854 protein-coding genes, 9 tRNA genes, 5 pseudogenes and 2 riboswitches (2 of these 870 running past the window's edge) are annotated in these 904674 nt (G+C 72.3%); of the genes and pseudogenes, 490 read left to right on the forward strand and 378 right to left on the reverse strand.

The genetic code is table 11. The features are described from left to right. The 5 genes from ACSQ2D_RS01515 to ACSQ2D_RS01535 form a co-directional block, all read left to right on the forward strand. A protein-coding gene (locus ACSQ2D_RS01515) for an ABC transporter substrate-binding protein (protein WP_435984255.1) crosses the window boundary here: on the forward strand, window positions 1–887 show its 3' portion. The gene continues 478 nt to the left of window position 1, outside the view; only the last 887 of its 1365 coding nucleotides appear in the window; its start codon lies beyond the left edge, outside the window; its stop codon occupies window positions 885–887. A 4-nt stretch (window positions 888–891) separates the two neighbouring features. Continuing rightward, complete coding sequence (locus ACSQ2D_RS01520; protein ID WP_435984256.1) at window positions 892–1860, forward strand: carbohydrate ABC transporter permease; 969 nt, start codon at window positions 892–894, stop codon at window positions 1858–1860. After that, complete coding sequence (locus ACSQ2D_RS01525; RefSeq protein ID WP_435984257.1) at window positions 1857–2684, forward strand: carbohydrate ABC transporter permease; 828 nt, start codon at window positions 1857–1859, stop codon at window positions 2682–2684. Before ACSQ2D_RS01520 ends, ACSQ2D_RS01525 begins: the two co-directional genes overlap by 4 nt. Window positions 2685–2693: 9 nt before the next feature. Then, complete coding sequence (locus tag ACSQ2D_RS01530; protein ID WP_435984258.1) at window positions 2694–5021, forward strand: family 43 glycosylhydrolase; 2328 nt, start codon at window positions 2694–2696, stop codon at window positions 5019–5021. 101 nt (window positions 5022–5122) lie between these two features. After that, complete coding sequence (locus ACSQ2D_RS01535) at window positions 5123–6049, forward strand: glycoside hydrolase family 43 protein (protein WP_435984259.1); 927 nt, start codon at window positions 5123–5125, stop codon at window positions 6047–6049. 189 nt (window positions 6050–6238) lie between these two features. Here the strand turns inward: ACSQ2D_RS01535 and ACSQ2D_RS01540 are convergent, their stop codons facing one another. Continuing rightward, window positions 6239–6931 (reverse strand): zf-HC2 domain-containing protein, encoded by a 693-nt coding sequence (locus ACSQ2D_RS01540; RefSeq protein ID WP_435984260.1) that lies wholly within the window; start codon window positions 6929–6931, stop codon window positions 6239–6241. After that, window positions 6928–7416 carry a sigma-70 family RNA polymerase sigma factor gene (locus ACSQ2D_RS01545; RefSeq protein ID WP_435984261.1) on the reverse strand — a complete coding sequence of 163 codons (489 nt, stop codon included), beginning with the start codon at window positions 7414–7416 and terminating at the stop codon, window positions 6928–6930. Before ACSQ2D_RS01545 ends, ACSQ2D_RS01540 begins: the two co-directional genes overlap by 4 nt. A 152-nt stretch (window positions 7417–7568) precedes the next feature. On the opposite strand from ACSQ2D_RS01545, the gene ACSQ2D_RS01550 reads away from it, so the two are divergent. Beyond that, on the forward strand, window positions 7569–8411 hold the full coding sequence (locus tag ACSQ2D_RS01550) for a uracil-DNA glycosylase (protein ID WP_435984262.1): 843 nt from the start codon (window positions 7569–7571) through the stop codon (window positions 8409–8411). Here ACSQ2D_RS01550 and ACSQ2D_RS01555 read toward each other — a convergent pair. Beyond that, window positions 8395–9378, reverse strand: a complete 984-nt coding sequence (locus ACSQ2D_RS01555; RefSeq protein WP_435984263.1) for an ArsR family transcriptional regulator — start codon at window positions 9376–9378, stop codon at window positions 8395–8397. The two genes, ACSQ2D_RS01550 and ACSQ2D_RS01555, sit on opposite strands and share 17 nt — an antisense overlap. Window positions 9379–9593: 215 nt before the next feature. Between ACSQ2D_RS01555 and ACSQ2D_RS01560 the strand changes: the two genes are divergently transcribed. Continuing rightward, window positions 9594–10175: a M23 family metallopeptidase gene (locus ACSQ2D_RS01560; RefSeq protein WP_435984264.1), complete on the forward strand. Its 582-nt coding sequence runs from the start codon at window positions 9594–9596 to the stop codon at window positions 10173–10175. A gap of 66 nt (window positions 10176–10241) precedes the next feature. Then, window positions 10242–10676, forward strand: coding sequence for a GNAT family N-acetyltransferase (locus ACSQ2D_RS01565; RefSeq protein ID WP_435984265.1), 435 nt, complete (start codon window positions 10242–10244; stop codon window positions 10674–10676). A 3-nt stretch (window positions 10677–10679) separates the two neighbouring features. Here the strand turns inward: ACSQ2D_RS01565 and ACSQ2D_RS01570 are convergent, their stop codons facing one another. After that, window positions 10680–11063 carry a VOC family protein gene (locus ACSQ2D_RS01570; protein WP_435984266.1) on the reverse strand — a complete coding sequence of 128 codons (384 nt, stop codon included), beginning with the start codon at window positions 11061–11063 and terminating at the stop codon, window positions 10680–10682. 115 nt (window positions 11064–11178) lie between these two features. Here ACSQ2D_RS01570 and ACSQ2D_RS01575 point away from each other — a divergent pair, with 115 nt between their 5' ends. Continuing rightward, window positions 11179–11502: a hypothetical protein gene (locus ACSQ2D_RS01575; RefSeq protein ID WP_435984267.1), complete on the forward strand. Its 324-nt coding sequence runs from the start codon at window positions 11179–11181 to the stop codon at window positions 11500–11502. 18 nt (window positions 11503–11520) lie between these two features. On the opposite strand, the gene ACSQ2D_RS01580 is transcribed toward ACSQ2D_RS01575, so the two are convergent. The 6 genes from ACSQ2D_RS01580 to ACSQ2D_RS01605 all read right to left on the reverse strand — a co-directional run bounded on the left by ACSQ2D_RS01580 (window position 11521) and on the right by ACSQ2D_RS01605 (window position 18080). After that, window positions 11521–11913 (reverse strand): hypothetical protein, encoded by a 393-nt coding sequence (locus ACSQ2D_RS01580; protein WP_435984268.1) that lies wholly within the window; start codon window positions 11911–11913, stop codon window positions 11521–11523. Window positions 11914–11985: 72 nt separating this feature from the next. Then, window positions 11986–12438: an N-acetyltransferase family protein gene (locus ACSQ2D_RS01585; protein WP_435984269.1), complete on the reverse strand. Its 453-nt coding sequence runs from the start codon at window positions 12436–12438 to the stop codon at window positions 11986–11988. A 41-nt stretch (window positions 12439–12479) separates the two neighbouring features. Beyond that, a complete protein-coding gene (locus ACSQ2D_RS01590; protein WP_435984270.1) occupies window positions 12480–12908 on the reverse strand; it encodes an N-acetyltransferase family protein in 429 nt (142 codons plus the stop codon). Between the two features lie 46 nt (window positions 12909–12954). Continuing rightward, complete coding sequence (locus ACSQ2D_RS01595; protein ID WP_435984271.1) at window positions 12955–14373, reverse strand: DUF222 domain-containing protein; 1419 nt, start codon at window positions 14371–14373, stop codon at window positions 12955–12957. Between the two features lie 90 nt (window positions 14374–14463). Beyond that, the gene (locus tag ACSQ2D_RS01600) at window positions 14464–16239 is read right to left on the reverse strand and encodes an ABC transporter ATP-binding protein (RefSeq protein ID WP_435984272.1); all 1776 of its coding nucleotides are present in this window, start codon (window positions 16237–16239) and stop codon (window positions 14464–14466) included. Then, window positions 16236–18080 carry an ATP-binding cassette domain-containing protein gene (locus ACSQ2D_RS01605; protein ID WP_435984273.1) on the reverse strand — a complete coding sequence of 615 codons (1845 nt, stop codon included), beginning with the start codon at window positions 18078–18080 and terminating at the stop codon, window positions 16236–16238. Before ACSQ2D_RS01605 ends, ACSQ2D_RS01600 begins: the two co-directional genes overlap by 4 nt. An 82-nt stretch (window positions 18081–18162) precedes the next feature. Between ACSQ2D_RS01605 and ACSQ2D_RS01610 the strand changes: the two genes are divergently transcribed. Then, window positions 18163–18510, forward strand: coding sequence for an META domain-containing protein (locus ACSQ2D_RS01610; protein WP_435984274.1), 348 nt, complete (start codon window positions 18163–18165; stop codon window positions 18508–18510). A gap of 12 nt (window positions 18511–18522) precedes the next feature. Here the strand turns inward: ACSQ2D_RS01610 and ACSQ2D_RS01615 are convergent, their stop codons facing one another. Next, on the reverse strand, window positions 18523–19716 hold the full coding sequence (locus ACSQ2D_RS01615) for a pilus assembly protein TadG-related protein (protein ID WP_435984275.1): 1194 nt from the start codon (window positions 19714–19716) through the stop codon (window positions 18523–18525). Window positions 19717–19943: 227 nt separating this feature from the next. Here ACSQ2D_RS01615 and ACSQ2D_RS01620 point away from each other — a divergent pair, with 227 nt between their 5' ends. The 5 genes from ACSQ2D_RS01620 (at window position 19944) to ACSQ2D_RS01640 (ending at window position 27405) form a co-directional block, all read left to right on the forward strand. Then, entirely contained in the window at window positions 19944–20450 is a 507-nt protein-coding gene (locus ACSQ2D_RS01620) for a DUF1992 domain-containing protein (protein WP_435984276.1), read from the forward strand. A gap of 129 nt (window positions 20451–20579) precedes the next feature. After that, window positions 20580–21758 (forward strand): helix-turn-helix domain-containing protein, encoded by a 1179-nt coding sequence (locus tag ACSQ2D_RS01625; protein WP_435984277.1) that lies wholly within the window; start codon window positions 20580–20582, stop codon window positions 21756–21758. 115 nt (window positions 21759–21873) lie between these two features. After that, window positions 21874–23655, forward strand: coding sequence for a flavin-containing monooxygenase (locus ACSQ2D_RS01630; RefSeq protein ID WP_435984278.1), 1782 nt, complete (start codon window positions 21874–21876; stop codon window positions 23653–23655). A gap of 67 nt (window positions 23656–23722) precedes the next feature. Continuing rightward, complete coding sequence (locus ACSQ2D_RS01635) at window positions 23723–25621, forward strand: glycerophosphodiester phosphodiesterase (RefSeq protein WP_435984279.1); 1899 nt, start codon at window positions 23723–23725, stop codon at window positions 25619–25621. A 146-nt stretch (window positions 25622–25767) separates the two neighbouring features. After that, complete coding sequence (locus ACSQ2D_RS01640; protein WP_435984280.1) at window positions 25768–27405, forward strand: HAD family acid phosphatase; 1638 nt, start codon at window positions 25768–25770, stop codon at window positions 27403–27405. A 21-nt stretch (window positions 27406–27426) separates the two neighbouring features. On the opposite strand, the gene ACSQ2D_RS01645 is transcribed toward ACSQ2D_RS01640, so the two are convergent. Both ACSQ2D_RS01645 and ACSQ2D_RS01650 read right to left on the reverse strand, forming a co-directional pair. Further along, window positions 27427–28230 (reverse strand): HAD-IIA family hydrolase, encoded by an 804-nt coding sequence (locus ACSQ2D_RS01645; RefSeq protein ID WP_435984281.1) that lies wholly within the window; start codon window positions 28228–28230, stop codon window positions 27427–27429. Window positions 28231–28264: 34 nt separating this feature from the next. Continuing rightward, window positions 28265–29470, reverse strand: a complete 1206-nt coding sequence (locus ACSQ2D_RS01650) for an ROK family protein (protein WP_435984282.1) — start codon at window positions 29468–29470, stop codon at window positions 28265–28267. 154 nt (window positions 29471–29624) lie between these two features. On the opposite strand from ACSQ2D_RS01650, the gene ACSQ2D_RS01655 reads away from it, so the two are divergent. The 19 genes from ACSQ2D_RS01655 to ACSQ2D_RS01745 all read left to right on the forward strand — a co-directional run bounded on the left by ACSQ2D_RS01655 (window position 29625) and on the right by ACSQ2D_RS01745 (window position 51811). Then, complete coding sequence (locus ACSQ2D_RS01655) at window positions 29625–31109, forward strand: sugar ABC transporter ATP-binding protein (protein WP_435984283.1); 1485 nt, start codon at window positions 29625–29627, stop codon at window positions 31107–31109. Then, window positions 31106–32194, forward strand: a complete 1089-nt coding sequence (locus ACSQ2D_RS01660; protein ID WP_435984284.1) for an ABC transporter permease — start codon at window positions 31106–31108, stop codon at window positions 32192–32194. Before ACSQ2D_RS01655 ends, ACSQ2D_RS01660 begins: the two co-directional genes overlap by 4 nt. Before the next feature lie 84 nt (window positions 32195–32278). Next, window positions 32279–33340: a substrate-binding domain-containing protein gene (locus ACSQ2D_RS01665; RefSeq protein WP_435984285.1), complete on the forward strand. Its 1062-nt coding sequence runs from the start codon at window positions 32279–32281 to the stop codon at window positions 33338–33340. Window positions 33341–33442: 102 nt separating this feature from the next. Continuing rightward, a complete protein-coding gene (locus ACSQ2D_RS01670; protein ID WP_435984286.1) occupies window positions 33443–34675 on the forward strand; it encodes a Gfo/Idh/MocA family protein in 1233 nt (410 codons plus the stop codon). A 97-nt stretch (window positions 34676–34772) separates the two neighbouring features. Continuing rightward, a complete protein-coding gene (locus ACSQ2D_RS01675) occupies window positions 34773–35882 on the forward strand; it encodes a sugar phosphate isomerase/epimerase family protein (RefSeq protein WP_435984287.1) in 1110 nt (369 codons plus the stop codon). A gap of 207 nt (window positions 35883–36089) precedes the next feature. Continuing rightward, window positions 36090–39350 carry a PQQ-dependent sugar dehydrogenase gene (locus tag ACSQ2D_RS01680; RefSeq protein ID WP_435984288.1) on the forward strand — a complete coding sequence of 1087 codons (3261 nt, stop codon included), beginning with the start codon at window positions 36090–36092 and terminating at the stop codon, window positions 39348–39350. A 91-nt stretch (window positions 39351–39441) separates the two neighbouring features. Further along, window positions 39442–40599, forward strand: a complete 1158-nt coding sequence (locus ACSQ2D_RS01685; RefSeq protein ID WP_435984289.1) for an inositol-3-phosphate synthase — start codon at window positions 39442–39444, stop codon at window positions 40597–40599. Further along, window positions 40569–41492: an SCO3242 family prenyltransferase gene (locus tag ACSQ2D_RS01690; protein ID WP_435984290.1), complete on the forward strand. Its 924-nt coding sequence runs from the start codon at window positions 40569–40571 to the stop codon at window positions 41490–41492. Before ACSQ2D_RS01685 ends, ACSQ2D_RS01690 begins: the two co-directional genes overlap by 31 nt. Then, window positions 41489–42343 (forward strand): sugar phosphate isomerase/epimerase family protein, encoded by an 855-nt coding sequence (locus ACSQ2D_RS01695; RefSeq protein WP_435984291.1) that lies wholly within the window; start codon window positions 41489–41491, stop codon window positions 42341–42343. The genes ACSQ2D_RS01690 and ACSQ2D_RS01695 overlap by 4 nt, the downstream gene beginning before the upstream one ends. Further along, window positions 42340–42939, forward strand: a complete 600-nt coding sequence (locus ACSQ2D_RS01700; RefSeq protein ID WP_435984292.1) for an EboA domain-containing protein — start codon at window positions 42340–42342, stop codon at window positions 42937–42939. The genes ACSQ2D_RS01695 and ACSQ2D_RS01700 overlap by 4 nt, the downstream gene beginning before the upstream one ends. A 9-nt stretch (window positions 42940–42948) precedes the next feature. Further along, a complete protein-coding gene (locus tag ACSQ2D_RS01705) occupies window positions 42949–43845 on the forward strand; it encodes a TatD family hydrolase (RefSeq protein WP_435984293.1) in 897 nt (298 codons plus the stop codon). Window positions 43846–43848: 3 nt separating this feature from the next. Then, the gene (gene eboE / locus ACSQ2D_RS01710; protein ID WP_435984294.1) at window positions 43849–45045 is read left to right on the forward strand and encodes a metabolite traffic protein EboE; all 1197 of its coding nucleotides are present in this window, start codon (window positions 43849–43851) and stop codon (window positions 45043–45045) included. Beyond that, window positions 45042–46457 carry an alkaline phosphatase family protein gene (locus tag ACSQ2D_RS01715; RefSeq protein WP_435984295.1) on the forward strand — a complete coding sequence of 472 codons (1416 nt, stop codon included), beginning with the start codon at window positions 45042–45044 and terminating at the stop codon, window positions 46455–46457. The genes eboE and ACSQ2D_RS01715 overlap by 4 nt, the downstream gene beginning before the upstream one ends. 59 nt (window positions 46458–46516) lie before the next feature. Next, the gene (locus ACSQ2D_RS01720; RefSeq protein WP_435984296.1) at window positions 46517–47527 is read left to right on the forward strand and encodes a sugar phosphate isomerase/epimerase family protein; all 1011 of its coding nucleotides are present in this window, start codon (window positions 46517–46519) and stop codon (window positions 47525–47527) included. 33 nt (window positions 47528–47560) lie between these two features. Beyond that, window positions 47561–47932 (forward strand): VOC family protein, encoded by a 372-nt coding sequence (locus tag ACSQ2D_RS01725; protein ID WP_435984297.1) that lies wholly within the window; start codon window positions 47561–47563, stop codon window positions 47930–47932. A gap of 169 nt (window positions 47933–48101) precedes the next feature. After that, window positions 48102–49079 (forward strand): alpha/beta hydrolase fold domain-containing protein, encoded by a 978-nt coding sequence (locus tag ACSQ2D_RS01730; protein ID WP_435984298.1) that lies wholly within the window; start codon window positions 48102–48104, stop codon window positions 49077–49079. Between the two features lie 139 nt (window positions 49080–49218). Next, window positions 49219–49602: a YciI family protein gene (locus ACSQ2D_RS01735; protein WP_435984299.1), complete on the forward strand. Its 384-nt coding sequence runs from the start codon at window positions 49219–49221 to the stop codon at window positions 49600–49602. A 13-nt stretch (window positions 49603–49615) separates the two neighbouring features. Beyond that, complete coding sequence (locus ACSQ2D_RS01740; protein ID WP_435984300.1) at window positions 49616–50860, forward strand: RNA polymerase sigma factor; 1245 nt, start codon at window positions 49616–49618, stop codon at window positions 50858–50860. Window positions 50861–50869: 9 nt separating this feature from the next. Further along, a complete protein-coding gene (locus ACSQ2D_RS01745; RefSeq protein WP_435984301.1) occupies window positions 50870–51811 on the forward strand; it encodes an alpha/beta fold hydrolase in 942 nt (313 codons plus the stop codon). Window positions 51812–51826: 15 nt separating this feature from the next. Here the strand turns inward: ACSQ2D_RS01745 and ACSQ2D_RS01750 are convergent, their stop codons facing one another. Then, window positions 51827–52351 (reverse strand): flavodoxin family protein, encoded by a 525-nt coding sequence (locus ACSQ2D_RS01750; protein ID WP_435984302.1) that lies wholly within the window; start codon window positions 52349–52351, stop codon window positions 51827–51829. Window positions 52352–52485: 134 nt separating this feature from the next. Between ACSQ2D_RS01750 and ACSQ2D_RS01755 the strand changes: the two genes are divergently transcribed. Then, a complete protein-coding gene (locus ACSQ2D_RS01755; protein WP_435984303.1) occupies window positions 52486–53106 on the forward strand; it encodes a class I SAM-dependent methyltransferase in 621 nt (206 codons plus the stop codon). A gap of 10 nt (window positions 53107–53116) precedes the next feature. Here the strand turns inward: ACSQ2D_RS01755 and ACSQ2D_RS01760 are convergent, their stop codons facing one another. After that, the gene (locus ACSQ2D_RS01760; RefSeq protein WP_435984304.1) at window positions 53117–53338 is read right to left on the reverse strand and encodes a hypothetical protein; all 222 of its coding nucleotides are present in this window, start codon (window positions 53336–53338) and stop codon (window positions 53117–53119) included. A gap of 139 nt (window positions 53339–53477) precedes the next feature. Between ACSQ2D_RS01760 and ACSQ2D_RS01765 the strand changes: the two genes are divergently transcribed. From ACSQ2D_RS01765 to ACSQ2D_RS01780, 4 genes are all read left to right on the forward strand, one after another. Continuing rightward, a complete protein-coding gene (locus ACSQ2D_RS01765) occupies window positions 53478–53876 on the forward strand; it encodes a VOC family protein (RefSeq protein ID WP_435984305.1) in 399 nt (132 codons plus the stop codon). A gap of 2 nt (window positions 53877–53878) precedes the next feature. After that, window positions 53879–54214 (forward strand): YnfA family protein, encoded by a 336-nt coding sequence (locus ACSQ2D_RS01770; protein WP_435984306.1) that lies wholly within the window; start codon window positions 53879–53881, stop codon window positions 54212–54214. Window positions 54215–54286: 72 nt separating this feature from the next. After that, window positions 54287–54547 (forward strand): metal-sensitive transcriptional regulator, encoded by a 261-nt coding sequence (locus ACSQ2D_RS01775; RefSeq protein WP_435984307.1) that lies wholly within the window; start codon window positions 54287–54289, stop codon window positions 54545–54547. 98 nt (window positions 54548–54645) lie between these two features. Further along, window positions 54646–55185, forward strand: a complete 540-nt coding sequence (locus tag ACSQ2D_RS01780) for a hemerythrin domain-containing protein (RefSeq protein ID WP_435984308.1) — start codon at window positions 54646–54648, stop codon at window positions 55183–55185. A 9-nt stretch (window positions 55186–55194) separates the two neighbouring features. Here the strand turns inward: ACSQ2D_RS01780 and ACSQ2D_RS01785 are convergent, their stop codons facing one another. From ACSQ2D_RS01785 to ACSQ2D_RS01795, 3 genes are read right to left on the reverse strand one after another with little or no spacing between them, the layout of a single operon-like run. Further along, the gene (locus ACSQ2D_RS01785) at window positions 55195–56487 is read right to left on the reverse strand and encodes a class I SAM-dependent methyltransferase (RefSeq protein WP_435984309.1); all 1293 of its coding nucleotides are present in this window, start codon (window positions 56485–56487) and stop codon (window positions 55195–55197) included. Further along, window positions 56484–57935, reverse strand: a complete 1452-nt coding sequence (locus ACSQ2D_RS01790; RefSeq protein ID WP_435984310.1) for an FAD-binding oxidoreductase — start codon at window positions 57933–57935, stop codon at window positions 56484–56486. The genes ACSQ2D_RS01785 and ACSQ2D_RS01790 overlap by 4 nt, the downstream gene beginning before the upstream one ends. Before the next feature lie 46 nt (window positions 57936–57981). Next, window positions 57982–58608, reverse strand: coding sequence for a LysE family translocator (locus ACSQ2D_RS01795; protein ID WP_435984311.1), 627 nt, complete (start codon window positions 58606–58608; stop codon window positions 57982–57984). A 72-nt stretch (window positions 58609–58680) separates the two neighbouring features. Between ACSQ2D_RS01795 and ACSQ2D_RS01800 the strand changes: the two genes are divergently transcribed. Then, the gene (locus tag ACSQ2D_RS01800; RefSeq protein WP_435984312.1) at window positions 58681–59223 is read left to right on the forward strand and encodes a DinB family protein; all 543 of its coding nucleotides are present in this window, start codon (window positions 58681–58683) and stop codon (window positions 59221–59223) included. Here the strand turns inward: ACSQ2D_RS01800 and ACSQ2D_RS01805 are convergent. The 3 genes from ACSQ2D_RS01805 to ACSQ2D_RS01815 form a co-directional block, all read right to left on the reverse strand. After that, entirely contained in the window at window positions 59210–60463 is a 1254-nt protein-coding gene (locus ACSQ2D_RS01805; RefSeq protein WP_435984313.1) for a DUF6596 domain-containing protein, read from the reverse strand. The genes ACSQ2D_RS01800 and ACSQ2D_RS01805 overlap by 14 nt on opposite strands. Then, complete coding sequence (locus tag ACSQ2D_RS01810) at window positions 60464–60892, reverse strand: YciI family protein (protein ID WP_435984314.1); 429 nt, start codon at window positions 60890–60892, stop codon at window positions 60464–60466. A gap of 128 nt (window positions 60893–61020) precedes the next feature. Next, the gene (locus ACSQ2D_RS01815; RefSeq protein ID WP_435984315.1) at window positions 61021–62067 is read right to left on the reverse strand and encodes a GTP pyrophosphokinase; all 1047 of its coding nucleotides are present in this window, start codon (window positions 62065–62067) and stop codon (window positions 61021–61023) included. Window positions 62068–62129: 62 nt separating this feature from the next. Between ACSQ2D_RS01815 and ACSQ2D_RS01820 the strand changes: the two genes are divergently transcribed. After that, a complete protein-coding gene (locus tag ACSQ2D_RS01820) occupies window positions 62130–62663 on the forward strand; it encodes a GNAT family N-acetyltransferase (RefSeq protein WP_435984316.1) in 534 nt (177 codons plus the stop codon). Between the two features lie 27 nt (window positions 62664–62690). Here the strand turns inward: ACSQ2D_RS01820 and ACSQ2D_RS01825 are convergent, their stop codons facing one another. Both ACSQ2D_RS01825 and ACSQ2D_RS01830 read right to left on the reverse strand, forming a co-directional pair. Continuing rightward, window positions 62691–64610, reverse strand: a complete 1920-nt coding sequence (locus tag ACSQ2D_RS01825; protein ID WP_435987803.1) for an APC family permease — start codon at window positions 64608–64610, stop codon at window positions 62691–62693. Window positions 64611–64677: 67 nt separating this feature from the next. Continuing rightward, entirely contained in the window at window positions 64678–65964 is a 1287-nt protein-coding gene (locus ACSQ2D_RS01830; protein ID WP_435984317.1) for an APC family permease, read from the reverse strand. 80 nt (window positions 65965–66044) lie between these two features. Here ACSQ2D_RS01830 and ACSQ2D_RS01835 point away from each other — a divergent pair, with 80 nt between their 5' ends. Then, entirely contained in the window at window positions 66045–67517 is a 1473-nt protein-coding gene (locus tag ACSQ2D_RS01835; RefSeq protein ID WP_435984318.1) for a PLP-dependent aminotransferase family protein, read from the forward strand. On the opposite strand, the gene ACSQ2D_RS01840 is transcribed toward ACSQ2D_RS01835, so the two are convergent. From ACSQ2D_RS01840 to ACSQ2D_RS01855, 4 genes are read right to left on the reverse strand one after another with little or no spacing between them, the layout of a single operon-like run. Continuing rightward, complete coding sequence (locus tag ACSQ2D_RS01840; RefSeq protein WP_435984319.1) at window positions 67480–68670, reverse strand: MFS transporter; 1191 nt, start codon at window positions 68668–68670, stop codon at window positions 67480–67482. The two genes, ACSQ2D_RS01835 and ACSQ2D_RS01840, sit on opposite strands and share 38 nt — an antisense overlap. Before the next feature lie 59 nt (window positions 68671–68729). After that, window positions 68730–69362 (reverse strand): cation transporter, encoded by a 633-nt coding sequence (locus ACSQ2D_RS01845; protein WP_435984320.1) that lies wholly within the window; start codon window positions 69360–69362, stop codon window positions 68730–68732. Continuing rightward, on the reverse strand, window positions 69359–70300 hold the full coding sequence (locus ACSQ2D_RS01850) for a cation diffusion facilitator family transporter (RefSeq protein WP_435984321.1): 942 nt from the start codon (window positions 70298–70300) through the stop codon (window positions 69359–69361). The genes ACSQ2D_RS01845 and ACSQ2D_RS01850 overlap by 4 nt, the downstream gene beginning before the upstream one ends. Further along, window positions 70297–70680 (reverse strand): ArsR/SmtB family transcription factor, encoded by a 384-nt coding sequence (locus ACSQ2D_RS01855; RefSeq protein ID WP_435984322.1) that lies wholly within the window; start codon window positions 70678–70680, stop codon window positions 70297–70299. The genes ACSQ2D_RS01850 and ACSQ2D_RS01855 overlap by 4 nt, the downstream gene beginning before the upstream one ends. 87 nt (window positions 70681–70767) lie before the next feature. Here ACSQ2D_RS01855 and ACSQ2D_RS01860 point away from each other — a divergent pair, with 87 nt between their 5' ends. The 3 genes from ACSQ2D_RS01860 to ACSQ2D_RS01870 are packed head-to-tail and all read left to right on the forward strand — an operon-like array spanning window position 70768 to window position 72770. Next, a complete protein-coding gene (locus tag ACSQ2D_RS01860; RefSeq protein WP_435984323.1) occupies window positions 70768–71748 on the forward strand; it encodes a DUF389 domain-containing protein in 981 nt (326 codons plus the stop codon). 24 nt (window positions 71749–71772) lie between these two features. Beyond that, complete coding sequence (locus tag ACSQ2D_RS01865) at window positions 71773–72102, forward strand: hypothetical protein (protein WP_435984324.1); 330 nt, start codon at window positions 71773–71775, stop codon at window positions 72100–72102. Continuing rightward, a complete protein-coding gene (locus tag ACSQ2D_RS01870; RefSeq protein ID WP_435984325.1) occupies window positions 72090–72770 on the forward strand; it encodes a phosphotransferase family protein in 681 nt (226 codons plus the stop codon). Before ACSQ2D_RS01865 ends, ACSQ2D_RS01870 begins: the two co-directional genes overlap by 13 nt. Here ACSQ2D_RS01870 and ACSQ2D_RS01875 read toward each other — a convergent pair. The 4 genes from ACSQ2D_RS01875 to ACSQ2D_RS01890 form a co-directional block, all read right to left on the reverse strand. After that, on the reverse strand, window positions 72724–73362 hold the full coding sequence (locus ACSQ2D_RS01875) for a hypothetical protein (RefSeq protein WP_435984326.1): 639 nt from the start codon (window positions 73360–73362) through the stop codon (window positions 72724–72726). The genes ACSQ2D_RS01870 and ACSQ2D_RS01875 overlap by 47 nt on opposite strands. Window positions 73363–73447: 85 nt before the next feature. Beyond that, the gene (locus ACSQ2D_RS01880) at window positions 73448–74248 is read right to left on the reverse strand and encodes a pentapeptide repeat-containing protein (protein ID WP_435984327.1); all 801 of its coding nucleotides are present in this window, start codon (window positions 74246–74248) and stop codon (window positions 73448–73450) included. Beyond that, window positions 74245–74724 (reverse strand): hypothetical protein, encoded by a 480-nt coding sequence (locus tag ACSQ2D_RS01885; RefSeq protein WP_435984328.1) that lies wholly within the window; start codon window positions 74722–74724, stop codon window positions 74245–74247. The genes ACSQ2D_RS01880 and ACSQ2D_RS01885 overlap by 4 nt, the downstream gene beginning before the upstream one ends. 94 nt (window positions 74725–74818) lie before the next feature. After that, complete coding sequence (locus tag ACSQ2D_RS01890) at window positions 74819–75214, reverse strand: DUF2237 family protein (RefSeq protein ID WP_435984329.1); 396 nt, start codon at window positions 75212–75214, stop codon at window positions 74819–74821. 41 nt (window positions 75215–75255) lie between these two features. Between ACSQ2D_RS01890 and ACSQ2D_RS01895 the strand changes: the two genes are divergently transcribed. From ACSQ2D_RS01895 to ACSQ2D_RS01920, 6 genes are all read left to right on the forward strand, one after another. Then, the gene (locus ACSQ2D_RS01895; RefSeq protein ID WP_435984330.1) at window positions 75256–75702 is read left to right on the forward strand and encodes a hypothetical protein; all 447 of its coding nucleotides are present in this window, start codon (window positions 75256–75258) and stop codon (window positions 75700–75702) included. A gap of 56 nt (window positions 75703–75758) precedes the next feature. Continuing rightward, entirely contained in the window at window positions 75759–77927 is a 2169-nt protein-coding gene (locus ACSQ2D_RS01900) for a penicillin acylase family protein (protein WP_435984331.1), read from the forward strand. Window positions 77928–78041: 114 nt separating this feature from the next. Beyond that, entirely contained in the window at window positions 78042–79328 is a 1287-nt protein-coding gene (locus tag ACSQ2D_RS01905) for a hypothetical protein (protein ID WP_435984332.1), read from the forward strand. 102 nt (window positions 79329–79430) lie between these two features. Then, window positions 79431–79868, forward strand: coding sequence for a hypothetical protein (locus ACSQ2D_RS01910; protein ID WP_435984333.1), 438 nt, complete (start codon window positions 79431–79433; stop codon window positions 79866–79868). 48 nt (window positions 79869–79916) lie between these two features. Continuing rightward, a complete protein-coding gene (locus tag ACSQ2D_RS01915) occupies window positions 79917–80999 on the forward strand; it encodes a DNA polymerase IV (protein WP_435984334.1) in 1083 nt (360 codons plus the stop codon). 40 nt (window positions 81000–81039) lie between these two features. After that, window positions 81040–81837, forward strand: a complete 798-nt coding sequence (locus ACSQ2D_RS01920; RefSeq protein ID WP_435984335.1) for a phosphatase PAP2 family protein — start codon at window positions 81040–81042, stop codon at window positions 81835–81837. Here the strand turns inward: ACSQ2D_RS01920 and ACSQ2D_RS01925 are convergent. Next, window positions 81799–82242 carry a MarR family winged helix-turn-helix transcriptional regulator gene (locus ACSQ2D_RS01925; RefSeq protein ID WP_435984336.1) on the reverse strand — a complete coding sequence of 148 codons (444 nt, stop codon included), beginning with the start codon at window positions 82240–82242 and terminating at the stop codon, window positions 81799–81801. The genes ACSQ2D_RS01920 and ACSQ2D_RS01925 overlap by 39 nt on opposite strands. Before the next feature lie 145 nt (window positions 82243–82387). On the opposite strand from ACSQ2D_RS01925, the gene ACSQ2D_RS01930 reads away from it, so the two are divergent. After that, on the forward strand, window positions 82388–83611 hold the full coding sequence (locus ACSQ2D_RS01930; protein ID WP_435984337.1) for an MFS transporter: 1224 nt from the start codon (window positions 82388–82390) through the stop codon (window positions 83609–83611). Here the strand turns inward: ACSQ2D_RS01930 and ACSQ2D_RS01935 are convergent. Next, entirely contained in the window at window positions 83527–85173 is a 1647-nt protein-coding gene (locus tag ACSQ2D_RS01935) for an FAD-binding dehydrogenase (RefSeq protein WP_435984338.1), read from the reverse strand. The genes ACSQ2D_RS01930 and ACSQ2D_RS01935 overlap by 85 nt on opposite strands. 105 nt (window positions 85174–85278) lie before the next feature. On the opposite strand from ACSQ2D_RS01935, the gene ACSQ2D_RS01940 reads away from it, so the two are divergent. After that, window positions 85279–86115 (forward strand): alpha/beta fold hydrolase, encoded by an 837-nt coding sequence (locus ACSQ2D_RS01940; protein WP_435984339.1) that lies wholly within the window; start codon window positions 85279–85281, stop codon window positions 86113–86115. 24 nt (window positions 86116–86139) lie between these two features. Here ACSQ2D_RS01940 and ACSQ2D_RS01945 read toward each other — a convergent pair whose 3' ends face one another. Beyond that, window positions 86140–86688, reverse strand: a complete 549-nt coding sequence (locus ACSQ2D_RS01945; protein ID WP_435984340.1) for a DinB family protein — start codon at window positions 86686–86688, stop codon at window positions 86140–86142. Window positions 86689–86817: 129 nt separating this feature from the next. Between ACSQ2D_RS01945 and ACSQ2D_RS01950 the strand changes: the two genes are divergently transcribed. The 3 genes from ACSQ2D_RS01950 (at window position 86818) to ACSQ2D_RS01960 (ending at window position 90326) form a co-directional block, all read left to right on the forward strand. After that, on the forward strand, window positions 86818–87426 hold the full coding sequence (locus ACSQ2D_RS01950) for an ATP-dependent Clp protease proteolytic subunit (RefSeq protein ID WP_435984341.1): 609 nt from the start codon (window positions 86818–86820) through the stop codon (window positions 87424–87426). Continuing rightward, window positions 87423–88034, forward strand: coding sequence for a ClpP family protease (locus ACSQ2D_RS01955; protein WP_435984342.1), 612 nt, complete (start codon window positions 87423–87425; stop codon window positions 88032–88034). Before ACSQ2D_RS01950 ends, ACSQ2D_RS01955 begins: the two co-directional genes overlap by 4 nt. Window positions 88035–88247: 213 nt before the next feature. After that, window positions 88248–90326, forward strand: a complete 2079-nt coding sequence (locus ACSQ2D_RS01960) for a hypothetical protein (RefSeq protein WP_435984343.1) — start codon at window positions 88248–88250, stop codon at window positions 90324–90326. 48 nt (window positions 90327–90374) lie between these two features. On the opposite strand, the gene ACSQ2D_RS01965 is transcribed toward ACSQ2D_RS01960, so the two are convergent. Together ACSQ2D_RS01965 and ACSQ2D_RS01970 are read right to left on the reverse strand one after the other, a co-directional pair. Continuing rightward, window positions 90375–91763: a tetratricopeptide repeat protein gene (locus ACSQ2D_RS01965; RefSeq protein ID WP_435984344.1), complete on the reverse strand. Its 1389-nt coding sequence runs from the start codon at window positions 91761–91763 to the stop codon at window positions 90375–90377. Window positions 91764–91810: 47 nt separating this feature from the next. Next, window positions 91811–92749, reverse strand: a complete 939-nt coding sequence (locus ACSQ2D_RS01970; protein WP_435984345.1) for an NB-ARC domain-containing protein — start codon at window positions 92747–92749, stop codon at window positions 91811–91813. 232 nt (window positions 92750–92981) lie between these two features. Between ACSQ2D_RS01970 and ACSQ2D_RS01975 the strand changes: the two genes are divergently transcribed. From ACSQ2D_RS01975 to ACSQ2D_RS01990, 4 genes are all read left to right on the forward strand, one after another. Next, complete coding sequence (locus tag ACSQ2D_RS01975; RefSeq protein WP_435984346.1) at window positions 92982–93413, forward strand: hypothetical protein; 432 nt, start codon at window positions 92982–92984, stop codon at window positions 93411–93413. A gap of 118 nt (window positions 93414–93531) precedes the next feature. Next, on the forward strand, window positions 93532–94281 hold the full coding sequence (locus tag ACSQ2D_RS01980) for a D-Ala-D-Ala carboxypeptidase family metallohydrolase (protein ID WP_435984347.1): 750 nt from the start codon (window positions 93532–93534) through the stop codon (window positions 94279–94281). A gap of 2 nt (window positions 94282–94283) precedes the next feature. After that, window positions 94284–95378, forward strand: coding sequence for a peptidoglycan recognition protein family protein (locus ACSQ2D_RS01985; RefSeq protein WP_435984348.1), 1095 nt, complete (start codon window positions 94284–94286; stop codon window positions 95376–95378). A 12-nt stretch (window positions 95379–95390) separates the two neighbouring features. Next, window positions 95391–96344: a phage tail tip lysozyme gene (locus ACSQ2D_RS01990; RefSeq protein WP_435984349.1), complete on the forward strand. Its 954-nt coding sequence runs from the start codon at window positions 95391–95393 to the stop codon at window positions 96342–96344. 30 nt (window positions 96345–96374) lie between these two features. On the opposite strand, the gene ACSQ2D_RS01995 is transcribed toward ACSQ2D_RS01990, so the two are convergent. Continuing rightward, window positions 96375–96755 carry a helix-turn-helix domain-containing protein gene (locus tag ACSQ2D_RS01995; RefSeq protein WP_435984350.1) on the reverse strand — a complete coding sequence of 127 codons (381 nt, stop codon included), beginning with the start codon at window positions 96753–96755 and terminating at the stop codon, window positions 96375–96377. 200 nt (window positions 96756–96955) lie between these two features. Between ACSQ2D_RS01995 and ACSQ2D_RS02000 the strand changes: the two genes are divergently transcribed. Then, window positions 96956–97996, forward strand: coding sequence for an ATP-binding cassette domain-containing protein (locus tag ACSQ2D_RS02000; protein ID WP_435984351.1), 1041 nt, complete (start codon window positions 96956–96958; stop codon window positions 97994–97996). Continuing rightward, window positions 97993–98847, forward strand: coding sequence for an ABC transporter permease (locus ACSQ2D_RS02005; RefSeq protein WP_435984352.1), 855 nt, complete (start codon window positions 97993–97995; stop codon window positions 98845–98847). Before ACSQ2D_RS02000 ends, ACSQ2D_RS02005 begins: the two co-directional genes overlap by 4 nt. Window positions 98848–98868: 21 nt before the next feature. On the opposite strand, the gene ACSQ2D_RS02010 is transcribed toward ACSQ2D_RS02005, so the two are convergent. Both ACSQ2D_RS02010 and ACSQ2D_RS02015 read right to left on the reverse strand, forming a co-directional pair. Then, window positions 98869–99906, reverse strand: coding sequence for a class I mannose-6-phosphate isomerase (locus ACSQ2D_RS02010; protein ID WP_435984353.1), 1038 nt, complete (start codon window positions 99904–99906; stop codon window positions 98869–98871). A 23-nt stretch (window positions 99907–99929) separates the two neighbouring features. Further along, entirely contained in the window at window positions 99930–100961 is a 1032-nt protein-coding gene (locus tag ACSQ2D_RS02015; protein WP_435984354.1) for a LacI family DNA-binding transcriptional regulator, read from the reverse strand. A 231-nt stretch (window positions 100962–101192) separates the two neighbouring features. Here ACSQ2D_RS02015 and ACSQ2D_RS02020 point away from each other — a divergent pair, with 231 nt between their 5' ends. Continuing rightward, window positions 101193–106316, forward strand: a complete 5124-nt coding sequence (locus tag ACSQ2D_RS02020) for a GH92 family glycosyl hydrolase (RefSeq protein WP_435984355.1) — start codon at window positions 101193–101195, stop codon at window positions 106314–106316. A gap of 81 nt (window positions 106317–106397) precedes the next feature. Here the strand turns inward: ACSQ2D_RS02020 and ACSQ2D_RS02025 are convergent. The 3 genes and pseudogenes from ACSQ2D_RS02025 to ACSQ2D_RS02035 form a co-directional block, all read right to left on the reverse strand. Further along, window positions 106398–106634: pseudogene (locus ACSQ2D_RS02025) on the reverse strand (DUF3224 domain-containing protein); the annotation flags it as partial. A gap of 15 nt (window positions 106635–106649) precedes the next feature. Continuing rightward, the gene (locus ACSQ2D_RS02030) at window positions 106650–106799 is read right to left on the reverse strand and encodes a hypothetical protein (RefSeq protein ID WP_435984356.1); all 150 of its coding nucleotides are present in this window, start codon (window positions 106797–106799) and stop codon (window positions 106650–106652) included. A gap of 52 nt (window positions 106800–106851) precedes the next feature. After that, window positions 106852–107256, reverse strand: a complete 405-nt coding sequence (locus ACSQ2D_RS02035) for a DUF6855 family protein (RefSeq protein ID WP_435984357.1) — start codon at window positions 107254–107256, stop codon at window positions 106852–106854. 130 nt (window positions 107257–107386) lie between these two features. Here ACSQ2D_RS02035 and ACSQ2D_RS02040 point away from each other — a divergent pair, with 130 nt between their 5' ends. Next, a complete protein-coding gene (locus ACSQ2D_RS02040; protein ID WP_435984358.1) occupies window positions 107387–108217 on the forward strand; it encodes a DUF4118 domain-containing protein in 831 nt (276 codons plus the stop codon). 79 nt (window positions 108218–108296) lie between these two features. Here the strand turns inward: ACSQ2D_RS02040 and ACSQ2D_RS02045 are convergent, their stop codons facing one another. Beyond that, window positions 108297–109193 (reverse strand): trypsin-like serine peptidase, encoded by an 897-nt coding sequence (locus ACSQ2D_RS02045; protein WP_435984359.1) that lies wholly within the window; start codon window positions 109191–109193, stop codon window positions 108297–108299. A 117-nt stretch (window positions 109194–109310) separates the two neighbouring features. Beyond that, a complete protein-coding gene (locus ACSQ2D_RS02050; protein WP_435984360.1) occupies window positions 109311–110105 on the reverse strand; it encodes a deoxyribonuclease IV in 795 nt (264 codons plus the stop codon). Between the two features lie 149 nt (window positions 110106–110254). Here ACSQ2D_RS02050 and ACSQ2D_RS02055 point away from each other — a divergent pair, with 149 nt between their 5' ends. Both ACSQ2D_RS02055 and ACSQ2D_RS02060 read left to right on the forward strand, forming a co-directional pair. After that, entirely contained in the window at window positions 110255–111757 is a 1503-nt protein-coding gene (locus tag ACSQ2D_RS02055; RefSeq protein WP_435984361.1) for an MFS transporter, read from the forward strand. A gap of 74 nt (window positions 111758–111831) precedes the next feature. Then, complete coding sequence (locus tag ACSQ2D_RS02060; RefSeq protein ID WP_435984362.1) at window positions 111832–112368, forward strand: DUF4395 domain-containing protein; 537 nt, start codon at window positions 111832–111834, stop codon at window positions 112366–112368. A gap of 4 nt (window positions 112369–112372) precedes the next feature. On the opposite strand, the gene ACSQ2D_RS02065 is transcribed toward ACSQ2D_RS02060, so the two are convergent. Together ACSQ2D_RS02065 and ACSQ2D_RS02070 are read right to left on the reverse strand one after the other, a co-directional pair. Next, window positions 112373–113359 carry an LLM class F420-dependent oxidoreductase gene (locus tag ACSQ2D_RS02065; RefSeq protein ID WP_435984363.1) on the reverse strand — a complete coding sequence of 329 codons (987 nt, stop codon included), beginning with the start codon at window positions 113357–113359 and terminating at the stop codon, window positions 112373–112375. A gap of 86 nt (window positions 113360–113445) precedes the next feature. Beyond that, a complete protein-coding gene (locus tag ACSQ2D_RS02070) occupies window positions 113446–114165 on the reverse strand; it encodes an MBL fold metallo-hydrolase (protein WP_435984364.1) in 720 nt (239 codons plus the stop codon). 125 nt (window positions 114166–114290) lie between these two features. Here ACSQ2D_RS02070 and ACSQ2D_RS02075 point away from each other — a divergent pair, with 125 nt between their 5' ends. Then, the gene (locus tag ACSQ2D_RS02075) at window positions 114291–114851 is read left to right on the forward strand and encodes a type 1 glutamine amidotransferase domain-containing protein (RefSeq protein ID WP_435984365.1); all 561 of its coding nucleotides are present in this window, start codon (window positions 114291–114293) and stop codon (window positions 114849–114851) included. A gap of 4 nt (window positions 114852–114855) precedes the next feature. Here ACSQ2D_RS02075 and ACSQ2D_RS02080 read toward each other — a convergent pair whose 3' ends face one another. Next, the gene (locus ACSQ2D_RS02080) at window positions 114856–116409 is read right to left on the reverse strand and encodes an LLM class flavin-dependent oxidoreductase (RefSeq protein ID WP_435984366.1); all 1554 of its coding nucleotides are present in this window, start codon (window positions 116407–116409) and stop codon (window positions 114856–114858) included. Window positions 116410–116437: 28 nt separating this feature from the next. On the opposite strand from ACSQ2D_RS02080, the gene ACSQ2D_RS02085 reads away from it, so the two are divergent. The 3 genes from ACSQ2D_RS02085 (at window position 116438) to ACSQ2D_RS02095 (ending at window position 119675) form a co-directional block, all read left to right on the forward strand. Further along, window positions 116438–117763, forward strand: coding sequence for a M20/M25/M40 family metallo-hydrolase (locus ACSQ2D_RS02085; protein ID WP_435984367.1), 1326 nt, complete (start codon window positions 116438–116440; stop codon window positions 117761–117763). A gap of 31 nt (window positions 117764–117794) precedes the next feature. After that, entirely contained in the window at window positions 117795–119249 is a 1455-nt protein-coding gene (locus ACSQ2D_RS02090; protein ID WP_435984368.1) for an MFS transporter, read from the forward strand. A 96-nt stretch (window positions 119250–119345) separates the two neighbouring features. Continuing rightward, entirely contained in the window at window positions 119346–119675 is a 330-nt protein-coding gene (locus tag ACSQ2D_RS02095) for a TfoX/Sxy family protein (RefSeq protein WP_435984369.1), read from the forward strand. Window positions 119676–119691: 16 nt separating this feature from the next. On the opposite strand, the gene ACSQ2D_RS02100 is transcribed toward ACSQ2D_RS02095, so the two are convergent. Next, window positions 119692–121209: an HNH endonuclease signature motif containing protein gene (locus ACSQ2D_RS02100; RefSeq protein WP_435984370.1), complete on the reverse strand. Its 1518-nt coding sequence runs from the start codon at window positions 121207–121209 to the stop codon at window positions 119692–119694. A 182-nt stretch (window positions 121210–121391) separates the two neighbouring features. Here ACSQ2D_RS02100 and ACSQ2D_RS02105 point away from each other — a divergent pair, with 182 nt between their 5' ends. Next, entirely contained in the window at window positions 121392–122102 is a 711-nt protein-coding gene (locus ACSQ2D_RS02105; protein ID WP_435984371.1) for an alpha/beta hydrolase, read from the forward strand. Between the two features lie 72 nt (window positions 122103–122174). Next, a complete protein-coding gene (locus tag ACSQ2D_RS02110) occupies window positions 122175–123470 on the forward strand; it encodes an ATP-grasp domain-containing protein (RefSeq protein ID WP_435984372.1) in 1296 nt (431 codons plus the stop codon). On the opposite strand, the gene ACSQ2D_RS02115 is transcribed toward ACSQ2D_RS02110, so the two are convergent. Beyond that, window positions 123467–124105 carry a DUF1345 domain-containing protein gene (locus ACSQ2D_RS02115; RefSeq protein WP_435984373.1) on the reverse strand — a complete coding sequence of 213 codons (639 nt, stop codon included), beginning with the start codon at window positions 124103–124105 and terminating at the stop codon, window positions 123467–123469. The genes ACSQ2D_RS02110 and ACSQ2D_RS02115 overlap by 4 nt on opposite strands. A 151-nt stretch (window positions 124106–124256) precedes the next feature. On the opposite strand from ACSQ2D_RS02115, the gene ACSQ2D_RS02120 reads away from it, so the two are divergent. The 3 genes from ACSQ2D_RS02120 to ACSQ2D_RS02130 are packed head-to-tail and all read left to right on the forward strand — an operon-like array spanning window position 124257 to window position 126719. Continuing rightward, complete coding sequence (locus ACSQ2D_RS02120) at window positions 124257–125255, forward strand: diacylglycerol/lipid kinase family protein (protein WP_435984374.1); 999 nt, start codon at window positions 124257–124259, stop codon at window positions 125253–125255. Window positions 125256–125280: 25 nt separating this feature from the next. Next, window positions 125281–125991: a phosphatase PAP2 family protein gene (locus ACSQ2D_RS02125; RefSeq protein WP_435984375.1), complete on the forward strand. Its 711-nt coding sequence runs from the start codon at window positions 125281–125283 to the stop codon at window positions 125989–125991. Next, window positions 125988–126719: a phosphatase PAP2 family protein gene (locus tag ACSQ2D_RS02130; RefSeq protein ID WP_435984376.1), complete on the forward strand. Its 732-nt coding sequence runs from the start codon at window positions 125988–125990 to the stop codon at window positions 126717–126719. The genes ACSQ2D_RS02125 and ACSQ2D_RS02130 overlap by 4 nt, the downstream gene beginning before the upstream one ends. 80 nt (window positions 126720–126799) lie before the next feature. Here the strand turns inward: ACSQ2D_RS02130 and ACSQ2D_RS02135 are convergent, their stop codons facing one another. The 5 genes from ACSQ2D_RS02135 to ACSQ2D_RS02155 all read right to left on the reverse strand — a co-directional run bounded on the left by ACSQ2D_RS02135 (window position 126800) and on the right by ACSQ2D_RS02155 (window position 131706). After that, window positions 126800–126970, reverse strand: coding sequence for a hypothetical protein (locus ACSQ2D_RS02135; RefSeq protein ID WP_435984377.1), 171 nt, complete (start codon window positions 126968–126970; stop codon window positions 126800–126802). Between the two features lie 148 nt (window positions 126971–127118). Continuing rightward, the gene (locus tag ACSQ2D_RS02140; protein WP_435984378.1) at window positions 127119–127904 is read right to left on the reverse strand and encodes a DUF1206 domain-containing protein; all 786 of its coding nucleotides are present in this window, start codon (window positions 127902–127904) and stop codon (window positions 127119–127121) included. Window positions 127905–128009: 105 nt separating this feature from the next. After that, complete coding sequence (locus ACSQ2D_RS02145; RefSeq protein WP_435984379.1) at window positions 128010–128186, reverse strand: hypothetical protein; 177 nt, start codon at window positions 128184–128186, stop codon at window positions 128010–128012. A 125-nt stretch (window positions 128187–128311) separates the two neighbouring features. Continuing rightward, window positions 128312–129154: an acyl-CoA thioester hydrolase/BAAT C-terminal domain-containing protein gene (locus ACSQ2D_RS02150; protein ID WP_435984380.1), complete on the reverse strand. Its 843-nt coding sequence runs from the start codon at window positions 129152–129154 to the stop codon at window positions 128312–128314. A 2-nt stretch (window positions 129155–129156) separates the two neighbouring features. Next, window positions 129157–131706: a DEAD/DEAH box helicase gene (locus ACSQ2D_RS02155; protein WP_435984381.1), complete on the reverse strand. Its 2550-nt coding sequence runs from the start codon at window positions 131704–131706 to the stop codon at window positions 129157–129159. A gap of 154 nt (window positions 131707–131860) precedes the next feature. Here ACSQ2D_RS02155 and ACSQ2D_RS02160 point away from each other — a divergent pair, with 154 nt between their 5' ends. From ACSQ2D_RS02160 to ACSQ2D_RS02170, 3 genes are all read left to right on the forward strand, one after another. After that, window positions 131861–132874, forward strand: coding sequence for a family 43 glycosylhydrolase (locus ACSQ2D_RS02160; protein ID WP_435984382.1), 1014 nt, complete (start codon window positions 131861–131863; stop codon window positions 132872–132874). Window positions 132875–132987: 113 nt separating this feature from the next. Beyond that, on the forward strand, window positions 132988–137907 hold the full coding sequence (locus ACSQ2D_RS02165) for an ATP-dependent helicase (RefSeq protein ID WP_435984383.1): 4920 nt from the start codon (window positions 132988–132990) through the stop codon (window positions 137905–137907). A 172-nt stretch (window positions 137908–138079) separates the two neighbouring features. Next, the gene (locus ACSQ2D_RS02170; RefSeq protein WP_435984384.1) at window positions 138080–140146 is read left to right on the forward strand and encodes a multicopper oxidase family protein; all 2067 of its coding nucleotides are present in this window, start codon (window positions 138080–138082) and stop codon (window positions 140144–140146) included. 6 nt (window positions 140147–140152) lie between these two features. Here the strand turns inward: ACSQ2D_RS02170 and ACSQ2D_RS02175 are convergent, their stop codons facing one another. Next, window positions 140153–141040 carry a hypothetical protein gene (locus ACSQ2D_RS02175; RefSeq protein WP_435984385.1) on the reverse strand — a complete coding sequence of 296 codons (888 nt, stop codon included), beginning with the start codon at window positions 141038–141040 and terminating at the stop codon, window positions 140153–140155. 93 nt (window positions 141041–141133) lie between these two features. On the opposite strand from ACSQ2D_RS02175, the gene ACSQ2D_RS02180 reads away from it, so the two are divergent. After that, window positions 141134–141907: an isocitrate lyase/PEP mutase family protein gene (locus ACSQ2D_RS02180; protein WP_435984386.1), complete on the forward strand. Its 774-nt coding sequence runs from the start codon at window positions 141134–141136 to the stop codon at window positions 141905–141907. Window positions 141908–141913: 6 nt separating this feature from the next. Here ACSQ2D_RS02180 and ACSQ2D_RS02185 read toward each other — a convergent pair whose 3' ends face one another. Next, window positions 141914–143005: an extracellular catalytic domain type 1 short-chain-length polyhydroxyalkanoate depolymerase gene (locus tag ACSQ2D_RS02185; RefSeq protein WP_435984387.1), complete on the reverse strand. Its 1092-nt coding sequence runs from the start codon at window positions 143003–143005 to the stop codon at window positions 141914–141916. Between the two features lie 365 nt (window positions 143006–143370). Between ACSQ2D_RS02185 and ACSQ2D_RS02190 the strand changes: the two genes are divergently transcribed. Beyond that, on the forward strand, window positions 143371–144024 hold the full coding sequence (locus tag ACSQ2D_RS02190) for a hypothetical protein (RefSeq protein WP_435984388.1): 654 nt from the start codon (window positions 143371–143373) through the stop codon (window positions 144022–144024). 12 nt (window positions 144025–144036) lie between these two features. Here ACSQ2D_RS02190 and ACSQ2D_RS02195 read toward each other — a convergent pair whose 3' ends face one another. Genes ACSQ2D_RS02195 through ACSQ2D_RS02225 form a run of 7 tightly spaced genes read right to left on the reverse strand, consistent with a single transcriptional unit; the run spans window position 144037 to window position 152414 of the window. Beyond that, entirely contained in the window at window positions 144037–145323 is a 1287-nt protein-coding gene (locus ACSQ2D_RS02195; RefSeq protein WP_435984389.1) for a nucleotide sugar dehydrogenase, read from the reverse strand. Then, entirely contained in the window at window positions 145316–146533 is a 1218-nt protein-coding gene (gene wecB, locus ACSQ2D_RS02200) for a non-hydrolyzing UDP-N-acetylglucosamine 2-epimerase (RefSeq protein WP_435984390.1), read from the reverse strand. Before wecB ends, ACSQ2D_RS02195 begins: the two co-directional genes overlap by 8 nt. A gap of 14 nt (window positions 146534–146547) precedes the next feature. Then, window positions 146548–147807, reverse strand: coding sequence for a UDP-N-acetyl-D-mannosamine dehydrogenase (wecC, locus tag ACSQ2D_RS02205; RefSeq protein ID WP_435984391.1), 1260 nt, complete (start codon window positions 147805–147807; stop codon window positions 146548–146550). An 18-nt stretch (window positions 147808–147825) separates the two neighbouring features. Next, entirely contained in the window at window positions 147826–149028 is a 1203-nt protein-coding gene (locus tag ACSQ2D_RS02210; protein ID WP_435984392.1) for a glycosyltransferase, read from the reverse strand. Next, window positions 149025–149822 (reverse strand): ABC transporter ATP-binding protein, encoded by a 798-nt coding sequence (locus tag ACSQ2D_RS02215; protein ID WP_435984393.1) that lies wholly within the window; start codon window positions 149820–149822, stop codon window positions 149025–149027. The genes ACSQ2D_RS02210 and ACSQ2D_RS02215 overlap by 4 nt, the downstream gene beginning before the upstream one ends. Beyond that, window positions 149809–150723 (reverse strand): ABC transporter permease, encoded by a 915-nt coding sequence (locus ACSQ2D_RS02220; protein WP_435984394.1) that lies wholly within the window; start codon window positions 150721–150723, stop codon window positions 149809–149811. Before ACSQ2D_RS02220 ends, ACSQ2D_RS02215 begins: the two co-directional genes overlap by 14 nt. Then, complete coding sequence (locus tag ACSQ2D_RS02225; protein WP_435984395.1) at window positions 150720–152414, reverse strand: glycosyltransferase family 4 protein; 1695 nt, start codon at window positions 152412–152414, stop codon at window positions 150720–150722. The genes ACSQ2D_RS02220 and ACSQ2D_RS02225 overlap by 4 nt, the downstream gene beginning before the upstream one ends. 217 nt (window positions 152415–152631) lie before the next feature. Between ACSQ2D_RS02225 and ACSQ2D_RS02230 the strand changes: the two genes are divergently transcribed. Both ACSQ2D_RS02230 and ACSQ2D_RS02235 read left to right on the forward strand, forming a co-directional pair. Continuing rightward, a complete protein-coding gene (locus ACSQ2D_RS02230; protein ID WP_435984396.1) occupies window positions 152632–154512 on the forward strand; it encodes a glycosyltransferase family protein in 1881 nt (626 codons plus the stop codon). A gap of 9 nt (window positions 154513–154521) precedes the next feature. Further along, the gene (locus ACSQ2D_RS02235) at window positions 154522–155736 is read left to right on the forward strand and encodes a hypothetical protein (RefSeq protein ID WP_435984397.1); all 1215 of its coding nucleotides are present in this window, start codon (window positions 154522–154524) and stop codon (window positions 155734–155736) included. Here ACSQ2D_RS02235 and ACSQ2D_RS02240 read toward each other — a convergent pair. After that, window positions 155681–158638 (reverse strand): glycosyltransferase, encoded by a 2958-nt coding sequence (locus ACSQ2D_RS02240; RefSeq protein ID WP_435984398.1) that lies wholly within the window; start codon window positions 158636–158638, stop codon window positions 155681–155683. The genes ACSQ2D_RS02235 and ACSQ2D_RS02240 overlap by 56 nt on opposite strands. 82 nt (window positions 158639–158720) lie before the next feature. On the opposite strand from ACSQ2D_RS02240, the gene ACSQ2D_RS02245 reads away from it, so the two are divergent. Further along, on the forward strand, window positions 158721–159593 hold the full coding sequence (locus tag ACSQ2D_RS02245; RefSeq protein WP_435984399.1) for a DNA-formamidopyrimidine glycosylase family protein: 873 nt from the start codon (window positions 158721–158723) through the stop codon (window positions 159591–159593). Between the two features lie 68 nt (window positions 159594–159661). Next, window positions 159662–160090, forward strand: a complete 429-nt coding sequence (locus ACSQ2D_RS02250) for a VOC family protein (RefSeq protein ID WP_435984400.1) — start codon at window positions 159662–159664, stop codon at window positions 160088–160090. A gap of 25 nt (window positions 160091–160115) precedes the next feature. Here the strand turns inward: ACSQ2D_RS02250 and ACSQ2D_RS02255 are convergent, their stop codons facing one another. The 3 genes from ACSQ2D_RS02255 to ACSQ2D_RS02265 are packed head-to-tail and all read right to left on the reverse strand — an operon-like array spanning window position 160116 to window position 164103. Further along, window positions 160116–161036 (reverse strand): carbohydrate kinase family protein, encoded by a 921-nt coding sequence (locus ACSQ2D_RS02255; protein WP_435984401.1) that lies wholly within the window; start codon window positions 161034–161036, stop codon window positions 160116–160118. Between the two features lie 26 nt (window positions 161037–161062). Next, entirely contained in the window at window positions 161063–162322 is a 1260-nt protein-coding gene (locus tag ACSQ2D_RS02260; protein ID WP_435984402.1) for a hypothetical protein, read from the reverse strand. A 56-nt stretch (window positions 162323–162378) separates the two neighbouring features. Then, a complete protein-coding gene (locus ACSQ2D_RS02265) occupies window positions 162379–164103 on the reverse strand; it encodes a glycerol-3-phosphate dehydrogenase/oxidase (protein ID WP_435984403.1) in 1725 nt (574 codons plus the stop codon). A 102-nt stretch (window positions 164104–164205) separates the two neighbouring features. Here ACSQ2D_RS02265 and ACSQ2D_RS02270 point away from each other — a divergent pair, with 102 nt between their 5' ends. Continuing rightward, a complete protein-coding gene (locus ACSQ2D_RS02270; protein WP_435984404.1) occupies window positions 164206–164718 on the forward strand; it encodes a YfbM family protein in 513 nt (170 codons plus the stop codon). Window positions 164719–164745: 27 nt separating this feature from the next. Beyond that, window positions 164746–164904, forward strand: coding sequence for a DUF1660 family phage protein (locus ACSQ2D_RS02275; protein ID WP_435984405.1), 159 nt, complete (start codon window positions 164746–164748; stop codon window positions 164902–164904). A gap of 180 nt (window positions 164905–165084) precedes the next feature. Here ACSQ2D_RS02275 and ACSQ2D_RS02280 read toward each other — a convergent pair whose 3' ends face one another. Then, complete coding sequence (locus tag ACSQ2D_RS02280; RefSeq protein WP_435984406.1) at window positions 165085–165276, reverse strand: hypothetical protein; 192 nt, start codon at window positions 165274–165276, stop codon at window positions 165085–165087. A gap of 131 nt (window positions 165277–165407) precedes the next feature. Between ACSQ2D_RS02280 and glpK the strand changes: the two genes are divergently transcribed. Continuing rightward, window positions 165408–166934: a glycerol kinase GlpK gene (gene glpK, locus ACSQ2D_RS02285; RefSeq protein ID WP_435984407.1), complete on the forward strand. Its 1527-nt coding sequence runs from the start codon at window positions 165408–165410 to the stop codon at window positions 166932–166934. A 16-nt stretch (window positions 166935–166950) separates the two neighbouring features. On the opposite strand, the gene ACSQ2D_RS02290 is transcribed toward glpK, so the two are convergent. Next, complete coding sequence (locus ACSQ2D_RS02290) at window positions 166951–167457, reverse strand: MarR family winged helix-turn-helix transcriptional regulator (protein ID WP_435984408.1); 507 nt, start codon at window positions 167455–167457, stop codon at window positions 166951–166953. Window positions 167458–167553: 96 nt separating this feature from the next. Here ACSQ2D_RS02290 and ACSQ2D_RS02295 point away from each other — a divergent pair. After that, a pseudogene (locus tag ACSQ2D_RS02295) lies at window positions 167554–168693 on the forward strand (MFS transporter); the annotation flags it as partial. Between the two features lie 63 nt (window positions 168694–168756). Here the strand turns inward: ACSQ2D_RS02295 and tpx are convergent. After that, window positions 168757–169251 (reverse strand): thiol peroxidase, encoded by a 495-nt coding sequence (gene tpx, locus ACSQ2D_RS02300; RefSeq protein ID WP_435984409.1) that lies wholly within the window; start codon window positions 169249–169251, stop codon window positions 168757–168759. A 41-nt stretch (window positions 169252–169292) separates the two neighbouring features. Here tpx and ACSQ2D_RS02305 point away from each other — a divergent pair, with 41 nt between their 5' ends. The 6 genes from ACSQ2D_RS02305 to ACSQ2D_RS02330 all read left to right on the forward strand — a co-directional run bounded on the left by ACSQ2D_RS02305 (window position 169293) and on the right by ACSQ2D_RS02330 (window position 174758). Then, on the forward strand, window positions 169293–169958 hold the full coding sequence (locus ACSQ2D_RS02305; protein ID WP_435984410.1) for a ceramidase domain-containing protein: 666 nt from the start codon (window positions 169293–169295) through the stop codon (window positions 169956–169958). After that, window positions 169955–170353, forward strand: a complete 399-nt coding sequence (locus ACSQ2D_RS02310) for an ankyrin repeat domain-containing protein (protein ID WP_435984411.1) — start codon at window positions 169955–169957, stop codon at window positions 170351–170353. Before ACSQ2D_RS02305 ends, ACSQ2D_RS02310 begins: the two co-directional genes overlap by 4 nt. Beyond that, complete coding sequence (locus tag ACSQ2D_RS02315; protein WP_435984412.1) at window positions 170350–170598, forward strand: hypothetical protein; 249 nt, start codon at window positions 170350–170352, stop codon at window positions 170596–170598. Before ACSQ2D_RS02310 ends, ACSQ2D_RS02315 begins: the two co-directional genes overlap by 4 nt. Before the next feature lie 62 nt (window positions 170599–170660). After that, complete coding sequence (locus ACSQ2D_RS02320) at window positions 170661–173465, forward strand: alpha/beta fold hydrolase (RefSeq protein WP_435984413.1); 2805 nt, start codon at window positions 170661–170663, stop codon at window positions 173463–173465. Then, window positions 173462–174385 carry an ABC transporter permease subunit gene (locus tag ACSQ2D_RS02325; protein WP_435984414.1) on the forward strand — a complete coding sequence of 308 codons (924 nt, stop codon included), beginning with the start codon at window positions 173462–173464 and terminating at the stop codon, window positions 174383–174385. The genes ACSQ2D_RS02320 and ACSQ2D_RS02325 overlap by 4 nt, the downstream gene beginning before the upstream one ends. 76 nt (window positions 174386–174461) lie before the next feature. After that, window positions 174462–174758, forward strand: a complete 297-nt coding sequence (locus ACSQ2D_RS02330) for a hypothetical protein (RefSeq protein ID WP_435984415.1) — start codon at window positions 174462–174464, stop codon at window positions 174756–174758. Between the two features lie 43 nt (window positions 174759–174801). Here ACSQ2D_RS02330 and ACSQ2D_RS02335 read toward each other — a convergent pair whose 3' ends face one another. The 3 genes from ACSQ2D_RS02335 to ACSQ2D_RS02345 are packed head-to-tail and all read right to left on the reverse strand — an operon-like array spanning window position 174802 to window position 176728. After that, on the reverse strand, window positions 174802–175674 hold the full coding sequence (locus tag ACSQ2D_RS02335; protein WP_435984416.1) for an LLM class F420-dependent oxidoreductase: 873 nt from the start codon (window positions 175672–175674) through the stop codon (window positions 174802–174804). Window positions 175675–175710: 36 nt separating this feature from the next. Continuing rightward, window positions 175711–176244 (reverse strand): phosphoribosyltransferase, encoded by a 534-nt coding sequence (locus ACSQ2D_RS02340; protein WP_435984417.1) that lies wholly within the window; start codon window positions 176242–176244, stop codon window positions 175711–175713. Between the two features lie 37 nt (window positions 176245–176281). Continuing rightward, complete coding sequence (locus ACSQ2D_RS02345) at window positions 176282–176728, reverse strand: hypothetical protein (protein ID WP_435984418.1); 447 nt, start codon at window positions 176726–176728, stop codon at window positions 176282–176284. Window positions 176729–176792: 64 nt separating this feature from the next. On the opposite strand from ACSQ2D_RS02345, the gene ACSQ2D_RS02350 reads away from it, so the two are divergent. Continuing rightward, complete coding sequence (locus tag ACSQ2D_RS02350; RefSeq protein ID WP_435984419.1) at window positions 176793–178031, forward strand: aminotransferase class I/II-fold pyridoxal phosphate-dependent enzyme; 1239 nt, start codon at window positions 176793–176795, stop codon at window positions 178029–178031. 83 nt (window positions 178032–178114) lie between these two features. Here the strand turns inward: ACSQ2D_RS02350 and ACSQ2D_RS02355 are convergent, their stop codons facing one another. Then, window positions 178115–178462: a hypothetical protein gene (locus tag ACSQ2D_RS02355; protein ID WP_435984420.1), complete on the reverse strand. Its 348-nt coding sequence runs from the start codon at window positions 178460–178462 to the stop codon at window positions 178115–178117. 116 nt (window positions 178463–178578) lie between these two features. Between ACSQ2D_RS02355 and ACSQ2D_RS02360 the strand changes: the two genes are divergently transcribed. Then, window positions 178579–179340, forward strand: coding sequence for a DUF5995 family protein (locus ACSQ2D_RS02360; RefSeq protein ID WP_435984421.1), 762 nt, complete (start codon window positions 178579–178581; stop codon window positions 179338–179340). Between the two features lie 19 nt (window positions 179341–179359). Here ACSQ2D_RS02360 and ACSQ2D_RS02365 read toward each other — a convergent pair whose 3' ends face one another. After that, entirely contained in the window at window positions 179360–180646 is a 1287-nt protein-coding gene (locus tag ACSQ2D_RS02365) for an MFS transporter (RefSeq protein WP_435984422.1), read from the reverse strand. A gap of 134 nt (window positions 180647–180780) precedes the next feature. On the opposite strand from ACSQ2D_RS02365, the gene ACSQ2D_RS02370 reads away from it, so the two are divergent. The 5 genes from ACSQ2D_RS02370 to ACSQ2D_RS02390 all read left to right on the forward strand — a co-directional run bounded on the left by ACSQ2D_RS02370 (window position 180781) and on the right by ACSQ2D_RS02390 (window position 186003). Next, on the forward strand, window positions 180781–181293 hold the full coding sequence (locus ACSQ2D_RS02370) for a MarR family winged helix-turn-helix transcriptional regulator (RefSeq protein ID WP_435984423.1): 513 nt from the start codon (window positions 180781–180783) through the stop codon (window positions 181291–181293). A 25-nt stretch (window positions 181294–181318) separates the two neighbouring features. Beyond that, window positions 181319–182158: an SDR family oxidoreductase gene (locus ACSQ2D_RS02375; RefSeq protein ID WP_435984424.1), complete on the forward strand. Its 840-nt coding sequence runs from the start codon at window positions 181319–181321 to the stop codon at window positions 182156–182158. A gap of 22 nt (window positions 182159–182180) precedes the next feature. Next, window positions 182181–183851: a 5,6-dimethylbenzimidazole synthase gene (gene bluB, locus ACSQ2D_RS02380; protein ID WP_435984425.1), complete on the forward strand. Its 1671-nt coding sequence runs from the start codon at window positions 182181–182183 to the stop codon at window positions 183849–183851. A gap of 78 nt (window positions 183852–183929) precedes the next feature. Further along, window positions 183930–185486 (forward strand): peptide MFS transporter, encoded by a 1557-nt coding sequence (locus tag ACSQ2D_RS02385; RefSeq protein WP_435984426.1) that lies wholly within the window; start codon window positions 183930–183932, stop codon window positions 185484–185486. Window position 185487: 1 nt separating this feature from the next. Continuing rightward, window positions 185488–186003: a gamma carbonic anhydrase family protein gene (locus ACSQ2D_RS02390; RefSeq protein WP_435984427.1), complete on the forward strand. Its 516-nt coding sequence runs from the start codon at window positions 185488–185490 to the stop codon at window positions 186001–186003. 52 nt (window positions 186004–186055) lie between these two features. Here ACSQ2D_RS02390 and ACSQ2D_RS02395 read toward each other — a convergent pair whose 3' ends face one another. Both ACSQ2D_RS02395 and ACSQ2D_RS02400 read right to left on the reverse strand, forming a co-directional pair. Next, on the reverse strand, window positions 186056–186817 hold the full coding sequence (locus tag ACSQ2D_RS02395; protein WP_435984428.1) for a sulfite exporter TauE/SafE family protein: 762 nt from the start codon (window positions 186815–186817) through the stop codon (window positions 186056–186058). Then, window positions 186814–187512 carry a FadR/GntR family transcriptional regulator gene (locus ACSQ2D_RS02400; RefSeq protein WP_435984429.1) on the reverse strand — a complete coding sequence of 233 codons (699 nt, stop codon included), beginning with the start codon at window positions 187510–187512 and terminating at the stop codon, window positions 186814–186816. The genes ACSQ2D_RS02395 and ACSQ2D_RS02400 overlap by 4 nt, the downstream gene beginning before the upstream one ends. Window positions 187513–187631: 119 nt before the next feature. Here ACSQ2D_RS02400 and ACSQ2D_RS02405 point away from each other — a divergent pair, with 119 nt between their 5' ends. The 4 genes from ACSQ2D_RS02405 (at window position 187632) to ACSQ2D_RS02420 (ending at window position 192476) form a co-directional block, all read left to right on the forward strand. Continuing rightward, window positions 187632–188972: an SLC13 family permease gene (locus ACSQ2D_RS02405; RefSeq protein WP_435984430.1), complete on the forward strand. Its 1341-nt coding sequence runs from the start codon at window positions 187632–187634 to the stop codon at window positions 188970–188972. Window positions 188973–188976: 4 nt separating this feature from the next. Further along, window positions 188977–190152 (forward strand): CaiB/BaiF CoA transferase family protein, encoded by a 1176-nt coding sequence (locus tag ACSQ2D_RS02410; RefSeq protein ID WP_435984431.1) that lies wholly within the window; start codon window positions 188977–188979, stop codon window positions 190150–190152. Continuing rightward, window positions 190152–191603 (forward strand): carboxyl transferase domain-containing protein, encoded by a 1452-nt coding sequence (locus ACSQ2D_RS02415; protein WP_435984432.1) that lies wholly within the window; start codon window positions 190152–190154, stop codon window positions 191601–191603. The genes ACSQ2D_RS02410 and ACSQ2D_RS02415 overlap by 1 nt, the downstream gene beginning before the upstream one ends. 99 nt (window positions 191604–191702) lie before the next feature. Beyond that, window positions 191703–192476 (forward strand): LuxR C-terminal-related transcriptional regulator, encoded by a 774-nt coding sequence (locus ACSQ2D_RS02420; RefSeq protein WP_435984433.1) that lies wholly within the window; start codon window positions 191703–191705, stop codon window positions 192474–192476. 19 nt (window positions 192477–192495) lie between these two features. Here ACSQ2D_RS02420 and ACSQ2D_RS02425 read toward each other — a convergent pair whose 3' ends face one another. Then, window positions 192496–193338: a helix-turn-helix domain-containing protein gene (locus tag ACSQ2D_RS02425; RefSeq protein WP_435984434.1), complete on the reverse strand. Its 843-nt coding sequence runs from the start codon at window positions 193336–193338 to the stop codon at window positions 192496–192498. Between the two features lie 51 nt (window positions 193339–193389). Here ACSQ2D_RS02425 and ACSQ2D_RS02430 point away from each other — a divergent pair, with 51 nt between their 5' ends. Then, window positions 193390–193959, forward strand: coding sequence for a TIGR03086 family metal-binding protein (locus ACSQ2D_RS02430; protein ID WP_435984435.1), 570 nt, complete (start codon window positions 193390–193392; stop codon window positions 193957–193959). Window positions 193960–193963: 4 nt separating this feature from the next. Here ACSQ2D_RS02430 and ACSQ2D_RS02435 read toward each other — a convergent pair whose 3' ends face one another. Beyond that, window positions 193964–194662, reverse strand: coding sequence for a response regulator (locus ACSQ2D_RS02435; RefSeq protein ID WP_435984436.1), 699 nt, complete (start codon window positions 194660–194662; stop codon window positions 193964–193966). Then, window positions 194655–196310 carry a sensor histidine kinase gene (locus tag ACSQ2D_RS02440; protein WP_435984437.1) on the reverse strand — a complete coding sequence of 552 codons (1656 nt, stop codon included), beginning with the start codon at window positions 196308–196310 and terminating at the stop codon, window positions 194655–194657. Before ACSQ2D_RS02440 ends, ACSQ2D_RS02435 begins: the two co-directional genes overlap by 8 nt. A gap of 87 nt (window positions 196311–196397) precedes the next feature. On the opposite strand from ACSQ2D_RS02440, the gene ACSQ2D_RS02445 reads away from it, so the two are divergent. Continuing rightward, window positions 196398–197798 (forward strand): cation:dicarboxylate symporter family transporter, encoded by a 1401-nt coding sequence (locus tag ACSQ2D_RS02445; RefSeq protein WP_435984438.1) that lies wholly within the window; start codon window positions 196398–196400, stop codon window positions 197796–197798. Window positions 197799–198063: 265 nt separating this feature from the next. Continuing rightward, entirely contained in the window at window positions 198064–200010 is a 1947-nt protein-coding gene (locus tag ACSQ2D_RS02450) for a BCCT family transporter (protein ID WP_435984439.1), read from the forward strand. Here the strand turns inward: ACSQ2D_RS02450 and ACSQ2D_RS02455 are convergent. Together ACSQ2D_RS02455 and ACSQ2D_RS02460 are read right to left on the reverse strand one after the other, a co-directional pair. Further along, complete coding sequence (locus ACSQ2D_RS02455) at window positions 199929–200576, reverse strand: response regulator (protein WP_435984440.1); 648 nt, start codon at window positions 200574–200576, stop codon at window positions 199929–199931. The two genes, ACSQ2D_RS02450 and ACSQ2D_RS02455, sit on opposite strands and share 82 nt — an antisense overlap. Beyond that, entirely contained in the window at window positions 200569–201765 is a 1197-nt protein-coding gene (locus tag ACSQ2D_RS02460; RefSeq protein ID WP_435984441.1) for a sensor histidine kinase, read from the reverse strand. Before ACSQ2D_RS02460 ends, ACSQ2D_RS02455 begins: the two co-directional genes overlap by 8 nt. Window positions 201766–201914: 149 nt before the next feature. Here ACSQ2D_RS02460 and ACSQ2D_RS02465 point away from each other — a divergent pair, with 149 nt between their 5' ends. Both ACSQ2D_RS02465 and ACSQ2D_RS02470 read left to right on the forward strand, forming a co-directional pair. Beyond that, the gene (locus ACSQ2D_RS02465; protein WP_435984442.1) at window positions 201915–202874 is read left to right on the forward strand and encodes an SMP-30/gluconolactonase/LRE family protein; all 960 of its coding nucleotides are present in this window, start codon (window positions 201915–201917) and stop codon (window positions 202872–202874) included. Between the two features lie 212 nt (window positions 202875–203086). Continuing rightward, window positions 203087–204235, forward strand: coding sequence for an ankyrin repeat domain-containing protein (locus tag ACSQ2D_RS02470; protein WP_435984443.1), 1149 nt, complete (start codon window positions 203087–203089; stop codon window positions 204233–204235). On the opposite strand, the gene ACSQ2D_RS02475 is transcribed toward ACSQ2D_RS02470, so the two are convergent. Continuing rightward, complete coding sequence (locus ACSQ2D_RS02475; RefSeq protein ID WP_435984444.1) at window positions 204219–204674, reverse strand: MarR family winged helix-turn-helix transcriptional regulator; 456 nt, start codon at window positions 204672–204674, stop codon at window positions 204219–204221. The genes ACSQ2D_RS02470 and ACSQ2D_RS02475 overlap by 17 nt on opposite strands. A gap of 62 nt (window positions 204675–204736) precedes the next feature. Between ACSQ2D_RS02475 and ACSQ2D_RS02480 the strand changes: the two genes are divergently transcribed. Continuing rightward, window positions 204737–205105 carry a VOC family protein gene (locus ACSQ2D_RS02480; RefSeq protein ID WP_435984445.1) on the forward strand — a complete coding sequence of 123 codons (369 nt, stop codon included), beginning with the start codon at window positions 204737–204739 and terminating at the stop codon, window positions 205103–205105. A 3-nt stretch (window positions 205106–205108) separates the two neighbouring features. Here ACSQ2D_RS02480 and ACSQ2D_RS02485 read toward each other — a convergent pair whose 3' ends face one another. The 4 genes from ACSQ2D_RS02485 to ACSQ2D_RS02500 form a co-directional block, all read right to left on the reverse strand. Next, the gene (locus tag ACSQ2D_RS02485) at window positions 205109–206356 is read right to left on the reverse strand and encodes a VOC family protein (RefSeq protein ID WP_435984446.1); all 1248 of its coding nucleotides are present in this window, start codon (window positions 206354–206356) and stop codon (window positions 205109–205111) included. Window positions 206357–206439: 83 nt separating this feature from the next. Beyond that, on the reverse strand, window positions 206440–207966 hold the full coding sequence (locus ACSQ2D_RS02490; RefSeq protein WP_435984447.1) for a PH domain-containing protein: 1527 nt from the start codon (window positions 207964–207966) through the stop codon (window positions 206440–206442). Beyond that, window positions 207963–208466, reverse strand: coding sequence for a PH domain-containing protein (locus ACSQ2D_RS02495; protein WP_435984448.1), 504 nt, complete (start codon window positions 208464–208466; stop codon window positions 207963–207965). The genes ACSQ2D_RS02490 and ACSQ2D_RS02495 overlap by 4 nt, the downstream gene beginning before the upstream one ends. 93 nt (window positions 208467–208559) lie before the next feature. Then, window positions 208560–210428 carry an ABC transporter ATP-binding protein gene (locus tag ACSQ2D_RS02500; RefSeq protein WP_435984449.1) on the reverse strand — a complete coding sequence of 623 codons (1869 nt, stop codon included), beginning with the start codon at window positions 210426–210428 and terminating at the stop codon, window positions 208560–208562. A gap of 90 nt (window positions 210429–210518) precedes the next feature. Here ACSQ2D_RS02500 and ACSQ2D_RS02505 point away from each other — a divergent pair, with 90 nt between their 5' ends. From ACSQ2D_RS02505 to ACSQ2D_RS02525, 5 genes are all read left to right on the forward strand, one after another. Beyond that, window positions 210519–210941 (forward strand): MarR family winged helix-turn-helix transcriptional regulator, encoded by a 423-nt coding sequence (locus ACSQ2D_RS02505; protein WP_435984450.1) that lies wholly within the window; start codon window positions 210519–210521, stop codon window positions 210939–210941. A gap of 85 nt (window positions 210942–211026) precedes the next feature. Beyond that, window positions 211027–211737 carry a hypothetical protein gene (locus ACSQ2D_RS02510; protein ID WP_435984451.1) on the forward strand — a complete coding sequence of 237 codons (711 nt, stop codon included), beginning with the start codon at window positions 211027–211029 and terminating at the stop codon, window positions 211735–211737. Window positions 211738–211739: 2 nt separating this feature from the next. Beyond that, window positions 211740–212282, forward strand: coding sequence for a 2'-5' RNA ligase family protein (locus ACSQ2D_RS02515; protein WP_435984452.1), 543 nt, complete (start codon window positions 211740–211742; stop codon window positions 212280–212282). Beyond that, complete coding sequence (locus tag ACSQ2D_RS02520) at window positions 212279–213313, forward strand: LLM class flavin-dependent oxidoreductase (RefSeq protein WP_435984453.1); 1035 nt, start codon at window positions 212279–212281, stop codon at window positions 213311–213313. Before ACSQ2D_RS02515 ends, ACSQ2D_RS02520 begins: the two co-directional genes overlap by 4 nt. Before the next feature lies 1 nt (window position 213314). Further along, complete coding sequence (locus ACSQ2D_RS02525; protein ID WP_435984454.1) at window positions 213315–214616, forward strand: glycosyltransferase; 1302 nt, start codon at window positions 213315–213317, stop codon at window positions 214614–214616. Between the two features lie 48 nt (window positions 214617–214664). Here ACSQ2D_RS02525 and ACSQ2D_RS02530 read toward each other — a convergent pair whose 3' ends face one another. Together ACSQ2D_RS02530 and ACSQ2D_RS02535 are read right to left on the reverse strand one after the other, a co-directional pair. Beyond that, window positions 214665–215954 (reverse strand): adenylate/guanylate cyclase domain-containing protein, encoded by a 1290-nt coding sequence (locus tag ACSQ2D_RS02530; protein WP_435984455.1) that lies wholly within the window; start codon window positions 215952–215954, stop codon window positions 214665–214667. Window positions 215955–216125: 171 nt separating this feature from the next. Then, entirely contained in the window at window positions 216126–218147 is a 2022-nt protein-coding gene (locus tag ACSQ2D_RS02535) for an FAD-dependent oxidoreductase (RefSeq protein ID WP_435984456.1), read from the reverse strand. Between the two features lie 88 nt (window positions 218148–218235). On the opposite strand from ACSQ2D_RS02535, the gene ACSQ2D_RS02540 reads away from it, so the two are divergent. Continuing rightward, a complete protein-coding gene (locus ACSQ2D_RS02540; protein WP_435984457.1) occupies window positions 218236–219681 on the forward strand; it encodes a flavin-containing monooxygenase in 1446 nt (481 codons plus the stop codon). Between the two features lie 6 nt (window positions 219682–219687). On the opposite strand, the gene ACSQ2D_RS02545 is transcribed toward ACSQ2D_RS02540, so the two are convergent. The 4 genes from ACSQ2D_RS02545 to ACSQ2D_RS02560 all read right to left on the reverse strand — a co-directional run bounded on the left by ACSQ2D_RS02545 (window position 219688) and on the right by ACSQ2D_RS02560 (window position 223382). Beyond that, the gene (locus ACSQ2D_RS02545; protein WP_435984458.1) at window positions 219688–219981 is read right to left on the reverse strand and encodes a DUF3072 domain-containing protein; all 294 of its coding nucleotides are present in this window, start codon (window positions 219979–219981) and stop codon (window positions 219688–219690) included. 38 nt (window positions 219982–220019) lie between these two features. Then, on the reverse strand, window positions 220020–220526 hold the full coding sequence (locus ACSQ2D_RS02550) for a sigma factor (RefSeq protein ID WP_435984459.1): 507 nt from the start codon (window positions 220524–220526) through the stop codon (window positions 220020–220022). A gap of 116 nt (window positions 220527–220642) precedes the next feature. Beyond that, window positions 220643–221980, reverse strand: coding sequence for an HNH endonuclease signature motif containing protein (locus ACSQ2D_RS02555; RefSeq protein WP_435984460.1), 1338 nt, complete (start codon window positions 221978–221980; stop codon window positions 220643–220645). A gap of 127 nt (window positions 221981–222107) precedes the next feature. Further along, on the reverse strand, window positions 222108–223382 hold the full coding sequence (locus ACSQ2D_RS02560) for a DUF4921 family protein (RefSeq protein ID WP_435984461.1): 1275 nt from the start codon (window positions 223380–223382) through the stop codon (window positions 222108–222110). Window positions 223383–223442: 60 nt separating this feature from the next. On the opposite strand from ACSQ2D_RS02560, the gene ACSQ2D_RS02565 reads away from it, so the two are divergent. Beyond that, the gene (locus tag ACSQ2D_RS02565; RefSeq protein WP_435984462.1) at window positions 223443–225770 is read left to right on the forward strand and encodes a glycoside hydrolase family 3 N-terminal domain-containing protein; all 2328 of its coding nucleotides are present in this window, start codon (window positions 223443–223445) and stop codon (window positions 225768–225770) included. Here ACSQ2D_RS02565 and ACSQ2D_RS02570 read toward each other — a convergent pair. Beyond that, complete coding sequence (locus ACSQ2D_RS02570; protein ID WP_435984463.1) at window positions 225718–226167, reverse strand: nitroreductase/quinone reductase family protein; 450 nt, start codon at window positions 226165–226167, stop codon at window positions 225718–225720. The genes ACSQ2D_RS02565 and ACSQ2D_RS02570 overlap by 53 nt on opposite strands. Before the next feature lie 97 nt (window positions 226168–226264). Here ACSQ2D_RS02570 and ACSQ2D_RS02575 point away from each other — a divergent pair, with 97 nt between their 5' ends. Next, window positions 226265–227236, forward strand: coding sequence for an NADPH:quinone oxidoreductase family protein (locus ACSQ2D_RS02575; protein WP_435984464.1), 972 nt, complete (start codon window positions 226265–226267; stop codon window positions 227234–227236). A 10-nt stretch (window positions 227237–227246) separates the two neighbouring features. After that, window positions 227247–228065: an SDR family NAD(P)-dependent oxidoreductase gene (locus tag ACSQ2D_RS02580; protein WP_435984465.1), complete on the forward strand. Its 819-nt coding sequence runs from the start codon at window positions 227247–227249 to the stop codon at window positions 228063–228065. A 15-nt stretch (window positions 228066–228080) separates the two neighbouring features. Here the strand turns inward: ACSQ2D_RS02580 and ACSQ2D_RS02585 are convergent, their stop codons facing one another. From ACSQ2D_RS02585 to ACSQ2D_RS02595, 3 genes are read right to left on the reverse strand one after another with little or no spacing between them, the layout of a single operon-like run. Further along, on the reverse strand, window positions 228081–228809 hold the full coding sequence (locus ACSQ2D_RS02585) for a helix-turn-helix transcriptional regulator (protein ID WP_435984466.1): 729 nt from the start codon (window positions 228807–228809) through the stop codon (window positions 228081–228083). 59 nt (window positions 228810–228868) lie between these two features. Beyond that, entirely contained in the window at window positions 228869–229336 is a 468-nt protein-coding gene (locus ACSQ2D_RS02590; RefSeq protein WP_435984467.1) for a TY-Chap domain-containing protein, read from the reverse strand. After that, the gene (locus ACSQ2D_RS02595) at window positions 229333–229815 is read right to left on the reverse strand and encodes an acyl-CoA thioesterase (RefSeq protein WP_435984468.1); all 483 of its coding nucleotides are present in this window, start codon (window positions 229813–229815) and stop codon (window positions 229333–229335) included. Before ACSQ2D_RS02595 ends, ACSQ2D_RS02590 begins: the two co-directional genes overlap by 4 nt. Window positions 229816–229882: 67 nt before the next feature. Between ACSQ2D_RS02595 and ACSQ2D_RS02600 the strand changes: the two genes are divergently transcribed. From ACSQ2D_RS02600 to ACSQ2D_RS02615, 4 genes are all read left to right on the forward strand, one after another. After that, entirely contained in the window at window positions 229883–233296 is a 3414-nt protein-coding gene (locus tag ACSQ2D_RS02600; RefSeq protein WP_435984469.1) for an SNF2-related protein, read from the forward strand. A 119-nt stretch (window positions 233297–233415) separates the two neighbouring features. Beyond that, window positions 233416–233862 carry an aromatic ring-opening dioxygenase LigA gene (locus ACSQ2D_RS02605; protein WP_435984470.1) on the forward strand — a complete coding sequence of 149 codons (447 nt, stop codon included), beginning with the start codon at window positions 233416–233418 and terminating at the stop codon, window positions 233860–233862. Continuing rightward, window positions 233859–234329: a heme-degrading domain-containing protein gene (locus ACSQ2D_RS02610; protein ID WP_435984471.1), complete on the forward strand. Its 471-nt coding sequence runs from the start codon at window positions 233859–233861 to the stop codon at window positions 234327–234329. The genes ACSQ2D_RS02605 and ACSQ2D_RS02610 overlap by 4 nt, the downstream gene beginning before the upstream one ends. A gap of 128 nt (window positions 234330–234457) precedes the next feature. Beyond that, entirely contained in the window at window positions 234458–235102 is a 645-nt protein-coding gene (locus ACSQ2D_RS02615) for a superoxide dismutase (protein ID WP_435984472.1), read from the forward strand. 66 nt (window positions 235103–235168) lie between these two features. On the opposite strand, the gene ACSQ2D_RS02620 is transcribed toward ACSQ2D_RS02615, so the two are convergent. The 6 genes from ACSQ2D_RS02620 to ACSQ2D_RS02645 are packed head-to-tail and all read right to left on the reverse strand — an operon-like array spanning window position 235169 to window position 243061. Then, window positions 235169–236599 carry a pyridoxal phosphate-dependent decarboxylase family protein gene (locus ACSQ2D_RS02620; RefSeq protein ID WP_435984473.1) on the reverse strand — a complete coding sequence of 477 codons (1431 nt, stop codon included), beginning with the start codon at window positions 236597–236599 and terminating at the stop codon, window positions 235169–235171. 7 nt (window positions 236600–236606) lie between these two features. Beyond that, window positions 236607–237950, reverse strand: coding sequence for an MFS transporter (locus tag ACSQ2D_RS02625; protein ID WP_435984474.1), 1344 nt, complete (start codon window positions 237948–237950; stop codon window positions 236607–236609). Between the two features lie 26 nt (window positions 237951–237976). Then, on the reverse strand, window positions 237977–239161 hold the full coding sequence (gene galK / locus ACSQ2D_RS02630; RefSeq protein ID WP_435984475.1) for a galactokinase: 1185 nt from the start codon (window positions 239159–239161) through the stop codon (window positions 237977–237979). Continuing rightward, window positions 239158–240285 carry a galactose-1-phosphate uridylyltransferase gene (gene galT, locus ACSQ2D_RS02635; protein ID WP_435984476.1) on the reverse strand — a complete coding sequence of 376 codons (1128 nt, stop codon included), beginning with the start codon at window positions 240283–240285 and terminating at the stop codon, window positions 239158–239160. Before galT ends, galK begins: the two co-directional genes overlap by 4 nt. Then, window positions 240285–241061: a DeoR/GlpR family DNA-binding transcription regulator gene (locus ACSQ2D_RS02640; RefSeq protein WP_435984477.1), complete on the reverse strand. Its 777-nt coding sequence runs from the start codon at window positions 241059–241061 to the stop codon at window positions 240285–240287. Before ACSQ2D_RS02640 ends, galT begins: the two co-directional genes overlap by 1 nt. Before the next feature lie 2 nt (window positions 241062–241063). After that, a complete protein-coding gene (locus ACSQ2D_RS02645; RefSeq protein ID WP_435984478.1) occupies window positions 241064–243061 on the reverse strand; it encodes a beta-galactosidase in 1998 nt (665 codons plus the stop codon). Between the two features lie 362 nt (window positions 243062–243423). On the opposite strand from ACSQ2D_RS02645, the gene ACSQ2D_RS02650 reads away from it, so the two are divergent. The 4 genes from ACSQ2D_RS02650 to ACSQ2D_RS02665 are packed head-to-tail and all read left to right on the forward strand — an operon-like array spanning window position 243424 to window position 248808. Then, window positions 243424–244776: an ABC transporter substrate-binding protein gene (locus ACSQ2D_RS02650; protein WP_435984479.1), complete on the forward strand. Its 1353-nt coding sequence runs from the start codon at window positions 243424–243426 to the stop codon at window positions 244774–244776. A 16-nt stretch (window positions 244777–244792) separates the two neighbouring features. Next, window positions 244793–245686, forward strand: coding sequence for a carbohydrate ABC transporter permease (locus ACSQ2D_RS02655; protein ID WP_435984480.1), 894 nt, complete (start codon window positions 244793–244795; stop codon window positions 245684–245686). 1 nt (window position 245687) lies between these two features. After that, window positions 245688–246605: a carbohydrate ABC transporter permease gene (locus ACSQ2D_RS02660; RefSeq protein ID WP_435984481.1), complete on the forward strand. Its 918-nt coding sequence runs from the start codon at window positions 245688–245690 to the stop codon at window positions 246603–246605. A 1-nt stretch (window position 246606) separates the two neighbouring features. Further along, window positions 246607–248808: an alpha-galactosidase gene (locus ACSQ2D_RS02665; RefSeq protein WP_435984482.1), complete on the forward strand. Its 2202-nt coding sequence runs from the start codon at window positions 246607–246609 to the stop codon at window positions 248806–248808. 62 nt (window positions 248809–248870) lie between these two features. Here ACSQ2D_RS02665 and ACSQ2D_RS02670 read toward each other — a convergent pair whose 3' ends face one another. Beyond that, window positions 248871–249380 (reverse strand): Fur family transcriptional regulator, encoded by a 510-nt coding sequence (locus tag ACSQ2D_RS02670; protein WP_435984483.1) that lies wholly within the window; start codon window positions 249378–249380, stop codon window positions 248871–248873. A 32-nt stretch (window positions 249381–249412) separates the two neighbouring features. Between ACSQ2D_RS02670 and tdh the strand changes: the two genes are divergently transcribed. Genes tdh through ACSQ2D_RS02685 form a run of 3 tightly spaced genes read left to right on the forward strand, consistent with a single transcriptional unit; the run spans window position 249413 to window position 251473 of the window. After that, window positions 249413–250450, forward strand: coding sequence for an L-threonine 3-dehydrogenase (gene tdh, locus ACSQ2D_RS02675; protein ID WP_435984484.1), 1038 nt, complete (start codon window positions 249413–249415; stop codon window positions 250448–250450). A 1-nt stretch (window position 250451) separates the two neighbouring features. Beyond that, entirely contained in the window at window positions 250452–251099 is a 648-nt protein-coding gene (locus ACSQ2D_RS02680; RefSeq protein ID WP_435984485.1) for an alpha/beta fold hydrolase, read from the forward strand. Continuing rightward, window positions 251096–251473, forward strand: coding sequence for a DUF2568 domain-containing protein (locus tag ACSQ2D_RS02685; RefSeq protein ID WP_435984486.1), 378 nt, complete (start codon window positions 251096–251098; stop codon window positions 251471–251473). The genes ACSQ2D_RS02680 and ACSQ2D_RS02685 overlap by 4 nt, the downstream gene beginning before the upstream one ends. 18 nt (window positions 251474–251491) lie before the next feature. On the opposite strand, the gene ACSQ2D_RS02690 is transcribed toward ACSQ2D_RS02685, so the two are convergent. Continuing rightward, window positions 251492–251872, reverse strand: a complete 381-nt coding sequence (locus ACSQ2D_RS02690) for a hypothetical protein (protein WP_435984487.1) — start codon at window positions 251870–251872, stop codon at window positions 251492–251494. A 159-nt stretch (window positions 251873–252031) separates the two neighbouring features. On the opposite strand from ACSQ2D_RS02690, the pseudogene ACSQ2D_RS02695 reads away from it, so the two are divergent. Beyond that, window positions 252032–252592 (forward strand): annotated as a pseudogene (locus ACSQ2D_RS02695) (dihydrofolate reductase family protein); the annotation flags it as partial. On the opposite strand, the gene ACSQ2D_RS02700 reads toward ACSQ2D_RS02695, so the two are convergent. The 4 genes from ACSQ2D_RS02700 to ACSQ2D_RS02715 all read right to left on the reverse strand — a co-directional run bounded on the left by ACSQ2D_RS02700 (window position 252582) and on the right by ACSQ2D_RS02715 (window position 257389). Continuing rightward, window positions 252582–255596: a CHAT domain-containing protein gene (locus tag ACSQ2D_RS02700; protein ID WP_435984488.1), complete on the reverse strand. Its 3015-nt coding sequence runs from the start codon at window positions 255594–255596 to the stop codon at window positions 252582–252584. The pseudogene ACSQ2D_RS02695 and the gene ACSQ2D_RS02700 sit on opposite strands and share 11 nt — an antisense overlap. Window positions 255597–255599: 3 nt before the next feature. After that, window positions 255600–256427 carry a caspase family protein gene (locus tag ACSQ2D_RS02705; RefSeq protein WP_435984489.1) on the reverse strand — a complete coding sequence of 276 codons (828 nt, stop codon included), beginning with the start codon at window positions 256425–256427 and terminating at the stop codon, window positions 255600–255602. 128 nt (window positions 256428–256555) lie between these two features. Then, window positions 256556–256804 (reverse strand): SCO4226 family nickel-binding protein, encoded by a 249-nt coding sequence (locus ACSQ2D_RS02710; RefSeq protein ID WP_056772372.1) that lies wholly within the window; start codon window positions 256802–256804, stop codon window positions 256556–256558. Between the two features lie 93 nt (window positions 256805–256897). Next, a complete protein-coding gene (locus ACSQ2D_RS02715) occupies window positions 256898–257389 on the reverse strand; it encodes a pyridoxamine 5'-phosphate oxidase family protein (protein WP_435984490.1) in 492 nt (163 codons plus the stop codon). A gap of 144 nt (window positions 257390–257533) precedes the next feature. Here ACSQ2D_RS02715 and ACSQ2D_RS02720 point away from each other — a divergent pair, with 144 nt between their 5' ends. Next, entirely contained in the window at window positions 257534–258727 is a 1194-nt protein-coding gene (locus ACSQ2D_RS02720) for a glycine C-acetyltransferase (RefSeq protein WP_435984491.1), read from the forward strand. 42 nt (window positions 258728–258769) lie between these two features. On the opposite strand, the gene ACSQ2D_RS02725 is transcribed toward ACSQ2D_RS02720, so the two are convergent. The 3 genes from ACSQ2D_RS02725 to ACSQ2D_RS02735 all read right to left on the reverse strand — a co-directional run bounded on the left by ACSQ2D_RS02725 (window position 258770) and on the right by ACSQ2D_RS02735 (window position 261447). Next, complete coding sequence (locus ACSQ2D_RS02725) at window positions 258770–260194, reverse strand: PepSY-associated TM helix domain-containing protein (protein ID WP_435984492.1); 1425 nt, start codon at window positions 260192–260194, stop codon at window positions 258770–258772. A gap of 64 nt (window positions 260195–260258) precedes the next feature. After that, the gene (locus ACSQ2D_RS02730) at window positions 260259–260963 is read right to left on the reverse strand and encodes a hypothetical protein (RefSeq protein WP_435984493.1); all 705 of its coding nucleotides are present in this window, start codon (window positions 260961–260963) and stop codon (window positions 260259–260261) included. Window positions 260964–261018: 55 nt separating this feature from the next. Further along, a complete protein-coding gene (locus tag ACSQ2D_RS02735) occupies window positions 261019–261447 on the reverse strand; it encodes a pyridoxamine 5'-phosphate oxidase family protein (protein ID WP_435984494.1) in 429 nt (142 codons plus the stop codon). Between the two features lie 138 nt (window positions 261448–261585). Between ACSQ2D_RS02735 and ACSQ2D_RS02740 the strand changes: the two genes are divergently transcribed. Beyond that, window positions 261586–263628: an NAD(+) synthase gene (locus tag ACSQ2D_RS02740; RefSeq protein WP_435984495.1), complete on the forward strand. Its 2043-nt coding sequence runs from the start codon at window positions 261586–261588 to the stop codon at window positions 263626–263628. Window positions 263629–263638: 10 nt separating this feature from the next. After that, window positions 263639–264139 (forward strand): N-acetyltransferase family protein, encoded by a 501-nt coding sequence (locus ACSQ2D_RS02745; protein WP_435984496.1) that lies wholly within the window; start codon window positions 263639–263641, stop codon window positions 264137–264139. A 13-nt stretch (window positions 264140–264152) separates the two neighbouring features. Here ACSQ2D_RS02745 and ACSQ2D_RS02750 read toward each other — a convergent pair whose 3' ends face one another. The 3 genes from ACSQ2D_RS02750 to ACSQ2D_RS02760 all read right to left on the reverse strand — a co-directional run bounded on the left by ACSQ2D_RS02750 (window position 264153) and on the right by ACSQ2D_RS02760 (window position 268524). Beyond that, entirely contained in the window at window positions 264153–265193 is a 1041-nt protein-coding gene (locus ACSQ2D_RS02750; RefSeq protein WP_435987804.1) for a zinc-dependent alcohol dehydrogenase family protein, read from the reverse strand. Window positions 265194–265332: 139 nt separating this feature from the next. Further along, the gene (locus tag ACSQ2D_RS02755) at window positions 265333–267519 is read right to left on the reverse strand and encodes a DEAD/DEAH box helicase (protein WP_435984497.1); all 2187 of its coding nucleotides are present in this window, start codon (window positions 267517–267519) and stop codon (window positions 265333–265335) included. A gap of 255 nt (window positions 267520–267774) precedes the next feature. Then, window positions 267775–268524 carry a VIT1/CCC1 transporter family protein gene (locus tag ACSQ2D_RS02760; RefSeq protein ID WP_435984498.1) on the reverse strand — a complete coding sequence of 250 codons (750 nt, stop codon included), beginning with the start codon at window positions 268522–268524 and terminating at the stop codon, window positions 267775–267777. A gap of 156 nt (window positions 268525–268680) precedes the next feature. On the opposite strand from ACSQ2D_RS02760, the gene ACSQ2D_RS02765 reads away from it, so the two are divergent. Next, window positions 268681–271923, forward strand: coding sequence for an ATP-binding protein (locus ACSQ2D_RS02765; protein ID WP_435984499.1), 3243 nt, complete (start codon window positions 268681–268683; stop codon window positions 271921–271923). Here the strand turns inward: ACSQ2D_RS02765 and ACSQ2D_RS02770 are convergent, their stop codons facing one another. Beyond that, window positions 271924–272679 (reverse strand): hypothetical protein, encoded by a 756-nt coding sequence (locus tag ACSQ2D_RS02770; RefSeq protein WP_435984500.1) that lies wholly within the window; start codon window positions 272677–272679, stop codon window positions 271924–271926. Window positions 272680–272819: 140 nt separating this feature from the next. On the opposite strand from ACSQ2D_RS02770, the gene ACSQ2D_RS02775 reads away from it, so the two are divergent. From ACSQ2D_RS02775 to ACSQ2D_RS02790, 4 genes are all read left to right on the forward strand, one after another. Then, window positions 272820–273557, forward strand: coding sequence for a response regulator transcription factor (locus ACSQ2D_RS02775; protein ID WP_435984501.1), 738 nt, complete (start codon window positions 272820–272822; stop codon window positions 273555–273557). After that, window positions 273535–275289, forward strand: a complete 1755-nt coding sequence (locus ACSQ2D_RS02780) for a sensor histidine kinase (RefSeq protein WP_435984502.1) — start codon at window positions 273535–273537, stop codon at window positions 275287–275289. The genes ACSQ2D_RS02775 and ACSQ2D_RS02780 overlap by 23 nt, the downstream gene beginning before the upstream one ends. A gap of 89 nt (window positions 275290–275378) precedes the next feature. Beyond that, complete coding sequence (locus tag ACSQ2D_RS02785) at window positions 275379–277373, forward strand: glycosyltransferase family 39 protein (RefSeq protein WP_435984503.1); 1995 nt, start codon at window positions 275379–275381, stop codon at window positions 277371–277373. A 1-nt stretch (window position 277374) separates the two neighbouring features. After that, complete coding sequence (locus ACSQ2D_RS02790; RefSeq protein WP_435984504.1) at window positions 277375–277899, forward strand: GtrA family protein; 525 nt, start codon at window positions 277375–277377, stop codon at window positions 277897–277899. Window positions 277900–277924: 25 nt separating this feature from the next. Here ACSQ2D_RS02790 and ACSQ2D_RS02795 read toward each other — a convergent pair whose 3' ends face one another. Together ACSQ2D_RS02795 and ACSQ2D_RS02800 are read right to left on the reverse strand one after the other, a co-directional pair. Beyond that, window positions 277925–279022: an MBL fold metallo-hydrolase gene (locus ACSQ2D_RS02795; RefSeq protein WP_435984505.1), complete on the reverse strand. Its 1098-nt coding sequence runs from the start codon at window positions 279020–279022 to the stop codon at window positions 277925–277927. A gap of 103 nt (window positions 279023–279125) precedes the next feature. After that, window positions 279126–280442, reverse strand: coding sequence for an MBL fold metallo-hydrolase (locus ACSQ2D_RS02800; protein ID WP_435984506.1), 1317 nt, complete (start codon window positions 280440–280442; stop codon window positions 279126–279128). Window positions 280443–280547: 105 nt separating this feature from the next. On the opposite strand from ACSQ2D_RS02800, the gene ACSQ2D_RS02805 reads away from it, so the two are divergent. From ACSQ2D_RS02805 to ACSQ2D_RS02825, 5 genes are all read left to right on the forward strand, one after another. Next, window positions 280548–281108 carry a toxin-antitoxin system HicB family antitoxin gene (locus ACSQ2D_RS02805; protein WP_435984507.1) on the forward strand — a complete coding sequence of 187 codons (561 nt, stop codon included), beginning with the start codon at window positions 280548–280550 and terminating at the stop codon, window positions 281106–281108. Window positions 281109–281164: 56 nt separating this feature from the next. Then, window positions 281165–282034 (forward strand): DUF4097 family beta strand repeat-containing protein, encoded by an 870-nt coding sequence (locus tag ACSQ2D_RS02810; RefSeq protein ID WP_435984508.1) that lies wholly within the window; start codon window positions 281165–281167, stop codon window positions 282032–282034. After that, the gene (locus ACSQ2D_RS02815) at window positions 282031–282303 is read left to right on the forward strand and encodes a hypothetical protein (protein WP_435984509.1); all 273 of its coding nucleotides are present in this window, start codon (window positions 282031–282033) and stop codon (window positions 282301–282303) included. Before ACSQ2D_RS02810 ends, ACSQ2D_RS02815 begins: the two co-directional genes overlap by 4 nt. Window positions 282304–282390: 87 nt before the next feature. Further along, entirely contained in the window at window positions 282391–283014 is a 624-nt protein-coding gene (locus ACSQ2D_RS02820; RefSeq protein ID WP_435984510.1) for an FMN-binding negative transcriptional regulator, read from the forward strand. Between the two features lie 90 nt (window positions 283015–283104). Beyond that, window positions 283105–283398 carry a hypothetical protein gene (locus ACSQ2D_RS02825; protein WP_435984511.1) on the forward strand — a complete coding sequence of 98 codons (294 nt, stop codon included), beginning with the start codon at window positions 283105–283107 and terminating at the stop codon, window positions 283396–283398. A 16-nt stretch (window positions 283399–283414) separates the two neighbouring features. Here ACSQ2D_RS02825 and ACSQ2D_RS02830 read toward each other — a convergent pair whose 3' ends face one another. Genes ACSQ2D_RS02830 through ACSQ2D_RS02840 form a run of 3 tightly spaced genes read right to left on the reverse strand, consistent with a single transcriptional unit; the run spans window position 283415 to window position 288066 of the window. Continuing rightward, window positions 283415–285100, reverse strand: a complete 1686-nt coding sequence (locus tag ACSQ2D_RS02830) for an FAD-dependent oxidoreductase (protein ID WP_435984512.1) — start codon at window positions 285098–285100, stop codon at window positions 283415–283417. Between the two features lie 46 nt (window positions 285101–285146). After that, on the reverse strand, window positions 285147–287243 hold the full coding sequence (locus ACSQ2D_RS02835; RefSeq protein WP_435984513.1) for a glycogen debranching N-terminal domain-containing protein: 2097 nt from the start codon (window positions 287241–287243) through the stop codon (window positions 285147–285149). Window positions 287244–287292: 49 nt separating this feature from the next. Further along, window positions 287293–288066, reverse strand: a complete 774-nt coding sequence (locus ACSQ2D_RS02840; RefSeq protein ID WP_435984514.1) for a hypothetical protein — start codon at window positions 288064–288066, stop codon at window positions 287293–287295. Window positions 288067–288291: 225 nt separating this feature from the next. Between ACSQ2D_RS02840 and ACSQ2D_RS02845 the strand changes: the two are divergent. Then, a pseudogene (locus ACSQ2D_RS02845) lies at window positions 288292–288390 on the forward strand (carbohydrate ABC transporter permease); the annotation flags it as partial. Here the strand turns inward: ACSQ2D_RS02845 and ACSQ2D_RS02850 are convergent. Next, window positions 288380–289246 carry a phosphatase PAP2 family protein gene (locus tag ACSQ2D_RS02850; protein ID WP_435984515.1) on the reverse strand — a complete coding sequence of 289 codons (867 nt, stop codon included), beginning with the start codon at window positions 289244–289246 and terminating at the stop codon, window positions 288380–288382. The pseudogene ACSQ2D_RS02845 and the gene ACSQ2D_RS02850 overlap by 11 nt on opposite strands. Before the next feature lie 144 nt (window positions 289247–289390). On the opposite strand from ACSQ2D_RS02850, the gene ACSQ2D_RS02855 reads away from it, so the two are divergent. Next, window positions 289391–290866: a DUF222 domain-containing protein gene (locus tag ACSQ2D_RS02855; protein ID WP_435984516.1), complete on the forward strand. Its 1476-nt coding sequence runs from the start codon at window positions 289391–289393 to the stop codon at window positions 290864–290866. Here ACSQ2D_RS02855 and ACSQ2D_RS02860 read toward each other — a convergent pair. The 3 genes from ACSQ2D_RS02860 to ACSQ2D_RS02870 are packed head-to-tail and all read right to left on the reverse strand — an operon-like array spanning window position 290848 to window position 292066. After that, complete coding sequence (locus tag ACSQ2D_RS02860; protein WP_435984517.1) at window positions 290848–291228, reverse strand: VOC family protein; 381 nt, start codon at window positions 291226–291228, stop codon at window positions 290848–290850. The two genes, ACSQ2D_RS02855 and ACSQ2D_RS02860, sit on opposite strands and share 19 nt — an antisense overlap. Then, window positions 291228–291752 (reverse strand): SRPBCC family protein, encoded by a 525-nt coding sequence (locus tag ACSQ2D_RS02865; RefSeq protein WP_435984518.1) that lies wholly within the window; start codon window positions 291750–291752, stop codon window positions 291228–291230. The genes ACSQ2D_RS02860 and ACSQ2D_RS02865 overlap by 1 nt, the downstream gene beginning before the upstream one ends. Then, window positions 291749–292066, reverse strand: a complete 318-nt coding sequence (locus ACSQ2D_RS02870; RefSeq protein ID WP_435984519.1) for an ArsR/SmtB family transcription factor — start codon at window positions 292064–292066, stop codon at window positions 291749–291751. The genes ACSQ2D_RS02865 and ACSQ2D_RS02870 overlap by 4 nt, the downstream gene beginning before the upstream one ends. Window positions 292067–292144: 78 nt before the next feature. On the opposite strand from ACSQ2D_RS02870, the gene ACSQ2D_RS02875 reads away from it, so the two are divergent. Beyond that, entirely contained in the window at window positions 292145–292663 is a 519-nt protein-coding gene (locus ACSQ2D_RS02875) for a putative immunity protein (protein WP_435984520.1), read from the forward strand. A 12-nt stretch (window positions 292664–292675) separates the two neighbouring features. Here the strand turns inward: ACSQ2D_RS02875 and ACSQ2D_RS02880 are convergent, their stop codons facing one another. Next, complete coding sequence (locus tag ACSQ2D_RS02880; protein ID WP_435984521.1) at window positions 292676–293170, reverse strand: CAP domain-containing protein; 495 nt, start codon at window positions 293168–293170, stop codon at window positions 292676–292678. Window positions 293171–293273: 103 nt separating this feature from the next. Beyond that, window positions 293274–293768: a DUF4385 domain-containing protein gene (locus tag ACSQ2D_RS02885; RefSeq protein ID WP_435984522.1), complete on the reverse strand. Its 495-nt coding sequence runs from the start codon at window positions 293766–293768 to the stop codon at window positions 293274–293276. A 73-nt stretch (window positions 293769–293841) separates the two neighbouring features. On the opposite strand from ACSQ2D_RS02885, the gene ACSQ2D_RS02890 reads away from it, so the two are divergent. Continuing rightward, on the forward strand, window positions 293842–294420 hold the full coding sequence (locus ACSQ2D_RS02890) for a GNAT family N-acetyltransferase (protein WP_435984523.1): 579 nt from the start codon (window positions 293842–293844) through the stop codon (window positions 294418–294420). Between the two features lie 9 nt (window positions 294421–294429). Then, a complete protein-coding gene (locus ACSQ2D_RS02895; RefSeq protein WP_435984524.1) occupies window positions 294430–295017 on the forward strand; it encodes a DNA-3-methyladenine glycosylase I in 588 nt (195 codons plus the stop codon). Window positions 295018–295020: 3 nt separating this feature from the next. Here the strand turns inward: ACSQ2D_RS02895 and ACSQ2D_RS02900 are convergent, their stop codons facing one another. The 3 genes from ACSQ2D_RS02900 to ACSQ2D_RS02910 all read right to left on the reverse strand — a co-directional run bounded on the left by ACSQ2D_RS02900 (window position 295021) and on the right by ACSQ2D_RS02910 (window position 299043). Further along, window positions 295021–296577 carry a phytoene desaturase family protein gene (locus ACSQ2D_RS02900; protein ID WP_435984525.1) on the reverse strand — a complete coding sequence of 519 codons (1557 nt, stop codon included), beginning with the start codon at window positions 296575–296577 and terminating at the stop codon, window positions 295021–295023. Window positions 296578–296641: 64 nt separating this feature from the next. Then, entirely contained in the window at window positions 296642–297730 is a 1089-nt protein-coding gene (locus tag ACSQ2D_RS02905) for an SGNH/GDSL hydrolase family protein (protein ID WP_435984526.1), read from the reverse strand. A 188-nt stretch (window positions 297731–297918) separates the two neighbouring features. Continuing rightward, complete coding sequence (locus ACSQ2D_RS02910; protein ID WP_435984527.1) at window positions 297919–299043, reverse strand: AI-2E family transporter; 1125 nt, start codon at window positions 299041–299043, stop codon at window positions 297919–297921. Window positions 299044–299173: 130 nt separating this feature from the next. Between ACSQ2D_RS02910 and ACSQ2D_RS02915 the strand changes: the two genes are divergently transcribed. The 5 genes from ACSQ2D_RS02915 to ACSQ2D_RS02935 are packed head-to-tail and all read left to right on the forward strand — an operon-like array spanning window position 299174 to window position 304283. After that, window positions 299174–299623: a DUF6325 family protein gene (locus ACSQ2D_RS02915; RefSeq protein WP_435984528.1), complete on the forward strand. Its 450-nt coding sequence runs from the start codon at window positions 299174–299176 to the stop codon at window positions 299621–299623. Then, window positions 299620–299982 carry an SHOCT domain-containing protein gene (locus ACSQ2D_RS02920; protein ID WP_435984529.1) on the forward strand — a complete coding sequence of 121 codons (363 nt, stop codon included), beginning with the start codon at window positions 299620–299622 and terminating at the stop codon, window positions 299980–299982. The genes ACSQ2D_RS02915 and ACSQ2D_RS02920 overlap by 4 nt, the downstream gene beginning before the upstream one ends. Before the next feature lie 7 nt (window positions 299983–299989). Further along, window positions 299990–301726 carry a SulP family inorganic anion transporter gene (locus ACSQ2D_RS02925; RefSeq protein WP_435984530.1) on the forward strand — a complete coding sequence of 579 codons (1737 nt, stop codon included), beginning with the start codon at window positions 299990–299992 and terminating at the stop codon, window positions 301724–301726. 52 nt (window positions 301727–301778) lie between these two features. Then, the gene (locus ACSQ2D_RS02930; RefSeq protein ID WP_435984531.1) at window positions 301779–302468 is read left to right on the forward strand and encodes a PH domain-containing protein; all 690 of its coding nucleotides are present in this window, start codon (window positions 301779–301781) and stop codon (window positions 302466–302468) included. A 51-nt stretch (window positions 302469–302519) separates the two neighbouring features. Then, a complete protein-coding gene (locus tag ACSQ2D_RS02935) occupies window positions 302520–304283 on the forward strand; it encodes an AMP-binding protein (protein WP_435984532.1) in 1764 nt (587 codons plus the stop codon). Here the strand turns inward: ACSQ2D_RS02935 and ACSQ2D_RS02940 are convergent. Beyond that, window positions 304273–305955, reverse strand: a complete 1683-nt coding sequence (locus ACSQ2D_RS02940; RefSeq protein WP_435984533.1) for a metallophosphoesterase family protein — start codon at window positions 305953–305955, stop codon at window positions 304273–304275. The two genes, ACSQ2D_RS02935 and ACSQ2D_RS02940, sit on opposite strands and share 11 nt — an antisense overlap. Window positions 305956–306058: 103 nt before the next feature. On the opposite strand from ACSQ2D_RS02940, the gene ACSQ2D_RS02945 reads away from it, so the two are divergent. Together ACSQ2D_RS02945 and ACSQ2D_RS02950 are read left to right on the forward strand one after the other, a co-directional pair. After that, window positions 306059–306283, forward strand: a complete 225-nt coding sequence (locus ACSQ2D_RS02945; RefSeq protein WP_435984534.1) for a hypothetical protein — start codon at window positions 306059–306061, stop codon at window positions 306281–306283. Next, the gene (locus ACSQ2D_RS02950) at window positions 306280–306963 is read left to right on the forward strand and encodes a histidine phosphatase family protein (protein WP_435984535.1); all 684 of its coding nucleotides are present in this window, start codon (window positions 306280–306282) and stop codon (window positions 306961–306963) included. Before ACSQ2D_RS02945 ends, ACSQ2D_RS02950 begins: the two co-directional genes overlap by 4 nt. 21 nt (window positions 306964–306984) lie before the next feature. Here ACSQ2D_RS02950 and ACSQ2D_RS02955 read toward each other — a convergent pair whose 3' ends face one another. From ACSQ2D_RS02955 to ACSQ2D_RS02975, 5 genes are all read right to left on the reverse strand, one after another. Continuing rightward, complete coding sequence (locus ACSQ2D_RS02955; protein ID WP_435984536.1) at window positions 306985–307635, reverse strand: proteasome activator; 651 nt, start codon at window positions 307633–307635, stop codon at window positions 306985–306987. Window positions 307636–307741: 106 nt separating this feature from the next. Continuing rightward, complete coding sequence (locus tag ACSQ2D_RS02960; RefSeq protein ID WP_435984537.1) at window positions 307742–308296, reverse strand: hypothetical protein; 555 nt, start codon at window positions 308294–308296, stop codon at window positions 307742–307744. 214 nt (window positions 308297–308510) lie between these two features. Then, entirely contained in the window at window positions 308511–309488 is a 978-nt protein-coding gene (locus ACSQ2D_RS02965; protein ID WP_435984538.1) for an NAD(P)H-quinone oxidoreductase, read from the reverse strand. A 10-nt stretch (window positions 309489–309498) separates the two neighbouring features. Beyond that, entirely contained in the window at window positions 309499–310215 is a 717-nt protein-coding gene (locus ACSQ2D_RS02970) for a Type 1 glutamine amidotransferase-like domain-containing protein (protein WP_435984539.1), read from the reverse strand. Window position 310216: 1 nt separating this feature from the next. Further along, window positions 310217–310990 (reverse strand): IclR family transcriptional regulator, encoded by a 774-nt coding sequence (locus tag ACSQ2D_RS02975; protein WP_435984540.1) that lies wholly within the window; start codon window positions 310988–310990, stop codon window positions 310217–310219. 101 nt (window positions 310991–311091) lie between these two features. Between ACSQ2D_RS02975 and hutH the strand changes: the two genes are divergently transcribed. Together hutH and hutU are read left to right on the forward strand one after the other, a co-directional pair. Next, window positions 311092–312657: a histidine ammonia-lyase gene (gene hutH / locus ACSQ2D_RS02980; RefSeq protein WP_435984541.1), complete on the forward strand. Its 1566-nt coding sequence runs from the start codon at window positions 311092–311094 to the stop codon at window positions 312655–312657. A 43-nt stretch (window positions 312658–312700) separates the two neighbouring features. Then, window positions 312701–314356, forward strand: a complete 1656-nt coding sequence (hutU, locus tag ACSQ2D_RS02985; RefSeq protein ID WP_435984542.1) for a urocanate hydratase — start codon at window positions 312701–312703, stop codon at window positions 314354–314356. Window positions 314357–314393: 37 nt separating this feature from the next. Here the strand turns inward: hutU and ACSQ2D_RS02990 are convergent, their stop codons facing one another. Then, complete coding sequence (locus ACSQ2D_RS02990; RefSeq protein WP_435984543.1) at window positions 314394–314771, reverse strand: DUF3253 domain-containing protein; 378 nt, start codon at window positions 314769–314771, stop codon at window positions 314394–314396. 34 nt (window positions 314772–314805) lie between these two features. Continuing rightward, entirely contained in the window at window positions 314806–315339 is a 534-nt protein-coding gene (locus ACSQ2D_RS02995) for an aminoacyl-tRNA deacylase (RefSeq protein WP_435984544.1), read from the reverse strand. A gap of 53 nt (window positions 315340–315392) precedes the next feature. On the opposite strand from ACSQ2D_RS02995, the gene ACSQ2D_RS03000 reads away from it, so the two are divergent. Genes ACSQ2D_RS03000 through hutI form a run of 3 tightly spaced genes read left to right on the forward strand, consistent with a single transcriptional unit; the run spans window position 315393 to window position 319191 of the window. Beyond that, window positions 315393–316655 (forward strand): allantoate amidohydrolase, encoded by a 1263-nt coding sequence (locus ACSQ2D_RS03000; RefSeq protein WP_435984545.1) that lies wholly within the window; start codon window positions 315393–315395, stop codon window positions 316653–316655. Beyond that, window positions 316652–317998, forward strand: coding sequence for a formimidoylglutamate deiminase (locus tag ACSQ2D_RS03005; protein WP_435984546.1), 1347 nt, complete (start codon window positions 316652–316654; stop codon window positions 317996–317998). The genes ACSQ2D_RS03000 and ACSQ2D_RS03005 overlap by 4 nt, the downstream gene beginning before the upstream one ends. Next, window positions 317995–319191: an imidazolonepropionase gene (hutI, locus tag ACSQ2D_RS03010; RefSeq protein WP_435984547.1), complete on the forward strand. Its 1197-nt coding sequence runs from the start codon at window positions 317995–317997 to the stop codon at window positions 319189–319191. Before ACSQ2D_RS03005 ends, hutI begins: the two co-directional genes overlap by 4 nt. Here the strand turns inward: hutI and ACSQ2D_RS03015 are convergent. Together ACSQ2D_RS03015 and ACSQ2D_RS03020 are read right to left on the reverse strand one after the other, a co-directional pair. After that, on the reverse strand, window positions 319188–319397 hold the full coding sequence (locus ACSQ2D_RS03015; protein WP_435984548.1) for a DUF1918 domain-containing protein: 210 nt from the start codon (window positions 319395–319397) through the stop codon (window positions 319188–319190). The genes hutI and ACSQ2D_RS03015 overlap by 4 nt on opposite strands. 92 nt (window positions 319398–319489) lie before the next feature. Next, on the reverse strand, window positions 319490–320902 hold the full coding sequence (locus ACSQ2D_RS03020) for an MBL fold metallo-hydrolase (protein WP_435984549.1): 1413 nt from the start codon (window positions 320900–320902) through the stop codon (window positions 319490–319492). A 161-nt stretch (window positions 320903–321063) separates the two neighbouring features. Between ACSQ2D_RS03020 and ACSQ2D_RS03025 the strand changes: the two genes are divergently transcribed. Both ACSQ2D_RS03025 and ACSQ2D_RS03030 read left to right on the forward strand, forming a co-directional pair. Further along, complete coding sequence (locus ACSQ2D_RS03025) at window positions 321064–322248, forward strand: sensor histidine kinase (protein WP_435984550.1); 1185 nt, start codon at window positions 321064–321066, stop codon at window positions 322246–322248. A 44-nt stretch (window positions 322249–322292) separates the two neighbouring features. Next, window positions 322293–322946: a response regulator transcription factor gene (locus tag ACSQ2D_RS03030; protein ID WP_435987805.1), complete on the forward strand. Its 654-nt coding sequence runs from the start codon at window positions 322293–322295 to the stop codon at window positions 322944–322946. 50 nt (window positions 322947–322996) lie between these two features. Here the strand turns inward: ACSQ2D_RS03030 and ACSQ2D_RS03035 are convergent, their stop codons facing one another. Beyond that, window positions 322997–323515, reverse strand: a complete 519-nt coding sequence (locus ACSQ2D_RS03035; RefSeq protein WP_435984551.1) for a DUF1918 domain-containing protein — start codon at window positions 323513–323515, stop codon at window positions 322997–322999. 133 nt (window positions 323516–323648) lie between these two features. On the opposite strand from ACSQ2D_RS03035, the gene ACSQ2D_RS03040 reads away from it, so the two are divergent. Continuing rightward, window positions 323649–324704 carry a zinc-dependent alcohol dehydrogenase family protein gene (locus ACSQ2D_RS03040; RefSeq protein ID WP_435984552.1) on the forward strand — a complete coding sequence of 352 codons (1056 nt, stop codon included), beginning with the start codon at window positions 323649–323651 and terminating at the stop codon, window positions 324702–324704. Between the two features lie 49 nt (window positions 324705–324753). Here the strand turns inward: ACSQ2D_RS03040 and ACSQ2D_RS03045 are convergent, their stop codons facing one another. Then, window positions 324754–325212: a DUF4235 domain-containing protein gene (locus ACSQ2D_RS03045; protein WP_435984553.1), complete on the reverse strand. Its 459-nt coding sequence runs from the start codon at window positions 325210–325212 to the stop codon at window positions 324754–324756. Between the two features lie 73 nt (window positions 325213–325285). Next, window positions 325286–325401, forward strand: a riboswitch (TPP riboswitch). Between the two features lie 89 nt (window positions 325402–325490). On the opposite strand from ACSQ2D_RS03045, the gene ACSQ2D_RS03050 reads away from it, so the two are divergent. The 7 genes from ACSQ2D_RS03050 to ACSQ2D_RS03080 all read left to right on the forward strand — a co-directional run bounded on the left by ACSQ2D_RS03050 (window position 325491) and on the right by ACSQ2D_RS03080 (window position 333193). Beyond that, window positions 325491–326105 (forward strand): ECF transporter S component, encoded by a 615-nt coding sequence (locus ACSQ2D_RS03050; RefSeq protein ID WP_435984554.1) that lies wholly within the window; start codon window positions 325491–325493, stop codon window positions 326103–326105. 22 nt (window positions 326106–326127) lie between these two features. Further along, a complete protein-coding gene (locus ACSQ2D_RS03055) occupies window positions 326128–328458 on the forward strand; it encodes an ATP-binding cassette domain-containing protein (RefSeq protein WP_435984555.1) in 2331 nt (776 codons plus the stop codon). A gap of 55 nt (window positions 328459–328513) precedes the next feature. Further along, window positions 328514–329050, forward strand: a complete 537-nt coding sequence (locus ACSQ2D_RS03060; RefSeq protein WP_435984556.1) for a hypothetical protein — start codon at window positions 328514–328516, stop codon at window positions 329048–329050. 2 nt (window positions 329051–329052) lie between these two features. Continuing rightward, window positions 329053–329649 (forward strand): histidine phosphatase family protein, encoded by a 597-nt coding sequence (locus tag ACSQ2D_RS03065; protein ID WP_435984557.1) that lies wholly within the window; start codon window positions 329053–329055, stop codon window positions 329647–329649. Next, window positions 329642–331198 carry a polyprenol phosphomannose-dependent alpha 1,6 mannosyltransferase MptB gene (gene mptB, locus ACSQ2D_RS03070; RefSeq protein WP_435984558.1) on the forward strand — a complete coding sequence of 519 codons (1557 nt, stop codon included), beginning with the start codon at window positions 329642–329644 and terminating at the stop codon, window positions 331196–331198. Before ACSQ2D_RS03065 ends, mptB begins: the two co-directional genes overlap by 8 nt. Window positions 331199–331274: 76 nt before the next feature. Further along, the gene (locus ACSQ2D_RS03075; protein WP_435984559.1) at window positions 331275–331811 is read left to right on the forward strand and encodes a hypothetical protein; all 537 of its coding nucleotides are present in this window, start codon (window positions 331275–331277) and stop codon (window positions 331809–331811) included. Between the two features lie 167 nt (window positions 331812–331978). Beyond that, window positions 331979–333193 carry a pyridoxal phosphate-dependent aminotransferase gene (locus ACSQ2D_RS03080; RefSeq protein WP_435987806.1) on the forward strand — a complete coding sequence of 405 codons (1215 nt, stop codon included), beginning with the start codon at window positions 331979–331981 and terminating at the stop codon, window positions 333191–333193. Window positions 333194–333203: 10 nt separating this feature from the next. Here ACSQ2D_RS03080 and ACSQ2D_RS03085 read toward each other — a convergent pair whose 3' ends face one another. After that, on the reverse strand, window positions 333204–333485 hold the full coding sequence (locus ACSQ2D_RS03085) for a hypothetical protein (RefSeq protein WP_435984560.1): 282 nt from the start codon (window positions 333483–333485) through the stop codon (window positions 333204–333206). Window positions 333486–333509: 24 nt separating this feature from the next. On the opposite strand from ACSQ2D_RS03085, the gene ACSQ2D_RS03090 reads away from it, so the two are divergent. The 3 genes from ACSQ2D_RS03090 to ACSQ2D_RS03100 all read left to right on the forward strand — a co-directional run bounded on the left by ACSQ2D_RS03090 (window position 333510) and on the right by ACSQ2D_RS03100 (window position 335504). After that, on the forward strand, window positions 333510–333950 hold the full coding sequence (locus ACSQ2D_RS03090) for a hypothetical protein (RefSeq protein WP_435984561.1): 441 nt from the start codon (window positions 333510–333512) through the stop codon (window positions 333948–333950). Window positions 333951–334011: 61 nt separating this feature from the next. Next, window positions 334012–335025, forward strand: coding sequence for an LLM class flavin-dependent oxidoreductase (locus ACSQ2D_RS03095; protein ID WP_435984562.1), 1014 nt, complete (start codon window positions 334012–334014; stop codon window positions 335023–335025). A gap of 50 nt (window positions 335026–335075) precedes the next feature. Further along, on the forward strand, window positions 335076–335504 hold the full coding sequence (locus tag ACSQ2D_RS03100) for an OsmC family protein (RefSeq protein ID WP_435984563.1): 429 nt from the start codon (window positions 335076–335078) through the stop codon (window positions 335502–335504). A 15-nt stretch (window positions 335505–335519) separates the two neighbouring features. Here ACSQ2D_RS03100 and ACSQ2D_RS03105 read toward each other — a convergent pair whose 3' ends face one another. From ACSQ2D_RS03105 to ACSQ2D_RS03120, 4 genes are all read right to left on the reverse strand, one after another. Further along, on the reverse strand, window positions 335520–336443 hold the full coding sequence (locus ACSQ2D_RS03105) for a helix-turn-helix transcriptional regulator (protein WP_435984564.1): 924 nt from the start codon (window positions 336441–336443) through the stop codon (window positions 335520–335522). Between the two features lie 100 nt (window positions 336444–336543). Beyond that, on the reverse strand, window positions 336544–337914 hold the full coding sequence (locus tag ACSQ2D_RS03110; protein ID WP_435984565.1) for a L,D-transpeptidase family protein: 1371 nt from the start codon (window positions 337912–337914) through the stop codon (window positions 336544–336546). Between the two features lie 175 nt (window positions 337915–338089). Further along, on the reverse strand, window positions 338090–338536 hold the full coding sequence (locus ACSQ2D_RS03115; protein WP_435984566.1) for a hypothetical protein: 447 nt from the start codon (window positions 338534–338536) through the stop codon (window positions 338090–338092). 314 nt (window positions 338537–338850) lie between these two features. Continuing rightward, a complete protein-coding gene (locus ACSQ2D_RS03120) occupies window positions 338851–339579 on the reverse strand; it encodes a TetR/AcrR family transcriptional regulator (protein ID WP_435984567.1) in 729 nt (242 codons plus the stop codon). An 89-nt stretch (window positions 339580–339668) separates the two neighbouring features. Here ACSQ2D_RS03120 and ACSQ2D_RS03125 point away from each other — a divergent pair, with 89 nt between their 5' ends. After that, window positions 339669–340052: a VOC family protein gene (locus ACSQ2D_RS03125; RefSeq protein ID WP_435984568.1), complete on the forward strand. Its 384-nt coding sequence runs from the start codon at window positions 339669–339671 to the stop codon at window positions 340050–340052. Between the two features lie 21 nt (window positions 340053–340073). On the opposite strand, the gene ACSQ2D_RS03130 is transcribed toward ACSQ2D_RS03125, so the two are convergent. From ACSQ2D_RS03130 to ACSQ2D_RS03140, 3 genes are read right to left on the reverse strand one after another with little or no spacing between them, the layout of a single operon-like run. Beyond that, a complete protein-coding gene (locus tag ACSQ2D_RS03130; RefSeq protein ID WP_435984569.1) occupies window positions 340074–340772 on the reverse strand; it encodes a TetR/AcrR family transcriptional regulator in 699 nt (232 codons plus the stop codon). A 34-nt stretch (window positions 340773–340806) separates the two neighbouring features. Next, a complete protein-coding gene (locus ACSQ2D_RS03135) occupies window positions 340807–341865 on the reverse strand; it encodes a glycerophosphodiester phosphodiesterase family protein (protein WP_435984570.1) in 1059 nt (352 codons plus the stop codon). 4 nt (window positions 341866–341869) lie between these two features. After that, window positions 341870–342850: an L-lactate dehydrogenase gene (locus ACSQ2D_RS03140; protein ID WP_435984571.1), complete on the reverse strand. Its 981-nt coding sequence runs from the start codon at window positions 342848–342850 to the stop codon at window positions 341870–341872. Window positions 342851–342905: 55 nt separating this feature from the next. On the opposite strand from ACSQ2D_RS03140, the gene ACSQ2D_RS03145 reads away from it, so the two are divergent. Then, window positions 342906–343388: an AAA family ATPase gene (locus ACSQ2D_RS03145; RefSeq protein ID WP_435984572.1), complete on the forward strand. Its 483-nt coding sequence runs from the start codon at window positions 342906–342908 to the stop codon at window positions 343386–343388. A 44-nt stretch (window positions 343389–343432) separates the two neighbouring features. Next, complete coding sequence (locus tag ACSQ2D_RS03150; RefSeq protein ID WP_435984573.1) at window positions 343433–344191, forward strand: YqjF family protein; 759 nt, start codon at window positions 343433–343435, stop codon at window positions 344189–344191. A 3-nt stretch (window positions 344192–344194) separates the two neighbouring features. Here ACSQ2D_RS03150 and ACSQ2D_RS03155 read toward each other — a convergent pair whose 3' ends face one another. After that, window positions 344195–345583, reverse strand: coding sequence for an aspartate aminotransferase family protein (locus tag ACSQ2D_RS03155; RefSeq protein ID WP_435984574.1), 1389 nt, complete (start codon window positions 345581–345583; stop codon window positions 344195–344197). 152 nt (window positions 345584–345735) lie between these two features. Between ACSQ2D_RS03155 and ACSQ2D_RS03160 the strand changes: the two genes are divergently transcribed. Next, window positions 345736–347118 (forward strand): NAD(P)/FAD-dependent oxidoreductase, encoded by a 1383-nt coding sequence (locus tag ACSQ2D_RS03160; protein WP_435984575.1) that lies wholly within the window; start codon window positions 345736–345738, stop codon window positions 347116–347118. Window positions 347119–347260: 142 nt separating this feature from the next. Here ACSQ2D_RS03160 and ACSQ2D_RS03165 read toward each other — a convergent pair whose 3' ends face one another. From ACSQ2D_RS03165 to ACSQ2D_RS03185, 5 genes are all read right to left on the reverse strand, one after another. Beyond that, window positions 347261–348082, reverse strand: a complete 822-nt coding sequence (locus ACSQ2D_RS03165; protein WP_435984576.1) for a 2-phosphosulfolactate phosphatase — start codon at window positions 348080–348082, stop codon at window positions 347261–347263. 21 nt (window positions 348083–348103) lie between these two features. Then, window positions 348104–348907, reverse strand: a complete 804-nt coding sequence (locus ACSQ2D_RS03170; RefSeq protein WP_435984577.1) for a CAP domain-containing protein — start codon at window positions 348905–348907, stop codon at window positions 348104–348106. Between the two features lie 69 nt (window positions 348908–348976). Then, window positions 348977–349390: an MmcQ/YjbR family DNA-binding protein gene (locus tag ACSQ2D_RS03175; protein ID WP_435984578.1), complete on the reverse strand. Its 414-nt coding sequence runs from the start codon at window positions 349388–349390 to the stop codon at window positions 348977–348979. Window positions 349391–349428: 38 nt separating this feature from the next. Beyond that, on the reverse strand, window positions 349429–350148 hold the full coding sequence (locus tag ACSQ2D_RS03180; RefSeq protein WP_435984579.1) for a DsbA family oxidoreductase: 720 nt from the start codon (window positions 350146–350148) through the stop codon (window positions 349429–349431). 85 nt (window positions 350149–350233) lie between these two features. Further along, complete coding sequence (locus tag ACSQ2D_RS03185; RefSeq protein ID WP_435984580.1) at window positions 350234–351073, reverse strand: alpha/beta fold hydrolase; 840 nt, start codon at window positions 351071–351073, stop codon at window positions 350234–350236. Between the two features lie 137 nt (window positions 351074–351210). Here ACSQ2D_RS03185 and ACSQ2D_RS03190 point away from each other — a divergent pair, with 137 nt between their 5' ends. Beyond that, window positions 351211–352911 carry an alpha/beta hydrolase gene (locus tag ACSQ2D_RS03190; RefSeq protein ID WP_435984581.1) on the forward strand — a complete coding sequence of 567 codons (1701 nt, stop codon included), beginning with the start codon at window positions 351211–351213 and terminating at the stop codon, window positions 352909–352911. Between the two features lie 32 nt (window positions 352912–352943). Then, the gene (locus tag ACSQ2D_RS03195) at window positions 352944–353594 is read left to right on the forward strand and encodes a hypothetical protein (protein WP_435984582.1); all 651 of its coding nucleotides are present in this window, start codon (window positions 352944–352946) and stop codon (window positions 353592–353594) included. Here the strand turns inward: ACSQ2D_RS03195 and ACSQ2D_RS03200 are convergent. From ACSQ2D_RS03200 to ACSQ2D_RS03210, 3 genes are read right to left on the reverse strand one after another with little or no spacing between them, the layout of a single operon-like run. Beyond that, window positions 353561–354415, reverse strand: coding sequence for a DUF3626 domain-containing protein (locus ACSQ2D_RS03200; protein WP_435984583.1), 855 nt, complete (start codon window positions 354413–354415; stop codon window positions 353561–353563). The two genes, ACSQ2D_RS03195 and ACSQ2D_RS03200, sit on opposite strands and share 34 nt — an antisense overlap. A gap of 3 nt (window positions 354416–354418) precedes the next feature. Beyond that, entirely contained in the window at window positions 354419–354727 is a 309-nt protein-coding gene (locus tag ACSQ2D_RS03205) for a zf-TFIIB domain-containing protein (RefSeq protein ID WP_435984584.1), read from the reverse strand. A 10-nt stretch (window positions 354728–354737) separates the two neighbouring features. Continuing rightward, window positions 354738–355601 carry a phosphotransferase family protein gene (locus tag ACSQ2D_RS03210; RefSeq protein ID WP_435984585.1) on the reverse strand — a complete coding sequence of 288 codons (864 nt, stop codon included), beginning with the start codon at window positions 355599–355601 and terminating at the stop codon, window positions 354738–354740. A gap of 35 nt (window positions 355602–355636) precedes the next feature. Here ACSQ2D_RS03210 and ACSQ2D_RS03215 point away from each other — a divergent pair, with 35 nt between their 5' ends. The 3 genes from ACSQ2D_RS03215 to ACSQ2D_RS03225 all read left to right on the forward strand — a co-directional run bounded on the left by ACSQ2D_RS03215 (window position 355637) and on the right by ACSQ2D_RS03225 (window position 359014). After that, window positions 355637–356377: a dienelactone hydrolase family protein gene (locus ACSQ2D_RS03215; RefSeq protein ID WP_435984586.1), complete on the forward strand. Its 741-nt coding sequence runs from the start codon at window positions 355637–355639 to the stop codon at window positions 356375–356377. Window positions 356378–356465: 88 nt separating this feature from the next. Continuing rightward, on the forward strand, window positions 356466–358166 hold the full coding sequence (locus ACSQ2D_RS03220; RefSeq protein WP_435984587.1) for an alkaline phosphatase D family protein: 1701 nt from the start codon (window positions 356466–356468) through the stop codon (window positions 358164–358166). Window positions 358167–358177: 11 nt separating this feature from the next. Further along, complete coding sequence (locus tag ACSQ2D_RS03225) at window positions 358178–359014, forward strand: hypothetical protein (RefSeq protein ID WP_435984588.1); 837 nt, start codon at window positions 358178–358180, stop codon at window positions 359012–359014. On the opposite strand, the gene ACSQ2D_RS03230 is transcribed toward ACSQ2D_RS03225, so the two are convergent. Next, window positions 359011–360174 (reverse strand): potassium channel family protein, encoded by a 1164-nt coding sequence (locus tag ACSQ2D_RS03230; protein WP_435984589.1) that lies wholly within the window; start codon window positions 360172–360174, stop codon window positions 359011–359013. The two genes, ACSQ2D_RS03225 and ACSQ2D_RS03230, sit on opposite strands and share 4 nt — an antisense overlap. A gap of 275 nt (window positions 360175–360449) precedes the next feature. Here ACSQ2D_RS03230 and dnaK point away from each other — a divergent pair, with 275 nt between their 5' ends. The 7 genes from dnaK to ACSQ2D_RS03265 all read left to right on the forward strand — a co-directional run bounded on the left by dnaK (window position 360450) and on the right by ACSQ2D_RS03265 (window position 369126). Continuing rightward, complete coding sequence (dnaK, locus tag ACSQ2D_RS03235; RefSeq protein WP_435984590.1) at window positions 360450–362363, forward strand: molecular chaperone DnaK; 1914 nt, start codon at window positions 360450–360452, stop codon at window positions 362361–362363. After that, window positions 362360–363073, forward strand: coding sequence for a nucleotide exchange factor GrpE (locus ACSQ2D_RS03240; protein ID WP_435984591.1), 714 nt, complete (start codon window positions 362360–362362; stop codon window positions 363071–363073). The genes dnaK and ACSQ2D_RS03240 overlap by 4 nt, the downstream gene beginning before the upstream one ends. 89 nt (window positions 363074–363162) lie before the next feature. Next, window positions 363163–364182, forward strand: coding sequence for a DnaJ C-terminal domain-containing protein (locus ACSQ2D_RS03245; RefSeq protein WP_435984592.1), 1020 nt, complete (start codon window positions 363163–363165; stop codon window positions 364180–364182). Between the two features lie 16 nt (window positions 364183–364198). Continuing rightward, on the forward strand, window positions 364199–364654 hold the full coding sequence (locus tag ACSQ2D_RS03250) for a heat shock protein transcriptional repressor HspR (protein WP_435987807.1): 456 nt from the start codon (window positions 364199–364201) through the stop codon (window positions 364652–364654). 117 nt (window positions 364655–364771) lie between these two features. Beyond that, on the forward strand, window positions 364772–367933 hold the full coding sequence (locus ACSQ2D_RS03255) for an ATP-binding protein (RefSeq protein WP_435984593.1): 3162 nt from the start codon (window positions 364772–364774) through the stop codon (window positions 367931–367933). 191 nt (window positions 367934–368124) lie between these two features. Next, a complete protein-coding gene (locus tag ACSQ2D_RS03260; protein ID WP_435984594.1) occupies window positions 368125–368859 on the forward strand; it encodes an ANTAR domain-containing protein in 735 nt (244 codons plus the stop codon). Window positions 368860–368868: 9 nt separating this feature from the next. Further along, on the forward strand, window positions 368869–369126 hold the full coding sequence (locus ACSQ2D_RS03265) for a hypothetical protein (protein WP_435984595.1): 258 nt from the start codon (window positions 368869–368871) through the stop codon (window positions 369124–369126). 55 nt (window positions 369127–369181) lie between these two features. Here ACSQ2D_RS03265 and ACSQ2D_RS03270 read toward each other — a convergent pair whose 3' ends face one another. Further along, window positions 369182–369589 (reverse strand): DivIVA domain-containing protein, encoded by a 408-nt coding sequence (locus ACSQ2D_RS03270; RefSeq protein WP_435984596.1) that lies wholly within the window; start codon window positions 369587–369589, stop codon window positions 369182–369184. 149 nt (window positions 369590–369738) lie between these two features. Between ACSQ2D_RS03270 and clpB the strand changes: the two genes are divergently transcribed. Next, window positions 369739–372300 (forward strand): ATP-dependent chaperone ClpB, encoded by a 2562-nt coding sequence (clpB, locus tag ACSQ2D_RS03275; RefSeq protein ID WP_435984597.1) that lies wholly within the window; start codon window positions 369739–369741, stop codon window positions 372298–372300. A gap of 24 nt (window positions 372301–372324) precedes the next feature. Here the strand turns inward: clpB and ACSQ2D_RS03280 are convergent, their stop codons facing one another. Then, the gene (locus tag ACSQ2D_RS03280) at window positions 372325–372921 is read right to left on the reverse strand and encodes an HAD family hydrolase (RefSeq protein ID WP_435984598.1); all 597 of its coding nucleotides are present in this window, start codon (window positions 372919–372921) and stop codon (window positions 372325–372327) included. After that, a complete protein-coding gene (locus tag ACSQ2D_RS03285) occupies window positions 372918–373559 on the reverse strand; it encodes a hypothetical protein (RefSeq protein ID WP_435984599.1) in 642 nt (213 codons plus the stop codon). The genes ACSQ2D_RS03280 and ACSQ2D_RS03285 overlap by 4 nt, the downstream gene beginning before the upstream one ends. 120 nt (window positions 373560–373679) lie before the next feature. Between ACSQ2D_RS03285 and ACSQ2D_RS03290 the strand changes: the two genes are divergently transcribed. After that, on the forward strand, window positions 373680–374390 hold the full coding sequence (locus ACSQ2D_RS03290) for an LppX_LprAFG lipoprotein (protein WP_435984600.1): 711 nt from the start codon (window positions 373680–373682) through the stop codon (window positions 374388–374390). Window positions 374391–374397: 7 nt separating this feature from the next. After that, on the forward strand, window positions 374398–376149 hold the full coding sequence (locus ACSQ2D_RS03295; RefSeq protein ID WP_435984601.1) for an MFS transporter: 1752 nt from the start codon (window positions 374398–374400) through the stop codon (window positions 376147–376149). 4 nt (window positions 376150–376153) lie between these two features. On the opposite strand, the gene ACSQ2D_RS03300 is transcribed toward ACSQ2D_RS03295, so the two are convergent. After that, window positions 376154–377044, reverse strand: coding sequence for an alpha/beta fold hydrolase (locus ACSQ2D_RS03300; protein ID WP_435984602.1), 891 nt, complete (start codon window positions 377042–377044; stop codon window positions 376154–376156). After that, window positions 377041–377850, reverse strand: coding sequence for an exodeoxyribonuclease III (locus ACSQ2D_RS03305; protein WP_435984603.1), 810 nt, complete (start codon window positions 377848–377850; stop codon window positions 377041–377043). The genes ACSQ2D_RS03300 and ACSQ2D_RS03305 overlap by 4 nt, the downstream gene beginning before the upstream one ends. Window positions 377851–377902: 52 nt before the next feature. Here ACSQ2D_RS03305 and ACSQ2D_RS03310 point away from each other — a divergent pair, with 52 nt between their 5' ends. Then, entirely contained in the window at window positions 377903–378676 is a 774-nt protein-coding gene (locus ACSQ2D_RS03310) for an SDR family NAD(P)-dependent oxidoreductase (RefSeq protein WP_435984604.1), read from the forward strand. 9 nt (window positions 378677–378685) lie between these two features. On the opposite strand, the gene ACSQ2D_RS03315 is transcribed toward ACSQ2D_RS03310, so the two are convergent. Next, the gene (locus ACSQ2D_RS03315) at window positions 378686–379486 is read right to left on the reverse strand and encodes a maleylpyruvate isomerase N-terminal domain-containing protein (RefSeq protein WP_435984605.1); all 801 of its coding nucleotides are present in this window, start codon (window positions 379484–379486) and stop codon (window positions 378686–378688) included. A gap of 94 nt (window positions 379487–379580) precedes the next feature. On the opposite strand from ACSQ2D_RS03315, the gene ACSQ2D_RS03320 reads away from it, so the two are divergent. After that, window positions 379581–380129, forward strand: a complete 549-nt coding sequence (locus ACSQ2D_RS03320) for a YciI family protein (RefSeq protein ID WP_435984606.1) — start codon at window positions 379581–379583, stop codon at window positions 380127–380129. A 24-nt stretch (window positions 380130–380153) separates the two neighbouring features. Further along, complete coding sequence (gene pyrE, locus ACSQ2D_RS03325; protein WP_056772055.1) at window positions 380154–380717, forward strand: orotate phosphoribosyltransferase; 564 nt, start codon at window positions 380154–380156, stop codon at window positions 380715–380717. Here pyrE and ACSQ2D_RS03330 read toward each other — a convergent pair. Next, window positions 380681–381361 (reverse strand): hypothetical protein, encoded by a 681-nt coding sequence (locus ACSQ2D_RS03330; RefSeq protein ID WP_435984607.1) that lies wholly within the window; start codon window positions 381359–381361, stop codon window positions 380681–380683. The two genes, pyrE and ACSQ2D_RS03330, sit on opposite strands and share 37 nt — an antisense overlap. Beyond that, window positions 381358–381651, reverse strand: a complete 294-nt coding sequence (locus tag ACSQ2D_RS03335) for a DUF1905 domain-containing protein (protein WP_435984608.1) — start codon at window positions 381649–381651, stop codon at window positions 381358–381360. Before ACSQ2D_RS03335 ends, ACSQ2D_RS03330 begins: the two co-directional genes overlap by 4 nt. Window positions 381652–381793: 142 nt before the next feature. Between ACSQ2D_RS03335 and ACSQ2D_RS03340 the strand changes: the two genes are divergently transcribed. Then, window positions 381794–382531, forward strand: a complete 738-nt coding sequence (locus tag ACSQ2D_RS03340; protein ID WP_435984609.1) for a LemA family protein — start codon at window positions 381794–381796, stop codon at window positions 382529–382531. A 15-nt stretch (window positions 382532–382546) separates the two neighbouring features. Here ACSQ2D_RS03340 and ACSQ2D_RS03345 read toward each other — a convergent pair whose 3' ends face one another. The 4 genes from ACSQ2D_RS03345 to ACSQ2D_RS03360 all read right to left on the reverse strand — a co-directional run bounded on the left by ACSQ2D_RS03345 (window position 382547) and on the right by ACSQ2D_RS03360 (window position 386107). Then, on the reverse strand, window positions 382547–383497 hold the full coding sequence (locus tag ACSQ2D_RS03345) for a TIGR03086 family metal-binding protein (protein WP_435984610.1): 951 nt from the start codon (window positions 383495–383497) through the stop codon (window positions 382547–382549). An 85-nt stretch (window positions 383498–383582) separates the two neighbouring features. Beyond that, window positions 383583–384308, reverse strand: coding sequence for a DedA family protein (locus tag ACSQ2D_RS03350; RefSeq protein ID WP_435984611.1), 726 nt, complete (start codon window positions 384306–384308; stop codon window positions 383583–383585). 258 nt (window positions 384309–384566) lie between these two features. Beyond that, a complete protein-coding gene (locus ACSQ2D_RS03355) occupies window positions 384567–385193 on the reverse strand; it encodes a hypothetical protein (protein WP_435984612.1) in 627 nt (208 codons plus the stop codon). Then, window positions 385190–386107 carry an SPFH domain-containing protein gene (locus ACSQ2D_RS03360; RefSeq protein WP_435984613.1) on the reverse strand — a complete coding sequence of 306 codons (918 nt, stop codon included), beginning with the start codon at window positions 386105–386107 and terminating at the stop codon, window positions 385190–385192. The genes ACSQ2D_RS03355 and ACSQ2D_RS03360 overlap by 4 nt, the downstream gene beginning before the upstream one ends. Window positions 386108–386258: 151 nt before the next feature. Between ACSQ2D_RS03360 and ACSQ2D_RS03365 the strand changes: the two genes are divergently transcribed. Further along, window positions 386259–386981, forward strand: a complete 723-nt coding sequence (locus ACSQ2D_RS03365) for a TrmH family RNA methyltransferase (protein WP_435984614.1) — start codon at window positions 386259–386261, stop codon at window positions 386979–386981. Between the two features lie 17 nt (window positions 386982–386998). On the opposite strand, the gene ACSQ2D_RS03370 is transcribed toward ACSQ2D_RS03365, so the two are convergent. After that, complete coding sequence (locus ACSQ2D_RS03370; RefSeq protein ID WP_435984615.1) at window positions 386999–388237, reverse strand: citrate/2-methylcitrate synthase; 1239 nt, start codon at window positions 388235–388237, stop codon at window positions 386999–387001. A 109-nt stretch (window positions 388238–388346) separates the two neighbouring features. Between ACSQ2D_RS03370 and ACSQ2D_RS03375 the strand changes: the two genes are divergently transcribed. Both ACSQ2D_RS03375 and ACSQ2D_RS03380 read left to right on the forward strand, forming a co-directional pair. Continuing rightward, window positions 388347–389519, forward strand: a complete 1173-nt coding sequence (locus ACSQ2D_RS03375) for a citrate/2-methylcitrate synthase (protein ID WP_435984616.1) — start codon at window positions 388347–388349, stop codon at window positions 389517–389519. 214 nt (window positions 389520–389733) lie between these two features. Then, window positions 389734–391002, forward strand: coding sequence for an MFS transporter (locus ACSQ2D_RS03380; RefSeq protein WP_435984617.1), 1269 nt, complete (start codon window positions 389734–389736; stop codon window positions 391000–391002). Window positions 391003–391004: 2 nt separating this feature from the next. On the opposite strand, the gene ACSQ2D_RS03385 is transcribed toward ACSQ2D_RS03380, so the two are convergent. From ACSQ2D_RS03385 to ACSQ2D_RS03400, 4 genes are read right to left on the reverse strand one after another with little or no spacing between them, the layout of a single operon-like run. Beyond that, window positions 391005–392279, reverse strand: a complete 1275-nt coding sequence (locus ACSQ2D_RS03385) for an ABC transporter permease (protein ID WP_435984618.1) — start codon at window positions 392277–392279, stop codon at window positions 391005–391007. Next, window positions 392276–393202: an ABC transporter ATP-binding protein gene (locus tag ACSQ2D_RS03390; RefSeq protein ID WP_435984619.1), complete on the reverse strand. Its 927-nt coding sequence runs from the start codon at window positions 393200–393202 to the stop codon at window positions 392276–392278. The genes ACSQ2D_RS03385 and ACSQ2D_RS03390 overlap by 4 nt, the downstream gene beginning before the upstream one ends. 36 nt (window positions 393203–393238) lie before the next feature. Beyond that, window positions 393239–393943: a response regulator gene (locus ACSQ2D_RS03395; RefSeq protein ID WP_435984620.1), complete on the reverse strand. Its 705-nt coding sequence runs from the start codon at window positions 393941–393943 to the stop codon at window positions 393239–393241. Then, window positions 393940–395328, reverse strand: a complete 1389-nt coding sequence (locus ACSQ2D_RS03400; protein ID WP_435984621.1) for a sensor histidine kinase — start codon at window positions 395326–395328, stop codon at window positions 393940–393942. Before ACSQ2D_RS03400 ends, ACSQ2D_RS03395 begins: the two co-directional genes overlap by 4 nt. 77 nt (window positions 395329–395405) lie before the next feature. Here ACSQ2D_RS03400 and ACSQ2D_RS03405 point away from each other — a divergent pair, with 77 nt between their 5' ends. Next, window positions 395406–396533, forward strand: a complete 1128-nt coding sequence (locus ACSQ2D_RS03405; protein WP_435984622.1) for a M24 family metallopeptidase — start codon at window positions 395406–395408, stop codon at window positions 396531–396533. A 119-nt stretch (window positions 396534–396652) separates the two neighbouring features. On the opposite strand, the gene ACSQ2D_RS03410 is transcribed toward ACSQ2D_RS03405, so the two are convergent. After that, window positions 396653–398065, reverse strand: coding sequence for an NAD(P)/FAD-dependent oxidoreductase (locus ACSQ2D_RS03410; RefSeq protein ID WP_435984623.1), 1413 nt, complete (start codon window positions 398063–398065; stop codon window positions 396653–396655). A gap of 29 nt (window positions 398066–398094) precedes the next feature. On the opposite strand from ACSQ2D_RS03410, the gene ACSQ2D_RS03415 reads away from it, so the two are divergent. The 8 genes from ACSQ2D_RS03415 (at window position 398095) to lysS (ending at window position 406677) form a co-directional block, all read left to right on the forward strand. Next, window positions 398095–398940, forward strand: a complete 846-nt coding sequence (locus tag ACSQ2D_RS03415; RefSeq protein WP_435984624.1) for a GNAT family N-acetyltransferase — start codon at window positions 398095–398097, stop codon at window positions 398938–398940. Window positions 398941–398961: 21 nt separating this feature from the next. After that, the gene (locus ACSQ2D_RS03420) at window positions 398962–399783 is read left to right on the forward strand and encodes a hypothetical protein (RefSeq protein ID WP_435984625.1); all 822 of its coding nucleotides are present in this window, start codon (window positions 398962–398964) and stop codon (window positions 399781–399783) included. Between the two features lie 168 nt (window positions 399784–399951). Then, a complete protein-coding gene (gene fbaA / locus ACSQ2D_RS03425; protein WP_435984626.1) occupies window positions 399952–400980 on the forward strand; it encodes a class II fructose-bisphosphate aldolase in 1029 nt (342 codons plus the stop codon). Next, window positions 400977–401384, forward strand: coding sequence for a DUF3151 domain-containing protein (locus ACSQ2D_RS03430; protein WP_435984627.1), 408 nt, complete (start codon window positions 400977–400979; stop codon window positions 401382–401384). Before fbaA ends, ACSQ2D_RS03430 begins: the two co-directional genes overlap by 4 nt. 25 nt (window positions 401385–401409) lie before the next feature. Then, window positions 401410–402213 (forward strand): Cof-type HAD-IIB family hydrolase, encoded by an 804-nt coding sequence (locus ACSQ2D_RS03435; RefSeq protein WP_435984628.1) that lies wholly within the window; start codon window positions 401410–401412, stop codon window positions 402211–402213. Between the two features lie 213 nt (window positions 402214–402426). After that, the gene (locus tag ACSQ2D_RS03440; protein WP_435984629.1) at window positions 402427–403338 is read left to right on the forward strand and encodes an endonuclease domain-containing protein; all 912 of its coding nucleotides are present in this window, start codon (window positions 402427–402429) and stop codon (window positions 403336–403338) included. 193 nt (window positions 403339–403531) lie between these two features. Next, a complete protein-coding gene (locus tag ACSQ2D_RS03445; RefSeq protein WP_435984630.1) occupies window positions 403532–404842 on the forward strand; it encodes an adenylosuccinate synthase in 1311 nt (436 codons plus the stop codon). Window positions 404843–404901: 59 nt separating this feature from the next. Beyond that, window positions 404902–406677 (forward strand): lysine--tRNA ligase, encoded by a 1776-nt coding sequence (gene lysS / locus ACSQ2D_RS03450; RefSeq protein ID WP_435984631.1) that lies wholly within the window; start codon window positions 404902–404904, stop codon window positions 406675–406677. Window positions 406678–406779: 102 nt separating this feature from the next. Here the strand turns inward: lysS and ACSQ2D_RS03455 are convergent, their stop codons facing one another. Further along, complete coding sequence (locus ACSQ2D_RS03455) at window positions 406780–408354, reverse strand: M4 family metallopeptidase (protein WP_435984632.1); 1575 nt, start codon at window positions 408352–408354, stop codon at window positions 406780–406782. A 628-nt stretch (window positions 408355–408982) separates the two neighbouring features. Beyond that, on the reverse strand, window positions 408983–411301 hold the full coding sequence (locus ACSQ2D_RS03460; RefSeq protein ID WP_435984633.1) for a HelD family protein: 2319 nt from the start codon (window positions 411299–411301) through the stop codon (window positions 408983–408985). Between the two features lie 59 nt (window positions 411302–411360). On the opposite strand from ACSQ2D_RS03460, the gene ACSQ2D_RS03465 reads away from it, so the two are divergent. The 5 genes from ACSQ2D_RS03465 to ACSQ2D_RS03485 are packed head-to-tail and all read left to right on the forward strand — an operon-like array spanning window position 411361 to window position 415420. Further along, window positions 411361–411999, forward strand: coding sequence for a GNAT family N-acetyltransferase (locus ACSQ2D_RS03465; protein WP_435984634.1), 639 nt, complete (start codon window positions 411361–411363; stop codon window positions 411997–411999). Window positions 412000–412008: 9 nt separating this feature from the next. Further along, window positions 412009–413286: a phosphoribosylamine--glycine ligase gene (gene purD / locus ACSQ2D_RS03470; RefSeq protein ID WP_435984635.1), complete on the forward strand. Its 1278-nt coding sequence runs from the start codon at window positions 412009–412011 to the stop codon at window positions 413284–413286. 36 nt (window positions 413287–413322) lie between these two features. Beyond that, on the forward strand, window positions 413323–413958 hold the full coding sequence (locus ACSQ2D_RS03475) for an RNA polymerase sigma factor (protein WP_435984636.1): 636 nt from the start codon (window positions 413323–413325) through the stop codon (window positions 413956–413958). 56 nt (window positions 413959–414014) lie between these two features. Next, on the forward strand, window positions 414015–414920 hold the full coding sequence (locus ACSQ2D_RS03480) for a phosphoribosylaminoimidazolesuccinocarboxamide synthase (protein WP_435987808.1): 906 nt from the start codon (window positions 414015–414017) through the stop codon (window positions 414918–414920). Window positions 414921–414943: 23 nt separating this feature from the next. Further along, entirely contained in the window at window positions 414944–415420 is a 477-nt protein-coding gene (locus ACSQ2D_RS03485) for a GNAT family N-acetyltransferase (RefSeq protein WP_435984637.1), read from the forward strand. Here ACSQ2D_RS03485 and ACSQ2D_RS03490 read toward each other — a convergent pair. After that, a complete protein-coding gene (locus ACSQ2D_RS03490) occupies window positions 415410–417032 on the reverse strand; it encodes an HNH endonuclease (protein ID WP_435984638.1) in 1623 nt (540 codons plus the stop codon). The two genes, ACSQ2D_RS03485 and ACSQ2D_RS03490, sit on opposite strands and share 11 nt — an antisense overlap. Before the next feature lie 78 nt (window positions 417033–417110). Then, window positions 417111–417968: an aminoglycoside adenylyltransferase domain-containing protein gene (locus ACSQ2D_RS03495; RefSeq protein WP_435984639.1), complete on the reverse strand. Its 858-nt coding sequence runs from the start codon at window positions 417966–417968 to the stop codon at window positions 417111–417113. Between the two features lie 127 nt (window positions 417969–418095). Between ACSQ2D_RS03495 and ACSQ2D_RS03500 the strand changes: the two genes are divergently transcribed. The 4 genes from ACSQ2D_RS03500 to purL all read left to right on the forward strand — a co-directional run bounded on the left by ACSQ2D_RS03500 (window position 418096) and on the right by purL (window position 422147). Further along, complete coding sequence (locus ACSQ2D_RS03500; protein ID WP_435984640.1) at window positions 418096–418725, forward strand: hypothetical protein; 630 nt, start codon at window positions 418096–418098, stop codon at window positions 418723–418725. A 94-nt stretch (window positions 418726–418819) separates the two neighbouring features. Continuing rightward, complete coding sequence (purS, locus tag ACSQ2D_RS03505; protein ID WP_435984641.1) at window positions 418820–419158, forward strand: phosphoribosylformylglycinamidine synthase subunit PurS; 339 nt, start codon at window positions 418820–418822, stop codon at window positions 419156–419158. Continuing rightward, window positions 419155–419850 (forward strand): phosphoribosylformylglycinamidine synthase subunit PurQ, encoded by a 696-nt coding sequence (gene purQ / locus ACSQ2D_RS03510; RefSeq protein ID WP_435984642.1) that lies wholly within the window; start codon window positions 419155–419157, stop codon window positions 419848–419850. Before purS ends, purQ begins: the two co-directional genes overlap by 4 nt. Continuing rightward, window positions 419847–422147, forward strand: coding sequence for a phosphoribosylformylglycinamidine synthase subunit PurL (gene purL, locus ACSQ2D_RS03515; protein ID WP_435984643.1), 2301 nt, complete (start codon window positions 419847–419849; stop codon window positions 422145–422147). The genes purQ and purL overlap by 4 nt, the downstream gene beginning before the upstream one ends. Before the next feature lie 17 nt (window positions 422148–422164). On the opposite strand, the gene ACSQ2D_RS03520 is transcribed toward purL, so the two are convergent. Beyond that, on the reverse strand, window positions 422165–422911 hold the full coding sequence (locus ACSQ2D_RS03520; protein ID WP_435987809.1) for a spermidine synthase: 747 nt from the start codon (window positions 422909–422911) through the stop codon (window positions 422165–422167). 68 nt (window positions 422912–422979) lie between these two features. Continuing rightward, window positions 422980–423771, reverse strand: coding sequence for a GNAT family N-acetyltransferase (locus ACSQ2D_RS03525; protein WP_435984644.1), 792 nt, complete (start codon window positions 423769–423771; stop codon window positions 422980–422982). 22 nt (window positions 423772–423793) lie between these two features. Between ACSQ2D_RS03525 and ACSQ2D_RS03530 the strand changes: the two genes are divergently transcribed. From ACSQ2D_RS03530 to purM, 7 genes are all read left to right on the forward strand, one after another. Further along, window positions 423794–424675: an LLM class flavin-dependent oxidoreductase gene (locus ACSQ2D_RS03530; RefSeq protein WP_435984645.1), complete on the forward strand. Its 882-nt coding sequence runs from the start codon at window positions 423794–423796 to the stop codon at window positions 424673–424675. Between the two features lie 43 nt (window positions 424676–424718). Then, window positions 424719–425099: a sterol carrier family protein gene (locus tag ACSQ2D_RS03535; protein ID WP_435984646.1), complete on the forward strand. Its 381-nt coding sequence runs from the start codon at window positions 424719–424721 to the stop codon at window positions 425097–425099. Further along, window positions 425096–425344 carry a hypothetical protein gene (locus ACSQ2D_RS03540; protein WP_435984647.1) on the forward strand — a complete coding sequence of 83 codons (249 nt, stop codon included), beginning with the start codon at window positions 425096–425098 and terminating at the stop codon, window positions 425342–425344. The genes ACSQ2D_RS03535 and ACSQ2D_RS03540 overlap by 4 nt, the downstream gene beginning before the upstream one ends. Further along, window positions 425341–426492: a CaiB/BaiF CoA transferase family protein gene (locus ACSQ2D_RS03545; protein WP_435984648.1), complete on the forward strand. Its 1152-nt coding sequence runs from the start codon at window positions 425341–425343 to the stop codon at window positions 426490–426492. The genes ACSQ2D_RS03540 and ACSQ2D_RS03545 overlap by 4 nt, the downstream gene beginning before the upstream one ends. After that, on the forward strand, window positions 426489–427049 hold the full coding sequence (gene thpR, locus ACSQ2D_RS03550; RefSeq protein ID WP_435984649.1) for an RNA 2',3'-cyclic phosphodiesterase: 561 nt from the start codon (window positions 426489–426491) through the stop codon (window positions 427047–427049). The genes ACSQ2D_RS03545 and thpR overlap by 4 nt, the downstream gene beginning before the upstream one ends. A 42-nt stretch (window positions 427050–427091) precedes the next feature. After that, window positions 427092–428654, forward strand: coding sequence for an amidophosphoribosyltransferase (gene purF / locus ACSQ2D_RS03555; protein ID WP_435984650.1), 1563 nt, complete (start codon window positions 427092–427094; stop codon window positions 428652–428654). Window positions 428655–428730: 76 nt separating this feature from the next. Continuing rightward, window positions 428731–429861: a phosphoribosylformylglycinamidine cyclo-ligase gene (purM, locus tag ACSQ2D_RS03560; RefSeq protein ID WP_435984651.1), complete on the forward strand. Its 1131-nt coding sequence runs from the start codon at window positions 428731–428733 to the stop codon at window positions 429859–429861. Window positions 429862–430115: 254 nt separating this feature from the next. Here purM and ACSQ2D_RS03565 read toward each other — a convergent pair whose 3' ends face one another. After that, window positions 430116–430310 carry a DUF3073 domain-containing protein gene (locus tag ACSQ2D_RS03565; protein ID WP_020142456.1) on the reverse strand — a complete coding sequence of 65 codons (195 nt, stop codon included), beginning with the start codon at window positions 430308–430310 and terminating at the stop codon, window positions 430116–430118. A 508-nt stretch (window positions 430311–430818) separates the two neighbouring features. On the opposite strand from ACSQ2D_RS03565, the gene ACSQ2D_RS03570 reads away from it, so the two are divergent. After that, complete coding sequence (locus ACSQ2D_RS03570) at window positions 430819–431010, forward strand: BldC family transcriptional regulator (protein WP_045191048.1); 192 nt, start codon at window positions 430819–430821, stop codon at window positions 431008–431010. 98 nt (window positions 431011–431108) lie between these two features. On the opposite strand, the gene ACSQ2D_RS03575 is transcribed toward ACSQ2D_RS03570, so the two are convergent. Further along, on the reverse strand, window positions 431109–431576 hold the full coding sequence (locus tag ACSQ2D_RS03575) for a hypothetical protein (RefSeq protein ID WP_435984652.1): 468 nt from the start codon (window positions 431574–431576) through the stop codon (window positions 431109–431111). Between the two features lie 137 nt (window positions 431577–431713). On the opposite strand from ACSQ2D_RS03575, the gene ACSQ2D_RS03580 reads away from it, so the two are divergent. Beyond that, window positions 431714–432151: a VOC family protein gene (locus ACSQ2D_RS03580; protein WP_435984653.1), complete on the forward strand. Its 438-nt coding sequence runs from the start codon at window positions 431714–431716 to the stop codon at window positions 432149–432151. Here the strand turns inward: ACSQ2D_RS03580 and ACSQ2D_RS03585 are convergent. Both ACSQ2D_RS03585 and ACSQ2D_RS03590 read right to left on the reverse strand, forming a co-directional pair. Further along, window positions 432148–432804: a nucleotidyltransferase domain-containing protein gene (locus tag ACSQ2D_RS03585; RefSeq protein ID WP_435984654.1), complete on the reverse strand. Its 657-nt coding sequence runs from the start codon at window positions 432802–432804 to the stop codon at window positions 432148–432150. The genes ACSQ2D_RS03580 and ACSQ2D_RS03585 overlap by 4 nt on opposite strands. A 27-nt stretch (window positions 432805–432831) precedes the next feature. Beyond that, the gene (locus tag ACSQ2D_RS03590) at window positions 432832–434466 is read right to left on the reverse strand and encodes a PucR family transcriptional regulator (RefSeq protein ID WP_435984655.1); all 1635 of its coding nucleotides are present in this window, start codon (window positions 434464–434466) and stop codon (window positions 432832–432834) included. Between the two features lie 141 nt (window positions 434467–434607). On the opposite strand from ACSQ2D_RS03590, the gene ACSQ2D_RS03595 reads away from it, so the two are divergent. Beyond that, window positions 434608–435876, forward strand: a complete 1269-nt coding sequence (locus tag ACSQ2D_RS03595; RefSeq protein ID WP_435984656.1) for an NAD(P)/FAD-dependent oxidoreductase — start codon at window positions 434608–434610, stop codon at window positions 435874–435876. Between the two features lie 180 nt (window positions 435877–436056). Here the strand turns inward: ACSQ2D_RS03595 and ACSQ2D_RS03600 are convergent, their stop codons facing one another. From ACSQ2D_RS03600 to ACSQ2D_RS03665, 14 genes are all read right to left on the reverse strand, one after another. Further along, a complete protein-coding gene (locus tag ACSQ2D_RS03600) occupies window positions 436057–436602 on the reverse strand; it encodes a DM13 domain-containing protein (RefSeq protein ID WP_435984657.1) in 546 nt (181 codons plus the stop codon). A 75-nt stretch (window positions 436603–436677) separates the two neighbouring features. After that, a complete protein-coding gene (locus tag ACSQ2D_RS03605) occupies window positions 436678–438447 on the reverse strand; it encodes an alpha-amylase family glycosyl hydrolase (RefSeq protein WP_435984658.1) in 1770 nt (589 codons plus the stop codon). 105 nt (window positions 438448–438552) lie between these two features. After that, window positions 438553–441813 carry a glycoside hydrolase domain-containing protein gene (locus ACSQ2D_RS03610; RefSeq protein WP_435984659.1) on the reverse strand — a complete coding sequence of 1087 codons (3261 nt, stop codon included), beginning with the start codon at window positions 441811–441813 and terminating at the stop codon, window positions 438553–438555. 167 nt (window positions 441814–441980) lie between these two features. Then, window positions 441981–442928, reverse strand: a complete 948-nt coding sequence (locus ACSQ2D_RS03615) for an N-acetylglucosamine kinase (protein WP_435984660.1) — start codon at window positions 442926–442928, stop codon at window positions 441981–441983. Between the two features lie 13 nt (window positions 442929–442941). After that, window positions 442942–443850, reverse strand: a complete 909-nt coding sequence (locus ACSQ2D_RS03620) for a carbohydrate ABC transporter permease (RefSeq protein WP_435984661.1) — start codon at window positions 443848–443850, stop codon at window positions 442942–442944. After that, entirely contained in the window at window positions 443847–444746 is a 900-nt protein-coding gene (locus tag ACSQ2D_RS03625) for a carbohydrate ABC transporter permease (protein ID WP_435984662.1), read from the reverse strand. Before ACSQ2D_RS03625 ends, ACSQ2D_RS03620 begins: the two co-directional genes overlap by 4 nt. A gap of 10 nt (window positions 444747–444756) precedes the next feature. After that, complete coding sequence (locus ACSQ2D_RS03630) at window positions 444757–446076, reverse strand: ABC transporter substrate-binding protein (RefSeq protein WP_435984663.1); 1320 nt, start codon at window positions 446074–446076, stop codon at window positions 444757–444759. 68 nt (window positions 446077–446144) lie between these two features. Then, complete coding sequence (locus ACSQ2D_RS03635; RefSeq protein WP_435984664.1) at window positions 446145–447077, reverse strand: N-acetylmuramic acid 6-phosphate etherase; 933 nt, start codon at window positions 447075–447077, stop codon at window positions 446145–446147. 96 nt (window positions 447078–447173) lie between these two features. Continuing rightward, a complete protein-coding gene (locus tag ACSQ2D_RS03640) occupies window positions 447174–448073 on the reverse strand; it encodes a MurR/RpiR family transcriptional regulator (protein WP_435984665.1) in 900 nt (299 codons plus the stop codon). A 4-nt stretch (window positions 448074–448077) separates the two neighbouring features. After that, window positions 448078–449820 carry a serine hydrolase gene (locus ACSQ2D_RS03645; RefSeq protein ID WP_435984666.1) on the reverse strand — a complete coding sequence of 581 codons (1743 nt, stop codon included), beginning with the start codon at window positions 449818–449820 and terminating at the stop codon, window positions 448078–448080. Window positions 449821–449866: 46 nt separating this feature from the next. Beyond that, a complete protein-coding gene (locus ACSQ2D_RS03650) occupies window positions 449867–451189 on the reverse strand; it encodes an exo-beta-N-acetylmuramidase NamZ family protein (RefSeq protein WP_435984667.1) in 1323 nt (440 codons plus the stop codon). Next, the gene (locus ACSQ2D_RS03655; protein ID WP_435984668.1) at window positions 451186–452106 is read right to left on the reverse strand and encodes an endonuclease/exonuclease/phosphatase family protein; all 921 of its coding nucleotides are present in this window, start codon (window positions 452104–452106) and stop codon (window positions 451186–451188) included. Before ACSQ2D_RS03655 ends, ACSQ2D_RS03650 begins: the two co-directional genes overlap by 4 nt. Window position 452107: 1 nt before the next feature. Continuing rightward, window positions 452108–453919, reverse strand: a complete 1812-nt coding sequence (locus ACSQ2D_RS03660) for a glycoside hydrolase family 3 protein (RefSeq protein WP_435984669.1) — start codon at window positions 453917–453919, stop codon at window positions 452108–452110. Between the two features lie 128 nt (window positions 453920–454047). Then, window positions 454048–455625 carry an ATP-dependent DNA ligase gene (locus ACSQ2D_RS03665; protein ID WP_435984670.1) on the reverse strand — a complete coding sequence of 526 codons (1578 nt, stop codon included), beginning with the start codon at window positions 455623–455625 and terminating at the stop codon, window positions 454048–454050. On the opposite strand from ACSQ2D_RS03665, the gene ACSQ2D_RS03670 reads away from it, so the two are divergent. From ACSQ2D_RS03670 to ACSQ2D_RS03710, 9 genes are all read left to right on the forward strand, one after another. Continuing rightward, complete coding sequence (locus ACSQ2D_RS03670) at window positions 455624–456754, forward strand: alpha/beta hydrolase (protein WP_435984671.1); 1131 nt, start codon at window positions 455624–455626, stop codon at window positions 456752–456754. The two genes, ACSQ2D_RS03665 and ACSQ2D_RS03670, sit on opposite strands and share 2 nt — an antisense overlap. Before the next feature lie 153 nt (window positions 456755–456907). Continuing rightward, window positions 456908–457696: an SDR family NAD(P)-dependent oxidoreductase gene (locus tag ACSQ2D_RS03675; protein ID WP_435984672.1), complete on the forward strand. Its 789-nt coding sequence runs from the start codon at window positions 456908–456910 to the stop codon at window positions 457694–457696. Next, on the forward strand, window positions 457693–458463 hold the full coding sequence (gene fabG, locus ACSQ2D_RS03680; protein WP_435984673.1) for a 3-oxoacyl-ACP reductase FabG: 771 nt from the start codon (window positions 457693–457695) through the stop codon (window positions 458461–458463). Before ACSQ2D_RS03675 ends, fabG begins: the two co-directional genes overlap by 4 nt. A gap of 1 nt (window position 458464) precedes the next feature. Continuing rightward, the gene (locus ACSQ2D_RS03685; protein ID WP_435984674.1) at window positions 458465–459514 is read left to right on the forward strand and encodes a phosphotransferase family protein; all 1050 of its coding nucleotides are present in this window, start codon (window positions 458465–458467) and stop codon (window positions 459512–459514) included. A gap of 3 nt (window positions 459515–459517) precedes the next feature. Then, a complete protein-coding gene (locus ACSQ2D_RS03690; protein ID WP_435984675.1) occupies window positions 459518–460738 on the forward strand; it encodes an acyl-CoA dehydrogenase family protein in 1221 nt (406 codons plus the stop codon). Continuing rightward, on the forward strand, window positions 460725–461984 hold the full coding sequence (locus tag ACSQ2D_RS03695) for an acyl-CoA dehydrogenase family protein (protein ID WP_435984676.1): 1260 nt from the start codon (window positions 460725–460727) through the stop codon (window positions 461982–461984). Before ACSQ2D_RS03690 ends, ACSQ2D_RS03695 begins: the two co-directional genes overlap by 14 nt. An 81-nt stretch (window positions 461985–462065) precedes the next feature. Beyond that, window positions 462066–462479: a nitroreductase family deazaflavin-dependent oxidoreductase gene (locus ACSQ2D_RS03700; protein WP_435984677.1), complete on the forward strand. Its 414-nt coding sequence runs from the start codon at window positions 462066–462068 to the stop codon at window positions 462477–462479. Window positions 462480–462645: 166 nt separating this feature from the next. Continuing rightward, the gene (locus tag ACSQ2D_RS03705) at window positions 462646–465120 is read left to right on the forward strand and encodes an ATP-binding protein (protein ID WP_435984678.1); all 2475 of its coding nucleotides are present in this window, start codon (window positions 462646–462648) and stop codon (window positions 465118–465120) included. A 46-nt stretch (window positions 465121–465166) separates the two neighbouring features. Next, a complete protein-coding gene (locus ACSQ2D_RS03710) occupies window positions 465167–466975 on the forward strand; it encodes a sensor histidine kinase (RefSeq protein WP_435984679.1) in 1809 nt (602 codons plus the stop codon). Here the strand turns inward: ACSQ2D_RS03710 and ACSQ2D_RS03715 are convergent. The 4 genes from ACSQ2D_RS03715 to ACSQ2D_RS03730 all read right to left on the reverse strand — a co-directional run bounded on the left by ACSQ2D_RS03715 (window position 466950) and on the right by ACSQ2D_RS03730 (window position 471241). Further along, window positions 466950–468182 carry a hypothetical protein gene (locus ACSQ2D_RS03715; RefSeq protein ID WP_435984680.1) on the reverse strand — a complete coding sequence of 411 codons (1233 nt, stop codon included), beginning with the start codon at window positions 468180–468182 and terminating at the stop codon, window positions 466950–466952. The two genes, ACSQ2D_RS03710 and ACSQ2D_RS03715, sit on opposite strands and share 26 nt — an antisense overlap. A 106-nt stretch (window positions 468183–468288) precedes the next feature. After that, window positions 468289–468678 carry a hypothetical protein gene (locus ACSQ2D_RS03720; protein WP_435984681.1) on the reverse strand — a complete coding sequence of 130 codons (390 nt, stop codon included), beginning with the start codon at window positions 468676–468678 and terminating at the stop codon, window positions 468289–468291. 95 nt (window positions 468679–468773) lie between these two features. Then, window positions 468774–470504: a CDP-alcohol phosphatidyltransferase gene (locus tag ACSQ2D_RS03725; protein ID WP_435984682.1), complete on the reverse strand. Its 1731-nt coding sequence runs from the start codon at window positions 470502–470504 to the stop codon at window positions 468774–468776. Then, window positions 470456–471241, reverse strand: coding sequence for a CDP-alcohol phosphatidyltransferase family protein (locus ACSQ2D_RS03730; RefSeq protein WP_435984683.1), 786 nt, complete (start codon window positions 471239–471241; stop codon window positions 470456–470458). The genes ACSQ2D_RS03725 and ACSQ2D_RS03730 overlap by 49 nt, the downstream gene beginning before the upstream one ends. Before the next feature lie 92 nt (window positions 471242–471333). On the opposite strand from ACSQ2D_RS03730, the gene ACSQ2D_RS03735 reads away from it, so the two are divergent. The 10 genes from ACSQ2D_RS03735 to ACSQ2D_RS03780 all read left to right on the forward strand — a co-directional run bounded on the left by ACSQ2D_RS03735 (window position 471334) and on the right by ACSQ2D_RS03780 (window position 482398). Next, entirely contained in the window at window positions 471334–472374 is a 1041-nt protein-coding gene (locus tag ACSQ2D_RS03735; protein ID WP_435984684.1) for a dehydrogenase, read from the forward strand. A gap of 12 nt (window positions 472375–472386) precedes the next feature. After that, window positions 472387–472785, forward strand: a complete 399-nt coding sequence (locus ACSQ2D_RS03740; RefSeq protein ID WP_435984685.1) for a 6-pyruvoyl trahydropterin synthase family protein — start codon at window positions 472387–472389, stop codon at window positions 472783–472785. Next, entirely contained in the window at window positions 472773–473834 is a 1062-nt protein-coding gene (locus ACSQ2D_RS03745; RefSeq protein WP_435984686.1) for a glycosyltransferase family 4 protein, read from the forward strand. The genes ACSQ2D_RS03740 and ACSQ2D_RS03745 overlap by 13 nt, the downstream gene beginning before the upstream one ends. 59 nt (window positions 473835–473893) lie before the next feature. After that, window positions 473894–474907, forward strand: a complete 1014-nt coding sequence (locus tag ACSQ2D_RS03750) for a lysylphosphatidylglycerol synthase domain-containing protein (protein WP_435984687.1) — start codon at window positions 473894–473896, stop codon at window positions 474905–474907. After that, complete coding sequence (locus ACSQ2D_RS03755; protein ID WP_435984688.1) at window positions 474900–475595, forward strand: RibD family protein; 696 nt, start codon at window positions 474900–474902, stop codon at window positions 475593–475595. Before ACSQ2D_RS03750 ends, ACSQ2D_RS03755 begins: the two co-directional genes overlap by 8 nt. A gap of 68 nt (window positions 475596–475663) precedes the next feature. Further along, window positions 475664–476278 (forward strand): GTP cyclohydrolase II, encoded by a 615-nt coding sequence (locus ACSQ2D_RS03760; RefSeq protein ID WP_435987810.1) that lies wholly within the window; start codon window positions 475664–475666, stop codon window positions 476276–476278. Between the two features lie 55 nt (window positions 476279–476333). Further along, window positions 476334–477800: a xanthine dehydrogenase small subunit gene (locus ACSQ2D_RS03765; protein ID WP_435987811.1), complete on the forward strand. Its 1467-nt coding sequence runs from the start codon at window positions 476334–476336 to the stop codon at window positions 477798–477800. After that, window positions 477797–480256 (forward strand): xanthine dehydrogenase molybdopterin binding subunit, encoded by a 2460-nt coding sequence (gene xdhB / locus ACSQ2D_RS03770; protein WP_435984689.1) that lies wholly within the window; start codon window positions 477797–477799, stop codon window positions 480254–480256. Before ACSQ2D_RS03765 ends, xdhB begins: the two co-directional genes overlap by 4 nt. 1 nt (window position 480257) lies before the next feature. Beyond that, complete coding sequence (xdhC, locus tag ACSQ2D_RS03775; RefSeq protein ID WP_435984690.1) at window positions 480258–481091, forward strand: xanthine dehydrogenase accessory protein XdhC; 834 nt, start codon at window positions 480258–480260, stop codon at window positions 481089–481091. Continuing rightward, window positions 481088–482398, forward strand: coding sequence for a guanine deaminase (locus ACSQ2D_RS03780; protein WP_435987812.1), 1311 nt, complete (start codon window positions 481088–481090; stop codon window positions 482396–482398). Before xdhC ends, ACSQ2D_RS03780 begins: the two co-directional genes overlap by 4 nt. A gap of 74 nt (window positions 482399–482472) precedes the next feature. On the opposite strand, the gene ACSQ2D_RS03785 is transcribed toward ACSQ2D_RS03780, so the two are convergent. The 3 genes from ACSQ2D_RS03785 to ACSQ2D_RS03795 form a co-directional block, all read right to left on the reverse strand. After that, window positions 482473–483813: a nucleotide disphospho-sugar-binding domain-containing protein gene (locus ACSQ2D_RS03785; protein WP_435984691.1), complete on the reverse strand. Its 1341-nt coding sequence runs from the start codon at window positions 483811–483813 to the stop codon at window positions 482473–482475. After that, window positions 483810–486002 carry a glycosyltransferase gene (locus ACSQ2D_RS03790; protein WP_435984692.1) on the reverse strand — a complete coding sequence of 731 codons (2193 nt, stop codon included), beginning with the start codon at window positions 486000–486002 and terminating at the stop codon, window positions 483810–483812. Before ACSQ2D_RS03790 ends, ACSQ2D_RS03785 begins: the two co-directional genes overlap by 4 nt. Before the next feature lie 136 nt (window positions 486003–486138). Further along, window positions 486139–487125, reverse strand: coding sequence for a helix-turn-helix domain-containing protein (locus tag ACSQ2D_RS03795; RefSeq protein ID WP_435984693.1), 987 nt, complete (start codon window positions 487123–487125; stop codon window positions 486139–486141). A 235-nt stretch (window positions 487126–487360) separates the two neighbouring features. Here ACSQ2D_RS03795 and ACSQ2D_RS03800 point away from each other — a divergent pair, with 235 nt between their 5' ends. The 3 genes from ACSQ2D_RS03800 (at window position 487361) to ACSQ2D_RS03810 (ending at window position 494057) form a co-directional block, all read left to right on the forward strand. Beyond that, window positions 487361–491107, forward strand: coding sequence for a S8 family peptidase (locus tag ACSQ2D_RS03800; RefSeq protein WP_435984694.1), 3747 nt, complete (start codon window positions 487361–487363; stop codon window positions 491105–491107). Between the two features lie 158 nt (window positions 491108–491265). Then, window positions 491266–491925 carry a DUF1269 domain-containing protein gene (locus ACSQ2D_RS03805; RefSeq protein WP_435984695.1) on the forward strand — a complete coding sequence of 220 codons (660 nt, stop codon included), beginning with the start codon at window positions 491266–491268 and terminating at the stop codon, window positions 491923–491925. Window positions 491926–492470: 545 nt separating this feature from the next. Further along, a complete protein-coding gene (locus tag ACSQ2D_RS03810) occupies window positions 492471–494057 on the forward strand; it encodes a ribonuclease J (RefSeq protein ID WP_435984696.1) in 1587 nt (528 codons plus the stop codon). Between the two features lie 199 nt (window positions 494058–494256). Here ACSQ2D_RS03810 and ACSQ2D_RS03815 read toward each other — a convergent pair. Continuing rightward, window positions 494257–494333 (reverse strand) — tRNA-Phe (locus tag ACSQ2D_RS03815). A gap of 238 nt (window positions 494334–494571) precedes the next feature. Here ACSQ2D_RS03815 and ACSQ2D_RS03820 point away from each other — a divergent pair. After that, on the forward strand, window positions 494572–495138 hold the full coding sequence (locus tag ACSQ2D_RS03820; RefSeq protein ID WP_435984697.1) for a YceI family protein: 567 nt from the start codon (window positions 494572–494574) through the stop codon (window positions 495136–495138). Here ACSQ2D_RS03820 and ACSQ2D_RS03825 read toward each other — a convergent pair whose 3' ends face one another. Then, a complete protein-coding gene (locus tag ACSQ2D_RS03825; protein ID WP_435984698.1) occupies window positions 495139–495660 on the reverse strand; it encodes a hypothetical protein in 522 nt (173 codons plus the stop codon). Between the two features lie 141 nt (window positions 495661–495801). Further along, window positions 495802–496824, reverse strand: a complete 1023-nt coding sequence (locus ACSQ2D_RS03830; RefSeq protein WP_435984699.1) for a M12 family metallopeptidase — start codon at window positions 496822–496824, stop codon at window positions 495802–495804. Between the two features lie 176 nt (window positions 496825–497000). Here ACSQ2D_RS03830 and ACSQ2D_RS03835 point away from each other — a divergent pair, with 176 nt between their 5' ends. Then, window positions 497001–498437, forward strand: coding sequence for a GuaB1 family IMP dehydrogenase-related protein (locus ACSQ2D_RS03835; protein WP_435984700.1), 1437 nt, complete (start codon window positions 497001–497003; stop codon window positions 498435–498437). A 19-nt stretch (window positions 498438–498456) separates the two neighbouring features. Here the strand turns inward: ACSQ2D_RS03835 and ACSQ2D_RS03840 are convergent, their stop codons facing one another. Continuing rightward, a complete protein-coding gene (locus ACSQ2D_RS03840) occupies window positions 498457–499008 on the reverse strand; it encodes a DUF4240 domain-containing protein (protein ID WP_435984701.1) in 552 nt (183 codons plus the stop codon). Between the two features lie 370 nt (window positions 499009–499378). Between ACSQ2D_RS03840 and ACSQ2D_RS03845 the strand changes: the two genes are divergently transcribed. Next, complete coding sequence (locus ACSQ2D_RS03845) at window positions 499379–501229, forward strand: hypothetical protein (RefSeq protein ID WP_435984702.1); 1851 nt, start codon at window positions 499379–499381, stop codon at window positions 501227–501229. A gap of 31 nt (window positions 501230–501260) precedes the next feature. Here ACSQ2D_RS03845 and ACSQ2D_RS03850 read toward each other — a convergent pair whose 3' ends face one another. The 3 genes from ACSQ2D_RS03850 to ACSQ2D_RS03860 are packed head-to-tail and all read right to left on the reverse strand — an operon-like array spanning window position 501261 to window position 504331. Next, window positions 501261–501971 (reverse strand): HAD family hydrolase, encoded by a 711-nt coding sequence (locus tag ACSQ2D_RS03850; RefSeq protein WP_435984703.1) that lies wholly within the window; start codon window positions 501969–501971, stop codon window positions 501261–501263. Then, window positions 501961–503247, reverse strand: coding sequence for a fatty acid desaturase family protein (locus ACSQ2D_RS03855; RefSeq protein WP_435984704.1), 1287 nt, complete (start codon window positions 503245–503247; stop codon window positions 501961–501963). The genes ACSQ2D_RS03850 and ACSQ2D_RS03855 overlap by 11 nt, the downstream gene beginning before the upstream one ends. Window positions 503248–503260: 13 nt before the next feature. After that, window positions 503261–504331 (reverse strand): ferredoxin reductase, encoded by a 1071-nt coding sequence (locus ACSQ2D_RS03860; RefSeq protein WP_435984705.1) that lies wholly within the window; start codon window positions 504329–504331, stop codon window positions 503261–503263. Between the two features lie 156 nt (window positions 504332–504487). On the opposite strand from ACSQ2D_RS03860, the gene ACSQ2D_RS03865 reads away from it, so the two are divergent. Next, window positions 504488–505621, forward strand: a complete 1134-nt coding sequence (locus ACSQ2D_RS03865; protein WP_435984706.1) for a PucR family transcriptional regulator — start codon at window positions 504488–504490, stop codon at window positions 505619–505621. A 119-nt stretch (window positions 505622–505740) separates the two neighbouring features. Here ACSQ2D_RS03865 and ACSQ2D_RS03870 read toward each other — a convergent pair whose 3' ends face one another. The 11 genes from ACSQ2D_RS03870 to ACSQ2D_RS03920 all read right to left on the reverse strand — a co-directional run bounded on the left by ACSQ2D_RS03870 (window position 505741) and on the right by ACSQ2D_RS03920 (window position 513145). Beyond that, the gene (locus tag ACSQ2D_RS03870) at window positions 505741–506697 is read right to left on the reverse strand and encodes a D-2-hydroxyacid dehydrogenase family protein (protein WP_435984707.1); all 957 of its coding nucleotides are present in this window, start codon (window positions 506695–506697) and stop codon (window positions 505741–505743) included. An 85-nt stretch (window positions 506698–506782) separates the two neighbouring features. Further along, window positions 506783–506856 (reverse strand) — tRNA-Asp (locus ACSQ2D_RS03875). Between the two features lie 32 nt (window positions 506857–506888). Then, window positions 506889–506961: transfer RNA gene (locus ACSQ2D_RS03880), tRNA-Glu, on the reverse strand. 116 nt (window positions 506962–507077) lie between these two features. Then, window positions 507078–508124 carry a PHP domain-containing protein gene (locus tag ACSQ2D_RS03885; RefSeq protein ID WP_435984708.1) on the reverse strand — a complete coding sequence of 349 codons (1047 nt, stop codon included), beginning with the start codon at window positions 508122–508124 and terminating at the stop codon, window positions 507078–507080. A gap of 39 nt (window positions 508125–508163) precedes the next feature. Then, a complete protein-coding gene (locus ACSQ2D_RS03890) occupies window positions 508164–509048 on the reverse strand; it encodes a hypothetical protein (RefSeq protein WP_435984709.1) in 885 nt (294 codons plus the stop codon). After that, window positions 509045–509548 (reverse strand): SigE family RNA polymerase sigma factor, encoded by a 504-nt coding sequence (locus tag ACSQ2D_RS03895; protein WP_028785343.1) that lies wholly within the window; start codon window positions 509546–509548, stop codon window positions 509045–509047. The genes ACSQ2D_RS03890 and ACSQ2D_RS03895 overlap by 4 nt, the downstream gene beginning before the upstream one ends. Before the next feature lie 171 nt (window positions 509549–509719). After that, window positions 509720–510268 (reverse strand): NUDIX domain-containing protein, encoded by a 549-nt coding sequence (locus ACSQ2D_RS03900; protein ID WP_435984710.1) that lies wholly within the window; start codon window positions 510266–510268, stop codon window positions 509720–509722. 97 nt (window positions 510269–510365) lie between these two features. Further along, window positions 510366–510974: a methylated-DNA--[protein]-cysteine S-methyltransferase gene (locus ACSQ2D_RS03905; RefSeq protein ID WP_435984711.1), complete on the reverse strand. Its 609-nt coding sequence runs from the start codon at window positions 510972–510974 to the stop codon at window positions 510366–510368. Continuing rightward, a complete protein-coding gene (locus ACSQ2D_RS03910; RefSeq protein ID WP_435984712.1) occupies window positions 510967–511467 on the reverse strand; it encodes an RNA polymerase sigma factor in 501 nt (166 codons plus the stop codon). The genes ACSQ2D_RS03905 and ACSQ2D_RS03910 overlap by 8 nt, the downstream gene beginning before the upstream one ends. Window positions 511468–511604: 137 nt before the next feature. Continuing rightward, window positions 511605–512117, reverse strand: coding sequence for a methylated-DNA--[protein]-cysteine S-methyltransferase (locus ACSQ2D_RS03915; protein ID WP_435984713.1), 513 nt, complete (start codon window positions 512115–512117; stop codon window positions 511605–511607). Next, window positions 512114–513145, reverse strand: a complete 1032-nt coding sequence (locus ACSQ2D_RS03920; protein ID WP_435984714.1) for a cation diffusion facilitator family transporter — start codon at window positions 513143–513145, stop codon at window positions 512114–512116. Before ACSQ2D_RS03920 ends, ACSQ2D_RS03915 begins: the two co-directional genes overlap by 4 nt. A gap of 134 nt (window positions 513146–513279) precedes the next feature. Here ACSQ2D_RS03920 and ACSQ2D_RS03925 point away from each other — a divergent pair, with 134 nt between their 5' ends. Both ACSQ2D_RS03925 and ACSQ2D_RS03930 read left to right on the forward strand, forming a co-directional pair. Next, entirely contained in the window at window positions 513280–513474 is a 195-nt protein-coding gene (locus ACSQ2D_RS03925) for a CsbD family protein (RefSeq protein ID WP_435984715.1), read from the forward strand. Window positions 513475–513668: 194 nt separating this feature from the next. Continuing rightward, window positions 513669–516074: a phosphoketolase family protein gene (locus tag ACSQ2D_RS03930; RefSeq protein ID WP_435984716.1), complete on the forward strand. Its 2406-nt coding sequence runs from the start codon at window positions 513669–513671 to the stop codon at window positions 516072–516074. A gap of 174 nt (window positions 516075–516248) precedes the next feature. On the opposite strand, the gene ACSQ2D_RS03935 is transcribed toward ACSQ2D_RS03930, so the two are convergent. Beyond that, window positions 516249–517442, reverse strand: a complete 1194-nt coding sequence (locus ACSQ2D_RS03935; RefSeq protein ID WP_435984717.1) for a thiolase family protein — start codon at window positions 517440–517442, stop codon at window positions 516249–516251. Between the two features lie 219 nt (window positions 517443–517661). Here ACSQ2D_RS03935 and ACSQ2D_RS03940 point away from each other — a divergent pair, with 219 nt between their 5' ends. Continuing rightward, complete coding sequence (locus tag ACSQ2D_RS03940; RefSeq protein WP_435984718.1) at window positions 517662–519188, forward strand: CHAD domain-containing protein; 1527 nt, start codon at window positions 517662–517664, stop codon at window positions 519186–519188. A 21-nt stretch (window positions 519189–519209) separates the two neighbouring features. Here the strand turns inward: ACSQ2D_RS03940 and ACSQ2D_RS03945 are convergent. The 4 genes from ACSQ2D_RS03945 to ACSQ2D_RS03960 form a co-directional block, all read right to left on the reverse strand. Further along, window positions 519210–519285: transfer RNA gene (locus ACSQ2D_RS03945), tRNA-Lys, on the reverse strand. A gap of 279 nt (window positions 519286–519564) precedes the next feature. Then, entirely contained in the window at window positions 519565–519864 is a 300-nt protein-coding gene (locus ACSQ2D_RS03950; RefSeq protein ID WP_435984719.1) for a putative quinol monooxygenase, read from the reverse strand. A 186-nt stretch (window positions 519865–520050) separates the two neighbouring features. Next, window positions 520051–520731 carry a hypothetical protein gene (locus tag ACSQ2D_RS03955; protein ID WP_435987880.1) on the reverse strand — a complete coding sequence of 227 codons (681 nt, stop codon included), beginning with the start codon at window positions 520729–520731 and terminating at the stop codon, window positions 520051–520053. 93 nt (window positions 520732–520824) lie between these two features. After that, entirely contained in the window at window positions 520825–521730 is a 906-nt protein-coding gene (locus tag ACSQ2D_RS03960; protein WP_435984720.1) for a hypothetical protein, read from the reverse strand. Between the two features lie 193 nt (window positions 521731–521923). Between ACSQ2D_RS03960 and ACSQ2D_RS03965 the strand changes: the two genes are divergently transcribed. After that, complete coding sequence (locus tag ACSQ2D_RS03965; RefSeq protein WP_435984721.1) at window positions 521924–522445, forward strand: YbhB/YbcL family Raf kinase inhibitor-like protein; 522 nt, start codon at window positions 521924–521926, stop codon at window positions 522443–522445. A gap of 60 nt (window positions 522446–522505) precedes the next feature. On the opposite strand, the gene ACSQ2D_RS03970 is transcribed toward ACSQ2D_RS03965, so the two are convergent. The 3 genes from ACSQ2D_RS03970 to ACSQ2D_RS03980 all read right to left on the reverse strand — a co-directional run bounded on the left by ACSQ2D_RS03970 (window position 522506) and on the right by ACSQ2D_RS03980 (window position 524464). Then, on the reverse strand, window positions 522506–523099 hold the full coding sequence (locus tag ACSQ2D_RS03970; RefSeq protein ID WP_435984722.1) for a mycothiol transferase: 594 nt from the start codon (window positions 523097–523099) through the stop codon (window positions 522506–522508). 135 nt (window positions 523100–523234) lie between these two features. Further along, the gene (locus ACSQ2D_RS03975) at window positions 523235–524023 is read right to left on the reverse strand and encodes a sigma-70 family RNA polymerase sigma factor (RefSeq protein ID WP_435984723.1); all 789 of its coding nucleotides are present in this window, start codon (window positions 524021–524023) and stop codon (window positions 523235–523237) included. Window positions 524024–524149: 126 nt separating this feature from the next. Next, entirely contained in the window at window positions 524150–524464 is a 315-nt protein-coding gene (locus tag ACSQ2D_RS03980; RefSeq protein WP_435984724.1) for a hypothetical protein, read from the reverse strand. Between the two features lie 84 nt (window positions 524465–524548). Here ACSQ2D_RS03980 and ACSQ2D_RS03985 point away from each other — a divergent pair, with 84 nt between their 5' ends. Genes ACSQ2D_RS03985 through ACSQ2D_RS03995 form a run of 3 tightly spaced genes read left to right on the forward strand, consistent with a single transcriptional unit; the run spans window position 524549 to window position 527396 of the window. Continuing rightward, the gene (locus ACSQ2D_RS03985; RefSeq protein ID WP_435984725.1) at window positions 524549–525304 is read left to right on the forward strand and encodes a (Fe-S)-binding protein; all 756 of its coding nucleotides are present in this window, start codon (window positions 524549–524551) and stop codon (window positions 525302–525304) included. Further along, window positions 525301–526791, forward strand: a complete 1491-nt coding sequence (locus tag ACSQ2D_RS03990) for a lactate utilization protein B (RefSeq protein WP_435984726.1) — start codon at window positions 525301–525303, stop codon at window positions 526789–526791. Before ACSQ2D_RS03985 ends, ACSQ2D_RS03990 begins: the two co-directional genes overlap by 4 nt. After that, window positions 526788–527396 carry a LutC/YkgG family protein gene (locus tag ACSQ2D_RS03995; protein ID WP_435984727.1) on the forward strand — a complete coding sequence of 203 codons (609 nt, stop codon included), beginning with the start codon at window positions 526788–526790 and terminating at the stop codon, window positions 527394–527396. The genes ACSQ2D_RS03990 and ACSQ2D_RS03995 overlap by 4 nt, the downstream gene beginning before the upstream one ends. A 5-nt stretch (window positions 527397–527401) precedes the next feature. Here the strand turns inward: ACSQ2D_RS03995 and ACSQ2D_RS04000 are convergent, their stop codons facing one another. Further along, on the reverse strand, window positions 527402–528271 hold the full coding sequence (locus ACSQ2D_RS04000) for a hypothetical protein (protein ID WP_435984728.1): 870 nt from the start codon (window positions 528269–528271) through the stop codon (window positions 527402–527404). Window positions 528272–528323: 52 nt separating this feature from the next. Between ACSQ2D_RS04000 and ACSQ2D_RS04005 the strand changes: the two genes are divergently transcribed. From ACSQ2D_RS04005 to ACSQ2D_RS04020, 4 genes are all read left to right on the forward strand, one after another. Beyond that, complete coding sequence (locus ACSQ2D_RS04005; protein ID WP_435984729.1) at window positions 528324–528935, forward strand: hypothetical protein; 612 nt, start codon at window positions 528324–528326, stop codon at window positions 528933–528935. A gap of 290 nt (window positions 528936–529225) precedes the next feature. After that, window positions 529226–529429: a hypothetical protein gene (locus tag ACSQ2D_RS04010; RefSeq protein WP_435984730.1), complete on the forward strand. Its 204-nt coding sequence runs from the start codon at window positions 529226–529228 to the stop codon at window positions 529427–529429. Window positions 529430–529608: 179 nt separating this feature from the next. Next, a complete protein-coding gene (locus tag ACSQ2D_RS04015; RefSeq protein WP_435984731.1) occupies window positions 529609–530229 on the forward strand; it encodes a DUF47 domain-containing protein in 621 nt (206 codons plus the stop codon). A 7-nt stretch (window positions 530230–530236) separates the two neighbouring features. Continuing rightward, complete coding sequence (locus ACSQ2D_RS04020; RefSeq protein ID WP_435984732.1) at window positions 530237–531241, forward strand: anion permease; 1005 nt, start codon at window positions 530237–530239, stop codon at window positions 531239–531241. A 99-nt stretch (window positions 531242–531340) separates the two neighbouring features. On the opposite strand, the gene pstB is transcribed toward ACSQ2D_RS04020, so the two are convergent. The 7 genes from pstB to mshD all read right to left on the reverse strand — a co-directional run bounded on the left by pstB (window position 531341) and on the right by mshD (window position 540004). Next, window positions 531341–532117: a phosphate ABC transporter ATP-binding protein PstB gene (gene pstB, locus ACSQ2D_RS04025; RefSeq protein ID WP_435984733.1), complete on the reverse strand. Its 777-nt coding sequence runs from the start codon at window positions 532115–532117 to the stop codon at window positions 531341–531343. Window positions 532118–532136: 19 nt separating this feature from the next. Continuing rightward, window positions 532137–533102 (reverse strand): phosphate ABC transporter permease PstA, encoded by a 966-nt coding sequence (gene pstA, locus ACSQ2D_RS04030; RefSeq protein ID WP_435984734.1) that lies wholly within the window; start codon window positions 533100–533102, stop codon window positions 532137–532139. After that, a complete protein-coding gene (pstC, locus tag ACSQ2D_RS04035; protein WP_435984735.1) occupies window positions 533099–534088 on the reverse strand; it encodes a phosphate ABC transporter permease subunit PstC in 990 nt (329 codons plus the stop codon). The genes pstA and pstC overlap by 4 nt, the downstream gene beginning before the upstream one ends. Before the next feature lie 130 nt (window positions 534089–534218). Then, the gene (gene pstS / locus ACSQ2D_RS04040) at window positions 534219–535340 is read right to left on the reverse strand and encodes a phosphate ABC transporter substrate-binding protein PstS (RefSeq protein WP_435984736.1); all 1122 of its coding nucleotides are present in this window, start codon (window positions 535338–535340) and stop codon (window positions 534219–534221) included. Between the two features lie 263 nt (window positions 535341–535603). Then, entirely contained in the window at window positions 535604–536551 is a 948-nt protein-coding gene (locus ACSQ2D_RS04045) for an NUDIX hydrolase (RefSeq protein ID WP_435984737.1), read from the reverse strand. 94 nt (window positions 536552–536645) lie between these two features. Continuing rightward, window positions 536646–538982, reverse strand: coding sequence for an RNA degradosome polyphosphate kinase (locus ACSQ2D_RS04050; protein WP_435984738.1), 2337 nt, complete (start codon window positions 538980–538982; stop codon window positions 536646–536648). A 44-nt stretch (window positions 538983–539026) separates the two neighbouring features. Then, on the reverse strand, window positions 539027–540004 hold the full coding sequence (mshD, locus tag ACSQ2D_RS04055; protein ID WP_435984739.1) for a mycothiol synthase: 978 nt from the start codon (window positions 540002–540004) through the stop codon (window positions 539027–539029). Window positions 540005–540270: 266 nt separating this feature from the next. On the opposite strand from mshD, the gene ACSQ2D_RS04060 reads away from it, so the two are divergent. After that, on the forward strand, window positions 540271–542058 hold the full coding sequence (locus tag ACSQ2D_RS04060) for a bifunctional metallophosphatase/5'-nucleotidase (protein WP_435984740.1): 1788 nt from the start codon (window positions 540271–540273) through the stop codon (window positions 542056–542058). 72 nt (window positions 542059–542130) lie between these two features. Here ACSQ2D_RS04060 and ACSQ2D_RS04065 read toward each other — a convergent pair whose 3' ends face one another. Continuing rightward, window positions 542131–542826: a response regulator transcription factor gene (locus ACSQ2D_RS04065; protein ID WP_056752208.1), complete on the reverse strand. Its 696-nt coding sequence runs from the start codon at window positions 542824–542826 to the stop codon at window positions 542131–542133. Between the two features lie 66 nt (window positions 542827–542892). Between ACSQ2D_RS04065 and ACSQ2D_RS04070 the strand changes: the two genes are divergently transcribed. Together ACSQ2D_RS04070 and ACSQ2D_RS04075 are read left to right on the forward strand one after the other, a co-directional pair. Beyond that, window positions 542893–543183, forward strand: coding sequence for a MoaD/ThiS family protein (locus tag ACSQ2D_RS04070; protein ID WP_435984741.1), 291 nt, complete (start codon window positions 542893–542895; stop codon window positions 543181–543183). 6 nt (window positions 543184–543189) lie between these two features. Continuing rightward, on the forward strand, window positions 543190–544020 hold the full coding sequence (locus ACSQ2D_RS04075) for a hypothetical protein (protein ID WP_435984742.1): 831 nt from the start codon (window positions 543190–543192) through the stop codon (window positions 544018–544020). Between the two features lie 107 nt (window positions 544021–544127). Here ACSQ2D_RS04075 and ACSQ2D_RS04080 read toward each other — a convergent pair whose 3' ends face one another. Then, entirely contained in the window at window positions 544128–544499 is a 372-nt protein-coding gene (locus tag ACSQ2D_RS04080; protein ID WP_435984743.1) for a DsrE family protein, read from the reverse strand. A gap of 23 nt (window positions 544500–544522) precedes the next feature. Between ACSQ2D_RS04080 and ACSQ2D_RS04085 the strand changes: the two genes are divergently transcribed. The 9 genes from ACSQ2D_RS04085 to ACSQ2D_RS04125 all read left to right on the forward strand — a co-directional run bounded on the left by ACSQ2D_RS04085 (window position 544523) and on the right by ACSQ2D_RS04125 (window position 551175). Further along, window positions 544523–545020, forward strand: a complete 498-nt coding sequence (locus ACSQ2D_RS04085) for an FABP family protein (RefSeq protein ID WP_030199640.1) — start codon at window positions 544523–544525, stop codon at window positions 545018–545020. Window positions 545021–545048: 28 nt separating this feature from the next. Continuing rightward, a complete protein-coding gene (gene ygfZ, locus ACSQ2D_RS04090; RefSeq protein ID WP_435984744.1) occupies window positions 545049–546092 on the forward strand; it encodes a CAF17-like 4Fe-4S cluster assembly/insertion protein YgfZ in 1044 nt (347 codons plus the stop codon). Between the two features lie 35 nt (window positions 546093–546127). Then, complete coding sequence (locus ACSQ2D_RS04095) at window positions 546128–546982, forward strand: 3-keto-5-aminohexanoate cleavage protein (RefSeq protein ID WP_435984745.1); 855 nt, start codon at window positions 546128–546130, stop codon at window positions 546980–546982. A gap of 136 nt (window positions 546983–547118) precedes the next feature. Beyond that, window positions 547119–547619 carry a helix-turn-helix domain-containing protein gene (locus tag ACSQ2D_RS04100; RefSeq protein WP_435984746.1) on the forward strand — a complete coding sequence of 167 codons (501 nt, stop codon included), beginning with the start codon at window positions 547119–547121 and terminating at the stop codon, window positions 547617–547619. 1 nt (window position 547620) lies between these two features. Next, window positions 547621–548658: a hypothetical protein gene (locus ACSQ2D_RS04105; RefSeq protein ID WP_435984747.1), complete on the forward strand. Its 1038-nt coding sequence runs from the start codon at window positions 547621–547623 to the stop codon at window positions 548656–548658. A 107-nt stretch (window positions 548659–548765) separates the two neighbouring features. Continuing rightward, window positions 548766–549758, forward strand: a complete 993-nt coding sequence (locus ACSQ2D_RS04110; protein ID WP_435984748.1) for an asparaginase — start codon at window positions 548766–548768, stop codon at window positions 549756–549758. A 30-nt stretch (window positions 549759–549788) separates the two neighbouring features. After that, on the forward strand, window positions 549789–550214 hold the full coding sequence (gene dtd, locus ACSQ2D_RS04115) for a D-aminoacyl-tRNA deacylase (protein ID WP_435984749.1): 426 nt from the start codon (window positions 549789–549791) through the stop codon (window positions 550212–550214). A gap of 106 nt (window positions 550215–550320) precedes the next feature. Next, entirely contained in the window at window positions 550321–550635 is a 315-nt protein-coding gene (locus ACSQ2D_RS04120) for a DUF2516 family protein (protein WP_435984750.1), read from the forward strand. Window positions 550636–550710: 75 nt separating this feature from the next. Then, the gene (locus tag ACSQ2D_RS04125) at window positions 550711–551175 is read left to right on the forward strand and encodes a phosphomannose isomerase type II C-terminal cupin domain (protein WP_020145718.1); all 465 of its coding nucleotides are present in this window, start codon (window positions 550711–550713) and stop codon (window positions 551173–551175) included. A 107-nt stretch (window positions 551176–551282) separates the two neighbouring features. Here the strand turns inward: ACSQ2D_RS04125 and ACSQ2D_RS04130 are convergent, their stop codons facing one another. Continuing rightward, window positions 551283–552215 carry an MEDS domain-containing protein gene (locus tag ACSQ2D_RS04130; RefSeq protein ID WP_435984751.1) on the reverse strand — a complete coding sequence of 311 codons (933 nt, stop codon included), beginning with the start codon at window positions 552213–552215 and terminating at the stop codon, window positions 551283–551285. A 150-nt stretch (window positions 552216–552365) separates the two neighbouring features. Further along, on the reverse strand, window positions 552366–553175 hold the full coding sequence (locus ACSQ2D_RS04135) for a class I SAM-dependent methyltransferase (RefSeq protein WP_435984752.1): 810 nt from the start codon (window positions 553173–553175) through the stop codon (window positions 552366–552368). A gap of 142 nt (window positions 553176–553317) precedes the next feature. On the opposite strand from ACSQ2D_RS04135, the gene mshA reads away from it, so the two are divergent. The 3 genes from mshA to ACSQ2D_RS04150 are packed head-to-tail and all read left to right on the forward strand — an operon-like array spanning window position 553318 to window position 555935. Beyond that, window positions 553318–554631 (forward strand): D-inositol-3-phosphate glycosyltransferase, encoded by a 1314-nt coding sequence (gene mshA / locus ACSQ2D_RS04140; RefSeq protein WP_435987813.1) that lies wholly within the window; start codon window positions 553318–553320, stop codon window positions 554629–554631. Continuing rightward, window positions 554628–555167: a YbjN domain-containing protein gene (locus tag ACSQ2D_RS04145; protein ID WP_435984753.1), complete on the forward strand. Its 540-nt coding sequence runs from the start codon at window positions 554628–554630 to the stop codon at window positions 555165–555167. Before mshA ends, ACSQ2D_RS04145 begins: the two co-directional genes overlap by 4 nt. Before the next feature lie 24 nt (window positions 555168–555191). Next, window positions 555192–555935 carry a phosphoglyceromutase gene (locus ACSQ2D_RS04150; RefSeq protein WP_435984754.1) on the forward strand — a complete coding sequence of 248 codons (744 nt, stop codon included), beginning with the start codon at window positions 555192–555194 and terminating at the stop codon, window positions 555933–555935. A gap of 46 nt (window positions 555936–555981) precedes the next feature. Here the strand turns inward: ACSQ2D_RS04150 and ACSQ2D_RS04155 are convergent, their stop codons facing one another. Then, window positions 555982–556932, reverse strand: a complete 951-nt coding sequence (locus ACSQ2D_RS04155; protein ID WP_435984755.1) for a type IV toxin-antitoxin system AbiEi family antitoxin domain-containing protein — start codon at window positions 556930–556932, stop codon at window positions 555982–555984. Between the two features lie 132 nt (window positions 556933–557064). After that, entirely contained in the window at window positions 557065–557775 is a 711-nt protein-coding gene (gene phoU / locus ACSQ2D_RS04160) for a phosphate signaling complex protein PhoU (RefSeq protein ID WP_435984756.1), read from the reverse strand. A 303-nt stretch (window positions 557776–558078) separates the two neighbouring features. Between phoU and ACSQ2D_RS04165 the strand changes: the two genes are divergently transcribed. Next, entirely contained in the window at window positions 558079–559386 is a 1308-nt protein-coding gene (locus ACSQ2D_RS04165) for a sensor histidine kinase (RefSeq protein WP_435984757.1), read from the forward strand. A 62-nt stretch (window positions 559387–559448) separates the two neighbouring features. Further along, window positions 559449–560132 (forward strand): response regulator transcription factor, encoded by a 684-nt coding sequence (locus ACSQ2D_RS04170; protein WP_020145710.1) that lies wholly within the window; start codon window positions 559449–559451, stop codon window positions 560130–560132. A 60-nt stretch (window positions 560133–560192) separates the two neighbouring features. On the opposite strand, the gene ACSQ2D_RS04175 is transcribed toward ACSQ2D_RS04170, so the two are convergent. After that, the gene (locus ACSQ2D_RS04175) at window positions 560193–560714 is read right to left on the reverse strand and encodes a hypothetical protein (protein WP_435984758.1); all 522 of its coding nucleotides are present in this window, start codon (window positions 560712–560714) and stop codon (window positions 560193–560195) included. 297 nt (window positions 560715–561011) lie between these two features. On the opposite strand from ACSQ2D_RS04175, the gene ACSQ2D_RS04180 reads away from it, so the two are divergent. From ACSQ2D_RS04180 to ACSQ2D_RS04210, 7 genes are all read left to right on the forward strand, one after another. Further along, the gene (locus ACSQ2D_RS04180; RefSeq protein ID WP_020145708.1) at window positions 561012–561494 is read left to right on the forward strand and encodes a CarD family transcriptional regulator; all 483 of its coding nucleotides are present in this window, start codon (window positions 561012–561014) and stop codon (window positions 561492–561494) included. A gap of 49 nt (window positions 561495–561543) precedes the next feature. Beyond that, window positions 561544–562212: a 2-C-methyl-D-erythritol 4-phosphate cytidylyltransferase gene (gene ispD / locus ACSQ2D_RS04185; RefSeq protein WP_435987814.1), complete on the forward strand. Its 669-nt coding sequence runs from the start codon at window positions 561544–561546 to the stop codon at window positions 562210–562212. Between the two features lie 128 nt (window positions 562213–562340). Then, window positions 562341–563138 carry an SDR family oxidoreductase gene (locus ACSQ2D_RS04190; protein ID WP_435984759.1) on the forward strand — a complete coding sequence of 266 codons (798 nt, stop codon included), beginning with the start codon at window positions 562341–562343 and terminating at the stop codon, window positions 563136–563138. After that, window positions 563138–563623 carry a 2-C-methyl-D-erythritol 2,4-cyclodiphosphate synthase gene (gene ispF, locus ACSQ2D_RS04195; RefSeq protein WP_435984760.1) on the forward strand — a complete coding sequence of 162 codons (486 nt, stop codon included), beginning with the start codon at window positions 563138–563140 and terminating at the stop codon, window positions 563621–563623. Before ACSQ2D_RS04190 ends, ispF begins: the two co-directional genes overlap by 1 nt. A 112-nt stretch (window positions 563624–563735) precedes the next feature. Beyond that, entirely contained in the window at window positions 563736–564170 is a 435-nt protein-coding gene (locus ACSQ2D_RS04200; protein ID WP_435984761.1) for a hypothetical protein, read from the forward strand. Window positions 564171–564260: 90 nt separating this feature from the next. Then, window positions 564261–565343 (forward strand): S-(hydroxymethyl)mycothiol dehydrogenase, encoded by a 1083-nt coding sequence (locus tag ACSQ2D_RS04205; RefSeq protein ID WP_435984762.1) that lies wholly within the window; start codon window positions 564261–564263, stop codon window positions 565341–565343. Continuing rightward, complete coding sequence (locus ACSQ2D_RS04210; protein WP_435984763.1) at window positions 565340–566014, forward strand: MBL fold metallo-hydrolase; 675 nt, start codon at window positions 565340–565342, stop codon at window positions 566012–566014. The genes ACSQ2D_RS04205 and ACSQ2D_RS04210 overlap by 4 nt, the downstream gene beginning before the upstream one ends. A gap of 85 nt (window positions 566015–566099) precedes the next feature. Here the strand turns inward: ACSQ2D_RS04210 and ACSQ2D_RS04215 are convergent, their stop codons facing one another. Further along, window positions 566100–566849, reverse strand: coding sequence for a hypothetical protein (locus ACSQ2D_RS04215; protein WP_435984764.1), 750 nt, complete (start codon window positions 566847–566849; stop codon window positions 566100–566102). 118 nt (window positions 566850–566967) lie between these two features. On the opposite strand from ACSQ2D_RS04215, the gene cysS reads away from it, so the two are divergent. The 4 genes from cysS (at window position 566968) to ACSQ2D_RS04235 (ending at window position 571060) form a co-directional block, all read left to right on the forward strand. Beyond that, window positions 566968–568473 (forward strand): cysteine--tRNA ligase, encoded by a 1506-nt coding sequence (gene cysS / locus ACSQ2D_RS04220; RefSeq protein ID WP_435984765.1) that lies wholly within the window; start codon window positions 566968–566970, stop codon window positions 568471–568473. Between the two features lies 1 nt (window position 568474). Further along, the gene (gene rlmB, locus ACSQ2D_RS04225; protein WP_435984766.1) at window positions 568475–569446 is read left to right on the forward strand and encodes a 23S rRNA (guanosine(2251)-2'-O)-methyltransferase RlmB; all 972 of its coding nucleotides are present in this window, start codon (window positions 568475–568477) and stop codon (window positions 569444–569446) included. Between the two features lie 215 nt (window positions 569447–569661). Then, window positions 569662–570513 carry a DUF929 family protein gene (locus ACSQ2D_RS04230; RefSeq protein WP_435984767.1) on the forward strand — a complete coding sequence of 284 codons (852 nt, stop codon included), beginning with the start codon at window positions 569662–569664 and terminating at the stop codon, window positions 570511–570513. Between the two features lie 7 nt (window positions 570514–570520). Further along, window positions 570521–571060 (forward strand): vitamin K epoxide reductase family protein, encoded by a 540-nt coding sequence (locus ACSQ2D_RS04235; RefSeq protein ID WP_435984768.1) that lies wholly within the window; start codon window positions 570521–570523, stop codon window positions 571058–571060. A 131-nt stretch (window positions 571061–571191) separates the two neighbouring features. Here the strand turns inward: ACSQ2D_RS04235 and ACSQ2D_RS04240 are convergent, their stop codons facing one another. The 3 genes from ACSQ2D_RS04240 to ACSQ2D_RS04250 all read right to left on the reverse strand — a co-directional run bounded on the left by ACSQ2D_RS04240 (window position 571192) and on the right by ACSQ2D_RS04250 (window position 574322). Then, the gene (locus ACSQ2D_RS04240; RefSeq protein WP_435984769.1) at window positions 571192–572436 is read right to left on the reverse strand and encodes a DUF4032 domain-containing protein; all 1245 of its coding nucleotides are present in this window, start codon (window positions 572434–572436) and stop codon (window positions 571192–571194) included. Further along, complete coding sequence (locus ACSQ2D_RS04245; RefSeq protein WP_435984770.1) at window positions 572433–573092, reverse strand: Pr6Pr family membrane protein; 660 nt, start codon at window positions 573090–573092, stop codon at window positions 572433–572435. The genes ACSQ2D_RS04240 and ACSQ2D_RS04245 overlap by 4 nt, the downstream gene beginning before the upstream one ends. A gap of 126 nt (window positions 573093–573218) precedes the next feature. Then, a complete protein-coding gene (locus ACSQ2D_RS04250) occupies window positions 573219–574322 on the reverse strand; it encodes an ABC transporter ATP-binding protein (protein ID WP_435984771.1) in 1104 nt (367 codons plus the stop codon). Between the two features lie 312 nt (window positions 574323–574634). On the opposite strand from ACSQ2D_RS04250, the gene ACSQ2D_RS04255 reads away from it, so the two are divergent. The 5 genes from ACSQ2D_RS04255 to ACSQ2D_RS04275 all read left to right on the forward strand — a co-directional run bounded on the left by ACSQ2D_RS04255 (window position 574635) and on the right by ACSQ2D_RS04275 (window position 581494). Continuing rightward, on the forward strand, window positions 574635–575957 hold the full coding sequence (locus ACSQ2D_RS04255; RefSeq protein ID WP_435984772.1) for a sugar ABC transporter substrate-binding protein: 1323 nt from the start codon (window positions 574635–574637) through the stop codon (window positions 575955–575957). Between the two features lie 150 nt (window positions 575958–576107). Then, complete coding sequence (locus tag ACSQ2D_RS04260) at window positions 576108–577652, forward strand: ABC transporter permease subunit (RefSeq protein ID WP_435984773.1); 1545 nt, start codon at window positions 576108–576110, stop codon at window positions 577650–577652. Continuing rightward, window positions 577652–578596: a sugar ABC transporter permease gene (locus ACSQ2D_RS04265; protein ID WP_435984774.1), complete on the forward strand. Its 945-nt coding sequence runs from the start codon at window positions 577652–577654 to the stop codon at window positions 578594–578596. Before ACSQ2D_RS04260 ends, ACSQ2D_RS04265 begins: the two co-directional genes overlap by 1 nt. Next, on the forward strand, window positions 578593–580479 hold the full coding sequence (locus ACSQ2D_RS04270) for a glycoside hydrolase family 13 protein (RefSeq protein WP_435984775.1): 1887 nt from the start codon (window positions 578593–578595) through the stop codon (window positions 580477–580479). The genes ACSQ2D_RS04265 and ACSQ2D_RS04270 overlap by 4 nt, the downstream gene beginning before the upstream one ends. A gap of 1 nt (window position 580480) precedes the next feature. After that, window positions 580481–581494: a LacI family DNA-binding transcriptional regulator gene (locus ACSQ2D_RS04275; protein WP_435984776.1), complete on the forward strand. Its 1014-nt coding sequence runs from the start codon at window positions 580481–580483 to the stop codon at window positions 581492–581494. Window positions 581495–581759: 265 nt separating this feature from the next. On the opposite strand, the gene otsB is transcribed toward ACSQ2D_RS04275, so the two are convergent. Both otsB and ACSQ2D_RS04285 read right to left on the reverse strand, forming a co-directional pair. Further along, entirely contained in the window at window positions 581760–582563 is an 804-nt protein-coding gene (otsB, locus tag ACSQ2D_RS04280) for a trehalose-phosphatase (RefSeq protein ID WP_435984777.1), read from the reverse strand. Continuing rightward, complete coding sequence (locus ACSQ2D_RS04285; protein WP_435984778.1) at window positions 582560–584158, reverse strand: alpha,alpha-trehalose-phosphate synthase (UDP-forming); 1599 nt, start codon at window positions 584156–584158, stop codon at window positions 582560–582562. The genes otsB and ACSQ2D_RS04285 overlap by 4 nt, the downstream gene beginning before the upstream one ends. Before the next feature lie 204 nt (window positions 584159–584362). On the opposite strand from ACSQ2D_RS04285, the gene ACSQ2D_RS04290 reads away from it, so the two are divergent. The 6 genes from ACSQ2D_RS04290 to ACSQ2D_RS04315 all read left to right on the forward strand — a co-directional run bounded on the left by ACSQ2D_RS04290 (window position 584363) and on the right by ACSQ2D_RS04315 (window position 589152). After that, on the forward strand, window positions 584363–584794 hold the full coding sequence (locus ACSQ2D_RS04290) for a CBS domain-containing protein (RefSeq protein WP_435984779.1): 432 nt from the start codon (window positions 584363–584365) through the stop codon (window positions 584792–584794). Window positions 584795–584902: 108 nt separating this feature from the next. Continuing rightward, window positions 584903–586765: a protein kinase domain-containing protein gene (locus ACSQ2D_RS04295; RefSeq protein ID WP_435984780.1), complete on the forward strand. Its 1863-nt coding sequence runs from the start codon at window positions 584903–584905 to the stop codon at window positions 586763–586765. A gap of 367 nt (window positions 586766–587132) precedes the next feature. Continuing rightward, window positions 587133–587306: riboswitch (cyclic di-AMP (ydaO/yuaA leader) on the forward strand. 3 nt (window positions 587307–587309) lie between these two features. Beyond that, window positions 587310–587960, forward strand: coding sequence for a transglycosylase family protein (locus ACSQ2D_RS04300; RefSeq protein ID WP_435984781.1), 651 nt, complete (start codon window positions 587310–587312; stop codon window positions 587958–587960). Between the two features lie 160 nt (window positions 587961–588120). Beyond that, window positions 588121–588196, forward strand: a tRNA-Thr gene (locus tag ACSQ2D_RS04305). Between the two features lie 349 nt (window positions 588197–588545). Then, window positions 588546–589019, forward strand: a complete 474-nt coding sequence (locus tag ACSQ2D_RS04310; protein ID WP_435984782.1) for a DUF6325 family protein — start codon at window positions 588546–588548, stop codon at window positions 589017–589019. Window position 589020: 1 nt separating this feature from the next. Beyond that, entirely contained in the window at window positions 589021–589152 is a 132-nt protein-coding gene (locus tag ACSQ2D_RS04315) for a hypothetical protein (RefSeq protein ID WP_435984783.1), read from the forward strand. Window positions 589153–589210: 58 nt separating this feature from the next. Here the strand turns inward: ACSQ2D_RS04315 and ACSQ2D_RS04320 are convergent, their stop codons facing one another. Next, window positions 589211–589918 carry a hypothetical protein gene (locus ACSQ2D_RS04320; RefSeq protein WP_435984784.1) on the reverse strand — a complete coding sequence of 236 codons (708 nt, stop codon included), beginning with the start codon at window positions 589916–589918 and terminating at the stop codon, window positions 589211–589213. A 305-nt stretch (window positions 589919–590223) separates the two neighbouring features. Here ACSQ2D_RS04320 and ACSQ2D_RS04325 point away from each other — a divergent pair, with 305 nt between their 5' ends. Continuing rightward, entirely contained in the window at window positions 590224–591249 is a 1026-nt protein-coding gene (locus ACSQ2D_RS04325; RefSeq protein WP_435984785.1) for a type I asparaginase, read from the forward strand. A gap of 15 nt (window positions 591250–591264) precedes the next feature. Here ACSQ2D_RS04325 and ACSQ2D_RS04330 read toward each other — a convergent pair whose 3' ends face one another. Then, a complete protein-coding gene (locus ACSQ2D_RS04330; RefSeq protein WP_435984786.1) occupies window positions 591265–592533 on the reverse strand; it encodes an HAD-IC family P-type ATPase in 1269 nt (422 codons plus the stop codon). Then, window positions 592461–594047: an HAD-IC family P-type ATPase gene (locus tag ACSQ2D_RS04335; protein ID WP_435984787.1), complete on the reverse strand. Its 1587-nt coding sequence runs from the start codon at window positions 594045–594047 to the stop codon at window positions 592461–592463. Before ACSQ2D_RS04335 ends, ACSQ2D_RS04330 begins: the two co-directional genes overlap by 73 nt. Window positions 594048–594188: 141 nt before the next feature. Here ACSQ2D_RS04335 and ACSQ2D_RS04340 point away from each other — a divergent pair, with 141 nt between their 5' ends. Next, on the forward strand, window positions 594189–594701 hold the full coding sequence (locus ACSQ2D_RS04340; RefSeq protein WP_435984788.1) for a hypothetical protein: 513 nt from the start codon (window positions 594189–594191) through the stop codon (window positions 594699–594701). Here ACSQ2D_RS04340 and ACSQ2D_RS04345 read toward each other — a convergent pair. Together ACSQ2D_RS04345 and ACSQ2D_RS04350 are read right to left on the reverse strand one after the other, a co-directional pair. Beyond that, window positions 594667–596928 (reverse strand): MMPL family transporter, encoded by a 2262-nt coding sequence (locus ACSQ2D_RS04345; protein WP_435984789.1) that lies wholly within the window; start codon window positions 596926–596928, stop codon window positions 594667–594669. The two genes, ACSQ2D_RS04340 and ACSQ2D_RS04345, sit on opposite strands and share 35 nt — an antisense overlap. Before the next feature lie 55 nt (window positions 596929–596983). Next, the gene (locus tag ACSQ2D_RS04350) at window positions 596984–597733 is read right to left on the reverse strand and encodes an MIP/aquaporin family protein (protein WP_435984790.1); all 750 of its coding nucleotides are present in this window, start codon (window positions 597731–597733) and stop codon (window positions 596984–596986) included. 141 nt (window positions 597734–597874) lie between these two features. On the opposite strand from ACSQ2D_RS04350, the gene ACSQ2D_RS04355 reads away from it, so the two are divergent. From ACSQ2D_RS04355 to ACSQ2D_RS04375, 5 genes are all read left to right on the forward strand, one after another. Beyond that, window positions 597875–599470, forward strand: coding sequence for an amidase family protein (locus tag ACSQ2D_RS04355; protein ID WP_435984791.1), 1596 nt, complete (start codon window positions 597875–597877; stop codon window positions 599468–599470). Window positions 599471–599583: 113 nt separating this feature from the next. Further along, window positions 599584–602253: a GAF domain-containing protein gene (locus ACSQ2D_RS04360; RefSeq protein WP_435984792.1), complete on the forward strand. Its 2670-nt coding sequence runs from the start codon at window positions 599584–599586 to the stop codon at window positions 602251–602253. Continuing rightward, window positions 602250–602642 carry a response regulator gene (locus ACSQ2D_RS04365; protein WP_435984793.1) on the forward strand — a complete coding sequence of 131 codons (393 nt, stop codon included), beginning with the start codon at window positions 602250–602252 and terminating at the stop codon, window positions 602640–602642. Before ACSQ2D_RS04360 ends, ACSQ2D_RS04365 begins: the two co-directional genes overlap by 4 nt. Beyond that, window positions 602639–603799, forward strand: a complete 1161-nt coding sequence (locus ACSQ2D_RS04370; RefSeq protein ID WP_435984794.1) for a response regulator — start codon at window positions 602639–602641, stop codon at window positions 603797–603799. Before ACSQ2D_RS04365 ends, ACSQ2D_RS04370 begins: the two co-directional genes overlap by 4 nt. Further along, window positions 603796–605442 carry a peptide ligase PGM1-related protein gene (locus ACSQ2D_RS04375; RefSeq protein WP_435984795.1) on the forward strand — a complete coding sequence of 549 codons (1647 nt, stop codon included), beginning with the start codon at window positions 603796–603798 and terminating at the stop codon, window positions 605440–605442. The genes ACSQ2D_RS04370 and ACSQ2D_RS04375 overlap by 4 nt, the downstream gene beginning before the upstream one ends. 4 nt (window positions 605443–605446) lie before the next feature. Here the strand turns inward: ACSQ2D_RS04375 and ACSQ2D_RS04380 are convergent, their stop codons facing one another. Further along, window positions 605447–605644, reverse strand: coding sequence for a hypothetical protein (locus ACSQ2D_RS04380; protein WP_435984796.1), 198 nt, complete (start codon window positions 605642–605644; stop codon window positions 605447–605449). Window positions 605645–605818: 174 nt separating this feature from the next. Here ACSQ2D_RS04380 and ACSQ2D_RS04385 point away from each other — a divergent pair, with 174 nt between their 5' ends. Beyond that, entirely contained in the window at window positions 605819–606505 is a 687-nt protein-coding gene (locus tag ACSQ2D_RS04385; protein WP_435984797.1) for a Crp/Fnr family transcriptional regulator, read from the forward strand. A gap of 231 nt (window positions 606506–606736) precedes the next feature. On the opposite strand, the gene ACSQ2D_RS04390 is transcribed toward ACSQ2D_RS04385, so the two are convergent. The 3 genes from ACSQ2D_RS04390 to ACSQ2D_RS04400 all read right to left on the reverse strand — a co-directional run bounded on the left by ACSQ2D_RS04390 (window position 606737) and on the right by ACSQ2D_RS04400 (window position 609583). Beyond that, window positions 606737–608065 carry a hypothetical protein gene (locus ACSQ2D_RS04390; protein WP_435984798.1) on the reverse strand — a complete coding sequence of 443 codons (1329 nt, stop codon included), beginning with the start codon at window positions 608063–608065 and terminating at the stop codon, window positions 606737–606739. Beyond that, window positions 608062–608562, reverse strand: a complete 501-nt coding sequence (locus ACSQ2D_RS04395; protein WP_435984799.1) for a SigE family RNA polymerase sigma factor — start codon at window positions 608560–608562, stop codon at window positions 608062–608064. The genes ACSQ2D_RS04390 and ACSQ2D_RS04395 overlap by 4 nt, the downstream gene beginning before the upstream one ends. A 145-nt stretch (window positions 608563–608707) precedes the next feature. Continuing rightward, window positions 608708–609583 carry an alpha/beta fold hydrolase gene (locus ACSQ2D_RS04400; protein ID WP_435984800.1) on the reverse strand — a complete coding sequence of 292 codons (876 nt, stop codon included), beginning with the start codon at window positions 609581–609583 and terminating at the stop codon, window positions 608708–608710. 147 nt (window positions 609584–609730) lie between these two features. On the opposite strand from ACSQ2D_RS04400, the gene ACSQ2D_RS04405 reads away from it, so the two are divergent. Beyond that, window positions 609731–610057: a DUF952 domain-containing protein gene (locus ACSQ2D_RS04405; RefSeq protein WP_435984801.1), complete on the forward strand. Its 327-nt coding sequence runs from the start codon at window positions 609731–609733 to the stop codon at window positions 610055–610057. 61 nt (window positions 610058–610118) lie between these two features. Here the strand turns inward: ACSQ2D_RS04405 and arfB are convergent, their stop codons facing one another. The 3 genes from arfB to ACSQ2D_RS04420 form a co-directional block, all read right to left on the reverse strand. Then, a complete protein-coding gene (gene arfB / locus ACSQ2D_RS04410; protein ID WP_435984802.1) occupies window positions 610119–610574 on the reverse strand; it encodes an alternative ribosome rescue aminoacyl-tRNA hydrolase ArfB in 456 nt (151 codons plus the stop codon). A 270-nt stretch (window positions 610575–610844) separates the two neighbouring features. Then, entirely contained in the window at window positions 610845–611621 is a 777-nt protein-coding gene (locus tag ACSQ2D_RS04415) for an SDR family NAD(P)-dependent oxidoreductase (protein WP_435984803.1), read from the reverse strand. Between the two features lie 52 nt (window positions 611622–611673). Continuing rightward, window positions 611674–612819: an acyl-CoA dehydrogenase family protein gene (locus tag ACSQ2D_RS04420; protein ID WP_435984804.1), complete on the reverse strand. Its 1146-nt coding sequence runs from the start codon at window positions 612817–612819 to the stop codon at window positions 611674–611676. 137 nt (window positions 612820–612956) lie between these two features. Here ACSQ2D_RS04420 and ACSQ2D_RS04425 point away from each other — a divergent pair, with 137 nt between their 5' ends. Together ACSQ2D_RS04425 and ACSQ2D_RS04430 are read left to right on the forward strand one after the other, a co-directional pair. Beyond that, the gene (locus ACSQ2D_RS04425; protein WP_435984805.1) at window positions 612957–613853 is read left to right on the forward strand and encodes a peptidoglycan DD-metalloendopeptidase family protein; all 897 of its coding nucleotides are present in this window, start codon (window positions 612957–612959) and stop codon (window positions 613851–613853) included. Window positions 613854–613953: 100 nt separating this feature from the next. Further along, the gene (locus tag ACSQ2D_RS04430) at window positions 613954–615219 is read left to right on the forward strand and encodes an MFS transporter (RefSeq protein ID WP_435984806.1); all 1266 of its coding nucleotides are present in this window, start codon (window positions 613954–613956) and stop codon (window positions 615217–615219) included. Window positions 615220–615310: 91 nt separating this feature from the next. Here the strand turns inward: ACSQ2D_RS04430 and ACSQ2D_RS04435 are convergent, their stop codons facing one another. From ACSQ2D_RS04435 to ACSQ2D_RS04450, 4 genes are read right to left on the reverse strand one after another with little or no spacing between them, the layout of a single operon-like run. Further along, window positions 615311–616384: an ABC transporter ATP-binding protein gene (locus tag ACSQ2D_RS04435; protein ID WP_435984807.1), complete on the reverse strand. Its 1074-nt coding sequence runs from the start codon at window positions 616382–616384 to the stop codon at window positions 615311–615313. Further along, on the reverse strand, window positions 616381–617166 hold the full coding sequence (locus tag ACSQ2D_RS04440; protein ID WP_435984808.1) for an ABC transporter permease: 786 nt from the start codon (window positions 617164–617166) through the stop codon (window positions 616381–616383). The genes ACSQ2D_RS04435 and ACSQ2D_RS04440 overlap by 4 nt, the downstream gene beginning before the upstream one ends. A gap of 37 nt (window positions 617167–617203) precedes the next feature. Next, window positions 617204–618046 carry a molybdate ABC transporter substrate-binding protein gene (modA, locus tag ACSQ2D_RS04445; protein WP_435984809.1) on the reverse strand — a complete coding sequence of 281 codons (843 nt, stop codon included), beginning with the start codon at window positions 618044–618046 and terminating at the stop codon, window positions 617204–617206. After that, a complete protein-coding gene (locus ACSQ2D_RS04450; protein WP_435984810.1) occupies window positions 618043–618438 on the reverse strand; it encodes a TOBE domain-containing protein in 396 nt (131 codons plus the stop codon). The genes modA and ACSQ2D_RS04450 overlap by 4 nt, the downstream gene beginning before the upstream one ends. 177 nt (window positions 618439–618615) lie before the next feature. Between ACSQ2D_RS04450 and ACSQ2D_RS04455 the strand changes: the two genes are divergently transcribed. From ACSQ2D_RS04455 to gabT, 5 genes are all read left to right on the forward strand, one after another. Continuing rightward, complete coding sequence (locus ACSQ2D_RS04455) at window positions 618616–619005, forward strand: ArsR/SmtB family transcription factor (RefSeq protein WP_435984811.1); 390 nt, start codon at window positions 618616–618618, stop codon at window positions 619003–619005. Further along, entirely contained in the window at window positions 619002–619517 is a 516-nt protein-coding gene (locus tag ACSQ2D_RS04460) for an SRPBCC family protein (RefSeq protein ID WP_435984812.1), read from the forward strand. The genes ACSQ2D_RS04455 and ACSQ2D_RS04460 overlap by 4 nt, the downstream gene beginning before the upstream one ends. A 5-nt stretch (window positions 619518–619522) precedes the next feature. Next, window positions 619523–619963 (forward strand): VOC family protein, encoded by a 441-nt coding sequence (locus ACSQ2D_RS04465; RefSeq protein ID WP_435984813.1) that lies wholly within the window; start codon window positions 619523–619525, stop codon window positions 619961–619963. Window positions 619964–620030: 67 nt separating this feature from the next. Continuing rightward, entirely contained in the window at window positions 620031–620612 is a 582-nt protein-coding gene (locus tag ACSQ2D_RS04470) for a dihydrofolate reductase family protein (RefSeq protein WP_435984814.1), read from the forward strand. 182 nt (window positions 620613–620794) lie between these two features. Then, complete coding sequence (gene gabT, locus ACSQ2D_RS04475; RefSeq protein ID WP_435984815.1) at window positions 620795–622132, forward strand: 4-aminobutyrate--2-oxoglutarate transaminase; 1338 nt, start codon at window positions 620795–620797, stop codon at window positions 622130–622132. Window positions 622133–622265: 133 nt separating this feature from the next. On the opposite strand, the gene ACSQ2D_RS04480 is transcribed toward gabT, so the two are convergent. The 3 genes from ACSQ2D_RS04480 to ACSQ2D_RS04490 form a co-directional block, all read right to left on the reverse strand. Then, window positions 622266–624641, reverse strand: a complete 2376-nt coding sequence (locus ACSQ2D_RS04480; protein WP_435984816.1) for an immune inhibitor A domain-containing protein — start codon at window positions 624639–624641, stop codon at window positions 622266–622268. A gap of 300 nt (window positions 624642–624941) precedes the next feature. Then, window positions 624942–625760 (reverse strand): SGNH/GDSL hydrolase family protein, encoded by an 819-nt coding sequence (locus ACSQ2D_RS04485; RefSeq protein WP_435984817.1) that lies wholly within the window; start codon window positions 625758–625760, stop codon window positions 624942–624944. Beyond that, window positions 625757–626434, reverse strand: coding sequence for a uracil-DNA glycosylase (locus ACSQ2D_RS04490; protein WP_435984818.1), 678 nt, complete (start codon window positions 626432–626434; stop codon window positions 625757–625759). The genes ACSQ2D_RS04485 and ACSQ2D_RS04490 overlap by 4 nt, the downstream gene beginning before the upstream one ends. Before the next feature lie 44 nt (window positions 626435–626478). On the opposite strand from ACSQ2D_RS04490, the gene ACSQ2D_RS04495 reads away from it, so the two are divergent. The 8 genes from ACSQ2D_RS04495 to ACSQ2D_RS04530 all read left to right on the forward strand — a co-directional run bounded on the left by ACSQ2D_RS04495 (window position 626479) and on the right by ACSQ2D_RS04530 (window position 633828). Then, on the forward strand, window positions 626479–627657 hold the full coding sequence (locus ACSQ2D_RS04495) for an N-acetylglucosamine-6-phosphate deacetylase (RefSeq protein ID WP_435984819.1): 1179 nt from the start codon (window positions 626479–626481) through the stop codon (window positions 627655–627657). 9 nt (window positions 627658–627666) lie between these two features. After that, window positions 627667–628314, forward strand: coding sequence for an HAD family hydrolase (locus ACSQ2D_RS04500; protein ID WP_435984820.1), 648 nt, complete (start codon window positions 627667–627669; stop codon window positions 628312–628314). A gap of 215 nt (window positions 628315–628529) precedes the next feature. Beyond that, window positions 628530–629891, forward strand: coding sequence for a pyridoxal phosphate-dependent decarboxylase family protein (locus ACSQ2D_RS04505; RefSeq protein ID WP_435984821.1), 1362 nt, complete (start codon window positions 628530–628532; stop codon window positions 629889–629891). A gap of 258 nt (window positions 629892–630149) precedes the next feature. Then, on the forward strand, window positions 630150–630449 hold the full coding sequence (locus ACSQ2D_RS04510) for a DUF3263 domain-containing protein (RefSeq protein WP_435984822.1): 300 nt from the start codon (window positions 630150–630152) through the stop codon (window positions 630447–630449). Window positions 630450–630574: 125 nt separating this feature from the next. Beyond that, window positions 630575–631039: a GNAT family N-acetyltransferase gene (locus tag ACSQ2D_RS04515; protein WP_020143393.1), complete on the forward strand. Its 465-nt coding sequence runs from the start codon at window positions 630575–630577 to the stop codon at window positions 631037–631039. Continuing rightward, window positions 631036–632106, forward strand: a complete 1071-nt coding sequence (locus ACSQ2D_RS04520; RefSeq protein ID WP_435984823.1) for a P1 family peptidase — start codon at window positions 631036–631038, stop codon at window positions 632104–632106. Before ACSQ2D_RS04515 ends, ACSQ2D_RS04520 begins: the two co-directional genes overlap by 4 nt. Before the next feature lie 7 nt (window positions 632107–632113). Then, window positions 632114–632605, forward strand: a complete 492-nt coding sequence (locus tag ACSQ2D_RS04525; RefSeq protein WP_435984824.1) for an SRPBCC family protein — start codon at window positions 632114–632116, stop codon at window positions 632603–632605. A gap of 203 nt (window positions 632606–632808) precedes the next feature. Further along, window positions 632809–633828 (forward strand): type IV toxin-antitoxin system AbiEi family antitoxin domain-containing protein, encoded by a 1020-nt coding sequence (locus ACSQ2D_RS04530; RefSeq protein ID WP_435984825.1) that lies wholly within the window; start codon window positions 632809–632811, stop codon window positions 633826–633828. A gap of 153 nt (window positions 633829–633981) precedes the next feature. Here ACSQ2D_RS04530 and ACSQ2D_RS04535 read toward each other — a convergent pair whose 3' ends face one another. Then, window positions 633982–634878, reverse strand: coding sequence for an MBL fold metallo-hydrolase (locus tag ACSQ2D_RS04535; protein ID WP_435984826.1), 897 nt, complete (start codon window positions 634876–634878; stop codon window positions 633982–633984). Window positions 634879–634982: 104 nt separating this feature from the next. Between ACSQ2D_RS04535 and ACSQ2D_RS04540 the strand changes: the two genes are divergently transcribed. From ACSQ2D_RS04540 to groL, 3 genes are all read left to right on the forward strand, one after another. Continuing rightward, window positions 634983–635525: a hypothetical protein gene (locus tag ACSQ2D_RS04540; RefSeq protein ID WP_435984827.1), complete on the forward strand. Its 543-nt coding sequence runs from the start codon at window positions 634983–634985 to the stop codon at window positions 635523–635525. Window positions 635526–635586: 61 nt separating this feature from the next. Continuing rightward, on the forward strand, window positions 635587–636012 hold the full coding sequence (locus tag ACSQ2D_RS04545) for an HIT family protein (RefSeq protein WP_435984828.1): 426 nt from the start codon (window positions 635587–635589) through the stop codon (window positions 636010–636012). A gap of 224 nt (window positions 636013–636236) precedes the next feature. After that, window positions 636237–637868 carry a chaperonin GroEL gene (groL, locus tag ACSQ2D_RS04550; RefSeq protein ID WP_435984829.1) on the forward strand — a complete coding sequence of 544 codons (1632 nt, stop codon included), beginning with the start codon at window positions 636237–636239 and terminating at the stop codon, window positions 637866–637868. Between the two features lie 652 nt (window positions 637869–638520). Here the strand turns inward: groL and ACSQ2D_RS04555 are convergent. Continuing rightward, the gene (locus tag ACSQ2D_RS04555; RefSeq protein ID WP_435984830.1) at window positions 638521–641646 is read right to left on the reverse strand and encodes a hypothetical protein; all 3126 of its coding nucleotides are present in this window, start codon (window positions 641644–641646) and stop codon (window positions 638521–638523) included. A 391-nt stretch (window positions 641647–642037) separates the two neighbouring features. After that, on the reverse strand, window positions 642038–642328 hold the full coding sequence (locus ACSQ2D_RS04560) for a WXG100 family type VII secretion target (RefSeq protein ID WP_435984831.1): 291 nt from the start codon (window positions 642326–642328) through the stop codon (window positions 642038–642040). Between the two features lie 138 nt (window positions 642329–642466). Here ACSQ2D_RS04560 and ACSQ2D_RS04565 point away from each other — a divergent pair, with 138 nt between their 5' ends. Beyond that, window positions 642467–643255, forward strand: coding sequence for a DUF4031 domain-containing protein (locus ACSQ2D_RS04565; RefSeq protein WP_435984832.1), 789 nt, complete (start codon window positions 642467–642469; stop codon window positions 643253–643255). Between the two features lie 85 nt (window positions 643256–643340). Here ACSQ2D_RS04565 and ACSQ2D_RS04570 read toward each other — a convergent pair whose 3' ends face one another. Next, window positions 643341–643835 (reverse strand): YajQ family cyclic di-GMP-binding protein, encoded by a 495-nt coding sequence (locus ACSQ2D_RS04570; RefSeq protein WP_435984833.1) that lies wholly within the window; start codon window positions 643833–643835, stop codon window positions 643341–643343. Between the two features lie 135 nt (window positions 643836–643970). On the opposite strand from ACSQ2D_RS04570, the gene ACSQ2D_RS04575 reads away from it, so the two are divergent. The 3 genes from ACSQ2D_RS04575 (at window position 643971) to ACSQ2D_RS04585 (ending at window position 646555) form a co-directional block, all read left to right on the forward strand. Then, a tRNA-Tyr gene (locus ACSQ2D_RS04575) sits at window positions 643971–644051 on the forward strand. Window positions 644052–644315: 264 nt separating this feature from the next. Then, window positions 644316–645371: an AraC family transcriptional regulator gene (locus ACSQ2D_RS04580; RefSeq protein ID WP_435984834.1), complete on the forward strand. Its 1056-nt coding sequence runs from the start codon at window positions 644316–644318 to the stop codon at window positions 645369–645371. A 467-nt stretch (window positions 645372–645838) separates the two neighbouring features. Beyond that, window positions 645839–646555, forward strand: coding sequence for a hypothetical protein (locus tag ACSQ2D_RS04585; protein ID WP_435984835.1), 717 nt, complete (start codon window positions 645839–645841; stop codon window positions 646553–646555). On the opposite strand, the gene ACSQ2D_RS04590 is transcribed toward ACSQ2D_RS04585, so the two are convergent. The 3 genes from ACSQ2D_RS04590 to ACSQ2D_RS04600 form a co-directional block, all read right to left on the reverse strand. Continuing rightward, complete coding sequence (locus ACSQ2D_RS04590; RefSeq protein WP_435984836.1) at window positions 646549–647994, reverse strand: wax ester/triacylglycerol synthase domain-containing protein; 1446 nt, start codon at window positions 647992–647994, stop codon at window positions 646549–646551. The two genes, ACSQ2D_RS04585 and ACSQ2D_RS04590, sit on opposite strands and share 7 nt — an antisense overlap. Window positions 647995–648004: 10 nt before the next feature. After that, complete coding sequence (locus ACSQ2D_RS04595) at window positions 648005–648979, reverse strand: slipin family protein (RefSeq protein WP_435984837.1); 975 nt, start codon at window positions 648977–648979, stop codon at window positions 648005–648007. A gap of 357 nt (window positions 648980–649336) precedes the next feature. Continuing rightward, complete coding sequence (locus ACSQ2D_RS04600; protein WP_435984838.1) at window positions 649337–649621, reverse strand: hypothetical protein; 285 nt, start codon at window positions 649619–649621, stop codon at window positions 649337–649339. A 268-nt stretch (window positions 649622–649889) separates the two neighbouring features. Between ACSQ2D_RS04600 and ACSQ2D_RS04605 the strand changes: the two genes are divergently transcribed. The 3 genes from ACSQ2D_RS04605 to ACSQ2D_RS04615 all read left to right on the forward strand — a co-directional run bounded on the left by ACSQ2D_RS04605 (window position 649890) and on the right by ACSQ2D_RS04615 (window position 651134). Continuing rightward, window positions 649890–650333, forward strand: a complete 444-nt coding sequence (locus ACSQ2D_RS04605) for an Hsp20/alpha crystallin family protein (protein WP_435984839.1) — start codon at window positions 649890–649892, stop codon at window positions 650331–650333. 14 nt (window positions 650334–650347) lie between these two features. After that, window positions 650348–650632 carry a hypothetical protein gene (locus tag ACSQ2D_RS04610; protein WP_435984840.1) on the forward strand — a complete coding sequence of 95 codons (285 nt, stop codon included), beginning with the start codon at window positions 650348–650350 and terminating at the stop codon, window positions 650630–650632. Window positions 650633–650918: 286 nt separating this feature from the next. Continuing rightward, window positions 650919–651134, forward strand: a complete 216-nt coding sequence (locus tag ACSQ2D_RS04615; protein WP_435984841.1) for a hypothetical protein — start codon at window positions 650919–650921, stop codon at window positions 651132–651134. Window positions 651135–651179: 45 nt separating this feature from the next. Here the strand turns inward: ACSQ2D_RS04615 and ACSQ2D_RS04620 are convergent, their stop codons facing one another. Further along, window positions 651180–651524, reverse strand: a complete 345-nt coding sequence (locus tag ACSQ2D_RS04620; protein WP_435984842.1) for a histone-like nucleoid-structuring protein Lsr2 — start codon at window positions 651522–651524, stop codon at window positions 651180–651182. Window positions 651525–651655: 131 nt separating this feature from the next. Here ACSQ2D_RS04620 and ACSQ2D_RS04625 point away from each other — a divergent pair, with 131 nt between their 5' ends. The 3 genes from ACSQ2D_RS04625 to ACSQ2D_RS04635 are packed head-to-tail and all read left to right on the forward strand — an operon-like array spanning window position 651656 to window position 655468. Beyond that, complete coding sequence (locus ACSQ2D_RS04625; RefSeq protein WP_435984843.1) at window positions 651656–652696, forward strand: iron ABC transporter substrate-binding protein; 1041 nt, start codon at window positions 651656–651658, stop codon at window positions 652694–652696. Window positions 652697–652703: 7 nt separating this feature from the next. Next, window positions 652704–654320, forward strand: coding sequence for an ABC transporter permease (locus ACSQ2D_RS04630; protein ID WP_435984844.1), 1617 nt, complete (start codon window positions 652704–652706; stop codon window positions 654318–654320). Continuing rightward, the gene (locus ACSQ2D_RS04635) at window positions 654317–655468 is read left to right on the forward strand and encodes an ABC transporter ATP-binding protein (protein WP_435984845.1); all 1152 of its coding nucleotides are present in this window, start codon (window positions 654317–654319) and stop codon (window positions 655466–655468) included. Before ACSQ2D_RS04630 ends, ACSQ2D_RS04635 begins: the two co-directional genes overlap by 4 nt. A gap of 30 nt (window positions 655469–655498) precedes the next feature. Here ACSQ2D_RS04635 and ACSQ2D_RS04640 read toward each other — a convergent pair whose 3' ends face one another. Then, on the reverse strand, window positions 655499–656941 hold the full coding sequence (locus ACSQ2D_RS04640; protein ID WP_435984846.1) for an ATP-binding protein: 1443 nt from the start codon (window positions 656939–656941) through the stop codon (window positions 655499–655501). Between the two features lie 179 nt (window positions 656942–657120). On the opposite strand from ACSQ2D_RS04640, the gene ACSQ2D_RS04645 reads away from it, so the two are divergent. Next, window positions 657121–659088: an alpha/beta-hydrolase family protein gene (locus tag ACSQ2D_RS04645; RefSeq protein WP_435984847.1), complete on the forward strand. Its 1968-nt coding sequence runs from the start codon at window positions 657121–657123 to the stop codon at window positions 659086–659088. Between the two features lie 67 nt (window positions 659089–659155). Further along, a complete protein-coding gene (locus tag ACSQ2D_RS04650) occupies window positions 659156–659575 on the forward strand; it encodes a DUF7144 family membrane protein (RefSeq protein ID WP_435984848.1) in 420 nt (139 codons plus the stop codon). A gap of 19 nt (window positions 659576–659594) precedes the next feature. Here the strand turns inward: ACSQ2D_RS04650 and ACSQ2D_RS04655 are convergent, their stop codons facing one another. After that, entirely contained in the window at window positions 659595–660155 is a 561-nt protein-coding gene (locus ACSQ2D_RS04655) for a TetR family transcriptional regulator (RefSeq protein ID WP_435984849.1), read from the reverse strand. Between the two features lie 215 nt (window positions 660156–660370). Here ACSQ2D_RS04655 and ACSQ2D_RS04660 point away from each other — a divergent pair, with 215 nt between their 5' ends. Further along, on the forward strand, window positions 660371–662578 hold the full coding sequence (locus tag ACSQ2D_RS04660; protein WP_435984850.1) for an MMPL family transporter: 2208 nt from the start codon (window positions 660371–660373) through the stop codon (window positions 662576–662578). A 58-nt stretch (window positions 662579–662636) separates the two neighbouring features. Here the strand turns inward: ACSQ2D_RS04660 and ACSQ2D_RS04665 are convergent, their stop codons facing one another. Beyond that, on the reverse strand, window positions 662637–662978 hold the full coding sequence (locus tag ACSQ2D_RS04665) for a DUF202 domain-containing protein (RefSeq protein ID WP_435984851.1): 342 nt from the start codon (window positions 662976–662978) through the stop codon (window positions 662637–662639). Beyond that, window positions 662975–663340 carry a YidH family protein gene (locus ACSQ2D_RS04670; RefSeq protein ID WP_435984852.1) on the reverse strand — a complete coding sequence of 122 codons (366 nt, stop codon included), beginning with the start codon at window positions 663338–663340 and terminating at the stop codon, window positions 662975–662977. Before ACSQ2D_RS04670 ends, ACSQ2D_RS04665 begins: the two co-directional genes overlap by 4 nt. A gap of 197 nt (window positions 663341–663537) precedes the next feature. Here ACSQ2D_RS04670 and ACSQ2D_RS04675 point away from each other — a divergent pair, with 197 nt between their 5' ends. Beyond that, window positions 663538–664377 (forward strand): aldo/keto reductase, encoded by an 840-nt coding sequence (locus tag ACSQ2D_RS04675; protein ID WP_435984853.1) that lies wholly within the window; start codon window positions 663538–663540, stop codon window positions 664375–664377. Window positions 664378–664393: 16 nt separating this feature from the next. Here the strand turns inward: ACSQ2D_RS04675 and ACSQ2D_RS04680 are convergent, their stop codons facing one another. After that, a complete protein-coding gene (locus ACSQ2D_RS04680; RefSeq protein ID WP_435984854.1) occupies window positions 664394–664738 on the reverse strand; it encodes an ArsR/SmtB family transcription factor in 345 nt (114 codons plus the stop codon). 185 nt (window positions 664739–664923) lie between these two features. Here ACSQ2D_RS04680 and arsB point away from each other — a divergent pair, with 185 nt between their 5' ends. The 4 genes from arsB to ACSQ2D_RS04700 all read left to right on the forward strand — a co-directional run bounded on the left by arsB (window position 664924) and on the right by ACSQ2D_RS04700 (window position 668975). Further along, a complete protein-coding gene (arsB, locus tag ACSQ2D_RS04685) occupies window positions 664924–666012 on the forward strand; it encodes an ACR3 family arsenite efflux transporter (RefSeq protein WP_435987815.1) in 1089 nt (362 codons plus the stop codon). A gap of 96 nt (window positions 666013–666108) precedes the next feature. Beyond that, the gene (arsA, locus tag ACSQ2D_RS04690; protein WP_435984855.1) at window positions 666109–667911 is read left to right on the forward strand and encodes an arsenical pump-driving ATPase; all 1803 of its coding nucleotides are present in this window, start codon (window positions 666109–666111) and stop codon (window positions 667909–667911) included. Further along, complete coding sequence (locus tag ACSQ2D_RS04695) at window positions 667901–668527, forward strand: arsenate reductase ArsC (protein WP_435984856.1); 627 nt, start codon at window positions 667901–667903, stop codon at window positions 668525–668527. Before arsA ends, ACSQ2D_RS04695 begins: the two co-directional genes overlap by 11 nt. A 31-nt stretch (window positions 668528–668558) precedes the next feature. After that, entirely contained in the window at window positions 668559–668975 is a 417-nt protein-coding gene (locus ACSQ2D_RS04700; RefSeq protein WP_435984857.1) for an arsenate reductase ArsC, read from the forward strand. Between the two features lie 251 nt (window positions 668976–669226). Here the strand turns inward: ACSQ2D_RS04700 and ACSQ2D_RS04705 are convergent, their stop codons facing one another. Next, the gene (locus ACSQ2D_RS04705) at window positions 669227–669589 is read right to left on the reverse strand and encodes an ArsR/SmtB family transcription factor (RefSeq protein WP_435984858.1); all 363 of its coding nucleotides are present in this window, start codon (window positions 669587–669589) and stop codon (window positions 669227–669229) included. Window positions 669590–669640: 51 nt separating this feature from the next. Here ACSQ2D_RS04705 and ACSQ2D_RS04710 point away from each other — a divergent pair, with 51 nt between their 5' ends. The 5 genes from ACSQ2D_RS04710 (at window position 669641) to ACSQ2D_RS04730 (ending at window position 677420) form a co-directional block, all read left to right on the forward strand. Further along, window positions 669641–671077, forward strand: a complete 1437-nt coding sequence (locus tag ACSQ2D_RS04710) for an FAD-dependent oxidoreductase (protein ID WP_435984859.1) — start codon at window positions 669641–669643, stop codon at window positions 671075–671077. Then, window positions 671071–672366 carry an MFS transporter gene (locus ACSQ2D_RS04715; RefSeq protein ID WP_435984860.1) on the forward strand — a complete coding sequence of 432 codons (1296 nt, stop codon included), beginning with the start codon at window positions 671071–671073 and terminating at the stop codon, window positions 672364–672366. Before ACSQ2D_RS04710 ends, ACSQ2D_RS04715 begins: the two co-directional genes overlap by 7 nt. A gap of 639 nt (window positions 672367–673005) precedes the next feature. Continuing rightward, window positions 673006–675897 carry a LuxR C-terminal-related transcriptional regulator gene (locus ACSQ2D_RS04720; RefSeq protein WP_435984861.1) on the forward strand — a complete coding sequence of 964 codons (2892 nt, stop codon included), beginning with the start codon at window positions 673006–673008 and terminating at the stop codon, window positions 675895–675897. 135 nt (window positions 675898–676032) lie between these two features. Then, window positions 676033–676239 carry a hypothetical protein gene (locus ACSQ2D_RS04725; RefSeq protein ID WP_435984862.1) on the forward strand — a complete coding sequence of 69 codons (207 nt, stop codon included), beginning with the start codon at window positions 676033–676035 and terminating at the stop codon, window positions 676237–676239. Window positions 676240–676244: 5 nt separating this feature from the next. Then, window positions 676245–677420, forward strand: a complete 1176-nt coding sequence (locus ACSQ2D_RS04730; protein ID WP_435984863.1) for a lysylphosphatidylglycerol synthase domain-containing protein — start codon at window positions 676245–676247, stop codon at window positions 677418–677420. Here the strand turns inward: ACSQ2D_RS04730 and ACSQ2D_RS04735 are convergent. Beyond that, complete coding sequence (locus tag ACSQ2D_RS04735) at window positions 677395–679200, reverse strand: SLC13 family permease (protein WP_435984864.1); 1806 nt, start codon at window positions 679198–679200, stop codon at window positions 677395–677397. The genes ACSQ2D_RS04730 and ACSQ2D_RS04735 overlap by 26 nt on opposite strands. A gap of 119 nt (window positions 679201–679319) precedes the next feature. Between ACSQ2D_RS04735 and ACSQ2D_RS04740 the strand changes: the two genes are divergently transcribed. Together ACSQ2D_RS04740 and ACSQ2D_RS04745 are read left to right on the forward strand one after the other, a co-directional pair. Further along, window positions 679320–680837: a leucyl aminopeptidase family protein gene (locus ACSQ2D_RS04740; RefSeq protein WP_435984865.1), complete on the forward strand. Its 1518-nt coding sequence runs from the start codon at window positions 679320–679322 to the stop codon at window positions 680835–680837. A 253-nt stretch (window positions 680838–681090) separates the two neighbouring features. Beyond that, window positions 681091–682533, forward strand: a complete 1443-nt coding sequence (locus ACSQ2D_RS04745; RefSeq protein ID WP_435984866.1) for a carboxylesterase/lipase family protein — start codon at window positions 681091–681093, stop codon at window positions 682531–682533. A gap of 10 nt (window positions 682534–682543) precedes the next feature. Here the strand turns inward: ACSQ2D_RS04745 and ACSQ2D_RS04750 are convergent, their stop codons facing one another. The 7 genes from ACSQ2D_RS04750 to ACSQ2D_RS04780 form a co-directional block, all read right to left on the reverse strand. Next, complete coding sequence (locus ACSQ2D_RS04750; protein ID WP_435984867.1) at window positions 682544–683092, reverse strand: copper chaperone PCu(A)C; 549 nt, start codon at window positions 683090–683092, stop codon at window positions 682544–682546. Between the two features lie 109 nt (window positions 683093–683201). Continuing rightward, a complete protein-coding gene (locus ACSQ2D_RS04755; RefSeq protein ID WP_435984868.1) occupies window positions 683202–684878 on the reverse strand; it encodes an LCP family protein in 1677 nt (558 codons plus the stop codon). A gap of 126 nt (window positions 684879–685004) precedes the next feature. Further along, the gene (locus tag ACSQ2D_RS04760; RefSeq protein ID WP_435984869.1) at window positions 685005–685343 is read right to left on the reverse strand and encodes an ANTAR domain-containing protein; all 339 of its coding nucleotides are present in this window, start codon (window positions 685341–685343) and stop codon (window positions 685005–685007) included. Between the two features lie 356 nt (window positions 685344–685699). Beyond that, the gene (locus ACSQ2D_RS04765) at window positions 685700–686422 is read right to left on the reverse strand and encodes a response regulator (RefSeq protein WP_435984870.1); all 723 of its coding nucleotides are present in this window, start codon (window positions 686420–686422) and stop codon (window positions 685700–685702) included. Continuing rightward, complete coding sequence (locus ACSQ2D_RS04770; RefSeq protein ID WP_435984871.1) at window positions 686419–688230, reverse strand: GAF domain-containing protein; 1812 nt, start codon at window positions 688228–688230, stop codon at window positions 686419–686421. Before ACSQ2D_RS04770 ends, ACSQ2D_RS04765 begins: the two co-directional genes overlap by 4 nt. A 55-nt stretch (window positions 688231–688285) precedes the next feature. Continuing rightward, window positions 688286–688786, reverse strand: coding sequence for a pyridoxamine 5'-phosphate oxidase family protein (locus ACSQ2D_RS04775; protein WP_435984872.1), 501 nt, complete (start codon window positions 688784–688786; stop codon window positions 688286–688288). 1 nt (window position 688787) lies between these two features. After that, a complete protein-coding gene (locus ACSQ2D_RS04780; RefSeq protein WP_435984873.1) occupies window positions 688788–689429 on the reverse strand; it encodes a hypothetical protein in 642 nt (213 codons plus the stop codon). Between the two features lie 180 nt (window positions 689430–689609). On the opposite strand from ACSQ2D_RS04780, the gene ACSQ2D_RS04785 reads away from it, so the two are divergent. Next, window positions 689610–690137 (forward strand): universal stress protein, encoded by a 528-nt coding sequence (locus tag ACSQ2D_RS04785; RefSeq protein ID WP_435984874.1) that lies wholly within the window; start codon window positions 689610–689612, stop codon window positions 690135–690137. 3 nt (window positions 690138–690140) lie between these two features. Here the strand turns inward: ACSQ2D_RS04785 and ACSQ2D_RS04790 are convergent, their stop codons facing one another. From ACSQ2D_RS04790 to ACSQ2D_RS04810, 5 genes are all read right to left on the reverse strand, one after another. Then, window positions 690141–691010: a glycosyltransferase family 2 protein gene (locus ACSQ2D_RS04790; RefSeq protein ID WP_435984875.1), complete on the reverse strand. Its 870-nt coding sequence runs from the start codon at window positions 691008–691010 to the stop codon at window positions 690141–690143. A gap of 62 nt (window positions 691011–691072) precedes the next feature. Continuing rightward, window positions 691073–692176: a glycosyltransferase gene (locus ACSQ2D_RS04795; protein ID WP_435984876.1), complete on the reverse strand. Its 1104-nt coding sequence runs from the start codon at window positions 692174–692176 to the stop codon at window positions 691073–691075. Further along, window positions 692173–693255 (reverse strand): glycosyltransferase, encoded by a 1083-nt coding sequence (locus ACSQ2D_RS04800; protein WP_435984877.1) that lies wholly within the window; start codon window positions 693253–693255, stop codon window positions 692173–692175. The genes ACSQ2D_RS04795 and ACSQ2D_RS04800 overlap by 4 nt, the downstream gene beginning before the upstream one ends. After that, window positions 693243–694337, reverse strand: a complete 1095-nt coding sequence (locus ACSQ2D_RS04805) for a glycosyltransferase family 1 protein (protein WP_435984878.1) — start codon at window positions 694335–694337, stop codon at window positions 693243–693245. Before ACSQ2D_RS04805 ends, ACSQ2D_RS04800 begins: the two co-directional genes overlap by 13 nt. 195 nt (window positions 694338–694532) lie before the next feature. Continuing rightward, window positions 694533–695924, reverse strand: coding sequence for a cation:proton antiporter domain-containing protein (locus ACSQ2D_RS04810; protein WP_435984879.1), 1392 nt, complete (start codon window positions 695922–695924; stop codon window positions 694533–694535). 330 nt (window positions 695925–696254) lie between these two features. Here ACSQ2D_RS04810 and ACSQ2D_RS04815 point away from each other — a divergent pair, with 330 nt between their 5' ends. Next, on the forward strand, window positions 696255–697016 hold the full coding sequence (locus ACSQ2D_RS04815; protein WP_435984880.1) for an ANTAR domain-containing protein: 762 nt from the start codon (window positions 696255–696257) through the stop codon (window positions 697014–697016). A gap of 27 nt (window positions 697017–697043) precedes the next feature. On the opposite strand, the gene ACSQ2D_RS04820 is transcribed toward ACSQ2D_RS04815, so the two are convergent. Further along, entirely contained in the window at window positions 697044–697886 is an 843-nt protein-coding gene (locus ACSQ2D_RS04820; RefSeq protein ID WP_435984881.1) for a sigma-70 family RNA polymerase sigma factor, read from the reverse strand. A 259-nt stretch (window positions 697887–698145) separates the two neighbouring features. Here ACSQ2D_RS04820 and ACSQ2D_RS04825 point away from each other — a divergent pair, with 259 nt between their 5' ends. Then, entirely contained in the window at window positions 698146–699018 is an 873-nt protein-coding gene (locus ACSQ2D_RS04825; protein ID WP_435987816.1) for an SDR family oxidoreductase, read from the forward strand. 16 nt (window positions 699019–699034) lie between these two features. On the opposite strand, the gene ACSQ2D_RS04830 is transcribed toward ACSQ2D_RS04825, so the two are convergent. Both ACSQ2D_RS04830 and ACSQ2D_RS04835 read right to left on the reverse strand, forming a co-directional pair. Next, on the reverse strand, window positions 699035–699406 hold the full coding sequence (locus ACSQ2D_RS04830) for a hypothetical protein (RefSeq protein WP_435984882.1): 372 nt from the start codon (window positions 699404–699406) through the stop codon (window positions 699035–699037). A 43-nt stretch (window positions 699407–699449) separates the two neighbouring features. Continuing rightward, window positions 699450–700631, reverse strand: coding sequence for a zinc-dependent alcohol dehydrogenase (locus tag ACSQ2D_RS04835; RefSeq protein WP_435984883.1), 1182 nt, complete (start codon window positions 700629–700631; stop codon window positions 699450–699452). Between the two features lie 78 nt (window positions 700632–700709). Between ACSQ2D_RS04835 and ACSQ2D_RS04840 the strand changes: the two genes are divergently transcribed. Further along, complete coding sequence (locus tag ACSQ2D_RS04840) at window positions 700710–701708, forward strand: SDR family NAD(P)-dependent oxidoreductase (protein WP_435984884.1); 999 nt, start codon at window positions 700710–700712, stop codon at window positions 701706–701708. Between the two features lie 115 nt (window positions 701709–701823). Here the strand turns inward: ACSQ2D_RS04840 and ACSQ2D_RS04845 are convergent, their stop codons facing one another. Both ACSQ2D_RS04845 and ACSQ2D_RS04850 read right to left on the reverse strand, forming a co-directional pair. Continuing rightward, window positions 701824–703506, reverse strand: a complete 1683-nt coding sequence (locus ACSQ2D_RS04845) for an alpha-amylase family protein (protein WP_435984885.1) — start codon at window positions 703504–703506, stop codon at window positions 701824–701826. Beyond that, complete coding sequence (locus ACSQ2D_RS04850) at window positions 703503–704516, reverse strand: TIGR03885 family FMN-dependent LLM class oxidoreductase (RefSeq protein ID WP_435984886.1); 1014 nt, start codon at window positions 704514–704516, stop codon at window positions 703503–703505. Before ACSQ2D_RS04850 ends, ACSQ2D_RS04845 begins: the two co-directional genes overlap by 4 nt. Window positions 704517–704662: 146 nt before the next feature. Between ACSQ2D_RS04850 and ACSQ2D_RS04855 the strand changes: the two genes are divergently transcribed. After that, the gene (locus ACSQ2D_RS04855; protein ID WP_435984887.1) at window positions 704663–705277 is read left to right on the forward strand and encodes a flavodoxin family protein; all 615 of its coding nucleotides are present in this window, start codon (window positions 704663–704665) and stop codon (window positions 705275–705277) included. A 37-nt stretch (window positions 705278–705314) separates the two neighbouring features. Here the strand turns inward: ACSQ2D_RS04855 and ACSQ2D_RS04860 are convergent, their stop codons facing one another. The 4 genes from ACSQ2D_RS04860 to ACSQ2D_RS04875 form a co-directional block, all read right to left on the reverse strand. Beyond that, window positions 705315–706316, reverse strand: coding sequence for an SGNH/GDSL hydrolase family protein (locus tag ACSQ2D_RS04860; protein ID WP_435984888.1), 1002 nt, complete (start codon window positions 706314–706316; stop codon window positions 705315–705317). Further along, on the reverse strand, window positions 706309–707424 hold the full coding sequence (locus ACSQ2D_RS04865; RefSeq protein ID WP_435984889.1) for an alpha/beta hydrolase: 1116 nt from the start codon (window positions 707422–707424) through the stop codon (window positions 706309–706311). Before ACSQ2D_RS04865 ends, ACSQ2D_RS04860 begins: the two co-directional genes overlap by 8 nt. Continuing rightward, the gene (gene lysX, locus ACSQ2D_RS04870; RefSeq protein ID WP_435984890.1) at window positions 707415–710768 is read right to left on the reverse strand and encodes a bifunctional lysylphosphatidylglycerol synthetase/lysine--tRNA ligase LysX; all 3354 of its coding nucleotides are present in this window, start codon (window positions 710766–710768) and stop codon (window positions 707415–707417) included. The genes ACSQ2D_RS04865 and lysX overlap by 10 nt, the downstream gene beginning before the upstream one ends. Before the next feature lie 153 nt (window positions 710769–710921). Further along, on the reverse strand, window positions 710922–711515 hold the full coding sequence (locus tag ACSQ2D_RS04875) for a TetR/AcrR family transcriptional regulator (RefSeq protein WP_435984891.1): 594 nt from the start codon (window positions 711513–711515) through the stop codon (window positions 710922–710924). 95 nt (window positions 711516–711610) lie between these two features. On the opposite strand from ACSQ2D_RS04875, the gene ACSQ2D_RS04880 reads away from it, so the two are divergent. Further along, window positions 711611–712165: an NADPH-dependent FMN reductase gene (locus tag ACSQ2D_RS04880; protein ID WP_435984892.1), complete on the forward strand. Its 555-nt coding sequence runs from the start codon at window positions 711611–711613 to the stop codon at window positions 712163–712165. Between the two features lie 106 nt (window positions 712166–712271). On the opposite strand, the gene ACSQ2D_RS04885 is transcribed toward ACSQ2D_RS04880, so the two are convergent. Further along, window positions 712272–712811 (reverse strand): MarR family winged helix-turn-helix transcriptional regulator, encoded by a 540-nt coding sequence (locus ACSQ2D_RS04885; protein ID WP_435984893.1) that lies wholly within the window; start codon window positions 712809–712811, stop codon window positions 712272–712274. Window positions 712812–712885: 74 nt separating this feature from the next. On the opposite strand from ACSQ2D_RS04885, the gene ACSQ2D_RS04890 reads away from it, so the two are divergent. From ACSQ2D_RS04890 to ACSQ2D_RS04900, 3 genes are all read left to right on the forward strand, one after another. After that, window positions 712886–713071 carry a hypothetical protein gene (locus ACSQ2D_RS04890; protein WP_435984894.1) on the forward strand — a complete coding sequence of 62 codons (186 nt, stop codon included), beginning with the start codon at window positions 712886–712888 and terminating at the stop codon, window positions 713069–713071. A 127-nt stretch (window positions 713072–713198) separates the two neighbouring features. Beyond that, window positions 713199–713525, forward strand: coding sequence for a hypothetical protein (locus ACSQ2D_RS04895; protein WP_435984895.1), 327 nt, complete (start codon window positions 713199–713201; stop codon window positions 713523–713525). Between the two features lie 42 nt (window positions 713526–713567). Continuing rightward, window positions 713568–714812: a D-arabinono-1,4-lactone oxidase gene (locus ACSQ2D_RS04900; protein ID WP_435984896.1), complete on the forward strand. Its 1245-nt coding sequence runs from the start codon at window positions 713568–713570 to the stop codon at window positions 714810–714812. 30 nt (window positions 714813–714842) lie between these two features. On the opposite strand, the gene ACSQ2D_RS04905 is transcribed toward ACSQ2D_RS04900, so the two are convergent. Next, entirely contained in the window at window positions 714843–715322 is a 480-nt protein-coding gene (locus tag ACSQ2D_RS04905) for a MarR family winged helix-turn-helix transcriptional regulator (RefSeq protein ID WP_435984897.1), read from the reverse strand. A 202-nt stretch (window positions 715323–715524) separates the two neighbouring features. Here ACSQ2D_RS04905 and ACSQ2D_RS04910 point away from each other — a divergent pair, with 202 nt between their 5' ends. Next, complete coding sequence (locus ACSQ2D_RS04910) at window positions 715525–715716, forward strand: BldC family transcriptional regulator (RefSeq protein ID WP_435984898.1); 192 nt, start codon at window positions 715525–715527, stop codon at window positions 715714–715716. Here ACSQ2D_RS04910 and ACSQ2D_RS04915 read toward each other — a convergent pair. Both ACSQ2D_RS04915 and ACSQ2D_RS04920 read right to left on the reverse strand, forming a co-directional pair. Further along, complete coding sequence (locus ACSQ2D_RS04915; RefSeq protein ID WP_435984899.1) at window positions 715713–716963, reverse strand: AGE family epimerase/isomerase; 1251 nt, start codon at window positions 716961–716963, stop codon at window positions 715713–715715. The two genes, ACSQ2D_RS04910 and ACSQ2D_RS04915, sit on opposite strands and share 4 nt — an antisense overlap. Before the next feature lie 59 nt (window positions 716964–717022). After that, window positions 717023–717595: a MarR family winged helix-turn-helix transcriptional regulator gene (locus tag ACSQ2D_RS04920; protein ID WP_435984900.1), complete on the reverse strand. Its 573-nt coding sequence runs from the start codon at window positions 717593–717595 to the stop codon at window positions 717023–717025. A gap of 61 nt (window positions 717596–717656) precedes the next feature. Here ACSQ2D_RS04920 and icmF point away from each other — a divergent pair, with 61 nt between their 5' ends. Both icmF and ACSQ2D_RS04930 read left to right on the forward strand, forming a co-directional pair. Further along, complete coding sequence (gene icmF / locus ACSQ2D_RS04925; protein ID WP_435984901.1) at window positions 717657–720926, forward strand: fused isobutyryl-CoA mutase/GTPase IcmF; 3270 nt, start codon at window positions 717657–717659, stop codon at window positions 720924–720926. A gap of 43 nt (window positions 720927–720969) precedes the next feature. After that, entirely contained in the window at window positions 720970–721725 is a 756-nt protein-coding gene (locus tag ACSQ2D_RS04930; RefSeq protein WP_435984902.1) for a helical backbone metal receptor, read from the forward strand. Between the two features lie 173 nt (window positions 721726–721898). Here ACSQ2D_RS04930 and ACSQ2D_RS04935 read toward each other — a convergent pair whose 3' ends face one another. Next, on the reverse strand, window positions 721899–723149 hold the full coding sequence (locus ACSQ2D_RS04935; RefSeq protein ID WP_435984903.1) for a cupin domain-containing protein: 1251 nt from the start codon (window positions 723147–723149) through the stop codon (window positions 721899–721901). Further along, window positions 723149–723421, reverse strand: coding sequence for a hypothetical protein (locus tag ACSQ2D_RS04940; RefSeq protein ID WP_020143298.1), 273 nt, complete (start codon window positions 723419–723421; stop codon window positions 723149–723151). Before ACSQ2D_RS04940 ends, ACSQ2D_RS04935 begins: the two co-directional genes overlap by 1 nt. 111 nt (window positions 723422–723532) lie before the next feature. Here ACSQ2D_RS04940 and ACSQ2D_RS04945 point away from each other — a divergent pair, with 111 nt between their 5' ends. Further along, the gene (locus ACSQ2D_RS04945; protein ID WP_435984904.1) at window positions 723533–723736 is read left to right on the forward strand and encodes a DUF2945 domain-containing protein; all 204 of its coding nucleotides are present in this window, start codon (window positions 723533–723535) and stop codon (window positions 723734–723736) included. Between the two features lie 12 nt (window positions 723737–723748). Here ACSQ2D_RS04945 and ACSQ2D_RS04950 read toward each other — a convergent pair whose 3' ends face one another. After that, window positions 723749–724570, reverse strand: coding sequence for a hydrolase (locus ACSQ2D_RS04950; RefSeq protein ID WP_435984905.1), 822 nt, complete (start codon window positions 724568–724570; stop codon window positions 723749–723751). 60 nt (window positions 724571–724630) lie between these two features. On the opposite strand from ACSQ2D_RS04950, the gene ACSQ2D_RS04955 reads away from it, so the two are divergent. Next, entirely contained in the window at window positions 724631–725530 is a 900-nt protein-coding gene (locus ACSQ2D_RS04955; protein ID WP_435984906.1) for a hypothetical protein, read from the forward strand. Between the two features lie 50 nt (window positions 725531–725580). Here ACSQ2D_RS04955 and ACSQ2D_RS04960 read toward each other — a convergent pair whose 3' ends face one another. Beyond that, window positions 725581–726957 carry an AI-2E family transporter gene (locus ACSQ2D_RS04960; protein WP_435984907.1) on the reverse strand — a complete coding sequence of 459 codons (1377 nt, stop codon included), beginning with the start codon at window positions 726955–726957 and terminating at the stop codon, window positions 725581–725583. A gap of 138 nt (window positions 726958–727095) precedes the next feature. Between ACSQ2D_RS04960 and ACSQ2D_RS04965 the strand changes: the two genes are divergently transcribed. From ACSQ2D_RS04965 to ACSQ2D_RS04990, 6 genes are all read left to right on the forward strand, one after another. Continuing rightward, window positions 727096–727168: transfer RNA gene (locus ACSQ2D_RS04965), tRNA-Thr, on the forward strand. A gap of 61 nt (window positions 727169–727229) precedes the next feature. After that, window positions 727230–727306, forward strand: a tRNA-Met gene (locus tag ACSQ2D_RS04970). 169 nt (window positions 727307–727475) lie between these two features. Beyond that, a complete protein-coding gene (gene rpmG / locus ACSQ2D_RS04975) occupies window positions 727476–727646 on the forward strand; it encodes a 50S ribosomal protein L33 (RefSeq protein ID WP_020143294.1) in 171 nt (56 codons plus the stop codon). A gap of 103 nt (window positions 727647–727749) precedes the next feature. Beyond that, a complete protein-coding gene (locus ACSQ2D_RS04980; protein ID WP_435984908.1) occupies window positions 727750–728196 on the forward strand; it encodes an FAS1-like dehydratase domain-containing protein in 447 nt (148 codons plus the stop codon). Continuing rightward, entirely contained in the window at window positions 728196–728651 is a 456-nt protein-coding gene (locus ACSQ2D_RS04985; protein ID WP_435984909.1) for a MaoC/PaaZ C-terminal domain-containing protein, read from the forward strand. Before ACSQ2D_RS04980 ends, ACSQ2D_RS04985 begins: the two co-directional genes overlap by 1 nt. 17 nt (window positions 728652–728668) lie before the next feature. Then, window positions 728669–729742, forward strand: a complete 1074-nt coding sequence (locus ACSQ2D_RS04990) for a UDP-N-acetylmuramate dehydrogenase (RefSeq protein ID WP_435984910.1) — start codon at window positions 728669–728671, stop codon at window positions 729740–729742. A gap of 97 nt (window positions 729743–729839) precedes the next feature. Here ACSQ2D_RS04990 and ACSQ2D_RS04995 read toward each other — a convergent pair whose 3' ends face one another. The 4 genes from ACSQ2D_RS04995 to ACSQ2D_RS05010 all read right to left on the reverse strand — a co-directional run bounded on the left by ACSQ2D_RS04995 (window position 729840) and on the right by ACSQ2D_RS05010 (window position 733687). Then, window positions 729840–730523 carry a hypothetical protein gene (locus ACSQ2D_RS04995; protein ID WP_435984911.1) on the reverse strand — a complete coding sequence of 228 codons (684 nt, stop codon included), beginning with the start codon at window positions 730521–730523 and terminating at the stop codon, window positions 729840–729842. Between the two features lie 125 nt (window positions 730524–730648). Further along, entirely contained in the window at window positions 730649–731677 is a 1029-nt protein-coding gene (locus ACSQ2D_RS05000) for an adenosine deaminase (RefSeq protein ID WP_435984912.1), read from the reverse strand. Window positions 731678–731768: 91 nt separating this feature from the next. Next, window positions 731769–732290 (reverse strand): DUF5709 domain-containing protein, encoded by a 522-nt coding sequence (locus tag ACSQ2D_RS05005; protein WP_435984913.1) that lies wholly within the window; start codon window positions 732288–732290, stop codon window positions 731769–731771. Next, a complete protein-coding gene (locus ACSQ2D_RS05010) occupies window positions 732287–733687 on the reverse strand; it encodes an aminotransferase class I/II-fold pyridoxal phosphate-dependent enzyme (RefSeq protein ID WP_435984914.1) in 1401 nt (466 codons plus the stop codon). Before ACSQ2D_RS05010 ends, ACSQ2D_RS05005 begins: the two co-directional genes overlap by 4 nt. Window positions 733688–733944: 257 nt before the next feature. Between ACSQ2D_RS05010 and ACSQ2D_RS05015 the strand changes: the two genes are divergently transcribed. The 7 genes from ACSQ2D_RS05015 to ACSQ2D_RS05045 all read left to right on the forward strand — a co-directional run bounded on the left by ACSQ2D_RS05015 (window position 733945) and on the right by ACSQ2D_RS05045 (window position 740457). Then, window positions 733945–734017 (forward strand) — tRNA-Trp (locus ACSQ2D_RS05015). 116 nt (window positions 734018–734133) lie between these two features. Then, entirely contained in the window at window positions 734134–734403 is a 270-nt protein-coding gene (secE, locus tag ACSQ2D_RS05020) for a preprotein translocase subunit SecE (protein ID WP_435984915.1), read from the forward strand. 83 nt (window positions 734404–734486) lie between these two features. Further along, complete coding sequence (gene nusG / locus ACSQ2D_RS05025) at window positions 734487–735371, forward strand: transcription termination/antitermination protein NusG (RefSeq protein WP_435984916.1); 885 nt, start codon at window positions 734487–734489, stop codon at window positions 735369–735371. A 97-nt stretch (window positions 735372–735468) separates the two neighbouring features. Further along, window positions 735469–735900 carry a 50S ribosomal protein L11 gene (gene rplK / locus ACSQ2D_RS05030; RefSeq protein WP_147066061.1) on the forward strand — a complete coding sequence of 144 codons (432 nt, stop codon included), beginning with the start codon at window positions 735469–735471 and terminating at the stop codon, window positions 735898–735900. Between the two features lie 118 nt (window positions 735901–736018). Further along, window positions 736019–736735 (forward strand): 50S ribosomal protein L1, encoded by a 717-nt coding sequence (gene rplA / locus ACSQ2D_RS05035; protein ID WP_435984917.1) that lies wholly within the window; start codon window positions 736019–736021, stop codon window positions 736733–736735. Between the two features lie 530 nt (window positions 736736–737265). Beyond that, window positions 737266–738966, forward strand: coding sequence for a gamma-glutamyltransferase (gene ggt, locus ACSQ2D_RS05040; protein ID WP_435984918.1), 1701 nt, complete (start codon window positions 737266–737268; stop codon window positions 738964–738966). Window positions 738967–739200: 234 nt separating this feature from the next. Further along, complete coding sequence (locus ACSQ2D_RS05045) at window positions 739201–740457, forward strand: choice-of-anchor P family protein (RefSeq protein ID WP_435984919.1); 1257 nt, start codon at window positions 739201–739203, stop codon at window positions 740455–740457. Window positions 740458–740556: 99 nt separating this feature from the next. Here the strand turns inward: ACSQ2D_RS05045 and ACSQ2D_RS05050 are convergent, their stop codons facing one another. Continuing rightward, window positions 740557–741507 carry a DUF3152 domain-containing protein gene (locus ACSQ2D_RS05050; protein ID WP_435984920.1) on the reverse strand — a complete coding sequence of 317 codons (951 nt, stop codon included), beginning with the start codon at window positions 741505–741507 and terminating at the stop codon, window positions 740557–740559. Window positions 741508–741827: 320 nt separating this feature from the next. Here ACSQ2D_RS05050 and rplJ point away from each other — a divergent pair, with 320 nt between their 5' ends. Continuing rightward, window positions 741828–742412, forward strand: coding sequence for a 50S ribosomal protein L10 (rplJ, locus tag ACSQ2D_RS05055; RefSeq protein WP_020143278.1), 585 nt, complete (start codon window positions 741828–741830; stop codon window positions 742410–742412). Between the two features lie 69 nt (window positions 742413–742481). Beyond that, on the forward strand, window positions 742482–742868 hold the full coding sequence (gene rplL / locus ACSQ2D_RS05060) for a 50S ribosomal protein L7/L12 (RefSeq protein ID WP_020143277.1): 387 nt from the start codon (window positions 742482–742484) through the stop codon (window positions 742866–742868). A 303-nt stretch (window positions 742869–743171) separates the two neighbouring features. On the opposite strand, the pseudogene ACSQ2D_RS05065 reads toward rplL, so the two are convergent. Beyond that, a pseudogene (locus ACSQ2D_RS05065) lies at window positions 743172–744298 on the reverse strand (pyridoxal-phosphate-dependent aminotransferase family protein). After that, on the reverse strand, window positions 744298–745689 hold the full coding sequence (locus tag ACSQ2D_RS05070; protein ID WP_435984921.1) for an FAD-binding oxidoreductase: 1392 nt from the start codon (window positions 745687–745689) through the stop codon (window positions 744298–744300). Before ACSQ2D_RS05070 ends, ACSQ2D_RS05065 begins: the two are co-directional and overlap by 1 nt. A gap of 430 nt (window positions 745690–746119) precedes the next feature. Here ACSQ2D_RS05070 and ACSQ2D_RS05075 point away from each other — a divergent pair, with 430 nt between their 5' ends. Beyond that, window positions 746120–746980, forward strand: coding sequence for a hypothetical protein (locus tag ACSQ2D_RS05075; RefSeq protein WP_435984922.1), 861 nt, complete (start codon window positions 746120–746122; stop codon window positions 746978–746980). Here ACSQ2D_RS05075 and ACSQ2D_RS05080 read toward each other — a convergent pair. Next, on the reverse strand, window positions 746956–747432 hold the full coding sequence (locus tag ACSQ2D_RS05080) for a DUF4178 domain-containing protein (RefSeq protein WP_435984923.1): 477 nt from the start codon (window positions 747430–747432) through the stop codon (window positions 746956–746958). The two genes, ACSQ2D_RS05075 and ACSQ2D_RS05080, sit on opposite strands and share 25 nt — an antisense overlap. Before the next feature lie 151 nt (window positions 747433–747583). Here ACSQ2D_RS05080 and ACSQ2D_RS05085 point away from each other — a divergent pair, with 151 nt between their 5' ends. From ACSQ2D_RS05085 to ACSQ2D_RS05145, 13 genes are all read left to right on the forward strand, one after another. Next, a complete protein-coding gene (locus ACSQ2D_RS05085; RefSeq protein WP_435984924.1) occupies window positions 747584–748552 on the forward strand; it encodes an ABC transporter ATP-binding protein in 969 nt (322 codons plus the stop codon). 1 nt (window position 748553) lies between these two features. Further along, entirely contained in the window at window positions 748554–749324 is a 771-nt protein-coding gene (locus ACSQ2D_RS05090; RefSeq protein ID WP_435984925.1) for an MlaE family ABC transporter permease, read from the forward strand. 10 nt (window positions 749325–749334) lie between these two features. Beyond that, window positions 749335–750198, forward strand: coding sequence for an MlaE family ABC transporter permease (locus ACSQ2D_RS05095; protein ID WP_435984926.1), 864 nt, complete (start codon window positions 749335–749337; stop codon window positions 750196–750198). Continuing rightward, complete coding sequence (locus ACSQ2D_RS05100; RefSeq protein ID WP_435984927.1) at window positions 750195–751526, forward strand: MCE family protein; 1332 nt, start codon at window positions 750195–750197, stop codon at window positions 751524–751526. Before ACSQ2D_RS05095 ends, ACSQ2D_RS05100 begins: the two co-directional genes overlap by 4 nt. Beyond that, complete coding sequence (locus tag ACSQ2D_RS05105; RefSeq protein ID WP_435984928.1) at window positions 751523–752554, forward strand: MCE family protein; 1032 nt, start codon at window positions 751523–751525, stop codon at window positions 752552–752554. Before ACSQ2D_RS05100 ends, ACSQ2D_RS05105 begins: the two co-directional genes overlap by 4 nt. Continuing rightward, window positions 752551–753582, forward strand: coding sequence for an MCE family protein (locus ACSQ2D_RS05110; protein ID WP_435984929.1), 1032 nt, complete (start codon window positions 752551–752553; stop codon window positions 753580–753582). Before ACSQ2D_RS05105 ends, ACSQ2D_RS05110 begins: the two co-directional genes overlap by 4 nt. Then, complete coding sequence (locus ACSQ2D_RS05115; RefSeq protein ID WP_435984930.1) at window positions 753582–754796, forward strand: MCE family protein; 1215 nt, start codon at window positions 753582–753584, stop codon at window positions 754794–754796. Before ACSQ2D_RS05110 ends, ACSQ2D_RS05115 begins: the two co-directional genes overlap by 1 nt. Further along, on the forward strand, window positions 754793–756031 hold the full coding sequence (locus ACSQ2D_RS05120) for an MCE family protein (RefSeq protein WP_435984931.1): 1239 nt from the start codon (window positions 754793–754795) through the stop codon (window positions 756029–756031). Before ACSQ2D_RS05115 ends, ACSQ2D_RS05120 begins: the two co-directional genes overlap by 4 nt. After that, complete coding sequence (locus ACSQ2D_RS05125; protein WP_435984932.1) at window positions 756028–757326, forward strand: MCE family protein; 1299 nt, start codon at window positions 756028–756030, stop codon at window positions 757324–757326. The genes ACSQ2D_RS05120 and ACSQ2D_RS05125 overlap by 4 nt, the downstream gene beginning before the upstream one ends. Window positions 757327–757351: 25 nt before the next feature. After that, on the forward strand, window positions 757352–758014 hold the full coding sequence (locus ACSQ2D_RS05130; protein WP_435984933.1) for a hypothetical protein: 663 nt from the start codon (window positions 757352–757354) through the stop codon (window positions 758012–758014). Continuing rightward, window positions 757998–758816: a hypothetical protein gene (locus ACSQ2D_RS05135; RefSeq protein ID WP_435984934.1), complete on the forward strand. Its 819-nt coding sequence runs from the start codon at window positions 757998–758000 to the stop codon at window positions 758814–758816. Before ACSQ2D_RS05130 ends, ACSQ2D_RS05135 begins: the two co-directional genes overlap by 17 nt. Before the next feature lie 148 nt (window positions 758817–758964). Next, window positions 758965–759927, forward strand: coding sequence for a nitrilase-related carbon-nitrogen hydrolase (locus ACSQ2D_RS05140; RefSeq protein WP_435984935.1), 963 nt, complete (start codon window positions 758965–758967; stop codon window positions 759925–759927). Window positions 759928–759980: 53 nt separating this feature from the next. Beyond that, a complete protein-coding gene (locus ACSQ2D_RS05145) occupies window positions 759981–760991 on the forward strand; it encodes an agmatine deiminase family protein (protein ID WP_435987817.1) in 1011 nt (336 codons plus the stop codon). Between the two features lie 97 nt (window positions 760992–761088). Here the strand turns inward: ACSQ2D_RS05145 and ACSQ2D_RS05150 are convergent, their stop codons facing one another. Further along, window positions 761089–761592, reverse strand: coding sequence for a DUF4282 domain-containing protein (locus ACSQ2D_RS05150; protein WP_435984936.1), 504 nt, complete (start codon window positions 761590–761592; stop codon window positions 761089–761091). 498 nt (window positions 761593–762090) lie between these two features. Between ACSQ2D_RS05150 and rpoB the strand changes: the two genes are divergently transcribed. The 8 genes from rpoB to tuf all read left to right on the forward strand — a co-directional run bounded on the left by rpoB (window position 762091) and on the right by tuf (window position 776869). Then, window positions 762091–765573, forward strand: coding sequence for a DNA-directed RNA polymerase subunit beta (rpoB, locus tag ACSQ2D_RS05155; RefSeq protein WP_435984937.1), 3483 nt, complete (start codon window positions 762091–762093; stop codon window positions 765571–765573). A gap of 121 nt (window positions 765574–765694) precedes the next feature. Then, entirely contained in the window at window positions 765695–769591 is a 3897-nt protein-coding gene (locus ACSQ2D_RS05160; RefSeq protein WP_435984938.1) for a DNA-directed RNA polymerase subunit beta', read from the forward strand. A 207-nt stretch (window positions 769592–769798) separates the two neighbouring features. Beyond that, entirely contained in the window at window positions 769799–771361 is a 1563-nt protein-coding gene (gene dacB, locus ACSQ2D_RS05165) for a D-alanyl-D-alanine carboxypeptidase/D-alanyl-D-alanine endopeptidase (protein ID WP_435984939.1), read from the forward strand. Window positions 771362–771395: 34 nt separating this feature from the next. Continuing rightward, window positions 771396–772037, forward strand: coding sequence for a hypothetical protein (locus ACSQ2D_RS05170; RefSeq protein ID WP_435984940.1), 642 nt, complete (start codon window positions 771396–771398; stop codon window positions 772035–772037). Window positions 772038–772473: 436 nt separating this feature from the next. Then, window positions 772474–772848, forward strand: a complete 375-nt coding sequence (rpsL, locus tag ACSQ2D_RS05175) for a 30S ribosomal protein S12 (protein ID WP_020143255.1) — start codon at window positions 772474–772476, stop codon at window positions 772846–772848. Continuing rightward, complete coding sequence (gene rpsG, locus ACSQ2D_RS05180) at window positions 772848–773318, forward strand: 30S ribosomal protein S7 (protein ID WP_056752779.1); 471 nt, start codon at window positions 772848–772850, stop codon at window positions 773316–773318. Before rpsL ends, rpsG begins: the two co-directional genes overlap by 1 nt. Before the next feature lie 132 nt (window positions 773319–773450). Next, entirely contained in the window at window positions 773451–775568 is a 2118-nt protein-coding gene (gene fusA / locus ACSQ2D_RS05185) for an elongation factor G (RefSeq protein WP_435984941.1), read from the forward strand. Between the two features lie 104 nt (window positions 775569–775672). After that, the gene (gene tuf, locus ACSQ2D_RS05190; protein WP_020143252.1) at window positions 775673–776869 is read left to right on the forward strand and encodes an elongation factor Tu; all 1197 of its coding nucleotides are present in this window, start codon (window positions 775673–775675) and stop codon (window positions 776867–776869) included. A 281-nt stretch (window positions 776870–777150) separates the two neighbouring features. On the opposite strand, the gene ACSQ2D_RS05195 is transcribed toward tuf, so the two are convergent. The 4 genes from ACSQ2D_RS05195 to ACSQ2D_RS05210 form a co-directional block, all read right to left on the reverse strand. Beyond that, the gene (locus ACSQ2D_RS05195) at window positions 777151–777978 is read right to left on the reverse strand and encodes a class I SAM-dependent methyltransferase (RefSeq protein ID WP_435984942.1); all 828 of its coding nucleotides are present in this window, start codon (window positions 777976–777978) and stop codon (window positions 777151–777153) included. A 62-nt stretch (window positions 777979–778040) separates the two neighbouring features. Then, window positions 778041–778532 (reverse strand): hypothetical protein, encoded by a 492-nt coding sequence (locus ACSQ2D_RS05200; RefSeq protein ID WP_435984943.1) that lies wholly within the window; start codon window positions 778530–778532, stop codon window positions 778041–778043. Beyond that, window positions 778529–779677, reverse strand: a complete 1149-nt coding sequence (locus ACSQ2D_RS05205; RefSeq protein ID WP_435984944.1) for a WXG100 family type VII secretion target — start codon at window positions 779675–779677, stop codon at window positions 778529–778531. Before ACSQ2D_RS05205 ends, ACSQ2D_RS05200 begins: the two co-directional genes overlap by 4 nt. A 111-nt stretch (window positions 779678–779788) precedes the next feature. Further along, complete coding sequence (locus ACSQ2D_RS05210; RefSeq protein ID WP_435984945.1) at window positions 779789–780538, reverse strand: DUF2785 domain-containing protein; 750 nt, start codon at window positions 780536–780538, stop codon at window positions 779789–779791. Between the two features lie 121 nt (window positions 780539–780659). On the opposite strand from ACSQ2D_RS05210, the gene ACSQ2D_RS05215 reads away from it, so the two are divergent. From ACSQ2D_RS05215 to ACSQ2D_RS05350, 28 genes are all read left to right on the forward strand, one after another. Further along, the gene (locus ACSQ2D_RS05215; RefSeq protein WP_435984946.1) at window positions 780660–781964 is read left to right on the forward strand and encodes a M18 family aminopeptidase; all 1305 of its coding nucleotides are present in this window, start codon (window positions 780660–780662) and stop codon (window positions 781962–781964) included. 127 nt (window positions 781965–782091) lie between these two features. Next, complete coding sequence (locus ACSQ2D_RS05220; RefSeq protein ID WP_435984947.1) at window positions 782092–782490, forward strand: thiol-disulfide oxidoreductase DCC family protein; 399 nt, start codon at window positions 782092–782094, stop codon at window positions 782488–782490. Window positions 782491–782819: 329 nt separating this feature from the next. Then, on the forward strand, window positions 782820–783128 hold the full coding sequence (gene rpsJ / locus ACSQ2D_RS05225; protein ID WP_009775966.1) for a 30S ribosomal protein S10: 309 nt from the start codon (window positions 782820–782822) through the stop codon (window positions 783126–783128). 13 nt (window positions 783129–783141) lie between these two features. Beyond that, window positions 783142–783795: a 50S ribosomal protein L3 gene (rplC, locus tag ACSQ2D_RS05230; protein WP_028785453.1), complete on the forward strand. Its 654-nt coding sequence runs from the start codon at window positions 783142–783144 to the stop codon at window positions 783793–783795. Further along, a complete protein-coding gene (gene rplD / locus ACSQ2D_RS05235; protein WP_435984948.1) occupies window positions 783792–784427 on the forward strand; it encodes a 50S ribosomal protein L4 in 636 nt (211 codons plus the stop codon). The genes rplC and rplD overlap by 4 nt, the downstream gene beginning before the upstream one ends. Then, window positions 784424–784723: a 50S ribosomal protein L23 gene (rplW, locus tag ACSQ2D_RS05240; RefSeq protein WP_435984949.1), complete on the forward strand. Its 300-nt coding sequence runs from the start codon at window positions 784424–784426 to the stop codon at window positions 784721–784723. Before rplD ends, rplW begins: the two co-directional genes overlap by 4 nt. 28 nt (window positions 784724–784751) lie before the next feature. Further along, a complete protein-coding gene (gene rplB, locus ACSQ2D_RS05245) occupies window positions 784752–785588 on the forward strand; it encodes a 50S ribosomal protein L2 (protein WP_026864142.1) in 837 nt (278 codons plus the stop codon). A gap of 15 nt (window positions 785589–785603) precedes the next feature. Continuing rightward, the gene (gene rpsS, locus ACSQ2D_RS05250) at window positions 785604–785885 is read left to right on the forward strand and encodes a 30S ribosomal protein S19 (protein ID WP_020143240.1); all 282 of its coding nucleotides are present in this window, start codon (window positions 785604–785606) and stop codon (window positions 785883–785885) included. Window positions 785886–785911: 26 nt separating this feature from the next. After that, entirely contained in the window at window positions 785912–786280 is a 369-nt protein-coding gene (rplV, locus tag ACSQ2D_RS05255) for a 50S ribosomal protein L22 (RefSeq protein ID WP_020143239.1), read from the forward strand. Then, a complete protein-coding gene (gene rpsC, locus ACSQ2D_RS05260; RefSeq protein WP_020143238.1) occupies window positions 786280–787104 on the forward strand; it encodes a 30S ribosomal protein S3 in 825 nt (274 codons plus the stop codon). Before rplV ends, rpsC begins: the two co-directional genes overlap by 1 nt. A gap of 2 nt (window positions 787105–787106) precedes the next feature. After that, entirely contained in the window at window positions 787107–787526 is a 420-nt protein-coding gene (gene rplP / locus ACSQ2D_RS05265) for a 50S ribosomal protein L16 (protein ID WP_020143237.1), read from the forward strand. After that, the gene (gene rpmC / locus ACSQ2D_RS05270; RefSeq protein WP_435984950.1) at window positions 787526–787912 is read left to right on the forward strand and encodes a 50S ribosomal protein L29; all 387 of its coding nucleotides are present in this window, start codon (window positions 787526–787528) and stop codon (window positions 787910–787912) included. Before rplP ends, rpmC begins: the two co-directional genes overlap by 1 nt. Beyond that, window positions 787909–788199: a 30S ribosomal protein S17 gene (rpsQ, locus tag ACSQ2D_RS05275; RefSeq protein ID WP_020143235.1), complete on the forward strand. Its 291-nt coding sequence runs from the start codon at window positions 787909–787911 to the stop codon at window positions 788197–788199. The genes rpmC and rpsQ overlap by 4 nt, the downstream gene beginning before the upstream one ends. A gap of 75 nt (window positions 788200–788274) precedes the next feature. Beyond that, window positions 788275–788643: a 50S ribosomal protein L14 gene (gene rplN, locus ACSQ2D_RS05280; protein WP_020143234.1), complete on the forward strand. Its 369-nt coding sequence runs from the start codon at window positions 788275–788277 to the stop codon at window positions 788641–788643. 2 nt (window positions 788644–788645) lie between these two features. Further along, window positions 788646–789026 (forward strand): 50S ribosomal protein L24, encoded by a 381-nt coding sequence (gene rplX, locus ACSQ2D_RS05285; protein ID WP_435984951.1) that lies wholly within the window; start codon window positions 788646–788648, stop codon window positions 789024–789026. Between the two features lie 2 nt (window positions 789027–789028). Then, window positions 789029–789589, forward strand: coding sequence for a 50S ribosomal protein L5 (gene rplE / locus ACSQ2D_RS05290; RefSeq protein ID WP_030194240.1), 561 nt, complete (start codon window positions 789029–789031; stop codon window positions 789587–789589). A 1-nt stretch (window position 789590) separates the two neighbouring features. Next, window positions 789591–789776, forward strand: coding sequence for a type Z 30S ribosomal protein S14 (locus ACSQ2D_RS05295; RefSeq protein WP_435984952.1), 186 nt, complete (start codon window positions 789591–789593; stop codon window positions 789774–789776). Window positions 789777–789909: 133 nt separating this feature from the next. Next, the gene (rpsH, locus tag ACSQ2D_RS05300) at window positions 789910–790308 is read left to right on the forward strand and encodes a 30S ribosomal protein S8 (protein ID WP_020143230.1); all 399 of its coding nucleotides are present in this window, start codon (window positions 789910–789912) and stop codon (window positions 790306–790308) included. Window positions 790309–790320: 12 nt separating this feature from the next. Further along, window positions 790321–790857 carry a 50S ribosomal protein L6 gene (rplF, locus tag ACSQ2D_RS05305; protein ID WP_028785452.1) on the forward strand — a complete coding sequence of 179 codons (537 nt, stop codon included), beginning with the start codon at window positions 790321–790323 and terminating at the stop codon, window positions 790855–790857. Between the two features lie 3 nt (window positions 790858–790860). After that, window positions 790861–791235, forward strand: a complete 375-nt coding sequence (gene rplR / locus ACSQ2D_RS05310) for a 50S ribosomal protein L18 (protein ID WP_435984953.1) — start codon at window positions 790861–790863, stop codon at window positions 791233–791235. Window positions 791236–791275: 40 nt separating this feature from the next. Continuing rightward, complete coding sequence (gene rpsE, locus ACSQ2D_RS05315; protein WP_020143227.1) at window positions 791276–791932, forward strand: 30S ribosomal protein S5; 657 nt, start codon at window positions 791276–791278, stop codon at window positions 791930–791932. Then, complete coding sequence (gene rpmD / locus ACSQ2D_RS05320) at window positions 791932–792114, forward strand: 50S ribosomal protein L30 (RefSeq protein WP_020143226.1); 183 nt, start codon at window positions 791932–791934, stop codon at window positions 792112–792114. The genes rpsE and rpmD overlap by 1 nt, the downstream gene beginning before the upstream one ends. 2 nt (window positions 792115–792116) lie before the next feature. Beyond that, complete coding sequence (rplO, locus tag ACSQ2D_RS05325; RefSeq protein ID WP_020143225.1) at window positions 792117–792593, forward strand: 50S ribosomal protein L15; 477 nt, start codon at window positions 792117–792119, stop codon at window positions 792591–792593. Between the two features lie 179 nt (window positions 792594–792772). Further along, window positions 792773–794095, forward strand: a complete 1323-nt coding sequence (gene secY, locus ACSQ2D_RS05330) for a preprotein translocase subunit SecY (protein ID WP_435984954.1) — start codon at window positions 792773–792775, stop codon at window positions 794093–794095. A gap of 52 nt (window positions 794096–794147) precedes the next feature. Next, entirely contained in the window at window positions 794148–794717 is a 570-nt protein-coding gene (locus ACSQ2D_RS05335; RefSeq protein ID WP_435984955.1) for an adenylate kinase, read from the forward strand. Window positions 794718–794808: 91 nt separating this feature from the next. Next, window positions 794809–795663 carry a type I methionyl aminopeptidase gene (gene map, locus ACSQ2D_RS05340; protein WP_435984956.1) on the forward strand — a complete coding sequence of 285 codons (855 nt, stop codon included), beginning with the start codon at window positions 794809–794811 and terminating at the stop codon, window positions 795661–795663. A 64-nt stretch (window positions 795664–795727) separates the two neighbouring features. After that, window positions 795728–797158 (forward strand): serine hydrolase domain-containing protein, encoded by a 1431-nt coding sequence (locus ACSQ2D_RS05345; protein WP_435984957.1) that lies wholly within the window; start codon window positions 795728–795730, stop codon window positions 797156–797158. A 294-nt stretch (window positions 797159–797452) separates the two neighbouring features. Continuing rightward, the gene (locus tag ACSQ2D_RS05350; protein WP_435987818.1) at window positions 797453–798868 is read left to right on the forward strand and encodes a DHA2 family efflux MFS transporter permease subunit; all 1416 of its coding nucleotides are present in this window, start codon (window positions 797453–797455) and stop codon (window positions 798866–798868) included. Between the two features lie 81 nt (window positions 798869–798949). Here ACSQ2D_RS05350 and ACSQ2D_RS05355 read toward each other — a convergent pair whose 3' ends face one another. Further along, window positions 798950–799690, reverse strand: a complete 741-nt coding sequence (locus ACSQ2D_RS05355; protein WP_435984958.1) for a hypothetical protein — start codon at window positions 799688–799690, stop codon at window positions 798950–798952. Window positions 799691–799726: 36 nt separating this feature from the next. Further along, window positions 799727–799948 (reverse strand): hypothetical protein, encoded by a 222-nt coding sequence (locus ACSQ2D_RS05360; protein WP_056822077.1) that lies wholly within the window; start codon window positions 799946–799948, stop codon window positions 799727–799729. 119 nt (window positions 799949–800067) lie between these two features. On the opposite strand from ACSQ2D_RS05360, the gene ACSQ2D_RS05365 reads away from it, so the two are divergent. After that, the gene (locus tag ACSQ2D_RS05365; RefSeq protein WP_435984959.1) at window positions 800068–800412 is read left to right on the forward strand and encodes an iron chaperone; all 345 of its coding nucleotides are present in this window, start codon (window positions 800068–800070) and stop codon (window positions 800410–800412) included. On the opposite strand, the gene ACSQ2D_RS05370 is transcribed toward ACSQ2D_RS05365, so the two are convergent. The 5 genes from ACSQ2D_RS05370 to ACSQ2D_RS05390 form a co-directional block, all read right to left on the reverse strand. Further along, window positions 800381–801178 (reverse strand): M15 family metallopeptidase, encoded by a 798-nt coding sequence (locus ACSQ2D_RS05370; protein ID WP_435984960.1) that lies wholly within the window; start codon window positions 801176–801178, stop codon window positions 800381–800383. The two genes, ACSQ2D_RS05365 and ACSQ2D_RS05370, sit on opposite strands and share 32 nt — an antisense overlap. After that, entirely contained in the window at window positions 801175–802281 is a 1107-nt protein-coding gene (locus ACSQ2D_RS05375) for a D-alanine--D-alanine ligase family protein (protein ID WP_435984961.1), read from the reverse strand. The genes ACSQ2D_RS05370 and ACSQ2D_RS05375 overlap by 4 nt, the downstream gene beginning before the upstream one ends. Continuing rightward, window positions 802278–803462: an alanine racemase gene (alr, locus tag ACSQ2D_RS05380; protein WP_435984962.1), complete on the reverse strand. Its 1185-nt coding sequence runs from the start codon at window positions 803460–803462 to the stop codon at window positions 802278–802280. The genes ACSQ2D_RS05375 and alr overlap by 4 nt, the downstream gene beginning before the upstream one ends. A gap of 128 nt (window positions 803463–803590) precedes the next feature. After that, window positions 803591–804232, reverse strand: a complete 642-nt coding sequence (locus ACSQ2D_RS05385) for a response regulator (protein WP_435987819.1) — start codon at window positions 804230–804232, stop codon at window positions 803591–803593. Between the two features lie 8 nt (window positions 804233–804240). Then, window positions 804241–805563: a histidine kinase gene (locus tag ACSQ2D_RS05390; RefSeq protein ID WP_435984963.1), complete on the reverse strand. Its 1323-nt coding sequence runs from the start codon at window positions 805561–805563 to the stop codon at window positions 804241–804243. A 256-nt stretch (window positions 805564–805819) separates the two neighbouring features. Here ACSQ2D_RS05390 and infA point away from each other — a divergent pair, with 256 nt between their 5' ends. The 7 genes from infA to rplQ all read left to right on the forward strand — a co-directional run bounded on the left by infA (window position 805820) and on the right by rplQ (window position 810002). Next, window positions 805820–806041 (forward strand): translation initiation factor IF-1, encoded by a 222-nt coding sequence (gene infA / locus ACSQ2D_RS05395; protein ID WP_013493543.1) that lies wholly within the window; start codon window positions 805820–805822, stop codon window positions 806039–806041. Window positions 806042–806196: 155 nt separating this feature from the next. Next, a complete protein-coding gene (gene rpmJ / locus ACSQ2D_RS05400; protein ID WP_006592630.1) occupies window positions 806197–806310 on the forward strand; it encodes a 50S ribosomal protein L36 in 114 nt (37 codons plus the stop codon). A gap of 225 nt (window positions 806311–806535) precedes the next feature. Continuing rightward, window positions 806536–806910 (forward strand): 30S ribosomal protein S13, encoded by a 375-nt coding sequence (gene rpsM, locus ACSQ2D_RS05405; RefSeq protein WP_020143209.1) that lies wholly within the window; start codon window positions 806536–806538, stop codon window positions 806908–806910. A 71-nt stretch (window positions 806911–806981) separates the two neighbouring features. Beyond that, entirely contained in the window at window positions 806982–807377 is a 396-nt protein-coding gene (gene rpsK / locus ACSQ2D_RS05410; RefSeq protein ID WP_034801606.1) for a 30S ribosomal protein S11, read from the forward strand. Between the two features lie 32 nt (window positions 807378–807409). Further along, entirely contained in the window at window positions 807410–808018 is a 609-nt protein-coding gene (gene rpsD, locus ACSQ2D_RS05415; protein ID WP_045191881.1) for a 30S ribosomal protein S4, read from the forward strand. Window positions 808019–808181: 163 nt separating this feature from the next. Further along, a complete protein-coding gene (locus ACSQ2D_RS05420; protein WP_020143206.1) occupies window positions 808182–809213 on the forward strand; it encodes a DNA-directed RNA polymerase subunit alpha in 1032 nt (343 codons plus the stop codon). A gap of 72 nt (window positions 809214–809285) precedes the next feature. Continuing rightward, complete coding sequence (rplQ, locus tag ACSQ2D_RS05425; RefSeq protein ID WP_435984964.1) at window positions 809286–810002, forward strand: 50S ribosomal protein L17, sunset domain variant; 717 nt, start codon at window positions 809286–809288, stop codon at window positions 810000–810002. Window positions 810003–810078: 76 nt separating this feature from the next. Here the strand turns inward: rplQ and ACSQ2D_RS05430 are convergent, their stop codons facing one another. Next, window positions 810079–810621 (reverse strand): AMIN-like domain-containing (lipo)protein, encoded by a 543-nt coding sequence (locus ACSQ2D_RS05430; RefSeq protein WP_435984965.1) that lies wholly within the window; start codon window positions 810619–810621, stop codon window positions 810079–810081. A gap of 126 nt (window positions 810622–810747) precedes the next feature. Between ACSQ2D_RS05430 and truA the strand changes: the two genes are divergently transcribed. From truA to ACSQ2D_RS05465, 7 genes are all read left to right on the forward strand, one after another. Beyond that, on the forward strand, window positions 810748–811614 hold the full coding sequence (gene truA, locus ACSQ2D_RS05435; protein ID WP_435984966.1) for a tRNA pseudouridine(38-40) synthase TruA: 867 nt from the start codon (window positions 810748–810750) through the stop codon (window positions 811612–811614). A gap of 62 nt (window positions 811615–811676) precedes the next feature. Continuing rightward, the gene (locus ACSQ2D_RS05440; RefSeq protein WP_435984967.1) at window positions 811677–812294 is read left to right on the forward strand and encodes a hypothetical protein; all 618 of its coding nucleotides are present in this window, start codon (window positions 811677–811679) and stop codon (window positions 812292–812294) included. Window positions 812295–812310: 16 nt separating this feature from the next. Continuing rightward, a complete protein-coding gene (locus ACSQ2D_RS05445; RefSeq protein ID WP_435984968.1) occupies window positions 812311–812937 on the forward strand; it encodes a hypothetical protein in 627 nt (208 codons plus the stop codon). A 65-nt stretch (window positions 812938–813002) separates the two neighbouring features. After that, window positions 813003–814685, forward strand: coding sequence for an ABC-F family ATP-binding cassette domain-containing protein (locus ACSQ2D_RS05450; RefSeq protein ID WP_435984969.1), 1683 nt, complete (start codon window positions 813003–813005; stop codon window positions 814683–814685). Between the two features lie 71 nt (window positions 814686–814756). Next, window positions 814757–815806, forward strand: coding sequence for an NAD(P)H-dependent flavin oxidoreductase (locus tag ACSQ2D_RS05455; protein WP_435984970.1), 1050 nt, complete (start codon window positions 814757–814759; stop codon window positions 815804–815806). A gap of 225 nt (window positions 815807–816031) precedes the next feature. Next, entirely contained in the window at window positions 816032–817831 is a 1800-nt protein-coding gene (locus ACSQ2D_RS05460) for a carbohydrate-binding module family 20 domain-containing protein (RefSeq protein ID WP_435984971.1), read from the forward strand. Window positions 817832–817946: 115 nt separating this feature from the next. Continuing rightward, window positions 817947–818477 carry a YbaK/EbsC family protein gene (locus ACSQ2D_RS05465; RefSeq protein ID WP_435984972.1) on the forward strand — a complete coding sequence of 177 codons (531 nt, stop codon included), beginning with the start codon at window positions 817947–817949 and terminating at the stop codon, window positions 818475–818477. Window positions 818478–818485: 8 nt separating this feature from the next. On the opposite strand, the gene ACSQ2D_RS05470 is transcribed toward ACSQ2D_RS05465, so the two are convergent. Next, window positions 818486–818767, reverse strand: coding sequence for a WhiB family transcriptional regulator (locus ACSQ2D_RS05470; protein ID WP_020143197.1), 282 nt, complete (start codon window positions 818765–818767; stop codon window positions 818486–818488). A 183-nt stretch (window positions 818768–818950) separates the two neighbouring features. Here ACSQ2D_RS05470 and ACSQ2D_RS05475 point away from each other — a divergent pair, with 183 nt between their 5' ends. The 3 genes from ACSQ2D_RS05475 (at window position 818951) to ACSQ2D_RS05485 (ending at window position 827053) form a co-directional block, all read left to right on the forward strand. Continuing rightward, window positions 818951–820036 (forward strand): MerR family transcriptional regulator, encoded by a 1086-nt coding sequence (locus tag ACSQ2D_RS05475; protein ID WP_435984973.1) that lies wholly within the window; start codon window positions 818951–818953, stop codon window positions 820034–820036. A gap of 159 nt (window positions 820037–820195) precedes the next feature. Then, window positions 820196–825991, forward strand: coding sequence for a pullulanase-type alpha-1,6-glucosidase (pulA, locus tag ACSQ2D_RS05480; protein WP_435984974.1), 5796 nt, complete (start codon window positions 820196–820198; stop codon window positions 825989–825991). A 120-nt stretch (window positions 825992–826111) separates the two neighbouring features. Next, window positions 826112–827053, forward strand: a complete 942-nt coding sequence (locus ACSQ2D_RS05485; protein ID WP_435987820.1) for an aldo/keto reductase — start codon at window positions 826112–826114, stop codon at window positions 827051–827053. Window positions 827054–827230: 177 nt separating this feature from the next. Here ACSQ2D_RS05485 and ACSQ2D_RS05490 read toward each other — a convergent pair whose 3' ends face one another. Together ACSQ2D_RS05490 and ACSQ2D_RS05495 are read right to left on the reverse strand one after the other, a co-directional pair. Continuing rightward, window positions 827231–828565, reverse strand: coding sequence for an MFS transporter (locus tag ACSQ2D_RS05490; RefSeq protein WP_435984975.1), 1335 nt, complete (start codon window positions 828563–828565; stop codon window positions 827231–827233). A 5-nt stretch (window positions 828566–828570) separates the two neighbouring features. After that, complete coding sequence (locus ACSQ2D_RS05495) at window positions 828571–829206, reverse strand: winged helix-turn-helix domain-containing protein (protein ID WP_435984976.1); 636 nt, start codon at window positions 829204–829206, stop codon at window positions 828571–828573. A gap of 286 nt (window positions 829207–829492) precedes the next feature. Here ACSQ2D_RS05495 and rplM point away from each other — a divergent pair, with 286 nt between their 5' ends. After that, the gene (gene rplM / locus ACSQ2D_RS05500) at window positions 829493–829936 is read left to right on the forward strand and encodes a 50S ribosomal protein L13 (RefSeq protein WP_020143191.1); all 444 of its coding nucleotides are present in this window, start codon (window positions 829493–829495) and stop codon (window positions 829934–829936) included. Window positions 829937–829971: 35 nt separating this feature from the next. Further along, window positions 829972–830475 (forward strand): 30S ribosomal protein S9, encoded by a 504-nt coding sequence (gene rpsI, locus ACSQ2D_RS05505; RefSeq protein ID WP_435984977.1) that lies wholly within the window; start codon window positions 829972–829974, stop codon window positions 830473–830475. Between the two features lie 149 nt (window positions 830476–830624). On the opposite strand, the gene ACSQ2D_RS05510 is transcribed toward rpsI, so the two are convergent. Next, complete coding sequence (locus ACSQ2D_RS05510) at window positions 830625–831776, reverse strand: hypothetical protein (protein ID WP_435984978.1); 1152 nt, start codon at window positions 831774–831776, stop codon at window positions 830625–830627. A 283-nt stretch (window positions 831777–832059) separates the two neighbouring features. On the opposite strand from ACSQ2D_RS05510, the gene glmM reads away from it, so the two are divergent. From glmM to ACSQ2D_RS05525, 3 genes are all read left to right on the forward strand, one after another. Next, window positions 832060–833406 (forward strand): phosphoglucosamine mutase, encoded by a 1347-nt coding sequence (glmM, locus tag ACSQ2D_RS05515; RefSeq protein WP_435984979.1) that lies wholly within the window; start codon window positions 832060–832062, stop codon window positions 833404–833406. An 81-nt stretch (window positions 833407–833487) separates the two neighbouring features. Next, the gene (locus ACSQ2D_RS05520) at window positions 833488–835539 is read left to right on the forward strand and encodes a M3 family metallopeptidase (protein WP_435984980.1); all 2052 of its coding nucleotides are present in this window, start codon (window positions 833488–833490) and stop codon (window positions 835537–835539) included. Between the two features lie 39 nt (window positions 835540–835578). After that, window positions 835579–836748, forward strand: a complete 1170-nt coding sequence (locus tag ACSQ2D_RS05525) for a low temperature requirement protein A (RefSeq protein WP_435984981.1) — start codon at window positions 835579–835581, stop codon at window positions 836746–836748. A gap of 88 nt (window positions 836749–836836) precedes the next feature. Here the strand turns inward: ACSQ2D_RS05525 and ACSQ2D_RS05530 are convergent, their stop codons facing one another. The 8 genes from ACSQ2D_RS05530 to glpX form a co-directional block, all read right to left on the reverse strand. Continuing rightward, a complete protein-coding gene (locus ACSQ2D_RS05530; protein ID WP_435984982.1) occupies window positions 836837–837352 on the reverse strand; it encodes a beta-class carbonic anhydrase in 516 nt (171 codons plus the stop codon). Between the two features lie 31 nt (window positions 837353–837383). Then, window positions 837384–839096: a fumarate hydratase gene (locus tag ACSQ2D_RS05535; protein ID WP_435984983.1), complete on the reverse strand. Its 1713-nt coding sequence runs from the start codon at window positions 839094–839096 to the stop codon at window positions 837384–837386. Window positions 839097–839243: 147 nt separating this feature from the next. Further along, on the reverse strand, window positions 839244–840107 hold the full coding sequence (locus tag ACSQ2D_RS05540; RefSeq protein ID WP_435984984.1) for a carbohydrate ABC transporter permease: 864 nt from the start codon (window positions 840105–840107) through the stop codon (window positions 839244–839246). Then, a complete protein-coding gene (locus ACSQ2D_RS05545) occupies window positions 840104–841264 on the reverse strand; it encodes a carbohydrate ABC transporter permease (protein WP_435984985.1) in 1161 nt (386 codons plus the stop codon). Before ACSQ2D_RS05545 ends, ACSQ2D_RS05540 begins: the two co-directional genes overlap by 4 nt. Beyond that, window positions 841261–842583 carry an ABC transporter substrate-binding protein gene (locus ACSQ2D_RS05550; protein ID WP_435984986.1) on the reverse strand — a complete coding sequence of 441 codons (1323 nt, stop codon included), beginning with the start codon at window positions 842581–842583 and terminating at the stop codon, window positions 841261–841263. Before ACSQ2D_RS05550 ends, ACSQ2D_RS05545 begins: the two co-directional genes overlap by 4 nt. Window positions 842584–842861: 278 nt before the next feature. Further along, window positions 842862–844589, reverse strand: coding sequence for a substrate-binding and VWA domain-containing protein (locus tag ACSQ2D_RS05555; RefSeq protein ID WP_435984987.1), 1728 nt, complete (start codon window positions 844587–844589; stop codon window positions 842862–842864). A 127-nt stretch (window positions 844590–844716) separates the two neighbouring features. Then, the gene (locus tag ACSQ2D_RS05560) at window positions 844717–845664 is read right to left on the reverse strand and encodes a carbohydrate kinase family protein (protein ID WP_435984988.1); all 948 of its coding nucleotides are present in this window, start codon (window positions 845662–845664) and stop codon (window positions 844717–844719) included. A gap of 11 nt (window positions 845665–845675) precedes the next feature. Beyond that, window positions 845676–846668 carry a class II fructose-bisphosphatase gene (gene glpX / locus ACSQ2D_RS05565; protein ID WP_435984989.1) on the reverse strand — a complete coding sequence of 331 codons (993 nt, stop codon included), beginning with the start codon at window positions 846666–846668 and terminating at the stop codon, window positions 845676–845678. A gap of 96 nt (window positions 846669–846764) precedes the next feature. Between glpX and ACSQ2D_RS05570 the strand changes: the two genes are divergently transcribed. After that, window positions 846765–847568 (forward strand): DUF4245 domain-containing protein, encoded by an 804-nt coding sequence (locus ACSQ2D_RS05570; RefSeq protein ID WP_435984990.1) that lies wholly within the window; start codon window positions 846765–846767, stop codon window positions 847566–847568. 27 nt (window positions 847569–847595) lie between these two features. On the opposite strand, the gene ACSQ2D_RS05575 is transcribed toward ACSQ2D_RS05570, so the two are convergent. Together ACSQ2D_RS05575 and xseA are read right to left on the reverse strand one after the other, a co-directional pair. Beyond that, window positions 847596–847889 (reverse strand): exodeoxyribonuclease VII small subunit, encoded by a 294-nt coding sequence (locus ACSQ2D_RS05575; protein ID WP_435984991.1) that lies wholly within the window; start codon window positions 847887–847889, stop codon window positions 847596–847598. 10 nt (window positions 847890–847899) lie between these two features. Next, a complete protein-coding gene (gene xseA, locus ACSQ2D_RS05580) occupies window positions 847900–849351 on the reverse strand; it encodes an exodeoxyribonuclease VII large subunit (protein ID WP_435987821.1) in 1452 nt (483 codons plus the stop codon). Between the two features lie 61 nt (window positions 849352–849412). Between xseA and ACSQ2D_RS05585 the strand changes: the two genes are divergently transcribed. Both ACSQ2D_RS05585 and ACSQ2D_RS05590 read left to right on the forward strand, forming a co-directional pair. Then, window positions 849413–850435, forward strand: a complete 1023-nt coding sequence (locus ACSQ2D_RS05585) for a phosphotransferase (protein WP_435984992.1) — start codon at window positions 849413–849415, stop codon at window positions 850433–850435. Next, window positions 850432–851466 carry a 4-hydroxy-3-methylbut-2-enyl diphosphate reductase gene (locus ACSQ2D_RS05590; protein WP_435984993.1) on the forward strand — a complete coding sequence of 345 codons (1035 nt, stop codon included), beginning with the start codon at window positions 850432–850434 and terminating at the stop codon, window positions 851464–851466. The genes ACSQ2D_RS05585 and ACSQ2D_RS05590 overlap by 4 nt, the downstream gene beginning before the upstream one ends. A 30-nt stretch (window positions 851467–851496) precedes the next feature. On the opposite strand, the gene ACSQ2D_RS05595 is transcribed toward ACSQ2D_RS05590, so the two are convergent. Both ACSQ2D_RS05595 and ACSQ2D_RS05600 read right to left on the reverse strand, forming a co-directional pair. Then, the gene (locus ACSQ2D_RS05595; protein ID WP_435984994.1) at window positions 851497–853203 is read right to left on the reverse strand and encodes a substrate-binding domain-containing protein; all 1707 of its coding nucleotides are present in this window, start codon (window positions 853201–853203) and stop codon (window positions 851497–851499) included. 119 nt (window positions 853204–853322) lie between these two features. Next, the gene (locus ACSQ2D_RS05600; protein ID WP_435984995.1) at window positions 853323–854591 is read right to left on the reverse strand and encodes a DNA recombination protein RmuC; all 1269 of its coding nucleotides are present in this window, start codon (window positions 854589–854591) and stop codon (window positions 853323–853325) included. A gap of 141 nt (window positions 854592–854732) precedes the next feature. Between ACSQ2D_RS05600 and ACSQ2D_RS05605 the strand changes: the two genes are divergently transcribed. The 3 genes from ACSQ2D_RS05605 (at window position 854733) to ychF (ending at window position 857270) form a co-directional block, all read left to right on the forward strand. Further along, a complete protein-coding gene (locus tag ACSQ2D_RS05605) occupies window positions 854733–855581 on the forward strand; it encodes a thioesterase family protein (protein ID WP_435984996.1) in 849 nt (282 codons plus the stop codon). After that, window positions 855578–856117 carry a histidine phosphatase family protein gene (locus ACSQ2D_RS05610; protein ID WP_435984997.1) on the forward strand — a complete coding sequence of 180 codons (540 nt, stop codon included), beginning with the start codon at window positions 855578–855580 and terminating at the stop codon, window positions 856115–856117. The genes ACSQ2D_RS05605 and ACSQ2D_RS05610 overlap by 4 nt, the downstream gene beginning before the upstream one ends. Before the next feature lie 67 nt (window positions 856118–856184). Then, the gene (gene ychF / locus ACSQ2D_RS05615; protein ID WP_435984998.1) at window positions 856185–857270 is read left to right on the forward strand and encodes a redox-regulated ATPase YchF; all 1086 of its coding nucleotides are present in this window, start codon (window positions 856185–856187) and stop codon (window positions 857268–857270) included. Between the two features lie 37 nt (window positions 857271–857307). Here ychF and ACSQ2D_RS05620 read toward each other — a convergent pair whose 3' ends face one another. From ACSQ2D_RS05620 to ACSQ2D_RS05635, 4 genes are all read right to left on the reverse strand, one after another. After that, a complete protein-coding gene (locus ACSQ2D_RS05620; protein ID WP_435984999.1) occupies window positions 857308–859650 on the reverse strand; it encodes an ATP-binding protein in 2343 nt (780 codons plus the stop codon). After that, window positions 859640–859963, reverse strand: a complete 324-nt coding sequence (locus ACSQ2D_RS05625; RefSeq protein WP_435985000.1) for an adenylate/guanylate cyclase domain-containing protein — start codon at window positions 859961–859963, stop codon at window positions 859640–859642. The genes ACSQ2D_RS05620 and ACSQ2D_RS05625 overlap by 11 nt, the downstream gene beginning before the upstream one ends. 199 nt (window positions 859964–860162) lie before the next feature. After that, on the reverse strand, window positions 860163–860366 hold the full coding sequence (locus tag ACSQ2D_RS05630) for a cold-shock protein (RefSeq protein WP_009777120.1): 204 nt from the start codon (window positions 860364–860366) through the stop codon (window positions 860163–860165). Window positions 860367–860702: 336 nt separating this feature from the next. After that, window positions 860703–861266 carry a hypothetical protein gene (locus ACSQ2D_RS05635; protein WP_435985001.1) on the reverse strand — a complete coding sequence of 188 codons (564 nt, stop codon included), beginning with the start codon at window positions 861264–861266 and terminating at the stop codon, window positions 860703–860705. Between the two features lie 136 nt (window positions 861267–861402). Between ACSQ2D_RS05635 and arsC the strand changes: the two genes are divergently transcribed. Next, window positions 861403–861759 (forward strand): arsenate reductase (glutaredoxin), encoded by a 357-nt coding sequence (arsC, locus tag ACSQ2D_RS05640; RefSeq protein WP_435985002.1) that lies wholly within the window; start codon window positions 861403–861405, stop codon window positions 861757–861759. A gap of 2 nt (window positions 861760–861761) precedes the next feature. Here arsC and ACSQ2D_RS05645 read toward each other — a convergent pair whose 3' ends face one another. After that, complete coding sequence (locus ACSQ2D_RS05645; protein WP_435985003.1) at window positions 861762–863054, reverse strand: DUF1479 domain-containing protein; 1293 nt, start codon at window positions 863052–863054, stop codon at window positions 861762–861764. Between the two features lie 89 nt (window positions 863055–863143). Between ACSQ2D_RS05645 and ACSQ2D_RS05650 the strand changes: the two genes are divergently transcribed. Further along, on the forward strand, window positions 863144–864298 hold the full coding sequence (locus ACSQ2D_RS05650; protein WP_435985004.1) for an ROK family protein: 1155 nt from the start codon (window positions 863144–863146) through the stop codon (window positions 864296–864298). Window positions 864299–864367: 69 nt separating this feature from the next. Here the strand turns inward: ACSQ2D_RS05650 and ACSQ2D_RS05655 are convergent, their stop codons facing one another. From ACSQ2D_RS05655 to ACSQ2D_RS05665, 3 genes are all read right to left on the reverse strand, one after another. After that, window positions 864368–864841, reverse strand: a complete 474-nt coding sequence (locus ACSQ2D_RS05655) for a methylglyoxal synthase (RefSeq protein ID WP_435985005.1) — start codon at window positions 864839–864841, stop codon at window positions 864368–864370. Window positions 864842–865135: 294 nt separating this feature from the next. Continuing rightward, window positions 865136–866425 (reverse strand): ferredoxin reductase family protein, encoded by a 1290-nt coding sequence (locus ACSQ2D_RS05660; RefSeq protein WP_435985006.1) that lies wholly within the window; start codon window positions 866423–866425, stop codon window positions 865136–865138. Between the two features lie 193 nt (window positions 866426–866618). Continuing rightward, complete coding sequence (locus ACSQ2D_RS05665; protein ID WP_435985007.1) at window positions 866619–867455, reverse strand: class I SAM-dependent methyltransferase; 837 nt, start codon at window positions 867453–867455, stop codon at window positions 866619–866621. Between the two features lie 200 nt (window positions 867456–867655). Between ACSQ2D_RS05665 and ACSQ2D_RS05670 the strand changes: the two genes are divergently transcribed. Then, complete coding sequence (locus ACSQ2D_RS05670) at window positions 867656–868339, forward strand: winged helix-turn-helix transcriptional regulator (RefSeq protein WP_435985008.1); 684 nt, start codon at window positions 867656–867658, stop codon at window positions 868337–868339. Window positions 868340–868360: 21 nt separating this feature from the next. On the opposite strand, the gene ACSQ2D_RS05675 is transcribed toward ACSQ2D_RS05670, so the two are convergent. From ACSQ2D_RS05675 to ACSQ2D_RS05715, 9 genes are all read right to left on the reverse strand, one after another. Next, window positions 868361–869080, reverse strand: a complete 720-nt coding sequence (locus ACSQ2D_RS05675) for a DsbA family oxidoreductase (protein ID WP_435985009.1) — start codon at window positions 869078–869080, stop codon at window positions 868361–868363. Between the two features lie 41 nt (window positions 869081–869121). Next, window positions 869122–870279 (reverse strand): ABC transporter ATP-binding protein, encoded by a 1158-nt coding sequence (locus ACSQ2D_RS05680; RefSeq protein WP_435985010.1) that lies wholly within the window; start codon window positions 870277–870279, stop codon window positions 869122–869124. Window positions 870280–870346: 67 nt separating this feature from the next. Beyond that, complete coding sequence (locus tag ACSQ2D_RS05685) at window positions 870347–871483, reverse strand: ABC transporter ATP-binding protein (protein ID WP_435985011.1); 1137 nt, start codon at window positions 871481–871483, stop codon at window positions 870347–870349. Further along, window positions 871480–872493: an ABC transporter permease gene (locus tag ACSQ2D_RS05690; protein ID WP_435985012.1), complete on the reverse strand. Its 1014-nt coding sequence runs from the start codon at window positions 872491–872493 to the stop codon at window positions 871480–871482. Before ACSQ2D_RS05690 ends, ACSQ2D_RS05685 begins: the two co-directional genes overlap by 4 nt. 116 nt (window positions 872494–872609) lie before the next feature. Continuing rightward, window positions 872610–874391, reverse strand: coding sequence for an ABC transporter substrate-binding protein (locus ACSQ2D_RS05695; RefSeq protein WP_435985013.1), 1782 nt, complete (start codon window positions 874389–874391; stop codon window positions 872610–872612). Window positions 874392–874436: 45 nt separating this feature from the next. Beyond that, a complete protein-coding gene (locus ACSQ2D_RS05700; RefSeq protein ID WP_435985014.1) occupies window positions 874437–875429 on the reverse strand; it encodes an ABC transporter permease in 993 nt (330 codons plus the stop codon). Between the two features lie 401 nt (window positions 875430–875830). After that, complete coding sequence (locus tag ACSQ2D_RS05705; RefSeq protein ID WP_435985015.1) at window positions 875831–876844, reverse strand: hemolysin family protein; 1014 nt, start codon at window positions 876842–876844, stop codon at window positions 875831–875833. Next, window positions 876841–878490: a hemolysin family protein gene (locus ACSQ2D_RS05710; protein WP_435985016.1), complete on the reverse strand. Its 1650-nt coding sequence runs from the start codon at window positions 878488–878490 to the stop codon at window positions 876841–876843. The genes ACSQ2D_RS05705 and ACSQ2D_RS05710 overlap by 4 nt, the downstream gene beginning before the upstream one ends. A gap of 237 nt (window positions 878491–878727) precedes the next feature. Beyond that, window positions 878728–879036, reverse strand: a complete 309-nt coding sequence (locus ACSQ2D_RS05715) for a 4a-hydroxytetrahydrobiopterin dehydratase (protein ID WP_435985017.1) — start codon at window positions 879034–879036, stop codon at window positions 878728–878730. Window positions 879037–879118: 82 nt separating this feature from the next. On the opposite strand from ACSQ2D_RS05715, the gene ACSQ2D_RS05720 reads away from it, so the two are divergent. From ACSQ2D_RS05720 to ACSQ2D_RS05745, 6 genes are all read left to right on the forward strand, one after another. Continuing rightward, window positions 879119–879598, forward strand: a complete 480-nt coding sequence (locus ACSQ2D_RS05720) for a (deoxy)nucleoside triphosphate pyrophosphohydrolase (protein ID WP_435985018.1) — start codon at window positions 879119–879121, stop codon at window positions 879596–879598. Between the two features lie 67 nt (window positions 879599–879665). Then, window positions 879666–881564 (forward strand): translational GTPase TypA, encoded by a 1899-nt coding sequence (gene typA, locus ACSQ2D_RS05725; protein ID WP_435985019.1) that lies wholly within the window; start codon window positions 879666–879668, stop codon window positions 881562–881564. A gap of 7 nt (window positions 881565–881571) precedes the next feature. Then, complete coding sequence (locus tag ACSQ2D_RS05730; RefSeq protein ID WP_435985020.1) at window positions 881572–883344, forward strand: ABC transporter substrate-binding protein; 1773 nt, start codon at window positions 881572–881574, stop codon at window positions 883342–883344. 94 nt (window positions 883345–883438) lie between these two features. Continuing rightward, window positions 883439–884371 (forward strand): N-acetyl-1-D-myo-inositol-2-amino-2-deoxy-alpha-D-glucopyranoside deacetylase, encoded by a 933-nt coding sequence (gene mshB / locus ACSQ2D_RS05735; RefSeq protein ID WP_435985021.1) that lies wholly within the window; start codon window positions 883439–883441, stop codon window positions 884369–884371. Window positions 884372–884480: 109 nt separating this feature from the next. Further along, window positions 884481–886046 (forward strand): VanW family protein, encoded by a 1566-nt coding sequence (locus ACSQ2D_RS05740; RefSeq protein ID WP_435985022.1) that lies wholly within the window; start codon window positions 884481–884483, stop codon window positions 886044–886046. Then, a complete protein-coding gene (locus ACSQ2D_RS05745) occupies window positions 886013–886207 on the forward strand; it encodes a hypothetical protein (protein ID WP_435985023.1) in 195 nt (64 codons plus the stop codon). The genes ACSQ2D_RS05740 and ACSQ2D_RS05745 overlap by 34 nt, the downstream gene beginning before the upstream one ends. A gap of 40 nt (window positions 886208–886247) precedes the next feature. Here the strand turns inward: ACSQ2D_RS05745 and ACSQ2D_RS05750 are convergent, their stop codons facing one another. Continuing rightward, entirely contained in the window at window positions 886248–887378 is a 1131-nt protein-coding gene (locus tag ACSQ2D_RS05750; protein ID WP_435985024.1) for a GNAT family N-acetyltransferase, read from the reverse strand. A gap of 64 nt (window positions 887379–887442) precedes the next feature. Here ACSQ2D_RS05750 and fdxA point away from each other — a divergent pair, with 64 nt between their 5' ends. The 4 genes from fdxA (at window position 887443) to ACSQ2D_RS05770 (ending at window position 890765) form a co-directional block, all read left to right on the forward strand. After that, complete coding sequence (gene fdxA / locus ACSQ2D_RS05755) at window positions 887443–887769, forward strand: ferredoxin (RefSeq protein ID WP_020143133.1); 327 nt, start codon at window positions 887443–887445, stop codon at window positions 887767–887769. A 2-nt stretch (window positions 887770–887771) separates the two neighbouring features. Continuing rightward, entirely contained in the window at window positions 887772–888908 is a 1137-nt protein-coding gene (gene dapC, locus ACSQ2D_RS05760; protein WP_435985025.1) for a succinyldiaminopimelate transaminase, read from the forward strand. A 147-nt stretch (window positions 888909–889055) separates the two neighbouring features. After that, window positions 889056–890336 (forward strand): citrate synthase, encoded by a 1281-nt coding sequence (locus ACSQ2D_RS05765; RefSeq protein ID WP_081633811.1) that lies wholly within the window; start codon window positions 889056–889058, stop codon window positions 890334–890336. Window positions 890337–890414: 78 nt separating this feature from the next. Further along, window positions 890415–890765 (forward strand): hypothetical protein, encoded by a 351-nt coding sequence (locus ACSQ2D_RS05770; protein ID WP_435985026.1) that lies wholly within the window; start codon window positions 890415–890417, stop codon window positions 890763–890765. A 58-nt stretch (window positions 890766–890823) separates the two neighbouring features. Here ACSQ2D_RS05770 and ACSQ2D_RS05775 read toward each other — a convergent pair whose 3' ends face one another. Beyond that, on the reverse strand, window positions 890824–891696 hold the full coding sequence (locus ACSQ2D_RS05775) for a hypothetical protein (protein ID WP_435985027.1): 873 nt from the start codon (window positions 891694–891696) through the stop codon (window positions 890824–890826). Window positions 891697–891748: 52 nt separating this feature from the next. Further along, a complete protein-coding gene (gene dapD, locus ACSQ2D_RS05780) occupies window positions 891749–892681 on the reverse strand; it encodes a 2,3,4,5-tetrahydropyridine-2,6-dicarboxylate N-succinyltransferase (protein WP_435985028.1) in 933 nt (310 codons plus the stop codon). Window positions 892682–892806: 125 nt separating this feature from the next. On the opposite strand from dapD, the gene dapE reads away from it, so the two are divergent. From dapE to ACSQ2D_RS05805, 5 genes are all read left to right on the forward strand, one after another. Continuing rightward, window positions 892807–893931, forward strand: coding sequence for a succinyl-diaminopimelate desuccinylase (gene dapE, locus ACSQ2D_RS05785; protein WP_435985029.1), 1125 nt, complete (start codon window positions 892807–892809; stop codon window positions 893929–893931). Between the two features lie 22 nt (window positions 893932–893953). Beyond that, a complete protein-coding gene (locus ACSQ2D_RS05790) occupies window positions 893954–894727 on the forward strand; it encodes a TIGR00730 family Rossman fold protein (RefSeq protein ID WP_435985030.1) in 774 nt (257 codons plus the stop codon). Further along, window positions 894724–895212 carry a cell division protein DivIVA gene (locus tag ACSQ2D_RS05795; protein WP_435985031.1) on the forward strand — a complete coding sequence of 163 codons (489 nt, stop codon included), beginning with the start codon at window positions 894724–894726 and terminating at the stop codon, window positions 895210–895212. The genes ACSQ2D_RS05790 and ACSQ2D_RS05795 overlap by 4 nt, the downstream gene beginning before the upstream one ends. Next, on the forward strand, window positions 895209–896423 hold the full coding sequence (locus ACSQ2D_RS05800) for a hypothetical protein (protein ID WP_435985032.1): 1215 nt from the start codon (window positions 895209–895211) through the stop codon (window positions 896421–896423). Before ACSQ2D_RS05795 ends, ACSQ2D_RS05800 begins: the two co-directional genes overlap by 4 nt. A 254-nt stretch (window positions 896424–896677) precedes the next feature. Beyond that, window positions 896678–897652: a type IV toxin-antitoxin system AbiEi family antitoxin domain-containing protein gene (locus tag ACSQ2D_RS05805; RefSeq protein WP_435985033.1), complete on the forward strand. Its 975-nt coding sequence runs from the start codon at window positions 896678–896680 to the stop codon at window positions 897650–897652. A 123-nt stretch (window positions 897653–897775) separates the two neighbouring features. On the opposite strand, the gene ACSQ2D_RS05810 is transcribed toward ACSQ2D_RS05805, so the two are convergent. After that, the gene (locus tag ACSQ2D_RS05810) at window positions 897776–898597 is read right to left on the reverse strand and encodes an enoyl-CoA hydratase/isomerase family protein (protein WP_435985034.1); all 822 of its coding nucleotides are present in this window, start codon (window positions 898595–898597) and stop codon (window positions 897776–897778) included. A 152-nt stretch (window positions 898598–898749) separates the two neighbouring features. Between ACSQ2D_RS05810 and ACSQ2D_RS05815 the strand changes: the two genes are divergently transcribed. Then, window positions 898750–898923, forward strand: coding sequence for a DUF3117 domain-containing protein (locus ACSQ2D_RS05815; RefSeq protein WP_076262632.1), 174 nt, complete (start codon window positions 898750–898752; stop codon window positions 898921–898923). A gap of 119 nt (window positions 898924–899042) precedes the next feature. Here ACSQ2D_RS05815 and ACSQ2D_RS05820 read toward each other — a convergent pair whose 3' ends face one another. Beyond that, window positions 899043–899666 (reverse strand): O-methyltransferase, encoded by a 624-nt coding sequence (locus ACSQ2D_RS05820; RefSeq protein WP_435985035.1) that lies wholly within the window; start codon window positions 899664–899666, stop codon window positions 899043–899045. A gap of 72 nt (window positions 899667–899738) precedes the next feature. Here ACSQ2D_RS05820 and ACSQ2D_RS05825 point away from each other — a divergent pair, with 72 nt between their 5' ends. From ACSQ2D_RS05825 to ACSQ2D_RS05850, 6 genes are all read left to right on the forward strand, one after another. Then, window positions 899739–900197 (forward strand): hypothetical protein, encoded by a 459-nt coding sequence (locus ACSQ2D_RS05825; protein ID WP_435985036.1) that lies wholly within the window; start codon window positions 899739–899741, stop codon window positions 900195–900197. A 166-nt stretch (window positions 900198–900363) separates the two neighbouring features. After that, window positions 900364–901011: an RNA polymerase sigma factor SigE gene (sigE, locus tag ACSQ2D_RS05830; RefSeq protein WP_156415385.1), complete on the forward strand. Its 648-nt coding sequence runs from the start codon at window positions 900364–900366 to the stop codon at window positions 901009–901011. A gap of 19 nt (window positions 901012–901030) precedes the next feature. Further along, on the forward strand, window positions 901031–901750 hold the full coding sequence (locus tag ACSQ2D_RS05835) for a hypothetical protein (protein WP_435985037.1): 720 nt from the start codon (window positions 901031–901033) through the stop codon (window positions 901748–901750). Further along, window positions 901747–903378, forward strand: a complete 1632-nt coding sequence (locus ACSQ2D_RS05840) for a trypsin-like peptidase domain-containing protein (protein WP_435985038.1) — start codon at window positions 901747–901749, stop codon at window positions 903376–903378. Before ACSQ2D_RS05835 ends, ACSQ2D_RS05840 begins: the two co-directional genes overlap by 4 nt. 55 nt (window positions 903379–903433) lie before the next feature. Further along, the gene (locus tag ACSQ2D_RS05845) at window positions 903434–903790 is read left to right on the forward strand and encodes a twin-arginine translocase TatA/TatE family subunit (protein WP_020143116.1); all 357 of its coding nucleotides are present in this window, start codon (window positions 903434–903436) and stop codon (window positions 903788–903790) included. A 53-nt stretch (window positions 903791–903843) separates the two neighbouring features. Next, window positions 903844–904674, forward strand: partial view of an ABC transporter ATP-binding protein gene (locus tag ACSQ2D_RS05850; protein ID WP_435985039.1) — the start only. The gene runs 990 nt beyond the window's last position; 831 of the gene's 1821 nt are visible here — the first part of the coding sequence; the start codon lies at window positions 903844–903846; the stop codon falls past the right edge of the window.

Consider the following 904674-nt stretch of genomic DNA (forward strand, 5'->3'; position numbering starts at 1 on the left):
CGTGGAAGGCCGGCGTCTACAACGGCAAGCGCTACGCGATCCCGCTCGACGTGCACCCGCTCGGCTTCTTCTACAACAAGGCCGTCATGGAGCAGGGGGGCCTCGACCCCGAGAAGCCGCCGATGACGAACGACGAGTACATGGCTGCGCTCGACACCATGAAGGGCAAGGGGATCGAGGGCCACTGGGCCAGCCCCTTCCCCTTCACCGGTGGCCTGTCGATCCAGTCGCTCATCTACCAGTTCGGCGGCTCGCTCTTCTCCGACGACGCCAAGCAGGTGCTGTGGGCCGACGACCCCGGCGTCAAGGCGCTCACGTGGTTCCAGTCCCTCGTCAAGGACGGCTACTCGGCCGGGAAGATCGCCCAGGACGCCGACATCGTCGCCCTCCAGAACGGCAAGACCGCCTTCAACTGGAACGGCATCTGGACGATCAACACGCTCAAGGAGAAGTCGGGCCTCGAGTGGGGCGTCGCGCCGCTGCCCAACATCGGTGGCACCAAGGCGGCGTGGGCCGGCTCCCACCAGTTCGTCCTGCCGACGATGCGCACGCCCGACGAGAACAAGCAGGTCGCGGCCCGCGTCTTCCTCAACTGGATCAGCACGAAGAGCCTCGAGTGGGCCAAGGGCGGCCAGGTGCCGGCCCGCAACTCCGTGCGCGAGTCGGCCGAGTTCAAGGCCCTCACCGACCAGGCCACGCTGGCCAGCCAGATCGACGACCTGCACTTCCCGCCGGCCGTCGCCGGCATCGGTGACGCCATGCCGGAGTTCGACAAGGCCGTCAACGCCGCCGTGCTCGGCGGTCAGGACCCCAAGACCGTCCTGTCCGACGCGGCAGGCCGCGCCACCAAGATCCTCGAGGCCAACGCCAAGAAGTACGGCGGCTGACGACATGGCTGTGACGACACAGCCCTTGAGCCCGCCCTCGGGAGCGACGCCTGCGCCGGGTGGGCGTCGCTCCCGGGGAGCGACATCCGGCATCCACGGCTCGCGGTGGACGCCCTACCTCTTCCTCGCGCCGTTCCTGCTGCTCTTCGTCACGTTCGTCGCCGTCCCGGGAGTGCTCGGCATCTGGATCTCCCTGCACGACTGGGACTTCCTGCTGCCCAACAAGCCCTTCGTCGGGGCCCAGAACTACGCCGACCTCCTCGACAGCGGGTCACCGCAGTTCCAGGCCTTCTGGAACGGGATGAAGGCGACCGGGATCTTCGTCGTCATCAGCGTCCCGTTCCTCGTCGTGCTGCCGCTGCTGCTCGCGATCCTCCTCAACCGGCGCTTTCCCGGGCGCACCTTCTTCCGGGCCGTCTTCTTCGCGCCGTTCGTCCTCGGCGTCGCGGTCGTCGGCCTCATGTGGCGCTACCTGCTCGACCCGTCGTTCGGCATGGTCAACGGCCTCCTCGGTGCGCTCGGCCTCCCCGGCGACACGGCGTGGACGACCGAGCAGCCTTGGGCGTGGATCTCGCTCGCGGCCGTCACCGTCTGGTGGACCATCGGCTTCAACGCCGTCATCTACCTCGCCGGCCTCGCCGACATCCCGGCCGAGCACTACGAGGCGGCCGAGATCGACGGAGCCACGGCGTGGCAGAAGCTGCGCTACATCACGATCCCCGGCCTGCGACCGGTCCTGATCTTCGTCGTCGTGACGACGGTGCTGGCGAGCGCCAACATGTTCGGCCAGAGCTACCTCATCACCAAGGGTGGTCCGGGCGACTCCACGCGCACGGCGATCATGGAGATCACCGACCTCGGCCTCTCCCAGTACCGGATGGGCCAGGCCTCGGCGATGAGCTACGTCCTCGCGGTCTTCCTCGCCCTCATCTCCCTCGTCAACGTCTGGGCACTGAGGGAGAAGAAGTCGTGAAGCGCCGCAACGGACCCCTCTTCTGGCTCGGCATGGCCGTGCTCAGCGTCATCTTCATCGGCCCGCTGCTGCTCGTGCTCCTCACGGCGTTCAAGTCCCAGAGCGAGTCGCGCACGGTGCCGCCGACGTACTTCCCGTCCGAGTGGAGCCTGCGCGCCTTCGACGTCCTCTTCTTCCAGGACGCCGCGAGCCCGGTGCTGCGGTGGTTCCTCAACTCGATGCTGGCGGCGACCCTGCACGCCGCGCTCGTGCTCGTCGTCTGCTCGCTCGCCGGCTATGCCCTGGCGCGCATGGAGTTCCGCTTCAAGAAGGCGATCTTCGGCGTCATCATCCTCACCCTCTTCGTGCCGGGCTTCATCTTCCTCATGCCCAACTTCCTGCTCCTCGACAAGCTCGGCTGGCTCGACCAGATCTGGGCGCTCGTCGTGCCCGGGGCGGCGGGGGCGTTCGGTGTCTTCTTCATGCGGCAGTTCTTCATGGGCCTGCCGAAGGAGCTCGAGGAGAGTGCGCGGCTCGACGGCGCCGGCCCCTTCCGCACGTGGTGGTCCATCGTCCTGCCCAACGCGAGGCCCGCGCTCGTCACGCTCGGCGTGCTCAGCTACCTCGCCAACTGGAACGACTTCATCTGGCCGATCTACGTCCTCTTCTCCCCGGAGCGGCTCACGCTGCCCGCCGGCCTCAGCCGGCTCCAGGGTGCCTACACGATCGACTATCCCGTGGTCATGGCCGGCGCCATGCTCGCCGCGATCCCCGTCCTCGCGCTCTACGTCTTCGTGCAGCGCTACGTCATCGAGGGCGTCGCCAGCAGCGGCGTCAAGGGCTGAGGAGTCCGTATGCGTCCCCTGACCTCCGTGAGCGTCCGTGCCCTCCGGCGCGGAACCGCTTGTCTCGCAGCACTCGTCACGGCCGTCGGCGTCAGCGCCGCGGTCCCGGCCGCCGGCGCCTCCGCGTCCGCCGGTCGTATGCCGTCCGCCTCCGTCGTGACGGCATCCGACAACGCCGTCTCCGACTCCTTCTCGGACACGTTCGCCGACCCGTCCGTCATCCGAGGACGCGACGGCTGGTGGTACGCCTACGCGACGTCGGACCCGCTGCGGGCCGGTGACGCGCCGGGCGCCATGCACATGGCCCGCACCCGCGACTGGTCGAGCTGGGAGTACCTCGGCACGGTCTTCGACGCGGGCAACCGTCCCTCGTGGGCGACCCCGACGGCCGGGCTGTGGGCACCCGACATCCGTTACGTGGCAGGGCGTTACGTCCTCTACTTCACCGTCACGGACACGACGCTCAACCCGGGCGACGACTCGGCCATCGGGGTCGCGACGGCTCCCACCCCGGCCGGTCCGTGGACGGCGACAAGCGCCCCGGCCGTGCCGCCGCGGCCCGCACCGGGTGGCGGCTTCCTCTGGACCTTCGACCCCGCGGGCTTCACCGACGCCGACGGGCAGCGCTACCTCTACTTCGGCAGCTACTTCGGCGGGCTCTGGGTGACGCGGGTGTCGCCCGACGGGCTCTCTCCCGTGGGGTCCGCGACCCAGGTGGCGGTCGACAACCGCTACGAGGGCGCGTACGTCGTCCGGCACGGCGACTTCTACTACCTCATGGGCTCGGCCGCGAACTGCTGCGCCGGCCCGACGACGGGCTACTCCGTCTTCGCCGGGCGCTCACGCTCGCCGCTCGGACCGTTCGTCGACGCCGAGGGGACCCCGCTGCTCACGTCTCGCGTCGGTGGCACGACGGTGCTGACGCAGAACGGCAACCGTTTCGTCGGCGCCGGCCACCACGCCGTCGTCACGGATGCCGAGGGACGCGACTTCATCGCGTACCACGCCATCGACCGGACGAACCCGTGGCTCACGACGACCTTCGGCATCAACCGCCGCCCGATGCTCCTCGACCGCCTCGACTGGGTCGACGGCTGGCCACGCACCCGCGCCGGGGCCGGGCCCTCGGACACGCCCCAGCCGGCGCCGACGTTGGCGTCCGGTCTCGGGATCACCCCGACCGACCCGTCGGCGAGCGGCTTCAGGGGGCTCGCCGACGGGCCCGCCGACGCGGTCGCGGGCGACACCGCCCTCGTGCACGGCACGGCGTCGACGACCTCGTCGGCCCCGGCCGGCCCGCTCCACGTCCGTCTCGACCACCGGGGCACCGAGCCGCTCCGTGTCCTGCTCGGTCGCGACCCGGCTGTCAAGATCACCCTCGACCCCAGGTCGCGCCGCCTCACGGCCCAGGTCGAGCGCGACGGCACCGTCCGGTCGTCCACGACGGTCCTTCCCGCGCTCCCCACCGGCGCCTGGCGCACGCTCACCGTGGAGGCGACGGACGACGGCCTCACCGCCGAGGTGACCGAGAGCGACCTCGCCGACGTCACGGCCCGCGTGCGGGTGGCCGGCGACGCGCGTCCCGCCGCGGCGCCGGTGCGCCTCAGCAGCAGCCGCGCCGTCGTCGACAACGTCGTCGTCAACCCGGCCGCCCGCGACGCCACTGCCCTCGTCCCGGTCCCGGTGGCAGGGGCGCTGCTGGAGGCCGAGGAGTTCGACGACCCGAGCCTCGCCGGCTTCACGTGGGTGCGACGCAACGCGGCGGTCACCGTCTCGGGCGGCAGCCTGCGCTGGCCGGTCGAGGGGTCCGACCTCGTCGGCGGCGGCAACACCGCGAGCGTCCTGCTCCATGACACCCCCGGCGACGGCGACTGGATCGCCGAGGCGAGGACGACGCTCGACCTCGGGGTCGACACCGTGCGCAACTACCAGCAGGTCGGCCTCGTCGCCTACGAGGACGACGACGACTTCGCGCGCCTCTCGAACGTCGCGATCTGGAACACGCGCCAGACCGAGTTCGGCCGTGAGACCGCAGCCGACCCGGGCGCCCCTGACGGCCCGACGAGCTACGGCGGCGCCATCATCGGCACCTCCGCCCCGACCCTGTGGCTGCGGCTCGCGCACCACCGGAACGCCGACGGCGAGCACCTCTACCGGGCCGGCACGAGCCGCGACGGCGTGCACTGGACGTGGGGCGCGACGTGGACCTTCCGCGCCGGCACCCACCCGCGCATCGGGCTCGTCGCCCACGGCGGTGCGTCCCCGGCCGTGACCGCCGAGGTCGACCACCTGCGCTTCTACGCGTCGAGCTGGCCGGCCGACCCGGGCGCCGGATGACCGCCCGCGGCAGGATCGTCCTCACTCTCGTCGCGGTCGCCGCGACCGTCCTCACCGGCGCCTGCCAGGCGTCCGGCCCCGACAGCACGACAGGAGACCGCGTGACGACCCCCGCGACGCAGTCCGCACCGGCCGCGACGAACCCGGTCTGGCCGAGCAACTTCCCCGACCCGCAGATCCTCCCGGACGGCGACGGCTGGGTGGCCATCGCCACGAACGGCAACGGGATGAACGTCCAGACGCTCGTCAGCGACGACCTCGCCACGTGGACGCAGGGCAGCGACGCCCTGCCCGAGCTGGCGTCGTGGACGACGCCCGGCAAGGTCTGGGCGCCCGAGGCGCACCGCTTCGGCGACCGGTGGGTCATGTACTACACGACGATGGCCCCCGACCCGGCCATCCAGTGCATCGGCGTCGCGGTCGCCGACGACCCCAAGGGCCCGTACCGCGACACGAGCAGCAAGCCCCTCGTCTGCGAGCAGGAGCAGGGTGGCTCCATCGACGCGTCACCGTTCGTCGCGAAGGACAGGACGGCATACCTCTACTGGAAGAACGACGGCAACGCCGTCGGCATGGACACGTGGATCTCGGTCCAGCGCCTGTCGGCCGACGGCCTGCGGCTCGAGGGCGAGCCGAAACGCCTGGTCCGACAGGACCTCCCGTGGGAGGGGCAGCTCGTCGAGGCGCCGTTCGTCTGGGAGCGGGACGGCGTCTTCCACCTCTTCTACTCGGCCAACGACTACGGCAGCGACCGGTATGCCGTGGGCCACGCCACCGCGTCGTCGCCGACCGGACCGTTCACGAAGGACCCCGAGCCGGTGCTGACGAGCACCGACGTCGCGGCCGGCCCGGGTCACTGCGCACTGCTCGAGAAGGACGGGCGCGTGCTCATGGTCTACCACGCGTGGGCGCCCGACTCGATCGGCTCGGAGGTGCCCGGGCGGACCATGTGGCTCAGCGAGGTCACCTTCGACGGGGCCGAGGTCTCCGTCACGCCGCCGGCCACGCAGCTGCCGTCCGGGTTGTGAGGACTGCGGTGTATCACCCCCTGCCGGTGCGGCTCTGAGTGTCAGGGGAAACGGTGCGGGGCAGGGGGGCTGCCCCGCACCACACCCCGAATCGCTTGGGCGGCTGGCCCGTTGAGGTACGTTAACCGCCATCAGGGCCCGGGATCGCAGACCTGATCAGTCGCGAGCCGGGCCCTCAGGCGTGCGCCGTCAGGTGCGGGCGGCGGCGAGCACCTCGCCGGTGCCGGTGCGCACCTCGAGAGCCTGGATCTCGTTGGGGCGCAGCGCCGTCGCCCCGGTCACGCGGGAGTAGCCGGCGGGCGTGGCGCGCCACGAGGCGGCCGTCGTCGCCTTGCCGCTCCGGTCGATGACCCAGAGGGCGAGCTCGCCATCGGTCGGCATGTCCTCGCAGTCGATGTCGAGCTGCGTGCCCCAGCCACGCGTCACGAGGGCGATGTCGATCCGGACCTGGCTGCCCGCGACGGCGGCCGCGGCGACGTGCGTCGTCGGCAGCGTCGGGGTGGCCGGAGACAGCAGCTGCGGACCGAGCCACGCGCCGCCGGCGAAGATGACGACCGCGGCCGCGGCGGCCACGACGGAGAGCCACGCCCGCCGGCGGCGGCGTCGTCGACCGACCTCGTCGAGCAGGGTGACGAGGTGCTCGTCGTCGTGGTCGGTCAGCAGCGGCGCGGGCACGGCGACGGGCTCGTCGCTGAGGTGCGGGCCGCCCTCGGGACCGGCGAGGTCGAGCAGGCGCGGCAGCCCCGAGACCTGGCCGAGCTCCGTCTGGCACTGCCGGCACGAGCGCAGGTGCTCGCTGAAGGCGCGGTGGTCGTCGTCGGACAGGCCCCCGAGCACGTACGCGCCGAGCAGCACGTGCAGGTCGTCCGATCCGGTGGTCATCTCGTCACTCCCATCTCGTCGAGGATGACGCGCAGGTTGCGCACGGCGTAGTAGGCACGCGACTTGACGGTGCCCTCGGGCACGCCGACCCGAGCGGAGGTCTCGGCGACGGTCAGGCGCTCGAAGTAGAGGTAGCGCACGATCTCACGGTGGTTGGTCTGGAGGCGGCCGAGGGCCTCCTCGACGAGCACCTGGTCGAGGGCGCGGTCGAGCGCGGAGTCCGACTCGGCCACGTCGACGAGCTGGGCCTGCTGGGGGCGACGGCCGGCGGCGCGGTGCTGGTCGACGATGAGGTGGCGGGCCGTGGTGATGAGGTAGGCGCGCAGGTTGTCGGCCTGCGGCGCCTGCTTCCAGACGCGGAGGATGACCTCCTGGACGATGTCGTCGACCCGGTTCGCGTCGCTCGTCGCACGCCAGACGACGCGTCGCAGCATCGGCCCGTGCTCGCGGTAGATCTCAGCGACCGCCTCGTCGTCGAGCGGCATCCCGCAGCCACCTCCTCACTCGTGCTCCCGCGTCCAGAGACGCCTGCGTGGCCCGTCCGGTTCAGCGTGCCGACCCCGGAACCGTCTCACGCCCGTGTGCCGTCCCGCCTCATGCCGAGGCATCCCGAGGCATCCCGGCCTAGCGTGGGGCCATGTGTCCCGTCGACCTGCCGAACCCGGCCCAGCACCCCGTCACCGGCGGGCTCTTCCTGTCGCCCGTGCCCGCGGGCTCCGGCTGGCCGGGTGACCCGGCGACGTCCGAGACGCCGGTCGCGGCCACGGCGGCGCAGGTGCGCCGGCTCGCGAAGGGAGCAGACGGCATACGCGAGCTCGATGCGCGCGTCAGCGTGTGCCGCGCCTGCCCGCGTCTCGTCGGGTGGCGCGAGTCGGTGGCGACGGAGGGACGCCGCGCGGCGTTCGCCGACCAGCCGTACTGGGGGCGACCCGGCCCGTCGTTCGGCGACCCGGACGCGGAGGTGCTCGTCGTCGGTCTGGCCCCGGCGGCCAACGGCACCAACCGGACCGGCCGGATGTTCACCGGTGACCGCTCCGGCGACTGGCTGTATGCCGCCCTCCACCGGGGTGGGTACGCGAGCCAGCCGACGTCGGTGGCCTCGGGCGACGGGCTCGTGCTGACGGGGCTGCGGATCGTCGCCGCCGTCCGGTGCGCCCCACCCGCCAACAAGCCCACGACCGAGGAGAAGGCGACGTGTGCGGCGTGGCTCGACCGGGACCTCGAGCTGTCGGAGCCGCGCCTGCGCTCGATGCTCGCCCTCGGGTCGATCGCCTGGGACGCCGCGCTCGGGGCGGCCCGCCGCCGCGGCTGGGACGTGCCGCGGCCCAAGCCGAGGTTCGGCCACGGCGCCGAGGCAGTGCTGACGACCGACACGGGACGGCAGGTGCGGCTCGTCGGCAGCTACCACGTGAGCCAGCAGAACACCTTCACAGGCAAGCTCACCGAGGCGATGCTCGACGACGTCATCGCGCGCCTCTGAGCGGGGACTCGTCGTCGTGCTCGTCAGGGCACATCAGCGCCCGCCCCGACGCGGTGACGGAGTAGAGGACCGACTTGCCCGCCCGGGCGCCGCGCACGAGGCCGGCTCTCTCCAGGTCGTGGAGCTGCTGGTTGACCGCCGACACCGTCTTGCCGAGGACGGCCGCGAGCTCCGTGGTCGTGCGGGGCTCCGCGAGCGACGTCATGAGGTCGGTCCGGGCCCGGCCCAGCAGTGCCGCGGCGTTGACGGGGGAGACGGGCCGGACCTCCTGCCGCTGACCGCGTGCCGGGTAGATGACCATCGGTGGGGCGGCGTCGCTGTGGGGGTGCGAGGCGGCGAGCGTGAAGAGCGACGGCACGAAGACGAGCCGCCGGCCGCCCAGCGGCGCGGTGTACGACGGGCCCACGCGGCTGCGGGCGCTGAGGGCGGCCTCGTCGACCGTGATGCTCGGGTGCAGCTCGGACAGTGCGTGCAGCAGCCCGAAGCCGGCGGCCCGCGACGCGCGGTGCCGGACGTCCGCCTCGAGGATGCTGCGATGGCTCGTCCAGAAGGCGGCGAACGCGCAGGCCCAGTAGGCCTCGAGGGCGTCGAGGACCCGAGAGCGCACCACGGTCGACGTTCCCCGCACCGCCTTCGGGACCTCGCTCGGCCAGAGCCGCTCCAGGTCGCCCATGAGGATCTCGGCGGGGGCCACCGCGAGGGCGGTCAGCTCGGCGGCGAGACGCGGTGACGGCGACTCCGGTCTCGGGTTGATGACGTCGGGCGTCGAGAACTCGTCGTTGACGAGCGCGAGAAGGGTCTCGCGGTGCCCTCGCGACTCCGGCATCACGAGGAAGGACTCGGCGACCCGGGAGGCGTAGGCCCCCGGGGCGCGCAGGCTGCGCAGCGACAGGCACATCTCGTTGAGCGGTGAGATGCCGAACCGGCACGTCGCCACGTCCATGGGCGTCATCTCGTAGCGCAGCACGCGACCGCTCCTTGCTGATGGCGACGTTCAGTCAGGGGCCGCTCCCACCGTCGCACGGGGGCGCCGGCCCTGCCACCGGAGCCGGGTGGGTCGCATCGTTCAAGCCCAGCACTTGAAGGATTGCCGCTGCCCGGGGCGCTGGCTGGACTGGGGATCGCACGGCCGCGGGCACCGCCCGCACCGTGACAGCCCACCCATCGGAAGGAACGCGACACATGTTCGGAACCACGGCCCTCGTCGGTACGGGGCAGAAGAAGAAGGCGCTGGCCCGCAGGCTCGGCGTCCTGGCGAGTGCCGTCGCGCTCGCCGCCACGACGGCCTTCGCCGGCGCGGCGCCGGCCACGGCGGCCGGCTACTTCGAGGCCCCCTACCCGGCGGGGGAGAGCTACCAGGTCAGCCAGGGCAACGGCGGCGGCTACTCGCACACCGACGCCTACAACCGCTACGCGTGGGACCTCGCCCTGCCGGCCAACTACGAGGTGTCGGCCACCCAGGGCGGCACGATCGTCATCTCGAACTGGTCGCCCTACTGGCAGAACGGCATCGAGGTCATCATCCGTCACCCCAACGGGCAGTGCACGCAGTACGCCCACCTCAACCGCTCGTTCTACGAGCCCGGCAACTGGGTGCCGCAGGGACGGATCATCGGCTGGTCCGGCAGCACCGGTGCGGCGTCCGCGCCGCACCTGCACTACTCCGTCATCGACTGCAACACGCGCGTGTCGCTGCCCTCGACCATCGAGGGCTACGTGCCCGCCACAGGGACGTGGGTGAGGAGCTCGAACACCCGGGCCTGAGCCGAGTCGAGGGGGCGCGTCGTGGAGGGCGCGCCCCCTCGGTGCGGCGTGGCAGGATCTGCCGTCGTGACTGAGGCAACGAGCTACCGGTCCGTCGTCGGTGACGCCGATGCGACCCTCGACCAGCGGCTCTCCGACGAGCTCGACGTCGTCAACGCCGCGGCGACCGCGGGCACGCCGGCGGCGCGCGAGCTGACGGTCCGCGTCGACGACGCGTCGGGCGAGCTGGCGGCCGGCGTCAGCGGCTGGACCTGGGGTGTCGCCGCCGGGATCGGCATGACCTGGGTGCGTGAGGACGTGCGCGGGACGGGGCTCGGCGAGCGGCTGCTGGCCGACTTCGAGTCCGAGGCGCGTTCGCGGGGCTGCACCCACGTCTTCGTCACGTCGTTCACGTTCCAGGCGCCCGGCTTCTACGAGAAGCAGGGCTACCGCGAGATCTTCCGCTGGGAGGGTGTGCCGACGGCCGATGCCGCCGACGTGCACTTCCGCAAGGAGCTCTGACCGTCAGGCGACGCAGAACTCGTTGCCCTCGGGGTCGAGCATGACGACGTGCCCGAGGGCGTCGCCGTAGCTCTCCTCGCGCACGACGGTCGCGCCGAGCGCGACGAGCTCGGGGACCCTGGCGCGGATCAGCCGCTCACGCTCGGCGAGGTCCCACGGGCCCTCGCCCGCGACCCGGATGTCGATGTGGAGCCTGTTCTTGGCCGACTTCGGCTCGGGCACCCGCAGCCAGCCGATCGCGGGGCCCCGGCCCTCGGGGTCGATGATCGAGGCGCCGTCGGGGTCGTCGTAGCCGGGCTCGGCGACGTAGCCGAGCGCCGCCGCCCAGAACGCCGCGAGCCGGTGCGGGTCTGCGGCGTCGCAGCCGAGGGTCCAGTGAGTGGCCATGTCGACACCGTAGGGGCCGATCCGGACGTTCGGCGTCCTCGACGCGGACGGGGACCCGGCCACGCTGAGTAGGGGCGCCGATGCGGGCCGGGCGGTCGTGGGCGAGGGTGGGGGCGTGGAGCCACGCAGCGTTCGCCCGTACATCATCGCGCTCGGCCTGCTCTGGATCGTCCCGGCCGTCCTCGTGCTCGTGCTGCACCTGACGCTCCCGGACTACAACGCCTCGGGGCAGTGCACCGGTCTCGGCTTCGGCTGCACCCCGGCTCCCGCGGACGCCGTGCTCTTCCTCGGCTACCTCGCGGCGCTGCCCCTCTTCCTCCTCGGCATGGTGGCCTGCCTCGTCATCGCCGTCGTCCGCGCGCGCCGCGACCGACGCGCTGCCGACCGCGACGAGATCGAGACGCCGGACAGCCGCGAGGACGGCAACCCCGAGCGCTGACCAGCCGGAGCCCCGGCGTCAGAGGCCGGCGAGCGGAAGCAAGGGGTCGACGCCGAGGACGGCGAGCATCCCGGTCGTGGCCACCACCCCGGTGACCAGGGCGATCGGCAGGGCCGCCAGCACCGGCGGCCACGTGGCCGCTCGGGTCCGCAAGGCGAGTCGCGACAGGCCCAGCGCACCGAAGACGTTGGTGCCGACGCCGATCGCCAGCGCCTGCTCGTAGCGGTCGAGCTCCGGGTGGTCGATGGAGCCGACCTCGAGCACGTAGGTGAAGCCGTAGGTCAGGGAGTGCATGACGAGCAGCGCGAACGCCAGACCGGCCAGGAACACCGTCGTCAGGGCGCCGATGGCCAGCGACCACCACGGCAGGCTGAGTCCCCACCGACTCTCCTCCGGCTCTGTCGCGTCCATGCTCGCCATCCTCGCGACTCCTCGCCGTGCACCGCGTCCGTATGCGTACTCGACCGGGGCCGTCGGGCGCGGTCAGAGGGGGCGGGCGTAGCCGAGGAGCTCGGGGTTGGGCGCGAACGAGCTCCTGCTGCGCTCGCCGGTCGGCTCCCACCCCTGCTTCTCGTAGAAGCGGCGACCGCGACCGTTGCCCGTGAAGACGCGCAGCCGCGCGCGTCTGATGCCGCGCCCACGCATCTGGTCGAGCACGTCGTCGTGCGCGAGCGTCGCCAGACCGCTGCCCCAGTGGTCGACGTCGATGCCGAAGTGCAGGAACTCGTCACCACGGGTGGCGGCGAAGCCCGCGACGGCGTCGGCGCTCACGACCACGAAGCAGTCGGTCCCGGGGAGGCCGATCTCGCGGATCCACCGTTCCGCGATCGCCTCTCTCGGGAACGGGTGCTCGTCCTGCGGGAAGACGGCAGCCAGCCCGAGGATCGCCCCCGGCTCCTGGACCTCGATGACCGCCGGAACGTCCGCCGCAGTCATGCGCCTGAGAACGCAGGCCGGGTCGCGCACGACCATCGTCCTCATGGCCGGACGAAGACGCCCATCCGGCCTGCAGGCCGGAAGCCGTTGGCCTCGTAGAAGGCTGACGCGTCACTGTCCCGTGCCGTCAGCAGGTACCAGTGGCGCGCCGGCCCGAGCCGGTCGGACAGTGCCTCGAGCAGCTGCGTGCCACGACCCTGCCTGCGACTGGCCTCGCGGACGCACATCTCCTTGAGGAGGAAGTGATCGTCGGGCCCGGAACGCTCGAGATGACCGATCGCGAACCCGTCCATGGTCCCCTCGGCGGAGGTCAGGCAGACTCCGTGCGCGCGGGGGGTGGCGAGGAAGTCGCCGATCCTCTGGAGGGCGTCCTCGACCAGCCAGGTCTCGTTCCATGGCGGGGCCGTGAACGTCTCGACGTAGAGCGCCGCACACGCCTCGAGGTCGTCATCGGTCAGTGTCCTGATCATGCGCTGCAGGATGCCACGCGGCCGGGTCCGGAGCCGGTCCGGCTGCTCAGGTCGGGGTGAAGTCGACGAGGTGCAGGTGCAGGGTGCCACCGGAGGGCGCGGGATAGCGGCGGCCGAGTCTGGCTGGTGGTCTGGATCGGTCCGGCTGGTTCGGGTCCTGGTCTGGGTGGGGGTCGGGGGCTGGGACCAGGTGCGGTGGTGGTGGTTGGTGGGGTGGGCCGATGAGTAGTCCGGTGTCGGTGTGGAAGGTGAGGCCGTCGGGTCGGGTGGGGTCGCCGGTGATGGTGAACTCGCCGCGGTGGTGTCCGTCGTGGTGGGGGGTGCAGACGCCGAGGAGGTTGGTGTCGTCGGTGGGGCCGCCGTCGCGCCAGTGGATGAGGTGGTGGATCTCGAGGTTGCGGGTGGAGCCGCAGCCGGGGAAGCGGCAGCCGCGGTCGCGGTCCAGGACCAGGACGCGGGTGCGGTGCGGGACGACGCGTTGGGTGCGGCCGACGTTGACGGGGTGTCCGTCGGTCTGCCAGACGGGGGTCAGGGTCCCGTCGCAGGTGAGCTGGTCGGTGATGTGCTGGGGCAGGCGGGGGCGGCCGGTGAGCCAGGCGCCGTCGGTGTCGAGGTGGACCTGGACCCGGTACCGGGCCCGCCGAGCGGCCCCACCCGAGCCGCCGGAGGAGCCGGAGGTTCCGTCGCGTGTCGTGGTGGCGGCGTCGAGGGAGCGGGTGGCGAGCACGATGAGGGCGTCGGCCCAGGTGACGCGGGGCCGGCCGCCGCTGGTGCAGGACTGGTCGGGGTGCAGCACGTCCCCGTTCAGGGCCCGCTTCTGCTCGTCGGTCCAACCCTCGGGTGCGAGGGTGTGGAAGAGGTGGTCCTTGGCCTCCGCAAGGGCCGCTTCGACGAGCGCGCCGACCTCGGCGGGTGCGTCGTAGCGCAGCCGGAACCGCCCGTCGGCGTCGAGGCCCATGCTCAGGTGCGCCGGCTCGACCGGCTCCACCCGTGGCGGATCCAGGGTCGCGTCCCGCTCACCAGGCAGGCCGCGGCCGCGGTCGTCGACGCTGTCGGGTTGGAGGGTGAAGTCGTACCGGGTGACCGTGCGCTGCAGCTGGGTGACCGTCGCGTGCTGCGCGAACTCCGCCACGGTGGTGTCGAACGCGGCCGGGGTGTGCCGGGCCACGACCGCGGCCTGGTCCAGGCTGATCCGCCCCTGGCGCAACGCGGCGGAGGTCGCGGGCAGCTCCTGCGCCCGCCGGGCCAGGAGGACCACCGCGGACGCCTGGCCCCGCGACAGCCCGGCGCGCAGCATCAGCCAGTGCTCGGGTGACCGCAGGCCCGCGGCCTGCCAGGACCCGTCGGTCAGGACGGCCGCGACGAAGTCGACGAGCCGGGCGTGCGCGTCGTGCAGGTCGGCGGCCAGGGACGCGACGTGGTCCCAGTCCTGCTCGATCTGCTGCGCGCTCCGGCTCTGCTCCATACCCCCAATCGTACAGGTGTTCGAATGACGCGACAAGAGCTGTCCACACCGAATCCATTGCAGCACAGACGATCTCGCATCATCCGCCCCTCAGCGATACGACCGAGCCTGCAGCTCGAAGAGCTCGGCATAGGCGCCGCCGGCGGCCATCAGCTCCTCGTGCGTGCCCTCCTCCGCGACGCGTCCCTCGACGAGGTGGACGACCCGGTCGGCTGCCCGGACCGTCGACATCCGGTGGCTCACGATGACGGTGATCCCACCGGTGAGCCGACTCGCCTCTCGCGCACGCTCGAGGTAGCCGCCGAGGATCGCGTCCTCGGCCTGGGCGTCGAGGGCCGATGACGGCTCGTCGAGCAGCATGACCAACGGCCCGTCCCGGAGCATCCCCCGGGCGATCGCCAGTCGCTGCCACTGACCGCCGGACAGCTCCGTGCCGCCGGCGAACTGCCGCCCCAGCTGCGTGTCGCGCCCGCCCGGGAGACCGTCCACGAGTCCCGTCGCGTCGGCGCGGTCGAGGGCCGCGGCCACGCGATCGTCCGACGCGCCGGCCAGGTCGCCCATCGCCACGGCCTCGCGCAGCAGCACGTGCGGGGTCGCGTGGTCCTGGAAGACGGCGCCGAGCCGCGCCTGCCAGTCCGCGTGCGGGATGTCGCTCAGGGGTCGGCCGTCGACGAGGATCGAGCCGGCCGTCGGGTCGTGCAACCGGGCGAGCAGCGAGACGAGCGTCGACTTGCCCGCACCGTTCTCACCGACGAGTGCGACGGTCGTGCCGCGCTCCAGCGTGAGGTCGATCCCCGAAAGGCTCGGCTCGGACGCGCCCGGATAGGTGAACGACACGCCCCGCAGCTCGAGTCCGCGGACCAGCACGGCGGGCGCCGAGCCGGACGGCGTGACGAAACCCGCCGCATACTGCTCCACCTCGTCGAGGCGCGCGACGTGCTGGGAGGTCTGGACGGCATAGACGGCGATCTGTTGGAGCGTCCCGACCATGTCCTCGACCTGGGGCACGAGCAGCACGAGCACGACGAGTGACCCGACGCCGACCGACCCGCCGCGCACGAGCCCGAACACCGCCAGCAGGGCGGCCGCGAGCGCGGCGATCCACGCGAGCCGGGAGAGCACCGCGAGCGTACGCGTGCGGCGGGCCGCCGCTGCCACCGCCGCGAGCCGCACGTCGAGTGCCGCTCCCTGCGCCTCCAGCAGCGTCGCGGGTGCGCCGCTGCAGCGCACCTCGATGCCGGTCGCCGGGTCGCGCGCGATGTCGAGGAGACGGTCGGCGACCCGGATGGCCTGGGCGTTCTCGCGCTCGGCGTCGACGCGCGCGCGGATGGCGCGACCCGATGCCCACGCCGGGAGGAGCGCCGCCGGGATGAGCAGGGTCAGCCACCAGGCGACCGAGGCGAGGACCCCGGACAGCGCCACGGTCCCGACGAGGGCCGCGAGGTTCGTGGACAGCCGGATGCCGGCGTTGCCGAGCTGCCGGGCGTGCTGGCGCACGAGCGCGACGCGGTCGGCCATCTCCGGCATCTCGTGGTGGGCGACCGTCGGGATGCGGGCGATGACACGGAGGACGTGGTGGTGGGCGTAGCGCTCCCCGAGGTCGTCGACGAAGAACCAGACGAGCGGCCACGAGACCGACTGCAGCACGGCGACGACGATGCCCGCCCCGACGAGCCACAGCCCGCTCGTCACGCCGGCGGCGTCACCCGCTCCGAGGCCGTCGACGATCCGTCCGACCCCCAGCGTGGCGAGTGGTGCGAGCACGGCGGCCGCGAGGGAGATGACGAAACCGACCGTCGCGAGCCACGGGGCCGCGGCCAGACCGAGCACCAGCCACAGGCGCACCCGCCGCACCAGGGTCCTCATCGCCCCTCCCCGGCGAGCAGGCGCGACGACTGCAGTGAGAAGAGCCGAGCGTAGGTGCGGCCCGCGACCATGAGCTCGTCGTGCGACCCGTCCTCGGTGATGCGTCCGCCCTCCAGCACGACGATGCGCGGGATGGGCCGAAGCACCGAGAAGCGGTGCGACACCACGAGCGACGTGATGCCGGAGGCCAGCCCGAGCTGGCGCTCGACGAGGTGCGCCTCGGACCGGGCGTCGAGAGCGGCAGCGGGCTCGTCGAGCACCATCATGCCCGCGCCGCGCGTGAGCCCGAACGTCGCTCGAGCCAGGGCGATTCGCTGCCACTGGCCGCCGCTGACGCCCTGGCCGCCCGGGTAGGTCGGGTCGAGCACGGTCTCCCACCCGGCGGTGAGGTCGCCGATGACGGCCGCAGCGCCCGAGCGCGCCGCAGTCACGTCGAGGTCCGCCTGGTCGGACTCCCTCCAGCGTCGTCCGGCCCCCAGCGTGACGTTGTCGCGCGCGCTCAGCGGGTAGCGACAGAACTCCTGTGTCAGCACGGCGACCCGACGCTGCCAGCGGGTCACCTCCGCGTCGGACATCGTCGCGAGGTCGACACCGTCGACGACGACGCGTCCGCGGTCCGGTCGCAGGGTCCCGGTCAGGAGCCGGATGAGGGTCGACTTGCCCGCGCCGTTGACGCCGACGAGGCCGACGTTCTCGCCCGCCTCGAGGCGGAGCGAGAGGCCGTCGAGCACGGGGACGTCGCGGCCGGCATACGCGAAGGTGACCTCGTGCAGCTCGACGGTCGGCGGTCGCCCGTGACCGCCGCGGTCACCACCGAGGGCGTATGCCGCCCGCCCGCCCCGTGTGGCCGCCGAACCGTCCGGGGGAGTGGGGGACTCAGGCATCGGCCGACCGTAGAGGCGCTCGGTCTCCTCGAAGTCCGCGAGGACCGCCGCGCCCCGGACGAAGAGCGGCAGGCCGCCGATCTCGGCCTGCGCGAGCAGCAGGACGAGCGGGATAGCGGTCGCGACCGCGCCGACGTCGAACTGCCCGTCGAGGGCGCCGTGCACGACGTGGACGAGGACGCCGACGGCGATCGCAGCCCGACCGCCGTCGAGCGCCAGGGTCCAGACCGAGTTGTGGATGCGCTTGCGCCAGAACGGCTTCCACGACAGCTCCATCCGCTGCCAGTAGCGGTCCCCGAGCCAGTCGGCGAGTCCGAAGACCCGCACCTCCTTCGGGGCGAGCCCGGTGGCCAGGCCGAACGCGTAGTCCGCGTGGCGCTGGTGCTCCGTGGCCCCGACCCACTGGTCGAGCTCCCGGCGCATGAGGATCGCCCGCACCACCGCCACCGCGAGCGCCGCACCGGCGAGGAGCAGGGCGCTCGGCCCGCCGACGACGGCGCCGACCGACAGCGTCGCGCCGACGAGGGTGAGGACGCCCGTGACGGCCATGCCGCCCTGCATGAGGCCCTGGTTGATCTCCCAGAGGCGCGACCGCACCCGCTGGGCACGGTCGAGGAAGTCGGGGTCCTCGAGGTGCTCGATCCGGACGGGGGCGACGAAGAGACGGGCCAGCCGGCCGAGCACGTCCTTCTCGGTGCGCAGGCTGAGGTCCTGGAAGACCGGCTCCTGCGCGCCGGAGATGACGACCTGTGCAGCGAGCACCGCGACGAGACCACCGAACTCGAGCCCGATGGTGCCCGTCGGACCGCCCGCCGCAGCCGCAGGGAGGTTGGCGACGAGCCCGCCGACGAGCCAGGGCACCCCGACGGCGACGGCAGAGACGAAGAGCGCGTTGACCGCGACGAGCACCACGCCGAGCGGGTGCACGTGGAGCTGGTGGCGCACGAGTCCGAGCACGGTCTCCCCTGTCGTCGTGGACGCTGACTCGTCTCCGGTCTACCCGACCCCACCCACAGGCGCATCCGGTTAACGTGGGCGCATGGCTGACAACGCGGTCGCGGGCACGTCGTGGGTGGTCCAGGAGCTCGGCGGCACGGTCACGTCCGAACCGAAGCCCGAGCTGGCGTTCGGCGACGACGGCCGGCTCACCGGCACGACCGGCGTCAACCGGGTCATGGGGCGCTACGAGGTGGTCGAGGGGCTGCTCACCGTCGCCGATGCCGCGACGACCCGCATGGCAGGCCCGCCCGAGGCGATGGAGCAGGAGCAGCGGCTGCTCGCCCTCCTCGACGAGCCCCGGGCCTTCGTCGTGACGGGCGACCGGCTCGAGGTCGGCGACGGCGAGACCCTCGCCCTGCTCGTGCGGCCGAGCGCCCAGCCCTCCTGACGCCGGGTCGCCTCAGCCGATCGTCGACAGCCGCTTCGGCCCCCGGTCGGTGCCGGTGTTGGGCACGGCGTCCACCGGGATGACCGGCGAGACGAACCAGCCCCACAGGCAGTTCTTCTCCCCCGAGCACGACTCGGTGCCGTTGCCCGACGGGTCGGTCGGCGTGAAGCCGTCGGTGTCGGAGTTGCCCGTGACGTGGAACCCGGCGAGGTAGAAGGCGGAGACCCCGTCGATCGTGTACTCGGTGTTGGCGCCGCGCCCGTCGACACTCGTGAAGATCGGGATGTAGACGATGGAGCCGACGCTGGCCTGGAGCACCGGGCCACAGCCGCTGGGCACGCTCGTCCCCGGTTTGCCCGAGGCCGAGATCGTGCCCTTGTCGCTCGTGAGGTCGACCGAGCACGTCTTCTTCCCGGTCGAGTCGAGCCACCCGAAGTTGCCGGGCGTGTACTGGCCCGGGCCGCTCGAGCCGCACTTCTTGGTGCCGTCGACCTTCTCGTTCTTGGTCTGGAGGAGCACCTTGCTGATGTACCTCCCGGCGACCGGCACGCGGGGAAGCGGGTTCACCGCGGGCGTGCCGGACCCGGTCAGCGCGTAGGGCGGAGGGAGTGGGAAGTCGGTGCCGTTCGTCGTCGCGTCGTCCCACGCGCACTGTGACTGCACGACCGGTAGCACGGTCGAGGGGTGGCCGCCCGACCAGCCGACACGCGAGCAGGCGGCGATCGTCGAGCCGTTCCAGCCCATCGCCTGGGCGAAGAAGGGCTTGAGGATCGTCCCGGTGTCGGCGAGGTTCGTCGACGTGCGGGTCCGCACCTCGACGTAGGGTCCGGTGGCCCCGGCCGGCGCCGGGAGGCAGTCGGTCAGGGCGCCCGTCGTCGCCGTGCACGGGGTGAAGGCGCCGGCGCTCGGGAACGTCCCGACCGCACACACCCGCTGGATGCCGCCGAAGCCGTCGGCCGCGTTCGCGTCGACGAGCTGCTTGAGACCCGGAGCCGCCGGGTCGCACGTGGCTCGCTGCGTCGCGCAGTCCTGCGCGAGGGCCAGCGTCGCGGCGTCGGCGCCGTTCTGCAGCTGGCGGCGCTCCCACATCATCGACCCGACGTCGACGACGAGCGCCATCATCGCGATGATGACGCCCGTCGAGAAGAGGATCGCGACGAGGGCCGTGACGGCGCCGCGATCCCGTGCAGCCCTTCGGCGCTGCACCCGTTGCAGGGCGCAGCGCAGTGCGGGCCCCCGAAACCCATTCATGGATCCCCCGATCCCCATGGACGTCCCCGAGCCCTTCTCGGGGCTGCTGCGGACAACCTAGAACATGCCGACCCGTCCCGGGCCGGCATCCCGTAGTTCCCAGCAGCTCGCGCCGCGCGCACGCCGGGGTTGCCCGGGATGGTCCGGAATGTGAGCCCGCGTCATCGGTTAGCGTGGATCGCATGACGGGCCAGCCGTACTGGGAGAGCCCCGTGGACAAGCAGATCCGCGAGGCGCAGGAGCGTGGGGAGTTCGACAACCTGCCGGGTGCCGGCAAGCCCCTGGACCTCAGCGACTCGGGTGATCCCGACTGGTGGGTCAAGCGCTTCGCGGCGCGCGAGAACCTCGACCTCGGGGGTGCGCTGCCGGGGGCGCTGGGGCTGCGCAAGGAGGCCGCGGGCTACCCGGAGTCGCTCGTCGACGTCCGCACCGAGGCGCAGGTCCGCGAGGTCATCGAGGACTACAACAAACGCGTCCTCGCCGACCGGCTGCGCCCCGCGGTCGGCAACCTGCCGCCGCTCATCGCCAAGACCCTCGACGTCGACGAGATGGTCGAGCGGTGGCGCCCGCTGCGCGCCGCGCTCGAGGAGCAGCAGCGCGCGGCGCGCGAGGAGAGGGCCGCCGCGGCCCGGGCGGCTGCTGCCGCCGCCCCCGGCCCGTCCTGGTGGCGCCGCCTCCTCGGACGCTGACGGACGCTGACGGACGCTGACGGACGCTGAACGCGCCCTACCCAAGCGGCCTCCCGCGTGTCACGATCACGGGGAGCCGTGACCCCACGCATCCGACCTCGCGCGGGGCCACCCGTCGCAAAGGTGCGCATGTCCACAGCCTCCGGACTCGAAGCGGCCCTGACTGCGTTCGAGGACCCCGCAGCCAAGGCCCGGGACCTGCTGCGCCTGCACCGGGCCTGGGCGCACACCCACGAGGTGCCGCCCGGCGCCCGGGGTGTCGTCGCCCGCTCGTGGCTCCGGCAGACGCCCGAGGGCGACAAGATCTCGACGCCGATCTCCGACGATGCCCTCCTCGCCCGGCGCGAGCGCTCGCGCCTGCTCGCCTCGGTCGTCCCCGTCCTCAAGGACCGCCTCCTCCCGCTCGCGCACGAGGCCGGCAACGAGCTCGTCATCAGCGACGACGAGGGCTACCCGCTGTGGATGTTCGGCCCGTCGCCGATCCGCCGCCGCAGCGACGGGCTCGGCTTCGTCGAGGGCGCCCGCTGGCGCGAGGGCGACGTCGGCACCAACTCGCTCGGCACCGCGATGGAGGAGCGGCGCCCGGTGCAGATCTTCGGCCCCGAGCACGCCCGCGAGGACCAGCACGCATGGGTGTGCACGAGCGCGCCGATCCTCGACCGGCGGGCGCGCACGCCGCTCGGCGTCGTCACCCTGAGCGGCGCCTTCCGCACCGCCCACCCGCACACGCTCATGCTCGTCACCATGGCCGTCCGTGAGGCCGTCGACACCCTCGCCGGGCAGCACGAGCGCGACCTGCGCCGGGTCGCCCGCGCCAGCGAGTCGTATGCCGGGTCGGGGCGTTTCGTCGTCGTCGACCGTCACGGATGGGTGGCCCGGGCGGAGGGCTACGGCGTCGGCGAGCGCGTCTGGGTGCCGGGCAGCCTGCGCGAAGGCGCCGTCTGGGTGCCCGAGATCGGGCAGGTCCGCGCCGAGGCGATCGCCGGCGGCTGGGTGCTCCACGAGGCGGTCAGCGCCCCGGCGACCCTCGAGGTCGTGCGCCACCCGAGCCCGCGCGTCCTCGTCACGACCGCGGGGTCGACCGTCGAGATCGCCCTGTCCGAGCGGCACGCCGAGATCGTCGCCCTGCTCGCGCAGCATCCCGCCGGTCTCGACACCGCCGCCCTCATGGCGCTGCTCGACGGCGCGACGACGCCGGTCACGATCCGCGCCGAGATGTCGCGCCTGCGCAAGCGCCTCGGCGGCCTCGTCGAGAGCCGGCCCTACCGGCTCACCACGCGCGCGACGGTGCGGCCGGACGCGACCTGAGCACCCGGCATACGCCATCGCGGTCGACGTGCAACGTTCTGCAACCCTGTCCCGCGACCCCACGCGCTCCTAACGTCAGCACCACGACCCCACCACGTGGACAAAGGAGTTGGCGATGGGTGAGCAGTTGACGGCAGGCGAGTGGCTCGGGCGGTTCGGGGAGGCGCTGGCCTCCGGCGAGGTCGACCGGGTGGTCGGTCTCTTCGGTGACGAGAGCTACTGGCGCGACCTCATCAGCATGACGTGGAACATCCACACGTCCGAGGGGCGTGAGCAGATCGCCGACATGCTGGGCGGCGTCGAGCGCGGCTCATGGCCGACCGACGTCGAGCCGACGAGCGAGTCCGAGGCCGACGGCGTCCACGAGGCGTGGTTCACCTTCGGCAACGCCACCTTCACCGGCAAGGGGCTCGTCCGGGTCCGCGACGGCCTGGCCTGGACCCTGCTGACGAGTGCGCAGGCGCTCAAGGACCACCCCGAGCCGTCCGGCACGCGCCGACCGCGCGGTGCCGAGCACGGCGTCAACGTCTCGACGGAGAACTGGCTCGACAAGCGACAGCAGGAGATCGAGTCCTTCGGCGTCGACGCCGAGCCCTACGTCCTCGTCGTCGGCGGCGGGCAGGGCGGCATCGGCCTCGCCGCGCGGCTCAAGCGGCTCGGTGTGCCGACGCTCGTCATCGACAAGTACCCCAGGCCCGGCGACCAGTGGCGCAGCCGCTACCACTCCCTGTGCCTGCACGACCCGGTCTGGTACGACCACATGCCCTACCTGCCCTTCCCCGACCACTGGCCGGTCTTCACGCCCAAGGACAAGATGGGTGACTGGCTCGAGAGCTACACCACGATCATGGAGCTCGACTACTGGAGCAACAGCGAGGCGACGTCGGCGAGCTTCGACGAGGCCACCGGAGCATGGACGGTCCACGTGACCCGCGAGGGCCGTGAGATCGTGCTCCACCCCGCGCAGCTCGTCCTCGCCACCGGCATGAGCGGCATCGCCAACGTGCCGACGCTGCCCGGGCAGGACGTCTTCCAGGGCGACCAGCACCACAGCAGCAAGCACCCGGGCGGTGCGCGCTACGCCGGCAAGAAGGTCGTCGTCATCGGGTCGAACAACTCGGCCCACGACATCTGTGCCGACCTGTGGCAGAACGGTGCCGAGCCGATCATGCTCCAGCGGTCGAGCACCCACATCGTCCGGTCCGACTCGCTCATGGACACGGTCCTCGGCCCGCTCTACTCCGAGGAGGCCGTCGCCAACGGGATCGACCACGACACAGCGGATCTCGTCTTCGCCTCGATCCCCTACAAGATCCTCGCCGACTTCCAGCGGCCCGCCTTCGACGCGATCCGCGAGCAGGACAAGGACTTCTACGCCGCGCTCGAGGCGGCCGGCTTCGACCTCGACTTCGGCGACGACGACTCGGGCCTCTTCCTCAAGTACCTCCGGCGCGGCTCGGGCTACTACATCGACATCGGCGCGTCCGAGCTCGTCGCCAAGGGTGCGATCCGGCTCGTGCGCGGGCAGGTCGACCACCTGACCGAGCACGCCGTCGTGCTCGCGGACGGCACGGAGCTCGAGGCCGACGCCGTCGTCTACGCCACCGGCTACGGCTCGATGAACGGCTGGGCGGCCCGGCTCATCAGCCAGGACGTCGCCGACGCGGTCGGCAGGTGCTGGGGGCTCGGCTCCGACACGACGAAGGACCCGGGTCCCTGGCAGGGCGAGCTGCGCAACATGTGGAAGCCCACCCGCCAGGACAACCTGTGGTTCCACGGAGGCAACCTGCACCAGTCGCGCCACTACTCGCGCTACCTCGCGATGCAGCTCAAGGCGCGCATGGAGGGCATCGACACCCCCGTCTACGCGCTGGCCGAGACCCACCACCTCGCCTGACCGAACGCATACGCAATCGACGGTTGCCGTTGGCCTGCGGGATACCCGCCGTGCCTAGCGTGAAGGGATGAGACCCAGGACAGCACTCACCAGCATCCTCCTCGCCGGCACCGTCGCCGCCAGCCTCGCGATCGCCCCCACGGTCGCGTCCGCGTCGCCGCCGCAGGCCCCACCGCCTGCGGCGGCGTCGGTCGTCCCCGCCGCTCCGACCGCCGACGGGGAGCGCGTCGTCCTCAGCGAGGACTTCTCGGGAGGTATGCCGTCCGGCTGGCGTCCCGTCGAGGGCACGTGGGCCGTCGTCGACGGTCGACTGCGGGGCACCGGCAAGGGCGGCATGCTGAGCCGGATCACCTTCGGTCCCCACCTCGAGGCCTACCGCCTCGAGGCCACGGTGCGCTTCGACAGCGTCGAGAACACCTCGCGCTGGGCCGCGCTCGGCCTCGACCTCGCCGCCGACGGGTCCGTGCCGTGGTGGATCGCGACGATGCGCAGCAACACCGTCGCTCCCAACGGCTTGGAGTTCGCCGAGCGCACGGCGAGCAACGCGTGGAACGTCACCGACACGGCGGCGGCACCGACCGCTGCCGGCACCGGGCGTGACGTGAAGGTCAGGGTCGAGGTGCGCGGCAGCCGGGCCGCGTGGTTCTTCGACGGGACCAAGGTCATGGAGACGCGGCACCTCGTGCGCTCGACCGACGGCGGCCTCGGCCTGCTCCTCAGCGGCGCCGTCGTGTCGTTCGACGACGTCACGGTCACCGAGATCCCCAACACCGCCGACTCCCTGCTGCGCCAGCCGGGCGAGGACATGGCCGTCATCGCGCACCGCGGCTACTCGCAGGTCGCACCCGAGGACACCATGGCCTCCTACGAGTCGGCCGCCCGCGCGGGCGCCGACTTCCTCGAGAACGACGTGCAGTCGACCGCCGACGGCGTGCCGATGATCCTCCACGACGACACCCTCGACCGGACGACCGACCATACCGGCCGCCTCGACGCCGCGCAGTCGGCCGACGTGCGGACGCTCGACGCGGGCTCGTGGTTCTCGAGGTACTTCACCGGGCAGCGCGTACCGACGAGCGTCGAGATGCTCCAGCACGCCAAGGCGAAGGGGCGCCAGGTGCTCCTCGAGATCAAGGGCCCGGAGACGCGCCCCGAGATCGAGCGGATCGTCCGCGAGGTGGGGGAGACCGCGATGAAGGAGTCGACCGTCATCCAGAGCTTCGACCCGGAGATCCTGCGCACCGTGCACGCCATCGACCCGACCCTGCGGCTCGGCCTGCTGCGCAGCACGCTGGACGCCGACCCCGTGGCTGCCGCGCGCAGCGCCTTCGCGTCGACGTACAACCCGGCGTGGGCCGCGCTCGCGGGGCACCCGGACGCCGTGGCCGCGCTCCACGGGGCCGGGATCGCCGTCCAGCCGTGGACCGTCGACGACCCACGCCAGTGGGACGCCATGGACCGGATGGGCGTCGACGGTGTCATCACCAACCGGGCCGGGGGCCTCATCGGCTGGCAGGCGGCCCGGGTCGCACCGGCGAAGCCGACCGTCGCGTTCGTCGGCCCTGCCGCGGGGGCCGAGCTGACGCGCGGTGACCACCTCGTGCCCGCCGTCGACGAGTCGGGTGCCGACACCGTCGACCTGACCCTCGACGGCACGGCTGTCCGGGAGGGCGCCGCGGTCGACGTCGACACGCTCGCGCTCGGCGAGCACGTGCTCGTGGCCCGGGCCACGGGGCCCGGGGGCACAGCGACCGACACCGTCACGGTGACCGTCACGGCGACGCGCGAGGGCCTGCTGCACCTTGTCACCGACCGACGCGTCCCGACCTCGACCGCCCTCCCGCTCGTGCAGCACGTGCTCAAGGGCGACTGGGCGAAGGTCGCCCGCCTGGCCGCCACGTCGGCGCTGCCGAGCGACCTGCGTGCCCTCGTCGTCGGGGATGCCGAGGCGCTCGCCCGCGGCTGACCGGCCGAGTCTGAGAGGAGTCTGGTAACTCCATGCGATGTGCATGGGAATGCCCCCGCGGCGGGTCGTCAGACCCCCGCCGGGGCACGCGCAGGACTACGGTCGAGCGGTCCACCGGCATCCCGAGCAGCCCCAGAGGTGAACCCATGAGGCGTCCCACCCCCCGATCCGCCGGCCTCGCCGTCGCAGCCGTCGGATCGATCATCGGCTCCCTGGTCGTCGCCAGCGCGTCCCCGGCCCTCGCCCACGGCGACGCCGGCGGTCGCCACGACCAGACCCTGACCCCGCGCACCCACTTCGTCATGGCCGCGGACGGCTCGAGCGGCTCCCGTGCCGACGGCGCCGGGATCCCCAACATCGACTCGGTCAAGAAGACGATCTACAGCTACTACGGCGACCCCGGCACGGGTCTGGCCAACCGGACGAGCTCGCCCTACATCTCCGAGATGCGCCGCATCACCGACGGCCTGCGCGCCTCGCTCGAGCGCACGTACGCCGCCGCCGAGCGGAAGGGCACCAAGCCGGCGATCGTGCTCGACGCCGACGACACCACGCTCTGGACCTACGACATGGAGGTCGCGGACATGAAGTTCGTCTTCGACCCCACGCGCCAGGACTACTGGGTCCAGAACCAGCTCTTCCCCGCGACGCCGACGATGGTCGACCTCGTCAACGAGGCGGACGCCATGGGCTTCACGATCTTCGGCCTCACCGGCCGCGGCGCGACCCAGAAGGACGCGACGATCGGCAACCTCAAGGACGTCGGCTACAACGCCTTCACGCCCGACCACTACTTCACGAAGTGGGCCGGGTCGACGCCTCCCGCCTACATCACGTGCGCCACGGCCAAGTGCACGACGGTCGAGTACAAGGCCGGCACGCGCAAGCACATCGAGCAGGACCTCGGCTACGACATCGTCCTCAACATCGGCGACCAGTGGTCCGACCTGCAGGGCGGGCACGCCGACCGCAACGTCAAGCTGCCCAACCCGACCTACTACCTCCCGTCGCCGGACCTGCCCGGCGTCACGGAGCCGCGCCTCGCGCCCCGCACCCACTTCACGATGAAGCCCGACGGCTCGAGCGGCCTCACCGAGGGCGGCGAGGGCATCCCCAACATCGACTCCGTCAAGAAGACGATCGCCACCTACTACGGCGATCCGGGCACCGGCATCGCGGACAAGGCGAGCTCGCCCTACATCACCGAGCTGGCGGCCCTCGAGGCCCGCAACACCCGACGGCTCGTCAGCGAGTGCCGCCAGGGCGTCCGGGCCGGCACGAAGCCCGCTGTCGTGCTCGACGCCGACGACACGACGCTGTGGACCTACGACATGGAGGTGGCGGACATGAAGTTCGTCTTCAACCCCGTGCGCCAGGACTACTGGGTCCAGAACAAGCTCTTCCCCGCCACGCCCGGGATGCCTTCTCTCGTCAAGGCCGTCGCCGACTCCGGCTGCACGGTCATCGGCCTGACCGGTCGCAACACCGGCCAGAAGGCAGCCACGATCGCCAACCTCCACGAGCAGGGCTACCCGCAGTTCACCGACGACCTCTACTTCACGAAGTGGCGCTCGAGCGAGACGCCGCCGGCCTACATGCAGGGCCACTGCAAGGCCTACCCGACGTGCACGACGATCGAGTACAAGTCGACGACCCGTGCGCACATCGAGCAGGACCTCGGCTACGACGTCGTCGCCAACCTCGGCGACCAGTACAGCGACCTCATCGGCGGCCACGCCGACCGAGCGGTCAAGCTGCCCAACCCGACGTACTACCTGCCCTGACTCGTCCGCCCCGACCGGGGCTCAGTGCTGCTCGCCGTCCTCGTGCGCCACGAAGCGCACGAGGTCGGCGACGGAGTCGACGATCCGGCTCGGGCGGTAGGGGAAGTGCTCGACCTGCTCGCGGCTCGTCGAGCCGGTGAGCACGAGGACGGTGCGCAGCCCCGCCTCGAGCCCGCTGATGATGTCGGTGTCCATCCGGTCGCCGACCATGATCGTCGTCTCCGAGTGCGCGTCGAGGCGGTTGAGGGCGCTGCGCATCATGAGGGGGTTCGGCTTGCCGATGTAGTAGGGCTGGCGGCCCGTCGCGGTCGAGATGAGGGCGGCCACCGAGCCGGTGGCCGGGAGGGTGCCGGCTGGGCTGGGCCCGCTCGGGTCGGGGTTCGTCGCGATGAAGCGGGCGCCCTTCTCGATCAGACGGATCGCGCGGGTGATGGCCTCGAAGGAGTAGGTGCGCGTCTCGCCGAGCACGACGTAGTCGGGGTCGCGGTCGGTCATGACGTAGCCGACGTCGTGCATCGCCGTGGTCAGGCCGGCCTCGCCGACGACGTAGGCCGAGCCGCCCGGGCGCTGCTCGGCGAGGAACTGGGCCGTCGCCAGGGCGGAGGTCCAGATCGCGTCCTCGGGCACGTCGATGCCGCTGCGGAGCAGCCGGGCGCGCAGGTCGCGCGGCGTGAAGATCGAGTTGTTCGTCAGGACGAGGAAGCTCCGGCCGGACTCCTTGAGGGCCGTGACGAACTCGGCGGCGCCGGGGATCGCGTCCTCCTCGTGCACGAGGACGCCGTCCATGTCGGTGAGCCACGTCTCGACGGGCCGGTGATCGGTCATGGACCCATTGTGGCGGGTCGGGCGGCCGCCCCGCTCAGGACGCCGACTGGGCGATGGCGAGGTCGACGCGGTCGGCCGTCAGGGCGTGCTGGATGACCATGGTCGCGGCGCCGATGACGCCCGCCTGGACGCCGGTGGTCGCCGGCACGATCTGGAGCACCCCGGTCGCGAGGGGGAGCGAGCGGCCGTAGACGACCTCGCGCACGCCGGCGATGAGGCTCTCGCCCGCCTGGACGAGCGAGCCGCCGATGACGATGACGGACGGGTTGAGCAGGCTGACGCACGTGGCGAGCACCTCGCCGATGGTGCGTCCGGCCTGGCGGACCGCGAGCGCGGCAGGGATGTTGCCCCCGCGGACGAGGTCGACGATGTCCTTGTTGGACTCGGCGATGATGTCGATCGCCTTGAGCGCCTTGGAGATCGCCGGACCGCTCGCGACGGCCTCGAGGCAGCCGACGTTGCCGCACGAGCACAGCACCTCGGCGGCGTGCGGGGCAGCGACGTGTCCCAGGTCGCCCGCGGCACCGACCGCCCCGCGATGCAGGCGGCCGCCGCTGATGATGCCGGCGCCGATGCCGGTGGCCACCTTGACGAAGAGGAGGTGCTCGACGTCGGGGTGGGCCATCGCGTGCTCGCCGAGCGCCATGATGTTGACGTCGTTGTCGACGAGGACGGGGACGTCGAAGTCGCGGCGCACGTGGGCCGGCACGTCGTAGCCGTCCCAGCCGGGCATGATGGGCGGCCGCATCGGGCGTCCGCTCGAGTGCTCGACGGGCCCGGGCACCCCGATGCCGATGCCGATGAGGTCGCGGGGCTCGCGGCCGGCCTGCTCGAGGAGGCGACGCGTTGTCGCGACGAGCCAGTCGAGGACGACCTCGGGGCCGTCGGTGATGTCGAGGTTCTCGCCGATCTCGCAGATCGGGCGGCCGCTGAGGTCGGTCAGGGCGACGCGGCCGTGCGTGGCGCCGATGTCGGCCCCGACGACGACGCGGGCCTCGGGGTTGAAGGCGAAGCGGATGGGCGGTCGGCCCCCGGTGCTGACCGCCTCGCCGCTCGGTGCGAGCAGTCCCGTCGCGAGCAGCGCGTCGACGCGGGCGCCGACCGTCGAGCGGGCCAGGCCGGTGAGCTTGGCGAGCTCGGCACGGGTGCGCGGCGTCTCGTCGCGCAGCAGCTGCAGCAGCTCACCGGCACCACTGACGGCGGTGGCGGCATACGCGGACGACGTTGGCTCTGGACGCACGTTTCAAGTCAAGCACACGCGGCTTCGGTATGCCATGCAGACGGCTTTGGTGTCTCAACGAGAAAACTTTTGCTTGACGTGCCGACAAAAGTGGGTCACGGTGTGACGCATGGAATCTCGACGGCGAGATGTAGCAGGCGCCCCTCTCCTGCGAATGACGAACGTGGTCAAGCGTTTTCCCGGGGTCGTGGCCCTCGGTGGCGTCGACCTCGACGTGCAGCCCGGCGAGGTGCACTGCCTGCTCGGCCAGAACGGCGCGGGCAAGAGCACCCTCATCAAGGTGCTCGCCGGCGTCCACGAGCCCAACGAGGGCACCATCGAGTGGGCCGGCGAGCCGGTCACCCTGCACCACCCGCAGGCGGCCATGGACCTCGGTGTCGCGACGATGTACCAGGAGCTCGACCTCGTCGAGGGCCTCACCGTCGCCGAGAACATCTTCCTCGGGCACGAGCCGACCCGGTTCGGCTTCTCCCAGCGCACCGCGGCCCGCCGCGAGGCCGCCGCCCTGCTCGCCCGGCTCGGCCACCCCGAGATCTCGCCGTCCGTCGAGGTCGGCACGCTCTCGGCGGCCTCGTGCCAGATCGTCAGCATGGCTCGCGCCCTCTCCCGCGACGCCCGGCTCATCGTCATGGACGAGCCCTCCGCGGTGCTCGACGCCGGCGAGGTCCAGCAGCTCTTCCGCGTCATCGCCGAGGTGACCGGCCAGGGCGTCGCCGTCGTCTACATCTCCCACCGGCTCGAGGAGATCCGCGAGATCGGTGACCGCGTCACGGTGCTCAAGGACGGCAAGACGGTCGCCACCGGTCTCGACGCCAAGACGACGCCGACCCAGGAGCTCATCCGGCTCATGACGGGCCGCTCCATCGAGTACGTCTTCCCACCCAAGCCCGAGGTCGTCTCCGACGCCGAACCGGTGCTCCGCGTCGAGGGCCTCAGCCGGACCGGCGAGTTCAGCTCGATCAGCTTCGACGTGCGGCCCGGCGAGGTCGTCGGGCTCGCGGGGCTCGTCGGGTCCGGACGATCCGAGGTCGTCGAGACGATCTTCGGTGCCCGCAAGGCCACGAAGGGCACCGTCAGCGTCGGCGGCAAGGTCGTGCGCGCAGGATCCGTCGCCGCGGCCGTCGCCGCCGGCATCGGCCTGTGCCCCGAGGAGCGCAAGAGCCAGGCGCTCGTCCTCGGCGCGTCGCTCGCCTCGAACATCACGCTCGCGACGCTCCCGCGCTTCTCCCGGGGCGGCCTGCTCGACGGGTCGGCCGAGGTCGAGGCCGCCGAGGAGCTGCTCGAGTCGCTCGACGTGCGGCCGCGCGGCGTGCACCGCGAGTCGCGCACCCTCTCCGGCGGCAACCAGCAGAAGGTCGTCCTCGCCCGCTGGCTGCTCCGCGGCTGCAAGGTGCTCCTCCTCGACGAGCCGACGCGCGGCGTCGACGTCGGGGCCCGCTCCGAGATCTACGCGCTGATCCGGCGCCTCACCGACGAGGGCGTCGCCGTCGTCGTCGTCTCCAGCGAGATCCCCGAGGTCCTGGGGCTGTCCAACCGGGTGCTGGTCCTCGCCGACCGCACCGTCCGCCACGAGGGCCCGGCCGACGAGCTCGACGAGCACGCCGTCCTCGACATCATCCTGAAGGGAGACGCGGCATGAGCGCCGACGTCACGAAGACCGACCAGGCAGGGGAACCGGTCGCCGCAGATGCCCAGGGGGTCGCCGCGACGACCCCGAGCGGACCGCCCGTCGGCGGGGACGCGTCCCGGCGCGAGGGTGGCCTCACGGGCTTCCTCAGCGGGCCCGTCGGCCGCAACGCCGGTCTCGTGCTCGCCCTCGTGCTGCTCGTCATCGTCGGCATCATCACGGCCGGAGACCGCTTCGCGAGTCCCGAGAACGCGCTGACGATCCTGCGGCTCGGCTCGGTCATCGGCGTCGTCAGCGTCGGCATGACGTTCGTCATCTCGGGTGGCGGCATCGACCTGTCGGTCGGCGCCATCGTCGCGCTCTCGTCCGTCTGGGCCACCACGGTGGCGACCCAGACCATGGCCGCGAACTACCACTGGGTCGTCATGGTCATCGCGGCGCTCGTCGTCGGGGCCGTGTGCGGACTCGTCAACGGGGTGCTCATCGCATACGGCCGGATGGCGCCGTTCATCGCGACCCTCGCGATGCTCGCCGCTGCCCGCGGTCTGGCCGAGATCATCGCCAAGCGGCGCACCCAGATCATCCGCGACCGCGGCTTCATCGAGTTCTTCGGCGGCAGCGTCCTCGGCATCCCCGTCCTCGTCATCATGTTCGCGATCGTCGCCGTCGTCGGCTGGGTCCTGCTCAACCGCACGACGTTCGGGCGTCGCACCCTGGCGATCGGCGGCAACCCCGAGGCGGCCCGTCTCGCCGGCATCCGGGTGCAGCGCCAGACCATGTACCTCTACATCCTGCTCGGCGTCGCCTGCGGCATCGCGGCCGTCATGATCATGGCCCGCACGACGACCGGCACCTCCACGCACGGCACCCTCTACGAGCTCGACGCCATCGCCGCGGTCGTCATCGGCGGCACGCTCCTCAGCGGTGGCCGCGGCACGATCGTCGGCACCGTCCTCGGCGTCCTCATCTTCACGACGCTGACCAACGTCTTCACCCTGAACAACCTCGACACGTCGACGCAGGCGGTGGCCAAGGGGGCGATCATCGTCGCCGCCGTCCTGCTCCAGCAGCGGGTCTCCCGCACGAGGTCGGGCTAGCCGAACGGCCCGGTCGACCGCACCACAGCACGGCAGAGCACCACTCACCTCGCACCACCCCTCTTCGCTCACATAGGAGTCAGCGTGTCCGCATCACTCTCCCGTCCGACCAAGCGCGTCGCCGTCCTGGCCATCGCCCTGAGCTCGGCGCTCGTTGCCGCAGGGTGCACGAGCAACGACCCGGCCACGACTCCCGCGGCCTCGACCCAGCAGACCGGCGGCAACGCCGCGAGCGACAACGACGCTCCCGGCGACAAGGTCGTCATCGGCTTCTCCGGCCCTGCGGCCGACCACGGCTGGCTCGCGGCCGTCAACAACTCGGCGCAGGCCGAGGCCAAGAAGTACAGCGACGTCGAGCTCAAGTCGGCCGAGGGCACCAACGACGCCAGCCTCCAGATCAGCCAGATCGAGACCTTCATCAACGACAAGGTCGACGCGATCGTCCTGCTGCCGACCGACGGCGCCGCCCTCACCGAGGTCGCGACCAAGGCGATGCAGGCCGGCATCCCGGTCATCAACGTCGACCGCGAGTTCTCGAGCCCGTTCGCCGCCCGCGCGACGGTCCTCGGCGACAACTACGGCATGGGGGTCTCCGCCGGCACCTACGCCTGCAAGATCGTCAAGGACAAGAACCTCACCAACCCCGTCATCGCCGAGATCGCCGGCATCGACGCGCTGCCCCTGACGCAGGACCGGTCGAAGGGCTTCGCCGACGCGCTCAAGGCCTGCAACCAGACCGTCGACAACCGGGTCGCGGCGGAGTTCACCGTCGAGTCCGGCGAGAAGCAGGCGTCGAACCTGCTCCAGGCCGCACCGAAGATCGACGTGCTGTGGAACCACGACGACGACCAGGGTGTCGGCGTCATGGCCGCGCTCGACCAGGCCAACCGCCACGAGATGGCCTTCATCGGCGGCGCCGGTTCGGCCAACGCGATGCGCTGGATCCAGGAGGGCAAGATGGAGGCCACGGTCATCTACCCGCCGACCCAGGCTGCCGACGGCATCAAGCTCGCGCGCCTCATCGCCCAGAACAAGGGTCTGAGCGACCTCGTCCAGGTCGAGGTGCCCAACCGCATCGTCCTCAACGCGCCCGTCGTGACCAGGGAGAACGTCGAGCAGTACCTGCCCCTCGGCTTCGAGTCCTGACCGGTCGGTGCCCGCGCCGCTCCACCGGCGACGCGGGCACCGCACCGCACGCGCAGGACCGAACCGTCAGCGGTACCACCCCACGTCGGATGTGAGGACGTCATGAGCACACCCAGCAAGCCCACCCTCGGGGTCGGGATGATCGGCTACGCCTTCATGGGGCGGGCCCACTCCCAGGCCTGGCGCAACGTGCGCAGCTACTTCGACGTGCCGGCCGCGCCGGGCCTCGTCGCCGTGGCCGGGCGCAACGAGGCGGCCGCCCGCGACACGGCCGACCGCTTCGGCTGGGCCGAGGTCGAGACCGACTGGCGGCGCCTGCTCGAGCGTGACGACATCGACATCATCGACATCTGCACCCCCGGCGACACCCATGCGGAGATCGCCGTCGCGGCCCTCGAGGCCGGCAAGCACGTGCTGTGCGAGAAGCCCCTCGCCAACTCGGTCGGGGAGGCCGAGGCGATGGTCGTGGCCGCCGAGGCGGCCCGGTCGCGCGGGGTGCGCTCGATGGTCGGCTTCACCTACCGACGGGTCCCGGCCATCGCGTACGCGCGTCGCCTCGTCGCGGAGGGACGGCTCGGCCGCATCCTCCACGTCCGCGGCGCCTACCTCCAGGACTGGCTCGTCGACCCGCAGTCGCCGCTCACCTGGCGGCTCCAGAAGGAGCGGGCCGGCTCCGGGGCGCTCGGCGACATCGGCGCGCACATCGTCGACCTCGCCCAGTTCGTGACGGGTGAGCACCTCACCGGCGTCAGCGCGCTCACCGAGACGTTCGTGCGCGAGCGCCCGGTCGCCGACCCGGCGACCGTCGGGACCGGCGGGATCAGCGGCTCGGCGGCCCAGAACGGCTCGGCCACCACCGGACCGGTGACCGTCGACGACGCCGCCGTCCTCGTCTCGCGGATGAGCGGCGGCGCCCTCGCCACCTTCGAGGCGACGCGTTTCGCGAACGGCCGCAAGAACGCGATCCGGCTGGAGATCAACGGGACCGACGGCTCGCTCGCCTTCGACTTCGAGGACATGAACGTCCTGCACGTCTTCGACGGCCGTGTCCCGAGCCGTGACGCCGGCTTCACCCGGGTGCTCGTCACCGAGTCCAGCCACCCCTACGTGGCGTCCTGGTGGCCGCCCGGTCACGTGCTCGGCTACGAGCACGGCTTCACCCACCAGGCGGTCGACCTGCTGACCGCCATCGCCGAGGGCACCGACCCCCGGCCTTCCTTCTCCGACGGGCTCCAGGTGCAGCGGATCCTGTCGGCGGTCGAGACGAGCGTGGAGCGGGAGGGGTCCTGGACCCCGATCGACGGGGCCCACGCGACGTCGCCGGCCATGTCCTGAACGTTGCGGAGGCGCACCCGACCTCGCCCCGAAGACAAGGAGATTCGGCTCGACCCGCACGTCTAGTCTCTGTCACCCCCTGAAGGAGCAAGCTCACATGCACGACAACGACGTCAACCCGCTCAAGCTCGTCAGCAAGCTCGGCCTCAACCGTCGCCAGTTCTTCGCGGCCACGACGGGCGTCGCCGCCGCCGTGACCCTGACCGGGACGGCCGCCAAGGCCGCCCCGGGCGCGAACGGCATCCTCATCCCCGCCCCTCGCCGCGGCATCATCCTCTACACCGTGCGTGACGCGGTCGGGCGCGACCCGCTGACCTCGCCGTACGCCTCCGGCTTCAAGGAGGTGCTCACCGAGCTCTCGTCGATCGGCTACCGCCAGATCGAGTTCGCCGGCTTCCGCCAGCACGCGAACGCCGAGGGCGGCGCCGACCTCAACACCGTCGCGGGCGCCACGCAGCTGCGCGCCTGGCTCGACGAGCTCGGGCTCGAGGCCGAGGGCAACCACGGCTCGATCCCGTCGACGATCACGGACACGACGATCGCGCAGTTCGACACGGCCTGCGAGATCGCCAACATCCTCGGCATGGGCCACATCGGCACCGGCTCCGACCCGACCGGCTCCGCGTACGTCGCGGACTGGGAGGCCGCCGCCGCGCGCTGGAACTTCTTCGGGGAGCGGGCGGCCCAGCACGGTCTCAAGCTCTACACGCACAACCACGACATCGCGTACAGCTTCCTGCTCGACAGCGGGCCGCTCGACGCGCAGGGGCGTCCGACGCGCTCGTCCGGCATCCGCCGCCTCGAGCACTTCCTCGCCAACACGGACCCGAAGGCCGTCTACCTCGAGATGGACATCTACTGGGCCCACGTCGCGCAGTACAAGCACAAGACGTACACGGCGCCGGACGGCTCCGTCGTCACGTCGGTCTTCGACCCGGCCGCGGTCGTCGCCGCCCAGACGTCGCGCTTCCCGCTCTTCCACGCCAAGGACGGCAAGGTCGACACGACGCAGGCCAACGGCTACGTCATGGCCCCCTTCGGACAGGGCGACATCGACTACTCGACGTTCCTTCGTCGGGTCGGTGCCAAGGGCTCGCACAACCCGATGTGGGAGATGGACACGGCCCCCGGCGGGACCGCTGCCCCGAACCAGTCGATGGAGCTCTCGAAGGTCAGCTACGACAACATGGCCGCCCTGCGCGGCTGACGTCGCCCCGGTCCCCCACGGTCCGGACCACGAAAACACCGGCCCCCGGGGAGTGCAGTGCCGTTGCAGCGGCGCGCTCCCCGGGGACCGGCTTCGCCCGTCTCTGTCAAGAAGGACGTACCGATGAATGCTACTTCGCGATCCAGGGCGAGGAGGCTGGTTGCCACAACTGCGGCAGCCGTCCTCGCCTGCACGGCGCTCGGCGCCGTGGCCACCCTGCCAGCCCAGGCCCACGACGGCGTCGACCACGGCGCCGAGCCGGCGCTCGACTGGTCGAACTACGAGAAGATCACGCTCACCAAGGACACCGGTGAGCCGATCGACATGGCCGTGCTGCCCGACCGGCGCGTGCTGACGACGGCCCGCAACGGCGACGTCCGGCTCGTCGACCCCGACACCGGGGTCACCAAGGTCGTCAACACGCTCTCCGTCTACAACAACTCGGAGGACGGTCTCCAGACCGTCACCCTCGACCCCGACTTCGAGACGAACCAGTGGGTCTACCTCTACTACGCGCCGCGCACCATGACGGCGCCCTACCCGACGTCGACGCCCACGGGCTCGGCGCCGAACAGCCTGCCCGTCGGCGCGGACGCCTCCTACTGGGACCAGTGGAAGGGCTACAACCAGCTGAGCCGCTTCACGTGGGACGACGCGACCGACAAGCTGGACCTCAGCACCGAGCAGGTCATCATCAAGGTCGAGCAGCAGCGCGGCCAGTGCTGCCACGTCGCCGGAGACGTCGACTTCGACGCCGACGGCAACCTCTACCTCGCGACCGGCGACAACACACCCGCGAGCGCGCCGGGCGCCAACGGCTTCGCCCCGAACAACAACGCGCCGGGCTTCAACCCCGGCTTCGACTCGCGTCGAGGAGCCGGCAACACGAACGACCTGCGCGGCAAGATCCTGCGCATCAAGGTCGCCGCCGACGGCTCCTACACCGTCCCCGCCGGCAACCTCTTCGCACCCGGCACGGCGAAGACGCGTCCCGAGATCTTCGTCATGGGCGTGCGCAACCCGTTCCGCATCGACGTCGACCCCGTCACGAACTCCGTCTCGTGGGGCGACTACGGGCCTGACGCCGGCGCGGCCGACCCGCAGCGCGGTCCGATGGGCTACGTCGAGTGGCAGACCACGGCCATCACCAAGCCGGTCAACGGCGGATGGCCCTACTGCCACGGCCCCAACGCGAACTACAACGAGTGGAACTTCGCGACGGCGACGCCCGGCCCGTGGTTCGACTGCAACGCCGGGGCGCTCAACAACTCGACGTGGAACACCGGCCTCGCCCAGGTGCCGCCGGCCACCGCGCCGACGCTCTACTACGGCGACAACAACACGCACCAGCCGTGGCCCGAGCTGACCGACTTCTCCCCGGCCGGCGGCCAGGGCCCGATGGGCGGTCCCGTCTACCACTACGACGCGACCAACCCGTCGACGACGAAGTTCCCGCAGTACTGGGACAAGAAGGCGTTCTTCGCCGAGTTCTCGCAGGACTACCTCGCGGTGTTCGACGTGCAGTGGCCGGGCGGACCGGTCGACCACATCACGAACTTCCTGCCCAACGCCGCCCTCGAGACGAACGGGCAGCCGATCACCGACAGCCCGATCGACATCGAGTTCGGCCCGGACGGGTCGCTCTACGTCCTCGACTACGGCGACGGCTTCTTCCGTGCGAACCCCGACGCCGGCCTCTACCGGATCGACTACTCGCCCGGCAACAAGGCGCCGCAGGCGAAGATCTCGGCCACGCCGATCAGCAGCAGCAGCGCCCCGCTGACGGTGCAGTTCGACGCGTCCGGCTCGGTCGACCCCGAGGGTGGGGCCCTGACCTACGAGTGGGACTTCGACGGCAACGGCACGTTCGACGCGACCGGCGTCACGGCGAGCTGGACCTACACCGAGCTCGGCAAGTACACGGCGCGCCTGCGCGTCACCGATCCGGAGGGTCGCCGCGGCCTGACGAGCACGTCGATCAGCGTCGGCAACGTCGCCCCGACGGTCACCATCGCCACGCCGCCCAACGGCGCCTTCTTCGACTGGGGCCAGGCGGTGCCGTTCACCGTCACCACCTCGGACCCCGAGGACGGCACGGCCACGGTGTGCTCGCGCGTCTCCTGGACCTTCGGCCTGGGTCACGACGCACACGCCCACCCGCTGAGCCAGGGCACGGGATGCCAGTTCGCGATCCCGACCCCGGCCGACGCGACCCAGCACGGCGAGACGGAGAACATCTTCGGCGTCGTCGTCATCACCTACACCGACAACGGTGCCAACGGCCTGCCCGGTGCGACCACCACCGAGCAGCTGGTCCTCAACCCGAAGAAGCAGGAGGCCGAGTGGGCCGACGCGACGCAGGGTGTCGAGATCACGAACGACGACGCGGCGAGCGGTCTGCGCAAGGTCACCTCGTTCGACGCCGGTGACTGGCTGGCCTGGGACCCGGCGAACCTCGTCGGCGTCACCGGTGTCAGCGCCCGTGCCACGGGCACCGGCACCCTGTCGCTGCGGTGGAACTCGCCGACGGCGGCTCCCTTCGGCACCATCGCGGTGAACGGCTCCGGCTGGACCGACACGGCAGCGTCCCTGTCGTCGAAGCCCACCGGCACCGGACGCCTCTACGTCACCTCGACGGGTGGGGTCGTGCTCGACTCCCTCACGTTCGTGGGCGACGGGGTCGCCGACGTCACGCCCCCGGTCGTCTCGGTCACGCTGAACCCGGCGGCGCCGAACGGTGCGAACGGCTGGTACACGAGCAACGTCACCGTCACGGTCACCGCGACCGACAACGGCACCGTCGCCTCGCGCCAGCGCTCCACCGACGGCGGGGCCACGTGGGTCAACGCCAACGCGGCCCTGACGGTGTCGACGGAGGGCACGACCACCGTGCTCTACAGGGCCACCGACAACGGCGGCAACGTCTCGCAGGTCGGGTCGGTGACGATCAAGCTGGACAAGACGGCCCCCGTGGTCGCCGTGTCCGGCGCCGCGGAGGGTGCGTCCGTCGGCAACGCGGGTGACCTCACGTGGACGGCCACCGACGCCACGAGCGGGATCGACACCGTGACGGCCACCGTCGACGGCACCACCGTCGCGGCCGACAAGCCGCTCGCCCTGTGGAAGCTGTCGCTCGGCAGCCACACCCTCGTCGTCACGGCGAAGGACAAGGCCGGTCTCGTCACGACGACGACGAGGACGTTCACCACGACGACCTCGATCCTCACGCTGACGGCGCTGACGGAGCGGCTGTCCCGCGAGGGACTCGTCACCCCGGCGGGCGAGAAGGAGCTCGAGAAGCGGCTCCAGCAGGCCGAGAAGCACATCGCGGGTGGGCGCACCAGCGCGGCCGTCTCGCAGCTCGAGGGCTTCATCGCGGCAGCGAAGTCCACCGCCTACGTCCGCGACGCGGCGGCCTCGGCCGCCCTGCAGCGCGACGCGGCGGCGGTCATCGCCTCGCTGCGCTGACGGTCCCGGTGGCCCGGCGGCGGGCACACGCCCCCGCCGCCGGGCCACCCCCACCCGCACACCTCGCAACCACCTCCCGAGGAGAACGACCATGACGGACGAACGAACCGGACTCTGGCTCGTCGGCGCGCGCGGATCGGTCGCGACGACCGTCGCCACGGGTCTCGCCCTCATCACCGCCGGCGGTGCCGGTCCCGACGGGCTCGTCACCGAGCAGCCCGACCTCGCCGCGGCGGGCCTCGTCCCGCTCGACCACCTCGTCGTCGGCGGTCACGACGTCGCCGACGTCCCCCTCGTCAAGCGCGCGGCGCAGCTCGCCGACGCCGGCGTCGTCCCGCACACGGCCCTGGCCCTCGTCTCCGACGAGCTCGACCGCACCTGTGCCCGGATCCGCCACGGCCACCGGGACGCCGACGAGCGTCAGGCCGACGCCGTCGAACGGCTGGCCGCCGACATCCGCGCCTTCGCGGAGGCCGAGTCGCTCTCGCGCGTCGTCGTCGTCAACGTCAGCTCCACCGAACCGGTCGTCACCGACGACCCGGCGCACGCCTCTCTCGAGGCGCTCGAGCAGGCCTGGGCCGCAGGGGAGTCCCCGCTGCCGCCGAGCGCCGTCTATGCCGCCGCCGCCTTCACGGCGGGAGCGGCCTTCATCGACTTCACCCCCTCGACGGGCGCCCGCCTGCCCGCGCTGGAGGAGCTCGCCGAGCGCCACGGCGTCCCGTGGGGCGGCAGCGACGGCAAGACGGGCGAGACGCTCGTCAAGTCCGTCCTCGCGCCGATGTTCGCCGCGCGCTCGCTGCGGGTCCGCTCCTGGGCCGGGACGAACCTCCTCGGCGGCGGTGACGGCGCCACCCTCGCCGACCCCGAGGCGATGGAGAGCAAGGCCCGCAGCAAGGCCCGCGGACTCGAGGCGATGCTCGGCCACCCCGTCGACGGTCCGGTCCACATCGACAACATCGCCGACCTCGGCGACTGGAAGACCGCGTGGGACCACCTGACCTTCTCCGGCTTCCTCGGCACGCGGATGTCGATGCAGTTCACGTGGCAGGGCTGCGACTCGGCCCTCGCCGCGCCGCTCGTCATCGACCTGGCCCGCCTCGCCGACCTCGCGCTCCGGCGTGGGGAGGTGGGCCCGCTCCCGGCCCTCGGCTTCTTCTTCAAGGACCCGGTGGGCTCCGACGAGCACCGCCTCTTCGAGCAGCACCGGACGCTGACGGAGTGGGCGACGGAGTGGGCGACGGCGTCGTGACGACCCTGCGCGACCTCGTGGAGCTGGTGCGGGCACCGGCCGCCCTCACCGTGCCCGGCGACACCCTCGCGGGTGCGGCGAGCGCGGGCTGGCCGGCCGGTGCCCGCTCGGCCGCCCTGCCGGTCGCGTCGACGTGCCTCTACTGGGCGGGCATGGCGCTCAACGACTGGGCCGACCGTCGCACCGACGCGGTGGAACGCCCGGAGCGGCCGATCCCGTCGGGTCGCGTGCCGGCCCGGACGGCGCTCGCGGTCGCGACCGGTCTCACCGTCGGTGGCGTCGCCGTCGCGGCCGCGGCCGGTGGCCGACGCTCGGCCGCCACGGCCACGGTGCTCGCCGCAGCGGTCTGGGCCTATGACCTGTCCCCGAAGGCGGGGCCGCTCAGCGTCGCGACGATGGCCTCGACCCGAGGGTTGGACGTGCTCCTCGGGGCGAGCGCGGGCGGTCTGCCCGGGCTGCGAGCCGCCGCCGTGCCGGCCACGCTCGTCGCCGTCCACACGGCCGGGGTCACGGCCCTGAGCCGCGGCGAGGTCCACGGCGGCTCGACCGGGGTGGCCCGCGCCTGCGTCGCCGGGACGGCCCTCGTCGCCGCCGCCTCGGCCCTGCGACAGGTGCCCGCCGCCGGGCGCGGACGTGCCGGGGGAGCGCTCGGCGCCGCGGTCTCGCTCGCCCTCACGGGGGCGTATGCCGTCAGCGTCCTGCGCGCCCAGCTGGCCGCGACCCGCACGCCTGACGCAGGCACGGTGCGCCGGGCGACGGGCGCCGGCATCCGGGGCCTCGTGCCGCTCCAGGGCGCGGCGCTCGCGGCGACCGGCCACCACGCGGCCGCCCTCGGGCTCGCCGCCTCCGCGCCCGTCGGGGCGGCGGCCATGAGGCGGGTGTCGGCGACATGAGCCTCCGCTTCGGCTACGGCCTCAACGGCTTCACCGACCACCGGCTCGAGGACGCGCTCGCGCTCCTCGCCGACCTCGGCTACGACGGCGTCGCCCTGACGCTCGACCACGCCCACCTCGACCCCTTCGCGCCCGACCTGGCCGGCCGCACGGCCCGGGCCCGGGCTCTGCTGGAGCGTCACCGTCTGGCGGTCGTCGTCGAGACCGGCGCCCGCTACGTGCTCGACCCGCGTCACAAGCACGAGCCGACGCTCGTGTCCCAGGCCGGACGCGAGAGACGGATCGACCTGCTGGAGACGGCGATCCGCGTCGCGGCCGAGCTCGGCTCGCCCGCGGTCTCCTGCTGGAGCGGCATCGCCCCCCGCGGCACGAGCCGGGACGAGCTCTGGGCCCGCGTCGAGGCAGGCGTCACCGCCCTGCTGCCGGTCGCCGAGGCCCACGGCGTCGACCTCGCGCTCGAGCCGGAACCCGGCATGTTCGTCGAGCGCATCGCCGACGTGCTCGAGCTGCGGCGCCGGCTCGGGTCACCCGACCGGCTGCGCCTGACGGTCGACGTCGGGCACCTGCGCTGCACCGAGGAGGCCGAGCCTGCCGCCTGCGTCCTCGGTGCCGGAGACCTCGTCGCCAACGTCCAGATCGACGACATGCGGCGTGGAGTCCACGAGCACCTGCCCTTCGGTGACGGTGAGGTGGACTTCCCCCCGGTGCTGGCCGCGCTCGAGGCCGTCGAGTTCTCCGGGCTCGTCGCCGTCGAGCTGCCCCGCCACTCGCACGCCGCGCCGTCGCTCGCTGCGTCGAGCCTCGAGTTCCTCCGCGACGCCGCACGACGACCCCAGGAGGTGGGCCGATGAGCCCGGTGACCACGCAGGACGCGATCGCCCGGGTGGCGTCCGACCCCGACGCCATCGACCGGTACTTCCCGGCCGCTGCACGCACCGCGGCCCGTGAGGGCCTCGACGGCGACGCCGCACGCGAGGCGCTGCTGCTCGCGGTGCCCGGCCCGGCGGCATACGTCGTCGACGTCGTGCGCCGCGTCTACGACCACGGCGACGCGGCGGAGCGGCGCGCGGTCCTGCTCGCCCTCCCGGCCCTCGACGACCCCGACCGTGCCGACCCCATCGGGGACGGCGCCCTGCCGATCGTGCGAGATGCGTTGCGCACCAACGACACCCGACTCGTCGCCGCCGCCGTGGGGCCGTATGCCGCCGCGCACCTCGACGACGACGCCTGGCGTCAGGCGGTGCTCAAGGTCCTCTTCACCGGCATCCCCGTCGCGCAGGTCGCCGGGCTCGCCGAGCGTGCCGACGACGAGCTCGCACGCATGGTGCGCGACTACGCCGCCGAGCGAGAGGCCGCCGGTCGCGTCGTGCCCCCCGACGCCCGCACCGTCCTCGCCCTGTCCTCTGCACTGTCCTCTGCACTGTCCCCTGCCCACCGAGCCGACTGAGGAGCAGCCGTGCGCATCTTCGACCCCCACATCCATATGACGTCGCGCACCACCGACGACTACCGGCGGATGCACGCCGCCGGCGTCCGTGCCGTCGTCGAGCCCTCCTTCTGGCTCGGCCAGCCGCGCACGAGCGTCGGCTCCTTCACCGACTACTTCGACGCGCTCCTCGGCTGGGAGCCGTTCCGCGCGTCGCAGTACGGCATCGCCCACCACGCGACGATCGGCCTCAACCCCAAGGAGGCCAACGACGCCCGGTGCCGCGAGGTCCTCGACGTGCTGCCGCGCTACCTGGCCAAGGACCGCGTCGTCGCGGTGGGAGAGCTGGGCTACGACTCGATGACGCCCGAGGAGGACGACGTCTTCGCCGCGCAGCTCGCGCTGGCCGCCGAGCACGAGCTGCCCGCGCTCGTGCACACGCCGCACCGCGACAAGCTCGCCGGGACGCGCCGCACCCTCGACGTCGTGCGCGAGTCGGCGCTCGAGCCCGGCGCCGTCCTCGTCGACCACCTCAACGAGATGACCGTGGACGTCGTCGCCGAGTCCGGCTGCTGGATGGGCTTCTCCGTCTACCCCGACACGAAGATGGACGAGCACCGCATGGTCGAGATCCTGCGCCGCCACGGCCTGGACCGGATGATCGTCAACTCGGCCGCCGACTGGGGCAACAGCGACCCGCTCAAGACCCGTCGCGTCGGCGAGACGATGCTCGCCGCGGGCTACACGGCCGACGACGTCGACCGGGTGCTGTGGCGCAACCCCGTCGAGTTCTACGGCCAGAGCGGTCGGCTCGAGCTGCCCGAGACCGAGGCGCCGGCAGGGACGGGCACGAGCGAGCTCGTCGGGCTCGTCGGCGCCGGCGCGACCTTCATGGGCAACTCCGTGCTCCGCGGCGCGAGGGAGTGAGCCGTGCGCCTGCTCCACGCCGACGGGCAGACCGTCCACGTCGCGTACTGCACCAACGTCCACCCGGGTGAGGACCTCGACACGATCATCGGGCAGCTCGACCGCTTCGCCCTGCCCGTGCGACACCACCTCGGCGCCGACCTCCTCGGGCTCGGCCTGTGGCTCAGCGCCCCCGTCGCCCGGGGGCTCGCCGACGACCCGCGCCAGACGGACCGGCTGCGCGCGGCCCTCGACGAGCGCGGCCTCGAGGTCGTCACCCTCAACGGTTTCCCCTACCGCGGCTTCCAGGACGAGGTCGTCAAGCACCGCGTCTACCACCCCGACTGGACCGAGCCGGCCCGGCTCGCCTACACGACCGACCTCACCGAGGTGCTCGCCCGGCTGCTGCCCGACGACGCCGCCCGGGGCAGCATCTCGACGCTGCCCCTCGGGTGGCGGCACCCGTGGTTCGGCGACCGGCAGGTCCTGGCCGCCGAGCAGCTCGACCGTCTCGCCGACCACCTCCACGCCCTGCGCGACCGCACCGGCCGCGAGATCCGCGTCGGACTCGAGCCCGAGCCCGGCTGCGTCATCGAGACGACGACCGAGCTCGTCGACCGGATGGTGGGCTGGGACGAGGACGTCCTCGGCGTCTGCCTCGACCTGTGCCACCTCGCCGTCGGCTTCGAGGACGCGGCCGTCGCGGTCCCGCGCCTGTCCGCCGCCGGGCGCCGGGTCGTCAAGGCCCAGGTGTCGGCCGCCCTCCACGTCGAGCACCCCGGGGACGACGCGACCCGGCAGTCGCTGGCCGCCTTCGACGAGGACCGCTTCCTGCACCAGACCCGGGCCCCCGGGGCGGGCGAGCACGCCCCGTTGCGCGCCCGCGACGACCTCGGCGACGCCCTCGGGGGCGCCCGTCCCCTCGACCCGTGCCCGGGTGGGACCGAGCGGCCGTGGCGGGTCCACTTCCACGTGCCCCTCGACCACGCCCCCGAGCCGCCGCTCGCCGCCACGACCGGCGACCTGCGGCACTCGCTCGAGGTCCTCGTCGGCGGCGACGCCGCCCTGACCGACCACCTCGAGGTCGAGACCTACACGTGGACCGTCGTGCCCGAGGGGGTGCGCCCGACCGACGACGCGGCCCTCGCCGCGAGCATCGCCGGCGAGCTCGCCTGGCTCCGCGACACCCTCATCGACCTCGGCCTCAAGGAGTCCGCGTGACCACGCCATCCACCCAGCCCACGCAGCCCACGAAGGTCCTCCTCCTCGACGTCGTCGGCCTGACCCCGCGGGCGCTCGCCGACATGCCGCGGCTGCGCCGTCTCGCCGGGTCCGGCTGGCAGTCCGCGCTCGAGACCGTGCTGCCCGCCGTGACGTGCTCGGTGCAGTCGACGATGCTGACCGGCCGTCCCGTCGCCGACCACGGCGCCGTCGGCAACGGGTGGTACTTCCGCGACCTCGGCGAGGTCTTCCTGTGGCGCCAGCACAACGCGCTCGTCGAGGGGGAGAAGGTCTGGGACGCCCTGCGCCGCGCCCATCCCGGCGCCCGCGTCGCCAACGTCTGCTGGTGGTACGCCATGGGCATGGACGTCGACTCGATCGTCACGCCGCGGCCGGTCTACCACGCCGACGGCCGCAAGTCGCCCGACTGCTACACGCGCCCGGTGGAGCTGCACGACCGACTCGTCGAGCGCCTCGGCGACTTCCCCCTCTTCCACTACTGGGGCCCCACGGCGTCCATCGCGTCCTCGCGCTGGATCATCGAGGCGACCCGTATCCTGCTGCCCGAGCACGACCTGACGCTCTCCTACGTGCCGCACCTCGACTACGACCTCCAGCGCTTCGGCCCGGAGTCGACCGAGGCGCGCGCCGCCGCCCGCGAGCTCGACGCCGCCCTCGCGCCGCTGCTCGACGACGCCGAGCGGCTCGGGGTCAGCGTCGTCGTCGTCAGCGAGTACGGCATCACCGCCGTCGACCAGCCCGTCGACGTCAACCGGGTGCTGCGTCGGGCCGGGCTGCTCGACGTCCACACGCAGGCCGGCATGGAGTACCTCGATCCCTGGGCCTCCGAGGCGTTCGCCGTCGCCGACCACCAGGTCGCGCACGTCTACGTCAGGGACGCCGACCGGCTCGAGGAGGTGCGCGCGCTCCTGGCCGCCACCCCCGGCGTCGAGCAGGTGCTCGACCGGGCCGGCCAGACGGCATACGGCCTCGACCACGAGCGCAGTGGCGACCTCGTCCTCGTGGCCGACCCCCGCGCGTGGTTCACGTACTACTACTGGCTCGACGACGAGCGGGCCCCCGACTTCGCCCGCGGCGTCGAGATCCACCGCAAGCCCGGCTACGACCCCGCCGAGCTCTTCTTCGACCCCGCCGACCGCTCCGCCAAGGCGCGCGCCGGGCTCGGTCTCGTGCGCAAGAAGCTCGGCCTGCGGTATGCCATGAAGGTCGTCCCGCTCGACCCGCGGTGGGTGCGGGGCAGCCACGGACGGCTGCCCGACGACCCCACGGACGGACCCGTCGTCATCACCTCCGACGCGGCCCTGCGCCGTGAGACGGTGGCGGCAGCGGACGTCCACGACCTCGTCCTCGAGGCCGCCGGCGTGCGCGTCGCCGCAGCCACCAGCCACTGACCCCACCACCTCACACCAACACCTCACACCAGCAGCTCACAGCAGCAAGGAGATCCACGATGGCCCGACCGATCACGCTCTTCACCGGACAGTGGGCCGACCTGCCCTTCGAGGAGGTGTGCCGCCTCGCGGGGGAGTGGGGCTACGACGGCCTCGAGATCGCCTGCTGGGGCGACCACTTCGAGGTCGACCGGGCCCTGTCCGAGGACGGCTACATCGAGTCCCGACGCGAGATCCTCGAGCGCCACGGCCTCAAGGTCTGGGCGATCTCCAACCACCTCGTCGGCCAGGCCGTCTGCGACGACCCCATCGACCAGCGGCACCAGGACATCCTGCCCGCGGCGGTGTGGGGGGACGGCGACCCCGAGGGCGTCCGGCAGCGGGCCGCCGAGCGGATGGCCGACACCGCCCGCGCGGCGGCGAAGCTCGGCGTCGACACGGTCATCGGCTTCACGGGCTCGGCGATCTGGAAGTACGTCGCGATGTTCCCGCCCGTGTCCGACGACGTCATCCAGGCGGGCTACGCCGACTTCGCCCGGCGCTGGAACCCGATCCTCGACGTCTTCGACGAGGTGGGCGTGAAGTTCGCGCACGAGGTGCACCCCAGCGAGATCGCCTACGACTACTGGAGCACCGTCGCGACGCTCGAGGCGATCGGGCACCGCGAGGCCTTCGGTCTCAACTGGGACCCGAGCCACATGGTGTGGCAGGACCTCGACCCCGCGGGGTTCATCTGGGACTTCAAGGACCGGATCTACCACGTCGACTGCAAGGACACGCGCAAGCGGATCGGCAACGGCCGCAACGGTCGTCTGGGTTCGCACCTGCCGTGGGGCGACCCGCGCCGCGGCTGGGACTTCGTGTCGACGGGCCACGGCGACGTGCCGTGGGAGGACTGCTTCCGCACCCTCGACGCCATCGGCTACGACGGCCCGATCTCGATCGAGTGGGAGGACGCCGGGATGGACCGCCTCGTCGGCGCACCCGGCGCGCTCGAGTACGTCAGGGGCCTCAACTTCGAGCGCCCGACCGCCTCGTTCGACGCCGCGTTCAGCAGCAGCAAGGACTGACGCCCCCGGCCCCGGCGGGTCTACCGTCGGGGCATGGGACTCGTCCAGATCGCCCAGCACGCCGACGACCTCGGCCGGGCCACCGCGTTCTACCGCGACCTGCTCGGCGCACCGCCCCTCGCGACCTTCGACCCCCCGGGACTCGTGTTCTTCGACCTCGGTGGCGTGCGGCTGCTGCTCGACCAGGGGGCTCCGAGCGCCCTGCTCTACCTGCGCGTCGACGACATCGACGGGACGGTCGAGCGACTCCGGGCAGCCGGCGTCGAGGTGCGCGGCGAGCCCCACGTCATCTTCGGCCACGACGACGACGCCCTCGGGCCGGCGGGCACCGAGGAGTGGATGGCGTTCGTCGTCGACTCCGAGGGCAACCTCGTCGGGCTCGTCGAGCAGCGCCCGCGCGGCTGACCGCCCCGAATCGGGCCGTACCACCCCGTAGCGCCCGCTCGTGGGTTATGGTTCCCGCGCTGGAGCGGGGCCCCGGAGGGCTCCAACAGGGGCACTGGCAGGGGGCTTCACAGGGGCCGGATCTGACGTGCTGCCGGCATCAACCGACCGCAAGACGTCAGGAACACCCATGTCCACCACCACCCGCCAGGTCCGCCGCCGTCGGACCTTCGCCGCAGTGCTCGCCCTGCTCCTCGCCGCCGCGTCCGGCCTCGTCGTCTCGATGCGCGCCGCGGAGGCCGCGGGTGTCGGGCTGGCGCCCACCGCGCTCGTCGCCGTCGACGGCACGGCCGTCGTGGAGTCGTACCGCTACAACGGGGCCGACACCTACCAGAACCTCGACGCCTACTACGACACGAGCTGGGTCGGCGGCGCCGGACGCCCGGCCATCATCGTCATCCACGGCGGCTCGTGGGCCAACGCGACGAAGGCGGCCTCGGCCCCGGTGTCGAAGAAGTTCTTCGACGAGGGCTTCGCCGTCTTCAACATGAACTACCGTCTGACCGCGCCGACCGGCAGCCACGCCGGCACGCCCTGGCCGGGCCAGCGCACGGACGTGAGCCTCGCGATCGCGTGGGTCAAGGCCAACGCCAAGAAGTTCGGCGTCAACCCCAACCGGGTCGCGCTCTACGGCTTCTCCTCGGGCGGGCACATGGCCATCACGTCGAGCGTCTACTACCGCAACGTCCGCGCCGCCGTCTCCGTGTCCGGCGTGCTCCAGCCGCACCGGGTCATGGACGTGGCCGTCAACGGCTCGAGCGGTGCCGACGTGCGGGGCACCGGCGTCGTGGTCCTCTCGCAGTGGGCGGCGCTCGCGGTCCAGTGCCCGTACTACCCGACGTGGAGCGAGTGCAACAGCCGCTGGAACTCCTTCAAGCCCGAGACGTACTTCTCGTCGGCGGCCCCGCCCTTCTACGCGATGATGGGCGACAAGGACACCGTCGTGCCGCCCGGCACCCTCGGCGCCGTCGACTACTGGGCCACGAAGAAGGGCCAGCCGCACGTCACCGTCATGGTGCCCGGCGCGGCCCACGACGAGCGGATGCTGACGAACGACCCGGCCCGCTGGGCCGCCATGATCACCTGGCTCAGGTCGAAGACGGCCTGACGGGTCGCCGGGCGGGGCGGCTCACGGTCCGTCCCGGCCCGATCTGTCGATCCGGGGTGCGCCCGCTCGTGTAGAGGGTGCAGGGTGCACACAGGGTGCGCCCCGGACCAGCCGGCAGCGCCGGCAGGAGGAGATCATCGTGAAGACCTATCTCATCAGCCTCTTCTCGCCCGACGGGCCGCCGCCGGAGGAGCTCGACCTCACCCGCGTCATGGCCGACCTCGAGGTCGTCAACGCCGACATCCGCGCCGCCGGGGGCTGGGTCTTCGCCGGCGGTCTCGCCGACCAGTCCAGTGCGACGACGATCCGGCGCACGCGCGGGTCGGTGACCGACGCCGTGCTCACCGACGGGCCGTTCGCCGAGGCGAAGGAGCACCTGGGCGGGCTGACGATCGTGCGCTCCGACGACTACGACGTCGTCCTCGGGTGGGCCGAGCGCATCGCCGGCGCGACCGGCCTGCCCGTCGAGGTGCGCCCCTTCCAGGGCGAGGACGACCCCGGCCAGGCGCCGACCGACCGGTGACGGCGCGGGCGACATGACGGTCTCGGGCGCGGACATCGCACGGGTCTTCCGTGCCGAGCACGGGCGTGCGGTGTCCGTGCTCATCCGGGCCCTCGGGGACATCGACCTCGCCGAGGACGCCGTCCAGGACGCGTTCACCGTGGCCGTCGAGCGCTGGCCCCGCGACGGTATGCCGCCGAGTCCCGCAGGCTGGATCATCACGACTGCGCGGCGCCGGGCCATCGACCGGCTGCGCCGGGAGGCGACGCGCGAGGCCCGCCACGCGGAGGCGCACGCGCTCCACGGCGCCGACGACGACGCCGGCGTCCCGGAGGAGGGACCCGTGAAGGACGAACGACTACGCCTCGTCTTCACCTGCTGCCACCCCGCGCTGTCGCGGGAGGCCCAGGTCGCGCTGACGCTGCGGCTGCTCGGAGGCTTGACGACCCCCGAGATCGCGCACGCGTTTCTCGTGCCCGAGTCGACGATGGCGCAGCGGATCGTGCGGGCGAAAGCCAAGATCCGCGCGGCCGGCATCCCCTACCGGGTGCCGCGTGACGCGGACCTGCCCGCCCGGCTCGCCCCGGTGCTCGCCGTGCTCTACCTCGTCTTCACGGAGGGGCACACGGCCACCGCCGGTGCCGAGCTCGGCCGCCCGGACCTCGCCGCCGAGGCGATCCGGCTGGCCCGCGTGCTCGTCGAGCTGATGCCCGACGAGCCGGAGGCGATGGGCCTGCTGGCCCTGATGCTGCTGACGGAGGCCAGGCGTCCGGCGCGCACCGACGCGGCGGGTGAGCTCGTCGTGCTCGCCGAGCAGGACCGCTCCCTCTGGGACCGGGCGCTCCTGCACGAGGGCCATGCTCTCGTGCGCCGGTGCCTGCGCCGCGGCGCCCCCGGCCCGTACCAGCTGCAGGCTGCGGTCAACGCCGTGCACACCGATGCGGCGACCGCGGCGGACACCGACTGGTCCCAGGTCGTCGCGCTCTACGACCACCTGCTGCGCCTCGCGCCGACGGACGTCGTGCGGCTCAACCGGGCTGTCGCCGTCGCCGAGCTCGACGGCCCGCAGGCCGCGCTCGCCCTCCTCGACGACCTCGACCTCGACGGCTACGTCGCGTTCCACGTCGTGCGGGCCGAGCTGCTCGGCCGCCTCGCGCGGTGGCCCGAGTCGGCCGCCGAGTGGGAACGGGCCGCCGGGCTGAGCGACAACGCGCCCGAGTCGCGTCACCTGCGTGCCCGTGCCGCGGGTGCGGCCGCGGCGGCAGGTGACCGGCGGTAACCTGCGTCCATGACGACCCCGCCGTCCACCGCGCCGCTCGACCTCGCGTCCCCGTGGGGCGGGGTCGGCCGCACCATCGACCTCGACGGTCCCGTCCACTGGGTCGACTTCGGCGGTCCCGAGGCCGTGCCGGGTGCGGTCGAGCCGCCGCCGGTCGTCCTCGTGCACGGGCTCGGCGGGTCGCACCTCAACTGGGTCGCCGTCGCGCCGGCGCTCGCCGCGCGTCGACGGGTCGTCGCGATCGACCTGCCGGGCTTCGGGCTGAGCCCGGCCCTCGGTCGCGCGACGAGCGTCAACCACAACGCCGCCCTGCTCAGCCGTTTCGTCCACGAGGTCCTCGGTCGCCCCGTCGTCCTCGTCGGCAACTCGATGGGCGGGATGGTGAGCCTGCTGCTCGCCGACCGTCGCCCCGAGCAGGTCGTGGGCCTCGCGCTCGTCGACCCCGCCCTGCCCAACCCGGGTGCGCGCCCCGACCCCCAGGTCGCCGCGACCTTCGCGATGTATGCCGTACCACGGGTCGGCGAGCTCGTGCTGACCCGCTACAACAAGAGCGTCTCGGACCGGCAGCGCGTGCTCGGCACCGTGGCGCTGTGCTTCGCCGACCCCTCGCGCGCCGACGACGACGTCGTCGAGGCCGGGATCGAGCTCGCCGCCTGGCGCCGGTCGCTCCCCGACCCCGAGAGCGAGTTCCTCGGTGCGGCGCGGTCCCTGCTGCGCGTGCTCCGCGGTCGGCGAGAGTACGACCGCATCATGCGCGACCTCGACCGGCCCGTGCTGCTCATCCACGGCACGCGTGACCGGCTCGTGCCCGTCTCGGCGGCACGCCGCGCCGCGCGGCTCAACCCGGCCTGGCGCACGGCGTGGCTCGACGGGATGGGGCACACGCCGCAGCTCGAGGCGCCCGAGGACGTGCTCGGGCACCTCGAGCCCTGGCTCGACTCGCTCGGCTGAGCGGGACCGACGGCGTCAGGCGACGCCGGGGGCGACCCGCGTGGCCAGCTCGGCGCCCCAGGCACGCGCGCGCTCGAGCTCGCCGGCCTCGATGGGCCCGGGGGTGCCCTGCACCCAGAAGGTCTCGCCGCGCTCGGCGCGGCCGAAGCCATGGTGGCGCAGGGCCTTCGCCGCGGCGCTCGCGGCCGAGCCCGGCAGCATCTTGACGTGCACCCGCGTGTCGAAGGTGACGACGGGGAGCTCGGGCCGTGGCGTCAGGGACTCGATCCACTCGCGGACCCCCTCGCGCGCGGCCGTGCCACCCTTCGTCGCGGCGTCCTCGCGCGTCTTCGGGCGGGTCATGCCGAGAGCGTGGGTCGGCCCGCCGACGAGCAGCAGGTCGACGTCGTCGGGGATCACCGTCGGGGCGTCGTCGACGTGGACGAGCTGGACGTCGCCGTCCTCCGTCGGTCTGCCTCGGCGCAACCCGTCGGCGATGGCCGCGGCGATCTCGTGGGTGTTGCCGAACATGGACTCGTGGACGATGAGGACGTTCTTCATGGCATGCCTTTCCGCTGTCCACGCTACGCGGGCGCCCGACGGGTGCGTCCGAATCGTGACGAACGAGACGTGCCGCGCCACAATGGGATTCGCGACCGGCACCCGGCCGCTCGATGACGACGAGGAGAGCAACCGTGGACGCCAAGGACTGGGACGAGCGGTATGCGGCACACGACCTCGTGTGGTCGGCCGAGCCGAACCGCTTCGTCGCCGAGATCATCGGCCCGCTGACGCCCGGTCACGCCGTCGACCTCGCCGCGGGCGAGGGGCGCAACGCGATCTGGATGGTCGAGCAGGGCTGGGTCGTCACGGCGTCGGACTACTCGCCCGTGGCCGTGGAGCGGATGCGGTCCCTCGCGACCGACCGGCTCGGTGACGACCTGAGCCGGCTCACCGCGGTCGTCGCGGACGCCACGCAGTCGACGCCCGGCGGTCCGGCCGCCTACGACCTCGCTCTGCTCTGCTACCTCCAGCTGCCGGCCGAGCAGTGGCGGCAGGCGCTGCGGTCGGCCGTCGAGGCCGTGCGCCCGGGGGGTCTCGTCGTCGTCGTCGGGCACGCCGGCCGCAACCTCGCCGAGGGCTGGGGCGGTCCGAGCGACCGTGCCGTGCTCTACGACCCCGAGGAGGTGCTCGACCGCGCCGAGGGGCTTCCCGTCGCGGCCCTGCAGTCGGGCATCCGGCAGCGCCCGGTCCCGACCGACGAGGGCGAGCGCGTCGCGCTCGACACCGTCGTCGTCCTGCGCCGCGAAGGGTGATCGCCGCGGTCTAGCGTCGGCCGTACTTCTTGTGGACGGCCTGGCGGGTGACGCCGAGCTGCTCGGCGATGTCGGCCCAGGCGAGGCCCTGGTTGCGCGCGCGCCGGACCACGGCCGCCTCGGTGCGGTCGGCGGTGCGCCGCAGCTCACGCGCGGCGGCGAGGGCCGCGCGCGGGTCGTCGTCACCGGTGGCCCGAGCGAGCTGGAGCATGTCGTCGACCTCCTTCGTCATCGCGGTCGCCTCTCGTACCGTGTCAACCTTCATTGACACGGTATGCCGGCAGGTCCCCTTCGTCAACCGACGTTGACGGCGTGCGTGGCCGGCGGCAAGGCAGTGGCCCGAACCGGCGCGCGCCCAGCAGGATGGCCGCATGGCACTCGAGCTCTCGCACACGACCGTCAACGCCCTCGACGCGCACGCGCAGTCCGTCTGGTGGGCCGACCTGCTCGGCTACCACGAGGACCCGTCCGACCCGAACGAGCCGGGGCACGAGGAGTGCATGATCTTCTCGCCCGACGAGTCGCACCGGCTGCTCTTCATCGAGGTCGAGGACGCCAAGCAGGTGCGCAACCGCGTCCACCTCGACCTGCGCCCCACCGACCGCCCGCGCGACGAGGAGGTCGAGCGCGTCACGGGTCTCGGGGGGACCGTCGTGCAGGACTGCCGCACCGACGACGGCCGGGGCTGGGTCGTCATGGCCGACCCCGAGGGCAACGAGTTCTGCATCCTGCGCAGCGACGTCGAGCGGCGCGCGGCCGGGGACCTCTGAGCGTGACCGTCGCCCGCTCGATCCTGCTCTTCGTGCTCGCCGCCCTCGCCGAGATCGGTGGTGCCTGGCTCATCTGGCAGGGGGTGCGTGAGCACCGCGGCTGGCTGTGGGCCGGCGCGGGAGTCGTCGCGCTCGGCCTCTACGGCTTCGTGGCGACGCTCCAGCCCGACGCGAGCTTCGGGCGCATCCTCGCCGCCTACGGTGGCGTCTTCGTCGCGGGCTCGCTCGTGTGGGGCATGGTGGCCGACGGCTTCCGGCCCGACCGGTGGGACGTCGCGGGCGCGCTCGTCTGCCTGGTCGGGGTCGCGCTCATCATGTACGCGCCCCGCTCGGGCTGAGCGGCACGCAAGCGGACGGCATACGGCCGGGGGTATCATGGGGCGTTCCCGCAACGACCCCAGGAGGATGCTGTGGAACTCGACCTCGACGAGATGCAGTCGGTCATCCGTCGCCTCAACCGCGCCCGCGGCCAGATCGGCGGCATCGTCAAGATGATCGAGGAGGGGCGCGACTGCAAGGACATCGTCACGCAGCTCGCCGCCGTCTCCAAGGCCCTCGACCGCGCCGGCTTCGCCGTCATCGCGACCGGCCTGCGCGAGTGCATCGCCAACCCGGACGGCGAGACGATGGACGTCGCCCAGATGGAGAAGCTCTTCCTGTCCCTGGCCTGAGGTCCGTGGCGAGCCGTGGTGCAGGCCCGATCGCGGGGCCGGTGCTCTGGACGAACGGGGCACCGCGGCGCGACCATGGAGGGCACGGAGGTCGCGCCATGAACGTCCAGCCGAATGCCGCCATCCCGCCCCTCGCCCCGGCGGGCCAGCTCGATGCGCAGGGCTTCGATCGTGGCCGCGTCGACACCCCCGCCGACCTCGCCGTCCACCTCGACCGGGTGCGCCGGCACCGGTCCGAGCTGCGCGACTCCGTCGCCGCCGTCGACCTCGCGCTCGAGGCGCCGATCGCCCGCGGTGGGATGTGGCGCGAGCGGGTGCGGGCGGCGCTCGCCGAGCTGGCGCACGACTTCGACGACCACGTCGCGCTCACGGAGAGCCCGGGCGGCATCTACGACCGGGCGCGGCGCAGCGCCCCGCGGCTCTCCGTCCGCGTCGAGCGGCTCCTCGAGGAGCACCGTGACCTGCGGGAGGCCCTGCACGGCTACCTCGCGGTGCTCGAGCACGGCGGCACGATGGCCGACCTGCCCGTCTTCCGCGAGGAGCTGACGGTGCTCGTCGGACGGCTCGTGCGCCACCGCCAGAAGGGCGGCGACCTCGTCTACGAGGCCTACGACGTCGACCTCGGCGGGTCGGGCTAGGCCTGCCGGTCAGGCATCAGGCTCGAAGCGGGGCCGCAGCGAGAAGCCCGACACCCCCTCGCTGCTCGTGCGCGACGCGAGCACCTGGTGCAGCTGGATCCCGCCCCGTTCGAAGGCCAGCCGCGACCCGGCGAGGTAGAGGCCCCACACCCGGGCCGTGCCGAGCCCGGCGAGCTCGACGCAGTCCTCCCAGTGCTTGGCGAGGTTGGCGTTCCACGCGGCGCACGTGCGGGCGTAGTGCTCGCGGAGGTTCTCGTGGTGACGCACCTCGAAGCCCTCGTCCTCCATGACGCGCACGATGTCGCCGCTGCCCGTCAGCTCGCCGTCGGGGAAGACGTAGCGGTTGATGAAGCCGCGGGGCGGCAGTCCCGGGTGCTGGTTGTCGGGGCGGGTGATGCAGTGGTTGAGCAGGCGGCCCTCGTCGCGCAGCCGCTCGCGCAGGAAGCGGAAGTAGGCGGGATAGTTGCCGACGCCGATGTGCTCGGTCAGCCCGATCGAGCTGATCGCGTCGAAGCCGCGCTCGGTGACGTCGCGGTAGTCGCCGTGCCGCACCTCGGCCCGGTCGGCCAGGCCCTCGGCCTCGATCGCGGTCTGCGCCCACGTGGCCTGCTCGCGCGAGAGGGTCACGCCGACCGCCGTGACGCCGTAGTGCCGCACGGCGTGTCGCACCATGCCGCCCCAGCCACAGCCGACGTCGAGCAGCCGCATGCCGGGCCGCAGGCCGAGCTTGCGGGCCACGAGGTCGTACTTGTAGGCCTGGGCGTCCTCGAGCGACGCCTCGTCGGTGGGGAAGCACGCGCACGTGTAGGTCATCGACGGCCCGAGGACCTTCTCGTAGAAGGTGTTCGACACGTCGTAGTGGTGGCTGATGGCGGCGGCGTCGCGCGCCTTGCCGTGCCGCAGCCCGTGGGCGAGGCGACGCAGCTGACCCGGCGTCTCCTCCGGGGGCAGCGCGGGTGCGTGCGGCCGGTGGTGGGCCACGAAGCGGGCCAGGAAGCGGGTCAGCTCGGCGGCGTCGTGCCGGTCGGGTCGGCGCGGGGTGAGCCCGTCGCCGAGGACGCGCAGCACCTCGTAGGGGTCGGCCTCGTCGATGCCGTCGATGACGAGGTCGCCGAGCAGGTAGGCGCGGGCGAGGCCGAGCTCGCCGGGCGCCGCGAGGAGGTGGTTGAGCGCGTCGGGGTTGGTCAGGCGCAGGACGAGCCCGTCGGGGCTGCCGCCCTCCGAGCCGTCCCACGCGACGACCCGCACCGGGGCCTCGGGGCCGAACACGTGGTCGAATGCCTGTCCCACTGTCGTGGTCATCGAGCCTGCACCGCCTTCTCGTAGAGCGTCGGGAACCGTCCCCCCGGGTCGTACCTGGCCTTGACGGGGCCGTATGCCGTGCCGCCGTAGAGGGCGGCGAAGGTCGCCTCGTCGTAGTACGCGTCGGAGTAGAGCGACTTGTGGCCGCCGAGCCGCGTCACCTCGGCCTCGATGCGGCGGTTGACGTCGCCGTCGGCCGCGCCGGGCTCGATGGCGACCGTCGACCAGAAGCCCACGTTGACGTAGCGCTCGTCCCGGCGCATCGGGTAGAGCGGCCACGGCGTCTCGTCGGGAGGCGTGCCGGGAGCGGGGCGCAGCTGGATCGGGCACAGCCAGACCGGCTCGATCGGCACCTCGCGCAGGAACCAGTCGACGAACTCGGCGGTGCGGGCCAGGGGGATCTCGACGTCCTGCACGACGCGCTCGCGGTCGGGCCGTCCCCGGAGCCGGTCGACGCGGCCCATGACGTGGTGCCGGTTCTCGAAGGCGACGATCCGCCAGTAGACGTCGCTGCGCAGCAGGTGGCGCGGCCAGAGCCGGCGGATCGCCGGGACCTGGGCCCCGAAGGCGCGGCTGCACCAGAACCAGTCGGTGTCCCACCGCCAGAGGTAGTCGTGGGCCGTCAGGACGTCGGTGCGGCGCTGCTGGATCGAGCGGTAGAAGACCTGGTCGCCGGTGTAGTCGCTCGGCCGGGCCTGGCCCTCGAGGTGGTCGGTCCAGCGTCCGAGGCAGAGGTAGGACTCGGTCGGGCCGAAGACGACGCCGTCGACGAAGTCGACCCGGTCGCCGTCCCACGTCTGGGACGACAGCACGTCGTCGACCGCCTCGGTGAGCGTCCGCACCGCGTCGAACCGCACGTGGCGCAGGGCGACGTACGGCCTCGCGGGCTCGAGCTCGATGACGAGGTCGAGCGCGTAGCCGAGCGAGCCGTAGGAGTTCGGGAAGGTCCGGAAGAGGTCGGCGTGCTCGCCGTCGGGCGTGGCCGTGACGACCTCGCCGTCCCCGGTGAGGATCCGCATCTCGAGCACCGACTCGTGCGGCAGCCCGCTGCGGAACGACGCCGCCTCGATGCCGAGCCCGGTCACGGCCCCGCCGATCGTGATGGTGCGCAGCTGCGGCACGACGAGCGGGACGAAGCCGTGCGGCAGCAGCTCGTCGACGAGCTGCTCGTACGTCGTCAGACCTCCGACGAGTGCGGTCGCCGGAGCGCCGTCGGTCCCGGGGCGGACCTCGACGACGCCGGTCATCGCCGAGAGGTCGAGACCGGGGGAGTCGGTGGCGCGGCGGTCGCGGAAGAGGTTGGACGTACGCTTCGCGAGCCGGACGGGCCGGTCGGGCGGCAGGGCGGCATACGCCCTCCTCACCTGCTCGAGCGCACGCTCGTGGGCGCGGACCCGCTGGAGGGGGTCGTGCCGATCCGCAGGAGACGTGACCTGAGGGGTTGCCACCGTTTCAGTGAAACAGATCCGGACCGCCCGTGCGCGCGATGTGCGACTACTCGCGAGCGAGCATCGTGGCGCCGAGGCCGACCATCATGACGCCGCCTGTGGCGCCGAGCGTGTCGAGCCGAGCGGGCTTGCGGGCGAACCACTCCCGGGCCCGCGCGGCGAGCAGGGCCCACATGCTGTCGCTGCAGATGGCCATGACGCCGAAGACGCCGCCGAGCACCGCCATCTGGACGCCCACGTGGCCCGCGCCCGTGTTGACGAACTGCGGGAGGAAGGCGACGAAGAAGAGGATCGTCTTGGGGTTGGTGAGGCCGACGACGGCACCGATGCGCAGGGCATGGCCACGCTTCGCCGACACCTGGGCCTCCATGGCCTGGCGGGCCTCGTGGCGGTGGCGGATGGCCTGGATGCCGAGGTAGATGACGTAGGCGGCGCCCGCGACCTTGATCACCGTGTAGGCGGTGATGCTCGCGGCGACGACCGCGCCGAGGCCGACCGCGACGAGGACGGCCTGGGTCGTGACACCGATGGCGTTGCCGACGACCGAGAGCAGCGCCTCGCGCCGCCCCACGGTCAGGGCACGACCGATGGTGAAGAGCAGGCTGGGGCCCGGGACCTGGATGAAGAGGATCGACGCGACGAGGAACGCGACCCACTGGCTCGATGACGGCACCGGACCAGTGTGCTCCCGGCGGCGGGTAAAGGGCAGGCGGTTTTCGAGGCTCGGACACTAGCGTCGGGTGCCATGACGACACCTGCCCGGACCGAGCGCACCGACCCGCCGCTGGCCGCCGACGAGGCCACCACCCTCGTGGCCTTCCTCGACTACCACCGCGACACCCTCCGCCTGAAGACCGAGGGCCTGACCGCCGAGCAGCTCGCGCAGCCCCTCGCGCCCTCGACCCTGACGCTCGGGGCGCTGCTCAAGCACGTCGCGCTCAACGAGGCGAGCTGGTTCGGGGAGGTGCTGCACGGCCGCCCGATGCCCGAGCCGTGGGCGAGCGCCGACTGGGACGCCGACCGCGACTGGGAGATGACGTCGGCGCGCGACGACAGCCCCGAGGAGCTGCGCCGGATCATGGACGAGTCCGTCGAGCAGGCCCGTCGCGACATCGACGCGGCGCTCGCCGAGGGCGGGCTCGAGTTCCGGTCGGCGACGCTGTCGCGCAAGGAGGGCCAGACGTTCAGCCTGCGCTGGATCCTGCTCCACATGATCGAGGAGTACGCCCGCCACAACGGTCACGCCGACTTCCTCCGGGAGGCGGTCGACGGCGTCACGGGCGAGTGACGGCCCGCCGGAGGCAGAAGCGACGGAGCGGCTCGGCGGGCATGACCTCCGCGAGGTCTCGGTAGCGCTGCGCCGCGTGCTCCCGTCGCCCCGTGCGCCACTCGAGGTCGGCGAGGGCGAGGCTCGCGTCACGGCTGGCGTAGGCCGGCGAGCCTGCCTCGATCCCGGTCAGCTCGGCCTCCACCTCGGCCGTCGACCCGCCGGGGTCGGTGGCGAGGACCCCCTGGGCGGTGGCGACGAGCCGGGCGACCCGGACGGACGGGGAGGGCCAGCGCTGCTCGAGCGCGCCGTAGAGCGAGACGATGCGCGGCCAGTCGGTGCGCTCGAACGACGGCGCGCTCGAGTGCAGGCCGGCGATCGCCGCCTCGATGGCGAAGCGACCCTCGCCGGCCGTGGCGGCCGTCGCGTCGTCGAGCCCGGCCCGGAGCAGGGCGCGGTCCCAGCGGCTGCGGTCCACCTCGTCGAGCGCGAGGCCGGTCCCGGAGTCGTCGACCCGACCGGGCCGACGGGCCAGGCCGAGCCGGATGACGGCCCGCAGGCCGCGGACCTCGGTGTCGTCGGGGTAGGCCGCGACGAGGGCGTCGGCGATGGAGAGTGCCTGGCGTCCGGTGTCGGCGAGGGCGTCGGCGGGGTCGAGCACGGTCCGGTGCGCCACCGTGAACATTCCCGACACGCAGGCGATGACGACCGGCAGGCGTCGGTCACGCTCGGTGGCGTCGGGGACGTGGAAGGTGCCGCGGGCCTCGGCGAGGGCCCGCTTGGCGCGGGTGAGCCGGGCCGCGGCGGCGGTGTCCTGCACGCCGAGGTGGCCGGCGATCTCGGGGATCGTCAGGCCGCACACGACGCGCAGGGCCAGGACCATGCGGGACGCGGGCGAGATGGCCTCGTCGCACGCGACGAAGAGGAGGGCGAGGCGGTCGTCGAGCCCCTCGCGTCCGTGCAGGGACAGGTCGTCGTCGTCCATGGCGGTGCGGTCCGCCTCGGGACGGGCGAGCTCGGGGACCAGCCGGCGGAGCGTGGTGCGCCGCCGGGCGTCGTCGAGCCAGGCCCGCCTGGCCACCGAGGTGCACCACGCGGCATACGACTCGATCGGGGCTCCGCCGGCGCGCTCGTGGGCGGCGGCTCGCGCGACGGCCTCGGCGGCATACTCCTCGGCGTCGTCGAGGCTCCCGGTGAAGGAGGCGAGGGCGCGCACGATGCGCGGCCACGCCTCCTCGAACTCACCCGTCCCGAGCGGCACTCACATCCCCGTCGGGAAGACCTTGCGCCACTCGATGCGACTGCTCGTCGGCACGAGGGCGGCGATCCGGCGGGCGGTGTCCTCGTCGTCGGTCTCGACGAGGTAGAAGCCCGTGATGACCTCCGAGGTGTCGGTGAAGGGGCCGTCGGTGTAGACCGCGTCCTCGACGGCGCGGTCGCCGGAGCCGGGCGTCACCGTGCCGCCGTAGCGGGAGTTCTGCAGGGCGGCGCCACCCATGATGCGGGCCCCGAGGTCGGCGACGGCCTGCTGGAAGGCCTTGTGCTCGGGGAACGACGCGTCCATGTCGGACGCGGAGGGGGCGCTGGGGTCCTTGCCGGCGGGCCCGGCGTCGGTGGTGGGCTCGCCACCGAGGTAGGCGTCGGAGTCCCAGTCACCCTCGTGGATCAGGTAGACGTACGTGTCGGCCATGGCCGGCTCCTTCTCGAACAGGCGCGCAGCCGTGAGATCTGCGCGGGTGGCGACTCTCGCCACATCATCCTGACGAACTCGGTCCTTGGGAATCGACACGCGGCCCCGAGATGGTCCGGTCGGGTCGGTCAGCTCGTCCCGAGACGCTCGAGACGGCCCTCGAGCGAGGCCCGGCGATGGGCGTTGCCCTCGAGGTCGAGGTAGCGCGTGCCGAAGGTCGCGAGCAGGGCGTCGTCGAGCCGGCGCACCGCGCCGGGCGGGTACTTGTAGCCCATCCGCTCGATGAGGTCGGCCCCGTCGACGGGGGCGATGACCTCGGCGAGCGCGTCGACCGACGTGATGCCCAGCTCGAGCAGCAGGCCCGACACCCACGTGTAGTGGTCGGTGCGCGACCAGCCGGCGTCGGCGTACTTCGAGGCGAGGAACTTCGCGAGGTCCTGCGTGCTGATGCGGGAGTCCTGCTCGACGGCATCCGGCGGACTGGCCGGCAGGGCCTCCTGGAGCCGGTCGCGGATGGCGGAGAACTCCCGGTCGGCGAGCTCGATGAGCCCGGCGGCCAGGGTGAACCGGCGGTCGAGGTCGTGCGCGTGCTCCTCGGGGACGGTGCCCTTGTAGCGGATGTCGTGCTCGAACTCGGCCCAGGCGTGCTGGAGCACGGTGCGGATCTGCACGGACGCGCTGCGCCGGCGGAGCGCCTCGTAGGCGGGCGGGACGGTGCGGCTCGCGTCGACCGCGACGAGCAGATGGCGGCTCGCGTAGCCGAAGCGGCCCGACCGGGCGGTCTCGAGTCCCATGTCGCGGTCGTCGAGGACGGCGAGCTCCTCGGCCAGCAGCTCGGCGACGGCGGCGACGTCGTCGTGGACGTAGGTGATGACGCGGACGCCGATCTGGTCGGTGATGTCGGCGAGCGGGTCGGGGAAGAGCAGCTCGCCGTCGCGGCGTCGCTCGGCCTTGGCGGCGAAGGACGCCACGGACTTCGTGCGTCCGCTCACGCTGAGGTAGTTGATGCCGGCCTCGTCGAGCAGGCCGGTGACCATCTCGACGAAGAGCGCCGTCGCGGCCTCGACCTCGGGGCGCACCGCGGCGTACGCCTGCGCCACCTCACTGGCCTCGGTGGGCTCACTGGGCGGGCTCGTCGCCTCGTCGGTCTCGCCTGCGCCATCGCTGTCGGACATGCCGCCATCCTGCCGTGGGAATGGCGTGGACGGGTGGCCGGGGAGGGTGCGAGCGTGTCGCCATGCATCTCGAGACAACCCGCCTCACCATCCGTCCCTGGTCGCACGACGAGGCCGAGCGCCTGCTCGACATCCAGAGCCGCCTCGAGGTCGTGAAGTGGCTCGGCGACGGCGAGCCGGTCCTCATGAAGGACCTCGACGAGGCGCACGCCCGCATCGACCGCTACCTCGAGCGCAGCGAGGCGCCGCCGCTCGGCTTCTGGGCCGTCGAGGTCCGTGAGACCGGGGTCGTGGCCGGGTCCGTCATCCTGCTGACCCTGCCGAACTCCGACGAGGGCGAGGTCGAGGTCGGCTGGCACCTGCACCCCGACTCGTGGGGCCACGGCTACGCGACCGAGTCCGCGACCGCGGTGATCCAGCACGGCTTCGACGGCGGGCTGCCCGAGATCTACGCCGTGACCCACACGACGAACGAGCGCTCGCAGGCCGTCTGCCGCCGTCTCGGCCTCGACGACCTCGGGATCATGGAGAAGTGGTACGCGGACGAGTCGCGCGTCTACCGCACCACCCCCGAGCGCTGGGCCAACCGCGCCTGAGCATGCCGTCCCGCGCGGTCGGCCGCGTCAGCCGCCGACGTGCACCTGTGGGCGACGGTCGGCGTCCGGCTCGGCGCGACGGATGATCTCGTGCGTCAGCGGCGGGATGTCGCCCTCTCCGGCGAGCAGGAAGCGCAGCACGTTCTGCCCCGGCGCCTTCTCGCTCCACTCGAAGTAGATGTGCGGCGGCTTGCTGACCCGGTCGCGGACGTCGAGCAGGACCGCGGCGAGGACGTTGGGCACCGACGGACCCGTCGCACGCAGGATGTAGTGGCCGCCGACGACGGCCGACCCGACGTGGACGGTCGTCGCGAAGTCGCTCGCGTCGCTGATCTCCACCTCGAGGAAGATCGCGCCCTGCCGGGCGTTGAGGTGGTTGTGCATGCGGACGTCGAGGGACTTCGCGCGGTACTCGTCGCGGTCGCCGGCGTTGATCTTGTTGGCGATGAACCGCAGCGGCTGGGGGCCGAGCGCGGCGTCGTCGAGGATCGCGCGTGCGCTGTCGTCGTAGACGACCCGCTGCACGCGCAGCTCGGTCGAGCGCGCGATGCGCGACCAGACGCTGATGACGACGATGAGGGCGATGAAGATCAGGGCGATGACGAGGCCCTCGGGACGCTGCTCGATGGTGATCGTGATCGTGTAGACGAAGATCGCGCTGACGACGGCGAAGAAGGCTGCCGCCCCGCGGTGGCCACGACGCAGCTCCGTGAGGAAGACGGCGATCGCGGCGGACGTCATGAGCGCGAGCACGCCGGTGGCATACGCCCCCGCCTGCTCGTCGACGTTGGCCCCGAAGGCGAGGGTGACGACGGCGGCGATGAACGACAGGACGAGGACGAGCGGCCGCGTCGACCGGGCCCAGTCCGGCGCCATGCCGTAGCGGGGCAGGTAGCGCGGCACGATGTTGAGCAGGCCGGCCATGGCGGAGGCGCCGGCGAACCAGAGGATGCCGATCGTCGAGATGTCGTAGACGGTGCCGAAGCCCTCGCCGAGCAGGTCGTGGGCGAGGTAGGCCAGGGCGCGGCCGTTGGCCTCGCCGCCGGGCTGGAAGGCGTCGGCGGGGATGAGCAGGGTCGTGACGAGCGAGGAGCCGATGAGCAGGACGCTCATGATGAGCGCTGCGGTCGTCAGCAGCTTGCGGGCGTTGCGGATGCGGCCCTCGGGGTGCTCCGGGGTGTCGGTGGGGTCGCCCTTGACGAGGGGCATGACGACGACGCCGGTCTCGAAGCCGGAGAGGCCGAGCGCCAGGGCCGGAAAGACGAGCAGGGACGCGCCGATGATCCCGAACGGTGCCGAGTGGGCCGACGTCATCGCCGTGATCCAGTCGCTGAACGCCGTCGGGTGGTCGCCGATCTCGACGACGCCGCGCACGAGCACGACGAGGCTGAGGCCGAGGTAGGCGACGACGAGGACGACGGCGATGCCGATGGCCTCCTTGAAGCCCTTGAGGAAGATCCCGGCAAGGAAGACGAGCAGCGTCAGGGTCACCCCGACCTGGTGGCCGGTCAGGGTGCTCTTGAGGTAGGGGTTCTCGATGAGGTGCGCGCTCGCGTCGGCGGCCGACAGCGTGATCGTGATGATGAAGCCGGTCGCGACGAAGCCGATGAGGCAGAGCACGAGGATCTTGCTCGGCCAGTAGGACAGGAGGCGCTCGAGCATCGAGAGGCTGCCGTCGCCGTGCGGGCTCTCGGCCGCGACCCGGCGGTACATCGGGAGCGCGCCGAAGAGCGTGATGAGCACGAGGACGAGCGTCGCGACGGGGGACAGCGCGCCCGCGGCGAGGGCCGCGATGCCCGGCTGGTAGCCGAGCGTCGAGAAGTAGTCGACACCCGTCAGGCACATGACGCGCCACCACGGCTGCACGTGCTGCTGCTCGGTGGCCTCGCGCTCGCGCTCGTAGTAGCCGCCCGGGTCGGCCTCCTCGGCGTCGAGGAACCACCGCATGAGGGGTGTGCGCTCCGCGCGCTGTGTGGTCACGGCGGCGAAGTCTAGGGGGCGGCGCTGGGAGCCCCTACCGCCGCGACGGACGCGAGCGCGACTGGTAGGCCAGCGAGAGGACGACGAGGCCGAGGGCCCACAGCGCGTGGACGCCGTTGACGACGAGAAGCACGACGACGGACACGTGGGCGACGAGCGCGGTCCACCAGCCGCGGGTGCCGCGAGGCAGCAGGCGCAGCGCCGAGGCCGTGCCGAGCACGTAGACGACCGTGAAACAGCCCGTCGCGAGCAGCATGAGCGGGGTGAGGCCGAGGTCGAGCACGACGGCGAGGACGAGCGAGAGCACGGACCCGGTCGTGACGAGGGCGATGCTGCGGCGCGGCACCGCGCCGGCCTCGCCGCCGCGCGCCAGCCACCGCGGCAGCGCACCGTCCCGGGCCAGCGCCGCGCCCAGCCGCGAGCCGCCGGCGTAGTAGGCGTTCATCGCCCCGACCGTCAGGAGCACCGCCACGACGGCGGTCACGACCCGTGCCTGCTCACCGAGCGCGATCGCCATGAGGTCCGACAGCGGCGCCTGGCTGCGGCCGGTCGCCGGACCCAGCACGAGGATGCTCGTCGTCGCGAGGCCGAGGTAGAGCACGCCGACGACCACGACGGCGATCCCGGTCGCGCGAGGCACGTCGCGTCGTGGGTCGCGGTAGTCGCCGGCGAGCGAGGCGACGGCCTCCCAGCCGGCGAAGCCCCACACGAGCACGGCAGCCGCGGTGCCGACGGCGGCCCACCCGTGCGGCGCGAAGGGGGTCAGCGACGCCGTGCTTCCGTGCGGCAGGGCGACGGCCATCGTCGCGGTCATGAGCAGGGCGAGCACGGTCGCGAGGCCGAGCTGCACGCGGCCGGAGAAGCGCAGCCCCGCGAGGTTCATCAGGCCGGTGCCGAGGATGAGGGCGGCCGCGACGACGACGGTCGTCGTGCGTCCGCCGCCCACGACGTCGGCCACGTAGCCACCGGCCATCATCGAGGCGGGTGGGGCTCCGACGGGCACCGCGAAGTAGAAGCACCACCCGACCGCGCCCGCGGCGCGGTCCCCGAAGGCGCGACGGACGTACGTCGACACGCCGCCGCCGTCCGGGTGCCGCGCCCCGAGGGCTGCGAACGTGCTCGCGAGCGGCACCGACAGGAGCACGAGCGCCGCCCACGCGACCAGCGACGCGGGGCCGGCCACGTCCGCGGCCAGGGCGGGCAGCGTGATGACGCCGGTGCCGAGGACCGCGCCCACCGACAGTGCGGCCCCCTGCGCGACGGTGAGCGTGCCACCCGTCGTGGTCGGGGTGGGCCGGGTCATGCCTGCGGTCGTCGCCATGGCTCCAGACTGGCGCTCCGTTGGACCGGTCAGAAGTGCCACTTCTTGTCAGGCTGTTTGGGCCAATCCATACTGGGGTCATGGACCTCCACGTCACCCTCACGGGCACCGGCGACCTCACGGCCCAGATCTACGCCCAGCTGCGCGACGCCGTCCTCGACGGGCGCCTCGCCGGCGGTGACCGCGTGCCCGCCTCCCGCGACCTCGCGGCGAGCCTCAGCGTCTCGCGGGGCACGGTGACGGCGGCCTACGACCGGCTCCTCGCCGAGGAGCTCCTCGAGAGCCGCCGCGGCGCCGGCACCTTCGTCGCCAGCGGGTGCGTGCCACCGGCCCGGGCGACCGGGCGACGGGCCCGTGCCGGGGCCGTCACCGCCACGTCGCCCTGGGCGACCGCGCCGGCCCCGGCTCCCGCGCCCGCTCCCCAGGGCGCGGTGCACGACTTCTCCGTCGGGGTGCCCGACGACTCGCTCTTCCCCCTCGCGACGTGGCGACGTCTCGTGAGCGGCACGCTGCGCCGGGGCCGCCTGTCCACCGGCACCTACGACCAGGCCGGGGCCAACCGCGCGGGCAGCCGCCTCGAGGCCGAGATCGCGAGGTATGCCGGCGTGTCCCGCTCGGTCGTCGCCTCCGGTGCCGACGTGGTGACCACCGCCGGCGCGCAGCAGGCCCTCGACCTCGTCGCGCGCGTCCTCGTCGAGCCCGGCGACGTCGTCGCGGTCGAGGACCCCGGCTACACGGCCGCCGCGCGCCTCTTCGCGACGCACCGGGCCGTCGTCCGTGGCGTGCCCGTCGACGGTGAGGGGATCGTCGTCGAGGCACTCCCGGACGCGGCGCGTCTCGTCTACGTCACGCCGTCGCACCAGCACCCGACTGGTGTCGCGATGTCGCGTGCCCGGCGGATCGCCCTGCTGCAGTGGGCAGTCCGGCACGGTGCGGTGATCGTCGAGGACGACTACGACAGCGAGTTCCGGTTCGCCGACCGACCCCTCGAGCCCCTGCAGAGCCTCGACCGCGACGGTCGCGTCGTCTACGTCGGTTCGTTCTCCAAGTCGCTGCTCCCGGGGCTCCGCGTCGGCTACGCCATCGCCCCGGCCACGCTCACGCCGGCGCTGCGGGAGGCCAAGCGCGTCACCGTCTGGGACGGAGACGTCGTGACCCAGGGTGCGCTCGCGGACTTCCTCGCCGAGGGGCACCACGCCGCCCACGTCAAGCGCGCGACGAAGGTCTACCGCGCCCGCCGGGAGGCACTGCTCGAGGCGCTCACGAGTCCCGACGGCCTCGCCGACTGGCTCGAGGTCATCCCGTCGGCGGCGGGGCTCCACCTGTGCGCCAGGCTGCGCGACCCGGGTCTCGACGACGTCACGATCGCTGAGGCCGCCCTGGCCGCAGGGGTGTTCGTCGAGCCGCTGTCCGTGCGACACCTCGAGCAGCCGGCCCGCCACGGCTTCGCCTTCGGCGTCGGCGGCATACCCCTGACGGACATCGGCCCGGCACTCACCGTGCTGCGGGACGTCCTCAGCTCGACCCGGCCGGGACGCCCCGGCGGCGGATGATCGCGAACTGCGTCGCGAGCGGGATGATCCCGAGGATCAGCACCATCGGCACGGCGAAGCCGAGACGCAGGTTGTCCGAGCCGACGGCCCCGGTCAGCACGGCGCCGAGCAGCGCGCCGACGTAGTTGAACTGGTTGAAGCGGGCGACGACCTGGTCGGTCTTGTCGATCCGCTCGCCCGCCGAGTCGGCGTCACCGCCGGCGATGGCGCCCGCGGCCGAGAAGCTGAGCGGCGCGATGGTCGCGACGGCGCCGCCGAGGATCGTGAAGCCGACGACGGCCACGACCCACGTCGGCGCGAAGACGATGACGGCGAGCGACAGGGCCGCCACGACACCGCTGATCCGCAGCAGCCACACGGCGCCGTGCCGGTCGACGAGACGGTCGCCGACGGCTCGGGCCAGGAGCGTCGCGACGAGATAGGGGAGCGTGGCGAGCGCGGTGAGACCCGTCGGGGCGTCGAGCGTGCCGTCGAGGTAGACCGGTCCCCACGTCGTGGCGGCCGTGTCGACCATGTAGAAGAGGACCATCGCCACGCCGAGCAGCGCGATCCGCCGCCACGGCACGTCGACGGTGGCGTCGGTCTCGGCGAGGCGGTCGCGGCGGACGTACGGCGCGGCGAGTGCCGCGACGGGGAAGACGAGCAGCGGCAGCAGGGCCGGGCCGAGGTCGACGCTGGACGTCGCCAGCGTGACGAGGGTGCCGAGGATGCCGCCGGCGGTCCAGAAGGCGTGGAAGGACGGCAGGATCGGGCGGCGGTAGAGGTGCTCGACCGTGACGGCCTGCATGTTCGACGACGCGTCGACGAGCCCGAGCGCGAGCCCGTAGGTCGCGAGGCCCGCGACGAAGACCCCGAACGCCGGCGCGACGAGCAGCGCGGCGAAGCCGACGGTGGCCACGACGAGCCCCACGCGCACGACCATGGCGCTCGACGACCGAGCGGCGACGACCTCGGCGACGACCGAGCCGACGCCGGCGAGGAGCACGACCATGAGCAGCAGGCCGCTGACGGCGAGCTCGTCGAGCGACCACTTCTCCTGCACCTGGGGCAGGCGGGTCGTCAGCGAGATGAAGAGGAGGCCCTGGACGAAGAAGGCGGTGCCCGCGGCGAGCCGCGCCCGCAGCAGGGGGGAGGAGTCGGCCCGGAGTGTCACGGGTGGTCACACTGTCGGTCGAGGGGTCCGCCGTCAAGACTCCCGGCCGGGTCATGCCCTCAGCAGCAGGCGTCGCCGCGCCAGTTCGAGCGTCCCTCGCGCACCGCGACGGCCGCGATGACGAGCGCGGCCACGGCGTCGAGCCACCACCAGCCGAGGAGGGCGTTGGCGAGCAGGCCGAGGAGGAGCACGGCCGAGAGGTAGGTGCAGAGCAGCGTCTGGGTGCCGTCGGCGACGACCGCCCCCGACCCGAGCTCGCGGCCCGTGCGTCGCTGCCACCGCGAGAGCAGCGGCATGACGACGAGCGAGAGGGCCGCGAGCGCGATGCCCACGACCGAGGTGTCGGGCTCCTCGTGGGTCACGACGGCCCGCACGGACTCGACGGTCACGTAGGCGGCGAGGGCGAAGAAGGAGACGGCGATGAGGCGCCGCGCCCGGTGCTCGCGCTCCTCCGGCACGGGGTGGCCGAACTGCCAGAGGATGACGAGCCCGCTCATGACCTCGACCGTCGAGTCGAGGCCGAAGCCGACGAGCGCCGTCGAGTCGGCGATGCGCCCGGACGTGATGGCGACGACGGCCTCGGCGACGTTGTAGGCGACCGACGCGCCGGCCAGCAGCCGGGCCCGGCGCACGAGAGCGGTCCGCCGCGAGGGCGGCAGCAGCGAGAAGACGGGGAGGTGCGGGGTGCTCACCAGTCGGCTCCCCGGCACTCGGACCGGTCGGTCGTCTCCACCTGGAGGGTCGCGTGGGCGACGTGGAAGCGGTCGCGCAGCATGGCGCTGGCCGCCTCGAGCACCTCGGGCGCCGCGTCGGCGCGTGTCGTCACGAGGTGCGCCGTCGCGACGTCCATCCCGGAGGTCAGGGTCCAGACGTGCAGGTCGTGGACCTCGGTGACGTCCGGCACCTCGCCGAGCGCGGCCAGCAGGTCGGTGGGCTCGAGGCCCGTGGGGGCGTGCTGACCGAGGACGGCCACCACCTCGCGTCCGAGGCCGACGGCGCGCACGGCCACGAAGACCGCGATGGCGAGCGCGACGGCGGTGTCCCACCAGGCGCTCCCGGTCGCCCCGACGAGGACGGCGGCCGCGATGACGCCGACCGAGCCGACGGTGTCGGCGACGACCTCGAGGTAGGCGCCCCGGACGTTGAGGCTCTCCCCGGCGCCACCACGCAGCAGGAGGAGGGCGATGACGTTGACGACGAGGCCGATCGCGCCGACGACGAGCATGGTGCCCGAGGCGATCTCGGGGCTCGAGCCGATCCGCCCGAGCGCCTCGACGGCGATGTAGACGGACACGCCGAGCATGAGCAGCACGGCGAGACCGGACGCGAACACCTCGGCGCGGTAGGAGCCGAACGTGCGCCTCCCGGTCGTGTCGGCGCGCGTCGCGATGCGCGTGGCCACGAGCGCGGCGCCGAGGGTCACGACGTCGGCGGCCATGTGGCCGGCGTCGGAGAGCAGGGCGAGGGAGCCGGACGCGAGGCCCGCGGCGAGCTCCACGCAGAAGAAGGCCGCGACGAGGCCGAAGGCGACGGCGAGCCGCCACCGGTGGCGGCCGCCGGCGTGGACCGCGGCGGCGCCCTGCGCCTGCCCGTGCCCGTGCCCGTGTCCGTGCCCGTGTCCGTGGCTCACCGGGGTCGCTCGCCGTCGTGGATGACATGCTCGCGCGTCACGTCGAGGAGCAGGCGGACGTGGGCGTCGGAGAGCCGGTAGTAGATGTTGCGTCCCTCGCGCCGGCCGGTGACGACGGCCGAGGCACGGAGCAGCCGAAGGGCCTGGGAGACCGTGGTCTCGGCCGTGCTGGTCGCGGCCGCGAGGTCGCAGACGCAGAGCTCCCCGGCCTCGAGGAGGGCGTAGAGCATCCGCGCCCGGGTCGGGTCGCCGAGCAGCTTGAAGACGCTGGTGACGCGCGCCAGCTCCTCGACCCCCGGAGCGTTGTCGGTGGCCAGGGCGACCTTCTCGGGGTGGACGCACGGTGCGGCGCAGCCGTCGAGCCCGGTGACGCTGCTCATGCGCCGTCCTCTCATCTGAATGGATGATCAGATGTCACTGTCGCGCCTCGCGCGCCACCGCGTCAACCGGGCGGCAGACTGTCCGGCATGTTGAGACTGACGGTCACCATCCCGAGCGCGCTGACCGACCAGGTCACCGCCGTGCTCGCCGACTCGAGCGCCGTGAGCACGCTGTCCGTCCTGCGCGGCGCGGCGGTGCGCCCGGTGGGCGACGTCGTCATGGCCGACGTCGCCCGCGAGGGAGCCAACGTCCTCGTCGATCGCCTCCGGGACCTCGGGGTCCACGAGGGCGGGACCCTCCAGATCGAGCCGGTCACGACCTGGGTCTCCCGAGCCGGCTTCGAGGCCGACGAGGAGACGCCCGGGAGCAGCGCCGACGCCGTCGTGTGGGCGCAGGTCGCCCAACGGTCCTACGACGACAGCGAGCTGAACTGGACGTTCCTGTCCTTCATGTCGCTCGCGACCCTCATCGCCGGCATCGCGATCGTCCTCGACTCGCAGATCCTCGTCATCGGGGCCATGGTGCTCGGGCCCGAGTTCGGGGCGATCGCCGCCCTCGGCGTCGCCCTCGTGCGGCGTCGGCCGCTCCTGCTCGCCGTCGCGGCCCGCGCGCTCGTCGTCGGCTTCGTCGTGGCCATCCTCGTCACGTGCCTCGCCGGTCTCGCCGGGCGGGCCCTCGGGTGGGTCACGCTCGACGACATCTCCGGCGAACGTCCTTCGACCGGCTTCATCTACTCGCCCGACAAGTGGTCGTTCATCGTCGCCGTCCTCGCAGCCGCCGCGGGGGTGCTGTCCCTGACGTCGGCCAAGCTCGGCGGGCTCAGCGGCGTCTTCATCTCGGTGACGACGATCCCCGCCGCGGGCAACGTCGCGCTGGGGCTCGCCTTCGGGGCGTGGGACGAGGTGCGCGGCAGCGGCCTCCAGCTCGTCGTCAACATCGTCGGGATGGCGCTCGCCGGCTGGCTCACCCTCGCGCTGCAGGCCGCCGTGTGGTCGCGGGTGCCCGCCCCGCGCTCGCACTCGAGGCTGAGCCGTCGGATCCATGCGGAGCCGCCGCCGCCCCGCTAGCGTCGAGCCCGTGATGACGCCGTGATGACGCCGCCGCCGGACTTCTCCACGGACCTGCTGGTCGTGGCTCTGCGCGAGATGTGGGGTCTCGACGTCCGCGAGATCGGCTATGCGCCAGTCGGTTTCGGCAGCCACCACTGGCAGGCCGTCACGGTCGACGGCGCGCGCTGGTTCGTGACCCTCGACGACTACGCCGGTGCCGGGACCGACGTCGAGCGCGGCGCCGCCCTCAGCGCGGCGTTCCGCACGGCACGGGCCCTCGCCGACGCCGGGCTCGGCTTCGTCGTCGCACCGGTCCCGGCCCGGGACGGGTCGGTCCCCCTCGAGCTCAGCCGGCACCGGTGGTCTCGCTGACCCCCTGGATCGACGCGCCGCGCCTCTCGTCGCCCCCGCAGCAGACGGCGGACGACCGGCGCGCCGTGACCGACGTGCTGGGGCGGCTGCACGCGGCCACCCCCCACGCCGTCGGTGTGGCCGGCACCGACGACCTGCGTCTGCCCGAGCGCGACCTCCTCGACCGGGCCCTCGCGACCGACCTGCCACCCGGCGTCGGCCCCTACGGCGCCAGGGCCCGTGATGCCCTCGCCGAGCAGGCCGACGCGGTGCGGCGCGCCCTCGCCGTCTGGGACGAGCACGCGGTCCGGGCCCACGCCGAGCGCGACTCGTGGGTCATCACCCACGGCGAGCCGCACTGGCGCAACGTCCTCTCCGGCGCCGACGGACTCCACGTCGTCGACTGGGACACCGCCCTGCTCGCGCCCGCGGCCCGCGACCTCTGGCACGTCGCGGGCGCCGAGGGTGCCGGCGCCGACGTGGTGCTCGCCGACTACGCCGCACTGACCGGACGGCGCGTGTCGACCGACGACCTGCGGGCCCAGGCGTTGCGGTGGGACCTCACCGAGGTGGCGCTCTACGCCGCCTGGTTCGGCCGGCCCCACGCGGACGACGCCGACGGTGAGATCGCCTGGGGCGGCTTCACGGAGTCGTTGTCGTCGGTCGGGGCGCGGGGGTCGGCAGGGTGAACGTCGTCGCCAGCGCACCGTTGACGAGCGAGAGCAGGATGCCGGTCTCCTGGCGGATGACGGCGTAACGGCTCTGGGCCACGGGCGAGCTCGCCGACGCCTCGTCGGACGCGGCGTGCGCGAAGAGCCCGAGCGAGGCGAGCCGGCCGTAGTAGCTCGGTGCGTCGAGACCCGGCGGGGGTCCGTTCGCGCCGAGGCGGCCGAGGTGCTGGGCCATGAGGTCGAGCTGGAGCGCGGCAGCGTTGCCGGACAGGGTCATCCGGTCGAGCAGGCGCACGTCGACGACGAGGTTCGAGTAGTCCGCCAGCGCAGCGGGACGGTTGAAGACGGTGCTCGTCGTCAGGCTCGGTCGCGGGAGCGCCGTGACGGTGACCGTCGGGGTGGCGACGACCGTCGCCGTCGTCACGACGGTCGTCGTCGCGGTCACGGTGCGCGTGTCGATCTCGGTCACCGTCACCGTCTCGGTCGGCACCGGCGTGCCCGTGGAACCGGCCGCCTGGCTGAGGTCGATATCGGGCTTGCCGGACGAGCACCCGCCGAGCGCGAGCGCAGCCGACAGCGCCAGCGCTGCGGCAACCTCGACTCGGCGCACGATCGGCTCCAGTGCTCGACGTGGACAGTGGGTCGATTGTCATCGTTGCACCGTCCCCGTGGGAGCGAATGCGCGAATCGTCCGATCAGGTGCGCGCCGCCGCGAGCTGCGGGCGCGTCAGGAAGAGCGCTCCGTCGAGCCGTGCCCCGCGCAGGTCGGCGTCGCGCAGGTCGGCGCCGAGCAGGTCGGCCCACCGCAGGTCGGCGTCCCGTAGGTCGGCCGCGATGAGCAGCGCGCCCCGGAGGTCGGCCGTGCGCAGGTCGCGGCCGCGCAGGTCCGCGGCGACGAGGTCGGCCCCGGCCCGCAGCCGTCGAGGAGGAGTGCGTATGCCGTCACGCCGCCTCCGCCGGTCGCGTGCCGTGGCGCTCGCGGTCCGCAGCAGGCCACCGACGCGGGACCGCACGGCGACGAGGTCCACGGCGAGCAGCTCGTCGGGGGAGCCCGCCGTCGACGTCCTGACCTCCTCGGCGGCCGCCGTGAGCCCGGCGCGCGTCGCCTCGTCCGGGTCGAGCGCGAGGGCGTCGCCCAGGTGGGCGAGCATCTCGTGCAGCTGTCGCATGACGGGCAGGACGGCATACATCGTCGGGGCGGTCTCGGGGGCCTCGCGCCACGAGACGCCGCCGAAGGTGACCTGCGAGACCTGCTGGCCCGCCCCGAAGCAGTCGAACGTCACGCACCCGCGCCACCCGCCCTCGAGCAGCCGGTCGTGGATGCCGCACCGGTGGTCGGCGAGGAGGTTGCGGCACGGCTCGCCGCCCGCCTTGTCGACGGGGAAGTCCGCCGACCGGGCGAAGGGGAGCGCGACGCAGCAGAGGCCGAAGCACCGGGAGCAGTCGGCCTCGAGCGCGGGGGAGTCGTCCGGGAGCTCGTCTGGGCTCGTCGTCACGGCAGCTCGTTGCCGACCATCGTCGTGCGGTCGGTCCCGCCGCCCTCGGCGGGGGTCTCGTAGCGGACCGGCATGCCGGGGTAGGCCGGGGCGAACCAGAAGGTCGCGCGGCCGGCCTCGCCGTCGTCGACGGTGTAGCGCAGCGCGTCGACGGTGCCGAGCGGCAGCTCCACCGGGTCGGCGGCGATCGTCACGAGGGACTCGGGGAAGGACGCGTGTCCCTGGAGCTCGAGCCAGGTCGTGCGCGCCTCCTCGATCTCGCCGACGCGCCGGCCGTCGGGCCCGATCCTCCAGCGCTGCAGCGTCGCCCCCTCCTCGTCGGGGGCCACGAACCGGTTGACGCGCTGCCACGGGGGCCCGTCGGCGGGCTCGACGAGGAGGGTGATGGTGCGCCCGTCGGGGCACCCCGCCCGGATCTCGTCGGCCGTGAACGGGGTCGGCGCCGTGCCCGGTGCGAGCACGTGGGGATCGCTCATCCCGTCAGTATCACCGGCTGTCGGGCACCCCGTCACCGTCGACGGCAGCCGCCCTCACCTGCACCCGTGTTCGCCGGATCGACGGACGTCGCCGTCAGAGAAGCGAGCTCGGGTCGTCCGGGATGTCGGCGGCATACGACTGGAGCAGCTGGAGCGGCACGACCTCGAGCGCCCGCTCGTGCGTGGCCGCGAGGAAGACCGGCGCCGCGGCGCCGTCCTGGTGCGCCTCGAGCCAGCGGCTCGCGACGACGCACCACCGGTCGCCCGGCGTCAGGCCGGGGAAGCGCCACTCCGGACGTGGGGTCACGAGGTCGTTGCCGACGCTGCGTTGGTGCTCGAGGAACTCGGTCGTGACGACGACGCAGACGGTGTGGCTGCCCCGGTCCTCGGGCCCCGTCGTGCAGTAGCCGTCGCGGTAGAAGCCGGTCACCGGGTCGGTGCCGCACGCCTCGAGCTCACCACCGAGCACGTTCCGTTCCCGCGCTGCCATGAGCCAAACCTAGTGGCCGAGTTGCTCGCTAGGCTGGCTCCATGCTGGGGATGAAGGAGTACGAGCAGGACTACATCGACGCCTGCCGGTCGCGGGTCGAGACCCAGGTCGTGATGTTCCACGAGGTTGCGCAGGCCGCGCGCGACCACGGTGACGCCGACGTCTCCCACCTCGAGGGCGCGCTCGAGTCGCTGGAGTACGAGTACTTCAACAACATGCTCATCGTCCTCGACGGCTACTTCGTCCACCGCCTGCGCGGCGTCGAGGGCAAGGACGGCAACGCGCTCAACGAGGTGCGGGTGCTCGCGCGCTCGCTCATGGAGAACGGCGGCACCGTCATGGCCGACCCCCAGATCCGGCTCGACCCGGCGCACAGCATCCTCGGCCTCGAGGTCGGCGCCCCCATCACGCTGACGCTCCAGCAGTACCGTCGGATCTCCGACGCCTTCCTCCGGGAGATCGAGAGCAAGTTCTCGCGCAACGACTAGCCGGGCAGTCGTCGCCACGCCCGTCCGAGAAGTCCCGAGGTCGAAGGAGATCCGCCGTGTCCCGCGCCCCGATGCCCGCCGAGGTGCGACGTGACGCCGTCGGGGTCCCGCACCTGCGGGCCGGCGACGTCATTGAGCTGGCCCGCCTCCAGGGGCGCATCACCGCCCTCGACCGAGGGTGGCAGATCGAGCACCACCGCTGGCGGATGGAGGGGCGCACGGCCGAGTACGTCGGCCCCGACGGGCTCCCCTGGGACCGGTTCGCCCGGCAGGTGCTGCTCGAGCCGACGGTGCGGCGCTGCTTCGAGCGGCTCGACCGCGAGACGCGGACGTGGCTGACGGCCTACGTCGACGGCGTCAACGACACGCTCGCCCAGGGGCTCGCGGGGACGCCCGAGGTCGCGCTGCTCGGGCTCCAGTCGTATGCCGCCGCGCCCCGTCGGTGGGAGCCGTGGACACCCCTCGGCATCTTCTGGGGCATCCACCTGCTCTTCGGGACCTTTCCGGCCAAGCTCTTCAACGCCCACGTCGCCGACCGCCTCGGCGCCGACGCCCTCGCGATGTTCAACGCCGAGGGCGTCGAGCGGGCGGAGGCCTCGGGGAGCAACGCGTGGGTCGTCGGTGGGGACCGGACGGCGAGCGGGCTGCCGCTCGTCGCCGGCGACCCGCACCGCACGATCGAGCTGCCCGGCTGCTACCAGCAGGTCGGCCTCGCCTGTCCCGAGTTCGACGTCGTCGGCTTCACCTTCCCCGGGGTGCCGGGCGTGCAGCACTTCGCCCACACGGGCACCGTCGCGTGGGGCATCACGAACGCGATGGCCGACTACCAGGACCTGACGCTGGAGTCGCTCGGTCACGTCGGTCACGGGCCCGACGGGTCGCCGCTGCTCAAGGCGCGCGGCATCGACGGGTGGGAGCCGGTGCGCTCCACGACGGAGACGCTGAGGGTGCGGGGCGAGGCCGACGTGACCGTCCCCGTCGTCGTCACCTCACGCGGGCCGATCGTCACGGGCCTCGAGGCCGAGATCGAGCGGCTCGTCGCCGAGGCCGAGGCGCCGCCGCAGTGGACCGACGAGAGCGTCCAGCCGCGGCGGGCCCACCCGGCCGCGCACAGCCTCCGCACGCCCACCCACGTCGAGGAGGACCTCGGCTTCGGCGCCCTGCTGCCCCTGCTCCGCGCGCGGACGGTCGCCGACGTCGAGGAGGCCCTGTCGCGCTGGGTCGAGCCGGTCAACAGTGCCCTCGTCGCCGACGACACGGGTCGCGTCCGCCACCTCGTCGTCGGCCGCGTGCCCGAGCGCGACGAGGTCGGCGCGGTGCTGCCCGTGCCCGCCTGGGACCCGCGACACGTGTGGCACGGCTACCGGCGCGGACCTGCCGTCGACGTGCAGGACGTCATGGTCAGCGCCAACGACCGGGCCAGCGGCGGCGGTCTCGGGGTGGAGTACGCGACACCCTTCCGGGCCGGCCGCATCCGCGAGCTCATCGAGTCGGGGGAGCGGCTGACCGTCGACGACTGTGCGGAGATCCACGTCGACACCCGCAACGGACAGGCCGACCTCATGCGCGAGCTCGTCGAGGCGGCCGACGTCTCGGGCGCCGCCGCCGACGTGCGCTCCGAGCTGCTCGCGTGGGACGGCCACAGCGACACCGGCAGCCGTGGCGCGGCGCTCTTCGCCGCCTGGCGCACGGCGCTCGTGCGGTGGTTCTCCGAGCACCCGGCGCTCGCGGCGCTGCACGAGCCGAGCGGTCACTCACGCATCTTCACGGCGTGGACCGACGTCGTGACGCAGATCGGGGTGGGCTGGCACTCGATGGCGCACCTCGGGACGGCCTACGGCATCGACGTGGACGAGGGCGTACGCGTGGCGCTCGACCGCGTCGCGGCGCAGCGCGACGCGCTGGGGACGTGGGGCGAGCGGCACTGGCTCGACCCGGTGCACGCGCTCGACGCGACGGGGCGGGCGCCCCGGGTCCGGCGCGACCCCGTCGGCGGCGACAAGGGCTGCGTCCTCGCCGCGGCCAGCGCCCCGGGCGTCACCGACCACTGCTACGGCGGACCGGTGGCGCGCTACGTGTGGGACCTCGCCGACCGTGACGCGAGCCGCTGGGTCGTGCCCTTCGGGGCGAGCGGCGACGCCCGCGACCCGCACTTCGCCGACCAGACGCCGGCGTGGCTCACCGGCGGGCTGCACCCGGTCCGACCGTCGGACGGCGCAGGGTAAAGGAGCACTTTGCCCGTCTTTTACTATTTGCGGTACAAAACGTGACTTTACGTCGTACTGTTCTCGCGTAGGCCCCTCGAGCAGGCCCCGCGAACAGCAGGAGTGGTGAGTCCGGTGACGACGAGCATGACGCCCACGCACGGCGACCCGTTGCGCCACGGCTCACGGTCCGTCGCCGACGGTGACCCCGAGCGCTGGCTGCCCGACCCGTCCTGGCCCGTGCCTCCCCGTGGGTGGCAGCTCTGGGCGGCCGCCGGCTCGAGCGCCCGTCCGGGACGAGCCGGACATGTCGGCGTCCGCCGGTCCGGGGACGAGTCGGAGCCCCACACCCGGGCCTCGATGGACCACACTGACGACGTGACGTCCGAAATGCCCCGTTTGGCGGATCTCGAGGAAGCCTCGTTCACGCTGCCGACCCGTCCGAGCGCCCTGGTCGACCTCGAGCGGGTCGACCTGCTCGCCGACCGTCCCGCGCGACGGGTGCCCGAGGGTGCGCTCGCGGGCTTCGCAGTCCTCGGTGCGCTCGTCCTCTTCAGCTGCCTCGTCGGCGGCCTGACCGGCGGCCTCATCGTCATCGGCGTCTCGACCCTGCTCGCGGCGAGCGCCGCCCTCGTGCGTGGCCACCTCTCGCTCTCGCAGGTCGGGGGCCAGCGCGGCGCCGGGCTGCTCCTCGGTGCAGCCGTCACCGCCCTCATCGTCGGCTCGGTCGCGACGCACGACCGCCGGCCCGGCGTCGAGGTCCTGCCGAGCGCGCCCGTGCCGGTCAGCTCCGAGCGGGTCACCGACAGCCACACGGCGTATGCCGCCGTCCCCTCGTCGCAGTCCTCCTCCGTCGCGTCCGTGGCCCCCTCGCCTCGCGCGGTTCGCGCGGTCCGCTCCACCGATGCACCGGCGGCGGCAGCCCGCCCGACGCCGGTCGAGCCCGCTGAGTCGGCCGAGTCGGCTGAGTCGGCCGCGTCGGACGAGTCGGCCGTCTCCGTCGCGGACGTGACCCCGCCACCCACGCCCCGGGCTGACGCCTCGGTGCTCGCCTCGGGCCCCGCGGTCAGCGGCCAGGCCCTGACCCTCAAGCCCGACGCGCTGAGCCCCGCCGCGGTCGCACCGTCCGGGGGCACGGACCCGAAGGGTCCCAAGGGCGACAAGGCCGGCAAGGCCGGCAAGGACCCGAAGAGCCCCAAGGCCTCCAAGGCCGCCAAGGACTCGAAGAAGGGCTCCGCCCAGAGCAAGGGCGCCAAGAGCAAGGGCGCCAAGAACAAGAACGCCACGCTCCCGACGCTGTCCGACGCCGGCATCGGCGGCTCGGGGGCGGCGACGACGTCGGTCACCGGCTTCTCGGTGACGCCCGGGATGCGTGCCGACACGGCGCGCCACCAGGGTGTCGCGACCCTCGCGGCCCGCTGACCGTCCGCGTCGGGCCTGCCCCGAGGCGCCGGTGCCCCCGCCACGGGGCCACGCCCGATCGCGGTGCTCTCCGGTGGCCCGGACCTGTGCCACAGTGACCTCGTGGGGAATTCAATGACCCGGGCCACGATCATCTGGTTCGTCGGTGCCGCGGTCGTGGGCGCGATCGCCGGTGGCCTGCACCTGCTCCGTTCGGAGATCGGTGGCGCGCACACCGGGCTGCCGCTCGCGGTGTCCGCCTTCGCGCTGACCGCCCTCGCGGCCGTCATGCTCTTCCACGGCGTCATGCTCGCCGCGCGCGAGCAGGACGCCGCGGCCGGCCCCGCGCCCCGCTTCGCGGACGAGCCGCAGGACGAGCTCGCGTACACGCAGGACGCGCCGGGCCTCGCACGCCGAGCCTTTGCCGAGGCGGCGCCCGACGGCGTCGACATGGACCAGGCGTCGACCGACGGTCCGGCGGTCTACACCTTCCGTGGCGGCAAGCCGGTCGGCGACCGCTCACACCGCCCGAGCCGGCGCGACCGCTCCTCCCGCAGCTGACGGAGCCGAAGCGGCCGGCCCGTCACACCCTCCGGGCACAATGACTGGATGAGCGCGGGCCCCACCCACTGGGTGCTGCACGTCGACCTCGACCAGTTCATCGCGGCGGTCGAGGTGCTGCGCCGACCCGAGCTCGCGGGCCTGCCGGTCATCGTCGGAGGCCGCGGCGACCCCACCGAGCGGGCCGTCGTGTCCACGGCGAGCTACGAGGCCCGTGCGTTCGGCGTCGGGTCCGGTATGCCGCTGCGCCTCGCCGCACGCAAGGTGCCCGACGCGGTGATCCTGCCCGTCGACGCCCCCGCCTACACCGAGGCCTCCGAGCAGGTGATGGACGCCCTGCGCGGCCTCGGCGCGGTCGTCGAGGTGCTCGGCTGGGACGAGGCCTTCCTCGGGGTCGACACCGACGACCCCGAGGAGTTCGCCGGCCGGGTGCGCGCGGCGGTGCTCGACGCGACGGCGCTGCACTGCTCGGTCGGCATCGGTGACAACAAGGTGCGGGCCAAGATCGCGACCGGCTTCGGCAAGCCGCGCGGCGTCTTCCGGCTCACCCGCGACACCTGGTTCGAGGTCATGGGCGACCGGCCGACCATCGACCTGTGGGGCGTCGGGTCCAAGGTCTCCAAGCGTCTGGCCGGCCACGACATCCACACGGTGCGCGAGCTGGCCGACGCCGACGAGTCGGTCCTCGTCGGCGAGTTCGGTCCGCGCATGGGGGTCTGGTACTCCCAGCTGGGGCGCGGCATCGGGTCGGCCGTCGTCGACGACACGCCGTGGGTCGCCCGCGGGCACAGTCGTGAGACGACGTTCCAGCGCAACCTCAACACGCCCGAGGAGGTGCGCGAGGCGGTGCGCGACCTCGCGTCGCAGGTCTTCGACGACACCGTCGAGGAGGGCCGGCCGGTCTTCCGCGTCACCCTCAAGGTGCGTTACGCGCCCTTCTTCACGCAGACGAAGGCCCGCAAGCTCCCGGCGCCGACGAGCGAGCGGGCCGACGTCGTCGAGGCCGCCGTCGCCCTCGCCGAGTCGCTCGACCCCGCACGCGAGGTGCGGCTGCTCGGGGTCCGCGCCGAGATGGTCATGCCCGACGGGGGAGACCCGGTGGAGCGCACCCCCGTGCGCGGTCGGCTCTGAGCGTTCGTCGCTCTCATCTTCATCGCCTACGGTCGTCCGCATGCCTTCTCCAGCTGACAGCGCGATGGACGTCAGGCGGCGGTCCGGCGGCGGACGGGCTGCCGGCGTCGTGCCGACCGTCGCCGTCGTCGTGGCCGTGGTCGCGCTGCTCTTCGTCGTCCGCGACGCCACCTACAGCGCCACCGCATCGGGCGCCGCGGCGCTGCCGTCGGTCGTCGGCGGTGTCCTCGAGGTCGTGGGCGAGCTCGGGCTCGTCGTCCTCGCCGGCGTCGCGGTCGTGCTCACGTGGCGCGCGCGTTCCACGGGTCTGGAGCACCTCGCGGTCGCCGTGGTGGCCGCGGTCTCGACGGTCGCCGCCTACGTCCTGAGCGAGGTCGTCAAGGGGTTCGTGCGCGAGGAGCGGCCGTGCCGGACGCTGTCGGTGCCGACCGTCGCGTCGTGTCCCGCCGCCGGTGACTGGTCGTGGCCCAGCAACCACGCGACCATCGCGGGCTCCCTCGCCACGGCGGTGGTCGTCCTCGCCCCGGTCTGGTGGCGGCTCGTCGTGCCGCTCGCGCTCGCGGTCGGCGCCTCACGGGTGCTCACCGGTGCCCACTACTGGCACGACGTCGTCGCCGGCCTCGCGGTCGGGGTGGTCGTCGTGTGGTTCGGCACGTGGGCCCTGGCGCCGGTGGCGCACCGTCTCCTCGCGCGGTCGGTCGCGTCGGGTCCGCCGGGATGGCGCCGGGCCGTCGGCCAGGGCTACGTCCCGAGGTATGCCGCGGGCGAGGTCGAGCAGGACGTCGACGGAGTCGTCGGGTCAGACCGCCGCGCCGTGCAGGAACCCGACGAGGGCTGACAGCTCGGGCACCTCGCCGGCGCTGCTGAGCGACTCCTCGAGCACGGCGTCGTGCGTGGGCGCGGCCTCGCGGTAGAGGGCCCAGCCGGCCTCGGTGAGCTCGGTGTAGATGCCGCGCCGGTCGTCGGCGCAGAGCACTCGCGTCAGCAGGCCGCGGTCCTCGAGCCGGTTGACGAGCCGGGTCGTCGCCGAGGACGAGAGGGCAGCGGCGCGGGCCAGCTGGCTCATCCGCATGTGCCAGCCGTCCTGGCGCGACAGCGCGTCGAGCACCGTGAACTCCACGACGGACAGCTCGTGGCGCCGGACCAGCTCGCGCTCGAGGGCGCCCTCGATGTGACCGTGCAGCGCAGCGAGGGTGCGCCACCCGGAGGCGCGCACCTCGACGGCGGAGTCAGCGATACCCATGGGCCCATCATAACGCGCGTTTGCAATATGCCGCGTGTGCAACTAACGTCCGGCGGGTCACATAGTTGCACACGCGGCATACCGGCGACAGCAGAGAGGCTCGGCCCGGCGACCGCACCCCGTTCCGGAAGGACAGGCACCACCAATGAAACTCGGTCTCATCGCCCTCGCCCTCGGCGGCTTCGGCATCGGCCTGACGGAGTTCGTCATCGCCGGCCTCATCAGCACGGTCGCCACCGACATGGGGGTCAGCATCCCCACGGCCGGCTACCTCATCAGCGGCTACGCCCTCGCGGTCGTCGTCGGCGCGCTGGGCCTGACGCCGGTCCTCGGGACCTGGCGCCCCAAGCGCGCGCTCCTCGCGCTCATGGTCCTCTTCGTCGTCGGCAACGCCCTGTCCGCCGTGGCCTCCGGCTACGGGATGCTGCTCGCCGGTCGCGTCGTCGCGGCGCTCGCGCACGGTGCGTTCTTCGGCATCGGCTCGGTGCTCGCCGCCTCGCTCGTCCCGGCGGACCGTCGGGCCGGCGCCATCTCGATCATGTTCGGCGGGCTCACCCTCGCCAACGTCCTCGGCGTGCCGCTCGGGACGTTCGTCGGACAGCAGTGGGGCTGGCGCGCGACGTTCGCGCTCATCGCCGTCGTGGGGGTCGTCGCGGCCGCGGGCATCGCGCTCCTCGTGCCCGATGCCGGTGAGTCCGCCGGAGGTCAGGCCACGCTGCGCGCCGAGCTCGCCGCCTTCCGCAACCGTCAGGTGTGGTTCTCGCTTGCGATGACCGTCCTCGTCTTCGGCGGCATGTTCGGCGCCTTCATGTACGTCGAGCCGCTCCTGACCCGTGTCACCGGGTTCGACGAGTCGGCGGTGCCGTGGCTGCTCGTGCTCTTCGGGGTCGGCCTCTTCGCCGGCAACCTGCTCGGTGGCCGGTGGGCCGACCGTGCGCTGACCCGGACGCTCGTCGTGCTGACGCTCGCGCTCGCCGTCTCGCTCGTCGCGTTCGCCCTGCTCGCGGGCAGCATGGCGGGCTCCGCGGCGATGCTGCTCGCGATGGGCTTCTTCGGCTTCGCGACCGTGCCGGGCCTGCAGATGCGGGTCCTCGAGCACGCATCAGGGGCATCGACCCTGGCGTCCTCGGCCAACATCGCGGCCTTCAACGTCGGCAACTTCCTCGGCGTCTGGGTCTCGGGTCTGGCCATCGGCGCCGGCCTCGGCTGGACCTCCCCGCTCTGGGTGGGTGCGGTCTTCGCGACGCTGGGACTGGCCGTCCTGCTCGCCGCGACCCGGCCCGGTCAGAGCGCGGCGGCCACCGAGCGCCCGGCGGTGCGGCCGCTGAAGAGGCAGCCGCCGAGGAAGGTGCCCTCGAGGGAGTTGTAGCCGTGCATGCCGCCCCCGCCGAAGCCGCTCACCTCGCCCGCGGCGTACACCCCGGGCAGCGGCTCGCCGCCGGCACGCAGCACGCGGCCGGCGAGGTCGGTCTCGAGCCCGCCGAGCGTCTTGCGGGTCAGGATGTTGAGCCGCACCGCGATGAGGGGGCCGGCCTTCGGGTCGAGCAGCTTGTGCGGTGTCGCGACGCGGATCAGCTTGTCGCCGCGGTAGTTCCGAGCCCCACGGATCGCGGTGACCTGGGCGTCCTTGGTGAAGTCGTTGTCCATCTCGTTGTCGCGCGCGACGATCGTGCGCCGCAGTGACTCGACGTCGATGAGGTCGTCGCCGGTCAGGGCGTTCATGCCACGGACGAGCTCGTCGAGCGTGTCGGCCACGACGAAGTCCTCGCCGTGCTGCTTGAACGCCTCGACCGGGGCGGGGGCGCCCTTGCGCGCCCGCCCGAGCACCTGCCGGACGTCCTTGCCGGTGAGGTCGGGGTTCTGCTCCGAGCCGGAGAGGGCGAACTCCTTCTCGATGATGCGCTGGGTCAGCACGAACCACGAGTAGTCGTGGCCGCTGCGCATGATGTGGCCGAGGGTGCCCAGCGTGTCGAAGCCGGGGAAGTAGGGCGCCGGGAAGCGGCGACCGCGCGCGTCGAGCCACAGCGACGAGGGCCCGGGCAGGATGCGGATGCCGTGGTTGTCCCAGACGGGGTCCCAGTTGCGCAGCCCCTCGGTGTAGTGCCACATCCGGTCGGGGTTGATGACGTGGCCGCCGGCGGCCTGGGTGATGCCGAGCATCCGACCGTCGACGTGGGCGGGCACGCCGGCCACCATGCGGGCCGGGGGCGACCCGAGACGCTCGGGCCAGGCTCGCCGCACGAGGTCGTGGTCGCCGCCGATGCCGCCGCTCGTCACGATCACGGCCTGGGCCGTGATCTCGAAGTCGCCGACCTCCTCGCGGCTACTCGGCCGACCCCGGTCGGCGCCGTCCGGCGCGAGGAGGTGACCGCGTACGCCGGTAACGGAGCCCGCGGTCTCGACGAGCTCGTCGACGCGGTGGCGGAAGGCGAGGGTGACCCGGCCGCTCGCCACGGCCGCGCGGACCCGCCGCTCGAAGGGCTCGACGAGCCCGGGACCCGTGCCCCACGTGATGTGGAAGCGCGGCACGGAGTTGCCGTGCCCGTCGGCCCGGCCGTCACCGCGCTCGGCCCAGCCGACGACGGGGAAGAGGCGGTGGCCCTGCTCGTGCAGCCACGCGCGCTTCTCTCCGGCGGCGAAGTGGAGGTAGGCCTCGGCCCACTTGCGGGGCCAGAAGTCCTCGTCGCGGTCGAACTGGGCCGAGCCCATCCAGTCCTGCGTCGCGAGCTCGAGGCTGTCCTTGATCCCCATCCGCCGCTGCTCGGGGCTGTCGACGAGGAAGAGGCCGCCGAAGCTCCAGAAGGCCTGGCCGCCGAGGGACTGCTCGCCCTCCTGGTCGACGAGCACGACCCGCTTGCCACGGTCGGCCAGCTCAGCGGTGGCGACGAGACCGGCCAGGCCGGCTCCCACGACGACGACGTCGGCATCCATGGTCAGAGCATGCCACCAGTCGACGGCGTTCTCGCCGGGGCCGCGTCGGGTACGGCCCCGGTGCCCTCGTGAGGGACGAGGGCCACCAACCGGAAGGAGACGTCCATGACCGACGTCACCGCAGACCAGGGCCTGGTCCACGACGTCAAGATCCACGTCGAGGACTCGGGCGGCGACGGGCGTCCCGTCGTGCTGATCCACGGCTGGCCGCTCTCGGGCGCGTCGTGGAGCGACCAGGTGCCCGCCCTCTCCGAGGCCGGCTACCGGGTCATCACCTACGACCGCCGGGGGTTCGGCGACAGCGACAAGCCGCACGGCGGCTACGAGTACGACACCCTCGCCGACGACCTCGCGAGCCTCCTCGAGGCGCTCGACCTGCGTGACGTCACGCTCGTCGGCTTCTCGATGGGCGGCGGCGAGGTGGCGCGCTACGTCGCCCGACACGGCGAGGGACGCCTACACAGCGTCGTCTTCGCCGCGGCCGTGCCGCCCTACCTGCTCCAGACCGATGACAACCCCGACGGTCCGCTGACCGAGGACGCGGCGAAGGAGATGGAGGAGGGGGCCAAGGGAGACCGCGACGCCTTCTTCGACCAGTTCACGACGCAGTTCTTCTCGGCGAACGGCGAGCTCAAGGTCACCGAGGAACAGCGCCAGCAGGCGATCGCGCTCTGCCGGCAGTCCGACCAGCGGGCACTCCTCGGGTGCATGGAGGCCTTCGGCACGACCGACTTCCGCGACGACCTGACGTCGATCACCGCGCCGGCGCTCGTCGTCCACGGCGACTCCGACGTGACCGTGCCCTTCGAGGGCTCCGGCCGCCGGACGCACGAGGCGCTGGCGCAGAGCGACCTCGTCGTCATCCAGGACGGCCCGCACGGCATCAACACGAGCCACGCGGACGAGTTCAACCGGGCGCTGCTGGACTTCCTCCAGACGTGACCTGACCTCGACGGCGCCCCCGGCTCACTGGCCGGTGGCGCCGTCGACGCACTCCCGGAGCAGGTCCGCGTGGCCACAGTGACGGGCGTACTCCTCGATCATGTGCACGATCACCTCGCGCAGGTTGATCCGCGTGCTGGGGTCGACGCTGACGAGGTCGAGCGAGCCGGCCTGCTCCACGAAGGCCTCGGCGTACGCCACCTCCTCGCGCCATCGTGCCCACGCGTCCTCGACGACGGCGTCGTCACCGACAGCCCCGTTGAAGTCGGCGTCGCGGTCGTCCGGCGTGCGGTAGAGCCGTGGGACGTCCTCGCCCGCCATCGTCCGCCGGAACCAGTTCCGCTCCACCGCGGCCATGTGTCGCACGAGTCCCAGCAGCGAGAGCGTCGACGGCGGCACCGACCGCGTCGCGAGCTGCTCGGCGGTGAGCCCGGCGCACTTCATCTCGAGCGTCAGGCGGTAGTTCGCGAGGTAGTCGAGCAGGGTCGTGCGCTCGTCCGCGAGCAGCGCCTCCTGCGACCGCGGGTCGTCCTCGGGGTCCACCCACATGTCTGGATACGTCTTTCCGGCCATGCGACCCATCGTCGTGCCCCGGGATCGCGCGCGCCAACGGGATTTCGGGAGGGCGGCATACGCTGTCGGCGAATCTGCCCGTGGCAGAGGGGGACTCCCATCCGGCGACCGTCGGGTCACGCTGGGTGCATGACCGAACCACTCACGCCCTCGCCGCTCGACGACCAGCTGTCGATGCAGCTGCTCCACCAGCGGATCATCGTCCTCGGGGCGGAGGTCGACGACCCGATCGCCAACCGGATCACCGCCCAGCTGCTCCTGCTCTCGGCCCGCGACCCCCGCGCCGACATCAGCCTCTACGTCAACAGCCCCGGCGGTTCCGTCACCGCCGGCCTCGCCATCTACGACACGATGCGCCTCATCCCCAACGACGTCTCCACTCTCGCAGTGGGATTCGCGGCCTCGATGGGCCAGTTCATCCTCGGCGCAGGCACGCCCGGCAAGCGCTTCGCGCTGCCCAACGCGCGGATCATGATGCACCAGCCGTCCGCGGGCATCCAGGGCACGGCGGCCGACGTCGAGGTCCAGGCCGCCAACCTCAAGGCCGTCAAGCGCCGGGTCAACGAGCTGCAGGCCGAGCACACGGGCCAGTCCGTCGAGCAGATCACCCGGGACAGCGAGCGCGACCGCTGGTTCAGCGCGGAGGAGGCGGCGGCATACGGCATCGTCGACCACGTCGTCAGCGCCCTCGCGGACGTCCGGCCCGGCGGCGCCGAGCGGAAGGTGGGACTCCGGTGAGCAGCTACACGATCCCCTACGTCATCGAACGCACCCCGGTGGGGGAGCGCAGCTTCGACATCTACAGCCGGCTGCTCCAGGAGCGGATCATCTTCGTCGGCACCGAGATCGACGACGGCGTCGCCAACGTCGTCATGGCCCAGCTGCTCCACCTCTCCTACGTCGCCCCCGACCGCGAGGTGTCGCTCTACGTCAACAGTCCGGGTGGCTCGTTCACGGCGCTCATGGCCGTCTACGACACGATGCAGCTCGTCCAGACCCCGGTCGCGACCTACTGCCTCGGACAGGCGGCCTCCGCCGCGGCGGTGCTGCTCGCGGCGGGGGAGCCGGGGCGCCGCTTCGCCCTGCGTCACTCCCGGGTCCTGCTGCACCAGCCCTCCGCCGGCGCTCAGGGGACGGTGAGCGACCTCGCCCTGCAGGCCGACGAGCTCCTCCGGGTGCGGGCGCAGGTCGAAGAGGTGCTGAGCCGCCACACGGGCCGCTCGGTCGACCAGCTGCGCCTCGACACCGACCGCGACAAGGTGCTGACGGCACAGCAGGCCGTGGAGTTCGGGATCGTCGACCACGTCATCGAGCGGGCGACGGAGGCGGTGCCCGTCGAGGGGTGAGGCGGAACGGGCGAATCCGTGGACAGGCCCGGGGCGGTGGTGCAAGAGTGCTGAGTGCAAGGCCGAGTGACCCGGCGCCGAGGGCCCTCACGCGTTTGTCCATCCCTCGCCCGCCCCCGGCCCGCCCACCGTCCGACAGCGACGGGCCATGCCCCGGACGGGCTCCACTTCCTCGAAGGGGAGCTCATGGCTGGTTCACGTAGGTCGCGCCTCATGCGCATCAGTTCCATCTCCGTCCCGATCCTCGCCCTCGCCGCCCTCGGGCTGCCGGCGACCCAGGCCCAGGCCGAGTCCGGCTCGAGCGCCCACCTCGTCGGCACGTCGGCCGCGGCGACGGGGGCCTTCACCCCCTCCGGCAGCGGCGACGCCACCGACGAGGAGTTCATGGGTGAGCCCGACGAGGCCGACGGCGACGCCGGGCCGCCCGCCTACCCCGGCGTCATCACCGACCGCAGCCTGTCGAGCGGTCACGGCAGCGGGGTCGGCATCTCCGTCAGGAGCGGCCAGAAGGCCAAGTCGAACCCCCAGCTCGGGACGTCGTTCGAGGGTCTCAACCTCTTCCAGCAGCGGTATGCCCGTGGTGGCAACCAGTTCACCGTCGAGCCGCCGGACCAGGCCCTCTGCGTCGGCAACGGCTACGTCCTCGAGGCCGTCAACGACGTGCTCAACGTCTACGACAAGCAGGGCTCCTCGGTCCTGCCGGACAACACGGCGACCAACGTCGTCAGCGGCTTCCCGACCGACGTCCACCACGCCGTCGACCTCAACTCGTTCTTCGGCTACGCCCCGGCGATCAACCGTGCCACGGGCGTACGCGCCCAGAACATCACCGACCCCGTCTGCCTCTACGACGCCGCCACCCAGCGCTTCTTCGTCGCGGTCCTGACGCTCGAGACGACGCCTGCGGGTGCCCTCACCCTGCAGAACCACATCGACATCGCCGTGAGCCGGACGTCCGACCCCCGTGGCACGTGGAACATCTTCACGTTCGACGCGACGAACGACGGCACCGACATCGGCGGCACGGGCGGCAACGCCGGACCGTACCTCGGCGACTACCCGCACATCGGTGCCGACGCCAACGGCATCTACGTGACGACGAACGCCTACCCGTGGAACGGCAGCGGCTTCGCCGGCGCCCAGATCTACGCCCTGTCCAAGGCGCAGCTCGCGGCCGGTGCCGCCACCGTCTCGATGCAGCACCTCGACACCTCCGGCACCGTCCCGCTGCCGAGTGACGCGGGTGCCACGCAGCCGGGCTTCACCGTCTGGCCGGCCCAGTCGCCCGGGACGGGCTCCTACGAGCTCGGGGCGAACGGCACGGAGTACCTCCTCAGCTCCACGGCCGCCGACGAGGCCACCCACCCCGTCCACGGCACCGGCGGCAGCTACGTGTCGAGCACCGTCGTCGTGTGGGCGCTGACCAACACGGCGTCCCTCGCCTCGGCGACGCCCTCGCTGTCGCTCAGCAACAAGGTCGTGCCGTCGGAGACGTACGCCATCCCGCCCAGGACGAAGCAGCCCGGAGCCGGGACCGCGCCGACCACGGCGACGCCCCAGGGCTACTGCATCAACGACACGACGACGCCGACCATCGCCGGCACCGGGTGCTGGAGGCTGCTCTTCGCTGGTGAGCCGGCGCACGACGAGGTCGTCTCGAGGCCGGACTCCAACGACACCCGCATGCAGCAGGTCATGTATGCCAACGGCAAGCTGTGGGGTGCCCTCGACACCGCGCTCAACCCCGACGGCGGCACCCAGCGCGCCGGGATCGCGTGGTTCGTCGTCAAGCCGTCGGTCGCCGGCGGCTCCGTGTCGGCGAAGATGGCGCTGCAGGGCTACCTCGGCAAGGCCGGGGCCGACCTGACCTACCCGGCCATCGGCGTCACGTCGAGCGGACGCGGAGTCATGGCGTTCAGCTACACCGATGCGACGACGTACCCGAGCGCCGGGTATGCCGCCATCGACGCCCTCGCGGGCACCGGGCCCATCTCGATCGCCGCGGAGGGCAAGGCCACCGACGACGGGTTCACGAGCTACACGTCCCAGGTCGGCAACCCGCCGCGCACCCGCTGGGGTGACTACGGCGCTGCCGCGGTCGACGGCGGCTCGGTGTGGATCGCCAGCGAGTACGTCGCCAGCGCGTGCGACTACACGACGTGGGGCGGCCGCTTCTTCGGGGCCACCACCGGCGACAACAAGCTCGGCACGTGCGCTGCCTCCCCGGGGGCGGCGGGGTCGCGCACCGCGCTCGGCAACTGGTCGACGCGGATCAGCCAGGTGACGCCGTAGCGGCGTCGGGCAGGGGAGGGGTGGCGGTGGCGCAGGGAGGCGCCACCGTCACCCGGTTCCCAGCAGCTGGTGGGCCTCCGCGACCGCCCGCCACTCGCCGCGCCGCATGTGGATCCGCAGCGCTGCGTGCCAGTGCTGCTCGGCCTCCGCGCGACGACCGAGGCGGAGCAGGGCGAGACCGAGCCGCTTGCGCAGGCTCGCCTCCCACTGGCCCGAGTCGGCGTCGTCGACGAGGGCGAGCCCGTCGGTGAGGATACGCAGCCCGACGTCCGGCTCGCCGGCGACGACGTGCCAGTAACCGAGCTCCTCGATGGCCTCCGTCAACCCGGCCCGGTCGCCGATCTCGTGGAAGATGGCGACGCTCCGCTCGAGGTGGGTCCGTGCCTCGGCGTGCTCGCCGGTGTCGCGCAGCAGGACGCCGAGGTTGACCGCGGCCATGGCGACCCCGCGCGTGACCCCGACCCGCGTGTAGAGCTCGAGGGACCGGCGCTCGTGGGCGACGGCGGTGACGAGGTCACCCTCCCGAGCGGCCAGGAGGCCGAGGTCGCGGTGTGCGGCGGCCAGCGCCCGGGTGTCGCCGAGGCGCTCGCTGATCCGTCGGGCCCGCTCACGCAGAGCGACGGCCTCGCCCACCCGGTCGAGACGACCGAGCAGGATCGCCTCGGTGCCCAGGGCCGCGGCCTCGGCGCGCACGGCGCCCGCCCGGCGGAAGACGTCGGCCGCGTGACGGGCCTGCTCGAGGGCGGCGTCGTGCTCGCCGCGTCCGCTCAGGGCCAGGGCGAGGTCCTCGTGGAGGTGCCCGCTGACGGTGGCGTCCGGCTCGGTCGCCGCGACCGCGAGGGCCAGCATCTCGGGCCAGCCGGCGATGTCGACGCGCGTGACGAAGTAGGTGATGAGGCCGAGCGCGAGCCACGGCAGCCGTGACCGATCGGCTGCGGTGGACTCGGCGACCGCGACGGCCAGGGCGGTGAACTGGTCGGCGTCCGCGACGAGGGCGTCGAGGCAGTCCATGGGGTCGGTCAGCGAACCCGACGGCGCGACGAGCGCCTCGAGGTCCACGCCCTCCGGGGTGGCGCGGCAGTGGTGCCGGGTGCGCCAGGCGACGGCGACGTAGAAGGCCAGGAGGCGGTCGACGGCGGCCGCCCGCTCGTCCGGCGTGAGCTGCCGTTCGGCCCGCTCCCGTGCCACCGCGTGGACGAGGTCGTGCACGCGGTAGCGCCCGGGGCCGGTGGCCTCGACGAGGCTCACGTCGGCGAGGCGCTCGAGCGCCGTGGCCGTGGCCTCGGCCGGGAGGTCGACGAGGCTCGCCACGGCGTGGACCGAGAGGCCCGTCGCCGGGAGCAGGCCGCACCACAGGTGGACGCGTGCAGCGGCGACGTCGACGGGGTCGTCGCTCGCCTCGAGGTTCTCGACGGAGAGCGCGATGTTGGAGCGCACCGCGAGGTCACCAGTGCACAGCTCGCTGAGGCAGGTGCGCGCCTCCGTCAGCGGGAGGCCAGGAAGTCGAGGGGCCAGGTGGGGCGGGCCGCGAGCCGCGAGCCGACGATGCGCAGCGCCAGCGGAAGGCCGCCGCAGGCGCGCGCCAGCTCGGCTGCGGCGCGGGGGTCCTGGGCGAGGCGCTCGTCACCGACCAACCGGCCGAGCAGCCGGCGTGACTCGTGCACGGGCAGCACGTCCAGGGGCACGTGGTGTGCGTCGACGATGCCGGCGAGCGAGCGTCGGCTCGTGATCACCACGGCGCATCCGGGAGAGGCGGGGAGCATCGGCTCGACCTGGGCCGCGTCCGCGGCGTTGTCGAGCACGATGAGCAGCCGGGAGCCCGACACGAGCGACCGGAAGATGGCGGCCGCCTGGTCGACGTCGTCGGGGACCTCGCCCGCGTCGCCACCGAGGGCGCCGATGAGGAAGGTCAGCCCGCGCAGGGCCGTCAGCGGGGCCCGGGTGTCGTGCCCGCGGAGGTCCAGGTAGAGCTGGCCGTCCGGGTAGTCGTCCACGACGCTCGAGGCCGCCTGGACCGCCAGCGTCGTCTTGCCGAGGCCACCCATGCCGACGATGGCGACGAGGACCGGGGAGTCGCGGTGCTCGGGACGTGCGAGCAGCCCTGTCACCAGCGCGAGCTCGGTCTCGCGGCCGGTGAAGGACGGGCCGCGTGCCGGGAGCTGGCGCGGCACCCGGCTGCGCTGTGCGGCGCGGCTGGGGAGGGCCCGTGCGGCGGACTCGACGAGGGTGCGCCGCTCGTCCGGGCCGAGCCGGAGGCCGGCGGCCAGCAGGTCGACCGTGTCGGCCCGTGGGTGCCGCCGCTGTCCGCGCTCCAGCGCACTGATGCCCTCGACGCTGAGACCCGACCGGTCGGCGAGGGCCTCCTGCGTCAGGCCGGCCTGCTTGCGCAGTCGTCGCAGAGCCGTCCCGAAGTCTCCGTCCATACCGTCCCCTGATGCGGTTGGGGGCCACGGCGACGTGACCCACGAGAGCGAAGACGGGACCTGTCGAGGTCCCGCCTTCGCATCGTGGGGGAGGTGTGCCGTCCCCGCAACTCGGACGACCGATGTCCGGCCCCGTTGTCCGGGTTGTCCGTGGGACGCGCTGCCCCACGCCGCGACGGTGGGACCACGGGCCACCACCAGGGAACGGCCCCGGACGAAAGGCTCCACCCGGATGAACCTGAAGAAGAAGGCGCTTCCCCTCCTGGTCGGCGCGGTCGCCCTCCCGGCGCTCCTCCTCGGCCCGACCGGCTCGGCGTCCGCCGCGACCAACCGGTCCGACGCCTGCGGCACGAACGCGTGCGGCAGCGCGACCCTGTCGTTCCAGAGCGCCTACAAGACCAGCGTGAACATGAGCGTCAAGGACCCCTACTGCAACGGCTACAACGGCTACATCCACCTCAAGGTCTGGCACACCGACGGCACGTACACCTACACGACCAAGCGGTACGACACGACGGGTGGCAACGCCTGCGACGGGCTCTACACGTCGTACAACGGCCTCTCCTGGACCGACTCCAAGCGGATCAGCCGCATCGAGGCCCGGGTCGGTGACGACTCCGGCTGGTCGCTCGTCGGCAACTCGGTCGACAACCCCTACACCTGACCGTTCCCCCCTGCGCCGGGTGCATGGGGAGTGCTCCCCATGCACTCGGCGCGCGGTGACGGCGCGCCTCCGACAGTCTCGACATGCAGGACCAGGCATCTCACGAAAGGGAAATCGCATGCGCAGGAACCGACTGACCCACGTCATCGCCGCCGTCGCCCTCGCTCTCGGAGGCCTCGGCGTCGCGACGGCCACGGTGACCGCCACGGCACCGGCCGCCCACGCCGACGAGTGCTACTCGTGGCCCCGCACCCTCAGCGCCGGCACTTCCGGTGCCGATGTCACCCAGCTCCAGATCCGCGTCGCCGGCTGGGTGCCGCGCGGCCAGGTCATGGGCATCGACGGCTCCTTCGGGGCACAGACCAAGACAGCCGTGGCGAACTTCCAGAAGGCATACGGCCTCACGTCGGACGGCATCGCCGGCCCGGCGACCTTCTCGAAGATCTACGCCCTGCAGGACCCGGACTGCACGCCCGTCCACTTCACCTACGCCGAGGCCAGCTACAACTGCGGCCGGGGCTTCACGGGCACGGCGGCCAACAAGGAGAACATGAAGCGGGCCCTGTGGCGGGCCGAGGCGCTGCGCCACCAGCTCGGTGACCACCCGCTCAAGGTCACGTCGGGCTACCGCGACTCGACGTGCAACGCGTCCGTCGGCGGCGCGAGCAACAGCGTGCACCTGAGCGGCGGCGCCCTCGACCTCGTCCCGGGCGACAGCGCGACCTCGATCTGCAGCATCGCCAAGCAGGCCCGCTACGCCGGCTTCGGCGGCATCTTCGGCCCGGGCTACCCCGCGCACGACGACCACGCCCACGTCGACATCCGGACGAGCATCGCCTGGGACGCCGACGCGTGCGCGGGCTGGTGACGGTGAACCCCGCACCCGGCTTCGGCCGTCGCTCCCTCCTCGTCGGCGCCCTCGGCGTCGGCGCGGCGGGAGCGCTCGGCGTCGCCAAGGCGACGCCCTCGAACGCCGCCGTCACGGCCGTCGCCCGCCCGGCCATCGCGTCGTGCGCGACGTGGGGCGCCCAGCCGGCGACCGGTACGGTCAGCATGACCGGGCCGCCGCAGAAGATCCTCGTGCACCACACGGCCTCGGCCAACACGACCGACTACTCGCAGGCGGCGGCACACTCCCTCGCCCGCAACATCCAGCAGTGGCACTTCGCTCGTGGCTGGATCGACTCGGGTCAGCAGTTCACGATCAGCCGCGGCGGCTTCACGATGGAGGGTCGCCACCGGTCGGTCGAGGGGCTCGGCTCCGGGTCGAGCACGGTCTTCCCGCTCGGCGCGCACTGCACGGGCCAGAACTCGACGTCGATCGGCATCGAGAACGAGGGCACGTACACGACCGCCCTGCCGACGACGGCGCAGTGGAACGCGCTCGTCACGCTGTGCGCCTACCTGTGCCAGACGTACGGCCTCGGGCCCGAGGACATCTACGGCCACCGTGACTTCCTCGACACGGAGTGCCCGGGAAACGCCTTGTACGCCAAGCTTCCACAGCTCCGCTCCGAGGTCGCGACCAGGCTCGGCACGAGCAACCCGCCACCGGCACCGACCCGCACGTGGCCGACGCTGCAGCAGGGCAACAGCGGGTTCCGGGTCACCACGGCGCAGTACCTGCTGCGCCACTCGGGCCGCAGCCTCACGGTCGACGGAGCCTTCGGCTCGGGCACCAAGGCCGTGGTCGTCTCCTTCCAGCAGGCGAAGGGCCTGACGGCCGACGGCGTCATCGGCGCCGCGACGTGGGAGTCGCCGCTCGCCGTCACGTGCACCCAGGGCCAGACCTCCGACGCCGTGCGCGGGGTCCAGACCGCGCTCACCGCGCAGGGGTATGCCGTCACGGTCGACGGCGTGTTCGGCTCGGGCACCGCCTCGGCCGTCAAGTCCTTCCAGACCGCCCACGCCCTCGACGCCGACGCGGTCGTGGGCCCCAACACGTGGAGCACGCTGCTCGCGTAGATCGGAGGAACCATGAAGACCAGCACCACCCGAAGGAGCCTCGCCGGGCTCCTCGCAGCTGCGGCCGTCGCCGTCCTCGGCGTCGTCGCGGCCCCGAGCGCCCTGGCCGCCTCGAACGACGAGATCGCCTTCGACTACTTCGTGTCCAAGGGCCTGACCGAGCGCCAGTCCGCGGGCATCGTCGGCAACCTCATCCAGGAGTCGGGCAGCCCGATCAACCCCTATGCCAACCAGCCGAGCGGCCCCGGCATGGGGATCGCCCAGTGGAGCGAGGGCGGACGCTGGGACACCGACTCCCGCGACAACATGGTCTGGTACGCCGGGCTCAGCGGTCGCAGCCGCTACGCCCTGGCGGCCCAGCTCGACTTCACGTGGTACGAGCTGTCGACGTTCTCCTCCTACGGTCTCGCCGACCTCAGGGCGTCGACGTCGGTGAGCACGGCCACGACCGTCTTCATGCAGAAGTTCGAGCGGTGCGGCACGTGCGCGACGACCCAGCGCATCGCGTACGCCAACGACGTGCTGGCCAGGTACGGCTCGGGCGGCACGGGAGGCGGCACGACGGAGACGAGCCTCCCCGTCCTGCGCAGCGGCAGCAGCGGCACCGCCGTGCGCACCCTGCAGTTCATGCTCCGGGCATCGGGTCGCAGCGTGACCGCCGACGGGTCCTTCGGCCCCGCAACGGACTCCGCGGTCCGCAGCTACCAGTCGGCCCACGGGCTCACGGTCGACGGCGTCGTCGGCAACAACACGTGGTACTCGCTGCTGCCGGTGCTGCGCCAAGGCGCGAGCGGCGAGGCGGTCAAGGGTCTGCAGCGCGAGCTCGTCGACGCGGGCTACTCGCTCACCGTCGACGGCTCGTTCGGTCCGGCGACGTACTCCGCGGTGCGCGCGTACCAGTCGAAGACCGGCCTCGTCGTCGACGGTGTGGTCGGCAACAACACGTGGGGCAGCCTCGTCGACTGACCTGCCACACCCCGACGGGGTCGGCGCTGCTCACGCGACGAGCAGCACCGGCCCCGTCGGCGCGTCCGCGGGTGCCGCGATGCTCGACCCGGCCCGCAAGGTGAGGTCGAGGACGCGCCCTCCGGCAGCCGGTCCGTCGGCGAGGTCGCGCAGCTCGCGGTGGGCGGCGCCGACGAGGCCCATGATGCTGGAGCCGAGCGCGACGCAGACGGCCTCGAGCACCTCGGACGAGGGCTCCTTGAGGCCGCGCTCGACCTCGGAGAGGTAGGCGACCGAGATGCCGGCGCGAGCGGCGACCTCGGCGAGGGTGCGGCCCTGGCGGGTGCGCAGGCCGCGCAGGAGCCGGCCGTAGACCTCGCGCAGCAGCGGCGTCCGGAGGGTGGTCTGTGCGCGCGGGGCGAGCTGGGTCATGGCGGTCTCCGATCTCGGTGCGTCGCTCCAGCGTCGCACGCGAGCGCGCGGATCGTGCCCCGGCCGGCGACCCAGGGCGTACGCCGTGGGCGAACTCGCCAAAAAATGTTGACGGCGTTCACTTGGTCGATGAGGCTGTCGGTGGTGACGCCTATGGTCGTCGCACGCCGCAACTCACCACCTCTCCGGGGAGCCCTCACATGACCATCACCACCGACGCGCGCGCCGCGCGCGACCGGTCCACGGGTCCGGCCATCGAGGCCGAGCACCTCGTCAAACGCTTCGGCGACATGACCGCCGTCGACGACGTCAGCTTCTCCGTGCCCCAGGGCACGGTCCTCGGTCTGCTCGGCCCCAACGGTGCCGGCAAGACCACCACCGTCCGGATGATGACGACGCTCAGCACGCCGACGAGCGGGTCCGCCCGCGTCGCGGGCCACGACGTCGTCCGCGACCCCGAGCTCGTCCGCCGCAGCATGGGCCTCACCGGCCAGGCTGCGACCGTCGACGAGCTGCTCACGGGCCGCGAGAACCTCCGGCTCATGGGTTCGCTCTACGGCCTGTCCAAGGCCGAGGTGCGCCGCCTCTCCGACGAGCTGCTCGAGCGCTTCTCGCTCAGCGACGCCGGCAACAAGGTCGTCAAGGACTACAGCGGTGGCATGCGCCGCCGGCTCGACCTCGCGGTCAGCCTCATCGCGACCCCGCCCGTGCTCTTCCTCGACGAGCCGACGACCGGCCTCGACCCGCGCAGCCGCGTCGAGCTGTGGGACGTGCTGCGCGGCCTCGTCCGCGACGGCACGACGCTGCTGCTGACGACGCAGTACCTCGAGGAGGCCGACCAGCTGGCCGAGCGCATCGTCGTCATCGACCACGGGCGCATCATCGCCGAGGGCACGCCGCTCGAGCTCAAGGACCAGTCGGGCAAGGCCGCCATCGTCCTGACCGTGTCGCACGCCGACCAGCTCGAGGCCGCACGGGCCCTGCTCGCGGCCCACGTCCCCGAGGTGCACGTCGACGTGGCCGCCCGTCAGCTGACCGCTCCGGCCGACGGGCTGTCCGACATGACCCGCGTCGCGACGGTGTTCGAGCGCAGCGAGATCGTCCTCGACGACCTCGGCCTGCAGCGGCCCAGCCTCGACGACGTCTTCCTCAGCCTCACGGGCCACCGCGCCGAGCAGCCCACCGCCGACGGCGCCGAGTCCCCCACCGAGCCCAGCACGCAGATCGAGGAGCAGCGATGACCGACTCCGCCGTCAAGGACGCCACCCGGGTGGCGCACGTCGAGCCGCACGACTTCCAGCCGCCGGGCTTCGTCCGTCAGGTCACGACGATGGTGTGGCGCAGCCTCAAGCACATCAAGCGACAGCCCGAGATGCTCACCGACGTCACGATCCAGCCGGTCATGTTCGTGCTGCTCTTCGCCTTCGTCTTCGGAGGCTCGATCGTCATCCCCGGCTTCAACTACCGGGAGTGGCTGATGCCGGGGATCATGGCCCAGACCATGGCCTTCTCGGCGTTCATCGTGGCGATCGGCCTCAACATGGACCTCGGCAAGGGCATCATCGACCGGTTCCGCTCGCTCCCGATCTCGAGGGGCTCGGTGCTCGTCGGCCGCAGCATCTACAGCATCATCCACTCGAGCATCGGCATCTTCGTCATGTCGCTGACCGGCCTCGCGATCGGCTGGCGGATCCACAACGGCATCGGCAAGGCCCTGCTCGCCTTCGCGCTGCTGCTGCTCTTCGGCTTCGCCATGATCTGGGTCGGCATCCTCGTCGGCTCGTCGATGCGCTCGCCCGAGGCCGTCAACGGCCTGATGTTCACGACGATCTTCCCGATCACGTTCCTGGCCAACACCTTCGCACCGACCGTGGGCATGGCCGGCTGGTTGCGCACCATCGCCGAGTGGAACCCGATCAGCTCGCTCGTCCAGGCCATGCGTGAGCTGTGGGGCAACGGACCGGAGGCCCTGCCCGACGCCGCGCTGCCCCTGCACCATCCGGTCCTCACGACGGTGATCTGGTCGGTCGCGATCACCGCCGTCGTCGCCCCGCTGGCGGTGCGTGCGTTCATCCGTCGCACGACCGACTGAGGTCCGGGGGTCCTGCCCCTCTCAGACGGCCGGCATGCAGCGCACGACGGTGAGGTCGCCCTCGACGCGGACGTCGCCCGCACCGTAGGGCACGAGCAGCACGTCGCCCCGCGCCACCTCGGTGGTGCGGGGCGCGTCCGTCCCCGTCGTCAGTCGGCCCCGGCCGGCGACCGCGACGACGACGGCGAAGGCCGCGTCGCCGGCGGCCGGCGCGTCCGGCGTCGCGCTCAGCACCTCGGCCCGGAAGAACTCCGTCGCCTGCTCGGGCAGCGCATGGCCCGCGCCCGAGACGTCGACCCAGCGACGACGCAGGGCTGCGAGGCCGTCCGCGGTCAGCGGCCCACGGTCGACGCTCTCGAGCGCGCGCGGGACGGTGAGGCCGAGGAAGGCGTGTGCCTCCTCGAGGCCGAACCGGCTGTGCTCGAGCATGACGGAGAGGTCGGTCGGTTCCTGCAGCTCGAGGACGAAGACGCCCTCGCCGATGGCATGGGGCTGACCGCCGGGCACGAGCAGCGCGTCACCGGGCGACACCTCGATGCGGTTGAGGGCGGCGAGGAGCCGCTCGTCCTGCGCCTCGACGAGCTCGGCCAGCTCCTCGGCCGGGAGCTCCTCGCGGAAGCCGAGCCACACGCAGGCGCCGGGCTCGGCGTCAAGGACGATCCAGGCCTCGGTCTTGCCGTGGTCGCAGTCGAGGTGGGCGGCGGCGAAGGCGCGGTCGGGGTGGGAGTGGACGGGCAGCCGCTCTCCCGCGTCGAGCAGCTTCGTCAGCAGGCCCGGCTCGAGGCCGTGCCGGGCGACGTGGTCGGCTCCGAGCCAGTGGTCGGGGTCGTCGGCGAGAGCGTCGGGCAGCGGCGTCCCGTCGGCGAGCACCGTGACTCCGCCACCGCCCTCGGCGAAGAGCCGCGTCGTCGAGGCGAGCCAGTCCTCGGGGCGGTGGTCGTCGAAGCCCTCCGGCACGTCGAGCCCGCGGAAGGCGAGGATCCGCTCGCCGCCCCGGTAGAAACGGTGGGGCGTGTTCGGCGGCAGTCGGGTCGGGTCGGACACGGTGGTCTGGGACACGGTGCTGGTGCTCCTCGGGTCGGTCAACGGGTCGGGGTGCCGCGGCGGACGCCCGAGGCGCGGACGATGAGCCGCGTCGGCATGACGACGGTCTGGGCCTGCGACTCGTCGCCGAGCAGGCGGGCGAAGAGCTGCTGGGCGGCCTTCTGCCCCATGGCCGCCGGGTCCTGGTGCACCACGGTGACCGGTGGGTCGATGAGGGCGGCGAGCTCGAAGTCGTCGTAGCCGACGAGCGACAGTGGCAGCCGCAGCTCGCGCAGGGCGAGGAGGGCGGCGAGCGTGATGCGGTTGTTGCCGGTGATGACCGCGGTGATCGGCTCCGGACCGGTCGTCCACTGGCTCAGCGACTCGTGCACGGAGACCGGGGTGTGCGGACCCATCGAGACGCGTGCGCTCGTGGGCAGGCCGAGGCTCTGCTGCGTCGTGACGAACGCGTCGCGGCGCTGCCGGGCCGTCCAGAACGCCGGGTCGTCGCCGTAGAAGGCGATGTTGCGGTGGCCGTGGGCGACGAGGTGCTCGACGGCGCTGCGGATGCCACCGTGGTTGTCGCTGAGGATCGTGTCGCGCGGGGTGCCGCGCACGGGACGGTCCATGTAGACGATCGGGGTGTGGCTCGCCTCGAGGACGGCGTCCGAGGAGGCGCTCTCGTCGGCGGGGACGACGACGATGCCGTCGACGCGGCGGTTCACGAGCGCCTCGATGACGGCGCGTTCGCGGGACGGCGAGCCCTCCGCGGACGCCGTGATGAGCTGGTGCTGCCGGATGCGCGCCTCGCGCTCGACGGCTGCGCCGACCTGGGAGTAGAAGGGGTTGGCGAGGTCCTCGACGACGAGGGCGATGGTGAAGGTGCGGCCCTGGCGCATGAGGCGGGCGCCGTCGTGGCGTCGGAAGCCGAGTCGCTCGATGACGGCCCGCACCCGCTCGGCCGTGTCGGGACGCACGCCCGGCTCGTGGTTGACCACGCGCGAGACGGTCTTGACCGAGACGTGGGCCTCGGCGGCGACGTCAGCCATGGTCGGGCGGGCGGCTGTCCGGTGGTCAGACAACGCTGTCATGCCCCGCAGTCTGGTCAGCGAGCGCCCGGATGGCAACGCCACGACGGCGTTCGGGCACGCTGTCACGCCGTTCTGTCCGATCCGATGTCCTGACCGGACAAGATCGGTTCGGGCTGTTGACGCCCTTTGTCGGGTGCGGCGAGTCTCGCCGGGTCGGAGGCGGCTCGGGGTCGTCGGCGCCGACCTCACATTCAGCACGGCTCAACGACGAGCACGGAGGAACCCATGTCCATGAGATCCGGGATCCACAGAGGCGTCATCGCCCTGGCAGTCCTGGCCACGTCGACCGCGGGTGCGGTCGCCGGTCCCGCCCACGCGAGCGCCCTCGGCAGCACTGCCGCGGCGCCGCTCTCAGCACCCACGGCACCCACGGCAGCCGCCGGAGCGGGTGACTTCTCGACGTCGTTCGAGGCCGGTCAGCCGCAGCCGGAGCTCTCGACGGTCGAGGTCGGCCCCGATGGCCCGCGCCAGCAGAACGTCTCCGGCACGGCGAGCGCGAACGGCAGCCTCCTCGGCTCGGTCGTCGGCGTCACCGCGAGCGCAGAGAACGCCCCGGGAGAGGTCGCGGCGAACCTCGCCGACGCCAACCCCGACAGCAAGTGGCTCGCCTTCGCCTCGAGCGCCTGGGTGCGCTACCAGCTCGGCACGCCGGCCAAGGCCGTCCGCTACTCGCTGACCTCGGCCAACGACTCCCCGGAGCGCGACCCGAAGGACTTCACGCTCCAGGGGTCGGCCGACGGCACGACGTGGACCGACCTCGACCGCCGTACCGGCATCGACTTCTCGGGACGCTTCGCGACCCGGACGTTCGACGTGACGACGCCCGGGACGTACGCGTACTACCGGCTCAACGTCACCGCCATCCACTCGGGCGGCACCGTCCAGCTCGCCGACTGGGACCTGTCCGACGGCAGCACGGGCTCCGGCCCGGCGACCCCGATGAAGACGATCGTCGGCTCCGGCCCGATCTCGGGCTTCAACATCAAGCCCCTCGTCGGCTGGACCGGCGTCAAGGCGCTGCGCTACTCCGGCGGCCACACGGCCGACGGTCGTGGCTACGCCTGGAACCGCCTCTTCGACGTCGACCTGCCGGTGACGCCGCAGACCCGGCTCAGCTACAAGATCTTCCCCGACATGATCGCCGGTGACCTCGAGTACCCGTCGACGTATGCCGCCCTCGACGTCCGCTTCACCGACGGCACGTACCTGTCCGACCTCGGCGCCGACGACCAGCACGGTGTCGCGGCCAGCCCGAGCGGTCAGGGCAAGGGCAAGATCCTCTACGCGAACCAGTGGAACGCGGTCTCGCTTGACGTCGGCACGGTCGCCGCGGGCAAGACGATCGACCGCGTCCTCGTCGGCTACGACAACGTCGGCGGTGCGACGAAGGACACCCGCTTCGGCGGCTGGGTCGACGACATCGCGGTCCAGGCCGACCCGGCCGTCATCGACGGCTCGGACCTGACGAACTACGTCGACGTGCGGCGCGGCACCAACGCGTCGGGCGGCTTCTCGCGCGGCAACAACCTGCCGATCAGCGCGGTGCCCAACGGGTTCACCTTCTTCACTCCGGTGACGAGCGCCAACTCGCAGTCGTGGGAGTACTACTACCAGTCGCAGAACAACGCGGCGAACCTCCCTGTCCTGCAGGGACTTGCGGTCTCGCACGAGCCGAGCCCGTGGATGGGTGACCGCAACCAGATGTCGGTCATGCCGTCCGTCGCGACGGGCACGCCGACGGGCAGCGCGTCCGGTCGCGGTCTCGCCTTCGACCACGCGACCGAGGTCGCCCACCCGGACTACTACAAGGTGGCCCTCGCCGGCGGCCTCACCGCCGAGACGGCCCCGGCCGACCACGGCGGCGTCTACCGGTTCACCTTCCCCGCCTCGGCGAGCAAGGGCAGCCTCGTCGTCGACACCATCGACGACAACGGCACCTTCACCGTCGACGCGGCGACCGGCACCATGACGGGCTGGGTCGACAACGGCAGCGGCCTGTCCGCCGGCCGCAGCCGGATGTTCGTCTACGGCACCTTCGACCGGCCGGCCACCGCCGTGGGCACGGCGCCGGGTGGCCACACCGGCACCCGCTACGCGTCCTTCGACACGAGCACGAGCAAGCAGGTCACGCTCAAGCTGTCGACGTCGTTCATCTCGCTCGACCAGGCGAAGAAGAACCACGCCCTCGAGCTCGCGACGCGCGACTTCGATGCAGTGCGAGCCGCGGCCAAGACGGCCTGGAACGCACGCCTCGGCGTCGTCAGCGTCAAGGGCGCCAACGACACCGAGCGGACGACGCTCTACTCCAACCTCTACCGGCTCAACCTCTACCCCAACAGCCAGTTCGAGAACACCGGTACGGCTGCGGCCCCGCGCTACCAGTACGCGAGCCCCGTCACGGCCAAGAGCGGTTCGGCCACGGCGACGACGACGAACGCCGCCGTCAAGGACGGCAAGATCTACGTCAACAACGGCTTCTGGGACACCTACCGCACCGTGTGGCCGGCCTACAGCCTGCTCTACCCGGAGGTCGCCGCCGAGATCGCCGACGGCTTCGTGCAGCAGTACCGCGACGGTGGCTGGGTCGCGCGGTGGAGCTCGCCGGGCTACGCCGACCTCATGACCGGCACGAGCTCCGACGTGGCGTTCGCCGACGCGTACGCCAAGGGTGTCAAGCTGCCCGACCCGCTCGCGGCCTACGACGCCGCCGTGAAGAACGCGACGGTCCTGCCGACGTCGAGCGCGGTCGGTCGCAAGGGCCTCGACACCTCGACCTTCCTGGGCTACACGAGCACCGACACGGGCGAGAGCGTCTCGTGGGGCCTCGAGGGTCTCGTCAACGACTTCGGCATCGGGACCATGGCGGCCAAGCTCGCCAAGGACCCGGCCACGCCGACGTCACGCCGCGCGCAGCTCGTCGAGGAGTCGAAGTACTTCCTCGAGCGGGCGACGCACTACGGCAACCTCTTCAACCCCAAGGTCGGCTTCTTCCAGGGCCGCGGCGCCGACGGCACCTTCCCGTCGAGCTTCGACCCCGAGGACTGGGGCGGTGACTACACCGAGACGAACGCCTGGAACTTCGCCTTCCACGCGCCCTTCGACGGCAACGGCCTCGCGAACCTCTACGGCGGCCGTGACGCGCTCGCGAAGAAGCTCGACACGTTCTTCTCGACGCCCGAGACGGCGACGAAGCCCGGCGGCTACGGCGGCGTCATCCACGAGATGCTCGAGGCACGCGACGTCCGCATGGGCCAGCTCGGCCAGAGCAACCAGGTGAGCCACCACATCGCCTACATGTACGACTGGACCGGCCAGCAGTGGAAGACGGCCGAGAAGGTCCGCGAGATCATGCGTCGCCTCTACGTCGGCGGCGAGATCGGCCAGGGCTACCCGGGCGACGAGGACAACGGCGAGATGTCCGCCTGGTACGTCCTGTCCTCGCTCGGCATCTACCCGCTCCAGGTCGGCTCGGCCAACTGGGCCATCGGCTCGCCGAAGTTCGACCAGGTCACGGTCAAGCGCACGCAGGGCGACCTCGTCGTCAACGCGCCCGGCAACTCCGAGCGCAACATCTACGTGCAGGGCGTCACCGTCGACGGCAAGAAGCACAAGAGCGTCTCGATCAGCCAGGACGAGCTCACGGGCCCGACCACGGTCGACTTCGCGATGGGTGCCAAGCCGTCCGACTTCGGCTCGCGTGCCCAGGACGCCCCCCCGTCGCTGACGCAGGGCACCGAGGCGCCGAAGCCGCTCAAGGACGCGACCGGTCCCGGCCGCGGCACCGCGACGGCGACCGACCTCGCGTCGGGTGCCGACGCCAAGGCGCTCTTCGACAACACGTCGCGGACCGGGGTGTCCTTCACCTCGGGCACGCCCTCGGTGACCTTCGCCCTCTCGGGCGTCGGCCAGCGCGCCACCTGGTACACCGTCACCTCGGGTCCCAAGGCCGGCGACCCGTCGGCGTGGCGCCTCGAGGGCAGCAAGGACGACGGCGCGACCTGGCAGACGCTCGACACGCGCACGGAGCAGGTCTTCCCGTGGCGGGTGCAGACGCGTCCGTTCGAGATCGCGCACACCGGGACGTTCACGACCTACCGCCTCGTCGTCACGGCGACCGTGGGTGGGGCGGCTGCGAACCTGTCCGAGCTCGAGCTGCTCACCGACGGCTCCAAGGCCCAGAACACCGGGCTCAAGGTCTCGGCGGCCGAGCCGTTCGAGGTCGCGGAGGACGCCGCCTGGTCGGGCACCCTCGCCACCTTCTCGGGTGGCGTCGGCCAGGGCACCGACCCGGCCGACTCGGCCACGGCGACCATCGCGTGGGGTGACGGGACGTCCTCCGCGGGCACCATCGAGGCCGGCGACCTCGGCTCGTACACCGTCCGTGGCACCCACACGTGGGCCGAGCCGGGGCCGTACCAGCCGAAGGTCACCGTCACGACGGCGAACGACAGCGGCTCCGCCCTCGGAGCCGTGACCGTGCACCAGGCGTCCACGCCGGCGTATGCCGCAGGGTTCGACTCCGTGTGCTTCGGCAACGTCGGCGACGTCGTCCACTGCGACGGCAAGGACGCGGGCCTGTCCCGTGCCGCGCTCGCCGCCGCGGGTGGCGTGCCGGGCAAGCTGCTCACCGTGCCCGGGACCGACCTGCGCTACTCGATGCCGGGCATCCCGGTCGGCGAGAAGGACAACGCGACGGGCGCGGGTCAGACCCTGCCCGTGACGCTGGCCCCGGGGGCGACGAAGCTGTCGCTCATCGGAACGGGCACGCAGCGCAACCAGGACACGACTGCCACGGTGCGCTTCACCGACGGCTCGACGACGAGCTACCCGGTGCAGTACGGCGACTGGTGCGGGTCCGCGCAGTTCGGCAACACCGTGGCGATCGAGATGGCCTACCGCCTCAACGGCACGGGCACCGACGGCTGCCGCGCCAAGCTGTTCGCCACCGCGCCGCTCACGGTGCCGGCCGGCAAGACGGTCGAGTCGGTGACCCTGCCGACACAGACCGGCGACCCGACGACGGCCGGACGGATCCACGTGTTCGCCGTCGCCGACAACGGGTCGGCCCTCACGGTCGCGGCCGGTGCCGACGCCATGGCGACGACCGGTGCCGACACCGACGTCACGCTCGGCACCGCCTCGGGCGGCGTCCCTGCGGCCACGGGTTACACGGCCCGCGTCCAGTGGGGCGACGGGACCGTGACCGAGGACGCCACCGTGACGACGGCGTCCGACGGCACCGCCACGGTGACGGGTGGTCACACGTGGGCCACCGCCGGCACCTACACGGTGCGGGTCCTCGTCTCGGACTCGAGGTCCGACGTGCTGAGCTCGCTCACCGTCACGGTCGGCTAGCCGGAGGGCACCACGGGCACCACGGGCACCACAGCAGAGCGGCGCGGGGAACACGCCTCCCCGCGCCGCTCTGCTGCGTGCTCACCCGAGGTTGTGCTCGAAGTGCATGCGGTGGGTGCCGTCACTGTCGACGTGCAGCCGGACGGTGCCCGCGATGCCGGCCAGCTCGTCGGTGCCGCTGCCCGGCACGATGAGGCCGTACTCGTTCGCCCGGTCCGCGCCGCTCGTCGAGGCTGCGTGCACGAAGTTGAAGGCGCCGCGCCTCCCGGCGACGGTGCCCTCGAACGACTCGAGCGCGACGTACGTGCCGACGCCGGAGGTCTGGTCGAAGGCCTACGTGAACTGCGTGACGCTGCGCCCCTCGACGTCACCGGCATACGCCTTGCGCAGGCGCAGGTGCCCGGTGGGTAGCGCCGTCGTGACGTCAGGGACGTAGTCGGTGACGTCGAGGTCGGACGTCGTGAAGGTCGAGGTGCTCAGCATGGACTCGACGCTATCGACCCGAATGCCGTTGGGATAGAACGTTCCCGACCGGTCACCGGGCTCGCATGCGGTTGTTGCGTGGCTGGTGCTCCACCTCGGCGAGCCCGAGCTCCTCGAGCAGCGGTGGCAGGTACATGCCGACGCGTCCGCGGTAGCCCCTGCGCATGCCGTACCAGCCGCCGAGCGGGTTGGCCTCCGAGCGCGCCCAAGCCTCCACGGTCCCCTCCTTGGCCGGCTTCTGCTCGTCGGCCGCCCCGAGCGCGACCCAGTCACCCTGCCCGCGCAGCCAGGCGTGGAGGTCGTCGACGACGCGGGCGTCGTAGGTCAGGCGCGTCGACCCCACCTGGCAGACGAGCTGGGCCGGCTCGGAGGTGTCGTCGCGGTGCATCGTGTACTCCGAGGTGCCCGGCGGGGTGCGCAGGACCCACGGGTCGTCGGGGCTTCCGGTCCCGCTCACGGGAGTCCTCCTGGCTCGGCGTCGTCGTCCCCACCCTTTGTACTCCCGCGTCGTCAGGATGGCGTCAAGATCGCGTCAGGATGACGCCCGGGCCGCCCCGCGCCGCGGCCGGTGGGTGTTGCGTGGGCTCATGACCACCGACTGGCTCGCCGAGCACCGCGCCCTGACGCGGTGGGGATCCCTGCTCCTGCCGATCGCCGTGGGCGCGACCCTCGGGCTGCTCCGCGACGGGATGAACCAGAGCACCGCCGCCATGGTCCTCGTGCTCACGGTCGTCGCGGCCGCTGCCACCGGTGACCGGGTCGCCGGGGTCGCCGCCGCGCTCGCGGCCGCCGGCGCCTTCGACTTCTTCCTCACCGAGCCGTACTACTCGCTCTCGATCCACCACCGGGACGACCTCGAGCTCGCCGTCGCGCTCGTCGTCGTGGGCCTCGCCGTCACGGAGATCGCCCTCTGGGGTCGTCGGCAGCAGGCCGCCGCCCAGCGCCGGGACGGCTACATCTCCGGTCTGACCCAGCTGCTCGACCTGCCGCCGGACACCACCGAGGACGCCCGGTCGACGGCCATCGCGTCCGCGATCACCACGGTCCTGGGCGCCGACCGGTGCACGTGGGACGCCGGCCACCCCCGCTGGAACGACGCCGTCATCGGTGCGGACGGCCAGGTCACCACGGCCGGGCGCCGCCTTCCCGTCGAGCGCGCGGGGCTGCCCACCGACGGCTACACGGCCGTCGTCGTCCGTCGCGGGAGCGACGTCGTCGGCCACTTCCGCGTGACCGCGTCGACCCACGTCGCGCGGCCGACCGCCGAGCAGCTGCGCGTCGCCGTGCTCCTCGCCGACCGGATGGCGAACGCACGAACGCCGCGGCCCGCCACCGAGGAGGGGATGGCGGGACGCGGCGCAGGCGTGCGGGCGCGAGGAGCCGGCATCGTCGGCGACCCGTTCGCAACCCCTGAGTAACCTAGGGGCCCGCGGGAGCCCGTTGGGTAAAGAGACGGTCAGGAATTCCTGAGACCGCGCTGGGAGCGCGGTCGCGGCTTCAGGACGAGCTCGCCGCGGTGTAGACCGCCTGCTCGACGGAGCCGAAGTACGGGCCGTACATGACGTCCTTCTCACCCCGGTAGCCGAACGAGTTGAGCGAGTTGAGCCTGCCGCCCGTGATCCACCCGCCGCCCGACGAGCCGCCCGTCATGGTGCAGGGGAGCCGGTTGTCGGTCGAGCCCCTCGTGTCCTTCGTCGTCGGGCCCGAGCAGCGCCACAGCGTCTGGCCGTCGTAGGGGCTCGCCTGGGGGTAGCCGTAGGCGTCGAAGGTCAGGTTGTAGCCCTGGTTGAACGCGATCGGGTAGGAGCCGCCCACCGTCGCGAGGAGCGTCTTGCCACCGACCGGGTTCATGACGGCGAAGCCGATGTCGTGGTTGAAGTCGCCGCTCGTGCGCCACTCCGTCGACGTCAGCAGGGTGCGCGCCGTGAACGTGCCGTAGGGACGGGCGCCGTTCTCGTACTTCGGCACGAAGGCGAAGTTCGTCACGTAGGCGCCCGGCCCCTCGTTGACGCAGTGCCCAGCCGTCGTGACGACCGAGCTGTTGCCGCTCGCGGTCACGGTGCCGGAGCACACGTAGTTGAGGCCCTTCTCGGTGAAGAAGACCTTGCCGAAGAGGGGCGTGGCGGGCACCTTGACGGCGGTCGCGCTGCTCGTGCCACCACCGGGCCTGCCCTTGAGCGGAACGTACTTGTTCTCGCGCGGGATGGCGCTCTTCATCCGGGCCGACGTCCAGTAGCCGGTGATCCGCTGCTGCTCGGCCGTCGTCGTCGCGGCCGCGTGCCGGTCGACGTGGCTGCTCGTCCTCGCCGCGGTCGCGGTCGGCGCCACGGCGACGACGACCGCCAGGGCCCCGGCCCCCAGAGCCGCCGTGGCGGTCTTGATGATCATGCGCATGAGTTCCTCCTCCAGAGGGAGGACCGCCGGCCAACCCCCGAGCGGCGGCCCACCTCGCACGGTAGGCCGCCGTCGCCCCTCGGTGAGGGTTGTCGGGGTAAAGAAGTGGTCAGGACCTCAGACCTGCGACCGCAGCCACGCGATGTCGGCGCTCTGGCCCTCGAGGCCGCCGGGGGTCTCGCACACGACCGGTGCCCCGGCCGCGCGGATGACGCCGGCGAGCGCCTCGCCCGCGATGTGCCCGGACCCGAAGTTCGTGTGCCGGTCGGCGCCCGAGTCGAACTCGTCGCGCGAGTCGTTGGCGTGGACGAGGTCGATGCGTCCGGTGATGGCGCGCACCTGCTCGACGACCGTGCCGAGGTCGTTGCCGCCGGCATGGGCGTGGCACGTGTCGAGGCAGAAGCCGACGTGCTCGCTCCCCGAGGCCTGCCCGATGGCATCCCACAGCCGGGCGATGGCCTCGAGCCGACGGGCCATGGCGTTGTCGCCGCCGGCGGTGTTCTCGATGAGGAGCGGCACCGGAAGGTCGAGCCCCTCGATGCACTTGCGCCAGTTGTCGAAGCCCGTCGCGGCGTCCTCGTCGGCGCCGAGGTGGCCGCCGTGGACGATGACGCCCTTGGCGCCGATCTCGGCCGCGGCCGTCAGGTGCTGCTGGAGCAGCTTGCGACCGGGGATGCGGATGCGGTTGTTGAGGCTCGCGACGTTGATCGGGTAGGGCGCGTGGACGTAGAGGTCGATCCCCGCGGCCTCGGCGTCGGCCTTGAGCGCCTCGGCGCCACCGGCGTACCGGATCACGGGGCCCTTGTAGCTCTGCGGGTCGCCGAGGAAGAGCTGCGAGAGCGACGCCCCGCGCGCCTTCGCCTCCGCGATCGGGTCCTCCTGGTCGACGTGCGCACCGATGTGTAGAGCCATGTCGCCAGCGTATGCCGCCTCGCCGACACCGATTTCGCGTGGCCGTGTCGAGATGGCGCGGGCCGGTTCGACGTGAGGGCATGACGACGACCTCGCAGCCCCAGACCCCGTCCACCTCCCGGTCCACGTCGCGGTCCACGTCGCGGTCCATGTCGCGGTCCACCTCGCGACCGACCCGCCGCCAGCGGGTCGCCCTCGGCGTCCTCGCCCTGACGGCCCTGCTCCTCTCGCTCGACGTCAGCGTCCTCTACCTCGCGCTGCCCGAGCTGTCCGCCGACCTCGGTGCCAGCACGACCCAGCAGCTGTGGATGCTCGACATCTACTCCTTCGTCCTCGCCGGCTTCCTCGTGACGATGGGCGCGGTCGGTGACCGGATCGGGCGCAAGCGTCTGCTGCTCATCGGTGCGGTGGCCTTCGGCGTCGCGAGCGCGGCCGCCGCGTACGCCTCGAGCCCGGGCCAGCTGATCTTCTGGCGGGCCCTGCTCGGCATCGCCGGCGCGACCCTCATGCCGTCGACGATGGGTCTCATCCGCACGATCTTCACCGACGAGAAGGCGATGATGACGGCCATCGGCGTCTGGTACTCGTGCTTCATGGGCGGCATGGCCGTCGGTCCGCTCGTCGGCGGCGTCCTGCTCCAGCACTTCTGGTGGGGCTCGGCGTTCCTGCTCGGCGTCCCGTTCATGGTGCTGCTCGTCGTCGTCGGCCGTCGCGTCCTGCCGGAGTCCGACATCCGCGCCGGTGCGCGCGTCGACGTCGCCAGCTCGGTCCTGTCCCTCGCCGCCATCCTGCCGGTCATCTACGGCTTCAAGGAGATCGCCCGCGGCGGCGACACGACGACGGCCCTGCTGACGATGTCGGTCGGCTGCGCCCTCGGCCTCGTCTTCGTCCGCCGTCAGCGGCGCATCGCCAACCCGCTCGTCGACCTCTCGCTCTTCCGCAGCCGCGCCTTCTCCACGGCGCTCGCGGTGATGCTCGTCGGCGGCGTCGTCATGGCGGGCGTGTCGTTCCTCAGCTCCCAGTGGCTGCAGCTCGTCGCGGGCCTCGACCCGCTCGGCGCGGGCCTGTGGATGCTCCCGGCCAACATCGCCCTTCTCGTCGGTGCGTCGTCGTCGGCGCGGATCGCCCAGCGGCTCGGCACGGCGCGCACCATGGCCACCGGCCTGCTCGTCTGTGCCGCCGGCCTCGCGCTCTACACGCAGGTCGGCCCCACCCAGGGCCTCGGTCTGCTCGTCTTCGGCATGTGCCTGACGTCCTTCGGGATCATGCTCCCGTCGACGCTGACGATGGGCGTCATGATGCAGTCGGCCCCGCCGGAGCGCGCCGGGTCGGTCGCGTCGATGTCGGAGACGTCGGGAGAGTTCGGGATCGCCGTCGGCATCGCCGGGCTGGGGTCGCTCGCGACCTTCGTCTACCGCGACCAGCTGACGCCGTATGCCGCCGCGCACGCCGGGAGCACCACGTCCGCCGCGCTCGACTCACTCGCAGGCGCCGTCCGGACGGCGACCACGCTGCCGGCCGAGGCCGCCCACGAGCTCGTCGCCGCGGCGCAGGGCGCCTTCACCGCGAGCCTTGCCGTCGTGGCCGGCGTCGGGGCGGCGCTCTTCGTCGCCTGCGCGGTCGTCGCCCTCCGCGTCCTGCGCTCGCGCTGACCGGCCGGGCAGGACGGTTCCGGATGCTGAGCAGCCGTTGTATAACCACATCTTATGTCGTGCATAATGCATGGATGAGCTCCTCGCGCTTCCCCGCCGTCGTCGACGACATCACGGTCCGGCTCATCGCGGCCGTGGTGCTCGTCATCGGCGTCATCGCCCTCGCGACCCAGCAGTGGTGGCTCTACGCCGTCCTCGCGGTCGACTTCAGCCTGCGGGCCGCGCTCGGACCCTCGGCCAGCCCGGTCGCCCGGATCGTGCAGCGGTGGATCCGACCCGCCGTCGCCGCGCCCAAGCGGCCGACGGCCGGCCCGCCCAAGCGGTTCGCGGCGACCATCGGGGCCGTCATGACGGTCGCCGCGACCGCGCTCTGGGTCGTCAGCCTCCTTACCGGCTCGTCGGGTGCGCTCGCCGCCGTCGTCGTCATCGGCGTCGTCATGGTGCTCTTCCCGGCGCTCGAGTCGATCTTCGGCGTCTGTGTCGGCTGCATCCTCTTCTCGGGCCTCATGCGCCTCGGCGTCATCCCGGAGGAGGTCTGCCTCGAGTGCGCGGACATCACGAAGCGCCGCGAGCGTCTCCTCGCCGAGCGCGCGGGCCAGCAGGCGGCCTGACTCCTCAGCCGGCGGCGGCGCGCAGCTTCTCGAGCAGCGGCCCGGCGGCCTCGTCGAGGAAGCGTGCCTGGGCGTCCCCGCCGATCTGGACCAGTGCGATGTCGGTGAAGCCCGCCTCCCAGTAGGGGCGCACGGCCTCGACGACCGCGTCGAGGTCGGGTCCGCACGGGATCGACGCGGCGACGTCCTCGGGCCGCACGAACTGCGTGGCGCCGGCGAAACCCGCCGGGGTGGGCAGGTCGGCGTTGACGGACCAGCCGCCGCCGAACCAGCGGAACTGCTCGTGGGCGCGGGCCACGGCCGCGTCGCGGTCGGGGTCCCAGCTGATCGGGATCTGGCCGATGGCGCGCGCGCCGGACCCGATGCGCTCCGCGCCGTCGATGCGGTTCCACGTCTCGACGAGGTCGGCCTCCGGCTGCACCGCGATCATGTGGTCGGCGAGCGGGGCGAGCCGCTCGATCGACGCGTCACCGCTCACGGCGACGGCCACCGGGACGAGGATGTCGGGCAGGTCCCAGATGCGTGCCGAGTCGACGTCGAAGTACTCGCCGTGGTGGGTCACGAGCTCACCGGAGTGCAGCTGCCGGATGATCTCGATGGCCTCGACGAGCATCTCCTGACGGGTCACGACCCCGGGCCAGCCCTCGCCGACGACGTGCTCGTTGAGGCTCTCGCCGCTGCCGAGGCCCAGGGTGAAGCGGCCGTCGGAGAGCAGCTGCATCGTCGCCGACTTCTGCGCGACGACGGCCGGGTGGTAGCGCATCGTCGGGCACGTCACGTAGGTCATGAGCTCGAGGCGCTCGGTGGCCTGGGCCACGGCGCCGAGCACCGACCAGGCGTACGGCGCGTGGCCCTGCTCGGTGAGCCAGGGGGAGTAGTGGTCGCTCGAGACCGCGAGGTCGAAGCCGACCTCCTCGGCGCGGACGGCCCACCGGACGAGGTCCTTGGGGCCGCTCTGCTCGGTCATCAGGGTGTATCCGAAGTTCGTCACGCGGGAGACCTACCCATTCTCGGGGCACTGCCTGTACAAGGTCTGTCCACAGTTGTGGACAGGTCTGTGGATGGTGGCCCGTCGCATCACGACGGGCGGTGCCTCCCGAGGAAGGCGCGGATGGCCTCGCGCGGTCGGTCGCGCAGCTCGGTGCCGTGCGTGAAGGCCGCGACGTCGTAGTCGAGCTCGCCGAGCAGGTGCGCGGTCTGCTGGGTCATGCGGAAGTCCGTGCAGAAGGCCTTGACGGGCCACCGCAGCCCCAGGACGTTGAAGATCGCGTCGCCGGTGATGAGGGTGCGCGACTCCTCGTGGAGCAGCGAGACGTGCCCGGGGGAGTGCCCGGGCGTGTGGACCACTCGCAGGCCGCCGGCGATGGGCAGCACCTCGCCGTCGGTCATCTCGCGCTCGACCGTGAGCGGCTCGAAGTCCCGGCCGGGCCGGGAGAAGCGGTCGACGAGCCGACCGAGCAGGAAGCTGCGGTCGCGCGGGGGTGAGGACCCCTCGACGGCGTACGCCGCGTCGCCGTGGTGGACCGTGAAGCCGCGTCCCGTCTCGCGGGCCACGTGCGCCGCCCCGCCGGCGTGGTCGGGGTGGGCATGGGTCAGCAGCAGCCGGGTGACGTCGGAGGGAGCAGCCCCGATGGCGCCGAGGGCAGCGATGACCTTGGGCCCGGAGCTCGACAGTCCCATGTCGACGAGCGTCACCTGGCCGTCGTCGTCGCGCAGGATGAAACCGTTGACGAGGTCGCGCACGAGCGGGATGCGCCAGACGTTCGGCGCGAGCGGAACCACGAGGTCCTTGGCCATGGGCCGACCCTAACCGCGACCGATGCCGCCCGCCCGCGCTGTCGAACGTCGGGTGAGCCGCGGCGGCCCGGTGGGTAGGAGCCGAGGGTGGCAGTTCACGCCACCCCAGAGCAAAGGAGGGCCACATGGCCAAGCGAGTCGCATTCCTCGTCGCGAACGAGGGCATCGAGCAGGTCGAGCTGACCGAGCCGTGGAAGGCCGTCACCGACGCCGGGCACGAGGCCGTCGTCGTCAGCCCCGAGGCCGGCGAGGTGCAGATGTTCAACCACCTCGACAAGGGGGACACCAAGGCCGTGGACGTCACGGTCGCCGACGCCAGGGCCGAGGACTTCGACGCGCTCGTGCTGCCCGGTGGCGTCGCCAACCCCGACAACCTGCGCACGCACGCCGACGCCGTGGGGCTCGTGCGGGACTTCGTCGCGTCGGGCCGACCCGTCGCCGCGATCTGCCACGCGCCGTGGACCCTCATCGAGGCCGACGTCGTCAAGGGGCGTCGCCTGACGTCGTGGCCGAGCCTGCAGACCGACATCCGCAACGCGGGTGGCGAGTGGACCGACGAGTCGCTCGTCGTCGACGGCAACCTCATCACGAGCCGCAACCCCGACGACCTGCCCGACTTCTGCGGCGCCGTCGTCGAGGCGCTCGAGCACGGCTCGGCGGCCGCCACGGCCGCACCGTCGGCCTGAGCGATCAGCCGAACCCGTGGCGGGCCAGCGGGTGGAGCAGCTCGCGCTCCTCGTAGGCGAGGTGTGACAGGAGCGTGTCGGTGAGCAGGTCGAGGGCGCGCTGGACCTCGTCCAGCGCGTCCTGGCCTGCCCGGCCGTACTCCTCGGTCCCGACGAGCCCGACAAGGGCGTCGTCGACCTGTTCGAGCACGTCGGCGATGACGTGGTGCTCCTCCTCGAGCCGGTCGATGACCGGGCCGAGGTCGGGCTCGGCGCCGCGCAGGTGGACGAAGATGCTGCGGTCCTCGAGCGTGTGGTGCCCCGTGACGAGGCGGCAGTACGTCTCGCAGTAGGCCCCGAGCGTCCAGTTGTTCTGGCGCATCGCCATCGTGTTGATGACCGAGCGCGCCGCCCCGGTGGACATCGAGCCACGGCGCACCTGGCCGACGATGTCGCGCAGCTGGGCGAGCTCGCCGCGCAGGTGGTCGTGCACGTCGACGAGGTGCTGCGGGACCGCCTGCTGGGCGGGAGAGTATGCCGCGTGCTCGGCCTTGGCGGTCACGGGACGGTCGTCCTCGCGCCAGGGGAGGGCGGGGCTGAGTCGGACCCCGTCGTCCGGTGTCGCGCGGGCGGTGAGCGGGGAGCCGTCGACAGGAGCAGCGGCTGGGTGGACCGGAGTCGCTGAGGCGCGTTCGGCGTCGACGAGGTCACGCACCGCTGGGGCGACCTCGGCGGCATACCGCCTCACGACGTCGGGCTCGTCGGTGCCGAGGACAAACGTGCTCATCCCCTCCGTCAGGGCGAGGCCGGCCAGCTGCTCGGCCCAGTCGTCGGCCGTGCCGCGGAGGAAGCCGCGACCCGTGCCGAACGAGCCGAAGACGTTGTACATCCGCCGGATCGCCTGGGGGCCGCGCCCGGCCCGGTCGGCGGCCTCGTCGATGACGGCGTTCATCCCGGCGAGGGCCTCGGGGTCGGCGTAGCCCATGCTCGGCAGCCAGCCGTCGGCGAGACGGGCGGTGACCCGCAGCATGCGCGGCTTGTAGGCGCCGAGCCAGATCTCGACGCGGTGCACCGGGAAGGGGCCGGCGTGCATCCCCGCGACGGAGTAGTGCTCGCCCGGGACCGTCACCGACCGCGCCCCCGGCTGGTCGGGGTCCTGGCCCCAGACGCCGCGGATGATGCGGATCGCCTCGACGAGCGCGTCGACCGCCTCCCCGGGCGTGCGGCGCTCGCCGCCCGCCGCGACGATCGCGTCCCAGAAGGCGCCGGTGCCGAGGCCCAGCTCGGCGCGGCCCCCGCTGATGACGTCGAGGGTCGCGACCTGCTTGGCCAGGCCGACGGGTGGGCGGAGCGGCAGGTTGGCCACGTTGGCCGCGACCCGGATCGCGCTGGTGCGCACGGCGACGGCCGTGAGCAGGGTGGAGGTGTCGAGGTGCTTGGCGTTGTAGGGGTGGTCCTGGACCGTGAAGAGGTCGATGCCCACGACGTCGGCGAGCTGCGCCAGCTCGAGCGTCTCGTGCACCCGTGAGGCGTCGGGGCTCGCGAACACCCCGAACTGCAGCTCGTGCCCGTAGTCCATGCGGTCAGGGTGGCATACGCTCCGGGCCATGAACGGGGACGACGCTGCCGTCGAGGCGCTACGGGCGCTCATCCGCATCCCGACGGTCTCCGACTGGGACCCGGCGCTCGAGGACCGGGCGGCGTTCGAGGCTCTCCTCGCCGAGCTGCGCGAGCGGTTCCCGCGGCTGCACGCCGCGTGCGAGGTCGACCGCATCAGCGGGGACGCCCTCCTCGTGCGCTGGCCGGGGCGTACGCCTGAGGCGCCGGTCGTGCTCATGGCGCACCTCGACGTGGTCCCGGTCGACGACCCCTCCGTCTGGACGCACCCGCCCTTCGCGGCGGAGCTCGCCGACGGGCACGTCTGGGGTCGTGGGGCGCTCGACTGCAAGGGATCGCTCGTCGCGACGTGCCAGGCGGTCGAGGACCTCATCACCGAGGGCGTCACGCCGGGCCGGGACGTGTGGCTCTCGTTCGGCTGCAACGAGGAGGTGTCGGGGCGCGCCGCCAAGGACGCCGTCGCGATCCTGCGCGAGCGGGGCGTCGAGCCGTGGTTCGTCATCGACGAGGGCGGCGCCATCGTCCAGGGCGCGCTCCCGGGCGTCGACGCCCCCATGGCCGTCATCGGGGTCTCCGAGAAGGGCACCGTCGACGTCGACCTCACCGCCCGGGGCGACGGTGGCCACGCCTCGGCGCCGCGCCGGATGGGCGCGACGAGCCGGCTCGCCCGCGCCATCCTGCGCCTCGAGCGCAGGCCCTTCCCGAGCCACCTGCCCGACGCCACCGTCGACATGCTCGAGCGCGCCGGCGCCCACGCGCGTATGCCGTATGCCGCGGTCTTCGGCCACGCGCGCCGTCTGCGACCCGTGCTCGCCCGGGTCCTCCCGCGGCTGGGGCACGAGACCGCGGCGCTCACCCGGACGACGGTGGCCGTCACCCAGCTCTCGGGGTCTCCCGGCGCCAACGTCATCGCCGCGACCGCCCGCGCGCACGTCAACATGCGGGTCATGGTGGGGGAGACGGTCGACGGCGCCATCGAGCGGATCCGCCGCACCGTCAAGGACCCCCACGTCGAGGTGACGCTGGTCAGTGGCGACGAGCCCAGCCCCGTGTCGCCGACGGACGACACGGCATACGCCCTCCTCGAGTCGACGCTGCGGGACGTGTTCCCCGGGACGGTCGCCGTCCCGTACGTCATGCTCGCGGCGACGGACTCACGCCACTTCCACCGGGTGTGGCCGCGCGTCTACCGCTTCACGCCGTTCCGGATGACCGACGCGCAGCGCGCCTCTATCCACGGCGTCGACGAGCGCATCGGGGTGGCAGACCTCCGTGACGGCGTCGCGTGGTACCGCCGCCTCATCGAACAGCTCTAGTCGAATCAGTCTGAGAGAGAACGAGATCCGCATGTCAGACAGCACGGCCGTCTCCGATGCCGCCCGGGCCGTGGCCCGCAGCCCGATCACCAAGGTCGTCGGCTTCCTCATCTGCGTCGAGCTCGCGAGCGGGGTGCTGCAGGGCTACTACACGCCGATCTTCACCGACATCGCGCGCCACCTGTCGATCAAGGACGCGGACGTCAACTGGTTCGAGGCCGCCCAGCTCATCGTGTCGGCGCTCGTGGTCCCGCTCCTCGCGCGGCTCGGCGACCTCATCGGCCACCGCAAGGTGCTCCTGCTGTCGACCGTCGTCACCGCGCTCGCGTCGTGGGGTGTCGCGTTCGCCCCGAGCTTCGGGCTCTTCCTCGTCGCGTGGGCGATCCAGGGCTTCTACGTCGTGTGGCTGCCGATGGAGGTCGCGATCATCCACCGCCGCACCGGCGGCTCCGAGCGGCGCGTCCGGGGTGCTGCCGGCCTGCTCGTCGCCGGTCTCGAGCTCGGAGTCATCGCGGGCGCCCTGACGAGTGGTGCCCTCGCCGAGTCGCTCGGCATGACGGCCCTGCTCGCCCTGCCGGCCGTCGTCGTGACGCTGGCCCTCGTGGCGATCTGGTTCGGCGTCGAGGAGTCGCCTGTGCTCGCCCACGGCTCCGTCGACTGGCGTGGCTTCTGGCTGATCACCCTCGCGCTCGGCCTCGTCATGGGCGGGCTCGTCATGCTGCGCGTCCTGGGCCCGGCGAGCCCGTGGCCGTGGGCCGTCCTGGGGCTCGGCGCGGCCGCGTTCGTGCCGTTCGCGCGCGTCGAGCTCGCCCACCCGGAGCCCCTCGTCGACCTGCGCATCCTCTCGGCGCGCGGCCAGTGGCCCGTCCAGGCGACGGCCTTCCTCTTCGGCGTCTCGGTGCTCGGTGCGCAGATCCCGCTGTCGACCTTCGCGCGCACCGACCCGGCCGTCACCGGCTACGGCCTCGGTGCCTCCGCCGGCAAGGTGTCGATCATCATCGGTGGCTACGTGCTCTCCCTCGCCGTCGGCGCGCTGCTCCTGCACCTGCTCGCCCACCGGACCGGGACGCGGGTGGCGATGGTCGTGGCGGCGGTCCTCGTCGCGGTCGGCTACCTGCTCTTCCTCCCCTTCCACGACACCCTCGCCCAGACGATGACGAACATGGTCATCGCGGGCCTCGGGTCCGGGGCCCTCGTCGCGGGCCTGCCGACGGCGGCCGCCGCGCAGGCGCCGCCGACCCACACCGGCCTGACGACGGGGATGACGAACACGACGAAGACCATCGGAGGCGCGTTCGCCTCGAGCGTCTTCGCCATCGCGCTCGCCTCGACGGGCACGGTCGACGCGGAGGCGACGGCCCACGCGTCCCTCTCGGGCTACCTCGCGGTGTGGACGATCTGCGGTGTCACGGCCCTCGTCGCGGCCGCCTTCCTCGCAGTCGTGCGACCGGTCAGCGACAGGTTCGCTGCTGCGGTGCCCGGCTGAGCACCTCGCCGGCGCCCCCGGGACGAGCCGCTCGTAGGCCCCTGATCGCACGCCCATGTGACGCCGTCGCGACCCGTGTGGTGGTGTCATGGAGCCATGGACGTGCCGAAGCAGACTGACGAGGCCAGCGCCCGCTTCCGGGACCTCGCCGGCGAAGGGTCCGGGGTCGAGGTCAAGCCGATGTTCGGCACTCTCGCCGCGCTCGTCGACGGGCACGTCTTCGCCGTCGCGCTGGGCGACGTCGTCGGGGTGAAGCTCCCCCCGGACGCCCTCGCCGAGCTCGGTGCCGTGCCCGGATCGGAGGTCCTGACGATGGGTGGCCGCCGCATGAAGGCGTATCGCAGCCTCCCCGCGGGTATGCCGTCCGCTGAGCGCCGCGTCTGGCTGGCGCGGGCGCGTGACCACGTCGCAAGCCTGCACTCCTGAGGAGGACCGCTGCCGCTCAGAAGGGCGGCTGGTCGTGCTCGACCGGGGGAGCCGGGCCTGAATCGCGTTGGGACGGTGGGGGATCGGACCGTGGGACCGGGTCGTCCCGTCGCGCGGGTGGGTCGACGCCGGCGCGCCAGTTCTTGGGGTGGGTGGTGTAGCTGCGGCCGGTGAGGGTGGTCCAGGTGAGGCCGTGGTCGGTGTCGGGTGCGGAGGTCCAGGTGCCGGTGGTCTTGAGGTTGTGGTGGAGGCGGTGTTTGGCGTGGAGGTTGTCGGTGCTGGTGGGTCCGGTGGGCCAGGGGGTCTCGTGGTCGAGGTCGCAGCGGGTGGCGGGGACGTGGCAGTCGGGTCCGCGGCAGGTGCCGTCGACGGCTTGGACGTGCTCGAGGACGGCTTGGGTGGGGCGGTAGGTGCGGGTCGCTCGGGTGAGGGCGCGGCCGGTGCGCAGGTCGACGGGCAGGGTGGCCCAGACGGAGCCGGGTCGGGTGATGATCTCGCGGGCGTGGGTGGCGGTGACCCAGCCGTGGCCGGGCAGCTCGCACGCGGTGTCGGCCTGTCCGGTGGCGACCTCGAAGGGCACGACGATCCACGCCAGCGATGCCGCCTGACCAGCGGCCGCGTGGGCGGGACCGGGCTCGGTGGTGCCCGATCCGCGCAGGAGGGCGTCGGTGGCGAGGTCGGCGCGGAGCTGGTCGAGGGTGCGGGCATCGCCCGCGCCGCGCAGTCCCCGCGCGGTGGTGTCGAGGTGGTCCATGACCGCGGCGACGGACGCGGCGTCGGTGGTGACGGTCAGCCAGCCCATCCCGTCGTCGGTGAGGCGGCCGAACACCCCGCGCCGGGCCCGGGCGTGCGCGTGCCGCTCGGCGCTGCCCCGGGTGTCGACCGAGGCGATCGCGCGCCGCAGCCGGGCGGTGAAGGTGCGTTGCGGGAGGGGTTGGCCGTCGCGGGTCGGGGCGAGCACGGCCTGTGCGACGGTGGTGACGTCGGCGTCGGGCAGCAACGCGGTGTCGGAGGCGACCTGCAGCGCGCGGTGCAGCGACAGCCGCCCGGCGCGCAGCGCGTTCAGGACGACTCGGTGCCGGCGGGGTGCGGTGGCCAGGGTGAGCCGGCGGGCGACCTCACCGGTGCCGACGCCGGTCGCGAGCGCGATCTCCTCGGTGACGACCCGCTCGGGAGAGACCCGCGCGGACACCCGGGCGGCGGCACCAGCGGGCAGGGCGTCGATCTGCTGGGCCTCGATGGTGGCCAGTGCGCCGTACGCGGCGAGCAGGTCGGCCTCGAGGCGGGCCTTGGCGACCTCGAGCGCCTGGATCGCGGCGAGCACCCGCTCCCCGGCCCGCGCCAGCCCCTCGAGCGCCGCCGCCGCTCGGGCCCGCCCGCGCCCCGCGCGCAGCTGCGTGAGGACCGGGTCGAGGACGGGGTCGAGGGTGCGCGCCCAGTGGTCCGGGTCGGAGGACCATCGGGCACGCAGCACCGGCCAGGGCCCTCCCGAGCGCACGGCGGAGGTCTCGGCCGGCGACGCGACGTACGGCACGGGAACCTCCTTTCGATGGCATCTTCAGGACCTCCATCAGAACAGGTGTTCGATCACGTTTCAAGAGGCGGAGCCAATCTGTGGACAACGAGTTGGTCTCTCCTGCAGTCGAACCCGAGGACTGAAGCGACCTGTGGACGACCAGGAGTGTCCCTGTCGGCATCCGCGCATAGGGTCTCCGCATGGCGCGCACGAGACTGACGGTCACCGGCACTCCGGTCGGCGACATCGAGCTCGCGGTGGTCACGCCGGTCGGCACGCGACGCGCCGACGCGCTCCCGCTGCTCGTGGCCCACGACGGTCCGGAGTACTCCCGCCGCGCCCACCTCCTCTCCGTCCTGCGCGCCGCGACGGACGCCGGCCGCGTCCCACCGACCCGCGTCGTCCTGCTCGAGCCCGGAGCGCGCAACGAGCGGTATGCCGCCAACCCCCTCTGGGCGGAGGCGCTCACCGCGCACGTGCTCCCGACGGTCGGGACCGCATACGCCATCGACGGGAGGCCGACCCTCATGGGGGCGAGCCTGGGAGCGCTCGCCTCCCTCCAGGCCGAGTGGCGCCACCCGGGGCCGTTCGGTGGGCTCTTCCTGCAGTCGGGGTCCTTCTTCCGCAGGCGCGTCGACGACGAGGAGGACTTCGAGTTCTGGGACCGCGTCACGACCTTCGTGACCAACGTCAGGCGGGCCCGGCGACGCCGCACCGACGCGCGCATCGTCATGACGTGCGGCACCGACGAGGGCAACCTGACGAACAACCGCCAGATGGCGCAGACCCTCGCCGCGAGCGGTCACGACGTGTCCTTCACCGAGCTGCCCGGCCGGCACGACTGGCGCTCGTGGGAGTCGGCGTTCGACCCGCACCTGCTCGACCTGCTCGCCCGTCCGGCCACCCGCTGACCGGCGACAGACGCCGCGGTTCCTGCAAGGATCGCAGTCGATGACCCGACCCCCGACGGTAGGAGCAGCACGATGACCGACACCGCACAGCAGGACCAGTCCGCCGCATCGAGCACCTCGTCGACGAGGACGCACCTCGTCGGGCTCCTGCTCGGTGCCGAGGAGGACTGGCCCACCGCCTTCGAGGCGTTGCTCGCGCTCGTCGGGCCGATCACGACCGACGACGGCGTCACCCACGAGCTGACGAGCGAGCGGCTCACCATCGAGCCGTTCGACCTGCGCCAGCCGGTGCGCACCGAGCTCGTCATCGACCGCCTCGCCTACTGGTACTACCACCCGCGCGAGTGGCTCAAGAAGGCCGCGCTGATGAACGACACCTACCTGCTCAACAGCCCCTTCACCTTCCAGTCCATGGAGAAGCACAGCGCCTACGTCGCCCTCATGCGCCTCGGGCTCAAGGTCCCCGAGACGTGGCTCGTGCCCTACAAGCACCCCGTCGACAACGTCCGCTGGGCCTACACGTCCGCGAAGTACAACCGCCCGTTCGACCTCAAGGCGATCGCCAACCGGCTCGGCTACCCGATGTACATGAAGCCCTTCGACGGCGGCGGCTGGCGCGGCGTCTCCCGGATCAACGACGAGACCGACCTCGTCAAGGCCTACGACGAGTCCGGCGAGATGCTCATGCACCTGCAGTCGACCATCGAGTACGACCACTTCGCGCGGGCCCTGTCGATCGGTCCCGAGACGATGGTCATGGACTTCCGGCCCGAGCAGCCGATGCACAACCGGTATGCCGTGAGCCACGACTTCCTGTCCCCGTCGGCCGGCAAGCAGACCGCGGCCATCAGCCGCATCGTCAACGCGATGTTCGGCTGGGAGTTCAACTCGTGCGAGATGCTCGTCAAGGGTGACGACGTCTACCCGATCGACTACGCCAACGCCTGCCCCGACGTCGCCGTCACGTCGCTGCACTACTACTTCCCGTGGGCCATCAAGGCGCTCGTGCGGTGGTCGACCTTCTGCGTCATCACCGGTCGCCGCGGCCCGATGGACCTCGAGATGCGCCGCTACTTCGACGTCGCCGACCGCGAGGACCTCACCGACGAGCAGAAGCTCGACGAGTTCCTCGCGATCGCCGACGAGTACTTCGACACGGCCGCCTACTGGGCGTGGTGCGAGCGCCACCTGCCGCACCTCGACACCGCGGTCCTCGAGTGGGTGCAGTCCGACGTGTTCACCAACCTGCTCCGCTCGACCGTCGTCACGACCTACCCGGCGCACGAGCGCGACCGCTTCATGGCGCACTTCGGCGGGCTCATCGGCCTGTGGGTCACCGACGAGAAGGCGCGGCTCGGCCTCTCCTAGCCGAGCGAGCCGCCGATGCCCGCGACGAGGTTGATCGTCGCGGCGATGACGATGGTCCCGTAGAGGTAGGCGAGCAGCGTGTGCCCGAGCACGACCCGGCGCACGGCCGAGCTCCTGAGGTCGGTGTCCGAGACCTGGTAGGCCATGCCGAGGTTGAAGGAGAAGTAGGCGAAGTCCGAGAACGTCGGGTCCTCGTCCTGGTTGAAGTCGATGGGTGGGCGCGGGCTCGCGTAGTAGACGCGGGCGTAGCGCAGCACGTAGACGGTGTGGACGCAGAGCCACCCGACGGCGACCGCGCCGACCCCGACGACCGCGTCGACGACCTCGGCGCCGCCCAGGGCGCGGCCACCGACGAGGAGGATGGTCACGCCCGCGAGGCTGGCGAGCCCGACGAGGATGACGACGACGTCGTACCAGGCGGCGTCGCCGTCGCGGCCCTGCACCTTCTCGCGGGTCGTGTCGGCGTCGTGGCCCAGGACGTGGACGAGGAGCGGGACGGCGAAGGCGAGCCCGGCGACGACGAAGCCGGCGAGCCCGTGGACGAGGAATCCGTGGGCTGGTCCCAGCGGCACGAGCACCCCGGCGAGCACCCCGACGACGACGGCGACGGCGAGACGACGCCGGATGGTGGGCATCCTCGGAGGCTACCGCCGCGACCGGCTCGACGGCTGGACGCCGGCTGGTGGTGCGCTGGTGGTCGGCTGGGTGCCCGGTCGGGGTATGTCACGCACTGGCCCCGCTCGACGGCCGCCCCCCCCCTCACGCCCCGAGCCCTAGGATCCCCACATGTCAGACACGCCCAGCGCTCGTCGCAGCCTCACCGTGGTCTACAACCCGGTCAAGGTCGACGACCTCGTCGCCGCCCAGGAGCTCGTCGCCAAGGCAGCGGCCCGGCACGGCTGGGAGGACCCGTCGTGGATCGAGACCACCAAGGACGAGACCGGCGAGAAGCAGGGGCGCGAGGCCGTCCGCGCCGGCTCGGACGTCGTCGCCTCGCTGGGTGGTGACGGCACCGTTCGCGCGGTCGCCTCGGCGCTCGTCGGCAGCGACGTGGCGCTGGGCCTGCTACCCGGCGGCACGGGCAACCTGCTCGCCCGCAACCTCGGCCTTCCCGTCGACTCGCTGGAGGACGCCGTCGAGGCGATGCTCGGCGGCACCGACCGCCGCATCGACGTGGGCCTCATGCGCGTGTCCGACGAGCCGATCCGCCCGTCCGCGAGCCACGCGACGAAGGACGGCGGCGGCCAGGTGGCCGACGACGAGGAGGTCTTCCTCGTCATGGCCGGCCTCGGCCTCGACGGCCAGGTCATGGCCGGCACCAACGAGAAGGTCAAGGCCGTCGTCGGCTGGGTCGCCTACGTCTTCAGCTTCTTCCGTCACCTCTTCAGCCGCGGCTTCCGGGTCGAGGTGACCTCCGCCGGCGACGAGGGGGTGCTCGAACGGGCGGGCAACACGGTCAACCGGCACGCGCGCACCGTCGTCGTCGGCAACTGCGGCACCCTGCAGGGCGGCATCGAGCTCATGCCCGAGGCCAAGATCGACGACGGCATCCTCGACACCGTCGTCATCGCGCCCCAGGGCGCGCTGGGCTGGCTGTCCGTCGTCTCCGACGTCGTGACCCGCCACCGAGCCGGGCACCAGCGACTCGACCGCCTCCGCGGTGAGGAGTTCACCATCAACGCCGGCCGACCCGTCGAGGCGGAGATCGACGGCGACCCGATCGGCGAGCACGTCTCCCTCGGCATCCGCATCCTCCCCGACTCGCTGGTGGTCCGGGTTGGCTGAGCGACGTCCTGACGGCCGGCGACCCGTGGGTCGCGGCCGCCGCCTGCTCAAGGCCGTCGGGTTCGGGCTCGCCTTCGCCGTCCCCGTCACGGCCCTCGCGTTCGTCGTGCGCGAGAAGTTCCTCCCCGTCATCGAGCTCGACGAGCGGCTCATCGTCGCCGCGACCGACATCACCCGCGACAACCCGTGGCTCAAGACGGTCCTGCTCGCCTGGCAGGAGGCCACCCAGCCGAAGTGGGTCTACATCATCGCCTCGGGGGTGTGTCTCGTCGTGTGGCGCCGCCACCGCGAGCTCGCGACCCGCTGTCTCTGGGCGTTCATCACGATGATGGTCGCCTGGAACCTCCAGCTCGTCCTCAAGGAGGTCGTGCGGCGGGCCCGCCCCGTCGTCAGCGACCCCGTCTCGCACGCCCCGGGCTACAGCTTCCCCTCGGGCCACGTGGCCAACGCCGCGGCCATCGCGACCGTCATGACGCTCCTGCTCTGGCCGGTGCTGTCGCCCGTCGCCCGCCGGTGGCTCGTGGCCGGCCTGACGGCATACGTCCTCCTGACGGCCCTCGACCGCGTCTTCCTCGGCGTGCACTACCCCTCAGACGTCCTGGCCGGGATCCTCTTCGGGGTCGGCCTGGGCACGGCGTCCTACGTCGGCTACCTCGGGTGGAACCCCCAGAGCCCGGACGAACCCCCTCCGCCGGAGGGGGACGTCGGGCCCGAGTCATCGAAAGGCAGCACGTGAACCACACCTTCGTCCACCGCTACGAGATCGACTCCTCGCGACCAACCGTCGGGTCGGCGCTGCGTGACATGGCGCTGCGCGTGCTCGCTCCCGCCGTCGTCCTCTTCGGTCTCATCGTCGGGCTCGGCCTCCTCATCATGGGCCCCCTCGACAACCTCCCCTGGGAGGACGACCTCAGCAAGAGCGTCGCCGCCGGGCGCACCGAGCTGTGGAACTCCATCACCATGGTGTGGTCCCGCATCGGCAACACCGAGATCGTCATCGGCGTCTGCGTCATCGTCGTGGCCATCGTGTGGTGGCGCACCAAGCAGTGGTGGTATGCCGTCATCCCCGCCATCGCGATCGCCGCGCAGGCGAGCGTCTTCGTCGCCGCCACGACCCTCACCGACCGCAAGCGACCGGCCGTCGAGCACCTCGACCCGGCACCTCCGACGTCGAGCTACCCCAGCGGCCACATGGGGGCGGCGACCGCGCTCTACCTCACCTTCGCGCTCATGGCCCAGCGCATCGAGACGGTGTGGCTGCGGCGCCTCGTCACCGTGGTCTGCGCGATCGTGCCGCTCCTCGTCGGCTATGCCCGCCTCTACCGCGGCATGCACCACCTCGTCGACATCCTCGTCGGGCTCGTCAACGGCATCGTGTGCGCGCTGCTCGCGTGGAACTACCTGCGCCGCCGGACCACCGGCGAGCGCGTGACGAGCGCGGCACGCGAGGCCGTCTCCCGCTGACGCGACTCCGACCGCGAACGGCGATGGCCGGGAACCCGATTCGGGCTCCCGGCCATCGCCGTTCTCGTTCCCGCGAGGTCTCAACCGGGGGACACCTGCGACCGGCGCATGCGCCACCCGCGGATGAGGACCAGGCCGCTGCGCGGCGTCGTCTGCGGGTCGACGACGGGTCGTTGGGCGCGTCGGGTCCGGCGACCGAGGTCGGCGGTGCGCTGTCGGGCGATGGCCTCGTTCAGGTACATCGTGTTCATGGTGTCCTCCTGCACTCGTGATGCGTGACACACAGAGCAGGCGGCCGCGGCCCTGATGCAGCCGAGACGGAAACGGCCCCGAGTGCCCGGAAATGTCCGGGTACTCGGGGCCGTCGCGCGTCGCGCGTCGCGCGTCGCGCGGAGCGGTTCAGACGTCGGCGTGGCGGGCGCGGCCGAAGCAGTAGACGCCGAAGGCGATGAGGCCGAGCGCGACGAGGGCGAGCAGGACCGGGCCGCCGGGGGCGCCGAGCAGGTTGCGGAGTGCGCCGTCGAGGCCGCGGGCCTCGCTGGGCTTGTGCCGCACGGCCGCGAGGACGAAGAGGCCACCGACGATGGCCAGGGCGATGCCCTTGGCGATGTAGCCGATGCGACCGGCCTTGACGATCCACTCGCTCGGGTGGGTCTCGAGGTCCTGGAGGAACTTCTTCCTCCATCCCTTGACGACGTGGTAGACGCCGACGCCGATGACGGCGAGCCCGAGGAGGGCGACGAGCCACTGGCCCGCGGGCTGCTTCATGAGGCTCGCGGTGAAGTCGGTGGTCTGGTTCTTGCTCGAGGAGCCGCTGCCGCTCGCGAACCGGAACGCGGTCCAGGCGAGGGCGAGGTAGACGACGGCCTTGCCGGCCGCCTTGAGCCGGTCGCTGGTCTCCCAGCCTCCGGAGATGGCCTCCGTGATCTGCCACAGGGCCAGGCCGAGCCAGGCGATGACGGCGACCCAGAGGAGGAAGAGGCCGAAGCCGTTGTCGGCCATCGAGCCCAGGGCGCCGGACTGGTCGGCGCTGGTGCCCTTCGCTCCGAAGGCGAGTCTCAGCGCGATCGCGCCGATGATGATGTGCAGCACGCCGTTGACGGCGTAGCCGATGCGCGCTGCCGTCTCGAGCGCCGGGTGGTCACCCGCGCGCTGTGATGCGACCTTGACGTCTGTGGAGTCCATGCACGTGATCCTGTCGGTTGAGGGGTCCCCGATGGGCCACTGGGGAACATACCCACGTCGGGCAGGAAATCGGCGCGTCGCACGGGGGCTTCTCGGGCCGGGGGCTCAGACGAGCCGCAGGTGCCGGCGGCGGCCGTGGTCGCGCGACGTCCGGCGCCGTCCCGCCGGGACCGCGTGCTCCGGCTCGGGCTCCGGGTGACGCAGGCGGGCCAGCTCGGCACGCTGCCGGAGGTCGGCCTCGCGCTGGGCGAGGAGGGCGCTGACGATGTGGGGGGAGAGCATGGCGTGGATCCTTCGAGGTCGGTGTCGTGCTGACCTCTCCAGCGTCGTTCTGAGGTGCACCCGGGCACATCGGGAGATCGGCGTATGCCGGCCGGCGAGGTGCCTCAGATCCGCGGCCTCCCGCGTCAGTGCAGGTCGAGGACGCGCCGGATCTCGGGCCACGCGCGCTCGCCGAGCTCGCGGTCGGCGGCCTCGGTGCCGCCGCGGGCCATCCGCAGCCCGCCGCCCGCGACGGGCTCACCGGGCAGGATGACGCGGTGCCCGGCCTGCGGGTGCGTGACGAGCGTCGTCGGCAGGTCGAGGGCCCGGCGCCGGGCCTGGACGGCCCGCGCGAAGGTCACCGACGGCCACACCTGGTCGTCGCCGCCCGCCACGAGCAGCACGTCGCCGAAGAAGCGCTCGACGGGGATCGTCGCGGCGGCCACCGCTGCCCCCGCCGAGCGCAGGCTCTGCGCGTAGACGGGGGTGAACGCGGGTGGCTCGCCCGCGGGCTCGGCCGCGTCGTCGTAGGGCACGAACGGGAGCGCCTCGCCGGCGCGGGACCACGACGAGTGCTGCGGGCGCAGCTCCCCGTCGGGGCCGGGGCCGACGTTGGCCCACACGACGTGGCTCGGCGCGAGCGCGACGACGGCGTCGACGGCCGGGTCGTCGGCGGCATACGCGAGGAAGGCCTCGGCCGTCTTGGAGGTGCCCAGGAGCACGACGCGGTCGCAGCGCTCGGCGAGGGACGCGACGGAGGGGGCGAAGGCCTCGAGGGGGTACTCCCAGATGCCGGCCGGCTGGCCCTCGCCGCCGAACCACCGGTAGGTCAGTGCGGCGGTCACGCCGGCGCCGGCGAGCAGCCGCGCCCGGTCGCGCTCGACGCGGCCGCTCGACCCGGACAGCACGAGGACGCCCGTGCCGTTGCCGCCGTCGGCGGCCTCGACGAGGACGCCGTCGTGGTCGCTGGGGTGTTCGCGAACCGCCACGGTCAGCCGCCCAGGCGCTCGAAGCCGGTGACGGTGAGGACGGCAGCGCCGGCCTCGTCGCTCGCCGCGAGGTCGACGACGGCCGTGATGCCCCAGTCCTTGTCGTCCTCGGGGTCGACGACGACCTGGCGCAGCCGCCACTCGGCGGGCGTGCGCTCGACCTGGAGCAGCGCCGGTGAGCGCGCCCCCTGATCGGTCGCGATGGCGTCGTGGTCGTCGTAGTAGGCGCCGAGGGCGTCGTTCCACGCCTGGGCGTCCATGACGACCTTCTGCGGGGGGTCGGTGAGCTCGGCGACGCGGGCCTCGAGCGCACCGAGCGCCTCCCACTCGTCGCGGGACGCGAGCTCGACCCGGTGGAACATCGCGTTGCGGATCATGACGGTGAACGCCCGCTCGTTGCCGGTGATCGGCCGCGCCGGCGGGGCGATGTCGGTCTGGGCGAGCACGGCGTCGCTCGGGTTGACGAGGTCCTCCCACTCGTCGAGCAGGCTCGAGTCGGTCTGGCGCACGAGCTCGCCGACCCACTCGATGATGTCCTCGAGCTCCTCGGTGCGGCTGGTCTCGGGGATCGTGTGCCGCAGGGTGCGGTAGGCGTCGGTGAGGTAGCGCAGGACGAGCCCCTCGGACCGGGACAGCCCGTAGTAGGACACGAACTCGTTGAAGGTCATGCCGCGCTCGTACATCTCACGGACGACCGACTTCGGCGACAGCGCGTCCTGCGAGATCCACGGGTGGCTCTGGCGGTAGGCCGTGAGCGTCACCTCGAGCAGCTCGGCGAGCGGCTTGGGCCAGGTGACCTCCTCGAGACGCTCCATGCGCTCCTCGTACTCGACGCCGTCGAGCTTCATCGCCGCGACGGCCTCGCCCCGGGCCTTGAACTCCTGCGCCCACAGCACCTGTCGCGGGTCCTCGAGGATGGCCTCGATGACGGAGACGAGGTCCCTGGCGTAGGTGTCGCTCTCGGGGTCGAGGGTGTCCATGACGGCGAGGGCGAAGGGTGCGAGCGGCTGGTTGAGGGCGAAGTCGCGCTGGAGGTCGATGGTCAGCGCGTGCCGTCGGCCGGAGTCCTCGACGGTGGCGAGGCGCTCGACGACGCCGGACGTGATGAGCTCCTTGGCCAGCACGAGCGCGTGCCGCTGGAGGCGCCGCTGGTCCTTGGCCTCGTGGTGGTTGTCGGAGAGCAGGCGCGCCGCGTGGGCGACCGGGTTGCCCTCGCGCGCCAGGATGTTGACGAGCATCGAGTGCGACACGCGCATCCGCGGCTGGAGCGGCTCCGGCTCGGCGACGATGAGCCGCTCGAACGTCTCTTCGGACCAGTTGACGAAGCCGTCGGGCGCCTTCTTGCGCTGGATCTTCTTCTGCTTCTTCGGGTCGTCGCCGGCCTTCTCGACGGCCCGGAGGTTCTCGACGACGTGGTCGGGAGCCTGGGCGACGACCCAGCCGCGTGCGTCGAACCCGGCCCGTCCGGCGCGCCCCACGATCTGGTGGAACTCGCGCGCCTTGAGCAGGCGCTGCTTCGTGCCGTCGAACTTCGTCAGGCCGGTGAGCAGGACCGTGCGGATCGGCACGTTGATCCCGACGCCGAGGGTGTCGGTGCCGCAGATGACCTTGAGCAGGCCGTCCTGGGCGAGCTGCTCGACGAGGCGGCGGTACTTCGGCAGCATGCCCGCATGGTGCACGCCGATGCCGTGCCGCACGAGCCGCGAGAGGGTGCGCCCGAAGCCCGCCCCGAAGCGGAAGGCGCCGATGCGCTCGGCGATGGCCTCGCGCTCCTCGCGCGTCGTGATCTTGACCGCCATGAGGCTCTGGGCGCGCTCGAGGGCGGCCGCCTGCGTGAAGTGGACGACGTAGACGGGCGCGCGGTCCTTCTCGAGCAGCTCCTCGATGGTCTCGTGGAGGGGGGTGACGGCATACGAGAACTCGAGGGGGACGGGGCGCTCCGTGCCGCTGATGACGGCCGTGGAGCGGCCGGTGCGCCGGGTCAGGTCGTCGGTGAACATCGTGACGTCACCGAGGGTGGCCGACATGAGGACGAACTGCGCCTGCGGCAGCTCGATGATCGGCACCTGCCACGCCCACCCGCGGTCGGGCTCGGAGTAGAAGTGGAACTCGTCCATCACGACGAGACCGACGTCGGCCGAGCTGCCTTCTCGCAGAGCGAGGTTCGCGAGGATCTCGGCGGTGCAGCAGATGATCGGGGCGTCGGCGTTGACGGACGCGTCACCGGTGATCATGCCGACGTTGTCGGCGCCGAACTGCTCGCAGAGCGCGAAGAACTTCTCGGAGACGAGCGCCTTGATCGGCGCGGTGTAGAACGACACCCGGTCGTCGGCGAGCGCCGTCAGGTGCGCGGCCGTCGCGACGAGCGACTTCCCGGAGCCCGTCGGCGTCGAGAGGATGAGGTTGCTCCCGCTGAGGATCTCGAGGAACGCCTCCTCCTGGTGCGGGTAGAGCGTGAGGCCGCGCTCGGTCGTCCACTCGGTGAAGACCTCGTAGAGGGCGTCGGGATCGGGGTCCCGCGGGATGCGCTCGCTGAGGTTCTTCGTCACCACGCGAGTATGCCGCCCGGCGGGGCCATGCTCCCAACCGTCGCCCGGCCCGGATCCGGGTAGGGGTACCCATCGACGCCGCCAGTGCCGAGGGCGCAGAATCGCGCTGACCGGGCAGGCCGCCCGGTCTCTCCAGGGGAAACAGGGGACACACCACATGAAGAAGTCAGCAGTCGCCGCTGCCCTCGCGGCCGCGGCGGTCGCCCTGACGGGAGCGCTCGCGAGCGCGCCCGCGCAGGCCGTCACGACGGGCGCGAGCGCCCGCAACGTCATCGCCCGGGACTTCCCGGACCCCGGCTTCGCGACGTTCACGACGCGCGCCCAGGGCACGAAGTACTACCTGTACGCGACGGGCGCAGGCTTCCGGGTCGCTCGCTCGGCGTCGCCCGGGTCGGGCTTCTCGGTCCTCGGCAACTCGATGAACGCCCGCCCGGCCTGGACCTTCGAGACGACCGACAGCTCGCCCGCGCAGCTGTGGGCACCGCACGTCTTCCAGACGGCGACGACGCCCGGCTCCGAGCGCTTCACGATGTACTTCGCCGCCCGCCGAGAGGCCCCCGGCACGACCAACCACAACAAGCACTGCATCGGCGCGGCCCGCTCGTCGTCGCCGACGGGTGCCTTCAGCCCGGTGTCGACGCCGCTCATCTGCCCGCCCGCGGGCTACTCCGAGGCCATCGACCCGGTCGAGTACCGCACCCGCTACGGCAACCGCTACCTCGTCTACAAGATCGGCAACTACAGCCCGCGCCGCTTCCAGATCATGGCCGTGCGCGTCGACAACGCGGCCGGCACGACGCTGGCCGGCTCGCCCAGGGTCGTCCTCAGCGCGAGCCGCATCGGCTCGGCCGTCGCCGAGGCGCCCGACGTCTACCGCGACTCCGCCGGCAAGGTGCACCTCTTCGTGTCGCGCAACGGCTACAAGGACTGCACCTACGCGACGCAGGTCTGGTCGGGCACCGACCTCTTCGCCCTGGGCAACCCGCGCTGGCTCGGCGGCATGGGCGTCTCGACGACCGACCGCTTCTGCGGCCCGGGCGGCGCCGAGGTGATCAACGACGGCGGCGTGCTCCGCGTCGCCTTCCACGCGCGCAAGAGCTACGACCCGCTCGTGCGGCCCGCCTGGACCGGCGTGCTCAAGTGGAGCGGCGGCAACCCGTACCTCTCCTGAGGCCCGGCGCCGCGCGCGGCGCACCCTCGTGACCGGCCCGCCGGACGGCATACGTGCACGTATGCCGTCCGGCGGGCCTTGTGGTGTCGGCGCGGGATGGCAGGCTGACCCCGATGGCACAGGGCAAGCAGGTCGACGTGCTCGACCGATTCTCTCCGGCGACCGCCGAGTGGTTCCGGAGCAGCTTCAGCGCGCCCACGACCGCCCAGGCCGGCGCGTGGGACGCCATCAGCTCGGGCCACCACACCGTCGTCGTCGCCCCGACCGGCTCGGGCAAGACGCTCTCGGCCTTCCTGTGGGCCATCGACCGGATGGCGAGCGAGCCGGTCCCCGAGGAGCGGCTCGAGCGGTGCCGCGTCCTCTACGTCTCGCCGATGAAGGCGCTCGCCGTCGACGTCGAGCGCAACCTCCGCGCCCCGCTCGTCGGCATCGGCCACGCCGCGACGCGGCTCGAGCTGGCGCCGCCCGACATCAGCGTCAGCGTGCGCTCGGGCGACACCCCCGCCAACGAGCGCCGGGCCTTCGCCCGTACGCCCACCGACATCCTCATCACGACGCCCGAGTCGCTCTTCCTCATGCTCACCTCGTCGGTGCGCGAGGCGCTCAAGGGCGTCGAGACGGTCATCATCGACGAGGTCCATGCCGTCGCCGGCACCAAGCGCGGCGCCCACCTCGCCCTCAGCCTCGAGCGCCTCGACGCCCTCCTGCCCACCCCCGCCCAGCGCGTGGGTCTCTCGGCGACGGTGCGCCCCGTCGAGGAGGTCGCGCGCTACCTCGCGGGCGGCCGACCGGTCGAGATCGTGCAGCCGGTGTCGACGAAGCAGTGGGACCTCGACGTCGTCGTCCCCGTCCCCGACATGGGCGAGCTGGGCGGCGCCCCGGCCGAGATCTCGCCCGGGGTCCCCGACCTGTCCGGACCGGCCGCGGGGCAGGCGCCGCAGGCGAGCATCTGGCCGCACGTCGAGGAGCGCATCGTCGACCTCATCGCCGAGCACCGCTCGACGATCGTCTTCTCCAACTCGCGGCGCCTCGCCGAGCGGCTCACCTCGCGCCTCAACGAGATCTGGGAGGAGCGCCTCGCCGAGCAGGAGGACCTCCCGGTCCCGGGCCTCGCCGCGCTGTCGACCCGCCCACCGGCCCAGGTCATGGCCCAGGCGGGGGTGTCGCGCGGCGCGCCGGCCGTGCTCGCCCGCGCCCACCACGGCTCCGTGAGCAAGGAGCACCGCGCCACCATCGAGGAGGACCTCAAGGCCGGCCGGCTGCCCGCCGTCGTCGCGACGAGCAGCCTCGAGCTCGGCATCGACATGGGCGCCGTCGACCTCGTCATCCAGGTCGAGAGCCCGCCGTCGGTGGCGAGCGGGCTCCAGCGCGTCGGTCGCGCCGGGCACCAGGTCGGCGCCGTGAGCCAGGGCGTCATGTTCCCGAAGTTCCGCGGCGACCTCGTGCAGACCGCCGTCGTCGTCGAGCGCATGCGCGCCGGCGCCATCGAGTCGCTGCGCATCCCGGCCAACCCCGTCGACGTGCTCGCCCAGCAGGTCGTCGCGATGTGCGCCATGGACGACTGGAGCGTCGCCGACGTCGAGGCGCTCGTGCACCGCACGGCGAGCTTCGCCTCGCTCCCGCGCTCGGTCCTCGAGGCCACGCTCGACATGCTCGCCGGACGCTACCCGTCCGACGAGTTCGCCGAGCTGCGCCCGCGCATCGTCTGGGACCGCGTCACCGACACGCTCTCGGGTCGCCGTGGCGCCCAGCGCCTCGCCGTGACGAGCGGCGGCACCATCCCCGACCGGGGGCTGTATGCCGTGTTCCTCGCCTCCGGGGAGGGGCCCGGTCGCCGGGTCGGCGAGCTCGACGAGGAGATGGTCTACGAGTCGCGCGTCGGCGACGTCTTCACCCTCGGCACCTCGACGTGGCGCATCGAGGACATCACCCACGACCGTGTGCTCGTGACGCCCGCTCCCGGACAGGCCGGCAAGCTGCCGTTCTGGAAGGGCGACCAGCAGGGCCGGCCCGCCGAGCTGGGCCGCGCCCTCGGTGGCTTCGTCCGCGAGATCGTCGGACTGACGCCCGAGCGGGCCCGCGCGCGGGTCACGGCCGCCGGCCTCGACGAGTGGGCCGCCGACAACCTCATCGGCTACCTCACCGAGCAGAAGGAGGCGACGCGCCACGTCCCCGACGACCGCACCATCGTCGTCGAGCGCTTCCGCGACGAGATCGGCGACTGGCGCGTGGCCGTCCTCTCACCCTTCGGCGGGCAGGTGCACGCGCCGTGGGCGCTCTGCGTCGCGGCGCGCATGCGCGAGCGCTTCGGCATCGACGTCCAGGCCATGCACGGCGACGACGGCATCGTCTTCCGGCTGCCCGACCTCGAGTTCGAGGACGGCGCGGCCGTCGGCCAGCAGCTCGTCGAGCTCGTCACCCTCGAGCCCGAGGAGGTGAGCGAGCTCGTCACGCAGGAGATCGGCGGATCGGCCCTGTTCGCAGCGCGGTTCAGGGAGTGCGCGGCTCGGGCGCTCCTGCTGCCGCGCCGTCGGCCCGACAAGCGCCAGCCGCTCTGGCAGCAGCGGCAGCGCGCCGCCCAGCTGCTCGAGGTGGCCAGCCAGTACCCCAGCTTCCCCATCGTCCTCGAGGCCGTGCGCGAGTGCGTCCAGGACGTCTTCGACGTGCCGGGCCTCGTCGAGCTCATGGGCGACATCCGCTCGCGTGCCGTCAAGGTCGTCGACGTCGAGTCGAGCCAGCCCAGCCCCTTCGCCAAGTCGCTCGTCTTCGGCTACGTCGCCCAGTACCTCTACGAGGGCGACTCGCCGCTCGCCGAGCGCCGGGCGGCGGCGCTCGCGCTCGACCCGTCGCTGCTGTCCGAGCTGCTCGGCCAGGGTGAGGCGCTCGCCCTGCGCGACCTGCTCGACCCCGAGGCGGTGGCCCGCACCGAGGCCGAGCTCCAGCGGCTGACGCCCGAGCGCGGGGCGCGCGACGGCGAGGACGTCGCCGACCTGCTCCGGGTGCTCGGCCCGCTGTCGGTCCGCGACATCGTCGCCCGGGCGGCCGAGGGCTTCGAGCCGGTCGCCGTCGAGGCGGCTCTCACCGAGCTCGAGGCGGCCCGCCGGGTCATCGCCGTGCGCGTCGGCGGCGACGACCGCTGGGCTGCGATCGAGGACGCCGCCCGGCTGCGCGACGCCCTCGGCACGGCGCTCCCGGTCGGGGTGCCGCAGGCCTTCCTCGACCCGGTGCCCGACCCGCTCGCCGACCTCGTCGCGCGCTTCGCCCGCACCCACGGTCCCTTCGCCGTCCAGACCGTCGCGTCCTGGTGGGGGGTCGGACCTGCGGTCGTCCACGACGCGCTGCGCCGACTCGTCTCGGCCGGCCGGGTCGTCGAGGGCGAGCTGCTGCCCACCGAGAACGGTGGTGGTCACGGGCCCGAGTTCTGCGACGCCGAGGTGCTGCGCCTGCTCCGCCGCCGCTCGCTGGCCGCGCTCCGGCACGAGGTCGAGCCGGTCGCCCAGCCCGACCTCGCCCGCTTCCTGCCGCAGTGGCAGGGCGTCGGCGGCGGGCTGCGCGGCCGCGAGGGGCTGCTGCGTGCGGTCGAGCAGCTCACCGGGGCCGTGGTGCCCGCGAGCGCCGTCGAGTCGCTCGTGCTGCCGGCGCGCGTCGCCGACTACCGCCCCGCGCTGCTCGACGAGGTGATGAGCTCGGGCGAGGTCGTCTGGCGCGGCCACGGCTCGCTGCCCGGTGACGACGGCTGGGTCAGCCTCCACCTCGCCGATGCCGCCCACCTGACGCTCACGCCACCCGAGGTCGTCGAGCTCTCCGACGACGAGCGCGCCGTCCTCGACGCGCTCGAGGGCGGCGGCGCGTACTTCTTCCGGGCCCTCTCGACCCGCGTGGGGCTCGGCGACAGCGAGCTCAACGACGCCCTGTGGTCGCTGCTGTGGTCGGGGCGCGTCACCAACGACACCATCGCGCCGCTGCGTGCCCTCCTCGCCGGCGGACGCACCGCGCACAAGCGCACCTCCTCCGGCCCACGGTCGAGCAGGTATGCGGGCCGGCGCGGCTCGCTCGGCCGCTTCGGCTCCCTGCGCGGGCCCCTCGCGGGCACGAGCCCGTCCCAGGTCGAGGCCGCCGAGGAGGCCGCGACGGGGAAGGCACTGGCGGCAGGTCGCGCGGTCGGCTCCGGACCTTCGACCGGCGTGGGTCGCTGGACCGCGCTCCCGCCCGCCGAGTCCGACCCGACGGTGCGCGCCGTCACCAACGCCGAGCTGCTGCTCGACCGCTACGGCGTGCTGACCCGCGGGTCGGTCGTCACCGAGGACGTCCCGGGCGGCTTCGCGGCGGTCTACCGCGTGCTCGCCGCGGCCGAGGAGGCCGGCAAGGTCCGGCGCGGCTACTTCGTCGAGGGCCTCGGCGCCTCGCAGTTCGCCTCGACGGGCGCCGTCGACCGGCTCCGGTCGATGTCACGCCTGCCCGGAGGCGACGAGGGCGGCAGCGGCCGACGCGTCGACCCTGCCGAGCGCGACGAGTGGCTCGCGCCGTCACCGGCCGCGACTGGCCGCGGAGGCCAGCGTGGCCGTGAGCGCTCCGGACCGCCGGCCCTCGTCCTCGCGGCCAGTGACCCTGCCAACCCCTACGGCGCCGCGATCGCCTGGCCCGAGCGTGGGCTCACCGACGCCGCCGAGGAGCCCGACGGCGCACCGGCTTCCGGTGACGCGGCAGGCGAGATCCCGGCCAAGGGCGCCTCGCGCCGCAAGGGCCACCAGCCCGGGCGCAAGGCAGGAGCCCTCGTCGTCACCGTCGACGGCGAGCTCGTCCTCTACGTCGAGCGCGGCGGCAAGACGATGCTCTGCTGGTCCGACGATCCCGAGCACCTCCAGGCCGCCGCCGACGCGCTCGCGCTCGCCGTGCGCGAGGGAGCCCTCGGCCGGCTCACCGTCGAGAAGGCCGACGGCGCCTCGGTGCTCGGCTCCGACCACCCGCTCGTGCAGGCCCTGTCACAGGCCGGCTTCCACATGACCCCGCGGGGCCTGCGCCTGCGCCGCTGAGGCGCGACCACTCGACCTTTCGGGTTCCCGTGTGGTGCCCCCTCCGCGGTGGGACCCTGAGGAGACCGGGGGAGCACGGACAGCGTGGCGCTGTCGGGGGACGCCATCGATCAGGTCAGGGATCTGGGTGGTGACCGAGATGACGGGTCTTGGCGAGCCGGGCCGTCGGCCGGTGAGTCGACGGAGCTTCATCAGGGCGGCAGGCGTGGCGGGAGCCGGGTTCGTGCTCTACGCCTACGGACCGGCAGGGACGCGGCGGGCGGTGACGTCGGTCCCCGGGGGCTCGCTGGACGCGGCCTCGGTGCCGAAGTTCGTGACACCGCTGCTCATACCCCCGGTGATGCCGCGCGCGGGGACCATCAAGCGCAAGGGCGGCAAACCGGCCGACTACTACGAGATCTCGGTGACGCAGCTCTCCCAGCAGATCCTTCCGGCTGGCCTGCCCGCGACGACGGTGTGGGGCTACGGCGCCGTGGCCTCTGGCAGCAAGAAGGGACTGTTGCTCCATCACGCCCCGTCGCTCACCATCGAGTCCACGTGGGGCCGCCCGGTGCGGGTCAAGTGGATCAACGGTCTCGTGGACACCGGCGGGAACTACCTGCCGCACCTGCTGCCGGTCGACCCGACGTTGCACTGGGCCAACCCGCCCGGTGGGGTTGTCGGGCGCGACACCCGGCCGGAGTTCCAGCAGACGCCGGGGCCCTACACCGGCCCCGTTCCGATGGTGACGCACCTCCACGGAGCGGTTGGCGTCGGTGACGAGAGCGACGGCTACCCGGAGGCCTGGTTCCTGCCGGCAGCCGGCGACCTGCCGACCGGATACGCGACCGAGGGCACCTGGTACGCCTTCTTCAGGGACAAGGCGGCCCGGAAGTTCGGCACCGGGTGGGGCCCGGGCTACGCCGTCTTCCAGTACCCGAACGACCAACGTGCGTCGACGCTCTGGTACCACGACCACACCCTCGGCATGACCCGCCTCAACGTGTACGCGGGGCCTGCCGGGTTCTTCCTCGTCAGGGGTGGACCACAGGGCGAGAAGGCTGTCCTCGACGTCCGATCCGGTGCGGCTGCCGTGCTGCCCGGACCCGCGCCGAAGAGAGGGGACGCCTTTCCTCCGAAGAAGACCTACTACGAGATCCCGATCGCGATCCAGGACCGGGCGTTCAACGAGGACGGCTCCCTCTTCTACCCCGACAGCCGCGAGTTCTTCGACGGCGCCACGGCGGCGGACCCGGGCTTCGTCCCCGACACGGACCTCTCGCCGATCTGGAACCCCGAATTCTTCGGCAACACGATCATGGTCAACGGCAACACGTGGCCCTTCCAGGTCGTGGAGCAACGCCGGTACCGGTTCCGCTTCCTCAACGGCTGCCAGTCCCGCTTCCTCATCCTCGACTTCGTGCACATCCCCGGCGTGGAGGTCTGGGCCATCGGCAACGAGGGCGGCTTCCTGGCTGCGCCGGTGAACCTCACTGCCGACCACGACAACCGGCTCCTGATGGGCCTGGCCGAGCGCGCCGACCTCGTCGTCGACTTCACGCACGTGCCCGTCGGGAAGCACGTCCTGGCCAACGTCGGCCCCGACGAGCCCTTCGGAGGTGGGGAGCCGGACGACGACTTCGACGCTGCCGACCCCGACACGACCGGGCAGGTCCTGCAGTTCCGCGTCGTGCCGGCCACCGGACCCGACCCCACGACGCCACCCCGGTTCCTGCGCCTGCCGGCCCTCGCGCCGCTGCCGGCCGAGACGCGCACCCGGCCGCTCGCCCTGCTCGAGATGATGTCGGACGCCTGGGACGGACCCGCCGAGGCGCTGCTGGGCACCGTGGACCGCGGGGGCGGTCCGGAGCACCTCATGTGGGCCGACCCGGTCACCGAGAGTCCTCGCGTCGGAGACACCGAGATCTGGGAGTTCCACAACTTCACGGCCGACGCCCACCCCATGCACGTCCACGAGACGACGTTCGAGGTGGTCGACCGACAGGCCCTGGTGACCAACGAGGACGGTGAGACCGAACCCCCGTCCCGGCTCGCGGGCGATCCCCGCCCGCCCGAGGCGTGGGAGAGCGGCGTCAAGGACACGGTCATCGCCTACCCGGGCGAGGTGACGCGCATCCGGGCCAGGTTCAGCAACCCGGGCCAGTTCGTCTGGCACTGCCACATCGTCGAGCACGAGGACAACGAGATGATGCGGCCCTACCGGATCGGGCCCGAGCAGCAGGACCAACCGGGCGGCTGACCGGGGTCATGAGAACGGGTCGCCGTCCGTCATCGTCACGGCGCTCGGCGCCGTGGGTCGCCACGCGAGGGACTCCTGCGTGCCGAGGCGTGCCCGCAGCGCCGGCTGGGCGGCATACCACCCGATGAGCTCGGAGAGCTCGTCCGCGCGGAGCCAGAGGTAGGCGACCGGGACGGCGACGCGACCGGGGACGGGCTGGTCGGTGACGTCGAGGGGCACGTCGACGGGGAAGGTCCGGGCACCGGAGGCGTCGGTCGCTCCGGCCAGCCCGTGCGCGAGGTCGTCGGGCCGGCCCCGCACCGTGTCCCACGGGACGCTCGCCGACCGCACGCCCCAGCGCAGCTCGACCGCCGTCGGCGTCAGGTAGACCCCGCCCGTCGCGGCGCGACCGAGGACGAAGGGCGCCAGCCGCGCGCCGGCGGCGAGCGTGACGAGGCCGAAGAGCACGGCCGCCCAGGGGGCCGGCGCGGTGAGCACGACCATGAAGACGCACCAGGCCGTCACGAGGACGGCGTTGGTGAGCGGCGTCGCGAACGACCCGCGTGAGCGCAGGACGGCGGTCGAGGCGGCACCGGACGGCGCTGCGGCGAGGACGAGCCGCCCCGGGCGCCGCACGCTCCACGACCAGCGGGCGACCGCCTCGACGACCCACACGACCGCGCCGCAGGTGGCCATCGCGAAGGTGCCGACGCCGAGCGCGCGCAGCCAGAGCGGCTCGTCCTGCGACACGAGCAGGAGCACCACGAGCCCGCTCGCGAAGGCGGCGAGGAGGACGAGCTCGGCGAGCAGGAGCAGCACGAAGGTCGCGGCGCGCTCGCGGTCGAGCCACCGCCGGATGAGCACGGGACCGTGGCGGGCACCCCAGGCTCCGGCGGACGCGTACGACCCGATCACGTCGCGATGCTAGCCGCGGACGAGGCCGTCGGTGCCCCGTCGCGTCCGGGTACGTCCATCCCGTCGAGCACCGCGACCGAGAGGACCCGAGAGATGGACACCGCTGCCAAGGCCCACGAGCTCCAGCGCCTCCACCGCGACCCCGAGCTGCTGCTCGTCGTCAACGTCTGGGACGTCATCACCGCCCGCGTCGTCGCCGACACCCCCGGCACGAAGGCGCTCGCCACGGCGAGCCACTCGATCGCGGCGTCGTACGGCTACCCCGACGGCGAGCAGATCCCGCGCGACCTCATGATCGAGGCCGTCGGTCGCATCGCCGCCGCTGTCGACCTGCCGGTGACGGCCGACCTCGAGGCGGGCTACGGCGACGCGGGCGAGACGGTGGCCCGGGCCATCGACGTCGGCGTCGTCGGCGCCAACCTCGAGGACCAGATGAAGCCCCTGCCCGACGCCGTCCGGGCCGTCGAGGCCGCCGTCGCCGCGGGTGAGCGGGCGGGCATCCCGTTCGTCCTCAACGCCCGCACCGACGCGTACGTCAAGGCCGGCGACCGCGACCCGGCCGACGTCCTCGCCGACGCCGTAGAGCGCGGCCGCGCCTACCTCGACGCCGGCGCCTCGACCTTCTTCGTGCCCGGCAAGCTCGACGAGAGGACCGTGAGCCGGCTCGTCGAGGAGCTGGGGCCGCAGACGGTCACCGTCATCGCCGTCCCCGGCTCGCTCGACCTCGCGACGCTCCAGCGCCTCGGCGTCGCCCGGGTGTCCTACGGGCCGTGGAGCCAGAACGTCGCCCTGACCGCCCTGGCCCGGCTGGCCGAGGACGTCTACGCCGGTGGCGCACTGCCCGAGGACACCCGCAAGCTCAACTGAGCCTGCTCAGCACCTCTCCCAGTAGCCGGGGGAGGACTGCTCGAGCGTGGCCGTGTAGAAGGTGTTGTAGAGCCCGAGGTTCTGGTTCGAGCCGAGGGCGTACGCGTATCCGCCGGACTGGTAGGCCCGCCCGGCGACGACGTGGGCGTAGTTGCTCGACGTGATGCACGTCGGGGCGGGCGCCGAGGTCGTGCTCGTCGACGTCGTCGGAGTGCTCGTCGTGGTCCCGCTCGGCGTGCTCGGCGTGCTCGTCGTGCTCGTGGGGGTCGGGGAGCTCCCGCCGTCGAGGCCGAAGAACCGGACGTCGTAGTAGGCCGCGCACACCGTGTCGATGAAGTACGCGCCGGCCGTGCCGCACTGGTCGGCGGCCGTGCCCGGGTCGACGGCCGTGCCGTGGCCCATCCCGGCGATCTTCGTCAGACGCACCTGGCCGGCGTAGTCCTCCCACGTGACCCCCGAGCTGATGGTGCCCGTCGAGGTCGGGGTCTGGGAGACGCCGTTCGCGTTCGTGAACTGGTCGCGCAGCTCGACCCCGTTCACCGGCGCGACGGTGGTGTCGGACTGGCCCTGCCAGACGGCCACCTTGGGTCGGGGACCCGAGTAGCCGGCATACGCACCCCGCACGAGGTCACCCCATGCCGCCGGGGACTTGTCGACGCCCGGGTTCATGCACGAGAAGGCGGCAGCCGTCGACGTGGCACAGCGGTAGGGGATGCCCGCGTTGATCGAGCCGCCGGCGAACGTGTCGGGGTAGGTCGCGAGCATGACTGCCGTCATGGCCGCGCCGGCCGACAGGCCCGTGACGTAGACGCGACGCGGGTCGCTGCCGTAGTTCGCCGTCGCGTAGTCGACCATCTGGGCGATGCTCGCCGCCTCGCCCTGGCCGCGGGCCGTGTCGCCGGACTGGAACCAGTTGAAGCACGAGCTCGAGTTGTTGCTGCTGCTCTGCTGCGCGAGGACGAGCGCGAAGCCGTGCCGGTCGGCGAAGGTGCGCCAGCCCGAGCTCGTGAAGTACGTCGTCGCGTTCTGGGTGCAGCCGTGCAGCAGGGCGACGACCGGTGCCCCGGAGGGGAGCCCGTCGGGTCGGTAGCTGTACATCGTCAGCGCGCCCGGGTTGCTGCCGAAGCTCGCGACCTGCTGGAGCGTCGCGGCCTGCGCGGGCGGGCGCCGCGGTCACGAGGAACGCGCTGGCCGCGGCGATGGCCAGGGCCAGCAGCACGCCGACCGCACGGGCCGCTCTCGCGGGAACGGGAAGGGTGAGGGTTCGTGTCGACGTCATCGGTGTCGCCTCCGGTCCGGGGCATCGTCGTTGGTGCCCGTTTTGTCACTGTGGCACCGGGCCCGAGCGCGTGGCATGGGTCGTCACGCCAACCCGACCCACGCGTCGTGGGGCGCGGGCCCATTGCGCGGCAACGACGGCGGTCTGCGGGCGTACAGTCACGGAAGGAGACAGGGGGTCACCGATGCGGATGTCGCGACACGTCGTGCAGGTGGTGCTGGCCGTCGCCGTCGGGGGCGCTGTCGCCGGCGGTGTCACCGGCTGCGCGTCCGGGGCGGCGGAGCACCTGGACCCGTCGGGCCTCGTCGTGGTGTCCGAGTCGCGCGACGGAGTCGTCCCCGAGCAGCTGCGTGACGCGTACGCCGCCTACGACCTTCTGACGGAGGCCAACCCGGACGACTTCGGCTTCGCCTCGCCCGCCATCGAGGGCGTGACGGTCACCGTGGGCACGACGTCGGCGCGGGGCCGCGAGCTGCTCACAGCCTTCTCGACGGGTTCGCCGGCGGTGACCTCGGCGTCTGCCCAGGCCCTGACCTCGGCCGCGGAGCAGGCGATCGGACTGCGCGCGGTCGCGGTGCCGGTGACGACGAGCCGCCGCGAGGTCGAGGCCCTTCGTGACGAGCTGATCGGCTGGTCGCGGGACCCGCGCTTCGCCGACGCAGGCATCCGCTCCACCGCGGTCGAGCGCAGCTCGGGCGCCGCCCTGCTGGGGGTCGAGCGACTGACGCCTGCCCTCGCCACGGCGCTTGTGGACGCCTACGGCGCCGATGCGGTCGTCGTGCTCGAGGGTGGGGCCGACCTGCCGGAGATGACCGCGGGATCGGGCGCCCTTCCCTGAGAGCGCCACCCGTCAGAGGCGCTCGGCGCGGTCGCCCGGTGTGACGGCGCCACGGGTGTCGAGGAAGCGTCGTGACGCCGCCGCGAGCGCGTCGACGTCGTAGCCACGGTGCCGCTGGAGCAGCACGACGACGTCGGCGTCGGAGACGGCTGCGTCGAGGCGCGACACCGACGCCGCGGCCACACCGAGCTCCGCGCCCAGCTCGTCCCAGTGGTCGATGAGGGGGTCGTGGAACGACAGCACCGCACCCTGCTCGAGGAGGCGCCGGGCCACGGGGACGGCGGGCGACTCGCGCTGGTCGGCGATGTCGGCCTTGTACGTCACCCCGAGCAGCAGCACCCGTGCGCCCCGGAGCGCCTTGCCGTCCTCGTTGAGCGCGTCCTGCACCCGCCGCGCGACGTAGGCGGGCATCGAGGCGTTGATCTCCTGGGCGAGCTCGACGAAGCGGAAGGGGTAGCCGAGCCGCGTGCGGACGTTGTGCGACAGGTAGTTCGGGTCGATCGGGATGCAGTGGCCACCGACGCCCGGACCTGGGTAGAAGGCCTGGAAGCCGAAGGGCTTCGTGCGCGCGGCCGCGATGACCTCCCACAGGTCGATGTCGAGGTCGTGGCAGAAGCGCGCCATCTCGTTGACGAGAGCGATGTTGATGTGGCGGTACGTGTTCTCGAGGAGCTTGGCCGTCTCGGCCTCGCGCGTGCCCCGCGTCGGCACGACGGTGTCGACGAAGAGCGAGTAGAAGGAGACCGCCGCCTCCGTGCACGTGGGCGTGTGGCCGCCGACGACCTTCGGGGTGTTGCCGATGCCGTATGCCGTGTTGCCCGGGTCGACGCGCTCGGGCGAGAAGGCGAGGGCGAAGTCCACCCCGGCGCGCAGCCCGGACGTCTCGAGGATCGGGCGCACGACCTCGTCGGTCGTGCCGGGGTAGGTCGTCGACTCGAGGACGACGAGGGTGCCCGGGGCCAGGTGGTCCGCCAGCTCGGTCATGGCCGACCGCACGGCGCCGAGGTCGGGGCCACCCTCGGCACCCAGCGGCGTCGGCACGCAGACAACGACGGCAGCGGTGTCGGCGAGGCAGGCGGGGTCGGTCGTCGGCTCGAAGCCGGAGCACATCATCTTGGCCACGTCCTCGTCGGACAGGTCGTCGACGTGCGACCGCCCGGCCGCGAGCGCGGACACGACGGCGGCGCTGGAGTCGAGCCCGGCGACGGCGAGCCCGGCGCCCACGGCGGCCTGCGCGAGCGGGAGGCCGACGTAGCCGAGCCCGACGACGACGACGTCGTGGCGCGGACGCTCAGACACGGAGGAGGTCGGGGCTGTCGGTGGCGCGCGACTCGTCGGGGTCGAAGTCGGGGGCGCGGTGGCCGAGGCCGAGCAGCTCGGCGATGGCGGCGACCGACCGCTCGGCGGCCCGACCGTCGCCGTAGGGGTTCACGGCGTTCGCCATGGCGGCGTAGGCGTCGACGTCGTCGAGCAGCTCCTCGACGGCGGCACGGATCGTCGCGCCGTCGGTGCCGACGAGGCGGACCGTCCCGGCCTCGACGGCCTCGGGCCGCTCGGTCGTGTCGCGCATGACGAGCACCGGCTTGCCGAGGCTCGGTGCCTCCTCCTGCACGCCGCCCGAGTCCGTGAGGACGACGGTCGCGCCGGCGAGGACGTGCGCGAACTGGTGGTAGTCGAGCGGCTCGGTGAGCAGCACGTTGTCGAGCGACCCGAGGAGAGGCTCGATGACGTCGCGCACGATCGGGTTGCGGTGCATCGGCAGGAGGACCTGCAGGTCGGGGCGGTCGAGCGCGAGGTCGCGGATCGCGGTCATCGTCTCGACCATCCGCGGTCCCCACGACTCGCGACGGTGGGAGGTGACGAGGAGCAGGTCGCGCCCGCTCGTCGCGTGCCCGACGGCCTCGGCGACGCGGGGGTCGTCGAACTCGACGGGCTGCGCGGTCGTCCACTGGAGCGCGTCGATGACGGTGTTGCCGGTCACGGGGACCCGCGACCCGTCGATCGACTCCCGCACGAGGTTGGCCTTGGACGTCGCGGTCGGCGCGAGGTGCAGGTCGGCGAGTGGCGCGGTCAGAAGGCGGTTGGCCTCCTCGGGGAAGGGGGAGCGCACGTCGCCCGTGCGCAGGCCGGCTTCGAGGTGGACGACGGGGATGTGCTCGTAGAAGGCGGCGAGGCCGGTCGCGAGCACCGTCGTCGTGTCTCCCTGGACGACGACGACGTCGGGCCGCGTCTCGCGCAGCAGGGCCGAGGTGGCGAGCACCGTGCGCGCCGTGATCTCGGCGAGGGTCGCGCCCGGGGCCATGAGGTCGAGGTCGTGCGCCGGACGGATGCCGAAGAGGGCGTTGACCTGGTCGAGCATCTCGCGGTGCTGCCCGGTGACGGCGACGACCGGGTCGATGCGGTCGTCGGCCTCGAGGGCCGCGACGAGCGGGGCCATCTTGATCGCCTCGGGACGTGTCCCGTAGACGGTCATGACGCGGTGCCGGGGAGCTGGGCGTGCAGCGTTCATGGTCCGGATCTCCTTCAGCGCCAGAGGCCGCGGGTGTCGACGAGCTCGCGACCACGCAGATCGCCGAGGCTGACGGAGCGGAAGGCCGCGTGGTCGACGAGCAGGACGACGACGTCGGCGTCCGCGATGGCCTGCGCGGTCGCGGCGAGCTCGACGTTCGGCAGCTCGGCGAGGCTGCGGGGCAGCGCGTCGACGTGCGGTTCGACGGCGAGGACCCGCGTGCCGGGGAGCTCGGCCGCGAGGGTCTCCGTGATGAGCAGGGCCGGTGACTCGCGCAGGTCGTCGATGTCGGCCTTGAACGCGAGACCGAGGCAGGCGACCGTCGCCCCCTCGCCGTTCGGGCGACCCGCCGCCGCGAGGGCGTCGGACACCTTCCGGACCACGGTGCGGGGGCGGGCGTCGTTCGTCTCGCGGGCGGCCCGGATGATCCGCGCCTGCTCGGGCGCCGCCGAGACGATGAACCACGGGTCGACGGCGATGCAGTGGCCGCCGACGCCGGGGCCGGGCTGGAGGATGTTGACGCGCGGGTGGTGGTTGGCCATCGAGATGACCTCCCAGACGTCGAGGCCGATGTGCTCGCAGATCTCGGCCAGCTCGTTGGCGAAGGCGATGTTGACGTCGCGGAACGCGTTCTCGGTCAGCTTGGACATCTCGGCCGACTTCGCGTCGGTGAGGATGATCTCGCCCGTGACGAACAGCCGGTAGACCTCGGCGGCGCGCAGCGCGCACTCCGGCGAGAGGCCGCCGACGATGCGGTCGTTGGAGAAGATCTCGACCATGATCCGGCCGGGCAGCACCCGCTCGGGGCAGTGGGCGAGGTGGACGTCGGAGATCCCGCCCATGTGCGGCAGCTTGAGGTCGGGGCGCAGGTCCGAGATCCACTCGGAGATGAGCTCGGTCGTGCCCGGCGGCGACGTCGACTCGAGGATGACGACCTCACCACCGCGCAGCATCGGCGCGATGGCCTCCGTCGCCGAGCGCACGTGCCGCAGGTCCGGCTCGTGGTCTCCCATGAAGGGGGTCGGCACGGCGATGAGGTAGACGGAGGCGTGCGGCATCGTCGTCGTCGCGGTGAGGAGGCCGTCGGCCACGGCCGAGGCGATGGCGACATCGAGGTTCGGCTCGACGATGGGCACGCGTCCGGCGTTGATCTCCGAGACCGTGCGCTCGTTGACGTCGACGCCGGTGACCCGCAGGCCGTGGCGGGTGAGGGCGGCGCAGGTGGGCAGGCCGATGTAGCCGAGGCCGATGACGGCGATTCCGTCCTCGAACATGGTGGATCTCCTGTGCTGTCAGTGCTGCTGGTGGGTGGCGGGATGGGCGTAGGTGCTGGGTCGCGCGGCGACGTCACGGGGCTCGTCCGCGCCGCGGTGGCGCTGGGCCAGGTCGGTGACGTGGCGCACGAAGTCGCGGCCGATGACGTTCCAGTCGTGGTGCTCGCGGGCGTACGCGTGTCCGGCCCGTCCCAGGGCCGCACGTCGCTCGGGGTCGCGGGCCAGCTCGATGAGCGCGGCCGCCGTGGCCTCGGCGTCGTCGAAGGGCACGACGATGCCGCAGCCGGACCGCTCGACGAGGTCGGCGGCGAGCGGCAGCGGCGTCGTGATGACGGGTAGGCCGTGGGCCATGTACTCGATGACCTTCGTCGGCATCGAGTGGCGGTAGTTCGGGCGGTCCTCGAGGAGCGAGAGGCCGGCGAGGGCACCGTCGAGCATCGGGAGGGCCCGGGAGCTCGGCACGAAGCCGTGGTGCACGACGTGCCCGCACTTGACGCCCCAGTCGACGGTGTCGGCCGTGCGGGTGTCGCGGGCGCCCCCGATGATCTCGACCTTGACCTCGCCGCGGGTCGCGACGGTGAGCAGGCGCCCGGTCTGGAGCAGGGTCGCCGCGCCGCGGGCCATCGTCAGAGAGCCGAGGTAGACCGCGCGCGACGCCCCTGGGGCAGCGGCCGCGGCCGGGACGCGCACGGTGTTGGGCACGACGACGTGGTCGCGCTCGAAGCGGTCGGCGTAGGCGTGCTCGGCGAGGATGAGCTCGTGGCGACGCTCCGCGTGCCGCTCGATGGCACGGGCCGCGCGGGCGATCGGCGCGCGGGCGCGCGCCGGCACCCAGGGCTTGGCCTCGATGGCCGCGGCCGTGTCCTCGTGGACGTCCCACACGAGGTTGTCGATGCCGAGCCCCGCTGCGGCGGCGACGATCTCGGGGTCGTGGACGAGCACGACGTCGTGGTGGCCGGCCTCGTGGGCGAGCAGCCGACGGGCCGCGCGGAAGGCCTCGCCGCGGGAGCGCCCGGTGGCGTGCGGGAGGTCGACGGGGCGCAGACCGGCCACGTCCGGCAGGTCGAGCCCGTGCGCGACGAAGGGGGCGGCATACGTGACCCGCATGCCGGCGTCGAGGAGCGCGCCGATCTCGCGGTGGCGGATCCGGGCGTCCTCCGGGTGGTGCACGACGGTGACGACGAGGGCGCTCAGGGGGCGTGCGGGGGCACGGGGGCTCACGCGGTGACCTTCCGGTGGGACTGCTCGTAGGCGCGGACGACCTCGTCGGTCGGGCCGTCCATGACGAGCCGGCCCTGCTCCATCCACAGCACGCGGTCGCACGACTCGCGGATCGCGGCGTTGCTGTGGCTGACGAGGAAGACGGTGCTCGCGTCGCGGCGGATCTCGGCGATGCGGTCGCGGCTGCGGGCCTGGAACTCGGCGTCGCCGGTCGCGAGGGCCTCGTCGATCATGAGGATGTCGGGGGCGGCCGCCGTCGAGATGGCGAAGCGCAGGCGTGCCCCCATGCCGGAGGAGTAGGCGCTCATCGGCAGGTCGACGAAGTCGCCGATGCCGCTGAAGTCGACGATGCCGTCATACCGCTCACGCACCTGGCGCGGCGTCAGTCCCAGCGCGAGCCCGCCGATCATGACGTTCTTGGCGCCGGTCAGGCCGGTGAGCAGGACGGCGTTGACGCCGAGGAGCGACGGGCGACCGGCGGCCCAGACGCGCCCGTTCGTCGGCGGCATGAGACCCGCAACGGCGCGCAGCAGCGTGCTCTTGCCCGAGCCGTTGCGCCCGATGATGCCGACCGCCTCGCCGTGGTTGACGACGAACGAGACGTCCTTGACGGCGTGCACCTTGCGCACCGAGCTGACCGGGTTGCGCCGCGTCAGCAGCCGCTCGACGAAGGGCAGCTCGCCGCCCGTGTCGGTGCCCTTCTGCTTGGCCCCGAAGACCGTGTAGACGATGTCGAGCCCCGAGCAGACGACGCTCGGCGTCGTCGCGTCGGCGGCCACGTCAGTTGCTCCCATAGCGACCCTCCCCGCGCCAGAAGAAGACGATCCCGGTGATGCCGAGCCCGACTCCCCAGGCCGCGGCCGCGACCCAGCTGCCCCACGTCAGCGGGTACTGGTCCATGAGGGCCTCGCGCGCGGTCGTCATGCTCACCGCGAGCGGCTGGTAGAGCAGCACGAGGCTGACGAGCCCGTGACCCGCGTAGTGGGGGATCGAGAAGAAGACGCCCGACACGTAGCGGGCGAGGCGCACGCCGACGGGCACGAGGTTGGCCGAGTCGCGGGCCGCGTTGACGACGCGCGCCAGGAAGAAGGCGAGGCCGAGGTTGATGAGGCTCTGGAAGACGAGCGCGACGGGGAACAGCAGCCAATGCGGCGAGAACGGCTCTCCCGTCAGCGGGATCATGACCATGAGCACGGCGAAGGCCGGGACGTTGACGAGGAACTGCGTCAGCGTCACCGAGATGGGCAGCACGGCCCGGGGGAAGCGCAATGCGCGCACGAGCCCGATCTGCCCGACGACCGCCCGCGAGCCGGCGATGATCGCGCTCGCGGAGTAGCCGAAGACGAAGATGCCGATGGTGAGGAAGGCGATGTAGTTCGACGTGCCGCCGCGCGTCTTGAGCAGCAGCCCGAAGATCAGGTAGTACGACCCGACGAGGAGCAGCGGGTTGAGGACGGCCCACAGCTGGCCGAGGTAGTTGTTCTGGTTCGTCGCCCACGCCTGGGCCGACGACAGGTGCCAGACGAGGTGGCGGTAGCTCCAGACCTCGCGGACGTAGCCGACGAGTCCCGGCCTCACACCGAGCTCCTCGAGACCGGCGGCGCGCGCGAGCGCGGCCGCCTCCTCGGGGGTGAGCCGGGCCGGCACGGCCGGCGCCTCCCGAGCCTCCACCACGTTGCTGCTCCCGATCGTCATGCCGCCACCGCCTGCACCTGCTCGTAGACCTGTCCGTATGCCGCCGCGGCCACCGACCACGTCCGCTCGCTCGCGACGTGGTCCCGTCCGCTCGCACCGAGCCGGCGCCGGCGGTCCGGGTCGGCGACGAGCTCGCGCAGTGCCTCCGCGAGCAGCAGCGGGTCGGCCGTCGGGACGACGAGTCCGCGGTCCGGGCCGACGAGCTCGCGCAGCGGCGGGAGGTCGGTGACGACGACCGGACGTCCGAGAGCCATCGCCTCGACGGGCTTGAGGGGCGGCACGAGTGCCGTGACCGGGGTGGCCCGGCGGGGGAGGCAGAAGACGTCGATGGCCGCGTGGTGCTCGTGGGTGCGGCTGTGCGGCACCCGCCCGGTGAGGACGAAGCGCGTCCGCGTGCCCGACCTGCGCAGCTCGGCGGCCCGCCGGGTCAGGCGGTCACGGGCCGGGCCGTCCCCGACGACGAGGACGACGAGGCGCGCGTCGTCGAGCAGGCCACCCGCGTCGAGGAGCGCGTCGATGCCCTCGTACGCGTTGAGCGTCGAGACCGTGCCGACGACGACGTCGTCGGGCCGGATGTCGAGCGCCTCGCGGACGGCTGCGCCGTCGGGGGTGGAGGCCAGCAGGGCATCCGGCACGCAGTTGCCGATGACGTGCACCCGGGACGGGTCGACGCCCCGGGCGACGACGTCGTCGCGCATGCTGCGGGACAGGGTGACGACGGCGTCGGCGAGCGAGAGGCAGCGCGACTCGGTCCGGCGGGTCCACCGGTAGAAGTCGCTGCCGACGTCGCCGCCGCGGGTGCGCCACGTGTCCTCGAGGAACCCGCGGGCCTCGTAGACGACCGGCACCCCGAGGTGACGACCTGCGAGGAGCGCCGCCTGCGCGTTGACGTGCTTGGAGTGGGCGTGGACGACGTCGGCACCCACCGAGCGGCCGAGCGCGGCGACCGTGGCGGCATACGCCTGCAGGTGACGGTCAGGTAGGTCGAGGCGGCGTCCGGCAACGAGGTCGCGGTGGTAGGGCACCCCGTCGAGCGTCGTGAACGGGGACGCGCCGAGGTGTCCCTGCGCGACGGGGTAGCCCGGCGGGGTGCACACGTGCGCGTCGATCCCGGCCGCGCGCTGGGCGGCGACGAGGCCCTGGGTGCGCACCGTGTAGCCGGCCTGGACCTCGGGCAGCGAGTTCGTGACGACGTGGACGACGGCGGTGCGTGCGGCCGAGGCCGTGGCCCGGTGCGGGCCGTCGGCGGTGGGCAGCTGGTCGAGGGCCTCACCCGTCAGAACGGAGCGCTCGCCGACGAGCCAGCGGCGATGTGCGCGGGCGGCCGGGTTGCGCAGGCCCTCGAGGGCGCGCTGCGCGCCGCTGACGTCACCGGCGGCGTGCGCGAGGTAGGCGGCGGACGAGCCCGTGGTCGCCCCGGTGGAACCGGCTGTCGCACGGTCGATCCCGGCGAGCTGGCCCGTCGCGGCCGCGGCCGCGAGAAGGTGCTGCGCGCGCCGCGGACCGGCGCCGCGGAGCTCGTCGGTGAGGCGACGCCGGGCGAGCTCGCGCTGGCCGGAGGCTGCGGCGGCGATGACCGACAGCGGCCCACGGCTGCGCCGGCTCAGCTCGCGCTGCGCTCCGGCGGGGAGCACGCGGGCACCGACCCACACCGCCTGCCACGGGTTGCGGGCGAGGTGGGCGCGGGCCACGCACGCGGCGACGGGGAGGTTCGCGACGAGCAGTGCCGTCGTGGTCGGGACGTCACCAAGTGTTCGGCTCCCCGTTGCATCGCGTGGACCGGGGGCGCCAAGAGCGGATGCCACACTGGCGCCGAGTCTGGAGGTCACGCACCGAACGTTGCAGTCCCACTCCCAACGGCGGACCGGCCCGGGCGGAACGTCAGTCGAACAGAGAGAGAAGTTTGTGGTGAACACGCGGCAGCAGCTGCTGTCCGACCTCGACCGAGCCCGCACCGCTGCAGTGCGGGCGGCGCGGGATCCCCAAGCGCGACAGGCGCTTCCGCGCAAGATGCGCACGGAGGTCGAGCGGCGGCTGCCCCGGGTGAGGTCGGCGCGGCTACGCGTCGACCTGCCGCGACCTGAGATCCCGAGCGGTCCGGTGGCACGTCCGGAGGTCGTCGCGGCGGTGGTCCTCGACGACTTCTCGCAGCTCGCCCTCGGCTACGAGTGGACCCAGGTCTGTGTGACGCCGCAGGACTGGCGCGACCAGCTGGCGGCCCACCCGGTGGACGTCCTCTTCGTCGAGTCGGCGTGGGCGGGCAACGGGGGCACGTGGCGCCTCGCGATGACGACCGACGCCGGGACGTCGCCCGAGCTGCGCGCGCTCGTCGAGCACTGCCGGTCGATGGGGGTCCCGACGGTCTTCTGGAACAAGGAGGACCCGCCCAACTACGACCTCTTCGTCGAGACGGCCCGCCTCTTCGACCACGTCTTCACCGTCGACGCGGGGCGCATCCCCGACTACGAGCGGGACCTCGGTCACTCGCGGATCGGCTTGCTGCCCTTCGGGGCCCAGCCGCGCATCCACACCCCGGTGCGTCATGGAGCCGGCCGCAGCCGGGAGGTCGCCTTCGCCGGCAGCTACTTCGCCGACAAGCACGACGAGCGCCGGGCGCAGATGGCGTACGTCCTCGAGCCGGCGCTGCCGCTCGGGCTCGAGGTCTTCTCTCGCCTCGCCGGCCGTGACCCGCGCTACCAGTTCCCGAGGGCGTATGCCGCCGCGCTCGTCGGGAGCCTCCCGTACCGTCGCATGCTCGGCGCCTACACGGCCTACAAGGTCTTCCTCAACGTCAACTCGGTGACGGAGTCGCCGACGATGTGCGCCCGTCGGCTGTTCGAGCTCTCGGCCGCGCAGACACCGGTGCTGTCCGGGCCGGCCGCGTCGGTCGAGCCCTTCTTCGGGGACACGGTCCGCGTCACGCACAGCGCCGAGGAGACGACCCGTGAGCTGCGGGCGCTGCTCCAGCACGAGGACTACCGCGACCGGCTCGGGCTGCGCGCCCACCGCCGGGTGCTCGACGCCCACACCTACGGCCACCGCATCGACACGGTGCTCGCCGCCGTCGGCCTCGAGACGCCGGCCCGCGACCTCAGTGTCTCGGCGGTCGTCCCGACGATGCGTCCGGCTCAGGTCGACCACGTGCTGGGTTTCACGGCGGCGCAGGCTCACGAGGACCTCGAGCTCGTCCTCGTGACGCACGGCTTCGAGCTCCACGAGGACGACGTGCGACGCCGGGCCGAGGCCGCCGGGCTCGACCCGACCCGCGTGGTCGTCGTGGGGCGTCCCTCCGCAGACACCCTCGGGGCGTGCATGAACGCGGGCGTCGAGCACGCCTCGGGTCGCTACGTCGCCAAGATGGACGACGACAACGTCTACGCGGAGCACTACCTCCGCGACCTCGTCCGGGCCTTCGACTACACCGACGCCGCCGTCGTCGGGAAGTGGGCGCACTACGCCCACCTCACCGCGACCGGGGCGACCCTGCTGCGCTTCCCCGACGCCGAGCACCGTTACGTCGACCTCGTCCAGGGCGGGACGCTGCTCCTCGAGCGCGGCCTCGCCGCACGGCTGGGCTTCGAGGACCTGCCGCGCCGCGTCGACACGACGTTCCTCGACAAGGTGCGTGCCGAGGGCGGGCGCATCTACTCGACCGACCGCTTCAACTTCGTGTCGGTGCGTGCGACGACGCCGGACGGCCACACGTGGCCGATCTCGGACGTCGAGCTGCTCTCCCGCCGCGGGGTGCTCGCCTTCCACGGCGACCCCACCGTCCACGTCACCGTCTGAGAGGCCGTCATGACGACCCCCGCCCGGCGCCTCGTCGCGTCCTACTGCTTCCCGCCCTACAGCGACACGGCTGCCGTCGTCGCGGCCAAGAGGGTCCACGACCGCGGCGAGCCCGTCGACGTCATCTGCAACGCGATGGACTCGATCCGCCACCAGGACCCCGACCTCGTCCAGCTCTGTGGCGGCCTCGTCCGGCGCTTCGCCGCAGTCCCGTCGCGGACGGCCTTCAGCTCGTGGGGCTCGATCGTCGACTACCAGCACCTGGGCCTCGAGACCTTCCTCCGCTGGGAGTCGCTCCAGGGGGAGTACGAGTCCGTCTACAGCAGAGCGCAGTTCGCGGCCTCCCACTTCCTCGCGGTCGCGCTGAAGACCGCGCGACCCGGGATCCACTGGGACGCCGAGTTCTCCGACCCCCTGTCGCACGACGTCCTCGGTCAGGTGCGGGCAGCGCCCGCCCACGACGACCGCACCCTCGCGAGGCTGCGGTCGGCGGTCGAGGCGGCCGGGTTCCGCCCGCCCACCGGCCTCAACGCGTTCGAGTGGTGCGAGGTCGCGGCGTTCGCCCTCGCGGACTCGGTGATGTTCACGAACACGCGACAGCGCGACGTCATGCTCGAGCGCTGCCACGACCGGGACCTCGCGGCCCGGGTCGAGACGGTCGCCGTCGTGTCACCGCACCCGACCCCGCCGGCCGCGCTCTATGACGCGAAACCGTCCACCTACCAGCTCGATCCGGGCCGTCGGCACATCGGCTACTTCGGCAACTTCTACGCCAACCGCGGCGTCTCCGGGGTGCTCGACGCCCTGGCCCTCCTCCCTCGCGAGTCGCGCGACCGCGTCATGCTCCACGTCTTCACCTCGAAGCCGGAGGAGCTGCACGACGTCGTCGTCGGCCGCGGTCTCGCCGACTGCGTCCGCGTCGGGCCCTTCGTCGGCTACCTCGAGTTCCTCGCGCTCTCGCGCCGGATGGACTGCCTCCTCGTCAACGACGCGGTGAGCCCGCCCGGGGCGCCCAACCCCTTCCTGCCGTCGAAGTGGAGCGACTACCGCGGCAGCGGCACCCAGGTGTGGGGTGTCGTCGAGGAGGGCAGCGCGCTCGACGAGCAGCCCCTCGACCACCGCTCGCCCATCGAGCACGTCAGCGCAGCGGTGCAGGTGCTGCGCCGGATCAGCGCTCTCCCAGCACGATCCGCCGCAGCCGCTCTGCCGAGTCCGTCCCGCTGAAGCGCTCGCGCACCGTGTCGACGGTGCGCCCGCTCGCGTCGTCCCACGTGCCGGAGCCGCTGACCCGCAGGATCCGCTCGGCGGCCTCGGCCGGGGTGGTGGACACCCAGTCGGCGGGGAAGAGGCCCGTGGCCCCTCCGATGCCGGCATACACCGGCCAGTCGCGCACGACGGGCACGGCGCCGCTCGCCGCCATCTCGACGAGGCCGATGTGGAAGCCCTCCCTGCGGCTCGAGCTGACGGCCCACCCGACCTCGCGGAGGTGCTCGGGCAGCCGGGTCGTGTAGCCGACGAAGTCGACGCCGTCGGCGACGAGCGGGTCGGCGAGCCGGGCGTGGAAGGCGCGCGCGGCCTCCCGCTCGACGGGGTTGGGGTCGTCGACGGCGAAGTCCGTGCCGATGAGCCGCAGCCGCCAGCGCGGGTCCTGCCGCCGCAGCGCGGCGAGCACGTCGAGGGTCCACAACGGGTCCTTGACCTGCTGCGCCCAGCCGACCATCCCGAGCGTCGTGCGGGCGGCGTCGGTCTTGGGCAGCACGTAGCGCTCGACGTCGACGGGGTTGGCGACGACGTGCTGGCGTATGCCGTCCAGACGTCCTCCCAGCGCCGCCGCGGCCGCGCGCCGCAGGTGGTCGCTCGGGAAGACCACGTCGTCGACCTTGTCCCACTCGGCGGTGTGCAGCCAGGCGCTCAGGGTGTCGACGCCGTGGAGACGCACGACGATGCGCGTCCCCTCGGGCACGACCTGCGTGACCCAGGTCAGGCCCTTGTCGGCCCAGTCGACGAAGACGACGTCGGCCGAGAGCGCCTCCGCGGTGGCGAGGTCGAGGGCCGGGGGGTGTCCGGTCGCGGCGAGCAGCCGCTCGCGCACCGTCACGGGGTCGACGCCGGTGTTGGCGAAGCGCTTCTGCCGGGCCGAGAGGTCGAGCACCTCGACGTCGGCGTGCTCGGCGAGCCCGGCGACGACCGCGGAGGCGAACTTCGGGTAGGCGCCCGGCAGCACGGTGACGCGCGGTCGGCCGCTTCCGGGCGGCGTGGCCTGACGGGTGGTCGGGCTCGGGGTGCGCAGACCGAGCAGGCGCCCGACCTCGGTCTCGCGCAGGGGCGCGAGGAAGGTGTCCGGCTCCGACACGATCGCCGAGCGCGTCTCTGCCGTGTGCAGGCGCCGCGTGAAGAGCAGGTCGAGCGCGACCGTCGTGAGGAAGGCGGCGCGGTCGAGGTCGCCGTCCGCGAGCGCCTCGTCCGTGTGACGCAGCGTCACCCGGGCGGCGCCGACGACGTCGACGGTCCCGGGGTCGACCCCGGTGAGGACGGCGTGCAGCGCCCGGAGTGCCGGGTGGGGGAGCTCGCCGAAAAGGGCCTCCCGGTCGTCGAGCAGGGCGGTCGCAGCCTCGAGCCGCCCCGCGCGGAGCAGCCGGTAGGCCACCATCGTCCACAGCTCGGGGTCGAGCTCGACCCGGGTGCGTGCGGGCTGGTCGCGCAGGAGGCGCGATGCCGCACGGGCGGCGTGCGCGTCGGCGAGCGAGCCCCGCAGCTGGCTGGCGGCCGTGCGCAGCACGAGGCCGGCGAGCTCGTGCGCGCCGACGGTGGGACTGTCGTCGCCCCACGTGCGCAGCAGGGTCGAGCCGGCGCGGTCGAGGACGACCCGCGTGCCCGGCTCGGCGAGCAGCGCGGCCGCGCGGGTGTCGACGCGGCCGTAGGCGGGTGCGGCCAGCCGGGCGGGCACGAGCTCGGGGAGCGCGCGCCGTCCCAGGCGCAGGCCCTCCTGCGAGGCCCGGAGCGCGATCCGTCGGTGGCGGGGCCCGCCGGCCGTGAGCCGGGACTCGATCCAGCCGAGCGAGGTGGGGAGCACCTCGATGCGATGCGTGTCGGGCAGCCTGCGCAAGCTCTGCTTGAGCCGACCTCGGTAGTGCAGGACGCGGATGCCGTGACCGCTGCGGGCGAGGAAGCCGAGCATCCGCGCGTGCGCGTTGACGGACCCGGCGCTGCCCGCGACGACGACGAGGGACCGGGCGTCGGACGGTGGCGTGTGGAAGAGGCCGAAGCCGTCGGCGGTCCCGTCGACGTGGGCCGGGTCGAGGGAGGTGATGCCGGGGATGCCGGCGTGGCGGAGCGCGGCCTCGACGTGGGCCCGGCCGCCGGGGTGGGTCTCGGCGACCTGCCGCAGGTCGGCGACCTCCGCGGCCACGAGGGCGTTCGTGACCGCGGTCCGGTCGGCAGGGTCGGCCTGCGTCCCGGTCGTCAGGGCCGTGAGGACGGCCAGGTGGGAGCGGACGGCCGCGTCGGGGTCGACGTCGACCGCAGCGCCGGTCCGGTGGTCGGGCGTGCCGAGAGGGGCAGGCGTCAGGTCGAGCTCGGCGAACTGGCGGTCGAACCGGCTGAGCAGCTGCCCGTGGAGCACCGTGTCCTCGCTGCCGCAGAGACCCTCGACGAACGGGGTGTCGACGAGCCACCGGGTCGGGTAGAGCCTGCCGCGCCGCCCGCGCAGGCTCTCCGCCGCGAGGTGCGGCGCGACATGGCGCGGGGCGTCGTCGCCCGCCGGCGTGGTGCTGACGACGATGCGCTCGCGGTGGCGGACGGCGTACAACGTCTCGAGGTGCGTCGGCGCGACCGCGTCGGTGCCGTCGACGAACGTTGTCCACGGGGCGCGCGCGAGCCCGACGCCGACGTTGCGGGCGGCGCCCGGGGAGCCGGCGACGGCGTCGACGAGCTCGACCTCGTGGCCCGCCAACGGTCCCCGCGCCGCGCGCTCGACGGCGTCCCGGGCGCTCGACCCCGGGCCGTGGAGCACGACGACGACCTCGAACCGGTCGGCCGGGAGGGTCTGGGCCGCCAGCGCACCGAGGCACGCGGCCACCCGGTCGCAGGAGCCGTGGGCGGACACGACGACGGAGAGGTCACGCACCCGGCGAAGGTAGTCGGGAGATGTGAATAGGCTGGACGGGCGCGCGACCGCGCAGGTGAACGACCGGTGATCAGGAGGTGGCGTGCCCGAGGGAGACACCGTGTGGCGCACGGCCACCCGGCTCGACCAGGCCCTCGCCGGCCGCGAGATCGTCGAGTCCGACCTGCGCTGGCCGGGCGAGATCGCGACCGCCGACCTCACCGGCCGCACGACGCTCGAGGTCGTCAGCCGGGGCAAGCACGTGCTGCACCGCGTCGAGGGTGGTCTGACCCTGCACTCGCACCTGCGCATGGAGGGTCAGTGGCGCGTCGAGGCGACGGCCGGCCTGCCCGCCCGGTGGCGGCGCAACCCGCAGCTGCGGGCCCTCGTCGCGGCGCCCGACTGGACCGCGCTCGGGCTGCGCCTCGGCATGCTCGACCTCGTGCCGACCGCGCGTGAGAGCGACCTCGTGGGCCACCTCGGGCCCGACGTGCTCGGCCCCGACTGGGACCTCGAGCGAGCCGTCGCCAACGTCGCCGCCGCCCACGTCCCCGTCGGGCAGGCGCTGCTCGACCAGCGCAACCTCGCGGGCGTCGGCACCATGTGGTGTGCCGAGACGCTCTTCCTCGAGAAGGTGCCGCCGTGGAGCGTCGCCGACGAGCTCGGCCGCGAGACCGTCGAGCGGGTCGTGGCCCGGGCACACCTCCTCATCGACAACGGCCGGCGCCACGCGGTGCAGTCGAGCACCGGGAGCCAGCGCCTCGACGAGGCGCACTACGTCCACGCGCGGAGCGGTCGGCCGTGCCGGCGCTGCGGCGCGACGGTGCGGGTCGCGATGATCGGCGAGCCCACGCGCGAACGCACGATGTTCTACTGCCCCGGCTGCCAGGGCGGCCTGGGACCGACCGACGACGGCCGGACCCAGGCTCCTCTCGGCTCGAACCGGGGAGCAGCCCGGTCGCGACGCTCGTACTGAAAGCGGCCGCGGCTGTCGGTCGGCGGTCCTACCGTGAAGGATCCGCTTCACCCGAGAGGAGCACGGCCATGGCATCCCGCCTCAACCCCTACATCGGTTTCAAGGACGACGCCAGAGCGGCGATGGAGTTCTACAGGTCCGTCTTCGGCGGCGAGCTGACGGTGTCGACGTTCGGCGAGTTCGGCGACAGCGGGCCGAATGCCGACAACGTCATGCACGCCCAGCTCGAGACGCCGAGCGGCTACACGATCATGGCGTCGGACACCCCCGAGCAGATGCCCTACCAGCCGGGCACCAACATCTCGGTCAGCCTGAGCGGCGACGACACCGACGAGCTGCACGGCTACTGGGACAAGCTCGCCGACGGCGGCACCGTCATGATGCCCCTCGAGAAGCAGGCGTGGGGCGACGAGTTCGGCATGCTGACCGACCGGTTCGGCATCGGCTGGATGGTCAACATCGGCAGCGGGACGTCGGACGACGCACCGTCGGAGTGAGCGCCGAGGCGGTCCGGTCGGGTGCTCAGTCCCGGCCGGTGCCGCCGTAGTGGACCGACAGCCGGCGGGCGAGCTCGGCCGGGTCGATGAGGCTCGAGTGCGTCCCGGCGGTGCCGCAGGCCCACGCGCCCGCGACGGTGCCGGCCCGGGCCGCCGCGCGGGCGTCGCCTCCGGCCAGCCACGCGTGCAGGAACGCCGAGACGTACGCGTCGCCCGCGCCGTTCGAGTCGACGGCCGGACGGCCCTCGAGGTCGACGGCAGCCACGGCGAACGACCCGCCCTCGCGCACCGTCACCCGGCTGCCGCGGGCGCCGTCCATGACGACGACGAGCCGCGCCCGCCCGCGGTCGAGCACGTCGGCGACGACGTCGTCCTCGACCCCGTGCAGGCGCGAGCCCGACACGAAGACGAGGTCGGCGGCATACGCGAACGGGCGGTGGTGCGGGTTGCGGCCGTCCCAGTCGTGCAGATCGGTCGACGTCGTGGCTCCCGCGGCGGCGGCGTCCTCGAGGGCACCGACCGTCCACGGCATGATCGAGGCGTGGACGTGCCGCGCCTCCTCGAGTGGTCCGCGCCAGAGCGCCGGGTCGGGAGCGAGGTCGTAGGGGTGGCGCGGGTCGTAGAAGGACATCCGGCGTCCCGCCGCGTCGACGAGGTTCACGGCGCGACGCGTGCCGCTCCCGTCGACGACGTGGTCGAAGGCGAGGCCCTCGGCCGCGAAGCGGTCGAGCAGCATCCGGCCCTCGTGGTCGTCGCCGATGACGTCGACGAAGCGCGTGGCGAGCCCGAGCCGGTGGCAGCCGAGCGCCACCCCGCTGCCCGTGTGGCCCACGACGGTGTCGATCGGCGGGACGACGTGCGAGTCGGCGAACGGGACGGGGAGCGTCTCGACGCGCACGATGGTGTCGACGCCGGCACCGCCGACGACGAGGACGTCAGTCTTCACGGCCTCATTGTGCACGGCCGGGGCGCTCAGGGACGTGTGACGCTGAGCAGGCCGAGGCACATCTCGTCGGTCGTGCCCTCGCCCCAGACGACGTAACGCTCGGGCAGGCCCTGGAGGTCGGGCAGCTTGTCGCGCCAGGCCTGGTCGTGCGTGCAGCTGACCCGGATCGAGTCGCCGGGGCGGATCGCCGTCGCCGGGATCGGGACCGAGCCCTGGTTGTCGAAGTCCCAGACCGTGATGTCGAGGAGCGTCCTGGCGCGAGCCGTGCCCGGGTTGAGGTCGATGCGCAGGGACGAGCCGAGCAGGTGCATGTGGCCGGCCACGGCACGGATCGTCGCGGCCTGCTCGACGCGGCGCGTGCAGGACTGGGTCGCGCCAGGGGTCGGGATGAGCGTGCCGTTGCAGACGAGCAGCAGGCCGTTGACGATGGGCGACGACATGGCGCCGAAGCGCTCGGTGACGTCGGCGACGGCCGCGTTGCGGTCGCACAGTGGCCCGGACTTGCCTGCGCGACAAGGCAGCTCGACCGGCGCGGGGTAGAGCATCGTCTCGAGCGGCTTGAGCTTCGACGAGGACGAGAGGCGCAGCTTGACCGAGGTGCGGTCGGGCGTCACGCCGTGCCGGAGGTTGTAGTGCACCTGCATGACGAGCAGGGAGCCGCGCTGCATGGGGATGCCGACGTCGGCCGGCAGGACGTTCTCGCGCCCCCCCGGTGCCCAGGCGCCGACCCACGGCGCGTCGTCGAGGCTGGCGCCACGCGAGCCGAGTCCGGTGCCGCCGAAGCAGGTCCAGCCGTTGCCGCCGGACTCGGCGTCCCGGGCGCGGGCCGCGGCGGCCGCGGACGGTGGCACGCGGAAGAGGATGACGTGGTGCACCTCCTGTGGCTGGCCCGGGGCGATGTCGAATCCGGTGACGAACGCGTCGCGCGTCACCTGCGGGTCGAGGACGAAGCACCGGTAGTCGTCGGTGCCGGTCGTCGGGGCCTTCGGCGTGTAGGAGACCGGGGACGTCACGGTCCGCATCGACTCGCCGGCCCGGAGCGCGGCCGGCTTGGCAGGGGCGACGGGCTTGGCGGCGTGACCGGTGGCGGCCGTCGTCGGGTGGTCGGTGGCGCTGGCAGACCCGGTCGTGTGCCCGGTCGTGTGCCCGGTCGCGTGCCCCTCGAGCCGGGCCTGTGCGGTCGGGTTGGGCGTGCCGCAGCCCGCGACGAGCATGGCGACCGCCGCGACGGCGCCCACGACGGCGGGGGTCGCCCGCATCGCGGTCCGGCCGCGTCGAGTCCTCATCCCGTCAGTCTAGGAACGAGGACGCCCTTCGGAGCTGTTGTCGAGCGTTCGGTCCGTCAGGCCTGCTCGGGCGCCCGGCTCACCGGGATGCGGCGCACGTCGGGGGCGCTCAGTCGTTCGGCGTTGGCCTCGGAGTCGGCGAGCTCCTTCTGCGACTCGAGCTCGGCCTCGACCCGGGCGATGTAGCCGGACACCTCGGCCTCGACCCGCTCGGCGTCCCACCCGAGCACCGGCGCCACGATCTCGGCCACGGCGCGGGCGCTGTCGGCGCCGCGGCTCGAGGTCTCGATGGAGATGCGGGTGCGGCGGGCCAGCACGTCGTCCAGGTGCAGCGCGCCCTCGTGCGTGGCGGCATACAGCGCCTCGACCCGGAGGTACTCCTCCGCGCCGGGGAGCGGCTCGTAGAGCGAGCGGTCGTCCTCGGCGAGGGCGAAGAGCTCGTGGACGAGCGAGCCGTAGCGCTCGAGCAGGTGCGTGATGCGCCAGACCGGGAGGTCCTGGTGGCGCGCGAGCCGGTCGATCTGGTTGACGAGCGCGACGTAGCCCTCGGCGCCCGAGAGCGGGATGAACTCCGTGACGCTGTCGGAGACGTCGCCACCGATGTCCTCGCGTGCGGCGTCCACGGCGTCGGCGGCCATGACGCGGTAGGTCGTGTACTTGCCGCCCGCGATGGAGATGAGACCGGGCTGCGGGCGGGCCACGGCGTGCTCGCGCGAGAGCTGGCTCGTGTCCTCGCTCTCGCCCGAGAGGAGGGGCCGCAGACCGGCGTAGACGCCCTGGATGTCGTCGTGCGTCAGCGGCACCTTGAGCACGGTGTTGATGTGCTCGAGGATGTAGTCGATGTCGGCCCGGGTCGCCGCCGGGTGGGCGAGGTCGAGCTCCCAGTCGGTGTCGGTCGTGCCGATGATCCAGTGGGTGCCCCACGGGATGACGAAGAGGACCGACTTCTCGGTGCGCAGGATGAGGCCGGTCTCGGAGTTGATCCGGTCGCGGGCGACGACGATGTGCACGCCCTTGCTCGCGCGCACGTGGAAGCGGCCGCGACCGCCCGCCATCGTCTGGATGTCGTCGGTCCACACGCCGGTGCAGTTGATGACCACGGACGCCCGGACCTCGGTGCGCTCGCCCGTCTCGACGTCCTCGACGAGGGCTCCGACGACCCGCTCGCCTGCGCGCAGCAGCTCGACGACCCGGGCGGAGGCGACGACGGTCGCGCCGTAGGCCGCAGCGGTGCGGACCGTCGTCAGCGTGTGGCGGGCGTCGTCGGCCTGGGCGTCGTAGTAGAGGAGCCCACCGGTGAGGGCCTCGCGCTTGAGGGCCGGAGCGAGCTTGAGCGCGCCGGTGCGGGTCAGCTGCTTGTGGCGCGGGACCGAGCGGGCGCCGCCCATCGAGTCGTAGAGGGTCAGGCCAGCGGTGACGTAGGGCCGCTCCCAGCCGCGGTTGGTCAGCGGGTAGAGGAAGGAGACGGGCTTGACGAGGTGCGGGGCGATGCGGCTCAGCATGAGCTCGCGCTCCTTGAGCGCCTCGCGCACGAGGTCGAAGTTCATCTGCTCGAGATAGCGCAGACCGCCGTGGAAGAGCTTCGACGAGCGCGACGAGGTGCCCGAGGCGAAGTCGCGCTGCTCGACGAGTGCCGTCGAGAGGCCGCGGGTGGCCGCGTCGAGGGCGACCCCGCCGCCCGTCACCCCGCCACCCACGACGAGCACGTCGAACTGCTTGGTGGCGAGGCGCTTCCACGCCCGCGCCCGGTAGTCCGTGTCCAGCCGCACTGGGCTCGTCATCGGTTCCCCTTCGCGTCGGTGCCGAGAACGACACTCTAACGAGCCAGATCCGGTGTCGACTCCGGGCTGTTCACGGGGCGGTCAGCCCGTACCCTCGGCGCCATGGGCATGACGGTGGTGGCACGGGAGCTGGACTCCGAGCAGCTCGCGAGTCTCCTCGCGGACCCTTCGATCGCGAACGACCTGATCCTCGACGAGGTCGACGACGAGGACGAGGACGATGACGAGGACGGCAGCGACGGCTGGCTCGATCTCGACAAGGCGTGGCACGGCGTCCACTTCCTGCTGACGGGTGCGGCCTGGGGCACGGACAACCCCCTCGGCGGAGCCGTCCTCGGCGGCCGTGAGGTCGGTGGGGACGACGGCTACGGGCCCCCGCGGCTGCTCGAGCCCGACCTCGTCCGTGAGGTGGCCGAGGCGCTGGGCGTGGTCACCGACGCAGAGCTCCGCGCTCGCTTTGACCCCGAGGAGATGCAGCGCCTCGACATCTACCCCCAGATCTGGGACGAGAGCGACATCCTCGACGAGTACCTCATGCCGAACGTCCAGCAGCTGCGCGACTTCTACGCCCGTGCCGCGGCTCACGACGCCGCGGTTCTCATCGGCGTGCAGTAGACGCCGAGCTGGGGCGACACTGGGCGGGTGAGACTCATGTGGATCATCTGCCAGTTCGCCGGCCACCGGTGGCGCCGTGAGAGCCGCGACGAGGAGACGATCATCGTGTGCGGACGGTGCGACGCGGTCAGCCGCGTGGCGGAGGCGCGTGAGCGCCACCGCCAGCTCGGACGCGGCGAGCTGTAGACGACCCTAGGAGGGTCGAGGGTCGTCGGGCGGCTGACCAGAGCCGTGCCGTCTTGGGGTTGTGGCACCCCCCTGCTCAGCGACTGCGCGTTGGTGACGGCGGTGGGTGACCGTGATGGGCACGGGCGACGATGTCACCAGAACCGCTGCCTGCTGCTCCTCGACGGTGTGGAGGGCGGCCTACGCCTCGATGATCCGTCCCTCGAGCCGCGCCCTCTCGGCCTCGAGCCGCTCGATGTGGCCGAGGCTGGACTCGGCTGCCGCCAGGAGCGTGGGAAGCGGGTTGCGGGCGGACGGCGTGTGCCCGGCATGCACGATCAACGCCGTCAGCATCGCCTCCAGGGCGGAGGGTGGGGCGTCGACGAAGGGCATGTCCGATCAGAACATGTGTTCGACTGGACTGCACAGTCTATCCACAGCGAATGTGATTGGAGCACAGAGGGATTCAGTCCCGTGAGGAGTTGATGGGTGACGTCCGGGCGCGCCGACGGTACGGTCTGGTCATGCCGACGGAGCAGCGCAGCCATGTCGTGTCGATCGACCAGGGGACGACGAGCACCCGGGCCATGGTCTTCGACCGCAGGGGTCGGGTCGTGGCCGTCGACCAGATGGAGCACCGGCAGATCTTCCCCCGGGCCGGCTGGGTCGAGCACGACCCGATGGAGATCTGGCAGAACACCCGCGTCGTCGTCGGCGGAGTGCTCGGCAAGGCCAACCTCAACGCCACGCACGTCGCCGCGGTCGGCATCACCAACCAGCGCGAGACGACCGTCGTCTGGGAGCGGGCGACCGGTCGGCCGATCCACAACGCCATCGTCTGGCAGGACACCCGCACCCAGGCGATCTGCGACGAGCTGGCCCGCGACGGCGGCATCGAGCGCTTCAAGGACGTCACGGGCCTCCCGCTCGCGACGTACTTCGCCGGCCCCAAGGCGCGCTGGATCCTCGACCACGTCGACGGCGCCCGCGAGCGCGCCGAGGCGGGTGAGCTGCTCTTCGGCACCATCGACACGTGGCTGCTCTGGAACCTCACGGGCGGCGCGGCCGACGGCGGCGTCCACGTCACCGACGTCACGAACGCCTCGCGGACCCTCCTGATGGACCTGCGCACCCTCGACTGGGACGCGTCGGCCGCCGAGGCGATCGGGATCCCGCTCGCGATGCTCCCCGAGATCCGCTCCTCGTCCGAGGTCTACGGCTCGTGCAAGCCGGGCATCCTCATCGACGTCCCGGTCGCCGGCATCCTCGGCGACCAGCAGGCGGCGACGTTCGGACAGGCGTGCCTCGATGTCGGCACGGCCAAGAACACCTACGGGACCGGCAACTTCATGCTCCTCAACACGGGCGAGGAGATCGTCGCGTCGGAGAACGGGCTGCTGACGACCGTCTGCTACCAGCTCGGTGAGGAGAAGCCCGTCTACGCCCTCGAGGGCTCCATCGCCGTCACCGGGTCGCTCGTCCAGTGGCTGCGCGACAACCTCGGCCTCATCAAGGACGCCAAGGAGGTCGAGGCCCTCGCCGCGAGCGTCGACGACAACGGCGGCGCCTACTTCGTGCCGGCCTTCTCGGGCCTCTTCGCCCCGCACTGGCGCCCCGACGCACGGGGCGCGCTCGTCGGTCTCACGCGCTTCGTCAACAAGGGGCACATCGCGCGAGCAGCCTTGGAGGCCACGGCCTTCCAGACGCGCGAGGTCCTCGAGGCGATGAACGCCGACTCCGGCGTGCCCCTCACCGAGCTGCGGGTCGACGGCGGCATGGTCGTCAACGAGACGCTCATGCAGTTCCAGGCGGACCTGCTCGGCGTCGACGTCGTGCGACCCGTCGTGGCCGAGACGACCGCCCTCGGGGCCGCGTATGCCGCGGGCCTCGCCGTCGGCTACTGGGAGAGCACCGACGAGATCCGCGAGAACTGGGGTGAGGACCGCCGCTGGACCCCTCAGATGGACGAGGCAGAACGGGAGCGCCTCTTCCGCACGTGGAAGAAGGCCGTCGAGCGCACCCTCGACTGGGTCGACGACGACACGCCCTGACCCGCATCCCGATGGCTCAGGCCCCTTCCTCGAGGTGGAGGACGACCTTGCGCAGGAGGCCGTTGAGGGCGGCGAGCTCCTTGGCGGTGAGGCCCGAGAAGGCCTCCTGCTCCCGAGCCATGCCGGCCTCGATCCCCTTCTCCCACAGCGCTCGTCCTGACGGTGTCGGCCGGATGAGGATGCGGCGGCGGTCGACGGGGTCGATCTCCCGGGTCGCGTGGCCACGCTGGACGAGCCGGTCGACGCGCGAGGTCATCGCAGCGCGGGTCACGCCGCACGCGTCGGCGAGCTGGGCGGGCGTCGCCTCCTCGGGGTAGGGCTGGATCATGAGCGCGTGGAGCGTGCGGTAGTCCTCGATCGTGTCGTCCGTGCCGGCGTAGCTCGCGTGGTCGGCGGCCTTGAGCCGCTTGGTGATCGCCTGCATGCGCGTGACGGCGCCCTCGACCTCGGGGTCCATGTCCTCGAGCAGGCCGCTCCAGCGCGCGACGTGCCGGTCGACCGAGTCCTGCCGCGCTCTCGCCATGCCCTCAGTCTCGCAGAGGAACCCGCCCAGCGAGTGCGGGTCCTGACTATTCGTTGACAGATAGTCAGACGTCTAACTATCCTTGAGGTCATGACGATGCGTGATCTCCTCGCCCTCCGCGACGTCCGGCTCCTGCTGGCGGGCCAGGGCCTCTCGTGGATCGGTGACGCGTTCAACCCGATCGCGCTGTCGGTGGCGGTCGTCCTCGGTGGCGGGGGAGCGGGCGAGCTCGGCGTCGTGCTCGCGAGCGCCGTGGTGGCGCGCCTCCTGTGCACCCTCGTCGGTGGTGTCTGGGCCGACCGCGTCACGCCCCACCGGATCATGGTCGTCGCCGACCTGACGCGCGCCGGGTCCGTCGCCGGCATGGCGCTCGCCTTCGCGCTCGGCGACCCGCCCGTCGCCCTCCTCGCCGGTCTGGCCGCCGTCACGGCCGGCGCCGGCGCGTTCTTCTACCCGGCCTTCGTCTCGCTGCGGCCGCTCATCGTGCCGGCCACGGCGCTCCAGACCGCCAACGGCGCCATCAGCTTCCTCCAGTCCAGCGCCCAGGTGGGCGGTCCGGTCCTCGCAGGCCTCGTCGTCGCCCGGTTCGGCCCGGTCGCCGGCTTCACGGTCAACGCGCTGACGTTCCTCTGGTCGGCCGTGTGCGTCGCCCGGCTCCGGGCGCGCGCCGACCACCTCGCGGAGCGCACCGGCCTGCTGACCGAGATCCGGGAGGGCCTCGCCGAGATCCGCGGCCGCGACTGGCTGTGGACGAGCCTCCTCGCGGCGGCGATGTTCCACGTGGCCAGTGGGGTCTTCATCGTCCTCGTCGAGGTGACCGCCGTGCGCGACCTCGGCGGCGCCCACGCCCTCGGGCTCATCACGGCGGCCCTCGGCGTCGGTGGGCTCGTGGGCGGGCTCGTCGGGATGCGGGTCCAGCCGCGTCGGATGCTCCTCTGGGCCTTCGCCGCCCTCGGCCTCTTCCCGCTCTTCCCGCTCGGGTTCGCCTGGCCCGGCGGGCTCGTCGCGATCATGGCGCTCGCCCTCGTTGCGCAGGCCGGCCTGCTCTACTTCGACGTCGGGTGGCAGACCGCCATCCAGCAGGGCGTGCCCCACGACCGGCTCGCCCGCGTCGTCTCGTGGGACGTGCTCATCTCGTTCGTCGCGCTACCCCTCGGCAACGTCCTCGCCGGCCCGCTCAGCGAGCACGTCGAGACCTCCGACCTCATGGTCGGCATCGCCGTCTGGATGCTCGTCGCCGGCTGCTGGCCGCTGCTCGTGCGCAGCGTCCGCGGCTTCACCCGCGCGTCAGGACGCGCCTCAGGACAGGGCGGCGATGGCGGCGTCGTAGTCGGGCTCCTGCCCGATGGACGGGACGATCTCGGTGTGCGCGACGGTGCCGTCGGCGTCGATGACGACGACCGCACGGGCGAGCAGGCCGGCGAAGCCGCCGTTCTCCATGCGCACGCCGTAGTCGTAGCCGAAGCCGGATCGGAACGAGGACGCCGCGACGACGTTGTCGATGCCCTCGGCGCCGCAGAAGCGGTTCAGCGCGAACGGTAGGTCGGCCGACACGCAGACGACCGACGCGTTGTCGAGGCCGGCGGCGAGCTCGTTGAAGCGACGGACGCTCGCTGCGCAGACGCCGGTGTCGACGCTCGGGAAGATGTTGAGGACCACGCGCGTGCCGGCAGGCAGCGTCACGTCGTCGCGCAGGTTCGTGCCCGTCAGCGTGAACGCCGGGGCGGGGGTGCCCACGGCCGGCAGGTCGCCGACGGTGTGGACGGTGGTGTCTCCGAGGGAGGTGGTGGCCATGGACGTATCTAACACGGGCGGCCTGGGGCTACGGTCGCGGCATGCCCGCTGACGGCGCGACGTGCCTCGCGACCCGCTGCTTCTGCGAGCTCGTCCGTCCCGACGGGATCGCCCAGCCGGCCAACGCATGGTCGTCGCTCGCGTTCGTCGTGGCCGGGGTCGCGGCGGCCGTGCTCGTGCGTCCCGACGCCCGTCCCGAGCGGGTCCTCGTGCCGCTCCTCGGGGTGGCCCTCGTCGCCGTCGGGGTCGGCAGCTTCGCCTTCCACGCGACCCTGACGCTGTGGGGCCAGTTCGCTGACGTCCTCCCGATGTATGCCGTCGGCGTCGTCCTGCTCGCCGGTGCCCTCGTGCGCCGGGGTCGGGTCACGCCGCGCGTGGCTGTCGTCGGCGGCGTCGCCCTCCTCGTCGTCCTCGGCGTCCTGCTCTGGCTGTGGCCCGAGTCGCGGCGGGTGCTCTTCGCCGCCGTCCTGCTGCCCGGCATCGTCCTCGAGCTCGTGGCCGCCCGGGGTCGTGACGGTGGCGCGCCTTGGCTGCACGTCGGGCTGGGACTGCTCGTGACGGCATACGCCCTCTGGCTGCTCGACCAGGCGGGTCTGCTCTGCGACCCGACGAGCCGGCTCCAGGGACACGCCGCGTGGCACGTCCTCGGCGCCGCAGCCGGGTGGTGCCTCGCCCGGCACTGGGCGACCCGTAGGTTGGTGGCATGACCGAGTCGCCGCTCACACCGGAGCAGCTGGAGCAGATCGTCGCGGTCGCGATGGACATGGCCCGCGACGGGCGCACGAGCGACCTCGTCGAGTTCCTCGACCACGGCTTCCCGCTCGACCAGCAGGACCCCGCCGGCAACACGCTCGTCATGCTCGCGGCCTACCACGGCCACCTCGACACGGTCGCGACCCTCGTCGACCGGGGCGCCGACGTCGACTGCCGCAACGACCGCGACCAGTCACCGGTGGCCGGGGCGATGTTCAAGGGCGAGGACGAGGTCGTCCGGGCGCTCGTCGCTGCGGGCGCCGACCTCGACGCCGGCTCGCCCACCGCGCGGGCCACGGCCCAGATGTTCGGGCAGCAGCATCTCATCGACGGAGAGGACCGGGCGTGAGCGACCCGCAGGACACCGGGGCGCGCTCGCGCTTCGTCATCAACCTCGTCGGGGTGGTCGGCATCGTCTTCGGCGTGCTGCCGATCGTGCGCTACCTGCTCGAACTGTCGTTCTTCGAGTTCACCGTCGCGCCGTACGAGTGGCTGCAGCTCGAGGGGGCCGCGCGGTTCCTGCCCCCGGGGATGGTGCTCGTCGTGTGCATCGTGCTCGCCTACGTCCTCGAGCAGCGCCTCTCGCGCGACTGACCGAGGCCCAACCCTCGACGGTCGGTGACCGTTCAACGACCATCGCGTGATGTGATGTGGGCATGTCGGTCCGGGCCTCCCTCCTCGCCGCGCTCGTCCTCGGGTCGAGCCTGACGGTCGCGCCCGCCCCGGCCGCACTCGCTGCCGAGGTGTCTCCGGAGGTCACGACGGTGCCCGTCGGCGCCGAGCCCGACGGCACGGCCGTGCGCCTCGACGTCTCCGTGTGGCCCCAGGCGAGCGGCAAGCACCCGGTCGTCCTGCTCGCCCACGGCTTCGGGGGCACCAAGGACTCGGTGACGAGCCAGGCGAACGACCTGCACGACCGCGGCTACGTCGTCGTCGCGTGGAGCGCCCGAGGCCACGGCCAGTCGGGCGGTCGCATCCACCTCAACGACCCGGCCTACGAGATCGCCGACGCGAGAGCGCTGCTCGACCTCGCGGCCAAGCGGCCGGACGTCGAGCTCGACGGCCCCGGCGACCCGCGCGCGGGGGTCATGGGCGCGTCGTACGGTGGCGCGCTCGGCCTCATGCTCGCCGGCTCCGACCGCCGGGTCGACGGCGTCGTCTCGGCCATCACGTGGAACGACCTCGCCGACGCCTTCTTCCCCCAGGCCGCGGTGACGAAGCCGGCGACCACGGCCGCGGGCCGGTCCCCGATCGACGTCGCGGGACCCTTCAAGCAGGTCTGGGCGACGAACTTCTTCCTCTCGGCCCTGCGCGGCAGCCAGGACGAGGGCGAGGGCGCGGTTGCCGGCACCGACCGCTGCGGCCGCTTCGACCCGACGATCTGCCGCCTCTTCGTCCAGGCCTCCGAGACCGGGACCGCCTCACCGCAGCTGACGACGCTGCTGCGCGCGCACAGCCCGAAGCCGACGATGAACGCCGTCACCGCACCGACCTTCCTCGTGCAGGGGGTCGGCGACTCCCTCTTCGGCCTCGACCAGGCCGACGCCAACGCGTCGGCGCTCGCCGCCTCCGGCACGCCGTATGCCGTCCGGTGGAGCGACGGGGGCCACGACGCCCCGAGCACGCACGAGGCGGAGGAGGTCGAGGCCTCCTACACGTGGCTCGACCACTACGTCCGCGACAAGGGCGCGAGCGGATCGGCCTTGCCGACAGCGGCGTTCACGTACGGCACTCCCGCCGGTCGGGCAGGCCAGCCGACGACGCTCCACACCCTCCCGGCATACCCGGGTCTATCGGGAGCGGCGCTCCGCACCCGCGAGCTGCCCCTGACGACGACCTCCGGGAGCCTGCTCCACCCGCCCGGTGGGCAGCCGGCCTCGCTCATCGCCGTCCCCGGCCTCGCCGCGCTGGGTGTCAGCCTCTCGACCTACCAGATCGCGGCGCTGCCGGGTCAGTCGACGGCCCTCGACACCCAGCCCATCGCCGAGGCCGCGACCGTCGTCGGGTCGCCGACGATGCGCGTCACCGTCACGTCCGACACCTCCGACGTCACGCTCTTCGCGTCGGTGTGGCGCGTCACCGGTGGCTCGGTGACCCTGACCAACCCGCTCGTCGCGCCCGTGCGGCTCACCGTGACACCCGGCCGGCCCACGCCCGTGACGATCTCGCTGCCCGCCGCGACCTACGACCTGCCCGCCGGCACCCGGTGGCGCGTCCTGCTGACGAGCACCGAGTCGACCTACTCCAACTCGCGCACCCCGAGCGGCATCCGCATCTCGGGGGCCTCCGCCCTGACGCTGCCCGTCGCGGCCGGTGCCGCCGTCGACGGCGCCGTCGCCGGCGGTGTCGACACCGAGACCCTCCTCGCCTCCGGCGCCCTCGCGGTCCTGCTCCTCGCGGCGCTCGCCGGCTGGCTCGTGCGCCGTCGCCGCCGGATGCACCTGCCGGCGCGGCCCGACCTCGCCGACGTCCCGCTCGTCGTCGAGGGCCTCGTCAAGACGTATGCCGACGGGCACCGCGCCGTGGACGACGTCTCGTGGCGCGCCGAGAAGGGCCAGGTCGTCGGGCTGCTCGGGCCCAACGGTGCCGGCAAGACGACGACCATGCGGATGGTCATGGGGCTCATCTCCTCCGACGCGGGGAGCGTCCACGTGCTCGGTGAGCCCGTCTCGGCCGGCTCGCGGGTGCTCGGCCGGGTCGGCGCGCTCATCGAGGGCCCCGGCTTCCTGCCGCACCTCACCGGCCGCCAGAACCTCGACGCCTACTGGTCCGCGACGGGCCGGGCCCCCGAGGACGCCCACATCGACGAGGCGCTCGACGTCGCGGCCCTCGGCGGCGCCGTCGACCGGCCGGTCAAGTCCTACAGCCACGGCATGAAGCAGCGGCTCGGCATCGCCCAGGCCATGCTCGGCCTGCCCGAGCTGCTCATCCTCGACGAGCCGACCAACGGGCTCGACCCGCCCCAGATCGCGGCGATGCGCCCGATCCTGCGCCGCTACGCCGAGACCGGGCGCACCGTCGTCGTCTCGAGCCACCTGCTCGCCGAGGTCGAGATGACGTGCACGCACGTCGTCGTCATGCACGCCGGCCGGGTCATCACGCAGGGGCCGGTCGCCGAGCTCGTCGACAGCGACGACACCACGGTCCTCGACCTGCCCGAGCACGTCGCGCACGAGGTCATCGCCGCCGGCGTGCACGCCCTCGAGGCGGCCGACGGCATCACCGAGGTGCGCGTCGACACCCCGACCCGCGTCGTCGTCGTCGCCGAGCGCGGCCGAGCCGAGGTCGTCGCCGCAGCGGTCACCGCCGGGCTGCCCGTGGTCGGCGTCAGTGGGCGCCGCCACCTCGAGGAGGTCTTCCTCGGGGTCATCTCGGCGGCATCCGGACCCGCAGCGGGCGGCGAGCCCGGAGACGAGGGCGCCTCCCTCGTCGAGCGACTGAGGCAGGTGAGGGCGCGATGAGCGACAACCCCGGAGCGAGCCCCGGAGACGCGCTGCTCGACGCGATGGAGCCGGCACCGGCCACGTCGGGTGCAGCGAGCGGCGAGATCCACCAGGTGCGGGACCCCCTCTCGTGGCGGTCCGAGCTGCGCCGGCAGTGGGGACGGCGGCGCACGATCTGGGCGTTCGGCCTGCTCCTCGCGCTGCCCCTCGTCCTCGTCGGGTCCTTCGCCTTCGGCGAGCGGTCCAGCAACAGCCGCGGCGGCGCGTCGACCCGGATCTTCGACCTCGCCCAGAGCGGGGCCGCGAACTTCAGCCTCGTCCTCGTCTTCCTCGCCTCCGAGCTGCTGCTCGTGCTGCTCGCCGCGCTCTTCTGCGGCGACGCCGTGCCGTCGGAGGCGTCGTGGTCGTCGTTGCGCTACCTGCTCATCGCGCCGGTCCAGCGGGCCCGGCTGCTGACGAGCAAGCTCGTCATCGGGATCGCCTCGACCCTGCTCGCGACGGTGCTGCTGCCCGCGTGGGGTCTGCTCGTCGGTGGCATCGCCTACGGCTGGGACCCGCTGACCAACCCGCTCGGCGAGAACCTCACGTGGGGCCAGTTCCTGCCCCGGCTCGCGCTCGCGATGGCCTACATCTTCGTGACGCTGCTGCCCATCGCGGCCATCGCCTTCTGGATCGGGACGCGCTCCGACGCCCCGCTCGCGGCGGTCGGCGGCGCCGTGCTCGTCAGCATCCTGCTCAACATCCTCGACCAGCTCGACGCGCTCGACCCCTACCGCAACGCCTTCCCCGGCCACTACTCGCGGGCCTGGCAGGACGCCCTCGCCGTGACCCCGGACTACACCGACATGGTCCACGGCGCTTTGTGGGCGCTCGTGTGGGCCGTCGCCTTCACGATGCTCGCCTACCGCCGCTTCCGCCGCAGCGACATCCTCAGCTGAGCCCATCCGACCCCAGCCGCGTGCGCACGTGAACAAACCAGTCGTGGGGAACGTGTTACCTGGGTAACTTGGTCCCATGAGTTCAGTGGTGAAGGTGGAACGGGTCCAGCTGGGGGTCCGGATGGAGAAGGACCTCGTCAAGGTGCTCAAGGGCTTGGCGGAGTTCAACGACGAGACCCTCGGCGAGCTGCTCGAGCGGATCGTGCTGCACTCCTTCGAGCCGGTGAAGGGCGACGAAGGGGAGTCATGCGCCAGCCCGCACAGCCGACGCCAGCTGCAGGCCATCGGCGACCTGCGCGTCGTCTACGGGCTGACCGACGACGTGCACGCCACCCGCTCCTACGAGCGCGACCCTGCGCTCGCGGCCGGCTGATCGAGCTCCACGGCGCGACCGTGGCGACGGAGGTCCGCCCGGTTCAGAGCTTCGCGGCCTCGGGGATGATCCGCTCGCCGATGAGCTCGAGCACGTCGGTCTTCGAGCCGTCACCGATGCCCATCTGCACGTGGGTCACACCGAGCCCGGCGAGGTCGCGGAGGTGCTCGAGCGTCGCGTCGACGTTCTCCCCGTTCGGGCCCGGGTCGACCGGTCCCATGACGGTCTTCTCGATCTCGTCGTAGTCGCGACCGAGGGCCTCGCAGTGACCACGCAGCACCTCGAGCTTGTGGGCGAGGTCGGGGCTGTCGAAGAGGTTGCAGGCCTGGGCGTACTGCGCGACCATCCGCAGCGTCTTCTTCTCGCCGCCACCGCCGATGAGGATCGGCGGGTGCGGGCGCTGCACGGACTGCGGGGAGTTGAGGGTGCTGCCGAGCCGGTAGTGCTTGCCGGCATACGGCTCGACGCTGTCGCCCCACATCTGGAGGCAGATCTGCAGCGTCTCCTCGAGGCGCTCGAAGCGCTCGGCGGTGGCCGGGAAGGGCAGGCCGAGACCGACGCACTCCTCCTCGTTCCACGCGGCGCCGATGCCGAGCATGGCGCGGCCCTTCGACAGCACGTCGAGGGTCGTGACCTCTTTGGCGAGCAGCCCCGGCTCCCGGTAGACGGCGGCCGTGACCCACGCGAGCAGCTGGACCTTCTCGGTGACCGCGGCGAGGAAGCCGAGGGCCGTGTAGGCCTCGAGCATCTCGTGCTCCTTGGGCCCGACCATGCCGATCTGCCAGACGTGGTCCATGACCGAGAGCTTGGTGAAGCCGACGTCCTCCGCGGTCCGCGCGGTGCGGACGAGGTCGTCGACGAAGGTGGAGGAGCCGCCGCTCCACGTGAAGTTGGCGAGGTGCAGTCCGAGATGCATCCTGCGACACTACGTCCGCTCGCTGGGAGCGGACCCTCAGTGGGCGTCCGGATCCGCCGTGACCTGGGAGCCGGACACGGGCGGCTCGGCCGACCACGGGAAGACGATCCACCGGTCGGTCTGGCGCCACACGTAGTCGGGGGCCACGACCGAGCCCGGCTTGCCGTAGAGCACCGCGCTGCGCGCCTCGGCCCCGTGCTCCTGGAGCAGGTCGAGCACGAGGGCGAGGGTGCGGCCCGAGTCGGCGACGTCGTCGACGACGAGGATCCGTCGGCCCTTGAGGCTGTCGGTGTCGAGGTGGGGCGCGAGCAGGACGGGGTCGGGCAGGGTCTCCTCGACGTCGGTGTAGAACTCGACGTTGATGGCGTCGGTCAGCTTGACCCCGAGCGCGTAGGACAGCCCGCCCCCGGGGATGAGCCCACCCCGCGCCACCGCGACGAGGACCTCCGGCCGGAAGCTCGAGTCGGCGACGAGGGTCGCGAGCTCGCGGACCGCGACCCCGAAGCCCTCCCACGTCAGGACCTCCTTGTCGACGAGCGTGGAGGCGTCTGCGTGGTAGGCGATCGTCATGCGCAGCAGGTTAGCCACGTCGCGTGAACGCCGTGTTTCACGTGTCGAGGGTTCCGGTGCCGGGAGCCTCGGTGCTCGCCTCGGGGCGGCGCACCGGCTCGTCGAGGGCCCGCAGCAGGGCCGCCTCGAAGGCCGCGACCGAGCCACCGGCGGCCTCGAGGGCGGACGCGTCGAGCACCGGGACGAGCACGCCACCGCGGCGGACCAGGACGACGGGAGAGCCGGACCCGGCCACGGCCGACGCCACTTCGTCGTCCATCTCGTCGAGGTGCACCAGCCGGACGGGCCGGGGGAGCCGAGCCACGAGCGCATCCCACTCGGGCTTGCGTCGGACGGTGGCGTGGGTGATGTCGCAGAGCGCGCAGTGCGCGGTGCCCCGCAGCCGGCCGTACGCGTACCGCAGCTCACCGAGAAGGCTCCCCTCGGCGTGGTAGACGCCGACGACCTCGCCCTCGTGCGGTCCGGTCGGGTGGGGCTGGCGCACCGTGGCCTCCTCGCGGTCGGGGTCGTGGTGGCGCCACCGTACCTCGCGCCGGCGGCGGGGGCCGATGCGCGAGACTGGCCGGGTGACCACCGACCCGAACCGCGAGACCCGACCGCTCCAGCCCTCCCGGCGCTCGCAGGTGCCGCCCTTCGAGGTCATGGACGTGCTCGACCGGGTCGCCGTGCTGCGGGCACAGGGTCGCGACGTCGTGTCCCTCTGCGCCGGAGAGCCGTCCGGGGGTGCGCCGAGCCTCGTGTCGGAGGCGGCGGCGCGGATCCACGGCTCGGGGCGCGCCCTGACCTACACGTCGGCGCTGGGCATCCGGGAGCTGCGCTCCGAGATCGCCGCGCACTACGGCCGGTGGTACGGCCTCGACGTCGACCCCGCCCGGGTCGCGATCACGACGGGCTCGTCGGGCGGCTTCGTCCTCGCCTTCCTCGCCGCCTTCGAGGCGGGGGACCGGGTCGCTCTCGCGCGGCCGGGCTACCCGGCCTACCGCAACATCCTCACCTCGCTCGGGTGCGAGGTCGTCGAGATCGACTGCGGCCCCGAGACCCGCTACCAGCCGACGCCCGAGCTGCTCGACGCCGCCCAGGTCGACGGTGCGCTCGCCGGGCTCATCGTCGCCTCGCCCGCCAACCCGACCGGCACGATGGTCGACCGCGCCGAGCTCGCCGCCGTCACCGACTGGTGCGCCGCCCACGGCGTGCGCCTCGTCAGCGACGAGATCTACCACGGCGTCACCTACCCCGAGCCCGGTGCCGCGGACCCGCGCGGCGTCTGCGCCTGGGAGACCGACGACGCCTCCCTCGTCATCTCCTCCTTCAGCAAGTACTGGGGCATGACCGGCTGGCGCCTCGGTTGGATGCTGCTGCCCGACGACCTCGTGCGCCCCGTCGACGCGCTCGCCGGCAACGTCGCGCTGTGCCCACCGGCACCGGCGCAGTATGCCGCCGTGTCGGCCTTCGCGGAGGAGTCCTACCGCGAGTGCGACGAGGCGGTCGCCGAGTTCGCGCGGACGCGGAAGCTGTTGCTGGACAACGCGCCCCGGCTCGGCTGGGGTGAGTCCGCGCCGCCGGACGGCGCGTTCTACTACTGGGCCGACCTCGGGCCGCAGCTCGCCCGGTGGGGCGGCTCGGCGGCATACGCCAGCGCCCTGCTCGAGGAGGTCGGCGTCGCCATCACGCCCGGCGGCGACTTCGACGACCGGGCCGGCGGGCACTCGGTGCGCCTCAGCTTCGCCGCCGGCGCGACCGCGGTCGGCGAGGCGATCGAGCGGATCGAGGCCTTCAACGCGCGCTGAGCCGCTGACCGGAGAGCGAGTCCGCCCGCGTCGAAGCCCCCGACCTCGCGGGGGCCTCGACCATCCTCACCCCTTTCAGGTCGTCAGAGGATGAGCACCACCGCAGCGATGACCGCTCCGGCCAGGCTCAGCGTGCTGAGCACGAAACTCATCACGGCGCCTGCGGTCCAGTAACCGGACCGGTCGCGGACACTCGCACCCAGCAGGCCGAAGCCTGCCGCGAGCAGCACCCCACCGGCGATCCAGCTGCCGAGGTACCAGGCCTCGGTCAGGCCCGCCAGGACCCAGCCTGCCGGCACGAAGTATGCGTACGCGCCGAAGGCTGCGACCAGGAGGCCGATGGTGATGAGCGTGTAGTCCAACGTGCGGTTGCGGAACAACCGCGGAAGACGCTCGGTCCCCACACTGTGCTTCTCAAGGAGCTGTGACATTGTCCTCACCTCCTCTCCATCCCTCACCTCCAGCGTTGCTCTCGCCCCCCGTGGGCGCCAGAGGCCTTGGTCCTGTCTCTGCCACACGGGACGCGCCGAGCCGCTAGCGTCGGCGCATGGGGTGGCTCTCCGGCGCAGTGGCGTGGGTCCGCTCGCGGATCGGTGGTCAGCCGCGCCCCGAGCCGCCGGCGCCCGGCCAGCTGGCGTCGGTCGACGCGGTCGTCGAGCGGATGCGCGAGATCGACCGGGCCCTGCCCGGGAGCGACGGCGTCGCGGCCTTCAACCGGATGTACCTCCGCGTCACCGAGCTCGTGCGCGACCGGCTCGTCGAGGGGTGGTTCGGCAACCCGGCCTTCGTGACGCGGCTCGACCTCGTCTTCGCCGGTCTCTACCTCGACGCCGTGGGCGCCGGCACCCCCGACGCGTCGTGGCAGCCGCTCTTCTCGTCCCGGCTCGAGCCCGGGCGGGTGCCGATCCAGTTCGCGCTCGCCGGGATGAACGCCCACATCAACCACGACCTCCCGCTGGCCGTCGTCACGACGTGTCGTCAGCTGGGCCTGACGCCCGACAGCCCCGGCGTCGAGGCCGACTACCACCGCGTCAACGACCTGCTCGCTGCGGTGCAGGAGGACGCCCGCCGGTCCTTCCTCGACGGCATCGCCCTCGCCGTCGACGAGCAGTACGCCGGCCCCGTCGCGAACCTCGTCAGCGGCTGGAGCATCTCGCGTGCCCGCGACGCCGCCTGGACGAACGCCCGCGTGCTGTGGTCGCTCGAGGGTGTCGAGCCGCTCCGGACCGACTTCCTCGCGACGCTGTCGCGCACCGTCGGGATGGCCGGGCGCTACCTGCTGACGCCGGTCGCCGACCTCGCCCCCTGAGGGAGCGAGGCCGGCGAGGTCAGGCCGCGAGAGCCGCGGTCGCCGGCTCGAGCGGACCGTCGGCCGCCGCCCGCTGCGCCGCGACCCGGCGCTCCTCGACGCGGCGGTCACGCAGCGCGGCCCGCAGGCGCCAGGCGCCGTAGACGGCGACGAGGCTGATGACCAGGTGCAGGCCGAGGAAGCCGTTGGCGAGCCCCATGCCGAGCAGGGCGCCGGCGACGAGCGGTCCGACGGCCGAGAAGGTCGTCTGGATCGCCGTGAACGTGCCGAGCGTCGTGCCGACGAGCCCACGGGGGGCGAGGCTCGCGGTGAGCGGGTTGAGCACCGGGGCGTACATCGTCTCGCCGACGGCGAAGATGCCGAACGTCGTGACGAAGAGGGCCGAGGCGACCTCCGGGGTCAGCTGGGCGACCGAGAGGACGACCCACGACAGCGTCCAGATGGCGCCGACGACCATGAGCAGGCTGGCTGCGTTGCGCCGCGCGGTGACGCGGACGACGACGACCTGGAGCGCGACGATGACGACGCAGTTGACGGCGGCGGCGAGGCCGATGGCGGACTCGTCGACGTCGAGGACGGTGAGGGCGTACGCCGGCAGGCCGGACTCGAACTGCGCGTAGAAGCCGAGGGCCAGGGCCACCGCGACGACCGCGGTCCAGCGCAGGGCGGGCACGGCGAAGATGCGGCGCAGGGCCTCCATCGTGCTGAGGCGCGTCTCGGCCTCACCGGCGGCGAGGTCGGGGGCGACCTCGCTCGGGGCACCGATGCCGGCGACGTGGATGAGGACGGCCGAGATGGCGAAGCCGGCGCCCGCGGCGACGAAGGCGAACGTCATGCCGTCGGTGCGCGAGAGGTCGACGAACTGGCCGGCGACGAAGGCGCCCACGGCCATGCCGATGGCCTCCGCCGTGAACTTGTAGGCGAAGACCTTGCGGCGGTCGTCGCTCCCGGCCCAGCGCAGCACGAGCACCGACGCGGCGGGGCCGGCCGCGGTCAGGCCGAAGCCGAAGACGAACATGCCGACGAGGAAGGCCGGGGCCGACTCGGCCCAGACGAGGCTGCCGACGCCGACGGCGGCGAGCAGCTTGGCCACGACGGCGACGGTCACCGGGTTGAAGCGGTCGCTGAGGCGCCCGGCGAAGGGCGCGGCGACGAGCGCGCCGACCGAGAAGAGCGTGCTGGCCAGGGCGGCCGCGAGGGCCCCCCAGCCGCGGGTGTTGGCCGCATACGCGTACTGGTAGGGCAGCACGGTGCCCCATCCGAGCATGCCGATGGACGACGCGAGGATGAGCAGCTTGGTGCGCATGGGTTTCACACCCTTTCGGAGGACGGGGAGGCGGACTTCGGGAGTCAACGCAGCTTCGGTATCGAATATTTCGTCATCGAAGTTCGATTTCGAAAGAGTAGCACCACCCCGCACGGGTGCGACAATGCCTTTCCATGGCAGCGAAGCGACGGCAGACCGCCCAGCAGGAGCACGCCGCGGACGTCGCGACCTATGTCGCCGCGGGCGGCGAGGAGTCGGTGCAGCGCGTCATCACCGCGGTGTTCTCGGTGACGAAGAAGCTCGACCAGTGGTACGTCCGGCAGTTCGCCGACCTCGACCTGACCCAGGGCGAGTGGTCGGTGCTCGCCTCCCTCGCCCGCGCGGGCGACACGTGCCTCACCCCGAGCCAGCTCGCCGACCTGTCCAACGTCGCGCCCTCGTCGATGACGCACCGCCTCGACAAGATGGCCGGCCGCGGCCTGCTCCAGCGCCGGCCCGACGAGTCCAACCGCACCCGGACCCTCGTCTCGCTGACCACGGACGGGTGGGCCCTCTTCAGCGCCGCGGTCCGCGAGTCCAACGTCGTCGAGAGCGACACGCTGCGCGGCCTGTCCGACGCCGAGCGGCACGAGCTGGCCCGGCTGCTCGAGATCGTCATCGCGGGCCTCGACGACATCGACGCCTGACCCGGGCGGGCGTAGCGTCGCCCGCATGAACGCCAACGGGCAGCCGGTCGCCCTCGTCACCGGAACCTCCTCGGGCATGGGCCTGCACACCGCCGTCGAGCTGGCCCGCCGCGGCCTCACCGTCGTCGCCACGATGCGCGACACGAGCCGTGCCACGGCTCTCACCGACGCGGCAGCCGAGGCCGGCGTCGAGCTCGACGTCCGGGCCCTCGACGTCACCGACCACGAGGCCGCCCGAGCCTGCGTCGACGGGGTGCTCGCCGACCACGGCCGCATCGACGTCCTCGTCAACAACGCCGGGCGGGGTGCCGTCGCCACCGCGGAGCAGCTGAGCCTCGACGAGATCCGCGACCAGCTCGAGGTCAACTACCTCGGCCCCGTCGCCCTGACCAAGCTCGTCCTGCCGCACCTGCGCGAGGCCGGGTCCGGCACCGTGCTCACCGTGACGAGTGTCGGTGGAGCCGTCGGGCAACCCTTCGCGGACGCGTACTGCGGCGCGAAGTTCGCCGTCGAGGGCTTCATGCAGTCGCTCGCCGTCGTCATGCTCGCCCACGGCGTGCACGTCTCGGTCATCGAGCCCGCCGCCGTCGCCAGCGACTTCGTCGGCAACGTCGCCCGTCCCGAGAGCGATCCCACCGACCCGTATGCCGTCCAGCTCGACGCCTACCTCGCGCGGTCCGCGGGTGCCTTCGCGAACGCGCAGTCCTCCCGGGACGCCGCGGTCGCGATCGCCGACGCCGCGACGTCGACCGACTACCGCTTCCGCTGGCAGACCTCGGAGGGCGCGACCGCCTTCGTCGGGATGTCGCTCGCCGACACCGACGGCAGCCGCGTGCTCGGCGTGACCCGGTCCTGGATCGGGTGAGCTCCTCGTTAGAGTCGGCCCCGTGAGCTACCGCAGGCCCGTCCCGACGATCGGCGACCCGTCGTCGGCCGCCGAGCGGGCCCACGCGCCCGACGCCTGGGCCCTGCGCGACGACCTCGCCTCCCTCGAGCGCGTCGTCGGCGCGCGCCGCGACATCCGTCGCTTCCGCCCCGACCCCGTCCCCGACGACGTGCTCACGGCGGTGCTCACGGCCGGCCACCGGGGCCCGTCGGTCGGGCACAGCCAGCCGTGGCGCTTCGTCGTCGTCACCGAGGCCGCGACCCGCGACGCCGCCGCCCTCATGGCCGACCGGTGCCGGCTGCGGCAGGCCGCCGGGATGGCCGAGGAGTCGGCGCGTGGTCTGCTCGACCTGCGCCTCGAGGGCATCCGTGAGGCGCCCGTCGGTGTCGTCGTCGCGTGCGACCGGCGCACCCCGGCCGCCGGCGTGCTCGGCCGGGCGACCTTCCCCGATGCCGACCTCTGGTCGTGCGCCGCCGCCATCGAGAACATCTGGCTGACCGCCCGCGCCCACGGCCTCGGCCTCGGCTGGGTCACCCTCTTCGAGCCGGCCGAGCTCGCGGACCTGCTCGGCCTGCCCGACGGCGTCGAGACCCTCGGCTGGCTCTGCCTCGGCTGGCCCGACGAGCGCCCACCCGAGCCCGGCCTCGAGCGAGCCGGGTGGAGCAGGCGCCTCCCGCTCGAGCAGGTCGTCATGCGCGAGCGCTGGACCGAGCGCGACGCCCCGCCCTCGCACCTGCGCGCCCCCGAGCCGGCCGACGTCGTCGCGGCCCGCGACCGCTCCGACGACCTCCTCACCGTGCCGGGCTCGCTCGGCGTCCTCGACACCGTCCTCGACCGCATCACCGCGCTGGCTGCCGTCGACGGTCGGGGCACCCTCCTCGTCGCGGCCGCCGACCATGCCGTGACGGCATACGACATCTCCGCCTTCGACGCGTCGGTCACCGCCGACGTCGCCCGCGCCACCCGCGAGGGCACGTCGATGGGTGCCGTGGCCGCACGTGCGGCCGGCCTCGACATCGAGCTCGTCGATGCCGGGATCGGCTGCCGCAGAGGGGATCTCGTCACCTCCGACGCGCTCGACGAGATGACGTATGCCGCCCTGCTCGCTCTCGGACGCGAGCGCGGTCTCGCGCTGGCGGGCGCCGGTCCCGTGGCGCTCGGCGAGGTCGGTGTCGGCAACACGACCGTGGCCGCCGCACTCGCCGCAGCCCTGCTCGACGTGCCGGCCGACGAGGTCGTCGGCCGCGGCTCGTCCGCCGACGCCGCGATGCTCGACCGCAAGCGCGACGTCGTGACTCGGGCGCTCGCCCGGGTCGGCCGCGCCGGTCCCGACGAGGCCGTCCGTCGCCTCGGCGGGGGAGAGCTCGCCGTGCTCACCGGGGTGACGCTCGGCGTGGCCGAGGCCGGCGGGATCGTCGTGCTCGACGGCCTCGCGACGTCGGTGTGCGCGCTCGCCGCCGTGCGCCTCGAGCCGGCCGTCGCGGCGCACCTCGTCGCCGGACAGCGCTCACGTGAGAAGGCCCACGCCCTCGTGCTGCGCGAGCTCGGTCTCGAGCCCCTCCTCGACCTGCGGATCCGTGCGGGCGAGGGCGTCGGAGCGGCGCTCGCGACCGGCCTCGTCAAGGACGCCCTGGCCCTGCGGGCGGGCGTCGCGCGCACCTCCACGGTTTGAGTCCGACGGTGGGACCCGCCTAGTTTGGGGTGGTTGTCCAACCGTCGAACTGCCCTCACGAGGGGCTGGGAGAATCGCATGACCACACAGACCCAGGACCGACCACCGACTCCCGAGTCGGGCGCCAGCGCCGACGACCGGGCCTTCCTCGGGCACCCCAAGGGACTGTCGACCCTCTTCTTCGTCGAGCTGTGGGAGCGCTTCTCCTACTACGGGATGCGCGCCATCCTGCTCTACTTCCTCATCGACACCGTGGCCAACGGCGGCCTCGGCATCGACGAGACGACCGGCACCGCCGTCGTCGCGATCTACGGCGCGTCCGTCTACCTCCTGTCGATCATCGGCGGCTTCACCGCCGACCGTCTCTTCGGCGCGCGACGCTCGACCCTCTACGGTGCCGTCGTCATCATGGCCGGCCACGTCTGTCTCGCCATCCCGGCCGCGGCGACCGCCTGGCTCGGCATCGCGCTCGTCGCCCTCGGCACCGGCCTGCTCAAGCCCAACGTCTCCGCCATGGTGGGCACGCTCTACAAGCCCGAGGACGCGCGCCGCGACGGCGGCTTCTCGATCTTCTACATGTCGATCAACATCGGCTCGTTCTTCTCGCCGCTCGTCGTGGGGTGGCTGCGTGAGCACTACGGCTACCACGTCGGCTTCTCGGCCGCCGCGGTCGGCATGGCCATCGCCATCGCGTGGTTCGTCCTCGGCCGCAAGGCCCTCGGTCCCGCCGTCGACGACGTGCCCAACCCGCTCTCGCCCGAGGAGCGCGGCCGCGTCGCGGCCCTCGCCGTCGGCGCCGTCGTCGCCTTCGCGGTCATCGTCGTCGTCGCGGGCCTGTGGCGCGACACGGTGCTCGACCAGGTCATCGACGCGATCTCCATCGTCGCCGTGCTGACCCCGATCGCCTACTTCAGGATGATGTTCCGCAGCCCCAAGGTCGAGCGCGAGGAGAAGTCGCACCTCGCGGCCTACCTGCCGCTGTGGATCGGCGCGATGCTCTTCTGGATGATCTTCGAGCAGGCCGCCGGCAAGATGGCGATCTTCGCCGCCGACAACACCGTCACGGAGACCGCGGGCATCAGCATCAACCCCGAGTGGTTCCAGTCGATCAACCCGCTCGCCATCGTCCTGCTCGCGCCGATCTTCGGCTGGATCTGGACCAAGCGCGCCGGACGCTTCCCGTCGACCCCGATGAAGTTCGTCCTCGGTGTGACGATCATCGGCCTGTCGGCCCTCGCCATGTCCTGGGCCTTCGCGACGTTCCAGGGCAACACGGCGCCGGTCTACATCCTCGGTGGCATCTTCGTCATGCAGACCGTCGCCGAGCTCTGCCTCTCGCCGGTCGGCCTCTCGGCCACGACCCGTCTCGCGCCGCGGGCCTTCGCGAGCCAGGCCATGGCGCTGTGGTTCCTCGGCAGCGCAGCGGGTCAGGCCATCGCCGCCCAGCTCATCCAGGCGATGGGCGGCCTCAGCGACGCGGTGTACTACCTCGTCAACGGCGTCATCACCCTCGTCGTCGCCGGTGTGCTCCTCGCGCTCGTGCCGTGGATCCGTCGCAAGATGTCGACGGCCGAGCTGCACGCCACCGGCCGGGTCGAGAGCACCGACCGCACCGACAGCGTCTCGGCGCACTGACGTGATCGTCAGCCTCGACGGCGTCACCCCGGTGGTCCACGAGACCGCCTGGGTGGCGCCGAGCGCCGACCTCGTCGGCGCCGTCGACCTCCGGGCGGGCTCGAGCGTCTGGTACACCGCCGTGCTCCGCGCCGACTTCGACCCGATCGTGCTCGGCGAGCGCAGCAACCTGCAGGACGGCGTCGTCGTGCACACCGATGCCGGGCACCCGACGAGCATCGGCGCAGGTGTGTCGGTCGGCCACCGTGCCGTCCTCCACGGCTGCACCGTCGAGGACGACTGCCTCGTCGGGATGGGTGCCGTCGTGCTCAACGGGGCCCGCATCGGCGCGGGCAGCCTCGTCGCGGCCGGCGCCGTCGTGCCCGAGGGCGCCGTCATCCCGCCCCGCTCGCTCGTCGCCGGGGTGCCCGGCACGGTCCGGCGCGAGATCGACGAGCCGGGACTCGCGCGCATCCGCGCCAACGCCGAGGTCTACGTCGAGCTGGCCCGCCGCCACCGCGAGGCCACCAGCGCCTGAGGCGCGCGCACGCGCGGGGCGGGCAACACGGCATACGCCCTCGGTCTCCGCGTCAGCGGAGCAGCAGGACCGCGGCGACGACGCCCGCGGCGACGACGAGCACCCGGAAGAGCGTCGGCGGCAGCCGGCGGCCGACGCGGGCGCCGACGTAGCCACCGACGACCGAGCCGGCCGCGAGCAGCCCGATGGCCTGCCAGTCGAGGTCGGCGACGGCGACGAAGATGAGCCCGGCGACGACGTTGCCGGCGAAGATCGCGAGGGTCTTGAGGGCGTTGACGACGCGCAGGTCGATGTCGAGCCCGAGCCCGAGGACGGCGACCATCATGACGCCCGAGCCGGCGCCGAAGTAGCCGCCGTAGACGCCGGTCAGCAGCGCGAAGAAGGTCGTGACCGGCCCCATCCGGGTGCGCGGGCCGACGTCGTCGCCGCCGCGAGACCGCAGCCAGCGGGCGACCCAGGGCTGCACGCCGACGAGCAGGCAGGTGAAGAGGATGAGCCACGGCACGACGGCCTCGAAGACGCTCGACGGCAGGGCCAGCAGGAGCACCGCGCCGCCGACCGCGCCGACGGCGCACGTGACGACGACGGTCCACGTGATGCGCGGGTGCTCGCGCAGCTCGGCGCGGTAGCCGAACGACCCGCTGACGCCGGCGGGCACGAGGCCGACCGTGTTGGACGCGTTGGCGACGACGGGTGGCAGTCCGACGGCGAGCAGGACGGGGAAGCTGAGCAGCGAGGCCACCCCGACCGTCGAGGTGAGGATGCCGGCGCCGAGACCCGCGCCGAGGACGGCGAGCATCTCGAGGGGCGTCACGACCCGTCTCGCAGCACCGCCACGTCACTGACCATGACGACGTGGGCGTGCATGGCCTCGGCCGCCGCCTCGGGGTCGCCGGAGCGGATGGCGTCGGCGATGGCCCGGTGCCCGACGAGCGAGTCGGCGGGGCGGCCGGGCTGGCTGAGCGACTCGATGCGGGTCTCGCGGATGAGGTCGCGGATCTCGTCCATGAGCCGGGCGAGCAGGAGCGAGTGGGCGGCGGCGGTGACGGCACCGTGGAAGCGCTCGTCGCCCTCGACGCCGCGGCCGCCGGCCTCGACGTCGCGGGCCATCTCGGCGATGGCCTCGTCGATGCGCGCGAGGTCCTCGGCCGTGCGCCGTGCCGCCGCGAGGGCCGCGATCTTCGTCTCGAGGGCGTCGCGGGTGTCGATGATCTCGGGCAGCCGGTGGGCGTGCGCTCGGATGGCCTCGACGATCCGGCGCGGGCCGGGGGCGTCCGACAGGACCGTGCCGTCGCCGTGCCGGACGGTCACGACACCGATGACCTCGAGTGCGACGAGGGCCTGGCTGAGCGTGGCGCGGCTGACGCCGAGACGCTGCGCGAGCTCGCGCTCGGGAGGCAGGCGGTCACCCGTCGTGAGACCGTTCGACTGGATCCACGCGGTGATCTGCTCGGCGACCTGCTCGTAGAGCCGGGTGCGCGTGAGGCGGGACATCCCCGATGTCGACATGGGGTCACTCTATTGACAGTCGGCCCATTGACCTATTGGCTAGGCCACTGAGCCAGCCATGAGCCTCGTCACCAGGGCGTGGAACCAGGCGCGCTGGCCGCGACCGACGGAGGACACGCATGGGACCGGAATGGGTCTCGATCATCGCGCTCGTCGCACTCTTCGTGATCGGCACGCTGCTGCCGATCAACATGGGAGCCCTCGCCTACGTGGCGGCCTGGCTCGTCGGGGTCTACTCGCTGCAGCTCAGCGAGAAGGAGATCCTCGCCGGCGTCAGCGGTGACCTCATCCTCACCCTCATCGGCGTCACCTACCTCTTCGCCATCGCGAAGAACAACGGCACCGTCGACCTCATCGTCAGATCCGCGGTCCGGGCCGTCGGGGGACGCGTCGCCCTCATCCCGTGGGTCATGTTCTTCGTGACGGCCCTGCTCACGGCCATCGGAGCGGCGAGCCCCGCGGCCTGCGCCATCATCGGTCCGATCGCGCTGGGCTTCGCGGGCCGCTACAAGATCAACCCGCTCCTCATGGGCATGTTCGTCGTGCACGGCGCCCAGGGCGGCGGCTTCTCGCCGATCAGCATCTACGGCACGATCACGAACTCCGTCATGAAGGACAACGGCCTCCCGTCGAGCGAGATGACCGTCTTCCTCGCGAGCCTCGCGGTCAACGTCCTCATGGCCGTCATCCTCTTCCTCGTCCTCGGCGGCCGGCGCCTGATGAACCTGCGCGCCGACGACCTCGACGACGTCGACGGCCCGATGGGCGGCGCCTCGATCACCGAGGAGCTCCACCGCGGCGGCGTCGGCGTCGCCACGCGCGGCACCGGCACGATGACCGCCACCCGGACGCAGGCGCTCGGCGTCAAGCGCGACCAGGTCCTGACGCTCGTCGCCTTCACGCTCGTGGCCGTCATCGCGCTGGCCTTCGACAAGAACATCGGCTTCGTCTCGATCACCGCCGCGGTGATCCTCGCGATGCTCTCGCCGACCCAGCACAAGGACGCCATCAAGCAGGTCGCGTGGCCGACCGTACTCCTCGTCGCCGGTGTGAGCACGTATGCCGCCGTGCTGACCGAGGCGAAGGCGCCCGAGTTCGTGGGCAGCTGGGCCGCCGGCCTCGGCGCCGCCGTCATCGGGGCGCTCGTGCTCTGCTACGTCGGTGGCGTCGTCTCGGCGTTCGCGTCGTCGACGGCGCTGCTGCCCGTCATCATCCCCATCGCCGTGCCGCTCATCGCGAACGGCGGCATCGGGCCGGCGGCGTTCGTCGCGGCGCTCGCGATCAGCTCGACGATCGTCGACGTGAGCCCGTTCTCGACGAACGGTGCCCTGATGTTGGCCAACCGGCCCGACAGCATCAGCGAACCGGTGTACTACAAGCAGATCATCACCTACAGCGTCATCGTGGTCGTCGCCGGCCCGTTGCTCGTGTGGGCCGCCCTGATCCTTCCCGGATGGTGACCGAATGACCGTGTCTGGACCCCTCTCCGACATCCTCGTCGTCGACCTGTCCCGCGCCCTCGCGGGACCGCACGCGACGATGATGCTGGCCGACCAGGGCGCGCGCGTCATCAAGGTCGAGGCTCCCGGCCGCGGGGACGACACCCGCGGCTGGGGCCCGCCGTTCGTCGGCGAGGAGGGCCGGCGTGAGTCGACCTACTTCCTGTCGGCCAACCGCAACAAGGAGTCGATCACCCTCGACCTCAAGGACGCGGCGGACCGCGACGTGCTGCTCGCGCTCGTCGACCGGGCCGACGTGCTCGTCGAGAACTTCCGCACCGGGGTGCTCGAACGGCTCGGTCTGGGCATCGACTCGCTCATGGAGCGCAACCCCCGGCTCGTCGTGCTGTCGATCACCGGCTTCGGCCACGACGGGCCCGAGGGTGGGCGTGCCGGCTACGACCAGATCGCCCAGGGCGAGGCCGGCGTCATGTCGCTGACGGGGTCCGGTCCGGACGACCCGCAGCGCGTCGGCGTCCCCATCGCCGACCTCCTGTCGGGGATGTACGGCGCCTACGGCGTCGTCGCCGCCCTCAACGAGCGGCACCGCACCGGCAAGGGCTCCGTCGTGCGCACCTCGCTGCTCGCCGCGGTCGTCGGCGTGCACGCCTTCCAGGGCACCCGGTGGACGGTCGCCGGAGAGGTCGGCCGGTCGGCGGGCAACCACCACCCGTCCATCAGCCCCTACGGCCTCTTCCACTGCCGCGACGGCTTCGTCCAGATCGCGGTCGGCAGCGAGGGCCTGTGGCAGCGCCTGTGCGCGGCCTTCGGGCTCGACCCGGCCGCCGAGGGGCTCGCGACGAACGCCGAGCGCGTCGCAGAGCGCGAGCGGGTCATCGAGGTCGTCGAGGCGGCCTTCGCCGACTGGGACGCCGAGCCGCTGCTGGCCCGGCTCGCCGAGGTCGGCGTGCCCGCGGGCAAGGTGCGCAGCCTCGACGAGGTGTACGCGTGGGACCAGACCGCGAGCCAGGGGCTGCTCGTCGAGGTCGAGCACCCGACGCTCGGGCCGCTGACGCTGCCGGGGCCGCCGCTGCGCTTCTTCGCCGGCGACGGCACCGAGGTGACGCGCCGCGACCACGACGCGCCGCCGACCCTCGACGAGGACGGCGCGGCGATCCGCGCCTGGCTGAAGGAGGAGTGATGGCGCGCCGACCGTGGACCGCGCACGAGCTGCTCGACCTCGTGCTCGACACCGGCTCCTTCGAGTCGTGGGACGAGCCGATCGACATCAGTGGCCAGCCCGAGGACTACCGGCGCCAGCTCGAGGCGGCGGCCGCGAAGGCCGGCACCGACGAGTCCGTGCTCACGGGTCGTGGACTCGTGAGGGGTCGGCCGGTGGCCGTCGTCGTCAACGAGTTCCGCTTCCTCGCCGGCTCGATCGGCCGGGCCGCGGCCCAGCGGATCACCGCCGCGGTGCGTCGCGCGACCGCCGAGGGGCTGCCGGTCCTCGCCTCGACGGCGTCCGGCGGCACCCGGATGCAGGAGGGGACGCCGGCGTTCATCGAGATGGTCGAGATCTCGCGGGCGCTCATGGCGCACCGCGCCGCCCGGCTGCCCTACCTCGTGCACCTGCGTCACCCGACGACCGGCGGCGTGTATGCGTCGTGGGGGTCGCTCGGGCACGTGACCGTCGCCGAGCCCGGGGCGCTCGTCGGCTTCCTCGGGCCGAAGGTCTACGAGGCGCTCAGCGGCGTGCCCTTCCCGGCCGGCGTGCAGACGGCCGAGAACCTCGCGGCCAAGGGCGTGCTCGACGCCGTCGTCGCCGCCGAGGACCTGCCGATGCTCGTCGACCGGGCGCTCGGTGTCCTCGTCGACGGCCCGACGCTGCCGCGCCTCGACCACCGGGCCGGCGAGCCGAGCCGGCACCTGTCCGCGTGGCAGTCCATCGAGGTGACCCGGCGCCCTGACCGCGCCGGGGTGCGCGAGCTGCTGCGCTACGGCGCGACCGGCACGCTCCGGCTGCGGGGCACCGACGAGGGTGAGCGGGACTCGACCATGCTCGTCGCGCTGACCCGGCTCGACGGCCAGCCCTGTGTGCTCGTCGGCCAGGACCGTGCACGTCAGTCGCCGACGTCGCCGATGGGGCCGGGGGCGCTGCGCGAGGCGAGGCGCGCCATGCGGCTCGCGGAAGAGCTCGGTATGCCCCTCGTCACCGTCATCGACACCCCCGGCGCCGAGCTGTCGGCGCACGCCGAGGAGGGCGCGATCGCCGGCGAGATCGCCCGGTGCATCGCGACCCTGACGACGATGACCGTCCCGACGGTGTCGGTCGTGCTCGGGCAGGGCTGTGGTGGCGGGGCGCTCGCGCTGCTGCCGGCCCGTGAGGTCATCGCCGCCGAGCATGCCTGGCTGTCACCGCTCCCGCCGGAAGGTGCGAGCGCCATCGTCCACGGCGACGTGTCGCACGCCGCCGAGATGGCCGAGCTCCAGCAGGTCGGCGTGCTCGACCTCGCCGCGCGGGGCATCGTCAGCCGCATCGTGCCCGAGCCCGCGGACGACACGGCTGCCGCGCTGGCGCTCGCCGTCGTCGCCGAGTGCGCGGCAGCGCTGCGACGCCAGACGCACGGCCAGGCCCACGTCCTCGCGAGCTAGGCCCGGTTCCCCCTACGGTGGGAACGCCGGTCCGCCCCGACGGTCCCGTGGGGCGGGATGCGAGACCCCACCGGGACCTCGTGCGACCAGGAGGTGCCCGTGCACGGCGACAGCGAGCGGCAGCACTCCACCGGCGCCGGGCTCGACCTCTACGCGGCGGCCGCCGACCTCACCCAGCTCGTGAGCGGCCACGTCGTCGAGCTGCTCGCCGGTCGCCCGACGCCGGGGTTCCGACGGCTGGGCGTCGGCATCGCACAGATCGACAGGGGGCTCACGGCCCTCGAACCCACCGCACAGCGCAGCGTCTGGACGATGCACCCGATCCTCGGCTACGACCCGGCGAACGAGATGACACGGCTCGACGACCACACGCGACGCCGTGGCGTCGACCTGCGGTGCATCACGACCGAGCGCAGCCTGAACCTCTACCCCCTGCTCACCTCCGAGATCCCCCACGTCCACTTCGGCCCCGCCCGCTCCCAGTTCATCCTCGTCGACGAGTCCGTCGCCGTCGTCGGTGGACCCCACAGCGAGGAGGGCTACCCGACGGCGTGGCTCACGACGCGGAGCGACGTCATCACGCGCGTCCGCGCCATCTGGGACCTGACGTCGAGGTTGTCGCACCCCGGTGTCCCGAGCGGGCAGAAGCCGCCCTTCACCGCTCGCCAGTGCCAGATCGCCCGGAGGCTCGTGCTCGGCGCCAAGGACTCGACCATCGCTCGTGACCTCGACGTCTCGCTCAGGACGGTCACCGCCGACGTCGCGGTGCTCCTGCACACGCTGGGTGCCGGGTCGCGCGCCGAAGCAGCGCACCTGCTGGCCGGAGGGAGCCATCGTCTGGATGCCGCCCGGCTCCGAGCGAACGCCACGTAGGGGCGCGCCGCCCCCTCCGTCAGCGGAAGCGTGATGCGAACTCGCCGGGCGTCATGCCCGTCGCCTTGCGGAAGTCACGGGTGAAGTGGGCCTGGTCGGCGTAGCCGAGCTCCGCCGCGATCCCGGCCAGCTCGGCGTCCGAGTCGCGCAGCCGGTCGGCCGCCTCCTGGAGCCTCCGGCGGCGGATGAGCCACTTCGGGCCGAGGCCGATCCGCTTGTGCAGCAGGCGTTGCAGCGTCCGCTCGCTGATGCCGAAACGCGCGCAGAGGTCGTCGACGCGCAGCAGCTCGGGGGAGGTCTCGACGTCCTCGACGATGGCGTTGACGAGGAGCCCCTCGTCGTCGACCGGAAGCAGCGGCCGCAGGGCGTCCTCGACGACCTCGCGCGCCTCCGCCTGGGCCTGCGCCGACGTCGGGTCAGGCCGCATCACCGACCTCACCCGCCGGCTGAGGCCCGCGCCGTCGAGGGTGGTGAGCGTCGACAGGTCGACGTAGCGGTCGGTCATCCGCCGGATCGGCTCCCGCGTCACGAGGTGACCCGCCGCGGGCTGGAGCATGACGCCGACCGCCCAGCCCCGGCCTGTCAGCATCGTGTGCGAGAGACCGGACACGACGCCGTAGAAGCGCGCGTAGCTGTCGGAGACGACGACGAGGCAGACGGGGTACTGCAGGACCCGCTGCACGGAGTCACGTCCCGCAGGCACGTCCCACACCGGGATCCAGAACCGTCGGGCGAGGCCTTCGAGGTCGGGCGAGACCGAGCTGCGGGCGATCGACCACGTGTGGTCGGTGGGGTCGACGAGGTGGGCCCGCTCGATGTCGTCGCGGGCCGCCGTCCGTCCTGCCCCGGCAGACGTCGTCACGTGTCGGAAAGTATCAAGACCCGCCGACGGGCGGCTTCCTACGGTGACGGCATGACCTCACACACCACCGACGTCCTCGGCTCCTACCTCCGCCTCGCCGAACCGTTCCGCGCCGTCGTCGACCGCGTCCCCGCCCACGCCTGGGATGCCCCGAGCCCCTGCGCGGGCTGGGCGGCCCGGGACGTCCTGACCCACGTCGTCACGACCCAGCGCGAGTTCCTCGAGCAGCACGGCGTCGACGCCACGACCACCGCCGACCCCAGTGAACCGGGCGCCCTCTGGCAGGCCCATGACGCGAGGATGCGCGAGCTGCTCGCCGACCGGCGAGTGGCCGGCAAGGAGTACGACGGCGTCTTCGGCCACACAACCGTGGGGGCGTCGATCGTCACCTTCTACGGCTTCGACCTCGTCGTCCACCGCTGGGACATCGCCGTCGCCGCGGGCCTCGACGAGCACCTGTCGGACGAGGAGCTCGAGATGCTCGACCGGTCGGCCGACGGGTTCGGCGAGCACCTCTACGACGACGGCGTCTGCAAGCCCGCGGTGCCCGTCCCGGACGGCGCCGACCGTCAGGAGCGCGTGCTCGCCCGCCTCGGGCGACGGACGCCGGCGCGGGCCTGAGGCGTCACCGCGCCCAGAGGTACTCGACCTCGGGCCGCCCGGCGCCGGCATACCTCGACCGTCGCACGACGACCCTTGTCTCGCAGAGGTACTCGGCGTAGCGACGCGCCGTGACACGGCTGACGCCGAGCGCGTCGCCGAGCTCGGTGGCCGAGCGGCCGCCGTCGGACTCGCGGAGCAGGCGCGAGACGCGGGCCAGCAGCTCCTCGCCCATGCCCTTCGGGAGCCGCGCCTCGGCGGCGACGCGGGCGCCGGCGAAGACCTCGTCGACCTCGGCCTGCGTGCCGACCTCGGCGCCGCTCGTCACCTGGTCGCGGTAGGCGCGGTAGGCGAGCAGCCGCTCGCGCAGGGTCGCGAAGACGAAGGGCTTGAGGACGTACTGCACGATCCCGAGCGACACCGCGGCGCGGACGACGTCGAGGTCGCGCGCCGACGTGACGGCGATGACGTCGGCGCGGTGCCCGGCCGCCCGCATGGCGCGCACGACGTCGAGGCCGTGCCGGTCCGGGAGGTTCATGTCGAGCAGGACGACGTCGATCTGCTTGTCCTGCAACGTCTTCAGCGCCGCTTGGGAGGTCCCCACCGTCGACACGACCTCGAAGCCGTCGACCCGGCCGACGTAGGCCGTGTGGGCCTCCGCCGCGATCGGCTCGTCCTCGACGACGAGGACCCGCAGCACCTGCGACCCCGTCGTCTCACTCATCGTCGCCACCGCCGACCCCGCCACCGTTGACCCCTTCACGGACGGGCAGTCGCACGGTGAACGTCGCACCCGGCGGGCCCGACACGGAGAGCGTCCCGCCGAGCCGCTCCACGGTCTGCCCCACGAGCGCGAGCCCGATGCCGCGGCGACCCGCGCTGCCCTGCTCCTTCGTCGACCAGCCGCGCCGGAAGGCGTCGTCGACGGCACCCGGCGGCAGGCCCGGCCCGTCGTCGGAGACCTCGAGGACGGCATGCGCCTGCTCGACCCTCGAGTCGAAGCGCACGTGCCGCTCGGGGCGGGGTGCGCCGGGCTCGCCGGCCACGGCGTCGAGGGCGTTGTCGATGAGGTTGCCGACGATGGTGACGACGTCACGGGTGGGTGCGACGTCACGCGGCCAGTGCGCGCCCGGCTCGATCTCGAAGGCGATGCCGCGCTCGTGCGCCTCGGCCGCCTTGCCGAGCAGCAGCGCCGTCAGGGCCGGCTCGTCGACCGAGCCGACGACGCGGTCGGTGAGCAGCTGCGAGACCTGCAGCTCGTCGGTGGCGAAGTCGAGCGCGCGGTCGGTGTGCCCGAGCTCGATGAGGCTGACGATCGTGTGGAGCCGGTTGGCCGACTCGTGGGCCTGCGAGCGGAGTGCCTCGGTGAGGCCCCGGGCCGAGTCGAGCTCTCCCGTCAGGGCCTCGAGGTCGGTGCGGTCGCGCAGGGTGGCGACGTGGCCGAGGAGTCGACCCTGCCAGCGGGCCGGGCCGCGGTTGAGCACGAGCACCCGCGCCGAGGTGACGTGCAGCTCGTCCTCGTGCGCGGCGTCGTCGGTGAGCGCAGCGGTCAGGGCGGGGGTCAGCCCCAGCTCCGCGACGGGGCGACCCACGGCGTCGGCGGGCAGCGCGAGCAGCCGCGTCGCCTCGTCGTTCGCGAGCCGGAGCCGGCCGTCGAGGTCGGTGATGATGAGGCCCTCGGTGACGGCGTGGAGGACGGCGTCGTAGTACTCGTACATCTCGCGCAGCTGCTGCTCGCCGAGGCCGTGCGTCTGCCGCCGGATGCGGCGCGACACGAGGCCCGTCCCGAGGCCCGACAGCAGCGCCGCCACGAGGCCGGCGAGAAGCAGTCCCGGCAGCTGGGTGCGCACCCGCTCGCCGACCGCCGACTTGCGGATGCCGACCGACACGAGGGCGACGACCTTCCCCTCGTCGGTGACGGGCACGACGACGCGTGACGACGGCCCGAGCGTGCCCGTGTAGTCCTCCTCGACGACGCCTCCGGCGAGGGCCGCCTCCGTGTGGCCGAGGAACCTCTTGCCGATCTGCGTCGGGTCGGGGTGGGTGTAGCGGATCGCGTCGCGGCTCATAACGACGACGAAGTCGGTGCCCGACTCGACCCGCACCCGCTCGGCGTACGGCTGGAGGGCCGCCGACGGGTCGGGCCCCTGGACGCCGGCGACGACGTCGGGCGTCGCCGCCATCGTCTCGGCGACCGCGAGGGCCCGGGCGATGGCCTCCTGGTCGCCCGCGCGCTGCGCCTGGCCGTACGCCCCGGCGAGCCCGGCGGCGACGACGAGCACCGCGATGAGCACCTGGAGCGCGAAGGTCTGGCGCGCGACGCTCCAGCGCGCGGGGGCCGTCAGCACCCGTCGCGAGAACTCAATGAACACAACCGTGACCCTAGTCACTGACCGCGGGAGCCTCGTCACATTCACCGGTCCCGCGCCCAGCACGGGACCCAGCCAACGGAGGTCACCGTGAGTTCCACCGCCGACAGCGCCGTCGACGCCCAGCCAGGCTCGGCCCCGAAGCGCGACCGCACCCATTACCTCTACATCGCCGTCATCGTCGCCATGGTGGCGGGCATCCTCGTGGGGTGGGCCTTCCCCGAGGTGGGCAAGAGCCTCAAGCCCCTCGGCACCGGCTTCGTCAACCTCATCAAGATGATGATCACGCCGATCATCTTCTGCACGATCGTGCTCGGCATCGGCTCGGTCCGGAAGGCCGCCCAGGTCGGCAAGGTCGGCGGCCTCGCCCTCGGCTACTTCATCACGATGTCGACGGTCGCCCTGGCGATCGGCCTCGTCGTCGGCAACATCATCAAGCCGGGTGACAGCCTCAACCTCACGGCCGCCGTCGCCGAGTCGGGCCAGTCGCAGATCTCCGCGGAGTCGGAGGGCACGGTCGACTTCCTCCTCGGGCTCATCCCCGACACGCTGGTCTCCGCGCTGACGTCGGGCTCGGTGCTCCAGGCCCTGCTCATCGCCCTCCTCGTCGGCTTCGCGCTCCAGCAGATGGGCAAGACCGGCGAGCCGATCCTCCACGCCATCAAGTACCTCGAGCGCCTCGTCTTCCGCCTCATGGCGATGATCATGTGGGCCGCCCCGATCGGTGCGTTCGGCGCCATGGCCGCCCTCGTCGGCGCGACCGGCATCGGCTCGCTCAAGAGCCTCGGCCTGCTCATGCTCGCCTTCTACGCGACGTGCGCGATCTTCGTCTTCGCCTTCCTCGGCAGCATCCTCAAGGTCGTCACGGGGATGAACGTCTTCTCGCTCTTCCGCTACCTCGGCCGCGAGTTCCTCCTCATCCTCTCGACGTCGTCGTCGGAGTCCGCCCTGCCGCGCCTCATCGCCAAGATGGAGCACCTCGGCGTCTCCCGTCCGGTCGTCGGCATCACCGTCCCGACCGGCTACTCCTTCAACCTCGACGGCACCGCCATCTACCTGACGATGGCGAGCCTCTTCATCGCCGAGGCGATGGACAAGCCCTTCAGCATCGGCGAGCAGATCAGCCTCCTCGTCTTCATGATCATCGCGAGCAAGGGCGCCGCGGGCGTCAGCGGTGCGGGTCTCGCGACCCTCGCCGGTGGCCTCCAGTCGCACCGCCCCGACCTCGTGCCGGGCGTCGGCTTCATCGTCGGCATCGACCGCCTCATGAGCGAGGCCCGCGCGCTGACGAACTTCGCCGGCAACGCCATCGCGACCGTCCTCATCGGCACGTGGGTCGGCGAGATCGACCGCGACAAGGCGTCGCGCGTCCTCTCCGGCCAGGACCGCTTCGACGAGGCGAGCATGCTCGACCACGACGACGAGGTCCAGGACGACCAGGTCCCGGACGCCCGCGGTCACGAGCCGGAGCTCGTCGGCTCCAGCCGCTGACCCACCCGTCGAGGGGCCGCGAACCTGCCGGTTCGCGGCCCTTCGTCGTCGTCGTGGCCCATCTCACTCCGCGCGTCGGGAACTTCGGGAACCTTTGGCATACATGAGGATTCACGCTTGCATATGCCGTCCGCAGCGTCCCGTCGGCACCCTCGTTTTGCGCTCGTCCCCCCATCTTCGACACAGTGGTCGCTTCATCGAGACATCTGTGACACGTAACTGTGAGGAGACAGACGGCGCCTCGTCGGGGTGCCGTCCATGACGTATGAGTGAACTGACCAAGAGTCCCGACGACGCGCTGCATCCGGCGCTCGAGCCACCACCGGTGAACCACGAGGAGGCTGCGCCCTCCACGGTCGACAAGATCGTCTTCGGCGTCGCGGCCGGCGTCGCCATCGCCTTCGTCCTGTGGGGCGCGCTCAGCACCGAGAGCCTCAGCACGAGCGCCTCCGCCGGCCTCGACTTCGTCGTCCACAACACCGGCTGGCTCTTCTCGCTCGTCGCCTCCGGCTTCGTCGTCTTCGTCATCTGGCTGGCCGCGAGCAAGTTCGGCAACATCCCGCTCGGCGGTGACGGCGAGGCTCCCGAGTTCCGCACGTCGTCGTGGGTGGCGATGATGTTCTCCGCCGGCATGGGCATCGGCCTGATGTTCTACGGCGTCACCGAGCCGCTCACGCACCTCGTCACGCCGCCGCCGGGCACCGGCGCCAAGGGCAACCCCGAGGCCGTGCAGACCGCGATGGCCACGACGATGTTCCACTGGTCGCTGCACCCGTGGGCCATCTACGCCGTCGTCGGCCTCGCCGTCGCCTACGGCGTCTTCCGCAAGGGCCGCTCGCTGCTCATCAGCTCGGCCTTCGCCCCGCTCTTCGGCGAGAAGCGCGCCAACGGTCCGGCCGGCCGCGTCATCGACATCTTCGCGATCTTCGCGACGCTCTTCGGCTCGGCCACCTCGCTCGGCCTCGGCGCCCTGCAGATCGGCTCCGGCCTCGAGATCGTCGGCGGCATCGGCAAGGTCGGCAACGGCGTGCTCATCGGCATCATCGCCGTGCTGACCGTCTGCTTCATCCTCTCGGCCGTCTCCGGCATCGAGAAGGGCATCCAGTGGCTCTCGAACATCAACATGGTGCTCGCGCTCGCCCTGGCGTTCTTCGTCTTCGTCGTCGGCCCGACCGTCTTCATCCTCAACCTCGTGCCGACGACCATCGGGTCCTACTTCAAGGACCTCGCGATGATGTCGGCGCGCACCGACGCCGCTGGCGGCGACGGCATGAAGGACTGGCTCGCGGGCTGGACGATCTTCTACTGGGCGTGGTGGGTCAGCTGGACGCCGTTCGTCGGCATGTTCATCGCCCGCATCTCGCGTGGCCGCACGATCCGCCAGTTCGTCTCGGGCGTCCTGCTCGTGCCGTCGGTCGTCTCGCTCATCTGGTTCGCCATCTTCGGTGGCGCCGGCATCGACCAGCAGCAGAACGGCCAGGACATCGCCGGCCAGTCGAGCCCCGAGGGCTCGCTCTTCGCGATGCTCGGCAACCTGCCGTGGCCGACCGTGACCGCGGTCGTCGTCATGCTCCTCGTCGCGATCTTCTTCGTGTCGGGCGCGGATGCCGCGTCGATCGTCATGGGCACCCTCTCCGAGAAGGGCACCCTCGAGCCGTCGAAGAAGACCGTCGTCTTCTGGGGCGCGGCCACGGGCGCCGTCGCCGCGATCATGCTGCTCATCGGCGGTGAGGACGCCTTGTCGGGCCTGCAGAACGTCACGATCGTCGCGGCCCTGCCCTTCCTCGTCATCATGATCGGGTTGGCCGTCGCGCTCGTGAAGGACCTGTCGCGCGACCCGCAGGTCGTCCGGCGGCAGTATGCCGTCGCGGCCGTCGAGCACGCCGTCGTCGCGGGCGTCAGCGAGCACGGCGACGACTCTCGCTCACCGTGCAGGAGACCGCGCCCGGCGAGGGCGTCGGCGAGATGGTCCAGACCGACCCGGTCGCCGAGCCCGTGGAGGCCAAGGACGTCGAGGCGCAGGACGGCCTCGGCGGTCACGTCGACGACCAGACCGACAAGGTCGGCGCGTCGATGCGCCTCTGACGGACGTCGCGTCAGACCGTCACGGCGGTCACCTCGAGCGCCGCATCATCCGCCCGGCCGGATGATGCGGCGCTCGATCGCTGCCGCGACCGCTCCGGCTCGGGTGTCGACGCCGAGCTTGGTGTAGACGTGCGAGAGATGCGACTTCACGGTCGCCTCGGAGACGAGCAGCTCGCGCGCCATCTCGCGGTTGCCGAGCCCGCGCGAGAGCAGCTCGAGCACCTCCACCTCGCGCTCGGTGACGACCGGACCTGGTGACGCCGCGCGTCGCACGAGCCGTGCTGCGACCGAGGGTGCGAGCACCGTCTCGCCGCGGGCCGTGGCGCGGATGCCGGCGAAGAGCTGGTCGGCCGGGGCGTCCTTGAGCAGGTAGCCGAGGGCGCCGGCGTCGAGGGCGCGCAGGATGTCCGCCTCGGTGTCGTAGGTCGTGAGGACGAGGACGTGCGGCGGCTCCGGCAGGGCCCGCAAACGCGCCGTCACCTCGGCCCCGCCCGCCCCGTCGCCGAGGTTGAGGTCCATGAGCACCACGTCCGGCCGTTCGGTGGCGACGACGCGCTCGGCCCCCGCCAGGTCGCTCGCCTCACCGACGACCTCGATGCCGTCCTGGCCGTCGACGAGGGCACGCAGGCCGGCGCGCACGACCGGGTGGTCGTCGACGAGGACGACGCGCACGGGGCCGGGCACGTCACCCACGGGGAACCCCGGGGGTCACCGGGAAGCGCACCGACACCGTCGTGCCCTCGCCGGGTCCGCTCTCGACGACCGCGGTCCCCCCGAGGTCCGACGCCCGCTTGCGTATGCCGTCCAGCCCGCGCCCGCGGTCACCGCGGGCGCCCGGCCGACTCGGTCGCGCCGGGTCGAAGCCACGCCCGTCGTCCCGGACGTCGAGCAGCACCTCGTCCGGGAGGTAGGTGAGGCTCACGACGGCCCGGGTGGCCCCGGCGTGCTCGACGACGTTGGCGAGGGCGCCCCTCGCAGAGCGCACGAGGGCGCCGGCGACCGCGGGATCGAGCGCCACGGCGTCGCCGTGCACCCGCACCTGGACGTCGACGCCGTGGGTGCCGGCCGTGGCGGCAACCCGCTCGAGCGCGGCCGGCAGGGCCTCACCCGTCGTGTCGTCCGCGAGGTCCGCCGGGGCGAGGTCGCGCACGACCCGACGGACCTCGTCGAGGCCCTCGCGCGCGGCCGTCCGTGCGGCCGCGACGTGCTCGCGGGCCACGAGCGGCCTGCGTTCCCAGTCCTGCTCGGCCGCACCGAGCAGGAGGGTGATGCTGGACAGACCCTGTCCGACCGAGTCGTGGATCTCGCGCGACAGCCGGGTGCGCTCGGCGAGGGCGCCCGAGCGGTGCTGGGCGACGGCGAGGTCGGCCTGGGCCTCGGTCAGCTCGTCGATGAGCGCCTGGCGCGTGCGGGCCTCGCGCTCGAGGGCACGGTAGGACAGCACGGTGACGAGGGCGATGCCGACCGGTCCCACGAGCACGGTCGGGTCGAGGTCGTCGGTGATCCGGCTCCACGCCACGCTGACGACTGCGGTCATGACGACGACGACCGCGACGGCATACGGGAAGGGGAGGACCTGGAGCACGGCGAAGGCGACGGGCACGGCCGTCCACGCGAAGGAGGGGGCGACGAGCGTCAGCACCACCCAGAGGACGACGACGACCGTGATCCACGCGTACGGCCACACGGCGCGGTCGGCGACGAGCCGACGCGTGAGGTAGGCGGCCCCGAGGAGGGTGGCACCGGCGAGGACGAGCACCGCGGTGCCGTCGAGGTCGTGACGCAGCAGGTAGCGCACGGAGCACGTCACGAGGAGCACGACGAGGACGGCGTCGAGCCACCGGTCGAGTCGCGCCACCGGCGCGAGGATGCCCTCCTCCATGACGGGCAGCCTAGGGACGTCACGGGGCGTCGGCATCATCCGATCGGCTACTCCGACGTGGCCGGTCGCCCGACGCGGTGGGTGGGCCGGAGCGGCGAGTGTGGTGGGGACCGCACCGACCACCCTCGTCCTCACCTCGGGAGACCACCATGAAGCGCAGCCTCGCCGCCGTCCTCGCCCTCGCCGCAGCACCCCTGCTGCTCGCCGCACCGGCGCAGGCCCACCCCTCCGACCACGGACGCCCCGGCACCTACCTGCTCACCGGCGACGCCGGCGGCTCGAAGTTCGAGGGCATCGGTGCCGACGAGCGGCGCGGCGCCTTCTACGTCAGCGAGGTGACGGGGGGCGAGATCCACCGTGGCTCGGCCGGCGTCGCGCAGACCGAGCAGTGGCTCGCGGGCGACGGCACCGACGGACGCTTCACGGCGCGCGGGATCACGACGGACGCCGCCGGCCGGGTCTACGTCGCCGGAGGTCCGAACGGCATCGGCACCGGTCGGCCCGACCTCTGGGTCTACGCGCCGGACGGCCGCCTGCTGGCCGCGCTGCGCGCCCCGGGTGACACCGTCTTCCTCAACGACGTCGCGATCGGCCCGGACGGCGCCGCGTACTTCACGAACTCGAACGCGCCGCAGGTCTACCGGGTCGCGCTCGAGGGCGGCGAGTGGGGCGTCACCCGGTGGGCGGACGCGGCGGGGACCATCGAGCAGCGAGCCGGCTTCAACCTCGGTGGCATCGTCGTCAGCGCCGACCGCTCGGCGCTCGTCGTCGCACAGGGGAACGCCGGCCTGCTGTGGCGCTTCGACCTGCGCACCGCGGCGGTGTCACCCGTCGAGACCGGGGGAGCGGCCCTCACCGACGCCGACGGCCTCGTCCGGCAGGGCTCGCGGCTCACCGTGGTGCGCAACTTCGCGCGGATGATCGCGACGCTCGAGCTCACCGCCGACGGCCGCCGCGCCCGTCTCGTGTCCCAGGTCGCCACCGACCCGCTCCGGGTGCTGACGACGGCCAAGGCCCTGCGGGGTCGGATGCTCTTCGTCGACAGCAAGTTCGACGAGGCCGTGGCCGCCGGGCCGTACGAGGTCGTCACCGACCCGCTGGCACGATGAGGACCATGCGACGGGGCAGCACGACGAGCGCCACGGTCACGGCTGCCGCCGGGTTGGCCGCCGCCGTCACCGCCCTGACGCTCGCCGCCTGTACCTCGAGTGGCCCCGCAACCACGCCAGCCACTTCAGCCACTCCGACCACCTCCGTCACGACGACCGGTGGGACGACGGGGCCACTCGACGGGGGAGGGACACGGACGGGAGGGACTGCTGTGACGACGAGGCCACTCGACGGGACGACGGCGACGGCGTCGGCGGCCGAGCAGGCACGGCTCGACGCCGCGCTGCGGGACGCGGCGTGGAAGGACGACGTGCCGCGCGCGACGGCTCTCGTCGCCCGGGGCGCGGACGTCAACGCCAAGGACGAGACCCAGCAGTCGGCGTACCTCGTCGCGACGAGCGAGGGCCGGCTCGCGCTGCTCCGGCTGGCGCTCGCCCACGGCGCTCGCGTCGACGACAAGGACAGCTGGAACGGCACCGGCCTCATCCGGGCGGCCGAGCGCGGGCACGCCCTCGTCGTCGGCGAGCTGCTCCGAGCCGGGATCGACCGCGACCACGTCAACCGGATCGGCTACCAGGCGATCCACGAGGCCGTGTGGCTCGGCCGCGACACGTCCACCTACGTCGACACGGTGCGCGTGCTCGTCGCCGGCGGTGTCCAGCTGGACCGGCCCTCACGCGACGAGGGCCTCACCCCGTTGCAGATGTCCCGCGAGCGCGGGTTCGACCGACTGACAGGAGCACTCGTGACAGCGACCACTGCGGAACCGGTGAAGGAGCCCGATGCGGCCCTGCTGTCGGCGGCCGGGCGCGGTGACGCCGACGGCGTGGCGCTCGCGCTGCGGGCCGGCGCCGACATCGAGGCCCGCGACGGCAGGAGGCGCACGGCGCTGCTGCTCGCCGCCACGGGCGACCACGTCGACGCCGCACGGGTGCTCGTCTCGATGGGGGCCGACCCCGATGCCCTCGACGACCGCCACGACACCCCATGGCTCGTCACGGGCGTCACCGGCAGCGTCGCGATGCTCGAGGCGCTCCTTCCGGCCGGTCCCGACCTCACGATCCGCAACCGCTACGGGGGTGTCTCGGTCATCCCGGCGAGCGAGCGCGGACACGTCGCCTACGTGCGCCGCGTCGTCCAGACCGGCATCGACGTGAACCACGTCAACGACCTCGGCTGGACGGCCCTGCTCGAGGCCGTGATCCTCGGCGACGGTGGCGAGAGACACCAGCAGATCGTGCGGCTCCTGCTCGGGGCCGGGGCCGACCCGTCGATCGCCGACAAGGACGGTGTCACCGCGCTCGAGCACGCCCGCGACAAGGGGTATGCCGCCATCGCCCGGATCATCGAGAAGGCGTGACGCGCAAGGCGTCGACCATGCCGCGCAGGATGCGGAAGGCGTCCTCCTGCTCCGTCGAGGTCAGGCCGGCCAGCATCCTGACCTCGACGGACCGGACCGCTGCGCTCGCCGTCTCGAGGCTCCGTCGTCCGCGCGGCGTGAGTCGCGTCGGCAGGGCCTTCCCGACAGGCGCCGCAGCGGGCCTCGTCACGAAGCCGTCGCGTTCCAGGGCCTGCAGGAGCACGTTCATCGACTGGCGGGTCACGAAGGCTCCGCGCGCCAGCTCGGAGTTCGACAGGCCCGGTCGCTGGGCCAACAGCTCGAGGCACGAGTAGTGCGTCACGGTCATCCCGAGTGGTCGCAGGACGTCCTCCATGGCGGCGCGGAGGGCGCTCGACGCCTCTTTCAGCAGATAGCCCAGTGACGTCTCGAGGTCGACGCCGACACCGTCTTGACTCATGTCAGTATTCTGACATACCGTCGAGAGTGTCAGATAACTGACATGCCACCAAGGAGGCAGCCTTGCCCGTCACCGGTCCCGACTTCATCTCTCTCCAGGCCACCGATCTCGACGTCTCCCGGGCGTTCTACGAGCGGTACCTCGGCCTCGTGCGTTCGCCGGCCGGGCCCCCGCACGCCGTCGTCTTCGAGACGACGCCGATCGCCTTCGCCCTCCGCGACGTCGTCGCCGACACGGATCTCGCCTCCGTCGCGCGGCCCGGCATCGGTGCCGCGATCTGGCTCCACGCGACCGACGTCCAGGCCATCCACGACGCCCTCGACGCCGACGGGCACCGCATCGTCTCCGCCCCGGTCGACGGCCCGTTCGGCCGGACCTTCACCTTCGCCGACCCCGACGGCTACCACGTCACCCTCCACGACCGCGCCTGAGGCTCACGCGGTCGTGACGAGGTCCACCTCGTTGCCCTCCGGGTCGGCGAGGGTCCGACGACCCGGGGCGGTCTCTCCGACGACCCGGCCGCCGGCGGCCAGGGCCGCCTCGACGCGGGCCCGGGCGTGGTCGTGCGGGACGTGGAGGTCGACGTGGATGCGGTTGCGATGCCGCCGCCGCTCTGCGTCGGAGGCATCCATCTGCTGGAAGAACAGGACCGGGCCGAGCCGGCGCGGGTCGTAGATGTCGGTCACGGACGCCCGTGGGTCGTGGTCGTACCCGAGCAGGGACGCCCAGAAGGACCTCACCGCGTCGACGTCGACCGCGTCGATGCCGAGCTGGACGAACCGCGGGCGCGTCGGGTCCGCGGTCAGCCCCAGGTCGCGCGCGACGGTCTGGACGCCGGCGGCGAGCCGCGCGAACCCGCTCGTGACAGAGCCCTCCCCGTCGTCCCACTGGTCCTTCCCGCTGTCGACGGTGACGCCGTCGGGCCGCAGGTCGACCGCCAACGGCAGGCCGGCGTCGTCAGCCAGCCCGGCGACGACCGACGCCAGCTCGGCCGCCTGCACGGGCGAGTCGACGGGGTAGTGCACCATCGCGCCGAACAGCACCTGCCAGTCCGAGGTCTCCGGGGCCGAGGAGAGCGCGTCGCCCGGGACCACGTCGACCTCGTTCCCGTCGGCGTCGGCGAGCGCGACCCCGTAGGCGCCGAACGGCTCCTGCCCGACGGCGTCCCGGGCCGCCGCCACCGAGTCCGGCGCGCGCACCACGTCGACGTGGATCCGGTCGCGCAGCGGGCGCGGCCGACTCGGGTTGAACGTCAGCCCGGGACTCCGTCGCGACGGGTCCACGAGCCTGCGGGCACCCATGGGCTCGTAGCCGAGCACGGACCGCCAGAACGACAGCAGGGTCGCCTGGTCCGCGGTGTCGACCACGAGCTCGAGCGCCTGGAGCGCCACCGGATCGGCGGCCAGGCCGAGGTCGCGGGCTGCCGTCGAGATCGACCGCGCCAGCGGCACGTCGGTCGACGCGACATCGCCCCTCGTGCCGACCCGCACGCGCACCCCGCCGGGGCGCAGGTCCACGTGCGGCAGACCGGCGTCGGACGTCAGCTCGGCGACGCGGCGGACGAGGGCCGCACCCGCCGTCATCGACGGAGCGTCGAACCAGGCGCTCGCACCGGCATCGAGGACGCGCCAGTCCCCGACGCCGTCCGCGCGCTGGAGATCGGTCTGCCTGGCTCGATGCATGAGGTCCCCTCTCGGCGCGGGACGGCGGCGTCCCCGGGTCAGCTCGAACCTAGGGTCCGTCCCGGACGAAAGTCGGCTGGAACCTACGCGAACTCGGCCAGCAGGTCGGGGCTGACCTGGGCCAGGACGGCATACGCCTGCTCGACGGGCACGTCGACGACGTCGTAGTGCTGGGCGCCGGCGGCCGTCGTGGCGACCAGTGTCGCGACGCCGACGCGCCGCTGGAAGAAGGACTGCTCGATCTTCCAGCCGATGATGCCGTCGCGGTCGAGCACGACGCGCTGCCGGTCGAGCGAGCCGTGTCGCGTCACGAGGTGGTCGGGGGTGACGGTGTGCCCGAGGGCGCGGTAGCGGTCACGGCCGAGGGCGACGGCGCCGGCGAGCAGGAGCGGCACGAGGACGAGCAGCGAGCCGTGCCAGTCCCAGAGCAGCCGCGCCACGACGAGCAGCGCTGCGAGGAGGAGCGCCGGCACGACGGCGCGCGTCAGGCGACGGCGTCGGGCGGCGGGACCGTGCTGCGTGAGCGGCCCTGACACGGCGGCCTCGTCGGGCCGGATGCGCAGGGCGAGGGGCGTCACGACGTCGGCCGGTGCCGGTGGGCACAGCCAGTCCGAGCCGCCCTGCTCGCGCAGCAGGCCCGAGGTGACGACCTTGAGGCGGCGCGCGCCCGCGAGGCGCAGCCCGAGCGGCTCGTCGAGCCGGATGCCGCGCACGCGAGCGGCGTCGATGCTCGTCTCCCGGTTGGTGAGCAGGCCGCGTCGCGTGTGCAGGGTGCCGAGCCGGTTGCGGGTCAGGCGGAAGCCCCAGAAGGTCAGGACGTAGGCCCCGACCGCCAGCAGCGACACGAAGCCGATCAGGAGCAGCACGTCGACCCACCAGGACAGGCGCGCGACCCAGGACGCGCCGTCTCGGAAGACCGACCGCTCCTGCGAGAAGCGCGAGAAGCCCTGCGACGCGAAGCCGACGATGGCCGCGGCGCTCGCGAGTCCCGTCACGGTGAGCGGCGCGTAGCGGATCCACGACGGGTCGAGACGCAGGAGCACCTCGTCGTCGACGGCCGGGGGTGCGTCGTCGGGCACGTCGTCGACGGCCACCGGCGCACCGGTCGGCGCAGGCAGGCCGGTCACGGCCGGGTCGACGCGGTGCAGCAGCTCGGCCCGCAGCCGGCGTCCGGCGTCGACGCTCAGCGAGTCGAGGACGAGCCGGTCCTGCTGGCCTCCGGCCGTCGAGATCTCGACCTTGGCGAGACCGAGCAGCCGGTGGTGCACCTTGGCGGTGAGGTCGATGGTGCGCACCTTGTCGAGGCGCGCCGTCGTCGTCTGCTTCGTGAAGAGGCCGCGGCGCAGCTCGATCTGGCCCTCGGTGATGCGGTAGCGGGTCGTCACCCAGCGCAGGACGCCGAAGGCGACGATGAGCGGGACGGCATACAGCTCCCACCGGTCGTTGTCGTCGGAGCCGGCCCGGAAGATGACGAGCGCGAGCAATGCGGGGAGGAAGCGGATCAGCGTCTCGAGGGGGTGGACGAGCAGCATCCGCGCGTCGAGCCGGCGCCAGCCGTCGGTCTCGCCGGTCTCTGCGGTCTCACCGGTCTCGTCGCCGACCTCGGTCACGTCGCGTCGCCCGTCTCGGCCACGGCCGCGGCCGTCAGGGCGTCGACGAGCTCGCGGGCGACGGGCAGGTCGAGCCCGTGGATGGTGACCGGGCCGGCGGCCGACGCGGTCGTGATGGTCACGGCGGCCAGGCCGAGCAGCTGCGCCACGGGCCCGCGCTGGAGGTCGACGGTCTGCACCCGACTAAGCGGTGCGATCCGGCGCTCCTGCCACAGCCAGCCGCTCTGCGTGTAGATCGCCCGCGGCGTCGCCTCCCACCGGTGCACCCGGTAGCGCCACTGCGGCATCGCGACGGCGTAGGCCGCGCCGGCGACGAGCCACACGGCGCCGACGACCCAGTGCAGGGTGCGGGACGGGGCGTCGTCGACGAGCCACCAGACGACCTGTCCCGCCAGCAGGAGCACGAGCACGACGAGGGCCTGGAGCGTCCACATGACGACGGCGCGAGGGGACACCCGGTGGGCGGGCTCGCGCAGCACGGGGGCGTCAAGGGGTTCCACGGGCCCACGGTGTCACACCGACGTGGGCAGGCGACATCCGACCGAGGTATGCCGCCCTGCCGACCTTCGTCGGGTCGTGCCCTCGGCCGGGGCTCAGGCCGCGAGCGCCTCGTCGGCCGCGCCCTCGCGGGCCTGCACGAGTCGCGCGTAGCGGCCCCCGCGAGCCATCAGCTCGTCGTGGTCGCCGAGCTCGGCGACCCGGCCGTGGTCGAGCACGGCGATCTGCTCGGCGTCGCGGATCGTCGAGAGTCGGTGCGCGATCGTCAGGGTGGTGCGGCCGGCCATGAGCCGGTCGATCGCCGCCTGCAGCTCACGCTCGGTCTCGTTGTCGAGGGCGCTCGTCGCCTCGTCGAGCACGAGGACGCGTGGGTTGCGCAGGAGGGTGCGGGCGATCGCGAGGCGCTGCTTCTCCCCGCCGGAGAAGCGGTGGCCGCGGGCGCCGACGACGGTGTCGAGCCCCTCGGGCAGGCTCGCGACGAGCGGGGCGACCTGGGCGGCGGCGAGAGCCTGCCACAGGTCGTCGTCGTCGGCCCCGGGGGCGGCGAGCAGGAGGTTGTCGCGGATCGAGGCGTGCACGAGGTAGGTGTCCTGGGAGACGACGCCGACGATGCGGGCGAGGTCGACGGGGTCGAGGTCGCGCAGGTCGACGCCGTCGATCGTGACACGGCCGGACTGCGGGTCGTGCAGGCGCGCGAGGAGGCCCGCGAGGCTCGACTTGCCGGAGCCGGTCTCGCCGACGAGGGCCAGCGTCGTGCCGGCCGGCACGTGGAGCGTGAGGTCGGAGACGGCATACGCCCTCTTGACGGGGGAGGTGGACGCGTCGTGGCTGAAGCTGACGTCCTCGAAGCGCACCTCGCCGCGCAGCCGGTCGTGCTGCACGGCAACGGGATCGGCAGGTGGCGCTACCTCGACGGGAAGGTCGAGATAGCCGAAGATCCGGCTGAAGAGCGCCATCGAGGTGACCCACTGGGCACCGACGTCGAGCAGGCCCATGATGGGGCGGAAGATGCCGGCCTGCAGCGTCGTGAAGGCGATGAGCGTGCCGATGGTCATGCCACCGGAGGTCGCGGGCAGGCCGGCGGCGAGGTAGATGAGTGCGGGGATCGCGGCGAAGATGATCTGCATCGTCGCCATGCGCCAGCGGCCGGCGAGCTGCGAGCGCAGCTCGAGGTCGATGAGGTCGGTGGACGTCGCGGCGAAGCGGTCGGCCGTGGCCTCACCGGCGCCGAGCGTCTTGACGAGGGTGGCACCGCTGACGGTGAGGCCCTCCTCGACCTGGCTGTGCAGGTCGGCGAGGCGGCGCTGGCGCTGCGCGGTGATGTCGCGGCGCAGGAGGGCGACCTTGCGGGTCATGAGGACGGCCGGCGGGATGACGAGCAGCGACAGCAGCGAGAGCCGCGGGCTGAGCGCGACCATGGCGATCGCCGTCGCGACGGCGGTCGTGAGGTTGCTCGCGATCGACGTGGCCGTCGACGTGATCACCGACTGCATGCCGCTGATGTCGTGGGTGAGGCGCGACTGCACCTCGCCGCTGCGCGTGCGGGTGAAGAAGGCGACGGACTGGCGCTGCAGGTGGCGGAAGACGTCGGTGCGCAGCCCGTGCATGACGCGCTGGCCGACCGTGGTGGTGAGCCATGTCTGGACGACGCCGAGCAGCTGGCTGACGATGGTGACGGCGAGCATGCCGCCGACGGCCCAGAGCAGGAGGCGGACGTCCTGGTGGGGGAGGGCGTCGTCGATGACGGCGCGCAGGAGGAAGGGCTGGGCCATCGAGATGACCGAGATGGCCACGATGATCGCGGTGACGACCGCGACGGTGCGGGCGTGGGGGCGGAAGAGGCCGGCGACCCGTCGCAGGGAGACGGGGGACTCGGCGAGCTGGGCGCGGTCCTGCGGGTCGATCTTCTCGGGTTGGCGGCCGCCTCGGTGGGCGGACCTGAGGGCTGTGGTGGTGTCGTTCACGTGGTCACTCCATCTGTGGACTCCGGTTCATGATGCTGAGGTTACCTCACTATGAGGTCGATCTACAAATTGGGCCGTATGCTGCTCCCCATGCGTGACGCCGACGAGCCCTCCCTCGACGAGCTGCTCATGGGAGCGGCCCGGGCCCTGCGGCGCCGGTGGGCCAGCGGACTCGGGCCCGACCTGTCGCCCCACGACGCGCGGGCGCTGCGCGTCATCGGGCACCACGGCCCGACCCGTCTCGGCGTCGTCGCCGACCACCTGCGCATCGCCCCCCGCTCGGCCACCGACGTCGTCGACCGGCTCGAGTCGCGCGGCCTCGTCCACCGCACCCCCGACCCGGCCGACCGCCGCGCCATGACCGTGGCCCTCACCGCCGTGGGGGAGTCGGTCCTCGCCGAGGTCGACGAGGCGCGACGTGAGGGTGCTGCGGACTTCTTCGGGTCTCTGACCGACCGCGAACGCACGTCGCTCGCCGCCATCCTCACGCGGCTCGACCCCCGAGAGCCGTGAGGTCGAAATGTCCTCTGTCATACACTTCGCTGCCGGCAACCGACGGCACGCGAGGCCGGGGCGACCACCGGCGAGGAGCTGGTGGGTGGCTGACGTGAACGGGCTCGTCATGGTCGAGGGGCGCCCGGGGACGGGCCGCACGACGACCGCCGAGGACATCGCCCGCTGGCTGGCCGACGAGCAGGTCGCCGTCGAGCACCGGGCCGAGGGCGAGGCCGACCACCCCGTCGACGTCGACCACGTCGCCGTGCTCGCGACCGCGCAGCTCCTCGAGCTCGCGGCCGAGTCCACGGCCACGTCCCAGGCCCTGCTCGGCGCCGCTGAGCAGCACGGCGACGTGTGGGTCGTGCGCCCCGAGTCACAGGCGACCCTGCCCGAGCCGCTGCGCGACCGCGTCCGGGAGGCCGCGAGCCGCTCTCGGGTCCCGGCCGAGGTCAGCGCCTCGCTCGTCGCCGACGCCTGGACCCGCTTCGGGCGAACCGAGCCCCGTGGCGTGCACGTCTGGGAGTCCGCCCTGCTCCGGTCGCCCGACATCGCGCTCGTGCGCCGGCTCGTCGACGCCGTGCGTGAGCACCGGCCGGTCGTCGTCTACCTCGACGACGACCGGGAGATCGGCTCGAGCCGACAGGGGCAGCGACGCGAGCTCGACCTCCTCGTCGTCGCGGGCCTCGACGTCCCGACCCTCGTGGTGCCGGTCGGCGACGGTCACGGCGACGACCACGCGGCCGCGGTCCGCCCCTTCGTCGCCGAGCACCTCGGCCTCGCCCGACGGCCGGACTCGCAGCAGGTCGCCTGACCATGCCCCTGCACGCGGTCGAGGGCCTGCTCGACGCCACCACCGACACGGAGGTCCGGCGTGAGTGGGCGGCCCTCGCCGCGGCAGGACTGCCGAGCCAGGCGCACCACCAGGGCGCCACGAACGCGCCCCACATCACCCTGGCGCTCGCCGGGAAGGTCCCCGACTACGTCGAAGCGCGGATCGCCCGCGCGCTCGAGACGGTGCGGCCCGTGCCGGTCCGCCTCGGTTCGCTCCTCGTCATGGGCTCGCGTCGCTACGTCCTCGCCCGCCTCGTCGTCCCGACGCCCGAGCTGCTCGACCTCCAGCGGTCGCTCGCGGCGGCGATCGTCGGGGCGCCCGACGTGCCCGACCAGGTGCGCCCCGGCCGCTGGACCCCGCACGTGACCATCGCCCGCGGGCTCGGCTCGCGCCAGGTCGGCGAGGCGCTCGCCGTCCTCGGGCGGGCGCGCCCGCTCGAGGGCACGATCGAGTCGGTCCGTCGCTGGGACCCCGACGCCGGGCGCACGTGGCAGGTCGGCGGCATACCTACGATGGGCGCATGAGCCTCGAACTCGGCCTCGACACGTTCGGCGACATCGCCAACGGGCCCGACGGTGCCCCGCTCCACCCCGCCGTGGTGATCCGGGAGGTGCTGGCCGAGGGCGAGCTCGCCGACCGGCTCGGTCTCGACTTCTTCGGCGTGGGCGAGCACCACCGCGACGACTACGCCGTCAGCGCCCCCGACGTGCTGCTCGCCGGCCTGGCCGCCCGCACCGAGCACATCCGGCTCGGCACGTCCGTCACGGTCCTGTCCAGCGACGACCCGATCCGCGTCTTCCAGCGCTTCTCCACCGTCGACGCGATCAGCCGTGGTCGCGCCGAGATCACCGTCGGCAGAGGCTCGTTCATCGAGTCCTTCCCCCTCTTCGGTCTCGACCTCGCCGACTACGAGACGCTCTTCGAGGAGAAGCTCGACCTGCTCGCAGCCGTCGTGGCCGAGGAGCCGATCCGGTGGGAGGGCTCGATCCGTCCGCCCGTGCAGGTCGAGAGGGTCATGCCGGCGACGGAGTCCGGCCACCTGCCCGTCTGGGTCGGCGTCGGCGGCACGCCCCAGTCGGTCGTCCGAGCCGCGCACTACGGCTTCCCCGTCGTCATCGCCATCATCGGTGGCTCGGCCCGCCAGTTCGCGCCGCTCGCCGACCTCTACCGCCGGGCCCTGTCCGAGATGGGCAAGCCCGAGCTGCCGATCGGGGTGCACTCGCCGGGCTACGTCGCGGCCACCGACGAGCAGGCCCGCGACGACTTCATGCCGCACTTCCTGCCCTACATGAACAAGCTCGGCCGCGAGCGCCGCTGGGCGCCGATGGGCAAGGAGCAGGCGCTCCAGCAGCTCGGGCCCGAGGGCGCCGTCTACTGCGGGTCGCCCGACACCGTGGCCGCCAAGATCGTCGACTCGGTGCGCGTGCTCGGCCTCTCCCGCTTCCAGCTGAAGTACTCCTTCGGCACCCTCCCGCACGACCAGCGGATGGAGTGCATCCGCCTCTACGCCGAGGAGGTCGTGCCGCGCGTCCGCGCGCAGCTCGGCGAGGGCTGACGTGCGGATCCTCCTGCTGGGCATGGGATCCCGCGGTGACGTCCAGCCGCTCGTGGCGCTCGGGCAGCGCCTCCGGCGGATGGGGTATGCCGTGTCGCTGGCTGCGCCGGCCGACCTCGGTCACGTCGTGGCGGGCAGCGGTGTCGGCTTCGAGCCGCTGTCGTTCGACCTCGAGGGCCCGCTGCGCGAGGGGCTCGGACGCGACGCGCTCCGCGGGTCGGCGCGGACCCAGGTGCGCGAGGCGCGGCTCATGCGCCAGGTCATGGCCGACACCGCCACGGCCCTGGCCGCCGACGTCGCGCGTCTCGTCGACGCCGCCGATGCGGTGGTGTCGGGGGCGCTGACCTTCGACCTCGTCGACGCGCTGCTGTCGACCGGCCGCGGGGACGGGCGCCCGTCGAAGCCGCACGTCTACGCCGTCTTCGCGCCGGTCTGGCCGAGCGCGCACGGCGACTCGGTCGCGCTCGCACTCCGACCGCGGTCGGCGTCGTGGGTCAACCGCGCGTGGAGCACCCTCGCGGGCCGGGTCGCCCTCGACCTCTTCAGGCCGGCCGGAGACCTCACCCGCGCGCGACGAGGTTTGCCGCGACAGCGGTTCCGTCACTACACGGCGGCTGCGGAGCGGACGCCGACGCTGCTCGCAGCGAGCCCGTCCGTCGTCCCGCCGGCCGCGGACTGGCCGCCGGCGCTGCGCCAGACCGGCTACTGGGTGCGCGACGAGGTCCTGAGCGGGTCGCTGGACCCGGACCTCGAGGCGTTCCTCGCCGACGGGCCTGCTCCGGTCTTCGTCGGCTTCGGGTCCATGCCGACCCCTGATCCGGAGGGTGTGGTGCGCGACGCGGCTCAGGCACTCGGCCGTCTCGGGATGCGCGGTGTCGTCAGCGAGGGCCTCGCCGGACTGTCGATCGGCACGACCGCGACGACCATCGGGATCCGCTCCGCCCCGCACGACGTGCTCTTCCCGCGCTGCGCCGTCGTCGTCCACCACGGGGGAGCGGGCACGACCGCAGCCGCGGTCCGGGCCGGGGTGCCGCAGGTCGTCGTCCCGCACGCCGCCGACCAGCCCTACTGGGGCCGGCGGATGGCCGACCTCGGGGTCGCCGCCCCACCGGTCGCCCGCAAGGACCTGACGGCGGCCCGGCTCGAGCGGGCGCTCGAGGTCGCGCTGTCCCCGGGAGCCCGCGCGGCGGCATACGCCCTCGGTGAGCGCGTCCGCGCGGAGGACGGCGCCGGCGACGCAGCGCGCCTCGTCGACACCTACCTCAGGGGCGCCGGGCCGTCACGACACACCAGGCTCGGCTGAGGCCGACCGCTCACGCTCCGGGGCCGACGTGACGGAGCACTTCGTGTGTCACGCGGTCACGCCTCCCGCGGCGTCGAGCAGGAAGGTGCGCATCGGGCCCTTGCTCTTGACGAGGATCGTCCCGCGAGGGCGGAGCGTGAACTCGGGGCCGAGCGCGGCGGCGACGCGCTCGGTGACGTGGATCTGTCCCGGCAGTCCGTGGGACTCCATCCGGCTGGCCGTGTTGACGGTGTCGCCCCAGAGGTCGTAGATGAACTTGCGTCGCCCGATGACTCCCGCGACGGCGGGGCCGGTGTCGACGCCGATGCGCACGGCGAGCCACTCACAGCCCGGCTCCCGCGCGATCGACGCGATCTCCTCGCGCATCGCGAGCGCCACCCGGGCCACCGCCTGGACGTGGTCGGGCCGTCGTTCCGGCAGACCGCCCGCGACCATGTAGGCGTCGCCGATCGTCTTGATCTTTTCGACCGCCTGCGCGTCGGCCTCGCGGTCGAAGGCCGAGAAGATGCGGTCGAGGAGCGCGACGAGGTCGTCGGCAGGCATGACCTGGGTGCGCTCGGTGAAGCCGACGAGATCGGCGAAGAGGACGGTGACGGCCTCGTAGTGCTCCGCGATGGTGCCGGAGCCGCGCTTGAGCCGTTCGGCGATCGGGCCGGGCAGGACGTTGAGGAGCAGGCGCTCGGACCTCGCCTGCTCGGCCTCGAGGGCGATGCGAGCCCGCTCGCGCTGCTCCACGAAGTAGCCGAGCATCGCGTAGGCGCTGACCGTGACGCCCATGACGTTGAGCACGAAGAAGGTGACGACGAAACCGGTCGGCAGGTCCGCCGGGTGCGCCGAGAGCCGCGGGTCGATCAGCGCCAGCGTCACGAGCGCGACGAAGAAGGCCGCGAGCCAGCCGACCGAGCGCCGCACCCCGAGCAGCGCCAGCGCGGCGAGCGGTACGAAGATCGCCCAGAGGACCATCCCGCTCGAGGCGATGAAGCCGCCGAGCGACGCCTGGAGCAGGCACGGGAGCACGAGGAACGCCACGAGCTGCGTCGTGCGGAACACAGCGAACCTGCCGGTGCGCGACAGGACGAGCAGGCCCACCACGGTGGTCACCTGGTAGGCGGCCGGTATCGCGGCCGACAGCGGGTGGCCGAAGGCGAGGTAGGTGCCGACCCAGATGAAGGAGATCAGCGCGATGAGCACCGACGCGAAGACGAGCATGCCCTGGCGCAGACGCTCGTCCTGGCTCTGCCCTGGTCGGGCGCCGATCTCGGCAAGGCGCTCGACGATCCGGACGACAGCCCCGCTGAGACCGGTCCGGGGAAGGCTGAGCACGTCGGATGCGCCCATCTCGCGATCGTACGGGCGAGGACACGCCTCCCTCAGGGCATCGGCGTCTTCCCGGGACAGCTGGGCGCCGGTCCCTCAGGACACACCAAGGTCGGCAGAGGCCGACCGCTCACGCTCCGGAGCCCACGGGACCGAGCACTTCGTGTGTCACGCGGTCACGCCTCCCGCGGCCTAGATCGTCGCCGCGAGCTCGGTGCCCTGGCGGATGGCGCGTTTCGCGTCGAGCTCGGCCGCGACGTCGGCCCCGCCGATGACGTGAACCTTCACGCCGGCGGCGGCGAGCGCGGGACCGAGCGTGTTGACGGACTCCTGGCCGGTGCAGAGCACGATCGTGTCGACGGCGAGCACCGTCGGGTCGGAGTGGTCCTCGCCGTGGGTGATGTGGAGACCCTCGTCGTCGATGCGCTCGTAGTTGACGCCAACGTGGTGGTGGACTCCCTTGGCCTTCAAGGCTGCCCGGTGCACCCAGCCGGTCGTCTTGCCGAGCCCCTTGCCGATGGAGGTGGACTTGCGCTGGAGCAGGTGCACCTCGCGCGGCGACGGTGACGGGCGCGGCTCGACGAGACCTCCTCGGGAGACGTCGGGCTCGCCGACGCCCCACTCGGCCATCCACTGCTCGACCGTCATCGGCGACTCGACGTGGGTGAGGAGCTCCGACACGTCGACCCCGATGCCGCCGGCGCCCAGGACGGCCACGCGCTGACCCAGCGGTGCCTCGCCGCGGACGGCGGCGGCATACGTCACGACCGTCGGGTGGTCGACGCCCGGGACGTCGGGCACGCGGGGCTCGACCCCGGTGGCCACGACGACCTCGTCGAAGTCGGCGAGGTCCTCGACCTCGGCGCGGCGACCGAGGTGGACCTTGACGCCGCCCAGCTCGAGGCGCCTGCGGTAGTAGCGGATCGTGTCGGCGAACTCCTCCTTGCCGGGGATCCGCATCGCGATGGCGAACTGGCCGCCGAGGTCGTCGGCCGCCTCGAAGAGCTCGACCCGGTGGCCGCGCTCGGTCAGGGCGACGGCGGTCGCGAGCCCGGCCGGGCCGGCGCCGACGACGGCGACGTGCTTGCTGCGGCGGCTCGGGGCGAGCACGAGGGTCGTCTCGCGGACGGCGCGCGGGTTGACGAGGCAGGTCGCCGTCTTCTTGGCGAAGGTGTGGTCGAGGCAGGCCTGGTTGCAGGCGATGCACGTGTTGATCTCGTCGGCCCGGTCGCCCGCGGCCTTGGCCACCCAGTCCGGGTCGGCGAGGAAGGGGCGCGCCATCGACACGAGGTCGGCGCTGCCGTCGGCGATGACGCGCTCGGCGAGGTCGGGCATCGAGATGCGGTTGGACGTGACGACCGGGACGGTGACCTCGGGACGCAGCTTCGCCGTGACGCGCGTGAAGGCCCCCCGCGGCACCGAGGTGACGATCGTGGGGACGCGGGCCTCGTGCCAGCCGATGCCGGTGTTGATGATCGTCGCGCCGGCCGCCTCGACCTCGTGGGCCAGGGCGACCACCTCGTCCCACGACTGCCCGTCGGGCACGAGGTCGAGCATCGAGAGGCGGTAGACGATGACGAAGTCGGGCCCGGCCGCCTCACGGACGGCACGGACGACCTCGACGGGCAGGCGCCGGCGGTTCTCCGGGGAGCCGCCCCACTCGTCGGTGCGCTGGTTGGTGCGCGGCGCGAGGAACTGGTTGAGCAGGTAGCCCTCCGAGCCCATGATCTCGACGCCGTCGTAGCCAGCCTCGCGTGCCAGGCGGGCGCAGCGGGCGTATGCGTCGACGGTGCTGCGGACGCCTCGTGCACCGAGCGCCCGCGGGGCGAAGGGCGAGATCGGAGACTTGATCGCCGACGCCGAGACGGCGAGCGGGTGGTAGGCGTAGCGGCCCGCATGGAGGATCTGGAGCGCTATCTTGCCGCCCTCGCGGTGCACGGCGTTCGTGATGACGCGGTGCCGACGGGCCTGACGGCTCGTGACGAGGACCGAGCCGCCGGGGTAGAGCGCGCCGGCGAGGTTGGGGGCGAAGCCGCCCGTGACGATGAGGCCGACTCCGCCGCGGGCGCGCTCGGCGTAGTAGGCCGCGAGCCGGTCGAAGTCCTTGGCGCGGTCCTCGAGGCCGGTGTGCATCGAGCCCATGACGACGCGGTTGCGCAGCGTCGTGAAGCCGAGGTCGAGGGGTTCGAGCAGGTGGGGGTATGCCGTCGTCACCCGCCCGAGGGTAGCCGGTGGTTACCGTCCGGTAGCCGATCGCGCGGCGAGGGTCACAGTGCCGCTCGGGGTGGGTGAGAATGACGGGGTGAGCGATCTCGAGCACCTGGACGTCCTCGTCGTCGGAGCCGGCCTCTCCGGTATCGGGGCCGGCTACCGCCTGTCGACGATGAGCCCGTCGCGCACGTGGGCGATCCTCGAGGCCCGGGACTCGCTCGGCGGCACGTGGGACCTCTTCCGCTACCCGGGCGTCCGGTCCGACTCCGACATGATGACGCTCGGCTTCCCGTTCGAGCCGTGGACCGACCCCGACGCGATCGCCGACGGGCCGAAGATCCTCGACTACCTGCGCCGGACGGCCGAGAAGCACGGCATCGCCGAGCGGATCCGTCTGGGGCACCGGGTCGTCGCGGCCGACTGGTCGAGCGAGGACGCGCGCTGGACGGTGACGGTCGAGCGTGACGGTGGGCGCGAGCAGCTGACGTGCGGCTTCCTCTACCTCTGCAGCGGCTACTACGACTACGAGCGACCGCATGACCCGCAGCTGCCCGGTCTCGAGTCCTACGAGGGGCGCGTCGTGCACCCGCAGTTCTGGCCGGACGACCTCGACGTCGCCGGGCGCACGGTCGTCGTCATCGGGTCCGGGGCCACGGCCGTGACGCTCGTGCCCTCGCTCGCCGAGGCCGGCGCCGACGTGACGATGCTCCAGCGCACCCCGACGTGGATCGCGTCGCTGCCGCGCCGCGACCGCACCCGGGACGTCCTGCAGAAGGTCCTGCCGGCCAAGGCGGCCGGCACGGCCTCGCGTTACAAGAACGTCCTCGGGACCATGGGCGTCTACGAGCTGAGCCGCCGGCGACCGGCGATGATGCGCTCGCTGCTGTCGAAGGGCGCCGCGAAGTCCCTCGGGTCGACCGACCTCGTCAGCGACCACTTCACGCCGACCTACGACCCGTGGGACCAGCGCCTCTGCGTCGTCCCCGACGGCGACCTCTTCGACGCCGTGCGTCGTGGACGCGCCCACGTCGTCACCGACACGATCGAGACCTTCGTGCCACACGGCATACGACTGGGCTCGGGGCAGGAGCTCGACGCCGACGTCGTCGTGACGGCGACGGGTCTGCGCATCAAGATCGCCGGCGGCATCGCGATCACGGTCGACGGGGAGGCTCGTCCCACAGGCGATCTCACGGTCTACCGCGGGCTGATGTTCGCCGACGTGCCCAACCTTGCCGTGTGCGTCGGCTACGTCAACGCGTCGTGGACCCTGCGCGCCGACCTCGCCAGCCGCTACGTGTGCCGGCTGCTCAACCACATGGAGCACCACGCATGGCGGAGCGCGACGCCCCGGGCGCCGAAGGGGATGGAGGGGCAGCCGCTGCTGCCACTCGCGTCGGGCTACGTGCGGCGCGCGGCGGGCGACCTGCCCCAGCAGGGAGACGGTGCACCGTGGCTGATGCGCCAGAACTACCTGCTCGACCGGCGCGACATGCTCCGCAGCGATGTCACCGAGGCGATGTCCTTCGCCCGCTGAGAGTCGTCAGACCTCGCTGCCGTGGCCTTCGGTGCGGCCCTCGGTGACCCCGCGGCCGGTCACGGACTGGAGGCGGTCGATGTGCTCGGACGCCTGCGCCTTGGTGAGGTCACCGGGAAGCGTCTCGCCCGCCTCGCGGGCGAGCGTCTCGAGGTAGCTGCGCTGGGCGCCGGTCATGGCCTCGTCGCCGGTGACCCAGTCCTCCGGGTCCTTGACCGCCGAGTCGCCGGGGGTGCCGGCGGTCGCGGGGGTGGTGGCGCCGATGACGTCGTCGTTCGAAGGTGTGTTCGATTCGCTCATGGTGTGCCCGTACCCACTTGCCCCGAGAGCCCGACAGGTCAGGCGGTGGCGGGCCTCGGCCGCAGGCCGTCGAGGGCTGCGCGGAGGCGGGCATGGGCCACGTCGACAGAGACGCCGAGGGCGCCCGCGACGTCGGCGACGGCGTACGCGTCGAAGTAGCTGAGGCCCAGGGCGTCGTCGCGCTGCGGCTCGACCGGTGGCAGGTCGACAGTGGGGCTCGGTGTCAGTGGTCGTCGGGTCGAGCGGACGTGCGCGACGGCCCCCCGGTGCGCGACCGACAGCACCCAGGCGAGGGCGCCGCTGCCCTGGCGGTAGCGCGAGGCGGTGCGCCAGACCTCGACGAAGACCTCACCACTGACGTGCTCAGCCTGCTCGGCGTCGCGGACCACTCGACGGACAAGGCCGAAGACACGGGCGGCCGCGAGGTCGTAGAGCCTCGAGAAGGCCGCCTCGTCACCCTGTCCGGCTCGCGACAGGAGAGGTCCCAGGACCGTGTCGAGCGCAGGGGAGGACGGCCCGCCGCGCTCGTGCCCCTGACCGTTCACCGGACCAGCCCATCCACGTCACGCCGTCCCGATCCTGCACACCCCGACGGCGCAGGTCTCACGGACGACTCGCTTCGACAGTAGTCGTACCCGAAGCGACCCGCCGGTTGACGAGATCAGAACGGCGGCGGGTCGGGGTCGGTGCCGGCACCGGGCGCCGGACCGCAGTCGCGCAGGCTCGCGCGCCAGTCCTTGGGCCTCGTGACGTAGCGGCGTCCGGTCGTCGTGGTCCACGCGAGACCATCGTCGTCGACGGGTTCGGATCTCCAGATCCCCGCCGTCTTGACGTTGTGGTGGAAGCGCTCCTTGGCGTGGAGGTTGTCGACCGAGGTGGGGCCCTGCGGCCACGGGACCTCGTGGTCGAGGTCGCAGCGGCGTGCGAGCACCTCACAGTCCGGTCCGCGGCACACGCCGTCGACGGCCCGGACGTGTTCGACCATCCCGCGCGGCGGCCGGTAGGAGCCGGTGGGTGCGCCGAGCGCGCGGCCCGTGCGAAGGTCGACGGGGAGGGTGCGCCACACGGACCCGGGTCGCGTCATGATGTCGCGGGCGTGCCGGGCGGTGACCCACCCGTGCCCGGGGAGCTCACACGAAGCGTCGGACTCGCCGATCGCCACCTCGAACGGCACGACCAGCCACGCCGTCGCCGGCGCATCCGGACCGACGCACGCTCGTCCCGGCTCGAGCGGACCCCGGAGCAGGCCCTGGCCTGCCAGGTCGCAACGGAGCTGGTCGAGCGACCGAGGGTCGCCGGCGTCGCGACGGGCACGTGCCGCGGTGTCGAGCCGGTCGAGCACGGCGGCGACGACGTCTCCGGCCGCCACGATCGTCAGGGAGCCCATGCCGTCCTCGGTCAGGCGGCCGAAGACCCCGCGACGGCTCTTGGCGTGCTCGTGGCGCTCGGCGGACCCTCGGTGGTCGACGGAGGCCACGGCTCGGCGCAGCCTCGTGGCGAAGGTGCGTTGCGGCACCACCTGGCCGTCACGGCTCGGCGCCAGCACCGAGCGCTCGACGGACTCGACGTCGGCATCGGGCAGCAGCCCGGTCTCCGAGACGACCTGAAGAGCGCGGTGCAGGGAGGTCGAGCCGTCGCGGAGAGCCTGGCGCACGAGCCGGTGACGCCGCGGTGCGGTGGCGAGCGTCAGCCGCCGTGCGACCTCGCCGGCCCCGACGCCGGTCGCGAGGGCGATCTCGTCGGCGACGATGCGGTCGGTGGAGACGTGGACCGAGGCCGCCGCGATCTGCTGGGCCTCGACGGTGTGGAGGGCGGCGTACGCGTCGAGCAGGTCGGACTCGACCTGGGCCTTCTCGACCTCGAGCGCCTCGATCTCGCGGAGGATGCGGTCGCCCTCGATCGTCAGGTCGATCTGGAGATGGGCCTTGGTGTAGGTCTCGTCGAAGGGGGCGTCGGCCGGTGACGGTCCGATGCGCGACGGGCTGAGGAACGGTGTCACCCTGACCTCCTCGCGAATCCGCCGCTGTTGTCCAGTACCCAATTAGAACATATGTTCTAATTGGGTACAAGGGTCTGGCAGCTGACTGTGCACAGTGAATCGCCCTGTCCCGCGGTCTGTTCCGACGTCACCGGATCTCGAGGCGGTCCGAGACGAGCCCGTCTGCGGCCAGCTCCCGCAGCTGAGTGACGGTGCGCTCGCGCACCGCCCACGGGTCCATCGTGTTGACGTAGATCTTCGTGCCGCCCTCGAAGCCGGCCAGCGTCGACACCCGCCACTTGAGCACCACCCGGAGAGGGATGGGCAGGTCGAGCGACGGCGGGCCGTGGTGCCACTCCTCGTTGGTCGGCACGTGGACGCCCGTCGCGGCGTGGCACGCGTGCACGAGGTCCGAGAAGTCGCGGACCTCGTCGTCCGAGAGCTCCCACGGCCGGCGCGAGGTGTTGGACGTGTAGACGACGAGGGACGGGTACTGGTGGCCGATGCCGGCGAAGGCCATGGCCGTCGGGGTGCGTGCGACGACGAGTCCCTGCGCCTCCGCGTACTGCGGGCCCCACCGCGCGAAGAGGTCCGGCTCGGCCCGCACCCGCTCGGTCTCGCGCTCGAGGTCCACGCCCGGCTCGTCGATGGCGACGAGCTGCTTGTGCAGGTGGTCGAAGGACGCACCCGCCGGCCGCAGCCAGTTCTGGAACGCCGAGACGTAGCGTGCGTGAGGGTTGCTCCGATAGAGGTCGCGCACTGCTGCGATCGTGAACCGCGTGTACTGCCAGTGCTCCTCGGGCGTGAGCGTCCCGGCGCCGGCGTTCTGGGTGTCGTCCGTGGCGCCGTCGACGAAGTGCCGACGGGAGACGACGACCTGGTGGTTGCCGGCGAAGAGCCCGACCGCCTCGCGCTCGAGGTCGTCCTCGTCGAGCGGCTCCGCGCCGGCGCCCGGCGCGCCCCGCGACCGCATCCGGATGCGCGCCAGGGCGGTCACGTGCGCCCGCCCTGCGGGCGTGGAGAGGTATGCCGTCCGGTGCGCCAGCGACTCGGGCGTCGGCTCGTAGCCGTGGGCCAGGTGCCAGTAGTCGTAGCTGAGGATCTCGAAGAGGTTGGGGAAGAGCCGGAGCTCCGGCACGGAGTCGTCGAGCTGCTCGGCGACGAGGCCGCGCACCTCGCGCACCTCGCTCCCCGACGGCCCGTCGCGGACGACCCGGGCGATCTCGGGGGTCGTCTCGAGCATCCGGCCCCAGCAGAAGGCGCAGTGGCGGTCGTGCTCGTCCGGGTCGAGGGGCTTCGGGTCGGGCCGGGCGACGCCGAGGGGGCGGGCCGCGCGACCCGGCAGCGTCCACACCTTCGTGCCGGTGAAGGGGTTGACCTGCTTGATGGTCCCGTCGGGCAGTCGCGTCAGGGGCTCGATCACCCTGTCAGCCTAGGTCGGACGGCGTCGGAGGCGTGGAGCGACGTCGGCTAGCGTCGGGACGTGCCCGACGACGCCGCCCTCGCCGCCCCCGACGCCCTGCCCTATCGCGACCCGTCCCGGTCGGTCGAGGAGCGTCTCGACGACCTCGTCGGCCGGATGACGTTGCCGGAGAAGGTCGGCCAGATGCTCCAGCTCGACGCGCGCGGCGACCTGACCGACATCGTCCACTCGAAGCTGGCCGGCTCGATCCTGCACACCTCTCCGGAACGGATGCTCGAGGCCATCGCCCTCGCCGAGCAGACGCGTCTCGGCATCCCGCTCCTCACTGCGGACGACTGCATCCACGGCCACTCCTTCTGGCCGGGCGCGACGATCTTCCCGACCCAGCTCGGCATGGCCTGCTCGTGGGACCCCGACCTCGTGGAGCGTGCGGCGCGCGTCACCGCCGTCGAGGTGGCGGCGACCGGCGTCCACTGGACGTTCTCGCCGGTGCTCTGCATCACCCGTGACCTGCGCTGGGGCCGGGTGGGCGAGACCTTCGGCGAGGACCCGCACCTCATCGGTGAGCTCGGAGCGGCGATGATCCGCGGCTACCAGGGCGACGGCCTGACCGACCCGACGGCCGTCCTCGCCTGCGCCAAGCACTTCGCCGGCTACTCCGAGACGCAGGGCGGCCGCGACGCGAGCGAGGCCGACCTCAGCCGTCGCAAGCTGACGTCGTGGTTCCTGCCGCCCTTCGAGCGGGCCGTCCAGGAGGGCTGCCGCACGTTCATGCTCGGCTACCAGGCGATCGACGGCGTGCCCGTGACGGCCAACGGCTGGCTCCTCGACGAGGTGCTCAAGGGGGAGTGGGGCTTCACCGGCACCCTCGTCACCGACTGGGACAACGTCGGCCGGATGGTCTGGGAGCAGAAGGTGTGCGCCGACGACGTCGAGGCGGCGACCGTCGCCGTGCGGGCCGGCAACGACCTCGTCATGACGACGCCGCAGTTCTTCGACGCTGCCCAGGAGGCCGTCGCCCGCGGCCTGCTCGACGAGCGTGACATCGACGAGGCGGTGCGGCGGGTGCTCCGCGTCAAGCTCGAGCTCGGGCTCTTCGAGAACCCGCGTCCGCCGGACGCCGAGCGCCAGCGCGTCGTCATCGGCGCCGCCGAGCACGCCGCCCTCAACCTCGACGTGGCGCGTCGCTCGCTCGTCCTGCTGACGAACGACGGCTCCCTGCCGTATGCCGTCACGGACGTCCCCCGCACCGTGGCCGTCCTCGGGCCCAACGCCGACGACCCGCAGGCCAACCTCGGCGACTGGGCCGGGGCCTCCGGCCAGGTGGACTGGATGCCCGACGGGCACCCGCGCGAGACGGTCGAGACCGTGCTCGACGGCTTCCGCGCCGTCGTGCCGCCGGCGTGGAGCGTCACCCACGCCCGCGGGGCCGAGATCGAGACCCTCGTGCCCGACCCGGAGGGGCCGCTCTTCCCCGACGGCCAGCCCCGTCCGCCGGTCTCCGCACCCGCGCCCGTCGACCCCGAGCAGCTCGCCGCCGCCGTCGCGGCCGCGCGTGCCGCCGACCTCGCTGTCGTCGTGCTCGGCGACACGATCGCCCTGACGGGCGAAGGCTGCTCGACCGCGACGCTCGACCTCCAGGGCGGTCAGGTCGCCCTGCTCGACGCGGTCGTCGACGAGCTCGACGGCACCGGCACCCCCGTCGTCGTCGTGCTGCTCCACTCCAAGCCCAACGTCCTGCCGCCCAGCGCCCTGCGGGCGGCCGCGGTCATCGAGGCCTACAGCCCCGGCATGCGCGGCGGTCGCGCCGTGGCCGAGCTCGTCCTCGGCCACATCGAGCCCGCCGGGCGTCTGCCCCTCTCGATCCCGCGTCACGTCGGTCAGCAGCCGACCTACTACAACCAGGTGCGCGGCCAGCACGGCCACCGCTACGCCGACCTCACCCAGGAGCCGCAGTTCGTCTTCGGCGAGGGCCTGACCTACACGACCGTCGAGTGGTCGGACCTCATCCTCGACGCCGCCACCTTCGCGCCCGGCGACGTCGTGGCCGCCGAGGTCACGCTGACCAACGCGGGCGACCGGACGGCATACGAGGTCGTGCAGGCCTACGTCACCGACGTCGTCACGAGCGTCACGTGGGCCGCCAAGGAGCTCAAGGCGTTCCGCCGCGTCACGGTCCCACCGGGCGAGTCGGTGACGACCCGCATCGAGGTCCCGGCCGCGGCCTGCTCCATCGTCGACGCGGCCGGTCGCCGGGTCGTCGAGCCGGGCGAGTTCGAGCTCCGGGTCGGACCGAGCTCGCGTGACGTCGACCTGCTCCGGGCGTCGTTCACGATCACGGCGCAGCGGACCTCGGCGCCCTCGGGGTCAGGGCGGCCAACGGGATGACACGCCCTCCGGCCTTGGCCTCGTAGCCGCCGAAGAACGGAGCGACCTCGAGCAGGCGCCGCCACAGGCGGTCGCGCTCCGCGCCGTGGGCGACCGCCACGGCCACCTCGACCCGCTCGTCCCCGACCTCGATGACGGCCGTGTCGGCGTGCCGCAGGTTGCGGAACCACTGCGGCTCCGCCGCGGCACCCCCGGCGCTCCCGCACACGACGTAGGCGTCCCCGTCGCGGAAGTAGCCGACCGGGCTGGTCCGCAGCGTGCCGGACGACCGGCCGGCCACGGTGAGCAGGAGGATCGGCATGCCCCGGACCGAGCGGAGGAACCCGACGTCGAAGCGGCGGTAGAGCGCCACGTGCGCCGCGTTGCCGGCGCGCATCATCCGGTTGGCCACGCCCATGGCCGCCTCCTGGGTCTCGCGGCACGCATCTGCCGACCCGTCCAGTGTGGCCCCGCGGGCGGCTAGGGTCGAGATCCCCCCGATGATGAGGAGCACCATGCGCGCGGCACGAGTCACGAGCCTCGACGGGCCGTCGTCCGTCACGGTCGGCGAGGTCGAGGTGCCTGCCCTGACCCCGGGCCACGTCCTCGTCGACGTCCACGAGGCGGGCGTCAGCTTCCCCGACGTCCTCATGAGCCGCGGGCTCTACCAGATGCGCCCGGACCTGCCCTTCGTCCCCGGCGCCGAGTGCGCCGGTGTCGTGCGCGAGGTCGGCGAGGACAGCGCCTTCCGGGTCGGCGACCGCGTCGCCGCCTTCCCGGTGCTCGGCGGCTTCGCCGAGACGGTCGCCGTGCCCGAGGCGATGGTCTTCCCGCTGACCGACGCCGTGTCGTTCGAGACCGGCGCCGCGCTGCCGATGAACTACCTCACCGTCCACTTCGCCCTGACCCGCCGCGGGCAGCTCGAGCGCGGCGAGACCGTCCTCGTCCACGGCGCCGCGGGCGGCATCGGCACCGCCGCCATCCAGCTCGCGCGCGCCATGGACGCCCGCGTCATCGCCGTCGTGTCGTCCGACGACAAGATCGAGACCGCCCGCGCGGCCGGCGCGCACCACATCGTCCTCGCCGACGGGTTCCTCGCGGCGGCGAAGGAGCTCACGGACGGACGCGGTGTGGACGTCGTCGTCGACCCGGTGGGCGGCGACCGGTTCACCGACAGCCTTCGCAGCCTGGCCCCCGAGGGTCGCCTGCTCGTCGTCGGCTTCACCGCCGGCCAGATCCCCGAGGTCAAGGTCAACCGGCTGCTCCTGGGCAACCTCAGCGTCGTCGGCGTCGGCTGGGGTGCCTTCTGGATGCCGGACCCGACCTACCTGCGCACCCAGTGGGAGGCGATCCTCCCGCTCCTCGAGAGCGGGGCGCTCGCCCCGCCCATCGGGACGCGCCACCCGCTCGACGACGTCGCCGCGGCCCTCACCGAGATCGACGAGCGCCGCGCCCACGGCAAGGTGACGCTCACCGTCCGCCAGTAGGTTGGGGCGTATGCCGTCCCGCTCGCTCCGCGCGTCCGCGCCCACGTCCCCCCGCCGCGTCCTCGTCACCGGCGGTGCCTCCGGTCTCGGGCTCGCGCTCGTCCGCGCCCTCGTCGCCCGCGGCGACCACGTGCTCGCGACCGACGTGGCGACCGACCGGCCCGACGCGCTCCCGGACGCGGCGGCATACCTCCCGCTCGACGTGCGCAGTGACGAGGCGTGGGCCGCCGCACTCGCCCACGTGCGCGAGACGTGGGGCGGGCTCGACCTGCTCGTCAACAACGCCGGCGTCGCCGCGGGTGGGCGCATCGACGTCGCGACGATGGACGAGTGGCGCTGGATCGTCGACATCAACCTGCTCGGCGTCGTCCGCGGCTGCCGCACCTTCACGCCGCTCCTCAAGGAGCAGGGCAGCGGCCACATCGTCAACACCGCCTCGCTCGCGGGCCTCGTCCACGCGCCCGGCATGTCGGCCTACAACACCGTCAAGGCCGGCGTCGTCGCCCTGAGCGAGACGCTCTCGCACGAGCTCGCCCCGCACGGCGTCGACGTCTCCGTCGTGTGCCCGTCGTTCTTCCGGACCAACCTCGGGTCGTCGTTCCAGGGCGCCGACACCGAGATGGAGGAGGCCGGCAAGAAGATGGTGAGCGGCTCGAGGCGCACCGCCGACGAGATCGCCGCCATCGTCGTGCGCGGCATCGACGCCCGCCGCGACGTCATCCTCACCGACCGGGACGGGCACGTCGCGTGGCGGGCCAAGCGCTTCGCCCGACCGGCCTACACCGCCGTCATGAAGCGCGCCGCGAAGCGGGTCGCCGCCGGCCGCTGACCGCGCTGTCAGCGCTCACGGGTCGGCCGCGCCGAGGCACACGCCCGCCGAGAACCTCGACCGCACCCCCAGCGTCGTCATGATCGCGGCCACCTCGTAGCGGACGGTCCGCAGGCTCACGCCGAGGACGTCGGCGATCCGCTGGTCGGTCAGGTCCTGCCGCATCATCTCGAGGATCCGTCGCTGCCTCGGGCTGAACCCCTGGGTCGTGTCGTCCTCGGACCACGTCGGCACGGCGTTCTTCAGCACGGCGTGCCAGTACCGCATGGCCGCGGCGAGCACCGTCGGTTCGGCGACGGCGATGACGGACTGCTGACCATCGAACTCGGGGCCCTGCAGCAGCACCTCCCGCAGGTTCAGGACCTTGAGCTGCATGGGGGCGCGCGTGAAGTAGTAGACGCCGGCGGCCTCCTGCGCCAGCAGGGATCGGGCCGCGGGTGTCGTGGCCGCCCAGTCGAAGAGGCTCGTCATCCTCAGGCCGGAGGCCAGGGTCTGTCGGTTGTTGGGGAGGGACGCGCGCAGGTCGGCGACCGTCGTGACCTGCCGCACCGAGAGCAGGTGCTTCCACTGGCGCGACTCCCGCATCATCTGCTCGTTGAGCCGTGGCCCCTGGCCGACCACCCGGACGTGGTCCGGTCGGTCGCCGGCCGCCAGCTGGGCGAGCACGTCGGAACGGCGGAGCTGGAGCAGGGCCGCCGCGTCGAGGACTTCCTGGTACTCGCCACTGTGGATCACCGGCCTCATCCCGCCATGATGGCAAACGCACCCTTCGCCCCGCCTCTCGAGGGTCGGCGGGCCCGGGGTCAGGGACGAGGGGCGCGGCGGACGTCGACGTCGGCCGGGGTGGCCGCGCCGAGCACCCGGGCGAGGCTCGCCCGCAGCAGCTCCGCCGCCTCCGAGGCGCGCTCGAAGGTCCGGCTGAACTCCGGCTCCGCGCCCTCCCGCGCCCACCCGAGACCGGCGAGGGCGGCCTGCTCGTCGCGCGTCAGGTCGGTCAGACCCTCGAACTCGGTGTCGCCGATGCACTCGAGCGCGAGCACCCCCTCGAGACTGCGCACCTGGACGAAGACGTCCGGCACGCGAGGTGGGTGGCCCGGCCGATGACCGCGGCGCCGTCCTCGCGGAGCCCGCTCGGCGGCATACGTGCTCTCGGCCCGTGACGGCACGTGGACGGTGAAGGTCAGCCAGTCGTCGTCGGTGAGCGCCGCGAGGTCGGTGGCGATGCGCGCCGTCCAGGACTCCCACGACTCCTCGAGCGGACCGTCGCTCATGCGGGGCTGCCCTCGGGCGACACCGCCGCCGTCTCCATGAGGGCCCGGAGGTGGTCCGGGATGGGGGTGGGACGTCGGGTCGCGGTGTCGATCTCGACGTGCACCCAGTGCCCCAGGGCCTTGATCGCCGGGTCGGCGGCCGCGCCGCGCTCCGGGTCGACGAAGAGCCCGAGCTGGTAGGTGACGCTGCTGCGCCCGAGACGGACGACGCGGACGCCCACGACGAGCGGCGCCGGGAAGGCCACCTCGGCGTAGAAGGCGCACGACGACTCCGCGACGACGCCCTGCGTCGCGTCGGTCATCGGGTCGACCGTCACGTGCTCGGCCTGCCACCCGTTGATCGCCGAGTCGAACAGCTCGTAGTAGACGGCGTTGTTGAGGTGGCCGTACATGTCGTTGTCGGACCACCGGGTCGTCACGGGACGGTGGACCGGGAAGTCGGCGAGCGTCAGCTCACGGGGGTCGGGCGTGCTGGGCATGCGCCCATCCTGCCCGACCCTGTGGACGACGCCCGGCGGTGTCGGCGGGCGAACGTACAGTGCTCAGGTGGTGTGGAGCGTGGGGCGGGCGACGTGGGTGGGTGACGTCACCGACCCCGACATCGCCCAGCAGGTCGGCTCGCGCACCTTCGAGCGCGGGCAGGCGTATGCCGCCGAGCGCCGGGTGCGCTCGCTCGCCACGCGCCCCGACGGGCTCATGCTGCTCGGCACGATCGAGGGCAGCGGCCACGAGACCTACCAGACCTTCATCGAGGCCCGGCCGCACCCGAAGGGGCGCTCGCACCTGTGGAGCGGCACGTGCAGCTGCCCGGTGCGCAGCGACTGCAAGCACGTCGTGGCGCTCATGCTCACGGCCCGCGACGTCGCCCAGGGCAGGGTCGTCGAGCCGCGACCGGCGGCTGAGGGCGAGGGCTCCGTCGAGCCGGCCGCGGCCGAGCCGGCGCCGCTCGTCGTGCCGCCGCACTGGTCCGACGTCTTCGGTCACGTCCGGCCGCGCGCGGTCGAGCCGTCCCCGGTCGCCGAGCGCCCCGAGCCGCGCGGCGACCTCATGCCGGCCGGCCTCTTCGTCGACACCGTCTACCGCGACCAGCGTGGGCGGCGCGGGGTGCCCGAGCTCAGCTACGGCCTGCGCCCGACCCGCTGGACCCGCGCCGGGACGTGGCACCGCACGCTGTCGTGGCACGACGCGCTGCCGCAGTGGCGCGCCGGCATCCGCTTCCTGCCGGAGCACGAGCGGATCATGGGGCGCCTGCACGACGTCGCCCGGCACGGCTCGGGCGGCACGACCTACTTCTCCGCGACCCCGCCGCTCTCGCTCGACGCGAGCCCCGAGGTCTGGCCGCTCCTGCGCGAGGCCCGCGCGGCCGGCATCGAGCTGCTGCCCGGCGAGGGCGTCACCGGCCCGGTCCACGTCGCCGACGACGCGGCCACGCTCGTGCTCCTCGTCAAGCGCGCCCCCGACGGCAGCGGGGACCTCGACCTCGACGTCGACATCGAGGGGATGCCCGCCGCGACGACCGGCGAGCGGCTCTACCTCGGTGACCCGGTGCACGCCGTCGCCGTCGAGGGTGACGACGACTCGCTGACCTTCGTGCCCCTCGACCAGGACCTCGACCTCGGCCCCGAGGCCCTCACCTCGGCGCTCGCCGGCCTGCGCGTGCCCGCCGACGAGCGGGGTCGCTTCCTGCGCTCCGTCGTCCCGGGCCTGCGCCAACGGCTGCGGGTCCGCTCCGAGGTGCCCCTGCCGGCGCCTGATCTGCCCCAGGACGTCCCGGCCGAGGTCGTCACGGTCCACGTCCGGGTCGTCAGCGACGTGCCGGGCGAGCTGCGCCTCGACCTGAGCCACGCCTACGACGGCACCCCGCGACCCTTCACGACGGCGCGCTTCGGCACCGTCGGTGGGCGCGACCGGGACGCCGAGTCCGCCGCGGTCCAGGCCGCGACGTCGCTGCGCTCGGTGCCCGGCGCCCTGCGTGCCGACCTCGGCGGTCACGCCTACCTCGTGCCGCGCGTCGTCCTCACGGGGATGGCGGCCGCGCGCTTCGTCGTCGACACGCTGCCCCTGCTCGAGGCCGACGAGCACGTCACCGTCCAGGTCGACGGCGACGTCCCGGCCTACGAGGAGGTGACCTCGGCTCCCGTCGTCCGGCTGGGCACCGGCGAGCGGCGTGAGCAGGCCGAGCCCGGCGACTGGTTCGACCTCCGGGTCTCGGTCGAGGTCGACGGCGAAGACGTGCCCTTCGAGCCGCTCTTCGGCGCGCTCGCCCGAGGCGACGAGATCATGCTGCTCGACTCCGGTGCCTTCTTCCGCCTCGACCGGCCCGAGCTGCACCGGCTGCGCGACCTCATCGAGGAGGCCCGCGACATCGCCGACCCCGAGACCGGCGGACTGCGGCTCAGCGCCCACCACGCCGACCTCTGGGACGAGCTCGTCGCGCTCGGCGTCGTCGACGAGCAGAGCGCCCGCTGGGCGGCCAACGTCGAGGCGCTCGGCTCCCTCGAGTCCGGGCCGCTCGCCGAGGTGCCACCCGACCTCCGGGCCACCCTGCGTCCCTACCAGCTCGACGGCTACCGCTGGCTCGCGCGTCTCTGGGACGCCCGCATCGGCGGCATCCTCGCCGACGACATGGGTCTCGGCAAGACGCTCCAGGTCATCGCGGCCCTCGTGCGCGCGCACGACCGCGGCGAGCTCGGTGACACGGGTCCCGACGCGCGGGGTCCGGTGCTCGTCGTGGCGCCGACGAGCGTCGTCGGCACGTGGATGGGCGAGCTCGAGACCTTCGCCCCGCACCTCGCGGCGGTCGCCGTCACGGCCACCGAGCGCAAGCGCGGGGTGACGCTCGCCGACACCGTCGCGGGCGCCGAGGTCGTCATCACGTCGTATGCCGTCCTGCGCCTCGACGACGCGGCCTTCCACGGCGTGCGGTGGGGTGGGGTCGTGCTCGACGAGGCCCAGTTCGTCAAGAACCGCCAGGCCAAGACCCACGTCGCCGTGCGCCGGCTCGGGGCGCCGTTCACCGTCGCCGTCACGGGCACGCCGCTCGAGAACTCCCTCATGGACCTCTGGTCGCTGCTCTCCCTGACCGCCCCCGGGCTCTACCCGCGACCCGACGTCTTCACCAAGAGCTACCGCAAGCCCATCGAGTCCGGCGAGCGCCCGGAGCTGCTCGACCTGCTGCGCCGCCGCATCCGGCCCCTGATGCTGCGCCGCACCAAGGAGCAGGTCGCGATCGACCTGCCGCCCAAGCAGATCCAGGTCATGGCCCTCGACCCGCACCCGGTCCACCGGCACATCTACGACCAGCACCTCCAGCGCGAGCGGCAGCGCGTCCTCGGCCTGCTCGACGACCCCGAGTCCAACCGGGTCGCGATCCTCGCGGCGCTGACCCGCCTGCGCCAGCTCGCCCTCGACCCCGTCCTCGTCGACGAGGTCCACGCCGGCAAAGCCACCGCGGCCAAGATCGAGTTCCTCGTCGACCAGCTGCGTGAGCTCGCCGCCGAAGGCCACCGCGCGCTCGTCTTCAGCCAGTTCACCGGCTTCCTGCGCCGCGTCGAGGCGGCGCTGACGCGCGCGGGGCTCGCGACGGCATACCTCGACGGGTCGACGACCGACCGGCAGGCGGTCGTCCGCGGGTTCCGCGAGGGCGACGCCGTCGCCTTCCTCATCAGCCTCAAGGCCGGCGGTTTCGGGCTCACCCTGACCGAGGCCGACTACGTCTACGTGCTCGACCCGTGGTGGAACCCCGCCGCCGAGGCGCAGGCGATCGACCGCGCGCACCGCATCGGGCAGAGCCGTCCCGTCACGGTCTACCGGCTCGTCTCGGCCGGCACCATCGAGGAGAAGGTCGTCGCGCTGCAGGAGCGCAAGCGCGACCTCTTCCAGCGCGTCGTCGACGAGGGCGGCTCGCTCTCGGGAGCCATCACGGCCGACGACGTGCGCGACCTGCTCGGACTCGCTTGAGTCGAAACCTGATTCGCATCCGGCCCCGTGTCCCGTGGTGAGGCCCTAGCGTGGAGGTGAGCCGCTCGGTCGGGCGGCGCGTGCACGGCTCGAGACAACTCACCCCCTCGGAGGTCCGCATGAGCACCGTCAGCACCAGCACCCCCGCCACCGCCGATCGACTCCGCTCGGTCTCCGTCATCGGGACCATCGTCGTCGTCTTCGGCATCATCATGATCCTGGCCGGCGGATTCACCTGGTACCAGGTGCAGTCCCAGCTCGCCAGCGAGAAGATCACGGTCTCGGAAGATGCCTCCATGTTCGCCGGGCAGCCGGTGAACTCGCCGTGGACGGCCTACTCGGAGGCCACCACCATCGAGAAGCACGCCCTCGCGGCGAGCGGCGGCAAGACGTACGCCGAGCTGCCCAAGGACGACCCGAACCGTCAGGTCGTCATGACCGGATCGTTCCTGCGTGCCTCGCTCTTCACCTCCGTCGTGGCCTTCGGCGTCGCCTTCATGGCCTTCGGCATCGGCATCGTCCTCGTCCTGGTCGGCATCGCGTTCCGGCGGGTGGCGCGCGCGTGAGCGAGCACCCGGTGCTCGACGAGCTGGCCGCCCAGGAGGCGCGGCTCGTCTTCGACCGCTTCGACGCCGACACGGCGTGGGCGCTGGGCGTCGCCCTGCGCGACGCGGCGCGGGCCGCTGGGTCTCCGGTGGCGATCTCGATCCGTCGCAACGGGCAGCGCCTCTTCCACGCGGCGCTGCCCGGGGCCACGGCCGACAACGACGGGTGGCTCGAGCGCAAGAGCGCCGTGGTCGACCGCTACGGCCACTCCTCCCTCTACGTCGGCGAGGAGTTCCGCGCTGCCGGCAAGACGTTCGAGGACAGCTCGCGTCTCGACCCGGGAGCGTATGCCGCCCACGGCGGCGCCTTCCCGGTCATCGTCCGCGACGTCGGGTGCGTCGGCACCATCGCCGTCTCGGGCCTGCCGCAGCGCGAGGACCACCGGCTCGTCGTCGAGACGCTCGAGGCGTTCCTCTCGCCAGGGTGACCCTGCCGGTTTGACCTCAAGTCGAGGTTAAGTCGGAGGGTGGGGCAAGTGGGTACGTCACCCACGACCCGTGCTCACGGACACCCTGTCGACGCCGTTCCGGTGCGGCATAGAGTGGTCGGAGCCGGATGGTCTCCAGAAAGGAACGACAAGTGGCTTACACGCTTCCCGAGCTCGACTACGACTACGCCGCCCTCGAGCCCCACATCAGCGCTCGCATCATGGAGCTGCACCACAGCAAGCACCACAAGGCCTACGTCGACGGCGCCAACGCCGCCGTCGCCAAGCTGGAGGAGCTGCGCGAGTCGGGTGACTACGCCGCGGTGAACGGTGTCGAGAAGAACCTCGCCTTCCACCTCGGTGGTCACACCAACCACTCCGTGTTCTGGAAGAACATGAGCCCCGACGGCGGTGGCCAGCCGGAGGGTGAGGTCGCCGCGGCGATCACCGAGTACTTCGGCGGCTTCGAGAAGTTCCAGGCGCACTTCAACGCCAACGCCAACGCGATCCAGGGCTCCGGCTGGTCGATCCTCGCGTGGGACACGATCGCCGAGCGGCCGCACATCATGCAGCTGTTCGACCAGCAGGGCAACATCCCCGTGGGCCAGATCCCGCTGCTCCAGCTCGACATGTGGGAGCACGCCTTCTACCTGCAGTACGAGAACGTCAAGGCCGACTACGTCAAGGCCTGGTGGAACGTCGTCAACTGGGAGGACGTCTCCGCTCGTCTCGAGCGCGCCAAGGCCACCAAGGGACTCATCATCCCCGGCTGAGCGACACCGACACGACAAGGGGGCGGGCACCGCAGGGTGCCCGCCCCTTCGTGTGCCCGCACGACCTCAGGTCGGGCGGGCGAGGCGGTCGACGACGCCGAGGAGCAGCACCTCGCGCAGCGCCGGCGGCAGGGCGTCGAGCAGGGCGTTGACCGGAGCCATCCGCTCGGGCAGGACGAGTCCGCCGTCGCCACCGGCCAGCCCGGCGGCGGCGAGCAGTCCGGTGAACGTCGCCTCGTCGAGGGTGGTCGGGTCGACCGCCGAGGCCATCGCGACGAGCTCGGCCGGGGCCGTGGCCGGTCCCGAGGCGCGGGCCGCCGCCGTCGCGTCGGCGAGGTCGGCGGCGATGAGGTCGGACGAGGCAGCCGTCGCCGCGCTGAAGGTGAGATGCAGGGTCGCCGGCAGGTCGCGGAAGCGCATCTGCGGCTGGACGAACCACCCACGCTCGAGCATCTCGTCGCTGATCGTGAAGACGTCGCACGAGTCGTCGGCGACGAGGGAGAGCAGCGTCGAGTCCGGGGGAGCGGCCACCGACAGACCGGGTATGCCGTCCACCGCGGCTGCGAGGTCGAGCGTTGCCGTGCGCGCGTCGCGGGCGAGCGACGTGTAGCGGTCGGCGCCGATGTGGTGCACGACGGCCCAGGCCGCGGCCACCGGGCCGCCCGACTTCGTCGACTGCGCCGTCGTGTTGAGCATCGTGTAGCCGGGCCAGCGGGCCGAGGCGAACAGGTGCGTGCGGCGCAGGTCGGCCGAGGCGTGGAGCAGCACCGACACGCCCTTGGGTGTGTAGGCGTACTTGTGCAGGTCGAGCGACAGGCTCGTCACGCCCGGGACGGCGAAGGTCCACGGCGGCTGCTCCGGCTCGGAGTCGCGCAGGTGGGGCAGGACCCAGCCGCCGATGCACGCGTCGACGTGGCAGCGCACCCCGGCGGCTGCTGCCGCGGCGGCGACCGGACCGACGGGGTCGATGACGCCGTGGGCGTAGGACGGTGCGGACGCGACGACGAGGACGGTCCGTTCGTCGATGGCGGCGGCCATCGCCTGGGGATCAGCGCGCTTCGTCACGGGATCGACGTCGACGAGGACGGGCTCGACCCGCAGCCAGTGCGCGGCCTTGTGGAAGGCCGCGTGGGCCGTCGTCGGGAGGATCATCCGTGGGGCCGTGATGTCGGGCCGTGCGTCCCGGGCGGCCAGGACCGCCAGCAGGATCGACTCGGTGCCGCCCGAGGTGACGACACCGGCGAACCCCGCTGGGGCGTCGACGAGCCGGCCCGCGATGCCGACGAGGTCGTTCTCCATCTGGAGCAGGGACGGGAAGGCCGTGGGGTCGAGCCCGTTCGTCGACGCGAACGCCGCGAGGGCCTCCCGGCCGATGGCATCGGCCGACGCCAGGCCGGAGTCGTAGACGTAGGCGAGGGTGCGGCCCCCGTGCGTCGGCAGGTCGCGGGCGCGCATCGCCGTCAGCGCCTCACGGATCTCGTCGTGGTCCATCGTCATGACCTCATCAGCTCCTTCGGGCAGTCGACGCAGGGGGCGGGGAGAGCGGGAAGGCGCGCAGCGAGAGGAACGAGAGCGCGACGAGGGCGGCCGGCACGAGGGAGAAGCCCAGGGCGATCGCGGTCAGGGCCGAGTCCGACTGCGGCACGGTCGATCCCGTCGAGGACACGTAGCCACCGAGAGCCAGCACCACGGCATACGCGGCCGGTCCGAGCGCGAGGCCGAGCGTCTCACCCGCGGTCCAGACACCGGTGTAGAGGCCGACGCGCGTGCGCGCCTCCTCGGTGCGGCTCGCCACGTCCGCGAGCATCGCGAGCGGGAACATCTGGGCGCCCGCGTAGCCCACGCCGACGACGGCCACGCACGCGTAGACGACGCCCTCGGGCAGCGAGCGCAGCAGGACGAGGACGAGCGCGCCGCCACCGAGCAGGAGCGAGGCGACGACGTAGCCGACCTTCTTGTCCCGGGCCGTGCCGAAGCGCTGCCACAGAGGGGTCACGACGAGCGCCGGGGCGACGAAGCAGACGAAGAGCAGCGTCGCCGACAGCGGCGTCCCGATGATCCAGCGGGCGACGTAGTCGACGCCCGCGAGCATCGCGCCCGTCGCGAGTGCCTGGAGCACGAAGGTGGTCAGCAGGAGACGGAACGGCCGGTCGGAGCGGATGATCCGCAGCTGGTCACCGAAGGTGGCACTCGTCGCCACGCCCGTGCGGACCGGAGCCGCCCGGGTGCCCCGCCACGCGCCGTAGGCCCCGAGGGCGATGAGGGTGGCGACGAAGAAGCCGACGACGCGGTAGCCCCAGACGGGCCCGAAGGCGTCCCGGATGGCCGGCGACGCCCCACCGCTGACGAGGATCGCGAGGGCGAGGATCGCGACCCGCCACGTCATGAGCCGGGTGCGCTCGTCGTAGTCGTCGGTGATCTCGGCCGGCATCGCGACGTAGGGCACCTGGAAGAAGCTGTAGGCCGTCGCGCAGGCGAGGTAGACCACGGCCACCCAGCCGGCCGCGAGCCACTGCGGCGCGGTCGGTCCGAGGAAGAGGAGGGCGAAGGCCGCGGCGAGGAGCAGACCGGCGCGGATGAGGAACGGCCGCCGCCGCCCGTCCGGGTGCGTCGACCGGTCGCTGATGCGGCCGGCGACCGGGTTGAGCACGACGTCCCACGCCTTGGGCGCGAAGACGATGACGCCGGCAGCGGCGGCCGGCACACCGAGCCGGTCGGTGAGGTAGGGCAGCAGGAGCAGACCGGGCACCGTGCCGAAGGACCCCGTGGCGACCGACCCGAGGCCGTAGCCCCGACGCACGGCGGCCGGCAGGGCCGGGCTGGGGGCGGGCGGCGTCGCCGAGGTCATGGACGCACCCTAGTGAGTGCGCGGCCTCAGCGGTCGCGGTCGGCGGGACCCGACGCGGTCACCGTGAACGACACGGGGGGCGTGAAGCCCTCGGCCTCGAAGGCGGCCGCGATCGCCGCGGCCACGGCATCGGCGTCGGCGGCTCGGACGATCGCGATGCACGAGCCGCCGAAACCGCCGCCGGTCATCCGCGCGCCCAGGGCCCCGTGCGAGCGGGCTGTTGCCGTCGCGACGTCGAGCTCCTCGCACGACACCTCGTAGTCGTCGCGCAGCGAGGCGTGCGAGAGGTCGAAGAGGCGGCCGACCTCGTCGAGGTCGCCCGCCTCGAGAGCCGTCACCGCGAGCGTCACGCGCTCGATCTCGGTGACGACGTGGCGCACGCGGCGTCGTACCTCGTCGGAGCCGAGCCGACCGAGCGCGTCGTCGAGCCCGGCCGGACCGATCTCGCGGAGCGTCTCGACGCCGAGGTCGCGCGCTGCGGCCTCGCACGCGTCGCGTCGGGCGGCGTACTGCCCGTCGACGAGCGCGTGCTCGGCCCTGGTGTCCGTGACGAGCAGGACGTAGCCCGAGGCGTCGAGGTCGAAGGGCACCTGCCGCGTCTCACCGGACCGGCAGTCGAGCAGCAGGGCTGCGGCGTCGTCGCAGAGCAGCGAGGCCGACTGGTCCATGCCGCCGGTGGGTGCGCCGGCGATCTCGTTCTCGGCCTCGACGCAGCGCGCGGCCAGCCGGGCCCGTCCCTCGGTCGAGGCGAGCAGGTCGAGGTCGAAGAGGTCGCTCGCGGCCGCGGCCACGGCGCACTCGAGGGCGGCCGAGCTCGAGAGGCCGGCACCGAACGGCACGGTGGAGTCGACGACGACGTCGAGCCCGTCGACGGGCAGGCCGTCGCGGCGCAGGGCCCAGAGGACGCCCGCGACGTAGGAGCCCCAGCCGCCGGGCTGCTTGGGGGAGATGTCGTCGAGGGCGACCTCGACGACGCCGTCCTGCTGGGCGGACGCCATCCGGAGGACGCCGTCGTCGCGTCGGGACACGGCGGCATACGTCCGCTGCGGCAGGGCGATCGGGAGGCACAGACCGCCGTTGTAGTCGGTGTGCTCGCCGATGAGGTTGACCCTCCCGGGCGCCGACCACACGCCCGTCGGGGCGCTGCCGAAGGTGCGCGCGAAGACGTCGGACACCGAGGCGACGACCTCGTCGCGGGTGCGCTCGCTCACGGGGCGACCTCACGCAGGCGGGCGGCCGCCCTCTCCGGGGCCACGTCGTTGACCCAGCCGCCGACACCCGACTCGGACCCGGCGAGGAACTTGAGGCGGCCGGGGCCGCGCAGGACCGACATGAGCTGCAGGTGCAGCCGCGAGACGTCGCGCCCGGTCTTGGCCGGGGCCTGCTGCCACGCCGCGATGTAGGGCAGCTTGACGGGCGACCCGTCCGCGTCGACGTAGTAGCGGTCCAGGCGCCCGAGCAGGTCGCGGTAGACGACGGCCAGCTCGTCGCGCTCGTCGTCGTCGAGGGCGACGAGGTCGGGCACGTCGCGGTGCGGGGCGAGGTGCACCTCGACCGGCCAGCGCGCCGCGAAGGGGACGTATGCCGTCCAGTGCGTCCCCGACACGACCACCCTGGAGCCGTCGGCCCGCTCGGCGGCGAGGATGTCGGCGCCGAGGAGCCGGCCGGTGCGCTCGTGGTGGCGGCGGGCCGCCTCGAGCAGGGCCTTGGTGCGGTCGGGCAGGTAGGGGTAGGCGTAGATCTGGCCGTGCGGGTGCGGGAGCGTCACCCCGATCTCGCGGCCGCGGTTCTCGAAGGCGAAGACGTGCTCGACCTCGGGCAGGGCTCCGAGGGCCTCGGTGCGCTGGGCCCACGTGTCGATGACGGTGCGCACCCGGTCGACGGGCAGGTCCTTGAAGGACGACTCGTGGTTGCTCGTGAAGCACACGACCTCGCACCGGCCGACGGCCGGACGGGTGCCGAAGATCCCGCTCGGGTCGGGGGCGTCGGCACCGACGGAGGTGACGGCATACGACGGGAAGCGGTTCTCGAAGACGACGACCTGGTAGTCGCTCTCGGGGATCTCCGACGGCACCGAGCCGTGGCCGGCCGGGCACAGCGGGCACTCGTCCTTGGGCGGCATGAACGTGCGGTGCTGGCGGTGGGCGGCGACGGCGACCCAGTCGTCGACGAGGGCGTCGTGGCGCAGCTCGCCCGACTCCATCCGCGGCTCGACGGGCCTCGGGTCCTCCGCCGTGCGCGCGGCCGTGCCGGGCTCGTCGACGTAGATGATCTCGCGCCCGTCGGCGAGGTGTCTCGTCGTGAAACGCGCAGCGGTCCGGCTGTCGGTGGGCATCAGGCCTCCACGATCTCGAGGGAGCCGACGCTCTCGCGCGCGGCCTCGCGGGCCCGCTCGGGGAAGGCGTCGTCGGTGACGAACAGGTCGACGTCGGCGAGGTCGGCGAAGGTGCTGAGACCCACCGTGCCCCACTTCGACGAGTCGGCGAGGAGGCACACGTGACGCGCCGACGCGACGAGCGCGCGGTTCGTCTCGGACTCCACGAGGTTGGGCGTCGTGAGCCCGGTGCGGCCGTCGACGCCGTGGGCGCCGAGGAAGAGCAGGTCGACGTGGAGGGCGCGCAGGGCCGACACGGCGACCGGGCCGACGAGGGCGTCGGACGGGGTGCGCACGCCGCCGGTCAGCACGACCGTCTGGCCGGGTGCACCCGACTCGTGGAGCAGCTGCGCGACGGGGACCGAGTTGGTGACGACGGTCAGCTGCGGGATGTCCTTGACGGCGCGCGCCAGCTCGTAGGTCGTCGTGCCGGCGGAGATGCCGATGGCGCTGCCGACCTCGACGCGCTGCGCAGCGGCCCGGGCGATGGCCTGCTTCTGGGCGAGCTGGAGCAGCGACTTCGCCGAGAAGCCCGGCTCCTCGCTGCTCCGGGTGCCACCGAGGGCCAGGGCGCCGCCGTGCACGCGCTCGAGCAGCCCGTCGGTCGAGAGGCGCTCGATGTCGCGGCGGATCGTCATGTCGGAGACGCCGAGTCGCTCGACGAGGTCCGACACCTTGACGGCCCCGGACTCCTCGACGAGCTCGAGGATGACGGAGCGCCGCTGGCTGGCGAGCATCGTCAGTCCTCCCTGAGCACGGCCACGCCACCGGGGGCGAGGCGGACGCTGCCGTCGACAGGGGCGTCCGCGACGAGGTCGTACCCAGTTGCGGCGATGGTCTGCTCGGCGTCGGTGTGGTTGAGCAGGAAGAGCCACGAGGTGTCGCCGTCGCTGCGGCGGGTCGTCTCGACCCCGCGCGGCAGGCCTGCCACGGTCGGCTCGACGCCGGCTGCGGACAGGACGTCGTCGAGGAGGGCGCCGAGGGTGGCGTCGTCCGGGAGCGTGCTGACGTACCAGGCGGATCCCGCGCTGCCCGTGCCCGCCCGCCGCGTGACCGCGGGTCGGCCGGCGAGGGGCCCGGCGGCATACGTCGTCAGCACGTCGGTGCCGGCGAGGGCGGTCACGTCCTCGCTCCACCACGTGCCCGTGCCGTCGGCGAGCGCGACCGTCTCCTCGGGGCCGAGCGGGAAGAACTCCTCGACGCGCACGCCGAGCAGGTCGCGGAAGGCGCCCGGGTAGCCGCCGAGGCGCACGTGGTCGTTCTCGTCGCTGATGCCCGAGAAGTACGTGACGAGCACCTCCGCGCCGGCCTCGGCCGCCGCGGCGACGGCTGCCGCGTGCTCGTCGGTGACGAGGTAGAGCTGGGGAACGACGACGAGGGCGTATGCCGTGAGGTCGGCCGACGGGTGCACGACGTCCGCCGTGACCCCGCGGTCGTGCAGCGCCCGGTGGATCGCCTGCGCGGCGGTCAGCGCGTCGAGCTCGGAGCTCGGCATGCACGGACCCTCCGCAGCCCAGATCGCCTGGTAGTCGTGGAGGATCGCGACCCGCGACTCGACGCGGCTGCCGACGAGCTCCCCGAGACGACCCGCGATGCGGCCGAGCTCCTCGACCTCGCGGAAGCGGGCGCTGTCGGGGCCGGCGTGCGGCACGAGGGCGCTGTGGAACTTCTCCGAGCCGGCCCGCGACTGGCGCCACTGGAACCAGCCGATGGTGTCGGCGCCGCGGGCCACGTGGGCCAGGGCGTCACGGATCGTCTGGCCGAAGTCCTTGGCGTGGTTGGTCGGCTGCCAGTTGACCGCGCTCGTCGAGTGCTCCATGAGCATCCACGGCGCGCCGCCCGCGAGGCCGCGCGTGAGGTCGCCGCTGTAGGCGAGCTCGGCGCGCGGGTGCTCGAGCGCGTCGACGATGTAGTGGTCGGTGCTGACGACGTCGACCGTGGGGGTCCACTGGGAGTAGTCGAGGTGGCGGAAGTGGTCGAGCGTCATGAAGTTCGTCGTGACGGGGACGCCCGGCGAGAGCTCGTCGAGCACGGCGCGTTCGGCGCGCATGTGGTCGAGGAGTGCGTCCGAGCTGAAGCGCTTGTAGTCGAGCACGTGCGTCGGGTTGTTGAACGTCGTCGACCGGCGCGGCGGCAGGATCTGGTCCCAGTCGGTGTAGCGCTGGCTCCAGAAGGCCGTGCCCCACGCGTCGTTGAGCGCCTCGAGGCCGGCGTAGCGCCGCTGGAGCCAGGTGCGGAAGTGGCGCGCGCACTCGTCGCAGTAGCAGGGCAGGTTGTGGCAGGCGTACTCGTTGGAGACGTGCCACATCGCCACCGCGGGGTGCTCGTGGTAGCGCGTCGCCAGCTGCCGGGTGAGCGCGACGGCGTACTCGCGGAAGACGGGCGACGTCGGGCACCAGGTCTGCCGGCTCCCCGGCCAGAGCGTGTGGCCGTCGACGTCGACCGGGAGGATCTCCGGGTGCGCGGCCGAGAGCCACGGCGGCGGGGTCGCGGTCGCGGTCGCGAGGTCGACGGCGATGCCGCCGGCGTGCAGCTTGTCCAGGATCGTGTCGAGCCACTCGAACTCGTACTCGCCCTTGGCCGGCTCGAGCCAGCTCCACGAGAAGATCCCGAGGCTGACGAACGACACGTTGGCGCGCCGCATCAGCTCGATGTCCTCGTCCCAGACGGGGCGGGGCCACTGCTCGGGGTTGTAGTCGCCACCGAGTGCCAGGGTCTTCGTCGGCCATGAGCGCATGGGACACAGGGTGTCGCTTCGCTCGCCGCGATGTCAACATTTTCAAACACATCGGACGTGTCCGTGTCCGGATGTGGTCCGGTGGTCTCGACGGGTGGGACGCCGGACGCGGCGGCTCCCCGGGCCGCCCGACGAGGGCGTCATGCGGCGGCGAATCCCTTTACAACGGTGTAAAAGCCGAGGTCAGGGCCGCGAGAAGGTCTCGGTTCGGTCGCAGCCGGCCATGGGTCTGGACGAATCCCTTGACAGAGCCACCGGGCGCCGACATCCTCTGTTTGTTGTTGAAGGTTTCTGGTGGCAGATGTTCGACTCTGTCGCCTCCTGTCGACAACGAACCCGGCACAGCGTCAAAGGAGACCGCAATGACCCGCCCCTCGAGCGAGGCCGAGTACCTGGCCCGCATGGTTCCCCCCTCCGTCCGCGGCGTCGACCGTCGGACCCTGCTGCGCGGCGCCCTCGGCGTCGGCACCCTGCTCGGAGCGGGCGGCCTCGCCGCGTGCAGCTCGGGCAGCACCGGCAGCACCGGCGTCCCGACGGGGGCCGTCACCGGCACCGTCACCGTCGGCTCCAACCAGTCGGACGCGGTGCCGAAGGCCGCCGTCCAGTCCTACATGGACGCCTTCGCCAAGGCGAACCCCGGCACGACGGTCAAGATCAACACCGTCGACCACAACTCCTTCCAGGAGAACATCAACAACTACCTGCAGGGCTCGCCCGACGACGTCTTCACGTGGTTCGCCGGCTACCGCATGCAGTTCTTCGCGGAGAAGGGCCTCGTCGGCGACATCTCCGACGTGTGGAAGAACATCACCGGCATGTCCGACGCCCTCAAGAAGGCCTCGACCGCCGCCGACGGCAAGCAGTACTTCGTGCCGATCACCAACTACCCGTGGGCGGTCTTCTACCGCAAGAGCCTCTTCCAGGAGAAGGGCTACGAGGTCCCCAAGACCCTCGACGACCTCAACGCCCTCGGCGCCCAGATGAAGAAGGACGGCCTGGCCCCGATCGCCTTCGGCGACAAGGACGGCTGGCCCGCCATGGGCACGTTCGACCAGATCAACCTGCGCGTCAACGGCTACGACTTCCACGTCAGCCTCATGGCCGGCAAGGAGTCCTGGACCGACCCGAAGGTCAAGAAGGTCTTCGACACCTGGGCCGGCATCCTCCCCCTCCACCAGGCCGACTCCCTCGGTCGCACGTGGCAGGAGGCCGCGCAGTCGCTCCAGCAGAAGAAGTCCGGCATGTACGTCCTCGGCTCCTTCCTCGCCCAGCAGTTCACCAAGGGCGCCGAGCAGGACGACCTCGACTTCTTCACCTTCCCGGAGATCGACTCGACGATCGGCACCGACGCCATCGAGGCCCCGATCGACGGCTACATGATGAGCGCCAAGCCGAAGAACGAGGGCGGTGCCAAGAAGCTGCTCCAGTACATCTCCCAGCCCGAGGCGCAGCTGCTCGCCCTCAAGGCCGACCCGAGCGTCATCGCCACCAACCAGACGGCCGACACGAGCGGCTACACGGCCCTGCAGAAGAAGTCGCTGGAGTACGTGAAGTCGGCCAAGTCGATCGCGCAGTTCATGGACCGCGACACCCGCCCCGACTTCGCGTCGACGGTGATGATCCCGGCGATCCAGAGCTTCATCAAGAACCCGAAGGACATCGACGGTCTCCTCACCAGCATCGAGGCCCAGAAGAAGAGCATCTTCGGTTCCTGAGGGGAGGCGAGCCGCCATGGCGAGCAAGCGCAAGTACAGAGGTATCGACCAGCTGTCGACACGCGACAAGGTCGTCGTGTCGCTCATGGTCGTCGTGCCGACCCTCATCGTCCTGTGGCTCGTCTGGCTGCCGGCGATCGGCTCGGTCCTGCTCTCCTTCACGAACTGGGACGGGATCGGGCCGCTCTCCGGCATCAAGTCGGTGGGGCTGCAGAACTACCGGGACATCGCGACGATCTACCCGCCGTTCTGGCCGGCCATCCAGCACAACCTGATCTGGCTCGCCGTGATGTTCCTCGTCGCGACACCGCTCGGCATGCTGTTCGCCGTGCTCGTCGACCGGGGCGTGGCGGGCACGCGGTTCTACCAGACGAGCATCTACCTGCCGGTCGTGCTGTCCCTGGCCCTCATCGGCTTCATCTGGCAGCTGATCTACTCGCGCGACCAGGGTCTGATCAACGCCATCACGGGTGGCACGACCGACTGGTACGGCGACCCGAACGTCAACCTGTGGGCCGCGCTCGTGGCCGCGAGCTGGCGCCACGCGGGCTACATCATGCTGCTCTACCTGGCCGGCCTCAAGGGTGTCGACCCGTCGCTGCGCGAGGCGGCCAAGATCGACGGTGCCAGCGAGTCGCAGACGTTCTTCAAGGTCGTCTTCCCGGTGATGCGGCCGATCAACATCATCGTCCTCGTCGTCACCTTCATCGAGTCGCTGCGTGCCTTCGACCTCGTGTGGGTCATCAACAAGGGCCGCAACGGGCTCGAGCTGATCTCGACCCTCGTGACCCAGAACGTCGTCGGCGAGGCGAGCCGCATCGGCTTCGGGTCGGCGCTCGCGACGATCATGCTGCTCATCTCGAGCGTGCTCGTCTTCATCTACCTGCGCATCGCCATGAAGGAGGACTGACATGTCCCTCGCCGCCGACCCGGTGAAGGAGCGCAGCCAGGCGCTGCTCAAGCCGCACGAGGGGGGACCGCAGTCCGGCCGTCGCTGGCTGCTGCCGGTCATGCTCACGCTGATCTCGCTCATCTGGCTCTTCCCGCTGCTCCTCGCGCTCGTCAACTCCTTCCGCGACTACGCCTTCACGGCGAAGAACGGCTACGTCTCGTGGGGCGGGTTCACGCTCGACAACTACACGAACGCGTGGCAGCAGGCCGACTTCGGCCTGCACTTCATGAACTCGGCGATCATCACGATCCCGGCGGTCATCCTCACGCTGTTCCTGTCGTGCTGCGTGGCGTTCGTCGTGGCGCGCTTCTCGTTCAAGTTCAACCTCGCGCTGCTCGGCTTCTTCCTCGCAGCCAACCTCCTGCCGCCCCAGGCGCTGCTCATCCCGGTCTACCGGATGTTCCGCGCCATCGAGGTGCCCCTGTGGATCAGCGACTCGGGCACCCTGCTCAACAGCTTCGTCGGCCTCATCCTCGTCAACATGGCCTTCCAGATCGGCTTCTGCGCCTTCGTGCTCAGCAACTACATGAAGGCGCTGCCGAAGGAGCTCTACGAGTCGGCCGTCATCGACGGTGCGAGCGTGACGCGGCAGTTCTTCCAGATCACGCTGCCGCTGTGCCGGCCGGCCCTGGCCGCGCTCGCGGTGCTCCAGACGACGTGGATCTACAACGAGTTCTTCTGGGCCACGGTGCTGCTCCAGCAGGGCGACAAGTTCCCGGTGACGAGCTCGCTCAACAACCTGCGGGGCCAGTTCTTCACGGACAACAACCTCGTGGCAGCCGGGTCGATGATCGTCGCGATCCCGACCCTCGTGATCTTCTTCGTGCTCCAACGACACTTCGTCGCCGGCCTGACGCTCGGCGCGACCAAGGGATGACGTGACCGACCTGACCGACCAGTCCGCCCAGTCCACCGTCCACCTGGAGTCCGCCGGGACCGCGCTCGTGCTCGAGCCGCGCCCCGGCGGCTCGGGGCTGCCCGAGGTGGTCCACTGGGGTCCCGCGCTCGAGGGCGGGGCGAGCACGTATGCCGCCCTCCCGGCGCTCACGGTGGCGCCCGTCGGCCACAGCGCCCTCGACGTCCCGTGGCCGCTCACCGTGCTGCCCGGCGAGGCCGACGGCTGGTCGGGCACGCCCGGCTGGGCCGGCCACCGCGCCGGGTCCGCGGGCGCCGTGCGCTGGACCGACGTGACGTCCGAGGTCGCGGACGGTGCGGTCGTGACGCGCGCGAGCTCGGCGGACGGCATACGCCTCGAGCTGCGGCACGCCCTCGACGAGCACGGCGTGCTCCGCGTGGACGCGTCGGTCACCAACACGGGTGCGGACGCCGCCCCCCTCGACGTGTCGGCGCTGCGCGCGATCCTGCCGCTGCCCGTGCGCGCCGACGAGGTGCTCGACCTCACCGGTCGATGGTGCCGCGAGCGCTCGCCCCAGCGCAGCCGGCTCGACCACGGCACCCACCTGCGGGCGAGCCGCCGCGGTCGCACGGGCCACGACGCGACGCTGCTCATGATGGCCGGCACCGCCGGCTTCGGGTGGCGCGACGGCGAGGTCTGGGCCGTGCACACCGCGTGGAGCGGCAACCACGAGCACCTCGTCGAGGCGCTCCCCGAGGGCGCCGGGCGCCACCACGCCGTCATCGGCGGCGGCGAGCTGCTCGCCCCCGGCGAGGTGCGCCTCGCCCCGGGGGAGTCGTATGCCGCCCCGACGGTCGTCTTCGTCCACTCGACCGAGGGGCTCGACGGCCTCTCGCGCCGCCTCCACCGGAGCCTCCGTGCCCGTGCCGGCCACCCGTCGCGTCCGCGTCCCGTCGTGCTCAACACGTGGGAGGCCGTCTACTTCGAGACCGACCTCGAGCACCTGAAAGCCTTGGCGGACACGGCATCCCGCATCGGCGTCGAGCGCTTCGTCCTCGACGACGGCTGGTTCGGCGGGCGCCGCCACGACCGCGCCGGCCTCGGCGACTGGGTCGTCTCGACCGACGTGTGGCCCCAGGGCATGGGCCCGCTCGTCGACCACGTCAAGGGCCTCGGCCTCGAGTTCGGGCTGTGGTTCGAGCCCGAGATGGTCAACGAGGACAGCGACCTCGTGCGCGAGCACCCGGAGTGGGTGCTGCGGCCGGCCGCGGGCTCCCCCCGCGAGTGGCGTTGGCAGCAGCTGCTCGACCTGACCGTCGACGCCGCGCGCGAGCAGCTGCTCGAGCGGATCAGCGGGCTCGTCGACGACATCGGCATCGACTACATCAAGTGGGACCACAACCGCGACCTGCTCGAGGCCGTGCACACCGTCGACGGCCCGACCGGGCACCTCGTCGACGCTCCCGCCGTGCACGCGCACACGCTCGCCTTCTACCGCCTGCTCGACGACCTCCGGGCGCGTCACCCGCAGCTCGAGATCGAGTCGTGCAGCAGTGGCGGTGCGCGCGTCGACCTCGCGGTGCTCGACCGCACCGACCGCATCTGGACGAGCGACTGCAACGACGCGCTCGAGCGAGCGAACATCCAGCGGTGGACGAGCCTGCTCGTGCCGGCCGAGCTCATGGGCACGCACATCGGGCCGGCCACGGCCCACACGACGCACCGCACGCTCGACCTCGGCTTCCGCATGCTCATGGCGCTGCAGGGGCACCCGGGACTCGAGTGGGACATCACGGAGTGCTCCGACGAGGAGCTCGAGGCCCTGACGGGGTGGACGGCGCTCGCGCGCGAGCTGCGGCCGCTGCTCCACACCGGTGACCTCGTGCGCTCGGAGAGCCCCGACGGCACGGTGCTCGTCACGGGTACCGTCGACGCCGACCGCAGCCGCGCGGCCTACACCGTCGCCCGTCTCGTGACCGGTCGCGACGCCGCGACGGGAGCCCTGCCCCTGCCGGGGCTCGACCCGAACCGGTCGTACGCCGTCCGCGTCCGTCCCGAGGCCGGCCTGCCCGCCGTCGTGCAGAACACCCCGCCGGGCTGGTGGGGGCCGGCCCTCGCCGAGGACGGCGTCGTCGTCCCCGGGTCGGTGCTGACCACGGTCGGCCTGCCGGTCCCCATCATGGGCCCGGCCCAGGGCTACCTCCTCGACGTCCGGGCCGTCTGACCCGCCCCCTCCACCGTCGAAAGGCCACAAAACGTGGCCTTTCGACGGTCCGGGGTCCGAGGTCAGGGGGTCCGGCAGTCGCGACAGGTGCCGAGCAGCGCCGCGTGTCCGGTGTCGAGGGTGAAGCCGAGGTCGGCGCGCAGCCGCGCGGCCACCTCGTCGAACACGTCCGGTGCCACGTCGAGCACACGCCCGCAGACGTGGCACTGGACGTGGGCGTGCCCGGGGTCGTGCCTGTGGTCGTGCCGGTGTTCCGGCTCCTGCTCGGCCAGGTGGTAGACCGTCGCCGTCCCGCCGAGGTGCACGTGCGAGAGCACGCCGGTCTCGACGAGCGAGGTCAGCGTGCGGTAGACGGTGGCCCGGTGGATGCCCGGCTCGACGTCGGCGACCCGCGTGCCGATCTGCTCGGCCGTGAGGTGCTCGTCGGCGAGGTCGGCGGCGTCGACGACGCGCAGGACGGCATACCTCGCCGGGGTGACGCGCTCACCCACCGACCGCAGCCGCGCGACGGCGGCGGCCACCCGAGGACTCGGGGCGGCGCTCTCGTCGGGGCTCTCGGCGGAGGGGGACACGCTCCCATTATCGGCAGTGGCAGACTCTCCCCGTGCGCGCACTCACCAAGCTGACCGCAGGCCCCGGCCTCTCGCTCGTCGACCGTCCCGAGCCCGAGTGCGGGCCCGCCGACGTCAAGATCCGCGTCCTGCGGGCCGGCCTCTGCGGCACCGACCTGCACCTCGCGGGCTGGGACGACTGGGCGCAGTCCACCGTCAAGCCGCCGCTCGTCATCGGGCACGAGTTCTACGGCGAGGTCGTCGAGATCGGCGAGGACGTCACGGGCATCTCCGTCGGCGACCGCGCGTCGGGCGAGGGCCACATCGTGTGCGGCCGCTGCCGCAACTGCCGCGCCGGCCGCCGCCACCTCTGCATCCGCACCGAGGGCATCGGCGTCAACCGCGACGGCGCCTTCGCCGACTACGTCGTCATCCCGGCGAGCAACGCCTGGATCCAGCCCGCCGACCTCGACCCCGACCTCGGCGCCGTCTTCGACCCGCTCGGCAACGCGACCCACACGGCCCTGCAGTGGCCGATGGTCGGCGAGGACGTCGTCATCACCGGCGCCGGCCCCATCGGCGTCATGGCCGCCGCGATCGCGCGCCACGCCGGCGCCCGCTACGTCGTCGTCACCGACGCGAGCGACTACCGCCTCGCGCTCGCCGAGCACGCCGGCGCCGACCTGACGATCAACGTGAAGCGCGAGAGCCTCGCCGACGCGCAGGCCCACCTCGGCATGAAGGAGGGCTTCGACATCGGCCTCGAGATGTCGGGTGCCGCCCCGGCCGTCACCGACATGATCGCCAACATGAACCACGGCGGGCGCATCGCCCTCCTCGGCCTGCCGCACCAGTCCTACGAGCTCGACTGGGGCAAGGTCATCACCCACATGATCACGCTCAAGGGCATCTACGGCCGCGAGATGTACGACACCTGGTACGCCATGTCGCAGATGATCGCGACGTCCGAGCGCTTCCGGTCCGCCGTCGCCCAGGTCATCACGCACCGCTTCCCCGCCGAGCAGTGGGAGGAGGCCTTCGAGACCGCCCGGTCCGGCCAGTGCGGCAAGGTCGTCCTCGACTGGAGCTGACGTGGCTCCTCGCCCGCTCGTCCTCCTGCACGGCCTCGGCCAGTCGCCGATCGCGTGGCAGGACTTCGTGTCGGCCTACGGCGCGGGCCGCCCGATGACGGCGCCCTGGATGAAGGGCCTCAAGCCCAAGGACCCCGTCGGCTTCGATCTCGGGGACGCGGCGTCGGGTGTCGCGGACGAGCTCGAGCTGCAGGGCGTGCGCCGGGCCGACCTCGTCGGGGTGTCGGTGGGCGCGAGCGTCGCGCTGCGCCTCGCCGTCGAGCGGCCCGAGCTCGTCGGGCGGCTCGTCCTCGGCGGCGCGCTCGTGCGGCCCGGGAAGGGGGCGCTGCGGATGCAGCGCCTCGCGATGCGGCTCGTGCCGGAGAGCAGGCTCGTCGACGCGGGGGTCTCGCGCCCGCGGATGCTCGCCGTGCTCGACGCGCTCAGGGGCTTCGACGGGACCGAGTCGCTGCGCGCGGTCACGGCGCCCGTGCTCCTCGTCGCCGGGTCGAGGGACAAGGCCGGGATCGCCGCCGCGCAGGAGCTGTCGCGGCACCTGCCGACCGCGCGGCTGCAGGTCATCGACGGAGCGGGTGCGCTCGTCAACACCGAGTCGGCGCGCGAGCTCGCCGACCCCACCCACGCCTTCCTCGACGAGCCGCACCCGTGACCGCGCGCTCCGTCGCCGGTGTCAACGCGAACGACGTCGTCGCCTTCGGCGTCGAGATCCTGGCCGTCGTCCTGCTGGCGGCCTGGGGATCCACGCTCGGGACCACCACTGCCGCCCACGTGCTCGGCGGGGTCCTCGTACCGACGGTCGCCGTCATCCTCTGGGGACTCTTCGCGGCGCCGCGGGCCGTCGTGCAGGTGCCCGTGCTCGGCGTCCTGACCAAGGTGGTCGTGCTCGGGGGTGCTGCGGTCGCAGCCTTCGCGGTCCTGCCGCTCGCGTGGGCCGTCGTCGTCGCCGTGGTCGTCGTCGTCAACACGGTGCTGACGTGGTTCGGTCCCTTCGCACGCCGGGACGCGGCTCCTCCGTCGCCCTGAGGTGCGGGGTGGACGGGCTCAGCAGAGGTTGATGCCGCCGGCGTCGAGGAGCTTGGCCACGACCTTCTCGTCCGTGACGGTGGGGACCATCCAGTTCTTGCCGGCCACCGACTTCACGCCGTCCCTGCACTCGAACGTGCTGACCCGCCGGTCGAGCTCGACGGTCTGGTCGTAGAAGGCCGCCTCGAGCGGCGTGCCCTCGGGGCCGGCGCACGTGATCTTGTGCTCGGCCAGCGACCCCTGCGTGTCACCGCTCGACGGGCAGACGAGCTCGGCGACGACGGCCCAGTCGGGGTGCGCGGCGGCCTCGGGGGACGAGGCGGGGGAGCTGCCGCCGCACGCGGCGAGGGGGAGGGTGAGGGTCGCCGTGGCGCAGGCGAGGGTGAGGCGTCGGAGCACGAGAGCGTTCCCTGAGGGTGGGGGATGGAGGGGGGGGATCGGCCCGGGGTGACCGGGCGCAAACCCCGGTAATGCTAGACCTCGGGCAGGCGCCGGACCCACTCGAACGAGGTGCCCTGAGCATGTACGAGTGACAGAGTCGACACATGGCGCGCCGCCTCGCTCGACGGCTACGTGAACGACGCCGGTGGCGGCTTCGAGTGGGCCGCGCCCGACCGGGAGGTGCATGCCTTCGTCAACGACCTCGAGCGCGACGTCGGCACCTACCTCTGCGGACGCCGCCTCCACGACGTGATGGTCTACTGGCAGACCGTGCCGACTGAGCCCACCGACGAGCCCACCGACGAGCCCACCGACTCCGACGACGCCGTCGAGCGCGACTACGCCCGCATCTGGCAGGCCGCCGACAAGGTGGTCCACTCGCGCACCCTCGAGGGGGTGTCGGGCCCGCGGACGCGGCTCGAGCGCGACTTCGACCCCGCGGCCGTCGCCGAGTTCGTCGCCTCGGCCGACCGCGACGTCAGCATCGGCGGTCCCACCCTCGCGGCCCAGGCCCTGCGCGCCGGCATCGTCGACGAGCTGCGCCTGCTCACGGTGCCCGTCGTCGTGGGCGGCGGCACGCCGACCCTGCCGGACGGCATACGCCTCGACCTCGAGCTGCTCGAGCTCCGCCGCTTCGCCGGCGGCACGACGTACGCGAGGTATGCCGTCAGGCGGTGACCGTGCCCGCCGTGTCCCGCGGGGGTGGGTCGAGCGCCACGAGCCCGTCGCGCAGGGTCTGGAGGAACTCGACCCGGCGCTGCGCCTCGGTGCCGGCCATGACGATGAGGAAGTCGACCTGGTCGCGGACCTGGCGCAGCTGCTCCTCGCTGCCGAGGTCGCTCGCGCGCCGGTAGAGGTCGAGGGCTGCCCGGGCCTCGTCGTCCGTGGCCCGGGGGCTCCACAACGCGTCGAGGACGAGCAGATCCGCGTAGACCGCGACGGTCCAGAAGGTCGGGGCGAGGTAGGCCTCCTCGCGCGCGGCACCGAGGCACTCGTCGATGAGCCGTCGGGCCTCGGCCCGGTCGAGCCCCGTACGCCCCTCGACCGGTCGCCACCGCAGGGCGAGCTCGGCGGCGAGCCAGTTGGCGAGGGCGCCGTGGCGACGCCGGTCGGTCGCCCCCGAGGCGGCCCGCGCCGCGGCATACCACTCGGACGTCTTCGCCAGCGCGTCGTGCGTGCGTGACCAGTCGCCCCCGCGGCCCGAGCCCGGGCGGTCGGGACACGTGACGAGGGCGAGCCGCTTGTAGGCGCTCGCGACCCGCCACAGCCGGTCGATGCCGACACCGCCGGACGGCTCGTGGGGCTCGCCCGGCAGGAAGGCGGCGCGCTCCGGTGCGTGCGCACCGAGCACGAGCGAGGCGGGGTTGTCGAGGAGGGTGCGGAGCCGGTCGATGGCCGACTCGATCGTCGCGACCGCGTCGTCGACGTCGTCGTCGCTCGTCGCCGCGGCCCGGACGACCTGGTCGATCCAGACCTCGAAGTCGCGCACCGTCAGGGCGGTCCCGCCGCGTTCGAGGGTCTGCTCGAAGTACTGCGTCGCGTGCGCGAAGTCGCCGAACTTGTTGTACGTCCGGGCGATGAGCACCTGGAGCGAGTCGTCCTCGCGGTCCTCGGGGGAGAGCGCCTCGTAGAGCTCGTGCAGCCGGTCCAGCCCGAAGCGGGTGTTGCGGCTGACGTCGACCGACTGGCCGAGGTTCTCGATCTCGACCCTGGCCTGCTCGGCGCTCGCGGGTGCCCGGCGCGCCGTCGTCGCCCGGTGGACGACAGCGTCCGGTGCCAGCCGGTAGTCCGGGTCGCCGTAGCACTGGTAGGCGCCCCACGTGTTGACGGCCGGGTGGTCGTTCCACGTCTGCCAGCGAGCCGCGGCGATCGCCTCGCCGAAGGTCAGGCCGGACAGCAGTCGGTCGTAGAGCGTCGCCGCGAAGGTCGACGCGGCGGCGTCGTCGACGGCCCAGCCGCAGGCGACGACGGCCCGCACGCCGATGTCGATGAGCTCGGTCGCGAAGCTCGCGGCGAGCCGGTGGTAGTTGCCCGCACGCTCGGTCGGGATCCCGGGAGCGCCCGGGACGGCCGGGCCGACGGGACTGCTCGGGCCCATCGACCCGAGGTGGCAGCAGTTGACGACGACGAGCTCGGGGACCTGCCGCATCTGGCCGACCTCGCCGGCCGTGAGGTACATGCCGTTGCCGAGCACCATGCCGGTGACCGTGGCGTCGGTCCCGTCGCCGAGCGGCCACTCGAAGACGCCGTGGCCGGCGAGGTGGACGACGCGGTAGGACGTCGCGAAGAGGGCCTGGATGACCTTGGTGCCGCTCTCGGCGATGAGCGGCTCGGCGTCGAAACCGTTCTGGCGCAGGGCATCCGCGACCCCGCGGGCCTCACGCTGGGCGGCGGGGAGCGCGCTCAGGCCACTCGCCGTGTCGCCGACGACCAGGGCGCGGCTGCTCGTCGCAGAGAGCACGTGGCTGCGCATCGAGGAGCCCTCGAGCTGGCGCACGAGTCCGCGGCGCACACCGAGCGGCTCGCGGTCCTCCTCGGTGCCGTGGTCGTCGAGCAGCTCCCACGGGTAGTGCGCCGAGCCGCGGTCGACGAGCAGCACGAGGTTGTCCGTGTCGGGCGCCTGCGCCTTGAGGTCGTTGGGGAAGAGCAGCTCGAAGAGCGTCCGGGCCGCCGACGGGTCGGGCGACGGGGAGTCGACGAGCGACTCGACGAGCCGGTCGACGAGGGCCCGCTGTGTCGGAACGGTGCGCGTCGGAGTGCCCGCCCGTCGCATCGACGCCTCGAACGACAGGCCTCCGTCGGGCTCGCTGCGCACCCGCACCTGCTGCCACCAGCCGGTGGGCTCCTGGAAGAGCAGCCGGCGCTGGCGGCCCGGCCGCTCCTCGAGCCGCAGGTCGGCGGTGAAGGAGTCGGCGAGCTCGCCGCTCGTCAGCGACGAGCCGAGGGCCTCGACCGCCTGGAGCGCACGGTCCTGCCAGAGCTCGATGATCTCGAGCTCGGCGATGTGCACGCCGAGGTCGGTGTCGGCCAGTCGGTCGTTGGCGCGCTGCACCCCGGTGAGCAGGGCCTGCACGCTGTCGCGCACCGGCAGCCCACCCTGACCCGTGCCGATGAGCAGGCTCGAGAGGCGCAGCTGGCGCACCTCGGTGCTCGTCGCCGACGCCCCGGCCGTCAGGTGGCCGAGGGCCGAGGTCAGTACCGCGTGGGCGGTCGCGCGGGCCAGCGACGCGGCGCTCAGGCCGCCGATGGGGCCGAGCCCGGCCACGACCGCACCGGGCGGGCGGGTCCACTCGTCGGGGTCGGTGAACACCTGGCAGGTCTCGATCGGACCGGGGTAGATGCCGAGCACCGCGGCGCGGGAGAGCCGCCCGTCGAGCAGCTCGTCGAGGGCGCCCTCGCCGCCGACGAGGGTGCTGCCCGGGTAGTGCCCGACGAGGACGTGGTGGCGGGCGAAACGCAGGTCCCCGTGCGAGATGCGGACGCGGGTCAGTGGCCGGGAGGGGTCGACGTCCGCGTCCTGGTCCGCGTCCTGGTCCGCGTCCTGCTGCGGCGGATGCTCGGGCTCGTCCGCGCTCGGCGGGTCGGGCAGCGGCTGCTCGGGGACCACGCGTGCCTGCTCGACGGTCGGGACGGCATACGGCTCGGGGTCGGCCGGGGGCGTGGCGCCGACGAGGGTCGACACGGCTCAGCCCGCCCCGGACAGGAAGGTCTCGTCGAGGCGTGGGGCGCGGCCCTCGAGCTGTGGCACCTGGTCGTAGCTGCCCCGGAGGCCGGCGAGGGTCCGGGCGTGGAGGGCCCGGTAGGTCGCCGTCGGGTCCTCCCGCATGGCCCGGACGAGGAAGTAGGTGAGGGCGCCGCTGTAGTCGCCGTCGATGTGGGCGTCGGCCGACGTCTGGTTGTCGCGGCAGCCGCTCACGAGGGTCTCGGCGATGTCGACGACGTGGACGTCCTCGTTGCGGCGCCGGCGACGGACGCGTCGCGGCGTGCCCGTGAAGCCGCCGCCGCGGGTCTCGTCGTCGGGGTTGGGCAGGAAGCGCGACACGACCTCCGGCGGAGGACCCCCGAGGAGCACCGGCTCGCGGGTGTTGCTGCCGGAGTGGCAGCAGTCCATGACGACGGTGAGCGAGGCCCCGGGGTCGAGCCGGTCGAACGTCGTGCGCAGCCAGTCGTCGGTCAGGGGGTCGTTCCAGTCGAGGTCGTGCGGGCAGAGGATCTCGTCGCGGTCGTCGGTGGTCTCGTCGCCGTTCGTGTCGGGGACGTTGGAGCCGTGACCCGAGTAGTGCAGGTAGAGCACGTCGCCCGGCTGCGCCGAGTCGACGAGGTCGGCGATGGCACGCGTCATCGCCGCCTTCGTCGCGGCTGCGTCGAGGAGCATCGTGATGTCGGACTCCGCGAAGCCGTAGAGGTCGGTCAGCGCACCGGCGACGTTGTGGACGTCGTTGACGCAGCCGCGGAGGTTCGCCCCCGGGATCGCGTACTCGTTGACCCCGATGAGCAGCGCGCGCTTGGACATGGTGGACTCCTTCGACCCGGGCCGCGCAGCGGGCGCGACGGCCCCTGGGATCCAGTGTTCTCCCGCGGGGCTGCTGATACAGCCGGTTCAGGAGGAACGTCTGGGGCTCGTCGTCGGGGTCTACCTGCTCAGGCCGTCACGGTGATCTCGTGGATCTCGTCCGCGGGGTGACCGGTCCGCTCGTGGATGCGCCTCACGGCGTCGGCGCTCGGTCCCTCGGACAGGCAGAACACGTGGCCGCTCGTCGGGTCGGCCCAGGCGTGCTTGAACACGACGCCCTCGTCGTCCTGGATGTCGAGGTCGGCCTGGTGGGCCTCCATCAGTGCTTCCGACGTCACACCGGGCATGTTGGTGTGCACGTCCATGAACTCTGGCATGTGATCGCCTCGCTGGATCGTCGATCCCCCGAGGAACGGTGGCTCCACGCTACGCCGGGTCGCGTCCTCCGGCAGCCACTTCGGTGAGCTCCGTCAGGCGCTCGCCGCAGTCTCCATGGCCCGCTCGATCGCACTCGGGAAACGGGTCTCGAAGTCGAGGATCGCGACCCACTCGGGCGTGACGAAGACGCGGCTCATGTGGGTGGTGATGGCCCCGAGGCTGGTGAGCCACGCGCGCCCCTGCTCCTCGCCGAGCATGCGGATCGCCATCTTCTCGTACTCGGGGGCGATCCCCTCAACCGTGTCGGTGCGCACCCGTCCGCGGATCTGCAGCACCTTGTAGGGCATCTCGTCCGTGTCGATGGACACGGCCACTCGGTCACCGTCCCGGAGGGCCTTCATCTTGGGCGCATCGGGCGGCGTCCCGAAGACGATCTCCGTCCCGTTCCAGTGGAACCCGATGGGCACCACCCGTGGTGACCCGTCGGTCCACGAGTACGCGAGGCGCGCGGGCAACGGGGACCGCAGCAGCCGCTGCGCCACCTCGTCCTCGAGCAGTGCGAGGCTTCCCTGTGGTGTCGTCATGACCTCATTCCTTCCTGCCACCCGCGGACGCGGGCGTCCTTCCAGCGTCCTCCGCCGTCGCGCAGGACGTCAGCGGTTCCGCGAACATGGCCGGGCATACGCTTGGGTGGCGCCACCCGCCCCACCGACCCGCGAAGGACACCGATGTACGGCTCAGTCAAGGACGAGATCGCCGCGACGCTGCAGGAGATCAAGGACGCCGGCCTCTACAAGAACGAGCGGGAGCTGACGTCACCGCAGTCCGCGCACGTCACGACGCTCAAGGCGGAGGCGCTCAACTTCTGCGCCAACAACTACCTCGGACTGGCGAACGACCCGGACGTCGTCGCGGCCTCGAAGCGGGCGCTCGACGAGTGGGGCTTCGGCATGGCGTCGGTGCGCTTCATCTGCGGCACCCAGACGCTGCACACCTCCCTCGAGCACAAGATCAGCGAGTTCCTCGGCACGGAGGCGACGATCCTCTACTCGTCGTGCTTCGACGCGAACGGCGGCGTCTTCGAGGTGCTCTTCGGCGCCGAGGACGCGATCATCAGCGACGAGCTCAACCACGCCTCGATCATCGACGGCGTGCGTCTGTCCAAGGCGATGCGCTACCGCTACAAGAACGCCGACATGAGCGACCTGCGGGCCCAGCTCGAGGCGGCCGTCGCAGCCGGCGCCAAGCGCAAGGTCGTCGTCACCGACGGCGTCTTCTCGATGGACGGGTCCTACGCCCCGCTCGACGAGATCTGCGACCTGGCCGACGAGTTCGGCGCCCTCGTCTTCGTCGACGACTCGCACGCGGTCGGCTTCGTCGGTGACGGCGGACGCGGCACGCCAGAGCTCTTCGGCGTCATGGACCGCGTCGACATCATCACGGGCACGCTCGGCAAGGCGCTCGGCGGGGCATCCGGCGGCTACGTGAGCTCGCACCAGGAGATCGTCGACCTGCTGCGCCAGCGCTCGCGCCCCTACCTCTTCAGCAACTCCGTGGCCCCGTCCGTCGTCGCCGGCTCGATGGCCGCCCTCGAGCTCGTCGAGAGCTCGGCCGAGAAGCGCGAGACGCTCAAGGCCAACACGGCGCTCTTCCACTCGCTCATGACCGAGGCCGGCTTCGAGCTGCTCCCGGGCACGCACCCCATCCGACCGGTCATGTTCCCCGGCGAGGACGGCGCACGCCAGGCTGCGCAGATCGCCGACCACATGCTCGGCAACGGCGTCTACGTCATCGCCTTCAGCTTTCCGGTCGTCCCGCGAGGCAAGGCGCGCATCCGGGTCCAGCTCTCGGCCGCGCACTCCGAGGCCGACGTGCGCGCCTGCGTCGATGCCTTCGTCGCGGCCCGAGCCGCCGTCGGCTGACCGGCCCCAGCTGGTGGCGGCGGCGCGCACCTGTCGTGACCGCTACCGGTCGACCGTCCCCAGCGTCGATCGCAGGCGGGGCACCCGTCGGATGACGAAGCGGTCGAGCAGGAGCACGACCACGAGCGACGCACCGAAGACCGGCAGCAGGAGCGCCAGCCCGACGACGAGGACGGCGAGCAGCGGCGACGAGGCGAACGGCATACGCCCTCGGGGTGCGCCGACGGCGCCCACCCCGCGCGGACGGCGCCTCCACCACATGATCGGCCCGGTCACGCACGACACGACGACGGCCACGCAGAAGAGCGCGGTCAGCCAGAAGTTCAGCGTGCCGAAACGGCGCCCCTCGTGGACCGCGATGCCCTGGCTGACGACCTTCGCCAGCGCGGGGTAGTCGTCGTAGCCGTAGGCGCTGACGACCTGCCCGCCGAAGCGGTCGACGTGCACGGTCCGCTCGGCCCCGGGGTCGTCGAAGGCGTAGCCGATGACCGAGTAGACGCCGCGGTCGTCCGACGGCAGCGCGACCGTCATCGGGCGCGCGAGCCCGGCCCGGTCGCCGACCTCGACGGCGGTGTCGAGGTTCGCGACACTGACCTCGTCACCCGCCGCGTCTGGGTTCGACTGCGGCACGGGGCTCTTCCCCTGTGCCCACGGCACGGCGTGGTGGCTGTGCGGCAGTGACTCGTCGAGGGTGGAGGTCGGGTTGGACAGGGCACCCGGGTCCTCGGCCCACATCGACGTGCCGCGGTTGGTGGCGAGCCGTTGCACCTGCTCGCCCCAGATGCCCGTCCACGGCAGGCCGGAGACGACCAGGAGCAGCAGCCCGGCGCCGACGAACGCACCCGTGCGGGCGTGGGTCGTGCGCAGCCGTGCGCCCTCCGCGCCTGCCGCGCGCTGGAGGCGGCGCGCTCGGCGGCCCTTGAGGAAGAGGTGGTAGCCGGTGACCGCCATGACGATCGCCCAGCACGCACCGAGCTCGATGACGGTGTCGCCGAACCGACCGGCCATGAGGTCGGCGTGCAGGCGCACGGCGGTGCCGCTGATCGTCGAGTCCGGGTCGAGCGAGCCGAGCACCCGCACGGTGTAGGGGTCGACGAAGACGTCGCGCGTCAGCCCCTCCGCCGTCTCGACGGTGAAGCGGGCACTGTCGTCGTCGCCGGCCGGCTCCGTGAACGAGACGACGGTGGCGCCCGGGGTCGCCGCCTGGACGGCCTCGAGCTGGGTCTGCCACGGCTGGGTCAGCTGGCCCTGTGCGTGGTCGACGCGCAGGAGGTCGGGGTGGACGAGCGGCTCGATCTGGAAGCGGAAGAGGTAGACGAGGCCGGTGACGGCGAGGACGAGCAGGACCGGGACGACGACGGCGGAGGCGTAGAAGTGCCACCGCCAGAAGGCGCGGAAGAGGCCGGTGGTCGGACGGGCGCCCTTGCGGGCGTGGGTTCTCGGGCGTGCGGCATCGATGACGGGCATGGTGCTCCTCGGGCATGACGGTAGGGGGCAGCGGCCGGGCGGTGGCCGGCGCTGCGAGGGGGTGTCAGGTGAGGAGGAGTGCGGGTGGGCCGCGCCGCACCGGGGTGCGCGCGCGCCACACGTCGGCCGGGACGCGGGCCGTCGACGCCCGGGGGTGGGGGCCACGCAGGCGTACGCCCGTGGCGGCGATGGCCTGACACAGTGTCACGGCGCCGGCGCCGAGACGGCGCGCCAGGCGCCCGAGTCCGGCGGCGAGCGCAGTCGCCAGCGCGCAGGCGACCCACCACGACTGCTCGCTGCGGGTCAGCAGGACACCGACGGCGACCGCGGCCACGACGTGCGCGAGCAGCATCGTCGGGGTGGGGAGCAGGTCGGTGGGCGCGCTCGTTGCGACCGCACCACCCGCGTCGGTCGTCCCGGCGCCCGTCTCGATGCGGCCGAGAGGTCGTATGCCGTGTGCCGCGTGGGACGGGCCGGTGCCGGTCCCGTGGACGGGGGACCCCGCGGCCATCGCCGCGAGCCCGTGCACGAGGTGGGCGGCCGCCTGGAGGGCGGCGAGCAGGACCGCGGACCGGACGGCCGTCAGACCCGAGCGCACGAACGGCAGGGAGACGCCGGTCAGCAGGGCCGTCGCCACGACGACGCCGGCGCCCGGGACGAGGTGGCCGCCGCCGACCGCGTGCGCGACCGTGGCTCCGCCGGAGGCGACCAGGGCCAGCACGAGGGCGCGCAGGGTCTGCGCGCGCGGGCTCCGGGCGGACGGGGGCACGCGCCAAGGGTAGACGAGGGCGCGCGTGAACCAGCCGGTGAGCCGGTCAGGCGGGTCAGCCGGTGGGCAGGTCCCGGAGCCACGGCCTCGTGAGGTCGAAGCGGCGTCCGGAGATCTCGTCGACCTCGATCGCGACGACGACGGACTTCGGGGTGTCGACCCACGGCCGCACCGGGAGGCGCTCGACGACGTAGGCGGCCTGCCCCTCGAGCGTGCGGGCCCGGCCCCGGCAGATGACGCTCGTGGCGCGCTCGCCGACGACCTCGTCGACCTCGAAGGCGACGTCGGGGTTGGCGGTGACACCGAAGAGCTTGCTGCCCTCGGCCGTCATGAAGACGATGCGCTCGCCGTCGAGGGCGTAGTTGATCGGTGTCAGGTGGACCTCGCCCACGAGGTGGAAGGCCAGTCGGCCGAACTCGTGCTCGCGGAGGAAGCCCCAGGACTCCTCCGGGTGAAGGACGTGGACCGGGTTCTGGTCCGACATGGTGACCTCCTCGGATGCTGGTCGGGCGACTGTCCGACTACTACTGATGGTAGTAAATCTGGCCCGGACACGCCCACGCCCACGGGCGAGTCCCGCGTCACACGCGTCGCCCACGCGGCCGTGCGATTGACTGTGCCCATGGACTTCTACAGCTCCTGGGCCCAGGGCTTCGCCCGCGTCGCCGCGTGCACCCTGCCGATCGTCGCGGTCGACCCCGAGCGCAACGCCGACGCCGTCATCACGCAGCTGCGAGAGCTCGACGACGATGGCGTCGGTCTCGTGCTCTTCCCGGAGCTGTGCCTGTCCGGCTACGCCATCGACGACCTGCTCCTGCAGGACCCGCTCCTCGACGCCGTCGACGACGCCCTGGCCCGCATCGCCGAGGCCACCGCGGACCTGCGCCCCGTCGTCATCGTCGGCGCGCCGCTCGAGAAGGGCTCGCGCGTCTACAACTGCGGCGTCGTCATCCACGGCGGTCGCATCCTCGGTGTCGCGCCCAAGTCCTACCTGCCGAACTACCGCGAGTTCTACGAGCGGCGCCACTTCGCCCCCGGCGACGACCAGCGTGGCCAGACCATCGACGTGGCGGGCGACCGGGTGCCGTTCGGGCCGGACCTGCTCTTCCGCGCGACCGACGTGCCGGGCTTCGTGCTGCACGTCGAGGTCTGCGAGGACATGTGGGTCCCGGTCCCGCCGAGCCACGAGGCGGCCCTCGCCGGGGCGACGATCCTCACCAACCTCTCCGGCTCGCCGATCACCGTCTCGCGCGCCGAGGACCGCCACCTGCTCGCCCGCAGCGCGTCGGCCCGCTGCCTCGCCGCCTACCTCTACGCCGCGGCCGGCGAGGGCGAGAGCTCGACCGACCTGTCGTGGGACGGCATGACGATGGTCTACGAGAACGGCGCCCTCCTCGCCGAGAGCGAGCGCTTCCCCGAGGGTGCCCGCGCGTCCGTCGCCGACATCGACCTCGACCTGCTGCGCCAGGAGCGCCAGCGGCAGGGCACCTTCGACGACAACCGCCGCACCCTCGCCGCGCGCACCGACGGCTTCCGCACCGTCGAGCTCGAGCTCGACCCGCCGGCCGGCGACCTCGGGCTGCTCCGCAAGGTCGACCGCTTCCCCTTCGTCCCCGACGACGAGGACCGCCTCGCGCTCGACTGCTACGAGGCGTACAACATCCAGGTCTCCGGGCTCGAGCAGCGGCTCCGGGCCATCGGCCAGCCCAAGGTCGTCATCGGCGTCAGCGGCGGCCTCGACTCGACCCACGCGCTCATCGTCGCGGCCAAGGCGATGGACCGGCTCGACCGGCCCCGCAGCGACATCCTCGCCTTCACGATGCCCGGCTTCGCGACGAGCGACCACACCAAGAGCAACGCCATCGCGCTCATGGAGTCGCTCGAGGTCACGTGGGAGGAGCTCGACATCCGCCCGGCGGCGACGCAGATGCTCGACGCGATGGGCCACCCGTTCGGCCGGGGCGAGGAGGTCTACGACGTCACCTTCGAGAACGTCCAGGCCGGCCTGCGCACCGACTACCTCTTCCGCATCGCCAACCAGCGCGGCGGCATCGTGCTCGGCACCGGCGACCTGTCCGAGCTCGCCCTCGGCTGGTGCACCTACGGCGTCGGCGACCAGATGAGCCACTACGGCGTCAACACCGGCGTGCCCAAGACCCTCATGCAGCACCTCATCCGCTGGGTCGTGTCGTCGAGCCAGTTCGACGAGGAGGTCGCCGGCACGCTGACCTCGATCCTCGACACCGAGATCACGCCCGAGCTCGTGCCGGCCAAGGAGGGCGAGAAGCCGCAGAGCACGCAGGCGATGATCGGCCCGTACGCGCTGCAGGACTTCACGCTCTTCCACGTGCTCCGCCGCGGCTACCGCCCCTCGAAGATCGCCTACCTCGCGTGGAACGCGTGGCGCGACAGCGAGGCGGGGGAGTGGCCCGCGGGCTATCCCGAGGCCGACCGGGCGGCATACGACCTCGCGACGATCCGGCACTGGCTCGAGGTCTTCGTCAAGCGCTACTTCGCCAACCAGTTCAAGCGCTCCGCGCTGCCCAACGGGCCCAAGGTCGTGGCGGGCGGCTCGCTCTCGCCGCGCGGTGACTGGCGTATGCCGTCCGACGCGACGTCGGTGGCGTGGCTGAGTGAGCTCGATGCGAATGTCCCTGAGAAGTAAGGCGATCCGAGTGGCTTCCACCATCACCGTCCGCGACTTCGACGAGACCGACTGGCCGCTCGTGTGGCCCGTCATCGAGGAGGTCGTCCGCGCGGGAGACACCTTCCCGTTCCCGACCGACCTCACCGAGACGGAGGCACGCGGCATCTGGCTCGAGAACGGCCCCGGCGGACGCGTGACCGTCGCCGTCGACGGCGACCAGGTCCTCGGCACGGCGAAGATGGGCCGCAACCGGCCCGGCCCCGGGTCGCACGTCGCGACCGCGAGCTACATGGTCCCCGCCGGGGCGCGCGGCCGTGGCGTGGGTCGCGCACTCGTCGTCGACTCGCTCGACTGGGCCCGCGAGTCCGGTTATGCGGCAATGCAGTTCAACGCCGTCGTCGCCACGAACACCGGCGCGGTGCGGCTCTACGAGAGCCTCGGCTTCACCGTCGTCGGCACCGTGCCGCGAGCCCACGAGCTCCCGACCGGGGAACGCGTGGGCCTGCGGATCATGCACGTCGACCTGTGAGGTCGCGCGCCACTCAGCGCGTCAGCACCACCTTGAGGGCCCCGGTGTCCGCCGCGCGGGCGAACGTGTCGTAGGCGTCGAGGAAGTCGGCCATCGCGAAGCGGTGCGTCACGAACCGGGCCAGGTCGATGTGGTGGTTCGCCAGGAGCCGCAGCAGGGTCGGCGTCGAGTAGGTGTCGACGAGCCCCGTCGTGATGGTGACGTTCCTGATCCAGAGGTCCTCCAGGTGCAGGGTGGCCGGGCCGCCGTGGACGCCCACGTTGGCGACAGTGCCACCCGGCCGCACCAGGGCCGCGCACTGCTCGAATGTCGATGCCACCCCGACCGCCTCGATGGCGACGTCGGCGCCGAGGCCCTGGGTCAGGCCCCTGACGATCGCGACGGCGTCCTCGCGCGAGGGGTTCACCGTGATGTCGGCCCCGAACTGCTTGGCCGCCTCGAGTCGGGCATCGGCCAGGTCGATGGCCACGACGTGCGCCGGACTGAAGAGCTTGGCACCCATGATGGCGGAGAGCCCGACCGGGCCGGCGCCCACCACCGCTACGACGTCACCGGGCGAGACCCGGCCGTTCAGCACACCGACCTCGTAGCCCGTGGGCCCGATGTCGGCGAGCATGAGTACTTCCTCGTCAGTCACTCCTTCGGGGACGGCATACGTCGACGTGTCCGCGAAGGGGACCCGGACGTACTCCGCCTGTGTGCCGTCGATCTTGTGGCCGAGGATCCAGCCACCACCGCCGATGCACTGGCCGTAGCTGCTCTCGCGGCAGTAGCGGCACGCGCCGCACGCCGTGATGCAGGAGACGAGCACACGGTCGCCCGGCTTGACGTTCTGGACGCCGGGTCCGACCTCCTCGACCGTGCCGACCGCCTCGTGGCCGAGGATCCGGCCGTCGGTGACGGCAGCGACGTCACCCTTGAGGATGTGCAGGTCGGTGCCGCAGATGGTCACGGTGTCGACCCTGACGACGGCGTCGGTGTCAGTCTGGACCGTCGGCATCGGGACCTCGTCCCAGGTCTTCCGACCGGGGCCGTGGTAGACGATCGCGTGCATGGTCGTGCTCATGTCTCCTCCTCGGGCCGCGGGGCAGCGGCGCGGGTCCAGTCCATCGCGGGGACGGGCGAGGAGGTAGGGCCATACGTCCCGCCCCTGGGCTACCGGGACGGGACCAGGGTCCCGGTCAGGTCGGGTGTCAGACCTCGACGAGCGCCTGGCGCAGCAGCTCGACGAGGGCGTCGAGCTGGAGCGTGTCACCCGAGGTGACGTCCTCGTCGCTGCCGTCGAGGGCGCGCGCGGCGAGCCCCTGCTTGGCGTCGATGAGCTCGGCGATCTTGGAGTCGATCGTGCCGGACGCGAGGATGCGCCACGCCGTCACCGGCTCGTCCTGGCCGATGCGGTGCACGCGGTCGATGGCCTGCTGCTGCTCGGCCGCGGTCCACGACAGCTCGGCGAGCACGACGTTGGAGGCGGCGTGCAGGTTGAGGCCGACACCGGCGGCGGTCAGCGAGCAGACGGCCACGGCGACCTCGGGGTCCTTCTGGAAGGCGTCGATCGCCTCCTGGCGCTGCTTGGAGGTCTGCTCGCCGCGGACCGACACGGTGCGCAGGCCGGCCGAGGCGAGGACGCGCTCGGCGGCGTCCATGACGTCGATGTGCTTGGCGAAGAAGACGACCTTGCCGACCGAGTGCGAGAGCTGCACCGCGTAGTCGGCCGCGAGCGTCGACTTGGCCTGGCCGATGCGGCGCACGAGCGAGAAGACGTTGTCGGTGCCCTTCTCGGCCGACGCGGCGCGCAGCTCGGCGGCGGCGACCCGACGCATGAGGGCCGTGTCGGGCTCGCCGTCCTCCTCGCGTCCGTCGCCGGCAGCCAGGAGGGACCGGTAGCGCTGGGCCAGCCGGCGCCCGAGGGCGCGCTCGGCCTCGCGGATCGAGCGCCCGAGGTCGTCGTCGAGCTCGACGGTGATGTCGGCGATCCGCTTGTCGGGCAGGTCCTTGGCGACGTCGACCTTGCGGCGGCGCACGATGCCCATGTCGATGACGGCGCGACGAGCCTCCGGGTAGAAGGCGCGGTCGGCAGGCGTATGGCCGGTGTCGTCGAGGCGCCGGACGATCTCGGCCGTCGGCTTGCCGTCCTTGATCCAGCCGAGGAAGCGCCAGATCGCGTCGAAGTCCTTGACGTCGTTGATGAGCGGCGTGCCGGTGAGGGCCATGAGGAGCGGGTCGCCGCCCGGGGTCGTCGAGCGCAGCCGGTCGCCGAGGGCCAGGACCTGCTGCGAGCGCTGCGACTGGAGGTTCTTGATGAAGTGGGCCTCGTCGACGACCATCGACCGGAAGCCGAAGCTCGAGAGCCAGCCGAAGTGCCGGTCGAGGATCTCGTAGTTGACGACGAACACGTCGGCGAAGGCGTCGACGTCGTTGCCGTCGCCGTGGATGACCGTGACCCGGCGCTGCGGCGTCCACCGCTCGACCTCACGGGCCCAGTTGATCTTCACGACGTTCGGCACGACGGCGAGCATCGGGTAGGCGCCGGCGATCGAGGCGGCCATGACCGACTGGGCCGTCTTGCCGAGACCGGGCTCGTCGGCGAGCAGGAAGGTGCGGTGGCCCTCCTGGACGCTCTGGAGGAAGCGGGACTGGTGGACCATGAGCTGCGACCCGGGCGGGGAGAAGCGGTCGATCTGCGGCGTCGGCGGCAGGTCCATCGACGCTGCCTCGCCGCCCGCGCCCTGCTCGAAGGCGCGGTACAACGGGCTCAGCAGGTCCCAGCCGGCCAGCCGGTTCGGGAGGTAGTCGCTCTGGGCGCGACCGACGTCGGGCGTCAGGAACGGGTTGGCGAGCGCCCGGGACGGGACCGACTGCGGCATCACCTGGCGGGCCGCGATCTGCGGCGGGACGACCGGCCGCGGCGGCTCGGGCGCCTGGATGACGAGGTCCTCCTCGGCGAGCTCGGCGCCCGACTCGAGGAGCCAGTCGCGGCGCATCTGCTGGGCCGCGGGGCCGGGCTTGGCGTCGGCGTCGAGCAGCGTCAGCAGGCTCGTGTCGCGCGCCGCGATCTGCGCGAGGATCGTCGCGATGCCGTCGAGGCGCTTGAGCAGGTCGGCGCGGGTGGCCGACGGGATCGACGCGTCCTCGCGGACCCGGGCGCGCTCGGACCGCATGAGCAGGGCCACGACGAGGAACTTCGTCCGGTTCGTGGGGCTGGCCTTGCCCTTGCTCGAGACGCGGGACTCGACCTCGCGGACCCGCCGTGCGAGCACGGGGATGAGCGGCGCGGGGTCGTCCTTGCGCTGGGTGGCCTTCCGCTGACCCTGGTTCTGGCCGTTCTGCCCCTGCTTGGGGCCCTGGCCGTCGGTCGGTCGGCGGCGGACGCGCGTTGCCATGTTCCTCCTGATGACGCGGAGGACGTCGAGCGGGCTGGGCCCCCGGACGACACCGTGCCTGACTGGATCGGTGTCGGCGGCGGACTCGGCTCGAGTCCCGGTGGACGCGCATCGCGCGCCCCGTGTCCCGAGCGCCGGACCGGCGGTAGCGCCACGGACGGGCGCTTGGGACACCTCGACTCTACAGCCCGGCGGGCGCTGATCGGGTCGTATGCCGTGTGCGGGCCGGGAACCGGCCTGAGCCCAGCCATGGGCTCAGCCGATGTTGACCCCGACGAGCGCGCCGATGGCATACGTCACTCCCATGGCGAGCAGGCCGCCGGCGACGTTGCGCAGGACCGCCCGGGTGGCCGGGCTGCGGCCGAGGCGGGCGCTGACCCAGCCGGTGAGCGCCAGGGCCGCCGCGACGCTCACGACGGTGACGTGGATGCGGACCGACGCCGGGCTGAAGGTGATGGTGAGCATCGGCAGGATGGCACCGACGACGAAGGCGAGCATCGAGGCGCCGGCGGCGTGCCACGGGTTCGTGAGGTCGGTCGGGTCGATGCCGAGCTCCGCCTCGGCGTGGGCCGTGAGGGCGTCGTGGGCCGTCAGCTCGCGCGCGACCTCGGCGGCGAGCTCGCGCCGCATCCCCTTCGCCTCGTAGAGCTGGGTCAGCTCCTCGAGCTCGCCGTCGGGGTCCTCGTGCAGCTCCCGGCGCTCGAGCGACAGGAGGGCCCGCTCGGAGTCGCGCTGGGTGCTGACCGAGACGTACTCCCCGGCGGCCATCGACATGGCGCCGGCGGACAGCGCGGCGATCCCCGCGAGGATGATCGCGGCCTTGTCTGCCGTCGCGCCCGCCACGCCGACGACGACGCCGGCGGTCGAGACGATGCCGTCGTTGGCGCCGAGCACCCCGGCCCGGAGCCAGTTGAGGCGGGCTCCGACGTTGGCGTCGTGGGGCTCCTCGCGGTCGTGGCCGTTGTCGAGGGGCGTGGGCTCGTCGGACGCGCGCACGTCGGACATGGGGTGGTGCTCCGATCGACGGTGGGTGGTGTCCGTCGATCGTGGCACCCGACGGGGACGGTGTCACCGAAGGTCAGGCTCACCTGCGGCCGGCTCACGCGCCGAAAAGACGACGACATCCGGGCGCCACGGCCCGGCATGAGCGAGGATCGGGACATGTCGGGCATTGCGGGCGGTCGCGAAGCGGCAGGGGACGACCTCTACCGCTGGATGGTCGCCGCGTCGCCCGACGGGCTGTGGGTCTTCGACGGGGAGGGCCGCACGCTCTTCGCGAACGCCCGGATGGCCGAGATGCTCGGCCGCGACCCCGGCGACATGGTCGGCTTCTCGGTCTTCGACGCCGTCGACGACGTCGGCAAGGAGCAGTTCCGCCACCACCTCGAGGAGCTGTCCGCCGAGGGCGTCCCCGGCGACAACATCGAGTGCAGCCTCCTCGACGCCCGGGGCGACCGCTTCTGGGCGCTCGTGTCGCACACCCCCCTCGTCGACGAGTCGGGCGCGCGACGTGGCTGGATGCACCGCGTCAGCGAGTACAGCGCAGAGCGCAAGCTGCTCGACCAGCTCGCCGAGGCGCAGTCGATCGCCAAGATCGGCAGCTGGGAGTGGGACGTCGCCGCCGACCGCGTGTCGTGGTCCGACGAGCTCTACCGCATCTACGGCCTCGACCGCACCGACCTCACCCCGACCTACGAGGGCTTCCTCTCCCGCATCCACCCCGACGACCGGGACCACGTCGCCCGCGCCGTCGAGGCCGCCGTGGTGTCCGAGGACGCGTTCGAGTTCGACGCGCGCGTCGTGCAGAGCTCGGGCGAGATCGTGTGGATCCGCGGCAGGGGGCTCGTGACGCGCGACCCCGAGGGACGCGCGCTCCGGATGGGCGGCACGACGCAGGACATCACGGAGAAGAAGGACGCCGAGCAGGCGCTCGGGCTCGTCACGGCGATGGCCACCGCGGCCAACGAGGCCGCGACCCTCGACGAGGCGCTGCCCGCGGTGCTCGTCGAGGTGGCGCGCCACACGACGTGGCGCCCGGTGCTCGCGACCGTCGTCGACGCCGAGGGCGCCCTCGGGGAGCCGGTCCGTGCACCGGAGGGCACCGAGTCCAGCCCCTTGCCGGTCGAGGTCGGGCTGGACTTCGCGGCCCGCGCCGCGCAGAGCCTGTCGGTCGTGGCCGAGCCCTCGCCGGACGGCTCGACCGTCGTGGCCGTGCCGATCGTCCACGAGGGGCGGGTGGCCGGCGTCGTCGTGCTCGACATGCGCAGCGCTGCGCCGCCGGTCGAGTCCGACGCGGTGACGATCCGGCAGATCACGGCGCTCTTCGCCCGGGTCGCCGACCGCGAGTGGACCGCCGAGCACCTCGCCCAGGCACGCGACGACGCGATGGCGGCCTCGCGCGCCAAGTCGGAGTTCCTCGCGACGATGAGCCACGAGATCCGCACCCCGCTCAACGGCGTCATCGGCCTCAGCGAGCTGCTCGGCCGCACCGAGCTGACCCCGCACCAGAGGCGGCTCTCCGACGGGATCGACCAGGCCGGCCACGTGCTGCTCGAGCTCGTCAACGACATCCTCGACCTGTCGAAGATCGAGGCGGGCAGGCTCGAGCTCGAGTCGGTGGACTTCGACCCGGCCGCGGTGCTCGAGCGGGGCGTGGCCCTGCTCGCCGAGCGCGCCCGGGCCAAGTCGCTCGACCTGTCGGTGACGCACGGGCCCGACGTGCCCTTCATGGTCTCGGGCGACCCGGTGCGCTTCGGGCAGGTCGTCGCCAACCTCACGACCAACGCCGTGAAGTTCACCGACACCGGCAGCGTCGCCATCCACCTCACGCTCGACCACGCGACCGAGACCGGGCCCGTGCTGCGGGTGGAGGTCACCGACACCGGCGCCGGCATCGCGCCCGAGGTGCGGTCCCGGCTCTTCGAGTCCTTCTCCCAGGGCGACTCGTCGACGACCCGCGAGTACGGCGGCACCGGGCTGGGCCTGGCCATCAGCCGCCAGATCGTCACGGCGTTCGGCGGCGAGATCGGCGTCGAGAGCGAGCCGGGGGAGGGCAGCACGTTCTGGTTCACCGCGGCGTTCGAGCCGGCCTCCGCCCGCAGCGTCGGCCGTTCCGAGTCCCAGGCAGCGGCGGTGTCCGGGCTCCGGGCGCTCGTCGTGGGCTCCAACGCGGCCCACCGCGTCCGGGTCGAGGAGCAGCTCTCGGCCTGGTCGATGTCGGTGACGTCCGCCGGCTCGGGCGTCGACGGGCTCGTCCAGCTCGACCGCGCCGACCGCGGCGGCACCCCGCTCGACGTCGTCGTGCTCGACGACCCGGGCTCCGGCGCCGGTGGGCTGCAGGTCGCCCGGATGATCCGCTCCGACGAACGCTTCGCGGGCGTCCGCGTCGTGCTCGTCTGCGCGCACGTGCCCCCTCCCGACGTGGCGACGCTCAAGGAGGCCGGCGTCGACGCGACGCTCACGGCGCCCGTCATGCCGTCCTCGCTCTTCGACGCGATGGCCGACGTCGCGGGCCGGCACCTCGTGCCGGAGCCGGTGCCGAAGCGGTCGGCCGGTGCACCCGGGGGCACCGACGGTCGACTCGGCACGGTCCTCGTCGTCGAGGACAACGAGGTCAACCAGCTCGTCGCCCAGGGCGTGCTCGAGAGCCTCGGCTACGCCGTCGTGCTCGCCCGCAACGGGATCGAGGGCGTCGCGGCCCACGCCGCGCGCGGCGACGACGTCGTCGCCGTCCTCATGGACTGCCAGATGCCGCAGATGGACGGCTACGCCGCGACCCGGGCGATCCGGGCCCGGGAGGAGCAGGAGGGGCCGGGTCACCGCCTCCCCGTCATCGCGATGACCGCCTCGGCCATCGCCGGCGAGCGGGAGCGGTGCCTCCAGGCGGGGATGGACGACTTCCTCACCAAGCCCATCGACGTCGCCCTGCTCGCCTCGACCCTCCAGCGCTGGACCGGCTCCGGCCCGGTGCCGCGCGCACGCGCCGCCACGCCTCCGGCGACGAGCGAGACCGGCTCCGGTGCGCCCGAGGTGCCCGAGGTGCCCGAGGTGCCCGAGGTGCTCGACCTGAGCCGGCTCGACGAGCTGCGCGACCTCGACCCCGGTGACCCCTCGATGCTGCTGCGCTTCATCGACCGTTTCGGCTCGGGCGCGCGCCAGCGCCTCGCCGAGCTCGTCGACGCGCACACCCGGGGCGACGCCACGACGCAGGGCCGGATCGCCCACGGCCTCAAGGGGACCGCCTCCAACCTCGGAGCCACGGTCCTCGCCGACGTGTGCCACCAGGTCGAGGACCTCGGAGCCGCCGGGCGCCTGGCCGACGAAGCCCTCGTCGCCCGGGTCGAGGACGAGGTCGACCGGGCGACGAGGGCGCTCGAGGAGTACGCAGCAGGGCTGCGCGGCTGATCAGGTCGTGGTGGCGCTGCCCGAGTCGTCCTGGCCCGGGTCCTGCCCGGGGTCCTGGCCCGGGTCCTGGCTCGGGTCCTGCCCGGAGAACGGGTCGATGCCCTGACCGAGCTGCTGGAGCAGGTCCTGCGGGTCCAGCTGGCCGCCCAGCTGGTTCGGGTCGATGCCCCCGAGGCCGCCGCCCGGCGCACCGTTCTGCAGGTTCGGCAGCTGCTGCGGGCTCGTGCCCTGCTGGTTCGGGTTCGTCAGCCCCGGCAGGCCCTGCTGGCCCTGCTGGCCCTGCTGACCGCCGGGGAACGGGAAGCTGCGACCCCCGCCCGGACCGCGGAAGCCCGTGTCCCCGCCCGTCGACCCGGACGGCATGGCGGCTGCGGCGCCGATGGCGCCGGCGGACGTCAGCACGAGCGCGAGGCCGGCGGTCACCGCGGTCTTCTTCGCGCTCCAGCGCGAGCCGTCACCGGTGGCCGCGACGCCGTCCGCGTTCTCGCGGACGGCCTTCTCGCGGACCGGCAGGCCGGTGGGTGAGAGCGGCACGCCGGGACCGGCGATGGGAGCGGCAGCGGCACCCGGCGACACGGCATACGCGTACGGCGTGGCCGGCGGTGCCACCGGCATCTCGGTGGTCGCTGCCGACGGGAGCTGCTGGGTGTCGTCGGCGGCGTGGGCGGGGTGTGCGGCCGGCGCATCCGGGTCGAACTGCGGCAGCGCGGGCGTCGGCTGCGACACCGGGACCTGTGGCGTGGACTCGTTGCTCATGGGGCCAACGGTCGGGCGGCTGCCTGTGTGGGTGCTGTGGTGCAGCCATCGAGCCGCTGGGACTTCGGGACAGTCACTCCACAGGATTCGCACAGGAAGGTACTGGTCACGGCACAGGCCCAGGGGTTTCACTGGATGACATGAGCGAGAAGACCAAGCCCGCAGCGGCCCGACTCCAGCGACTCGACGGCTCCCCGGTGCGGGTGCTCGTCGTCGACGACGAGGCCAACCTCACCGAGCTGCTCGGCATGGCGCTGCGCTACGAGGGCTGGGAGGTGCGCGCCGCAGGCACCGGCATGGAGGCCGTGCGCGCGGCCCGCGAGTTCGACCCCGACGCCGTCGTGCTCGACATGATGCTCCCCGACTTCGACGGTCTCGAGGTGCTGCGACGCATGCGCGCCGACAACAGCAACGTGCCCGTCCTCTTCCTCACCGCCAAGGACGCCGTCGAGGACCGCGTCTCGGGCCTCACCGCCGGCGGCGACGACTACGTCACCAAGCCCTTCTCGCTCGAGGAGGTCGTCGCCCGCGTCCGAGCGCTCATGCGCCGCACGACGATCGCCGTGTCGGCGTCCGACTCGGTCCTCGTCGTCGGTGACCTCACCCTCGACGAGGACAGCCACGAGGTGATGCGCGGCAGCGAGGAGATCCACCTGACCGCGACTGAGTTCGAGCTGCTGCGCTACCTCATGCGCAACCCCAAGCGGGTGCTGTCCAAGGCGCAGATCCTCGACCGCGTCTGGAACTACGACTTCGGCGGCCAGGCCAACGTCGTCGAGCTCTACATCTCCTACCTGCGCAAGAAGATCGACGCGGGGCGCGACCCGATGATCCACACCATGCGAGGAGCTGGGTATGTCCTCAAGCCGGCCGCCTGAGGCGGACACCGAGCTGCCGGACCGCGCCGACCTGCCCGACGACGACGGCGCGAACGCGCCCGACCTCGCCCCCGAGGGCGTCGGCTTCCGTGACGAGGAGCCCGACGATGTGATGGCGTATGCCGTCCCGACACCTGCCGCAGCCACGCCGCGCCCCGAGGACGGCGTGGAGGGCGTGGACGGCGACGCCGACGCCCGGGTGCCGCTGGGCCGGCGAGTTGCCGACGCGCGTGACCAGGTGCGGCCGTGGTCGGCCTGGACGTTGCGCGCCAAGCTCGTCGCCTCGATGCTCGCCCTCTTCACCCTGCTCAGCCTCGCCACGGGAGCGTTCACGGTCGTCGCCCTCGACCGCCAGCTGACCGGACAGGTCGACGACCAGCTCCACGAGTCGTTCACCCGCATCCTGAGCGGGGGCCCACTGCCAGACTTCAGCGTGAGCGGGGACGACGAACGGCGCTTCGGTGGGCCGGGCGACGAAGGGCTCAACGCCTTCCTCCCCACGAAACCCACCAGCCTGTTCCCGACGGACATCGGGAAGGCGACGTCCCTGGACAAGCAGCCGACCAACCTCACCGCGGCCCAGCTGCAGGTCCTCGCCGGGGCGGGGCTCGGTCCCAACGCCACGGACATCGACCTGGGCGGGAACCTCGGGACGTACCGCGTCATCGCCACGTACCAGACGCTCCGGCCGAGGGGGAGCCTTCCGTCCTCACCCGACGCCACCCCAGGCGTCCTCGTGGTCGGTCTGCCCATGACGCAGCAGGAGCGCACTGTCCAGCAGATGGTGGTCCTGGCGATCAGCACGGTCGCGGCCGGCATCATCCTCGTGGCCCTGATCGGGACGTGGCTCGTGCGACGCAACCTCGAGCCGCTCCGTCGGCTCGCGGCGACGGCCACGAAGGTGTCGCAGACGCCGCTGGACTCGGGCAAGGTCGCGCTCGGGGCCCGGGTCGACCCCATCGACACCGACACGCGCACCGAGGTGGGCCAGGTCGGCGCGGCCTTCAACGAGATGCTCGACCACGTCGACGAGGCGCTCAACGCCCGTCACCAGAGCGAGCAGCGGGTGCGCCAGTTCGTCGCCGACGCGTCGCACGAGCTGCGCACGCCGCTCGCCTCGATCAAGGGCTATGCCGAGCTGTCGCGCCGCGAGCCCGACCCCGTCCCGCCGACGGTGACCCATGCGATGGGTCGCATCGAGTCCGAGGCCAACCGGATGAGCTCGCTCGTCGAGGACCTGCTCCTGCTCGCGCGCCTCGACGCGGGCCGCCCGCTCGACGTGGCCCCGGTCGACATGTCGATGCTCGTCATCAACGCGGTGAGCGACGCCCACGCGGCGTCGCCCGGTCACCGCTGGGACCTCGACCTGCCGCCCGAGCCCGTCGAGGTGACGGGTGACGGCGCCCGGCTCCACCAGGTGGTCGCCAACCTGCTCGCCAACGCGCGTACCCACACCCCCGACGGCACCCGCGTCACGACGTCGGTGCGACCCGAGGGTGAGTGGGTGCGGGTCGCCGTCCACGACGACGGGCCCGGCGTGCCGGATGCCCTGCAGCCCAACGTCTTCGAGCGGTTCGCCCGTGGCGACGACGCTCGCGTCCGCGCTGGTGGCAGCACCGGTCTCGGTCTGTCGATCGTCGCCGCCGTCACCAAGGCCCACGGGGGCCGGGTGGAGCTCGACAGCCGAGCCGGCGACACGACCTTCAGCCTGCTCCTGCCCGCCGCCCCCTGACGTCCCCGGCTCACGGGCCGGCTGCACTCATCAGTGCACCAAAGTCGGGTCATAGGAAGCGCACAGTCCCGGGCTCGACGGTGGGGGACATGGATACGATGACCCTCACCACCACGGGCGGGACCGGCACAGCGGGCAGCACCGCACCGTCGCCCGTCGGGCCGGCGGACAGCCGCCCGCAGACCACGCAGCCGCCCGCCCGTGCGGGTCGTCCCGGCCGGCTCCGGCGCCTGTGGCGCGGAGCCGACGCCGACCCGGCGTGGGCCCGTCCCGCGCTCCTCGGCCTCCTGCTCGTCACGCTCGTCCTCTACACGTGGAACCTCACGGCGAGCGGCTACGCCAACTCCTTCTACTCCGCGGCCGTCCAGGCCGGCAGCGAGAGCTGGAAGGCCTTCTTCTTCGGCAGCTCCGACGCCGCCAGCTCGATCACCGTCGACAAGCCGCCGGCCTCCCTCTGGGTGATGGCACTCTCGGTGCGCGTCCTCGGTCTCAGCTCCTTCGCGATCCTGCTGCCGCAGGCGCTCATGGGTGTCGCGACGGTCGGCGTGGTCTACACCACCGTCAAGCGCCACTTCGGCGCCGCTGCAGGACTCATCGCGGGCGTCGTCCTCGCGCTGACGCCCGTCGCCGCGCTGATGTTCACCTTCAACAACCCCGACGCGCTCCTGACGCTCCTCATGGCACTCGGCGCGTGGGCCACGATCAGGGCGATCGAGCAGGCCTCGCCGAAGTGGATGATGATCGTCGGCGTCTTCATCGGCCTCGGCTTCCTCACCAAGACCCTCCAGGTCCTGCTCGTCGTCCCCTTCTTCGGGCTCGCCTACCTCATCGCTGCGCCGACGACGCTGCGCAAGCGGATCGTCCACTCCCTGCTCGCCGTCGGCACCATGGTGCTCTCGGCCGGCTGGTGGGTCGCGATCGTCGAGCTCATGCCGGCGTCCGCCCGTCCCTACATCGGCGGGAGCCAGACGAACTCCTTTCTTGAGCTGACGTTCGGCTACAACGGCCTCGGTCGCCTGAGCGGTGACGAGACCGGTTCCGTCGGCGGCGGCGGTCCGGCGGCAGGCGGCGGCATGTGGGGCTCGACCGGCCTCCTCCGGATGTTCTCCTCGAGCGTCGGCGACCAGGTCTCGTGGCTCATCCCCAGCGCGCTCATCCTGCTCGCAGCCGGTCTGTGGCTGCGTGGCCGTCGTCCGCGCACTGACCTGCGCCGCGCCGCCTACCTCGTCTGGGGTGGCTGGCTCGTCGTCACGATGCTCGTCTTCTCGCTCATGGCCGGCATCTTCCACGAGTACTACACCGTGGCCCTGGCCCCCGCCATCGGTGCCGTCGTCGGCATGGGTGCGGTCGAGGCCTGGCAGCGCCGCTCGAGCGCGGTCGGCACCATCGCCCTCGCCGCCGCGACCGCGGCCGCCGCGACGTGGAGCTTCATCCTCTTGTCGCGGACGACGGCCTACGGCGACTGGCTGCGCATCTCGGTCCTCGCGGTCGGCATGGCCGCCGCCCTGCTCATCCTCGCGACCCGCTGGATGCACGCCCGTGCCGTCCCGTTCGTCCTCGCCGCGGCCCTCGTCGCGGGCCTCGCCGGCCCGGGGGCGTATGCCGTGTCGACCACCGCCCAGGGCCACAGCGGGTCCATCGTGACGGCCGGTCCCGCCGGATCGAGCCGCGGTCCCGGTGGCGCCGGAGGCATGGGCGGCATGGGAGGCATGGGCGGCCTGCTCGACGCCTCGACGCCGAGCACCGCGGTCGTCGCGGCCCTGTCGGCCGACGCGGGCAGCTACACGTGGGTCGCGGCAGCGGTCGGCTCGCAGACGGCGGCCGGTCTCCAGCTCGGCACGCAGCTGCCCGTCATGGCGATCGGAGGCTTCAACGGCTCCGACCCGAGCCCGACGCTCGCGCAGTTCCAGCAGTACGTCGCGAACGGCCAGATCCACTACTTCGCCGGCGGCGGACGGGGATTCGGCAACCAGAACGGTGGCAGCAGCGCCTCGTCGGAGATCAGCTCGTGGGTGCAGGAGAACTTCACCCTGGTGACGATCGACGGCTCGACGTTCTACGACCTGACCCAGCCCCTCCAGTAGCATGCCGACCCCCACGTCGGTGTCGCGAGCACACCTCTCCCAGCAGGTCATCCGCTTCGCCGGCGTCGGAGTCCTCTCCACCGCCCTGCACCTCGGCCTCTTCGCGGCCCTGGTGCGGGGCGGTGCACCGTCCCAGCTGGCCAACGGCGTCGCCCTCGTCATCGCGACGGTCGTCAACACCGGGCTCAACCGGGCCTGGACCTTCGGGGTCTCGGGGCGCCGCAACCTCGTGGCGCACCACGGCCAGGCGCTCGTCATCTTCGCGATCACGTATGCCGCCACGACCGCCGCGCTCGCGGTGCTCGGAGCGGTCGCCCCGGGCGCGGGGACGCTCGTCCAGACCTTCGTCGTCGCGGTGGCCAACGTGCTCTCGACGGCGGCGCGGTTCGTCGCCATGCGTCGCTGGATCTTCCGGACCCCCGCGGCTGGGGACGACCCCACCGCGGCACCGGGCGGACGGGCGGACCGCCACGACCCGGCATACACCGGCGGTGGCGTGCTCGAGGGCCCGCAGGGCGAGCGCTGACGGCGGTCCGTCGCCCTACGGGCTCCTAGTCGTGGTCCTCGGGGGCGGCGCAGGACTCCCACCACGGGTCCTGGTGCGCAGCGACGACCTCGTCGACGTCGCTGTCGCTCAGCTGGATCCGGGTCCCGACGCGCGGGGCGACCATCCGCACGCCGCGCTCGGCGGCCGCCCGCCGGGCCCACCGGATCGGCTCGCTCCACCAGTGCGTCGCGAGGTTGAAGGTGGCCCAGTGGATGGGCAGCAGCACCGAGTCGGTCTCGCCCTTGTTGACGTCGAGGTGCGCCTCGATCGCCTCCTCGGGGTTGAGGTGGATGTCGGGCCAGTGCACGCTGTAGGCGCCGATCGGGATGATCGTGAGGTCGAACGGGCCGAGGTCCGCGCCGATGTCGGCGTAGCGGTGGGTCGGTCCCGAGTCACCGCCGAAGAAGACCGCGTGGCGCGGCCCGCGCAGCGACCACGCCGCCCAGAGGGTCTGGTTGCGCACGAACCCGCGTCCCGAGAAGTGCCGGGCCTCGGAGCACGTGATGCGGATGCCCGCGATCTCGGTCTCCTCGCGCCAGTCGAGGCTCGTGATGCGCCCGGTCGGCACGCCCCACGACCGCAGGTGCTCGTCGACCCCGAGCGGCACGACGTAGTGCGGGCGGTGGGTGCGCTCGAGCTGCATGATCGACGGCTCGTCGAGGTGGTCGTAGTGGTCGTGGCTGATGACGACCGCGTCGAGGTGCGGGATCTCGGCGATGCGGCCCGGGACCGGGTGCAGGCGCTTGGGCCCGGCGACGACCGAGGGCGAGGCCCGCTTGCCGAAGACGGGGTCGAGCAGGAAGCGACGACCGTCGAGCTCGACGACGCTCGTGGCGTGGCCGTACCACGTCACCGCCAGGTCGGCCGGCTCGTGCGGGTGACGTGGTGTCACGAGCGGGACGGTGCCGCGCGGGCGGCCGCGGCCGAACCCGCGGACCATCGTCGTGAGCATGCTGCCCGGGCCCTCGGCCTCGGACATCGCGACGACGTGCGTCGGCTCGTGCGAGCGGAACTCGCCGTCGCGGTAGTTCGGCGACGCGGTCGCGCGCTGACGCTGCGTCGCGGTCGACGCACCCATCCGTCGGAGGATCGGGAGCTGCACGGGCTTCTCCTGCCTGTCGTGCCTCACGGCTCGGGCGGCCACGCGAGTGCGGGCTGCCGTCATTCTCGTCCAGCGTCGGGCAGGCCGCCCGAGTTCCCGACGGTCAGTCGCGGTCCTCGGGCGCCGCGCACTCCTCCCACCACGGGTCGGCGTGGGCGGCGGCGACCGCGGCGGCGTCACCGGTCGTGAGGTCGACGCGCTCACCGACGCGGGGGAAGGCGACGGGGACCCGCGCCTCGACCGCGGCACGACGGATGCGGCGCACGGGCTCGGCCCACCAGTGCATCGACAGGTTGAAGGTGGCCCAGTGGACCGGGACGAGGAGCGACTCGCGGGCGGCGGTCTGCACGGTGCGGGTCGTCTCGGTGGGATCGCCCTCCTCGTGGGTGCCACCGGGAGTGTCGATGCGCTGGTCGCCCTCGATGAACGCGTCGGCGACACCGGCGGCGTCCTCGGTGAGGGCGTGCACCTCGTCGCCGATGCGGTTGACGTCGCGGTGGGCCGCGAGCGCCTGCTCGGGGTCCATGTGGATGTCGGGCCAGAACGAGTCGTAGGCCCCGACGGGCATCAGGGTCACGTCGAAGGGGCCGAGGTCGGCGCCGATCGCGGCGAAGCGCTTGGACGTGCCCGAGTCGCCGGCGAAGTAGGCCGTGTGACGCGGGCCGTGGAGGGCCCAGCCGGCCCACAGCGTCTGGCTGTCGACGAGCCCGCGCCCGGAGTTGTGCCGCGCCTCGGTGCACGTGAGCCGGATGCCGGCGACCTCGGTCTCGCCGCGCCAGTCGAGCGCGGTGATGCGCGACTCGGGCACGCCCCAGGCGAGCAGGTGGGCGTTGACCCCGAGGGGCACGACGTAGTGGGGGCGGTGGGTCTCCTCGAGGCGCACGACCGACGGCTGGTCGAGGTGGTCGTAGTGGTCGTGGCTGATGAGGACGGCGTCGATGCTCGGGAGGTCGGCGATCGACCCGGGGACCGGGTGCATCCGCTTCGGTCCCGAGTGACGGATCGGCGAGACGCGCTCGCTGAAGACGGGGTCGATGAGGAAGCGGGCGCCGTCGAGCTCGAGGACGCTCGTGGCGTGGCCGTACCACGTGACGGCGAGCTCGCCCGGCTGCTGCGGCGGCGTCGCGGCGACGACGGGCACGGTGCCCGCCGGCCGGCCACGGCCACTGACCCGGATGGCCGCGAGCAGCGCGCTCGTCTGGGCCTTGACCCGCGGGCGCAGCGAGGGCTCCTCTCCCTCGAAGCGGCGGTTCGTGAAGTTGGGGGAGTCCTGCACGAAGGGCAGGATCGCCGCGGGCGAGGCGCCCATCCGGTTCATGACCCGCACGAACTGGCGCGCACGGGTGCGCGAGGAGACCTTCTCGATGGCGGACGAGAGGGCGCGGACGGACGGGCGGTCGGAGGTTCCGAGGCTGCGCATCGGGCACCTTTCACGAGGGGTGAGGGGCCCGCTGAACGTACCCGTCGGCGACTCCGCGTCATCATGGTGTTGACGTGACACCACAGTGGTGTCATAGTGATGCACATGGACATCACCGAGTACGTCGACGCACTGCGTCGGGATCTCGCCCAGGCGGCCAGGGCGATGGGTCCGGAGACCGAGCAGGCCGCCGAGCGGATCGGCTTCGCCCTCGACTCGTCCGCACGTCTGGCCCTCATGGACGCGCTCTCGCACGCCGCGGCCGAGATCACGAACGAGCTCGACGGCGCCTCCGTCGAGGTGCGGCTGCAAGGCCGCGAGCCCGTCTTCGTCGTCGTGGGGGCCGGCCCGTCGGCCGTCGCCGACGACACCCAGGTCATCGACACCGCTGACACCACCGTGGTGTCACCCGATGACGAGGGGGCCGAGACCTCGCGCATCACCCTGCGCCTGCCCGAGGCCCTCAAGGTCCGGGCCGAGGAGCTCGCGACGAGCCGCGGCCAGTCGCTCAACACGTGGATCGTCAACGCGGTCCGCGCCGCCACGGGGACCGGCGTGCCGCCGATGCCCGGCTTCCCGCCGATGCCGCCCGGCCCGCAGTTCGGACCCGGCGCCCCCGGCCGCAACCGCTCCTCCAACAAGCGCGTGCAGGGCTGGGTCCGATGACCCTGCCTGACCAAGCAACGACCACCACGACCACCACCGAGCAAAGGGGACTTCCCATGGGCACCACCCTCGAGACCCGCTTCGACACGACGGGTCCCATCACCCTCAAGGCCGAGCTCCTCGTCGGCGACCTGACGCTGACCGTCGGCAGCGGTCCGACGACGACCGTCCGCCTCCACCCGCATGGCAAGCACGGTGCCGAGATCGCCGAGAAGTTCACCGTCGAGGCGCACGGCAACGACGTGTCCGTGCTCGCGCCGAAGCTGCGCGACAGCTTCTTCTCGCTCGGCACGAAGGGCTCCGTCGACGTCGAGGTCGAGCTGCCCGCAGCGAGCTCGGTCGACGCCAAGACCGGCGCCGGCGACGTCACCGCGGCCGGGCTGCTCGGGGAGGTGCGCGCGGCCACCGGCGCCGGCGACCTCACCTTCCACGAGGTCGGGTCCGGCCGGTTCAAGTCGGGCTCGGGCGACATCACGCTCCAGTCGGCGAGCGGCGACCTCGACGCCAAGACCGGGTCGGGCGACATCACCGTCGGCACGGGCGGCGGTCGCCTCGACCTCACGTCGGGCAGCGGCGACATCTCGCTGCGCCGCTCCGACGCGGCCGTCAAGGCGAAGACCGGCTCCGGCGACCTCCACATCGGTGCCTCGACCGGCGACCTCGAGCTGACGACCGGCACGGGCGACGTCACCCTCGACGGCGTGCACGGCGGCGAGGTCCGGGCCAGGACCGGCACGGGCGACGTCACCATCGCCGTCGCCCACGGGGTCGCGGCCTACCTCGACCTCAACACCGTCACCGGCGACGTCGACATCGACCTCGAGGAGACGTCGGGCCCCGGGGACTCCGAGGCCCAGGCACGCCTCGTAGTGCACTCGGGCAGCGGCGACATCCGGGTCAAGCGGGCGCAGGTGAGCCTCGCATGAGCACCGGGACCCTGAGCCTGTCGCCGCAGGAGGCGATCGCCCGCGACCGCATCGTCGAGCGCGTCGCCGCCCGCCACCACGCTCCCAAGGCCGGACGCACCCGCCGGCACGTCCGGGCCGCGCTCCTGCTGCGCAGCCTCGCCGAGCGGCTCGACCCCGCGGCCGAGCGTCCCCAGCGCGCCGACCTGCACGTCGTCCCGGCCCCGCACGCCGGGAGCCCGCGTCCGTGGACGGCCGCGCCCCGCCGGGCCCCGCACCGGCACAGCTGATCCCGCCCCCTCCCCAACGGAGCCCGTCGACACCCGTCGGCGGGCTCCGTGCCTGTCCGCCCGTCCGGCGCGTGACACCATCGGTGCATGTACGTGCCCAAGGCGAACGCCATGGCCGACCCGGACGTCACGGCCTTCCTCGCGGAGCGTCCGGCCGCGCGCCTCGTGACCGTCGGCCCCGACGGTCGACCGGACTCCACCCTGCTGCCCGTCCTCGTCGACGGCGACCGGGTCCTCTGCCACGTCGCCCGCGCGAACGACCACTGGGCCCGCATCGCGCCGGCCTCACCCGGTCTCGTCGTCGTGGGTGGCGCCGACGCCTACGTGTCCCCGGCCTGGTACGCCTCCAAGGCCGAGCACGGGCGCGTCGTGCCGACGTGGAACTACAGCGAGGTGCAGCTGCGCGGCACCGTCACGGTGCACGACGACCCCGACTGGGTGCTCGACGTCGTCACCCGGCTCACCGAGCGCCACGAGTCCGGGCGCGAGCGGCCTTGGGCCGTCAGCGATGCCCCGCCGAAGTACGTCCGCGGCCGGTTGCGGGCCATCGTCGGCATCGAGGTCCTCGTCGAGTCGGTCGAGGGCAAGGCCAAGCTGAGCCAGAACCGGTCGGACGCCGACCGCGAGGGCGCGATCGAGGGGATGCGGGCCGAGGGTGGCGTCCTCGCCCACGTGGTGGCCGACGAGATGGAGCGCCAGCTCCGGGGCTGAACCCCACTGCGACACAACGCCGCCCAGCGCATGCCGAACGCATCACCCGGGCACAGACGCCCCACAGGTGTCGGGTCGAACGTTGAGGACATGGACTCGACACCCCGCCCCGGAACTGCTCCCTCGACCTTCCGTGCCACGCTCCGTCGTGGCCTCGGTGCCGCCGGCGCTGCCGTCGCGGTCGCCTTCGTCGGCACGACGGCCCTCGGTGCCGGGGAGGCCCACGCCGCAGGCGTCTCCGGCGGTCTGACGCCCGTCCGCACGGCCTCCGAGCCGGCCCGGCACCCGCACCGCGACCACGCGGCGCACCCGGCCAACCTGCCGGCGGCCACGACGACGGCCTACCGCTACTCGTTCCGCGACGGGCAGCTCATCCGCCTCTGACGGGTGGAGCCGCGGCTCAGCGGGTCGGGTCGAGCCAGGCGTGGACGAGCGGCACGACCGAGGCACCCTCGCCGCTCGCCGAGGCCACGCGCTTCATCGAGCCGGCGCGGATGTCGCCCGCGGCGAAGACCCCGGGCACGGTCGTCTCGAGGCTCTCGGGCGGGAGGTCGCCGCGCCACCGGTCCTGGGGCACGTCGCGACCGGTGAGGACGAAGCCCCGCTCGTCGCGGGCGACCGCGTCGGGCAGCCAGTCGCAGTGGGGTGCCGCGCCGATGAGGAGGAAGAGGCCGCGGCACTCGTGCCGGGTCTCGGTGCCGTCGCGGGTGTCGCGGACCGTCACCGAGCCGAGGCGGCCGTCGTCCCCGGCGCTGCCCTCGACGACCTCGGAGCAGCCCCGGACGCTGATCCTCGGGTTGTAGCCGATCTCGCCGACGAGGTAGTCGGACATGGTCTCGGCCAGCGACTCGCGCCGCACGAGGATCGTCACGTGCCGGGCGAAGCGGGCGAGATGGATCGCCGCCTGGCCGGCGGAGTTGCCGCCGCCGACGACCATGACGTCGTAGCCCTCCATCTCACGGGCGGCGGTCATGGCGCTGCCGTAGTGGACGCCGAGCCCGACGAGCCGCTCGATGCCCGGGGCGTCGAGGCGGCGGTACTTGACCCCGGCCGAGACGACGACGGCGCGGGCGAGCAGGTCGCCACCCTCGGTGCAGAGACGGTGCGGCGCGAGGACGCCCTCGGCGTCCACCTCGCCGGGCACGAGTGACGTCACCGGCCAGCCGGAGAAGAACTGCGTGCCGAAGCGGATGGCCTGGTTGCGCGCCCGCTGGGCCAGACGCATACCGCTGATCCCCCTCGGGAAGCCGAGGTAGTTGCGGATCATCGACGAGGTGCCCGCCTGCCCGCCGACGGCCTCCGCCTCGAGGACGACGGTGCTCAGTCCCTCGGACGAGGCGTAGACGGCGGCCGCGAGGCCGGCCGGTCCGGCCCCGACGATCGCGACGTCCACGACGCGCTCGACGTCGACGTCGGCGGGCCGACCGTAGATGCGCGAGGCCACCTCGCGCACGCTGCGGGCGCTGCCGACGCGCTGGTTGAGGTCCATGAAGAGGGGGAACTCGACCTCGCCGCCCTCTGCCGCGACGAGCGCGAGGACGTGCCGGCCCTTCTCGCTCTCGGGGGTGTAGACGCGGTTGGGCAGCCCCATCCGGTCGAGGTAGTCGCGGATGCTCAGTGTCAGGGCGTCCTCGACGGGCGAGACGATGGCGACCGCGACGACCTCGGGCTCGGCGACGGTCGAGCCCCAGTCGGAGAGCAGCTCGCAGATGGCCGAGTGGAACTCCTCGTCACGGGCACCGCGGGGCATGAGGAGGTACGCGTCGTACTTGCCCTTGGCCATGCCGCCGCGGAGCCGCTCGGCGTCGTCGCGGAAGGTCGACACGTGCGCGGCGATGACGCGGCGGGCGGTCGGCACGGTCTGGCGCCACCAGTGGAACGCCTCGTGGACGTCGGCGTCGGGGAGGCGCGACTCCGTGACGAACATCGCGACCTGACCGCCCTCGGCGACGACCGCCTTGGCGGCCTGCTTCGCCTCGTGGGCCGTCGTGGCCGTCGGCAGCTCGTAGTCGCGCTCGTAGCGGCTGAACTCGTCGCGCAGCACGTCGCAGCGGGTCTCGGACACGAGGATGATCGCCGGCTTCACCCTGCCGATCCTAGGAGCGCCGGGCCTCCAGGGGTAAGCCGTCGCCTCAGTGGGTGACGACCGTGACGTCGTCGGGTGCGCTGAGCACCTCGACGTCACCGTCGGCCGAGACGGCGAGGTCGATGCGGCCGCCGCAGAAGCGCAGCCCCTCGATGCGCAGCGCCCCGTAGGGGGCGGGTCGCGCGGGGGAGAGGTGCAGCGTGCGGGTGGCCGCGTCGGGTCGGGGGCGGAGCGCCACCGTGAGCAGCGCGACGGCCGATGCGGCCGACCAGGCCTGGGGCCGGCACGACGCCGGGTAGGGCGTCGGCGCGCCGGCCAGGGCGAGGCCCGAGTAGAGCTCGGGCCACCGGTAGGAGAAGGCCTCGGCCGATGCGAGCAGGGTCCGCGCCACCGCGCTCGCCTCGGCGCCGAATCCCTCGCGGGACAGGCCGATCGCCGTGATCGCGGTGTCGTGCGTCCAGATCGAGCCGGTGTGGTAGCCGATGGGGTTGAAGCCGCCGTTGCCGGTGCCGAGGGTGCGCACCCCGAAGTCGTCGAGCAGCTCGGGGCTCGTGACGGTCGCTGCGACCGCCGTGGCCTCGTCAGCGGTGAGGGCGCTCGTGCCGAGCACGTGGCCCATGTTGGAGCCGAGCCCGTCGACCGCTCGACCCGCGCCGTCGAGGGCGATGGCGAGGTGGTGGCCCGCGTCGGTGTCGACCCAGAAGCGGTCGCGCAGCCGGCCCTCGAGCGCGGTCGCCGCAGCGTCAGCGGCGTCAGCGGCGTCGGCGGCGTCCTCGGCACCGAGCGACCGGTAGAGGCGCGCGGCGGCGCGGAGGGCCTCGACGGCATACGCCTGCGCCTCGACGAGCGCGATCGGGGCGTCGGCGACCGTGCCGTCGCGCCACCGGATCGAGTCGCCGGAGTCCTTCCAGCCCTGGTTGGCGAGGCCCGTGCCGGAGGTGTCGAGGTACTTGAGCAGGCCGTCGTCGTCGGGCTGCCCGTCGCCCGTGAGCCAGTCGACGGCGGACCGGAGGGCGGGCAGCAGCGTGCGGGCTCGCTCGGGCGCCAGGCCCCAGTCGCAGGCGTCGGCGAGGAGGCAGACCCAGAGGGCGGTCGCGTCGACGGTGCCGTAGTAGACCTGCGGCAGCGCCATGCCGGTCGTGGTGTCGCGGTGCACGTGGCGGCGCAGCTCGTGCGGGATCTTGCCGGGCGCCTCGCCCGTGACGGGGTCGTGCGTCATGCCCTGGCGTCGGGCCAGCGTGTGCAGCGTCCCCTCGGCCAGCTCGGTGCCGAAGGGCAGCAGCATGCGGGCCGTCCAGATGGAGTCGCGGCCGAACAGCGTGAGATACCAAGGGGTTCCGGCTGCGGCGAAGACGTGCTCGGGCGAGGCGGGGTCGCGCAGGACGAGGTGGCGCAGGTCGTCGAGACCGCGCTCGACGGTGCGCGCGACCCGGTGGTCCTGGGCGGTGACGCGCACGTCGTCCCACGTCACGGCATCGGCGCCGGGGTCCGCGTCGAAGGCGGAGGCCCGGAGCCGCTCCGTCGTGACGCGCAGGCAGACGGAGGCGGTGCGGCCGGGTTCGACGACGAGTGTCGTCTCGAGCGCGACGGAGCCGTCGTCACCGGGTCGCACGGCCACCATGCTGCCCGTCGGGAGCTCCTCCAGGGCGACGGTCGTGCGGTGCCAGTCATCGGCCAGTTCTGCGCTGCGTTCGTCCGTGCCTATTTCAACCCTGCGCAGGTCAGGGCCTCGCAGAATGCCGGACTTGACCTCTGCAATGCCGAGCCCGTCCCCCAGGATGTCGAAGGCGACGTTTGTTTCAATTGAGTATGGATACCGAGATGTGAGCGTGACCTTCTCGACCATGACAGGGCCCTCGAGGGTGCGTCTCCTCAGGATCTCCACCATCGATTGCTGAATACCATCGTCGAGGTTTCGCGCGACACCAAGGTGAAGTCCAGTCCCCCCCGTCACCCGCTCGGCAAGGAAGTCCGGTGTCTCACGCCCGATGCGGACCGTCAACTGATTGATGATGCGTCGATCATCTACGAAAAGACCCTGGCACGTTCCGAGCTCAATGTCGCCATGACGACTTGACATCACGGTGGCGTTTCCAGAAACCAGTATCGACAGTTCGTGGAGCCACGGCTGTCGGCGAGTCATGGCGCGAGCCTATTCCATCGATGGGCTCGCCCCTCGTGCCTGATTGCGATCAGGTGGTGGCTGGCCCGGGAGGTGCGGACGGCCGGAGGGGGCGGCCAGTGGACGCTGCCCGCATGGCTGCGTCGGCTACCACGTTGCGAAAGGCCTCATAACGCTCGTCCTGCCTGAGCTTCAAGGCGTTCGTGATGATGATCCACCAAGCAGCGAGCGCGAGAGCTGCGGTGGCAACCCAGCCGCCCGATGATAGTTGCGCCTGTTGACCCATCAAGAGCGTGACGGCCGCGACTGGCACAAGCGACCCGCACAGCACATTGATCTCCAGCTCGATCGCGTCGATGTTCAGGGTAGGAGCCATCCGGCGGAGCCACAGCTTGCAGTAGATGAAGGCGTCAAACAGAGGGTCCTCACTCAGCTTCGACTGATCAAGCGGTCCGTTGAGCGAAGCTCGGAGCGCTGGATGCGTAGCCATGGCTCGATCCCAAGAGTCTGCACCCAGGCGATCGACGATATCGGCACGCAACTTCCCAACGGTGCCTTGCGGACCCCATCGTTTTCCAATCGAACGTACGGCGACAAAGCCAAGTGCGCGTGCGAAGTAGCCGACTAGATAACTCAGGCTCAGTCCCGCAGCGATCCACAGGTACCGCAAGGCTCCCGCACCGTCTGCTGTTCCTGACTGCATCGATTGAAGAAGAACCGAGTCTTGGGAGACTCGCCATATGGCCAAGGATGCGACGATGACAGCGCCCGGAGCAAAAACGCTCGCAAGCGTAATGAGGAGGTATAGCGCGATGCGCCGCCAGCCAGCGTCATCCGCATCCATTTCGCTCCCAGTCATTGGCCCGACGTCGAATGGATCATATGGCTTGGGAGGGGCCCGCAGGGTCTTTGCAATGAAGAGACCGGACCTGTGGGCTCGAACAGAATGAGTCGCGTGCTCGGATCTCACCGTGAAGGGTTTGACCTGTCGAGCCGCCTCATCCTGCGTTCTGGACGTAGTGACCGCAGCCTATTTCCAGCCCGCTCGTCGGGGTCGTCGCTCACACACGCTGCGGCGGTGCTCATGACGATCCCGGTGGCGCTGATGTTCTTCGTCTTCCAGAAGCGGATCATCTCCGGCTCGCTCAAGGGCGCGGTCAAGGAGTAGCCGCACCCTCAGGGGCTGCGGCGTCGCCGCGCACCGCCTCGGGCCGCTCTCGCAGGGTGAGCCAGAGGCGGTGTGCGGTGATGACGGCGAGGGCCCAGGCGAGCCCGATGAGCCAGCCCGCGAGCACGTCGGTGAGCCAGTGGTGGCCGAGGAAGACGCGGGAGAGCCCCATCGTCGCGACGAAGAGCGTGCCGATCGTGATCGCGAGGGTGCGCTGCCACGCCGCGGTCGTCTCGATGAGGACGAGGTAGACGACGATCGTGGTCAGCACCGTGGCGTTGAGTGTGTGGCCGCTCGGGAACGACGGCGACACCTCGAGGGGTGGCACGGCGAGCGAGGCCGGCGGGCGGGCCCGGTCGACGACGTTCTTGCCCACGATCGTCATGGCGAGCGACCCGGCCGCGGCGATGACGGTGAGCACGACCGGCGTCCACCGGCGACGACGCCACGTGATGACCGCGACCGCGACGAGGGCGAGGATCGGCATGCCGACCGGGCCGCCGACGTCGGTGAAGGCGGTGATCGCGGAGTCGAGCCCGGGGGAGCGGAGGGTGATGGCCGCGTCGAGCACCGGCTGGTCGACCGCAGTCAGCCCGTCCCGTCCGGCGACGCCCTCGTAGACCGTCTCGATGCCCTCGACGAGGACGACCATGACGACGAGCGCGATGACGGCGAAGACGACGAAGGCCACGTGGGCCGAGGACCACGACCTGACGCGCCGTGCCGCGGGGCGTGAGGCGCGCGCGAGCCCGGCGAAGACGTCGACGAGCCAGCGGCCGAAACGGGTGCGCCAGGCCGTGAGGTCGCGCGCACCGATCGTGTCGTCCGGGGTCTGCGGGCGGGTCGGCTCTGGCATGCCCCATCCTTACCCATGACCGGCCTGACGGCCGCAGGGGTATGCCGTCGCGCGCGTCTCGATGAGGCGTAAACCCTTGTGGGACAGGACGTTTGGTGTGGACAACTCTTGTCTGGCTGTTCGAACGCCTGTACGATTGGGGGTATGGAGCAGAGCCGGAGCGCGCAGCAGATCGAGCAGGACTGGGACCACGTCGCGTCCCTGGCCGCTGACCTGCACGACGCGCACGCCCGGCTCGTCGACTTCGTCGCGGCCGTCCTGACCGACGGGTCCTGGCAGGCCGCGGGGCTGCGGTCACCCGAGCACTGGCTGATGCTGCGCGCCGGGCTGTCGCGGGGCCAGGCGTCCGCGGTGGTCCTGCTGGCCCGGCGGGCGCAGGAGCTGCCCGCGACCTCCGCCGCGTTGCGCCAGGGGCGGATCAGCCTGGACCAGGCCGCGGTCGTGGCCCGGCACACCCCGGCCGCGTTCGACACCACCGTGGCGGAGTTCGCGCAGCACGCGACGGTCACCCAGCTGCAGCGCACGGTCACCCGGTACGACTTCACCCTCCAACCCGACAGCGTCGACGACCGCGGCCGCGGCCTGCCTGGTGAGCGGGACGCGACCCTGGATCCGCCACGGGTGGAGCCGGTCGAGCCGGCGCACCTGAGCATGGGCCTCGACGCCGACGGGCGGTTCCGGCTGCGCTACGACGCACCCGCCGAGGTCGGCGCGCTCGTCGAAGCGGCCCTGGCGGAGGCCAAGGACCACCTCTTCCACGCCCTCGCACCCGAGGGTTGGACCGACGAGCAGAAGCGGGCTCTGAACGGGGACGTGCTGCACCCCGACCAGTCCTGCACCAGCGGCGGCCGGCCCCGCGTCACCTGGGCCGACGCCCTCATCGTGCTCGCCACCCGCTCCCTCGACGCCGCCACCACGACACGCGACGGAACCTCCGGCTCCTCCGGCGGCTCGGGTGGGGCCGCTCGGCGGGCCCGGTACCGGGTCCAGGTCCACCTCGACACCGACGGCGCCTGGCTCACCGGCCGCCCCCGCCTGCCCCAGCACATCACCGACCAGCTCACCTGCGACGGGACCCTGACCCCCGTCTGGGAGACCGACGGACACCCCGTCAACGTCGGCCGCACCCAACGCGTCGTCCCGCACCGCACCCGCGTCCTGGTCCTGGACCGCGACCGCGGCTGCCGCTTCCCCGGCTGCGGCTCCACCCGCAACCTCGAGATCCACCACCTCATCCACTGGCGCGACGGCGGACCCACCGACGACACCAACCTCCTCGGCGTCTGCACCCCCCACCACGACGGACACCACCGCGGCGAGTTCACCATCACCGGCGACCCCACCCGACCCGACGGCCTCACCTTCCACACCGACACCGGACTACTCATCGGCCCACCACACAAACCACCCCGGACACCACCACCACACCTGGTCCCAGCCCCCGACCCCCACCCAGACCAGGACCCGAACACGGCGGACCGATCCAGACCACCAGCCAGACTCGGCCGCCGCTACCCCGCCCCCTCCGGCGGACCCCTGCACCTACACCTCGTCGACTTCACCCCGACCTCACCCCGATCCGAGGCTGTCGCGAGGGATGGTCACCTCTCGAAGAGCTGACGCGCTTCCCACGTGGACAGGCAGAACGGGTGGCCGGCGGGATCGGTGTAGACGCGGCAGTGCTCGTTGGGCTGGACCTCGAGGAGCCGGGCCCCGGCAGCGGTCGCACGTGCTCCGGTCGCCTCGAGGTCGTCGACGAAGAAGTCGAGGTGCAGCTGCGTCGGCGCGGACCCTCCCGGCCAGGTCGGCGGCTCGAAGTCCTCGACCTGCTGGAAGGCGATGATGGCGGCTCCGGTGCTGACCGCGGCCCAGTGTGCCGAGCCTCGCACGATGCCGCCAGTGATCTCGGCGTAGAACTGTGCGAGCGCCATGGCGTCGGGAGCGTTGACCGTCGTCCCGTCGAACCGGATCGTGTCGGACATCAGCGGTCCGTCAGGTTCTCGTAGGTGGGGGTCAGGGCGGTCCAGCGCTCGTGCCAGGCCGGTGCGGCCACCTCCTGCGACCAGCCGTCGGCGTGGGCCGAGCCGCCGCTCGCCAGCGACCGTCCGAGATCCTCGAGGTGCACCTGCCACCCGGCCCCGTAGAAGTGGAGCTGCCCGACCGGCAGCCCGCGCTCCTCGACGACGAGCCGGGTCCGGGACCCCTCGGCGGTGAGCCACGCCTCGATCTGGCTCTCGTCGTCGCTGCCCGGCTCGGTCGTCAGGAGCAGGTGGTGGGGCGCGTCGCAGACCTCGATGGTCGCCGGACCGGTCCACGTGCTCGTGAAGACGGCGTGGACCGTCCCTCCCACGCGCAGGTCGCCGGACACCTCGGCGATCCAGCGGGCCAGGCGTTCCGGGGTGGTGCAGGCCTCCCACAGGTCGTCGATGTCGGTGTCGTAGACGTCCTCGACGCGGACCGCTCCGCGGGTGTCGTCGAGGGCGCGCATGGTGCCGATGATCTTCACTTCCGTGCCTTCTTTCCTCGGGCGATCTCGGTGTGCAGGGCGTCGAGCCGGTTCTGCCACAGGGCGCGGTAGGCCTCCAGCCACTCGTCGACCTCGACGAGCGCCTCCGGGCGCAAGGTGTAGATCCTGCGCTGCGCCTCCTGGCGCACCTCGACGAGCCCGGCCTCGCGGAGCACCCGCAGGTGCCGGGACACGCCGGGCCGGGCGATCGGCAGGGCGTCGGCCAGCTCGCCGGCCGTCGCCGGGTGGTCGCGCAGGATCTCCAGCACCGTGCGTCGGCTCTGGTCGCTCAAGGCCTGCAGCACCGCGTCCATGACGTGAATGTACCCGATCAGTTATGTACCCGCAACGATAAACAAAAGACGGGTCCCCCTGCGTGGTAGGAACGGGGGATGCCGATCCTGCCGACCCAGCGTGACCCGCGGTTCATCACGATCCGCCGCGGCGGCACCCTGACGGACGCGCACCACCGGCTCCTCGCCGAGTGGGCCCTCGTGTGCGCCGCGCACGTGCTGCCGCTCTTCGAGACGGCGCATCCGGACGACCGGCGCCCCCACGAGGCCATGGACGTCGCCCGGGCGTGGATCCGTGGCGAGGCGCCGATGCGTGACGCCCACCAGGCGGCCTTCCGGGCCAACGCCGCCGGGCGCGGGATGGACGATCCCGTGAAGTTCGCGGCGCTGTCGGTGGGGCAGGCGGTCGCGGTCGCCCACGTCGCCGCGCACGAGCTCGGCGCTGCGGCATACGCCATCAGGGCGGTCAGCGCGGGGGCGCCGCCCGTCGAGGCCGAGCGCGCCCGGGTCGAGGAGCGTGACTGGCAGCGCGAGCAGCTGCCCGTCGACATCCGCGCGCTCGTGCTCGACGACCAGCGACGCCGCAGTGCCATCTGCTGGCACGTCTTCGACGACTGAGCTGCTCCGGGGTCAGCCGCCGAAGTCCTGCGTCCAGTAGTAGCGGTAGGGGCCACCGACCGCTGAGCCGACACCGATGGCCTTGTAGCGGCAGTTGAGGATGTTGGCCTTGTGTCCCGGGCTCTTCATCCACGCGTCCATGACGGCCTTCGGCGTGGGGTAGCCCGCCGCGATGTTCTCGCCGATGAGCGATCCGGTGTAGCCCTGCGCCCGGATGCGCTGCGCGAAGGTGCGACCGTCGAGGCTCGTGTGCGAGAAGTAGCGGCGCTTCGCCATGTCGATCGAGTGCGCCTGGGCGGCGCGTGCGAGGCGCACGTCGAGCACGAGCGCTCGGCACCCGGCCTTGGCCCGCTGGACGTTGACGAGCTGGATGACCTGGTTCTGGACGCTCACCGTCGCCGCCCCCGCGGACTGCGCCGGGCCGATCGCCGGGGTGGCCGCGAGCGCGGCCGACGCGGCGACGACGAGGCCGACGCGGGTGCGGGTGGGGGTGCTGGTCGGGCGCATGGGTCCTCCGAGGTGACTGCGGGCGTATGCCGTCCTGCCACGGTACGGAGGTCGGCGACGGTCTGTCGACAAATCGGACAAAACCCCCACGGTATCCGCGCCGTCAGCCGTGTCGCTCGCGGTGCTCGGTGCGCCAGTCGGTGTACTCCGTGACCGCCTCGACGGCGTCCCAGGCCGCCTTGAACACCCGGGCCGCCGCGGCCTTCTCCTCGTCCTCCGGTCCGCGGGGGAGCTCGGTCCGGCCGTGCGCGCCGCTGCGGCCGCGCTGGTCGGCCGGGACCGGGCCGTCGTACTTACGGCCTCCGGGGTGGTTCGCGTAGCGCCGGGCACGGGTGTAGCCCATCTGGAGGAACTTGCGGGCCATGTCGGCCCCGACGAGGTCACCGGCGGCGAGGTAGTCCTCGAACCTCGACCGGATGGCGGTCGCGCTCTCGCGAGCGGCCTCGGCGGTGCGGAACCGCCAGAGCGGCAGCAGCTCGTCCTTGTAGGGCTGCACGCGCAGCACCCCCTGCTCGCCGCGGCCGACGCGGTAGTCCTCGGGGTGTGCGCGCAGGTCGAGCGACTCGAGGTCGAGTCCGGCGTACGGGTCCGGCGTCACCCGCCCATCATGACCCGCGGGGGCGCGCGGCGGGACGTCCCACGTGTCGGTGCCCGTCGCTAGCGTTGGCGCCATGACCTTCGAGGTGCGCCCCGCGACGCTCGCGCGGTTCGACGACGTCGCCACGATGCTCGGCCCGAGGAACCCCGCGTCGACCGTGTGCTGGTGCCTGAGCCACCGGCTCGACTCGAGGACCAGCCGGAGTCTCGTCGGTCCGGCGCGCGGCGAGTTCGTCCGTGACCTGACGCGCCGCCCGGTCGCGCCCGGCGTGCTGGCCTACGACGGCGACGAGGTCGTCGGCTGGGCAGCAGTGGCACCGCGCTCGGAGCTGCCCTTCGCCCGCTCGACCAAGATCCCGCACGTCGACGACGCCGCCGTGTGGTCGATCTGGTGCATCCGCGTCCGGCCCGGCCACCGGGGTCAGGGGATCTCGCTGCCGCTCCTCGAGGGCGCCGTCGACTACGCGCGCGACCGCGGCGCCCCGGCCGTCGAGGGCTACCCCGTCGACAACCGCGGGGAGAAGGTCGACCTCACGATGGCGTACGTCGGCACGCAGGTCCTCTTCGAGCGGGCGGGCTTCACCAAGGCGGCCGACACGACCGCCGTCTCCGGCGGCTTCCCCCGCGTCGTCATGCGCCGGTCGCTGTCCTAGGGTCGCGGCATGACGGTCGTCGGCGCTGACGGGCTCGCCCGCCCCACATGGGCCTCCGTGGACCCCCTTCTCATGGACTACTACGACACCGAGTGGGGGGTGCCGATCCGTGACGAGCGCGGCCTCTACGAGCGGATCTGCCTCGAGGGCTTCCAGGCCGGCCTGTCGTGGGCGACGATCCTGCGCAAGCGCCCCAGCTTCCGGGCGGCCTTCGCGGACTTCGACCCCGACGTCGTGGCCGGCTACACCGACGCCGACGTCGAGCGACTGCTCGGTGACGCCGGCATCATCCGCCACCGCGGCAAGATCCAGGCGACCATCACGAACGCCCGGGCCACCATCGCCCTGCGCGACGAGGGTGGCCTCGTCGACTTCGTCTGGGGCTTCCAGCCGGCCGACACCCCGCGCCCCGTCGACCACTCCGAGGTGCCCACCGTCTCCGAGGAGAGCAAGGCGCTGTCAAAAGCCTTGCGCAAGAAGGGCTTCGCCTTCGTCGGACCCACGACGATGTACGCCTTGATGGAGGCTGTCGGCATCGTCGACACCCACCTCATGGGCAGCCACCGGCGCGGCAGCTCGGGCGTCTGGCCCGCGTAGCCCTCAGCCGAGGATCGCTCGGGCCGCGTTGTGGCCGGGGATCGCGCTCACGCCTCCGCCACGCCGGGCGCCGGCTCCGCCGAGCAGCACGTTGTCGCATGCCGTCTCGACACCCCACGTGCCCACCTCGGGGTCCTGCTCGGCCCAGGGCCACTGCAGCGAGCGGTGGAAGATGTTGCCGCCCGGCAGGCCGACGGACTGCTCGAGGTCGACGGGGCTCTTGACCTCGATGCACGGGTTGCCGGCGCCGTCGCGGGCGAGCACCGACTCGATCGGCTCGCCGAGCACGGAGTCGAGCGAGCGCAGGGTCGCGGCCAGCGCCTCCTTCGTCGCGGTCTCGTTGTCGGCGCGGAAGAGGCGCGCCGGCAGGTGCAGGCCGAAGAGCGTCAGCGTCTGCGCATCCGTGGCCGCGAGGTCCGCCCCGAGGATCGAGCGGTCCGAGAGGGTGTGGCAGTAGATCTCGCACGGCGGCAGGTCCGGGATCCGCCCGTCGCGCGCGGCGGCATACGTCTGCTCGAGCTGGCCGTAGCCCTCGTTGATGTGGAAGGTGCCGGCGAAGGCGGCGGTGGGGTCGACGGAGGCGTCGCGCAGCCGGGGGAGGCGCGTCAGCAGCATGTTGACCTTGAGCTGGGCGCCCTCGACGTCGGGCTCGGTGTCGACCGGGTCGGCTCCCGCCGCGGCGAGCAGCCGGTTGAGGACGGTCGGCGCGCAGCCGGCCACGAGGGTGCCGCCGACGGCGCTGCCGCTGCCGGCGCTCCCACCCGACCAGGCGACCTCACCGGTCGAGGGGTCGATCGACGTGACCTCGGCCCCGGTGACGATCGTCGCGCCGGCCGAGACGGCTGCTGCCGCAAGGGAGTCCGTGAGTGCGCCCATGCCTCCGACGGGGACGTCCCAGTCGCCGGTGCCGCCGCCGATGAGGTGGTAGAGGAAGCAGACGTTCTGGCGCAGGTCGCCCTCACCGAGCGAGGCGAAGGTGCCGATGAGGGCGTCGGTGGCGATGATGCCGCGCAGGGTGTCGTCATCGGTGACCGACTCGATGAGCTCGCCGACGGGCCGCGTCGTCAGCGCGTCGAAGAGGTCGGCGTCGCCGGACAGCGCGCGCACCTGCTCGCGGGAGCGCAGCGGCTCGAGGACCGTCGGGAAGATGCGCCCGGCGACGTCGGCCATCCGGCCGTAGAAGTCGCTCCATCCGGCGTACGCGTCGTCGCCGCCGGTCAGCGCGCGGAAGGCCGCGCGCGTCGCCGCCTCGTCGCCGTGGTCGACGAGGAGGCCGCGGTCGGGATCCGAGGGGACCGGCGTGTACGACGAGAACCGCCTGCGGATGAGCCGCAGGTCGAGGTCGAGGTCGGTGAGCACCTGGCGCGGCAGCAGCGACACGAGGTAGGAGTAGCGCGACAGCCGCGCGTCGACCCCCTCGAAGGCGCGGGCGGACACGGCAGCGCCGCCCACCCGGTCCGATCGCTCGAGGAGGAGGACAGTCCTTCCCGCGCGGGCCAGGTAGGCGGCGGCCGTGAGGCCGTTGTGACCGGCCCCGATGATGATGTCGTCGTAGCGCACCCGGTCAGACTAGGTGCCGGGTCCGGGCGACGCCCGACGACCTCACCACTTCTTCAGTGCGGGCTCACCGCGCAGCCACGGCACTCCTCGCGGCGTCCTGGCGGGCCGAGTAGAGCCGGTCGGCCGCGTCGATGCTCGCCCGGCTGCCCAGGTCGACCCCGGCGCGGGCCGCGGCGGCGCGGGCCGCGGGGGTCGTGAGGTCGGGAGCGACGAAACGCTCCGGGGTGATCGTGCGGTCGACGGCGGCATACCGCCTCGCGTCACGGGCCAGGGAGTCGGCCGACGCGACGGCCCGGGCCTCGGCCTGCTTCGCCGACAGCTTGAGGGCGAGCCCGAAGGCGGGCTTGGTCACGACGGCGTAGCCGTCACGGTGCCCGGCGACGTTGGGGTGGTAGCTCTCGCTGATCGGGTTGGACAGGCCGTTGAGCCACTCGACGCTGTCGCAGACGGCGTGGCCGACGAACCTCGAGGTGGGGTTGACGAAGGTGAAGCCGGCGTTGGCGGCGGCGGTCGCCGTCCGGGAGTTGAGCAGGTCGGCGGTCGCGTTGAGGCGCGACTCCTCGGTCGGGGAGAACCACGTGAAGGCGTTGCAGTCCTCACCGTTGAAGATGCGCGGGTAGCCGACGACGATGACGCGGGCGTTCGGGGCCTTGGCGCGGATCGAGGAGTAGAGCGTCGCGAGACGGCCCGGGATGGTGGTGTTGATGGTGCCCTGTGCCGTGTCGATGGCGCCGTTGCAGTTGCTCAGCCAGCTCGGCTGCGCGCACGTCGTCAGGACGCTCGCGAAGCCGGCGTCGTTGCCGCCCACCGAGATCGTGACGTATGCCGTGGTGCTCGACAGCGCGGACAGCTGGGTGTTCGTCACGTCGGCGACCGTCGCCCCGGAGCACGCGCGGAAGTTCAGCGCCAGGCCGAGGGCCGAGGCGTCGAGCGAGGGGTAGGCGTAGACGGAGCGCTGGCACGACGTGCCGTCGCTGATGTACGTCCGGGTCCCGGTGCCCGAGGAGTAGGAGTCGCCGAGGGCGACGTAGCCCGTGCCGGCGGCGACGGCCGGGGCGCCGAGGGCGAGGGCGGCTCCGGCACCGATGAGGGCGGAGAGGCCGGCCCCGAGGGCGCGCCGGCGGGTGGATGACATGAGGGACCTGCTCTTCACGACACACTCCTTTGTGGGTGGAAGGCTTGCTGACGCTGAGCACTGCAACCTGCAGGGGCGCCGCCCGCCGGCCACGATGTGCCCCGCGTCACACGTCCCACTACCGGACAGTAGGGCCAGCGCGGGGGTCCCGCGAGCCGAACCGAGACGGGGCGGCGCCGGCCCGGCACGCGCCGCGACGGCGCGGGTCAGGACGGCGTTGGGCCACGGTCGCCGAGGAGGCCGCCGACCCATCGCGTGTCGGGGTCGACGTCGACGAGCAGGGCCTTGATGAGCAGCGTCAGCGGGATGGCGAGCACGGCGCCGATGCCGCCGAGCATGACGGACCAGACGACGAGGGACAGGATCGTCACGACCGCCGACAGGCCCACCTCGTCGCCGACGATCTTCGGCTGGATCACCGACTGGATGATGAGGTTGATGACGCTGTAGACCACGACGACGAGGACGAACGAGCTCCACCCGCCCTCGAGCAGCGCGAGGATCGCCGGGGGCACGAGGCCGATGACGAAGCCGATGTTGGGGATGTAGTTCGTGATGAAGGCCAGCAGCCCCCAGAGGAGCGCGCCCGGCACCCCGACGAACCAGAGGAACACGGTGTCGAAGACGGCCACGATGGCGCCGAACACCGTTGCCACGACGAGGTATCGGCGCGTCCCGTGCGTGAAGGACGTCATCGCCGACACGAACGCCGGCCGCTCGGTCCGCAGCGTCGTGAGGGTCTCGGAGAAGCCCTTCGCGTCCATCGCGGAGAAGAGCACGAGCGCGAGGACGAAGGCGAGGTTCGTCACGAGCGACAGGATGTTCGAGAGCAGCGACGTGATGACCGCGGTGACGCGCCCGAGGTCGAGGGACGAGGCGATCGCCTGCGTCTGCTCGGGCTCGACCCCACGGGCGGCGAGCCAGTCGGTCACGTCGGCGACGAGCGCCGTGAGGTCGTCGGCGTACTGCGGCAGCAGGCCCGCGAGCTCGGCACCGGACACGACCATGAGCAGGGCCAGCCCGACGATGCCGAGGTAGATCGCGAGCACGACCGTGAGGGTGCCGAGCCAGTGCGGCAGCCCGCGGCGCACCATGGCGTTGCGGACCGGGAATGCCGCGATGGTGAGGACGAGCGCGAGGAAGAGCGGCCCGAGGATCCCGGACACGAGGTGGATGCCGAAGGCGACGACGAAGCCGGCCGCCAGGGCCACGAGGATGAGGACGCCGCGCGGCATCGCGGGGACCGCGCGCGCCGCCGGGGCGGCGTCGGACGGTGTGTCGGGGAGCGGATCCTCGTGGTCGCCGGCCCTCGGTACGTCCGTTCCGCTCATGTCTGTCATGTCACCACCGGGGCGCAGGACGGGCGTCACCCTGCCGGGGTGATGCCCACCCCGGACGCACGCCGGAGCATGAAGACGAGCGGCGCCGGTCACGACACCGCCACGAACCGGGAGGAGTCCCATGTCGACTGCGACGACAGGGCCGATCGGGCCAGTGGACCTGGCCGTCATCGGCTTCCGCGGCGAGCTGCGGCAGGACGGCATACGCGACGCGGTGGCACGGGCCGTGGACCGCGGGGCCGTACGCGTGCTCGACGTGCTCCTCGTCCGCAAGGACGACGACGGCAGCGTCCGGATGTTCGACGCCGAGTCACCCGAGGGTGCGGCGGATCTGCTCGGCTTCCCGACGGTCATGCCCGACCTCGTCGGCGAGGAGGACGCGCTCGCGATCGCCGCCGAGATGGACCCGGGGACGACCGTCCTCGTCATCGCGTGGGAGAACACGTGGGCGGCCGACATCGCCGCCGAGGTGCGCGAGCTGGACGGCCAGGTGCTCGTCATGGAGCGGCTGCCGCGTGAGGACATCGAGCTGGCGCTCAGCGCCATCGCGGCGAACGAGGAGGGGTCATGAGGGGACGCAGGGGCCGGCCGGGACTGCTGGGGGTGGCGGCGCGGACGGCCGTCGTCGCCGGCACCGCCACCGCGGTGAGCGGCAAGATGCAGCAGGGACAGCAGGCCAAGGCGCAGCAGGCCGCGGACGCCGAGGCCTACCGGCAGCAGCAGGAGGCGGCCGCCCAGGCCGCCGCCACGCAGGCCGCCGTCGACCAGGCCGTGGCTGCCCAGGCGCCGCCACCCCCGCCCGCTCCGCCTGCTGCACCCGCGCCCGACGACATGCTCGCCTCGCTCGAGCGCCTCGCGGCTCTGCACGCGCAGGGCATCCTCACGGACGAGGAGCTGGCGCAGCAGAAGGCCCGGATCCTGGGCGGCTGACCCGGATGTGGGCGCCGCCATCGGGGACGACGACGGCGGCACCGTGACGGGCGGGGCGGCTCGGGGAGCCTTCGCTCGGCTGAGGAGCCGACCCTGGGGCACCGACCTCAAGGCGGGCGTCGTGCTCGGTGTCGAGAGCGTCCCCGACGGCCTGGCGAGCGGCGTCCTCGCGGGCGTCAACCCGCTCGCAGGCCTCTACGGCTACCTCTACGGCATGGTCGGTGCCGCGCTCTTCACGAGCAGCACGCTCATGGCCGTCCAGGCGACCGGCGCCATGTCGCTCGTCGTCGCCGACGCCGACCTCGGATCGCGCCCCGACCCCGAGCGGGCGCTCTGGACCCTGGCCGTCCTGACCGGCGTCGTCATGATCGCGGCCGGCCTGCTGCGCGGCGGGGCGCTGCTGCGCTTCGTGCCCAGCTCGGTCATGACCGGCTTCGTCACGGCCGTGGGCGTCAACATCGTGCTCGGACAGCTGGGCGACTTCACCGGAGCAGAGACGTCCGGCGCCAACCGGGTCATGCGCACCCTCGACCTGCTCCTCCACCCGTGGCGGGTCGACCTCATGACCCTCCTCGTCGGGGTGGTGACCCTCGTCCTCATCGTCGGCCTCCAGCGGACCCGCCTCGGCGCGCTCGGCCTCGTGGTCGCGATGGCCGTCGGCTCGTTCCTCGCGGTCCTGCTCGGGTCGCTCGCCGACGCCGACGTCGCGGTCGTGGGTGACATCGCCGCCGTCCCTCGCTCACTCCCGCTACCGGCGCTGCCGTCGCTCGGCGACGTGGCCTACCTCGCGCTGCCCGCGGTGTCGCTCGCCTTCATCGGGCTCGTGCAGGGTGCCGCCGTGTCCGCCGCCGTGCCCAACCCCGACGGGAGCCCCTCCGTCGCGTCGCGCGACTTCATCGGACAGGGGGTCGGCAACGTCGTCTCCGGCGTCTTCCGGGGCATGCCCGTCGGTGGGTCCATGTCGGCGTCGTCGCTCGTCGCGACGGCAGGGGCCCGGACCCGCGTCTCGCTCGGCTTCGCCGGTGGTGTCATGGCGCTCGTCGTGCTCGTGCTCGCCGACGTCGTGGCCCTCGTGGCGCTGCCCGCCATCGCCGCCCTGCTCATCGTCGTGGGTGCCGGCGCGGTGAGGCCCGCGAGGGTGCAGTCGGTGATGCGCACCGGGACGGTGCAGACCGTCGTCCTGGTCCTCACCTTCGTGCTGACGCTGCTCGTCCCGGTGCAGTACGCCGTGCTGGCGGGAGTCGCCCTGGCGATCGTGCTCCACGTCGTCGAGCAGTCCAACCGGGTGCGGATCACCCGCCTCGACCTCGACGCCGAGGGGAGGGTGCGCCAGGGCGAGCCACCGGACACCGTGCCGGGTGGTGAGGTGCTCGTGCTCCAGCCCTACGGCTCCCTCTTCTTCGCCAGCGCCCCGACGTTCCAGGCGTTGCTGCCGCGCGTCGACGAGGGGTCGCGGCACGCCGTCGTCGTGCTGCGTCTGCGCGGCGTCGACCAGATCGGGCTGACCCTCATCGACGTGCTCCGCGGCTACGCGCGGGAGCTCCAGTCCCGCGACGGCGTGCTCAAGCTCGTCGTCGACAACCGGCAGGTCCTGCACCAGATGGAGGCCGAGGGCCTCGTCGGTCTCGTCGGGCCCGACCACGTCTACCTCGGCACCGAGTGGCTCGGCGAGACCACGCGCCGGGCCCGGGCCGACGGTCTGCGGCTCCTCGCGGGGTCCGACCCGGCCGACGGGGAGGCCTGACCGCCTAGGCTGAATGACAACGCGTGGTCCGAGTGGACCTGACGACAGGAGGATGACCGTGGGCTTCCCGGAGAACGTGCTCGCCAAGGGAGAGAAGGTCGAGCGGGACCTGCACCCGCACTGGCTCACCGTCGTGGTGCCCACGATCTTCGGCCTCTTGCTGGCCGCGGCGTGCATCGCCGTCGTCGGCGTCACGCCCGACGACGAGACGGGCAACCGGATCCAGTGGGTCGCCGTGGCGGTCTTCGTCCTCGTCGCCGTCCCGGCGGTCTTCGTGCCCTACCTGCGCTGGCGCACGACCCACTACGTCATCACCTCGCACCGGGTCATGGTGCGACGCGGCATCCTGACGAAGAACGGCAAGGACATCACGCTCTCGAAGATCACCGACGTGAGCTTCCAGCAGACCGTGGTCGACCGGATCATCGGCGCCGGCTCGCTCCACATCGAGTCGGCCGGCGACAGCCCCGACGAGAACCTCACGAACATCCCGCGCAGCAACGAGGTGCAGCAGCTCATCAACCGCCTCATCGACGAGGACGACCTGCGCCGGCGCTCCCACGGTCGCGGTGTGGCCGCTGCCCCCGGCTCCGACCCGGCCTTCGCGTCCGGCGACGACGGCTACGGCGAGGACACGACGGCCATCCCGCGCCAGCGGTCCGAGCGGCCCGACCGACCCGAGCTCGCCGAGGAGCGTCGTCGACCCCGCGACCTCGGTGACGGCAGCGACCAGCCGCTCTGACCTCGCTGCGGGTCCGTGCCGCGGCCCGGTCGCGTGTGGCATCGTCGGGTCATGACCTCCACTGTCGACGAAGCCGGTGTGACCGCGACCTACCGGGCCGCCCGTGACGAGCTCCTCGCCCTGCGTGGCGACCACGCCAGAGCCGTCCGCGAGTTCACCTTCCCGGACGTCGGGGACCGCTGGAACTGGGGCGTCGACTGGTTCGACGCCGTGGCCCGCGGCAACGACCGCGCCTGCCTGACGATCGTCGAGCAGGACGAGTCGTCGGCGTCCTACTCCTGGGACGAGATGGCCCGCCGCTCGGACCAGGTGGCCGCGCACCTGGCCGCCCTCGGCGTGCGGCGCGGCGACTCGGTCATCCTCATGCTCGGCAACCAGGTCGAGCTCTGGGAGTCGATGCTCGCCGTCATCAAGCTCGGGGCCGTCGTCATGCCGACGACGACCGCCGTCGGTCCCGGTGACCTCGTCGACCGGATGGAGCGGGGAGCCGCCCGCGCCGTCATCACCAACGCCTCCGAGGTGCACAAGCTCGACGACGTGCCGGGCGACTACGTCCGCGTCGCCGTCGGTGGCGCCGACCCCGCCGGGACCGGCACGGACGGCTGGGAGAGCCACGCGGCGGCGTACGACCTCGACGTCCCGCCCACCGAGCACCCGGGTACGGGGCCCGACGACCGGATGCTCCTCTACTTCACGTCCGGCACGACGAGCCGGCCCAAGCTCGTCGAGCACACCCAGCGCTCCTACCCGGTCGGACACCTGTCGACGATGTACTGGATCGGGCTGCAGCCCGGCGACGTGCACCTCAACATCAGCAGCCCGGGCTGGGCCAAGCACGCGTGGTCGTCCTTCTTCGCGCCGTGGGCCGCCGAGGCGACGGCCTTCGTCTACAACTACAGCCGGTTCGACCCCGCCGCCCTGCTGCGGGTCCTGCGCACGCACGAGGTCACCTCGATCTGCGCACCGCCGACGGTGTGGCGGATGCTCATCAAGAGCGACCTGTCGGGCGGCCCGGGGTCGCTGCGCGAGGTCATCGGTGCCGGCGAGCCGCTCAACCCCGAGGTCATCGCGCAGGTCGAGAAGGCGTGGGGCCTGACGATCCGTGACGGCTACGGCCAGACCGAGATGACGGCCGCCGTCGGCAACACGCCCGGTTCGACCGTCAAGCCCGGCTCGATGGGACGGCCCCTGCCCGGCTGTCCGGTGGTCGTCGTCGACCCGATCACGAACGTCCTTGTCACAGAGGCCGACTCGGACGGCAACCGCGAGGGCGAGATCTGCCTCGACCTGTCGCAGCGCCCGGTGCCGCTCATGACCGGCTACCAGGGCGACGAGCAGCGCAACGCCGATGCCATGGCCGGCGGTTTCTACCACACGGGCGACGTCGCCTCGGTGGACGCCGACGGCTACATCTCCTTCGTCGGGCGCACCGACGACGTCTTCAAGGCGAGCGACTACAAGATCAGCCCGTTCGAGGTGGAGTCGGTCCTCATCGAGCACCCGGCCGTCGCCGAGGCCGCCGTCGTGCCCGCTCCCGACCCGGTGCGCCTGGCCGTGCCCAAGGCGTACATCGCCCTCGCTCCGGGCCACGAGCCCGGCGCGGACGTCGCGCGCTCGATCCTCGCGCACGCCCGCGAGAAGCTCGCTCCGTGGCAGCGGGTCCGGCGGATCGAGTTCTACGAGCTGCCCAAGACGATCTCGGGCAAGATCCGCCGGGTCGAGCTGCGCGGCCGCGAGAACGACCTCGAGGCGACCGGCGCCGAGCAGCCCGCGAACGAGTGGCGCGACGACCAGTTCCCCGACCTCAAGGGGTGACGGACAGGCCGGCCGGAGCGGTCGGCGCAGCAGGGGTCGTCGTGCCCGAGGACGCCGGGTCGTCCGGCGCGAGCGGCAGTGAGCGCACCGTCGTCTCGTCGATCCGGCTGCAGATCCGCTTCGCGGGGTCGGGCTGGTCCTGGCCCGGCGCCTGCACGGTCGACGCGACGGGCCGGTACGGGTCGATGCGGGCACCGCTGATGACCTGCACGCTGTCGTAGGCCGGCCGGCCCTCGAGCAGGTTGCGGAACGAGTAGCGGGTCAGCGAGGTCAGCTCGCACGACGTGCCGAACTGGGCGACGTCGAAGGAGTACGGCTGCCCGTCGAGCTCCTGGCCCGGCCCCTCGGCGTAGTGCGAGACGACGCCGCCGCCGGTGAAGGTGCCGACCTGGATCCGGTTCCCCTCGACCGCGGGGGTGTGCATGTGCCCGTTGACGAGGAGGCGTCCACGCTCGACCTGCTCGGCGGCATACGGCTCGTGCGTCACGACGATGTCGGGCTCCGGCTGGTCGGCGACGGCCGCGTTGTAGCGGTCGGCGGCAGGCTTGGCCTTGGCCGTCGGGTCGGCGTTGTCGTCGCCGAAGTAGCGCGGGTCGTTGAAGCCGGTGATGCGCAGCCCGTGGAAGGTGAGCTCCCGCAGCGACCCGGCCGCGTTCTCGAGGAGCACGACGTTCGGGATGCGCGCGAGGCGGGCGAGGACCGCGCGGTCGGTCGGCGACGACTGGTCGTGGTTGCCGCTCGTGAAGATGTAGGGCACGCCGAGCGACTGGATCGACGCGTAGAGGCCGGCGGCGTCACCCTCCTGGACGCGGCCGAAGTTGACGAGGTCACCGCTGTCGATGACGGCGTCGACGTCCTCCTCCTCGATGATCGTGCGCATCAGGGCGTACTGGTTCGCGCCGTGGATGTCGGAGACGAGGAGGAAGCGCGCCGACACGGGCTCGTTGACGTTGCCGGCGACGTACTTCTGCTGGAGCGCCTGCGTCACCGCGAGGAGGTTGCGGAAGTAGGGCGTCACCTGCGTGGCGCGCGCCTCGACGTCGGCGAGCAGGCCGGCGTTGCGCTGGACGACGCCGAGCACGCCGCTCGTGCGGTACTCCGCGAAGCGGCCGGGCTGGTAGGTCAGGGCGATCCCGCCGAAGGTGACGGCGGTCGCCACGACCATCGCCGAGGCGACGAAGAGCACGTGGTGGCGGCGGGTGTTGCGCTGACGGATGTAGTGCGAGGCGAGGGCGAGGAGCACCGCGATGGCCGTCGCCCCGAGGACGAAGCGGACGCCGACGCCGACCGCGGCCTGCGCGATCGCCGACGAGATCTCGTCGGGCGACGGCTGCAGGGCCCTGATGTCGACGTTGGGCCGGGTGAAGAGGTTGGTGATCTCCTCGCGCACCGCGACCTGCACGTCGAGGCCCGGCGCGACGATGGGAGAGGCGAACTGGACGTCGACGTCGCCGACGATCGTCGGGGCGTGGAGCACGGGGGAGTGGCGCGGCACCGGGTCGAGGCGCAGGACGGCGCGGTACTGCGACGTCTCGGCGACGGTGGGGGCGAGGTTCGTGGCGGCGACGCCGCCGAGGTAGCAGGCTGCGAGCACCGCGAGCCACTTGAGGACGTGCGAGCCCCGGCGCAGCCAGGGGCTGTCGCCGGCCAGCAGGTCGCCCACCCGTCCCATCGCCTCACCCTAACCGGACCGGGACGTGTCACCCGGACGGCACCGCCCGTTCACGTGCGGGTGCTGCGATGGGGTGGTCAGCGCATCGCAGCGAGGAGGAGCCATGGGGTCGGCTCGTCGCAAGGCCGTCGTCGTCACGGCACTCATGGCGTATGCCGTCCTGCTCGCCGTGGGGCCGCGTGTCCTCGGCGGGTCGGCCGGGGTCGTCATCCTCGTGGCGAGCTTCGTCGTCGGCTTCGCGTGGCTCGTCCTGCTCGTCGCCCCGTGGGCGGCACGAGGGGCAGCACGAGGGGCGGCACGAGGTCGCGACCGTAGTCTGAGGCGGTGAGCCTCGAGCACCGACCGAACCGGATCATCCTCGTGCGGCACGGTGAGTCCGAGGGCAACCTCGACGACACCGTCTACGAGCGGGTGCCCGATCACCGGATCAGCCTGACGCCCAAGGGTTTCGAGCAGGCTCGTGACACGGGTGCCGCGATCCGGGAGGTGCTCGACGGGGAGTCGGTCGAGGCCTACGTGTCGCCCTACGTGCGCACCCGGCAGACCCTCGAGGCGCTCGCCCTGCCGGTGGCGGAGCGCGACGTGCGGGTCGAGCCGCGCCTGCGCGAGCAGGACTGGGCCAACTTCCAGGACCCCGTCGACATCGCGGAGCAGAAGGCCGAGCGAGACCGCTACGGCCACTTCTACTACCGGTTCAGCCACGGCGAGTCCGGGTCGGACGTCTACGACCGGGTGTCGACGTTCCTCGAGTCGATGCACCGCAACTTCGAGACGCCGGCCGCGCCGCGCAACGTCGTCATCGTGACGCACGGCCTGACGATGCGTCTCTTCTGCATGCGGTGGTTCCACTGGAGCGTCGAGTACTTCGAGTCGCTCGACAACCCGGAGAACGCCCAGCCCGTGGTGCTGCTGCGGCAGAAGGACTTCCGGTTCAAGCTCGAGGCGCCGTTCACGCAGTGGAACCCGGACGTCGTGCCGACCGAGCGCGAGCGCTCGAGCTGGCTCTGACCGCCGGACCCAGCCGACCGCTCAGAGGTACTGGCCGGTGGGGCCGGGCTCGCCCGGGTGGTGCTCGCCGGGCTGCAGGCCGGGGGGCGTGCCGTAGGTGGCGCCCGGGCCGGGCGGCAGGGCGCGCATCTGCTGGAGCTGCTGCTGCGCCGCCATCTGCTGGGCGACGAGCGCCGTCTGGATGCCGTGGAAGAGCCCCTCGAGCCAGCCGACGAGCTGGGCCTGGGCGATGCGCAGCTCGGCGTCGGTCGGGGAGTCGTCGCGGAAGGGCAGCGCGATCCGGTCGAGCTCGGCGACGAGCTCGGGCGCGAGCCCGTCCTTGAGCTCCTCGATGGAGCGGTGGTGCACGTCGGCGAGTCGACGGCGCCCGGCCTCGTCGAGGGGTGCGTTGCGCACCTCCTCGAGCAGCTGCTTGATCATCGAGCCGATGCGCATGACCTTGGCCGGCTCCTCGACGAGGTCGGCCGGGTTGGTGCGCTCCCGCTCCCGGCGCTCCTCGCGGCTCTCCGGCCGGCCGTGGTGGCCGTGCTGGCCGTGCTGGCCGTCGGCGGGCTCGTCGCCCTGGGCGTCCGCGACCCCCATGCCGTCGGACGTCACGACGACGATGCGCGGCTCGTCGCGCGGGGTGTCGGTGTCGGTGCCCTGGCCCTGTCGGCTCGCGTCATCGCTCATGCGCTCCATCCTGCCTCACCCGCGGGCGCGGCGGGTCGGGGCCCGTGCGTCCTCGTCCGTCCGCACGGGTCCCTGGGTGAGCCCGGGTGTGCTCAGGTGCGCGGCGTCAGTGCGCGCCCGCCGTGGCGAACCACGGGTGGTGGAGATCGTGGTAGCGGACGTCGCTCATGGCCTTGTCCATGTCGCCCATCTGCTCCCTCATCTCGGGCGGCATCTCCTTCTTCTCGCCCTCGCGTGCCTCGGCCTCGGTGCGGAACGCCATGGTCTGGGTGAACCAGCCGTCCTTGTCGACCGCGATGGTGCCGCCGAGGATGTCCGGGCGCTCGGTGTGGAGCGTGTCCATCGGCATGTCGCGCATCATCCGGAACTTCTCCTGGTCGCTGATCCGACCCTGGATCACCTGGACGAACTGCGCGTCGTCGGAACCGCCGTCGAGCATCATCGTCACGTCGTCGCAGTCGTGGAACGTGACGTCGCCGTCGAAACACTTCTCCGTCTCGGCCCACCAGGCGCCCTGCTCGGGGCGCTGGCTGTTGCGCATGGCCGACTCCTTCGAGTCGAACCGCACCACGCCGATGAACTCGTTGTCGTCGTCGATGCCGTAGGTGCCGCCGAGCCAGCCGTCCGCGCCCGGCTCGAGCTCGTCGCGCCACGCGTCCATGCGTGCATGGAGCCGGTCCGCGTCGTGGGTCTTGCCCTGAATCACTTGGATGAACACTGCAGGTGCCTCCCGGTACTCGTGTGGTGGGAGGGCCGCTTCGTGGCGAAGTGGTCCACCTGTCGACGGTACGCCCGTCGGGCAGGGCGCGTCAGTGGACGAGTCCGACACGGCCGGATCGTCCCGGCCGGCACGGTGATTCGGCGGGGAGGTGCGCTCAGGTGGTGAGGAGGATCTTGCCGATGTGGCCCGACGCCTCCATCTCGCGGTGCGCCTCGGCGGCGTGCTCGAGGGGGTGGCGCGAGTGGATGACGGGACGCACCGCGCCGGACTCGATGAGGGGCCAGACGTGCTCGCGGACGGCGGCGACGATCGCGGCCTTCTCCGTCGCGGGGCGGGCCCGCAGCGAGGTGGCGATGACGGCGGCGCGCTTGGCGAGGAGCATGCCCATGTCGAGCTCGCCCTTGCGGCCGCCCATGAGGCCGATCGTGACGAGACGCCCGCTGATGGCGAGGGCCTCGACGTTGCGGGAGAGGTACTTCGCGCCCATGTTGTCGAGGATGACGTCGGCGCCGTGGCCCTTCGTCAGCTCACGGACGCGCTCGACGAAGTCCTCCTCGCGGTAGTTGACGAGGAACTCGGCGCCGAGGTCGCGGCACACGTCGAGCTTGGCCTGGCTGCCCGCCGTGACGGCGACGTGCGCGCCGACCGCCTTGGCGAGCTGGATCGCCATCGTGCCGATGCCGGAGCTACCACCGTGGACGAGGAGCACCTGGCCCGGCTGGATGTTGGCGACGAGGAAGACGTTGGACCAGACGGTGCACGTCACCTCGGGCAGGCCCGCCGCGTCGACGAGCGAGACGCCACGCGGCACGGGCAGCAGCTGCTCGGCCGGGGCCACGACGCGCTCGGCGTAGCCGCCGCCGTCGATGAGGGCGCACACCTCGTCGCCGACCTGCCAGTCCTCGACGCCCTCGCCGAGCGCCGCGACGGTGCCGCTCACCTCGAGGCCGGGGTACTCCGACGCGCCGGGGGGCGGCGGGTAGTGGCCGAGGCGCTGCATGACGTCGGCACGGTTGACGCCCGCGGCCGCGACGTCGATGACCACGTGCCCCGGCCGCAGCTCGGGGTCGGGCACCTCGTCGAGGACGAGGCTGTCGGCGTCTCCGGGCTCGGGGATCGTGATGGCGCGCATGGGAGCGAGCCTATTGACCCGCGGCGCGAGCACGCACGAGCGCCCCGCCGGGCGTGGCCGTGTCCGGCGTGACGTGCCACACGCGTCCCGCGCCCAGCACCGCGCCGTCCGACCGGAGGAGCGTCCCCTCGTCGATCGCGACACCGCTCGGCGCGAGCCCTGCGGCCACGACGGCGACGAGGCGCGACACGGTGCCCCACTGGGCGGCGTGCACGTCGACGGCACCCGGCACGAGCCCGAGGCCACCGACCACGGCGAGGTCGTCGAGGTCCTCGTTGCTGTCCTCCGGGCACACGGGCCGACCGTCGAGGAGCCAGCCGCCGATGACCGCGTGGGAGCCGGCGACGGCCGCGCCCGCGGAGAACCCGGCATACGGCACACCCGCGGAGACGAGCGCGCGGATGCGGCTGTAGGCACCCGCGAGCGACGCGTGGTACTCCGGTGTGGGGCCGCCGCCGACGAAGAGCCCGTCGATCCCGTCGAGCGCACCCGGGTCCAGCGGCGTGCCCTCGGCCACCCGCTCCACGACGAGGTCGTGGCCCCCCACGAGACCGAGCGTGTGGACGTACTTCTCGTGGTAGTCGAGCGACTCCGGATCGGTGCCCATGACGACGAGCAGGATGCGCGGGGTGCCGCCGGCGCGACGGGCGGCGGCCTCGACGAACGGGCCGTAGAGCGTGGGGGCGAGGGCGTCGTCCCAGCCGCCGCCGATGAGGTGGACGTCCATGTCAGCGCCTTCCCGTCGAACTGGGGCTGAGGCGCCGTGCGATGTCGTCGGCGGCGAGTCGGGCCCGGGCCACGAGCTCGGCGACGTGCTCGGCGCCCGCGTCGGGGGTGCGCAGCGTCAGGGCGATCGCGGCGAGCGGCCGGCCGGCGCGGTCGAGCACGGGCACGGCGACCGACGACAGGTCGGCCGTGACGGTGCCCTCCTCGCGGGCGTAGCCGTCGGTGCGCGTCCGGGTGAGCACGCTGCGCAGCTCGGCGAGCGAGCGCGGCCCGCCGCCGCTGCGCTGGACGAAGGAGGCCCGGTCGGGGTAGAGCGCGCGCACCTGGGTGGCGGGGAGCGCCGACAGCATGGCGAGCCCGCTGGCGGTCAGGTGGGCGGGCAGGCGCACGCCGACGTCGGTGACGAGCATCGGCTGCCCGGGCGCGCGCTCCTCGAGGAGGTAGATGACGTCGCGTCCGTCGAGCGTGGCGAAGTGGGCGTTGCGGCCGCACTGGTCGACGAGCCGGCGCATGGCCGCCCGTGCGACGCGGGCCAGGGGCGCCTGACGCTGGTAGGCGGAGCCGAGCTCGTAGGCGGCCTGGCCCAGCCCGAAGCGCCGCTCCTCCACGTAGTGGGTGACGTAACCGCGGCTGTGCAGCACCTTGAGCAGGTGGTAGACCGAGCTGCGCGGCAGGCCGAGGTCGCGGGCGATGGACGCGGCGGGCACCGGCTCGGCGTGGCGGGAGAGGTGCTCGAGGACGTCGAGCGCGTTGGCGGCGGCGGGGGCGTTGGACACGTGGGTCACCTCCTGTCCGCGGGCGGATGACGTCTCGCATCCGAGACAATTGTCCTCCCTGCGGGGCCGACGCGCCAGCCGTTCGGCGGTTCGATGGGTCCATGAACGCAGCACCCGCCATCGCCGCCGGAACCGTCACGGTCGGCACCGGTCCGCTCTCGCTCGACGACGTCGTCGCCGTGGCCCGCCACGAGGCCCCGGTCGAGCTCTCCGGCGAGGCCGAGGCCGAGATCGCCCGCAGCCGGGCCGTCATCGAGGACCTCGCCCACGACACCGTCGCCCACTACGGCGTCTCGACGGGCTTCGGCGCGCTCGCGACCCGCCACATCCCGACGGCGCTGCGCGCCCAGCTCCAGCGCTCGCTCGTGCGGTCGCACGCCGCCGGCGCCGGCCCCGAGGTCGAGCGCGAGGTCGTGCGCGCCCTCATGCTGCTCCGCCTGTCGACCCTCGCGACGGGCCGCACCGGCGTGCGCCTCGAGACCGCGAGGACGTATGCCGCCCTGCTCAGCGCCGGCATCACCCCGGTCGTGCACGAGTACGGCTCGCTCGGCTGCTCCGGTGACCTCGCTCCGCTGTCGCACTGCGCGCTCGCCGCCATGGGGGAGGGGCCGGTGCGCCTCGCCGACGGCACGCTCACCGACGCGGCGACCGCCCTGCGCGACCACGGGATCGAGCCGGTCGTCCTCGCGGAGAAGGAGGGCCTCGCGCTCATCAACGGCACCGACGGCATGCTCGGCATGCTCGTCCTCGCCATCCACGACCTGCGCCACCTGCTCAAGGTCGCCGACGTGTCGGCCGCGATGAGCGTCGAGGGCCTGCTCGGCACGGACGACGTCTTCGCCCCCGACCTCCACGCGCTGCGACCGCAGGTGGGGCAGGGCGACTCGGCCGCGAACATCCGTGCCGTCATGGCGGACTCGCCGATCCGCGAGTCGCACCGGACGGAGGAGTGCACCCGTGTCCAGGACGCCTACTCCCTCCGCTGCGCACCGCAGGTGCACGGCGGCGCCCGCGACACGGTCGAGCACGCCGCACGCGTTGCCGCCGCCGAGCTCGCCTCCGCCGTCGACAACCCCGTCGTCACCCCCGACGGCCGCGTCGAGTCCAACGGCAACTTCCACGGCGCACCGGTCGCCTACGTCCTCGACTTCCTCGCCATCGTCGCGGCCGACGTCGCCTCGATGTCCGAGCGCCGGTCCGACCGCTTCCTCGACCAGGCCCGCAACCACGGCCTGCCGCCGTTCCTCGCCGACGACCCCGGCGTCGACTCGGGTCTCATGATCGCGCAGTACACCCAGGCCGCCATGGTCTCGGAGATGAAGCGCCTCGCCGTCCCCGCGTCGGTCGACTCGATCCCGAGCTCGGCCATGCAGGAGGACCACGTGTCGATGGGCTGGTCGGGCGCCCGCAAGCTGCGTCGCTCCGTCGACGCCCTCGGCCGGGTCCTCGCCATCGAGGTGCTGACGGCGGCGCGCGGCATCCAGCTGCGGGCCCCGCTCGAGCCGTCCCCCGCCACGGGCGCGGTCATCACGGCCCTCGCGGCCCGCACGAACGCGGCCCCCGGGCCCGACCGCTTCCTGGCCCCCGACATCGAGGGCGCCCACCGGGCGGTGACCGACGGCGACGTCCTCGCCGCCGCCGAGTCCGTCACCGGCCCGCTCCACTGAGCGACCCGGCATACCAACGTTTTCCACCTCGAAGGAGAGTGACATGGAAGGTGCACGACCCGTCCGCGCGGCGCGTGGGACGACCCTGACGGCGCAGTCGTGGGCCACCGAGGCCCCGCTGCGGATGCTCATGAACAACCTCGACCCCGAGGTGGCCGAGCGCCCCGACGACCTCGTCGTCTACGGCGGCACCGGTCGCGCCGCCCGCGACTGGAAGTCCTTCGACGCGATGGTCCGCACGCTGACGACCCTCAAGCAGGACGAGACGATGCTCGTCCAGAGCGGCCGTCCCGTCGGCGTCATGCAGACGCACGAGTGGGCGCCGCGCGTCCTCATCGCCAACTCCAACCTCGTCGGCGACTGGGCGACGTGGCCCGAGTTCCGGCGCCTCGAGCACCTCGGCCTGACGATGTACGGCCAGATGACGGCCGGGTCGTGGATCTACATCGGCACCCAGGGCATCGTCCAGGGCACCTACGAGACCTTCGCCGCCGTCGCCGAGAAGAAGTTCGGCGGCACCCTCGCCGGCACGCTGACCCTCACCGGCGGCTGTGGCGGCATGGGCGGCGCGCAGCCGCTCGCCGTCACCCTCAACGAGGGCGCCTGCCTCATCGTCGACGTCGACCCGGCCCGTCTCCAGCGCCGCGTCGAGCACCGCTACCTCGACGAGGTCGCGACCGACCTCGACGACGCCATCGAGAAGGCGCTCGCCGCCAAGCGCGAGCGTCGCGGCTGGTCGGTCGGTGTCGTCGGCAACGCGGCCGAGGTCTTCCCCGAGCTGCTCCGCCGCGGCGTCGAGATCGACATCGTCACCGACCAGACGTCGGCGCACGACCCGCTCAGCTACCTGCCCGAGGGCGTCGACCTCGCCGACTGGGCCGAGTACGCCGAGAAGAAGCCCGAGGACTTCACCGACCGCGCCCGCGCCTCCATGGCCAAGCACGTCAAGGCGATGGTCGAGTTCCAGGACGCCGGCGCCGAGGTCTTCGACTACGGCAACTCGATCCGCGACGAGGCTCGTCAGGGCGGCTACGACCGCGCCTTCGAGTTCCCCGGCTTCGTGCCGGCCTACATCCGACCGCTCTTCTGCGAGGGCAAGGGCCCGTTCCGCTGGGCCGCGCTCTCGGGCGACCCGCGTGACATCGCGGCGACCGACAAGGCCGTGCTCGAGCTCTTCCCCGACAACGACCGACTGCACAAGTGGATCCGTGGCGCGCAGGAGCGGATCGCCTTCCAGGGCCTGCCCGCCCGCATCTGCTGGCTCGGCTACGGCGAGCGTGACAAGGCCGGCCTGAAGTTCAACGAGATGGTGCGCACGGGCGAGATCTCGGCACCCATCGTCATCGGCCGCGACCACCTCGACAGCGGCTCCGTCGCGAGCCCCTACCGAGAGACCGAGTCGATGGCCGACGGCTCCGACGCCATCGCCGACTGGCCGCTGCTCAACGCGCTCGTCAACACGAGCTCGGGCGCGAGCTGGGTCTCGATCCACCACGGCGGTGGCGTCGGCATCGGCCGGAGCCTGCACGCCGGTCAGGTCTCCCTCGCCGACGGCACCGACCTCGCGGCGCAGAAGCTCGCGCGCGTCCTCTCCAACGACCCGGGCATGGGCGTCATCCGCCACGTCGACGCCGGCTACGACATCGCCGACCGGGTCGCGCACGAGCGCGGCGTCCGCATCCCGATGCAGGAGGGCTGAGAGGGCGTATGCCGTCCAGCGGGTGCGGGCGGAGGGCTCAGCGGGGGCGTCGCACCGTGATCGGGCCCTTCGCGTGGTCGGGGTCGATGACCCGGCCACCCTGGATGATCTGGGCGCGCCCGGCGGCGACGAGCCGCCGGGCGGCGTTGCGGGCCGGCTCGACGAGCGTCTCCCAGTCCTCGCCGCCGACGGCCCTGGCCGCCTCGGACGGGTCCACCGTCGCCGAGGCGGCGTGCGCCCTGACGAGCTTCGTCAGGGCGTCCTCCACCTCGATGTCGACGGGGGTCAGGCCGTGCTTGCGGCAGTTGTCGGAGCACCAGCGCACCGTCGCCCAGTCGCGCTCCCAGGCCTTGCGCCACGTGATCGTGCGACCGCATCGAGCGCACGGTTTGGTGGGCAGCGGGGTGCGTGACATGTGCACAGTCTGCGCCCTCGGGGCCGCGGGGGCGTCAACGGTCCTTGCGGACCTCCTCGTCGGAGATGTCGGCGACGGTCGCGTCGAAGAGCCGGATGACGTCGTCGCCGTTGACCGTGAGGCCGATCCCGTGGCCGCCGCCGCCGAGCGAGATGCGGCGTCCGACGAGGTGGGTGTCGGCGATGACCGGCAGGCGCGCGGCGGAGCCGAAGGGCGTGATGGTGCCGCGCTCGTAGCCGGTGACGGCCTTCGCGGCGGCAGCGTCGGGCATCGAGATGCGGTTCGTGCCGAGCAGGGCGCGGACCTTGGCCCACGAGAAGGTGCGGTCACCGGGTACGAGGACGAAGACATGGTCATCCTCCGCCCGGCGCACGACGAGGGTCTTGATGAGGTCACGCGGCTCGATGCCCCGGGCGGCGGCCGCCTCCTCGAGGCTCGAGACGCGCCCGTGCCGGGTCACCGTGTGCTCGATGCCCGCCGCGAGGACCGCGTCGACCGCCGGAGTGCGGATCGGCGCATCCGAGCCCGAGTCACTACGCTCGGCGGTGTCATCGCGGTCAGGGTCCATGGGACAGAGCCTAGTTACAGAGCCGGACGCGGACGCCGGCGTTGCGAGGAGTGGTGATCGAGGTGACGACGAGTTTCGACCGGATGTGGGCTGATCTCGAGCCCGTCGGTCGCGACGCCGGGTCGGGCGGCTACCGCCGCTACGCGTGGACCCGGACCGACCACGACCTCCGGGAGTGGTTCGCCGCGGAGTGCGCGGCCCGCGGCCTCGACCTCGTCGAGGACCGCGCCGGCAACCAGTGGGGCTGGTGGGGCGACCCCGACACGACGCCCGGTGTCGTCATCGGCTCGCACCTCGACTCCGTGCCCGACGGCGGCGCCTTCGACGGGCCGCTCGGTGTCGTCAGCGCGCTCGCGACCGTCGACGCCCTGCGCGAGGCGGGCTTCGAGCCCGACGTGCCGCTGGGCGTCGTCAACTTCGTCGACGAGGAGGGCGCCCGCTTCGGCATCGCCTGCGCGGGCTCCCGCATCATCACCGGCGCCCTCGACGCCGACCGGGCCCGCTCGCTGACCGACGGCGACGGCGTGACGATGGCCGAGGCCTGGCGCGGCGCGGGGCGTGACCCGGGGACCCTCGGCCGCGACGACGAGGCGGTGCGCCGCGTCGGCCGTTTCGTCGAGCTGCACGTCGAGCAGGGCAAGGCGCTCGCGCTCGCCCCCGACGGGAGCGAGGACCTCACCGACCCCGACCGGGCCGTCGCGATCGGCACCGACATCTGGCCGCACGGCCGGTGGCGCGTCGACATCCCCGGCGAGGCCAACCACGCGGGCACGACGCGCATCGCCGACCGCCAGGACGCGATGATCGGGCTCGCCACGGTCATCCAGACGGCGCGGTCGTATGCCGTGGGGCTCGGCTGCGTCGCCACCGTGGGCAAGGTCAACGTCGTCCCCGGGGGCGTCAACGCGATCCCGAGCCACGTCACGGCCTGGCTCGACGTCCGGGGGCGCAGCGAGCACGTCGTGCACGCGGCGGTCGACGCCGTGTCGTCGGAGGCCAGCCGCCTCGGCGCGACGACGACGCCGGAGTCGTGGACGCCGACGACCACCTTCGACACCGGCCTCGTCGACAGGCTGCGCGGGGTCCTGCCCGACGCGCCCCTGCTCGGCACGGGCGCCGGGCACGACGCGGGCATCCTCGCGACGCACGGCGTCCCGAGCGCGATGCTCTTCGTCCGCAACCCCACAGGAGTTTCACACTCACCGAGCGAGCTCGCGAGCACGGATGACTGCCACCATGGGGTCACGGCCCTGACAGCCGTCGTGACCGCGCTGTGCACAGGGAAGGACCCCGAGTCGATGAGCGACGCCCGATGACTGCGTTCTGGTGCGAGAGTGCCTGGCTCACCGGAGGATTCGCGCGACGGGTCCGGCTCGTGACCCAGGACGGTCTCTTCAAGGAGGTCCTCGTCGACGCCGACCCCGAGCCCGACGACGTCCGCCTCGCCGGCGTGACGCTGCCCGGCATGGCCAACGCCCACAGCCACGCCTTCCACCGCGCCCTGCGGGGCCGGGTCAACGGCGGCGGCGGCAACTTCTGGAGCTGGCGCGAGCAGATGTACGCCGCCGCGGAGCAGCTCAACCCCGACACGTACTTCGCGCTGGCGCGGGCCGTCTTCGCCGAGATGGTGCAGGCCGGGATCACCGTCGTGGGGGAGTTCCACTACGTCCACCACCGTCCCGGCGGCCACCCCTACCGCGACCCGAACGCCATGGGGCTCGCGGTGCGCCAGGCCGCCGACGAGGCCGGCATCCGGCTGACCCTTCTCGACACCTGCTACCTCGAGGGCGGCCTCAACGGTGGCGGCCACGTCGAGCTGCACCCCGGCCAGCGCCGCTTCAGCGACGGCACCGTCGACGCCTGGGCCTCCCGGATGTCCGAACGCCGCCCCGAGACCGACCGCGTGCGGCTCGGTGCGGCCATCCACTCGGTCCGCGCGGTCCGCCGTGAGGACCTGCCGCGGGTCGTCGAGGCGGCCGGCGACCTGCCGCTGCACGTGCACCTGTCGGAGCAGCACGGTGAGAACCTCGCCTGCCAGATGTTCTACGGCGCGAGCCCGACGCAGCTGCTCGACGAGGCGGGTGCCCTCGGAGCCCACTCGACGGCCGTGCACGCCACACACCTCGAGGACCGCGACATCGACCTGCTCGGCGGCACCGGCACGGGCGCGTGCTTCTGCCCGACGACCGAGCGCGACCTCGCCGACGGCATCGGCCCGGCGCGGGCGCTCCACGACGCCGGCAGCCCGCTGTCGCTGGGCTCCGACCAGCACGTCGTCATCGACCCGTTCGAGGAGCTGCGCGGTCTCGAGATGCACGAGCGCCTCGTCACCAACGAGCGCGACCGCTTCTCGGCCAACGACCTGCTCCTCGCGGCCTCCTTCAACGGCTACCGGTCCCTCGGCTGGTCCGACGGCGGCCACCTCAGCAAGGGCGCGCTCGCCGACTTCGTCACCGTGCGCACCGACACGGTCAACACCGCAGGCGCCGCGCACGACCAGATCATCTACGCGTGCGTGGCGTCCGACGTCTCGACCGTCGTCGTCGGTGGCGACGTCGTCGTCAGCGACGGCCACCACCGGATGGGCGATGTCGGCCGGATGCTCGTCGGCGCCATCGACCGCGTCGCGGGAGGGGTTGTCGGAGGGGTGCACGCGTGAGCCTGCTCCTCACGGGCATCGCGGAGCTGACGACGAACGACCCGGCCCGCGGTGACGGCCACGCCGACCCCGGCGACGCGCTCCTCGGCGTCGTCCGCGACGCGGCCCTCGTCGTCTCGGACGACGGCGTCGTCGAGTGGGTCGGGCCGGCCGCCGACGCCCCCGACGCCGACACCCGCCGTGACCTGGGCGGTCGCGCGGTCATCCCCGGTTTCGTCGACTCGCACACGCACCTCGTCTTCGCCGGCGACCGCTCTGCGGAGTTCGCCGCCCGCATGACCGGCACCCCCTACGACGGGGGTGGCATCGCCGTCTCGGTCGCGGCCACCCGGGCCGCGAGCGACGACGAGCTGCGCGCCCTCGTCGCCGCCCGGGTCGCCGAGATGCGCGCGCAGGGCACGACGACCGTCGAGATCAAGAGCGGCTACGGCCTGACCCTCGACGACGAGCTGCGCAGCCTCCGCATCGCCCGCGAGCTCACGCCGCACACGACCTTCCTCGGCGCGCACGTCGTGCCGCGGGAGTACGCCTCGGACCGGGCGGCCTACGTCGACCTCGTGACGGGTCCCATGCTCGACGCGGTCGTGGCCGACGGACCCACCGCGCTCGCCGAGAGCATCGACGTCTTCTGCGAGCCCCGCTCGGCGCACGCCTTCGACGGCGACGAGGCCCGCACGATCCTCGACGCCGGCCGCGCCGCTGGCCTGTCGCTCCGCGTCCACGGCAACCAGCTCGGCCACGGTCCGGGTGTCCGCCTGGCCTGCGAGCTCGGCGCCCGCAGCGTCGACCACTGCACCTTCCTCGACGACGCCGACGTCGAGGCGCTCGCCGCCGCGCGGGGCACGACCGTCGCGACCCTGCTCCCGGGCGTCGAGTTCTCGACCCGCTCGCCCTACCCCGACGCGCGGGTGCTCATCGACGCCGGCGTCGACGTGGCGCTCGCCTCCGACTGCAACCCCGGCACCTGCTACTCGTCGTCGATCCCCTTCGCGATCGCCCTCGCGGTGCGCGAGATGGGGATGACGCCCGCCGAGGCGCTGCACGCCGCGACCGCCGTCTCGGCGCGCTCGCTCGGACTCGACCGTCGCATCGCGCCGGGGCAGCCCGCCGAGCTGGCCGTCATCGACGCGCCGAGCCACCTGCACCTCGCCTACCGCGCCGGGGTGCCGATCGTCCGCGCGCTCGACCTCTAGCCGCCGGCGGGGGACTCGTCGGGGTGCTCGCAGCGCAGCACCGAGCCGGGTCCCGGATGGATGATCCCGGTGTGCCCGTCGGACCACTCCACGACGTAGGGCGGGGCGCCGCCCTCACCCTTCACCTCCCGGATGGTCCCTTCGCGCGTGCTCTGACCGACGTGCTCCGCGGCCATCGTGATGCGGTCACCGACCCGTGCCTCCATGGCACACCTCCTCGCGCTGGGGCTCCCCTCCAAGGACACCACCTCTTCGCCCCGGCGGGAAGGACTTCGCGGGCCGGGTGACCGACGAGATGTCAGTCGAGCAGCACCCGTTCGCCGAAACGGGGCACCGAGACGGCGCAGTCGAACCGCTCGCGTATGCCGTCCGCCAGCGCCCGCGCGGCCGCGGGCTCCCCGTGGACGACGTGGACGCTCTCCGGAGGACGGGGCATCTCGCCGATCCAGGTGAGCAGCTCGTCGGCGTCGGCGTGCACCGAGAAGTCGTCGAGGGTGACGATCTCGGCCCGGACCGGGACGTAGCGCCCGGCCATCTTGAGCTCTCGCGCCCCTTCCTGCAGGTCGCGGCCGCGGGTGCCGATGGCCTGGTAGCCGGTGAGCAGCACGGTGTTGCGTGCCTGGGGCAGCAGGTGGCGCAGGTGGTGCACGACGCGCCCTCCCGTCGCCATGCCGGAGGCCGACACGATGATGCACGGCGTGCCCGGGGTGTTGAGCCGGATCGACTCCTCCGCGCTGTGCGCGGTCCGCAGCCCGGACAGGCGCCGTAGCCGGTCGAGGATGCCGGGACGCACCTCGGCGGCGTGCGCCGGGTCGCGGTAGATGTCGAGGGCCGCGAGGGCCATCGGGCTGTCGACCCACACCGGCACGTCGGGGATCGCACCGCTCGCGACGAGGTCGGCGATGGCGAGCAGGACGATCTCGGTGCGGTCGACGGCGAAGGCCGGCACGACGACGCTGCCTCCGCGCCGGACGGTGCGCCGGATCGCATCGGCCATGACGCGGTGGTCGGGGTCGACCTCGGGGTGGGCACGGTCGCCGTACGTCGACTCGACGACCAGGGTGCGGGCGGCGGGCGGCCGGGACCGGGGGAGCAGGACCGGGTGGTCGGGCCGGCCGAGGTCTCCGGAGAAGAGGACGCTCGCACCGTCGACCTCGACGAGCACGCTCGAGCTGCCGAGGATGTGCCCGGCCGGCACGAACGTCACGGTCGCGCCGTTCGCCCCGCCCACGCGTACGGCCGCGTCCTCGCCGACGGGGCGCAGCGCCGCGATGGCGACCTCGGCGTCCGCGACGGTGTAGAGCGGCAGCGGCGGGTCGTGCCGGGACCAGCCGCCGCGCCGCGCTCCCTCGGCCTCCTCCTCCTGCAGGTGCGCGCTGTCGCGCAGGATGACTCCGGCGAGGGCGGCGGTCCCGGCCGTCGCGTGCACCGGCCCGGTGAAGCCGCCCTTGACGAGCGCCGGCAGGTAGCCGCAGTGGTCGAGGTGGGCGTGCGTCAGCGCCACGGCGTCGACCGAGGCCGGGTCGACGGGAGGCGCCTCCCAGTTGAGCGACCGCCACCGCCGCTCGCCCTGGTAGAGGCCGCAGTCGACCATGAGTCTCGCGCCCTCGCCCTCGACGAGGAACTTGCTGCCGGTGACGGTCCCGGCCGCGCCGAGGAACGTCAGTGCCGGCGCCGGTCCGTGCCGCTCGGGTCTCTCGTGACTGCTCATGGCCCCTCCTCGGGTCCACCTCCATCGTCCTCCCGCTCACGGGCACGCAGCCGCGCTTCGCCGCGTGATCATGGAGACATCCGCCCGACGGACGGCGACGTCCGTCCGGTCTCCGACCACGGTCTGACGACCCGACCCCACGGCCCTCGTAGGCTCGGGGCGTGAGCGAGGGGAGCGTCTACGACTGGCTGCAGCGCCGGCCGCTGCTCCTCGACGTCCCGCTCGCCGTCTTCCTCGCGCTGCTCGGCCTCGTCGTGCTCGGTGAGGGCCAGGGCATCGGCTGGGCCGTCGTCGGCCTCTCCAACCTCGCGCTCATCTGGAGGCGGACCCACCCGGCCACGGCGTTCGCCGTCGTCAGCATCGCGCTCGCGATCCGGGTCGTCCCGACGAGCAACCTGCTCCCCGGCGACATCGCCTTCCTCGTCGCGCTCTACTCGCTGGCCGCCTACGACCGTCGCCGCGGCGTGCGCCTCGCCGGCCTCGGCGTCGCCGCGCTCGGGTCGGCCATCGCCGGCGTTCGGTTCTCGGCCGTCAGCGGCCGCGTGCCCGGTCCCGGCGAGTTCCTCTTCACCTTCGTCGCCTGCGCCGCGGCCTCGCTCGCGGCATGGGCCCTCGGCGACCTCAAGCGCGCCCGCCGCCAGCGCCTCGCGGACCTCGAGGACCGCGCCGAGCGGGTCGAGCGCGAGCGCGAGCAGGCGCTGCGGCTCGCCGCCCAGCAGGAGCGCGCGGCCATCGCCCGCGAGATGCACGACGTCGTGGCGCACGCCCTGTCGGTCATCGTCGTGCAGGCCGACGGCGCCGCGTATGCCGCCGAGCGCAGTCCCGAGGGCGCGCTCGCCCGGTCGGTGGGTGCGCTCGAGACCATCGGCTCGACGGCCCGGGACGCCCTGACCGAGACCCGCCGTCTGGTCGGCGTGCTGCGCGACCCCGAGTCGGGCGTCGAGCTCGCCCCGACCGGTGGGGTGGACCAGCTCGACGACCTCGTCGCGGGCGTCCGTGCGGCCGGGGTGCCGGTGACCCTGACGGTCCGGGGCGCCGAGCGCGCGCGGCCCGTGGGACTCGACCTCGCGGCATACCGCGTCGTCCAGGAGGCGCTCACCAACGTCATCAAGCACGCCGGTCCCGGCGCGAGCGCCGTCGTCGACGTCGAGCAGACCGAGGACCTGCTGCGGATCTCGGTGTGCGACGACGGGGTCGGCCCGCGCAGCGTCGACGACGGTCGCGGCCACGGGCTGCCGGGCATGCGCGAGCGGGTCGCCGTGCACGGTGGCACGCTGACGGCGGGACCGCGGGCGGGTGGCGGCTTCGAGGTGCTCGCGACGATGCCGACGGAGGGGGAGCGGTGACCGAGGTGACGACGGAGCGACCGGTGGACCGGCCGACCCGGGTGATGATCGTCGACGACCAGGCGCTCGTGCGAGCGGGCTTCCGCATGGTGCTCGACGCCGAGCCCGACATCGACGTCGTCGCCGAGTGCGCCGACGGGCTCGCCGCGCTCGACGCGCTGCCGGGTCGTGACGTCGACGTCGTGCTCATGGACATCCGGATGCCGCGGCTCGACGGCATCGAGGCGACCCGCCGGGTCGTCGAGCGGGGCGACACCCCCAAGGTGCTGGTCCTGACGACCTTCGACCTCGACGAGTACGTCTACGCGGCGCTGCGCGCGGGTGCGGCCGGCTTCCTGCTCAAGGACGCCGGCCCGTCGGAGCTGCTCTCGGCGATCCGGGCCGTGCACACCGGCGACGCCGTCGTCGCCCCCGGGCCGACCCGACGCCTGCTCGACCGCTTCCTCCCCGTGCTCGCGAACCCCGCACAGCCCTCCGGCCTCGAGCGGCTCGACGTCCTCACCGAGCGCGAGCGCGAGGTGCTCGAGGCCGTGGGCAGGGGCCTGAACAACACCGAGATCGCCGCGACGTTCTTCGTCGCCGAGGCCACGGTCAAGACCCACGTCGGGCGCATCCTCGCCAAGCTGGGACTGCGCGACCGGGTGCAGATGGTCGTGCTCGCGTACGAGACCGGCATCGTCCGTGTCGGCGACGCCTGACGCGCCACGTGGAGGCGAGGCGGTGCCGAGTCACGCCGTGCGGCGTCTGCTCAGGTCGTCCTGACGTGGGCCTCCTCGCCCGTGCGCTGCTCGATGTCGCGCTCCGCCGCGACGATGAGCTGGTCGGCGAGGTGGCGCAGGGCCCGGGCGACGGCCACGTCGTCGCCGATCCGGCGGGACGCCGGGTCGTCGGACGCGCGGTGGCTCGAACCCTGGGCGCTCAGGCGGTCGGTGGGGTCCGCGACGAGCACGACGGTCGCCCTCGTGTCGTCGCCGGACTCGAGCAACGAGACCCGGACCTGCCACTCGCGCAGGTGCTGGGTCGGTGCACGGTCCGCCGGCCTCGCCGGCCGGGGCGCGGCGCTCGCCGCCTTGTCGTCACCGGGCACTCCGAGGTGCAGCACCGACCCGGGGCCGGGGTAGATGAGCCCGGTGTGGCCGTCCGCCCAGCGCACGACGAACGGCGGCCCGCCGTCGGCGCCGTGGACCTCGAGCACCTCCCCGTCACGGGTGGGCTCGTCGACGTGCTCTGCCGCGAGCACGATGCGGTCTCCGACGTGTGCTCTCACGATGGCCTCCTCGATCGGTCTCAGACCAGAACAGCACGCGGACGGCGGCGTGCTCAGGGGCGAAGGGCACCGCGGCGCGGGACCTTGGACCCTAGCCGCGCCCCGTGGGCGGGGCGTGGGATGGGGGGACGTCGTGCGCCGGCACGACCGACGGCCCGAGGGAGGCGCCACGAGCACGATGCAGGCGTGGGTCGTCGACGATCCGGGGCCGCTGCGGCGGCACCCGCTCGTCAGGGCCGAGCTGCCGGTCCCGGAGCCCGGCCCCGGCGACGTGCTGGTCCGAGTGCGCGCCTGTGGGGTGTGCCGCACCGACCTGCACGTCGTCACCGGCGACCTGCCACGACACCGGCACCACCTCGTGCCCGGCCACGAGGTGGTGGGCGAGGTGGCTCTCCTCGGCGAGGGCGCCCACCGCTTCGCGCTCGGGGACCGGGTGGGCGTGGCCTGGCTGCGGACCACGTGCGGCGCGTGCCGGTGGTGTCGGTCGGGACGCGAGAACCTCTGCGACGCATCGCGATACACCGGCTGGGACGCCGACGGAGGCTACGCGGAGTGGACCGTCGTGCCCGAGGCGTACGCCTACCGGGTCCCGGCCTCGTTCTCGGACGTCGACGCGGCGCCGCTGCTGTGCGCGGGCATCATCGGCTACCGCTCGCTGCGACGCGCGCAGCTGCCGCCCGGGGGCCGGCTCGGCATCTACGGGTTCGGCGCGAGCGCCCACCTCACGGCTCAGGTCGCCGTCGCGCAGGGGGCGGAGGTGCACGTGCTGACCCGGGGGGTGGGTGCCCGGGCGCTCGCGGCAGAGCTCGGGGCGGCGTCGGTCGGTGGTCCCTACGACGCGCCGCCGGTGCCGCTCGACGCCGCGATCCTCTTCGCACCGGTGGGCGAGCTCGTCCCGGTCGCGCTCGAGGCCCTGGCGCCGGGCGGCACGCTGGCCCTGGCGGGCATCCACCTCAGTGACATCCCCGCGCTCGACTACCAGCGCCACCTCTTCCGCGAGCGGTCCGTGCGCAGCGTCACGAGCAACACGAGGCAGGACGGCGTGGAGTTCCTCCTGCTGGCCGAGCGGTTGCAGCTCCGGGTGGCCACGACGCCGGTCCCCCTCGGAGAGGCCGACCGCGCGCTCCTGGACCTCGAGGCGGGCCGCGTGCACGGGGCTGCGGTGCTCGTGCCGGACGACTCGGGCTGAACCGTCCGGCCTGCGGCGTAACGCGCCGGGCGGGTCCGGCGGCTGAGCGTCAGCGGCCGCCCGCGGCCTTGTCGATGGCCTTCCTCGTCGCCCGCTCGGCCTTCGCCTTGCCCTTGGCGAGCTTCTTCGACGCCTTCTTGTCGGTGGGTGACACCTTCTCGTCCTCGAGCGCCTTGGGCAGGTGCCCGGTCGAGCGACGGTAGTAGCTCGCGGCGCCGCGCTCGACGGCGACCCGAGCCGTCGCCACGGCCATCGACGACAGTGCCGTGAAGAGCACGACGTCACGCGTGCGCTCGCGCTCGAAGTCACCCTTGACGGGCACGTTGCGGCCGGTCGCGAGCTTCCAGCCCTTCTGCGCGGCGTCGGTGGCGATCTTCGTCGCCAGGATGGTCGAGCCGACGCTGAGGATCTTCCACGCGGGGCCGCCGAGGGGCGTGCGCGGCGCTGCGGCGTCCTGGGCCTTGGCCTTCGCCCTCGAGACGGCCTTCTTCGTGTCCTTGGATGCCATGCTGAGACTGTACCCACGGGGCGCGGCGGACCAACGAGTACAGTCGTCCCCACAACTGAAGAGCACCACCCGTTCATCACGACAGGGGAGCGCCCTTAGCGCTGAGAGTGCGGCAGCCAGACGGCAGAGCCGCAGACCCTCGAACCTGCTCCGGTTAGCACCGGCGAAGGAAGTCGGTATTTCTCAGGCCACCGCACGGCATACGTCATCGACGTGTGCCGGCCGGCTGGCTTCCCCCAGGTATCCACACGTATCCACTGGAACCCGGGAGACACACCATGTCCAGCACCATCACCGCGAGCGGTCCGCTTACCCGCTGGCGCACCATCGACCTGCTCACCTGCGCCTTCCTCGGCGTCGCCTTCGGTGTCGCCTACTGGGCCTGGGGGCTCGTCTACGCCGTCCCGTCCGAGGCCGTGTCCGCGGCCTTCCCGCCCCTCGGGGCCCTCTTCAACTGGCCCTGGCTCGTGGCCGGCATCGTCGGGATGCTCATCATCCGGCGCCCCGGCGCGGCCGTCTTCACCGAGCTCCTCGCGGCCGTCGTGTCGGCGCTCATCGGCACGCAGTGGGGCCTGACCACGCTCGTGTCGGGTCTCGTCCAGGGGCTCGGGGTCGAGCTCGGCTTCGCCGTCTTCGCGTATGCCGTCTACAGCTGGGCGCCGCTGCTGCTCGGTGGCTTCCTCGGCGGCGCGTTCGAGGCCGTCTACGAGTGGTACTCCTACTGGACCGACTGGGGCTGGGGCTACAAGATCTCCTACCTGCTCCTGCTCGGCGCCTCGGTCGCGGTCCTCGGCTCGCTCCTCGCCGTCGGCCTGACGCGTCTGCTCGCCGCGGCGGGTGCGCTCAACCCGTTCCCGCCGGGCCAGGAGGTCCGCGAGCAGCGGGCCGTCTGACCGGTTCGAGGTGGACGCGCCGATGGCACGAGAAGCGGAGCACCTCGACGCGCGGTCGTCGTCGGTGTCCTCGGGCCTCGGCGTGCGCGTGGAGGACCTGACGTGGAGACCCTTCGGGCGCTCCCGTCCGGTCCTCGACGGCCTCGACCTCACCCTCGAGCCCGGCGAGCGCGTGCTGCTCGCCGGGCCGAGCGGGTCGGGCAAGTCGACCCTGCTCCGGGCCGTCGCCGGCCTCCTGCTCACCGCGGACGCCGGAGACCTGTCGGGCACGGTGACCGTGGGCGGCCATGCGCCACAGGACGTTCCGGGCTCCGTCGGCCTCGTCCTGCAGGACCCGGGCGCCGGCGTCGTCGCGTCGAGCATCGGTCGTGACGTCGCCTTCGGCCTCGAGAACGTCGTGCTGCCGCGGGACGAGATGCCGTCCCGCGTCACCGCCGCGCTGCGCGAGGTCGGGCTGACGATGCCGGCCGACAGCGCGCCGTCGACCCTGAGCGGGGGCGAGTCCCAGCGGCTCGCGCTCGCGGGGGCGCTCGTCATGGAGCCGTCGGTGCTCCTGCTCGACGAGCCGACGGCGATGCTCGATGCCGACACGGCCACCGACGTGCGGGCCGTCGTGGCCGACGTCGTCGAGCGGCGCGGCCTCACCCTCGTCGTCGTCGAGCACCGGCTCGACGGCTGGCTCGACCTCGTCGACCGGCTCGTCGTCCTCGACGCGGCGGGCTCCGTCGTGGCCGACGGCGAGCCGCGCGCGGTTCTCGCCGGCCACGGGGAGTCCCTTGCGGCGCAGGGGATCTGGGTCCCCGGCGTGCCCGACCCAGAGCCCCTCCGGCTCGACCTCGAGCCGGCTCCGCACGCGGCGGCGGGGCGCGTGCCGCAGGGCCGGGTCGTCGCAACGGCCTCCGACATCCGGGTGGAGCACCGGAGCCGTCGACTGGGGGAGCGGTCCCGCACCACCCTCGCCGTCGACGGCGCCGACCTCGAGGCACGAGCCGGCCGGTCCGTGGCCCTCGTCGGCCCGAGCGGTGCCGGCAAGTCCTCGCTCATGTCCGCGCTCGGCGGTCTCGTCGAGCCGGCCCGCGGCAGCGTCGACGTCGCGCTGCCCCTGACCCCGGCCGGGACCGGCGAGCGTGCAGCAGCGCGCGACCGCCTCGCGCCCCCGCACGAGTGGTCCTCGCTCGACCTCGCGCGCGTCGTCGCGTGGGTGCCGCAGCGCGCGGCGACCTCGCTCGTCGGCCGCACGGTGCGCGACGACGTGCTCACCACCCCGCTCGCGCTCGGGCAGGACCCCGAGACCGCCGGCCGGAGGGCCGACGCGCTGCTCGCCGCTCTCGGTCTCGCGCACCTGGCTCAGGCCGACCCGCGCCAGCTCTCCGGCGGTGAGCAGCGCCGCCTCGCCATGGCGTCGGCCGTCGCGCACGGCCCGGCCCTCGTGCTCGCCGACGAGCCGACCGTCGGGCAGGACCGGCTCACGTGGTCGGCGGTGTCCGGCGTGCTCGCCGCGGCCCGTGACGAGGGTGCGGCCGTCGTCGTCACGACCCACGACCCCGGCGTCGTCGACGACGCCGACGACGTCGTCCGGCTCGCTGCGCCCACCCAGCCGCCGCCCGACCCGGAGCCCGAGCGCCACCCGCTGCTCGCCCGCGTCGGGCCCCTGGCACTGCTCGGTGCGGCCCTGTGCGTCCTGCCCCTGCCGGCCCTGCTCGACACGTGGCGCCAGGGCCTGGCCGTCCTCGCCGTCGAGGTCGTGCTCGGACTCGTCGGCCTCATCGCCCCGGGGCGAGGTCGCGCGCCGGAGGGACGTCTCCGAGGCGTCCTCGCGCGTCTCGCGCCCGCGGCGCTCGCCGTCGCCGGCGTCGCCTGGTCGGCGTGGCTCCTCGGCGGCCGGGACCTCGAGGTCGCCGCGGGGGCCGCGCTGCGCGTGCTCTGCCTGCTCGTGCCCTCGGCCTTCGTCGTCGGCTTCCTCGACCCGGAGGGCCTCGGCGACCACCTCGCCCAGCGGGTCCGGCTCCCGGCCCGTCCCGTCGTCGCGGCGACGGCGGCCCTCCAGCGGCTCCAGTCCTTCGACACCCTCTGGGGCGAGCTCATGACGACCCGTCGCGTGCGCGGCATCCGGGCCGACCGCGGGGTCCTGGCCCGCGGCCGCGAGGCCGTCGTCGTCACCGGCGGGCTCCTCATCGGCGCCCTCGGCCAGGCCTCGACGCTCGCGCTCGCGATGGACGCCCGGGGCTTCGCCGAGGCCCGCCGCCGCACGTGGGCGGGCCCCGCGCCGTGGCGTCTGCCCGACACGCTGGCCCTCGGTGCGGGCCTGCTCGTCGTCGTCGCGGCGGTCGCGGCCCGGCTGACGCTGCCCTGACGCCCTCGCGGGGCACAATGGGCGGCGCACACCTCGCGACAGGAAGGGGCCGCACGTGCCCATGCCAGGCCGACCCCGCCCAGCCACCCGGGTCATCCGGACACCCCGGGCGTATGCCGTCCCGACCCTCGCGCTGGGCCTGTCCGCCTCGCTCGTGCTGGCGCTCGCGGGCTGCGGCCAGCCCGCCCCGTCGTCGCCCGACGACTCCGTGGCCCCGACGGTCAGCGTGCCCGTGCAGCCGACGATCACGGCCGAGACCCCGAGCGACGACGTGCCCGACCCCGTCGACACGACCGAGCCCGGCGACGGCGGCCTCTTCGACGCGGCCTCGAGCCTCACCGGCGCGACGTGCACCCCCGCGGGCGAGTCGTGGAGCTTCACCGGCACCCTCACCAACTCCGACACGCAGGAGCACACCTTCACCGTGGCCGTCTTCATCGTCAAGACCTCCGACGGCTCCGACGTCGCGGGCAAGGAGGTCGAGGTGAGGCTCGCCGCCGGGGCGACCGCGCCGGTCTCCGTCAAGGACTTCCACACCGGACCCAGCAAGGGCGTCGAGTGCCTGAGCGGCGTCACGGTGAAGGGGCTCTGACCGTGCGGCTCTACCTCGTGCGCCACGGCCAGACCCATGCCAACGTCGCCCGCCAGCTCGACACGGCCGTGCCCGGCCTCGACCTCACCGACGAGGGCCGCGCGCAGGCGCGGGACCTCGCCGACCGGCTCGGCGGCGAGGACCTCGGGGCGATCTACACCTCCGACCTCGTGCGCACCCAGCAGACCGCGGCGCCGCTCGCCGAGATGCTCGGCCTCGGCATGGTCGTGCTCCCCGGGCTGCGCGAGATCCAGGCCGGCGACTACGAGATGTCGACCGAGTGGCAGCCCTACATCGACGCCGTCATCCGCTGGCGCGACGAGCCCCACCACACGATCCCCGGCGGCGACAGCGGGGCCGGCTTCATGGAGCGCTACGACGCGGCGATCGCCCGCATCGCCTCCGACGGCCACGAGTCCGCCGTCGCCGTGAGCCACGGGGCCGCCATGCGCGTGTGGTGCTCGGCCTCGCTCGGGCTGCCCGCCGACTTCTTCGACGGCCGCCGGCTCGACAACGCGCACGTCGTGACGATGGAGGGCGACCCCGAGGCCGGGTGGCGCCTGCTCGCGTGGGGCGACGAACCGGTCACGCATGGCTGAGCCGCGACGCGCCGGCACCGCCGGCACGTGGCGCTGGGCGGGCGCCGTCGGCGGGGTCGTGCTCGCGGCCGCCTCGTGGGGCTCGGGCGCCCTGCCGCGACCCAACACCGGCGTGCTCTGGCCGGGCGTCGCCTGGTGGACGCCCAAGGGTGGCTCGCCCCTGCTCGCCACGGTCGCGGTGCTCGCGATGGGCCTGCTCGTCCTCGCCTGGTGGCGGCTGCGCGACGCCGACGTGTCGGTGCACTGGTGGTGGGTGACCATCGCCCTGTGGTTCGCGCCGCTCGTCGCGGCGATGCCGCTCTACAGTCGGGACCTCTACTCCTACGCCGCCCAGGGCCTGCTCTGGGACCAGGGCCTCAGCCCCTACGACCACGTCGTCCGTGAGCTCGACTCGCCGTGGCGCGGCTCGACGGCGCCGACCTGGCTCGACAGCCCGACGCCCTACGGGCCCGTGTGGCTGCTCCTCGCCCGGGCGGTCGCCTCGGTCTCGGGCGAGCTGTGGGTCGCGCTCCTGCTCCTGCGGCTGCTCGCCGTGGCGGGGGTCGCCGTCATGGCGTGGGCCGTGCCCGACATCGCCCGCCGGATCGGCTGGTCACCCGTGCGGGCGCTCTGGCTCGGCGTCGCGGTGCCCCTCGTCGGCGCGCACTTCGTCGGGGGAGCCCACAACGACGCCCTCATGGTGGCGGCGGTGCTCGGCGGCCTCGCCCTCGCGCTGCGCGGGCGCTTCGTGATCGCGTGCGTCGTCATCGCCCTCGGGGCCATGGTCAAGGTCACCGCCGTCGTCGCGCTGCCGTTCGTCGTCATCCTCTGGGCACGCCACGGCGCGACCGCGCGGTCCGCGGGGACCGGCGGGACGGCATACGCCCGCTGGGGTGACGTCGTGCGTGCCGGCGCCCTGACGCTGCTGTGCTCCGGCGTCCCCATGGCCCTCGGCGGGGTCGTGACGGGTCTCGGGTTCTCGTGGCTCAACCCGACGGGGACCCCGGGCAAGAACGAGCAGTGGACGTCGCTGCCGACCGCCGTCGGGATCGCCGTCGGTGCGGTCGGTCACCTGCTCGGCCACGACGAGTGGCGCGACGCCGGCATCGCGACCGCGCGGGCCGTGGGGCTCGTCGTGCTCGCCCTGCTCCTCGTCCTCGTCTGGCTCGCGGCGCTCAAGCCGGCGGACACCCGGGGTCTGGCCGCGGAGGACGCCGCGGCCGAGCCACGCCTGCGCCCGGTGCGGGGCATCGCCTGGGCCATGCTCGCCGTCGTCGTCCTCGCCCCCGTCTTCCTCGGGTGGTACTACCTCTGGGCGCTCCCGCTCTTCGCCGTGTCGCTCGGCGCCCTGTGGCAGGAGCGGCTCGAGCGGCCCCTCGCCGTCGTCGCGACCGTCGTCTGCTTCGCGACCCTCCCCGAGGGCTACAGCCTCGGCCTGACGACGACGGCCCTCGGGGTCCCGCTCGCCCTCGTCGTCCTCGTGCTGCTGCTGCGGCGCGGCCTGCGCACCGCCCGCCGTACCGACTGGCGCCACCTGCTCGACCTCGACCGGCCCCTCGTCCGTCGCTGAGGCCGCCGGGGTCACGGATCGGCGACAGTTGCCGTGGTCCCTGACAGAGCGGGGCCGGGTGCCCGACACTGTCCCGGTGAGTGACTCCGGCTTCGTCGACGAGGCCCCCACCGGCGCCCCTGACGGCGCCCCCGACGGCGCCCCTGAACGAGCCCGCGCCCCCCGGAGCCGGCGACGTCCCGGCCCGGCCGCCATCGTCTTCGTCGTGCTCGTCGTCGGCCTGCTGGCCTTCGGCGGCTGGGCCTGGTCGAGCCGCGCCCACGCCGACGACGTCGCCGCCTACGAGTCCCTCGCGCGCGAGGTCGAGGAGCTCGACCGTTCGATGGTCCCGCTCGGCCACAGCGAGCTGCCGCCCTGCCGCGAGGGCGTCGACGGGCGCATCACCCGCACCTACCCGCCCTCGACCGGGCCGCAGGCCGCCGAGCTCGTCGGCTACCTCGAGCAGAAGGGCTGGACGCAGGGGACCGCCGTGCCGCCCGTCGTCGCCCACCTGACCCGCGTCGAGGACGGCCACGTCCTGACGGTCGACGTCGCTGCCGGCGCGCTCAACCAGCTCGTCGCGTCCCTGACGGCCAGCAGTCCGGGCTCCGCCGTCGGCTGCCTCGGCCGCTAGCCACCGCGCCCACTCGAGTGAGCGCCCGACCCCACTCGAGTGAGCGCCCGGACCCCGTCGAGTGGCCTCGTCGTCACACCCGTCCCACGCGCGACGTGACCGACGTGACGGGCCACATGGTGGGAATGACGCAGCCCGCGGCATACGCCGGTGGGACGCTGGTCCACATGCGCGCGGTGACCCAGAGCAAGAAGCTCCAGAACGTCTGTTACGAGATCCGTGGTCCCGTCCTGGCCGAGGCCAAGCGGCTCGAGGACGAGGGGCACCGCATCCTCAAGCTCAACATCGGCAACCCGGCGCCGTTCGGCTTCGAGGCGCCCGAGGACATCCTCGTCGACGTCATCCAGGAGCTGCCGACGGCGCAGGGCTACAGCGACAGCAAGGGCATCCTCTCGGCCCGGCGCGCCGTCAAGCAGCACTACGAGGTGCGCGACTTCCCGCCCGTCGGCGTGGAGGACATCTACCTCGGCAACGGCGTCAGCGAGCTCATCGTCATGGCGATGCAGGGACTGCTCGACAATGACGACGAGGTGCTCATCCCCGCGCCGGACTACCCGCTGTGGACCGCGGCCGCGAGCCTCGCCGGCGGCAACGCTGTCCACTACGTCTGCGACGAGCAGGCCGGCTGGGCGCCCGACCTCGACGACATCCGCAGCAAGGTCACCGACCGCACGCGCGCCATCGTCGTCATCAACCCGAACAACCCGACGGGCGCCGTCTACCCGCGGGAGGTCCTCGAGGCCATCGCGCAGGTCGCCCGCGAGCACGAGCTGATCATCATGGCCGACGAGATCTACGACAAGATCCTCTACGACGGTGCGACGCACACCTCGATCGCGGCCCTGGCGCCCGACCTGCTCTGCCTCACCTTCAACGGCCTCTCCAAGGCCTACCGCGTCGCCGGCTTCCGCTCCGGCTGGCTCGTCATCACCGGGCCCAAGGAGCACGCGCGCAACTACCTCGAGGGCCTCGACATCCTCGCCAACATGCGGCTGTGCGCCAACGTGCCGGCCCAGCACGCGATCCAGGTCGCGCTCGGCGGCTACCAGTCGATCAACGAGCTGATCCTCCCCGGCGGCCGGCTCCTCGAACAGCGCAACGTCGCGTGGGAGCTGCTGAACGCCATCCCGGGCGTCTCGGTCACCAAGCCCGAGGGGGCGCTCTACCTCTTCCCGCGGCTCGACCCGAAGGTCCACGACATCCGCGACGACGAGCGCTTCGCCCTCGACCTGCTGCGTGACCAGAAGATGCTCATCGTGCACGGCACGGGCTTCAACTGGGCGACGCCCGACCACTTCCGGCTCGTCTTCCTGCCGCGCGTCGAGGACCTCGAGGACGCCGTCGGCCGCCTCGAGAAGTTCCTCTCGACGTACTCCCAGTAGGAGGGTCGGGTCAGCGCGAGGTGGCCCACCACTTGAGGAGCAGGCCGAGCACGATGCCCCACACGACGGTGAGCAGCAGGCTGATGCCGGCGGCGAGCAGCGCCGGCCGGCGACCGCCCGGCTCGCGGCGCGCGAGGCTGATCCCGGCGAGCGCCAGCCCGAGCAGCTGCGGCAGGAAGACGAACCCGAGGACGACCGCCGACAGCGACGCGACGACCGCACCCCGGGCGATGGGCGCCTCGGCGGCCAGCCGCGCGGACGCGGCGTCGTGGGGACGATCGGGCTCGCTCACGCGTTCAGGGTAACGATGAACGCGATGACACCAGCGCACGCTCCGCGGCCGTATGCCGTCCGGCCGGCTCCGCGCCGGGCGCTCGCTGCGGGGGCCGCCCTCCTCGTCGTCCTGTCCCTGGCCGCGTGCGGTGGGTCGGACCCGACGCTCGGCGACCTGCCGGCGGGGGTCGCGGACGCACGGCCGAGCATCTCGGCGCAGGAGGCGCAGTTCGTCCTCGCCGCGCAGCAGCTGGGGGCGGCGGTCACCGGTGCCACCGTCGACGACGACATCGAGACCGGGACGACGACGTGCTGGGCGCTGAAGAACGGCGGCGTCGAGCTGGCCCAGATCGCCGTCGACGACGACGACTTGCCCCTGCCCAACACCGGTGACGCGCTGCGCACCAAGCAGCTCATGGCCGCGGGCGTGCAGGCGTTCTGCCCCGACTACGACGACCAGGTGTCCCAGCTCGACCTGCCCTGAACGGGAGCCGGGCCGATCGGTCGGCGGAATACCCGGACCGGCGCGGCCCGTTGGCACCCACGTGAGTCCTGCCCCGAGAGCCCAGCTGAACATCCTCGACCTCGTGCCCGTCCTCGACGGCGGCACCGCCGGCGAGGCGATCGCCTCGACGGTCGACATCGCCCGGCACGCTGAGAAGTGGGGCTACCAGCGCTACTGGATGGCGGAGCACCACAACATGCGCGGCGTCGCGTCGAGCTCGACGGCGGTCCTCATCGGCCACGTCGCCGACCAGACCGAGACGATCCGCGTCGGCGCCGGCGGGATCATGCTGCCCAACCACGCGCCGTACGTCGTCGCGGAGCAGTTCGGCACCCTCGCGACGATCCACCCGGGACGCATCGACCTCGGGCTCGGCCGCGCCCCGGGCACCGATCCCTTCACGACCCGCGCGCTGCGCCGCAACGAGGCCGCCGCGATGAACTTCGCCGGCGAGGTCGAGGAGCTCATCGGCTACCTCGGCGACCCGGACCAGGACGCCAAGGTCCGCGCGATCCCCGGCGAGGGCACCCACGTGCCGATCTGGATCCTCGGCTCGAGCCACGGCGGCGCCCAGGTGGCCGCCGCACTCGGCCTGCCCTACTCCTTCGCCTCGCACTTCGCGCCGGCCGCGCTGATGAGCGCGCTCGAGGTCTACCGCTCGCGCTTCACCCCGTCGACGGAGCCCGGCGGGCTCGACGCGCCGCGCTCGATGGCCGGCGTCAACGTCATGGTCGCCGACACGACGGCCGAGGCCGAGCGCCTCTTCACGAGCGTGCTCCAGCGTTTCCACGGCATCGTCACCGGCCGCCGCGCCGGCCTGCCCGAGCCCGAGGGCGACATCGCGGGCCTCATGGCGCAGTGGTCGCCGGCCGAGCGCCAGGCCGTCAGCGAGATGACCCGCGTGTCGCTCGTCGGCACGCCCGACGAGGTGCGCGACGGGCTCGCCGGCTTCGTCGAGGCCACCGGCGTCGACGAGGTCATCGTCACGTGCGGTGCCCACGACCACGAGGCCCGGCTGCGCTCCTACGAGCTGCTCGCCGATGCCTGGCTCTGAGCGCCGGACGCGACGAGCCACCGACCCCGACGTCTGAGAGGCTGAACAGCATGACCGAGAGAGACCCGAAGGACCTGCGCCGCGTCACCCTGACCCGCGACAGCGTCGGCCGCTACACCGCCCGCAACGACCGCGGCGGCTCGATCAGCCTCAGCTCCGGCACCGACGAGCTCTCGCCGGTCGAGCTGCTCCTGGCCGCCATCGCCGGGTGCACCGCGGTCGACGTCGACACCGTGACGACGCGCCGCGCCGAGCCCGAGCAGTTCGAGATCGAGGTGACGGCCGACAAGGTCAAGGACGAGCACGGCAACCACCTCGAGGACATCGAGGTGCGCTTCCGCGTCCGCTTCCCCGAGGGCGACGGCGGTGACGCCGCGCGCGAGATGCTGCCCAAGCTCGTCAAGCGCTCGCACGACGAGTGGTGCACCGTGAGCCGCACCGTCGAGCTCGGCACGAAGGTCGCGACCTCCGTCGAGTGACCGCGGGGTGTGCCGTCAGGCTCGGTGGGCGGCGTCGAGCCACTCGATGGGGTCGCCCCACCCGAGCCGCGTGACACCGTGCTTGTCGAGCGCCCGCACCGCGAGGGTGCGCCGGTGCGCGGCGAACGTCAGCACGTGGGCGACCATCGCTCCGTAGGAGCACACGTAGGGCGGGTCGCACGACGCGTCGACGAAGACGTCGTCGAGACGGCCCTGCTCGATCGCGTCGCGCACGTGGCCGACGAAGACGGGCGCAGCCTCCGCGAGGCGGCGTCTCGCCGACGTCAGCGACTCGTGCTCCTCGAGCGAGAAGTCGTACTCGCGGCTCGCCATCGTCGCGTTCCACATCGCCATCTGGCCCACGAGCCGGCTGACGATGCGGCGCAGCGTCGACGGGTCGGGGTCGTCGTCGACGCCCACGACGATCACCTCGTCGAGCTGCTCGTCGGTGAGCTGACCGGCGCACTCGATGAGCTGGCCGGTCAGCCAGATGTGGTGCTCGACCATCCTCTGCACGAGGTCCATGGCCGTGACCTTTCGCTGGGCCGGGAGGCGTATGCCGCCCGGCGGGTGGAAGTGGATGTCGTTGGCCGCCTCGAGACGGATCGTCCCCGGACGTCCGCGCCACGCGCTCGGTGTCGTGCCGTAGGCGCGGCGGAACGCCCGCGTGAAGGCCTCGTGCGAGCCGTAGCCCGCCTCGACGGCGATGTCGAGGACGGAGCGGCGGCTCGCCGCCAGGCGGTAGGCCGAGCGCTCGAGCAGCACCCTGCGGCGCAGGGAGCGCGGCGCCTCACCGGCGCCCGCGCTGACGATGCGGTCGAGGTGGAACCGTGACAGGTGCAGCCGGCCCGCGATCTGCTCACCGGTCAGGTCGGGCTCGTCGAGGGTGTCGACGAGCACGTCCAGCCAGGCGCTGAAGGTGTCACGGGGTCCGGTCACGTCACGATCCTGTGTGACCGGGCCACCCGCATACCTGATCGGGTTTGCTCTGCTGACACGGCCGCTCGCTCCATCGCCCAGCCACACTGACGGCTCGGGCTCAGTGGTAGACGACGACCTTGTCGCCGATGCGCACCTTGAAGAAGAGCGCCTTGACCTGGGCGTAGTCGGCGATGTTGACGCAGCCGTGGCTGGCGCTGGCGTAGCCGAGACGGGCGAAGTTCGACGAGTAGTGCACGGCCTGGCCGCCGGAGAAGAACATCGAGTAGGGCATCGGCGTGAAGTAGAGGTTGGAGATGACGTACTCGTACTTGCGGGAGACGCTGAAGGTGCCCTCGCGCGTCTCGGCCCCGGGGCGGCCGAAGCGGGCCCACATGGCGGTCTGCGGCTTGCCGTCGAGGACCCACGTCAGGGTCCGGGTGGCCTTGTCGACGCACATGACCCGGCCCGAGCGGCAGCGCTTGTCGAGCGAGGCGAGCGTCGGCACGAGCGGGCGCAGGCCCGCGTAGTAGCGGTGCTTGTCGAAGGTGCCGGGCGTGTACGTGAGGGCCCGCAGGCGTGCCCACGTGCGGCTGTCGACGACACCCGACTGCGGCAGGTCGTAGAGGCGCTGGAAGGCGAGCACCTTCTGGCCGAGCGTCCAGCCGTAGACGCCGGAGTACGCATACGGCCACAGCGCCTTGGCGCCCAGACGGCGCTGGAGCTCGCGCACGTTGGCGACGGGCGCGGTCGTGGCGATCGTGACCGGGGTCGCCGTCACCGCCACGAGCCGGGACCAGGTGCGCTGGTCGAGGACGCCGGACTGGGGCAGGTCGTAGGCGTGCTGGAAGGACAGCACCCGCTGGCCCAGGGTCCAGCCGTAGTAGCCGGAGATCCGCAGGGTCCACCAGGACGGCTTGACGATGCGCAGGCGGACCTGGAGGTCCTTGACGAGGTTGCCCGATGCGCCCTCGGTGGCGAGGGTCCGCGTGGCGGTGAGCGCGACGAGCCGGTCCCACGTGCGCTGGTCGACGACGCCGGACTCCGGTAGCGACTGGTCGCGCTGGAAGGCGAGAACGCCCTGGCCGAGCGTCCAGCCGTAGTAGCCCGAGATGGCGTACGTCCAGTAGGAGGCCTTGACGAGGCGCAGCCGTACCTGGAGGTCCTCCACCTTCCAGCCGGAGCTGCCGGCGGGGATGACGACGGGGCTCGGCGCGGGCGGCGGCGGGGTCGTCGTGGTCGGGACGGAGGTCGTCGGCGCCGCGGTGGTGGTCGTCGTGCTCGACGGGGACGTCGTGGTCGTCGTCGTGGTTGCGGTCGTCGTGGTCGTCTCGGTCGACGTGCTCTCGGCGGTGGAGCCGGTCGAGGACGAGGTGCCGGGTGGCGTCGGCGTGCCGGTCAGGTCGTCGGCGCGGGCGGCCGGTGCCGTGGCGGCGAGTGCGATGACCGCGAGCGCGGCAGCGACGCTGCCCACCGTGCGATTCCTGTCCATGCGGATGGTCCTCATGGTGTCCCCTGGTGTCCTGACCGCGCGACGGCGGGTGTGGGTCGGCGCGGTCGCGCCCTTCATTGTGGCAGGCGAACCGCGCTTTGGCGCGGCGTGCCGTCACTCTCCAGACGCGTCGGCGCGCCGGAAGGTTGTCGTGGTCCCGCGACGGCTCCGGGGGTCAGGCGCCGTCGAGGCGACGCACCGTGAGGATCTGCTCGGCGCGCCCGACCGGGCCGCGCTCGTCGTGCAACGTCGTCGACGTCAGCCCGAGGCCCGTCGGCCCCATCGTCACCCGGGTGTCGAAGCCGACCCACCCGCGCACCGGCTCGCGGAAGAGGTGCACGCTGAGGTCGACGTTCGGGAACATCCACGCCCGCGGCGAGACGCGCACGGCGATGCCGTTGGCCGTGTCGGCCAGGCGCACGAGATCGGCTGTGGGAGAGCAGGTCTCGCCGTGGACGAGTGGGTTGAGGGCGCGGATCCAGGCACGGGTCCGGCCCGGGCGGCGCTCGGCGTCGACCCGGAACTCGAGTCCCTCGATGTAGCCGCCCTCCCACGTGTCGGCCCCGGCCCAGGGCTGCATCTCGTCGGGCCCGGGGATCGGCTCGAGCTCGACGCCGGCCACCGGCTCGGAGTCGTGCGCACCTCGACGCGGCTCGGCCGCGCCGGGATCATGCCGAGGATGTCGAAGGAGATGCGCGCCAGCTGCATCCCCTCGCGCGGCTCGTGCAGGTCGATCTCGTGGGCGAGGATGCCGCTGACCGGCGCCATGTGCTGCTCGTCGTCGCGCCAGGCGCCCTGCACGTGGACGGTCGGGGCGTAGAGGCCGCGGTCCAGCCGGCGGTAGAAGGCGGGAGTGTCGCGGTCGAGCCCGGCGCCGGCGCCGGTGCGGACGCCGGTGCCGGTGCTGTCGCGGGTCTCGCTCGTCACCGGTCCACCCTAGGTGCCGCTCCGGGGGAGTCCGGCAGCGAGCCCGTCGAGCAGCACGGCGAGGCCGAACACGTGGGCGGCGTGGGCGTCGGCAGCGGCGTTCGTGGCCGCGCCGGCGGCCTCGCCGACTCGGCTCGCGAGGGGGAAGCGCTCCTCGATCCCCAAGGCGGCGAGCTCGGCGCCCTCCCTGGCCCACCACTGCTCCGGGGTCTCCTCGCGGCGCTCTGCGCGGGCCGCCTCGAGGGCCCGGGCGGACGACCGGACGAAGGTGAGCACGAGGGCGAGCGCCTGGTCCTTGGCGGCGTCGTCGAGGGGCAGCGGCTCGACGGCGGCGAGCTCGCGCTCGTACTTGCCGAGGGTGCCGGGGCCGAGGACGGCGCGCTCGGTCTCGACGTCCGCCAGCCACGGGTGACGGGCCATGAGTGCGAGGTTCTCGTCGGCGACCTGCTCGACCCGGGCCCTCCACGAGCCGGCCAGCGGCTGCCACTCCATGTCGAGCCGGCACTGGTCGACCATGAGGTCGAGCAGCTGTGCCTTGTTCTCGACGTGACCGTAGAGGGTCATGACCCCGACCCCGAGGCGCTCGGCGATCCGGCGCAGCGAGATGTCGTGCAGGCCACGGACGTCGGCCTCGTGGATGCCGGCGTCGACGACGGCGTCGACGGTGATGGTCGGTCGCCGTCCGGGCCGGGTGGGCAGCGGGTGCTCGCGCCGCCAGAGCAGCTGGACGGTGCCCATGGGCCACCCCGTTCGTCTCGCGAACCGTCTCGGGAACGATTCCGTATGCCGTACGTTATTATCCGTACATCGTACGGAAAGAGGATCCCATGCCCGGCACCATCACCGACTTCGCCATCTCGCTCAACGTCCCCGACCCCGACGCGTCGGCCGCCTTCCTCATCGACCACTTCGGCCACGCCGTCCAGATGCGCGACGACGGGTTCGTCTCCCTCCGCCACCCCGCGGGCGGGTCGAACGTCGTCTTCCTGCGCACCGGCCTGCCCACGTTCAAGCCGGCGGAGGTGGCCGGATCCGCGGGCGACGGGCTGCTGCTCGCCTTCGTCGTCGACGACCTCGACGGCTGGCACGAGCGGCTCGTGTCGCAGGGGGTCGAGGTCGTCACCGCACCGGAGACCGAGCCGTGGGGCGAGCGCTTCGTGCAGTACCGCGACCCGAACGGTCTCGTCGTCCAGCTCGTCCAGTGGGTCTGACCCGGGACGGGGACCCGCGTCTCAGTCCGCGCCGTCGGAGAGGCCGAGGCCGAGGTCGACCATGCGGACCAGCCGCGGCGCGAGCTCGTCGACGGCCCCGGGCGGCAGGTCGCGCAGGGGCCCCTCGAGGGCGAGCATCGCCATGCCGTGGACGGCCGACCATGCAAGCAGCTCGGCGCCCGGCCGCTCGTCCTCGGACATGACGCCGGCGTCGACCATGGCGTCGAGGGAGTCGGCGAGCAGCTGGAAGGGAGTGCGTCCGCCGGCGCCGGCCGCGTCGGGGGAGGCGGCCCGGCTGAGGTCGACGGGCACGGCGAAGGCCGCGCGGAAGAGGCCCGGCTCGTCCATCGCGAACCGCAGGTAGCCGACGCCGACCGCCCGGAAGCGGGCGCGGGCCCGCTGACCCGCCTCGAGGTCGTGGGGGACGGCGTCCATCGTGGCGCTGATGACGTCCGCGGCCCGCGCCTGGGCGCGCGAGACGACCTCGCCGAGCAGCGCGTCCCGGTCGGCGAAGTGACGGTATGCCGCGTTGGCCGAGACCCCGACGCGGCGCGTCGCCTCCCGCAGGACGACCTTGTCGGGCCCGCCCTCGCGGGCGAGGTCGGTGCCGGCCTCGAGCAGGGCCCGGCGCAGGTCACCGTGGTGGTAGGTCGCCCGGGCCGGCGGCGCGCCCGAGGCGTCCGGTGCCGGCTCGGCGTCGAAGGCGGCGGGCGTGCTCACAGGCCCATCATGCTCCGGGCCGCCCCGGAGGGCCTCACCCGGCTGCGGGATGGGACGGGGGTGTCGCGAGGCCGCGCTGCGTCAGCACGGTGCGGAGCAGGTCGGGGCGGTTCGTGATGAGTCCGTCGACCCCGAGGTCGACGAGACGGCCCATGGCGTCCTCATCGTCGACGGTCCACGGCACGACGGAGAGGCCTGCGGCGTGCGCCGACCGGACGAGCGCCGCGTCGACGGGGAGGTCCTCCCTCGGTGAGAGGGCGACGACCCCCTCGATGCTCGAGGCGGCGCGCACGACGTCGCCGCCCACCTCGTCGACGTCGATGCCGCCCAACCATGGCGACGCACCGTCCTCGCCCAGCTCGAGCCGCTCGGGCGAGACGAGGGCGACGAGGCGGGCGCGTGGCGCGATGCGGTGGACCGCGGTGAGGCTCGCCCAGTCGAACGACTGGATCGTGGCCCGGTCGGCCAGACCGCCCTCGTCGAGCACCGCCCACACCTTCGCTGCGTACTCCTCGCGCGGCACGGTCAGCCCGAGGTCGTCCGCCTGCACCTTGATCTCGACGTTGAGCCCGACGTCGTCCGCGCCGCGCTCGCGCAGCAGGTCGACGACCTCGCGGAGCTCCGGCACCCTGGCGCCGGGGACGGCGCGCTGGTCGGGGAAGTCGGGCGCGGGCTGGTAGCCGCAGTCGAGGGTGCGCACCTGCGCGAGCGTCAGCAGCCGAAAAGGCTTGCCGGAGTAGGGAAACAGGTCGTCGGACGGCTTGGCCGGGGACGTGTCGCGGCACTTGTCGGGGTTGACCCGGTTGTCGTGGGCGACGACGACGGCGCCGTCGCGGGTGACCTGCGTGTCGAGCTCGAGGGTCGTGACGCCGAGGTCGAGCGCGCGCGAGAAGGCCGCCACGGTGTTCTCCGACGTCAGGGCCGCCCCGCCCCGGTGCGCCTGCAGGTCGAAGCTGCGGGCCAGCCTCGTCGGGGCGTCCGCAGGAGTGCCCCCGCCGCCCGAGCAGGCGACGAGGGCGACCAGGGCGAGGGCCATCCCGGTGCCGCGCGCCCACACGGCAGCCGGACGCGACCCCCGACGTGTGTCCGTCACGGCGTCAGAACCCGAAGCGCCGGGCCGTGGCGCGCACGGCGTCCGCGGACGCCCGCAGGCCCGACAGCTCGGCATCGGTCATCGGCACCTCGACCCGGTCGCCGACGCCACCGGCGTGGACGATGGCCGGCACCGACAGGCACACGTCGCTGATGCCGTAGTAGTCGTCGAGCAGCGACGAGACGGGCAGGATGCGGCGCTCGTCGTAGAGGACCGCCTCGATGATCCGCGTGGCGGCGAGGCCGATCGCGTAGTTCGTCGCGCCCTTGCCCTCGATGACGCGGTACGCCGACTGCACGACGTCGGTCGCGATGCGGTCGCGGGCCGCCTCGTCGAGGGCGATGCGTCCGTCGGACGTGCGCCACTGCAGGAGCGGCACCGAGCCGATCGACGCCGACGACCACAGCGGCAGCTCGGAGTCGCCGTGCTCGCCGATGACGTACGCGTGCACGCTCTGGGCCGCGACGCCCGTGTGCCCGGCGAGCAGGAAGCGCAGCCGTGACGAGTCGAGCACCGTGCCCGAGCCGAAGAGCCGCTCGGCCGGCAGCCCGGACACCTGGAGGGCGGCGTACGTCACGACGTCGACGGGGTTGGTGACCATGACGTGCACCGCGTCGGGAGCCACCTCGACGAGGCGCGGCAGGATCGCGCGCATGATGCCGATCGTCGACTCGGCGAGGTCGAGCCGCGACTGCCCCGGCTTCTGCTTGGCGCCCGCCGTGAAGACGATGACGTCGGAGTCGGCCAGCACCTCGACGTCGTCGGAGCCGTCGACGTGCGCCATCGGGACGAACTGGATGCCGTGGCTGAGGTCGAGCGCCTCGGCTCGCACCTTGGCGGTGTTGACGTCGAAGAGCGCGACGTTCTGGGCGACGCCACGCATCAACGCGGCATACGCCAGCGTGGCGCCGACGGCGCCCGCCCCGACGATCCCCAGCTTGGTCGTGCGCCGGCGGGTGCTGCCGGCCGGCTTCTCCACGGTCATGGTCGTCCTCCGTCGCTCGTGCACGTCGTCGCTGCGAGTGTGTCAGCCTGACGGCATGACTGGTGAGGGACCGCGGCTCGTCCTCGTCGTGGGGCTGCCCGGTGCGGGCAAGACGACGCTCGCGCGGCGTCTCGAGACCGAGCGCCCCGCCGTGCGGATGAGCCCCGACGAGTGGCTGCGCGACCTGCGCATCGACCCGCTCGACGGCACCTTCCGCGACCTGCTCGAGCACCGGCTCTGGGAGGAGACCCAGCGGCTGCTCCGGCTCGGGGTCAGCGTCGTGCTCGAGTACGGCCTGTGGGCCGAGGCCGAGCGCGAGGAGAAGCGCGTCGTGGCCCGGACCCTCGGCGTCGGCGTGGAGCTGCACGTGCTCGACCTCCCCGTCGACGAGCTCTGGGCCCGCATCGAGCGCCGCAACCGCGACGGCGCCCCGGGGTCGGTGCCGATCACGCGCGAGCAGCTCGACGCGTACCTGCCGTGGTGGCACGCCCCGTCCGACGAGGAGCGGTCGCGCTACGACGCACCCTCCGGGCCCTGACGCGTGTCGAGGGTCGGCGGCGCCCCACGTGTGACGATGGGGGTGTGGACCTGCCCGTGGATGCCGTCCCGTCGCTGGACGGCTACCCCGTGCAGCCCCCGCCGCTGCGACCGCCCGTCGTCTTCGACCAGGTCTGGCGCGACCTGACGTTCGTCCACTGGCCCGTCGACCCGGACTCGGTGCGCCACCTCTTCCCCGAGGGCACCCGCCCGGACGTCTTCGCCGACGGGCACACCTACGTCGCGCTCGTCCCCTTCGTCATGGACGGCATGCGGCTCGGCCGTGCCCCGTCGCCCCGCCTGCCCTGGCTCGGCAGCTTCCTCGAGACGAACATCCGGCTCTACTCGGTCGACGACGCCGGGCGTCACGGGGTGCTCTTCCGGTCGCTCGAGACCGAGCGGGCCCTCGTCGTCGTCGGCGCGCGCGCCGGCCTCGGGATCCCCTACACGTGGGCCCGGATGCGGCTGCGGCACGAGGGCGACCTCGTCAGCTACGCGAGCCGGCGACGGGCGCCCGCGCCCGGGCTGCGCAGCCTGCTCACCGTGCGCGTCGGTGAGCCGGTCGAGCCGACGCCGCTCGAGACCTGGCTCACGGCGCGCTGGGGCGCCCACACCCGCGTGGCCGGGCGCACGCTCTGGGTGCCCAACGAGCACGCGCCGTGGCCGTTGTACGCCGCCGAGGTCGTCGAGCTCGCCGACGACCTCCTCGGGGCGAGCGGTGTCACCCCCTCCGGCCCGCGGCTGCGGGCCCTGTGGTCACCCGGTGTCGCCACGCGGTTCGGTCGGCCGTCACGCGTGGCCTGAGCCTCAGCCGCCCGACGGACCCGCCGACGGACCCGCCGGCGCGAAGAGCTCGCGCAGGCACTCGCCGAACATCGTCGTGTGCGCCTCGACGTCGGCGGCGGTCGTCGCCGGGCTCATCAGCGCCATGTTGTGGAAGGGCGTTAGCAGGATCCCGCGGTTGAGGGCGTAGAGGTGGAGATACTGCTGCAGCTCGAAGTCGTCGGCGTCGTGCGCCTCCTGGCCGTCGTGCGACGGTCGGCCGGAGAAGTTGTACTCGGCCCGCGCGCCGAGCCGCGTCACGTGCCAGTCGGCACCGACCGCGTCGATGCCCGCCTGCACCCCGTCGGCCCAGGCGTCGGCGAGCGGCACCATGTGCGCGAAGGCCTCGGCCGTCATGACGTGCTCGAGCGTGGCCTTCATGGCCGCCATCGAGAGGCCGTTGCCGGCGAGCGTGCCGCCGATGCCGCCGACGTCGATGTCCTCGAGCTCGACCGAGCGGGCGATCCGGTCGGCGATGTCCCGGCTGAAACCGAAGGTGCCGCACGGGATGCCGCCACCGATGGACTTGCCGATGACGAGCAGGTCCGGCTCGAGGCCGTGGGCGCCGGTGTAGCCACCGGGGCCCGCACAGATCGTGTGGGTCTCGTCGTTGACGAGCAGCGCGCCGTAGCGCGTCGCGAGCTCGCGCACACCCTCGTTGTAGCCGGGGTCGGGCAGCACGATGCCGATGTTGGTCAGCGCCGGCTCGACGAGGATCGCCGCGACGTCCCCGTGGGCGAGGGCGCGCTCGAGGGCCTCGAGGTCGTTGAACTCGACGACGCGCGTCGTCTCCGACGTGTCGACCGGGGCGCCGATGTTGCTGCGCCGGTCGACCGTCGAGCCGTCGGGGCCCAGCGTCGCGAAGGCCTCGTCGACGGAGCCGTGGTAGCACCAGTTGTGCACGACGACCTTGCTGCGGCCGGTGAGGTGGCGGGCGTAGCGGATCGCGTGTCGGTTGGCGTCCGTGGCCGTCAGGGTGAACTGCCAGTAGGGCAGGCCGAAGCGCTCGGCGAGGCCGGTCGACACCGCGATAGCGTCCTCGGTGGGCAGCATCGTCGTGATCCCGCGGGACAGCTGGCGGGTCACGGCCTCGACCGTCGGCGCGGGGGAGTGCCCCATCATCGCACCGGTGTCGCCGAGGCAGAGGTCGACGTGGTCGATGCCGTCGACGCACGTGAAGTGGGCGCCCTCGGCGTGCTCGACGAAGACCGGGAAGTCACCCGGCCACTTGACCATCCAGCTCATCGGCACGCCCCCGGGCATGTGCGCGGCGGCCTGCTCGGCCAGCTCCCGGGACCGGGGCCGCGCCGCGGAGAAGGCGGCCCGCTCGCGGTCGTGCAGCTCGGCGAGCCGGGCGCGGTCGACGGTGCTCATGCCCGCATCATGCCCCCAGGAGCGACGCGGCGGAAGTGATTGCCCAAACCCCGCCAGGCCACGGATTCCGTAGGTGTTGGAAGGGGATTCAAGCGAAAAGGCACAGGTTCCCAGGGGTTGCGGCGAGCCCGGGAGGTGGCATGATCCCGGCCATGCCCCCGAGCGGTTACCGCGGCCTCAGCCTCTGGCACGACACGATCGACGACATCGAGCCGCGCCCCTCGCTCGACACCGACGTCGACGTGGACGTCGCGGTCGTCGGGGCCGGCTACACCGGACTGTGGACGGCATACCACCTCGTCACGGCCGACCCGACGATCCGGGTCGCCGTCATCGAGAAGGAGGTCGCCGGCTTCGGCGCCTCGGGCCGCAACGGCGGCTGGTGCTCGGCCCTGTTCCCCACCTCGCTCAAGCGGATGGCGGCCGAGCGCGGCCGGGAGGCGGCGGTGCGGATGCAGCACCTGCTCCACGACACGGTCGCCGACGTCGGACGGATCGCCGACGCCGAGGGCATCGACTGCCACTTCGACCAGGGCGGCTACCTCTCCGTCGCGCGCAACCCCGCCCAGCTCGAGCGGGTCCGTGAGGAGGTCGCCGACCACCGGGGGTGGGGCTTCGGTGAGGACGACCACCGGCTCCTCGACGCGCACGAGGTCACGGCGGTCGCCGGTGTCAGCGACGCGCTCGGCGGGTCGTTCACGCCGCACTGCGCGGCCATCCACCCGGCCCGGCTCGTCCGCGGGCTCGCCGACGCCGTCGAGCGGCGCGGCGTCGTCGTCCACGAACGCACGCCGGCCGTCGACGTGCGCAGCCACCGCGTCGTCACCCCGCACGGCACCGTGCGGGCCGAGCACGTCGTCCTCGCCACCGAGGGCTACACGCCGACCGTCGCCGGGCGCCGCCGGGCCATCGCGCCGATCTACTCGCTCATGACGGCGACCGAGCCGCTGCCCGACGACACCTGGGCGCAGATCGGCCTCGAGAAGCGCACGACCTTCGCCGACAATCGGCACCTGACGATCTACGGCCAGCGCACCCGCGACGGACGAATCGCCTTCGGGGGCAGGGGCGCTCCCTACCACTACGCCTCCAAGGTCTCCCCGCTCTACGACCGTGACGAGCGCGTCCACGCCGCCCTGCGCCGGATCCTGCTCGAGCTCTTCCCCGTCCTCGACGGGGTGACCTTCACGCACGCGTGGGGCGGCAACCTCGGCGTGCCGCGTGACTGGTTCCCGTCGGTGCGCCACGACCGCCACACCGGTCTGGCCTTCGCCGGGGGCTACGTCGGCGACGGCGTCGCGACGTCCGCGCTCGCCGGCCGCACACTGGCCGCGATGATCCGCGGCGACGACCCCGAGGGCCTGGCCACCCTGCCCTGGGCGGGGCGCACGTCTCGCGACTGGGAGCCCGAGCCGCTGCGCTGGCTCGGCGTCAACGCCGTCACCGCGCTCATGACCTCGGCCGACTGGTCGGAGCGGCGCACCGGTCGCCCGTCGCGCGCCGCGTCGGCCTTCTGGACGGCCCTCGGGCAGTAGTCCGGGTCGGCGCCGACCGACGACCGTCGGTCGGCCAGAACCCACCCGACCGGCGTGTCGTCCGGTGTGTCGCGCCGGGTCGGCGACCAACGGTCGTCCGTCTGCAGGCGCACGCCGTATGCCGTGTCGCCGGGGTGAGGGGTCAGCCGCGGTGTGCCGTGTAGGCGCCGTCCGTCAGCACCGGGACGACGGACGACGCGTCGAGCTCGGCCGCGACCGCCACGTCGTCCGGCCAGCCCTGCTCGACGAGCTCGCGTCCGCTCGCGCACGCGTGCAGGGCGTCGCCGATCCGGTCCTCCACGGCCAGCCAGGCCGCCCCCACGGCCTCGGCCTCGGGGCTGAGCAGCAGGGGCCCGCCCCGGTGCTCGAGGAGGCGGGCGAGGGCGGCGACGACCGCTCCGGCACCCCAGAGGTCCTCGACGGCCGGGCGCAGGGACCCGTCGGGCCAGCGCTCGCCCGCCGGAACGACGAGGACCGCAGGCTGCGACGCCGGCCCGTGTGACCGTCGCGACGCGTCGAGCCAGTCGACGAGCCACGCGGCCACCGCGGTGCGGTTGCGCAGCGAGGCCGCCACGACGTCGGCGCCCGCGCCCGCGAGCACGGCGGTGGTCGTCGAGCCGTTGGGCGAGGGCAGGACGAGGTCGGCGAGCGGTCCCGCCGCGCGGATCGAGGACGGCGACAGGCTGACGCCGCCCTCGACGCGGGTCTCCGACCGACCTCGGGCGAGCGTCGCGCCGAGCCCCTCGGCGAAGGCCGGGGCCGAGTCGTCCCTCCACCGGTAGGGGTGCACCCGGGTGCCCGCGTCGACGGCGACGGACACGCACGTCGTGAAGCTGAGGACGTCGACGACGACCGCGCACACGGGCGAACCCGCGGCGACGGCATACGCCGTCAGCTCCTCGGCGGCCCCGGGGCCCCAGTCGAGGCGGACGACGTGCCGGTCCTGCGCGTGCCACGGCTTCATGGCACCCAACCTACGGGTGGCTCAGCCGCCGAACGTCTGGGTCCAGTACGTGCCGTAGGAGCCGCCGGTCGCGTAGCCGACGCCGATGTCTCGGTAGCCGCAGTTGAGGATGTTCGTGCGGTGTCCGGGACTCGCCATCCAGCTGCGCACGACGTCCTTGGCGCTCGTCTGGCCGGCCGCGATGTTCTCGGCGATGGCGCCGCCGTCGTAGCCCGCGGCGCGGATCCGCTCGGCGAAGGTGACCCCGTCCGGGCTCGTGTGCGAGAAGTAGTCGCGCGCGGCCATGTCGTCGCTGTGGCCCTGGGCCGCACGACGGAGGGCGGCGTTCGCCGAGACCGGGCCGCAGCCGGCGCGGGACCGCTCGACGTTGACGAGGGCCACGACCTGCTGGGCGACGCCCGCCCGTGGCGGGGGCGCCGGCTTGGCGGTCGCCGTCGGGCTCGGCGTGCCCGTGGCCCCGGCCGCACCGGTCGACGCGGACGTCCCTGTCGGCTGCGGGACCGCGTCCCGGGTCGGATCCGGCACGGTGACGAGCGGTGCCGGCACGCGCGTGGTCAGTGACGGCTGTGGTGACGTCGTGGTCGTCGTCGGTGTCGTCGGTGCCGTCGAGGGGGTGCGACCCGGCTCGGTGGCGTCGTCGACGCGGTCGGTCGGGGTGACCGCCGGCACCGAGGGCGTGGACGGCGTCGACGGGTGGCCGGGACGCATCCCACCGGACTCGTGGAGGATCGCGACACCGCCGACGACGAGCAGCGCAGACACCGTCAGGGTCACCACGGCGGCCCGCCGCGATCCCAGGACCGCGGGGTCGGTGTGCCGTCCCATGTGCGCCTTTCGTCGTCCAGCGAGCGGTACCTTACGCGCCCCGCAGGCGCGTGTGGCCGAGGGGCGGGGTCACGACCCGGAGGTGTCGAGCTCGCGCACGAGGCGGGCCGGGGCCGTCAGGCGGTAGGAGGCGTCGACGAGCTCGCCCACCTCCTGCCAGTCGACCTCCTCCGGCGAGCCGCACGCGCGCAGGTCGAGACCCACCCAGCCGGAGGGGCCGAGGTAGGCCGGGTCGTAGAAGCGCCCGTCACCGAGGAGCGCCGGGCGCTCGGCGGCGTCCGGGAGGACGAGGACCGACTGGCGGTAGGGCTCCGGGTCGTGGTCGCCCCTGACCGTTCCGCCGTAGGTGACGAACACCTTCGTCGTGAAGAAGGTCGGGCGCCCGTGCGACACCTTCTCGTCGGCGCCGGGCAGCGCGAGGCAGATGTCGCGGACCCGGGCGAGGTAGGGGTCCGCGCCGTCGAACATCAGGGGGTGGGCCACCCGACCACGGTAGGGCCGCGGGGCCCGTCAGGTGCGCCTCAGGCGCCGCAGACTCCGCCGCAGCCACCTGCGCCGCAGCCTCCGCCGCACCCACCGCCGACGGCGACGGGCTCCGGCACCTCGTGCCGGGTCGACCACGCGGTCTCGAGGGCCTGGGTGAAGACCTCGACGGGCTGGGCGCCGGAGACGCCGTACTTGCGGTCGAAGACGAAGAAGGGGACCGACTCGATGCCGAGCATCTTGGCCGTGGCCTCGTCGCTGCGCACGTGGTTGCCGTAGTCCTCCGACTCGAGCATCGCGCGCACGGTGCCCTCGTCGAGCCCGATCTCGGTCGCGAGCCGCACGAGCACGTCGCGGTCCCCGACCGCGAGGCCGTCGGTGAAGTAGGCGCGCATGAGGCGTTCGTGGGCGGTGTCGGCGAGGCCCTGCTCGGCGGCGAGGTGGACGACCCGGTGGGCGTCGAAGGTGTTGCCGTAGCGGGCCTGCTCCCAGTTGAACGCGAGGCCCAGCTCGGTGGCCGCGGCCGCCATGGACCGGTGCTGCGCGACGGCCTGCTCGCGCGTCGTGCCGTACTTCGCGGCGACGAGGTCGACGAGCGCGACGTCCGACACCGGCTCGGCGCCGCGGTCGAGCTCGAAGCTGTGCCACGTCACCTCGACCTCGTCGGCGTGCTCGAACTGCGCGAGCGCGCCCTCGAGGCGGCGCTTGCCGAGGTAGCAGAACGGGCACACGATGTCGGACCAGATGTCGATCTTCACGGTCGTGCAACCTACCCGCGCTCGCCGGTGTTCCCCGCATCGGGCGAGGTGTCCGTCACCCTCCGGGTGAGGGGGCGTATGCCGTTCAGCCGGCTCGTGCGACCCGGTGCAGGATCGCCGCGGCGGACTCGGCGTCGCGGGTCTCGGGCAGCCAGTGCCCCGCGTCGAGCTCGACGAGCTCGTAGTCGCCCGTCACGTGCTCGCGGGTCAGCTCGGCCGCGGTCCGGCCGAGGAACGGGTCGCGCGAGCCCCAGACGTAGGTCGTCGGCACCTCGACGCGGTGCGCCCCGACGCCGGAGTGCCGGGCGGCGCGGTACCAGTTGACCGGCCCCGTGAGCGCGTCCGCGTGGGCCAGCCGGACGGCATACCTGCTCCGGTCGGCGGCCGGGAGGCCCGAGCGGGCCATGAGGCGGTCGAAACGGGCGGCGAGGGCCCGCTCGGGCAGGCGCGGGACCTGGAAGGCAGCCATGTACCAGGACTTGCGCTTCTGCTCGGTGCCGGTGCGCCAGGCCCGCGACATGGCGGCGGGGTGCGGCGTCGACAGGACGGTCAGCGAGGCGATGCGCGTCGGGTGGTTGCCCGCGACGAGCCACGCGAGGGCGCCACCCCAGTCGTGGCCGACGAGGTGGACCCGCTCGCGCCCGGAGGCCTCGACGAGTCCGAGGACGTCGGCGACGAGCTCGTCGAGACGGTAGGCGTCCCGGTCGGGCGGGCAGGCCGTGGGGGAGTAGCCGCGCTGGTCCGGGGCCAGGGTGCGCAGGCCCGCCTCGTGCAGGCGGGCGGCCACGCGGTCCCAGCTCGTGCGGTCGGTCGGGAAGCCGTGGAGCAGCACGACGACGTCACCGTCCAGGGGCCCGGCGTCGGTCACGTCGAAGCGCAGCCCGTCGCGGCTGAAGGTCGTGATCCGGCTCTCGAGGTCGCGCATGTCCCCAATCGTGCCCGGGCGGGACGACGAGCGCCCGGGAGGGCGCCGCGAGGGTGCCTGGAGGGTGCCGGGTCAGGGTCGTCACCTAGGGGCGAAACCCGAGGCGGCGCGGCACCGGTGCGACCTACTGTGGAGCCATGCCCGACGTGTCCGACCAGCGCATCCACCCCGGCGCGGGCCGCGCCTGGTGGCACGTGTCGCGCACCGGGCTCTTCTTCGGTGCCGCCTACTTCCTCACGTCGATGGCCCCGAGCCTGCTGCCGCGCACGTGGTACTACCAGGGCCTCATCAGCGGGCTGTGCGCCGTCGCCGGCTACGCGCTGGGCGTGTTCGTCGCGTGGGTCGTGCGCCGCGTCGCCCGCCTCATCGACCTGCGCGTCACGGTGAGCGGCGAGGCCCGGCACTGGCTGCTCGTCGCCGCGCCGGTCTTCGGGGCCGTGGCGGTCCTCGGCCTGACCGTCGCCAACGTGCGCTCGCAGGCGCGCACGGCGGCGTTCGTCCAGCTCACGCCCCTCGACCCGCTCGACTGGGCCCTCGCGCTCGCGCTCGCGGCGGTCGTGGCCGTCCTCTTCCTCGCGGTGGCGCGGGGTCTGCGCGGGGCGACCCACCAGCTCGCCGAGGCGGCCGGCCACGTGCTGCCCAAGACGATCGCCACCGTCATCGCCGTCGTCGTCGTGGCCCTCGCGACGGCGTGGGTGACCGACAGCGTCCTCTTCCACCGTGGCATGCAGGCCTTCGCGGGCGTCGCGGCGCAGGTCAACACCGCGCCGACCGGTCGTGCCGCCCCGACGTCGCCGCTGCGGTCCGGCAGCCCGGCCTCGCTCGAGCCGTGGGACAGCCTCGGCTTCCAGGGCCAGATGTTCGTCACGAGCGCGCCGACGGCCGCGCAGATCTCCGCCGCGACCGACCGCGGCGCGATCGAGCCGATCCGCGTCTACGCCGGGCGCACGCCGGACCGCTCGGTCGCCGACGTCGCCGACGCCGTCGTCGCGGAGCTGCAGCGCACCAAGGCCTTCAACCGTCAGGTGCTCGCGGTCTTCACGACGACGGGCACCGGCTGGGTCGACGACTGGTCGGCCCAGTCCGTCGAGTACCTCAGCAACGGCGACAGCGCGATCGCCGCGATGCAGTACTCCTACCTGCCCAGCGCGATGTCGATGATGACCGACCGCGACACCCCGCGCGAGGCGGGCAAGGCGCTCTTCGACAAGGTGTATGCCGTGTGGCGCACGCTGCCGGCCGACGACCGTCCGCAGCTCGTCGTCGGCGGGGAGTCGCTCGGGTCCTACGGCGGTCAGGCGGCGTTCGCCGACGCCGACGACATGCTCGCGCGCGCCCAGGGCGGGGTCTGGGTGGGCACCCCCAGCTTCACCGACATCGCGGCCTCGCTGACGGCCCGGCGCAACGAGGGGTCGCCCGAGATCGTGCCGGTCGTCGACGCGGGCCTGCACATCCGATTCGCGGCGAGCGGCGACCAGCTGACCCACGACTACTACGGCCGCGACTACGGCACGTGGGACTTCCCGCGCTTCGTCTACGCCCAGCACGCGTCCGACCCCGTCGTCTGGTGGAACCCGGCCCTGCTCGGCGCCGAGCCGGACTGGCTGCGCGAGCCGCGGGGACGCGACGTCAACCCCGACGTCACGTGGATCCCCTTCGTGACGTTCTGGCAGCTGACCACCGACATGGCCGTCGGCCACGACCCGCCCGACGGCTACGGCCACCGCTACGGTCCCGAGCTCGTCCCGGCCTGGGGGTCGGTGCTCGGCGGGTCGCCCACCGACGACTACTCGCGGCTCGTCGCCGGCATCGAGGAGACCGTCAGCCGGGTCGAGTGAGCGGGCGGTTGCGGCTGACCTACGCTCGGGACGTGCCAGCGCAGCGTTTCCACGGGCAGATCGCCGGCGTCGGCTCCGCGTCCGGCGTCCGGGTCGTCGTGGGCTCGTGGCTGCGCACGCCGCTCGGGTCGTTCGGCGACGCCATGGTCGAGACGGCCGGCGGGCGCCGGGTGCTCATCGCGCCGAGCCCGGAGGTCGCGGAATTCATCAGGGCGACGTACGTCTTCGACGAGGTGCGCCTCGAGCCGATCGCCGTGCGCGCCGACCGGGAGGGCTGGCAGGTCACCTCGCCGTCCCTGTCGCTCGACCTCACGGTCGGAGGGCGTATGCCGCTCGGCCGGCTCCTGCGGGCCGTGCCCTCGCGCGTCGCGGCCAGTCCCCGGTGGGCGACGCTCATCGACCCCGTCGCCCGGGCCGTCCTGCGCGGTGTCCGGACCCGCGGCACGGCGCTCGAGGGCCGGCAGGAGTTCTACGGCGCGACCGACCTCCACGTCGTGACGGCGATCGAGGGTCGCTTCGAGGGCGTGGCGCTGGGGTCGCTCGCGCCCGTCGACCCGCCCTGTCGGTTCGGCTTCTCGTCGACGCCTCGCTGCCCCTCGGTGACGACGGTCGTGACGACCGTCGTCACCGCCGACGGTGCGAGCACCCCTCAGGCAGAGACGGATCCGAACCGCGCGACATAGTGCCAGACGCGCTTGAGGGCCTGCTCGTCGTGCCGTCCAGCGCGCGAGGCCGCACCGATGACCTGAGGCGTGACGACGCCGTCGACGGCGAGCGACTCACCGAGAGCGACGAACTCGGGGCCGCGGTAGCCGGGGTGGGCGCGGAGGGTCGCGACGTCGAGCCGGTAGCCCGGGTGCCACTCGACGGGCACGCCGAGCCCGAGCGCGTCGGCCTCGACGTCGGTGCCGCGATAGCCCGGGTCGAGCACGAGCGCCTCGACGTCACGGGCGAGGTCGACGACGCCGTGCACGTGCGCCTCGACGTAGTCGTCGAGGAGGTCGTGGTCGGCGGCCTCGGCACGCTCACCGAGCGCGAAAGCCGTTGCGGTGCCGAAGTGCTCGGGCTCGAAGACGCTGTCCGGGAAGCAGAACGTCGTCCGCTCGAGCGTGTGCGCCGCCAGCCGCACGTGGGCCGACCCGAAGCGGGGCGCCGCGCCGTACGGCCGACGGTGCAGGTCGACGGCGCCGTACTTCGGGCGCAGGGCCGGCTCGGTGTCGTCGTAGGCGCCGCCGAAGATCCGGCTCTCCCACCGCCACCGGTCACCGCCCGGGTGGGCCGTCAGCCCACCGTTGCTCGTGCCGGTCTCGAACTGGGAGCGGTAGACGCCGTCGCGGGCCATGACGGCGAGGATCGGCTCGCCGCGCACGAGCCGGTCCGGGTGGAAGTTCAGGGTGACGCGCAGCGCCGGGTCGAGCGCCGGCCCGGCCGAGAGCCCGCGCACGTGCGCGAGCGCCCGGCGGACGGCATACGGCTGCCCGTCCGGCTCGTCGGTCGGACCCACCGGTCAGCTCGAGAAGAAGAGGCCGGCCATGCCCTTCTTGCGGTAGTGCTTGCCGCCGCGGTTGCCCCAGCTCGGTCCGCCGTACTGCTGGGGCGGCGGCTGGGCGACGAAGCGGCTCTCGAGCTGGCTCAGGTGCTCGAACTCGCCGAAGTCGAGGAAGATCCCGCGGCACTGGTCGCACTGCTCGACGTGCACGCCGTTGCGGTCGTAGGTGCGCATCGCGCCGCGGCACTTCGGGCACACGAAGCCCTGCGGCTGGTAGGCGGCACCGGTCGAGTCCTGGTGCGGGAACGGGGGCGGTTGCTGGCTCATGACCCCATCCTCACATCCGGGCACACGCCTCCAACAGGGCGTCCGCTGGGTCCGTGCTGTGAGCCGGCTGGACGACGAGGGGGCGGACCGCAGCGACGAAGACCGCGCAGCGGGCGGGCAGGTCGAGGTGCGGCCACGGGTCGCCGTCTCCCGGGACGGCGGTCCCGCCGGCCTCGCGGTAGGCCCCGAGGAAGCCTTCCCACGCGGCGTCCTCGAGTGCCCCGGCGGCCCAGAACCCGGCGGGCCGGCCCAGGTCCCAGGCCGGGTCGCCGGTCCCGAGGTCGTCGACGTCGAGCAGGCGCAGTCCGTCCTCGGTGCGGGCCAGCTGGCCGAGGTGCCAGTCGCCGTGGACGACCTCGCGGCGCACGGTGGACGTCGCCACCTCGTCGAGCAGCCGGGTGCCGAGCCGCCCGAGCATCTGGGCCGCCGGGTGGTCCAGGCCGCGCACCCGGGTCAGGGCGCGAGCCACGCGGGCCGGACCTCCCTGTGCGGGAAGCTGTCCGACGGACGCGTGGTCCGTGCGGTGCAGTTCGGCGAGCAGCGCCCCGGCCGCGACCCACGGCAGGTCCGGGTCGGCCTCGGTGAGCACCTCGACGCGCGGCCACACCGTCGCGAGCCGGCCGTCCGGGGCCCGGCGCGGCAGGGCCTCGAGGGGCTGCACCCACACGGCGGGGCCGGCCCGGCGCGCGACGGCGCCGAGCCGCGCCCCGAGCTCGGCGGCATCCGTCCTCGGGTGGTGGAGCTTGACGACGACGTCCCCGACGACGGCCAGCTCGGCGCCCGACGGCGTGGTCCGGCGCACGACGTCCGCCGCCCGCTGGCCGACGCCGGCGGCGAGCCGGGTCAGCCAGGCGGTGGTCGGCTCGTCGGTCACCACCCGATTGTCGCCGCAGGGGGTAGGAATGGTGCATGGGCACGATGATCGACCTCCCCGAGCACGACCTCACCGCCTACCGCGCCGACCCGACCGGGACGCCACGCGGCGCCGTGGTCGTCATCCAGGAGATCTGGGGACTGGCCGACCACATCAAGGACGTCACCGACCGCGTCGCCGCGCAGGGCTACGTCGCGGTCGCGCCCGACCTGCTCGGCCACGTCGGGCTGACGCCGGAGGTGGGTGCACGGATCGTCGAGCTGATGTCCAGCGCCTCCGAGGAGGACCGGATCGCGGCGCAGCCGCAGATGCGCGCGGCCACGACCCCGGCGCGGCAGCCGGAGTTCGCGGCGTGGGCGGTGCCGGCCCTGCGCGCCGTCGTCGACACGCTCGTCGACGAGCCGGGCGTCGACGGCCGGGTGGGCGTCGTCGGCTTCTGCTTCGGCGGGACGTACGCCTTCGCCCTCGCGGCTGCCGACCCGCGGCTGCGTGCGGCGGTCCCGTTCTACGGCACCTTCCCCGAGAACGCCGACCCCGCGACGATCGGGTGCCCCGTCCTCGCCCTGTACGGCGAGGACGACCACGGCATCACCGACGGTGTCCCCGAGCTCGAGTCGCGCATGCAGCAGGCCGGCGTCGACTTCTCGGCGCGGGTCTACCACGGCGTCGGGCACGCCTTCTTCAACGACACCTCGCCGTCGAGGTACAACGCCGACGTCGCCGCCGACGCGTGGGACCGGATGCTCGCCTTCTTCGCCGAGCACGTGTCGTCGTGACGTCGACGAGGCGTGTGCCGCGCCCCTGCACCGGGTTCTCACAGGCGTTTTCGTCCCCGGGTGCGCCCGGGTGGGGCAATGCTGGGGCATGACCGAATCCGACTCCGCCCACGACCCCGCCGGGTCGCTCGTCCTCGGCCCGATGCTGCGCTACATCGGCGAGACCGACGCGACCGTGTGGGTCGAGACGTCCGGTCCGGGGCTCGTCACGGTGCACGCCGACGGGCGTGACTGGACGGCACCGACCTTCACCGTCAAGGGCCACCACTACGCCCTCGTGGTCGTCGACGCGCTCGAGCCGGGCGGGTCCTGGGACTACGCCGTCAGCATCGACGACACCCCGGTCTGGCCGGAGCCCGACAGCGCCTTCCCGCCACCGCGCATCCGCACCATCGACCGCGGCCGGCCGACCCGGCTGCTCTTCGGCTCGTGCCGCACCACCGTGCCGCACGACCGGGAGGGCCACCGCACCAACGGCGTCGACGCACTGCGCACCCTTGCTCTGGCGCTGGCCAGGGGCGAGGAGGAGTGGCCCGACCTCGTCGCCTTCCTCGGCGACCAGGTCTACGCCGACGAGACGTCCGAGGCGATGCGCGCGTTCATCGCCGCCCGCCGCGACATCACCGAGCCGCCCGGCGAGGAGATCAAGGACTACGAGGAGTACGCCCACCTCTACCGGCTCGCGTGGGGCGACGCGGCGAACCGCTGGCTGCTGTCGACGGTGCCGAGCTGCATGATCTTCGACGACCACGACATCCGCGACGACTGGAACACGTCGTGGACCTGGCACGAGGAGATCAACCGCACCCCGTGGTGGCACGAGAGGCTGATGGGCGGCCTCTCGTCGTACTGGGTCTACCAGCACATCGGCAACCTCTCGCCGTCCCAGCTCGCCGACGACGAGATCTACGCGCAGGTCCTCGCCGGCGCCGACGCCGCAGGGGAGGAGCTCGACCTGACCGAGCCCGTCTTCGACCTCGCCCGCCGCTCGGACCGCCACCCCGAGGTCTACCGCTGGAGCTTCCGGCGCGACCTCGGCGACGTCCGGCTCGTCGTCGTCGACTCCCGGGCCGCCCGGGTCCTCGAGCCGCAGCACCGGTCGATGCTCGACCCCGACGAGATGCGCTGGCTCGACGAGCAGCTGACCGGCGACGTCGAGCACCTGCTCATCGGCACGTCGCTGCCGTTCATGCTCCCGCCGGGCCTGCACGACCTCGAGGCCATCGACGAGGTGCTCGCCATGGGCACCCACGGGCGCCTCGTCGCCGAGGCCGCCGAGAAGGCACGGCAGTCCATCGACCTCGAGCACTGGGCCGCCTTCAACGACGGCTTCGTCGAGGTGTTCGACATGGTCATGGAGGTCGCGCGCGGAGAGCGCGGACCGGCACCGGCGAGCGTCGTCTTCCTCTCCGGCGACGTCCACAACTCCTACGTCGCGGAGGTCGTCGACGCGCGGACGCGTCACGGGGCGACGTCGAGGGTCGTCCAGGCCGTCTGCTCGCCGATCCGCAACCCGATGCCGCGGATGGTCCGGGTCATGATGTCGGCCTTCGCGCGGGGGCTCGTGCGGCCGATGCGGTTCGTCGCCGAGCACTCGAAACGCGTGCCGGACCCGGCCTACCCGTGGGCGGTCACCGACGGGCCGTGGTTCGACAACTGCCTCGCCGAGCTCACCGTCCAGGGTCGGGACCTCTCGATCGTCTGGCGCGGTGGCGAGGTCCGTGACGGCGACGACGCCCACCCCGTGCTGACCACGGTGTCGAGCGTGCGCCTCCCGGCGGCGGGCTGACGAGGCCGACCGTGGACGAGGTGGAGCGTCGGGTCGCGCTGGCGCGCAAGGCCGTCCGGGCGTACGCCGCGAACCCCAAGGTCGCGGCCGCGCTCATCGGCGGGTCCGTGGCCCGCGGCCTCGCGGACGCGTCGTCCGACATCGAGCTCGACGTCTACTGGTCCGCGCCGCCCACCGTGGCCGACCGCGAGGCGGCGATCGAGGGCGCCGGGCTGACCCGGGTCTACGCGGAGGAGGACGAGCACGAGTGGGCCGACGGCCTGCTCGTCGGCGGCGTCAAGACCGACGTCAGCGGCTTCGTCACGTCGACCATCGACACCTACCTCGACCGGGTGCTCGCGGGCGACACCGAGGCGGAGCTGCAGGTGCGCGTCACCGCCCTGCGCGACGGCATACCGCTCCACGGCCGCGAGGTCGTCGAAGCCTGGCGTGCGCGGTGCGACGACTACCCGGAGGCCCTGGCCGTGGCCCAGGTGCTCGAGGCGCTCGACCTGCGGCCCCGGGAGCGGCTCGAGATGCTCGCGGCCCGCGACGACGTCGTCCTGCTCCACCGCGACCTCGTCGACGGCGTGCAGGGGGTGCTCGACGCCCTCTTCGCGGTCAACCGGGTGTGGATGCCGCACCCCTTCCACAAGTGGCTCGACCGCGAGGCGACCCTGCTGGCCCACCGCCCCGAGCGCCTCGTCGAGCGCATCCGGGCGCTGCTCGTCGCGCCCCCGCACGACGCGGTGGCCACGCTGGTCGCCCTCGTCGAGGAGACGTACGACCTCGCGCACGAGCACGTGCCGGGGGCCGACGTCGCGCCGTTGCGCGCGGCCTTCGGGCTGCGACGGGTCGAGTACACCTAGGCGCGGCGCAGGCGGCTCGCGAGCCCCCGCGGCGCGTCGGGCACCGGGGGTGCGGCGGCGTCGGGCTCGAGGGCGCTCTCGTGGTCGAGCGGGCTCAGCGTGCCGAGGCTCTCGGCGACGACGACCGCGTGGTCGCCCCGGCGCAGGCGGAAGTCGGCCTTCGGGTTGGCGACGGTCACCCCGTCACGCACGATCGCGAGCAGGGTCGCCTCGTGCTCGGCCCGCAGGCGGGCCGAGAGCTCGTCGGTGGAGAGGTCGGCGTAGTCGTCGGGGAGCGACACCCGGTAGAGCTCGGATCCCTCGCCGCCCGAGACGATGTCGGTGACGAGCCCGGCGAGGCCGGGGTAGAGCGCCGAGCGGGCGAGCAGCCGCGACGCGAGGCGGGAGGTCACGAGGATCTCGTCGGCACGCGCCCGCTCGAAGTGCTCGACGTGCTTGGGGTTGTTGACCTCGACGACGGTGCGCACGGACGGGGCGAGGGTCTCGATGGCGAGGACGGCGAGGATCGAGCGCATGTCGGCCTCGTTGCTGCCGTCGGCGGGGAAGACGATGGCCGCGGAGGCCTCCCGGATCCCCGCGCGCTCGAGGTCGTGGGCGTTGGTCACGTCGCCGCGCACGAAGTAGACGCCCATGCCGGCGGGGTTGTTCTCGCTGTCGTGGACGAGCACGATCTTCGCGGTGAACTCGTCGCCCTTGAGCTCCTCGATGAGCTCGCGTGCGGTGGAGTTCCAGCCGCACACGACGATGTGGTCCTCGTAGCCGGCGGCACCCATGCCCTGGCCCTCCTTCAGCAGGAAGTCGATGACGAAGCCGACGAGCGCGGCAGTGAGGGCGGCGACGATCGCGACCCCGAAGAAGGCGAGGAACCAGCCGATGACGAAGCCGGGCCCCGACGTCACGTAGCTCGAGTCGCCCGACCCGATGACCGTCGTCACGGCCCAGTAGAACGAGCCCACCAGGCCCTTGGCCGACCGCTTCTCCGCCTCGAAGACCGTGACGAGGAGCGCTGCGAGCAGCACGAACCCGATGACCGCCCCGAGGAGGGACCGGAAGAAGTGCAGGTCGAGGCCCGCACCGATGCGTTGGACGTGGAAGCCGATGCGGCGCATGACGGGCAGCGCCAGCAGCGGCCGGAACGGCGTCAGGACGACGCGCTTCATCGCGACACGCACCGGACCCCCCGTCCGTCGCGCGAGACCCCCCACGGGACTCCCATCCCGACATGGTCCCGCTCCCGGGGCGTGCGTGGGGCGGATTCGGGTGAAGAGCCGGCCGTGGGCGGGAACAATCGCGCAACGCCCAGAGTTGAGTCGGGTGAACGCAAGATTTGCGAGTCCGGTTTTGACAATCACGTCGGAGCCGGAGCAGATTGAGCGAGGACCTGTTCCACCAGACCACCAGCTGCACACGATCTCTAGATCACAAGGAGTCACCCATGGCACGTGCCGTCGGAATCGACCTCGGTACCACCAACTCGGCCGTCTCCGTCCTCGAGGGCGGCGAGCCGAGCATCATCGCGAACGCCGAGGGCGGGCGGACGACCCCGTCCGTCGTCGCGTTCTCCAAGAACGGCGAGGTGCTCGTCGGCGAGGTCGCCAAGCGCCAGGCCGTCACGAACGTCGACCGCACGATCCGCTCGGTCAAGCGCCACATGGGCACCGACTGGAAGTCGCCCGAGATCGACGGCAAGACGTACACCGCCCAGGAGATCAGCGCGCGCATCCTGCAGAAGCTCAAGCGCGACGCCGAGTCCTACCTCGGTGAGACCGTCACCGACGCCGTCATCACCGTCCCCGCCTACTTCGACGACGCCGAGCGCCAGGCCACCAAGGAGGCCGGTGAGATCGCGGGCCTCAACGTCCTGCGCATCGTCAACGAGCCCACCGCCGCCGCGCTCGCCTACGGTCTCGACAAGGGCAAGGAGGACGAGCTCATCCTCGTCTTCGACCTCGGTGGCGGCACGTTCGACGTGTCCCTCCTCGAGGTCGGCAAGGACGCCGAGGACGGCTTCGCCACGATCCAGGTGCGCGCGACCAACGGTGACAACCACCTCGGTGGCGACGACTGGGACGACGTCGTCGTCCAGCACCTCATCACGCAGGTGAAGAACAAGACGGGTCAGGACCTGTCCAAGGACAAGATCGCGATGCAGCGCCTCCGCGACGAGGCCGAGCGCGCCAAGAAGGAGCTCTCCACCGCGACGAGCACCAACATCTCGGCGCAGTACATCTCGATGACGCCCGAGGGCCCGATCCACCTCGACGAGAACCTCACCCGCGCGCAGTTCGAGCAGATGACGAAGTCGCTCCTCGACCGCACCAAGGCGCCGTTCCACAAGGTCATCGAGGACGCCGGCATCAAGGTCGCCGACATCGACCACGTCGTGCTCGTCGGTGGCTCCACCCGCATGCCGGCCGTCACCGCGCTCGTCACCGAGCTGACCGGCGGCAAGGCCCCCAACAAGGGCGTCAACCCCGACGAGGTCGTCGCCATGGGCGCGAGCCTGCAGGCCGGTGTCCTCAAGGGCGAGCGCAAGGACGTCCTGCTCATCGACGTCACGCCGCTCTCGCTCGGCATCGAGACCAAGGGTGGCCTCTTCACCAAGCTCATCGAGCGCAACACCGCCATCCCGACGAAGCGCTCCGAGATCTTCAGCACCGCCGACGACAACCAGCCGTCGGTCCTCATCCAGGTCTTCCAGGGTGAGCGCGAGATCGCGCAGCACAACAAGTCGCTCGGCACCTTCGAGCTGACCGGCATCGCGCCGGCCCCGCGCGGGGTGCCGAAGATCGAGGTCACCTTCGACATCGACGCCAACGGCATCGTCAACGTCTCCGCCAAGGACCAGGGCACCGGCAAGGAGCAGAAGATGACGATCACCGGCGGCTCGGCCCTGTCGAAGGAGGAGATCGACAAGATGGTCAAGGACGCCGAGGCGCACGCCGACGAGGACCGCAAGCGCCGCGACGAGGCCGAGGCCCGCAACCAGGCCGAGCAGCTCGTCTTCTCGACCGAGTCCTTCCTCAAGGAGTCGGGCGACAAGGTCCCCGCCGACGTCAAGACGCCGGTCGAGGAGTCGCTCGCCGACCTCAAGGCCGCCATCGCCGAGGGCTCCGAGGCCACCGCCGACGACATCAAGGCCAAGGTCGAGGACCTCAACACGAAGTCCCAGGCCATGGGCCAGGCCGTGTACGCCACCGAGCAGGCCTCCGCGAACGCCGCGGGTGCTGCCGGGGCGCAGGACGGCGCTCCCGCCGACGACGCCACGGCGGGTGGGTCCGGCGCGTCCGACGACGACGTCGTCGACGCCGAGGTCGTGGACGACGACGAGGCCAAGGACGCCAAGTGACCGAGTCCCCGCACCACGGCACGTCCGGCGAGCAGCCCGACGTGACCGCGACGGGCGCGACGGGTGCCGGCGGCGACGCCGCCGGCACCCCGCCCCGTGGCGGTTCGGGCGACTCCGCCCACGGCGCGCGTCACCACAGCTACTACGAGGGCGGCGCGGGCGCGTCGTCCGAGCCCGGTGGTGAGGACGAGTTCGACCACACCGCGAACGACTCGGGCCAGACCGGCGAGTCCGGCGAGTCCGGCGAGTCCTCGGAGACCGAGGGCGTGGCCCTCGCCGAGGAGGACACCATGGCCGCGACGCTGCTCGCCGACCTGCAGCGACTGCAGGCCGAGTACGTCAACTACAAGAAGCGCGTCGACCGCGACCGTGAGGTCATCCGCCACACCGCGGTCGGCAGCGTCGTCGAGTCCCTGCTCCCGGTCCTCGACGACATCCACATGGCCCGCCAGGCCGGCGACCTCGCCGGCGGTCCGTTCGCGGCGATCGCCGACAAGCTCGAGGCGACCCTCGGTCGCTTCGGCGTCGAGCGCGTCGGCGAGGCCGGCCAGGAGTTCGACCCCAACGTGCACGAGGCCCTCATGCACGTCGAGGCCGAGCTGCCCGAGGGCGCGACGGGCACGACCGTCGTCCAGGTGCTGCAGCCCGGCTACCGCATCGGTGACCGGCTCGTCCGTGCCGCGCGGGTCTCGGTTGCCGACCCCGCCTGAGACGTCCGCCGCCGGGCTGCGCACGCAGCCCGGCGGCATACCCGATGATGGGAGCAGCGTGAGAGTCACCGTGAACGAGGAGGTGCGCCATGGCTAGTCAGGACTGGTTCGAGAAGGACTTCTACGCGATCCTCGGCGTGCCCCAGGACGCCGACGCCGCGACGATCAAGAAGACGTACCGCAAGGTCGCGCGCACGATGCACCCCGACCACAACGTCGGCGACTCCAAGGCGGAGGAGCGCTTCAAGGAGGTCGGGGAGGCGTATGCCGTCCTGTCCGACCCCGAGAAGCGGCGAGAGTACGACGCGATCCGCGCGATGTCGCACGGCGGTGCCCGCTTCACCGCGGGGGGCGCGGGTGGCCAGGGTGCCGGCTTCGAGGACATCTTCTCCGCCTTCGGCGGGGCCGGTGGTCCCGGTGGCCAGCGCGTGCGCTTCGACACCGGCGGGGCCGGCGGCCAGCCCAACCTCGAGGACATCCTCGGGCAGATGTTCGGCGGCGGCGCTGCCGGCGCTCCCCGCGGCGGCTACGGCAGCTACGGCGCGACGGCGGGGCCGCGCCCCGGGGCCGACGTCCAGGCGAGCACGCACATCGGCTTCCGCGACGCCGTCGAGGGCTCGACGGTCTCGCTCAGCTCTCCCGACCTCGGCCGCATCAACGCCCGCATCCCCGCAGGCGTCAAGGACGGCCAGCGGATCCGCCTGCGTGGCAAGGGTCGCCAGGGCGACCCCGGCGCGCCGGCCGGTGACCTCATCCTCACCGTGGCCGTCGACAAGCACCCGGTCTACGGCCGCGACGGCGACAACCTCACCCTCGACCTGCCCGTGACGTTCGCGGAGGCCGCGCTCGGCGCGACCGTCGCGGTCCCGACGCTCGACGGCGGGTCGGTCAAGGTCAAGGTCGCGCCCGGCACCCCGAGCGGCCGCGTCCTGCGGCTCAAGGGTCGCGGCGTCAAGCGGGGCGACCACGTCGGCGACCTGCTGGCCCGCGTGCAGGTCGTCGTGCCGCAGCGGCTGACCGACGAGGCCCGTGAGGCCGTCGAGAAGATGGCTGCAGCCGAGGACGGTCACGACCCCCGCGCCGACCTCTTCCAGCGCGCTCGCGCCTGACGGGACAGGGGTGACGATGATGGCCCGCAAGAGCGCCCGCCCCGGCGGGCACGACGACGACGCACCGGTCTTCGTCATCTCCGTCGCGGCCGAGCTGGCCGGCATGCACGCGCAGACGCTGCGGCAGTACGACCGGCTCGGCCTCGTCTCCCCGTCGCGCACGCGCGGGGGCGGACGGCGCTACAGCACGCGCGACGTCGAGCTGCTCCGGGAGGTGCAGCGCCTGTCGCAGGAGGGGGTCTCCCTCGCCGGCATCCAGCGCATCCTCGACCTCGAGAACCACGTGACGGCCCTCCGGTCGCGGGTCGAGGAGCTCACGGCCGAGCTGGCGGCGGCCCAGGCTGCCCTGTCGTCCGGCGCCCGGGTCTTCGCGGTCGGTCCGCGCGGCGAGGTGGTGGCGGTCCGACCGGGCCAGCGCCCGCCCAGGGCCCCGTCGTCCCAGGCGCTCGTCGTGTGGCGGCCCGAGCGCTAGCTTCTCGCCTCGGGGTGTCGCTGGCGTGTGTCAGACTGTGCACGCCTCAAGCAGATGGGGCGCGCCGTTGTGGAATGCCGCCGGAGGCAGCTTCTTGACCCCAGTCCCGGAGGTCGCGTGACCCCGCACCACCCCGAGGGCGTCCTTTCCGGCGCCCCCACGACGAACGCCTCGGGCCTCGGCGTGCCCTCGTCCCCGACCGGCATGCGCGACCTGTTCCTGCGCACCGACTGGTCAGCGACCTCCCTGGGGCCGGTCGAGTCCTGGCCGGCCAACCTGCGCGTCCTCGTCGACGTCTGCCTGTCGTCGCGGTTCCCGATGCTCGTCTGCTGGGGCCCCGACCTGCTCATGCTCTACAACGACGGCTACCGCACGATGCTCGGCGACAGCAAGCACCCCGAGGCGTGGGGCCGACCGGTGCGTGACGTCTGGCCCGAGGTCTGGGACGTCATCGGACCGATGTTCGAGGGCGTCACCAGTGGCGGCCCGGCGACGTGGGTCGAGGACGAGCTGCTCGTCGTCGACCGCGCCGGCTACCTCGAGGAGGCCTACTTCACGTGGTCCTACGGCGCCATCCACGACGACTCCGGCTCGGTCGTCGGCGTGCTCAACGTCGCCACCGAGACCACGGCGAAGGTCGTGGCCGAACGCCGCGCCGACGTGGCGTCCCGGCTCTTCGCGTCGCTGGCCGACGCCGAGGACGCGGAGGACGTACGCCGTCGCGCCCTCGAGGTGCTCCGCTCGGACGGTTTCGACCACCTCGCGAGCGACGTGCGCTGGTGGGCGGCGGGCGACGCCGCGCCGGCGACCGTCGACGACGAGGGCCGCACGGTGCACGTCGTGCCCGTCGTCGAGCCCGGGCTGCTCGAGCCCACGGCGCACCTGCTGCTCACCGAGAACCCCCGGCGCCCGTGGGACGCCCAGCTGCAGGTCTACGCCGAGCTGTGCGCCTCGCACGTCGCGATGGCCCTGAGCGGCATCCGCCGCCTCCAGGAGGAGCGTCACCGGTCCGAGGCGCTGGCCGAGCTCGACGTCGCGAAGTCCGACTTCTTCGCCAACGTCAGCCACGAGCTGCGCACGCCGTTGACGCTCATCGCCGGACCGGTGCAGGACGCCCTCGAGGCGGACGGCCTCGACCCCGAGCAGCGCCAACGCTTCGAGCTGATCCGCCGCAACACCGACCGCCTCGCCGGCCTCGTCGACCGCATCCTCGACCTCACGAGGGTCGAGGCCGGTGCCGTCGAGCCGCACTGGGTCCCGGCCGACGTCGAGGAGCTCGTCACCGGCATCGGCGCGAACTTCCGCCCCGCCATCGAGCGCACCGGCCTCGAGTTCGAGGTGGTGTGCGACGACCTCGACCACGAGGCCTACATCGACGTCGACATGTTCGAGCGCATCGTGCTCAACCTGCTGTCGAACGCCCTGAAGTTCACCGCGCGCGGGCGCATCTCGCTCCACCTGGGCGGCACCGACACCGGGTTCGCCGTCTCCGTGACCGACACCGGCATCGGCATCGCCGAGAAGGACCTCGACCTCGTCTTCGACCGCTTCCGGCAGCTGGACCGCGGCGACGACCGACGGTCGCGCGAAGGGGCCGGCATCGGCCTGTCGCTCGTGCGCCAGCTCGTCGACCTGCTCGGCGGCCGGGTCGCGGTCCAGTCGCGGCAGGGGCGTGGCAGCACCTTCACCGTGTCCTTCCCGTGGGGCCGACCCGCCGAGCGGGCCGCGCTGCGCCCCTCGATCACGCCGCGCTCGGCCGAGTCCTTCATCCACGAGGCGAGCAGCTGGGTCGTGCGCGACGCCGTCGCGGCCGAGATGCAGGCGTCGACCGCTGACGCAGGTGAGGCACCGGCGCAGCTGCCCGGCCCCACGTCACCGGCCACGAGGCCCGACGCGGTGCGCCCGACGCTGCTCGTCGTCGAGGACAACCACGACATGCGCGACTACATCGCGCGCCACTGCGTCGTCGACTACGACGTCGTGTCGGTGCGCGACGGGATCGAGGCCCTCGAGCACCTCCGCGTCCGGCGGCCGTCGATCGTCCTCGCCGACGTCATGATGCCGCGCATGGACGGCCTGACGCTCGTGCGGGAGATCCGCGCCGACCCGAGCCTTCGTGACCTGCCGGTCGTCCTGCTCTCCGCGCGGGCCGGTGTCGAGGCCAGCACCACCGGGCTGCTCGAAGGTGCCGACGACTACGTCATCAAGCCGTTCCAGCCCCAGGAGCTGCGCGCGCGCCTCGCCGCCAACCTCGTGCGAGCCCGTTCGCGGTCACGCGACGCCGCGTGGCTCCGCGCCATCCTCGGTGCCATCCAGGAGCCGTTCGTCGTCGTCGACGGTGACGGTCTCGTCGTCCAGGTCAACGAGGTCTTCACGCGTACGTTCGGCTGGTCGCTCGCCGACGGCCCGCTCGTGCCGCCCTACCCGTGGTGGATCCCGGAGTCCGAGTCGCCCGGCGAGCGCAGCGCGCACCAGCGACGCATGGAGCTGCTCCAGTCCGGCCGTCCCGTCGAGGACGACCGCTACCGCATCCTGAGGCGCGGTGGCGGTGAGGCCTGGGTCCACGTCCGGGCGGCGAGCGTGCCGGGCACGGCCGAGCACGACGGCTTCGTCATCGTCGTCGTCCGCGACGAGACGCGCGAGCGCGAGTCGCGCATGCGGCGCGAGCTGGCGGCCCGGATCGCCGTCGACCTCGCCACCGCGGAGGAGCTCGACCAGGTGCTCGCCACGGCCGTCACCGGCTTCACCGTGCTCTTCGACGGCACGGTGACCCTGCGCGTCTCGCCGACGAAGGGGGAGTCGGTCGTGCTGTCCCCGCGTGGTCGGGTGGACGTCGCCGACCTCGACCCGGGCGTCCGGCGCGGGCTCGAGTCCTCGCCCCACCGCCACGACGTCCTCGTCGGCGACAAGCGCGAGGGCCTCCTGCTGCTCCCGACCGCGCAGGACTCCGACTGCCGGGCCTGGGTGCAGTTCGACGAGCCACGGCTCGTCTCGAGTGACGAGCTCATCGTCGGCGACCTGCTCGCGCAGTCGCTCGGCCAGGCCGTCGACCGGGTCGTCGCGCGGCAGGCCCGGGCCCAGAAGGAGCACCAGCTCGAGCAGGCCATCGAGAGCCACCGGCTCATCGGCCACGCCGTCGGTGTCCTCATCGAGCGTCACCGCATCACGGCGACGCAGAGCTTCGAGATGCTCCGGCAGGCCTCGCTCAACCGCAACGTCAAGCTGCGCGAGATCGCGGCGCGGGTCGTCGAGAGCGGGCAGGACCCCGACCAGGCCTGACCGCCGCTGTCGAGACGCGACCTCCGGGGCCTGGGGCTCCGGAGGTCGCGTGCGTGTGGCCTTGTGCCGCCGGGGAATTGGCCTTTCCCAGCAATTGCCTCGTGTCGTGCTTTGTCCGGCGGCGTCGCGGGATGCAACACTGTCCTGCCTCCAAGTTCGCGGGCCTTCCCACGCATACCCTGGAGGCCCCCGTGACGGTCCTGCGTCCGGCGACGGCAGCGAACGACGACCGCGTGCCCGACGTGGCAGCTCGGATCACCGCCGCGGCGCGGCAGCTGGTCCGTGCGGAGGACCTCGAGGAGGCGCTCGCACTCGCTGCGTCCGCGCTCGGTCAGGCGCTCTCCGGCGAGGCCGTGATCCGGATGACCGCCACCCAGCACGACCTGCTCGCCAACGCCTCGGGTGTCGTTCCGCCGTCGGCGCTGCCCCCGGCCGTCCGCGAGGTCCTCTCCGGTCCCGTCGAGCTCGACAGAGAGACGGGGGAGACGGGGGAGGCGGGGGAGACGAGGGAGACGGTGGGGCCGATGGAGCCCGGTGGCGCCGGGACCCGCGGCATCCTCATGGAGTCCTCGGGCATCCACGCCACGTGCCGGGTGTGGGCCGGCGTGGCGCAGGCGCCGGGTCCCGGTCCGGCCGAGCGGACCGTCGCCGAGCTGCTCCTGCACGCGCTGGCGCAGGCCGTGGACCGCATCGTCACGGTCGACCGCTTCCGCCAGAACGAGGCCAACCTCGAGCGCGCGGTCGAGAGCCACCGGCTCGTCGGCCAGGCCATGGGCATCCTCATCGAGCGGCACCGGATCGTGTCGGAGGAGGCCTTCGACGTGCTCCGGCGCGCGTCGCAGGACCACAACGTCAAGCTGCGCGAGGTCGCCCAGCGCGTCATCGAGACCGGCGCCGAGCCGGACGAGGTCGTCGGTCGGTCCTAGGCTGGGCGGGTGAGCCCGACGGACGACGCCCAGCACCTCATCGTGCTGCCGGAGCGTGACGTCGCCGAGGAGCTCGCCGAGGAGCTCGAGGCAGAGGGGCTGCCCGACGTCCGGGTCGTGCGTGAGGCGCTCGCGGGCGAGGACGACTCCGAGGCCCACGAGTGGGCGGTCTACGTCCGCACCCCTTCCGACCCCGCGTATGCCGTCCGCTTCCAGGCGCTCGCGGCAGCCCACGACGGCTGGTACGACCCCGACCCGCACGACTGAGCAGCGGTGATGGCCGCGCGCTCCAGGTGACGATCGACAGTGACTCGTGGGCAGGTCAGCGACCGAGGAGGCGCGCGAGGAAGCCACGCGGGGGCTCCGTGACGGCGGACGGGAGCGGAGCAGCCGGCCCTGACGCACCGCGGGTGCTCGCGGCGGCGTTCGGGCTCACGCCGGAGTCGGCGCTCGTGTCGCCGGGCGGGGTGGTCGCCCCGCCGAGCGCGGTGGTGACCCGATCGAGGGCGGCGTCGACGTCGGCCATGTCGTAACCGCGCCGGGCGGTCGTCGTCGGGAACAGGCAGGCGTGCACCGCGGCGACGATCTCGTGGTCGGCGTCGCCCGACAGGAGCCGCTGGACGAGTCCGTCGATGAGGTCGTCGACAGCCCCCTCGTCGTAGCCCTGACGGAACTGGGTGGTGCGGAAGCGCGCGGTGCGCAGCTCGTCGGCGATGGCGGTGCGGTCCATCCCGCGACCTTAGGCGGGCCGCTCCACGCCGGCGCGGCGGCGCGCCCCGGCGGTATACGTCACCATCCCGTGACGCACGAAGTTGAGTGGAATAGACTCAAGTCAGCGCCGGTTGATCCCAGTGAACCGATCCCTCACCAGGAGTACGCATGGACCTACAGCTGACCAACAAGGCTCAGGAGGCCTTCGCCCAGGCCGCGACGACCGCGACGGGCAAGCACCATCCGAACATCGAGCCGGCACACCTGCTGCTCGCGTTGGCAGCCCAGAGCGGCACGACCACCCCGGCCCTGCTCACCGCCGGGGGCTCGAGCGTCGCTGCGGCGACCGCCGCTGCCGAGCGCGCCATGGCCGCCATGCCGCAGGTCACCGGCGGCGCCCAGCAGCCGCAGCTCTCGGCGACGGCCGGGCGCGTCGTCCAGCAGGCGCAGCAGTACATGACGGCGACGGGCGACTCCTACGTGTCCACCGACCACCTCCTCCTCGCCATCGCTCGCACGGGCCAGTTCGGCCTCGACGCCGATGCCATCGAGGCGGCCATCCCGGAGCTGCGCGGCGGGCGTCCCGTGACGTCCGACAACCCCGAGGGCACCTTCGAGGCGCTCGCGAAGTACGGCACGGACCTCACCGCCCGGGCGAGGGAGGGCAAGCTCGACCCCGTCATCGGCCGCGACGCCGAGATCCGCCGTGTCGTCCAGGTGCTCTCGCGCCGGACCAAGAACAACCCCGTCCTCATCGGCGAGCCCGGCGTCGGCAAGACCGCCGTCGTCGAGGGCCTCGCCCAGCGCATCGTCGAGGGCGACGTGCCCGAGAGCCTGCGCGACAAGACCCTCTACTCCCTCGACCTCGGCTCGATGATCGCCGGCGCGAAGTACCGCGGCGAGTTCGAGGAGCGGCTCAAGGCCGTCCTCGAGGAGATCAAGGGCAGCGACGGCCAGATCGTCACCTTCATCGACGAGATCCACACCGTCGTCGGCGCTGGCGCCGGCGGCGAGGGCGCCATGGACGCCGGCAACATGCTCAAGCCCATGCTCGCCCGCGGCGAGCTGCGCCTCGTCGGCGCGACGACCCTCGACGAGTACCGCAAGCACATCGAGAAGGACGCGGCGCTCGAGCGCCGCTTCCAGCAGGTCTTCGTCGGCGAGCCCTCCGTCGAGGACACCATCGCCATCCTCCGCGGCCTCAAGGAGCGCTACGAGGGGCACCACAAGGTGACCATCGCCGACTCCGCCCTGGTCGCCGCGGCCAGCCTCTCCGACCGCTACATCAGCGGCCGCCAGCTGCCCGACAAGGCCATCGACCTCATCGACGAGGCCGCCTCCCGGCTGCGCATGGAGATCGACTCGAGCCCCGTCGAGATCGACGAGCTCCGGCGTGCCGTCGACCGCCTCAAGATGGAGGAGTTCGCCCTCGAGCAGGAGAGCGACGCGGCGAGCAAGGACCGCCTCGAGCGCCTGCGCAAGGACCTCGCCGACCGGTCCGAGGAGCTCGCCGCCCTCAACGCCCGGTGGGAGGCCGAGAAGTCCGGGCTCAACGCCGTCGGTGACCTCAAGGCCCGCATCGACGACCTGCGCACGCAGGCCGACCGGCTCCAGCGCGAGGGCGACCTCGGCGCCGCGTCCAAGATCCTCTACGGCGACATCCCGACCCTCGAGAAGGAGCTCGCGACCGCCCAGGAGCGCGAGGCCGCGGCCACGACCGGCGACGACGAGCCGATGGTCAAGGAGGAGGTCGGCGCCGACGACATCGCCGACGTCATCTCCGCCTGGACCGGCATCCCCGCCGGCCGGCTCATGGAGGGCGAGTCCGAGAAGCTGCTGCACATGGAGCAGCACATCGGTGCGCGCCTCATCGGCCAGACCGACGCCGTGCGAGCCGTCTCCGACGCGGTGCGCCGCACCCGGGCCGGGGTCTCCGACCCCGACCGGCCGACCGGCAGCTTCCTCTTCCTCGGCCCGACCGGCGTCGGCAAGACCGAGCTGGCCAAGAGCCTCGCCGACTTCCTCTTCGACGACGAGCGCGCCATGGTCCGCATCGACATGTCGGAGTACTCCGAGCGGCACTCCGTCGCGCGCCTCATCGGTGCGCCTCCCGGCTACGTCGGCTACGAGGAGGGTGGCCAGCTGACCGAGGCCGTCCGCCGCCGGCCCTACTCCGTCATCCTGCTCGACGAGGTCGAGAAGGCCCACCCCGAGACGTTCGACATCCTGCTCCAGGTCCTCGACGACGGCCGCCTCACCGACGGCCAGGGTCGCACCGTCGACTTCCGCAACGTCATCCTCGTGCTCACCTCCAACCTCGGGTCGCAGTTCCTCACCGACCCGACGCTGAGCCCCGAGGCGCGACGGGAGTCGGTCATGGGCGTCGTGCGCTCGTCGTTCAAGCCCGAGTTCCTCAACCGGCTCGACGAGGTCGTCGTCTTCGACGCCCTGAGCCGCGACGACCTCGCCCACATCGTCGACCTGCAGGTGCGAGCCTTCGCCGAGCGGCTCTCCGACCGGCGCATCACGCTCGAGGTCACCGACGACGCGCGCCGGTGGCTCGCGGCGCGCGGCTACGACCCCGCCTACGGCGCCCGGCCGCTGCGTCGCCTCGTCCAGCGCGAGATCGGCGACCGGCTGGCACGCGGCCTGCTCTCGGGCGAGGTGCGCGACGGCTCCACCGTCACGGTGGGCGTCGGCGCCGACGGGGAGGCTCTCGTCCTCGTCTGACGGGCCCGTACCGTCACACCCTGATCAGCGGGTGAAGAGCTCTGCGTCCCAGCCGAACTCGCGAGCGGCCGTCACGTTGTCGTCGCGGTCGTCGGTGAACCAGACCTCGTCGCGCGCCACCACGCGCCCGAGGTCGGCCTCGATGGCGCGGTGGGCGGCGGCATACGCGAGCGGGTCCGGCTTGGCGACGCCGAAGTCGGCGCTGTTGAGCAGACCGTCGAAGAGCCGGGTGATCCCGAGCAGCTCCATCTCCTGCGGCACGTAGTCGGTGCCGTTCGTGAAGACGTAGGTGCGGTGGCCGTCGGACCGGAGGGCCTCGAGGCGCTCGACGGTCTCGTCGATGACGGTGCCGCGGTGCTCGCGCCACCGCGCCATGTGCTCGCGCACCCGCGCCGGCTCGGGGACGACCTCCTCGAGCGCGGCGCAGATGGCGGCGTACCACTGGTCGAAGCTGCGTCGACCGGTGATGGTCGGCAGGAGCAGCTCGCTGCGGAACGCCGTGGCCGAGACGTGTCCGGCCGGCAGACCCAGCGCGGCCTCGATCGCGGGGTCGGCGTCGCCCGGGGCGAAGTCCCGGACGACGCCGTCGAGGTCGAAGACGTAGGCGGTGTGCTCCCTCACACCGTCGAGTCGCGCTGCTCGCGCTCGTCGGGGGAGGTGGTGTCGGCCGGGTCGAGGGCGTCGCTGCGGTCGGCGCGACGGCTGGCCCGCGTCTCGGCCGGGCGCTCGACGCTGCCCGCCGAACCCGGCTCGTCGGCCCACGACGCGGTGCCCTCCTGGACGCTGCCCTCGGCGCGGCCGGTCACGACGTCGGCCACCGACGGGCCCTCACGCTCGCGCCACTCGGCCTCGCGGCGCGACAGCTCGGCCTCACGGGTGTCGAGCCCCTCGTGCCGGGCGGAGAGCTCGCTCTCGCGGCGGCGCAGGTCCTCGTCACGCAGCCCGGCCTCCTGGAAGCGGCGCTCGTGGTCGAGGCGCGCGGCCTCGGCGTTCTCCTCGACCTCGGTGATGTGCGCCGTCTCCTTGTCCTCACGGCGCAGGCGGGCGCGGCGCCGGGCCGCGGCCGAGACCATGGCCCAGCCGAGCGCGAAGAGCAGGACCGCGGCGGCGCCGTAGACGACGAGCTCGAGCGGGGTCGCGTTGCGCGTGAAGCCGAAGGCCGTGACGGCGACCGTCCCGGACGCGGCGTGGGTCGCCAGGTATGCGACGACACCGGCTCCGGCGCCGACCAGCAGCAGGATGACTCCGAGCAGGGCCATGGGTTCGTGCTCCTTCGTCTGGTGGCAGGGTGGTCCTGCCGTGATCGTCCCCGACCCTAGCCATACCCACATTCCCGTGGCGGACCGAGGCGACGGGCCTCCTCGGTTAGCCTGACCCCCATGCGCATCACGGGAAAGCTCGCCGCTGCTGCCCTCTCGGCGCTCTGCGTCGTCGGGGTGGCCTCCTGCTCGAGCGACCCGGAGGGGTCGACGCCGAGCGCGTCGCAGCTCTCGCCGGCACAGCAGCTCGCGGCCGCCAAGGCCAAGGTCGACGCCGCGCCGTCGGTGCACCTCACGCTCGCGAGCAGCAACGTCCCGCAGGGTTCGAGCGGTGTCGTGTCGGCCGACGGTTGGGGCAAGCACCCGCCCGCGTTCAAGGGCACCTTCAAGGTGACGCTCAAGGGCATCCAGGCCGACGCCGAGATCACCTCGCTCGACGGTGAGGTCTACGCCAAGCTGCCCCTCATCCCGGGCACGAACAAGATCGACCCCAAGACCTTCGGCCTGCCCGACCCGGCCGTCCTCTTCTCCCCCGACAAGGGGCTGACGACGCTCCTCACCGCGACGACCTCCCCGGTCGCGGGCGAGAAGGTGCGACAGGGCTCCGAGGTGCTGACGACGATCACCGGCAGCGTGCCGGGCAAGGCCGTCACCGACCTCTTCCTCATCGGCGACCCCAACGGCACGTTCCAGGCGACCTACGGCCTGACCGACTCGCAGGAGCTGCGACAGGTCGTCATCACGGGGCCGTTCTACGGCGCCGGCACGACGTCGACGTACACCCTGACGCTCGACCAGTACGGCCAACCCGTCACGATCACCAAGCCCTGACGCGCCGGTGACGACACCACCGCCACCGGGGCCCGCGGCCGCCACCCACCGCCTCGCGCTGCTCTCCGCGGCCTCGGCGGCGGTCGCGCTCGCCGCCGCCGACACGTACGTCGTCGTCCTGGCGCTCACCGACATGATGGCCGGCGTCGGCATCGGCATCGACGCCCTCCAGCGGGCGACGCCGATCATCTCCGGCTTCCTCCTCGGCTACATCGCGGTGCTGCCGCTCATCGGCCGGCTCTCCGACCTGCTCGACCGTCGCCGCATCCTGCTCGGCTGCCTCCTCGTCTTCGTCGTCGGCTCGGCCGTCACGGCGCTCGCCGTCGAGATGCCGGTGCTCGTCACCGGTCGGGTGCTCCAGGGCATCGGCGGCGGCGGCCTCGTCCCCGCGACCCTCGCCCTCGTCGCGGACCTCTGGCCGGCGCACCGCCGGGGCACGCCGCTCGGAGTCGTCGGCGCCGTGCAGGAGCTCGGCTCGGTGCTCGGCCCGGTCCTCGGCGCCGTCGTCCTGGCGTGGTCGGGATGGCGGGCGATCTTCTGGCTCAACGTCGCCGCCGCCCTCGTGCTGTATGCCGTCATCCACCTCCTCGGTGCCAGCCCGGTCGCGTCGGGGTCGGGTGACGTCGCCGCCGGGTCGCGCTCGCGGGCTCACCGCGTCCGGTCGGTCGTCACCGGCCTGGTGCTGCTCCTCGGCCTCGGTGTCACCGGACTCGCTCTCGCCGCCCCCGAGTCGCTCGTCACCGACGTCGCGCTCGGGGAGCCCTTCGTGCCCTTCGCCGGCAGCTCGCGCGTGCTGACGCCGCTCGGGGTCGTGGGGCTCGGGCTGCTCGCCGTCGTCGCGGTGCTGACGGCTCCCCGGTGGTGGGCCGTGCTGCGCCGGGCCGACCTCGTCGGCGCCCTGCTCGTCGCGGTCGCGCTCGGCAGCCTCGTGCTCACCTTCGCGTCGTCCGACCCGGAGAAGGAGGTCGTCGGCCCGCTCGGCTACAGCCTGCTGCCCGTCGGCGCCGTCGCCCTCGTCGCGCTCGTGTGGTGGCACCGCCACGCCGCCGACCCGCTCATCCCGAGGGGGGTCGTCGGGGCCCGCGGCCTGCGCGCCCTCGTCGTCAGCCTCCTCGTCGGCGCGGCACTCGTCGCCGTCGTCGTCGACGTGCCGCTCCTCGCGCGTCTCACGGACAGCTACGACGAGACCGGCGCCGCGCTCGTCCTCGTCCGCTTCCTGCTCGCCGTCCCCGTCGGGGCCCTCCTCGGCGGGTGGTCGCTGCGCCGCCTCGGCGACGGTGCGGTGGCGGGGGTCGGGCTGCTCCTCGCCGGGGCCGGACTGCTCGTCATGTCGCGCTGGACGCTCGACTCGGTCGGCGACACGGTGCCGGCGACGGTCGTCCTCGTCGTCGTCGGTCTCGGCATGGGTCTCGCGCTCGCGCCGGTCAACAACGCAGCGCTCGCCGACTCACCGGCCGACGCCCACGGCGTGGCGAGCTCCCTCGTCGTCGTCGCCCGGATGGTCGGCATGGTCGTCGGTCTCGCGCTGCTCACGTCGATCGGGCTCAACCGCTACTTCGAGGCCGTGCGGCGGCTGCCGGACCAGCTCGACACCGACGCCCTCATCGGGGCCGGCGTCGTCCAGGTGCAGACGGTCTTCCTCGGCGGTGCGATCGCCGCCCTGCTCGGGTCCGCCGTGGCCTTCACGCTCGGCGTGGCGGGCCGGGGCACGGCAGCGGAGCGTGACGACGCCGACGAACCGCGCTTCGTCGCCCTCTGAGCACTCAGACGGGGACGGGCTGGGTGCGCAGCTCGGCGAGCAGCCCGCGCACCTCGTCGGCCACGACCTCGGTGGCCTCCCACGGCAGCATGTGACCGGCCTTCGGCATCTCGACGAACGTCGCGTGCGGCAGGGCGACGCGCAGCGCGCGTGCCCGGGTCACGGGCATGAGCGGGTCGTGACGGCCGGCGACGATGGCGACCCGCACGCGCTCGAGGGCGGGGAAGCCCGCCCGCTGGTCGACGGTGAGCAGCGCGCCGTAGAACGCGGCGAAGGTCGTCAGCTTCGTCGAGGCCACCTGCTCGCAGGCCGTCTCGACGTCCGCGGGGTCGGCGCCGTCGCCGAAGAGCGCCCGCACGAGAGCGCGGATCCGGGCGTTGCCGCCGGGTGGCAGCGGCAGGCCCTTGGCGGCGAGGCGCATCACGGCGGCCTCTCCGGTGCGCTCGCCGAGCGAGACGTGGGAGGACGCGGTCGCGACGAGGAGCGCCGCCCGCACGCGCGAGCCGAAGAGGTCGGGCCGCTGCCCGGCCAGCGCCATGACCGTCATGCCGCCCATCGAGTGCCCCGCGAGCAGGACGGGGGAGGACGGCGGCACGACGGCGCGCAGCACGACGTCGAGGTCGCGTCCCGTGTGGTCGACGGACATCGACGCCAGCTCGGCCCGGCGCAGGCCGATCGTCGAGCGCCCGTGCCCGCGCTGGTCCCACAGCACGACCCGGACCGGCTCGTCGGCGAGCTCCTCGACGACCGGGAGCCAGCTCTCGTGGTTGACGGCCCAGCCGTGGGCCAGCACGAGGGTCGGCGCCTCCGGCGGCAGCCCGGGGTCGACGTGGGTGTGGACCGAGAGGATGGCGCCGTCGGGCGTGACGATGCCGCGGCGGTCGTGGCGCCTCACGCGTCGGACCCCGACGCCTCGCCGACCTGGAAGACGACGGGGGCGTGGTCGGACGCGCCTTTGCCCTTGCGCTCCTCGCGGTCGATGGCGGCCCCGACGACGCGCTCGGCGAGGGCGGGGGAGCAGAGCGCGAAGTCGATCCGCATGCCCTGGCGCTTCTGGAAGCGCAGCTGCGTGTAGTCCCAGTACGTGAAGGTGCCAGGCTCGTCCGTGTGCGGGCGCACGACGTCGCTGAAGCCGGCGTCGACGACCCCCTGGAAGGCAGCGCGCTCACCGGGCGAGGTGTGCGTCTTGTCCTCGTAGTAGGGGACGCTCCAGACGTCGGCGTCGGTCGGGGCGATGTTCCAGTCGCCGAGCAGGGCGATCTGCGCCTCGGGGTCCTCGGCGAGCCAGCCACGTCCGGCCGCCGCCAGTGCCTCGAGCCAGCTCAGCTTGTAGACGAGGTGGTGGTCGTCGAGCGAGCGGCCGTTGGGGACGTAGAGGGACCACACGCGTACGCCGTCGCAGAGCGCGCTGATGGCGCGCGCCTCGGGCGCCGCCGGGTCGCCCCAGCCGGGCATCCCGTCGAACCCGACGCGCACGTCCTCGAGGCCGACGCGGGAGACGACGGCGACGCCGTTCCACTGGCTCAGGCCGTGGTGGGCCACCTCGTAGCCGAGGGCCTCGAAGCGCTCGAGCGGGAACTGGTCCGCGCGGGCCTTGGTCTCCTGGATCGCGAGCACGTCGACGTCGCTGCGCTCGAGCCAGGCGGTGACGCGGTCGACGCGGGATCGGATGGAGTTGACGTTCCAGGTGGCGATGCGCACAGTCGGCCACCCTAGACCGCCGCGCCGACGGCTGGTGCCTAGGGTGAGCCACATGACTGCACCGCGCGCGACGCGACCCACGGCCCTCGTCACCGGCGCCAGCGCCGGGATCGGACACGAGTTCGCGCGCCAGCTGGCGGCCCGGCAGCACGACCTCGTCCTCGTCGCCCGCGACCGCGAGCGTCTCGACGCCGTCGCCGCCGAGCTGACGAGCACGTATGCCGTCACGGCCGAGGTGCTCGTCGCCGACCTCTCGGACCGGTCGGCCCTGCAGACGGTCGCCGACCGCGTGGCCGACCCGGAGCGTCCCGTCGACGTGCTCGTCAACAACGCCGGCTACGGCCAGCGCCGCAGCTTCCTGCGCAACGACGTCGCCGTCGAGGAGGCCGCCTTCGACGTGCTCACGCGGGCGGTGCTCGTCCTGTCGCACGCGGCCGGCGTCGCGATGCGCGAGCGCGGGCGGGGACGCATCGTCAACGTCTCGTCGGTGGCCGGCTTCATCGCCTCCGGGTCCTACTCGGCGGCCAAGGCATGGGTGACGACCTTCAGCGAGGGGCTCGCGAGCGAGCTGGCCGGGTCGGGCGTCACCGTGACGGCCCTGTGCCCCGGCTTCACCAACACCGAGTTCCAGCAGCGAGCCGGGATCGGCAAGCCCGGCCCCGAGTTCATGTGGCTCGACCCGACGCGACTCGTCTCCGACTGCCTCGACGACGTCGACAAGGGCCGGGTCGTCTCGGTGCCGGGTCTGCAGTACAAGGCGATCGTGGGTCTGCTGCACGTCGTGCCGCGCTCGGTCATCCGGCGGGCCCGCCTCGTCCGCCGCTGACCGTCGGCGCTACTCGGGCTCCCAGGCGATGAGCCGGTCGATGACCCGTCGGTCACCCTCGATCGTCACTGTCTCCAGCGGACGGCGGCCGTAGAAGGCGGCGAGGACGATCTCGCTGGCCGTGCCGGTGACGCGGGCATCGACCGTCTCGCGGGCCTCGTCCGCGGCCCCCGGACCGCCGGTCTCGGGCCGGCGGGCCGTGCGTGCGCCGTCGGCGGAGACCCGGAGCCGCCACGAGCGACCCTCGGTCGCCTCGTAGTCGACGACGGCGGGCTCGTGCGGCCACGGGCTCGTCGTGGCGCAGCAGGTGAGGAGGAACTCCTCGACGCCGTCGAGGGCCACCTCGTCGGGGAGGGGCTGGGGCGCGCCGGCCGTGAGCTGGGCGTCGTAGGTGTGCACGGCGACCTCCTGGAGCTGGTGCCGGGCGACGGCGCCGCACGTCCGGGGCGACTGCGAGTCGCCCCACCACGTCCAGGCGCCGCGCTCGGGTCCTGCCTCGAGCAGCGCGTCGAGGAGCAGCCCGGTCGACGTCGCGAGCCAGGCGTCCAGGGCCTCGGGCTCCCGCCGTGCGGCCGCGTCCCCGTCCGTCGGCGGCCGGATGCGGGAGGTCGCGGCGGGGCCGGCGGCGACCGTGGCGGCCCAGGAGCGTCGCCCCTCGCCCACGTGGCGCGCCAGGTCGAGCAGCGTCCACTCGGGGCAGGTCGGCACCTGGAGGTCGAGGCTCGTCGCGCGCGACACCGCCGCGCGGAAGGCCGCCGACCGTTCGTCGATGAGGCGCAGCAGGTCGGGGAACTCGAGGGCGCTCGTCACGCCGGATGTCTATCACCGCTCAGCCGCCCGCGGACAGCGCATTTCGGTCTCACCGTCCGTTGCGCGGGCCCCGAGCCTCGGCGACGCTGGGCGCATGGAGTTCTTCTGCTACCACCGCGACCGCGCCGGGTCGACACCGCTGCGGAGCCGGATCGTGGAGCAGCACTGGTCCTACATGGACCGCTTCGCGGCGACGATGATCGCGCGCGGGCCGACCTTCACCAGCGACGGGACGCTGACCGGCAGCGTGCACGTCCTCGACCTGCCGGATCCCGCATCGGCCCGCGCCTTCGCCTTCGACGAGCCCGGCTACCAGGCCGGCGCCTACCGCGACGTGCTGCTGCGGCGGTGGCACAACGGGCTCGGGCGGACGATGTGGGACTTCGGTGACGGCCGACCGGGCCTGGACCGCTACCTCGTGCTCGGTTTCACCCTGGAGCCCCTGGCGGACGCCGTCGAACCACCACAGGGCGAGGCGCTCATCGCCAGCGGGCCGCTCCTGTCCGACGACGCCGCCTTCGTCCTCGGGATGGCCGTCCTGCTCGAGGCGCCCGACGCGGACCGGGCGCGCGAGGTCCTGACGCCCGGCCGGTACGTCGGCATCGAGGTGCACCAGTGGGAGTTCGGGGGGCGGCCCGACTGACCCGGGGCCCTACGATGGAGCCTCGTGACCGTCACTGACACCGCCGCTGCCCGTGCCCGCCTGCTCGAGATCATCCGGGAGAAGGCGATCGTCCACGGTCGCGTCACCCTCAGCTCCGGCAAGGAGGCCGACTACTACGTCGACCTGCGCCGCATCTCCCTCGACGGGGAGGCCGCGCCTCTCGTCGGGATCGTCATGCGCGAGCTGACCAAGGACCTCACGTACGCCGCCGTCGGTGGCCTGACGCTCGGCGCCGACCCCGTCGCGACGTCGATGCTCCACGCGGCCGCGGCCGCCGGTGAGCGCCTCGACGCCTTCGTCGTGCGCAAGGCCGGCAAGGCGCACGGCCTCCAGCAGCGCATCGAGGGTCCGTCGATCACCGGGCGCCGGGTGCTCGTCGTCGAGGACACGACGACGACCGGTGCCTCGCCGCTCGCCGCCGTCGAGGCCGCCCGCGAGGACGGCGCCGAGGTCGTCGCCGTCGCCACCATCGCCGACCGCGCCACCGGGGCCGGCGACCGGATCACGGCCGAGGCCGGGGTGGAGTACCGCTACGCGTTCTCGCTCGAGGAGCTCGGGCTCGCCTGAGACCCGTTCGGGTCTCGCCCGACGTGCACCTCGAACCCCGCCCGCAGGGCCGCGACCGACGACGGGGGCGTGATCACCGTCGCGATGCCGGTGCGGGGGCGCTCGACGGGCGTGTCCGCATACGCGTTGCTCGGGAGCCACGGCAGCACGCCGCCGGCGGTGACGACGGCGGGACCGGACCCCAGCAGCACGTAGGTGCCGTCGGGGAGGTCACCCCAGGCGTACGCGTGCAGCCGGCGGGTGCGCCGCCGCGGGTCCCAGCGCTCGTCGTGCAGCAACCGGTCGAGTCCGGGGGCCGGCAGGTGGGTCGTGCGGTGGGCCGTCGCCACGAGGTCGCGGTACCGGCCGAAGTCGGACCGACGGCACTCGGCGCACGGACGGTGCCCGGCCGCGAGGGCGAGGGCCTCGTCGAGGAAGAACAGCGGCGTGTAGTGGCTGGCGTCCCACTGCCGCACGCGGCGGTCGCGGAAGTCGAGCAGGCACGTGATCCACGCGCGTCCGACGTGGTGCCGGCGCACGTCACGGGTGCCGGCACCGTCGTGGAGGCGGCCCCGGTTGCCCATGAGCTCGCCGCGTCCGGGGGCGGCGACGACGTCGCCGAAGGGGTCGACCCGGTTGCGGGCCGGGGCGCCGGGGCTGCTCACTCGAGCACCTCGAGGACGACGTCGGCGGGGTCTCCCTCGTCGAGCCCCTCGGCCCGGCGGACCGCCTTCTTGACGGGCAGCACGTAGGCGCCTCGGCTCGAGTCCGGGAAGACCGACGTCGTCCACGACGTGGCCCCGACCGTCGCCCGCACGCGCACCGAGCCGAAGCCGCGAGGCGGGCGAGGGACCTCGCGGATGCGCGCCGACGCGTCGGCGCCGACCGTCACGAAGAACCACCCCGTCTGCGCCTCCCAGCGCCACAGGTCGGCCGTGAACCGGAGCGTCGTCATGGGCCCACGCTAGGACCCCGCACCGACAGGAACCGGGGGAGCGGAGCCCGCGTCGCACCAGCGACCCGGTCCGCCCGCGTGCTGCCAGCACTAGGATCGGCTCGACCGGCCACCGACCCGCCGCCCTCTATCGGGAGAACCCATGATCATCGTCTGGATCCTGCTCGGCCTCGTCGTGCTCCTCGCCGTCGTCGGCGTCGTCATGTACAACGGCCTCATCGGCCTGCGCAACAAGGTCGAGGAGGGCTGGCGCCAGATCGACGTCGAGCTGAAGCGCCGCCACGACCTCATCCCCAACCTCGTCGAGACGGTCAAGGGCTACGCGTCCCACGAGCGCGGCACGCTCGAAGAGGTCATGCAGGCCCGGTCGGCCGCGATGTCCGGTGCATCGACCCCCGCCGCCGCGGCTCAGGCCGAGGGCCAGCTGAGCCAGGCGCTCGGCCGCCTCATGGCCGTCGCCGAGGCCTACCCCGACCTCAAGGCCAACCAGAACTTCCTCGCCCTCCAGCAGGAGCTGACGAGCACCGAGGACCGCATCGCGAGCTCGCGCCGCTACTACAACGCCCTCGTGCGCGAGCTCAACACCAAGGTCGAGTCGGTGCCGTCCAACATCGTCGCCAACATCGCCGGAGTGAAGCGCGCCGAGTACTTCGAGACCCCTGCCACCGAGGCCGTCGCCCCGAGCGTGTCCTTCGGGGGCGACGCCGTCGGTGGCTCCGGCGGCCCGGCCGTCTCGGCGTCCACGCAGCCCGGTGCCGTCGGCGGCTCGTCGACGCAGCCCGGTGGCGCGCCCGGCGCCCTGCCGCAGGCCCAGGCCCCCGGCGGGGCTCAGCCCGACCCGACGTCCGACTCGGCCGGCCCGGGCACGCCCGGCGCCTGACCGCGGGGCTGGGCGTCAGCCCTTGACGTAGGAGAGCTTCTCGCACACCTTGCCGTCGCGCAGGCGCACGACGTCGACGCCGCGGACGTGCCCGGGTGAGCCGTCGGGGGCGACCCAGGAGAAGCGCCAGCGCAGCACCCCTCGGTCGCCGGCGACGAAGGACTCCTCGGCCGAGAAGAGCGGGCTGCCCGTCTCGGTGAAGAGCGACTCCCACACCGAGCGCACGTCGGCCGCCCCCTCGTGCCGTATGCCGTCCGGCGCGGGCCCCGTGGCCTCGAAGACGCAGTCGTCGGTCATGAGCGACATGATCGCCTCGACGTCGCCGCGCCCGAACGCCGCGACGAACGCGGTGAAACCCGCGTGCGCCGGGCCCCACGCCGCATCCCGCCCGAAGCGCGCGAGGAGGTCGGCCTGCGGGTCGCCACCGGACGGCATACGCGGTCCGACGGCGCCGCCGGAGCGGTAGGCCTCCTCCATGCCGTCGAACCACGTCGCCACCTCGGCGACGAGGCCCGGGTCGAGCCTGCGGTCCTGACCGATCGCCACGGCGAGGTCCCAGCGGTGCACGAGGTGGTCGGCGACGAGCTGGCGGACGTACTCGTCCATCGACTCCTCGCCGTAGGACAGCTGCACGGTGCCGTGTGACGGGAGGGTCTCGTCGACGGTGCCGACGGCCTCGGTCGCGGCCGAGGTGGCGGCGCCCCGGGCATCCTCACCGAGGAGGTCGCCGTCGAGCCGGCTGCCGACGTCGGCGATCGTGCGGCCGCGCATGAGCGGGGACGTCCAGAGGTCCTCACCGGCGACGTGGTTGACGAGGTCGCGCACCGTCCACTCGCTGCACGGCGTCGGCAGGTCCCACTGGTCGTCGGCGACGGCGGCGACCTGCTGCGTCCACCAGTGCACGCTGCGGCGGTAGGCACCGCCGAGGTCGGACCCGGCCTGCGGGGTATCGGTCGCTGCGTCCATGACGTCCTCCCATCGCCCCTGCAGCACCAGTGTGCTCCGGGCACGGGCGGCGCGTCAGGACATCACGCCAAGACGTGCGGGCAGGTCAGGAGGTGCGGTCGCTACCCGTCGCGGCGTCGGCGATGTCGCCGGCGGCGTCGGCCGTCTCGGCCGCGATGGCCTTGGCCTGGCGGCGGTGCTTGACGAACTCGTAGGCCATCGGCACGACGGAGACGGCGACGATGAGCAGGACCGCGATCTCGAGCTTGTCGGTGAGCCACGGGAACGCCTGGCCGAGGAAGTATCCGAGGAGCGTCAGGCCGGCGGCCCAGAGCACGGCGCCGACCGCGCTCCACGTGAAGAAGCGGCGGCGGTCCATCCGGCTGACGCCGGCGACGACGGTGATGAAGGTGCGCACGATCGGCACGAAGCGGCCGATGACGAGGGCCTTGTTGCCGTGCTTGTCGAAGAAGGTCGTGGTCTCGTCGAAGTACTTCTTCTTGAGGATCCGGCCGTCGCGTTCGTAGAGCGGTGTGCCGATGGCCCGCCCGATCTCGTAGCCGACGACGTTGCCGAGGAAGGCCGCGGCGCACAGGATCACGATCGCCACGCCGAGGTTGACGTGCACCTGGCCGGTGGCGATGAACAGGCCCACGGCGAAGAGGAGGGAGTCGCCGGGCAGGATCGGGAAGAGCAGTCCGCACTCGATGAAGACGATGGCGACGGCGATCCAGAAGAAGGCGGCACCGTACTGCTCGAGCAGGTAGGTCGGATCCATCCACTTGGGGCCGAGGGCCGGGACGACGGCCGGCAGGGCGGCGAGTGCGTGCATGGGTGACAGGGTATGCCGTGTGCCCGGGAGCGCCTGAATCCGCGCTGTCAGCGCGCTGTCGGTCTCGAGCGGGTCTCGAAGGGATATCGATGGGACGACGTCCCTTCCGTCGGCGCCCGGGGCCGGTTCACGATGGACGCGGGAGCGAAGGAGGAGCGGCGGCACCTGCCGGAGACTCGGGGTCGTGGACGCCATGCGGACACGACGGCGCACGTGCCGTCCTCCTCCTGATCCCGTTCCGCGCCTATGGGCGCGCGCTCAGGCGATGGGAAGGTCGGCGAGGTTCACGGCCGCCACCGCGACGGTGGCGATCGCGGCCACGACGAGGAGCATCCGTGCCGGTCGGTAGCGGAAGCTCGACAGGACGCCGGAGAAGAAGAGCGCGACGGCGAGCAGGATCGTGTTGATGACGTACTCGTGGGAGGTGTCTCCCGCCTGCAGCGCCTGCTTGCTCGACGCGTCGGCCTTCGCGGTGGCCGTCCGGTAGGGCCCGAGCTGGGCGTCCATGTAGCTCGTGTCGTCGATGAGCCTCGTCGGGGTGCCGCCCGCCCTGATCTCGGCCTCCCAGCGGTCGATGACCGGGAGCATCTCCTCGCGGATCAGGGTCGCGCGGTAGAACGCGACGAGCTCGGTGTTCTTCGCCTGCACCGCCTGCGCGTACTGCGCGATCATGCTGCTGTCGTAGCTGACCTTCTGGGTCGCGACACCGAAGAGCCGACTGGCCTCGACGCGCTGGTCGGTCGACGTGCTCGTCGCGGTGCTCTGCCTCCCGCTCCACTGGGCGGCCTGGTAGCCGCACCAGGCGGTCCCCACCGTGGCGAGGCCGAGGACGAGCACGGCGACCATCTCGACGAGACGGTCGACGAAGGAGCCCTCGCGGTTCATCGCGGCTCAGTGATCGGAGGCTGGTCGGCGGCGGCGGCGGCGTCGGGCTGGGCGGTGGCGGGGTCCTCGCGGACCGTGAGCCCCATCCTGCCGGGGCCGTAGCCAGGACGCCGTCGGCCCACCTGCACGCCGTCGGAGCGCTGCACGAGGTCGCGCCACAGGTCGGTCTCGCGGTAGCGCCAGGCGTCCTCGCGCGCGGTCGTGATCTCCTGCGCGAGCCGGCCGTCGTTCTGGGCCTGGGCGATCCGGGTGGCCGCCTCCGCCTCCTCGAGGGCGAGCTCGAAGCCGGCGCGCACGGTGGCCTGGATGACCTCACCGGTGCGGCCGAGGTCGACCGGTCCGAGCACGAAGCCCGCGACGCGGATGCCGTGCTCCTCCAGGGCAGCGGTGACGGCCTCGGCGAGCCGGGTCTCGGTGTCGGACCGGGCGCGACCGAAGAGGCTCTCGACGGTGACGGCGGGGTCGCTGAGCGCCCGGCTGATCGCCCGGCCGCTCTCGTCCCGGACGAGGCCGTGGACCCCCTCGGGCCCGAACCTCTCGTGCACGGTGCGGAGCCGTTCGGGGATGATCGCGTAGCGCACCGTGTAGGCGACGTCGGCCAGGGCCCGGTCGCCGAGGGCGCAGCTGAGGCTGGGTCCGGTGCGGTCGAGCTGGGACGCCGCCGACGAGGCGTCCTCGCCGGCCCGGTAGGCCATCTCCACCGACGGGTACTCGACGACCATCGTCTTGCGCAGGAGCGGCACCCAGTGCCGGCCCGGCGTCAGGGCGTGGTCGGTCGCCCTCCCGTTCCTCAGCACGAGCCCCAGGGCGCCCGCCGGCACCTTGATCATCGAGGCCGTGACCACCATCCAGGCGAGGATCCCGAGCATCGGCACGAGCAGCACGATGAGGATGACGACGGCCGCGGTGCTCATGACGGTCGCCGGGTCGTCGTCGGGGTCGTGGGTCGCATCGCAGGTCTCCTGTCGCCACCTGGCCGGCCGAGGCGCCGTCGTCCGGCCGTGCGCCCGGTCGTTAGTCTTCCGGGCATCGGATGTGACACCAGAATGAACCGGAGGGGGACCCGTGGCATCGCCTGAAGGGGGTGAGACCGCGACCGAGCTCACGGAGCCGACCGAGCCTACGGAGCCGACGGAGCCGACCGAGCCGACCGAGCCGACGGAGCCGACCGAACCGGGCCCTGTCGTCGGTGTCGGGCCGTGGGAGGGTCCGTGGCCCTCGGGCGAGCACTGGGACCCCGAGCTGCTCGAGCACGGCGACCGCCGCAACGTCGTCGACGCCTACCGCTACTGGCGCCACGACGCGATCGTCGCCGACCTCGATGCCCGGCGCCACGACTTCCACGTCGCCGTCGAGAACTGGGGTCACGACTTCAACATCGGGTCGGTCATCCGCACGGCCAACGCCATGGGCGCCAAGGCGTTCCACATCGTCGGCAGGCGGCGGTGGAACCGGCGCGGCGCCATGGTCACCGACCGATACCAGCACGAGCAGCACCACCCGGACGCCGCCTCGCTGGCCGTCTGGGCGCGGTCGGAGGGCCTCACCCTGCTCGGGGTCGACAACCTGCCGGGGTCGGTGCCCATCGAGACGTTCGACCTGCCGCGCCGGTGCGTCCTCGTCTTCGGCCAGGAGGGCCCCGGGCTGTCCGAGCCGATGCGTGCCGAGTGCGCCGCCGTGCTGCACATCGAGCAGTTCGGCTCGACCCGCTCGATCAACGCCGGCGCGGCCGCGGCCATCGCGATGCACGCCTGGGTGCGGCGGCACGTCTTCGACCAACGGGCGTAGCTCAGCCCTGCGGGTCCTCAGCCCTGCGGGTCGCGGCCGCGCCAGCGCAACGGCTCCTCGGCATACTCCTCGACGACGTGGGCGGCCACGCCGACCGACCTGGCCACCTGGAAGACCACCTCGCCCGACTCGGCCGGCAGGGCCAGGGCGTGGAGCACGGCGGCGCTCGCGAGGTCGATGTTGGGCAGCGCGCCCGTGCGCTCGGCGACGAGCCTCGCGAGCGCGTCGACGCGGCGGCGCAGGCGGGTCGTGCCGCGCCGTCTCCACAGGGCCTCGAGCACGACGTCGGCCCGAGGGTCGCCCTCGGGGTAGAGGAAGTGGCCGAAGCCGGCCACCCCGCCCCGCTCGCGCAGCGACCGCGCCACGAGCACGGCGGGGTCGACGTCCTCGGCGAGGAGCGCGTGGGCGGCCACGGGGGCCGCGCCGTGGAGCGGTCCGGCCATCGCGGCATACGCGGCCGACAGGCAGTCGTGGAGCCCGGCGCGGGTCGAGGCGGCGACCCGCGCGGCGACGGTGGAGGCCGTGAGCCCGTGGTCGAGGAGTGCGACGAGGAGCACCCGCAGGACGCCGACGTCGCCGGACGCCGAGGGCGACCCGCCGAGCGCCGCCAGCACGAGCCCGGTGAGCCCGGTGAGCCCGGTGAGCCCGGTGAGCCCGGTGAGCCCGGTGAGCCCGGTGAGCCCTGCGGGCCTTTCGGGCTCGGAACGCGTGGGACCGGGGCCGGTGCCGGCCACGAGCGTCAGCGCACCCCGCAGCGTCGGGAGCGCTGCGGCCCGCACCCGCTCGGGGTCGGTGTCCGAGGCGAAGGGGTCGGCCGCCGCGAGCAGCTGGACGGCGACGGGCATCCGGCGTTCGAGGGGCAGGGCCGTCAGGTCGATGTCGGCCGTGCGCGGCACGACGGGGAGGGCCTGCGGCACCGACGTCCCCAGCACGACGGCGGCCGCCTCCTCGAGCGACGCCAGGGCGACGACCTCGGCCAGCGGGCGCCCTCGGTAGAAGAGCTCGCCCTCGGCCTGCCGGCTCACGGCGGTGGCGATGCTCCGGAAGCGCAGCACCGGCTGGGGGCCGCCCGGTGGACGGGTCGCCGAGGCCATGGCGTCGATCTGCGCGCGGTCGAAGAGGCTCTCCTGCTGGCCCGGTCGGCGCTCGCTGCGCAGCAGTCCCCGGCTGACGTACGCGTAGAGGGTGGCGCGCTTGACGCCGAGCCGCTGGGCGGCCTCGGTCGTCGTGATCCACGTGCCTGGTGCGGTCGTCACGTCGCCTCCGGGTGCCTGGGGTTGATCGCGTCAACCGTTGACGTGATCAACATTGACGATGTTGATCAATATCGCTGAGAGTGACGAGTGAACCTGAAAGGAGGACCCCATGTCCACCACTCCCACCGGATTCATCACCGTCCCGAAGGGTCTCGCCAAGGTCGTCGTCACCGACACCGAGCTCGGCGACGTCCGCGGCGACGAGGGCTTCTTCCACTACCGGCAGTACTCCGCCGTCGACCTCGCCGAGCAGGTCGGCTTCGAGCAGGCCTGGCACCTGCTCGAGCGCGGCCACCTGCCTGACGACGCCGAGCTGGCGGCCTTCACCGCCGAGGTGGGCCGACTGCGCGTCATGCCGCAGGGCCTCGCCGACCTGCTCCCCGCCATCTGCGCGACGACCACCGACTCGCTCCAGGTGCTGCGCACGGCGCTGTCCGCGTGGGGCGGCGTCGCGGGCCTGCGTCCGCTCTACGACTGCGGCGAGGACGAGAAGGCCGCGGCGGCCCTGGCGGCCGTCGCCGTCACGCCGACGATCCTCGCCGCCGCGCACCGTCTCCACCACGGGCTCGAGCCCGTGCCGGCCGACCCGACGCTCGGCCACGCCGAGGACTACCTCCGCATGGTGACCGGGCAGCTGCCCTCGGCACGTGATGCCCGCGCCGTCGAGCAGTACCTCGTCGCGACGATGGACCACGGCTTCAACGCCTCGACCTTCACCGCGCGGGTCATCGCGAGCACCGGCGCCGACCTCGCGGCCTGCCTCGTCGGCGCCATCGGCTCGTTCTCCGGACCGAAGCACGGCGGTGCCCCGAGCCGCGCGCTCGAGGCCCTCGACGAGATCGGCACCCTGGACCGGGCCGACGGCTGGGTGCGTGACCGGATCGGGTCCGGCGACCGGATCATGGGTTTCGGACACGCGGTCTACCGCACGCGTGACCCGCGCTCGGAGATGCTCAAGCAGATCGCCCGCGGCTGGGACGACCCGCTCGTCGACCTCGCGGTCGGCGTCGAGGACGCCATCGAGCACGCGCTCGCCGAGCTCAAGCCGGGGCGCGAGCTCCACGCGAACGTCGAGTTCTACGCCGGCGTCGTCATGAAGCTCGCCGGCCTGGACCCGTCGATGTTCACGCCGACCTTCTGCGTCGCCCGCGTCGTCGGCTGGACCGCGAACGTGCTCGAGCAGAGCCGCGACCCGAAGATCATCCGCCCGGCCGCGCGCTACGTCGGTCCGCCGCCGCCCCAGCCCGTGCCCACGGGCACGCGCACCCCGCAGCCGGCCTGACGGGGGAGGGCATCGAGCAGGCCCCGACGCATCCGGTTGCCGGGGCCTGCTCGGCGCGACCGGGGGAGCATCCGGTCGCTGGTGGTCGCCCGGAGCCCTCCGAACGTCACGTTCACGGTAGGCCAGAACCGACCTCCTCAGGTCGACGTTCGGGTCAGGACTCGACAAGGTGGTGTCAAGGAAAGGTCGGCATCGCGTAAGGAGGGCTCGCCGGGTGGGTGTGACATCGGGGGAAACGTCCGGCAATGCGGCATTCGTCCGTTTCTGGGTCGCCGACGCCGTCTCCAACCTCGGCACCTTCGTGTCGGCGCTCGCCCTCCAGCTGCTCCTCATCGAGACCCTGCACGCCGACCAGACCGACCTAGGGATCGTGCGGGCGGCGACATGGCTGCCCTACCTCCTCTTCGGCATGCTCGCCGGCGTCGTCGTCGACCGGGTCCGGCGCCGGCCGCTGCTCGTCGCGGCCGACCTGCTGTGCGCCCTGCTCATCGGCGCGATCGGCGTCCTCGCCCTGACCGGACACCTGACGGTGCCGCTCGTCGCCGTCCTCGTCTTCGGCGCCGGGTCGGCGTCGATGTTCTTCAGCGCAGCCCACCTGTCGTTCCTGCCGACGATCGTGCCGGAGACCCGCCTCGCCTCGGCCAACGCCCGACTGGCGCAGACGTACGCCGCGACGCAGTCGCTCGGGCCACTCGTCGGCGGGGCGCTCGTGCGGCTGCTCTCCGCGCCCGTCGCGGTGCTCGTGGACGCCGTGTCGTATGCCGTGTCGGCCCTCGTGCTGATGACCGTCCGCGCCCCGGAGCGGGCTCCCGAGCGCACCGCCGAGCGGCACGTGTGGCGCGAGCTGCGCGAGGGTGCGGCCTGGGTCTACCGGCACGCCGTGCTGCGCCCGTACGCCATCTCGCTCCACCTGTGGTTCTTCGCCAACGCCATGGTGACGACCGTCCTCGTCTACTTCGCGACGACGGAGCTGCACCTCGACCCGCTCGCCATCGGGCTCGTCCTCGCCGCCACGGGCGTCACCGGCGTCCTCGGTGCGGGCCTGTCCCCGCGACTCGGCCTGCGCTTCGGCACCGGACGGGTCATCACGACGACCGAGTGGCTGAGCCCGGCGGCATACGCCCTCCTGCTGCTCGCCCGACCCGGGCCGTATGCCGTCGTGTGGCCCCTCGTCGCCAACGCGCTCTTCGGGCTGGCGATGGGGCTGCGGGACCCGCTCGACATGAGCTACCGCAACCTCGTGACGCCCGACCGGCTGCGGGGGCGGATGAACGCGACGATCCGGTCGCTCAACTGGGGCTCGATCGCGGTCGCGGCGCCCCTCGGCGGCCTCGTCGCCGCCACGTGGGGCAACCGGGTCGCCATCGCGATCGGGGTGGTGGGGCTCGCGGCCGCGGCCCTGCTCCTCTGGTGCTCGCCGTACCGTCACGTGACGGCGCCGGGTGAGCGCCAGGGGCAGGGCCGCGCCGTCGGCACCTCCTGAGGTCAGTCCGCCGTGCGCAGGGCCTGCTTCCACGACAGCCGGCCGCGGGTCTGCATGAGCGAGCGGCGGTAGATCTTCTCGCCGATGACGACCGTCACGGCGGAGAAGGCGGCCATGACCAGCAGGGACACGACCGGCTCCCACCAAGCGGCGTCGCCCGCGATGATGCGACCCGGCATCGCCACGACCGACACGATCGGCACGTAGGAGGCGACCGTGAGGGCCGTGCCGCTCAGGGCGAAGCTCGCGAAGTAGACGAGCATGAGCAGCGTCGTCATCGGTGAGGTCGTCGACTGGAGGTCCTCGGTGCGAGAGGCGAGCGCTCCTGCGACGGCGAAGAGGCAGGCCAGGGCGAAGAAGCCGACCGCGAAGAAGAGGATGAACCACACGACCGCGGTCGACAGGGACGGCAGCAGCGACGACCACTCGGTGAACGAGACCGCCACGAGCCCGACGCCGGCGAAGAGCACCACCTGGCCCATCGCGATGACGGAGTTGCCGACGACCTTGCCGGCGAGCAGGGCGCGCAGCGGGATCGCCGTCGCGATGATCTCGACGAGGCGGGACTGCTTCTCCTCGACGACGCTCGCGGCGATCTGCTGCCCGAACATCAGGGCGCTCATGAGGAAGAGCAGCGCGAAGGCGAAGGTGGCGGCCTGCACGAAGCCCTGGTTCGTCGTCTGCCCGTCGAAGCGGTCGCCCGTCAGCGTCGCGCCGCGCTCGAGCGCCTCGACGGTCGTGCCGGCCGCGGCCGCGTTGCGGTCGAGCGCGGCGTCGCGGACCGCTCCCTCGAGAGGGGCCCGCAACGACAGCGACACGTCGTCGCCGGAGGTCAGCGTCCAGCCGGACGGCGTCTCGTGCAGCCACGCGTCGATGTCGCCGCCGTCGACGGCAGCGCGCGCCGCGCCCTCGCCGGGCACGGTCGTCGGGGTGATGACGACGGTGTCGCTCGTCGCCCGCGCGGCCGTGGCCGCCTGCTCGACGAGGCGCGTCCCCTCGGGGGACGAGACCGCGACGGTGTAGGTCGTCGTCTTGCCCGCCTGCCACGCGGAGAAGGCTGCGAAGCCCGCGATGAACACGAGCGTGAAGAGCGTCGAGAAGAGGAACGTGCGGTTCGTGACGCGGACGACGATCTCGCGCACGGCCACGATGAGCCACGGACGTCCGCTCCCGGTGCCGCGCTCGTCGGCGAGATCGGCGAGCTCGGCGAGCTCGGAGGGTTCGCCGGTGCCGTCGCCGGCGGTGTCAGGGTCCGGACGGCGCTGGAGGGTGGTCATGCCGTCACCTCGCGGTAGATCTGGGCCAGGGTGGGTCGCTGCGGCGAGAACTCGTGCACCTCGCCGCGTCTCAGGGCCTCCTCGAGGAGGGTCCGTTCGGCGCCGTGCTCGACGATCTCGAGCAGGGCGGTGTGTCCCTCGACGTCGACGGCGTGCACGCCCCCGACGCCGCGCACCCACCCGGCGTCGCCCGACAGGACGAGACGGTGCCGCGAGACGGAGGTCGCGCGCAGCTCGTCCGGCGAGCCCGACGCGACGACCCGACCCTTGGCGAGCACGACGAGGCGCTCGCAGAGCCGCTCGACGAGGTCGAGCTGGTGGGAGGAGAAGAGGACCGGCACGCCCCGCGCGGTGTGCTCGCGCAGCAGGTCGGCCATGTTGTCGACCGCGGCGGGGTCGAGGCCGCTGAACGGCTCGTCGAGCACGAGCGCCCGGGGGCGGCCCATGAGCGCGGCGATGATCTGCACCCGCTGCTGGTTGCCGAGGGAGAGCTTCTCGACGTGGTCCTTGGCGCGCTCGGAGAGTCCGAGGCGCTCGAGGTGGGTCGTGACCGAGGCCTTGGCCGCCGAGGCGCTCAGGCCTCGGAGCCGTCCGAGGTAGACGAGCTGGTCGAGCACCGCCTGCTTGGGGTAGAGGCCACGCTCCTCGGGCATGTAGCCGAACTGCCGCCGGTCGAGGGCCGTGATGGGACGTCCGTCCCAGAGCACGTCGCCGCCACTCGGCGACAGGACCCCCATGACCATGCGCATCGTCGTCGTCTTGCCGGCGCCGTTGCCGCCGACGAAGCCGGTCAGACGCCCGGCGCCGACCGTGAAGCTGATGTCGTCGACGGCGCGGATCTCGCCGAAGGTGCGGGTCAGGTGCCGCACCTCGATGTCGGCCGTGGCGCGTGGTCTGGTGAGGCGGTCCCCGTGTTGGCTCATGCCACCCACGCTAGGCCGCGCCCGTCCGTCGGGGGATCACCCGTCCGGTTGATCCTCGGGGTCCCCCGGGAGGATGAGCCCGGCCTCGTACGCCAGCACGACCGCCTGCACCCGGTCGCGCAGGTGCAGCTTGGCGAAGACGTTGGACAGGTGCGTCTTGACCGTCGCCTCGCCGACGAAGAGCCGGCCGGCGATCTCGGCGTTGGACAGCCCGCGGCCCACGAGACCGAGCACCTCCAGCTCGCGCGGTGTCAGGTCGTCGAGCCGTGCGTCCCGATCGACCGGCCGTGGTCCGGCGCCGGCGCCGGTGACCGGGCCGCTCGTCATCTGCTCGATGACGCGCCGGGTCACCTCGGGGGCGAGCAGGGCGTGGCCACCCGAGACGGCGCGCACCGCCTCGATGAGGTGGTCGGCGTCGGCGTTCTTGAGCAGGAAGCCGCTCGCCCCGGCGGCGAGGCCGGCGAAGACGTAGTCGTCCCGGTCGAAGGTCGTGAGGATGACGACCCGGGCCAGGTCGTCGGCGACGATGCGCCGGGTCGCCTCGATGCCGTCCATGACCGGCATCTGCACGTCCATGAGCACGACGTCCGGTCGCAGCTCGCGGGTGAGCCGCACGGCCTCGGCGCCGTCGCTCGCCTGGCCGACGACCTCGAGGTCGTCCTCCACCGAGAGGATGAGCGAGAAGCCCGACCGCACGAGCAGCTGGTCGTCGACGAGCAGCACGCGGATTGGCGCGCTCACGACGCCTCCTCGGGCAGCGGCATCCGCACGCGCACCCGGTAGCCGCCGGTCACCCGGGGCCCGATCTCGCTCACGCCACCGTGCGTCGCGAGGCGTTCGCGGACGCCGAGGAGGCCGAGGCCGGTCCCCGACGTGCCCGACCGTGGCCGCCCGCCGTCGAGCACCTCGACCTCGGCGTAGCCGTGCGCGAACCCGTGCTCGGGTCGTCGGTCGACGCGGACGAAGACCGTCGCGGAGGAGGCCGTCGAGTGCCGGCGCACGTTGGCGAGCGCCTCCTGCGCGGTGCGGTAGAGCGAGAGCCCCAGCGGTGCCGGCACGGTGGCGGCCGCTCCGGGCGCGTCCTCGACGACGTGGCACTCGACCGCGAGGCCGTGGGTCGAGGCCTCCCGGGCGAGGGTCGTCACGTCGGCGAGCCCGGGCTCGGGCGCGCGGCTGCGGCTCGCGGGTCCCGTGCCGTTCGAGGCCACGTCCTGGTCGTCGGCGCGCAGGGTCCCGAGCAGCCCGCGCATCTGGGACACCGCGTCGCGCGAGGACGTCTCGACCGAGCGGAGGGCTCCCTCGGCGGCGTCCGTGTCGCGACGCAGCACGCGGCGGGCCGCGGCAGCCTGGATCCCGATGACCGAGACGTGGTGGGCCACGACGTCGTGCAGCTCGCGCGCGATCCGCAGCCGCTCCTCGACGACGGCCTGCCGCTGCAGGCTCGTGGCCTGGGCGTCGATGGTGCGCGCCTGGGCGGCGAGCCGGTCGCGCTGGAGGGCGGCGCGCCACGCGGCCTGACCGCCGATGATGGCGCCGCCGAAGTAGAAGACGTTGATGAGCAGCGTGTAGACGACGTAGGCGCCGGCCGGGCTGAAGAGGCCCTGGTGGACGAGGGGTTCGTCGCCGCGGCTCATCGCCTCCTCGACCCCGCTGCCCACCGCGAGCTGCCAGGCGAGCCAGCCGAACATGAGCAGCACGACGCCGGCGACGACACCGAGCATCGCCTGGCGGTCGCGCGCCCAGGCGACGCCGGTGAAGAGGGCGAGGAAGTAGACGACCTGCATCGGCATGGACACCGCGACGGCCGGCATGAGCAGGCCGAATACGAAGAGGTGGAGCGACAGGCCGGCCGCGACGAGCAGCGGCCACCGGTGGCGCCAGACGAGGGGGAGCGTGCCGAGGGCCACCGCGACGTGCGGCCAGACCCACGAGTCCTGCTGGGCGCCGAGGGAGTCGATGCTGCGCAGCAGCTCGACGCCGAGGGAGCCCGCGACGAGGAAGCCGAGGGCGACCCAGAGGTCGGCCCGTCGCCGGCGTGGCGAGTCGTCGGGCACCCGCTCCCAGTCGCTGTCGACGCCGAAGTACGCCCTCACCCGCGCCACGAGGGCAGTCCACCGGCCGTCCATGGGGCCAGCCTAGGCAGGCCGCCCGCGGTCCCGGCTCCCCCTCGAGGCGGAGTCCTCAGCGGCGATAGGTTCTCCGCATGGGTGTCTCCTCCTCCGTCCTCGACGTCACGACGATGCACTCCCGGCTCGACCGGCTCCGGCGGCACGCGGCCGAGGCGGGCGTCGCGGCGACCGTCGTGTCGCCCGGCTCCGACCTGCGCTACCTCACCGGCATCGCCGGGTCGTCCTTCGAGCGGCTCACGGCGCTCGTCGTGCCGAGCGATGCCGCCGTCGCCCCCGTCTTCGTCTCTCCCGCGCTCGAGTACGCCGGTCTCGGCCACGTGCCCCTCGGCGAGCTCGGTGTCGAGGTGCGCACCTGGGTCGACGGCGAGGACCCCTACGCCCTGGCGCTCGGCGGGGTGCCGACCGGTCGCGTCGCGGTGTCCGACATGACGCCGGCGCTGCACCTGCTGCGGCTGCGTGACGCGGGAGCCGCCGACCAGCAGCTCGCCGGGCCGGTCCTGCGCGAGCTGCGGATGCGCAAGGACGCGGCCGAGCTCGCCGAGCTGCGCGCCGCCGGTGACGCCATCGACCGGGTCCACGCCCGGGTCGGGGAGTGGCTCCGGGCCGGCCGCACCGAGGCCGACGTCGCTGCCGACATCGCGGCCGCGATCGTCGAGGAGGGCCACGCCACAGCCGAGTTCGTCATCGTCGGGTCGGGGCCGAACGGCGCGAGCCCGCACCACTCCGTCAGCGACCGTGTCATCGAGGTCGGCGACGTCGTCGTCGTCGACATCGGCGGCCCGCTGCCGTCGGGCTACGGCTCCGACAGCACGCGCACGTATGCCGTCGGGTCACCCCGCGAGCCCGACGTGGCCTCGGCCTACGCTGCGTTGCAGGCGGCGCAGCAGGCGTCCGTCGAGTCCGTGCGCCCCGGCGTCACCTGCGAGGCCATCGACCGGGCGGCGCGGGACGTGCTGGCCGAGGCGGGTCTCGCCGAGCACTTCATCCACCGCACCGGCCACGGCATCGGGCTCGACGGCCACGAGGAGCCCTACATCGTCGCGGGCAACGACCTGCCCGTCGAGCCGGGCATGACGTTCAGCATCGAGCCCGGCGTCTACCTCGCCGGCCGCTGGGGCGCGCGCATCGAGGACATCGTCGCCGTGACCCACGACGGTGTCGAGCGCTTCAACACCCGCCCGACCGAGCTCGTCGTCCTCTGACGCAAGACGCATGTGACGACGCGGCCACTCGACAGTCGAGTGGCCCCGTCGTCCCAGGGGATCGCCCCGCCCACCCGTCGAGTGGCCCCGTCGTCCCAGGAGGGCGACGATCCACCGCCTCAGGAGTCGAAGCCGACACCCATCCGGTCAAGGGCGCGCAGCCACAGGTTGCGTCGCCCGGTGCGGTCCTCGGCGGCGAGCGAGGAGCGCGTGGCCCGCACGGCGGCATACCGGATCGGCTCGGGAGGGAAGGGGATCGGCTTGCGGCGCACCATCCCGAGCCGCGTGAGCTCGGTGTCCTTGCCGTCGACGAGGTCGAGGGCGACGGCCGCGCCGAAGCGGGTCGACGCGACGCCGAGCCCGGTGTAGCCGACGGCATACGCCATCCTCCCGCCGAGGGCGGTGCCGAAGACCGGCGTGAAGCGTGACGTCGTGTCGATGACGCCGGCCCAGCGGTGCGTGAAGTGGATGCCCTCGAGCTGCGGGAAGAGGTCGAGGAAGTGGTCGGCGAGCAGGCCGTGGGAGGCGTCGGACTGCTCGAGCGCCGGGTCGATGCGCCCGGGGAAGTGGTAGTTCGCGTCGTAGCCGCCGAAGAGCACGCGGTCGTCGAGCGTCCTTCGGTAGTAGTGGAACTGGTTGCCGGCGTCGGTGAGCCCCTCGCGTCCCTTCCAGCCGACGGCGTCGAGCTGGGCGGGGGTCAGGGGCTCGGTCATGAGGACGTGGTCGTAGACGGGCAGCACCCACGCGCTGAAGCGCTTGAGGACGCCCTGCGACGCGTTCGTGCCGATGACGACGCGCCGCGCGTGGATCGATCCGCCGTCGAGCGTCACTCTCACGCCGTCGCCCTCAGCGTCGAATCCCGTTGCGCGCGTGTGCTCGTGGAGCCGGACGCCGAGCGACTCGGCCGCGCGGGCCAGGCCCCAGACGAGGCGCGCGGGGTCGACGAGCGCGACCTCGGGGTCGTACATCCCGGCGAGGTAGCGCGGCGAGTCGACGCGTGCCCGCGCCTGCCCGGCGTCGAGCAGCTCCACCGGCACGCCGTGGGCGCGGTGCAGCTCGTAGGACTCACGCACGGAAGGCACCTGGTGCTCGGTCAGCGCCAGCGTCAGCTCGCCCGGGACGTGGTGGTCGGCCTCGATGCCGTATGCCGTCAGCGACCTCTCGATGCCCGCGACGTTCTCGGCCGCGAGGCGGTCGAGGGTCTCCATCTCGTCGGGCCAGCAGCCGACGCCCTGGGCGAGACCGTGCGTCAGCGACGGAGCCATGAACCCGCCGTTGCGCCCGGAGGCGCCGTCGGCCAGGCGCCCGGCCTCGACGACGACGACATCGCGCGCCGGGTCGGCCTCCTTGGCCTGGATCGCGGCCCACAGCCCGGTGAACCCGCCGCCCACGACGAGCAGGTCGGTGCGGGGCGCCGCGCCCGTGAGGCGCGCCCGCGGGTCGGGCCGCTCGGGACGGTCGGTCCAGAACGGGACGGGCCGGGCGTCGGCGAGGGCCGCGGCGGCTCGGGGCGAGAGCGGGGAAACAGGCATGACGAGACGGATCAGACCATGCTTGGCTGGTGCCTGTGAACCCCCGTTCGTTCCAGAGCGATACCGAACCGGCGCCGGAGACCGTCGCCGAGCAGCTGCTGAGGGTCTTCCACGACCAGACGCGCGCCCCCGTCCCGCTCGGGACGGCCGAGCGCCCCCTCGAGCTCGACGGCCCCGTGCGCAAGCACTACGACCTCGACCCGGCCGGTCACTTCGCGATGGTCGAGAGCCCGGACGGTCTCGGTGAGGACCCCGAGGGCCTCGTCGCCCGGGTCCGCGACTTCTTCGCCGCACGGGGCCAGAAGGTCGAGTGGAAGACGTACGACTACGACGAGCCGAGCGACCTCGGTGCGCGCCTCGAGGCCGCCGGGTTCGTCCGCGAGGACGACGAGGCGCTCATCCTCGGCGAGGCCTCCCCGCTCGCCGCGCAGGACCTCGCACTGCCCGACGGCGTCGTCGTCCGTGCCGCCGACTCCTTCGAGGACTTCGCACGGATGCGCACCATGTCCGAGACCGTCTGGGGCGAGGAGCACGCCTGGGTGACGGAGTCGCTCTATCCCGAGTGGGTGGCCCGGCCCGAGTCGATGGACGTCGTCGTCGTCGAGGAGTCCCGGGAGGGGCCGGTCCTCTGCGCGGCCCGGGGGGAGTACGACGAGAGCAGCTTCACCGGCCTGTGGGGCGGCTCGACCCTGCCCGAGTGGCGCGGCCGTGGCCTCTACCGCGCGACGCTGCTCCACCGGGCCCGCCTCGGCCTCGACCGCGACAAGGAGTACGTCCGCGTCGACGCCTCGCCCGACTCGGAGCCGATCCTGCGCCGGCTCGGCCTGCACCGCGTCGCGACGACGACCCCGTACGTCTTCGACCCTGCCCGCTGACCCGCCTGTCACACTCCAGACGTGACGACGGGGATGCGGCGGGAGGCGGTGACGTGGCCGTCGCGGCTGCGTGCCGTCCTGGTCGCGGTGGCACTGGCGGCCACGGTGGCCACGGCGCTCGCGGCCTGCACGTCGGAGGAGGGCCGTCCGGGTGGCGGAGGTACCGCGGCGACCGCGCCGGCTGTCAGGGGCTCGGACCCGCCCGCCGCCCAGCCCGATCCGGGGATGACCTTCATCGAGGCGGCGCCGCGCTGCACGACGAGGCGTCCTCTCACCGGCCCGGGGCGGGTGCCCCTCGACGCCGTCTTCCCCGGCGCCGAGTCGAGCGCGCTGTCCGACCCGAAGGAGACCGTGCCGGGTCCCGAGGCCGCCGACCGGACCCGGTGCCCCGGCGAGCTGCCGGCCGCGCCGCGCTGCGAGGGGCTCGTCCCGTGGACCGGCCTGCTCCCCGACGCGTTCGTCCCGGCCAGCGGGGCGCGGCGCCTCGTCGAGGGCTACCTCCTGACGATGCCGAAGCAGGCGGGCAACCAGGCCCCGCCCGAGAGCTCGGCCGGCACGAAGGTCGTCACCTTCAGCCTCGTCGACCTCGTCGCGGGCGACCCGGCAGGGCTCTTCGACTACCTCGACGTCGCCTTCGCGGCCTGCGCGAAGGCGCGGCCGAGCACCGTCGCCGGTGTCCGCGCCCTCGTCGGGACGGTGCGGTCGGAGTACGGCGCGGGGACGGCCGAGGTCGTCCTCCTGCGCCGCGGCACCCACCTCGTGTGGGCCAGCCTCGACGGGAGCGGCTGGAAGCAGGGGGAGCAGCAGCGGGCGGTGGCGGCGCTCGTCGCGCGCCTCCTGTGAGCGGGCACTGAGCGGGCACTGAGCTGGCGCTGAGCGGGCACCGACTGGGCAGTGAGCGCGCACTGAGCGGGCGCTCACCGGTGGGTGGGCACCCGTGGGCACGCGACGGCATACGTGGCAGGATTCACGGCGGATCGTGAACCCGCTCACCAGACAGCAGGAGTAGCAATGCCCATCGCCACCCCCGAGGTGTATGCCGACATGCTCGACCGCGCGAAGGCCGGCTCCTTCGCGTACCCCGCCATCAACGTCTCGAGCTCGCAGACGCTGAACGCCGCGCTCAAGGGCTTCGCCGACGCCGGCTCCGACGGCATCATCCAGGTCTCGACGGGTGGGGCCGACTACCTCTCCGGCCCGAGCATCAAGAACATGGTCAGCGGCTCGCTCGCCTTCGCGGCGTACGCCCACGAGGTGGCCAAGAACTACCCCGTCAACATCGCGCTGCACACCGACCACTGCCCCAAGGACAAGCTCGACACCTTCGTGCGGCCGCTCCTCGCGGCGAGCACCGAGCGCGTCCAGGCCGGCGGCACGCCGTGGTTCCAGTCGCACATGTGGGACGGCTCGGCCGTGCCGCTCGACGAGAACCTGTCGATCGCCCAGGAGCTGCTCGCCCTCGCCAAGGCCGCCAACGTCATCCTCGAGATCGAGGTCGGCGTCGTCGGTGGCGAGGAGGACGGCGTCGAGGGTGCCATCGACGACAAGCTCTACTCGACCCCCGAGGACGCCATCGCGACCATCAAGGCCCTCGGCTCCGGCGAGAACGGCCGTTACCTCACGGCCCTGACCTTCGGCAACGTCCACGGCGTCTACAAGCCCGGCAACGTCAAGCTGCGCCCCGAGATCCTCCTGCAGGCGCAGCACGCCGCTGCCCAGGAGCTTGGCCTCTCCGACGACGCGCGCCCCTTCGACCTCGTCTTCCACGGCGGCTCGGGCTCGCTGCCCGAGGAGATCTCGGCCGCCGTCGACAACGGCGTCATCAAGATGAACGTCGACACCGACACGCAGTACGCCTTCACGCGCGCGATCGCCGGCTGGATGATCGGCAACTACGACGGCGTGCTCAAGATCGACGGCGAGGTCGGCAACAAGAAGCTGTACGACCCCCGCGCCTGGGGCAAGGCGGCCGAGGAGGCCATGGCCAAGCGCGTGGTCGAGGCGTGCGACGCGCTGCGCTCGGCGGGCACGCACCAGTGAGCGACAACCTGCTCGGCATCCCCGAGACCCGCCTGGCCGTCGACCCGGCCGCCGAGAAGATCGAGTCCGGGGTCGACCCGGTCCAGGTGGCCGCGACCTACCCGTCGAGCTCGCTCGCGTGGGCCGTCCTCGCGGAGGACGCGCTCGCCGACGGTGACCGCGACGTCGAGGCGTACGCCTACGCCCGCACCGGCTACCACCGCGCGCTCGACTCGCTGCGCAAGTCCGGCTGGCGCGGCCAGGGTCCGGTGCCGTGGTCGCACGAGCCCAACCGTGGCTTCCTGCGCGCGCTCGCGGCCCTCGCCCGGGCGGCCCGCGCCATCGGCGAGAGCGACGAGGAGGCCCGGTGCACGCAGTTCCTGCGCGACAGCTCGGCCGAGGCGGCGCGCGAGGTCGGTCTCTGACCAGCCGGCTCGGCCCGCTCACCGCATGACGCTCTTCTGCTCCGACGTCGACGGCACGCTCCTCGACCACCGACGCACGCTGTCCTCCCGCACCGTCGCCGCCATCCGGGCGGTGCGGGAGGCCGGGCACACCTTCGTGCTCTGCAGCTCACGCATGCCGGCGTCCCTCGAGGGGCTCGAGCGGCTCTGCGGGGTCGAGCCGACCCCGCTCATCGCGTACAACGGCGGGCTCGTGCTGCGGGCCGACCGCTCGGTCGTCACCGACGTGCCGATCGCGCCCGAGGACGCTCGGGCCGTGTATGCCGTGTGCGAGCGTCTCGCGCTCCACGCGAGCTTCTTCGCCGGGGACGACTGGTACGCCTGGGGCCCCGACGAGTGGACCGAGCGCGAGGCGACGATCACCGCCGTCGACCCGAGCCCCGAGTCGGCCCACCACTACGTGTCGGGCGGGCACGTCGACGCGCAGCCGCCGCACAAGGTCATGGCGATGGGTGAACCGGCGCTCGTCGACGAGCTGGAGGCGGCGCTCGCCGGCCGGGCGGGCCTCGTGACCTACCGGTCCAAGGCGACCTATCTCGAGATCGCCAACGCCGCCTGTTCCAAGGGCGACGGGCTGCGCGCCCTCGCCGACGAGCTCGGGGTCGACGTCGCCGACACGGTCTTCTTCGGCGACAACCACAACGACGTCTCGGCCTTCGCCGTGGCCGGCACCGCCGTCGCGGTCGCCAACGCCGTCGACCCGGCCCTCGACGCGGCCACGGTCGTCACGGGCCACCACCGCGAGGACGGTGTGGCCGCCTACCTCGAGGACTGGCTGGCGGCCCGCTGACGCCTGACCGGCTCCCCACCCACGTCGGGTCCGGTCCGCGTCCGGTCCGTTCGGTGGCGCTCGGTCCGTCGGTACGTGGTGGACCACGCACGCAGGGACCGCGCGCACACGAGGAGACGCGGCGTGTCCACACCCCCGCCCCGGGAAGGCGCGGCATCCACAGCTGTGGGACGGGGCACGGCCCCTCGCGGCGCGCCGCAGCAGGGTCGACTCATGGACCTCGCCCTCATCGCCCACCACGACGTGTTCCCGGCTGCCCGCGCAGTGGCGTTGGGCCTGACCCGTGCCGACCTGCGCCGGCTGCTCCGTGAGCGGAGGATCGTCCGGCTGCACCGCGGCTGGTACGCCACTCGCCAACCGCGCGACGCCGCCGACCTGCACCGCTTGCGCGTCGAGGCGCTGCTCGCCGAGTACGACGGGCGTGCCGTCGCGACCGATGCGTCGGCCCTGCTTCGTCTCGGGATCGCGACGTGGCGACCGGACCTGAAGCGAGTGCACCTCGCGCTGACCGACCCTGACCTCAACCGGCACCGCAAGAGCGACCTCGTCGTCCACCCGCACCGACCGGCCGCACCGTTGCTCGCGGCACGGCCTGCGGCAGGGACGGTGCATCCCGCGGTAGCCATCGCCTCTGCCGGGCTGAAGGACCCGCGGTCCTTCCTCGTCCCCGCCGACGACGCGCTCCGGCGAGGCCTGGTCACCCCAGCCGAGCTCGACGCCGCCGTCGACTCGCTCGGGCGTCGGCACGGTGCCGCCGGCGTGCGGGCAGCGCGGGACTGGTGCGACCCCCGACACGAGTCGCCGGGGGAGACCTTGCTGGCCCACCTCCTGCGGCTGGCCGGGTACGACCTCGAACCGCAGTTCGTCGTGCCGGGCACCGGCAGGTGGACGCGAGGCGGTCAGGGCTACCGCGCCGACCTGCGCCTCCGCGGGACCCGCGTGCTCGTCGAGTTCGACGGGCGGGTGAAGTACGAGGACCGGCAGGCGCTCTGGGAGGAGAAGCTGCGCGAGGACCGGATCCGCTCGCTCGGCTGGGTCGTCGTGCGGGTGACCATGGCCGACCTGCGCGACCCGGCCGCCGTCCGGGCGCGCATCGACGCCGCCCTGGCGCTCGTCGCTGCGTGACCGGAGGGTCGGATGGGATGCGTTCGAGGCCTTCGGTACGCGGTGGGACCCGTACCGGAGGACACAGCGCTGACCAGGCGGTCGGGCGGGGACGAGGACGAACGGGCGCCGACGCGGGCGGACGGCGTCCGGGGCACGGGTCTCGAACCGATAACCTTGCGGTTGGCTTGGACCACAACCGGAAGGCAGACCGATGCCGGCAATCGTGCTCGTCGGAGCGCAGTGGGGTGACGAGGGCAAGGGCAAGGCGACCGACCTGCTGGGCAGCAGCGTCGACTACGTCGTCAAGTTCAACGGCGGCAACAACGCCGGCCACACCGTCGTCATCGAGAAGGACGGCAAGCGCGAGAAGTACGCGCTGCACCTGCTGCCCTCGGGCATCCTCAGCCCCAACTGCGTGCCGGTCATCGGCAACGGCGTCGTCATCGACCTCGGCGTCCTCTTCGAGGAGCTCGACGGTCTCGAGGCGCGCGGCGTCGACACGAGCAAGCTGCTCGTCAGCGCCAACGCGCACGTCATCCCGAGCTACAACCGCACCATCGACAAGGTGACCGAGCGCTTCCTCGGCAAGCGCCGCATCGGCACGACCGGGCGCGGCATCGGCCCGACCTACGCCGACAAGATGAACCGCGTGGGCATCCGCATCCAGGACCTCTACGACGAGGGCATCCTGCGCCAGAAGGTCGAGGCGGCCCTCGAGCTGAAGAACCAGGTGCTCGCGAAGATCTACAACACCCGCGCCTCCGCCGTCGACGACGTCGTCGAGGAGCTGCTGGCGTATGCCGCCCGGCTCGCTCCCATGGTCGCCGACACGAGCCTCGTGCTGGGTCAGGCGCTCGACCGGGGCGACACGGTGCTCTTCGAGGCCGGGCAGGCGACCCTGCTCGACGTCGACCACGGCACCTACCCCTACGTGACGTCGAGCAACGCCGTCTCTGCCGGCGCGTGCACCGGCTCCGGCGTGCCGCCGACGCGCATCGACTCGGTCATCGCGATCCTCAAGGCCTACACGACCCGCGTCGGCGAGGGCCCCTTCCCGACCGAGCTGCACGACGACAACGGTGAGTTCCTCCGCAAGACGGGCGCCGAGTACGGCACGACCACCGGCCGCCCGCGCCGCTGTGGCTGGATGGACACCGTCGTCGGCCGCTACGCGACCCGCATCAACGGCGTCACCGACTTCGTCATCACCAAGCTCGACGTCCTCACCGGCCTCGAGAAGGTCCCCGTCTGCGTCGCCTACGACGTGGGCGGCGTGCGTCACGACGAGATGCCGGTCAACCAGACCGACTTCCACCACGCGACGCCGATCTACGAGGAGCTCGACGGCTGGTGGGAGGACATCACCGGCTGCCGCTCCTTCGAGGATCTCCCGGCCAACGCCCAGGCCTACGTGCTGCGCGTCGAGGAGCTCATCGGCGCCCGCGTCTCGGCCATCGGCGTCGGCCCGGGTCGTGACGAGATCATCGAGCGCTTCCCGCTCAAGCCGGCCGTCGCGGGCTGACGCGCTCGCGCGGTCGCACGCACACGGCATACGAAAGCCTCTGTAACTGAAGGAAACCCATGACTGAAGAGGTCACCCCGCTCGACTGGGTCACGCGACTGGCCGACGAGGTCGTAGCCGAGGCGCAGGAGCGCAACCCCGGCGAGACGATCGTCTGCGCGTCGGGCATCAGCCCCTCCGGCCCGATCCACCTCGGCAACTTCCGCGAGCTCATCACGCCGCACCTCGTCGCCGACGAGATCAAGCGCCGCGGCATCGACTGCGAGCACATCCTCAGCTGGGACGACTTCGACCGCTTCCGCCGCGTGCCGAAGAACCTTGCGGGAGTGGACGACTCGTGGGAGCAGTACATCGGTATGCCGCTCACCGCGGTGCCGCCGCCGGCGGGGTCGCCGCACGCGAGCTGGGCCGACCACTTCAAGGCGCCGCTCATCGAGGCCATGGAGGCCACGGGCATCGAGGTGCGCCAGATCAGCCAGACCGAGCAGTACCGCGCCGGCGTCTACCGCGACCAGGTGCTGCTCGCGATGCGCGAGCGCTTCGCCATCGACAAGGTGCTCGACCAGTACCGCACGCTGGAGGCCGTCGAGGCCGCCCGCCAGAAGTCCTCCGGCAAGGGCAAGGGCGGCGGGGGCAAGGCGGCCAAGCTCACCGAGGAGCAGGCCGCGGCCGCCACCGAGGCCGAGCGCGGCTCCGGCGCGGCGTCCGAGGACGACGGCAGCGAGGGCAAGGCGGGCTACTACCCGTTCAAGCCCTTCTGCAGCTCGTGCGGCACCGATTTCACGACCGTCACGGCCTACGACGACGACAGCCACGAGCTGACCTACGACTGCACGAGGTGCGGGCACAGCGAGACCGTGGACCTCGACACCTTCACGAACGGCAAGCTCGTGTGGAAGGTCGACTGGCCGATGCGCTGGGGGCACGAGCACGTGCTCTTCGAGCCGTCGGGCGTCGACCACCAGAGCCCGGGCAGCAGCTTCGTCGTCGGCAAGGACCTCGCGCCGATCTTCGGCTGGGAGCGGCCGGTTGGCCCGATGTACGCCTTCGTCGGCATCGCGGGCATGGCCAAGATGAGCTCGAGCAAGGGCGGTGTGCCCATCCCGACCGACGCGCTCGAGGTCATGGAGGCGCCGGTGCTGCGCTGGCTCTATGCTCGGCGCCGTCCCAACCAGAGCTTCGACGTCGCCTTCGGTCCGGAGCTCCAGCGTCTCTACGACGAGTGGGACGCCTTGGGTCGCAAGGTCGCCGACGGCTCGGCCCAGGCCGGCGACCTCGCGGCGCACCTGCGCGCCACGTCGACGGCCGCGGGTCCGCTGCCCACGACGCCGCGCCCGATGCCGTTCCGCACCATCGCGTCCGTCATCGACGTGACGCAGGGTGACGAGGAGCAGGCGGTCCGGATCCTCAGCGAGCTCGATCCCGACAACCCGGTCGGGTCGACCGACGACCTGCGCCCCCGGCTCGACTGTGCCGAGCGCTGGATGCTCGGCTACGTGCCGGCAGAGGACCGCACCGTCGTGCGCACCGAGCCGGACGCCGAGCTGCTCGGCAGCCTCGACGAGCAGCAGCGGGAGTCGCTGCGCCTGCTCGCCGACGGCCTCGACGAGCACTGGTCGCTCGACGGCCTGACGCACCTCGTCTACGGCATCCCGAAGATCCAGCGCGGCATCGACCCGGATGCGAAGGTCAAGGACCCTGAGCTGTCGGCGGCCCAGCGCGCCTTCTTCGTCCTCGTCTACCGGCTGCTCGTCGGCAAGGACACCGGCCCGCGTCTGCCGACGCTGCTGCTCGCCGTCGGCGCCGACCGGGTCCGCACCCTCGTCGGTCACTGACCCCCCGCCTCTGAACCGTCGAAAGGCCACAAACCGGGGTGCAGGGCACCTGTCGGTCCGAGATCGGACCCCGGTTCGTGGCCTTTCGACGTCGGGGGTGGGTCAGTTGACGTTCACGGCGGACCAGGCGGCGGCGGTCGCGGTGTACTGCGTGCTCCCGGCACCGTAGAGGTCGGTGGCGGCCGACAGCATGCCTGCACGGGCACCGGCGTAGTTCGTCGACGAGGTCCAGTACGTCGTCAGGGCGCGGTACCAGATGGCAGCGGCCGCGTCGCGACCGATGCCGGTCACCGTGGAACCGTTGCACGTCGGGCTGTTGTAGCTGACGCCGTTGATCGTCTTCGCGCCGCTGCCCTCGGACAGCAGGTAGAAGAGGTGGTTGCCGACGCCCGAGGAGTAGTGGACGTCGAGGGTGCCGACGCTCTTGCTCCAGCAGTTGGCCGACGCCCCGTCCTTGCTCGGCTGGTCCATGTAGCGCAGCGGCTTGGCGGAGCCGAGGGCGAAGCGCTCGCCGATGAGGTAGTCGCCGGGGTCGCCGGTGGTCGCGGCCTTGAACTCGACCATCGTGCCCATGACGTCCGACGTCGACTCGTTGAGGCCACCGGACTCGCGACGGTAGGCGAGGCCGGCCGTGGCCGACGTGACGCCGTGAGTCATCTCGTGGCCGGCCACGTCGAGGGAGACGAGCGGGCCGTAGCTGGTGCCGTCACCGTCGCCGTAGCGCATGCAGAAGCACGTGTCGCTCCACGAGGCGTTGACCCAGTTGGTGCCCACGTGCACGATGCTGCGCGCGCCCTTGCCGTCGTTCTTGATGCCGTTGCGGCCGAAGGTGCTCTTGTAGAAGTCCCACGTCGCGCCGACGCCGAAGTCCGCGTCGACGGCGGCCGTCTGGCGGTTGGTGTTGGAGCCGGTGCCCCACGTGTTGTCGGCGTCGGTGAAGAGCGCGCCGGAGGTCGAGGACGTCGAGCCGTTGTTGCCGTCCTCGGTGCGGGCGCCACCGCGCGTCGCGTCGATCATCTGGTAGCTGCCGCCCGAGAGGGTGGTCTGGACCGTCACGGTGCCGAGGTAGAGGCTGTTGCCCGTGCCGGCGTCGTTGATCTCCGTCGCCCAGTGGTCGACGACGGAGCCGGACCGCGCGTCGACGAAGACGACGGTTCCGGCGGGCTCCCCGTGGGCGCCGACGCCGTCGACCTGGGTCTTCCACACGAGGCGGGCCGGCCCGCTCATCGCGTAGACGGCGAGCGTGGGCTTGCTGCTGCTGACCGTGAAGTCGACCGTGCGGGCCGCCGTGGCAGCTGCCGTGGCCGGGGCGACGGTCGGGGTCGTGGACGCGACACGGACGGACGTGGACGCGGCGTTGACGCCCTTCCACGAGCCGGCCTTGTCGGTGTGGACGACGAGGTCGCCACCGACGACGGGCAGGCCCTTGAACGTGCGGTCGAAGCGGACGTGCGTCGTGCCGTCCTTGTCGGTGGCGACGCTGCGGGTCGTGAGGCCCTGGTCCTGGTCGAGACCGAAGGCGGCGCCGTGGGACTTCGCCGCGGCGACGGCCCGGTCGAGGCCGGCCCCCGAGGCTGACTGGGTGGCTGCCTGCGCACCGCTCGTGGCGATGGTGGCGAGGGCGGTGGCGGCGATCGCTGCGGTGGCGACCGACGTCGTGATGAAGCTCTTCTTCAAGGCGTACTCCTGGCTACCGAGGTGCCCCCGAGGGCGGTCGGATGACCGTTCCGCAACATTTGTCGGTCGGGGCTCGCGGCGCCAGACGCCGGGGTCATTGTTTGCCGGTGCTTGAACAAGAAATGAGCTTGTCCAAGGCTGGCTCCCAGACTTCTCTCAGGAACGGGGCCGGGCGTCAGGAAGCCCGGCCCGTTCCGGCAGGACGCGTCGCGCGTACCAGGGCCCGGACATGGGAGCGGGCGAGGGGCGAGATGCAGGGGGGTTGCATCTCGTCCCTCGCCCGGTGCGTCGTCCACATTGGGGGGCGGGACTTCGCCGACCGTCAAGGGCCTCAGGGGGGAGGAGGCGGCGGGGAGGGTAGGTTCGCACGCCTTGACGTTGAAGCAATCATCCCCCCGGGCCGGGGCACAGTCGACAGTTCGTGTAATCCTTGAACAAGTCTTTACCTAAACGGAAACAGGCCCGACGAGCCTTCCTGCGCCGTGGCGAGGCCGCAGGTCCACATTGCGCGACAGGGCGTCGGGCGGACGGCGAAGTCTGCGCCGAACTGCCCAGAAATCGGGACGAACCGATCTCTCCGGTCCGTCCCGGATGTCGGACCTCGAGGAGGCCCGGGACTGCACCGGCGTCAGGACAGGATCGTCATCCGGTGCGCCGCGCGGGTCAGGGCGACGTAGAGCACGCGGACGCCGCCGGGTGACTCGCGAGTGATCTCGTCGGGGTCGACGACGACGGTGGCGTCGTACTCGAGGCCCTTCGTCGACATCGGGTCGATGACCTGGACCCGTCCCTCACCGAGCTCGGCCACCGGCTCGAGCACCGCGGCGTGCGCGGCCGGGGTGATGACCGCGATGGCTCCCTCGACCTGCCCGAGCAGCGACTCGACGGCGGCGCGGACCGAGACGAGCGCGTCCGGGCCGAGGGCGCCGTCCACCGGGTCGATCCCCGTCTCGCGCACGGCCTGCGGGATGTCGGCGTCGGGCACCTCGCGGCGTACGACCTCGGCGGCGTAGTCGAAGATCTCGCGGGCGTTGCGGTAGTTCGTGTCCATGTGGAACTGCTGGCGCGCCTGCGACCCGAAGGCCTCCTCGCGCGCGGCAGCGGCCTCGGCCGGGTCGGGCCACGACGCCTGGGCGGCGTCCCCGACGACGGTCCACGACGCATACCGACCGCGACGGCCGATCATCCGCCACTGCATGGGCGAGAGGTCCTGGGCCTCGTCGACGAGGACGTGGGCGTACTCGTCCGGCTTGCCGATGCGGCCGGCGAGGAGCTTGTCGCGCGGGTCGGTGAGCACCCGCGGCGCGCCGGTGTCGCGCGCCGCGCTGACGACCGGCTGCACCTCGGTGACGCCGTACTGGCTGAGGTCCTCGAGCTCCTCGATCTCGTAGAAGCCGCGCTCCTCCTTGGGCGCCTCCTGCACCGGGCCGACGCGGGCGGCGATGTCGTCGACGAGCGCGACGTCGGCCACCGACCACGTGCCGGTCTCGAGCGCGAGGCGGAACGAGGCGGCCAGCGGCTCGATCTCGTCGTCGCGCAGGGTGCCTCGGGCGTGACGGCGCACGAGCTCGGGGTCGCCGAGCCAGAGCAGCACCTCGCGGGGGTCGACCTGCGGCCACCAGACCTGCATGAACGCCTCGACGTCGAGGTGGTCCTCCCACTTGTCGAGGAACTCCTCCTTGGCCTCCCGGTCGCCCGTGATGCCGAGGGAGGCCCAGGCGGCCTCGCCGAGGGCGTCCTGGGCGGCGGCCGTGCCCGTGTTGCGCTGGTGCTGGCGCAGGACCTGGGAGCGAACGCGGTCGAGCTCGCGCACCTCGAGGCGGACCGGGCGGCCGGCGACCATGGCGCGGAACTCGGTCGGCGTCCCCGGGACGCGGCCGCGGGCAGCGGCGCCGAGCAGCGTGCGGATGCGGGTCGAGCCCTTGGTGCGCGCGACGGCGGGCGGGTCGAACCGCTCGGTGTGCACGACGTCGAGGACGTCGCCGAGGGCGCGCAGGATGACGCTGTCCTCGCCGAGCGAGGGCAGCACGCGCTCGATGTATGCGGTGTATGCCCCCGAGGGGCCGACGACGAGGATGCCTCCGGACTCGAACCGGCGCCGGTCGGAGTAGAGCAGGTAGGCGGCGCGGTGCAGCGCGACCACCGTCTTGCCGGTGCCCGGCCCGCCGGTGATCTCGGTGATCCCGCGGGCGCTGGCGCGGATCGCCTCGTCCTGGTGTGCCTGGATCGTGGCGACGATGTCGCGCATCCGCTCGCCGCGGCTGCGGGTCAGGGCGGCCATGAGCGCGCCGTCGCCGACGATGACGAGGTCGTCGGGGGCCTCGGGGACCATGAGGTCGTCCTCGATGCCGATGACGACGGTGCCGCGGCTGCGCAGGACGCGACGGCGCAGGACGCCCATCGGCTGCGTCGGGGTCGCCCGGTAGAAGGCGGAGGCCGCGGGCGCGCGCCAGTCGATGACGAGCGGCTCGTAGTCGTCGTCGCGGACGCCGAGGCGGCCGATGTAGCGGATCTCGCGGTCCCCGCCCGAGCTGCCGTCCGCCGGGCGGTGGCCGTTGCCGTTGGAGTCGACCGCTGCGGCTCTGAGCATCGCGTGGTCGATGTCGAGGCGGCCGAAGACGAGGCCCTCGTACTGCGTGTCGAGAGCCGTGCGCCGCTTGGCCGCGTGGAACATCAGGGCGTCACGCTCGAAGAGCGCCGCTCCCTCGGCGTCGCCGACCTCGACCTGGCGACCGAAGTGGCTGCGAGCCAGACCCTCGGCCTGGACGCTGTCGGCGCGCACACCGGCCTTCTCCAGCTCCTCGTGGACGCGGTCGACGTGGGCCTGCTCGACGGCGATCTCGCGCGCGAGCTCGTCGGGGATGCTCTTGGTCGACACCGGCGAGGCGCCCCGAGATCCGGGCGCGCTGGTCCGCTGGGACGATGCGTTCGAAGTGCTCACTGACATCCAAGGACTCTGAGGGACGCGCCGGGTGGCGCGGGAACCATCAAGTCTACTGTCAGTTCATGCCCACCGAGGTCTGTGTCCCGCCAACCGGCGCGCCGCTCGTCGGCCGCTTCGTCCGCCTCGACGTGACGACCCCCGACGACGCCCCCGGACTGTTCGCCGTCTACTCCGACCCACGCTGCTACGAGCAGGGCTTCGCGATGATGCGACCGCACACCTCGGTGGCCGACACGGAGGCGCTGGCGGCGGCGGCGGTCGCGGCCCGCGGGGCCGACGGGAGGGGGCGGACGGCATACACGGTCAGGCTCGTCGCCGACGGCGACCTCGGCCCGGCGGGCACCGTCGTCGGGTCCAGCTCGCTCGGCGACGTCGACACCGAGCGCGAGCACGTGCACCTAGGGTGGACGATGTACGGCTCGCGCTGGTGGGGCACGCAGGTCAACCCGGAGGCGAAGTTCCTCCTCCTCGCGCACGCCTTCGAGACGTGCGGCTTCGGGCGGGTGAAGATCCAGACCGACGTCGTCAACGCGCGCTCGCGGGCCGCGATCCTCAAGCTCGGTGCGACCTTCGAGGGGATCACCCGCCGCGACGTGAGGCGGGCCGACGGGACGTGGCGCGACACGGCCGTCCACTCGATCCTCGGCGACGAGTGGCCCACCGTGCGGGCACGGCTGATGGCGCGGCTCGACGCCCCCTAGGCTGGCGCCGTGAAGGTTCTCGTCCTCGGCTCCGGCGCCCGTGAACACGCTCTCGTCAAGGCCGTCGCGGCCGACCCCGAGGTCGACGCGGTCATCGCCGCGCCGGGCAACCCGGGCATCGACGCGACCGCGCTGTGCGTCCCCGTCGACATCCTCGACGGTGCCGCGGTGGCCGCCGTGGCCCGCGAGCACGACGTGGACCTCGTCGTCGTGGGCCCCGAGGCCCCGCTCGTCGCAGGCGTCGCCGACGTATGCCGTGCGGCCGGGTTCGCCGTCTTCGGGCCCTCCGCGGAGGCAGCCCGTCTCGAGGGCAGCAAGTCCTTCGCCAAGGAGGTCATGGCCGCGGCCGACGTGCCGACCGCCCTCGCCCACGTCTGCACGACGATGGACGAGGTCGAGGCCGCGCTCGACGCGCTCGGTGCCCCGCACGTCGTCAAGGACGACGGTCTGGCCGCCGGCAAGGGTGTCGTCGTCACCGACTCGCGCGAGGCGGCCGTCGAGCACGCCCGCGCCTGCCTCGCCAAGCCCGACGGTCGCCTCGTCGTCGAGGAGTTCCTCGACGGGCCCGAGGTGTCGGTCTTCTGCATCAGCGACGGCGAGACGGTCGTGGCGCTCGCTCCCGCCCAGGACTTCAAGCGCGTCGGTGACGACGACGCCGGGCCCAACACCGGTGGCATGGGCGCCTACTCGCCGCTCGACTGGGCGCCCGAGGGGCTCGCCGACGACATCGTGCGACGCGTGGCCCAGCCCACCGTCGACGAGATGCGCCGTCGGGGCACGCCCTTCGTCGGGGTGCTCTACGTCGGCCTGGCCCTGACGTCGCGCGGACCACGGGTCATCGAGTTCAACGCGCGCTTCGGGGACCCCGACGGCCAGGCCTCGCTCGCCCGCCTCGAGACGCCCTTCGCGCAGCTGCTCCTCGCGGCGGCGACCGGCGGGCTCGGCGAGTTCGGGCGGCTGCGCTGGTCCGCCGACCACGCGGTCGTCGTCGTCATCGCCTCCTCGGGCTATCCGGCGTCGCCCCGGACCGGAGACCCCATCACCGGACTCGACGCGGCGGCCGAGGTGCCCGGCACCGTCGTCCTCCACGCCGGCACGGCGCTCGACGGGTCGGGTGCGCTCGTTTCGGCCGGCGGGCGCGTGCTCGACGTCGTCGCCGTGGGGCCGACCCTCGCCAGGGCGAGGCAGTCGGCCTATGACGCCGTGGCCGTCATCGAGCTCGACGGGTCGCACCACCGCACCGACATCGCGCTCCGTGCCGAGCGCGGCGACATCACGGTCGGCTGAGGCGAACCCTTCGGCCCGAGCCGGACTCTCCATGGCATGAGCACCATGACCGCGAGCCGAGGAGGGCCGATGACCGGTGTCGGCGCGACGGCGGACGACCGCGTGCTGTGGTCGCGGCTGGCCGCGGCCGACGACGCGGCGCTGACCGAGCTGTACCGGCGGCACTGCGACGCCGTCTACAACTTCGCGTTCCGGCGCACGGCGTCCTGGGCGGCTGCGGAAGACGTCGTGCAGGCGACCTTCACCGCTGTCTGGCGACGGGCGCGAGCGGGTGCCGTGGACCCGCTGCGGGCCGAGACCGCCCGCGCCGTGCTGCTCGTCATGGCCGGGCAGGAGTGCGCCAACGTGGCGCGCTCGGCCCGGCGGCAGCGGCTGCTGCACGGGCGCATCGAGGCGGACGCCGGCGGCGCCGTCTCGCCCGACCACGCCGCCTCGACCGCGGCGCGGGTCGACGACGAGCAGCGGATGAGTGAGGTGCGCCGGGCTCTGGAGCTCATCCCGGACGTGCAGCGCGAGGCGATCGAGCTCGTCGTCTGGTCGCACTGCTCCCTGGCCGAGGCGGCGACCGCACTCGGCGTCGCGGAGGGGACCGTGAAGTCCCGTCTCCACCGGGCTCGTCAGAGCCTGTCCACCGTGATCGAGATCGATGCCCTCAAGGAGGCACTGTCGTGAACCTGCCCGTTCCCCCCGAGCGCACCCTGCCCGACGAGCTGGGCAGGTGGCAGGCTGTGCGCGTGACCGACCTACCGACTGACCTGCCCGGCTACGAGCACATCTACTCCGGGAAGGTGCGTGACCTCTACGCGCCGGTCGGTGACGACGGCCAGGTGGTCGATGACCAGCTGCTCCTCGTCGCCTCGAACCGGCTGTCGGCCTACGACTGGATGATGTCGCCCGAGATCCCCGACAAGGGCGCCGTGCTGACCCGGCTGTCGCTGTGGTGGTTCGACCAGCTCGCCGACCTCGTGCCGAACCACGTCATCTCGACCGACGTGCCCGACGCCGTCGCCGGGCGGGCGGTCCTCGTGCGCCGGCTCGACATGCTCAAGGTCGAGGCCATCGCCCGGGCGTACCTCACGGGTGGCGGCCTCGAGGAGTACCGCGAGAAGGGCTCCGTGTCCGGTGTCGCGCTCCCCGAAGGGCTCGTCGACGGCTCGAAGCTGCCCGAGCCCGTCTTCACCCCGACGACCAAGGCGCCGGTCGGAGAGCACGACCTGCCGATGTCGCCCGACGAGGTCGAGGCCGAGCTCGGGGCCGAGGTCGCGGCCGAGGTGTCACGCCTGACGCGCGCGATCCTGGCCCGCGGCAACGAGATCGCCGCCGAGCGCGGCATCCTCATCGCCGACACGAAGGTCGAGTTCGGCCTGTCGTCCGAGGGCACGGGCGGGCTCGTCCTCGCCGACGAGGTGCTGACCCCGGACTCGTCGCGCTTCTGGCCGGCTGACCTGTGGGAGCCCGGACACCCGCAGCCGTCCTACGACAAGCAGTTCGTCCGCGACTGGCTGACCTCGCCCGAGTCTGGCTGGGACCGCAAGGCGGGCGGTCCTCCGCCCGAGCTGCCCCAGCACGTCGTCGAGCAGACGCGGGCGAAGTACGTCGAGGCCTACGAGCGCCTCACGGGGGAGACCTTCTGACCCGCGACGGCAGCAGCGAGACGGTGGGACGCCTGCGCGCGGCGACGGTGTCCGACCTCGACCGTCTGCTCTCGCTCTGGGCGCTCGTCCACGACGGGGGTGCAGGCGATGGCGAACAGGGTGGCGCCTGGCGACGTCACGCGCACGACTGGTTCGTACGCGTCGTCGATGACGGTGCGGTGGCTCGAATCCCGGTGGTCGAGCTGGACGGCGTCGTCGTCGCGACGGCGATCGGCACGCTCGAGATCGGCGTCCCCAACCCGCACTGCCCGCGCGGCCGCGCCGTGCGGCTCGCCAACGTCATCACGGTGCCGGAGCACCGCGGGCGCGGGTTCGGGACCCTTCTCGTCGGCGACGTGGTCGAGTGGGCACGCTCGATCGACGCCGATCGCGTGGACCTGTCCGCCACTCCCGACGGGGCTCGTGTCTACGAACGTGCCGGCTTCATCCGGACGAGCGCGCCGAGGATGAAGCTCGTGCTCCAGCGCGTCAGCCGGTGAGCTCGACCTCGACGTCGGTGCGCCGGTAGAGCTCGAGCCGGATGACCTCGGCCGACCCGTCGGGCGGCTGTCCGGCGGATCGTGGCCGTGCAGCCGGGGGTGGCGGCATCGGGAGCACCGGGGGAGCGGCCGAGACGTAGCGGTGCCCGGTCGGCGTCGTGGTCCGCACCGTGTGGGGGTGAGTGCTCGTCGGGCCGAGCCCGTGGTGGAGGACCACGGAGGTCCAGCCGGGCTCCTCCTTGACGAGGTTGCAGCGCACGCACAGGCCCTGGCCGTTGGCCGCGCTCGTCGGACCGCCGTCGGCGTGCGGCTCGACGTGGTCGGCGTGCGCGATCGGTGCGTCGCACCAGGGCGTGCGGCACGTGCCGTCACGCGCGACGACGAAACGGCGAAGGGCTGCCGGGAAGAGGCGCCGGGCGCTGTCCATCGCCACGAGCGTGCCGCTGCCCGGATGCGTGAAGAGCCGCCGCAGCCACACCTTCACCCCCACGTCGCAGTGAGGGTCGCCCGGCTTGTCGCGGGTGAGCAGCTCGCGCGCCCAGCCGGCTGGGACAGGGCCGTAGCCAGGCACGTGCGCTGGCACGTCGTCTCCCGCGAGCAGCGCCCGGTCGGTCATGACGACCTGGACCTCGACCTGGACGTCATCGGCCACGGCCTGTCCGGTGACGAGCTCGACGAGCGTGTCGGCCATCAACTGGCCCTTGCCGCGGTCGTCGCCGGCTGCCTTGCCGGACAGGGCGGCCCGCGTCAGGGCGGCGTGCACCGCGACGGCCTGCGCCACCGGGAGAAGGGCGGACACCAGCGCCATGGCGTCGGGGACGGGTCGGATCGTGACCCGGCGCTCGCTCTCGGCGACCCGGCACCGCTCGACCGCAGCCGCGGCGCCGAGGCGGTCGGCGCACGCGCGGACACGGCGCTCGAGCTCGCGGTCTCCCCAGGAACCGACACCACCCGGAGCGGTGGGGTCGGTGAGGTCGAGATGATCCCCGATCACCTCGGTGTCGACCTGAGTCCTGAGCTCGGGGTCGAGGTGGCTGGTGCAGCGAACGACGATCTCGGCGCGGCGCTCGTTGAGGATGCCGGCGGCCAGCGCAGCCAGGGTGTGGTGGAGGTGCTGCACCAGGGCGAGCGACGCGCTCGCGAGTCGTGCACCCCGGGACGGTGACTCCCGTCGCGCGAGGCCGACCTGCGCCGACACCCCGGTGCGCGACAGCGTCGTCCGACGGTCGGACCGCGACGGGCGACGGCCCCGGCCCGGCGTCTCGGCCGCCACCGGCTCGAGCTCGAGGGCGCGCGCCCGGTCGCGGGCTGCCACCCAGCCGTCGAAGTCGCCGGCGTCGGAGCACGCCTGAGCCTGCGCCCGGAGGCGCCTCGCGGCCCGCACCTGGGACTCGACGAAGTGAGCCGTCAGCCTGGCCTGGGCGGCGGCGCACGCAGCCTTGGCACGCTCGAGGGCGTCGATGGCCGAGATGAGATCGGCGTCGTCGAGACCAGCGCCGTCGAGGCAGACCACCTCGGCGATGAGCTCGAGCCCGACAGCTGCCGGCGAGGCAGCGGGAGTTGGGGGCGGACCGACGTCCACCCCTCCCGCAGGCTCCTCACCATCGAACATGTGTTCTGTTCTAGATACGGCTCGCCATTCAGGCAATGGTTCTCCACAACGAATCAGGCTGTCCCTCAGTGCTTTTCATCAGGCGGTCCGGTTGTCGGCGCCGTCTGTGAGGATGGAGTGGCTGGTCCTGACGACGAAGTCGCTCACCTGCGCGAACCGGCCTTCCGCGCCGTCCGACCCACCGGCGTACCACCAGTCCCGTGCCCACTCGACGAGGTCGGCATCAGCAGGCCGCACGGCGACGAAGCGGTCTGCGGCGGCGCGTTTCGACAGCTGCTCGCCCTCGACGACCGCACACCATGCCCGACAGAGCGAGAGCACGGAGTACGACTGTGCGCCAACGGTCCTCATGTCCTCGACCCACGTGGGCCAGTCCCGGACGTGGTCGACCAGCGCATCGTGCGCGACCTCCTCTGACACGACCGGGAGCACCTCGGAGGCCTCCGGACCCGCGAGCCGTCGACCGGTCCGGCGAACCGTGGACCACGTGACGATCCGGTGCGACGTCGCCGGCAGGAGGTGCAGGTCCTCGCCGGGGCTGATCCGCATGATCGCGTCGGGGCGTCCGGCCTCGGACGTCGCCGGCGGCCCGGACGCGTACGACGTCAGCGTGGAGCGCGCGACCATCTCGACCTCGACCCGGCCTCGCCAGCCCGGGTGTCGCTCCTCGAGCGCCGCGTGCACCGGGGCGACGGCGGCCAGCATCGCGTCGTCGGGTGGCCGCGCGACGACGGCGAGCACGTCGAGGTCGCTGCGCGCCGGTGAGAAGTCGCCCACCACGAGCGAGCCGTGGGCGTAGAGCCCCAGCAGGTCGCTGCCGAGCGCGGCGGACAGTCCCGCCGAGAGGTCGCGCAGCACGTCCCACGGCGCGCTCGCACCGACGCCCGACCGGCTGGGGTCGGCGGGGGAGGGGGTGGGTGACGCGTCGTCGGGCACGCTGCCACCCTGCCAGCCGGGACGGCCGCCGTCGTATGCGTTTCCGCGCCCACGGTGCGCGGGCCGCCTTCCCGGCCCGGCGGCATACGCACGCAGTCGCGCGGTGCCGCTGTGGGACGCTGGGCGCATGACCGAGCCCGTCGCCGACGCCCACGCCGACGCCCCGACCGAGCGCTACCTGCTCCGCCAGAACCTGACCATGATGGTCAACCGCTACGAGATCGTCCGGCAGGACGAGCTGGGCAAGGAGCTCGGTCTGCTGTGCTTCGCCGAGCAGAAGCGGATGGCCGCCAAGGAGCAGGTCACCTTCTACACCGACTCGGCCAAGACCCACCCGCTCTTCGGTTTCAAGGCGCGCAAGCGCATCGACCTGAGCTCGGGCTACGACGTCACCGACAGCCAGGGACAGCCGATCGGCTGGTTCAAGAAGCAGTTCAGGGCCTCGCTCGTGAACTCGACGTGGACGCTCGGGCTGCCTGACGGGCGCGAGTTCGTCGGCAGGGAGCGCAACCCCAAGGTCGCCGTCGCCCGCCGCCTCTGGGAGATCGTCCCCGTCATCGGCGAGATCCCGGTGCCGTTCCTCTTCCACTTCGACTTCGCTGCCGAGGACGGGTCGGTCGCGCTCAGCTCGACGAACAAGGCGGGCGTCAAGGACGTCTACCACGTGAGCCTCCCGGCGCTCCCCGACGGCAAGCCCATCGACTGGCGCGTCGGGATGGCGATGGCTGTCGCGCTCGACGCCCTGCAGTCCCGCTGAGACGCTGTCCGGGGGCCCTCGTGGCGCCCGATAGACTCAGGCCGTCCCTCGGGACGCCTCCATCCCCCCACCAGCGCAGGGAGAAGCACCACTGATGGGAAGCATCGTCGTCGACGTCATGCTCAAGCCCGAGATCCTCGACCCCCAGGGACAGGCCGTCAACGGCGCCCTGCCGCGGCTCGGGTTCAACGGTTTCACCGATGTCCGTCAGGGCAAGCGCTTCGTGCTCACCGTCGACGGTGACGTCACGGACGAGCACCTCGCAGCGGCCCGCGAGGCCGCCGAGACCCTCCTGTCCAACCCCGTCATCGAGGACGTCGTCGCCGTGCACGTCCTCGACGAGAGCGCGGCGGACGAGCCCGGCGAGCCCGGCGAGGACGCCGACGGCGAGCCCGAGGGCGAGTCGGACGACGCGGAGGACGGCGAGCAGTGAGGATCGGGGTCGTCACGTTCCCCGGCTCGCTCGACGACCGTGACGCGGCACGCGCCGTCCGGGAGTGCGGCGGCGAGGCCGTCCCGCTCTGGCACGGCGACGCAGACCTGTTGAGCGTCGACGCGGTCATCCTGCCCGGCGGCTTCTCCTACGGCGACTACCTCCGGTGCGGCGCCATCGCCCGCTTCGCGCCGGTCATGGAGGCCCTCGTGCCCGCGGCCCGGGGCGGCCTGCCCGTCCTCGGCATCTGCAACGGCTTCCAGGTGCTCACCGAGAGCCACCTGCTCCCCGGCGCGCTGATCCGCAACGACCACCGCAAGTTCAACTGCGTCGACCAGCGGCTCGTCGTCGAGAACGCCTCCACCGCCTGGACCTCCGACTTCGAGGCCGGCCAGGAGATCGAGATCGTCCTCAAGAACGGCGAGGGCGGCTTCGTCGCCGACGAGAAGACGCTCGACATGCTCGAGGGCGAGGGGCGGGTCGTCTTCCGCTACGTCCCCGACGCCGAGGGGCGCAACCCCAACGGCTCCTACCGCCACATCGCCGGCATCACCAACGAGCGCGGCAACGTCGTCGGCCTCATGCCGCACCCGGAGCACGCGGTCGAGGAGGGCTACGGCCCGAGCCTCGACGGTCGCGGCTTCTTCACCTCGATCATCAAGCAGACCCTCGAGAGCGCAGCCACCGCATGAGCGACACCCAGACCGCGCCCCTCCTCGACACCGTCGAGCACGCCGCGGCCACGCCCGACGTCGAACAGCCGTGGGCCGAGCTCGGCCTCAAGGTCGACGAGTACGCCAACATCCGCGAGATCATCGGGCGCCGTCCGACGATCGCCGAGCTGGCGATGTACTCCGTCATGTGGAGCGAGCACTGCTCCTACAAGTCGAGCAAGATCCACTTCTCCCTCTGGGGCGAGAACACCACCGACGAGATGCGCGAGAAGCTCCTCGTCGGCATCGGCGAGAACGCCGGCGTCGTCGACATCGGCGACGGCTGGGCGGTCACCTTCAAGGTCGAGTCGCACAACCACCCGTCCTACGTCGAGCCCTACCAGGGCGCCGCGACCGGTGTCGGCGGCATCATCCGCGACATCATGTCGATGGGCGCCCGCCCGATCGCCGTCATGGACCCGCTCCGCTTCGGCAACCTCCACCACCCCGACACCCAGCGCGTCCTGCCTGGCGTCGTCGCGGGCGTCGGTGGCTACGGCAACTGCATCGGACTGCCCAACATCGGCGGCGAGGTCGTCTTCGACGACTGCTACCAGGGCAACCCGCTCGTCAACGCCCTCTGCGTCGGCGCCATGCGGATCGAGGACATCCACCTGGCCAGGGCGTCCGGTCCCGGCAACAAGGTCATCCTCTTCGGCGCCAAGACCGGCGGCGACGGCATCGGCGGCGTCTCGGTGCTCGCGTCCGAGACCTTCGACGAGGGTGGCCCGACCAAGCGCCCCGCCGTCCAGGTCGGCGACCCCTTCGCCGAGAAGGTGCTCATCGAGTGCTGCCTCGACCTCTACGCGGCCGGCGTCGTCGACGGCATCCAGGACCTCGGCGGTGCCGGGCTCTCCTGTGCCACCAGCGAGCTCGCCTCCAACGGTGACGGGGGCATGCAGGTCGAGCTCTCGCTCGTCCCGCTGCGCGACGCGAGCCTGCAGCCGCAGGAGATCCTCATGTCGGAGTCGCAGGAGCGCATGATGGCCATCGTCGAGCCGAAGCACCTCGACGAGTTCATGGCGATCACCGAGAAGTGGGACGTCGAGGCCACCGTGATCGGTGAGGTCACCGACGGCGACCACCTCGTGATCACCTGGCACGGCGAGACCATCGTCGACGTGCCGCCGCGCTCGGTCGCCCACGAGGGCCCGACGTACAACCGCCCGCTGGCCCGGCCGGCATACCTCGACGGCCTCAACGCCGCGGGCACCTCCGAGCTGGCCAAGCCGCAGACGGGCGAGGAGATCCGGGCGCAGCTGCTGACGCTGCTCGGCTCGCCCAACCTCTGCGACAAGTCGTGGATCACCGACCAGTACGACCGCTACGTCCTCGGCAACACGGCGCTCGCGCAGCCCGACGACTCGGGCGTCGTGCGCGTCGACGAGGAGACGGGTCGCGGCGTCGCCGTGTCGACCGACTGCAACGGGCGCTTCGCCAAGCTCGACCCGTACACCGGTGCCCAGCTCGCGCTCGCCGAGGCCTACCGCAACGTCGCCACGGCCGGGGCCGCCCCGCTCGCCGTCACCGACTGCCTCAACTTCGGCTCACCGGAGGACCCGGGCGTCATGTGGCAGTTCCGCGAGTCCATCCGCGGCATCGCCGAGGGCTGCCGCTTCCTCGGCATCCCCGTCACGGGCGGCAACGTGTCGTTCTACAACCAGACCGGCGACGTCGCCATCCACCCGACCCCCGTCATCGGCGTGCTCGGCGTCATGGAGGACGTCTCCAAGCGTTCCGGCTCGGGCTTCCGCAGCGACGACGCGCACGTCTACCTCCTCGGCACGACGCGTGACGAGCTCGACGGCTCCGAGTGGGCGCACGTCATCCACAAGCACCTCGGTGGTCTCCCGCCGAAGGTCGACCTCGCGGCCGAGCAGGCGCTCGGCCGGGTCCTCGTCGAGGCGGCGCGCACGGGTGTGGTCGAGGCGGCGCACGACCTCTCCGAGGGTGGGCTCGCCATCGCGCTCGCCGAGGCGTGCATGCGCCACGGTGTCGGCGTGACCGTCGACGGTCTCGACCAGGTCGGCGCCGACGCGGAGGGCAACCCGCTCGACGCCTTCACGGCGCTCTTCTCCGAGTCGAGCGCCCGCGCCCTCGTGGCGGTGCCCGCCGGCCACGCAGCCGAGTTCGAGGCGATGCTCGGCGACGTGCCGCACGCGCGCATCGGTGTGACGGGGGGCCGCGACCTCGACGTCGTCGGCCACTTCTCCGTCTCGGTCGCCGAGCTCACCTCGGCTCACGAGTTCACCCTCCCGGCGGTCTTCGGCGCCTGAGACCCCGCCTCAGCAGCTCAGCGGGCCCGCCACTTCCCGGCCTCGGGAGGTGGCGGGCTCTGCATTCCGTTCTCGTCGAAGGGTTTCGCGCCGGCGAGCAGCCGGGTCAGGGCGGGACCTTCGCGCAGGCCTGTCGGGAGGTTCGCGCGGGCGACGTCGCGACGCAGCGCCTCCACCGGCAACGGCGACGGACTGGCGACGAGCACCGAGTTGCCGAACCGTCGGCCCTTGAGCACCTCGTGCGTCGCGACGAGGGCTAGGTGCGGCAGAGAGGTGGCCATCGTCGCGACCACCCTGGTGACCCAACGCATCCCGGGCTCGTCGGCGAGGTTCCACAGGGCGATGCCGGCCGGCTTGAGCACCCGCGCCACCTCGTGGGCGTATGCCGTCCCGACGAGCTCCGCGGGCACGCGGCCTCCCGCGTAGGCGTCCGTCACGACGACGTCGGCGGAGTCGTCCCGGAGGGCTCGCACACCGGACAGGCCGTCGACCGGGCGCACGCGGATGCGGTGGCGCCGGGGGAGCGGGACCTCGCGGCGGACGAGCTCGGTGAGGGCCTCGTCCGGCTCGAGGACGATCTGCGGCGACCCCGGACGGGTCGCCTCGACCCACCGCGGCAGCGTCAGGCCGGCGCCCCCGACGTGCGTGACCCCGAGGGGGCCCGGCGGCAGCGCGTCGATGGCGAGCGCGAGGTGCTGGACGTACTCGAAGACGAGCACCGTCGGGTCGTCCGGCTGGACGTGGGACTGCGGCGAGCCGTCCATGTGCACCGTGACGCCGCCGCGCTCGTCCCACTCGAGCGAGACGTGCTGCGCCGCAGACGATCCCGCGCTCACGTGAGGTCCAGGACGAGCGTGCGCTCCTCGCCGTGGCGGGTGAAGCCGATGCGGCGCAGGATCGGCGAGGACGTGTCGACGACCCCGTGCGTCAGGGCGAGCGTCGCGCCGGCAGCGCGAGCGGCGGCCAGCCGGGCGTGGAGGACGCCGCGGTAGGCGCCACGACCCCGCACGGTGCGGTGCGTCCCGCCGCCCCAGAGACGGCATACGTCGTCGGCGAGCGTGTAGCCGCCCGTGCCCGCGGGACGCCCGTCGACGTAGGCCACCCACCGTCCGCCCGAGTCGTCGACGAGACCGCGCTCGACCTCGGCCAGCGACGAGGCGACCTGCTCGTCCGTCGGCGCCTCGCCGCCGAAGGCGTCGTTGCCGACGACGATCGCGTCGCGCACCGTCTCCGCATCGGTCACCCGACGGACCTCGACGTCGGCAGGCACGGCGAGGTCGGGCACGCCACCCGCGAGCGGCAGGGCGAGCACGTCCATCCGGTCCACGACCGTCGCCCCGCGGCGGACGAGCTCGGGCTCGAGGTCGTCGGGCCGGGTGAACTCCGACAGCCGCCACCAGAGGCGGTCGCGGCCGAGCCCCCTTGCGACGTCGGCGATCTCGTCGGCGAGCTCGACGGCGTCCCGGTCGGAGCCGAAGACGCGCGCCGAGGTCGGCGTGAGGAAGTAGTCGGGGTAGGCGACGACGAGGTACTCGTCGTTCCGGATGTGCGGCGCCCCGTCCGGCACCCAGGCCCACTCGTTCGAGGCGGCGAGCACGGCCTCCGCGTCCCAGTTCGTCGTCACCCCGACAGGCTACGGTCGTCCCATGCGATTCGGTCTGGCGATCCTGCCCGAGCACCCGTGGTCCGAGGCCGCGGCGATGTGGCGCGCGGCCGAGCAGATGGGCTTCGACCACGCCTGGACCTTCGACCACGTGACGTGGGGCGGCCTGCCCGAGTCGCCGTGGTTCGCGGCGGTGCCGACCCTCGCAGCAGCGGCCGCCGTCACCGAGCGCATCGGCCTCGGCACGTTCGTGTCGTCGCCCAACAACCACCACCCGGTGCAGTTCATGCGCGAGGTGCTGGCCCTCGACGACATCTCCGGCGGCCGCTTCCTCCTCGGTATCGGGACGGGCGGCGACCTCGACTCGCGCATCATGGGCGAGGACCTCGCGCTGCGTGACCGCGTCGCCCGCTTCAACGAGTTCACCGGCCTGCTCGACCGCCTGCTGAGCGACGACCACGTCACCGCCGACGGCCGTTTCTACACCGCCCGCGACGTGCGCACACTCCCCGGGCCGGTCCGCGGCGGCGACGCGGGCAACCGGGTGCCGCTCGTCATCGCGGCCAACGGGCCCAGGTCGATCGGCCTGGCCGTCGAGCGCGGCGACGGCTGGATGACCTACGGCGGCAACGCCGACACCGACGACGAGTGGTGGGACCTCGTGGCCGGCCACAGCCGACGGGTCGACGCCGCGCTCGAGGCCGCGGGCCGTGACTCCGCCGACCTCACCCGCTACCTCAACCTCGACTCCGCGCCGACGTTCTCGCTGAGCAGCGCCGCGACGTTCGAGGACGCCGTCGGGCGCGCCGCGGCGCTCGGCTTCACCGACGTCATCACCCACTGGCCGCGCACCACCGAGCCCTTCCACACCACCCGCGAGGTCCTCGACGAGGTCGTCGCCGACGTCATCCCCCGCCTGCGCTGAGGGTGTCGGTCGGCCGTCGGCGGGCGCCGATAACCTCGGGGGTATGCCGCCACGCCGCCGTACCCCTGTCGCCGAGGGCCACGCCGCCCTCGTCGCCTGCCGTGAGGCCGGGTGGGAGGCCGACCGGCGCACGACCGCGACGGCGGTCCGCTACACGCTCGAGGAGCTCGCGACCATCGCGCCCGGCCGCACCGTCGAGGTGCGCGTCCCCCCGCACGGCGCGGTGCAGTGCATCGAGGGCCCGGTCCACACCCGCGGCACGCCGCCCAACGTCATCGAGACCGATGCCGCGACGTGGCTGCGACTCGCCGTCGGCGACCTGACCTGGGAGTCGGCCGTCGACGGGGCGCGGGTCCGGGCCAGCGGGCAGCGGGCCCACCTCGACGGCCTCCTGCCGCTCACCTCGCTTAGGCTGGACTCGTGACCCAGCCCTCGCCGACCACCCGCCCCGAGCGTCCCCGCATCCCCAACTTCAAGCGCTTCCTCATCACGGGCGCCGTCCTGGGTTTCATCGTGGGTGCCGTCATCTCGATCATGGGTGACGAGGTGCAGGGCTACACGACGACCACCGGTGCGCTCTACATCGGCGCCCTCGGCGCCTTCATCGGCACCGGCCTCGCCGGCATCCTCGGCATCCTCCTCGACCGGTCCGGTCGCGACCAGTCGTGACCCGGCCGGCCGGCCCGCTCGCCGGCATCCGCGTCGTCGAGCTCGCCGGCATCGGTCCGGCGCCCTTCGCGGCGATGCTGCTCGCCGACCTCGGCGCCGACGTCATCCGCATCGACCGGCCCGGTGAGGCCTCGCTCCCGGTCCCGCTGGCGCCCGAGTCCGACCTGCTGCGTCGCGGCCGTCCCTCCGTCGCGCTCGACCTCAAGCACCCCGACGGGGTCGCGACCACCCTCGCCCTCGTCGAGCAGGCCGACGTGCTCGTCGAGGGCTACCGCCCGGGTGTCGCCGAACGCCTCGGCCTCGGACCCGCCGACTGCCTCGCGCGCAACCCGCGCCTCGTCTACGGCCGGATGACCGGCTGGGGCCAGGACGGCCCGCTCGCCCACGCCGCCGGTCACGACATCGGCTACGTCGCCATCACCGGCGCCCTGCACGCCATCGGCCGCGTCGGCGGACCTCCGCAGGTGCCCGTCAACCTCGTCGGCGACTTCGGGGGCGGTGCCCTCTACCTCGTCGTCGGCGTCCTCGCCGCCCTGCTCGAGGCCCGCACGAGCGGCCGTGGCCAGGTCGTCGACGCCGCGATCGTCGACGGCACCGCCCACCTCTCCTCGCTCGTCATGGGCCTCGTGGGCGCCGGACTGTGGTCCGACCGCCGCGGCACCAACCTGCTCGACACCGGCGCACCCTTCTACGACGTCTACGAGACGAGCGACGGCGGCTGGCTCGCGGTCGGCCCCCTCGAGCCCGCGTTCTACGCAGAGCTGCTCCGGCTTCTCGACCTCACCGAGACCGCCCCCGACCGTCTCGACCCCGGCCAGTGGCCCGCGCTGCGTGCCCTCCTCGCCGACACCTTCCGCACCCGGACCCGCGACGCCTGGGTCTCGCTCCTCGAGGGCACCGACGCCTGCGTCGAGCCGGTCCTCAGCTATGCCGAGGCGCCGGGTCATCCGCACCTCGCCGCGCGCGGCACGTACGTCGAGCACCACGGCGTCGTCCAGCCCGCCCCGGCGCCCCGCTTCTCCCGCACCGCTGCCGCGCTCGGCACCCCTCCGTCCACGCCCGGCGCCGACACCCGCGCCGCCCTCGCCGCGTGGGGCATCGACGACGTCGACGCCCTCATCGCCTCGGGCGCTGCGTCGGCGCCATGAGGCTCTTCGTCGCCGTCGTCCCGCCGGACGACGTGCTCGACGACCTCGAGGAGCACGTCGAGCCGCGCCGCGACGCCGGTCCCGAGATCCGCTGGACCGACCGCCACCAGTGGCACGTCACGCTCGCCTTCCTCGGCGCCGTCCCGGAGGCGCGCCTCGACGACCTCACCGACGCGCTCGCCCGCTCCGCCGCCCGGCGCGACCCTCTCGTCCTGCGCCTCGCCGGAGCCGGCGCCTTCCCGAACCCGTATGCCGCCCGCGTGCTCTGGGCGGGGGTCGACGAGCTGCGCGGTGACCTCGGGGCGGTGGCGGGCGGCATACGCCGTGCGTCGACGTCGGCGGGGGCGACGCCCGACGGCACGCGCTTCCACCCCCACCTGACGCTCGGCCGCTTCCACCGTCCCACCGAGGCGACCCGCTGGATCCGCGCGCTCGACGCGTGGGAGGGGCCGGCCTGGCGGGTCGACCACCTGGCGCTCGTCGAGTCGCACCTCGGTGAGGGTCGGGGGCGGCGGCCGCGCTACGAGGTGCTCGCGGAGCTGCCGCTGCGGTCGTGAACCGCGGACGAGTCGCCCACTCGCGTGTGCGACACTGGCGCTGTGGCACGTGGCGACGGTCGTTTGAACCATGACCTCATCCCCGGCGAGAAAGGCCCGCAGGACGCCTGCGGGGTCTTCGGCGTCTGGGCTCCCGGAGAGGACGTCGCGAAGCTGACGTACTTCGGGCTCTATGCGTTGCAGCACCGCGGTCAGGAGTCGGCCGGCATCGCGACCGGTGACGGCGAGAAGATCCTCGTCTACAAGGACATGGGCCTCGTGTCGCAGGTCTTCGACGAGACCGCGCTCAGCTCGCTCCGCGGCCACATCGCCATCGGCCACACGCGCTACTCCACGACCGGCGGCTCGACGTGGGAGAACGCCCAGCCGACGCTCGGCGGCACCGGCCACAGCACGCTGGCCCTGGCCCACAACGGCAACCTCATCAACACGGTCGAGCTCAAGGCCCTCGTCGACGAGCACTTCGGCGGGACCCGCATCACCGGCGAGCTCGCCCGCGGCAACACGTCCGACACCGCCCTCGTGACGACGCTGCTTGCAGCCGACGAGGACCGCACCCCCGAGCAGGCCGCCCTCGAGCTGCTGCCCAAGCTCAAGGGCGCCTTCTCCTTCGTCTTCATGGACGAGACGACGTTGTATGCCGCCCGCGACCCGTGGGGCGTGCGTCCCCTCGCGCTCGGCCGCCTCGAGCGGGGCTGGGTGGTCGCGTCCGAGACCGCGGCGCTGCAGACGATCGGCGCGGCCGTCATCCGCGAGGTCGAGCCCGGCGAGCTCATCGTCATCGACGAGGACGGCCTGCGCTCGCACAAGTTCGCCGAGCCCCAGCCCAAGGGCTGCGTCTTCGAGTACGTCTACCTCGCCCGTCCAGACGCGGTCATCCGTGGCCGGGTCGTGCACGAGGCCCGCGTCGAGATGGGTCGCGTCCTCGCGCGCGAGCACCCCGTCGACGCCGACCTCGTCATCGGGGTCCCCGAGTCGGGCGTGCCTGCGGCTGTTGGCTACTCGCAGGAGTCGGGCATCCCGTTCGGCCAGGGTTTCGTCAAGAACGCCTACGTCGGCCGCACCTTCATCCAGCCGTCGCAGACGCTGCGTCAGCTCGGCATCCGGCTCAAGCTCAACCCGCTCGAGCACACGATCCGCGGCAAGCGCCTCGTCGTCGTCGACGACTCGATCGTGCGCGGCAACACCCAGCGCGCGCAGATCCGCATGCTCCGCGAGTCGGGCGCGGCCGAGGTGCACGTGCGCATCAGCTCGCCGCCGGTGCAGTGGCCGTGCTTCTACGGCATCGACTTCGCGACGCGCGCCGAGCTCATCGCGACCGGCCTCGGTGTCGAGGAGATCCGCGCCTCGATCGGGGCGGACTCGCTCGGCTACATCTCCGAGGAGGGCATGATCGGGGCGACGAACCAGCCCGCCGACGAGCTGTGCTCCGCGTGCTTCACCGGCAAGTACCCCATCGAGCTGCCCGAGGACGGCCGCATCGGCAAGCACGTCCTCGAGACGCTGCCGCTGACGGTGCGCACCGGCCACGACCGCTCGGTCGACGTCGACGGCGTGACCCTCGGGATCGGTCTCGGCGGCGAGAACGCCCTCCAGCACCCCTGACCGGACCGGGCTGCGCGCATCCACTGCGTCTGGACGGCGGTGAGCGCGTCCCCCGGGCGCCGGTAGGCTGGGGCCCGTGAGCGATGCCCCCATCACCTATGCCTCGGCCGGAGTCGACGTCGAGGCGGGTGACAAGGCCGTCGAGCTGATGAAGGCATCGGTGCGCCGTGCCACCAGGCCGGAGGTCGTCGGCGGCCTCGGCGGGTTCGCCGGCATGTTCGACGCGAGCGCCATCGCCCGGATGACCCGGCCGATCCTCGCCACGAGCACCGACGGCGTCGGCACCAAGGTCGCCATCGCACAGGCCCTCGACGTGCACGACACGATCGGCTTCGACCTCGTCGGCATGGTCGTCGACGACATCGTCGTGTGCGGCGCCGAGCCGCTCTTCATGACCGACTACATCGCGACCGGCAAGGTCGTGCCCGAGCGCATCGCCGCGATCGTCGGCGGCATCGCCCGCGCGTGCGAGGAGGCGGGGGTCGCCCTCGTCGGCGGCGAGACCGCCGAGCACCCGGGCCTGCTCGAGCCCGACGAGTACGACGTCGCCGGCGCGGCCACCGGCGTCGTGGAGTATGCCGCCGTGCTGGGTCCCCAGCGCGTCGCCGACGGTGACGTCGTGGTCGCGCTCGCGAGCAGTGGCCTGCACAGCAACGGCTACAGCCTCGTGCGCCGCGTCGTCGCGAGCGCCGGCTGGCAGCTGGACCGGCACGTCGACGACTTCGGCCGCACCCTCGGCGAGGAGCTGCTCGAGCCGACCCGCATCTACACCAAGCCGCTCCTCGAGCTCATCGCCGCCGACGGCGTCGACGTGCACGCCCTGAGCCACGTCACCGGCGGCGGCCTGGCCGCGAACCTCGCCCGCGTGCTCCCGACCGGCACCTTCGCCCGCGTCGACCGCTCGACGTGGACGCCCCCGGCGGTCTTCCGCACGGTCCAGGACCTCGGCCGCGTGCCGCAGGCCGACGTCGAGCGCACCCTCAACCAGGGCATCGGCTTCGTCGCCGTGCTCCCCGAGGCCCAGGCGGAGCGGGCCATCGAGCTGAGCGAGGCCCACGGCATCCGTGCGTGGCGGCTCGGCGAGGTCGCCACCGAGGAGCGGGCGCACGCCGACGGCCTCGTCGCGGACGACGCCGAGATCGTGCGCGGGGCCAAGGGTGTCGACGGTGGCGCCGTGCAGGTCGTCGGGCAGCACCCGACCGCCTGACCCCCGCCGAACACCTCGGGAGCACTCCGGTGGTGTGCCGGCAGGGTGGGCCGGGCCGAGGAGAGCCGGCGACGCGGCATACCCGGGTGTGACGAAGCCCGCAGCACCCCGGAGGGTGTGCGGGCATCGATGCGTCACTCCGACGCGACCCGGCACGGGTGCCGACGCGTCGAGTGCCTCGAGGGCAGCACCGATCGCGCGCCGGGTGCGAACACCCGACGCACGAGGTGCAGACGGAAGAGGGAAGGGAGGGCTCAGCGCCCGCCCGAGGCCCACTTCCCGTATTCGTCGTACTCGTCGTCGTCGACGGATCGTGGCTGGTTGGACACGTCGCGTTGCGACGGCCCGTGCAGCTCACGCTCCAGCGCGCTCAAGTCCGTGTCAGGTGTGTAGTACTTGAGCTGCCGTGCGACCTTGGTCTGCTTGGCTTTGGCTCGGCCGCGCCCCATGGCGTGACCCCCTCGTGCGTCGTGCCGGGACGGCATCGCTCCTCGGAGAACCGGGTGGCTCTTCGATGTCCGCGTAGCGGCCCCGGGAATGTGTGTGTTCTCGTGGTGCTAACGCTACATGAGTGAGGCAAATCCCGCGCCCGCCGCACCCCTTGAGCGGCGGGCGCGTCGCGGCCCGTCGGTCCGGGTCGGGCCGGCGAGGGTGGCCCGGGGGTCGCTCGGGGGTCGCTCCGGGGTCGCTCCGGGGTCGCTCGAGGACCAGTCGGGGGTCCGTCACGGCTCCGCCAGGGCCTCTTCAGGGCCTCTTCAGGCCCCGTCGGGGGTCGGCGGTACGCTTCCGGCGGCTGCCTCTCCGTATACACCTTGTGTCTCGGAAGCGGGACGATTTGACTCTTTTCAGTGTTTAACCGCCATTAGGCTGGCCGAGACTTTACCCTTGCTTTACTGAGCCCCGATTGGGGCGCATGCGTGTCGCTGCACCTAGCGACAGGGTGGTGGGGATATGACAATGACGACTCAGGATCGACACGAGACCGAGAAGCTGCTGACTCCTGCCGAGGTTGCGGCCCTGTTCCGAGTGGACCCGAAGACGGTCACCCGGTGGGCCAAGGCAGGAAAGCTGACTTCGATCCGGACCCTTGGTGGGCACCGGAGGTATCGCGAGTCAGAGGTGCGCGACCTTCTGGGTGGCGGACACTGATCTCGACGGAAAGTTGGGGGTAGACCGGTCAGATCGTCGGGGGAGGGACACCACACGGTGTCCCTCCCCCGACTGCTACCCGGTCGTGGTGCGTGTGCTCAGGCCCGCCCGTGGGGGAGCGGGTTGACGGTGCACACGAAGTACCTCACGACGCCGCCGTCGACCAGGGCGCCGGCGGCGATGGCGCCCTGCACCTCGTCGGTGGCGTCGAGCACGCCGTTGCCGTCGTGGTCGCCGGCCGCCAGCGCCGCGGCGTACGTGCCGGTGAGCGAGACGGCGTGCACCTGCCAGCGCCCGCCGTTGTAGCCGGGGTCGCCGGGGGCAGCCGTCGCGACGCTGCGCTGCACCGCGCCGAAGCTGTAGATCGTGTCCCACGACTGCGCGGGAGCGCCGGTGCCGCTGAGGTCGGTCGGCGTCGCGACCGTCCGGTAGAGCTGGTGGTCGACGTAGAACGCCGGCCCCGAGACGCCGCCCGCCTGGGCAGACGCGCCCGCGACGAGGGCTGGTAGTGCGACCGCCGCGACGCAGAGGGACCGGACGGTCCTGCGAGTCAGCTTGTGAGACATGGCTTTCCACCTTTCGTCCGGTCACCCTGACCGGCTCACCACCGAGTCAAGCCCGATGCGGCCGTGGGCTCCATGACGTGGGGGTTATCCGGTCCTTACGGCTCGGCGACGTCGGTGGGCCGCCCTATCGTGGCGGGATGACGCACCCACCCGAGATCACCGCCATCACCCTCGGCGTCCACGACGTCGAGCGCTCCCGCGCCTTCTACGTCGACGGGCTCGGCTTCCGCTCGGTGCTCCACCTGCCGGACATCACCTTCGTCCAGGGCGCCCCCGGCGTGCTCCTCGCCCTGTGGGACGTCACGCAGATGCCGAGCGAGTACGGCGACGTCGCGCACGGCTCGTCCGCGCCACCCGTGTCGCTGGGCCACAACGTCACCGAGGTCGGGCAGGTCGAGGCGTTGTATGCCGCCGCGCTGGCTGCCGGTGCGACCTCCGTCTCCGCCCCGACCGAGCGCGAGTGGGGCGGGGTCAGCGCGTGCGTGGCCGACCCGGACGGCTTCCGGTGGGACCTCGTGCACAACCCGAACTTCCGGGTCGACGCCGACGGCACCGTCCACCTGGGCGAGGCCTAGAGCGCCTCGAGGCGGGCCCGCCACGGGTGGCCGGCCGGCTGGGCGTCGACGACCCGTCGGAGCACCGCGACCTGCGCGGCGTCGAACAGGGGGAGTGCGGCCTCGAGGTCGGCGTCGTCCTTGGGGCGGGGCGAGGCGGCCTTGTGGGCGAGGACGAGCTCGGGGCGCAGGTAGCGCACGCCGTCGCGCTCCCAGGTGGCCTCGTCCAGCGACAGCACGAGCGACGGGTCGCGCTTGAACTGCCACCGGCCGTCGACGTCCGGGTTGAGCAGGATCTCGCCGCGCCACGGGGCGAGCGCGTGCTCGCGGACCCAGATCTGGCCGGAGTCCTCGGGCACGTCCCGTCCCGGCGGCAGGTGGAGCAGACCCGAGCCGCCGGCCGACCACAGGTGCCAGTCCGGCTCGAGGTGGGCCCGGATCGCGCCGACGTCGCGACGGAGCACCGAGAGGTCGATGTCCTCGTGGTCGCGGGCGACGCCGGTGAACGCCTCGACGGCCCACCCGCCGGCCACCCACCACGGCACGCCGAGCCCGGCGAGCAGGTCCCGGACCTCGACGGGGGTCCACGAGTGCTGGGGACCGTAGATGCGCTGGAACTCCTCGGGTGCGAGCCACCGCTGCCCGCCGGTCGTCACTGCGTCCTGCTCGCCCACGGCGCCACGCCAGCGCCGGACGCCGCCTCAGTGGCCGAGCGCGCGCAGCTGGAGGCGCAGGGCGAGACGGGTCTCGGGGTCGTGGAGGTCGAGCTCGACGACACCTGAGAGGCGCTGCATCCGGTAGCGGAGCGTGTTGGGGTGCACGTGCACGCGCGCCGCGGCCGCCCGCGGGTCGCCCGGGTGGTCGAGCCACGCCGCGACCGTCTCGAGGTATGCCGTGTGGTGGGCCTCGTCGTGCTCGCGCAGGGCGGCGACCGGGCCGAGGAGCTCCTCGGTCCAGATGCCGCCGAGCGCGCGGGCGTTGGTGACGGCGGCCCAGGCGTCCTCGACCGTCGTCGTGGTGCCGGTGACGCGGCCGACGTCGCGCAGGCGCTGCACCTCGGTGGCCTCGCGTCGCGACCGGTCGAGGTCGACGGTGCGGGTGACCCGTCCGCCGGCGCTCGCCGTGGCCGTCGGCGTGACGCCGGCGACCTCCTCGACGACGCCGAGCAGCCACTCCCACGTGCCCGGGGAGGCGTCGCCCGGCGCGTCGCGCACGAGCGTCAGCGCGACGCCGTCGAAGATCGCGAGGAGCGGCTGGCGCCACGACCGGCGCCGGGCGGCCGACTCCCAGACGTCGAGCTCGTGCTCGGTGTCGCGGGGAGCGCCCTCACCGGTCGGGTCGGTGCGGGCACGATGCGCCCCGGCGAGCACGACGACCCGCCACGGTGCCGCCGGCAGCCAGCCCTCGGCCTCGAGCGTGTCGCCGCTCAGCACGGCGCGGAGCCGGTCGGCCGAGACCCGTCGGGCGAGGTCGGCCTGCGAGCGCAGGCGCAGCAGATGGAGGGCCACGACCGACGCCGTCTGCGCCAGCGACCCCATGACCTGCTCGGGCGGCTCCTCGTCGACGACGGCCCAGATCGAGCCCAGCCACTCGGTGCCGGCCCGCACCGGGACGACGACGCGAGCCCGCAGGCCGCGGCCGGCCGGGACGAAGAAGGGCTCGTCGGAGCGCGCGAGGCGGCGGAACACCCCGCGCCCGCGCAGGTTGGCGATGACCTCGTCGGGCACGCGCCGGCCGACGATGGTCGAGACGCGCGCCGGGTCGGCGACGTCCTGCGTGGAGGAGTAGGCGAGCACCCGGGACTGGGTGTCCTCGATGGTGATGGGGGCCGCGACGAGGGCCGCACACGCGTCGGCGAGGGCGAAGAGCTCGTCGAGCACCGGCCCCTCCGCGCGCACGGCGGGTCCGCTCGCCGCCCGGTCGAGGACCCCACGCAGCAGCCACACGACGTGTGCCCACGACGCGTGGTCGGCCAGCTCGACGAGGCTGACGCCGAAGCGGGCGGCCGCGGCGCGGACCTGCTGGTTGCGGGCGGCGGCCCGGCGCAGCACGACGGCGCCGCAGTCGACCTCGGCCGCCCCCTCGAGCAGCGCGGCCGCCTCGGCGGGGCGCTCGACCCCGACGCCGAGGAGCAGGTCGCCGGCCTGGCCGAAGACGCCCGAGCCCGGCTCGGCGAGGGTCACGTCGTCGACCGGGGGGCCGCCGACGTCGACGACCACCGTGAGCAGGCCACCGCCGAGCGTGCCGACGAGCTGCGCGATGGGCAGGCCGACCGGGGTCGTCGACGAGGTGCGGGTCGCGGACCGTCGGGTCGCGCGGGACGGTGCGGACGGCATACGACCATCATGACGCGCTTTGGTGCCCACAGCACAACGTGGGGCGAGAACCCTGGCACGACAGCACCACAGGATGCGCATCGTGTGGCCCCACCATGGACGCAAGGCACCACCCGAGCACCAGACCCAGGAGTCGATCGCATGGCCGCTGTGACCCCCGCCGGTACCCCCGTCCCCGAGCGCGTCGCCGTCGTCGGCGCCGGCATGGTCGGTCTCGCCACCGCCTGGTTCCTCCAGGAGCGTGGCGTCGAGGTCACCGTCATCGACCGCGACGGCGTCGCCGCCGGCGCGTCCTGGGGCAACGCGGGCTGGCTGACGCCCGGCATCGCGACGCCGCTGCCCGAGCCCGCCGTGCTCAAGTACGGCCTGCGGGCCGTGCTCAGCCCGAGCTCGCCGGTCTACGTGCCGCCGAGCGCGCGACCGGACTTCCTCCGCTTCGTCACCGGTTTCACCCGCCACAGCACGATGACGGCCTGGAAGAAGGCCATGGGCGCCCTCGTGCCCGTCAACGACCTGTCGCTGCAGAGCTTCGACCTGCTCAAGGCGGGCGGGGTGGACGCCGACACCTACGAGGCGAAGTCGTTCACGGCCGCCTACCGCACGGCCGAGGAGCGTCAGACGCTGCTCGAGGAGATCGAGCACATCCACGCCTCGGGCGGCGACATCACCTTCGACGTCCTCAGCGGCGACGAGGCCCGCGCCATCGAGCCGGCGCTGTCCGACGAGATCGGCGCCGCGATCGTGCTCCACGGTCAGCGGTTCATCAACCCCGGCGCGTACGTCGCCGCCCTCGCCGACTCGGTCACCGCCCGCGGCGGCAAGATCGTGACCGGCAGCGCCGTCCAGCGCATCACCGACACCCCGACCGGCGTGCTCGTCACGAACGACTTCGGGCAGGCCGAGCACTACGACGCCGTCGTCGTCGCCACCGGCGCCTGGCTCGGCAAGCTCGCGCGGGAGTTCGGCGTCAAGCGCGTCGTCCAGGCCGGCCGCGGCTACTCCTTCAGCGTCGCCGTCGACGACCTGCCCAACGGCCCGGTCTACTTCCCGGCCGCGCGCGTCGCCTGCACGCCCGTCGGGGACCGCCTCCGCGTCGCCGGCATGATGGAGTTCCGCCAGCCCGAGGCCGCGCTCGACCCGCGCCGCATCAAGGCCATCGTCGAGTCGGCCCGCCCGCTGCTCCAGGGTGCCGACCTCGACCACCGCCAGGACGAGTGGGTGGGCTCCCGGCCGTGCACCATCGACGGTCTGCCGCTCATCGGCGCCTCGCGCAACCCCAAGGTCTTCGTGGCCGGCGGTCACGGCATGTGGGGCATCACGCTCGGCCCCGTCACGGGCCGCCTGCTCGCCGAGCAGATGGTCACCGGCCGCGCGCCCGAGCAGCTCGCGCCCTTCAACCCGCTCCGCTGAGCGCGAGCCGGCAGCACACGCGGCAGCACACACGGACAAGGCCCACCTGACGAACCTCGTCAGGTGGGCCTCCGTGCGCGTCCCCCCGCGCCGCGGCGGCGCGTCTGCACGCGTCCGCCGAAGACGGCTGCCGCCGGACCCCTCAGTGCGGCGGCAGCCGTCAACCGTGCTTCGGAGACGTCATGCGGTCCGGATTGGTGCAGATCCGAACGCGACGTCGAAACGGTCGCACCAGATGACGACCGAGGTCAGGCCGGACAGGTCCGTGCCCGGCGGGACGGCGTAGTTCTGGTTGCCGTCCGTGGCCTTGAGGTCCCCGAGCGGGACGAACCGGCCGTCGTCGTAGCGGTGCCAGTCGTCGCCTCCGGCCGGCTGGTCGGTCAGCCACACGACGACGTCCGGCCCGTCGCTCGTCGAGAAGCCCTCGAGCCGCAGCACGCTCGTGCCGTCGGCCAGCTCGAGCACGCGGGCGGTGCCGGACGTGGCGTGCTCCCCGTCGACGAACCGCCCCTGGCCGACGACGCGCGCCGCGGACGCCGAGGGCGTATGCGGTGTGGTCGGGCTCGTGCCCCCGGCCGTGGCCGTCGCGGTCGCGACGGCCACGGGGAGCGGCTCGTCGACGACGCTGCGGGTGAGCAGCCGCCACGGCTGGAAGAGGGCGAGCCCGACGACGAGCGCGAGCGAGGCGGTGACGACGGAGGCGGCGATCCAGACGCGTCGGTTCATGGATCCAGTACACCGGCCCCGCCGTGCCCGCACCATGACGAGACCCTTACGAAGCAGTGACGAGCGGCCCGGGACTCAGGCGGGCGTGAGGACGACGAGGGTGTAGGCGCCCACCGACACGGTGCCGCTCGCAGGCTGGTCGTCGAGCGGCTCGTCCACCGCGTCGACGTCGTGGGTGTCGTGACCCGCGAAGAGGGCGCTGTAGGTGGCCGCGTCGGAGTTGAAGCGGACCACCCACGGCCCGGCGGACGGCATACCCGTCGTGATGTCGCGCGCCTCGGCGCTCGCGTTGACGACGACCACGGCGACGTCGTCGCCTGCGCGACGTGCCCACGCCAGGGCCTTGGCCTCGTCGTCGAGGTGGAGCACCTCGAAGCCCTCGCCGCGCAGGCCGCGCGAGACGCCGTCGACGTCGCGCCGCAGGTGGACGAGGTCGCGGCCGAGACGCACGATGTCGCGGAACTGCTCGGCCCGCTCCCAGTCGAGCGGCACGTCGTCACGGAACCACTCGTCCTCGAGGAACTCCTGGCCCTGGAAGAGCATCGGGATGCCCGGCGTCGTCAGGGCGATGGCGAAGCCGAGGGTCGCGCGCTTCTGCGCCGCCCAGCCGCTCGGGTCGCCGCCGTCGACCTCGTGGGGGACCCGGAGCTTGCCGTTGGCCACCTCGTCGTGGCTCTCGGTGTAGACGATGCGCCGGAACGGCTCGTCGTCGCCGCGCAGCGCGTCGGCGAGCTCGGTCATCGAACGGTCGGCATCGTCGACGGCCGTCAGCAGCCGCCGGACCGGGTGGACGAAGCTCGTGTCCCACTGGGCGTGGAAGCCCGCGCCACCCTCGTCGGGCGAGGTGATCGCCGGGTCGGACTGGAGGTCCTCGGCGATGAGGATCTTGTCGGGGTGCCGCTCGCGGATCGTCGTCGTGATCGAGCGCATGAGGTCCCAGCCCTCGGGCAGGTCGCCGGTGCCGAGACCGTCGATGGTGCGCACGTAGAGGGTCGCGTCGAACCGGAGCCCGTCGAGGTGGAACTCCTCGAGCCACATGAGGGCGTTGTCGTGGAGGTAGGCGCGTACCTCCTCGCGGCCGTAGTCGGGTCGGGTGTCACCCCACGGGGTCGAGGAGCGCTCGTCGTTGTAGAAGTAGATGCCGCCCTTGCCGTCCTCGCTCCAGCCGTCGAACTGCCACAGGGCCAGGTCGCTCGGGCCGTAGTGGTTGATGACGACGTCGAGGATGACCGCGATGCCGTGCCGGTGGGACTCCTTGACGAAGGCCTTGAGCGCGTCGGCGCCGCCGTAGTTGCTCTCGACGGCGAAGGGGTTGGACGGGTTGTAGCCCCACGAGTAGTCGCCCGCGAACTCGGCGACCGGCATGAGCTCGATGGCGTTGATGCCGAGCTCGGCGAGGTAGCCGAGCTTGCCGGCGAGCCCGCCGAGGTCACCGGCGTCGCCCTCGGTGGCGACGAACGAGCCGATGTGGGTCTCGTAGATGACGAGCTCGTCGTGCGGCGGGCAGCCGAACGTGTCGCCCGCCCAGTCGAAGGCGTCGCGGTCGTAGACGACGGCGTTGCCCGACGAGTTCGTGACGACGCGGGCGCGGGGGTCGATGCGCATGAGGCGCTGGTCGCCGTTGGTGATGACGAACTGGTACTCGTCGCCGGGCCGAACGCCCTCGACGTCGGCGTACCAGTGCCCGTTGTCCTCGGAGACCATCGCGTGTCCGTCGCCCGACCAGTCGGTGAAGCTGCCGGTGACCGCGACGGCGTCGGCGTTCGGGGCCCAGACGCGGAAGGCCGTCCCGCCGTCGTGGGGCATCGACCCGAGTCCGGGGCGGTGGGCGTCGTGCTCGGACATGCAGGCTCCAGTCGGGTCGTGAGGGGGGCAGCCCGAGCGTAGACCTGGCTGCTGGGACCGACCGGTGACGTACCCGCTCGGCCCGCTCGGGCCGTTCGGGCCTCGTCAGCGCAGGTAGCCGGTGACGTCGGCGACGACGTGGACGGTGCCCTGGGAGTGGTTGACGATCGTCAGGGTGCCGGCACTGGTGAGGCGGCCGACGAGGAGGTTGGCGACCGTCTGGCCGGCGGCGAAGTTGGCGGTGGAGCTGCCGGTCGTGGCGGTGGAGTCGGCGCTGAGGAAGCCGGGCTTCTGGGGTGCGGTGGCGGTGAGGTTGACCGCGGCGGCGGTGGCTCCGGCGGGGACGGGTGACCCGGTGACGCCGGCGACCTTGATGGTGAGCGAGGCGCCGGCGGCGATCGCCGTGCGGACCGGGTTGCTCGTCGTGCCGACACGGGTGTCGAGCAGCCGGGCGGGGGCGGTCGTGGCCCACTGGTTCGACGTGCTGGCGGTCGTGACGTAGCCGGTGACGTCGGCGACGACGTGGACGGTGCCCTGGGAGTGGTTGACGATCGTCAGGGTGCCGGCACTGGTGAGGCGGCCGACGAGGAGGTTGGCGACGGTCTGGCCGGCGGCGAAGTTGGCGGTGGAGCTGCCGGTCGTGGCGGTGGAGTCGGCGCTGAGGAAGCCGGGCTTCTGGGGTGCGGTGGCGGTGAGGTTGACCGCGGCGGCGGTGGCTCCGGCGGGGACGGGTGACCCGGTGACGCCGGCGACCTTGATGGTGAGCGAGGCGCCGGCGGCGATCGCGGTGCGGACCGGGTTGCTCGTCGTGCCGGCGCGGGTGTCGAGCAGCCGGGTCGGCGTGGTGCTCGTCCACCGCTGGCTCGTGCCGCTCGTGGTGAGGTAGCCGGTGACGTCGGCGACGACGTGGACCGTGCCCTGGGAGTGGTTGACGATCGTCAGGGTGCCGGCACCGGTGAGGCGGCCGACGAGGAGGTTGGCGACGGTCTGGCCGGCGGCGAAGTTGGCGGTGGAGCTGCCGGTGGTGGCGGTGGAGTCGGCGCTGAGGAAGCCGGGCTTCTGGGGTGCGGTGGCGGTGAGGTTGATCGCGGCGGCGGTGGCTCCGGCGGGGACGGGTGACCCGGTGACGCCGGCGACCTTGATGGTGAGCGAGGCGCCGGCGGCGATCGCGGTGCGGACCGGGTTGCTCGTCGTGCCGACACGGGTGTCGAGCAGCCGGGTCGGAGTCACGGGGACGAGGTGCGAGAAGGACGACGGCCGGACCGCGGTCGAGGGCGTCGACGCCGGACCGGCCCCCACGACGTTCGTCGCCGTCACCGTGAAGGTGTAGGCCGTCTCGTTGCGCAGCCCCGTGAGGGTGGCCGACGTCGCCGATCCGGACACCGTCGCGCTCGCACCCGCGGGAGAGGAGGTCACGGTGTAGCCCGTCACCGGGCTGCCGTTGGGCGTGGCTGCCTTCCAGCGCACGGTCGCCCGGCCGTTGTCGGGGACCGCCGACACCGACGTCGGGGCCGACGGCGCCGTGGCCACGAGGGCGAACCGCATCGCGTCGACGCCGACCTGGGCCGTCGTGGGGCTCGGACCGCTGTCGGCGGCATGGACCCGCACCGACGTGCCGGAGCGGGCGAGGTAGGTGCCGAGCGGGGCCCAGGTGGCCGACGCCGTGGACTGGTCGACCACGGTGGTCGCGGACCCGCGCGCGTCGCTGACGGCATACGACACCTTCGCGTCGGCGCGGGTGGCCGGGACGTAGGCGCTCACGGCGTAGAGGCCGGCGGCGAGGGCCGGGGACCACGTCGCGCCGTTCTCCTCCGTGCTGCCGTTGGCGTAGGTGGAGTAGGCACGTCCCTGCACTCCCTGGCCCTGATTGGGCTTCCAGTAGTACATGTTGCCCGTGAAGAGGAACGACGGGCTGCCGGGGCCGATGGTGCCGCTGCCGTAGCTGATCGGCACCGGGGCGCCCGTGACGCGGCCGCCGACCCAGTTGGCGTCGATGTCGATCCTGACCCCGCCCCAGGTCTCGCTGCCGGTGGCGTACTGGTGCAGGCGCTGGCCGCCGGCCCAGTAGCTGTCACGGAACTCGGGGTAGCTCGTCGAGTCGGACAGCGTCTGCAGGCCGTTCCAGTTGGCGAACCACACGTTGTCCGGCGCGGTGAACCCCGTCGTGCCGACCGCCCTGGACAGATCGACCATGAGTGAGCTGCTGCTGCCGTAGGCGCCGGACGTGTAGCCGCGGGCGTGCAGCTCCTGCGTCCACGCCGTCAGGAACGACAGGACCGTGGCCGTGCAGCCTGCGACGTTCGGGTCGTAGGCCTCCATGTCGTAGTAGACCGGCGTGCCGGCACCGAGGCCGAAGAACGCCGCCCGTCCGGCCGCGTCGGCAGCCGCGGCCCTGCCCTGCGCGGCGGCCTGCGCCGGGTCGATCGTGGCGAGGCCGGTCTGGTTGACGCAGGGTGCCTGCGGCCCGACGTAGATCGGGATGAGTCCCCAGCCCATCGCGCTGATCTGGCTCACCCAGCTCGTGGAGAGGTTGCCGTCGCCGCAGGCCCGCATCGAGCCGCCGACGTAGATGCCGACGGCGCGGTAGGGCGAGGCCAGCCAGGCCTGCATCGTCGCGACGCTCGGGGCGGCGCAGGCGTCGAACCCCATCCCGGTGAAGGTCTGCGGCGCGGACGCCACGGCGGTCGAGGACGTGCCGCTGGAGGAGCGGGGAGCCGGAGCGGACGACGAGGTGTCCGCGGTCGCGCCCGGAGCCGTCCGGGCGCTCGCCGTCGGGCTCGTCGGGCCCGCCGGCTTCGTGGGGCTCGTGGTCGCCGTCGCGAGGATGTCGTCGACCGTCGACTCGTGGGCTCCCCAGGTGGCGTCGACCTGGACGTCCTGCGCCGTGAACCGCGCCGACGTGGTGCCGGCGACACGGTCGGTCCCGGTGTGCGCCCGGAGCGTGCCGAGCACCGTCGTCCTCGAGGTCGTCGCCGTGCTCGAGCGGTCGGAGCCCGGGTGCAGCCAGATCGTCTCGGCGCGCCCGACGAGGTGCGCGGGGCAGTCCTGCTGGCTGCCCGGGCGGCCCAGGTAGACGGCCCTGACGTCGAGACGGACGCAGCGGGTGGGCTGGGCGTCGAGGTCGACCACGGCCCAGTCGGACGGCACGGAGAGGCGGACGCCGCGGTAGTCGACGGACCGCGTGCCGGTGGCGACGGCGGGCGTGGCGGGCGGGGCGGGCGAGGCCTGCGCGGGGGTGGCCGGCGTTGCCGCCGTGGGCGTCGGTGTCGTGGGCGTGAGGGCGGCGGCCGTCGCGCTCGATGCTCCGCCGAGGACCAGCGCGGCAGAGCCGAGGAGTGCCGTGAGTCGACGTGATGGACCGGGCATGTCAGAACCTCTCGAGCGTCACGGCGGGCCGCACCGCGTGTGGATCCCTGTGGACGCGCGGCACAAAGGGGGTGAATCGGCCCACCCGGTCGGAGGCTACCGGCTCACCCCACCCCACGAGCCCTTTGGCCTCGCCCGTTCCCGCCGAGGCACCCCGGAGCGTTCCGTCACGCCACGAGCAGGTATGCCGGGTGCTCGGGGAGCGCTCCGGTGTCGAGCAGGTGCCGGGCCAGGTGCAGGGCGCCGTCGAGCGCGCCGCCCCGGGCGGGCGAGCGGCGCCTCCCCGCGTCGGAGAGGCGGGCGTCGAGGGCGTCGGTGACGGCACGCGACGCGAGCAGGCCGCCGGTGGCCGTGAGGACCGGGTCGGTCAGACCCTCCGCTGCGCGCAGGAGCGAGTCGGCGAGGTCGGTGCCGGAGCGGGCGGAGAGGGCGTGCGCCACGGGGTCGACGGCGGCCAGGGCCGTGACGAGCGGGGCGACGGTGGCGAGGCGCTCGGGGGCGTCGGGGTTCGTCATGACGAGTCGCGGCCAGCCCTCCGGGGAGCCGAGCAGGTCGGTGGCCGCCGCCAGCAGGGCAGGCGACCCGTCGGGGAGCCCGTCGTGGGCGCGCAGGGCCGCGCGCAGTCCCGCCATGCCGAGGGTCGCCGCCGACCCGGCGTCGCCGAGCACGTGGCCCCAGCCGTCGACGCGGCGCCACTGCCGGTCGAAGTCGGTGCCGAACGCGACCGCCCCCGTGCCCGCCGCGACGACGGCGCCCGGGCCGATGCGGCCGGTCGCGCCGACGAGGTTGGCGACGGCGTCGCTGACGACGACGGTGCGATCGGCGCCGAGGCCCTCGGCGACGGTGCGCAGCACCTCGGACCGGTCGGCGAGGAAGAGCAGGCCGCGCATCGACCAGACGACGACCGCGGGCCTCGGCAGCCCGGTGGCGCCGGTGGTCGCCAGGAGGGAGCGGGCGTCGGACACGAGCGCGGCGATGTCGATGCCGCCCGACCCGACGCGCACCCCCGGTGCGGTGAGCACGGGACCGGGCGACGCGGCATACGACTGCAGGCGAAGCCCCGACCCGCCGACGTCGACGGCCACGACCGTCGGCGTCGTGGTCGGCTCGCTCACGCGAGCGAGCCGATCACTTCGCCATGCCGGCGGTCAAGCCCGCGACGATCTGCTTCGTGGCGACGAGGAAGAGCACGATGAGCGGGACCGTCGTGATGACGAGGCCGGCGAAGACGGCCGAGTAGTTCGTCGCGTTCTCACCGAAGAAGTTCGTGAGCCCGACGGGGAGGGTGTACTTGTCCTCGCTGCGCAGCAGCACGAGCGGGAAGAGGAAGTCGTTCCAGATCGGCACGAACCGGAAGACGGCCACGGTCGCCAGGGCCGGGCGCACGAGCGGGACCATGATCCGCCAGAACGTCTGCCAGCTGCTCGCGCCGTCGAGCGCCGCCGCCTCCTCGAGCTCCTCCGGCAGCTGCCGGAAGAACGTCGTGAGGACGAAGATCGAGAACGGGACGCCCGACGCGGCGTACATGAGCATGAGCCCGAGCCGGGAGTCGATGAGCCCGAGGCCGTCGAAGAGGTAGAAGATCGGCAGGATCGCGAGGTGGATCGGGAGCATGAGGCCCGAGAGGAAGAGCGCCTCGAGCCAGCGGAAGATCCGCGAGCGACCACGCGCGAGGGCGTAGGCCGCCATCGTCGCGACGGCCGTCGAGATCGCGACCGCGCCGACCGTGACGAGGAGCGAGTTGCCGAAGTACGTCGCGAAGTTGCCGGTCGTCCACGCCTCGACGTAGCTCGTCGTCGTCGGGGGCGAGGGCAGGCCGAGCGGGTCGGTGATGAGGTCGGCGTTGGTGCGGAAGCTGTTGCTCACCATGAGCAGCAGCGGCACGAGCGCCAGCGCGGCATACCCCCACAGGAGCACGCTCGCGCCCGCGCCGCCCACGGGACGGTTGACCCGCGGTGGGCGCCGACGGCTGCCTCGGTCGGGGCGAGCCGCAGCCTGCTCCTGCGGCGCCTCGGTGGTGACGACGGCCGTGGTCATGCGGTGATCCTCCGCTCGTGACGGCGCAGCACGGCCGTGGCGGCGTAGGCGCCGCCGAAGATGATGAGGAAGAGCAGCGTCGCCAGTGCCGACGAGCTGCCGATGGCGTCGGTCGCACCCGAGTCGAACGCCGTGCGGTAGAAGAGCAGCGACACGAAGTCCGTTGCGCCCGCTGGGTTTCCGGTCGACCCACCGAAGGCGTACGGGAGCGCGAAGGCCTCCATCGCGAAGATGAACGTCAGGACCGACACCGTGCCGATGGCGGGCACGAGCAGCGGCAGGGTGATCTTGAAGAAGGCCTGTCGGTTGCTCGCGCCGTCGACGCGGGCCGCCTCGCTCAGCTCCTCCGGGATGCCGCCCAGGGCCGCCCCGTAGAGCAGCACCGGGAAGCCGATCCACTGCCACACGCTGACGAGGATGACGACCCAGATCGCCGTCTTCGGGTCACCGAGCCACGGCAGGGCCCACGACTCGAGGCCGATCTTGGTCAGCAGCGTGTTGACGGGGCCGAAGGTCGGTGACAGCAGCAGCGTCCAGAGGTAGCCGATGACGATCGGGCTCACGAGGTAGGGCATCGCGTAGAGCGTCTGCAGCATCCGGCGGCTGCGCGGGCGCGTGTAGAGCAGGTAGGCGATCGTGAGCCCGAACGTGTTCTGGATGAGCATCGTGCCGAGGAAGAAGAGCACGTTGTGCAGCAGCGCCCGCGGGAGATCGGTCGTGAACGGTGCCTTGGTGAAGAGCGTCACGAAGTTCTCGAGCCCCGCGAACGCTCCGCGGGTCGTGCCCTGCCACTGGAAGAAGGCGTACGAGAACGCCGTCACCATCGGGTAGAGCACGAACACCGCGAAGAGCGCGAGCGCCGGAGCGACGAAGACCAGGCCGGTGCGGCGCCTCATGCAGCAACCGTCACGCGCTCGGCTTGAACCAGGTCTTGACGCCGGTCTCGAGGTCCTGGCTCACCGCGGCGGCGTCCTTGGAGCCGAGCAGCATCTCCTGCAGGCCCTTGCCGAGCAGGTCGGTGCCCGTGGGCGCGCCGTAGCGGAAGTCGGTGAGCAGCAGGTAGGGCGAGCCGGAGTTCGTGTAGTTCTCGCTCATCTGCTTGAGCAGCGGGTCGGTCGGCTCGACGCCCGGCACGGCCGAGATCTGCTTGATGTCGTCGGTGACCATCTGGCCGAACTCCTTCGTGGTCATCCACTTCACGAGCTCCGTGGCCTCGGTCGGGTGCTTCGACCTGGCCGACACGGCGAAGTTGCCATCGGCCCATCCTGCCGTCGTCGCGGCCGAACCGCTCGGCGACCCCGGGGCCGGCGGCACCTGGAAGATGCCGATCTTCATGGCCGGGTTGGCCTTCTGGAAGACGGACAGGTCGAAGCTGCCGCCCGGGATCATCGCGGCCTTCTCGGCCGAGAAGAGCGTCTGGGCGTCGGTCTGGGCCACACCGGTGGCGTTCTTGGGCATGTACTTCTCGAGGTCGCCGACGACCTGCACCGATCCCACCCAGTCAGGGTCGGTGAAGGACTTCTTGCCCGAGAGCACCTCGCCCTGGAAGGCCTTGCCGCCGAAGCGCGGGGCCGCGAGGACCTCGTGGACGATCGGGAGCGTCCAGTCGTCCTTGGCGCCGATGGCGATCGGCGTGACGCCGGCGGCCATGAGCTTGTCGTTGGCGGCGATGAACTCGGCCCACGTCGTGGGTGCCGCGATGCCGTTCTTCTCGAAGAGGCCCTGGTTGTAGAACATCTGGACGGTCTGGCGGGCGAGCGGCACGGAGTAGGTCTTGCCGTCCTCCTTGCCCTTGGCGCTCGCGACGACGTTCTCGTCCCAGCCGGCGAGGTCGACCTTGCCGTCGAGCGGCAGGAGGGACTTGCTCGCGACGGTGCCCTGCAGCTGGCCGTAGGAGCGCACCTGGGGCACGTCGGGGCCGCTCGAGCCGGCGAGACCGGTCGCGAGGATCTTGTTGTACTCGGTCGCCTTGAACGCCTTGAAGTCGACGGTGACGTTCGGGTGGGCCTTCTCGTAGGCGTCGAAGATCTTGTTGTACGCGGCCTCGTCCTCCACGCGCCACGACCACACCGTCAGGGTGACCTTGCCGTCGTCTCCCGTGCTCGAGGAGCTCGAGGAGGACGGCGAGCAGGCGGTCACGACGAGCGCTCCGGAGAGCGCGGCGATCGTGAGGACCGTGCGGCGTGCGCGCCGCGACGAGCCGGGGAGGCGTGAGGCGAACGTCATGGTGGTGCTCCTGTCGGGTTCTGCTGGGTGCCTGGGGGTCGGCACGTGTGGGTGGGAGGGTGGTGGGTTCAGCGTTCTGGGGCGGGCGCGGCCGGCCGGCCGCCGAGGGACGTCAGCGCGTGCGCCACCGACCCGTCGTGGGCGGCGATGGCGTCGCGGGCCGTGCCGGCGTCGACGCCCGCGAGCATCGAGAGCAGCGCGGGCTTGAGCTCGCCGTCCGCCTCGTCGAGGGCGCGCCGGGCCTGCTCGCCGTCGGCGCCGGTGGCCTCCTGGAGGATGCGCACGACGCGGCCGCGGAGCTTGGCGTTCGTCGCGACGACGTCGACCATGAGGTTGCTCCACGTGCGACCGAGCCGGATCATCACGGCGGTCGAGAACGAGTTGAGCACGAGCTTCTGGGCGGTGCCGGCCTTGAGCCGGGTCGAGCCGGTCAGGGCCTCGGGCCCGGTGCGCACGGCGAGCAGGACGTCGGCGTGCTCGGCGAGCTCGGCGTGCGGGTTGGCGGTGACGAGCGCCGTGACGGCACCGAGCTCGCGAGCCCGCGCGAGAGCGCCGGCCACGAACGGCGTGCGCCCCGAGGCCGTGAGGCCGATGGCGATGTCGCCGGGGCGCAGGGCCTCGGCCTCGTCACGACCGAGGTCGACGTCGTCCTCGACGTTCTCGACGGCCCGGAGGAGGGCGTCGGGGCCGCCCGCGTGGTGGGCGACGACGAGCCCGGCAGGGGCGTTGAAGGTGGGGCGCAGCTCGGCGGCGTCGAGCACGGCGAGGCGTCCGGACGTGCCGGCGCCGAAGTAGTGGACGGCCCCGCCCGCGCGGAGCGACTCGACGGCGCGGTCGACGAGGCGGGCCAGCTCGGGCAGGACCTCGCCCACGGCACCGGCCACCGTCGCGTCCTCGGCGTTGAGTGCCCGCAGGATGTCGAGGGAGGTGTGCGTGTCGATGGACGTCGTCCCCGGATGGCGCTCCTCGGTGGGGGCGTCCACGGTCACCTCGCTGCTCACCCGTGCGAGGTTAGTTTCCTACGCCGCCAGCGTCAATGCCGTAAATGAGTAACATTCGCGTCACGACGGTCGGGGTCGGGCCGCCGGGGGCTCGCGTCAGTCCGTGACGTGGTGGCCGGCGACGGCCTCACGGGTGTCGGCGACGGCCTTGCGGGCCTTGCGGAGGTTGCGCTGTGCGACGGCGATGTAGAGGCAGTCGACGACCGTGAGGGCCGCGATGCGGCTCGCCGTGGCGCCCGAGCGCAGGCTCGTCTCGCGGGCGGCCGTCGTCAGGAGGATGTCGACGCCGGAGGCGAGCCGGGACAGCGGGAAGTTCGTGATCGCGACGGTGCGCGCCCCCGTGGAGCGTGCCGCCGCCAGCGCCTCGATGGTCTCGGTCGTCGTGCCGGAGTGAGAGATGCCGACCGCGATGTCGCCGGGGCCGAGCAGCGTCGCGCTCGTCAGGGCGATGTGGGGGTCGTTCCACGCGAAGGCCACGATGCCGATGCGGTGCAGCTTCTGCTGGAGGTCGGTGCCGACGATGGAGCTCGCGCCGATGCCGTAGATGTCGACGCGACCGGCCCGGGCGATGCCCGCCGCCGCCGACGCGAGGGCGTCGCGGTCGAGCTGCTGGGCCGTCTCCTCGACGGCGCTCGCGTCGGTGAAGGCGACCTTGGCGATGATGTCGTCGATCGTGTCGCTCGCGCTGATGTCGGTGCCGCTGCGGCTCATCGTGCGCGGCTGGGCCGACTCCTCGGCGAGCGCGAGGCGCAGCTGCGGGTAGCCGGGGAGCCCCAGGCGGCGGCAGAAGCGCAGCACCGTCGTCTCGGACGTGCGTGCGGCCGTGGCCAGCTCGCTGATGGTCAGTCCGGCAGCGCGGCGCGCGTCGGCGAGGACGATGTCGGCGACACGGTCCTCGGCCGGCGACAGCGAGGGCTTGATCCCCCGCAGGCGGATGAGCAGCGATGCGCTCGCGGCACCTGCGGGGGACGAGGCCCCGTCCTCGGTCCTGGGCATGTGCCTACGCTACGGCGTCGCGGCCGGCGAGCCGCCAACCATCCGCCGTGAAGGCGCCGGGTGTCTTCTCGCCGTCGAGCAGGACGCCGCCGGGTCCCTGGACGACGACGTCGTCGACGGCCACGCCCCGACCGAGGTAGCCCCCGTCGGTCGTGTGCCGCCAGCGCAGCTGCTGCGACCCCGCCGGCAGGTCGGCCCGGACCTGGACCCACCGACGCGTGCCCGCCCCGGAGATGACGCCGTCGGCGGCCTCGGTCTGGCCGCGGTCGACGACGTCGAACGGCAGGGCCGTCCACGTCGCTCCGCCGTCGGTGGAGCGCTCGAGGTGGAGCAGGTCGGTCTCCTCGGTGTCGAGGAAGAGGTCGAAGCCGAGGCGGGCGCCGCCAGGACCGACCGGGAGGGTGGGTGTCGTCAGGGTGGTGGTCGTCGCGTTGTCGGAACCGGTGAACCAGGCCGTGTCGCCGTGGCGCGGTCGGATGCCCATCGACGCGGCGAGGCCGTGCGCCCACTCGCGGCGGGCGAGGTTGACCGATCCCCAGCTGCGCGACGGGTGCACGCGGTTCGTGAGCAGGATCGCGAAGGAGCGCGACGTGAAGTCGATGACGATCGACGTGCCGGTGTAGCCGGTGTGGCCCGCCGTGCGGGGCCCGGAGAGGGCGTCCATGTACCAGCGCTGGTCCAGCTCGAAGCCGAGGCCGTGCGAGTCGCCCGGGAAGGCGCCGTTGAAGTTCGTGATGAGGGCCTCGACGCTCTTGCGGCTGAGGATGCGCTCACCGCGGTACGTGCCGCCGTTGAGCAGGGCCTGCGACAGGATCGCGAGGTCGTCCACGGTGGAGAAGACGCCGGCGTGCCCGGCGACCCCGCCCAGCGACCAGGCGTTCTCGTCGTGCACCTCGCCGCGGACCATGCCGCGCGGCGGGGCCGTCTGGTACTCCGTCGCGGCCGTCCGGGCCTTGTCGGTCGGGTTGTAGCCGGTGTCCTTCATGCCGAGCGGCGCGGTGATCCGGTCGTGCACGACGGTGTCGAGCGGCTCGCCCCGCAGCTTCTCGACCATGACGCCGAGGGTGATGAGGTTGAGGTCGCTGTAGAGGTAGGTCGTGCCGGGCGCGTTGGTCAGCGGCTGGTCCATGACGGCCTTGATGCGCGAGGCCTTGTCGGGCCACTTGCTCCACAGCGGCAGCCATGACGTGAAGCCGGACGTGTGCGTCAGCAGCTGGCGCACCGTCACCGCCCCCTTGCCGGCGGCGGCGAACTCGGGGAGATAGGTCGCGACGGGGCTCTCGAGGGAGACCCGCCCCTCCTCGATGAGCTGCACGACGGCGATCGAGGTGAAGAGCTTCGAGACCGAGGCGAGGTCGAAGATCGTGTCGGTCCGCATCGGCTCCCACTGGTCGCGCGGCAGCTCGGTCGTCGCGTCGGCGTAGCGCAGGGCCCAGCCGCTCGCGTCGCGCTCGACGATGCGACCCTCGTGGCCCATGATCCCGACCGCGCCCGCGAAGAGCGGGTGACCCGTCGCGTCGACCTGCTCGTGGGCGTGGATCTGGGCCACCGACTCGGCGATCGGCGCCGGGTCGAGCCCGAGCGACGCGGGGGTCGCGTCGGACAGGACGGTGTTGGGCGGGGCGAAGCCGCGGTCCGGCTTGCTGAAGTCGTCGGCCGTCGCGGAGCCCACGGGGCCGACGGTCACGAGGCTGCCCGCGAGGGCGAGGCTGCCGAGGGCAGCGGGGACGAGGGTGCGCAGGCGCATGTCACTCCTAGATCGTGCAACAGGTCGTCAGGCGTCGGGGAAGGGGTCAGTGCGAGGGGCCGCGGTAGAGGAGGTACTGCTGGCGCCGGGCGTCGAAGGCCGCGAGCTCGTCGCGCCACGCCCCGACGACCTCGTCGGCCGAGGCGCCGGCCGAGATCTGGGTGCGCAGCCGCTGCGACCCGGTCAGCTTGTCGATCCAGTAGGGCCGCGCCGGGTCGTAGGAGTCGTAGCGCCAGGCGAAGTCGCTGTAGAGCGCCTTGGCCGCGACGAGCATCTCGACGCTCGACCGGATCGGGTCGAAGGTCGACGGGTCGGTGACGTGCAGCTGGACGCCGCCGCAGACGAGACCCGTGTGCTTGCTGAACGTCGGATAGAAGTAGGCCTCGCGGAAGCCCACGCCCGGAAGGTCCAGAGCCGCAAGGCGTTCGGCCCACCTGTAGTCGACGTAGGGCGCGCCGATGAGCTCGAACGGCCGCGTCGTGCCGCGGCCCTCGGAGAGGTTGGTCCCCTCGAACATCCCCGTGCCGGGGTAGACGAGCGCGGTGTCGGGAGTCGGCATGTTGGGACTCGGCATGACCCACGGGAGCCCGGTGACGGCATACGGCACGTCCCTGCGCCAGCCCTTGACCTCGATGACGGACAGCTCGGCGAGCCGTCCACCGGCGTCGGCCGTGAGGAACTCGCCGTCGAAGTAGCGCGCGAGCTCGCCGACCGTCATGCCGTGGGCCTGGACGATCTCCTTGGCGCCGACACCGGAGGTCCACGGCGTCGTCATCATCGGCCCCCTCGCCGTGCCGCCGATGGGGTTCGGGCGGTCGAGCACGACGAAGCGGGCGCCGACGGCGACGGCCGCGCGCATGGCCGTGTACATCGTCCAGATGTAGGTGTAGAAGCGCGATCCGACGTCCTGGATGTCGAAGACGACGGTCTCGACGCCGGCCGTGCGGAAGAGGGTCGTCATCTTCGCGGCGTTGGCGCCGTAGGCGTCGTAGACCATGAGCCCGGTGCGCGGGTCGGTGTGGTTGCCCTCGGAGTCGCCGGCCTGCGCGGTGCCGCGGAAGCCGTGCTCGGGCCCGAAGACGCCGACGATGTCAACGGCGCCGGACTCGTGCATCTCGTCGACGATGGTGCGCAGGTTGGTGAGGATGCCGGTCGGGTTGGTGATGATCCCGACCTTCTGGCCCGAGAGTGCCGACCAGCTCGAGGCGGCGGCGCTCTGAGCGCCGGTCGTGACGGGGTTGTTGGGGTAGCTGCTCGCGTATGCCGTCGGGCCGGCTTGGGCGGCAACGGATCCCGCCGCGGTGGCGGGGATGGCGACGGCGCTGAGCGCGCCGGCGGTGAGCAGCTGCCTGCGGTTGAGGTTGGTCATCTGGATGTCTCCGATCCTTGGTCGAGCAGGACGGTCGCGGCGACGGCACGGTGGTCGCTCGCGCCGGCGAGGGCGGGGTCGTGGGCGGTGCTGGCGTGCACGACCTCGATGCCGGGGGAGACGGCGACGAGGTCGATGCGCTTGGTGGGGTCGAGTGCGGGGTAGGTGAGGCCCGGCTCGCCGTCGCGGGTCGGGGCCACGGCCCAGGCGTCGCGCAGCCGGGTCCACAGGCCGGCCAGCTCCGGGGCGCTCGCGTCGGCGTTGAGGTCACCGAGGAGCACCTGGTCGGCGCCGGGCGGGTCCTCGTCGAGGATCGCGACCGTGTCGGCGACCTGGAGACGCCGGACGGTCGGGTCACCGCGGTAGTCGAGGTGCGTGACGTAGACGTGGGTGCGCGCCCCGCCGATCTGGACGGTCGCCTCGAGGAAGCCGGGAGCCGGTGCCGGGACGGGGTTCGGGTCCTGGGTCGAGAGCCGCGTCAGGTCGTGGTTCTCCACGGCGACGATCGGGTGCCGCGAGAGCAGGGCGACGCCGAACTCCCGACGCGGTGCACCGGGTGTCAGCGGGTCGAGGCTGTAGATCGGGGCGAAGGCGGTGCGCATCCCGAGCCGGCGCCCGAGCTCGGCGACGGTGTCGTCGAAGTGGCTGCGCTCGCCCCAGTGGACGTCGGCCTCCTCGAGGCCCACGACGTCGGCGTCGAGGGCTCGGATCGCGGCGGCGGTGCGATCGAGGTCGTAGACGTCGTCGCTGCCCGCGCCCGCGTGGATGTTGTACGTCGCGACGACGGCGCGGACCGGCGGCGGTGCCGAGCCGGTCGCGACCGCCGGCCCGTCGGCGCCCGCAGCGCCTGAGGTGCTTGCGGTGGCCGCGGCGACGACGAGAGCCGTCGCCGCGACCACCCGGTGCAGGGCGCCCATCTCAGTAGGTCAGCCCGTGCCCGAACGGGTAGAGCACCGTGGCCGGGTCGCCCGCCACGGGGATGTCGACGGGCAGCGAGGCCGTCGGCGCCACGTCGCCGACGATGACGCGGGCAGCCGCCTCGATCGCGACGGGGCTGTAGGAGTACGTCGCGACGTAGGTCGGGGCGCTCGGGAAGTACGCGATGTCGTAGGGGTCGCGCACGGCGACGACGACGACGGTCTTCCCGGTCTCGAGCAGGGTCTTGACGAGCTTCTGCTGGCCGCCGCGAGTGTCGGTGACGCTCGTGTCCCACGCCTTCATCGTCGTGACGACGACGACGTCCTTGTCGGCGGCCGCCGCGACGGCGGATGCCACCGCGGTGTCGGTGGGCGACGTGCCGGTCTGGACGGTCTGGACCGTCGCGCCCTTGGCCGTCAGGGCGGCCGCGAGGGTGGCGGTCGTCGAGACGCCGTAGCCGGTGACGAGGACCTTCTTGCCGCTCGGGGCGATCGGCAGGGCCTTGGCGTCGTTCTTGACGAGCGTCGTCGTGCGGTCGGTGACCGCGGCGGCCGACGCGAGGTGGGCAGGGGTGCCGACGACCGAGGCGACGGCAGCCGGGTCGGCGTACGGCCGGGCCACGATGCCGCGGCGGTACTTGAGACCCAGCACGCGGCGCACCTTGGCGTCGAGCTCGTTGCCCGGGATGCGGCCGCTGCGGACGGCCGCGATGACGGCGGCGTACGCGTCGTCCATGGCGGGGGTCATGAGCAGCTGGTCGACGCCGGCGAGCAGGGCGCGGACGGCCACCTCGGCGTCGCCGTAGAGGTCGCGGACGCCCTGCATGGCGAGGGAGTCGGTGACGATGACGCCCTCGTAGCCGAGCTCCTCGCGCAGGACGCCGGTCATGATCGGCTTGCTCAGCGTGGCCGGGTTGCCCGAGTCGTCGAGCGCCGGGAACGACAGGTGGGCCGTCATGATCATGTCGATCTGCTCGTTGATCGCCGCCTTGAAGGGCGGGGCGTCGATGGCCTCCCACTGCTCGCGCGTGTGGGTGATGATCGGGAACGCCACGTGGCTGTCGGTCGCCGTGTCGCCGTGGCCGGGGAAGTGCTTGGCCGACGAGGCGACGCCGCCGTCGCGCTGGTAGCCGGCCACCTGGGCGGCCGCCAGCTCGGCGGCGAGATCGGCCCGCGACGAGAAGGACCGCGTGCCGATGACGGGGTTGAGCGGGTTGACGTTGACGTCGCAGTCGGGCGCGAAGTTCGTGTTGACGCCCATCGCGAGCAGCTCGCGGCCGGTGATGGCGGCGGCCGTGCGCGCGTCGGGGGCGCTGCGGCCGGCGCCGAGGGCCATCGAGCCGGGGAACTGGGTGGCCGGCGGTCCGATGCGCGTGACGACGCCCTGCTCCTGGTCGGTCGCGATCTGGAGCGGGACGCGCACCTTGCTCGGCTGCGTCAGGGCCGCCTTCTGCAGGCCGTTGGAGAGGCCGACGATCTGGTCGGGGTTCTGCACGCTGTCGGTCCACGCGAAGTAGATGACGCCGCCGAGGTGGTACTTCTGCACGACCTCGGCCGGGCTCGCGACGCCGTAGAGCGGGAGGTTGCGGCTGTCGGGCGTCGTCGCGTCCTTGCCGTAGACGTTCTGGATGAAGAGCTGACCGACCTTCTCCTCCAAGGACATCCGGGCGATCGTCGAGGTCACCCAGCCCATCTCGCCGGCGGTCGCCGCGGGGGATGCGTTGGTCGCGGCGCGGGCGCTACCGGCCGCGGCACCGGCTGCCGCGGCGGCGAGGCCACCGGCGATCACCGAGCGACGTGAGAGTTCGGACATGGACATGGTGCCTCCAGGAATGTGAAGAATTCACGCAATATGCCGTCTGGCCGGAACTTACCTACGTACTGTGGCGTAGGCAACAGATAGCGGCGTGCCATCTCACGACGCGCCGACGCGGGGCGCGCTCACCAGCCGGCGAGCGACCTCACGGTCTGCACGGTGTCGATCTCGGAGACCGGCTTGTCGTCGCGGTAGCGCAGCACCCGCGCGAAGCGCAGCGCCATGCCGCCGGGGTAGCGCGACGACCGCTGCACGCCGTCGAAGGCGATCTCGACGACCTGCTCGTGGCGCAGCGGGACGACCCCCCACTGCTGGCCCGACCGGTCCGCCCCGACGTCGGCCGGGTCGAGCGCCAGCTCGCTGAAGCGCTCGGTCTGCCACGCGAGCATCTCGTCGGTCATCCCCTTGAAGGTCTTGCCGAGCATGACGAGCTCACCGGTGTCGGCGTCGCGGGCGCCGAGGTGGATGTTGGACAGCCATCCCTGGCGCCGGCCGCTGCCCCACTCGACGGCGAGGACGACGAGGTCGAGGGTGTGCCGCGGCTTGACCTTGACCCACCCGGGACCGCGGCGGCCGGCGGCATACGGCAGCGCGGGGTCCTTGACGACGACGCCCTCGTGGCCGGCGGCGACGAGGTCGTCGAAGAACTGCTGCGCGCGCTGGGGGTCGTCGGTGCGCTCGCGCGGCACCCGCCACGCCGGCGGCACCGTCGCGGCGAGGCGCTGCCAGCGCACGTGCGCCGGCTCGTCGAGCAGGTCCTCGCCGTCGAGATGGAGCAGGTCGAAGAAGAACGGCGTCAGCGGCACCTGCTCGCGCAGCCGGTCGACGTCGGCCGAGCTCGCCGTGCGGGCGCCCGTGACCTGGAAGGGCTGCGGCCGGCCGCCGTCACCGAGGGCGATGACCTCGCCGTCGAGCACGAGCGTCTCGACGTCGAGCGTCGCGAGCGCCTCGGTGATCTCGGGCATCCGGTCGGTGACCTCGTCGAGGGTGCGGGTGAAGAGGCGCACGCTGCCGGGGCTCGTGCGGTTGTCGACGTGCGCCTGGAGGCGTATGCCGTCCAGCTTGGTCTCGACGACCACCTCGCCTCCCAGCGTGTCGAGGGCCGCGGCGACGTCGGGGGCCGAGCCGGCGAGCATCGGTCGCAGCGGGCGTCCGACCTCGAGCGTCAGGGCCGCGAGGGCGTCGGTGCCGCCGGTGAGGGCCGCGCGCGCGACCGGCCCCGCGAAGCCGGCGAGCATGACGGCGCGTCGCACCGCGGCGTCGGGCACCTCGGCCGCCTTGGCGATCGCCTGGAGCACGACCCCGTCGCCCGCGCCCTGCCGGGTCTCGCCCGTGATGAGGCCGCGCAGCCACACCTGCTCGTCGGCGGTGGCGCGTGAGAAGAGGTCGCGCACGGCGGCGCTGCGGGCCGCGCCCGAGCCCGAGCCGCCGATGGCGGCGATCGTCGTGGCCGCGGCGTCGACCTCCTCGACCGTCAGGGTCGAGGCCTCCGCCGCGCCGGGCAGGCCCTGCAGCCCCCGCCAGCTGACGCCGATGCGGCGTTGCGGGAGGGCACCCGACAGGTGGGCCGTCACGACCTCGACGACGTCGGGTCCGTCCTGCGCCGCACGCTGCAGGCAGGCCGCCAGCGCCTCGACCTTGGCCGTGCGCGACGACGTGGCGGCGACGGTGTGCGAGGTGGCGACGACGTCGGAGAGCTGCATGTCCCGATCCTGCCCCGCCCCGCCGACACCCACCACATCCACCGTCGAGAGGCCACGATCTGCCGGTGGTCAGCGCTCGAGTGGCCGACGTCCGCGGTCGACCGGACTAGATTCGCCGCATGGGTGGCATCGTCGACCGGACCCGCGGTCTCGCGCGCAGGCTCGCGCTGGGCACGGCGACCGCCGCCGGCGCGCTGGTCGTGACCGCTCGGACGACCCCCTGGCCCTCGGCGCTGCTCGTCCGGGCCGTCTTCGACCGCGGGGGGCGCGGGCGAGCGCGGCCCTGGAGAAGCACGTCCCGGGCGACCTCGTCGAGGTCGTCGACGAGGCGTACGACATCGCGTCGCCCGACGGGCGGCTCGACGTCTTCAGGCCGCCCCGCGACGAGCCCCTGCCCACCGTCGTCTGGGTGCACGGCGGCGCCTTCGTGTCGGGGTCGAAGGGCGACGTCGCCAACTACCTCCGCGTGCTCGCCGGTCGCGGGTTCACGACGGTCGGGGTCGACTACTCGATCGCCCCGGGCTCGCGCTATCCCACGCCTGTCAGGCAGGTGGCGGCCGCGCTCGCCCACCTCGTCGACCACGCCGACCGGCTCGGCGTGGATCCGGCGCGCATCGTCCTCGCCGGCGACTCGGCCGGTGCCCAGATCGCCTCCCAGGTCGGCCTGCTCGTCAGCGACGCGGCCTACGCGAGCGACGTCGGCATCGACGTCGACGTGCCGCCGGAGTCCCTCAGGGGCCTCGTGCTCTTCTGCGGCGCGTACGACTTCACGCTCGCGCAGGGGTCGACCCGGCTGGGCAGCTGGCTCGTCGACACGGCCATCTGGTCCTACCTCGGCTCGAGCCGGCGCCACGACGAGCGCACGACCCGGCAGGGCTCGGTCCCGGTCCACGTCACGCCGTCGTTCCCTCCGGCCTTCGTCTCCGCCGGCAACGGTGACCCCCTCCTCCCGCACACCCTCGCGCTCGTCGAGGCGCTGCAGCGGCACGGGGTCGACCACGACGCCCTGCTCTTCGCCGACGACCACGAGCCGCGGCTCGGGCACGAGTTCCAGTTCGACCTCGACACCGCTGACGGACGTGAGGCGCTCGACCGGGCCGTCGCGTTCATCGAGCGCGTCGTCGGCTGACCCCAGCCCACCTGCGGGTCGTTCGTGGCCGTTCGACGGTGCCGACGGGGCCGTTCGTGGCCTCTCGACGGTTGGGAAGGGTGGGGGTCACTTGACGTGGGGGGCTCCTTGTCGTCAAGGTAAGCAAGCGCTTAGTCCATCGCGAGGAGCAGCATGCCCGACACCGCCGTCGTCACCGGAGCAGCCCGGGGGATCGGCCGCGCCATCGCCACCCGCCTCGCGCGCGAGGGCTGGCAGGTCGTCGTCGCGGACCTCGACGCGGCCGAGCTCGCGACGGCCGCCGAGGAGATCGGCGCCGCCGCCGTCCCGGGCGACACGTCGACCGACGCCGGCGTGCGGCACCTCGTCGACACGGCATACGACCGCTTCGGGCAGGTGGACGTCTTCTTCGCCAACGCGGGGATCGGCACGCTCGCCGGTCTCGACGCGTCCGACGACGAGTGGACCCGCACCCTCGAGACCAACGTCCTCGCCCACGTGCGCGCCGCCCGGCACCTCGTGCCGCGCTGGCTCGACGCCGGTGGCGGCCGTCTCGTCGTCACCGCATCGGCCGCCGGGCTGCTGACGATGCTCGGCGACGCCCCCTACTCCGTGAGCAAGCACGGCGCCGTCGCGTTCGCCGAGTGGCTGAGCGCGACGTACCGCCACCGCGGGATCGTCGTGCAGGCGATCTGCCCCCAGGGCGTGCAGACCCGGATGCTCGACGGCTCCGGCCCGCTCAAGGACCTGCTCACCCTCGACGCGACGCTCACCGCCGACGAGGTCGCCGACGCCGCGTTCCGGGCGCTCGCGGGCGACGAGTTCTACGTGCTCCCGCACCCCGAGGTGGGCGGCTACTACGCGCAGCGCGCCGCGCACCCCGACGCCTGGCTCGCCGGCATGAACCGGCTCCAGCAGAAGCTCGACCCCCACCAGACCGCCGACCAGCAGGAGAACGCATGACCGACCAGCCGAACACCTCCCAGCGCACCGCCGTCGTCACCGGGGCCGCACGCGGCATCGGCGCCGCCGTGGCCAAGCGCCTCGCCTCCGACGGGTTTGCCGTCGCCGTCCTCGACCTCGACGAGTCCGCTTGTGCTGCAGTGGTGTCCGAGATCGAGGCTGCCGGCGGCAAGGGCCTCGCCGTCGGTGTCGACGTGTCCGACGAGGCGGGCGTCCAGGCGGCCGTCGACCGTGTCGCATCCGAGCTCGGCGCCCCGACGGTGCTCGTCAACAACGCGGGCATCATCCGCGACAACATGCTCTTCAAGATGAGCGCCGACGACTGGGACGCCGTCATGAACGTCCACCTGCGTGGCTCGTTCCTCATGACGCGCGCGACGCAGAAGCACATGATCGACGCGAAGTTCGGCCGCATCGTCAACCTCAGCTCGACCTCTGCGCTCGGCAACCGCGGGCAGGCCAACTACTCCGCGGCCAAGGCCGGACTGCAGGGCTTCACGAAGACCCTCGCCATCGAGCTCGGCAAGTTCGGGGTCACGGCCAACGCCATCGCCCCGGGCTTCATCGCCACCGACATGACGCGGCAGACGGCCGAGCGCATGGGCATCACCTTCGAGCAGTTCCTCGAGGGCGCCGCCAAGGAGATCCCGGTGGCCCGCGTCGGACAGCCCGAGGACATCGCCGCCACGACGTCCTTCCTCGTGCGCGACGAGGCCGGCTTCGTCTCCGGCCAGGTCATCTACGTCGCCGGCGGGCCGAAGGACTGACGTGACGGACGCCCGCGACGCCCCTGCCCCCGACGGCGACCCGCCGGGCCTGCCGCTCGACCGCCTCCGGGGCTTCCTCGACGACGCGGCCACCGGCCTGCTCGACGGTCCGCTCAACGGAAGGGTCGTCGCGGGCGGCAAGTCCAACCTCACCTACGAGGTGGGCGACGGGACCCGCACCGTCATCGTGCGGCGGCCGCCCCTCGGCCACGTGCTCGCCACCGCGCACGACATGGTGCGTGAGCACCGCGTCATCACCGCCCTGCGCGACACCGCCGTGCCCGTCCCCGCCACGTATGCCGTGTGCGACGACCCCGACGTCATCGGGGCGCCGTTCTACGTCATGGAGCGCGTCGCGGGCACGCCCTACCGCTTCGAGGCGCAGCTCCAGCCGCTCGGCGCCGAGCGGGTGCGCGCGATCAGCGAGCGGATGGTCGACACCCTCGTCGCCCTGCACGCCGTCGACCCCGCGTCCGTGGGGCTCTCCGACTTCGGCCGTCCCGACGGCTTCCTCGAGCGGCAGGTGCGGCGCTGGAAGCAGCAGCTCGACGCCTCCCGCAGCCGCGAGCTGCCGGGCATCGAAGAGCTCCATGAGCGCCTCGCGGGCTCCGTTCCCGCGCAAGGCGATCCGACGATCGTCCACGGGGACTTCCGCCTCGACAACCTCCTCGTCACCGGTGACGACGAGGTGTCGGCCGTGCTCGACTGGGAGATGGCCACGCTCGGCGACCCGCTCACCGACGTGGCGCTGCTCGAGGCCTACCAGACCCTCCCGCTCATGATGGACAGCGTCGCCGTCTCCGACGTCTCGCGGACGCCCGGCTGGATCAGCGGGCCCGAGCTGCGCCAGCGGTATGCCGCCGCGAGCGGTCGCGACCTCGGGCACCTCTCGTTCCACCTCGGGCTCGCCTACTTCAAGCTCGCGGTCATCCTCGAGGGCATCCACTACCGCTACACCCAGGGCCAGACGGTCGGGAGCGGCTTCGCCAGCATCGGCGAGGCCACCGTCCCGCTCGTCACGGCCGGCCTCGCCGCCGTCAAGGAGAGCTGAACCATGGACTTCGGATTCGACGCCCGCACCGAGGAGCTGCGCCAGGAGCTGCTCGGCCTCATGGACGAGCGCATCGTGCCGTCGCTGCCGGTCTTCGACGAGCAGGTCTCGGCGCTGCCCGACCGTTGGGCGTGGAGCACCGCCCCGGTCCTGCAGGACCTCCGGCGGGAGGCGCGCGACCTCGGTCTGTGGAACGTGTTCCTCCCCGGCGAGCACGGCGCCGGCCTGACGAACCTCCAGTACGCCCCGCTGGCCGAGATCACCGGTCGCTGCATCCGTCTGGCCCCCGCGGTCCTCAACTGCGCCGCGCCCGACACCGGCAACATGGAGGTGCTCGCCCAGTTCGGCAACGCCGAGCAGCAGGAGCGCTGGCTGAAACCCTTGCTGCGCGGCGAGATCCGCTCGGCGTTCGCGATGACCGAGCCCGACGTCGCGAGCAGCGACGCCACCAACATCGGCACGAGCATCCGGCGCGACGGCGACGACTACGTCATCAACGGCCGCAAGTGGTGGATCACCGGGGCGATGAACCCCGAGTGCGAGGTCCTCATCGTCATGGGCAAGACCGACCCCGAGGCCGACCGGCACCGCCAGCAGTCGATGGTCCTCGTCCCCCGCGACGCCCCCGGCGTGGAGGTCGTGCGCGGCATGGAGGTCTTCGGCTACGACGACCACGACCACGGGGGTCACGCCGAGCTGCGCTTCACGGACGTCCGCGTGCCGGCGGGCAACCTCATCGGCGAGGAGGGCACCGGCTTCGCCATCGCGCAGGCTCGTCTCGGGCCCGGTCGCATCCACCACTGCATGCGCTCGATCGGCCTCGCCGAGGTCGCCATCGAGGCGATGTGTCGCCGTGCCTCCGAGCGGGTCGCCTTCGGCCGGCCCATCGCCGAGCAGGGCGTCGTGCGCGACTGGATCGCCGAGTCCCGCGTGCGCATCGAGCAGCTGCGCCTGCTCGTGCTCAAGACCGCCTGGCTCATGGACACCGTCGGCAACAAGGGCGCCCACACCGAGATCCAGGCCATCAAGATCGCGACACCCAAGACGGTCGAGTGGATCCTCGACAAGGCCATCCAGACCCACGGCGCCGCCGGGCTCAGCCAGGACACCGAGCTCGCGGCCGCCTTCGCCGGCATCCGCACGCTGCGCTTCGCCGACGGCCCCGACGAGGTGCACAAGAACGCGCTCGCCAAGGCCGAGCTGCGGAGGTATGCCGCCCGCTGACCTCCGCCGGACGGCATACGCCCGCTGGGCGCCCGACGGCACGACCCACCCCGACCGCACGACGAAGGGACCGACCATGGACTTCGACCTCAGCGCCGAGGAGCGCGAGATCCGCGACTGGGTGCGCACCTTCGTGCGCAAGGAGATCGTGCCGCTCGAGCCGCAGGTGCTCGAGCGCGAGCGACGCAACGAGCGCGGCCTGACTGCCGAGGAGCTGAAAGCGCTGCAGGACAAGGCCCGCGCGTCCGGCTTCTTCGGCATCCAGACGCCCGAGAGCCACGGCGGCATGGGGCAGGGCGCCGTCGTCGCGGCCCTCATCGAGATCGAGCTCGGCCGGTCGTTCGTGCCGTTCCGTTTCGCCGGCGAGGCCGACAACATCCTCTTCTCGGCCACCGAGGAGCAGCAGGAGACCTACCTGCGCCCGACGATCGAGGGCACCCGGAGGTCGTGCTTCGCCATCACCGAGCCCGGCGCCGGCTCCGACGCCCGTGCCATCCGCACGAGCGCGCGCCGCGAGGGCGACGAGTGGGTCATCAACGGCGAGAAGACCTTCATCACGGGCGGCAACGAGGCCGACTTCGTCATGGTCTTCGCCGTCACGGACAAGGAGAAGGGGGCCGACGGGGGCGTCACGTGCTTCCTCGTCGACCGCGACCGCGGCTGGACGAGCACGCCCATCGACACGATGGGGGAGTGGGGGCCGGCCGCGCTCGTCTTCGACGACGTCCGGGTCCCGCACTCGGCGATCCTCGGCGAGGAGGGCAAGGGCTTCGACCTCGCGATGCGGTGGATCGGCAAGGGCCGCTACATGCTGCCCGCGCGCGCCCTCGGCTCGTGCGAGCGGCTCGTCGAGATGGGCATGGAGTGGGCCCGCAACCGCGTCACCTTCGGCCAGCCGATCGCCGAGCGGCAGGCCATCCAGTGGATGGTCGCCGACTCCGCCGTCGAGATCGAGGCGCTGCGCTGGCTCGTGCTCACTGCCGCGTGGCAGGTCGACCGCGGCCTCGACTCGCGCCAGTCGCAGTCGATGGCCAAGCTCTACGGCGGCGTCAAGGCCAACGAGATCGTCGACCGGGTGCTCCAGATGCACGGCGGCATGGGCTACACCCGCGAGCTGCCCGTCGAGCGGTGGTACCGCGAGCTGCGGCTCCTGCGCATCTACGAGGGCACCGACGAGATCCAGCGCCGCACCATCGCGCGCAACCTGCTCAAGGGGCACGCGTCGGTGCGCGGGCACCTGGGCTGACGCGCGGCGGCACCCGGCCCGGCGGCATACGCCCTCGGTGAAAGGAGTCCTGTCGGGGTCGGTGGGGAGGATGCTGAGGGGATGGCAGGACCTCCCGCACGTGCGAAGCAGTTCAACAAGGTCGCCGTCCGGCTCGCCGGGCACCGTGTCTTCCCCCTCTGGGCGGTGCTGCGTCACCGAGGGCGGACGAGCGGCAAGGACTACGCCACCCCGGTCGCCGTCATCCCCACGCCGACGACCTTCGTCATCGCCCTCCCGTGGGGACGCGGCACCGACTGGGTCCGCAACGTCCGCGCCGCAGACGGCTGCACGATCCGGTGGAAGGGGCGCGAGTTCACGTGCACCGAGCCGACCTTCGTCGACAAGAGCGTCGCCCTGGCCGCGGCGAAGGGGATGACGCGGCGGGCGATCGAGCGTCGCGACATGCCCGGGGGTTTCCTCCAGCTGACCCGCACGCCGGCCCCGGAGCACTCCGCGATGCAGTCCGGCTGGTGAGGCCCGGGACCACCGACCGGCGACACGGGGCGTGAAAAGTCCCTTTTGCCGGATTGTCGTGATCTCTGCGACATCATGAGTCAATGAGGTCCGCGGAGAAGGCTGCTCCTGACGCCCCGCGTCGACCGACGAGCCCCGGGACGCTGGCCCCGAACGGGGCGCCCTCGTGACCCGCCCGACCCTGGGCCGCGCCCGCTGGTGGGTGGCGGCGGCGCTGGCGCTCGTCGGCGTCTTCGTGCTCGGGGCGACCGCGGTGCGCTTCGCCCCTCCCGGGTCGACCGTCGCCGTCTGGTGGCCCGCCGCCGGTCTCGCGGTCTCCTTCCTCCTCGCGACCGCACGGGGTCCGCGCGCCTGGGTCTTCGTCCTCGGCGTCCTCGTCTCGAGCGCGGCCGCCAACGCCTACGGTGGCCGCCCGCCGCTCGTGGCGCTGTGCTTCGGAGTGGCCAACGCCGCCGAGGTGGCGGTCGTCTACGGCCTGCTGACCCGGGGTGGGCGACGCCCCGCGCTCGCCTCGATGGAGGACCTCTGGAACCTCCTCGCCGCGACGCTCGCCGGGGCGCTCGTCTTCGGAATGCTCGCCGGCCTCACCGTGCGGCTGGGGCTCGGTGGGCCGTTCCTCGCGACGGCCTCCGCCGTGACCGCCTCGCACGCCGCCGCCGTGCTCGTCTTCGCACCCCTCGGCATCGCGGTCGGCACGCGGCGCACGCGACGTCCCGGCTTCGAGGACCTCGTCCAGTGGGTCGTCGTCGTCGGGCTCACGGCCTGGGTCTTCAACCCCGACCAGGCGCTGCCGCTCGCGTTCCTGCCGATCCCCGTCCTCGTGTGGGGCGCCCTGCGGCTGGGGCTGCGCACCGTCGCGATCCAGCTCCTCGTCGTCGGCGTCCTGGCGGTGACGCTGACGAGCATCGGCGGTGGACCCTTCGCCGCGGCCGCACAGGTCGGAGGCCTGCGCCCCGAGACGGTCGGCGCCCTGACCCAGGCCTTCCTCGTGACGGCGGCCGTCACGGCCCTCTCGCTCGCGGTCGCCTCGACGCAGCGGCGCGCGGCGCTCGGTGACCTGCGCAGCGAGGTCGAGCTGAGCAGCGTCGTCCTCGACACCGCGGCCAGCGCGATCATCGTCGTCGACCGGGCCGGGTCGATCGCCCGGCTCAACTCGACGGCGGCGCGCCTGCTCGGCGCGCCCGAGACCGAGCTCGTCGGGCACCCCGCCGCAGAGGTCTTCCCCGTCGACGACCGCGAGCGCGTCTCCGCGCAGATGGCGGGCATCGCCGAGGGCGCCGTGCCGCTCCAGGAGGAGCAGGACTGGCGCGTCGACGGGCTCGGCGTGCGTCACATCGTGTGGACCAACGCCTACCTCACCGACGACACCGGGCAGCGGACCCACCTCGTCAAGACCGGCGTCGACGTCACCGACGAGCGCGCGGCCCGCACGTTCGTCGAGGCCGTCCTCGAGGCCGCCACGGCCACCGCCATCATCGGCACCGACCTCGACGGCGTCATCACCCTCTTCAACCGGGGCGCCGAGACCGTGCTCGGCTGGCGGGCGTCGGAGGTCGTGAGCCGCAAGGACTGGTCGCTGCTGCACGACCCCGCCGAGATCGACCGCCGGGCCGAGGAGGTCGGCGTCGAGCCCGGCTTCGACGTGCTCGTGCACCGCGTCCGGGCCGGCGCGGCGACCGAGACCCGTGACTGGACCTACGTCCGCAAGGACGGCACCCGTCGCACCGTGTCCCTGACGATGAGCGGCATCCGCGACGAGGGCGGCCAGCTCACCGGCTACCTCGGCGTCGCCGAGGACGTCACCCGGCGCCGGCAGGTCGAGGTCACCCTGCAGGTCGCGCTCGACCGCGAGCGCGAGGCGGTCGAGGAGCTGACCCAGCTCGACCGGACCAAGTCCGACTTCGTCTCGGCGGTCAGCCACGAGCTGCGCACCCCGCTCGCCAGCGTGCTCGGCTACACCGAGATGCTCGAGGACGGCGCTGCCGGGGCGCTCACCGACCGCCAGCTCGAGCTCGTGGCCCGCGTCGACCGCAACGGTCGTCGGCTCCTCTCGCTCATCGAGGACCTGCTGCTCAACTCCCGCATCGAGGCCGGCCGCCTCGAGCTCGCACCGCGCCGGTGCGACCTGTCCGACGTCGTCGCGAGCGCGTGGACGTCGGTCGAGACGGTGACGGCGCAGCGCGACCTCGTGCGCGAGGTCGAGGTGTCGCCGCGGCCGCTGTGGATCGAGGGCGACCCCGCCGCGCTCGAGCGGATGGTCACCAACCTGCTCTCCAACGCCGTGAAGTTCACGCCCGACGGCGGCCGGGTGGCGCTCGCCGCGTACCCCGACGACCGCCGGCCGGACACGGTTCGCCTCGTCGTCTCCGACTCGGGGATGGGCATCCCGGAGTCGGACCACGAGCGCGTCTTCGCGCGGTTCTTCCGCTCGAGCGCGGCCAACGAGCGAGCCATCCAGGGCTCGGGTCTCGGGCTCTCGATCGTGCGCGCCATCGCCGAGGGGCACGGCGGTTCGGTGTCGGTCGACTCGGCCCCCGACAAGGGGTCGACGTTCACGGTGTGTCTTCCCGTCTCGGGTTCTGCCGGTCTGGCCACGCAGGAGGCCTCGCGGACATATCGTGACCATCGGGACGATTCCTAGTGGCGGCGGCCGCGATCCAGGGGTAGGACGCAGACAAGGGGACAGGGTGCGCGACGGCGTGGTGTGGGAGGTGCTGGCGCTCAGCCGGCTCACCGAGCTGATGAACCGGGTCAGTGCCCAGGACGACCTGTCGATCCTCTTCGACATGGTCGTCGACGGCGCCGCCGACGTGGTCGGCTTCAAGGTGGCGGCGATCAGCGTCGTCGTGCCCTCGGGCGACGTCGAGGTCGTGGCCGTCGCCGGCGACGACGACGCGCGCACCGAGCTGCTCGGCCGGCGGACACCGCGGCCGGTCCTCGAGGCCGAGTTCGCCGTGGCCGAGAGGTGGGGGAGCCTGCGTTTCGTCCCCGCCGGCGAGCTGCCCGACGGGTCGGCGGAGGGCTGGGTGTCGTCCGACTGGACGGCGCCGACCCCGGCCGGTGACCCGGACGCGTGGAACCCCGAGGACACCCTCATCGCACCGTTCTTCGACGCCGTCGGGGAGCTGCTCGGCATCCTGTCGGTCGACCTGCCGCTGAGCGGCCGGCGCCCCGACATGACGCAGCGGGCCGTGCTCGAGCTCTTCGCCAACCAGACCGGCATCGCCATCTCGGCGGCCCGGCAGCGGCACGCCCTGTCGGAGCGGGTCCGTCTCGGCGAGGCCGTGCAGACGGTGGCGCGCATCGCCCAGGAGGACCTCGACCCCGCCCGGGTCGTCGACGTCGCGGCAGTGCCGATCGCGGCTGGTCTGGCGTCGGCGGGCCTGTGGCTGCGTGCGTTCGCGGGTGAGGACGACGACGAGCGCGAGAGCGTCTCGGCGCGCAGCGGGGAGCGCGTGCAGACCCCGGTCTCGCTCGTGGCGATCGCCCGGCGGATGGCGGCGCGCTGTTGGAAGGCCGGTGTCGTGGCCGTCGTCGACGTCGGCCACGTCGAGCCGGTGCTCCTGTGGGACGACGACGACGTCGCGCAGGTGCGCGTCTTCCTCGCCGACGCCGGGGCTCGGTCACTCCTCATCGCGCCGATGGGCTCGGGGTCGAGCTGCTTCGGCTACATCGCCTGCACGCGCGGTCCCGAGGACCCCGACTGGACCCAGGCCGAGGCGCAGGCCGCCCTCGAGATGGGCCGTGACCTCGGGCGGGCCATCCGCAACGCCCGGTTGTATGCCGTCGAGCGGCGGGTCGCGGCCGAGCTGCGTGAGGCGGACCGCAGCAAGACCCAGCTCTTCTCGACCGTGTCGCACGAGCTGAAGAACCCCCTTGCCTCGATCGTCGGGCACGTCGAGCTGATGCGGCAGGAGCCGGAGGCCAACGGCGACTGGTCGCTCGGGGTCATCGAGCGCAACACCGAGCGGCTGCAGAGCCTCGTCGACGACCTGCTGACGCTCTCGCGGGTCAGCGACCCCGACCGGGACGTGCCCGAGGCCGAGGTCGACCTCGGAGAGGTCTCGCGCGACGTCGTCGACATGTTCCGCCCGCGGGCCGACACCCAGCAGGTCAGCCTCACCTTCGACCTCGAGGAGCGCCTGCCGCTCGTCCGGGGCAGCGCCGGGGACCTCGAGCGGGTCGTGCAGAACCTCGTGAGCAACGCCGTGAAGTTCACGCCGCCCGGCGGTAAGGTGGCGGTCTCCGTCGCGAGCCGTCGCGACCGGGTCGTGCTCGAGTGCATCGACGACGGCCTCGGCATCTCGCCGGAGGACCAGGAGAGCCTCTTCACGGAGTTCTTCCGTGGCACCAACCCCGAGACCCTCCAGGTGCCGGGGACGGGCCTCGGGCTCAGCATCGCTCAGCGCGTCGTCACGAGGCACGGCGGACGGATCGACGTCGAGTCCGAGCTCGGTCGGGGGACGAGCATCACGCTCCTGCTGCCGGCTCTCTGACGGGGGGTGGCGGCTCGGTGACCTCGGTGACCTCGGTGACCTCGGGGGCGGGCGTCCGGCCCGCGAGCAGGGCGACGACGAGCGCGAGCGCTGCTACGGCCGCCAGCAGGATCGTCCAGCCGGTACCGAGGTCGCCGGCGAAGACGACGACGAGCACGCAGACGACGGCGACCCCGATGGCGACCGGGATCGCGAGGGGCGTGCCGGCGGCGTGGTCCATCCCGCTCCGGGCACCGTTCCACCCGGCGACGGCCAGGGACCGCACCCGGCGGGCTCCGCGTGACGGGCCGACGACGAGCGCGACGAGCACCACCAGGAGGACGAACGCGACGACGACGCGCACCATCTGGCGCAGGCCCTCGGTCAGGGTGTCGATGACGGAGACCGCGGCGGCGGAGGCCCCGGACGGCAGGCTGCCCGCCACGTGCGACCGGGCGAACGACAGCCCGAGCACGAGCACGACGCAGGCGACGGCGGCACCGAGCCCCACGCGTACCAACGCTCGTCGGCGGTCGCGGGCCATCGCGACCCCGCCGGCGATGAATGCGAGGGCCAGCAGCGGCAGGGCCACCCCGCCGACACGCAGCGCGTTGTAGGCCGTGCGGGCGGTGTCGAGGTCGCTGCTCGGCAGCAGGGGTACCGAGACGGTGATGGGCGGCAGCTTGTCGATGAGCGGGACCCCGGCGGCGACCAGGCGTTGCTCGATGGGCTCGACGAGGTTGCCGATGTCGATGGTGACGTTCGTCCCGTTGTCGACGAGGGCGCCGTCGGGCGAGCGTGAGAGCACGGCGACGAGCTGGGCGTGAGCGATCCGGTTCGCGGCGACCCAGGCGGTGGCGAACTGGTCGCTCTCGACGACCGCCGTGACGACCCGGCGGACGACCTGCTCGACCTGCGCGGCGAGCGGCGCCGCGAGCAGTCCGAGCGCTCGGGTGGCCCCGGCAGGCAGCCCGCGGCTCTCCAACGCGTCGAGGGCCCGCTCGACGAGGTGCTGGTCGCTGATCGCGACCATGACGCGTGCGGTGGCACGGTCCTCGACGAAGGACGTGACGGCCGGGTCGGTGGCGAGCGGCGTGATCGTCGCGACGTAGGTGTCGGTGTCGGTGACCGTCGTGCGCAGCCACGTCGCCGTGACGCCGACGGGAACGAGCACGACCCCGACGACGAGGAGGACGGCTGCGAGCACCGAGCGCAACCGTGCGGGCATGTCGACCTCCGGGACTCGTGGGCACTGACGCGGTGCAGGCGTCCGGCCTGCTCGTCGAGCGTCCCGCGATGCCGGGGCCGCACGCATCCCCCGATGCGGGTGAGCCTCAGGCCGCGTGCCGCTCGGTGGGGCGTGCCGGCTGCGGTGTCACCGACCGCCCGCGCAGCAGCAGCAGACCGCCGACGACGATGCAGACCACCTCGGCGACGGCTGCCGTCCAGACCGACCCTCCCGCCCAGACGGTGTGCACGCCGAGCAGCCCGACGGTCGAGGCGATGACGAACGCCCCCAGCGTCGCGGCCCCGAAGCCGGCCGTCAGGAACGCGGGGACCCAGTGCTCCCAGCGCAGCAGCAGGATCGCGATGACCACGCCGGCCACGACGTTCATGAGGAACATCGGCCCCACGCTCTGGTCCCTCACCCCGTCGAACCACAGGTAGAGGTGCACGCCGGCGGAGACGAGCAACGCCACCGCCCCCACGCCTCGGAGTCTCATGATGCGCTCCTCACGTCCGGGTCGCGCCGCGCCGTCCCGTCGGCGTCGCGGTGTCGGGCCCCTCTCCCTGAAGACGCTCCGTCGCTGCAGGCGGTTCAGCCGCCCGCGGTGGGGCCGTAGGCGGTGAGGAAGCGGTCGCGGAAGCGGTCCATCGGCCAGAGCGGCGCCGTGGGCCCGGGCCGCAGCCCGTCGTCCCAGCCCCACGAGGAGATGTGGTCGAGCACGGCCGGGTCACGGGCGACGATGCTGACGGGGACGTCGTGCCCCGCGTGGTCGCCGGAGACGACGCTGACCGGCTGGTGGTCGCCGAGCACGACGACGACGAGGTCGTCGTCGCGGGTCGCGCGCAGGAACGACACGACGCTGTCGAGGGAGTACGCGACGGACTGGCCGTATGCCGTCCGCACCCTCTCGGGGCTGCTCCACACGACCTCGCGTGGCGTCGCCCGCCCCGCCTGGGCGAGGAAGGCGGAGCCGTCGCCGATCGCGGACCAGTCGAGCAGCCGCGGCAGCGGCGCCCAGGGGACGTGGCTCGTCACGAGGTCGATCTCCGCCATGACCGGCTGTCGCCCACCGGGTGGGCGGCGCTGCAGCTCGAGCCGGTCGAAGGCCGAGAGCGTGTACTGGTCGGGCATCGGCGCGTAGCCGAAGCCGGGTCCGGCGTAGCCCAGGGTGCGCGCGTCGTGGACGGAGTCGTAGCCGTAGAAGGCCCGGCCCTCGGGCCAGTCGTGGCGGTTGGCCGGGATGACGTCGACGGTGCGCCAGCCGGCGCGCGCGAAGGCCCCTGCGAGGGTGAGGCGCGGTGTGCCCGTCGACGCGGTGTCGAGCAGCTGGTCGTAGCGCTGCTGGCTGCTCACCCAGAGCCCGGACTGGAGGGTCGAGTGGGCGAGCCAGCTGATCCCGCCGAAGGTCGGGGAGGTCAGCCATGCGCTCCGTGTCGCGTAGCCGGCGGCCTGCAGCCCGCTCGTCCCCTCCGTGAGCGCCCTTGCGACGTCAGGACTCTCGTCGACCGCGACCCTGCCGTAGCTCTCGACGAAGACGACGACGACGTCCTTGCCCCGCAGGGCGGTCAGCAGGTCGCCCGGCGCCGTGTCGCGGAAGGGGTCGACGGCGACCTGCGCGGCGAAGACGTCCAGGTCGTGCAGGCCGTCTCGCACGGTCGTGACCTCACGCGTGGCCAGAGCCGCGGTGGTCGACGACGCCGTCGGTAGCTCGGCCCGGACGCCGAGCCCGAGCGAGGCGCAGACGACCCAGACGACCGTTCCCGCGACGAGGGCGCGGGTCGCACCGGTGCGGTGCCGGTCGACGACCCGCCCGACCCGCCGCACGGCCAGAGGGGTCAGCACGATGATGCCGAGCAGGAGCAGCCCCGCCGCGACGACGGCGAGCACCGCCGTCACCGGACCGGTCGAGTCGCCGAGGAGGTCGGTGGCCGACCCTGCGTAGCGCCAGTCCGTGAGCGGGTTGAACGTCCGGTAGAGCGTCGCGAGGAAGGCCGCGTCGAGGACCCGGACGACGAGCAGCACCCCGAGGACGAGCCCCACGGCGACGGTGAACGACCGTGCGGCCACGCCGCGCAGGAGCAGGAGCCCCGCGACGAGGACGAGGGCCTCGACGGGGATCCGGAGCAGCGCGAGCGGTGACGGCGTCCAGCCGACCCCCGGGTTCGGGGCGACGAGCGCGACCCAGACGAGCAGGACGGCGAGGGCGGTCAGGACGTGGCCCGTGACGAGTCGGCGCGTCGACCGCCGTGACGTCGACCGCCGTGGCGCCGACGTCACGGCAGCACCCGCGCGTCGACCGCCGTCGGCGCGACGCCCGGCCATGTGTCGGGGACCTCGAGCTCGAGGCCCCCGGGCTGCGAGAGCCGCCGCAGCGTCACGACCTCGGTGCCGAACGAGACGACGAGCAGGCCGAGCCCGGCGGCGACGGCGACCGCGGCGGCGGGCAGGACGCCGGCAGCGGCCACCGTGAGGACGACGCCCTGGTAGGCCGCGACCGCCTTGCGCCACCAGCGTGCCGGGACCTGCCCGCGCAGCCACGGCGCCCAGCGGGCCGCGAGCGCGACGAGCAGCAGGAGGTAGCGGGCGGCCCCGACGCCGAGCACCCACCACCCGAGGTCGCGGGCGACGTGGACGCTGAGGACGAGGATGAGGAACGCATCGGCCTCCATGTCGAAGCGGGCGCCGAGCGGGTGGACGGTTCCGGTGCGGCGTGCGACCCGGCCGTCGACCGCGTCGAGCACGAGGGCGACCGACGCGAGGGCCACGAGGACGCCGGTGGTGGGCGAGGCGTCGCCGGTGCCGTCGGGGCCCGGGAGGGCGTCGGCGACGAGGGCCGCGACGCCGCAGCCGAGCACCGCTCTCGTCAGGGTGACCCGGTCGGCGGGCAGCAGGAGACGGCGCGAGGCACGGGCGAGGCCGGAGGTGAGGAGCGCGCAGAGAGCCACGCCACACGCCAGACCGACGACCCAGCCGGCGACGCCGAGGCCGGTCGTCCGGCCCAGGACGGCGAGCAGGGTCAGCACGCCGACGAGCCCGACGAACGGGCCGTGAGGGGTCACGTGACGCACGGCGCCTCCACCGGGCTCGAGAGGTTTCACCCAAGGACGCCGTCGTCGCCGCCGGAGTTCACGGGCAGTCCTAGTCTGGTCGCGTGTCCACCGATGCGCGGGCGTTCTGGGTGGTCGAGCCCGGCAGGGGCGAGATCCGCCCGGTCACCGTGCCCGCACCAGGGTCGGACGAGGTGCTCGTCCGGGCGCTGCACTCGGGCGTGAGTCGCGGCACCGAGACGATCGTCTTCCGCGGGGCGGTCCCCGAGGACCAGTACGCCGTCATGCGCGCGCCGCACCAGGAGGGAGACTTCCCCGGCCCGGTGAAGTACGGCTACCTCGGGGTCGGCGTCGTCGAGGAGGGCCCGACGGACCTCGTCGGGCGCACGGTCTTCTCCCTGCACCCGCACCAGACGGCATACGTCGTCCCCGTCGGGTCGGTCGTCGTCGTCCCCGACGGGGTGCCGGCGCGGCGGGCCGTGCTCGCGGGCACGGTCGAGACGGCCGTCAACGCGCTCTGGGACGCCGCGCCCCGGGTCGGTGACCGGGTCGCGGTCGTGGGCGCGGGGATGGTCGGGTGCTGCGTCGCGCGCCTCCTCGCCGGGATCCCCGGGTGCCGGGTGACCCTCGTCGACGTGGACCCGTCGCGGGAGGCGGTGGCCGGCTCGCTCGGCGTCGGCTTCGCGCGGCCCGACGACCTGTCCGACGCGCGGGGCGACCACGACCTCGTCGTCCACACGAGCGCGACCGGTGCCGGGCTCCAGCTGTCGCTCGACCTCCTCGCACCGGAGGCGACGGTGCTCGACCTCAGCTGGTACGGCGACGCGCGGGTCGAGCTGGCGCTCGGCGGCTCCTTCCACTCGTCGCGACTGCGCATCCGGGCGAGCCAGGTGGGTTCCGTTGCGGCAGCGAGACGCTCGCGCTACACGTTCGCGCAGCGGCTGGCGCTCGCACTCGACCTCCTGCGCGACCCGGCCTTCGACGCCCTGCTGACGGGCGACTCGCCGTTCGAGGAGCTGCCCCGGATCATGCCGCGTCTCGCGGACGGCTCCCTGCCCGCCATCTGCCACACCATCACCTACCGACCCACCAACCGACCCACCAACCGACCCACCAACCGACCCACCAACCGACCCACCCACTGAAACGGGGAGCCGATGTTCAGCGTGACCGTCCGGGACCACATGATGATCGCGCACAGCTTCCGGGGGGAGGTGTTCGGACCGGCCCAGCGGCTGCACGGGGCGACGTTCGTCGTCGACGTGACCTTCCGGGGGCCCGAGCTCGACGACGACGACATCCTCGTCGACATCGGTCTCGCGACCCGGCACGTCCACGAGGTCGTCGGGGCGCTCAGCTACCGCAACCTCGACGACGAGCCGGACTTCGCGGGGGTCAACACCTCGACCGAGGTGCTGGCCCGCACCGTCGCCGAGCGGGTCGCGGCCCTCGTGCACGCCGGGGACCTCGGCGGCGCGACCGACCGGGTCACCGGGCTGGCCGTGACGCTCCACGAGTCGCACGTCGCGTGGGCGAGCTACGAGTGCGAGCTCTGAGCGAGGTCCATGCCGTCGTCCCGGCCGGGATCGACGACCCCGCGCTCCCCAGCGGGGGCAACGCCTACGACCGGAGGGTGCTCGACGGGCTGCGCGCGCTCGGATGGTCCGTGACCGAGCACCCCGTGCCCGGGCCGTGGCCGCGTCCGGACGCGGCTGCGACGGCATGCCTGGCCGACCTCGTCGCAGCGCTCCCGAGGGAGTCGGTGCTGCTCGTCGACGGGATCGTCGCGTCGGCCGCCGACGGGGTGCTCGTGCCGGCGGCGCAGCGGCTGCGTCTCGTCGTCCTCGTCCACCTGCCTCTCGGCGTCACCACCCCGGAGGCGGCCGCCGCGGAGGGGAGGGTCCTCGCCGCGGCCACGGCCGTCGTGACGACGAGTGCGTGGACCCGGGGCGTGCTGCTCGACGCGTACGCCCTCACCCCCGAGGCCGTGCACGTCGCCCGCCCGGGCGCCGACCGGGCGCCGGTGGCCTCGGGAAGCCCGGACGGCGGACGGCTGCTCTGCGTCGGCGCGGTGACGGTGCACAAGGGGCAGGCGGACCTCGTGGCGGCGCTCGCGCTCGTGCCTGACCTCGCGTGGTCGTGCGTCCTCGCCGGGGCGCTGACGCGTGAGCCGGACGTCGTCGACGGGGTGCGCAGGCAGCTCGCGTCGTGCGGGCTCTCCGACCGCGTGCACCTCGTGGGCCCGCGCGTCGGCGCGGGCGTCGAGCGGGCGTATGCCGCCGCCGACCTCCTCGTCCTGCCCTCCCACGTCGAGACGTACGGGATGGTCGTGACCGAGGCCCTGGCCCACGGTGTGCCCGTGCTCGCGACGGACGTCGGGGGCGTCCGCGAGGCGCTCGGGGAGGTGGGTGGCGGGCTGCCCGGCGTGCTCGTCCCGCCGAGCAACCCCGCGGCGCTGGCGGTCGCCCTCCGGTCCTGGCTGACCGACCCGGGACTGCGGGAGCGGCTTCGTCGGAACGCGCTGGCACGACGCGACACCCTGTCATCGTGGTCGGAGACCGCGGGACACGTCTCGGCCGTGCTCGAGCGGGTAGGGGGTCGCTGAACCCGATGGTCGCACCGGACGTCGTCACCATCAGGGGTCGCGCAGAGAGGTCGGAGGAGATGCCAACGGACCGGTCGTGGCTGCGCCCCCTCGCGGGGATCGCGGTCCTCGCCGTCCTCGTGTGGCGCATCGGTGGTGACGCCTTCGTCGACGGCCTGCGCCACGTCGACCTCCGCTCGGTCGCCGCGGCTGCCGCGATCGCCGTCGTCACGACCGTGTGCGGCGCGTGGCGCTGGGTCCTCGTGGCCCGGGGCCTCGGGTCCGAGCTCCCGCTGCGGTCGGCCGTCGCCGCGTGCTACCGGTCGCAGTTCCTCAACGTGACGCTGCCCGGCGGTGTGCTCGGCGACGTGCACCGAGGTGTCCGTCACGGGCGCGACGACGGCGACGTCGGCCGCGGCCTGCGGTCGGTCGTGTGGGAGCGCTCGGCCGGGCAGGTCGTCCTGCTCGGGCTGACCGTGGGCGCGGTGCTGCTCCTGCCGTCCCCGCTGCCGTCACTCCTGTCCGTGCTGCCGTCGGACGGATCAGTCGTGGCCCCAGTGCTTCTCGTCGCCGTCGCCATCGCCATCGCCATCGCCATCGCCGTCGCTGCGACGTGCGTGGCGTGGAGGCGTCGGTCCGGCCGCACGCGGTCCGGGCGCTCCGGACCGCTGCGACGTGTCTCGTGGGTCGTGGTGGCCGACGTTCGTCACGGACTGCTGGGACGGCATACGTGGCCGGGAGTCGTCGTGGTCTCGGCGGTCGTCGTCGTCGGGCACGTGACGACGTTCGTCCTGGCCGCTCGCAGCGCCGGGGTCGAGGCGCCGGTGGCCGACCTCGTGCCGCTCGCGCTCGTCGTCCTCGTGGCGATGGCCGTGCCGCTCAACGTCGCCGGTTGGGGACCCCGCGAAGGGGCGGCGGCCTGGGTGTTCGGGGTGGCGGGCCTCGGAGCCGCCGGGGGCGTGGCGACCGCCGTCGTCTACGGGGTCATGTCGTTCGTCGCCGCCCTGCCGGGCGCGGCGCTGCTCGTCGCGTCGCGGCGCGGGAGCCCCGGTGCCCCAACCGTGCTCGCACCGGAAGGAGCCGTCGGTGGCTGACCGTCCCTACACCCTGCTCAGCTGTGGCATGTCGATCGACGGCTACCTCAGCGCGGGCACCGCGACGCGTCTCATGCTCTCCAACGACGCCGACTTCGACCGGGTCGACGGCGAGCGGGCCGCGAGCGACGCGATCCTCGTGGGCGCCAGCACGATCCGCAACGACAACCCGCGCCTGCTCGTCCGCTCGCCCGAGCGCCGGGCCGCGCGGGTGGCACGCGGTCTGCCCCCATCGCCGACCAAGGTGACGGTGACGAGGCATGCCGAGCTCGACTGCGCCGCAAGCTTCTTCGCGGCCGACGGTGCGGACAAGCTCGTCTACTGCCCGACCGACGTCGTGCCCGAGGCGCGCGGGCGGCTCGGCGCCGCCGCTGCCGTCGTCGACGCCGGGCACCCGGCGACGATGCGCCGCGTCTGCGAGGACCTCGGCGACCGCGGGGTGCAGCGGCTCATGGTCGAGGGTGGGGGCACGGTGCACACGCAGCTGCTCACCGACGACCTCGCCGACGAGCTCCAGCTCGTCGTCGCACCCTTCTTCGTCGGTGACTCGGCGGCGTGCCGGTTCGTCGGGGACGGGCGCTACCCGTGGAACGCCGGTCGCCGCGCGACGCTGGCCGAGGTGCGCCAGATCGGAGACGTGGTGCTGCTGAGGTATGCGTTGTCGCCGCGTTTCCGGGAGCGCGCGTGATCGCCGGGACGCCGGGTCGCGAGCCGGCGCCTTCCCCGGGACTCCCGCCGGCCCGCATCCGCACCCACGTGCTCGTGCCGGTCGCCTTCGCCGACGGCTTCGGGACGACGGCGCGCGTCTTCACCTTCGACGGTCTCGCCGACGGGCGCGAGCACCTCGCGCTGGGTCTCGGGGACCGTTCGGCCGCCCCCCGTCCAGGGGCCTGTGACCGTGACCCGACGCCGACCCGCCTGCACAGCGAGTGCCTGACCGGTGACGTGTTCGGCAGCGGGCGGTGCGACTGCGGCGCCCAGCTGCGCGAGTCGGTCGAGCGTCTCGACGCGAGCGGCGGCTTCCTGCTCTACCTGCGGCAGGAGGGTCGCGGCATCGGCCTCTACCCCAAGCTCGACGCGTACGTCCTCCAGGACGCGGGCCTCGACACCTACGAGGCGAACGTCGCGCTCGGCTACGGCGAGGACGAGCGGGACTACACCGTCGCGGCGCAGATGCTCGGGGCGCTCGGCGTGAGCCGCGTCGAGCTGCTGAGCAACAACCCCGACAAGGCGGCGCAGCTGCGGGCGCTCGGGATCACGGTGGCCCGTCGCGTCCCGACCGGCGTCCACCTGTCCGACGCGAACGCCCACTACCTCGCGACGAAGGTCGTGCGCGGCGCGCACACCCTCGACCTGCACGTCCAGCCCTGATTGACCGCGGCTCCCGGCGGTGCATCATGGGTCCGTGGACGACGGGACTTTCGGGATGAGGCCGGGGCAGCGACTCTCGGTGACGGTCAACGGCACCGAGCGCGACCTGGCGGGCACCGACCCCGCGACCAACGCCCTCGACTGGCTGCGGGGGCAGGGCCTCACCGGGGCCAAGGAGGGGTGCGCCGAGGGGGAGTGCGGCGCCTGCGCGGTCCTCGTGGCCCGCCCCGACGGCGCGTCGGGCACCGAGTGGACGGCCATCAACGCCTGCCTCGTGCCGGCCGCCTCGTTGGACGGCCAGGAGGTCGTCACCGCCGAGGGGCTGGGGACGCCGGAGCACCTGCACCCCGTGCAGCACGAGATGGCGGTGCGGGGCGGGTCGCAGTGCGGCTACTGCACGCCCGGCTTCGCCTGCTCCATGGCCGCCGAGTACTACCGCGCCGACCGGCAGGACGACGCGGCCCGTGTGGACAACGACGCGGACGCGCACGAGTCGGGGCCCAACGGCTTCCGGCTCGGGGCGCTCTCGGGCAACCTGTGCCGGTGCACCGGCTACCGGCCCATCCGGGACGCAGCCTTCGCGCTGGAGGCGCCCGCCGCGGACGACGTGCTCGCCTCGCGGCGCTCGGACGCACCGCCACCTCCGGTCACGACCCGGCTCTCGGGGGCGACCGGCACGTATGCCCGTGCAGCCGACCTCGACGAGGCGCTCGACCTGCTCGCGGCCCATCCCGGCGCCGCGGTCGTCGCGGGCTCGACCGACTGGGGTGTCGACGTGAACCTCCGCGGCACCAGGGCGCCGTTCGTCATCGGCATCGACCGCCTGCCCGAGCTGCGCCGCCTGGAGGTCGGTGACGAGGCCGTCGAGATCGGCGCCGCCTTGACCCTCACCGAGGTGGAGCGCGAGCTGGCGGGGCGGATCCCCCTGCTCGACCAGGTGTTCCCCCAGTTCGCCTCCCCACTCATACGCAACGGTGCGACCCTCGGCGGCAACCTCGGCACGGGCTCGCCGATCGGTGACCTGCCGCCGGCGCTGCTCGCGCTCGAGGCCGTCGTCGTGCTCGCGAGCCCCGACGGCGACCGACAGGTGCCGCTCGCCGACTACTACACCGGCTACCGGCAGAGCGTGCGCCGGCCCGACGAGCTCATCCGTGCGGTGCGGATCCCCTTGCCGCTCAGCCCGACCACGGCCTTCCACAAGATCGCCAAGCGCCGCTACGACGACATCTCCAGCGTCGCCGTCGCCGTGGCCCTCGACGTCGTCGACGGCTCCGTCCGGCGGGCGCGCATCGGTCTCGGCGGCGTGGCAGCCACCCCCGTCAGGGCGCTCGCCACCGAGGCAGCCCTGGAGGGCCGGGCCTGGACCGCGGCGACGGTGCAGGCCGCCGCAGCGGTGATGCGGGGCGAGGGCACCCCGCTCGACGACCATCGGGCGAGCGCGGCCTACCGCAGCGCGGTGCTGGGCACCTCGCTCCTTCGCCTCCATGCGGACGAGCAGCCCGAGGACGGGGTGGGTGCATGACGTCCCTGTCCCGCCGGCCCGCCGATCCCGTTGTCGGACAGTCGATCCCGCATGAGTCCGCTGCCCTTCACGTCACGGGAACGGCGCTCTACACCGACGACCTCACGACGCGCACGCACGGTCTGCTCCACGCCCACCCCGTCCAGGCACCGCACGCGCACGCCCGCGTGACGCGGCTGGACCCCGTCCCCGCGCTCGCCGTCCCGGGCGTCGTGCGGGTCCTCACCGCCGCCGACGTGCCCGGCGTCAACGATGCCGGCGTCAAGCACGACGAGCCGCTCTTCCCGTCGGAGGTGATGTTCTTCGGGCACGCCGTGTGCTGGGTCCTGGCCGACACCCTCGAGGCGGCCCGGCTCGGGGCGCTGGCCGTCGAGGTGGACTACGAGCCGCTGCCCTCGGTCGTCACCGTCCGCGAGGCGATCGAGGCAGGCAGCTTCCAGGGCGGCCAGCCCAGGCTCGAGCGCGGTGAGGTCGACGAGGCCTTCGTCGCAGCCGAGCACGTGTTCAGCGGTGAGCTCGACCTCGCGGGCCAGGAGCACTTCTACCTCGAGACGCACTGCTCGCTCGCGCACGTCGACGAGGGCGGGCAGGTCTTCGTCCAGAGCAGCACGCAGCACCCGACGGAGACCCAGCAGATCGTGGCGCACGTGCTGGGCCTGGCGAGCCACGCCGTCACGGTCCAGTGCCTGCGGATGGGAGGAGGCTTCGGCGGCAAGGAGATGCAGCCGCACGGCTACGCAGCCGTGGCCGCGCTGGGAGCCGTCCTGACCGGGCGGCCCGTGCGCCTGCGCCTCACCCGGACCCAGGACCTGACGATGACGGGCAAGCGACACGGCTTCCACGCGCAGTGGCGCGCCGCGTTCGACGGCGACGGTCGCATCCAGGCGCTCGACGCCACCCTGACCTCCGACGGCGGCTGGAGCCTAGACCTCTCCGAGCCCGTGCTGGCGCGGGCGCTCTGTCACGTCGACAACGCGTACTGGATCCCCCACCTCCGGGTCGACGGGCGGATCGCCCGGACCCACAAGACGTCCCAGACGGCCTTCCGCGGGTTCGGCGGACCCCAGGGGATGCTCGTCATCGAGGACGTCCTCGGCCGCTGCGCACCGCTGCTCGGGATCGACCCCGTGGAGCTGCGCCGCCGCAACTTCTACGCGGAGGGCCAGGCCACGCCGTACGGCCAGGTCGTCCGTCACCCCGAGCGGGCCGTCGCCTGCTGGGAGCAGGTGCTGACGACCGGCGAGCTCACGGAGCGCTCGGCGGCGATCGCCGCGTACAACGCGTCCCACGAGCACACGAAGCGGGCCCTCGCGGTCACGCCGGTGAAGTTCGGGATCTCCTTCAACTTCACCGCCTTCAACCAGGCCGGGGCGCTCGTGCACGTCTACAAGGACGGCTCGGTCCTCATCACGCACGGTGGGACCGAGATGGGTCAGGGCCTGCACACGAAGATGCTGCAGGTCGCCGCCACGTCGCTCGCCGTCCCCCTGTCGCTCGTCCGGCTGGCGCCGACGCGCACCGACAAGGTGCCCAACACGTCCGCGACCGCGGCGAGCTCGGGGGCCGACCTCAACGGCGCGGCGGTCAAGGACGCCTGCGAGCAGATCCTGGACCGGCTCCGCGCCGTGGCGGCTGCCCGGCTGGGCGTCCTCGCCGAGGACGTGCGGTTCGAGGACGGGTGCGCGCGATCGGCGTCGGGTGGGGCCGAGGTGGCTTGGACCGACCTCGTGGGCGAGGCCTACTACCAACGGGTCCAGCTCTGGGCGGCCGGCTTCTACCGCACCGAGGGACTGCACTGGGACTCGACGACGATGCAGGGCTCGCCGTTCAAGTACTTCTCCTACGGGGCCGCGGCGACGGAGGTCGAGGTCGACGGCTTCACCGGCGCCTACCGGCTGCGCAGGGTCGACATCGTGCACGACGTGGGTGACTCGCTCTCACCGCTCGTCGACCTCGGCCAGGTCGAGGGTGGCTTCGTGCAGGGTGCGGGCTGGCTCACCCTCGAGGACCTCCGGTGGGACGAGTCCTCCGGTCCGTCCCGGGGCCGGCTCGCCACGGCATCGGCAAGCACCTACAAGCTGCCGAGCTTCTCCGAGATGCCCGAGGTCTTCAACGTCGCACTGCTCGAGCGCGCCACCGAGGACGGTGTCGTCTACGGGTCCAAGGCCGTCGGGGAGCCGCCGCTCATGCTCGCCATCTCCGTCCGCGAGGCCCTGCGTCAGGCGGCCGCCGCGTTCGGGCCCGCCGGCACGCAGGTCGACCTCGCGTCGCCGGCCACGCCCGAGGCGGTCTTCTGGGCCGTCCAGCAGGCGCGCGGAGCCGGCCAGCCGCCGCACACGGTGCCGGTCGTGCGGGGCGGGCCCCGCGGCGTGGGCGTCGCGCCCGAGCGTGCGGACCCCGAGGGCCACCCGCTGCGCCCGCACTCGGAGCAGGTCGCCGCCGGGAGGGGTGACTGACGTGCACTGGCTCTCGGCAGTCCAGCGGCTGCGTGCGGACCGGGTCCCCGGGGTGCTCGTGACGGTCGCGGCCGTCCGCGGCCACGCCCCGCGCGAGCCCGGCGCCAAGATGGTCGTCTCGCCCGACGACACGTGGGGCAGCATCGGCGGCGGCAACCTCGAGGCGACGGCCGTCGAGCGGGCCCGCGCGATGCTCGGGCAGGGGGAGGTCGACCCCGAGCAGCTCGACCTCGCGCTCAACGAGCGAGCACCCGTCGAGCACGGCCAGCAGTGCTGCGGCGGCGAGGTGTCGGTGCTGCTCGAGCCACTGCCCGTCGTGCCCTCCGTGGCGATCTTCGGCATGGGTCACGTCGGCGCCGAGCTGGCGCGCATCCTGAGCCGTCACGACCTCGAGCTGCACCTCGTCGACGGCCGCGCCGACCGCCTCGCCCCGACTCGCCTCGCCGCGCTGGACGACGCCGTGGCCGGCGTCCACGTCCACCACGCCCCCGTGCCGGAGCTCGTGCTCGGGCAGGTCCCGCGCGGCACGCACGTGCTCGTGATGACCCATGACCACGCCGAGGACGTCGCGTTGTGCGACGCCGCCCTGAGGTGCTCGCACCTGGGGTCGATCGGCCTCATCGGGTCGTCAGCGAAGTGGCGCCGGTTCGAGCAACGCCTTGCCGCAGAGGGTCATTCGGCGCAGGCGCTGAGCAGGATCACGACGCCGATCGGGGCGCCAGGGCTCACCGGCAAGAGCCCGTCGATCATCGCCGTGGCCGTCGCGGCCGACCTCCTCGCCGTCTTCGAGCGGGAGTGGCAGCTCGGGCGTCCGACACCGGGCCGGCGTCCGTGACGATCTTCCGGGCACGCGTGCTCGACACGCCGACGAGCCCCTTCGCCGGAGGCACGCTCCGGTCCGACGACGACTGCGGGCTGCTCGTCGGGGACGGCGTCATCACGGCGCGCGGCCCCTTCGACGTGGTGCGCGCGGACCACCCGGACGAGCCGGTCCTCGACCTGCGCGAGGGGCTGCTCCTGCCCGGGCTCGTCGACACGCACGTGCACTTCCCCCAGGTGCGCGTCATCGGTGGGCTCGGCCTGCCCCTGCTCGACTGGCTGGACCGCTACGCCCTGCCGGAGGAGATGCGGCTCGCCGACGTCGACCACGCCCGGGGCGTGGCCCGTGACTTCGTGGCGGGGCTCGTCGACGCCGGGACGACGTCCGCGCTCGTCTTCGGGGCCCACCAGGCCCCGGCCGTCGACGCGATGTTCGAGGCTGCCGACCACTGGGGCCTGCGCGTCACGACCGGGCTCGTGACCTCGGACCGGCTGCTGCCCGAGCCGCTGCTCACGACCGCCGAGCGCGCCCACGCCGAGTCGCGCGACCTCGCGGCCCGCTGGCACGGCAAGGGCCGGTTGCGCTACGCCGTCACCCCGCGCTTCTCCCTCTCGGCGAGCGAGGCGATGCTCGAGGCCTGTGCCGCCACCTTCGCCGAGGTGCCCGGCGCGCTCTTCACCTCGCACCTCAACGAGAACCTCCACGAGATCAGCGAGGTCGCCGCGCTCTTCGGCGGGGCCTCCTACGTCGACACCTACGACCGCTTCGGCCTCGTCACGCCGAGGTCCGTGCTGGCCCACGACGTCCACCCGACCGATGCCGAGCTGAGGACGCTCGCCGAGCGCGGCGCCGCCGTGGCGCACTGCCCCACGAGCAACGCGGCGCTGGGGAGCGGGCTCTTCCCGCTCCGTCGGCACGTCGAGGCGGGGGTGCGCGTCGCCCTCGGCTCGGACGTCGGCGCCGGCACCGGCTTCTCGCTGTTCAAGGAGGGACTGCAGGCGTACTTCGTCCAGCAGCTCCTCGGCCCGGACGGGATGCTGCTGACCTCGGCGCACCTGCTCTGGCTGAGCACCGGGGCGGGCGCCGACGCGCTCGGTCTCGGTGACGAGGTGGGTGACCTCTCGGTCGGCAAGCAGTTCGATGCCGTCTGGGTGCTGCCCGAGCCCGGCGACCCGCTCGCCGTGGGCCTCGACAACGCGTCGTCCCCCGACGACGCGCTGTCCAAGGTCTTCGCGCTGGGGACGACCTCCGACGTCGGCGGCGTGTGGGTCGGGGGCGAGCAGATCGCCGCCGGCCGGTGGCGGAGCCCACGCCCCCGCTGACGTGCTCTCGCCCCACCGAGGGCGTATGCCGCCGCCCCACCGTCCGGGTCGACGTCCCCCCGCTGGGGCGAGGCTCAGACCGTCGCGGGACCGCTGCCGTCGGCGGGGGCCGTCTGCCGCGTCAGTGCGTCTCGGGCCCGTCGGGGTCCCGGGTGCTCGCGCAGCGACGCGCCCAGCCGGTGCAGCCCAGCGCGGTCCACGGAGTCCGCGTGACCCATCAGGCGCTCGGCGGCCGAGCGGATCGCAGCGGCGTCGGCGCGGTTGGGGTCGAGCACCTCGCCCAGCCGCTGCTGCTCGACGGCGGCGGCGCCGGCGAACTGGTCGGTGGAGAGGGGGAGCAGCAGCAGGGGGACCCCGGCCGTCAGCGACTCGGTGACGCTGTTGTTGCCGCCGTGCGAGACAGCCACGCACGCGTGACCGAGCAGGGTCACCTGCGGGAGCATCTCGCGTACGAGCCACGACTCGGGGAGTGCACCCAGCAGGGCACGCGGCGTCGACCCGTGGGCCAGGGCGACGCGGACGTCGAGCGGGCGCAGCGCCTCGACGATCGTCGCGAGCAGGTCCGACCGGGCGGAGAGGAAGCTGCCGAGGCTGACGTAGACGACCGGCTCGTCGCTGCGGCCGAGCCACTCCTCGACCTGGTCGTCCGGGGCCTCGGCCCGCACCGCGGAGCCGAGGAAGGTGTGGCGCGGGAGCAGCGAGGTGCGGTGGCGGTCGTGCAGCTCCGCGGGGTAGTTGAGCATGAGGACGTCGCCGGTCTCGGCGAAGGCGTCCACGCTCGACGGGGCCCCGGGCGACAGCTGCGCCAGCGCGCTGTTCCACTGCGCCGTGAAGTCGTCGCGCACCTGCTCCGAGAGCCGCCGCAGCTCGGCGAGGGCGTCCGACCCGGGCGTGAAGGCACGGGGCCACGCCGGTGGGTAGCCGTACACCTCGTCGCCGACGGTGAGGGCGGACGGGTGTCCCAGCACGACGTCGGCGTGGCTGGTGCCCCTGCTGGCGAGACCCAGTCGGGCACCGAAGGCGAGGTGGTCGACGATGATCGTGTCGGGGCGCACCCGGTCGACGACGTCGTGCACGGCCCGGGCCACGCCCACGGCGTTCCAGAGGAGGTCGTCTCCGCGCGCCCGCGCCTGGTAGGCGAGCGTCTCGACGGCGCCGAGCCTCGTCGCCTCGAAGAACCCACGGAGCGAGTCGTCCTCACCGGCCGGCTGCTCCTCGGCCCGGATGACGCCAGGGTTCGAGCCGCGCCCCAGCTGCAGGTGCTCGCGCTCGTAGCCGAAGGCGGTGACGAGGGCGTCGGTGGCCGTGCCGGTGGCGACGACGACGCGCTCACCCGCGTCACGCCAGGCCGTCGCCAGGGTGGCGAGCGGGTAGAGGTGGGAGGCGTAGTCGGGGCTGATGACGAGGAGCGTCACGAGGCTCCCTCCACGGCGTCGGACAGGCGCGGCCCGCCCGCTCGCTGTGGCGCCACCTGACGGTAGACCGCAGCGAGCGACGCGGCCATCGTGTCGATGCCGAACCTCGTGCGCACCATGTCCCGGGCCTGCTCCATCCGGGCGTCGGCGTCCGGTGCCGCGGCGAGGTCGAGTGCGGCGTGGGTCGCGCTCGCGAGGGCGGCGGCGGTGGACGTGTCGGCGAGGATGCCCGTCTCCCCGTGGGCGACGTAGGTCGCCGGGCCCCCGCCGGCGGGCGCGACGACGACGAGCCCGACGGCCATCGCCTCGAGGATCGCGATGCCGAACTCCTCCTTGAGGCTCGCGCTCACGTAGACCCCGGGCGTCGCCGTGTCGCCCGGTCGTCCGCGCAGTCGTGCGAGCCACGCGATGGTCGTCGCGTTGGGGCGGTGCCCCGCCACGAGCAGCCCCTGGTCGGCCGCCTCGCCCGCAGGCACGAGGGCGTCGATGCGGGCCAGCTCGGCGGCCTCCTCGTCGCTGGGCTGGTCGAGGTCGCCGCCCACGACGAGCAGGTTGCAGCGCTCGCGCAGCCGGGCGTCGTCACGCCAGGCCTGCACGAGGGTCGCCATCCCCTTGACGGGGTTGAGCCGACCGACCGACACGATGGTCGGCAGGGCCCGGCGGTCCTCGGGGAGCGTGTCGAGGAGGGAGTCGAGCTCGTCGAGGGCCGCGGCGACGCCGGACCCGTGGCCGCGTCCGGACCCGTCCAGGGTCTCGCCGACGATGCGGTCGACACCGGCCACGTCGATGCCCTCACCGACGACGCCGAGGCGCTCTCGCTGGACGTCGATGTCGATCCCGAGGTAGCGCCGCAGGTCGTCGCCGACCTGTGGGCGCGGGAAGAGCACGAGGTGGGAGGCGCGCGCAGCGAGGTCGCGGAGCAGCTGGTCGCGGAACCACAGGTGCTCCACGAGATCGGCCTCACCGAACCCGGCACGGGTCAGCGTCCCGGCGCGGTCCCGCGCGTCGATGAGGGCCTGGGGGTCGGGCGCGACGGTCAGCACCACGGGGATGCCGAGCTCGTCCGCCACCTCGGCGGCTGCCATGGACCCGACGTCGGCCATCCGCAGGTGGATCGCGTCGACGCGACCGGCGGCCCGGAGGACCCGGCGGATCCCGCGGCGCGCCGCGACCCGCGCCGGCCACGCCCGGGCCACCCCGAGAGGCCCTGACAGCGGCACCCTGGCGTAGTGGTGGCCCGTCGCGAGCAGCGAGGAGCCGACGTGGCCTCCGGGTGCCGCCGACGGACGCCCCGAGGGGAACTGGGCCGGGTCGGGGCTGCCGCCCGACATCGTGATGACCCGAGCCACCGCGGGGTCGCCTCGCAGCAGGGCGTCCCCGAGGTGCACGAGCAGCGTGGCGATGCCACCGGTGTCGCCCCGGCCGGAGTGGTGCAGCTGCCCGTCGATGTCGGAGTGCAGGAAGAGCTGCACGACGGTCAGCCCGTCGGGCACGGGTGGTGCCGGGGCCGGACGCAGGTCGAAGAGGGCGAGCCGGGCGGTCTGGGCCAGCGGGCCGACGGTGCGGGCCAACGCCACGAGGAGCGCCTCGGCGCTCTGGTCGGCCGCGGGTCCGTCGCCGAGGGCTGCCGTCGCGGCCGCACGCACGGGGAGCGCCTCGGTGTCGTCGGCCCCGAGAGCCATGAGGGCCGTCGTGGTCGCTGCGCCGGGCACCAGCCCCAGCGTCTCGGCCAGTCGGGCGCGGCCGTCGTCGTCGGCCGTGGCCGCCAGACCGGTCAGCAGGACCTCACGCACCCGGTCCGGCTGTTGCGCCGCCCAGCTCTCGAGGGTGCGCTGGGCCAGCATCCCGGTGAAGCCGCCGTCGCGGCTCGCGCCGACGAGGTGGGGCAGCGCGTCGTCGACGGGGGCCGTGTGCCGCAGCGCGTCGAGCGCGTGCTCCGCCACGTGTGGCCGCCTGTCAGCCACCAGGCGTGCGAGCACCGGTGCGGCGGTGGGGTCGTTGCAGACGCCGAGCGCGTGGACGGCGGCGAGGGCGGTCAGGGGATCGTCGGAGAGCGTGGCCGAGGTCAGGTCACGGACGGCGTCACCGTCCGCCTGCGCGGTGACGTCGGCGAGCGTCGACGCTGCTCGCATGGCTTCGAGGAGGGTGGGAGCGGTCCGGACCGCCTCGAGCGCGGAGCGGGGGTCCATGATGCCGACCCTAGGCGTCGGACCACGAAAATGTACAACCCTTGTCCAACGTTGGGCGAGGGAGGCGGGCACCGGCGATCGCCCGAGGGTCGGAGTGGGTCGTCGCCGGTCGTCGTCAGGCGCGCCTTCCGTGGCCCTACGGTCGCCGGAGCCAGCCCTTCTCGTGTGCCGCCCAGCCCAGCTGGATGCGGCTGTTGGCACCGGTGGCATCCATGAGCGAACGGACGCGGCGCTGGACGGTGCGCAGCCCGACGTCGAGCTGCCTCGCGACCAGGACGTCGGAAGCGCCGGCGATGAGGAGGGAGAGCACCTGGAGGTCGGTCTCGTCCGGCCCCGGGGCCGTCTCCACGAGCTCGTCACTCTCCGGAGAGGCGAAGTTGAGCGGCCAGGCTTCGCGCCAGACGAAGTCGAAGAGCGACAGGAGGGACTGGACGAGCCCCGTCGAGTGGATGACGAGGGCGGCCGGGTCGGGGGAGTCGGCATCGAGGGGCACCATCGCAGTGCGTCGGTCGGCGATGACGAGCTTGGTCGGGACGCGGTCGCTGATGCGCACCTCCTCGTCGCGGCGGATCACGGCCACGAGCTCGGTCTGCGACGTCTGCTCCAGCACGTCGCGCTCGAGCACGACCCGGTACCGCACGCCGCGGGCGGAGGCGATGTCCTCGGCCTGGTTCTCCGCCGCCGTCACGGCCGTCGGGTTGTCGGTGACGAGGACGCAGACCTCCTCGACGGCGCCCAGCTGCAGCTGGTGGAACCGCTGACCGACCGCGCCGGCCCCGACGACGACCTCGACGAGGTCGTGGACGCTCCCCGCAGCATCGGTACGGTGCGCCTCCGCCAGCCGCGCGGCCAGGAGCTCGGCCTGGTCGAGCTCGTGACGGCGGTCGTTGAGGAGGGCACGCAGCGCGATCCCCGGGGGTGCAGCCACCCAGCGGCCGGGCGTGGCGGCCGCCTGTGCGACCAGTCCCTTGCGCTCCAGGGCGACGAGGGCGTCCTCGACCTCCGAGCTCGAGAGCTGGCACCGATGGGCCAGGTCATCGGCGTCGGTCCCACCCAACCCGACCAGGGTGCGGTAGAGCGTCGCCTCTCCGCGACCGAGACCCAGTGCTGCGAGCGCTTCCACCCTCGCTCCTTCCGGTCGCCCTGTCACTCTGCCGGGGCGGTGGCGCACCTGCGCCATGACACATAACCGCCGCACGCACATTCTTCCGGACAAACCCGCTCCTCCGGCACTGTGGCTCGCGACGCCGGAGTCCCACCCCCCTGCGTCACCCTCACGCAGCGTGACCCGAACAGCGGGCTCGCGCCCCATCCCCCGGAGGACCAGCATGCGCCCCATCTGGCGTCACACCCTAGGGGTGGCAACGGTAGCCATCGTTGCCGCCACCGCGGCCGCCCCCACCTCGGCCTTCGGCCAGGACTCGGGTGCCACACCGCGTCCGATCGTCGGATCGTCCGCTGCCCACGCGGCGAGCGGCTCCCCCAAGACCGTCACCCTGATCACGGGCGACAAGGTCCTCGTCACCGGGGCAGGCACCGACGCCCCGATCGCCACCGTGCTGCCGCGCGAGGACGGCACCGTGCCTTCCGTCGAGACGCGCCGGGTCGGCAAGGACGTCTACGTCTATCCCGCTGACGCCGTGGACGCCCTGGCCTCGGGCAAGGTGGACGAGGAGCTCTTCAACGTGACCGGGCTCGTCGCCATGGGCTACGACGACGCCAGCACCGACAGCGTGCCGGTCATCGCGCGCTACACCACCGACCTCAGCCGGGCACGCTCGGCACCGGTCACCCCGAAGGGCGCGGCCAAGGGCCAGACGCTGCACTCGATCGACGGCATCGCGCTCAAGGCCGGCAAGGCGCAGGCCGCCCGCTTCTTCGCCGACGCGACGAACCCGTCCACCGCGGCGGGTGCCAAGATCGAGAAGATCTGGCTCGACGCCAAGGCGTATGCCACCCTCGACCAGTCGACCAAGCAGGTCCACGCCGACCTGGCCTGGGCCGAAGGCCTCAAGGGGGCCGGCACGAAGGTCGCCGTCCTCGACACCGGCGCCGATGCGGAGCACCCCGACCTGCAGGGCCGGATCGTGGCCTCCCAGGACTTCACCGGCTCAGCGGGTGGAGCACTGTCGGACGTGCACGGCCACGGTACGCACACCGCCTCGACGGTCGGCGGCTCCGGTGCGGCGAGCGACGGCGCCAAGAAGGGTGTGGCCCCCGAGACGCAGCTGCTCATCGGCAAGGTGCTCGGTGACAACGGCGGTGGCTCCGACTCGATGATCATCGGCGGCATGGAGTGGGCGGTCGCGCAGGGCGCCGACGTCGTCTCCATGAGCCTGGGCAGCAACGGGGCTCCCGCGGCCTGCGACGACCCGATGTCGGCCGCTGCTCAGGAGCTCGCCTCCACCAGCTCGAGCCTCTTCGTCATCGCTGCAGGCAACACCGGCTCGGCGAACAACACGGTCTCTGCCCCGGGTTGCGCTCCCGCCGTGCTGACGGTTGGGGCGGTCGACCGCCAGGACGTGCCGGCGTGGTTCTCCAGTCGCGGCCCCACCGCGGTCGACCACACCCTCAAGCCGGAGATCTCGGCACCCGGCGTCGGCATCTCCGCCGCACGCTCGGGCGGCCGCGGCGACAACGCGTACGTCGCCATGTCGGGCACGTCCATGGCGACGCCGCACGTCGCCGGTGCTGCGGCCATCGTCAAGCAGGCGCACCCGACGTGGACCGGCCAGCAGCTCAAGGCGGCGCTCGTGTCGTCGGCGAAGTCCGATGTTCCCGGTGACGTCCGCGCGCAGGGTGCGGGTCGCCTGGATGTCTTCGCCGCCGTGAAGGCACCGGTCACCACCATGCCGGTGCAGGCTGGCACGTTCGCGTGGCCGCACACGAGCGCCCAGGTCACGACCATCGGCGTCCCCTACGCCAACGTCACGGACCACCCGGTGACGCTCCAGCTGTCCGTCGCCGGTGTCACCGGTGACGACGGTTCCACCGTCAAGTCGGCGCCGGCGGTCCTCGGGGCCTCGTCGGTGACCATCCCAGCGGGTGCGACGGTCACCGTCCCGCTGAAGGTCGACCCGACCGCCAAGCTCGCGGCCGCACAGTACGGCGACGTCACGGGTCGCATCGTCGCCACCGGCGACGCCACGGTGTCGACGCCCTTCTCGCTCTACGTCGCTCCGGAGACGGTCCAGCTCACGGTGCGCGCGAAGGACCGCCTCGGCAGCCCGGCCAACGCCGGTTCGAGCATCGACGTCATCAACATCGACTCGTTCAAGGGCCAGCGTGCCTTCAACAACGGTGCGGCGGAGCAGACGTTCCAGGTGCGTCCCGGTACCTACTTCCTGTCGAGCTTCGTCAGGACCCCGGACCCGACGTACCTGACCCCGGGCACGGTCGGCTCCATCGCGTACTTCGGTCGCCCGGAGATGACGATCACTGCCGACACGACGGTCGACTTCGACGCGACCAAGGCGCACCTGCTGTCGGTCAAGACGGACCGGCCCAGTGTGGCCAAGGCATCCGTCCTCTCGTTCTCCCGCACGTGGGACGACACGTGGATCCACTCGGGTTCACTCAGCGCGGGCCTCACCTCGACCGCCGTGTATGCCGACGTGCAGGGCACCGCGAAGGAGGGCACCTGGGAGTTCGGTGACTGGTCGCGTCGCTACGCGCCCGCGGTGGAGTCCATGTCGGTCGTCGGCGGCCCCGTGCTGCACCCGATCGCGGCGCCGAACGCGGCACCGGGCCTCGACGGTGTCGGCACCGCCGGCCTCGTCGACGGCGGCACCGGCTCGTTCTTCGACCCGGCCCGCGTGAGTGGCAAGGTCGTGCTCGTCAAGGTCAGCACGGGCGGTATCTCCCCGTCGATGGTCAACCGGGCCCGCGCGGCCGGTGTCAAGGCCCTGCTGGCGTATGCCCCGGCTCCCGGGAAGTGGCTGCCGGTCACCGGCTTCACGCCGCTCAGCGTGGGCACCTACTCCCTGCCGATGGCCGAGGGCGACCAGCTCCAGGCGCTCCTTGCCACCGCCCCCGGCGGTGAGCAGACGCTCTCCTGGAAGGCGACGGCCAGCAGCCCGTACGTCTACAACCTCGGCTTCACCCAGTCGACCCCGCTGACCGACGACAAGACCTTCGTCGTGCAGGACAAGAAGCTGGGCCGAACCGATGCCGACTACAAGGGCGTGGGCGTCGACACCCCGCTCCTGGACTACGTCTACGCCGGCCGCGACAACGGGGTCGCCTTCGGTGTCTCCGCCTACGAGGCCGTCAACGTGGCGACCAGGCGCACGGAGTTCTACACGGACGGCGGCACGAAGTGGTTCCACTTCCTCACGTCGAGCTTCCCCTTCGGAGAGGCGATGGCCGACGCCTGGCGCAGCTACCCGGCCGGGAGCGTCCGCAGCGACAGCTGGTACGGCGGCATCATCGCCCCGGCAGCCATCAAGAACGACCAGGGCGTCGAGCAGCTGACCGCCGAGCGTCAGGGTGGCCTCATGGGCTTCGCCCCGCAGATGTGGGGCGACGACTTCGGGCACGTGGCCAACCCGGGCAGCTTCGGTGACGAGGGCAACCTCACGTTGCGCCGCAACGGCGTGGAGATCGGCTACAGCTACTACCCGAACGGCGTCTTCGAGGTCCCGGCGGAGGACTCGGCGTACGAGCTGGAGCTGAACACCGGCAAGTTCGGGGGTCCGGCGCGTCAGTGGGCACGCTCGACCGAGGTCAAGACGACGTGGGGCTTCCGCTCCGCGCTCGACCCGGACACCTTCTCGGTCGGTCTCCCGCTGCTCTTCCCGCGGGTCGGTCTGCCCGAGGAAGGCAGCAAGACCCTCGCAGCCTCGGCCGGGCAGGTGCTCCCGATCCGGGTCACCGGTCACGGTGGCTACGCCCCCGGTGACATCGTCTCGGCGAAGCTCGCCTTCTCGTACGACGGTGGCACGACGTGGACGAACGCCGCGGTGTCCAGCAACGCCGGGGCGTGGAGTGCGGTCGTCGACCACACGGGTGCCGGCGGCAAGACGGTCACCACGCGGGTCGAGGTGACCGACAGCAAGGGCGCCTCGGTGACGCAGGTCGTCAAGGCCGCCTACGTGGTGCGCTGAACGGAGCACGACAGAGCTGCCAGGCGCGCAGGCCGCCCATCTCCCCGGAGGTGGGCGGCCTGCCTCTTGTCAGCCAGCCGCTGCCCGTCGCCTCTCAGGAGTAGGGTCCGAAAACACACTGGCGCGACCGGTGCTCGTCAAGCCGGCGGCGTCCACCCTTGACCCAGGAGGCGTCGATGTCCGAAGTCCCGAACACACCCGATGAGGCCGATGTCACGATGTCCGGCGGGGCGGTGTACGACGGTGCGTACACCCTGCTGATCGCTGAGTTCTCGGACACCCGAACGGCGCAGGACGCCTACGAGGCGCTCAAGGAGGTTGAGGACGGCCGGCACGTCCAGATCGAGGGTGTCATCGTCGTCAAGCGGACGGCCGACGGGCAGCTGGAGATCCAGAAGGCCACCGACCACACCACCCGGCGTGGCCTGACGTGGGGCGTCGTCGGCGGAGCCGTCCTCGGCCTCATCTTTCCGCCGACGATTCTCGCCAGCGCCGCGGTTCTCGGCGCTGCGGGGGCCGCCGCCGGCAAGGTGGGCCAGCTTCACCACCGCAGCGAACTGTCGCATGAGCTCGAAAATGCCGTCGAGCCCGGCCACTCTGCCATCGTCGCCCTGGTCTCCGACCCCGCGGTCGTCGAGCTGCGGCGGGCGCTCGCGACGGCCGACGCCATCGTGGAGTCCGCCGTCGACCACGTCGTCGCGCAGGACGTCAAGGCTGCGGCCAAGGAGGCCGAGGAGGCCGAGGAGGCGGGGGCAGTAGCGGGAGCGAGTGCGGACGGGTCCGAGAAGCAGGGTGAGCCGGAGCGGACCGACACGTAGTCGAATCGGCGGTCACCCGAGCCTCCCGACAGGACACCCGGGCACGGCAGCACTGAGCCGCTCGCCGATCGCCACGTACGGCGGCAACTACGACACTCCTCGTTCGGCAGGCTGACGCCGATACAGTTCGAAGTGCGAACGCCGATCACCGTGGCCTGAGAATCCGCACCAGCGACTCCACGAGACGCGGAACGGGACACGCTGTGACCTGCCTCCCGTGACATCCGCGCGTCTGCAGGTGTGAGCACCTGACACCTCGGTTTCGTCGCCATCCCGCCGTTGCTCAGCACGAGAAGGATCACCATGACACCGCAACTGTCCACAGCAACCACCCGGCTGGCGTCCGGGCAGGCCCCAGCAGGCTCGGACCGCCAGGCCGTGAGTGCCCGTCCCGGGAGTGGCCTGTGAGCGCGGGTGGCGGTCGCCGGCCTCAGTCTCGTGGGCGGGGACGCGGCTCCCGGCGGTCGCCCCAGGACCTCCCCACGCTGCCGCGTGACGGCCTTCGGATCGTTCCCCTGGGTGGACTGGGCGAGATCGGCCGCAACATGACGGTCTTCGAGCACGCCGGGCGGCTGCTCGTCGTCGACTGCGGCGTCCTCTTCCCCGAGGAGCACCAGCCGGGCGTCGACGTGATCCTGCCGGACTTCTCCTGGATCCGGGACCGTCTCGACAAGGTCGACGCGATCGTGCTCACGCACGGCCATGAGGACCACATCGGCGGCGTGCCCTACCTGCTGCGCGAGCGACCGGACATTCCCGTTGTCGGCTCACGCCTCACGCTCGCGTTCCTCGAGGCGAAGCTCCAGGAGCATCGCATCACCCCGGTCACCGTGCAGGTGAGCGAGGACGACCGGCGCACCTTCGGCCCCTTCGACTGCGAGTTCGTTGCCGTCAACCACTCGATCCCCGACGGGCTCGCCGTCGCGATCCGCACGTCAGCGGGCCTCGTCCTGCACACCGGCGACTTCAAGATGGACCAGTTCCCGCTCGACGGTCGGGTGACCGACCTGCGCGCTTTCGCCCGCCTCGGGGAAGAGGGCGTCGACCTCTTCCTCGTCGACTCGACGAACGCGGAGGTCCCGGGCTTCACGGTGTCGGAGGGCGAGCTGTCCCCCGCGATCGAAGCGGTGTTCCGGACGACACCGGGACGGGTCATCGTGTCTAGCTTCGCCAGTCACGTGCACCGCATCCAGCAGGTGCTCAACGCGGCCCGCGACCATGGACGGAAGGTGTCCTTCGTCGGCCGGTCGATGGTGCGCAACATGGGCATCGCCGCCGACCTCGGCTACCTGGACATCCCCCCGGGCCTGGTCGTCGACCTCAAACAGCTCGAGCGCCGGCCCGCGAACGAGATCGCCCTGATCTGCACCGGGTCGCAGGGCGAGCCCTTGGCCGCCCTGTCGAGGATGGCCAGGCGAGACCATCCCATCCGCGTCGCCGAAGGTGACACCGTGCTGCTCGCCAGCTCCCTCATCCCGGGCAACGAGAACGCCATCTACCGCGTCATCAACGAGCTCACCCGCTGGGGCGCCAACGTCGTTCACAAGGGCAACGCCAAGGTGCACGTCTCCGGCCACGCCAGCGCCGGCGAGCTCGCCTACTGCTACAACATCGTCCAGCCCTCCAGCGTGCTCCCGGTCCATGGGGAGTGGCGCCACCTGCGAGCCAACGCCGACATCGCCGTCCGCACCGGCGTCGACCCCAAGCGCGCCCTCATCGCCCACGACGGCGCCGTCATCGACCTCGTCGACGGCCGGGCGACGATCGCCGGCACAGTCCCCGCCGGCCTCGTCTACGTGGACGCCATGACGGTCGGCGGCGCGACCGAGGAGTCGCTCCACGTCCGCCGCACCCTCGCCGAGGAAGGGGTCATCACGATCGTCTGCATCGTCGATCCCGACACCGGCAAGCTCACCGAGGAGCCCGACTACCTCGCCCACGGGTTCGAGCACGAGCCCGGCGACTTCGCCCAGGCCACCCCGGCCATCCAGAAGGCGCTCACCACCGCCACCAAGGAGGGCATCGAGGACATCGAGCAGGTCGAGGAGCTCGTCCGCCAAGCCATGTCCACCTGGGTCCATCGACAGGCCCGCCGCAGCCCCCTCATCATCCCCGTCATCGTCGACGCCTGAGCCTCCATCAGGCAGAGCGCGGGACCGATCACTCCTGCACGCACGGGAGCCAGGGGAGGGAACCCACGACCTCATGGGCCGCAGCAGGACAGCATGCGCCCGTCCCAAGGGCAGCAACGTGCGCCTGCCCATTGATCTTGCCGCTCGGCGGCCACGACGAAGCCGCAGGTCAGAGGGATCTGAACCTGCGGCTTCGGGGTGGTGGCCAGGGGCGGGGTCGAACCGCCGACCTTCCGATTTTCAGTCGGACGCTCGTACCAACTGAGCTACCTGGCCGGGACAACGAGTGGAACTATAGCCGACCCCTCAGGGCATCTCGCAAACCGCCCGCGGGTGGCGCCCGCGGGGCGCGTGCGGGATGGTCAGCGGGTATGGACAGGTCGGCCGTTCGGGGGCCCGGGGCCGGGGTCCGCCCTCCGCACTTGCCAACGAACGAGGCGATAGTGAAAGATTCAAGCACCCTGGGTCGTGAGAGGATGCCGCGACTCATCCATCGACCCGCAGGGGAGAGACCATGACCGACCACGGATCCGCCTTGAGCGGGGACTGGGACTTCGACCCGGCCCACACCCGTATCGGCTTCTCGGCCCGGCACGCGATGGTGACGACGGTCCGCGGCTCCTTCAACGACGTGACCGGTCGCCTCTACGCCGACCTCGACGACATGGCCAAGTCCTACGCCGAGGTCGTCCTCAAGGCCGCCAGCGTCGACACGCGCAACCAGCAGCGCGACGACCACCTGCGCAGCGCGGACTTCTTCGACGTCGAGAAGTGGCCCGACATCCGCTTCGAGAGCACGCAGATCGAGGAGGTCGAGGAGAACGCCTACATGGTCTCCGGCAACCTGACGATCCGCGACGTCACCAAGCCCGTCACGATCCCGATCGAGCTCATCGGCGTGCAGACCGACGCCTTCGGCGCGCTCCGTGCCGGCTTCGAGGGCTCGCGCCGGATCAACCGGCGCGACTTCGGCCTCGAGTGGAACATGCCGCTCGACGCCGGCGGCGTGCTCGTCTCGGAGAAGATCTCGCTCGAGTTCGAGATCTCCGCCATCAAGCGCGGCAGCGACCAGCAGGGCTGATCAGGCCGCGGGACCCTTGGTGCGCACGTCCGCGACGTGCGACATCGCCTCCCGCAGCTCGCCGAGCCAGTCGCTCTCGTGCTGGCCGACGAGCTTGACGCACCAGGCCAGGGCCTCGGCCCGTGACCTGGCGACCCCGGCGTCGACGAGCGTGTCGAGGACGAGCCGCTCGGGCTGGCGCAGGCGGGTCATCGCCGGGGCGGCGACGTGCGTGAACAGCTCGGTGCGGTCGCCGACGCGCACGGCCCACGACACCTTCCGCTCGAAGCGGTGCTCGGCCTCGCGGGCGATCTCGATGCGGCGGCCGCGTGTGTCCTCGCGGAACGCCTTGGTGCGGCCGGCACGCGCCTCGTCGCGCTCGGCGTCGCTCGACCCGTCGGGCAGGTCGACGTCGGCGACGGTGAGGACGACGGTGATCTCCTCGCGGTCGACCGTGATCTCGGGTGGCGTGCTGCGCCACTCCTCGGGCAGGCGGCCGACGAACCAGCCGCGCACCCGCTCCAGTGCTTCATTCGTAATCATGTAATCAGGATTACTCCATTACGGGCGAGCGTCAACGGCTTACGCCGGAGGCGAAGCGCGAGGACGTATGCCGTCGGGTGGCGTGCGGACGGCATACGTCCTCGGTGGAGGGGCCGTGGAGGGGCTGTGGGTGCGAGCCGGTCAGCGCCGGCGCGCCCGGATCGAGTAGGAGCCGGTCCCGCTCGGCCGGTAGTGGCGCACCTGGGCCACGTAGCGACCGGGGGTCAGTCCGGCGCGCACGCGCGCGTTGACGCCGTAGCCGCTGTCGTCGTCCTCGCCGACGAGGTCGGTGTCGCTGTCCGGACCGAAGAGCGAGAGGTAGACGTCGGTCGAGCCGCGGGTCGTCACCTCGTAGAGCCCGTCGCTCGCGACGTCGAAGGCGTAGAGGTCCTCCTCGCCGGCGGCGCCGATCGAGCCCTCGACCTTCGGGCCGTCGACCGTCAGGGTCGTCGCGTCCGTGACGACGGGAGCACCCTTGGGATACATGGCTGCTCCCGCGACGAACGCCTTGTCGAGCGACGACATGTCGTCGTTGGCGTGCGTCGCGACGCCGTTGAGGGTCCACGTCGCCGGGAACGCGTAGAGCATGATCGAGTCGGGGTCGAACTGCGTCCCCTTGATCTGGTCGAGCGCGTACTTCATGAAGACGTTGTGGCGCACCTTCGCCTCGTCCCAGCGGTTCGGGGGTCCGGCGAGGGCCGCGATGACGACCGGCTCGTTCCACTGGATGCCGCCCTGCGGGTTCGAGTGCTCGTGGGCGAGGCCGATGGCGTGACCGAACTCGTGCCCCGCGGTGCCGCCGTCGAGGAAGCCGAGGTTCATCGTCGCCTCGTTGCTCGGGATGCTCTTGTTGTCGGTGCCGACGTAGGACCAGGCGCCGTCGCTCGGGTCGAAGGAGATCCGGAGGTCGGCGTTGGGGTGGTTGCCGAAGTCGAAGGAGATGTTGCACGCGGCCTGCCACCACGCGGCCTGCTCGCGCGCCTTGGCCTGCTGCGCGGGCGTGCCCTCGAGGAAGCGGACCTTGAGCGTCGTGCCGTTCATCCACGCCTTGCCGATGGGCGATATCGCGCGGTCCGCGCCGTCCGGGCCGCGCTCGCGCCGGTGAGGGCGCATCAGGTCCTTGGGAAGGATCCGGTCGAAGCACACGTGCGGTGCATCCGTCATGGCGTTCCCCCAATCGATCCGGGGCGCAGTCGCGTCCACCGTCCATCGTCCTCCGGCGCGGGCGCCCGCACAGGAGAACGGGCGTATGCCGTCCGGCCGCGTGCCGGGGGCCGGTGCCGTGGGCGTGGGGTCGTCCGGTGCGGTCTGCCCGGCTCGGGCGCCTAGAGTTGGTGATCGTGCAGTTCCTCAACGGCCTCCAGCCCCAGCTCGACCTCACCTACGACGACGTCTTCATGGTCCCGAGCCGCTCGTCGGTCACGAGCCGCCTCGACGTCGACCTGTCGACCGTCGACGGCTCCGGCACGACGATCCCGCTCGTCGTCGCGAACATGACCGCGATCGCGGGTCGCCGCATGGCCGAGACGGTCGCCCGCCGCGGCGGCATCGCCGTCATCCCACAGGACATCCCCGTCGAGGTCGTGCGCGACGTCGTCGGCTGGGTCAAGGGGCGCGACCTCGTCCACGACACGGCGATCACGCTCGAGCGGCGCATGACCGCCGGCGAGGCGCTCGTCCTCATCGGCAAGCGCGCCCACGGCGCCGCGGTCGTCGTCGACGGCCCCAAGCCCGTCGGCATCGTCACCGAGAAGGACCTCACGGGGGTCGACCGCTACACGCAGGTGCACGACGTCATGCACGAGGACATGGTCGTGCTGCCCGACTCCATCGACCCGCAGGAGGCCTTCGAGCGACTGTCGGCGGCCCGGCGCAAGGTCGCGCCCGTCGTGTCCGAGCACGGGGAGCTCGTCGGCATCCTCACCCGCGGCGGCGCCATCCGGGCCGGGCTCTACCAGCCTGCCGTCGACGACGCACAGCGCCTGCGCGTGGCCGCCGCGGTCGGCATCAACGGCGACGTCGCGGCCAAGGCCGCCGAGGTGCTCGACACCGGCGCCGACGTCCTCGTCATCGACACGGCCCACGGCCACCAGGACAAGATGCTCGACGCGCTGCGTGCGGTCCGGGCCCTCGACCCGCGCGTGCCGGTCGTCGCCGGCAACGTCGTGTCGGCTGCCGGCACGCGAGAGCTCATCGAGGCCGGTGCCGACGTCGTCAAGGTCGGGGTCGGCCCCGGCGCGATGTGCACGACCCGCATGATGACGGCGGTCGGTCGGCCGCAGTTCTCCGCGGTCCTCGAATGTGCCACGGCGGCAAGGGAGCTCGGCAAGCACGTGTGGGCCGACGGCGGAGTCCGCCACCCCCGCGACGTGGCCCTCGCGCTCGCCGCCGGCGCCTCCAACGTCATGATCGGCTCGTGGTTCGCCGGCACGCTCGAGTCGCCCGGCGACCTTTACACCGACAACGACGGCCGCCAGTACAAGGAGTCCTTCGGCATGGCGAGCAGCCGCGCGGTGCGCAACCGCACGGCCACCGACACCGAGTACGACCGCGCCCGCAAGGCCCTCTTCGAGGAGGGCATCAGCACGGCCCGGATGTACGTCGACCCCGCGCGCCCGTCGGTCGAGGACGTCATCGACCAGATCGTCGCCGGGCTGCGCAGCAGCTGCACGTATGCCGGTGCGCGCACGCTCGAGGAGTTCCACGAGCGGGCTGTCGTCGGGCTCCAGAGCACGGCGGGCTTCGCCGAGGGACGTCCCCTCCACACCTCCTGGTGACGCGGGTGCCCCGGTGGCCTCAGCGTCGGACGATCGGCGCCGGACCGTCGGCGGGTGAGCCGCCCACGTAGGCCGCCGCGAGGCGCGGGAAGCGGGCGAGCCGCTGGGCGTCGTCGAGCCGGGTGCCTGACGGCTCGTCGTAGACCGAGTCGCCGACGGGCACGCCCGACCCCTCGGCGTACGGGTCGCGCCCGGTCTGCGCCGACCAGGCGTCGAGGGCGACGCCCTCGAACGACTCTGCGGCGCCGACCTGCTCGTCGTCGTCCGGTCCGTGCGAGGCAAGCGAGTCCGGGTCGGCGACGAAGGCGTCGTAGACCTCTCGACCCTGGGCCAGCACCCACGTGCGGAAGCTGACGAAGACGTCAGGGCTCGTGGAGCCCATCACCGTCTCGGCGGCTGCGTGGTGCAGGAAGGTGTTGGACCGACCCATCTGCCGCACGAGCTCGCGCTCGAAGGCGAGGACCTCCTCCGGGGGCAGCGCCGACAGGGCGTCGTAGAGCGACTCGGCTGCGGCGGCGGGATCCGCGGAGGCGGCCCGGTCCACGAGCTGCCAGAACCGGTCCGTGTCCATGGCGCGTCCCTTGTCATCGGTCGAGGGTGTCGCAGGCCCGGAGGCTGCGTCGGTGGCGACGGCAGTCTCCGACGCCGGGGCGTAGGAGAACCACCCGCCGCCGTCCATCGTGGTCGGTGCGACCGGTGTGGCGGACCCGCCGGCACCCGCGGGTGTCCCACAGGATGCGATGCCCGCGGTGGCCACCGCCATCAGCAGCGGGAGGGCTCGTCGCATCGTCGGCATGTCGCGAAGTGTGCCACGCGCGGGCACCCCGGCGATGGCACGGCGTCGACGGCCCTGATGAGCGTGGGGTCTTGCCCACTGAGGCCCGCGGTCCCTAGCATCGGCCCGCGCGGCTGTCGCGTGCACGAGCACACAGGGGTGAGACATGCGCGCGAGCCGCGTACTGGGCCAGGTCGTCGCTGCGCTGGCGGTCCTCGTCGCGACGGTCACGTCGCCGTCGGTCGAGTCGGCGCAGGCCAGCCCGCCCTCCGGGGTGGCGCCGCGCAGCGTCCCGACGGTGACCGCCGTCGCCGACCCCGTCTGGAGCGCGCCGGTCACGGCGATCCCGGACCGCGGCCGGCCGAGCGACGTCTCGTGCCCGACGACGACGTGGTGCATGGCGGTCGACCTCTCCGGCCGGGCCATGACCTTCAACGGCAGCACCTGGACCGCCCCCAAGGTCGTCTTCCCCCGCGTCGACGGCCAGAACCCCGACGTCCGCGCCGTCTCGTGTCCGACGACGACCTTCTGCCTCGCGGTGTCGGCATCCGGCTACGGCGTCTACCGCTCGGGCACCTGGACGGTCGTGCCGTCGGCGCTCGCCCCGTTCCGGACCGTCAGCTGCTACAGCTCGAGCCGCTGCGCGGTGGTCGCCGGCAACGACCAGTCCGCTCGCCGCATCGGCTACTGGAACGGCTCGACGATCACTGGCGTCGTCACCGCCCCGTGGGCCTCGCGGGTCGATGCCGTGGTCTGTCCGTCGGCGGCCGTCTGTCACGGGATCGGTGTCGCCAGCACGGGTGCCGCGATCGCTCTGAGGTCCTCGGGTGCGCAGTGGGTTGCCTCCTTCCTCAACCAGACGAGCGTCGACTCCACGTTCGACCTCTCGTGCACGTCGGCGACCTTCTGCCTCGCGACGAGTGGCACGTCGTACCGCACGTGGCGGTGGAACGGGACCTCGTGGCGCTATGCGGGAGAGGCCCAGAACGGCATGCTGCTCGAGGCCAACTCGTTGTCGTGCACCTCGGCGACGTCGTGCCACGCCGTCGGTGACCGGCGGGTCGGCCGCTGGAACGGCTCCACCTGGTCGATCCGCGAGCTCACCACGGTCTTCGGTGCCAGCACGGTCGTCGACTGCGCCACGTCGACGGCCTGCGTGGTCGTCGACGACCGTGGGCGCTTCCAGCGCGGGAGTGGGTCCACCTGGACCCCGGCGGCCACGTTCGACCCGACGTCGGGATGGGTGACCGACCTGTCGTGCCCGACCGCGACCTTCTGCATGGCGGCGGACGACACGGGCAACGTCCTGCGCTGGACCGGCACGAGCTGGACGGCACCCGGGCGCCTCGGCGTTCGGCCGACCCTCGTCTCCTGCGTGTCTGCGACCTGGTGCATGACCGTGGACTCGCAGCAGGGCGCCTTCCGGACGTGGACCGGCGCGTGGGGGCCCGCGACACCGTTCGACTCGTTCGCCCCCTACGGCGCCGTCGCATGTGGGTCGAGCTCCCTGTGCTTCCTGTTCCAAGGGGGCGAGGCCCGACGGTGGAACGGCCGCACGTGGGCATCTCCCGTCCGTCTCTTCACCTCGAACGAGCTCACCGGGCTGGCCTGCCGCGGGTCCAACTTCTGCATCGCCATGACCCGGGACGGGTCGTTTCGCACGTGGAACGGCAGCATGTGGTCCGCCGTGCGCCGGTCCGGTCAGACAGAGGTCTTCGACCTCACCTGCGTCTCTCCCACGTTCTGCATGCTCTCGTCGGGTGCCTACGGATCCACGGCCACGTTCAACGGCTCGACGTGGACCGTGCGCGGGAGCTGGCCCTCCGGGCTGGGCGGCTGGGCCTGCCAGAGCAGCACCCGCTGTGTCGGGCTGGCGTACGACGGTGTGACCTGGGTGTGGGACGGCCGCGCGTGGGCAGCGACGAACAGCCGACTCGACGTGCAGCCCTACCGCATCACGTGCGTGCCGACCCGGTGCATGGTCGTGGGCTACGAGAAGTCGAGCTGGACCCTCTGACCGGGCCGGAGGGCATACGACCTCGGGATGGTCAGTGGCGCTTGCGGCCGACCTCGACGATGCGCCAGCCCCGCTCGCGCGCGAGCTCGCGCAGCTCACGGTCGGGGTTGACCGCGACCGCCTCCCCGACGCGCTCCATCATCGGCAGGTCGCTGACCGAGTCGCTGAAGGCGGCGCACCGCTCGAGGTCGTAGCCGCGCTCGGCTGCGAGCTTCTCGATCTCGATGACCTTGCCTGCGCCGTAGCAGAACTCACCCGTGAGGTGCCCCGTGTAGCGGCCCTCCTCGTCGAGCTCGCTGCGCGTGGCGACGGCCCCCTCGAGCCCGAGCGCCGTCGCGATGCGGCCGACGAGCTCGATGGGGGAGGCCGACACGACGATGCGGTCGTGGCCGACGGCGCGCGCCTCGGCGAGCAGGCCCATCGAGGCCGGGATGGCCTTGCGCACGATGCCCGGGACGATCGCGTCGGTCAGGTGGATGATGTCGGACTGCGGGATGCCGGCGACCGCCCTGAGGATGCGCTCGCGCAGCGCCTCGGAGCCCTCGTCGGTGGATCCCTTGCGGTGGAAGGAGATCGCGTTGACGGTGTCCTTGACGAGGTCCTTCCACGGCACGTGACCGCCGCGGAAGGCAGCGATCGCGAGCGGGTAGTTGGCGGATCCTCTGATCAGGGTGCGGTCGAGGTCGAAGAAGGCGGCCGTCGGCACCGGTCGTGCTGACGACAGGGCCGCCTCAGCCGACACTGGCCACCATCGGCAGGGCGGAGCGCCGCGGCGGGACCGGGGCGTTGACGGCGTGGGCGGCGTTCTTCGGCAGGGGGCGCGGCCGGTTCGGCAGGGCGAGGCGGAAGACCTTGGCCCACGCCTGGTAGACCTGCTTGGGCAGCGGGCCGGTCGTGTACGGCAGGCCGTAGCGCTCGCAGATCTCGCGCATCTCGACGGCGACCTCGTGGTAGCGGTTGCTCGGCAGGTCGGGGAAGCAGTGGTGCTCGATCTGGTGGCTGAGGTTGCCGGTCATGATGTGCATGAGCTTGCTGCCCGAGATGTTGGCCGAGCCGAGCATCTGGCGGATGTACCAGTCGCCGCGGGTCTCGCCCTCGATCTCCTCCTCGGTGAAGGTGTCGACGCCGTCGGGGAAGTGGCCGCAGAAGATGACCGAGTGCGCCCAGACGTTGCGGATCGCGTTGGCCGTGAAGGTGCCGATGAGGGCCTGCTTGCCCGACCCGAAGGGGACGGCGGCGAGCGGGGTCGCGGCGTAGTCCTTGGTGAACTGGCGAACGACCTTGCGGCCCATGGCCTTGAGGTCCTTCTTGAGGTCGTCCTTGGACTTCTCACCGTCCTTGACGGCCTCGAGCTCGAGGTCGTAGATCGCGATGCCCCACTCGAAGAAGGGCGCGAGGATCATGTTGTAGAGCGGGTTGCCGAGGTTGCCCGGGTGCCAGGGCTGGCCCTCGTCCATGCGCAGGATGGAGTAGCCGACGTCCTTGTCCTTGCCCAGCACGTTGGTCCACGTGTGGTGCAGGTCGTTGTGCGTGTGCTTCCAGGCAGCCGCCGGGGTGACGAAGTCCCACTCCCACGTCGTGGAGTGGATGTCGGGGTCGCGCATCCAGTCCCACTGGCCGTGCAGGACGTTGTGGCCGATCTCCATGTTCTCGAGGATCTTCGCGACGCTGAGCATCGCGGTACCGGCGACGAACGCCGTCTTCTTCTTCGACAGGAGAAGCGTCGCGCGCCCGGCCACCTCGAGGGTGCGCTGGATGCGGATGACGCGGCGGATGTAGGCCGCGTCGGAGGCGCCGCGCGTCGCGATGACGCGGTCGCGCAGGGCGTCGAGCTCCTTGCCGAGCTGCTCGACGTCGGCGTCGGAGAGGTGCGCGGCGGCGCTCGGGCGCTTGGCGGGGCCGCCGGACGCCGCGAGGACCGGCTTGCGCGTCCGGGTCGCCGGGGCGGTGCCCTCGGCGACATCGGTGGCGGCGGCCTCGAGGGGCGTCGTGGTCGGTCGGTTCGTGGTGGCAGTCATGGTGGTTCCCTTCTCAGATGTCCAGGTGGACGGGTCCGGCGGCTGCGTTGACACAGGTCTGGATGAGCTCGCCCTCGTCGCCGTGGACCTCACCGGTGCGCAGGTCGCGGACCTTGCCGGCGACGAGCGGGACGAGGCAGCTGCGGCAGATGCCCATGCGGCACCCGCTCGGCATGACGACGCCGCAGTCCTCGCCGGCCTCGAGGAGGGGGACGTCGCCGCCCGCCTCGACCTCCTTGTCGGACTTCTCGAAGGTCAGCAGCCCGCCCTCGCCGCCGGATCCCTCCAGCAGGACGGGCGCGAAGCGCTCGATGGTGAGGTTCGTGTGGGTGGCGTCGTCGCCGTCGCGCAGCCACAGCTCGGTGGCCGCGTCGAGGAAGTCGGTCGGACCGCAGGCGTATGCCGCCCGCTCGCGCCAGTCGGGACAGAGCGTCTCGAGGTCGGTGACGTCCGAGAGGTCGAGCCGCCGCGAGCCCTCCTCGCGCGTGAACCAGTGGCGGACCGTGAGGCCGGGGAACTGGTCGGCGAGCTCGAGCAGCTCGTCGTGGAAGAGGGCGTCGTCGCGGGTGCGCGCCGAGTGGACGAGCACGACGTCGGCGTCGGGTCGTCGCGGCACGAGCGTGCGGATCATCGACATGACCGGCGTCAGCCCGCTGCCCGCCGTCAGCATGAGGAGGGGACGGGGGTGCTCGGGGAGCACGAAGTCGCCCTGCGGGGTGTCGAGGAAGAGGATGTCGCCGACCTTGGTGCTGCGAGCGAGCGCCGTCGACACGAAGCCGATCGCGGTGACGGTGATGGCGGGGTCGTGGCCGACGGCGGCCGACAGCGAGTAGCTGCGCCACTGGCGCACGCCGTCGATCTCGACGCCGATGCGGGCCCACTGGCCGGCGGCGTGGGGGTTCCAGCCGCGGCCGGGCCGGAAGTGGATCGTCGTCGAGTCGGGGGTCTCGCGGACCACCTTCGTGACGACCCCGCGCAGCTGTCGCGCCGACGCGAGCGGGTTGACCAGATTGATGATGTCCTCGGGCGCGAGAGGGGTCGTCAGGATCGACGCCACACGCCGGAGAGCTCTGATCTGGGTCATCCTCCTATGGTCGTCGCCGAAGCCCCTCGGGATCTTGGGGTGGCGCGTACTCTTTGAGAGAGGAAACTATCGCGTGACGACAAAAGGTGGGAGGTCGAAGTGGCACAGGACACGTCAGACCCGCCGTGGTTGTCTCTGCCAGCCGAAGTCACGACCGTGCTTCGCCCCGTCGTCGGCGACATCGTCGAGGCCATCATCGAAGGCATACCCCGTGACGTGCCGGTCTATGCGATGCCGATGGAGGGCCGTTTCGGGCAGGGCGTCCGTCGGGGTGTGACGGTGGCGCTCAACCGCTTCCTCGACCTTCCGGGGACGCGCCTCACGGCCTTGTCCGAGGACGGGAAGTGGGTCTACGAGAACCTCGGTCGCGGGGAGGTGCGTTCCGGCCGGAGCCTCGAGTCCCTCCTGGCCGCCTACCGCTACGGCGCGCGCGTCACCTTCCGCGCGATCTCGCGCACCGTCGACGTGTCGCAGCTGCCGCCCGACGTGCTGCTCTCCCTCGGCGAGTCGCTCTTCGCCTACATCGACGAGCTGTCCGCGGCGAGCGCGCAGGGCTACGCCCAGGAGCAGTCCGAGCGCGCCGGTGAGCAGCTGCGGTTGCGCGGTGAGCTGCTCGAGATGATCCTGCGCGGCGACTCGAGCGACGGCGGCGTGGCGCGGCTGGCCGCAGCCGTGGGCTGGACCCTGCCCGAGGTCGTCGTCGTCGCCCTCGTGCCCTTCCCGCACGTCGACGGGCTGCGCGGGTCGCTGGGCCCCGACGGCCTCGTCGCCGAGCGAGGCGCGGACGTCGTCGTCGTCTTCCCGTTCGTCAGCCGCAAGGCGCGTCGGCGCGACCTGGAGCGGGCCCTGCGTGGGCGGCGCGCCATCGTCGGCCCGGCCCGCCCGTGGCAGCAGGCGGGCGAGTCGCTGCACCTCGCGACGTCGGCGGGGGCCCACGGGGTCGCGCCCGGCCCGGACCGGCCGCACGGCGACGCCGCCCCCGTCTGGGTCGAGGACCACCTCGCCGAGCTCGTCGTCCTCGCCGAGCCCCTCGCCACCGACGACCTCGCGCGCACCCGGCTCGCACCGCTCGACGGGCTGCGGCCGGCCGTGCGGGAGCGCCTCACCGAGACACTCCTGTCGTGGCTACGCCACCAGGGACAGCGCGCCCCGATCGCCGCCGAGCTCTTCGTCCACCAGCAGACCGTGGGCTACCGCGTCGCCCAGCTCAAGGAGCTCTTCGGCGACGCGCTCGACGACCCCGAGGTCCGGTTCGAGCTCGAGCTGGTGCTGCGCGCCGGCCACCGCTGAGGTCGCGGACCCGCGGGAGCCGGCCGGACGGCATACGCCCTCGGAATGGTCCTGCGCGAGATCTCGCGGTGCGGGTCGCCGGGACGCAGCCGTGGCGCGGTCACGCGGCCGACGAGCGGTCAGAGCGTTCGGATCGGGGCACCGTCGAGGTATGCCGTCACGTCCTCGACGACGCCGGCCCAGAACGTCGCGTAGACGTCACGCGTCACGTAGCCGAGGTGGGGTGTCAGCAGCGTGCGCGGCGCGGTGCGCAGCGGGTGGTCGGCGGGGAGGGGCTCCTCGTCGAAGACGTCGAGCCCCACGCCACCGAGGTGACCTCGCCGGAGGGCCGAGAGGAGGGCGTGCTCGTCGACGATGGGGCCGCGGGAGGTGTTGACGAGCAGCGCGTCGGGGCGCATGAGCGCCAGCTCGCGCTCGCCGACGAGACCGCGGGTGCCCTCGGCGAGGACGAGGTGGACCGAGACGACGTCGGAGCCCGACAGCACGTCGTCGAGCGGGGCCACCCGCACGCCCGCCTGCGCGGCCCGCTCCGGGGTGAGGCTGCGGCTCCACGCGACGACGTCCATCCCGAAGGCCCGGCCCACCGCGGCGACCTGCGTGCCGATGCGGCCGAGCCCGAGCAGGCCGAGCGTGTGGCCGGAGAGGTCGCGACCGACCGTCGTCTGCCAGCCGCCGTCGCGCACGGCCGTGGCCTCGGGGACGAGCTGCCGGGCCAGCCCGAGGACGAGCGCCCACGTCAGCTCGGCGGGGGCGGTGGCGAGGCTCTCGGTGCCGCAGACGGTGACGCCGGCGGCGGTGGCCGCAGCGACGTCGATGCTCGGGTTGCGGCGGCCGGTCGTCACGACGAGCCGCAGGCGGGGGAGGGCGGCGAGGACGGCCGCCGGCAGCGGGGTGCGCTCGCGCATGACGACGACGGCGTCGTAGGGCGCGAGGCGCTCGGTGAGGGCCGCGGCGTCGGAGAGGTGGTCGCGGAAGACGTCGACGGTGCACGGCGAGGTCGGGTGGGCGGTGACCGGCGACCAGTCGGCGCTGGACAGGGCGACGCCCTGGTAGTCGTCGAGCACCGCGATCCGCACCCGCCCACCCTACGAGGCCGGACATGCACGGCCGGACATGCGAGAAGCGCCGCTCTCTGATGAGAGCGGCGCTTCTGGTGTCTTGCGACCCCGACCGGGCTCGAACCGGCGACCTCCGCCGTGACAGGGCGGCGCGCTAACCAACTGCGCTACGGGGCCTTACTGGGTGGTGCGTGTCGAACTGTACTGCGTATCCCCAACGGGATTCGAACCCGTGCTGCCGCCGTGAAAGGGCGGAGTCCTAGGCCGCTAGACGATGGGGACCTGCCCGACCTATCCGTTGGGACGTCGAAACTATATGGGAGATTCCAGCACCGTCCAAATCGGCTCCGGATGCCCGTCCGGGACCCCTCCGATCGCCTCCGAAACGGCGCCCAGGATCACCCCTTGGCCCAAGCCCGGACCTCGTCGACGGGCCACGTCGTGACGATGCGCTCGGCGGGGATGCCGAGGCGCTCGGCGCGCTCGCAGCCGAGGGACTTCATGTCGAGCTGGCCCGGCGCGTGGGCGTCGGAGTCGATGGTGAAGAGGCAGCCGAGGTCGCGGGCCAGCTCGATGAGCTCGTCGGGCGGGTCGCACCGCTCGGGCCGCGAGTTGATCTCGACGGCGACGTCGTGCTCGAGGCAGGCGCGGAAGACCTTCTCGGCGTCGAACTGCGACGGCGGGCGCTTGCCGCGGCCGCCCGTCACGAGCTGACCGGTGCAGTGCGCGAGGACGTTGGTGTGCGGGTTGCGCACGGCGGCCACCATGCGTGGTGTCATCTCGAACGACGGCTGGCGCAGCTTCGAGTGGATCGAGGCCGTGACGACGTCGAGCTGGTCGAGCATGTCGTCGTCCTGGTCGAGGGAGCCGTCGAGGTGGATGTCGACCTCGATGCCCCGCAGGAGCGTGAAGGCCTCGCCGAGGCTCGCGTTGATGGCGTCGACGCGCTTCAGCTGGTCGGTGAGGCGGGCCCGGCTCAGGCCGTTGGCGACGGTGAGGCGCGGTGAGTGGTCGGTCAGCGCCATCCACTCCTGCCCGAGCTCGACGGCGGCGAGGACCATCTCCTCGATGGGGCTCCCGCCATCGCTCCAGTTGGAGTGCGCGTGCAGGTCTCCGCGGAGCGCGGCGTAGAGCTCGGCGCCTCCGGTCGTCAGCGGTGCGCCGTGCTTCTCCTCGGCGGAGACGAGGTAGGCCGGCAGGACGCCGCGCACGGCCTGGCCGATGATCGCGGCGCTCGAGTCGCCGATTCCCTTGATTTGCTTGAGGGTTCCGGCCTCGACGCGCTCGTGCAGCTCCTCCTCGGAGATGAGGGTGATGGCCTCGATGGTCTTGCGGAACGCGTTGACCCGGTAGCTGCTCTCGCGGCCGCGCTCGAGCAGGAAGCAGATGCGTCGGAGCGCGTCGAGCGGGCTGATCGGTGCCTGCGGAGGGGTCGGCTGCTCCATGTCGAGCAGCCTAACCGCGGCGGCCGACGACGCGCCCTCCTACTGCTGCAGGGTCGGCAGCGTGCTCCCGTCCGGGAACTTGCCCGGAGCCGTCGGGGTCGACGGGACGACCCTCACGATGTCGCCGTACTGCTGCGCGATGAGACCGGGCGACGAGCCCTCGTCGGCCATGACGACGACCTGGTCGGCGCGGGCGTCCTGGGTCACGGCGATGATCTCGATCCCCTTGGAACGCCAGAGCATTCGCTGGTCGATGATCTCCTTCGCCACCTTCTGCTTCTCGGCCAGGGAATGGCTCATGACGACGAACTCCACATCGGTCGGTGCCGGCATCGCGGCGGCCACGAAGGCCTCGAGGTCGGGGTCGTGCCGGGTGACGACGACGGCCACGCGGGCGCCTGCGGCATCGGCGGCGTACGCCCCCGAGAAGACGTCGGGCCAGCGCGCGGCCACGGTGGGCTCGACGGCGTCGAACGCGTTCGTCTGCAGGGTCGAGAGGGTGCCGAACCAGCGCGTGCTGTCACGGGCGGGCGGCGCCGACGGGACGAGGTCGACGCCCGTCGGGGCCTCGCTGCCACTGAGGGTCGCGGGGCCGCGGGCGCCGTTGTCGGCGCCCGCGCTCCCGGTCGCGTCCTTCATGACCTCGGGGGCCGAGCCCGCGCTCGCACTGCTCGCCGACCCGCCGCCCTGGCTGAGTGCCATCCACGAGCCGCCGACCGCGCCGACCACGACGAGCGCGGCCGCGGCGCCGAGCAGCGTGGAGCGGCGGCGTGAGGTGCGGGCCCGCCCGCGCATCAGGGCGCGCTGGGCGAAGAGGTCGTCCCGGGGTGGTTCGAGGTCGTTCATGGTGGACAGCGCCTTTCGCAGCTGCAGCTCGCCCTCCTCCGGCGCGGTGCCGGGTCCGCTCGTCGTGTCGTCGCTCATGGGAAGGCTCCCGCCCCGGTCAGTGGTGGTTCGGCGAGCCGGTCTCGCAGGGCGGCGAGCCCGCGCGATATCTGGCTCTTGATGGTGCCCTCGGCCACGCCCGTGCACTCGGCGATCTGGGGCACCGTGAGGTCCTCCCAGAAGCGGAGGACGAGGACGGCGCGCTGCTTCTCGGGAAGGTCGCGCAGCAGGTCGGTCAGGGTCATCGCGAGCTCGCGGTCGTGGTCGGTCGTGGCCGGCTCGGGGGCCTCGTCGGTGAGGACCTCGCGGCGCCGTTTGCGCTGGTCGTTGAGGTAGAGGTTCATCATCGTGCGTCTCGTGTAGGCCGTCTCGGCGCCGGTGGCGATGCGCGGCCAGGCGACGTAGACGCGCGCCAGGGCCTCCTGGACGAGCTCGTCGCCGTCGGCCCAGTTGCCGCAGAGCAGGTAGGCGCGTCGGCGCAGCATCGTCTGCCGCTCCTCCACGAAGCTGCGGAACGCCGCCTCGTCCCTGCGTCTCATGTGCTCCCGCCGGTCCCGGTCGTCATCGGTGGTGCCGATCGTCTGGCTGTCAGTGTCGTACACCCACCTAGACACAGGGGCACGGCGAACCGTTGCACTCGGCTCCGATCTCACCCGATGGCGTATGCCGGGTGGCGCGGTCGTCGCGGCGTCGCGGGCTGCCGAGAGGGCTCAGGAGACCCTCCCGAGGGCGACGAGCGCGAGCATGAGCGCGGCGACCGTCTCGCCGTCGGTGATCGTGCCGTCACCGACCAGGTCGATGACCTCTCGGACCGGGACCCGGCGGACGTCCCGGATGCCCTCCTCGGCGCGGGCCGCGCTGTCGTGGACGCCCGGTGCCGGCTCGAGCCCGGTGGCGAGGAAGACGACCTCCGGTGCCCGGCACACGCCGTTGAGGGCGTTCATCGTGCCGACCTGTCGCCAGTCCCGGGCCACGAGGCCGGTCTCCTCGGCGAGCTCTCGCCGGGCGGCCTCGAGAGGGTCCTGGCCGTCGGTGCCGCCGGCAGGGACCTCGACGGAGGTGCCGACGGTGTGCCGGTCGAGGGTCACGAGGACGACCTCGTCGTCGTCGGTCAGGGCCACGACGAACACGGCGGGGCGCTGCATCTCGACGACCCCGAAGATGCCGTCGGTGCCGTCGGGTCGGGTCACGGCGTCCTCACGGACCCGGATCCACGGGTTCTCGTAGACGACCTTCGTCGCTCGCACGGGCCAGCTCACGACGGGTCTCCGAGGCGCATGCCCCCGATCGTCCCACCCCCGCTCGAGTGAGCGCCCCGTCCCACTCGAGTCAGCGCCCGGTCACGGCAGATGGAGGTCAGGCGGCGCGCTCGAGGGCGAGGAGCCGCTCTTTGGCGGGCAGGCCACCGAGGTAGCCGCCGAGCGAGCCGTCCGAGCGGACGACGCGGTGGCACGGCACGACGATCGGCAGCGGGTTCGTCGCGCACGCCGACCCGACCGCGCGGACGGCGCGCGGGCTGCCCGACGCCACGGCGACCTCCCCGTAGCTCTCGGTCGATCCGTAGGGGATCTCGCCGAGGTGCCGGAGCACCGTGAGCCGGAAACCGCGGGCCAGGCGCAGGTCGAGCGGGATGTCGAAGCCCTGTCGCCGGCCGGCGAAGTAGTCGTCGAGCTCTCGGGCCAGCGGGTCGAGACGGTCGCCGCCGCGCAGGATCCGCGAGCCGACGGACGACCCGAGCGACTCGAGGACCCGGTCGTGGCCCTCGGTCTCGAAGGCCACGCGTACGACCCCGCTCTCGGTCGCGGCGAGCAGCAGCGACCCGACGGGCGAGTCCACGAGGCGGTAGGTCACGTCGACGGCGGACTCTGCGGAGGCACGGTCGACGAGGGCTGCATGGAGGGCGGCGAGGCGTGCGTCCTCGCCGGTCAGGGGCTCGGTGAGGAGCTGGGTCGTGTGGTCAGACATGGGTGCTCACCCTTCCGTCGGTGGCGTACGTGGACCGGAGCCGCGCGATCCCGTCGGCCGCCGCGCGGCGTGCTGCCGCGGGTGTGCCGCCGACGATGCGGGCGACCTCGGGGTGGGGCAGCCCCGCCACGTGGTGGTAGGCCACGCAGAGGCGCTGCTTCTCGGGGAGTGCGGCGACGGCCGTCCAGAGGTCCCCGTCGGGCAGGGCCTCCTCCGGCTGGTCGGCGCGTGGAGCGGTGGCGTCGGGCACCACCGCGACCGGGACGGCGTGTCGGGCGCCCGCTCGGGCGACGTCGACGGCCTTGCGGTGCGCGATGGTGACGAGCCACGCCCGGACGTTCGCGTCGTCGGGCAGGTCGGGCCAGGCACGCAGGGCCGAGAGGAAGGTCTCGGACCATGCGTCGTCGGCCTCGGTCGGGCCGAGCACGGCGCGGCAGACGCGCAGCACGACGGCCCCGTGCTCGGTGACGGCCTGCTCGAACGGTCGCTTCATGCCCTGTAGACGCTCCGGCCCGCGGAAGTGTGAGGTCCCAGTGTGGCGGACGGGGCGGGACGCTCACTCGAGTGGGACGGGGCGCTCACTCGAGTGGTGGGTGACGGCGTCGTCGCACGGGCGTCGGGTGACCCCTGTCAGAAGAGGCGACCGGAGTCGGCGGCGGGAGGCTCCTCGAGCGCGAGGAGGAAGCGCTTGCGACCCAGCCCTCCGGCATACCCCACGAGGGAGCCGTCGGCGCCGATGACGCGGTGGCACGGCACGACGACGGCGATGGGGTTGCAGCCGTTGGCCGTGCCGACGGCCTGGGCGAGGTTGCGGTCGCCGAGCGCCCGCGCGAGGTCGCCGTAGCTGCGCGTCTGGCCGTAGGGGATCTCGCGCAGCAGCGCCCACACCTTCTGGTGGAAGACGTCGCCGCGGGGCGCGAGCGGCAGGTCGAACTCGGTCAGGGCGCCGGTGAAGTACGCGGCGAGCTGCACCGCGGCCGCCGCGAAGGGCTCGTCGGACGGGTCACCGGCATCGCCGAGCACCTCGGGGTCGTCAGGACGGTACTTCGCGGCGTCCATGAGCAGGTGCGTGATGGCGCCGTCCTCGGCGACGACGGTCAGCTCGCCGACGGGCGAGGGGAGGACGACGTGCGCGCGGCTCATGCCTGGTCGTCGCCCCGCGGTGTCGACCCGTGCGCGGCGACGATGTCGTCGTGGGTCGGGATGGGGAACTCGGCCGTGTAGTCGCCGTAGGCGCGAGGGTCCTCGGAGGGCTCGAGGTGGCACGTCAGGGCGATCTCGCCGAACCCGCGGTGCACGGCCTCCTCGACCTCCTCGACGAGGTCGTGCCCCTGCTGGACCGTCCACGCCCCGGGCACGAGCACGTGCACCTCGGCGAACCGGTGGTGGCCCGAGACCCGGGTGCGCAGCGCGTGGAAGTGGACCTCGCGCGTGACGAAGCGGGCGAGGATCTCGGCGATCGCACGGTTGTCCTCCTTGGGCATCGAGATGTCCATGAGGCCCTCGGTGGACTCGCGGATGAGCTTCCACCCGGTCCAGACGATGTTGATGCCGACGAGGAAGGCGATGACGGGGTCGAGACGCGCGATCCCGGTGAGGGCGACGAGCACGACGCCGACGACGACCCCGGCGGACGTCCACACGTCGGTCATGAGGTGCTTGCCGTCGGCGGTGAGCGTCAGCGAGCGGTAGCGACGCCCGGCGCGCAGCAGCACGATCGCCACGCCGCCGTTGACGGCCGACGCGACGACCGAGATGGCGAGGCCGAGGCCGACGTTCTCGATGGGCTGCGGGTGCAGGAACCGCTCGACCGCGGTGTACATGATGACGAGGGCGGCGACGAAGATCATCATCCCCTCGACGGCCGCCGAGAAGTACTCGGCCTTGGTGTGGCCGAAGTGGTGGTTCTTGTCGGCCGGCATCGCGGCGACCTTGAGCGCGATGAGCACGGCGATCGCGGCGACGAGGTTGACCACCGACTCGGCCGCGTCGGAGAGAAGGCCCACCGAGCCGGTGATGCGCCACGCGATGACCTTGAGCGTGATGGTGACGACCGCGGCCGCGATGGAGAGGTAGGCGAACCGGCTCAGGTCACGGGTCTGGGGCGCGCGACCGGACGGCGCGGACGCTTCGGGCTGGTCCGACGCGGGACCCGGGTTCGCTGACACCACCCCAGTGTCGCAAAAGGCACCGACGCCCTGTGACGTCCGACGCCCCGGTGGACGTCGTCGTCGCGGTGTGGTGGCGATCGAGGGTGACCGGGTAGGGGGAGTGGTATCCGATCGAAGGCGAAAGGAGCCCTGACATGGGTACCGAAGACAAGGCCAAGAACATGGGTGAAGACCTCAAGGGCAAGGCCAAGGAAGCCGCCGGAAAGGTCACCGACAACGAGCGACTCGAGGCCGAGGGCGAGCGTGACCAGGCCTCGGCAGACCTCAAGCAGCGGGGCGAGCAGCTCAAGGACGCGGGCGACGACGTCAAGGACGCCTTCAACCGCTGACCTTCCGGAGTGGGGTGGGTCGGTCCCGACGGGGACCGGCCCACTGCTCTGTCCGGGTGCGGCGGTCCACCCGAGGGCGTATGCCGTGTGGTCAGGTCCGAGGGCTCCGGGGGCTTCGTCCCCTTGTCAGCAGGGCCCCGGTCGGTGAGGCTCGACGGGACGCACGATCGCCGAACCCTCGAGAGGCCCCCGCCGTGACGACGACCCAGACCCCGACGACCGCCACCGTACCGGCCCCGACCGCCGACGAGATCGCGTCGATGGACGCGTGGTGGCGGGCCGACAACTACCTGACGATCGGGCAGATCTACCTGCAGGACAACCCGCTCCTGCGCCGGCCACTCGTGCCGGACGACGTCAAGCCGCGGCTGCTCGGACACTGGGGCACGAGCCCCGGGCTGTCCTTCGTCTACACCCACATGTCGCGGGTCATCCGGCACACCGGTCAGGAGACGATCTACCTCACCGGTCCCGGTCACGGTGGTCCCGCGCTCGTCGCGGCCGGCTACCTCGAGGGCACGTACTCCGAGATCTACCCGAAGGTGACGTGCGACGAGGACGGCGTGCGCCGTCTCTTCCGCCAGTTCTCGGCGCCCGGTGGCATCCCGAGCCACGTCTCCGTCACGACGCCCGGCTCGATCCACGAGGGAGGCGAGCTCGGCTACGTCCTCGTCCACGCGTTCGGGGCCGTCATGGACAACCCGGACCTGCTCGCGCTCGCCGTCGTCGGTGACGGGGAGGCCGAGACCGGGCCGCTCGAGGGCTCGTGGAAGGGCATCTCGTTCCTCAACCCGCGTCGCGACGGCGCGGTCCTGCCGGTCCTGCACCTCAACGGCTACAAGATCGCCGGCCCCACGGTGCTCGGCCGCAAGGACCCGGCCGAGGTGCGCAGGCTGCTCGAGGGGCACGGCTACGACGTGCTCGAGGTCGAGGGTGACGACGTGCCGGGCATGCACGAGCGCTTCGCGGAGACGCTGGCGACGGCATACGGCCGGATCCGCGCCATCCAGCAGGAGGCGCGGGCCGACGGCTGGACGATGGGGGAGCGGCCGCGGTGGCCGCTCATCGTGCTGCGCACGCCGAAGGGGTGGACCGGCCCGGAGGAGGTCGACGGCATCCCCGTCACCGGCTCGTGGCGCTCGCACCAGGTGCCGCTCTCGGGCGTCAAGGACAACCCGGAGCACCTCGAGGTCCTCGAGACCTGGCTGCGCTCGTACCGGCCCGAGGAGCTCTTCGACGAGTCCGGCAGGCCGACGGACCTGGTGCTGCAGGCGAACCCGGAGGGCGACCTGCGGATGAGCGCCTCCCCGCACGCGAACGGTGGCGTCCTCAGCACCGAGCTCGACATCCCCGACTTCCGCGACTTCGCGCGGGACGTGCCGTCGCCGGCGGCGACCCGGGAGGAGTCGACGCGCGCCCTCGGCGAGCTGATGCGCGAGCTCTACGTGCGCAACCCGACGACCTTCCGGCTCTTCAGCCCCGACGAGACCAACAGCAACAGGGTCGGCGCCGTCTTCGACGTCTCCGACCGGATGACGGCCGAGCTGGTGCTCGAGCAGGACGAGAAGCTCTCGCACGACGGGCGCGTCATGGAGGTGCTCTCGGAGCACTCGTGCCACGGCTGGCTCGAGGGCTACACGCTGACCGGCCGCCACGGCCTCTTCGCGACGTACGAGGCGTTCGCGATGGTGAGCGCGTCGATGACGGTGCAGCACAGCAAGTGGCTGCAGGAGGCCAACAAGCTCGACTGGCGCGCGGACGTGCCGAGTCTCAACATCCTGCTGACGTCCACCGCGTGGCGCAACGACCACAACGGCTTCTCGCACCAGGGTCCCGGGCTCATCCAGACGGTGCTCAACGCGCGCGGCGAGGTGTCGCGGATCTACCTGCCGCCGGACGCGAACTGCCTTCTCTCCGTTGCCGACCACTGCTTCCGGTCGAAGAACTACGTCAACCTCGTCGTCATCGACAAGCAGCCGCAGCCGCAGTGGCTGACGATGGACGAGGCCGTCGCGCACTGTGCGGCCGGCGCCGGGATCTGGGACTGGGCCGGCACCGACGACGGCGACCGCGACCCCGACCTCGTGCTCGCCTGCGCGGGCGACGTCGTGACGATGGAGGTCGTCGCCGCTGCGCAGATCCTCAAGGAGAAGCTGCCCCAGCTGCGCGTCCGCGTCGTCAACGTCGTCGACCTCATGACGCTGCCCCGAGCCCGCAGCCACCCGCACGGCATGGACGACGTGCGGTTCGGCGAGCTCTTCACCGACCACGTCGACGTCGTCTTCGCCTTCCACGGCTACCACGGCGCCATCCACCAGCTCGTCCACGGACGGCCCGACGCCGACCGCTTCCACGTGCGCGGCTTCAGCGAGGAGGGCACGACGACGACACCGTTCGACATGGTCGTGCGCAACGGCGTCGACCGCTACTCCCTCGTCATGGACGCGATCAACAACGCCGGCCGCCAGGTGCGCGGGTCGAGCGAGGTCAAGGCCTGGTGCGAGGCGCAGCTCGCGAAGCACCAGGCCTACATCGTCGAGCACCTCGAGGACATGCCGCAGGTGCGCGACTGGGTCATGACGACCGTCGTCGAGGACTGAGCGCCCGCCACGACGACAGATGGCGTATGCCGCCCACCCGGCTGGGCGGCATACCTGGCCTCGTCAGTCGCGCCGGGGCGCGATGACGACCTCGATGCCGTTGTCGCGGAAGCGTTGCAACGCACCGGGATCGGCGACCTCAGGAGTTCCCTGAGCCGGGTTGATCGAAGGTTCTCAGGTGGTGACGTTCTCGAGGACGACGGCGAGTCCCTGGCCGACGCCGATGCAGATGCAGGCGACGCCCCATCGTCCCCCGGACCTCTGCAGGTCACGCGCGAGCGTGCCGAGGATGCGACCCCCGGACGCGCCGAGGGGGTGGCCGATGGCGATGGCCCCGCCGTGCCGGTTGACGATCTCGGGGTCGATGCCCCACGCGTCCACGCAGGCGACCGACTGTGCGGCGAACGCCTCGTTGAGCTCGACGGCCGACACGTCGGACCACGTGATGCCGGCACGGGCGAGAGCCCGCTCGGCGGCCTCGACCGGCGCGAAGCCGAAGAGCTGCGGGTCGAGCGCGCTAGCACCGCGACCGGCGATGCGCGCTACCGGGTCGAGCCCGAGGCGCTCCCGGGCGCTCGCGCTGCCGAGCAGGACGGCCGACGCGCCGTCGTTGAGCGGCGAGGCGTTGCCGGCGGTGACCGTGCCCCCCTCCGCGCGGAACGAGGTGCGCAGCCCGGCGAGGCGCTCGACCGTCGTGTCGGCGCGGATCGACTCGTCCCGGGCGAGCTCGACACCGGGGACCGGCACGACGAGGTCGTCGTAGAAGCCCTCCGTCCAGGCGGCGTCCGCGAGCCGGTGCGACCGCGCGGCGAACGCGTCCTGCCGCTCACGGGTCACGCCGTGCCGCTCGCGCAGCTGCTCCGTGGCCTCACCGAGCGACACCGTCCACTCCGACGGCATCTTCGGGTTGACGAGCCGCCAGCCGAGCGTCGTCGACGAGAGCTCGAGATTGCCTACGGGATAAGGCTTCTCGGTCTTCGGCATGACCCAGGGAGCGCGCGTCATCGACTCGACGCCGCCGACGAGCACGACGTCGGCGTCGCCCGTCTCGATCTGGCGCGAGGCGATGATCGCCGCGTCGAGGCTCGATCCGCAGAGTCGGTTGACCGTCGTGCCCGGGATGCTCGTCGGGAGTCCAGCGAGCAGGGTCGCCATCCGCGCGACGTTGCGGTTCTCCTCGCCCGCGCCGTTGGCGTTGCCGAAGACGACCTCGTCGACCAGGCCCGCGTCGGCGGCGAGGCCGGGGGAGCGCTCGGCGATGGCGCGCACCACGAGGGCCGCGAGGTCATCGGGGCGGGTCGCCGCGAGGGCACCCCCGAAGCGGCCGAACGGGGTGCGGACGGCGTCGTAGACGAACGCGTCGTTCACGGTGGTGACTTCCTGGTCGGAGCTGACGGCGTACCCAGGCCCGCGCCGGGGCGTTGACTCGACGCAAGCCGGTGGGCCCGTAGGGCTCGCGCCGGCGTCGCGTCGACCAAGACCCGGTCCGGGCCTGCCGTTCTCGTGACGAGGGCCCACCAGCACGCGAGTGTACGTGTCCCGGCCCGAACACCGAGCGCGAGCTCGAACGTGCGCGAGAATCGGGAGATGGGTCGTTCACACCACGATGAGATCGAACGCAAGTACGACGTCGACGGTGCCGTGGTGTTCCCTGATCTCGCGGAGACGGACGGCGTCGGCTCGGTCGGTCAGCCTCAGACGTACGGGCTCGAGGCGGTGTACTTCGACACGCCAGGGCTCGACCTCGCCCGCCGAGGACTGACGCTGCGGCGCCGCACGGGCGGGTATGACGACGGCTGGCACCTCAAGCTCCCGGCCGGCCCGGACACCCGCACCGAGCTGGGCGAACCGCTGGGAGCGACGAGAGAGGTGCCCGAGACCTTCCTCGCGCGGGTGCGCTCCATCGCTCGGGTTCGGCCCCTCGAGCCGGTCGCCACCGTGAGCACTGATCGGCGAGAGTACCCGCTCGTCGACTCCGCCGGTTCGGTCCTCGCCCTCGTCTCGGACGACCGCGTGCGAGCCCGGCACCTCGACGACCCCGAGGGAGAGCTGGTGTGGCGGGAGTGGGAGGTCGAGCTCAAGACAGGGCCACGCTCCCTGCTCGACGCCGTCGGCGAACGGCTGTTGGGCGCCGGGGCCTCGCCGGCGTCCGTGAGCTCCAAGCTGGCGCGCGTGATCGGGGAGCTGCCTGCCGACAGCTCGGCGCCCCGCTCGACGAGCGGTGGAGCCGAGGTCACGGTGGAGCAGGTGCTCAGCGCAGAGCTGGAGAAGCACCTGGCACGGTTGCTGGAACAGGACGCGGGCGTCCGCGCAGATGAGGCCGAGGCCGTCCACCGCATGCGTATCGCCGCCCGACGGCTGCGCTCGACCCTGACGACGTTCCGCCCCATGCTGGACACCTCCGTCACAGATCCCGTGCGCGTCGAGCTCCGCTGGCTGGGCGAGTCGTTCGCGACGGCCCGGGACGCGCAGGTGCTCCGTGAGCACCTGGGCGCCGTCCTCGACTCCGAACCCCCGGAGCTGGTGGTCGGGTCGGTGCGCGCACGCCTCGACGACGAGCTGAGCGCCGAGTTCGAAGCCGGTCGGGTCGTGGCCAAGCAGGCCTTGGACAGTGATCGGTTCATCCGGCTCCTCGATGCCATCGACGCGCTGATCGCCTCTCCGCCGCTCCGGTCGTACGGCCACCGAGCCGCGAAGAAGGCGATGCCGGGCCTGCTGGCCAGGGACGTGAAACGCCTCGCGCGAGCCGTGCGGGCGATCGAGGACTCCGACGACCCCGCCGATCGCGACCACGCGTTCCACGAGGCCCGCAAGAAGGCCAAGCGCCTGCGGTACGCCGCCGAGTCCGCCGCATCGGTGCTGGGACATCGGGCACGGGCCCTCGCCAGAGACACGAAGGAGATCCAGCAGACGCTCGGGATACACCAGGACACGGTCGTCGCGCGCGGACGACTGCGTGAGCTCGGCATGCGAGCTCACCTGGACGGCGAGAACGCCTTCACCGTCGGTCGTCTGCACGCATTGGAGCAGGCACGAGCGGAACGAGCCGAAGCGGAGTTCGCCGTCCTGTGGGCGCGGTTCAGTGCGAAGCACGTGAAGCGCTGGACCAAGTAGTCCTTCGCCTGCGCCGAGCTGTGGTGGGCCCCGTCGGGCTCGAACCGACGACCGGCGGATTAAAAGTCCGATGCTCTACCGACTGAGCTAGAGGCCCGGTGGGTGGGGACACCGACAGGGAGAACGATGGGGACAACGTCCCATTCGGCTCCGCCTGCGCCCCGGCCCGCCGCAAGTATGCCTCACCGGCCGCAGCGGCGGTCGCGGCAGCCCGTGGTCTCGCGTGCCAGACGCCCGAAGACCGGTCGGGCACACCGCGGGGCGCACCCGTCGGCAGCACGCCCCGTCGACCCGCGGACGTGGCGCACCAGGGGCGCCTCGACGGGGTTGCTCGTCTCTCCCTCCAGACGCCGGCTGGAGCGGGCGAGGGTGCGGTTCAGCCCGGGACCTTGTCAGCGAGAATGTCGATCTTCTCGATCTGGGGCTCGGAGAACAGCACGCCCGTGTTCGGTCCGAGCGCCTGGCCCACTCCACCCGCGAGGTGGGCGTCTCGGGCTTCGTCATCGGGGAACACGTCGTACACGCCGAAGGTCGATGGGCCGAACTGGATGGCGAACCAGGCGACGGTGCCCGGCTCCTCCATCACGATCGACCGGGCTCCGCTGAGGAAGTCTGCGAGTTCGGTCTCCTTGCCCGGCAGGGCCTCGAGACGCACGAGGAGGGCTTTGGTCAGCATGGTGGGACTCCTTCGCCTGCGCAATCGCACGGCTGCGGCCGGTCGGCAGCGAGCCGGCAGGACCCCGATGTCGGGGAACAGGACTGCACCCTCGCGCAGACACGGCTTCTTCGCCCGTTTCATGGGCACCCGCCGTTCGGATCGTAACGCCGGGCGGATCAGCAGGACAATCGTCGAGGGGGCGAGTCAGGTGTGGCGGCCGCGCACCCAGTCCTCGAGGGTGCCGTCGACGTGGCCGCGCATGACGAGGGACCAGACGAGGACGGAGGCCGCGAACTCGCCCATGGGTGCCGCGGCGGCCACGTCGTCACGCAGCGCCACGAAACCCGGGCCGTCGGAGGGCCGACGGAAGCGCAGGCGCGGTGACTCGAGCACGACCGCGCGGGCGCTCGCGGGGAGGCTCTCGACGGTGGCCGGCCGGGCTGCGGCCGCGGCACGCCGCGCTCGGACCGCCCTCACCCGGAGCAGGCCGCCGACCGTCACGCCGACGGCGGCGGCGGCCAGGACGACCGCTGCGCCGAGCGCGAGGTCGGACTCGCGGACCGGCCACCGCCAGGCGACGCCGGCGGCCGCCGCGGCGAGCGCGAGCGCCACCGCGAAGGGCCACGCCTGGCGCCACCAGACGGCGTCGCGCTCGAGCCGCTCCTGCTCGTAGAGGCGGGCGGCCCACTCGCGGACGGCGAAGACCGGGAAGCCGGCCGCAGCCGCCTGCACGGGCTCGGCCGGGGACGCCGGGGTGCCCCCGGGCGCGGCCGCGGGCGCCGAGGCGGGCTCGGCCGTCGTCCGGTGCGCGGGTCCGCGTCGCACCGCCCCGGTGCTGTGCGCTTCTCGTTGCTCGCGCATCCGGACCCCTGTCTGCTTTGTCACGTTTCGTGACCTTCAGCGTAACGAGGGATCGGGCCGAACGTGCGGACCCCCACGCCGCGTGGCTCGTGCAGCCGGCAAAGGACCGCCCGACCGTCAGGCGCCGGCGTCCGGCTGGTCCGCTCCCGGAGCGGCGGCCGGGCTCTCGACGGGACCGAGGGTGGCCCGCAGCTCGCGCCTGGCCGAGTCGATGACGGCGCGACGAGCCCGGAACTGGTCTGGGTCGGCTGTCGGTGTCGTCGCGAGGTCGGCGCCCACGGCCTCGACGAGCCCGCGGAGGAGACCACGGATGTCGGTGACCCGCCCGGCGCGGGCCCCGTCCGGCGCCTCGGTCGCCAGGGCGTGGAAGGCCTCGTCGATCTCGAGCAGGCGCGGCTGGGCGGCCGTCCAGATCGGCAGCGCCTCAGCGGCGCTCGGCCGTTCCAGGACCTGCGTGGTGAGCGAGTCCTCGACCCAGGACGCCTCCCGCTCGGCGGCGAGCAGCCGGTCGTCCCAGGCCTGGAGCTCTGCCTGTGCCTGGCGCCGTCGGATCAGGAACCAGGCGAGCGCGCCGAGCAGGATGAGCAGGAGCAGCAGCCACGGCCACCACGTCGTCCCCTGTCCCGAGGTGGCCTCCGCCGGCACGGCCTCGGTCGAGGTCGGCGTCGGCGTGGGGGACTCGCTCTCGGACGGTGTCTCGGTCACCGTGGCCGTCTCGGTCTCGGTCCGGGTCACCGTCGCCGTCTGGGTCCTCGTCTCCGTCTGCGTCCGGGTCTCCGTCCGGGTCTCCGTCTGCGTGACGGTCTCCGTCTCGGTCGGGACGGTCCGGGTCGGCAGCTCCGGGAGCGTGACCGCCGGTTCGCTCGTCGCCGGTTCGCTCGCGGCCGGCTCGCTCGCGGCCGGCTCGCTGGCAGCCGGTTCGCTCGCGGACGGCAGGGCCGAGCGACTGATGCTCGGCAGCGTCGTGGGCAGGGTGACCGACCCGCTGCCGGAGCACGCAGCGAGGACCGCGATCACGACCATTGAGGCAAGCGTGCTGACCAGGGCAGGAATGCGTCTCATGGCCGATTGTCCGCGCACGACACCCGGCCCGGGCGTCACCCGCGCGGGGTGAGATGGCGGAGGCAGTCAGCGGCCGCGGACGCGCCCTCGGGCCGGACGGCATACGGAGTCGGTGGGTATGGTGCAGACGTCAACGACTGAGCAGGAGGACCGCATGAGCCTGGACCGACCGGTCGCCCCCGATCCCTACGACCTGCTGCCGCAGGTGCCGTCCTTCACGGTGACGAGCGCCGACGTGACGGACGGGTCACCCCTGAAGGACGACCAGGTGGCCGCCGAGGGCAACACCTCCCCGCAGCTGTCGTGGAGCGGTGCCCCCGAGGGGACGCAGAGCTACGTCGTGACGTGCTTCGACCCCGATGCCCCCACCCCGTCGGGCTTCTGGCACTGGGTGCTGGTCGACGTGCCGGCCGACGTCACGTCCCTCGACACGGGTGCTGCGTCGAAGGCCTTGCCGGGCAAGGCTTTCCACGTGCGCAACGACGGCGGCGAGGCGGGCTTCATGGGTGCCGCGCCGCCCGAGGGCGACATGCCGCACCGCTACTTCTTCGTCGTCCACGCCGTCTCCGAGCCGACGCTGGGCGTCGACGACTCGGTGTCGCCGGCCGTCGTGTCCTTCAACCTCGCGTTCAAGACGCTCGCCCGCGCCGTCATCCACGGCACCTACCAGCACTGACGCCGTCGGCGTCACCGCGATGGCGTATGCCGGGTCGCTCGCCGGGCGGCCCGGCTGACGTCACGCGAAGGTGAAGTGGCCCGACTGCGGTGTCCATCCGTCCGGCGGGTCCTCACCCACGCGCCCGTCGACGGACTCGCGCAGGAGGTCGGCGTGGCCGGTGTGGCGGCCGTACTCCTCGACGAAGTCGGACAGGAGCCGGCGCAGGTTCGCGTGCCGCCCGTCGGGCATGGACGCGTGGACGGGCTGGTCGAGACCGCCCTGCTCGAGGACCGCGCGGAGTCGGACCCGTGATCGCTGCACGGCGCCGTCGTAGAGGTCGTAGAGCGTCTCCGGGGAGTCCTGCGCCGCCGACGCGAACTCCCAGTCGTTGCTGCCGTCCCACCCCGTCGCGTCCCACGGGGCACCGAGCGGCTCGCCGCGCAGCCGGTGCGTGAACGTGTGGTCCTCGCACGACGCCAGGTGCTTGAGGAGCCCGCCGAGGGTGAGGCTCGAGGCCCCGATGCGGGCCCCCAGTCCCGCGCTGTCGAGGTCGTCGACCTTCCAGCGGAAGGTGGCGCGCATCCGCTCGAGCGAGCCGACGAGCTGCTCGACGTCGGTGCCCGCGATCGGTGGCTCCCACGGGGTGGGGCTGGTCGTCTCCTGGGTGCTCATGGGTCGACCGTAGGCGGGGTCCCGGACGGTCGACGTCCGACTCTGCTCCCTGGTCGGCCCGCAGACGACGACGCAGCCCGCGCCGCCGTCGTCTGCGGTGCGGGCTGCGTCGTCCGGGGGCCGGAGGTCGCGCCGTCAGGCGCTGAGGAGCTCTGCCGACTCGAGGTGGCCGCGCAGGTCGGCGAGCACGCGCCGCAGCAGCCGGCTCACCTGCATGGCGCTGAGGCCCATGGTCTGGGCGATCTCGGCCTGCGTCATGTCGTGTCCGAAGCGCAGCTCGACGATCTCCTGGTCACGCGGGGGCAGTCGCTTGAGAGCCGTCCGCACGACGATGCCGTCGTCGAGCGCCGGGTCCGCGTGGTGCTCCGCGCGGGCGTCGACGAGGTCGAGGACCGGGCGGCCTCCCTCGGTCGTCGTGGCGTCGAGCGAGGCGGGTCGAAGGTTCGTCGACGCGACCTGGGCCTCCTTGACCTGCTCGAGGGTCAGGTCGAGCGCGGTGGCGAGATCGGACTGCGTGGGCTCGTGGCCCAGCGTCTGCTCGAGGCGGGTGCGGGCGTCGGTGACGAGCTGGCGCCGCTCCTGCAGCCCGCGCGGCGGCCGGACGAGCCACCCGTGGTCGCGGAAGTGGCGGCGCAGCTCACCGGTGATGGTGGGCGTCGCGTAGGCCCCGAACTCCGTCTCCTGGGCGAGGTCGAAACGCTGGATCGCCTTGAGGAGAGCGAGGAACGCGACCTGCTCGAGGTCGTCGCGGTCGAGACCCTTGCCGGAGTAGCGGTGGGCGAGGGAGCGTGCCAGCGGCATGTGCAGCCGGGTCACCGTCTCGAGTGCCTGCGCCTTCTCGGCCTCGGACTCCGAGGTGCGGACGGTGGTGATGAGCTCACGGGTGCGGGCGTCCTTGCGGGGACCGCGCGAAGGGTCGGTCATGTCTGCTCCATCCAGGGATGTGGGTGGCGGCACTTTCTTGACCGACAGAGGGAACCCTAGACAAAGTCTCAACATTGCACAAGGGCTGTACAGGGCGGGCCCCCTCGGATGGGCCCCGCGCGTCGCTCAGGCCGGGCGGTGCAGCACCGCTCCCACCGGCGTCACGACGAGCTCACCGTCGCGTATCTCGGCGACCGTGCCGTCGACGAGCAGCGACCGGTCACCGGCCTCCCGCGGTGGGAAGACGAGCGTGACACCGCCGTGCTCGCCGACCAGTCGGGTCGCCGTCGCGCCGATGCGGTCGACGAGCAGACGGTCGCCGTCGAGGCGGGGTCGCACGCCGAGCACGTGCGGCCGCTCCTCGCCCAGACACACGAGGAACGCGTAGTCGTGCCGCCCCATCGCCTCGCCCAGCTCCGACAGCTCGACCTTGACGCTCATCGTGACCTCCACCGTCCGGGTCCGCGCCGAGGAGGCGTGGACGACTCACCTCATCGTCCACCTGCGCTGTGCGAGGGTGTCGGTATGCGTGTGGCGTTGATGGTGACCTGCCTCGGCGACGCGATGTTCCCGGACGCCGGCAAGGCCGTCGTGACGTTGCTGCGCCGGTTGGGCGTCGACGTCGAGTTCCCCGCGGCCCAGACCTGCTGCGGCCAGCCGATGGTCAACACGGGCTACCTCGACGAGGCCGTGCCGGTGGTGCGCACCTTCGTGCGGGCCTTCGAGGGCTACGACGCGATCGTGACCCCTTCCGGGTCGTGCGCCGGATCGGCCCGGCACCAGCACTCGATCGTCGCCCGCCGCTCCGGGGACCAGGGCCTCGCGACCGCCGTCGCCGAGATCTCGCCGCGGGTGCGCGAGCTGTCCGAGTTCCTCGTCGACGACCTCGGCGTCGAGGACGTCGGCGCCTCCTTCCCGCACTCGGTGACCTACCACCCGACGTGCCACTCGCTGCGGATGCTCGGCGTCGGCGACCGCCCCGAACGCCTGCTGCGCGCGGTCCGCGGCCTCCGGCTCGTCGACCTCCCGCGCGCCGACGAGTGCTGCGGCTTCGGCGGCACCTTCGCGCTCAAGAACGCCGACACCTCCGTCGCGATGGGCGCCGACAAGGCCCGGCACGTGCGCGAGACCGGAGCCGAGGTCCTCGTCGCCGGCGACAGCTCGTGCCTCATGCACGTCGGCGGCCTGCTGACGCGGCAGCGGGCCGGGGTCCGCGTCATGCACCTCGCCGAGGTGCTCGCCTCGACGGAGGGCGCGACGGCGACGGGAGGCCACCGATGAGCCGCACCTTCGTCGGCATGCCGCCGTTCCCCACCGCCGCCCGCGCCGCCCTCGCCGACACCCAGCTGCGGGCCAACCTCGCCCATGCGACGACGACGATCCGAGCCAAGCGCGCGGCCGTCGTCGCCGAGGTCGACGACTGGGAGGCGCTCCGCCTGCGGGCGGCGGCGATCAAGGACGACGTCCTGCTCCACCTCGACGAGCACCTCGTCCGGCTCGAGGAGTCGCTGACGGCACGCGGCGCCGTCGTGCACTGGGCGCGCACGGCGCAGGAGGCCTCCGAGGTCGTCGCCGAGGTCGCCCGGGCCCACGGGGTCGACGAGGTCGTCAAGGTCAAGTCGATGGCCACGCAGGAGGTCGAGCTCAACGAGTACCTTGCGGCGCAAGGGATCTCGGCGTGGGAGACCGACCTCGCCGAGCTCATCGTCCAGCTGGGCGACGACCTCCCGAGCCACATCCTCGTCCCCGCCATCCACCGCAACCGCGCCGAGATCCGCGCCATCTTCGAGCGCGAGATGGCGCGCGTGGGGCGCCCTGCCCCGGCCGACCTCACCGACGACCCGGCCCGCCTGGCCGAGGCAGCCCGCCTCCACCTGCGCGAGAAGTTCCTCCGGGCCAAGGTCGGGGTCAGCGGCGCTAACTTCGCCGTCGCCGACTCGGGCACCCTCGTCGTCGTCGAGTCCGAGGGCAACGGCCGCATGTGCCTGACCCTGCCCGAGGTGCTCGTGTCGGTCGTCGGCATCGAGAAGGTCGTGCCCACGTGGACCGATCTCGACGTCTTCCTCACCCTGCTGCCGCGCTCGTCGACGGGGGAGCGGATGAACCCCTACACCTCGACGTGGTCGGGCGTGACGCCCGGCGACGGCCCGCAGGAGGTGCACGTCGTCCTCCTCGACAACGGCCGCACGCGCGCGCTCGCCGACGAGGTCGGCCGCCAGGCACTGCGCTGCATCCGCTGCTCCGCGTGCCTCAACGTGTGCCCGGTCTACGAGCGCACGGGCGGCCACGCCTACGGCTCCGTCTATCCCGGGCCCATCGGCGCCATCCTCAACCCGCTCCTCAAGGGCGTCGGCCACGACGAGCAGACCGACTCCCTGCCGTACGCGTCGTCGCTGTGCGGCGCGTGCTTCGAGGCCTGTCCCGTGCGCATCGACATCCCGAGCGTCCTCGTCGACCTGCGCGCCCAGGTCGTCGACGCCCACCGCTCCGGCGTGCCCAAGCCGGAGGCGCTCGCCATGCGCGCGGCCGCCGCGACCTTCGCGTCGGGCGGGCGTCTCGCCGCAGCCGAGCGCGCGTCGGGTCTCGCCGGCCGGGCCCTCGACGCGATGTCGCGAATCGCCCGTCGCGACAGGCGTGCCGGTGGCCGGCGGCTCCTCGGTCGACTGCCCGGGCCCGGGGCGGCCTGGACCGACGCACGCGACCTGCCTGCGCCGCCGGCGGAGTCCTTCCGCGCCTGGTGGAAGCGGACCGACGGGGGCACCCGGTGAGCGCGCGCGACGAGATCCTCGCAGCGGTGCGCGACGCCGTGGCGTCCTCGCGGCGACCCGTCGAGGTCCCTGCCCTCGACCGGCCCGAGCGCGACGGTGACGTCGACCTCTTCGCCGAGCGGGTGGCGGACTATCGCGCCACCGTCGTGCGGTGCGGCCCGGACGGCGTCGACGCCGCCATCGCCGCGGCCCTGCCCGAGGGCGCCACCGTCGTCGTCCCCGACGGGATGCCGTATGCCGTCGCCGGCGCCCTTCCCGACGACGCCCTCTCCGCGGCGGACCTCGACGCGACGACGGCCGTGGTCACGACGGCGACGGTCGCCGTCGCGACGACCGGGACGATCGTGCTCTCGCACGGGCCGGGGGAGGGGCGGCGGGTGCTGACTCTCGTGCCCGACGTCCACGTCTGCGTCGTCCGGGCCGACCAGGTCGTGGACGACGTCCCGGCGGCCGTGCGACGCCTCGACCCGTCCCGCCCGACGACGTGGATCAGCGGCCCGTCGGCGACGAGTGACATCGAGCTGAGTCGCGTCGAGGGCGTCCACGGTCCCCGCACGCTCCACGTCGTCCTCGTGGGCGGGGCGGACGGCACACCCTTTGCGTGACCGCGTCAGCTGACGCGGGTCAGCTTGTAGTGCAGGCGAACTGCGGTGGCCGACCACATCCGCAGCTCGTGGTCGGTGCGCAGGACCCCCTCGCCGTCGACATAGACCCGGAAGCGCTCGTGGACGGGAGCGCGGGCTGCGTGGGCTGCGTGGGCTGCGTGGGCCCGGTGGTCGTCCGTCACGACGACGTACGCCCCGTCGCCGCCGAACGCCCCCGCGGGCGAGTCGAGCTGCAGCGACCCGTCCGGCAGCACCGTGGGGCGCAGGAACACCTGGACGTTGCCCGCCTCGAGGGGGAAGGTCACGTGGACGCTCGGTCGGTCCGCACCCGGCAGCAGCCGGGTCGCGTAGCAGCCGCTGTAGACGTACTCGCCGGTCGAGCGCAGCGAGCGGATCCACCCGGCGGCCCGCTGCCGGCCGGTGTCGTCGGAGATGACGGCGACCCGGCTGTCCATGCCGTGGGCGACGTCGAGGGGCCGCATCGGCAGCGCCAGCTGCTGCACCCGTCGACCGAAGAAGCGCGACACGAGCTCGCCCCCGGGCTGGAAGGCGGCCGTCCACTGCGTCCACACCTCCATCCGCCAGCGCGACGTGTGCTCGTAGAAGTCGCGGACGTCGGGGTGCAGGGCCGCGGCGCGGAAGCCCGGACCGTCGAGCACCTCGAGGTCGGGGAGCAGACCTGCACCGTCGACGTCCTCGCGCACCTCGCCGCCCCACCGTGTCGCGGCGCTCGCCAGCCAGGCGTCGCCGACGACGGCGCCGTCGTGCACCGGCGCGTCCAGCCACGCGTGGGTGCCGGCCAGGTCGACGGGCCGTCCGGTGGTGCGCCAGAACGTGCGGGTGACGCGGTCGAGGCGGGGCATGAGGGAGCTCACGAGCGCAGCGTGCCAGACCGGCGGCGTGGGCGCCGAGGGTTAGCCTGCTGGGATGAGCGAGAGCGACCACCGCGCCCACAGGCGGCCCGCCTTCTTCAGCGAGGCGGCCCTCGAGGCGCACGGTCCTGCCTACGACCCCACGGAGCAGATCCACGTCGCCCACGAGACGGCCCTCGCGCTCGTCCACGCCGGACGCGCGGCCTCCGACCCGGCCGTGACCCGGAAGCTCGTCGCGCTCGTCGACGACATCGGCCTGTCGACCCTCGCCGAGCTGTGGTCCCAGCGCCCGGCCCGGTCCCTCCCGGGCGCCCTGTGGCGCCTCTACGTGCTCCGGGAGTGGGTGCAGCGGGCGCCCGACGAGGCGAGCCGGGAGTATGCCGCCGGCATCCGGTTCACCGGCCCCAACCACGCCGTGGCCGGGGCGGCCGAGCCGCCCGGACCCCAGGAGATGGGGCGGGTCATCGACGAGGTGCTGCGCGGCGTCTTCGAGGGCGACCTCGCCGTCGCCCTCGAGCGGGCCTCCGCGTTCTGCCGCGTCGTCTCCGCCGGCCGGGCCGACATCTCGTCGGGCGACGAGTCCGCCGAGCAGGCGGCCAACGTCCTCGTCATGGCCGAGGACCTCACCGTCTGCGCGCGCCTGTGGCGTGCCGACGCTCTCGACTGACCGGCCGTCCCCGCCGAAGCCGTCCTCGCGGGGGCTCGTGGCGCTCGGGTCTTGCGCCGGAGCATCTTTGGTGATCCGTTCGGCCGGCTTTATCCTTGACGCGCGTCGGGTCGTGGTAGCCCCGGGTCCCAAATTCAGCCGCTACGAGCGGCCCTGTGCCGAGAGGCGCTCCCGACCCGACGCAGCCTCGCGGGCCGGGCATCGCGCGGCGCCGCCCATAGCACGGGCCGCACCGATCTCGTTTGGGCCTTCCCCCCACCGACCACCTGACGGGCGCCTAGATTGGTCCCATGACGCCCGAGGAGGAGCGGTCCGGTGACCTGCTCGATGTCGCGCTCGCCGACGAGATCGAGCTGGTGAGCGACCTCGTGGTGGCGGCGTCCTCCAGCCCGCGTCACTTCACGCCCGACGAGGTCGACGAGCTGCTCGGCATCCCGGGCGAGGCCGCCGGCAGCCCGGCAGACGCGTCGGCGCCCCCGGCGCCGGGGGAGTGACCCGTTCCGTCCGCAGGCACGATCGGGTGCTGCGGCGTGCCTGTGCGTGCGTGCGCGTGGTCGCGCGGAGCGGTCCTGCCGGTCCCGTGTGAACGCCGGACAGACGCCGGGTTGCGCCGGAGTGACTCCTACGCCGTAGCATCTTCCCGGACCAGACCTCGATCGACCGGAGCGCCCCCGTGGGTTTTCGCCTCACACCCCAGGACACGAGCTTTTTCTCCCTCTTCACCTCCTCCGCCCAACTCCTCGTCGAGGCCACCCGGGAGCTGACCCGGTTCCTCGAGGTCGAGCCCTCGAAGCGGCAGGCGGTGGCTGACCGGCTCAAGGACCTCGAGCACGCAGCCGACGACGCGACGCACGAGCTCATCAACAAGGTCAACAGCTCGTTCATCACGCCCTTCGACCGCGAGGACATCCACAACCTCGCCGCGTCCCTCGACGACTGCATGGACTACATCGAGGAGACCGCCGACCTCATCGTGCTCTACCGCATGGGTGAGATCCCCGAGGGCCTCGCCGAGCAGTTCGAGATCCTCGCCCGCATGGCCGAGGTGACGGCCGAGGCCATGCCGCGACTGCGCTCGATGAAGGACCTCAAGAGCTACTGGATCGAGATCAACCGTCTCGAGAACCAGGCCGACTCCCTCCACCGCAAGATGGTGGCCGCGCTCTTCAACAACTCGCCCGACCCGGTCAACGTGATCAAGGTCAAGGCCATCGTCGACGGCTTCGAGAACGCCGCCGACGCGTTCGAGAAGGTCGCCCACGTGGTCGAGGGCATCGCGGTCAAGGAGTCCTGACCCGCTGATGGACACCACGATCCCCGTCCTCGGGGTCGGTGCGGTCATCGCGCTGGCCATGGGCTTCAACTACACCAACGGCTTCCACGACGCCGCCAACGCGATCGCGACCTCGGTCTCGACCCGGGCCCTGACGCCCCGCGTGGCGCTCGGCATGGCGGCCATCGCCAACCTCTTCGGCGCCTTCTTCGGCTCGAAGGTGGCCAAGACGATCGGCTCCGGAATCATCGAGCAGCCGCAGGGCGTCGACGGGCTCTGGCTCGTCGCAGCGGCTCTCATCGGGGCCATCGGCTGGAACCTGCTGACGTGGTGGTTCGGACTGCCCTCGTCGTCCTCGCACGCCCTCATCGGCGGGCTCGCAGGTGCGGCGCTCGTCGCCGGCGTCGCCGTGAAGTGGGACGTCATCTGGGAGAAGGTCATCATCCCGATGATCGCCTCGCCGATCATCGGCCTCGCCCTCGGCTACCTCGTCATGACGGCGATCTTCTGGATCTTCCGCAACGCCAACCCGGGCCGCGTCACCCGTGGCTTCCGCTGGGCGCAGACCGCGTCGGCGGCCGCGATGGCCTTCGGCCACGGCCTCCAGGACGCGGCCAAGACGGCCGGTGTCGTCGTGCTCGCCCTCAACATCTCGGGCCACCACGACAGCGACACCATCCCGATCTGGGTCCTGCTCCTGTCGGCCGTCGTCATCTCCCTCGGCACGTATGCCGGTGGGTGGCGCATCATGCGCACGCTGGGTCGGCGCATCATCGACCTCACCCCGCCGCAGGGCTTCGCGGCAGAGACCACGGCGGCCTCGATCCTCTACGTCGCCGGCCTGGCCTTCGGTGCCCCGATCTCGACGACGCACACGATCACCTCGGCGATCATGGGTGTCGGCGCGACCAAGCGCCTCTCGGCCGTGCGGTGGAGCGTCGCCGGCAACATCGTCGGGGCGTGGGTCTTCACCTTCCCCGGCGCAGGCCTCGTGGCCGTCCTCGCCTGGTACGCCAGCGCGATCTTCCGCTGACCGGCGCCCGCGGCGCACGGCATACGAAAGCGCCCACCCGACCTCGACGGTCGGGTGGGCGCTTTCGTGGTCCCGGGTTTCGCCCCGGGGTCCGGCGGCTCAGCCGAAGCGGCCCGAGATGTAGTCCTCGGTGGCCTGCTCGGTCGGGTTGTTGAAGATCCGCGTCGTGTCGTCGATCTCGACGAGGCGCCCCGGCTCACCGGTCGCCTTGAGGTTGAAGAAGGCCGTGCGGTCGGACACGCGCGCCGCCTGCTGCATGTTGTGCGTGACGATGACGATGGTGAAGTCGTTCTTGAGCTCGTTGATGAGGTCCTCGATGGCAAGCGTCGAGATCGGGTCGAGGGCCGAGCACGGCTCGTCCATGAGGAGCACCTGCGGCTGGACCGCGATGGCCCGGGCGATGCAGAGGCGCTGCTGCTGGCCACCGGAGAGGCCGGCGCCCGGCTTGCTCAGGCGGTCCTTGACCTCCGTCCAGAGGTTCGCGCCCTTGAGCGACTGCTCGACGATGCCGTCGAGGGTCTTCTTGTTCTTGACGCCGTTGAGCCGCAGGCCCGCCGCGACGTTGTCGTAGATCGACATCGTCGGGAAGGGGTTGGGCCGCTGGAAGACCATGCCGACGGTCCGCCGCACCGTCACGGGGTCCATCGAGCTGGCGTAGAGGTCCTGGTCGTCGAGCATGACCTTCCCCTCGACGCGGCCGCCGGGGATCACCTCGTGCATCCGGTTGAGGGTGCGCAGGAAGGTCGACTTGCCGCAGCCGGACGGGCCGATGAAGGCCGTGACGGACCGGGGCTCGACCGTCATCGTCACACCCTCCACGGCCTTGAAGGAGCCGTAGTAGACGTTGAGGTCGCTGACGTCGATTCGCTTTGCCATCGTTCAGGTTCGCTTTCTCTTACTTCTTGACGGCGCCGAAGTGCGCAATGACGCGGCCGATGACGTTGAGGAGGAGCACGAGCAGGATCAGCGTGAGCGCTGCGCCCCACATGCGCTCGGCCGCGGTGGCGAGCGCGAAGTCCCCTCGGTCCTGGTTGATCATCATGGGGAGGGTCGGGAAGTTGCCGTTGAACAGGTCCCGCTGGAAGTTCTTCGTGTACGGGGCGAGGATCAGCAGCGGCGCCGTCTCACCCATGACGCGGGCGATGCCGAGGAGCACACCGGTGACGATGCCCGAGAACGCCGTGCGCAGCACGATCTTGACCACGGTCGCCCACTTGGGCACACCGAGGGCGTAGGAGGCCTCGCGCAGCTCGTTGGGCACGAGCTTGAGCATCTCCTCGGTCGACCGCACGATCACCGGGATCATGAGCAGCACGAGGGCGAGGGCCGCCGCGAACCCCGAGCGGCTGAAGCCGAAGGCGGTCACCCACACGGCGTAGATGAAGAGCGCCGCGACGATCGACGGGACACCCGAGAGGATGTCGACGGTGAAGCTGATCGCCCGGGCGAGGCGACCGCGGCCGTACTCGACGAGGTAGACGGCGGTGAGGATGCCGATGGGCACCGCGATGAGGGCGGTGAACCCGACCATCTGGAGGGTGCCCTCGATGGCGTGGCGGGCGCCGCCGCCGAAGTCGTCGGAGTTGACGTTGCGCTGGTTGCCGGTCCACCACGTCGCCGTCGTGAGCATGTGGAAGCCCTTGGCGACGACCGTGCCGAGGATCCACACGAGCGGCACCATCGCGAGGGCGAAGGCGGCCCACATGACGACCCGGGCCACGACGTCCTTGAGCGCGCGCGCCCGGTGGGGGTGGCTCATCTCGGACAGCGCGTCGCGTCCCGAGCGCCCACCGGGCGGCGTCGAGGTGTCCCCGGGCACGACCTGGTCGTCGGGGACGCGGCGGTCGGTGGCGGTGCTCATTCGGTGAAGGCCTTCCTGCGCTCGATGACCACGCGGGCGATGCTGTTGACGACGAAGGTCAGCACGAAGAGGACGAGTCCGGCGGCGATGTAGGCGCCGGTCTTGTTCGGGTTGCTGAACTCCGAGGCGTTGTTCGCGATCTTCGACGCGAAGGTCTCGCCGCCGTTGAAGAGCGACCACGACCACGGGTTTCCGTCGGCGAGGGCCGACACGAGGAAGGTGACGGCGATCGTCTCGCCGAGGGCGCGGCCCAGTGCGAGCATCGAGGCGGAGATGACGCCGGGGCGGCCGAAGGGCAGGACCGCGGTGCGGATCATCTCCCACTGGGTCGCACCGAGGGCGAGGGCCCCCTCCTTGTGTGCGGTCGGCGTCTGGTCGAAGACCTCACGCGAGAGGGCGGTGACGATCGGCAGCACCATGATCGCGAGGACCACGCCGATGAAGCAGATGGTCCCTCCGCTGATGCCGGTGGGGGCGAAGAGCGGGAACCAGCCGAGCTTGTCCTCGATGAAGGACTGCACCGGCTTGAAGACCGGCGCGAAGGCGATCAGGCCCCAGAGGCCGTAGACGATCGAGGGGACTGCCGCGAGGAGGTCGACGAGACCCGCCGCGGGCCGACGCATCCACGCCGGCGCGTACTGCGTGAGGAACAGCGCGACCGCGACGCCGACCGGCACCGAGAGCAGCATGGCGATGGTCGACGCGGTCACCGTGGTCCAGAGGAACTCGAGGATGCCGAAGGCAGGCTGCTCACCGCCGGGCGCCCAGACGCGGCTCGTGAAGAAGTTCGCCGAGTTGTCCATCAGCGCAGGCACGGCCTGGACGATGAGGAAGATCGCGATGAGGGTCACGAGCACGATGACCAGGACGCCGGAGAGGGTGGCGGCGCCGCCGAAGACCCGGTCGCCGATGCGACCGGTGGATGCCTTGTCCGCCTGCAGGGGCCGGCGCCCGTCGGGCCCGGGAGTCTGGTCCGCAGTGGACACACCCGTCACTGTCGACACGTGGAGGCCTCTTCCTTCGATTGCGTGGTACTGGCACAGGGGCGGGCGCCGAGTGCGGCGCCCACCCCTGCGTGGACGACCCTGCCGGATCGCTCCGGCCGGGTCAGGCGGTTCAGGAGATCGCGTCGACCGCGGCCTGGACCTTGGTCGCGACCTCGGCCGGCAGCGGGGCGTAGCCCTGGGCCTCGAGGCCCTTCTGGACCTCGTCCGAGGCGAAGGTCTTGAGGAAGCTCTTGACCTTCTTGCCCGTCTCGGCGTCGGCGTACTTCGAGCAGACGATCTCGTAGGTCACGAGGACGATCGGGTAGGCCCCGGCCTCCTTGGTGGCGTAGTCGATCTTGAGCGCGAGGTCGTTGCCGGTGCCGGTCTGCTTGGCCGTGGCGATCGTCTTGCCGGCCGACTCGGCGGTCAGCTCGACGGGGCCGGAGCCCGTGTCGATCTGGGCCATGGGGAGCTGGTTCTGCTGGGCGTAGGAGAGCTCGACGTAGGTGATGCCGCCGTCCTGGCCCTTCGTGGCCGTGGCGACACCGGCCGACTTCTCCTTGCCCTCGCCCTTGCCGGTCCACTTCTTGCCGGTCTCGTAGGACCAGGCGTCGGGCGCCGCGGCCTTGAGGTACTTCGTGAAGTTCTCGGTCGTGCCCGACTCGTCGGAGCGGAAGAAGACCTTGATCGGCGTGGCGGGAAGCGTGACGCCCTTGTTGAGCGCGGCGATGGCCGGGTCGTTCCACGTCGTGATCTTGCCGTCGAAGATCTTGGCGGCCACCTCGGCGTTGAGCACGAGCTTGTCGACGCCCTTGACGTTGTAGGCGATCGCGATGGGTCCGGTCACCATGGGCAGGTTCCAGGCCTCGGTGCCGCAGGACGCCTTGGCGTCGTCGGCCTCGATCTTGCCGTCCTTGGGCTCGGTCTTGAGGGCCGAGTCGGAGCCGGCGAAGTCGACCTGCTTGGCGATGAACTGCTTGATGCCGGCACCGGACCCGGTGGGCTGGTAGTCGATGTTGGCGTCGGCGCAGGCCGTCTGGTAGGCCGAGATGGCCTCGTCGATGGCGTTCTTCTGGGCCGAGGAGCCCTCTGCCTTGAGGTCACCGCTGAAGCAGTCTCCGGCGGCCGTGGAGCCGGCAGCGGTCGAGCCGGCACCGGGAGCGGCGCCGTTGTTCTCGGACGCGCAGGCCGAGAGCGCAAGAGCGCCGGACAGGGCGATGGCGCCGAGAGCGCTGATACGCGAAACAGACACGGGTGTGATCCCTCTCGATGGGGTGTACCTGATGGTCGTTCGGTCAGATCCGAGCGACGTTGCTGGACGTTGATCCACGGCGAACATAGGTGCGCCGGATGACGAGTCGTCCACGTGCGGTTAACGCAGGGTGAACGAGGGGCGACGTCTTGGGGTGGGGTGCCCGCTCGGGATGCGACCCGGCTCTGACCGACCGACGATGGAGGATTCGGCAGCCCCCCACGAGGGCCGCCGAGGCGCTCGGGCGAAGGCGCGGCAGCGCCTCAGGTGTCGATGCGCTCGACGTCGACGACGCGCGCGTCCTCGCCCCGGCCGACGAGGTGGCAGACGAGCACCTCGCCCTTGTGCATGGACTCGTCCGCCGCTGCGTGCAGCAGCTCCGCGACGCCCACGCGCTCCGGCGAGTGCGCGACCCGGGTGTGGAGCAGGCCGAGCAGCGTGGGGAGCACGGGCCCGTGGCTGCAGAGGGCGGCCGGGTCGCCGCGCTCGAGCAGCCGCTGCACCTGGGTCACGGCCCCGGTGTGGCTCTGCGCGAAGCCCTCCTCCGACAGCACGTCACGGGTGCGCAGGCGCAGCCCGCGCCCGGCGGCATACGGCTCGACGGTCGAGACGCAGCGGGCCGAGGAGGAGGAGACGACGCGCGTGACACCGTAGGCGCCGAGCACGGCGGCGACGGTGGCCGCCTGGGCCCGCCCCACGGCATCGAGCGGACGGCGCCGGTCGTCGCCCTCCCACTTGCCCCGCGGCGTGGCCTTGGCGTGCCGCACGAACGCGAGCGGCCACGTGCGCAGCTCGTCGGCCCGCTCGGCGCGCACGAGGGCGAGCAGCTGCTCGCGGTCGCGGGCGTAGTGGAGGCGGTCGTGCGCGGTGCGGACGTCTACCCACGCGACCTCGTCGATCTCGTGCTCGAGCACGCCGGTGCCGCCCGTCACGCGCGCCGACCAGTAGTGCACCTGCTTCGTGGCCGGACCGCCCGTGGAGTCGAGCACGGGGTACTCGGCCGGCGGCAGGGGCACCCCGAGGCGCACGACGAGGCCGGTCTCCTCGAGGGTCTCGCGAGCAGCGGCGACGCAGGGGTGCTCACCGGGGTCGAGCTTGCCCTTGGCCCAGGACCAGTCGTCGTACTTCGGCCGGTGCACGAGGGCGACCTCGAGACGTCCGTCGCGACGCCGCCAGGGCAGCGTGCCGGCGGCGGGGATCACTGAGGCCACGCGCGCCAGTCTGCCCGATGCGGCGCCGTGGGGCGCCCCGACCGGCCCAACCCGCCCGTGTGCCGGTCGGCGGGGTCCGCCTCGGGGTCGCGGGTCAGCGGCGGCGGGCCTTGCGGCGGCGCTTGTCGTGGCGCTCGATGAGCCTCTCCTGCAGGTCGTCGAGGGGCTCTCCCGACTCGGACAGGTGGTGGCGCACCCAGCGGCCGTCGGAGCCGAGGTCCCAGCGCGACGTCGTCTCGGCGAACGCGAGGTCGATGAGGTCGGCGAGCTCGACGATGTGACCGGGCTCGATGATGCGCACCAGTGCCTCGACCCGGCGGTCGAGGTTGCGGTGCATCATGTCGGCGCTGCCGATGTAGACCTGCGGGTCTCCGCCGTGGTCGAACCAGAAGACGCGCGAGTGCTCGAGGAAGCGGCCGAGGATCGAGCGGACCCGGATGTTCTCGGACAGGCCCTCGACGCCGGGTCGGAGTGCGCAGATGCCGCGCACCCAGATGTCGACGCGGACGCCGGCGATGCTCGCGCGGTAGAGCGCGTCGATGAGCGCCTCGTCGACGATCGAGTTGGCCTTGATGACGATCCGGCCGCTCGGCGCGCCGTCGCGGCGCGACTCGTGCAGGTCGATCTCCTCGTCGACGAGGTCGATGAGGCCGGAGCGCACCGACCTCGGGGCCACGAGGAGGCGCTTGAACTTGCTCCGGGGAGCGAAGCCGGACAGGAGGTTGAAGAGGCGCGAGAGGTCCTCCCCGACCTGCGGGTCGGTGGTGAAGAGGCCGAAGTCCTCGTAGACGCGAGCCGTCTTCGGGTTGTAGTTGCCGGTGCCGATGTGGCAGTAGCGCACGAGCCCCTCGGACTCCTGGCGCACGACGAGGCACAGCTTGGCGTGGGTCTTGAGGCCGACGACGCCGTAGACGACGTGGACACCGGCCTGCTCGAGCTGGCGGGCCCACGAGATGTTGTTGACCTCGTCGAAGCGGGCCTTGATCTCGACGACGGCGAGGACCTGCTTGCCGGCCTCGGCCGCGTCGATGAGGGCGTCGATGATCGGTGAGTCACCCGAGGTGCGGTAGAGCGTCTGCTTGATCGCGAGGACCTTCGGGTCGTTCGCGGCCTGCTCGATGAAGGCCTGGACCGACGTCGAGAACGAGTTGTACGGGTGCTGGACGAGCACGTCCTTCTGGCGCACGGCCGTGAGCAGGTCGATGGCCTTCGCGCTCTCGGTCGGCGCGAAGTCCGGGTGGGTGCGTGGGAAGAACTTCGGGAACTCGAGGTCGCTGCGGTCGACGTCGGCGATGGTGAACAGGCCGCGCAGGTCGAGCGGGGTCGGCAGGCGGTAGATCTCGCGGTCGCTGATCTGCAGCTCACGGGCGAGCATGTCGAGGACCTTGGGGTCGATGTCGTCCTCGACCTCGAGCCGGATGGGCGGGCCGAACCGGCGGCGCGTCAGCTCCTTCTCGAGCGCGGTGAGGAGGTTCTCGGCGTCGTCCTCCTCGACCTCGAGGTCCTCGTTGCGGGTGACGCGGAAGCTGAAGTGTTCCTGCACGAGCATCCCGGGGAAGAGCTGGTCGAGGTGGCTCGCGATGACGTCCTCGAGCGGCACGAAGCGCTTGCGCACCACGTCCGCGTCGAGGTCCTCCTCGACGAGGATGAAGCGCGGGAGGCTCGGCGGCACCTTGACGCGGGCGAAGTGCTCGCTGCCCGTCTTGGGGTTCTGGAGCAGGACGGCGAGGTTGAGCGACAGGCCGGAGATGTAGGGGAACGGGTGCGCCGGGTCGACGGCCAGCGGGGTGAGCACGGGGAAGACCCGCTCGGCGAAGAAGTAGTGGAGGGGCTCGCGGTCGTCCTCGTCGAGGTCGTCCCAGCGCACGATGGTGATGCCCTGCTCCTCGAGGGAGGGGCGCACGTCGTGCTGGAAGACCCCGGCGTGCTGCTGCATCAGCTCGTGCGCGAGCCGGGCGATGCGCTCGATGAGCTCGCGCGGCTCGAGGCCGGCGGCGGTGCGCACGGCGAGCCCGGTGGCGATGCGTCGCTTGAGACCGGCGACCCGCACCATGAAGTACTCGTCGAGGTTGTTGGCGAAGATCGCGAGGAAGCGGGTGCGCTCGAGGAGGGGCACGGCGGGGTCCATGGCGAGCTGGAGGACCCGCTCGTTGAACTGCAGCCAGGACAGCTCGCGCTCGAGGTAGCGGTCGGCCGGCAGGTCGTCCCCGTCGTCGCCCTGCGCGCCGGCGCCGACGAACCGTCCGTTGGGGGCCCGGGCCGGGATGCGCCGGTTGGGCACGGTGCTCGTGAACGAGCTGACCTCGGCCGCCTCGGTCGCGGCCTCGGCGCCGGTCTCGTCCGGGGTCGCGTCGCGGGCGTCCGCCGATGCAGCGACCGAGGCGGCGTCCTGCTCGTCGAGGTCGGTGGAGGTGAGGCTGCCGGTGCTCATGCGCCCATCGTGGCACCGAAAGGCGACGTGGGGGTGAACTCGTCTCAGCCGAGGGCAGGCGAGGAGACCCCGTCCGCGCCGTCCGCGCCGTCCGTGTTGTCCGGCTCGTCCGCCCGCGCGAACTGCCGGTGCACCTCGACGTCCTCGAAGCCGAGGGCGGCGTAGGTGCGCACGGCCGCGACGTTGTCCTCGTCGACGTAGAGCACGACGCGGGCCAGGCCGAGCGAGCGCAGGTGGTCCAGGCCCAGCACCGTGACCGCCCGCCCGAGGCCCTGGCCCTGGCGGTCGGGTGAGACGGCCACGACGTAGACCTCGCCGACGTCACCGTCCGGCGGGTCGACCTTGGTCCAGTGCGAGGCGGCGAGCACGTCGGGCTCGGCGGCCTCGACGACGAGGACGAGCCCGGCCGGGTCCCACCACGGCTCGGCCATCCGCTGGTCGAGGTCGGCCCGGCGCAGCGAGCCCTGCTCCGGGTGGTGCGCGAACGCGGCGGCGTTGAGGGCCAGCCACGCGTCCTCGTCGCGTCCGGGCTCGAAAGAGCGGACGGCATACCTCGGGTCGAGCGACGCGGGAGGCCACGCGGGCCCGTCGCGGAGCGAGCGACCCATGACGTGGAGCGAGCGCACCGGCACGAGCCCGGTGGCGCGCGCGAACGCCGTGGCGGCGTCGGCCGCCGCCCCGGTCGCGTGGCTCCACAGCCGTATGCCGTCCGGCAGGGCCGCGAGCAGTGCCGTGCCCACGCCGGACCGGCGGGCGTCGGGCGCGACGACGAGCTCGCCGGACGGCGGTCCGTCGCCCGAGCGCGACTGGGCGTAGCCGACGAGCGACCCGTCGGCACCGACGGCGAGGAGGTGGTCGACCCCGTCGTGCTCGCGGGCCCGCACGGACAGCCGGAACTGCTCCGACAGCGGCTGCGACCCGTCGGCCGCGGCGGCCTCCGCGGCCAGAGCAAGGACGGCGGCGGACTCGTCCGGTGTGAGCGGGTTCGTCGTGTCGCGCAGGGCGACGGTGGGGCGCGGCATACGGCGATTCCACCACAGCGACCCGGCGGGGACTCCCGCCCGTCGCCCGCGACGGCTAGGGTCCGATCAGGGCTCGGGGGCCCTGCACGCAGCTCACGGCACCGGTTCTGCACTCGAGTCGGCACTCGGGTCGGCACCGGGGCACCTGCCCGTGCCAGCAGTTCACAACATCGTCACGCAGCAAGCCCCTCCCGGCGCCCCCCGGGCACTAGCCTCCCGTGGGTGCCGATGGGCACGCGATCCACACCGCTGATCAAGGGGAAGACATGTCCCGTACCACCCGCCGCACCATGGGCGTCGCCGTCGCAGGGATCTGCGCCGCGGCCCTCGCGGCACCGGCCCTCGCCGCACCCACCGCGGGGCCCGACACGAGCAAGGCCCCGGGCAAGACGCAGTTCCCGATCCAGATCCTGTCGTTCAACGACTTCCACGGGAACCTCGAGCCCCCGTCGGGCTCGAGCGCACGCATCCTCACGAGCGCCGGCAATGTCGACGCCGGTGGCGTCGAGTACCTCGCGACGCACCTCAAGCAGGCGCGCGTGGGCCACGCCAACACCGTCACGGTGGCGGCGGGCGACATGGTCGGCGCCTCGCCGTTGCTGTCGGCAGCCTTCCACGACGAGCCGACCGTCGAGGCGCTCAACGACCTCGGCCTCGAGGCCACGGCCGTGGGCAACCACGAGTTCGACGAGGGCTACAAGGAGCTGCAGCGCCTCCAGAGCGGCGGGTGCCTCGACGACGGTGCCGGCGCCAACAACCAGAACTCCTGCCCCGCGGGCACGTTCACCGGTGCGAAGTTCCAGTACCTCGCGGCCAACGTCATCGAGAAGGCCAGCGGCAAGACGATCCTGCCGCCGTACTGGGTCAAGAAGTTCAACGGCGCCAAGATCGGCTTCATCGGCATGACCCTCAAGGACACGCCGAGCATCGTCACGGCCGCCGGCGTCGCCGGCCTCGAGTTCACCGACGAGGTCGAGACCGCCAACGCGCTCGTGCCCGTCCTCAAGGAGCAGGGCGTCAACGCCATCGTCGTCCTCGTCCACCAGGGCGGCACCCCGCCGGCCAGCACGGCGTACGACTACACCTGCAAGGGTGGCGGCACGCTGTCGGCCGACTCGCCGATCATCCCGATCGTCAAGAACCTCGACCCGGCCATCGACATGGTCATCTCGGGCCACACCCACCAGCCCTACGTGTGTGCCATCCCCGACTCGGCCGGTGTCCCGCGCCTCGTCACCTCCGCCTCCTCGTTCGGTCGCCTCTACAACGACACCGAGGTCACCTACGACCGTCGCACGTCCGACATCGTGCGCCCGACGGAGGCCGACTCGGTCAACAACATCGTCACGCGCTCCGTTGCCCCGGACGCCGCCGCGACGGCACTCATCACGAAGTACAAGGAGCTCGTCAAGGCGATCGCGAGCAAGATCATCGGCACGATCTCGGCCGACATCGTCAGGGCGCAGAACGCCGCGGGCGAGTCCCCGCTCGGTGACCTCATCGCCGACGCACAGCTCGCCGACCCGTCGGTCATCACCGGCGGTCAGACGCCGGTCGTCGCCTTCATGAACCCCGGCGGCATCCGGACCGACCTCGCCTACGCCAACTCCAAGTACGGCGAGGCACCGGGCGCCGTCACCTACGAGGAGGCGTTCAACGTCCAGCCGTTCAACAACTACCTCGTGTCGATGAACCTCACCGGCCAGCAGATCTACGACGTGCTCAACCAGCAGCGCACGGGCAAGAACGCCGGTTCGGCCGCCAAGATGCTGCAGGTGAACAAGGGACTGACCTACACCTGGAGCACGGCGACGCAGATGGTCGTCGACGGGACCGTGGCGGTCAACGGCACGCCGGTCGACAAGGCCGCGTCGTACCGCATCGTCACGAACAACTTCCTGTCCGACGGTGGCGACAACTTCCCGGCCTTCCAGGGCGGCACCGGCAAGTACTTCGGCGGTCTCGACATCGACGCCTTCGCCAACTACCTCGCCAAGCCGGAGAACGCGAACTACTCCCCGGCCCCCGCCACGCGCATCACCGTGGTGCCCTGACGAGGCGAACGTTCGACGCGTGGCCCGGACCCCTCGTGGGTCCGGGCCACGCCCCTGTCCGGGACGCGTGCGTCAGGCGTCGGCGGGCTGGGCCTCGGCGCGGTCGGGCACGAGGCGGTAGCCGACGTTGCGGACCGTCCCGATGAGGGCCTCGTGGTCGGGCCCGAGCTTGGCGCGGAGGCGCCGCACGTGCACGTCGACCGTGCGGGTGCCGCCGTAGTAGTCGTAGCCCCAGACCTCCTGGAGCAGCTGGGCGCGGGTGAAGACGCGTCCCGGGTGCTGCGCGAGGTACTTGATGAGCTCGAACTCCTTGTACGTCAGGTCGAGCGGGCTGCCGCGGAACTTCGCGGAGTAGGACGCCTCGTCGATGACGAGCTCGCCCGAGGTGATCGGGAGGTCGAGGTCGGCGTCGTCGTCCTGACCCTTCGTCATGGCGAGGCGCAGGCGGGCGTCGACCTCGGCGGGTCCGGCGGAGTCGAGCAGCACGTCGTCGAGACCCCACTCCGCGGTGAGACCAGCGAGGCCGCCCTCGGTGAGGACGGCCAGCAGGGGGGTGCCGATCCCCGTCGTGCGCAGCACCCGGCAGAGGGAGCGTGCGCTCGCCAGCTCCCGTCGCGCATCGATGATGACGACGTCGCAGTCGGGGGAGTCGACGAGGGCGGTGGCCTCGGCGGGCAGGATGCGCACCGTGTGGCTCAGCAGCCCGAGGGCAGGCAGCACCTCGGCGCTGGGGGCCAGCGCGTTGGTGAGCAGCAGCAGTCGGGCCATCTCATGCAGGATAGGCGAGACTGGTCACGTGCGGACCGGACCGCACCAACGATGAGACGGAGTGAGATGGCCTCGAGTGGACCCGAGTCGCGCACGGCCCCGACGGCCGGGCCGGCCCTCGCGACCGTCACGATGCGCTACTGGGCGGCGGCGCGGGCGGCGGCCGGCGTCGACAGCGAGACGCGGACCGGCGCGACGGTGGGTGAGGTCGTCGACGCGGCCGTCGCCGCCCACCCCGACCTCGCCCGGGTGGCGCGGGTCGCGAGCTTCCTGCTCGACGGGCGCAAGGTCGGCCGTGACGTCCGGGTGAGCGACGGCGGCACCGTCGAGGTGCTGCCGCCCTTCGCCGGCGGGTGATGCACAATGGCCCCCGTGCCTGAGGACAACGCGGCCCTCCGCGAGCCCGGTCCCGACGCCTCGGCGGGCGCCGGGTCGCTCCACGTCCCGCTGTCGCCCGCGGGTGCCGACCGCATCCGCTGGTTCAGCATCGCCGCGACGCTCCTGTCCGCGGTGGCCCTCCTCGTCGCCCAGGGCACGGGGTATGCCGCCACCCTCGGTGTGACCCTCGCGCTCGCTCTCGCGGTGGCCTGGGGCTGGCCGCTCCTCACCGGGTCGTGGACGCCGATGGCGACGACCGTCGTGCTCGCCGTCTCCTCCGTGGCGATCGTGCTCAGCGCACTGCGCCAGGACCTGCTGTGGGTGCCTGCCGCGGTCGCCTTCGGGATCCTGCTCGCCTTCTTCGGTCAGCTCGTCCGGCGCACCGGCCGCGAGGGGCTCGTCCTCACGCTCCTGTCGTCGTTCGGCGGCCTCGTCGTCGTCGCGTCCGGCACGACGGCCGTCGTCGCCGCCAACAGCGACCGGGGGCAGGCGGTCGCGGTCGTCGCCATGGCGGCCGTCGGGGCGGCCGTCGTCACCGACCTGCTCGTCGGGGTCCGGGGCGCGACGCCCTTCCTCGGGTTCGTGGCCCTCGCGGCCGCCGTGCTGGCCGCCGTCGTCGGCGCCTCGCTCCGCGGCGAGGTCGGCACGCTCGAGGCGCTCGGGATCGGTGCCGCCGTCGGCACGGTGTCCTGGTCGTTCCGCCGGGTCCTCGCGCTGCAGCCGGCGATGCTGTCGGTCCGCGGCCAGATCGGTGCCGGGGCCGGGTCGGTGCTCGTCGTCGGCGCCGTCGTGCACCTCTTCTCCGTCCTCACCTGACCTTCCCGCCCACCCTCCACCGTCGAGAGGCCACGTTCTGCCGGTCCTCACCCGTCGAGTGGCCAGAGCCTGTCGCCTCTCACCGTCGAGAGGCCACGTTCTGTGGGTCAGTAGACGAGGGCCTGGGCGCCCGGCGCCATGACCTCCTCGACGAAGACCGCGGCCCCCTTGATCACCGCTCCGTCGACGAGCTGGTCCTCGGTCAGCTCGCGGCGGGCCGCGCACTGCGTGCAGACGGTGAGCCGGCCACCCGCGAGCACCGCGTCGCGCAGGTCGCCGAGCGGGGCGGCATACGGCAGCTCGAGCTCCTCGGCACGCCCGGGGACCGCCATCCACGTCGACTCACCCGTGAGCCAGAGCGACACGTCGACGCCGCTCGCGACGGCCGTCGCGGCGACGGTGAAGGCCTGTGAGAGGCGCTCGGGAGCCTCGGTGCCGGCGGTGACCTTGACGACGAGCGAGCGTACGGGGGTGTCCATGGGATCAGGCTACGATCGGGCGCATGTTCAACCTCGACCAGGACATCCCGGAGCCGCTGCGACCCCTCGCGTGGCTCATCGGACGCTGGGAGGGCGCGGGCGTCGTCGGCTACCCGACGATCGAGTCCGCGCACTTCGGTCAGGAGGTCGAGGTGACGCACGACGGGCGCGGCTTCCTCAAGTGGGAGAGCCGTGCCTGGATCCTCGACTCCGAGAACGGCGCCAAGGTGCGCCCGGCAGCCGTCGAGTCCGGCTTCTGGCGCCCGCTCGAGAACGGCGAGGTCGAGCTGCTCCTCGCGCATCCCACCGGAATCCTCGAGCTCTACTACGGCAAGATCGAGCCCGCCAAGATCCAGCTCAAGACCGACGGCGTCCTCCGCGCGCCCGGGGCGAAGGAGTACAACGCCGCCACGCGGATGTACGGCCTCGTCGAGTCGAACCTGCTGTGGGTCATGGACATGGCCGCCGTGGGCCAGGAGCTCCAGAGCCACGTGTCCGCCACCCTCAAGCGCGTGGAATGAGGTGGACGCCGCGAGCGTTCCACCGGGCATGAGCGACCTGGAGCTGCCGACCCGACCGACGACGAGGAGCCCCCTGTTGTCGCGACCGGGTGCCGTGGCGGGCGAGGGCCTCGAAGCCGGTGTCGCCCTGCACCACGGCGATCCCATGCGCGAGCAGCGCCTCCTCGAGGAGGGTCTCGCGGTCGTCGACCTCTCGCACCGCGACGTCGTCACCGTCAGCGGTCAGGATCGGGTCAGCTGGCTCCACTCGCTGACCACCCAGCACCTCCTCGGACTCGAGCCGCGCCAGTCGCGCGAGGCACTCATCCTCAGTCCCAAGGGCCACGTCGAGCACTCGCTCCACATCGTCGACGACGGCTCGACGACGTGGATCACGACCGAGCCCGGCGCCGGTCCGGCCCTCGTCGAGTGGCTCGACAAGATGCGCTTCATGCTGCGCGTCGAGGTCGCCCTCGTCACCGACGACTGGGCCGTCCTCGGTGAGCCGCACGCCAGCGAGTCCGTCGACGGCGAGCCCCTCGCCTGGCGCGACCCGTGGCCCGACCTCGTCGGCGACACGACGGCATACGGCCCGGTCGACGACCACCCCGGCACCGAGCGCGCCTGGCGCGAGGTGCTCGTCCCGCGCGCCGATCTCGTTGCGGCCGTAGGGGATCGGCCGCTCGCTGGCCTCTGGGCCGCCGAGGCTCTCCGCATCGCTGCCTGGCGTCCGCGTCTCGGCCTCGAGACCGACCACCGCACGATCGTCCACGAGCTCGACTGGCTGCGCACCGCGGTGCACCTGCAGAAGGGCTGCTACCGCGGCCAGGAGACCGTGGCGCGCGTGCACAACCTCGGCCGTCCGCCGCGCCGCCTCGTCTTCCTCCACCTCGACGGCTCGGGCCACGTCCTGCCGGCGCAGGGGAGCGAGGTCCGGGCGGGTGACCGCGTCATCGGCCGCGTCACCTCCGTGGGGCGCCACCACGTCGACGGGCCCATCGCGCTCGCCGTCATCAAGCGCAACACCGACCCGACCCTCGAGCTCCTCGTCGACGACCTCTCGGCCGCGCAGACGACGATCGTCGCCCCCTGACCGACGCCCCAGCCGGCGCTGGCAGGATGTGCGGCATGAGCACCGCACGCACCGCCGCGAGCACCCTGATCACCGTCGCGCCCACCGGCGCCGAGACCGCGAAGGCGGACGTCGCCGCCTTGCCCACGACGCCGGAGGAGCTCGTCGAGACCGCCGTCGCCTGCGAGCGCGCGGGTGCGGCGCTCATCCACATCCACGTTCGCGACCGTGAGCACCAGCCGACGCTCGAGCCGGCCTTCCTCAAGGAGGCCGTCGACGGCGTCCGCGAGGCCACCGACCTCATCGTCCAGCTCTCGACCGGCGGCTCCATCACCGACCCGCTCGAGAAGCGCCTCACCGTCCTCGACGCCGACCCCGACTCGTGCTCCCTGACGTGCGGCACGACGAACTTCGGCGACGGCGTCTTCCTCAATCCCTGGGGCTTCATGGTCGACCTCTACCGCCAGGCCCAGGAGCGCGAGATCGTGCCGGAGTTCGAGCTCTTCGAGCTCGGCCACGTGCACGCGCTGCGCCGGCTCATCGACGAGTGCGGCCTGCCCTACGGCGGCAAGGTCCACGTCGACTTCGTCACCGGGGTGCCGGGGTCGATGCCGGGCACCCCGCAGGCGCTGCTCGCCGGCGTCGCGATGCTCCCGCCCGAGGTGACGAGCTGGTCGGCCACCGGCATCGGTCGCGCGCACCTGCCGATCGTCGCTGCCGCCCTGTCGGCCGGCGGTCACCTGCGCGTCGGCATGGAGGACAACCTCATGTATGCCAAGGGTCGCCCGGTCGCGCACAACAGCGAGCTCGTGGCCCGGGCCGCCGAGATCGCCACGGTCATGCAGCGCCCTCCGATGACGACCGCCGAGGCCCGCGAGGCCCTGTCGGTCAAGGACCGCCGCACCCGCTGACGCCGCACCGCGCGGGCATGTGCCCACTCGACCGGACAGGTCGGGTGGGCGCTTTCGTGCGTCCCCAGACCGGTGTGGGCGGTCTCACGCTGCCCAGAGTTTGCATTCTGCTTGCTGTAGTTAGCACAATGGAGGCATGAGCAAGCTTCCGCTTCCCGACCTCGGGGCCTACTTGCGCGAGCAGCGCGAGAGCGCCCAGCTGTCGCTGCGGCAGCTCGCCGAGATGGCCGGAGTCTCCAACCCCTACCTGTCGCAGATCGAGCGCGGGCTCAAGCGCCCGAGCGCCGAGATCCTGCAGCAGATCGCCAAGGGGCTGCAGGTCTCCGCCGAGTCGCTCTACGTCCGGGCCGGCATCCTCGACGAGCGGGTCGCCGACGGCGACCCTGCCGCCGGGCCCGACGTCCTCTCCGCCATCGCCGCCGACCCGGTCCTCACCGACCGGCAGCGCGCGGTGCTCGTCGACATCTACGTGTCGTTCGTCGGCGACGACGAGACGACACCCGAGACCACACGGCGCCCACCCAGCCCACCCAGCCCACCCAGCCCACCGCGTACGCCGGCCGCAGCACCACGCCGGCGCCCGTCGCGCAGCACGACCGCTGCCGCGACCCCCGAGCTCAACGAGAAGGAGAACTGAGATGGCACTCAGCAAGAAGATCACCAAGGCCGTCAAGGACGCCCAGAAGCAGGCCGAGGCCGCCGTCGCCGACGTGCGGGGCCAGCTGGTCCAGGTCGAGGGCCGCATGCCCGAGGCCAAGGTCGACCCGACGCCGTTCTACGCCGTCGTCGGCGCCGCGAACATCGCGATCGACACGGTCCGCACCGCGGGCGAGCAGCTCGAGGTCGCGCGCAAGCAGGCCAAGTCCGTCGACCTGCGCAAGGGTGCCAAGAAGGAGGCCGACCAGATGCAGAAGGACCTGCAGAAGCGCATCGTCGACCTCCAGGGCCGCACCACCGAGCTCCAGAAGCTCGCGACGACGTATGCCGAGCGTTTCGTCACGCGGGCCCAGGACCTCCCGGCCCGCGTCCTCAACGAGGGTCTCGTCATCGCGAGCAACGCCAAGGACCAGTACGACGCGGCCGCCGCCCGCGGCGAGAAGGTCGTCACCGACCTCCGCGCCCAGGGTGAGCGCACGGCGTTCGACCTCGCCGAGCGCGGCACCGCCACGGTGACCCGTGGTCGCCGGGTCGCCGAGACCGCCGTGAGCGAGGGCGAGAAGGTCGCCAAGACCATCAAGGGCGCCGTCGTCAAGGACGCCTCGAAGGTCGGGTCGCAGGTCTCCGCCTCCGTCGACGCCGTCGAGTCGGCTGCCGCGCCGGTCCCGGCCAAGCGCACCGCCGCGCACCAGACGGCGATCCGCAGGTCGGCCGCCCAGAAGTCGGCCGCCACGCGCAAGGCCAACGAGGTCGAGGGCACGACGACCCGCAAGGTCGCCGCCCGCAGCTCGGCCACGACCGACGACCCGCAGGCCACGGTGGCCCGCAAGACCGCCCCGGCCAAGAAGGCGGCCAGGAAGACGGCCACCAAGGCCGCCGCCAAGACCGCGGCCGCGACCAAGACCGCGACGAAGACCGCCGCGAAGAAGGCCACGCCGGCCAAGAAGACGGCCAAGAAGACGGCCACGAAGGCCTCGGCCGCCACGAGCACGACGTCGACCACGGCTCCCAGCGCCTGACCGGTCGCGCCCTCGAGCCGGGTCCACCGGCGACACGGGCACGACAGGGCCGTCACCCCCCACCCGGGGTGGCGGCCCTGCTGCGTCGCTCCGGCATACTGCGGGACGTGTCCGCTCTCCTCGCCTCGTCCACCACCCACGTCAGCGCGGCGCTCGCCGACGCCCCGATCGTCGCGCACGTCGTGCGGGACGGGTTCGTCGAGTCGGTGCACCACGGCACGGCCGTCGTCACGGCCCCCGACGGCTCGGTCGAGCTCGAGATCGGGGACTCGAGCGGCGCGGTCTTCCCCCGCAGCTCGAGCAAGCCCCTGCAGGCGCTCGCGATGGTCCGCAGCGGCCTCGCGACCGACGGCCGGCTCCTGTCGCTCGCGTGCGCCAGCCACTCCGGCGAGGGCTTCCACGTGGACGCCGCCCGCGAGATCCTCGCCGGCGCCGGCCTGAGCGAGGCCGACCTGCAGAACACCCCCGACTACCCCTACGACGAGTCCGCCCGCATCGGGTGGATCGCGAGCGGCCTGCCGCGGCAGTCGATCGCGCAGAACTGCTCGGGCAAGCACGCCTCGATGCTCGCGACGTGCGTCGTCAACGACTGGGACCTCACGTCCTACCGCGACCCCGGGCACCCGCTGCAGGTCGCCGTGGCGGAGACCGTGCGGGAGCTGACCGGAGCCGAGCCGAGTGCCGTCGCCGTCGACGGGTGCGGCGCGCCGATCCACGCCGTCCCCCTCCGCGCCCTCGCCCGGTCGTTCGGCCGTCTCGCCGCGGCGACGGATGGCCCGGAGGCCAGGATCGTCAGGGCCGTCCGTGACTTCCCGGAGTTCCTCGGCGGCACGCACCGCGACGTCACCGCCCTGATCCGCGGGGTCGAGGGTCTCATCGCCAAGGACGGCGCCGAGGCCGTCTACGCCGTGGGTCTGCCCGACGGTCGCGGCATCGCCGTCAAGGTCGCCGACGGCTCCTCACGCGCCCGGAGCGTGCTGCTCGCCGCCGTGATGCGGCGGATCGGCGTCGGCAGCGACGACGTCCTCGCCGTGCTCGAGCACCAGCCCGTGCTCGGCCACGGCCAGCCCGTCGGCTCCGTCGTCGCCGTCGGGGTCTGAGCCGTCTCGGATGGGAGCGGTGGTGTCGACGTGAGGGCGGTGCTCCAGCGCGTCACGAGCGCGCGGGTCGAGGTCGACGGCGAGGTCGTCGGTGCCATCGACCGACCCGGTCTGCTGGCCCTCGTCGGCGTCACCCACGACGACGGGCCCGAGCAGGTCGAGCGGATGGCCCGCAAGATCGCCGAGCTGCGGATCCTGCGCGACGAGCAGAGTCTCACCGATGCCGGGGCGCCGGTGCTCGTCGTCAGCCAGTTCACCCTGCACGCCGACACCCGCAAGGGGCGTCGCCCCTCGTGGAGCGCGGCAGCCCCGGGACCGGTCGCCGAGCCGCTCGTGGACGACCTCGTGACGGCTCTGCGGGGGCGGGGGATCGAGGTCGAGACGGGCCGCTTCGGCGCGATGATGCAGGTGTCGCTCGTCAACGACGGCCCTTTCACGCTCGTCGTCGACGCCTGACCGAGCCTGACCGACCCTGACCGACCCCACCTGGCCCTCCACCGCGCGGGTGTCTGGGAGCCGGCTGGGAGGGTTCGGGCGCCCGGCGCCGGGTTACGCTTCCTCCATGCAGCTGTACTCGGGATTCCAGAGCGTCATCCTCCTCGTGCTCGGCGTCGTCGCGCTCGGGTGCGAGGTCTTCGCGTTCGTCGACGCGCTGCGCCACCCCGAGAACGCCTACGTCGCCGCGGGCAAGCGCACGCGGACCTTCTGGCTCGTGCTGCTCGGGGTCGCCCTCGCGATCGGCTTCGTCACGCTCTTCAACCCGCTCAGCCTCTTCGGTCTGCTCGCGTTCGTGGGTGCCGCCGTCTACCTCGCCGACGTGCGCCCGGCCCTGCGGCAGGTCAGGGGCATCGGGGGGCGCTCCGACACCGGGTGGTGACCCTCACGCGCCCGCTCGGGACACCGGGCCCGCCGCGTACGGCACACTGGTGCACTCACAACCGATAGGAGAACCATGTCCGACCAGCAGCCTGCTGCTGCCGTCGTCGACCACGAGCTCGACGCCCACCAGCACCAGCACGTCTCGTCGCCGCGTCACACCGCGGACGAGTACGACCTGGGCAACCGCAACCCGACCGAGGACATCTTCGTCGCCGAGCGGCCGTGGGGCGAGTTCCAGCAGTTCGTCTCCAACGAGCAGGTCACCGTCAAGATCATCACGGTGCAGCCCGGTCACCGGCTCTCCCTCCAGCGTCACGACCACCGCGGTGAGATGTGGCAGGTCCTCGACGTGCCGATCGACGTCACCGTGGGTGACCGGACGTGGAGCGCCCAGCCGGGTGAGACGGTCTGGGTCCCGCGCAACTCGATCCACCGCATGGGCAACTCCGGCGAGCACCCCGGTCGCCTGCTCGAGGTCGGCTTCGGCCACTTCGACGAGTCGGACATCGAGCGCCTCGAGGACGACTACGTCCGCTGAGGACGCGCAGCACAACACACGAACGAACGTATGCCGCCGGGCCCGGCCCGGCGGCATACCTCTGTCCGGAGACGGTCGGCAGACCCGGGCGACGCGGCGCGGCGGGCTCAGCCGGCGCGTGACCGGCTCGGGTCGAGCAGCTCGGCCCACACGACCTTGCCGCCCGGGACGGGGCTGTAGCCCCATCGCTCGGACAGCGCCGCGACGATGTCGACGCCGCGACCGCTGACGTCGTCGGCCTGGGCGGCGCGACGTTCGAACGGGGTGCGGGCGGCGTCCTCGACGCCGATGCGCAGCCCGCCGCGGCGCCGGTCGACGACCGCGCGGAACGGGGAGGCCGCGTGGGTCAGGGCGTTGGTCGCAAGCTCGGAGACGATGAGGGCGGCGTCGGCCGTGAGGTCGTCGTGGCCCCACGCCCTGAGGACGTCGACGACGAAGTGGCGGGCCGCGGGCACCGACTCGGCCGTCGGCAGGAAGACGCGCGAGCAGGCGTGGCCGTCCGCGAGGCGGGCTCCCTCCGTCGAGGAGAGCCCGGCGACGGGCATGAGGTCGGTGTGCAGGTCGCAGACCCGGCGGACGTCGACGAGCTCGGTGTGATCGAAGACGCCCGTGGGGTAGGCGCAGAGCAGGGAGAAGTCGTACTCGCTCAGGAGCTGGTTCCAGAGCAGCTCGAGCTCGATCGCCACCTCGATCTGACCGCGCTGCCAGAGCAGGGCGACCATCTCGCCGAAGGCACGGATCGGCCGTCCTGCGGCGGAGGCCTCGGTGACCACGTCGCCGACCCGGCGCAGGAAGAGGTCCACCTCCAGCCGGCCGTCGACGACCAGCTCCGCGAGGGTCTCCTCGGCGTCCAGGGTGAGGTAGCGACCGGCGCGCGACCGCGCCGCGGGGTCGTGCCCGAGCTCCACGAGACGGGTCTCCACGGCTGCGCGGTGCGGGCCCGTGGCCACGACGACGACGCACTCGTCCTGGTCCCACCCGTCCGCGACGAATCGCGCGACGGCGCCGAAACCCTCACTGTCGAGCGTGTAGAAACTCACTGCATGACCTCGCCCCCACGCGGTCATGCCGCCGTGCGACATGGTGCCGATGCTACGCCGACCCGTGCCCGTCGGTGACCGGTGCTTCCTGTGAGAAATGTGGGGCGGGAGGTGGTCCGGACAAAGGGGCGCAAACCTCCCGAGCACTCCTCAGCGGGCCTGGGGAGCCACCGCGGCCCAGTCGACGGTGAGCTCGCCGAGCCGCCAGCGCGCGGGTCCGTCGAGCAGGGGCCAGCTCTCGCGGACCTCCGCCACGGCGGCGAGGAAGCGCTGTCGCGCGCCCCAGGACGACTGGGGGGCGCTGCGGGCCCACGCCCGGTCGAGGTCACCGAGGAACGCGTGGACGGGCTCGCCCGGCACGTTGCGGTGGATGAGCGACTTGGGCAGTCGCTCCGCGATGTCGGACGGACGCTCGAGGCCGCCCATCCGCAGCGAGATCGTCAGGCTGACGGGGCCGGTCTCGTCGACCGCCACCCACGACGCGCGCCGGCCGATCTCGTCGCACGTGCCGTCGACGAGGAGCCCGTCCGGGGCGAGGCGCTCCCGCACGAGGGCCCAGGCGGCCGGCACCTCGTCCTCGGCATACTGGCGCAGCACGTTGAAGGCGCGCACGACGGTGGGGCGCTCGCCGTCGTCGAGCGGCACCTCGAAGCCGCCGAGGCGGAAGGTCAGGCCGTCGCGCTCGAGGGGCTTGCCGGCGGCGACCCGGTCGGGCTCGATCTCGATGCCGACGACCCGGACGTCGGGGCGCACCCTCCGGAGCCGGTCGTGCAGTTCGACCGCCGTGATGGGTGAGGCGCCGTAGCCGAGGTCGACGACGACCGGGGGCGTCCGACTGCGCCGGAGGCGCCACGCCTGGGGCCCGGCGATCCAGCGGTCGCAGCGTCGCAGCCGGTTCGGGTTCGTCGTCCCACGTGTCACGGTGCCGACGGGGCCGACGGGGCGCTGGCGTGGGGGCACCTCCGCAGCCTAGCCAGCGCCCCTCGACCCCGGCTCGCGGTGTTCGCCGGTCACGGGCGACCGCGGAATACATCGAATCGCGCGTGTGGTTGAGTCGAGGAAGAGCGTGACGACGAGCAGCGCGCAGGACGAAGGGATGCCGATGGCGGCCGATCCGAGACGGGTGGCGATGATCAGCGTCCACACCTCGCCCCTGGAGCAGCCGGGCACCGGCGACGCGGGCGGGCTCAACGTCTACGTCGCCGAGACCGCGAAGGAGCTCGCCGCACGCGGCATCGAGGTCGACATCTTCACCCGCCGCACCACGGGCGCGACGCCGGTCGAGGCCGACCTCGTGCCGGGCGTCCGCGTGCGGCACGTGACCGCCGGCCCCTACGAGGGACTCGCCAAGGAGGACCTGCCCGGCCAGCTGTGCGCCTTCTCCGCGGGCATCATGCAGGCGGGGCTCTCGGTGCCCGAGGACCACTACGACCTCGTCCACTCGCACTACTGGCTCTCGGGCCAGGTGGGCTGGCTCGCGGCCGACCGCTGGCGCGTGGCGCTCGTGCACACGATGCACACGATGGCGCGCGTCAAGAACCTCCACCTCGCCGAGGGTGACCCACCCGAGCCACGCGGACGCGAGATCGGTGAGGTCCAGGTCGTCGAGGCGGCCGACCGCCTCATCGCCAACACCGACGACGAGGCCCGCGAGCTCATCGAGCTGTATGCCGCCCCGCCGGCCAAGGTGTCCGTCGTCCCCCCGGGCGTCGACCTCTCGACCTTCACCCCGGGGGACCGTGGCTCGGCGCGCCGCTCGCTCGGGCTGCCCGTCGAGGGGCAGCTGCTCCTCTTCGTGGGGCGCATCCAGCCGCTCAAGGCGCCCGACCTGCTGCTCAGGGTCGCGGGTGAGCTGCTCCGGCGGGACCCGTCGCGCCGTGAGCGTCTGACCGTCGCCGTCCTCGGCGGCCCCAGCGGCAGCGGCCTCACCCGGCCGCACGAGCTCGAGGAGCTCGCCCGGACGCTCGGCATCGACGACGTCGTCCGCTTCGTGCCACCGGTCGACCGCCCGGTGCTGGCCCAGTGGTACCGAGCCGCCGACCTCGTCCTCGTCCCGAGCCACTCCGAGTCCTTCGGGCTCGTGGCCATCGAGGCCCAGGCCTGCGGGACCCCGGTCGTCGCCGCGCACGTCGGCGGACTCCCGACCGCCGTCGGGGACGCCGGCGTCCTCGTCGACGGCCACGCGACCCCCGACTGGACCGACGCCGTCGAGTCCCTGCTGCGCGACGACGCCCGCCGCCTCGCGCTGGGCTCCGCGGCCGTCGCGCACGCGGCGCAGTTCGGCTGGGGCGCGACGACCGACCGGCTCCTCGAGGTCTACCGGCAGGCGATCCGCGAGCGGGCCGACGGCGGCAACGAGTCGCCCATCGACGAGGGCCAGAGCCTCGTCGGCGTCCCGACGGCGGTGATCCCGTGAGCGCGGAGCCGCAGGAGATCCCCGCCGACGCCTCGGCGGGCGCGGCCGCCGAAGCCCGCCTGACGGCATACCTCGGCTCTGTCGGTCTCGAGTGGGAGCTCGGCGGGCGCCCGGGGGAGTACGTCGTCACCCTGCCCGGCGAGAAGAAGCTCAAGACGGTCGTGTCCGTGCTCGTGCGCGACCGGACGACGAGCCTGAGCGCCTTCGTCATCCGCAACCCGGACGAGAACCACGAGGCGTTCTACCGCACGCTGCTGCGCAAGAACCTGCGCCTGCAGGGCGTGGCCTACGCCATCGACACCGACGGCGACGTCTACCTCCGTGGCGAGGTGCCGACCGTCGCCGTCGAGCCCGAGCACCTCGACCAGCTCTTCGGGATCGTCCTGTCGGCGAGCGATGACGTCTTCAACGAGCTGCTCGCCCTCGGCTTCCTCGGCTCGATGCGCAAGGAGTGGGCCTGGCGGGTCTCGCGCGGCGAGTCGACGCGCAACCTCGACGCCTTCCGTCACCTGCTGGACGACGGCTCGGACGCGTGATCGGCCGTCGCTAGGCTGGCCCGCATGACCTACACGCTCGTCCTCGTCCGTCACGGCGAAAGCGACTGGAACGCCAAGAACCTCTTCACCGGCTGGGTCGACGTCGACCTCACCGACCAGGGCCGCGCCGAGGGCGTGCGCGCCGGCGAGCAGCTCAAGGCCGCCGGCATCCTCCCGGACATCGTGCACACCTCGCTGCTGCGCCGGGCCATCACCACCGCCAACCTCTCGCTCGACGCCGCCGACCGTCACTGGATCCCCGTCAAGCGCGACTGGCGCCTCAACGAGCGTCACTACGGCGCGCTGCAGGGCAAGAACAAGAAGCAGACCCTCGAGGAGTTCGGCGAGGAGAAGTTCATGGAGTGGCGCCGCTCCTACGACGTGCCGCCGCCCCCCATCGCCGAGGACGACGAGTTCTCGCAGCACGGTGACGCGCGCTACGCCGGCCTCGGCGCCGCGATGCCCGCGACCGAGTGCCTCAAGGACGTCGTGACGCGTCTGATGCCCTACTGGGAGAACGAGATCCAGACCGACCTCGCCGACGGCCTGACGGTCATGGTCGCCGCCCACGGCAACTCGCTGCGCGCTCTCGTCAAGACCCTCGACGGCATCTCCGACGACGACATCGCCGCCCTCAACATCCCGACCGGCATGCCGCTCGTCTACGAGCTCGACGAGTCGTTCCGTCCCGTCACGCCGGGTGGGCGCTACCTCGACCCCGAGGCCGCTCGCGCCGCCGCCGAGGCGGTCGCCAACCAGGGCCGCTGACCGCCCGCACGTGCCTGCGTGGAGGGTTGACGCTGCTCCAGCGACGTCAACCCTCCACGCGTCGGCGGACCGCGCAGTCCCGACGGCGGCACGGACGCGCTCGTCCGGACCAGCCACGGCTGCGGAAGATCGCCTCGAGCTCGAGTGCCGTCTCGCACGGCGTCACCGCGACGTCGGTCCAGTAGACCCGAGCCGTCAGCCAGTCGTCGGCGGCGTTGCGTCGGTCCCGCCGGCCGTCCCGCTGCTGGTTCGCCCAGCCGGCGTGACCGAGTCGGCCGTCCACCTCGACCTTGACGCGAAGCGGCTCGTAGTCGTTGTCGCACCGGGTGTCTCCGCGACCGGCGGCCTGTCGGTGCGCAGGCGGGAGTCCGTGCGCCTGCTCCACGTCGCGGGTGTAGCGACGTTCGGCGGGGCTCTCGGCCCCGCCCTCGACGTCGCCCAGGACCTCGAGCAACAGGGTCCGGTGCGCCTGGCCGGGCCGCTGCCCCAGCGCGTACCGGAGGTTGCGCGGGGTCGTGCGGCGCGTCTGGACGGCCTTGGCGACGATGCCGACGGCGCGGTCCACGGGCTGACCGGCGGCCAGGTCGAACACCGTGTGGTCGAGGCTGATGCGATGGGGCCACGCACGCTCGTCGGTGCGTTGGTAGGCGTACCGGCTCCGGGTGACCATGACTCCCGCAGTGGCTTCCGGCCGTCGGTCGACAGGGACGACGACGTGGATGTCCGGTCCCGGATGGGGCACGAGTCCCCAGAGGAAACCGGCGCTCGGCCCGCACAGCGCCGCGGGGATGCCGATCCTCAGCAGGGCGGCAAGGGCCCGCGACTCCCAGTCCTCGCGGCCCGGCGTCGTGGAGTAGACGCCGCGCTGCACGGCGACCCAGCGTCCGGACTCGACCCGCCACCGGACCGCTGCTTCGCTGAGGCCCGCCCCGAGGGCCTGGGCGCGGGTGACGAGACCCAGCTGGGCCGCGGCGTGGGCGGCGACGGTGCGCTGCATGACGCACATGCTCGCCGCCGGCGGGGCCCGCCCGCCGTGGTTGTCCCCAGCTTCCGGCGCACGCAGACGCGCGTGGAGGGTTGACGTCGCCGGGGCAACGTCAACCCTCCACGCGCTTGCCTTGGGGCTCGGTCAGGCGTCGTGCTCGATGGCCTCGAACACGTCGGCGTCCTCGATGTCCTCGTGGTCGTAGCTGACCTCGGAGTCGTACTCACCCGTGACGAGGTAGATGACGCGGCGTGCGACCGAGACGGCGTGGTCGGCGAAGCGCTCGTAGTAGCGGCCGACGAGCGTCAGGTCGAGGATCGAGCTGCGCGACCACGACGTGTTCTCGTCGAGCAGGGCGGCGAACAGCTCGCGGTGGAGGTCGTCCATCGCGTCGTCGTCCTTCTCGAGCGCGATGGCCGCCGCGACGTCCTTGCTCGCGATGATCGACCCGCACTTGGCGACGATCGACTCCGCGACCTGGCCCATCTGCAGGATGTGCGAGCGCAGCTCCGGCGGGACCGCCGAGTCGGGCGTGCGCAGGCGGGCGACCTTGGCGACGTGACGGGCGAGGTCGCCCATCCGCTCGAGGTCGGAGCTCATGTGCATCGCCGTCACGACGATGCGCAGGTCGGTGGCCACGGGCTGCTGGCGGGCGAGCAGGTCGATCGACAGCTCGTCGAGCTCGACGCGGATGTCGTCGAGCTTGCGGTCGGCCTCGATGACCGACTCCGCGAGGTGGACGTCGGCGTCGAGCAGCGCGGTCGTGGCGCGGGAGATGGCCGACCCCGCGAGCCGGGTCATCTCGACGAGCTGGTCCGAGATCGTGTCGAGGTCCTCGTGGAACTGGTCGCGCATGGTCTTCCTGTCAGTTGCCGGTCGTGCGTGGTCGTGCCTGGTCGTGCCTGGTCGTGCATTGTCGTGCAGGGTGCGTCGTCGTGTCCGCGGGGTGTCGTGCGGCGGCGCCGTCTCGGGAGCCAGCCTGCCACTCGCGACGCGCGCGGGACGGCATACCGACGGGGTGGCACCTCCCCGCTGGTGCAGAGGTTGGCAGGGCTGCGTGAATGGGTGGGGACGCCAAGGTGAACAGTGGGTTCGCGCTCCGCACGAGCCTGTCCCGCGTGGTCCGAGTCTGCTGCGGCGATGCGTACGCTGAGTGTCGTGGACCCGACGACAGCGGCAACGCTCGGTGGAATCGCCGGCCTCGCCCTGGGCGGCCTGGCGATGGTCGCCGTGCGCCTGTCGGACCGCTCGACGGCGGCCGAGATGCCCCCGCCGCCCGCCCCGCCCCTGCCGCCCGGCGTCGGTGAGGTCATCGCGGTGCTGCGCTCGAGCGGCATCCTCGTCGACTCGTCGGACCGGGTCGTCAACAACTCGCCCGCCGCCGTCGCCCAGGGGCTCGTGCGCGGGCAGGAGCTCGTCCACCCGGAACTGCTCCACCTGGCCCGCGCCGTGCGTCGCGACGGTGTCATCCGCGAGGCCGAGCTGACCCTGCAGAAGGGCATCGGCGACGGCCGCCTCGTCGTCGCGGCCCGCGTCGCGCCCCTCGGGGCCGACCACGTGCTCCTCCTCGTCGAGGACCGCTCCAAGGCGGCCCGGGTCGAGGAGATCCGCCGCGACTTCCTCGCCAACGTCAGCCACGAGCTCAAGACCCCGGTCGGCGGCATCTCGCTGCTCGCCGAGGCCGTGCTCGACGCGCACGACGACCCCGAGGCGGTCGCGCGGTTCGCCAAGCGGATCAGCGTCGAGTCCGAGCGGCTGACCCGCCTCGTCAAGGAGATCGTCGAGCTCTCACGCCTCCAGGGTGCCGACGTCATCAAGGACCCGACGCTCATCGACGTCGGCGCGTGCGCGCGCGACGCCGCCGACCGCAGCCGCCTCATCGCCGACGAGCACCGCATCGAGCTCGTGACGGCCATCGACGAGGGCTGCGAGGTCTGGGGCGACGCCGAGCTCGTGACCACCGCGATCAGCAACCTCGTCGGCAACGCCATCGCCTACTCCGACACCGGCACCCGGGTCGGCATCATGGTGCGTCGCGGTCGTCCCGGCGTCATCGACGTCTCCGTCACCGACCAGGGCCTCGGCATCGCGCCGGACGAGCAGGAGCGCATCTTCGAGCGCTTCTACCGCGTCGACACGGCCCGGTCGCGCGCCACCGGCGGCACCGGGCTCGGTCTCGCCATCGTCAAGCACGTCGCCGACAACCACGGCGGCAACGTGTCGGTGTGGTCCGAGCCCGGCCGCGGGTCGACGTTCACCATCGAGCTGCCCGCCGCCAACGCCTCCGCCGCGATCGCGCCGTCGGACCCGACGACGTATGCCGCCCTCCCGCCGTCCGAGCCCGACGCCGCGCCCGAGCCGGCGCCCGAGCCGGCATCTGACGCCGCGCCCGAGCCGGCGTCCGACGCCGCGCCGGGGGACGAGCCGTCCCGCGGCGCCGGCCCGACCCCGTCCGTCAACGCCTAGCCACGTCCCCACTGCCCGAGCAGCCCACCAGCCCCACGCTGCCCGACCCCGAGAGGCCCGCCTTGAGTCGCATTCTCATCGTCGAGGACGAGGTGTCGTTCTCCGACCCGCTGTCCTACCTGCTGAAGAAGGAGGGCTACGACGTCGCCGTGGCCGAGACCGGGCCCGACGGCCTGGCCGAGTTCGACAAGAACGGCGCCGACCTCGTCCTGCTCGACCTCATGCTCCCCGGCCTCTCCGGTGTCGACGTGTGCCGCGCGCTGCGCCAGCGCTCCTCGGTGCCGGTCATCATGCTGACCGCCAAGGACAGCGAGATCGACAAGGTCGTCGGCCTCGAGATCGGTGCCGACGACTACGTCACGAAGCCCTACTCGAGCCGTGAGCTGCTCGCGCGCGTCAAGGCCGTGCTCCGGCGCCTCGCCGAGCCGGAGGACCTGCTGCCCTCGACCCTCGAGTCGGGACCGGTCCGGATGGACGTCGAGCGCCACACGGTCAGCGTCCAGGGGCGGTCGGCGTCCCTGCCGCTCAAGGAGTTCGAGCTGCTCGAGATGCTGCTGCGCAACTCGGGCCGCGTGCTGACCCGCATGCAGCTCATCGACCGGGTCTGGGGCAGCGACTACGTCGGCGACACCAAGACGCTCGACGTGCACGTGAAGCGCCTGCGCGCCAAGATCGAGCCCGACCCGGCCAACCCGGTGCACATCGTCACCGTGCGCGGGCTCGGCTACAAGTTCGAGGCCGGCTGAGCCGACGGTCGAGAGGCCACTCCGCGGTCAGGCGGCCGGAACGGCCGTCGACGCGCGTGCTCAGCTGCCGGTCGGGGCCGGCGTCACGGTGGCGTAGTAGCCGCTCGCGGTGAGCACCGGCACCTTGACGACGGTCGTGCCGCCGCTGCTCGACGTGATGGTCACCGGCACGAGACCGCCGGGCTTGGTCTTGACGTCGGTCAGCTGCAGGCCCTTGTCGGCGAGGTTGACCTGCTCGCGCGGGCCGAGCTGCACCTCCGAGCCGGTGGGCGCACTGGTGGCGTTGGGGTCGGCCTGCGGCGCGATCTGGACGGTCATGTCCTGCTCGCCGAGGTTGAGGGCCGAGCCGGAGATGACCACGGTGCCGGTGCCGTCCCCGACGAGGGCGAGGTCACGGACGGCGAGCTGGCCCACGTCGGCGGGCACGCCGTCGGCCGGGACGTAGGGGGTGTCGGTCTGGACGGGCGAGTTGACCTGGCAACCGGCCGTCGCGACGGCGAGGACGACACCGGCGAGCACGGTCGACACCCGGCGGGTGGACGGGCGACGCGCGGGGGTCTGGGCGGGGTATCGACGCTTCACGGGCGACAGCCTACCGGCGCGCGACCCGACGGACCCGTGCACCCGCCGACACGGGACGACCGGGCCGTCGGACGCGCCCCCGACGGGTCCTCGGTGCGCGCCCCACGGCCGCCGTGACCGCGGCGACACGTCCTCGGAAGGCTCGCGCGAAGCATGCCGAACGGCGTTCTGTCAAGACGTCAAATACCGCGTCCCGGGCCCCGACTGTGGCTCTGACCTGCACAGATGCCGAATCCTGAGATCGCGATGTGCACAGCTTCGTGATAATCTGGAGGTCGCGAAAGGGGAAAACAGCAGATGGTTTTCAAGGTCGGCGAGACGGTCGTGTACCCCCACCACGGGGCTGCACTCATCGAAGAGATCAACACACGCACGATCAAGGGAGAGGACAAGCTCTACCTCAAGCTCAAGGTCGCCCAAGGTGACCTGACGATCGAGGTCCCCGCCGAGAACTGCGACCTCGTGGGTGTCCGCGACGTCGTCGGCAAGGAAGGCCTCGACCGCGTTTTCGAGGTGCTCCGCACGCCGCACACCGAGGAGCCGACCAACTGGTCGCGTCGCTACAAGGCGAACCTCGAGAAGCTCGCGTCGGGTGACGTCATCAAGGTAGCCGAGGTCGTGCGCGACCTGTGGCGTCGTGACCAGGACCGCGGTCTGTCGGCCGGCGAGAAGCGCATGCTCGCCAAGGCCCGCCAGATCCTCGTCTCCGAGCTCGCGCTCGCGGAGAAGACGAACGAGGAGAAGGCAGAGACCATCCTCGACGAGGTCCTCGCGTCCTGATCAGGGCAGCACACTGAACAACGAGACCGGAGCCGGTCGCGTCGGCGTCATCGTCGTCGCGGCCGGCTCCGGCTCGCGTCTGGGGGCCGGGGTCCCCAAGGCGTTCGTGCCCCTCGCCGGGGTGCCCCTGCTCGGGCACGCCCTGCGAGGGGTTCTGTCGTGCGCGGCCGTGGCGCAGGTCGTCCTCGTCGTCCCCGACACGTACCGGGCACGGGCCGACGAGGTCACCGAGGGCGTATGCCGTGAGCTCGGGTCCGTGACGCCGGTGGCCGTCGTGCCGGGCGGGGCCGAGCGGGGCGACTCCGTCGCAGCCGGTCTGCGGGCGCTCGGCGCCGACGTCGACATCGTCCTCGTCCACGACGCCGCACGGTGCCTGACGCCGGTGGAGGTCTTCGACCGGGTCGTCGCAGCCGTCGCGGCCGGCGCCGTGGCCGTCGTGCCGGGCACCGCGGTCGTCGACACGATCAAGCAGGTCGACGCCGACGGGTTCGTCGTCGGAACCCCCGAGCGCTCGGGTCTGCGGGCCGTGCAGACGCCCCAGGGCTTCCGCCGTGACGTCCTCGAACGCGCCCACGCCGTGTCGAGCGACGCCACCGACGACGCGGCGCTCGTCGAGCGGCTGGGGGAGCGGGTCCTCGTCGTCGAGGGCGACCCGCGGGCCCTCAAGGTGACGACACCGAGCGACCTCGAGACCGCGGCCCGGCTGCTCACCTCCTGAATGCGGGTTCCGACCCGGCACTCGAGTGGGACCTGGCGCTCACTCGAGTGGGGCCGGGGCCGGGGTGGTCCCGCTTCTTCGGTGACCGCCGGACACACCGACCCGGGGAGTTGCCTATCCTCGGCAGCGTGACCGATGTGCCGACCCAGACCCAGTCCCGCCCTCTGGCCCTCATCACCGGGGGTGGCACCGGCATCGGCGCCGCGATCGCGCGGCGGCTGTCGCGCGACGGCTTCGACGTCGTCGTCGCGGGCCGACGCCGCGAGAAGCTCGACGAGGCCGTGGCCGACATCGAGCATGCCGGTGGCTCCGCCCGGGCGCTCGTCATGGACGTCACCGACCCGACGTCGGTGACCGAGGGCGTCGCCTCCCTCGGCCGCTGCGACGTCGTCGTCAACAACGCCGGCGGCGCGCTCGGGGTGACCCGCGTCGAGGACGGCGACCCGCAGGAGTGGGAGCGGATGTTCGCGACGAACGTCGTCGGGACCCTCCGCGTCACGCAGGCGGTGCTGCCCCTGCTGCGGCGCTCCTCGCGCGCCACGATCGTCGACATCAGCTCGATCGCCGGCGAGCGGGTCTACGAGGGCGGCGCGGGCTACGTCGCGGCCAAGCACGGCACGTCCGTCGTCTCCGAGACCCTGCGGCTCGAGCTCAACGGCGAGAACATCCGCGTCGTCGACATCCGGCCCGGCATGGTGCACACCGAGGAGTTCTCCCTCACCAGGCTCCACGGTGACCGGGCCGCGGCCGACAAGGTCTACGACGGGGTCGACCGCCCACTCGTGGCCGACGACGTCGCTGAGTGCGTCGGTTTCGTCGTCGGGCTGCCGCAGCACGTCAACATCGACACGATGGTCATCAAGCCGGTGGCGCAGGCCGCCCCGCACAAGATCCACCGCGGCCCGATCGACTGGAAGGACGCCTGATGGCACACCTCCCGCGCGTCGGTGTGGGCGTCGACGTCCACGCCCACGCCCCCGAGGGATCCGACCGTGAGCTCTGGGTCGCCGGGCTGCACTGGCCGGGGGAGCGCGGTCTCGAGGGCCACTCGGACGCGGACGTCGCGGCCCACGCGGCGTGCGACGCGATCTTCTCGGCGGCCGGCATCGGCGACCTCGGCGCGCACTTCGGCACCTCGCGTCCCGAGCTCGCCGGAGCGTCCGGCGTCACGCTGCTCGCCGAGGCGGCGCGGCTCGTCCGTGACGCCGGCTTCGAGATCGGCAACATCGCGGTCCAGGTCGTCGGCAACCGGCCCAAGGTCGGCACCCGTCGTGCCGAGGCCGAGGCCGCGCTCTCCGCCGCGGCCGGCGTGCCCGTCTCGGTGAGCGGCACGACCACCGACGGGCTGGGTCTCACCGGCCGCGGCGAGGGCGTCGCAGCCCTCGCGACGGCCCTCGTCGTCGCTCGCTGAGCCCCGCGCGGCCGAGACCCCTCGTCGCGTCGGAACCGATCGACCCGCGCACCGCTCGGAGTGCGGACCGCGCCCGCACCGGGCGACCGGAACGACTCACCCCAGGAGACCCGTGGACGACTCGTGGATGTGGCTGGTCTTCGGTCCGGCCGCCCTGATGCTCAGCTTCTTCCTCCTCGCGATGTTCCTCTCCCTGGCCGGCTGGAACCGTCGGGCCGAGCCGGACCAGCTACCGAGCGCCTGGGACGTGCAGGTGCGGTCGCGCCGCGCCGTGGGAGGTGTCGGACGGGTCGTCGTGCGCGACGGCCACGTGGCCTTCACGCCGTCAGGCGCGCAGGACGTCGCGTGGGCGGTGCCGGTCGCCGGCACCAAGGCCTCGCGCAACTACACGCCCACGCGATGGCCGCTGCTGCTGCGCACGCCTGACGACGGACGGATCTTCCTGCGGGTGGCGCCCGTCGACCACGACCTCGAGCGCTCGCCCTGGGACCGGGCCCCGGTGCAACGGCACGCCAAGCTCTTCCTCGCCGCGCTGGCCCGAGCCTGACCCGCGCGTTGCGCAGGGCCGCAGGGGACGTTTGGGTAGGTCATGGAAGGCCCCTCGGGCCGCACGTCCGCACGATCGACAGGAGTTGTCATGCCGCAGACCGTCAAGGGTGTCATCAGCCGCAGCAAGGGGGCCGACGTCGAGGTCGTCGACGTCGTCGTGCCGGACCCCGGGCCGGGTGAGGCGGTCGTCAAGATCGAGACCTGCGGCGTGTGCCACACCGACCTGCACTACCGCGAGGGCGGCATCAACGACGACTACCCGTTCCTCCTCGGCCACGAGGCCGCCGGCTACGTCGAGGCCGTCGGCGAGGGCGTCACCGACGTCGCTCCGGGCGACTTCGTCATCCTCAACTGGCGCGCCGTGTGCGGGCAGTGCCGCGCCTGCGCCAAGGGCAAGCCGTGGTACTGCTTCAACACTGCCAACGCGACGCAGAAGATGACCCTGACCGACGGCACCGAGCTGACGCCCGCCCTCGGCATCGGCGCCTTCATCGAGAAGACGCTCGTCGCCGCGGGCCAGTGCACGAAGGTGCCCGAGGCCGATGCGGCCGCGGTCGGGCTGCTCGGTTGTGGCGTGATGGCCGGCTTCGGTGCGGCCGTCAACACCGGCGGCGTGGGCCGCGGTGACTCCATCGCCGTCATCGGCTGCGGCGGCGTCGGCAATGCCGCCATCGCCGGGGCCAAGGTGGCCGGCGCGACGACGATCATCGCCGTCGACGTCAGCGACGCGAAGCTCGAGCAGGCCAGGCACTTCGGCGCGACGCACACCGTCAACAGCACGGACACGGACGCGGTCGAGGCGATCCGCAGCCTCACGGGCGGCAACGGCGCCGACGTCGTCGTCGAGGCCGTCGGCCGCCCCGAGACCTACGAGCAGGCCTTCTACGCCCGCGACCTCGCCGGCACCGTCGTCCTCGTCGGCGTCCCCACGCCCGACCAGCAGGTCACCCTGCCGATGATCGACATCTTCGGTCGCGGTGGCAGCCTCAAGTCGAGCTGGTACGGCGACTGCCTCCCGAGCCGCGACTTCCCGATGCTCGTCGACCTCTACAAGCAGGGCCGTTTCGACCTCGACGCGTTCGTCACCGAGCGCATCGGCCTCGGCGACATCGAGGCGGCCTTCGACAAGATGCACGCCGGTGAGGTCCTCCGATCGGTGGTCGAGCTGTGAGCGCCGACGCGGCAGCCGACCGGGTCAGCCCCTCGCAGGGCGGCGTCCGCATCGACCACGCCACCACCGAGGGCACCTTCAGCCTCGACGGCGGCACGTGGGAGGTCGAGAACAACGTCTGGGTGGTCGGCGACGACACCCAGTGCGTCGTCATCGACGCCCCGCACGACGCCGGACCCATCCTCGAGCTCGTCGGTGACCGCCGTCTGACCCACGTCCTGCTGACGCACGCGCACGACGACCACGTCACCGTCGTGCCGGAGCTGCTCGCGGCGCACCCCGGCGCGAAGATCGCGCTCCACCCCGACGACCGCGTCCTGTGGGAGCAGAGCCACCCCGACCTCGCCCCGACGCTCGACCTCGCCGACGGCGACGTCGTGCAGGTCGGCGACGTCGAGCTCTTCGTGCTGCACACCCCGGGCCACGCCCCGGGCGCGTGCTGCTTCCACGCCCGTGACCTCGGTGTCGTCTTCACCGGCGACACGCTCTTCCAGGGCGGCCCCGGCGCGACCGGCCGGTCCTACTCCGACTTCCCGACCATCGTCGAGTCGATCAGGGACCAGCTGCTCTCGCTCCCGCCGGAGACGACGGTCCTCACCGGTCACGGCCGCGCCACGACCATCGGCGACGAGAAGCCGGACGTCGAGGAGTGGATCCGGCGGGGGCACTGACACCCCCGCCGAGCAGCGTGACCCCGGCACACGGCATACGCCGTCGTGCGTATGCCGTGTGCCCGGGTCGGCGCACCCCGTCCGCTCAGCCGCGGGGTGCGTCGCGCAACAGGCTGATCTTCTGCCAGATCTTGCGGCTCATGCCGGTGGTGAGGTTCTCGATCTCGCTCACGGTGTCGAGCACGAGGGCGTCGGTCGACTCCTCGGCGCACAGGGCCGCGGCCTTGGAGGTCATCGAGAGCAGCTCGGAGCAGTACTCGAGGTAGAGCGCGTAGTCGCGCACCGACATCGTGCGGGGGCTCACGACCTCGTCACCGGCGACCGTCCCGGGCCGGGTGTCGGGCAGCAGCGCCGCGGGGTCCTTGCTCATCTGGTGCATGTCGATGATGTGCGCGAGCGAGCGCAGGCGGTGCAGCCGGCGGATGAGGTCGTTGCGCACGACCCGGTCGGCGAGCGAGAGCAGGAACCAGATCGCGATGCCGGCGAAGACGAGGTCGTTGATGAGGCTCTCGACGACCGGCAGCCACTCGAAGGCGGCGATCGAGCCGGCCCGGGCCACGGCGTCACGCACCGCGATGCCCACCGCGACGAGCGACACGGCGAGGACGACGACGATGAGGGCCCGCGACGTCCACAGCAGACCGGCCCGCTGGGCCGGGGCCCGTCGGCGCCGGTCGAGCAGGGCGTCGACGACCTTGCCGAGCTCTTCGGTGGCCGCGCGCAGGCCCGGGTGGCGGGGGAGATAGGTGTCGATGCGCTCGCCGAGGTAGCTGATGACGGCGCGCACCTCGGAACCGTCGAGCCGCTCGTAGCTCGTGAGCCGCGGTTGCGCCATGGGCCGAGCGTAGCCGCGTGGCGCCCGTGGGAGGGCCCCGTCGTGGGCCGGCCGGACGGCATACGTGCTCGTGCGTGCATGGTCGGGTGCGCGGCGACGCGCCGATAGACTTCGGCGGGTGAGCCTACGACTGTTCGACACCGCAACCCGGGAGCTGCGCGACTTCACGCCGCGCGAGGCGGGCAAGGTCGGCATGTACATCTGTGGGCTCACGACGCAGGGCGCGCCGCACATCGGGCACATCCGGTTCGCCGTCGCGTTCGACGTGCTCCGTCGCTGGCTCGAGACGGGCCACGGCTACGACGTCACGCTCGTGCGCAACGTCACCGACATCGACGACAAGGTGCTGCGCAAGGCCGCCGAGGCGGACGAGCCGTGGTTCGCCCTGACCTACCGGAACGAGCGCCTCACCTCGCAGGCGCTCGACGCGCTCGGTGTCATCCCGGCCACCTACGAGCCCCGGGCCACCGGCCACGTGCCCGACATGGTCACGCTCATGGAGACGCTCGTCGAGAAGGGCCACGCGTACGCCGCCCCCGACGGCAGCGGCGACGTCTACTTCGACGTGCGCTCCTGGCCGGAGTACGGCTCGCTGACCGGGCAGTCCCTCGACGACATGGCGAACGCCGACGACGCCGACCCGCGCGGCAAGCGCGACCCCCGTGACTTCGCGCTGTGGAAGGGCCACAAGTCCGACGAGCCCGAGAGCGCCTCGTGGCCGACGCCCTTCGGTGCCGGTCGACCGGGCTGGCACCTCGAGTGCTCGGCGATGGCCCGACGCTGGCTCGGCGACGAGTTCGACATCCACGGTGGCGGCATCGACCTGCGCTTCCCGCACCACGAGAACGAGCAGGCGCAGTCGCGCGCGGCCGGGCTCGGCTTCGCCCGCTACTGGCTCCACAACGCGTGGGTCACGGTCAAGGGCCAGAAGATGGGCAAGTCGCTCGGCAACGCCCTCGAGGTGCGCCACCTGCTCGAGCAGACGCGGCCCCTCGTCCTGCGCTACTACCTCACGGCCGCGCACTACCGCTCGATGATCGAGTACCACCCCGGCTCCCTCGAGGAGGCCGCGGCCGCCGTCGAGCGCATCGAGGGCTTCCTCGAGCGGGCCTCCCGGCGCGGCGCGGTCGTGCCCGTGGAGGCCGGTGCGCTCCCGGCCGCCTTCGTGGCCTCGATGGACGACGACCTCGGCGTCAGCGGGGCGCTCGCCGTCGTGCACGACACGGTGCGCGCCGGCAACAGCGCCCTCGACGAGGACGACGACGAGGCGGCCCTCGAGGCGGCCGGCGCCGTCGTCGCCATGACCGAGGTGCTGGGCGTCAACCCGCTCGCTGCGCACTGGGGCTCCGGCGGGAGCCGCGAGGACGCCGCCTCCGAGCTCGCCCTCGAGGCCCTCGTGCGGGCCCAGCTCGACGCGCGCCAGGTCGCCCGCCAGGAGCGCGACTTCGACCGGGCCGACGAGATCCGCGACACGCTCACGGCGGTCGGCATCGAGATCACCGACACCCCGTCCGGCGCCCAGTGGTCGCTCGCCCGCCCTCCCCGCGGCGACGCCGGCGCCTCCACCGACACCACCACCGACCACCCCACCGCGGCCCTCGGGGCCGAGAAGGCACAGGGCTGACATGCCAGGCAACTCCCAGCGGCGCGGCGCCATCCGCAAGAACAGCAAGGGCGCGACCGTGGGCTCCGGCGGCCAGCGCCGCCGCGGGCTCGAGGGCAAGGGCCCGACGCCCAAGGCCTCCGAGCGCGAGTACCACCCCGCGCACAAGCGCGCCAAGGTCGCGGCGAAGCGGGCCGGCTCCGGTGCGCCCGGACCCGGTGGCCGCGGCCAGACCCGGTCCAAGAGCCGCAGCAAGGCCTCGAGCGAGATGGTCTACGGCCGCAACTCCGTCGTCGAGGCGCTGCGCGCCGACGTGCCGGTGGCGACGATGTACATCGCCACCCGCATCGACACCGACGACCGCGTGCGCGAGGCGCTCAAGATCGCGACCGAGCGCGGCCTCGCGATCCTCGAGACGCCGCGCGGCGAGCTCGACCGGCTCACCGACGGTGGCGTGCACCAGGGCATGGCGCTGCAGGTGCCGCCCTACGAGTACGCCCACCCGAACGACCTCATCGACCCCGAGATGCCCGGCATCCCGCTCGTCGTGGCGCTCGACGGCATCACCGACCCGCGCAACCTCGGCGCCATCGTGCGCTCCGTCGCGGCCTTCGGTGGCCACGGCGTCGTCGTGCCCGAGCGCCGTTCGGTCGGCATGACGGCGTCGGCGTGGAAGACGTCCGCCGGTGCGGCGGCCCGCATCCCCGTGGCGCGCGCGAGCAACCTGACGCGCGCCCTCGAGGACTTCAAGAAGGCCGGCTTCTTCATCCTCGGCCTCGACATGGACGGCGACGTCGAGCTGCCCGACCTCACCCTTGCGACGGAGCCGCTCGTCATCGTCACCGGCTCCGAGGGCAAGGGCCTCTCGCGCCTCGTCCGCGAGACGTGCGACCAGATCGTGTCCATCCCGATGAGCTCGGCCGTCGAGTCGCTCAACGCCGGGCTCGCCACGGGCGTCACGCTCTACGAGATCGCCCGCCAGCGCCGCCGCTGACCGCTGCCGACCCACGGCGGAGGTCACGATCCGGCCACCGGACACCGTCCGGCACGACCTCCGGGAACTCCGCCGGCCCGCCCGACGCTGGTCAGGTGGTGCTCGGTAGAGTGCTGTCGACCTCAACTACGCCCTGTAGTACGCCGCGGACCGGCGGTGAGGGCGCGCAACCCAGCGCTGCGGCTCCGCAGCGGGACCGACCGAAGGACAGATTCGTGGCGAAGAGCAACCGGGCCGAGACGGCCGCGAGGGCAGCGCAGCTGCGCGCCGAGGCCGCCCGCAAGGACCGTCAGCGCACGCAGGTCATCGCCGCCTCGGTCGCGGTGGTCGTCGTCGTCATCGCCGTCGTCCTCGGGATCGTCATCTCCAACCGTCCCGAGGACGCGCCCGCCGCGACCGGCGGGGCAGCGGCGCTCGCGACGCTCGAGAAGCTGCCCGCGTCCGTCCTCGACTCGGCTCCCGCGCCGACCCCGGAGCAGGCACCCGCGAAGCTCCAGGGTGGCTCCGCGCTGACCCAGGACGGCAAGCCGAAGGTCCTCTACATCGGCGCCGAGTACTGCCCGTTCTGCGCCATGGAGCGCTGGGCGCTCATCGGGGCGCTGTCCCGCTTCGGCACCTTCACCGGGGTCACCGAGACGACGAGCTCGAGCACCGACGTCCACCCGAACACCCCGACGTTCTCCTTCAAGGACGCGAAGTACACGAGCGACGTCGTCGCCTTCGAGGCCGTCGAGACGCAGGACCGCGAGGGCAAGCCGCTGCAGACGCTCGACGGTGAGAACCTCGCGCTCTTCCAGAAGTTCAACCCCGGCGGCGGCATCCCGTGGATCACCTACGGCGGCACGCACGCCACCGACGGTGCGACGGTCGACGCCAACGCCTTCGAGGGCAAGACCTACGACCAGATCATCGCCGGCATCCAGGACCCCACGTCCGACATCGGCAAGACCGTGACCCCGGCGATCAACATGATCACGGCCCAGATCTGCGACCAGACCAAGGGCAAGCCCGCCGACGTCTGCACGAGCCAGGGCGTGGCCTCCGCGTCCGTGCTGCTCAAGCGGTGAGGTCGGCGTGAGCCCCCAGCGTGACGACGTGACGACGGCCGACGGTGCACCGGTCCGTGCCGGGCGAGTCCGGCCGGGCTGGCTGCCACCGGTGTCCGTCGGTCTCTCCGTCGTCGGGCTGCTCGTCTCCGTGTACCTGACCTTCGAGCACTTCACGGCCAACGCCACCCTCGCCTGCAGCATCGGCGGTGTCGTCGACTGCGCCAAGGTCACGACGAGCGCCTGGAGCACCTTCATGGGCGTGCCCGTGGCCCTGCTCGGGCTCGTCTTCTTCGTCGTGACGCTCGGGCTCTGCCTGCCGTCGGTCTGGCGGCGGCCGGAGCCCTGGCTCGACGCGGTCCGTCTCGCCTGGCTGACGATCGGCCTCGGCATGGCGCTCTACCTCGTGTGGGCCGAGCTCTACCGGATCCACGCGATCTGCCTGTGGTGCACGGCCGTCCACGTCGTGACCTTCCTGCTGTGGATCGTCGTGCTCTTCGGCCAGATCCTCTCGGGCCCGGCCGACGAGCTCGCGGTGGGCGCCGACGAGGACGCCCTGACGGGCTGAGGTATGCCGTCGCGCCCCGTCGCGACGAACCACCTCGACCCGGCAGCGCCCGGTCTCAGGACGTCGACGGGCGGCAGCACCGAGCACCGGCACCGGGCCGTCCACGCGGACAGGCCGGACGGCATACGCCCTCAGTCGAAACGGCTGATGACCGGCATCTCCTCGGTGTCGACGCCGAGCACGGCCTTCTCCTCCGGCTTGGCCGGCAGGACGGTCGCGACGTAGTCGCGCAGCGCGTCCTCGATGGGGGTGTCGTGCCCGGCACGCTCGCTCATGTACCAGCGGTGCTCGAGCACCTCGTGGAAGATCTCGGCCGGCTCGAGACGACCCGTGAGCTCGCGGGGCACGGCACGCGTCACGGGCTCGTAGATCTTGGCGAGCCAGTCGTGCGCGACGATCTCCTCGTCGTCGCCCTGGCGGTCGGTCGCGGCGGCGTACGCGTCGAGGTCGTTGAGCAGGCGGCGGGCCTGGTTCTCGCCGACGTCGAGGCCGGTGAGGCGCAGCAGTCGGCGGGAGTGGTGTCCGGCGTCGACGACCTTCGGGGTGATGACGATCTCGGTGCCGCCGATGTCGGTCGTCATCGACAGCTCGTCGACGTCGAAGCCGAGCTCGTTGAGACGCCGGATCCGCTCGTCGACCCGCCAGCGGTCACCGAGCTCGAAGCGTTCCGTGCCGGTCAGGGCGTCCCACAGCGTGTGGTAGCGCTCGATGACCGAGGCGGACACGTCGAAGGGGTCGGCGTGCTCCTCGAGGAAGCCGCCGGCCGCGAGGTCCATGAGCTCGCCGGCGATGTTGACGCGCGCGATGTCGAGGTCGTGCTCGCGCTGCCCGTCGGACAGCCGGGCGTGCAGCTCGCCGGTCTCGGCGTCGACGAGGTAGGCGGCGAAGGCGCCGGCGTCGCGCCGGAAGAGGGTGTTGGACAGGGACACGTCGCCCCACCAGAACCCCTCGAGGTGCAGGCGCACGAGGAGCACGGCGAGGGCGTCCATGAGGCGCACCGCGGTGTCGGGCCGGAGGTTCTGGCTGTAGAGCGCGCGGTAGGGCAGCGAGAACTGCAGGTGGCGCGTGATGAGGCAGGCGTCGAGCGGCTCGCCGTCGACGGTCGTGCGGCCGTGGACGACGCCGAACGGCTCGACCGACGGCACGTCGAGGCGGCGCAGGTTGCGCAGCATGGCGTACTCGCGGTCGGCGATGTCGTCCTTGATCTCCTTGACGGCCAGGACACGCGGTCCGAGCTTGACGAAGCGCACGACGTGACGGGAGATGCCGCGGGGGAGCGCGGCGAGGTAGCTCTCGGGCCACTCCTCCAGCGGTGTCGACCACGGCAGGTCGAGCAGGGCGGACTCGGGCCTGGCGGTGGTGATCTCGAGCGTCACGCGTTCATCGTGGCACGGTCGCGCGACAGGCGTCGATCAGCCCAGAGCGCAAGGGCCGCCAGACCCAGGAACAGCACGGCGATGGCGGCGCAGTTGAGCAGCGTGCGACCGACGCCGATCCGGTCGACGTTGAGGAACGGGTAGGGGTACCAGTCGACGAACGGACCGAGCGCGAGCGTCGACGCGAGCCACAGCACCGGCCAGATGAGCGAGGGCAGGAGGTCCTCGCGCGTGACCTTGCCGCGGGGGCCGAAGACGGCCCATCCGACGAACGCGAGGACGGGCACGACGATGTGGAGCAACCGGTCACAGACGAGCGAGCCCGTCGTGTAGTTGGGCGACGGGGGGAGCGCGATCGCCGCGACGATCCCGGTCACGGTGATGCCGACGAGCGACGCGAGACGGACGACACGGAAGACCTGCGACTCGATGCGTCCCCGGACGATGAGGAACGTCGAGACCGCGACGAGGGAGTTCGCCTGGATCGTGAAGTAGGAGAAGTAGCGCCGCACCTGCTCGGGCCGGGTGGTCGTCACCGCGCTCGAGTCGAGGATGTTGTCGCCCGTCGCCACGAGGTAGAGCTGGAAGACGAGCGCGAAGACCGCGACCGCGAGCGTCACGACGTGCCAGTACCGCCCGATCGTCGACTTCGTCACACGCGGAGCCTAGGGCTTGCTGTGGTCCCGGTGCCGGATGTTGTCCAGCGTTGCGCCGGAACGCCGCTGGGCCGGCACCCACGAGGGTGCCGGCCCAGCGACGTGATGCGGTGGTACGCGTGTGGCTCAGTCGCCGACGCGCAGCCCCGACTCGGCGTTGAAGACGTGGACGTGACCGGCCTTCGGCTTGAGGTAGATCTTGTCGCCCTTCTCCGGGGGGCGACGGCCGTCGACGCGCGCGATGAACGGCACGTGGCCGGCGTTCTCGCCGGTGGCCTCGAGCAGCTTCTGCTCGGTCGAGCCGTAGATGTACGCGTCGGCGCCGAGCTCCTCGACGACGTCGACCGTGACGGGGATGCCCGACTGGTCGGACGACAGCTCGAGGTCCTCGGGACGCACGCCGAGCGTGACGTTCTTGCCGACGTTGGCGAGGTCCTCACGGGCCACCGGGACCGTGTGGCCGTGGAGGTCGACACCGCCGTCGGTGACCGGCACGTCCATGAGGTTCATGGCGGGCGAGCCGATGAAGCCGGCGACGAAGACGTTGGCCGGGTGGTCGTACATCCGGCGCGGGCTGTCGCACTGCTGGAGGATGCCGTCCTTGAGGACCGCGACGCGGTCACCCATCGTCATGGCCTCGACCTGGTCGTGCGTGACGTAGACCGTCGTGACGCCGAGTCGGCGCTGGAGCGAGGCGATCTGCGTACGGGTCTGGACGCGGAGCTTCGCGTCGAGGTTGGACAGCGGCTCGTCCATGAGGAACACCTGGGGGGAGCGCACGATCGCGCGACCCATCGCGACGCGCTGGCGCTGGCCACCCGAGAGGGCCTTCGGCTTGCGGTCGAGGTACGGCGTCAGGTCGAGGATCTTGGCTGCCTCCTCGACGCGCTTGCGGATCTCCGCCTTGTCGACGCCGGCGATCTTGAGCGCGAAGCCCATGTTGTCGGCGACCGTCATGTGCGGGTAGAGCGCGTAGTTCTGGAAGACCATCGCGACGTCGCGGTCCTTGGGGGACAGGTTCGTCACGTCGCGGTCACCGATGAGGATGCGTCCGCCGTTGACCTCCTCGAGGCCGGCGAGCATGCGCAGGGAGGTGGACTTGCCACACCCGGAGGGGCCGACCAGGACGAGGAACTCCCCGTCCGCGATCTCGATGTTGAGCTTGTCGACGGAGGGGACCGGGTTTCCGGGGTACTGCCTCGTCGCGTTGTCGAACGTCACTGTTGCCATGGCTTCATTGCCTTCCTTCACCGGCAGGAACGTGCCGGACGATCCGTTGTAAAGGTGTGCCTGCCCGGGTGAGCAGGCATCGACATCATGTCCCACTCCGGGCACGATGACCACCCCTCGCCCACGGGCGGGTCGCAGCCGGCAAAGGCCGGGCGGCGGCAGCCCGGACGACCCGTTCCACTGGGACGGATCCGGGATGTGTCCAGAACGTTGCAAAAAATTGCAGCAAGCGGGTTCCCGCTCTCTGCAACTTCTTGCTAGATTCCGGGGCACCGGTGGCGGCGTGTGCCACCTGGCTTCAAAGGAGAATCCATGCACAAGCGTGCGCTCGGCGCTGCTGCTGTCACGGGTGTTGCCGCCCTGGCCCTCAGCGCCTGCGGTGGGTCCAGCCCCACCACCCCGTCCGACACCGGCGCCGCCGGCACGAGCAAGGCGGCAACGACCACCGGTGTCCCGGAGACGCCGAGCGGCACCGCTGCTCCCGTCCGTGACGCCAACGTCGACCTCGTCATCTGGACCGACGCCGACCGCTCGAAGGCCGTGCAGAAGTACGCCGACGAGTTCGCCGCCGAGAACGGTGTGACTGTCAAGGTCCAGATCTCGACCGACACCCGCGCCCAGTTCAAGGACGCGACCAAGGTCGGCAAGGGTCCTGACGTCATCGTCGGTGCCCACGACTGGCTCGGTGAGCTCGTCCAGAACTCGACGGTCGCTCCGGTCAACCTCAGCTCCGACGTCGCGGGCAAGTTCCTGCCGAAGGCCATCGAGGCCACGAAGTTCAACGGCCAGTCCTACGGCGTGCCCTACGCCGTCGAGAACATCGGCCTCATGTACAACAAGGACCTCGTCCCGAACCCGCCCAAGACCATGGACGAGCTCGTCGCCACCGGCGAGAAGCTCGTCAAGGAGGGCAAGGCCAAGCAGGTCCTCAGCCAGTTCGTCTCCAAGGTCGGCAACGCGTACTTCGCCTACCCGTACCTCTCGGCGTTCCCCGAGGGCGGCATCTTCGCCATCAAGCCCAACGGCGACTACGACCCGAACAAGGTCATCGTCAACACCCCCGACTCCGTCAAGGGTGGCGACGTCCTCGCCGAGCTCGGCAAGAAGAAGATCCTCTCGACCAACGTCGACGACACGAACCAGGACGCGCTCTTCGACACGAAGGCCGCCCCGTTCATGATCTCCGGCCCCTGGAGCGTCGCGAAGGCCAAGGAAGCCGGCATCAACTACGGCATCGCCCCGCTGCCGAGCCTCACCGGTGGCGGCGCCATGCGTCCGTTCCTCGGTGTCCAGATGTTCTACGTCTCGAGCAAGGCCAAGAACGCCGCACTCGCGCAGGAGTTCGTCACGAACTACATCCCGCGCAAGGACGTCCAGCTGGCCCTCTTCGAGGTCGGCAAGCGTCCGCCGGCCCTCAAGGAGGCCTACGCCGAGGTCGCCGCGAGCGACCCCGACGTCAAGGCGTGGTACGAGGCCGGCGTCGACGGCTCGCCGATGCCGAACATCCCCGCGATGAACTCGGTCTGGGGCCCCTTCGGCCAGGCGACCGCCGACATCATCGCCGGCAAGGCCGGCGCCAAGGAGCGTCTCGACGCTGCCGCCAAGGAGATCACGGCGAACATCGCCAAGGGCTGAGCTCCTTAGTCTGACAAGGGTTTCCGGGGTCCGTCCTGAGGGCGGACCCCGGGATCCCGGCCCGGGCACGGGCCATCGGGGAGCTCCGCGAGGGCTCCCCTTCGTGCACCTACGGCAACGGCGCCGGGTCGGCGCAAAAGGACGTGTCACATGACCAAGCCCCTCGCTCTCGCGATCAAGTGGGTTCTCATCGTCGCGACGTTGGCCGGCATCCTGTGGATCGCCACCAAGCTCGCGCAGGCAGGCAACACGATGGCCGTCGTCATCGCGGGACTCGTGGGGATGGGCATCCTCGCGGTCTACGCGACGCGGCGCTCGGTCCCCCTCAAGTACCTCGTCCCGGGTCTGCTGTTCATGATCCTCTTCCAGCTGTGGCCGGTGCTCTACACCGCGAGCCTCTCGACGACGAACTACGGCGACGGGCACCTCTACAGCAAGGAGGAGTCGGTCACCGACATCATCGCCCAGTCGGTCCGTGAGGTTCCCGACACGCCCCGCTACAAGATGTCGGTCGCGATCGTCGAGGGCGGCGACCCCGTCACCTCGGACCTCGTCCTGCTGCTCACCAAGCCCGACGGCAGCACCTACGTCGGCGACACGACCGGCCTCAAGCCCCTGCCCCCGACCGGCGTCGAGAAGACCCCCGTCGGCAAGATCACCAAGGCTCCCGGCTACACCGTCCTCACCGCCAAGCAGGCCAACGCCCGCAGCAAGGACCTGTCGGCCATCGCCGTGCCGACGAGCGACGGGGGCGGCATCAAACCGGTCGGTCTCTCCGAGGCCTTCGAGGGCAAGGCGACGGTCACCTACGACGCGGCGGCCGACAAGCTGACCGACGCGGGCACGACGCCACCGACGGTCTACGCGCCGAAGGATGCCAAGTGGGTCAACGTCGCCGACCAGACCCAGTCCTTCCCGCAGGGCTGGAAGGAGAACATCGGGCTCGCGAACTACTCCCGGATCTTCACCGACAGCACGATCCGCAGCGGCTTCCTCAGCATCTTCATCTGGAACATCGCCTTCGCCATCCTGTCGGTGCTGACGACGTTCCTGCTGGGCATGCTCATCGCGCTGCTCTTCAACGACCCGAGGCTGCGCGGCAAGGCGATCTACCGGTCGCTGCTGATCCTGCCCTACGCCTTGCCGGGCTTCGTGACGGCGCTGGTGTGGAAGGGCATGTTCAACCAGGACTACGGCATCATCAACCAGACGCTGGGGCTCTCGGTCGACTGGCTGGGCACGCCGGCCGGGGCCAAGGCCGCGATCCTCATCACCAACCTCTGGCTGGGCTTCCCGTACATGTTCATCGTCTGCACGGGCGCGCTCCAGTCGATCCCGCAGGACGTGCGTGAGGCGGCGACGATCGACGGCGCCAACGCCTTCCGGACGCTCCGCTCGATCATCATGCCGCTGCTGCTCGTGGCCGTCGGCCCGCTGCTGCTCGCGTCGTTCGCGTTCAACTTCAACAACTTCGGACTCATCTACCTGCTCACCAAGGGTGGTCCGTTCAACGGCGCCGACACGAGCATCGGCTCGAGCGACCTGCTCATCACGTACGCGTTCCGCCTGGCCTTCTCCGGCAGCGCGCCCAACTACGGCTTCGCTGCGGCGGTGTCCGTGATCATCTTCCTGCTCGTGGCGCTGATGAGCATCCCGGGCTTCCGTCGCACCAAGGCCCTCGAGGAGGTCAACTGATGGCGACCGTCAACGCTCCCGTCCCCGCCGACCCGCGCATGGACTCCCGCATCGCGGAGGAGACCGGCGCCGGCACGCCGGCCTCGCCCAAGCGCGGGGGTCTCGGCGGCTCGGTGTGGTGGCGCCACGCCCTGGGCATCCTCGCCCTGATGTGGGCGCTCTTCCCGATCCTCTTCATCTACTCGGCCGCGACGAACCCCAGCGGCACGCTCAACACGGCGAGCCTGTGGCCCTCGGGCTTCTCGACGAAGAACTTCACCGACCTCTTCAACGACAGCTCGCGCCCGTTCTGGACCTGGTACAAGAACTCGATGATCATCTCGTTCGTCGGGGCGCTCGGGGCGGTCTTCCTCGGCGCGTGCGCGGCGTTCGCCTTCTCGCGCCTGCGGTTCAAGGGCCGTCGCGGCGGGATGATGTTCCTGCTGCTGACGACGTTCTTCCCGGCGCTGCTCGCCATCGTCGCGACGTACATCATCTTCGCGGCCATCGGTGACGTGCTGCCGGCTCTCGGCCTCAACACCGTCACCGGCCTGATCCTCGCCTACCTCGGTGGGGCGCTCGGGGCCAACGTGTGGCTGCTCAAGGGCTACTTCGACACGGTCCCGCGCGAGCTCGACGAGGCGGCGATCGTCGACGGCGCCAGCCATGCCCGGATCTTCTTCACGATGACGCTGCGACTGGTCATGCCGATCCTCGTGACGGTCTTCATGCTCGTCTTCGTCGGCCTCTACGGCGAGTTCATGCTGGCGAGCGTCTTCCTCACCGACGTCGACAACCAGACGCTCGGTGTCGGGCTCTACGGCATGACGCTCGGCAACGACGCGAACACCCTCTTCGGGCGCTTCACGGCCGGTGCGCTGCTCGGCTCGATCCCCGTCATGCTGCTCTACCTCGCCTTCCAGCGTCAGCTGGTCGGTGGCCTGACCACGGGGTCCGTGAAGTGACGCCTGCCCCGACCCGCCAGCAGACGTGGCTGAGCCAGCCGCACCACGACGGGTCGGGGCGGTACGTCTCCAACCAGGCTCCGCGCCTCGGCGACCGCGTCGACGTGCTCGTGCGCGTCCCGCTCGACGCCGGGGTCGAGGCGGTCCACGTGCGGACCTCGCCCGACGGCGAGGCCACCTTCACGGTGGCCCGCAAGGTCCGCACGACGGGCGTCGACGACTGGTGGCGTGCCACCCTGACCTGCCACAACCCGGTGACGAGCTACCGCTTCCTGCTCACCGGCGGCCCGACGAGGTATGCGTGGCTCAACGGCACCGGCGTCCACGAGCGGGACGTGCCCGACGCGAGCGACTTCCGGCTCGTGGCGCACGCGAGCCCGCCGCCCGAGTGGGCGCTGGGGTCGGTCGTCTACCAGATCTTCCCCGACCGCTTCGCGCGCTCGAAGGGAGCCGACCGGCACGAGACGCCCGACTGGGCCGTCCCCGCCGCGTGGTCCGACCCGGTCGACATCAGCCCCAAGGGCGTCGCCCACCAGCTCTACGGCGGCGACCTCGACGGCATCACCGAGCACCTCGACCACCTCGAGTCCCTCGGCGTCGACGTCGTCTACATGACGCCCTTCTTCCCGGCGCGCTCCAACCACCGCTACGACGCGTCGTCGTTCGAGCAGATCGACCCGCTCCTCGGCGGCGCCCCGGCGCTGCGCCGGCTCACCAAGGCCGCCCACGAGCGAGGCATGAAGGTCATGGGCGACTTCACGACGAACCACACGGGCAACGCCCACGAGTGGTTCCTCAAGGCGGCCGGTCCCGGTGGGAAGAACACGCCCGAGCGGGACTACTACATCTGGGAGGACGGCACGTACGTCGCCTGGCTCGGCGTCCCGTCCCTGCCGAAGCTCAACCACCTCAACGCCGCGCTGCGCCACCGCATCTTCGAGGACCCCCAGGGGGTCGTACGCAAGTGGCTCGGCCGGTCGGGCGGGCTCGACGGGTGGCGCGTGGACGTCGCGAACATGACGGGCCGGTGGCGCGACACCGACGTCAACCACGACGTGGCCCGGCAGATGCGTGACGTCATGGGCCGGGTGGCCCCGGAGGCCCTGCTCGTCGGGGAGCACTTCCACGACTACACGCCCGACATGCCCGGCGACGGCTGGCACGGCGTCATGAACTACGCCGGCTTCTGCAAGCCGACGTGGACGTGGCTGCGCGAGGAGCCGAAGGACCCGCGCTTCCTCGGCGCCCCCGTGCCGCTGCCCCTGCTCGATGCCGGCGCTGTCGTCGAGACCATGCGTGACTTCACGTCGCGGATCGCCTGGCAGTCGCTCGTCCACTCCTTCAACCTCGTCGGGTCGCACGACGTGCCGCGGATCCGGACGCTCGTCGGCCCCGACTCCGTCGAGACGGCGGTCGGCCTGCTCATGACCTTCCCGTCGATGCCGATGATGACCTACGGCGACGAGATCGGCATGGAGGGCACCTTCGGCGAGGACGGACGCCGTTCGATGCCGTGGGACGAGAATGCCTGGGACGCAGAGACGCTCGCGGTCTATCGAGGGCTCATCCAGGCGCGTCAGCGCTCGGTCGCACTCCGGCGCGGTGGCCTGCGCTGGGTGCACGCCGAGGGCGACGTCATGGTCTACCTGCGCGAGACGCTCGACGAGGTGGCCCTCGTCCACGTGGCCCGGGCCGCGCACGAGCCGGTCGTCCTCGACCCGCGACACCTCGCCGGGATCGAGTCCGGCTCACCGCTATACGGACCCGCTCCGAAGGTCGGCAAGCGGGCTGTCACACTGAGCGCCTCGGGACCGGGCGTCAGCATCTGGACGTGGCGCCCCACCGACGACGGTCCACGACACGTGCGACGAAGGGGGAGGTGAGATGAAGGCACGACTGCGCGACATCGCCGACCAGGCGAGCGTGTCCGAGGCCACCGTCTCGCGCGTCCTCAACGGCAAGCCCGGGGTGGCCGAGTCCACCCGTCAGGCCGTGCTGACGGCGCTCGACGTCCTCGGCTACGACCGGCCGAGCCGCCTGCGCCGCAAGAGCGCCGGGCTCGTCGGCCTCATCGTGCCCGAGCTGACCAACCCGATCTTCCCGGCCTTCGCGCAGATCATCGAGAACTCCCTCGCGCAGAACGGCTACACCCCGGTGCTCTGCACGCAGGTCGCCGGGGGCGTGCACGAGGACGACTACGTCCAGATGCTCCTCGAGCGCGGCGTGGCCGGGATCATCTTCATCTCCGGGCTGCACGCCGACACGACGACCGACTCGGCCCGCTACGTCGCGCTGCGCGACCGCAACCTGCCGCTCGTCCTCGTCAACGGCTACATCGAGGGCGTCGACGCGCCCTTCATCAGCAACGACGACGTCGCGTCGATGGGGCTCGCGCTCGAGCACCTCGTGAGCCTGGGGCACCGAGAGATCGGCCTCGCGGTCGGACCCGACCGCTACGTGCCGGTCATCCGCAAGATCGCCGGGTTCCGCCACTCGATGCAGGAGCTGACCGGTCGCTCCGACGTCGACGACCTCATCGAGCGCTCACTGTTCAGCGTCGAGGGCGGTGCCACCGCGGCCGGACGGCTCCTCGACCGCGGCGCTACGGCCGTCGTGTGCGGCTCGGACCTCATGGCGCTCGGCGCAATCCGCGAGGCCCGCAAGCGCGGCCTCCACGTGCCGCGCGACTTCTCGGTCGTCGGCTACGACGACTCGACGCTCATCGCCTTCACCGACCCGCCGCTGACGACCGTGCGCCAGAGCGTCAACGCGATGAGTGCGGCGACGGTGCGTGCCCTGCTCGACGAGATCGCCGGGCAGCCCTCTCCCCGAGCGGAGTACGTCTTCCGGCCCGAGCTCGTCGTCCGCGGGTCGACGGGCGCCGTCCGGCGCCACTGAGCGGCGTCACCCGAGCCGGACGGCATACCTGCTCTGATCGCCGGACACCCGACGAAACCCTGCCCCGGCGGAGTTGTCGAGGGGATCAGCGTCGCGGGGCCGCCACACATCCGCCCGGGCGGAGTTGTGGAGGCGGCTCGGGCGAGCGCCGGCACAGGCTCACCCTGGCGGAGTTGTCGAGGGGATCAGCGTCACGGGGCCGCCACACATCCGCCCGGGCGGAGTTGTGGAGGCGGGCGTATGCCGGGTGGGACGGTCGCGTGCGTCAGCCCGGGACGTGGGCGGCCGAGCAGAGCTGCTCGAGACGCGTCAGCAGCGCGGCCACGGCCTGCTCGTCGTCCACGCGGTAGCGAGCGGCGGTGGAGCCGGTCCCGACCTTGACGGTGACGTCCTCGGGACGACGCATGCGCATGAACGCGTCCTCGTCGGTGACGTCGTCGCCGAGGTAGACGCGCGCCACCGCACCGACGTGGCGGCCGAGCGCCGTGACGGCGGATCCCTTGTCGGCGTGGGAGACCGAGAGCTCGAGCACCGACTTGCCCTTGAGCACCTTGACGCCGGGGTGGTCGAGGGCGACCCGTCGGGCGTCGGCGATCGCGGCGTCGCCGGTCTCACGCGGGAGGCCGCGGACGTGGACGACGACGGCGGCCGACTTGTGCTCGATGCCGGCCTCGGGGTGGTGCTCCTTGACGAGGGCCTCGATGTCGGTGCGGAGCTCGGCGAGGGTCACCTCGTCGTCGGGCGTGACGGCGGCCGCCTCCATGGCCTCGCGCACGGCCTGGCTCGACGACTCGGCGCCGTGGCTGCCGATGAGGACGATCGGCTCGTCCTCGGTGATGCCGGTCAGCTCGCGCAGGGTGTCGAGGTCACGCCCCGAGACGACGGCGACGTGCACGCCCGGAAGGCTCGCGAGGGACCGCAGCGTCTCGATGGTGCCCTCGACGGGGGTGGCCCGCATCGGGTCGGCGTCGAACGGGGCGAGCACCCCGTCGAAGTCGGTGGCGACGAGCAGGACCTCGGCCGAGGCCGCGGCCTCCAGCGTCTCCGTGGTCGGGGCGGCGGCGCTCACGACCGGGTCCCGTCCGACGCGCCGTGCGAGCGGTCGCCCGACCCCGCGCCCGACCCCGCGCCCGACCCCGCGCCCGACCCCGCGCCCGACTCGGCTGGCGACTCGGCTGACAACTCGGTGGGGGCCGGCATGAGCGGTGTCTCCTCGGCGTGCGGGGTGGGCCGCTGGCGCGACTCGGCGCTCGGCAGCTCGGGCGCCGCGGCGAGCGCGGCGAGGTAGCGGGCCGCCCAGCGCTGGACGTCGTGGTCGGACACGCGGCGGCGCAGCGCCTTCATGATCCGCTGCTTGTCCTTGGCCGGGGTGTTGATGGCGCGCAGGATCGTCTGCTTGAGCCCCTCGATGTCGTGCGGGTTGCACGCGAAGGCCTGGTGCAGCTCGTGCCACGCCCCGGTGAACTCCGAGAGCACGAGGGCGCCGCCGAGGTCGTGGCGACACGTGACGTACTCCTTGGCGACGAGGTTCATGCCGTCGCGCAGCGGGGTCACGAGCATGACGTCGGCGGCCTGGAAGAGGGCCGCCATCTCCTCGCGCGGGTAGGAGTGGTGCAGGTAGTGGACGGCCGGGGCGCCGATCTTGCCGAGCTCGCCGTTGATGCGACCGACGGTCTGCTCGATCTCGCTCTTGAGCTTGCGGTAGGCGTCGACGCGCTCCCGGCTCGGGGTCGCGACCTGCACGAGCGTGACGTCGGGCGGTCCGATGCGCCGCTCGCCCAGCAGTTCCTCGTAGGCCTTGAGCCGGTGCCGGATGCCCTTGGTGTAGTCGAGACGGTCGACGCCGAGCATGAGGACCTTGGGGTTGCCGAGGCTCTCGCGGATCTCGCGGGCACGCTCCATGACGTCGGGTCGCTTCGCCAGCGCCTCGAGGCCCTGGAAGTCGACGGAGATCGGGATGGCGGCCGCCCGCACCTGGCGGTGCGCCCCCTCGACGGTGACGCGGTCGCGCTTCGTCTGCGCGCCGAGCAGCTGGCGGCAGGCGCGCACGAAGTTGCGGGCGTCGGCCTGGCGCTGGAAGCCGAGGAAGTCGGCCCCGAGCAGGCCGTCGAGCAGCTGGGCGCGCCACGGCAGCTGCGCGAACAGCTCGACGGGCGGGAAGGGAATGTGGTTGAACCAGCCGATGCGCACGTCGGGACGCAGCGTGCGCACGATCGCCGGGACGAGCTGGAGCTGGTAGTCCTGCACCCACACGGTGGCGCCCTCGGCCGCGACCTCGGCGACGGCCTCGGCGAAACGCTGGTTGACCGCCTGGTAGCTCGACCACCACTCACGATGGAAGGTCGCCGGCACGATGACGTCGTGGTAGATCGGCCACAGGGTGTCGTTGGAGAAGCCCTCGTAGTAGTCGCGGATCTCGTCGGTCGACAGCGGCACGGGGTGCAGGTGGATGCCGTCCTCGTCGAAGGGCTCGGGCGCCTCACCGGCGTCGCCGGCCCAGCCGACCCAAGCGCCCGGCTGCGTGCGCATCACGGACTCCATCGCGGTCACGAGACCACCGGGGCTGCGTCGCCACTCGACCTCGCCGTCGTCGGTGACGACCTTGTCGACGGGCAGTCGGTTGGCGGCGATGACGAGGTCGTAGGTCGGCCGAGGGGTCGACACGCAATCAGCTCCTGCTGCTCGAGGGGAGGGTACGGCCCTCGACGTACCCAGACCCGGGGGGAGGGGCGCCGTGGGGCGCGATCGGTCTCACTCTAACGAGCGAACGGTGGCGCCCGGTGCGGTCCCGCTCTAGGGTCGAGACAGGGCATCTCTGGTGGAGCGGGTGGCCGCCTGAGGGCATCGCGCCGAGGTGAAGGAGTCGCCGTGAAGATTTCCGACGTGCTGCGCAAGAAGGGCAGCGAGGTCATCACCGTCAAGCCCGACGAGACGGTCGCCGGCCTGCTCGGCCTGCTGGCCGAGCACCGCATCGGTGCGGTGGTCGTGAGCACCGACGGCTCGAGCGTCGACGGGATCGTGAGTGAGCGCGACATCGTCCGGCACCTCCACAGCACCGGCACGAGCGTGCTCGAGGCGCCGGTCTCGCAGATCATGACGAGCGAGGTCACCACGGGCTCGGCCGACGACAACATCGCCGACCTCGCCGGGACGATGACCGAGATGCGGGTGCGGCACGTGCCCATCGTCGACGCCGACGGCAAGCTGGCGGCGATCGTCAGCATCGGCGACATCGTCAAGCACCGGCTCTCCGAGCTCCAGTCCGAGCGCGACCAGCTGCGCGACTACATCAGCAGCTGACACCTCCGGCACACCGGACCAAACCGACGAGACGGGACACACGCGACACCCGGCGGCGCGTTACCGCAGGGTTCCTGTCGTGGCGCCCCGGTCGCATACCGTAGGGGCATGACTGCGTACGACCGGACCGAGCGGGTGCCCACCCCGCGGCCCGGCGCGCGCACCGGTGGGGTGCCGGTGGCCCCGCGCCCCGGCGTCCCCGGCTCGCAGCAGCGGATCGGCCCGTACCGCCTCGTCGAGGAGATCGGCGAGGGCGGCATGGGCGTCGTCCACCTCGCCCTCGACCCGCGTGGCCGGGCCGTCGCGATCAAGGTCCTGCGCGCCCACGTCGCGCACGACGCCGACGCCCGGCAGCGCCTCTCCCGAGAGGTCGACACGCTCTCGCGCATCCGCGACGCGCGGGTCGCGAGCGTCATCGACGCCGACGTCATGGCGCCCCGCCCCTACATCGTCACGCGCTACGTGCCCGGCCCCGCGCTCGACGAGGTCGTCGAGGAGCACGGCCCACTGGCGCCCGCAGACCTGCTGCGCCTGGCCCGCGGCATCGCCGAGGCGATCCGCGCCATCCACGCGTGCGGGGTCGTCCACCGCGACATCAAGCCGGGCAACGTCCTCATCGAGGACGGCGACCCGGTGCTCATCGACTTCGGCATCGCACACCTGCAGGACGACGTGCGCCACACCGTCGGCGGGCTCGTCATGGGCACGCCGGGCTACCTCTCGCCCGAGCTCGTCGAGGGGGCCGCGATCACCGACGCCACCGACTGGTGGGGCTGGGCCGCCACGATCACGTATGCCGCGTCGGGTCGTCCGCCGTTCGGCCGAGCCCGCATGGACGCCGTGCTCACCCGCGTGCGTGCCGGGGACGTCGACCTCGAGGGCGTCGACCCGCGCCTCGTGCCGCTCCTGCGCGCGTCCCTCTCACCCGACCCGCGGCTGCGCCCGCACGCCGACGAGGTCATCGCGGCACTCGAGCTCTACGCCGCGGGACGCGCGGCGACCGTGCCGACCCCGAGCGGCAACCCGTGGGACGACGACCGCGCCGCTGCGGCGCCCGGTGACACCCAGGTCGTCCAGCACGGCAGCACCGCCGTCATGCCGCCCGTCGGGGCAGGCGGCGCCCTCGGCGAGGCCTCGACTGCAGGGAGCCCGGTGCGGTGGGCCCCACCCCCGACCGGCCCGCGGGCACCCGATCCCGACCCGGCGGCATACGACCACGGCTGGGACGACGAGCCCGCCTCGCCGGACGACTGGGGCGGCGCGCAGGCCTACGACGCCCGGCACGGGCGCGGTGGGCAGGACGTCGAGCAGGGACCGCAGGGCTACTGGCCCGAGGAGGAGTGGGACGAGGAGGACGAGCCCGTCCAGCGCGAGGGCGACCCCCGCATCGGCCTGCCGATGCGCACCGGTCTGCTCGCCGCGGTCGGGATCGCCTGGGTCGGTGCGCTCATGGCGTGGCCGGGCATCGCCCTCGTCGTGCTCGTCGTGCTCTCGGCCCTCGCCCGCGCCACCGACCGCTCGGTCACGGCGCTCGTCCTGCGCCGCTACGACTTCGGCCGACGGCGCAGCGACGTGCCCTTCGCCGTCGTCTCGAGCCCGTGGCACCTCGTCGTCGGCATCATCGCGACGGGGGTCGGCCTGCTCCTGCCCGTGGCGGTGGCGCTCGCCGGGATCTTCGCCGCCGCCCTGCTCCTCGCCGGCACGCAGGGCACCGACCTCGGGCCCGGTGCGCCGATCACGCTCGCCGTCGGCGGCGTCCTCGGCCTGCTCATGCTCTGGTGGGGCCCCGGTGGGGCCTCGCTGCGACGAGGGTCCCGCTCGATGGCGCGGCGGCTCGTGCCGGCCGGCCTCACCACCCAGATCGTCTCCGTGCTGCTCGCCGTCTTCGGAGTCGTGGCCGCGCTCGTGGCCCTGCAGCACGGCTCGAGCCTGACGTGGGACCCCTTCACGACCAACCCGTTCGGGCCGTGAGCGCCGGGCCTCGGTGAGCCGAGGTCCCGTTCGCGGGTCTGTGGGGCCTTCGTGCGGTCCTCGTGCGGTCTCCGTGCGGTCTCCGTGCGGTCTCTGTGCGGGCCCTGTGGTCCTAGCGCATCAACCCCTGAAAACGGCTGGGAAAAAGATCACGGAAGTGTCTCGACGTGTCTTGTGCGCTGCAGGAACGTCCCGTACCGTCAGTGCTCGGCGGCCTCGACTCTCGGGTCGAACGGGAGCATCACCACTCGGCTCCCGGGTCGCTTCGTCGCGTCCGGCTCCACACGAACGCTCCCACAACTTCACATGGACACCCATCAATCCGTTTCCCTGAGCGCGCCGAGCCTCGCCAGCCAGGGATGTAGCCCACATCCGTGGGCCGGGCGAGGACGGGGGACCCAGTGTGACCAGTGAGTGCATGTGTGTTCGAGCGCATGGCAAGAGGACGAGATCTGGTCTCGGGGTGAAGTCGCATCCGCGACGGGGCACCTGACGCCCCAACCCGACAGCTAACCCCGCAGGCGCGCGTCAGGAAGGATCACCCATGCAGTACATGTCCAAGCATGCTGCGGCCAAGAAGGTCTCGGCCAAGCAGCGCATCGCGGGAGTCGGAATCGCTGGAGCCGCCACCATCGTCGGTGGCATCGCCACGGGCGGGTCGGCCAAGGCCGCCTCGGTCTGGGACCGCGTCGCCGCGTGCGAGTCGAGCGGCAACTGGCACATCAACACCGGCAACGGCTACTACGGCGGCCTCCAGTTCGTGCAGAGCACGTGGCGCGGCTACGGCGGCACCGCCTTCGCACCGCGAGCCGACCTCGCCAGCCGGGCCGAGCAGATCGCCGTCGCGCAGCGCGTGCTCGCCTCCCAGGGCCCCGGCGCCTGGCCGGTGTGCTCGAAGCGTGCGGGCCTGACGCGCGCCAACGGCGGCGCCACGACGACCCCGGTCTCGCGGTCGACCGTCCGCAAGCCGGTGACGACGAAGAAGGTCGTCAAGAAGAAGACGTACGCCACCAAGCCGGCGGTCACGAACACCGCCAAGGGCGCCAAGATGACCGTGCACCGCGGCGACACGCTCGGCAAGATCGCCGCGCGCTACCACGTGTCCGGCGGCTGGAAGGCGCTCTGGAAGGCGAACGGCGCCCGCGTCACCAACCCGAACCTCATCTTCGTGGGCCAGACTCTGCGACTCCCGTGAGTTCCTGATACAACTGTGCCGGACGGCCTCGCGCAACCAACCCCTGGGTTTGCGCGGGGCCGTCCTTCACGTTCCGCGGCCGGGTCGTGCTCGCGGTTTGGGCGTATGCCGTCCGGCTCGGTTACGCTTTCGCCCGTCCGCGGCGCTCGCGCCCAGACGTGCTGGCGTGGCGCAATTGGTAGCGCACCTGTCTTGTAAACAGGCGGTTAGGGGTTCGAGTCCCCTCGCCAGCTCCACCTCGGTGCATGACTTCGCCTGATGCTCGACGTTCGGTCTTCGCCTGATGCTTGTCGGTGTCTCGGGTGATGCTTGACCGCCACTTCGGCTGATCCTCGACGCGGTCTCCACGTCACCCCAGGGGACTCTCCACGGACGCCGGCGGGCAGGGTTCATCCCGAGCGGATGAGGCGCCACGCGCGAGCGGCTCCTAGCGTTGAGGGCAACGCAGGCGGACCCGCACGCGTCGCGACCCCTCGTCCCGCGGGTGCTGGCACCCCGGCTGCCGCCCGGGACCTGTCGGCACCGTCCTGCACCTCCACCGGGCGCACTGCTCCACATCGGACGCACACCCAAGGAGAAGATGACATGACCGTCAACGTCGACGAGCTCGGTCCGGTGGACTGGATCGTCGTGGAGTTCGAGGGCAGCACGCTCAACGGCGAGATCCCCCCGATCCTCAAGGACTACGTGGACCGTGACCTCATCCGGGTCCTGGACCTGCTGTTCTTCAAGAAGGCCGAGGACGGCAGCTTCGAGGCCTTCGAGGCCACCGACATGGAGGACTCGGAGATCGGCGAGCTCCGGTCCTACGAGACCCAGCTGGCCATGCTGCTCAGCGAGCAGGACGTCGCAGACCTGGCCGAGACGATCGAGCCGGGAAGCTCCGCGGCCGTGCTGGTCTGGGAGAACCTGTGGGCGGCTCCGTTCGGCGCCGCCGTCCGGCATGCCGGGGGCCAGCTCGTGGCCAGCGGGCGGATCCCGATCCAGGCCGTCATCGCCGCCATCGAGTCCGACCAGTCCGACCAGTCCGACGAGTCCGACGAAGAGGAAGGAGCCTGACATGCCACTCGCAGCCAGGCGCAGGAGAAGGACCGTGGCCGCCGTGGGCGGTGCGGTCGTCGTGGCGCACGGGATGCACCGGCGCGGTGAGCGCCGGGAGGACCGGCGCGACGATCGCCGCGACCGCCGCTGACCGACCACCGGCCGAGGGGCCTGCTCAGGCGGGCCCCTTCGGCGCGTTCGTGGTGTCGCTACGGCGTGGCCGGTGCGGCGGTGAAGGACGAGACCAGAAGGTGCAGGCTGAGGAGCAGGACCCAGAGTGGGAAGAGCAGGACGGCCCAGACCGTCCGAGGGGGCGCGAGGAGCAGGACCAGCGCGACGACGAACCCCACGGCCACCAGCCACCGTGGCACGATGCCGGTGCGGCGACCGAGGTTCGTCACGACCATGGTGAAGACCGCTGCCATGCGGATGCCGAACGTCGTCAGCAGGGCCGTGCTGACCGCCCCCACCTGCCGCACGTACTCCGGCGAGACGCTGTCGGGTCCGTCGTAGAGGGCGAGCAGGGCCCCGACGTCTGCAGAGGCGGCGAACAGCATGGCGACGAAGAGCAGCCCGGACCCGAGGAAGGCTGTCGCGAACAGCTTGTCCTCACGGTGCCCGAGACGGGATCGGATCACCCCGATGAACCAGAGGAAGGCGATGCCGGCGTAGGGGGTGAGCTGCATCGCGAGCGCAACCCTGCCGCGGCGCTCCGCATCGGTGATCCACGTCGATCGGCTGCCGGTGCCCGGGAGCGCCAGGTACATGAGGATGACGACCGCCCCCAGGAGCAGGGCGAAGGCGATCCCGGCGACGGCCGCCGCCCGCGGCGTCCGGATCTCCTCGAGCACCCGCCCCGGTGGTCCGAGGTCGGCAGGTGACTCCGCCCCACCACGCTCGTCCTCATGCATGCTCACGCTCCCGTCGTGGGCCCGTGCGACTCCCGTCGAGTCCGATCGTGTGGGGGCGTCCCGGATCTCCGCCTCGTGGTCGACACCCCTCGAGCGTGACACCCGGCGGGAACGTGCGGATCATCCGAAGGGGGTGAGCGCACCGCGGACCGTGGCGCCCTCACGTTCGCCGCGATCCGCCGACCCACGCACGCGACGACTCTGGACAGGCCCAGCGTCGGGTGCCACGGTGAGCGCATCAGGCCGCCGGGACCGGCGGCCTGATGCGCGGGCTCGCGCGGAGTCCGGGATCCGACCAAGGGAGACGCGTCGTGAGCGACAGCGTGTTCGTGCTTCACACCGGCGGGACCATCGGGATGGTCGACACCCCGGACGGCTACGCGCCCGTGGCGGGTGCGCTCGCTCCCTACGTCGACTGGATCGTGGAGAACTCGAGGGGCGAGCTGCCGCCGATCGTCTTCGAGGAGCTCGACCCGCCCATCGACTCCGCCAACGCGACGCCTGACGACTGGTGCGCCATCGCTCGAGTCCTCCACGAGCGCCGGGGGCAGCACCGCGGGTTCGTCGTCCTGCACGGGACGGACACGATGGCCTACACGGCGTCCGCGCTCTCGTTCCTCCTCCCGTCGTTCGGCAAGCCCGTCATCGTCACCGGCTCCCAGATCCCCATCGCGCGCACCCGGAGCGACGGGCGGCAGAACCTCATCGGGGCGCTCCAGGTCGCGGCGCGGCCCGACGTCCCCGAGACCACGCTGCTCTTCGGGGAGGTGCTGCTCAGGGGGAACCGGTCGACGAAGGTCGACGCCTCGGGCCTCGACGCCTTCGACTCGCCGCGCTTCCCTCCGCTCGCCGCCATCGGCATCGACATCGACTTCCGGGACTCCCTGGTACGCCCCGCCGACGGGGAACCGGAGCTCAGGGCCGGTCGGCTGGGGGAGGTCGCGGCTGTGCGGCTCTTCCCGGGATTCTCGGCGTCCATCCTCGCGAACCTCTGCCGACCGCCGTTGCAGGGCCTCGTCGTCGAGGCCTACGGGGCCGGCAACGGGCCGTCGAGCGACCGGGAGTTCATGGCGGTCGTCGAGGCCGCCACGGCCCAGGACATCGTCGTGGTCGTCGTCACCCAGTGCGTCCGCGGATCGGTGCAGCCAGGGGCGTATGCCACGGGGTCGGCGCTGATGCGGGCCGGAGCGGTGCCGGGCTACGACATGACGTGCGAGGCGGCGCTCACCAAGCTTGCGGTCCTGCTCGGCCAGGGCCTCGACACCTCGGTCGTGGCCGACCTGATGCAACGTGACGTCGCGGGTGAGCTGACGAGAAGGGACGACGCCGGGGCATGACGTCGGTGTCACCGCTCAGGCGCGCGGCGTCGTCAGGGCGCGGGCAGGGGCGACCGCCCACTGCGGGTCGAGGGGCTCAGCAGGCTCGCGCCGGCGCCTCCGGACCAGCTTGCCGAGCTCGACGACGGCGGGTAGCGCGGCGGCCAGCGCTGCGCAGACGAGCCACTGGTGCGGCGTGAGCTCGGAGGTCAGGAGCGCCTGCTGCAACGTCGGGAGCTGCGTCGCCAGCAGCAGCATCCCCACGGGAACCAGGGCGATCGCCACCGCCCTGAGGATGGGCGGGGTGAGGCCACTCGTGGGGTCGCGCCGGTTGACCAGCGCGTTGAACGCGGTGCCGAGGCCCATCACGACGAACGTCATCGTCATCGACACGGATGCTTGCGTCGGGCTCGGCTCGTCCGGTCCGAGCACCAGCGGCACGAAGGCGGCGAGGAAGAGCACCAGCGCATAGGCCACCCACATGACGACCGCTGACCGGTTCGTGATGGGGATGCCCGGGTCGCGAGGCGGCCGGCTCATGACATCGGGGTCGCCCGGGTCGACGGCGATGATGATGACACCCACGGCCGTGGCGAAGAACAGCAGGAAGAGCACCATGGTCGGGGTCATCGCGACACCCCGGTTGACGTCGAACAGCGTCGCCGCGAGGAACAGGAACACGAGCGAGAGCAGCTGAGTCATCTGGTAGCGGACGTACGAGACGACCTTGTCGTAGACGCCCCTCCCGATCTCTACGGCATGGACGAGCGTCCCGAAGTTGTCGTCGGTGAGCACCATGCGCGCGGCCTGCTTGGTCACGTCGCTCCCGCTCCCCATCGCGACGCCGATGTCAGCCTGCTTGAGGGCAGCCGCGTCGTTGACGGCGTCGCCCGTCATCGCGACGATCATCCCCTCCTCCTGCATGGCGCGCGCCAGCCGGAGCTTGTCCTCGGGCGTCACCCGGCCGAACACGTGCAGGAAGGGCAGCTGGCGCTTCAGCTCCTCGTCGCTGAGCGCCTGCAGCTCGGCGCCGCTGATGGCGCCCGGACCCAGCCCCAGCTCCTGGCCGATCGCCTGAGCCGTGACGGCGTGGTCACCGGTGATCATCCGTACGTCGATCCCGGCCTTGAGGGCCGTCGCGACGGCGCTCCTCGCCTCGGCGCGCAGCGGGTCGATGATCCCGGCGAGCCCGACGAAGGACAGGCCCTGCGTCAAGGCCATGGGGTCGGCGGTCATGGTGGCCACCTCGTCGGCGGCGACGAGACGGGCCGCGAACGCGAGCACGCGCAGTCCCTTGCCGCCCATCCGCTCGTTGGCCTCGTGGAGGCCTCGAGCGCCTGCTCGATGGGGACCTGTGAGCCGCTGAGCGGACCGCCGGCCAGGGTGCAGCGGGCGATGACGACGTCGGGGGCGCCCTTGACGAGCTCGATGAGGTGCTCGGCGCCCTCGATCGTCACCCGGTGGAACGTGGCCATGAACTTGTACTCGGAGTCGAAGGGAACCTCGGACAGGCGCGGGTAGGTGCGGCGGGTCTCCTCGGCGTCGATCCCGAGCTTGGCGGCGAGCACCACGAGCGCCGCCTCGGTGGGATCTCCGATCACCGAGCCGTCGTCGCCGACCACCGCGTCGCTGTCGAGACACAGTCCGAGTCCCAGACGTGTGAAGTCGGGGACCGGAGTGCCGGCCACGGCCCGGATCGCCCCGCTCTTGCGGTAGCCCTCGCCGTCGACGGTGAACCACGACCCGCTCGCGTACAGCGTGGACACCATCATCTCGTTGAGGGTCAGCGTGCCCGTCTTGTCGGTGTTGATCGCGCTCGTCGACCCGAGCGTCTCGACGTCCGTGAGGTTCTTCACCACGGCCTTGGCCGACGTCAGCTGCTTCGCCCCGATGGAGAGGAGTCCGGAGACGAAGGCCGGCATCCCCGTGGGGATCGCGGAGACGGCCATCGCCGTGCCCAGCAGGAGGAGGTCCTTGCCCGGGGTCCCGCGGACGAGACCGACGACGACGATGACGGCGACCGCCCCCCAGGCGATGACGCCCAGCACCTTGGTGAGGGAGTCCAGCTCCTTCTGCAGCGGCGAACGCGTGCGAGTGACCGAGCTGAGCATCGTCGCGATCTGGCCCATCTGCGTCTGCTGCCCCGTCGCCGTGACCACGATGGTGCCCGTGCCGCGTGTGACGGACGTGTTCTGGAAGAGCATGTTGGTCCGGTCGCCGAGTGCGACGTCCACGGAGCCCAGAGCGGAGTGGTCCTTCGCGATCGGCACGCTCTCCCCGGTCAGCGCCGCCTCCTGCGCCTCCAGGGTGGCGGACCTGACGATGCGTCCGTCCGCCGGGACGATGTCACCTGCCTCGACCTGCACCACGTCCCCGGGCACGATCTCGGTGGCCGGGACGAGGGAGACGGCGCCGTCACGGACGACTCGCGCCTGTGGTGTCTGCATCTTGGCCAGGGCGTCGACGCTGGCCTTGGCCGTCAGCTCCTGCCGGGTGCCGAGCGCCAGGTTGAGGACGATGAGCAGCCCGACGATCACGCCGGTCGACACCTGGCCGATGACCAGGCTGACGACCACGACGGCCACGAGCATGAGGTTCATCGGGTCGCGCAGCTGGCTCGCTGCGACGACCCACGCGGACGGCGGCTTCTCGGCGGCGATCGCGTTGGGACCGAAGGTCGCCAGACGGCTCGCCGCCAGCGCCCCGCTCAAGCCCGAATCGGCGTCGGAGCCGGCCGCGGCCAGGACCTCGTCGGCGTCCAGCGCGAATGGTGGGGTCTCGGTGTCCGCAGTCGACGACTGCGTGCCGCTCTCGCTCATGGGTCGTCCCCTCAGGTCCGGGTGCCTCAACCTCAGCATCTGTCACGCTAGTGCCAACCAGCCCCTGCGTGGCTGGTCCGTCGGCGCCACGTGGTCCCACGTTTGGCCGACGGGCAGGGCTTCCGTGCGAGCCTTGACCGCGTGACGAGTCAAGATCCGCATTCGGTGCGCGTCGCCGGGGTCGCCCTGGACCTCGAGCGCCTGACGTACGCGACCATCGTCGTGATGGCCGTCCTGTCCGCCTACTCCGGCTGGTCCGCCCTGTCGTTCCCGGCCGCGGTGGTCGTCGTCGTCTCTCCCGTCGTGGCCGTGTGCCTGGCGCACGCGTTCTCGGAGCTGCTCCAGGAGCACGCTGCGGTGCAGCGGGGACTCACGACCTCGGAATGGCTCGCCGTGGCGCGCCGGCAGGTGCATCTGCTGCTGGCAGCCGTGCCGCCGCTCGCCGTCCTGGCCATCGGTCGGGCGACAGCTCTCAGAACCGCCGACACCCTTCCCGTCGTTGAGGTCACGGGGATGCTGACCCTGGCCTTCCTGTCGGCGATCGCCAGCAGGCGGGCGGGCCTCCGGGGACCGTGGCTGGTCGTCGGATCGCTCGCCGGGGGCCTGCTCGGGCTCACGGTCATCGCTCTGCAGATCGTCCTGAAGCCGCACTAGTCCGCGGCGCAGGAGATCCCTCGCCGTCCACGTCGCCGTCGCCCTCGTCCGGGCCGGACGCCCCGCTCGGCGCCCGGCGCAGGCCGATCGGCCACCAGATCCGGTCGCCGAGGTCGTAGGAGACGGCCGGGACGAGCAGGCTGCGCACGACGAGCGTGTCGAGCAGGACGCCGAAGGCGACGATGAAGGCGATCTGCACGAGGAAGAGGATCGGGAGCACCGCGAGCGCCGAGAAGGTCGACGCGAGCACGATCCCGGCACTCGTGATGACCCCGCCCGTCACGGCGAGCCCCACGAGGATGCCGGGTCGGGTGCCCCGGCTCTTGGACTCCTCGCGGACGCGCGTCATGAGGAAGATCGAGTAGTCGATCCCGAGGGCGACGAGGAAGACGAAGCCGTAGAGCGGTGTCGACGGGTCGGAGCCCGGGAAGTCGAACACGTGGTTGAACGCGATGGCGGAGACGCCCATCGTCGCGGCGAAGGACAGGACGTTCGCGGCGACGAGGACGAGCGGGGCCACGATCGAGCGCAGCAGCAGCATGAGCACGATGAAGATGACGCCGAGGATCGTCGGGATGATGACCTTGAGGTCGCGCTCGCTGGCGAGGCGGACGTCGAGGTTCGTCGCCGTGGTCCCACCGACGAGGACGTCGGCGCCCACCTGGTCGAGGGAGGACCGGAGCGTCTCGATGGTGTCCTCCGCCTCGACGCTGTCGGCGGCGGCGTCCAGCGTGGCCTGCACGACGACCTGGCCGTCGACGACCTTGGGCGGCTGGCCGGGGACGAGGCCCACCTGCGGGCTGCTGACGCCGTCCGTCGACTCGAGCACCTGGACCACGGCGTCGGCCTTGTCCTCCGGGGCCGCGATCTGCACCGGTGAGCCCGACCCCGCGGGGAAGTGGCGCGCCAGCACCTCCTGCCCGGTGACGGAGTCGACCTGGGTGAGGAAGAGGTCGGACTGGGCGATGCCGCGGGCGTTGAGCGTCGGCAGGAACGCCGCGCAGGTCGCGAGGGCGAGGAACGTGACCACCCACACGCGCCTCGGGTGGAGTCCGACGAGGCCCGCCACGCGTCCCCAGATGCCCCGGGTGCCGACGGCGTCCGCCCCGTGCACGTGGTCGACGCGGGGCACCTGCGGCCAGAAGATGCGCCGGCCGATGAGGAGCAGCACGGCGGGCAGGAAGGTCAGCGACGCGACGAAGGCGCCGACGATGCCCAGCGCCCCGACGGGCCCGAGGCCCTTGGTGCTGCCGAGGTCCGAGAGGCGCAGGCACAGCAGGCCGAGCACGACGGTGGCGGCGCTCGCCGCGATCGGCTCGAGGGAGGCCCGCCACGCGATCTTCATCGCCGTCCACGTCGACTCCTCGTCGTGCAGCTCCTCCTTGAAGCGCGCGACGAGGAGCAGGGCGTAGTCGGTGGCGGCGCCGACGACGAGGATCGAGAGGATGCCCTGGCTCTGGCCGCTCAGGCTGATCGAGCCGTTCTTGGCGAGCGGGAAGACGACGAGGGCCGCCAGGGAGAGACCGAACATCGCCGTGATGAGCACGGCGAAGGGCAGGATCGGGCTGCGGTAGACGATGAGCAGGATGACGAAGACGACGCCGAGCGCGACGAGCAGCAGGATGCCGTCGATGCCGCTGAAGGCGATGATGAAGTCGGCGAAGAAGCCGCCGGCCCCCGTGACGTGCACCGTCAGGCCGGACGCGCCCAACGTCGACGCCGCGGACTCCCTCAGGGCCTGCGCGACGGCATACAACGCGGTGTCACCGGCGACGGTGACCTCCGCCTGGTCGGCGAGGAAGGCCACGGGGATGAGCACGGCCTGCTTGTCCTGGCTGGGGATGGCGGCGGTCGGCGGTGCCTGGAGGAACTCGCCCACCGTGCGACCTTCGGCAAGCGTGAGCCCGGGGATGCCGTCGACGTAGCGCTGGACGGCCGCGAGGTCGGCAGGGGTCAGGCCGCCCGTGCGCTCGACGACGACGAGGTAGGGCAGCGTCTCGGTGTCGGTCGTGCGACCCACGAGCTTGCTCACCGACGTCGACTCCGCCGACGGGGGGAGGAAGTTCGCGTTGTCGTTGGTCGCGACCTCGGAGAGCCGGCCCACGAGGGGCCCGCCGACACCTCCGATCGCGAGCCAGGCCAGCACGGCGAGGGCGGCGACCCACCGTACGGCGGCGCGACCCTTCGGCCTGCTCGACCCGCGCCTGCCCCCGGATGCGTCGCTCATGGACTCATCATGGGGCAGGCGCGCGTCTCAACGTTGGACAGTCGGCAAAGCCGGGTCAGGCCGGGACGTCGGCGCCCGTCGGGTCCGTGTCGGTCTTCGAGGTGGCCGTCTCGAAGAACGGTGCGGCCAGGGCTGCGATCGCGCCGCCCACGAGCGGCGCCACGATGAACATCCACACGTGGGCGAGCGGCTCGCCGCCGTAGAGCAGGGCCGGGCCGATCGACCGTGCCGGGTTGACCGAGGTGCCGTCGAGCGGGATGCCGACGATGTGGATCACGGTGAGCACGAGGCCGATCGCGAGCCCGGCGAAGCCCGGGGCCGCGGCCCGGCTGGTCACGAGGAGGACGACGAAGACGAGCAGGAAGGTGAGGACCACCTCGAGCACGAAGGTGCCACCCGCCGTGATCGTCGTGCCCCAGTTGTTGGTCCCGAGGGCGCCGGTCTCGTCCTTGACGCCGCCGAAGCTCGAGACCATGAGCTTGAGCAGGGCCGCGCCGAGGATCGCGCCGACGAGCTGGGCGATCCAGTAGTAGATCGCCTCGGTCGTCGTGATGCCCTTGCGCATGAGGACACCGAGGGTCACGGCCGGGTTGACGTGGCAGCCCGAGACGGGGCCGATGGCGTAGGCGAGGGCGAGCAGGACGAAGCCGAAGGCGAGGGCGACGGCGAGCCTGCTCATCGTCTCGAGGCCGACGACGGCAGCGCCGACGGCGAAGAAGACGAGGATGAACGTCCCGACGCCCTCGGCCACGGCTTTGCGCGTGAGGTCGGGAGTCGGGCCGGCAACGGTGCTGGAGTCGGGCATGAGAGTCCTTCCGTAGCAGGGCGAGCGGGCCCGATCCCCCGGGGCGCTCATGCTCAGAGTAGGGGTGAGGTGGTCTCGCGCACAGTCATCTGTGCGTCGTTTCGCTGTGCGGCCGTGCGGCGACCCGACATCATGGGCGGCGTGAACCGATACCTGCTGGTGGCCCGGTCGACGCTGACGGGCCTGCGGGTCAGGCGCGGCGCGGCGTCCTCACCACGGCTGCGCCCGCTGGACCTGTCCCCGTTCGAGGACGCCCTCCGTGGCTTCGACGGTGACCGTGCCGAACGCGTGGGCGCGCTCGTCCACGACGCGTCGATCGTCCAGCTCGGCCGGCTCATGGACTCCGGGCGGCTGTCGTCCACCGACCTGACCCTTCTGTGCCTCAGTCGGATTCGCGCGCAGGACGAGACGCTCCGCTCGCTCGTGGAGCTCAACCCGCACGCGCTCGTCGAGGCCGCATCGGCCGACGAGCAGCGCCGGTCGGGTGCGGTGACGTCCTCCCTGTGCGGCATACCCCTGACCCTCAAGGACAACGTCGAGACCGCGCCGCCCCTGCACACGACGGCGGGCTCCGCGCTGCTCGCCGACCACCAGGCCGACCACGACGCACCTCTCGTGGTGCGGCTCCGCGACGCGGGCGCCGTCATCCTCGGCAAGGCCAACCTGTCCGAGCTCGCGGGCGCGCTCTCGTCGAAGGCAGGCTTCAGCGCTGTGGGTGGCCAGTCCGTGAATCCCTTTGGGGCGCAGTTCTCCCCGGCTGGTTCGAGCAGCGGGTCGGCGATCGGGGTCGCGGCCGGACTCTGCGTCGCCAGCATCGGCACGGAGACGTCCGGCTCGCTCGTCGCCCCGGCTGCGTTCAGCGGGGTCGTGGCGATGAAGCCGAGCCGCGGTGTCGTCGCGACCGACGGCATCGTGCCCCTCGTGCACACCCAGGACTCGGCCGGCCCGGTCGCCCGCTCGGTCGCCGACGCCGCGGCCGTGCTCGAGGTCATCGCGAAGCACCCGGTGCCCACCGACCTCTCCGACGACGCGCTCGAAGGAGTGCGCGTCGGTGTCCTCAGGGTCGACGTCCTCTCCCAGACGTCACCCTTCGAGGACACGTCGGAGAACGCCACGGTGCTCGCGCGCGTCGTCGAGGGCCTGACCCGCGCGGGGGCGAGCGCAGCCGACGTCCTGCTCGGCCTGCGCGCCGACTCGCTCGACGAGTACGAGAAGGGCTTCGTGGAGGTCGTGCTCGGCGGCCTGCGCCACGAGACGCTGCCCTACCTCGCGGCTGCCACGGCAGCCGCCACGGCAGCCACGTCGGCGGCGGACGGCGACCGGCCACGCGTCACGACGGCAGCCGACCTCGCCGCCTGGAACCTCGCCGACCCCCGACGGCGTATGCCGTCCGGCCAGGCCTTCCTCGACCTCGCCGTCCTCCGGGGCGGGGACGCCGACGCGCACGCCGAGGCCGCGCGCGGCTACCGCGACCGGGCCGCCGCCCTTCTCGCCGAGACCTTCGACGGCACGCGCACGGAGATGCTCGTGAGCCTGTCGAACCGGCACTCCGCGGTCTACGCCACGGCGGGCTTCCCAGCGGTGACCGTGCCCGCCGGGATGCGCAGCAACGGGATGCCCGTCGGCGCCACCTTCATCGGCCGCATCGGAGAGGACGGACGGCTGCTGGCGATGGCCTACGCCTTCGAGCGCGTCACCCGCCTGCGCCGTGCGCCCATCGGAGCGGGCCGCCGCTAGACCGGCACGGCGACCCGGGGTGCCGGGCTCCCGATTTCCATGGTGCGCCGCGGGTTCGGGGAGGACACTCGTGTGGGGGACCACAGGGACTCACAGCGCGATGGGGGACTCGCATGAGCGGGTTCGAAGAGGCGGGCGGCGTGCCGGTCGAGGGCGCCCAGGAGCTCGCCGACCGGCTGGCGACGACGCAGGAGCAGCTGCGGGCGACGAGCGACATCCTCAAGGTGCTCACCGCCTCGACGACCGGTGGCGCGGCCAGTCGTGACGAGGTCTTCGACGCGGTCGTCGACAGCGCCCGGAGGCTCCTCGGCGCGCAGGTGGCGCAGATCTACCTCGTGCAGGGCGACTCCTACGTGCTCGCGCGGTCGAGCGGGCTGACGCCGGAGTTCGTCGACTTCGTCTCGCAGCACCCGATCACCCGCGACCGGGCGACGCTGGTCGGACGGGTCACCATCGACCGGAGGGTGCACCAGATCGAGGACGTCCTCGCGGACCCCGACTACCGCCGCACCGACTTCCAGCGGGTCGGCGGCTACCGGACGATGATGGGCGCGCCGATGGTGGTCGGTGACCAGGTCGTCGGGGCCCTCAACGTCTGGCGCACGCAGGTCGCGCCCTTCGACCGGTCCGCCGAGGAGCTCCTGTCGACGTTCGCCGAGCAGGCGGCGCTCGCGCTCCGGCACGTCGAGCTCTTCTCCGCGCTCGAGAGCCGGTCGGCCGAGCTCGCCCGCAAGGTCGACCAGCTCGAGGCCCTCGCCGAGGTGGGGGAGGCGATCAGCTCGACGCTCGTCGCGGACGAGGTGCTGACGACGATCGTCAGCCACGCCGTCGAGCTGTCGGACACCGACGGCGGGTCGCTCATGGAGTTCGACGAGGCGACCGGGCTCTTCCGGGTGCGTACGGCCTACGGCACGAGCGAGGACGTCATCGGCGCGCTGAGGAGCGCGGAGATCCACATCGACCGCACGTGGGTGGGCCGGGCCGCGCGCAGCCGCGAGGTGCTCCAGATCCCCGACCTCGACGCGGAGCCCGAGCCCCTCGACCCGCACCTCGCCGTGCTCCGCGGGTCGGGCTGGCGCTCGCTCGTGGCCATCCCGCTCGTGCGCCCCGACCGGGTCGTCGGCGCGCTCGTCGTGCGACGCAAGTCGACCGGGGCGTTCAGCGAGGAGACGTGCGAGCTGCTCGCGGCCTTCGCGAGCCAGTCGGCCGTCGCCCTGACCAACGCCCGCCTCTACCAGCAGCTCGAGCGGCAGAGCGTCGCCCTCGCGGAGGCCAGCCGCCACAAGTCGGAGTTCCTCGCGAGCATGTCGCACGAGCTGCGGACACCGCTCAACGCCGTCATCGGCTTCTCCGAGGTGCTCCTCGAGCGGATGTTCGGTGACCTCAACGAGCGGCAGGAGGACTACCTCGAGGACATCCACTCCGCCGGCCGCCACCTGCTCGCCCTCCTCGGCGACATCCTCGACCTGTCGAAGATCGAGGCCGGGCGCATGGAGCTCGACCTCACGACCTTCCCCATCGACGACATCCTCGTCCAGGCACTCTCGCTCGTGCGCGAGCGCGCCGCGCTGCACGGCATACGCCTGACGCTGGAGGCGGCCGACGGGCTCGGCCTCGTCACGGCCGACGAGCTGCGGCTCAAGCAGGTGCTGCTCAACCTGCTGAGCAACGCCGTGAAGTTCACGCCGGACGGCGGCAGCATCGTCGTCCGGGCCTGGCGCGACGGCGAGGACGTCGACGTCACCGTCACCGACACGGGCATCGGGATCGCGCCCGAGGACCAGGAGCGCATCTTCGACTCGTTCCAGCAGGGCGAGCGGTCGGCGTCGTCGAGCGAGGGCACGGGCCTCGGGCTCACCCTGAGCCGCCGCATCGTCGAGCTGCACGGCGGGCGGCTCTGGCTCACGAGCACCCCTGGTGAGGGGAGCACCTTCGGGATCTCGGTCCCGCAGCCCGACGCCGACCGCTCGGCCGGCGGCGACGTGTGGATGCTCGACGAGGGCCCCGCCGACGGCCCGACCGTCGTCGTCATCGAGGACGACCCCCGCTCGGCCGAGCTCGTCGAGCTGCACCTGCGCGCGGCCGGGCTCCGGGCCGTCGGTGCGTCGACGGGCGAGCAGGGACTCGACCTCGTGCGGGCCCAGGACCCGGTGGCGGTCGTCCTCGACATCCACCTGCCGGGGATGGACGGCTGGGAGGTCCTCACCGAGCTCAAGAGCGACCCGGCCACGGCCGACGTGCCCGTGGTCGTCGTCAGCGTCGAGCCGGAGCGCGGTCGCGGCTTCGCCCTCGGGGCCACGGAGTACCTCGTGAAGCCCGTCAGCGGCGAGCACCTCCTGGCGGCCGTGACCCGGCTCCTGCCACCGCCGCGCGCGGACGAGCAGAGCCCCCGGCTGCGCGTCGTCGTCGTCGACGACGACCCCCTCGCGCTCAAGCTCGTGCGCAGCACCCTCGAGCCGCTCGGCTGGGAGGTGCACACGTGCGCCGGCGGCCAGCAGGCGGCGGACCTCGTGCGGGCGGTCGAACCGTCCGTCGTCGTCATCGACCTGCTCATGCCTCACGTGGACGGCTTCGCCGTCATCGACGAGCTGCGGCCGCACCGCGACTCCGACGGGCCGCCCATCGTCGTGCTGACCGCGAAGTCGCTGACGCCACAGGACCGCTCGCGGCTCGAGGGGCGCATCGCGTTCGTCGCGGAGAAGGCCGGCATCGACCTCCCGGGCCTCGCGCGGCGTCTCGCGACGGTTGCGGCCGAGCACGTGCGGGAGGGGGAGGGTCCGTGAACGAACTGCCGGTCGTGCTCATCGTCGAGGACAACCCGCGCAACCTCAAGCTGGCGCGGGACGTGCTGGAGTATGCCGGCTTCTGCGTCGTCGTGGCCACCAGCGGTGAGGAGGCGGTCGAGCAGGCGAGGACGAGCCTGCCGGACGTCATCCTCATGGACCTCCAGCTGCCCGGCATCGACGGCTTCGCCGCGCTCGAGCTGATCCGTGACCACGAACCGACGGCGCACATCCCGGTCGTCGCCCTGACGGCGTTCGCGATGCACCGCGACCGCGAGCGGGCCCTCGTCTCGGGGTTCGCGGGCTACCTCGAGAAGCCGATCAGTGTCCGTGAGTTCCCGGCGCAGGTGCGCCGCCACCTGCCCCGACGCGAGGCCCGGGACCCGTGACCTCGGTCCACGACGACGCGATGGTCCTGCCGCTCACGGGCGTGCGGGTCCTCGTCGTCGACGACCTCGAGCAGAACCGCAAGCTCATGCACGCCGTCCTCGAGCCCCGCGGCTTCGTCGTGCGCTCGGAGTCGTCGGGGCCCGCTGCGCTCCGGGCGCTCGCCGAGTGCGAGGTCGACGTCGTCCTGCTCGACGTGCTCATGCCCGTCATGGACGGCTACGAGACGTGTGCGCGCATCAAGGCGGACCCCCGCACCGCGATGCTGCCGGTCGTCATGGTCACGGCGAGCGGGACCCAGCAGCGGCTTCGGGCCCTCGAGGTCGGCGCCGACGACTTCATCACCAAGCCGTTCGACCAGGCCGAGCTCATGGCGCGGGTGCGGTCGCTGGCGCGGGTCAAGCGCCTGCACGACACGGTGCTCGAGCAGACCGTCGCCCTCGAGCGCTGGAACGCCGAGCTCGAGTCGCGCGTTGCCGAGCAGGTGGACGACCTCGACCGGCTGGGCCGGCTGCGCCGGTTCCTGTCGCCGCAGATCGCGGGACTCATCGTCGAGTCCGGCGACGAGTCCTTCCTCGAGAGCCACCGCCGCGACATCACGACCGTCTTCACCGACCTCCGGGGCTTCACCGCCTTCGCCGAGACCGCCGAGCCCGAGGAGACCATGTCGGTGCTGCGCGACTACCACGGCGTGCTCGGTGAGCTCGTGTTCGCCTACGAGGGCACGCTGGAGCACTTCGCCGGCGACGGGCTCATGGTGTTCTTCAACGACCCCCCGCCGTGCCCCGACGCCCCCGAGCGGGCCGTGCGGATGGCGCTCGACATGCGTGACCGCGTCGACGACCTCGCGTCCGGGTGGTCGCGGCAGGGGCACCACCTCGGCTTCGGGGTCGGCATCGCACAGGGCTACGCGACGCTGGGTCGCGTCGGCTTCGAAGGTCGCTGGGACTACGCGGCCATCGGCACGGTCACCAACGTCGCGGCCCGCCTCTGCGCGGCCGCCGCTGCCCGGCAGATCCTCATCAGCCCCCGCGTGCGCGCCGGGCTCGACGAGCGCTTCGAGACGCGCTCGCTCGGGCCGGTGGAGCTGCGCGGCATCTCGCGGCCCCTCGAGGTCCACGAGGTCATCGGCACCGTCGACCAGGAGGACGTCCCATGAACCCGCCGACACAGGTCCCCGCCGTCTCCGCCCCGATGTCCGCGGCCGGCCTCGCCGACCTCGACGAGAAGGCGCGGGGTCGCCTGTTCGACGACCTCCAGCAGCACCTGCCCGAGGTCTATCGCCTGTGGGGGCAGAACGACCCGCGGGAGTCGGTGGTGGTCGTGCCCTCGATGAGCGCCGACGGGCTCGCGCCGTCGGCGGGGGCGATGAACCAGGCGCTGGAGGAGCGGCTCCTGTTCCTCCTGCTGCTCCTGCGTCAGCCGCGTCTGCGGATGGTCTACGTCAGCTCGATGCCGATCAGCGAGAAGATCATCGAGTACTACCTGTCGCTGCTGCCCGGCGTGATCCCGAGTCACGCCCGTGCCCGACTCCAGCTCGTGTCCGTGGGCGACTCGTCGCCGAGGCCGCTCATCGACAAGCTCCTGGACCGCCCGCGCGTCGTCGCGCGCATCGCATCACTCGTGCCCGACGCCGCCCGCTCGCACCTCATCCCCTACACGAGCACGACCCGGGAGCGTGACCTCTCCCTGCTGCTCGGCATCCCGATGTATGCCGCAGACCCGCGCCTCTACCCGCTCGGTACCAAGACCGGCTGCCGCAGGGTCTTCGCCGAGGCAGGCGTCGAGCATCCCTTCGGTGCCGAGGACCTCCACTCGGTCGACGACGTCGTCGATGCCGTGCTCGAGCTGCACGCGTCGCGGCCCGACGCGCAGTGGGCGATGGTCAAGCTGAACGAAGGCGTGTCGGGCTCGGGGAACGCCCTCGTCGACCTTGCGGGCCTGCCTGTGGGACAGGAAGACCCGGATGACGGTGGTGGTGCAGCGACACTCCGCGCTGCCGTCACTGAGCGGGTCGGGGCGATGCAGCTCGAGGACTCGAGGATCGAGATCGAGGCCTACCTGCGCCGGCTCGCCGAGCGCGGCGGCATCGTCGAGGAACGTGTCGTCGGTGACGAGGTGCGCAGCCCCAGCGTGCAGCTGAGGGTCACCCCCCTCGGGGAGCTCGAGATCCTGTCGACGCACGACCAGGTCCTCGGCGGGCCCACGGGGCAGATGTACCTCGGCGCGCGCTTCCCGGCCGACCACGCGTACGCGCTGGCGATCACGCGGGAGGCGGAGGCGGTCGGTCGCGTCCTGGCCGAGAAGGGTGTCATGGGTCGCTTCGCCCTCGACTTCGTCGTCGTGCGCCACGGTGACCGGTGGGAGGCTCACGCCATCGAGATCAACCTGCGCAAGGGCGGCACGACGCACCCGTTCCTCACCCTGCAGTTCCTGACGGACGGTTCGTACGTCCACGAGGAGGGCTGCTTCCGCACCCCGTCCGGGGCAGAGCGCCACCTCGTGGCGACTGACCACCTCGAGGACGAGTCGCTCCGAGGGCTGCGCGTCGACGACCTCTTCGACCTCGTGGCGTGCGCCGGCCTGCACTTCGACCAGTCTCGACAGGTGGGTGTCGTCTTCCACATGATCAGCTCGATCACCGAGTGCGGTCGCGTCGGCATGACGGCCATCGGGGACACGCCAGACTCCGCCCAGGATGTGTTCGACCGGGCGGAGTCGGCGTTGCTCGCCGAGGCGCGTGCGTCGCTGGCGCCGCTCCCCGTGCCCCTGCGGGGGCGCCTCGGCGAGGGTCTGCGGTGACCGTTCAGGGAGCGATCGAGGCCGAGTGGATGAGGGCCCCGACGAACGCCTGGTGCCACGTCAGCCGGGCCACGACGGAGCGGGCCGAGGCGCCGCCGCAGTCGCACTCCCACGTCCACCCGCCACGGGGCAGCCGCGTCACCCGTGGGTGGTGGTGCGCCAGGTCGGGGTGGACCCGTCTGTGTGCCGTCGTCGTCGTCATGGAAGTGCCTTCCCTCGGTGAGGGGTTCGCTGCCCCTCGTCCTGCGGATGTCCCGGTGCGGTCACGATCTGGTGTCCTCACCCCCGACGGTCCCTCCGACGCGGATCGCCGTCTGTGCCCGTGGCGACACCCGGAGCGTGCTCGCCGGCACCCGGTCCGGACGGTGGGGCGGCCGTGACCCTCGACCTCGGGCTCCTCTCGGACCTGTCGCCGGCCGAGCGTCGGGAGGTCGTCGCGACGATGCACCGGCACACGTACGACGCGGGAGAGGTGGTCTTCCACGAGGGTGACGCCGCCGACACCGTGCACTTCGTCGTCGAGGGACGTGTCGTCGCGCGTCGGTCGTCGGAGCAGGGGGACCGGCTGGCCTATGCCGTCATGGGTCCGGGCCAGGCCTTCGGCGAGCTCGCGATGATCGTGCGGGCCGGCCGGCGGACGGCGACGATCGAGGCGGTGGAGCCGACCGTGACCCTGTCCCTGTCCTTCGCGGACTTCGAGCGCCTCTGTGACCGGCACCCCGAGGTCCGTCGTCTCCTCGTTCGGTTGCTCGCAGCCCGGGTCAACCGCCTCACCGACGCGCTCATGGAGGCCCTGCACACACCGGCCGAGCTTCGAGTCCTGCGCAGTCTCGTTTCCCTGTGCGGGGTGTATGCCGTTGCCGCACAGTCACGTTCGCCGGTGACGGTGCACCTCAACCAGTCCGAGCTGGCCGAGCTGGCCGGGGTGACCCGACCGACGGCCAACCGTGTCCTGCGCCGTCTCGAGTCCGGTGGTGTCGTCGCCCTCGACCGTGGGCGCGTCACGGTCGTGGACCCGGCGGCCCTGCGCCGGTCGGCGACCGGCGACCGCGGGCCCGCCTGACGGCATACGACCGGGGACGCGTGCGACCCCGCCCGCTCCGGGTCGGAGCGGGCGGGTCCGCCGAGCCGTTCAGTCCTGGCGTCGGTCGGCGGAGACGCGTCGACGAGCTGCGTGGACGCACCCGTGAGTTGCCGGTGTGCACCTGCGCGGACCTCCTGACCCCGAGCACGTATGCCGCCCGCCCGGGTGGGCGGACGGCATACGTCGGTGGTGGGTCGGCGCGACGGCCGGTCAGCGCGGGACGGTGTAGCGCGGGTCGGTGGACCCGCCCGCGTCGCGTGTCGGGAGCTCGGCCCCGACGTCGTTGCAGGAGAGCGCGATCGAGCACTGCTGGAGCGTGTTCCGGGTGGCCGGCGACAGCGGCTGGGAGGTGTTGCGCGAGATGCGGAAGGTCGACTCGTCGTCGTCGAGGTGCCACGTCCAGCCCGAGACGACGCGGTCGCCGGTGCCGCCGAGCACGGTCGTGCCGTCGCTGACGCGGACCACGCCGGCGCTGAACCAGAAGCCGCCGTCGACGTAGTGCGAGCCGACGAGATAGGTGCCCCGGCTCGAGAAGGCGGTCGGCATGAACATGGCGGGGTTCTCGCCGGCACCGCACCGCTCGACGGTCTTCGGGAACGACGGCTTCGTCAGGTCGACGACGGCCCAGCACGCCTCGTCCATCGCGTCGGTCGCGACGAACCACTGGAGAGCGGCCCGCGTGCGGTCCGGGGAGACGGCCACGACGTGCGCGGGCAGCGTGCGGGTCTCGCCGGTGGCGACGTTCCACTCGACGGACCCGCTGGTGGCTCCCGCGTCGAGGTAGGCCCGGTCGCCGACGACCGCGGCGACCTGCCGGACCACGGCCGGAGTGGTGCCGTCGCTGACCGGGTCCTGGAGCCTCGCGACCACACCACCCGCTGCGGTGTAGACCACTACGGTGTCCTCGCTGCCGCCCTTCGCCAGGACGCGAGACCCGTCGGGGGAGACGACGTACATGCCGGAGGCGCCGAGGCTGCGCACGGTGCGTCCCGTCGGGGACAGGATCTCCATCTCGCTCTGCGAAGAGCCGGTCGACAGGTGCGACTGGAGCACGAACCCCCCGTTGGACAGCACGGCGAGGCTCTCGACGACGGTCCCCTTCTCGAGCTGGACCACGGTGTCGCCGAAGCGGATCGTGTCGTCGACGGCGTATGCCGTGTCGCGCGTCGCGGTCGCCCGCACCGTCTCCGGGGTGGTCGTTGTGCCGGCGGTCGGGGGAGCCGTCGTGGCCGAGGGGGCGGGTGCGGTCGTCGTGGACGGCACCCCCTCGGTCGGCACCGAGCTGCTCGGCGACGGGACCGAGCTGGTCGAGGTCGTGAGGGCAGGGACCGGCGCCGTGCCGCGGCCGGCCGACCACACGGTCGGCACGGCCACGGCGATGACGGCGACGGCTGCCGCGGCGCCGAGCACGGCCCGGGTCCGCTGGTCACGGCGGCGGCGCGCGATGGCGCCGGGAGCGAAGTCCCCGGACACCTCGACGCCGTCGGCGTGCTGTCGGAGCAGGGCGTGGAGCTCGTTCGCCTGGTCTGGCGTCGTCACGACGTGACCTCCTTCATGCGGCTGCGCAGCGAGCTGATCGCTCGGCTCGTGTGGCTCTTGACGGTGCCGACGGAGACCCCGAGGATCTCCGCCGTCTGGGCCTCCGTGAGGTCCTCGTAGTAGCGCAGGACGACGGCGGCCCGCTGCTGCGGCGCGAGCGAGCGGACGTGCGCCCACAGCTCGGAGTCGTGCGCGGTGGCCGGCGCTGCCGCCGGGTCCATGACGCGGATCAGCTCGCTGTCGGTGCGCTCCCGGTGGCGCCAGGCGCGGCGCCACCACGTCGTGTGCTCGTTGACCATGACCTTGCGCACGTAGGCGTCGGGCGACTCGACCGTGCTGATGTGGTCCCACTTGGCGTAGACCTTGGCCAGCGACGACTGGACGAGGTCCTCGGCGCTGTGCGGGTCCCCGGTGAGCAGGTACGCGAAGCGTGCGAGCGACGTCTGCCGCGCCCGCACGTAGGCCGAGAAGTCGACCTCGCGCTCGGTGTTTCCCACTGACGTCCCCTGTCTGGAGTGGCTGGACGCACCCTCAACGCGGTGGGGTCACCCGGAGGTTGTCGTCCGGCACGATCTTCCCCGAGAACGGTACGGGGCTGCAGCGGGACCACACGGCATCCGGTGCCGGGCGCCGGCGTCGGCGTCAGCCGTGGATGAACCGCTCGAGGACGCTCGCGAAGCGGTCCGGCTGCTCGAGGTGCGGGAAGTGGCCGGCGCCCTCGAAGAGCACGACCTCGGCGCCCGGAAAGATCTCGGGCGCCCTCTCGGCGTGGCCGACGGGGATCATCCGGTCCCGCGTCCCCCAGATGACGAGCGTGCGGATGTGGTCGGCGGTCGTCAGCTGCCCGTGCGCGTTGACCGTCTGGCCGCCGGGGTCGATGACGCCGCGGGTCGTGGCGAGGAAGGCCCGACGGCTCTCGGCATCCGAGAGGGACGTGAAGCCCTTCCACGCGGCGGAGACGTCGGCACTCGGTCGCCACCCCAGGCCGCGGACGGCCCGACCGACGGTCTCGACGCGTTCGCGCACCCAGGCCGAGGCGATGACCGGCAGCACGAGCTCGGCCCCGGGGAGGGTGGCGGAGCGCAGCAGCGGGCTGACGGAGCGCCCGAGGCCACCGCTGGAGACGAGCACGAGAGCCTCGACGCGCTCCGGGAAGAGGTAGCAGAACTGCATGGCGATGCCGCCGCCCAGGGAGTGGCCGACGAGCGTCACCTTCTCGATGCCGAGACGGTCGATGAGGTCACGCAGGATGGCGGCGTGGGAGCCGAGCGAGTAGTCGCCGACGGGCTTGGCGGAGGCGCCGTGCCCGAAGAGGTCGGGGATGACGACCCGGTGCTCGGTGTCGAGCCGGTCGACGAGGTGGGTCCAGTTCTCGTGCGAGCCGAGCAGGCCGTGGATGAAGAGGATGGCGGAGCCGTGGCCGGTGTCGACGTAGGAGAGGTCGTGACCGCCGAGGTTCGCCACGCTCGGCGGGAACCTCAGCTCGGCCTCGTCGCGCGGTTCCTGCGTCCTGGTCATGCTGCGCCGTCCTCCCAGCAGGTGCGTGCGGCCGGGGACTGCGGTCGACCGCGATCCACACCACCAGCCTCTCTCTCCTCAGGGGCGGTGGGTGCTCGCTGAGATACACGTCACCGCCCCGAGGCTTCCTTGGTAGCGTCGCGCGGCATGATCTACCACCTCGCCGAGCAGGCCCACTGGCAGCAGGCACTGAGGGACGGCCGCTACGTACGCTCGACGCGCGGCCGCTCGCTCGCCGAGGAGGGCTTCGTCCACGCCTCGTCGGAGCAGCAGTGGCCGGTCGTGCGGTCGCGCTTCTACGCCGACGTCACCGAGCCGCTCGTGCTGCTCCACGTCGACGAGTCGAGGCTGTCCTCGCGCGTCGTCCACGAGGTCGGCGACCCGGCGACGGGTGAGCTGTTCCCGCACGTCTACGGCCCCATCGAGGTGGACGCCGTCGTCGACACGACGATCCTCGCGCCACCCCACGCCTGACCGTCGAGAGGCCAGGCCCGGCCGCTCCTCGACGGTCGAGGGTCATGCACGGCCGCCGGCCTCACTCGGGCTGAACGCGACCCCGACCCGACTTGACCTGCGACCGGCGCTTCTTGCCCTCGATCCGTCGGCGCTGCGAGCCCCGCGTCGGCTTCGTGGCCCGGCGTGGCGGCGGCGGGGGAGCGAGCCCCTCGCGCAGGAGGTCGACGAGCCGCTCGCGGGCGGCGGCCCGGTTGCGCAGCTGGGACCGCTGCTCGGACGCCACGATCGTGACCCGGCCGGCGACGAGACGACCGCCGAGGGCAGCGACCAGGCGCTCGCGCTGGGCCGGTGTCAGGGCGGTCGAGGACCCCGGGTCGAAGACGAGCTCGACCCGGCTGTCCGTCGTGTTGACGCCCTGACCGCCGGGGCCGGACGACCGGCTGAAGCGCTCGACGAGCTCGGCCGCGGGGATGACGAGTCCGCGCCGCAGGCCGGGACCGGCCGCGATCACGAGGTCACCGCCTGGCTCGTTCACTCCACCATTCTGCCCGCGCACAGAGGGTGCGCGACCATGTCGCGCACGGAAGCGACCACTCGACGGGTAGGGGCGTGGCCACTCGACCTGCGCGGAAGCGACCACTCGACGGGTGGGGGCGTGGCCACTCGACCTGGGCGGAAGGGACCACTCGACGGGTGAGGGCTGACCCATGAACTGTCGAGTGGTCATTTCTGCACGGGTGGCGGAACGCCGGATGCCGTCCCTCCGTGACGGGGGGACGGCATCCGGTCGAGCGGCGTCGGTGACTCAGCGAGGCGGCATGCGCAGGGCGCCGTCGAGGCGGATGACCTCGCCGTTGAGCATCGGGTTGTCGACGATGTGGCGCACGAGGTTGGCGTACTCCTCGGGGCGGCCGAGGCGCGACGGGTGCGGCACCTGCTTCTCGAGGACCTCCTTGACCTCGCCCGGGAGGCCGGCCAGCATCGGCGTCTCGAAGGTGCCCGGCGCGACCGTCATGACACGGATCGCCTTGTCCGCGAGGTCGCGAGCCGCCGACAGCGTGAGCCCGACGATGCCGCCCTTGCTCGCGGCGTAGGCGGCCTGGCCGATCTGGCCGTCGAAGGCGGCGATGCTCGCCGTGTTGACGATGACGCCGCGGTCGCCGTCGACGGGGTCGTTGGCGAGCATCGCGGCTGCTGCGAGGCGCAGGACGTTGAACGAGCCGACGAGGTTGATGTCGATGACCGTCTTGAACGTCTCGAGCGAGAGCGGGCCGCCGCGGCCGATGACCCGACCGGGAGTGGCGACACCGGCGCAGTTGACGGCGATGCGCAGCTCACCGAGCTCGGTGGCCCGGTCGATCGCGGCCTGCACCTGGGCCTCGTCGCGCACGTCGGCCGCGACGAAGACGGCGCTGCCCTCACGCTGCGCGTTGAGCTCGTCGACGAGGGCCGGAGCGGTCGATCCGTCGAGGTCGATGATGACGACGGTGGCGCCGTCGGCGACGAGACGGCGCGCCGTGGCGCCCCCGAGGCCGGAGCCGCCACCGGTGACGACGGCGACGGTGGACGAGTTCAGCTGCATGACAAGCCTTTCGGGCGTCGGTGGGTCAGCGGGATCAGGCGAGAGGTCGGCGTCAGCGGGCGAGGAGCTGGCGCGAGATGACGAGGCGCTGGATCTGGTTGGTGCCCTCGAAGATCTGGGTCACCTTCGCCTCACGCATGTAGCGCTCGAGGGGAAAGTCCTCGGTGTAGCCGGCCCCGCCGAGCACCTGCACGGCGTCGGTGGTCACCTTCATCGCGGCGTCGGTCGCGACGAGCTTGGCGACGGCGGCCTCCTTGCCGAAGCCGCGGCCGGCGTCCTTGAGCCGGGCCGCGTGCAGGTAGGTGGCGCGCGCCGAGGTGACGGCGGCCTCCATGTCGGCGATGAGGAAGGCGAGGCCCTGGAAGTCGGCGATGCGCCGTCCGAACTGCTGCCGCTCGGTCGCGTAGTCGGCGGCGGCGTCGAGGGCCGCCTGGGCCAGACCGGTGGCGGCGGCGGCGATGCCGAGGCGGCCGGCGTCGAGGGCAGACAGCGCCATCTTCATGCCGTCGCCCTCGCGGCCGATGAGGCGGGCGCCGTCGACGGGCACGCCGTCGAACATGACCTGCGCGACGGGGTCGCAGTGCAGACCCATCTTGCGCTCGGGCTCGGCGAACGTGAGGCCGGCGGCGTCACCGGGGACGATGAAGGTCGACAGGCCCTTGCCGCCGTCGTCGGACGTGCGCGCGAAGGTCGTGTAGTAGTCGGCGTGGCCGGCGTGCGAGATCCACGCCTTGGTGCCCTTGAGCGACCAGCCCTCGTCGGTGCGGGTGGCCCGCGTCGTCATCGAGGCGATGTCGGAGCCGGCGAGCGGCTCGGAGAGGCAGTAGGCGCCGAGCTGGTCGCCCGAGAGCATCGCGGGCAGCAGGGCCTCCTGCTGCTCGCGGGTGCCGAACGTCGCCACGGGGTATGCCGTGAGGCCGTGGACGCTGACCCCGACCGCCACGCTCATCCAGGCGGACGCGATCTCCTCGACGACCTGGAGGTAGACCTCGTAGGGCTGGTCGGCCCCACCGAACTCCTCGGGGTAGGGCAGCGACAGCAGGCCCGCCCGACCCAGGGTGCGGAAGGTCTCCTCGGGGAAGGTGCGGGCGCGTTCGGCGTCGTCGACCTTCGGCGCGAGGTCCTTGCGGCAGATCTCTCGCGTCAGCTCGATCAGGTCGGCGGCTTCGTCGGTCGGCATCAGCCTCGTCGCTGGCATGGCTCGATACTAGGACGTCCGAGCATTTCGTCCAAAGTGTGAGACGAGCCCCGCGGGCGAGGGTTAGGCGCGTGTTAGGCGACATCGGTTCAGTGGGCAGCACAGGCCACCACCACACCGCTCGGGAAGGACACGAGATGTTCAGGAGACTCGTAGTAGGGCAGGTCGCCGTGCTCGGCGTCGCAGTCGCTCTCGTCGGCACCGCGCCGACCGCCGGCGCCACGGCCCGCAACGGGGTGTGCGAGTCAGGCGAGTTCTGCCTCTACTACAACAGCGGCAACGCCGGGTCGCGCGTCGACCTCGTCAACTCCCAGCGCGACTACGGCACCGGCTCGGGGTGCATCGAGTTCGTGAGCAGCGGCTCGGGCCAGGGCCAGTGCGTCAAGAACAACACCGCCTCCGTCTGGAACCGCACCGGCACGTCCGTGTTCGTCTTCTACAACAGTGACTTCGGTGGCGTCTACGACGAGGTGCCCAACGGCGCCCAGGTCGACCTCGACGCCAACGTCAAGAACGAGAACGCCTCGCAGATCATCGGTGACGCCTCGCTGCGCTTCCCGCTCGCCGTCAACCAGGCCGCCATCACGAACCGCACGCCGCACTGGTGCTGGGACAGCAAGGTCAACTGCCACCACGACTACAACGCCTCCGACATCTTCGCCGCGACCGGCACCTCGGTCCTCTCGCCCGTGGCCGGCACGGTCATGACGAAGACCCTCCGCGCCGGCAGCACGGGCTGTGACAGCGTCGGCAGCACCGTCACCGTCAAGGACGGCTTCGGGCGGCTCTGGTACTTCGCCCACATGGACGACAGCCCCGCGCCGGTCGTCTCGATCGGTCAGTCGGTGACCAAGGGCCAGCGCCTCGGCTACGTCGGCACGAAGTACCACGCCCTCTGCACGGACTCCCACCTTCACATCGACATGCGGGTCGGCGTCGACTCGCGCGTCTCGTGCACCGGCGCGGCCTGCACCGGCTACGGCTTCGTCAACGACCAGCCGCTCCTGCGCAACGCCTTCCTCGCTCTCCCCTGAGCCGGGTGTCGAGACCGTCGTATGCCGTCCGGCCGGCCGGACGGCATACGCCCTCGGAAACCCCGCGACGCCGGCACCCCGCGAGCCCTACCGTCGGAGCGTGCTCACGCTCCTGCGGCGTCCGCCGCGCGAGGCGGACGCGACGTCCACCTTCTACGTGCTGACCGCCGTCGCGGCCTTCGCGTATGCCGCGTGCTTCACCCTCAACCTCGTCTTCCAGTACCGCGTCGTCGGCCTCGACCCCTTCCAGATGGTCCTCGTCGGCACGGTGCTCGAGGCGACGTGCTTCGTCTTCGAGGTGCCGACCGGGATCGTCGCCGACCTGCACAGCCGTCGCGTCTCCGTCATCGTCGGCTTCTTCCTCGTCGGGGTCGGCTTCGCCGTCGAGGGAGTCGTCGCGACCTTCGCCGCCGCGCTCGTCGGCAACGTCATCTGGGGCATCGGCTACACCTTCACGTCCGGTGCGCTGCAGGCCTGGATCACCGACGAGGTGGGGGAGGAGCACGTCGCGCGGGTCTTCACCCGGGAGACGCAGCTCGACCTCGCCTTCGGCTTCCTCGGCACGCTGGCCGCCGGGGGGCTCGGCCTCATCGCCCTCCGGGTGCCGATCGTCGTGGCCGGCGTGACCCTCGTGCTCCTGGCCGCAGGTCTGGCGGTGACGATGCCGGAACGGCACTTCCACCCGACACCGCGCGGCGACCGCGAGACGTTCGGGCACCTCAAGGACCAGTTCGTCGCCGGGCTGCGCGTCGCTCGCGGGCGGCAGGTCGTGCGCGTCTTCCTCCTCGTCAGCGTGCTCGTCGGGCTCTCGAGCGAGGTCTTCGACCGGCTCTGGCAGGTGCGGGTGCTCGACACCTTCGCGATGCCGTCGTTCCTCGGCGGCGACCCGGCCCTGGCGTTCACGGCATTCGCCCTCGTCGGGTCGGTCATCTCCCTCATCGCGTCCGGGGCGAGCAGCCGCTGGCTGCCGGCTCGGGTCGTCGACGAGAACCCCGGTCTGCCGGTGGCGCTCGCTGCCGCGGCCCAGGTGCTCGCCGTCGTCGGGGTCGCCCTGCTCGGCAACCTCTGGCTCGTCCTCGCGGCCCTGTGGCTCCACAACGCGAGCAGCGCCTTCAGCGCTCCGATCCAGGCGACGTGGCTCAACCGGAACCTCGAGTCGTCCTCGCGAGCGACGGTGCTGTCGATGAACAGCCAGGCCAACGCGATCGGCCAGGTCGCGGGTGGGCCGCCGCTCGGGGCGCTCGCGACCCGGACGTCGATTCCGCTGGCTCTGCTCGTCTCCGCGGCGGTGCAGCTGCCCTCCGTCCTGGCCTTCCTCCGCGTCCGCCACTCCACGTCGAGTGAGCGCCCCGTCACCATCGAGTGAGCGCCCCGTCACATGGACATGGGGCGGGGCGCTCACTCGAGTGGGGTTGGAGCGCTCACTCGAGTGGGAGGGGCCGGGGAGGGGCGGAGGCTCAGCGGGGGTAGGTGCGCACCTCGGTGGCCTTGACGGCCGCCCACACGTCCTGACCGACCTGCAGCCCGAGCGCCGTGACCGACTCGAGCGTCACCTCGGCCGTGAGCGGCACGTCGCCGACGAGACCGACGCGGGCCGACTGGCCCTGCATCGTCACGGACGCGATGCGCAGCCGCCACGCGTTGCGGGGTGACCCCTCCGGCTCGTGCCGGTGCAGCGACACCGCGCTCGGCGGGACCGTCGCCCACACCGACCCCTCGGTCGGGCTCGTCGTGACGATGAGCCCGCCGTCGGCGGTGTGGACGTGCCCGTGCGAGTCGCCTTGTGCGGCATAGAGGTTGAGCCCGACGACGGTGGCGACGTAGGGGCTGCGTGGCTCGCTCAGCACCTCGGCGGGCGTGCCCGCCTGAGTCACCCGTCCGTCCTCGACGAAGACGAGGTGGTCGGCGAGGGTCAGTGCGTCGAGCGGGTCGTGGGTGACGAGCACCGTCACGCCGTCGTATGCCGTCAGGCGGGCTGCGAGGTCGCTCCGTGTCCGCGCGCGCGTGTCGGGATCTAGCGCCGCGAGCGGCTCGTCGAGGAGGAGGAGCGCCGGGTCGGTGGCCAGGGCGCGGGCGAGGGCCACGCGCGCCTGCTGTCCCGACGAGAGCTCACGGGGGCGCGAGGCGGCTCGGTCGGAGAGTCCGACGCGGTCGAGCTCGGTGCGCGCGCGGTCTCGCGCCTCGTGTCGCCCGATGCCGCGGCTGCGCGGGCCGTAGGCGACGTTGTCGAGGGCGCGCAGGTGGGGGAAGAGCAGGCTGTCGGCGAGCATGAGCCCGACGGCACGCTGCTCCGGCTGGAGGCGGCGCCGACCGTCGTCCCACACCTGGCCTCCGACGCGGACGTGGCCCTCGGCGAGGGGCAGCACGCCGGCGAGCGCGAGGACGGTGGTCGTCTTGCCGCCGCCGTTCGGGCCGAGGACGCCGATGACCTGGCCGGGCTCGGCCGTCAGGGCCACGTCCACCTCGATCTCACCGCGGGACAGGCGGATCCGCGCGTCGAGCCCGGCACCGGCGCGGCTCGGAGCGCTCATCGGAGCCACCGCCCGCGCAGCACGCCGAGCACGAGCACGCTCACCGCGAGCAGCATGATGCTGATCGAGATCGCGACCTGCGGGTCGCGCTCGAGCTCGACGTAGACGAGGAGCGGCAGCGTCTGGGTGCGACCCTGGAAGTTGCCGGCGAAGGTGATCGTCGCGCCGAACTCACCGAGCGCGCGGGCCCACGCGAGCGCGAGGCCGCTCGCGATGCCGGGCAGCACGAGGGGGATCCCGACGGTGTGCAGGTAGCGCAGGTCGCTCGCCCCGAGCGTTCGGGCCACCGACTCGAGCCGGGGGTCGAGCCCGCGCATCGCGCCCTCGACGGCGAGGACGTAGTACGGCATGGCGACGAAGGTCTCGGCGAGCACGACGGCCACGGTCGTGAAAGGGATCTGGATGCCGAACGGCGTGAGGTACTGGCCGATGAGCCCGTTGCGGCCCCACGTCATGAGCAGGGCGACACCACCGACGACCGGCGGCAGCACGAGGGGCACGGTGAGCAGCGCCCGCACCCAGCTCGTGGCCCGGCGGTCGGAGCGGGCGAGGAACCAGGCGAGGGGAGTGCCGAGCAGCAGGCACAGCAGGGCCGTGACCGACGTCGTCGTCAGCGAGAGCCGCAGGGCCGGCAGGACGGTGGGGGTCGCGAGGTCGGACGGGATGCGCGCCCAGTCGGCCCGCAGCAGCAGCGCGACGAGCGGCACGACGAGCAGCAGCAGCGCGAGCGCCGCGGGGACGCCGAGCGTGACCCGCGAGCGCCACCGGGCGGCATACCTCATGTCACGTCACCCTGCCGGTGGCCGGGCGGCCCGCCGCTCAGGGCGCACCGAACCCGAAGGACTGCAGGGTCGCCAGCCCCTCGGCGCTCAGCAGGTAGGCGACGAACGCCTTCGTGGCCGCGTCGTCGGAGAGCCTGATGACCGGGTAGGACAGGCTCGTGTTGAGCTGCGCGGGGATCTCGACGCCCGTGACGGCGTCCTTCGCCGCGACGACGTCGGAGTGGTAGACGACGGCGGCGTCGGCCTCGGCGAGCTTGACCTTGGAGAGGGTCGCCTTGACGTCGACCTCCTTGCTCACGACGTTGGGCACGACGCGGGCCTTCGCGAAGGTGGCCTGAGCCGCCTTGCCGCACGGGACGGTGTCGGCGCAGAGCACGACCTTGACGCTCGGCTTCGCGAGGTCGTCGATCGACGTGACCGCGCCGGGGTTGCTCGGCGGCACGGCGATCTCGAGGACGTTGGTCGCGAAGGTCTGCGTGTCCTTGACCATGGCCCGGTCGAGCGGCTCGGCAGCCGCCGTGCCGGCGAGGGCGACGACCGAGGCGGGCGCCCCGTTGTCGACCTGCTGCACGAGCGTCGCGCTGGAGCCGTAGGAGGTCTCGACCGTGACTCCGGGGTGGGCCGCCTCGAAGTCCTTCTTCAGCTGGTCGAAGGACTCGGTGAGCGACGCGGCGGCGAGGACCGTGACCGTGCCCTCGAGGGAGGCCGCCGACGCACCGGTCCTCCCCGGCTGTCCGGTGCCGTCGGCGGCGGACGGGGTGGAGCTGCCGCAGCCGGCGAGCAGCAGGGTGGCGGCGGTGACGGCGGTGGCGGCGAGGGCGGCAGCGGTGGGCGCGAGAGCGCGGCGAGGGGCCCGGCTGAGCGGGCGAGGCGTGCTCATGCGGGGACCTCCACGACGACGTGGGTCGACTTGACGCTGGCGACGGCGACGGAACCGACCTCGAGGGCGAGGTCGTCGACGGACTCGCTCGAGAGCAGCGAGACGATGCGGAAGGGCCCGCACTGCAGCTCGACCTTGGCCATGACGGTGTCCTTGGTGATCGCGGTGACGATGCCGCGCATCCGGTTGCGGGCGGACGCACCCCCGATGGCGCCGACCGCAGCCGGATGCGCGAGCTCCTGGGCCACGGCTGCGAGCTGGGCGCCGTCGACGGTGCGACGGCCGGCGTCGTCGGTCGACCCGTCGAGGCGGCCGGAGTCGACCATCCGCCGGACGGTGTCGTCGGAGACGCCAAGGAGGGCGGCTGCCTCGGTGATACGCAGGTGCGGCATGAGCGCGACCCTACACCCGCAGGTGCGGAGCCAACGAGCGTGCGTATGCCGCGTGTGCTCCTTGGATGCATCGCGCCCGGTGGGTGGGTCGCCGAGCTCGCAGGCGGCGGGGGGTTGACGGGCGTGGAGGAGGGGGTCTTTAATCAACTCATCAGTTGATCAAGGAGTTAGTTGACCATGATTCTCTCGCCCGTCTCGGACGCCGACCTCGACCGCGCCTTCGCGGCCCTGGCCGACCCCGTCCGGCGCGCCATCATCGCCCGCCTCAGCCGGGGCGCCGCGACCGTCAACGAGCTCGCCGAACCGTTCGAGATCAGCAAGCAGGCCGTCAGCAAGCACATCCAGGTGCTCGAGCTGGCCGGTCTCGTGAGCCGGACCCGCGACGCCCAGCGCCGCCCGGTCCACCTCGAGGCCGCCCGGCTCGAGGCGATGACGGCCTGGATCGACCGCTACCGGCTCGCCGCCGAGCAGCGCTTCCGGTCGCTCGACGCCGTCCTCGAACGCACCACCTCACCCGCAGCACCAGCAGTACCCACACCGAACACCGACAAGGAGCAGCAGCCATGACCAACCCACTGAACCTCGACATCCCCGCCGGCGTGCCGTGGATCGACTTCACGCGCGAGTTCGACGCCCCCGTCGAGGCCGTGTTCAACGCCCACCGCGACCCCGAGCTCGTCCGCCAGTGGCTCGGCCCGCGAGGCTACGAGATGCAGATCGAGCGCTGGGACTTCACGTCCGGTGGCGGCTACCGCTACACCCACCGCGACGGCGACAACGTCTATGCCTTCCACGGCACGTTCCACACCGTGCGCGACAACGATCTCGCCATCCAGACCTTCGAGTTCGAGGGCGCTCCCGACGAGGTCGCCATCGAGTTCATGCACTTCGTCGACCTCGGCGACGGCCGCTGCCGGCTCGAGGGCCGCAGCGTCGGCCGCACGGTCGAGGGGCGCGACATGATGGTCGAGAGCGGCATGGAGCAGGGCATGGCCCAGGGCTACGAGCGGCTCGACGAGCTCGTCGCCGGCAGCGCTCAGGCCGTTTCGGCATCCTCGTCCGCCGGCGCCCAGGGCTGAGCGCCGTGGACTGGACGCTCGAGGTCGTCATCGTCCCCGTCAGCGACCTCGGGGCCGCGATCGCCTTCTACCGTGACCAGGTCGGCTTCGACCTCGACCACGATACGCAGAACGAGCACATGCACGTCGCGCAGCTGACGCCGCGCGGCTCCGGGTGCTCGATCGTCGTCGGCGACCTCCCGTCGCAGAAGGCCATGGCGCCCGGCTCGCTCCACGGCATCCAGCTCGTCGTCGCGGACGCCGAGGCGGCCCGGGCCGAGCTCGTCGGCCGAGGCGTCGAGTGTTCCGAGGTCCAGGTCATCGACCCCCGCGACGGCGGCACGTTCTTCGGCTTCTCCGACCCCGACGGCAACTCGTGGGCCGTCCAGCAGCTCAAGGTCCGGGCCGAGAAGCCCCTCATCCCACACGAGGCCCGCGGCCGGTTCGGCGAGGGCGTCGAGCTCTGACCCCCCGGCCGACGGCACGACGACAGGGTGTGCCGCCGGCCGGTGGTCACGCGATCCAGGAGGAACCATGAGCAGGACCGTCTTCGACATCAGCCTCTCGCTCGACGGTTTCGTCACCGCCGCGCCCCAGACTGCCGAGGAGCCGCTCGGGCCGGGCGGCATGCAGCTGCACGACTGGCTCGTCGACCGCGACTACCTCGAGCGCGCCGTCGCCGGGCTCGGCGCCGTCGTGGCAGGTCGCACGACCTACGACCACTCGATCCCGGGCTGGGGCGCCGACGGCCCGTCGGGCGGTGCCCGGCGCCCCGTCTTCGTCGTCACCCACGAGGCGCCGGACGAGGCCACCGTCCCGGACGGTGGCGTGTACACCTTCGTCACCGACGGGGTGGAGTCCGCGCTCGACCAGGCCCGCGCGGTGGCCGATGGCCGCACCGTGACCGTCATGGGCGGCGCCGACCTCGGACGGCAGTGCCTCGCTGCCGGACTCGTCGACGAGATCTCGCTGCACGTCGCCCCGGCCCTCTTCGGCAGCGGCACCGCGATGTTCGCGGGCCTCGACGTCGGGCACGTCCAGCTCGAGCTGCTCGAGGCGGTCGGCACCCCGGAGACCGTGCACCTGCGCTACCGGGTCGTCCGCCCCGTCGCCTGACCGACGCCGCCGGCGCCGGACCGTCTCATCACCGCTCCACGCCGAACGACGCGTTCGGTCGCGAACTCAGTGTTCTGCCGGTGAGTTCGCAACCGAACGCGGCGTTCGGGTGCGGAATGCGAAGGCGGGCGGCTTCTCGCCCGGGTTCCGCTGGGAGGTCGGCGGACGGCATACTGGCTCGCATGAGCAACGTCCCCCAGCAGCGGCTCCTGCAGACCGCGATCCCCGGCCCGAAGTCGACCGCGCTCCAGGCCCGCAAGACGGCCGCCGTGTCGGCCGGCGTCTCCACCGGCCTGCCCGTCTACGTCGAGCGCGCCGGCGGGGGCATCCTCGTCGACGTCGACGGCAACCAGCTCATCGACTTCGGCTCGGGCATCGCCGTGACGACCGTCGGCAACGCCGCCCCGCGCGTCGTCGACCGCGTCACCGCACAGGTGCAGGACTTCACCCACACGTGCTTCATGGTGACCCCCTACGAGGAGTACCTCGAGGTCGCCGAGGCCCTCAACGACCTGACGCCGGGCGACCACGACAAGCGCACCGCGCTCTTCAACTCCGGCGCCGAGGCCGTCGAGAACGCCGTCAAGGTCGCGCGCCACTTCACCGGCCGCAACGCCGTCGTCGCCTTCGACCACGCCTACCACGGGCGCACCAACCTGACGATGGCGCTCACGGCGAAGAACATGCCCTACAAGCACAAGTTCGGGCCCTTTGCCGGCGAGGTCTACCGCGCGCCGATGAGCTACCCCTACCGCTGGCCCGGTGGCGCCGCCGACTGCGCCAAGGAGTCCTTCGACGCCTTTGTCACGCAGGTGCACGCGCAGGTGGGGGAGGACAACCTCGCCGCCGTCATCCTCGAGCCGATCCAGGGCGAGGGCGGATTCATCGTCCCCGCACCGGGATTCGTCAAGCAGGTCGCCGACTGGTGCGCCGACAACGGCATCCTCTTCATCGCCGACGAGGTGCAGACCGGCTTCTGCCGCACCGGTGACTGGTTCGCGAGCGAGCACGAGGGCGTCGTGCCCGACCTCATCACGACGGCCAAGGGCATGGCCGGCGGGCTCCCGCTCGCCGGCGTCACCGGCCGTGCCGACGTCATGGACTCGATCCACGGTGGCGGCCTCGGCGGCACCTACGGCGGCAACCCCGTCGCGTGCGCGTCCGCGCTCGGCGCCATCGAGACGATGAAGGAGGAGGACCTCTGCGGCCGCGCCAAGCAGGTCGAGGCCCTCTTCGTCCCGCGCCTGCAGGCGCTCGCCTCGACCTACCCCCAGATCGGCGACATCCGCGGCCGCGGCGCCATGCTCGCCGTCGAGCTCGTCAACGGTCCCGGCGACCTCACGCCCAACGCCGCGCTGACCGGCGCCGTCAACAAGGCCTGCCACGCCGAGGGACTCGTGACCCTGACGTGCGGCACCTACGGCAACGTCTTCCGCTTCCTCCCGCCACTCGCCGCCAGCGACGAGCTGCTCTCCGAGGGGCTCGACATCTTCGAGAAGGCGTTCGCCGCGTCCGTCTGAGGCGCACCGACCCGAGGACGTATGCCGTCCGGTTGCCTTCCAGCGCAACCGAAGCGGACGGCATACCCCCTCGACGACAGTGAGGCCCGCCCCCGTCGGGGGCGGGCCTCACTGCGTCACAAGGGGATCCGCGTCAGCGGAGCCACACCTTGACCTGCATCGAGGTGCCGTTCTGGGACGTGATGCCGATGTTGACACCGTTGTTCGGGACCTTGACGCCCGTGGTGGGCGTGCTCGGGTACCAGAACTGCTGGCCGTCGTTGAAGACCTTCACGGCAGGCTTGCCCGTGATCCGGTAGCCGACGCTGTTCTTGTGGTACGTGAACGAGTCGGAGGTCTCGAGCGAGAACGGGGCGTCGTAGCCGGCGATGCGCGGACGAAGCAGCGTGCCGTCGCCGACGGGCACGGGGGCAGCGTTCGCGTCGATCGGGAGGATCTCGCCCTCACCCGGGTGCACGCCGGTGTTGTTGTCGGCCTGCGAGAGGTCCCAGTAGCTGACGAGCAGGCCGTCCTGGTAAGGGAAGTGCTCGACGAAGTCGGGCTTCGTGTTGAGCCACCCGAAGTTGTACGGGCCGCTCTGCAGGTACTGGTCGAACGACACGTAGTCACGGTGCGACGCGATGTAGTAGTTCGGGTAGTCCGTGGTCGTCTGGCTGCCGACGGCCGAGAAGCCGTCGAGCGTCCAGCCCTCGTCGCCGGTCTCGGCGCCGGAGTCGACGATCGTGGTGCCGCCCGAGACGACCTTGACCTCGTCGACGAAGAAGCCGCGCTCGGTGTAGGCCGGGTCGGTGGCGTAGCGGAAGCGCAGGCTCACCGTCTTGCCCGCGTACGCGGACAGGTCGAACGTCGCGGGCACCCACGTGTCGTTCGTCGTGCCGGTGATGCCGTTGTTCTCGTTCCCCGTGATGCTGCCGGGAATGGTCGCCCAGCCCGAACCGTCGTTGACCTCGACGTAGGCGAAGTCGCAGGTGCAGTCCTCGATGAAGTAGTTCGTCTGGAACGACAGCGTCGAGGTGCCGGCGGCGAGCGTGACGTCACGCGTCATGGTCGCGTTGGTGGCGTCCTCGCGACCGCCGTACCAGGTCTTCGACCCGGCGTAGGGCGCTGCGAGCTTCGTGACGACGGTCTTGTCGGGCAGCCCGACGATGACGGCCTGCTTCTTCGCCGAGTTGTACTCGTGCGGGCCGAGGTCGACCGTCGTGCCGGCGGCGGTGGCCGCCGGGATGTACTTGTAGTCGAGCCAGCCGAGGAACAGCTTCTCCCAGGCGCCGAAGTCCGACCCGCGCGAGCCGATGGACTTGTCCTTGGCGCCCGCCTGACGGCTCTGCGCCATCATCGACCACCAGTTGACGCCGTTGTCGGCGCCGGAGGCGGTGTCGTAGAGGTCGGGCAGGCCGAGGTCGTGGCCGTACTCGTGCGTGAAGACGGACATGCCGCCGTTCTCCGGCTGGATCGTGTAGTCGCCGACCCAGAGGCCGGTGTTGCCGATCTGCGTGCCACCGTTGAGGTTGCCGGCCGGACCGGTCGTGCCGGCCCCGGTGTAGTAGGCGAACCACCGGTGCGACCAGATGGCGTCCTCACCCTGGATCGGGTCGCCGTCGGCCTGGTCGCCGCCCGCGTGGACGATCTGGAAGTGGTCGATGTAGCCGTCGGGCTCGTTGAAGTTGCCGTCACCGTCGGCGTCGTAGCGGTCCCACTGGTCGTAGGTCGCAAGGGTCGACTTGATCTGGGCGTCGGACTGGCCCTTGGCCTTCTGGTCGGCGACCCACTGGTTCACTGCGTCGCGAACGAGGGCCCACGTGTTGGTGCACACGTGCGAACCGCAGACGTCGCGGCCGTAGCGAGCCTCGTTGTAGGGCACCTTGACCCAGTCGGAGACCTGTCCGTCGATGCTGTAGCGGCCTGAGCTCTGACGCTCGTACCACTGCTTGACGGTCTCCTGGGCGCCGCCGGCGCCGATGGTGCCGCCGTTGCCGAAGTAGAGGTTCTGGAAGTAGTCGCGGCTGTAGTTCGCGTTCCAGTTCGTCGAGTTGTCGAGCGTGCGGTCGGGCTCCGGGATCGCGTTGTGCAGGGGGCCGTCCCACGTCGTCGGACCAGGCGTCGCCGGGTCGGAGTCGACGTCGGGGTAACTGGCGCTGCGCTGGTTGCCGAACTCGGCGAGGACGACGAAGATCTTGTCGGTGCCCTCCCGGCCGACCTCGACGTACTCGTCGGTCGTGCCGCCGCCGGGCTTCTTCGCGCCGGAGATCTTGGCGACCGTGCTCGTGCCCTTCTTGACGGCAGTCGTCTTGCCGTCGAGCACCTCGGTGATGGCTCGCTTCTTGAGGGCTCGCGCCTTGTCCTGCTGGGGGCTCGAGAGCTCGTCCGACTGGGCGGGTGCAGCGGCATCGCCGGCCTGCACGGTGTTCACGCGGGCGGTGGGGAGGGCGCCGACCATCGGGGCACCGATGGTCACCCCCATCCCTGCGGCCATGGCGAGGCTGAGCAGCCCCACTGACGTCCTACGCACGGATCCTCCTCGTTCGACGGCTCGTGTGTCCGTCGGTGCGCATGACGTGCGGCCCCGGTCAGGAGCCGCACGCGGTGTGTTGGATGGAGAGCCGGCACCCCCGCACGCGACCCGAGGGAGACCTAATCACTTCCGACCTACCTCGCACTAGGGGTCGAAGCGGAAAAGTTCAGGAGATCCTCAGGGCGTTCTGGGCATCCTCCGAAGAAGCCTCGGTATGACGTCGCGCCGTGCGCAGGAAGCGCCGACGCCGTCTGGGAGATTGCTGGGAGTCGGCTGGGGCTGGCAGGGGCGGGCCGGTCAGTCGAAGGGGGTGACGTCGGGACGCTTGGCCTGGCGGTGGTCGCCCGAGCTGCGGCCGGTGAGGCGACGGTGCACCCAGGGACCGACGTACTCCTTGGCCCACTGCGCGTTGGCCTGCAGGGCCTCGCGGCGACCGATCGGTGGCGCGGGCTCGAGCGGCGTCGCCCAGTCGGTCTCGGCCGGCGTGTGCCCGAGCGCCTCGAGGGCGGCGAGGGCGACGCGGCGGTGGCCCTCGGTCGTCATGTGGATGCGGTCCTCGCTCCACATCCGCCAGTCGCGGAGCGCGTGCAGGCCCCACTGGTCGATGACATGGGCGCCGTTGCGGCGGGCGATGCTCCAGATGTTGGCCGTGTGGATCGCCGCGCGACCGCGGGTGGCCTTGACGAGCGGGGCGTCCGCCGGGTCGACGGGCGTCGCCATGAGCACGTCGGCGCCGGTCGCCCGGATGCGCGCGACGGCGGCCTCGAGCCGGGCGGCGAGCCCGTCGAGGTCGGCCTTAGGGCGCAGGATGTCGTTGCCGCCGCCGACGATGCTGACGAGGTCGGGCTGAAGCGAGAGGGCGTCCTCGAGCTGGGGGCCGACGACGTCGGCGAGCTTGCGGCCGCGCACCGCGAGGTTGGCGTAGCCGAAGTCGAGTCCTTCGGTGCGGGCGATCTCCGAGAGGTGGGACGCGAGCCGGTCGGCCCAGCCGGCGAACTCGCCGTCGTGGCCGAAGGCCGGGTCGTCGTCGCACATGCCCTCGGTGAAGGAGTCGCCGATCGCGACGAAGCGGGTCCAGACCGTCGGTGCGGAGCCGTCGGGGGCGGGCTGGGTCATGTCAGCCTCCAGTCGATGGGTGCCGCGCCCTGCTGGGCGAGGAGGTCGTTGGTTCGGCTGAAGGGCCGCGAGCCGAAGAAGCCGGAGCGCGCCGAGAGCGGCGACGGGTGGGCCGACTCGATGCGTGGGACGTCGCCGAGCATCGGCGCGAGCGACTGCGCCTGACGACCCCAGAGGATCGCCACGAGAGGGCCGCCGCGCGCGACGAGGGCCGAGATCGCCTGTGCCGTAACGGTTTCCCAGCCCTTGCCCTGGTGGCTGGCGCTCGCCCCCGGGCGCACCGTCAGCACTCTGTTGAGCAGCATGACCCCGCGCTCGAACCACGGCGTCAGGTCGCCGGTGCCGGGCGTCGGCAGCCCGAGGTCGGTGCCGAGCTCCTGGTAGATGTTCTGCAGCGACCGCGGGACCGGCCGCACGTCGGGCGCGACGCTGAAGCTGAGCCCGACCGGGTGACCGGGCGTCGGGTAGGGGTCCTGACCCACGACGAGCACGCGCACGTCGGGCAGCGGCAGCGAGAAGGCCCGCAGCACGCGGTCGCCGGCGGGAAGGTAGCCGCGGCCCGCCGCGACCTCGGCGCGCAGGAACTCTCCCATCGCGCTGATCGTGTCGGCCACCGGCTCGAGCGCCGGGACCCACGTCGGGTGGACGAGGTCACTGAGGGGGCGGGCTGGCACGGCCTCACGCTACCCCTGCGTCGCGTGCGACAGAATCGACCCCGATGAACCTCACACTGCGCGGACCCGCCCTCGTCGACGACACGGTGCTGCCCGACGTCCTCGTCCACGTCGACGGCGAGCGCATCACGTCGGTCACCCCCGTCACCCCGGGTGCCGAGCCCCCACCCGGCGCCGCCGCGGCCGAGCGGGTGAGCGGGACGATGGTGCCGGCATACGTCGACATCCACTGCCACGGCGGGGGCGGCACCGCGTTCACCGACCTGCGTGACGACGCGGCCGCCGCGGCGGCCGAGCACCACCACGCGCACGGGTCGACGAGCCTGCTCGCGAGCCTCGTCACGATGAGCCCGCGCGACCTCGAGCGCGGCGTCGCGATGCTCGCCGAGCTCGCCGACGACGGTGTCGTCGACGGCATCCACCTCGAGGGCCCGTGGCTCGCGGAGGCGCGGTGCGGGGCCCATGACCCGACGCTGCTGCGCGACCCGTCGCTCGCCGAGGTGGAGCGGCTCATCGAGCTCGGGCGCGGCCACCTCCGCCAGGTGACGCTCGCCCCCGAGCGCGACCACGGCCTCGACCTCGTCCGCTGGCTCACGTCGGCCGGCATCCACGCGGCGATCGGCCACACGACCGCCAGCTTCGCGCAGGTCGAGCAGGCCGTCGCGGCCGGCGCCGACCTCGCCACGCACCTCTTCAACGGCATGGACCCGTGGCACCACCGCAAGGCGGGCGCCGTCCCGGCACTGATGCGCTCGGCCGCCCGGGGTCACGTCACGGTCGAGCTCATCGCCGACGGCGCACACCTCTCCGACGACACCGTGCGCACCGTCCTCGACCTCGTCGGAGTCGATCACGTCGCCTTCGTCTCCGACGCCATGGCCGCGGCCGGGGTGGGGGACGGCGCCTACGTCCTCGGTGGGCTCTCGGTCGTCGTCGACCGCGGCATCGCCCGCCTGACCCACGACCCCGACGGCACGACCCCCGGCTCCATCGCCGGCGGCACGAGCCACGTCGCCGACATCGTCGCCCGCGCGGTCGCCTCCGGCCTCCCCATGGCGTATGCCGTCCGCCCCGCCACGCGCACCCCTGCCCGCGCGCTCGGGCTGGCCGACCGCGGCTCGCTGGCGGTGGGGTCCCGCGCCGACGTCGTCGTCGTCGACGAGGCCGCGCGGCCCACCCGGGTCATGAGACGAGGGCGGTGGCTCGAGCCGTCGCTGCCCTAGGCTCGGCCGGTGACTTCTCCCCGCTGGTCCACCGCCGTCTTCGACCTCGACGGCACGCTGGCCGACACGATCAACCTCATCGTCGAGTCCTACCAGCACGCGTTCCGCACCGTCATCGGTCGCGAGGAGGACCCGGACGTCATCCGCTCGTGGATCGGCCGGCCGCTCATCGGGGCCTTCCGCGACCACTCGCCCGAGCACGCCGACGAGCTCTACGCGACGTACCTCCAGTGGAACGCCGACAACACCGAGCGCCTGATCCGCGGCTACGACGGCGTCGTCGACGTGCTCGGCGACCTGCGCGCGGCCGGAGTCCACGTCGGGGTCGCCACCTCGAAGCGGCGCGAGTCGGCGCAGCAGGCCATGGACATCCTCGGGATCAGCGAGCACGTCGACGTCCTCGTCGCGATGGAGGACACCGAGCGGCACAAGCCCGACCCGACGCCGCTGCTGCTCGCACTCGACCGGATGGGTCGCGGTTCCAACGACGCCGTCTACGTCGGTGACGCCGTCGTAGACGTGCTCGCCGGCAAGGCCGCAGGCATGGACACCGTCGCCGTGACGTGGGGCGCGGGTCTCCCCGACGCGCTGCACGGCGTGCGGCCCACGGCTGTCGTCGCGACCGCCGACGAGCTGCGCACCACCCTCCTCGGCTGAGGCGCCGGACGCCGTCGCTGCGAGCCGGCCCGCCACCCGCCACTCCCACCGAACGCGGCGTTCGATGGCGAAAGCGCCGTCAGAACACTGAGTTCGAGACCGAACGCGGCGTTCGGGGGTGAGAGGGGGCGGAGGGGCGGCCGCGGACCGCGTCGGGACTGTCCCTGAGCCTGCAGCGGTCGGTCGCACCCGGCCGCAGGGCCTAGCATCTGTGCGTGCACAGCTTCGACAAGGATGCCGACCACGTCGCCGTCGACAAGGTCCTCAGCTACGCCCGCGAGCGCCTGCTCATGGACCCGATCCCGCTCGACGGCGCGCAGCCCGAGGACTACCTCCGGGCCGCGGCCGGTCAGACCATCACCCCCGAGGGGCTCGGCTCGACGCGGGCCATGGAGCTCTTCGAGCACACCCTCGCGCCGGCCTGCCTCTCGACCGACCACCCGCGCTACCTCTCCTTCATCCCGTGCGCCCCGACGCGCGAGGCCGCGGCCTTCGACGTCGTCGTCGGCGCCTCGTCGATCTACGGCGGGTCGTGGATGGAGGGCGCGGGCGCGGTCTACGCCGAGAACCAGGCCCTGCGCTGGATCAGTGACCTCGCCGGCCTGCCCGACTCGGCGGGCGGCGTCTTCGTGCCCGGTGGCACGGTGGGCAACCTGTCGGCGCTCGTCGTGGCACGGCATACGGCCAGGGCTCGCGCGACGCAAGCCGGCACCGGCGCGCGCCCCTACCGGATCGCGGCCACGGACAACGCGCACTCGTCGGTCGTCTCGATGGCTGCGGTCATGGACGCCGAGGTCTGCGGCGTCCACGTCGACGACAAGCTGCGCCTGACCGGCGCCGAGCTGCGCAAGACGCTCGAGGAGCACGGTCCCGAGACCTTCTTCGCCGTCGTCGCGACGAGCGGCACGACGAACTTCGGCGTCGTCGACGACCTCGCCTCGGTCGCCGAGGTGTGCCGCGAGTACGGCCTGTGGCTGCACGTCGACGGTGCCTACGGCGGTGCCGGCCTCGCCGCGCCCTCGGTGCGCCACCTCTTCGACGGCATCGAGCACGCGGACTCGTTCATCGTCGACCCGCACAAGTGGCTCTTCGCGCCGTTCGACTGCTGCGCGCTCATCTACCGCGAGCCCGAGCTGGCGCGGGTCGCGCACACGCAGGAGGCCGGCTACCTCGACGTCATCACGAAGTCGGCCGAGTGGAACCCGACCGACTACTCGATCGGACTGACGCGGCGCGCCCGCGGCCTGCCGCTCTGGTACTCCCTCGCGGTGCACGGCACCGACGCCTACGTCGACGCCATCGAGAGCACCCTCGAGGTGACCCGCTTCGCCGCCGACGAGATCGGGCGCCGCGACTACCTCGAGGCGGTGCGCGAGCCCGACCTGTCGGTCGTCGTCTTCCGCCGTCTCGGCTGGGGCCCCGAGGACTACCAGGCGTGGACCGACCGGCTCCTCGCGGAGGAGTTCGCCTTCGTCGTGCCGACGACCTTCCGCGGGGAGACGCTGACGCGCTTCGCCATCGTCAACCCGCACACCACCAAGCAGGACGTCAACGCCATCCTCGATACGATGACCTGACCGGGCGGGCCGGAGACGGCTCTCGGACGACACGGGCCGACACCGGCCCACACCGGCACGACACCGGACGACGCGATGGGGCGTCACGGGTGGGGCCCACGAGGCTCGTGGGACGCATGTTCCGGGCGGTGCGACGGCCCCGCCGACGACATGCCGCGCCACGCCTCGGCTGAATGACACCCATGTCATTTCGGTCTAGGGTGTGACCGGAGCCAACGCACGACGCGACACGCAGCACGACCGCAGCGAGACGGGGACATGAGCACAGAACACGCCACGGCGCAGCCGCAGCGCCCCGAGTCCGGGGACGGGCTCAGCGCGCGCGACCTCGAGATCCTGGCGTTCGAGCGCCAGTGGTGGAAGTACGCCGGCTCCAAGGAGCAGGCCATCAAGGAGCTCTTCGACATGAGCTCCACGCGCTACTACCAGGTGCTCAACGCGCTCCTCGACAGCCCCGAGGCTCTCGAGGCCGACCCGATGCTCATCAAGCGACTGCGCCGGATGCGCGCGAGCCGCCAGCGGGCGCGCACGAGCCGCCGCCTCGGCATCAACGTCTGACCTGCGCTGTCTGACCTGCTCCGTCTGAGCGGGCACACGGCTGACGCGTCCCAACCCCTGGGCGCCGTGCCCCGGCCGGGCCGGGGTTGCGCGCCCTCACGGCACGCGCATGGTTCACTTCCCTCATGGCCGAGGTGACGATCCGCCGCGCGTCCGCCGACGACGCCCTCATCGTCGCCGCGCTGCACCTCCAGTTCGCCCGCGAGCTGGGTATGCCGTCCGAGACCGGCTACCTCGACCGTTTCGTCGACGCGTGGCTGGCCGAGCGGCCCGACCGCCCGACGTGGATCGCCGAGAGCCGGGGCGACCACGCCGGCATCCTCGAGACGCGGCGCATCCGGGCGCTGCCGTGGCCCGGCCGCAAGGACGTCTCGTGGCTGCACGTCGGAGGCCTCTTCGTCGCGCCGGGCTGCCGTGACCGCGGGGTGGGTCGGGCCCTGACCGAGGCGATGATCGAGTGGTCGCGCACGACCGACGTCAAGTGGATCCGGCTCAACGCCCCCGACGACCGCGCGCAGGAGTTCTACGAACGGCTCGGCTTCAGCTCCCCGGGCCGCCTCATGGAGTTCGACCTCAGGGACCCGCAGTGAGCGGCGCCCCCTTCGTCGCGGCCCCCGGCCCGACGAACTCGCTCGTCGACGTCGCCGGCCTCCGCGTCGGACACTGCACCCGCGACGAGCCGGGCTGGCTCACGGGCGTCACCGTCGTGCTCGCCCCGGACGGCGGTGCGGTCGCCGGTGTCGACGTGCGCGGCGGCGGACCCGGCACGCGCGAGACCGACCTGCTCGACCCGCGCAACCTCGTCGACCGCGTCAACGCGATCGTCCTGGGCGGCGGGTCCGCGCTCGGCCTCGCCGCCGTCGACGGAGTCATGGGCGCCCTGCTCGACGACGGGATCGGCTGGCCGATGGGCGAGCCCGGCCACGTCGTGCCGATCGTGCCGTCCGCGATCCTCTTCGACCTGGGACGTGCCGGCACGTGGGGCCACCACCCGCGCGCCGAGGACGGGAGGGCGGCATACGCAGTCGCGTCGGCCTCGGCCGTCGCCCAGGGCTGCGTCGGCGCCGGGACGGGGGCCAAGGCGGGTGGCTTCAAGGGCGGGATCGGCTCCGCGAGCGTCGTGCTCGAGTCGGGCACGACCGTCGCCGCGCTCATCGCCGTCAACGCCGTCGGCTCGGCCGTCGACCCGGCCACCGGGCTGCCGTATGCCGTGGGGCTCGGGCTCGGCGACGAGCTGGCCCACGTGGGTCGGCCGAGTGCCGCCGAGCTCGAGGCGTCCCGGGCCCGGGCCGAGGCGCTGCCCACGAGCGCCGGTCGACCGGGACTCGCCACGACGATCGGCGTCATCGCGACCGACGCCACCCTGGGCAAGGCCCAGTGCGAGAAGATGTCCGGGATCGGCCACGACGGCTACGCGCGGGCCCTCAAGCCGGTGCACACCCTCTTCGACGGCGACACCCTCTTCACGCTCGCGACGGGTGCGCGGCCGGCGCCCGACCCCGTCGAGCAGACCCTGCTCATGGAGGCCGGCGCCGACTGCGTCGCCCGGGCCATCGTCCACGCGCTGCTCGCGGCGACGTCGGTCGACCGCACGTCCGACGGCGGCGACGCGCTGCGCTCCTGGTCCGACGCCTTCCCGTCCGCGCTGCAGAGGTGAGCCCGGCGTGCCGCAGGTGACTGCAGATGCGTGGGTGCCGGTCCCGCCGGAGGTGGCTTTCGCCGTGTCGCAGACGACGGGAGAGGTGCGTCTGCGCTGGGACCCGTTCATCCGGAGCCAGCACCTCGTCGACGCCGTGCGTCCAGCCAAGGGCGTGCGCACAGTGACGCGGGCGCGCATCGGGCCGCGGATGGTGAGCGAGTACGCGTCGTACCGGCCGCCGACGAGCGTCGGGATGACGATGGTCGAGGGGCCGTGGTTCTTCGAGCGGTTCGGTGGTGGGTGGCGCTTCACGCCGGAGGAGCGGGGCGGGGTCGCGGGCACTCTCGCCGTCTGGAAGTACACGTATGCCGTCCGCCCGGCCTGGCTGCGGATCGTGGCCGAGCCGATCGGGCAGTGGCTGCTCGGGCGCGAGATCCGGGCTCGCATCGCGGCTTTCGCCCGAGCCTGCTCCGACGACATGGTCCTCGCCGCCGCCACGACAGGCACTGCCGGCTGACCCGGTGCCGGCGCTCGTCGGCGCCGACGTCGGGACCCTCTGCCTGCCTCTGCTCAGGTCGTGGAGCTCCTCCGGCACCAGGTGCCGGAAGAGCTCCACGACCCGTCGGCCGGACCATCCACACCCGCCTGGCCCGATCCGACACTGCCCACAGGCCCCTCCGCTCCTGTGCGCGTCACTCGACCTCGCGGCAGGCTCGAGCCATGGACCTGACGAGTGCACACACCGTGCTCCGGTCGCAGGACGGCGTGCTCTCGAGGGCCCAAGCACTCGACTCCGGTCTCGACGACAACGACCTGGAGAGGTTGCTGCGACGTCGAGAGCTCGCGCGGATCCATCCGGGCATCTACGTCGACCACACCGGGCCTGCGACGTGGTCGCAGCGGGCGTGGGCGGCGGTGCTCTTCCACTGGCCCGCGGCGCTCGCCGGTCCTTCCGCGTTGCGCGCGCACGGCCTCAGGTCGACTGCGGGTGAAGGGGCCTTCGCCTCGTGGCCGGACCGTGGCGTGCAGCCGGGGCGGGCGGCTGCCGTCGAACCGGTGCACGTCGTCGTGGACGCGAGTCGACGGGTCACCCCACCCGCCGGGGTGGTCGTGTCTCGGCGGGCTGACTTCGAGAGCCGGGTCCAGCTGCACCTGTCTCCGCCACGGCTGCGTCTGGACGAGGCCCTGCTCGACGTCGCCGCTGCCTGCAGCGACGAGGCGGCGGCCGTCGCGGTCCTCGCCGATGCCTGCCAACAGGGAGCGACGACGGCCGCCCGGCTGCACGCCTCGTTGGCCGCACGTGGTCGCCTGCCTCGTCGGCGCGTGCTGCTCGCGATCCTCGACGACGTGGCGGCCGGGACGATGTCGGCCTTCGAGGGGCGCTACCTGCGTGAGGTCGAGCGGCCGCACGGGCTGCCGACCGCGCACCGGCAGGTCCGGGTCGTCACCAGGGGAGGCGTGACATACCGCGACGTCGACTACCGCGACTTCGGGCTCGTGGAGCTCGATGGTCGGTTCGTCCACACCGGACCCGGGCGGGAGTGGGCCGATCTCGAGCGTGACGTCGATGCCATGGCCCGCGGCGAGGTGACGCTGAGACTCGGCTGGTCCCACGTCCTCGAGCCCTGTCGCGCGGGCCTGGTCGTCGGTCGGCTCCTGCGATCGCGTGGCTGGGACGGCCAGCTCAGGTCATGTGGGCGCGACTGTGGCGCTGCTCAGTGGCTGCGCCGAGCGGCCTGAGTCTCGCGCCGAACACGCGCCGCGCGCGGAGGCCTCAGGTCGTGGCGCTCCTCCGGCACCAGGTGCCGATGGAACTCCACGACCCTGAGCGCACCGTGTCCGTGCACGCGACGATCCAGCAGGGCTGTCGAGGTCGCGATGACGGTGCTGGGGTCAGGGGGCGGGTGGGGCGAGGTGGTCCCAGCCGCGGCGGATCGCGGAGCCCAGGTGGTCGAGGGGATAGGGCAGGCGAGGGTCCGGCTCGCGGAGCGCCTCCGTCAGCGAGACCGACCCGAGGCGGCGCTCGCGGATGACGGCCGCGACCGCCGCGATCTCGTCGCGCTGGCGAGCCACGAAGGCGCCGTCCACCGGATGCCCGTGTCCCGGCACGACGACCGTGCGGTCCTCGGCCTGGACCAGGTGCGAGGTCAGGGTGTCGGCCCACTCGAGCGGCCAGCAGTCGTCCCCGAACGACGGGTGCGCGCTCTCCTCGACGAGGTCGCCGAGGAACATCGCGTCGGTGTCGGGCACGAGCACGGCCACGTCGCCGTCGGTGTGTCCGCGGCCGGCATACGTCATCGTGACGACGCGGTCACCGAGGTCGATCGTGGCGTTCGAGCCGAAGGTGCGGTCGGGCCCCCGGACCACGGTCGCCATGACCTCGGCGGCGTCGCGCGCGGTGTAGCCGTACTCCGGACCGTCGCCGGGGTCGGACCAGAAGGCGGCCTTGATGCGCTCGGCGTCGGCCTCGATGGTGCGCCCGACGTTGTCGTGGGCGTGGACGATGGCGGTCTCGAAGGCGATGTTGCCGAAGCTGTGGTCGAAGTGGACGTGCGTGTTGACGACGTGGCGGACCTCGATGTCACGGCCGAGGCGGCGCACGTCGTCGAGGACCTGGCTGCCCTGGACGCCGCTCGCCCGGGTGTCGATGACGACGGCGCCGTGGCGGCCGAGCACGAGTCCGACGTTGACGTCCCACTGCCGGTAGCGCGCGACGAAGACGCGGTCGGCGACCTCGACGAAGCCGCTGCTCGTCGTCGCGAGCCGGTCCCCGGCGAGCGGCGCGCTCACCCCGCGCCCCTCGGTGTGATCCACGTCTCGCCGAGCATGGGTCCACCGTAGCGGGCAGGCGCTGAGGAGGCGCCCCACGCCCGGTTCCTCTACGTTGGTGGACCATGTCGACCGAGATCCCCACCTCCACTCCCGGCTCGAAGTCCCGACGCAAGATCCTCATCGCGGCCGTCCTCGCCTCCATCGCCCTGCTCTCGACCGGCGCCGTCGCCTACTGGTCGGGCGACAGCTGGAGCGACGAGGCGATGTCGTCCAGCGGCTTCCCCGGGCTGCCCGGCGGTGACTGGACGAGCACGACCTCGGACGACGGCTGGGGCTCGGCCGACACCTCCACTGCGGCGACCAGCTCGACCGCCGCGGAGACCGGGACCACCCGCCCCGGGACGACGCGGCCCCCGGCAACCGCCGTCGTCGAGCCGGCCTCCGACCCGACGTCGTCCGTGCCGACGACGTCGGCCCCTGCCCCGTCGTCGAGCCAGGCCACCACGGCCCCCGCGCCGAGCTCGACCGCGGGCCCGAGCCCGTCGTCGCGGCCCACGAAGGGCAACCCCAAGCCGAAGCCGACCTCGACGAAGAAGCCCACGCCGACGCCGAGCCCCTCGCCCACCTCGAGCGACGGCGGCTGCTTCCTGCTCGTCATCTGCTGACCCCACCTGCTGACGGGCGCTCGGCCCGGTCCGGCACGACGTGGCGTGGGAGCCTGTCGCCATGGACTGCGTCTTCTGCTCGATCGTGGCGGGGGAGGTGCCGGCCGACGTCGTGCTCGACGAGCCGGACCTCGTCGCCTTCCTCGACCGCCGGCCCGTCTTCAAGGGCCACGTCCTGCTCGTGCCGCGCCGGCACGTCGACACCCTGCTCGACCTGCCCGCAGACCTGCACGCCACCGTGCTCGGCGCCACCCAGCGCCTCGCCGCGGCGGTCGTCGAGTCGCTCGGCGCCCAGGGCACGTTCGTGGCGATGAACAACGTCGTGAGCCAGTCCGTGCCGCACCTGCACGTCCACGTCGTCCCGCGCACCAAGGGCGACGGCCTGCGCGGCTTCTTCTGGCCGCGGACGACCTACGCGTCGGAGCAGGAGTCCGCCGAGCACGCCGCCCGGATCGCCGCCGCGCTGGCGCCGGTCGCGGACGCCTGAGCCGAGCGGACGGCATACGCCCTCACCCGAGGCGGTCAGACGTTTGCACTCTCACCCCGAGAGTGCCAATAATGGCGTTAGCACTCTCCCTAGGGGAGTGACAGAAATGGGCCGTATGCCGAGGGGCTGGGTTCGCAGCTACATGAAGCTGGGGAGACCGGTCCCGTCCGTCGCGGGCGTCATGCGGGCCACCACCAACGATTCGCGTGGGAGGAACCACCCGAATGGCCAAGACCATTGCGTTTGACGAAGAGGCGCGTCGCGGGCTCGAGCGAGGAATGAACATCCTCGCCGACGCCGTCCGCGTGACGCTCGGCCCCAAGGGCCGCAACGTCGTCCTGGAGAAGAAGTGGGGCGCCCCCACGATCACCAACGACGGCGTCTCGATCGCCAAGGAGATCGAGCTCGACGACCCGTACGAGAAGATCGGCGCGGAGCTCGTCAAGGAAGTTGCCAAGAAGACCGACGACGTCGCCGGTGACGGCACGACGACGGCGACCGTGCTCGCCCAGGCGATGGTGAAGGAAGGCCTGCGCAACGTGGCCGCCGGCGCCAACCCGATGGCGCTCAAGCGCGGTATCGAGAAGGCCGTCGACGCCGTCACCGCGCGCCTGCTCGAGCAGGCCAAGGAGATCGAGACCAAGGAGCAGATCGCCTCGACCGCCAGCATCTCGGCGGCCGACGAGGAGATCGGTGGTCTCATCGCCGAGGCGATGGACAAGGTCGGCAAGGAAGGTGTCATCACCGTCGAGGACTCCAACACCATGGGCCTCGAGCTGGAGATGACGGAGGGGATGCGCTTCGACAAGGGCTACATCTCCGCCTACTTCGTCACCGACACCGAGCGCATGGAGGCCGTCCTCGACGACGCCTACGTGCTCGTCGCGAACTCCAAGATCGGCAACATCAAGGACCTCATCCCGCTCCTCGAGAAGGTCATGCAGTCGGGCAAGCCGCTGCTGATCATCGCCGAGGACATCGAGGGTGAGGCCCTCGCGACGCTCGTCGTGAACAAGATCAAGGGCACGTTCAAGTCGGTCGCCGTCAAGGCTCCCGGCTTCGGCGACCGCCGCAAGGCCATGCTCACCGACATCGCCATCCTCACCGGTGGCCAGGTCATCTCCGAGGAGGTCGGTCTCAAGCTCGAGAACGCCACCCTCGACCTGCTCGGCCGCGCTCGCAAGGTCGTCGTCACCAAGGACGAGACGACCATCGTCGAGGACGCCGAGGACCGCTCGCAGATCGAGGGCCGCATCGCCCAGATCAAGGCCGAGATCGAGAAGTCGGACTCCGACTACGACCGCGAGAAGCTCCAGGAGCGCCTCGCCAAGCTCGCCGGCGGCGTCGCCGTCATCAAGGCGGGCGCGGCCACCGAGGTCGAGCTCAAGGAGCGCAAGCACCGCATCGAGGACGCCGTCCGCAACGCGAAGGCTGCCGTCGAGGAGGGCATCGTCGCCGGTGGTGGCGTGGCCCTCATCCAGGCCGCCAAGGCGCTCGACGAGCTCGTGCTCGAGGGTGACGAGGCGACCGGCGCCAACATCGTGCGCGTCGCGACCGAGGCCCCGCTCAAGCAGATCGCGATCAACGCCGGTCTCGAGGGTGGAGTCGTCGCGGAGAAGGTGCGCGGCCTCGAGGCCGGTCACGGTCTCAACGCCGCCACGGGTGAGTACGTCGACCTGCTCGCTGCCGGCATCATCGACCCGGTCAAGGTGACGCGCTCGGCGCTGCAGAACGCAGCCTCGATCGCGGCGCTCTTCCTCACGACCGAGGCCGTCATCGCCGACAAGCCCGAGAAGAACGCGCCGGCCATGCCCGGTGGCGACGACATGGGTGGCATGGGCGGCATGGGCTTCTGAGCCCTTCCGTCTGAGCAGTACCGCAGCACGTCGCAAGGGCGGCTCCTCCTCACGGGGGAGCCGCCCTTCGCCGTCCCCGAGACCGACGCCCGCGGCGCTGAGGGCGTATGCCGTCCGGCCGGGACGGCGTCAGCGCGCGAAGAGCTTGCGGGTCGCGTTCTCCTGCTCGGCGGTCAGGTCGATGGCCTGGTGCTGCACCAGACCCTGCACTTGGCACCACATGATCAATGGCGGATCACCTGGTCACCCCCGTCGCCGGCCTCGGACCCACAGGCTGGCCGACGACCACGTCCACGTCGGCACCTGGGTCGTCGTGCTCGTCGGGAACCTGAGCGTCGTGCACAAGTGGCGCCAAGGGAGGCGAGCCCTGAGCTGGTCCTTCACCTCGGCGTGGTGCTGGTTGGGCGGGGTCTGTTCAACATGGTCGAGGGCTTCGTCGGTCATAGCTGCTCGGCGTCAACCACGTCCGCGAAGGCCTGGGCGGGCGGTTCTCGTGGACGTCGGTTTCCTCGTCGTGACGTCGGCGCTCATCATGGTCGGCCGGGCGCTGCACGGGATTCCCGTGCGACGCCCCGGGCCTTGAGAGTCTGGAGAGTCCCGAGCGCGCCCGAGGACTCGGTTGACTGGTGGATGAGCGCCTTCGGCCCCGAGCTCACACCCCTTCCGGGCTGTCGGACGTCTTCGTCGGCTGCGCGCTCTCTGTTGTGTACGGGTCCGTCTGGGCGCTGCGGCTCGACTCCTCCGGGGTTAGGGCATTGGGGGTGGGCTCGGCTTCGTGATGAGGAGCAGGCTCGGGCTCTGACTCGGCGTTGGACGCCGCGGGGGTGGCCTGCGGCTCCGGGACCGGCTGGCCCGAAGGCGCAGGCGGCGACGCCGGCTCCGGCGACCCCGCCGCGGGCTGGGGCGGTGGTCCGGCGGCGTCGAGCAGGCCCAGGCCCTGACGTGCGCACCACCACCCGAGCTGGCGGTATGCCTCGAACTCCAGGTCGCCGAAGTCCTGTCGAGTCGTCGCAGCGCGCGGGAAGTCCGAGTGGCTCATCGCGAAGGACCGAACCGCCTCGGGTAGCTCGACCGCGCTGAGGTCCGTCGGGCGGACGGCCTTGACCACGAGGACACGGAGGCGGACCTCGGGCGCCACATAGATGCGCGCGAAGTCCGGTGGCTGGTCGGGCGGACTCTGCTGCCACCAACGCGCCGGCCGGCGTTGGGCCCCCTCGGGGGCAGGCATGGTGGCACGGGTGGCCACGGTACTGTCATCGTGCGTCTCGAGGGTCAGCACGATGCCCAGGTCGGAGGCGATTACCGACAGGGCGTCGCCGATGGCGGCCCAGGTGCCTTCGCGGTCGTTGCTGGCGTCGAAGACGATCACCGTGCCCCCGACCACGCCCCGGGACTCCGTGAGTGGGTCGGCCGCCCTCGAAGCGCCCGGACCGGCATGAGCGACCGGATCAGTCTCTCCCCGGAGGGATCGCACCGCCTCAACGAGGCCGGTGTTGTCGAGGTGACCGCCATCCGTCAGGTAGATCCACCGGTCGAGCAGCGACCCTCGACCCGAGGCCTCGCTGAGCACCTGTCCGATGCCCGGTCGGCTGTCGAGCCAGGGTGTACGGGGCCACTTCGTCAGAAACTCCCGGATGGTCGTCGCCCGAATCTCCGCCTTGGGCTGCCACCAAAGCGGGTTGGGCACCCAGACACCGACCCGGATGTTGAGCACCGTGAGTAGCAGCCGGAAGGGAGACATGGCCTTGGAGTAACGTCCCGCCATGGGGCTCACGGCCGCGCCGCTCATCGCGACCGCCGACATGATGGTTGTACGGCCGAGGCCTGCGAACCGTTCGTAGTCCGACATCGCCACCCGGCGGGCAGACCCGTCGGGGAGCTGCAGCTCCACGCCGTCAGGGGAGAAGACGAACGGGATGCCGCCGCGACGGGTCGGGGCCTCGTCGTACTTGCGGATGTTGGCCGTCGTCGCGATCGACAAGGGGATCGTGGTTGGTCCCGCCTGTGGGGACCGGGCGTCCCCATCCGCGCGGAGCTCGGAGAACGGGTAGTAGCGCGTCTGGTCGAGAGGCTCGGCGCCGTCCCCCGATGCCTGTCGTCGCGTCCTGCGTACGGCAAAGGCGTTGGCGAGCCGGCGCCGGTAGTAGCCGTGCAGTGATGTGACATTGGCGTCCACCCAGATGGCGCACAGCAGCCCGACGAGGGGGAGGATGAGGTTTCGACCGCTGCCCAGCGCCTTGGCGTCGACGACGTCGGCGAAGACGGTGCCGAGCAGGATCCAGAGGACCAGCAGGCTGAAGAGCAGCAGCGGGATCCACGCGAAGGCGGTGCGCTTAAGTCTGGCGACGAGCCGGTTTCCCCCGTCCGTGGGTGAAACCATGCCGCCCCGGATGAGGCCCACGACTGTGGTCAGCACGGCCCCGAGCACGGCCCACTGGGCGACCCCGGTGCGCTTCACCTCCCCAGCGGACTGCAGGGTCTGTTCGCCGAGGGCCACCCATTGGCCATCGGTCCTCGGGCACGATGGCAACGCCCCGGAGATGCATCCCTGGACGGTGGCCGACAGCGTGACGGTGGTGACGAATCCACAGGCCCCAGCCTCGAACGAGCGCTTCTCTCCCGGGCTGAGGTTGGCGTCGGACTGCGCGGCGCGGGCGGCAGTGAGCACCGACTCACCGGCGGCGCGGCTGCACTGCTCGTCGGTGGTGAAGCCCATCGTGTGCAGTGCTTTGGCGACAGCGGCCGTGGGCTGGTTGTTCGCGGCCAGGTTGCTCAGGCCTTGGACGGCCCCAGGCACGGCCACGAAGACGAACACGACGACGAGCAGGACGGTGCCCAGGACCCTGCGCGCCCGTTCGGCCGTGGTCCCCAGCCCGAAGGTCTTGTCAGTGTCGCGGGGCGCGTCGCGGCGACTCTGCGCCACCCAGACGCTCATCGTCGTGACGACGATGCCGGCAGCGATCACTGTCAGGCAGATGAGGACAGGGGTTGGGACCGTCCAGGTCAGCTGCGACCCGGCATACGTCAGGGTGCCGGCGCGGCTGGTCACCCAGCCGAGGAGCCATCCCAGCAACGTCACTCCTCCGAACAGCACTGACAGGTTGACGAGAGCTCCCAGCAGCCACTGGAAGACCGCCGACACGACCTCGGAGCGTGGCTCGACAAGGTCACGCGTGTGCCGCCGAAGACGTCGCAACTCAGGTGACCGCAGGCTGTAGGCGTCGGTCCACGAGACCACCGGATGGCGGTCTCTGGTGCGGCCCGACCATCCCCGCAGCAGCGCCATGGCGGCCGCCATGTAGCTGCCACCGCTCACCGCGACCAGTGCCGGCTCGGGCTTGGACGGGTCAGCGGTCGCCCGCTCCTGCAGGGCGTTCATCCCGCCCAGTACGAAGGCGGCAGCCCGGATACCGCCACCCGAGCACGCCACAACTTCCGCGTTCACGGTCGGAAGGGGCCTTCGCAAGGCGGCGGTGGTTGCGTTCTCCCGGCCGTCGTCACCCGGGTCCCGCTGGGCGGCGGAGATCCGGCGCTGCAGGACGACCAGTGCCGCGAGTCCTGTGAGGACGGACGCAGCTCCGAAACACCACGTCATGACGAGCAGCCAGCTGGTCGAGGCCCCCTCGACTACTCCCGTGCGCAGAGCCGGCACGAGCCAGAGAAGCAGGAGGACGAGGTTCCCACCGGCGACCGCCTGGGCCACTCGCGCTCGGAAGGGCCCGACCATGGGCTCAAGAGCTGCCTCGCGTTCGATGGCGACCAGGACGTAGATCATCATCGCAGCCGTGAGGATGCTCGAGATCCCCGTCAGGCCGACGACCTGGTCTCGGGACAACCAACTTCGTCCAACCCAGGCCCAGATCCACAACACGACGACAAGTCCGGCGCACCCGGCGACCGTGCCCCGAACCCGTTTCCGCTCCTCGTCGAGCCCGCGGGAGCGAAGTCCAGCAGTCCACTGATCCTGCATCGCGACCCCTCGCAGCTGTATAGAACTGCGCCCCTATGAGGTGATGTGGGCGTTGGAACGAGTATGGCGAGGCAGCCGGACCGATGAGCGCTCAATGCGGGATCTGGTCGGTGTCGCTCCGGCTCGACGCGACGGGCTCAGGAGGTGGCGTGCGTGCCAGTGCACGAACCACCTCCCGAGATCCGTCACAGGCGCCCGGTCAGCGCGCGAAGAGCGCGCGGGTCGCGTTCTCGTGCTCGGCGTAGGCCGTCGACGCCTTGAGGGTGAGCCGGCCGACGTCCGCCAGGGCCTGCGTCATCTGGGCCTGGATGCGCTGGTAGTCGTGCATGACGCGCTCGAACTCGACCTTGGCCGGACCCTGCCAGTCCGCGCCCATGCCGGCGAGCCGCCCGCGCAGCTCGGCGGTGCTCGACGTGATGGTGTCGGCGAGCCGGTTGATGTCGCCGGCCGCGGCGGCGATGCGTTCGGTGTCAACGACGGAACGGGACATGGGTGCTCTCCTCGATCGGTGGGCCGACCGGACGGTGGCCGCGTTCGTCCGAGGCTAGGTCGGGCGGGGGAGCGGTGGCCGGCGTCATCCACAGGGACCGGACGGCGTGCGCCGCCGGGCTGGCCTAGGCTTCGAGCCATGACCGTGTGGATCGACCAGCCGATCTGGCCCGCCCACGGTCGGCTCTTCGCGCATCTCGTCAGCGACGCCTCCTACGACGAGCTGCACGAGGTCGCGCGGGCCGCCGCGCTGCACCCGCGGTCGTTCGACGGCGACCACTACGACGTGCCGCAGGGGCGCTGGCAGGACGCCGTCGACGCCGGGGCGACGCCGACGACGGGGGTCGACCTCGCGCGCCGGCTCAACGCCTCGGGTCTGCGGCTGCGCAAGCGCAAGCGGGACCGCGGGGTGCGCCGCATCCTCGCCGTGCCGTTCCCCAACGGCGTGAGCGACGTCGACCTCGTGGCCTCGGACGACCCGCTCGATCCCGCCCGCGTGCTGGCGGCGATGGTCTTCGTCCGCGACCGGCGTGGGGACTTCGTCGTCGTGCACAGCATCCGTCGCGGTGAGTGGGGATCTCCCGGTGGGTGGCGCGAGGACGACGAGACCCCGGTCGAGAACGCCGTGCGCGAGACCTTCGAGGAGACCGGCCTGAGGCTGCGCCACCACGACGTCCTGCCCTGCGGCTACGAGCGGTTCACGCCCCTGACCGACGACAACCTCTTCGGTCGCGACAAGCCCTTCCTTCAGGTCTTCCGCACCCGGCTCGACGACGTGCGGCCGGAGCTGACCGACGGCGACGACGGCATCCACGAGACCCGCTGGGTCACCCCGGAGGAGTACGCCGAGCTCTGCGGCCACCTCTTCTGGTGGGCCCTCGCGGTCGAGGTCTTCCCCGACCTGCGCGGTCTCGCCCGCCCGGTCTAGAACGCACGTATGCCGCCCACTGGAGTGGACGGCATACGTGGTCTGACGTGGTGGGTTCGCCTGTGGCGCAGGCGAACCCGCGCGCTCAGCGCTGGTTGGTGAAGTTCAGTGCGACGTCGAGGTCGGCCTCGCGCAGCATGCGCTGGACGGCCTGGAGGTCGTCGCGGGACTTGCTCGACACCCGCAGCTCGTCGCCCTGGATCTGGCTCTTGACGCCCTTGGGTCCCTCGTCGCGGATCAGCTTGTTGATCTTCTTCGCGTTCTCCTGGGAGATGCCCTCCTTGAGGGGGGCGTCGAGGTGGTACTCCTTGCCGGAGATGCGCGGGCCGGCCTCGGGGACGTCGAGGTGCTTGAGGCTCACCTTGCGCTTGACGAGGTGCGTCTGCACGACGTCGAGCACTGCGAGGCAGCGCTCCTCGGTGTTCGCCTTCATCTTGATGACGTCGCCGGCGAGGTCGACGGAGGCGCCGACGTTCTTGAAGTCGTAGCGCGTCGCGATCTCCTTGCTGGCGCTGTTGACCGCGTTCGCGATCTCCTGCTTGTCGAACTTGCTGACGATGTCGAACGAGGAGTCGGCCATCGGTGGGTCCTTCCGGATGCTGTTGTCTGGTCCGTCGGGCGGGTGCGCGGAGGGGCCGCGGACACGACGAAGGCGTCGCCGCAGTCCCGATTTCGGACCGCGCCCGATCTCTTGCTATCCTTCCAGACGCACCAAGGCAGGTTGTCCGAGCGGCCAATGGAAACGGACTGTAAATCCGTCGCGAGAGCTACGAAGGTTCGAATCCTTCACCTGCCACCCAGTGCTCTGAAGGGCCCCTGACCAGCGGAAACGCCGGTCAGGGGCCCTTCTGCTGCGAAGGGGCTCCGCCATCCGGCGACGGCGGGAGCGAAGGCCTGACGGGGTCCGTGCGGAACCGACGACGTCGGCGCGCAGCTGCGACGTCCCTGTGCGTCGACTGCCTATAGTGGCCGCACTGGACAGGTCCGAGGTCGAAGCCGTTGGTGCACGTATGAAGAGTCTTGGTGGCGGGCGCGCAGGCCCATGGCGAACGCGCGGCGCATGACGATGCCCCGGCAGTCGGCGACCGGGATGCATCGCCGAGATGTCCCGGCCCCGCGGCACCTCGCGAGGGACGGCTCCACGTCAGGAGCGCAGACGGCGGGGGTGGTGACGGCGGCTGCACCCGACGAGGCCGAGGCAGCTGTCGCCGAGGCCTACCTGCCGAACCGCGTCGAAGCCTTGGAACCGGGCGCACTGACCATGCGCTTGGCCACCGCGCACATCGGGACGACCACGGTCGGTCAGCTGGAGTACGGACGCCGAATCCGCCTCGTGACCGAGGAGGCTCGTCATATCCACGTCAACACCCCGCTGGCGGGGTCGGTCGTCTCCTGCGTGGGGCGCTCCGCGCCGTTGGCAACGACGAGCGGGCAGGCGGCAGTCTTTCCGGCCGGCGCACCCGCTGCCATCGAATGGAGCTCCGACGCCGTCCAGCTCTGCCTCATGGTCCCTGAGTCGACACTCGAGAGCGAGCTCGAGGAGCTTCTGGGGCACTCCGTCGAACGACCGCTGAACCTGCCGTTCCAGATGAGCCTCGCCACGTCCGAGGGGCGTGCCTGGCGGAGCATGGTGCAGCTGATCGCCGGAGAGCTCGCCTGCCGGGGACGTCTGCTGTCCCACCCGGCCGCTGGGCGTCAGCTGGAGAGGACCCTGCTGGACGCCCTTCTCCTCGGGCACGCGCACAGCCACATCGAGGAGCTCGACCGTCCCGACGTGCCGGCCGTTCCTCGCGCGGTGGCGCGCGCCGTCGACCTGCTGCACGAGCGCCCGGCAGAGGCCTGGTCGAGCACGGTGCTGGCCAGAGCCGTCCACGTCAGTGTGCGCTCACTCCAGGGCGGGTTCCGCCAGCACGTCGGGAAACCGCCCATGACCTACCTGCGCGACCTGCGGCTCAGAGGCATCCACGAGGAGCTGAAGCGGGCGACCCCTGGGACGACGACCGTGGAGACCGTGGCGTACAGCTGGGGAATGCTGCACCCGGGCCGCTTTGCTGCGGCCTATCGCCAGGCGTTCGCGGAGATGCCGTCCCAGACCCTCAGGCGGCCATCGAGATAGGAACGTGCACGTGTGGACGGTGCCACCGCACCGCGTTGCGTGATTCGGACACACTCGTGCGTGAGCTGGCTAGGCCAGGGGACCGCAGCCCGCTTGCATGGTGGTGGATGTTCCGCAGGTGTGCGGGACAGTGCGGTCGGCACTCCCCACCCACCGACCGGGCTGATCCACTGAGGCGCGGGCCTGCGACATCCGAGGGTTGTGGCCGGTGAGAGACGCAGTCTCGAGCAAGCCGCAGATGGGTTGCGTGCTCCTCCGCGGGCGAGCGCTGCAGCTCAGGGAGTGGTCCCGGGACGCCCCCCGCCTACTCGGGACCGCTCACCCTGTTCCGCTCCACTGCGCACGACCCGGTGACCGGCCAGTGACCTGGCAACCGCCCTTCCCAGAGCAGAGGGAGTTCTGTGTGCACCACGCGTGACGTGCCGGTCTCTGGCACGGCGAGGCCCTTACCGACGCGGCGGCGGCCCGTGAGCCTTGGGGAGGTCGCGGCCCGGTTGGAGCACCGTCTCTACGCTGCGGAGCAGACCCAGCAGGCGCTTCGCGACGGCTGTGCGTTCGCCGTGCGCCAGGGCCTGTCCAGCGTGATTGCGCTACCCGAGGTCGTGCCGACGGTGGCCGGGCACCTGACCGGGACGTCGGTCGGAGTGGTCACGATCCCCGGCTGGCGCCACGGGGATGTGGAGCCGCTCGCCACTGCGGCGTTGGTGGCGGAGGCGCGACGACTGGCGGCCGACGGCGCCACCGACCTCGGGATGCTGGCCGGCGTCGACCGCCTGAGCGCCGACGACGGGCACGGTTTCGCTGACGACGTCAGCGCGCTGGTCGAGGCCATGCAGGCCTGCGACGTGCGGGTGCGAGTGGTGCTGGACACCGATGGGCTCACGCCGCAGGCCACCGGCGCGGCGTGCGAGCTGTTGGGCGCCACGGGTGTCTGGCTCGTCCAGGGCGGCTCGTGGCGGGGCGCGCGGACAGGCCTCACCCGCATACAGCTCATGAGGGACGCCTTGCCCGATGGAGTCGGACTGAAATGGACCTTTCCGCTCAGGTCGCTCGACTCGATGCTCATCTGCATGGCCGAGGGTGTCGACCTGTTCAACGGTGACCCGCAGTCGCTGCTGAAGGATGCGGCACGACGTATCGCGACCGGCCCGCTGGTCGTCCCGGTCAGCGGGGTCGACTACTGACCGAGAGCGTCCGCGGCCGGTCGAGCCGCCAGGCGGCACAGCTCGACCTCGAGCCGAGCGGTGAGGTCGTCCTGGTCGGGCACGACCGCGGGATCCGCGACGAGCGTCACGACGAGCCGGCCGGCATACGACAGGACGTCGAAGCTCACTCCGACGTTGCCCGGCGTGATCGCCATCGGGACGACGCCGCTGACCCGGCGTCCGGCGAGGTGCCAGGGGGCGGTCGGGCCCCTCACGTTGGTCACGAACGTGTGCACGAGACGCTGGTGGTCGACGAAGGTCTGGAAGGCACCGACGCGCGCGAGCATCCGGAAGGCCAGACCGAGCGGGCCCGACGAGGCTCCGCGCACGGGCCCCTTGCGCTGCATCGTCAGCGCCGCGACCCGCCGTAGGCGCTCGTCGGCGTCGTCCACCAGGGGGAGGGTCAGCGACATGACGCCGGTGTGGTTGCCGAGCCGGTCCGCGACGGTCGAGCGGCGGTCCGACACCGGCACCGACGCGACGAGCTCGGACACGCTCTCCCCGCGCGACCGCAGCAGGCCACCGACGGCACCGGCGACGGACGACAGCACGAGGTCGTTGACGGTGCAGCCCCGGGCGTGGGCGCACTCGACGAGCCCGTCCACGGACACCGCGGCGGTGGTCATCCGGCGCCCCGGCCCGGTGGGTCGGTTGAGCGAGGTGCGTGCGGCCAGCCGGGGGTGCCGACCGGGCCCGGCGAGCTCGCGTATGCCGGTGGCCGCCTCCCCGAGCCGTGCCGGGGCGCGCTTCACGGCGGCCGCACGGGCCCGCCACGCGTCGCGGGCCAGCTCGGCGGTCGTCGGCGCCGGTCTCGGGAAGGGCGGTGGTCCCGACGCGCGACCTGGGCCGGCGGGTGCGGGCGAGCACTCGTCGCAGAGGGCGGCGAGCACCGCGAGCCCGCCGAGACCGTCGGCGAGACAGTGGTGGGCGCTCAGCACGAGGGCGGCGTCGTCGTCGCCGGGGCGGGTGACCCAGCGGGCGGCCCACAGGGGGCGGTCGCGCGGGAGCGGGGTGCAGACGAAGGCGGCGGCCTCGGCGAGCAGCGTCGGGTCGACGGTCGCGGAACCGGTCGCCGCCCCGTCCGGCGAGCCGAGATGTGGGGCGAGCACGACGTGGCCCAGGTGGCGGTCCGCGTCGAAGTCCTCGGAGTCGACCCAGATCGACCGACCACACCCGATCGGCGTCGAGCGGAGCCGCTGACGAAGTCTGGGGACCAAGGGGATCCGGGCACTCAGGAGGGTGCGCACCTCGTCGAGGGCCAGTGTGCCGCCGTGCTCGACGACGAGGACGACCCCGATGTTCATGGGAGCGGGTCCTCGGTCGGTCGCCAACGTCGTCGCGTCGTTCGACGTGACACGGTCGACGGACGTCGGGCGCGCGGACGTCTTCGACGGGTCCGGTCCGGGTCGTCGCTGCACCGGTGGTCCCTCAGCCCACCGGGTCCGACTCCGTATGGCGGTACTGGCCCCACAGGTAGTCGCGGTTCGGTGCCGACGTGAAGCGGCCCGGGTCCGACCCGCCGGCGCTGAGGTGACCGAGCGCGGAGACGGTGGCGGGACTCAGCGTCCGAGTGGCCTGACCGCTCGGGGGCGCGGACTGACCCTCGCTGGGCGCCGCGGGAGCCGTCGTGCTCTCGGCGGCGGCGGTCTCACGCGTCAGGAAGGTGCCGAGCTCCGCGATCGTCGACATGAGCGGCGCCGGGAAGACGACGGTCGTGTTCTTGTCGACGCCCAGCTCGACGAGGGTCTGGAGGTTGCGCAGCTGGAGGGCCAGCGGGTGCTCCATCATGATGTCGGAGGCCTCGCCGAGCGCCGTCGCGGCCAGGGACTCGCCCTCGGCGTTGATGATCTTGGCGCGCTTCTCGCGCTCGGCCTCGGCCTGTCGGGCCATGGCGCGCTTCATGCTCTCCGGGAGCTGGATGTCCTTGAGCTCGACGAGGGTGACCTCGACACCCCAGTCGGCGGTCGTGACGTCGAGGATCCCGCGGATGTCGAGGTTGATCTTGTCCGTCTCCGAGAGCGTCTGGTCGAGGGTGTGCTGGCCGACCACCTTGCGCAGCGTGGTCTGGGCGATCTGGTCGATCGCGGCCCGGACGTTCTCGATGGCGACGACGGACTTCACCGGGTCGACGACCTTGAAGTAGGCGACGGCGGACACGTCGACGCTGACGTTGTCCTTGGTGATGATGCCCTGGGACTGGATGGGCATCGTGACGATCCGCAACGAGACCCGGTGCAGCGAGTCGACGACGGGGATGATCAGGTGCAGGCCGGGCGCTCGCTCGCCGATGACGACGCCGAGGCGGAAGAGCACACCGGTCTCGTACTGCTGGACGACGCGGACCGACAGGGCGAAGAGCAGCAGCACGACCGCGACCACGATGATGACGATGATCCAGGTCATGACGGGCGACCTTTCAGGCGAGGGGAACCGGGGACGGTCGCGAGCCCGCGAGCGGCGAGGTGGTGCGTGACAGAGGCGTCCGCGCAGCCGAGCGGCACGGGATCGGTCGAGAGCGGGGGACGGTCGTGGGTGCAGGCATGGTGCGATCCCGGTGGGTCGGTGAACGCGAGGCGCCCGGCGCGGAGCGGAGTGCTCACGACCCCGCGGCGTACGGTCGGGGCTCTCGGGCTGGCTGACTTCCCAGCACCTCCCACTGTACGTCCGGCCGCCGGAAGCCAGTAGGGACCAAGGACCCGGGCCTGCCGTTCGGTGGTGGTCAGTCCTGAAGTGCGCGGCGAGCCCCGGATCGGCGAGGGCCTAGCGGGGGTCGTTCTCGCTCACGCCGAGGCGGACCTTGCCCTTGCTCGGGCACTCGTCGGCGTGCGCGAGCGCGTCCTTGCGGGCCTTGTCCCGGGCCCGACGGGCCGGGCCCGTCCAGTCGCAGCTCTTGCAGTAGCCCAGGACGAACGAGCCGTCCTCCTGCGTCGAGTCGGCGTCGACGCGCTCGAGCGTCGCGTGGTGCTTGTTGCCCTCGCCGTCCTTGACCGTGAGCTCGTCACCGCGGCGCTTGAAGAACCGCGGGCCACCCCCAGACTTCGCCATGGCGTCATCGTCGCCTGCTTGGGCGCCGAGGGCCAGTCACTGCCCAGCGCGCGGATACCGTCCGCTGACGAGATACGGGTCCCGGTCACGGGGCTCCCGGTCGATAGAGAACATCCTGAGAGCCTGGGGAGAGGGCCAGATTTTCTCGAATCATGCTCTTGCACAGACGAACTCGACGGTGCTACAAAATTCTTACAGCGCATGCCACGGACCGTGAGATGCGGTCGTGGTCACCATGGAGCATCTGGAATTGATGGAGGTGACAACGATGCTGATGCGCACCGACCCCTTCCGCGACCCCTTCCGCGACCTCGACCGGGTGGCCCAGCTGGCCCTCGGGACCAGCGGCACCCTGGCCCGGCCCTCGGCGATGCCGATGGACGCCTGGCGTGACGGTGACACCTTTCACGTCGAGCTGGACCTGCCGGGCGTCGACCCGCAGTCCATCGACGTCGATGTCGAACGCAACGTCGTGACGGTCAAGGCCGAGCGTCCCACCCGTGCGAGCGATGCCGACCTCATCGCGGCCGAGCGGCCGCGGGGCGTCTTCAGCCGCCAGCTCGTGCTCGGCGACAGCCTCGACACCGAGCACATCCGTGCGAGCTACGACGCGGGCGTCCTGCGGCTCGCGATCCCCGTGGCGGAGCGCGCCAAGCCGCGCAAGATCGAGATCTCGCACGACGCGGACGACCGGAAGACGATCACCGCCTGAGGGAGGTGACGGTCATGGTCGTGCCCGTCGAGGCGGCCGCCGACGTCGACGAGGCCTTCATGGCCCTCGTCTGCGACGACGACGAGCTGCTGCGCGCCGAGTTCGACGCGATCATCGGCGCGGGCTGGCCGCCGGTGCGCCCACCCGACCACCCCGACCGGCCCTCCGGAGGACCGCCGCGGCGCGCTCGTCGCGAGGCCGGGCGCCGGAGTGCGACGCACCGGGCGGTGCGGCGGGAGGTCGGTCCCGTCGCTCGGGGCCGGGAGCGCTCCCCGCCTGCCGGTCGCCGTCCGTCGTGACGGCCTGCCCCGGCCCGGACGCCGGGCCGGGGCACGCCGCAGGGCCCCGCTGCCGGCTCCCCGGGTGACCACCTCGCCCGGGGAACCTGTCGTGTCACGCGGCTCACGCGGCCGGACTGCTCACCGAGGCCGCGGACGCGGTGCGGACCTGGTGCAGTGGCCGACGACGGGCTGCGTGCAGCGTGGACGCGCCAACGGTCCGGGCGCGGCCGCCACTGACGGGGACGGGCAGTAACCTGAGCCCATCGCCTGACCGTCCACCAGCAGATCCGGAGACCCCAGCACCGTGACGTCGCAGCCCGAATGGAGAAGCGGAACCCGCCACCCCACCGGCGGCTACGACAAGGTCATCGTCGCCCGCGGCGACACCCTCTACTTCACGGCGGCGCGGCTGCACCGCCTCGACGGCCCGGCCGTCGAGGCCGAGGACGGGTCGGTGCAGTACTGGGTGCACGGCAAGCAGGTGTCGGAGCAGGAGTACCGCGAGGGACGGCGGCCCTAGCCCGCGGCGACGAGCCGGGGCCACGGCCGCCGAGCGGGCGAGCGGCTACCGGTGGGCGTCGTCGTACGCCGTGACGACGGCCTGCGGGATGCGGCCGCGCGCAGGTGCGTGGTGTCCTGTCTCGGCCGCCCAGGCGCGGATCAGCGCGTTGCGTGACTCGCCCACGGCGGGGAGCACCGTCGTCGACCGCGTGGGCGCCGTGTGCGTCCGGCGCTCGGCGCCGGCGCGCCGGGCCCGGGACACCCAGCCCTCGAGCGCCGAGCGGAGCGCGTCGGCGTTCGCCTCGGAGAGGTCGATCTCGAAGGAGTTCCCGTCGATGCCGAAGGTGACGGTCTCGGCCGCCTCGGTGCCGTCGAAGTCGTCGACGAGGGAGACGATGGTCCGGCGCATGGGACGAGCCTAGTGGGCGCCCTCGGGGGGTGGACGGAGGCACTCGCCGCGCTGTGTAAGGTAAGGCTTACCTACTTGGCGCGCCGTCCGACGGGACCGCGCGCCCCTCCGGATCCACGAAGGCAGCTCACATGACCTCCCGCCCCCGCACCACCATCGGCGTCGCCATCGCGGCCGTCGGCGCCCTCGCCCTGACGGCCTGCGGCTCCGGCTCGTCCTCCGGCGAGGGCTCGACCGACGGATCGGGCAGCATCACCGTCTACAACGCGCAGCACGAGAGCCTCACCCAGGAGTGGGTGGACGCGTTCACGAAGCAGACCGGCATCAAGGTCACCGTCCGCAACGGCGACGACTCCGAGATGTCCAACCAGATCGTCCAGGAGGGCGCGGCATCGCCGGCCGACGTCTTTCTCACCGAGAACAGCCCCGCCATGACGCAGGTCGAGAACGCCGGGCTCTTCGCCGACGTCGACAAGGCCACGCTCGACCAGGTGCCCGCCGCATTCCGGCCCTCGACGGGCAAGTGGACCGGCATCGCGGCCCGCTCGACGGTCCTCGTCTACGACAAGCGCACGCTGCAGGAGAACCAGCTCCCCGCGTCGATGCTCGACCTCGCGAAGCCGGAGTGGAAGGGCCGCTGGGCCGCCTCACCGTCCGGTGCCGACTTCCAGGCCATCGTGTCCGCGCTGCTCGAGCTCAAGGGCGAGGCCGTGGCCAACGACTGGCTGACCGCGATGAAGACCAACGCCAAGGTCTACAAGGGCAACAGCACCGCGATGAAGGCGGTCAACTCCGGCGAGGTCGAGACCGCGCTGATCTACCACTACTACTACTACGGCGACCAGGCGAAGACCGGCGAGAACTCGGCCAACGTCGGCACCCACTACTTCAAGAACGAGGACCCGGGCGCCTTCGTCTCGGTCTCCGGTGGCGGCGTGCTGAACTCGTCGAAGAACGCCGCGGCCGCCCAGTCGTTCCTGAAGTTCGTCACCGGCAAGGCCGGCCAGGAGGTGCTGCAGAAGGGCACGTCCTTCGAGTACGCCGTCGGCTCCGACGTGCCGTCGAACCCGGCGCTCGTGCCCCTGAAGGACCTCCAGGCCCCGACGGTCGACCCCGCCAAGCTCAACTCCGCCACGGTCACCGATCTGATGACCAAGGCGGGTCTGCTGTAGTTCTCGGGTGACCACCGACCTCACCGCTCCGGGCGCACACCGCGCGACCGGCACCGGCACGGCCCGCACGCCGGGCCCGGGCACCCGCCCGGGCCCGGCGTCCGGGCGTCGGCGACCGTCTGCCCTGGCGGTCATCGCCGTGCTCATCGCGCTCTTCTCGCTCGTGCCCCTCGGCTACGTCATCGCGATGACGGTCGCCACCGGCTGGGACACCGCGGTCGGGCTGATCTTCCGCGCCCGCGTCGGTGAGCTGCTGATCAACACCATCCTGCTCATGGCGGTGTCGGTGCCGCTGTGCCTCGTCCTCGGCGTCGGTGGCGCCTGGCTCGTCGAGCGGACCGCCTTGCGCGGCAACAGGTTCTGGGCCCTCGCGCTCGCCGCGCCGCTCGCCATCCCTGCGTTCGTCAACAGCTACGGCTGGGTGTCGGCCGTGCCGTCCCTCGCGGGTCTCTGGTCGGGGGTGCTCATCTCGGTGCTGTCGTACTTCCCGCTCGTCTACATCCCGGCCGCGGCGACCCTGAGCCGCCTCGACCCGGCGCTCGAGGAGTCGGCAGCCGCGCTCGGGCTCGGCCCGTGGCAGGTCTTCCGCAGGGTCGTGCTGCCGCAGCTGCGGCTCGCGATGACCGGGGGCGCGCTGCTCGTCGGCCTGCACCTGCTCGCCGAGTACGGCGCCTTCGCGATGATCCGCTTCGACACCTTCACGACGGCGATCATGGTGCAGTACCAGTCCACCTTCAACGGCGCGGCCGGCAACATGCTCGCCAGCGTCCTCGTCGTCCTGTGCCTCCTGCTGCTCGTCGCCGAGGTCCGCACCCGCGGCACCGCGCGCTACGCCCGCGTCGGCTCCGGCGGGCAGGCTGCCCCGGGGCGTATGCCGCTCCGCCGGCTCCACGTGCCGGCCCAGCTCGCGCTCCTGCTGCTCGTCGTGCTCGCCGTCGGGGTGCCGATGTGGTTCGTCCTCCGGTGGGTCGTGCTCGGCGGCTCGGAGATCTGGGCCCCCGACGAGCTCGTCCCGGCCCTGCTCCAGACGCTGGTCTACGGCGCGGCCGGGGCGGCGGCGACGACGCTCGTCGCCTTTCCGATGGCCTTCCTCGCCGTGCGGCGGCCCAGCTGGTTCACCCGCTCGCTCGAGCTGTCCAACTACATCACGAGCTCGATGCCGGGCATCGTCGTCGGCCTCGCCTTCGTCACCGTGAGCATCCGCTTCCTGCCGGCCTTCTACCAGACGGCCGTCGTCCTCGTCGCGGCCTACGTCCTGCTCTTCCTGCCGCGCAGCCTCGTCAGCCTCCGCTCGGGGCTCGCGCAGGCACCGCGGGAGCTCGAGGAGGCCGCGCAGGCCCTCGGCGTACGGCCCTTCGCGGCCTTCGTCCGGGTCACGCTTCGGCTCACGGCACCGGCCGCGGCCGGGGGAGCGGCCCTGGTCTTCCTCGCCATCGTCAACGAGCTGACGGCGACCCTGCTGCTCGCCCCGAACGGCACCACCACCCTCGCGACGGAGTTCTGGGCCAAGAGCAGCGAGATCGACTACGCCGGGGCCGCGCCGTACGCCCTGCTCATGGTCGTGCTCTCGGCGCCCATGACCTACCTGCTCTTCCAGCAGTCGAAGAAAGCGGCCGGACAATGACCACGACACCTCCGTCGACCTCCGTGCACCCGCCGGTCGACTACCACGACCCGTCGGCCCGGGGCCGCCTCGAGGTCGGTGGACTGACGAAGAGCTTCGGCCCGCAGCAGGTGCTGCGCGGCGTCACCCTGTCGGTCGACCCGGGGAGCACGACGGCCATCGTCGGGCCGTCGGGCTCGGGCAAGACGACCCTGCTGCGGCTCATCGCCGGCTTCGAGCGCGCCGACGCGGGCTCGGTCACCCTGAGCGGGCGCGTCCTCGCGAGCGAGGACGCCTGGGTGCCCGCCCACCACCGCGACGTCGGCTACGTCGCCCAGGACGGCGCCCTCTTCCCGCACCTGACGGTCGGCCAGAACATCTCCTTCGGCATCGACGCCTCGGAGCTGACCGGCGGCCGCAAGGCGGTGCGGGCTCGCGTCGCCGAGCTGCTCGAGATGGTCTCGCTCGACAGCGCGCTCGCGGCGCGGCGACCGCACGAGATCTCGGGCGGGCAGCAGCAGCGGGTGGCGCTCGCGCGGGCCCTCGCCCGCGAGCCCGAGCTCATGCTCCTCGACGAGTCCTTCTCGGCCCTCGATGCGGGCCTGCGGGTCGCGACGCGGCGCACCGTGGCCAAGGTGCTGCACGACGCCGGCATCACGACGGTCCTCGTCACCCATGACCAGGCCGAGGCGCTGAGCTTCGCCGACCAGGTCGCCGTGATGCGCGACGGTCTGCTCGCGCAGGTCGACCGCCCGCTCGAGGTCTACACGCGACCGGTCGACCGCGCCACGGCCGAGTTCCTCGGTGACGCGGTCATGCTCGAGGCGTGGGTGGACGGCGACACCGCCACCTGCTCCCTCGGCGCCGTCCCGCTCGCGCCGACGTCGCTGCGCGGTCGGGTCCAGCTCATGCTGCGGCCGGAGCAGATCCGCGTCGACGAGCACGGCCCGATCCGCGGCGTCGTCGTCGACACCGACTACTTCGGTCCCGAGAGCACCGTTCGTCTCGAGCTGACCTCGGGCCGCGAACCGGGTTGCGAGACCTCGGCGCTCGCGCGCGAGGGCGAGATCATCAGCATCCGCCACTCCAACGCGTTCATCGCCGCCAAGGGCACCGAGCTGCGCCTGCGCATCGAGGGAGAGGCCATCGCCTTCCCCCCGGACGCCTGAGCCCGGGACGGCCCCGGAGGTCCGAGCCGGTCAGGGCATCGGCACCGGGACGTCGGTGCCGCCCTGCGGGGTGATGCGTCCACGGACCTGCACCACGCTCGGCATCGGCACGAACCCGCCCGCCAGCAGCGCCTCGCCCTGCCGGAAGCGGGCTGCCTGGGCGAGCAGGCCGCGGGGCACGAAGCCGAAGACCGAGGCGAGCTGGTCGAGGTCGTCGCGCGAGTTCATCCGCATCAGCGTCAGGTTGTCGCACTGCGACACGATGCCCGGGTGCACCTTCGAGGGGCGCTGGGTCGACAGGAGCAGCCAGAGGCCGTACTTGCGGCCCTCCGCCGCGATCTGGATGAGCCGGTCGCGCACCGCCACGCCGAGCGGCGTCTCGGGGTCGGGCGGGCAGAGGTTGTGCGCCTCGTCGACGACGATGAGCAGCGGGCGCCGCTCGGCCCGGCGCGCCCACAGGTCATCGAGCACGGCCAACGCGACGGTGAGCTGCTCCTCGTGCCGGTCGTAGCCGCCGAGGTCGACCACCGTCGCGGCCGGTCGCCGGGCGATGACCTCGGTGACGGCCGTCGCGCCGAACGCCCAGGTCCGCGTCCACTCGGTGAGGCCGAGGTTCTCCAGGCGCTGGGCCAGCGCCTCGGCGTCCGGATCCCCGAGAGAGCGCATGTAGGGGACGATCTGCCCCGCGTCCACGGTCTGGAAGTCGCCGCCGAAGAGGCGCAGCAGCGCGTTGTACTCGGCTCGGTCGATGACCGGGTCGAGGCGCAGGACGGCGGCCTTGGCCCGCGACGTGAGCTCGGTGAAGCGCACCCGCAGGGGGTTCTCCTCGTCGTCGGGCCGCAGCACGACGACCTCCCGGTCCCGGAGCGCCTGCGCCTGCTCGGCATCCGCGGCGTCGGCCTGGACGGCCTGCTCGTGCAGGCGCACGAAGTCGCTGTTGGGGTCGAAGACGACCATGGGGAGACGGGTCGTCAGCAGGATGCGCTCGAGCAGGACGCCGAGGGCGTACGTCTTGCCCGACCCGCTCTGCCCGCACCAGAACGTGTGCCGGTTGAGGCGGTTGGGCACGAGCGCGACGCCCACCGAGTCCTGGCCGGCGAGGTGTCCGAGGTGCAGGACGGGATCCGCGCCCGAGAGCAGCCGCTGCACGGTGTCGGGTCGGGTCGGTCGGACCGGGACGTCGTGCCAGGGGGAGTCGGTTGCTCGCCCCGAGCCGCCCGAGCCGCCCCCGACGTGGACCAGGGTCCCCGTGGCGGCGAAGCCGGAGCCCGACGCCTCGCCGGCGACCTCCTCGACGAAGGCGAGGATGCCGTCCTCGCCCTCGAGCTCGAGGTAGTCACCCGGCAGCGGGCGTTCGCCCGCGGGCCCGCGCGCGACGAAGGACCGGCCGTCCGCGGACTCGAGATGGGTCAGCGCCGACGACGGCGCGGAGGTCGGAGCGGTGGGCGGGTCGACCTCGACGTTCGCAGTCATGGATCCATGATGCTCACGCCTGACGCCCGGTGGGCACCCTTGCGGGCCGACGGCCTCGCGCAGCGCCCGAAGATCACCCTGGAGGGGTGAGCGCACGGCGTCCCGACGTGACCATGCTCGAAGGTGGGGCGGGTGTGACGTCGGGTCCACCCCCAGCCGGTCCAGCGCCGGGAGGGCTCATGGAGCAGTCGGACTTCGTCCACACCGGGCAGAAGGTCGGCCTCGTCATGGCCTCCTTCGTCACGCCGTCGACGCTCGCGCCGTCGTTGTCGAAGCGCTCCTGGCAGGACCAGGGGATCATCACCGGACTGTCGACGGGGGCCCACTACCTCATCGCCATCTCCTCGCAGGACGTCATCGACGTCGTGGCGAACGCCGCAGCGACGTGGCCCGTCTTCCCGGACGGCTGGTCCGACGAGCGCCGCCGGTCGGCGGCCGCCCTGGGGTGCGAGCTCGTCATGGCGCCGCTGGGGCTGGGTCTCGCCGCCTACCTCGACCGGCGTGGCGTCGCGACGGCGAAGGACGGGGTCCTGCGCCAGGGAGCGTGGCGGATGGGCGCCACGGGCCTGTCCGGGTCGGTGCTCATCGGAGCGACGGCCGGGGTGCGCCGGCTCGACCGCGCGGTCGGTGCGGACGGACGTCTCGCCGCCCTGCCGCTGTCGATCCCCGTGGGTCTGGCCACGTCGGCGCTCATCGAGCGGGCCCGGCGCGAGTCCGGCTCGGAGGTGGGGCTCGACACCGTCGACGACGTGCCCACCCTCCGTGGGCTCGCCGCCGGTGGCGCGGTCCTCGCCGTGCTCTACGGCGCAAGCTGGGCCGAGCGATGGACCGCCGAGCAGGTGCGCCGGCTCGCCCCCGGACGGGCGCCCGGCTCCGGGCTCGCCTGGCAACTGGCCTCGCACGCGGCCTTCATGGCCGGCGCGGGCTTCGCCGTCAGCGCGCTCTGGACCCGGGTCATGCAGCGCATCGAGGCCGTGACGACGACGGTGGACCCGTGGATGCGGGCTGCGCCCGGCGTGTGGACCGACCCGATGACGAGCGGCGACCCCGCCAGCCTCGTCTCGTGGGACTCCCTGGGACGGGAGGGCCGGCGGCACGCCGTCACCTACGTGCGCCCGGCACCCGTCCCGAACCCCCTACCGCTGCCCGACGGCAGGACCCCGCCGGACCTGTCGATCGCGACCGTCATGGGCGAGGCCGCCCGCGCCCACCCCGTGCAGGTCTTCGTCGGCCTCGACAGTGCGCCGAGCCCCACCGAGCGCGTCGAGCTCGCCATCGCCGAGATGGACCGCACCGACGCGTGGTCGCGCTCGCTGCTCATGCTCGTGTCGCCCACCGGGACGGGCTACGTCAACTACGTCGCGATCGCCGCCGCGCAGTACCTCACCCGCGGCGACGTCGCGAGCGTCACGATGCAGTACTCCAAGCGCCCGTCGCCGCTGTCGCTCGGCAAGGTCCGCGACGCCCGCGAGCAGAACCGGCTGCTCTGGCTGCGCATCCTCCAGCGGGTGCGTGCCATGGCGCCGGACGAGCGGCCCGAGGTCGTGCTCTTCGGGGAGTCGCTCGGGGCGCACACGAGCCAGGACGTGCTGCTCGGCTGGGGAACCCTCGGCCCGCAGGCGCTCGGCATCGACCGGGCCCTGTGGATCGGAACCCCCGGCGGCAGCAAGTGGATGCACGAGGTGACCGGCGCACCGCGTCCCGACGTCGACGCGAGCCTCGTCACGGTCGTCAACGACCACGAGCAGCTCGTCGCCCTGGGCCAGGACGTCCGGGACCGGCTGCGCTACGTGCTGCTCAGCCACGACAACGACGGCGTGACGAAGTTCGGCCTCGACCTGCTCAACCGCAGGCCCGCCTGGCTGGGACCCGACCGGCCACGCCGCGAGGACGTGCCGCTGCGGTCACCACGCGGCATACCCGCGGGGATGCGGTGGCGACCCGTCACGACGTTCTTCCAGACGCTCATCGACATGAAGAACGCGCAGCTGCCGGGCGAGTTCAGGGCGTGGGCCCACGACTACCGCGCCGACCTGCCCGAGTTCATCCGCGACGTCTACGACCTGACGTGCACCGACGAGCAGATGCACGCCATCCAGGACGCGGTCCGGCTGCGCGAGGAGTTCCGCGAGGGGGTCTTCGCCTGAGCGAGCAGCAGCACCAGCACCATCCGATCCATCCCTGACAGCCAGAACCACCTGAACGGAGGCCGCCATGGCCGGCGCCAGCCCCACCGCCCCCACCCACCGCGCACGCACGCTCTGGGCCGCCGGGGCGAGCACGTTCGCCGCGACGATCATGCTCGTCGTCGGCGTGTTCCAGTTCGTCGAGGGACTCATCGCCGTCGTCAACGGTCCCGAGTTCTACGTCACCACGCCGAGCTACGTCTTCACCTTCAACGCGACCGCCTGGGGGTGGTTGCACATGGTCATCGGCCTGGCGGCGGCCGTCGCGGGCGGCTTCATCTTCACCGGCAACCTGCTGGCCCGCTCGGTCGGCGTCGCCCTCGCCGTGCTGTCGGCGCTCGCGAACTTCCTGTGGCTGCCGTACTACCCGCTCTGGGGGATCATCATCATCGCCCTCGACGTGCTCGTCATCTGGGGCCTGACCTCGGTCGACCTCAGCGACCTCTGACGCGATCTCTGAGGCGACCTCAGTCGCGCGGGAGCATCGCGGGCCCGAGCCGGAGCAGCTCGGCGCGCAGCGTCTCGTCGTCGACGTCGGCGAGCATCGGGTCGATGCCGGCCTGGGCGACGCCGGCGCCGACGACGGAGACGGCGATGCGCCGGCGCAGGTCCGGCGCGGGGCCGAGGAGCAGCGCGGTCAGCCGGCCGATGAGCGAGTTGAGGTCGTCGTGGCCGGCCATGATGCGCTCGACCGCAGGGTCGCGCATGAGGGCGGCGACGACCTGGCGGTGACCGATCATGAGGTCGACGAGTCCCCGGAGCGCGGCCGTCGCGGCTGCGTCGGGGGTCGCCTCCGCCTCCGCGGCCGTCACGAAGGCCGTCATGTCGACGAGGGCCTCCTCGAGGACGGCGAGGACGATGTCCTCCTTGGCGTGGAACTGGTAGTAGACGGCCGCCTTGGTGACCCCGAGGTGGTCGGCGATCATCTGCAGCGACGTCCCGGTGACGCCGTGCTCGGCGAAGAGCTCGACGGCGGCGTCGATGACGCGTCGGCGGCCGTGGCCCCGCGGGGCCTGGGGTCGTGCCACGGTCGCCTCCTCGTCGGTCGTCCACGCGGTGTCGTATGCCGTGTGCCGCGGTTCGCGGGTCGGCGTCCCGTCGGGCGGGTGGCGTGGTGGCCGTCACCCTAGCGGAGTTAGCCGATCGGCTTGTCCTCGACTTAGCCGATCGGTTAACTTGAGAGGCGCTGGTCAGCGACGCCCGGCCCACCGAACCCCTGCCTCGAGCCCCCTGGAGTCACCCGATGGCCACCCTGCTCTACCGGATCGGACGCTTCGCGTTCGGTCGCCGCGGCGTCGTCACGTCCGCCTGGTTCGTCCTGCTCGCCGTGCTCGCCGGCGTGCTGCTGACCCTGGGCAGCGCCCCGACCTCGAGCGTCACGATCCCCGGCACGGAGTCCCAGCGGGCCCTCGAGGCGCTGGCCAAGGAGTTCCCGCAGGCGAGCGGGGCCTCGGGCACCGTCGTCGTCCGCGCCCCGCAGGGCCAGACCGTCGTCGCCCCGGCCGGCAAGGCCGTCGTCGACGACGTCGTCGCGCGGGCCGCGAAGGTCCCGGGTGTCGTCGGCGCGCTCAGCCCCTTCGACACCAAGGCCCTGAGCCCGGACGGCCGCTACGGCCTCGTCACGGTGCAGTTCGACCGCACGGCCGACGAGCTGACCGCCGAGCAGCGCTCTGCCTACGAGGCGCTCGGCGACGATGCCCCCAGCGGGTGGGCCGTGGCCGCGGGTGGCGAGCCCCTGCTCGCGACCCCGGAGATCGGGTCGACCGAGGGCCTCGGTGTGCTCGTCGCGCTCGTCGTCCTCGTCATCACGTTCGGCTCGCTCGTCGCGGCCGGCATGACGATGGTCAACGCGCTCATCGGCGTCGGCGTCGGCATGATCGGCCTGCTCATCGTCGGGCACGCCGTCGAGCTCTCCAGCGTGACACCGGTCCTCGCGCTCATGCTGGGCCTGGCCGTCGGCATCGACTACTCGCTCTTCATCACCTCGCGCTACCGGCACAACCTCGCCCTCGGCCTCGACCACCAGGAGGCCGCCGGGCGGGCCGTGGGCACGGCGGGCACCGCCGTCGTCTTCGCCGGCCTGACGGTGATCATCGCCCTCGCTGGCCTGTCGGTCGTCGGCATCCCGTTCCTCACGGCGATGGGTCTCGCCGCCGCCGGGACCGTCCTCGTCGCCGTCCTCGTGGCGGTGACGCTGCTCCCGGCCCTGCTCGGTTTCGCCGGCGACCGGGTCCTCTCGCGCCGCCAGCGTCAGGCCAACGGGACCGGCACCGACCTCGACGAGCAGGCCGGCAACCGCGGGTTCGCCTGGGGGCGCTTCACGGTCCGCCACCGGGTGCCGGTGCTCCTCACCGGCATCGTCGTCCTCGGCGCGGTCGCCCTGCCCGCCGCCGACATGCGTCTCGCCCTGCCGGACGACGGCACCGCGCCGGCCACGAGCAGCAAGCGCATCGCGTACGACCTCATCTCGGAGGGCTTCGGCGAGGGGTTCAACGGCCGGCTCGTCATGGTCGTCCACGGCGACACCGAGCAGCAGGCGCAGCAGGCGACCGCCGGTGCCGCGAAGGCGGCCACCGGTCTGTCCGACGTGCTCGCCGTCGCACCCGGGCAGACGAGCGCCGACGGGCGCACGACGATCCTCGCCGTCATCCCGAAGTCGGGACCGACGGACGAGGCCACCTTCGACCTCGTCCGCGACCTGCGCTCGGCGCTCGCGGCGACGTCCGGTGCGACCGGGGCGGAGATCTCGGTCACCGGTGTCACGGCCGTCGGCGTCGACGTGTCCGACAAGCTGTCCGCGGCGCTGCCCGTCTACCTGCTCGTCGTCGTCGGGCTCGGATTCGTGCTGCTCATGCTGATGTTCCGGTCGCTGCTCGTGCCCCTCAAGGCGACGCTCGGCTTCCTCCTGACGATCGGCGCCGCGTTCGGGGCGACCGTCGCGATCTTCCAGTGGGGCTGGCTGTCCTCGCTCGTCGGGCTCGACACCGCCGGGCCGCTCGTCAGCTTCCTGCCGATCCTGCTCATCGGCATCCTCTTCGGCCTGGCCATGGACTACGAGGTCTTCCTCGTCTCCCGGATGCGCGAGGACTTCGTGCACGGCGAGACCGCGCGCGAGGCGGTCGTCGCGGGTGTCGGCCACGGCGCGCGGGTCGTCGTCGCCGCGGCGCTCATCATGATGTCGGTCTTCGCCGGCTTCGTCCTCGTCGAGGACCCGATCATCAAGTCGATGGGCTTCGCCCTCGCATTCGGTGTCGCTGTCGATGCCTTCGTCGTGCGCCTGTCGCTCGTCCCGGCCGTCATGTCGTTCCTCGGCGACAGGGCGTGGTGGCTGCCCCGGTGGCTCGACCGCGCGATGCCCAACGTCGACATCGAGGGTGAGAAGCTCCGTCCCACAGGCGGATCCGGTGACCGCGAGGTCGCCGGGCGACCGGCGGTCCAGACCGCTCCCTGACGTCGCCGACCCCGTATGTCGTGTGTCGGAGGGGACACTGCATGCGGGGTCGTCGCCGTCAGCGGCTCGCGATGACGACGACGAGGACGAGGGCCACGACCGCGAGGACCCCGGCGGCCACGGCCGTCCTCGCGAGCGCGGACGCGGCCACCGCACGACCGTCGAGGTCGTCACGGGTGCGCACGAGGTGGCTCGCGTCGCGGTAGCGGCGTCGCGCCGTCAGTGCGAGGTCGAGGCTCCAGAGCAGGCCGAGCACGGCGAGGGCATACCCGAGTGGTCCGAGCTGCGGGGGGAGCACCCGCAGCGCGATGAGCGAGCCGACCGCCACGGAGAGTGCCGTGCGGCGCCAGGCGAGCGAGGTGCGCTCGGCCTGCAGCCCGGGGTCGGCCGGCGGGTTCACAGCAGCAGGCCGACGACGACGGCGAGGGCGACGAGCCCGAGCAGCAGCGCGATGGGCAGCTTGAGACCAGACGACGGCAGCGGGGCGAGGCGCCGCATGGCGCGCTCGGTGCGCACCCACGAGAGCCAGGCCTGCGCCGTGGCGGCGATCCCGGCGAGGACGAGCAGGAGCGAGATCGTCACGCGGAGCCACTCGGTCAGCGGCACCTGGAGGGCCTCGACGGCGAGCCCAGCCGCGACGAAGGCCAGTCCGGTCCGGATCCAGGCGAGGAACGTGCGCTCGTTGGCGAGACTGAAGCGGGGGTCCGGGTCCTCGCCGTGGTCGAAGACGGAGCGTGGGAAGCGTCCGCGGTCCTGCGCCATGGGTGGGTCGCCCTCCTCGTCGTCGACGTCCCCGCGCGGTCACCGGGGTCGCTCCCGATCATCCCCCAGAGGCGACCGGCCCGCGTCCGGGGGCGCGCACGAACCCGCTCCGGCGGCGGCTGAGCGGGCCGGCGCTGACCGGCTCGTCCCTCGGCCGGCTCTCGCCCCCGGCACGCCGAGTGCCTAGGTTGGGACCCATGACCCAGGTTCCGACACGCACCCTCGGCGACGGCACGACGCTCCCCGCCATCGGCTTCGGCACGTACCCGCTCACGGGAGAGGACGGCGTACGCGCCATCGTGTCGGCGCTCGAGGCCGGCTACCGGCTGCTCGACACGGCAGTGAACTACGGCAACGAGGCGGAGGTCGGCGAGGCGATCCGCCGGTCCGGTGTGCCCCGCGACGAGATCGTCGTCCAGACGAAGGTGCCGGGCCGGGACCACGCCCACGACCGTGCCATCGCCTCGGTGGAGGGCTCGCTCGAGCGCCTCGGTCTCGAGCAGGTGGACGTCGCCGTCATCCACTGGCCCAACCCGAGCGTGGGGCTCTACGTCGACGCCTACCGGGCGCTCGTCGAGTGCCGCGAGCGCGGGCTCGTGCGGTCCGTCGGCGTCAGCAACTTCACCGAGCAGCACCTCGCCGACGTCATCGAGGCGACGGGCGTCACGCCGGTGCTCAACCAGGTCGAGCTGCACCCGCTCTTCCCGCAGGAGCGTCTGCGCGCGGTCCACGAGCGGCTCGGGATCGTCACCGAGGCGTGGAGCCCGCTCGGCAAGCGCAACGCCCCCTTCGGCGCCGACCCGGTGGCCGCCGCCGCGGAGGCGCACGGCGTCACGCCGGCCCAGGCGATCCTGCGCTGGCACGTGCAGCTCGGCGTCGTGCCGCTGCCGAAGTCGTCGGACCCCGAGCGGCAGCGCGCCAACCTCGACGTCTTCGGTTTCGAGCTGAGCCCGGACGAGGTCAGTGCGATCTCGGCGCTGGCGCGCGACGACGGGCGGCTCTTCGGCGGTGACCCCGACACCCACGAGGAGATGTGAGGGGCGGTCGGCCGCGCTAGCCGAGGAAGCCGCGCACGGCGGCGAGCTGCTCGTCGTCGAGCCGGAACCAGGCCCAGCTGCCCCGCCGCTGGCGGGTGAGGATGCCCGCGTCGACGAGGGTCTTGAGGTGGTGGCTGACGGTCGGCTGAGACACCTGCACCGCCTCCGTCATGTCGCACACGCACGCCTCGCGGCCGGGAGAGGCGCCGATGATGCTGAGCAGCTGGAGGCGCACGGGGTCGGCGAGGGCCTTGAGCAGGGCGGCCCGGCGGTCGGCCTCCGCGCGGTCGAGGACGTCGACGGGGGCGGTGCCGCACGCGGACACCTCCTGCGGGGTCGTGCTCAGCGTGGTCACGCTCACGGGTTCACCCTCCGTTCACCGGCATCGACGATGATCCATATTGACACATGCTGATGTGACTGCCAACGTTGGAGTATCGACCACTGTCGATGCAGCTGAGCTGCGACCGTCCCAGCGTTCGAAGGACACCGGTGACCAACCGAACCAGCCCCTCCGTCACGGAGACGCCGTCACGCCACGACCCGGTGGCGGCGAAGCTCTCGACGCTCGACCGCTTCCTGCCGGTGTGGATCGGTCTCGCGATGCTGGCCGGCCTGCTCCTCGGGCGCCTCGTCCCCGGGCTCGGCGACGGGCTCGCGCGGGTCGAGGTCGACGGGGTCTCGCTCCCGATCGCGCTCGGCCTGCTCGTCATGATGTATCCCGTCCTTGCGAAGGTGCGCTACGACCGGCTCGACTCGGTGACCGGCGACAAGCGGCTCCTGCTGAGCTCCCTGTTCCTCAACTGGGTCCTCGGGCCGGCCCTGATGTTCGCCCTGGCCTGGATCTTCCTGCCGGACCTGCCGGCCTACCGCACCGGCCTCATCGTCGTCGGTCTCGCGCGCTGCATCGCGATGGTCATCATCTGGAACGACCTCGCGTGCGGTGACCGTGAGGCCGCCGCGGTGCTCGTCGCGCTCAACTCCGTCTTCCAGGTCGTCGCCTTCGCCGGCCTCGGCTGGTTCTACCTCTCGGTCCTGCCCGGGTGGCTCGGCCTCGAGCAGACCGGCATCGACGCGTCGACGTGGGACATCGCCCGGTCGGTGCTCATCTTCCTCGGCGTGCCGCTCCTGGCCGGCTACCTGTCACGGCGCATCGGCGAGAAGCGCCGCGGACGAGTCTGGTACGAGACGACGTTCATCCCACGGGTTGCTCCCTGGGCTCTCTACGGGCTGCTCTTCACCATCGTCATCCTCTTCGCCCTGCAGGGTGAGGCGATCACCTCGCGGCCGCTCGACGTCGCGCGCATCGCGCTCCCGCTGCTCGTCTACTTCGCCGTCATGTGGGGCGGCGGGTTCGGGCTCGGAGCGAGCCTCGGGCTCGGCTACGAGCGCACGGCGACCCTGGCCTTCACCGCAGCGGGCAACAACTTCGAGCTCGCGATCGCCGTCGCCATCGCGACCTTCGGCGCCACCTCGGGCCAGGCCCTCGCCGGCGTCGTCGGCCCGCTCATCGAGGTGCCGGCGCTCGTCGCCCTCGTCTACGTCAGCCTCGCCCTGCGCAAGCGGTTCACGGCTCGGCCCGGCAGTCCGAGCGCGCCACTCGCGTCACCTCAGGCAGGGTCCCGCCATGGCTGAGGTCCACGTCCACGAGCCGGCCCTCTGCTGCCCCTCGGACCGCGCAGCCGTCGCAGCCGCCCCCGCGGCCGACGCCCCGAAGGGTTGCTGCTGCTGATGCTCGCTCTGCCCTTCCTCGACGACCTGCCGCGGTTCCTCTTCTTCACCGGGAAGGGCGGCGTCGGCAAGACCTCGCTGGCGTGCGCGACCGCGATACGTCTCGTAGGGCACGGCAAGCGGGTCCTGCTGACGAGCACCGACCCCGCCTCGAACGTCGGGCAGGTCTTCGGGGTCCGCGTCGGCAACACGATCACGCCGGTGCCGACCGTCCCGGGCCTGGACGCGCTCGAGATCGACCCGCAGCAGGCGGCCGACGCCTACCGTGCCACGATCATCGACCCGGTGCGCGACCTCCTGCCGGCGGCGGAGATCTCGGCGATGACGGAACAGCTGTCCGGGGCGTGCACCACGGAGATCGCCTCCTTCAACGAGTTCACGTCGCTGCTGGCGGACCAGACGGCGACAGCGGCCTACGACCACGTGCTGTTCGACACCGCACCGACGGGCCACACCGTGCGCCTGCTGCGGCTGCCGGGCGAGTGGACCACCTACCTGTCCGACGGCAAGGGCGACGTGTCGTGCCTCGGGCCGGTGGCGGGTCTTGACCGGCTGCGCCACGACTACGCCGGAGCACTGGCCGCGCTGACGGACCCGACGCGTACGCGCCTGGTCCTCGTGACCCGGCCGCAACGGTCCTCTCTCCGTGAGGCCGCGAGGACGTACGAGGAGCTGAGCGAGCTGGGCATGACGAACGCCCACCTCGTCGTCAACGGCGTCATGCCGGCCCATGCCGTCACCAGCGCCCCGGGGGACGAGCTGGCCCGCGCGGTGCGCTCGCGTGAGGAATCCGCTCTCGCCGCCGCCCCGGACGCCCTGGCCGCGCTGCCCCGGACCACCCTGCCGCTGCTGGCCGTCAACACCGTCGGCGTGCCTGCCCTCCGGGCGCTGCTCGAGCCCGAGGCTTCGTCGCTCCCGGATCCTGCCGGTGAGATCGCTTCGCTCCCGGGCGGATTCACGGATCTGCGTGGTCTCGTCGATGAGCTGGAGGCCGGCGGGCACGGGCTCGTCATGTGCATGGGCAAGGGCGGCGTCGGCAAGACGACGGTCGCGGCTGCCGTCGCCCTCGAACTCGCCTCACGAGGCCATGAGGTGCTGCTCACGACGACCGACCCGGCGGCGCACCTGAACGAGACCCTCCAGGCCGAGGCACCTCACCTCACGGTCGAGCGCATCGATCCGCAGGTGGCGATCGAGGGGTATCGCGAGCGGGTCATGGCCGGCAAGGGCAAGGCCCTGGACGACGCAGGCCGGGCCGTCCTGGCCGAGGACCTCAAGTCGCCGTGCACCGACGAGGTCGCCGTCTTCCAGCAGTTCTCCCACGTCGTGTTCCGGGCTCGGAAGCAGTTCGTCGTCCTCGACACCGCGCCGACCGGACACACCCTGCTCCTGCTCGACGCGACCGGTTCGTACCACCGTGAGATCACCCGTCAGATGAGCGAGGGTGCACACTTCGTGACCCCGCTCATGCGGCTGCAGGACCCGGCACAGACCAAGGTCGTCATCGTCACCCTTCCCGAGACGACCCCCGTGCTCGAGGCCGAAGAGCTGCAGCACGACCTCGCCCGGGCCGGCATCACCCCCTGGGCCTGGGTCGTCAACGGCAGCCTGACCGCAGCAGCGCCGAGCGCGCCGTTCCTGCAGGCCCGCGCCCACGCCGAGGCGGAGCCGCTCACCAGCGTGAGGGAGCTGTCCCGACGCGTGGCCGTCCTGCCGCTGCTGACCCGCGAACCTGTCGGCGCCGCAGCGCTGTCCGAGCTCACCCGTCCCCTCACGGAAGGCACGTTGATCGATGCGCAGTGACACGACCGCCGGCGGACCCGACTACGACCGGATCATCGAGGACCTGACCTACACCTACGACGGGGTCTTCTCCGAGGAGTCGGTGGCGCAGGCCGTCGCAGAGGCTCGAGCGGCGCTCGAGCCCGTCTCCAGGATCCCCACCTACCTGCCGATCCTCACCGCGAGGTACGCCACCACCCAGCTGACGGCGGCGGCGCAGGCCGAGGGCCGGATCACCAAGCAGGTCCCCGAGCTGCTCTTCGTCTGCGTCCACAACGCCGGACGGTCCCAGATCGCCGCAGCGCTGGCCCAGCACCTGTCCGGCGGTCGCGTCCACGTCCGCTCGGCTGGCTCAGCCCCCGTCGGTGAGGTCAGCGCCGCCGCGGTCGCCGTCCTCGAGGAGCGCGGGATCGACCTCTCCGAGGCCTACCCGAAGCCGCTGACGAACGACGTCGTGCGCGCCGCCGACGTCGTCATCACGATGGGCTGCGGCGACGCCTGCCCGATCCTTCCCGGAAAGCGCTACGAGGACTGGGACGTCGCCGACCCTGCCGGCCAGCCCCTCGAGACCGTCCGCGACATCCGCGACGACATCCAGGCTCGTGTCACCCGGCTGCTGCGCGACCTCGGAATCTGACCCTCCCGACCCTCGACCCCCAGGAGTACTCATGACAGACAAGCCCTCCGTCCTGTTCGTCTGCATCCACAACGCCGGCCGCTCCCAGATGGCTGCCGCCTACCTCGCCCACCTCTCCGGCGGCGCTGTCGAGGTCCGCTCCGCGGGATCCGCACCCGCCGACCAGGTCAACCCCTCCGCCGTCGCCGCCATGGCCGAGGAGGGCATCGACATCACTGCCCAGAGCCCCAAGATCCTCACGACCGAGGCGGTCAAGGAGTCCGACGTCGTCATCACCATGGGGTGCGGCGACACGTGCCCGATCTTTCCGGGCAAGCGCTACGAGGACTGGGAGCTCGCCGACCCCGCAGGCAAGGGTGTCGAGGCGGTGCGCCCCATCCGCGACGAGATCAGGCAGCGCGTCCTCGGCCTGCTCGAGTCCCTCGACGTCACCCCGGTCAACGCCTGACCCTCGGCGTCGAGACGATCGACCCTGCCCGCCGGCTCGATGCCGAGTCGACCGAAGCGCTCGGTCGGAGCATGCACCTCCCGGTGGGACGGGACCGGCACGTCAGCGACACGATGACGCTGGGCGACGTGTACGCCCGGGCAGTCGGCACGACGGGTTCCACCGCAGGCGGCTCGCGGTGGAGGCGTGGCGTCCCGGGACCGTCCAGCCGTGACGAGCGTGCGACGTGACGGCTCTCGCCAGAGCGCGGCTCAGCGGCCGGCCGGCGCGAGCAGCCGGGCCATGGCGGCAAGGACGTCCGGTGCCACCTGGTAGTACACCCAGCTCCCGCGCCGCTCGGACTCGAGAAGGCCCGCTTCGCGCAGCTTCCTCAGATGGTGCGAGACGGTCGGCTGCGAGACCCCGACGTCCTGGATGTCGCAGACACAGGCCTCGCCGCCCTCGGCGGAGGCGATGTTGGAGAACAGTCGTAGGCGTACGGGGTCGCCCAGGGCCTTGAACATGCCGGCCATGACCTCGGCGTCGGACTGGCTGAGGGCGGCGCGGGTGACCGGCGGGCAGCACGGCACCGCCAGCAGGGGGAGTGGCGCGGGTGCGGTCTGCTGATTCGACATGTGTCTATCTTGACATTCGTCGAACCCGCGGGCAAGGATACGATATCGACAATGATCGAATCAATGCTCGAGACCGCGGAGGTACCCATGAACCACGACGCCCCACAGCCACCCACCGTCGTCATCGGCGCCGGCCCGATCGGTCTGGCCGCCGCGGCGCACCTTCTCGAGCGGGGGCTCGAGCCGATGGTGCTGGAGCGCGGCGACCGCGCGGGCGCCTCCGTGGCCTCATGGGGCCACGTGCGGCTCTTCTCCCGCTGGTCCGAGCTCGTCGACCCGGCCGCTCGGCAGCTGCTCTCCGGCCATGGCTGGGTCGAGCCCGACGCGAGTCACTACCCGACCGGCGCCGAGTGGGTGGATGAGTACCTCCGACCACTGGCCGACGCTCTCGGCGAACACGTCCACTACGGGGCCACCGTCACCGGGGTCGCCCGGCAGGGGCGAGACCGCGTCGTCGACTCCGGTCGCGAGGACCAGCCGTTCACCGTCCACGTGAGGGACGCCGACGGTCGCGCCCGCCGCGTCACGGCCAGTGCCGTCGTGGACGCCTCCGGCACGTGGACGCTCCCGAACCCGCTCGGCAGCGACGGCTACGCGGCAGACGGCGAGCGCGAGCCCGACGTGGCAGCCCACGTCGCCTACCGCGTCCCCGACGTCAGCACCGCCGACGACGTGGCCCGTTTCGGCGGCAAGCGGACAGCCGTCGTCGGCTCGGGCCACTCCGCCCTGACGGCCCTGGTCGCCTTGGCCTCGCTCGCCGAGAAGGTGCCGGGCACGAAGGCCGTATGGGTCCTGCGCCGGGGAGCGGTCGGCAACGCCTTCGGCGGCGGCGACGCGGACCAGCTCCCGGCCCGCGGCGCTCTCGGCCTGCGCGCACGCGACGCCGTCACGGCGGGACACATCGAGGTGGTCACCGGGTTCCGGACGCAGGCTGTCGAGTGCACGGGCAGTGGCACGTTGGCGCTGGTGGGCGAGGACGGGCGACGTGTCGACGGGCTGGACGAGGTCGTCGGCCTCACGGGGTTCCGTCCGGACCACACGATCATGTCGGAGCTGCGCCTACGCCTCGACGACCGGCTCGAGGCGCCCATCGGGCTCGCGCCGCTCATCGACCCCAACGTCCACTCGTGCGGCACCGTCTACCCGCACGGCGCCGGCGAGCTCGCCCATGACGAGCAGGGCGTCTACGTCGTCGGGATGAAGGCCTACGGCCGCGCGCCGACCTTCCTGGCGCTCACCGGTTACGAGCAGGTCCGCTCCGTGGCGGCCGCGCTGGCCGGTGACCACGAGTCCGCCTCCCGGGTCGAGCTCACGCTTCCCGAGACCGGGGTCTGCGGCGGGGCGGGCCTGTTCGACGACCCGGACGCCACCACGACGGGCGCCGACGGCGAAGCAGTCGGCGGGTGTTGCGCTCCCGCCGTCCCGCAGCTCGTCCAGATCGGTGCCCCGTCCAGCAGCGGGGGAGCGTGCGGACCCACCGGGTGCTGACCCCACTCGCCGGCGACGACGGCCCGGTGAGCCCGGTGAGCCCGGTGAGCCCGGTGAGCCCGGTGACCACGGAGACGTCGGGGCCCAGTGCTGGCGTCGCCGTCGCCGTGCCGTCCGGCGTCCCCCACCGTCCCACCTGGGCACTCCCGGCCCTGTGCGTCACCCAGGTCGTCGGCTGGGGCGTGCTCTACTACGCCTTCCCCGTCATGCTGCCCGCCCTCACCCGGGACACCGGATGGTCCGCGACGACCACCACCGCGGCCTTCTCCGCCGCACTCGTGGTCTCCGCGCTCGTCGGCCTCCCGGTCGGACGGCTTGTCGACACGTCAGGACCACGTCGGGTCATGACGGCAGGCTCGCTGATCGGTGCGGCAGCGTTGGCGATCATCGCCACCGCCGCCGACGTCGCCGTCTTCACGGTCGGCTGGGTCCTGGCCGGTGCCGCGATGGCAGCGACCTTCTACCAGCCCGCCTTCGCCGCACTCACGCGCTGGTACGGCCGTGACCGGGTCCGCGCTCTGACCGTCCTCACCCTTGCCGGCGGCCTCGCCAGCACCGTGTTCGCCCCGATCACGGCGACCCTCACCGAGCACCTCGGCTGGCGTGAGGCCACTCTGGTGCTGGCGTGCATCGTCCTGCTCACGGCTGCACCCCTGCACGCCGTGGGTCTCCGGGGCCCCTGGCCACCGCACGACCCCGACGTGGCGGCGGGGCCGGTCGACGCCGTGCCTGACGCTCGCGCGATCACCAGGAGCAGGCCCTTCCTCCAGCTCGCGGTCGCCCTCGCGCTGTCCGGGTTCGCCATGTACGCCGTCGTGTTCGGGCTGATTCCGTTGCTCACCGAGCGCGGGGCCTCGACGGCCCAGGCTGCGTGGGCGCTCGGGCTCGGGGGTCTGGGCCAGACCCTGGGCCGCATGCTCTACAGATCTCTGGCGGCGCGCACCACAGTCCGTGCGCGGACCGCCGTGCTCATCCTCGCCGGGGCCGTGACGACGGCGCTCCTCGCGTCGCTGGCCGGTCCGCTCTGGCTCGTCACCCTCGTGACCGTGGGCGCCGGAACGGTCCGTGGCAACCTCACCCTCCTGCAGGCGACCGCCGTCACGGACCGCTGGGGCACCTCCGCCTACGGACGACTGACCGCGATCCTGGCCGCCCCCGTCACCATCGCCGGAGCGCTGGCGCCGTGGGTCGGAGCCGCCCTCGCGGGACCGCTCGGAGGCTACGCGGCCCTCTTCTGGCTCGTCGCTGCGGTCTCAGCCGTGGCGGCGGGGATCGCCGTGACGGCCTGAGGGACGCCTCGCCAGGGACCGGGGCGGGTCAGTCGCGTGGCTCGTCGTCGTCGTCCCAGTGGCACGCGCACGAACACGTGTGGTCCACCCTCCCGTTCGCCGGGCACCTCTTGTGCCAGCCGTTCTCGCACTCCGCGCTCATGGACATCGGCTCACCCCCTGATGAGGTCTCCACTCTCGCACCACCCGGCCGTCCGCGGGCGGTTGCGGTGTCCGAGGACGTGCGTCCCGGCTGCTCGGCCCGGCAACCGGTCGTCACCCTCTGGACACTCCCACGAGGAAACGCCTGAATCCTGAACGGCGGCTGTGGGCAGCGGTACGGTGAAACCGGGCCGAGCGGCCGGTCACGCTGGTGGCCGGCGGTCGAGCGATCGGTCCGAGCGTGTCGCCGGCGTGACCCCTCACGAAAGTGCACCGTGATGCCCCTCCCAGCACGACCCTCCTTCCACCGACAGACCACCGCCCCCCCGGACGTCCCTGACCTCCGGGTCTCCTCGCGGCGGCGGGGCCCGTCCTCCGGCGAGGGCTGACGCCGTGCACTCGGGGACGGCGCGGACGACCGACGACCACAGCACGGGTCGCGGCTCCGCGGCCCCCCGCTCTCCCAAGCACCGACCGCCGGGCCTCACGGTCCGGACCGTGAGGCGTGCCGGGATTCCGGCTCCGGTGCCGCTGGCCTCGGCGACCGAGCGAGCGTGCGGCACGACCGTGCTCGTCGCGGGCTCCGTCGGCACGGGCAAGACCACGCTGCTCGCGGACTGGTCGGAGGCGCTCGAGCAGCGCGGCGACCTCGTCGGCTGGGCCTCCCTCGACCGTGAGGACAACGACCCCCAGGTCATGGGGGAGACCCTGCTCGGCGCCGTCCGGGCGGCGATCGGGGCGCACGTCCCCGCGATCGCCGGGGAGAAGGTCCCGAGCAGGGTCGGGCACGCGTTCGTGTCCCGTCTCGTCGAGCTCGCCGGCGAGGCGCCGGCGGACACGTGGCTCGTCCTCGACGACCTGCACCTCGTCCGCGACCCACGGTGCGTCGAGCTCGTCGAGCTGATCGTGCGCTGGGCTCCGGCGCACCTGCACGTCGTCGTCGGCACGCGTGCCGACCCGGGTCTGCACCTGGCACGCCTGCGTCTCGAGGAGCGACTCGTCGAGGTGCGCGAGCACCAGCTCCGCTTCTCCATCGACGACACCCGCGAGCTGTTGTCCCGGCACGACCTCGCCCTCGACGACGGGCAGGTGCGCCACCTGCAGGAGCTCACGGAGGGGTGGGCGGCCGGGGTCGCGCTCGCGGCCGTCTCGCTGGCGCGGGGTCGCGACGCCGACGCCTTCCTGCGCGAGTTCGCGCAGAGCCACCGGGCGATGTCGGGCTACCTCGTCGAGGAGGTGCTCGCGAGCCTCGACGAGGAGGTGCGCGACTTCCTCGTCTCCACCTCGGTCCTCGAGGACCTCACGCCCGACCTCGCGGCCGCCGTGACCGGCCGCGACGACGCGGGTGCGCTGCTCGAGGCACTCTCGGCGGACAACGCCATGGTCACCGTCGACCGGGAGGGCCCGCCGACCTACCGCTACCACGTGCTCCTGCGCAGCTACCTCGGCGCGATGCTCGAGTCCCGCAGCCTCCGTGGTGCGCGCGAGGTGCACGCGCGCGCTGCGCAGTGGTATGCCGCCCACGACGTCCCCGGGCAGGCGCTGCGTCACGCCGAGGCGGCGGGCGACCTCGACCTCATGAGCGACGTCATCCACCACCACGCGCTCCACCTGCTGCTCGACGGACGGGCCGCGGACATCGACGCCGCGGTTCGCACGGTCCCGTTCGGCGATCCCGTCATGACGGCGGTCGCCGCGCTCGCGAGCCTCGACCTGTCGGACCCGGAGGCCGCACGTGTGCAGCTGGCCTCCCTCGCGACGCAGCCGGGCCCGTGGCTCGGGGCCGACGCGGACGGAGGCCGCGCGGACGGCGACCCCGCGGACGGAGACGCGGGCGAGCTGCCTCTCGAGCGGCTGCTGGCAGTCGGCCTGCGCTGGCTCTCGTTCGTCGGGGACGACGTCGGGCGGCGTTCGGTCGGGGAACCGACCGTGCGCGCCGACGGTGAGCCGAGCGGCGACGCGTGGGTGACCGACGGGCTGACGGCGGAGCTCTCCTCGACGTTCCGGACCTGGTCGGGCAGCCAGCCCGCGCGCGGGGCCGACGTGTCGCCCGCCGACGTCCCCACGAGCTCCGTTGCGGCAGAGAGGCTTTGGGGTCGGAGCCGGCCGGTCGGCCGGGTGCCCCACGCCCAGGCAGACCTCGACCTCCTCGACGAGCTGACGAGTGGTGGCGTCCTCTTCGGGGCCGGACGGTTCGACGACGCCCGGACGGCATACGGCGCGGCCCTCGGGACCGCGCGCCGCGCCGGGCACGTGCTGTCCGCCCTGCAGGCCATGGTCGGGCTCGCGTCGGTGGCGGCGGGCCAGGAGGACCTCGTCGAGATGACGGCGTGGTCCGAGCGGGTGCTCTCCGAGTCCCAGGGCACGCCCTGGGCGCTCTCGCCCCGCCTCCTCCCCGCGTACGTCTTCGCCGCGTGGGGTGCCCACCAGGGCCTCGACGTCTCCACCGCGCGGGACCGCAACCGGACGGCCCTCGCGTTGATCGCCGAGGTCGCGGCGATGATGCCGGCGCTCGCGCCGCCCGAGGACGAGGCCGGCGACGACGCATCGACGACGGCCGCGCGTGGCCTCGAGCAGCTGGGTCGGCTCGCGCGGATGCTCGAGGCCGATCTCGACCTCGAGGAGGCAGCAGACGAGCCCGGCGCCCGGCAGGACGTCGTGACTCGGGTCATGACCGGCGCCAGGGACGTGGGACGTCTCTCGATGACTCCGGCGCTCGCCGTGGGAGAGCTGTCCCGGGCGCACCGGATCGTGCTGCTCGCCGGCGTCCCCCGGCTCGCGGTCGAGATCGAGCAGCTGTGCGCCGGGCTGCCGGGGTGCGAGGTCGAGGTCGCCGTCATGTCGGGCGTCCGTCACCTGCGGACCGGCGACGACGCCGCTGCCAGGCTGGCCGTGGCCCCGCTGCTCTCGGCCGACCCGGGATCGCTGCCCCTGCGCGCCGCCGTCACCGCTCACCTGGTCAAGGCGGTGGTCGCCCACCGCAACGCCCAGCCCACCGTGGCCCACGAGGGGCTCGTCGTCGCCCTGACGCGTGCCGCGCCGCAGCGCGCCCTGCGGATGGTCCTCGAGGTCGCGCCGGACGTCGCCGATGTCCTGGCCGTCGGCGCCGGACGCTTCGGTGAGCTCGAGACGTTCGCCCTCGAGCTGCGCGAGCACGTGCGAGGGGCCGCCGCCCCGCGGGCCGAGCCGCTGCTCGACGTCGCCCTCAGCGCCCGCGAGCTGAGCCTGCTGCGCGAGCTGCCGTCGCTGCTGACCGTCGCCGAGATCGCCGACGCACGGGCCGTGAGCCGCAACACCGTCAAGACGCAGCTGCGCTCGCTCTTCCAGAAGCTCGGTGTCGGCTCACGCCGTGACGCCGTGGCAGCGGCGCGTCGACTCGGGCTCCTCTAGGTCGACAGGGTCGAGGTCACCCGCCAGGTCGACAAGGTCGAGGTCACCCGCCCGGGGTGAGGCCACGCCCCATCCGGAGCGGCACGATCGGACCAGGAGCCTTCGGCATCCGGATCGACCCATGAAGGGGGCGGCGTGCGCTACGAGTTCATCCTGGCCGAGCAGATCCCCGAGGTCGCCCGTGCGGCCTTCCCCGAGCTCGACGAGTCGACCGTGGAGGTCGGTACCAAGGGCTCGGTCATGTACGGGGACGTCCAGGACGCCCCGCACCTGCACGGCATCCTCGACCGCTTCCAGGACCTCGGCTTCACGCTCCTCGAGCTGCGGCGTCTCCCGGACTAGCTCCGGTGACACGGGAGTCCGCTGGGGACCCTGCGGCCGGCCCCCCTCGGCAGCGGCGGGCCGATGCGCCGCCGCCGTCGTCACGACCGTCGCTTCCGTCGGCGCCGTCGGCGCCGTCGGCGCGACCGGCGCGACCGGCGGAGCCGCCACGGGCGAGCCGACGTCGGGCTCTGCTCGTCGGTGCCCTGAAGATCGGGCTCACGGTCCTCGCGCTGTGGTGGTTCAGCCGGGTCGTGCGGCGGGTCAACTGGCCGGCTGTCTGGGACGCCGTCACCGGTCTCGCCCCGCTCCAGATCCTGGCCCTGCTCGTCGTCGTCGCGCTGCGACAGTGCCTCAACGCCGGGCCGCTCGCGGTCTTCGTCCCGTCCCTCGGCCTGCGCCGCGCCGTGTCCAACGACCTGTCGGCCAACCTCGTCGCGACCGTCGCGCCGCCACCGGGCGACGTCGTGCTGCGCATCGCGATGCTCCGCTCGTGGGGGATCCCGCCCGCCGAGGGCATCGCCGGCATCTCGCTCAACACCCTGACCTACTACGTGGCGCGCTTCGGTGCACCCGTCCTCGGGCTGGGACTCGCCGCGGTCGCGGGTCAGGCCGAGCCGGCCTACGTCTGGACCGCGCTGTCGAGCGGCGCGGTCAGCCTCGTGGTCGTCGTCGGACTCGTCATCGCATCGCGGGGTGAGCGGTCCGCAGCGCGCGCCGCCGGGTGGGTCGGGGGCCGGCTGCGCAGGATCACCTCGCAGGTCGACCCCGTCGCGTGGTCGGAGCGCGCCGCCGCGTTCGTCCGGCAGGCCGGCGACGTGCTGCGCCGCGGCTGGGGCAGGGCCATGACCTGCCAGGTCGGGCTGGTGCTCAGCGAGGCGCTGCTGCTCGTGCTGTCGCTGCGCTTCGCCGGCGTGCCCGCGGTCGTCGCGCCCACCGTGACCATCGTCGTGGCCCTGCTCATCAGCTATCCGCTCACGGCCCTGCCGTTCGGTGGCGTCGGGGTGCTCGATGCCGCCGTCATCGCCATGCTGGGTCTGGAGCAAGGGCTGTTCGAGGCGGAGGCCGTCGCCGGCCTCGTCGTCTTCCGCGTCTGCTGGATGCTCGTGCCGCTCGCCCTCGGGGCTGTGACGGTGACGAGGTGGCGTCGCGGGCACGTCGCCGAGGCCGCGGCCCTCAGAAACGCCACACGAGGGGGATGACGGCGACGGAGACGACCAGCCACAGGAGCAGGACCGGCAGCCCGAGTCGCCAGTAGTCGCCGAAGCGGTAGCCGCCCGGGCCCATGATCATCATGTTGGCGGGCGTCGCGATCGGGGTGAGCAGGGACGCGGCGCCGGCGACCGCGACGAGCATGAGCACCGGCAGCACCGAGACCCCGGTCTCCTGGGCCGCGGCGACCGCGATCGGCACGACGATCAGCACCGTCGCGGTGTTGCTGACGACCTGCCCGAGGACCGCCGTGAGGGCGAAGAGCGCGACGAGCAGCACGTGGGGCCGGCCCTCGCCCACGACGTCGATGAGCCCCCTCGCCACGAGGTCGGCCGCCCCGCTCGTCTCGATCGCGGTCGACAGCGGGATGAGGCCGCCGATGAGCACGACGGTCTGCCACGAGACGGCGCGGTAGGCCTGGTTGACGCTGATGACCCTGGTGAGCACCATCGCGGCCGCGGCGGCGAGGCCCGCGATGGCCGGCGGCACGACCCCCAGCGCGAGCAGGACGACCATGACGAGGAGGACGGTGATGGCCCGTCCCGACCGCGGTCCGAGCGGAACCGCCTGTCGCCGAACGAGATCCGGGGAGTCGACGAGGAGCACGTCGCGGTCGTGGACGAGCTCCTCGATCGACGTCCACGTGCCGTGCAGCAGGAGGCTGTCGCCGGCCGTCAGCTCCAGGGGGGTGGCGCCGACGTCCTTGCCGAGCCGCCGGATGCCGAGCACGACGAGGTCGCTCCCGCGCATCTGGCCGGGGAAGGACGTCTCGCCGACGAGCGGGGAGCGCGGGGGCACGACGACCTCGGCGACGCCGACCTCGCGGTTCATGATGCCGGCCGACCCGACCGTGATCGGTCGCATCGCGACGGCGAGACGCAGCTCGGGCACGAGTCGGCTCACCGCGTCGCTCGCCCCGCTGACGACGACGACGTCGTCGTCGCCGACCGGGGTCGCCCCCGTCACGGCGTGGCCGCCGGCGCTCTGCACGCCGATGAGCGTCACCCCCGGGTATGCCGCGAAGTCGAGTCGCGCGGCCGGCACCCCGACGACGGGCGACCCGGGGCGCACCCGGAGCCGGTAGAAGCCGTCGTGCAGCTCGTAGTAGGTCGCGAGCCGGCTGGCGTGCCGACCGAGGTCACGGACGGGCTGCGACGAGGACCGGCGGGGGAGCACCCGTGGTCCGAGGAGGACCCCGAGCGTCACGGTGCCGATGACGAGCGGCAGGCCGACGACGGCGAAGTCGAAGAAGCGGAAGGGGTCGGCACCGGCGTCGACGGCGGCGTTCGCGACGATGACGTTGACCGGACTCCCCGTCAGGGCGAGGAGGGACCCGGCGCTCCCGGCGAAGGCCATCGGCATGAGCATCAGCGACGGCGACCGGCGGATGCGGGCGGCGAGGACGAGCACCATGGGCAGCAGGGCCGCGACCGAGCCGTTGAGGGTGATGACGGCGGTCAGCACCGCGCACAGGCCGAGCACCGCGACCATGAGCCGCACGGTTCCGTCGCCGACCACGTCGATGAGCCGCTGGCCGGCCCACGTCGTCACGCCGGCCGAGTCGATCGCCTCGCTGACGACGAAGAGGGAGGCGATGAACACGACCACGGGGTCGCCGAACCCGGACAGTGCCGTGTCCGCGTCGACGAGGCCCGTCGCGTAGAGCGTGAGGCAGGTGAGGACGGCCACCCCGCCCACGGGGAGGCGGTTCCAGATGAAGAGGACGACGGTCGCCCCGAGGACCACCAGGCTCGTCGTCGCGGGGCTCATCGCCCCATCGTCGGTGCCGGGGCCGTGCGGTGCGGTCACCCACGACGGGTGAATCGGGTGCGGCGGCGGGGCGACCATGCTCGGAAGGACCAAGACCACCGTCATCGGAAGGAGTCGGCGTGAGCACCCCCGCCATGCGCACTCTGGATCCCATCCCGTCCACCCGGACGTCCGCCACCGTCGACGTCGTCACCCAGCTGCCCGGCGCCGACGAGGTCGGGGCTGTCGCGGTGCCCGTGGCGGAGGGCGCCGAGCCGCCGGCCGACCTCGGCCAGGACGCCGCGGCCCTCGCCGCCGTGGGCTTCACCGGCAAGCGCGGGCAGACGATCGTGCTCCCCGGTGGCGGACGCGCCCTCGTCGCGGTCGGGATCGGGTCGGTCGACGACGTCGACGAGGCCGCCGTCCGCGACCTCGCCGCGACGTTCGCCCGGGCCGTGCCCCAGCACACCCGGCTCGCGGTCGAGCTGCCCGACCGGGAGATCGGGCTGTCACCGGCCGACTTCGCCCGCGCCGTCACCGAGGGAGTCCTCCTCGCGCGCTGGAGCTTCCGCATCAGCGACACGGACGACGACCAGGCGCTCGAACGCCTCGTCCTCGTCGCGTCGGCACAGCACTCGGAGTCCGCGATCGAGGGTGTCCGCCGGGGTGAGGTGCTCGCCCGTGCCGCCGCCCTCGGCCGCGACCTCGCCAACTGCCCGGCGGCGGCGCTGACCGCGACGCGGATGGGCGAGGTGGCCCAGGAGGTCGGGCCCGCAGCCGGTCTCGAGGTCGACGTCGTCGGCAAGGACGAGCTCGTCGAGATGGGGTGCGGGGGGCTGCTCGGGGTCAACCTCGGCAGCGTCGAGGAGCCGCGCATGGTGCGCCTCCACTACGTGCCCGAGGGCACGTCGAGGGGACACCTCGCGCTCGTCGGCAAGGGCATCATGTACGACTCCGGCGGCATCAGCATCAAGCCGAGCGACGAGTCGCACGCGCAGATGAAGAACGACATGACCGGCGCCGCCACCGTGCTCGCGGCGATGACGGCGCTGCGCGACGCCGGCTGCCGGACCGAGGTGACCGGCTACCTCATGTGCACCGACAACATGCCCTCGGGCTCCGCGCTCAAGCTCGGCGACGTGCTCCAGATGCGCAACGGCAAGACCGTCGAGGTGAAGAACACCGACGCGGAGGGTCGTCTCGTCATGGCCGACGCGCTCGCCCTCGCCGTCGAGCTCGACGTCGACGCGATCGTCGACATCGCCACCCTGACCGGCGCGTGCCTACGGGCCCTCGGGGTCGACATCGCCGGGGTCATGGGCAACTCGGAGGCGCTCGTCGACCAGGTCCGCGCAGCCGGCGACGCCGTCGACGAGCCGGTCTGGCCGTTGCCGCTGCACCGCGCCTACCGCAAGCAGCTCGACTCGCCGATCGCCGACATGACCAACCTGGGTGGCCCCGACGCGGGCCAGATCACGGCGGCCCTCTTCCTCGAGGAGTTCGTCGGGGGCAAACCGTGGGCCCACATCGACATCGCCGGCACGGCTCAGCTGCCCGAGGCCAGGGGCTGGCGCAACAAGGGGGCCACCGGCTTCGGCAGCCGGCTCCTCATCGAGCTCGCCTGTGCCTTCGAGAGGCCGGTCGAGGGCGGCGCGTGAGCCCACGCGCTCGCGTCCGTCACGACACCGTCGGCAGCCGGTGACGTGACGTCGACGTGAGGGGCGGCGGGACCGGGGCAGCCCCCCGGTCCCGCCGGCGACCCCCGGTCGGTGACGTCGGACGGACCCGTCGCCCCCGTGTCACGCGCCACCCGCCCGACGACACGACGTCCGGGAGCTGCTGCAGGCGGCATACGACCGACACCCGTCAAATGGCTCGCGCCGCAGCCGCCACCGCGGCGACAATCGTCCGGTGGACATCGAGGTCGCGGTCACGGGTGGCGTCGTCCGTGGCGCGACCGACGGGGATCTCGCCGTCTTCCGGGGGATCCCGTACGCGGCGCCCCCGGTGCCCTTCGCCGCGCCCGAACCGGTGCGGCCCTGGCACGGCACCCGACCGGCCCTGGCGTTCGGCCCGCCCCCGCCGCAGTCGGCGGCGTTCGGCATGGACGCCCTGACCGACGAGGGCGACGAGTGGCTGACCGTCAACGTCTGGTCGACCGACCTCGGCGGTCGGTCACCCGTCATGGTCTGGATCCAGGGAGGGGCCTACCTCTTCGGCACGTCCGGGCTGCCGGAGTACGACGGGAGCACCCTGGCGCACGACGGGGTCGTCGTCGTGACCTTCAACTACCGGGTCGGCCTGGACGGTTTCGGCTGGGTCCCGGGCACACCGGCGAACCGCGGCCTGCTCGACCAGGTCGCTGCCCTCGAGTGGGTCCGCGACAACATCGGCGCCTTCGGCGGCGACCCGGGGCGTGTCACGGTCTTCGGCCAGTCCGCGGGCGGAGGCTCGGTGGCGGCGCTGCTCGCCATGCCGCGCGCCGTCGGGCTCTTCCACCGGGCCATCGCGCAGAGCGTGCCCGGCACGTTCTTCACCCCTCGGCTGGCCGCCGACATCACCCGGGCGTGCGCGGCCGAGCTGGGTCTCGACCCCTCCGAGCTGCCGGCCGCCGACCCTCGCGCGTTGCCGGCCGCCGCTGACGCCGTCGCGGCGACGATGGAGGTCCACGCGGACCGCTGGGGGCGCGCGGCCCACGCGAACGTCCCGCTCGCGCCGGTCGTCGACGGCGACGTGCTCCCGACGACACCGTGGCCGGGCCTGTCGGGCCGGGTCGAGCTGCTGGTCGGTCACACGCGCCACGAGCAGCGGCTGCTCACGGCGCTCGCCGGCCTGCTGGGCGAGGTCACCGCCGACCAGGCCGCCGAGGCCGCCGAGATCTTCGGCCCGGACCCGCACCTCTACCGCGAGAGCTTCCGTGACCCGGAGGAGCTCTACGACGTCGTGCGCTCGGACTGGCTCTTCCGTATGCCGTCCCTCCACCTCGCCGAGGCACAGCTGGCCGCGGGCGGCCGGGCCCACCTCTACGAGCTGACGTGGCCGGCACCGGGCATGGGTGGTGTCCTCGGGGCCTGTCACGGCCTGGACGTGCCCCTCGTCTTCGGCAACCTCACCGTGGGCCAGCCCGCCCTGCTCATCGGTCACCCCTCGGTGGAGGCCGAGTCGGTGTCGGCGCAGATGAGGAGCGCGTGGACGGCGTTCGCGACGACCGGCGACCCCGGCTGGCCCGCGTACGACACGGGGGCGACGCGCCTCTTCGACGTGGAGCCGGAGGTCACGGGCTACCCCGAGCAGGTCTCGCGCCGGATCTGGCGCGAGCCCCCGAGTGTGCTCGACCTCGTCGAGCCGTCCTGACCGGTGACGCTCAGCTCGTGGCCGGCGCCACGGGGGAGACGGGGGAGACGGTCGGCAGGCCGAAGCCGTCGACGAAGACGTTGACCGTGACGCTCCCCGCCTTCTCGAAGCGGAACGTCACGGGCAGGAGCCGACCGGCCCGCACGTCGAGCTGGAGGTCGACCATCTCGAGGTGGAGGCCGCCGGGGTACTGCAGCGACACCACGCCGCTCGCCGGGACGTCGACGCCGACCGGAGCCTCGGGTCCGTCGGTGCCCTGACGCATGATGACCTGCGTGGCGTAGGCGGTGCTCACGGCCACGAGCCGGTCCGCTGCCGCCCCGTCGTTGGCGAGTGTCGTGAAGAGACCCGTGTTCGACCCGCTGAGCAGCTTGCGGTCCTCGGGAGCGTCGATGCGGGTCGCGAGGAGCCGGAGGTCACCGACCTCGGCGTTGACGCTCGTGCCGCGCGCGGGGTTGCTGATGCGCGCCTGCACGGGGTCCGGCTGCGAGGTGCAGGCAGCGAGCGGAACGACGCTGACCGACAGGAGGGCGACGACGACGATCGGGCTGGTCCTCATGGCCGTCAACGCTAGGAGGCGCGCGCGGCGCCCGACTCCCCCGTCGAGGGTGATCGGGCGGCGCAACGCCGGCCGGCAGCGGACGCCGGCGGCAGGTCGGACCCGGGTCTCAGCACTGCGCGTAGGGCGTCGTCGTCGGACTCGGTGTCGCGGGCGTGCGCGGCGTCCGGGTCGTGCCCGTGCCGTCGGTGGAGCCGGGCGGTGTCGACGTCGACGTCGACGTCGACGTCGACGTCGGTGTCGGCGATGTCGGCGATGTCCTGGTCGGCTTCGGCGCGGCGATCCCCTTCCTGACGAGCGTCCGGATCCTCGCGTAGTCGGGGTTCCACGGCTTGATGCCGTCGCCGAGGGTCAGCGTGACGCTGTTGACCCTGGCCTTCTGCGCCCGCTCGACGAGGTCGACGAAGGCGGGCAGGCTCTGGGCCGGGATGTCGGTGTAGATGTTGTCGCGGGCGATGCGGGCCAGCTCGGGGTACTGCCCCACCATCTCGGCCGGGTCGACCTGCTCGACGATCGCCTGGACGACGCATCGCTGCCGAGCCTGCCGGAACGTGTCGTTGTCGGCGGCACGCGAGCGGGCGTACCAGAGCGAGTGCCAGCCGTCGAGGTGCTGGCGGCCCGGCTCGAAGTACGCCTTGACGTCGACGATGCGCTGGTCCGCCGTCACGTGGCCGCCGATCGGCAGGGGACCTCCGGTGCCGGCGTTCTTGACGTTGATGTCGAGGCCGCCCATGGCGTCGATGAGGAGGGAGAAGCCCTTGAGGTCGATGACGACGACGTGGTCGATGGTCAGCCCGACGACCTGCTCGACGGCGCCGCGGATCTCCTCCCGGCCCGGCACGACGCCCTTGGGGTAGGCGCCCGGGTGGTCGACGGCATAGGTCTCCGCCTCGTAGTAGAGGTTGGTGAGCATGCACTGGCCGGTGACGCCGGGCTCGTTCTGGGCGCACGACCGCTCGGGGTCGCCGAAGCGACCGGACGGGTAGCGCGCGCGGAGCGGGCTGTCGGCGGCGAGCGGCGCCTTGAGCAGGTTGCGCGGCATCGAGACGAGGGTCGTGCGCCCCGACCGCGTGTCGATGCTCGCGAGGATCATCGAGTCGGTGCGGCTGCCGATCCGGTCGGAGCCCGCGTCGGAGCCGAGCAGCAGGAGGTTGACCCGGGCCTGCTGGGCCCACGGGTCGTCGCCCTCGACGACCGTCGCACCGACGCCGGGTCGCGCGGGTGGCGCCGAGAAGACGACCTCGACGGTGTCCTGGGTGATGAGGGCGTAGTCCGCCGCGGTCCACGCCCCGCCGCCGACCACCAGCACCATGAGCGTCGTGAACACGGCGAGCAGGCGGGTGCGGCCCCGGTCGAGGGCGCGCGGCCGGGCTCGGACGGCGGTCAGGACGATCGACGCGCACCAGACGAGCCCCCACACCACGATGACGACGACGGCCATGCGGAGCAGGTCCGGCCGCGACACGACCGTGAGCGCGGCGCTCGTGACGCCCTGGGTCAGCACCGCGTAGGCCCCGCAGGCGGCAGCGGCCAGGGTGACGCCGAGGATGCTCCAGCCGACCCAACGGCTGCGGGTCTGGGTCAGGCCGGCACCCGGCAGGACGGTGCCGAGGGCGGTGAGACCGAGCGCGCGGCGGAAGCCCGAGTCCAGCTCGCGTCGCACCTGGCTGCGGCGCGGCTCGTCGGATCGGGCCGTGGCCGTGGCCGTGGCTGTGGCCGGGGCTGGGTCGGGGCCCGGCCCGGACTGCGGTCGCGACTCGTGCGCGGCGGCGCCGTCCGGCTGCATCGTGCTCCTCCCGCCTGGCCCGTGCGCAGGTCACCGAGCGCCATCATGCCGTCCCGGAGCGCCGAGCAGAAGCACCGCGGCGGACGGAGCGGTCGGGGGAGCGGCCGGGGAGAGCGGCCGAGCGGGTCAGGACCGGTCGATGAGCCCCGTCTCGACGACCTCGAGGGCCAGCACGTGCAGCTTGACGTTGCGCGCCATGCTGGCCCGCCGCAGCTCGTCGAACGCCTGCTCCCGGGTCACCCGGCGGAGCGCCATGAGGATGCCGATGGCGGCGCCGATGTCGCGGCTGTGGTCGAGGGCGGCCTCGAGCTGGAGGGCACGCGACTCGGCCGCGTCGAGGCGCTCGAGGGCCTCGAGGAGGTAGGTCTCGACCGGGGTCAGCTGCTCGTCGGCGTCGTCGGTCGCTCCGAAGACCGTGTCGACCCCGTCTCTGGGCGAGGTGCCCGCCACGACGTCTGGCTTCATGCGAAAACTCCTACTGGTACCCCGCCAGCAGCCTTTGCTCGACCGCGAATGGTGCTCCTCAAGCCTAGGGGAACGGTGCGACACGTGGTGCCGAGCGGGGTGGGGCGTCCCCGTCGTCCGGTTCGACCGATCTGGACGCGGGACGTCGGCAGGTGACTGAGGCACCCGACGATGGGTACACGTCACGTGGCGGCATCGTCGCTCTTCAACCAGCCAGGGGCGGCGGTGACGTCGCCGCCGGGCGCAGGCGCCGGACAGGAAGCGAGACGGCACCCGCTCGGGGGATCGGGTGCCGCCTCACCCACACCATCGCGGCCGGCGTACTTCCGTTACAGCCGCCGGGCTCGCGTATGCCGTCACGGGCCTTCGTGACGCTCCGCGGGGTCTGCGCCGTGCTGGGCCCCGTAGACCGCGGCCTGGGTCCGGCGCTCGAAGCCGAGCTTGGCGAGCAGGCCGGACACGTAGTTCTTGACCGTCTTCTCGGCGAGGTGCAGGCGCTCACCGATCTGGCGGTTGGTCAGCCCCTCGGCGATGAGGGTGAGGATCTCTTGCTCGCGGTCGGTCAGGGACTGCGAGCGCGAGCCCGGACGACCCGGGCCGTCGCGCCCCGGCCCGCGGGATCCCGCACCGTCCACCGGGTCGGCGCCGTGGGACCGGCGGATCCGTTCGAGCAGGCGCTCGACGAGGGCCGGGTCGATGAGGGAGTGTCCCGCGGCGACGTGCGCGACGGCCTCCGTGAGAGACGTGCCGCGGATCTGCTTGAGCAGGTAGCCCGAGGCACCGGCCATGACCGCGGCGAACAGGGCGTCGTCGTCGTCGTAGGAGGTGAGGATGAGGCAGCGCGTCGTGGGGCTGCTCACCTGGATGTCACGGCAGACGTCGATGCCGCTCCCGTCGGGGAGCCGCGCGTCGAGCAGCGCCACCTGCGGGGCGAGCGTCGGGATGCGCCGCAGGGCCTCGGCGGCCGTGCCCGCCTCGCCGACGACCCGGAACCCGTCGTGCGACTCGAGCAGGTCGATGAGGCCACGTCGGACGATCTCGTGGTCGTCGAGCAGGAACACGGTGATCGGCGTCGTCATGGGGTCAGCAGGGCAGTCCATCTCAGCACCGTCTCCTTCCCGTCGGTCGTGAGGGTGCAGTCCCCTCCATGGTCGCGGGCACGCCTCGTGAGGTTGACGAGACCGCGGTGCCGGCGCTCCGGCGGGTGCGCGGCCCCGTCGGTGCGGCCCAGGTCGTCCGGGCCGTCCGTGCCGTCGGGGTGCGCACCACGCACGGCGGGCCCGTCGTCGGCCACCTCGACCGTGACGGCGTCGGCCGTGACGACGACGCGGACGGCGACGGCCGAGCACCGCGCGTGCTTGACGACGTTCGTCAGGGCCTCCCGGAGCACGGCCGTGACCTCGTGGAGCAGGACGGGGTCGATGACCGTCGCGACGGGCCCCTCGAGCCGGAGGGTCGGCTCGAGGCCGAGACCCGCCGTGGCGGCGGCCACCACCTCGAGCAGGACGGCGCGGGCGTCGAGCGACGACGGCGGCTCCTGCAGCTCGAAGATCGAGGTCCGGATCTGCCGGATCGTCTCGTCGAGGTCCTCCACGGCGCGGCCCAGGGTCGCGCGGACCGCGGTCTCGGTGGCCCGCTCGGTGACGGCCTCGAGCGACAGGGCGGTGGCGAAGATGCGCTGGATGACGAGGTCGTGGAGGTCGCGGGCGATCCGGTGGCGGTCCTCGAGCACGGCGATGCGCTCCTCGTCGGCCCGGCCGTCCGCGAGCTCGAGCGCGAGGGCGGCGTGGGTCGCGAGCTGCTCGCCCATCTCGACGTCGCTGGTGGTGAACGGACGGCTCCCGGCCCGTCTCGCGACGACGACGGCGCCGCGCACCCCGGCCTCGCCGACGAGCGGGCACGCCATGGCCGGTCCGCCCGAGCCGTCCTCGGCGACCCACGCGAGCGTCGGGTCAGCGGGCCCGGCCGCCTCCGCGAGGACAGCCCGCCGCTCGCGCATCGCCGTGCCCGCGAGCGACGGGCCCGAGAGGTACGCCGTCCCGACGAGGCGGTCGGCCCCCACCCCGCGCGCGACCCCGACGACGAGCCGGACGGCATACGCCAGCGGTTCGTCGGTGGGCACGGCGTCCGCCCGGTCGGGGAAGTCGAGGGTGACGACGTCGGCGTCGGCGAGGCGCAGCACCGCGTCGGCGATGCGGACGAGGACCTGCTCGCCGAGGCCGGGTCGCAGCAGGTCGCGGCTGACCTCGGCCGAGGCCCGCAGCCACTCCTGACGGCGCCGCGACTCCTCGTAGAGACGGGCGTTCTCGATGGCCACGCCGGCGCTCGCGGCGAGGGCGACGACGAGGTCCTCGTCGTCGGACGTGAAGTCCTCGCCGTCGAGGCGCTCGGCCAGGTAGAGGTTGCCGAAGACCTCGCCGCGAGAGCGCAGGGGCACCCCGAGGAAGCCGTGCATCGGCGGGTGCCCGGCGGGGAAGCCGACGGAGCGCGGGTCGTCGGTGATGGCGTGCAGCCGGATCGGCTCGGGCTCCTCGATGAGCGCGCCCAGCACTCCGCGACCGGTGGGCAGGTGGCCGATCAGCTCGACGACGTCGGCATCCATGCCCGAGTGGACGAACTGCTCGAGCCCGCCGTCGAGCCCGATGACCCCCAGCGCGGCGTACCGGGCCCCCGCGACGGTGCGGGCCGCCTCGACGATGCGCCTCAGCACCGCCGGCAGCGCGAGCTCGGAGACGACGGAGCGGTTGGCGGCGAGCAGCCCACGGAGGCGGTGCTCCGCGGAGCCCGCCGAGACGCGCGACCCCGGCGCGCCCGTGACGCGGGACGACGGGACGCGCTCGACCATCAGCGTGCCGTCGGCGAGGGTCGCGGGGGCGTCATCACCCAAGGCTAGGCCCGCGCGGCGCCTCCGGTGGCTCGTTGTGTCAGGTCCCGTGGGGCCGTCAGTGCGCACTGCGTCGGGCCGCGGAGGGCACGCGCTGCGAGCCGAAGGAGCGGCCGGTGATCCTCTCGACGCTGATGCCGATGAAGACGTTGCGCACGCCGCCGGCCCACGGCTCAGCACCGTCGACGGTCCACAGGTGCGTGAGCAGTGCGGGTGACGCGACGGCCTGGGCGCGACCGCGGGCGATGACGCTCCACCCCGTGTGGGCGACGTCGTCCAGGTCGTCCACCTCGAAGACGACCTGGGTCGGACGCACGAGCTCCGAGAGGACGCCGAAGGGCGAGGTGCGGAAGACGATGAGGTCGGCCGCGCAGGCGTAGCTGACGGGGAAGATCTGGGGGCCGTGGCCGGCGTTCCACCCGATGCGTCCGACGTCGCGCGACTCGAGCAGGGTCTGGCACTCGGCCGTCGTCAGGTCGGCGTAGTTGATCCGCCGGCTCGAGCGCTGCCCGTGGCTGCCCGTGGCGCCGTCGCCGGCCTGCTGCCCTTGGCTCGTCATGTCAGGACCTCTGCGTCGGCCCGGCCGAGGCCAGGCGCTGGGGGTGGCGGGCGCGGGCGGAGTCGTGTCCGACGGGGCGTCCGAGCTCGACGGCGCTGACCGGCCTCGGCTCGGGCGTCACGGCGCGCAGCATCGCCCGGCACCGGTCGAGCTCCGCACGGACGTGGGCGAGCTCGGTGCGCACCTCGAGGTAGTGCACGAGGTGGTCGCCGACGCTGCGCGCCCACGCGTCGACGGCACGCCAGTCGGCGCACCACGTCATCGGGATCGTCGCCCGGCCGTCCTCCGGTCCGGCGTCGGAACCGCCGTCCGGCGGCTCGGTGGGCCGGCCGCGGACCGAGGGCCGCCCGCTCCAGTGGCTCACGTGCAGGTGGTCGACGGCGACGACGAGGTCGAAGCCCTCCCTCGACGTGATGGCGACGCACGGGCGGCAGGTGACGCGGTGCCCGGCGTGAGAGAGCTCGTCGGCGATCGACGCGGCGATGGCCTCGTCGATGCCGGCGGTCGTCGCGGCGTACGCGGAGGAAGCGGGGCCGGCCGAGGTGACGGGTGTCCCGGTGGGGACGACGCGGGTGTCGTGCGACTCGGTCGCGGCATCCGGTGGGGGCGGTGGGGTGGAGTACGTGATGAGAACGGTGCACATGGTGCTCTCCCTGGTCGGCGGCGCCGGGCGCGGCGCTGTCTCGATGGTGCGCGAGGCGAGGCGCACGATGACACGGCCGAAGGTCGCCACGTGGCGGGACCAAGGTCCCGGATCGGACAGGACCGATGGTTCTGTCGCCTGGCCGGCTAGCGGCGGAGGCTGGGCACAGAGGTGAGCACCATGGACGAGACGACACGGCCCGGGCGAGGTCCGGCGCGCTCCGAGGCGCCACGTGCGGCGGCACGGGCCGCCGGAGCGTCGGGCGCCGACGCGGCTCGGCAGATGGGCAGGATCGTGGTGGGCGTGGACGGCTCGAAGCAGAGCCGGACCGCGCTGCGCTGGGCCTGCGCCGATGCGCGCGCCACGGGCTCCGTCGTCGTCGCGGTCGCGGTGTGGCACCTCTACCCGCTGGGGCCGCCCGAGCGTGTCGGGGCGTCCCCGTGGTGGTTCACGGCCGACCCCGAGGAGGCCACCCGGGCCTTCCTCGGGGAGGTCGTGGACGAGGTGGCGGACGACTTCCCGGACGTCGTCGTCGAGCAGCAGGTGCTCTCGGGGCATGCTGCCGAGCAGCTGATCAGCCTGTCCGCGGTGGCCGACCTCGTCGTCCTCGGGGCGACCGGGAGCGGCGGGTTCGCCGGCATGTCGCTCGGCTCGACGAGTCGGGCCGTCGTCGAGCACGCGCTCAGCACCGTGGTGCTCGCCCGCTGAGGCTCAGACCGGCGCTTCGCCGGCGACGTGCCACGTGCCGTCGGGCGTGCGCCGCGCGAGCCCCTGCGCCGCGAAGGCGTCGAGCCAGCCCTCCATCGGCCACCAGCCCCACCGTCGGGCGAAGCGGTTGGCGTTGGCGACGACGTCGTGCACGTGCTGGACGGGTGGCGAGGCCGTCGGGTGGTGCTGGTGGTGCGCCGCGGCCCCGCCGACCCAGAGCAGGCGCCCACCTGAGGCGCCGAGACGCTGGCCGAAGTCGGTGTCCTCGCCGCCGTAGCCGACGTAGGCCTCGTCGAAGCCTCCGACGGTCTCCCAGGAGCCCACGGTCAGGGCGAAGGAGAGCGACCAGAAGAGGCGCAGGTCGTCGGCGGGGCGGACCTCGTCGGCGCCCAGGACCGGCCGGGCGGGGTGCGGGGCGGCCAGGGCCGGGAGGTCGAGGTCGCGGTAGTCGCGTCCCGCCGGGGCCGGCGGCAGGTAGGCCACCTCGCCCGAGAGCACGAGGGGGCCGCCCGGGCTGCCCGGTCCAAGAGCCTGTCGGCCCGCGTCGTCCAGCACGGCGGCATACCGCTCGACGAGGCCCGGGGAGGGGATGCAGTCGACGTCGAGGAGCACGACCTGCTCGGCGCCGGCTCCGGCGGCGACGGCGACCCCGAGGTTGCGCGCCGCGGCCAGCGGCAGCCGACCCTCTCGTCGCGGCAGGCTCGCGACGTCCACGTCCCAGGGCCCGGCGTGCGACCGGGCGAGCGCCTCGACCGCCGGGTCGTCCATCGCGACGACCACGTGGGCGTCCGGCGGACGGGTCTGGTGGCGCAGGCCCCACAGCTGGCGTTCGAGGTGCGTGTGGCGCCCGTGCACGATCGTCACGACCGTCACCCGGTGCCTCCCCGCTGCCGAGGGTGCGGGCGGTCCCGATGCCGATGCCGAGGCCGCGGGGATCACGAGGCGGTCCGTACGCCGGTGCCCGCGCCGCCCTGACGGTCGGCGAGCTCGTCGAGCCCGGCCGCGGCGCAGATCGCCCCCTGCCCCGTCGACCACCGTCGCCAGCCCTCGCCGCCGCGGTCCAGGGCTCGCTCGAGCAGTCCCGGCCAGGCCGGTGCCGGTGGCCACGCGGCGACGCCGACGGCGGCCCCGAGCCGGTCGACGGCGGCCGCCGTCGTGACCTGCTCGTCGAAGGGGCGCGGCTGGGCCACGACGACGGCGGGACGGCGGGCCGCGGCGACCTCGGCGACGGCGTTCTGCCCCCCGTGCGTGACGACGACGTCGGCCGACTCGAGGTCGGCCCACAGGTCGGGTGAGGGTGAGCCCGGACCTCGCTCGATCCACTCCCAGCCCGGCGTCGCGGCCCGGGCGGCGGCCACGTCGTCGTCGGACGTGGACCGCCCGCCCCCGCCCCAGAGGACGAGGACGCGTCGCGGCGCGGGCTCGCCCGGGTCCGGGCCGGCGGTGCCAGGCGTGTCGGCGAGCGCCTCGATGCCGCCGGCGGACGATCCGAGCGACGTGCGTCGACGGGTCGGGACCCGGCCGTCGAAACGCGAGATGCCGCCGACCGCCCACAGCTTGTCGCGCCACGCCTCGGGCCAGTCGGCCGCGTGGGCCGCCTCGGGCCACGGGGCGAGGAGGGCGTCGGCGAGGTCGTACGCGAGGCAGTGGGCGCGGTCGGTCCGCTCTCCGGGCATGGCGAGCACGACGACGGGCACGCCGCACAGCCGGACCAGCGTCGCGACCTCCACGGACACGTCGACGACGACGAGCGAGGGCCGCGTCCGCGTGATCCACGCGGCCAGCGCGGCGGCGCGTCGGGCCAGCCCGGCGTCGTGCCGGGGCACCCAGTGCAGCACGCCGCCCGCGGACGGGTCGGCGTGAGCGACCTCGGCCGCCGGCATCCGGTCGTCACGGTCGAGATGCAGCCACTCCGACGACCAGCCGTCGGGTGCCGGCAGGGAGCTGATCCCCGTGACGGGCGACTCGAGGTGCTCGGCGACGGCCTGGAGGCGGGTCAGGTGGCCCAGCCCCTGGTGGTGGACGTACCAGCCGATCATGCGGCACCGGACATCGCGGTGAGGGACTCGTAGATCTCGAGGTAGCTCTCGACCATGCGGTCCACCGAACAGGCGGCGACGGCGTGCGCCCGACAGGCCCCGCGGTCGAGCTCGACCGCTGCGGCCACGGCCGCGCCGGCGGCAGCGTCGTCGCAGTCGCGGGGGAGCAGCACGCCGACTCCGGGGACGACGAACTCGCGCAGGCCGCCACGGTCCAGGGCCACGACCGGCGTCCCGCAGGCGAGGGACTCCGCGGCGACGAGGCCGTACGGCTCGTCCCACTCCGGCGTCACGAGCATGGCCGCGCTCGCCCCGACGAGGGCGACGAGGCCGTCGGTGCCGAGGTGGCCGACGTACTCGACGTCGTCCCCGAGCTCGCCCGCGACGTGGCGGGTGAAGTAGGCCGCGTCACCCACCGGTCCGGCGATGCGCAGCCGGCGGCCCGCGGCCCGAGCCATGGCGATGGCGCGGTGCGGGGCCTTCTCCGGGACGAGACGTCCGACCCACACGAGGTCGCCGCCACCGGGTCCCTCCACCCACCGCTCGACGTCGACGCCGTTGTGCACGACGTGCGCCGGGGTGACGTGCGCCCACGACCTCGCGGTGTGCTCGCTCACGGCGACGAAGTGGCTGTGCTGCAAAGGATTCCGTGACCGGGAGCTGATCTCGATGGCGGGCTCGAGCCACGGGGTCGGTGGGGTGTGCAGCGTCGTGAGGACGGGTGCCGGCAGCGAGTCGGCCATCGCGACGGGAAGGTGGTGGAGGCTGTTGTTGTGCACGACCGCGACGTCGGGGCGCCGCTGGAGCGCCAGCATGACCTGCAGGTACGCGTGGTGCTCGCGCAGCCAGGCCTCGGGCACCATCGACACGTCGGCCCTGGCCGTGTCGCTGAGGCGCAGGGGCTCGACGTCGAGCGCGGTCGCGCCGAGCTGCGGGTCGCTGCCGGGTCCGGCGAAGAACGACACGTCGACACCGCGGCGACGCAGGCCGCGCACGAGGTGCCACGTCAGCGACTCCAGGCCACCGGCGAACGGCTCGGCGATCGGGTGCCTCGCGGCCGCGAGGATCACGATGCGCACGCGACACCCCGCTCGGCAGCGGCGGCCAGCACGGCGGCATACACCTGCTCGTGGGCGCGGGACACCTCATGGCGCTCGCGCCGTCGGTCCTCCGGATCGGCCCGCCACGAGGGTCGCTCGCGGTACGCGCGGAGCAGCGCGTCGCGCAGCGGCGGCGCGCCGCCGTCCGACAGCGAGCCCGGCGCGCCGTAGAGCAGGCACGGGCGCTGGTCGGCGTAGTGGCCGCAGTCGGGTGCGACGACCGTGGTCCCGAGGTCGTGGCACGCCTCGAGCCAGCCGGAGTGCGTGCCGAAGCGGTAGGGCAGCACCGAGACGTCGAGGGACTGGAGGTAGTCCCACAGCTCGTCGTCGCCGAAGTAGTCGTGCACGTGCAGGTCGACGCGGTCGCCGGCAGCGAGCTCGCGGAGCCGGGGCTCGAGGTCGGTCGCGTGCCGGGGCCGGCCGGGGGTCATGACGTCGGTGTGGGCGTCGACGCGCAGCCGGGCGCCGGGCATCTCGGGCAGGGTGGCGACGATCTCCTCGATGACGGGCAGCGGGTCCATGCCAGCGCGCAGGCTCTTGGCATGGACGCCGAAGACGTAGCCGCGGTGTGGGATCCGGGGCCGCGAGAGGCGCGGCTCCTCGACGACGTGCGGGTGGGGCACGACGAGGGCCTCGCGGCCCCAGCGCCCGGCTATCTCCGCCGCCGCGCCGGGGGTCAGGGTCAGCACGGCGTCAGCGGCCTCGACGAGGACCCCGAGCTGCGCGTCGTGCAGCTCGCGCTCGTGGTGGTGCGGGTTGCGCAGGTCGTGCACGGTCAGCACGAGGGGGCGGCCGTGCCGCCGCAGGCTCGAGGCGACCCGTGAGAGGTCGTCCGGCGACACGGCGTCGAAGCCGAAGTGCACGTGCATGACGTCGAACTCGTCGGCGTGCGCGTCGACCCAGCCGGGCTCGAGCATCCGCGGGGGCCACCACTGGGCGTCGGGCACGTCGGCTCGGGGTCGGGGGTCGGCCAGCCTCGTCACCGTCGTGTCGCCGTCGGGAGGGGCGAGGTGGCGGACGTAGACGTGGCCTGCGGGGACGGACGCGATGACGGGGCTCAACCGGTTACCTCTCGGTGCACGCCGCCCGACGCACCGATGGAGGGGGCGCCGGCGCGGACTCGGGGGGCCGCTGGGCTGGAGCCTCCGGTGAGCCCATACCCGGGTCGGACCACCACCACACCGATCCGACGGAACGCGCGCGGTGTGCGAGGTATGCGAGGTATGTGCCGTTGTCGGGACCCGGGGCGTATGCCGTCAGGCCGGCTCGGCGGCCCCGGCGGCCCCGGCGCGCTCGCGCCGGCGCTCGAGGTAGCGCATGACGGGGGTGGCGAGCGTGCCGTGCACCATGACCGACAGCAGGATGGTGAAGGCGACCGTCGACCACAGCCAGCGCTCGTCGGCGAAGGCGTGCTCGCCCGCCGCGAAGGCGAGGTAGTAGAGCGACCCGATGCCGCGCACCCCGAAGAACGCGGTCGCCAGGGTCTCGCGACGGCCCAGGCCCCCCGGGAGGTCGGCGGGGCGAGCGCGGACTCGCAGGCTCGCCCACCCGGACAGCGGACGCACGACGAAGACGAGCGCGAGGGCGATGACGACCCCGCGCCAGTCGAGCTCACCGAGCACGCCCTTGGTCATCGCCATGCCCAGCATGAGCAGGATGATGAGGGTCAGCAGGCGCTCGAGGCGCTGGACGACCTCGTGCATGGAGCGGTGGTAGCGGTGGTTGCGCTCGGCCGCACGCAGCGTCATGCCGCACGCGAAGACCGAGAGGAAGCCGTAGCCACCCACGAGCTGGCTGAGGCCGTAGGTCATGACGAGGGCCGCGAGGGCGAGGAGGGGCTCGCCCTGCTCGGCGAGCCGCAGCGAGCGGCGCGGTGACCGGAACGCGACCTTGGCCAGACCCCACCCGACGGCGACGCCGACGAGGACGCCGACGACGACCTTGCCGACGAGGTCCCAGGCCAGCCAGTGCAGGCCCCACGTCGAGAAGCTGCCGGCGGACGCGAGCAGGACGGCGGCCGTGACGAAGGGGAAGGCGAGCCCGTCGTTGAGGCCTGCCTCGGAGGTGAGTGCGAAGCGCACGTCGTCCTGCTCGTCGACGGGCTCCCCGAGGGCCTCGCCGCCGTCGCCGTCGTCGTCGCCGTCGTCACCGTCGTCGTCGTCACCGGACTCGCCCGGGCCCGAGCCGTCGACGCGCGGGCCCTCCACCTGGACGTCGCTGGCCAGCACCGGGTCGGTCGGTGCGAGCGCGGCCCCGAGCAGCAGGGCCGCTGCGGGCGCGACGCCGAGGCCCCACCCGAGCAGCGCCACCGACGCGATCGTCAGGGGCATCGCGACGGCGAGCAGACGCCAGGTGGGGGACCACGAGGCCCAGGCCGAGCGGCTGCGCCAGTCGAAGGAACGGTCGATGGCGAGCCCGACGCCCATGAGCGCGACGAGGATCGTGAACTCGGTGACCCGTTCGACCTGCGGTCGGATCACGACGGGGTCGAGACGCATGCCCTCGGGCAGCGGCAGCAGGCCGATGACCATGCCGAGGAGGAGGAGGACCATCGCGGCGGACACGGCATACCGGTCGAGGACGGCCGGGAGCACGGCTGCGAGGAACATCGCCAGACCGGCGATGAGGTAGATCAGGTTGATCGACATGACGACATGCGGGGTTGCTCCTCGGGATGGGCCTCATGAGGACCTACCCGCGACGGTGCTGCGACGATCGGTGGGCCCGGAGAAACGGGAGCACGTCGGGCGCAGAGCACCGGTGGGAGAGCGCGATCGTCCACCTGCCTCCTTGCCCATGCGGCCTGCCGGCTCCTTGTTTGGCCGGCAGACCTGCGCAGCAGACGCCCCGGGACGCATGGCACGCTGTGTCCATTGCACCCCTGTCCGTGCACTCGTGCAACCAGGGCGGGCCGGCTCGTGGACCCCTCGCCACACAGCGCGTCGAGGTCTACGGTCGACGAAGAAGGATGGTGAGCCGTGGGCGTGGACGAGCTGGCACCCGGTGACGACGCGCTCCGCGACGTCGCGGAGACGTTCGCGAAGCTCGGGGCCGACCTCGGGTCGATGGGACCGGACGACACCCTCGACGCGCTGGCGCGAGCCGCTGTCGAGCGAGTCCCGGGAGCCCGGTGGGCGAGCGTCACGAGCTACGAGCACGACCGCTTCAGCACCGTCACGGCGACCGACGAGATCGCACGGCGGGCCGACGCCATCCAGTACGCCGTCGGGTCGGGACCGTGCATCGACGCCATCGTCGACGACACCCTCTACCGGCCCCGGGACCTCCGGCACGACGAACGGTGGCCCGAGTTCGGCCGGCGCGTCTCGCAGGAGGTCGGCATGCGCAGCATGCTGTCCTACCGCCTGGGCCACGAGATCGGCGACCGCGTCGACGGTCTCAACATCTACTCCGACGAGGTCGGCGCCTTCGACGAGCGGTCCGAGCTCGTCGGGCTGATGCTGGCGACGCACGGCGCGCTGGCCGTGGCGCTGACGGCGAACCAGGAGCGGGTCGACAACCTCCAGAAGGCGCTGCTGTCGAACCGCGAGATCGGGGTGGCCATGGGAGTCCTCATGTCGCGTCACCGCATCACGCGCGAGCAGGCGTTCGGCCTGCTCCGCATGGCGAGCCAGAACTCCAACCGCAAGCTGCACGACGTGGCGCTCCAGGTGGCCGACACCGGTGTGCTGCCGCCGATCGCCGGTGACCGTCCGCGGCGGGGGCTCACCGACGACTGAGGAGGCCGGGCTGGCCGGGCTCGCCTCTCACGAGGCGGTGCTCATCTCCTCGGACACGTTCGCCGGCGGCTCGTCCGAGTCGGGATCGTGCTCGGCGAGCTGCTCGTGCAGTCGTACCGTGATGCGTCGCAGGATCCGTGAGACCTGCATCTGGCTCACACCACGCGCCTCGCCGATCTCGCGCTGGGTCATGCCCTCGACGTAGCGCATGAGCAGCAGCTCGCGCTCGTCGTCGTCGAGCTCGGTCAACGCCTCGGCGAGGCACACCCGGTCGTCCGCTCCGGCGAGCGCTCCGTCGTCGGTGGCGAGGAAGTCGGCGAGGCCGGGGCGCTCGTCGTCCGAGGGGCTGCAGTCGAGCGACAGCGGGCGGAAGCCGGTGGCAGCGGCGGCCACCTCGCGCACCTCCTCGACCGTCGCCCCCACCGCCTCGGCCAGCTCCGCGTCGGTGGGAGTGGCGCCGAGCTCCTGCTCGAGGCGACTCCGGACGGACTGCAGGTCGGCGCGCAGCTCCTGGAGGCGGCGCGGGGGCCGCACTACCCAGCCACGGTCACGGAACCACCGCTTGAGCTCGCCGGAGATGGTGGGCACGGCATAGGCCGCGAACGACGGGGCGTGCCCGGGCTCGTAGCGTCGGACGGCCTTGACGAGGGCCAGACGGGCGACCTGGACGAGGTCGTCGTGCTCGACGCCTCGTCCGTCGTAGCGTCCGGCCATGGAGGCGCAGAGGTCGAGGTAGAGGTGCACGATCTGCTCGACGACGTGCTCCGACTCCTCGGCCGTGCGAGTGGCGGCGAGACGGCGGAAGAGCTCGGACGTCTCGGCGTCCCGCTCGGCGAAGGACAGTCGGGGATGCTGAGGGTGCTGCGACATGACTCATCTCCGGGGGTGCGGTGACGGAGTCGGCGCTGTGATTGGACCGCTCAGACGACTCGACAGTGCCACGCGGCGCCCCCTTCGCGCAACGGTTCCGTGCCGGTGACGTCCGGTCCGGGCCCGCTGTGGTCCGCGCGACACGCCGGCTCGGGACGTCCGGGACCGCGTCATCGAGCGGGGGGATGGGTAGGTGGAGGGCACACCTCCCCGACTGGAAGGACCGACCGTGTCCGAGATCGCCGACCGCGCCGAGAGCATGGTGCGCCACGACGACCAGGGTGGCTTTCCCGCCCAGCAGCAGGACCCACCCGGGCTGACGAGCCAGATGCGTCCGGTGCCCGACCACGGGGAGGAGACGTACGTCGGGCACGGACGGCTCGAGGGCAAGCGGGCCCTCATCACCGGCGGGGACTCAGGGATCGGACGAGCCATCGCGATCGCGTACGCCCGCGAGGGCGCCGACGTCGCCATCAGCTACCTGCCGGCCGAGCAGTCCGACGCCGAGGACACCCTCGGCTGGATCGAGAAGGCCGGCCGCACGGGCGTCCTCGTGCCCGGGGACCTCGTCGAGCGCCAGGCCTGCATGCGCGCCGTCGCCGACGCCGTGCGCGGGCTCGGCGGCCTCGACATCCTCGTCAACAACGCCGGCTACCACTGGGACCGTGGGCCGGAGGGGCTCGAGGGCCTCCAGCCGGAGCACGTGGATCGCGTCATGCGCACCAACCTCCATGCGGTGATCTGGCTCTGCCAGGCGGCGCTGCCGCACCTGCAGCCCGGGTCGTCGATCATCAACACGACCTCGATCCAGGCCTACGACCCGTCGCCCGCGCTGCTCGACTACGCAGCGACCAAGGCCGCGCTCAACAACCTCACCGTCAACCTCGCGGCCTCGTTGGGCCCCAAGGGGATTCGTGTCAACGCCGTGGCGCCCGGCCCGATCTGGACGCCCCTGCAACCGGCGACCCGTGACAGCCGGAAGATCGAGACGTTCGGTGCCGACACCCCGCTGGGACGGGCCGGCCAGCCGGGGGAGGTCGCTCCGGCATACGTCTTCCTGGCGTCTCCGACGGAGGCCAGCTACGTGTCGGGCACCGTGCTCGGCGTCACCGGCGGTGGCGCGGTCTTCTGAGCCCCGCGCGCGGGTGTCAGCCGTCGCGCTCCCAGGGAGCGTCCTCGCCCATCTTCGCGTAGTACTTCGCGAGGTGGCTGCGGACGCGGTCTCGGTCCTTGTCGGGCAGGTCGACCCCGCCGCGTGAGCCCTGCATGACGGCGGCGGCCGCCATGACGGCCCGAGGGACGGCCTTGAGACGTCCGTCCACGACGTCGGCGACGAGGAGCTTGTATGCCGTGAAGTTCTGCTTGCTCTCGGCGTCGTACCAGACGTGCGCGTCGCGGTACTTCGCGTTGGGCTCGTCCTCGGCGCCGGCCCACGCCCGCACCCGCTTCTCGGCGGCGTCGCCGTCCCACTCCCGGTCGCGGTCGGCGAGGGGAAGGTCCTGGAAGCTCGTCACGCTCATCGTGGCTCTCCTTGTCCGGGTCGAGGCATCGGCTGGTGGCAGGTCAGGGCTGCAGGACGACCTTGAGGCAGTCGTCCTGCTTCTCCTGGAAGATGCGGTAGAGGTCGGGGGCGTCGGCCAGGCTCCCGTGGTGGGTGGCGAGGCCCTCGAGTCCGAGCACGTCGTCGTCAGTGCGCACGATGTCGAGCAGCTCGTCGCTCCAGCGACGGACGTGGCACTGGCCCATCCGGATCGTCAGGCCCTTGTCGAAGAGCTCCATCATCGGCATGGGGTCGGCCATGCCGCCGTAGACGCCGCTGATCGACAGCGTGCCCCCTCGCCGGACCGCCGCCACCGCGGTGTGCAGTGCGGCGAGGCGGTCGATGCCGAAGCGCTCGACGGCTTCTCGTGCGACAGGCTTGGGCATGCGGCTCGTCGCGGCAATGACCTTCTCGGACAGAGGGTTACCGTGTGCCTCCATACCGACGGCGTCGATCACGGCGTCCGGGCCTCGACCGTCCGTCATCTCGGTGAGAGTCCGCGCGACGTCGCTGCTGGTGGCGTCGACGACCTCGGCGCCCCGGGCGCGGGCCTTCTCGAGCCGATCCGGCACGAGGTCGACCCCGATGACCCGGCCGACGCCTCGGTAGAGCGCCGACCGCACGGCCAGCTGCCCGACCGGACCCAGCCCGAGGACGGCCAGGGTGTCGTTGCCGTTGACGTCGGCGTGCTCCACCGCCTGCCACGCAGTCGGCAGGATGTCGGAGAGGTAGAGGAATCGCTCGTCGGGCATCTCGTCGGGGATGACGATGGGGCCGAAGTCGGCGTGGGGCACGCGGACGTACTCGGCCTGGCCGCCGGGCACGGAGCCGTAGAGGCTCGTGTAGCCGAAGAGGCTCGCGCCCTTGCCCGCCTCGGTGTTCTGCGTGGTCTCGCACTGCGCGAAGAGACCCCGCTGACACATCCAGCACCGGCCGCACGAGATGTTGAACGGCACGACGACACGGTCGCCGACCGCCAGGGTGGCCACACCCGGACCGACCTCCTCGACGATGCCCATGAACTCGTGACCGAGCACGTCTCCCGGCTGCAGGTACGGGGCGAGCACCCGGTAGAGGTGCAGGTCGGAGCCGCAGATGGCCGTCGACGTGACACGCACGACGGCGTCGGTGGTGTGAGCGATGACGGGGTCGGGTACGTCGGTCACACGGACGTCCTCGATGCCGTGCCAGGTCAATGCCTTCATGACGCGGTCCTACCCATGCGCACCCGTGGAAAAACCCGGGGGTGGAGCGGTGTCGGGGTCCAGAGACGAGGAGCGAGCATGTGCCCGAGCGAAGAGAGCATCTCCGACCGACCCGTGGCCGTCGTTCTCGGCGCATCCCGCGGCCTCGGCTTCCTCGTGGCAGGGGAGCTGCTGAGGCGTGGGCACCGGGTCGTCGTCGCGGCCCGGGACCTCGCGGAGGTCGAGGCTGCGGTGCGGGAGCTGGAGCCCCTGGGGCCGGTCACCGCCGAGCGCTGCGACATCCGTGACCGGCACGAGGTGGGTGAGCTCGTCGGTCGCGTCGAGCACTCCGTCGGCCCGATCGAGGTGCTCGTGACGGTGGCCGGGATCATCCAGGCGGCTCCCGCCGAGTCGCTGGTCCTGCACGAGTTCGAGGACGCCATCGACACCATGGCGTGGGGCCCCATCCACGCGGCCATGACGGTGCTGCCGCACATGCGTCGGCGCGGGCACGGCCGGATCGGGACGGTGACGTCGGTCGGCGGCATGGTCTCCCCACCGCACCTGCTGCCGTACGCGACCGCCAAGTTCGCCGCGGTCGGCTTCTCGGACGGCCTGGCCGCGGCCCTGAGCGGGAGCGGGGTCACGGCCACGACGATCGTCCCCGGCCTGATGCGGACCGGCGGCCACGTGCACGCGCGGTTCGGTGGAGACCCTGCCGCCGAGTACGCATGGTTCGCCCCCGCGGCCTCGCTCCCGCTGCTCTCGGTCGATGCCGACCGTGCCGCCCGGCGCATCGTGGACGCGGTGCTGGCCGGTCGTCCGATGGTCGTCCTGACGCCGTTGGCCTGGGTCGGGATCCGGGTGCGAGGTCTGGCGCCGGCCACGACGACGCGCGTCATGGGTCTCCTGGGCCGGCTCCTGCCGACCGCGCCGGCCCGCGGCGGGGCGCGCACCGTCGACGGTGCCGAGGCACGACGGCGGCTGGGCTCGCCCCTCGTCGAGCGGCTGACGACGCTCGGCGACCGAGCCGCCAGACGCAACCGGGGCGCAGTCCCCGGACGTGTCGAGGACGGGCCGGCGACGACGCGGACATGACGAAGGACCAGCCCATGAAGCGCGCCCGGGAGGTGGGCATCGACGGGCGGTCGAGCATGAACACGTCCCCGCTCATCTCAGCGCTGCGTCACCACTGAGGGGCTGCGGGACCCCCTCAGAGGAAGGGGTCCTCCCCCTCGCGCACGACGAGCAGCCACCGGTAGCCGTACGGCTCGAGGTCGATGTCGACCCGCCCGGATGCCGTGACGTCGAGGTCGGGCCGGCCACCGAGCACGTCGACGAGCCGTGCGTCCCTCGGTAGCCCCGGCAGGGTGAGTGGCACGACGGCCCCGTCCTCGCCGAGGTTGTGCACGGCGAGCATGGCCCAGTCCTCGCAGCGGCTGACGTGGGCGAGGACGGACGGCACGGGGTGGTCGAGCACCTCGACCGTCGCCCATCCGCTCTCGGGCAGCTGTCGGTAGCGACGCGCCAGGCTGCGCACGAACCACCACAGCGAGCCGGGGTCCCGCCGCTGGTCGGCGACGTTGACGTGCTCCGGTCCCCAGACCCCGTCCGGCATGGGTCGGGTGAGGCGGCGCGGGGTGGCGGTCGAGAAGCCGCCGCTCGGTGCGGACGTCCACTGCATGGGGGTGCGCACCGCGAGCCGGCCCGGCACGTCCAGGTTCTCGCCCATGCCGATCTCCTCGCCGTAGAAGAGCACCGGGGTGCCGGGCAGGGAGAACATCAGGGAGTACGCCAGCCGCACCCTCCGCTCGTCACCGCTGACCATGGGCGGGAGGCGGCGTCGCAGACCTCGGCCGTAGAGCTGCATGTCGGGGTCGGGCCCGAAGGCGTCGAAGACCTCGCGCCGCTCCTTCGTGGTGAGCTTGTCGAGGGTCAGCTCGTCGTGGTTGCGCACGAAGCTGGCCCACTGGCTCGTGACGTCGAGGGGTGGCCTCTCGCGCAGCGCGGCGGCGAGCGGGCCGGCGTCGCCGCGAGCCAGCGAGAGGTAGAAGCGCTGCATCCCGATGAAGTCGAACTGCATGTTGAGCCCGTCCCCGTCGTCACCGCCGAAGAAGCGGCGCTGCTCCGGGTAGGGCAGGTTGACCTCGCCGAGGAGCACGGCGTCTCCCACCCGCCGGGTCACGAAGGACCGGACGTCACCGAGGTAGCGGTCTGGGTTGAAGGCATCGGCGTCGTCGACGCCGGGCACCCCGTCGCGGGCGAAGAGGAACGGCACGGCATCGACTCGGAATCCGGACACGCCGAGCTCGAGCCAGAAGCCGAGCGTCCGTGAGATCTCCTCCTGGACAGCGGGGTTCGCGACGTTGAGGTCAGGCTGGTGCTTGTAGAAGTGGTGAAGGTAGTAGTCACCCGTCTTCTCGTCCCGCTCCCAGATGCTGTCCTCCTCGTCCGGGAAGACCACGTCCTTCGCGCTGGACCGCGGCTTGGTTCGGCTCCACACGTAGTAGTCGCGGTACGGGTCCTCCCGGCTGCGTCGCGCGGACCTGAACCACGGGTGCTGGTCGGAGGTGTGGTTCATGACGAAGTCGACGATGACCCGGATGCCGTGGGCGCGTGCGGTGCGCACGAGCTCGACGAAGTCGCCGAGCGTGCCGAGACGTGGGTCGACGCCGAAGAAGTCGGTGATGTCATAGCCGTCGTCCTTGCGGGCGGTCGGGTAGAAGGGCATGAGCCACAGGCACGTCACGCCGAGGTCGGCGAGGTACTCCACGCGGTCGGTCATGCCGCGCAGGTCCCCGACGCCGTCCCCGTCGGAGTCCTGGAACGTCTCGACGTCGGCGCAGTAGAGGACGGCGTTCTTCCACCACACGTCGCCCGTGTCGCTCATCCTCATCGGACCACCTCGCGCGACCCCTGAGGCGAGTCGCTCTGCGGCACAGGGCCGCTCGGTGACAGCTGCGGCAGCACGGACGTGCCGAACGCCTCGATGAACGGCGTCTGGTGCTGGCCGACGAAGTGCACGTAGATCTCGTCCCATCCCATGTCGACGTAGTCCTGGAGCCACTGGGCGTGCCGGCCGAGATCCGCCGAGACGAGCACGGCGTCCCGGACCTGGTCGGGGGTCACGGACTCGCCGATGAGGTCGAAGGCCTCGACGGTCTCGGTGTCCCACGCGACGGGCGGACCGAGCACGTTGCTGCGCCACTGGTCGTGGGCGACGTGGAGGGCCTCGTCCTCGGTGGGGGCCCAGCTCACGTGCACCTGCAGGCGAGCGGGACCTCGTCCGCCGGCGTCGCGGTAGGCCGCGAGGACCCGGCGCAGGGTCTCGGGCGGCTGGTTGACGGTGATGAGACCGTCGGCCCATCCGGCATGGCGTGCAGCCGTCTCGGGCGTCACCGCCGGCCCGACGAGGTCGGGGACGGGGTCGGGGAGGGTCCAGAGCCGCGCCCGGTTCACCGTCACGAGCCCGTCGTGGCTGACCTCCTCACCGGCGAGCAGCCGCCGGATGACGTCGACGCACTCGAGCAGGCGGGCGTCCCGGACCTCCTTGCGTGGCCACACCTCACCGGTCACCCGCTCGTTCGAGGCCTCGCCCGACCCGAGGGCCGCCCAGAAGCGTCCGGGGAACATCTGTCCGAGCGTCGCGATGGCCTGCGCCGTGACGGCGGGGTGGTAGCGCTGTCCCGGGGCGGTGACGACACCGAAGGGCAGCGAGGTCGTGGCCAGGGCCGCACCGAGCCAGCTCCACGCGTACCCCGACTCGCCCTGACGGCTGCTCCACGGCGAGATGTGGTCGGACGACATCGCCGCCGTGAAGCCGGCGTCCTGCGCGGCGCGGACGTCCCTGAGGAGCTGGGCGGGGTCGATCTGTTCGTGCGAGCAGTGGAAGCCGATGACGGTCATGCCTCCCCACGCAACCGCACGAGAGGGTGTGCCGTCAACGGCCGACGGCCCGGCCTCCTTGGGGTTGTTGGGATCCCGCTCGAACGGGTATGGGCCGCAGATCCTGTCCGTCCCGTTCGTGCCCGTCGACCGTCCGGAGGTGCCCCGTGGCCCTGACCGCCCTCGCACTCAACTGCACGCTCAGCCCGTCCCCGGCCGCATCGAGCACCGAGCTGCTCGCGCAGCAGGTCCTCGACGCCCTCGCCGGGCACGACGTCACGGGCTCGATGGTCCGCGTCGTGGACCACGACGTGCGTCCCGGCGTCGAGCTCGACATGGGCGACGGCGACGCGTGGCCGGCCATCCGTGAGCAGGTCGTCGCGAGCGACATCCTCGTCCTGGCCACCCCGACCTGGTTGGGGCAGCACAGCAGCGTGTGCCAGCGCGTGCTCGAGCGCCTCGACGCCGAGCTGGCCGAGAAGGACGACGAGGGGCGGCTGCTCACCTACGGCAAGGTCGCCGTCGTGGTCGTCGTGGGCAACGAGGACGGAGCTCACCACATCAGTGCGATCGCCTTCCAGTCGCTCAACGACGTCGGGTTCACGATCCCGGCCGGTGGCGTCACCTACTGGAACGGCGAAGCCATGCACGGCACCGACTACAAGGACCTCGAGTCGACGCCCGACACGGTCGCGAGCACGACGCGCACCCTCGCAGCGAACGCAGCCCACCTGGCCCGGCTGCTCGCCGCCGACGGCTACCCGTCGTCCGACGAGACCTGACACCGGTCGGCGCGCCTCTCCGGCCTTCCCGCGACGGTCACGGGGCCGAGCGCCAGGACGCGACCGCGCCCGTCGTGGCCACCTCGTCCACGACGGCGGTGGACAGGAGCGTGTGCCCGCTCGCGTTCGGGTGGTCGCCGTCGTCGAGCAGATCACCGGTCGGGTCCCGGGTGCCCGACGTGCCCTTGAGGGGGCTGTACGCGTCGACGTAGACGGTGCCCGTCGACGCGGCCACCTGCCGGACCGTCTCGTTGACGAGCCGGGTCAGCTCGTCGCTGCCGAGCACGAAGTCCTCGCCCAGAGCCCGGCCGACCGAGCCGTCGACCGTGACGTTCCAGTAGCCGAGAAGAGCGATGCGCAGGTCGGGACGGTGGTCGATGCGGCGGATCGCCGCGATGATCCGGGTCAGGCCGTCGCGCATCCCGGCGACGGTGGCCGACCAGCAGTCCGACCCGGCAGCCGGGAAGCAGCCCTGGTCGTCGACGCGGTCGAGGTCGAAGTCGTTGGCGCCCACCTCGACGAGGACGAGGTCGGCGTGCGCGAGGTGGTCTCGGGTCGGCGAGGAGCCGAGGTCGTCCTCGACGTCCGCCGTGGTCCAGCCGCCGTTCGCGTCGTTGTGCACCACCCAGCTGCGGTCGGTCAGGGCGCCGAGCCGCTGCCCGACCTGCTCGACGTAGCCCGTGCAGCCACACGTCTCGGCCGACGGCACCGAGTCCCCGAGCCCCACGAGCGTCAGCGGTCCGGACGGCGTCGTGCTGGAGGCCGCCGGGGTGCCACCGGGAGACGGGCTCACCGTCGTGACGGGCGTTCTCGGCGCCGCGCCGGAGTCACGGAGAAGGCTGGAGGGTCCGAGACCGGGCACGACGCCGCTCAGGCCCAGCACGGCGAGGACGGCCAGGCCGAGCAGCGCCGCGGCGAGGTGTCGGGGTCGGGCGCGGGCAGCGTGCCGTGGGTGCTGTCGGTGCCGACGGTGCCCGCTCCGGTCCGGGGGCGCGTCCGCGGCCCGGCCCCACGGCATACGTCCTCGGGGTTCAGGCACGGAAGCCCGGCATGGTCTGCGCCAGCCACGCGAGGGCGGCCGGGACGTAGGGGGTGAACACCGAGTCGCGGTGACCACCGTGGGCCAGGACCGTGCCCGTGACGTCGAGCGGGCTCCGGGCGACGCTGAGGAACTTCGACGTCGTGGGATACGACAGCGGGTCCTCGCGGGAGGTGAGCACCCACATCGCCACGGGCGGCGGCGCCGTGTGCGCCATCGTGACGAGGTCGTAGCCGCGCTGGGTCGCCGTCGTCAGGGGGTCGTACGCCGCGCTGAAGTCCGGACGGAAGTAGCCGAGGAGCACGACCGCGGCGCCGAAGACGTCGGGGTGACGCATCGACAGCGACGCCGCACACCACCCGCCGTAGGAGTAGCCGAGCGTGGCCCACGAGGTGCGCGTCAGCGTGACGCGGAAGTGGTGCGCGGTCCACGCGGGGATGTCGCGGGCGAGCCACGTGTCCGTCTGCGGCTGGCCGGGCCCGCCGTTGACGCACTCGGTGTCGAGGCTCGCCGGGGTGTCGATGCGCGGGACGACGACGATCGAGGGCGCGAGCCGGTGCTCGGCGGTGAGGGCGTCCACGGAGCTGAGGAAGTCGAGCTTGAGGAAGCCCTTCGGCCCGCTCGGGAAGCCGTGCAGGCCGAGGATGACGGGGTAGGTGCGGGACGATCTCGGGTCGTAGCCGACCGGCAGGTGGACGTAGACCTGGCCCTCGGCGTTCGACCGCCTGTCGACGACCGTGTACGTCTGCAGCCGCGAGCCGGGCTGGGGGAGGGGCGGCAGGACGGCCGGCGTCGTGACGCCCCGGAGCCCGGGGCCGGACACGGCGGCGGTGACGACCTCCGGGCTCGTCCCTCCGTGGTGCACCTGCACGGACGTCGAGCGCGAGCCGAAGAGGTCACCCCAGCTGGAGTAGAAGAGGTACTGGTCGTTGAGCGCGGCGCCGGCGAGCGCGAGGACGAGGACGTTGAGCAGCACGACCTGGACGCCCCGGACGACGGCGCGCGTGACCCGGGAGCCCCAGCGCGGCAGCCCGGCGACGACGAGCGCGAAGACGACGAGCGCGAGCACGGAGAGCAGGACGACGGGGCCCGGATCGGTCAGCTCCATGCCGGGCTCGTCTCACGGTCGCCGCGCCGCGCGGTCATCGGACGCACGAACGGGAAGGTCAGCACCGAGCGGATCGAGCTGTGGGTCAGGAGCATGACGAGCCGGTCGACGCCGATCCCGAGGCCGCCGCTGGGTGGCATCCCCAGCTCGAGCGCGTGGAGGAAGTCCTCGTCGACCTCCATCGCCTCCGGGTCGCCGGCAGCCGCCTTGAGCGACTGCTCGGTGAGCCGGGCCCGCTGGTCGACGGGGTCGGTCAGCTCGCTGTATGCCGTGCCGACCTCCATCCCCGCCACCACGAGGTCCCAGCGCTCGACGAGCCCCGCCTCCGTCCGGTGCGGCCGCGTCAGGGGCGAGGTCTCGACGGGGAAGTCGGTGTAGAAGGTGGGCAGCACCGTCGCCGGCTCGACGAGCACGGCGTAGAGCTCCTCGATGACGGCCCCGGCCCCCATCTCGGGGCGCACCGTGATGCCGTGGTCCTCGGCGAGCCCCAGCAGCACGTCGATGTCGGTGTCGACCGTGACCCGACGGCCGACCGCGTCCGAGACGGCGTCGAGCACGGTGACGACCGGCCACTCGCCGCTGATGTCGACGAGGTCGACGAGGTCGACGAGTCCGTCGTGCCCGTGGGGTCTGGCGCCGGGAACGGGCAGCGGGAGGACCTCGCGGCCGTGGACGGAGCGTGCCGCCTCGCGGACGAGCCGCTCGGTGAGGTGGCGCATCGTCGTGTAGTCGGCGTGTGGCTGGTAGACCTCGAGCGAGGTGAACTCCGGGTTGTGCGTGGCGTCCGCCCCCTCGTTGCGGAAGTTGCGACCGAGCTCGAAGACGGGACCGAGCCCGGCGACGAGGAGCCGTTTGAGGTGCAGCTCGGGAGCGATGCGCAGGGACAGGTCGACGCCGTACGCGTTGATGAACGTCCGGAACGGCCGCGCGCTCGCGCCACCGTGGGTCGTGTGCAGCATCGGGGTCTCCACCTCCAGGAAGCCGGCGTCGCCGAGGGTCCTCCGGATCGACCCGACGACGGCCGACCGCCGCCGGAGCAGCTCGACGTCGCGAGGGTGGACGAGCAGGTCGGTCGAGCGCCGGCGAGCTCGGGTGGCCGGGTCGTCGAAGGCGCGGAAGGGGACGGGATGGAGGCACTTGGCCTCCATCCGCCACGTGTCGGCGAGCAGGCTCGGGGTCCCGGTGCGGGACCGGCCCGTCGTGCCGTCGACGCGCACGAGGTCGCCGACGTCGACGAACGACGTGAGCTGGTCAACGCATTCCCGACCCAGACGGGCCGCGTCGAAGAGCACCTGCAGCCGTGCCTCGCCGTCGACGAGGTCCGCGAAGGTGACGCCGCCGTGGTCGCGGAGCTCTCGCACCCGTCCCACGACCGACACGGTGCGCGGGACCCGCCACGCGTCGGGGCCGAGGGCGGCGATGGGGGTCGTCGTGACCGACGCCGCGCCGACGGGGTAGGCGTCGACCCCGGCCTCGCGCATCCGGTCGAGGGCCGCCGCCCGGTGGCGGAACTGGTCGGACCGGCGCGGACCGAGAGCCTCGACGTCGACGGCCGGCACACTCACGGAGGCCGCCTGCGCGAGGTGCTCGGGGTCGAGCTCGGTGCGGACGGCACGGGCGGCGCGGAGCGACGGGTGGCGCACGAAACCCTCCGCCGCCCCCACGGCGAGGGCCACCTGCGGCAGGGACACGGCGTCGTCGTAGCAGACGAAGCGCGGCTGCCAGCTCGGCTCGTACTTCTCGTTGGCGCGGTAGAGGCGCTCGAGCTGCCAGACGCGGTCGAAGAAGCCGAGGACCGAGGCGCCCACGCGCGTCAGCGAGCGGGAGCCGAGGCGTTCGGCGTCCTCGAAGACCGAGCGGAACATGCAGAAGTTGAGCGAGACCCGGGAGATGCCGAGCTCGCGGGACCGGGCGAGCAGCTCGCTCACCATGAGCTCGGTGACGCCGTTGGGGGCGTCGGGCGAGCGCCGCATGACGTCGAGGGAGACTCCCGTGCGGCCCCACGGCACGAGCGAGAGCACCCCGACGAGCGACCCGTCGAGGGCGTGGGCGGTCACGTGGAGGACGTCGCCGTCGGCGAGGTCACCGCCGCGCCCGAGGGCCATCGAGAAGCCGCGGTCGGTCTCACCGCCGCGCCAGGCCTCGGCGCGCTCCGAGATCTCGGCGACCTCGTCGGTCCGCAGCTCACGCTGGCGGCGCAGGCGGACCTCGAGTCCGGCGCGAGCCGCCCTGGCCGCGGCGTGCCGGACCGGTGAGAGGGACGTTCGCCGCAGGTCGAAGCGCGCGGGGTCGAGGATGGCCTCGTCACCGAGGAGCAGCACGCGCATGCCCCCGACGGCGGCGTACGCGCGGGCTCCACGCTCGCTCGCGCCGACCACGGCGGGCACCCAGCCGAACTCGCGCGCCTCGGCCCGCCAGGCCTCGATGGCGGGCTGCCAGCTGTCCGGGTGGCCGACCGGGTCGGCGCTCGCGAGGGAGACCCCGGCGACGACCCGGTAGGTGACGGCGGCCCGACCGTCGGGGGAGAAGACGGAGGCCTTGTCGCGGCGGGTGGCGAAGTAGCCGAGGGAGTCCTCGGACCCGTGGCGGGCGATCAGGCCACGCAGGGCCACCTCGCGGTCCGGCGACCAGCGGCTGCGGGGCCGTGCGGAGGCGAGGAAGAGGGTGACGGCCGCGAGGATCGTCAGGCCCGCGCAGACCGCGACGACGTCGACGACCCAGGGCGGGACGAGCGCGAGGGTGCGCCGGCTCACGCCGCCGAAGACGGCGAGCACGGTGTCGACGAGGGGGTCGACCTGCGAGCGCGGAGCGCCGACCGTGCCGAGGAGGGTCCAGGCCACCGCCAGGGTCACGACCGAACCGGCGGCGAGGGCGGCGAGCGCGAGCCCCCAGGAGCCGCGCTGGAGCCGTCCGGTGAACTCGTGCCGGATCCGCCAGAGCCACCAGAGCGCGAGGGCGGCCACGAGGGTCGAGAGGATGTCGAGCCCGCGTCCGAGCTCGCCGCGGCTCGCCCACATCTCGGTGCGGGGCAGCCTGGCGGCCGGCACGAGCGCCACGAACCCCACGTAGATGCCGAGGACCTGGAAGACGGCGACGAACCACAGGCCGATCCGCTTGCGGCCCAGGAGCGCCCGGGTGGCGAGAGCGAGAACGACCACGGACACGAAGGTCGGGGCCACGGGCACGTTGAGGAGGCCGAAGAGCCCCTCGGCGGGGAGTGGGTGGGGTCGGCGCCGTGCCAGCAGGGTCAGCAGGAGCGCGACGAGGGTGGCGAGCGCGTAGAGGCCGGTGAGCAGTCGTGCGGGACGGTGCGAGGCCGGCGCCCGCGAGGTTCGGGTGCCCATGGCGCAGACGATCCACCCACCCGCTGGGCAGTCGCTGGGCGTTGCCTGCACGTCTCCCCACAGCGCACGTCCAGCGAGCGTCCAGCCCCGAGAGGGCTGGTCCGGCAGGTCGGGTGCGGCCGCGGCTCGCGGCGGCCGGTCGGGAGGTGACGCTCAGCCGGCGTCGACGACGCGGCGGACGAGGTCGTTCCACGTGGCGAGGATGCGCTCGCGCGTCACCCCGGCCTCGAGCTGGGGCAGGACGAAGGCCACGTCGAGCGGCGCGAGGAGGGAGAAGGCGAGGACGGGCAGGTCGCCCGTCACGTCGAGCTCGGCGAGCAGGTGGCGCACGTGGGCGACGAGGAAGGCGACGGCGGGCAGCGAACGGCCGTGGCGACCCGCGGCCGCGATCATGAGGTCGCTGCCCACGACGGTGCGCTCGAGGCGGGACTCACCGAACGCGAGGAGCCGGTCCAGGGGAGGCGCGCCCGGTCCGAGAGGGGGCGGGCCGGAGATGACGAGGCCCTGCCACCGTGCCTCGCCGTGGTCGAGCAGGGCCGTCATGAGGCCGGCGCGGCTGCCGAAGCGACGGAACACCGTGCCCTTGCCGACGCCGGCCTCGGCCGCGACGGCATCCATCGTCACGGCGTCGACGCCGTCACGGTCGACCAGCCGGTGCGCGGCGTCGAGGAGCAGCTCGCGGTTGCGCGCCGCGTCACGCCGCTCGGGGCGGGTGCGCAGGTCGAAGAGCGGCGGCTCGGTGGACACGGTCGCGATCCTAGGTCGGACGACGGCCGCCAGGGCACCGCGAGGATCCGTCGCCGTCCGGGAATAGAAACGGACCGCGGTCCGTTTCTGCCCCCATGACCACTGCTGCCACCCCCCGCACGCGCGTCGCCGTCCTCGTCGGAAGCCTGCGCAACGAGTCCGTGAACCGCCGCATCGCCGAGTCGCTGCGCGACCAGGCGCCCGAGGGTGTCGAGATCGACATCATCGACGGCCTCGGCGCCCTGCCGTTCTACAACGAGGACATCGACGGCGACGACGTGCCCGCCACGGCCGCCCAGCTGCGGGCGAGCGTCGCCGGCGCCGACCGCGTGCTCGCCGTGACGCCGGAGTACAACGGCACCATGCCGGCCGTGCTCAACAACGCCATCGACTGGCTGTCCCGCCCCTACGGTCAGGGCGCCATCACCGGCAAGCCCTTCGCCGTCGTCGGCGCGACCCCGACTCCCTACGGCGGCAAGTGGGCCCACGACGACACCCGCCGTTCGGCGGGGATCGCCGGCGCCGTCGTGCTCGACGACGTCATCGTGTCGCAGACGACGATCGACACCGACGTGCTCGGTGACCCCGAGGTCTTCGGGCGCCTCAAGGACGCGCTCGGCGCCCTCGTCGACCACCGACCCGCTGCCTGACGACCCGACCTTCCCGGCCCGCGACGAGCCGACGACCAGCTGGGCCCGGACCGATGTCCGGGCCCAGCGGCATACCCGGGCTGTCGTCGTGTCCCTGCCGGTTCGCTCAGCCGGTCGCCGTCGTCGCGGCGATGACCCGGGTCAGAGAGGCGTGCAGCGCCTGGAGGTCCTCGACCCGCATGCCGAGGCGCTCGATGATCTGTGGCGGGACCTGCAGTGCCTCCTCTCGCAGCCGCCGCCCACGTGGCGTCAGGGTGATCGCGAGGGCGCGGTCGTCGTCGGGGTGGCGCTCGCGCGTCACGAGACCCGCGGCCTCGAGCCGCTTGAGCAGAGGTGAGAGCGTCGCCGGCTCGAGGCTGAGGAGACGCCCGATCTCGCGGACGGTGAGGGGGGACCGCTCCCACAGCGCGAGCATGACGAGGTACTGCGGATGGGTGAGCCCGAGAGGCTCGAGCGCCGGGCGGTAGAGCCCGATGACGTTGCGGGCCGCCACGGCGAGGGCGAAGCAGACCTGCTGGTCGAGCTTGAGCAGGTCGTCGGGGGACGCGGTGGCCTCGTCCGGACGGGCGACCGCACGAGTGACCGCACGGGGGACCGCACGGGGGATCGAACGGGGCGTGGGTCGGGGGGTGGCGCTGCGGGTCATGGGGCCTCGTCCTCGGGGTGGCGGGATCTGTGTACACTAACAGTTAGTGCACTAATCAATTTGGAGGCAGCATCGTGTCGAGCTCGAAGCCCCGTGACGGACTCTCGATCCCTTACCGCATCGGCTACCGGCTGCGGCTGATCGCCCTGACCGTCTTCGGTCCGGCCCAGCTCGGCGAGGGCAACGACCCCACCGCCCGGCTCGCGCGTGAGCGTGCGGCCAAGGTCGCCGCGGCCCGGGCCGCCCGCGACGCGCGCTGACACACGCTGGCCGCTGCGGGCCGCGCTGCCGGCGCGACCCGTGCGGCATCCGTTCGCGCGCAACGGGCCTCACGCGGAGCCGACGGGAGTACCGTCGGGAGTGACGCATCGGACCCCGGAGGTGCCCATGGGTGATCGTGTAGGACTCATCGTCATGCTGGCCGTCGTCGTGATCCTCGTCATCGGCCTGCTCGTCGTCGGACCCCGTCGAGCCGGACGCGACTCCAGCGAGTCCCTCAACAAGCATCGCGACGACACCGAGCAGGCGCGTCGCGACCATCCGGAGGGCGCCGAGCGCTCCCACCTCGTCGGCAACCCGCCGGTCGACACGATCACCCCCGACGGCTGGGGCGTGGCCCGTCCGGGTGAGGGCGCCGAGCCCGAGGAGCTGCCCGAGGACGTGCACCCCGAGCTCCACGAGGACCGCAGCCGCCGCCGGCGCCACCAGGCCTGAGACCGTCGGGTCGAGGTCCCCGGTCGCGGGCAGACTGGGGCCATGGCGGAGACCAACTGGGCCGGCAGCCACACCTACCGGTCCCCGATCGAGCGGGTGCGCTCGGTCGAGCACCTGCAGGAGCTCGTCGCGGCGGCGCCGCGCGTCCGCGCCCTCGGGTCGCGGCACAGCTTCACCGACCTCACCGACATCACGGATGCCGACGGCGCCGTGCTCGTCTCGCTCGTCGACCTGCCGACCGCCGTCGTCGTCGACCCGACGAGCCGCACCGCCCGCGTGACGGGCCATGCGGCATACGGCCAGGTGGCGACCCAGCTGCAGGCGGCGGGGTGGGCGCTCGGCAACCTCGCCTCGCTCCCGCACATCTCCGTCGCGGGTGCCGTCGCCACCGGCACGCACGGCTCGGGGGTCGAGAACGGCTCTCTCGCAACGGCCGTCGCCTCCCTCGACCTCGTCGGCGCGGACGGCGAGCTTCGCACGGTCAGCCGCGGGGACCCCGACTTCGAGGGGAGCGTCGTCGCCCTCGGCGCGCTCGGGGTCGTCACGTCCGTGACCCTCGACGTGGAGCCGACCTACGACGTGCGCCAGGACGTCTTCACCGGGCTGTCGTGGGACGCGCTCGCGTCCGGGCTCGAGGCCGTCACGAGCAGTGCCTACAGCGTCAGCCTCTTCACCCGGTGGGGCGACTCGGGCATCGACCAGGTCTGGCTCAAGAGCCGCGGTGACCGGGCCCCGGCCGCGCCATCCGGTGCCGTGGCGGCCGCCTCGACGATGCACATGCTCGACGGCGCCGACATCGACGCGGTGACGGCCCAGGGCGGCGTGCCCGGACCGTGGCTCGACCGGCTGCCGCACTTCCGGATGGGGTTCACGCCGAGTCGCGGCGCCGAGCTCCAGAGCGAGTACCTCCTGCCCCGCGAGCTCGCCCCGACCGCCGTCGAGCGGCTGCGCGGCCTCCGCGACCGGATGGCGCCCGTGCTCCAGGTCGGCGAGCTGCGCACCGTCGCCGCAGACGGCCACTGGCTCAGCGGCTCCCACGGCCACGACGTCCTGGCCGTGCACTTCACGTGGGTCCGCGACGTGGAACGGGTGTATGCCGTCCTGCCGGCGATCGAGGCAGCGCTCCTGCCGCTCGGGGCGCGGCCGCACTGGGGCAAGTGCTTCGCCGCGGGCGTCGAGGAGCTCGAGCCGCTCTACCCGCGGATGGCCGACTTCCGGGCGCTGCGGCGCCGGGTCGACCCCGACGGCGTCTTCGGCAACGCCTTCCTCGACCGCGTCATCGGCTGAGCCGGAGCGGGCGCCGGGCGGCGGGACGGATCAGTGGCGCTTGCGCCGCCCGGGGCTCGAGGTCGGAGAGGTGTCGATCCGTTCTGTGACCTCCCGCAGCGAGGCGGCGACCCTCCCTAGGGTGGCGGCCACCTCGGACAGGTCGCCGGCGTCGAACACGTCGAAGGCCTGGGGCATCCAGTCGCGGACCTCGCGCAGCTTGCGCACGCCGGACTCGGGCAGCTCCACGGTGCTGCGACGTCGGTCGTTCGGGTCGGGCACGCGGCGCACCATCTCGCGCTGCTCGAGTCGGTCGAGCAGCGTCGTCGTCGAGCTCGTCGTCAGGCCCAGGGCGGCCGAGAGCTCGGTCTGGCCCATGGGGCCGCGGGCGAGGAGGTAGCTGATGGCCCGGCTCTCGTTGACGGTGAGGTCGAGGTGCGCGGCCACGGCGATGCGGTAGCGCTCGCCGGCGAGGATCAGCTCTCGGAGGGCGATGGTCGCGTCGTCGCGGGCCTGGGCGCGGGGGCTCATGCGCCCAATCTACTGACGTCCACTCGTTCGTTGATCTGGTCGCTTGATTGTCGAATGAACTAACCGTACCGTGGCAGGTGTCGGGAGCCCGGCGACGACCGCCCAGGCGGACCGGGATCCGGGATCCACCGGACTCGGGGTTGAGCAGCCAGCCCCGAGTCCGTGACCTCCACTGGTGCTGCGATCGGGCGAGGGGACTGGCATGGACGGCAACGACACCGCGGTCGAGAGGCTGCTGACCCCGGCGGAGGTCGCGACGATCTTCCGCGTCGACCCCAAGACGGTCAGCAGGTGGGCGCGGTCCGGCCAGCTCCACGCGCTCCGGACGCTCGGCGGTCACCGCCGCTACCCCGAGAGCGAGATCTGGGCCCTGCTCGACCGGCTGCAGGACTAGGCGGTCCGAGCCGCCTGCAGGTGCCCGTCCCGGAGGGCACCGGCGAACGACGTGATCTCGCCGAGCGCGCCGACGAGGCACGCCTGGTAGGCGTGGTAGACGTCCGGGCGTCCCTGCCAGACGACGCTCGACGGGGCGAGCTCGGGTGAGAGCTCGTGGCGCCACGACCCCTGCTCGGGGTCGACGAACCACTCGTGGGCGTGCTCCCACCACCGGTCGTACCACGCGGCATACGTCGGGTCGCCGGTCGCGAGGTGGAGCGTGCGTGCGGCGCCGATGGCCTCGGTGACGACCCAGTGCAGCCGGTCGCGCACGACGGGCCTGCCCTCGAAGTCGGTGGTGTAGACGAAGCCCTCGTGGCCGTCGACGTCCCAGCCCTCGTGCACCGCGACGTCGAAGAGCGAGCGCGCCTCGTCGAGCAGCCAGGCGGGAGCCTCGGCTCCGAGCGCGTGCCGCAGGTGCAGCGACAGCCTCGACCACTCGAGCAGGTGCCCGGGCGTGACGCCGAACGGGCGGAACTTGTCGGTCGGGTGCTCGCGGTTGTAGTCGGGGCGCGGCTCCCAGCTCGAGTCGAAGTGCTCGGGCAGGCGGTAGTTCCACGAGCGGGCGAAGCCGTGCACGACGCGCTCGGTGATCCGGAGAGCGTGACCGAGCCAGCGCGGGTCGCGCGTCACGTCCCAGGCGGCGAGCAGGGCCTCGAGGGAGTGCATGTTGGCGTTGACGCCGCGGTAGTCCTCGAGGTCGGTCCACGTGCGGTCCCACACGTCGAGGGCGAGGCCGTCGGACTCCCGCCAGAAGCGCTGCTCGTAGGTCTGCAGCGCCCGGTCGAGCAGGTCGTCCGCCCCGGGGCGCCGGGCGGCCGAGGCGGACGTGGCGGCGAGCACGACGAACGCGTGCTCGTAGGCCCGCTTGTCGGACACGTCCGGCGTGCCGTCGCCGCGGACCGACGCGAACCAGCCGCCGTGCTCGGGGTCGTGGAGCAGGCCGCCGGGGGCGAAGGTCGCGACGCCGTGGTCGACGACCGCCTCGAACGAGGTGTCGCCCTCGAGCACCGCCAGGGCGGCGACGTGGGTCATCCGCGCCGTGATCCACAGCTCGACGCCGTAGGCCGGGTCGAGCCTCCCGTCGTCGTCGAGCCACCCGAAGCCGCCGCCGGGTCGCTGCGCGGCGCGGGCGAGCGCCCGCAACGACCGCCGCTGCTCCGCGAGCCGGTCGAGGTGGTCCGGGGGCAGCGGGGTGTCGGGCATGGCCCCCAGTCTGCCGAGGTCGCGCCCCGGCCGCTGGCGGTCCGCGTAACGAACTGGGGTCAGAAGTCGCCCGCGCCGCGTCGAAGGCGGGTCAGCACGTCGACGAGCGAGCGCACGTCGGTGGCGCCGAGGTCAGGCTGCTCGAAGACCTCGGTGTTGAGGGCCTTGGTGGCACGCTCCGCGAGCTCGCGACCGCTCGGGGTGAGGGCGACGAGCATGGCGCGGCGGTCCTCGGGGTGCGTCGACCGGGTCACGAGCCCGGCGTCCTCGAGACGGTCGACCGCGTTGGTGACGCTCGTGGGGTGCACCTGCAGGCGGCTGCCGATGACCTTCATCGGGAGGGACCCGCGCCGGCTGAACCACAGCAGCATGAGCACCTCGTAGCGCGCGAAGGTCACGCCGAGCGGTCGGAGGGTCGCCTCGACGCGGGCGAGGACGATCTGGTGGGCGCGCATGAGGGAGGTGATCGCGGCCATCCCGTCGGCGGCCGGGCCCCAGCCCTGCTCGACCCACTGCTCCCGGGCCCGGGCGATCGGGTCGAAGCCGAGGCCGGACCCGGCGGCGACCCCGGCGGCCACGCCGGTCGTGACCCCGGCGCTCGCGCCGCCCGCGGCGTTGGTCTGCGCACTCATGGCGCCATCGTAGGACGCCGACGCGTTGACGTCCATTAGTAGGAAGTCCTACTATTTTTCCATGTCCGACGCAGCGAAGCGCGATCACCACCAGCCGTCCCACCACGTCCGCCTCGTCACGGCGAGCAGTCTCTTCGACGGGCACGACGCGTCGATCAACATCATGCGGCGCATCATGCAGACGCAGGGGGCCGAGGTGATCCACCTCGGGCACAACCGCTCCGTCCAGGAGGTCGTCGACGCGGCGATCGAGGAGGACGTCCAGGGCGTCGCGGTCAGCTCCTACCAGGGCGGCCACGTCGAGTACTTCGAGTACCTCGTGCAGCTGCTCAAGGAGAACGGCGCCGGCCACATCCGCGTCGTCGGCGGGGGCGGCGGCGTCATCGTCCCCGACGAGATCGCGCGGCTGCGCGAGTCCGGCGTCACGATCTTCAGCCCCGAGGACGGCCAGCGCCTCGGCCTCGCCGGCATGATCAACACCGTCGTCGCCGACTGCGACTTCGACCCATGGGAGCTGGGCGCGCCCTCGCTCGAGGCCGTGCTCGCCGGCGAGCGGGCCTCCGTCGCACGCGCCATCACCGGCGCGCAGGAGGGCGACATCGACGACGCCATGCTGTCGGGCATCCGCGAGGCCGCCGGCCGACGCCGCGTGCCGGTCCTCGGCATCACCGGCACCGGCGGCTCGGGCAAGTCGAGCCTCACCGACGAGCTGGTCCGCCGCCTGCGCCTCGACCAGCAGGACAAGCTGCGTGTCGCCGTCCTCGCCGTCGACCCGACCCGCAGCCGTGGCGGCGGCGCGCTGCTCGGCGACCGCATCCGGATGAGCTCCCTCGACGGCGACCGCGTCTTCTTCCGCAGCCTGGCCACGCGCGGCGGCTCCCAGGTGCCGACCCACCTCGACGACGTCCTCGACGTCGTGCGGGCCGCAGGCTTCGACCTCGTCATCCTCGAGACGCCGGGCATCGGCCAGGGCGACGCCGCCGTCATCGACTACGCCGACGTCTCCCTCTACGTCATGACGCCGGAGTTCGGCGCCAGCAGCCAGCTCGAGAAGATCGACATGCTCGACCGTGCCGACGTCGTCGCCATCAACAAGTTCGAGCGCCGTGGCGCCGAGGACGCCCTGCGCGACGTCGGCCGCCAGATGGTGCGCAACCGCGAGGCCTTCGGCAAGAGCCCCGCCGACATGCCCGTCTACGGCACGTCGGCCGCCACCTTCAACGACGACGGCGTCACCGCGCTCTACCAGGAGCTGCGAGACCTGCTCGCCGACCACGGGATGCCGGTCGACGAGGGTGCGCTGCCGCGGGTCGCCACGAAGCAGTCCACCCGCATCGCGACGATCGTGCCCGCGTCCCGCGTGCGCTACCTCGCCGAGATCAGCGACACCGTCCGCGGTTTCCACGAGGCCACCGAGCGGTATGCCGCCGCGGCCAGCCGGGTGCAGCGGCTCGAGTCCGTGCGCGCCGAGCTCGCGGCCGCCGCGGCGGCGGACGACCTCGACAGTGCCGAGAGCGCGGTCGGCGCCGTCGAGGCGCTGCTCGACCACGCCCGCACCGACGTGCCGGCCGACGTGGCCGGCGCCCTCGCCGCCTGGCCCTCCGTCGTCGAGTCCTACTCCGGCGACGAGCAGGTCGTCACCATCCGGGGCAAGGAGATCCGCAACACCCTGACCCGGGAGTCGCTCTCGGGCAACAAGATCCCCCGCGTCTCGCTGCCGCGCTACCGCGACCACGGCGAGCTCGTCAGCTTCCTGCGCCGCGAGAACCTCCCCGGCTACTACCCCTTCACCGCGGGTGTCTTCCCGTTCAAGCGCGAGGGTGAGGACCCCGCCCGCATGTTCGCCGGGGAGGGCGACCCGTTCCGCACCAACCGCCGCTTCAAGCTCGTCTCCGAGGGGCAGCCGGCGACCCGCCTGTCGACGGCCTTCGACTCCGTGACCCTCTACGGTCGCGACCCCGACCCGCGCCCCGACGTCTACGGCAAGGTCGGCACGTCCGGCGTCTCCGTCGCCACGCTCGACGACATGAAGGCGCTCTACGACGGCTTCGACCTCGTGTCCCCGACGACGAGCGTCTCCATGACGATCAACGGCCCCGCACCGACGATCCTCGCCTTCTTCCTCAACACCGCGATCGACCAGCAGGTCGACGCCTTCCGGGCGCGGGAGGGCAGGGAGCCGGGCGACGCCGAGCGCGAGGAGCTCACGGCATACGCCCTCGCCAACGTCCGCGGGACGGTGCAGGCCGACATCCTCAAGGAGGACCAGGGCCAGAACACCTGCATCTTCAGCACCGAGTTCAGCCTCAAGATGATGGCCGACATCCAGGAGTGGTTCATCGAGCGGAAGGTCCGCAACTTCTACTCCGTGTCGATCTCCGGCTACCACATCGCCGAGGCGGGCGCGAACCCCATCAGCCAGCTCGCCTTCACCCTCGCCAACGGCTTCACCTACGTCGAGAGCTACCTCGCGCGCGGCATGGCGGTCGACGACTTCGCGCCCAACCTCAGCTTCTTCTTCAGCAACGGCATGGACCCCGAGTACTCCGTGCTCGGACGCGTCGCCCGGCGCATCTGGGCCGTCGCGATGAAGGAGAAGTACGGCGCGGGGGAGCGGTCCCAGAAGCTGAAGTACCACGTGCAGACGTCGGGTCGGTCCCTGCACGCGCAGGAGATGGACTTCAACGACATCCGCACGACGCTGCAGGCGCTCATCGCGATCTACGACAACGCGAACTCCTTGCACACCAACGCTTTCGACGAGGCCGTGACGACCCCGTCGGAGGAGTCGGTGCGTCGCGCCCTCGCCATCCAGCTCATCATCAACCGTGAGTGGGGGCTCGCGATGAACGAGAACCCGCTCCAGGGCTCCTTCGTCATCGACGAGCTGACCGACCTCGTCGAGGCGGCCGTCCTCAAGGAGTTCGACCGCATCACCGAGCGCGGTGGCGTGCTCGGCGCCATGGAGACCGGCTACCAGCGTGGCCGCATCCAGGACGAGTCGATGCTCTACGAGCACCGCAAGCACGACGGCAGCCTGCCGATCATCGGCGTCAACACCTTCCGCAACCCGCACGAGGGGGAGGTGCCTCGCACGGTCGTGCTGGCGCGCGGCACCGAGGAGGAGAAGCAGAGCCAGCTCGCGCGCGTCCGGGCGTTCCGCACGGAGCACGAGGTCGAGGCGACGGCCGCGCTCGAGGAGCTCAAGGCGGTCGCCATCGAGGGTGGCAACGTCTTCGACGTCCTCATGCGCGCGGCGCGGGTGTGCTCGCTCCAGCAGGTGACCGAGGCCTTCTTCGAGGTCGGCGGCCAGTACCGCCGCAACGTCTGACCCCACCCCTCCACCCGTCGAGAGGCCACGAACCGTGTCTCCGGTGACGCTCGCAGACGACCTGGCGTATGCCGTGTCGTTGCCGACCCCGCCACGTCGGGTCGTGTCGTTGGTGCCGTCCATCACGGAGGCGTTGGCGACGACGTGTCCGGAGCGACTGGTCGGCGCGACCGACTGGTGCACGCACCCGGAAGGGCTTGCGGTGCAACGGGTTCGGGGCACCAAGAACCCTGACCTCAAGGCCGTCGCTGCCCTGGCGCCGGACCTCGTCGTGGCCAACAAGGAGGAGAACCGCGAGCTCGACGTCCGTCGGCTGCGCGACGCCGGCGTGCCGGTCTGGGTCACCGACATCGAGACGGTGCCGGCCGCTCTGGACTCCCTCGGACGCCTCTTCGCCGAGGTGCTCGCCGTCGGCACGCCCGACTGGCTGATCGCGGCCCGTGACGAGTGGGGTGGTCCGGTGCCCCCGCCCGTCGTCGACGTGGCCGTGGCGATCTGGCGCGACCCGTGGATGGCCGTCGGTCGCGACACGTTCACCGGCGACCTCGTGGCCAGGCTCGGCTGGCGCAACGTCCTCGCCGACGCGTCGGAGCGCTACCCGCACGTCGACGTGGCAGACCTCGACCGGGACGATCTCGTCGTGCTGCTCCCTGACGAGCCCTACGTCTTCACCGCAGCCGACGGTCCAGAGGCATTCACCCGCGCTCGCACGGCTCTCGTCAGCGGCCGCCTGCTCACGTGGTACGGCCCGAGCCTCGTCGGCGCCAGGGCGTCCCTCACCGCAGCGTTCGAGCGCTGACCCCGGGAGCGACAACGCGCTCAACGCACCGCGCAAAGCACGCACCGGCCGCCCGGCGCGAACGCACGCTGGCGACAGCCCGGTTTATGGCCTTTCGACGGTCATCGACCGTCGAAAGGCCACAAACCGGGTCCGTCCGGAGGCGGGCCGGGGATCGGGGCTGCGTCGCTCCGTCAGTCGTCGGCGACGACGAGCACCCCGGCGAGCATGAGCCGCCGCGCGAGCTCGAGACCGACCATGTCGGCACGCAGCACCCCGCCCGCCACGAGCGCGACGAAGGTCCCGACGTCGTGCGGCTCGACCGCGAAGTCGGCGAGCCGGCTGCGCAGCGTCGCCGGACCGAGACCCGTGGGAACGAGACGGGCGGCCACGTGCGGCCGGAGGTGGAGCAGCGTGTCGGCGCGCAGCGACTCGGCGGCGGCCACCTGAGCCAGGGGGCTGATCGGTGCGGGGCGCTGGGCCCCGCGCGCCCGCGCCTCGAGCGCGTCGACGACGGTGGCCGTGTCGATCTCGCCGAGAGCGCGCACGAGTGCGGCCCGCACGAGCTCGACGTCCGGGGCGATGGCCTCGTGGTCGAAGCCCGTCGGTGCGACGTCGAGCGAGGCGCGCACGCTCTCGTCGCGGCTGGCCTCGGCCAGCGCGATCGACACGAGCTCGTCGGCCACGTGGCGTCGTGTCCAGACGTGGACGCCCAGGGTGAGGTGCGTGCTGACCCCACCGAGCGCGGTCGCGGAGTGCAGCCAGCCGCGCGGCAGGTAGAGCACGTCCCCGGGGCGGAGCGTGAACTCGTGGTCGGGTGCCCGCCGTCCCGCCTCCTCGACCTCGGCCCGGTGGTCGGTCCACGGCTCGTCGCGCAGCGGTGAGTCGTGCACGGGCGGGCGGACGCGCCAGCGCTTCTCGCCGCCCATCTGGAGCACGAAGACGTCGTGGACGTCGTAGTGGTCGCTGAAGCCGGTGTTCTGGCTGGGGGTGACGTACGCGTTGGCCTGGACCGGGTGACCCAGCTCCTCCGCGAGCTGCTGCGTGAAGTCGATGAGCGGACCCCACGTGCGGTGCAGTCCCTGCAGCACGATGGTGGCGCCGTCGGCGAAGAGCCCGAGCAGCTTGTCGTCGCTCACCTGGTCGGCGACGGAAGCCCCGACGCCCCCGCCCTGGGTGAACTCCCGGTCGCCGAGGGTGCGGCCGCTCTTGGCGACCCGCAGGAAGGGGGCGCGCAGCCCGCGCCGGGAGACGAGCTCGTCGACGGAGCCCTCGGCGAAGAGGTCGGTCAGGCCGCCCGGCAGGTCGGCGGCCCGGGTGACGACGGGCGTGTGCGCCCAGTGGTCCCGGGCGAACTCGTCGGCAGCGAAGGGGACGAGACGCGCCAGCGCCGAGCGCCCACGCTCGTGCGTGGGCACCCGGCGGCTCGTCGTGCCAGCGGTCATCAGATCGAGCTGGTCGGGTCCGCTCCGGCCCCACCGTCGGCGCCGCCGTCGTGGCTGCTCGTGTCGGCTCCGCCGTCAGCGGGGCCCTCGGTGTCGGCGCCGCCGTCGGCTCCGCCGTCGTGGCTGCTCGTGTCGGCTCCGCCGTCAGCGGGGCCCTCGGTGTCGGCGCCGCCGTCGGCTCCGCCGTCGTGGCTGCTCGTGTCGGCTCCGCCGTCAGCGGGACCTTCGGTCGTCGGGTCGTCGCTCACGGGGTCCAGCGGGTTGTCGCTCATGGCTTCTCCTCCACGGGGTGTGGCGCGGCGCCGGACGACGCCGTCGTCCCTGCACCTACCCGCTCCGAGCGCCTCTGGCACACGCCCTGGAGGCGTGTTCTCATCGGTGTCATGGCGATCTCGAAGGGTGACACCGTCCACTGGAACACGTCGCAGGGCCGCACCACCGGCACGGCGGTCGAGAAACGCGTCTCGGGGTTCACCTTCGAGGGTCAGACGTTCAACGCCTCGGAGGACGAGCCGTACTGGATCGTCGAGTCCGGCAAGACGGGTGCCAGGGCCGCGCACAAGGAGTCGTCGCTCGACGCTGGATGACCCCGCGACGGCTCAGGTCAGGTGGTCGAAGTCGCCGCGCGTCCAAGCCGCATGGCGGTCGGCGGACCGCCGCAGCACGGCCTTGGCACCAGAGGGCACGACGGCGCCGAAGTTGTTGTAGAGGCGGTCGAAGTGCAGCGCCTCGAGCTGACCCGCGACACGCTGGACCACGTTGCCCGACAGGGGGATCCGGTTCGGGTAGCTGCGCATGAAGCTGACCGACCGGCGATCGGGGTTGGGGAAGACGGCATCGCCGGCCAGGAGCACGCCACGCCCCTCGGCGCCCGCCGTCCACTCGACGACGGCCTGGCCGCGGAAGTGTCCGCCCACGCGGTGCAGCATCAGTCCCGGTGCGACCCGGCGCTGCTCGTCGTAGAGCTCGACGAGCGGGTCCCGCCGCCGCACCCACTCGGCGTCGGGCGCGGCCACGAGCACCGGCACGTCGCCGAGGGCGTGGGCCCACTCCGTCTGCACGCCGTACATGTGCGGATGGCTCGCCGCCACGGCCAGCGTCGGCCCGAGAGAGCGCACCAGCTCCACGGCGGCATCGTCGATGTAGCCGACGCAGTCGAAGAGGAGCACGCCCTCGGGCACGCGGACGACCATCGTCTGCTGGCCGATGCCGACCTCGGGCTCGGCGCGCAGGCCCCACAGGTCGGTCTCGACCTCCTCGACGGTGATCCGCGTGCCCGCCGCCCGCAGCTGCCTCAGGGTCGTCCACCGTTGGCCGTCGGCCGGCACCCACTGTCGCTCGTCCTCGCAGACGGCACACGGGCCCGGGGGCTCCGGCAGGTCATCGGTCTCGACGGCGCACGTCGCACAGATCCAGATCACGGGCCAAGCCTGCCCCCCCCGTCGCGGGCCGCACCAGCAGGTTTGCGGGAGGATGCAGGGGTGATCCTGCACCTGCGCGCCGCCGTCGAGCAGCTGTATGCCGCCCCACCCGCTCGTTTCACCCCGCTGCGTTCCGAGCTGGTGGCCCAGGCGAGGTCGGCCGGTGAGAAGGACCTCGCCGCCTCGGTGGGTGCCCTGCGCAAGCCGACCCTCGCCGCGTGGGCGGTCAACCACTTCGTCCGCGAGCACGCCGACGAGCTCGAGGAGCTCCGGTCGTTCGCCGAGCTGCTCCGTGAGGCCCAGCGCAGCCTCGATGCCGACCAGCTGCGGCTGCTCGGCCGCGACCGGGCCGCGCGCGTCGACGCCCTGGCCGACCGCATCGCCGAGGTCGCGGCCGAGGACGGCGTGAAGCTGGGCGCCGGAGCCGCCCAGGAGGTGCGCGAGACCCTGACGGCCCTGATCGCCGACGAGGACGCCGAGGCCTCGGTCCTCACCGGTGCGCTCGTCAAGGCGCTCAGCTACTCCGGCTTCGGCTCGGTCGACGTGGCGGACGTGGTCGCCATCACGGACCCCGAGGACGACGACGCCGACGACGCCGGCACCGCCCGCGGCCGACCCTCGCTCTCCGTCCTGCCCGGCGGGGGAGGCGACCCCGTCGACCTCGAGGAACGACGTCGAAGCCGGCGCACCGCCGAGCGCGCGCGGCTCCAGTCGGCGCTCGAGGCCGCACGCACCGACCTGCGTGCCGCCGACCGGCAGGTCGCGGTCCTCACGGCCCGCCAGGAGGAGGTCACCGAGGGCATCGCCGACCTCGAGCGGCGCCTCGCGACGGCGAGGGCTCGGCTCGAGAAGGTGACGGGCGAGCTCGACGAGGCGGGCGGCATACGCAGTCGCCGCGAGCAGGAGGAGGCGGCGGCCCAGCAGGCGCTCGACGCGCACGACGCCCACGACGGGGAGTGACCGGAAGCGACCGGTCCGCGCGCACCGCGACGGCGGTGCCACGTCCCGGGCTACTTCTGGGGGTCTGACGCGTGGTCGCGGGAGAACCAGCGTCGCAGGGTCGCGCGCAGGCCCGTCGGGGGCTTCTCGACCGCCGGTGCGGCCGCGGCTGCGGCCTTGGCCCGAGCCCGGGCCAGCCCGGGGAGGCGGGCCGTGAACGCCGCGTGCTGATGGTCGTCCCGGTGGTGCTCGACGGGCTGGACGGCCGCGAGCTGGGGGAGCAGCTCGTACTTGCGCGAGTAGATGTCGAAGAGCGCGAGGAGGAGTGCGGCGACGGGCACCGCCACGAAGGCTCCGGCGACGCCGAAGAGCGCCGCGCCGAACATCACCGCCGCGAACGAGACGGCAGGGTGCACGTCGACGGCGTCGGCCGAGATGCGTGGCTCGATGGTGACGTTCTCGATCTGCTGGTAGACGAGCGCGAAGCCGAGCAGCGCCAGGCCCTGCCAGGGCTCGGGCCCGACGAGACCGACGAAGACCGGCAGCGCGATCGCGATGTAGGTCCCGATCGTCGGCACGAACTGGGCCACGAGTCCGGTCCAGATGCCCAGGGCCAGCCAGTAGTCCATGCCGATGAGCAGCATGAACAGGCTGGAGAGGCCTCCGCAGATCGCGGCGAGCACGAGCCGGGCCGAGACGTAGCCACCGGTCTTGATGACGGCCAGGTCCCAGGCGACGCCGATGACCTCCTGCTGGCGCGGCGGTGCGAGCTGGGCGACCCAGCGACGCAGGCGCAGGCTGTCGGCGGAGAAGTAGAAGGTGAAGAAGAAGAAGGTGATGGACGAGAAGAAGGCTCCCAGCACGGCGGCGACGGCGCCGATGAGGCCGCCGGCGACGCTGCCGGCGAGGCTGCTGAGGCCGCCGACGCCGTCCGTGAACTGGGCGAGCAGCTTGTCGGGGCTGAGATCGGCCCCGAACGTCTCGTTGGCCCAGGTCGTCGCGGCCTGGACCAGCGTCGGGATCGACGCGACGAAGGTGACGAGCTGGTCGGCGAGCAGCTTGCCGAAGGCGAGCATGAAGACGATGCAGAAGACGAGCACGCCGAGCATGACGGTCATCGTCGCCACACCGCGCCGCATCCGGCGGGAGAGCCGGGCGACGGCCGGCTCCATCGCGATGGAGGCGAGCATGGCCATGATGAGGGTGAAGATGACCGAGCCGCCGTCGTCGATGACGAACTTGCCGAGGGCGGCGATCGCGACGATGGCGACCGTGAGCCAGCCCGCGCGCCACACGCTGCGCCGGTCGAAGCGGACCTGCACGTCCACCAGGCGCGTCTCCACGTCACCGGCGTCGGATCCGGACGGGTCGACCTCGGACCCGACCCCCGCGTCCGGCGGCTCGGTGGCTGGACCCGGGCCGTGCCGACCATCGATGGGACCGCTCATGCCCTGATCCTCCCAGTCGGGACGCCGGCCGTCGGGGATCTGCTCGATTTCGTATCCGCGCCGCCGACCGTGTAGTCTCACCGTCGCACAACAGGTCGTCCTGAAGGCGTTCTCGCAACGTTTATCGGTGTCGACCGTGCCCCAATAGCTCAGTCGGCAGAGCGTTTCCATGGTAAGGAAAAGGTCTAGGGTTCGATTCCCTATTGGGGCTCTGGTCGGTCGGTTCCCGGTCCCCGTCGCAGTCCGCGGCGGGCCGGGGGACGACAGCCCATGGCGGGGTAGCTCAGCTGGTTAGAGCGCACGACTCATAATCGTGAGGTCGCGGGATCGAGCCCCGCTCCCGCTACCACTTCCGCGCGCACCCGGTTCGATTTCTCGAATCATCGGGGTGTCGCGTAACCTTGGACGTCGCGCCTGCGTGTCACCCCGGGATGCCGCCCGGAACGCGTGACGCGCCGCGCGACACCCGTCGCAAGACGACCGAACACCCAAGTACGTTCCCGAAAGAGCAGGTTGCCGTGGCCAGCAAGAGCAGCGACGTCCGTCCGAAGATCACGATGGCGTGTGTGGACTGCAAGGACCGCAACTACATCACCAAGAAGAACCGTCGGAACAACCCCGACCGTCTCGCGATGAACAAGTTCTGCCCGAAGTGCGGCAAGCACACGGAGCACCGCGAGACCCGCTGAACCCAGCGCTTTCCTCGACGCTCCCTCGGCCACCGGCCGGGGGAGCGTCGTCGTTCCCGGACGCCGTCGGGTCGCTGGTGGCGCCGGTCGATAGGCTGCCCGTATGCCGGTGAACGCAGACTTCCAGGGCCGGGTCTACCCGCCCACCGAGACCTATCGGGTCAGTGCCGCCAAGATCCGTGAGTTCGCCGAGGCCGTCGGCTCCGCCGACCCGGTGCACGTCGACGCCGAGGTGGCGCGCGCCCGCGGCTACGCCGACGTCATCGCGCCGCCGACGTTCGCCGTGCTCATCGCCCAGCAGTGCGACGGCCAGCTGATCCGCGACCCCGAGGCGGGCATCGACTTCTCCCGCGTCGTGCACGGTGAGCAGCGCTTCGTCCACCACCGGCCCCTGACGGCCGGCGACGCCGTCGTCGGCACGCTCCACGTCGACACGGTGCGTGAGGCCGGGGGGCACGCCATGGTGACGACGCGCACCGAGCTCGCCACCGAGGCGGGTGAGGCCGTCTGCACGGCCACGTCGACCATCGTCATCCGAGGAGCCGAGTGATGAGCGCCCAGCCGAGCACCCCGACGCCCACGCCGGTGCGGTCCTTCTCCGACGTCGCGGTCGGTGACGCGTTGCCGCCGGTGACCGTCCACGTCGACCGCGCGCGTCTCGTCCAGTACGCCGGCGCCTCCCTCGACCGCAACCGCATCCACTGGGACGAGCCCTTCGCCAAGGCGGTCGGGCTGCCCGACGTCATCGCGCACGGGATGTTCACGATGGGTTCGGCCGTCACCCTCGTCACCGACTGGGTCGGCGACGCCGGCCGTGTCGTCGAGTACGGCGTGCGCTTCACCCGCCCGGTCGTCGTGCCCTACGACACCGGCGCCGACATCGAGGTCTCCGGCGTCGTCAAGTCCGCCGACCCCGAGACGAAGCGGGTCACCGTCGAGCTGACCGCGACCGCCGCCGGCGAGAAGGTCCTCGGCCGCGCGCTCGCCGTCGCGGTCCTCGACTGAGCCGGCCGGTCCAGCGCGTGCAGGAGCAACACGACGTCCCCCTGTCGACCCTCACGACGATGCGGGTCGGCGGCCCGGCGTCGCGCGTCGTCACCGCCTCGACCACCGACGAGCTCGTCGACGCGGTCCGTGAGGTCGACGACGCCGACGAGCCGCTCCTCGTCGTCTCGGGAGGGTCCAACCTCCTCGTCTCCGACGACGGGTTCGAGGGCACCGTCGTGCGCGTCGCCACCTCGGGGATCACGCCCGAGTCCGCCGACTACTGCGGGGGCGCCGTGGTCCGGGTGGCCGCGGGCGAGGTGTGGGACGACGTCGTGGCGCACGCCGTCGCGCAGGGGTGGGCCGGTGTCGAGGGGCTGAGCGGCATACCCGGTCTCACGGGCGCCACGCCCATCCAGAACGTCGGCGCCTACGGCCAGGACGTCTCGCAGACGGTCGCCCAGGTGCGCACGTGGGACCGTCAGGAGCAGGCGGTGCGGACCTTCATGAACGCCGACTGCGCCTTCACCTACCGCCACTCGCGCTTCAAGGGGCACTCGCGCTACGTCGTGCTCGACGTGGTGTTCCAGTTCGAGGTCGCCGACCTCAGTCGCCCGGTGGCGTATGCCGCCCTGGCGAAGGGTCTCGGGGTCGAGCTCGGCACGCGCGTCCCCCTCTCGGACGCCCGTGACGCCGTCCTGGAGCAGCGCCGGGCGCGCGGCATGGTGCTCGACGACGCCGACCCCGACACGTGGTCGTGCGGGTCGTTCTTCACCAACCCGATCCTCAGCCGCCACGAGTTCGACGACCTCGTCGAGCGCGTCGGGGAGCACCTCGGGTGGGAGGGACCGACGCCCCCGCGCTTCCCCGAGCCCGGGGGCCGGGTCAAGACGAGCGCCGCGTGGCTCATCGAGCACGCCGGGTTCGCCAAGGGCTTCGGCCTGCCGGCGCCGGCTGCGCTGTCCACGAAGCACACCCTGGCCGTCACCAACCGCGGCGGTGCGACGACGTCCGACGTCCTGGCGCTCGCCCGGCAGGTGCGCGACGGGGTCCGCGACACCTTCGGCGTGACGCTCGTCAACGAGCCGGTCATCGTCGGCGACCAGCTCTGACGGCAGGCCCTCCAGGCCCTCCGGGCACCCGGTCACACGGCAGAGGCCCCGGTTCCGTTGGGAACCGGGGCCTCTCGCGTCGGGCCGTCTGCCGCGACTACTTCGTCAGGACGACGGAGAACGTCTTGGCCGGGATGTTCTTGTCCGTCGTGCTGACGGCGTAGGCCGGCCGGTTGAAGGCCAGGCGCAGCGCGCTCGTCGTGCCCTTGTCGACCTTGAAGAAGACCCAGCCGCGTTCGCGGTCGTCGCGTTTCGTCGTCAGGAGCGGGTCGGCCTTGTAGGCCTTGCCGAACTCGGCCGTCGGCGCGACGTTCTGCTTGGGGCTCGTCGCGATGAGCGACAGCATCTTCGGGTCGAGGGACGCGGAGTAGCGCGAGCCGGCGTCGAACTCGACCTTGACCCCGACGATCTCGAAGGCCTCGGCCCCGACGGGCTGGTTCTTCGGGAAGGGCAGGTTGCGCGAGATGCGCAGCGCCGTGATCGTGTGGCCCAGCTGGGGGTCCTCGATGACGGCCTTGATGGTGCGCGTCGAGTACTTCGCCGGGGCGGCGGTCGTCGGCGCGGCGGTCGTGGTCGGCGCGGTCGACGTGGTCGTCGTCGAGCTGCTCGTCGCGGCCGGGGTCGTGCCGGCCGGAGCCGTCGGGTCGGCGGTGACGGGCGACTCCCCGCTGCACGCCGCGAGCGCGACGACGGGGGCGACGAGACCGGCCACGGCGAGTCGTCGCAGACGGGCGCCGGAGGCGGTCGATGGGCGTGTGGGAGCGGGGGCAGAAGTCTTCATCTCCCGACCAGCATGACCGGGCGCACCGATCCTGAGCAAACCCGGTGGGAGCGGGCGAGGGTCCCGGTCCCGCTCGGAGGAGCCCGATATGCCCGGTTACGGCCCGGTCCGGCGTGTGGCCGGTGTCACGCCGGGCCGGCCAGCCAGGCGTCCACGTCGGCGAGCGCGGCCTTGCGCAGCCGGTCCGGCATCCGGCTGCCCTCGAGCGAGCCTCGAGCCAGCCGGGCGAGGCCCTCGTCGTCGAAGCCGAGCTCGCGGGCCGCGGCGTACTGCGCGGCCAGGCGGGAGCCGAAGAGGAGGGGGTCGTCCGCGCCCAGCGCGACGGGGATGCCCGCCTCGACGATCCGGTGCAGCGGCACGTCGCGGGCGTCGGCGTAGACCCCGAGCGCGACGTTGCTGCCGGGGCAGACCTCGAGCGTCACGCCTGCCTCGGCGACGGCGTCGAGCACCTGAGGGTCCTCGACGCTGCGCACGCCGTGGCCGATGCGGTCGGGGTCGAGGTGCTCCAGCGTCTCCATGACCGACTGCGCGCCAAGGAGCTCTCCGCCGTGCGGCACGAGGGCGAGGCCGGCTCGGCGGGCGATGGCGAAGGCCGGCGCGAAGTCGGCGACGGCCCCGCGCCGCTCGTCGTTGGACAGGCCGAAGCCGACGACGTCGCCCGCCTCCTCACCCGCGTGGTGGGCCGCGAGCCGGGCGAGCGTGCGGGCCTCGAGGGGGTGGCGCATGCGGCTCGCGGCGACGACGACACCGACGCCGATCTCTCCCTCGGCCGACACGGCCCGCGCCTCGTCGAGGACGATCTCGAGCGCCGGCGTGATGCCGCCGACGAAGGGTGCGTACGACGTGGGGTCGACCTGGATCTCGAGCCAGCGCGACCCCTCGGCCGCGTCGTCGGCCGCGGCCTCGCGCACGATCCGGCGCATGTCGTCCTCGCCGCGCACGCAGGCCCTGGCGGCGTCGTAGAGGCGCTGGAAGCGGAACCAGCCGCGCTCGTCGGTGGCCCGGGCCAGGCGCGGTGGCCAGCCCGTCACGAGGGCGTCGGGCAGACGGATGCCGTGCCGGGCGGCGAGGTCGCGCACCGTGTCGATGCGCATCGAGCCGGTGAAGTGCAGGTGCAGGTGCGCCTTGGGCAGATCCTGCACCGCTCGCGTCATGCGGGTCAGTGTGTCATCCGGCACCGGTGGGTGCGCAGAGGCCACGGCGGGCTGTCGCCCGGCCGTGGCCTCCCGTGGGTGCGTGCTGTTCTCAGTCCTCGTCGGGCTCGTCGGCGATCTCGTCGACGACGTGCATCGCCGCCTCCTCTGCCGACGCGCCGGCCCCGTCGACGCCGACGTCGCTGGCCCAGGCCTGCTTCTCGTCGTCGTCGTGCGCGCCCTCGTCGTCGGCCACGAGGCGGCCGGCGCGGGCGTCGCCCACCTCGTGGTCGCCGAGCCAGTCGTCCTCCGCGTCGATGGAGTCGGGGTCGTCGCCGCCCAGACGGTCGCCGTCGAGGCCGCTCTCGTTGTCGGGTGCGCCGTAGGCCGAGTCGGGGTCCGGCACCTCCTGGCGGATGCGCTCGTCGATCGTCTCGTCGATGGACTCCTCGTAGGCCGTCGTGCCGTGGGCGGTGACGCCCTGCGGCCGGTCGTTGGGGGAGTAGCCGCGGTCGAGGACGTCCTCGAGGTCGCCGTCGTCGAGGGTGTCCTCGGGCTGGAGCTGGTCCTCGTCGTCGACGCTGTAGGTCGTCAGGTCGTCGGCGATGGTCTCGTTGGGATCCTGGTCGCTCATCGCGAGGCTCCTTCAGTGGCGGTGGCGGTGGCGGTGGCGGTGTTCGAGGGGCTCGGGGCGTCCTCGGCCGACGGCGTCGCGCCGTCGCCCTCTGCCCCTACCCCGGCGGCTCGGTCCTGCGTCAGCTTCTCGGCGGCGGCGAGCGCCACGCACGTCGCGACTCCGGCCATGGCCGTGCGCACCTCGTCGAGCACCGGGAAGGTCGGGGCGAGCCGGATGTTGCGGTCGCGGGGGTCGTGGCCGAGCGGGAAGGACGCGCCGGCGGGCGTCAGCGCGATGCCGGCCTCCTTGGCGAGCGCGACCACCCGTGACGCGGTGCCGTCGAGCACGTCGAGGTTGACGAAGTAGCCGCCGGTCGGGTGGCTCCACTCGGCGACCTCGAGGCCGGCGAGCCCGGTCGTCAGGGCCTCGTCGACCGCCGCGAACTTCGGCGCGATGATCTCGCGGTGCTTGCGCATGTGGGCGCGCACGCCCTCCGCGTCGTGGAAGAACTCGACGTGGCGCAGGTGGTTGACCTTGTCCGGACCGATGGAGCCCATCGCGAGGTGTCCGAGGTACCACTTCACGTTGGCCGTGCTCGCGGCGAGCACGGCCACGCCGGCGCCCGCGAAGGTGATCTTCGAGGTCGAGGCGAACATGATCGGCCGGTTCGGGTGCCCGGAGGCGGCGGCGAGGCTGAGGATGTCGGCGCTCTTGGCCTCGACCTCGGTGAGGTGGTGGAAGGCGTAGGCGTTGTCCCAGAAGATCGTGAAGTCCGGCGCCGCGGTCGGCATGGCCGCGAGGCGCGCGGCGACCTCCTGCGACACGACGGCGCCCGACGGGTTGGCGTAGGTGGGCACGATCCAGATGCCCTTGACGCTCGGGTCGTCCTTGACGAGCGCCTCGACGGCGGCCATGTCCGGTCCGTCCGAGTGCATGTCGACGGTGACCATCTCGATGCCGAAGGCCGCGAGCATCGAGAAGTGACGGTCGTAGCCGGGCACGGGGCAGATGAAGCGGACCGTCTCCTCCTGGCTCCACGGCCGCGGCGACTCGACGCCGCCGAAGAGGAGGAAGTCGACGATGGTGCTGTACATCATCGTCAGGCTCGAGTTGCCGCCGGCGACGACCTGGCCCGGCTCGACCCAGAGCAGATCGGCGAACAGCTCGCGCAGCTCGGCGAGTCCCTCGAGGCCGCCGTAGTTGCGCACGTCGACGCCGGCCCGGTCCTTCGTCGCGGTCGGAAGGTGCAGCAGGTCGTTCGAGAGGTCGAGCTGCGCGGCGGACGGCTTGCCCCGCGTCAGGTCGAGCTTGAGCCCGCGCGACTGGAGCGCCGCGTAGGCTTCACGCTGCTCGGCGAGGAAGCCGGCCAGGTCGTCGTCGGACAGGGACGCGAGGGAGGTGCGCGGGTTCGTCACGTCTCGATCCTGCCACTGTGCCGCGCCGGCCGGGCGTCCGAGTCCGTATGCCGGGTCGCCCGGTTCCGGGCAGCCGCCCGGCAGAGCCCGACGGGTGCCCGACGCCGGCCCCACGGGCGTCCACGCCGGGCCCGCGCAAGGGGTTTCGGGTCGGTTCGCGTTGGGGCGCATCCGTCCCGTATGATCGTCCCTCGGACGGCTTCGCTGGCCATGCTGACGCATGCCGTCCCGCCGTGGGCACCCAACGTCCGCGGCGAAGGGCAATAGCTCAATTGGTAGAGCACTGGTCTCCAAAACCAGCGGTTGGGGGTTCGAGTCCCTCTTGCCCTGCGCATCCCAGTGATGTGGTCGTCGTGCAAGGCGGCACGCGGCTTCTGCCCTGACGTGGGTCACCACGGTCCGGGTGTGGCGCCCGCGGGCCGACACCCAGGCAGAAAGAAGGAATCGTGACGGAGACGAGCGCCAAGCGCGGGTCCGGCCGTGCCGACAAGGCTCGCGGCGGCAACCCCGTGTCGCGCCTCTTCGGCGCGATCAGCCTCTTCGTGCGCCAGATCCTCGACGAGCTGCGCAAGGTCGTGCGGCCGACGGGCCCCGAGCTCGTGCGCTACACGACCGTCGTGGTCGTGTTCGTCGTGATCATGATGGCGCTCGTGTCAGGGCTCGACTTCGGTCTGAGCCGGCTGGTCTCCTGGGTCTTCACCGGCTCGGCGACCTGACGCGCGAGCCACCCGGCCCCGGTCACGGGATGTCACCACCAGCCGTCACCGGCTGGTCCACGAGCAAGGAAGTAGGTCAGAGCGTGTCCGAGCAGTTCGCCCACGAGGGCGCCCCGAACGGCGAGAGCACCGAGAGCGACGTCGTCGACCCCGCGGTCGAGACCGACGAGCTCACGGCCTCCGACGTCGAGTCGGGTGCTGAGGACGACGCCACCGACTCCGACTCCGTCGACGAGTCCGACGAGTCCGACGCCGCCGAGCACGACGATGACGACGCGTCCGCCGAGGACGCCGCCGAGTCCGAGGGCTCCGACGAGTCCGACGAGTCCGACGACGAGCCGGCAGCCCAGGGCAGCGGCGACCCCGTCGCCGACTTCAAGGCCGACCTGCGCACGCGCTTCGGTGACTGGTACGTCATCCACTCCTACGCCGGTTACGAGAACCGCGTGAAGGCCAACCTCGAGACGCGTATCCAGACGCTCAACATGGAGGACTTCATCTTCGAGATCGAGGTCCCCATGGAGGAGGTCACCGAGATCAAGAACGGCCAGAAGAAGCAGGTCCGTCGCGTCCGGATGCCCGGCTACGTCCTCGTCCGCATGGACCTCACCGACGAGAGCTGGGGCGCCGTGCGCCACACGCCCGGCGTCACCGGGTTCGTCGGCAACGCCCACCAGCCGGTGCCGCTGTCGATCGACGAGGTCTTCACGATGCTCGCCCCGAACTTCGAGGCCGCCGCGGCCGCCGACGGCTCCGGCGCGTCGTCGGGCTCCAGCGCCCCCAAGGACGTGCGCGTCGTCGACTTCGAGGTCGGCGAGTCCGTCACCGTCATGGAGGGGCCTTTCGAGACCCTGCCGGCCACGATCTCCGAGATCAACCCCGACACCCAGAAGCTCAAGGTGCTCGTCTCCATCTTCGGCCGGGAGACCCCGGTCGAGCTCTCCTTCGCCCAGGTCGCCAAGATCTGATCGAGGGTCGTACGACCTCGTGCGGCTGACCGCACGAGGACATGCAACCGGGTCATCGCCCAAGGCGTCGGCCCAGCAACACAGAAGGTAGGCATCCATGCCCCCCAAGAAGAAGGTCTCCGGCTTCATCAAGCTGCAGATCCAGGCCGGTCAGGCCACCCCCGCCCCGCCCGTCGGCCCCGCCCTCGGTCAGCACGGCGTCAACATCATGGAGTTCGTCAAGGCGTACAACGCCGCGACGGAGTCCCAGCGCGGCAACGTCATCCCGGTCGAGATCACGGTCTACGAGGACCGCTCGTTCACCTTCGTGACGAAGACCCCGCCCGCCGCCGAGCTCATCAAGAAGGCCGCCGGCGTCGCCAAGGGCTCGGGTGAGCCGCACAAGACCAAGGTCGCCAAGCTCTCCCGCGACCAGGTCCTCGAGATCGCCCGCCAGAAGATGGAAGACCTCAACGCCCACGACGAGGAGATGGCGGCCCGCATCATCGCCGGCACCGCTCGCTCGATGGGCATCGACACCGAGCTCTGAGTCCGCTCAGCTCGACGTCACCCCGGCCGCACGGCATACGGACCGTATGCCGTCGGCCACGTGGGAGGGCCAGCGCTGGCCCGCACCACGACTCCACCACCACGCAAGGAGCAGTTCCATGAAGCGCAGCAAGAACTACCGCGCAGCCGCCGAGCTCATCACGCCCGGCAAGGTCTACGCCCCGCTCGAGGCCGTCCGCGTCGCCAAGCAGACCGCCAAGGCCAAGTACGACGAGACGGTCGAGGTCGCCATGCGCCTCGGCGTCGACCCCCGCAAGGCCGACCAGGCCGTCCGCGGCACGGTCAACCTGCCGCACGGCACGGGCAAGACCGCCCGCGTCCTCGTCTTCGCCAACGGCGACAAGGCCGAGGCCGCCCGTGAGGCCGGCGCCGACCACGTCGGCTCCGACGACCTGCTCGAGAAGGTCCAGGGCGGCTGGCTCGACTTCGACGCCGTCGTCGCCACCCCTGACCTCATGGGCAAGGTCGGTCGTCTCGGCAAGGTCCTGGGCCCCCGTGGTCTCATGCCGAACCCGAAGACCGGCACCGTGACGATGGACGTCGCCAAGGCCGTCGCCGACATCAAGGGCGGCAAGATCGAGTTCCGCGTCGACAAGCACGCGAACCTCCACTTCATCATCGGCAAGGCGTCCTTCGACGAGACGAAGCTCGTCGAGAACTACGCCGCTGCCCTCGAGGAGATCCTGCGTCTGAAGCCGGCCAGCTCCAAGGGCCGCTACATCGAGAAGGCCACCGTCTCCACGACGATGGGCCCGGGCATCCCGCTCGACTTCTCCAAGACGCGCAACCTCCTCGCCGAGGAGGACCAGGCCTGATCGCCTGACCCACGCAGCGCAGAGCCCGTCACCCCTCGAGGGGTGACGGGCTCTCGTGCGTCGGTGCCCGGCCGGGCGCCATTGACTCCGCTCCCGACGCCGACGGTCGGGAGCGGCGTGGAGCGTCGACGGGCGTATGCCGGCACGCTCGCTTCCCGGGACACGGTGCCCGTCGCCGATGCCGCTCCCGACCGCCGACGCCACTCGCTCACTCGAGTGAGCGTTCCGTCCCACTCGAGTGAGCGCTCCGTCCCAGTCGAGTGGCCTCGTACTCACACGGGTCCCGGACCTCGGATCGGTGGGGTGCTCGACGCGATCTGTGGTGTTTGCGCGGGTACGGTCGAAAGATGAGTCGTCACAGCGCACGCACCACGACACGTTCCCGCTGGGTCCTCGGCGCTCTCGTCGTCGGACTCCCTCTGTCCCTGTTGCCGGCCACGGCCGGTGCGCAGCCGACGGTGGCTCCTGCCACCGCAGCGGCTGACCGGGGCTGGCACGGCCATCCCACACCGTTGCCGAAGGTCCCCGTCATGACGGGGTCCGGTGGCGCGGTCAGCTCGGTCGACCGCGACGCCTCGCAGGTCGGCATCGACGTGCTGGCCCGGGGTGGCAACGCCGCTGACGCCGCGGTCGCGACGGCTGCGGCCCTCGGCGTCACGGAGCCCTACAGCGCCGGGATCGGCGGCGGTGGCTTCCTCGTCTACTACGACGCGCGCAGCAAACACGTCTCGACCATCGACGGCCGCGAGACGGCTCCGGCGACGTTCACCGACAAGACCTTCACGGACCCGGCGACGGGCAAGGCCATGGACTTCACCACCGTCGTCAACTCAGGGCTGTCGGTCGGCGTCCCCGGCACACCGGCGCTCTGGGCCAAGGCCCTGCGCGACTACGGCACGTTGTCGCTCAACGCCGCGCTCAAGCCGGCCGAGCGGCTCGCCGCCAAGGGTTTCGTCGTCGACCAGACCTTCGCCGACCAGACGGCGGCGAACGCCGCGCGCTTCTCGGTGTTCCCCGAGACGGCGAAGGTCTTCCTCCGCGACGGCAAGGCCCCGGCCGTGGGCACCGTCTTCACCAACCCCGACATGGCCAGGGCGTACCGCACGCTGCGCACCCAGGGCACCGAGGCGCTGTATGCCGGCCGGCTCGGCCGGGCGATCGTCGCGGAGTCCTCGGCCCCGCACACCAAGGCCGGGACCACGGTCATGGGCGGCCAGATGACGATGACCGACCTCCGGGCCTACCGGGCCCTGACGAAGGCGCCGATCCACTCCGAGTACAGGGGGTACGACGTCTTCGGCATGCCGGTCCCGAGCTCGGGCGGCATCGCCGTGGCCGAGATCCTCAACCTCGTCCAGGCCTACGAGGACCGCACCGGGGTGTCCACGTCCGACCTGTCCGACGTCGACTACCTGCACCGCTTCTCGGAGGCCTCGGCGACGGCGTTCGCCGACCGCAACCGCTGGGTCGGTGACGTCCCGGGCGTGCCGGTCAAGGAGCTGACCGCCCCGGCCTTCGCCGCCGAGCGCGCCTGCCTCTTCGACCCGATGAAGGCCCAGGCCCGGCCCATCCCGTTCGGTTCGCCCGACGGCGCGTACACCTCGTGCGCGCCCGGCACGCTCGCACAGAACGAGCCCTACGAGGGGCAGTCGACGACGCACCTGACGGCCACCGACCGCTGGGGCAACGTCGCGTCCTACACCCTGACCATCGAGCAGACCGGAGGCTCGGGCATCACGGTGCCGGGCTACGGGTTCCTGCTCAACAACGAGCTCACCGACTTCAACTTCACGCCCCTCACGGCGGGCGTCCCCGACCCCAACCTGCCCGGCCCGGGCAAGCGGCCGCGGTCGTCGATGAGCCCGACGATCCTGCTCGACGACGGCAAGCCGTTCCTCGCGGTGGGCTCGCCCGGTGGCGCCACGATCATCACGTCGGTGTCGCAGACGATCCTCGGCTACCTCGACCGCGACCTGTCGCTCGTCGACGCGATCGCCGCCCCGCGCCTCAGCTCACGCAACGGCGCGAGCGAAGGAGCCGAGCCCGCGATCCTCGGAGGCCCGACGGGTGCGGCGCTGACGGCGATGGGGCACAAGCTCGCCTCCGCCGGCACGCCCAACGAGATCGGAGCCGTGACGGCGATCCGCAGCCTGGGCGGTGGCCTGTTCGAGGCCGCCGCGGAGACGACGCGCCGCGGCGGTGGGTCGGCGATGGTGGTCCACCCACGCTGACCCGAAGGGCGACCACGACCACGACCACGAGCCCGGTGAGGCCGGTTCCCGACGGGGACCGGCCTCACCCGCGTCCTGGCGCCTGAGAGGTGGTTGAAACCGCAAAGGCTCCTTTAGCACACAAACCTTGTGATCCCCGCATTCTGCCCATAACACGCCGCGGGGCTGCCTCGTTGGAAGGAGTACATCGGTCAGGGGATCGATGAGCAGGGCATCGATGACAGGAGCTCGACCATGAACAGGAAACTCACCGCGGTCCTCGCGGCGGCGGCCATCTCCGCGATGGCCGCGCCTCTCGGTGCCGCACCGGCATCCGCAGCCGCCCCGGCAGTCGGGGTCTCGGCCTCCGCCTACGGCACCTACGTCGTCGTCGGAGGCCTCGTGCGTTCCGGGCCCACGGCCCTCGCCTCGATCGGCTGCACGACCGCCTTCGGCCGCACGGTCACCGGATCCACGGCCACCGTCACCGTGCCGGCGGTCGGCTCGGTGGGCGCGACGCGCACGTCGGCTGCGACCTCGACGACGTCGGCCTACCGGACCAGCCGCTCCACGGCCACGACCGGAGCGGTCAACCTCCTCGGCGGTCTCGTCCGGGCCGACGCGGTCACGGCCGCCAGCACGGCGAACCTCAGCACGTCGGGTGCCTACACCGGAGGCAACCGCTCCGAGCTGCTCGGCCTCAAGATCGGCGGCCGAGCCCTCAACGCGAGCCCGGCCCCGAACTCGGCCATCACGCTGCGCACGTCGACCGGTGCGGCCCTCGCGACGGTCTACCTCAACACGCAGACCAAGGCGTTCTCCGGCAACGACTGGCGGGTCGGGACGACCGCCCTGCGAGTCGTCATCACGGCGAAGAACTCCCTCGGTCTGCCGATCGGGTCGCGCATCGACGTGGGTGTCGCCAACACCTCGCTGTCGCGCCCGGTCCTGGGCCTCGTCTCCGGCATGGGCTACGCCACGTCGGCCAACCTCGCCAACGGCGCCGTGGCCTCGAGCCGCACCGCCCTCGCGTACCCCCCGTGCACGGGAGGCTCGGGGCGTGCGACGGTGGCCACCGCCGGTGTGCCGGGAGTCGTGTCGTCCGGCACGACGACCACCGACGTCCTCTCCACCATCACGGCCACGTCCCGACGGAGCCAGGTGAAGACCACCATCGGGGCGCCGCGTGTGCTGAGTGGCCTGATCAGCGCCGACACGATCGTCGCCGAGACCTCGGCCGCCCAGACCAGTGCCGGCGCGACCCCGGTCACCACCGACGCCTCGCGGTTCGTCGGGCTGCGCATCGCGGGACTGCCGGCCATCACGTCGTCGGTCAAGCCCAACACGGTCCTCACCGTGCCCGGCCTCGGCCGCGTCACCCTGCACAAGGTGACGCGCACGGCGAAGTCGGTCGAGGTCGTCATGATCGAGGTCGTCACCGACCGGGTCCTGGGCTCGCTGCCGACGGGCTCCGTCGTGCGGGTCGGCTACTCCGCGAGCTCGCTGCTCTGACGCAGCGACTCCCGTGACGGGGCCGCGGCCGGCATCGCCGACCGCGGCCCCTCGCCTGAGTGGGGAGGGCTCTCGCTGGTGGCAGCGCGGACGGAGAGGTCAGGCCGGCTTGGGAGTCGGCCAGGGCCACGCCGTGCAGCCCTTGAGGCCGTACGTCTGCTGCATCATCACCGGGGCCACCTTGCCCGTGCCGCCGCAGTAGGCGTGCGCGTGCCCGATGCCGTGGCCGACCTCGTGGTTGACGAGGTAGGTGCGGTAGCCGGCGATGTCGGTGCCGTAGGCCGTCGCGCCGAGCACCCAGCGGCGCAGGTTGAGCACGACCCGGCCCGAGTTGTGGCAGCTGACCTGGCCGCGGGTCTGCAACGGTGCGCAGAGCTTGTCGGTCGTGTCGGGGCTCGCGAGCGTGATGCGCAGGTCGACGGGGGCGCCCTTGGCCGCAGCGGCGGGGGAGACGTCGACGAAGCGGACGCCGTCCTTCGCCTGCCAGCCCCGTGGGTCGGTCAGCACGGTCCCCACCGTGGTCGCGAGGTCCTGGGCGCTGATGTCGAGACCACCCTCGAGCTCCACGGTGTAGCGCACCGTGCGCCCGGTCGTGGGCGCCGGGCGCAGGGCCTTCTCGGGCATGGGCACGACCGTGAACCTGCCGGACCCCGACTCGATGACCTCGCCCGAGTCGTCCTTGCCGTCGTTCCTCGCGGCACTCTTCGCGCCACCCGACGTCGCGTCGTCGCCACCCGTCGTGCTCGCTTGTCCCGACGAGCCCGACGAGCCCGACGACGAGGCGCCGCCGACCTGCGAGTCGGTCGCGGCGTCGGGGACCCGCTCGACCTGGTCGATCGAGACCGCGGGCGCCGTCCCGGCAGCCATCGCGGCGCGAGACGCCCGCGAGACCGCTCCCTCGGGGATCGGCTCACCGGCACCTGCGGACGTCACGACCCAGAGGTCGGCGGCCACGCACAGCACGACGGCCAGACCCGCCCACGTCCGGCGGCGGCGGATCGCCTGCCGCTGTGCGGGGGTCGGGCGGCGGACTGCGCTGCCACTCGCCATGGGTGCCACGGTAGGTCACGTACCCGGTGCGGTGGGGGATCGGGCGTCGGACCCGCCGACGGCCGTCCTGCTCGATTTGGTCCGGGGCGGGTCGTGCCCGTACTGTGGTCCACGACCAATGACCGCCGGTTGGAGGGCGTGGGCAACCACGATCTCCCGAAGGTTCCGCACGATGCGGGCAGCCAGCGCAGGACACTCAGCCTCACGGCATACCTCGAGTATGCCGCTGCGAGCCCCGAGCGCCCTGCGCCGGGGCTCTTTTCGTGCAGGCCCTCCGGGCCCCTTCGACAGGCGGCACCACGCAAGGGAAGGAGGCCCAGATGGCGAACTCCGAGAAGACGGCTGCCATTGCCGAGATCGCGGACAAGTTCCGTGAGTCCGGTGCGGCCGTTCTCACCGAGTACCGCGGTCTGACCGTGGCCCAGCTCTCGCAGCTGCGCACCTCGATCCGGGAACACGCCACCTACGCCGTGGTCAAGAACACGCTCACGGAGCGCGCCGCCAAGGAGGCCGGTATCACGGCCTTCGACGGTCACCTCCAGGGCCCGTCGGCCATCGCCTTCATCACCGGTGACCCGGTCGAGGCGGCCAAGGGTCTGCGTGACTTCGCCAAGGCACACCCCCTCCTCGTGATCAAGGCTGGCGTCCTCGACGGCAAGACCTTGTCCCCCGAGGAGATCACGAAGCTCGCGGACCTCGAGTCCCGCGAGGTTCTCCTGGCCAAGCTTGCGGGCGCCATGAAGGGCTCCCTCAACAAGGCCGCCTACCTCTTCGTCGCTCCTCTGTCGCAGACGGCCCGCGTGGTCGACGCCCTGCGCCAGAAGGTCGAGGCGCAGGGTCCCGCCACGCCGGCTGCCGCCGACGAGGCAACCACCGACGTCGCCGAGGGTGGCGACGAGAGCTGATCGCGCTCCTGCGCACCAGCTCGATTCAACAACACGCCACTCACGGCAATATCTAGGAAGGAAGCCACCATGGCGAAGCTCAGCACCGACGAGCTCCTTGACGCTTTCAAGGAGATGACCCTCATCGAGCTCTCCGAGTTCGTGAAGCAGTTCGAGGAGACCTTCGAGGTCACCGCTGCTGCCCCCGTTGCCGCGGTTGCCGCCGCTGCCGGTGGCGGCGCTGCCGCCGTCGAGGAGGAGGAGAAGGACTCGTTCGACGTCGTTCTCACCGCCGCGGGCGAGAAGAAGATCCAGGTCATCAAGGAGGTCCGCGCGCTCACGAGCCTCGGCCTCAAGGAGGCCAAGGACCTCGTTGACGGCGCCCCCAAGCCCGTCCTCGAGGGTGTCGACAAGGCTGCGGCCGAGAAGGCCAAGGAGCAGCTCGAGGGCGCCGGCGCCACCGTCGAGCTCAAGTGATCTGACCCGGCTCAGCCGGGATCACTGCTGTACCGCGAAGGCGGGTCCGACCTCTGGTCGGGCCCGCCTTTCGCTGTCTTCGATGGCATGGTCGCGGGGGTGGGTCGCGGTCGCGGCGTGTGACGGCGCTCGCGGCGTGGAGCGTCGGCGGGCGTGTGCCGGCATGCTCGCTCCCAGCGCACCGGCCCGCCGCCGATGCCGCGAGCACCGCCACGCCCCCCGCCCTCCCGTCGAGTGCTCAGTCACTCCCGTCGGGTGCTCACTTCCGAACGTCGAGTGGGCACTTCCGCGCAGCGACGACCGTCAGGCGGCGTGGGCCAGGGCGTCCTTGAGGGCTGCGAGGACGAGGGCGACGCGGTCGGGGCGGGCGTTGTGGCCCATGAGGCCGATCCGCCAGACGGTGGAGGCGAACTCGCCCACCCCGGCGCCGATCTCGAGGTTGTGGCGCTCGAGGAGGTAGCCGTGGACGGCAGCCGAGTCGACGCCGTCCGGGACCCGGACCGTCGTCAGCTCGGGGAGGCGGGCGCCCTCGGCGGCGAAGAGCGTCAGCCCCATCGACTCGAGTCCGTCCTGGAGGAGGCGACCGGCCTCGGCGTGGCGGTCCCAGACCTTCTCGAGGCCCTCGTCGGCGATGCGCTGCAGGCCTGCGTGGAGGCTCGCGACCATCGCGGTGGGGGCGGTGTGGTGGTAGGTGCGCTTGCCGGAGCCGGAGGCCTCACCGACGTAGCCGCCGAGCAGGCCGAGGTCGAGGTACCAGGAGGACGGCTTCTCGACGCGTCGGCCGAAGGCGCGGTCGCTGATGGTGAAGGGCGCGAGCCCGGGGGCGACGCCGAGGCACTTCTGGGTGCCGGCGTAGCCGATGTCGATGCCCCAGTCGTCGGCGCGCAGCTCGATGCCGCCGATGCTCGTGACGGCGTCGACGAGCAGGAGCGCGTCGCCCTTGACCGCACCGAGGGCGGCGATGTCGGAGCGGACGCCCGTGGACGTCTCGGCGTGCACCGCGGCGATGATCGTGGGGGACGGGTGGGCGGCGGCGACGCGCTCGGCGTCGACGGGCGTGCCCCAGTCGTGGTCGACCCGGACGACCTCGGCGCCGTGGCGGCCCGCGACGTCGACCATGCGCTCACCGAAGAGGCCGTTGACGGCCACGACGACGACGTCCCCGGGGGAGACGGTGTTGACGAAGGCGGCCTCCATCCCGCCGACCCTGTCGCCGAGAGGGGGAGGGTGCGGCGGTTGTCGGTGCCCCAGACGTGGCGGAGCAGGTCGCACGTCTCGTCCATGATCGCGAGGAAGTCGGGGTCGAGGTGCCCGAGCAGGGGCGCCGCGAGGGCGAGCGTCGCCTCGGGGTAGGGGTTGCACGGGCCCGGGCCGAAGAGGTGCCGGTCGGCGATCGGACGACGGGTGGTGATGGGCGGCGTCGCGGTCATCAGAATCCTGCTCCGGGGTTGAGGATGCCCTGCGGGTCGAGGGCGTTCTTGATGCGGTGGGTCAGGGCCATGACGTCGGGCCCGAGCTGCTCGGGCAGGGCGGCCCGCTTGAGCCGGCCGACGCCGTGCTCGCCGGTGATGGTGCCGCCGAGCCCGATGGCGAGGCTCATGACCTCCGAGAAGGCCTGTGCTGCGCGGGAACCGGCGTCGGCGTCGCCGGCGGGGTAGACGATGACGGGGTGCGTGTTGCCGTCGCCGGCATGGGCGACGACGGGGATCTCGAGGCCGTGGCGGCGGGAGATCTCGGCGATGCCCGTGAGCAGGTCGGGCAGGCGGGGCACGGGCACGCCGACGTCCTCGAGCATGATCGCGCCCCGGCGCTCGATGGCCACGATCGCGGCGCGTCGGGCCGCGACGAACATCTCGCCCTCGGCGGCGTCCGTCGTCGTGAAGCACTCCCGCGCGCCGCCGTCCTGGCACAGGCGCTCCATCACGGCGATCTCCTCGCCGCGGGCCGCGCCCGGGGCGTCGGACTGGGCGAGCAGCATGGCACCGGCCCCGCGGTCGAGTCCCATGCTGCGGTGGTCCTCGACGGCGTTGACCGACGCCTGGTCCATGAGCTCCATCATCGACGCCCGCAGGGTGTTGCCGATGGCGACGACGACCCGCGCCGCGTCCTCGACGGTGTCGAAGGTGGCGACGAGGGTGGCGGGCGGCGCCTGGGCCGGGACGAGCCGCAGCGTCGCACGGGTGACGATGCCGAGGGTGCCCTCGCTGCCGACGAAGAGCTTGACGAGCGAGAGGCCCGCGGTGTCCTTGACGCGCTGGCCGCCGAGGTGCACGAGCGTCCCGTCGGCGAGGACGACGTCGAGGCCGAGCACGTAGTCGGTCGTGACGCCGTACTTGACGCAGCACAGGCCGCCCGCGTTGGTCGCCACGTTGCCGCCGATCGAGCAGATCTCGAACGACGACGGGTCGGGCGGGTACCAGAGCCCGTGCTCGGCCGCGGCCCGCTTCACCTCGACGTTGAGGACGCCGGCCTCGACGACCGCTGTGCGCGTCGTCGGGTCGATCTCGACGGTTCGCATCCGCTCGAGGCTCAGCACGATGCAGCCTTCGATGGCGTTCGAGCCGCCCGAGAGCCCGCTGCCCGCACCGCGCGGGACGACGGGCACCTCGTGCTCGCCGGCCCAGCGCACGGCCGCCTGCACGTCGGCCGCGCTCCTGGCGCGGACCACGGCGAGCGGCACACCGGCTCCGGCGTCGGCCGTGTAGTCGAAGCGGTATGCCGCGACGCTGTCGGGCTCGGTCAGCAGCGCACCGGGCGTCAGGGACTCGGCGAGCCCGTCGAGGGCGCGCAGGTCGGGAGCGTCCTTGCTCACTGTCGTCACCGGTCCACCGTAACCACGACCGGCCGCGCGGCGCGTCCCGGGCGAGCCGATGACGTATGCCGTCCCGCCGGGTCACGCACGAGCCCCCTGTCCTGCCCCCGGACGCCGGCACCTGGACCTGCTGCGGCCACGCCCCGCCGATCCGCCGACCGGTCCCGGTAGGTTTGCGCGCATGGGATGGCTGTCGCGCACCTTCAGGCCCGCTGCTGACGACGGTGCGGACGCCGCTGCCGACACCACGGTGCCCGGTGCGCCGCCCGTGCCGCCCGTGCCGTCAGCGCCGTCAGCGCCGTCAGCGCCGCCAGCGCCGTCAGCGCCGCCAGCGCCGTCAGCGCCGCCCGCCGCGCAGGCAGCGCCGGCCGCCCCGGTGCCCGAGGCGCCCACGCCGGCCGCGTCCAGTCCGACGGGCCGCTACGGCCCGCTCGTGTGCGTGACCCGCTTCGACACCGCGCCCGCCGAGCTCGAGTGGCAGCTGCCCCTCAACGGCGAGCTCTACCGGCTCATGCCGGGCTCGGACCGACCGGACTACTCGCTCCTCGTCCTCGAGCGGCCGCTGCACTTCTACCCCCGTGACGGGTTCGACCTGCGTCGGGTCGAGGCGGAGCAGCAGGTCCGGGACCGCAAGGGCCGCACCATGGTGCGCGTGCACGCGCTCCTGCTCTGTGCCCGCTTCGTCGGACAGCAGCTGCACCCCGGCATGCGCGACCTCGCCGTCAACCTCGCCTACGTCATCGACAACTCGCTGGCCCGGGACGCCGAGGTCGACTTCGGCAAGATCGAGTTCGCTGCGATCGGCTTCCTCAGCGAGGGACACACGCCTCGGGCCACGGCCGAGCCGGCCCCGGATCGGGCTCCCGCCCCGGCCACCGTCCCGCCGACCCAGCCCCAGAGCGAGCCCCAGGCCGAGCCCCAGACCGAGCCGACGGATGAGGTCACCTCGCACGACGAGGCCGCCGGACGGCATACGTCCTCGGCGCTGCTCGACGAGCTGGCGACCACCCTGCGCCACGGCATCGAGGAGCAGCGCGGTGCCCCGGTCCAGCGGATGACCGCCGCCCTGACCGTCGACGCCGACCACCGGCTGACCGGGCTGTCGGGCAACGCCGACGGGCAGGCGCCGGTGCCCAGCCAGGACTCCTTCGGCAGGCTCGCCGACGTGCTCGCGCGCCTCGCGGCCCTCGAGGGGGTCGACCGGGTCGCCGCGGTCACCCTGCGCGTCGACGGGGACTCCGTGACCCATGAGGTCACCGCCACGCACGACCGAGGTCAGTCCCCGGAGACCTCGCGGTAGCTGCGGACCCTCGCGGGGTCGGCAAGGCGGCCGACGCTGATCTCCCACATGCCGCCGTCGAAGCTCTCGTAGACGAGCACGGCGTCGGCCGAGTCCGTCGCGACGAACTCGACGAACTCGCAGGTGCCCGTCGCCCCGAGGCCCGTGTCGCCCTCCGCGGTGTACGTGAGCGACCCGGCCTCGAGCAGGGTCCAGTCGCGGCCGTCGAGGCTCATGCCGGCGTGGTCGGGCTCGCCGTAGAGGTCGTCACGCGAGCGCCAGTGGATGACGCACCCGTCGCCACGCGGCTGCAGAGAGAGCCACTCCCGCGGACCCGACGAGGTGATGCAGTGCTCGCCCCACCGCGTGCCGGCGAGGTCGAAGCGGACGGTCCCGACGACACGGTACGTGCTGCCCTCGACCTCGAGCACCGCCCCCGGCGCGACCTGTGACGGCCGCAGTTCTGCCCGCATGCATCCTCCTGGCTCCACATGACTCGCACAGGTTAGCCGTCGGGGAGCGCTCCGGACCCTCGCAACACAACTCGCGCGTAACTTCCGCCCGGCGCCCTCGTTTCCCCCGTAGCCGAGTCGAGACGGCCAGGAAGACATAGGTGGATGCCACATGGGTGTGGAGATCGCGGTGACAGGTCTGACCAAGACCTTCGGATCGCAGACGATCTGGCGGGACGTGACCCTCACGCTTCCCGCGGGAGAGATCTCGGTCATGCTCGGGCCCTCGGGCACCGGCAAGTCCGTCTTCCTCAAGACGCTCGTCGGCCTGCTCAAGCCGGACGCCGGGTCGATCGTCATCAACGGACGTGACCTGACCCGCCTGCGCGAGGCCGACCTCTACGAGGTGCGCAAGCTCTTCGGTGTCCTCTTCCAGGACGGTGCCCTCTTCGGCTCGATGACCCTCTACGACAACGTCGCCTTCCCGCTGCGCGAGCACACGAAGAAGACCGAGGCCGAGATCAGGCGCATCGTGACCGAGAAGATGGACCTCGTCGGCCTGTCCGGTGCCGAGGGCAAGCTGCCGGGCGAGATCTCCGGCGGCATGCGCAAGCGCGCCGGGCTGGCCCGTGCCCTCGTGCTCGACCCCGAGATCCTCCTCATCGACGAGCCGGACTCCGGTCTCGACCCGGTGCGCACGAGCTACATCAACCAGCTCTTCGTCGACCTCAACGCGCAGATCGACGCGACGTTCCTCATCGTCACCCACGACATCAACACGGCCCGCACGGTGCCGGACAACATCGGCCTGCTCTACCACAAGCACCTCGCGATGTTCGGGCCGCGCGAGATGCTGCTCAGCTCCGAGGAGCCGGTCGTGCGGCAGTTCCTCAACGCGCAGACGATCGGCCCGATCGGCATGTCGGAGGAGAAGGACGCCGACGAGCTCGCCGCAGAGTCCGGCCAGGAGCTGCCGCCCCTACCGCCGATCGCCCTCCAGCTCCCGACGAGCGACGGCAAGCCGCGTCGCGCCGAGCGCCCCGCGGGCGGATGGTGCCGCGACAACGGCATCACCCCGCCACCCGGCTCGTTCGAGTCGCGCAACGCCGGCATCCCCGGTGTCCGGGTGGGGGCGAGCTGACGTGGCCGCACCCTTCACCGGCGCCCTGCGCCAGTCCGGCTCGCTCTTCGCGCTCGCGCTCGACGTGTTCCGGGCCATGCCGAAGCGACCGTTCCAGGTCAAGGAGTTCATCCAGCAGGCGTGGTTCATCGCGAGCGTCACGATCCTGCCGACCGCGCTCGTCTCCATCCCGTTCGGCGCGGTCATCGCCCTCCAGCTCGGCACCCTGACGCGCCAGCTCGGAGCCCAGTCCTACACCGGCGCGGCGAGCGTCCTCGCCGTGCTGCGCGAGGCGAGCCCCATCGTCACGGCGCTGCTCATCGCAGGCGCGGGCGGCTCGGCGATCTGCGCCGACCTCGGCTCGCGCAAGATCCGCGAGGAGATCGACGCCATGGAGGTGCTCGGCATCAGCCCGATCCAGCGTCTCGTCGTGCCGCGCGTCCTCGCCTCGATGCTCGTCGCGGTCCTGCTCAACGGGCTCGTGTCGGTCGTCGGCGTCGTCGGCGGCTACGTCTTCAACGTCATCGTCCAGGGCGGCACGCCCGGTGCCTACATCGCGAGCTTCACGGCGCTGGCCCAGCTGCCCGACCTCTGGACCGCCGAGATCAAGGCGCTGATCTTCGGGGCCATCGCGGCGGTCGTCGCGGCCTACAAGGGACTCAACGCCGGCGGTGGCCCGAAGGGTGTCGGCGACGCGGTGAACCAGAGCGTCGTCATCACCTTCATGCTGCTCTTCGTCGTCAACTTCGTCATCACGGCCGTGTACTTCCAAGTCGTCCCGCAGAAGATCTGAGGAGAGGGCGATGGCCACGAAGACCCAGAACCGGGCTCGACCGGGCACGGAGCGGCTGCTCCACCTCGCGAGCCGGCCCTCCCGCGCGCTCGACTCGCTCGGCGAGCAGATGCGCTTCTACGTGCGCTCGCTCGCGTGGAGCGGGCGCACGCTGCGGCGCTACAAGAAGGAGGTCATCCGGCTGCTGGCCGAGGTCTCCCTCGGCACCGGCGCACTCTCGGTCATCGGCGGCACGGTGGGCGTCATCGCCTTCCTCGCCTTCTTCACCGGCACCGAGGTCGGCCTGCAGGGCTACTCCTCGCTGGAGCAGCTCGGCACCGGGGCCTTCACCGGCTTCTTCTCGGCCTACCTCAACACCCGCGAGATCGCCCCGCTCGTCGCGGGGCTGGCGCTCGCGGCCACCGTCGGCTGCGGCTTCACCGCACAGCTCGGTGCGATGCGCATCTCGGAGGAGGTCGACGCCCTCGAGGTCATGGGCATCCCGTCGCTGCCCTTCCTCGTGACGACCCGCATGATCGCCGGCTTCATCGCCGTCATCCCGCTCTACGTCCTCGGCCTGCTCAGCTCGTACGCCGCCACGCGCTTCATCTCGACGGCGTACTTCGGGCAGTCGGAGGGCACCTACGACCACTACTTCCACCTGTTCCTGCCACCGGGTGACGTGTTCTGGTCGTTCGCGAAGGTCATGGTCTTCGCCGTTGTCATCATCCTCATCCACTGCTACTACGGCTACACCGCGTCGGGCGGCCCGGCCGGTGTCGGCGTCGCCGTCGGCACCGCGGTGCGCACGTCGATCGTCGCCATCAACATCGTCGACTTCTTCCTGTCCCTCGCCATCGGGGGAGCCACGACGAGCGTGAGGATCGCCGGATGAGCGACACCAGTCCCGGGCCCCTCACCCAGCTCACGCGCTGGCGCATCGGCGTGAAGGCATACGGCATCGTCTTCCTCGTCGTGCTGGCGCTGCTCGTGGGCCTGGCGATCGCCTCCTTCCAGAAGCGCTTCACGCCGGTGGTCATGGTCACCCTCGAGACCGACCGCCTCGGCAGCCAGCTGCAGGAGAGCTCGGACGTCAAGCTCCGCGGTCTGCTCGTCGGCGAGGTGCGCCACGTCGAGGCGACCCCGACGGGTGCGCGGCTCGAGCTCGCGCTCCAGCCCGACGAGGTCGCCAAGATCCCGTCGAACGTCAGCGCCCGACTGCTGCCCAAGACCCTCTTCGGCGAGCGCTACGTCGACCTCGTCACGGCGACGTCGAACGCCCGGCCCATCGAGGCCGGCGACACGATCCCGCAGGACCGCAGCCGGGTGTCGATCGAGCTCGAGACGGTCCTCGACAACCTCTACCCGCTGCTGCGCACCGTGCAGCCGGCCAAGCTCGCGACGACGCTCAACGCGCTGTCGACGACGCTCGACGGCCGCGGCGACCAGATCGGCCGCAACCTCGTGCTCGTCGACCGCTACCTCAAGGCGCTCAACCCCAGCATGCCGACGATCCAGCGAGACATCTCCCTGCTCGCCGACACCGCCGACCTCTACGCCGGCGTCGCTCCCGACTTCTTCCGCCTCACCGAGTCGCTCCGCGTCACGAACAGGACCATCGTCGAGAAGGACCAGCAGCTCGCGGCCTTCCTCGTCGGCACGGCGGGGTTCGCCAACGAGGCGGCCGGCTTCCTGCGTGACAACGAGGAGCGCATCATCCAGGTCGGCCAGGTCAGCAAGCCCACGCTCCAGCTGCTCGCCGAGTACTCCCCGGTCTACCCGTGCGTGGCCTCGGGCCTCGTCAACTGGCTCCCGCGCGCCAACGCCGCCTTCGCGGGCGGCACCTTCCACATCACCCTCGAGGTCGTGCCTCCCCGCAAGCCGTACGAGCCGGGGGAGGAGCCGCGCTGGGACGACAAGCGCGGGCCGCACTGCTACGGCCTCCCGTCGCCCGACGGTTCGCAGGCGAACCCCTTCGCCGGCAACCACTTCGACGACGGCACGCAGCCCGCGAGCGACGCGACGCCCTTCTCGGCGGTGCCCCAGGCGCTGCTCGGCAACGCCTCCGCGGCCGACTCCGGCAGCGCCGGCACGGTCGACGAGCAGCGCGTCGTCGGAGCGCTCCTCGACCGCGACGGCCAGCCGTCCGACGCCGGCGCGAGCGGCATCCGGACCCTGCTCGCCGGGCCGATGATGCGCGGCACGGTGGTGAGCACCCGATGAAGGTCAAGGGCTCACTCGTCAAGCTCCTCGTGTTCGCGGCGGTCACCCTCTTCGCGACGAGCATCCTCGCGCTGACCATCGCCAACATCCAGCTCGGCTCCAAGGCGACCTACACGGCCGTCGTCACCGACGCCACGGGCGTCATCGCCGGTCAGGACGTCCGCATCGCCGGGGTCCGGGTCGGGGAGGTGACCGACGTGCGGGTCGCCCACGACGCGACGTCCGAGGGCGCCACCGCCGAGATCGACTTCTCCGTGCTCAAGAGCTCCGTGCTGACGAAGGGCACCGAGGTGACGGTCAAGTACCGCAACCTCGTCGGCCAGCGCTACCTCGCGCTGAGCCAGGGCACCGGCGCGCCTGCGCCGCTCGCCGACGGCTCGACGATCCCGCTCACGCGCACCCACCCCGCGCTCGACCTCACCGTCCTCTTCAACGGCTTCAAGCCGCTCTTCGCCGCGCTGTCGCCGAGCGACGTCAACGAGCTCTCGGGCCTGCTCATCCAGACGCTGCAGGGCGAGGGTGGCGACGTCAACACCCTGCTCGCCAAGACCGCCAGCCTCACGTCGGCCATCGCCGACCGCGACGCCGTCATCGGGCGCACCATCGACAACCTCAACACCGTGCTCGGCACCGTCGACGCCCACGACCAGCAGCTGCTCTCGCTCATCGACCAGCTCCAGCGCTTCACGAGCGGCCTCGCGGCCGACCGCGAGACGATCGGGCGCTCGCTGTCCGGGATCAACACCCTCTCGGCCGAGACCGCCGACCTGCTCGTCTCGACGCGCCCGCTCATCAAGGACGACGTCGCCCAGCTGCGCACCCTGGCCACGACGCTCAACAAGCCGGCCAACGTCAAGGAGTTCGACGACTTCATCACCGGTGCGCCGGGGCGGATCGCGACCCTGACGCGCACGGCCACCTACGGGTCGTGGTTCAACTTCTACCTCTGCAAGTTCGACACCAGGAGCCCGATCCTCCCGGGCGTGAGCCCCACCTACGACGTCTCGTCAGCGAGGTGCCAGTCATGAGCATCCCCTTCCGAGAGCGCAACCCGGTCCCGATCGGTGCGATCGGCCTGCTCGTCATCGCGGTCCTGCTCTACCTCGCGTTCAACGCGTCCAGCCTTCCGCTCATCGGCGGCGGGACGGCATACAGCGCCGCCTTCTCCGAGGCCGGCGGCATCAAGCCCGACGACGACGTGCGCATCGCCGGCGTCAAGGTCGGCAAGGTGACCGGCGTCGACCTCGAGGACGGCCACGTCCGCGTCGACTTCACCATCACCGACGACGCGAGCTTCGGTCCGCAGACCGGCGCCTCGATCCGGATGAAGACGATCCTCGGCGAGAAGTACGTCGCGCTCGACCCCAAGGGCCAGGGCCAGCTCGACGCGGAGGCGCAGATCCCCGTGTCGCGCACCGTCAGCTCCTACGACGTCATCAACGCCTTCCAGGACCTCACGACGACGACCGAGCGCATCGACACCGACCAGCTGGCGAAGTCCCTCACCGTCATCGCAACGGAGTTCAAGGACAGCCCGCAGTACGTCAAGGCGACGCTCGACGGCCTGTCCCGCCTCTCGCGCACGGTGGCGAGCCGCGACGCCGAGCTGGGCTCCCTGCTCCAGAGGGCCAACAGCGTCACCGGCCTGGTCCGCAGCCGCAACCAGCAGGTCAGCACGCTCATCAAGGATGCGGACCTGCTCATGGTCGAGCTCGTCAAGCGACGCGACGACATCCGCACGCTCTTCCGCAACACCTCGGCGCTCGCCAAGCAGCTGACCGGCCTCGCACGCGACAACCGGGCACAGCTGAGGCCGGCGCTCGCCGAGCTCGACAAGACGCTCAGGATGCTCCAGGAGCACGACGCCGACCTGCAGAAGACGATCCAGGCGATGGCGCCCTTCACGAGGGTCTACGCCAACACCCTGGGCACCGGACGCTGGTTCGACACGTGGGTCTCCAACCTCATCGTGCCCGTCGGCACGCCCGGGCTCGCCCTGCCCGGGACGTCGCTGCCCGACCTGCTCCTTCCCGGCACCTCCGGAGGTGGTCGCTGATGCCCGCGCCCCAGGGCTCCCGTATGCCGTTCGGCCGGCTCCACGGCCCGGCCACCGTGCTCGGCAAGGTCGTCACCGGCCTCGTCGTCGTCGCGCTCGTCGCGGCCGCCGTCGTCTTCTGGCCCCGTCAGGGCCAGACGTCCGTCAGCGCCGACTTCACCCGGGCCGTCGGTCTCTACCCGGGGTCCGACGTGCGCATCCTCGGCGTCAAGGTCGGCCAGGTCGACACCGTGACGCCCGAGGGCGACCACGTGCACGTCACCTTCAGCTACGACGAGAAGTACCGCGTGCCGGCCTCGGCCAAGGCCGCGATCGTCGCGCCGTCGCTCGTCTCGGACCGCTACGTCCAGCTGCTCCCCGTCTACGAGGCCGGCCCTGCCCTGGCCGCCGGAACGCGAATCCCCATGGAGCGCACGGCTGTTCCGGTCGAGCTCGACCGGGTGTCCCAGAGCCTCGACGACCTCATGGTCGCTCTCGGCCCCGACGGCGCCAACAAGGACGGTGCGCTCAACGAGCTGCTGCGCACGTCCGCGGCCAACCTCGACGGCAACGGCGCCGAGATCAACAGCACGGTGCACGACCTCTCGACCGCGCTCTCGACCCTGTCCGGCAGCCGCGACGACCTCTTCGGCACGGTGAAGAACCTCCAGTCCTTCACCTCGATGCTCGCGACGAACAACGCGCAGGTGCGCCGGCTCAACTCCGACCTCGCGACGGTCGCGACCCAGCTGAGCGAGGAGCGCGAGAACCTCAAGGCGACGCTCGAGAGCCTCGGGGTCGCGGTCGACGAGGTGTCCGGCTTCGTCTCCGACAACCGAGCGCTGCTCAAGAGCAACCTCGACCGTGCGGTCACCGTGACCGACGCGTTCGCGAAGAACCGCCAGGCCCTGGCCCAGCTCCTCGAGAACGCACCGGTCGCCCTGTCGAACCTCCAGAACGCCTACCACCCCGAGACCGGCACCCTCGACACCCGCAACAACGCGAAGGGCCTCGACGACCCGCTGCTGCTCGTGTGCTCGATCCTCACGGGGCCGACGCAGACGGGCAACACCAAGCTGTGCGACTCCCTCAAGAAGGCGCTGCTGCCGAAGCTACCCACCCTGCCGTCGCTGCCGAGCGGCTCTGCGCTGCAAGGCACTCCGCAGTCGAGCGGCCTCGTCAACCTGCGCGGTGCCGACCCCACCCTCGGCGGACTGCTCGGAGGCTCCCGATGACGTATGCCGTCCGCTCCCGTTCCCGACGCTGGTCCAGCGTCATCGTGCTGGCCTCCCTCGCCCTCGGGGGCTGCAGCGCGTACGACCTCCCGCTCCCGGGTGGCGCCGGCACCGGCGACGACTCGTACACGGTCACCGCCGAGTTCGCCGACGTGCTCGACCTCGTGCCGCAGTCGTCGGTCAAGGTCAACCAGGTCACGGTGGGCTCCGTCGAGGACATCCAGGTGACGGGGTGGACCGCGACGGTGAGGCTCCGGCTCCCCGGCGACGTCGTGCTGCCCGACAACGCCACGGCGGAGCTCAAGCAGACCTCGCTGCTCGGCGAGAAGTACGTAGCGCTCGCAGCCCCCACCGACGTGCCTCCCGCGGGACGCCTCGGGCAGGGCGACCGCATCCCCTTGTCGCGCACAAGCCGCAATCCGGAGGTGGAGGAGGTCCTCGGCGCGATGTCGCTGCTGCTCAACGGTGGCGGTGTCGCACAGCTGAAGACCATCGAGGCCGAGCTCAACAACGCCCTCCGGGGCCGCTCCGATGACGTCAAGGACCTGCTCACGCAACTCAACACGTTCGTGGGGGGACTGGACGCCCAGAAGGGCGAGATCGTCCGGGCCCTCGACAGCATCGACCGGCTCTCGTCGACCCTGGCGAAGAACCAGGCCAAGATCGCCGCCGCGCTCGACGAGCTGCCCAAGGGCCTGAAGATCCTCGCCGACCAGCGTCGGCAGCTCACGGCGATGCTCACCGCCCTGCGCGACCTCGGCGAGGTCGGCACCCGGGTCATCCGTGGGTCGCGGGCCGACCTCGAGGCCAACCTCCGGGCCATCAGCCCGATCCTTCGCCAGCTCAACAAGGCCGGTGACGACCTGCCGAAGAGCTTCCAGCTGCTCCTGACCTACCCCTTCCCCAACAACGCCCAGAACACGATCAAGGGCGACTTCACCAACCTCTGGGCGACCCTTGACACCGACCTCGACACGATCGCCGGCAACCTCGGTGTCGGCAAGCTCCCGACCCTGCCGGGCGTCCCCGGGCTACCGCTCCCCTCGGTGCCGCTGCCGTCGGTGCCCGTGCCCTCGGTGCCCCTCCCGAGCGTCACGGTGCCGTCGGTGCCGGGCCTGCCCCTCCCGACGACGCTGCCGGGCGGACTGCTCGGTGCGAGCCCGTCCGGTTCGGGCGCCGGCTCGGCCGACGCGGCCTCGTGGTCCACGCTCTTCCCCACGGGAGGCTCCCGATGATCACCCGCACCGTCCGGCTCCAGCTGGCAGCCTTCGCCCTCCTGTCCGTCGCGCTCGTCGCGATCCTGTCGGCGAACTACGTCGGGCTGACCGACAAGATCGCCGGCGGCAGCTACGTCGTGTCCGCCGACCTCGCCCAGTCGGGGGGCATCTTCGTCGGTGCCGAGGTCACCTACCGGGGTGTCACCGTCGGCAAGGTCGAGGGGATGCGCCTCTCGGGCGACGGTGTCGTCGTCGACGCGCGCCTCGACCGGGGCACGGAGGTCCCGAAGGACACCAAGGCGGTCGTCGAGAACCGCTCCGCGGTGGGCGAGCAGTACCTCGACCTCCAGCCGCGCACCGCCCGGGCGCCCTACCTGGCATCGGGCGACGTCATCCCGCGCGACCGGACCGCGTTCCCGCTCCGCATCGACCAGCTGCTCCAGCACGTCGACGACACGGTGTCGTCGGTGCCGCGCGACGCCCTCGTCACGACGGTCGACGAGCTGGCCGAGGCGTTCAAGGGTGGCGGCTCCGACCTGCAGCGGCTCATCGACTCGGGTGACGCCCTGACCACGGCCGCGTCCGAGGCGCTGCCCGAGACGACCCGCCTCATCGACGACGGGCGGATCGTCCTCGACACGCAGGTGAGGAGCGGGGACGACATCCGCACGAGCGTGGCCGGCTTCGCGAACGTCGCCGACGCCCTCCGGGAGGCCGACCCCGACCTGCGCGTCGTCCTCGACCGGGGGTCCGTCGCCGTCGAGCAGCTCGACGCTCTCATCTCGGAGAACAAGCAGAGCCTGGCCGCGCTCCTCGCCAACTTCATCACCATCGGCAACGTGACGACGGCGCGTCTCGACGGCATCGAGCAGCTGCTCGTCACCTACCCCGACGTCGTGACGGGTGGCTTCAGCGTCGTGCCCGGCGACGGCACCGCGCACTTCGGGCTCGTCCTCAACGTCGACGACCCCAAGGCGTGCGAGGCGGGCTACGAGGGCACGACGAAGGTCGACCCGCACCGCACCACGGGCCTGCCGCCGGTCAACCTCGACGCACACTGTGCCGCCTCGCGCGGCTCGGGCACCAACGTCCGCGGTGCGCAGAACGCGCCCAAACCCACCCGAGGCGGGCAGAGCGGTCAGAGCTACCCCATGTCGTTCGGGGCCACTCCGGTCGCCCTCGGCAACCGGGCCGTGACCTCCGGCAGCCCTGCGTCGTTGTCAGTCCAGTCGCCGGTCGCTCCGGCCGGTGGCGACGAACGGACCGACAACGGCACGAGCTGGCTCTGGATGATGCAGGAGGCGCTCCGCTAGCCGGTGACGGAAGGAAACCCCCTCGATGACGATGGTCACCACCCGCTCGGAGACCGAGCGGCCGCAGCGAGCCGAGCGGTCGCCCGTGAGCTCCACCGACCGCGAGACCCGCGAGACCCGCGAGCCTCACGAGCTCACTGACGCCGCGGTGGGCTCCGGTCCCCCCGACGCGCCACGTGCGGGCCTTAGGTGTGTCCGCACGTGGCGTCCCACCCCGCGTCTGCTGTGGACGGTCACCGCCGTCCTGCTGCTCGCGGCGGTCGCCGTGACGGCGACCCTGGGACGCTCGGCGTGGCAGCAGCAGCGCGACGCCGACAACCGGGCGGCCGCGCTGGCCGCAGGGCGCCAGATCGCCGTCAACTTCGTGACGATGGACGCTGCGTCGTTCGACGCCGACACCAAGCGCGTCCTCGACGACTCGACCGGCGCCTTCCGCAAGGAGTACGCGTCGACGCTGGCCCAGCTGAAGCCCGTCGTCACCGCCAACAAGACCGTCTCGACGGTCGAGCGGGCCGAGGCATCGCTCGTGTCGGGCGACGACGACTCGGCCAAGGTCATCGTCGGGGTCGTCGCGCCGACCTCGAACGCCTCGACCCCGAAGCCCGAGAAGAAGACGTACCGGCTCCGGCTCGACCTCGTGAAGGTCGGCGACGCCTGGAAGGTGAGCACCCTTGACTTCGTCAGCTGACCCCCGCCGCCCCCTCGCCGCGTCCGCCGCGTCCGCAGCGTCTGCCGCGGGCCCGCGCAAGCGCGTGGCCGGCGCCCGCCGCCGGTCCACGGGCGCCGGAGCCTCTGCGCCGTCGACGGCCGTCCTCGACCGTGGCGCCACGACGAGCGCCGACGCCCCCCTGAACGCGCCCGACGCGCCCGACGCCCCCGTCGCCACCGACGCCCGCGTCGAGGAGCGCGACGCCGTCGTCGGCGACCGCACGGTCGGACCGGCCCACGGGCGCGAGTCCCGGGCCGACGCCGAGCAGGTGGAGACGAGCGGGAGCACGCGCGGCTCGGCCGGTCTCTGGGCCTCGGCCATCGGCGCGACGCTCGCGCTCGCCCTGCTCGCCGCCTCGCTCGTCTACGCCTTGCGTCCCGGGGTCTCCGACACCGACCGCACGGCCGCCGTGGGCTCGGCCCGGACCACGCTGGAGAGCCTGCTCAGCTACAGCGGCTCCGCCTTCGACAAGCACATCGGCGAGGTCACCCCGCAGCTGACCTCTCCGTTCAAGGACCAGTTCACCCAGGTCGCCGCCACCGACATCAAGCCGATGGCCGTCAAGAACGACGCCACGGTGCAGGCCAAGGTCTACGACGCCGGCGTCATGGACGCCGACGGCGACGGCGGCGAGGGGACGACCGTGCGGGTCATGGCGTTCGTCAACCAGGCCACGACCACGAAGGCCCAGCAGGCTCCCGCGATCGACCAGAACCGGGTCATCGCGACGATGCGGAAGGTGGGTGACCGCTGGCTCGTCAGCCAGCTGTCCGCCTTCTGACGGGGGAAAGAGGGGGAACGAGGGGGAAGGTCCCGGGCGTCCGCGAGGTCGTCCGGGACCGAGGCGAGCCGGGCGCCGCCTGCGGGTCGGCCTGGGACCCGCGCCGAGGCCCGGACCGCACCGTGGGCGCTGCGGCATACTGCACGCTGTGAAGCTCATCCAGGCCAATGGCGTCCCAGAGTCCCTCGCCCGCGTCGACCAGCCGGAGGCCGCGCCCGTACGCGTCGGCGTCGTCCAGCACGAGTGGGTCGACGACCCGGATGCTCTCGTCGAGACCCTTCGCGACGGCATCCGGACGGCCGCCGGAGCGGGCGCCTCGATCGTCTTCCTCCCCGAGCTGACGCTGTCGCGATACCCGGCCGACACCCTCCCCGAGGGCACGCCGTCGGCGACGGCCGAGGACCTCGAGACCGGCCCCACGGTGACCTTCGCCCGCGCCGCGGCCCGCGACTTCGGTGTGCACGTCCACGCCTCGCTCTACGAGCGTGCCGACGAGGGCGACGGGCTCGGCTTCAACACCGCGGTCGTCGTGGCCCCGAGCGGCGACGTCGTGGCCCGCACCCGCAAGACCCACATCCCCGTGACGGCCGGCTACTACGAGGACAAGTACTTCCGTCCCGGTCCGCCCGACGACGCGTACCCCGTTGTGGCGCTGGAGGATCCGTCGCTCAAGCTCGGACTCCCGACGTGCTGGGACGAGTGGTTCCCCGAGGTCGCCCGCCTCTACTCGCTCGGCGGCGCCGAGGTGCTCTGCTACCCCACGGCGATCGGGTCCGAGCCCGACCACCCGGACTTCGACACCCAGCCGCTGTGGCAGCAGGTCATCGTCGGCAACGGCATCGCCAACGGCCTCTTCATGGTCGTGCCCAACCGCTTCGGCACGGAGGGTCTCATCACCTTCTACGGCAGCTCGTTCGTCTCGGACCCCTACGGCCGCGTCCTCGTCCAGGCCCCCCGGGACGAGGCGGCGGTCCTCGTCGCCGACCTCGACCTCGCGCAGCGACGCGACTGGCTCGAGCTCTTTCCCTTCCTCGCGACCCGTCGCCCCGACTCGTATGCCGCCCTGACCGCCCCGGTGCGCGACGAGCACCGTCGTGGGGTGACGCAGTGACCGACGCCCTCCCGGCACAGCCCGGGGTGGCCGTGGGGGAGCACGGCTGGGTGATGCCGGCGGAGACCGCGCGGCACGACTGCACGTGGATGGCGTGGCCGAGCCAGGGCTACACGCTCGGCGAGACCCCCGAGGAGGTGGCCGCGGCGCGTCGCACCTGGGCCGCCGTCGCCAACGCGGTCGCCGAGTTCGAGCCCGTGCGCATGGTCGTCGTGCCCGCGGACCTCGACGTGGCCGCCGGGCACCTGCACCCCGACGTCGAGCTCGTCCCGGCCGCCCTCGACGACGCGTGGATGCGCGACATCGGCCCGACCTTCGTCCGGTCGGCCGACGGCTCGCGGCTCGGTGCGGTCGACTGGGTCTTCAACGGCTGGGGCGCCCAGTCGTGGGCCACGTGGGAGCACGACGCCCGCATCGGTGCCTTCGTCGGCGGCCTCTCCGGCGCCGAGGTCATCGGATCCTCCCTCGTCAACGAGGGCGGTGGCATCCACGTCGACGGCCTGGGCACGGTCCTGCTCACCGAGACGGTCCAGCTCGACCCGGGCCGCAACCCGGGTCTGACGCGCAGCGACGTCGAGGCAGAGCTCGCCCGCACCATCGGGGCGACGACGTGCATCTGGCTGCCGCAGGGCCTGACCCGCGACTACGACGAGTTCGGCACGCGAGGCCACGTCGACATCGTGTCCACCATCCCGAGCCCGGGCGTCGTGCTGCTCCACGAGCAGCACGACCCCTCGCACCCCGACCACGCCGTCTCGCGTGCGCTGCGCGAGCTGCTCGAGGACGCCCGCGACGCGCGCGGCGAGCGTCTCGAGGTCCTCGGGGTCCCGGCTCCGCGCACCCTGGCGGACGCCGACGGGCCGGTGGACTGGTCCTACATCAACCACCTCGTCGTCAACGACGGCGTCATCGCTTGCACCTTCGGGGACGAGCAGGACGACGCGTCCCTCGGGGTGCTCGCCGACGCGTACCCCGGCCGGCGGGTGGTCGGCGTCGACGCGCGGCCGCTCTTCGACCGCGGGGGCGGGATCCACTGCATCACCCAGCAGCAGCCCGCCCTCTGACGCCGACCGGGCGCTGTCCCGCCAGACGTCGAGTGGGCACCCTCCCCGCGGGGAGAGTGCCCACTCGACGTGGAGGGGCCGCGGGCGGCCCGGGCGGTCAGGCCTGGGGGAGGCGCTTGTGGATGTCCTCGCTCATCCGGACGACCGAGAGGTAGAACTCGAGGGTCATGCGGATGACGGCGAGGTAGATGATCACGAAGATCGGGCCGAGGATGAGCGCGGCGAGACCGGTCCCGACGCTGTTGGCGAAGCCGGCGAAGACGAAGATGAGCCAGCTCGCGACGAGCGCCACGGTCGCCAGCAGGTAGACGAAGCGCACGAGGATCGGCGTGACGAAGTTCGTGAAGCTGAAGTCGAAGAGCGCCGTGAAGAAGCCGGCGCCCTCCCTCGCGGGGTCGGGGATGCTCGACATGCCGCTCGACCCACCGGTCGGCACCACGGGCGGCGGCGGGGGAGGCGTGCTGCCGGCACCCGGCGCGCTCGGAGCACCCGGAGCACCCGGAGCGGGCGAGGTGGGCTGGCTGCTCGGGAGCGGTGTGGTCGGGTCGCTCCCGGCCGGCTGGTTGAAGGACGGTTGCTCGGGCGGGTTCGGATCGGACATGGCTTCCCTCTCGGAAGGAGACGTCAACGGATCTCTGGCGTGCTCCATGCTAGGGCGGGGGCCCTCCCGACGGTCCTGACCGACGCCGCCTCCCGGCGTGTTCGTGCAGGTCAGCGGGGTCGTGGACCGTTTCCGGCGGCGTGTCGCGACGCGCCTGCGAGGACGGGGGTCTTGACGTCGGGGCCGCGGAGGGCCATATTCGTCGCGTTCGCATCGCGAGCTCCCGGTTCGGGGGGCGTGGCAGGTCACGTCGAGGGCACCCGGTCGTTCCAGACCGGGTGGGCGCCTCGTCAGACGATCTCCGTCTCTTGACCCGGCTGGACACTCCTGCCCTTTACCGGTAGGCTAGGCCTTTGCGCTGCCCATGCCCACCCTTCGCGACCTCGGTCAGGCCAATCACCATGCCATCCGGCATCGGTATGACCTCGGGACCCGCGAGCGGAGCCATGCGGCAACGCGGATCTGAAGATTCGAAAAAGGCCCGTGGAAGGACCCTCCTTGGCTGCCTCGCGTACTGCGACGAACATGTCCACCGCACAGACCCCTTCGGGGCGTCTGTCCTTCGCGAAGATTCGCGAACCACTCGAGGTCCCCGACCTCCTGGCGCTTCAGACGGAGAGCTTCGACTGGCTGCTCGGCAACGAGCGCTGGCAGGCTCGCGTCGCCGCGGCCAAGGCCGAGGGACGCACCGACGTCCCGGACCGGTCCGGGCTCGAGGAGATCTTCGAGGAGATCTCCCCGATCGAGGACTTCAGCGGCTCCATGTCGCTGTCGTTCCGCGACCACCGCTTCGAGGAGACCCGCAAGACGATCGAGTCGTGCAAGGAGCGCGACCAGACGTACGACGCACCGCTCTTCGTCACCGCCGAGTTCATGAACGCCCAGACGGGTGAGATCAAGAGCCAGACGGTCTTCATGGGCGACTTCCCGCTCATGACCGAGCGCGGCACCTTCATCATCAACGGCACCGAGCGTGTCGTCGTCTCGCAGCTCGTCCGCAGCCCGGGCGTCTACTTCGAGCGCACGCCCGACAAGACGTCCGACAAGGACATCTACACGGCCAAGATCATCCCGAGCCGCGGCGCCTGGCTCGAGTTCGAGATCGACAAGCGCGACATGGTCGGCGTCCGCGTCGACCGCAAGCGCAAGCAGTCGGTCACGGTCCTCCTCAAGGCCCTCGGCTGGACCGAGGCCCAGATCCTCGAGGAGTTCGGCGAGTTCGAGTCGATGCGCCTCACCCTGGAGAAGGACCACACCCAGGGCCAGGACGACGCGCTGCTCGACATCTACCGCAAGCTGCGCCCGGGCGAGCCGCCGACGAAGGAGGCCGCGCAGACGCTGCTCGACAACCTCTACTTCAACGGCAAGCGCTACGACCTCGCCAAGGTCGGCCGCTACAAGGTGAACAAGAAGCTCGGTCTCGACGCCTCGATCAACGACTCGACCCTGTCGATCGACGACATCGTCAAGACGATCAAGTTCATCGTCACGCTGCACGACGGCCAGGACTCGATGAAGGGCGTCAAGAACGGCGAGGAGATCGACGTCCGCGTCGAGGTCGACGACATCGACCACTTCGGCAACCGTCGTCTCCGCTCGGTCGGCGAGCTCATCCAGAACCAGGTCCGCACCGGTCTGTCGCGCATGGAGCGCGTCGTCCGCGAGCGCATGACGACGCAGGACGTCGAGGCGATCACCCCGCAGACCCTGATCAACATCCGCCCCGTGGTGGCGTCGATCAAGGAGTTCTTCGGCACCTCGCAGCTCTCGCAGTTCATGGACCAGAACAACCCGCTCGCGGGTCTGACGCACAAGCGTCGCCTGTCCGCGCTCGGCCCGGGTGGTATCTCCCGTGACCGCGCCCAGATGGAGGTCCGTGACGTCCACCCGTCGCACTACGGCCGCATGTGCCCGATCGAGACGCCGGAAGGCCCGAACATCGGCCTCATCGGCTCGCTCGCGTCCTACGGTCGCATCAACGCGTTCGGCTTCATCGAGACGCCGTACCGCAAGGTGACCGGCGGTCACGTGACCGACGACGTCGACTACCTGTCCGCCGACGAGGAGGACCGCTACGTCGTCGCGCAGGCCAACGCGCCGCTCGACAAGCAGAACAACTTCACCGAGGACCGCGTGCTCGTGCGCACCAAGGGTGGAGAGGTCGAGCTCGTCCCCGGCGACGAGGTCGACTACATGGACGTCTCGCCGCGCCAGATGGTCTCGGCCGCGACTGCGATGATCCCGTTCCTCGAGCACGACGACGCCAACCGCGCGCTCATGGGCGCCAACATGCAGCGTCAGGCCGTCCCGCTCGTCAAGAGCGAGGCGCCGATCGTCGGTACCGGCATGGAGTTCCGCGCCGCCCTCGACTCGGGCGACGTCGTCCGTGCCGAGAAGGCCGGTGTCGTCCAGGAGGTGTCGGCCGACCTCGTCACCGTCGCCAACGACGACGGCACGTACCAGACCTACCGCATCGCCAAGTTCGCGCGCTCCAACCAGGGCACGAGCTACAACCAGGTCGTCGTCGTCAACGAGGGCGACCGTCTCGAGGCCGGTGGCGTCATCGCCGACGGTCCCGCGACCGACGGTGGCGAGATGGCGCTCGGGCGCAACCTGCTCGTGGCGTTCATGTCGTGGGAGGGCCACAACTACGAGGACGCGATCATCCTCAGCCAGCGTCTCGTCCAGGACGACGTCCTCTCCTCGATCCACATCGAGGAGCACGAGGTCGACGCCCGCGACACGAAGCTCGGCCCCGAGGAGATCACCCGGGACATCCCGAACGTCTCCGAGGAGGTCCTCGCCGACCTCGACGAGCGCGGCATCATCCGCGTCGGCGCCGAGGTCCGCGACGGCGACCTGCTCGTCGGCAAGGTCACGCCCAAGGGCGAGACCGAGCTGACGCCGGAGGAGCGCCTGCTGCGCGCCATCTTCGGTGAGAAGGCCCGGGAGGTCCGCGACACCTCGCTCAAGGTTCCCCACGGCGAGACCGGCACGGTCATCGGCGTCAAGGAGTTCCGTGCCGACCTGGGCGACGACCTGCCGCCCGGCGTCAACCAGCTCGTCCGCGTCTACGTGGCCAACAAGCGCAAGATCACCGACGGTGACAAGCTCGCCGGCCGCCACGGCAACAAGGGTGTCATCTCCAAGATCCTCCCGGTCGAGGACATGCCCTTCCTCGAGGACGGCACGCCGGTCGACGTCGTGCTCAACCCGCACGGTGTTCCCCGTCGAATGAACCTCGGCCAGATCCTCGAGCTGCACCTCGGCTGGGCCGCCTCGCGCGGCTGGAAGATCGAGGGCAGCCCGGAGTGGGCCAAGGAGATCGCGCCCGACGCGCACGAGGCCCCTGCGGGCACGCGCGTGGCGACGCCGGTCTTCGACGGTGCCTCCGAGGACGTCGTCACGGGTCTGCTCGACTCGACGCTCAAGACGCGCGACGGGGTCCGCCTCATCGACGCCTCGGGCAAGACGCGCCTCTTCGACGGCCGCTCCGGCGAGCCGTTCCCGGAGCCCGTCGCCGTCGGCTATATGTACATCCTCAAGCTCCACCACCTCGTCGACGACAAGATCCACGCTCGTTCGACGGGTCCGTACTCCATGATCACCCAGCAGCCGCTCGGCGGTAAGGCCCAGTTCGGTGGCCAGCGCTTCGGTGAGATGGAGGTCTGGGCCCTCGAGGCGTACGGCGCCGCCTACACGCTCCAGGAGCTGCTGACGATCAAGTCGGACGACGTTCCCGGTCGCGTGAAGGTCTACGAGGCCATCGTCAAGGGCGAGAACATCCCCGACTCGGGCATCCCGGAGTCGTTCAAGGTCCTCCTCAAGGAGATGCAGTCCCTGTGTCTCAACGTCGAGGTCCTGAGCTCCGACGGCACGACGATCGAGATGAAGGAGTCCGACGAGGAGGTCTTCCGCGCGGCGGAGGAGCTCGGTATCGACCTGAGCCGGCGTGAGCCGTCCAGCGTCGAAGAGGTCTGAGAAGGCCACCTAACGACAAGCGGTGCGTATGCCGCTGAGCCCGCTCGGCGGCATACGCCCCCTCGTCAACGAACACCACTCAGACCAAAGACTTAACGAGAGTTACGAGAGAAGGAACCACGTGCTCGACGTCAACTTCTTCGACGAGCTGCGCATCGGCCTCGCCACCGCGGAATCCATCCGCCAGTGGAGCCACGGCGAGGTCAAGAAGCCCGAGACCATCAACTACCGCACGCTCAAGCCCGAGAAGGAGGGCCTGTTCTGCGAGCGCATCTTCGGCCCCACCCGGGACTGGGAGTGCAACTGCGGCAAGTACAAGCGTGTCCGCTTCAAGGGCATCATCTGTGAGCGCTGTGGCGTCGAGGTCACGCGCGCCAAGGTGCGCCGTGAGCGGATGGGCCACATCGAGCTCGCCGCCCCCGTCACCCACATCTGGTACTTCAAGGGTGTCCCGAGCCGCCTCGGCTACCTGCTCGACCTCGCCCCGAAGGACCTCGAGAAGGTCATCTACTTCGCGGCCTACATGATCACGTCCGTCGACGAGGACCAGCGTCACGCTGACCTGCCGTCGCTCGAGGCGCAGATCCAGGTCGAGAAGAAGGAGATCGAGAACCGCCGCGACGCCGACGTCGAGTCGCGCGCGCAGCTGCTCGAGCGCAACGTCGCCGAGCTCGAGGCCGAGGGTGCCAAGGCCGACGCGAAGCGCAAGGTCCGCGACCAGGCCGAGCGCGAGATGAACAACATCCGCAAGCGTGCCGACCAGCTGGTCGAGCGCCTCGAGCAGGTCTGGGACCGCTTCAAGAACCTCAAGGTCCAGGACCTCGAGGGCGACGAGATCCTCTACCGCGAGATGCGTGACCGCTTCGGTCTGTACTTCGAGGGCGGCATGGGCGCCGCGGCGATCCAGAAGCGCCTCGAGTCCTTCGACCTCGACGCCGAGGCGGACCTCCTCCAGGAGATCATCGCCACCGGCAAGGGCCAGAAGAAGACCCGCGCCATCAAGCGCCTCAAGGTCGTCAACGCCTTCCAGATGACGACGAACCACCCGTCGGGCATGGTCCTCGACGCGATCCCGGTCATCCCGCCGGACCTGCGCCCGATGGTGCAGCTCGACGGTGGCCGCTTCGCGACCTCGGACCTCAACGACCTCTACCGTCGCGTCATCAACCGCAACAACCGCCTGAAGCGCCTCCTCGACCTCGGTGCCCCCGAGATCATCGTCAACAACGAGAAGCGCATGCTCCAGGAGGCCGTCGACAGCCTCTTCGACAACGGCCGTCGTGGTCGCCCGGTCACGGGTCCCGGCAACCGTCCGCTCAAGTCGCTGTCCGACATGCTCAAGGGCAAGCAGGGTCGTTTCCGCCAGAACCTGCTCGGCAAGCGCGTCGACTACTCCGGCCGTTCGGTCATCGTCGTCGGCCCGCAGCTGAAGCTGCACCAGTGCGGTCTGCCCAAGCAGATGGCGCTCGAGCTGTTCAAGCCGTTCGTGATGAAGCGCCTGGTCGACCTCGACCACGCGCAGAACATCAAGTCGGCCAAGCGCATGGTCGAGCGTGCCCGCCCGGTCGTGTGGGACGTCCTCGAAGAGGTCATCACGGAGCACCCGGTGCTGCTCAACCGTGCACCCACGCTGCACCGTCTCGGCATCCAGGCGTTCGAGCCGCAGCTCGTCGAGGGCAAGGCCATCCAGATCCACCCGCTCGTCTGCTCGGCCTTCAACGCCGACTTCGACGGTGACCAGATGGCCGTCCACGTGCCGCTGTCGGCAGAGGCGCAGGCCGAGGCCCGCATCCTCATGCTGTCGAGCAACAACATCCTCAAGCCGGCTGACGGTCGCCCCGTGACCATGCCGACCCAGGACATGATCACCGGCATCTACCACCTGACCGACGCGGTCGACGGTGGCGGCATCGGTGCGGGTCGCGCGTTCTCGTCCCCCTCGGAGGCCCGCATGGCCTTCGACCGTGGCGAGATCCTGCTCGGCTCGGCGATCAAGCTGCGCCTGACGGACGCGGTGCCCCCGGCCGGCTTCGAGCTGCCCGAGGGTGTCGAGGCCGGCGAGGACGGCATCGTCAAGAGCATCACGCTCGAGACGACGCTCGGCCGCGCGATCTTCAACGACACGCTGCCGCTCGACTACCCGTTCGAGAACCGTCCGGTCGACCGCAAGCGTCTCTCGGCGATCGTCAACGACCTCGCGGAGCGCTACTCCAAGGTCCAGGTCGCCGCGTCCCTCGACGCCCTGAAGGAGGCCGGTTTCCACTGGTCGACCCGCTCGGGCTGCACCGTCGCCATCTCCGACGTCACGACGCCGGACAACAAGACGGCGATCCTCGAGGGCTACGAGACGAAGGCCGCCAAGGTCCAGACGCAGTACGAGCGCGGTCTCATCACCGACGACGAGCGTCGTCAGGAGCTCGTCGAGATCTGGACGCAGGCATCCAACCAGGTCGCCAAGGAGATGGAGACCAACTTCCCGCGCACGAACCCCATCTACCGGATGGTGTCCTCGGGTGCTGGTGGTAACTGGTTCCAGATCCGTCAGATCGCCGGTATGCGTGGCCTCATGGCCAACCCGAAGGGCGAGATCATCCCGCGCCCGATCAAGGCGAACTTCCGTGAGGGCCTCACGGTGCTCGAGTTCTTCATCTCGACGCACGGTGCCCGTAAGGGTCTGGCCGACACGGCGCTGCGTACCGCCGACTCCGGCTACCTCACGCGTCGTCTCGTCGACGTGTCGCAGGACGTCATCATCCGTGAGGACGACTGCGGCACCGAGCGTGGCCTCAAGCTGCCGATCGCCCAGGTCAACGAGACCACGGGCACGCGTGCGCCGAGCGAGGTCGTCGAGGCCTCGGTCTACGCCCGCACCCTGGCCGAGGACGTCGTCGTCGACGGCCAGACGCTCGCGGTGGCCGGCATCGACCTCGGTGACGTCGTCATCGACGCGCTCTACGCGGCCGGTGTCGACGAGGTCCGGATCCGTTCGGTCCTCACCTGCGACAGCAAGGTCGGCACGTGTGCGGCCTGCTACGGCCGGTCGCTCGCGACGGGCAAGCTCGTCGACATCGGCGAGGCCGTCGGCATCATCGCGGCCCAGTCGATCGGTGAGCCCGGCACGCAGCTGACGATGCGTACCTTCCACACCGGTGGTGCGGCCGCGGCCGACGACATCACCCAGGGTCTGCCGCGTGTCGTCGAGCTCTTCGAGGCGCGTACGCCCAAGGGTGTCGCCCCGATCGCCGAGGCCACCGGCCGCGTCGAGATCGAGGACACCGACAAGGCGCGTCGCGTCCTGCTGACGCCCGACGACGGCTCCGAGCAGCACGCCTACCCGGTGAGCAAGCGTTCGCGCCTGCTCGTCGCCGACGGTGACCACGTGACCGTGGGTGACAAGCTCGTCCAGGGCGCGATCGACCCCAAGCAGGTCCTTCGCATCCTCGGCCCGCGTGCCGCCCAGAAGCACCTCGTCGACGAGGTGCAGCGGGTCTACCGTCAGCAGGGTGTGTCGATCCACGACAAGCACATCGAGGTCATCGTCCGACAGATGCTGCGTCGCGTGACGATCATCGAGGCCGGCGACGCCGACCTGCTGCCCGGCGAGCTCGCCGAGCGTGGTCGCTTCGAGGAGGAGAACCGCAAGGTCATGGCCGAAGGTGGCCGCCCGGCTGCCGGTCGTCCCGAGCTCATGGGCATCACCAAGGCCTCGCTCGCGACCGAGTCGTGGCTGTCGGCCGCGTCCTTCCAGGAGACGACCCGCGTGCTCACGCAGGCCGCCATGGAGGCCAAGTCCGACCCGCTGCTCGGCCTCAAGGAGAACGTCATCCTCGGAAAGCTCATCCCTGCCGGCACGGGCCTGCCCCGCTACCGGAACGTCAAGGTCGAGCCCACCGAGGAAGCCAAGGCCGCGATGTACTCGCTGCCGAACTACGACGCCTACGACTACGCAGGCTTCGGTTCGGGCACCGGCGAGGCCATCCGTCTCGACGACGAGGCTCTCGGTCTCGATCAGTTCTGACCGGTCCCGTCCGCCGCGTGAGCGGGGGGCGACGACCACCACGTATGCCGCTGGGCCGGCTCCCCGACCGGGGAGCCGGCCCTCGGCGCGTCCGGGGACGGACGTCTCGTCTCGACGCGCCTGAAACGGACAAATCGGACTAGTCTCCGGGGAACGGTGACAGTCCGGCGGCGCCAGGGTCGGCCGGCGACACCCCGGGAGGTCGTCATGCTCGGTGCTCCTCGCTCGCTCAAGGTCGTGCGCGGCTCGCGTGGCCCGCGCCACCGCCCCGTGCGCTGGCCCTTCCTCGTCGCGGTGGCCATGCTGGCCGTCGCGGCGCTCGTGGCCACGGCCCCACCGGGCTCCGGCGCCACGGTCTACTCCTCGCGGGACGCCGCCCTGCGCCGCGAGGTGGGCCGGCTCATGACCGACCCGAGCGTCACGGCCTCGACGGCGCACGTCGGGGTCGTCGTCGCCGACGCATCCACCCGCGTGCCCGTCTACGTCCGCTACGCCAACACCCCGCTCGCCCCGGCGTCGACGCAGAAGACGTTCACCGCCGCGGCCGCGATGTACCACCTCGGCAGCGGCTACCGGTGGCGCACCGACGTCTACGCAGCCTCCGCCCCCGTCGGGGGAGTGGTCTCCGGGCGCCTCTACCTCAAGGGCACGGGCGACCCGACGCTGCTCGAGCGCGACCTGACATCGCTGGTGAGCGCACTGCGGGCCAAGGGCGTCACCCGGGTCACGGGTGACGTCGTCGCCGACGCCTCCGCCTTCGACGAGGTGCGCTACAACCCCTACTGGTCCACGTCGTACGCGTCGAGCTACTACGCCGCGCAGGTGTCGGCCCTGACGCTGGCGCCCGACACCGACTACGACGCGGGCACCGTCATCGTCACCGCGACGCCCGGCACGAGCACCTCCAGCGCACCCCGGCTCACGGTGACGCCGGCGTCCGCGGCCTCGCACGTGCGACTCGTCAACAGGGCGCGCACCTCCGCCACGGGGTCCACGACGACGATCGCGGTCACCAGGGCCTCGGGGACGAACACGCTGACCGTCACCGGTCAGGTGCCGCTCAAGCACTCGGCGGCCAGGAAGTGGGTGACGGTGAACGACCCGGCCCTCATGACCGCCCGGGCCCTGCGCGCCCGGCTCGTCGCGGCAGGCATCCGGGTCGACGGGACCGCGGTGCGCGGCACGACGCCGTCCTCCCGGGCGCTGCTCGCACGCCACACGTCGATGACCTTGGGGCAGCTGCTCGTGCCGTTCCTCAAGCTGAGCAACAACGGCCACGCCGAGGCCATCACGAAGACGCTCGGGTCCCGGTCGGGCCGTCCCGGCAGCTGGGCCGAGGGCACCACGGTGCTGCGCGACTACGCAGCCCGCGTCGGCATCCCCACCGCAGGCATGCGGTTCGTCGACGGTTCGGGACTGGCCCGCGCCGACCGCCTGACCCCCAACCAGCTCGCGACCCTGCTCGACAAGGTCCAGCGCACCTCGTGGTGGCCCACCTTCCGCGCCGCGCTGCCGGTCGCAGGGGCCGACCCGGTCCGGTGGACCGGTGGCACCCTGGCCAGCCGCATGCGGGGCACCGCGGCCGCCGGCAACCTGCGCGCGAAGAACGGGACGCTGACCGGCGTCACGTCGCTCGCGGGCTACGTCTCGGGCGCCGACGGCCGTCGCTACGCCTTCGTCATGATGAGCACGTACTCCGCCACCTCGCCGCGGCCGGTCGAGGACCGTCTCGGGGTGCTCCTCGCGCGCTGGCGCATGACCAACCGCTGACCCGCGGGACCCGCTGCCTCGGTAGGGTGGTCGCATGACCGAGCCCACGGCCGACGTGCCGAACGCGCCCGAGCCCGCCGACCACACGCCGGCCGAGCCCTCCGCCGCCGCGCCTGCCGCCGAGCCCACCGCTGAGCCCACCGACGAGCCCACCGACGAGCCGACGGACCGCGACGCCGAGGAGGCCGACAGCGGTCCGGCGCCGACGATCATCGTGCTCACCGAGGAGGCCCTCAAGCCGGTCGACGTCGACAAGATCATCGGGCTGCACGAGGACGACGCGCCGACCTACCGTGTCCTCGTCCCCGCCGACACCGAGCGCAACCTGCTCAGCTCCTTCCTCAACCACCTCAGCCTCTTCGAGATGCGGGAGGCCCTCGAGTCCCTGCGTCCCGTCGACCGGGGCGAGGCGCACGCCGACGCCGGCACCGCGCTGTCGACGACGCTGGCCGAGTTCGAGAGCCACGACGTCGTCGCGACCGGCGAGATCACGTCCGACGACCCCATGCCGACGCTCGTCGAGGAGGTGGCCCGTCTCGGCGCCCGCGAGGTCGTCGTCGTCACCGAGCCGCACGCGGTCGAGGACACCTTCCACACCGACTGGGCCTCGCGGGCCCGCGAGACGCTCGGCGTGCCCGTGCTGCACATGTATGCCGGTGACTGGCGCCTGGGCTGACCGGTCCCGGTCCCGTTCCAGGCCCCCGGAGACCCCGGCTCTCCCGAGCCGGCCACCCGCCGCGGTGTGCCGAACGGGGTGCCCGCCGGACGGCATACCGCATCGGCCGCGTGGGGCCCGGTCTAACCGATTTGGTCGGCGTGCCGCGCCCCGGTACGCTTGAACACTGTGTCTGAGGCACGCTCTCAGGCATGCGCGATGACGGCCTCGGTGCCCTGTCCGCCCGCTCACCGCGGACGTGACATCACTGCGGTCCAGAGCACACCTTTCGCCGGGCAACCCTTCCCACCGACTGCCTCCCGGCAGCCGCGAAGCAGGGGAGTGCAGGGGGAAGTACCGGTTCCGACACACCCGACCTCGGGGGTCGAGGGACCGAACAGTCAAGGAGCCGTCCGCCAGGACGACTGACCACGAGCAACGTTATGGAGTAACCAGGTTGCCTACCATCAACCAGCTGGTCCGCAAGGGCCGCCAGGACAAGGCCAGCAAGGCCAAGACCCCGGCGCTCAAGGGCTCGCCCCAGCGCCGCGGTGTGTGCACCCGCGTGTACACCACCACCCCCAAGAAGCCGAACTCTGCCCTCCGCAAGGTCGCCCGCGTGCGCCTCAGCTCGGGCATCGAGGTCACGGCCTACATCCCCGGCGTCGGCCACAACCTGCAGGAGCACTCGATCGTGCTCGTGCGCGGTGGTCGTGTGAAGGACCTCCCGGGTGTGCGTTACAAGATCGTCCGCGGCACGCTCGACACCCAGGGTGTCAAGAACCGCAAGCAGGCTCGTAGCCGTTACGGCGCGAAGAAGGAGAAGAGCTGATGCCTCGTAAGGGACCCGCTCCGAAGCGCCCGCTCGTCGTCGACCCGGTCTACCAGAGCCCGCTCGTCACGCAGCTCGTCAACAAGATCCTCCTCGACGGCAAGAAGTCGATCGCCGAGATGATCGTCTACGGCGCCCTCGAGGGCTGCCGCCAGAAGACCGGCACCGACCCCGTCGCCACGCTCAAGCGTGCGCTCGACAACGTCAAGCCGGCCATGGAGGTCAAGAGCCGTCGCGTCGGTGGCGCGACCTACCAGGTGCCGATCGAGGTCAAGCCGAACCGCTCGACCACGCTCGCCCTGCGCTGGCTCGTCGGCTACTCGCGGCAGCGTCGCGAGAAGACGATGACCGAGCGCCTCATGAACGAGATCCTCGACGCGAGCAACGGCCTCGGTGCCGCTGTCAAGCGCCGCGAGGACACCCACAAGATGGCCGAGTCCAACAAGGCCTTCGCGCACTACCGCTGGTGACCCAGCGGTCCGGTCGGTATGCCGGGGAGCTCGCTCCACGGCATACCGCCGGGCACGCGCCCGCCCGTCGCACGACGCGGCCCACGGCGCCCACGATTTTCACTCCACGACGAATGAGACGAGAAACCTGACGTGGCACTCGACGTCCTGACGGACCTCAAGAAGGTCCGCAACATCGGCATCATGGCGCACATCGACGCTGGCAAGACCACGGTGACGGAGCGCATCCTCTTCTACACCGGTGTCAACCACAAGATCGGTGAGACCCACGACGGTGCGTCGACGACCGACTGGATGGAGCAGGAGAAGGAGCGCGGCATCACGATCACGTCTGCCGCCGTGACCTCCTTCTGGGAAGGCACCCAGGTCAACATCATCGACACCCCCGGGCACGTCGACTTCACGGTCGAGGTCGAGCGCTCGCTGCGCGTCCTCGACGGTGCCGTCGCGGTGTTCGACGGCAAGGAGGGTGTCGAGCCGCAGTCCGAGACGGTGTGGCGCCAGGCGGACAAGTACGACGTCCCCCGCATCTGCTTCGTCAACAAGATGGACAAGCTCGGCGCCGACTTCTACTTCACCGTGCAGACGATCAAGGACCGCCTCGGCGCGGAGCCGCTCGTCATGCAGCTGCCGATCGGTGCCGAGAACGACTTCCTCGGTGTCATCGACCTCATCTACATGCGTGCCCTCGTGTGGCCCGGCGACGCCAAGGGCGACGTGACGATGGGTGCGAAGTACGAGATCGCCGAGATCCCGGCCGACCTCCAGGCGAAGGCCGAGGAGTACCGCATGGCTCTCGTCGAGCGTGTCGCCGAGGCCGACGACGACCTCATGGAGAAGTACCTCGGTGGCGAGGAGCTGACCGAGGACGAGCTCAAGGCCGGCATCCGCAAGCTCACCGTGAACTCCGAGGTCTACCCGGTGTTCTGTGGCTCCGCGTTCAAGAACCGCGGTGTGCAGCCGATGCTCGACGCCGTCGTCGACTACCTCCCGTCGCCGCTCGACGTGCCCCCGATGATCGGCCACAAGCCGGGCAACGAGGAGGTCGAGCTGACGCGTGCTCCGAGCACCGAGGCGCCGTTCTCGGCCCTCGCCTTCAAGGTCGCCACGCACCCGTTCTTCGGCACGCTGACCTTCATCCGCGTCTACTCGGGCCACATCAGCTCGGGCACGAGCGTCATCAACTCGACCAAGGGCCGCAAGGAGCGCATCGGGAAGCTCTTCCAGATGCACGCCAACAAGGAGAACCCCGTCGAGGAGGCCATGGCCGGCCACATCTACGCGGCCATCGGCCTCAAGGACACGACGACCGGTGACACCCTGTCGGACATCAACGACCAGATCGTGCTCGAGTCGATGACCTTCCCCGACCCGGTGATCCAGGTCGCCATCGAGCCCAAGACGAAGGGCGACCAGGAGAAGCTCGGCACGGCCATCCAGAAGCTCTCGGCCGAGGACCCGACCTTCCAGGTCCACCACGACGAGGACACCGGCCAGACGATCATCGCCGGCATGGGCGAGCTGCACCTCGACATCCTCGTCGACCGCATGAAGCGCGAGTTCAAGGTCGAGGCCAACGTCGGCAAGCCGCAGGTGGCCTACCGCGAGACGATCCGTCGTCCCGTCCTCAAGTACGACTACACGCACAAGAAGCAGACCGGTGGCTCGGGCCAGTTCGCCAAGGTCCAGGTCAGCTTCGAGCCGCTGGGCGAGACCGAGGACGGCTCGATGTACGAGTTCGTCAACGGTGTCACCGGTGGTCGCGTGCCGCGTGAGTACATCCCGTCGGTCGACGCCGGTATCCAGGACGCGATGCAGTACGGCGTGCTCGCCGGCTACCCGCTCGTGGGCATCAAGGCGACGCTCAACGACGGCGCGTACCACGACGTCGACTCCTCGGAGATGGCGTTCAAGATCGCCGGCTCGATGGTCCTCAAGGAGGCCATCCGCAAGGCTGACCCGGTCCTGCTCGAGCCGATGATGGCCGTCGAGGTCCGTACGCCCGAGGACTACATGGGCGAGGTCATCGGCGACATCAACTCCCGCCGTGGCCAGATCCAGGGCATGGAGGACATCAGCGGCGCCAAGGTCGTCAAGGGCCTCGTCCCGCTGTCCGAGATGTTCGGCTACGTCGGCGACCTGCGCTCCAAGACGCAGGGTCGCGCGAGCTTCTCCATGGAGTTCGACTCCTACGCAGAGGTCCCCAAGGCCGTTGCCGAGGAGATCATCAAGAAGACCCGCGGGGAGTGACTGCGGGACATCCCGTAGTCTCTTCCATCGGAAACCACCCCAACAGCGCCACGTCCTGCCCTGGTCGTACGGCGTAACACGAGATAGTCCTGAGGAGGACCACAGTGGCGAAGGCAAAGTTCGAGCGGACCAAGCCGCACGTCAACATCGGCACCATCGGTCACATTGACCACGGCAAGACGACGCTGACGGCTGCGATTTCCAAGGTTCTGCACGACAAGTACCCCGACCTGAACCCCCAGTTCGCGTTCGAGGACATCGACAAGGCTCCCGAGGAGCGCCAGCGCGGTATCACGATCTCGATCGCGCACATCGAGTACCAGACGGAGGGTCGTCACTACGCCCACGTCGACTGCCCGGGCCATGCTGACTACGTGAAGAACATGATCACGGGTGCGGCTCAGATGGACGGCGCGATCCTCGTGGTCGCCGCCACCGACGGCCCCATGCCGCAGACGAAGGAGCACGTCCTCCTGGCCCGCCAGGTCGGCGTCCCCTACATCGTCGTGGCGCTCAACAAGGCCGACATGGTCGACGACGAGGAGATCCTCGAGCTCGTCGAGATGGAGGTCCGTGAGCTCCTGTCGCAGTACGAGTTCCCGGGCGACGACCTTCCGGTCGTGCAGGTCTCGGCGCTCAAGGCGCTCGAGGGCGACGAGAAGTGGGGCCAGTCGGTCCTCGACCTCATGGACGCCGTCGACAACTCCATCCCGGAGCCCGAGCGCGACGTCGACAAGCCGTTCCTCATGCCCGTCGAGGACGTCTTCACGATCACCGGTCGTGGCACCGTCGTCACCGGTCGTATCGAGCGCGGCATCCTCAAGGTCAACGAGGAGATCGAGATCGTCGGCATCCACACCGGTCCGCCGGCCAAGACGACCGTCACGGGCGTCGAGATGTTCCGCAAGCTCCTCGACGAGGGTCGCGCCGGCGAGAACGTCGGTCTGCTCCTTCGTGGCACGAAGCGCGAGGACGTCGAGCGCGGGCAGGTCATCTGCAAGCCGGGCTCGATCACCCCGCACACGGACTTCGAGGCTCAGGTCTACATCCTCTCGAAGGACGAGGGCGGCCGTCACACGCCGTTCTACGACAACTACCGTCCGCAGTTCTACTTCCGTACGACGGACGTGACGGGTGTCGTGCACCTGCCCGAGGGCACCGAGATGGTCATGCCCGGCGACAACACCGACATGACGGTCGAGCTCATCCAGCCGATCGCCATGGAGGACGGCCTCAAGTTCGCCATCCGTGAGGGTGGCCGCACGGTCGGCGCCGGTCGCGTCACGAAGATCATCAAGTGATCTGACGCAGCACCTGCTTCACCTGTAGTTCCGGTAGGGCCCGTTCCGCTTCGGCGGGGCGGGCCCTTCCGCGTGCTCGCTCGGGCTCTTGGGGTTTCGCTGCCCGTGTCGTCACGGACGCCCGACGGCCCGAGCGGCGTGGAGCGTCGGCGGCCCACTTCTCGGGACTGCACCCCTTGCGTATGCCGTGGGCCGCCTCCGATGCCGCTCGGGCCGTCGTGCGCCCCCTCCTCGGTTCCGTACCGGCCTCCAGCCTCGCGCGCAGGCTCCTTCTCTCTGGGTCAGGGGCGGGTTCCGGTGGTGTAGCGGACCTGTTGGGTGAGGTGGAGCTGGTCGTCGTCGCGGCGGTCGGGCTCGAGGGCGGACTCGATGTCGGCGAGGACCTTAGGCATCGCGCTGTCGGGGACGGCGGCCCAGAGCTGGCGCAGTCCGAGGGTCATCGTCCAGGCGCGCCAGGCATCGCCGTCGGGGAGGGCCACCTCGAGGGGCTCGTCGTGGCTGTCCACGTCGGTGGCGCCCGCGGCCTCGAGGAGGGCGGCCATGGTGCCGGTGGTGGCGAAGGGGCCCGTCCGGCCGGTGGTGCGGGCGTCGAGGACCTGGGGTGGGGCATACGGAAGCAGGACGGCCTCGGCGGCCGTCCAGGCGGCGTCGGTGGGGCCGAAGGTGGACAGGCCGAGGCGGCCCCCCGGGCGCAGCAAGGAGATCCAGCCCGCGAGGGTCTGCGCCGGTTGGGGGTCGAAGAAGAGCACGAGCGAGGCGGTCAGCGCGTCGAAGGTGCCGGCCGGCAGGGTGTCCGGCGACGCCTCGCCGACGACGACGTCGATGCGGGCTCCGCGCGTCTCGGCCTCGTCCCGCAGGTGGATGCCCATGGCGGGGGAGAGGTCGACGGCGGTGACGTGCCCCGTCGGCCCGACGGCGTCGACGAGGGGGAAGGTCGCTGCTCCCCGTCCGGCGCCGACGTCGAGGGCCCGGTCACCCGGCTGCGGCGCGGTGAGCTCGACGAGCCTGGTGCCGATCGGGCCGAACCACGGCACGCCGCCCCGGTCGTAGCCGGGGGCGAGCTGGTCGAAGAGTGCGGCGACACCGGCGCGGCGCTGAGAGGGGTCCATGGCCCGATGGTCCTCCTGCAGCGGCCGAAGCGGCAGGGAGCGAGCTGTCGGGTGTGGCGGGCCTACTGGCCGAGGGCGACGAGGACGACGGTGTCGGAGTCGGCGGCGAGGTAGGCCTTGGCGCGGAAGGAGCCCTGGGCGAAGAGCGCGTCGAGCGACGTGGACCGCAGGAGCTGTCCGGAGGGCAGGGCGGAGCGGACCCCGTCCTCGACGTCGGGGGTCTCGGTGGTTGGCTCGGGGGAGGCGGCCCGGAGGGCGGCCGCGGTCTCGGGGGTGACCTCGACGACGGCGTCGATCCAGTACGTCGACGGCCCGGGAGCCTCGCCGCCGAGCGTCCCCGACATCCACGTCGCGGAGACGGGCTGTCCCAGCGCGCTGAAGCGCTTGGTCAGCGGCTCGAGGTCGGTGCGCACGTCGCCGGTGCCGGTCTTGGTCGCGCTGCTCACGGTGCTCCTCGTGCGGTCGGTGGTCGGAGCGGGGTCGGTGCTGCACCCCGCGGTCAGGGTGAAGGTCAGGGCGGCCGCCAGCGCGGCCGCGGCGGGGCGGGTGCTCATCGGCTGCTCCCTCGTTCGTCGGCTCGGTCCTCACGACCCAGGCCGGGGGTGCGCTCGACATCGCCCGGACCCACGTCGATGCTCGGCGGCGGTGAGCCGACCGGCCACGTGATCGTACGCGTGACGTCGCCGCTCGACGGGAAGGGCTTGGCCCACCCGATCTCGGTGAAGCGGCCGTTCTCGTTGTCGCCGGCGCCGCTCGCGATGTCCGCCTGGTCGGGGTTGAAGTTGTAGTAGTCCTCGGCGTGCACGGTGACCTGCATCGAGACCTGGCCGTTCTCGACGGTGACGTCGGCGCTGCTCCACTGCTGGTAGCCGCCGATCGTCTTCTGCCAGTTCTCGGTCGTCGGGTAGGCCGTCGCCGGGTGTGCGTCCCCGGTCATGCTGAAGTGCGAGTTGCCGTTGCGCACCATCTCGTCGACGGCCGCGGCGGTGCGGGCCACCTCGGAGTTGACGTTGGCCGCGATGGACGGGTCCTCCTTGAAACCCTCCTCGTAGTCGAAGCGCACGGGCTCGCCGTTGTTGTCCCAGTAGTGGGCGTACATCGCCGTCGCGTCGTCGAGGTCGGACTTGACCAGGCGTCCGCCCTCGAGCTTGGCCATCCACTCGAGCTTGGCGATGTGGTCGCGCCAGTTCGAGTCCTTCGAGTCGTACTCGAAGCCCTCGTCCCACTCGATGTCGGGCTTCTTCGGCTCCCCGAAGTCGTAGCCGTCCACGGGCCCGCCCGTGCCGGTGGTCGCCGGTGGTGGGGGACTCGTCGGTGTCGGGGCCGGTCCCGGGGAGGGGGAGGGCGTGGGTCCGAACGACATCGGGACGCCCGTGCCGAGCGGGCCTCCGCCTCCGGCGCCACCCGATCCACCTGTGCCGCCGGCCTGCCCGCTGGCCCCACGCTGTCGCGCGGCGTTCTCGCGCAGCTTTGCGCCGAGACCGTGCAGGGCGCGTTCCAGTGCGTCGATGCTCGGTGCCGACGACCGCCAGTCACCACGGAAGGAGTCGAAGTCCCTTCCGCCCCAAGCATTTCCGAGTGCGCCGAACGCGTGGTCGACGGCATTGCGTGCCGCACGGCACTCACCGGCGAAGCGGTCGAGCTGGCCCGCGCTGCGATCGAGAGCGTCCGGATCAGCGCCCTTCCTGTACACGACCACGGCTGATGCCCTCCCCGAGCTGTCGGTGTCCGCGGCGGCCGAGTGGTGGCCGCTCCCCAAACCCTAGGCAGGGTGGCCGCGCTCGGCCAATGGGGAGCACTCCCCGTCGTCTCAGGTCGTCCTCGGCCGCCAGAACCACGGTGTCACCTCGGCGAGGAGCCCGGCCACCTCGCGCCGGACGAGATCCTCGTGGGGCACGGCGACCGGCTGCCCGCCGCGGAGGACCTGCTCGCCGAGCGCCACGTGGAGCGAGCGCAGCGTCCGCATGGTGTTGCTCACCTCGGCGGGCACCGGCCCCGGAGAGCCCGCGGCGAACATCGCGCGGACGTGGTCGAGCCAGCCGACCGACGTGGCCTCGTCGACGTCGTCGCGGGTCAGCACGAGGGCGAGCGCGCAGGCGAGCCGGTCGTCCTCCTGGTCGCGCCACACGAACGTCGTCGGCGCGACGAGGCGACGCCCCAGGGCCTCGAGCAGGGCCGCGGCGTCGCCGACCCCGGCGGCGCCGCACTCACCGAAGAAGTCGGCGCCGTGCGCGACCGCGTGCACCCACCCGAGCGCAGGGTCGTGCCCCCGAAGGTCCTGCTCGGTGACGTACCAGCGGGTCACGGCCTCCACCCAGCCCGGCTCGAAGTCCCCGGCCGAGACGAGAGAGGCGAGGACGAGAGGCGCGAAGGCGCGCGCCTCGACCCGCTCGTGAGCCAGCCGCACGAGCATCTCCGAGGCGAGCCACGCGCGGTCGTCGGCGCCGAGGTCACCCTCGCGCACGCGGCGCGCCAGGGCGGCATACGCCCCGTCGTCCCGCACGGCGGGGTCGGGGGAGGCGAGGTCGTCGGCGAGCGAGCGGAGCACGGTGTCGGGCATGCGAGCGATCCTGCCAGTCCCTCCTGCCGGGGAGCCGCTCGTGCACCGACGGCAGCCTGCGTCGCCCCGGAGCTCGGCCCGACCGGTGCGGCCGACAGGTCGGCGGATAGGGTCGGGAGCCATGGCGCACACGTTCGACACCGACACCGAAGCCCAGGGGCTCATCGACTACGTCGACGCCTCGCCGACGCCGTTCCACGCGTGCGAGCAGGCCGCCGAGCGACTCGTCGCGGAGGGCTTCACCGAGGTCGTCGAGACCGAGCCGTGGCCGACCGAGCCCGGTCGGCACTACCTCGTGCGCGGTGGGTCGCTCATCGCCTGGGACACCACCGGCGCGCACGGCGCCGGTGCCGGGCCCGCTGCGGGCTTCCGCGTCGTCGGAGCGCACACCGACAGTCCCAACCTGCGCATCAAGCCCAACCCCGACCACGCGCGGGCCGGCTGGCAGATGCTCGGCATCGAGCCCTACGGCGGCCTCATCCTCAGCTCGTGGCTCGACCGCGACCTCGGGCTCGCCGGCCGGGTCGCCGTGCGCGGCGCCGCGGGAGTCGAGGCGCGCACCTTCCACGGGCGCGAGGCCCTGCTGCGGGTGGCGCAGCTCGCGATCCACCTCGACCGCACCCAGAACGACGCGCTCACGCTCAACAAGCAGGCCCACATGGAGCCGCTCTGGGGGGTCGGCGACGAGCCCGGCGACTTCGTCGGCTACCTCGCGGAGCAGGTCGGGGTCGACCGCGAGGACGTCCTGTCGTGGGACGTCATGACCCATCCGGTGCAGCCGTCCACGCGCCTCGGCCGGGCGCGCGAGCTCATCGCCGCCCCGCGCCTCGACAACCTCGCGACGTCGTATGCCGGCGTGCGGGCCCTGCTCGACGCCGTGGCCACCGAGCCCGCCCACGTGCCCGTGCTCGTGCTCTTCGACCACGAGGAGATCGGCAGCACCTCCGAGCGCGGAGCCACCTCGACGCTGCTGCCCTCGGTGCTCGAGCGCATCGTCTCGGCCGGCGGCGGCACCCGGGACGACTACTGGCGAGCCCTCGCGGCCACGGTCATCGCGTCCGGGGACATGGGTCACGCCACCCACCCCAACTACGCCGACCGCCACGAGCCGATGCACCAGATCCGCGTCAACGGCGGCCCCGTGCTCAAGGTCAACACCAACCTGCGCTACGCGACGGACTCCGTCGGCGCGGCGGCGTTCCGACTCGCCTGCGAGCAGGCCGGGGTCCCCATGCAGACCTTCGTCACCCGCAGCGACCTGCCGTGCGGGTCGACGGTCGGCCCCGTGACGTCGTCCCTGACCGGCGCCACCACCGTGGACTTCGGCGCGGCCGCGCTGTCGATGCACAGCACGCGCGAGCTGATGGGCGCCGAGGACCCGGCGATGTATGCCGGAGCGCTGAGCGCCTTCCTCGCCCCGGCCTGAGCGGCCGGCGGGGGAGCGCGCCACCCGCGCACGGGAGGCTTCGCCGGTGCCCGCGCGCAGCGGCAGACGTCCTCGGTCGGAGGCGGCGGGGTGCGGGACGGCGCTCGCCGGGTGCGATGATCACCGGGTGGAGACCACGCTCGTCGTGCCGGACCGGCCGACCCTCGTCTACGACGCCGACTGCGGGTTCTGCACGCGCAGCGTGCAGTTCATCAAGCGGTGGGTCGACCGGCGGGACCGCTACGACGTGCATCCCTGGCAGTCGCTCGACCTCGCGGCCGTGGGTCTCACCCCGCAGGACTGCGACGAGGCGGCCCAGTTCATCACCGCCGACGGCAGCATCCGCTCGGGTCATCGCGCCATCGCGAGCGCGGCGACGCACGGCGCCCCGGCCTGGCGACCCGCCGGCCACCTCCTCATGGCACCCGGCGTCTCGTGGGTGGCCGCGAAGGCGTACCACTGGGTGGCCGAGCACCGCCAGCAGCTGCCGGGCGGCACCGCCGCCTGCGCCCGTCCTCTCCACTGACGACGCGCCATGTGCACGGCCCTGCGGTGGCGTGCCGGCCCGATTTGATAGTGCGGTGCGCGCTCTGGCACACTGTTCAGGTTGCTTGACGCGCGTCGCTGACCCATGTCGGTGCCGCCGCCCCTTGAGAGCCTCCTGACGGGGACTCGCCCGGACTCCTCTCGGAGGCCCGAGGGAAGCGCAAGTTACCCGGTTCGGCCGGGCAATCCACACGAAAGTGGCACTCAGGTGCGCACCTTTCACCGCGAAGCGGGCGCGACACGCCCGACCTCGGGGGTCGGATGGCCAAGGGAACCGGTAGTCAGAAGCGAGAGAGAGACGTTCATCAGATGGCGGGACAGAAGATCCGCATCCGGCTGAAGTCGTACGACCACGAGGTCATCGACAACTCGGCCCGGAAGATCGTTGACACAGTGACGCGCGCCGGCGCGACCGTGGTGGGACCCGTCCCGCTGCCGACGGAGAAGAACGTCTTCGTCGTGATCCGGTCGCCGCACAAGTACAAGGACAGCCGCGAGCACTTCGAGATGCGCACGCACAAGCGCCTCATCGACATCATCGACCCGACGCCCAAGGCCGTCGACTCGCTGATGCGTCTCGACCTGCCGGCGGACGTCAACATCGAGATCAAGCTCTGAGGCGGTTGTAGAGATGACTGTTGCTCAGAAGAACGTCAAGGGCGTGCTCGGCGAGAAGCTCGGCATGACCCAGGTGTGGGACGCAGACAACAAGCTCGTCCCCGTGACCGTGGTCAAGGCCGGCCCCTGCGTCGTGACGCAGGTGCGTGCCGACGAGACCGACGGCTACTCCGCGGTCCAGATCGCCTTCGGTGCGATCGACCCCCGCAAGGTGAACAAGCCGATGAGCGGCCACTTCGAGAAGGCCGGCGTCACGCCGCGCCGTCACCTCGTCGAGCTCCGCACGGCCGACGCCGCCGACTACGAGCTCGGCCAGGAGATCACGGCCGAGTCCTTCGAGGCCGGCCAGCGCGTCGACGCGACGGGCACGACCAAGGGCAAGGGCTTCGCCGGTGTCATGAAGCGTCACGGCTTCCACGGCGTCAGCTCCTCGCACGGTGCGCACCGCAACCACCGCAAGCCGGGCTCCATCGGCGGCTGCTCGACCCCGGGCCGTGTCTTCAAGGGCATGCGCATGGCCGGTCGCATGGGTGGCGTTCGCCAGACGACCCAGAACCTCCAGATCCACGCCGTTGACGCCGAGAAGGGCCTCCTGCTCATCAAGGGTGCCGTCCCCGGCCCCCGCGGTGGCATCGTCCTGATCCGCACGGCTGCGAAGGGTGCATGATCCACATGGCCACGAAGACCCCCAAGCTTCCCGCTGACATCTTCGACGTCCAGACCAACGTCCCGCTGATCCACCAGGTCGTGGTGGCACAGCTCGCGGCCGCTCGTCAGGGCACGCACTCGACGAAGACCCGCGGCGAGGTCCGCGGCGGTGGGCGCAAGCCCTACCGCCAGAAGGGCACCGGTCGCGCCCGTCAGGGCTCGACCCGCGCCCCGCAGTTCGCCGGCGGTGGCGTCGTCCACGGCCCGCAGCCGCGTGACTACTCCCAGCGCACCCCGAAGAAGATGAAGGCCGCCGCCCTGCGCGGAGCCCTCTCCGACCGGGCCCGCTTCGACCGCATCCACGTCGTCGACGCCATCGTCTCGGGCGACCTGCCCTCGGCGAAGGACGCCGCCGCGCTGCTCGCCGGTCTGACCGAGCGCCCCAACCTGCTCGTCGTGCTCGAGCGCGGTGACGAGGTGGCGTTCAAGTCGGTCCGCAACCTGCAGAACGTCCACGTGCTGGTCGCCGACCAGCTCAACACGTACGACGTCCTGTGCGCCGACGACATCGTCTTCACCCAGGCCGCCCTCGACGCGTTCGTCGCCGGTCCCGTGAAGGCTGACAAGGCCGACAAGGAGGCCACCAAGTGAGCATCCACGCCAAGGACCCCCGCGACATCCTGATCGCGCCGGTCGTCTCCGAGAAGTCGTACGGTCTCCTCGACGAGGGCAAGTACACCTTCATCGTCGACCCCCGTGCGAACAAGACGGAGATCAAGATCGCCATCGAGCAGATCTTCAACGTCAAGGTCGACAAGGTCCACACCCTGAACCGTCAGGGCAAGACCCGTCGCACCCGATTCGGCCTCGGCAAGCGCAAGGACACCAAGCGTGCGATCGTCTCCCTCCGCGAGGGAACGATCGACATCTTCGGTGCGGGCGCCTGAGATCGACGAAGAATAAGGACACACGAACATGGGTATCCGTAAGTACAAGCCGACCACGCCGGGCCGTCGTGGCTCGTCGGTCGCCGACTTCGTCGAGATCACGCGTTCCACCCCGGAGAAGTCGCTCGTCCGCCCCCTGTCGAAGACGGGTGGCCGCAACAACGCGGGCCGCATCACCACGCGTCACATCGGTGGCGGCCACAAGCGTGCCTACCGCGTCATCGACTTCCGTCGCCACGACAAGGACGGCGTGCCGGCCAAGGTCGCTCACATCGAGTACGACCCCAACCGCACCGCGCGCATCGCGCTCGTCCAGTACGCCGACGGCGAGAAGCGCTACATCCTGGCTCCGAACAAGCTGAAGCAGGGCGACCCGATCGAGAACGGCCCCGCGGCCGACATCAAGCCGGGCAACTCGCTTCCGCTGCGCAACATCCCGGTGGGTACGGTCGTCCACGCGATCGAGCTCAAGCCCGGTGGTGGCGCGAAGATCGCCCGCTCCGCGGGTGCTCGCGTGCAGCTCGTCGCCAAGGACGGCCCCTACGCCCAGCTGCGTATGCCGTCCGGTGAGATCCGCAACGTCGACGCGCGCTGCCGCGCGACCGTCGGCGAGGTGGGCAACGCCGAGCAGAGCAACATCAACTGGGGCAAGGCCGGCCGCATGCGGTGGAAGGGCAAGCGCCCGACCGTCCGTGGTGTCGCCATGAACCCGGTCGACCACCCGCACGGTGGTGGTGAGGGCAAGACGTCCGGTGGACGTCACCCCGTCAGCCCGTGGGGTCAGGCCGAGGGCCGGACCCGCAAGGGACACAAGGAAAGCGACAAGCTCATCGTTCGTCGCCGCCGTACTGGCAAGAAGCGCTGATAAGGAGCCTTTGGAATGCCTCGTAGCCTGAAGAAGGGCCCCTTCATCGACGACCACCTTCAGAAGAAGGTGGACGCCCAGAACGAAGCGGGCACCAAGAACGTCATCAAGACCTGGTCGCGCCGTTCGGTCATCAGCCCGGACATGCTGAGCCACACCTTCGCCGTCCACGACGGCCGCAAGCACGTCCCGGTGTTCGTCACCGAGTCGATGGTCGGCCACAAGCTCGGCGAGTTCGCACCGACCCGCACGTTCAAGGGTCACGTGAAGGACGACAAGAAGGGTCGTCGTCGCTGATGGCCACCGAATCCAAGGAAGAAGTCATGGAAGCCAAGGCTTCGGCGCGGCACGTCCGTGTCAGCCCGCAGAAGGCTCGCCGTGTCGTGGACCTGATCCGCGGCAAGGCCGCCACCGACGCCGTCACGGTGCTCACCTTCGCTCCGCAGTCGGCCTCCGAGCCGGTCAAGAAGGTGCTCGAGAGCGCCATCGCCAACGCCCGCGTCAAGGCTGACCGCGAGTCGGTCGCCTTCGACGAGCGCAACCTGGTCATCACGGCCGCGTTCGTGGACGAGGGCCCGACGATGAAGCGATTCCGGCCGCGCGCCCAGGGCCGCGCCGGTCGCATCAACAAGCGCACGAGCCACATCACCGTGGTCGTCACGCAGCCGGAGAACACGAAGGGAGCCCGCTGATGGGTCAGAAGGTCAACCCGCACGGCTTCCGTCTGGGCATCACCACCGACCACAAGAGCCGCTGGTTCGCAGACTCGACGAAGTCGGGTCAGCGCTACCGCGACTACGTCAAGGAAGATGTCTCGATCCGTCGCCTGATGGAGAAGGGCATGGAGCGCGCCGGCATCGCATCGGTCGAGATCGAGCGCACCCGTGACCGCGTCCGCGTGGACATCCACACCGCCCGCCCCGGCATCGTCATCGGTCGCCGCGGCGCCGAGGCCGACCGCATCCGCGGCGAGCTCGAGAAGCTCACGGGCAAGCAGGTCCAGCTCAACATCCTCGAGGTCAAGAACCCCGAGATCGTGTCCCAGCTGGTCGCCCAGGGCATCGCCGAGCAGCTCTCGGCCCGTGTCGCGTTCCGTCGCGCCATGCGCAAGGGCATGCAGTCCGCCCAGCGCGCCGGTGCCAAGGGCATCCGCGTGCAGGTCTCCGGCCGCCTCAACGGCGCCGAGATGAGCCGCACCGAGTTCTACCGCGAGGGCCGCGTCCCGCTGCACACCCTGCGTGCGCAGATCGACTACGGCTTCTACGAGGCCCGCACCACGTTCGGCCGCATCGGCGTCAAGGTGTGGATCTACAAGGGCGACATGACGGCCAAGGAGCTCGCTGCCCAGCAGGCCGCCGCTCCGCGCCCGTCGCGTGGCCCGCGTCGTGACGGCGGTGACCGTCCGAACCGCGCCCGTCGTGGTGACCGCAACGAGACCGCCGCTGCTCCGGCAGTGAACGAGACCGCTGCTGCCGAGGCCCCCGCCGCGGCCAGCACCGAGAATGAGCAGGCCTGACCATGTTGATTCCCCGTCGAGTCAAGCACCGCAAGCAGCACCACCCGAACCGCCACGGTGCGGCCAAGGGTGGTACGACGATCGCGTTCGGTGACTACGGCATCCAGGCTCTCGAGCCGGCCTACGTGACCAACCGTCAGATCGAGTCCGCTCGTATCGCGATGACCCGCTACATGAAGCGTGGCGGCAAGGTGTGGATCAACATCTACCCCGACCGTCCGCTCACCAAGAAGCCCGCCGAGACCCGCATGGGTTCCGGTAAGGGTTCGCCGGAGTGGTGGATCGCCAACGTCAAGCCGGGTCGCGTCATGTTCGAGATCTCGGGCGTGGCAGAGCCGGTGGCGCGTGAGGCCATGCGCCTCGCGATGCACAAGCTCCCCATGAAGTGCCGCTTCGTTCAGCGTGAGGGTGGTGACATCTGATGGCAGTCGGAACCAAGGACCTGGCTCCCGAGCAGCTGCGTGGTCTGGACGACACGAAGCTGGCGGACGAGCTGAAGAAGGCCAAGGAAGAACTGTTCAACCTGCGTTTCCAGTCGGCCACCGGTCAGCTGGACAACCACGGCCGTCTGCGCGCCGTCAAGAAGGACATCGCGCGCATCTACACCGAGATGCGTGAGCGCGAGCTCGGCATCGGCTCGGCCCCCGCCGCCCCCAAGGCGCCGGAGAAGGCCGAGAAGGTCGAGAAGAAGGCTGCCAAGGCCGACAAGAAGGCCGACAAGGCCGACAAGGCTGACAAGCCCGAGAAGGCTGACAAGGCCGAGAAGAAGGCCAAGAAGGCTGACAAGGCGCAGGAGGCTGACGCATGAGCGAGCAGGAGAAGGTCGTGAGCGACCAGGCGAGTGAGCGCAACTACCGCAAGACCCGTCAGGGCTACGTGGTGAGCGACAAGATGGACAAGACCGTCGTCGTCGAGGTCGAGGACCGCGTCAAGCACGCGCTCTACAGCAAGGTCATCCGCCGCACCAGCAAGGTCAAGGCGCACGACGAGCAGAACGAGGCCGGCGTGGGCGACCGCGTGCTCATCATGGAGACGCGTCCGCTCTCCGCGACGAAGCACTGGCGCATTGTCGAGATCCTCGAGAAGGCCAAGTAAGCCACCCCCCATTTCCGTTCGGCAAGGCTCATCCGGGCAACCGGTGAGAACCAGCACGACGACAGGAGTTAGACAGTGATTCAGCAGGAGTCGCGGCTGCGCGTCGCCGACAACACCGGTGCCAAGGAAATCCTTTGCATCCGTGTTCTCGGCGGCTCGGGCCGTCGCTACGCCGGCATCGGCGACACCATCGTCGCCACCGTCAAGGACGCGATCCCTGGCGGCAACGTGAAGAAGGGTGACGTCGTCAAGGCCGTCATCGTCCGCACCGTCAAGGAGCGTCGCCGCGCCGACGGTTCCTACATCAAGTTCGACGAGAACGCTGCGGTGATCCTCAAGGCCGACGGTGACCCCCGTGGTACCCGCATCTTCGGCCCGGTGGGCCGCGAGCTGCGCGAGAAGAAGTTCATGAAGATCATCTCTCTCGCGCCGGAGGTGCTGTGAGCATGGCGAAGAACACCATCACCAAGATGAAGATCAAGAAGGGTGACCTCGTCCAGGTCATCTCGGGCCGCAGCCAGAAGAACGGCGGCGACCGGGGCAAGCAGGGCAAGGTCATCGCGGTCTACCCCGAGACCCAGCGTGTGCTGGTCGAGGGCATCAACCGCGTCACCAAGCACGTCAAGGCCGGCGCGACCGCCCGTGGCACGCGCACCGGTGGCCTGACGCACACCGAGGCTGCGATCCACGTGAGCAACGTCGCGATCGTCGACCCCGAGTCGAAGAAGCCGACCCGCGTCAAGACGCGTGTCGAGACCGTCGAGCGCAATGGCCGTCAGAAGGCGGCCCGCGTCCGTGTCGCGGTCAAGTCGGACAAGGACCTCTGAGAATGACTGAGACCAGCACCAAGCCGCGCCTTCAGCAGCGCTACCAGGACGAGATCAAGAGCTCGATGCTCGAGCAGTTCGGCTACGCCAACGTCATGCAGGTTCCCGGCGTCGTCAAGGTCGTCGTCAACATGGGTGTCGGTGACGCGGCGAAGGACAGCAAGCTCATCGAGGGTGCCGTCCGCGACCTCACCGCCATCACGGGCCAGAAGCCGGTCGTGACGAAGGCTCGCAAGTCGATCGCCCAGTTCAAGCTGCGTGAGGGCATGCCCATCGGCGCCCACACGACGCTCCGCGGTGACCGCATGTGGGAGTTCCTCGACCGTCTCGTCACGATCGCCCTCCCGCGCATCCGTGACTTCCGTGGCCTCTCGCCGAAGCAGTTCGACGGCAACGGCAACTACACGTTCGGCCTGACCGAGCAGTCGATGTTCCACGAGATCGACCAGGACCGGATCGACCGCGTGCGAGGCATGGACATCACCGTGGTCACCACGGCGACCAACGATGACGAGGGTCGCGCGCTGCTCAAGCAGCTCGGCTTCCCCTTCAAGGAGAACTGACATGGCCAAGACCGCGCTCGTTAACAAGGCGAACCGGAAGCCGAAGTTCAAGGTCCGCGGATACACCCGTTGCCAGAAGTGCGGTCGCCCGCACTCGGTGTACCGCAAGTTCGGCCTCTGCCGCATCTGCCTTCGCGAGATGGCGCACGCGGGCGAGCTGCCGGGCGTGACCAAGAGCTCCTGGTAATCGGCTCCCCGAGCCCAGAGCAACCCCAAGACCAACACACCTCTGACACCGTAGGTCGGCCACACGACGGCCCAGCCGTCGCCGGGCAGATAGCCCCGGTCGAAACCCCGGTGAGGAAGGGCGGAGAGCCCACATGACCATGACTGACCCGATTGCGGACATGCTGACCCGCGTCCGGAACGCCAACTCGGCGCACCACGACGTCGTCTCCATGCCGTACTCGAAGCTGAAGAAGAACATCGCCGAGATCCTCCAGAGCGAGGGCTACATCGCCTCGTGGAAGATCGAGGAGGCCGAGGTCGGCCAGACGCTGACCATCGACCTCAAGTACGGCCCGAACCGCGAGCGCTCCATCGCCGGTGTGCGTCGCGTGAGCAAGCCCGGTCTGCGCGTCTACGCCAAGTCGACGAACCTGCCCAAGGTTCTCGGTGGCCTCGGCGTCGCGATCCTGTCGACGTCGAACGGTCTGCTGACCGACCGCCAGGCACACGAGAAGGGCGTGGGTGGGGAAGTCCTCGCCTACGTCTGGTAAGGAGACACTGACATGTCGCGAATCGGACGACTTCCGGTCTCCATCCCCTCGGGTGTGGACGTCAAGGTCGAGGGCCAGGACGTCATCGTCAAGGGCCCCAAGGGTGAGCTCTCCCTGACCGTCGTGCAGCCGATCACGGTCGAGCTGGGCGAGGGCAACCTCGAGGTCAAGCGCCCCAACGACGAGCGCGACTCGCGCTCGCGCCACGGCCTGACCCGGTCGCTCATCAACAACATGGTCCTCGGTGTCACCGAGGGCTACGAGAAGAAGATGGAGATCCACGGCACGGGTTACCGTGTCGCCGCGAAGGGCTCGGACCTCGAGTTCTCGCTCGGATACTCGCACCCGATCCTCATCCAGGCTCCCGCCGGCATCAGCTTCGCCGTCGAGAACCCGACCCGCTTCTCGGTGCAGGGCATCGACAAGCAGCTCGTCGGTGAGGTCGCGGCGAACATCCGCAAGCTGCGCAAGCCCGACCCGTACAAGGGCAAGGGCGTTCGCTACGCGGGCGAGCAGATCCGTCGCAAGGTTGGAAAGGCCGGTAAGTAAGCCATGGCAATGATCATCAAGCGCGGTAAGTCCAAGGCTGCCGCCCGCATCCGTCGCCAGGTGCGCGGTCGCAAGAAGATCGCCGGCACCGCGGTCCGTCCCCGCCTCGTCGTGTCGCGCTCCAGCCGTCACCTCTTCGTCCAGGTCGTCGACGACACCGTCGGCAAGACCGTGGCCTCGGCCTCGACGATGGAGGCCGACCTGCGCTCCTTCGACGGTGACAAGACGGCCAAGGCCAAGAAGGTCGGCGAGCTCGTGGCCGCCCGTGCCAAGGACGCCGGTATCGAGGCCGTCGTGTTCGACCGTGGTGGCAACAAGTACCACGGCCGTGTCGCGGCGATCGCCGAGGGCGCCCGCGAAGGCGGTCTGTCCCTGTGAGCAACTTCGTGAACGCAATTGTTGAGATGAGGAACATCTGATGCCCGGACAGCAGCGTCGAGGCACCGGCCCCGCCGGTGGCGGCGAGCGCACCGAGCGCGGAGACCGCCGTGACAACCGCGGCGGCCGCGACAACCGCGACAGCCGTGACGACAAGAACCAGTACGTCGAGCGCGTCGTGACCATCAACCGTGTCGCCAAGGTCGTCAAGGGTGGTCGTCGCTTCAGCTTCACCGCCCTCGTCGTCGTCGGTGACGGTGACGGCACCGTGGGTGTCGGCTACGGCAAGGCCAAGGAAGTTCCCGCGGCCATCGCCAAGGGTGTCGAGGAGGCCAAGAAGAACTTCTTCAAGGTCCCGCGCATCCAGGGCACCATCCCGCACCCCGTCCAGGGTGAGGCCGCCGCAGGCGTCGTCATGCTCCGCCCCGCCGCCCCCGGTACCGGTGTCATCGCCGGTGGCCCGGTGCGTGCGGTGCTCGAGTGCGCCGGCGTCCACGACGTCCTCAGCAAGTCGCTGGGCTCCGACAACGCCATCAACATCGTGCACGCCACGGCCCAGGCCCTGCGCGAGCTGGAGCGCCCCGAGTCGGTCGCTGCCCGTCGTGGCAAGACCCTCGAGGAGGTCGCTCCGGCGGCCATGCTCAAGGCCCGCGCCGCCGGTATGGCCGAGGCCCAGGCTGCGAAGGCTGGTGCGTGATGGCTCGTCTCAAGGTGACCCAGACCCGTTCCGAGATCGGTGGCAAGCAGAACCAGCGTGACACGCTGCGCAGCCTCGGTCTGAAGCGCATTGGCGACGTCGTCGTCAAGGAGGACCGTCCCGAGATCCGCGGGATGGTCAAGACGGTCACGCACCTCGTGTCCGTCGAGGAGGTTGACTGACCATGGCCGACAACGCCAAGAAGTCGGGCGAGTCCGCCCTCAAGGTCCACCACCTGCGTCCGGCCCCCGGAGCCAAGACCGCCAAGACCCGCGTCGGTCGTGGTGAGGGCTCCAAGGGCAAGACCGCCGGTCGTGGTACCAAGGGCACGAAGGCCCGTTACCAGGTCCCGGAGCGTTTCGAGGGCGGCTCGATGCCGATGCACATGCGCCTCCCGAAGCTCCGCGGATTCAAGAACCCGTTCCGCACGGAGTACCAGGTCGTCAACCTGGACCGCCTGCAGCTGCTCTTCCCGGAGGGTGGTCAGGTGTCCGTCGCCGACCTCGTCGCCAAGGGTGCCGTCCGTGACGGCTTCCCGGTGAAGGTGCTCGGCACGGGCGAGATCTCCGTCAAGGTCGAGGTCGAGGCGCACAAGTTCTCGGCGTCCGCCAAGGAGAAGATCGAGGCCGCCGGCGGCACGGTCACGGCCCTCGCCGGCTGAGACCGGGCTTCGAGTGACCACCACACACCTCGTGTGAGCAGCGCCCCGGGCGCCCGACCCGCGAGCCGACGTGACGTCGGCCACCGCGGTGGGGGCCCGGGGCGTTGCGCCTTTGCGTTAACCTTCCACGGATTGCATGACTTACGCCGCGCCACCGTGCGGCCCCCCAGGAGGACCCAGTGCTCGCCGCCTTCGCACGCGCGTTCCGTACCCCGGACCTGCGCAAGAAGCTGCTCTTCACGCTCGGCATCATCGTGCTGTTCCGGCTCGGATCGCACGTGCCGACGCCGGGCATCAGCTACAGCCTGGTGCAGGACTGTCTGGACGCCAGCAAGGGCCAGAGCGGAGACCAGAGCGGGTTCCTCAACCTCGCCAACCTCTTCAGTGGCGGTGCGCTGCTGCAGCTGTCGGTCTTCGCGCTCGGGATCATGCCGTACATCACGGCGAGCATCATCATCCAGCTGCTCACGGTCGTCATCCCGCGCTTCGAGGCGCTCAAGGAGGAGGGCCAGTCGGGGCAGAGCAAGCTGACGCAGTACACCCGCTACCTGACGATCGGTCTCGCGATCCTCCAGTCGGCGACGCTCGTCACCTTCGCGCGCAACCCGTCCAGCCTCTTCGGCGGCACCTGCGAGTCGATCATGACCGACCAGTCGATGGTCACGATCCTCATCATGGTCCTGACGATGACGGCCGGCACCGGCCTCATCATGTGGTTCGGCGAGCTGATCACCGACAAGGGCGTCGGCAACGGCATGTCCCTCATGATCTTCACCTCGATCGCGGCCGGCTTCCCGGCCTCGCTCTGGGCCATCAAGGAGAACAAGGGCTGGGGCACGTTCCTCGGCATCCTCGTCCTCGGTGTCTTCGTCATCGCGGCGGTCGTCTTCGTCGAGCAGTCCCAGCGCCGCATCCCGGTGCAGTACGCCAAGCGGATGGTCGGGCGCCGGATGTACGGCGGCACGTCCACCTACATCCCGCTCAAGGTCAACATGGCCGGCGTCATCCCGGTCATCTTCGCGAGCTCGCTGCTCGCCCTGCCGGGCCTCATCGCGCAGTTCAACACGCGCGCCGACGGCAACAACCCGGGCTGGGTCCAGTGGGTCCAGGACAACCTCGTCAAGGGCGACCACCCCATCTACATGGCGACCTACGTCGCCCTCATCCTCTTCTTCACGTTCTTCTACGTGTCCATCACGTTCAACCCGACCGAGGTCGCGGACAACATGAAGAAGTACGGCGGCTTCATCCCGGGTATCCGGGCCGGGCGACCCACGGCCGAGTACCTCAACTACGTCCTGACCCGAATCACCGTGCCGGGTGCCATCTACCTCGCCATCGTCTCGCTGATCCCGCTCGTGGCCCTCGTCCTCGTCGGCGCCAACCAGAACTTCCCGTTCGGTGGCACCTCGATCCTCATCGTCGTCGGTGTGGGCCTGGAGACGGTGAAGCAGATCGAGGCGCAGCTGCAGCAGCGTCACTACGAAGGGTTCCTCCGTTAATGTCACCCCAGAAAGTCACTCGCTGCGCTCCCGACCTCCCGGGGGCCCCGACATGCGACTGATCATCCTCGGCCCGCCCGGCGCCGGTAAGGGCACGCAGGCAGCCAGGATCGCCGAGCGTCTCGGCATCCCGGCCATCTCGACCGGCGACATCTTCCGCGCCAACATCAAGGACCAGACCCCGCTCGGCGTCAAGGTCCACGAGATCATCACGTCCGGCGGCTACGTCTCCGACGAGATCACCAACGAGATCGTCGAGGACCGGCTGACCTGGGACGACGCCGCACACGGCTTCCTCCTCGACGGCTACCCGCGCACCGCGGGCCAGGTCGACGCGCTCGACGCCATGCTGTCGCGTCACGGGCACGCGCTCGACGCGGTGCTCGAGCTCGAGGTCGACGAGGACGCCATCGTCGAGCGGCTGCTCAAGCGCGCCGAGACCGAGGGTCGCGCCGACGACACCGAGGACGTCATCCGCGAGCGCCAGGCGATCTACCGCAAGGAGACCGCGCCCCTCGCGGAGCACTACGAGGTCGCCGGCCTCCTCGTCAAGGTCGACGGCATGGGCGCCGTCGACGACGTCACCGACCGTGTCATCGCGGCCCTGCCGCAGCACGCCTGAGCACACCTGAGCACACCTGAGCGACGGCGTACCGACGCCGTGGCGACGCCGCCGTGAGGTGTCGTCATTTCGTCACCGAGAAGGACCATCGATGTTCGGACGCCGGAACCGGCTCCAGGGCCGCACCGACGAGCAGCTGCGCCTCATGCGTGAGGCGGGGCTGCTCGTCGGGCGCACGCTCGAGCTGCTCGCGAGCGAGCTGCGCCCCGGCCTGACGACGCTCGAGCTGGACCGCCTCGCGGAGGACTTCATCCGCAGCAACGGCGGCATCCCCAACTTCCAGCTCGTCCCGGGCTACAGCCACACGCTGTGCACGAGCGTCAACGACGAGGTCGTCCACGGCATCCCGGGCCCCCGGGTCCTCGAGGCCGGCGACATCGTCTCGGTCGACTGCGGCGCCGAGGTCAAGGGCTGGAACGGCGACGCGGCCTTCACCGCGGTCGTCGGTGGGCGCGAGGCCGGTCGTCCCGAGGACCTCGCCCTCATCGACGCCACCGAGGCCGGCCTCTACGCGGGGATCGCCGCGATGCACGTCGGCGGTCGCCTCTACGCCGTAGGCGACGCGGTCGAGGCCAGCATCGAGGCCGCCGCCGAGCGTGACGGCCGGACCTACGGCGTCATCGACGAGTACGTCGGCCACGGCATCGGCACCCAGATGCACATGGATCCCCAGATCCCCAACTACGCGGTGCGCGAGACGGGTCCCAAGCTCGTCGACGGCTTCACGGGCGCCATCGAGCCGATGGTGACCCTCGGCGGCATCGACACCAAGGTGCTCGCCGACGACTGGACCGTGGTGACCCTCGACGGCACGCGGGCCGCGCACTGGGAGCACTCGGTCGCCGTCCGCGAGGACGGTCTGTGGATCCTCACGGCCGTCGACGGAGGCCAGGCTGCCCTCGCGGCTGCCGGGGCGGCATACGCCCCTCTCGACGTGACCGCCTGACCTTCCGCGACTCGCGGCGGGCCGCCGGCCCACCCGGCGGCTCCGGACGCGTAACGTCGCGCTCGTGAGCCTTCCCCGCAGCACCCCGTCGGCGCAGGGCGTCGACGCCGCCGGCATCCACGCATTCGTCGACGCCGCGGAACGCGACAACCTCGGGCTGCACAGCCTCATGGTCGTGCGTCACGGACACGTCGTGGCCGAGGGCTGGTGGAGGCCGTATGCCGCCGACCGCGTCCACCTCGCGTACTCCCTCTCGAAGACCGTGACGGCCACGGCCGTCGGCTTCCTCGTCCAGGAGGGGCGTCTGTCGCTCGACGACCGGGTCCTCGACCACTTCCCCGAGCTCGACCGCGCCCTGGTGGCCGACGGCTGGGAGGACGTGCGGATCGCGCACTGCCTCTCGATGACGGTCGGTCACGAGGAGGACGCGTGGGGGCGGGTCTTCGACCGGATGAGCGGCAGCGGCGGCGACGGGGACGACTGGGTGCCTCGGGTCTTCGCCACGCAGCCGACCCGGCCGCCGGGGACCGTCTTCGCCTACAACCAGGTGGCGACCTACCTGCTCGCCGTCATCGTGCGCCGAGTCACCGGCGTCGGCGTGGCCGAGGTGCTGCGCCCGCGGCTGCTCGCCCCCCTGGGGCTGCCCGACATCCCCTGGCACCGCGACCCGCTCGGGCGCGAGCTCGGGTTCACCGGCTCGCACCTGACGACCGAGGCCATCGCCTCCATCGCCCAGCTCTACCTCGACCGCGGCCGGTGGGAGGGTCGGCAGCTGCTGTCCGAGGCGTGGGTCGAGGAGGCGACGCGCGGCTTCGGGCCGGTCAGCGAGGACCCGGACGCCGATGAGGACTGGCGCCGGGGCTACGGCTACTCGTTCTGGATGCAGCGCTTCGGCTACCGCGGCGACGGGGCCTACGGACAGTTCCTCGTCGTGCTGCCCGAGCACGACACGGTCGTGGCGGTCACGGCGGAGCAGGCGCGCATGCAGTCCACGCTCGACGGGCTGTGGGCCCACGTCGTGCCCGCCATCGGCGGCGGTGGCTCCGGCGACGGCGACCGTGCCCTGGCCGAGCGCCTCGCGGGTCTCGAGATCCCGGCCATGTCGGGGGACGCGCTGGGTCCGGAGTATGCCGAGTTCAGCCGTTCGGACGGCTCCGACCTCTCGGCCGACTACACGGCCGTCTCCGTGACCCGTGACGGTCCCGACGTCGTGCTCGGCCTCAGCCGACGCGGCGAGTGGCTGCGCGTCCCGGTGGGTCGGGGCCTGTGGCGCGAGGGGGAGCTGGTGGCGGCGGGAGCGACCCTGCCCGTCGTCGCGAGCGGTGGGTGGGTCGACGAGGACACCTTCCGCGCCGAGGTCATCGCCATCGAGACGCCCCACCGCTTCCGCATCGAGGCGCGGCTGCGTGGTGCCGATGCCGACCTGACGTGGCGGATGGTGCCGCTGACCGGCTACGACCCGCTGTGGCTCGCGACGCGCTGGTCGTACGCCTGACGCCGGCTCTCGCCGTGGGGGTGCGTCGGGGCCGTCGGGCGTCGGGCGGGGACTCCTGACGGACCCACGGACCCGGAACGGGCCCGCCGCGGGAGCCTGACCGCTGTCGGTGCGCGGGTGGACAATCGGAGGTGCTGCGTCAGGCAGCGGAAGGGGGCCACCGTGGCCGGCGAGGACAGCACGACCGACGTGACCGGGCGCGACGCGACGGCAGAGGCAGCGGTCCCGACGGCCGCCCCGGCCCTGTCGGGCGGGGTGCCTGACGGGCTCAACCCGTGGCCGGCCCTGTGGGCCATGGTCATCGGCTTCTTCATGATCCTCGTCGACTCGACCATCGTGTCGGTGGCGACCCCGGCGATCCTGCGGGGCCTCGACACCGACGTCAACAGCGTCATCTGGGTCACGAGCGCCTACCTGCTGGCCTACGCCACGCCGCTGCTCATCACCGGCCGGCTCGGTGACCGCTACGGCCCGAAGAACCTCTACCTCGTGGGGCTGACGGTCTTCACCCTCGCCTCGCTGTGGTGCGGGCTCACCGGCACCGTCACCGGGCTCATCATCGCCCGCGTCGTGCAGGGTCTCGGCGCCTCGATGCTGACGCCGCAGACGATGGCCGTCATCACCCGCACGTTCCCGGCGGCGTCCCGCGGTCAGGCCATGGCGCTGTGGGGTGCCACGGCCGGCGTGGCGATCCTCGTCGGCCCTGTCGTCGGTGGGCTGCTCGTCGACGGTCCCGGCTGGGAGTGGATCTTCTTCATCAACGTGCCCGTCGGTGTCGTGGCCTTCGTCCTCGCCGCCCGGCTCGTGCCGCGGCTCGAGACGCACAGCCACAGCTTCGACTGGATCGGCGTGGGGCTCTCGGCGGTCGGCATGTTCCTCGTCGTGTTCGGCGTCCAGGAGGGCGAGACCTACGACTGGGGGACCATCTCCGGCTTCGTCTCCGTGCCGCTGCTCATCGGAGCAGGCCTGCTCGTCCTCGGCGTCTTCATCTGGTGGCAGGCGCACAACACCCGCGAGCCCCTCCTGCCGCTGCGGCTCTTCGACGACCGCAACTTCTCGCTCGCCAACGTCGCGATCACGACCATCGGCTTCTCCATCACGGCGATGGCCTTCCCCTTCATGCTCTACGCCCAGGCGGTGCGCGGCATGTCGCCGACCGCCTCGGCCCTCCTGCTCGCCCCGATGGCCGTCATCTCGGGCGGCCTCGCGCCGGTGTCCGGCCGGCTCGCCGACCGCGTCCACCCGCGCGGCATCACCGCGGCCGGGATCGGCCTCACGGCGCTGTCGCTGCTCTGGCTCGCCCTCGTCATGCACCCGGAGACGCAGACGTGGCAGCTGCTCCTGCCCATGGCGCTCATGGGCGTCGGCAACGCCTTCATGTGGGGTCCCCTGGGCGCCACGGCCACCCGCAACCTGCCGCTGTCGTCGGCCGGTGCCGGGTCGGGCGTCTACAACACGACGCGCCAGGTCGGCGCGGTCCTCGGCAGCGCAGCCATCGCAGCCCTCATCGAGGCCCGGCTCGCCGCCGACCTGCCCGGCATCTCGGGCCAGCTCGGCGGGCTGCAGGGCTCCGGGGCCACGATGCCGGCACAGGTCGCGAGCGGCTTCGCCGACGCGATGTCGGAGTCGATGCTGCTGCCCGCCGCGGTCCTGCTCATCGGCGTCGTCGCCGTGCTCTTCTTCGAGCGGCCCGCGATCCACCGGGCCTGAGGAGCGGGCGGGGCGCGCGTCGACCCGGCCCGTGTCGGCTCGGGTGTCTCCGGAGTGCCGTCGGCGGACTCGGCGAACGCTCTAGCGGCCGAGCCCCCCGGGCGTGCCGCCGACGTGGACGACCATCCGCTCGGCGACGACGCGAGCGTTGGCCTGGAGCACGTCGAGGGGGACCCGCGGGAGGTTCTCCTCCCAGTCGATGAGCGGCGACCCGCGGAACTGGAGCATGCGGGCGGGGCGACCGAGGAAGAACAGGTGCAGGTGGGCTCCGCCGTCGCCGTACTTCGCCAGCTGGGCCCGCCCGACGCTCGGCACGTGCTCGACGGCGTCCGACACCGCGACGACGAGCTGGCCCATCTCGGCCGCGAGGTCGCCCGGCAGGGAGGGCAGGTCGTGGTGCGCGAGGGGCATGAGCATGAGCATCACGGGCAGGCCGGTGTCGACGGAGAGCGTGAGGCGCCACCGGGCGTTCGACCAGACGAGCCGGTCGTCGGTGTCCCCGAAGCCGCCGGCGCACCAGCAGTCGGCGGCGTGCTCGCCGCGCCGTGCGGGCTCCTCGTCCGCCGGAGGCTGCACCGGCTTGAGGCGCAGGCCCTCGATCTCGTAGGGGTAGATGTCCCAGCCGGGCATCTCCTCGACCGCGACAGGAAGGCGGCCGTCCGCGCCGGCCGCGGCCGCGATGCGTGCGTAGTAGTCCTCCACGCTCTCCGCGGCCGACGGGGGCGCCGTGACCGCGTCCGTGCGGTCAGGCGGCGTCTCCTGAGCCGGTGACGGCGTGGAGGTGGCGGGTGGGACGGTGGCGTCAGCGCCGGGCTCGGTCACCCGGCCAGTATGCCGCTCCCACCCGCCGGCTCCCGGCTACTTCGAGGGCTGAGGCGTCGAGCAGCCGATGCGCGGGTCGAGCCCGACGTAGTTGAGCGGTCCGGCGACGATCGTCACGGCCGTCGTGGCCAGCCGGCTGCAGCTGGGGTCGGACGAGCCGAAGTAGCCGCGCTGGAAGGCGGCGAAGACGCCGATGAGGAGCCAGAGCAGCACGACGACGGTGGAGGTCTGCGTGCGCGTGCGGGTGCGAGCGCTCATGGTGGCCTTTCGTGGAGGGTCGTCACGACGACGACCGTGGAGGGGTCGCCCACCCATACCCGGGCGACCGGGGGTGGCGAACCCGCCCGTGGCGGCGACGGTGGTGCGACCATGGCCGGGTGGGAACGATCGGCGACTACCTCGGCGGACTCGAGCCGGCCCAGCGCGCAGCCCTCCAGCACGTCGTCGACGTCGCGCGTCGCGTGGCACCCGAGGCGGACGAGGGCACGAGCTACGGGATGCCGGCGCTGCGCCTCGCCGGCCGCCCGCTCCTCGGGATCACGGCGGCGGCCAAGCACCTCTCGGTCTTCCCGTTCAGCCCGGCCGTCGTCGAAGCCGTCGCGCCCGACCTCACGGGTCACTCCCTGAGCAAGGGCACGATCCGTTTCGCCGTCGACCAGCCGATCCCCGACGAGGTCATCGAGCGCATCGTCACCCTGCGCCGGGCCGAGCTCGAGCGCTGAGCGTCGTCGTCGCGCCTGCGACACCGTCCGGCGCAGTGACCGGTCCGTGGATCGCGAAGGGACTGCCGGTGACGTGGGCCCAGTAGCGGTCCCCGAACGACCAGTGCCACCACTCGGTCGGGTAGTTGACCATGCCTGACCGTCCCAGGGCGCGAGCGAGCGCGCCCCGCAGGCGGCGCGCCTCGTCACCGATGCCGGGGGCGTCGAAGTAGCACGCCCCACCGCTCTGCTCGGGGGTCGCGTCGACGGGGCAACCGAGGTCGAGCCGGCGCCCGTCGTCGTCGCAGAGCGTCAGGTCGACGGCGGCCCCGCTGACGTGCGGGGCCGTGGCCGGTGGGGCCACGAACCGGCTCGCCAGCCGGTCGAGGGCGTGAGCGTCGAGCCCGGGCTGCTCGGTCGCGAGGCGCGCCCGGTACGCGGCGTGGATCATCCGCTGGGTGTCCAGCGGACGAAGTCCCTCGACGACGAGCAGGTGCAGGTCGTCGGGGAGCAGGGCCCCGGCCTCGCCGAGACGGTCGGCGAGCGTGCGTCGGACCAGCCGGTGCGGTCCGGGCGGGGGCGCGGTCGCCCGGTCCGGTGCAGAGCCCGGCAGACCGAGACCCGGTGGTGGTGGCGGGGGCTGGTGCTCGACCCGCACCCCGACGCTCGCGAGGTCGACCAGCGGGGAGCCGTCCTCGACGACGGGGATGGAGCTGACCCGCGGGTCGGCGAGCAGCAGCGGGCTCGTGGAGCTGCCCGGCGACGTCCGGCTCGGTGACGCGCTCATCCGACGACCACACCACGGGGCGCGTCGACCGGCCGGCCGGCGGCGGTGCGCACGAGGAGGTCGACGAGCGCCGGGTAGGTCAGACCGGCGGCGGCCCACATCCGCGGGAACTGCGACGCCGGGGTGAAACCGGGGAAGGTGTTGACCTCGTTGAGCACCGGCCCGTCCGGTCCCACGAGGAAGTCGACACGGGCGAGACCGCGACACCCGAGCGCCCGGTACGCCGTCGTCGCCAACTCACCGAGGCGCGCCGTCTGCTCCGGGGGGAGCGGGGCGGGCACGGTGAACCTCGTCCCGGCCCCGGCGTACTTTGCGGCCTCGGTGAAGAACGGCTCGTCGGGGTCGCTCTCGACGAGCAGGGCGGGCCCGCACCGCACCTGCCCGTCGGGCAGCTCGAGCAACGGCACGTCGACCTCGAGGCCGGCCACCTCTGCCTCGACGAGGACTCCGTCCGTCCCGTGCTCGAGAGCGGTCGAGAGCGCCCGCGACAGGGCGTCCGACAGACCGCCGCCCGGCAGGGCACCCGGCAGAGCACCCGACGGGGCCCCGGGCGTCCGGAGGCGACCGCCGTCGGCGCTCGCGTCGACCCTGGTGACCCCCACGCTCGACCCCCCGTGCACCGGCTTGACGAACAGCGGGCCGCGCAGCCCGGCCCCGAGCACGTCGTCGACGAGGCGCTGGAGCTCGGCGGCCGAGCGCGTCGCGGCGACCGCCCGCTCCGAGGGGACGAACAGTCCCGGCGCGACCGCCACCCCGGCGGCGGCCACGACGAGCTTCGTCAGCTGCTTGTCCAGGCACACGGCGCTCGCCGCGACGGGCGAGCCGACGTAGGGCACCCCGAGGATCTCGAGGAACCCCTGCACCGTTCCGTCCTCGCCGAGCACCCCGTGCAGCGCGGGCACCACCACGTCGCAGCCCCGCAGCGTCTCGGCGGCGTGCAGCACGCCCGAGCCCGCGCCGGTCCGCCACTCGCCCGACCGGTCGACGAGGACGGGCACGACGTCGTGGCCCGCGCTCCGCAGGCCGGCGACGATCCCCTCACCGCTCGCGACCGACACGTCGTGCTCCGAGCTCGTGCCCCCGTGGATGACGGCGACCCTCATCGTTCCTCCGTTCCGACGCCGGGCACCGCGATGCCGTGGGCGCCCCCGACGTGTCGGCGCGCGACGCGTGCGCCGATGCCCGTGTAGATCTCGTGCTCGTTGGTGCCGGCCCAGCGCGCCCAGTCACGGGCGGTCGGCTCGCCGCGGTCGCCCGCGCCGAGGACGAGGACCTCCGTGCCGACCGCGACCGGCTCCGGGCCCACGTCGGCGACGACCTGGTCCATGCACACCCGTCCGATGAGCGGCGCCCGGCGCCCGCCGACCCAGACGCTCGCCCGGCCGGTGGCGGCTCGCGGCAGCCCGTCGGCGTAGCCGAGCGGCACGAGCGCCAGGTGGGTGTCGCGCGTCGTGCGGCCGAGGTGGTCGTAGCCGACCCCGCGGCCCGCCGCGACGTGGCGCACCTGGACGACCCGGGTTCGCAGGGTGAGCGCGGGGCGGAGCCCGTCGCCGATCCCGTAGATCCCGGCTCCGACCCGGACGAGGTCGTATGCCGTGTGGCGCGAGTTCGTCTGCACCGCAGCGGTGTTCGCGAGGTGGACGACCTCTGGTCGCAGTCCGGCGGCGCGGGCGAGGTCGACGCCGACGCGGAACATGAGCAGCTGCCGGTGGGTGGCGACCGCGTCGGGCTCGCCGCCGTGCGAGAGGTGGGACCACAGACCGGCGACCCGGACCCGGCCGGCCGACTCCAGCGCTGCGGCGGCCGAGACGAGCCGGGCCCAGTCCTCGCCCGGGCAGCCGCTGCGGTGCAGGCCGGTGTCGAGCTTGAGGTGGATGCGGGCGCGCCCCGTGGCGCGGGCGACCGCGGCGAGGTCGACGGGGCTGCTCACCGAGAGGTCGACGTCGGCGGCGACAGCCTCCTCGGCGCGGGCCGGCTCGAACAGCCAGGCGAGGACGGGAGCCGCGATGCCGGCCCGACGCAGCTCGAGCGCCTCGCTGACGCGGGTCACCCCGAGCCACGACGCCCCGGCGGCGAGGCAGGTGCGCGCGACCGGCACGGCGCCGTGCCCGAACGCATCCGCCTTGACGACGGCCATGAGCCGGGTGCCGGCGCTGTCGCGGAGGGCGCGGACGTTGGCCGCGACGGCCTCGTGGTCGACGACGGCCTCGGCGAGCTCGCCGGCCAGCAGGACGGGCCCCGGTGACGCGGGGTCGACGGTGGTCGACGGGTCGGTCTCGATCATGGCTCGACGCTAGGAGCGCGGCCCCGGGACGCACATCGGGCCGCGGGCCGAACCCGGCCTCCTCCCGTGGGAGGAGCCGGTTGCCGGCCGGGTGGAGGCCGCTGCGGCCACGTGCGGTCCGCACCGGCTCAGGACAGTGCCACGGCACCCGTCTGGTAGGCCAGCACGACGAGCGCGACGCGGTCGCGCACCCCGGTCTTGGCCAGGATGTGGCCGACGTGCGTCTTGACCGTCGTCTCCGACACGAAGAGGGCCGCGGCGATCTCGGAGTTCGTCAGACCGTTGGCGATGGCCACCCAGACCTCGCGCTCGCGGTCGGTCAGGGCCGTGGTGCGGTCGAGGAGCGCCGGCGCCACCGGGGCGCTCCGGACGTAGGTCTCGACGAGGCGGCGCGTCGTCGACGGGGCGATGACGGCGTCGCCGGCGTGCACCGTCCGGATCGCGGCGAGGAGGTCCTCGGGAGGCGCGTCCTTGAGGAGGAAGCCGGAGGCGCCGGCCCGCAGGGCCGTGAAGGCGTACTCGTCGAGGTCGAAGGTCGTGAGCACGAGAACCCTGGTGGCGCAGCCACGCTCGACGATCAGACGGGTGGCCTCGATCCCGTCCATCCGGGGCATGCGGACGTCCATGAGGACGACGTCCACCGGCACGGTGGAGAGGGTGTCGAGACACTGCTGCCCGTCGGCGCACTCGGCGACGACGAGGAGGTCGGGCTGCGACCGGACGAGCATCGCGAAGCCGGCGCGCACCAGCGCCTGGTCGTCGACGATCATGACGCGGATCACGGGGACACCTCGATGGGCCGGGTGGCCTCGGCGGCGAGGCGGGGCAGCGTCGCCACGACCCGGAAGCCGCCGCGGGGGTCGGGCCCCGTGACGAGCGAGCCGCCCAGCACGTCGACCCGCTCGGCCATGCCGCGCAGCCCGTGGCCGGGGGCGCCGCCGTCCCCGCCGTCCCCGACGCCGTCGTCGACGACCTCGACGACGACGCGGGTCGGGTCGACCGTGACGCTCACCCACGCGGTCGCGTCGTCGCCCGCGTGCTTCATGACGTTCGTCAGGGCCTCCTGGACGATGCGGTACGCCGTCAGCCCGGTCGCGGCGTCACCCTCGGTCGCGTCGCGGGGGAGCAGCTCGCCCTCCTGGCGCAGGTGCACGACCCTCCCGCCCGCGGTGAGGCCCGCCACGAGCGTCTCGATGTCGGCGAGGCCCGGCTGGGGTGCGTCCGGGACCTCGGTCGCGTCGTCGCGGAGCACGCCCAGCAGCCGCCGCATCTCGGCCAGCGAGGCCCGCCCCGTCGCGGCGATCGTCGCGAGCGCGGTCGTCGCGGCGTCGGGGTCGGAGGCGGCCGCGAAGCGCGCCCCGTCGGCCTGCACGATCATCACCGACAGCCCGTGCGCCACGACGTCGTGCATCTCGCGGGCGATCCGCTGCCGGTCGGCCAGGCCGTCGGCGCGGCTCACCGCAGCACGCTCGGCCCGCTCGTGCGCGGCCGCCTCGGCCGCGTGCGACGCGGACTCGTGCTGCAGGGCCGCCCGCTCCCGGGCAGCCCGGACCTGGTCGGCGACGGCCCACGTCAGCACGACGACGGCGCCGCTGTTGAAGAGGAAGACGGCGACGCGGTCGGACAGGAAGGTCTCGAGCGGCGGCAGGAAGTAGCCGTAGCGGACGAAGAGCAGCGCGGTCGCGAGGCCGATCGAGCCCAGGGCCGCCGCGAGGGCCCACAGCCCGCCCCGCCGGTCGGTCCACAGCGTGACGCCGAAGAGTGCGACGAGCGCCATGAGCACCGTCGGCAGCCCGAGCATGGCGCCGAGGGCATACAGCAGGTAGGCGAGGACGCCGCACGCCGCGAACGTCGCGCGCGGGAAGCGGGGGAGCAGGAGCAGGGCGAGCGCACCGAGCCCGATCCCGACGTAGCCGAGGACCGCGGGCTGGTCCCGGACGTTGACCCACCAGGCGCTGCGGCCCAGCACCGCGGCGACCGTGATCGACCCGACGAAGTAGAGCAGCGCGATGATCGCCCCGACGCGGTCGACGAGGGGCCGGCCCGCAGCTGCGGGTCCCGCAGGTGCAGCGGCAGCCTGGGGTCTGGGCCGGACGGTCACGCGAGCACGCTACCCAAGGCGCCGGCATACGGGATCCTCCGGTGGGAGGACCTCTGCGAGGTCACGGGCGCGCCCGGTCCGGGAGGGTCGTCGCCCTCGGCCACGATTTCGGGGAACGGCCCCACGTGGCGTAGTCTTGTGCGTTGGGTGTCGTGTGCCTCGGCGCCTGAGTCACTGCTGTGCGACGAGCACGGCACCCAGGCACGCCCCAAGGCCGGCTCAGTCCGGGTCGGCCACCAACAGATAGACGGAGGATATGGCCAAGAAGGACGGTGTCATCGAGATCGAGGGCACGATCGTCGAGGCTCTCCCGAACGCGATGTTCCGGGTGGAGCTCTCCAACGGTCACAAGGTGCTCGCACACATCTCGGGCAAGATGCGACAGCACTACATCAGGATCCTCCCGGAGGACCGTGTGGTGGTCGAGCTCTCGCCCTATGACCTGACCCGCGGTCGGATCGTCTTCCGCTACCGCTGAGCACCAGGGTCGGCCGCGACCGGTCCGCGAGAGCGGGCATGTCAGGCCGGGACGAGTGCGAGGCACCAACTCCCGATTACACAACCAAGCACCTGATCGTCACGTGCCCTCCGGGGCCCGCGGTGGCAGGCGCGCGATCTGAAGACAGCAGGCAGATGAAGGTTCAGCCGAGCGTCAAGAAGATCTGCGACAAGTGCAAGGTGATCCGCCGCAACGGTCGGGTCATGGTGATCTGCGAGAACCTGCGCCACAAGCAGCGCCAGGGCTGAGCAGAAGCACCACCCTCGCCGTCGACAGAACTTCGACAGCACGCAAGACAAGTGAATGAAAGCAGCACCCGGCCCCTGATGACCGACCGTCGTGTCGGCGCAGGACGTCACCCCCGGCACGGAGGCCGGGGACCGGTGGTCCGTCCTTCTGTGTGGCGGACCGTGACCCCGGATCGGTGCCTTGCTCCAGACCTCCGCGTAACAGAAATCAGGAGACAACCCAACATGGCTCGTCTTGTTGGAGTCGACCTTCCGCGCGAGAAGCGCGTCGAGGTCGCACTGACCTACATCTTCGGTGTCGGTCGCACCCGTTCCAAGGAGGCGCTGGTTGCCACCGGCGTCGACCCCAACACCCGCGTCAAGGACCTCGGTGAGACCGAGCTCGTTGCGCTTCGTGACTTCCTCGAGGGCAACTACCGCCTCGAGGGTGACCTTCGCCGTGAGGTGCAGGCCGACATCCGCCGCAAGGTCGAGATCGGCTCCTACGAAGGTCTCCGTCACCGTCGTGGTCTGCCCGTGCGCGGTCAGCGCACCAAGACCAACGCGCGCACCCGCAAGGGCCCGAAGCGCACCGTGGCCGGCAAGAAGAAGGCCAAGTGACCCTGATCGAGACCGCCCCGGCGAGCTCATCAGTGGTCCACACCGACATTCAGTTCTGACGTAGGAGAAAAATGCCTCCCAAGGCTCGTGTGACGAAGGTTCGTCGCAAGGAGAAGAAGAACGTCGCCCACGGGCACGCTCACATCAAGAGCACGTTCAACAACACGATCATCTCGATCACGGACCCCACCGGTGCCGTGATCTCGTGGGCCTCTGCCGGCCAGGTCGGCTTCAAGGGCTCGCGCAAGTCCACCCCGTTCGCCGCCCAGATGGCCGCCGAGGCTGCTGCCCGCCGCGCCATGGAGCACGGCATGCGCAAGGTCGACGTCTTCGTCAAGGGCCCGGGCTCGGGCCGCGAGACGGCGATCCGCTCGCTCACCGCCACCGGCCTCGAGGTCGGCGCGATCAGCGACGTCACGCCCACGCCGCACAACGGTGTCCGCCCGCCCAAGCGCCGTCGCGTCTGATCCGGCCCTGAGCGAGAGAGAGAACTAGAAACATGGCTCGTTACACCGGCCCGATCACCAAGAAGTCCCGCCGCCTCAAGATGGACCTCGTCGGCGGCGACAAGAACTTCGAGCTCCGTCCCTTCCCGCCCGGCCAGCACGGCCGTCGCCGGATCCAGGAGAAGGAGTACCTCACCCAGCTCCAGGAGAAGCAGCGCGCCCGCTTCCAGTACGGCGTCATGGAGAAGCAGTTCGTCCGCTACTACAAGGAAGCGGCGAAGCGCCCCGGCAAGACCGGCGAGAACCTTCTCCAGATCCTCGAGTCGCGCCTGGACAACGTGGTCTACCGCGCGGGCCTGGCCCGCACGCGTCGCCACGCCCGCCAGCTCGTGACGCACGGTCACTTCGAGGTCAACGGCGTGCGCGTCGACGTCCCGAGCTACCGCGTCGAGCAGTACGACATCATCACGGTCCGCAAGCAGTCCGTCGAGAGCTTCCCGTTCGAGCTGGCTCGCCAGACGTTCGGCGAGCGTCCCGTCCCGGCCTGGATGCAGGTCGTCGACGGCTCGCTGCAGATCCTCATCCACCAGCTCCCGGTGCGCGCGCAGATCGACTCGCAGCTCACCGAGCAGCTGATCGTCGAGCTCTACTCGAAGAACTGACACCAGCCCCACGTCGTATGCCGCTGGGCCCGCCCAGCGGCATACGGCCGGGGTTGTGCCTGGGGTCGCGCTCGCAGACAGAGCCGAGCCGGCCCGCCCGGATCACGACCGGGCAGTTTCACGAGGCGTCATATGGCGGTCGCCCGTGGGAAGGAAATGAACAGTGCTCATCGCACAGCGTCCCGTGCTCTCCGAAGAGGTCGTGGTCGAGAACCGCAGCCGCTTCACCATCGAGCCGCTCGAGCCCGGCTTCGGCTACACGCTCGGCAACTCCCTCCGTCGCACCCTGCTCTCGAGCATCCCGGGCGCGGCGGTCACCTCCATCCGCATCGACGGCGTGCTCCACGAGTTCACGACCGTTCCGGGCGTGAAGGAGGACGTCACCGAGATGATCCTCAACATCAAGGGCCTCGTCGTCTCCTCGGAGCACGACGAGCCGGTCGTCATGTACCTGCGCAAGCAGGGCCCGGGTGCGGTCACCGCCGCCGACATCACGCCTCCGGCTGGTGTCGAGGTGCACAACCCCGACCTGCACATCGCGACGCTGAACGACAAGGGCAAGCTCGAGATGGAGCTGACCGTGGAGCGTGGCCGTGGCTACGTCTCGGCGCAGCAGAACAAGTCCGGTGACCAGGAGATCGGCCGCATCCCGGTCGACTCGATCTACAGCCCGGTGCTCACCGTGACCTACAAGGTCGAGGCGACCCGAGTCGAGCAGCGCACCGACTTCGACAAGCTCATCGTCGACGTCGAGACGAAGAACTCGATGACCCCGCGTGACGCCATGGCCTCGGCCGGCAAGACGCTGGTGGAGCTCTTCGGTCTGGCGCGCGAGCTCAACGTCGAGGCCGAGGGCATCGACATGGGCCCGTCGCCGACGGACGCCGCGCTCGCCGCGGACCTCGCGCTGCCGATCGAGGACCTCGACCTCACCGTTCGTTCCTACAACTGCCTCAAGCGCGAGGGCATCCACACCGTGGGTGAGCTCGTGGGCCGCAGCGAGGCCGACCTGCTCGACATCCGCAACTTCGGTGCGAAGTCGATCGACGAGGTCAAGGCCAAGCTCGTCGGCATGGGTCTGGCCCTCAAGGACAGCCCGCCCGGGTTCGACCCGTCTGCCCTCGTCGACGGCTACGGCGAGGACGACTACAGCGACGACGACGACCAGTCGTTCGTCGAGGACGAGCGTCTCTGACCAACCGCTTCTTGACCGAGCCCTCGGCGCCCTGCTCGAGAACGGCCTGGTCGGACTTCTAGGAGAAACGAAATGCCCACCCCCACCAAGGGTCCCCGCGTCGGTGGCGGCCCCGCCCACGAGCGGCTGATCCTGGCCAACCTCGCGACGTCGCTCTTCGAGCACGACAAGATCACGACGACCGAGGCCAAGGCCAAGCGTCTGCGTCCGCTCGCCGAGCGTCTCATCACGTTCGCCAAGCGCGGCGACCTGCACGCCCGTCGTCGCGTCCTCACGGTCGTGCGCGACAAGGGTGTCGTCCACCGCCTCTTCGCCGAGATCGCCCCCGACATGGCGGCTCGCGAGGGTGGTTACACCCGTATCACGAAGATCGGCCCCCGCAAGGGTGACAACGCCCCCATGGTCGTCATCGAGCTCGTCCGCGAGCCGCTGTCGGCCAAGAAGGCGACGGTCAAGGAGGCCGAGGCCGCCACGAAGCGCGCTGCGAAGCAGAGCGAGTCGAAGCAGGCCGCTGCCGAGACCAAGGCCGCCGAGGACGCCGACAAGGTCGAGACGACCGAGGCCACCGAGGCCACCGAGGCCGCTGCCACGCTGCCCGAGGGCGCCGTCGCCGCGAACGAGGACGGCTCGTCGCCCGACGACAGCTACACCGTCAAGGGCAACGCCGACTCCGGCAAGTACCACGAGGCCGACGGCCAGTGGTACGACCAGACGGTCGCCGAGTTCTGGTTCAAGTCGGCCGAGGACGCCGAGGCCGCCGGCTTCACGAAGGCCGGCTCGGGCTCCTGAGCCACGTCGAGTGACGTCGCGCCCCGGCGCGACGAGCGAAGGGCCCCGCACCACTGGTGCGGGGCCCTTCGCGCGCTCACCAGCGGTGGGCGACGTCGACGACGAGACGTCGGACCCCGTCGGCATCGACGAGCACGAAGGCGCGCATCGGCAGCCGGGCCCGCACGCCGAGGCCGTAGTCGGTGTAGCCCTCGAAGCTGCCCACGCCCTTCAGCTGCCGGAAGGTGGTCCAGCCGGAGAAGGTCGTCGTGGTCGGGCGGAGGGTCGACGGGGCGTCGACGGTGACCTGGATCCTCGCGCCACCACTCACGGCGACGGGCAGGCCGCTGCCCGGCGCGGTGACGGCGCTGACGTAGCGCACGCTGTAGCCGAGGGTGCCGCGGCCACGGGCGACGTCGACGACGAGCCGGTCGTAGCAGGTGTGGCGGCCGGCGCGGACCCCCGTGACCGCGCCGGTCCAGAGCTGGGCGGGGCTCGTCGCCTTGGCGGTCGAGCCCCAGGTGATGCCGCAGTACGGTGCGGTCGACGCGGTGGCTGTCGCGCCCGTGCCGGCGGCGACCGGTGCGGCGAGGACGGCAGCGCACGCGGCGACGAGGAGGCTGCGGGTGACGGTGTGCATGGAGGTTCCCCCTTCTGGCGGGCCCGGGCCCGGTGGTCCGTGCCTCACTTCTAGGACGTGCAGCGCTCCACGGCGGTTGACGGGTGCCCGATGCGCGTCAGCGGACTCCCGTTAGGCTCGGGCGCCATGAATGCGTCGAGCGAGTCGAGCGGGTCCACGCTGCGCGTGCGCCTCGACCTGGCCTACGACGGGACCGGCTTCTCCGGGTGGGCCGCGCAGCCGGTACTGCGCACGGTGCAGGGAGAGCTCACCGCCGCCCTGACCACGGTGCTGCGCAGCCCCGAGCCCGTCCGGGTCACCGTGGCCGGTCGCACCGACGCCGGCGTCCACGCGCGCGGTCAGGTCGCCCACGTGGACCTCGACCCCGAGGCGTGGGCGGCGCTCCCGGGACGCTCCGACCGCGAGCCCGGGGTCGCCCTCGTCAGCCGTCTCGGCGGTCTGCTGGCCCCGGACGTCGTCGTGCGTCGCGCCGCCGTCGCCCCGGTCGGCTTCGACGCACGCTTCTCGGCGGTGGAGCGGCGCTACCTCTACCGCCTCGCCGACCCGGACGCCGCCCGCGACCCCCTGCGCCGCCACGACACGGTCTGGTGGCGTCGACCCCTCGACGTCGAGGCGATGGACGAGGCGGCGCGCTCGCTCGTCGGCCTGCGCGACTTCGCGGCGTTCTGCAAGCAGCGCGAGGGCGCGACGACCGTGCGCACCCTGCTCGACTTCTCGTGGGTCCGCCTGCCCGACGGTGTGCTCGCCGCGACGGTGCGGGCCGACGCGTTCTGCCACTCGATGGTGCGGTCGCTCGTCGGCGCCGTGGTGCCCGTCGGGGAGGGGCGACGCGCTGTGGAGTGGCCGCGGTCGCTCCGGGACCGGGGCGAGCGCACCGCGGGGATCCACGTCATGCCCCCGCACGGCCTCAGCCTCGAGGAGGTGCTCTACCCGCCGGACGCCGACCTGGCGGCACGAGCGTCGCTGACGCGGGCCCGACGGTCGCCCGCGTGAGCGGTGTCTCAGGCCCGAGACCGGACCGGCGTCCGCTCGGCCGCTGTGGTTGGATCGACCGCATGAAGGCCCGCCCGACCCGCGTCGTCTCGGTGGGCGTCCTCACGTGCACGCTCGTGCTCACGGGCTGCTCGAAGGACACCACCGCATCGCCGCCGTCGGTGTCGAGCAGCTCGGCCCCCTCCTCCTCGGGCAGCACGTCGGGCTCCGGCGGCTCGGCCACGACCACCGAGGGCGACGAGGTCCGGGGCCGTTCCGGTGCCTTCACCGTCGTGCCCCCGGAGGGCTGGACCGAGGCGACCGACAAGGCGACCGGCGTCGCCGACATCGACGTCGTGCTCCTCTCGTCCAAGAAGGTAGGGTCCTTCGCCAACAACCTCGTGGTCACCTCGGCCGCCGGCGACCGGTCGGTCCTCGACGACGAGCTGGCCAAGGGACGTCAGCAGCTGGCCGCGGCGGGACGCACGGTCTCCTCGGCGCCCGACAAGACCGTCTCGGGCTCCCCGGCCGTCGGCTTCACGACGACCTTCGAGCAGCAGGGCATCAAGGTGCTCGCCCGCTCCTACGGCGTCGCACGTGGCGGCCGCATCTACCTGCTCACCCTCAGCTCGTCCCAGGCCGACGCGACGCACGCGATGGCCGAGTTCGACGAGCTCCTCTCGACCTGGACGTGGACGTAGCCCGATGGCGGCGCGCGTGAGGACGTCGGCGGCCCTGCTCCCGGCGATCGCCCTGGTCGTGGGCCCGGGCCTCGCCGGGTGCTCCGGCGACCCCGCCCCGGCGACGCCGACCCCGACCGACGTCGGCGTCGTGCACCTGCCGACGTCCGCGCCACCGACGACGGACAGCGCCGGTCACCCCATCAAGGCGCTCCCCGCCGCGGTCGGCCCCGTCGCGATGACCGAGGACCGTGTCCGCGGCATCGACTACAGCTACCTCCAGCCGGTCGGGTGGAGTCGGGCCGAGCGCGAGCTCGACCCGCCGCCGGACACCCTCGTGCAGCCCGACGACGACGAGGTGCCGGCCTTCATCGCCGTCGAGCGCCCGATCAAGGTCGGGTCGCACTCGCTGGCCGAGGTCGTCGACGGGCTCCGGGAGGGCTTCGAGGCCAAGGGCCTCACACCGATGGCGGCGCCCGAGCGCGACATCGCCGGCTACCGGGGGATGGGCATCGTCGTCGACCAGTCGGAGCAGGTGCGCCACGTCTACTACGTCGTCGCCTACACCGAGCAGGCCTTCGCGATACGGCTCACCTACGATCCCGCACACCCGGAGGCCCTCGACGTCTACCGCGCCGTGCTCGACTCCTGGTCGTGGGGGTGACGCGTGCGCGACCGGATGCTTAACCGGGTGACGCGGCCACACGGCATACGTCAGGCTTGACCCCCGTGGGCCACGTCGACGTCAACTCCGTCTCCTTCAGCCTGCCGGACGGCAGGCCGCTGCTCAACGACGTCTCGGTGCGGGTCGGCGAGGGCGCCAAGGTTGCGCTCATCGGGCCCAACGGGACCGGCAAGACGACGCTGACCCGGATCATCGCGGGCGACATCGCCGCCCACGAGGGCGCGGTCACCCGTTCGGGCGGCCTCGGCGTCATGCGCCAGTTCATCGGCAAGGTGCGCGACGACACGACCGTGCGCGACCTGCTCGTCTCGGTGGCCCCCGACCGCATCCGCGCGGCGGCCGAGGAGGTCGACCGCTGCGAGCTGCTCATGATGGAGCGCGACTCCGAGGACGACCAGATGGCCTACGCCCACGCGCTCGTCGAGTGGGGTGAGGCCGGCGGCTACGAGCAGGAGACCCTCTGGGACCAGTGCACCGTCGCGGCCCTCGGCATCCCGTACGAGCAGGCGCAGTGGCGCGCGGTCACGACGCTCTCCGGCGGCGAGCAGAAACGGCTCGTGCTCGAGGCGCTGCTGCGCGGCCCCGAGGAGGTGCTGCTCCTCGACGAGCCCGACAACTACCTCGACGTGCCGACGAAGCGCTGGCTCGAGGAGGCGCTCGTGGCCTCGCCGAAGACAGTGCTCTTCATCAGCCACGACCGTGAGCTGCTCGACCGGGTCGCCACCCGGGTCGCGACGCTCGAGCCCGGCGGCGCCGGTGCGACCCTCTGGGTGCACCCCGGTCGGTTCGCGACCTACGCCCAGGCCCGCTCCGACCGCAACGACCGACTCGAGGAGCTGCGTCGACGCTGGGACGAGGAGCACGTCAAGCTCAAGACCCTCGTCCAGACGCTCAAGGTCAAGGCCAAGTTCAACGACGGCATGGCCTCGCGCTACCAGGCCGCGCAGACCCGGCTGGCCAAGTTCGAGCAGGCCGGACCGCCCGAGGAGACGCCGATGACGCAGTCGGTCAAGATGCGCCTCACCGGTGGGCGCACGGCCAAGCGCGCCATCGTCGCGACGGGCCTCGAGCTGACCGGCCTGATGAAGCCGTTCGACCTCGAGGTCTGGTACGGCGAGCGGGTCGCGATCCTCGGCAGCAACGGCTCGGGCAAGTCGCACTTCCTCCGGCTGCTCGCGTGCGGCGGCACCGACCCCGAGCGCGAGCACCAGCCCGTCGGCGACGTGCGGCCGGTGCCCGTCGAGCACTCCGGCGTCGTGCGACTCGGCTCCCGCGTGCGTCCGGGATGGTTCGCGCAGACGCACGAGCACCCGTCCCTCATGGGGCGCACCCTCCTCGAGATCCTGCACCGCGGCGACGAGCACCGCGAGGGGCGACCGCGTGAGCAGGCCGCCCGCGCACTCGACCGCTACGAGCTGGCGCGGTCGGGCGAGCAGAAGTTCGAGTCGCTGTCGGGCGGGCAGCAGGCCCGCTTCCAGATCCTGCTGCTCGAACTGTCGGGCGCGACGATGCTGTTGCTCGACGAGCCCACCGACAACCTCGACCTCCAGTCGGCCGAGGCGCTCGAGGAGGGGCTCGACCGCTTCGAGGGCACCGTCGTGGCCGTCACCCACGACCGGTGGTTCGCCCGCGGCTTCGACCGCTTCCTCGTCTTCGGCGCCGACGGCCGCGTCTACGAGTCGACCGAGCCGGTGTGGGACGAGGGGCGGGTCGTCCGGCCGCGGTGACACCGCCCACACCGTCCACGACGCCCGCGGGGCCCGGTGCCCCGGCCGGGGGAGCGGAGTAGCGTCGGGGCATGCTGCTGCGAACGCTCGAGACCGGTGTCGTCGGCGCGCCCATGGCGGGAGGCCCGACGACGCCCGAGCTCGTCGCCGCGGTCGGCGATGCCGGCGGTCTGGGCATGCTGGCTGCCGGCTACCTCACGGCCCCACAGCTCGCGTCGGCCATCGCCGAGGTGTGGGACGCGAGCCCGCGCCCTTTCGGCGTCAACCTCTTCGTGCCCGCCCAGGCGAACGCGTATGCGGTCGGGCCCGGAGAGCTGAGCGGCACCGAGCGCGTGGAGGCCGTGGCTGCCTACCGCGAGGCGCTCGGCGAGGACGCCCGGTCCGTCGGCGCGGAGCCCGGGGAGCCGAGACCCGGCGACGACGACGACTGGGAGCGCAAGCTCGACCTCGTCGTCCGCGAGCGAGTTCCCTTGGTGTCGTTCACCTTCGGGCTGCCGAGCACGGCGGTGCTCGGTGAGCTGCGGCGCGCCGGCATCGAGACGGTCGCCACGGTCACCGACATCGACGAGGTGGCCGCGGCGCTCGGCGCAGGTGTCGACGGGCTGTGCCTCCAGGGTCCGGCAGGCGGTGGACACCGCGGCACGCTCGACCCGGCCAAGGAGCCCTCGGGTGCCGACCTGCTCGACCTCGTCGCCGCCGTGCGGTCGCAGACGGACGTCCCGATCGTCGCCGCGGGCGGCATCTCGACCCCCGATCGGGCCGCGAAGGTGCGTGCCGCCGGCGCCGACGCCGTCCAGATCGGGACCGCCCTGCTGCTGACCCCCGAGGCGGGCACCGGCCTCGCCTACCGTCGCGCCCTCGCCGATCCCGCCTACGAGCGCACCGCGGTGACGCGGGCCTACTCCGGCCGCCTCGCGCGCGGTCTCGAGACCGACTTCCTGCGTCGGCACGACGGCCAGGCCCCGGCGGCCTACCCGGAGGTCCACCACCTCACGGTGCCGCTGCGGCGGGCGTCGGCCCGGGCCGAGCGGCCCGACCTGCTCGCGCTGTGGGCCGGCACGGGCTGGCGGTCGGCCCGACCGGTGCCCGCCGCCACGGTCGTCGCCGAGCTGGCCCGCTGACCGACCGGACCGTGGCGGGACAGGCCCGGGACGGTGCTGTCGGTCCCGTCGGTGATGTCCGGCGGACCCCCGGGTGACCCTGCAGGTGGGAGCGCCCGTTTCGGGTTGCGGGGTGTGCCCCGCGGCGGTTGACTGCCGCAAGTTCTTGCATGTGAGTGCAGGAACTTCCACGAGGTGACGGCCGCGCCGTCGCACCCACCGCACGTCTCGACGAGGAGATGCCGCATGCGCCTGCCCGAACCGTCCACACCGCCACCACCACCCGGACGCGAAGGGCCGCGCCGGCGTCCGCGCCGCTCGAGGCTCGTCGCCGCGGCGGTCGCCGCCCTCGCCGCGGTCGGCTGGTCCGTCGCCGGGCCGGTCGACGGACCCGCGGCCGTCGTGCAGCAGGCCGCCGCGACCCCGCCGGGCGGCAAGGACGTCACCGCGACCCTCTTCGAGTGGCGTTACGACGCCGTCGCCCGCGAGTGCACCAACGTGCTCGGGCCGAAGGGCTACGGCTTCGTCGAGGTCTCACCGGCGGCCGAGCACGTCCAGGGTCCGCAGTGGTGGACGTCGTACCAGCCGGTGAGCTATCGCATCGGTGGCCGGCTCGGCGACCCGACCGCCTTCCGCTCGATGGTGACCTCGTGCCACGACGCGGGGGTCAAGGTCGTCGCCGACGTCGTCGTCAACCACATGAGCGCCGGGTCGGGCACGGGCACGGCCGGCAGCAGCTACACGAAGTACGCCTACCCGAGCGTCTACTCCGACCGCGACTTCCACGGCTGCCGGCAGAACATCAGCACCTACGCCGACCGCACCAACGTCCAGACCTGCGAGCTCGTCGGCCTCGCCGACCTCGACACGGGCAGCGACTACGTCCGCGGTGCGATCGCCGGCTACCTCAACACCCTGCTCGGCCTCGGCGTCGACGGCTTCCGCATCGACGCCGCCAAGCACGTGGCCGCGACCGACCTCGCCGCCATCAAGGCCAAGCTGACCAACCCCAACGCCTTCTGGGTCCACGAGGTCATCTACGGGGCCGGCGAGGCCGTGCAGCCCACCGAGTACACGGGGTCCGGTGACGTCGACGAGTTCCGGGCGGCATACGACCTCAAGCGGATCTTCACGAGCGAGAAGCTCAGCTACCTCAGCAGCTGGGGTGCCTCGTGGGGCTACCTGCCGAGCGGCAACGCGCGCACGTTCGTCGACAACTGGGACACCGAGCGCAACGGCTCGACCCTGAGCTACAAGGCGGGCGCGACGTACACCCTGGCCAACGTCTTCATGCTCGCCTGGCCGTACGGCGCCCCGAACGTCTTCTCCGGCTACGAGTGGAGCGACCCCGACGCCGGACCGCCGCTCGGTGGCGCCGTCAACGCGTGCTACTCCGACGGGTGGAAGTGCCAGCACGCGTGGAGCCAGATCGCCGGCATGGTGGGCTTTCGCAACGCCGTGGCCGGGACCGCCGTGACGAGCTGGTGGAGCAACGGCAACAACGTCATCGCCTTCGGGCGCGGCTCCAAGGGCTACGTCGTCGTCAACCACGAGACCGGCCCCGTGACCGCGACCTTCCAGACCTCGCTGCCCGCCGGGACGTACTGCGACGTCACGCACGGCACCGTCTCGTCGGGCACCTGCTCGGCGGCGACGTACACCGTGAGCGCCTCGGGGACCTTCACGGCGACGGTCGGCGCCAACGAGACGATCGCGCTGCACGTGGGCGCCGTCAGCGGCGCCGTTCCGGCGACGGCGTCGGTGAGCTTCGGCGTCAACGCCACGACGTCCGTCGGCCAGGACGTCTACGTCGTCGGCGACGCCGCCGCGCTGGGCTCGTGGGCGCCGGCCTCGGCCATCGAGCTCGACCCGTCCGCCTACCCGGTCTGGAGGCGCACCGTGTCGCTCACCCCGGGGACCGTCGTGCAGTACAAGTACCTCCGCAAGGACGCCGCGGGCACCGTGACGTGGGAGTCGGGCGCCAACCGCACCGTCACGGTGCCGGCGTCGGGGACGGTGACGCTCGACGACACCTGGCGTCCCTGACGGTCGCCCGTGTGCCGTCGGGCCCGTCTGCGGTCCGGGCCGTATGCCGTCGGGCGGGCCCACGGCATGCGGGCCCCGCGGCGCGGCGAGGGAGCGGGCGGCCTACGCTCGGGGCATGCCCAGCCCTGAAGGAAACCTGACGTGGGTGGCTGCCTCGGAGCGCCCCGACCTGCTCGCGCCACCCGTCGCCGCGGCGCTCGAGCACGTGCCGGGCGTCCGGGTGGCCCCGATCGACTCGACGCTCGCCGACACGGCGGCTTTCTGCGAGGCCTACGACGTCGCGCCCGAGGCATCGGCCAACTGCGTCGTCGTCGAGGCGCGCCGCGGCGAGGAGACGACCCTCGCCGCCGTCATGGTGCTCGCGACCGACCGGGCCGACATCAACCGCGTTGTGCGCAAGCACCTCGGCGCTCGCAAGATCTCGTTCGCCGACCAGTCGAAGGCCCAGGAGCTGACCGGCATGCAGCAGGGCGCGATCACGCCCGTCGGGCTACCGGCGGGCTGGCCCGTGCTCGTCGACGAGGCGGTCGTCGCAGCCGGTCCGGTCGTCATCGGCGCGGGTGTGCGCGGCGCCAAGCTGCTGCTCGACGGGTCGGCGCTCGCCGCCCTGCCGACGGCGGAGGTCATCGCCCTCGCCGTGCGCTGACGGCTCGGTCAGCCGGCGACGTCCCAGAGCATCTGGGCGCGCTCGGTCGGCGTCGTGCCGCCCCAGATGCCGAACGTCTCGGGCACCCGGAGCGCGTGGTCGAGGCACCGCTCGCGGACGGGGCACGAGGCGCAGACCATGCGGGCGGCCTCGGTCTGCTCGCGACGCTCGCGCTGGTCGAGCTCCTGGTCGTCCGCGAAGAACTGCTCGACGGCCTTGGTGCGGCAGCGACCCTGCTCCTGCCACTCGTACGAGGAGTAGGTGGGGCGCGGAAGGCGAGTGATCGTCATGGCTTCCTCCGTGGGTCCGATCGAGCGATCTGATGCAGAACTTACGCAGAACTTACGCATTGCACAAGAGGTCTGCATAAGTTTATGATCGGGGTGCCCGATCGGCGCTGGAGCGGTCCATGACGGGAATCTCGGACCGCTCCGCCCGACGCGGGCGACCAACGTGAAACGGTGATGATCGACATGAACCCGCAGCCGGCAGCCCCGAGCGAGCCTGGCCAGACGGGGCCCGACGACCCCGAGCCGGGGGAGCGGCCACCCGAGCTGGGCTGGCCCGTCGGTGTCGTGTCCGAGCGGCTGGCGATCGCGGCACCGACGCTCCGCTCCTGGGACCGTCGCCACGGTGTCGGCCCGAGCCTGCGCACGCGCGGCAACCACCGGCGCTACACCGAGCTCGACATCCGACGCGTGCTGCTGATGTCCCGCCTGACCGCCCAGGGCGTGCCCGCTCAGAGCGCGGCGGACTCGGTGCTCACCCTGGACGCCGCGGCGATCGCCGAACGTCTCGAGGGGGACGGCGTGCTCGAGGCCCTGAGTGAGCGTGGCGGGTCCGGGCGCGCGCCCGGCGCGGCGGGCGACGCGACGGACGGCGCGGTCTCCGTGTCGGTGGGCGACGCCGCGGGGTCCGGGCAGGATGCGACCGACCTCGTCGAGGCCATCGTGGGCGCGGCCCGGGCGCTCGACCCCCGCACCATGGCCCTGCTCTACCGACAGGTCATGCGCCGCCGCGACGTCGGCCGGGCCTGGGTCGACGTCTTCGCGCCGGCGCTGCGCCGGGTCGGTGCCCTCTGGGAGGAGGGGCGGCTCGGGGTCCAGTCCGAGCACCTGACGAGCGAGCTGCTCCAGTCCGAGCTGCGCGCGGTCGTGCGGGCCAACCGGCTGCGCGTCTCCGGCCTGCCCGTCGTCCTGGCGAGCGCCGACGACGAGCAGCACCACCTCCCGCTGCTCGCGCTCGAGGCGGAGCTCGCGCGCCACGGGGTGGCGAGCCTCTTCCTCGGCCCGCGCGTGCCGTCCGACGCCCTCGTGTCGGCGCTGCGCGAGTCGCAGCCGCGGGCGGTCTTCCTCTGGGCCTCTCTCGCCCGGCCGCAGGCCGAACCCTTCTGGCGCGACCTCGAGGTCGTGGACTGGCCGCTCGAGGTCGTCGTCGGCGGGCCCGGCTGGCCGGACGGGATCGTCGTGCCGGAGGGTCCGGTGAGCGTGACGCGGGTTGCCGACTTCGACGCGGCCGTGGCTGCCCTCGTCCCGCGCCCGGGCGGTCCAGAGCGCTGAGCGGCTGCCGTTCCGCGCAAGAAACCGCAACATCCTGAGCGTGAGTGCAAAATTTTGCAGTTCAGGTCTGGCGTGGTGTCCGATACGGGCGCTAGGTTCTCCCCGGTGGTCGAGCGTCCAGACGCGGGCGTGAGCGACCCAGCCCACAAAGGAGTGCGCATGCGCCGTCGCCCGGCCCTGTCCGTCGCCAGCATCTCGGCCCTCGTCATGGCCGGACTCGCCGTCCCCCTGGCCGGGGCCCCGACCGCCCGGGCCGACGCCCCGCGCACCGCGACGGTCGTCGGGTCGCTGCAGGACGAGCTGGGCTGCAGCGGCGACTGGAAGCCCGACTGCACCGCGACCGACCTCACGCTCGAGCCCGGGACGACGACGTATGCCGCCGAGTTCCGGGTGCCCGCGGGCAGCTACGAGCTCAAGGTCGCGATCAACCACTCGTGGGACGAGAGCTACGGCAAGGGCAGTGGCAACGTGCCGCTCGTCCTCGCCGGCCCGGCCACGCTGCGCTTCACCTACGACGACACGACGCACGCCATCGGGATCGCCCCCACCGACCTGCCCGGCGCCGCCACGAAGGCCGACACCAAGCTCGCTGCCTCGTCGCTCCGGTCGCTCGCGACGAAGGAGCGCTTCTACTTCGTCATGGCCGACCGCTTCGCCAACGGCGACACGGCCAACGACAAGGGCGGCCTCACGGGCGGACCGCTCTCCACCGGCTTCGACCCGACGAACGAGGGCTTCTACCACGGTGGTGACCTCAAGGGCCTGACCGGCAAGCTCGACTACATCAAGGGCCTCGGCACGACCGCGATCTGGCTCACCCCGTCGTTCAAGAACCGCGCCGTGCAGGGCAGCGGCTCCGACGCGAGCGCCGGCTACCACGGCTACTGGATCACCGACTTCACGCAGATCGACCCGCACCTGGGCACCAACGCCGACATGAAGGCACTCATCTCGGCCGCCCACGCCAAGGGGATGAAGCTCTACTTCGACATCATCACCAACCACACCGCCGACGTCATCTCCTACGACGGTGGCACCTACACCTACGTCAACAAGGAGACGAGCCCCTACAAGGACGCTCGCGGCAACGTCTTCGACGACGCCGCCGTCGCCGGCAAGCCGGCCTGCTCCGGAGCCACGGTCCCGAACTGCTTCCCGACGATGGCGGCGGGCACGTCCTTCCCGTACGTCCCGAAGGTCGCCGACGCCGACAAGGACGTCAAGGTCCCGGCGTGGCTCAACGACACGACGCTCTACCACAACCGCGGCGACTCGACGTATGCCGGCGAGTCCTCGACGTACGGCGACTTCTCCGGTCTCGACGACCTCTTCACCGAGAACCCGAAGGTCGTCACGGGCATGGAGGACATCTACAAGTCCTGGGTCGACTTCGGCGTCGACGGCTTCCGCATCGACACCGTCAAGCACGTCAACATGCAGTTCTGGCAGGCCTTCTCGCCGTCGATCCTGAAGCACGCCAAGGCGATCGGCAACGACGACTTCTTCATGTTCGGTGAGGTCTACGACGGCAACCCGGCCTACACGAGCCAGTTCACGACGAAGGGCGCGCTGCCGGCGACCCTCGACTTCGGCTTCCAGGGTGCGGCACTCGGCTTCGCCCAGGGCAAGGCGACGACGGGCATCCGCGACCTCTTCGCCGGCGACGACTACTACACCGACACCGACTCCAACGCCTACGAGCTGCCGACCTTCCTCGGCAACCACGACATGGGCCGCGTCGGCGCGATGCTGCTCGCCGGCGGCGCCACGGGTGACGACCTGCTGGCCAGGGACCGTCTCGCGACGTCCCTGATGTTCCTGACCCGCGGCAACCCGGTCGTCTACTACGGCGACGAGCAGGGTTTCACCGGCCCGACCAGCGACTTCGGCGACAAGCGCGCGCGACAGGACATGTTCGCCACGCAGACGCCGATCTACCAGGACGACGTCGTCGTCGGCAGCAGCAAGCCCGCGGGCACCGGTGCGCACTACGACACGTCCGCCCCGCTCTACCGTGAGATCAAGGCGCTCTCCGCCCTGCGCGCGGCCAACCCCGCTCTCGCGGACGGCGCGCAGGTGCACCGCTACGCCTCCGACGCGGCCGGCATCTACGCGATCAGCCGCATCGACAAGGCAGCCAAGCGCGAGTACGTCGTCGTCGCCAACAACGCCACGACCGCCAAGACCGCGACGTTCTCGACCTACTCCGCCGGCTCGAAGCTCGTGCCGCTCCTCGGTGCCACCTCCGACCTGCGCGCGGCGGCCGACGGGCGCGTCACGGTGACGGTCCCGCCGCTGTCGGTGGCGGTCTACCGGGCGAACTCCACCATGGCGCAGCCGACGTCCGCCCCCGCGATCTACCCGACGTCGCCCAGCGCGGGCGGTGTCGTGGGTGGTCGTGCCGAGATCGGTGCGGCTCTGCCCGGCAACACGTTCGCGGAGGTCTCCTTCCTCCAGCGGCCGGTCGGCACCTCCACCTGGACGCCGCTGGGCACCGACGACAACGCGCCCTACCGCGTCTTCCACGACGTGTCCGGCCTCGCCAAGGGCACGCTCGTCGAGTACCGCATCGTGGCCAAGGACCTCGCCGGCCACGTCTCGGCGACCTCCACCTACGGCACCGTGGGCGAGCCCGAGACCTCCGGGGGAGGCGGTGGCGGCGGCGTCGGTCCGGTCACGCAGCCCGACAACGTCAGCGTCCCCGGCAACCACAACTCCGAGATGGGCTGCTCGGGCGACTGGCAGCCCGACTGCGCCCAGGCGCAGCTCGCCCTCGACGCCAAGGACGACATCTGGAAGGGCACCTTCGACTCCATCCCGGCCGGCGACTACGAGTACAAGGCCGCGATCAACAAGTCGTGGGACGAGAACTACGGCGCCGGAGCGGTCAAGGGTGGCGGCAACATCGCCTACACCGCCGCAGGCAAGCCCGTCACCTTCTACTACGACCACCGCACCCACTGGGTGACCAACGACGCGACCGGCCCGGTCATCACGGCCCCGGGCAGCTTCCAGAGTGAGCTCGGCTGCCCCGGCGACTGGGCGCCCGACTGCATGCGCTCGTGGCTGCAGGACCCCGACGGCGACGGCACGTACGTCTTCACGACCGACCAGATCCCCGCCGGCTCCTACGAGTTCAAGGTCGCCGTCGGTCTGTCCTGGTCCGAGGCCTACCCCGGCAACAACGTCGCCTTCTCGGTCCCGGCCGACGGCGTGCTGACGACCATCACGTACACGTCCTCGACGCACGAGGTCACGGTCAAGACCTCCAAGGCGGGCGCTGCGCCCGACCTGACGAAGTCCAAGGCCTACGTCGTGGGTCCCGACCTCGTCGCCTGGCCGGCGTCGGCCCTGCCGGCCGGCACCGACCCCGCGACCCTCGACTGGCGCCTGCACTGGTCGGCCGACGGTGGTCTCGCCGTCGACGCGGAGGCCGTCACCGGCGGCTCCGTGGCGAGCCTCACGCGTGACCCGGCGGGGCTGCCGGCCTCTCTCGTCGCCGCCCACCCCGAGCTCAAGGGCGCCGTGGCCCTGCGCCTCGACAAGGCCACCGCCAAGCTGATGCCCGAGATCCTCAAGGGCCAGGTCGCCGTCGCGATGTACGGCTCGACGGGTCAGCTCCTCGACGCGACCGGCGCCCAGACGGCCATCGCCCTCGACGCGATCTACGCCGCCAAGGCGGCCGGCCGCAGCTACGGCGTGGCGTTCACGCGCGGCCGGGCCACGTTCAGCCTCTGGGCCCCCACGGCCCGGCAGGTCACCCTGCTCACCTGGCCGGCCCGGTCGGCAGACCGTCCCGTCGACACCGCACGCCGGACGCCGATGACGCGGTCGGCCGACGGGGCGTGGACGACCGGTCTCAGCACCTCGACGGCGCTCAACGCCCGCTACCTCTACGAGGTGAAGGTGTGGGCGCCGACGACGGGCAAGGTCGAGACCAACGTCGTCACCGACCCCAGCTCGGTCGCGTTGACCGTGAACTCGACCCGCTCCGTCGCGGTCGACCTCACGAGCCCGGCCCTCATGCCGTCGGTGTGGAGCCGCACCCCGTCACCGAAGCTCGCCCAGGACGTCGACTCGACGATCTACGAGCTGCACGTCCGCGACTACTCCATGTCCGACGCCAAGGTCCCGGCCGCCCTGCGCGGCAGCTACCTCGCCTTCGCCGCCGACGGCGACGGCCGGGCCCACCTCAAGGCGCTCGCCAAGGCCGGTCTCAACACCGTCCACCTGCTCCCCAGCTTCGACATCGCCTCGATCGAGGAGGACAAGGCCAAGCAGCAGACGCCGCAGTGCGACCTCGCCTCCTACGCCCCCGACAGCGAGGAGCAGCAGAAGTGCGTCGGGGCCGTCGCGGCCAAGGACGCCTTCAACTGGGGCTACGACCCGTACCACTACAGCGTCCCGGACGGCTCGTACGCGTCGAGCACCGCGGCGGCTGACGGCGGCGCCCGTGTGGCCGAGTTCCGCACGATGGTCGGGGCCCTGCACCAGGACGGCCTCCGGGTCGTGCTCGACCAGGTCTTCAACCACACGGCGCAGTCCGGTCAGGCGGAGAAGTCGGTGCTCGACAAGGTCGTGCCCGGCTACTACCACCGCCTCAACGCGAGCGGCGCCGTCGAGACCTCGACGTGCTGCCAGAACGTCGCGACCGAGCACGCCATGGGTCAGAAGCTCATGGTCGACTCCGTCGTGTCGTGGGCCCGCAACTACCGGGTCGACGGCTTCCGCTTCGACCTCATGGGCCACCACAGCAAGGCCAACATGCTGGCGGTGCGCGCGGCCCTCGACGCCCTGACGCTCTCGAAGGACGGCGTCGACGGGAAGGCGATCTACCTCTACGGCGAGGGCTGGAACTTCGGCGAGGTGGCCGACAACAAGCTCTTCGTCCAGGCGACGCAGGGCCAGCTCGGCGGCACCGGCATCGGCACCTTCTCCGACCGCCTGCGTGACGGCGTGCGTGGAGGCGGACCGTTCGACGAGGACCCGCGGCACCAGGGCTTCGGCTCGGGCGAGGCCACCGACCCCAACGGTGCGGCGGTCAACGCCGACGCGGCGACCCGCCTCGGCAGCGACACCGACCTCGTCCAGCTCGGGCTGGCCGGCAACCTCAAGACGTTCACCTTCCGCAGCCAGAGGTCCGGCACGGTCGTCAACGGCACGCAGGTCGACTACAACGGGTCCCCGGCCGGCTACGCCGACCAGCCCGACGAGGTCGTCAGCTACGTCGACGCCCACGACAACGAGACGCTCTTCGACTCGCTGACGTACAAGCTGCCGGTCGCGACCTCGATGCAGGACCGGGTGCGGATGAACACCCTGTCGCTCGCGACGACCGCTCTGGCGCAGACGCCGTCGTTCTGGCACGCCGGCGCCGACCTGCTCCGCAGCAAGTCGCTCAACCGCGACTCCTACGACAGTGGTGACTGGTTCAACCGTCTCGACTGGACGGGCGCCGACAACGGTTTCGGTCACGGCCTGCCGCCGCAGGAGCAGAACTCGGCCAAGTGGCCGTTCATGAAGCCGCTGCTCGCCAACCCGGCGCTCAAGCCGACGGCTGCCGACGTGCGCAGCGCCGACGCGATGGCGCAGGACCTGCTGCGACTTCGCTTCAGCACCAAGCTGTTCCGTCTCGGCAACGCCGCCGCGATCAACGCCAAGGTGTCGTTCCCGGTGTCTGGCACCGCCGATGCGAAGCAGGGCGTCATCGTCATGCGGATCGACGACACGAAGGGCGCCGACGTCGACCCGGCCCTGCGGGGTGCGGTCGTCGTCTTCAACGCGAGCCCCGACCCCGTGACGCAGAAGGTGCCCGGTCTCTCCGGCACGGCGACGCTGAGCCCGGTCCAGGCGAACGGCGCCGACAGCGTCGTCAAGCAGGCGGCATACGACCCGGGGAGCAGCTCCTTCTCGGTGCCCGCGCGCACGGTCGCGGTGTTCGTCCAGCCGAGCTGATCGCGCCGACTCCTCGGAGGCCGGTCCCCACATCGCGGGGGCCGGCCTTCGTCGGCAGGTGCGGACCTGCCGACCGGGCCGGCGCGGGCATAGGTTGGTCGGGTGACTGCGACTCCTGACATGACCTACCGGCAGCTCGGCGACAGCGGCCTCACCGTCTCCACCGTCGGCATCGGCTGCAACAACTTCGGCCGACGCCTCGACCAGGACGGCACGAACGCCGTGGTCCGCCAGGCCCTCGACAGCGGCATCACCCTCTTCGACACGGCCGACATCTACGGTCAGGGCGCGAGCGAGGAGATGCTCGGTCTCGCGTTGGGCTCCGAGCGCGAGAACGTCGTGGTGGCAACGAAGTTCGGCATGGACATGCAGGGTGCCAACGGACCCGACTGGGGCGTGCGGGGGTCGCGGCGCTACATCCGCAAGGCGGTCGAGTCGAGCCTGCGACGCCTCGGCACCGACTGGATCGACCTCTACCAGCTGCACCGGCCCGACCCGCAGACCCCGGTCGACGAGACGCTCGCGGCACTGGACGAGCTCGTCCGCGAGGGCAAGGTGCGCTACCTCGGCAGCAGCAACTTCACCGGGTGGCAGGTCGTCGACGCCGACTGGACGGCGCGCGCCGCGGGCACCGCTCGGTTCGTCTCGGCGCAGAACGAGTACTCCCTGCTCGAGCGCGACGTCGAGGACGAGCTCGTGCCCGCGTGCGAGCACGTCGGGGTCGGGCTGCTCCCGTTCTTTCCCCTCGCCTCCGGCCTGCTGACCGGCAAGTATCGTCGCGGTGAGCCCGCCCCCGAGGGAACGCGCCTCGCCGGGATGGCCGACCGGCTCGAGAGTGCTGACTGGGACACGATCGAGGCCCTCGAGGCGTATGCCGCCCAGCGCAATCTGCGCCCCATCGACGTCGCGATCGGCGGGCTCGCGGCCCAGCCGGCGGTCGCGTCGGTGATCGCGGGTGCGACCCGCCCGGAGCAGGTCCTCGACAACGTCCGGGCCGGCCTGTGGGAGCCCACCGCCGAGGACCTCGCCGAGCTCGACGAGATCACCACCCCGCCCGCCTGACGAGCCAAGCGTCGAGTGAGCGCCCGGCCCCACTCGAGTGAGCGCCCGGTCCCACCCCTCCCGTCGAGTGGCCCCGTCGTCACACGCCACTGGGGCTGGTGTGACGGCGGGGCCACTCGACTGTGGGGCTCGTGTGACGGCGGGGCCACTCGACTGTGGTGGGTGGGTGGGGGGGGATCAGTCGACGGCGGGGTGGAGCGTCGTCTCGCTGGGCTCGCCTGTCTTGCTCGTCACGCCTGCATCGGCCGCGCGGGCCTTCTCGGCGCGGAGCGCGTGGCGGTAGAACCACGCGCCGAGGATGCTGACGGCTCCCGCGGTCACCATGGCCACCTGCGTCGACGTGCGTTCGGCGAGCAGGCCCAGGAGCGGGGCCGCGATGCCGAAGGCCGCGGAGGCGACCATCGAGTTGATCGAGAGCACCGTCGCCCGGTTGCGGGCCTTGGCCTCCCGGTGGAGCAGTGCGGAGTGGGCCGGGCCGGCGGCGCCGTGCAGGAGGTACGTCACGCCGTAGGCCGCGATGAGTGCCGCGGGTCCCGCGACGAGCCCCATGACGACCGCGCCGATGCCGTTGAGCACACGGGCGGCGATCGCGGTGCGGGTGACGCCGATGCGACGGCTCGACCATCCGGAGAGGGCCGCGCCGAGGGCGAAGACGGCCCACCCGGCGGCCGCCACGGGGCCCATGATGGCGCCGGCGCGCTCCTCACCACCGACGAGCTCGGCGAGCCGGATCGGCTGGAAGGTCTCGAAGACGATCATCGCGACCGACCAGAACACCTCGACGCAGACGATGCCGCGCAGCGCGCGGTTGCTCCGCAGCAGGCCGAGGCCGTCACGCACGACGACGGGAGCCTCCTTCGCGGACGCGAGCGCGCGTCGGGCTCCCGAGGCGTCGAGGTGCTCGGCCCCGCGGGGCTCGCGCAGCAGCACGAGGACCGCGACGAGGTGGACGACGTTGAGGACGACGAAGACCGCGACCGGAAGGACGAGCGCCGACGCGCCCGCGAACGGGTGCCACCAGACGAGGCCACCGGAGACGGGGGCGCCGGCCGCGATCGCTCCACCGAGCACCGTGCCCTGGGCGGCGAGCGCCCCGTCGACGTCGGAGCCGGGAGTGGAGGCGTGCACCGTGTCGACGAACCACGCCTCGAGGGGCCCGGAGTCGAGCGCCCGGAAGATCCCGGTGAGCACGGCGGCGGCGAAGAAGGCCCAGAAGGAGTGCGCCACGAGCAGGATGCCGCTCGCGAGGACGTTGACGACGGCCGAGACGACGAAGACCGGGCGGCGGCCGAAGGCGTCCGCGAAGCCACTCGTCGGCAGCTCGAGCGCGAAGATCGTCAGGCCGGCGGCGGACGAGATGGTCATCGCCTGCGCGACGGTGAGGCCGCGCTCGAGCTGCCAGAGCGTGAGGAGGCCGACGACGAGCCCGACCGGGAACCACCGGGTGAAGCTCAGGGTGAGGAAGACGCGGCGGGCCGCGGTGGGGGAGAGCAGGGTGTCGCGAGGGCTCATCGGGCTCACTCCTTCGTCGTCGTCGGGGGGCGGTCGAGGTCGAGCGGGTAGGCGAAGGCGTACACGGCGATGCGTCGGGCCTGCGGGTTGCCCTGGCCGACGCGTCTGTAGCGCTCGATGAGGTCCCACATCTCCTCACGCATCGCCTCGAGCGACTCGGCGGTGACGAGGACGGCCGCGTCGCTCGAGCCGCAGGCGTCCTGCCACGCGGTGGGCCACGTCGTCGAGACGTCGAGCCACTTGTCGTACTGCTCGCTGAAGTGGCGGGCGTAGTCGCGGGTCAGCCAGTTGAGGGCGGTCTCGGAGTCCTCGTCACCCTCGAAGTCGCTCGGGTGCCAGGAGTGGTACTCCGAGCTCGCTCGCCAGAGTCGTCGCTTGCCCTCGCCCTCCCCGGTGTCGTGGACGAGCCCGACCGACTCGAGCTTGCGCAGGTGGTAGCTCGTGGCGCCGGAGTTGGTGCCGAGGAGGGTGGCGAGGTCGGTCGCGGTCGACGGCCCTCCGCGGCGCAGGGCCCCGAGCAGGCGCGACCGGAGCGGGTGGGCGAGGACGCGCACGCTCTCGCGCGTGAGCCAGACGTTCTCGTCGTCGGAGGGTCCGGACGATGTCCGAGGGGAGGGGTTCGCGGAGTCCTGTGCAGCCATACTGTGCACAATACCTCTGCACACTTCATATGCACAAGATGTTTGCACGATGAGGCCGAAGAGGCATTGCTGCAGGTCAGGCGTCGTTTTGGGTCCGGGTGCACATGATTTGGGCACGAGTGCCCGACCCCGTAACATGGATGAAGTTGTGCACCGGGCCGTCAGGCGAACCCAACATCCCCACGACGTGGACTCCACGAGGATCCACGAAGGCGAGGCTGGGCGACGCGGACCGAGCCCAGCGGCATTCACTGCTCCACCATTTCAGAAGCGAAGGCAGACTCCATTGCGCACGTACACCCCGAAGCCCGGCGAGGTCACTCGCACGTGGCACGTCATCGACGCGACCGACGTCGTGCTCGGCCGTCTCGCGAGCCAGGCCGCTGTCCTGCTCCGGGGCAAGCACAAGCCGCAGTTCGCGCCGCACGTCGACACCGGTGACTTCGTCATCATCATCAACGCCGACAAGGTCGCCCTGACCGGCGCCAAGCTCGAGCAGAAGAAGGCCTACCGCCACTCGGGCTTCCCGGGCGGCCTGCGGTCGACCTCCTACACCGAGCTGCTCGCCAAGAGCCCCGAGAAGGCCGTCGAGAAGGCCATCCGCGGCATGCTCCCGAAGAACTCGCTGGCCCGCCAGCAGCTCTCCAAGCTCAAGGTCTACCGCGGTGCCGAGCACCCGCACGCGGCCCAGCAGCCCGTCCCCTTCGAGATCACCCAGGTTGCGCAGTAAGCCCCCCGGCTGCTGCGTAGAAAGCGACAAGACACGTGACTGACATCGTGAACGAGGAAGTCCTCGACACCGACGAGCCCGAGCTGACCGAGTACACCTCGGAGTCCGACGGCTCCGTCGCCGGCGAGCCGAAGCGCGCCCGTGAGGTCTCGACCCCCGGCGGCGCCACCGGTCGCCGCAAGCAGGCCATCGCCCGCGTGCGCATCGTCCCCGGCACCGGCGAGTGGAAGATCAACGGCCGCACCCTCGACGCCTACTTCCCCAACAAGGTGCACCAGCAGATCGTCAAGGAGCCCCTGACGCTGCTCGAGCTCGACGGCTCCTACGACGTGCTCGTCCGCGTGCACGGTGGTGGCCCCTCCGGCCAGGCCGGCGCGGTGCGCCTCGGCGTCGCCCGCTCGCTCAACGGCATCGACGAGGAGCTCAACCGTCCCGCCCTCAAGAAGGCCGGCTTCCTCACCCGTGACCCCCGCGTCCCGGAGCGCAAGAAGGCCGGTCTCAAGAAGGCCCGCAAGGCTCCCCAGTACTCCAAGCGCTGATGCTTCGGCTGGCGCCGAGCATCACCGCTTGGCTCCAGTCGCGCTGATCTGGCTGGCCTCAGCTGGTTGCACGAAGGCCCCCGAGCTCTGCTCGGGGGCCTTCGTCGTCCTCCGACGGCGTATGCCGTCAGGCGGGCGTCGCCGGTGCGTCAGCCCACCGTGGGGTGGCTGAGGTCGCACCGGTTGGTGTCGTTGGACCACGTCGCCTGCATCGCGAAGCTGCCGGCCGTCGTCGAGACGTTGCCCGCGCCGCCCGCGCTGCCGGGTGCGATCCACGCGCACTCGTCGGCGTTCTCCTGGCCGGAGTAGGTCCGCGACGTCGTGTTGGTCCAGCCGCCGGCGGGGTTCTGGTCGGTGATGGTCTCGGCGTACTCGTGGCCCTCGACCATCGAGTAGCCGTCGTCGGCCCCGGCACTGCCGGCGTTGACGAAGCTCTGCCCGCAGCTCGTGCCCATGTCCATGACGTAGGGCATGTTCGTGAAGGCGATGTCGCCGTATGCGCTGCTCGACCCGACGTAGGGGTCACCGTTGTAGTCGTGCCACGCACAGAACTGGCCGGACGAGGTGTTGAAGCCGTCCGGGTGGGTGCCGGTCGGGGAGAGGATGACGTACTGCGCGTCGCGGTTGCTCGCAGCGGTCGTGTTGCCGAAATGCGCTGCGGCGCGGACGGCTTCGTCGCCGAGCTGCTTGGCCGTCGCGTTCGACGGGGCGGCGACCGACGGGTCGAACCACACGCCCGCGAGCGCCCCGCCGGTCGGGTAGGGCACGTGCGCAGAGCCCGCGGGGCAGGAGGTCGCGCCCTTGGTGACGAGCGGGCCGTCGCAGTACTGCGTCATGACTCCCGACCAGGCCTCCCCGCCGGTGCCCAGGCCCTTGAAGAGCTTCTGCACGACCGGCGCCCCCGCCTTGGGGTCGCCGCTGAAGGTGAGGTTGCCGCCGGCGTCGGTGCCCTGGGTGCCCCACTGGCTGCCGTAGAAGACGAGGTAGACCTTCTCGGCGCCGCCGCTCGTGACGCCGATCCCGTCGACGCCGCCGCCGTAGGAGAGCGTCTTGGACTGGGTGGGCCGCGCGCCCTTGGTCTGGGCCTCCCACCGGTGCATCTGGGTGTTGAGCTCGCGGGTCGGCACCGCGCCGTGGCGGTAGGGGTGGCCGTAGGCCGGCGAGTACGGGTTGGTGACCCCACCGCCCCCGGTCGCGCCGGCGGCGGGCGCCGTCGGCGCCGCGCTGGGTGCCGCGGCGGACGCGCCGAACGCCGTCGCCACGCTGAGGATGGTGGCGGCCGTGGCGGTGGCTGCGGCCACGCGCCGTGAACGTCGAGTGCTCATCGAGTTCCTCTCTGGAAGGACCCGGGAAAGGCCCACTGGTGTCGGGCCCCGGGATGGGCACATCGTGGCGGTGCGCGTCTGGGAAGTGGATGGGTGCCACCTGCCAGTTCCCTGCCACTTTCTCGACCCGATCCGCCGGGTATGTCCCGGTGTGGCCCATCTGAGGCCGGTCGGATGGCCGTATGCCGCCGGGGCGGTATCGTCGTGCGAGCACATCACCCGGCCCGGGGGGCCGGACCCATCGGGAAGGCACACAAGCGTGGCTCGACTCTTCGGCACGGACGGCGTCCGTGGTGTGGCGAACAAGGACATCACCGCCGAGCTCGCGCTCGACCTCTCCGTCGCCGCGGCGCACGTCCTCGGGGAGGTCGGGGCCTTCAACGGACACCGCCCGGTCGCCGTCGTCGGCCGCGACCCCCGCGCCTCCGGCGAGTTCCTCGCCGCCGCCACGGTGGCCGGGCTCGCCTCGGCGGGCATCGACGTGCGTGACGCGGGCGTGCTTCCGACGCCGGCGATCGCCTACCTCGTGGCCGAGCAGGACGCCGACCTCGGTGCGATGCTCTCGGCGTCGCACAACCCCATGCCCGACAACGGCATCAAGTTCTTCGCCCGGGGCGGGCACAAGCTCGCCGACGACCTCGAGGACCGCATCGAGGCCCGGCTGCGTGACGAGTGGCAGCGCCCCACGGGGGGCGACGTCGGCCGCATCACGCCCCTCGTCGACGGCGCGGACCGCTACGTCTCGCACCTGCTCTCGGTGCTGCCCCACCGGCTCGAGGGCCTGCACGTCGTCGTCGACGCCGCGCACGGCGCCGCGTCGGAGGTCGCCCCTCGCGCCTTCCGTGAGGCGGGGGCCCAGGTCACCGTCATCGGCGGCGAGCCCGACGGGCTCAACATCAACGACGGCTACGGCTCCACGCACCTCGAGCACCTCAAGGAGACCGTCGTCGCCGTCGGTGCCGACCTCGGCATCGCCCTCGACGGCGACGCCGACCGCTGCCTCGCCGTGGACGCGACCGGCCACGAGGTCGACGGCGACCAGATCATGGCGATCCTCGCGCTCGCCATGAAGGAGCAGGGCGTGCTGCGCGGCGACACGCTCGTCGCGACCGTCATGTCCAACCTCGGCATGATCCAGGCCCTCGGCGGCGCCGGCATCAAGGTGCTGCAGACCGCCGTCGGCGACCGCTACGTCCTCGAGGGGATGAAGTCCGGCGGCTTCGCCCTCGGCGGTGAGCAGTCCGGCCACGTCGTGATGCTCGACCACGGCACGACGGGCGACGGCACCCTGACGGGGCTCATGCTCGCCTCCCGGGTCGCCGCGACCGGCCGCACGCTGGCCGACCTCGCCGGCATCATGACCCACTTCCCGCAGGTGCTCGTCAACGTCAAGGACGTCGACAAGTCGGCGCTCGAGGCCAACACCGCCGTCGCCGACGCCGTGCGCGCCGCCGAGGGCGAGCTCGGCGAGAGCGGGCGGGTCCTGCTGCGCAAGTCCGGCACCGAGCCGGTCGTCCGCGTCATGGTCGAGGCCGCCGACGGCGACCAGGCCCGCAGCCTCGCGGACCGCCTCGTCGGGGTCGTCAGGGCCGAGCTGTCGCTCTGAGCCGGCCGGACGGCATACGCCCTCGGTGGGACGGACGAAACCGGGTCGAGAGCGGCGCCGCTGCTGCGTAGGGTTCGGTCCATGCCCGACGAGACCCCGGCCGCCAACCCGCTGCTCGCACCGAGCCCGCTGCCCCACGGGCTGCCGCCCTTCGCCCTGATCAGGGACGAGCACTACCGCGAGGCGTTCGACCGGGGAATGGCCGAGCACCTCGCCGAGGTCGAGGCGATCGCGGCCGATCCCGCGCCCCCGACGTTCGAGAACACCCTCGTCGCGCTCGAACGCTCGGGGCAGACGCTCAGCCGCACGAGCCTCGCGTTCTTCGGGACGTCGAGCTCGCTCGCCACGGACGCCGTCCAGGCGATCGAGGAGGAGTACGCCCCGCTCCTCACCGCGCACGCCGACGCCGTCCGGCTCGACCAGCGCCTCTACGCCCGGATCCGGGCCGTCCACGACGACGAGGCGGCGATGGCCGCCCTCGACCCGGAGTCGCGTCGTCTCGTCGAGCGGCACCTCACCGAGATGACCGTCGCCGGGGCCGGGCTCGACGAGAGCGCCAAGGACCGCCTGCGCGAGCTCAACGGCCGGCTCGCGAGCCTCGGCACCCAGTTCGAGAAGCGGCTGCTCGCCGACTCCAACGACCTCGCCGTCCTCGTCGACGACGTCACGCAGCTCGACGGCCTCACGGCGGGGGAGATCTCGGCGGCCGCCGCGGCTGCTGCCGAGCACGGCCACGAGGGGGCGTGGCTCCTCACGCTCGTCCTGCCGACCGGGCATCCCCACCTCGCCTCGCTCACCGACCGCGATGTGCGCCGGCGCCTCCACGAGGCGCAGGGCTCCCGCGGCAACCGTGACAACGCCAACGACACCAAGGCCCTCGTGCTCGAGACCGTGCGGATCCGGGCCGAGCGGGCGCGTCTCCTCGGCTACGACACGCACGCCGCCGCAGCGCTCGCCGACTCCACGGCGCGCACCCCCGAGCGCGTCATGGACCTGCTGGGGCGCCTCGCCCCCGCGGCGGCCCGCAACATCGAGGCCGAGCGGGCGTTGCTCGAGGAGGAGGCCGGACACCCGGTCGAGGCGCACGACTGGGCCTTCTGGGCCGAGAAGGTCCGAGCGTCGAGGTATGCCGTCGACCTCGCCGCGATGCGGCCCTACTTCGAGGCCGAGCGGGTGCTCCACGACGGGATCTTCCACGCCGCCGGGATGCTCTACGGCCTGACCTTCCACGAGCGCGACGACCTCGATGGCTACCACCCCGACGTCCGCGTCTTCGAGGTGCACGACGTCGACGGGACGCCCTTCGGCCTCTACCTGCTCGACCTGCACACCCGTGACACGAAGAAGGGCGGGGCGTGGATGAACAGCCTCGTCCACGAGAACACCCTGCTCGGCCAGTCGAGCGCCGTCGTGTGCAACAACCTCAACGTGCCCAAGCCCGGTGCGGGCGAGCCGACGCTGCTCACCTACGACGAGACCCGCACGTTCTTCCACGAGTTCGGCCACGCGATCCACGGCCTGCTCGCGCGGGTCACCTACCCGCACTTCGCCGGGACCCGCGTCTTCCGCGACTTCGTCGAGTACCCGAGCCAGGTCAACGAGATGTGGATGCTCTGGCCCGAGGTCCTCAGGAGCTACGCCGTCCACCACGAGACGGGCGAGCCCCTGCCGCAGGAGCTCGTCGACCGGCTCGTCGCGGCGCAGTCGTTCGGTGAGGGCTTCGCGACGGGCGAGTACCTCGCGGCCGCCCTGCTCGACCAGGCGTGGCACGCCATCGGCGTCGAGGAGGCCGCGGCCGTCACCGACGTCGAGGCCTTCGAGGCGTCCGCGCTGGCCGCGGTCGGCCTCGCCCACCCCCTCGTGCCGCCGCGCTACCGGTCGACGTACTTCGCGCACACCTTCTCCTACGCCTACGACGCGCAGTACTACGCCTACATCTGGAGCGAGGTGCTCGACGCCGACACCGTGGCGTGGTTCCGCGAGAACGGCGGTTTGACCCGCGCCAACGGCGACCGCTACCGCAGCCACGTCGTCGGGATCGGTGGCGCTGCCGACCCGCTCGAGTCCTACCGCGAGTTCCGGGGCGCCGACGCCGACATCCAGCACCTGCTCGATCGGCGCGGGCTCGGCTGACGGGGAGACCGGCAGGCGCGCTGCTGGCAGACTCGGCCCGTGAGCCACGTCAACGTCGTGCCCCTGTCACGGCGCATGCAGCCCCGTGACCCCCACGAGCCGCATCGCGTCGCGACCCCGCTCGAGCTGCTCTTCGACCTCGTCTTCGTCGTCGCGATCGCGAGCGCCGCCGCGCAGTGGCACCACGGCCTCGCCGAGGGGCACCTCGGTGACCTCGTCAACTTCGTCATGGTCTTCTTCGCCATCTGGTGGGCGTGGATGAACTACACGTGGTTCGCCTCCTCGTACGACTGCGACGACGTGACGTACCGCCTGCTGACCTTCACGATCATGGCGGGCTCGCTCATGCTCGCCGCCGGCATCCCCGAGCTCTTCGGCAGCGGGCAGTCAGGGCTCGTCGTCGGCGGCTACGCCGTGATGCGCTTCGCCATGGTGGCCATGTGGCTGAGGGCGGCGGCCGGGCACCCGGAGGGGCGGCGCACCGCGCTGACGTATGCGGTGGGCATCGCGGTCGTGCAGCTGCTGTGGATCGCCAGGCTCCTTCTCCAGGAGCGCACGGCGCTGCTCGTGTCGTTCTTCGCACTCGTCGTCCTCGAGCTGCTCGTGCCCATCGTGGCCGAGCGGCACGGCATCACGCCGTTCCACCCGCACCACATCGCCGAGCGCTACGCGCTGCTGACGATCATCGTGCTCGGCGAGGTCATCCTCGCCTCGGTGCAGGCGGTCCAGGGGGCGCTGGGGCAGGGCGCGGAGGTCGGGCTGCTCGCCATCGTCGTCGGCGGCCTGCTCATCGTCTTCTCGATGTGGTGGCTCTACTTCAAGCGCGAGCACGCCGGGCTCTTCGAGGGCGGCATCCGGAGCACGTTCGTCACCGGCTACGGCCACTACCTCGTCTTCGTGTCGGTGGCGGCGACGGGGGCGGCGCTCGCGGCCGCCGTCGACCTCGTCCAGGGCGAGGCGCACACGACGGACCGGGTCGTCGGGCTCGCGCTCGCCGGTGCGGTGGCCGTCTACGTGTGGTGCCTGACGGCCATGCACGCGATGGCGGGGGCGCCGGTCGTCGAGACCCGGGTGGGCGTCGTCGTCGGGCTCGTCCTGCTGGCCGTCGCAGCCGTGGCCCCACCCGTCGGCGTGACGGTGCTGACCACGGGGCTCGTGCTGGCCGCCGCCGTCGCTCACCACGTGTGGACCACCCGCGCCGTCGCGTGACCGACCCGACGGGCCCACCCGGCGTTGTCGTCGAGCGGGCCCGTCGGGTCCGTCGGTCCGGCGGTCCGTCGGTCCGGCGGTCGGGCGGTCAGTCGACGGGCTGGAGCAGCCCGGAGTCGACGTCGTAGATGAAGCCGCCGACGAGCGTCCCGTCGGCGATGAGCGGGTGGCTACGGACCCGCGCGACGTCGGCGCGCAGCGTGCGCACCTGGTCCTCGACGACGCCGAAGCTCATCCACGACGCGTCCTTGCCGGCGCTCGCACCGACCCTCTCGCGCAGCTCGTCCTCGGAGTTCGAGGCGACGGCGCACCGCGTGTGCGGCACGACGAGGACGCGCTCGACATTGAGCAGGTGGGTGCCGAGGACGAGCGCCTCGAGGGCCGCCTCGGTGACGCGTCCGCCGGGGTTGCGGAAGATCTTCGCGTCGCCGGGGGAGAGCCCGAGCATGCGCAGCGGGTCGATGCGCGAGTCCATGCACGTCACGACGGCCACACCTCGGTGGGCCACACCGTCGAAGCCGCTCAGGGCGAAGTCCTCTGCCCACGTGCGGTTGGCGGCAAGGAGGTCGTCGAATCCCGATGTCGTAGAGGCGTTCTCGCTCATGTCTGTCCTTTCGCTCACTGGAGTATGTCGGTCACTGGAGTCCGGGTCGCTTGGAGATGGTGAAGGCCATCGGCTTGCTCACCTCGGCGAAGAAGTCGTTGCCCTTGTCGTCGACGACGATGAAGGCGGGGAAGTCCTCGACGTCGATCTTCCAGACCGCCTCCATGCCGAGCTCTTCGTACTCGAGCACCTCGACGTGCTTGATGCAGTCCTGGGCCAGCCGGGCCGCCGGGCCGCCGATCGACCCGAGGTAGAAGCCGCCGTGCGCATCGCACGCGTCGGTGACCTGCTTGCTGCGGTTGCCCTTGGCGAGCATGACCTTCGACCCGCCGGCGGCCTGGAACTGGTCGACGTAGGAGTCCATGCGCCCGGCGGTCGTCGGTCCGAACGATCCGGACGGCATACCTTCCGGCGTCTTGGCCGGACCGGCGTAGTAGACGGGGTGGTCCTTGAGGTACTGCGGCATCTCCTCGCCCGCGTCGAGCCGCTCCTTGATCTTGGCGTGCGCGATGTCGCGCGCCACGACGAGCGGGCCGGTGAGCGAGAGCCGTGTCTTGACCGGGTGCCTGGAGAGCTCGGCGAGGATGTCGTCCATCGGCTGCGTCAGGTCGACCTTGACGACGACGTTCCTGCTGATGGAGCTGACGCCCACGGCGTCGTCCTCGTGCTCGCCGAGGTCGACGGCGCCGGCGTCGGGCAGGAAGCGCGCCGGGTCGGTCTCGAGCTGCTCGATGAAGACGCCGTCAGCGGTGATCTTGCCGAGCACCTGCCGGTCGGCCGAGCACGAGACGGCGATGGCGACCGGGAGGCTCGCGCCGTGGCGGGGGAGGCGCACCACGCGCACGTCGTGGCAGAAGTACTTGCCGCCGAACTGGGCGCCGATACCGAACTGGCGGGTCAGCTCGAGCACCTTCTCCTCGAGCTCGGTGTCGCGGAACCCGTGGGCCGTCATCGATCCCGACGTGGGCAGGGTGTCGAGGTACTTCGCCGACGCGTACTTCGCTGTCTTCAGGGCGAACTCGGCGCTCGTGCCACCGATGACGATGGCGAGGTGGTAGGGCGGGCAGGCGGCCGTGCCGAGCGAGCGGAGCTTCTCGTCGAGGAAACGCATCATGGCCTCCTCGTTGAGGATGGCCTTCGTCTCCTGGTAGAGGTAGCTCTTGTTGGCCGAGCCGCCGCCCTTGGCCATGAAGAGGAACTTGTACTGCGCCTCGTGGCCCGGGAGCGTGTCGGCGTAGAGCTCGACCTGGGCCGGCAGGTTGGAGCCGGTGTTCTTCTCCTCCCACGTCGTGATGGGCGCCATCTGGGAGTAGCGCAGGTTGAGGCGGGTGTAGGCGTCGTAGACGCCCTCGCTGATCGCCTGCTCGTCGGTGCCCGGCGTCAGCACGTGCTGGCCGCGCTTGCCCATGACGATCGCCGTGCCGGTGTCCTGGCACATCGGCAGCACGCCGCCGGCCGCGATGTTGGCGTTCTTGAGCAGGTCGAGCGCGACGAACTTGTCGTTGTTGCTCGCCTCGTCGTCATCGAGGATGGTGCGCAGCTGCTGGAGGTGCGCCGGCCGCAGGTAGTGCGCGATGTCGTGCATCGCCGTCTCGGTGAGCAGCCGCAGCGCCTCCGCGTCGACCTCGAGGAAGGTGCGCCCTCCCGGCCCGTCGACGGCGCGCACGCCCTCGGTCGTCAGCAGCCGGTAAGGCGTCTCGTCGGCGCCGATCGGCAGCAGGTCCTCGTAGGCGAAGTCGGCCACGAAACGCTCCTTGCGATCACAGGTGGGCTCGAGCTGTTCGGGCGTATGCCGCCGAGCCCCACGGCATACGACAGTCCCCTCCCAGCCTAGTGACGGCCGAGAGGGGACTGGCGAGCAGGTCGGAGCGGCGGTGCGAAGGCGGGTGCCTCAGCCCTTGACCGCACCGGACGTCATGCCGCGGACCATGAACCGCTGCAGGGTGAAGAACACGATCATCGGGACGACGATCGAGATGAAGGCGCCCGCCGTCAGGAGCTCCTGGCCCTGTCCCTGCGTGCCGAGCAGCTGCTGGAGCTTGACGATGACGGTCGTGTTCTCGCTCTTGAGGAAGAGCTTGGCGATGAGCAGGTCGTTCCACACCCAGAGGAACTGGAGCGTGGCGAACGCGGCGATGGCCGGGATGGACATCGGCGCGACGAGCCTCCAGAAGGTCTGGAAGTGGCTGCAGCCGTCGATCTTGGCCGACTCGACGACGCTGCGCGGCAGGGTGCTCATGTAGTTGCGCAGCGTGTAGATGCACAGCGGCATGCCGAAGCCCGTGTGCAGCAGCCACACCGAGATGTACTCCCCGCTGATGCCGAGCCCGCGCGGCCCGAGCAGGTTGAGCATCGGCTGGAAGGCCACCTGGATGGGGACCACCATGACCGCGATGATGAGCAGGAAGAAGAACTCCTTGAACCGGAAGTCCATGAAGGTGAAGGCGTAGGCGGCGAAGGCCGCGAACATGATCGGGATCACCGTCGCCGGGATGGCGACGACGATGCTGTTGATGAAGCCCGAGCTGAGGTCGGCCCCGGTCCACGCCCCGGAGTAGTTGCTCGTCGTCCAGTCGGCGCCGAACGGGTTGAAGAGCGCCGTCCACCATCCCGAGCTGGCGGCGTCGTCGCGGGTCCGGAAGGAGGTGACGAGCAGGCCGATGGTCGGGACCGTCCACAGCAGCGCGAGGATCCCCATCGTGACCATCGAGAACGGGCTGCGGGGGCGCCCGTCCTTCATGAGTGAGCGGCTCATCGGTTGGCCTCCTCGTCGCGGAAGTGCTTGATCTGGTACCAGATGAGCGGCGTCACCGCGAGGAGCAGGACGACGACGATGGCCGTCGCCTGTCCGGCCTCGCTCGCTGCGAACAGCTTGTTGAAGAAGAGGTTCGCGATGACGTTGGTCCCGTAGGCGCCGTTGGTCGTGACGTAGACGATGTCGAAGACCTTGAGCACCGTGATGAAGACCGTGACGAAGACGGTGATGATCGTGCCGCGGATCTGCGGGATGACGACCCGCCAGAAGATCTGCAGCTCGCCCGCGCCGTCGATGCGCGCCGCCTCGATCGTGTCCTCCGGGACACCCTTGATGGCCGAGGAGAGCAGCACCATGGCGAAACCGACCTGCAGCCAGATGAGGATCACCATGAGCAGGATCGAGTTGAGCTTGGCGGTCGAGATCGCGAGCCACGTCTGCGGCTCGCCTCCGAGCCCGGTCCAGATCGCGTTGAGCAGTCCGGTCTGTGCCTGGCCCGGGTTGTTGTAGGCGTAGACGAGGCCCCAGATCGCCGAGGCGCCGACGAAGGAGATCGCCATCGGCAGGAAGACGAGGCTCTTGGCGGTCTTCTCACCGGTCGCGGAGAGCTTGTCGGCGAGGACCGCGACGATGACGCCGAAGGAGACGACGATCGCCGGCACGATGAGCAGCCACAGGACGTTGTTGCCGATCGAGCTCCAGAACTCCGGGTCGGCGAAGATCGTCTTGTAGTTCTGCAGCCCGACGTAGGCCGTGCTGTCGGCGTTGGCGAACGAGTAGTTGATCGTCTGGAACGTCGGGTAGATGAGCATGAGCGCGACGAGGAGCAGCCCGGGCAGCAGGAAGGCGTAGGGGATCGCGCCCTCGGAGAGCCGCCGCGGCAGCGCCTCGACGAACATGTTGAGGAAGTAGAAGAGCAGAGCGGCGCCGCCGACCCCGCCGATGATGGCGAGCACGCCGATGATGAACTTGTTGTTCCCGAACCACTGCGGGTAGTAGGCGAAGGCGAGGAAGAGGTTCGCCAGGAACCAGACGATCGCGATCATCCCCACGAGGCCGATCCCGAGCTTGACCGGGTTGGTCCGCAGGTGTGCGTCGGGGTCGTCCCCGGTGCGCATCCGCTGTCGCGGCGCTGCCGCGCTGGTGTCGGCGGTCATGACTTGGGCCAAGCCGCTTCGATGTTGTCAGCCGTCTGCTTCGACGACTGACCGTTCTCCCACTTGACCATTTCCTTCCAGAAGACGTCCGAGCCGATGGACTTGGGCATGAGGTCCGAGCCGTCGAAGCGCAGCACGCTCGCCTTGTTGGCGATGTCGGCGATCTTCCTCGTCGTCTCGTTGGGGTAGTTGCTCACGTCGAAGGTCTTGTGCGGCGAGAGCCAGCCGCCGGCCTTGGCCCACGGTCCGCCGAACTGGTCGGACGTGAGGAACTGCATGACCTTCTGGGCGTCCGGGTCGTTGCCGTTGAAGAGCGACGCGAGGTCGCCGCCGCCGAGGATCGCCTGTCCGTCGTAGCCGCCCTCGAACTTGGGGAAGACGTAGATGCCGACCTGGTTGTCGAGGTCTGCCTGGACGTTCTTCGGGTAGAACGTCGTGGCGAAGTTGCCCTGGCGGTGGAGCATGCACTTCGGCGGGTTGGCGAAGGCCGGGGTCATCGCGTCGCCGAAGGCGGTGTTGAGCACGCCCTTCGTGCCACCGAGGACCATCTTCGGGTCCTTGTTGAACTTGGCCGCCTCGTCGAGGGCCTTGACGACCTTCGGGTCGTTGAAGGGCATGCGGTGGGAGGTCCAGTCGTCGTAGACGGTGGGTCCGTACATGCGGAGCATGAGCTCCTCGACCCAGTCGGTGCCGACCCAGCCGGTGGCCTGGTCGGACTCCCAGCCAATGCACCAGGGCGTGATGCCGGTGGCGGCGATCTTGTCGGCGACGTCCGTCTGCAGCGCCTGGATGCTGTCGGGTGCCTTGTTGTAGCCGCCCTTGTCGTAGGCGGCCTTCGGGTACCAGACGATGCTCTTGACGGCGTTGCGCATCGGGGCGCCGTAGACGCGGCCCTTGTAGCGGCCGGCGTCGAGGAAGCCGGGGAGCAGCGTGCCCTGGATCTTGTCGTAGTCGAGGTAGGTGTCGATCGGCTGGACCTTGCCCTGGGCGGCCATCTCGAGCATGCCGCCGGGCTGGGGGAAGAGGCCGATGTCGGGCGAGTCGCCCGAGCTGACCTTCTGCTTGATCGTCGTCGTGAAGTCCTGGTCGGAGGTGTACTTGACGTCGATGCCGCTCGTCTTCTCGAACTCGGCGAGCGAGGCGTTGAAGTTCTTCTCCTCGTCACCACCGAACGCGCCGAGGATCGTGACGACCTTGTCACCGTCGGCCGATCCGCCGTCGGCGAACCCACCACCGGTGCCGCCCGCCCCGCCGCCACCACCGGAGGCGTTGGGGTTCTGCAGGCAGCCGGTCAGCACGAGTGTGGCGGCTGCGACCACCCCGCCAGCCCTCAGTGCACGTCTTGGGATACCGCTCATGGTCGCTCCTCGTCGTTGAGTTGTGCGTCGATCCCCACCGATCAACGTGACCATCGTCACGTGGACTACCTCATTCCTACCGCGTCGTAGCAGGTGGGTCTAGTGCGAGTGATCACCCCGTGACCTACCCCGGATCGGGCCGGACGAGACGCCCGCGAACGACAGCGACCCCCGGATGACCGGGGGTCGCTGCTGTTTCTGGTGTGAAAGGAGGGACGAACGCGTCCTGCTCGTCGGGGTCAGACGCAGCGGCCGTTCTTGCACTCGTGGTCGAAGAGCGCCCGTGCGAGGACGGTCGTCATGTCGGCCGGGGACGGCGCGGCGTAGAAGTCGGAGTAGGTCATCTTCGAGATCTGCGACAGCGCCTTGGGGTCGACGTCGGGCCCGATGCCGATGGTCGTGATGGCGATCGGCTTGGTCGGGTCGCTCGCGGCGCGCAGGTTGGCCTTGAGCTGCTCGAGCGAGATGCCCTTGGGGTCCTCGTTGCGACCGTCCGTGAGGATGACGACGGCGTTGACCCGGTTGGGGTCGTACTGCTTCTTCACCTTCTGGTAGGCCGCCCAGATGGTGTCGTAGAGGCCGGTGCCGCCGCCGACGTTCTTGGCGAGGTTGGTCGCGGCCGTGGCGACGACGGCCCGGTGGGAGTCGTCGTCGAGGCGCCCGATGGGAGCGAGCTCGCGCCAGTCCTGGCCCTTGCCTCCCTTGTCGATCGAGAAGACCCAGAGCCCGAGCTTCGTCGTCTTGGGCAGGGCGGCGAGGGCGATGCCCGCTGCCTCCTGGGTGATGGCGACGCGGGTCGTGTCGCCGACCTTCTCGTTCATCGAGCCGGAGACGTCGAAGACGGACAGGATCGAGAAGTCGGTCGTCGCCGACTGCCACACGTTGGTGGCCGCGGTGACCGTCTCGGCGTCGGGGCTCGGTCCGATCTTGACCTCGCCCACGCTGCCCTGCGGCGTCGGCATCGTGACGGGGACGGCCGTCGAGCGGATGCCGTACTGCGCGAAGATCTTGGCCGCCTTGGGCGTCATGAGGTAGGCGCGGAGCAGCTCGACCGCCTGGTCGCGGACCGGGTCGGTCGCGACGTTGACGAGGGAGAACTCGAAGGCCGGGGTGCCCTCGCTCGGCGTCACCGACACCATCTTGTGGTCGGGGTAGAGGCGGTTGTGGTCGATGAGGTCTGCCTCGGACACCGGGAAGGCGGCCGCGGTCGTGGGGTCGGCGTTGTAGGCGCTGAAGAGGTCGTCGACCGAGGGAGCCGCACCCTTGGCGAGCTTGGGGATGACGACGCGTCCCTGCTCGTTGGACAGCTCCGGCAGGGCCGAGGCCAGCGTCAGCATGCCGGCGGTGGTCGAGCGGGGGTCGCTCATCCGGATCGGGCTGTCGGACGCGACGAGCTCGAGCCACTTGGGCTGGTCCCCGAGCTTGTCGGCCTGCGCGGGGTCCATCGCGATGACGAGCGGGCTCTTGGCGAAGGCGCCCGCCGGCTTGGCGTTGAGCTTGGCGGCCTCGTTGACGCGCTCGACCCAGCGCGGGGAGTCGGGGATCCAGGCGTCGGGCCGGTCCGGCTGGCCCTGACCCAGACCGATCATGGCCTCGATCGGCGCCTTGCCCTTGACGACGTAGTCGACGCACGGGGAGTCGGGGTCGGCCTGGTACTCCTTGGCGAGCGCGAGGACGGCCGGCTGCGCCGCCTCGGACGCCCAGACGCTGACCGGGGTGCGGTCGGGGCACGACTTGCCCGGGGTCGCCGTGAGGGCGGCGACGGGCGCCACCTCGCGGCCCTTCCACCAGACGAAGCCGCCGACTCCGGCTCCGGCGAGCAGCACGACGCCGAGCACGGCCGCGATGACGCGGTTGCGCCGCGCCGCGGCGATCCGGGCCTCGAGAGCCTTACGGTTGGCGCGGCTCTCGATGAGACTCTGCTCGTACGGGCCGACGGGGCGTTGTGGAGGGGTGGGGTTGGACACGAGGTTTCCTCACATGAGGACGCCCCGGCACCGGGGCGTCAGGGTGAACCACCGGCCAAAACTACCCGGCGAGTCGCGCAGAATGGTGCCCGACTGCTTGCCTTCTTGTCGAATGCCCGATTTGTCCTCAGGCCAGGTCGTTTCGCGTCGGGGCATGGGCTCCGGCGCGCTCCACCGTGAGCGCTCCGGTGCGCAGCGCGCGCTCCACGGCGGGCACGACGTCGCCGAGGGAGGCCGCCTGCAGACGGGTCCTCGCGGACGGGCCGCCGAGCAGCCCGGCGTCGAGCAGGCCCGAGACGAGGCCGGCCATGAACGAGTCGCCGGCGCCGACGGTGTCGACGACGGTGACGGTGGGCGCCGGGAGCGCCTCCTGCTCGCCGGTGCGGGTGACGCGGACGACCGCGCCCTCACCCCCGCGGGTGACGACGACGAGGGCGGGTCCGAGCTCGCCCCAGGCCCGGACGACGTCGTCGATGGTCTCGCCGGGGCACAGCCACTCGATGTCCTCGTCGCTGACCTTGACGACGTCGGAGAGGGCGATCCCGCTCTCGATGGTGCGCCGGGCCTGCTCGGGGTGTCCCATGAGCGACGGCCGCGCGTTGGGGTCGTAGGACACGGTGGCGCCGAGCTCGCGGGCCGCGGCGAGGATCTCGCGCACCTGCCCGCCGCCGGGCTCGAGGACGGCCGCGATGCTGCCCGTGTGGACGTGGCCGTATGCCGTGAGGCCGGGCACCGAGGCCACCTGCCACTCGAGGTCGAAGACGTAGGTCGCGGCACCGGTCGCGTCGAGCGTCGCGTGCGCGACTGACGTGAAGGGTGCGCCCTGCGAGCCGGCCGTCAGCGCGACGCCGCGCTCACGGCATACGTCCTCGATGCGGAGTCCCCGCTCGTCCGTCGCGATCCACGTCGCGAGGTCGACCGGGTGGTCGAGCGCAGCCAGCCCGAAGGCGACGTTGGCGGGGCTGCCGCCCACGTGCTCGGCGGTGGCGCCGTCGGGCGTCGTGACCGCGTCGACGAGGGCCTCGCCCACGACGAGGGTGCGGACCGGCGTCTCGTGCTGCCTGGAGTCGGACATCGTGGCGTTCCTCACTCCTCGATCATCTCGGTGCTGCCGAACCAGCCCGGACGGTCGAAGCGGTGCTCGCTGTCGATGGTGCGGATGGTGCCGCTGCGCGAGCGCATGACGAGGGAGTTGGTGCGCGCCGACTTCGCGCCGTAGCGCACGCCCCGGAGCAGCTCGCCGTCGGTGATGCCGGTCGCGACGAAGAAGCACTCGCCGACGACGAGGTCGTCGGTGGACAGGACGCGGTCGAGGTCGTGCCCGGCGTCGAGGGCCTTCTGACGCTCGTCGTCGTCCTTGGGCCAGAGCCGGCCCTGGATGACGCCACCGGTGCACTTGATGGCACAGGCGGCGATGATGCCCTCGGGCGTGCCGCCGATGCCGAGGAGCAGGTCGACACCGGTGCCCGGACGGGCGGCCATGACGGCGCCGGCGACGTCGCCGTCGACGATGTAGCGGATGCGGGCGCCCGTGTCGCGGATCTGCTCGGCGAGGTGCTCGTGGCGCGGCCGGTCGAGCATGACGACCGTGACGTCGGCGGGAGTCTCCTTCTTGGCCTTGGCGATGCGCCGGATGTTCTCGGCGACGGGGAGGCGGATGTCGACGACGTCGGCCGCCTCGGGGCCGGTGGCGAGCTTGTCCATGTAGAACACGGCCGAGGGGTCGTACATCGCGCCCCGGTTGGCGACGGCCATGACGGCGACGGCGTTGTTCATGCCCTTGGCCGTCAGGGTCGTGCCGTCGATCGGGTCGACGGCCACGTCGACCTCGGGACCGGTGCCGTCACCGACCTGCTCGCCGTTGAAGAGCATGGGGGCGTTGTCCTTCTCGCCCTCGCCGATGACGACGACGCCACGCATGCTGACGGTCGAGATCATGGCCCGCATCGCCTCGACGGCAGCACCGTCGGCCTTGTTCTTCTCGCCGCGGCCGACCCATCGGCCTCCGGCCATGGCCGCTGCCTCGGTCACCCGGACCAGCTCGAGAGCGAGGTTGCGGTCCGGCTGGCTGTGCTTCATCAAAGGTCCTCCGTCGGCGCAGAACGAGTCGGCGCCAGCCTATCGGTGGCCACACCCGCGTTTGGACCGCGTCCGGGAGTCGGGGACCATGGGGGCATGAGCACCCCGTCGACGCCGTCGACACCCTCGGCAGAGACCACCCCCACCCCGGCGACCGACTCGCCGGAGTCCCCGGTGTCCCCGATGTCCTCGGAGTCGACGGAGTCCACCCAGTCCACGCAGGCCACGCAGGCCGCGCACGCCACGCACGCCACGCCTGGCGTCGAGGCCACGGACGCTGCCGACGCCACGGGGTCCACCGCGCCGGCCGCTCCGCCGAGCCGCTACTCGCTCGGCACCTTCCCCAACATGTTCCGCTCGATGTTCGTCATCGGGCTGTTCGTGCTCGCGCTCGTCGCGATCGTCCCCCGCATCACCCAGGTGCAGCGCCCGGCCATCGACGCGGCGGGCAAGGCGAGCCAGGTCGCGGCCCAGACGTCCTGGCCGGTCCAGCTGCCCCAGGGTCTCGGTGAGGGCTGGGTCCCGACCGTGGCGACCTTTGCGCCGGGCACCGAGAAGGTCCGGACCTTCACGACCGTCTGGACGACCCCGAGCGGAGCCGACATCGCCCTCAAGCAGGCCGTCGGCGCGACGCAGGGCTGGGTCGCCCGCTCGGTCAACGACGGGGATCCCGCCGGCACCGTGACGGTCTCGGGTCGCCCCTTCGAGAAGTTCGTCGCCGCCGACGCGGGCCAGGTCGCCTACGTCGCTCGCGGCGACGGCGCGCGGGGGCTGACCCTCGTGGCGAGCGGCACGGCGCCCGAGGACGAGCTCAAGGCGTTCGTCGCGGCCCTGGCGCCCGTGGCGCCCGCGGCGGGCGTCACGCCGGCCCCCTCGACCCCGTCGAGCACGACCGGCTGACCGGACCCGTCGGTCAGGACCCGCCGGTCAGGACTCGTCGTCCTCGTCGAAGATCTCGTCGTCGGCGTGGAGCTCGCCCGCCGGAGCCGAGGCGGCCGGCGGACGGGTCGCACGCTCGATCTCGGCCTGGGCGCCGTCGAGCCACGTCGCGCAGTGCGCTGCGAGGGCCTCACCACGACGCCAGAGGTGCATCGAGTCCTCGAGCGGGGCCTGCCCGGCCTCGAGCTTGGCGACGATCGCGATGAGCTCCTCGCGGGCGTCCTCGTAGCGCATCCCGGCGATGTCGGGGAACGAGCCGTCGGTCGTCGTCACGTCAGCCATGGGCGTCACCCTACGACCTCGCGCCGTCGTCGCCGCCCGCCGGCTCCGGCGGTGTCCCGGGCCGCTTGCTCGCGCGGGCAGGGCGCGGCGACGCCGCCTTCGGGGGAGGGTCGCTCGGCGTCGTGCGGGTGGCGGTCCTGCGCGTCGCGCTCCTCGGCGCCGCGGTCGCCTTCGGTGCCGCGGTCGTCTTCGGCGTCTTCGGTGTCTTCGGCGTCTTCGGTGGCGCGTCCTCGGCGCCGGCCGTCACCGGGCGCACCCCGAAGTCGCCGCGGGCGACCCGGACCCGCAGCAGCTCGCCGACACCGACGTCGTCCTGGTCCATGACGATCCGGCCGTCGCGGTGCTGCACGACGGCATACCCCCGCTCGAGGGTCGACTGGGGAGAGAGGGCCACGACCTGCCGGCGCAGGTGCTCGGCCTGGTCGGCGGCGCGGTGCAGCCGGGCCTCGATCCGCGTCGTCGCGCGCGTCCGCAGCGCCGCGACCTCCTGGCGTCGCACCCGCACCAGTGCGACCGGGTCGGCCATGACGGGACGGGACACGAGGGAGCGCAGCCCCGACCGCTCCGCCTCGACCCGACGCACGAGCGCCCGGCGGACGCGGTCGCGAGCCGCGTCGACGAGGGCGCGCTCGTGCGCGGCGTCGGGGACGACCTTCTTGCCGGCGTCGGTCGGTGTCGAGGCCCGCCAGTCGGCGACGAGGTCGAGCAGCGGGGTGTCGACGTCGTGCCCGATGGCGCTGATGACGGGGGTGCGGGCCTGGGCGACCGCGCGGACCATGGCCTCGTTGGAGAAGGGGAGCAGCTCCTCGAGCGCACCGCCACCGCGGGCGATGACGATGACGTCGACGGCAGGCATCGCGTCGAGCTCGCGCAGCGCCTCGACGACCTCCGTGACGGCCGACGTGCCCTGCACGGCGACCTCGCGGATCTCGAAGACGACGGCGGGCCATCGTCGGCGGGCGTTCTCGACGACGTCCTTCTCGGCTGCCGAGCTGCGTCCCGTGATGAGCCCGACGCGGTGCGGCAGGAAGGGGATCGGTCGCTTGCGCGCGGGGTCGAAGACGCCCTCGGCGGCGAGCGTGCGCTTGAGGATCTCGACGCGAGCGAGGAGGTCGCCGATGCCGACGGGACGGATCTGGCGCGCCTCGAGCTGGAGGGTGCCGCGCTTGGTCCAGAAGGTCGGCTTGGCCTGGAGCACCACCCGGGCGCCCTGCGCGAGGGGGATCGGCATGGCGTTGACGGCGTTCATCGGCACGGAGACCGACAGGGACATGTCGACGTCGGGGTCACGCAGGGTGAGGAACGCCGTGCCGCCCCGCGGGTTGAACTGGACGACCTGGCCCTCGACCCAGAGCTGGCTCATGCGGTCGACGTAGTCACTGATCTTGAGGCTGAGCACCCGCACCGGCCACGGCTGCTCGGCCGTCGTGTCGGCGGCCTTGTCGGGCAGCGGGCTCGTCATGCTCACCCGCGTCACCCTAAAGGTGTTGCAGGGCCCGTGGCGCGCACCTAGCGTCGGCGCGGTGACTCCCGAGGCCGCCCGGACCGCACGCTGGGTGGCCGACCGATTCGCGCTCGGCCGGGTCCTGTCGATGGAGTGGGTGGCGCGCGGCGCCATGGGTGAGGTCCACCGGCTCGTCACCGACGCGGGGGCGTATGCCGTCAAGCGGGCCTTCTGGCGGGAGGACCCCGACGACGTGGTCGAGTCCAGGGCCCGCTCCGAGGTGGACTTCGTCGAGCGGTGCCTGTCTGCGGGGATCGCCGCCCCGAGGCCCGTGCCCACCCCGGACGGCAGGGTTGTCGCGCGCGACGCAGCGGGCACGGGGTGGCGCGTCCACGGCTTCGCGCCGGGGATCGTGCCCGACCGTGCGGACCTCGCCGCCGAGCAGTGGGTCCTCGAGCAGGGCGCCCTCATCCACCGTCTCGCGCTCGAGCCGGCCCCCGGTGACACGGTGCACGACTTCTACACGGTGTCGACGACGGACTGGGCCGAGCTGGCCCGGCAGGCCCGGGCCGACGGGACGGACTGGGCGCCGAGGCTGCAGGCCCGTGCCGGCGAGCTCGCGGACCTCGGTGGGTGGGCGAGCTCCGTTCCGCTCGGCGAGACGGTGCTCTGTCACCGGGACCTCAAGGCCGACAACACGCTGCGGCAGCCCGACGGGACGCGGTGGCTCCTCGACTGGGACGACGTCGGGGCGCACGACCCTGCCCGGGAGGTCGGCACGGTGCTCCTGCACCACGTCGCCGACCCCGCGGCACTCGTGACGGTCGCCGCGGCCTACGGCGCGGCCGGCGGCGTGCGTCTTCCCGACGGTCCGGAGCTCTTCGCGAGCGGCGTGGCGGTGTGGCTCAACTTCCTCGCCGCGCAGACGGGTGTGCTGCTCGACCCGGACAGCGATCCGAGCCACCGGGAGTTCGCGGTGCAGCCCGTGCTGGGGCTCCTCGAGATCATGCCGACGTTCGAGGTCCTGGAGCGCTGCGGCCGCGTCGCGGCGCAGGCGGCGAATCGGGAACGGCGGGTGCGCCCCCGTACGATGGGGCCATGAGTGAGCCAGCCGACCAGACGTCCGCCAAGAAGGTCCTCCTCGCGGCGCCACGTGGCTACTGCGCCGGGGTCGACCGGGCGGTCGTGACCGTCGAGAAGGCCCTCGAGCTCTACGGTCCGCCGGTCTACGTCCGCAAGCAGATCGTGCACAACAAGCACGTCGTCACCACGCTCGAGAAGCGCGGTGCGATCTTCGTCGACGAGACCGACGAGGTGCCCGAGGGCGCGACCGTCATCTTCTCCGCGCACGGTGTGGCCCCCGTCGTCCACGAGGAGGCCAGGGTCCGCAGCCTCAAGACGATCGACGCGACGTGCCCGCTCGTGACCAAGGTGCACCGCGAGGCGGTGCGCTTCGCCGACGACGACTTCGACATCCTCCTCATCGGCCACGAGGGCCACGAGGAGGTCGTGGGCACGGCGGGTGAGGCCCCCGAGCACATCACCCTCGTCGACGGCCCCGACGACGTCGACAACGTCACCGTGCGCGACCCGGAGAAGGTCGTCTGGCTCTCCCAGACCACCCTCTCGGTCGACGAGACCATGGAGACGGTCGCCCGCCTCAAGGAGAAGTTCCCGGCGCTGCAGAGCCCGCCCTCCGACGACATCTGCTACGCCACCCAGAACCGCCAGCTCGCCGTCAAGCAGATGGCCAAGGACACCGACCTCATGATCGTCGTCGGGTCGCGCAACTCGTCCAACTCGGTGCGCCTCGTCGAGGTCGCGATCGAGCACGGCGCCCGCGACGGGCACCTCGTCGACTTCGCCGACGAGATCGACGAGGCCTGGCTCGACGGGGTCACGACGGTCGGCGTCACGTCGGGTGCCAGCGTGCCCGAGGTGCTCGTGCGTGACGTGCTCACCTGGCTCGCCGAGCGGGGCTACGGCGAGGTCGAGGCGGTCATCGCCGCCGAGGAGTCGCTCCTCTTCTCATTGCCCAACGAGCTGCGCCGCGACCTCAAGGCCGCCAAGGGCGAGGACGCCGGCACGGTGCGCCACGACGCCGCCTTCGAGGACTCCGGCTCGCTCCACTGACGGGGACGCGCCCGGGTCCGCTCGGCGGGGTCAGCCGCCGAGTGCGCGGGTCAGCGCCGGCTGGAGGTCCTCGACCGTCTCGGTCGGGACGTACTGGCCGCCCGTGATCGCCACGACCTGGCGCATCGCGGCCTCGTCCACACGTCCACCGATGCCGAGCACGACGACGCGGACCGGTCGCTTCGGGTCCTTGGCGCCCGCGAGACGCTTCTTGAGCAGCTCGAGGGTCAGGCCGTAGTCGTCCTCGTTCGGGCCGTCGGCGACGACGACGAGGGTGTTGGCGTAGCCGGGCCGCCACGCCGAGCGGGCGCGGTCGTAGGTCGCGGCGATCGTGTCGTAGAGCCCGCTCCCACCACCGACGTAGGTGTCGAGGCGGGCGACGGCGTCGTCCAGCGCCCCGAGGCTCTTGCTCACCCCGAGCCCGCCGTAGTCGGTGAGCTGCCGGTAGTCGTCGGCGCGGCTGCCGACGTGGAGCGAGTAGATCCACAGGGAGGCGATCGTCGTGGGGGAGACGGCGGCCACGGCGCGCGCCGTCGACTTCTGGACGATGGCGAGCCGGGTCCCGTTGTCGGTGCGCTCGAGCATGGAGCCGGAGACGTCGACGGCGAGCAGGGCCTGGGTCTTCCTCGCCGCGGCGTTCCAGAGCCCCGCGGCCTTCGTCAGGGCGGCGCCCTCCGCCTCCCCGGCCACGCGGATCTCGCCGTAGAGGGGAGACGGGTCCTTCGGGTCTCCGTCGGGTGTACGGAAGCCGCTGTCCTGCAAGAGCTTTCGGGTGTCCGTGGAGGTGAGGTAGCGCTCCAGGTCGCTGACGAGACCCGCCTTGGCCGTGTCCTTCGTCAGCGACACGAGGGAGTACTCCAGGGCCGGCGCCCCCTCGGTCGGGGCGACGGCGGCGAGCGTCTCGTCGGGGTGCGCGGCGTTCCACGCGACGAGCTGGGCCTGGGAGACGACGGCCCCGACGCTGCGGTCGGCCGTCGCGATGCCGGCGAGGGACACCCCGCCCGTGGCTGTGGGCGCGGACGTCGCCGCCAGCGTGCGCAGCCTGGCGTCGGGGAGCGACGACGACGCGACGCCGAGGGCGATCCGGGCGATCGCCGACCGGTTGGGGTCGGGGATGCGCATGGGGACGGCACCGCCGAGCAGGTCGGCCCAGCCCAGGCGGCTGCCGAGGCCGGATGCGGTCTCGTCCTTCATCGCGACGAGCACCGCGCTCGAGGCGAAGGGCTCGCTGGGGGTGACCGTGGAGCGCGAGACGGCGTTCGCGCGCCCGACCCAGACGGAGGAGTCGGTGATCCAGGCGTCCGGGCGCCCGGCGCCACCGAGGGAGCCGGCGACGGAGAAGGGCTCCTCCGCGTCGATCGTGTAGGCCGCGCACGGGCCGTCGGAGCGCGCGGCGAGCGACTCCGCGGCCGCGGCGACGGCGGGTGCGACGGCCGGGGCGACGGACACCCGGATCTTGACGGGGTCCGCGCACGACGTCGGTTGCGCCGCGCTGGTGGGCAGGGCCGTGGGGACCTCACGGAGACCGACGTAGCGGTAGGCGCCGACGCCGACTCCGGCGACGACCACGAGGGTCGCGACGGTCGCGAGGACGCGGGTGCGACGGCGTCGGCGGGCATGCTCACGCGCGGCCGCCTCGACACGCTCGCGCGACTCGCGCAGGCTCTGCTCGTACGGACCGATGCGCCGGCTCGGCGCGCTGGAGTGCTCCGGACCCGGGCCCCCCGCCCCGGTCACGATCTACCCAATCCCACGCGCGTATTGTCCGTGGCGCCATAGCAGGTGTCCACTTCCCGGACAAATCGGACAGGAGGCTCCGCGACGGCCCGGGGCGAGGGAGTGCCGGGCTGGTCCGCTCAGGCCGACTGCTCGTGCGGGTCGCCGTCGGACCCGCGACCGGCCTCGCTCCCGGCGGCGTCGGTGCCACCCAGGTCACCCGAGCCGGACGGGCCGGTGCGGCCGACGGCACGTCCGAGGAACGCGTCGTCCCGGGCCGTGCGCCCGAGGTCGTCGGTCAGCTCCGCGGCGCTGAGCGAGCGCGGCGCGACCTCGAGCGGCTCGAGGGTGGGCGGCGCCTCGGTGGTCAGGTGCAGGTCGTGCATCCGTCGTGCGGTGACGAGCACGCGCGACTCGAGGGTCCCGACGAACTTGTTGTACTGCTCGACCGAGCGCGACAGCGACTGGCCCATCGTCGTCACGTGCCCGCCGAGGGTCGTCAGGCGCGCGTAGAGGTCCTGGCCGATGACGAGCAGCTCGCGGGCGTTCTGCTCGAGGGCGTCCTGCTGCCAGATCGCCCCGATGGTGCGCAGCACGGCGAAGAGCGTGCCGGGTGAGGCGAGGACGACCTTGCGCGAGAGGGCGTGCTCGTAGAGGCCGGGGTCGTCGGAGAGGGCGGTGGCAAGGATCGCCTCTCCCGGGACGAAACAGATGACGACCTCGGGCGAGCGGGTGAAGGCCGTCCAGTACGCCTTGGCGGCCAGGCCCTCGACGTGGCGCCGGAGCGACGTCGCGTGTGCGGCGAGCAGCTCGCCGCGCTCGACCTCGGACACCGTGTCGCCGTGCGCCTGGAGGAAGTGGGCCATCGGCGCCTTCGCGTCGACGACGACGTGACGGGAGCCGGGGAGGTTGATGACGGCGTCGGGGCGCACCGTGGCGCCGTGCCTGCTGACGCGCGTCACCTGCTCGTCGAAGTCGCAGCGGGCGATGAGGCCCGCGAGCTCGAGCACGCGCCTCAGCTGAACCTCGCCCCACGCACCGCGCACGGTCGAGGCGTTGAGGGCGCTCGCGAGCGTCGCCGTCTCGGAGCGCAGCGACTCGGTCGAGCGGCTCACCTCCGTCAGGCGCTCGCCGAGCTGACCGAACTGGAGCGACCGGTCGCGCTCGAGCGCCCCCACCTGGCGCTCGACCCGGCCGATGGTGTCGCGCAGCGGGGCGAGCAGGCTGGCGGTCGTGTCGTCGACGTCGCGGGCGGCCTCGAGGTCGGTCACGCGCTCGCGGAGCACGTCGCGCTCGGCCTCGGCGCCCGCCGACCGGGCCAGCAGGGCGGAGCGGGCCGAGAGCCAGGCGAGCAGGCCACCGACGAGCGCCCCGATGACGAGCCCGACGAGCAGAGCGGTGAGGTCCATGCGAGCACCGTCCCAGACGGCGCCGACACCGTGGGGACGCCACACCCGGCCACGCAGCGGACGGTGCCGGTCCGCGGGACGTGGCGGACGGCATACGCCCGTGGTGGGCGGTGCGTCGGGGACGTCTGTTACACCTTGTCCGTGAGCGAGTACGACGACGCGACCCGGCTCGAGACCGGCGACGACCCCACCCAGCGGCACGGCACCTTCCACGAGGAGTGGATGATCGGCAACGCCGTCAACGGCGGCCTCGTCATGACGACCGCCCTCCGGGCCCTCGGCGGGCACCTCGCCGCCGACCCGACCGAGACGACCGAGCACGTCGACCCCGTCGTGCTGTCGGCGTACTTCATGACCGCCTCGCAGCCCGGCCCGTTCACCGTGACGACCGAGGTCATGCGCTGCGGCCGGAAGCTCTCGACGGGCCAGATGACGATCCACCAGACCGGCGACGACGGCCGCCCCGTCGAGCGGATGCGGGCCATCGGCTCGTTCGGCAACCTCACCGAGCTCGACGTGCAGCGCCAGGCGAGCCCGCCCGACATGCCGCCGCCCGAGCAGTGCGTGTCGGCCGAGCAGGCGCCGCCCGACTTCCTCGCCAACGCGAAGTTCCTCGAGCGGCTCGACCTGCGCCTCGACCCGAGCACAGCCGGATGGGCGCTCGGCAAGCCCTCGATGCGCGGCGTCATGCGGGGCTGGCTGCGGCTGCGCGACGGCCGCGAGCCCGACACGACGATGCTCATGATGGCGCTCGACGCCCTGCCTCCGGTCGCCTTCGACCTCGGGCTCTTTGGCTGGACGCCGACGCTCGAGTTCACCGGCCACGTGCGCCGGCGCCCCGAGCCCGGCTGGCTGCAGGTGACACTCGGCAGCGACACCCTCGGGGGCGGGATGATGGAGGAGGACGCCATGATCTGGGACTCCGCCGGCAACCTCGTGGCCCAGTCGCGCCAGCTCTGCGGGGTCCGGCTGCCCCGGGCGGACGCGTGAGCGTCGAGCTCGTCTACGAGACGCACTCGATCACCGAGGACAACGAGGCCGGCATCGCGACCGGCTGGCTGCCGGGTCGCCTCTCGGAGGAGGGGCGCCGCCTCGCCGTCGAGCTCGGGCAGCGCCGCCCCGCGAGCGGCTTCGCCGCCGTGTGGTCCTCCGACCTCGCCCGCGCCGTCGAGACCGTCGAGCTGGCGTATGCCGGTGGCGGCGTCCCGCTGCACGTCGACGCCCGCCTGCGCGAGTGCGACTACGGCGCGCTCAACGGGTGCCCCGTGTCCGAGCTCCGACGCGTGCGCCTCGACCACGTCGACGTGCCCTTCCCCGGTGGCGGGCAGAGCTACCGCGAGGTCGTCGACGCGACGGCCGGGGTGCTGCGGGAGCTGCGGCGCGACCACGACGGTGAGCGCGTGCTCCTCGTCGCCCACTCGGCCAACCGGTGGGCCCTTCAGCACCTGCTCGACGGCACGCCGCTCGAGCACCTGGTCACCGCGCCGTTCGACTGGCAGCCCGGCTGGGAGTGGACGCTGACGTGAGCGGGGGAGGGCGGCATACGCCCTCGTGGTCGGCGGGGCCCGCGATCGCCACTAAACTCTTGTCCTCGTGGCACTCACCATCGGAATCGTCGGTCTCCCCAACGTCGGCAAGTCGACGCTCTTCAACGCGCTGACCAAGAACAACGTGCTCGCCGCGAACTACCCGTTCGCGACGATCGAGCCCAACGTCGGCGTCGTCCCGCTGCCCGACTCGCGCCTCGGCGCGCTCGCCGAGATCTTCGGGTCGGAGAAGATCCTCCCGGCCACGGTGAGCTTCGTCGACATCGCCGGCATCGTCCGCGGCGCCTCCGAGGGCGAGGGGCTCGGCAACAAGTTCCTCGCCAACATCCGAGAGGCCGACGCGATCTGCCAGGTCGTCCGTGCCTTCGAGGACGGCGACGTCGTGCACGTCGACGGCAAGGTGAGCCCCGCGGGCGACATCGAGACGATCCACACCGAGCTGATCCTCGCCGACCTCCAGACCCTCGAGAAGGCCGTGCCCCGGCTCGAGAAGGAGGCCCGGGTCAACAAGGACAAGAAGGCCGCCGTCGACCTCGCGCTCGCCGCGCAGAAGGTCCTCGAGGAAGGCCACACGCTGTATGCCGCCGGGCCGGCTGCCGGGGTCGACCTCGCCGAGGCGAAGCAGCTCGGGCTGCTGACGACCAAGCCCTTCATCTACGTCTTCAACCTCGACGAGGACCAGCTCGCGGACACCGAGCTGCAGGAGTCGCTGCGCGAGCTCGCCGCCCCGGCCGACGCGGTCTTCCTCAACGCCAAGCTCGAGATGGACCTCATGGAGATGGAGCCCGACGAGGCGCTCGAGCTGCTCCAGAGCTTCGGGGCCGAGGAGTCCGGCATGGACCAGCTCGCCCGCACCGGCTTCCACACGCTCGGCCTGCAGACGTACCTCACGGCCGGCCCCAAGGAGTCGCGTGCGTGGACGATCGGCAAGGGCTGGACCGCCCCGATGGCCGCCGGCGTCATCCACACCGACTTCCAGCGCGGCTTCATCAAGGCCGAGGTCGTCTCGTTCGACGACCTCGTCGCGGCCGGGACCATGAACGCCGCCAAGGCCGCCGGCAAGGTGCGCATCGAGGGCAAGGACTACGTCATGGCCGACGGCGACGTCGTGGAGTTCCGCTTCAACGTGTGAACCTGCGCCACGCTCAGGGGCGCGAACCCCGAGGCCGTCATACCCGTGGGTCGGCAGCTCTGTCGCCGAGCGCGAGCAGCAGGTCCTCCACGGAGGTGCACCGTCCGGTCCGGATCTCGGCCGCCCAGTCCTCGGCGGAGATGAGCCGCTCCACCGCGGCCCAGGCCTCGGCCCGCTCCTCCTCCTGGTAGGGGTTCGGCAGCGACAAGCGCTCCCTCATGGCCTCCTCCGCGCCGATCAGGCGCGCCGCGCCCACCGGGTCGCCGAGTCTGATGAGGATGTTCATGTAGGTGTTGGCGAACGCCATCGTGAGGTTCGGGCTGCGCAGCCGCACGATCCGGTCGATCAGCGACCGGGCGCGCCGGCTGGCCTCCTCGGCGCGCCCGCTCGCCGCCAGCAGGTTCGCGAGGTTCTGGCCCTGGACCGCTGCCTCGTGCACGTCGCCGGCAGCGGTGACGATCTCGAGCGCCTCGTGGGTCAGCTCCTCGGCGCGCGCGTAGTGGCCCAGCTCCTCCTCGACCCCGGCGAGGTTGCCCAGGGCGCGAGTGAGCCTGAGCTGGTTGCCGATCCGCCGGTGCAGCGACAGGGACTCCTCGAACGTCCGACGTGCAGAGTCGATGTCTCCCTGGTGCAGCTGCGCCGTCCCGAGGACACCCATCGCGAAGGCCTCCCGCTCCTCGTCGCCGACCGCGCGCGCCACGCTCAGGCTCTGCGTGGCGAGCTCGGCGCTGCGATCCGCCTCGCCCCGCGCGATCAGGAGGTTGGCGTAGGTCCCCAGGCACTCGGCGAGGTCCCCCGACGCCGCGCTCCCTCCGCGCTCGAGGGCCAGCTCGAGCCAACGGCATCCCTCGATGACGTATCCGCCTGTGTACCAGAGCCACCCGAGCGACGTGGACAACCGGAGCGCTGTCGAGGTCGTGGTGCGATCCAGACCCTCGGTAGCCCCGCCATGACGCAGCCCCCAGGTCAGAGCCTCACGGAAGTTGTCGAGCTCGGCCTCCGCCTGCTCGAGGGCAAGGAGATGATCGGCGTCGCGCCTCACCTTGAGCCGTTCGGCGAGCCTCAGGTAGTGGTCGGCGTGCGCGGAGCGTGCCTCGTCGAGCTGACCCGTGCCGCGCAGCTCCGCCAGCGCGAAGGAGCGGATCGTCTCCAGCAGGGTGATGCGGGGCTCGCCGTCGGGCGCCTCGGCCACGAGCGCGAGGCTGGCGTCGACCAGGTCGGCGACGAGGTCCAGGGGCTCGCTGGTCCGGTCGCCCGACGCGGCGGGGAGCGCGACCGCCGTCACCGCCTCGAGGTCCGCCCCACCTGCGAACACCCCCAGCCTGCAGAAGAACGCCTGATGACCCTCGGGGAGCAGGTCGTAGGACCAGGCGATGGTCTCGCGCAGTGTCCGATGCCTCAGCGGTCCCTGCCTGCTCATCGACGGCAGGTCGAGCGTGGTGTCGAGCCGGCGCAGGAGCGCCTGCGGACCGAGCAGCCGGGTCCGCGCAGCGGACAGCTCGATGGCCAGCGGCAGTCCGTCCAGTCGCCGGCAGATGGCAACCACTGCGTCGACGTTCTCCGACGTCAGCCGGAAGTCCGGGCGCACGCTGCGGGCGTGCTGCACGAACAGCTGCACCGCCGGGGACGCCTCGGCGGTCGTCGCTGTCGACCCGGTCGGCAGGTCCAGGGGCGGGACGGGGTAGAGGTGCTCACCGGGCACGGCCAGCGGTCGACGCGAGGTCGTCAGGACCACCGCCTCGGGCGCTGCCGACAGCAGCTGGGAGACGACCTCGTCGGCGTCGGTGAGCTGCTCGAGGTTGTCCAGGACGAAGAGGGCCGCCCGGTGTGCCACGTGCTCGAACAGGCGTGGCGGCAGACGGCTGCTCCGCGGCACCTCGAGCACGTCGCCGAGCGTCGTCCACGTGACCTCGGGGGTGGCGGCCGACGCCAGAGGCACGAAGAAGATGCCGTCGGGGAAGGCTGCCACGAGTCTGGTCGCCACCTCGATGGCGAGTCGCGTCTTGCCCGACCCTCCGGGTCCGCTGAGCGTGACCAGTCGGACCTCGGGCGACCGCACCATGTCGGCCAGCTCGGCGACCGCCTGCTCTCGTCCGACCAGCTGGGTCGTCGGCACCGGCAGCCGGGACGCAGCGCCGAGGGTCCTGAGCGCCGGGAAGTCGTTCTGCAGGCCGTCGACCGTGAGCTGAAAGAGTCGCTCCGGCTCCGGGATGTCCTTGAGGCGGTAGCTGCCGAGGTCCTTCAGTCCGACGCCGTCGGGCAGGGCGTCACGCGCCAGCTCGGCCGAGACCGACGACAGGACAGCCTGCCCTCCGTGGGCGGAGGAGGCGATGCGGGCCGCGCGGTGCACGTCCATCCCGACGTAGTCGTCATGGTGCACCTGTGGTGACCCCCGTGTGGATGCCCATGCGGACGCGCACGCGCTCGTCCCCCGGCCACGCATGGGTCTCCAGCCCGCGTTGGGCCTCGACGGCAGCCTGCACCGCGCCCCCGGCCGTCGGGAACACCACGAAGAAGCTGTCCCCCTCGGTGCCCATCTCGGTCCCACCGTGTGCCGCCCACGCGGAACGCAGCACGTCGCGGTGGCCGTCCAGTGCGTCCGTGTACCGGCTCCCCAGACGGCTCAGCATCAGGGTCGAGCCCTCGATGTCGGAGAAGAGCATCGACACCGTCCCGGACGGCAGCTCGCGCACGGGGCCTCCTTCCCACCCTGCCGTTCCGAGCGTGATGCTGGGAACGGCGGCTCGTCAAGGCGTGTGCGGCGCTCCGCACGTGGGTCGGGGCCGACGACACGGCGTCGGGGCTCGACCTCTCGAGCCCGGAAACAGCAGATCCCCGGCCAGATGGCCGGGGATCTGTGCGGGACCTGAGGTCACCGAAGGCTGTGTGGGCTCAGATGCCCTTGACCTTCTCCGCCTGGGGGCCCTTCGGGCCCTGCGTGACGTCGAACTCGACCTTCTGGCCCTCCTGGAGCTCGCGGTAGCCGCCGCTCTCGATGGCCGAGTAGTGAACGAAGACATCGGCGCCGCCGCCGTCCTGCTCAATGAAGCCGAAGCCCTTTTCGCTGTTGAACCACTTCACGGTGCCTGTTGCCACTGGTGTTGCCTCTTCTTGTCAGCGAGGCCTCCCGTGCGGAGACCTCAGGCTGCCGATGCTCACGACGGGCGCGACACGCGAACCTTCGCGTGTCAGCTTCGTCGTGCCGAGCCCGTGGAGCACGAGCCGGGACGGCAACTGGGAACGAACGTAGCAGTCGCCGGTGCTCATGGCCTCCTCTCGGTGCATGCGAGCACGACGTGTCCGTCCCTCGGGACGCGCCGGACGTCGCCGCAGAGGTGCCGTGACGGGTCCGTGGGACCCCTCGAAGCCTTCACCCCCGGGCCGGTTGCCGGAGCCGTGCGGTGCCCGCTCCGCTGTCTCGGGTGCGAGCCGTCAGTCGCCCGGGACGCCGGTGTGGCGGGCGAGCGTGGAGCCGTAGGTGCCGCCGCCGGGACTGCGAGCGAAGAGCGAGGGGTCGACCTGGGCGGCCTCCGGGGAGTTGGCGAAACCAGCGAGCGACGGCGCGAGCGCTGGTGAGGCGGCCACCACGGCGGCGACCGACGCCAGGAGGGAGTGCGCGTAGAGGAGCGCGCCGTCCTGGGTGCCGCCGGTCCCGACCCCGTGTCCTTCGGTGACGCCCTGGCCCGGTCGTCGCAGGACCCGGACCAGGTGTCCGTGGTCGAGGAGCTCTGCCGCAAAGGCGGCCTGGGCCAGGTCGGCGGGCTCTGCCGACGGCGGTCGGAGTGCGGGCGGCAGGTCATGGACGAGACGCAGGAAGAGGGCCTGGCGCTGGTCTGGTGAGAGCGTGGCGAAGGCCTCGCGATGAGCGGCGCGGAGCACGTCCGAGGGAGCCACCCGCAGCAGGTAGGTGTATCGGGCCACGTCCATCGCCTGCCCGCCGGACGCCTCCTCGTGCTTCCGTGGCCTCAGCCTGCCGAGCCTGTCCCGCATCCCCATGACCGCTCCTCGAGCACCACGCCTCCTGGACGCGGATCTCCGTGATCCCCCGATCGTCCTCCGGTCTCGGTCCCCGGGACAAGGGTCCGCGTGCACCCGCACTCGTGGGTCGGCCCGCTTCGCTAGGGTCGCCGCCATGAGCGACGTGACGATCCTCCACAACAACCGCTGCTCGACGTCGCGGGCGGCCATGGACCGCCTCGACGAGGCGGGTGTCGAGGCCGAGGTCGTCGACTACCTGCGGCACCCGCTCGACGCCGCCGCCCTGCGGGACCTGCTGGACCGGCTCGAGGACGCACCGACCGACCTCGTCCGGCGCGACGCGCACTTCGCCGAGCTCGGGCTGACCGACGCCGACGTCGAGACCCGCGAGCAGGTCGTCGCAGTCCTCGTCGATCACCCGCGCCTCCTCCAGCGCCCGGTCCTCGTCAAGGGCGACCGCGCCATCATCGGCCGACCCAAGGAGCGGGTCGCCGCGTTCCTCGCAGGCTGACGTCAGTCGAGGCCGAGCCCGCGGCGTCCCGTGGCGTTGAGCCGCTCGGGGGCGAAGCGGTCGGGCCAGCTGCGCTCGTAGTCCTCCTCCGGGAAGTCGCTCGGGCTGGAACCGCTGAGGAACGCCTCACGCACGCTGGCGGCATACCGCTCGTTGCGCTCGCACCAGGGGGCGGCGGGGATGTACATGACGTTGCCCCAGCCCTTCTGGTCGGTGACGGGCGCGACGCTGTGGATCATGTCGCAGTGCCACCAGACGGAGTCGCCGGCGCGTACGTCGGGGATGCCGCTGAGGGCCTCGAGCAGGAGCGGGTGCCACCGCTGGCTGGCGGGGAAGACCTGGTTGGTCGTGACCCCGCACATGTCGTCGTCCGGGACGTCGTCGAGCAGGGGGCGGAGCATGAGGTAGGCCATCGCCTCGGGGATGGGCACCGTGTGCAGGACGCCCTGGTCGTGGTCCATGTCGGACAGCGCGGTCCAACCCTGGAAGGTGCGGAAGGCCGAGCACATCGTCGTGCCCGGGTACTGCGGGCCGGAGGTGCGGTGGGCCGCGTCCCACGGGTCGTACTGCTCGACGGTGCCGTCGAAGAGGTGGCGGAACGCCTGCTGGTAGCCCTGCGTCATCCACAGGTCGAGCGTGCCCGGGTCGCAGTGCGCGCCGAGGCCGTTCGAGTCAGCGCCCGGCGGGCGGCGGCGGATGCGGTCGGGGTAGAGGGAGTCGCGGTCGGGGTCGAACCACGTGACGCCGTCGGACTCGTGCGTCCACTGGGCGTTGAGCAGCGACTGGACCGTCGCCATCCGCTCGCTCTGTCGGGCCTCCATCTGCGCGGGGGACCAGTAGACGGGGTAGATCTCGGGCTTGGAGCCGACGCTGCCGAAGAAGTCGTCACCGGGCCCTCGGTAGCTCTCGAAGAACCCGTTGCCCTCGACGTAGTCGACGATGCCGGCATCCCAGGCGAGCGCCTGCTCGCGCGGGAAGTGACCGCGGACGACGAGGCAGCCGCGACGGCGCAGCGCCTCGAGCTGCCCGGGGGTGACCGTGCCGCGCTCGATGTCGGCGTAGTCGATGACCGGCCAGACCTCCTCGCCGCGCTCGCGGGCGGCACGGATCTCGGCGACGCGCTCGGCGACGCGGGCTTCGACGACGGCGAAGACCTCGGCGACGGTGCGGCCGGACGCCTCGATGCGCGCCCGGATCGCACCCTTCACCTCGCGGATCGCCGCGGGGAGGTCGGCGGGTGGGGTCTCCCAGTGCGGGAGGGCCGTGTCGACGGGGGTGGTGTGCGTGGTGGTCATGGACGCTTCCTTTGGTCAGGACTCCTTACGAATGTCGACGGTAGCGCGTCGCGACGCCTTTGGGCAAGAGTCCTAACTAGAATTGCGGCATGTCATCCGCGAAACCGAGCCTCGACCTGCTGCGCTCGCTCACCGAGGAGCACGTGCTGCGAGCCCTCATGGAGCACCAGCGCCTCACCCGGGCCGAGGTCGCGGCGCTCACCGGCATCTCGAAGCCGACGATCTCCGAGGGGATGCGGCGCCTCGTCGACGCCGGCGTCGTCGTCGACACGGGCGAGCGCAGCTCGGGCCGCGGGCGGGCCGGCTCCTACTACACGCTGGCGCCCGACTGCGGCTCCGCTCTCGTCGTCGGCATCACGCCGCACGGCGTCGTGGCCGAGGCCGTCGACGCGTTCGGTGCGGTGGTCGCCGCCACCGAGGTGGCGCTGGCCCGGGACGCGGGTGTCGGCGCCGTGGGCCTCGCGGTCACTCAGGCCGCCACGGCGGTCGGGACGAGGGTGGCCGGCAGGCTGCGGGTGGCCGTCGTCAGCGCGGCTGACCCCGTCGACCGCGCGACCGGCCGGCTCGTGCACCTGCCCGACGCCCCCTTCCTCGTGGGCGACCTCGACGCGCCCTCGTTGCTCGCCGCCGTCGTCGACGGCCCCGTCCTCGTCGACAACGACGTCAACTGGGCCGCGCGCGCCGAGCACGGGGCGGGCGAGGCCGGAGCCGTCGGCGGCTCCCGCGACTTCGTCTACCTCTACCTCGACGAGGGGCTCGGCCTCGCTGTCGTCTCCGACGGCGAGGTGCGGCGCGGCCACTCCGGCCTCGCCGGCGAGATCGCCCACCTCACGACGCAGGGCCCGGACGGCCGGGCGACGCGGCTGACCGAGGTCTTCGCCCAGCTCGGCCTGCGCCGGCCCGGCTCGACCGCCATCGACGTCGAGCACCTGCGCACGACGATCGCCGACCGCTCCCGCGGCGATGCGACGCTCGCAGCACTGGGGGTCGCCGTCTCGGGCGTCCTCGAGGCGGCGGTCGCACTCGCTGACCCCGAGGTGGTCGTCGTCGGCGGCGCCTGGGGGAGCGACGAGGCGTTCGTCCGCGAGCTGCGCCGCCGGGCCGCCGACCTGCCGCGGCAGGTGCCCGTCGCCGTCGCGGCCGTCACCGACCGGCCGCAGCTCGCCGGCGCCCACGCAGCCGCCCTGGAGCAGCTGCGCGAGGTCGTCGTCGCGGCGGTGCGAGGGGGGCCGGCGCGGGACTGAGCGCCACCGCGCCGACCGCGCCGACCGCGCCGACCGCGCCGACCGCGCGGGTCACGCGGGTCACGCGGGTCACGCGACGAGGGACGGTCCCTCGGGTCCTGCGGACATGTCGCTCGTCAGGGTCCGGTCGCCGAAGTCGGGACGCGCCGGCGTGTAGTCGCCCGAGAGCAGGGGCGAGGAGATCATGAGGTCGGCGCTCGCGACGTTGCAGGCGACGGCGGTGTTCCAGACCGCGGCCACGCGCAGCAGTGCCTTGACGTCGGGGTCGTGCGGCTGGGGCTCGAGCGGGTCCCAGAAGAAGACGAGCAGGTCGATGAGGCCCTCGGCGATCCGGGCGCCGATCTGCTGGTCGCCGCCGACGGGACCACTGAGCAGGCGGGTCACGGGCAGGCCCAGCTCGTACTGCAGCAGCGTGCCCGTCGTGCCCGTGGCGAAGAGCCGGTGCTCCGCGAGGGTCTCGCTGTTGAAGGCGGCCCACCGGAGCAGGTCGGGTTTCTTGTTGTCGTGGGCGACGAGGGCGATCCCTCGTTCGGTCGTCGTCATGGGGTCTGGCCTCCGTGGTCGGGGCTGGTCCCACCACGGTGACCGAGCGACGTGACGCCGCTGTTGCCGGCGCGTGAGCGCCGTGTTGCGTCACGGGTGGAGCCCGGCGGAAAAAAGTTCTCGGATCGCTGTAACGCCCCCGCCCGCCCCACCGATGGAGGGGTCAGAAGAGGCGCCACTCGGACCCCCGAGCGAGTGGCGCCTCTCCTATGTCCGGGGCCCACCCGATGGCGTATGCGTGTGGCTGCGTCAGCGCGCCGGTGGCAGCACGACTCCGGGCCGTGGCGTCCAGCCCTAGACGACGTCGAAGAGCTCGGTGTGGATGCGTCTCGAGGGCACGCCGCGGTCCCCGATGATCTCGGTCGCGGCGGCCACCATCGGCCCCGGCCCGCAGACGAAGTAGTCGACGACCTCCTTGCTGCGACGCCGGGGGAGGGCCCGCTCGAGCACCTCCGCCGTGAACCGCCCGATCTCGCCGTCCCACTCGTCCGGTGGCTCCTCGAGGATCTCGACCACGTGGAGGTCGAGCCGCTCCTCGAGGTGCTCGCCGTCCGCCCGGTGGAGCAGGTCGTCGGCCGTGCGCCCGGCGACGACGAGCAGCACGGGCCGCTCGTCGCCCCGGTCGGCGAGGGTGCGGATCATGCTCAGCATCGGGGTGATGCCGACGCCACCGGCGATGAGGACGAAGCGGTCGGAGTGCAGGCCGTCGAGGGTGAACGACCCGTGCGGGCCGTCGATGAAGACGCTGCGCCCGGGACGCAGCCCCGCGATGATCTCGCTGAAGTCGCCCATGCCCTTGATCGTGAACTCCTTGCGCCAGGGCTCCGTCGCGGCCGAGGCGATGGTGAAGGGGTGCTCCTCGAAGACGTAGGGCGACGTGCCGATCTTGAGCCAGGCGAACTGGCCCGGCCGGAAGGCCACGCCGGGGTGGCCGGCGGCGTGCAGCACGAGCGTGGTCGCGGTGGACGAGACGGGCCGCACCTCGTCGACGACGTAGCGGTTGCGGTAGGAGCGCAGGGGGCGCCAGACCCAGCGGTGCAGGAAGGCGAGGACGAGGAGGAGGGCGAGGCCCTCGAACCAGAGGCGGGCCGACGGGAACCGGGTCAGGTCGTCGAGCCACAGCACGTGCAGGGCCGTCGCGAGGAGCACGACGTGGGCGAGCAGGACGTGGACGAGACGCCACCCCTCGTACCGCGGCCGCCGGCGCCGCCGGCTCAGGCCGAGGGCCACGACGCCCACGAGACACACCGTCGCGATGCTCGCGGCCCAGACCCGGGGTGGCGCCACCCGGAGGTCGAGCAGCGCGATCCCCGGGCCCGGCCGCAGGATGACGACGACGACGTGGGCGACGACGAGCGCCACCGCAGCGAGCGCGAGGGCGCGGTGGTTGCGCAGGAGCCGCTCGACGCCGAGGTATCCCGTCACCGGCCGGAAGCGGCTCGGCAGCACGAACGTCAGCACGAGCAGGGAGGCGGCCGCGAGGGCCGTGACGAGGGAGACCACGCGGAGCGGCCCTTGGTGCGCCCCGTCGGGGGCCGACCACAGGACCCACAGGGGCACGGCGACGGCCACGGCGACGAGCACTGCCCACAGCGCGGGGGCGAGTCGCCGCCGAGATGCTCCGCCCCTGCCGCCCCATCGCGTGCGTCGACCGCCGAGGGGGGTCGAGCCCACGATGACTCCATCCGGAGGCGGAAGATCCCCCGAGCGTAGGGAGAGGCCCGCACCCATGCCTCAAGCCCGGGTCAAGACACCCTTAAGCCGGGCGTCCGCGCCCTCACGCCCGTCGTGCCGTGACGAGGAGGTACTCCCAGCCCATCCGCCCGGCCGCGTCCATGTGGTCGCGGGCGAGCCCGAGGAGCGCGTCGTCGAGCGCTGCCACCGAGTCCGGTGAGTCGGCGATGCCGCGGTAGGTGACGATCGTCGGTCCGTAGGCCCGCTTGAAGAAGTCCCGGAAGTCCTCCGGTCGCTCGAAATGCACTGGGAGCGAGCGCTTCTCGGCAGAAAGGGACTCGACACGGTCGCCCAGGAGCTCATGCACGTGCTCCTCCTGGCCCCACAGCGGGGGCGGCTGCGCGCCGGGAGGCGGCGGGGCGGCATACGGCTTCATCGCCGCGAACATCTGCCCGATGAAGCCCTGCGGCGTCCAGCTGACGAGCCCCAGCGTGCCGCCGGGCCGCGCCACCCTGACGAGCTCGTCCGCCGCCGCCTGGTGGTGCGGCGCGAACATGACGCCGACGCACGACAGGACGACGTCGAAGGAGCCGTCGGCATACGGCAGGGCCTCGGCGTCGCCCTGCTCCCAGTCGATCTCGACTCCCGCCGCGGTGGCGAGCCGGCGACCGACGTCGAGCAGCTCGGGGGCGAGGTCGCTCGCGACGACGCGCGCGCCCGTCCGGGCGGCGGGGACCGCGGCGTTGCCGGTCCCCGCGGCGACGTCGAGGACGTCCTGTCCGGCCGTGACCCGGCAGGCGTCGACGAGGACGCGGCCGAGCTCCGGGATGATCTCCCGGGCCACGGCGGGGTAGTCGCCGAGGGCCCACATGGCGGCGTGCCGGGCCTTGAGCGCGGCGTCGGCGGCCGTGGCCTCCGGCGTCCGGGTGTGTGTGGTCATGCTCGTTCCCTCCATCGGTGACGGGCCCGGTGCGATCCGGTGGCCCGGCGACCCCCAGGGCCGTCTGTCTCCAGAGTCCGCGCCCACCGAGGCGGCCTCCAGTACACGAAGTGGACTGACGGGGTGCACGTCGAGGACCGATACTGGGCGGTGGGCCGCGGCGCACGACAGGGTCCGCGACCTCCGACCGGAGGTGGGGCATGGGACGACATGATCCGGGGGCGGGACAGTACTGCCCGATCTCGCGCACGCTCGACGTCGTGGGGGAGCGGTGGTCGCTGCTCATCCTGCGCGACATGCTGACCGGGACGACGCGCTTCAACGACCTCGCGCGCGGTCTGCCCGGGCTCTCGCGCACCCTCCTGACCAAGCGGCTGCGCCACCTCGAGCGCTTCGGCGTCGTCGAGCGGTCGGGCACGCGCTACGTGCTGACCACCTCGGGTCGGGCGCTCGAGCCGGTCGTCTTCGGCCTGGCGCAGTGGGGCGCCGACTGGATGTTCGGGGACCCTCAGCCGGAGGAGCTCGACGCCCAGCTGCTCGTCTGGTGGATGCACACGCGCGTCGACACCTCCGGCCTCGCCGGCGACCGGCACGTGCTCCACCTGCGCTTCGCCGACGACGCGCGCCGCTTCTGGATCCTCGTCGAGCACGGCACCCCGTCGGTGTGCATGACCGACCCGGGCTACCCCGTCGACGTGACGATCAGCAGCGACGTGGCGTCGTTGTATGCCGTGTGGCTCGGCCGTCTGCCCCTGACCACGGCGCTCCGGTCCGGACGTGTCCAGCTCGACGGGCCGACGGCCGTGACGCGCCGGCTCGACGAGGTGCTCCGGCTCAGCCCGGTGGCACCCTTCGTCGCCTCCATGCGGGCGACCCCGGCGTGACGCGGCGGTGAGCGCTCGGCCTCAGCAGCCGTCGGGTCCGCAGGCGACGGCGTCGGTCGCGTCGGTGGCGACCCCGGTCGCGACGGGCGCCAGCATGACGAGGGGGTGCGACTCCCGCCACGCCTGCTCGAGCGCCTGGGTGAAGAGCTCGGTGGGCTGGGCGCCGGAGACGCCGTACCTCTCGTCGAGCACGAAGAACGGAACGCCCCTGATCCCGAGGGAGTTCGCAGCGGTGATGTCGGCGACGACCGCGTCCCGCCAGGTGTGGGTCGCGAGGTCGCGCGCGACCTCGTCGGCGTCGAGCCCGGCCTCGGTGCCGATGCGCACGAGGACCTCCCGGTCGCCGATGTCCTCACCGTGCTCGAAGTGCGCCGACAGGAGCGCCTCCTTGACCTCGTCGCCGACGCCGCGATCCTTGGCGAGGTGGAGCAGCTCGTGCCCGGCGAAGCTGTTGGCCACGACGACGGACCCGAAGTCGTAGTGCAGGCCCTCGTCGGCGGCGATCGCCGTCACCTGGTCGAACATCTGGCTCACCTGGTCGCGCGACATCCCCTTGCGGTCGACGAGGTAGTCGAGCTCCGTGCCGTCGTGGTGGTCGGGCAGCGTCGGGTCGAGCTGGTAGCTGCGCCACTGCACCTCGACCTCGTCGCGGTGCGGGAACGCGGCGAGCGCCCTCTCGAAGCGACGCTTGCCGATGTAGCACCAGGGGCAGGCGATGTCAGACCAGATCTCGACCTTCATGCACCGCTCAACCACCGCGGTGCGGGATTGCTTCCCGCAGGTCAGGCGCGCGAGCCCTCGCCGGCGTCGCGGTCCTGGGTGTCGCGCTCGGGCGTGACGGGAGTGCCGGTGGCATCGGCCCGGGGGGCGTCGTCGGGGACGACGTCGCCGAGCGGGGCCCCGGCCCGGGGCGCCGGGGCCTCGGTGTTCTCGGGGAAGTGGCAGGCGACCTGGTGCAGGGGGGCGAGCTCGACGAGCGGCGGCTCCTGGGTCCTGCAGATCTCCTGCGCCTTCCAGCAGCGCGTGTGGAAGCGGCACGCCGGCGGCGGGTTGACCGGGCTCGGCACGTCGCCCTCGAGGCGGATGCGCTCGCGCTTGGTGCGTCGCTGCGTGTCGGGGATCGGCACCGCCGAGAGCAGCGCGGTCGTGTACGGGTGCATGGGCCGCGTGTAGAGCTCGTCGCGCTCCGCGATCTCGACGAGCTTGCCGAGGTACATCACCGCGACGCGGTCGGACATGTGCCGGACGACCGAGAGGTCGTGCGCGATGACGACGTAGGTCAGGCCCAGCTCGTCCTGGAGGTCCTCGAGCAGGTTGATGACCTGCGCCTGGATCGACACGTCGAGGGCCGACACGGGCTCGTCGGCGACGATGAGCTTGGGCTTGAGGGCCAGGGAGCGCGCGATGCCGATGCGCTGGCGCTGGCCACCCGAGAACTCGTGCGGGTAGCGGTTGTAGTGCTCGGGGTTGAGACCGACGAGCTCGAGGAGGTCCTGGACCTCGCGCTTGATGCCGTGCTCGGTCTTGATGCCCTGCAGGTGGTACGGCGCGCCGACGATGGTGCCGACCGTGTGTCGCGGGTTCAGCGACCCGTAGGGGTCCTGGAAGATCATCTGCACGTCGCGGCGCAGCGGCCGCAGCTTGCCGGCGGACCAGTGGGTGATGTCCTCGCCCTCGAGCAGGATCGTGCCGCCCGTCGGCTCGAGCAGGCGCGTCAGCATCCGTCCGGTCGTCGTCTTGCCGCAGCCGGACTCGCCCACGAGGGAGAGGGTCTCGCCGCGCGACACGTCGAACGTCAGGCCGTCGACCGCCTGGACGGCGCCGACCTGGCGCTGCAGCAGGCCACGCGTGATCGGGAAGTGCTTCGTCAGGCCGGAGACCTGCAGGAGCGACTCGCCCGCCTGCTTGGACGCGGTCGGCTTGACGTGGGTGGTGGTCACGATGGGGCTCCTGTGCTGAGGTCGCGAGGTGCGCGACCGGACGCGGCGTGGACGGACGGTGCGGGCATCACAACGTCGGCCTGATGTCGTTCTCCCAGATGGCGGTCCGCTCCTCGCGCGTGAGGTGGCACGCGGAGTAGTGCCCCGGGTACGTCTCGGCGAACGGTGGACGCTCGGTCTGGCTCAGCCCGTTCGTGCGGTCGGCGTAGGCGCAGCGCGGGTGGAACGGGCAGCCCGACGGCACGTTGATGAGACTGGGCGGGGCGCCCTTGATCGGGCGCAGGCGCTCGGTGCGCACCCGGTCGAGGCGGGGCATCGAGCTGAGCAGGCCCCACGTGTAGGGGTGCTGGGGCCGGGTGAAGACCTCGTCGGCGGTGGCGTACTCGACCGAGCGACCGGCATACATCACCATGATGTCGTCGGAGAGCTCGGCGACGACGCCGAGGTCGTGGGTGATGAGGATGACGGCCGAGTTGAACTCCGACTGGAGGTCGCGGATGAGGTCGAGGATCTGGGCCTGGACCGTGACGTCGAGCGCGGTCGTCGGCTCGTCGGCGATGAGCAGGTCGGGGTCGCACGACAGGGCCATCGCGATCATGGCGCGCTGGCGCATCCCGCCCGAGAACTGGTGCGGGTAGTCGTCGACGCGGCTCGACGGCTGGGGGATGCCCACGCGTCCGAGCATGTCGATCGCGTGCTTCTTCGCCACGGCCGTGCTGACCTTGTTGTGGATCCGGTAGGCCTCGATGATCTGGTGGCCCACCGTGTAGAAGGGGTGCATCGCCGAGAGCGGGTCCTGGAAGATCATCGCCATCCGCTTGCCGCGCAGCTCGCGGACCCGCTCGGCCTTGGCGCCGATGAGCTCGGTGTCGTCGAGCTTGATCGAGCCCGTCATGCGGACCGTGCCGGGCTTGTGCAGACCCATGATCGACATGCTCGTCACGCTCTTGCCCGAGCCGGACTCGCCGACGATGCCCAGCGTCTTGCCGCGGGCCACGTCGAACGAGAGCCCGTCGACGGACTTCACGACGCCGTCGTCGGTGGGGAAGTGGACGCGGAGGTCACGCACCGACAGGAACGCGTCGGCGGGAGGTGCACCCAGGCCTCCGATGCCGTCGAGGGTGTTGGGGGACGGGGTGCCCTTGTCGCTGCGGCGCGTCCGGTCGTCCGCGCGGGTCGTGGTCTCGTTGGTGGACTGGCTCATGAGGTGCGCACCCTGGGGTCGAGGACGGCGTAGAGGAGGTCGACGATGAGGCTCGCGAAGATGACGAACACGGCGCCGAAGAGGGTCACGCCGAGCACCTTCGGGAGGTCGTTGTTCGTGATCGCCTGCACGGCGTAGTAGCCGATGCCCTGGAGCGAGAACGTCGTCTCGGTCAGGACCGCGCCACCGAGGAGCAGGCCGAGGTCGAGTCCGAAGATCGTGAGGATCGGCGTCAGCGCCGAGCGCAGCCCGTGCCTGACGACGACGTCGTGCTCTTTGAGCCCCTTGGCGCGGGCCGTGCGGATGTAGTCCTCGTTCATCGTCTCGAGCATGCCGGCGCGGGTCAGGCGGGCGTACGAGGCCGCGTAGAGGAACGCGAGCGTGATCCAGGGCAGCAGCATGCGATGGACGAGGTCGAGCGGACTGGTGGCGTCCATCGGACTGGCGCCACCGGCATACGTCCATTTCAGGCCGTAGCTGAAGATCGTCAGCGAGAGCAGCCCGGTGAAGAAGATGGGGAGGGACACGCCGGCGAGGGCGATGCCCATGAAGCCGCGGTCGAGCGCGCTGCCGCGCTTGAGCGCGGAGATGACGCCGGTGCCGACGCCGCCGACGAGCCACAGGAACGCGGCGCCCGCCGCGAGGATCGCGGTGACGGGCAGCCGGTCGAGGATGTCGGGCAGCACCGGGTTCTGCGTGATGTAGGAGTAGCCGAGGCACGGCGCCGGGCAGTGGTCGATGCCGGCACCCGTGTCGTAGTCGGATCCCGTGAGGACGCCCTTGACGAACCGGCCGTACTGCACCCAGATCGGGTCGGTGAAGCCGAGCTTGATCGCCTGCGCGTGGATCTGGGCCTCGCCGGCGCTCTTGCCGACGTAGCGCGAGGCGAGGTCGTCCGCCGTGGCGCCACCGATGCGGGGCACGAGGAAGAAGATCACGAAGACGACCGCGCTCACGATGAAGAGCAGCAGGACGGCGGCGAAGAGCCGGCGGATCAGGTACGTCAGCACGATGTGGTGGCCGGACGCGGCGACGAGCAGCCTGTGGCTACCCGTCGCCGCGTCACGCCTTCACCTACTTTCGATGAAATGGTTCGAACCGGAGGGCCCGCGGAAGGGCCTGAGGGTCACGGGTTGGTGACGCCCGCCGCTGCGTAGTCGTAGTACGAGTAGCCGTCGTTGACGAAGACGTTCGACACGGTGTCGGGGCGGAAGAGCAGGGACTTGCCCCACACACCCGGGATCACCGAGGCTTTGTCCATGATGGTCTTGTCGATCTGACCCCACAGCGCCTCGCGCTTCGTGGTGTCGTTCTCCGACAGTGCCTGGTCGATCAGCTTGTCCACCTCGGGGATCTTGATGCCGAGGTTGGTGTTGCCGGCGGGCCGGATGACGCGGCTGTCGACGATCTGGCTCAGGAAGCCGAAGCCGTCGGGCCAGTCAGCGCCCCAGCTCATCACCATGAGGCCGAGCTTGTTGGACTTGGCGAAGTCCGGCTTGCCCGCGTAGAGCTTGAAGTAGTCACCGGCCGGGTAGGGCTTGAGCGTCAGCTTGATGCCCACCTTGGCGAGCGCCTGCTGCATCGACTCGGCGGCCGCCTTCTCCTTCGGGCGCTCCGGGCGGTACGAGATGTTCGTCTCGAAGCCGTTCGGCTGACCGCACTTGGCGAGCGCGGCCTTGGCCGAGTCGACGTCACCGGTCGGCTTGGACTTGGCGTTGAACAGGTCCATCTCCTGGAAGCCAGGGATGATCGGGGGCAGCAGGCCGGTGGCGATGTCGGCACCGACGTTGCCGCCGTAGGCGCGCTGGTAGCCCGTCTTGTCGTAGGCGAAGATGACGGCCTTGCGGCAGTCGATGTTGTCGAACGGCGCGACGTCGGTGTTGATCTGCGTGTAGCTCGTACGTGCCGTGACGACGTTGTCCGTCTTGGCCTTGAGCGCCGGGTCGGCGAGGATCTTGCCCTGCGCGGCGGCCTGGACGCCGGTGCCGGCGAGGTCGATGTCGAGGTCACCGGCCATGAGGCGGTTGTCGAGGTCGGCGGCGTTGACGCCGATCTCGACGGTGATCTTGTCCGGGAGCGCCTTGCGGCCGGTGTCCGGGTCGGTCGCGGGGTCGTACTGGTCGTTGCGGACGAGCTCGATGCGCTTGCCCGTCTGGTAGACCGAGAACTTGTACGGTCCGCTCGCGACGTAGGCCTCCTTGTACTTCGTGCCGGTGTCCTTCGCCTGCGGCACCGGGGCCGTGGCGGGGAGCTGGGCGAAGTAGTCGAAGCCGGCGAAGGGCGTCTTCAGCTTGAAGACGATCGTCTTGTCGTCGGGCGTCTCGATCGACTTGAGGTTGTCGAGGTTCTTGTCCTTGTAGACCGAGTAGTCGGCCGGGACGTCGGCGAGGAAGTCGTTGAAGTACGTCGGGCCGTTGGGGAAGGTCCCCTTGTCGAGCTGGCGCGCGACGCCGTACTTGATGTCCTTGCTCGTGATCGGGGTGCCGTCCTGGTACTTCAGGCCGTCACGAAGGGTGTAGGTCCACGTCTTGTTGTCGGCGCTCGGCTTGCCGAGACCCGTCGCGAGGTCTCCGACGAGCTGGTTGCCCTCCTGTCCCGGAGCCGCCTTGAAGGCGACCAGGGTGCGCGCGTAGTTGCGCAGGAAGTCCCACGAGAGGCCGTAGTAGGTGTCGCCCGTGTCGACGGAGTCCCAGTCGCTCGAGATGCCGAAGCGCAGCGTGCCGCCCTTCTTGTCCGTGGGACGGACGATGGCCTTGAGCGCCGCGTCCGCTGCCGGAGCCGCGCCTGCGTTGCCCCCGCCGCCGCCACCGGTGGTCGAGGTGCCCGGGGTCTGGCTGCCGGCACAGGCAGACAGCCCCAGAGCGAGGGCGGCCGCGGTTGCGACCACCATCACGCGTGTGTTCTTCATGAGTGGATGCGCTCCTTCGTGTTGCGGGATGCGGGCTGCGGTGGGTTACCGAGACCGCGGATCGAGGGCGTCACGCAGGCCGTCCCCGAAGAGGTTGAAGGCCAGCACCGTCACGAAGATGGCGAGGCCGGGCCAGAGCATGAACCAGGGGTCGATCTGGTACCACTGGGCGGCATCGGAGAGCATGCCGCCCCAGGTGGCGCGCGGGGGCTGCACCCCGACGCCGAGGAACGAGAGGCCGGCCTCGAAGAGGATGTTGCTCGGGATGAGCAGCGTCGCGTAGACGAGGATCGGCGCCATGAGGTTGGGCAGCAGCTCCTTGAAGAGGATGTAGGGCGTGCGTGCCCCGAGGCTGCGTGCGGCATCGACGAACTCGCGCTCGCGCAGCGACAGCGTCTGGCCGCGCACGATGCGGCCGATGTAGGGCCAGTTGAAGAAGCCGATGATGAAGACGATGACCGAGATGCGCAGCGCGTCGCCCTTGAGCCCGAACGCCTCGTCGGGCACGACGCCGGCGAGCGCCAGGGCGAAGACGAGGAGCGGGAAGGCGAGGAAGACGTCCATCGTGCGGCTGATCAGGGTGTCGATGGCCCCGCCGAAGAAGCCGGCGACGACGCCGAGGATGGTGCCGATGACCACGGAGAGCAGCGTCGCGAGGAAGGCGATGAGCAGCGAGATCTGCGAGCCGTAGATGACGCGGCTGAAGATGTCGCGGCCGTTGACCGGCTCGAGGCCGTAGAGGAAGTCCCACGACATGCCGCCGTAGGGGCCGATCGGGATCTGGGTGTTGGGGTCGATGAGCTCCTGGTGGAACTCGTTCGGCGGGTGCCCGAGCAGGCCGACGACGAGCGGGGCGGCGATCGCGACGACGATGAGGAAGAGGACGAAGATGCCACCCGCGAGCGCGACCTTGTCGCGCTTGAGGCGGGTCCAGGCGATCTGGCCGAGCGACCTGCCCTCGATGCGCTTCTCGCCCTGCAGGACGGACTCGGGCTCAGCCGAGGTCGCGCCGGGCTCGAGCTCAAGGGGAGTGCTCATGGATGCCGTCACCTCCGGGTCGTGATCGGTGCCGGAGACCGGGTCGGCCCTCCGACATGCTGGGTAGCAGCCGCAACCTACCGCCCCCGCGACCGCGCGCTTCATCATTCAGCGGTGCGACACGGTCAGCAACCGACTTGGCCGAATCGTGACGCGGAGGAGATCTTCCGGCGACCTGGCCCGCACGACGGGAAGATCGCCCGCCGCCGCGGCGCTGCCTCGGGAGCCGGTCCGGAGGGATGACGGCCTGCCATGAGCGGGACCGCGACAGCCCGACGACAGCGACGGAGCCCCCTCCGAGCGGGCTCGGAGGGGGCTCGTACGAGACTCCCAGCGGGTGTCCGGCGGAGCGGGTCGCGGACGCGGCCGTACGCGTGCGGCGCGCCCGGGACGGACGCGCGCTAGGCGTCGGTCTCGTCGTCGAACTGTCCGAGGACGCGCTCGAGGAGGTCCTCCATCGTCACGAGACCGATGGTCGCGGGCGGAGCGTCGACGAGGACGAGCTGGACGTGCTGCGCCCGCATCGCCGACACCGCGTCGAGCAGCGACAGGTCGGCGTCGACGTGGACCGCCGGCGCCGTGACGGTCGTGACGGGCGCCCCGGGAGCGGCGCGCACGATGTCGCGCACGTGGGCGATGCCGACCGGCGTGTCGCCCTCCCGGACGACGAGCCGCGAGCGACCGGTGTCGCGGGAGACGGCCTCGGCCTGCGCGCAGGTCGCGGTCGTGGCGACCCCGACGGCCCGCTCGATCGGCACGAGGACCTCGCTGACCGGTGTCGTGTCGAGGTCGATGGCGCCGGCGAGGACGCGGTGCTCGGGCTCCGCGAGCATGCCGTGGTCCTTCGAGCTCGCGATGAGCAGCTGCAGCTCCTTGGGGCCGTGGACCTGGCCGAGCTCGTCCTGCGGCGTCACGCCGACGAGGCGCAGGCAGCCGTTGGCCATGGCGTTGAGCAGGCTGAGCGCCGGACGCATGACCCACGCGAAACCGCGGAACGGCAGCGCCAGCAACACTGCCGACCGCTCGGGGTGGGCGATGGCCCACGACTTCGGCGCCATCTCGCCGACCACCATGTGCAGGAAGACGACGATGCCGACGGCCAGCACGACCGAGACGACGTATGCCGCCGCCTCGGGGACGCGGACTAAGGTGAACACCGGGGTCAGCAGCTCCGCCACGGCCGGCTTGGCCAGTGAGCCCAGTCCCAGGGTGCACAGCGTGATGCCGAGCTGGGCGCCCGCGAGCATGAGCGACAGCTCGCGGCTGCCGCGTACGGCGGCCCGCGCCGCGACGCTGCCGCGCTCGGCGAGGTCCTCGAGCCGGTGGCGCTTGCTCGCCACGAGGGCGAACTCCGCGGCGACGAAGAACGCGTTGAGGACGAGGAGCAGGAGCGAGACGAGCAGGGCGGTCGTCATCGGCCCGCCTCCGTCCGCGTGTCGGCCGTCCGGTCGGTCGCATCGCCACCGGACGCGCCCGCCCCGTCGACGTCGGAGCCCGAGTCGAGTGCCTCGAGGTCGGACATGAGGTCGAGCACCTCGACCCGCACCGACGACGGGACGTGACGCTCGACGGCCTCGACGGTCAGGCGGACCGAGACCGGCAGGTGCCGGTGCTCCGGCTCGCGGTCGTCGCGGTCGTCGCGGTCGTCGCGGTCGTCGTGGCCGTCACGGCCGGACGGCGGGCCGGCCGCCGGGTCCTCGGAGCCGCCGGCGTCATCGGGGGCCGGGGATCCGGCGTGCGCGCTGTCGAACGTGTCGTCCGTGTCGTCGGCGCCGGGCGCCTCGTCCACGTGGTCGCTCAGGTGACGGTCCGGCACGACCTCGCGGCGCGCCTCGACGTGGACCACGTCACCGACGACGGCCGTGCGGCCCAGGTCCTCGAGGATGAGCCCGCTGATGGTGGAGTACTCGTCGCTGCTCGCGAGGCGCAGCTCGGTCGCCGTGTCGAGCTCGTCGAGGCGCAGGTGGCCCGGGACGAGCCACGTGTCGGTATCGGTCTCGACGACGCCGGGCTCCGGGGTGTCGTCCTCGTCGAGGATCTCGCCGACGACCTCCTCGGCGATGTCCTCGAAGGTGACGATGCCGGCGAAGCCGCCGTGCTCGTCGACGACGACGGCCAGCTGCCGGTGGTCGGCCCGGATCTGCTCGAGGACGCGGGGCAGGGGAGCGCTCGTCGGCACGACCGTCGGGTCCGAGACCACCGAGCCGACGGTCGTCGTGGTGCGCCGTTCGGGCTCCACGGCCAGGACCTCGGCGATGCCCGCGACACCGACGATGTCGTCGCCGTCGCGGCCGGTCACCGGGAAGCGGGACCAGCCGGTGTCGAGCAGGTCGACGAGAGCCGAGACCGGGGCGTCGGCGTGGATGGTCGTGACGCGCACGCGTGGTGTCATGACGTCACCGGCGTCGAGCTCGCGGAAGCGCAGGCCGCCCTCGAGCACCTCCGACAGGTCGTCGTCGAGCAGTCCGCCCGCGTGCGACTCGTCGATGATCCGGGTGAGGTCCTCGGCCGTCGCACCCTGCTCGAGCTCCTCGACCGGCTCGATGCCGACCCTGCGGAGCAGGGTCGTGGACGAACGGTCGAAGAGTCGTACGACCGGCCCCGCGACCTTGAGGTAGAAGAGCGTCGAGCGGCTGAGGGACCGGGCGAGGGGCACCGTCCGCGCGATGGCGAGGTTCTTGGGCGCGAGCTCGCCGAAGACCATCTGCACGACGGTGGAGAAGACGAGGACGGCGGTGACGGAGAGGCTCAGCCGGGCGGCATACGACATCGAGGGGTCGAGCAGCTCGGCGATGCCGGCGCCGACGAGGGGCTCGGAGACGTAGCCGACGAGCAGGGCCGTCACCGTGATGCCGAACTGGGCGGCCGAGAGGGTGAACGACAGCTGCGACGTGACGCGCAGGGCGCGCTCGGCCGGGGCGTCGCCCTCGGCCGCGAGCTGCTTGAGGGCGTTGCGGTCGACGGCGACGTAGGCGAACTCCTGGGCCACGAAGTAGCCGGTCGCCGCGGTCAGGGCGAGGATCAGCAGGATGCCCAGGCCGATGCCGAGGGCGGTGCTCATGCGATCACCACCCGGGTGAGCGAGTGGTGCGTCTGGGGCGGCCGGATCGGGTCCGGCCAGGGACTATGGCCCTCCCGGGACTCGGCACGCGAGTCGGAGCGTGAGTGGGATCGCATGAGGCAATCCTAAGTTATGGACGCGGGCGGTCCACGGGTCGACGCCCAGCGGACGTCCAGACCACGTCCAGACGACGCCCTGCCGACGCCCAACCGACGTCCACCAGGCGTCCGACGGTGTTCAGGCGGTCGCGGTCGCGCCCCGGCGCGCGGCCTCCTGGCTGATCTGGTGCGCGAGCTCGACGTCGAGCTGGGTCAGGCCGCCCTCGGAGTGGGTCGAGAGCGCGAAGGCGACCGTGCGCCACCGGATGTCGATGTCGGGGTGGTGGTCCATCGTCTCCGCGGCTGCCGCGACCTCCTGCACGAGCGCGATGCCGCCCAGGAAGTCCGGCGCCTCGAAGGAGGCCCGGATGGTGTCGTCGTCACGCGTCCAGTCGGGCAGGTCGCCCAGCTGGCGCTCGATCTCCTCGTCGGTGAGCCGTCGTGTCATGCCACCAGTAAACGCCCCACGGTGCGCGCACGCGGTCGCCCGGTCGTCGCGGTCATCCTGCTGTGGCACCATCGGTGGCGCCATGAGCAGCCCAGACCCCGTCCAGCACCCGGTTCGCCTCGTCGTCGGGGCCGCCGTCGTCGACGACCTGGAGCGCCCGACCCGGCTGCTGTCGGCCCGTCGCACCGAGCCCTCGGCGCTCGCCGGCGGCTGGGAGCTGCCCGGTGGCAAGGTCGACGAGGGTGAGTCCCCTCTGTCGGCCCTGCACCGCGAGCTCCTCGAGGAGCTCGGCGTCCGCGTGCGCCTGGGAGCGCACGTGCCCGGTCCGAGGCCGGGCTCCACGTGGCCGCTGGGCGACCGGTACGAGATGCTGGTGTGGCTGGCCGAGGTCGTCGAGGGCAGGCCCGAGCCCCTCGAGGACCACGACGAGCTGCGGTGGCTCGAGGGGAACGACCTCCGGGCCGTCGCCTGGCTCCCGGCCGACCTGCCCATCGTCGAGCGGCTCGAGCAGATGCTCCAGGCGCCCCCCGCGCCCGAGCCGGACACCCGAAGCGCCTCCTGAACCACACGAGACCCACCCACGACGCCGTGGTCCGAACCACCCTCGAAACCCTGAGAGACTGTCCCTCATGCCCATGAAGACCCGCGCGGACATCCGCAACGTCGCCATCGTCGCCCACGTCGACCACGGCAAGACCACCCTCGTCGACAAGATGCTCTGGCAGTCCGGCGCGTTCGGCGAGCACCAGCACGTCGACGAGCGCGCGATGGACTCCGGTGACCTCGAGCGCGAGAAGGGCATCACGATCCTCGCGAAGAACACCGCGGTGCACTACACGGGCAAGGCCGCCCAGGACCGCGGTCTCGACGACGGCGTCACGATCAACATCATCGACACCCCCGGCCACGCCGACTTCGGTGGTGAGGTCGAGCGCGGCCTGTCGATGGTCGACGGTGTCGTCCTGCTCGTCGACGCGTCCGAGGGCCCGCTGCCCCAGACCCGCTTCGTGCTGCGCAAGGCCCTCGCCGCGAAGATGCCGGTCATCCTCTGCATCAACAAGGTCGACCGTCCCGACTCGCGCATCGCCGAGGTCGTCGACGAGGCCTACGAGCTCTTCCTCGACCTCGACGCGACGGAGGAGCAGATCGACTTCCCCATCGTCTACGCGTCGGCCAAGGCAGGCCGCGCATCGCTCGAGCGCCCCGACAACGGTGGCCTCCCCGAGGGCGAGGACCTCGAGGCCCTCTTCGAGACCATCCTCCAGACGATCCCCGCGCCGACCTACGACGACGAGGCGCCCCTGCAGGCGCACGTCACCAACCTCGACGCCTCCAACTTCCTCGGCCGCCTCGCCCTGCTCCGTGTCTTCAACGGCACGATCAAGAAGGGCCAGCAGGTCATGTGGTGCCGCCACGACGGCTCGCAGCAGCGGGTCAAGATCACCGAGCTGCTCATGACCGAGGCGCTCGAGCGCAAGCCGGCCGAGCAGGCGGGCCCGGGCGACATCATCGCCGTGGCCGGCATCCCCGAGATCACCATCGGCGAGACGCTCGCCGACCCCGAGAACCCGGTCCCGCTGCCGCTCATCACGGTCGACGAGCCCGCGATCTCGATGACCATCGGCACCAACACGAGCCCGATGGTCGGCCAGGTCCGCGGCTCGAAGGTCACGGCGCGCATGGTCAAGGACCGCCTCGACAAGGAGCTCATCGGCAACGTGTCGCTGCGCATCCTCAACACCGAGCGACCCGACGCCTGGGAGGTCCAGGGCCGTGGCGAGCTCGCGCTCGCCATTCTCGTCGAGCAGATGCGCCGCGAGGGCTACGAGCTGACCGTCGGCAAGCCGCAGGTCGTCACGCGCGAGGTCGACGGCAAGGTGCACGAGCCCGTCGAGCGCCTCACGATCGACACCCCCGAGGAGTTCCTCGGCGCGATCACGCAGATCATGGCCGCCCGCAAGGGCCGCATGGAGCAGATGACCAACCACGGCACGGGCTGGATCCGCATGGAGTTCCTCGTGCCCAGCCGTGGCCTCATCGGCTTCCGCACCGAGTTCCTCACCGAGACGCGCGGCACGGGCATCGCCCACCACGTCTTCGAGGACTACGAGCCGTGGTTCGGCGCCATCACGACCCGCACGAGCGGCTCGCTCGTCTCCGACCGCAAGGGCGTCGTCACGTCCTATGCGATGGTCAACCTCCAGGAGCGCGGCACGCTCTTCGTCGACCCGACGACGGAGGTCTACGAGGGCATGATCGTCGGCGAGAACTCCCGCGCCGACGACATGGACGTCAACATCACCAAGGAGAAGAAGCTCACCAACGTGCGCGCCTCCTCCTCGGACAACTTCGAGAAGATCGTGCCGCCGCGCAAGCTGAGCCTCGAGCAGAGCCTCGAGTTCTGCCGCGAGGACGAGTGCGTCGAGGTCACGCCCGAGTCGGTCCGCATCCGCAAGGTCGTCCTCGACGCCGGCGAGCGCGCCCGAACGGCGTCCCGTGCGCGTTCGGCGGCGAAGGCCGAGGGCTGACCGAGCCGTGCGCAACGTGGTGCGCGGGCTGAGGAGGTCGTCGGCCGTCGCGGTCGTCGCTGCCGTCCTGGCAGCGGGCGCCGCGGCGTGCACGGGGTCGAGCGACCCCACGAGCACCCAGGGAGCCCTGGGGGCCGCCCCGTCGGCGTCGGCGGGGCAGCCCCAGCCGGGCGGCACCCTGCAGGTCCTCGTCTCGGGCACCATCGCGACGTGGGACCCGCAGCTGATGTACGTCGGGCCCGAGGCGTTCTTCGCCCAGCGCACCTTCGCCCGCGGCCTCACGGCATACGGCACGGGTGAGCACCAGCGCGACGTCGAGGCCGACCTCGCCACCGACACCGGCACCCCGAGCGACGGCGCGCGCACGTGGTCCTTCACCCTGCGCGAGGGGCTGACCTGGCAGGACGGCTCGCCGATCACGTGCGACGACGTGCGCCACGGCGTCGCCCGCACCTTCGACCGCCGCACCCACGTCGGCGGCACGAACTACGCGAGCTACCTGCTCGCCATGCCGACGAAGGTGACGCCCGAGGGCCTCGAGAAGCCCGTCTACGCCGGGCCGTCCGACGCGGCCCACCAGTCCGACTTCGACCGGGCCGTGTCGTGCAAGGGCCGCACCATCACCTTCCGGCTGCGCGACGCCGAGCCCGACTTCCCGCACATCGTGGCCCTGCCCGAGTTCGCACCGCGCAAGGTGTCGTCCGACACCAGGAGCGACAAGGCGTCGTATGCCGTCATGTCGAGCGGCCCCTACCGGCTCAAGGAGCCGTGGGTCGTCGGCAAGGGCGGCACCTTCGTGCGCAACGAGCACTGGGACCCGCGCACCGACCCGATCCGGCAGGCCTACCCCGACGAGATCCACGTGACCTCCGGGCTGGGGGAGTCGACGGTCATCCAGCGGCTGCTCAACCAGCAGGACGACGACGCGTACGCCGTGTCGTGGGTCCAGGCGAGCCCCACCCTGCGCAACCAGGCGGGCACCGCCCTCCAGGCGCGGCTCACCTTCCCCTACACCGGCAACGTCGACTACCTCGCCGTCAACATGCGCAGCAAGGTCATGTCCGACCCGGCGGTGCGCAAGGCGCTGTCCCTCTCGACGAACCGGGCGACCTACGTCACCGCGACCGGCGGCGAGGGCGCGGGCACCCCGACGTGGTCGGTCCTGTCCCCGACGGTCGATCCCGAGTCCGTCACGCCCCCGCCCGGCCTCGGGGTCGAGGGCGACCCCGAGGGCGCCCGGAAGGTGCTCCAGCAGGCCCGCGTGAAGCTCCCCGTCCCGCTGCGCGTCGTCTACGCCCGTTCCGTGCTCGGCGACAAGGCGTATGCCGCCCTCGCCGCCGGGTGGGAGCGCGCGGGCTTCGAGGTGGAGCTCACGGGCGTGCCGCCCGAGGAGTACTACGAGACGATCGAGAAGCCGACGTCGGTCGACTCCTACGACGTCTTCCGCGGGGTGTGGACGCCGGACTGGCCGTCCGCCGGAGGGGTGCTGCCCGCGCTCTTCGACCCGCGCATCAACATCGACTCGTCGGGTCCGGGCCAGGACGTCGGCTACTTCAGCAGCGACGCCGTCGACGCGCTCATCGACAAGGCCGACGTCACCGCCGACCCGGCCGCACGGGCCACGGTGTGGGAGCAGGCCGACCGGGCGATCCGCGACGAGGGCGGCTACATCGCGCTGTCGGCGACGAAAGCCCTCTACCTGCACGGCGCCGGCGTCAAGATCTACGAGGACCACAGCGTGGGCGGCATCGTCGACCTCGCCACCGTGTCCGTGCGCTGACGCGCTGACGCGCTGACGCGCTGACACGCTGACACGCTGACACGCTGACACTCTGACGCGCTGGACGCGCCGCCGACGACCCGAGAGGACCACCGTGCCCCGACTGCTCTTCGTCCACGCCCACCCCGACGACGAGACGCTGACGTGCGGCATCGCCATGGCCCACCACGTCGCACGTGGCGACGAGGTGCACGTGCTGACGTGCACCCTGGGTGAGGAGGGCGAGGTCATCCCGCCGGGGCTGGCCGACCTCGAGGGCGACCCCGACGACCGTCTCGGGCCGTACCGGCACGGTGAGCTGACGCGGGCCCTCGCGCGGATCGGGGCCGTCTCGCACGTCCTCGGCGCCGACGAGGCGTCGGGGCGGCTCTCGCGCTACCGCGACTCCGGCATGGTGGGCTCGGCCGCCGCCGCCCGGCCCGAGGCGTTCGCGGCCGCGGACCTCGACATGGCCGGTGGTCTCGTCGCCGACCTCGTGCGCGAGCTGCGGCCCGACGTCGTCGTCACCTACGACGAGCACGGCGGCTACGGCCATCCCGACCACGTCCAGACGCACCGCGTCACGCGGCGCGCGCTCGAGATCCTCGACGACGCCGACCGGCCCGAGCGCGTCTACGAGATCCTCACGCCGGTCGGCTGGGCCCGCGAGGACCGCGCCTGGCTGGCCGCCGCCGACCCCGCCGTGCTCGACACCGCCGCGTGGTGGAGCCGCCAGGACCTCGGCCCGGAGGCGCCCGAGCCGCCGCGGCTCGTCGTTCCCGCCGCCGACGACCCGTTCCCGCCCTCGGTCGTCGACGACGACCGCGTGACGCACGCCGTGGTCGACGAGGACGCGCGGGCGGTCCAGAACGATGCGCTGCGGGAGCACGCGACGCAGGTCATCGTCGCGAGTGAGGACGTGCACGCCCTCTCCAACCTCGTCGCCGCGCGGACGACGGCCCGCGAGGGCTTCCGCCGCGTCGACCCGCTCACCTGGGAGACCGTGGGCGGTCCCGTCGAGCCGGGTGAGGCGGGCCTGCTCGCCTGACCGAGAACAACGATCTCGTCACGGAGCCGACACCTCGTGGTGCTTCGCCGACATCGGACATCGGCGGCGCTACCTTCGTGCCACACGATGTCCCCTCCCCGGAGAACCGATGGCCCACGACTGGTCCGACGACACGCGCCGCGAGCGGCGCTCGACCGTGCTGCGCCTGCTCGTGGCCACGGTCGTCCTCGGAGGCGGCTACGCGGGCCTCTGCGTGTGGTCCTCGCAGCACGTCCCCGCGTCCGTGTCGGTCGGCGGCATCCGGGTCGGCGGGATGACGTCCGAGTCCGCCCGGGCGGCCATCGACAAGGCCTCGCGGTCGCTGCTCGACACGCCCATCGCCCTCACCGTGGCGGGGCGCGCGGAGCCGCTGCAGGTCGTCCCGCGCGACGCCGGCCTCACGGTCGACGCCGAGCGCTCCCTCGAGGGGCTCACCGGCTTCACGCTCGACCCGCGGGTCGTCTGGGGCAAGCTCACGGGGTCCGTGCGGGCGCCGCTCCTGACGAACGCGGACGACGAGGCGCTCACCGCCTACCTCGACCGGCTCGCGCCCGGGCTGGCCGTCGCGCCCGTGGAGGGCCGGGTGACCTTCCCCGGCGGCTCCGTCGCGGTCGACATGCCGGTGCCGGGGAGCGCACTCGACGTGGCTGCGACGAAGCTCGCGCTGCGCCGGGCCTTTCCCGACTCGACCCGGGCCACGGCCGCGGTGCGCCCGGTGCCCCCCGCCGTGAGCGCCGACGTCGTCCAGCAGGTCGGCTCGCAGTTCGGCAGCACGGCGATGTCGCGGCCGCTCACCCTCGTGTCCGGCTCGACCCGCGTCCTGGTCGCCCCGGCCGAGTACGCCCCGATGGTCTCCGTGGTGCCCGACGGGTCCGGTGGTCTCACGCCGACGTTCGACGAGCCCGGTCTCGCCCGGCTCGTCGCCGGCAAGGTGACCGTGACGACCCGCGCGGCGAGCAACGCCCGCTGGGTGTTCGAGCCCGACAACGGCAGGCCGCGACTGCTGCCCTCGGTCGACGGGTTGACGGTCGACGAGGACGCCGTGGCCAAGCGGGTCGTCGCCGCGATCTCGGGCACCGACCGCACGGTCGACGTGCGCCCGGCCGTCGCCCGGCCGCCCTTCACGACCCAGGACGCCCAGAAGGCCGGTGTCACGAGCCTCGTCGTCGACTTCCGCTCGCCCTTCCCGACGAACGACACGACGCGCACCAACAACCTCGTCGTCGCGACGAAGCGCATCAACGGCACCTACGTGCCACCCGGGGGCACCTTCAGCCTCAACGGGATCCTCGGCGAGCGCACCGAGGACAAGGGGTATGCCGACGGCACCGTCATCATCGACGGCAGGCTGACGCGCGGCACCGGTGGCGGCATCAGCCAGGTGTCCACGGTCGTCTACAACATGGCGTACTTCGCCGGCGTCGACTTCCTCGAGTTCAGCCCCCACGCGTTCTTCATCCCGCGCTACCCGGAGGGCCGTGAGGCCACCGTCTACTGGCCGACGATCGACAACAGGTGGAAGAACGAACCCCCTACGGGATGCTCCTTCAGACCTGGGTCGAGGGCGGCTACGTCCACGGACGGGTGTGGAGCACGAAGACGTGGGACATCAGGTCGGTCAAGGGTCCACGGCGAAACGTCGTGCCCCCCAAGACGATTCGCACCAACAGCCTGAAGTGCTACCCGCAGCAGGCCAACCCGGGCTTCGACGTCACCGTGACCCGGCAGTGGTACCGACCGGGGTCGGGCACCCTCGTCAGGAGCGAGCCGGTCAGCACCCACTACGTGCCCGAGGACCGCATCATCTGCACGAACCCCGCCGCCACGCCGCCGTGACCCAGGACCGGGTCGGGGAGGCTCCGACGCTCCGCGGCCCTCAGGCGGTCGGTCGGGCGAGGTAGGTGTACTCGTGGTGCACGCCGAACCCGAGGTCCTCCCAGAACGCGACGCCGTCGGCGTTGTCGGCCGAGACCTGCAGGTAGATCGCGGGCATGTTGTTCTCGCGGGCGACCATGGCGATCGCCGAGACGACGGTCGTGGCCAGGCCCTTGCGGCGGTGCTCGGGGTGCACCCAGAGGCCGAAGATGCCGGCCCACCCGGGGTGGATCGCCATGCGTGCCAGGGCGACGATGCGCTTCGTCTCGGGGTCGGTGACCGAGAGGAAGAGCTGCCCGTCGCTGCCCGTGAGGACCGCCTCGGTGGCGCCCGGCACGATCGTGCGCTGCTCGCCGTAGCTCATGAGCCAGTCGAGCTTGAGCTCGGCGTCGGCGGTGACCGGGGCGGACGCCTCGGTGAGCGGCGGCACGGCGGCGGACAGGCCGGTCATGACGAGCACGCGCTGCCAGTCGTCGCGACCGCCGCCGATGGCGTAGCCGCGTGCGAGCAGCGCTGCGGCAGCAGGGATCTCGTCGACGGCGAACCCGCGCTCGCCGTTGACCTGGAAGATCGGGGGGCGGTCGCGCTCGGCGTACCACCTCTCGACGAAGTCGATGGCCTTGTCGAGCGGCAGGCTCGGGTCGCCCACGACGAGCGCCGAGTTGGCGCGACCGGTGAAGCCGTCTGAGGCTCGGAGCACCCAGTCGCCGATGCCGCCGCGGTCGAGCGCCTGCCAGCCCTTGGCCATGAGCTTCTCGAGGTCGTCGACCGACACCCGCTCGTGTGCACGGCCCGGGCGGCTGGCCGGCGGCGGCACGTCCTTGGCGGCGACGACGTCAGCACGGATCAGCTTCACCCGCTCCGTCTTCGTGTCGACGATGAGGAAGTCGTCGTTGCGGGCGACGAGCTCGCCGAGGAAGTCGGTGGCGGCGGCCTCCGCGCCCTCGGCGAGGCGGTAGCGCACGACGACCCTGCTGCCGATCGTCAGGCCCGCGGTCAGGCGGTGGCCGGGGGTGTCGGTGGCTGCGGCGGGGGAGAGCGGAGCCGCCTCCGGGCCCTTCGGGGTGTCCTCCGAGGACGTCGTCTCCGGGTCGGTCTCATCCGTGGGGCCGTGCGTGGGCTCGCCGTTCATGTCCGGCATACTAGGCGGTGCAGCATCCGCTCCCGAACGCTCCACAGCAGGAGGTCCGCTCCCCATGACCTATGTCATTGCCCAGCCTTGCGTCGATCTCAAGGACCGTGCCTGCATCGAGGAGTGTCCGGTCGACTGCATCTACGAGGGCAAGCGGTCGCTCTACATCCACCCCGACGAGTGCGTCGACTGTGGCGCCTGTGAGCCCGTGTGCCCCGTCGAGGCGATCTACTACGAGGACGACGTCCCCGAGCAGTGGGCCGACTACTACAACGCCAACGTCGAGTTCTTCAACGACCTCGGCAGCCCCGGCGGCGCCGCCAAGCTCGGCGTCATCGACAAGGACCACCCGCTCATCGAGGCACTGCCGCCGCAGGAACACGACGAGTGACCGTGCCCGGCGTGCCCCTCGCCTCCGTGCGTGGGCTCGACCTGCCGGACTTCCCGTGGGACTCGCTCGCGCCGTACAAGGCGCGAGCGGTCGCGCATCCGGAGGGCATCGTCGACCTGTCGGTCGGTACGCCGGTCGACCCGACGCCCGAGGTCGTCCGCCGGGCGCTCGCCGACGCGGCCGACGCCCCGGGCTACCCCCTGACCGTCGGTACCGCCGACCTGCGGGCCGCGATCTGCGAGTGGTTCGAGCGTCGCCGCGGCGTCCCCGGCCTGAGCGCGGACGCGGTGCTGCCGACCATCGGGAGCAAGGAGCTCGTCGCCTGGCTGCCGACCCTGCTCGGGCTGCGCGCCGGTGACGTCGTCGGCATCCCGGCGGTCGCCTACCCGACCTACGACATCGGCGCGCGCATCGCCGGCGCGACGGGTGTCGTCGCGCAGTCGCTGACGAGCCTCGGCCCGCTCACGGCCGCCACGACGCCGAAGCTGCTGTGGCTCAACAGTCCGGGCAACCCCAACGGCCAGGTGCTGGGCGTCCCGCACCTGCGCAAGGTCGTCGAGTGGGCGCGCCGGCACGGCGTCGTCGTCGCCAGCGACGAGTGCTACGCCGAGCTCGACTGGCGCGAGGGCCAGGTCGGCACGGCGACGCCGAGCATCCTGCACCCCGACGTCTGCGGCGGCTCACACGAGGGTCTGCTCGCCGTCTACTCGCTGTCCAAGCAGTCCAACCTCGCCGGCTACCGCGCCGCGTTCGTCGCCGGCGACCCGGCCCTCGTCGGCGCGATCCTCGAGGTGCGCAAGCACGCCGGCATGATCATGCCCACACCCGTCCAGCACGCCATGGCCGTCGCCCTGCGTGACGACACCCACGTGCAGGCGCAGCGGGCGGCATACGCCCACCGGCGCGAGCTGCTGCTCGCGGCCGTCGCGCGAGCGGGGCTGCGCGTCGACCACTCCGAGGCGGGGCTCTACCTCTGGGCCACCCGCGAGGAGGACTGCTGGGCAACAGTTTCCGATCTCGCCGACCGCGGCATCCTCGTCGCGCCGGGCTCGTTCTACGGCGCAGCCGGCGGCCAGCACGTGCGCATCGCGCTCACGGCCACCGACGAACGCATCGCCGCCGCCTGCTCCCGGCTCTGACTCCGAGGTCGTTTCGCCCCCGTTCGGGCGCTGCGTCGTGCGGTGGTATGGGATGGACCTGTTTTCTCAGCGGACCCGGCGCTGGGGTAACGTCGCTCGCGGATACGTCCGGCGCCGTTGGGCCGGAGTTACAGGAGGCGAGGAACAGTGACGAAGGCAGTGGACGCGACACTCAAGGTCGCAGACAAGGAACTCACGTTCCCGGGAGTCGACGCCGTCGAGGGCAACGACGGGCTCGGGGTGGGGTCCCTGCTCAAGGAGACCGGCCTCGTCACCTATGACGTCGGCTTCGTCAACACGGCGTCGTGCAAGAGCGCCATCACCTACATCGACGGTGACGAGGGCATCCTGCGCTACCGCGGGTACCCGATCGCCGAGCTGGCCGAGAAGTCCACGTTCGTCGAGGTCTCCTACCTGCTCATCTACGGCGAGCTGCCCACGCCCGAGGAGCTGACCCGCTTCGAGGACTCGATCCGCCGGCACACGATGCTGCACGAGGACCTCCGCGCGTTCTTCAACGGCTTCCCGCGTGACGCGCACCCGATGCCCGTGCTCAGCTCGGCCGTCTCGGCGCTCGGCACGTTCTACCAGGACAGCCTCGACCCCTTCGACCAGGAGCAGGTCGAGATCTCGACCGTCCGCCTCCTCGCCAAGCTGCCGACCATCGCGGCCATGGCGCACAAGAAGAGCGTCGGCCAGCCGTACATGTACCCCGACAACTCGCTGTCGTTCGTCGAGAACTTCCTGCGGATGACGTTCGGCTACCCCGTCGAGCCCTACGAGGTCGACCCGACCGTCGCCAAGGCCCTCGACCTGCTCTTCATCCTGCACGCCGACCACGAGCAGAACTGCTCGACCTCGACGGTGCGTCTCGTCGGCTCGGCCCACGCGAACCTCTTCAACTCGGTCTCGGCCGGCATCCACGCCCTGTCCGGCCCGCTCCACGGCGGCGCCAACCAGGCCGTCCTCGAGATGCTCGGCAAGCTCCACGAGTCGGGCGACGACCCGAAGAAGTTCATGGAGAAGGTCAAGAACAAGGAGGACGGTGTCCGCCTCATGGGCTTCGGGCACCGCGTCTACAAGAACTACGACCCGCGCGCGGCCATCATCAAGAAGGCCGCCGACGACATCCTCGAGAAGCTCGGCCAGAACGACCCGCTCCTCGAGATCGCCAAGGGCCTCGAGGAGATCGCCCTGGCCGACGACTACTTCGTCGAGCGCAAGCTCTATCCGAACGTCGACTTCTACACCGGCCTCATCTACAAGGCCATGGGCTTCGAGTCGAAGATGTTCACGGTGCTCTTCGCCATCGGCCGCCTGCCGGGCTGGATCGCCCAGTGGCGCGAGATGATGACCGACCCCGAGACGAAGATCGGCCGCCCGCGCCAGATCTACACCGGCGAGGCCCAGCGCAGCTACCCCGCCTGACGGTCCGCCCTCGGGTCCCGCACGATCCGTCCGATGCCCCCGCCCCTCCAGGGACGGGGGCATCGGCATGATGGGGCGATGGCCAAGTACCTCGTCAACGACGCGGCCGTCGCCCGGTGCCGCGAGCTCATCGACGCCCGCCAGTACGTCCTCGACAGCGACTGGGGTCAGGTCCAGCCGGACGCCGAGGCGCAGAACGCCTACCTCGAGCGGCACTCGTGGGACGACTACGCCGCCTGGCACCTCGGCCTGACCGAGGGCGCCAACGACGGGACCAAGGCGCGCTACGCGTTCGTCGTCGGGGACTTCCGACGCGTGCACCGCACGGCGCTCATCGCCTGCGTCTACCGGGCGAGCGAGTGGCGGCACAAGGACGTCGAGCTGGCTGCGCACGATCTGCTCCAGCAGCTCGACCGCGTGTCCGGCTGACGCAGCCCCGGCCGTACCGATCCTTCCGGGAGCGGGCGGAGGGCGTATGCCGCCCGGCTCAGCCGAGCTCGATCGTGACCGTCGTGCCGTCCGCGCCGGCCGACCAGCCCTCGTCACCGGCCGCTCGGTCCCAGACCCGGTCACCGATGCTGACCTTGCTCGCCCCGTAGATCTCGGCCCGGGCGACGGCCCACTGGGCGACGGCCCACGCGGTCGTGCGGTCGCGGGCCGTGACGGTGAGGGAGCCCTCGCCGGGGCGGACCGAGGTCACGCCCATCTGCTCGGACAGGTCGCTCGCGACGCGCTGGGGCGTGAGGCTCGACTTGACGGCGTCGAGGCGGCACGTCAGACCGGCGGGGGAGTGCCCGGTCAGCGTCGAGGCGAGCACCCGGCCCTGGCCCTCGTGGTCGCGGTAGGCCTCGGGGAAGCCGCTCTTCTGGACGCGCTGCGCGATCTTCGTGATGTCGGCCGTCTCGTAGCCCTTGTACTTCTCGAGAGCGTCGTAGAACGCGTTCGTCGCGTGGACGGGGTCGAGGATCTGCTCCTTCGTGCCCCAGCCCTGGCTCGGCCGCTGCTGGAACAGGCCGAGGGAGTCGCGGTCGCCGTAGCGCAGGTTGCGGATCTTCGACTCCTGGAAGGCGGTCGTCAGCGCGATCGTGGCCGCACGCGGCGGCATCCCGCGCTCGATCGACAGGGCCGCGATGAGGGCGGCGTTGGCGGTCTGGTCGGGGTCGAAGGTCTCGGTGATCCCGCCGGCCTTGATCGTGCACTCCGGGTTGACGACGCTCTGGATGAGGAAGCGGGCGCCGAACCAGCCGGCCGTGCCGACGACGGCGACCACGAGCAGGATCGGCACCCAGCGGCGTCGGCGACGTGCACGGGGGCGGCCCCTGGAGTCGGCAAGGGTCGGGCCCGGTCGGTTCTTCGGCATGGGGTCCTCGGGTGGTCCGGCTCTGGTCTGAACCGGTGGTGTCCGGTCTGGGTCAGTCGTTGGCGTGCAGTGCGGCGTTCAGGGTGATGCCCGTCCCCGCACGGTCGCGGGCCTCGACGGCACCGGTCACGCTGTTGCGGATGAACAGGATGTTGCTCGACCCCGACAGCTCCCTGGCCTTGACCACGGTGCCGTCGGGCAGGGTCACCTTGGTGCCCGCCGTCACGTAGAGCCCGGCCTCGACGACGCAGTCGTCCCCGAGCGCGATGCCGATGCCGCCGTTGGCTCCGACCAGACAACGCTCACCGATGCTGACGCGTTCCGTCCCGCCACCGGACAAGGTGCCCATGATCGAGGCGCCGGCCCCGATGTCGGAGCCGTCGCCGACGACGACCCCCTGGACGATGCGGCCCTCGACCATGGAGGTGCCGAGCGTGCCGGCGTTGAAGTTGCAGAAGCCCTCGTGCATGACGGTCGTGCCGGCCGAGAGGTGGGCACCGAGGCGCACCCGGTCGGCGTCGGCGATGCGAACGCCCTGCGGCACGACGAAGTCGGTCATCCGCGGGAACTTGTCGACGCCGTAGACGGCGACGTGCTGGCCCCGGGCCCGCAGCCGCATCCGCGTCTGCTCGAAGCCGTCGACGGCGCAGGCACCCGCGCTCGTCCAGACGATGTTCGGCAGCGCGCCGAAGACGCCGTCGAGGTTGATCGTGTTGGGCTCGACGAGGCAGTGCGAGAGCAGGTGCAGGCGCAGGTAGGCGTCGGGCGCGTCGGCCGGGGGAGCGTCGAGGTCGATCTCGACGAGCCGGACCTCGGTGCGCACGCGGCGTGCCTCGTCGGCGCCGACGAGGGCGTCGAGGCCCTCGGGGACGGCCGCGTCGGCCGGGCGCTCACCGAGCGCCGGCTGCGGGAACCACGTGTCGAGCACCTGCCCGTCGTCCGTGGTCGTCGTCAGTCCGTGTCCCCATGCGTTGCGCTCCGACATGGCCGCAAGGATATGGGGCCGGCGGGCGCCGGTGTCACGCGGACCCGACCCGTGGTCACCGGGACGGTCGCGGCCCGGCGGTCCGCTGCCGTCACGACGTGGTGACCTCCGGATAGCCTTCCCGTATGCCGTCCACCTCGCCGTCCGCCGACCCGACCACCGTCCCCGCCGACGCGGGTGCCCGTGGCAGCACCCTCGACCTGTCCGCCGACGTCACGTCGCTCACGGCGGCGATCTGCGACATCGAGTCGGTCAGCCAGGACGAGGCGGCGCTCGCCGACGCGATCGAGTCGGCCCTGCGGCCCCTCGCGCACCTCGAGGTCGTCCGCGACGGCGACACCGTCGTCGCCCGCACCTCCCTCGGCCGCTCCGAGCGCGTCGTGCTGGCCGGACACATCGACACCGTGCCGCTCACGGCGGTCCCCAACCTGCCCACGCGCCGGGTCGACGGCGAGCTCTGGGGCCGGGGCACGGTCGACATGAAGGGCGGCGTCGGCGTCATGCTCCGCATCGCCGCCCAGGTGCCCGAGCCGAGCCGCGACCTGACCTTCCTCTTCTACGAGTGCGAGGAGATCGACGGGAAGTACAACGGTCTCGCCCGGCTCGCCGAGACGTCGCCGGACCTGCTCGCCGGTGACTTCGCCGTCCTGCTCGAGCCGACCGACGGCGCCATCGAGGGCGGCTGCAAGGGCACGCTGCGCGCCGAGATCGTGACGAAGGGCGTCGCCGCCCACTCGGCCCGGCCGTGGAAGGGCCACAACGCCATCCACGACGCCGCCGTCGTGCTCTCCCGCCTGACGGCCTACGAGGCCGAGACCATCACCGTCGACGGGCTCGACTACCACGAGGCCCTCCAGGCCGTCGGCATCAGCGGCGGGATCGCCGGCAACGTCATCCCCGACCGCTGCACCGTCACGGTCAACTACCGCTACGCCCCCGACAAGAACACCGAGGAGGCCTTCGCCCACGTGCGCCAGGTCTTCGAGGGCTTCGACGTCACGCTGGCCGACGCGGCCGACGGTGCCCGGCCGGGCCTGCTGCTGCCCGCCGCCAAGGCGTTCATCGACGCACTGGGGGTCCCGGTCAACCCGAAGGAGGGCTGGACCGACGTCGCGCGCTTCTCGGCGCTCGGCATCCCGGCCGTCAACTTCGGGCCCGGCGACCCCAACCTCGCGCACATGGACGACGAGCGCTGCCCGGTCGAGCAGTACGTCGACGCCGAGGCCGCCCTGCTGCGCTGGCTCCGCTGACCTCTCCGCATAGGGTGGCGCTGTGACCGACCACCAGCCCGCACCCGTCACCCCGGGGAGCCCGCACGAGGACCGGCGCCAGACCGGACCGGTGACGCTGCGCCGTCACAAGGTGCCCGTGACGACGACCGACCAGCGACTGCTCGAGGCGCACCAGCCGAACGATTGGCTGCACGCCGACCCGTGGCGGGTCATGCGCATCCAGTCCGAGTTCGTCGAGGGCTTCGGCACGCTGTCCGAGCTCGGGCCGGCGGCCGCGGTGTTCGGCTCGGCGCGCACCCGACCCGACGACCCGGCATACGCCATGGGGGTCGAGGTGGGGCGCCTGCTGGCGGAGGCCGGCTACGCCGTCATCACCGGCGGCGGGCCGGGCGCGATGGAGGCCGCCAACAAGGGTGCCTTCGAGGCCAGGGGGACGTCGGTCGGGCTCGGCATCGAGCTGCCCTTCGAGACGGGGCTCAACGAGTACGTCGACCTCGGCATCAACTTCCGCTACTTCTTCGCCCGCAAGGTCATGTTCCTCAAGTACTCGCGGGGCTTCATCGTGCTGCCGGGCGGCTTCGGCACCCTCGACGAGCTCTTCGAGGCGGTCACCCTCGCCCAGACGCAGAAGGTCACCGAGTTCCCGATCGTGCTGATGGGCGCCGCCTACTGGCAGGGCCTCATCGACTGGCTGCGCGACACCGTCCTCGACAACGGCATGATCAGCCCCTCCGACCTCGACCGCCTCATCGTCACCGACGACCCGCACGAGGCCGTCAAGGCGATCCGCACCTACGAGGAGCCGCGCGCGTGAAGTGGTTCATCCTCTTCGTCGGGATCGTCGTCCTGTGCCTCGTCGTCGCGCTCATCCTCGGGCTCGCCGGAGGCGGCCTCGGCCGCAACACGACGAGCCTGAGCCACGAGCCGCTGCCCGACGAGCCGATCCGCGACACCGACTTCGACGACCTCGTCTTCGACGTGGGCGCCCGGGGCTACCGGATGAGCCAGGTCGACGGGGTCGTCGACCGGCTGCGTCGCGAGCTGCGGGAGAAGGACGAGGAGATCGCGGTGCTGCGCGGGGACGCCCCCGCCGACCCCGCCGAGCCCGAGCCCGCCGACCCCATGCACGCCGAGGCCGCCGAGCAGAACGAGCCTGCGACCGGAGCGGCCGAGCTCGAGGCCGAGTCCGCCGAGCCGAAGGCGGAGTCCGCCGAGCCCGCCGATTCTGCCGATTCTGCCGAGTCCTCGGAGCCCACCGAGCAGTCCGATCCGACGGTCGGCCGCGAACGCACCACATGACCGAGGTGCTCTCCGTGCGTTCGCGCGGCGTCTTCCTCGCCTGGGTGCTCGCGGTCTACGCGATGGCCCGGGTCGTCACGACGACGATCCTGCTGCTCGTCATGCAGCACCAGGTGCCGTCCGGCATGACCGGCGGCGACGACGTGCACGTGTCGTACTTCCCGTTCACCGCCCTCTGGGACGGTCAGTGGTACCAGACGATCGCCCAGCACGGGTACCCCTCCGAGCTGCCCGTCGGCCAGGGCGGCGCCGTCCAGCAGAACCCGTGGGCGTTCTACCCGCTCTTCCCGCTCATGGCCCGCGGCGGGATGGCCCTGACCGGGCTCGACTTCCCGGCCGTGGGCTCCACGATCGCCCTGCTCTGCGGCGCCGGTGCGGCCGTGCTCATGGGACTGCTGCTGCGCGACCGCATCGGCGACCCGGCGGCATACCTCGTCGTCGCCCTGTGGGCGAGCTTCCCCGCGTCGGTGACGCTGCAGCTGGCCTACACCGAGTCCCTCGCCATGCTGCTCCTCGTCGGCTACCTCTATGCGCTCGCCCGGGAGCGCTGGCTCGTCGCGACCGCCGTGGCCCTCCTCGTCGGGCTCTCGCGTCCGATCGCCGTGCCGCTGGGACTCGTCACGCTCGTCGTCGTCGTCATGCGCTGGCGCGCACGACGCGAGCGCCCGATCAGTCCCGGCACGTATGCCGCCATGCTCGCCTCGCTCGTCGGCTGCGGTGTCGCCGGGCTGCTGTGGCCCGCCGTCGCGTGGTGGCGCACCGGCGTGCCGTCGGCCTACACCGACACCATGGCGTCGTGGCGGGGCTCGGGCACCGTCGAGCCGTTCACGCCGTGGGTCGGCATGTCGGAGTATGCGTTCGGCGAGACGTGGGGGCCGGTCATGCTCGTCGTCGTGCCGCTCGTCGTCATCGCGATGGTGGCCGGGCCGTGGGCGCGCAACCTCGGCGCCGACCTGCGCACGTGGACGCTGGCCTACCCGGCCTACCTCGCAGCGGTGCTCGACCCGTTCACGAGCATCTTCCGCTACCTCATCCCGCTCTTCCCGCTCCTCGTCGTCCTGCTCGGCGCGGGCTGGGCCGACCGGCGCGGCAACACGTGGAAGCGGATGCTGTGGCGCTTCGTCCCCCTCCTCGTCCTCAGCATCGTCGGCCAGTACTACTGGACCGACATCCTCTGGCGCTTCGTCCCCCCGAGTGACTATCCGCCGTGACCTGAGCCGTCGCCGGTGCCCGTGCCACCGAGACGGCCAGCCATCGAGGATCTGCAGATGGACCGCCGGATCGTCCTGCATCCGATGGTGTCATCACGCCACCAGATGCCCGACGATCGGGGGAACATGCTCCCGTGGCCGTCTCCTCGCCCGTCCACCGGAGACGGTCCACAGCCTTCCGGCGCCGCCACCCCCTGTCCACAGCCGCCCTGCCGAGGAGAGCCGGCGGCGGTCAGCAGGGCCAGCCTGAGGTCATGAGCCTCCCGGACTCCACGCTCGTGCTCGCACGCTCACAGCACGGCGTCGTCACTCGACGTCAGCTGCTCGAGGCCGGTGTCAGCCGCGACACCCTCCGGTGGAGGGTCGGCCGCGACTGGCGGTTGCTGCTCCCTGGCGTCTACGCCTTGCAGACCGGGCTGTCGTCGGAGCGGCAACGCCTCGTCGCCGCACAGCTGGCCGGCGGGGACGAAGCCTGGCTCGCAGGATCGACCGCCTCCGCCCTGCACGGGTTGAGGTCGAGTTCGGTCAGCCTGCCGATCCGGGTGCTCGTGCCCGCGCCCAGGCGGTCGCGCCGCGTCGCCTGGGTCGACATCCGGAGCACAACGCTGACCGGCGAGCCCGTCGTCGAGCGAGACGGGCTGCGCATCGGTTGCCTGGCTCGAGCAGTCGTCGACGCCGCGGCCGAGACGCCCGACGAGCGACGCGCCCGGGCGCTCGTGATCGAGGCGGTCCAGCGTCGCCTCGTGCGGCTCGACGACCTCGAGCACTGGGTCGATGCGCGCGGGCGGCACGGCTCCGTCCGCCTGCGCCGCATGCTGGTCGAGGTCGCCGCCGGTGCATGGTCGGTGCCCGAGTCCGACCTGCTCGCCCTGATCCGGACGTCGCGTAGCCTTCCTGCGCCACTGGCCAACCCCGTGCTCACCGGTCCCACCGGCGAGGAGCTGACCTCGCCCGATGTGTGGTTCGACGACGTGGGCATGGCCGTGCTGGTGCAGTCTCGTGCGTTCCACTCCGACGGCCTCGACTGGGACGCCACCGTGGAGCAGGGCTCGGACCTGTCGGCGGTGCGCGTCGTGGTGGTCGGAGTGACGCCCGCGGCACTGGCTCGCGACCCCAGCGCGCAGCTGCACCGGATCGAGCGCGCCCACGCGGCCGCCCTGCGGTCCGGGACGCGCGCTCCGGTGACAGCCACTCCACGTCTGACACTGCCGATTGCGCGGACGGGCTGAGTTCCGCCGCATGGTGCGACGGATGGTCCTGCGTCCGGTGGCGTCAGAACCCCACCAGGGGCAGGACCAAAGGACGTTCCACCAGCTGGGGTCTGGCGCCAGTCCGTGGACCCGACGCGAACGTCAGGTGCCGGTGTAGGTGGGCTTCTCCTTGGCCAGGAAGGCGTCGACGGCGGCCCGGTGGTCGCTGCTGCCACCCGTCAGCGCCATGAGCTCGGCCTCGTGGGCCAGCGCCGCGGGCAGGTCGGCGCCGGCGGAGTAGGCCACGGCCCGCCGGATCGAGCCGTAGGCGAGCGTCGGACCGTCGGCGAGCGTCCGAGCCAGCTCGGTCACGGCCGCCTCGAGCTCGTCGGCCGGCACGACCTTCGTGACGAGACCCAGGGCCAGCGCCTCGGACGCCGACACGGTGCGCGGCAGGAGCAGCAGCTCCTTGGCCCGCGCCGGCCCGACGAGCCGCGGCAGCGTCCACGACGCGCCCGAGTCGCACGAGAGCGCGATGCCCGCGAACGAGGTGTTGAGCCCGGCCTGCTCGGAGGCGACCCGGAAGTCGCAGGCGAGCGCGAAGCTCATCCCCGCGCCGGCCGCCACCCCGTTGAGGGCCGCGACGACGGGCTTGTTCATCGTCGAGAGCGCGATGACGATCGGGTTGTAGTGGTCGGTGACCGTCGTCTCGAGCGTCGAGGTCGGGTCACCGAGGCTGCGGACGTGCTCCTTGAGGTCCTGCCCGACGCAGAAGGCCCGCCCGGTCCCCGTGAGCACGACGCACCGCACGGCGGGGTCGTCGCCGACCTCGCGCAGGGCTGCCACGAGGGCGTCCTTGAGGGCGTTGTCGAGGCTGTTCATCGCCTCGGGCCGGTTGAGCCGGAGCCAGGCGATGCCGTCGGCGACCTCGACGAGCAGGGGCTCGGGGGCCGGCGAGGAGGGGGAGGCGGGCGTCTGCGTCATGGGCGCCACTCTGTCCCAATCCGTCCCCTCGTGGAAGCGCGACCGGCCTCGCGGGGCTCTGACGTGCCCTCTGTCACATCCCCAATTAGGTCTCGCAAACGAGACACGGAATAATGGGGCCAAAGACCGAGGATTCCTAGGGAAGGGGAACCATGGCAGCAATGAAGCCGAGGACCGGCGATGGCCCGCTCGAGGTCGTCAAGGAGGGCCGCGGCATCGTGCTGCGGATGCCCCTTGAGGGCGGCGGGCGTCTCGTCGTCGAGATGACCCCCGACGAGGCTGCAGCTCTGCGTGACGCGATCCAGGGTTGTGACGGCGTCAGCTGACCCTTCCGCCTACATCCAGGTTCGACGGCCCCTGACCTCACGGTCGGGGGCCGTTTCGCGTCTCAGGCCCCACGCGAGGGTGCGTATGCCGTCCGGCCGGCCGGACGGCATACGTGCTCTCAGCGCTTGACGGCGACGAGCAGGCCCTCGCCGACGGGCAGCAGCGACACGGTGAACTGGTCGTGCTCGCGGATGGCGCGACCGACCTCGCGGAGGGTGCGCGTCTCGGCGTCACGGTTGGCGGGGTCGGACTCCTTGTCGGTCCACGTCATGACGAGGGTGCCGCCGGAGCGCAGCAGGCGGGTGGCCTGCGTGAGGTACTCGGGGTACTCCTCCTTGTCGGCGTCGACGACGACGAGGTCGTAGGCGCCGTCGGTCATCCGGGGGAGCACCTCGAGGGCGCGGCCGGCGATGCAGCGGGTGCGCTGGTGGGCGATGCCGGCCGCCGCGAAGGCGTCGCGCGCGGCCCGCTGGTGCTCGGTCTCGAGGTCGATCGTCGTGAGGATGCCGTCGGCGGGCATGCCACCGAGCAGCCAGAGGCCCGAGGCGCCCGCGCCGGTGCCGATCTCCATGACGGCCTTGGCCCCTGTCGCGGCGGCGAGCATCTGGAGCACGGCGCCGACGCCGTTGCCGACGGCCGGCGCGCCGAGCTCCTCACCGCGGTGCGTGGCCTCCTCGACGTGCTCGCTCGGGGTGACGAACTCCTCGGCGTGCGACCACGCGGCGACCTTCTGGGTGCTCATGTTCGTCACCCTACTGTGACGTGCCGGACCGATTCGGCACCCCGTCGCCCCGAAGCGGGTAAGGATCAGGTCATGGACGAACAGGACCAGCCGACCGCGGAGCACCTGCGTCCCGACGGCGTCGACGACGCCACGGTCGAGGCGCTCGGCAAGCTCTCCGAGGCGCTGGAGGTCGTCGAGGACGCCCGCGGCCACCTCTACGGCTTCCACCGGCTCACGGGGACGGCCGACCTCGCCCTGGGTGAAGCCGTCGACCTCTTCCGCGAGGCCGGCCACACCGAGCTCGCCGACCGGCTCCAGGCCGAGCTCGTCGGGCGCAACGTCGTGCACGGGAGGTGGACCTTCCAGATCGTCGAGGAGTACGACGACGGCTACTTCGCGACGTTCAAGGGCCTCGAGAAGGAGGCGCGCGACGACCTCGTGGGCGGCCGACGCCACCTCTTCGAGGCGGAGATGAAGGAGGACCGGCGCACGCACGGCCGCGTCCACCACGAGGCGGTCCCGCACGACGGCAGCGAGCAGTCCCGGTGACCGAGCCGAGGCTCGCGCGCCGCGAGCGTCCACAGCAGAACCACAGGTTCTGGCTGGCGGCCGGACAGGGCAATCCGAGACGATCGACGGGAACGAATCGAGATCTGACGGCGTTCTTGTCGTTGACCCCTCTCCGTGAAAGGCCCAGCCCCCTGTGAGCACCAGCGTGACGTCCACCTCTCCCACCTCGGTGGAGCAGGCCGACTCGACGTGGACTCCTCCCACGTGGGAGGAGATCGTCGAGCAGCACTCTGCGCGCGTCTACCGCCTGGCCTACCGCCTCACGGGCAACCCGCACGACGCCGAGGACCTGACGCACGACGTCTTCGTCCGCGTCTTCCGGTCGCTGCACTCCTACCAGCCGGGCACCTTCGAGGGCTGGCTGCACCGCATCACGACCAACGTCTTCCTCGACAAGATGCGTCGCAAGCAGCGCATCCGCTTCGACGCCCTGCCCGACGACGCCGCCGGTCGGCTGCCGAGCAACGAGAAGGGCCCGGAGCAGACCTACCACGACGCGCGTTTCGACGACGACGTGCAGCGGGCGCTCGACGCCCTCGCGCCGGAGTTCCGTGCGGCCGTCGTCCTGTGCGACATCGAGGGCCTCAGCTACGAGGAGATCAGCGCGACGCTCGGCGTCAAGCTCGGAACCGTCCGCTCGCGCATCCACCGTGGCCGCGCCCAGCTGCGCGAGGCCCTCGCGCACCGGGCCCCCGAGGTCGCCGCTGCCGCCCGTCCCGCCAAGCCCGAGTCGCGCGCCGCTCGCGCCGGCCTGCGCCTTCCCGGCCGCCGAGTTGCGGCGAGCTCGCGCTGATGGGCCCGGAGGTGATGTCGTGACGCCGCACCTCAAGGGATACGTCCGTGCCTACGTCGACCGCGCCCTGCCGCCGGCGATGCTGCACCTCTACGACAAGCACCTCGTGTGCTGCACGGTCTGCCGCGCCGCGGCCGACCAGGAGCGCCGCATCGTCGCGTCGCTGCGCTCCGACACCGGCGTCCCGATGAGCCTGCGCACCTCCCTCATGGGTCTGGGCGCGGCGCCCTCGGGCGAGCCCCAGCCGGCACCGACCGCGCCGAGCCGCTCGGACGGGCCGCGCATCCCGCTGCCGCCCACCGGCTTCCGTATGCCGTCCGCGCCGTCCTACGACCCCGTGCCCACCGTGCGCCCCACCGCTCCCGCCCTGCACCGCTCACCGATGCGGGCCGCCGTCGTGGCCTCCATCGCGGCAGGGGCGTCGGTCGCCGCTGCGTGGGGCCTGGCGATCTCGCCGGTGCCCGGCTCGCGCACCCCGTCGGTCCGAGGGCCGGTCGCGAGCTTCGGCTCCAGCCCCGTCAGCGCCGTCAACTTCGGTGGCTCCGTGCTGCCCGGCAACCGGGTCGCTCCCGTCACGCGTCAGTCGCAGGGCCTCGACGACATCGCCGGCAACGTGCCCTACTGGGTCGTCACGACCCGCACGTCGGCCCGCACCGCCTCGCTGGCCCTCGGCACGACGTCCGGTCTGGTGGCCCCGGTTCGGGTCACCACCGTCCGTTCGGCACAATCAGGGCCATGAGCGACGAGTCGACGACGCCGGACCCCGATCCGACGGCAGCTCCCGAGCCCAGCGAGCGCACCCAGGCCCACGGCGCCGCAGCGGCGCCCGAGGTGGAGCAGACCGGCATCATCGACCTGCACGACACCCGCGCCATCCCGGCCGGGTCACCGGCTCCCGCCCCGTCCGCGACGGAGGCGCAGCCTCCCGCGAGCGCGGCGGGCAGCGGCTCCGGCGAATCGGGCGACGACGCGTGGTTCGACGTCTTCGGCGGCGAGCACCCGACCGAGGGGGCCGGGGTCCCTGCCCGGGCCGACGCCGCCTGGGGCAGCGACCGCGCCGACTCCCTCGCCGAGCAGGCGCACCGCTCGGCGTACGCCCCGCCGGCCCCGGCAGCGGATGCGCCCCCGGCGCCCGCCCGACCCGGTGAGGCGCAGGCGAGCGCGGCCACGGCAGCCGGCGCGACGGCATACCTCGGCTCGGTGCCCCATGCACCCGCTGACGGCGACCCCGGCCCTGAGGGTGCCGTGCCGCCCGGGGGAGTCGCCCTGACCGACGCGGCGGCTCCACCCGCGCGCCGCGGCCGCGGCAAGGTGGTCGCGGCCGTCGTCGGGCTGTGCCTGCTCTCCGGCGTCATCGGCGGCATCGCCGGCCAGGTCGCCGAGGACCGCATCAACGTCGCCGGCTCGACGCTGCCCGATCCCGGGCCCGGAGCCACGCAGCGGCCGGCCGGCTCGGTCGCCAACATCGCCGCCGTGGCGCTCCCGAGCGTCGTGACCATCAAGGTCGACGGCGGCAGCGAGGGGTCGGCGACGGGCTCCGGCTTCGTCATCGACGCCAAGGGCCACGTCCTGACGAACAACCACGTCGTCGAGCCCGGCGTCAACGGCGACATCGAGATCGTGCTGAGCAACGGCGACACCGAGAAGGCGACGATCGTCGGGCGCGACGCGAGCTACGACCTCGCCGTGCTCAAGATCGACCGCACCGACCTCAAGCCCCTGACGCTCGGCGCGTCCGACCAGGTCGTCGTCGGCGACCAGGTCATCGCCGTCGGTGCGCCGCTCGGTCTCGACCAGACCGTGACCACGGGGATCGTCAGCGCGCTCAACCGGCCCGTGCAGCCGGGCGACCCCGGTGAGTCGTCCTACATCAACGCCATCCAGACCGACGCGGCCATCAACCCCGGCAACTCCGGCGGCCCGCTCCTCGACATGACGGGCAAGGTCATCGGGGTCAACAGCGCCATCGCCCGCGTGCCGGGCACGAGCGGGTCGAGCGGCGGCAGCATCGGTCTCGGCTTCGCGATCCCCAGCGACCAGGCGAGGCGCACGGCCGACCAGCTCATCGCGACCGGCAAGGCGACCCACCCGGTCATCGGCGTCAAGCTCAGCCGCACCTTCGCCGGTGACGGCGCCCAGGTCGTCGACGAACCCGACGCCGTGACCTCCGGGGGACCGGCCGCCAAGGCCGGCGTCAAGGCGGGGGACGTCATCGTCGGCTTCGAGGGCAAGCGCATCCGCACCCCCGACCAGCTCATCGTCTCGATCCGCGCGCGGGCCGTCGGCGACACCGTGAGCCTCAAGGTCGAGCGTGACGGCAAGGAGCTCGAGCTGCAGATGACGCTGGAAGCGGATCCGGCCAGCTAGAGCACGAGGCGCCACCGTAGGATGGCGCAGCCGGTACGCGTGGAAGCGAGGGACTGTGTTCGACATCAACGGGTGGGAGCTGCTCCTGCTCGGTCTGCTCGCGATCCTCATCCTGGGTCCGGAGCGCCTGCCCGAGTACGCCGCCAAGTTCGGCAAGTTCGTCCGTCAGGCACGCGGCATGGCCGACCGGGCCAAGCAGCAGCTCAAGGACGAGATGGGACCGGAGTTCTCCGACGTCGACTGGCGGGCCTACGACCCGCGCCAGTACGACCCCCGCAAGATCGTGCGCGACGCGCTCTCGGCGCCTCCCGACGAGGACGACCAGCCGTCGCCCGTCGTCGACAAGCCGGTGAGCACCCCGCGGGGCCACGACCCGTCGGTCCCGACGCCCTGGGACAGCGAAGCCACGTGAATCTCTGACCCAGAGGTATCTCTGTCGGAGGTCGGGGTTATCGTCACTGCTTGATGCCTGCTGATCCTGCCTCGCCACCGCCCGCCTCGGTCCGGTCCCTCTGGCGCCTGCGCGGCTACCTGCGCCCGCACCGCTGGGCCCTCGTCGTCATGTTCGCCGCGTCGCTCGCCGGCGTCGGCCTCTCCATCGCCATCCCGCTCGTGACGCGGGCCATCATCGACGGGCCGATCACGAGCCACGAGCTCGCGCCGGTGCTGCCGCTCGGCCTGCTCGCCCTCGCCCTCGGCGTGCTCGAGGCCGTCCTCATCTTCGTGCGCCGGTGGGTGCAGTCCAACGCCGTGCTCGGGCTCGAGACGGAGCTGCGCCGCGACCTCTACGAGCGGCTCCAGGCGCTGCCGATGAGCTTCCACACCCGGTGGCAGTCGGGGCAGCTGCTCTCCCGGGCGACGACCGACCTCTCGGCCATCCGACGGTTCAGCGGCTTCGGCCTGCTCTTCCTCGTCGTCAACGTCCTGCAGGTCACCGCCGTCACGATCGTGCTCCTGACGATGTACTGGCCGCTCGGGCTCGTCGTCGCCGCGACGGCGGTGCCGATCACCTGGCTCTCGATGCGCTTCGAGAAGGCGTACGTCGTCGTCTCCCGCCGGGTCCAGGACCAGCAGGGCGACCTCGCGACCCAGGCGGAGGAGGGCGCGGTCGGCATCCGCGTCATCAAGTCGTTCGGTCGCAGCGACCACATGGCCCGTCGCTACGACGAGGCGGCGCTCGAGCTGCGGGCGACGAGCCTCGACAAGGTGCGCCTCTCGGCGAAGTTCTGGACCTTCCTCGAGATCATCCCCAACCTCGCCGTCGTCGTCGTGCTCCTGCTCGGCGCCATCGGTGTC

The sequence above is a fragment of the Terrabacter sp. LjRoot27 genome (genome assembly GCF_964254175.1).
Taxonomy (GTDB): domain Bacteria; phylum Actinomycetota; class Actinomycetes; order Actinomycetales; family Dermatophilaceae; genus Terrabacter.

Coding starts and splice junctions, on each gene's coding strand:
- ACSQ2D_RS01520 (WP_435984256.1), top strand. CDS start 892: ATGGCTGTGACGACACAGCCCTTGAGCCCGCCCTCGGGAGCGACGCCT.
- ACSQ2D_RS01530 (WP_435984258.1), top strand. CDS start 2,694: ATGCGTCCCCTGACCTCCGTGAGCGTCCGTGCCCTCCGGCGCGGAACC.
- ACSQ2D_RS01540 (WP_435984260.1), bottom strand. CDS start 6,931: ATGACCACCGGATCGGACGACCTGCACGTGCTGCTCGGCGCGTACGTG.
- ACSQ2D_RS01545 (WP_435984261.1), bottom strand. CDS start 7,416: ATGCCGCTCGACGACGAGGCGGTCGCTGAGATCTACCGCGAGCACGGG.
- ACSQ2D_RS01550 (WP_435984262.1), top strand. CDS start 7,569: ATGTGTCCCGTCGACCTGCCGAACCCGGCCCAGCACCCCGTCACCGGC.
- ACSQ2D_RS01560 (WP_435984264.1), top strand. CDS start 9,594: ATGTTCGGAACCACGGCCCTCGTCGGTACGGGGCAGAAGAAGAAGGCG.
- ACSQ2D_RS01570 (WP_435984266.1), bottom strand. CDS start 11,063: ATGGCCACTCACTGGACCCTCGGCTGCGACGCCGCAGACCCGCACCGG.
- ACSQ2D_RS01580 (WP_435984268.1), bottom strand. CDS start 11,913: ATGGACGCGACAGAGCCGGAGGAGAGTCGGTGGGGACTCAGCCTGCCG.
- ACSQ2D_RS01585 (WP_435984269.1), bottom strand. CDS start 12,438: ATGACTGCGGCGGACGTTCCGGCGGTCATCGAGGTCCAGGAGCCGGGG.
- ACSQ2D_RS01590 (WP_435984270.1), bottom strand. CDS start 12,908: ATGATCAGGACACTGACCGATGACGACCTCGAGGCGTGTGCGGCGCTC.
- ACSQ2D_RS01595 (WP_435984271.1), bottom strand. CDS start 14,373: ATGGAGCAGAGCCGGAGCGCGCAGCAGATCGAGCAGGACTGGGACCAC.
- ACSQ2D_RS01600 (WP_435984272.1), bottom strand. CDS start 16,239: ATGAGGACCCTGGTGCGGCGGGTGCGCCTGTGGCTGGTGCTCGGTCTG.
- ACSQ2D_RS01610 (WP_435984274.1), top strand. CDS start 18,163: ATGGCTGACAACGCGGTCGCGGGCACGTCGTGGGTGGTCCAGGAGCTC.
- ACSQ2D_RS01620 (WP_435984276.1), top strand. CDS start 19,944: ATGACGGGCCAGCCGTACTGGGAGAGCCCCGTGGACAAGCAGATCCGC.
- ACSQ2D_RS01625 (WP_435984277.1), top strand. CDS start 20,580: ATGTCCACAGCCTCCGGACTCGAAGCGGCCCTGACTGCGTTCGAGGAC.
- ACSQ2D_RS01630 (WP_435984278.1), top strand. CDS start 21,874: ATGGGTGAGCAGTTGACGGCAGGCGAGTGGCTCGGGCGGTTCGGGGAG.
- ACSQ2D_RS01635 (WP_435984279.1), top strand. CDS start 23,723: ATGAGACCCAGGACAGCACTCACCAGCATCCTCCTCGCCGGCACCGTC.
- ACSQ2D_RS01640 (WP_435984280.1), top strand. CDS start 25,768: ATGAGGCGTCCCACCCCCCGATCCGCCGGCCTCGCCGTCGCAGCCGTC.
- ACSQ2D_RS01645 (WP_435984281.1), bottom strand. CDS start 28,230: ATGACCGATCACCGGCCCGTCGAGACGTGGCTCACCGACATGGACGGC.
- ACSQ2D_RS01655 (WP_435984283.1), top strand. CDS start 29,625: ATGACGAACGTGGTCAAGCGTTTTCCCGGGGTCGTGGCCCTCGGTGGC.
- ACSQ2D_RS01660 (WP_435984284.1), top strand. CDS start 31,106: ATGAGCGCCGACGTCACGAAGACCGACCAGGCAGGGGAACCGGTCGCC.
- ACSQ2D_RS01670 (WP_435984286.1), top strand. CDS start 33,443: ATGAGCACACCCAGCAAGCCCACCCTCGGGGTCGGGATGATCGGCTAC.
- ACSQ2D_RS01675 (WP_435984287.1), top strand. CDS start 34,773: ATGCACGACAACGACGTCAACCCGCTCAAGCTCGTCAGCAAGCTCGGC.
- ACSQ2D_RS01685 (WP_435984289.1), top strand. CDS start 39,442: ATGACGGACGAACGAACCGGACTCTGGCTCGTCGGCGCGCGCGGATCG.
- ACSQ2D_RS01695 (WP_435984291.1), top strand. CDS start 41,489: ATGAGCCTCCGCTTCGGCTACGGCCTCAACGGCTTCACCGACCACCGG.
- ACSQ2D_RS01700 (WP_435984292.1), top strand. CDS start 42,340: ATGAGCCCGGTGACCACGCAGGACGCGATCGCCCGGGTGGCGTCCGAC.
- ACSQ2D_RS01720 (WP_435984296.1), top strand. CDS start 46,517: ATGGCCCGACCGATCACGCTCTTCACCGGACAGTGGGCCGACCTGCCC.
- ACSQ2D_RS01725 (WP_435984297.1), top strand. CDS start 47,561: ATGGGACTCGTCCAGATCGCCCAGCACGCCGACGACCTCGGCCGGGCC.
- ACSQ2D_RS01730 (WP_435984298.1), top strand. CDS start 48,102: ATGTCCACCACCACCCGCCAGGTCCGCCGCCGTCGGACCTTCGCCGCA.
- ACSQ2D_RS01740 (WP_435984300.1), top strand. CDS start 49,616: ATGACGGTCTCGGGCGCGGACATCGCACGGGTCTTCCGTGCCGAGCAC.
- ACSQ2D_RS01745 (WP_435984301.1), top strand. CDS start 50,870: ATGACGACCCCGCCGTCCACCGCGCCGCTCGACCTCGCGTCCCCGTGG.
- ACSQ2D_RS01750 (WP_435984302.1), bottom strand. CDS start 52,351: ATGAAGAACGTCCTCATCGTCCACGAGTCCATGTTCGGCAACACCCAC.
- ACSQ2D_RS01760 (WP_435984304.1), bottom strand. CDS start 53,338: ATGACGAAGGAGGTCGACGACATGCTCCAGCTCGCTCGGGCCACCGGT.
- ACSQ2D_RS01765 (WP_435984305.1), top strand. CDS start 53,478: ATGGCACTCGAGCTCTCGCACACGACCGTCAACGCCCTCGACGCGCAC.
- ACSQ2D_RS01780 (WP_435984308.1), top strand. CDS start 54,646: ATGAACGTCCAGCCGAATGCCGCCATCCCGCCCCTCGCCCCGGCGGGC.
- ACSQ2D_RS01785 (WP_435984309.1), bottom strand. CDS start 56,487: ATGACCACGACAGTGGGACAGGCATTCGACCACGTGTTCGGCCCCGAG.
- ACSQ2D_RS01800 (WP_435984312.1), top strand. CDS start 58,681: ATGACGACACCTGCCCGGACCGAGCGCACCGACCCGCCGCTGGCCGCC.
- ACSQ2D_RS01810 (WP_435984314.1), bottom strand. CDS start 60,892: ATGGCCGACACGTACGTCTACCTGATCCACGAGGGTGACTGGGACTCC.
- ACSQ2D_RS01815 (WP_435984315.1), bottom strand. CDS start 62,067: ATGTCCGACAGCGATGGCGCAGGCGAGACCGACGAGGCGACGAGCCCG.
- ACSQ2D_RS01820 (WP_435984316.1), top strand. CDS start 62,130: ATGCATCTCGAGACAACCCGCCTCACCATCCGTCCCTGGTCGCACGAC.
- ACSQ2D_RS01825 (WP_435987803.1), bottom strand. CDS start 64,610: ATGCGGTGGTTCCTCGACGCCGAGGAGGCCGACCCGGGCGGCTACTAC.
- ACSQ2D_RS01830 (WP_435984317.1), bottom strand. CDS start 65,964: ATGGCGACGACCGCAGGCATGACCCGGCCCACCCCGACCACGACGGGT.
- ACSQ2D_RS01835 (WP_435984318.1), top strand. CDS start 66,045: ATGGACCTCCACGTCACCCTCACGGGCACCGGCGACCTCACGGCCCAG.
- ACSQ2D_RS01855 (WP_435984322.1), bottom strand. CDS start 70,680: ATGAGCAGCGTCACCGGGCTCGACGGCTGCGCCGCACCGTGCGTCCAC.
- ACSQ2D_RS01860 (WP_435984323.1), top strand. CDS start 70,768: ATGTTGAGACTGACGGTCACCATCCCGAGCGCGCTGACCGACCAGGTC.
- ACSQ2D_RS01865 (WP_435984324.1), top strand. CDS start 71,773: ATGACGCCGCCGCCGGACTTCTCCACGGACCTGCTGGTCGTGGCTCTG.
- ACSQ2D_RS01885 (WP_435984328.1), bottom strand. CDS start 74,724: ATGAGCGATCCCCACGTGCTCGCACCGGGCACGGCGCCGACCCCGTTC.
- ACSQ2D_RS01890 (WP_435984329.1), bottom strand. CDS start 75,214: ATGGCAGCGCGGGAACGGAACGTGCTCGGTGGTGAGCTCGAGGCGTGC.
- ACSQ2D_RS01895 (WP_435984330.1), top strand. CDS start 75,256: ATGCTGGGGATGAAGGAGTACGAGCAGGACTACATCGACGCCTGCCGG.
- ACSQ2D_RS01915 (WP_435984334.1), top strand. CDS start 79,917: ATGAGCGCGGGCCCCACCCACTGGGTGCTGCACGTCGACCTCGACCAG.
- ACSQ2D_RS01920 (WP_435984335.1), top strand. CDS start 81,040: ATGCCTTCTCCAGCTGACAGCGCGATGGACGTCAGGCGGCGGTCCGGC.
- ACSQ2D_RS01925 (WP_435984336.1), bottom strand. CDS start 82,242: ATGGGTATCGCTGACTCCGCCGTCGAGGTGCGCGCCTCCGGGTGGCGC.
- ACSQ2D_RS01930 (WP_435984337.1), top strand. CDS start 82,388: ATGAAACTCGGTCTCATCGCCCTCGCCCTCGGCGGCTTCGGCATCGGC.
- ACSQ2D_RS01935 (WP_435984338.1), bottom strand. CDS start 85,173: ATGGATGCCGACGTCGTCGTCGTGGGAGCCGGCCTGGCCGGTCTCGTC.
- ACSQ2D_RS01940 (WP_435984339.1), top strand. CDS start 85,279: ATGACCGACGTCACCGCAGACCAGGGCCTGGTCCACGACGTCAAGATC.
- ACSQ2D_RS01945 (WP_435984340.1), bottom strand. CDS start 86,688: ATGGCCGGAAAGACGTATCCAGACATGTGGGTGGACCCCGAGGACGAC.
- ACSQ2D_RS01950 (WP_435984341.1), top strand. CDS start 86,818: ATGACCGAACCACTCACGCCCTCGCCGCTCGACGACCAGCTGTCGATG.
- ACSQ2D_RS01960 (WP_435984343.1), top strand. CDS start 88,248: ATGCGCATCAGTTCCATCTCCGTCCCGATCCTCGCCCTCGCCGCCCTC.
- ACSQ2D_RS01970 (WP_435984345.1), bottom strand. CDS start 92,749: ATGGACGGAGACTTCGGGACGGCTCTGCGACGACTGCGCAAGCAGGCC.
- ACSQ2D_RS01975 (WP_435984346.1), top strand. CDS start 92,982: ATGAACCTGAAGAAGAAGGCGCTTCCCCTCCTGGTCGGCGCGGTCGCC.
- ACSQ2D_RS01980 (WP_435984347.1), top strand. CDS start 93,532: ATGCGCAGGAACCGACTGACCCACGTCATCGCCGCCGTCGCCCTCGCT.
- ACSQ2D_RS01990 (WP_435984349.1), top strand. CDS start 95,391: ATGAAGACCAGCACCACCCGAAGGAGCCTCGCCGGGCTCCTCGCAGCT.
- ACSQ2D_RS01995 (WP_435984350.1), bottom strand. CDS start 96,755: ATGACCCAGCTCGCCCCGCGCGCACAGACCACCCTCCGGACGCCGCTG.
- ACSQ2D_RS02000 (WP_435984351.1), top strand. CDS start 96,956: ATGACCATCACCACCGACGCGCGCGCCGCGCGCGACCGGTCCACGGGT.
- ACSQ2D_RS02005 (WP_435984352.1), top strand. CDS start 97,993: ATGACCGACTCCGCCGTCAAGGACGCCACCCGGGTGGCGCACGTCGAG.
- ACSQ2D_RS02015 (WP_435984354.1), bottom strand. CDS start 100,961: ATGACAGCGTTGTCTGACCACCGGACAGCCGCCCGCCCGACCATGGCT.
- ACSQ2D_RS02020 (WP_435984355.1), top strand. CDS start 101,193: ATGAGATCCGGGATCCACAGAGGCGTCATCGCCCTGGCAGTCCTGGCC.
- ACSQ2D_RS02030 (WP_435984356.1), bottom strand. CDS start 106,799: ATGCTGAGCACCTCGACCTTCACGACGTCCGACCTCGACGTCACCGAC.
- ACSQ2D_RS02040 (WP_435984358.1), top strand. CDS start 107,387: ATGACCACCGACTGGCTCGCCGAGCACCGCGCCCTGACGCGGTGGGGA.
- ACSQ2D_RS02045 (WP_435984359.1), bottom strand. CDS start 109,193: ATGCGCATGATCATCAAGACCGCCACGGCGGCTCTGGGGGCCGGGGCC.
- ACSQ2D_RS02050 (WP_435984360.1), bottom strand. CDS start 110,105: ATGGCTCTACACATCGGTGCGCACGTCGACCAGGAGGACCCGATCGCG.
- ACSQ2D_RS02055 (WP_435984361.1), top strand. CDS start 110,255: ATGTCGCGGTCCACCTCGCGACCGACCCGCCGCCAGCGGGTCGCCCTC.
- ACSQ2D_RS02060 (WP_435984362.1), top strand. CDS start 111,832: ATGAGCTCCTCGCGCTTCCCCGCCGTCGTCGACGACATCACGGTCCGG.
- ACSQ2D_RS02070 (WP_435984364.1), bottom strand. CDS start 114,165: ATGGCCAAGGACCTCGTGGTTCCGCTCGCGCCGAACGTCTGGCGCATC.
- ACSQ2D_RS02075 (WP_435984365.1), top strand. CDS start 114,291: ATGGCCAAGCGAGTCGCATTCCTCGTCGCGAACGAGGGCATCGAGCAG.
- ACSQ2D_RS02080 (WP_435984366.1), bottom strand. CDS start 116,409: ATGGACTACGGGCACGAGCTGCAGTTCGGGGTGTTCGCGAGCCCCGAC.
- ACSQ2D_RS02085 (WP_435984367.1), top strand. CDS start 116,438: ATGAACGGGGACGACGCTGCCGTCGAGGCGCTACGGGCGCTCATCCGC.
- ACSQ2D_RS02090 (WP_435984368.1), top strand. CDS start 117,795: ATGTCAGACAGCACGGCCGTCTCCGATGCCGCCCGGGCCGTGGCCCGC.
- ACSQ2D_RS02095 (WP_435984369.1), top strand. CDS start 119,346: ATGGACGTGCCGAAGCAGACTGACGAGGCCAGCGCCCGCTTCCGGGAC.
- ACSQ2D_RS02105 (WP_435984371.1), top strand. CDS start 121,392: ATGGCGCGCACGAGACTGACGGTCACCGGCACTCCGGTCGGCGACATC.
- ACSQ2D_RS02110 (WP_435984372.1), top strand. CDS start 122,175: ATGACCGACACCGCACAGCAGGACCAGTCCGCCGCATCGAGCACCTCG.
- ACSQ2D_RS02115 (WP_435984373.1), bottom strand. CDS start 124,105: ATGCCCACCATCCGGCGTCGTCTCGCCGTCGCCGTCGTCGTCGGGGTG.
- ACSQ2D_RS02120 (WP_435984374.1), top strand. CDS start 124,257: ATGTCAGACACGCCCAGCGCTCGTCGCAGCCTCACCGTGGTCTACAAC.
- ACSQ2D_RS02135 (WP_435984377.1), bottom strand. CDS start 126,970: ATGAACACGATGTACCTGAACGAGGCCATCGCCCGACAGCGCACCGCC.
- ACSQ2D_RS02140 (WP_435984378.1), bottom strand. CDS start 127,904: ATGGACTCCACAGACGTCAAGGTCGCATCACAGCGCGCGGGTGACCAC.
- ACSQ2D_RS02145 (WP_435984379.1), bottom strand. CDS start 128,186: ATGCTCTCCCCCCACATCGTCAGCGCCCTCCTCGCCCAGCGCGAGGCC.
- ACSQ2D_RS02160 (WP_435984382.1), top strand. CDS start 131,861: ATGAAGAAGTCAGCAGTCGCCGCTGCCCTCGCGGCCGCGGCGGTCGCC.
- ACSQ2D_RS02165 (WP_435984383.1), top strand. CDS start 132,988: ATGGCACAGGGCAAGCAGGTCGACGTGCTCGACCGATTCTCTCCGGCG.
- ACSQ2D_RS02180 (WP_435984386.1), top strand. CDS start 141,134: ATGGACACCGCTGCCAAGGCCCACGAGCTCCAGCGCCTCCACCGCGAC.
- ACSQ2D_RS02185 (WP_435984387.1), bottom strand. CDS start 143,005: ATGTACAGCTACCGACCCGACGGGCTCCCCTCCGGGGCACCGGTCGTC.
- ACSQ2D_RS02190 (WP_435984388.1), top strand. CDS start 143,371: ATGCGGATGTCGCGACACGTCGTGCAGGTGGTGCTGGCCGTCGCCGTC.
- wecB (WP_435984390.1), bottom strand. CDS start 146,533: ATGAACGCTGCACGCCCAGCTCCCCGGCACCGCGTCATGACCGTCTAC.
- wecC (WP_435984391.1), bottom strand. CDS start 147,807: ATGTTCGAGGACGGAATCGCCGTCATCGGCCTCGGCTACATCGGCCTG.
- ACSQ2D_RS02215 (WP_435984393.1), bottom strand. CDS start 149,822: ATGGGAGCAACTGACGTGGCCGCCGACGCGACGACGCCGAGCGTCGTC.
- ACSQ2D_RS02220 (WP_435984394.1), bottom strand. CDS start 150,723: ATGACGATCGGGAGCAGCAACGTGGTGGAGGCTCGGGAGGCGCCGGCC.
- ACSQ2D_RS02235 (WP_435984397.1), top strand. CDS start 154,522: ATGACGACCCCCGCCCGGCGCCTCGTCGCGTCCTACTGCTTCCCGCCC.
- ACSQ2D_RS02250 (WP_435984400.1), top strand. CDS start 159,662: ATGGCATCCCGCCTCAACCCCTACATCGGTTTCAAGGACGACGCCAGA.
- ACSQ2D_RS02260 (WP_435984402.1), bottom strand. CDS start 162,322: ATGAGGACTCGACGCGGCCGGACCGCGATGCGGGCGACCCCCGCCGTC.
- ACSQ2D_RS02265 (WP_435984403.1), bottom strand. CDS start 164,103: ATGACGAGCCCAGTGCGGCTGGACACGGACTACCGGGCGCGGGCGTGG.
- ACSQ2D_RS02270 (WP_435984404.1), top strand. CDS start 164,206: ATGGGCATGACGGTGGTGGCACGGGAGCTGGACTCCGAGCAGCTCGCG.
- ACSQ2D_RS02280 (WP_435984406.1), bottom strand. CDS start 165,276: ATGCCCTTCGTCGACGCCCCACCCTCCGCCCTGGAGGCGATGCTGACG.
- glpK (WP_435984407.1), top strand. CDS start 165,408: ATGCCGACGGAGCAGCGCAGCCATGTCGTGTCGATCGACCAGGGGACG.
- ACSQ2D_RS02290 (WP_435984408.1), bottom strand. CDS start 167,457: ATGGCGAGAGCGCGGCAGGACTCGGTCGACCGGCACGTCGCGCGCTGG.
- tpx (WP_435984409.1), bottom strand. CDS start 169,251: ATGGCCACCACCTCCCTCGGAGACACCACCGTCCACACCGTCGGCGAC.
- ACSQ2D_RS02305 (WP_435984410.1), top strand. CDS start 169,293: ATGCCCGCTGACGGCGCGACGTGCCTCGCGACCCGCTGCTTCTGCGAG.
- ACSQ2D_RS02310 (WP_435984411.1), top strand. CDS start 169,955: ATGACCGAGTCGCCGCTCACACCGGAGCAGCTGGAGCAGATCGTCGCG.
- ACSQ2D_RS02320 (WP_435984413.1), top strand. CDS start 170,661: ATGTCGGTCCGGGCCTCCCTCCTCGCCGCGCTCGTCCTCGGGTCGAGC.
- ACSQ2D_RS02325 (WP_435984414.1), top strand. CDS start 173,462: ATGAGCGACAACCCCGGAGCGAGCCCCGGAGACGCGCTGCTCGACGCG.
- ACSQ2D_RS02330 (WP_435984415.1), top strand. CDS start 174,462: ATGAGTTCAGTGGTGAAGGTGGAACGGGTCCAGCTGGGGGTCCGGATG.
- ACSQ2D_RS02335 (WP_435984416.1), bottom strand. CDS start 175,674: ATGCATCTCGGACTGCACCTCGCCAACTTCACGTGGAGCGGCGGCTCC.
- ACSQ2D_RS02340 (WP_435984417.1), bottom strand. CDS start 176,244: ATGACGATCGCCTACCACGCAGACGCCTCCACGCTCGTCGACAAGGAG.
- ACSQ2D_RS02350 (WP_435984419.1), top strand. CDS start 176,793: ATGCGCGAGACTGGCCGGGTGACCACCGACCCGAACCGCGAGACCCGA.
- ACSQ2D_RS02355 (WP_435984420.1), bottom strand. CDS start 178,462: ATGTCACAGCTCCTTGAGAAGCACAGTGTGGGGACCGAGCGTCTTCCG.
- ACSQ2D_RS02360 (WP_435984421.1), top strand. CDS start 178,579: ATGGGGTGGCTCTCCGGCGCAGTGGCGTGGGTCCGCTCGCGGATCGGT.
- ACSQ2D_RS02365 (WP_435984422.1), bottom strand. CDS start 180,646: ATGCGCACCAAGCTGCTCATCCTCGCGTCGTCCATCGGCATGCTCGGA.
- ACSQ2D_RS02370 (WP_435984423.1), top strand. CDS start 180,781: ATGGCAGCGAAGCGACGGCAGACCGCCCAGCAGGAGCACGCCGCGGAC.
- ACSQ2D_RS02375 (WP_435984424.1), top strand. CDS start 181,319: ATGAACGCCAACGGGCAGCCGGTCGCCCTCGTCACCGGAACCTCCTCG.
- ACSQ2D_RS02385 (WP_435984426.1), top strand. CDS start 183,930: ATGACCACACAGACCCAGGACCGACCACCGACTCCCGAGTCGGGCGCC.
- ACSQ2D_RS02400 (WP_435984429.1), bottom strand. CDS start 187,512: ATGTCGACATCGGGGATGTCCCGCCTCACGCGCACCCGGCTCTACGAG.
- ACSQ2D_RS02405 (WP_435984430.1), top strand. CDS start 187,632: ATGGGACCGGAATGGGTCTCGATCATCGCGCTCGTCGCACTCTTCGTG.
- ACSQ2D_RS02410 (WP_435984431.1), top strand. CDS start 188,977: ATGACCGTGTCTGGACCCCTCTCCGACATCCTCGTCGTCGACCTGTCC.
- ACSQ2D_RS02415 (WP_435984432.1), top strand. CDS start 190,152: ATGGCGCGCCGACCGTGGACCGCGCACGAGCTGCTCGACCTCGTGCTC.
- ACSQ2D_RS02430 (WP_435984435.1), top strand. CDS start 193,390: ATGACCTCACACACCACCGACGTCCTCGGCTCCTACCTCCGCCTCGCC.
- ACSQ2D_RS02435 (WP_435984436.1), bottom strand. CDS start 194,662: ATGAGTGAGACGACGGGGTCGCAGGTGCTGCGGGTCCTCGTCGTCGAG.
- ACSQ2D_RS02450 (WP_435984439.1), top strand. CDS start 198,064: ATGAGTGAACTGACCAAGAGTCCCGACGACGCGCTGCATCCGGCGCTC.
- ACSQ2D_RS02460 (WP_435984441.1), bottom strand. CDS start 201,765: ATGGAGGAGGGCATCCTCGCGCCGGTGGCGCGACTCGACCGGTGGCTC.
- ACSQ2D_RS02465 (WP_435984442.1), top strand. CDS start 201,915: ATGAAGCGCAGCCTCGCCGCCGTCCTCGCCCTCGCCGCAGCACCCCTG.
- ACSQ2D_RS02475 (WP_435984444.1), bottom strand. CDS start 204,674: ATGAGTCAAGACGGTGTCGGCGTCGACCTCGAGACGTCACTGGGCTAT.
- ACSQ2D_RS02485 (WP_435984446.1), bottom strand. CDS start 206,356: ATGCATCGAGCCAGGCAGACCGATCTCCAGCGCGCGGACGGCGTCGGG.
- ACSQ2D_RS02505 (WP_435984450.1), top strand. CDS start 210,519: ATGCGTGACGCCGACGAGCCCTCCCTCGACGAGCTGCTCATGGGAGCG.
- ACSQ2D_RS02515 (WP_435984452.1), top strand. CDS start 211,740: ATGCCCCTGCACGCGGTCGAGGGCCTGCTCGACGCCACCACCGACACG.
- ACSQ2D_RS02520 (WP_435984453.1), top strand. CDS start 212,279: ATGAGCCTCGAACTCGGCCTCGACACGTTCGGCGACATCGCCAACGGG.
- ACSQ2D_RS02530 (WP_435984455.1), bottom strand. CDS start 215,954: ATGGGCGCATCCGACGTGCTCAGCCTTCCCCGGACCGGTCTCAGCGGG.
- ACSQ2D_RS02545 (WP_435984458.1), bottom strand. CDS start 219,981: ATGAGCGAATCGAACACACCTTCGAACGACGACGTCATCGGCGCCACC.
- ACSQ2D_RS02570 (WP_435984463.1), bottom strand. CDS start 226,167: ATGGGCGTGGCCAACCGGATGATGCGCGCCGGCAACGCGGCGCACGTG.
- ACSQ2D_RS02575 (WP_435984464.1), top strand. CDS start 226,265: ATGCGCGCGGCACGAGTCACGAGCCTCGACGGGCCGTCGTCCGTCACG.
- ACSQ2D_RS02580 (WP_435984465.1), top strand. CDS start 227,247: ATGCCGTCCCGCTCGCTCCGCGCGTCCGCGCCCACGTCCCCCCGCCGC.
- ACSQ2D_RS02585 (WP_435984466.1), bottom strand. CDS start 228,809: ATGAGGCCGGTGATCCACAGTGGCGAGTACCAGGAAGTCCTCGACGCG.
- ACSQ2D_RS02590 (WP_435984467.1), bottom strand. CDS start 229,336: ATGAGCGACGGTCCGCTCGAGGAGTCGTGGGAGTCCTGGACGGCGCGC.
- ACSQ2D_RS02595 (WP_435984468.1), bottom strand. CDS start 229,815: ATGCCCAGCACGCCCGACCCCCGTGAGCTGACGCTCGCCGACTTCCCG.
- ACSQ2D_RS02605 (WP_435984470.1), top strand. CDS start 233,416: ATGAGCACCGTCAGCACCAGCACCCCCGCCACCGCCGATCGACTCCGC.
- ACSQ2D_RS02615 (WP_435984472.1), top strand. CDS start 234,458: ATGGTCTCCAGAAAGGAACGACAAGTGGCTTACACGCTTCCCGAGCTC.
- ACSQ2D_RS02620 (WP_435984473.1), bottom strand. CDS start 236,599: ATGACGATGGACCACGACGAGATCCGTGAGGCGCTGACGGCGATGCGC.
- ACSQ2D_RS02625 (WP_435984474.1), bottom strand. CDS start 237,950: ATGACCTCGGCGACGCCGCCCGCCCCCAGCCCGGCCCTGCCGGCCGCC.
- galT (WP_435984476.1), bottom strand. CDS start 240,285: ATGCCCACCGACAGCCGGACCGCTGCGCGTTTCACGACGAGACACCTC.
- ACSQ2D_RS02640 (WP_435984477.1), bottom strand. CDS start 241,061: ATGCTCGCCAGCCAGCGGCGCTCCGTCATCCTCGAGCTCGTCGAGGAG.
- ACSQ2D_RS02645 (WP_435984478.1), bottom strand. CDS start 243,061: ATGCGCTCATGGCCGACGAAGACCCTGGCACTCGGTGGCGACTACAAC.
- ACSQ2D_RS02650 (WP_435984479.1), top strand. CDS start 243,424: ATGACCCGCCCCTCGAGCGAGGCCGAGTACCTGGCCCGCATGGTTCCC.
- ACSQ2D_RS02655 (WP_435984480.1), top strand. CDS start 244,793: ATGGCGAGCAAGCGCAAGTACAGAGGTATCGACCAGCTGTCGACACGC.
- ACSQ2D_RS02660 (WP_435984481.1), top strand. CDS start 245,688: ATGTCCCTCGCCGCCGACCCGGTGAAGGAGCGCAGCCAGGCGCTGCTC.
- ACSQ2D_RS02705 (WP_435984489.1), bottom strand. CDS start 256,427: ATGTCCAAGCGCGCGCTGCTCATCGGGGTCAACGAGTACGCGATCCCG.
- ACSQ2D_RS02710 (WP_056772372.1), bottom strand. CDS start 256,804: ATGCCAGAGTTCATGGACGTGCACACCAACATGCCCGGTGTGACGTCG.
- ACSQ2D_RS02715 (WP_435984490.1), bottom strand. CDS start 257,389: ATGACGACACCACAGGGAAGCCTCGCACTGCTCGAGGACGAGGTGGCG.
- ACSQ2D_RS02720 (WP_435984491.1), top strand. CDS start 257,534: ATGTACGGCTCAGTCAAGGACGAGATCGCCGCGACGCTGCAGGAGATC.
- ACSQ2D_RS02725 (WP_435984492.1), bottom strand. CDS start 260,194: ATGCCCGTCATCGATGCCGCACGCCCGAGAACCCACGCCCGCAAGGGC.
- ACSQ2D_RS02735 (WP_435984494.1), bottom strand. CDS start 261,447: ATGTCGGACCAGAACCCGGTCCACGTCCTTCACCCGGAGGAGTCCTGG.
- ACSQ2D_RS02740 (WP_435984495.1), top strand. CDS start 261,586: ATGGACTTCTACAGCTCCTGGGCCCAGGGCTTCGCCCGCGTCGCCGCG.
- ACSQ2D_RS02750 (WP_435987804.1), bottom strand. CDS start 265,193: ATGCACGCGATCGTCTACCACGGCCCCGGTCGGAAGACCTGGGACGAG.
- ACSQ2D_RS02755 (WP_435984497.1), bottom strand. CDS start 267,519: ATGGCAACGCGCGTCCGCCGCCGACCGACCGACGGCCAGGGCCCCAAG.
- ACSQ2D_RS02760 (WP_435984498.1), bottom strand. CDS start 268,524: ATGTCCGACGTGCGCGCGTCCGACGAGCCCACGCCCCTCGACAACGGC.
- ACSQ2D_RS02765 (WP_435984499.1), top strand. CDS start 268,681: ATGTCGGGCATTGCGGGCGGTCGCGAAGCGGCAGGGGACGACCTCTAC.
- ACSQ2D_RS02770 (WP_435984500.1), bottom strand. CDS start 272,679: ATGAGCAACGAGTCCACGCCACAGGTCCCGGTGTCGCAGCCGACGCCC.
- ACSQ2D_RS02775 (WP_435984501.1), top strand. CDS start 272,820: ATGAGCGAGAAGACCAAGCCCGCAGCGGCCCGACTCCAGCGACTCGAC.
- ACSQ2D_RS02780 (WP_435984502.1), top strand. CDS start 273,535: ATGTCCTCAAGCCGGCCGCCTGAGGCGGACACCGAGCTGCCGGACCGC.
- ACSQ2D_RS02785 (WP_435984503.1), top strand. CDS start 275,379: ATGGATACGATGACCCTCACCACCACGGGCGGGACCGGCACAGCGGGC.
- ACSQ2D_RS02790 (WP_435984504.1), top strand. CDS start 277,375: ATGCCGACCCCCACGTCGGTGTCGCGAGCACACCTCTCCCAGCAGGTC.
- ACSQ2D_RS02800 (WP_435984506.1), bottom strand. CDS start 280,442: ATGCGCAGCCTCGGAACCTCCGACCGCCCGTCCGTCCGCGCCCTCTCG.
- ACSQ2D_RS02805 (WP_435984507.1), top strand. CDS start 280,548: ATGGACATCACCGAGTACGTCGACGCACTGCGTCGGGATCTCGCCCAG.
- ACSQ2D_RS02810 (WP_435984508.1), top strand. CDS start 281,165: ATGGGCACCACCCTCGAGACCCGCTTCGACACGACGGGTCCCATCACC.
- ACSQ2D_RS02815 (WP_435984509.1), top strand. CDS start 282,031: ATGAGCACCGGGACCCTGAGCCTGTCGCCGCAGGAGGCGATCGCCCGC.
- ACSQ2D_RS02820 (WP_435984510.1), top strand. CDS start 282,391: ATGTACGTGCCCAAGGCGAACGCCATGGCCGACCCGGACGTCACGGCC.
- ACSQ2D_RS02825 (WP_435984511.1), top strand. CDS start 283,105: ATGGACTCGACACCCCGCCCCGGAACTGCTCCCTCGACCTTCCGTGCC.
- ACSQ2D_RS02835 (WP_435984513.1), bottom strand. CDS start 287,243: ATGACTCGCCGACAGCCGTGGCTCCACGAACTGTCGATACTGGTTTCT.
- ACSQ2D_RS02840 (WP_435984514.1), bottom strand. CDS start 288,066: ATGGATGCGGATGACGCTGGCTGGCGGCGCATCGCGCTATACCTCCTC.
- ACSQ2D_RS02850 (WP_435984515.1), bottom strand. CDS start 289,246: ATGCCAGAGCCGACCCGCCCGCAGACCCCGGACGACACGATCGGTGCG.
- ACSQ2D_RS02855 (WP_435984516.1), top strand. CDS start 289,391: ATGGAGCAGAGCCGGAGCGCGCAGCAGATCGAGCAGGACTGGGACCAC.
- ACSQ2D_RS02860 (WP_435984517.1), bottom strand. CDS start 291,228: ATGTCCGACACGATCCGGTTCGACGGGACGACGGTCAACGCTCCCGAC.
- ACSQ2D_RS02870 (WP_435984519.1), bottom strand. CDS start 292,066: ATGGACGCGGTGCTGCAGGCCTTGAGCGACCAGAGCCGACGCACGGTG.
- ACSQ2D_RS02875 (WP_435984520.1), top strand. CDS start 292,145: ATGCCGATCCTGCCGACCCAGCGTGACCCGCGGTTCATCACGATCCGC.
- ACSQ2D_RS02880 (WP_435984521.1), bottom strand. CDS start 293,170: ATGCGCCCGACCAGCACCCCCACCCGCACCCGCGTCGGCCTCGTCGTC.
- ACSQ2D_RS02890 (WP_435984523.1), top strand. CDS start 293,842: ATGACCTTCGAGGTGCGCCCCGCGACGCTCGCGCGGTTCGACGACGTC.
- ACSQ2D_RS02895 (WP_435984524.1), top strand. CDS start 294,430: ATGACGGTCGTCGGCGCTGACGGGCTCGCCCGCCCCACATGGGCCTCC.
- ACSQ2D_RS02910 (WP_435984527.1), bottom strand. CDS start 299,043: ATGAGCGGAACGGACGTACCGAGGGCCGGCGACCACGAGGATCCGCTC.
- ACSQ2D_RS02915 (WP_435984528.1), top strand. CDS start 299,174: ATGTCGACTGCGACGACAGGGCCGATCGGGCCAGTGGACCTGGCCGTC.
- ACSQ2D_RS02920 (WP_435984529.1), top strand. CDS start 299,620: ATGAGGGGACGCAGGGGCCGGCCGGGACTGCTGGGGGTGGCGGCGCGG.
- ACSQ2D_RS02930 (WP_435984531.1), top strand. CDS start 301,779: ATGACCGTGGGCTTCCCGGAGAACGTGCTCGCCAAGGGAGAGAAGGTC.
- ACSQ2D_RS02935 (WP_435984532.1), top strand. CDS start 302,520: ATGACCTCCACTGTCGACGAAGCCGGTGTGACCGCGACCTACCGGGCC.
- ACSQ2D_RS02940 (WP_435984533.1), bottom strand. CDS start 305,955: ATGGGACGGGTGGGCGACCTGCTGGCCGGCGACAGCCCCTGGCTGCGC.
- ACSQ2D_RS02945 (WP_435984534.1), top strand. CDS start 306,059: ATGGGGTCGGCTCGTCGCAAGGCCGTCGTCGTCACGGCACTCATGGCG.
- ACSQ2D_RS02955 (WP_435984536.1), bottom strand. CDS start 307,635: ATGAGCGATGACGCGAGCCGACAGGGCCAGGGCACCGACACCGACACC.
- ACSQ2D_RS02960 (WP_435984537.1), bottom strand. CDS start 308,296: ATGGACGCGTGGCGCGACGAGCTCGAGCCGGGCGCGGACGGCTGGCTC.
- ACSQ2D_RS02965 (WP_435984538.1), bottom strand. CDS start 309,488: ATGCGCGCCATCACGATCCCCGAGCCCGGAGACGCCGACAGCCTCGTC.
- ACSQ2D_RS02970 (WP_435984539.1), bottom strand. CDS start 310,215: ATGGACGTCCACCTCATCGGCGGCGGCTGGGACGACGCCCTCGCCCCC.
- hutH (WP_435984541.1), top strand. CDS start 311,092: ATGAACGCAGCACCCGCCATCGCCGCCGGAACCGTCACGGTCGGCACC.
- hutU (WP_435984542.1), top strand. CDS start 312,701: ATGGAAGGTGCACGACCCGTCCGCGCGGCGCGTGGGACGACCCTGACG.
- ACSQ2D_RS02990 (WP_435984543.1), bottom strand. CDS start 314,771: ATGTCACGCACCCCGCTGCCCACCAAACCGTGCGCTCGATGCGGTCGC.
- ACSQ2D_RS02995 (WP_435984544.1), bottom strand. CDS start 315,339: ATGGACCCTGACCGCGATGACACCGCCGAGCGTAGTGACTCGGGCTCG.
- ACSQ2D_RS03005 (WP_435984546.1), top strand. CDS start 316,652: ATGACTGCGTTCTGGTGCGAGAGTGCCTGGCTCACCGGAGGATTCGCG.
- ACSQ2D_RS03015 (WP_435984548.1), bottom strand. CDS start 319,397: ATGGAGGCACGGGTCGGTGACCGCATCACGATGGCCGCGGAGCACGTC.
- ACSQ2D_RS03020 (WP_435984549.1), bottom strand. CDS start 320,902: ATGAGCAGTCACGAGAGACCCGAGCGGCACGGACCGGCGCCGGCACTG.
- ACSQ2D_RS03030 (WP_435987805.1), top strand. CDS start 322,293: ATGATCGTCGACGACCAGGCGCTCGTGCGAGCGGGCTTCCGCATGGTG.
- ACSQ2D_RS03045 (WP_435984553.1), bottom strand. CDS start 325,212: ATGGCATCCAAGGACACGAAGAAGGCCGTCTCGAGGGCGAAGGCCAAG.
- ACSQ2D_RS03050 (WP_435984554.1), top strand. CDS start 325,491: ATGTCCAGCACCATCACCGCGAGCGGTCCGCTTACCCGCTGGCGCACC.
- ACSQ2D_RS03055 (WP_435984555.1), top strand. CDS start 326,128: ATGGCACGAGAAGCGGAGCACCTCGACGCGCGGTCGTCGTCGGTGTCC.
- mptB (WP_435984558.1), top strand. CDS start 329,642: ATGGCTGAGCCGCGACGCGCCGGCACCGCCGGCACGTGGCGCTGGGCG.
- ACSQ2D_RS03080 (WP_435987806.1), top strand. CDS start 331,979: ATGCGCGCGGTGACCCAGAGCAAGAAGCTCCAGAACGTCTGTTACGAG.
- ACSQ2D_RS03090 (WP_435984561.1), top strand. CDS start 333,510: ATGACACCAGCGCACGCTCCGCGGCCGTATGCCGTCCGGCCGGCTCCG.
- ACSQ2D_RS03100 (WP_435984563.1), top strand. CDS start 335,076: ATGACCGAGAGAGACCCGAAGGACCTGCGCCGCGTCACCCTGACCCGC.
- ACSQ2D_RS03110 (WP_435984565.1), bottom strand. CDS start 337,914: ATGGACAGGAATCGCACGGTGGGCAGCGTCGCTGCCGCGCTCGCGGTC.
- ACSQ2D_RS03120 (WP_435984567.1), bottom strand. CDS start 339,579: ATGGGCACCGTCCAGCTGCTCTGGCGGCGCGAGCACCCGCTGCCCACC.
- ACSQ2D_RS03125 (WP_435984568.1), top strand. CDS start 339,669: ATGCCCGGCACCATCACCGACTTCGCCATCTCGCTCAACGTCCCCGAC.
- ACSQ2D_RS03140 (WP_435984571.1), bottom strand. CDS start 342,850: ATGACCGTGGAGAAGCCGGCCGGCAGCACCCGCCGGCGCACGACCAAG.
- ACSQ2D_RS03145 (WP_435984572.1), top strand. CDS start 342,906: ATGACTGGTGAGGGACCGCGGCTCGTCCTCGTCGTGGGGCTGCCCGGT.
- ACSQ2D_RS03155 (WP_435984574.1), bottom strand. CDS start 345,583: ATGAGCACCGTCGACCGCGCCCGGCTCGCCGAGCTGCACGACCGCGAG.
- ACSQ2D_RS03160 (WP_435984575.1), top strand. CDS start 345,736: ATGCCCCCGAGCGGTTACCGCGGCCTCAGCCTCTGGCACGACACGATC.
- ACSQ2D_RS03165 (WP_435984576.1), bottom strand. CDS start 348,082: ATGAAGCCGTGGCACGCGCAGGACCGGCACGTCGTCCGCCTCGACTGG.
- ACSQ2D_RS03170 (WP_435984577.1), bottom strand. CDS start 348,907: ATGGGACGGCACACCGACCCCGCGGTCCTGGGATCGCGGCGGGCCGCC.
- ACSQ2D_RS03185 (WP_435984580.1), bottom strand. CDS start 351,073: ATGCGCGACCTCGAGAGCCGGATCACGACCTTCAGCCGCGACGGGCTG.
- ACSQ2D_RS03190 (WP_435984581.1), top strand. CDS start 351,211: ATGCCCGACGTGTCCGACCAGCGCATCCACCCCGGCGCGGGCCGCGCC.
- ACSQ2D_RS03205 (WP_435984584.1), bottom strand. CDS start 354,727: ATGAGCCAGCAACCGCCCCCGTTCCCGCACCAGGACTCGACCGGTGCC.
- ACSQ2D_RS03215 (WP_435984586.1), top strand. CDS start 355,637: ATGGGCACGATGATCGACCTCCCCGAGCACGACCTCACCGCCTACCGC.
- ACSQ2D_RS03220 (WP_435984587.1), top strand. CDS start 356,466: ATGACCGAATCCGACTCCGCCCACGACCCCGCCGGGTCGCTCGTCCTC.
- ACSQ2D_RS03230 (WP_435984589.1), bottom strand. CDS start 360,174: ATGAAGCGCGTCGTCCTGACGCCGTTCCGGCCGCTGCTGGCGCTGCCC.
- dnaK (WP_435984590.1), top strand. CDS start 360,450: ATGGCACGTGCCGTCGGAATCGACCTCGGTACCACCAACTCGGCCGTC.
- ACSQ2D_RS03245 (WP_435984592.1), top strand. CDS start 363,163: ATGGCTAGTCAGGACTGGTTCGAGAAGGACTTCTACGCGATCCTCGGC.
- ACSQ2D_RS03250 (WP_435987807.1), top strand. CDS start 364,199: ATGATGGCCCGCAAGAGCGCCCGCCCCGGCGGGCACGACGACGACGCA.
- ACSQ2D_RS03270 (WP_435984596.1), bottom strand. CDS start 369,589: ATGGACCGCACCGCCATCGCCGACGAGCTGCGCACCGCGCGCTTCCGC.
- clpB (WP_435984597.1), top strand. CDS start 369,739: ATGGACCTACAGCTGACCAACAAGGCTCAGGAGGCCTTCGCCCAGGCC.
- ACSQ2D_RS03285 (WP_435984599.1), bottom strand. CDS start 373,559: ATGGCCCTGCTCGGAGTCATCCTGCTGCTGGTCGGCGCCGGAGCCGGT.
- ACSQ2D_RS03290 (WP_435984600.1), top strand. CDS start 373,680: ATGCGCATCACGGGAAAGCTCGCCGCTGCTGCCCTCTCGGCGCTCTGC.
- ACSQ2D_RS03310 (WP_435984604.1), top strand. CDS start 377,903: ATGACTGCACCGCGCGCGACGCGACCCACGGCCCTCGTCACCGGCGCC.
- ACSQ2D_RS03320 (WP_435984606.1), top strand. CDS start 379,581: ATGGAGTTCTTCTGCTACCACCGCGACCGCGCCGGGTCGACACCGCTG.
- ACSQ2D_RS03335 (WP_435984608.1), bottom strand. CDS start 381,651: ATGACGACGCTCCGGTTCACGGCCGACCTGTGGCGCTGGGAGGCGCAG.
- ACSQ2D_RS03340 (WP_435984609.1), top strand. CDS start 381,794: ATGATCATCGTCTGGATCCTGCTCGGCCTCGTCGTGCTCCTCGCCGTC.
- ACSQ2D_RS03345 (WP_435984610.1), bottom strand. CDS start 383,497: ATGGACGCAGCGACCGATACCCCGCAGGCCGGGTCCGACCTCGGCGGT.
- ACSQ2D_RS03350 (WP_435984611.1), bottom strand. CDS start 384,308: ATGCACGCACTCGCCGCCCTGCCGGCCGTCGTCCCGGCCCTCGGCCCC.
- ACSQ2D_RS03355 (WP_435984612.1), bottom strand. CDS start 385,193: ATGAACCGCGAGGGCTCCTTCGTCGACCGTCTCGTCGAGATGGTCGCC.
- ACSQ2D_RS03360 (WP_435984613.1), bottom strand. CDS start 386,107: ATGAGCACCGCGGCCGTCGTCATCCTCATCGTGCTGCTCGTGCCGATG.
- ACSQ2D_RS03375 (WP_435984616.1), top strand. CDS start 388,347: ATGTCCACCACTCCCACCGGATTCATCACCGTCCCGAAGGGTCTCGCC.
- ACSQ2D_RS03385 (WP_435984618.1), bottom strand. CDS start 392,279: ATGACCACCCTCCAGCGCCGTCCGGACCCTGACACCGCCGGCGACGGC.
- ACSQ2D_RS03390 (WP_435984619.1), bottom strand. CDS start 393,202: ATGAGCCAACACGGGGACCGCCTCACCAGACCACGCGCCACGGCCGAC.
- ACSQ2D_RS03400 (WP_435984621.1), bottom strand. CDS start 395,328: ATGGACGGCCGGTGGACTGCCCTCGTGGCGCGGGTGAGGGCGTACTTC.
- ACSQ2D_RS03405 (WP_435984622.1), top strand. CDS start 395,406: ATGGGTGTCTCCTCCTCCGTCCTCGACGTCACGACGATGCACTCCCGG.
- ACSQ2D_RS03410 (WP_435984623.1), bottom strand. CDS start 398,065: ATGCCTGTTTCCCCGCTCTCGCCCCGAGCCGCCGCGGCCCTCGCCGAC.
- fbaA (WP_435984626.1), top strand. CDS start 399,952: ATGCCCATCGCCACCCCCGAGGTGTATGCCGACATGCTCGACCGCGCG.
- ACSQ2D_RS03435 (WP_435984628.1), top strand. CDS start 401,410: ATGACGCTCTTCTGCTCCGACGTCGACGGCACGCTCCTCGACCACCGA.
- ACSQ2D_RS03440 (WP_435984629.1), top strand. CDS start 402,427: ATGGACCTCGCCCTCATCGCCCACCACGACGTGTTCCCGGCTGCCCGC.
- ACSQ2D_RS03445 (WP_435984630.1), top strand. CDS start 403,532: ATGCCGGCAATCGTGCTCGTCGGAGCGCAGTGGGGTGACGAGGGCAAG.
- lysS (WP_435984631.1), top strand. CDS start 404,902: ATGACTGAAGAGGTCACCCCGCTCGACTGGGTCACGCGACTGGCCGAC.
- ACSQ2D_RS03460 (WP_435984633.1), bottom strand. CDS start 411,301: ATGTCAGTGAGCACTTCGAACGCATCGTCCCAGCGGACCAGCGCGCCC.
- ACSQ2D_RS03465 (WP_435984634.1), top strand. CDS start 411,361: ATGCCCACCGAGGTCTGTGTCCCGCCAACCGGCGCGCCGCTCGTCGGC.
- ACSQ2D_RS03475 (WP_435984636.1), top strand. CDS start 413,323: ATGAGCACCATGACCGCGAGCCGAGGAGGGCCGATGACCGGTGTCGGC.
- ACSQ2D_RS03490 (WP_435984638.1), bottom strand. CDS start 417,032: ATGTTCGATGGTGAGGAGCCTGCGGGAGGGGTGGACGTCGGTCCGCCC.
- ACSQ2D_RS03500 (WP_435984640.1), top strand. CDS start 418,096: ATGACCGAGCCCGTCGCCGACGCCCACGCCGACGCCCCGACCGAGCGC.
- purS (WP_435984641.1), top strand. CDS start 418,820: ATGGGAAGCATCGTCGTCGACGTCATGCTCAAGCCCGAGATCCTCGAC.
- purL (WP_435984643.1), top strand. CDS start 419,847: ATGAGCGACACCCAGACCGCGCCCCTCCTCGACACCGTCGAGCACGCC.
- ACSQ2D_RS03520 (WP_435987809.1), bottom strand. CDS start 422,911: ATGGACGGCTCGCCGCAGTCCCACGTCCAGCCGGACGACCCGACGGTG.
- ACSQ2D_RS03530 (WP_435984645.1), top strand. CDS start 423,794: ATGCGATTCGGTCTGGCGATCCTGCCCGAGCACCCGTGGTCCGAGGCC.
- ACSQ2D_RS03535 (WP_435984646.1), top strand. CDS start 424,719: ATGCCGCCACGCCGCCGTACCCCTGTCGCCGAGGGCCACGCCGCCCTC.
- thpR (WP_435984649.1), top strand. CDS start 426,489: ATGAGGCTCTTCGTCGCCGTCGTCCCGCCGGACGACGTGCTCGACGAC.
- ACSQ2D_RS03565 (WP_020142456.1), bottom strand. CDS start 430,310: ATGGGGCGCGGCCGAGCCAAAGCCAAGCAGACCAAGGTCGCACGGCAG.
- ACSQ2D_RS03570 (WP_045191048.1), top strand. CDS start 430,819: ATGACGACTCAGGATCGACACGAGACCGAGAAGCTGCTGACTCCTGCC.
- ACSQ2D_RS03575 (WP_435984652.1), bottom strand. CDS start 431,576: ATGTCTCACAAGCTGACTCGCAGGACCGTCCGGTCCCTCTGCGTCGCG.
- ACSQ2D_RS03580 (WP_435984653.1), top strand. CDS start 431,714: ATGACGCACCCACCCGAGATCACCGCCATCACCCTCGGCGTCCACGAC.
- ACSQ2D_RS03590 (WP_435984655.1), bottom strand. CDS start 434,466: ATGCCGTCCGCACCGTCCCGCGCGACCCGACGGTCCGCGACCCGCACC.
- ACSQ2D_RS03595 (WP_435984656.1), top strand. CDS start 434,608: ATGGCCGCTGTGACCCCCGCCGGTACCCCCGTCCCCGAGCGCGTCGCC.
- ACSQ2D_RS03600 (WP_435984657.1), bottom strand. CDS start 436,602: ATGAACCGACGCGTCTGGATCGCCGCCTCCGTCGTCACCGCCTCGCTC.
- ACSQ2D_RS03605 (WP_435984658.1), bottom strand. CDS start 438,447: ATGTCCGAGCACGACGCCCACCGCCCCGGACTCGGGTCGATGCCCCAC.
- ACSQ2D_RS03610 (WP_435984659.1), bottom strand. CDS start 441,813: ATGCCCGGTCCATCACGTCGACTCACGGCACTCCTCGGCTCTGCCGCG.
- ACSQ2D_RS03620 (WP_435984661.1), bottom strand. CDS start 443,850: ATGACCACGGCCGTCGTCACCACCGAGGCGCCGCAGGAGCAGGCTGCG.
- ACSQ2D_RS03625 (WP_435984662.1), bottom strand. CDS start 444,746: ATGAGGCGCCGCACCGGCCTGGTCTTCGTCGCTCCGGCGCTCGCGCTC.
- ACSQ2D_RS03630 (WP_435984663.1), bottom strand. CDS start 446,076: ATGACGTTCGCCTCACGCCTCCCCGGCTCGTCGCGGCGCGCACGCCGC.
- ACSQ2D_RS03640 (WP_435984665.1), bottom strand. CDS start 448,073: ATGCCCAGGACCGAGGACGGGGCCTCGTCCCCCGCAGGTGCCGCGAGC.
- ACSQ2D_RS03645 (WP_435984666.1), bottom strand. CDS start 449,820: ATGCGCCTGCGCACCCTCGTCCCCGCTGCCCTCGGCAGCCTCGCCCTC.
- ACSQ2D_RS03650 (WP_435984667.1), bottom strand. CDS start 451,189: ATGACCAACCTCAACCGCAGGCAGCTGCTCACCGCCGGCGCGCTCAGC.
- ACSQ2D_RS03655 (WP_435984668.1), bottom strand. CDS start 452,106: ATGGGCGCCCTGCACCGGGTGGTCGCGGCGACGGCTCTCGTCGTCGCC.
- ACSQ2D_RS03660 (WP_435984669.1), bottom strand. CDS start 453,919: ATGTCCGAACTCTCACGTCGCTCGGTGATCGCCGGTGGCCTCGCCGCC.
- ACSQ2D_RS03670 (WP_435984671.1), top strand. CDS start 455,624: ATGTCCCGATCCTGCCCCGCCCCGCCGACACCCACCACATCCACCGTC.
- ACSQ2D_RS03665 (WP_435984670.1), bottom strand. CDS start 455,625: ATGCAGCTCTCCGACGTCGTCGCCACCTCGCACACCGTCGCCGCCACG.
- ACSQ2D_RS03675 (WP_435984672.1), top strand. CDS start 456,908: ATGCCCGACACCGCCGTCGTCACCGGAGCAGCCCGGGGGATCGGCCGC.
- fabG (WP_435984673.1), top strand. CDS start 457,693: ATGACCGACCAGCCGAACACCTCCCAGCGCACCGCCGTCGTCACCGGG.
- ACSQ2D_RS03690 (WP_435984675.1), top strand. CDS start 459,518: ATGGACTTCGGATTCGACGCCCGCACCGAGGAGCTGCGCCAGGAGCTG.
- ACSQ2D_RS03695 (WP_435984676.1), top strand. CDS start 460,725: ATGCCGCCCGCTGACCTCCGCCGGACGGCATACGCCCGCTGGGCGCCC.
- ACSQ2D_RS03700 (WP_435984677.1), top strand. CDS start 462,066: ATGGCAGGACCTCCCGCACGTGCGAAGCAGTTCAACAAGGTCGCCGTC.
- ACSQ2D_RS03715 (WP_435984680.1), bottom strand. CDS start 468,182: ATGCCCGCACGGTTGCGCTCGGTGCTCGCAGCCGTCCTCCTCGTCGTC.
- ACSQ2D_RS03720 (WP_435984681.1), bottom strand. CDS start 468,678: ATGAGACTCCGAGGCGTGGGGGCGGTGGCGTTGCTCGTCTCCGCCGGC.
- ACSQ2D_RS03725 (WP_435984682.1), bottom strand. CDS start 470,504: ATGGCCGGGCGTCGCGCCGACGGCGGTCGACGCGCGGGTGCTGCCGTG.
- ACSQ2D_RS03740 (WP_435984685.1), top strand. CDS start 472,387: ATGTTCAGCGTGACCGTCCGGGACCACATGATGATCGCGCACAGCTTC.
- ACSQ2D_RS03750 (WP_435984687.1), top strand. CDS start 473,894: ATGCCAACGGACCGGTCGTGGCTGCGCCCCCTCGCGGGGATCGCGGTC.
- ACSQ2D_RS03765 (WP_435987811.1), top strand. CDS start 476,334: ATGAGGCCGGGGCAGCGACTCTCGGTGACGGTCAACGGCACCGAGCGC.
- xdhB (WP_435984689.1), top strand. CDS start 477,797: ATGACGTCCCTGTCCCGCCGGCCCGCCGATCCCGTTGTCGGACAGTCG.
- ACSQ2D_RS03790 (WP_435984692.1), bottom strand. CDS start 486,002: ATGGACCCCCGCTCCGCGCTCGAGGCGGTCCGGACCGCTCCCACCCTC.
- ACSQ2D_RS03810 (WP_435984696.1), top strand. CDS start 492,471: ATGACGGTCTTCGAGCACGCCGGGCGGCTGCTCGTCGTCGACTGCGGC.
- ACSQ2D_RS03820 (WP_435984697.1), top strand. CDS start 494,572: ATGACCGACCACGGATCCGCCTTGAGCGGGGACTGGGACTTCGACCCG.
- ACSQ2D_RS03825 (WP_435984698.1), bottom strand. CDS start 495,660: ATGATTACGAATGAAGCACTGGAGCGGGTGCGCGGCTGGTTCGTCGGC.
- ACSQ2D_RS03830 (WP_435984699.1), bottom strand. CDS start 496,824: ATGACGGATGCACCGCACGTGTGCTTCGACCGGATCCTTCCCAAGGAC.
- ACSQ2D_RS03840 (WP_435984701.1), bottom strand. CDS start 499,008: ATGGACACGGACCGGTTCTGGCAGCTCGTGGACCGGGCCGCCTCCGCG.
- ACSQ2D_RS03845 (WP_435984702.1), top strand. CDS start 499,379: ATGCGCGCGAGCCGCGTACTGGGCCAGGTCGTCGCTGCGCTGGCGGTC.
- ACSQ2D_RS03855 (WP_435984704.1), bottom strand. CDS start 503,247: ATGACTGCCACCACGAACCGACCGACCACGACGCCCCTCGAGGCCGCC.
- ACSQ2D_RS03860 (WP_435984705.1), bottom strand. CDS start 504,331: ATGACCCAGATCAGAGCTCTCCGGCGTGTGGCGTCGATCCTGACGACC.
- ACSQ2D_RS03885 (WP_435984708.1), bottom strand. CDS start 508,124: ATGGAGCAGCCGACCCCTCCGCAGGCACCGATCAGCCCGCTCGACGCG.
- ACSQ2D_RS03890 (WP_435984709.1), bottom strand. CDS start 509,048: ATGAGCGACGACACGACGAGCGGACCCGGCACCGCGCCGGAGGAGGGC.
- ACSQ2D_RS03895 (WP_028785343.1), bottom strand. CDS start 509,548: ATGAGACGCAGGGACGAGGCGGCGTTCCGCAGCTTCGTGGAGGAGCGG.
- ACSQ2D_RS03905 (WP_435984711.1), bottom strand. CDS start 510,974: ATGTCTGACCACACGACCCAGCTCCTCACCGAGCCCCTGACCGGCGAG.
- ACSQ2D_RS03910 (WP_435984712.1), bottom strand. CDS start 511,467: ATGAAGCGACCGTTCGAGCAGGCCGTCACCGAGCACGGGGCCGTCGTG.
- ACSQ2D_RS03915 (WP_435984713.1), bottom strand. CDS start 512,117: ATGAGCCGCGCGCACGTCGTCCTCCCCTCGCCCGTCGGCGAGCTGACC.
- ACSQ2D_RS03925 (WP_435984715.1), top strand. CDS start 513,280: ATGGGTACCGAAGACAAGGCCAAGAACATGGGTGAAGACCTCAAGGGC.
- ACSQ2D_RS03940 (WP_435984718.1), top strand. CDS start 517,662: ATGGGTCGTTCACACCACGATGAGATCGAACGCAAGTACGACGTCGAC.
- ACSQ2D_RS03950 (WP_435984719.1), bottom strand. CDS start 519,864: ATGCTGACCAAAGCCCTCCTCGTGCGTCTCGAGGCCCTGCCGGGCAAG.
- ACSQ2D_RS03960 (WP_435984720.1), bottom strand. CDS start 521,730: ATGGTCGTGATCGCGGTCCTCGCTGCGTGCTCCGGCAGCGGGTCGGTC.
- ACSQ2D_RS03965 (WP_435984721.1), top strand. CDS start 521,924: ATGAGCCTGGACCGACCGGTCGCCCCCGATCCCTACGACCTGCTGCCG.
- ACSQ2D_RS03970 (WP_435984722.1), bottom strand. CDS start 523,099: ATGAGCACCCAGGAGACGACCAGCCCCACCCCGTGGGAGCCACCGATC.
- ACSQ2D_RS03975 (WP_435984723.1), bottom strand. CDS start 524,023: ATGACCGACCCTTCGCGCGGTCCCCGCAAGGACGCCCGCACCCGTGAG.
- ACSQ2D_RS03980 (WP_435984724.1), bottom strand. CDS start 524,464: ATGAGCGTCAAGGTCGAGCTGTCGGAGCTGGGCGAGGCGATGGGGCGG.
- ACSQ2D_RS03985 (WP_435984725.1), top strand. CDS start 524,549: ATGCGTGTGGCGTTGATGGTGACCTGCCTCGGCGACGCGATGTTCCCG.
- ACSQ2D_RS03990 (WP_435984726.1), top strand. CDS start 525,301: ATGAGCCGCACCTTCGTCGGCATGCCGCCGTTCCCCACCGCCGCCCGC.
- ACSQ2D_RS04005 (WP_435984729.1), top strand. CDS start 528,324: ATGAGCGAGAGCGACCACCGCGCCCACAGGCGGCCCGCCTTCTTCAGC.
- ACSQ2D_RS04010 (WP_435984730.1), top strand. CDS start 529,226: ATGACGCCCGAGGAGGAGCGGTCCGGTGACCTGCTCGATGTCGCGCTC.
- ACSQ2D_RS04020 (WP_435984732.1), top strand. CDS start 530,237: ATGGACACCACGATCCCCGTCCTCGGGGTCGGTGCGGTCATCGCGCTG.
- pstB (WP_435984733.1), bottom strand. CDS start 532,117: ATGGCAAAGCGAATCGACGTCAGCGACCTCAACGTCTACTACGGCTCC.
- pstA (WP_435984734.1), bottom strand. CDS start 533,102: ATGAGCACCGCCACCGACCGCCGCGTCCCCGACGACCAGGTCGTGCCC.
- ACSQ2D_RS04050 (WP_435984738.1), bottom strand. CDS start 538,982: ATGAGCACCGGCAGCCTCACCTCCACCGACCTCGACGAGCAGGACGCC.
- mshD (WP_435984739.1), bottom strand. CDS start 540,004: ATGCCGCGCCCCACCGTCGCCCTGCGCGACACGACGAACCCGCTCACA.
- ACSQ2D_RS04060 (WP_435984740.1), top strand. CDS start 540,271: ATGTCCCGTACCACCCGCCGCACCATGGGCGTCGCCGTCGCAGGGATC.
- ACSQ2D_RS04065 (WP_056752208.1), bottom strand. CDS start 542,826: ATGGCCCGACTGCTGCTGCTCACCAACGCGCTGGCCCCCAGCGCCGAG.
- ACSQ2D_RS04070 (WP_435984741.1), top strand. CDS start 542,893: ATGGCCTCGAGTGGACCCGAGTCGCGCACGGCCCCGACGGCCGGGCCG.
- ACSQ2D_RS04075 (WP_435984742.1), top strand. CDS start 543,190: ATGGCCCCCGTGCCTGAGGACAACGCGGCCCTCCGCGAGCCCGGTCCC.
- ACSQ2D_RS04080 (WP_435984743.1), bottom strand. CDS start 544,499: ATGGACACCCCCGTACGCTCGCTCGTCGTCAAGGTCACCGCCGGCACC.
- ACSQ2D_RS04085 (WP_030199640.1), top strand. CDS start 544,523: ATGTTCAACCTCGACCAGGACATCCCGGAGCCGCTGCGACCCCTCGCG.
- ygfZ (WP_435984744.1), top strand. CDS start 545,049: ATGAGCGACCTGGAGCTGCCGACCCGACCGACGACGAGGAGCCCCCTG.
- ACSQ2D_RS04095 (WP_435984745.1), top strand. CDS start 546,128: ATGAGCACCGCACGCACCGCCGCGAGCACCCTGATCACCGTCGCGCCC.
- ACSQ2D_RS04100 (WP_435984746.1), top strand. CDS start 547,119: ATGAGCAAGCTTCCGCTTCCCGACCTCGGGGCCTACTTGCGCGAGCAG.
- ACSQ2D_RS04105 (WP_435984747.1), top strand. CDS start 547,621: ATGGCACTCAGCAAGAAGATCACCAAGGCCGTCAAGGACGCCCAGAAG.
- ACSQ2D_RS04120 (WP_435984750.1), top strand. CDS start 550,321: ATGCAGCTGTACTCGGGATTCCAGAGCGTCATCCTCCTCGTGCTCGGC.
- ACSQ2D_RS04125 (WP_020145718.1), top strand. CDS start 550,711: ATGTCCGACCAGCAGCCTGCTGCTGCCGTCGTCGACCACGAGCTCGAC.
- mshA (WP_435987813.1), top strand. CDS start 553,318: ATGGCGGCCGATCCGAGACGGGTGGCGATGATCAGCGTCCACACCTCG.
- ACSQ2D_RS04150 (WP_435984754.1), top strand. CDS start 555,192: ATGACCTACACGCTCGTCCTCGTCCGTCACGGCGAAAGCGACTGGAAC.
- ACSQ2D_RS04155 (WP_435984755.1), bottom strand. CDS start 556,932: ATGCAGCGCACCGTCGCCGCCCACGCCGCGGCCCAGCTGGGTCTCGTC.
- phoU (WP_435984756.1), bottom strand. CDS start 557,775: ATGCGCGACCAGTTCCACGAGGACCTCGACACGATCTCGGACCAGCTC.
- ACSQ2D_RS04180 (WP_020145708.1), top strand. CDS start 561,012: ATGGTTTTCAAGGTCGGCGAGACGGTCGTGTACCCCCACCACGGGGCT.
- ispF (WP_435984760.1), top strand. CDS start 563,138: ATGGCACACCTCCCGCGCGTCGGTGTGGGCGTCGACGTCCACGCCCAC.
- ACSQ2D_RS04205 (WP_435984762.1), top strand. CDS start 564,261: ATGCCGCAGACCGTCAAGGGTGTCATCAGCCGCAGCAAGGGGGCCGAC.
- ACSQ2D_RS04215 (WP_435984764.1), bottom strand. CDS start 566,849: ATGGCGCAACCGCGGCTCACGAGCTACGAGCGGCTCGACGGTTCCGAG.
- rlmB (WP_435984766.1), top strand. CDS start 568,475: ATGCCAGGCAACTCCCAGCGGCGCGGCGCCATCCGCAAGAACAGCAAG.
- ACSQ2D_RS04250 (WP_435984771.1), bottom strand. CDS start 574,322: ATGGCAACAGTGACGTTCGACAACGCGACGAGGCAGTACCCCGGAAAC.
- ACSQ2D_RS04255 (WP_435984772.1), top strand. CDS start 574,635: ATGCACAAGCGTGCGCTCGGCGCTGCTGCTGTCACGGGTGTTGCCGCC.
- ACSQ2D_RS04260 (WP_435984773.1), top strand. CDS start 576,108: ATGACCAAGCCCCTCGCTCTCGCGATCAAGTGGGTTCTCATCGTCGCG.
- ACSQ2D_RS04265 (WP_435984774.1), top strand. CDS start 577,652: ATGGCGACCGTCAACGCTCCCGTCCCCGCCGACCCGCGCATGGACTCC.
- ACSQ2D_RS04275 (WP_435984776.1), top strand. CDS start 580,481: ATGAAGGCACGACTGCGCGACATCGCCGACCAGGCGAGCGTGTCCGAG.
- ACSQ2D_RS04295 (WP_435984780.1), top strand. CDS start 584,903: ATGACTGCGTACGACCGGACCGAGCGGGTGCCCACCCCGCGGCCCGGC.
- ACSQ2D_RS04300 (WP_435984781.1), top strand. CDS start 587,310: ATGCAGTACATGTCCAAGCATGCTGCGGCCAAGAAGGTCTCGGCCAAG.
- ACSQ2D_RS04310 (WP_435984782.1), top strand. CDS start 588,546: ATGACCGTCAACGTCGACGAGCTCGGTCCGGTGGACTGGATCGTCGTG.
- ACSQ2D_RS04315 (WP_435984783.1), top strand. CDS start 589,021: ATGCCACTCGCAGCCAGGCGCAGGAGAAGGACCGTGGCCGCCGTGGGC.
- ACSQ2D_RS04330 (WP_435984786.1), bottom strand. CDS start 592,533: ATGGGCGGCAAGGGACTGCGCGTGCTCGCGTTCGCGGCCCGTCTCGTC.
- ACSQ2D_RS04335 (WP_435984787.1), bottom strand. CDS start 594,047: ATGAGCGAGAGCGGCACGCAGTCGTCGACTGCGGACACCGAGACCCCA.
- ACSQ2D_RS04345 (WP_435984789.1), bottom strand. CDS start 596,928: ATGAGCGACGCATCCGGGGGCAGGCGCGGGTCGAGCAGGCCGAAGGGT.
- ACSQ2D_RS04350 (WP_435984790.1), bottom strand. CDS start 597,733: ATGCCCGACTCCAGCACCGTTGCCGGCCCGACTCCCGACCTCACGCGC.
- ACSQ2D_RS04360 (WP_435984792.1), top strand. CDS start 599,584: ATGAGCGGGTTCGAAGAGGCGGGCGGCGTGCCGGTCGAGGGCGCCCAG.
- ACSQ2D_RS04375 (WP_435984795.1), top strand. CDS start 603,796: ATGAACCCGCCGACACAGGTCCCCGCCGTCTCCGCCCCGATGTCCGCG.
- ACSQ2D_RS04380 (WP_435984796.1), bottom strand. CDS start 605,644: ATGACGACGACGACGGCACACAGACGGGTCCACCCCGACCTGGCGCAC.
- ACSQ2D_RS04400 (WP_435984800.1), bottom strand. CDS start 609,583: ATGACCAGGACGCAGGAACCGCGCGACGAGGCCGAGCTGAGGTTCCCG.
- ACSQ2D_RS04405 (WP_435984801.1), top strand. CDS start 609,731: ATGATCTACCACCTCGCCGAGCAGGCCCACTGGCAGCAGGCACTGAGG.
- ACSQ2D_RS04415 (WP_435984803.1), bottom strand. CDS start 611,621: ATGCAGCTGAACTCGTCCACCGTCGCCGTCGTCACCGGTGGCGGCTCC.
- ACSQ2D_RS04420 (WP_435984804.1), bottom strand. CDS start 612,819: ATGCCAGCGACGAGGCTGATGCCGACCGACGAAGCCGCCGACCTGATC.
- ACSQ2D_RS04425 (WP_435984805.1), top strand. CDS start 612,957: ATGTTCAGGAGACTCGTAGTAGGGCAGGTCGCCGTGCTCGGCGTCGCA.
- ACSQ2D_RS04435 (WP_435984807.1), bottom strand. CDS start 616,384: ATGAGCGCTCCGAGCCGCGCCGGTGCCGGGCTCGACGCGCGGATCCGC.
- ACSQ2D_RS04440 (WP_435984808.1), bottom strand. CDS start 617,166: ATGAGGTATGCCGCCCGGTGGCGCTCGCGGGTCACGCTCGGCGTCCCC.
- modA (WP_435984809.1), bottom strand. CDS start 618,046: ATGAGCACGCCTCGCCCGCTCAGCCGGGCCCCTCGCCGCGCTCTCGCG.
- ACSQ2D_RS04450 (WP_435984810.1), bottom strand. CDS start 618,438: ATGCCGCACCTGCGTATCACCGAGGCAGCCGCCCTCCTTGGCGTCTCC.
- ACSQ2D_RS04455 (WP_435984811.1), top strand. CDS start 618,616: ATGATTCTCTCGCCCGTCTCGGACGCCGACCTCGACCGCGCCTTCGCG.
- ACSQ2D_RS04460 (WP_435984812.1), top strand. CDS start 619,002: ATGACCAACCCACTGAACCTCGACATCCCCGCCGGCGTGCCGTGGATC.
- ACSQ2D_RS04470 (WP_435984814.1), top strand. CDS start 620,031: ATGAGCAGGACCGTCTTCGACATCAGCCTCTCGCTCGACGGTTTCGTC.
- gabT (WP_435984815.1), top strand. CDS start 620,795: ATGAGCAACGTCCCCCAGCAGCGGCTCCTGCAGACCGCGATCCCCGGC.
- ACSQ2D_RS04485 (WP_435984817.1), bottom strand. CDS start 625,760: ATGACCCAGCCCGCCCCCGACGGCTCCGCACCGACGGTCTGGACCCGC.
- ACSQ2D_RS04495 (WP_435984819.1), top strand. CDS start 626,479: ATGAACCTCACACTGCGCGGACCCGCCCTCGTCGACGACACGGTGCTG.
- ACSQ2D_RS04510 (WP_435984822.1), top strand. CDS start 630,150: ATGAGCACAGAACACGCCACGGCGCAGCCGCAGCGCCCCGAGTCCGGG.
- ACSQ2D_RS04515 (WP_020143393.1), top strand. CDS start 630,575: ATGGCCGAGGTGACGATCCGCCGCGCGTCCGCCGACGACGCCCTCATC.
- ACSQ2D_RS04530 (WP_435984825.1), top strand. CDS start 632,809: ATGGACCTGACGAGTGCACACACCGTGCTCCGGTCGCAGGACGGCGTG.
- ACSQ2D_RS04540 (WP_435984827.1), top strand. CDS start 634,983: ATGTCGACCGAGATCCCCACCTCCACTCCCGGCTCGAAGTCCCGACGC.
- ACSQ2D_RS04545 (WP_435984828.1), top strand. CDS start 635,587: ATGGACTGCGTCTTCTGCTCGATCGTGGCGGGGGAGGTGCCGGCCGAC.
- groL (WP_435984829.1), top strand. CDS start 636,237: ATGGCCAAGACCATTGCGTTTGACGAAGAGGCGCGTCGCGGGCTCGAG.
- ACSQ2D_RS04555 (WP_435984830.1), bottom strand. CDS start 641,646: ATGATGATCTACGTCCTGGTCGCCATCGAACGCGAGGCAGCTCTTGAG.
- ACSQ2D_RS04560 (WP_435984831.1), bottom strand. CDS start 642,328: ATGTCCCGTTCCGTCGTTGACACCGAACGCATCGCCGCCGCGGCCGGC.
- ACSQ2D_RS04565 (WP_435984832.1), top strand. CDS start 642,467: ATGACCGTGTGGATCGACCAGCCGATCTGGCCCGCCCACGGTCGGCTC.
- ACSQ2D_RS04570 (WP_435984833.1), bottom strand. CDS start 643,835: ATGGCCGACTCCTCGTTCGACATCGTCAGCAAGTTCGACAAGCAGGAG.
- ACSQ2D_RS04580 (WP_435984834.1), top strand. CDS start 644,316: ATGACGATGCCCCGGCAGTCGGCGACCGGGATGCATCGCCGAGATGTC.
- ACSQ2D_RS04595 (WP_435984837.1), bottom strand. CDS start 648,979: ATGACCTGGATCATCGTCATCATCGTGGTCGCGGTCGTGCTGCTGCTC.
- ACSQ2D_RS04600 (WP_435984838.1), bottom strand. CDS start 649,621: ATGGCGAAGTCTGGGGGTGGCCCGCGGTTCTTCAAGCGCCGCGGTGAC.
- ACSQ2D_RS04605 (WP_435984839.1), top strand. CDS start 649,890: ATGCTGATGCGCACCGACCCCTTCCGCGACCCCTTCCGCGACCTCGAC.
- ACSQ2D_RS04610 (WP_435984840.1), top strand. CDS start 650,348: ATGGTCGTGCCCGTCGAGGCGGCCGCCGACGTCGACGAGGCCTTCATG.
- ACSQ2D_RS04620 (WP_435984842.1), bottom strand. CDS start 651,524: ATGCGCCGGACCATCGTCTCCCTCGTCGACGACTTCGACGGCACCGAG.
- ACSQ2D_RS04625 (WP_435984843.1), top strand. CDS start 651,656: ATGACCTCCCGCCCCCGCACCACCATCGGCGTCGCCATCGCGGCCGTC.
- ACSQ2D_RS04635 (WP_435984845.1), top strand. CDS start 654,317: ATGACCACGACACCTCCGTCGACCTCCGTGCACCCGCCGGTCGACTAC.
- ACSQ2D_RS04640 (WP_435984846.1), bottom strand. CDS start 656,941: ATGACTGCGAACGTCGAGGTCGACCCGCCCACCGCTCCGACCTCCGCG.
- ACSQ2D_RS04645 (WP_435984847.1), top strand. CDS start 657,121: ATGGAGCAGTCGGACTTCGTCCACACCGGGCAGAAGGTCGGCCTCGTC.
- ACSQ2D_RS04650 (WP_435984848.1), top strand. CDS start 659,156: ATGGCCGGCGCCAGCCCCACCGCCCCCACCCACCGCGCACGCACGCTC.
- ACSQ2D_RS04660 (WP_435984850.1), top strand. CDS start 660,371: ATGGCCACCCTGCTCTACCGGATCGGACGCTTCGCGTTCGGTCGCCGC.
- ACSQ2D_RS04670 (WP_435984852.1), bottom strand. CDS start 663,340: ATGGCGCAGGACCGCGGACGCTTCCCACGCTCCGTCTTCGACCACGGC.
- ACSQ2D_RS04675 (WP_435984853.1), top strand. CDS start 663,538: ATGACCCAGGTTCCGACACGCACCCTCGGCGACGGCACGACGCTCCCC.
- arsA (WP_435984855.1), top strand. CDS start 666,109: ATGCTCGCTCTGCCCTTCCTCGACGACCTGCCGCGGTTCCTCTTCTTC.
- ACSQ2D_RS04695 (WP_435984856.1), top strand. CDS start 667,901: ATGCGCAGTGACACGACCGCCGGCGGACCCGACTACGACCGGATCATC.
- ACSQ2D_RS04700 (WP_435984857.1), top strand. CDS start 668,559: ATGACAGACAAGCCCTCCGTCCTGTTCGTCTGCATCCACAACGCCGGC.
- ACSQ2D_RS04705 (WP_435984858.1), bottom strand. CDS start 669,589: ATGTCGAATCAGCAGACCGCACCCGCGCCACTCCCCCTGCTGGCGGTG.
- ACSQ2D_RS04710 (WP_435984859.1), top strand. CDS start 669,641: ATGATCGAATCAATGCTCGAGACCGCGGAGGTACCCATGAACCACGAC.
- ACSQ2D_RS04735 (WP_435984864.1), bottom strand. CDS start 679,200: ATGAGCCCCGCGACGACGAGCCTGGTGGTCCTCGGGGCGACCGTCGTC.
- ACSQ2D_RS04750 (WP_435984867.1), bottom strand. CDS start 683,092: ATGAGGACCAGCCCGATCGTCGTCGTCGCCCTCCTGTCGGTCAGCGTC.
- ACSQ2D_RS04755 (WP_435984868.1), bottom strand. CDS start 684,878: ATGCAGCCGGACGGCGCCGCCGCGCACGAGTCGCGACCGCAGTCCGGG.
- ACSQ2D_RS04760 (WP_435984869.1), bottom strand. CDS start 685,343: ATGAAGCCAGACGTCGTGGCGGGCACCTCGCCCAGAGACGGGGTCGAC.
- ACSQ2D_RS04765 (WP_435984870.1), bottom strand. CDS start 686,422: ATGACGACGCCGATCACCGTGTTCCTGCTCGACGACCACGAGATCGTC.
- ACSQ2D_RS04775 (WP_435984872.1), bottom strand. CDS start 688,786: ATGACGAGCCAAGGGCAGCAGGCCGGCGACGGCGCCACGGGCAGCCAC.
- ACSQ2D_RS04780 (WP_435984873.1), bottom strand. CDS start 689,429: ATGTGCACCGTTCTCATCACGTACTCCACCCCACCGCCCCCACCGGAT.
- ACSQ2D_RS04785 (WP_435984874.1), top strand. CDS start 689,610: ATGGACGAGACGACACGGCCCGGGCGAGGTCCGGCGCGCTCCGAGGCG.
- ACSQ2D_RS04795 (WP_435984876.1), bottom strand. CDS start 692,176: ATGATCGGCTGGTACGTCCACCACCAGGGGCTGGGCCACCTGACCCGC.
- ACSQ2D_RS04810 (WP_435984879.1), bottom strand. CDS start 695,924: ATGTCGATCAACCTGATCTACCTCATCGCCGGTCTGGCGATGTTCCTC.
- ACSQ2D_RS04820 (WP_435984881.1), bottom strand. CDS start 697,886: ATGTCGCAGCACCCTCAGCATCCCCGACTGTCCTTCGCCGAGCGGGAC.
- ACSQ2D_RS04825 (WP_435987816.1), top strand. CDS start 698,146: ATGGTGCGCCACGACGACCAGGGTGGCTTTCCCGCCCAGCAGCAGGAC.
- ACSQ2D_RS04830 (WP_435984882.1), bottom strand. CDS start 699,406: ATGAGCGTGACGAGCTTCCAGGACCTTCCCCTCGCCGACCGCGACCGG.
- ACSQ2D_RS04835 (WP_435984883.1), bottom strand. CDS start 700,631: ATGAAGGCATTGACCTGGCACGGCATCGAGGACGTCCGTGTGACCGAC.
- ACSQ2D_RS04840 (WP_435984884.1), top strand. CDS start 700,710: ATGTGCCCGAGCGAAGAGAGCATCTCCGACCGACCCGTGGCCGTCGTT.
- ACSQ2D_RS04845 (WP_435984885.1), bottom strand. CDS start 703,506: ATGAGGATGAGCGACACGGGCGACGTGTGGTGGAAGAACGCCGTCCTC.
- ACSQ2D_RS04850 (WP_435984886.1), bottom strand. CDS start 704,516: ATGACCGTCATCGGCTTCCACTGCTCGCACGAACAGATCGACCCCGCC.
- ACSQ2D_RS04865 (WP_435984889.1), bottom strand. CDS start 707,424: ATGGAGCTGACCGATCCGGGCCCCGTCGTCCTGCTCTCCGTGCTCGCG.
- lysX (WP_435984890.1), bottom strand. CDS start 710,768: ATGGGCACCCGAACCTCGCGGGCGCCGGCCTCGCACCGTCCCGCACGA.
- ACSQ2D_RS04880 (WP_435984892.1), top strand. CDS start 711,611: ATGACCACTGCTGCCACCCCCCGCACGCGCGTCGCCGTCCTCGTCGGA.
- ACSQ2D_RS04885 (WP_435984893.1), bottom strand. CDS start 712,811: ATGACCCGCAGCGCCACCCCCCGACCCACGCCCCGTTCGATCCCCCGT.
- ACSQ2D_RS04895 (WP_435984895.1), top strand. CDS start 713,199: ATGGGTGATCGTGTAGGACTCATCGTCATGCTGGCCGTCGTCGTGATC.
- ACSQ2D_RS04900 (WP_435984896.1), top strand. CDS start 713,568: ATGGCGGAGACCAACTGGGCCGGCAGCCACACCTACCGGTCCCCGATC.
- ACSQ2D_RS04905 (WP_435984897.1), bottom strand. CDS start 715,322: ATGAGCCCCCGCGCCCAGGCCCGCGACGACGCGACCATCGCCCTCCGA.
- ACSQ2D_RS04910 (WP_435984898.1), top strand. CDS start 715,525: ATGGACGGCAACGACACCGCGGTCGAGAGGCTGCTGACCCCGGCGGAG.
- ACSQ2D_RS04915 (WP_435984899.1), bottom strand. CDS start 716,963: ATGCCCGACACCCCGCTGCCCCCGGACCACCTCGACCGGCTCGCGGAG.
- ACSQ2D_RS04920 (WP_435984900.1), bottom strand. CDS start 717,595: ATGAGTGCGCAGACCAACGCCGCGGGCGGCGCGAGCGCCGGGGTCACG.
- icmF (WP_435984901.1), top strand. CDS start 717,657: ATGTCCGACGCAGCGAAGCGCGATCACCACCAGCCGTCCCACCACGTC.
- ACSQ2D_RS04935 (WP_435984903.1), bottom strand. CDS start 723,149: ATGACCGCTGGCACGACGAGCCGCCGGGTGCCCACGCACGAGCGTGGG.
- ACSQ2D_RS04940 (WP_020143298.1), bottom strand. CDS start 723,421: ATGAGCGACAACCCGCTGGACCCCGTGAGCGACGACCCGACGACCGAA.
- ACSQ2D_RS04945 (WP_435984904.1), top strand. CDS start 723,533: ATGGCGATCTCGAAGGGTGACACCGTCCACTGGAACACGTCGCAGGGC.
- ACSQ2D_RS04960 (WP_435984907.1), bottom strand. CDS start 726,957: ATGAGCGGTCCCATCGATGGTCGGCACGGCCCGGGTCCAGCCACCGAG.
- ACSQ2D_RS04980 (WP_435984908.1), top strand. CDS start 727,750: ATGCCGGTGAACGCAGACTTCCAGGGCCGGGTCTACCCGCCCACCGAG.
- ACSQ2D_RS04985 (WP_435984909.1), top strand. CDS start 728,196: ATGAGCGCCCAGCCGAGCACCCCGACGCCCACGCCGGTGCGGTCCTTC.
- ACSQ2D_RS04995 (WP_435984911.1), bottom strand. CDS start 730,523: ATGAAGACTTCTGCCCCCGCTCCCACACGCCCATCGACCGCCTCCGGC.
- ACSQ2D_RS05000 (WP_435984912.1), bottom strand. CDS start 731,677: ATGACGCGAGCGGTGCAGGATCTGCCCAAGGCGCACCTGCACCTGCAC.
- ACSQ2D_RS05005 (WP_435984913.1), bottom strand. CDS start 732,290: ATGAGCGACCAGGATCCCAACGAGACCATCGCCGACGACCTGACGACC.
- rplK (WP_147066061.1), top strand. CDS start 735,469: ATGCCCCCCAAGAAGAAGGTCTCCGGCTTCATCAAGCTGCAGATCCAG.
- rplA (WP_435984917.1), top strand. CDS start 736,019: ATGAAGCGCAGCAAGAACTACCGCGCAGCCGCCGAGCTCATCACGCCC.
- ggt (WP_435984918.1), top strand. CDS start 737,266: ATGACGGGGTCCGGTGGCGCGGTCAGCTCGGTCGACCGCGACGCCTCG.
- ACSQ2D_RS05045 (WP_435984919.1), top strand. CDS start 739,201: ATGAACAGGAAACTCACCGCGGTCCTCGCGGCGGCGGCCATCTCCGCG.
- ACSQ2D_RS05050 (WP_435984920.1), bottom strand. CDS start 741,507: ATGGCGAGTGGCAGCGCAGTCCGCCGCCCGACCCCCGCACAGCGGCAG.
- rplJ (WP_020143278.1), top strand. CDS start 741,828: ATGGCGAACTCCGAGAAGACGGCTGCCATTGCCGAGATCGCGGACAAG.
- rplL (WP_020143277.1), top strand. CDS start 742,482: ATGGCGAAGCTCAGCACCGACGAGCTCCTTGACGCTTTCAAGGAGATG.
- ACSQ2D_RS05080 (WP_435984923.1), bottom strand. CDS start 747,432: ATGCGGGCAGAACTGCGGCCGTCACAGGTCGCGCCGGGGGCGGTGCTC.
- ACSQ2D_RS05085 (WP_435984924.1), top strand. CDS start 747,584: ATGGGTGTGGAGATCGCGGTGACAGGTCTGACCAAGACCTTCGGATCG.
- ACSQ2D_RS05095 (WP_435984926.1), top strand. CDS start 749,335: ATGGCCACGAAGACCCAGAACCGGGCTCGACCGGGCACGGAGCGGCTG.
- ACSQ2D_RS05100 (WP_435984927.1), top strand. CDS start 750,195: ATGAGCGACACCAGTCCCGGGCCCCTCACCCAGCTCACGCGCTGGCGC.
- ACSQ2D_RS05105 (WP_435984928.1), top strand. CDS start 751,523: ATGAAGGTCAAGGGCTCACTCGTCAAGCTCCTCGTGTTCGCGGCGGTC.
- ACSQ2D_RS05110 (WP_435984929.1), top strand. CDS start 752,551: ATGAGCATCCCCTTCCGAGAGCGCAACCCGGTCCCGATCGGTGCGATC.
- ACSQ2D_RS05115 (WP_435984930.1), top strand. CDS start 753,582: ATGCCCGCGCCCCAGGGCTCCCGTATGCCGTTCGGCCGGCTCCACGGC.
- ACSQ2D_RS05120 (WP_435984931.1), top strand. CDS start 754,793: ATGACGTATGCCGTCCGCTCCCGTTCCCGACGCTGGTCCAGCGTCATC.
- ACSQ2D_RS05125 (WP_435984932.1), top strand. CDS start 756,028: ATGATCACCCGCACCGTCCGGCTCCAGCTGGCAGCCTTCGCCCTCCTG.
- ACSQ2D_RS05130 (WP_435984933.1), top strand. CDS start 757,352: ATGACGATGGTCACCACCCGCTCGGAGACCGAGCGGCCGCAGCGAGCC.
- ACSQ2D_RS05145 (WP_435987817.1), top strand. CDS start 759,981: ATGCCGGCGGAGACCGCGCGGCACGACTGCACGTGGATGGCGTGGCCG.
- ACSQ2D_RS05150 (WP_435984936.1), bottom strand. CDS start 761,592: ATGTCCGATCCGAACCCGCCCGAGCAACCGTCCTTCAACCAGCCGGCC.
- dacB (WP_435984939.1), top strand. CDS start 769,799: ATGCTCGGTGCTCCTCGCTCGCTCAAGGTCGTGCGCGGCTCGCGTGGC.
- ACSQ2D_RS05170 (WP_435984940.1), top strand. CDS start 771,396: ATGACCGAGCCCACGGCCGACGTGCCGAACGCGCCCGAGCCCGCCGAC.
- rpsG (WP_056752779.1), top strand. CDS start 772,848: ATGCCTCGTAAGGGACCCGCTCCGAAGCGCCCGCTCGTCGTCGACCCG.
- ACSQ2D_RS05195 (WP_435984942.1), bottom strand. CDS start 777,978: ATGGACCCCTCTCAGCGCCGCGCCGGTGTCGCCGCACTCTTCGACCAG.
- ACSQ2D_RS05200 (WP_435984943.1), bottom strand. CDS start 778,532: ATGAGCACCCGCCCCGCCGCGGCCGCGCTGGCGGCCGCCCTGACCTTC.
- ACSQ2D_RS05210 (WP_435984945.1), bottom strand. CDS start 780,538: ATGCCCGACACCGTGCTCCGCTCGCTCGCCGACGACCTCGCCTCCCCC.
- ACSQ2D_RS05215 (WP_435984946.1), top strand. CDS start 780,660: ATGGCGCACACGTTCGACACCGACACCGAAGCCCAGGGGCTCATCGAC.
- rpsJ (WP_009775966.1), top strand. CDS start 782,820: ATGGCGGGACAGAAGATCCGCATCCGGCTGAAGTCGTACGACCACGAG.
- rplC (WP_028785453.1), top strand. CDS start 783,142: ATGACTGTTGCTCAGAAGAACGTCAAGGGCGTGCTCGGCGAGAAGCTC.
- rplD (WP_435984948.1), top strand. CDS start 783,792: ATGATCCACATGGCCACGAAGACCCCCAAGCTTCCCGCTGACATCTTC.
- rplB (WP_026864142.1), top strand. CDS start 784,752: ATGGGTATCCGTAAGTACAAGCCGACCACGCCGGGCCGTCGTGGCTCG.
- rpsS (WP_020143240.1), top strand. CDS start 785,604: ATGCCTCGTAGCCTGAAGAAGGGCCCCTTCATCGACGACCACCTTCAG.
- rplV (WP_020143239.1), top strand. CDS start 785,912: ATGGAAGCCAAGGCTTCGGCGCGGCACGTCCGTGTCAGCCCGCAGAAG.
- rpsC (WP_020143238.1), top strand. CDS start 786,280: ATGGGTCAGAAGGTCAACCCGCACGGCTTCCGTCTGGGCATCACCACC.
- rplP (WP_020143237.1), top strand. CDS start 787,107: ATGTTGATTCCCCGTCGAGTCAAGCACCGCAAGCAGCACCACCCGAAC.
- rpmC (WP_435984950.1), top strand. CDS start 787,526: ATGGCAGTCGGAACCAAGGACCTGGCTCCCGAGCAGCTGCGTGGTCTG.
- rpsQ (WP_020143235.1), top strand. CDS start 787,909: ATGAGCGAGCAGGAGAAGGTCGTGAGCGACCAGGCGAGTGAGCGCAAC.
- rplX (WP_435984951.1), top strand. CDS start 788,646: ATGGCGAAGAACACCATCACCAAGATGAAGATCAAGAAGGGTGACCTC.
- rplE (WP_030194240.1), top strand. CDS start 789,029: ATGACTGAGACCAGCACCAAGCCGCGCCTTCAGCAGCGCTACCAGGAC.
- ACSQ2D_RS05295 (WP_435984952.1), top strand. CDS start 789,591: ATGGCCAAGACCGCGCTCGTTAACAAGGCGAACCGGAAGCCGAAGTTC.
- rpsH (WP_020143230.1), top strand. CDS start 789,910: ATGACCATGACTGACCCGATTGCGGACATGCTGACCCGCGTCCGGAAC.
- rplF (WP_028785452.1), top strand. CDS start 790,321: ATGTCGCGAATCGGACGACTTCCGGTCTCCATCCCCTCGGGTGTGGAC.
- rplR (WP_435984953.1), top strand. CDS start 790,861: ATGGCAATGATCATCAAGCGCGGTAAGTCCAAGGCTGCCGCCCGCATC.
- rpsE (WP_020143227.1), top strand. CDS start 791,276: ATGCCCGGACAGCAGCGTCGAGGCACCGGCCCCGCCGGTGGCGGCGAG.
- rpmD (WP_020143226.1), top strand. CDS start 791,932: ATGGCTCGTCTCAAGGTGACCCAGACCCGTTCCGAGATCGGTGGCAAG.
- rplO (WP_020143225.1), top strand. CDS start 792,117: ATGGCCGACAACGCCAAGAAGTCGGGCGAGTCCGCCCTCAAGGTCCAC.
- ACSQ2D_RS05335 (WP_435984955.1), top strand. CDS start 794,148: ATGCGACTGATCATCCTCGGCCCGCCCGGCGCCGGTAAGGGCACGCAG.
- map (WP_435984956.1), top strand. CDS start 794,809: ATGTTCGGACGCCGGAACCGGCTCCAGGGCCGCACCGACGAGCAGCTG.
- ACSQ2D_RS05350 (WP_435987818.1), top strand. CDS start 797,453: ATGGTCATCGGCTTCTTCATGATCCTCGTCGACTCGACCATCGTGTCG.
- ACSQ2D_RS05360 (WP_056822077.1), bottom strand. CDS start 799,948: ATGAGCGCTCGCACCCGCACGCGCACGCAGACCTCCACCGTCGTCGTG.
- ACSQ2D_RS05370 (WP_435984960.1), bottom strand. CDS start 801,178: ATGAGCGCGTCACCGAGCCGGACGTCGCCGGGCAGCTCCACGAGCCCG.
- ACSQ2D_RS05375 (WP_435984961.1), bottom strand. CDS start 802,281: ATGAGGGTCGCCGTCATCCACGGGGGCACGAGCTCGGAGCACGACGTG.
- alr (WP_435984962.1), bottom strand. CDS start 803,462: ATGATCGAGACCGACCCGTCGACCACCGTCGACCCCGCGTCACCGGGG.
- ACSQ2D_RS05385 (WP_435987819.1), bottom strand. CDS start 804,232: ATGATCGTCGACGACCAGGCGCTGGTGCGCGCCGGCTTCGCGATGCTC.
- infA (WP_013493543.1), top strand. CDS start 805,820: ATGGCCAAGAAGGACGGTGTCATCGAGATCGAGGGCACGATCGTCGAG.
- rpmJ (WP_006592630.1), top strand. CDS start 806,197: ATGAAGGTTCAGCCGAGCGTCAAGAAGATCTGCGACAAGTGCAAGGTG.
- rpsM (WP_020143209.1), top strand. CDS start 806,536: ATGGCTCGTCTTGTTGGAGTCGACCTTCCGCGCGAGAAGCGCGTCGAG.
- rpsK (WP_034801606.1), top strand. CDS start 806,982: ATGCCTCCCAAGGCTCGTGTGACGAAGGTTCGTCGCAAGGAGAAGAAG.
- rpsD (WP_045191881.1), top strand. CDS start 807,410: ATGGCTCGTTACACCGGCCCGATCACCAAGAAGTCCCGCCGCCTCAAG.
- rplQ (WP_435984964.1), top strand. CDS start 809,286: ATGCCCACCCCCACCAAGGGTCCCCGCGTCGGTGGCGGCCCCGCCCAC.
- ACSQ2D_RS05430 (WP_435984965.1), bottom strand. CDS start 810,621: ATGCACACCGTCACCCGCAGCCTCCTCGTCGCCGCGTGCGCTGCCGTC.
- truA (WP_435984966.1), top strand. CDS start 810,748: ATGAATGCGTCGAGCGAGTCGAGCGGGTCCACGCTGCGCGTGCGCCTC.
- ACSQ2D_RS05440 (WP_435984967.1), top strand. CDS start 811,677: ATGAAGGCCCGCCCGACCCGCGTCGTCTCGGTGGGCGTCCTCACGTGC.
- ACSQ2D_RS05455 (WP_435984970.1), top strand. CDS start 814,757: ATGCTGCTGCGAACGCTCGAGACCGGTGTCGTCGGCGCGCCCATGGCG.
- ACSQ2D_RS05460 (WP_435984971.1), top strand. CDS start 816,032: ATGCGCCTGCCCGAACCGTCCACACCGCCACCACCACCCGGACGCGAA.
- ACSQ2D_RS05465 (WP_435984972.1), top strand. CDS start 817,947: ATGCCCAGCCCTGAAGGAAACCTGACGTGGGTGGCTGCCTCGGAGCGC.
- ACSQ2D_RS05470 (WP_020143197.1), bottom strand. CDS start 818,767: ATGACGATCACTCGCCTTCCGCGCCCCACCTACTCCTCGTACGAGTGG.
- ACSQ2D_RS05475 (WP_435984973.1), top strand. CDS start 818,951: ATGAACCCGCAGCCGGCAGCCCCGAGCGAGCCTGGCCAGACGGGGCCC.
- pulA (WP_435984974.1), top strand. CDS start 820,196: ATGCGCCGTCGCCCGGCCCTGTCCGTCGCCAGCATCTCGGCCCTCGTC.
- ACSQ2D_RS05485 (WP_435987820.1), top strand. CDS start 826,112: ATGACCTACCGGCAGCTCGGCGACAGCGGCCTCACCGTCTCCACCGTC.
- ACSQ2D_RS05490 (WP_435984975.1), bottom strand. CDS start 828,565: ATGAGCCCTCGCGACACCCTGCTCTCCCCCACCGCGGCCCGCCGCGTC.
- ACSQ2D_RS05495 (WP_435984976.1), bottom strand. CDS start 829,206: ATGGCTGCACAGGACTCCGCGAACCCCTCCCCTCGGACATCGTCCGGA.
- ACSQ2D_RS05520 (WP_435984980.1), top strand. CDS start 833,488: ATGCCCGACGAGACCCCGGCCGCCAACCCGCTGCTCGCACCGAGCCCG.
- ACSQ2D_RS05530 (WP_435984982.1), bottom strand. CDS start 837,352: ATGAGCGAGAACGCCTCTACGACATCGGGATTCGACGACCTCCTTGCC.
- ACSQ2D_RS05540 (WP_435984984.1), bottom strand. CDS start 840,107: ATGAGCCGCTCACTCATGAAGGACGGGCGCCCCCGCAGCCCGTTCTCG.
- ACSQ2D_RS05545 (WP_435984985.1), bottom strand. CDS start 841,264: ATGACCGCCGACACCAGCGCGGCAGCGCCGCGACAGCGGATGCGCACC.
- ACSQ2D_RS05560 (WP_435984988.1), bottom strand. CDS start 845,664: ATGTCCGACTCCAGGCAGCACGAGACGCCGGTCCGCACCCTCGTCGTG.
- glpX (WP_435984989.1), bottom strand. CDS start 846,668: ATGAAGCACAGCCAGCCGGACCGCAACCTCGCTCTCGAGCTGGTCCGG.
- ACSQ2D_RS05570 (WP_435984990.1), top strand. CDS start 846,765: ATGAGCACCCCGTCGACGCCGTCGACACCCTCGGCAGAGACCACCCCC.
- ACSQ2D_RS05575 (WP_435984991.1), bottom strand. CDS start 847,889: ATGGCTGACGTGACGACGACCGACGGCTCGTTCCCCGACATCGCCGGG.
- xseA (WP_435987821.1), bottom strand. CDS start 849,351: ATGACGAGCCCGCTGCCCGACAAGGCCGCCGACACGACGGCCGAGCAG.
- ACSQ2D_RS05590 (WP_435984993.1), top strand. CDS start 850,432: ATGAGTGAGCCAGCCGACCAGACGTCCGCCAAGAAGGTCCTCCTCGCG.
- ACSQ2D_RS05600 (WP_435984995.1), bottom strand. CDS start 854,591: ATGGACCTCACCGCTCTGCTCGTCGGGCTCGTCATCGGGGCGCTCGTC.
- ACSQ2D_RS05635 (WP_435985001.1), bottom strand. CDS start 861,266: ATGGGGATGCGGGACAGGCTCGGCAGGCTGAGGCCACGGAAGCACGAG.
- arsC (WP_435985002.1), top strand. CDS start 861,403: ATGAGCGACGTGACGATCCTCCACAACAACCGCTGCTCGACGTCGCGG.
- ACSQ2D_RS05645 (WP_435985003.1), bottom strand. CDS start 863,054: ATGACCACCACGCACACCACCCCCGTCGACACGGCCCTCCCGCACTGG.
- ACSQ2D_RS05650 (WP_435985004.1), top strand. CDS start 863,144: ATGTCATCCGCGAAACCGAGCCTCGACCTGCTGCGCTCGCTCACCGAG.
- ACSQ2D_RS05655 (WP_435985005.1), bottom strand. CDS start 864,841: ATGACGACGACCGAACGAGGGATCGCCCTCGTCGCCCACGACAACAAG.
- ACSQ2D_RS05665 (WP_435985007.1), bottom strand. CDS start 867,455: ATGACCACACACACCCGGACGCCGGAGGCCACGGCCGCCGACGCCGCG.
- ACSQ2D_RS05670 (WP_435985008.1), top strand. CDS start 867,656: ATGGGACGACATGATCCGGGGGCGGGACAGTACTGCCCGATCTCGCGC.
- ACSQ2D_RS05675 (WP_435985009.1), bottom strand. CDS start 869,080: ATGAAGGTCGAGATCTGGTCTGACATCGCCTGCCCCTGGTGCTACATC.
- ACSQ2D_RS05685 (WP_435985011.1), bottom strand. CDS start 871,483: ATGAGCCAGTCCACCAACGAGACCACGACCCGCGCGGACGACCGGACG.
- ACSQ2D_RS05695 (WP_435985013.1), bottom strand. CDS start 874,391: ATGAAGAACACACGCGTGATGGTGGTCGCAACCGCGGCCGCCCTCGCT.
- ACSQ2D_RS05700 (WP_435985014.1), bottom strand. CDS start 875,429: ATGAGCACTCCCCTTGAGCTCGAGCCCGGCGCGACCTCGGCTGAGCCC.
- ACSQ2D_RS05705 (WP_435985015.1), bottom strand. CDS start 876,844: ATGACGACCGCCCTGCTCGTCTCGCTCCTGCTCCTCGTCCTCAACGCG.
- ACSQ2D_RS05710 (WP_435985016.1), bottom strand. CDS start 878,490: ATGAGCACCGCCCTCGGCATCGGCCTGGGCATCCTGCTGATCCTCGCC.
- ACSQ2D_RS05715 (WP_435985017.1), bottom strand. CDS start 879,036: ATGACACGACGGCTCACCGACGAGGAGATCGAGCGCCAGCTGGGCGAC.
- ACSQ2D_RS05720 (WP_435985018.1), top strand. CDS start 879,119: ATGAGCAGCCCAGACCCCGTCCAGCACCCGGTTCGCCTCGTCGTCGGG.
- typA (WP_435985019.1), top strand. CDS start 879,666: ATGCCCATGAAGACCCGCGCGGACATCCGCAACGTCGCCATCGTCGCC.
- ACSQ2D_RS05740 (WP_435985022.1), top strand. CDS start 884,481: ATGGCCCACGACTGGTCCGACGACACGCGCCGCGAGCGGCGCTCGACC.
- ACSQ2D_RS05750 (WP_435985024.1), bottom strand. CDS start 887,378: ATGAACGGCGAGCCCACGCACGGCCCCACGGATGAGACCGACCCGGAG.
- fdxA (WP_020143133.1), top strand. CDS start 887,443: ATGACCTATGTCATTGCCCAGCCTTGCGTCGATCTCAAGGACCGTGCC.
- ACSQ2D_RS05770 (WP_435985026.1), top strand. CDS start 890,415: ATGGCCAAGTACCTCGTCAACGACGCGGCCGTCGCCCGGTGCCGCGAG.
- ACSQ2D_RS05775 (WP_435985027.1), bottom strand. CDS start 891,696: ATGCCGAAGAACCGACCGGGCCCGACCCTTGCCGACTCCAGGGGCCGC.
- dapD (WP_435985028.1), bottom strand. CDS start 892,681: ATGTCGGAGCGCAACGCATGGGGACACGGACTGACGACGACCACGGAC.
- dapE (WP_435985029.1), top strand. CDS start 892,807: ATGCCGTCCACCTCGCCGTCCGCCGACCCGACCACCGTCCCCGCCGAC.
- ACSQ2D_RS05800 (WP_435985032.1), top strand. CDS start 895,209: ATGACCGAGGTGCTCTCCGTGCGTTCGCGCGGCGTCTTCCTCGCCTGG.
- ACSQ2D_RS05805 (WP_435985033.1), top strand. CDS start 896,678: ATGAGCCTCCCGGACTCCACGCTCGTGCTCGCACGCTCACAGCACGGC.
- ACSQ2D_RS05810 (WP_435985034.1), bottom strand. CDS start 898,597: ATGACGCAGACGCCCGCCTCCCCCTCCTCGCCGGCCCCCGAGCCCCTG.
- ACSQ2D_RS05815 (WP_076262632.1), top strand. CDS start 898,750: ATGGCAGCAATGAAGCCGAGGACCGGCGATGGCCCGCTCGAGGTCGTC.
- ACSQ2D_RS05820 (WP_435985035.1), bottom strand. CDS start 899,666: ATGAGCACCCAGAAGGTCGCCGCGTGGTCGCACGCCGAGGAGTTCGTC.
- ACSQ2D_RS05825 (WP_435985036.1), top strand. CDS start 899,739: ATGGACGAACAGGACCAGCCGACCGCGGAGCACCTGCGTCCCGACGGC.
- ACSQ2D_RS05840 (WP_435985038.1), top strand. CDS start 901,747: ATGAGCGACGAGTCGACGACGCCGGACCCCGATCCGACGGCAGCTCCC.